We start from the raw sequence: 703,296 nt of genomic DNA, 5'->3' as shown, positions 1-703,296 counted from the left end.
CCCCCGCAACCATCGTCCGTTTGAGAACCCAAAAGAAACTCACCCCGCTGCTTGCAGCGGGGTTTTTTGCGTTGGTCACTGGAAGCACATAGGAAGCAGAATTTCCGTAAGAAGACTTTCTATCGATCTCCGCGTCGGCTCTTCGGTTTTCGGAACGAGCATCCTATGGTCTGCGGCAAGCCAGGCTGATCTTTCCCAGACCGTCAGCTTTGCGCCCCAATCTCGGACATTCGAAGATACTACGACCTTCGTCAGAACCAGACGTAGACATGCGAAAAGGGAAGCTAGGCCGCTGACCTTCAACGGGACTCGCCAGAAATCGAGCGCGGTTTGGGCTTTTGATTGCTGGGCTACCTAGCTACGTCCGCTTTCATGGCTTCCAAAATTCATACGCTCTTTTTGCTCGGAGCTGCATTACTGGCCGGTTGCTCGTCCGGAGAAGAAGAGCGCACGGAAGAGGCCATTCCCGTCGTGGCAGAAGTAGTGCGCTTCCTGCCCGAGCAAACGGAAGTCGAAGCCATCGGCACCGCTCGTGCCGTCACCTCGGCCGAGATTTATCCTGAAAGCGCAGGACGCGTGACCCGCGTGATGTTTTCGGCTGGCGACTATGTGCGATCGGGACAGCCGCTCCTCGAATTGGAAGCGCGGCAGGAACGGCTCGCGGTCGATGCGGCGCGCGTTCAGGTTCGCGAGGCCGAGCAACTTCTCGGGCGCTATCGCCGGATCGAGGACACCGGAGCGATCTCTGAAAGCCAGATCGAGGCGGGCGAGACCGCGCTCGCTTCCGCCCGAGTGGCTCTGCGTCAAGCACAGGCAGCCGTGGACGACCGAACCGTTCGCGCGCCATTTTCGGGCCATATCGGGCTAAGCGAGATCGATCCGGGAGACAGGGTCGGCGATTCAACACCCATTGCGCAGCTGGATCAGCGCAGCCGACTGTATATCGACTTTCCGGCACCCGAGGAGGTGTTCGCAGCCTTGCGCAAAGGACAGGTGGTTCAAGTGGCGGCGTTTTCCGACGCCGACAATCCGATCGATGCACGCATCATCTCTACCGATTCGAGTATCTCGAGCGAAAGCCGCAACTTCATCGCGCGCGCGATGATTGAAAACTCGAAAGATCGCTTTCGCCCCGGCATGAGTTTTCGCGTCGCATTTACGCGGAACGACGTCAGCAGGCCATCCGTAGCCGAGGAAGCCATTGTCTGGGGCGGAGAAGGGGCGCATCTCTTCGTGGTCCGCGATGGCAAGGCCGTGCGCGTGCCGGTGACGATCACCTCTCGCCGCGAAGGGTTGGCACTGGTCGATGGACGACTGACACCGCGCGACCGCGTCATTGTCGAGGGTGTGCAGAAAGTTAGAGACGGTCAGTCGATCCGCCTGGTGCAGCGCAACGGACCGCCAAAGGCCGATGTCGAATTGCGGCCGGCCGAGAACGGAACAGCCGCCAATGGCGGATAAATCCGATTTACCGATGCTAGCGGTTAAACGACCGCTGCTGGTAGGCGTGCTCAATCTTCTGATCGTTATTGCAGGGCTTGCTGCCTTTGCCGGGATTGAGGTCCGCGAACTCCCGAATGTCGATCGACCGATCGTTTCTGTCTCGGCATCGTTGCCCGGTGCCGCACCGGAAACAATGGACAGCGAGGTGACCAGCGTCCTCGAAGATGCCGTCGCCCGCGTCACGGGTGTTCGCGAGATTCGCTCCTCCAGCGAAGAGAACAACACCCGCATCCGCGCCGAATTCAATCCCGGGGTGGATCTCGATACCGCTGCATCGGACGTCCGCGAGGCGGTCAGCCGTGTCACGCGCGACCTCCCAGACCGGGTCGAACAGGTCAACATCGTCAAGGCCGATGCCGACGCGCAGCCGATCATGATCTTGGCCGTATCCAGCGACCTATATGGCGAAGCGGAACTGACGGGCGTGGTCGAGAATGACGTTGTCCCCGAGTTGCTGACGGCCGAGGGCGTTGCCAGTATCGGGCAGTTTGGCACCCGCGCCCTGCAGATGCGCGTCTCGGTCGATCCTGCGCGTCTTAACCGCTTCGGCCTGACGATAAGCGACGTGTCCACCGCCTTGGAGCGCGCACCATATGACGTCCCGGTCGGATCGTTCCGGTCGGATGCCCAGGAGCTCGTGGTGCGCGCAGACGCCAGCGCGACTAATCCGGAGCTGGTACGCGAGGTAATCGTGGCTGGTACAACGCGAGTGGGGGATGTCGCCGAGGTGACCCTTGCACCGGCCGATGCCACCAATTTCGTGCGGCTCGACGGTCGGCCGATCGTCGGTCTTGGGGTGGTGCGGCAGGCCAGCTCGAATACCATTGAAATCTCGAACTCGATCCGTGCCTCTGTCGAGCGGGTCAATGCACGGTACGAGGGCATTGCGATCACCGTCGTCTCGGACGATGCTGATTTCATCGAGATTTCGGTTCGCGAGGTCCTGATAACGTTGGGCTTTACGATCCTTGTTGTGGTCGGAACCATGCTGGTGTTTTTCCGCGCCTGGAGGGCGACAATTATCCCCAGCACGACCATTCCGGTCGCCTTGGTCGGGGTTCTGGCAGGGATCTGGCTGATGGGCTTTTCGATCAACCTACTTACCCTGCTCGCCCTCGTCCTCGCTACTGGCCTGATTGTCGACGACGCCATTGTAGTACTCGAGAACAACCAGCGGTTGCAGAACAAGGGTCTGGGTCGGCGCGCCGCTGCGGTTGTCGGAACGCGGCAGGTCTTTTTCGCCGTCGTCGCAACCACCGCCGTGCTCATCTCGGTTTTCCTCCCGATCAGTTTCCTTCCATCCGAAGCGGGGCGTTTGTTTCGTGAATTCGGCTTTGTCCTGTCGGTAGCCGTTCTCATCTCTTCGTTCGTTGCCTTGTCGCTAATTCCCGCTCTTTCGGCGAAATTCGACTTGAGGAGCGCGGAAGACGAGACGGATCGTCTTGCGAGTTGGGGCGGTCGGATGCGTGAGCGCTACACCTCGGCGCTGGGATGGTGCCTGGACCGTGGCAAGGTGGTGATCGGCAGTGCCGTCGCCGTCGCAGCGCTCAGCGGTCTGCTCTTCTTCCAGCTCGACAGCGAGCTTGTGCCGGACGAGGATCGCGGGGTGATCGAGGTCGATGCGACCGGGCCCGATGGCGTCGGCCTGGATTTCATGGATCGCGAACTCGACGAGATAGAAATGGTCCTTCAGCCCTACCTCGACAGCGGCGAAATACAGAGCACGTTCTCGATCGTGGGGCGCTACGATCCCAATCGCGTCCGGGTGACAGCCCAGCTGTCGGACTGGGGCGATCGCGATCGCAGCCAGACCGAGATCGTAGAGGAGTTGAACGAGCCGCTCGGTGATATCCCCGGGTCGCGAACCAATGCGCGCGGGCGTGGTACCCTGAGCTTCGGTGGCGGCGGAGGTGGCAGTATCGAGGTAGCGCTGACCGGAGGCGAATACGACAATATCTATCGCTCCGCGCTCGCGCTCTCCGAGGCGATCGATACCGACTCCAGCATCCTCTCAAATCCGGACATCTCGTACCAACCCACGCAGCCGCAGCTGTCGATCCGCATCGACCGCCAGCGGGCCGCCGACCTTGGCGTAGATCTGGACGATGTCGCGCAAACGCTGCGCGCGATGGTGGGAGGGGACGATATCGTCGACCTCAATGTGGGCGACCAGGCGGTGCCGATTTTCCTGACCTCCCAAGCCGAGACGGTCACCAACCCTTCCGACCTTCGCAACCTTTATGTCCGCACCGAAAGTCGCGCGCTGGTGCCGATGTCGACCATTACCGAGATCGTCGAACAGGGTGTTGCCGCCGAACTCGACCGAACCGAGCAGCGACGCGCTATCGAGGTGTCCGCGGACATCGAAGAGGGTAGGCCGCTGCAGGAAGCGGTCGAAGAAATCGAACGCCTGTCCGCAGAAGCAATCGCGAGCGATATCGACATGTTGCTACAGGGAGAGGCCGAAAGCCTCGAGGAGACCTCGGACGATGTCCTCCTGACCTACATGTTCGCCTTGGTCATCGTGTTCTTGGTATTGGTCGCGCAGTTCGAAAGCGTGACGAGCGCTCTGGTGGTGCTGTTGACGGTGCCATTCGCGCTCGCTGCGGCGATCCTTGCGCTGTTTCTCTCGGGCATATCGCTCAACATCTATTCGCAGATCGGTCTGGTGATGCTGATCGGACTGATGGCGAAGAACGGAATACTCATCGTCGAATTTGCCGACCAGTTGCGGCATCAAGGACGTGATGTTCGCCAGGCGGTCGAGGAGGCGGCAGCGATCCGCCTGCGGCCCATCGCGATGACGCTCATATCGACTGTTCTGGGCGCTGTCCCACTGATACTGGCCTCCGGCGCAGGGGCGGAGGCTCGCCAGTCGATCGGCTGGGTGATCTTCGGAGGGCTAGGTATCGCAGGTTTCTTCACCCTTTTCCTAACGCCAATGATCTACCTCGGCATAGCTCGCTTCGGCCAGCCACGCAGCGTCGACCTCGCCAAGCTTCAGGAAGAAATCGATGATGTCGACGAAGACATGACGATGGCGCCTGCATGATGCGGGGCGTTGCCTTTCTATCATTACCGTCTCTGGTACTTGCCGGATGCGCGACAACGACCATCAATGTGCCAGAAGCGGCAATCGATGCGCCCGCAGCGTACGCCGCCGACCTGCCGCCCGCAGGTGCCGACGCGCTTTGGTGGCAGGCCTTTTCAGACCCGGTCCTAGACGAATTGATCGCGCGCGGCCTCGCCGCCAATCTCGACATCATTGTGGCGCGGGACCGGCTGCGTGCTGCCGAGGCATTGTTGGAGGCAGAACGTGCCGACCGGCTGCCATCGGTCGACGGCGCCGCCGAAGCAGGCGTGGAGCTGGACGATGGGGGTGCGCGCTCCACTGCAAGCGCTGGCCTTTTCGGCAGTTTTGACCCCGATTTCTCGGGTCGGCTCAGAGCGGAAATCCGCGCTGCAGCCGCCCGCTATGCCGAGGCGGATTACCTTCGCGCCGATCAGCGACGCTTGGTTGCCGCGGCGATTGCCTCGCAATACGTAGAGTACCGCCGCACCGGCGCTCAGCTTGCACTGCTGGAGGAATCGACCAATTTGCAGCGCCAGACGCTGCGCATCGTGACATTACGCTTCGAAGCGGGGCTCTCTGCCAATCTCGATGTCCGTCGCGCCGCAGCCGACCTGGCGCAAACTCAGGCGCGGCTTGGCCTGATCGAGATTGCCCGCGGACAGGCGGAGAATGCTCTCGCGGTACTGCTTGGTGAAACGCCGGGCCGTCTGGTAATCGCGCCGCCTGGCGGGCGTTCCACGATTCCCGACTATGGCCAAGGCCCTCCCATCGGCGGTCCTGCCAATTTGCTGCGGCGTAGGGGAGACGTGCTGGCAGCCGAGGCCAGGCTCGCCGCAGCCGCAGCCCGGGTGGGAATAGAGCAGGCCGACCTCAGGCCCTCATTGGTCGTACCGGGGTCGATCCTTATCGGCGACGGCACGGTGGGAGGGGTGTTTTCGCAGTTCCTGGCCAGTCTGGGTGCGGCGCTCGACCTGCCGCTGTTCGATGGAGGGAGGCGCCGTGCCGAGGTTGACGCAGCGCGGGCCGAGCTCGATGCCAGCCTCGCCGAATACCGCCAGACTTTCTTGGAAGCTCTAGGCGAAGCGGAGAATGCACTGACCGCGATCGACGCATACCGACAGCGCGCCGAAGCTCTTGCCGAAGCGATTGAGCAGAGCGAAACCGCGCTGGGTCAATCGAATGCGCTCTATCGTGAAGGCCTCGCCTCGCTATTCGATGTGCTCGACGCACAGCGCCAGTTGATTTCCAGCCGACAATCGCTGCTCGACAACGAAGCCGACCTCGCAAACGCATTCATCGCGCTTCATATGGCGGCCGCCAGCGACAATGGCGGCACTTCGATTCCGAGTTCATCTTAGCTTACCGACCGAGCAATTTGGGCGGCACAGCTCCGAATGTGATGGGTGCGATGATAGCAGGATCAGGTTGGCGTCGTTCGCTGAGCGTCAGCTCCGGCCCATCGAAGCGCCGCGAAGAGTTGCGTCTAAAATTTCGCGTCTGCGCGATGCCCTCGGCAGCGATCGCAGCCGGCACCGCGTGATCTCTCGCAACGCGATTGTCGTTGGTCGAACGGGCTTGCGGCGCGACACGGAACGCCCTCCGACTCCCTGTCGGCCGCCAGGCGGCTGGGGGGCGAAATCTCGTGTTGCAAAGCGAGCAGCAGATGATACAGTATAACATCACAAAGGTGGCCTATGTATCGTAAAACCATTTTCGCGGCCCTTCTTCTCGCCCCCACGCAGACCATGGCCTGCGACTTGGATGGGATCCTGGGCTATGGTGGCGCACACCGTTACAATCCCTTCAGCGGGGCACGCTCCGCGCCGATGCCGCCGTCCGATCCGGATCAGCAGAGGCAGGCAGACATGCGGTCACGCGAACGCGCCGAACGCCGTGAGCAGCCCGACCGTGCGAAACAGCGCGAGGAGAAGGAAGCGCGCCGCGCACAAGAAGGAGCGCCCGCGAACAGCGAGCCGATCCCGCCGCGCAAATGGGATGTCGAAGGCGGAGCACCCGTTTCCGCAGAGGCCAAAGCGACCTTCACCTGATCTAATTTATGCTCCTGACAGTTTCCGGCGTTCAAAAGTCCTATTCGGGCAAGATCGTTCTACGTGATGTCGCGTTTGAACTCAAAGAGGGCGAGCGTGCACTCTTGCTCGGGCCTTCCGGCTCGGGCAAATCGACGCTTCTCAACATTGTCTGTGGCCTCCAGCAGCCAGATGCAGGCGCGGTTGAGATTGCCGGTGCGAACATCGCTTCCAGCGATGGAAAGTCGAGTGCCGATCTCGTCCGCAAGCGCAATCTGGGCATTATTTTCCAGACTTTGCGGCTCGTCTCCGCGCTATCGGTTCAGGCCAACCTGGAGTTGGCCCAGCGTCTTCAGCGTGGCAGTGTCGATCGCGCGGCTATCGGCGCCACGCTCGAACGTTTGGGTATCACCCACCGGGCCAATGCGCGTCCTTACGAGCTGAGCCAGGGTGAAGCGCAACGTGCGGCCATCGCCCGTGCCCTGGTGGTCCAGCCACGCTTGCTGGTCGCCGACGAGCCGACTTCGGCGCTCGACACCGCCAACACCGAGAATGTCGCCGCGCTGCTGCACGAGGTCGCAGACGAGATCGGGGCGGCCTTGCTTGTCGCCACCCATGACGAACGGCTGCGGGCATCCTTCGACCGAACTCTCGAGCTGAGCGACGGGAGCCTCCACTCATGATCCGGTTGGCCTGGGCCTATCTGCGCGACCGCCCGCTTACCACGGCGCTCAACACGCTTCTGCTCGCGATCGCAGTGGCGATGCTGGTGCTTCTTCTGCAATTCGGCACCCATGCCCAAGATCGCTTTCAACGCGATGCCCGCGATATCGATCTGGTGGTCGGCGCCAAGGGATCGCCACTCCAACTGATTTTGTCGAGCGTGTTCCATGTCGACCAGCCAACCGGCAATATCCCGCTCGGCAGCGTCGATCTGCTGCGGCGCGATCCGGCCGTGAAGAGCGCGACCCCACTTGCGCTCGGAGACAATTCCGACGGCTATCGTATCGTTGGCACCGATCAGACGTTCTTTCCCTTGTACGACGCGCAGTTTGCCGAGGGCGCGACCTTCGAGCGGCCGATGCAAGCCGTGATGGGTGCCAAGGTCGCCGAGACGACCGGGGCCACAATCGGGCAGAGATTCATCGGCAGCCATGGTCTCGAAGCCGACGAAGGCGCCCAAAGCGGTCACGATCACGCTCCCTTCACGGTGGTCGGCATCCTTGAGCCGACCGGTGGGGTTGCCGATCGTCTCATCCTGACCTCGGTCGAAAGTGTCTGGGATGTCCACGGTATCGAACGCGATCACGAAGGGCATGACCACGACGATGATGGTCAAGACCATGATCATGCCGATGAAGGCGATCACCAAGAGGCAGCGGACCACGATCACCCGGCGCTGCAGGCCGAAGGCAACGGTCTCGAACCGGAAGTGACCGCCTTGCTCGTGCGCTATCGCAATGCTTCCGGCGCGATCCGCATTCCGGCGATGATCAATCGCCAGACCGAGATGCAGGCCGCTGTTCCGGCGGCGGAGACTGCGCGCCTGCTCGACCTCGTCGGGGCGAGCGTGGACGGCATACGGCTGTTTGCCTGGCTGCTGGCGATCACCGGCGGGCTGGCGATTTTCGTGGCCCTGCTCGGCATGGCTCGAAACCGCGAGGGCGACCTTGCCCTGCTGCGGGTCATGGGCGCTTCGCGCATTCAGGTGTTTGCCACCGTCATCCTCGAAGGGCTGATAACGGCTGCGCTGGGCGCGGCGGCGGGATGGCTTGGCGCGCATGGCCTTTTGGCGCTGGCGCAGGCCAACTCGGCCACGTTGAATGATCTCGGCCTTACCCCATGGCATCCCTTGCCGAGCGAAGGATGGCTGCTTCTCGGGGTGCTGGCGATCGGCATCGTCGCGGCATTGTTCCCGGCTTGGCGGGTCTATCGGATCGATCCGGTCAAGACCCTGGCACGAACCCATTGATCGAAGGAGTGAACGCATGAAACAGCGTTTTGCAAAACTTGCCATGATGGGCGCCCTTTTTGCGCTCCCGCTGTCGAGCGCACCTGCCGCGGCCTTCCAGAGCAACGGGATCGCGCCGGTCGACGATATCTGGAAACCGGCCGCCACCCCGAAGGGCGGGGTCGCCTGGAAGACGCTTGAGGCGACCGGCGAAACAACCCGCAAGGATCCGCAAGGGTATATCCTGTCGAAGCCGCTCTTCACCCCGCAAGTGAAGAAGCTGGCGGGCAAGCGCATCAAGGTCGCCGGATGGATGATGCCGATGGAGAACGGCGCAAAGCAGAACTATTTCGTGTTGCTCGGCTATCCGCCGGGCTGCCCGTTTCATTTCCACGCAATGCCCAACCAGTTCATCGAGGTTTATGCGGACACGCCCTTCGCCACGAGTGGAAGCCAGGTCATCGTCGTGAGCGGCGTTCTCGAGCTGACCGGGCAGGACGAGAGCGGGATCTTCTATCGCATGCGCAAGGCGCGGCCTGCAGGCTGACCAGGCCGAAACGGCAGGTTCGACTGTCCAGCCATCACGGCAGTGCAGGTGCGCATCCCAATGACCTTTGGCCCGGTGGATCGCGCCATGGGCGTTCTCCGAACAGTGACAAATGGGGCGCGACATTCGGCACCTGTCAAATCATTGCAGATTGAGGATTTGAAATGCCAGTAGACGTGTCGGTCGCAGCACGGCCTGTTCAGTCAGGTACGAATCCCTCGGTCCTCGAAGCGATCCGTGACGAGGATTGCTCTCTGGCGATTTGGCAACGCGGTGAATCACATGTCGCTCGTCCGCTGCCCTTCGGCAAGGATGGCAATCTGAGGCTCAAGGCGCGGCGTGAGGCAATCGACCCTGCTCTGCGGGCAGCGCTGCCCGCTGGCAACGAAGCGCTGATCGAAGATGCCGCCGCGCTGGCCGAGCGATTTGGCGCAATCATGGAATTCGATGCGGTCGCGCTTCGTCTCGAGATCGTGGAGACGGACGCCTGCCGCATCGCCGCAGGAGAGCAGCCCGAGGACATCCATTCTCTCCAACCCGGAGACGTCGGGATATTCAAAGGCCGGCTCTCGTCCGGCAAGCCCGCAATTCATCGCTCTCCACCGATAGGAGGTAGCGGCGAGCGGCGGCTCCTTCTGGTCGTCAATCCGGTTACTCGCGACGTCCCTACCGGACATTAGAAGATCAATCCTGTGAGCTTTTCAACTGTCGTGCATCCGATCGTGCCGGTGGCGTGCTATCATCACATCGGGTCAGACGGGGTTCATCAAGAGAATCGGAATAGAGACCAAGCTGCACCTGCAGGGAAGGGGTCCCGATGAAAGTTGGTTTCGCATTCGGTTGTGCATGTCTCGCTGTTCTTGCAATTGCACCGTCCGTTCACGCGCAAATGTCACCGGAAGCGGTCGCGGCGCTTCAAGCTCCGGTCGATGTGAAGCGGAGTCAGGAGGTGGAAACCGTTCCGCTGGTCCCGCACATGGGCAAGTACGCCATTCAGGCGAGTGTGAATGGGGTTGAGCGCAGCTTCGTTTTCGACACGGGCGCGCCCACCATGATTTCGCAAGAGCTGGCCGAGCAGCTTGATCTCAAGGTGATCGGAGAGAACACGGGGCGGGACGCCAACGGTAAGGAATTTACCACTAGGATTGCGCTGGTCGATCAGCTGAGGATCGGTGGATTGACCTTCTCCGATATCCCCGTCCTGATTGCCGACTTCAAGATTTCCGATCCGAACGGCTGCTTCATCGGCGCAGGTGTCATCGGCTCCAACATTTTCCCCGGGAGCGTCTGGCATATCGATGGCGAGCAAAATGTGCTCCAGATCGCGGCGGAGGCGCACGATATTCCAGGCCTGCAACGAGCGTCGGCAGATATCGAAACCGACCTGCATATCGACGGATACCCGTACGCGCCGGTCTTCGACTATGCCTTCGGTTCTTTCGAGGATCGTGCACTGTTCGACACGGGCAATTCGGACACGATCATCCTGTTCGATCGAGTGACCGGCGACAAGCGCGTCCAGCAGGCAATCGTAGCCGGCAGCAGAACCGAAGGGCGCGGCTCGCACGGCGTTTCGGCCGCAGGAATTGGCGCGACGACCGATCTGCTGCGGTTCGAGCTGGATGGCATGAATCTCGGCTCGGCATTGCCCCGGCTTTCGGCCACGACCCGTAATGCGCCGCCATCGCTCATCGGGCTGGGCATTCTGAATCGGTACCACGTGACGCTGGATTACTCGGCGGACCGCATGATGTTGCACGAGCGTGATCGGCCGGCGGCGACCTCTGTATATCCCGGCTACGGCCTCATGATGAGGCAGGGCGCGGTGAAGGTCGTGCAATTGTTCGAAGGTTCGGTCGCGGAGCGTGCGGGGCTGCGCCTCGGCGACGAGGTCGTCGCGATCGACGGGCGAGACCTTTCGGAACAGCCCGGCGCCTGCGGGGTGGCGCGCTGGCTGGCCGAGGATCGTCCGACCCAGGATGCCAGCACCTTGACTGTGATGCGGGATGGGGCTCCGGTCGAAATCAGCCTGCAACGCCCTTGATCGGTCAAAATGATCGCGATGCGGTTGGAGGGGCCCGGGCTGCCGACCTGACGTCGATTTATCCGCTCCAGCGCGATCAAGTCACGCAGTATGTTCTGAAATTCACGCTTATTCCCGAATATTCCGCTTGTATTCTCGCCATTCCTCCCCGTGAATAAAGGTCATCGCAACGGGACGAACGGCAATGAAATTCGGCGAGTATCTGAGGCACAAGCGAGCGGAACGCGGCTGGACACAGCCCGAGGCTGCGGCGCGCGCGAAGATCGAGCAGAGCTATCTCTCCAAGCTGGAGAACGGCAAGTCGATCCCCTCGGGCGACATCTACCACCGGCTGGTCGATGCCTACCGGATCGACGCGCAGGAGATGGTCGGCGTGCTGTTCCCCGGTGAGCTCGACCGGCTGCGTGAGATCGATGCGCTGCGCGACCTGCTGCTCAAGCGCTCGCACGAGGATATCCAGACGCCGCGCCGGTTGCTGATAGCCGGGCTGGTCGCCCTGATGATCGGCGGCGGCATCGTCGGGTTCTCTCAGCTCGAGCCTGCGCGCGCCGTCACCCAATATACGTATCAGTCGATCGGCGTGATTGCTGTCAATGCCCCGCTCGATACCGACATCGCGCCGGGCGCGCCGGGCGCGCCGGGAGAGGATGAGCAAACCAAGTTCATCACGCAGATGCGCGGGCCGATGTTCACCGAACAGGTGCCCGGCGGCAAGCGCGTGTGGAACCTAGTCGGCAGCGATGTGGTCGTGAAGGCGCCGCCGTACCGCTGGGCGCTGATCCCCGGGATCGCGCTGATCATCGGTGGGCTAGGCTGCTTCTTCGCCGCATGGCAATGGCGATGATCCGCTGACGCCCTGACTATCTGACATTTCGCAGACCCGCACGCGCACGCTTCGCGCCACCCTTTCGCTCGTCCTCTCGAAGGAGAATACCATGAAGAAACTGACCCTGTTCGCCGCCACCCTGCTTGGCGCCTGCGCCCCCACCGTCATCACGCCGCCCTCCGTGAATGCGCGAGCGAGCGCCCCGGTCGAGGACTATGACGGGCTCGACACGCGGATCGAGGAGCTGATGGCGGCCAACGACGTGAAGGGCATGGCTATCGCGATTATCGACGGCGAAGAGGTTCGCCATGTCCGCGCCTTCGGCCATGCCAATGTCGAAAAGCAGGTGCCGCTCGAAACCGATACGATCATGTATGCCGCGTCGATCACCAAGGCGGCCTTCACCTACATGGTCCTGCAACTGGTGGACGAGGGAAGGATCGGTCTCGACACGCCGATCAGCGAATATCTGGCCAAGCCGCTGCCCGAATATAGCGACGAGGATCGTGGCGACTGGTCGTCGCTGCAAGGCGACGAGGACTGGCGGCTGCTCACGCCGCGCATGTTGCTCAACCACAGCTCGGGTCTCGCAAACCTGCGCTGGCTGGAACCAGACCACGACATGTCGTTCCACTTCACGCCCGGCACCGCCTACGCCTATTCGGGCGAGGGCTTCTACCTGCTTCAGTTCGTGCTGGAGCAAGGATTGGGCCTGAATGTGAAAGACGAGATGCAGCGCCGCATCTTCGACCGCTTCGGCATGCCCGACACCAGCATGCAATGGCGCGAAGATTTCGCGAGCCACTTGGCCGATGGCTACAGGTTCGATGGCACCTTCGAACCGCACGACGCGCGCAGCGGAGTCAGCGCATCGGGATCGATGGACACGACCATCGCCGACCAAGCGCGGATGTGGCGCGGGATGTTGATTGGTGAAGGGCTCTCGCCAGAGATGCGTGCCGAATGGACGCGCCCAGAAGTGCCGATCAGCACGAAGTCCAAGTTTCCGACGATCAAGGTGCTGGGAACCTACGACCCCATCGGGCCGCGGGTGCACCTTGCGGGCGGGCTCGGCGTCGATACGTGGGAAGGGCCGTCGGGGCGCTTTTTCGCCAAGGGCGGTCACAACGAGTGGACCGGAAACATCGCGCAGTGCGACGAGGCGAACAAGCGCTGCGTCGTCCTGCTCGGCAATGACGTCCGCGCGGAACTGATCTATCCTGCCATCGTCACGATGGTGCTGGGGAACACCCGCTACCCCTGGGCATGGACCTATCCCGAACTGTTCGGGAGGTGATCTTCCCTAAGGGCGCCGAAGGCACTGTCGTTCAATCTGCCCGGCTACCTCTTGGCGGTGGCCGGGTTTTATCGGCATTCGGCGCTGGGTAACTTATGCCGTGCGTTGCGCCGCACTCGCCGCGCACCTACTAGGAAAGCCATGAAAGCTATCGCCGGTTGGATCGGGCGGCATCTGGTCGTCTTCGCCTTGCTCGTCTGCGCGATTGCATTCGTGCAGCAGGGCGGATTGGCGGCGACCAGACATGCGCTGTCGGGCGACAGCGTGGCGGGCGAATTGTCTGGCCCGGCGGAAATCGGCGAGCGGCTGACCGAATTGAGGGCGGAGGCAAAAGCCGATCTCGCAAGCAATCTCGATCAATGGGAAGAAGCCACTTCTGCCAAGAGGCGCGAGGCGCTGGAATCGCGGAAGCGCGAACTGGCGGCGATCGATCGACAGCTGGAGCAACGCGGCGTCCTGGGCTCGGTCCTCCCGTCGCGGATCATCGAAGGCGCACGGCTGAAACTGCGCAGGGCGGTGATGGAGCGCGAGATCGCCGTGCTCGAGGCTCGGGTCGATCTCGACAATGCAAAGCAGGCCGCCGCCAACCTCGCTGCGATTCCCGGCCCTGCGGCAATCGCCGAGGCGCGAGCGCAATGCGATGCCGTCAATGCCGAGATCCACCGCTTCAATGCGCGTTCGCGGCCAGTAAAGGCCACGCGCAACCGCTTGACCGGCGAAGCGGACAAGCTGACCGCACAATCGAAAGAGGCCTGCGGGCGGCTCAACCGGATGGTCGAGCAACGTCGTCAGCGGCTCGCCGCGTCGCAGGCGGCGCAAGCACAAGTCGAAGCCGCCCGGCGCTCCGTCGACGATGCCGAGCGTTCGGCGCGCGCAGCGATCAAGGAGGTGCGCCTTGCCGCCAAGGGCAACACGCTGCGCGACATCCTCGTGAAGGCGGCAATCGCGTTGGTGGCGATCATCCTAACGCCGTATCTGATCCGCTTTTTCCTCTATTACATCGTCGCCCCGCTGGCCGAACGGCGCGCGGCCATACGGTTGACCGTCCCGGGCGGATCGCAGGCCCCGATGCTCCCCACCGTCCCGTCGCGAATCTCGATCCCGGTCGAACTGGGCGCGAGCGAGGAATTGTTGGTGCGCCAACATTACCTGCAAACCACGTCGCTGACGGGGACCAAGCGCACGCGCTGGTTGCTCGATTATCGCCATCCGGTGTCGAGCATCGCGGCGGGCCTCGCGTTTCTCACCCGCGTCGAGGGGGCGGGGGAGACGACCACGATCTCGGCGGTCGAGGATCCGTTTGCCGAACTGGCCGAACTCGAACTGCCCGCCGGGGCGAGCTGCGTGCTCCATCCGCGCGCGCTGGTCGCGCTGGTGCAACCGGCTGGATCCCCGATGCGAATCACCAGCCACTGGCGGCTGTTCTCGCTCAACGCCTGGCTGACGCTGCAATTGCGCTATCTCGTGTTCCACGGGCCGGTGCGATTGATTGTGAAGGGCGGGCGCGGCGTGCGGATCGAGCAGGCGCGCAGCGGCCGCATCTTCGGGCAGGACCAGCTGGTCGGCTTCAGCGCCGATCTGGCCTATTCGGTCACCCGCAACGAGACCTTCGCGCCCTACCTGTTCGGGCAGGAGCCGCTGTTCAAGGACAAGGTTGAATCTGGGCGCGGCGTGCTGGTGATCGAGGAAGCGCCGCTCGCCGGACGCAAGGGCGGGGTGCGGCGCGGGCTCGAAGGCGCGATGGACGCCTTCCTCAAGGTGTTCGGTATCTAGAGACGGGTCAGGCCGGTGCGCCGGCGAGCTCCACCAGGTCGCGCGACTTGGCGATCGCGGATATGCCGCGCTTGCCGTCGGCCCGGTCGAGCTGGACGATCACGTCGATGACCGAAGCGGCGTATTCGAGCGTGTCCTGCCGCGACAGGCCGATCCCGGTCTGCATCACCATCAGCGACAATTGTTCGAGTGCGCCGCGCACCGAATTGGCGTGGACGGTAGAGAAACTGCCCGGGTGGCCAGTGTTGATCGCGCGCAGGAACGAGACGCTTTCCGCTCCGCGCAATTCGCCCAGCACGATCCTGTCCGGGCGGAGCCGCAGTGCCGCCTGCAGCAATTCGTTGGCCGTCACCTTGGCTTCGCCGAGCTCGCCCTTGACCGCGACGAGGCCGACGCCGTTTTCGCCCGGCAAACGCAATTCTGGTGTGTCTTCGACCAGGATCACGCGTTCCTCGCCAGGGATCTCGCCGAGCATGGCGTTGAGAAAGGTGGTCTTGCCGGTCGAGGTGCCGCCAGAAACGAGGATTGTCTTGCGCGCCCCGATCGCGGCGCGGAGGAAGTCGATCGGGGCTTCCTGCGGATCGGGAAAGTCCGGTTCGATGGGCTTGGCCAGCGGGCCGCGATCATAGGCGTCGAGCGGAAGGTCGAGCTGGCGATGGCGGCGGATCGCCATGCACCAGTGCTTGCGCGCTGCGGGCGGGCCGCAGAACTGGATACGCGCGCCGCCTTCGCCTCCCTTGGCCGGAAGAGTCGCACCGAGCAGCGGATGCTCGCGATTGATGCCCTGGTGGGAGACGCGAGCGACCTGTTCGGCCAGCCGCTGGACCAGCCGATCGCCGATTTCGGGCGCGTCGAGCTTGCGCATCGGGCCCGGCTGAGCCGCATCTTCGATCCACACCTCTCCGGGGCGGTTGACGATGATTTCGGTGACGGTGTCGCGATCCAGCCATTCGCGAAACGGTGCCAGATAGGCATCGAGATAGACGCTGTGCGCCTCGGCCGGGATGGCCGGGGCGTCGTCGCTATCCGTCGCGAGTGCGGGGGGCGCGGCGTCCATCGGATCAGCGGCCCGCCGGGACGCCGGTGAAATCGAGGTCGCGCGCGGTGAAGACGCGGATCGGTTCACCTTGCTTGACGCGAATGGTCGGGCCGATCTGGCCGTCCTGCTGAAGCGCCGCAGCAGCCGCACTCTGTCCGCCGCCAAGCACCACGCCTGCACCGCCGCCGGCCACCGCGGTCAAGCCGCCGATGACAGACAGGAGCAGCGCCGAACCGAAGCGCTGGAAGAACTTATTGTCGACATCGCCCGCGAGCCCGGTCGTTCCGTCGAAGCCGGTGCCGGGCGAAGCGATATCGACCGAGATGCCGTCGGGCCGCAGCAAGCGCGTCCAGATCACATAGGCGCGTTTCTGTCCGGCCTGGACCCCGCTCTGATACTGGCCAACGAGGCGCGATCCACGCGGGACGAGCACGCGCTTGCCATCGAAGCTGCGCACATCCTTGCTCACCACGGCGCGGACATAGCCCGGCACATCGGTGTTGATCGCGGTTTCGAGTATGGCCGGGATCAGCGTGCCCTGCGCGACGGTGGTGGATGGGTCGATCGAACGTGCGGCACGGGTGGGCCCGCCACCGACGCCGCCGATCCGTGCGGCGAAATCGCCGGCGCTGCCGCCACCCGGGGCGGCCGGTACCGACGGCGGTGTATCGCCCGCGCCTCCGCCTGCCGCGCCGGGCGCGCGTCCGCCACCGTCATAGACGACCGTGGGCGAAGAATAGGGATTGCCGACCGGGCCGACCGGGGCAGGAATGCCGGGCGAGGGGCTGGTATAGGCTGGAACCGAAGCCACAGCGGGCGGTGCCGTGGGGGCCGCCTGCGCGGTTTGCTGGTCGGCCCCGACGGGAGCGGGAGATGCGGCTGTGGCGGGCCCAGGCGCGGGCTGTTGCTGCGCCTGGCCTCCGCCGACCGCCTGATCGTCCTGATTGGTGCGCGCGTTGTTGAGGCTCCAGAACACGACCGCGCCAAGCAGGCCGATCCCGGCGATCCCGGCAGCCAGACCCAGCCCGTCGCTCGCGCCCTTGCGCTGCGTGACGGCAGGAAAGGCATTGCGGCTGGCGAGGTCCGCGTCCTCCATGTCCATTTCGTCGCGCGGATCGACATCGGCCTCCGTCGCGCTCACCTTGTCGCTCGATCCCAGCATCAGCGTTCACTCCCTTCGCGCGGCGGCCCGGCGTAGAACAGTTCTGCCATTTCCTCGCCATTGCGCAGCACGATCAGCGGTGGCACCCCTTCGACCACGATGGTCTCGCCGCGCAGAGTGTAATTGGCCGGGCCTTCCTCGCCCTGATCGTTGCGCAGCAGGATCGCGGGGATCGGCTGCTCGGCATTCCAGGCGATGAATGTCGCCTCGTCATCGTTGTAGATCCGCTCGGGCATCAGCGTCTCGTCGCCGCGGCGCGACCACAGCGTGTTGAGCGTTGCGGGGTCGACCACCGCATAGGGATCGTTCGCCGCTGCGAGTTCGGCCGCGCTGGCGGACGGCGCGGGGCCCGCGTCCTCCGCTTCCTCTTCGGGTTCGTCGGGATAGACGAAGCGCAGCATATAGACCGGCGGGTTGCGCGGATTGCTGACGAGGTCGAACAGATAGGTGCGCTTGTTGGTCACCACGGTCATATTGGTCATCGCGATTTCGGACAGCGGCTTCACAAACACGCGGTCGGCGCGCTTGTTGGGCGTGACCTGCCAGCTGTTGGAATCGCCGATGCCGATATTCTCGATCGTTTCGTCCTCGCCGAACACGATCATCGCCTGGACATTGGTGCGTCCTTCCAGACGGACCACGCGGCCTTCGTCGTAATAGATTTCGACCAGGCGCGGATCCTGCGCCTGCGCCGGGCTCGGCGACAGGGCAGGGGGAAGCGCGACCAGCGCCAGCAGCAGGGCTGCGACCACCCGCATCATCGTATCATCTCCGGTTTGCTTGCGGTGGACGGCGCGCGAAAGCGGCTGCCGATCCCGTGTGTGCGTGAAGGACCGCCCGTGCCCGTGCCGGCAGCAACGCCCGCGGCGCGTTCGGTCACGGTGCGGATTTCGCTGCGGGTCGATACGCCGCCGCCATCGTTGGCAGCATTGGCGGCGAGGATCGCAGCGGGCATGCGCGCGCGGCTGGCGGCGCTGGCACTGGCGGCAGCGGCTTGCGCTGCGGCTGGTTCGCGCGGCTGGGTGGACGATCCGGTCGTCGTGGTGGTGACGATGGTGCGGCTCTCGCTGCGATCGCGGGCCAGGCCGAACACGGTCCAGCCCGATACCATCGTGCCCGAGACCTTGATCACCAGCACCATCAGGGCGACATGGACGGCGCCGATCAGGAAAAACGCCATCGCGGCGCGCGGGTCGATATTGCCCTGCTGGGTGGCGAGACTGGAAATCACCGGCACCGCCAGTTCGAGCATCACGCCGCCTGCCAGCACTGCGAACAGCGGCGCCAGTGCGAGCATGGTCAGCCCCTTGAGCCAGCCCACGAAAAGCCCGCGAGTCCCCTGGAACAGAACGAACGGCACGAACAGCGGGCCGAGCGCGACCAGCACAGCGAGCGCGATCTTGGCCGTTACCAGCACGCCGACCGTGCCGAGCAGCAGCAGCGTGCCGCCGAGCCACAGCAGCCCGGTGGGAGAGAACACGGAGATATCCTGCGATTCGCCACCCTGGCCTGCGATCTGACCGATCGTGGCGAAGGTGATGTCGATCTTCTGCGCGAAGGTCGCGGTGGCGGAGCCATCCGATCCGGTGATCACGCTGGCGAGGTAATCGGGCGAGAGAACGAACAGGTTCCAGACGATCGAGGAGAAGGCGAGCCAGCTCGATGTCAGCAGGATGACGAGGAACAATGTCGCAAAGCGCGGCGTAAGCTGCGCGATGCCGACCCGTGTGCGCCCGGTCATCAAGGCCAGCCCGAACAGCGCGATGAACAGCGTGAAGAAGATCGTCAGTGCCGGCATCAACTGCCCGTCGGGGCCGAGCAGGCGCGCGAAGGCGGCTTGCGCCATCTCGCCCGCGACGCAATCCACCCCGCGCAGGGTCGCGGCGAGACCGCCCGCGACGCCGTCGGTATAGAGATCGCACCGCGATGCAGCCACGGAGGTTGCGCCGGGCGTCATTCGGCGGCCTCGGGCATATCGCCCTCATGCGCGACACCCGCGTCGCCCGGCCAGGCATCGCCGGTCAGGCGTGGATACCAGGCGGCGGGTTCGTCCCCCACTTCGGCGCGGATCTGGTCGAGCTTGCGGACCGAGGCTTCGCGGCCGGACAGCACGGTCAGCACTTCGGGTGCGCCGCCGAGGTCGAGGCGGACCACCACGCTCGCATTGGGCTGGCGGACCAGGAAGCAGCGGCTGTGCGCGGGCAGGGTGCGGATCAGCGCGAGTTCGTGATCGGTCAGGCCAAAGCCTTCGGAATAATCCTCCGCCCGGGCACGCGGATTGGGGGTGAAGACCAGCGTCGCGGTCTGCTCGACCAGCGCGGTCGCGATCTTGGAATCGAGCGCGTCGCGCGCGCTTTGCGTGGCGAAGCCGACCAGCGCATTGCGTTTCCGCAGCGTCTTGAGCCAATCGCGGATGCGCGCGGCGAAGACTTCGTCGTCGAGTGCTTTCCAGCCCTCGTCGATCAGGATCATGGTCGGTTCGCCGTCGAGCCGTTCCTCGATCCGGTGGAACAGATACATCATCACCGGCGTGCGCAGGCGCGGGCTTTCGAGCAGTGCGGTCATGTCGAAGCCGAGCACGCGGCGGTCGAGATCGATCAGGTCGCGCTCATTGTCGAACAGCCAGGCGTGCTCGCCGTCTTCGATCCAGGCCGACAGACGATCGGCGAGGTCGCCCGGCTGGGGACGGCGCGAGCCCGACAGCAATTCGCGGAAGTGGCGCAAGCGGCGCAGGCGCGGATCGTTTTCGTAGGTGGCATCGACCGCGTGCGCGATCGTGCCGAGTTCCTCGGGCCCTTCGGCATTGAGCATCACCGCGAGCCAATCGCGCAGAAATGCCTTGTTGGCGGCGTTATCGGGCAGGGCCAGCGGGTTGAACCCGGTCGGCTCGCCCGGGCTGATTCGGTCGTAACGCCCACCGATCCCGCGAATGAAGATCTCCGCGCCGCGATCCTTGTCGAACAGGATCGTGCGCGGCGAGAATTTCTGCGCCTGCGCGGCGAGGAAATTCATCACCACGGTCTTGCCCGAACCCGACGGGCCGATGACCGAGAAATTGCCCAGGTCGCCGGCATGGAAATTGAAGAAGAACGGGGTCGAGCTGGTGGTCTGCAGCAGCGCCACCGCATCGCCCCAGTGATTGTTCTCCGCCCGCCCCAGCGCGAAGCCGTGCAGGCTGCCGAAGCCCGCCATGTTCGCGGTCGAGATCAGCGCGCGGCGGACGATATACTGCTCGTTCCCAGGGAACTGCGCCCAGAAGGCGGGTTCGAGATTGGTGTCCTCGCGCACCGCGATCGCGCCGGTATCGGCCAGTGCCGCGCCGACTGCCGCGCTGGCCTCGTCGAGTTCGTTGAGGTCCGGCGCTTTCACCAGCACCGAGAAATGATGGTCGCCGAAACCGACCGAGCCTGCGCCCAACTGGTCGCGCGCGCTGAGCATCTCGGCCCGCTCGCTCGCCGCTTCCTCGTCGGCCGAACGCAGGCGGCGGATCGCAAGATCCATCCGCTCGCGCGCGGTCTGGCGCTCATTGGGGGCGAAGCTCTCGCTCACCGTCATCTCGAACGGCAGGCGCAGCAGATTGTCGAGCAGGCCCGGCGCCGTCGCCTCGGGATACTCCTTGAGGCTCAGCATCGAGGCGAAATCGACCCCGCCGGCGCCGCGCAATTCCATCGCATCGAGGCCGAAGCTGGCGCGGCGATAGGGCAGCATGTGGCCGATATCGGCGTGGTCTTCGGGGCGGCGCACCGGGCGCATCTCGCCATTGTAGAGCGCGCTGAGCAATTCGAGCGGTTCGGAATTGGTGTGCCCGCTCGGCCCGCGATAATCGCTAAGGATGCGCGCTCCATATTGCTGGAGCGCGGCGACGAGGCCGGTGGCGGCGGCGCGCAGCGCGCGCTGTTCTTTCGGATCGGCGACGGCTTCGCGCTTGCCGCTGCGCTTCCATGCGCGGCTGGCGCGTTCGGCCCAGCCCGCCTTGCCGCGCGCGGGGCGGCGGATCAGGGTGATGAACTGGTCGTTCACGAACAGCTTGCCGCCCGACAGGAGCTGGCGATGGCGGCGATCTATATGGGCCGAAATCGGATCGTCGAAGGTCGCATCGAGCGCGACGTCGACCCGGCGGCGGATGACGTGGTGATAGAGCACGAAGCGCGCATCGAGGGTCGAGCGCAGCACCACTTCGCGTGTGGCGGCATGGGCGTTCAGCGCGGCGCTGTCCTCCGTTTCGAACAACAGGCCGGGGACCTGGATCGCCATCATCATGGCCCCATCGCGCAACAGCACGGTCTCGCCGTCCTCAAGCCGCAGATAGGGCAGGCGCTCGCCCACGGGCGCTTCCTTCGCGCTCCAGGCTGCCGCTCCGATCCACTTGCTCATTGAAACACTCCGAACGCCCACAGGCATATTGTCAGGGGACGCATTGTCAGGGGGCGTAGCTGTTGCAGCCCCAGCGCTTCCAGTTCTTGACCCGCGGGCACTTGCTCACCTTGGTCAGCCACAGGTCGAACACGCGCGGTTCGCGCAGGCAGGCGAAATAGCCGATCACGTGCATCACCACCGCGACCAGGATCACCCACGCGCTCTTGGTGATGAGGAACGCCTCGAGCGTTACGACCGCGTTGATGATGAAATAATTGAACGTCACGCCCATGAACATCTGCGGCCGCGTGAGCGCGCGATGGACGGGAGAGCGGACGAGGTCGGTCATAAGATCAGCCGCCCGCCGCAGCCTGAATGCCGCCGACGATCGAGGCCGCACCGAACAGGATGAAGGTGCCCAGGATCACCGTCGCGCCGAAACGCCAGTTCATCCGGCCCGTCAGCATCATGAAGCCGACCGCGGCGACGGCGATCACCGCAACTGTGGTCGCCACCGTGCCGAGTAGCGTGCCCTGCATCCAGCTCAGCGCGCCGACGATCGGACCCGAACCGGCGGGATCCTGCGCGAACGCGGCGGTGGGGAACAGGAGCGCTGCGAGCGCGGCGGAAATGCGGGAGATTTTCACGTGTATCTCAACTCCGGGATTGGGCGGCAAGGCGTCCCATTATGGACGAAACATACAATTGAGTCTCGCGAATTGCGGGAATGCCGTTGATCCGCGCAACGCGTTCAGGCCCGCAATTGTAGGCGGCCAGAGCGAGCGAGAGATTGCCTTCGAAACGATTGAGCTGGATCCGCAGATACCGCGCACCGCCCTCGAGATTCTGCATCGGGTCGTTGATGTCGACCCCCATTTCGCGCGCAGTATAAGGCATCAGCTGGGCAAGGCCGCGCGCGCCGACGGGCGAGATCGCATCATGCCGCCAGCGGCTTTCCTGCCACACCAGCGCATCAATCAGCGCCGGGGCGAGTTGGTACTTGATCGCCAGCCCGGCGACATGGGCGCGGTAATATTCGGGCACCGTGTAGGGCACCTGGTCGAGCACCGCCTCGAACTGTTCTTCCGGGATGCCGGGCGGCGGGGCGTATTCGCCGGTCTGCACCGGGCCGCCCGCTTTCCAGGCATGGCCTTCGCTGCCGATCTCGAGCACGTCGGCGGCAGCGGGACTCGCCAGCAGCGCGCACAGCAGCGCGGCTCCGCGCAAGATGCCCCGCGACCGATTGCTCTGCCCGATATGTAGCGGCGCGAATCCCATGTCGCGTAAACCCTCCAGTCCCGACGCGCATGACCATATCATATGACGCGCGCGTGACAATTTTCCTTCGCCCGAATGGCGCAGGTTCCGATTTTTCACGATTCCCTTGTCGAACCTCGCCCGAAGGCGCTGAATAAGGCTTTAACGATGATCGCCGATGGCGCGGCCGTTGATCACTGGCGTGCGATCGAGGTGCGCGGCGAGGGCGGACAAATCCTCCTCGGTGCCCGGACTGCACAGTGCGCTGGCGCCATTGACGAGGGTCAGCGAAACCTCGTCGTCGGTGACTTCGAGCGTCGTTCCCGCGAGCGAGGTCAGCGAGGCGCTGGCAAGGCGGCGCAACAGCCGGATAGCCAAGCCCCAGGCGACGCCTTCGGCCAGCTCGTCCGCATCGGCGAGCGTGTCGAGTTCCTTGGGCATTTTGGAGCGGCCGGTCTGCGCGAGCAACGCCGCGGCGATTTTCGCGCGTTCGAGGGGCGCGAGGCCGATCCAGCGCTTGTGCATCACCCAGTCGAATGCATGGCGCCGACGCAGATTGGGTTCGATTCGCTGGGTCGCGAGTGCGAGCAGAGCGGCGACGAGGCGCAGGCGTTCATTGCCTTCGCGGCGCGGGCCGGGAAGCTGCGAAATCCAGCCTGCGATCATCGCCCCGGTCTGTGCGTCGACGCCATACCGTGCGACGAAATCGGTGACGCCCGAGATCAGCGGATCCTGCTTTGCCTTGTGCGGGGAGAGACGCTGCATCAGCAGTCCTTCTCGCAGGCCCCAGGCGGAGAACACAAGCCGCTCGTGACGATAGGCCTCGATCAGCACGTCGAGCAGGGTTGCTGCATCACCGACCAGCGGTACACGCGAGGATGAAATCGTATCGATGCCGGGAAAGTCGCCCGACTCGCGCGACGCAATCCGTCCGGCGATTTCGCGAGCCGACTCGGCGGGAATGGTGAAGCCATGCGGGTCTTCGAGCGGTTTGCCCTGATCGGCCATCATCAGCTGTCCGAGCGCGCGCAAGGTGCCGCCGACGAGGTAAAGCGTGCCGCCCGGCTGGGGTGCGAACGATGCATCGCCCACGATCTCGGCGATCGCACGATGACGATCCGCACCGTCGGGCAATTGGCCCAGCCGCAGCGTGCCGAGTGGCAGTGTGGTGCCGCCTTCGGGCACCCCGGCTTCGATCTCGACCAGCTCGAGACTGCCGCCACCCAGATCGGCGACGATCCCGTTCGCGTCGGGGAACGCACCCGCGACGCCTGCCGCACTGGCGCGCGCTTCTTCCTTGCCGCTCAGCAGGCGCGGGGTGAAGCCAAGCTCGCGCACCTTGGCGAGAAACGCATCGCCATTCTCCGCATCGCGCACCGCTGCCGTGGCGACCGTCTCGATATCGACGATCCGCAATTCCTCGGCCAGCCGGGCGTAGCGGCGCAAATGCACCAGCGCGCTCTCGGCGGCCTCGTCGGGGATCAGCCCGGTGGTCGACAGATCGCGGCCGAGCCGGGCGACGGTCTTTTCGTTGTGCAGCACTTCGGGCGCGCGCGCCGGATTGCCGTACACGACCATGCGCACGGTGTTCGACCCGATATCGACGACCGCGCGCGGCGGAGCGGAAGGGGGGCGTCTCAGGCTCATGATGTGCTCTCCCGCCGCAGCGACAGGCGCGGCACGTCTTCGTTCTTGCGCAAGGCCCCGCCGCGACCGGACAGCGAGGGGTTTTCCATGAAGTAACTGTGCAGATTGAAGCTGTTGGCCTCGCTGTGCATCCGCTCATAAGTGCCGTCGGGCAGCAATCGCCAGCTCCGCTCGGTATCAAGCAGATTGGCCAGCATCACCTGATAGAGCACCTGATTGTGGACCGTCTTGGTGGTGAGCGGGACGAGGGTTTCGACCCGGCGATCGAGATTGCGGCTCATCCAGTCGGCCGAGGACAGGTAGACCAGCGATTTCTTGCCCGGCATCATCTCGCCATTGGCGAAGGCGTAGATGCGCGAATGTTCGAGGAAACGCCCGATCACCGATTTGACGGTAATGTTGTCCGACAGGCCCGGCACTTCTGGACGCAGGCAGCAGATCCCGCGCACCACCAGGCTGATCCGCACGCCCGCCTGGCTCGCCTGATAGAGCTTCTCGATCATCTTGCGATCGGCCAGCGCGTTCATCTTGCCCCAGATCGCGGCTGGTTTGCCTTCCTCGGCGTTGGCAATCTCGGCGTCGATCAAATCGTAGACCGTGCGGCGCAGGCCTGTGGGGGATATCGAGAGGCGCTCGAGGTCTTCGGGCTCGACATAGCCGGTGACGAAATTGAACAGCCTGGCTGCATCGCGACCCATCGCCGGTTCGGCGGTGAAATAGCTGAGGTCGGTGTACACCTTGGCGTTGGTCGGATGGTAATTGCCGGTGCCGAAATGGCAGTAGGTGCGAAAGCCCTCGCCCTCGCGCCGCACCACCATCGAGACCTTGGCGTGGGTTTTCCAGTCGACGAAGCCGTAGATCACCTGCACGCCCGAGCGTTCGAGCTCGCTGGCCCAATGGATGTTCTGTTCCTCGTCGAAGCGTGCTTTCAGCTCGACCACCGCGGTGACCGATTTGCCCGCTTCGGCCGCCGCGATCAGCGCCGCGATCACCGGAGACTGGGTGCCCGCGCGGTAAAGCGTCTGCTTGATCGCCACCACATCGGGGTCGCGCGCCGCCTGCCAAAGGAAATCGACCACCACCTCGAAACTCTCATAGGGGTGGTGGATCACGATGTCCTTCTCGCGGATCGCGGAGAAGGCGTCGCCGTCATGCTCGGCGATCCGTTCGGGATAGCGCGGGCTGTAGGGTTCGAATTTGAGGTCGGGCCGGTCCTCGTCGACGATCTCGGAAAGGGCCGCATAGCCGATCAGGCCGCCCTTCTGGTCGACCGTCGCCTGGGCGAGATAGAGCTGCTCGTGCAGCAGGCTCTCGGCTTCGTTATCGCAGCCGTCCTCGATTTCGAGGTGGACGACATCGCCGCGCCGCCGCCGCTGGATCGCGCTGCGGAAATAGCGCACCAGGTCTTCCGACTCTTCCTCGACCTCGATGTCGCTGTCGCGGATCACGCGAAACAGACCGTCGCCGCGCAGCTTGAAGCCGGGGAACAGGATATGCGCATGGCGCCGGATCATGTTTTCCAGGCTGATATACTGCGCATGATCGCCCGGAATGCGGATGAAGCGCGGCAGGTTGGGCGGGAGCAGCACCATCTCGATCAAGGGGACGCTGTCGCCCTTGCGTTTCAGGTTGAACAGCAGAACCAGCCCGAGATTGGCGACGAAGGGGAAGGGGTGCGCCGGGTCGACCGCCTGCGGCGTGAGCACGGGCAGGATATCGTCGGTGAAATAGCGTTCGAGCCACTTGGCGGTGGTCTTGTCGACATCGTCCCCGTCGATCACCTCGATCCCGGCCTCGGTCAGTTCGGCGCGCAACTCGTCCCACACCGCGTCCTGCTCGCGCTCGATCCGCTCGAGCTCGTCGTTGATCTTGTCGAGCTGCTGGCCCGGGGTCATCCCGTCGAGCGACAATTCGTCGATCCCGCGCTTGGCCTGCCCCATCAGGCCGGCCACGCGGACCATGATGAATTCGTCGAGATTGCTGCCCGAGATCGAGAGGAACCGCAGCCGCTCGAGCAGCGGGAAATCGCGATTGCGCGCTTCGGCGAGGACCCGGCGGTTGAAGGTCAGCCAGCTCAGCTCGCGATTGAAGAAATGCTCGTCTTCGAAGGTGGAGCCATCTTCGTCGGACGAGGGCGCGGCGGGGTGGAGGGGGGTCACTTCGTTCACAGCCTACCGATTGGCGGCCACGAATGACAGATTTATGACTCGGGGCTCAGCCCAGCGCGGCGGCGGCGCGGGCCAGCGCCTCGATTTCCTCTGGCGCGGCGCCCTTGGGCGCGACCCAGCTTCCGCCGACGCAGAGCACCGGATCGAGCGCCAGCCAGTCTGGCGCGGTATCCGCCCCGATTCCGCCGGTGGGGCAGAAACGGCACTGGCCGAACGGACCCGCGAGCGATTTCAGCGCCGTGATCCCGCCCGCGGCTTCGGCCGGGAAGAATTTGAAATGCGTGAGACCCAGATCGAGACCGCGCATTAGGTCGCCCGCATTCGCGATCCCGGGCAGGAACGGAATGCCGCGGTCGATCGCGGCGCGGCCCAGCCGTTCGGTCAATCCGGGCGAGACGATGAATTCGCTGCCCGCATCGATCGCGGCGTCGAGCCCGTCTGGGTCGATCACCGTGCCGGCGCCCACGATCGCTCCATCGACCTTCTTCATGGCGCGAATCGCATCGAGTGCGGCATCGGTGCGCAGCGTCACTTCGAGCACGCGCAATCCGCCCGCCACCAATGCTTTGGCCAGTGGCACCGCTTCGGCGACGTCCTCGACCACCAGCACCGGGATGACCGGGGCGGTACGCATGATGTCTGCAATGGTGCTCATGTGTGTTCCTTGGCAAAAGCCGCTGCCGCGCCGAACAGGCCCGGTTCCGGATGGGTGATGATGCTGACCGTCTGCGCTTCCATCAGCTTGCGATAGCGGCCCTTGGCGGCAAAGCGCTCGGCAAACCCCGATTGCGGCAGGACCTTGGCGAGCCGCAGACCAAGTCCGCCTGCCAGCACCACCGGTCCGGGCCCGTGGGTGAGCGCGATGTCGCCCGCCACCGCGCCGAGGCATTGGCAGAAGCGATCGAGCGCGGCTTCGGCCAGGCTGCCTTCACCGTTCAGCGCCATGGTCCACAGCGCCTTGTCGTCGCCGGCCGGCATGGGGCGGCCTTCGATTTCGGCCATCGTTTCGAAGATCGTCCGCAGGCCGGGCCCCGCGACCACGCGCTCGACCGAGACGCGGGTGTGCTTGTCGCGCAGGCGTTCGAGCAATTGGTCCTCGATCCGGTCGAGCGGAGCGTAGTCCGAATGGCCGCCTTCGGTTGCGAACACGTGCCCGCGCCCACCGATCCGCGCGAGGATCGCCACGCCAAGCCCGGTGCCGGGGCCGATCACGGAGACGATGCCGTCATCCGGACGCGGGGCTTCGGGGCCGGTGACATGGGTCAGATGTTCGGAGCCGACGCCATCCACCGCGTGCGCAACAGCGGCGAAATCGTTCATCAGCATGTGACGATCGAGCCCCAGCTTCTTGTTGATCAGCGGCGGTCGCACGACCCAGGGATTGTTGGTCAGTTTTATGAGGTCGCCCGCAATCGGAGCGGCGATCGCGATGCTGGCGGCGCGCGGCAGAGGCTGGTCGAGCGTCTCGCCATAGGCCTCCCACGCGGTCTGGAAACTTGCATGATCGGCGCAGACCAGCTTGGTCGGTTCGCCCAGCGAAACGACCTTGCCATCGGCGAGTTCGGCGATCGCGAAGCGGGCGTGGGTACCGCCGATATCGGCGGTGACGATGCGGGTGGTGTCGCTCATAGTCCTGCCTCGAACAGCATCGCCGATCCGCCGCGTTCGGCTTCGTCGGCATGGTGGCGCATCAGCGCAAAAAGTTCGCGGCCCAATCCGGGCTCGGCAGGCGGGCCATCGGGGATGGTGCGCGCCTCCCACTCCTCGGCATCCACCATCGCCTCGAGCGTGCCGGTCTTCGCGCAGACGCGCACGACGTCGCCGTCGCGCAGCCTGCCGATCGGGCCACCGCCCAGCGCTTCGGGTGACAGATGGATCGCCGCGGGCACCTTGCCGCTCGCGCCCGACATGCGCCCGTCGGTGACGAGGGCGACCTTGAAGCCGCGATCCTGGATCACGCCCAGCGGCGGGGTCAGCTTGTGCAATTCGGGCATGCCGTTGGCGCGCGGCCCCTGGAAGCGGACGACGACCACGACATCGCGATCGAGCTCGCCCGCCTTGAACGCGGCCTGCACCGCTTCCTGCGTGTGGAAGATCCGCGCCGGGGCTTCGATCGTGTGGCGGCTTTCGTCGACCGCACTGGTCTTCATCACCGCGCGACCGAGATTGCCTTCGAGCAGCGCAAGCCCGCCATGCGGCGAAAATGCTGTGGCCGGCGGGCGCAGCATATTGTCGTCGCTACTTGTTTCGGGAGCAGGATTCCACACCAGCGTATCGTCTTCGAGCGCAGGGGTTTCGCCATAGGCTTCGAGGTCCGAATGCCAGACCGTCATGACGTCCTTGTGCAGCAGCCCTTCGGCGAGCAGTTCGCGGATCACGAAACCCATGCCGCCTGCCGCCTGGAAGTGGTTCACATCGCCCGATCCGTTGGGATAGACGCGCGCGACCAGCGGTATCGCGTCGGACAATTCGGCAAAATCGGTCCAGTCGACAATGATCCCGGCCGCGCGCGCGATCGCTGGGATGTGGATCATGTGATTGGTCGACCCCCCCGTTGCGAGCAGGCCGATGATCGCGTTTACGATCGCCTTTTCATCGACGCAGCGGCCGAGCGGGCGATAATCGCCCCCGTCACGGCCGATGCCGGCCACGCGATGCGCGGCCGCTCGGGTCAGCGACTGGCGGATCTTGGTGCCCGGATTGGGGAAGGCCGCGCCGGGCACGTGGAGGCCCATGACCTCCATCATCATCTGGTTGGAATTGGCGGTGCCGTAGAATGTGCAGGTGCCTTCGCCGTGATAGCTCGCGCTTTCGGCTTCGAGCAATTCGGCCTCGCTCGCCTTGCCTTCGGCATAGAGCTGGCGAACGCGCTGCTTTTCCTTGTTGGCGAGGCCCGAGGGCATCGGCCCGGCGGGGACGAAGATGGTCGGCAGATGGCCCGCGCGCAGCCCGGCTATCAGCAGGCCGGGCACGATCTTGTCGCAGATGCCGAGCATCAGCGCGCCTTCGTACATCGCATGGCTCAAAGCGATGGTGGTCGACATCGCGATGGTGTCGCGGCTGAACAGCGACAATTCCATCCCGTCCTGACCCTGCGTCACCCCGTCGCACATCGCCGGGACGCCGCCCGCAACCTGCGCCGTCGCGCCGACTTCGCGGGCGAACAATTTGATCTTTTCCGGATAGCGATAATAGGGCGCGTGCGCTGAGAGCATGTCGTTATAGGCGGTGACGATCGCGATATTCGATGCCTGCGCGTCGCGGATCGAGGCCTTGTCCTCGCCACTGGCGGCGAAGGCATGGGCAAGATTGCCGCACGACAGCGCCGAGCGCTGCGGACCTTGTTCGCCCATCCGGTCGATCAGGTCGAGATAGCGCGCACGACCCTCGCGGCTTTTCTCGAAGATACGGTCGGTGACTTTGGCGATGGTCGGATGAAGTGGCATCAAAGGCCCTCGTAAACGGTCAGATTGGGCTGCGTCTCCTCGAGGAAACGACCCATGGGGTAGGGCGAAGCGACACCTTCGGCGAGCGCGCGGTCGAACACCGCGAGCTTGTCGCGGCCCGAGATCACGAGGATCAGGCGGCGCGAACGGGCGATCGCGTGCGGCGAAATGGTCACCCTTCCAACCGGCGCTTCGGGCGGCAGCGGATAGGGATTGACGAACAGCGTGTCGTCTTCGGTCGCGAAGGCGGTATCGTAATCGGGGCCGGGAAAGACGCTCGCGAAATGCCCGTCGCCGCCCATGCCGAGCCACAGCAGGTCTGCCGGCAGATCGACCACTTCGAGCGCGGGCGGGGGCAGCGGGTCTTCTTCGGGATCGGGAAACAGGCCGATCACGCGCGCGCCCGCCGGTTCGAACACGTCGCGCAATTTTGCGGTGTTGGAAAGCTTGTCGCTTTCCGGCACCAGCCGCTCGTCGACCGGGATGATCGTGACGTCGGCCCAGCCGAGATCCTCCTCGGCGAGGCTGCGATAGATCGGGAACGGGCTGCTCCCGCCACTCAGCGCGAGCAGGGCATGGCCGCGCTGATCGATGCCGGTGGCGATCGCGGCGCGGATTTCTGCGGCTAGCGCCTCGTTCAGCTCGTCCTTTTCGTGGAAGCGGCGGCGTTCGATCTCACTCATTCCAGCTCACCCCGTCGCGTTCGGTCAGGGCGATGGCTGCGCTCGGCCCCCAGCTGCCTGCCGGGTAGGATTTGGGGGCTTCGCCGCTTTCGGCCCAACCGGCGCGGATCGCATCGATCCATTGCCACTGCGCCTCGACCTCGTCGCGGCGGACGAACAGCGTCTGGTCGCCTTCGATGAGGTCGAGCAGAAGGCGTTCATAGGCGATGCGGCGGCGTTTGCCGGCGAAGGCCTGGCTCAGGGAAAGGTCGAGCGGGACTTCGCGCAAGGTTACCTTTTCGCCGTCGAGTCCCGGCTCCTTGGCCATCACGAGCAGGCGGACATATTCTTCCGGCTGGAGGCGGATGACCAGCGTGTTGGCCTGCAACTGTCCGCCGCGCTGGGCGAAGATATTGTGCGGCACGCAGCGGAACTGGACCACGATCTCGCTGCGCCGTTCGGTCAGCCGCTTTCCGGTGCGCAGGTAGAACGGCACGCCCTGCCAGCGCCAATTGTCGACATGGGCCTTGAGCGCGACGAAGGTTTCGGTCTTCGAGCTGTCCTCGAGATCCTGCGCATAGCTGCCGACCGACTGTCCGCCGACCGCGCCATCGCCGTACTGGCCGCGCACGCTCTGGTCCGGCTGCAAGGGCCGCAGCGCGCGCAGCACCTTGACCTTTTCGTCGCGGATCGCGGTGCTGTCGAAATCGCTGGGCGGCTCCATCGCGGTCAGCGCGAGCAATTGCAGCATATGGTTCTGCACCATGTCGCGCAGCGCACCGGTATCGTCGTAGAAACCGGCCCGCCCTTCCAGCCCCACGGTCTCGCTGATCGTGATCTGGACGTGTTCGATATGGGCGGCATTCCACACCGGCTCGAACAGCATGTTGGCAAAGCGCAGCGCCATCAGGTTCTGCACCGTCTCCTTGCCGAGATAGTGGTCGATGCGGAAAATACGGTCTTCGGGGAAGACGGCGGCGACCGCATCGTTAATCTCGCGGCTCGAGGCGAGATCGTTGCCGAGCGGCTTTTCGAGCCCGATGCGGACATTGTCGCCCGCCAGCCCGGCCGATTTCAGCCCTTTGATCGTCGGTTCGAACAGGAACGGCGCGGTCGAGAGGAAAATCGACAACCCGCCCGACGTATCGCCGACCTTTTCGGCCAGCACGTCGAAGCCCTCGATCGTCGAGGCGTCGAGCGCCTGGTAGCTCAGCCGGTCGGGAAAGCTTGCCAGCGCATCGGCATCCTTGCGGTCGTCGGGCAGGTATTCCTCCAGCGCATCGCGCGCCATCTGGCGGAATTCCTCGTCCGACATCTCGCTGCGGGCGGTGCCGATGATCTGCAACGCGTCGGGCACCAGCCCGTCGGCATGCAGGGCATAGAGGGAGGGAAGCAGCATCCGGCGCGACAGGTCACCCGTCGCGCCGAACAGCAGCAATTTTGCGGACGTCTCGCCTGGGGCGGTCATCGTACTCCTTCGCTTACAAGCAATCTACGCACGAGGCCCGCCCCGGGTCCGAGGTGGTTTCGGGACGGTTCAGGCAGGCCGACGTGCGTAATATCCGAAACCGGCAATGATGGCATAGCAGATCGCGGGCAGGGTGAGCGCCACGGCCAGGCTGCCGCTGGTATCGGCGATCACGCCGAACAGCAGCGGCACGACCGCGCCGCCGAAAATCGCCACGTTGATGATGCCCGATCCGTCCGCCGCGCGCGGGCCCAGCTTTTCGCAGGCCAGCGAGAAGATTGTCGGGAACATGATCGAGTTCATCAAGCCACAGGCGAGCAGCGTGTAGCCCGCGACTTCGCCGGTGGTGTTGGCCGAGATCGCGATCAGCGTGATGGCTCCCAGCGCGTTGAAGGCGAGGATCTTGCCCGGCGAGAAGACGCGCAGAAGACCCGAACCGATGAACCGGCCGAGCATTGCGCCGCCCCAGTAGAGCCCGATCATCCATTCCACTGCGTTCGGGGCGAGGACGACGTCGAAGCCCAAAAGGTCATTGAAAATATAAGTGATCGTTCCGTTGAGCCATGCGGTGAAAGGTCCGCCTTGGGCCATCACTTCCGACTGAAGGAGGTAATTGATGATGATCGAACCGATCGACACCTCGGCGCCGACATAGAGAAAAATGCAAAGCGCTCCGTATCCAAAGCGCGTCCGCTTGAGGAGATCATTGTCGTGCAACCATATGACCGGCGCCGCGAGAATGAACAGCAGGCCGAGCCATCCGCTCACAAAAGAGGCAATCACGGCGCCAGCAATGACGAGCGCGAGACCAAGATTGTATCGTTTTGATGAAACCAGTGCATTATCGCCCATGCTTTGAGCGTCATGCGGCAAACGGTTGCGGAACAGCCAGACGGCCAGTGCGACCAGTGCGATCAGGACGGCCACGCCGAGATAGCCCTGCCAGATCGCTTCGCTTTCCGCGGTGCGATAGGCTGCCAGTTCGGCGCCCGACAGCTGGTCGGCGCTGACATTGGCTAGGCTGCCGAGGATCACAGCGGCACCGACGATCGGGAAAATGGTGGTGCCGAGAGAGTTGAACGCCTGCGCGAACGTCAGGCGGCTATGCGCGGTCTTTTGCGGACCGAGCAGCGAGATCAGCGGGTTGGCCACGACCTGCACGATCACCACGCCGCTGGCGAGGATGAACAGCGCGCCGAGGAACAGCGCGTAGGTCGCGGTCTGCGAAGCCGGAATGAACAGCAGGCAGCCCAGGATCATCAGGCAAAGCCCGGCCACCGCGCCGCGCATATAGCCGATCTTCTTGACCAGCTTCGCGCCGGGAATGCCGATCAGCAGATAGGCGGTGAAGAAGCAGAACTGCACCAGCATGGCCTGGGTGTAGTTGAGCGTGAACAGCTCTTTCAGCTTCGGGATGATCACGTCGTTCAGCGAGGTGATCCCGCCGAAGATGAAGAACAGGCCGAAGACGAAATATTGCAGGCCGGGGGCGTTGATGCCCGCGCCATCCTCGTCGATCGGCTGCGGATCGGTGCTGCTTGCTACGTCGGGTGCCAGTGCCATTGAAATTCCCTCTCCCTGTCCCGCGCCCGGTTCTAGCCCCGGGCTTGCGGGCATCGCTTCCTATTACTCGTTTTGCGTAACGGCAATCAGAACGTGCACTCGGCCCCTTCGGGCAGGTCTTCGCGGCGGATCGTGTGGATGCGCAGCGTGAATTCGCGCTCCGAATCGATCCGCAGCGTCTTGCCGAGGCCGGGCAGGCACGCCTGGGTCAGCACCATTTCGCGCCAGCCCTTGCCCGCGGCGATGCCGAGGTCCTGCGTCGCATCGAAACGCGCCCCGCCCGAGGAGATGACCACCCGGCCCATGGGGCGGTCGGGCACATCGTAGGTGATGACATAGGCTTCGTTTTCTCCGGTGCCGAAGAACTCGATATAGCCGCCCGGTGCGATGGTGATCTCGCGCGCGTCTTCCTGCGCGTTGCGATCGATCCCGCGCATGGTCGCGAGCGGGGCGGTGCCGATCATGTTGGCGAGGTCGACTTCACCCGCACGGGCGCGCACGCCATCGGCGAGCCGGCCCGAGCTGAACCAGTCGAGCCCGGCACCCGCTTCGAGCGCGGCGCAAGTCTCGTCGAGGGTCGGCGTGGCGCTGGTATCGGTCAGCGCGCGGCCATAGCCGACCGCGAACAGCGCGCCCTCGGTGCCGTTGAGCGGTGCGCCTTCGCAGGTCGCGGGCCAGCTGAAGCCGAGCTTACCGGTGGCAGGCTTCGCGCCGGCCAGCACATCGGCCACGCCCATGCCTTCGCCGCCCGGCAGCCAGCTGGCGACGAACGCGTCGGAGGCGTTCATTTCGCGGTTCATCCACAGCGGACGGCCCGACAGGAACACGGCAACCGTGGGGATGCCTTCGGCGTCGAACTTGCGCAGCAGGTCGAGGCCTTCCTCGTCACGGAAAGCGAGATCCTTCCGGTCGCCAGCGAATTCGGCATAGGGTTTCTCGCCGAACACGACGATCGCGACATCGGGCTTGTCGCCATAGCTGCCGTCGGTCGAGCGCATGGCTTTGCCGCCGCTGCCTTCGACCGCATCTTCGATGCCTTCCCAGATCGAGGTTGCACCGGGGAACATGTCGTCCTCCAGCTCGGTGCCGCCCTGCCAGGTCAGCGTCCAGCCGCCTGCGGCCTGCGCAATGCTGTCGGCCGCACGACCCGCGACGAGGACGTTGGCCCCGCGCTTCAGCGGCAGCACGCCGTTGTTCTTCAAGATCACCTGCGACTTGGCGACCGCTTCGCGCGCGATCGCGCGGTGCGCATCCGATCCGACCACGCCCCAGTCGCCGCCGAGCAGGCGCTCGGACGGCTTGGGCGCATTGAGCAATCCGGCACGCGCCTTGACGCGCAGCACGCGGGTGACCGCTTCGTCGACTCGCGCCATCGGGATGGTTCCGTCGCGGACCTGCGCGACCAGCGTTTCGGTCAGCGTCTTCCAGTCGTCGGGCACCATGTAGATGTCGAGCCCGGCAAGCAGCGCTTGTGCGCAATCGTCGTTGGTGCAGCCCTGGATCTGGCCGTGGCCGTTCCAGTCACCCACCACCAGGCCTTCGAAGCCCAGTTCGCCGCGCAGCACGCCGGTGAGCAACGCTTCGTTGCCGTGCATCTTGCGCCCGTTGATCGAGTTGAAGCTCGCCATGATGGTCTGCACCCCGGCTGCGATCGCGGCGGGATAGGGTACGGCGTGGATCGCCTTCAGCTCTTCGATGTCGCCGTTGACGTCGCCCTGGTCGACGCCGCGTTCGGTCCCGCCATCGCCGAAGAAGTGCTTGGCGGTGGCGACCACATGGTTGCCGTCGAGGAATTCGGCCGAGCCCTGGCGGCCCTGCAGGCCTTCGACCAGCGCGGCGCCCATCCGGGCGACGATCTGCGGGTCTTCGGAATAGCTTTCATAGGTGCGCCCCCAGCGGTCGTCGCGTGCGACGGCGACGGTGGGGGAGAAATTCCACTCGATCCCGGTGGCGCGGATTTCCGCTGCCGTTGCGGCGCCGATCCGGCGCACGAGATCGGCGTCGCGGGTCGCGCCCAGGCCGATATTGTGCGGAAAGATCGTCGCGCCGATCACATTGGTGTGGCCGTGCACGGCATCGGTGCCCCACATGGTCGGGATCGCCGGTTCGCCGTTCGGCAGCGGCTTGACCGAGGCTTCCCACATTTCGTCGGCCAGTTTCAGCCATTCCGAAGCCGGAGCGAATTCATCGCCGTAGGGGCCGCCATTGCCGCCATTGAGGTAGCTGCCGAAGCGATAGCGCTCCATATCCTCTGCGGTAAACGAATTGATCTGCGGCTGGATCAGTTGCCCGATCTTGCGCTCCAGCGTCATCCGCGAGACGAGATCGGCGATCCGCGCGTCTTCGGACATGGTGGCGGTGGTAGTGTCCGCCGGACTGGCGATCCCGGCAGGCTGTGCCGCGCAGGCGGCAAGCGCGAGACACGCTCCGGACAGAAGCAGACGATCGAGCATGTAAGAATTCCTCTCCGTGTTCTCTTTATGAGAACGTTCCCAAGCGGGAGGATTGGCACGGTGGCGCGGCGAAATCAAGCGCCCAGCAATGGGTTTGTGTCAGGCCGCGCGGCGTGCCGTTGCCAGCAGCAGGCAGGCCATCAGCGCGAGCCCCGCAAGCACCAGCCACAGCCCGTCGAAACCGAATCCCGGCACCAGCCCCAGCGTCAACAGCGGCATGATGAGCGACGGCGTGGTGTTGGTAAGGTTGAACAGGCCCAGATCGCGTCCGCGTGTCTCTGGCCGGGGCAGAACCCGCAGCGTCTGGGCCGAATGCAGCGCCAGGAAGACCGCCGCGACCAGTCCGAACAGAACATAGCCCGTCATCGCCAGCGCTAGCGTATCCGACAGCGCCATCACGAGCAGGCCGATGGCCGACAGGCCAGCAGCGCTCGCCAGCGGCAGGATCGGGCGATCGGTGCGATCGGACCACCGACCGGTCAGCAGCGACAACGGTACCGCGGCGACGAGCACGATGCTGAACACGCGTGCGGTGTCGCTGTCGGTCACGCTCGGATCGATCGAGCGGAACCAGTACAGCAGATAGGCGAACAGCGCCGCTTCGGAGATCTGCACCAGCAGGCGCGCGATCCACATCCGTCCGATCAAACCGCGCGAAGGACGCGGTGCGTCGGAGAGTTCGCTCGATCGCGTCATCAGATGCGGCATCGGTCGGTCATAGCCCGTGACCAGCACCGGCAGGACCATCGCGATCGTCAGCAAGGCGACCAGCTCCAACCGTGTGTCGGCTCCGGCCAGGCCCGGCCAGGTCACCAGCGCGCCCGCTGCCGCGCCCGCCGCCGGCGAGAAGGCCAGCAAACCGCCCAGCAGGCCCTTCTGCCGGTCGGGCACCATGTCGCCCGCCCACGCCGCCAGCGGGGCCAGCATCAAGTTGAGCGCCAATTGCCACACCACGATCACGCCGATCAGTTCGGCCAGCGAGTGGGTCGCCTGCACCGAGACGAGCAGGAGCGAGCACAGGACGAGGCCGGTCGCGATCCACGCCTTGCGGTTGCCGCTGCGGTCGGACAGCCAGCCGAACGCGATATTCGCGAGGCTGGCAATCACCGCGCCGGCAAATGCGGCGTAGGCGAGGGGGGCGACATCGTCCCCGCCCGAAAGCTCGCTCATCCGGACCGGCAACAGGATCGTGAGAAAAGGCACATAGGCCACCGCCCCGCCGGCGCTCGCAAGCGCGTATAGCCACAGGAATCGCAGCGATTGGCGATCCAGATCGCCGGAGGTCTCAGTCATCGGAAAGGGGCGCGGCGGTCGATTGGCGGATACGCAGCTCACCCGAAATCGTCACAGGCTGAGCGGGTGGCTCGGCGTCGCGGTCAATCAGCAATTCGACCGCGCGGGCGATGGTCGCAGCGATGGGCTGGTCGATCGCGGTCAGGCGTGGATTGGTGAAGCGCACGATAGGCGTGTTGTCGAAACTGATGAGCGAGAGATCGCGCGGCACGTCGAGCCCGCTTTCGCGCGCGGTTTCGAGCGTGGCGAGGGTCATGTGGTCGCTCGAGGCGATGATCGCGGTCGGGCGCCGATCCAGGGCGAGCAATTCGCGCGCGGCGCGCACGCCGCTGTCATAGCCGAAATCGCCGCGGCGGCAGAGGCCGTCGGTGGGCAGGCCCGCTTCGTCCATCGCTGCGCGCCAGCCATCGATGCGCCAGTCGGAAAGACTGTATTCCTCCGGCCCGGCGATGAAGCCGATCCGTTTGTGGCCGAGTTCGACCAGATGGCGGGTGGCGTCGGCGGCGGAGCCTTCGTCGTCCATCGTCAAGGCGATGCCCGGTCCGTCGGCCTTCGATCCGATCCGGGCAAAGCGGATCCCGTGTTCGGCGAGCAGGCCGATGATCTGCGGATTTTCCGAGTGCGGCGGGGTCAGCACCACCCCGTCGGGGTGGAGGGCGGAAAGCGCCGCGCCGAGTTCGCGTTCGATATGGTCGTCATGCGTGTCGACCAGCTCGATCAACATGCGATAGCCGTGCTCGGCGGCCTTGAGCATTCCGCCCAGAAGCATCTGGTCGACCCAGTCGCCGCCTTCGCGTGCGGTCCATTCCGCGATCGTGCGTTCGCGATCGTTCAGGGCGAGGATCAGGTAGGACCGCGATCCACTCATCCGCTGGGCGGCGATCGAGGGGACGTAGCCGAGCTTGTCGATGCTCGCCTGCACGCGCTCTTTCATCGCCGGACGCACATTGGGCTCGTTGTTGATGACCCGGCTCACGGTCTGGAGCGAGACACCGGCATCGGCCGCGACATGCTTGATGGTTACCGATTGGCGGCGACGCGCCATGCATCATTCCCCGTCTGTTGTCCGGCTTTTGCGGCCCGCACCGCTCTTATGGGATCGGGCCGCAAAAGCAAACGGGCCCCGTCCTTCAGAACGGAGCCCGCGATGCTTGCTTCGATAGTGCGTCCGATCAGAAGTCGAAGCGCACCAGGAAGGTGAAGCGGCGGTCGTTGCGGAAGGCCGAGCGAACGACGCGCGTCTGGTCGAAGTCGAACACCTGGCTTGTGCGCGTGACCTCGTCGAGCAGGTTGACCCCCTGGACACCGACCTTGATCTGGTCGGTGACGTCGTAGAAAATCGACGCATCGAGCTGGCCCGTGGCCTCGTTGAAGATCGGCTGGAACGGGAAGATCACGTCGCGCGTGGTCAACAGATATTCGGACCGCCAGTTGTAAGCCGCGCGGGCCGAGAAGCCGTACATCTCGTAGAACAGCACGGCGTTGACGGTGTGCTCGGAAATCCCCGTCAGCGGCAGGTTGTTCGCAAACGGGCTGCGTTCCGCTCCGATATTGTTGTTGTTGAACGCACCACCATCGACATAGGTGTAGGTCAGCTGCGTGCCGAAGCCAGCGAGCGCCCCCGGCAGGAAGTCGAACGTATCCTGGAAGGCAAGTTCCGCCCCCTTCAGCGTGCTGCTGTCGGAATTGACCGGGCCGTTGATCAGCACGTCGATCGCGTTTCCTTGCGGGCTGGTCAGTTCCTGCACCGTGGCGCCGCTGACCTCCTGGTTGGAGATATCCTTGGCGAACAGGGCAACGGTCAGCGAGCCGACATCGTCGAAATACCATTCCGCCGAAATGTCGTAGTTCCAGCTTTCGACCGGACGCAAAGAGCGGTTGCCGGTGTTGAGGCCGAACAACGCGCCGGTATCCGTGGTGCCGCCCTGCACAAGGTTGTTGGTGTTGTCGAACACCAAGCCGCCGGTGCGGAAGGCCGAGAGATCGGGTCGGAAAATGCCCTTCGACACAGCCGCGCGCAGCACAATGCCGTTGTTCAAATTCAGACGGGCATTGAAGCTGGGCAGCCAGTGATCGTAGGTTTCGTCCGATCGATCGAGGTAGACGTCGCCGGTCAGGCCGGCGGCGAATTCGGCCTGACGCGCCGCGCTCAGCTGGCAGAAACCCGGTCCCTGCTCCCCGGCGGGAACATTGTCGCAGCGGTTCTGGATATCGCTGATCTCCGCCACGCCATCGCCGTCTCCGCCGCGATTGGGCGAAGTGGGATCGGCCGGATCTTCCAGAACCGGGTCATCGATATAATTGGCGCCGAGGAAACCGACGAGGCCGCTCGAGCGGACGCGCGTCTCGACATAGCGGACGCCGATATTACCCGAGAACTCAAGGCCGCTATCGAAATCGTGCCCGAAGTCGACCCGGGCGTAGGCGGCGTTCGTGGTTTCGTCGACCGGAACGACTTCGGTCGGGCAGAAGGGATCGCACTGGACCAGCGTGCCATCGGGACGCTGCTGGGTGCGACCGCCGATCAACGGTCGGCCTTCGCTCGTCAGAGTGAAGTCCTTGATCGCCTGCACGTCTTCGGACAGCTGGCCATTGAGATAGGCCTCGACCAGGTTGTCGCCCGGTCCGCCGCCATAGAAGATGGCCGCGCCATTGCCGGCGGGTACCGGCGCGTTGCCGCGCTGGAAATTGTCGCCGAACGGATTGTATACGGCGGCCTGGTCCGGGAAGTCGAAGGCATAGGCGCCGCCGGCACCGTAGGCCTGCGGATCGTCACCGTTCCAGTTGCCGTTACGACCGGTCCAGGGCGCGCCGAGATTCGACCAGTTCGAATAATTGGCGTTGCGCGTGACGCGGCTGCGGTCAGCCCAGCGAGCGCCAAAGCGCGCTTTGCGGAAGAAGCCGGTGTCGGAGATATCGTATTCGATATCTCCGCGCATCGAATACAGCGAACCTTCGTTGTCGATCTGATTGTCGAGGTGGAACCAGAAATAGGTCAGCGCCGGATCGGTGAAGTAGTCCGCCGGCGAAGCCTGCGTGCCCGGCTGGAAGAACTGGACTTGCGGCGTATCACCCGAATTGTCGATGAAGATGTCCGAATAGGTCTGCATCGCGAAGATCACACCCGCGGTGTTGAGCTTCGAATTGATGACCTGGCCTTCGAAATTGATGGCGAGACGATCGGTCGGCTCGATCTGGATGCTGACCGAGTAGTCTTCGGTGGTCGCGCGCCCTTCCTGCTGGAAGTGCAGGTTCTCGGTCGAGATGCCGGGAATGCCGCCATCCGACGTCTGCGTGAGCGTGCCGCGCTCGAAGAAGCCTTCGCTGTCGAAGGTGAAGTCGGTCCCTGCTTGCGGGATCGGGAAGAACGCATCGTTGTTAACGAGCGCCAGCATCGAGAATTCTTCGAGCGACGTGTCGGTATCGGCACGCAGATATTCGGCGGTGATTTGCACCCGCCCATCGTTGCTTTCGAACTGGCCGACCACCGAATAGGCGTTGCGGTCACGCTCGAGCGAGGTGGTGCGAACGCCGGCGCCCTTGGGCACGACGACGCTGCCGGCGGGCGGGAAGTTGGTTTCGTCGAAATTCGAACCGCCGAAACCGCCGTCGCCGACATCGCGTGCGCGGATACAGCCGCCGCTCAGCAGGTCTGCGGGACGATAGCAGGGATCGGTGAGCTGCGAGGCATCGGTGCGGGTCTTCAGTTCCTGCTGGGCATAGCCCAGTTGCAGGCCGAAAGTGCCGATGCCGACGTCGAAGGTGTCGGATGCCAGCACCGAGAAGCCGGGCGACCATTCCTCAGCGAGATCGCCGTAATTGTATTCGAGCGTGCCGGCGATGTTGAAGCCGGGATTGTCGAGCGGCTTGCGGGTAACGAGATTGACCGTGCCCGAAATGCCGCCGTCGATCATGTCGGCGGTGGTGTTCTTGTAGACTTCCACCCGGCCGAGAAGTTCGGGCGAGACGTCGTTGAACGACAGCGTGCGCCCGCCATCGGCGGAAAAGATGTCGCGCCCATTGAGTTCGGACCGAACGAAGGACAGGCCGCGAATGATGACGCCCGATCCCTCGACCGAGAAGCGGTCGGGATCGTCGGGCGAGGCAAAACGCGAAATGTTGACGCCGGGGACGCGCTGCAGCGCTTCGGCGACCGAACGGTCGGCCAGTGCCCCGATGTCTTCCGCGCTGATCACATCGACGACGGTGTCGGCGTTGCGTTTGATATCCTGCGCGTTTTCCAGCGACTGGCGAAAACCGGTGATGACAACCTTGTTTTCGACCGATTCAGGCGTGCCTGCCGGGGTTTCCTGCTCGGCGGCATCACCGTCTTCGTCCTGCGTATCCTGCGCATAGGCAGGCTGCGCGACGGCGGCGAGTGCCAGGCTAGAAGCGGTGGCAAGAATGGCGCAGCGACGCGAACGCGTGCCACGCGAAGTGAACGTGGTAACCATGGATCCTCCCTCGGACATCCTCTGTATGGCGAGATTGATCCCGCCCTATTCCCACGGCCCGCTTATGACAAAATGTTAGCGTTCACAAGATTCCATATGAACGTTATCAAGAAAACGTTGCAGCATGGTCACAGAGGCTGGCGGCACGGTCTGCGAAATGGCAAGGTCGCCGCAGGAGAGAATGGATGCCAATCGAGAATATCGTAATCGTCGGCGGGGGGACTGCCGGATGGATGGCCGCGGCGGTCCTGTCGCGGATCGGCAAAGGGCGCGGCATCGGCGTTACCCTGGTCGAATCGGAAGCCATCGGAACGGTCGGCGTGGGCGAGGCGACGATCCCGCCCTTCGTCGATTTCAACAAATTGCTGGGGATCGACGAGGCGGAAATGCTCGCCGCGTCGGGCGGCACGTTCAAGCTGGGCATCCAGTTCGTCAACTGGGGCAATATCGGCGACAGCTACATTCACCCCTTCGGCAATTACGGCTATGAGATCGACGGGGTCTCGTTCCACCATATCTGGCACGCCATGCAGGATGCGGGCGACAAGCGGCCGATACAGGTCTTCAACGTCGAGACCATGGCGGCGCATTTCGGCAAGTTCGCGCGCAGCGAGGACTACCAGCAGAGCGGCGATCTGCCGCCGACCAATTACGCCTATCACCTCGATGCCACGCGCTATGCCAAATTCCTGCGCGCCTTCGCCGAACAGCGCGGCGTGGTGCGGCAGGAAGGCAAGGTGTCCGAGGTCAGGCGCGATGGCGAGAACGGCTTCGTATCCTCGATCGTGCTCGAAAGCGGTCAGGAAATCTCCGGCGACCTGTTTATCGACTGCACCGGCTTTCGCGGATTGCTGATCGAGCAGGCGCTCGAAACCGGATACGAGGAATGGACCCACTGGCTGCCATGCGATCGCGCGGTGGCGCTGCCCTGCGGGCGCGACGACGGCTCGCCGCCGCTCCCTTATACCCGCGCCACCGCGCATCCGGCCGGGTGGCAATGGCAGGTGCCGCTGCAGCACCGCAACGGCAACGGGCATGTCTATTGCAGCCAGTTCATGGAAGCCGACGAGGCGACCGATATCCTGGTCAACAATATCGCGGCCAAGCCGCAGGCCGATCCCAACCATCTGCGCTTCGTCACCGGCCACCGGAAGAAGTTCTGGAACGGCAATGTCGTCGCGCTGGGGCTGGCGGCGGGCTTCATGGAGCCGCTCGAATCGACCTCGATCCATTTGATCAATACCGGCCTCAACAAGCTCGTCTCGCTGCTGTCGGCAGGCGGGATCACGCAGGCGCAGGAAGATGCCTTCAACCGCTTCACGCTCAAGGAATATGAGCGGATCCGCGACTTCCTGATTCTCCATTACAAGTCGACCAATCGCGACGATTCCGAGTTCTGGAATTACTGCCGCACCATGTCGGTGCCCGACAGCCTGTCGGAAAAGATCGAACTGTTCCGCCAGAACGGGCAGATCTTCCGCGAGGAGGACGAGCTGTTCACCGAGACCAGCTGGGCGGCGGTGATGATGGGGCAGGGCGTGGCGATGGAAGGCCACAACATCATGGTAGACCAGGACCGGCTGAGCGCGATCAAGGGCGAGATCGACGGCATCGAGCAATCGATCCGCTGGCTCACCCAGCACATGCCGACCCATGCCGAATATCTCGCCAAATACTGCCCCGCGAAAGACGCGGCTTAAGACATTTTATCGTCACGGAACACGCACTCCCCTCCCTTGAGGGAGGGGTTGGGGGTGGGAGTACGGCGTCGGCCACAACTGCCGAACACCCCCACCCAGCCTCCCCCTCGAGGGGGAGGAGGTTGGTATCGCGTCAATGGACTTCGACGGGCTAAGGCACGAGCGGAGGGGGTCAGTTCAAGCTGAACAGCTCGCTCCGCCGAGCACGCAGAACCGCGCGCAATGCGGGTGGTTCAGCTTCACCGCCTGCGCGGCCTCTTCCAGCGTCTCGCCCAGATCGAATTCGGGATCGTGGGGGATCAGCGTGCAGGCCGCCACGCGGGGCCGGTCCTCGCCCTTGCGGTGGACGACCATGCGGCTCGATGCGCACATGATGTCGGCGGGTGACTTGCCGAGGATGTCCCAGCAGGCGGTGGTGATCTCGGCGACGTCCTTGGTGGCATCCATCTCGGGGAACAGCACCAGCTGCGCGGGATCATACGCGTCGATCGCGATCGTCTCGCGCGCGAACAGCGCGGCATAGCGTTCGCGGGCTTCTACCATGCCTTCGCCGGGGAGCAGGCGCCCCGCCACCGCGATGGCGAAGCCGTTGTCGGACAGCCAGCGCAAGCCGTCGATCGCTACGTCCCAGGTCCGCGGCCCGCGTTCGCCCTCGTGCCCGGTCCGGGTGTGATGATCGAGACTGACGCGCAATGTGAGCGCGTCGCCGAACCGCTCGCGTAGCAGCAGCAGCTTTTCCTCGTGCCGCCGCATCGGTTTCATCGCATTGGTCAGCACAAGTGCCTCGAACCCGCGTGCGAGCGCATCGGTGAGCATCGGCAGGAAGGCGGGGTTCATGAACGGTTCGCCGCCGGTAAACCCGATCTCGCGCGTGCCCATCCCCTCGGCTTCGGCGTAGAACCGCGCGGCATCCTCGGCCGAGAGATAGACCAGCGCATCGTTGGTCGGGCTGCTCTCGATATAGCAGGTGACGCAGGCGAGATTGCACAGCGTGCCGGTGTTGAGCCACAGCGTGTCGAGCCCGGTCAGCGGCACCGAGGCGCGCGGTTCGCCTGCCGCCGTGATGTCGGGATCGGCAAACTTCTCCGCCGGCAGTGCTTCCGCCTCGACCGCGAAGGGCGAGGGGCCGGTGGGCGCACTGCGGCTCTTGCTGCGCACACTCATGAGAAGCGCCGTCGCATGCCGGCCACGAAGCTGGCCCATTTCTTCGGCCAGATGCCGAACACGGTCGGCTCCCACGCGGCGAAGGCGGCGGCTTTCGAAATTTCGCTGCGGGTCGGATAGGCGATGATCGCGCTGCCGAGCGCGAAGCTCGAGGCCTTGCCGGTGATGAGCTGGCTATAGGGCAGCAACAGCTCGCCGACATTCTCGCCGACGAGGCTCGCGCCGATCACCTTGTGGCCCTTGAAGATCACTTTCGCGCGGCCTTTGTCGCGGCCCTCGGCCAGCGCGCGCTCATTGTCGTCGAAATGCTCGGTCACCACGCGGATTTTGTCGCCGTGCTTTGCCCGCGCATCGCTTTCGGTGAGGCCGATCTGCGCCACTTCGGGCGAGGTGTAGGTGCACCAGGGCAGCGCAGCGTAGTCCACCTTGGCCGGAAGCCCGAGCGTGATCTCGAGCGCGACGTTCGATCCCTCATAGCCCGAGACATGGGTGAGGCGCGGGCCGTCGCGGCAATCGCCGATCGCGTAGATGCTCTTCACCGAGCTGCGGCGGCGATCGTCGGTCACGATGCCGTTCTGGTTGGTCTCGACCCCGATCGCATCGAGACCGAGCCGTTCGATATTGGCCGTCCGCCCGGTCGCGATCAGGATATGCGTGCCGGTGATCGTTTCCGAACCGGCCTCGACCGTGATGTTTCCCTTGCCGCCGGTCACGCGTTTCGCCTTGCCGGTGACGAAGCGCACGCCTTCGCTCTCCATCGTGTCGAGGAGCACCGAGACGTTGTCGGGATCGTCGCGACCCATCGGGCTGTCGGGCTCGATCACGGTGACATCGGAGCCCAGGCGGCGGAAGGCCTGCGCCATTTCCATCCCGATATTGCCGCCGCCGATCACGATCAGGTGGCCGGGCAATTCGTCGAGGTCGAACAGGTTTTCGTTGGTGAGATACGGCACCGTATCGATGCCCTTGATCGGCGGGATCGCGGGCTTCGATCCGGTCGCCAGCACGATGCGCGGCGCTTTCAATTCGCGCCCGCCGACGCGCACGGTGTGCTCGTCGACCAAGCTCGCCCAGTCGCGGATCACCTCGCAGCCCATCTCCTCGAACCGCTCCTGCGAATCGTGGGGCTCGATCGCCGCGATGGCGTCGCGGATATGCTGGCGCACGCCCGCCCACTCCACCTTCGGCGCTTCGAGCGTGACGCCGTAGCGGGTGGCTTCGCGCGCTTCGGCGGCGCGTTTGGCGGCTGTGATCAGCGCCTTGGACGGGACGCAGCCGGTGTTGAGGCATTCGCCCCCCATCGGGCCGGCTTCGATCAGCGCGACCTCCAGCCCGAACATCGCGCAGCCGCCGGCCGCAGTCAGCCCGGCCGCTCCACCGCCGATCACGATGGCGTCATGGGTAAATGTCATCAAATGTCCTGCAAGTGTGGCGTGTCGTCACGTTGGCTCATACAGTGACCTATACGTTGCCGGGGGCCAAGCAGTTTCATGACAGGCAAAATCGATTGCGCATCCTGCTGACCGGAGCGGCAGGGCTGATCGGTGGCGAGCTCGCCGCGCGGCTGGTCGCGGCGGGGCACGACGTCACCGCACTGGTCCACCGCAACCGCGAGATCCGAGGCAATGACGGCGCTCTGGTGCCGGTAGCGGGCGTACACGCCTGCGATATCGGCGAGCCGCTGCTGGGCTTGGAGGAGAGCGAGGCGCGCGACCTCGCCCAAGCGCACGATCTGATCGTCCATTGCGCGGCGACCGTGCGGTTTGATTTGTCCGACGAGGAGCACGAGCGGATCAACACGCAGGGCACAGCGCATGTGCTCGACCTCGCGCGGCTGGACGATTGCGGGGTGCTCTACGTCTCCACCGCCTATGTCTGCGGCGCGCGCGACGGGGCGATCCTGGAAGACGATCCGCTGCCGAGCGAAGGCTTTGCCAATGGCTACGAACGCTCCAAGGCCGCCGCCGAGCGGCTGGTGCAAGCGAGCGGATTGCCGTTCGCGATCGCGCGCCCCTCGATCGTGACCGGCGACAGCGCAAGCGGTGCGATCCGCCAGTTCGACACGATCTACGCCGCGTTCAAACTGGTTGCCGAAGGCCGGGTGACGCAGATGGAAGCGCGCCCCGGTGCGAGCCTCGATTTCGTCCCGATCGACCATGTTGCGGCAGGGCTGGCGGCGATCGTCGAGCATTGGGGCGACGCTCAAGGCGGCACTTATCACCTCGTCACCGGCGCGCCGGTTTCGGTCGAGGGGTTTGCCGATGCGATCGGCGCCTGGCCGCAATTCTCCCGCCCCCGCATGGTCGCACCCGAGGATTTCGACCCGGCTGCGCTACCGCCATTCGAGCGGCGGCTCTACGGACGCATTGCCGGGCTCTATGCGAGCTATTTCCAGCGCGACCCGCGGTTCGACGACCGCCGGTTTCGCGCGCTCACCGGGCTGCAATCGCGCCCCACCGATGCCGACTATCTGCGCACGCTGATCGCCTATTGCATCGAGGCGGGGTTTCTCTCGAAGGAAAGCCAAGACGCTTAGCTCCCCTCCCTGGAGGGAGGGGTTGGGGGTGGGTGCGCGGCACTCGCCAGGTAGTGTTGCACGCCCCCACCCCGACCCTCCCCCGCGCGGGGGAGGGAGCTATCGCACGTCCGGATAATGGTCGGCCAGCCGTTCGCGGGCGCCGAAGGCCCACATCAGCCCGACCTTGAAATAGATCCAGTTGGCCTTGAGCGCGCCCCATTCGGCCACCCGCCGGTCCGAGGTGTAGATCACCCTCGGGATCAGGCGCACGCGCCCGTACTCGGCCATGCGGATGCACAGATCGGCTTCCTCCATCACCGGCGTACCCGGATCGCAGCCCCCGGCGGCGAGGAAATCGGCTGCGCGAAAGAACATCGCATGGTCGCCGAACAGCAGCCGCACGCCTTTGAAAAAGAGGTGCGGGCGAAGCAGCAGCGGGGCGTACCAGGTCTTGATCCAGTTGTGGAAGCTGGTGCCCCAGCGCGTCTTTTCGGGCCCGCGCAGCACGGTGGTGAACCCGGCCAGCGCGGTGCGCTTGTCGGCCAGCGTCTGCGCGATCACCGCCACCAGATCGCGCGGCGGCTGGGTATCGGCGTGGAGGACGCACACCATATCCGATGTCGCGGCGGCGACCCCGGCATTGATCTGCCGCGCCCGTCCGCGTTCGGTTTCCAGCACCCGCCAGCCCGCCGCGCAGGCGATGTCGCATGTCGCATCGCTGCTGCCGCCATCGACCAGCAAGACCTCGTCGGGTGAGGGCTCAAGCTGCGCCAAGTGCTCGACCAGCGCGGGCAGCGCCTTTGCCTCGTCCAGCACCGGGATCAGAAGGGTGACGCTCACGGTCGGAATTCGGGCCAGTCGGCGAGGTCTTCGGGCTCGTCGACATCGGCCAGTTCGGGCAGCACGGCAGGCGCGATCTGCGCCCGCGCGAGGCGCGCCATGGTCTCGGCAAAGACGCTGTCGGTGCTCCATTCCATGTCCTCGAACAGGAAGGATACCTCGCGGTTGAAGCCGATCAGGTAATAGCCCCCGTCTTCGGCAGGACCGATCACGACATCGCGCTCGGCCAGCGCGGTCGCGGCGGCGATGAAGAGGTTGGGGATCACCGCCGGGCAATCGCTGCCGACGATCAGCGCGGGTGGTGCAACGCGGGCCAGCTTGTCGCCCAGATCACCGTCGCCCTGTTCGACCAGCACCGGTCCATCGCCCAGAAGCGCGCGAAACTGTGTCTCGCTGCCGCCGGTTATGCGCAGTTCGACCGGCAGTCCGCTGGCTTCGGCCTGGCGCACCGTGTGGAGCAGCAGCTTGCGATAGATCGCCGCCGCACCTTCGGCACCGAATCCGGGAATCAGCCGCGTCTTGCACTCGCCTGCGACCGGGAGCCGCGCGAAAATAACGATGCGGGGAAATTGCATGGCGACGACCATAGTGCGGGTGCCGGTGCATTCCATCGAAAATCCACGTGCATCGCCCGCGTGCTTTGCTACGCCATGCGCGAACAGGGAGACTTCGATGACATTTGCCAAACTCCGCACCACCGGCGTCGCGTCCGCACTCGCGCTCGTTCTCGCCGCGCAGCCTGCCTTCGCCCAGAACAGCGACGTGCAGGATCAGCCGGTCGAAGAGACCGAGAAGCCCGAAGACGAAGTGATCCCGCCGCAGCCCGAGCCGGCCGATCTGCCCGCGCAGGACAGTGGCGAAGAGGTCGACGCAACGCCGGTCGCCGATGCGGCCAAGGACGATGGCAAATGGGACGTTACCGCCCCTCCCGGATTCGATATCAAGCAGATCCCGATCCGCACCGATGAAGGCACCTGGATGGATGTCGACATCTCGCCCGATGGCCGGATGCTCGCGTTCGCCATGCTCGGCGATATCTACACCATGCCGGTTTCGGGCGGTACGCCGGTGCGCATCGCCGAGGGTCTCGCATGGGAAGTGCAGCCGCGCTGGTCGCCTGATGGCCGGCGGATCGCCTTCACCTCGGATCGCGGGGGCGGCGACAATATCTGGATCATGAATGCCGACGGTTCGGACAAGAAGCAGCTCACCAAGGAGAGCTTCCGTCTGTTGAACCAGCCTAACTGGTCGCCCGACGGTCGCTTCATCATCGCCAAGAAGCATTTCACCACCGGCCGCAGCGCGGGCACCGGCGAAGTGTGGCTCTATCACGTCTCGGGCGGCGGCGGCGTCGCGCTGGTCGAGCGGCCCAATCCGCAGCACCAGAAAGAGCTCGGCGAGCCGATCTATTCCCCCGATGGCGAGGCGATCTATTACACCAAGAACGTCTCGTCCGGCCCGATCTTCGAATACGGGCAGGACACCACCCAGTCGCTGTTCGAGATCGAACGCTACGACATCGCCACCGGCGAAACGCGCACTGCGGTGTCGGGCTATGGCGGTTCGGTCCGCCCGACCCCGTCGCCCGATGGCAAGCTGATGGCCTTCGTCCGGCGCGATCGCGACCAGACCAAGCTGTTCGTCAAGGACCTGGCGACCGGGCGCGAGCGCGAGATCTATGGCGATCTCGATCTCGACTTGCAGGGCACCTGGGCGGTCTATGGCGTCTATCCCAATATGGACTGGATGCCCGATAGCTCGGCCATCGTTTTCTGGGCCGGCGGCAAGCTGCGCCGGGTCAACGCCGATGGCAGCGGGGCCACGGTGATCCCGTTCCGGATCGACGATACGCGCGGCGTCGCCAGCGCCCCGCATCTGGTGATCGAGGTCGCCCCCGAAACGGTCACGACCAAGATGCCCAAGGGCGCGACGCTATCGCCCGACGGGCGCCGCGTGGTGTTCGAAAGCCTCGGCAAATTGTGGGTTAAGGATACGGCAGGAGGTGCCCCCAAGCGCCTTACGCGCGAGAGCGATGCGATCGAGGGCTGGCCGACCTTCTCGCGCGATGGCGACAGGATGGCGTGGGTCCGCTGGACCGATAGCGGGCTGGGCGAGATCGTGGTCGCCGATGCCAACGGTCGCAATCCGCGCAAGGTCACGAGCGTGCCGGGCCATTATTCGAGCCCGCGCTTCTCGCCCGATGGTCGCACCATCGTGTTCCAGAAGGGCGAGGGCGGCTATATGGTCGACCCCGAATATTCCGAGGATGCGGGCACCTATATGGTGAGCACCGGTGGCGGGACGCCCGACCTGATCGCACGCGGCCTTTCCAATCCGCAATTCGGTGCCGATGGCGATCGGCTGTTCTCGCTCGGCTTCGGCGGCGGCAATCTGCAGCTGATCTCGACCGATCTGAATGGCGAGGCCAAGCGCGTCCATGCGCAAGGCGATCTGGCCAGCACGTTCAGCGTCTCGCCCACGGGCGAATATGTCGCCTATGTCCAGAACTACGAACTGTTCGTGATGCCACTGATCCCCGGCGGTCAGGCGGTCGGGGTGAGCGAGAGCGGCGGCGCGCTGCCGGTCACCAAGGTCTCGAGTGGCGGGGCCGATTATGTCGGATGGAGCGCCGACGGTCGCACGATCACCTGGTCGAATGGCCCGACCTTCCACCGCGTCGGTCTCGACCAGCTGTTTGCCGACGGACCGGGCTCGGACACCGAGTTTACTCCGCCGACCGAAGGCGTCTCGCTGGCAATGACGGTCCCCGCCGACAAGTATGACGGCACGGTGGCCCTCGTCGGTGGGCGGGTGCTGACCATGGCAGGTGACAGCGGCGCAAGCGCGATCGAGAACGGCGTGGTCCTGATCCGCGGCGATCGCATCGTCGCCGTCGGCGAAAACGGTGCGGTCGCTATCCCGCGCGGTGCGACCACGGTCGATGTGACCGGCAAGACGATCATTCCCGGCCTCGTCGATGCGCATGCGCACGGACCGCAGGGACAGAACGATCTGATCCCGCAGCAGAACTGGGCCCAGGTCCAGCAGCTTGCACTCGGCACGACGACGATCCACGATCCGTCCTCGCAGGCGAGCACGATCTTCGCCGCCGCCGAACGCCAGCAGACCGGCAGCCTGCTCGGCCCGCGCATCTTCTCGACCGGCGAGGTGATCTATGGGGCGAAGGCCCCCGGCTTCTTCGCCCGGATCGACAGCTACGACGACGCGCTTGCCCATGTCCGCCGGATCAAGGCGCAGGGCGGTATTTCGGTGAAGAATTACAACCAGCCTCGGCGCGAACAGCGCCAGCAGGTGGTGGCCGCCGCGCGGGCGGAAAACATGCTGGTGGTGGCCGAAGGCGGTTCGCTGTTCGGGATGGACATGAACATCATCGCCGATGGCAATTCGACGCTCGAACACAATGTGCCGGTGGGCGTGATGTATGAAGACGTGCTGCAATTCTTCAGCCAGTCGGACACCAATTACACCCCGACCCTGGTGGTGACCTATAGCGGGCTGGCGGGCGATCCCTACTGGCGGCAGGCGACCGATGTGTTCGCCAATCCGCTGCTGGTCCACTCGCCGCCCGAATGGCTGCTCGCGGGCACCGCGCGTCGCACCAAGGCCCCCGAATGGGCGTTCTACGACGACGAGAATGCGCGCGAGGCGAAGAAGCTCGCCGAACGCGGGGTCGAAGTGTCGATCGGCGCCCACGGCCAGCAGCCCGGGATCGCGGCGCATTGGGAGCTATGGAGCTTCGTGCGCGGCGGGATGTCGCCGGTCGAGGCGCTGCGTGCCGGAACGATCGTGCCGGCGCGCTCGCTCGGCATGGATCGCGATATCGGCAGCCTCGAAGCGGGCAAGCTCGCGGACCTGATCGTGCTCGATGCCGATCCCAGCGAAGACATCCGCAATTCGGACAAGATCCGCTACGTCATGCTTGGCGGGCGGATGTACGATGCGCGCACGATGAACGAGGTAAAGACCGGCGATGCGCAGCGCCTGCCCTATTGGTGGGAAGACTGATCGAGCGGACCGAGCGGTGTCTTACGCCGTTCGGTCCCGATCAAGCGCCTGATCGACAGGTGTTCGCCAGGCGTCGGCGTGGCTGCGCCGACGTTTAGCCCGCGCGGATCTGCTTGAGGAACCCGTCGACTTCCTGGCGCAGGCTCGAGGCCTGGCCTTCGAGTTCGGTCGCGCTCGAGAGCACCTGGCTCGCCGCGGCACCGTTGGCGATCGAGGTCTCGCGGACCTGCTCGACGCTGTTCGAAACCTCGTCGGTCGCGCGCGCGGCAATGTCGATATTCTTCGCCAGATCGCGGCCCGCCACCGATTGCTGGTCGACCGCGCTGGCGATCGAAATCGCGGTGCCTTCGAGTTGCTCGATCTGTCCCGCAATCGAGCGCAAGGCGCCCACGCTGGCATCGGTCGAGCCCTGGATCGCGCGGATCTGTTCGGCCACTTCCTCGGTCGCGCGGCTGGTCTGCGCGGCCAGTTCCTTGACCTCGCTGGCAACCACCGCAAAGCCTCGCCCGGCTTCCCCGCCGCGCGCCGCCTCGATCGAGGCGTTGAGGGCGAGGAGGTTGGTCTTTTGCGCAATCGTCTGAATCAATTCGACGATCTGGCCGACCTGCGCCGCGCTTTCGGAGAGCGCCGAGATGGTTTCGTCGGCACTGCCCGCCGTATCGTTGGCCTTGCGCGCGAGTTCGGCGGATTGCGTGGCCTGACGGCTGATCTCGGCGATCGACATGGCGAATTCGTCCGAGGCCGTGGCGGCCGAGGTGACACCCGCATGCGCCTGGTCCATCGCATTGGCGACCTGGCCCGTCTGGGTGGTCGCCTGCTCGGCGGCGATTGCCATCGACGTGGCGGTTTCCTGCAATTGCGCGCTGGCCGAAGCGACCCCGCTGGCCACGCGGCCGATCGAGGTTTCGAAATCGGCGGCGAGCCGATCGACGGCTTCGCGCCGCGCGTTTTCGGCGGCGGCGAGCTTTTCGATGCGGGCCTGCTCGCGCTCTTCGGCGGCTCGCTTGCGGTCGGCGAACAGTTCGTCGAGCTTGTGACCCGACTTCACGAACACTTCGAGCGCGCGGGCAAGCTGTCCGATCTCGTCCTGCCGCGAGGTATGCGAGACCGTGATGTCGCGCTTGCCGCTGGCGAGCCGGGTCATGCTTTCGGCGATGTCGGTGAAAGGATGGATGATGCGGCGATTGATGAAATTCAGCGTGCCGATGCCGAACACGATACCGACCAGCGCTACCGCGACAATGGCGATCTTGAACTGTGCGGCAGCGTCCGGAAAGGCAAAGCCGAGCAGTGCCAGCACAGCGATCAGGGCGATCCCGCCAAGCGAAAGGATGGTAGCGATCCGGGCCTTCTCGGCCAGCGGTCGCGCCATGAACCAGCGCTCGAGCGTGCGGGTGTCCGCATCCTCCTCGCTATATTCGATCGCGACATCCCCGATCTCGCGTTGAAGTGCCTCGTCGTTGCCGATTGCGATCGGTTCGATCGTCACATCGTCCACGAGGGATTTCGTAGGAGCGTTCATACGCCATGCCTTCCACCAAAACTTGCCGCACCCCGCATACGCGGAACGTCCCTAAACGCAGGTTAACGCGAGCGCGGAGCGTCGGTACGGGCAGGCAGGGCGCGGAACGGCGCTTCCAAGAGGCGCGCGGTATCATGGTCTGCGGGGGCTCGCGCATCCTCGACCCCGATCGTGATCGCACCCTGCGGCACGTCGCCGCGGAAAGTCCCGTGCAGCCGGTCCCACAGGCTGAAGCCGCTGGTCCAGTTGCTGTCCTGCTCGGAAAGAACCGTCGAATGATGGATCCCGTGCATTTTCGGCGTGGTCAGCACCCGCGATAGGTTACGGTCCCAGCCTTCGGGCAGGGCGAGATTCGAATGATGGACCAGCACCGAACCGAAGAAGAAATTCTGCCACGCATCGTGCGTCGCGCGATCCGCGCCGACCAGTCGCGTCTGCGCCAGTCGGAACGGCAGCGAGACCAGCATGTCGAGGCCGTGAAATCGGATCGCGGTCGATGAATCGAGGTCGCGGTCGAGATGGTGGACGCGGTGGAAGCGCCAGAGGAACGGAACCTTGTGGGTCGCAACGTGCCACCAGTAATAAGCGTAATCCATCGCCAGCAGCCCGCCGACGAGGCGCAGCTGCCTGGGCAGCAAACGCATGACGCCGCGCACATCCTTCGAATTGGCTGCGACCACGCGATCGACGAGCGGCTTTTCGACCGCGCGGATGACGAGCGCGCAGCTCGCACCGAGCAGCAGATTGGTCGCCGTGCGCGGCAGCAACGGCTCCGTCCGTTTACGCAGCGGACGCTTGCGCTCGGCCCATAGCAGACCGCCAATGGTGGCGGCGGCGCCCGCGATCAGCAGGCGCCGCGCCGACATCAGATATCCGCCAGCAGAGAGGCGTTGCCGCCCGCCGCAGTGGTGTCGATGGTCACGGTGCGCTCGGTCGCGAAGCGCGCGACATAGTGCGGACCACCGGCCTTGGGGCCGGTGCCCGACATGCCTTCGCCGCCGAAGGGCTGGCTTCCGACCACCGCGCCGATCTGGTTGCGATTGACGTAGAGATTGCCGACCCGGGACTTGGCCTCGACCAGACGCCGCGTGGCGTCGATCCGGCTGTGGAGGCCGAGGGTGAGCCCGTATCCCGTGGCGTTGATATCATCGAGCACCTCGTTGAGCCGGTCGGCACGATAGCGCACGACATGCAGCACCGGGCCGAAATTCTCGCGCTTCAGCGAATGGATCGACTGGATCTCGATGATGGTCGGCGCGACGAACGTCCCGGCGCGCAGCGCGCGGGGCAGCTTGTGCTGATACACATCGCGGCCCTGGCGCTTTTTGCCCGCGATATGCTTTTCGAGACTGCGCTTGGCGGTCTCGTCGATCACCGGGCCGACATCGGTGTCGAGATGCTTGGGATCGCCCACGGTCAGCGCTTCGAACGCGCCGCGGATCATCGTCAGCATTTCATCGGCGATGTCGTCTTGCAGATAGAGCACGCGCAATGCCGAACAGCGCTGGCCCGCGCTCTGGAACGCGCTCGATACGACGTCGCGCGTGACCTGTTCGGGCAGCGCGGAGCTGTCGACGATCATCGCGTTCTGGCCGCCGGTTTCGGCGATCAGGGTCCCGATCGGCCCTTCGCGCCCCGCCAGCGTACGGTTGATCGCCTGCGCGGTCTGGGTCGATCCGGTGAAGGCAACCCCTGCGATGCGCGGGTCGGAGCTGAGCGCGATGCCCGGCTTGGCATCGCCCGGGATCAGCTGGAGTACTTCCTTCGGGATGCCGACGGCGTGGCAAAGGTCGACGGCCAGCGCAGCAATCAGCGGGGTCTGCCCGGCAGGTTTGGCGAGCACGCAATTGCCCGCCGCAATCGCGGCAGCGGCGGTGCCGATAAAGATCGCCAGCGGGAAGTTCCACGGCGAGATCGTGCCGAACACGCCGCGCCCGGCCAATTCGATCCGGTTTTCCTCGCCGGTCGGCCCCGGTAATTCGATCGGCCCGGCAAACTGCCGTCGCGCCTCATTGGCGTAATAGCGCAGGAAATCCACCGCCTCGCGCACTTCGAGCACGCCGTCGATCAGGGTCTTGCCGGCCTCGCGGCGGCACAGCGAGAGGAATTCCTCCATATGCGCTTCGAAGGCATCGGCTGCCGCGTCGAGCAGTTCGGCACGGCCGACGCCGCCCAGCGCGTTCCACGCCGGTTGCACCTCGAGCGCGACCGAGACGCCGAGTTCGACGTCGGCTTCGGTCGCCTCGCGCACCCAGCCTACGATATCCTCGCGGTTCTGCGGGGCGTGGATCGCGTCCTTGTCGCCATAGCTGGTGGCGGTGACGGTCGGCGCGGCGTTCCATTCGCGCGTGTCGAGGTCTTCGAGCCGTTCGAGCAGTGGCTCGCGCACCAGCGGATCGGCCAGGTCGACGCCGGCCGAATTGATCCGGCCCGGGAAAATGTCGCGCGGCAGCGGGATCGCGGGATTGCGCTTGGGTTCGAGCACGGCGAGATCGGCGACCGGATCGGTCGTCAGCTCGGTGGCCGGGACATCGGCATCGGCCATGCGATTGACGAAGCTGGAATTGGCCCCGTTTTCGAGCAGGCGACGCACGAGGTAGGCGAGCAGATCCTTGTGGCTGCCGACCGGCGCGTAAATGCGCACATTGGTCCGCGCATTGCCTTCGCGCTTGGCCAGCGCTTCGAAAATGTCCTCGCCCATGCCGTGCAGGCGCTGGAATTCGAACTTGCCCTCCATGCCGTGCTCGTCGGCCAGCGCCTTGATCGCGCCGACCGTGTAGGCGTTGTGAGTGGCGAAAGCGGGATAGATCACATCGCCCGCCTGCAGCATCTTGGCGGCGCAGGCGAGATAGGAGACGTCGGTCGCCACCTTGCGGGTGAAGACGGGGAAATCGTCATACCCGCCAACTTGGCTAAGCTTGATCTCGGTGTCCCAATAGGCGCCCTTGACCAGGCGCACCATCAGCTTGCGATCGAATTTGCGGGCAAGCCGCGCGGTCCAGTCGCACAGCGAAACCGCGCGCTTCTGATAGGCCTGGATGGCGAGGCCGAAGCCTTCCCAGCGCGAACCGTCGGGGCGCTTGAAGAGATCGTCGTCGGCAACCAGTTGCTCGATGACGTCCATCGACATTTCGAGCCGCTCGGCCTCTTCGGCGTCAATCGTGAAATGGATGTCCGAATCGCGGGCCTTTTCGGCCAGGGCGCGCACCACGGGCACAAGATGGGCGATCGCCTTTTCGGCGTGGGTGAATTCGTAGCGCGGATAGAGCGCCGACAGCTTGACCGAAATGCCGGGCGAGGCGGAAATCCCGCCGCGAGCTTCCTTGGCCAGTCGCGCGGTCGCGCGTTCATAGGCGACGCGATAGCGTTCGGCATCGTCATAGGTCATCGCCGCTTCGCCGAGCATGTCGAACGAATGGGTCAGGCCCTTGGCGCGCTCGGGCTTGGCGCGGTTCAGCGCTTCCTCGATGTCGCGACCGTACACGAACTGCCCGCCGAGGATTTTCATCGCCTGCAGAGTGGCCTTGCGGATGACCGGGCCGCCTAGGCGGTTCGCAGTGCGCTTCAGCGTGGTGCCGAGCCCGCGCATGTCGGGCGTAGGGCCGTTGAGCACTTCGCCCGTCAGCATTAGCGAGAAAGTCGCCGCGTTGACGAAGGTCGAAGGGCTGTCGCCCATATGTTCGGCCCAATCGACGCCAGCCAGCTTGTCCTTTATCAGCATGTCGGCGGTGCGGTGATCGGGCACCCGCAGCAGGGCTTCAGCAAGGCACATCAGTGCGATGCCTTCCTCTGTGCCGAGACCGTAGGTATGCAGGAAAGCATCGATCCCCGATGCCTTGCGCTCTCGCGCGCCTTCGATGAGGTCTGCCGCGATCGTGGCGGCTTCGCCATGAAGTCGACTTGCAGGAGCGGCCTGTTTCATGCGCTCGGCGACACAGGTGTCCTCTTCCATGCGATAGGCAAGGTGGAAGTCTTTGCGGTCGATGTAATCAGGCAATAGATTCGGCTTTCGGTTCGAGTAAACGCCGCACCTAACGCTCTGACGCTACGCCTTCAATCGAAGTCGCACGCTATGTCTTTTCATGTAACCGCGTTGCGCTGGTGGAACTCGGGCGCGTCCCACGCGCCGCTTTCCATCACGTCGTTCAGGATATCGACCGCGCGCGCCACGTCGGCATGGCTCAGATAGAGCGGGGTGAAGCCGCAGCGCCAGATATCAGGCGCCCGGAAATCGCCGATCACGTCGCGCGCGATCATGGCTTGGCAGATCGGATAGGCGTGCTCGTGGCGGTAGGAGACCTGGCTGCCGCGCTCCTCATCCTTGCGCGGGCTCACCAGTTCGAAGCCGTGGCGGTCGGCCAATGGCTCCATCCGCTCCATGAACAATCGCGAGAGCGATAGCGACTTGGCGCGAATGTCTGCCATGTCCGCCTCCAGCATCAGGTCGACCCCGCATTCGAGCGCGGCGAGGCCGAGGATCGGCGGCGTCCCGGCGAGGAATTGCTCGATTCCCCCGGCGGCCTCGTATTCGTCGGTGAAGGCGAATGGCGCGCGGTGGCCGAACCAGCCCGAGAGGATCGGCTCGATCGCGGCATGATGACGCTTGGCCGCATAGATGAAGGCTGGTGCGCCCGGGCCGCCGTTCAGATATTTGTAGCCGCAGCCGATCGCGAAATCGGCACCGGCGCCATCAAGGTCGAGCGGCACGGCCCCGGTCGAATGGCTGAGGTCCCAAACCACCAGCGCCCCTGCCGCGTGCGCCTTGGCGGTGAACGCGGCCATGTCGCGCATCCGCCCGGTCTTGTAATGGACCTGCGTCACCAGCACCACTGCGACGCTTTCGTCGATCGCGCTTTCGAGATCGTCGTAATCGACGACGCGCATTTCGGCGCGCGGAGAGAGGCGGGCCAGGCCTTGACCCATGTACAGGTCGGTCGGGAAGTTGCCGCCTTCGGAGAGGATGATGCCGCGATCCGGATTGCAGTCGAGCGCGGCGGCAAGCGCCTTGAAGATGTTCACGCTGGTCGAATCGCAGGCGATCACTTCGCCGTGATTGGCACCGATGATGGTGGCGATCTTGTCGCCGATTCGGCGCGGGGCATTGATCCAGTCAGCCGCGTTCCAGCTCGAGATGAGCCCTTCGCCCCATTCGCTGTCAATCACTTCGGTCATCCGTTCCTGCGTCGCCTTGGGTAGCGGGCCGAGCGAATTGCCGTCGAGATAGATCGTCCCCTCGGGCAGGTGAAATTGCTCGCGGAATGATGCCAGCGGATCGGCGGCGTCCAGGCACGCGGGATCCATCATGGCAGCTCGCGCAGGATCGCGCGCACCGGGCTCGCATCGGCGCCCTCGATCGGCAGCGGCAGCGCGACCAGTTCGTAGCGGCCTTCCGCCACGTCCTGCAGCACCAGCCCTTCGAGGATCCGCATGTCGTGGCGGCGGACGGCATGATGCGCGTCCATGGTCTTCGAGGTCATCGGATCGAGCGAGGGTGTGTCGGTGCCGATCAGCACCACGCCCTGATTGCCCAGCCGCTCGACGACTTCGTGATCGATCGCAGAGAAGCGACTGTTCCACTCGGCGCGGGGAAAGCGATCATAGGTGCGAAACAGCACGCGCTTGGCACCTTCGAGCTCGTCCCACTCGATATCCTCCGCCGTGACCGCGTCGATCGCATTGCGCGCGTCGTAGACGACGCATTCGCCGACATAGGCAGACAGCTCGCTGGCGGCGCTATCGACGCCCTCGGCATGGTAATGCAGCGGCGCATCGGCGTGCGTGCCGGCATGGGTGCTCATCACCACTTCACCCGTATTGACCGGGCATTCGTCCGAAATCTCGGCCTTGCGAGTATAGCCGAATTCGGGTTCGCCGGGCCAATTGGGCATGCCCGGGCGCAGCACTTGCGAGATGTCGATAATGCGTCGTTCGCTCATGCTGCGGCCCTATCCGTTCAAAGCGGCCTTTGACAATGGTAGGCGCTACAACCAAGGACGCAGCATGCGTCGCACCATCATCCTTATACCCTTGCTCGCACTGCCCTTTTCGGCAGCGGCGCAAGAGGCGGATACGCTCGAAGAAAACCGCATCGTCGTTACCGGCGAAGCGCTCGACGAGCCCGAGGGGGCCGAAGCCTTCGCGACCGAGGACATCGATCGCGATGCGATCCTGGCTACCCCGTCGGGCCGGATCGACGATGTGCTGCAGACGGTCGCGGGTTTCCAGCAATTCCGCCGTTCGGACAGCCGCTCGGCCAACCCCTCGGCGCAGGGCGCGACCTTGCGCGCGCTCGGCGGAAATGCGTCGAGCCGGGCGCTGGTGCTGCTCGACGGGGTGCCGCTGGCCGATCCGTTTTTCGGCTACATCCCGTTCTTCGCGATCGCGCCCGAACGGCTGGGGCATATCGCGGTGACGCGGGGCGGGGGCAGCGGAGCCTTCGGCGCAGGCGCGGTGTCGGGCACGATTGCGCTCGACAGCGCCGGTCCTGCCGATCTTGCGCCGTTTGCCGCGCAAGCGCTGGTCAACGATCGCGGCGACACCGAAGCCTGGGTGCAAGCGGCGCCGCGCCTGGGTGATGGCTTTGCCACCATCGCCGTGCGGTGGGATTGCGGCGACGGGTTCTTCACCACGCCCGAGGATCAACGCGTGGCCGCGACAGTGCCGGCCAGTTTCGACGCGCGCAGCCTCGAAGCACGCGCGGTCGCCCCGTTGGCGCCGGGCGTGGAATTGCAGGCGCGGCTCGCCATGTTCGAGGATGAGCGCACGCTGCGCTTCGATGGCGCGGACAGTTCCACCAGCGGACAGGATGCCAGCGTGCGCGTGGTGGCACGCGGCGCGTGGGATGTGGAGGCGCTCGCCTATGTCCAGGCGCGCGATTTCAGCAATGTGGTGATCAGTTCATCGCGCTTCACGCCTGTGCTGGACCAGCGCAAGACGCCCGGCACCGGGATCGGCGGCAAGATCGAGATCCGCCCGCCCGAAAGCGCAGTCGGCTCCCTGCGCTTCGGGGTCGACTACCGGCGCGCCTCGGGCGAATTGCAGGAAGATGCGATCAGCGCGTTTTCCGGCGCGCTCACCGAACGGCGGCGCACCGGCGGCAGCAATGACGATCTTGGCCTGTTCGCAGGGTGGTCGCGGACCTTCGGCACCATGACCGCGACCACTACCATCCGTGCCGATCGTTGGTCGATCGCCGACGGTTTCTATCGCGCGGAGAACCCGGCGGGCGACCTTCTCACCGACGACCGCTTTGCCGATCGGTCCGACTGGGACGTGTCCGGGCGGGCGGGCCTGCGCTGGGAGGCGGGCGGCGGTCTCGCGGTGCGGGCGGCGGGCTATCGCGGATTGCGGGTGCCAACCCTGAACGAACTCTATCGCCCGTTCGTGATCTTCCCGGTCGTGACCCAGGCCAATGCCGCGCTCGAACCCGAGAAACTGTGGGGCTACGAAGCCGGCATCGATTGGGACGGTGAGGCCGCGCGGCTCTCGCTGACGGCGTTCGACAACCGGCTGGACGGTGCGGTCGCCAATGTCACGCTCACGCCGGTGCTGCGCCAGCGGCGCAATCTCGATGCGGTTCGAGTGCGCGGGATCGAGCTGGATAGCGAGGTTCGGTTCGGTCCCTTTGCGCTGCGTGGTTCGCTGGCGCTGAACGACGCGGCGGTCGAGGGGACGGGCGACGCCGCCGGCCTCGACGGTCGCCGTCCGCCGCAAGTGGCCGACGTGATCGGCAGCGCGACACTCGCCTGGCGTCCGCGCGAGCGGGTCGAAGCGGCGCTGACACTGCGCCATGTCGGCGACCAGTTCGAAAGCGATCAGGAGACCGATGTCCTGTCGGCCGCGACCACGCTCAATGCCTTTGCCAGCCTGCCGCTGGGCGCGAACCTGTCGCTGATCCTGCGCGGCGAGAACCTGACCGGAGAGCGGATCGTCACCCGCAACCAGGGCGGTTCGATCGATCTTGGCACGCCGACCACGGTCTGGGCCGGCATCCGGCTGGGCCTGTAGCGGGAGACGGCGTGAAGATCGTCATCAGTCGCAAGGGTTTCGACAGCGGATCGGGTGGCGGCCCGTCGCCGATCGTCGACGGCCGACCGGTCTCGCTCCCGATCCCGAGCGGCGGGCATTCCTCGACAAGCTGGGCTGATCTCGGGCTGGGCGATCATGTTGCCGCAGCCTCGCGCGGCAAGCTGTCGGGCGCCGATCACTGCCACCACGACCCGATGTTTTCCGAAGAACGCGCCATACTCGGTCAGTGCGCGGCGGCGCAGTCGCATCTGGTCAATCAGGGCGTGGGCGTCGGCGATGTGTTCCTGTTCTTCGGCCTGTTCGCAAGTTCCGATGGCGAGCGGCATCACCGCATTTTCGGCTGGATGGAAGTCGACAGCATCGAACCGATTGCCAACATGGACGACGCGCGCCGCGACGCGCTCGTCGCTCTCGGCTTCCCCCATGCGATCGGCATGCACGCGAACAACGACACTGCCTGGTCCGGCCCCGGCGGGCTGGCGCAAACCGCGCCGGACAGCTTGCGGCTGACCGTGCCCGGCGGGCAGTTGTCGCACTGGCGCGTGCCGGCCTTCATGCGCGAATGCGGACTGAGCTACCACGCGAAAGACTGGCGCTGGCACGACGACGGCACGCTCACCGCCGCTTCGCGCGGGCAGGAATTCGTATGCGATGCGGGCGATCGCCAAGACGCTCGTCACTGGCTAGCCGATGTGCTTGCCGCCTGTCGCGCCAGCCCGTAAGCCTCGTCGCGGGAAGCGAAGGGGAAAGCATGGCGGGACCGCTCGAAGGACTACGGATCGTTGAAATGGCCGGGATCGGACCCGGCCCGTTTGCAGGCATGATGCTGGCCGATCACGGCGCCGAGGTGATCCGCGTCGAGCGCCCGGGCGCCGGCGCACGGGTCGCCGCGCAGCGCGACGTACTCGCTCGCGGACGTCGGTCGATCGCGCTCGATGTGAAGAGCGATGAGGGCCGCGCAATCACGCGCGAATTGTGCAAATCGGCAGACGGTTTGATCGAGGGCTATCGCCCGGGGGTGATGGAGCGGCTCGGCCTGGGCCCCGATGTGCTGCTCGAAGACAACCCCAAGCTCGTTTACGGACGCATGACCGGCTGGGGGCAGGACGGCCCCTATGCGGACGCAGCCGGGCACGACATCAATTATATCGCGCTCTCGGGCGCACTCTATCATTACGGCCGCGCGGGCGGGAAGCCGACTCCGCCGATCAACATGGTCGGCGATTTCGGCGGCGGCGGCATGATGCTCGCCTACGGCATGGTCAGCGCGCTGCTGCATGTCGCGCGCGGCGGAGACGGCCAGGTGATCGACGCCGCGATGACCGATGGCTCGGCGCTGCTGATGGGCATGATCTGGGGTATGCGGAATGCGGGCGTGTGGACCGATGCGCGCGGCACCAATGCGCTCGACACCGGGACGCATTATTACGACACCTATCAATGCGCCGATGGCGAATACATCTCGATCGGATCGATCGAGCCGCAATTCTACGCCGAATTGCGCCGCCTGGCCGAGCTGGAAGACGATCCCGAATTCGACCGCCAGCACGATCCGGCGGCGTGGGGCAATCTCAAGACCAAGCTCGCGACCCTGTTCCGCACCCGCACACGCCAGCAATGGTGCGATCTGATGGAGCACACCGACGTCTGCTTCGCGCCGGTCCTCTCGATGGGCGAAGCGCCCGAACATCCGCACAATAAGGCACGCGGCACCTTCGTGGAGGTGGGCGGCGACATCCAGCCCGGACCCGCACCGCGCTATTCCGCCACCGTCACCGACGCCCCGCGACCGGGCGCGGAAGTGGGCGCTGACGGCGGGGCTATCCTGGGCGAGCTGGGCTGGGACGATGCGCGGATCGCGGCGGCGCGCGAGAGCGGGGCGATCGGATGAGCCGCGCCACCGAGGGTATTGTCCTCATAGCCACTGCCGCATTGCTTGCCGGATGCGGACCATATTTAGGAGATTACGAGGTTGTCGCTGTGGAACTGGAAGACGATCTCCCGTCGGCCATCGATCATTCGCGCGAGCCCGAACCCTATTTCAGGATCGATGTGAAATCCGCATTCGATCTCGCGGCGGATACCAATGGAGGCGTGTATCCGTTCATGAGCGTTTGCCCCTACGATCAAGAGCGAGAGCAGATTGTTTTTGGACCGGTGGTTGCATCCGATCCGCCGATCGATTTGTACGACGCCGGGGACGCGATTATCCGGTCGCCGGATGGCATGATTACTTATTCGCTGCTCGTTCCTGTGCGCTCATACAATCAGCGGTCAATTTCCAAACGCGAGGGAACTACGCCGTCCAACGATTCCGGTAGAGGCGATGAAGATGTGTGTATCCAGATCATGCAAGCTGGGTATTTCCTCACGGATTCGCGTTCAGCGCTCATCCGCGTTTCTTCGCAAGAGCTGCGCGCGGCGCTGGACCGCGCGGAAGCGAGGGAAGCGAGCTATGGTCGGAAATAAGACTTGCTGGCGCTTCGCGATCGATCGCGGCGGCACGTTCACGGATGTCGTCGCGACGACGCCCGACGGCAAACTCGTCACGCACAAGCTGCTCTCGGAAGATCCGGGGCGCTATGACGACGCCGCCAGCGAGGCGGTCAGGCGACTGCTGAACGAGCATGGCGGCGGAGACATTGCCGATGTGCGGATCGGGACCACCGTGGCGACCAATGCGCTGCTCGAACGCAAGGGTGAGCGGCTGGCGCTGGCGATCACCCGCGGCTTCGGCGATGCGCTGAGGATCGGCGCGCAAGCGCGGCCCGATATCTTCGCCCGCCACATCCTCCTGCCCGAGCAATTGCCCGAAAGCGTGACCGAGATCGGCGAGCGCGTCGGCGTCGACGGCGAAGTCCTCGAAGCGCTTGATGAAGAGGCGGTCCGCCACCAGCTCCAGAAGCTACGCGATCAGGGCTTCGATGCGCTCGCGATCGTGTTCATGCATGGCTGGCAATATCCGGCGCACGAGGCGCGCGTGGCGCAGATTGCGCGCGAACTCGGCTTTGCGCAGGTCAGCGCGAGCCATGACGTGTCGCCGCTGATCAAGCTGATCCCGCGCGGCGACACGACGGTGGTCGATGCCTATCTCTCGCCCGTGCTGCGGCGCTATGTCGAAGGATTGCAGGCGAATCTGCCCGATCATGAGCGCCTGTCCTTCATGCAATCGAACGGCGGGCTTGCCGAGGCTCAGAGCTTCCGCGGGAAGGATGCGATCCTGTCCGGTCCCGCAGGCGGTGTCGTGGGTATGGTCGCGGCCTGCGAACCGCTTGGCCACGAACGTCTGATCGGGTTCGACATGGGCGGGACCAGCACCGATGTGTGCCACTATGCCGGGCGCTATGAACTGACCGGCGACGAAGTGATCGCGGGGGTTCGCGTGGCCGCACCGGCGATGCAGATCCACACCGTGGCGGCGGGCGGCGGCTCGGTCTGCCGCTTCGACGGAGCGCGCTTCCGTGTCGGCCCCGAGAGCGCGGGCGCCGATCCCGGCCCGGCCTGCTACGGCAAGGGCGGTCCGCTCACCGTCACCGATTGCAACCTGTTCCTCGGCCGGATCGATCCGGCCTTCTTCCCGAGCGTGTTCGGAAAGGATGCGAATCAGACGCTTGATCGGGACGCTTCATGCGCTCGATTGCAGGAAGTGTCCGATGCCCTGCCCAAGCCGCTTCCGCTCGAACACATCGCCGAGGGCTTCCTCGCGATCGCGATCGACAACATGGCCAATGCGATCCGCAAGATCTCGGTCGCGCGCGGTCATGACGTCACGACCTATGCGCTGGCCTGTTTCGGCGGGGCGGGCGGGCAGCATGCATGCCGTATCGCCGACGAGCTGGGGATGGAAACCGTGCTCGTGCATCCGCTTGCCAGCGTGCTTTCGGCCTATGGCATCGGCCTGGCGCCGGTGAAGGCGATCCGCGAGCGCAGCATGGTCTGCGCGCTTGAGGATGGTTTCGCGGACGCGCTCGACGCGCTGCAGGCCGAAGCGCGCGATGCTCTGGTGGAGCAGGGCATCGCGGCGGAGGCGATCACGCTGTCTCCGCAAGCCCGGCTGCGTTTCCAAGGGAGCGACAGCACGCTGACGCTCGATTGCGGAGACGCAGACGCAATGGCGGATGACTTCCGCGCCGAGCACCGCTACCGCTTCGGCTGGTCCGATCCGGCAGCCCCCATCATCGTCGAAGCGCTGAGCGTCGAGGCGCTCGGCACGGTGGGCGGCCTGGCGGACATCGCAGCCGAGCCCGTTGCGGTCGGCGGCGAGGCCAGCGGGACATGGCGCACGGTCGAACGCGCCGGGCTGGCCTCCGGCGACGGCGTGGACGGGCCTGCGCTGGTGATCGATCCCGGCTCGACCACCGTGGTCGAGGAGGGCTGGCGTGCGTCGCTGGCCGAAGAGGGCAGTCTGGTCCTCACCCGCACCGTGCCGCGACCCACCCGCCGTGCCGAAGGCACCACGGTCGATCCGGTGCGGCTCGAGATCTTCAACAACCTGTTCATGGTGATCGCCGAAGAGATGGGGCTGGTGCTCCAGTCCACCGCCACCTCGGTCAACATCAAGGAGCGCCTCGATTTCTCCTGCGCGATCTTCGATGCCGAGGGTTCGCTGATCGCCAATGCGCCGCACATCCCGGTCCATCTCGGCAGCATGGGGGACAGCATCAGGCGCGTGCTCGAAACGCGCGGGACGGGGCCGGACGGCGCGCCGATCGACGGACGCGGTATGAAGCGGGGCGATGCCTATTGCCTTAACGATCCCTATCGCGGCGGCACCCATCTGCCCGATGTCACCGTGATCGTCCCGGTGTTCTATTCCGATACCGGCGACATGCCCGATGCGTTCGTCGCGGCGCGCGGGCACCATGCCGATATCGGCGGGATCGCGCCCGGATCGATGCCGCCTGAAAGTCGCACCATCGACGAGGAAGGCGTGTTGATCGACAACCTCCTCCTCGCCGACGAGGGGAGCTTTTGCGAAGAGGCGGTGCGCGCCGCGCTCGCCGACAGCCCGTGGCCGGCCCGCGCGCCCGACCGCAACATCTCCGATCTGCGCGCCCAGCTCGCCGCCTGCACGCGCGGAGCGGAATTGCTCACCGCGAGCGCCGCCGAGCACGGGGCCGATGTGTTTGCCGCCTATATGGGCCACGTCCTCGCCAATGCCGAAGAGAGCGTGCGCCAATTGCTCGGGCGGCTCGATGACGGGTCCTTCGCCTATCCGATGGACAATGGGGCCGAGGTGCAGGTCGCGATCCGGATCGACCGCGACAATCGCTCCGCCGTGTTCAATTTCACCGCCACGTCCGACCAGCTGGACAACAATTTCAACGCGCCCAAATCGATCACGCGCGCCGCTGCACTCTATGTGCTGCGCACGCTGATCGACGATCCGATCCCGATGAACGATGGCTGCCTGCGCCCGGTCGAACTGGTGGTGCCCGAAGGCTCGATGCTCAATCCGCTGCCCCCCGCGGCGGTGGTCGCGGGCAATGTCGAAACCAGCCAGGTGGTGACCGATTGCCTGTTCGCCGCCACCGGCCGCCTCGCGCCGAGCCAGGGCACGATGAACAATTTCACCTTCGGCAACGAGGCGCAGCAGTATTACGAGACGATCGCGGGCGGATCGGGCGCGGGCCCGGACCACGACGGAACCGATGCGGTGCAGACACACATGACCAACTCGCGGCTGACCGACCCCGAAATTCTCGAAACGCGGCTGCCGGTGCGGCTCGATGGTTTTGCGATCCGGCGCGGTTCGGGCGGGACGGGCGCCCATTCGGGCGGCGACGGCGTCGAACGGCGCATGACCTTCCTCGAACCGATGCGCGCGAACATTCTCGCCAATCGCCGCCGCATTGCGCCGCGCGGGCTTGCTGGTGGCGGCGACGCACAGCCGGGCCAGAACTGGGTCGAACGCACCGACGGAACGCGCGAAGATTTGGGCGCAACCGGTTCGGCCGACATGCAACCCGGCGACCGCTTCGTCATCCGCACCCCCGGCGGCGGGGGATTTGGAGAATCGCAATGAATTACTGGCCGCTGCTGGGCATCGCGATCGTCGTGGTCGGCTTTGCCTTGCGTTTCAATCCGCTGCTTGTCGTGGTTGGCGCGGCGGTGGCGACGGGGCTGCTCGCGGGGCTCGATTTCGTCGCCGTGGTCGAGGCGCTGGGCGCGGCGTTCAACGGCAATCGCTACATCTCGGTCACCTGGATCATCCTGCCGGTGATCGGCCTGCTCGAACGCTATGGCTTGCAGCAACGCGCGCGCGGGCTGATCGAGAATGTGCGCGGGGCGACGATGGGCAAGTTGCTGGTGACCTATCTCGGCTTCCGGCAGATCACCGCCGCGCTCGGCATGAAGGATATCGGCGGGCACCCGCAGGCAGTCCGCCCGCTGGTCGCGCCGATGGCCGAGGCGGCAGCGGTCAAGACGCATGGCGACCTGCCCGACGACGATCGCGACAAGGTCAAGGCGATGGCCGCGGCAACCGACAATGTGGGTCTGTTCTTCGGCGAGGACATCTTCTTCGCAATCGCCTCGATCCTGCTGATCCAGGGGGTGCTCGAAAGTTACGGTTACGAGCTGACCCCGCTCGAACTCGCGGTCTGGGCGATTCCGACCGCGATCTGCGCCTTCCTGATCCATGGCGGGCGCATCCTGGCCTTCGATCGCAGGCTGGCGAAACATCCCTCCCGCAGTGAGGAGGACCGCGCATGATCACCTATGAATGGCTCTATATCCTTGCCGGCGCGTTCTTCGTTGGTTGGTCGCTGCTGTCCTTGCGCGATCGCAGATGGGGCAATGCGGGGTTCTGGGGCCTGCTCGCCGCGAGCTTCCTGCTCGGCAGCCATGTGTCCGATTTCGTCAACGGGCTGCTGGTGCTGGGCATGGTCGGGATCGCCGGGATCGGCGGACTGAAGCGCAGCAAACCGGCCACCACCACTGAAATCGAAAAGCAGAACTTCTCCGAGCTGCTCGGCAACAAGCTCTTCATTCCGGCGCTGATCGTCCCGCTGACCGCGGTGATCGGCACGCTGCTGTATAACTACACGCCGTTCGGCGAGACCGCATTGTTCGAGCCGCGCCGCGAAACGCTGCTGCTGTTCGCGATCGGCGTGCTGTTCGCGCTTGCCGCGGCCATCGCCTGGCTCCGGCCTCCCGCGCTCGCACCGATGGAGGAGGGGCGGAGGCTGCTCGATTCGATCGGCTGGGCGGCAATCCTGCCGCAAATGCTGGCGGCGCTCGGCGCGGTGTTCGCGCTCGCCGGCGTGGGCGACATCATCGGCAGCCTCGCGGGCAATATCATCCCCGATGGCAGCGTGCTGGTAGCGGTGGTGGTGTTTGCGCTGGGCATGGCGGTGTTCACGATGATCATGGGCAATGCCTTTGCCGCTTTTCCGGTGATGGCCGCAGCGATCGGCGTGCCGCTGCTGATCGAGGATTACGGCGGCAATGTCGCGACGATCGGTGCGGTCGGCATGCTGTCGGGCTTCTGCGGCACGCTGCTCACCCCGATGGCGGCGAATTTCAACATCGTCCCGGCTGCGCTGCTCGAACTGAAGGACCAGAACGGGGTGATCCGCCAGCAGGTGGGCACCGCGATCCCGCTGTGGGTGTGCAATGTGATCATCATCTATGTCGGAGGGTTCCTGCTGTGGACGTGAGAAAGGACGTCGCGCGGCACTTCGCGCAGGCTGCGTTGGGCCATGTCGCGCGCGAATATCCGCACAAGCTCGACCATGTGATGGACAGCGATGCCGATGTGCTGTCCCCGCGCATGCTCCATCCCTGTTTTTTCGGCAGCTTCGACTGGCACAGCTGCGTCCATGGCTGGTGGACGCTGCTGACACTGCGGCGGCTCCGCCCCGATATGCCCGAGGCCGAGCGGATCGAAGCGCTGGCGGAGAATACGTTCACCGACGACAAGCTCGCGGTCGAGCTCGCTTATGCACGCCGGCCCGCCTCGCGCGGGTTCGAACGGCCCTATGGCTGGGCCTGGCTGCTCTATCTCCACCGCGAAGCGACCCGGCATCAGGAGCGTGCGTGGGCATCGCGGCTCACACCGCTGGCGCGCCATTTTGCGGAGAGCTTCAAGACCTACCTCGCCGCGCTCACCTATCCGATCCGCACCGGCACGCATTACAATTCCGCTTTCGCGCTGACGCTGGCGTTAGAATGGGCGAACATCCACGACGCTGCGCTGGCAGAGCTCATCCGCGACACCGCCAAACGCTGGTTCGCCGAAGATCGCGACTGCCAGGCGTGGGAGCCGGGCGGCGACGAATTCCTCTCGCCCGCGCTCGGCGAAGCGCTGTTGATGAAGCGCGTGCTGCCCGAAGCCGAATTCGCCGATTGGTTCGCCGGTTTCCTCCCGCGCATCGATCGGGACGAGCCCGCCGCGCTGTTCACTCCCGCCACGGTCAGCGACCGGAGCGACGGCAAGATCGCGCATCTCGACGGGCTCAATCTGAGCCGCGCCTGGGCCTGGCGCGAGCTGGGCCGGGACGATGCGGCGCAGCGCCATCTCGATGCCGCCCTGCCGCATGTGACTGGCGACTATATGGGCGAACACTGGCTTGCGAGCTTCGCCTTGCTGGCGTTGCTCGATCGTCCGCAAGGCTGATCGAGTCTGCGGCAGGTTAGTCGATCTGCGCGGAGACGGATCCCAGATCGCCGAAATGCGCGATGACGTCGTTGCCGGATTCGACTTTGTGAACCCCGGTTATCGCGCCGCTCGATATCCACCAGCCGGCCTGTGTCGCGATACCCCTCTGCTGCAGGTTCGCGAGCAGGAAGCAGACCGAACCGAACGGTCCGTCCAGCATGGTGGCCGTGGTCGCCCGGCCCGCGGTGCGACCATCGATCGACAGCGACACTTCGACGTCGTCGAGGCTCGACCAGTGAGTCTTGTCGACCGTTGGGCCGAGCTGCAGCCCCGCATTGTTGCCATGATCGGAAATGGTGACGCAGGGACCGTCGGTATTGATATCCGGATAGGGAGAGGACGCGATTTCAAGCCCGATCCGCACTTCATCGACCCACTCCATCGCTTCGGTCGGAGTGGTCGGCAGCGCGCCGTCCCGCGGTGCGAGCCGTAGCATGAATTCGGCTTCGGCCGCGGCGAAACCATCGCTGAAAATAGCGAAGTCAGCCGGTTCGCCGTCGGCACGGACGATCGTGTCGGCAAAAACCGGACCGGCGAGCCGTTCGGCCCCCAGGCGATCGCTATCGGGCGGATTGATCCGCCCCACTTTCCATCCGCCGATCGCGCGTTTCCAGATCGCCAGAGCCGCGTCCTGGATGGCATAGGCGTCGGCAAGCGTTTGCGGGCGTTCGCCGGGATATTCGCGCAGTCCGGACCTTTTCCGGCGCGCATCGACGAACGCTTGGGCGATGGTATGTGACATGTCAGCCAATGCGTTTCCCCTCCTCCGCACCTTGTTATTTGCCGCGGCTTAGCCCCATTGGGAAACCGGTGTCAAAACGAAATTCCAGCCAACAGTTCATCCACTGCGCGCGTTCGCCATTTGACGATTGGCGCGGTATGACGTTGAAAGTCAGCGTTTGCTTGAGGAACCACCGGACCGGCTATGATAAGCTCGAAACGAACGCCGACGATCAATGATGTCGCCACCCGGGCAGGGGTGTCGAAGAAAACGGTGAGCCGGGTTATCAACAGTTCGCCCATGCTCAAACCGCAGACCCGTGAGAAAGTCGAGAAGGTGATCGCCGAACTCGGCTATGTGCCAAATCCGCAGGCGCGCGCGCTCGCCCTGCGGCGCAATTTCGTGCTCGGCCTGCTCTACGACAATCCCAATGCGCAGACGATCCTGAACTTCCAGCAGGGTGTGCTCGACGCGATCCGCGACACCGAATTCGCACTCGTGGTGCGCCCGGTCGATCGCCATTCGCCCGACATGCTGGACGACATTCGCGACTTCCTCGAAAAGCAGCGGCCTGCGGGCGTGATGATCCTGCCGCCGATCTCCGAGAACGATGCCATCGCCGAACTCTGCCTCGAGCAGGGCTGCGGCTATGTGCGGATGGGCTCGGCCGAGTTCGATGAACCGCACCGCCTCGTCGAATCGAACGATGGCGAAGCGGTAGGCTGGGCGGTCGATCACCTGGTCGAGCAGGGGCATCGGCGGATCGCGCTGATCGAGGGGCCGGAAGGCTTCCGCTCGGCGCTCGAGCGGCGTCGGGGCTTTCTCGAAGGGCTCGATCGCCACGGAATTGCGCACGATCCCGGCCTGGTCGCGAAAGGCGCCTACACCTTCGAATCGGGCAAGGCGGCGGCGCGCGCGCTGTTCGATCGCGATCCGCGTCCGACCGCGATTTTCGCGTGCAACGACGAGATGGCGGCCGGTGCGCTGCATGTCGCGTCCGAGCGTGGAATTGCCGTGCCGCGCGACCTGTCGCTGATCGGCTTCGACGATTCGCCCACGGCGGCTCATATGTGGCCGCCCCTCACCACGGTGAGCTGGCCGATCACCAGGATGGCGAACGCCGCCGCCATGAAACTGATCGCCCCGGCGACGCCCGAGGCCAAACCGTTCAAGTTCGATTCGAGCCTCGTTCAGCGATCGTCGGTCGCCCCGCCGCAAAAGCCATGAGAAATCGCATGTTGCGACCATGGAAGCGAGCGGGTAAGTATGCTATGACACCGGTTACCAAAAGATCTCACGCCGCGCTCGTCGGGCAGCGGACGCGAACCAGAAGACCAGGAGAGACAGCATGAAAATCGCCCTCATTACCGAGAACAGCCAGGCCGCGAAGAACGGCGTCATCCACGATGCGCTAACCACCGTGGTCGAGCCGCTGGGCCATGAAGTGTTCAATTACGGTATGTACACGGCACAGGACGAGGCCTCGCTCACCTATGTGATGAACGGTTTGCTGACGGGAATACTGCTGAACTCGAAGGCCGCCGATTTCGTCGTGACCGGTTGCGGCACGGGGATGGGTTCGATGCTGGCCTGCAACGCCATGCCCGGCGTGTTCTGCGGCCTCGTGATCGATCCGACCGATGCGTTCCTGTTCGGCCAGATCAACGACGGCAATGCGATCTCGATGCCCTATGCCAAGGGATTCGGTTGGGCCGCCGAACTCAATTTGCAGGATTGCTACCGCAAGATCTTCGAGAACGAGGGCGGGCAGGGCTATCCCAAAGAGCGTGCCGAGATCATGGCGACCAATCGCGGCATCCTGAAGGACTTCAAGGCTGCGGCGACCAAGGACATGCTGAGCGTGCTCGAAAGCGTCGATCAGGACCTGCTCAAATCGGCCATCGCAGGTGAGCGGTTCGCCGAGTATTTCTATCCCAATTCGCAGGACGAAGAGATTTCCGCCTACCTCCGCAGCCTTTAAGCCAAGCGCAGGGAGAGGGATCATGAGCACCGAATCATTCGACCTGACCGGTCGCAAGGCGATCGTGACCGGCGCGAACACCGGGATCGGTCAGGGCATTGCACTCGCGCTGGCGCAAGCGGGCGCGGATCTCGCGCTGGTCGGTCGCAGCGCGGCGGACGAAACGCAGGCCAAGGTCGAGGCCTGCGGTCGCAGGGCGATCCAGATCGAGGCCGATCTTTCCAGCATTGCACCGGTCGAGAGCGTCGTGTCGCAAGCGGTCGATGCGCTCGGTCGCGTCGATATTCTTGTCAACAATGCGGGGATCATCCGCCGCGACGATGCGCTCGATTTCACCGAAGCCGACTGGGACGCGGTGGTCGACACCAATATGAAGGTGCTGTTCTTCCTCAGCCAGGCGGTCGGCCGCCACATGGTCGAGTGGGCGAGCCAGGCGGGCGAGCGCGGCAAGATCGTCAATATCGCCTCGATGCTGACCTTCCAGGGCGGTATTCGCGTGCCCAGCTACACCGCCTCGAAAAGCGGAGTGGGTGGTCTCACCAAGCTGCTGGCCAATGAATGGGCGCCCAAGGGCATCAATGTGAACGCCATCGCCCCCGGCTATATCGCGACCAACAACACGGCCGCGCTGCAATCCGACGAGACGCGCAACCGCCAGATCATGGAGCGCATTCCCGAAGGGCGCTGGGGCGATCCCGCCGATATCGGCGGCGCGGCCGTGTTCCTTTCCAGCAGGGCGGCGGATTACGTCCAGGGGCATATCCTCGCGGTCGATGGCGGATGGCTGGCGCGGTGATGCGCCAGGGCGACCCACCCCCGGTCGTCTGCTTCGGCGAGATGCTGCTGCGGCTGTCGCCGATGCCCGGTATCCCGCTGACGCGTGCCGCCGCGCTCGATCTCGCAGTGGGCGGGGCCGAAGCCAATGTCGCGATCGCGCTGGCAGGTCTCGGCCAGGCAGCCTCGATGCTGACCGTTCTGCCCCATAATGCGCTCGGCCGCCGCGCGCTTGCGGCCTTGCGCGAGGCCGGGGTGGCGACCGAGCATGTCACGCATGCCGCAGGTCGGCTCGGCACCTATTATTTCGAACCGCCGAGTGGCCCGGTGGGCGGGTGCGTAACCTATGATCGCGTCGGCAGCACGTTCGCCCGGGCGAAGGCCGGCGATGTGGGTTTCGTTGCAGCACTCGATGGCGCCGCCTTGCTCCACCTTTCGGGGATCATCCCCGCGCTCGGACCCGATTCCGCGCAACTGGCGTCGGCGGCGATCGAGGCGGCCCGCAATGCCGGCCTGCCGATCTGCTTCGATGGGAATTATCGCGCAAACCTTTGGAATGCGTGGAACAGCGATCCGCGCGCGATCCTGACAGAGCTTGTGGCCAGCGCGACAATCCTGATCGGCAATCACCGCGATATCTCCCTGCTTCTGGGAAAGACGTTTTCGGGCGATGGTCCCGATCGGCGACGCGAAGCGGCCGAAGCGGCGTTCGATGCCTTTCCCGATCTCCAGGTGATCGCCTCGACGGCGCGCCATATTGAAAGCGCGACGGTGCATCGGCTCGCGGGACGGGTCGATCTGCGCGAGAGCCACTGGCAGACCGAGGAAGTGCGCATTGCCCCGGTGGTCGACCGAATCGGGACCGGCGATGCGTATGCCGCCGGCGTGATCTACCGCTGGCTGCACGATGGCTCGGCGCAGGACATGGCGAAATCCGGCCTCGCGCTCGCGGCGATGAAGCATGGCGTGATCGGGGATTCGATCTGCATCGGTCATGCAGAGCTCGAGGCGTTCGACTTGGGAGGCGCCGATGTCAGCCGCTGATGGGCCAACAGCCGCTGATGGGCCAGCAGCCGGTGGATTGACCCGCCGCGCCTTCGTGGCGGGCTCGCTGGCTGGGGCCGCCGGAGCGGCCGCTTTCGCGACGCCCGCTTTCGCGGCGAAGCCCGATCCAGTCGTGGGGCCGTATGCCGGCTTCGTCGATCGCGGGACGCCCGCGTTTCTCGGCATCCGCTACGCCCGCGCTGCACGGTTCGAACCGCCGCAAATGCTTGCGCTGCCAGCGGAGCCGCAAGCGGCCCGCAGTTTCGGCCCATTGTGCCCGCAGCGCAATCCGATGACGCCCGAAATGAGCGAGGACTGTTTGTTCCTCAACGTATGGACGCCCGATCCCGATCGCCGCGCCCGGCGGCCGGTGATGGTCTATTTCCACGGCGGGGCCTACAATTGGGGTTCGGTCACCGATCCGCTGACGCAAGGTCCGCATCTCGCGGCGCAGGGCGATGCGGTGGTCGTCACGGTCAATCACCGCATCAACGCGTTCGGTTATGGCTGGCTGCAGCCGTTCGGCGAGCCGTTCCGGCATACCGGCAATCTGGGGCAGCTCGATCTCATCTCCGCGCTGCGCTGGGTTCGCGAGAACATCGCCATGTTCGGCGGCGATCCGGGCCGCGTGATGGTGTTCGGCCAGTCGGGCGGCGGGGCCAAGATCGCCACGTTGATGGCGATGCCCGAAGCGGCGGGCCTGTTCCATTCCGCAGCCACGATGAGCGGACAGCAAGTCACCGCGCAGGGGCCGGGCAACGCCTGGCGCCGGACGCAGGCCTTCCTGGCCGCGGCGGGGCTCGATCCCGCCGACCCGCAAGCCTTGCGCTCCGCGCCTTACGAGCAATTGCTGAACGGGCTCGGTGCGACCGATCCGATTTTGGGCGGCGGGATCTATTTCGGTCCGGTGCTCGACATGGTGCATCTCCATCGCCATCCGTTCTGGCCCGATGCGCCGTCGCAATCGCAATCGATCCCGATGATCCTCGGCAATACCAGTCAGGAGACGCGCGCCTTCATCAAGGCCGATGGTCCGGTGGTCTCGGGGCTTGACTGGTCGAACATCGCCGATCGCCTCGCACCGCAGATCAGGATCGATCTGCGGTCCGACTGGGTTGTCGCGCAATACCGGGCGAAATACCCCGATTGGAGCGCCGAACAGGTGTTCTATGCCGCCACCACCGCCGGACGCAGCTGGCCTGGCCAGGTAATCGAGGCGGATGCCCGCGCGGCGGCACCGGGTGACCGGACCTGGGTCTACCAGCTCGACCGGCCCAGCCCGATCGATCCGGCGCGCGGCGCGGCGCATACCGACGACCTGCCCTATGTGTTCGGCACGCTCGATGCGCCCGGCAGCTATTCGGGAACCGGCGCGCGCGCCGGTGCGATCAGCGCGACGATGATCGCGGCGTTTGCCGGTCTCGCCCGCACCGGCGCGCCGGGCCTTACCGACTGGACGCCCTATCGCCTGCCCGACCGCGCAACACTGTTCATCGGCGAGGATGAGACCCGGATGGTCGACGATCCGCGGCGGTGGGAACGCGAATTGTGGGCAACCGCACCCTATATCCAGCCAGGGAGCTGACCGATGACGATCCGTGACATCCTCTTTTCCGCCACTGCCTGCGCGCTCGTGGCCGCGTCGCCGACGGCAGCGCAGAATGCCGAGCGCGCGACTGAGACGTCGGCGCCTGCCAAGCCCAACAAGATCATACTTGTCGGCGATTCAACGACCGCGACCGCTAATGGCTGGGGGCCGGCCTTCTGCAGCCGCCACGTGACGCATCCCACCCCGTGCCTCAATCTGGCGCGCAACGGGCGCTCGAGCGGGAGCTTTCGCGCCGAAGGGCTGTGGGACATCGCGCGCGGCGAAATGCAGGTGGAAGGCTACGATCATGTCTTCGTGCTGATCGGCTTCGCCCATAACGACCAGCCAGGAAAGCCGGGCCGCTCGACCGATCTCGAAACCGAATTCCCGGCAAATATGCGCCGCTATGTCGAAGAAGCGCGCGCTGCCGGAGCGGTGCCGATCCTGTTCACGCCGTTGACGCGGCGTCAGTTCGAGGATGGCGAACTGGACGACGATCTCGGTCCGTGGGTGGCGGCGATCGAGCGTGTGGCCGCGGAAACCGGTGCGCCGCTGATCGATCTCAACGGGCGCAGCCGGGCGATCATTGCCGCGCTTGGCCCCTCGCTCGCGAACCTGACGGCCGAAGCGCCCCCTTCTGCCGCGATTGCGGCCGCGGCGGCGATCGAGGGCGAAACGCTACCTTCGGCGACCGGGCGACCGGTGCTGCCGGAAGAAGGCGCATCGGATCGGATCGACTGGCGCAATCCGCTGTTCGACTACACCCATCTGGGCGAGTTCGGGGCGGAACTGTTCGCGGCGGTGATTGCCGCGGAACTGGTGCGCCTGGTGCCGGATATCCGGCCGCTCGTCCGCCCCTGAGATCGTCGGTCAGTCTTTCGGGGCGACCGGATAGGCGATGATGATCGAAAGCGGCTCGTCGCCGACCTGGCGGATGCCGACCACTGCGCCTTCATAGAGATAGGCCGCCATTCCGGGGCGAAGCTCGGCCTCGACGCCGTCGGAAATCACGAGACCGTGCCCCGATGTGACGTAATAGACTTCGTCGTGCGAAATCGGATGTTCGCCCACCGCCGCGCCCACATCGAGGACGCGGCGACGGAATTCCATCCTCCGCGGCTGGGGCGCGGCATCGCTGATCCGATAGGCGGTCGACATGCCGATCGCCCCGTGGGGCGGCGCCTCGCGGACTTCGACATCCTCTTCGGCCACCACCACCATGGGCGGAACGGCAGTCTCCTGAACGAAGGGCGCTGCCAGCAAGAGCGCGAGCGCGGCGCCCATCACTGGACGCCTTGACGCATCTGGCGATCACGCGGAGAGAGATGCTCCTGCGCGCCTTCCTTCTGGCCCGGCCAACGGCCCGATTTCGGACGCATCGTGGTGAGGTCCCACGCGGCGGGATCGAACGGCGCGCTGGTCGCCTCGAAGCTCGGATAGCCGCCGACTTCGTCTTCGGAATCGATAACTTCGCCGCGCCCTTCGGCGATGAAGAACAGCACCCGCGTTTCCATTTCGCTGCGATCCCACGGGCGTGCGCCGGCGGTGGAGAGCAGGGTGGTCTCGACCTCGATGCTGGGCAGGATCTCGTAGGGCGACAGGTCGTGCAGCGGCGCGTCCTGGATGCGGATTTCCGCACTCGTCACGCCATAGCGACCGAACATCGGCAGATCCTTGCCGTAGCGATCGACCGCGACATTGTCGGCTCCGTAATAGAGCAGGTCGCCGACCCCGCCGATGGTCAGGAAGGGGAGGTCGTCGTCGGTGCTGTTGCCGCCGCGCATGACGTTGCCGATGGCGGTAAGCTTGCCGTCGACCGGTTCGTGCCCGGCCCATTCGAGGTCCATCAGATTGTAATGCACCGCGCGCAGTTGGGGATCGTAAATCAGGTTGTTGATCATCAGCGCTTCGGCACCGCCCTTGAGCAGCGGCGAACGCTCGACATTGTGCGCCCAGATATTGCGCTCGAACACGATGCCCGTCGCGTTGTCATGGATCAGCGAGCCCTTCGAATGTTCCCCCTTGGGGTGGGTCGAATCGGCCAGGCCTTCTGCCGCCAGGTTGAGGCGGAATACGATGTTGCGGCTGGTGCCTTCGCGCCATTCCTCGACCGTGTAGCCCGTGAAGCGCGGGCCGGACGCCGACATGTTTTCGTCCACCGCCCAGAAGAAGCTGTTGTTCTCGACCAGCACATTGGCGGCCGATCGGGTGGAGAAGGCATCTGCTTCCCAGCCCGAACGCTTGGGCTGTCCGTCGCCGCCGACCACCACGCGCAGGTGCTGGAGGATCACGTCGTGGGCGTTCACGTCGATCCCGCCGCGCAGGATGGTGATGCCGGGCGACGGGGCGGTCTGTCCAGCAACGGTGACGTCAGGATTCTCGATCGTGAACACCGAACGTTCGAGGTCGATCGCCCCGCCGACTTCGAACACGACGATCCGCGGCCCGTCCGCCTCGAGCGCTTCCTTGAGACTGCCCGGCCCATCCTTGTTGAGCGTCGTGACGCGGATGATCCGTCCGCCAGCGCCGCCGTCGGTTGGCACAGGGGATTGTGCGCTGATCTGCGGCGAAAGTGCCACAGCACCGATCATAAACACTAATAACTTCAATAGCTTCATCATGTATCCCTCTCTCATCCCACGCATCTTGACAGTATCCAGAACAGGGTGCAAGAAAGATATGACACCGGTTACCAAAAGAAGGCCGGGTTGGGATTTGAGAGGTTGCCGGTAGGCGTGAACACGGGATCGGGAGGTCCCGTCGCTCCTTGCAGACACCGGTGCCATTCTGGGAGGAGAGAGATAATATGAGCCAGTTTTCGCACACGATTAAGGCCCTGCTGCTGACCGGCGTCGCCGTGTCGTTGCCGACCGCAGCGGCGGCACAGGATGCCGGCACCGTCCAATCTGACGAAGTGGCCGACGAGGCTGCTGAAGAAGCGACCGATCCAGCCAACGTCGTCGTCATTTCCGGCTTCCGCGAATCGCTGAATGCCGCCGTCGCCGCCAAGCGCGATGCGGTCGGGCAGGTCGACGTGATCGTGGCCGAGGATATCGCCAAGTTCCCCGACACCAATCTGGCCGAATCGCTTCAGCGTATTCCCGGCGTCGCGATCGAACGCGATGCAGGCGAGGGGCGCCAGATCACCGTGCGAGGTCTCGGGGCACAATTCACCCGCGTGCGCGTCAACGGAATGGAGACGATCGCAACGTCGGTCGATGGGGCGTCTTCGAACCGCGATCGTGCGTTCGATTTCAATGTGTTCGCTTCGGAGCTGTTCAATTCGATCGTCGTCCACAAGACCGCGTCGGCCCAGCTCGACGAAGGCTCGCTTGGCGCGGTGATCGATCTCAACACCGGCAATCCGCTCGCATATGGCGCGGGCCTGAAAGTCGTTGCGTCGGCGCAAGCGCGTTACAACGATCTGAACGAAGACATCGCGCCGCGTGTTGCGGGGTTGCTCGCCTGGACCAATCCCGAGGAGACTTTCGGCATCTCTACCTCGGTCGCGTGGACGACCTATGAAACGCCCGAGCTCGGCAACAACTCGGTGCGTTGGGCGCAGGCCGATTTTCAGTCGGTCGGCGGCGTCGATTGCACCGCCAATCCGGCCGATCCTGGCTGCGTCGAAGTTGCCAATGCTTTCCATCCGCGCATCCCGCGCTATGGCCTCGTGAATCACGATCGCGAGCGCCTGGGCGCAACCGCCGCCATCCAGTTCCGACCGAGCGATAACACCGATATCCAGCTCAACGCGCTCTATTCCAACTTCAAGGAAACGCGCGACGAGTATTGGGGCGAGGTGCTACTGCGCTCGAACGAAGATACGATCGACGTGACCAATTACACGATCGATGCGGACAACAACCTGATTGCCGCGGATCTCGACAATGCATGGATCCGGAACGAGCGCTACAGTCGCGAAAGCGAGACCGACTTCTACCAGATTTCCGGCGAGATCGAGCAGCGGTTCTCCGACGTATTCACTGCGCGGCTGCTCGGGGGGTTCTCCGAATCCGACGCTACCATCCCGGTCGAAACCACGATCATCTTCGATGATCGTGACGGAGTGTATAGCTACGATTATACCGACATGGCGTTTCCGCGACTTACCTTCGGAACCGATGTGGCCAATCCGGCCAATTTCCAGCTGGCCGAATTCCGGGATCGGCCCAGCAGCGTGAACAACAAGTTCCGCACGCTCAAGCTCGACCTCGAGTACGAACCGGTTGCCGGCCTGCGCATTTCGGCAGGTCCGTTCTATCGCAAGTTCGATTTCTTCACCACGAGCGCGCGCCGTGACAGCACCTATTGCTCGGCCTTTACCTGCGCTCCTGGCGCCTATGGTGCGCCGGTCACGGGCGATCTTGCGGAGTTGTTCCAGCTAGGCAATGCTGGACAGCCGAGCGGGAACACCAATGCGTGGGTGGTCCCCAATCTGGACGCGGCGACGAGTTTCCTTGGCCTTTACGACATCCCCGCCGTAACCCGCGAAGGCGACGAGCGCGGTGTGACCGAGGAAGTGGCGGGCGGATTCTTCCAGACCGACTTCGAAATCGACGAAGGCACGCGCGTCACGGGCAATTTCGGGATGCGCTACGCGCATACCGATCAGACCTCGCAAGGTTTCAACAGCGGGCAGTTCGTGACGGTCGAGCGTAGCTATGACGATCTTTTGCCGGCGGTGAATATCAACGTGTTCCCAACCGACAATTTCATCGTTCGCGGCGCGGTCTCGAAGGTAATCACCCGGCCGACGCTGGGTTCGTTGACTCCCGGCGGCTCGGTCGACGAATTCAACTTCCGCATATCGAGCGGCAACCCGTTCCTAGATCCGTACCGGGCCTGGAATTACGATGTATCGCTCGAATGGTATTTCGCGCCCGGTGCGATCGTATCACTCGCTGGCTTCGTAAAGAAGATCGAGAGCTTCCCGGTCTCCAGTTCGACTCAAATCACCTATGCGCAAAGCGGTCTTCCGACCTCGCTGCTGACGTCCGGTACACCTGCCTACGACGCGGTCGTCAATGGCACTGATCCAAACCGCCAGTTCGAATTCCGCGCGGTCGGGAATGGCGAAGGGGCAACGATCAAGGGGGTCGAACTCGGCGTGAACCTGCCGTTCTCCGCCTTTGCCAGCGGCATGCTCGCCAATTTCGGCGTGCTCGGCAACGTAACCTATGTCGACAGCAACCAGGATGTGAATTTCGGCGGCACGCTCATCGAAACCACGTTCCCGGGGGTCTCGAAATATTCGGCGAACGGCACCGTCTATTACGATGACGGGCGGTTCTCGATCCGCGTTTCTGGCGCCTATCGCAGCGATTACAATACCGGGGGCAGCGGTAACGGGAATTTCCTCGAAGGGTTCGAGGATGCGTTCAATCTCGATGCGGCGATCCGCTACAAGCTGACCGACAACATCGAACTGACGATCGACGGCAACAACCTGACCGACGATTACCGCTATCGCTGGACCGATGACGACGCGCGCCGGAACTACGAGAACAACCACTTCGGCCGCATCATCATGGTTGGCGCGCGTTTCGAATATTGATCCCATCGCGCACAGCGCAGGAGCCTGCGACATGAAAATCGATCGCCGGTCGCTCATGGCCGCAGGCTTCTGTTCGTCCGTCCTGGCAAGCACCACCTTCGCGCAGACCCGGCCTCCGGATGCGGACGGCGCGCTTCCTCCGGGCTTGCCCCAACCTACCGAGACAATCGATCTGTGGCCGGCAGGCGCGCCAGGTGCGCCTGCTGCCGGGCTCGTCGAAGAGGCGGTCGAGCGTTCGCAGGACCGGCTTGTCACCGATCGCGCGGTCAGGGGCATTTCCGTGCCGCGCATGGCGGTGTTCCGGCCCCTCAGAAGCAACGGCGCCGCGGTGCTGCTGATTCCGGGCGGCGGGTATCGCCATGTCGTCGTCGACAAGGAAGGCTACGAGATGGCGCGGTGGCTTTCGGCCCGCGGCTTCACTGCCTTCGTCCTGTTCTACCGTCTGCCAGGCGAAGGATGGGCCGCCGGACCCGATGTCGCGCTCGCGGATGCCCAGCGCGCGATGCGCCTCGTCCGGCATCGCGCGGGGGATTTCGCGATCGATCCCGAGCGGGTGGCGGCGATGGGCTTTTCGGCCGGAGGGCACGTCTGTGCCGATCTCGCCACGCGTTTCGCTGGGCGGGTGTACGACGCAGTGGACGGGGCCGATGCATGGTCGGCCAAGCCCTTTTGCGCGGCGCCGATCTATCCGGTCGTCAGCATGGATCCTTCGGTCGCGCATGCCGGGTCGCGCGCGCTGCTGCTCGGCCCCGATCCGAACACGGCGAGCGAGGCCGCGCATTCACCCGATCGCAACGTGCCGGCCGATGCGCCGCCGTTCTTCCTGCTCCATGCCGAAGACGACGATGCGGTGCCGGTCGAAAACACCCTGCTGATGCGCGCCGCGCTCAAGGCGAAGAACGTGTCGGTCGAAACGCACCTGTTTGGAAATGGCGGCCACGGCTTCGGGCTGCGCAAGGCGATCGGCAAGCCGGTTGCCGCCTGGCCCGACCTGTGGCTGGCCTGGGCGCGCACGCGGAGCTTCGCATGAGCCTGCGACGGAGGGACGTGATGCGCGGTGTCGGGGCAATCGGCCTGGCCGGTGCGCTGCCTTTCCCGCTGCATGCCAGGGAGGAAGAGCGGGTCGGGCGCACGACTGACGGGCGCTATCGCCGCGGCTTCGACAATCAGCGGATAGCGGATCTGGGCGACGGCACTTTCCTCAACCCAGTCGTCTCGGGCGACCGCCCGGATCCGGCGATCCTCAGGGACGGGGAGGACTACTACATGACCTTCTCGACCTTCGACGCCTATCCGGGGCTGACGATCTGGCATTCGCGGGATCTGGTCAACTGGCGCCCACTCGATGCCGCGTTGCACCGCAATATCGGAGCGGTCTGGGCTCCGAGCCTGCACAAGGACAAGGGCCGCTATCTGCTTTACATCCCGGTCAAGGCGGCGCTCGGCAACGATATCTTCGTCGCCTGGGCCGATGATATCACCGGGCCGTGGAGCGACCCGATTCCCTTGGGCCTGCCACGTCATATCGATCCCTGCCATGCCGTCGCCGAAGACGGGTCGCGCTGGCTGTTCCTATCGGGCGGAGACCGGGTACGGCTGTCGGACGACAATCTCTCCATCGTCGGCCCAGTCGAGCACGCCTACGATCCGTGGCGCTATCCCGCCGACTGGGTGGTGGAGGGTTTTTCGCCCGAAGGCCCCAAGATCCATCGGATCGGCGAATGGTTTTACATGCTCACCGCCGTTGGCGGCACCGCCGGGCCGCCGACCGGCCACATGGTCATCGCTGCGCGCTCGCGCTCGCTGCACGGGCCGTGGGAACATCATCCGCGCAATCCGCTGGTGCGCACCACGAGCATCGACGAGGCTTGGTGGTCGCGCGGCCACGCTTCGCTAGTGCAGGCGCCCGACGACAGCTGGTGGTCGCTGTATCACGGATACGAGAACGGCTATTGGACACTCGGCCGCCAATGCCTGCTCGATCCGGTCGCATTCGACAGGGATGGCTGGTTCGATATGACGGGCGGCGACCTGTCGCACGCGCTCTCCAAGCCGCAGGGCGGATCGGCGGTGCCCCACGGGATGCCGCTGTCCGACGATTTCACCGGGCCGCTCGCGCTCGGCAGTAAATGGGCGTTCTTCAAACCCGAGCCGAGCGAGGAAAAGCGCATCGAAAGCGGCGACGGCGTCCTGCGCCTCGCCGGCAAGGGAAAGGCACCGTCGAGCGGATCCCCACTGCTCGTCACGGCCGGCGATCGTTCGTACCAATTCGAATGCGACATCGAAATCGCGCCAGGTGGGTGGGCGGGCCTGGTGCTGTTCTACGACGACCGGCTCTATTGCGGGCTGGGTTTCGATGCCGACCGTTTCGTCACCCATCAATACGGTCGCGAACGTGCGCGCCCCGCCAACCCGCACGGATCGCGCATGCTAATGCGGGTGACCAATCGCGCCCATATCGTGGTGTTCGATACTAGTGGTGATGGCGGCCGCACCTGGCAGCGCTTCGATCGGGGGATGGAAGTGTCGGGCTATCATCACAATGTGCGAGGCGACTTCCTGATGCTACGACCCGGCCTGTACGCGGCTGGACCCGGCGAGGCCAGGTTCAGGGACTTTCGTTTTACGGCGCTCGACCGGTGATGACCAAGGGAAGGGTGGGAATTCGAACAATGGGCAATCACCCGGTATCCCGCCGTGCCCTCTTGGCGGGCGGCGCGGCGCTGGCTGCGGGCGCCCTGCTGCCCGGGTGCAAGCCCCGCCTGTCCGGCGTCTTCACCAGCGCCGATGCGCATCCGGCCGATTACCCGACGGTGCGCGCGGTTGAATTCATGGGCCAGCTGCTGTCGAAATGGACCGACGGGCGGCTCGGCACCAAGGTGTTCGCCGGGGGGCAGCTCGGCAGCGAGATGGATACGCTCGAAATCGCCAGCTTCGGCGGGCTCGACATGACGCGGGTCTATTTCGCCCCGCTCAATGCGATCGAGCCAATGACGCTGCCCTTCTGCCTGCCGTTCGTGTTCGATTCGGTCGCGCATATGCGACGAGTGGTCGATAGCGAGCTGGGCGACACGGTCCTGGCGTCGCTGCGCCGACACCGGCTGGTCGGACTTGCGATCTACGATTCGGGCGCGCGCAATTTCTACAATAATCGTCGCACGATCCGGTCGCCGGAAGACATGCGCGGGCTGAAGCTGCGCGTCCCCAATTCGGACTTGTCGGTGGCGATGATCAATGCGCTCGGCGCGAATGCGGTCCCGATCCCCTATGGCGAGACCTACCAGGCGCTCGCCCAGGGGGTGATCGACGGCGCCGAGAACAACTGGCCCTCACTGGTGAGCGCGCGACATTTCGAAGTGATCGACCATCTCAGCATCACCGAACACCTGCTGACACCCGAAGCCTTCGTAATGAGCGAGGCCTCGTGGTTGCGGCTTGATGCCAAGGACAGGAAACTGGTGCGCGAGGCGGCGAAACAGTCGGTTCCCGAAATGCGGCGCCTGTGGGACGCCGAGGTCGCCGAAGCGAAGCAGATCATCGCTGCGTCGCCGATCGAGGTCACCCCCGTCGACAAGGAGCCGTTCGCGGCGCTCATGCGGCCGGTCTGGGATCGTTTCATCACCACGCCTGAACAGAAGGCGGTGGTCGAAGGCATACTTTCGATGGGCGGAGGAAATACGGCATGATGGCACGCATCGCACGCGGGCTGATCGTCCTGTCGTCCGCCGGACTGGCGGCCATGGCCCTGGTGATCGGATGGCAGGTGTTCGGACGTTTCGTCCTCGCATCGAGCCCTTCGTGGACCGAGCAGGCCTCGCTCGTCCTGATGATCTGGTACGTGATGTTTGCGGCGGCCGCGGGCGTTTACGAGGGCTTCCATATCCGCATTGCGCTGCTCGAAGAGCGGCTGGGCGATCGCGCCGGGCCCGTCCGGCGGATCGTTGCCGCGGTGATCGCCCTGATCGGCCTGGTCCTGTGCATTTATGGCGCGCAGATGTGCTGGCTGGTGCGCGAAAACGTGATCCCCTCGATCGGCGTCAGTCGCGCCGTCGCCTACATACCCATGCCGATCGCCGGTCTGCTGATGATGCTCTTCGCGCTGCCCCAGCTGTCGATGGGCCAGGCGCCCCGCGACAACGAGGAGGACGCCTAATGGAACTTCTCACCCTGTTCGGCGTGCTGCTGGTTCTGCTGGCGGTCGGCGTCCCGGTGGCTTTCGCGCTGCTCGGCGCAAGCCTCGCCTGTTTCGCCACGCTGGGCATTCCGCCGATCGTGGCGGTGCAGCGGAGCGCGGCGGGGATCAGCGTGTTCACCCTGATGGCGATCCCCTTCTTCATCTTCGCCGGAGACCTAATGTATCGCGCCGGCATCGCCGAGAGGCTGGTGCGGGTCGCCGATGCGGCGGTGGGACGGGTCACGGGCGGTCTCGGCATCGTCAATGTCGGCGCCTCGATGATGTTCGGCGCGGTCTCGGGATCGGCCATCGCCAGCGCCTCGGCGATCGGATCGACGATGGTCCCGATGATGAAGGAAAAAGGCTATCCCGGCGATTACTCCATCAATGTGACAGTGACCGCGGCGGTGGTCGGCCTGCTGATCCCGCCATCGCACAACATGATCATCTATTCGGCCGCTTCGGGCATGGGCGTCTCGATCGGCGACCTGTTCCTCGCCGGGGTGTTTCCCGGCCTGCTGACCGGGTTCATGCTGATGCTGACCGCATGGATCGTGGCCAGGCGGCGTGCCCTGCCGACCGGACGCTTCCCCGGCTGGCGCGAATTCATCCTCGCCACCGCCTATGCCATCCCCGGCCTGATGACCGCGCTGATCATCATGGGCGGCATCCTCAGCGGGTTCTTCACGGCCACCGAAAGCTCTGCCGTCGCGGTGATCTACACCGTGCTGGTGGGCTCGCTGGTCTATCGCAGCCTCGGCTGGACCGCCTTCTGGGAAGCGGCGCGCAAATCGGTCCGCACCGCCTCGATGGTGCTGTTCATCATCGCCGCGGCAACCGCGTTCGGCTTTGCCATGGCGCTGCTCGAAGTGCCGAGCCAGCTGGGCGCGCTGATCGGGTTCATCACCGACAATCCGCTGCTGACCCTGCTGATCATCAACCTGATGCTGCTTGCGCTCGGCACTTTCATGGACATGGCGCCGCTAATCGTGATCACCACGCCGATCTTCCTGCCGGTTGCGATGGGCGTGGGGGTCGACCCGGTCCATTTCGGCATCATCATGATGCTCAATCTGGGCATCGGCCTGGTGACGCCGCCGGTCGGCTCGGTCCTGTTCGTGGGTTCGGCGGTGGGCAAGCTGCCGGTGACGACGCTGATCCGCACGATCTGGCCGTTCTACCTCACCTTGCTCGCCGCGCTGGCACTGATCACCTACGTGCCGCCGCTGTCGCTCTGGCTGCCGAGCGTCTTCGCAGGCTGACCCGAGGCGTCCCGGTCACTTGCGACAGGGGCAAACGGCTCGCGCTCCTGAGGCGTTTGCCAAGGCCGCGGCGAACCAAGCCCCCCCCCGCTTCCGCTTCCGCTTCTCGCCGCTCGTCGCGCTGTGACGCTGCTCGGCGGGCGAGTTGCAGCCGCCGTGTTACACCGAGCGCGGGGTTTTGCAAAAGTCGATCGGGGGTTAGCGTATTAAGATCGCGGAGATTTCTTCGGAAGGGCTTCAACCTTCGGTCCGGGGAGGATCATGCGGGATCCGTGGGTAAAGGGATATTAGCCATCAGTACTTGATCCTGTATGCCCTGCCCAAAGCGCCGCATCGAAGATCATATCATCGATTTCTACGGCAGGGCGACGATACATGCGACCATGGATTGGGTTATTCGCCTTTCCGATGCCGCAGGCCTCGCTAGAACGTTCCGCGCCGTCATAAGCCTAACAGCGTTCGTCATCGCTCTCGCCTTAGTTTTAAGGCGACCTTTTCTGCGCAGCTGCCGATAACTGCCCCGTTCAATACAAAGGGGCGGTTGATGACTGGCATTAAACGGGCGCTCGGTGCGAGAATGATGGGCGCGCTGCTTGCATCGTCGGTTTTGCTGTGCGGCAATGTCGCGGCACAGGATGCGAACGGCGCGGACACATATGAAACGCTGGCGGCGCGGACCAAGGAGCGCGCGGGCGATCCCGCGTTCGACTACCAGCTTGGGATCGCGGCGCTCGATGCCGGGCGATATGGCGAAGCGATTATCGCGCTCCAACGCGTACTCGCCGTCCAGCCCGACAATGCCGCCGCCCGCGCCGAACTCGCCCGCGCCTATGCCCTGGCAGGCGACATCGACACCGCCCGGCAGGAATTCGCCAGCGTGGTCGAGGATCCGAGCCTGCCCGATCCGGTGCGCCAGCGCTTCGCCGGTTTCGTCCGCCAACTCGACAAGCAGATCGCGGGCGGCGGATCGGACGTCTCCGGCTTCCTCGATGCGCGCGCAGGCTACGATAGCAACGTCAACGCCGCGACCGACCTCGACACGATCGTCATCCCGCTGTTCAGCTTCCTCGGGCCGGGAACGCTCGGCCCCCTTTCGCGACCGCCTACCTCCATGCCGAACTCGCCGATTTCGCCGCGCGCCGCGACGACTGGACCGCGTTCGAGCAGGCGTCCGACCGGGCACTCGAACTGGCCGATGCCGCGATCGAGGAGGATAGCTCCGAACAGGCGCAGATCCATCTCTACCGTGCCGAATGGGACATGCGACGCGGCGCAATAGCGGAAGCGCGCGAACGAGCCGAACTTTGGGTGCCGCAGATGCAGTCCGATCTGATTGCGAATCACAAGGACCGCATCCATGCCGAGTTGCTGCTCGCGCGCCTGCGCCAGCTCGACGGAGAGGATGCCGCAACGTCTCTCGACCAGGCTGACGACGCGATCGCCCGTCTCGAATCGCGCTTGGCCGACGTCTCGCTGTCCGATGCGGCGCTGGTGCGCGAGAGCGACGCCCACCGCGAAAGCGCGGTGCTTTATCTGGCGCTGGCCAGCGGCCTCGGCGACGAGGAGCGCATTTTCCGCGCGATGCAGCTTGCGAATATCTCCGAGCTGGCACGCCGACAGGATTTTGCGCGCGACGGATCGGATCAGGACGGCGATGCACAGACGCTGCGCAACGAATTGCTCGACCTGGCAAGGCAGCAGGCAGAACTTTCGGCACGTCTCGACCAGGCGCGAATCGATGCAACCGATACCGCCGGCGAACTGACCGCAGAACTCGCTTCGGTGGCCGGGCTCCAGCAGGTTGCAGAGCGAGCGCTTCTTGAGGAGCATCCCGATTTCGTCGCGCGATATCGCCCCGTACCGGTCGCATTGGCCGATCTCCGTACTCGCCTTGGGGCGGACGAAATCCTCGTCGCTCCGGTCGAAGGCGATCTGCAGGGTTGGCTGGTGCGCGTGTCGGCCGATGGCGTGGCGTCGCATGCGCTGGAAATGGATAATATTGCAGCTTCGGTTGCGACCTTGCGCGCTGCGGTCGATGCGCCGCAAACGCTGGCGAGCTTTCCTCAGGAGGAAGCCCACGCGCTCTTCGCGGCGCTCTTCCCCGATGGCGTGGCTGGAGTGGACCGTGTCCTCGTATATGGCGGACGAAGCCTCGCCACGCTGCCGCTGGGGATGCTGGTGACCGAAGCCTATACGGGCGACCTGCGGCGTGCACCCTGGCTCGCGCGCATGGTCGGGTCACAGACGATCGGCAATCTTGCGCTGTTCTCGCGCGCCGATGCGCAATCCCAAACGGAGGCGGGCCGACGCTTCGTCGGTGTGGGGGGCATTGCGCTCCCCGGGTCCGATGGCGGTGAACGGCTCGCCGGCTTGTTCCGGAGCGGGCGTCCCGACGCGACGACCATCGCTGACTTGCCCGAATTGCCCGGAGCCGCGGGTGAACTCAATCGGATCGCCGCGAGTTTTCCGCCTTCTGCCCGCACTCTGATGATCGGCCCCGATGCCAGCGAGGCGCGATTCAAGGCGGCGGATCTCCAGGATATCGCCGTTCTCGCCTTCGCCACGCACGGATTGGTCGCGGGCGAACTGGCCGATCTGTGGGAACCGGCATTGCTGCTCCGGCCGGGAGAGGGCGATTCCGGAGACGACGGACTGTTGGGGGCCAGCGAGATCGCGGGGCTGGCTATCGATGCCGACTGGGTAATCCTCTCGGCCTGCAACACTGCAGCGGGAAGTTCTCCCGGCGCGCCGTCTTTTGGAGGCCTAGCCGCCGCTTTTGCCCAAGCCGGGGCACGCTCGCTGCTGTTATCGCACTGGCGGGTCCGCGACGATGCCGCAGCCTATCTGAGCGCGCGAACGGTCGAAATTGCGGCACAGGGCCGCGATCGGGCCGAGGCGCTTCGGCAAGCGCAAGTCGAGCTGATGGAGAACCGAACGGTGGCCGATGCCGGGCATCCGTCGGTCTGGGCCCCGTTCATCCTGATAGAGAACTAGGCGCAAGCGGAAGCGCGCCTGACCGGTAGCCCTGACGGGCCGGCTCGCTTCGACATCTGGAGAAATGGTGCGGTCGAGAAGACTCGAACTTCCACGGGTTATTCACCCACAACGACCTCAACGTTGCGCGTCTACCAGTTCCGCCACGACCGCACTCTTCAACATGACAAAGCCCGCTTTTCCGAGCGGGCCCGTCTGGTAGGGGCGCGCCATTAACACCCGTTTCGGGCCGCTGCAAGCGCCTCTGTTCAAATTCGACTCCGATCTGTCCAGATTGCGACAATCTACGGGGTAAATCGAGCAGCGGACGTCGCGCCAGCTCGAGCCCGATTTACGTGTCGGTAACCATCAGCGTCGGAACGCGGCCCCAGATATGCCCGTTGAACGGGTATGATAGCCAAGACGATCATCGCTGCCTTGACCCTCGCAACCCCGTTTGCCGCCGTGCGCGCGCCGCTGAAGCGCGAGGCGCGAAAGGCGCGGGCCAGTGCGGCAGTGCGGATCGTGCGTGCGGCCCGCGTCAAGCTGGCAGAGGCAAATCCGAACGTAGGCAAGCGACATATCGCGCGCCAGCGCAAGGAAACCAGGCGCACGGTGCTGGTCGAATTCGAATGATCAGTACGCGGCCCAGCCGAACTCACTGATTTTCGCGCTCGTCGGAACGTCGACGATCGCCTCGTTTACCTCGATACTCTCGCCCGGAGCCAGTTCGCTGACGGGCGGGACGATCTGCGCATCGTAAACGATCCGGTCGCGCGAATCGCGCAGCACCACCTTGATGGGCGGCAGGCGACGGGTTTCGGTGCCGACATTGGTCACCGTGCCGCTGGTTTCGAAATATTCGATCCCGTTGGGCAGGGTGCGGCGTTCCTGACGATCGGCCGGGAATTCGAGCACGAGGTCGGGCGGCGCCTGCACGAAGGTCGGCTGGCTGAACGGCATCCAGCCCGGCAACCCGAAATAATTGATCGCGCCGATCACCGCCGCCGCGGCGAGGGCGAAGGCGACCGCGCCGATGGTCCAGATCCGGGTCCAGTTGCGGCGCGCCTTGAACGGCGGTTCATGCGCGAAGCTCGATCCGCGCTCGTATTCGTCCTCATCGAATCCGCGCGGCACTTCGGCTGCGATATCGTGACCCACCGGCGGCTCGGCCTGATCGTCCCGCGGCTCGGGCAGCGGATCGCTGGCGACCGGCGGCACGGGAGCCCGATTGCTTTCCGCCAAACGGTCGCGAATAGCCGATCGTTGCGGTGTCGGCGCGGGCGTCGGTTCTTGCGTTGGCGCTGGCGCTGGCGTCGGCGCTGGTTCGGGCGCGACATATTCGCGGCGTCGCGGACGCTCGACGGCCTCGTTGCCGGGGCCTGCCATCGGCTCGCGCCGCGCTGCGCGCGTCGGTTCGGTAGGAGGGGGTGGCGGAGGCGTGGGCCGCGGAGGCGCGGATTCCTGCGCCGGTTCGGGCGTCGGTGTCGGCCGAGGTGATGGTGCCGGAGCTTCGGGCGGCGCGGGCTGTTCCGCGACGCGCTCGGGCGGCGGGCCGTCCTGGAACCAGCTGTGCTTGCATTTGGCACAACGCACCGTGCGACCGTCAACGCCGATCGCGCTGTCGGGGACGGCGTAGCGGGTGTTGCAGGCCGGACAGGCGATAATCATTCGAACCGCTTAGGCGCAAGCTGGCGGGCCAAGCAAGTTCATGTCCGTGCAAACCGGCCAAACGCGCCCTTTTTTCCACATGGCGGCGCGGCTATAGGCATTTGGGAAGGGGTGCGACGGACGCGCGCCCTTCAAAGGACAGAGCAAAAGCCGCCCCGATGACCCAGCCCAATGACCCAGCATAGCGAAGAAGAGATCGTCCGCTTCGACAATGTCGGGCTGCGCTACGGCACGGGCAAGGAAGTGCTCAGCGACGTCTCGTTCTCGCTGTTTCCGGGGCGGTTCTATTTCCTCACCGGGGCGAGCGGGGCGGGGAAGACCTCGCTCCTCAAGCTGCTCTATCTCGCCCAGCGCCCCTCGCGCGGGGTGATCAAGATGTTCGGGCAGGACGCGATCACCCTGCCGCGAGACCGCCTGCCCGGTTTTCGCCGACGGATCGGGGTCGTGTTCCAGAATTTCCGTCTCCTTCCGCATCTTAGCGCGTTCGATAATGTCGCCCTGCCGCTGCGTGTGGCGGGCGTGGCGGAGAAGGACCTGCGCAAGCCGGTTGGCGACATGCTCGAATGGGTGGGGCTGGCGGACCGGATCGATGCCAAGCCCGCGACGCTTTCGGGCGGGGAGCAACAGCGCGTCGCGATCGCGCGCGCCGTCATCGGACGGCCCGACATGCTGGTCGCCGACGAGCCGACAGGCAATGTCGATGCCGAAATGGCGGCCCGGCTGATGCGGCTGTTCGAGGCGCTCAATCGTCTCGGCACCTCGGTGATCGTCGCGACGCACGATCTGCAACTGCTGCGCAAGGTGCCCGATTCGATGATCATGCGGCTCGACAAGGGCAAGCTGTCCGATCCCACCGGGGCATTGCGCTATCCCCCGCGGCGGAGCCTGTCGTGATGGCTGCCAAGGCAAGCAAATCCGCGCCACCGGTGGTCAAGGACGGCGTGCGGCGCGGTTGGCGGACACTGGGTGCGGCGGGCGACACCGCGCTGGTGCCGCAAGGGAGGATGCGCGGGCCGATGCCGTGGCTGGTGGCGATCATGGTTGCGATCACCGTGGTGGCCGCAGCCGGCGCATTGGCGCTCGGCAACATGGCCGCGCGCACCAGCGCCACGCTCGAAGGCGGGGTGACGGTGCAGGTGCTAGAGCCCGATCCGCAATTGCGCGGGCAGCAGGTCGATCTGGCCATTCCCGCGCTGCGCCAGCTCGATGGCGTGCTGTCGGTGCGGCGCGTGCCGCAGCAAGAACTCGATGCGCTCGTCGAGCCCTGGCTGGGCGAGGAAGCGGTGGAGGGCGCGGACGTTCCGATCCCGGCAATGATCGATATCCGCATGCGGAGCGAACCGGGTGACGACGATCTTGCACGGATCGAACAGGTCATCGCGCCGCTTGCCCCGACCTCGCGGGTCGATCCGCAGGCGAGCTGGCTTGGTCCGGTGTTCAAGGCCGTGCAGGGCCTGCGCTGGCTGGCGCTGGCGCTGATCGTATTGCTCGGCGCGGCGACCTCGGCGGCGGTGCTGCTGGCCGCGCGTACCGCGATCGGTGCGCATCGCGACACGATCGACATCGTTCACATGCTCGGCGGGACCGACCGCCAGATCACCCGCATCTTCCAGCGCTCGATCGCGCTCGATGCTGCGGGTGGCGGCGCGCTCGGCCTCGCTGTCGGGCTGCTGACGATCCTCGTGCTCGGCGCACAATTCTCCGCGTTGGGTGACGGGCTGGCGGGTCAGGCGACGCTCGAATGGGACGACTGGCTGGTGCTGGCGGCCGTCCCGCTCGTCGGGGTGCTTCTCGCCGGGATCACCGCGCGGCTGTCCGTCATGCGCGCGCTGGGGCGGATGCTGTGAGCGCTGGTCAGGTCATTCGCCGCGTCGCCGCGATCGGGGCCCTGTTATGGGCGCTCGGCTTCGTCTGGTTCTCGATCGTGCTGCCGCAGCCGGCAGATGCGGATACGCGTACCGATGCGGTGATCGTGCCCACCGGCGGCAGCGGACGGATTGCGCGCGGGCTCGACCTGTTGCGCGCCGACACGACCCAGGCGCTGTTCGTCGCCGGGGTAGATCGCGAGGTCCGCCCGCCCGAATTCGCCGCCAGCTTCGGTGTCGAGGAATCGCTGATGGAGTGCTGCGTCACGCTCGATTTCCGCTCGGTCGATACCAAGAGCAACGCGCTGGAAGCGGCCAAGTGGCTCAAGGAAAAGGACTACAAATCGGTCCGTCTGGTCACGTCGGACTGGCATATCCGGCGGTCCGCGCTCGATCTCGAACGGGCGACCGACGGCACGGTCGTGATCCTGGAAGATGCGGTGCCGAGCGATCCCGATCTCGCCATGTTGTTCCTCGAATATCACAAATTGCTTGCGCGGCGCGTCGCGGGGCTTTGGGAATAGCGCGATGCCCGGCCCGATCACCATTCTTCGCAACATCGTCTTCCTGATCGCCTTTTACGGCGGCTGCTTCCCGCTGATCGGCTGGGCGGGCCTTGCCGCGCTGCTCGAGCTGCCGGGCGCAAGCGCAGGGGTGCAGCGCTGGTCCGAATGGCACGAATGGTGTGTGCGCAATCTGCTGGGCATCCGGATCGAGGTGCAAGGCGAGGTGCCTGGCGGGGGCAAGCTCGTCGCGAGCAAGCATGAGAGCTTCTTCGAGGCGATCCACTTGCCCGCGCTACTCGAAAAGCCGGTGCCGTTCGCCAAGGCGGAACTGTGGAAGATCCCCGGCTGGGGTCCCGCGGCGGGGAGGTGGGGCGCAGTGGCCGTACACCGCGAACAGGGCGCGAAGATGCTGCGCAAGATGATCGCCGACGGCAAGGCATTCGCCGCCGATGGGCGCGTATTGGCGATTTTTCCCGAGGGCAGCCGCATCCCCCACGGCAGTGAGCCGCAACTCCAGGCAGGGTTCGCCGGGCTCTACAAGATGCTCGGCGTGCCGGTCATCCCAATGGCGGTGAACAGCGGCCCGCTCTACCACCGCTTCTGGAAGCGCAGCGGCACGATCACGATATGCTTCGGCGAGGAAATCCCCCCCGGCCTCCCGCGCGCCGACGTCGAAGCGCGGGTGCGCGCGGCGATCAATGTACTGAATTGAGGGCGCGCGGGGAGAGGGAAGAGGGGCGCGGTCGATGGCTCCCGGTCGGTGCGGAGAAGTGTTTTTTCGGTTACGGACCCGCATCCGCGGGTCCATCCTCGGTGCTATTCCCTCCCCGGATCAAGTCCGGGGTCCGGGGCACCTGTGCGGGCGGCCGGTCGGCCTTGCTTCGGCCTGGTCGGCCTCAGGCGACCGCCTCGGTCATGTCCGCTTGGCGCTAGATGGCGATATTCGTCCTGAATTTGCGCGCGGCAGCGCGCACGCGTGCGACCGCACGCCGGCCGGTAGGCCGAAGCCTAGGCGGGCGGATGCCCGCCGCCCGGCGTCTGAGGGACTAAAACAAAAGACTCACAACGTCTCGTGCACGCTCTTCAGGTTCAGGCAGGCGGTCACGCCTTCGGCACCGTCTTCGCTGCCATAGCCCGACCATTTGACCCCGCCGAACGGGGCATCGACCGCGCTGACATTGGTGCCGTTGAGGGCGACCATGCCCGCCTCGATCGCGCGGGTGACGCGCTGGCGGCGGGCCCTGTCCTGGGTCCAGGCATAGGCCGCGAGGCCGTATTGAAGGCGGTTGGCCTCAGCCAGCATCGCATCTTCGTCGGCATAGCGATTGATCAGCGCGACGGGGCCGAACGGTTCCTCGTTCATGATCTCGGCCTCGAGCGGAACGTCGGCCAGCACGGACGGGGCGTAGAAGAAGCCTTGGTTGCCGACCCGCTCACCCCCGGCGAGCACCTGCGCGCCCTTGTCGCGGGCGTCGGCGATCATGCTCTCGATCGTATCGGGGCGGCGGGCATTGGCCATCGGGCCCATCTGGGTCGCTTCGTCGAAGCCGTTGCCTACCTGGATCGCCTTGGCGCGCGTGGCGAAGCCGTCGCGGAATTTCTCGTAGATCGAATCCTGCACGATGAAGCGCGTCGGGCTGACGCAGACCTGCCCGGCATTGCGGTACTTGGCCGGAACCACCTGATCGAGCACGGTGTCGACATCCATGTCGTCGAACACGAGCACGGGGCCGTGGCCGCCCAGTTCCATGGTCGCCTTCTTGAGCCCTTCTGCCGCCAGCTTGGCGAGATGCTTGCCGACCTCGGTCGAGCCGGTGAAGCTCAGCTTCTTGACGATCGGCGAGCCGAGGAGGTGGCGGCTGATGTCGTCGGGCACGCCGAACACGGCCTGGCAGACCTCGCCCGGAACGCCCGCATCGAGCAGCGCCTGGCACACGGCGAGGCCGGTGGCCGGCGTTTCTTCGTCGGGCTTGACGATCACCGAGCAGCCCGCCGCGAGCGGACCGCCAACCTTGCGCGCGACATTGATCGCGGGGAAGTTCCACGGAGCGAAGGCGGCGACGGGGCCGACCGGCTCGTATTCGATCCGCGCTGCCTGGCCGTCGGGCCGCACCAGCGTGCGACCGTAGATGCGCTGGCATTCGCCGGCGTAGAAATCGAACAGGTTGGCCGAATAGAGCACTTCGCCCTTGCCCTCGGGCACCGGCTTGCCCTGTTCGCGGGTCAGGATCCGCGCGATCTCGTCGGAGCGTTCGCGCAGCAGCTGGGCGGCCTTCTGCAGCGCCTTGGCGCGCTTGGGTGCGGGCGTGTTGCGCCACACCTTGAAACCCTTGTCGGCATTTTCGAGAGCGCGATCGAGATCGTCGCTGCTGGCGCAGGGGAGCGAGCCGATCGTCTCTTCGGTCGCCGGATCGATAACATCGCGCGTCTCGCGCCCGTCCGTGCCCAGTTTCTCGCCGCCGATGAGGAGGTGGAGGGAGGGATAATCGGTCATGGTCGCTGGGCCTTTCGTCATGGAATTTGCCCGCGTCCTAGCGCGCCCGACCCGCGATGGCGACCCCCCGTCAGATCACGAAATCGATCGCCCCAGCCTCGAGCGGCTCGGGCTTGCGGCGCCGATTGGTGACCATGCGATCATGGAGATGGTTGATCTGGCGGCTGCCGGTCTTCACGAACAGGAACGGAAAGATGCCATGAAGAATGCAGCCGATTCCGGCCACGATCATACGCCCGCCGAAGCCCGACGCCTGGACGAGGTGTTCGGAATAGGATTCGCCCACTGTTCGGGGGTGTTCGGTAAAAGCTTTGCGCAGCATGATTGGTGTGTTCCCTTCAAAGGGAAGAATACCAGCTGTCATGCGTGAGATCATACCAAACATCTGTTCTTTGCGCCAGTTGTGGGGTATAATATCCCAATGAAGCGCGAAACATTAGAATTGGATGCCATCGACTGGGCAATCCTCGACGTGTTGCAACACGATGCTTCGCTGCCGGTTCACGCGATCGGAGAGCGGGTTGGCCTGTCGACCAATCCGTGCTGGCGGCGCATCCGGCGGATGGAGGAAGCGGGGATCATCGAAAAGCGGGTTGCGCTGCTCGATCCTTCTGCCGTCGGGCTTGGCACGCTGGTCTATGTCGCGATCACCACCACGCGCCACGACCCGGAATGGCTCGCCTCGTTTTCCGAGGGGATCGAGGCGATCGACGAAGTGGTCGAATGCCACCGCATGGCCGGCTCGATCGATTATATGCTGACCGTGCGGGTTCGCGATATCGCCGATTACGACCGGATCTATCACCGGCTGATCGCGGCGATCCCCGGCCTGAACGATGTCACGGCGAGCTTTTCGATGGAGCGCGTCAAGCACACCACCGCGCTGCCGCGTCCCAGCTAGAGCGGATCAGGCGAGGCCCAGCATAACCGCCCAGGCCACCGCGAAAGCGGTCAGGCTGGCCGCCAGCACCGGCGCGAGCGTTCGCCAGCCCGCTTCCCACAACAGGCCGAGCCGCGAGCGCAGACCGGTCGCCGTGACCGCCAGAAGCAACAGCGCTTTCGATATATCGAGCGCGGTTCCGGCGTAGTCCGCCGGGATCGGGACGAAGCTGTTGATCGCCAGCACCACGAAGAAGGCGACGACGAACCAAGGCACGCTCGCTCGTTTGCCGCTGGCCGCGCCCTTGGCCGAACGCCCGATGATCCATGCGGTCAGCGCAACCATCGGGGCGAGCATCGCCACCCGCGACAGCTTGATCACCGTCGCTTGTGTGCCAGCCGCATCCGAATAGGCGAAACCGCCGCCGATCGCCTGCCCCGCATCATGCACCGACGCGCCGATCAGGAAGCCCGCCTGCGTGTCGCTGAGCCCCGCCCAGTGGGCGAGTGCGGGATAGATCGCCATCGCGATCGCGCTGCAGATCATCACGCCCACCAGCGTCACGGCGAACCGCGTCTGGTCGACCCGCTCCTTGCCGATCACGCCGTAAAGCGCGAGCGCCGCAGAGGCCCCGCAAATTGCTGTCGCGCCACCAGCCAGCAAGCCTGCTTCCCAGCGCTCGCCGACCGCGCGCGAGGTCAGCAGCGCGGCCGCCATCGCCGCGACCATCACCGCCAGCAATCCGGCAAAGGCGAACCAGCCGAGCGAGGCGACCTGCGCGAAGGTCACTTGCACGCCGAGCAACACGATCCCGACCTGCAACGGATATCGCCCGGCAAATTCGAGGCCCGGCCGAAACATTTCGCCCTGGCCGAATACCGACAGCGCGAGCCCCAGCAAGAGACCCGCGAGGATAATCGGAAATCCGAATTGAAATGATGCAAGCGCAGCAAGAGCCGCGACCAGTATCGCGAAGGCGAGGCCCGGAAACTTTGTGCTCATCGTCGCGCTCCACAGCCTCTTGCGGCCTGCCTCGGTGGGCTCTCGCAACCGTCGGCGTCATAGCGACGTATGTTGAAATGGTGCCCAGAAGAGGACTCGAACCTCCACACCCTCGCGGATACATGCACCTGAAGCATGCGCGTCTACCAATTCCGCCATCTGGGCACTTTTCATGCGGTGCATCGTCATAAGACCACCGCTCGGTAGGCGCGGGCCACTAGCGAAGTGCCAGGGGCATTGTCAACGCTTCTTGTGACCATTAACGCGGCCTCGAAACCCGACCGACAATTCGCGCGACAGGCAGGACGCCAGACCATGACCAGAACCGATCCCCTTTCCGGCAAACTCGTGACGCTGTTCGGCGGCAGCGGGTGGGTCGGCATCCATGTGGCGCAGGACCTGCTGAAGCGCGGCGCGCGCCTAAAGATCGCCAGCCGCCATCCCGAAAAGGCGCGCGATCTGCGTCCGATGGCGAATCTCGGCCAAGTCGCAATGGTGCGTTGCGACGTGACGCGGTCCGAAAGCGTCCGGGCGGCGATGACCGGCTCCGATCTGGTGGTGAACCTGGTCGGCACTTTCGAGGGCGATCTGGGCGCGGTGATGGCCGACGGGGCGCAGAACATCGCCAAAGCTGCGGCCGAGGAGGGGGTGCAGGCGTTGGTCCATGTGTCGGCGATCGGCGCCGATATCGAAGGCGACACCGCCTATGCCGTGACTAAGGCCGAGGGCGAGGAGGCCGTGCGCGACGCCTTCCCCAAGGCAACGATCATGCGCCCGTCGATCATTTTCGGCGAGGATGGCGAGTTCATCAACATGATGGCCGGGCTGATTCAGCGCCTTCCTGTGCTCCCTGTGTTCGCGCCCGACAGCGAGTTGCAACTCGTCTGGGTCGACGATGTCGCCGCGGCGATCGTTGCTGCTCTGGGGGATCCAAGCAAGCATGGCGGCAAGACCTATGAGCTGGGCGGACCCGAGCGGGTGCCGATGCTCGCTTTGAACCGTCGCATCGCCGAACAGCAGGGCCGCAAGCGGCACTTCATTCCCTTGCCCGATTCGGTGTCCGGCGGGATCGCTGCTGCGACCGGCTGGATGCCCGGCGCGCCCATCACCCAGCAGCAGTGGAAGCTGCTTGAAAAGGGCAGCACGGTGAGCGGAGATTATCCCGGGTTCGACAAGCTCGGTATTACGCCCAAGCCGCTCGACGTCTTCCTGGAGCGCTGGATGGTGCGGTACCGCAAGCACGGCCGGTTCGGGGTGAAGCCGGTTTAAGTCCTAGCCTCGGTCCGAGGGCGCACCCGCCGATGCGGGTGCGTCACCACTCACCCTACCAGTTCACATCGGCGTAGTTGCTGGCGGGCTGGATGGTGTCCATTTTCTCCGCCAATAGCGGGCGGAAGCTGGGGCGGCTTTTCATCACCGAATACCAGCTCTTGGCCTGATCGTGGCCACGCCAGTCGAGCGCGCCGAGATAGTCGGCGACGGACAATTGCGCCGCCGCAGCCAGATCGGCGAGGCTGAGGCGCGGTCCGCCGAGCCAGGCGCGGTTATCGACCAGCCAGTCGATATGGTAGAGATGCTCGTGCGCGAGCTTCATCGCCTCGCGCAGCACGCGCGCATCGGGCGGTTCGCGGGTGACGAGCCGCTTCTTCATCTTTTCCTGCAGCAGAGGGGCGGTGACGTCGCCGTAGAGGTGCTCGTCGAACAGTGCGACGAGACGGCGGATCTCGGCGCGCTGGAGCGCATTGCCGAAGATCATCGCATTGCCTTCGAAGCTCTCTTCGATGAATTCGCAGATCGCGCGACTATCGGCGAGAACGATATTCTTGTCGTCTTCGCGTAGCACCGGCACCCGGCCCGCCGGATTGAGGTTGAGAAACTCGTCGCGCCGCCGCCAGGGATCCTCGCGCACCAATTCGTAGGCCATGCCCTTTTCCGCCAGGTGCAGGCGCACCTTGCGGCTGAACGGGCACAGCGGGAATTGGTAGAGATGCCACATCAGGCCGCGCTTTGCCGCAAGCGGTGCGTAGAGGCAATGGCAGCGCTGTGTTTAGTCGCGGGGGAGGCTGGGAAAATTCGCGGTAAGGGCGCGCTTCATCTTCGCGGCGAGCTTGCCGAGCGCGGGCTTTGCCTTCTCGACCGCGACGGCCACTTCCGCCGCGGCATCCATCGCTTGCGGCACGCGGGTGGCGAGTTCGGTTGCCATGCGGTCTCCCTGCGGGCCGACCAAGTCGCGAAAGGTCGCATCGGGCGCGACTTCGGTACGTGCCGGGGCCTGCGTGCCGGCTTCGTCGGCCAGGCGACCGACCGTGTCGTCCATCACCGCGACCAGCGGCCCGACCGGAACGTCGAGCAGCAGTTCGCCGAGGATCGCCGCGGCGGCGGTCGCGGTCGCCTGCACCTGCGGATCGCGCAAGGTCGTTACAACGCCGGAGCAGTCGAACGGCGCGGTGGCGCTATCGTCTGTCGGGGCCGCTTCCTGCGCCAGTACGGGCGTGCCGATAAGAGCGAGGGTGGCGAAGGGCAGGGCAAGGCGAATCGCGGACATGCTGGTAACCTCCGTAGAATTCTGCGCGGATGCTGCGCCAGTGCAGGTTTCCCGATCGTGAACAGAGCGGGAGCGTTGCGTCAGAACGAGCCCTTGACCGACAGCCGCAGTTGCCGCCCGAACCGGCGGCCGCGCTCCTCGACAAACAGGATCGGGGCGCTGTTGCGCGGCCCGTCGAACACGGTGCGGATCGAGGTGTCACGCCCAAGCCAAGGGTTGCCGACACGTAGGTTCACGGTGAGCCCGAGCAGGTCCTTGTGCTCTACGAATACGCCGCCGAAGAAAGGGCCTTCGCGCTCGAAACCCGTCTCGGTAATCCGGAAATAGGGTTCGTCAGCGCGGGCATAGACGCTCGCGCCATAGGCGATCATCGATCCGGGAATGTCGTGGCGATATTCGATATCTACGCGATAGGGATCGGCGTCGCTGATCGAACGGACCGCACCGTCGAGCGGATCGTCGAGGCGGGCGTCCTGCCATTCGAGTTCGGCGTCGATCTTGGCGCCCGCAATGCCCAGCGCGGCGAGTTCGAGCGTCCCGTTGAACCCGATCCCCGTCCGTCTCGCGCTGTCGATATTGCCGGGCGATTCGCCGCCGTCGACGAGCACGATATCGACGAGGTCCTCGATCCGGTAGTCGAACAGGCGCAGCGTGGCATTGCCCCAGGGGCCGAAAACCTTGCGCGCCTCGATCTCGAATTCCCAGCTTTGCGGCGGGCGCAGGTCGCTGTTGCCGGCATTCTCGCGATCGTCGCCGATAAACACGCGGGCAAGGAAATCGCCGAATTCGAGCTGCCCGACGCGGCGTCGCGCGCTGAAGGTAAGGTCGATATCGTCGCGCGGGGTCCAGGCGAGCGAGACTGCGCCCTTCGGACGGAAGAAGCTGCGCGAGGTGGCGGCCGCACCGGTCTGCGTGAGAGTCGATTGCTCGGCGCCGATCGTTGCCTGAAGCGAGAGCGTGTCACCCAGCGGACGGCCGTAGCTGAGCGAGCCATTATAGCGGTTCTCCGATACGCCGCCGACGCCTTCGGGGTAATCGAGCTCAACGAAATCTCCGTCCGGATCGATCTCGAACAGCGAGGCGATCTGGTCGAGCGTGTTGAACGCCGCTTCGCCCGCGATCTGCCAGTCGGCACCGCCGCCCGACCAGCCGAACTCGGCTCGTGTGATCCGTTCGCCCGAATCGCCCAATTGGGCAAAGCGCGCGCCCGCGAAGTCGCCGCCCGCCTCGCGGGCGAGCAGCTCCGTCGTCACGTAGTCGGTGTCCTCGCCGATCGCGAGGCCGATCAGTTTCAGCCGTCCGCCGATCATCGGGAAAGCGATATCGCCGCCAAGTTCGTAGCGCACGACATCCTCGTCCGTAAGGCGCTCGACCAGCAGGGCATTCTCGCCCGCGCCGTCGGTGCGGCGTTCGTCCGAGGTCCGGCGAACGAAGGTCCATTCGTGGCTGGCGTTGAAATTGGCGATCACGCCGGGTCTGATGTCCCAGCGGACGTTGCCCGACAGCTTGGGTGATTGCCGCCGCCGCCGGATCTCGCTGTCGCGCCGCTCGAACAGTGCGCCATTGCGATCGGAACGCAGGGCCGGGCCACTTGAGGCACCGGTATCGTCTTCGTTGCGCAGCGCGAGCGTATAGGCGACCGGACCGCTCGCCCCGGTGATCGAGGCGCTGCCATTGAGCCAGGCCAGATCGCCGATCTGGCGCCATTCGGGCGCGTACTCGAACTGGCCGGAAATGCCGCTTGCCTCGACGATAACGTTGGCGACTTGCCCGGTCAGGCCGGGAATATCGAGCGTCGTCCCGTCGATGATTTCGATTTGCACCACGTCTCCGACGGAGATCCGCCGGAGCTGGTCGCGCGCGCTTTCGGATTTGGACGAGAGACGCTGACCGTTGATCAGGACATTGCCAGAGGCCTGGCCGAGACCGCGTTCGCCGCTCGCGCCCTCGATCTGGAAGCCGGGCACCTGATTGAGCAGGTCGAGCGCATTGCGCGGAGCGAAGCGGGTGAAATCGGCCGGCGTATATATCCGCGCCTGGCCTCCGACATCCTCGGCCACCGGACCGGCCGCTTCCTGCGCGCCGCTATCCTGCGTACCGATTTCGCGTGCATGGGTTTGCTCCGCGCTCAGCGCGCCGAACCCCAGCCCTGCAATCAAGGTGTATGCGGCAATTCTTCCCGGCATTCTCTCGCGCCCATCGCATCCGATCGCTGCGCGGCGATCGGGCTTCGTTGGAGGGGCCCTACCCATCGGCCAAATGCTTGGCGAGGGGAAACCTTTTGCCCTAGCCGCGTAAAGGGGGTGCAATTTCAAAGGCGATAGGGCAGGGGGACCCGATGCACTTAGACACACTCTTGGTGAAAATCGCGCTGATCGGCGTCCTTGGCATGATCGCGCAATGGGTCGCCTGGCGTACCGGACGCCCCGCGATCGTGTTTCTTCTCCTTACAGGAATCGTCGTCGGGCCCGTGCTCGGCTACCTCAATCCGGCCGAAGATTTCGGCGAACTGCAAGAACCGATCATCAAACTGGCGGTGGCGGTGATCCTGTTCGAAGGCGGGCTATCGCTGCGCTTTCGCGACCTGATCCAGGCCGCTGGCGCGGTGAAGCGCCTGATTTTCCTCGGCGTACCGCTCGGCTTCACCTTCTGTACGCTGGCGGTTCACTACGGTGTCGGCCTCAGTTGGGAACTGTCGATGCTGTTCGGCGGGATCTTGGTGGTGACCGGGCCGACTGTGATCGGCCCGCTATTACGCGAATTGCGTGTGCCGCGCCGCACCGGCGATGCGCTCAAATGGGAAGCGATCATCAACGATCCGATCGGCGCGCTGCTGGCGATCGGGATCTTCGCCTACCTCACCTATGAAGGGATCGAGATCGATCCGGTCAATATCGGCACCGACGTGCTGGTGGCGACGGGCATCGCCGCCCTGATCGGCCTCGCCTGCGGCTGGGCGCTGACCTGGCTGTTCCCGCGCGGCTATGTGCCCGAATTCCTCAAGGCGCCGGTGTTGCTCGTCACCGTGATCGCCAGCTTCGTCGCTGCCGATCTGGTGATGCACGAAAGCGGGCTGGTGACCGTTACCGTGATGGGCATGGTCATGGCCAACAAGCCGACCTTCAGCACCCAGGCTTTGCGCCGGTTCAAGGAGGACCTCGTCGTCCTGCTGATCTCGGGTGTGTTCATCATCATGTCGGCGACGCTCAACTGGGATGTGGTCAGCCGCGTCCAGTGGGAATTCCTCGTCTTCCTCGCGCTGCTGATGTTCGTCGCGCGGCCCGCCACCGTGCTGCTGGCGCTGCTGTTCTCCGACGTGCCGTGGCGCGAACGCCTGTTCATCGCCTGGATCGCGCCGCGCGGTATCGTGGCCGTGGCGATCACCGGTCTGTTCGCGATCCGGCTCGAACAGCGCGGTGTCGAAGGCGCCGAACTGCTGGTGCCGCTGGCCTTCGCGACGGCAATCGCAACCATCGTGGCGCACGGCTTCACCGCCAAATGGTGGGCGCATCGCCTCGGCATCGACCAGGGACGGGCCGAGGGCCTGATGCTGGTCGGCGTCAACGGATTCAGCCTCGCACTGGCCAAGGCGCTGAAAGCACAGGACATCAAGGTCGAAGTGGTCGACAGCTCGAAATTCGCGCTGCGCGCAGCCAAGAAGCTCGAAGTGCCGACCCACCATGGCGACATGCTCGACGACGATTGGCGCCATCATCTGCCGCTTTCGAGCTTCCGGACCGTGATCGCGATGACCGAGACCGACGCGTTCAACGCACTGGTCTGTTCGGAACTCGGGCCCGAACTGGGCTACGACATGGTCGCGCAGGCTGGCCCCGACCAGCGGACGGGCATGACGACCGCGCGCGGCAACGTGATCTTCCAGGAAAAGCCCTCTGTCTACGACCTGCTGGTGAAGGTGGGCGAGGGCTGGCAGTTCTCGCGCACCCGGATGACCGAGCAGTTCAGATTGAAGGATCTGCGCGAATATCTCGGTGACGAAGGCATGCCGTTCGCGGTCATCCGTCCCGACAATTCGATCGAGCTGTTCACGTCGGTGACCCAACCGACCGTGGGCGAGGGCGATGTGGTGATGTCCTTCACCGCTCCCGCGACTGCCGAAGAGCGCAAGGAAAAGCACGAAGAGAAGCGCGAGCAGAAGGACGCGAAAGAGCGCGAGGCCAAGGACAAGGTGCGCTAGCGCGGAGCAGCGATTCTTCGCTGATCTGCCGCCTGCGGTCGGCGGTATCTGAAATCTCCCGTCAGTCCGATCGGAGATTTCGAACTGTCGATCTGCCTCTACCCCTGCAAAAGCGCGGGTTTGTCACCTTGGCTTGCGTCAAGCGCTTGTTATTCAATGGCTTGAGGCTGCAAATTCCCGGGTGCACCTTGGGTGGCGCGCGCCACACTCTCCTCGGCGGCGAAACTTGTCATTCATCCCGCTGCGCTTACATATCGTTCCTGAAAGGATGTCCCTGAAATGAGCGACCAGAATAACGGCCCCGAACAGCCTGAAGAAGGCGGCCCCAACCCCTGGATGAAAAGCCTGATGGTGTGGGGCGGGATCTTCATGGTCCTGCTGCTGGTCGTGTCGGTGTTCGCGCCGCAGGATGCAGCCGGCGAAGCGGTCAAATATTCCGAATTCCGCACCAAGGTGGTCGAAGGCCAGGTGGCCGAAGTCCGCATCGGGGAAGACCGGATCGTCGGCAAGATGAAGGACGGGGACACCTTCTCGACCGTGCCGGTGGCCGGCGATACCTCGCTGCCGACCCTGCTTGAGGAAAACGACGTCGCCTTTTCCGGTGCGCCGAAGGAAGAGCCGAACCTGCTGGTGTACATCCTGATCAATGCCCTGCCTTTCATCCTCATTCTGGGCCTGGCGTTCTTCGCCCTGCGCCAGATGCAGAAAGGCGGCGGCGCGGGCGGCGCGATGGGCTTCGGCAAATCCAAGGCCAAAATGCTGACCGAGAAATCGGGCAAGGTCACGTTCGACGATGTCGCCGGCATCGACGAGGCGCGCGAAGAGCTCGAGGAAATCGTCGAATTCCTCAAGGACCCTTCGCGCTTCTCCAAGCTCGGCGGCCAGATCCCCAAGGGCGCCCTGCTGGTTGGCTCGCCGGGTACGGGTAAGACCCTGCTTGCCCGCGCGATTGCGGGCGAGGCGGGCGTGCCCTTTTTCACCATTTCGGGCTCCGACTTCGTCGAGATGTTCGTCGGCGTCGGCGCGAGCCGCGTGCGGGACATGTTCGAACAGGCCAAGAAGAACGCGCCCTGCATCGTCTTCATCGACGAGATCGACGCGGTCGGTCGCAGCCGTGGCCATGGCCTCGGCAATTCGAACGACGAGCGCGAGCAGACGCTCAACCAGCTGCTGGTCGAGATGGATGGCTTCGAAGCCAATGAAGGCATTATCATCATCGCGGCGACCAACCGGCCCGATGTGCTCGATCCTGCGCTGCTGCGCCCGGGCCGCTTCGATCGCCAGGTCGTCGTTCCGGTTCCCGATATCGAGGGCCGCGAGAAGATTCTTGAAGTCCACATGAAGAAGGTGCCGCTGGCGCCCGACGTCAATTCGCGCACCATCGCGCGCGGCACGCCGGGCTTCTCCGGCGCCGATCTCGCCAACCTCGTCAACGAGGCGGCGTTGCTCGCCGCGCGGCGCAACAAGCGCCTGGTCGCGATGCAGGAATTCGAGGACGCCAAGGACAAGGTCATGATGGGCAGCGAACGCCGCTCGATGGTCATGACCGACGACGAGAAGAAGATGACCGCCTATCACGAAGCGGGCCACGCGCTGGTCTCGCTCAACGAGCCGGCTTCTGACCCGATCCACAAGGCGACGATCATTCCGCGCGGCCGTGCGCTGGGCATGGTCATGCGCCTGCCCGAGCGGGACAATTACTCCTACCACCGTGACAAGATGCATGCCGACCTCGCCGTCGCCATGGGTGGCCGCGTGGCGGAAGAGATCATCTTCGGGCATGACAAGGTCAGTTCGGGTGCCTCTTCGGACATCCAGTATGCCACCAAGCTTGCGCGCAACATGGTCACCAAATGGGGCATGAGCGAGAAGGTCGGTCCGTTGCAATACGAGGAAAGCCAGGAAGGCTATCTCGGCATGGGGCAGACCGCCCGCACGATGGGTTCCGAACAGACCAACAAGCTGATCGATGCCGAGATCAAGGAACTGGTCGAAAGCGCGCTGAAGCGGGCGACCGATGTTCTCAAGACGCAGGAGGACAAGCTCCACCTGCTGGCCCAGGCCATGCTCGAATACGAGACGCTGACCGGCGACGAGATCAACGAATTGCTCGAGAACGGCAAGATCGATCGTCCCGACGAGCCCAAGGGGCCGAGCGCGGTGCGTCCGGTCCACGGCAGCTCGATCCCGCAGGCAGGGCGCAAGTTCGGCGGCGGCAAGGGCGATTCCGATTCGGGCCCGGCACCGGCGGGCGCCTGATGCGTTGACCCCTCGAACCGGAAACGGGACCCGAGGGAGATTACAAATGCGTTATTCGATTGCCGCCACGCTCGCCGCGTTGGCTCTGTCGCTTGCCGCCTGTTCGCAGGAAACCGTCGATGCGGCATCCGAAACCGCAGACAGCGCGGCGGCGGACACCGCCGCGAATCTCGACAAGGCCGGCGAAGCGATCGAAGACGGTGCCGAGGCGACCGCGCGCGAAGTCGGCGACCTGGCCGACGAGGCCGAAGCCGAGCTGTCGAGGGATGACGCTCCCGAAGCGGGCGCTACGCCACCGCCTGCCGAATAGTGCGTCAGAACGCGCCGAGCAGGAACAACAGGTAGGCGAACAGCGAGAGCACGACGAAAATGAAGACCAGCAACACGGCCAGGCGCCAGATGGTCGAGAATCGTGACAGCCCGTAGGCTCCGCGCAACTGCTTGTAGATGTGAACGGGCGGGATGATTGCGCCTGCGCTGGCAAGGATTGCCGGGCCGACGCCCATGACGCCCAGAATGCTCAGCACGATGAAGAGCATCGACATGAAGGCCAGCGAATAGGTCACGAAAATCGCGTGATCGTAGGCCCGGAAATCGCGCTTCCAGAGGAACAACAGCCATACGAACGGGATCGATAGCGGGATCAGCAGCCAGCTGAACTTGTAGCTGTTCGATTGCAGCTTGTAGAGCATCAGCCCGGGATTTGTGCGCCATTTGTGTTGGAGCTTCTCGAGAAATGGCGAGTCGTCCGAGCCCCCGATGGTAAGGTTGAACTTGTTGCGACCGCGCGACGATGCCTTCCGGGTTTCGGGGGAAGCGCCATCGGCGGTGGAGCCGGTTTCCCCGGCATCGCTTGCCGACTCATCGGAGACTTCGCCCTGCGCGACGGCCGCCACAGCCGCCATATCTTCGCCGTCTATCAAGGCGCGCGCAGCATCCAGACCGTTAATTTCGCGTTCGAGCTCGGCGAGTTCGCTTTCGAGCGCGCCGCGCTCGGCGTCGGTTTCCGCCTCAGCGATTTCGGTCTGTAACTCAGCGCGGCGCCCTTCGAGATCTTCGCGCTCCTCGACCAGGGCTTCTTCCGCGTCCGGACCGCCACCGATATCGGCGGGAACGGATAGCCCGAGTGCCTGGAACACGGCGAACATCAGGAACACGGTGAACAGGAAGATCGCCATCGGTGAGACGAACTTGGCCCGCTCCCCGGCGATATAGCGACGGGTCAACTCGCCCGGTTTCAGGATCAGCTTGGGCAGCGTCGACCACATCTTGCCTTCGAAATGCAGCGCGCCGTGCAGCAGGTCGTGCATGAAGGCACCGATGGTGCGGTGCAGGTGCACTTTCTGGCCGCAATTGTGGCAATGCGGCCCTTGTAGCGGTGTTCCGCAGTTGAGGCAGACCTCTTCGGCGAAATGCCCGCCTCGCAATCCGTCTTTCGACAGCGAGGCAGTGCCATCGTCCTTCGAGACCGCACTCGAATAAAGCCCACCTTCTGTCGCCGTGCCGATTGCATCGCCGAAATCGCTCATCGCGTGAAACCCCCGTTGCGCCCTCATGATAGCGTGGATCGCAGATACGAAAAGGGCCGCCCATCAGGGCGGCCCGGTTTTTCGTCGATTGTCCGGCTGATCAGCCTTCGTAATCGCTCCCGATCGAGGTCGGGCGCGCCGGCTGCGAAGCCGAAATGCGCAGCGCTTCGGCCGACTGGCTCAGCGAACCGATGTCGTCGATCTCGTCGTCGTCTTCCTCGACCACGCGCTGGAGGCCCTGGACCACAGATTCCTTGAGGTCCTTGGGCTTGACGTTCTGCTCTGCGATTTCACGCAGGGCGACGACCGGGTTCTTGTCGCGATCACGCTCGAGCGTGATTTCCGCGCCGCCCGAAATCTCGCGCGCACGCTGCGCGGCGAGCAGGACGAGGTCGAAACGGTTGGGGATCTTGTCGACACAATCTTCGACGGTAACGCGCGCCATCGGGCACTCCCGTAAGTTCTGGTTGCGACATGTCTGTCGGGAAGAGGCGGGAGCTAGGTAGGAAGGCGGCAAAAGTCAAGCATTGCGCGCGGGCGCAAGGGGTGCGAAGCGCTTGGCGATGGACGAAACCTGTCCCCCCGAAGCGCGCAGCTTCCACGATCCCGATCCGTTCACGGTCGAAGCGCAGGGGCAGACCCTGACCTTCTATCCCGATGGCCGCGACCGGTTCGAGGCGCTGGTTGAGCTGATTGACGGCGCCGAAGAGACGCTGCGCCTGTGTTTCTATATCTTCGCCGAGGACGAAGCATCGGTCCGGACCCGCGATGCGCTGGTCCGCGCGGCGAAGCGCGGTGTCGCGGTCAAACTGCTGGTCGACAGCTTCGGTGCCTCGGCCGAAGCGCAATTCTTCGACGATCTGGTCGCTGCGGGCGGCGTGTTCGCCACCTTTTCTGCCAAGCTCTCGCAGCGGTACCTGATTCGCAACCACCAGAAGATGGCGATCGCCGACGGCACGCGAGCCATGTTCGGCGGCTTCAATATCGAGGATGGCTATTTCGAGGGGCCGTGCGAGAATGGCTGGCACGATCTGGGCATCGTGATCGAGGGCAGCGGGGTCGATCGGCTGTGCGACTGGTACGACAAGCTCGAAAGCTGGACCGCTAGCGAACACAAGCAGTGGCGGGCGATCCGCAAGATGCTGCGCGAATGGGATCCGGGCGACGGCCCCGTCCAATTGCTGATCGGTGGCCCAACCAAGGGCCTGTCGAGCTGGGCGAAGCGGGTGTCCAACGATCTGATGCACGGGCAGCGGCTCGACATGATCATGGCCTATTTCTCGCCCCCGCAGCGCCTGATCAAGCGAATCGGCAACATCGCACGCAAGGGCGAGACCCGGCTGGTGATGGCCGCTAAATCGGATAACGGCGCGACGATCGGCGCCTCGCGATCGCTTTATCACGGTCTGCTGAAGCGTGGGGCGACGATCTACGAATTCGAACCGTGCAAACTGCACATGAAACTGATCGTGCTCGACGATACGGTCTATCTCGGCAGCGCCAATTTCGACATGCGCAGCCTGTACGTGAATCTCGAACTGATGCTGCGGATCGAGGACAAGGGCTTGGCCGACCGGATGAGGAAATTCGTGGACGGACACGTGCCCGCCTCGACCGAGATCACCCCCGAACTGCAAAAGCAGCGCAGCGGTTTCTGGACGCGCATCAAATGGAACCTCAGCTGGTTCCTCGTTGCGGTGGTCGATTACACGGTGAGCCGGCGTCTGAACCTGGGCCTTTGAGCGCTAGTAATCCGGCGAGCCGTAATCCTCGTCTGCGAGATCGGAGAACTTGGTGATCTTGTGCTCGAAGCGCAGGCGAACCTTGCCGGTCGAGCCGTGGCGCTGTTTGGCGACGATCAGTTCCGACAAGCCGTAGACCCGTTCCATCTCGGCCATCCACGCGGCATGGGTTTCGTGGACCGCGGCATCGTCGGTCTCGACCGGACGCTTGGGTTCACGCGCGGCGACGTAATAATCCTCGCGGTAGATGAACCACACCATGTCGGCGTCCTGCTCGATCGAGCCCGATTCGCGCAGGTCCGAAAGCATCGGACGCTTGTCGTCGCGCTGCTCGACCGCGCGGCTCAGCTGCGAGAGCGCGATCACCGGGACTTCGAGTTCCTTCGCCAGCGTTTTCAATCCGCGGCTGATCTCGGAAATCTCGTTCACGCGGTTGTCGCTCGCGCGCTTGCCCGAGCCCTGCAGCAATTGCAGGTAGTCGATGATGATCAGGCCGATATTGTGACGGCGCTTCAAACGCCGGGCTCGCGCGCGCAGACCTGCGATCGTCAGACCCGCCGTATCGTCGATATAGAGCGGCAGTTCGGCGAGGCGCTGGCTGGCATGCGCGAGCTGGGCGAAGTCCTCTTTGGACAATTTGCCCATGCGCAGGGCGGATGAGCTGATGCCAGATTGCTCGGCCAGGATACGCGTGGCGAGCTGGTCGGCGCTCATTTCGAGGCTGAACAGCGCGACGCCGGCGCCGATCGATTCCTTGTCGTCGATCCCCGCCTCGCGATCGGTGCGCAGGCGCTCGGCGGCATTGAAGGCGATGTTGGTCGCGATAGCGGATTTGCCCATGCCCGGACGGCCGGCGACGATGATGAGGTCCGAACCGTGCAGGCCGCCGGTCTGCGAGTTTATGGAGACGAAGCCGGTGGTCTTGCCCGAAACCTTGCCGCCCGATTTGAGCGCCAGCTCGATCTGGCGCAGCGATTCCATGCTCGCCGTGCCGAAGCTTTTCGCGCTCTCGTTCGTCGCGGAGCCTTCGGCCACCTTGTAGAGCTGCGATTCGGCGTTCTCGATCTGGGTCTGCGGCGAGATGTCCTCGCTCGTGTCCATCGCCCCGGTCACGAGTTCGCGGCCGACCGCGACCAGTTCGCGCAGTAGCGCCAGGTCGTAGATCTGCTTGGCCAGTTCGCGCGCCGCCAAAGTGCCGAGCCCGGTGCCCGAAAGCTGCATCAGGTATCCGGTGCCGCCGAGGTCGGCGAGCGCTTCGTCGCCTTCGAAATAGGGCTTCAGCGAGACCGGGCTGGCGGTCGCGTTCCGATCGATCAGCTGGAGGATACGCTCGTAGATCTTCTCGTGGATCGATTCGAAGAAGTGCTGGGGCTGCAGCGACACCGGCAGTTCCTCGATCACGCGGTTGTCGAACAGCACGGCCCCCAGGAAGGCGGCTTCGGCCTCGATGTTCGAAGGCAGCGCCTGCGCGGCATGTTTATCGTCACGGATGATGAGATCTTGGTCGGCCATGGGTCCTATCTGCGGGAGTGGCGCAGCGTTCTCAAGGGCGGGAGTTTCTTTCCCGACCCGTCTTGACCTGTGGATTGCGGAGACGAATCGCGCCGGCGCGTCGTAGGGGGTGACGGGACGGAGCGAATCTGCAATTCGGTTAGCGATGCCCGACCACCGTATCTTGAAGATCGAACTCGACGAGGCGACCATTTTGTGGCGCAACGCCGATATCGAGCAGGAGCGGCGCATCGCCATCTTCGATCTGATCGAGGATAATACCTTCAAGCCGCTGCGTACGGTGGAGAAGGGGGCGGACGGCCCGTACCACCTGCATCTGTCGGTGCGCGACGGGCGGCTGGTGCTCGTGATCGCGGACGAGGCCGATGCCGAACTCGAGACGCTGGTGCTGGGACTGGCGCGATTTCGGCGCCCGATCCGCGATTATTTCGCGATCTGCGACAGCTATTACCAGGCCATCCGCAAGGCCACCCCGCAGGAGATCGAGACGATCGACATGGCGCGGCGCGGGGTGCACAACAACGCCGCCGAGCTGCTGCTCGAACGGCTGGAGGGAAAAGTGGAAACCGACTTCGCAACCGCGCGTCGGCTCTTCACTTTGATCTGCGTCCTCCATATCAAGAACTGAATTTCGACAGAGGTATTTGTGGCTCGCACTTCGCGAAAATGGCTTTGGCGCGTTCTCGCGCTGCTGTTGCTCGTCGCCATCGTGGCGGGCGCGGCGGCGTGGTGGCAACTGCGCGGATGGACGCCCGATCGCGCGCGCTACCCTCTGCAAGGCGTGCTCTGGGGCATGGAAGACGGCCCGGCCAACTGGCCCGCGCTCAAGGCAAATGGCGCAGGTTTCGTCTATCTCGAGGCGAGTTCGGGCAGTTTTGCGAGGGACGGCGAGATCAATACCCAGATGGAACGCGCGCGGGCTGCGGGGCTCGCAGTGGGCGCCGTGCATCGCTTCGATCCGTGTCAGCCGGCCGATCCACAGGCGGGCAATTTCGCCACTGTCGTCCCGCGCGATGCCGAATTGCTGCCCCCGGTGATCGACCTGTCGAAAACGCAGGACGCGTGCGATCAAACGATTTCGGATGCTGCGGTCGAAAGCGAGCTTACGACACTGCTCAATCAGATAGAAACCCACACCGGCAAGCCCGCCATCCTCAAGATTTCGAGCGGCGCGGAGGAGCATTTTAAGCTCGCCAACCGGATCGAGCGCGACCTCTGGCTCTCGCGCACCTGGCGCGAGCCCGATTATGCCGGACGTCCGTGGACACTGTGGACCGCCAACCCCTACCACGCCTACGAAGGCGGCGAATCGACCGTGCGCTGGGTCGTGGCGCGGGAATGAATGGGTAAAATAATGACCGACGAAGACCTGATCGCCGCCGCGCGTGCGGCAGCCGAGCATTCCTATTCGCCCTATTCCGCCTTTCCGGTGGGCGCGGCACTGCGCTTTGCCGACGGCTCGGTCGTGACCGGTACCAATATCGAGAACGCCAGCTACGGCCTCGCCCTGTGTGCCGAAACGGTCGCGGTCGCGAAGGCGATGGACGCAGGCGTGCGCGGCGGGCTCGAAGCGGTTGCGGTGACCGGGCCGGGCGACGAACCGCTCACCCCCTGCGGCCGTTGCCGCCAGGTCCTGAACGAGTTGGCGGCGCTCGGCGGCACCGATCCCGTGGTTCTCTGTGTCGGCCCCTCCGAGGTTCGAAGCACCACGCTCAGTGCGTTGCTGCCGGACGCATTCGGTCCCGCCAGCCTCTAACGCTCACCCAGCGAGGGAAGAGCGTTAAGCTCTTCGCGGTAAAATCCTCCGGCGCACATCGCGCACCGGAGTCGCACTCATGAAATTCATCAAGCTACATTCGCGCGGCGGCAACTACCTCGTCGTCGCCTCCAACATCGCTTGGCTCCGCGAAGCCGAAAATGGTCAGACCACTGTCGGCATCGTCGGAGGGCAGCCATTGCTCGTCGTCGGCACGCCCGAAGAAGTGTCGGAGAAAGTCCTGGCGGGTTGATCGGCTGGAAGCCTTGGGCGTTAGCCCTTGGCCGCCAGCCATTCCACCAGCGCGCCGAGGCAGTCGTGGGCGAGGGCCTTGCAGTTTTCCGGCGACCAGCCCTGTTCGGGGTCGGGGTGCTGGAAATTGTCCTTGTAGGGCATTTCGAGGGTCATCGCCGTCGCCTTGAAGCGATGCGCGACCTGCGTGGTGCTCATCGACAGATTGGCTTTGCCCGGCGCTGAGGTGTCATACCCCTTCTCGGTCTGGAACAGCACGCTGCGGCGATCGAGGATCGACTTGTAGCTGGTGAACCCGGCATAATGCTCGTCGGTCAGGTCGGGAATGCCCTCGTACCCTGCGAGGAAGGCGGCGGGGATCGCCTCGTCGCCGTGAACGTCCATCGCGAAGTAGACGCCGGTTTCGTCCATCGCATTGCGCAGGGCAAGCACTTCGGGCGCGCGTTCGGCGGTCGGGTTTTCCCATTCGCGGTTGAGGTTCGCGCCGCACGCATTGGTGCGCAGATGGCCGCGATAGGAGCCATCGGGATTGCAGTTCGGCACGACGTGGAGCGTGCACTGCTCGCGCAGCGTGCGGGCGATAGGATTGCCCATGTCGGTCAGCACTTCGAGCGCGCCTTCCATCCACCATTCGGCCATCGATTCGCCGGGGTGCTGGCGGGCGTAGAGCCACACATGCTTGTCGCCTTCGCCCATGTCGAGGCAATCGAGTGGACGGCGATCGAGCGTGTGGCCGAGCACACGGTGCGACACACCGTCCATCAGCGCGGCTTCGGAAACCAGGTCATGATGCCGTTCGAGCGAATAGGGCGCGAAATAAGCGAACCAGGCGATGTCGCCTTCTGGCTCGTAATGGATCGTCATCGCTCCGGCCGCTTCGTCATAGCTGCTTTCGGCGCGGGCCCAGTAATCGCGATCTTCGGAAACGACCGAATTGTAGTCGGGCCAGCCACCCGGATAGGCGCTGTCCTTCAGATCCTCGATCACCAGTTCGAGCGGGCGGCCTGCAGCGCCCGAGACGCGGAAATAATACCACTGCTTGAATTCGGACTGGTTGTCCTTGCGGATCGCGAGGCGCGCCTTGGCGCCGTCGATCGATTTCACTTCGATATTGCCCGCGTCGAACGCGGTATCGATCACGATATTATTGGTCATTCTACCTCGATCGTTTCGCCCGAATTGCCGGGGAATCCGGCGAACAGGGCGCTGGCTAGTTTGTCGGCCGCATTGCGAGCCTCGTATTCGTCCGCATTGGTGGTTGCGGCAAAGCTGGCGCGCCCTTCCCACAGCACTTCGCGCGTGTCCATATCGCGGATCACCACCGCCATGCTGGTGTCGACCGTTTCGCGCGGTCCGCCACCCAGATTGATCCCGATGCCCACGCCGACGCCCGAGCCATAGGTTCCGGTCGATCCGCCAACGCCGACACTGACAGGCGAACGGCGCGATCCGTCGGCAAGCAAGGCTCCGCGTCCGGCGCGCACTTCGGCCACCTGGCTGCCACCGGTCGCGACCGGATCGTAACCGAGCGCGGCGAGTTCGCGTGTCACCGCATCGATATAGGGCTGCATCGCAAGCCCGCCGGCTTCTTCGCCCGGCGCGATCGTGACCGCGATACGGCCGCGTGGTGCCTCGTCGAGCGTCTGCGCAGAAAACCGCGTGATCTCGGTCGGCCCGGCCCAAGGCGCGCTGGCGCAGGCGGCGAGCGCGAATGGTGCGGACAGGGCGAGAGCGATTCGAGTGATCGTGCTGGGCATGGCGGCGACTCCTTTGCAACGGCGGTGAGCCTACGCTTCACGGACTGTTGAGGAAAGGAGCGTACGAAACGCTCCCCTTGTTCCCGAAACCTCTGCTAGAAGGCCGTCTATGGAGAAGAAGCTACCAGTACTGGTTACCGGCGGGGCCGGCTATATCGGCAGCCACGCGGTGCTGGCGCTCAGGGATGCAGGCTGGCCGGTGGCGGTGATCGACAATCTGTCGACCGGCTTTCGCTTTGCGGTGCCCGAGGATGTTCCGTTCTATCAGGGCGATATCGCCGATGCCGACTTGCTTGCGCGCATCGTCGCCGAGCAGGGCATCGGCGCGATCATGCATTTCGCCGGTTCGATAGTCGTGCCGGAATCGGTCGAGAACCCGCTCAAATATTACGAGAACAACACGGTGAAGAGCCGCGCACTGATCGCAGAGGCGGTGGCGCACGGGATCGAGCATTTCATCTTCAGCTCCACCGCGGCGACCTATGGCGCGCCCGAAACCTCGCCGGTGTCGGAGGATTCGCCCAAGGAGCCGATCAATCCCTATGGCTGGTCGAAACTGATGACCGAACGGATGCTGGCGGACACGGCGGCGGCGCACGATCTCAATTACGGCGTGCTGCGCTACTTCAACGTCGCGGGGGCCGATCCGCAGGCGCGCACCGGACAATCGACCGCCGGGGCCACGCATCTGATCAAGGTCGCCTGCGAGGCCGCGGCGGGCAAACGCGACCATGTCGGCGTGTTCGGGACCGATTTCGATACGCCCGACGGCACGGGCGTGCGCGACTATATCCATGTCTCCGATCTCGCTGCGGCGCATGTGCTGCTGCTCGAAGCGCTGATCGCCGCGCCCGAGCGTTCGCTGACGATGAATTGCGGCTATGGCCGCGGTTATTCGGTGCTCGAAGTGCTCGATGCGGTCGACCGGGTGACCAATTCGACCATCGAGCGGCGTCTCGAGCCCCGCCGTGCGGGCGATCCGCCCGAGCTGGTTTCCGATCCCTCGCGCATCCGGCAAACGCTCGACTGGCAGCCGCAGCATGACGATATCGAGACGATCGTGAGCCACGCATTGCAGTGGGAGCGACGATTGGGGAGATGAGAGACGGCGAATATTCAGGGAATCGTTGACAAGGGCATCGACCCCGCTTAGTCGCCCGCCTTGATTTTCCGGCATCGGAGCCCATCTCCGGTGCCTGTTTCATTTTCGGGATACGCACGATGAAAATTCGCAACAGCCTCAAGTCGCTGAAAAACCGTCACCGCGATTGCCGCGTCATCCGTCGCCGCGGTCGCACCTATGTGATCAACAAGACGAACCGCCGCTTCAAGGCGCGCCAGGGCTAAGCCTTCGCGTCATGAATGACGGTACGAGAAACCCCCGCCAGCGCGGGGGTTTTTTGTTGGGGTGGAGATAGTCCGCGCCGGGCGGTCGTGAGATACGAACAAGAAGGCAGCGCGCCATGAGCCAGTCAGTTAACCCCAAAGCCGTCGTGTTCGATATCGGGCGGGTGATGGTCCATTGGGATCTCGACTTGCTGTACCGCGAGCGAATCGCCGATCCGGACCAGCGCGCATGGTTCATCGCCAATGTCGTGTCGGAGGAATGGCATCGCCAGCACGATGGCGGGCGCGAGCTGGCGGCGATGGTGGCGGAACGCAAGGCGCAGTTTCCCGAATATGCGTCGCTGATCGATGCCTATGCCGAGGATTTCCTCGAATCGATCCCGGGCGAGGTCGACGGCATGGTCGCGATTCTCGAGGAGCTGGCGGCGAACGACGTACCGATCTTCGCGCTGACCAATTTCGCCGACACCTTCTGGACGCAGTTTTCGCGCGAGCATGGCTGGAGCAAGCACTTCCGCGACGTGGTCGTCTCGGGCCGGGAGAAACTGTTGAAGCCCGATCCGGCGATCTATGCGCTGGCCGAGGATCGCTATGGCTATCCGGGCGAGGCGCTGTTCTTCACCGACGATACGCCCGCCAATGTCGACGGCGCGCGCGAAGCGGGATGGGACGCCGAAGTGTTTCGCGATGCCCCGACCTTCCGCGCCCAGCTCGTCGCGCGGGGATTCCTGCCCGCATAAAAAGACCCCCGCGCCGGCGAGCGCGAGGGTCGGGATCGGGAGGCGCGGAGCTTCCCGGGAGTTGGTCCGATCAGCGTGCGCCGATCATCCGTTGCACTTGGCGAGGTCGGCTTCGTCGAACACCTTGTTGGCGGCGCGGAAGGCAGTGACATCGCCGAACTTGCCGGCCAGGCGCTGGCAGACGATCATGTCGCGGCTGCGGTTCTTTTTCGCAGCGACGCAGCTATTGCCTTCGCAATCCCACAGCAGGCCCTTCTGGATGTCGGTGGTCGGCTTTTCGACCGGAGTGGCCAGTTCGGCGGCGTAATAGGGCGCGAACACGGCCTGCGCCGGCGCGGTCGCGGCGAACGTCGAAACGGCGCCGACCATGGCGATGGCGGCAAGCGAAAGGGAGCGGGGGAGGGTCATCGGGACGTCCTTTGAATGTCTTGTCGAGCGCAACCGATTTCAGTTGCGAATCGCTACCTATAGCGGTAGATTTTAGGTTGCAACCGAAAACTTTGTTTCCAATTGGTTACCGGGCGCTCTTTGCGCTAAGGTTCGTGTTCGGGGAAGGAATTTATGGGCGATATCCGCGAACCTTTGCGCGAACTGACCGAATGCGGACTGCCGCAAGCGCTCGAGGTCATGGGCGAACGCTGGGCCTTCATGATCCTGCGCGCCAGCTTCAACGGGCTCTATCATTTCGAGGAATTCCTCTCCGAGCTCGGCATTGCGCGGAACATCCTGTCCAACCGTCTGACCAAGCTCGTCGACCACGGCATCCTGCGGCGCGAAGCCTGCCCCGACGATCGCCGCAAGATCGAATACCGGCTGACCGACAAGGGCCACGACCTGTTGCCCGCGATGATCGCGCTGCGCCAGTGGGGCCAGAAATACGGCACCGAAATCGTCGAAGACCCGGTGTTGGTCGATGCGCAGGATCGGCTGCCGCTTGGCCCGGTCTCGATCCTGGCGCATGACGGCCGCGTGCTGACCCATGAGGAACTGGCGCTGACCCGGCGCGAGGATCTTGGCATCCGCGAGGATGGCAGCCGGGCAGAGCCGGGCGCCTGCCTCCATCCGTGCGCCTGCGACCGGGCGATCACCGACTGGCGCGACGACCGCAAAGGTTCGATCGCCGCTGAATAACGAGCGGCGCTCTAGACCCGCTTGAAGTTGAACACGCCGTTCAGCACGAACATCACCAGCCCCGATATCACCGACACGAGTATGCGCGCGATCTTGTAGTCGATCGGCGTGAACTGGAGGAACGCCCACATCAGCACCATGGTGAGGACGATCCCGATCGCCGCGGTGACGAGGAACAGCAGATAGCCGTGCGCCACCCCGCGCTCGCTGCCGCGGAAGATCCACAAGCGTCCGAACAGGTAATGGATCGTGCTCGACACGACCTGGCCGAAACCCGATGCGATCACCTTGTCCATCCCGGCATATTCGACCAGCAGCACCATCACGCCGAAGCCGATCACGAACACCCCGGTGCTGACGACGGTGTTGCGCACCAGCATCCCGCCCACGCGTCGCGTGAACAGCCGGCGATGGAGCGGAGCGGCGGTATCGGGTGCGTGCATGAAGTGTCGGTCGATCAGGCAGCGCCCACGCGCAGCTTGCGCGCATAGCGATCGGGCTCGACCTCGCCATCGTCGCTCCAGTCGGTGCGGCGCTTGGCGAACGGATTGAGGAACAGGATCGGCAATTTCAGGAACAGCAATTCGGAGTGGACCAGCCCGTCCACCGCACGCTCCCACCATTTGGGGTCGCGCTTGGCATTGGCCTGCAACCACCCGTCATAAGGCGCCCAGTGGCTCGGCTCGTCCTCGCGGATGATCTCGAAAATTTTCACCAGCCGCTTGTCGCTTGTCACGAAGCCATTGGCGAGCAGAATTTCGACCTGGCGATAGCCGCGCTGCTCGGTCAGCGAGATCACCCGGCAGAGCCGTTCGAACAGGTGATCCTTCTCGACGATTTCCCGTGTATCGAGACCGTCGATCGTGCGGCGGAACATGATCTCGATGAAGCGGTCGATATGGCCGAACATCCGGTCCACCGCGAGCGGGCGGGTGCCGCGCAGTTCGAACCAGCGCTTGAACATGACGTAATGCTTGCGCTCGTCGGCGCGATGCTGCTCCACCGCAGCGATCAGTTGCTGGTCGTCGGGATACCGCGCCCGCACAGCCTCCAGCACGCGGTCGATCGCGGTATAGCCGCGATGTTCGTTGTAGATATAGATCGACCCGAGCACGTCGAGATAGCGATTGCGGAACCAGGTGAGCATATGCGACCTCTGAAATATGTCGATGGCTCATAGGCTTATCTGCGCGCGGTGTCACCCGAGGCGCGGGTGGCCTATAGCGTCGTCGTCCCGTTTTTGACGAGGCGCGTTCGTCGCCGACCCTCGTCACAATAGTTGCAAGGAACCCTCTCACGATGATTACGCTGCTGTCTCCGGCCAAGAAGCTCAACCTCGATCCGGCCGAGACCGGGCTAGAGATTACCCGGCCACGCCTCGCCGAAGACACCCGCGCTATCGCCGCCGTGGCAAAGGAGCAGTCCGCGGCGGACCTCAAGCGGCTGATGCGAATCTCGGACAAGCTGGCGGAGCTGAATGCCGAGCGCTTCAGGGCATTCGACCCAAATGGCCGCAGCAATTCGGCAACACCCGCCGGCCTGACCTTCGACGGCGACGTCTATTGGGGTCTTGAGGCGAAAAGCATGGACACCGACACGCTCGCCTACGCGCAGGATCACTTGCGCATTCTTTCGGGGCTCTACGGCCTGCTGCGTCCGATGGACGGGATCCAGCCCTATCGCCTCGAAATGGGCACGAAGATGAAGAACCCGCGCGGCAAGTCGCTCTATGATTTCTGGGGCAGCACGATTGCCAGGACGATCGACGACGATCTGTCGGGCCATGGCGAGCGCACGGTCGTGAACCTTGCCTCGAACGAATATTTCGGCGCGGTCGACACCGCGGCGCTGGACGCAAAGGTGGTCACCGCGAACTTCCTCAACGTGAAAGACGGCGAAGCGCGCGCCCTGATGTATCACGTCAAATTCGGCCGCGGCCTGATGGCCCGCTGGATCATGCAAAACCGCGTGGACCGCGCCGAAGGCCTGAAGGATTTCGACGCCGAGGGATACAAGCTCGACGCAAAGGCATCGAGCGAGACCGAGCTGGTGTTCACGAGGAAGCAGCCGCCGGTGAAGAAGTAGGTCTTCAAACGGTGGTAGGTAGTACGATCCCATCGTCATTATCGCCATTCCGGCCTTCGTGCAGCTTGGCGATCCGCTCAATGACTTCGTCTAGGTCTTCCTTCGTCACCATCTTACCCTCAAGCTCCGAAATTGCGCTGCGAATTTCCTCAAGCTGATCCGGCAGATTGCCGGTGCCCGGCCCACCCGGCCCACCACCAAAAAGGTACTGCTCAATCCGTATGAGCCGCTTGTCCAAGGCTACGATCGCAATCTCGTGCGGTGACTTCTCGTTCGGCATCAGCGCCTCCTTCGCTTGAGTGATAAGCTTGCAGGGTTTCTATGGTGGCTTTCATCTCGGCGAGCTCTTTTCGGCCAGCTTCTCCCGAGCGATGCCCATGATCGAGCAGTAGGCCCCCAAGAACGACGAGGGCGACGGTAGCCAAGACATTAGCGATGGTATCGCGGGCTTGTTTGGCATCCAATCGCGCCAGTGCGTCCTGCGGGCCGTTCTTACGCTGACGCTCCCTGATCCATGGCGACAATCCTAAGTCCCATGCAGCTTTCGCGATCGTTACAACCAAGACACCTATGGCATACCATTCCGGCTCTCTCATCGCTCAGCCCTCAACCACTTTTCAAGCCCTCGGCGGCTGCCTCCTGTAGCTCAGCGCTTCCGCCATATGGATGCGCCCCACTTGCTCCGCGCCCGCCAGATCCGCGATCGTCCGGGCCACGCGCAAAATTCGCGTGTAGCCGCGTGCCGTTAGCCTCATCGCCTCTGCCGCTTGCATGAGAAGTTTGCGACCCGGCTCATCCGGGGAGGCGTAGCGTTCGAGGTCGTCGCCTTCGAGTTCGGCATTGGTGCGGGCGTCGGTGTCGCGCGACAACTGGCGGCTGCGGGCCTTGGCGACGCGCGCGGCGACGTCTGCGCTGCCTTCCGCCGCCGGGGGCAAAGCAAGGTCGGCGGCGCTGACGGGATCGACATCGACATGCATGTCGATCCGGTCGAGCAGCGGTCCGCTGATCTTGGCCTGGTAATCGGCGGCGCAGCGCGGGGCGCGGCTGCAGGCGAGGGCCGGGTCGCCCAGATGGCCGCAGCGGCACGGGTTCATCGCCGCGATCAATTGCACGCGCGCGGGATAGGTCACGTGGGCGTTGGCGCGCGCGACATCGACCTTGCCCGCCTCCAGCGGCTGGCGCAGCGAATCGAGCACCGCGCGCTGGAATTCGGGCAATTCGTCGAGGAACAGCACGCCCAGATGCGCGAGGCTGACTTCGCCCGGCTTGACCCGCAGGCCCCCGCCGGTGAGCGCCGCCATGCTGGCCGAATGGTGCGGCGCGCGGAACGGTCGCGTTCGGCTGATCGCCCCGCCTTCGAGCGTTCCCGCCACCGAGGCGACCATCGAGGTTTCGAGCGCTTCTTCGGGCGTGAGCGGTGGGAGGATGCCCGGCAGGCACGCCGCCAGCAGCGATTTGCCCGCGCCGGGCGGTCCGTTCATCAGGAGATTGTGCCCTCCGGCCGCTGCGATCTCCAGCGCGCGCTTGGCGGTCTCCTGCCCCTTCACCTGCTTGAGGTCCGGCCCGTGCTTCGGCTCGGCGGCCTCGCCCGGTTCGGGCGGGGCGAGCACCTGGGTGCCTTTCAGATGGTTGAGCAGCGCGGTGAGATCGGGCGCGGCGAGCACCGCCACCCCGCTCGCCCAGCGCGCTTCGGGGCCCTGGCTCGCCGGGCAGATCAGGCCCTTCTCCTCGCCCGCCGCATGCATGGCGGCCAGCAGCACGCCGGGGGAGGGGGCGATTCGCCCGTCGAGCGAGAGTTCGCCGACCGCGACGTAATCGGCCAGTTGCTCGGCATCGGTCACGCCCATGGCGGCGAGCAGCGCGAGCGCGATCGGCAGATCGTAATGCGAGCCTTCCTTGGGCAGGTCGGCGGGGGAGAGGTTGATCGTGATCCGCTTGGGCGGAAGTGCGAGGCCCAGCGCGGAGAGCGCGGCCTGCACCCGGTCGCGCGACTCGCCCACCGCCTTGTCCGGCAGGCCCACGATTCCGAAGCGCGGCATGCCCGGAGCGATCTGGCACTGGACCTCGACGCTGCGGGCCTCCAGACCCAAAAAAGCTACCGTAGAAACGAGTGCCACCATCGGTGCTTACTTTCCTTTAACCCTGTTATTTAGAGGTTTGGGCCAAAGAGGCCCGTCTGTCGAGGGGGTGTAACCCCTTGAAGGTTCGTCGCAACTGACGGGAAATTTATTCGTTCCGGTCTTTTATCTGCCTTATTTCATTAACCATAGTATTTGACCCCGCTCATAAGACCGAACGCAAGAGGTTTTTCCTATTATGACCTTATGCGAAATGTTCTTAAACTTGTTTCTATTGCCATTGCACTGATCGCGACACCGCTCGCGGCGCAGACCGTTGCTTACGAAGAAGTCGTCGTCGCGGACACGTCCGTCGCGCTGCTTGAAGACGTTGTGACGGTGGCGGAGTACGAAGGCGAGAACGCCGCACAGGAAGAACCGCAGATCAGCTACGAAACGCCGGTCGAACTCGAAACTGCGCAGCGTGCCGTCGTCCTGTGGGACCGCGCGCAGAAGGAAGCGTCGAAGACGTCTTCGGATGTGGCGCGCGTCAATTACGGTCCGTTCCAGGTGCTTGGCGAAGGACGCGTTGCGCTGCTCGGCATGATCGACGCCCAGAGCCCTGCCCAGTTCGAACGGATGCTGCGTGACCACCCCGAGATCGGGATCCTCGAAATGGTCGAAGCCCCCGGCACCGTGAACGACTTCGCCAATTTCCGCCTCGCGCGCATGCTGCGCAACAAGCAGATCGTCACCTATGTGCCGGCGAATGGCTCGGTCCGTTCGGGTGCGGTGGAACTGTTCCTTGCCGGTGCGCGTCGTATCGCCCACCCCGATGCCGAATTCGCCGTGCATAGCTGGATGGACATCTATGGCCGCGAAGCCGATGACTTCGCCGCCGACGATCCGGTGAACCGTGCCTATATCGACTTCTATGTCGAAATGGGTCTGGAAGAAGCCGAAGCGCGCCGCTTCTATGACATGACCAATTCGGTGCCCCATAATGAAGCATTGTGGCTTTCGGCCGACCAGCTGGCGAGCTATGTGCCGATCGAAGCACCGCGCTGATAATACTTGACGAGCGGGCGCGCGTTTTCTAGGCGCGCACCCGATATCGGGTCGCCCGTGTGGCGGCCCTTTCATTTTCGGCTCGCCCCGCCTTCGGGCATGGGTGGCCGCACAGAACCTAGGTCCGATACGATGAAACGCACTTTCCAGCCCAGCAATCTCGTGCGCGCCCGCCGCCACGGCTTCTTCGCACGCAAGGCGACCCCGGGCGGTCGCAAGGTTCTTGCCAACCGCCGTCGTCGCGGTCGCAAGAAGCTGAGCGCGTAATTCGCGCCGACGCGCGAATTACTTTCTAGTTTTAGTCCCTCAGACGCCGGGCGCGAGCCATCCGGCTCGCTTGGCTTCGCCCTACCGGGCGGCGTGCGTTCGCACGCGTGCGCGCTGCCGCGCGCAGGTTCTGCGCGGATATGGCTAGCGGGCACCAATTCGGATACGACCAAGGCGGTCGCCCGCAGCGGCCTCGTAGCGTAGCGAAGAGAATAGCCGCGAGGACGCTCGCCCGGATGGGCGAGCGAAACACAAAAGACTCTCTCTCCCCGACCCGCTCCGCTAGCGTCGATCCCATGACCCGCACCGACCTTCCCACCATCCGCCACCGTCCGGATTTCCTCCGTGCGAATCGGGGGCTCAGGGTCGCGCGGCCGGGATTCGTGCTGCTGACCCATCCCAACCAGCTCGATACCAAGCGCTTCGGCGTCACGGTGACCAAGAAGGTCGGCAACGCCGTGGTCCGCAACCGGATGAAACGGCGGCTGCGCGCGCTGGCGCATGAGCTTATTCCGGACTCGGGCCTCGAGGGCCAGGACCACGTGCTGATCGGGCGCGATGGCGGGATCGAGCGCGAGTTCGACCTGTTGCGCGAAGAACTGAAAACCGCGCTGGCACAGGCGCATGAAGGCCGCGCCAGCCGCCGGGGGCCGCGCAAACCGCGCGGAAATCCGGGCCGGGCGCCGCGCACATGAAGCGCGTGCTGATCTGGATTGCGCGGGGCTGGCAGCTCGGCCCGTCGCGTATTCTGCCGCCGACCTGCCGCTACACACCGTCCTGTTCGGCCTATGCGATCGAGGCACTTGAAAAGCACGGCGCAATTAAGGGTGGCTGGCTGGCGACAAAGCGGATATGCCGCTGCCACCCATGGGGAGGGCATGGACACGACCCGGTGCCATAGATGCGCCTGGGTGTGTTAGGGCTTTAAAACGCCTCCAGCCTTCCCACTTCATGCATGCTTTACAGAATTTGAGACGGGGCCCCTCGTGAACGACAATCGTAACCTGATCATCGCCGTGATCCTTTCGGCGCTGGTGCTGTTCGGCTGGGACGCCGTGATGAATCGCTTCTATCCGCAGCCCGATACGGCGGTGGAAGTGGCCGAGGCGGTCGACGCGCCGGTCGAAGGCGCGGCATCTGCGCCGCCTGCCGCGACTTCGGGCCCCGCGCCCGGCACCGCTACGCAGGATGCGCCGATCCATGCGACCCAGCCCAAGCGCGATCTCGATACCGAGCTCGCCAGTGCGGGCCGCGTCGAGATCGAAGCGCCGAGCCTGGCTGGCTCGATCAACCTCAAGGGTGCGCTGATCGATGATCTCGTGCTTCGCCGCCACACCACCACAATCGAGGATGGCGGGGAAGACCCGGTTCGCCTGCTCGCCCCGGCGGGCACCGAAGCGCAGTATTTCGCCCAGTTCGGCTGGGTCGGCAGCGGCGCCAGTTTCCCCGACAGCAAGACGGTGTGGGAAGTCGCCGACGATGCGCGGCTGACGCCCGAGACGCCCGTGACGCTGCAATGGACCGCGCCGGACGGCACGGGCTACGCGATCCGCTTCGAAATCGACGACGATTACATGATCCAGGCGACGCAGACGGTCGCCAATCGCGGATCGAATGCCATGGTCGCGCAGCCCTTCGCGGTGATCAACCGCACCGATCGCTTCGCCGATAACAGCACGTGGATCATGCATACCGGGCCGATCGGCGCGTTCGACGACGCGGTCGAGTTCGGCATCGGCTACGACGATGTCGAGGAAGCGGGCACCGCCCGCGGCGAAGGCGATACCGACTGGATCGGCTTTACCGACCATTACTGGCTGTCCGCGCTGATCCCGCAACAGGGCGCATCGACCGATTCCGATTTCCGCACGCTCGGCAATACGCTGTTCCGCGCCGATCTGGTGTACGATCCCTCCAACGTCGCTGCCGGTGCCACGCTGACCCGCACGACCGACCTGTTCGCGGGCGCCAAGGAAGACGGCGTGCTCGATGCCTATGAAGACGCGGGCATCGCCAATTTCGGCCATGCGATCGACTGGGGCTGGTTCGAATGGTTCGAACGCCCCTTCCTGTGGATCCTCAAGCAGCTTTACGCGCTGTCGGGCAATTTCGGCGTCGCGATCATCCTGCTGACGGTGCTGATCCGCGCCGCATTGTTCCCGATCGCGCAGAAGCAGTTCGCCTCGATGGCGGCGATGCGTGCGATCCAGCCGAAGATGAAGGCGCTGCAGGAACGCTACAAGGACGACAAGCCGAAGATGCAGCAGGAGGTGATGGCCCTCTACAAGAAGGAGAAGGTCAATCCGCTGGGCGGCTGCCTGCCGATCTTCATCCAGATGCCGATCTTCTTCGCGCTGTACAAAGTGCTGATGCTGTCGGTGGAGCTGCGCCACAAGCCGTTCGTGCTGTGGATCAAGGATCTCTCCGCGCCCGATCCGGCGCATGTGCTGAACCTGTTCGGCCTGCTGCCGTTCGATCCGCCGGGGCTCCTCGCGATCGGGCCGCTCGCGATCCTGCTCGGCATCACGATGTACTTCCAGTTCTCGATGAACCCGATCTCCGATCCGGTGCAGGAGAAGATCTTCAAGTTCATGCCGTGGGTGCTGATGTTCGTGATGGCGCCGTTCGCCGCGGGCCTGCTGCTCTACTGGGTGACCAACAACATCCTGACGCTGGCACAGCAGAAGTACCTCTACTCGAAAAACCCGCAGCTTCGTGAAATGGCGCTCAAGGAGCGTGAAGAGAAGCGCAAGGCGCTCGAGGCGAAGGGCTGAGATGGACGCCGAGCAACAGGACGCAGGAGCCGCTCCGGACCAGGAACTGATCGAACGCGCGCGAAAGCTGTTTTCGGGCCGGGTCGAGTTCCTGCTGTCGGCGCCGCTGCTCAAGTTCCTGCCCGAGCCGGACGTGCCCGAGATCGCCTTCGCGGGCCGTTCTAACGTGGGCAAGAGCTCGCTGATCAACGCGCTCACCGGGCGCAAGGCGATCGCGCGCACCTCGGTCACGCCGGGGCGTACGCAGGAATTGAACCTGTTCGAGATCGGCAGCCCGACCCAGTTCCGGCTGGTCGACATGCCCGGCTACGGCTTTGCCAAGGCGCCGCCCAAGGTGGTCGAGAAGTGGAAGAAGCTGGTCTACGCCTATCTGCGCGGTCGCCCGGTGTTGAACCGGGCGCTGGTGCTGATCGATGCCCGCCGCGGCATCACCAAGCATGACGAAGACATGATGGACATGCTCGATACCGCCGCCGCCAGCTATCGCGTGGTCCTGACCAAGGCCGACAAGCTGAAGGCGAGCGAACTCGACAAGGTCGCGCAAGCCACCGCCGAAGCCCTGGCCAAGCGCCCCGCCGCCTTCCCGGTGCTCCACATCACCTCGAGCGAAAAAGGCATGGGGATCCCTGAATTAAGGGCGGCGGTCCTGGCGGATAGCGAGTTGTAGCGAACGATTGGTTTTCGGCAAAAGGCCGGAAGTCTGGAATGGCTGTATGCGGGGTGGAAAGCTGACGGTCTGCAATACAATTACGATAATCCATAGCGCGCACGCTACAGGTGCCGCACCTCTTCCGGCTCGTTTTCCCAAGCATCGTTAAGACCGTCTGCACAGCGCATCGGCGCGGCCAACAACTCTCGGGGCGACAGATCATCCAACGCCGCCACATGCACCATGACGAACTTGCCGCCAAGCATCGGCAAGCTGCCATCGTTGTGCGTGGCGATACCACAAATCTTGCAAAAGTGGTGCTGCTGCTCGCCGCCATCTCCGGAGCTGCCGTAGTCGACAAGCGTGTCCTTGCCAGTCAAAAGCCGGAAAGCATCCGGCTTTACCGGAGCGGCCTTCCACATTCGTTGCTTCCGACAGAAGGTGCAATTGCACTTGCCCGTGCCACTAGCTAGATCGAGATCAACCTCGAAAGTGACCGCTTTGCAGTGACAACTACCGTGGTAGGTTCGCTTCAAGACATGCTCCCGTGCGGCACAATCGACAGCGCTCGTTAGGCGATGAACGTACGACGGGAAACAGGCTTTCGACGAAAAAAATGTAATGTCCGCAAGTAATGTCCGCAATAGGCTCGCAACCGGAATGGAAGCAATCGGCGCGTTTCGCCCCTTTCAGGTTGCAAACAGCCGCGACGGATCGGCGAACGCCTTGATCTCGAGCGCGTTGCCGCTGGGATCGCGGAAGAACATCGTGGCCTGTTCGCCGGGCTCGCCCTTGAAGCGGATATGCGGCGGAATCGCGAAATCGACCTTGCCTTCGAGGCGGTCCGCCAGTGCCTGCCATTCGGTCATCGACAGGACCACGCCGAAATGCGGGACGGGGACCTGGTGGCCGTCGACCGGATTGGCGCCGGCATCGGGATCACCGCCCGCCTGTTTCACGCAGTGCGCGACGAGCTGGTGGCCGTAAAAATCGAAATCGACCCAGTCGGTGTCGCTGCGCCCTTCGCGGCAGCCCATCACCTCGCCGTAGAAATGGCGGGCTTCGGCGATATCGTCGACGGGGAAGGCGAGGTGGAAGGGCGGCATGGTCATGGCGGCAGCATAGGCGCGGCGAATCCGTTTTCCTACACGCCATGCGCGGTGGCATGTTTTGCCCATGACCCGCCGCCGCCTCGACATCGCCCGCGCCAATTTCGAGCGGTTGATGCGCGCGACCTATCCGGAATTTTATGATTCAGGACAGTGTAACACCCGGTCCACGGTTCAGCATCGACAGCGCGTGGATGAACGGCTAGCCCGCGACTCGATCACGACAAGGACCCACATGAAACTCGTCATCGGCAACAAGAACTACTCCAGCTGGTCGCTGCGCGGCTGGCTCGCGGCAAAGCAATCGGGACTCGCCTTCGAAGAGATCGTGGTCCCGCTGTTCGGCGAGGACTGGGAAAAGCACCAGCAGCAGGACAATCTCCAGCCCAGCCACGGCAAGGTGCCGGTGCTGTGGGACGGCGAGGCAGTGGTGTGGGATTCGATCGCGATCCTCGAATACCTCGCCGACAAGGTCGGGCGCGATCGCTTCTGGCCCAAGGACGCGGTCGCGCGCGGAACGGCCCGCGCAATGGTCGCCGAAATGCACGCCTCCTACCAGGCGCTGCGAAGCGAATGCCCGATGAACATCCGCAAGCGGATCACCGGCGGCTCGTTCTCCGAAGAATGCAAGCAGGACATCATCCGCATCCTCACGCTGTGGGCCGAAGCGCGCTCGCGCTATGGCGGGGGCGGCCCGTTCCTGTTCGGCGCGTTCGGCGCGGCCGACATCTTCTACGCCCCGGTCGTCAGCCGCCTGCTGACATATGGCGTCGCCGTGCCCGGCTTCGCCGAAAGCTACATGCAGGCGGTGTGGGAGCATGACTGGATGCAGGAATGGATCGCCGCTGCCGAAGACGAGGAATGGACGATCCAGCAATACGACACGGCGCAGGCGTGATCTGAGATGAGCACCGACGTCGTCACGCTCGCCACCCGGCTGATGGAAGCCGAAAGCATCACCCCTGCGCGCGGCGCGGTGTTCGATGCGTTCGAAGCGATGCTCGCGCCGCTGGGCTTCGAATGCCACCGCTTCACCCGCGGCGAAGGGCCAGAGGGATCGGACGAGGAAGCGGTGGAGAACTGTTTCGCGATCCGGCGCGGACCCGAAGGCTCGAAGCACTTCGCCTTTGCCGGGCACCTCGATGTGGTGCCGCCCGGAGAAGGCTGGTCGATCGATGCGTTCGCGCCCGAGGTGAAGGCCGAACCGGGCGGCGACCTGCTCTACGGTCGCGGAGCGGTCGATATGAAGGGCTCGATCGCCTGCATGGTCGATGCGGTGGCAGCGATCCCCGCAGAAGCGGGCACGGTCAGCTTCGTCATCACCGGGGACGAGGAAGGGCCTGCGCTGCACGGCACGCGCGCGCTGATCGACTGGATGCGAGAGGCGGGCGAATGCCCGGACCTGTGCCTGGTGGGCGAACCGACCAGCGTGAACCGGCTGGGCGACATGGTGAAGATTGGGCGGCGCGGCTCGGTCAATATCTGGCTCGAGGTCGAGGGCAAGCAGGGGCACGTCGCCTATCCGCACCTGGCCGACAATCCGCTGCCGCGCATGATCGCGATGCTCGCCGAACTGAACGCGCTCTCGCTCGACGAGGGCACCGACTGGTTCCAGGCGAGCAATCTCGAGCTGACCGAGTTCGACAATGCGAACCGCGCGCACAATGTGATCCCGGGCAAGGCCAAGGCGCGCATCTCGATCCGGTTCAACGATCTCCACACCGGCGCGCAGCTGGCCGAGCGTGTCACCGCGATCGCCGAAAAGCATAGCGGCACGGCACGCCCGATGATCTCGGGCGAGAGCTTTCTCACCCCGCCGGGGGCGTTTTCCGATCTCGTCAGCCAGGCGATCAAGGCCGAGACCGGCCTCGTGCCCGAGCTTTCGACCAGCGGCGGTACCTCGGATGCGCGCTTCCTCAAGGATCTGTGCCCGGTGATCGAGTTCGGCCTGGTCAATGCGACCATGCACAAGGTCGATGAAGCCGTCGCGGTCGGCGATCTGCGGGTGCTGTCGGCGATTTATCGCCGGATCGTCGAGGCCGCGCTGCAACAGTGAGCTTCACAAGCCGGTCTCGCCAGCGTAGCGATGCACGGCAGGGAAGGGCGTGCTGCGCCCGGGATTGCGGCGGCGCTTGCGTCGCCTCGCAATGACGAGGGAAAATCTATGAAAACGTGGTTCGCCATTCCGCTCTGGCAGCGTGTGATCGGGGCGCTGATTCTCGGCGTGATCGTCGGCTTCCTGTGGGGGCCGGATGCGGAGAGCATCAAGATCATCGGCGACGTCTTCATCGCCTTCATCAAGATGCTGGTCGTCCCGCTGATCTTCTTCAGCCTCGTGGCCGGTGTCGCGAGCATCGGAGATTTGCGCAAGCTCGGCAGTGTTGGCTGGCGCGCATTGCTGCTGTTCGTGGTCACCGGACAGATCGCGGTCTGGCTAGGCCTCGCGATCGGCAGTTTCTTCACACCCGGTTCGGGGATCGACGCCCGATCGATGGCGCTGGATCAGGGCGCACTCGAGCGTGCGCAGGAACGCCAACAGGAAGCGGTCACGTTCCGCGACATGATCCTCGAAGTCGTGCCCGACAGTCCGGTCCAGGTCATGGCAGACGTCAATGTGCTGCCGTTGATCGTGTTCTCGCTGCTCATCGGGATCGGCATCCTGATGGCGAAAGAGGAGGGCAAGCCCGTCCTCGCGATTTTCGAGAGCGGCTCGGTGGTGATGCAGAAGGTCACCATGGTGGTGATGGAACTGACCCCGTTCGGCGTGTTCGCGCTGATGGCGTGGGTTGCCGGCACACTCGGCCTCGATGCGCTGCGCGCGCTCGGCATTCTCGTGGCGCTCAACTACTTTGGCTGCCTGCTGATCATCCTCGTGATCTACTCCTCGATGATCAAATTCCTGGCGAAGCTGCCGGTGATCGACTTCTTCCGTGGCATCACCGATGCGATCGCGGTCAGCTATTCCACCGCCAGTTCCAATGCGACCCTGCCGGTCACCTTGCGCTGCGCGGAGCGGAACCTGGGCGTTTCGAACTCGGTGGCCGCGTTCGTGATCAGCCTCGGTGCGACGATCAACATGAACGGCACCGCGATGTATCTCGGGCTTGCGACGATCTTCGGCGCGCAGGCCTTCGGCGTGGACCTGACCTGGAACGACTATTTCCTGATCTCGATCCTCGGCACGCTCGGCGCGATCGGCGCGGCCGGCATCCCGGGCGCAGGGCTCATCATGATGGTGCTGGTATTCGGTGCCGTCGGCGTGCCGCTGGAAACCATCGCACTGGTGGCCGGGGTGGACCGGATCATGGACATGATGCGCACCACGACCAATGTCTCGGGCGATGCCGCCGTGGCGACCACCGTGGCCGCCATGACCGGCGAGATCGATCGCGTCGAAATGATCTCCGCCGACGATGTCTGATCGAGGTCACGTTGCCGTGCGTTGCGGCATTGCTATGGCAGGTACGCTGTTCCTGGCGGCCTGTTCGGGCGCGGGTGGCGAGAATGCCGCGGCCCATTGCGACGGACCGGTTCTCGATGTGCCTCCCGGCGGAGCAACGGTTCCGCAATTGATGGCCCACGCCACTGCCATGGGCATGACACAGCGCGAGGCCGAGACGCTGATCTACCTCGAAGGTCTCAACCCGCAGGTGACCGTCGAAGGCGTCTCGACAATCTGCCTCGATGGCCGGCCGGATTGAAGATTCTCACTCGGCAAATCGCGGTTGGGGAAGGACCGCCTTGGGTATCGATCTGAAGGCGGGCTTGGCGAACAGATAGCCCTGGAAATAGCGTAGCCCCAAATCGCGCAGGACGTGGTATTCAGCTTCGGTTTCGATCCCTTCGGCGATCAGGGTGGCATCGAGCTTCTTGGCCATGCTCACCAGCCCCTCGACGATCGAGCGGTTGCGTGGCCGCTCTTCGATCTCCCTGACAAGGCCCATATCGATCTTCAGATATTCGGTCTTGAGTCTGGCAAGCAGATTGAGACCGGAATGACCCGCGCCGAAATCGTCGATCGCGGTGGTGAAGCCCATCTCGCGATAGCATTCGATGATGGTGCGGATACGATCGGTGCTGATCATCTGCTCGTTCTCGGTGAACTCGAAGATCAGCCGATCGGCGGCCAACCCCGTTTCGCGCGCCGTTCGAAGGGTAAGCTGGATACACGCAAGGGGTGAGTAGATCGCTTTCGGCAGGAAGTTGATCGACAGCTTCGCCTGCGTATCCAGGATGCCGGCATCCACCGCACCCGTGATCGCGGCGACGCGGCATTGCTGATCGAAAGCGTAGAGCGTTTCCGGCGTCACTTGCGAAAGGACCTGCGCGGCGCCTTCCTCATGCCTCCCGCGCACCAGCGCTTCGTAGGCGAAGACGTTGCGGCGTTCGGCATCGACGATCGGCTGGAATGCCATCTCGATGGCAATCTTCTCCGTCGCAGTGCGGCACCCCTGGCAACCCGTTTCCATGTGCATCCCCCTCATTACCATGCACTATACAGAAGATTTCGAAATAAAGCCTATGAAAACATCTGCTTCAAGTGCGTCGACGCCGATCAACTTGGGAGGCTGAAGGCATTTGCCGGGCAGCATCATAGGGTCGGCGAGCGAATTTCCTGCCGTAAACCGACCTTCGAGGGCACGATCCATTTCGGAGGTTTCTAGGTCTCTCCGGCCTTCTTTGTGGGCGTTTTCTGCCGCCGTGTCGCTTCGACAAGTTGGCCCATTGATTCGATCAGGCATTGCTGCGCTTCCGGCGAAAAGGACGCCAGCACGTTGCGATTGACGCTGCTCGCGGCCTCGGTCGCGGGACCGCGCAGATCCCTCGCGCGCTCGGTCAACCACACCCGCTGAACGCGTCCATCGGCTTGGTCCTTTTCCCGCCTGATCAGTCCGTCGCGTTCCATCCGGGCGAGCGTGTTGGCGATCGTCGCCTGCTCGATGTCGAGACGCTGCACGAGATCCTTCTGGGTCAGGCCATCGCCTTCCCAGAGCTCAAGCAGGGCGGGGAAGACCCCCGGCGTAATGCCGAGCGGCCTGATCCGCTCTGCCAGCGCTTTCTCGAACACGCGCGCCAGATGATTGACCAGATAGCCGGCGGAGCGATCTTTCTCGAAATCCATGCGCTGAGCCTAGCACTTGCATAGCAGGCTATTCAAATATATATAGCTGGCTATACAGTAAAGCCGTTGGAGGCTCGTTCATGCTCAAGACCATCCATCCGCTCGCCGGCGCGCTGGCCCTTTTCCTCATCGCGAGCTTCTGGCTCTCGACTGTGGTCGTCGAACTTGTCGGTACACCCGAACAGGTCGCGTCGCTCAAAATGGCGATTCCGTGGTTTTTCCTCCTTCTTGTCCCCGCCATGGTGGCGGCGGGCGGTTCGGGCCAGCGCCTCGCCGCCGGATGGCGCAATCCGCGTGTCGACGCGAAACGCAAGCGCATGGTCGTGATCGCCTGCAACGGTGTCCTCGTGCTGATGCCCTCGGCGATCTTTCTCGCGCTCAAAGCGGGCGAGGGCGCGTTCGATCGCTCCTTTTATGTCGTGCAGACGATCGAACTGATTGCCGGCGCGGTGAACATCGTGCTGCTCGGCCTGAATATGCGCGACGGGCTGCGTATGATCTGCAACCGTTCGGCCAGTCGGAACGCGAAGACCTGAACGATCGCGGGCGTGCTTATCGCCCCTTCGGCTTCTCCAGCACCTTCTTGCGATAGCTGCACAGGTCCACCACCGGGCAACGCCAGCACTCGGGCGTGCGCGCCTTGCAGGTGTAGCGGCCGTGCAGGATCAGCCAGTGATGGGCGTGCAGGCGAAAGGGCTGCGGCACGCGCTTTTCGAGCTTGGCTTCGACCTGCTCGGGCGTCTTGCCCTTGGCGAGACCGGTGCGGTTTCCCACGCGCAAAATATGCGTGTCGACCGCGAAGGTCTCCTGCCCGAACCAGCAATTGAGCACGACATTGGCGGTCTTGCGGCCCACCCCGGGCAGACGCACCAGATCCTCACGCGTGTCGGGCACCTCGCCATCATATTCGTCGACCAGCAACTGGCTGAGCGCGATGACGTTCTTCGCCTTGGAGTTGAACAGACCGATCGTCTTGATGTGCTCCTTGAGCCCGTCCTCGCCAAGTTCCAACATCTGCTGCGGCGTCTCGACCTCGGCGAACAACGCACGCGTGGCCTTGTTCACGCCCACATCGGTCGCTTGCGCCGACAGGGCCACGGCCACCACAAGTTGGTAGGCATTGCCGTATTCGAGCTCCGTCTCGGGCGACGGATTGTCCTCCGCGAGCCGCCGGAAAAATTCGAACATCTGGTCCTTGGTCAGGGCTGACCTGTAGGTTCAGGTTGAGGCTGAGGCTGATCTCTTTTCCTAATAGCGCCCTCGGCTTCCAAATCATCGCGCAATTTCTTTACGGATTTAGCCTCGTTCTCTGCCGTTGTCAGCTCTTGGGCGGCTCGCTGTGTGAGAGTGGCGACGGCTTTTTCGATCGACGCGGCATTCTCGTAGCGGCCGATGTCCGTCAGAACCTCGGCCAGCGTATACGTGATCGCGTCCGAAGTGGCTCGGTCGCGAAGGATTCGCAGATTTATCTCGTTCCGCACAGACGTCCGCTCGGCTTCCATGATATTGATCAGCGCGGGCAAGGTCTGTTCATAAAACAGATCCTTGTTCAAGCTCCCTTGTGAGCCCTGGACGAACGTCGAGCTGGCGGCGAAGCCCGTTGCCAGGCCGCCGCTCGCGACCGATGCGAGTGCGCTGGTGTACAGTCCGACCACCGACATCAAGGCATTGCCGTATTTGCGCTGGCTGGTGATCGACGCCTTGAAGTTGACATAGCGGGCATCTGCGGCCGCAAGATACGTGAAAAGCACCTCGTCCCGATACGCTTTCTTGGGCTGTGTGCCCGTGATGCAGCGCCCCTTGACCTGACGGGTTACCTCATCGTTCCTTCCATACCAACTGTTCGTTTTTTCAGTATATTCTATGAAGCCATCGGACACAGGAGGGGTCCCTGTGCAGAACTCGCCATTGTAGGTTCGGATCACGGTCGCAGGTGCGTAAATTTCTCTGACAACAGTTGCGAGACTATCCATGTCGACTACGGGCGTGGGCTGACCTTGTAATGTCGCGCACCCCGCCAGCATAGAACTGGTTGCTATCAATACTGCATTTTTCATTGTCGCCCCCCTGCGATTTCCCTGTCGAACTATACTCCCAGCACATCGAACATCAAGTACCGCCCGGCCTCCTTGCCGATCAGCCACTCCGCGCCCTTCACCGCGCCGCGGGCGAAGATCATGCGGTCTTCGGCGGAGTGGGAAAGGGTGATGCGCTCCTGCTCGCCTGCGAGGATCACGCTGTGATCGCCCGCAACGGTGCCGCCGCGCAAGGCAGCGAAGCCGATCGCGCCTTCGACACGTTCGCCCGTATGACCGTCGCGCCCGCGCTCCGAGTTGGCAGCGAGGTCGATCCCTCGCCCTTCCGCCGCTGCCTCACCGAGCAGGAGCGCAGTGCCAGAGGGGGCGTCGACCTTCATCCGATGATGCATCTCGACGATCTCGATATCCCAATCGGGTCCCAGCTTGCTCGCCGCCTGCCGCACCAGCGCAGCGAGCATGTTGACGCCGAGCGAGGTGTTCCCGGTCTGGAGCACGGGGATGGCCCGCGCGGTGTTGTCGATCGCTTCGTGGTGGGTGGTTTCGAGCCCGGTCGTGCCGATCAGGATCGGGATGCCCGCGCCGATCGCTGCATGGAGATTGTCCTTCAGCGCCGCCGGTGCCGAAAAATCGACCAGCGCATCGCTTCCGTCGGCGAGCTTGGCCACGTCTTCGCCGCGATCGACCCCGCCTACACACTGGTGCCCTGCCTGTTCGATCGCGCGCGCCAACGCTTGCCCCATGCGGCCTTCGCTGCCGATTATGCCGATCCGCGCCATTGCAATTCTCCCTTGTCACGTGGTTCATGCGGGACATGACCGACATCCGCAATATCGTGATCCTGACCGGCGCGGGGATAAGCGCCGAAAGCGGGATCGATACCTTCCGCGATGCAGGAGGGCTGTGGGAGCAGCACAAGGTCGAGGACGTGGCCACGCCCGAAGCCTTTGCCCGCGATCCCGACCTCGTGCTGCGGTTTTACGACATGCGGCGCGAGGCGATCCAGACCAAGCAGACCAACCCCGCGCACGAGGCGCTGGCGCGGCTCGACGAGCATTGGGATGGCGACCTGCTGATCGTGACCCAGAATGTCGACGATCTGCACGAACGGGCCGGGTCCCAAATCGGTTTGGAAGAGACGCGGGTGCTGCACATGCATGGCACCCATCTCAATGCCTGGTGCACCGCCTGCGACGTCCGCTCGCCGTGGAGGACGACGCTGATCGACCGCCCGGCCTGTCCCGAATGTGGCGAGCGTGCGCTGCGGCCCGATGTCGTTTGGTTCGGCGAGATGCCGTACGAGATGGAGCGGATCTACGCGGCGCTACGCGAGGCGGATTTGTTCGTTTCGATCGGCACCTCGGGCGCGGTCTATCCGGCGGCGGGGTTCGTGCAGGAGGCCAAGGCGCTCGGCGTTCCCACGCTGGAACTCAATCTCGAGCCGAGCCAGGGCAGCGCGTGGTTCGACGAAGCGCGCCATGGCCCGGCGAGTGCGCTGGTGCCGCAATGGGTGGACGAGGTGCTCTCCAGCGACTGACCTCGCTTCAGCACTATCCGAGCCGAAGGCGAGGCAAGGGCGACCGCCCGCCGGCCGGTTTGGCCGAAGCCAAGCGGCGCGGATGCGCCGCGCCCGGCGTCTGAGGGTAAGAAATTCACGTCCCCCGCGTATCGCCGAACAGGTGTATGTGGAGGCGATCGGAGAGCCGGTAGCCGCGCTCGATGCACAGCGGAGTGAGCCATATTTCCCGCTCGCGCAGGGTCGCGCTGTCGGTGCCTTCGGGCATCAGGAAGACGCGGCCCGGCTCGATACCGTACTCGGACACCAGCGCATCGACCTCGGCGACATCCACCGGCGTGGAGATCACGAACTTGAAGAAGGCGCGCGGTTCCTGCGCCCAATGCCTCAGCCGCTCGGGTACGAGCGCCAGCTCTGCCGGATTGCCGCTATGCGAGAGCTTGGGACTGACATTGTATTGATCGATCAGGGGATCGAGCGCGGGATACGGGGGCGAGGTGCCGTTGGTCTCGATTTCGACTCCGAATCCATCGAGTTGCGACAGCATCTTGGCCAGCGCCGGGGCTTGTAGCGTCGGCTCTCCCCCGGTCAGCACCAGCCTTCGCGGGGCGAGGGCAGTGACGCGATCGGCCACATCCTCTTCCTCCAGCGTGAACTGGTTGGGCTTGCGCTCGTAGGTCCTGCCATCGCGGTGGGGGCGCTCATCGCCGGTGAAATGCCAGGTATAGGCGGTGTCGCACCAGATACAGGCGAGGTTGCAACGCGACAGGCGCACGAAGGTGCAGGGCACCCCCATGCTCGGACCTTCGCCCTGCACGGAGGCGAAGATCTCGGGTCCGCCATCATCGTCGGTGGCGAGCACTAACGGCATTGGCCGACCTCATGTCGCGTGTCGACGGGTGACGAAGGTGACAGCGTGCCACCTTCGCAAAACCTCACCAAGCGCCTGCAAACGCTCGCAAAATAGACCGCTGCCTTGCCCGGACGGACAGGGTAACGGGACAGGTTTTCCGGCTCACGGGCAATCATCGGACGGTCATAGCGTGGCGCGGCGCTGTAGGAAAACGCGGGGCGCCGCTTAGCCGTGTGGTGGGGATGATCGGCGCGCGCATGCATCTATTCCCATTCCGCCGGATCGAGCGCCAGCAATTGCGCGAATTGCGAATAGAGTGCCGGATCCTGGCTTTTGAGCTCGCGGGATTTCTCCAGGAACGTCACGACCGCCTCGGCAAAGAACTCCTGGTGGTTGGTCGCTCCATAGGGATCGATCAGCGTTCGCTCGCCGCGCTCCAGCCGTTCGCGCTGGCGATCATAGGCGTCGAGCATGGCTTTCTCCCATCCGGCAAAGGTCTGGCTCTTGCGCAATCTGGGCAGGCCGTTGGTCGTGCCGCTCAGGGCATCGAGCTGGTGGGCGAATTCGTGGAACACGACGTTGTATCCGTCGCGCGCATCGAGCCCGCCCTGCAGCGCGCCGTCCCACGAGAGCACGACCGGCCCGCGCGCCCAGCTTTCCCCCAGCATCGGGGCACTGCCCTCGCGAACCAGTTCGCCGTCATGCGTGTCGCGGCCGGTCACGAAAGTCGAAGGATAGATCAGCACGTTCCTGAGGGTATCATACCAGTCCGGGCTGTTGACGATCAGGAGGCAGGCTTGCGCGGCGATCGACACTTTCATGTCCTCGGTCACCTCGAGCCCGGTGGGGCCCCTGAAGGTCACCTGATCGAAGAACAGATTTATTTTTCCCTCGAGCGTTTCCCGCAAGGGTGACGGCATGCGCCGAACCAGCGGCACCAGCCGTTCCATCGCCTCACGCTGCTGCGCGGTCAGCGGCGTTGCCAGCAGCCTCTCGCGTTTGCGACGTTTGCTGTCCCAACGGAACAGCAGGAACGCGGCGAACAGCAGCAGGGCGATAAGGACGATCCAGGGTGACATATTGCGCAAATGGGGGCGGGTCGGGCCTTTGATAAGGCGCGGCACCCCGACCGGCGCGCGAAAGAAATCTGTCGACAAGTGTAATCTTCACGACTACAAGTGTGGTCGGTTGATCGTCGGGAGGCCCTATTCAACGGGAACGATCGACGAAGGCCTTGCAATCAAAAGGAGACGAGAATGTTTGGCAAAATGATCGCAGGTGTGCTGGCGAGCGGCGCTCTGCTCGCGACGGCAGGCGCCAGCGCCACGCCATCGACCGACCGCGAAACGGCATCCGAGCTGGAGCAAACGTTGCGAGCTGCGGCGAATGAAGTCGAAGCCGCGGTCCGCGAGAGCGTGAAGGCAAGCGCGGGCGCGATGGCGGAGGGTGCCGATGGCATGCTGGAAGGCGCCGACGAGATGGAATCGGGGGCCGACGAGATGGCCGAATACGCCCGCAAGCTGCGCAGCCGGGAATTCCGCCTCTCTGAGGTCGAGCGGATCAATGCAGAAGGCAGTTGGGGCCGGGACGAGCCGATCACCGAGCAGGATCTGATCGACGCCATTCCCGCCCTCGAAGGGGCAGTGGTCGATATGCGCGAAGGCGCAAAGGATATGCGCAAGAGCGCCGAGGAGATGCGGCGCACCGCGCGCGAGATGGCCGACGACGCCCGCACCTGATGGAGAGGGTGCCCGGCCGGGCCACGCGCACGTGAGCTGGCCGGGCTGCGGGTCCGTCTAGCCCAATCGCTGCAGCGCCGCTTCGAGTCGGGCAATCTCCGAGGTGTGGTGCGCGTGATCGGCGCGGGCCTTCTCGACCGCTTCGGGCTTGGCACGTTCGACGAAATTGGCGTTGCCGAGCCGCCCTTCGAGCGATTTGGCTTCCTTGGCGGACGCGGCCAGCGCCTTTTCGAGACGTGCCTTTTCCGCGTCGATATCGACCAGCCCTTCGAGCGGGACGACATAGGCGTCGCCGCCTGCCGCGACTTCCATCGATGCGCCCGCCGGGGCGGTGTCGCGATGGATGGCGGAAAGGCGCGCGACGCGATCGAGTGCGGCCTCCTGGTTGTCGAGCACCTTCGCACCCGTCGGCGACGGGTTGGCAATCCACGCTTCCAGCTTCGCGCCCGGTGCGAGACCGAGCTCGTTCTTGGCCGAACGCAGCGCGCTGGTGAGCGCGATGACGTAATCGATCTCGGCCTTCGCAGAGGCGTCCACCTCGGCCTGCGGATCGGGCCATTTGGCGGTGATGAGCGGATAGTCGGCGCGATCGCCCAGCAGGCTCCACAGCTCTTCGGTGACGAAGGGCATAAAGGGGTGGAGCATGACGAGGATCTGGTCGAGCGCCCATCCGGCGACGGCCCTGGTTTCCTCGTCGATATTCCCCTTGATCAGCTCGAGATACCAGTCGCAGAACCGGTCCCACACGAAGTGATAGAGCGTGTTGGCGGCGGCATCGAAGCGCAGATCGGCCAGCGCCTGGTCGAGCGTGGCCTGCGTTTCGATCACCTCGCCCACGATCCAGCGATTGACCGCATGGGTCGCCTTGGGCGCGGCGATGCTCTCGCTCGCGCCGATGCCGTTGGACTGGCAGAACCGCGCCGCGTTCCACAGCTTGGTCGCGAAATTGCGATAGCCCTCGACCCGGCTGTCATCCATCTTGATGTCGCGGCCCTGGCTTTCCATCGCCGCCATGAAGAAGCGCAGCGCATCGGCGCCGTATTTGTCGATCAGGCCGAGCGGATCGACGACATTGCCCTTCGACTTGGACATTTTCGACCCGTCGGGCGCGCGCACCAGACCGTGCAGGTAGAGCCGCGGCCACGGCGCCTCACCGGTGTTGAAATATCCCGCCATCAGCATCCGCGCATCCCAGAAGAACAGGATGTCGAAGCCGGAAATCAGCAGGTCGTTGGGGTAGTGCTTTTCGAGCAGGTCGGTCTTGTCCGGCCAGCCCAGCGTCGCGAAGGGCCACAGGGCGCTGGAGAACCAAGTATCGAGGACGTCTTCGTCTCGCGTCAGCGTTGCGCCATCGCCGGCCTTTGCCTGTGCTTCCTCTGCGCTCTCTGCGACGTAAACCTTGCCGTCCTGATCGTACCAAGCCGGGATCCGGTGCCCCCACCATAGCTGGCGCGACACGCACCATGGCTGGATGTTCTCCATCCAGTTGAAGAAGGTCTTCTCCCACGCCTTGGGGACGATCTCGACGTCGCCGTTCTTCACCGCTTCGATCGGCTTTTGCGCGAGCTTTTCGGCATCGACATACCATTGGTCGGTCAGCCAGGGTTCGATCTCGACCCCGCCGCGATCGCCGAAGGGGGTGGGGATTGTGCGCGGTTCGGCGTCGTGCTCGGTTTCTTCGCCATCCTTGTCCTTGGTGACGTGCGGCACCAGGAAGCCCGCATCCTTCATCATCGCGACCACGCGCTTGCGCGCTTCGAAGCGCTCCATGCCGATCAACTCGTCGGGCACCAGCCCGTCCGCCGTCTGCGTCACATGGGCATCGGCATCGAACATGTTGAGCATGTCGGCGGGCGCGATGCCGGCGCGCTTGCCGACTTCGAAATCGTTGAAATCGTGGCCCGGGGTGATCTTCACCGCGCCGCTGCCCAGTTCGGGATCGGCGTGCTCGTCGGTCACGATCGGGATTTCGCGGCCGGTGATCGGCAGCTTCACCTTCGCACCGCGCGCGACCAGCTCCTTGTAGCGATCGTCGTCCGGATGCACCGCGACCGCCATATCGGCCAGCATGGTTTCGGGGCGCGTGGTGGAGACGCGGATTTCGCCGCTGCCATCGCTGAGCGGATAGCGGAAGGTCCAGAAGCCCCCCTTCACGTCGCGGTTTTCGACTTCGAGGTCCGAAATCGCGGTGCGCAGTTTCGGGTCCCAGTTCACCAACCGCTTGTCGCGGTAGATGAGGTCGTCATTGTAGAGATCGACGAACACCTTGAGCACGGCCTTGGAAAAGTGCTCGTCCATCGTGAACTGTTCGCGCGACCAGTCCATCGAACAGCCCAGGCGCCGAAGCTGGCCGGTAATCGCCCCGCCGCTTTCGGCCTTCCATTCCCAGACCTTGTCGACGAATTTCTCGCGCGAATAGTTCGTGCGCTTGTCCTGCTGCTCTTCCAGCTGGCGTTCGACCACCATCTGGGTGGCGATGCCCGCATGGTCCATGCCGACCACCCACAGCGCATCCTTGCCGCGCAGGCGTTCGTAGCGGACCACGATGTCCTGCAACGTGTTGTCGAGCGCGTGGCCGATATGCAGGCTGCCGGTGACGTTGGGCGGCGGGTTCACGATGGTGAACGGCTCCGCATCGGGGCGCGCGGGGCGGAAGTGGCCGCCATGCTCCCAGAAATCGTACCATTTCGTCTCGATCGCGGCGGGATCGAAAGTGCGCTCGATCGTCTCGTTTGTGTTCTGTTCGGCCATGCATGGCCAATGGCAAAGGGCGCTTTCCTTCGCAAGCGCAGCGTTAGTCCTTGTGGCGCGCGTTGAATTGCCGCAAACGGAAAGCACAATGCGCGAATGGGCGACCTACGAAATCCGTGAAGGGGGCGAAGACGGCGGGAGTGATTCCCGGCGCGTCGTCCTGCATGGCCCGCTCAGGGTCGATACGATTGGCGCGATCGAGCGCGAGCTACGTGCGCTCGACGGCGATTTCGCTGCAGTGGATATTTCGGATTGCGACGATGTCGACACCGTCGGTGCATGGGTCGTCCTGCGCCTGGCGGACGAGCACGATGCCGAGATCGAAGGGGCTAGCGACAATGCCCAGCGCCTGATCGAAGCGGTCGACCTCGACGAAGAGGAATATGTCGAGCGCGCCGAACGTGCGCCGCTGGTCGAACGCGTGTTCTTTGCAGCGGGGCAATATACCGAGGACTGGGGCAAGGGCACGGTCGGCCTGGTCTCGTTCCTGGGTCGGATCGTCATGGCCGCAGGATCGATGGCGCGCCATCCGCGCCGCTTCCCGATGCTCGCGATCGTGCGCCAGATGGAGCTGGTCGGCGTTTCCTCGCTCGGCATTATCGGGTTGATGAGCTTCCTGATCGGGGTGGTGATCGCACAGCAGGGGGCGGCCCAGCTCGAGCAATTCGGCGCCGAATCGCTGACCGTGAACCTGGTCGGGCGCATCTCGGCGCGCGAACTGGGTGTGCTGATGGCCGCGATCATGGTTGCGGGCCGGTCGGGTTCGGCGTTCGCCGCGCAGCTCGGCACGATGAAACTGACCGAGGAAATCGACGCGATGCGCACGATCGGCATCTCCCCGACCGAGCGGCTCGTCATTCCGCGCGTGGTGGCCTGCACCTTCATGATGATCCTGCTGGGGTTCTACGCCGCCGTGATGTCGATCATCGGCGGTGCGGCGATCTCGCACTTCACGCTCGATCTCAATTTCGGCACGTTCCTGTTGCGGGTGCGCGATGTGGTGCCGACCTACGATCTGTGGGTCGGGCTGATCAAGGCGCCCGTATTCGGGCTGATCATCGCGCTGCTCGGCTGCTATCAGGGTATGCAGGTCGAAAATAACGCCGAGGAAGTCGGCAAGCGCACCACCCAGGCGGTGGTGTTCGGCATTTTCTTCGTGATCGTGCTCGATGCGTTCTTTGCGGTGTTCTTCACCACGGTGGGCTGGAAATGAGCGACGCACGCGACCAGGTCGACGAACGCGCTGTCGCGCGGCGGGACGATTACGGCAAGTATCCGATCGTCGTCACGGGGCTCAAGAACAGCTTTGGCGAGCAAGTCGTGCACGAGGATCTCGATCTCAAGGTCCGCAAGGGAGAGATCATCGGCGTAGTAGGCGGATCGGGCACCGGCAAATCGGTGCTGATGCGCTCGATCATCGGCTTGCAGATTCCCGACGAAGGCGAGATCGAGGTGTTCGGTCGTTCGATCATGGATACCAATCCCGACGACGTGATCGGCGTGCGCGATCGCTGGGGCGTGTTGTTCCAGGGCGGTGCGCTGTTCTCCACCCTCACGGTGGGCGAGAATATCGAAGTCCCGCTCAAGCAATATTACCCCGAGCTCGATCCCGAATTGCTGCACGAGATCGCGCGCTACAAGCTCAAGCTGGCGGGTCTCCCTGCCGATGCGCTGAACAAGTATCCTTCCGAACTCTCGGGCGGGATGAAGAAGCGCGCCGGGCTGGCCCGCGCGCTGGCGCTCGATCCCGAACTGCTGTTCCTCGACGAGCCGACCGCGGGGCTCGACCCGATCGGCGCGGCCGCGTTCGACAAGCAGACCGAAGAACTCTCGCAGACGCTCGGCCTCACCGTGTTCCTGATCACGCATGACCTCGATACGCTGCACGAGATCTGCGACCGGGTGGCGGTGCTGGCCGACAAGAAGGTGATCGCGGTCGACACGATTACAGAGCTGATGAAGCTCGATCATCCGTGGATTCAGGAATATTTCAACGGTCCGCGCGGTCGCGCGGCACTCAGCGCGCAGGCGCTCACCGAATTGCGCAAGGCGATGGACAAGCCCATCGACGACGATGCATAAGGCGCAGGAAGAAAGCTAGGGCATGGAAACCAGGGCAAATTACATCTGGGTCGGGGCGGTTACGCTGGCATTGCTGGCGGCGCTGGCGCTCGCCATCGTATGGCTCGCCCAGCTTGGCGAGGGGCAGAAGAAGGAATACGACATCTTCTTCCCGCAAAGCGTCGACGGCTTGGCGATCGGCTCTCCGGTCTCGTTCTCGGGCGTCGCCGCGGGCGAGGTCAAGCAGATCGAACTGTGGCCCGAAGACCCGAGCAAGGTCCGCGTGCGGATCGAGGTCAAGGAAGACGTTCCGATCCGGCAGGGCACCGAGGCCTTCGTCCAGGGCAGCTTTACCGGCGTATCGACCATCCAGCTGACCGGGGCGCAGAAGAACACGCCCCAGATCACCAAGCTCGGCCCCGAAGGCAAGCCGGTGATCCCGCCGCGCCAGGGCGGCCTCGGCGCGATCCTTTCGAACGCGCCCGAAGTGCTCGAAAAGCTCTCCACGCTGACCGAGCGGCTGAGCGAGCTGCTCAATTCGGATAACCAGAAGAGCCTCGCGGGCATTCTCGAGAATACCGAGCGCCTGTCGGGCAGTGTCGCCGATCAGGCACCGCGCATCTCCGCCACGATGGCGGAGCTCGACCGGACGCTGGCCGCCGCCACGGGCGCGCTGGAAGAATTCCAGAACGTCGCGGCATCGACCGACAGCTTCCTCAAGAATGACGGCACGAAGCTTTCGAACGAACTGACCGCCACGCTCGCGCGGTGGAAACAGTCGGCCGATACGCTCGACGAGACCCTGTCCAGCGTGCAGCCGGCGGCCCGCCGTGTGAACGAGACTACGCTTCCCGCTGCCGAAGCCGCGATCAAGGATTTGCAGGCGACCACGCGCGCGCTGCGCCGCCTGACCGAGCGGATCGAGGAGCAGGGCGCTACGGGCCTGATCTCGAGCCCGCCGCTGCCGGATTACGAACCATGAGGAATGCGCCGATGCGCCCGACGACACTTCACCGCACCGCGCGCCGCACCATGGCGGCCGGCGCTTGCGCCATGCTGCTCGGTCTTGCCGGCTGCATCAGCTTCGGCGACGATCCGCCGCCGACCCTGTTCTCGCTGACGGCGGACAATCCGGCTCCGGCCGAAGCCTTCGAGGGCACGGTCGAGAACGCGATTCTCGTCAACGAACCGTCGACCAGCGCCGAACTCGCCGTGTTGCGTGTGCCGGTGCAGATCGACGCGTCGAATGTCGCTTACGTGAAGGATGCGGCGTGGGTCGAACGGCCTTCGCGCCAGTTCCGCGCGTTGCTGGCCGAAACGCTCCGCTCGCGCAGCGATCGGCTGGTGTTCGAGGACGACGCGCCCACTTCGACCGGATCGTGGACGCTCTCTGGACGGTTGAACCGGATGGGCTACGACGCGCAGGCGCAGGCCGTGATCGTTCAATACGATGCGATCTCACGCAATGGCGACGGTCCCGCCCGCGCACGCCGGTTCGAGGCACGGGTCGATGGTGTGGCTCCGGAGGCCGAATCGATCGGTCCGGCACTGAATCAGGCGGCCAACGACGTGGCCGGACAGGTCACCAGCTGGATGATCGGCGGCTGAGCGGTTCGCTAGCCGCGCACCAGTCTCGTAAAATCGAAAGCCGCCTTGAAGTCGTCGCGCCGCTTGGCGCGGCGGGCTTCGGCTTCCTCGTCCTTGCCCCACAGATCGGCCTGCCAGCCTTCCTCGAGCTCGGCCGCATCCCATAGCGCATCGGCATCGGCTTCGTCCTCACGCGCCGCGAGCGCGATGCAGAGCGAGGCCGCGAGCGCCGTCATCGTTTCGACGCCCACCAGTTCGAGCGGATCGAGCGTCATGAGCCGCTTGCGCAAGGCTGCCATCGTCTCGTCGGAGGGCGAGCGGTGGACGATCCCGCTCACCCGTTCGAGCTTCACGCGTTCGCGATCCTCGACCCCGGCGACGAGCGGCTCCCACAGCTCCTGCTGACGCTTGAACAGCGCATCTTCGGGATCGGCGCGGTAACACAGCGTGTCGGTTTCGGCGTAGCGCAGCACGGTATCGACCGTTCGCTCGGGCTCTTGCGCGACATGATCGATCGCATGGTCGACGAGATCGCGATGGTAGAAACCGGCCGGATTGATCGTGTCGCCCTGTCGCGCCCATTCGTCCGCGAGTGAGTCGCCCAGTTCGCGGGAGGCTACGATTTGCGCTTTGCCACCCTGCGTCTTCACCGCGCGTCCATCGAGCGCGACCTGCCAGCCGCCATCGACGCTGCGGAGTTCCGCTTTTTCGTAAAACCGCTTCATCGGTCGAGCCTCATTCGGGGGGCGTGCGATAGCGCCGTGCGAGGATCAGCGGGAAGACGAAGAAGTCGAAAATGCCGAACACGACCAGCAGCCAGCCGATCGATTGCTGCATATCGATCCGGCCCGCCACGATCAGCATGCCGAGCACGATCAGCACCGCGCCGACCAGCCGGTTGGTGGCGATCATGAAGTGGTTTCGCCGCGCCCGCGCTTCGACGGCCTCGGCTTCGTCGCGGGGGTTATCCATCGAGCAGATCCTTCAATTCCTGTGCGGAGGTGGCGATCGCCTCGGCCCCGGCATCGAGCAGTTCTTCGGGCGCGTGGTAGCCCCAGTCGACGCCGATCGCGCGGGCGCCGACCTGCGTAGCCATCGCGATATCGTAGCTGGTGTCGCCGATCATCGCGCAGGTCTGCGCATCGCATTCGCGCATCGCTTCGCGCAGCATCGTCGGATCGGGTTTGGACGGGTTGCGATCGGCGGTCTGAAGCGAGCTGAACAGATGCGTCAGCCCGTGGGTTTCGAGCGTGTGCTTGAGGCCGCGATGCGATTTGCCGGTCGCGACGGCGAGGCACCAGCCTTCGTCTTTCAACGTGTGGAGCAGCTCCGAAATCCCGTCATAGAGCGGCTCGACCACGGCATTGCGTTCTCGCGCGGCGCGAAACGCATTCTTGTAGGCTTCGACCAGCTCGGCGCGCTGTTCGAGGTCGGCATCGGGAAACAGCGTCAGCATGGCGCTGGGCAGGCTGAGGCCCACCGAACGGCGGGTTTCCTTGGCATCGGGCACAGGCATGCCGAGCGCCTTGCAGGCGGCTTCCATGGCCTCGACCACGGCGGCCTGGCCATCGACGAGCGTGCCGTCGCAATCGAACACGGCTAGACGGACGGTATCGTTCACGAGGGCAGGCTCCGCATCAGATGGGCAATGGCACCGGCGCCCTGTTCATCGAGCCGGTCGGCGATATGGGCGCGGGTTTGGTCGGGCTTGCCCTGGTGAAGTTTCATCGTTTCGCGCCAGGCCATGACTTCCATTTCAAAGCCGACGATGCCGCGCAACAGTTTGTCGACATAGGCGGGATCGGCCTCGGCCATGCGCCATGGCTCACCGCCCTCGATCCGCGCTTCGTTGCGTGTGGTCAGTTCTTCCAGGTGCGCGCGCAGGCCTTCGTCGGCCATGCGCCGCACCGGGCCTTCCATCTCGACCGCGATGTAATCCCACGTGGGCACCTGTTTGGCGGGCTCGTCGTACCAGCGGGCCGAGACATAGCTGTCCGGCCCGTTGACCAGCGCCAGTGCGGTTGCCCCTTCAAGATGGCGGGTGATCCCGTTGGCGCGCGCGACGTGGAACTGGATCGCGCCGTCGCGGGTCGAGACGATGGGTACATGCGCCACACGGGGGCCATCGGGGGTCGAGGCGAACAGCATTCCGAACCCGACCTGGTCGACGATATCCTCGAGCAGCGCCCGGTCGGCGTGGCGGTAGGCGGGGTTGGGGTGCATCAGCGCCGCCCTTTGTTCGCCGGCCCCTTGCCCTTGGGACCCTTGGCGCCGGGTTTGCCGCGTGCCGGTTTCTTCTTCTTGACCGGGTTGCTCGTCACGCGCGAACGACGCTCGCCGCGTCGGGCCTTGCGATATTGCTTGGCGTGGGCGCGGGCCTTGGCCTTCTTGGTCTCTTTCGTGGGCGCGGGCGGCGACCAGTCCATGATCTCCTCGCCCAGCGACAGGTCGAAGCCGAGCGACGTCATCGTCTGCGCGAAGTGATCGGGCAGCGGCGCGACCACGTCGAGCTTTTCCTTGCGGCCCGGATGATCGATGATCAGGCGGCGCGCGTGGAGGTGCATCTTGCGGCTGACCTGACCGGTCAGCATCGCGTCGGAGCCGCCATATTTGCCGTCGCCCACGATCGGGTGCCCGATCGCTTCCATATGCGCGCGCAACTGGTGGGTGCGCCCCGTCAGCGGGTGAAGCTCGACCCAGGCGGCCTTGTTGCCCGCGCGTTCGATCACGCGGTAGCGGGTCTTGGCCGGCTGCCCCTCGGGATCGTGGTGCATCTTCTCGCCATGCGAGCCGGGCTGCTTGGCAAGCGGGGCGTCGATCATCCCCTCTTTCTCTTCGGGCACGCCGACGACCAGCGCCCAGTAGACTTTCGTCGCGCTGCGCCCGGAAAAGCGCCGCGAGAAATAGCTCGCGCTGCCCGGCGTCGCCGCGATCAGCAGCACGCCGCTGGTATCCTTGTCGAGCCGGTGGACGAGGCGCGGGCGCGGATCATCCTCTTCGTCGCGATAGGCATCGAGCAGGCGATCGACATGTTTGGTCATGCCGGTGCCGCCCTGCGTGGCGAGGCCCGGCGGCTTGTTGAGCACGATCGCGGCGCGGTCGCGGTGGATCACCATATCCTGCGCCTGCGACTTCTCGTCCTCGGTCAGTTCGACCCGGCGCGGTCCCTTGCGCTTGGGATCGCGCCCGCCCGGCGGCACGCGGATTTCCTGCCCGGCGGCGATTCGGTCTTCCGGCTTGGCACGACCGCCATCGACCCGGACCTGCCCGGTACGCGCCCAGCGCGAGACGGTGGCAAAGCCGATCTGCGGCAGGTGCCGCTTGAACCAGCGATCGAGGCGGATGCCATCGTCGTCGGCATCGACCTTGTAAGTGCGTACGTCGTTCTGGTCGTTCGGGCTCATGCGCCTGCCTTCAATCCGATGAACAGCGCGGCCATGCCCGCGAGCACCGATCCGCCGATATAGAGTGCTGCGAGCCCCGCCTGACCGCGCTCGATCAGAAGCACGCTTTCGAGGCTGAACGCACTGAAGGTGGTGAACCCGCCCAGCAGGCCGACGCCCAGCAGCAGCCGCCAGTGCTCGCTCCCGAAGCCCTCGGTCGTCCCGTGGCGTGCCAGCCAGCCTGCAAGAATGCCGATTGCCATGCTGCCGATGATGTTGGCCGCGAAGGTCCCCCAAGGCAGGGCAGGGCCGGCGCCGATCGCGCGGCCGAGCCAGTAGCGCGCAGCCGCGCCCGTCCCGCCGCCCAGGGCGACGAGTGCTGTTGCAGTAAAGGGAGTGGGCATGGCCATTGCGTTGCCCTATAGCCTAGCCTGCCGCCGCGTCACCCCCTGCAAACGCCCTGAGGGCGCTCGGGGGCCGGTTTGGCCTTGCAATTTGGTGGGGCAGTGCCTATTTGCGCCCCCGCATTGCCGATTTCCGGAACGGATTCGGCTATCTTCTCGTTGCTTAGATGGAGGCGCAACCCACCGAAGTGGGCTCTCGCCCGATTAGTGAGGTTGTTGAATTTTATGCAGATCATCGTTCGCGAAAACAATGTCGACCAGGCCCTGCGCGCGCTCAAGAAGAAGCTGCAGCGCGAAGGCGTGTATCGCGAAATGAAGCTGCGTCGCCACTACGAAAAGCCGAGCGAAAAGCGCGCCCGCGAAAAGGCTGCGGCCGTGCGCCGTGCCCGCAAGCTCGAGCGTAAGCGTATGGAACGCGACGGCATCAAGTAAGATCGGGTTGCGAGACAATCCAAGCTAAGCCATGAGGGCGCGGAGCATTCCGCGCCCTTTGCGTATCAGGACGATATTTTCATGACCGAAGTCACCCGCGTGCCGCTGCAACCGATCGCCAAGGGATCGCTGGCCAAGCTCTGGATCGGCGTCATCGTCGCCGTGCTGATCGCCGCCGGCCTCGCCTGGGCCGCGCAGCCGAAGGGCGTGTCGCTCGATACGTTGGCCGAAGGCACCGGCGCTACGCCGGAAGAAGGCCAGGTCGTGTTCGTCGATTACGTCGGCACGCTGCCCGATGGCTCCGAGTTCGACCGGTCGCAGCCGCTTCCGATTCCCGAATCGATCGTGCCCCGCGGCACGCCGATCCTGGTCGAGGAAGGCGCGGCCATTCCCGGCTTCATCGAAGGGCTCAAGCAGGTTCGAAAGGGCGGCAAGTACAAGCTCTTCATTCCGGCCGATCAGGCCTATGGTGCGGAACCGCCCGAAGGTTCGCCGATCCCCGCCGATAGCGATCTGACCTTCGAAATCGAAGTGGTCGACATCCTCGATCGCGCCGATGTCGAGCAGCGCTTCGCCGCCGCGCAGCAATACATGATGGCGCAGCAGCAGGGCGCTGGCGAGGGCGAAGGCGCTCCGGCTCCCGTCCCTGCACCGGCCCAGTAACTTCGGCCCAGTAACTTCGGCCCAGTAACTTCGGCCCAGTAACTTCGGCCCAGTAACTTCGGCCCAGTGACTTCAGCGTAGCCAACGCGAATTCGCAGAGACCCATTCTCCCCATGACGGGGAGGGTGGGCTGCGCTAGGCATCGTCCTGCCAAGGGGAGGACGGGCGATGGACGATATTGCGACGACACGGCGAATCACCGAGTGGGACATGCGCCCATGGGCCTTGGCCGCGCTGCTCGGCGCGGCGGGACTGCTCGTCTACATCCTGACCGACGGCTACGAAGATAGCGGGTTCCGCTCCGCGCTCGCGGCGCTGGTCACAGCCGGCGCGATCGCCTTTGCCTTCACGCTCGATCGCGACCTCTGGAAAGCCCCGGCGATCTTCGCCGCCATCGTCGGCCTGGTCCTCGGTGGGCTGGTGTGGCGCGCGGTGGGGCAGGGAGACGACCTCGCGGCCAGCCAATACGGCATCATGGCGGGCTTGCTCGCCGCCGGGCTATCGCTGCCGCTGTTCCAGGCGGGCTTTCACCATCTGCGCTGGCGGACGTCCTATCCCGAAACGCATTACCACGCCTGGACCGATGCGATCAGCGTCGGCGGTTCCTTCGCTTTCCTGGGCCTGTCGTGGATCGTCCTCTGGCTGGTCGCGCGGTTGCTCGACCTCGTCGGCATACCGCTCGACGAATTGATCCAGCAAGACTGGTTCGGCTGGACCTTCTCGGGCGCGGCCTTCGGCGCGGCGTTGGGCGTGTTGCGCAACCAGCTGAAGATTCTCGGCACGCTGCAATCGCTGGTGATGACGATCTTCTCGCTGCTCGCCGTTCCCCTGGCGCTGGCGGTGGTCCTGTTCCTCGCCGCGGTGGTCGTTTCCGGGCCGAGTGTGCTGTGGGATGCGACCGATAGCGCGACGCCGATCCTGCTGGCGATCGCGGCGGGCAGCTTCCTGCTCGTCAACGCGGTGATTCGCGACGATGCGGCAGGCATGACGCCCAGCCCGGTGTTGCAAGTGGCTGCGCGCATCCTCGCGCTTGGGGTGCTACCGCTGACGGTGTTCGCCGCGATTTCGATGGGCGTGAGGATCGACCAGTATGGACTGACGCCCGAACGGCTGTGGGGCCTTGCCGCCGCGGTCGTCGCGGTCGCCTATGGCACGGCCTATTTCGTCGATGTGGTGCGCGGCTGGAAGGGCGGGTGGTCGGCGCTCCTGCGTGGCTCCAATCTCAAGCTCGCGGTGGGGACCGCGGTCTATGCTCTGGTGCTGGCGCTGCCGATCCTCAATTTCGGCAGCCTGTCGACCGCGAACCAGGTCGCGCGGCTGGAAAGCGGCGCGGTGCCGCCGCAGGAATTCGATTTCGACGCCCTCAAATGGGATTTCGGTGAGCCCGGGCGCGAAGCGCTGGCGGGGCTGGCGGAATCTTCCGAAACACGAATCGCCACTCTCGCCAAACAGGCGCAGGCGCGCAAATCGAAACCATGGCGCTATCGCCGGGGTCCCCATCCGGATCGCGAGCGCAAGCTGGCCAAGAAGCGCCGCGACAATCTCACCATTGATGGTGGCTCCGAGGCCCAGCGCACTATACTTGCCGCTTGGGTCGGTGATTCCCGCCGGGCCTGTTACGACAAATGCCGCGCAATTTTCCTCGGGCCACTCGATGGCGGCACGCATGTCGCCATGGTTACGCAGGGTTCGCTGCAACACCTTCTGATAGCGGATGAAGGCACGGTTCGCCGCTTGTACAATTTTGGCGGATTGCTCCGGCAATCCGATGAGCGGGAAGGGCCGGTCGCGGTCGATGTCCCCGACCTTCCGCAAGACGGGGAAACCGAAATCCGCCCCTACACCGGGCGCCAGCTTTATATCGACGGCAAGCCGGTGGGAGATCCGTTCGAATAGGGCGCACCGACACGCTCATGCCCGCTTGATGCTGCGGCGCGGCAAGGCTAGTGCGGGGCCATGTCCGTAGACACGAAACAGGTGGCGAAAATCGCCTCGTTGGCGCGCATCGCGATGAGCGATACCGAATGCGAGAAGATGGTGCCCGAACTCAACAACATCCTCGACTGGGTCGAACAGCTCGGCGAAGTCGATGTGACCGGCGTCGAACCGATGACGGCGGTGATTCCCAACCACCAGCGCCTGCGCGACGACGTGGTCGATGCCGATCCCAAGACGGGCGGCAACCGGCGCGACGACGTGCTCGCCAATGCACCCGTCGCCGAACACGGCTTCTTCGGCGTACCCAAGGTGATCGAATGACCGAACTGACCCAACTCGGCATCAAGGCCATTCGCGATGGCGTGGCGGGCGGCGATTTTACCGCGCGCGAAGTGGGCGAGGCGTTCAACGCCGCCGTCGCCGCGTCCGATCCGCTGAATGCCTTCCTCGTCAAGACGCCCGAGCGCGCGCTCGAAGCCGCAGACCGGATCGATGCGAAGCGCGCCAAGGGAGAAGACCTCGGCTCGATGGGCGGCGTGCCGATCGGCATGAAGGACCTGTTCTGCACCGACGGGGTCGAGACCACCGCAGCCAGCGCGATCCTCGGCGGGTTCACGCCGCGCTATGAAAGCACCGTCTCGCAGAACCTGTGGGATGCCGGCGCGACCATGCTGGGCAAGCTCAACATGGACCAGTTCGCGATGGGTTCGTCGAACGAGACCAGCGCGTTCGGCAATGTGATTTCGCCCTGGCGCAAGAGCGATGGCGGCAATGCCGCTATGTCGCCCGGCGGCTCTTCGGGCGGGACGGCGGCCGCAGTCTCGGCGAGGCTGTGTCCGGCGGCGACGGGGACCGATACCGGCGGCTCGATCCGCCAGCCTGCGGCCTTCACCGGCATCACCGGGGTCAAACCGACCTATGGCCGCTGCTCGCGCTGGGGCACGATCGCGTTTGCCTCCAGCCTCGACCAGGCCGGACCGATGGCGCGCGACGTTGCCGATTGCGCGATCATGCTCGGCGCGATGGCAGGCTTCGATCCCAAGGATTCGACCAGCCTCGATATGCACGTGCCCGATTGGGAAGCGGCGCTTTCGGACGACCTCTCCGGCAAGCGCGTGGGCATCCCGCGTGAATACCGGATGGACGGCACCGACAGCCAAATCCTCGACAGCTGGGAGCAGGGCAAACAGTGGCTCAAGGATGCGGGCGCCGAGATCGTCGATATCTCGCTGCCGCACACCAAATACGCGCTGCCCGCCTATTACATCATCGCCCCGGCCGAAGCCTCGTCCAACCTCGCGCGCTATGACGGCGTGCGCTACGGCTTGCGCGATCTTCCCGATGGCGCCGGTTTGCAGGACATGTACGCCGCCACCCGCGCGGAAGGCTTCGGCGACGAGGTGAAACGCCGCGTGATGATCGGCACCTACGTGCTGAGCGCCGGTTTCTACGACGCCTATTACACGCAGGCGCAGAAGGTCCGCACGCTGGTGGCGCGCGATTTCGAGCAGGCGTGGGAAAAGTGCGACGTGATCCTCGCGCCCACCTGCCCCACCGCGAGCTTCGCACTCGGCAGCCTCGATGACGATCCGCTGACGATGTATCTCAACGACGTCTTCGCGGTGCCTGCTTCGCTCGCGGGTCTGCCCGCGATGAGTGTGCCGTGCGGGCTGAACGGCGACGGCCTGCCGCTGGGTCTCCAGCTGGTCGGCAAACCCTTCGACGAGCAGGGCGTGCTGAACGCCGGGCTGGCGATCGAGAAGCGGGCCGGGTTCTCCGCCCAGCCGGAGCAGTGGTGGTCATGAGCAAATACACAATTCAGGGCGCAACGGGCGAGTGGGAGGTCGTGATCGGCCTCGAAGTCCACGCGCAGGTCACTTCGGACTCGAAGCTGTTTTCGGGCGCCTCTACCCAGTTCGGGTCGGAGCCCAATTGCAACGTCAGCCTCGTCGACGCGGCGATGCCGGGCATGCTGCCCGTGCCCAATCGCGAGTGCATCCGCCAGGCGGTGCGCACCGGCATGGCGATCGAGGCGCAGATCAACGCGTGGTCGCGGTTCGACCGCAAGAACTATTTCTATGCCGATCTGCCGCAGGGCTATCAGATCTCGCAGCTCTATCATCCGATCGTGGGCGAGGGGCAGCTGGTGATCGATGCCGACGAGAAGGCTGGCATCGCGCAAGACAAGGTCATCGGGATCGAACGCATCCATGTGGAACAGGACGCGGGCAAGCTGATGCATGACCAGCATCCGACCATGTCTTATGTCGATCTCAATCGCAGCGGCGTGGCGCTGATGGAAATCGTCTCGCGCCCCGATATGACCTCGCCCGCAGAGGCCGGGGCCTATGTGCGCAAGCTGCGCTCTATCCTGCGCTATGTCGGCTCGTGCGACGGCAATATGGAAGAAGGTTCGATGCGCGCCGACGTCAACGTCTCGGTCCGCAAGGTCGGCGATAGCGAACTGGGCACCCGCACCGAAACCAAGAACGTGAACTCGGTGCGCTTCGTCCAGCAGGTCGTCGAATACGAGGCGCGCCGCCAGGTAGACGTGCTCGAGGATGGCGGGACCGTCGATCAGGAAACGCGCCTGTTCGATCCGGGCGCTGGCACCACGCGCACCATGCGATCGAAGGAAGACGCGCACGATTATCGCTACTTCCCCGATCCCGACCTGCTCCCGATCGAGCTGGAAGACGCTTTCCTCGAGGAATGTCGCGCGTCGCTGCCCGAACTCCCCGATGCCAAGCGCGCGCGCTACACCGGCGAGCTGGGTCTGACGGACTACAACGCCCGCGAACTGACCGCCGAGGTCGAGACCTTCGCGCGCTTCGAAACGCTGCTCGATGCCACCGCCAAGACGATCGGCAAGGATGCCAAGGCGGTTGCCACGCAGGTCGCCAACTGGGCGCTCTCGGTCGCGCCCGGCGTGATCAAATCGCTGGGCGACGAGGCCGATCCGGCCAACGCCACTGCCGAACGCCAGGCCAGCATCCTCGCGATGCAGGACAAGGGCGAGATTTCGGGCGGCCAGGCCAAGGAAATCTACGAAATCGTGCTGAAGCAAGGCCGCGAGCCCGACGAGATCGCCGAGACCGAAGGCCTCAAGCAGGTCTCCGACACCGGCGCGATCGAGGCCGCGATCGACGATATCCTTGCGGGCAACCAGGATAAGGTCGAACAGTACAAGGGCGGCAAGGACAAGCTGTTCGGCTTCTTCGTCGGCCAGACGATGAAGGCGATGCAGGGCAAGGCCAACCCGGCGGTGGTCAACCAGATCCTGAAGGACAAGCTGGGGTGATCGAACCGGCGCTGCCGCCGTCAGCGCGATCGCTCGCGATTGTCGGCGCTGCGCTGTTTCTCGCAGGGCTGCTCCAAGGGGCTGCGGTCGATCTGTTCGCCAATCCCCGGATGGCGCTCTCCGCACACCTCGACGCCGTCCAAAGCGGCGTAGCCGTTATGGTCGCTGCGCTTTTCTGGCCAAGGGTTCGCTGGAATGCGCGAACCGAGATTGTCGCGCGCTGGACGCTAGCCGCAGGGATGGTCGGCCTGTGGTTGGGGATCACGCTGGCTGCGACCACCGGTGCCAGCGAAGCGCTACCGATGGCCGGCGCCGGTTATTCTGCCGCCCTCATCGCAGAGAATGCGGTGACGACAATCATCGTCTCGTCGAGCGCAGCGCTGACGGTCGGCTGGGCATTGTTCCTGATCGGCCTGATCCGCGCGCGATGACCTCCATCGTTCTCGTCCACCCGGAAATCCCCGGTAATACCGGCGCGGTGGGGCGCACCTGCGTGGCGCTGGATATGGAGCTGGTGCTGATCCACCCACTCGGGTTCGAGATTTCGGACAAGCGGCTGAAGCGATCGGGGCTCGATTACTGGCAGCATATCCGGCTGGCGGAATTCGCGAGTTGGGAGGCGTTTCTGGAAGAGCGCGCGCCGCGTGACGACCAGATGTTCCTGTTCGAGGAATACGCGCCGCGCAGCTTTTACGAGCCCGCTTATCCCGACGATGCCTATCTCGTGTTCGGTCGCGAAACCAAGGGGCTGCCGCAGGCGATCGTCGATGCGCACGGTACGCAGATGGTGAACCTGCCGATGCGAAGTGACAAGGTCCGCTCGCTCAACCTTGCGAACACGGTTGCGGCGGCGGCCTATCAGGCGATGCGCGGGTCCTTGTCGAGATAGGGGCGGGCGAGGCCGCGGATATCGACCCGGGCCTTGAAGCGCGCAGCCAAGAGCGCGGTGCCGCTGATCTTGCGCTGGACGAAGATCGTTTCGGCAGGCGGCAGGTGCCAGGTTGCACGGTCGGTCGCCATGTCCATGCCCTGCTCGCGCAGCACCTGCACGAAGGCGCGGTCTCCGAAATCGAACGGCCCTTCGCGGGTCATCTCTGCGATCACGATGTCGATCATATCGTCGAGCGCTTCGCGATGGTTGGCGAGCACGCCGGGGCCGACGAAGCCCGCATCCACCGCCGCCGCGCGCACGGCATCGCGATCCTTTGCTAGCCCGGCGGCGAACAGGCGGCGATAGCTTTCGGCGATGGCCGGGGCGATATCGCGCGTGGCCCCGAAATCGAGCAGCACGAGTTTGCCGCTGTCGGGCTGGTAGCGATAATTGGCGAAGTTCGGATCGGTTTGCATCACGCCGAATTCGAACAATTCGCGCAGCAGCAGCGCGATCAGTTCGGCCATCGCGCGATCGCGGATCTCCTGCGGCTCGTCGTCGAGCGTTTCGATCGGCCTGGCCTCGACAAAGTCCATCACCAGCACGCGCGGCGTGGTGAGTTCGGCAATCGAGCGCGGAACCACGTAGCGATCGTCGCCCTCCAGCCGATCGGCGTAAAGGTCCATCTGCTCGGCTTCGCGCAGATAGTCGGCTTCCTCGTGCAATTGCCGCTTGGCCTCGTCGAGCAGCGGGGTGAGGTCGAGTTCCTTGGGCACCAGGCCCGAAATCCGCAGCAGGCTGGTGACGTTGTCGACATCGCTGTCGATGCTCTCGCGCACGCCGGGATATTGCACCTTGATCGCGACCTCGCGACCATCGGGCAGCACCGCACGGTGGACCTGGCCGATCGAGGCGGCCGCAATCGGCGTGGCGTTGAAGCTCTTGAACCGGTCGCGCCAGCCTTTGCCCCACTCGCCGTCGAGCACGTCGCGCAATTGCGGCGGCGGCATGCGATGCGCCTGCGACCGAAGGGCGGAGAGGATCTCGGACAGTTCGGGCGGCAGCATGTCGCCCGCATCCATCGAGATCATCTGGCCCATCTTCATCGCCGCGCCGCGAAGGTGCGAGAGCTGGTCGGTCAGCCGGCGCGCATTGCCCGGCGTCAGGAGCAGGTCGCGCATCTTCGGGCGCTCGCCGCGCGCCAGACGGCGGGCTCCTTCGCCCAGCAATCCGCCTGCGACGCCGCCCGCCAGCTTGCCGAACGCGCCCAGTCGGGATGCGCGCCCGCTCGGCACCTTGCGATAGCGGGCTTTGTCTGCGGGATCGGTTTCGTCGTCAGCCATGAGGCCTAGATAGGGACGCGAACGGGCACGAAAAAGGCCGCCGGATCGCTCCGGCGGCCTCTGTTCGTATTTACGCGGAGCTGGAAAATCAGCCCTGGCGCTCACCGGTGAGCGGCATGTCGCCGAACGCGCCGGCATTGACGGTGCCGGTCATCTGGTCACCTTCGACATTGGCGGTGCAGTTCAGCGTCATCGGCATCGGGACGGTCATGTCCATCTTCCAGTTCAGCGTGTCGCCGTCGATGGTGCCGTCCTTGACGTCCATCGAGCCCATGCCGCCGGCCATCGAGCCGGTGAAGGTCTTGCCATCGTCGCCCGGGACGACGGTGAAAGTGCCGCTCTGGTCGCCCATCGGGCTCTTCACGACGGTGTTGTAGGTTCCGGCTACGGACATTGAAAATCTCCTTGATTGCTTTGTGCCGCTCTCTTCGCGGCAACTTACATTTATGTCAATTGGCGGGCGCTTACTGTTCCATCTCGCGCACTTCGACCGGGAGACCCGTCTTTTCGAGCTGCGGGAGCACGACCTCGGCATCGCCGACCACGACATAAACGATGTCGTCATAGACGAAGTTCCGGGCGGCGACGTCGGCAATGGCCTCGGCACTCAGCGCGCGATACTTGTCGGCGATCGTTTCGTAGTAATTGTCGGGGCGGTCGTACTTCACGATGTTGACGATCCCGCCAAGCACCGCGCCCGAGGTTTCGAACTGGCCCGGAAGCTCGCGCACATTGCCGTTGACCGTGCGCTCGAGCTCGTCTGCCGTCACGCCGTAATCGCCCACGAAGTTGGTCACTTCCTTTTCCAGTTCGAGGATCGAGTCGCCGGTGCGATCGGCCTGGACCTCCGCCTGGATGATGTAGGCGAGGCGATCCTTGCTGCTGCTGACCGACGAACGCGAGCCGTAGGACCAGCCCTTGGTCTCGCGAAGGTTCATGTTAATCCGCGAGAGGAAGCTGCCGCCGAGCACTTCGTTCGCGGCATAGAGCGTGGTGTTGTCGTCCGATCCGCGATTATCGAGCACCCGGGCACCGAGGATCACCGATTGCGGCGAATTCGGGCGGTTGATGAGCACGATGCGCGCATCGGGTGCCGGGATCGGAGCATCGAAGTTCTTGGTCGGGGCAGGAGTGGCCGGAGCCTTCCAGTCGCCGAACGAGGCTTCGAGCAGGCGAACGGCTTCGGCCAGCGTAGTGTCGCCGACGACGAAGACCTGCGCATTGTCCGGACGGATCCAGGCATCGTGCGCGGCTTCCAGCGTGGCCGGCGTTGCCACTTCCACCGCTGTCGCATCGCCGAGGCCGGAGCCGGGAATGCCATAGGGGTGGTCGCCATAGACGATCTGCGACAGCGCACGGTAGCCAGCTGCACCCGGGCTCTTTTTTTCCGCAGCGATCCGGTTCAGTTGCTGGGCGCGGACGCGGCCCAGGTCATCCGCCCGGAATCCGGGGTTGCGGATGAAATCGGCCAGCAGGTCGAGCGACGGCGCGAGCCGGGTCGACAGGGCGGAAAGCTGGAAGCTGGTATCGTCGAGATTGGCAAAACCGTTGATGCTGGCGCCGAGCCGCTCCTGCGCGATCGCGAACTGCGTCGCATCGAGCGTCTTCGTGCCTTCATCCATGGTCTGCAGCATCAGCGACTGGACACCCATCGCATCGCGGCTGTCGGCGGTGTAGCCGGCATCGAAGACGACCCGCACCGAGACTTTCGGCACCGCGTCGCGGCGCGCGAAATAGACCTGCATGCCGTTCGAGAGCGTGGCGCGCTCGATATCGGGGAAGTCGAGATCAGTCAGCTGGCCGACGGCGGGCAGCTGCGAGCGATCCTGATAGCTGGTCGTACCCAGCTCTTCGGGATTGCAGTATTCCGGGTTGCAGTAATATTCGAGCGGCGCGGCGTTCAGGCCCATGCCCGTGGTATCGGTGAAGGCACCACCGCGGTTTTCGCCGCCTTCGGTGCGCTCGCCCGGCTCGACCACAAGCGCGAAGCGCGGCTTGGCGAGCCATTTCTGCACGACCGAGCGAACGCTGGCGGGCGTGGCCGCGACCAATTGTTCGAGCTGCTTGCGATAGTGGCCCGGATCGTCGTGATAGAGCTCGCCTTCGGCCAGGGTCACGGCCTTGCCGCCGAACCCGCCGACCGATTCCAGCCCGCCGAGCGCGCCCGAAACGATCGAGGTCTTCGAGCGGGCGAGTTCGTCTGCGCTCGGTCCTTCGGCGATGAACTTGGCGACTTCCTCGTCGAGCGCGGCTTCGAGCGTGGCGCGTTCGACGCCGGGCTTGAGGTCGGCTTGGACGATGAACACGCCGGCATCCTCGTTGGTCCAGGCCCAGCTCGAGACAGAGACCGCGAGCCCCTTGCCGCGCACCAGCGCGTTGTCGAGGCGCGAACTGGCGAGGCCGCCGAGCGTGGTCTGCGCGAGGCTCAGCAAGGTGCTGTCGGCGGAGGTCTCACCGGGGATCGGCCACATGCGGAAGATCCGCGTGGTCGAAACCTGGTCCTTGATGATCTTTTCCTTGTCCGCCGCAAGCTGCGGGACGGTGATTTCCGGATCGACCACATCGTCACCGCGCGGAATCGCGCCGAACCACTTGGCAACCTTCTCCTTGGCGGTGGCGACATCGATGTCGCCTGCCAGCACCAGCACGGCGTTGTTGGGGCCGTAATGGTCCTTGAACCAGTTCTTCACATCTTCGAGCGAGGCGGCGTTGAGATCGTCCATCGATCCGATGGTCGAGTGGAAATAGGGATGGCCGCGCGGGAAGATGTTCTCGTTCACCTCGTAGCGCAGCAGGCCATAGGGCTGGTTGTCGCCCCGGCGCTTCTCGTTCTGGACGACGCCGCGCTGGTTATCGAGCTTCTCCTGCGTCACCGCACCGAGCAGATAGCCCATGCGATCGCTTTCGAGCATCAGCACGCGGTCGATCGCGGCAGTCGGAACGGTTTCGAAATAATTCGTGCGGTCGGCATTGGTGGTGCCGTTGAAGCCGGTCGCGCCGACTTGCTGGAGCGGTTCGAAGAAATCGCCATCGGCGTTTTCCGAACCGTTGAACATCAGGTGTTCGAACAGGTGGGCGAAACCGGTCTTGCCCTTGGGTTCATGCTTGGAGCCGACATCGTACCAGACCGAGACCGCGACCAGCGGGGCCTTGCGATCGGTGTGGACCACGGTGGTCAGCCCATTGGGGAGCGTGAAGACATCGTACGGGATGCGGACCTCGTCGACGAGCTCGGCAAGGTCGCTGCTTTGGCTGGTCGCCGCGGGAGCGGTGGTGGGTGCCGCAGTCATCGCGGTGTCCCCGGTCGTCGCACAACCGCTTACAGCGAATGCGGCGATGGCAAGGATGCTGGCCATATTCTTCATCGATTTCTCTCCTGCGCGGCGACCATCTGCCGCCTGTCTATCACGTCTCGCGCGCGACCCTATCGGCCTAGCGCTTCGACGTCACCGTCTTTCGACCAACGGCATTTTCCATCACGTCCGGGCGCCAGAAGAACACGGGCTTGAGCTCGTGCCGCACGAACAGCGGTGCCTGGCTGGTGAAATTCGGATCGTCGGGCCTGGTCGTGGCGGCACCGAAAGGCTGAATGCTCTCGGACATGACAGGCTCGTCGCCCTTCCACACGGTGAACATAACGAAACTGTCGCCATGCTTCACCGACAGGCGGCCGTCATCGTCCACATCCCAAAGCGTCGATGCGCGTAGCGTGTCGCTCCCGCCGTCGAGCGGAAGGTCCACCGCATAGGGGCCGGGGCCCTGTCGTAGACGCAGAACCTCGCTCATCGGTGGATCGATCCGGCCGTAATTCTCGACCAGGAAATCGGCGGCTTTCACCAGCTCCTCGCGCGGATCGGGGAGTGGTTCGAGGTTGTAGTCCTTGCCCATATATTGCCGCATGATCAGCAGGGCGAGCGCATCGGCGCGGCCCACGCCGTCGGAATTGAGGTCCCAATCGGCGAGCAGAGCCTGTGCGTCGCGATAACGCCCCTCTTGCAGATCGAGCGCCGCAATCCCGTCGAGCGCGGCGGCGACGTAGCCCTCGCGTTCCCAGCCGGTATCGTATTTGATCCGTTCGAGATTGGCGCGGTCGATCAGGTTCGCCTCGCTCATCAGCCTGGCCGCACGCCGCGCGCGATTGGTGCTCTTGGTCTCGATGCCCAGTTCGGCCGGGAAATCCTCCGCCTTCAGATCGTCGGCACTTCCGGCGGCGGAGAACGGGTTGTTGTTGGCGTTGAACAGCCAGCCCGAAGACGGGTTTTCGTATTGCGGCAGCTCCTCGAAGCCGACGTAATCGGTCCAGATCAGTGCGCTGTCATTGCCCGGCAGGATGCCCCGCCAGTCCGGGCCTACCTGCCGGTCCGGGATCGCGGCGTTGTAGTAATAGGCGATATTGCCCTGATCGTCGGCGTAGATGAAATTGGTCGAGGGGATCTGGAGCTTGGAAAGGATGCCCTTCCACTCGGCCAGGGTCTTGGCCTTGTTGAGCCGGTAGTAGGCGTCGAGCTGAGAAATCGAATCGATCCCGCCATAGCGAATCGCGAAATAGCCCTTGTCGTTCTTGATCACCGGCCCGTGGACCGAGCGATAGACGGTGCGCTGGATCGGCAGCACGATCGGGCCGACCCGCACCGGAAGGGTGACATCCTTGCTTTCGAGCTCGCGCCATTCGCCGTCGAGCTCGTAGACCAGCTTGTGGTCGTTGCCGACGACTTCCTTGCTCACCGTCAGCTCGTAGACATCGTACATGTCGGGCTGGTTGACCGTGTTGGTCCAGCCGAGATTCTCGTTGTGGCCGAGGAAGGGATAGGGGCTGCCGGGGAAGGTCGCCCCGGCGAAATGCCAGCCTTCGCCGCTTTCGACGACCAGCTCGTACCATGCGACGCCGCCTCTCCACGGCTGGTGCGAATTGGAAACGAGCAGCGTTTCGCCGCCCGACTTTTCGGGTGCGATGGCAAAGGCGTTGGAGCCCATGTTGCGCTCTTCCTCGCTGCCCGGAACGGGGAGGGGCGACGGGTCGATCGGGCGGCCCGGATCGGGGAGGTAGTCCTTCCCTTCGACCAGCGCGCCGAGTTTGCCCGCAAGGCCGAAGAAGAAGGGCTGGCGCAGCGCGAATCCGGCGGCGATGTCGCGCCCGTCGACCGGAAAGAGATTGTCGAGCTTTACTTCGCCCGGATGGTCGGCGGCGTAATCGTTGAGCCCGGTGGCATAGGCATCGAGGATCGCGCGGACATCGGGGGCGAGTTCGTCATAGTGACGCTCGACCGTTCCTTCGACATCGAGCGCGTGAAAGGCGAAATCGAACGTCGCGCCGTCTTGTCCGGCGATCGCGGCGTAGCGCCCGCGGGTCATTGCGGCGACATCCTGCAAGGTCGAGAAATCGTCTTCGCTGTGCGCCTGCGCGATCCCGTAGGCGACATCGACGTCGCGCTTGCCGTAGATATGCGGCACGCCGAATTCGTCGCGCACGATCTCGGCGGTGTAGGTTTCGGGCGGCGGGGCGGTGCCTTCTTCGGCAAGCAGCGGCTCCCACACCGCGAGCCCCACGAATACGACGAGCACCAAACCGAGCACCGTAAATCCGATGCGGGCCAACCATTTTTTCATGCGTGCGATTCCTCTTCCCGGTGACAGGGGTAACGAGCCGACCAAGCAAGCGCAATCCGTCTGGGTAAAACCCCCGACGCCCCCTTCGTTAAGCTCCGGCGCCTCGCTAGCGTCGATGGCGTGAGGGAAAAGGTCGTCATCGGTCACGAATCGTCGGGCAAGCCGGTCGAATTCGATGTTGCGGAGCTGCTTGCCACGCGCCTGCTGGTGCAAGGCAATTCTGGCAGCGGCAAGTCGCACCTGCTGCGCCGCCTGCTCGAAGAGAGCGCCAAGATGGTCCAGCAGGTGGTGATCGATCCCGAAGGGGATTTCACTTCGCTCGCCGAGCCGTTCGGTCATGTCGTGGTCGACGGTGCGGCCTATTCCCCGCCCGAGATCGAGGCGCTCGCCCGCCGCATCCGCGAACACCGCGCGAGCGTCGTACTGGCGCTCGAAGGGCTCGAGGTCGAACAGCAGATCCGCTGCGCCGCGCAATTCCTTGGCGCGCTGTTCGATGCGCCGCGCGAACACTGGTTCCCCGCGCTGGTGGTGGTCGACGAAGCACAGATGTTCGCGCCCTCGGTCGCGGGCGAGATCGCCGAGGACACACGGCGGATGACGCTATCGGCGATGACGAATCTGATGTGTCGCGGGCGCAAGCGCGGGCTGGCCGGGATCGTCGCCACGCAGCGTCTCGCCAAGCTGGCGAAGAACGTGGCCGCCGAAGCTTCGAACTTCCTGATGGGGCGGACTTTCCTCGACATCGATATGGTCCGCGCGGCGGACCTGCTGGGCATGGAGCGCCGCCAGGCCGAGCGTATCCGCGAGCTAGAACGCGGCCATTTCCTCGCACTTGGGCCGGCGATCACGCGGGTGCCGGTGGCGGTCAAGATCGGCCCGGTCCAGTCGGGTCACAAGGCGCGTGCCGAAGGGCTGATGGCGCTGCCCGAAACTGCACCCGAAGACATGGCCTCGCTGCTGACCGACGGGCTGGCCGAAGTCGCTGCCAAGGCCGCGCCGCCACCGCCCGCGCCGCCGCCGGCCCCGCCGGTCGAGGATGTGAGCGAGAGCATCGCGCGGGCCGAGCAGGCGCAGGTGGCATCTTCCGATGGCGGCGATCCGGCACTTGCGGCCGAGCCGAACGAGACGGTGGCCCGCATCGAAGCGATCATCGGCGAGCTGGCGAATGACGATACGGTCGTCGCGCAATCGTCGAGCGCGCAATACCAGTCCTTCCTCACACGCTGCCGCCGCGAACGCCTGATCGGTCCGATGCCGGACATGGCCTCGTTCCGGCGCAAGTTTGCCGAGGCCGGGGCCGGGCTCGACGAACTGGACGAAGATACGCGCGCGCAGATCCTCTCGCTCGCCAGCACGGTCGACGACGATCTGCTCGGCCCGTTCTACGTCATCGCGCGCGCCGCCCATGCGGGCGAAGTGCTGGTAGACGAGGAAGCGCTCGCTCGCGCCTATGGCACCAGTTCGCCGGGCCGCATCCGCCGCCTGCTCGGCCACCTCGAACGGCAGGGCCTGATCGTGGTGCGCGAGGAATTCGGCGGCGGACGCACGGTGATGGTGCCGGGGCTCGACACCATCGGCGCGGGTTAGGCCTCGCTCAGCGGAACTGCTTGCGCGAGAGGTCGATCAGCGCGAGCACCACGGTGACCGCGCCCCCGACCAGGCCGATGACGATCGGCTCGCTGCCCGACGCCGGATCGACCGCACGCAGCGGCAGGACCCACGGAAACCAGTCAGCATCCTTGGTCTGCGTCATCGCGACGGCCAGAGCCACCAGCGTGCCTCCGATCCCGATCGTGAGGGTGACGATGAAATTGCCGAACCGCAGCGACGCCCACGCCAGCAGCGCGAACATGAAGGCCCCGGCGGCTAGGATCTTGGCCATCACGCCGAATGTCTTCGCGATTTCCGGATCGCCGGTCATGAACGGGCGGAACAGGGCGTTGGCCGCCCCGAACAAACCGTAGGTGTAGATCAGCAGCAGGAAATTCATCACCACCATCGCGACCAGCAACACGATCAGCTTGGCCGCGAAGATCTTGGGTTTGGCAAATGGCAGCGAAAGCACCTGGTCCCATGCCTTGGCCCGGTATTCGATCTGGCCGGCCAGCGCGCAAAACACGGTGATCGCCATCGGCATCAGGAACAGGAACCACAGCGGGAGCATGAGCTGGCCGATGACCTTGGTCCATCCCACGTCATCCGATTTCACAGCGAGGACGAGGAACACCAGCAAGGGCATGAAGGCCGGCACGAGCAGGGCGAAGATCTGCGCGAAGGAGCGGCGCAGCTTGGAAAATTCGGCGGCGACGAGGCGGATCATTGCGTGTCTCCCGCAGGTTGCGCCGCAGTCGAGCGGCGATAGAGATCTTCGAGGCTGGAACGCGGGCGTGCGATCGCGCTGACCGCGATCCCGGCTTCGACCAGCAAGCGGTTGGCGGTGGCCGTGTCGATCTCGCCGGGGGTTGCGGAAGCGCCCCGCACGGCGATCTGGTCGGCAGCGATTTTCTCAGCAGCCCATCCGGCCTGGCCCAGAACCGCGGCGGCGCGCTTGGGATCGTCGACCGACATATGCGCCTCGCCACCCCCGCCGAGCAATTCGTCGAGCGGCCCCTGCAACACCAGCTTTCCATCGCGGAGCAATCCGGCATGTTTGGCGACCTGTTCGATCTCGGCCAGCAAATGGCTCGAGAGGAACACGGTTGCGCCGGTGCGTTCGGGCAGGGCGCGGATCAGTTCGCGCATGTCCTGGATGCCTTCGGGATCGAGGCCGTTGGTCGGCTCGTCGAGCAGCAGCAGTTTGGGATTGCCGAGCAGCGTGCGGGCAAGCGCGGTGCGCTGGCGCATGCCGAGCGAATATTGCCCGGCCTTGCGGTTCGCATGTTCGGTCATTCCCGCCACTTCGAGCACGCGATCGGTTTCGCTGGCCGCGAGGCCGCGCTGGTGGCGGTAGAGCTCGATATTGGCGCGGCCGGACAAATGGTCGTAGAGGCCCGGATGCTCGATGAAGGCGCCGGTTTCGGCCAATGCGCCGATCCTGTCCCTGTCGAGATCGCGGCCCAGGATCGAAACGTCGCCCGCGTCGCGGCGGATCAGGCCGAGCAGCAGCCGCATCGCGGTGGTCTTGCCCGCGCCGTTGGGGCCGATGAAGCCATAAACGTCGCCCGGGGGCACCCGCAGCGCAAGGTCGTCGATGACCGTGCGTCCGCCCAGCTTCTTGCGCAGCCCATCGGTTGCGATTGCAAATTCCATCTTCGTCGGCCCCCCTTCGATCGCGGCAGGCATCCGTTCGGAACCCCTGTCCTGTCAGGTCTATCAATGCGCCGCGACCGGCCCGATTGGCAATGACGCTCGTCGATTGCACAAGGTGTTTTGTATAAACGACACACTAATCGCATAATGGCACTTGTGTTGCATGCAAGACACACCATCTTGCGAGCATCCAATTCCTGTTCCGGGGGTGTTTTGATGAATCTCGAAAAGTTCACCGATCGCGCCAAGGGCTTCCTGCAAGCCGCGCAAACCATCGCGATCCGCAATTCCCACCAGCGCATCACGCCGGTGCACCTGTTGAAGGCACTGCTCGACGATGGCGAGGGCATGGCGGCAGGGCTCGTGAGCCGCGCGGGCGGCAATCCCCGCATGGCCGAGGATGAAGCCGATGCCGCGCTGGCGAAGATCCCGGCGGTGTCGGGCGGCGGAGCGCAGCAGACGCCCGGGCTCGACAACGATGCGGTGCGCACGCTCGATCAGGCGCAGCAGCTCGCCGAGAAGGCAGGCGATGCCTATGTGCCTGTGCAGCGTCTGTTGCAGGCGCTCGCGCTTTCCACCACCAGCGCAGCGGGCCAGGCTCTGAAAGCAGCGGGCGTCGATGCCCAGGCGCTCGAAACCGCGATCCAGGACGTCAGCGGCGGGCGCACGGCGGACAGCGCCAGCGCCGAAGACGCCTATGACGCGATGAAGCGCTTTGCGCGCGATCTCACCCAGGCGGCCAGGGACGGCAAGCTCGATCCCGTGATCGGGCGCGACGAGGAAATCCGCCGCACGGTGCAGATCCTTGCCCGCCGCACCAAGAACAATCCTGCGCTGATCGGGGAGCCCGGCACCGGCAAGACCGCGATTGCCGAGGGTCTCGCTTTGCGCATCGCCAATGGCGACGTGCCCGACAGCCTCAAGGGCCGCACGTTGATGTCGCTCGACATGGGCGCGCTGATCGCGGGCGCGAAATATCGCGGCGAATTCGAGGAGCGGTTGAAAGCCGTGCTCGACGAGGTGAAGGGCGCGGAAGGCCAGATCATCCTGTTTATCGACGAGATGCACACGCTGATCGGTGCCGGCGCCAGCGAAGGCTCGATGGACGCGGGCAACCTATTGAAGCCGGCCCTGTCGCGCGGCGAACTGCACTGCATCGGCGCGACCACGCTCGACGAATACCAGAAATATGTCGAGAAGGACCCGGCGCTGCAGCGGCGCTTCCAGCCCGTCTATATCGACGAGCCGAGCGTCGAGGACACGATTTCGATCCTGCGCGGGATCAAGGACAAGTACGAGCTGCATCACGGCGTGCGGATCACCGATGGCGCGATCGTCGCCGCGGCGCAGCTGTCCAACCGCTACATCCAGAACCGCTTCCTGCCCGACAAGGCGATCGACCTGATGGACGAGGCGGCGTCGCGCATCCGGATGGAAGTGGAAAGCAAGCCCGAGGAGATCGAAGCGCTCGACCGGCGGATCATCCAGCTGAAGATCGAGGAATCGGCGCTCGCGAAGGAAAGCGACCAGGCGTCGAAGGATCGCCTCGAAAACCTGCGCAAGGAACTGGCCGATCTCGAGGGGCAATCCTCCGAGCTGACCACGCGGTGGCAGAACGAGCGCGACAAGATCCACGCCGAGAGCCGGATCAAGGAAGAGCTCGACGCCGCGCGGATCGAACTGGAGCAGGCGCAACGCGCGGGCGATCTCGCCAAGGCGGGCGAGCTTTCCTACGGCAAGATTCCCGAGCTGGAAAAGAAGCTCGGCGAAGCCGAAGGGCAGACCGAGAACGCACTGCTGCGCGAGGAAGTGACCGAGGATGACATCGCCGGCGTGGTCTCGCGCTGGACCGGCGTGCCGGTCGACCGGATGCTCGAGGGCGAGCGCGAGAAGCTGCTCAAGATGGAAGAGAAGCTCGGCGAACGTGTGATCGGCCAGACCCAGGCGGTCGAAGCCGTGTCCAAGGCCGTGCGCCGCGCGCGCGCAGGGCTACAGGATCCGAACCGGCCGCTCGGCTCGTTCCTGTTCCTCGGCCCGACCGGGGTCGGCAAGACCGAGCTGACGAAGTCGCTGGCACAATTCCTGTTCGACGACGATCAGGCGATGGTGCGCATCGACATGAGCGAGTTCATGGAGAAGCACGCAGTCGCCCGCCTGATCGGCGCGCCTCCGGGCTATGTCGGCTACGAGGAAGGCGGCGTGCTGACCGAAGCGGTGCGGCGCCGGCCGTATCAGGTCGTGCTGTTCGACGAGGTCGAGAAAGCGCATAGCGACGTCTTCAACGTGCTGCTGCAGGTGCTCGACGACGGGCGGCTGACCGACGGGCAGGGCAGGGTGGTCGACTTCTCGAACACGCTGATCATCCTGACCTCGAACCTGGGCAGCCAGTTCCTCTCGAAAATGACCGACGAGCAGGAGGTGGCCGATGTCGAGCCGCAGGTGATGGACGCGGTGCGTGCGCATTTCCGGCCCGAATTCCTCAACCGGCTCGACGAGATCATCCTGTTCCACCGCCTGGCGGAAGAACACATGGCGCCGATCGTCGAGATCCAGGTCGGCCGGGTGCAGAAACTGCTCAAGGACCGCAAGATCGTGCTCGACCTGTCCGACGCCGCGCTCAAATGGCTCGGCCGGGTGGGCTACGATCCGGTCTATGGCGCGCGTCCGCTGAAACGCGCGGTGCAGCGCTACCTGCAGGACCCGCTGGCCGAGATGTTGCTGCAGGGCGAAGTGCCCGACGGCAGCACGGTCAAGATCGACGAAGGCGACGGCGCGCTGGAAATGTCGGTCGTCTGACCGAGGTAGACGGGCGGCGCCGCGACGCGGCGCCCCCTCGATCCCACCTAGGCGCGACCCTCGCAACGCCCAACAAAAAAGGGCCCCGGTTTCCCGGGGCCCTTTCTTTTGTTCGGTTGCTTCGGATCAGAAGCCGAAGGTCACGTTCGCGAAGAACTTGCGACCCACGTAGTCGTAACCCGAGTACAGCGGCGCGTTGCCGATAGTGCTGAACCCGACCGCCGTGATCCGCGGCGGAGCCGTGTTCAGGAGGTTCCGAACACCGATCGTGAACTGCAGGTTGTCGTCGGCACGGAACTGCGCCGAGAGATTGTGCAGGAAGTAATCGTCGGCTTCGAGCACATACTGATCCTTATAGGCCTGAACCAGTTCCGGATCGGTTTCGCCCGTCTGTTCGTCGAACGCGAAGTAACGATAGGTTGCTTCGTCATCGCCACCGATCCACTCGAGACCGTAACGGAACGTCAACGGACCCGTGTTGTAGATCAGGTCCAACGTACCGGTCCAGTCAGGAGCAGTAATGATCCCGTTCGAATCCGTCAGGAATTCTTCGGGGAAGAGGCGCGTCGACTGTTCGGTGTACTTCGTGACGTTGGCGTTCAGGATGAACTGGCCATCAAACGCTTCCGTCGAGAAGCGACCGTTGAACTCGAAGCCCTTCGAGATATCGGTCGACAGGTTCACGAAGCCGCTGGTCACCGTCAGGCGATCGTTGGCGTCACGTTCCACGAAGCGGCAGAAGCCTTCGCTCGGGTTGAAGCTGGCGTCACCATAGCAACGGCTAAGGATCGTGCCGCCGCCCAAGCTCGCCACGCCGTTATCCACCTGGATATCGAAGTAGTCGAGCGCAAGCGAAAGCGAACCGATCGAGGACGGGATCGGAGGACGTGCAACGACACCCACGGTCCAGTTCTTCGACGTTTCGGCTTCGAGACCGGTCTCGGCACCACCACGGGTAAACGCCGTGATCCCGCTGGTCTGCGTGAACGTGGTCACGTCGATGCCGACAGCTGCACAGTTCGTGGCGCGGATCTGCTGATTCGGCGAGTAATCGGCCGGATCTGCAGGGAAGTTGCCGCCATCGCAGGGGTCGCTACCGCTGCCCAGGAAGCCGCTGGTCGCACCGAGGAACTGTTCCGCGAGAGCCGGAGCACGATAGGACGTGCCGTAGCTACCACGGATCCCGAGGCCGTCGAAGAATTCCCACTCGCCCGCGACCTTGTAGGTCACGTCGCTGCCGTAGGAATCGTAGTCCGTGTAACGGATCGAGGCATTGAGGATCAGGTTCTCGAAGAACGGACGATCGGCCAGAAGCGGGATGTAAATTTCCCCGAACACTTCCTTCACCGCGTCGCTGCCGCGCGTGGGCGTACCGGCGGTCAGGCCGTACAGATTGCCGTCGATTGCATTCTGATCGGGCGTATCGTCGATTTCCTGCTGGCGGTATTCCGCACCCAGGGCGAGCTGTACGTCGCCGCCCGGAAGGGCGAAGAGCGGACCGTCGAAGTTCAGCGAGTAGGTCGTCTCGCGGAATTTCGTGGTCCCGATCGTGTTGACCAGGATGTAGTCACGGAACGCCTGCGGGAGATCGCCGCCAATGGTCGCTGCGTTGAGAGGCGGTGCCGCGACGCAGTTCGGATTGGTAGCCGCGCTGGCACAGCTGATCGAACCATCCGGGTTCTGCACGACGTCGAGCGAATTCGCGAGACGGTCGGTCAGGAACGATTCGGTTTCATACGTGCCGTCGGTCCACGACTTGCCGACATAGGCATTGTAACGCCAGCCATCGACTGCCTCGAGATCGCCGCGGATACCACCGCCGATGCGAACGTAGTCGACTTGCTGCGCACTGTCCGTGAGACCGAAGCCGATGAACGCGCGAACGCCGAGATAGCCGTCGCCGGTCGTCTCGTTCGGGAACGCAATGACCGAGTCCTGGAACTGAGCCGGAACAAGCGGATTGACCCGACCGGTCGGCGTGAAATCGTCGTTCAGATACACCGGATAGTCGAGCGAAAGCTGACGATACAGGTACGCCGACGACTTACGACGCGTTGCGAGGCCTTCGAGGTAGATCTCGGCATTGCCGAGAGCTTCGAGGTCGTACGACGCGTTGAGGTAACCGGTGAGGATTTCGACCGGGGTGATGAGGTATTCTTCCTCTTGCTCCGGATCGAACGTGTCGCGCGAATAGAAATCGACGCCCTGGAAGCCGGGGGTCGGGCCAGTAAGGATATCCGCATTCGGCACGAGACGAGTGTAGCTGCCGATCGCGCCGGTGAGACGGTCCTGAGCGGCACGGCTGGAAACACCGATGGTGTTGATCGTCACGCCGCCATTATCGAGCGTGAAACAGGTCGAACCGTTGGGGCCGGGCGTGTCACCCGAACCGAAAGCAGTTCCCTCGCCCGTAAGGAAGCCGCCGACCGGGCAGTCGAAGAACGGCACGTCGTTGCGCGAAAGACCTTCGCGGTTGCGGTATTCGATCGAGCCGACGACATCGAGACGATCATTGCCGAAACCGAACGAACCGGCGACGCGATAGTCGCGACCGTCGCCCACTTCGGGAACGTTGACCTGCGCTTCGAGGCGGACGCCGCGAAGCTGATCGTCGGTAATGATGTTCACAACGCCGGCGATGGCGTCCGAACCGTAAACCGAAGACGCACCAGCCTTCAGGATTTCGATGCGTTCGACGATCGAGGTCGGCAGAACGTTAAGGTCGGCTGCGACGACCGAACCGCGCGTACCGGCCGGCGCCAAGCGGCGACCGTTGAGCAGGATCAGCGTACGAGCCGGGCCGAGGTTGCGGAGGCCCAGCGTGTTGGCGCCGGTGCCGCCGTCGGTCACGAAGCCGGCGAAGTAGTTGTTGATCTGGCCCGAACCCGCGGTGACGGCGGTGCTCTGCAGCGCGTCGGTGGAGCTGTTGAAACCAGCCTGGGTCACTTCGTCCTTGGTGATGACGGTCAGCGGCTCGGTGGTCGAGAACTCGTCGCGACGGATGCGCGAACCGGTAACGACAACGCGGTTTGCCTCCGGGATGCTGCCGTCGGCATTGTTGAGAGTTTCCGGCGCATCGCATTCGCCGTCGTCATTGACGTCCGGGCAATCGGCCGGGCCTTCGTCGCTCGCGTCCTGCGCGTAGGCAGGCGAAGCAAAAGCAAGAGCAAGAGCGGCGAGCCCGCTTCCTGCAAACAGCGCAGTCCGTTTATCAACGGAATAGCTAGACAGTTTCATTGAGTTGGTCCCCATGTGAAATGGATGGATTGATCCCTATCCAGCGTGGCAGAGAGCAAATCGGGTAATATTTCGCAAGCGTTTGGCGTCCGGACGAGCGGTTTCGAACCGTGTTTGTGAATCCTCGTTGCAAAAGTGTCACATCACTGTAGCGCGACTTTTATAGGCTTTTTGCCCTCGATGAACCGGCTGCTGGTGTCGATGAACAGCGTTTTGGATTAACCATCGCCGGTAGCCACGCGAAAGCGCACTGCCCGTGCGCGCGCCGTGCGAATCGCTTCTCAGCACCGCTCGCGAGACTTTGCTCGTCGCGCTTGTGCCGCGACCAGTCGATTGGCTCTGCCCAGTGCTATGTCGGGCACTGAGTGTTGCCCGCTTGCAGCATGGCGATTGGCAGTTTAATCGAACGGTTAAACGAATCCACGAGAGAGGACCTGACTATATGCCCGAAGCCTATATCGTAGACGCCGTCCGCACCGCAGGCGGCAAGCGGGGAGGGCGCTTGTCAGGCGTCCACCCGGTCGATCTCGCCGCCAAGTCGCTGGATGCGATCGTCGAGCGTACCGGTATCGATCCGCAGGCAATCGAAGATGTCGTGATGGGCTGCGTCCAGCAGGGCGGCGAACAGGCGCTGCAGGTCGGCCGCAATGCGGTACTGGCTTCGAAAACGCTGCCCGAGAGCACCCCGGCCGTCACAATCGACCGGCAGTGCGGCAGCTCGCAGCAGGCGATCCAGTTCGCCGCGCAGGCGGTAATGAGCGGGACGCAGGATGTCGTCATCGCCAGCGGGATCGAAAGCATGAGCCGCGTGCCGATGGGCTCGACGGCGTCGCTCTATATGAAAGAGGGGATGGGCCACTACAAATCGCCCGGGCTGGAAGAGAAATATCCCGGCATCCAGTGGTCGCAATTCGTCGGGGCCGAGATGATGGCCAAGAAGCACGGCTTCTCGAAGGACGAGCTCGATGAATTCGCGTTCGCCAGCCACAAGAAGGCGATCGCCGCCACCGAAAGCGGCAAGTTCGAGAACGAGATCGTGCCCGTGAAGATCGAAACGCCCGATGGCGAGGAATGGCACACGCTGGACGAAGGCATCCGCTTCGACGCCACGCTCGAAGGGATCGCCTCGGTCAAGAAACTGTCCGAGGAAGGGGTGATCACCGCCGCCACCGCCAGCCAGATCTGCGACGGATCGAGCGCGGTCCTGGTGGTCAGCGAACAGGCGCTGAAGGATTACGGCCTGACCCCGATCGCGAAGATCAGGAACCTCACCGTGACTGCCGGCGATCCTGTGATCATGCTCGAGGAGCCGCTATTCGCCACCGACAAGGCGCTCAAGCGCGCCGGGATGAGCATCGACCAGATCGATCTCTACGAGGTCAACGAAGCCTTTGCGCCGGTGCCGATGGCCTGGCTCAAGCATGTCGGTGCCGATCCCGACAAGCTCAACGTTCACGGCGGGGCGATCGCACTGGGCCATCCGCTCGGCGCGAGCGGGACCAAGCTGATGGCGACGCTGGTTCACGCGCTCAGGACGCACGGCAAGAAATACGGCCTCCAGACGATGTGCGAAGGCGGCGGCGTCGCCAACGTCACCATCGTCGAGGCGCTGTAGCAATTCATATCAATCCGGCGCAGGCCGGGATCTCGTGCTAACAGGCACTTCAGTTGAAAAAAGTCCCGGCATGCCCCGGGATGGCGAACTCAAGAGGACAACAATGGAAATCAGCAGCAACACTCCCGCCATCGTCACCGGCGGCGCATCGGGCCTCGGTGCCGCAACCGCGCGCGCGATCGCAGCCAAGGGCGCGAAGGTCGCGATCTTCGACATGAACGAAGAGAAGGGCAACGCTATGGCCGAGGAGCTCGGCGGCACCTTCTGCAAGGTCAATGTGACCAGCGAGGAAGATGTCGATGCAGGCTTTGCCAAGGCGCGCGAAGCCCATGGGCAGGAGCGTATCCTCGTCAATTGCGCCGGCATCGGCAATGCGATCAAGACCGCCAGCCGCGACAAGCAGACCGGCGAGATCAAGCACTTTCCGATCAGCGCGTTCCAGTTCGTGGTCGAAGTGAACCTGATCGGCACCTTCCGTTGCATCGCCAAATCGGCGGCGGGGATGATGAGCCTCGATCCGATCACCGAAGACGGCGGGCGCGGCGCGATCGTCAACACCGCCTCGGTCGCCGCCGAAGACGGCCAGATCGGCCAGGCTGCCTATTCGGCTTCGAAGGGCGGCGTCGTCGGCATGACCCTGCCGATCGCGCGCGACCTGATGAACGAGGGCATCCGCGTGAACACGATCCTGCCCGGGATCTTCCAGACCCCGCTGCTGATGGGCCTGCCCGAAAAGGCGATCGACGCGCTCAACGCCAGCGTGCCGTTCCCCAAGCGGCTCGGCAATCCGGAAGAATATGCCAAGCTGGCGATGTGCATGCTCGAAAACGACTATTTCAACGGCGAGGACGTGCGTCTCGACGGCGCGATCCGCATGGCGCCGCGTTGAGCGGGCGCCTTTCCTACAGGCCGTCTACCCGCTAGCGTGGGCAGATGATCGAAAACCGCCTCCTTTCCGTCGCTTGTGTCGACGCGGAACGGGGCGGTTTTTGTTTTCCAGGACAGTGTAACACCCGGTCCATGTGTTGCGCAGGAGCGACGAAATGAGCGCCTTCACCCAGATCCGTTACGAGGTCGAAGGCCCGGTCGCGACCATCGTGCTCGACCGGCCGGAGAAGCTCAACGCCTATACCCGCCACATGATGGGCGAGATCTGCGCCGCGCTCGACCGCAGCGATGCCGACGATGCGATCCGCGCCGTGATCCTGACCGGGGCGGGAGAGCGCGCCTTCTGCGCCGGGGCCGACCTGACACCTGACAGCGGCAGCGGCCCGTTCTCGTCCGACGAGGAAGTCGACGATCTCTCCGACGAACGCGTGCGGGACGGCGGCGGGCGGCTGGCGCTGCGGATGTTCAACTCCACGAAGCCGCTGATCGTCGCCTGCAACGGGGTTGCCGTCGGTGTCGGCGCGACGATGCAACTGGCCGCCGATATCCGGCTCGCCAGCGACAATGCCCGCTATGGCTTCGTCTTCGCCAAGCGCGGGATCGTCCCCGAAGCCGCCTCGAGCTGGTTCCTGCCGCGACTGGTCGGCATGCAGACCGCACTCGAATGGTGCTATACCGGTCGCATCTTCGGTGCCGGTGAAGCGCTCGATGCAGGCCTCGTCCGTTCGGTTCATCCTCAGGCCGAACTGCTCGATGCGGCGCGCGAACTCGCGCGCGAGATTGCGGATAATGCCGCACCCGTCTCGGTCGCGATGACGCGGGCGATGATGTGGCGGCTCTCGGCGCTCGACCATCCGATGAAGGCACACCGGGTCGACAGTCGCGCGGTCTATCGCATGTCGCGCGGGGCCGATGCGGAGGAAGGCATCGCCAGCTTCCGGGAAAAACGCGCCCCCGACTTCCCCGGACGGGTCGGTGAGGATATGCCCGAAATCTACCCGTGGTGGGAGGAGCCCGAATACGAATGAGCACTCCGAACGAAACCCTGGCCGACAATGCCCCGCCCGAGGCGCGCGATGCGCTGCTCGAAACCGCGAGCGCGATCATGCGCGAAGGCGATCAGGTCGACATCTCGTTGTCCGAACTGAGCCTGCGCTCGGGGCTGAACTCGGCGTTGGTGAAGTACTATTTCGGCAACAAGGCCGGGCTGCTGAAAGCGCTGCTCGATCGCGACATGCAGGCGATCGTGTCGTCGGTGCGCGCGCTGATGGCGAAGGACTTCCCGGCCGAGGAAAAGCTCCGCCGGCATCTCTCGGCGATGGTCGATACCTATTATGCGACGCCCTATCTCAACCGCCTTCTGATGCGGCTTGTGCGCGACAGCGATCCCGAGGAAGCACAGCGGATCGCCGATGAATACCTCACCCCGCTGAACCATGCCTACGCCCAGCTGATCGATGAAGGCGTGCAGGCAGGTGTGTTCCGCGACATCGATCCGCAGCTGTTCTACTTCATCGCCACCGGCGCGGCAGACCGCTTCTTCAGCGCGCGGCTGGTGCTCAAGCATTGCTTCGGTCGCGATTCACTCACCGAGAGGCTGCGCGACCGCTATCGCGACCAAGTGATCGAATTCGTGATGGCGGGGATACTCGCCGACGGGTAACCCCCGTCCAACGACAAAGAAAACACCACAGGCAAAGACGGGAGATCGCGTGAGCGACAACTGGTTCATTGGCATCATCGGCGGCTCGGGCCTGAGCGAAGGGCTGGAGCTCGAAGAGGCGCAGGAAGTCGCGATCAAATCGCCTTTCGGCGAGCCTTCCGGCCCGGTTACTCTGGGGCGGATCGGCGGGGTGCGCGTCGCATTCCTCGCGCGCCACGGGCAGGGGCACCGCGTGCCGCCTTCGCAAGTCAATTACCGGGCTAACATCGATGTGCTGAAACGCGCACGGGTCACCGACGTTCTGGCGCTGTCTGCGATCGGTTCTCTGCGCGAGGAAATCGCACCGGGCGAGTTCGTCGCTGTCGACCAGTTCATCGATCGCACCACCTCTCGCGAGAACAGCTTTTTCGGACCCGGCTGCGTCGCCCATGTCAGCCTTGCCGATCCAGTCTGTCCGCGACTGGCGCAATATGCCGGCGATGCGGCCAAGGCGGCCGGGGCTGCGCTCCATCGCGGCGGGACTTACGTGGCGATCGACGGTCCGCAATTCTCGACTCGCGCCGAAAGCCGGCTCTACCGCGCCTGGGCGGGCGACGTGATCGGAATGACGGGGATGCCCGAAGCCCGGCTCGCGCGCGAGGCGGAGCTGCCTTACGCGATGCTCGGCATGGCAACCGACTATGACAGTTTCCGCGACGAGGAAGCCGGTGTCGATGTGACGGATGTCCTTTCGATCATGCGCGACAATGCGAGCATCGCTGCGCAGACGGTGGTCGAGCTGTGCAAGTCGCTGCCCGCCGAACGCTCCCGCGTCCCGATCGACACCGCGCTCGAACACGCGATCATCACCGCGCCCGACGCGCGTGATCCGGAGCTTGTCACGCGGCTCGATGCCGTGGCGGGGAGGGTGCTGTCATGAGCAAGCCGGTTCTCTACGACTACTGGCGCAGTTCCGCCGCCTATCGCGTGCGGATCGCACTGAACCTCAAGGGCGTCGCCTATGAAAGCCGGGTGGTGAGCCTGATCGATGGCGAACAATCGCGGGCCGAAAACCGCGCACGCAATCCGCAAGGTCTGGTTCCGACGCTCGAGATCGACGGTCACGAACTGACGCAGAGCCTCGCGATTATCGACTATCTCGATGCGCGCTATCCCGATCCGGCGCTGGTGTCGTCCGACCCCGCCGCGCGCTCGCGCACGCTGGCGCGGGCCATGGTGATCGCCGCGGATATCCATCCGCTCGATAATCTGCGGGTGCTCAAATATCTCAAGAACGAGCTCGGCCACGAGCAGGCGGCGATCGACACATGGTATCGGCACTGGATTGCAGAGGGTTTCGCTGCGCTTGAAGCGCAGGCGCCCGATCGCGGCCTGTTCGGCGGCGATACGCCGGACCTGTCCGACATCTGCCTGGTGCCGCAAATGTACAATGCGCGGCGTTTCGAGACCGATCTCGCGCCCTATCCCAAGCTGGTGCGGATCGACGCGGCGCTCAATGGGCAAGATGCCTTTGCGCAGGCGACGCCCGAAGCCGTGAAGCCATAGGCGCGAGCCGGAGCCAATGTCGCGTCTTGAGTCTTTCCTGCCCTACAAGCTCTCGATCGCGTCGAACGCGGTGAGCGACCGGATCGCGCGCGAATACCAGTCGCGTTTCGGCCTCCGGATCAGCGAATGGCGGATCATGGCGGTGCTCGGCGACAGCGGACCGATGACACCTCGCGCGCTGGCGCAGGCGACGTTGATGGACAAGGTCGCGGTCAGTCGTGCCTGCCGCACGCTCGAGGCGCGTACGCTCGCCATGCGCACACCGCACGATCGGGACGGGCGTAGCCACATGCTCGCGCTGACCGAGACCGGGCGGGATGTGTTCGAGGAAATCATGGCCCACGCCATCGCGATCGAGGCCGAACTGTTCGAAACGCTGGAGCCCGACGAACGCGTGACGCTCGCCGGGCTACTAGATCGGGTGCACGCCAAGGCGCGCGAAAGCTGATCCTGACCCGCCGGCCTTAGCCGCCGCCCGGTCCGTCGCCGGCGAAAGCGTCGGCGATCGAACAGGCTGCCGGGCCGAGGATGACGATGAACAGGACCGGCAGGATGAACATGATGAGCGGCACGGTCATGATCGCGGGAAGGCGCGCAGCCTTCTCCTCGGCGCGCATCATGCGCTCGTTGCGGAACTCGGCCGACAACACACGCAGCGCCGAGGCGAGCGGCGTGCCGTAGCGTTCGGTCTGGACCATGGTCGTTACCACGCCCTTCACAGCTTCGAGGTCGACGCGGTAAGCGAGATTGTCGAACGCGTGCTTGCGCTCGTTGAGGAAGGACAGTTCGATCGCGGTCAGCGCGAATTCGTCGCCCAGCTCGGGATAGGCCCGGCCCAGTTCCTTGGCCACGCGGTTGAACGCGGCATCGACGGTAAGGCCGGCTTCGGCGCAGATCACCAGCAGATCGAGCGCGTCGGGCAGGCCCTTGCGAATCGCATCGGTGCGTTTGGTGATCTTGTTCTTGATGAAGATGTCAGGGCCTTTGTAGCCGATGAACAGCGCGGCGGCGAAGGCCATCAGCTTCTTCATGCCTCCCCAGTCGGGGAAGTAATTGGCGACATAGATCAGGAAGAACGCCCCGCCGCCCAGCAGGATCGGCAGGATCATGCGCGCGCCGATCACGAACACGGCGAGGTCTTTGTTGCGGATGCCCGCCTGGGCGAGCTTCTGGACCACTGCATCGACCTGCTCCTTCTGGAGCACGCGCAGCGTTTTGAGCGTATCGCGGACCTGGTCGGCCTTCTCGTTCTTCTTGACCAGCGAGGCCCGCTTTTTCGCGGTCGAGGTGATCATCCCCGTCTTGAGTTCGTTGCGCCGCGCATTGAGTGCGCCGACGCGTTTCGCCATCGGGTCCTTCACGGTCACCGCGGCATAGATCGCGAGCATGACCGCAAGCGCAGCGATTCCGGCAAGAATGCTGCCGATCAGGATGACGTCGAAGCCGAGCAGGGTAGGGCCGCTTGAGGTGTCCATGATATTACGCTTTCCCGTCCCCGATCAGATTTCGAAGCTGACCATCTTGGCCATGATGAATGCGCCGATGCCCATCCAGACGAGGCCGCCCAGGCCGGTCACGATCAGACGGTCCTCGGTAAAGAAGCCGCCGATATATTCCGGATTGATCCAGTAGATCATACCGAACACGATGAAGGGCAGCGCGCCGACGATGTAGGCCGACGCCTTGGATTCCGAACTCATCGCCTTGATCTTCAGCTTCATCTGCGCGCGCTTGCGCAGCACGTCGGACAGGTTCGACAGTGTTTCGGCGAGGTTGCCGCCGGTTTCACGCTGGATCGCCAGGGTGATGCAGAAGAAGCTGAATTCGGGTGTGTTGAGGCGATCGGCGGTTTCCTGCAACGCGTCTTCCATCGAGGTGCCGATCTTGATGCGTTCGACCACGCCCTTGAATTCCTCGCCCACCGGGCCCGGCACTTCCTGCGCAACGACCGAGAGAGTCTCGGTCACGGGCAGGCCTGATCGCAGGCCGCGGACCAGCAGTTCGATCGCGTCGGGGAACTTGGTCGTGAACTGGGTGGTGCGCTTCTTGATGAAACGATTGACCACCATGTGCGGCAGTCCGAATCCGATCACCGCACCCACGCCCAATGCCAGCAATGGCGCGCCCGTGCGGAGGAACACGATCGCTCCGACCAGCAGCGTCAGCCCGACAGACGCATAGAGATACTGACTTGTCGTCCAGCCCTTGCCGGTGCGGTCGAGCCGTAGCGCGAGCGCTTCCGCCCGGCTGCCGGAGCCGGCAATTCTGTGTGTCTTGGGTTTGCGCGCTGCGACGGCTTTCTTGAGCTGCGCCTCGACCTTGTTTTCGGTGCTGTCCGAGTGGCGATAGCGCAGTTGTTCGAGTCGGCGCTGGCTTGCCTTGCCCGGATTGGCGCCGGCAAAAGCGTAATAGCCCAGCATCAAGATGGCGAGGATGCCGGCGGCAATCACTGCGGTGTCAAGCACTGGCCATTTCCTTTCTCATTCTCGAACTGCTGCGACGCTTGTCGTCGGCAGGCGCCGGCAAGACAGCTCAGGCGTCGGCAGACGCCTTGTCCTTCTTGGCCAGCAGCGACTTGATGTCGAACTTGGAAAGCAGCGAGCTCTTGTCGCCGGCGGTCTCCACATCCTCATCGGCATCCGGATCGCTGATCAGGATGATCTTCTGCGCCAAGTCCCGGATACCCGTCGCTACCTTACTGGAGGTGTTGGCCTCGATCAGCGGGCGACCGAGCTTGGCTGCAGAGGTCGCGGCTTTCGCATCGTAGGGCAGGACCACGTCGACCGAGGTTTCGATCGAGGCTTCGAATTCCGACTGCGAGATTTCCTGGGAGCTCGAGCTTACCTTGTTGGCAACCACCACCGGCTGGACCTGCGAAGCATGGCTCTTGAGCCACGACAGAATCCGGATCGTATCGCGTGCCCCGGCGAGCGTGAATTCGGTAACGAGGACCATCACATTCACGTCCGACATGAGCTGCGGGAAGTTGATCAGGATGTTGCGCGGCATGTCGATGACGGTCACTTCGAATGACTGGCGGAATTCCTCCTCCAGCTGAACGAAGGCCGCTCCGTCGGTCATCAGCGGCTGGTGGATCGGCGCCTCGGCTGAGAGAATCGAGAGGTTGTCGTTCGCGCGGATCATGGCGCGTTCGAGGAACAGCCCGTCGATCCGGCCCGGATTGTCGATCGCATCGGTCAGGCCGCGGCCTGGCTCGAGATCGAGCGCCAGCGCGCCGGTGCCGAAATGCACGTCGAGATCGAGCAGTGCGGTTGGCAGCGACTTGTCGTGCGACAGATACCAGGCAAGGCTGGTCGCGAGCGACGAGGCACCCACCCCGCCGCGTGTGCCGACCACAGCAGCCGACATGTGCCGCTTCACGCCTTCGCCTTCACCAGCCTTGGGCGCCGAGAACACCGCCTGCGCTTGTGCAAGTGCATCACGCACCTGCCCAGCCGAGAGCGGCTTGAGCAGGTAGTCGTGGATTCCGCTCGCAAGGAGATCGCGATAGAGGCGCACATCGTTGACCTGGCCGACCGCGATCACGACGGTGCCGGGTTCGCAGACTTCGGCCAGCGCGTTGATGTCGTTCAGCGGATCGCCGCATTCGGAAAGGTCGACCACGAGGATATTGGGGCTCGCCGTGACGGCGAGCGACTGCACCGCATTACGCAGCCCGCCCTTGTTGCACTTCTCCGGCTGCCAACCCATTTCGACCGCTACCGGACGCAACACGTCCAGCGCTGTATCGTCGCACAGATAGGCGGCAAAGCTGTCGCGATTGCCCTGTCCTGCTTTCCAAGGTGCGTTCATCGGATCAGTCTCCTCCACCCGCGCTGGTATCCTGAAGGCCCTGTTCGCCGGTCGGCGCGGCCTTGCGATAGCTGTCGATCGCCTTGTCTGACGTCGCCACCGAGCTGCCGCCTTCGGACTGCTGGCCGCGCAACAAATCTTCCGGATCGGCGACCATGGCGGCGAGGTTGCCGTTCACCGCGCAGCCGTAGTTCGGATAGGTCGCATTGACATCGTTGAGATCGGATTGGGCCGACCAATCGGGGCAACCGGGCACTTCGGCACGCGATCGTGTCACCACCACACGGGCCGATCCCGGCGCGATCACGCCCTGCGTCACCGGGGCGGTGTCCTGCACAATCATGCCATAGCGCGAGGCGATCGCCTGGATGGCGTCACGTGTGGCCTGGCTTGCATTCGGATCATCGATCGCGATGCGATCTCCATATCCGAGTTCCATCGCCGCGAACCAATCGGCGAGCCGCCGCTGTTCGGGGATCGAGAGGCCCGAGGGCGAGGAGGCGAGATCCATCGTGTAATTGGTACGCGTCACCACCGGCTGCTTGGCGCTTTCGAGGCCGCGCCATTCCGGGGTGCCGCCGCAAGCCGCCGTCAAGAGGCCCAGCGAGAGCGCGAGACCGGCCGAAGCGCGTTTGATCAAAGTGCGATTCATCTGTGCGTTCCTTCTCAATCGAGGCTGAAGCCAGGGGTGGCCGGCTCGGCATCTTCCTGGCGACCGGCAATGACCGGCGCGCCGCTTTCCACGGCGGGGTTCGAAGCGGGGGCCGCAGCGCGCGGCTTGGGCCGCTCGGCGCCGGTTTCGCCGTCGTTTTCCTTCATCTGGACGAGGCGCTGGAAATCGCTCGGGCTGCGGAAACCGTCGGTCGGCAGCGCGATGCGACCGGCGTCAACCGGTTTGACCAGATAGGGCGTGACGATAATCACGAGCTCGGTCTCGCCGCGGCGATAATTGCTCGAACGGAACAGATTACCGAGGATCGGCACGTCGCCGAGGCCCGGCGCCTTGTCGATCGAATTCTGTGAATTGTTGCTGAGCAGGCCTGCGATCATCATGCTCTGGCCCGAACCCAGTTCGACGCTGGTCTCGGTGCGTCGTGTGGTGAGGGCAGGAACCTGGAACCCGTCCAGCGTGATCGCACCCTGGGCCGAAAGCTCGGAGACCTCCGGCCGCACGCGCAGCGAAATCCGTCCATTCGAGAGAACCGTTGGCGTGTAGGCAAGGCTCACGCCGTAGTTCTTGTACTCGATCGTGGTGGTGCCGAGGCCTTGGCTCAGCGGAATCGGGAACTCGCCGCCTGCGAGGAAAGTCGCGGTTTCACCCGACAGCGCTGTCAGGTTCGGATTGGAGAGCGTTGTCACCAGCCCTTGCGTTTCTGCGAGGTCGAGGGCGCCCAAGAGATCAAGACCGAGAAATGCGCCATTCGCAATGAGCGATGTGCCGCCTTCGACGCCTGGCACGATGGTGGCCGGTTCGCCTTCGTACGCGCCGCCGACGACGGGGGCGCCGGGCTGGTACTGAGTTGCGGAATTGCCTTGGGTAATACCGAACTTGAACCCGCTTGTCGGATCGTATGAAGACAAATTTACCCCGATCGCGCGGACGAAGCTGCGGCTCACCTCGGCGATCTTCACCTGCAAATTGACCTGCAGCGGCGTCGCCATGCGCAGGCGGCTGATAACCTGCGTATCCTCGCCGACGAAAGCCTGGACCAGGCGTGCGGCTTCGGCTGCATCGTCGGGCTGGCCGACCGTGCCGGTCAACAGGATGGTGGTCGGATTGATCGTCGCGACCGATACCTTGGCATCGGGCATGGCGAGCGTCATCATCTGGTCGATGCTGTCGATATTCGAGCCCACGCGCACATTGGCCGAATAGATCACCCGGCCCGACGCGTCGGAGGCGTAGATCGTGGTTTCGCCGCCAGCCTTGCCGAAGATGTAGAGCTGCCGCTCGGACTTGACCTGAACGTCGGCGATCTCGTCATTGGCGATGAAGACATCCGCCATCCGGCCGTCGACTTCGACGAGCTGACCGCGTCCGATGGAAAGCGTCATTTCGCCTTGCGGGGCAACCACGCCCTGCGCGATCACGGGAGCAGAGATGCCGGACAGCGAGACGCTGACCATGGCGACGCTTGCCAGTGCGGTTTTGAAGTTGCGTTTCATCGTCTTAGCCCTTTTCTGTATCGTTAGGCCGTGCATTTACTTGCCCGTGGGCACGACGGTGGTTTCCTTGCCGCGCGTCACGCGCACGGTCGGACCACTGGGTCGGGAAGGCGCAGCCTGGCCCTGCGGAGGCTGCGCGTATTGCATCGCTCCGGGCCCCTGCGGCGGCATCATGCCTTGCGGCGGCATCTGGCCCTGCTGCCCGCTTGGCGGCGGGGTGCGGCGCTGGAAGCGCGAGACGTCGGCACCGGTCACGTACGACCCGCGCACATCCTGCGGCTTGGTCATCGCGGCGCGAATGATCTTCTCTTCGTCTTCGGCGCTTGTTCCCTCGGGAATGTCGAGCTCGCCCGAAGCGATGGCGCTTTCGAGGTCGCCGGCATTGTCGGCGATCGATCGCAGCGCGATGCTGAGCGTACCGATGGTTTTCGAGACGGCGATCTTTTCGGCGATCTTGGGCGTCACTTCGACCGTGACGTAACGATAATCGGTGACGACGGTCTGGCCCTGTTCCTGAACGGCGTCGCGGCTCTTGTCGGTGGCGAGCACGCGCAGATTGCGCAGGATCGTTTCGGAAGCCTTCAGCGATTCGCCCTGGCCGCCCACTTCCTGGGTTAGCACCAGGTCGATCCGGTCGCCCGGAAAGACGAAGCCGGCAACACCGGTCTGATCGTCGACCTCGACGGTGACCGCGCGCATGCCCGGTCCCAGAGCCGCAGCGAGGAAGCCGCGATCGCCAGGCGAAACAAGCGCGCCCTGGGTGAGCGGCTGGCCGGCGGTGATCGGGAAGCGCACGACCGTGCCCAGAAGCTTGGATACGTCGGCTTCGCCATCGAGGAAGTAGGCGTCCTGCACCATGTCGGCAGGCCACAGTTGGAAGTTCAGGGCATCGGCCGTGATGATGGTGCCGACAGGAAGCGTACGCTGGGCGACCAGCACGCGCGGGCCCTGCGGCTGCGCAGCGGCAGCCTGTGCCTGCGGCGTCGGTGCGCCGCCTCCCAGCAGGCTTCGGGCCATCATTGCCGTTCCGATGGCGACGACGATCGCGCCGATCAGCAGAACGAGTTTCTTCCTATCCATGGCGAGACGCCCCCTTGAGAAAGTCCATTGCGGCTATTGCGGCCACTAATCGTCGTTACTGGTTAAAATCCGGTTCACGCCGTTGCGCCAGTCAGGCCGAGGAATGCGCCGTAGGTGCTGAAAATCGTCCACAATCCGGCCGCTGCGATGGCCATGCCGTAAGGGATTGCAATCTTGTCCTTGCGCCGGCGGGCGACGTGAAAACCGGCAAAGAGAATCGTCAGCAGACCGCCGATCAGCGCGGTCAGGAACAGGAATTTGAGATAGATCAGCGGGGCGAACCACAAGGCCAGGGCCGAGATCAGTTTCACGTCACCGCCGCCCATTGCTCCCAGTGCGAACAGACCGGCACCCACGGCAAAGGTCGCCACCGCCATTCCCAGCTGGATCGCCATTTCGGGCCACGGCTCCAGGGCCGCCACCCACCACCACACCGGGGCGAGAACAACGATCGCCAACACCAGCCAGTTGTAGATCTTGCGCCTGAGGAAATCGGTCGTCGCCGCGATCGCGAGTGCAATTGCAAGCGCGCCCAGCAATGCGTAGGCAATCATTTGGTAGTCCATGAAGTCCCCCGGGCCGTTGATCGGCGTTCGCTGGAGCTTCTACCGCGCCACCGGTTATCAATCGGTAACCATGTTTGAAGGTTCGCAAGAAAGCATGACCACGACCGCTATCGATCGTCGCGCCATTCCTGCCGGCGCGCAGGAAACTTTCTGGGAAGCGGCAGACGGCCATCGCATTCGCCGGATCGATCTGGCGCGGATCGACGACGCAGCGCGCGGTTCCATCCTGTTCTTCCCGGGGCGTGGCGACCATTACGAGAAGTACCTCGAAAGCATGGTCGAATGGCACCGGGCGGGATGGAACGTCACCGCCTCGGACTGGCGCGGGCAGGCCGGATCGGGCCGCTTCGGCGCAGATGCGATCACCGGGCATATTGCCGACTACGATATCTGGATCGACGATCTCGCCGCGTTCTGGATGCAATGGAAGGAGGAACATCCCGGCCCACGCGTGCTAGCCGGCCATTCGATGGGCGGGCATTTGCTGATGCGCGCGCTGGTCGATCGCAAGGTCGATCCCGACGCGATGGTGCTCTCGGCGCCGATGCTCGACTATTATGGCAGCATTCCCCGCGCGTTCGGTCATGCAGTTGCGAAAGCGATGGTCCGGATCGGCGATCCGCGCCGGCCCGCGTGGAAATGGAGCGAGAAGCCCGGCGAAATCCCGCGTGACCGGATGGATCTGCTGACCCATGACGAGGATCGCTACATGGACGAGATCTGGTGGCGCGACGAACGGCCCGAACTGAAGATGGGGCCGGGCAGTTGGGGCTGGCTCGAACGCGGTTTCGAATCGATCCGGCGCCTCTTTGCGAGAGGCCGGCTCGAAACCGTGACGACCCCGGTGCTGATCCTCAATGCGAGAGAAGACAAACTGGTCGATCCGACGGCCAATCGGCGCGCGGCGGACCGTCTGCCGAACGCGACGCTGGTCGAATTCGGACCGGAAGCCCGGCATGAACTGCTGCGCGAAGTCGACCCGGTGCGCGATCGCGTGCAAGAGGCGATCTTTACCTTCCTCGACGAGCATGCGCCCGTAGCAAAGTGAGCGTGCGGTACGACATTGCGATCGTAGGAGCCGGTATCGCCGGGGCTTCGCTGGCTGCCGAATGTGCGGGCCATCGCAACATCGTCGTGCTCGAAGCGGAGGATTCGCCCGGCTATCACACCACCGGGCGCTCGGCGGCGTTCTGGGAGCAGACCTATGGCGGGCCAGGAGTCCTGCCGCTGACCACCGCTTCGGGTGATTTCCTGCGCGATCGCGGTTTCCTCAAACGACGCGGGGGCCTGTATATCGGACGCGAGTCGGATTCCGGAGCCATCGCCGCGTTTGCCGATCGCTATGCCGGGACGGGCGCGCCGATCGAGCGGCTTGACCGGATCGGCATGCTCGAGAGGCTTCCCGACTTGCTGCCGCGCTGGCGGCACGGCCTGTTCGTGCCCGATTGCTCCGACATAGACGTTGCCGGACTGCATCAGTACTATCTCGCCGCGATGCGTCACGCCGGTGTGGAACTCCAATTGCGCTGGCGGGTCGAGCGGGTCGCGCGCGACGGCGATGACTGGGTGCTCACCGATGCGCACGGCCGGGAAGTGCGCGCGGGCCTGCTCGTCGACGCGGCGGGAGCCTGGGCCGATCGTATCGCGGGGCTGGCCGGTATCCGACCCCTCGGAATCACACCTTTGCGGCGCACGGTCGCGCAATTGCGGACCGCGCCCGAGCCGTCTCCCGACCTGCCGTTGACGCTCGACATCAACGGGCGGTTCTACTTCAAGCCAGAAGGTACGCGCCTGTGGCTTTCACCCCACGACGAGGAGCCGTCCGAGCCGTGCGATGCCGCGCCCGAAGGCGAGGCAATCGCCCATGCGATCGACCGGTTCGGCAACGTGCTCGATTGGGATGTCGTGGCGGTCGAGCGCAAATGGGCAGGCCTGAGGAATTTCGCACCCGACCGTCTTCCGGTTTACGGTTTCGAACCATCGCAGCCCGATTTCTTCTGGTGTGCAGGACAGGGGGGGTGGGGCATTCAGACCGCGCCCGCAGCGGCGCGCCTGGCAGCGCAGATACTGCTCGATCTGCCCTCCGACGCTATGACCGAAGGGCTTGATCGTGCACGTTATTCTCCCGATCGTTTCCGCTAGCGTCGCGCGATGGCCTCGGCCGCATCGCTGGCAAGGCTGTCGGCGCGCTCATTGCCTTCATGCCCGGCATGTCCCTTTACCCAGTGCCAGGACACATCGTGCCGCGCGGCGGCTTTTTCGAGTTCCTGCCACAATTCGGCATTGGCGACCGGCTTCTTTGCCGCGGTGCGCCAGCCATTGCGTTTCCACCCGTGAATCCACTTGGTGATCCCGTCCCGCACATAGGTGCTGTCGGTGTGCAGATCGACGACGCAGGGCCGGGTCAATGCTTCGAGCGCGCGGATCGCGGCGAGCATTTCCATCCGGTTGTTGGTGGTGTTCGCCTCTCCGCCCGAAAGCTCTTTCTCGTTCTCGCCCATGCGCAGCAACGCACCCCATCCCCCGGGACCCGGATTGCCCTTGCACGCGCCGTCAGTGAAAATTTCGACCCTGTTCATGGGGCGAAGGCCCTAGCGCCGTCATCGGTCGAATAGAAGCGTAGCCGGGCTGCAAATTCACCGGGATGTTTGGCGGTGACCGATGCGCCTTCGACCGGCGCGATCCAATCGCGCAGGCGGGTCGCGAGAATGCGCAGGCAGGCCGCGCGCGCGAGCAACGGAAGCGCATCGCGCTCGGTGGGCGAGAGCGGGCGTACAGCTTCGTAGGCCTGCAACAGGGCGTGCGATCGGTCGGCAAGGAACACCGATTCGCCGGCGCTGAAGCACCAGGCCGCATGCGCCATGGCAAAATCGGCCGCGAAGGGTGCGGTGCACGCATAGTAGAAATCGATCGCGCCGGAGATCCTGTCGCCATCGAACAGCACATTGTCGGGGAACAGGTCGGCATGGACTGCACCTGCGGGAAGCCCTTGCGGCCAGTGATCGAGCGTCTCGCGAAACGCGCCTGCCAGATCGGCTGCCAAGTTCGGCACCGCCGTTTCGATCGTCAGCGGGTCGAGTGCACGCACCATCGCGGCCATGTCGGGCAGCCCCATCGGATTCGTGCGGCGCAGCGCAAAATCACTGGCGGCCAGATGCATCCGGCCAAGCAGCGTGCCGACGGCTGCAGCCTGCGCCACGTTGGGTTCGCGCGGCCAGTCGCCGGAGAGAAACCCGGCTAGGACGGCAGGTTTTCCGGCAAGCTGGCCGTAGAACGCGCCCGATTTCTGCGCGATCGGCGCAGCCAGCGGAATGCCGTGTGCAGCCATGTGGTGCTGAAAACCGAACACGAAATCGAGCTCTGCGGCCCCGGTCTCCGGTTCGATGACAGTCAGCACGGCAGCGGCGGGATCGCCAGTGAAATCGATCCGCCAATTGCTGTTGGTCACACCGCCGGACAGTGGCTCGCGATCGCGCGCCGGGCCGAGATCGTATTGCTGGAGAAAGCTCGCGACCTCGCGATCGGAAAGCTTGGTATAGACCGCCACTAGTCGACGAGCTGGCGCGGCAGCTTGAAGATCATGCGCTCGTCGGTGGTCTTGACCTGGCGTTCCTCGACGGTGCGATACTCGCCCAGGCGCGCGATCACTTCGCGAACCAGCAACTCTGGGGCCGATGCCCCGGCGGTGAGGCCGACCGTCCCGATCCCTTCGAGCCAGCTTTCCTCGATCTCGTGCCCGCGTTGGATCAGCCTTGCATCGGTGCCGAGGCGCTCGGCGACCTCGACGAGGCGCAGCGAATTGGACGAGTTGGGCGCGCCGATCACCAGCAGCAAATCGCAGCTTTCGGCGATTTCCTTGACCGCAGCCTGGCGGTTGGAGGTGGCGTAGCAGATGTCTTCCGCTTTCGGCCCGGCAATATCGGGGAAGCGCTTCTCGAGCGCGGCGATCACGTCGGCAGTATCGTCGACCGAGAGGGTCGTCTGGGTGAGATAGGACAGCTCGGTGCCGACAGGAAAATCGAGAGTAGCGACATCGTCCACCGTCTCGACCAGCGTCATATCGCCCTCGGGCACCTGACCGAAAGTACCGATTACTTCGGGGTGGCCTTCATGGCCGATGAAAACGATATGCCGGCCTTTTTCGATCTGCCGTTCGGCCTGGCGATGGACCTTGCTTACAAGCGGGCAGGTCGCATCGAGATAGTCGAGCCCGCGCTGGTCGGCTTCGGCAGGCACCGCCTTGGGCACGCCATGCGCGCTGAACACGACCGGTACGCCGTCAGGCACTTCGTCCAGTTCCTCGACGAAAATCGCGCCCTTTTCCTTCAGCGCGTCGACGACGTAGCGATTGTGCACAATCTCGTGCCGGACATAGACCGGCGGTCCGTATTTCTCGATCGCGCGTTCGACGATTTCGATCGCACGGTCGACCCCGGCGCAGAAGCCGCGCGGCGCGGCAACGAGGACGGTCAACGCAGCGCGTTTCGTTTCGGCGGTGTGCAAGGGAGCATTCATGGACGCGCATCTAGCGCTTTCCTCCCCGCCTCGCTAGGGCGGTCGCGAACACGATACAACACTTGCAGGATCGACCCGCACATGAATGTCCGTTTCCGCCTTGCCGCCGCACTTGCTTTCACCACCACCCTCGCGGGTTGCCAATCGTCCGGCGACATTGTCGTCAACCAGGGTGTCGGCATCACCGCGGTACGCAGCACCTGCCCGGCGGTGGGCATTCCCGACTATACCGGCGATATCACCACCTTTACCACGCCGGGCAATTACACCACCGATGCGCTGGATGTTTCGGCGAGCATGACCAATCTGCGTTTCGAATGCGCGGAAAGCAGCGACGAAATCTACGCCACCGCAACCTTCGACGTGCTGGCCCGCCGCAGCGACGTGCGCGGCGCGCGGCAAGTGACTCTGCCCTATTTTGTTACGGTCGTGCGTGGGGGCAGCGCGATCGTTTCCAAGAAGGTCGGCTCGGTCACGGTCGCGTTCGCCGATGGCCAGGACCGCGCGGTCGCGCAGGGCACTGCAGCGTCCTACATCAACCGCGCCGAAGCGACGCTGCCCGATGACATTCGCGATCAGATCACGCGCCGTCGCAAGCCGGGGGATCCCGATGCAGCGGTCGATCCGCTGACCCGTCCCGAAGTGCGCGCCGCGGTTGCGCGCGCCAGCTTCGAAATGCTGCTCGGCTTCCAGCTGACCGAAGACCAATTGCGTTACAACGCCACCCGGTAAACCTGAACCTACTAGACCGATGACCCTGACAGATACCCTTCACGCGGCGATGGCCGCGCATGTGTCCCGTGCCCTCGATGCGCTCGAAACGGCAGGCACGCTGCCGGCCGGGATCGATCGCCGCAATGTCGCGGTCGAGCCGCCGCGCGATCCGTCGCACGGCGATCTGGCGACCAATGCCGCCATGGTGCTGGCCAAGCCTGCCAAGACCAATCCCCGCGCCCTGGCAGAGGCGCTGGCCGACGAATTGCGCAAGGTCGAGGGGATCGAGACGGTCGACATCGCCGGCCCGGGCTTCATCAATCTGCGGCTGACCGATGCGGTGTGGCGCGACGAATTGCGCGCAATCGATGCCTTGGGCGACCGCTATGGCCAATCGTCCATGGGCGAGGGCACGCGGGTCAATATCGAATATGTCTCGGCCAACCCCACCGGCCCGATGCATATGGGCCATTGCCGCGGTGCGGTGGTCGGCGATGCGCTGGCCGGATTGCTCGAATTCGCCGGGCACGAGGTTACGCGCGAATATTACGTCAACGACGCTGGCAGCCAGGTCGATACGCTCGCTCGCTCCACGCACCTGCGTTATCGCGAAGCGCTGGGCGAGGATATCGGCGACATTCCCGAAGGGTTCTATCCGGGCGAATACCTCAAACCCGTTGGTGCAGCGGCTGCACAGCGTTTCGGCGACATGTACAAGGATGCGCCCGAGAGCGAGTGGCTCACCCTCTTCCGCGGTTTTGCGGTCGAGCGGATGATCGAACTGATCAAGGCCGACCTCGCGCTCCTGGGTATCGAACACGACCTGTTTTCCTCTGAGGCCGAATTGCAGGCCGAGGGTAAGCCCGAAGCTGCCGAAGCGTGGCTGCGCGAACACGATCTCGTCTATGACGGTGTGCTCGAAGCGCCCAAGGGCAAGACGCTCGACGATTGGGAGCCGGTCGAATTGCCGCTGTTCCGGGCGACGAAGTTCGGCGACGACCAGGATCGCCCGATCAAGAAATCCGACGGAAAGTGGACCTATTTCGGCGCCGATCTCGCCTATCACTTCCAGAAGGCCGAAAACGCCGACGCCCTGATCGATATCTGGGGCGCGGACCATGCCGGCACGGTCAAGCGGATCAAGGCCGCGGTCGCAGCGCTGACCGAAGGCTCGGGCCGCAACGTGCCGTTCGACGTCAAGCTGGTGCAGATGGTGCAATTGTTGCGCGATGGCGAGCCGGTAAAGATGTCGAAGCGCGCGGGCACATTCGTGACGCTGGCGGATGTGGTGCGCGAAGTGGGCAAGGACGTGGTGCGCTTCACCATGCTCACCCGCAAGCCCGATGCGCAGATGGAATTCGATTTCGCCAAGGTGGTCGAAGCGTCGAAGGACAATCCGGTCTTCTACGTGCAATACGCCCACGCGCGGATCGCCTCGACCCTGCGCAAGGCGGGGGTCGAGCCGAGTGCTACCGGGCTCGATCGATTGGGGCCGGAAGAACTCGCGCTGGCGAAGACGGCGGCGCAATTCCCGCGCGTGGTCGAAAGCGCGGCCAAGGCGCGTGAGCCGCACCGGATCGCCTTTTTCCTCCAGGACCTCGCGGCCGAATTCCACAGTTTCTGGAACCTGGGCAACGATCGGCCCGAGCTCCGGATCATCGTTGCCGATGATGCGGAAATCACTGCGGCCAGGCTTTTCCTTGCCGAGCGGATCGGGCAGGTAATTCGCAACGGTCTCGCCATCCTCGGCGTGGAGGCCGTGGACGAGCTTTAGGAATTCGCGACCATGTCCGACGCCGCCTTTGGAAATGACGATCGCCTCGCGCTCGAGGAAGAGCGGAGCCTTCCATGGCTCGAGAGCGGGCTGGAGGAGGAAGAGGACGATTCGTTCGACACGCGGCGGATCGTGACTTTCTCGCTCGTCCTTGTGGGACTTATGCTGCTGGCGGTGGCGGCGATCTGGTATTTTACCCGCGCAACCGGCGATCCCTCGGCTACGGCTGCCGGGGAAGTGATCGCTGCACCCGAAGGACCGTACAAGATCCGGCCCGAGGATCGCGGAGGGCGCGAGTTCGAGCGGACGGGCGACAGCGCTCCCACCGCCGCCGAGGGTCAGAGCACGCAGGCCCAGCTTGCGGGCGAGGGCGGCGATGGTGGAGTCGCATCGTCCGCGCCTACGCCAAGCGCCACGCCGGCGAGTGGCGTTGCCGTCCAGATCGGCGCCTATCGCACGCGCAGCCGTGCCGAACAGGCGTGGGACCTGATCTCCGCTCGCGAGCCGCTCAAGAGCCGCCAGCACCGGATCGAGGAAGCGCGTTCCGATATCGGCACCGTCTTCCGTCTCCAGGCGCTGGCGCCGAATGCGGCGGGCGCAAACTCGCTGTGCGGTGAATTGCGCGGGATGGGGATCGATTGCCGCGTGATCGAGTAGTGACTGGTACGGCGGTGCGCCGGGCCACTTTGCACCCGGACGCGCAAGCTTCGTCCGGACTCGCTTTCCACACTTCCCGTCGCTCGACTGCTTGCGCATTTACGCATGCGAGGCGCACATTTCTTCAATGACACCCGCAATATTCGGCATGAGCGGACCCACGCTGACCGATTCGGAGCGCGATTTCTTCCGCGAGGCCGATCCGGCCGGTTACATCCTGTTCGGCCGCAATGTCGAAAGTCGCGAACAACTGCGCGCGCTTACCGACGATCTGCGCGCGCTCATGGGCCGCGAAAAACTCTTCATTTGCATCGATCAGGAGGGTGGACGGGTCGCGCGGATGAAGCCGCCGGTCTGGGCTGCCTATCCGCCGGGTGAGGTGTTCGATCGACTCTACCAGGTTGCGCCCGCTAGCGCGATCGAGGCGGCGCGCGCGAACGCCGAAGCGCTGGGGCTCGATCTGACCGAGGCCGGGATCACGGTCGATTGCCACCCCTCGCTCGATGTTCGGCAGGAGGGGGCGCACGACGTGATCGGCGACCGCGCTCTCGGCCATGATCCGATGCGTGTCGCGGCGCTCGGTCGCGCGATTCTCGACGGGTTCGATCGCGCCGGAGTGGCGGGCTGCATCAAGCATATTCCCGGGCACGGGCGGGCGGTGGCCGATTCGCACAAGGAATTGCCGCGCGTCTCGGCGAGCGAGGAAGCGCTCGACAGCGATCTCGCACCGTTCCGCGCGCTGGCCGATTATCCGATCGGCATGACCTGCCATCTCGTGTTCGAAGCATGGGATGCAGAACGGCCGGCCACCCAATCGCCGACGGTCATCGCGGACATCATTCGTGGAGGTATCGGGTTCGACGGCCTGCTCCTGACCGACGATATCGACATGCAGGCGCTCGACGGTCCGATCGCCGAACGTTCGGTCAAGGCACTCGAGGCCGGGTGCGACCTTGTGCTCAATTGCTGGGCGAAAATGGACGATATGCAAGGCATTGCCGAGCGGTGCGGTACGCTGGGCGAGACTGGGGCAGCGCGGCTCGAACGCGCGCTGGCGGTTACCGATCTGACCAAGGGCTCGCCGCAGCTGCGCAGCGAGCTGATCGCCAAGCGTGATGCGCTGATCGATGCAGCGGCGCTTCCGGCATGAGCGATCTGCTCGAAGGTCTGACGGTCGAAACGCCCGAGGGTGCGGATGACTGGGATGGGGTCGCGTCGGGTCCGACGCCCGACGATGCGCTCTATCTCGAACTCGACGGTTGGGAAGGGCCGCTCGACCTGCTGCTCGATCTCGCGCGGCGACAGAAGGTGGATCTGCGCAACATTTCGATCCTCGCCCTGGTCGAACAGTATCTCGATTATATCGACCAGGCCGAGGCGCTGCGGCTCGAGCTTGCAGCCGATTACCTCGTGATGGCGGCCTGGCTGGCCTATCTCAAATCCGCGTTGTTGCTGCCGAAGGACGAGCAGGAAGAGCCGTCTGCCGAGGAGCTCGCTTTGCGGCTGCAATTGCGGCTCCAGCGGCTGGCGGCGATGCGCGATGCGGCGGCACGGCTGATGGGCGGCGACCGGATCGGGCGCGATACGTTTCTGCGCGGCAATCCCGAAGGGCTACGGATCGACAAGAAGCATCGCTGGAAATGCGATAGCTACGCTCTTGTGCAGGCCTACGGGCAGGTCAAGGCACGCACCGCGCCCGCGATCCACATGGTGCGCGAGCGGATGGTGATGACGCTCGACAGCGCGCTCTCGCGAGTCAGCTCGATGCTTGGTGTGAGCGTCAAGTGGATAGAAATCCGCGATTTTCTGCCCGATCATGCCAACCCCCAACTCCAGAAATCGGCGCTGGCCTCGAGCTTCGTCGCGGCGCTCGAACTCGCGCGGATGGGCAAGGCGGAGATCGCGCAGGACGAGATTTTCGGGCCGCTGCGATTGCGGGCGATGCGCGGGGGCAAGCAGGCCGCATGAGCGCTCCGGACGAACTGGTTCGCGCGGTGGAAGCGACCTTGTTCGCCAGCGAGGAGCCGATGACGCCGGCCGAAATCTCCGCCCATCTGGGCGATGCAGACGTCAATCATGCGCTTGATGTATTGCAAAAACACTATGAGACACGGGGCATACGTCTTGTCGAGCGCGGCAAGCGCTGGTTCTTCCAGACCGCGCCCGATTTGGCGCATCTGCTGCGGCGCGAGAAGGAGCAGGTGCGACGCCTGTCGCGCGCGGCGACCGAAGTGCTCGCGATCATCGCCTATCACGAACCGGTCACCCGCGGCGAAATCGAATCGATTCGTGGCGTCCAGACGAGCGCCGGGACGCTCGACGTGCTGATGGAAGCAGGCTGGGTGCGGATGGGCCCGCGCCGCGAAGTGCCGGGCCGCCCGCTGACTTATCTCACGACGCCCGATTTCCTCGTCCATTTCGGGCTCGAATCGCGCCGCGACTTGCCGGGCATCGACGATTTGCGCGCTGCAGGCCTGCTCGATCCGGTCGACGAGGCGATGGAAGCGCTCGATTTCGACGGAGAGGGCGAGGCAGAGGCGGAAGACCAAGACGAGCACGTCGCTTCGGATTTCGACAATACCGAGACGGCTGGCGAATAGCGTTCCAAGCGCCTATAACGGTGGGCGAACCAACAAGGAAATTCCCATGTCCCTCGGACCTGTCCAGCTTATCATCATTGCGCTCGTCATCCTCGTCCTGTTCGGGCGCGGCAAGATTTCGGAAATGATGGGCGATTTCGGCAAGGGCGTGAAGAGCTTCAAGGACGGCATGGCCGACGAGGACAAGCCGTCCGAACCGACCCGGCAGATCCCGCCGCCGAATGCCGCCGAAGGCGCCGTGCCGCCGACGCCGGCGTCGACAGAAGCCAGGGACGCCCCCAAGGACGTGCGCTAAACACGCCCGGCGGACAACCCCATGTTCGATATCGGCGCGTCCGAAATCCTGATCATCATCGTCGTCGCGGTGGCCGTCATCGGTCCCAAGGACATGCCTGCCGCTCTGCGTCAGGCAGGGCGCTGGATGGGCAAGATGCGGCGCATGTCGAACCATGTCCGCTCGGGGATCGATACCATGATCCGCGAGGCGGAGATGGACGACATGGAAAAGGAGTGGAAGGCGCAGAACGAACGCATCATGCGCGAGCATCCAGATGCGGCGGCGGACATCGCCGAGTTCGAACCCAGCATGCGGCCTCATACACAAAGCGCCGAAGAACCTGAAATGCGCCCGCTCGCGCCGCCCGCCGAATCGGACGCGCCTTCGGGTGAGCCGAAAGCTCACGATTCGGACGAATTGCCCCCGGCATCGGAACTGCCCCAGTTGCCGTTTGGCGAGGGGAAGGGCTGATGGCGCTGATCGACGATCTCGACGAGACGCAGGCTCCGCTGGTCGAACACCTGACCGAGCTGCGCAGCCGGTTGGTGCGAGCGTTGGTGTTCCTTGCGGCGGGTTTCGCGATTTGCCTGCCCTTTGCCGACATAATTTTCGGTTGGCTGGTCTTGCCGCTGACCAAGGCGTTTCCCGATGGCCAGGGCCAGCTGATCTTCACCAAGCTCTACGAACAGTTCTTCGTCGACATCAAGGTGGCACTGTTTGCAGGCTTCCTGCTGTCCTTCCCGTTTATCGCAAACCAATTATGGTCGTTCGTGGCCCCGGGGCTCTATGCGCGCGAGAAGAAGGCGTTCCTGCCTTTCCTGCTGGCGACGCCGATCCTGTTCCTGTCGGGCGCATCTTTGGCCTATTTCGTGGTCATGCCGACCGCGTTCGAGTATTTTCTCAGCTTCCAGGGCGAGCGCGGCGGGCTGACGGTCGAAGCGCTGCCCGCCGTGGGCGAATATCTTGCGCTGGTCATGCGCTTCATCATCGTTTTCGGGTTGAGCTTCCTGTTGCCGGTCCTGCTGCTACTGCTCAATCGGGCTGGCATAGTCGAACGCGCGCAGCTGGCCCGGGCACGGCGTTACGTGATCGTCGGGATCGTAGCCCTCGCGGCGATCGTGACGCCGCCGGACGTGTTTTCGCAGGTTCTGCTGGCGGTGCCGCTACTGATCCTGTTCGAGGGCTCGCTACTGCTCATGCGGCTGTCCGAACGTCGCAAAGCGAAGCAGGCGCGGGAAGACGCGTCCATTGCCTCGGAAGAATCCCCTTGAAATAAAAAAAGCGGGGCACTGAGGCCCCGCTTTCTAAAAGTCTTCAATGTCCAACCGCTTACGGGCTGACAGGCTCGTCGTCGCTGTCGGCGACCAGAACGATCGCAGTGACGATCGCAGCAAATACGGCGAGGCCGAGAAGCGGACCGCCACCGAAGCCCTGCTCACCCGCTTCAGCGGGAGCAGCGGTACGATCGGCCTGGGCCATTACCGGCGATGCGATCAGCATGGCTGCAGCGGCACCGGCAAAAGTGTTCTTAAGAATAGTCATTTTCCCTCCAGTTGTTGTGGGCATGTCGATTAAACGCTCTGGCGGCTTAGAATGCCTCCAACTTGCGGTCAAGCGTGGCATTGCCGTGCCGGGTGGCCGAAATGCGAAAACCGCACGCGGTTCTGGTGAAAGAAGGATGTACCAGAACTCGTTTGCGATAAAGACACGCCCGCGCACAATTCAGTCTGGACCAATTGTCGATCCAAAACGGTATAAAAAGCGGGGCTCGAAGGCCCCGCTTTTCAAATTCGATAAGCTGTACGGCTTACGGGCTGACAGGCTCGTCGTCGTCATCGGCGATCACGACGATGCCGGCCACGACTGCGGCGACCGCAAGAAGGCTGAGCAGGATGTTGCCACCGAACAGCTGCTCGCCATCCTCGGCGGGTGCAGCAGTCCGGTCAGCCTGGACCTGAGCCATTACGGGCGAAGCAACCAACATTGCTGCAGAAACGCCAGCGAGCGTATTTTTGATGATAGTCATTTTCCCTCCATTTATTTGGGGTTCGTACGTTAAACCAATAAAGAGGTAAAAATGTCCTTAACATGCGCTCAAGTGTTGTCTGTGTGTGCTGGATGCACAATCGTTCAGTCCACTACGACAAGCCGTCGAAATATGATGGTGATCACGCTGCGCGCGATGGTGGCGTCGTAATTTTTGTGACGTAAATGAAACAGGCATAAAAAAAGCGGGGCTCGAAGGCCCCGCTTTCAAAATACTGTAGGTCAGCAAATATTACGGGCTGACGGGAGCGTCGTCGTCGTTGTCGACGAGAGCGTAGATGCCAACGCCGAACGCGACGACGGCGAGAACGAGCAAGATGCTCGACGAGCCGAAGCCTTCTTCCGAAGCCTGCGCCGGAGCAGCGGTGCGGCTGGCGTCGGCCTGCGCCAGAACCGGCGTGGTCGTGAGAGTCAGCGCCGCAGCAGCGGCAGCAATGGAACGGAATTTCATATCTAAAGTCTCCTTTGAGCTCATTCAGAAGAACCTATAGGCGATTCGAGTTAACGAAACAACCCACAGTGTGAAAACGGCCCTGATTTTACTCGTTTACGGCCTGTTGCCCCTCCGTCACTCCCTCCCTGTAAAGTCGGAAGAACATCGTGGCACCATGTCTTCGAACAAAGGGCTATAATGCTTGTTCCCGAAGGTAAAGCGTCCGGACAAACTCTGTCAGATTGCGACTAATTTGCCGCACTGGCGTCGTAGACTTTTCTTCCGCCGATCCAGGTCTCGAGCACGCGTGTGTCTCGCAGCTGGCTGGGGGATGCCATCGTCGGGTCGCGATCGACGAACAGGAAATCCGCCCGCAATCCCGGTGCAATACGGCCCAGGCGATCTTCGGCGAAGGCGGCATAGGCAGCGCCGGTGGTGAACCCCGCCAGCGCCTGCTCGAAGTTCAATGCTTCGCCGCTGCGCCAGCCGCCGAACGGTTGTCCGTTCGCATTCTGCCGCGACATTGCCACCGCCAGACCGGCAAAGGCATCGGCCGGTTCGACCGGAGCATCAGATCCGAAGGCCAGCACTGCGCGGCCTTCGAGGATCGACTTCCAGGCATAGGCCCCGTCGAGCCGATCCGGCCCGAGGCGCGCTTCGGCCATGAACATGTCCGAAGTCTGGTGGAGCGGCTGCATCGAGGTGATGACATCGAGCGCGCCGAACCGGGCAAGGTCCGCCGGATCCACGATCTGGGCGTGCTCGATCCGCCACCGGCGATCGCCCTCATAGGTATCGTCGAGATCGTCGATCGCATTGAGCACATCGGCATTGGCGGCATCCCCGATCGCGTGAACTGCAATCTGGAATTTACTCAGCGCGGCGCGGCTCATGAGGTTGCGCAATTGTGCAGGGGTGAGAAGCGGCAGGCCCGCCTGCCCCGGTGCGTCGCTGTAAGGCTCCTTGAGCCAGGCGCCGCGCGAACCGAGGGCGCCGTCGAGATAGAGTTTGACCCCCGCGAGTTTGAGACGGTCCTGGTAAAGCCAGGGGGAGGGGCCGGGGCCTCCGATCAGAACCATATTATCGATACCGGCGGCGTAGCTGACGATCCGCACGTAGAGAGAACCGGCATCGCCTGCGCGCCGGAAGCTCTGCCAGTCCTCGATCGTGGTGCCCATGTCGGCCACGGCGACGATGCCCTGCGCAGCCAGGATTTTCTGGGCTTCGACCAGTGCCAGGTCGCGATCGACCGGGCGTGGCGGCATGACCGCCTGCTGCACGAGTTCCATTGCCGCATCGACGAACACGCCCGAGGGAGTCTTGCCGTCGGCCAGGCGTTCGATGCGACCGCCGGTCGGTGCGACGCTGTCGGCGGTGATTCCGGCGATTTCGAGAGCCTTGCTGTTCGCCCAGGCGGCATGCCCGTCCACCCGCTCGAGCCAGACCGGGCGATCTGGTACTACCGCATCGAGTTCGGCAGCGGTCGGGAAACGGCCGAGGCCCCACAATTCCTGGTTCCAGCCGCGCCCGAGGATCCACGGTCGATCGGGGTTTTCCGCGACATAGGCGGCAATCGCAGCCTGCGCTTCCTCGAGCGAGCGGGTCTGCGACAGATCGAGTGTCAGCGCGCCAAAGCCGATGCCCATGACATGGACATGCGCATCGAACAGGCCGGGCATCATCACGCGTCCGCGGCCGTCTTCATGATAGTCTACGTCGCGCGGCAAGTCCTCGCCGCGGCGATAGACTTGCTCGATCGTGCCGTCGTTGCCAACGAGCACGGCGACGAAGCGTTCGACCCTGCCCTCTTCATCGAGGGTGATGCCCTGGACATTGTCGAACAAGGTATCGGCCTGCGCGACCGACCCCGTCACCCACATGGCCAGCGCCGCCCATACGACCCGCAATACTCTCACCGCTTCACTCCTGCTTACCCGTTCCCGGCGCGATCCGGCGGACCAGCGCACTCGTATCCTGCCGGCCGCCACCCAGCGCCTGTATTTCGGCATAAAACTGATCGACCAGCGCGGTCACCGCGAGCGGCACGCCGACGGCGTCGGCTTCGTCGAGCGCCAGTTTCAGATCCTTGCGCATCCAGTCGATCGCGAAGCCGTGGTCGAATTCGCCTGCCATCATGCTGGCCCAGCGATTGTCCATCTGCCAGCTCTGCGCCGCGCCGCCCGATATGGCCTCGAACACCTTGTCGGGATCGATGTCTTGCGCTTGCGTGAACCGGACGGCTTCGGACAGACCGGCGAGGATGCCCGCAATGCAGATCTGGTTGGCCATCTTGGCGGCCTGGCCTGCGCCGGGCGGGCCGACATGGACGATCCGTGCGGAATAGGCCTGCATGAGCGGGCGGGCGAGCGCGAATGCTTCCTCGCTGCCTCCGCACATGATCGCGAGCTTGCCCTGTTCGGCGCCGGCCTGGCCGCCCGAGACCGGGGCGTCGATTGCATGGACCGCCTTCGCCGATGCCTGCTCGGCCAGCCTGCGCGCGAGTTGCGCCGAGACGGTGGTGTGGTCGATCAGCAAGGCGCCGTCGTCCATTGCCGCAAGCGCGCCGTCGGCACCGAGGAACACCTCTTCCACATCCGCATCGCGGCCCACGCAGGCGATCACCGCGTCCGCGCCCGAGGCGCCCATGGCCGGCGTGTCGACGCGGATCGCGCCGCTATCGTCCTGCGCCAGCCAGGCATCGGCGCGCGCGTCACTGCGGTTGTAGACGATTACCTCGTGCCCGGCGGAGGCGAGATGGCGTGCCATCGGCCCGCCCATCGTGCCCAGCCCCAGGAAACAGATGCGCTTGCTGTCGGTCATCGGGCGCGGCTTTGCATTGCCTGTGGCCCGCTTGCAACCGTTTGGAAGACGGCATTGGCGCTCGATCCCTTTTTTCGCTAACCGCCCGCCATGACCGATCAGACTGCCACTTCGCACGAAGGCTTGACCCTCGACACCATCCGCGCCGCCGCCGAGCGGATCGAAGGGCAGGTCGTGCGCACGCCGACCCGCCATTCGCGCACGCTGAGCGAGATTACCGGCGCCAATGTTTGGCTGAAATTCGAAAACCAGCAATTCACCGCCAGCTACAAAGAGCGCGGCGCACTGAACGCGCTGCTCCAGCTCGACCGGACCGAAGCGAAGCGCGGAGTTATCGCCGCCTCGGCCGGCAATCACTCGCAGGGCCTCAGCTATCACGGGACGCGGCAGGAAATCCCGGTCACCATCGTGATGCCCAAATCGACGCCCACGATCAAAATCCGCCAGACCGAGATGGTCGGCGGCAATGTCGAACTCTTCGGCGAGACCTTCGACGAAGCCTATGCGCATGCGCTTGAACTGGAAAAGGAGCGCAACCTCACTTTCGTCCACCCGTTCGACGATCCGGCGGTCGCATCGGGGCAGGGCACGGTCGCGCTCGAAATGCTCGAAGACGCGCCCGAACTCGACATGCTGGCGATCCCGATCGGTGGCGGCGGCCTTTCTTCTGGCATGGCGACCGCGGCCAAGGCGCTGAAGCCGGGGATCGAGGTCGTGGGCGTCGAAGCGCAGCTCTATCCCGCGCTCTACAACACGCTCAACGGCACCGACTTGCCGATCGGCGGTGATTCGATCGCCGAGGGGATCGCGGTCAAGGAGCCGGGCCGCTTCACCCGCAAGGTGCTAGCCGACCTGCTCGACGATCTCGTGCTGGTCGATGAAGGCCAGATCGAAAGCGCGATCGCCTTGCTGCTGACGATCGAGAAGACCGTCGCCGAAGGGGCCGGCGCCAGCGGGCTGGCGGCATTGATGCAGCACAAGGAAAAGTTCGCCGGTCGCAATGTCGGGATCCCCATCTGCGGCGGCAATATCGACACCCGCCTGCTGGCAAACGTCCTGCTGCGCGATCTGGTGCGCAAGGGCCGCTTCGCGCGGTTGCGGATCATGCTGACCGATCGTCCGGGCGAACTGTTCCGCGTGATGAAATTGGTGGCCGAGGCCAACGTCAACATCATCGACGTGATCCATCACCGCGTCTTCACCGCGCTTCCGGCCAAGGATTCGATGACCGACGTCGAATGCGAGGCGCGCGATCGCGAACAGCTCGACGGACTGATCCAGCGCCTGCGCGACGAAGGCTTCAAGGTCAGCCGGGTGGAAGTCGACCAGCGGCCCGACTGATCGCACGACAACCGTCGCAGAAGCGCTCGGTCGAATTGCGACTCAATTTGGGACGATTGCCGGGTCGAGCCGGTCGAATCGGGAAAAATCGGCCAATTTCCGAATTTTTCTTGGTTAAGACTCTTTTAACGTCCCATTATGGTCTGCATACATCGTGACGCAGCGTGCGGGGGAATGCTTCGCACAGGAACAGAGGACGAGGACAAAATCCGATCGTGACGGCCCCGGTTCGCTTTCCCCGCTTCTATGTCACAAGCCCTGCGCCGTGCCCCTATTTGCCGGGCAAGACCGAGCGCAAGGTATTCACCGAATTGTCGGGTCCCAATTCCGATGCGCTCAACGAAGCGCTGGGCCGGATCGGTTTTCGCCGCAGCCAGACGGTCGCCTATCGCCCGTCATGCCTCGATTGCCGCGCCTGCGTATCCGTGCGGGTGGTGGCGGACCAGTTCAAGGCATCGTCGAGCCAGAAGCGTACGCTAAAGGACAACCGGGATCTCGTGGCGAGCGAATGCCGCCCATGGGCAACCGCCGAACAGTTTGACCTGTTGCAGAAATATCTTTCGGCGCGGCATCCGGGCGGCGGCATGAATTCGATGGACGAAGTCGATTTCGCGGATATGGTGGAACATACTCCGGTGACCAGCTATGTCATCGAGTATCGGGAGCCGGGTGACGGGGTCGTACCGGGCAGGCTCGTTGGATGCTGCCTCACAGACAGGCAGGGCGACGGGCTGTCGATGATCTATAGTTTTTACGACCCGGAACACGTAGAGCGCAGCGGTCTTGGAAACTACATCATCCTCGATCACATCGACCGCGCTCGGGCGCAAGGGCTCCCTCATGTCTATCTCGGCTACTGGGTCGAAGGCTCCTCGCGGATGCAATACAAGGTCCGCTTCCGCCCCCTCGAACTGCTCGGCCCCAATGGATGGGAGCCGATGTCCGACACGCGCCAGGCCGAGCTCATCGCCGATGCCTGCCGCCCCCGCGACAAGAGCTTCATGTTCCCAGGTGAAAACAAGGATGGCGTCGGCGGTGGCGCGCCGCTCCACGTCGAGGGCTGACCGCTTTCGCACGACCTGGCTGGCCGCGGCGCTGATTGCGCTGGGCCTCGGCGTCACTCCGGCGCAGGCGCAGGATCGCGATACCGACGCGGAACTCGAAAATCTCATCCCCGACAGCGCGATCGACAATCCCGAGGATTGGGCGAACAGTGCAGAGGGCGAGCCCGAAACCGAAGCGGGAATCGATCCCGAGGCGCCGCTGCCCGATATGGACATCAGCATCGAATGGCCCGAACCGCCGTTCGAACTTGCCTTGCCCGATCCGGTCGACCCCGATCCCGAACTGGCCGAGGCATTCGATGAAGCGCAATCCGATCGCATCGTCGAGCCGATCGTTGCGGCGGGCGAGGAATTCCAGGTCAACGACACGCTCACCCTCGTTTTCCCGGCGGGCGGTGACGAATTCCCCGAAGGAACCGAGTTCCTCGAACGCTTCAAGTCGCTATCGAGCATCGTCGAGCTCGAAAGCGACGATTCGACCATTGCCCAGATCAACGCGCGGGCGGTGAAGGATGAAGAGCTGCTCAACCAGCTGCTCGACATCTACGGCTATTACGATGGCCAGATCTATCGCACCGTAGGGGCATCGGACAGCGATGATCCGGCAGGAGCCGGCGCCAACATCCGGTTCGACGTCGTACCTGGCGAACAATATCATTTCGGCGCAATCGAGCTGGGCGATCTCGCCTCGACCGGCAGCGACTATCCCGATCTGCGGGCCAGTTTCGGCAAGCTCCGGGGCGACGAGACCGACGACCTCTCCCCGCGCGAGGAAAAAGAGCGCGTGGAGGTCGAGGAGCCGTCGGACAAACGCGATCCGCTCAAAGTCGGAGACCCGGTCAAGAGCGACGACATCGTTCTGGCCACCGCGCGGCTGAATACTGCGCTCGGCGAAAGCGGCTATGCTTTCGCCTCGGTCGGCGAACCGTCGCTGCTCATCGATCACGCCCGGGTCGAGGGCGATCTAACGGTGCCGGTCGAGACCGGCGGCAAATACGATTTCGCGGGCGTCCAGTCGAGCGACGAGGACTTCCTGTCGAGCCGCCATCTGCAGCGGATCGCGCGGTTCGAGCCGGGCGAGCTATACATGCAATCCGATGTGCAGGATCTGCGGCAGGCGATCCTTGCGACAGGCCTCGTCACCTCGGTTTCGATCACGCCGCGCGAAACCGCCGCGCCCGAAGGCGAGGAGGCCGGCGACGTCCTGCTTGATGTCGAGATGACCCGCGCGCCCCTGCGAACCTGGGCTGGCGCGGTCGGCTTCGACAGCCAGGACGGCTTCCGTCTCGAAGGCAGCTGGGAGCATCGCAACCTTTTCCCGCCTGAAGGCATGCTGCGTGTTCGCGCCGTGGCCGGCACGCGCGAACAGCTTGCCGGGGTGCTGTTCCGCAAGAACAATTTCATGGGTCGCGACCAGATCCTGTCGGTCGATCTCTATGCGTCGACGGTCGAGCGCGATGCCTACGCTGCAGACACGGCGGCGCTACAGGCGCGCTTCGAAAAGGAAACCACGATCCTGTTCCAGAAGCCGTGGTACTGGTCGTTCGGATTCGAAGCGATCGCGACCAACGAGCGCGAAGGCAATGTGAACGACGTGTCGACGCCGCGCGAGACCTATTTCGTCGCCGCGCTGCCCTTGTCGGCCACGCTCGACAGTTCGGACGATCTGCTCGATCCGACCACGGGTTTCCGCCTCAGCGGTTTCGTCTCGCCCGAGACGTCGCGCAATGACGACGTGCAATCGAACTACGCGCGGATCTGGCTCGACGGGCGGGCCTATTTCTCGCTCTCGGACGATATCGTGCTGGCAGGCCGCGCCAAGCTGGGCTCGATTCCCGGCGCGCCGCTCGAAGCGATTGCGCCGTCGCGGCGTTTCTACGCCGGCGGGGCGAACTCGGTGCGCGGCTATGGCTACCAACGCATCGGCCCGCGCAACTCGCTCGGCGATCCGGCGGGCGGTCGTTCGCTGACCGAAGTCAATCTCGAGGCGCGCATCGGCACCCCGCTGTTCAGCGGCGCACTCTCGGTCGTGCCCTTTATCGATGCGGGCGCGGTCGACAACGGGACCACGCCCAGCTTCGACGATATCCGGATCGGGGCCGGCGTCGGCGTGCGCTACGAAACCAATTTCGGCCCGATCCGTGTCGATGTCGGCGTGCCGTTCAACCGTCGCGAAGGCGATAGTGCGGTCGCGGTCTATGTCGGCCTGGGGCAGGCGTTCTGATGGCGGCGAAGAAGCTTTCGGTTCCGGCGCGGATTTCCAAATGGATCGTCATCACGGTTGGCGGGCTGCTGCTCACGCTGATCGTTGCGCTGGCTGTGCTCAATTCGCCGATCGGTGAGCGTTTCGTCGCCAATCGCATCGCCGAAATCGCGCCCGCATCGGGCCTCAGGATCGAGGTCGGCCGCATCGAGGGCGATCTCTATGGGGAAGCGACGCTGCACGATGTCGTGCTGTCCGACCCCAAGGGCAAGTTCCTTGAAATTCCGCTGGTCGAACTCGACTGGCGCCCGTTGAAATGGTTCACCAGCGGCCTCGACGTGCGCAACCTGGTTGCCCACCGCGGGACCTTCCTGCGTCCGCCCGAACTCAATCCGGGTGACGACGACGCACCGATCCTCCCGAACTTCGATATCCGGGTCGATCGGCTCGAACTGATCGATTTCACCGCCGCAGCCGGGGTGATCGGCGATGAAAGCCAGGTCATCAACGGCGTCCTCAAGGCCGATATCCGTTCCGGTCGCGCCTATGTGAACGCCAGGGCCGATATCAGCGGCGAGGACAATTTCTCCTTCCTGCTCGACAGCGAGCCCGACGCCGACCAGTATGACCTGCAGCTCGATTACAACGCGCCTGCGGGCGGCTTCCTCGCCGGGCTGGCGGGGGCGAGTGAGGATTTGCGGCTTCGCGTGTTCGGCAACGGCACATGGTCGCGCTGGAAAGGCGGGCTTTACGCCACCCAGGCCGACGAGCGGCTCGCGGCGATCCGCTTCGTCAAGCAGGGTGAAACCTACGAACTGCTCGGCCAGATCGATCCGCGGAACAACCTGACCGGCCTTCCGGCCCGCGCCGTGGGACGCACACTCTCGCTGCGCGGAACCGGGTCGCTGGTCGACAGCGTGCTCGAAGGGACGTTCGCCTTTGCCGGTGCGGCACTCAATGGCGAGGCCGAGGGGGCGGTGGACCTCGCGAACAATCGCTTCGACGAACTGTCGCTCAATGCCGTGCTCACCGAACCGAACCTGTTTTCCGACGGGTTGACGCTCAACGGCACGCGGCTTCAGGCGACGCTCGACGGCGCGTTCCGCGATCTCGAGATCGAACATCAGCTGTCGGTCGATCGCCTTGCGCTGGGCGACTACGTGGTCGACGGGCTGACGCAGTCAGCCACCGCGACCTTCGACGGGACGCGCTTCGTTCTTCCGCTCGATGCGCGGGCGCAGAAGATCGTCACCGGCATGGCGCAGGTCGATCCGCGGCTCAACGATGTCCTCGCCAACGGGACGATCGTCTATACCGGGGGCCGTCTGCTGTCGGACGATCTCGCCCTGCGTGCGCCGGGCCTTACGGCCGACCTGCAATTGCGCGGCGATGTCGGCGCGGGCGATTATCGCCTGACCGGGCCTGTCCGCGCCAACGGGCTGGCGATCGACAGTGTCGGCAAGGCCGGTGGCCGCGCGCGGATCGATCTGCGACTGCGGCCCGGCGGCGGGTTCAGCCTCGCGGCCGATCTCGATGCCGCCATCACCAATGTCGCCAACGGCACGGTCGCAAACCTCGCCGGGCCGCGGCTCGATGTCGACGGTATGGTGCGCCTCGCCAGTGGTCGCCCGATCCTGTTCGACAATCTCAAGGTGAAATCGCAAAAGCTGTCGCTGACCGCATCGGGGCGGCGTCTTGCCAATGGCGATACCACGCTGGCCGGCAGCGGCCGCCACACCCAATATGGCGCGTTCGAATTCGACGCCGATCTTGGAGCGGACGGCCCGGTTGCGACGCTGAAGTTCGACGAACCGCTGCCGGCGGCACAGATTCGCAATGTCGAAGTTGCGATCGCACCGATCACCGACGGGTTCGACATCAAGCTGGCAGGCGACTCCATGCTCGGCGCCTTCGATGGCGATATCGACTTCTACGCACTCGAGAACCAGCCGCAGCGGATCGAAATTTCGCAATTCACCGTAGCCGATACGAATGCGACCGGGACGATCGAATTGAGCGACGGCATCGCACAGGGCATGATCGGAATTGATGGTGGCGGCCTCAATGGCGACATCTCCCTGATGCCGATGAACGGCAATCAGGGCTTCACCGCGCGGCTGACGGCGGACAATGCGCGCTTCGGGGGAGAAAACCCGATCCGGATCGCGAAGGGCACGATTTCAGGCCGTGGCTATTTTGCCGAGGGCGATACTTCGGTCGATGCCGATGTCGCGCTGACGGGCGTTTCGCGTGGCAATCTGTTCCTCGGCCAGCTCAAGGCCGATGCGACCTTGCGCAATGGCGAGGGCACGGTGAACGGCTTCGTCGCCGGACGCCGGGGCAGTCGCTTCGCGCTCGATTTCGATGCGAGGATCGCGTCCGAACAGGTCTCGGCGGCCTTGCAGGGCACGTATGACGGACGCCGGATCGCGATGCCGCGCCGTGCGGTGCTGACCAAGCAGCCCGATGGTGGCTGGCAGCTTGCGCGCTCGCAGATCTCCTATGCCGGCGGCAGCGTGATCGCGTCGGGAAGCTTCGGCGGCGAAGGCGAAACGCAGTTCAACCTCGCGCTCGACGAGATGCCGCTCGGCGTAACCGATATCGTGGTGTCGGACCTCGGGCTCGGCGGCAAGATGTCGGGCCTGGTCGATTACCGTGTCAACGCAGACGGCCTTCCGGTCGGTTCGGCAAAGGTCAAGATCGACGGTCTGACGCGCTCGGGCCTCGTGCTCAGCTCGCGACCGATCGACCTTTACCTTGCAGCCAATCTTTCGCCGACGCGCTTCGAGACCCGCGCGCTGATCATCGAGGACGAACGTACGCGCGGAAGACTGCAGGGGCGGATTGCGAACCTGCCAGCGGAGGGCGACCTGCCCTCACGCCTCCAGCGTGGCGCGCTCGATGCCCAATTGCGGTACAACGGTGCCGCCTCGGCGCTGTGGCGCCTGACGGCGATCGAACTGTTCGACCTGACCGGTCCGATCGAAGTCGCGGCCGATTTCAGCGGTTCGCTCGGAAGTCCGAAGATCAACGGCTCGCTCGCTAGCAACGAGCTTCGCTTGCAGAGCGCGCTGACCGGCACCGATCTCCAGGCGATTACCGCGCGTGGTCGGTTCTCGGGCGCGCGCCTCAATCTCTCGCGCTTCTCCGGCACGACGCCCGGCGGCGGCAGCGTCAGCGGATCGGGCTTCATCGACCTGTCGGGCCTGGGCAAGCAATTGCCGACGATCGACCTGAAGCTGGCGGCACGCGATGCCCAGCTGCTCGAGCGCGACGATCTCGCCGCAACCGTCACCGGGCCTTTGCGCGTGGTCTCGGATGGCGATGGCGGAACGATCGCCGGTCGCGTGCGGATCGAAAACGCACGCTGGTCGCTCGGCAGCGGCCCCGCGCGCGAGCGGTTGCCGCAGATCGCAACGCGTGAGATCAATGGCCGCGCCGATGCCGCGCCGTCTTCGACCCGGTCCAAACCGTGGCGTTACATGATCGATGCCGTCGCGGCGAACCAGGTCGCGGTGCGCGGCATGGGCCTAGACAGCGATTGGGGCGCCAACATCAAACTGCGCGGCACGGTCGACAATCCCGCGATCGCGGGTTCGGCCACGCTTCAGCGCGGGACCTATTCGTTTGCCGGCGCGCGGTTCGAATTGCGCGACACGAGCCGGATCGATTTCACCGGTGGCAGCCCGCCCAATCCGCGCCTGAACATCACCGCCGACAATGACGGGGGCGAGGTGCAGGCGAGCGTGTCGATCACCGGCACAGCCTCCCAGCCGATCATCAATTTCTCGTCCCCCAGCGGGTTGAGCGACGAGGAAGTGCTCTCGCGGCTGCTGTTCGGCGATTCGGTGACCGACATTTCCGCGCCCGAAGCGCTGCAACTGGGCGCGGCGCTGGCCAGCCTGCGTGGCGGCGGCGGCGGGCTCGATCCGATCAACAGCTTGCGCAGCGCCATCGGGCTCGATCGTCTGCGCGTCGTTGGGTCCGACCCCACGGTCGGGCGCGGGACGTCGGTTGCGGTAGGCAAGTATTTCGGTCGCAGGTTCTATGTCGAACTGATCACCGACGGGCGCGGCTACAGCGCAACCGAACTCGAATTCCGGATTACCAGCTGGCTGTCGATCCTAGCCTCGATCTCAACCCTGTCGGGCGAATCGCTGAACCTCGAAGCGCGCAAGGACTACTAGGCGAGCGAAGTTCGGGGGCGCGGCGGGATCGTCAGCGTCGCAGGCCCCGATCCCGCGCTAGGGCGTGAATCAGTCTTCGCTGTTTGCAGGCAGCTTGCGCAGGACGCCGTCGACCGGAATGACCACTCCGTTGCTCGCTTCCGACGCGCGAGCGACGAGCAGGCGCACCTGAGTACCGTCCGCGCCACGTGCGACGATGGCATTACCGTCTATCGCGAAGGTCACCGGATCGCTGCCGACAGTCGACATCCGCACGGTGCCGTCCTCCGCCGCTTCGAGAGCGGCGCGAAGATCCTGCGGACGCAAATGGCCGGTAACGATGTGATTGCGCATCAGCGCGATGACAGGCGCGGGATCGGCATCGGCGCCGAAGATGTCGGCGGAGGGCCCCAACGCTTCGAGCGCCTCGTCGGTCGGCGCAAGGATGGTGTACGGGCTGGCCCCGTCGAATACGCTCGACAGATTGGCATCGCGAATCTCGCGATTGAATGTCGAAATCCCGTCGATATCGGAGATGGTGGCGGAAAGGGTCTCTCCGCTCGGCGACGCGGTGGGTGTCTCGTCCGCGCTGTTGTCTTCGGCCTTGCTGCAGCCGCCGAGGGCGAGTGCGCTGGCGAACAGCGGCGCCAGCCACATCGATCTTTTCATCAGGCTCTCTCCCATGATCAACTCAGCAATTCGATGGCCGCGGCAACGAGCCGGGTTTTGGGATCGACCTTGTAGATATACCCGTCGCTATAGCGGTAATACGCCTCGGGTCCGTCCTGATAGCGATCGCGGTAGCCGAGCGGGACGTTGTACACGTCGTAGCCCTGCGGCATCGCCTGGCCCACGGTGATATCGTCGCCCGTGATCAACGCCGCGATCGACGTGATCGCCTGCGTTTTCGGATCGAGCCGATAAAGCGTGTTGTCATAATACCGGTAGCTGTCGCCGAGATTGTAATAGGACCGGTAGTAGTCCGGCACACTTTGCACGCCGAACTGTCCGGGCCATTCCTGGCCCACCGACAGGGCGCCGGCGAGCAACGGAATGTAACCGGCAATGCCATTGTCGCCGTAGCGAACCATATAGCCGTCGCGATAACGATAGTCGTCTCGCCCGTCGAAGCCGAACCAATTGCTGCGATAGCGATCGTCGCGCTTCTTGGCCTGGCCTGGCGGCAGGCAGCCATTGTTCTTTTTCGCAAGCCCCGGAGGGCATCCGTCGATCAGGCCCTTGTTGCCGCCGCGTTCGAAACGGGCGAAAAACGGCCCGTCATTGTCGCGATACCGGTCGTCACTGCGGTAATAGTCGCGATCGCGTTCATCGCGACGATCCGGGCCGCGCGTGTCGGTCATGCGAGCAGGGGGGGTTCCGGCCTTGCCCTTGGCCGCTGCCATGGGGGGAGGGTCGCGCCGGTCAGGCGTGCGTTCCATCCGCGTATCCTGCAATCGCGCCTTGTCATTGCCCGGACTATTGCCGCGTGCCTGCATCTGCGGGCTGCGATCCTTCATTTTCGGACCGCGATCGGCCTTCTTCCCATTACCCTTGCCTGGGTGCTGGGCTTGCTCGCTCCCCGGACCCTTGTTCTTGTCGTGTCCGCGCCCCTGGGCATCTGCGGGGAGCGAATACGCGGCCGTCATCGCGGCGATGGCCACCGCGGCGGTCCCGATCAGTACTCTGCGCATTTCAAAACTCCTTTGACCAGCAACGCGAGGTTCCCGTCGAAGGTTCCTACGATGAACCCGAGCTAAACAGCGCCGCTTCCTCTCTGCGGCGGCGGACCAGCCCGGCCAACGGCCTGCGATCATTGTAGATCCAGCGGGCAAATTCGCGCGTCGCCCCAGCATGATCGCCGGCACGGTGCTTCTTCGTCAGCGTGGCGCGGAAGATTGCGCCGGTGTTGTAATGGAAGCTGACCAGGGCATCGAACTGCGCCTGTGTCGTCGGTGCGCCTTCGAGCGCGCGCTCGACCTCGGCGGCATAGCGTTGGAGGTCGGCATCGAACCGCGCATCGCACTGCGCACGCGTCCAGACGGTGCCTTTGGCAATGCCGGGTCCGGTCGAGCCCCAGCCGATCGTCCAAGGATGCCCGTCGGCGCTGCCGGGATCGGGGTAGGCATCATAGCGGCCATCGGCCCGCCGTTTGTGGCAGCCCTCCCATTTGCGGATCAGCGCCTTTCCCCTCGGGCCCAGCCGGAAGGCTTTCGGCACACTGGTAGCGCGTTTCATGGGGTGGGGTGCGTTGGCAGCGATGCCCCCTGTAGCGAGATCTATGGCATGGTCGATCCGGTCGACCTCCGCCTGCATGAAACCGCGTCCGATCAGATCGCGGACGGTATCGAAAATGGGCTGACGATTCATAAGAACGGCGCTCCTCTCAGGTAAAGAAGGGCCGGACCATCTACGCGAATTGCGTCATGTAGGAAAACGGGGCGGCTCGTATCGGGCCGCCCCGCTTGGTTCAGAACTTCGCGAGCAGCGTGATCACACCCTGCTGGCGCCGGACGTCGACCCCGGTACCTGCGCCGTTGACGCGGTATTCTCCGTAATCGGAGAAGCGGTATTCGGCACGGATCGCCAGGCTCTTGCCGATCGGGAATTCGGCACCCGCACCCAGTCGGAAACCGTCCATATTGTCGGTCGCACGGAAGGCCGAGCCGGCACCATCGTCGTAATCGACCGTGATCGCGGCGTTGGTGTAACCGCCCTTGATGTAGAGGATGCCCTTGCCGACTGTCGCGCCGAGACGGACCCCGGCATAGATGTCGCGCCCGGCCGAGATCGCGGCGGTGTCGCCCGCCACGAACAGGCCGTCCTCGACCACATCGGTGCTGCTTCCGGCCAGTTCGGCCTCGGCACCGATCACCACGCCGCCAAGCACGGCATCGTAGCCTGCGGTTATGCCGTAGATCACACCTTCCTCCGATCCGCTGGTGATGCCGTCGTCGATGGTCGCGCTGTCGACGCCGACGATCGCGCCGAGCTTGAACCCGCCGGCGTCGGACGCCGCATCGGCATCCTGGGCGAGCGCAGGCGTGGCCATCATGGCGATGGCAAGGGCGGTGGTGGCGATGATCGTTTTCATTGTATTTCTCCAAACCTGAAACTGAATGCTTCCCGTCATTCGGGACGATTCCGGTCTAGAGATGCGCGGCGCGGAAAGGACGGGCAGGGTCTGACCGCTTCAGTCGGAAGGTGACACCATAAACCACCCGCGAGAACCGAGCCTGTAAAGACCTCTTGACTGTCAAATGCTCTTTACAGTAAAGAGCTCTTTACAAGGCACAGAGGTCATCGAGTGAACAACCGTGTGAAGCATTTCCGCGAGACGGCGGGCTGGAGCCAGGGCGAACTGGCCCGGCGGCTCGGCGTGTCGCGGCAGACGATCAACGCGGTTGAGACCGACAAATACGATCCCTCCCTGCCGCTCGCGCTGCGCATGGCGAAACTCTTTGCCGTGCAGGTGCCCGAGCTTTTTCTGGACGATTGGAAGCCCCAAGATGACTGACCTGACGACCGAGACAACCCGCCAGCCGAGCAAGATCAAGAAGACCGTGTTCGCATTGCTCTTGGGTGGGGTAGCCGGGTTCGCGGCGACTTTCCTGTTCCTGCGCTTTGCCGATAGCGGTGCGGTGGGAGAGTTGGGCACATCGCGCGAAATCGCATCGTTGGTGGGCCTCGTCTATCTGGTTGCCGCAGCTGCCGTGCTGGCGGGGGTGCTGGCACCCAAGGCCGGGGCGAGCTTTCTCAACGTCGAGGATGCCGAGGAACTGCGTGAGCAAAAGGTGATGCTGGGCGCGAGTGGTATCGGAATGATCGCGGCGGGGGCGGCGCTGATCGTTGCGGCGCTGGCTGCTCCGGTCGGCCCCATTGCCAGCGGTACGGCGCTTGCTCTGTTCGTGGCCCTGATCGCACTCGCCGTGTTCGCCTCTTACGTTTCGCAAAAGCGGCAGGACGAGCTGATGCGCGCCATGGGTCAGCAGAACGGGGCGACGGCTTTCTACTTGTTGTTCTTCGCTGGTGGGGGATGGGCGCTCGCGGCGCATTGCGGCTTCGTTGCCGCACCCGCGCCGCTCGACTGGCTGACGATGATGTGGGGGTTTGGCCTGATTGCTGCATTCGTTACTACAATACGGCGTGGCATGTTCATGATGCGGTGAGGGCGCGTTAGCCCTTCTCCGGCTCGATTTCCGAATCCTCGTCATGGGTCGCGGCCCAGACCACGCTGCCGGCGCTGAGGCCGTGGACGAGGGCGGAGACAAGGATCGTGAACACCACGGTCGCCCATAACGGGCCTTCGTCGACCAAGTCGAGCTGCGCACCGGCATAGGCGAGGTAGTAAATCGAACCGATCCCGCGCACGCCATAGAAGGCGACCACCCCGCGTTGTTTGATCGACAGTTTCGTTCCGATCAGCGAGAGCATTCCGCCGGCTGGGCGGATGATGAAGATCAGCGCCAGCCCCATCGCGGCATGCGACCAGTCGAGATAGGGCCATAGGGCCGGGATCGCGCCGCCGAGGAACACCAGCAGGATTGCGGTGACCGCGTGTTCGAGGGCTTCGGAGAAGCTGTGCAAACGGCCGTGATATTCGTGATCACTTTCGGCGCGGCGCAGGACCAGTCCCATCACGAAAGCGGCGATGAAGCCATAGCCCTCGATCAGTTCGGTCGCGCCATAGGTCATCAGCACGCCAGCCAGCGAGATCACGCCGGTGCCGGTCTTGGCCAGAGGGTTGCCGCGCGGCAGCGCGAACAGGATCTTGCCGAGCAGCCAGCCCGCCGCGATCCCCGCAAGCACGCCCACGGCGATCTTGTAGCCGACATAGAGCATCAGCCATTCGCCGATCCAGTCGCCCACGCCGCCTTGCGCGGCGACGAGGAAGATCGCGAGATAGACGAAGGGGAAGGCGAGCCCGTCATTGAGGCCGGCCTCGGTGGTGAGCGCGAGGCGTACCGGATGTTCGCCGCCTTCGAGTGGCGGGCCGACCTGGACGTCGGCGGCAAGCACCGGGTCTGTGGGAGCAAGCACGGCGGCGAGAAGGACGGCGCCCGCAATGGTCAGCCCGGCCAGCGTGCCGACGAATACCACGCCGAGCATGCTGAGCGGCATGGCGATGGCGAGCAGGCGTACGGTCGGGCCCCACACCCCGCCGCCAGTGATCCGGTCGATGCGAATGCCGGTGCCGAACAGCGCGACGATGACGGCAAATTCGCTCGCCACTTCCCAGAACTTCGGCCGTTCGATCGGGTTAAAGGCTTCCGGGACGCCCGGCATCAGGCCGAATACGAGCAGCCCGCCGAGGATCAGCAGGCCCGATGCGGCAGGCTCTCTACCGGAGAAATAGCGCGGCAGCCAATAGGCGGCGACGATCGCCAGCCCGCAACCGAGCAGGAGGATGTGATAACCGGCAATGCCGAAGAAAGGACCGTCCATGCGAAGCTAACGCACGATCACGGCGGATGGACCCCGGGCCAAAAAGATGAGGGGCGCAGGTAGGTAACCCGCGCCCCTCGCTCGGTGGTCGGTATGCGTCTGGATCAGGCGCTGTAGTACATGTCGAATTCGACCGCGCTCGGCGTGGTTTCGAGGCGCAGCACCTCGTCCCATTTGAGCTCGGTATAGGCTTCGATCTGTTCCTTGGTGAACACGCCGCCTTCGGTGAGGAAGTCGTTGTCTGCCTCGAGCGCTTCGAGCGCTTCGCGCAAACTGCCGCACACGGTCGGCACGTCGGCCAGTTCGGCGGGCGGCAGATCGTAGAGGTTCTTGTCCATCGCTTCGCCCGGGTGGATCTTGTTCCGGATCCCGTCGAGGCCGGCCATCAGCAGCGCCGAATAGGCGAGGTAGGGATTGGCCATCGCATCGGGGAAGCGGAATTCCACACGCTTGGCCTTTTCGCCCGCACCATAGGGGATGCGACACGAGGCCGAACGGTTGCGCGCCGAATAGGCGAGCAGCACCGGTGCTTCGAAGCCCGGGACGAGGCGCTTGTAGCTGTTGGTCGTCGGGTTGGTGAACGCGTTGAGCGCCTTGGCGTGCTTGATGACGCCGCCGATGTAATAGAGGCAGGTGTCCGAGAGGCCGGCATATTCATTGCCCGCGAACAGCGGCTTGCCGTCCTTCCAGATCGACATGTGGGTGTGCATGCCCGAGCCGTTATCGTCCTTGATCGGCTTGGGCATGAAGGTCGCGGTCTTGCCATAGGCATGGGCGACCTGGTGCACGACGTATTTGTAGATCTGCATCTGGTCGGCGCAGGTCGTCAGTTCGGAGAACGTCAGGCCGAGCTCGTGCTGCGCAGCGGCCACTTCGTGGTGGTGCTTGTCGCAGTCGAGGCCCATTTCCATCATGGTAGAGACCATCTCGGCGCGGATATCTCCGGCGCTGTCGACCGGCGCGACCGGGAAATAGCCGCCCTTGGCGCGCGGACGGTGGGCCATGTTGCCCATCTCGTATTCCTTGCCGCTATTGGTCGGCAGTTCGATATCGTCGAGGCGGTAACCCGAGGCGGCATAGCCGTCTTCGAAACGGACATCGTCGAACATGAAGAATTCGGCTTCGGGGCCGACATAGATCGTGTCACCGATGCCGGTCGATTTGAGATAGGCTTCGGCCCGCTTCGCGGTCGAACGCGGATCGCGGCCGTAGAGTTCCCCGGTGCTCGGCTCGACGATGTCGCAGAATGCGATCAGCATCGGCGTGGCGCTAAACGGATCGACATAGACGCTGTCGAGATCGGGGCGCAGGATCATGTCGCTTTCATTGATCGCCTTCCAACCGGCGATCGACGATCCGTCGAACATGAGACCGTCTTCGAGCATGTCCTCGTCCAGCGCGCCGGCGACCATGGAGAGGTGCTGCCACTTGCCCTTGGGATCGGTGAATCGAAGGTCGACCCATTCGATTTCCTCGTCCTTGATCTGTTTCAGAATGTCTTTTGCGCTGGCCATGGGTGTCTTTCCTTCTTGCTCCCCTCCCGCCTGCGGGAAGGGCTGGGTGTGGGCTTTGTCGCGGCGGTTCGGGTGGCGGCCCATCCCGCTGCGACCAGGACTTGCTGTGCAAGCCCAAGTCTCGCTGCCCCTCCCGCAGGCGGGAGGGGAGTATTCTAAATCGCGTCGTCGTCGCGTTCGCCGGTGCGGATGCGCAGCGCGCTGTCGATCGTGCTGACGAAGATTTTGCCGTCGCCGATCCGTCCGGTCTGCGAGGCATTGGCGATCGCTTCGACTGTGCGTTCGGCCAGATTGTCCGACACGACGACTTCGAGCTTAACCTTGGGCAGGAAATCGACGACGTATTCGGCGCCGCGATACAGCTCTGTATGGCCTTTCTGCCTGCCGAAGCCCTTGGCCTCGGTAACGGTGATTCCCGAAACACCGACTTCGTGAAGCGCTTCCTTCACCTCGTCGAGTTTGAACGGTTTGATGATCGCTTCGATCTTTTTCACCGTGCGGCTGGCCCCCTTGTTAGCTTGTCGACATTGCCGCAGCGCAGAATCGCACGACGGAATCGTTCAACCATGGCGGGTTACGCTAGTGGATCGTTGCGCGACGCGAAAGGGGTCTATTGTGCACTGCGGCAAATAATGCACGGTTTGCGGCAGGCTTCAGACCTTGAGGCCCGTTTCTTCGGCAATGCCCGCCATCAGATTGAGGTTCTGGACTGCGGCGCCGCTTGCGCCCTTGCCGAGATTGTCGAGCGTCGCCACCAGCTTGGCCCGTCGATCATCGTCGGAGGAAAGCAGGCGGAGCACCAGGCCATCCCAGCTCGCCGTGTCGCGTTCGACAATAATTTCGTCGGGTACGCTGTCTAGGAAGCGGATCACGCGGCTGTCGCGATAGGTTTCGGCCAACAGCTTTCGCATCTCGGTAACAGAGCTCGTCCCCGTCATCGCATCGAGCGGCAGCGGGACTTCCACCACCATGCCGCGGAAGGCGGGCACGACGGCGGGCGAAAAGATCGGCGCATGCGCCAGCCCGGCATGCTGGCGCATTTCGGGCAGGTGTTTGTGTTCGAGCGAAGTTGCATAGCCGCGCCACGCCACGGTGCAGTCGTCGTCTTCGAACCGTTCGACCAGTGTCTTGCCGCCGCCCGAATAGCCGCTGACCGCGTGGACGCCATACGGCCAGTCTGCGGGTAGCATTCCGGCTTTCACCAACGGTGCGAGCCCGGCGAGGAACCCGGTCGGGTAGCAGCCCGGATTGCTGACCAGCCTTGCCTCGCGGATGGCATCGCGGAAGCCGATTTCGGGGAAGCCGTAGGTCCAGCCAGTGGCGGTGCGGTGCGCGGACGAGGCATCGACGATGCGCACTTTCGCGTCGTCGTCGATCAGGGCGATGGCATCCTTGGCGGCCACGTCGGGCAGGCAGAGGACGGCGAATTCGGCAGCGTTGAGCGCTTCGCGCCGTGCCTCGCGATCCTTGCGGCGCTCTTCGTCGAGCTGGACGGGCACGAATTCGGGGTGCGCCTCGAGACGCTGGACGATTTCGAGCCCGGTCGTCCCGGCGGCACCATCGACGAATACTTCGATCACGCCGGGAAACTCATTTGTACGCTCATTGGTCAGGCGCGCCGAGATCTTCGAGCCGGACCCAACCGACCAGGCCACCCAATCCGTCTTCGGCATCGCTGTGCTGGATGCCCCAGGCCCATTCGCCGGCGATATCGAGGCAGTCGAAAATCGTGCCTTCGGCAAGTTGTCCGCGATTGTCTTCCGGCTTGTCCGCCCCGACGCAAAGGGTGGTCGCCTTGACCACGGGGCGCGGCTGGGGAACGGCGTAATGCGGCACGAGATAGCGCCCTGCCAGCGCGATATGCGCCAGGTCGCCGCGGATGGGCGCGCGGGTATGGTCGGGCCATTTGACGGGCCCTTTCAAACCGAATTTTCCGCTGACTATGTCTTCCAAAGGTCTTTTCCGCCCCGCTGTTCTGCCGCCCCTAAAGCCAAGCGCATTTCGCCGCAAGTTAGGCGTAACGCGCCTTCAACATGTGCCATGCCGCGCGCAGGCCCAGCGCCGCGCCGCCCTTGGGCCGGCCGGGCTTGGCGGCGGGGCGCCAGGCGAACGTGTCGAAATGCGCCCAGTCGATGCCGTCGCCGACGAATTTGTCGAGGAACAGCCCGGCGACGCTTGCCCCGGCAAAGGAATTTGCGTGGGCATTGGCCATATCGGCGATGTCCGAATTGAGCCATTCGCGATAGCTGTCGGCCAGAGGCAGGCGCCACGGCTCGTCATCATGCGCGCGGCCCGCTTCGATGAGCTGCTGGGCGGTTTCGTCCTCGCGGGTGAACAGCGCGGGCAGGTCCGGGCCTACCGCGACGCGTGCGGCGCCCGTCAGCGTGGCGAAGTCGATCATGAAATCGGGGTTCTTCTCGCTCGCGCGGGTCAGTGCGTCGCCAAGGATTAAACGCCCTTCGGCATCGGTATTGGTGATCTCGACCGTGATCCCCTTGCGGCTCTTGAGTACGTCGCCGGGCCGGAAGGAATTCGATGAGATCGCATTCTCCACCGCGGGCACCAGCAGGTGTAAGCGCACGGGCAGCTTGTTTTCCATGATCAGCCTGCCGAGCGCGAGTGCATGCGCCGAACCGCCCATGTCCTTCTTCATCAGCTTCATGCCCGCCGCGCTCTTGACGTCGAGCCCGCCGCTATCGAACACCACGCCCTTGCCGATCACGGCGACGCGCGGGTGGCTTTCGTCGCCCCATTCGATCTCGATCAGGCGCGGCGCGTGGCTGCGCGCGGCGGCGCGGCCGACGGCATGGACCATCGGATAATCGCGTTCGAGTGCATCGCCCTTGATCACAGAGATCGAGGCCTTGTGCCTGTCGGCCATATCGCGGGCGACGTCTTCGAGCTGTTCGGGGCCAAGGTCTTCGGCCGGCGTGTTGACGAGATCGGCGACGAGGTTGGCGGCCTCGGCTTCGGAGATCAGTGCGTCGATCTTTGCCGCTTCCTTGGTCAGCAGCACGCGCGGGCCGCGATCGTCGGGATCGGACTTGTAGCGCGCGAAGCTGTGCTGCGCGGTCATCCAGCCATAGAGTGCAGGGCCGGGCTCTCCGCCGCCATTGTCGTCGGCGCGGCGATAGGTGCCTTCGGGCAGTTTCTCGGCGAGTGCGGCCATACACCAGCTCGACAGGTCTTTCGGATTGGCCACGCCGCCCACCGCGAACCAGCCCTTGCCGTCTTTTGCCGGGACGATGCCGACCTCGTAGCCCTTGCCGGAAAAGCGCTGCGCGGCGAGGGCATTGCGCTGCGCCTCGGTCAGGCTCTTCGCCCAATCGTCGAAGCCATCGGCATTGATAAGGTGGATGGCAATCGCGTCCTGTCCGCGATCGGGCTGGATTAGTTGGGTTGTTTCGCTCATAATTGTTCCTGACCGCTTCGCCGCGGTTTCTGCAAGGAGATCATCCCCATTATACGCCTTTTTGCGCTCGTTTGGGTTACGTTTGCCTTGTCGGCATGTTCCGGCGAGCGTCGCGAGGGCGATGTTCAGCCCGACGCGGTCGAGCGTGCGAAGACGGTAAAGGCGGGCGGCGACGGCGTGTCCCAGGCCGAGGATGACAGCAGCGACGGCGCGCGCACCGTCTCGCTCGAAACCGAGCTCTACATCTTCAGCTATTCTTATCCCGGCGAGGTCGGCGCGCGACAGGGTCTGCGCATGGTGCTCGATCGCCAGCTAGAGCAGGGGCGCACGACCTTGATCCAGCAGGCGCGCAAGGCGAAAGCGGATTCGGACAAGAACGGCTATCCCTTCCGCCCGCATACCTCGGAAACCGAATGGCGCATTGCCGCCAGGCCTGCGGGCTGGCTGAGCCTAGAGGCGGAGGAATTCACCTATTACGGCGGCGCACATCCCAATACCGGGTACAAATCGCTCGTCTGGAGCGACGGCGCGAAAAAGGCGTTTCAGCCGGTCGAACTGTTTACCTCTTCCAAAGCGCTGAACATGGCGATCCGCACCCGCTTTTGCGACCTGCTCGACGAGCAGCGCGAGGAAAAGCGCGGAGAGCCGATCGATCGCGAAAGCGATGCCCTGTTCGAGGATTGCATCGATCCGGTAGCCGAAGCCGTGATCGTCCCGCTGAGTTCGAACGGCAAGGCGTTCGATCGCCTCCGTCTCGACGTGCCGCCTTACGCTGCCGGTCCTTATGTCGAGGGCTCGTATCAAATCGAACTGCCGGTGACTAAGGCGTTGCTCGCGGCGGTGAAGCCCGATTATCGCGAGGCCTTTGCGATCCACGCGCCGAAAAAGGACGCCGGGAGCAAGGCAGAGGACTAGCACACGGCTGGCGTTTCGCCGGTCTCGCGCCTATATCGCGGGGCATGACACGCTATGAAACCATTACCGGCGACGAACCGCTAATCCGCGACGGCACGATCAAACTGCACGGCCCCGCCGGCTTCGAAGGCATGCGCAAGGCCGGGCGCCTGGCCGCCGAAATCCTCGACGCGATGTACGATCATGTCCGCCCCGGGGTCACTACCGGAGAGCTCGACGACATCATTCGCCAGATGATGCTCGATGGCGGCAGCGTGCCCGCCACGCTCGGCTATCGCGGCTATACGCACAGCTCCTGCATCTCGCTTAACCACGTGATCTGTCACGGGATTCCGGGCGACAAGGTGCTGAAGGAAGGCGACATCCTCAATATCGACGTGACCCCGCAGCTCGATGGCTGGCACGGCGATACGAGCCGGATGTATTATGTCGGCGAGGTCCCGCTGAAGGCCAAGCGGCTGGTCGAGACGACCTATGAATGCCTGATGCTCGGCATCGAAGCGGTGAAGCCCGGGGCACGCCTCGGCGATATCGGGGCCGCGATCCAGAAGCATGCCGAAGGGCGTCGCTATGGCGTGGTCCGCGAATTCTGCGGTCATGGCGTCGGCCGTCTGTTCCACGATGCCCCCGAAGTGATCCACGCCGCGCGCGCGGGCACCGGGCCGGAATTGAAGCCGGGCATGTTCTTCACCATCGAGCCGATGATCAATGCCGGCAAACCGGCGGGCAAGATCCTTGAAGACGGCTGGACCGCCGTCACCCGCGACCGACAGCTTTCGGCCCAGTTCGAACACTCGATCGGAATCACCGAGGACGGGGTGGAGATCTTCACCGAAAGCCCGACCGGGCGGCATAACCCCGCCTGCCTCTAGCGCGTCATCCCAGCTTTCGCTGGGACTGCGCCCCGTTTCACTCTCGAGCGGCCCTGATCGCCGCGCCCGAGGCGAAGGGGGCGAGGGCCAGCAGGACAAGACTTGCCGCGCCGGTCAGCGCAAGGGCGCCGTCGCCATTGCCGTCGAGACTGCCCGCGCCGAAAATCAGTAGCGGGATCGCCAGCGGGATCGCCAGCAATCCGCCCAGCGCCGCGCCCGATCGCAGGGCGGCGGTGAGCGCGGAAACCAAGGTACCGAGCGCCGCCAGTCCGGGCGTGCCGATGAGCAGGCCAAGCTCGAGCGCGAGCAGCGTTTCACCCGATAGCCCCATCAGCGCCGCACCCGGTAACGCGGCGAGCATCAGCGGTGGGCCGAAGCTGAGCCAGTGAGCGATGATCCGCGCCGCAATGCTCGCTTCCTCGGCCACACCGCGCAGGGCCAATTGGTCGAACAGGCCGAGATCGAGATCGGGGCGCACCAGCCGCTCGATCGGCAACAGCGCGGCAAGCAGCGCGGCTACCCAAAGCACGCCGCCGCCGGTCCGCGCGAGCAATTGCGCATCGCTCCCCACCGCAAACGGATAGAGCGTCGCCACGGCGAGGAAGAACAGCAATGGCAGGAAGGCCCCACCGCGTGCGCCCGAACCGAACATGGCCACCAGATCGCGGCGCAGCAAAGCCGAAAACACCTTCATGCGCCTTCCTCCGGAGAGGGTGAATGCGCGTCCAGCTCCAGCCGTCCGATCCCGTCGATGGCCAGCGGCTGGTGCGAGGCGATCACGCAAATGCCACCGCCCACGCAATGTGTGGCGATCAACCCCTCGACCGTGACGGCGGCGTGGGCATCCAGCCCGTTGAGCGGCTCGTCGAGCAGCCAGATGCGACAATGGCGGTTGAGCAGGCGGACGAAAGCGGCGCGTTTGCGCTGGCCGGTCGAGAGAAATCGCACCGGCACGTCGAGGAGGTGATCGACCCCCATCGCGCGCACATTGCGCTCGGGCGCAGCGCTGCCGTCCAGCCGCTCCCAGAAGCGCAGCGCCTGCCCCAGCGGCAGGTCGGGATCGAGCGCGGCGTGTTCGTCGATCCAGCCGACCTCGCCTTCACGCTCCACAGTGCCGGCATAGGGCCGTGCGAGCCCGGCGAGCAGACGCAACAGGCTGGTCTTGCCGATCCCGTTGGGCCCGGCGAGGTGCAGTGCGTTACCCGGCGCCAGATCGATGTCGAGACCGGCAAACAGCAGCCGGTCGCCGCGGCGGCACGCGAGATCGCTGGCTTTGAGGCGGGGCGCTTGCATCGCGAGGGGGCTTAGGCGAGGGGAGGGCGAGCGACAAGAACAGGAGTGGCCCATGTCCGTATCCCAACTCACCCAAGCCGAACGCGATGCGGCGCTGGCCGAACTCGACGGCTGGAGCCTGCGCGGCGATGGCAAGGCAATCGAATGCGGTTTCGAATTCGACGATTTCGTCGATGCCTTCGGCTTCATGACCCGGGTCGCGATCCTCGCACAGAGCCAGGATCACCACCCCGAATGGTTCAATGTCTACAACAAGGTCGAGATCACGCTGACGACGCACGATGCCGATGGCCTCAGCCAGCGCGATGTGAAGCTGGCCAAGGCGATCGACAAGCTGGTCTGAGGATCAGTCCTCCGCTTCGGGGCCGCCCGGAACCCAGTTGCTGTCGCGGGGCCGCGGGCCGAGATCGAGCCTCAGGCAGCGATAGAACAGCCGCTCACGCCCGCTGCGCGCGGCTTCGGGCGTGAGCGCGATCGTGTTCTGCGCCGTGCATTCGGTATCGAGTAGCGCCTGTTCTTCGGCTGTGCGCGGCTCCGCTTCGCGGCCCAGCAAGTCGCCGCCCGGCCGGTATTCGCGGTCGGCCGTGCCGTAGAACATGCGGAACGCGTCGAGCGCGGCGGTGTGGTAGATCGTGCCATGGGTCTCGCTGTCGCCCAGCGGGACGAATGACCATTTCCACCCTTCCGGAGCGGAGGCCTTCAGCGCATCGACGAAGCGCTCGACCCCTTCCTCGTGACGATAGCCTTCATTGGCGAGCGCGACATAGACCCGTTCATCGCCCGGCTGCATCATCGTGGCCGCCTGTCGGGCCAGCTTCATATCGTCGTACCAGAGCGAAGGTGACACGGAGATCCAGTCATCGAACAGGTCGGGCTGGGTGAGCAGCGTCTCGACGATGAACAGCCCGGCCAGCGATTCCCCCATCACCGCGTCATGGCTAGCGGTGCGGAAATTGGCCTCGACCCACGGCTTCACGTCGTCGGCGATGAAGGCGCGGAAATTGTCGGCGCCGCCCGGTGTCGCACCGAGCGATGCGGTATAGGCTTCGAGCTTATCGGCGGAGACTTCGGGCGAGATTTCGGCGCGCCGATTGACGGTTTCGATACCGACCAGGATGAAACGCTCGAAGCTCCAGTTCAATCGCGGCTCTGCGCGATCCCGGCGATATGCGGGAAGTCCTGCTCCGGGCCCCCGTCGATCACATAGACCACGGGAAAGCGCATTTCGGGCTGTTCGACATAGCCCGCGGGCAGGCGAACGGTCATCCGGCGCTCGCCCTCGAAAGCGGTTGCAGGGATCGTATAAGTGGTCCCGATCGTCACCGGTTCGCCATCCGCGGGTTGCGCGGCGGCGGGCGTCGCCATCAGCAGGGCGAGGGGCGCTGCGATAAGCGTCGCAAGCGTGTGGATCACGCTTTCTCTCCCATCACGCCGGCCATCTTCTTCGATCGCTTGCGCAGCTTGCCCGGCATCCAGCGCGCAGCGAAGCGCAACTGCTTTGCGGTCTTGCCGACGACGACGTGGAGATCGTCGCCATGCACCGCATCCCACACCGCCTGCGCGACATCCTCGACCGGAGTCAGTTCCAGCCCGGCGGCCTTCACCCGGCCGCGGATCGATTCATTGCTGCCGCGATTGGGCGCATGGTCGAGCAGCGGGGTTTCGATGAAGCTCGGCATGATCGCCGCGACCTTGATCCCGTCGGGCGTCCATTCGGCATCGAGGCTTTCGCTCATTCCGCGCACGCCGAACTTGGTGGCCGAATAAACCGCTGCGCCGCCCGTGCCCCAGATGCCTGCCGCGCTCGCCGTGTTGATCAGGGCCGATCCGGGAGCGGATTCCTTCAGATAGGGATAGGTCGCCATCGCGCCGTGGAACACGCCCTTCAGATTGATATCGATGCAGCGCTCGACCTCTTCGGTGGAGTTCTCCGCCAGCGGTCCACCCAGCGGGACGCCGGCATTATTGAACAACACGTCGATCCGGCCACCGGCTGCCGCCTTGAAGGAGGCCAGCGCCTTGTCCCAGCCTTCGCGGTCGCGCACGTCGAACTGGTGCGAATAGTGATAGCCGCCCGGCAGCAGCTTCTCGGTCTCGCGCATCGCGTCCATGTCGACATCGCCGAGACCGACGAACCAGCCTTCCTGGCCGAACTTGATCGCGGTCGCCCGCCCGATGCCGGACCCGCCGCCGGTGATGAAGATCGCTTTTTTCATGTCGGCACACTCTCCCTCAGAAACGAACAACCCCTCCCGCAAGCGGAAGGGGCAGCGAGACTTGCGAGCTTGCTCGCCAGTCGCAGCGGGGTGGGCCGCTGCAATCGCTACGATCGCTTCATGCCCACCCCCCAGCCCTCCCGCAAGCGGGAGGGGAGATTGCGCCTTATTTGATTGCTTCGGACAGGCCCTGCACGAAGTCCGCGCCTTCGACGATCTCGGCGGTCGATGCGCCCACCGTATCGCCGATCGGTTCGGCGCGGCCGCCAAGGCAGGTGGCGAGGAAGTTCTCGGTCACCGCGTTGAAGGCGATGTTGTTTTCGGGCTTGGCGAAGCCGTGGCCTTCGTCCGGATAGAGAACGTAGGTCACCGGGATGCCTTTTTCCTTCATCGCATCGACGATCTGGTCGCTTTCGGCCTGATTGACGCGCGGATCATTGGCGCCCTGGCCGATCAGCAGCGGCTTGGTGATCCGGTCCGCCTTGTAGAGTGGGCTGGCGTCGATCAGCAGTTGCTTGCCTTCGGGCGTCTCGGGATTGCCCATCCGCTCGTGGAACTGCGCGATCACCGGGGCCCAGTAGGGCGGAATCGTGGAAAGCAGCGTCTCGAGGTTGGACGGGCCGACGATATCGACCCCGCAGGCGAAAGTTTCGGGCGTGTAGGTGAGGCCCACCAGCGTGGCGTAGCCACCATAGGAGCCGCCCATGATCGCGACCTTGTCCTTATGTGCGATGCCTTCGTCGATCGCCCACTGGGTGGCGTCGATCAGATCGTCATGCATCGCTTTCGACCATTCGAGGTTCGAGGCGTTGATGAAGTCCTTCCCGAAGCCGGTCGAGCCGCGATAGTTCACGCTCAGCACCGCATAGCCGCGATTGGCGAGCCATTGGTGGTAGGGATTGAAGCCATAGCCATCGCGTGCCCAGGGGCCGCCATGGACGAACAGGACCATCGGCACCGCCTGGTCGGGCTTGCCGTCGCCATCGCTGTCGCTGCCCGGCGGGAGCGTCAGGTACGAGGGCAGGGTGAGCCCGTCGCGCGACTTGAGCTCGAGCGTGTGCATCGGCTGAAGCGGTGCGCCGACCAGCTCGGGGCGGGTCACGTAGAGCTCAGTCAGCGTGTTGTCGGTGCGATCGTAGAGATAGCTTTTGCTGGGCCCGACGACCGGATCGTTGCCGACGATCCACTTGGTGTCGTCATCGGTGCGCGAGCCGATCCCGAATTCGCCTTCGAGATTGGCTTCGAGGAAGTCGAGCGAGGCTTTCACTTCCGGATCGAGCGCGGTCCATTCGTTTTTCAGGTAATTGACCGAATAGGCTTCGACTTCGCCGGTTTCCTTGTCGCGGATCGTGCCGCCGATATCGGCCTTGGCGTTCTCGGCCACCATGCGGGTTTCGCCGGTTTCGACATCCATCGCGACCAGCGCGCCGGTGTTCCGGCCACGGCTGTCGAGCCAGTAGAGCGTCTTGCCATCGGTGGTGAAACCGGCCGGGCTGGTGGTCAGCGAATCTTCCAGCGTCGTGTTGCCGAACGGCTCGGCTTCGACTTCGTTTTCGACCACGCGGAAGAAATCCATGCCGCCTTCGGCATTGGGACGCAGGGCAAGGCGAACGTCGAGATTGTCGTCGGCGACGAACCCCGCATAGCCGTTGTTCTCGATCATCTGGGTCAGCTCGCCGCTGTTGAGATCGAGCATGTAGACATCGTGGAACCGCGCATCGCGATTGTTGAGGCCGACGAGGACCTTGTCCTTGATCCGGTCCGAACCGCCGATCAGCATGACGCGGGTGTTCTCGAAATCGGTCAGCGTGCGTTCGTTGCCGCTGGCGATGTCGATGCCGTAGAGCAGGAAGTTCTCGTCCCCGCCCTTGTCCTGGATGTAGAGCAGGCTGCGACCGTCGGGGGCCCAGAAATACTGGCGGATCGGGCGATCGGTTGCCTTGGTCATAACCTTGGCCGCGTCGGGATCGTCGACCGGCGCCATCCACACGTTGAGCACGCCGTTATCGGGCGCGAGCCAGGCGAGCCATTCGCCATCGGGGCTGATCTGGGCCGAGGCGCGGGAGGGGTTTCCGAACAGCGACTCGCGCGGGATGAGCGGAGCGGCTTCGGCGGTCTGGGTCATAGATGGGCTTTCATTCATTAGGTTCGCGCTCGCGGCGCCCGGTAGCGTCATTGCCATGGCGGCCAGCGTGCAGGTGGCGAACAATCTAGTCTTGATATTCATCGTCTCAACTCCCCTTGATTGGATGACATGGAAAGTAGGCTTTACGTGATGGAAAGTCCATTTTCCATCGACCAACGGCCTACAGGGCCGGATTGTTGTAGCTGTGCCACGTGAAAATAGCCAATGCGCCGCGATGCGGGCGCCAATCTTCGGCCAGTGCGCGGGTTTCCTTTTCGCTTGGGCGATCAGTCAGTTCGAGGATTTTGCCGATGCCGACCTGCACCGCGAGATCGCCTGCCGGCCAGATGTCGGGCCGTCCCTCGGCGAACAGCAGATAGATCTCGGCCGACCACCGGCCGATCCCCTTGATGCGGGTCAATTGCTCGATCGCAGCTTCGTCGTCCTCCGGCAGGTCGTCGAGGTCGAGCTCGCCGCTTTCGACAAGTTCGCAAAGCGAACGCGCATAGCCCTGCTTCTGGCGCGAGAGGCCGCAGGCGCGCAATTCATCGAACGAGCTGGCCAGCAAGCGGTCGGTCGGCACGTCCTCGCCCAGATGCCCGGTCAGCTTGTTCCACATCGAAGCTGCCGCCGCGACGCTCACCTGCTGTCCGACGATGGTGCGCAGCAGGGTGCGGTAGCCCGTCGGCCGGATGCGCTCCTCGGGATAGCCGACCCGCTGCACCGCTGCCGCGATCGCGGGCTCCTGCGCGGCGACGGCATCGATACCCTCGACCAATTGCGCTTTCGAAAGACCCACTCTTGCGCTCCTTGCCAAAATTCCTCCTGCGCCTTAGCAGCCGGTCGAACGCGAATATAGCAGTCGAGGAAAATCCATGCCCAAGCTCACCGTCGTCACCCGTGAAGGCCAGGAAAGCACGATCGATGTCGAAAGCGGGCTGACCGTGATGGAGGCTATCCGCGACAACGGGTTCGACGAATTGCTTGCGCTGTGCGGCGGCTGCTGTTCGTGCGCGACCTGCCACGTGCATGTCGATCCCGAACATTTCGGCAAGCTCGCCGGCATTTCGGAAGACGAGGACGATCTGCTCGAAAGCACCGATCACCGCACCGAATATTCGCGCCTGTCGTGCCAGATTCCGTTCGATGACGCGCTCGACGGGCTGAAGGTCACGATCGCCCCGGAAGACTGATCGGCGCCTGTTCCGAAGGACATGGCGATCGTTCGCAATTGACGCGCGCGGGGGAGTGCCTACTTTGGCGCCATGGCCATCAACGATCGCACGGCGCAGGAACCGCCGCCGTTTCTAGGAACGCGCCCCGGGCGGCGCGCGCAGGCGATACAGCGCCTTCAGATCGGCGGTCTCGGCCTCGGCGTGATCCTGCTCGTTATCGGCGTCGCCAATGTGGTGATGGACCGCGCGCAGGAAGTCGAACAGACCGCCGTGCCCGAAGCGAAGCTCAACACGCCCGCACCGGAAGAAACCCAGGCTTCTGATCCGCTGGCGGATATCGGTGTCGTGCCGTCGCCCGAACCGACGACGCCCACTCCCGAACCGACCTCGACCGCAGGCGATGCCCCTAAAGCGCCGCCAGCTCTTTAAAGCGTCACTGCTTGCGGTATGCGTGTTGTCGGGCGCGGCATGCCATCCGTCTGCCGGGGCCGAACAGGCCGCAGCATCCGAAACGGCGGAGCCTGCGCGCAAGCCGATCGCTACCGCGCTGTTTTCGAGCCTGCCGATAGCGCGTCCGGAAAACGTGGCGATGGAAGACCTCTTGCGCGAGGATGTACCAGCGCATTGGGCCACCAGCCTGTTGTCCGATCGCGGCGAGTGGCGGGCGGTCGACTGGCTGGGCATTCGCGACGATGGCTATGATGCGCTGGCCGGGATCGACCTATTGGTGTTGGCGCAACCGCGCCCGCTGGCTCCGGAAGAGAACGTCGCGCTCGACAATTTCGTGCGCGATGGCGGCACGGTGCTGCTGTTCGCCGATCCGCACCTGACGCAGGAAAGCGCCTATGCGCTCGGCGATCCGCGTCGCCCCGCCCACACGGTATTGCTCTCCCCCATTCTTTCGCGCTGGGGAATCGAACTCGAGCACGATGAGAGCGACGAGAAAACCGGTGCCGACTGGAACGGCGTGACGCTCCCGCTCTCCGAGCCCGGTCGATTCCGGTTGAAACCCGATGCCGGGGAATTCGCGGGACGCTGTATATTGGAAGCCGATGCGCGGCTGGTGTCCTGCGACATCGGGAAGGGGCGCTTGCTTGCTCTGGCCGATGCCGCGCTGCTCGAGCCCGATACGGGCGGAAGGGCCGAAATTCGCCGGGCGCTGCTAGAGCGAATGATGGATGCGGCGCTGGCCACCAAAGTCGGGAAATCACGGGACTAGTCAGGTTGGAGTCGTGGGCTTGCACGCAAATCCATGCCTTTGGCGCGGATTGTGGTAACTCTTTGTTAAGGAATGGAGCGAAGTGCGCTTTTAAAATATCCTTACAAAACAGGTATTTGCCGCAAAAGCCCGATAATTCCCGTAAAATCCCCTTTTTTCACGCCCTTTCACGCGTTACACAGTGACTCCATCGGACGAACTGATGATTCCGCGCGCCCCGGTTGACTGCGGGGCCGCCCCGAAGCCGTGCGCTTCCGGGGACGGGTTCGCTTTTTCGGTCGGGGAGATGAAAGCGGGGAACGCGACGTGTCGCTCGGAGTGGGAAAATACAGCGGTCAGGGCTTTTCGCTTCGCGGCGAAAAGGATCGCTACGTCCTGCCCCCGATCTTCCGCAAGGCCGTCAAGGAAAGCTCCGAAGGGCGCGTATTGTGCCTCGCCAAGCATGAGCGCTGGAACTGCCTCGTCGGCTTCGGTCTCTCGCGTCGTCTCGAGCTCGAAGCCCAGCTGGACCGCGAAGAGCGGATCGCGATCGAACGCGACAAGGATTTCGACCGCGACCTGCGCGCGATGCAATTGTTCGGATTTGCCGAAATCCCGTTCGACGACAGCGGCCGCTTCGTGATGCCCGAACATCTCGCCGAACTCGGCAAGCTGGGCGACGACGTCTATTTCCAGGGCGCGGGCGGTTTCTTCACCATGTGGAACCCGGACCAGCTCTACGCCAAGGGCGAAGGCTGGGAGGGCGCGCAGGCGGCCTGCCGTGCGCTCGCCGCCGAAGCCGCTGCAAAGGCTGCCGCGAAGGCCAAGGGAGGCGCACGCAAATGATCGAAGCCAACACGCCCCATATCCCTGTCCTGCTCGACGAAGTGGTCGCCGCACTCGATCCGGCGCCGGGTTCGGTCATCATCGACGCAACCTTCGGCGCCGGCGGCTATACCCGTGCGCTGCTCGATCGCGGCGCGACCGTGCACGCCTTCGATCGCGATCCCGATGCGATAGCCAAGGGCCGCGAATGGCCCGAACACAGCGCCGAGCCGCAGCGCCTCGTACTCCATCCGCGCCGGTTTTCGGAAATGGCCGAAGCGATGCAGGAAGTCGGCGTTGCGCAGGTCGACGGTATCGCGCTCGATCTCGGTGTTTCGTCGATGCAGCTCGACCAGGCCGAGCGCGGTTTTGCTTTCAGTGCCGACGGTCCGCTCGACATGCGGATGAGCCAGTCGGGCACCAGCGCCGCCGATTTCGTCAACGACGCGGGCGAAGGCCAGATTGCCGACGTGCTCTACCAGTATGGCGAGGAACGCCAGTCGCGCCGGGTCGCCCGCGCGATCGTGGCCGCGCGCCCGCTCCACACCACCGCCGATCTCGCCGCCGTGGTTCGTCGCGCGCTGGGCTATCGGCCGCATTCCAACCAGGGCCGTGCGCCCAAGGATCCGGCTACGCGCAGCTTCCAGGCAATCCGCATCCATGTGAACGGAGAGCTCGACGAAATGGCAAATGCGTTGACCGCATCCGAGCAGATGCTGCGTGCGGGCGGCAAGCTGGCCGTGGTCAGCTTCCACAGCCTCGAAGATCGCATGGTCAAGCGCTTCCTGCGCGCTGCATCGGGCGGACAGTCGACGACATCGCGCCACATGCCCGAGCGGCTCGACGATCATCTCCCGACCTTCGAGAAGCCCGGCAAGGCGATCAAGCCCACCCAGGGCGAGCTCGATCTCAACCCCCGCTCCCGTTCGGCCATCCTGCGCGAAGGCACCCGGACCGGCGCACCGGCGAGGGTCGCCGCATGATCGTTACTCGCTCCCGCGTAAAGACCGTTGGCTGGGCCGCGGTGCTGGCTTGCTGCGCCGGCGCCGTCACCATGCTTGCGTTTAAGGTCAATGCAGTGCGCAGCGAAGTGCGCCAGGCCGAAGAGCGGATCGTCCAGCTCGAACGCGACAACCTCTATCTCGAAACCGAATTCGAAACCCGCGCCAGCCAGCAACAGCTTGCTGCGCTCAACCGCATGGAATTCGGCTATGTCGCGCCGGGGCCCGCGCAGTTCCTGGCCAATGAGCGCGCGCTCGCGGCGTTCAGTGCGCCGCGCTCGAAGGATGCCCCCGAAATGATCCGCGTCGCGCGCGAAGACGTTGCCGAGGTCGAACTCGCTTCCTTTACCGAGGATGTCGACGCGGCGCGCCCCGAGCCTGAAAAGAAGTCCGAGCGCAAGCCGTCCGAACCGACGGAAAAGGCACCGAGCTTCCAGCACGCCGTCGTCGAGAAGGTGAAGGCCGAGGATAAAGCCGAGCCGAGCTTTGCAGCGCTGTTCGCCAATTACCGCCTCGACAAGGAGGCAGCTGAATGAGCTTCGCGCCGATCGGGGTGACCGCCGCCTCGCCGGCATACCGACTGTACCACGAGCGACGCCGTGTGCTCTACATGGCGAAGATCCGCGGGCTCTGGATCGCGGTGGTGTTCGCTGCGCTGGCGGTGGTCGCGCTGGGGCGGATCGCCTGGCTCGGTGCGGTCGAACCGGGTGCACAACCGATGTCGATGGCCGCTCGCTTGCTGCCTTCGCGCGGCGAGATCGTCGATCGTAACGGTGTGCCGCTTGCGCGTGCCTTTCGCGCCCGCGCGTTGTGGTTCAACCCGAAAGCGATCGGCGACGGCGGCCCGCCGTTGGTCAAATCGCCCGAACAGGTCGCCGCTTCGCTCAAGGCGATCTTTCCCGATGCCGACGAAGCACGGCTGGCACGCAAGCTGAAGGCTGGCAAACCGACCTATCTCGCGCGTCGCATCCTGCCCGCCCAAATGGAAAAGGTCCACGCGCTGGGAGAGCCTGCGCTCGAATATCCGCCTGAAAAGGAACGCTATTATCCGCAAGGGTCGCTCGCCGCGCATGTCATCGGCTTCGTGGACGCCGATGGCGCGGGCAAGGTGGGCATGGAAGAAGCGCTGCAGGACGAACTGCTAGACCCGGCCCATCGGGCAGAGCCGGTCGAACTGTCGATCGATGCGCGGGTGCAGGGCGCCCTCGAGGATGAATTGGCCGCGGGCATGGAAATGCACGATGCGATCGGCGCGGCAGGCGTGATTCTCGACGTCAATACCGGCGAAGTCATGGCGCTAGCCTCGCTCCCGTCGTTCAACCCCAACCGTATCGATCGCGAAGGCGCGAAGAACATCTTCAACCGGGTGACCAACCAGGTCTACGAACTCGGCTCGACCTTCAAGCCGCTGACCGTCGCCGCTGCAATCGAAGCGGGGACGATCAAGGATCTGTCGCGCCGGTTCCAGGCCAACAAGCCGCTCCAGGTCGGACGCTTCCGCATTCGCGACAGCCACACGATCGGGGCAAGCCTGAACGTGCCGGAATCGCTGATCCATTCCTCCAACATCGTCACCGGACAGATCGCCGACGAACTCGGCACCAAACGGTTGCAGAAGACGATGGTCGATCTCGGCCTCGCGGACCGTCCGCAGATCGAACTGCCCGCGCGCGGCTATCCGCTGTTCCAGAAGGACAAGTGGTCGCGGGTGAAAACGATCACTGCATCTTACGGCCATGGTGTTGCGGTCACCCCGCTGCATCTTGCCAGCGCCTATGCCGCGATGGTCAATGGCGGGATCTATCGTCCAGCTACGCTGATGAAGCAGACACCGGGCAAATATGTCGAGGGTCGGCGGGTGTTCAGTCCTGCTACGTCGGCACGTATGAGGCAAATGCTGCGTATGATTGTCGTGTTTGGCACCGGTCGGAAGGCCGATGCCGCGGGTTTCCGGATCGGCGGCAAGACCGGATCGGCCGAAAAGCCGGGCAATGGTGGATATCGGCGCAAGAGCCTCGTCTCGACCTTTGCAGCGGCGTTTCCGATGGATAAGCCCCGTTATGTGATCATCGCGATGTTCGACGAGCCCAAGGGCAATGCCGCCAGTTCCGGCCAGCGCACCGCCGGCTGGAACGCCGCGCCCGCTGTCGGCCGCATCGTCCCGCGGATCGGACCGATGCTGGGTATCGAGCCCGACGCAACGCGCGACATCGATCTTTCGGACCTCAGACCACTTGTCGTAACCGGGGAATAGTCATGCGTTTGTCCCGGTTGTGCGAACGCGCAGGTGTTGCCCTTCCCGAAGGGGCCGAGGACGTCGAGGTCAACGCCTTTGCGATCGATCATCGCAAGGTCGCACCCGGCACCGTGTTCGGCGCTTTCGAAGGCTACAGCGTCAATGGCGAGGACTTCATTCCGCAGGCCATAGCGAGCGGGGCGATCGGTGTGATCGCCCGGCCGCCGGCGAAAGTCGAAGGCGCAGTCCATTTTGCCGACGACAAGCCGCGCCGCCTGTTCGCGCGTCTCGCGGGCGCGTTCTTCTGTCCGTTTCCCGAAACGATCGTCGCGGTAACCGGCACCAACGGCAAAACCTCCACGGTCGAGATGACCCGCCAGTTATGGCGCATGGCGGGAGAGCGTGCGGCCTCGATCGGCACGCTGGGCGTCACCACGCCCGACGAGAGCGTATCGACCGGCCTTACCACGCCCGACATCGTCACGTTCCTCTCGAACCTGCGCGGGCTGGCGCGCGAGGGTACGACCCACATTGCCTACGAGGCATCGAGCCACGGCCTCTCGCAATATCGCAACGAAGGCGTGCCGGTTAAGGCGGCGGCGTTTACCAATTTCAGCCGCGACCACCTCGATTATCATGCGACGATGGAAGACTATTTCGAAGCCAAGATGCGGCTGGTCGAAAAGGTCCTCGACGATGACGGAACGGCGGTGATCTGGGCCGACGATCCCAAGGCTGACGACGTGATCGCTCGCGCAAAAAAGCGCGGCTTGGAGGTGATGACCGTCGGTAAAACGGGCGAGGATATCGTGCTCGTCTCGCAAGTGCCGACCGAACTGGGCCAGGAAATCGTCGTGCGCCATGCCGGCATCGAGAAGAAGATCGCGCTGCCGCTGATCGGGGCCTACCAAGCCGCCAATGCGCTGACCGCGGCGGGCCTCGCGGTCGCCACCGGGGTTTCGCCCAGCCAAGCGCTCGACGGGGTAGCGCGCCTGCAGCCGGTCGCCGGACGGCTTCAGCGCGCGGCGATCAATCGCGATGGGGCACCCGCCTATGTCGATTATGCCCACACGCCCGATGCGCTCGAAGCTGCGATCGCGGCGTTGCGCCCGCATTGCAAAGGCGAATTGACGGTGGTGTTCGGTGCCGGCGGCGATCGCGACCAGGGCAAGCGCAAGCCGATGGGCGAGGTCGCAGCGAAGGCAGCCGACAAGGTCATCGTGACCGACGATAATCCGCGCGGGGAAGATCCCGCGACGATCCGCGCTGCGATCCTGGATGGTGCTCCGCAAGCGCAGGAGATAGGCGACCGCCGCGCGGCGATCGACGCCGCGATTTCCGGGGCCAAACGCGGCGATATCGTGCTGATTGCAGGCAAGGGTCACGAGCAGGGGCAGATCATCGGCAGCGGCGAGAATGCGCAGGTGCTGGCCTTCGACGATGTGGCGGTGGCGCGTGAATGCGCCGGGGGTGCGGCGTGATGGTGCATCCGGCCATCCTCGACTGGCCTGAAGAAGCGGCTGACGAACAGCCCCTTGCGCTGTGGGATGCGGAAAGCATCGCGGCAGCGACTGGCGGGACCGTACGTGGTGAATTTCAGGTTTCGGGCGTCGAGATCGACAGTCGCGAGGTCGGCGAAGGCGACCTGTTCGTCGCGCTCAAGGGCGCGGAGATGGATGGCCATCGCTTTGTCGCAGGTGCGTTCGAGCGCGGTGCGGCGGGCGCATTGGTGTCGCAGCCAGTGGATGGTCCGCACGTCTTGGTCGAGGACACACAGGCAGCGTTGGAAGCGCTGGGCGCGGCGGCGCGTGCGCGGGCGGATATGAAAGTGGTCGGGATCACCGGCTCGGTCGGCAAGACCAGCACGAAGGAAGCGCTGTTCGCCGCGCTCGACCGGGCGAGCCGCGGTGCCGCCCATGCCTCGGTGAAGAGCTACAACAATCATACGGGCGTGCCGCTGTCGCTCTCGCGTACCCCTGCGCGCAGCGCCTTCGGCGTATTCGAAATGGGCATGAACCATGCCGGAGAAATCGCAGCGCTGACCCGCCAGGTGCGCCCCGATGTCGCGATCGTGACGGCGATTGCCCCGGCGCATATCGAGAACCTTGGCAGCGAAGAGAGCATCGCCCGCGCGAAGGCCGAAATTTTCCAGGGGCTCGCGCCGGGCGGGATCGCAATCATTCCCGCAGACAGCCCGCATTGCCGGACCCTCTTCGCAATGGCTGAGGCCGACGGAGCAAAAGTCGTCACCTTCGGTCTCGACGAGAAAGCCGACATCAAGCTCCTCGAACGCGTGATCATGCGCGACGGCGGATCGCTGCTTACGGTCCAGGTCCACGAGCGGCGATTGTGCTTTTCGATTGGAAATCCTGGCCGTCACTGGATTTCGAACGCATTGGCGGTGATCGCTGCATGTGATGCGCTCGGCACCGATCTGGGTGCGGCGGGGCTCGCGCTGGCGGAACTCGAAGGTTTGCCGGGGCGTGGTGCGCGGCACACCATCGCCGTCAACGACGGTGAAGCGCTGCTGATCGATGAAAGCTACAACGCCAACCCAGCCTCGATGCGTGCGGCACTTGCGCAGCTTGGCGAAACCGAGGCGACCCGGCGGATCGCAGTGCTCGGAGCGATGAAGGAATTGGGCGAGCATTCGGATCGTTTCCATGCCGAACTGGCCGATCCGCTGTTCGAGGCGAACGTCGATCGCGCGATCCTGGTGGGCCCTGAGATGCACGCCCTTGCTGAGAGGCTGGGGAAAGAGCGAAGCGATTCCCTTGGCAAAACAGTGCAATTCACGCATTGCGAGACGGCTTCCGCGGCGCGCGCGGCGCTTGACGAGATTGATCTCGCCAAAAGCGACGCGGTGCTGGTGAAAGGATCGAATTCGGTCGGTCTTGCCGCGCTGGTCGCAGGCCTGACCGGCGGGGACTGAATATGCTTTTCTTGATCGCCGAGTGGTTCGATTTCCCCGGGGCTGCCAATCTCATCCGCTATCAGACGTTCCGCGCGGGCGCGACGCTGATGACCGCGCTGATCATCGGCCTCATCATCGGACCGAAATTCATCGCCATGCTGCGCGTACGGCAGGGCAAGGGTCAGCCGATCCGCGAGGACGGTCCGCAAAGCCATCTCGCCAAGCGAGGTACGCCGACCATGGGCGGGTTGATGATCCTGGTCAGCCTGACCAGCGCCATGCTGCTTTGGATGGACTTGTCGAACCCGTTCGTCTGGGCCTGCCTTGCGGTGACGCTGGGTTTCGGGCTGATCGGCTTCATGGACGATCTCGACAAGGTGCGCAAAGCGCATCACGCGGGTGTGTCGGGCAAGGTTCGCCTGCTGATCGAATTCGTCATCGCGGGTGTGGCGGTGTGGCTGATTGTCAGCAAGATCGACACCAATCTCTACGTGCCGTTTCTGGTCAACACCTACATTCCCCTTGGCCCGTTCTACTATGTGTTCGCCGCGGTCGTGATCGTTGGTGCGGGCAATGCGGTTAACCTGACAGACGGGCTCGACGGACTTGCCACCATGCCGGTGATCATCGCCGCCGGAGCCTTTGCGGTCATCGCCTATCTTGCGGGGCGCGTGGACTATGCCGAATATCTCGGGATTCCCTATGTCGAAGGCGCGGGAGAGCTAGCGATCCTCTGTGCCGGAATCATGGGGGCGGGACTTGCTTTCCTTTGGTTCAACGCACCGCCTGCCGCGGTTTTCATGGGTGACACCGGCAGCCTTGCCCTGGGCGGGGCGCTGGGCGCGATCGCGGTCGCCAGCCACCACGAAATCGTGCTCGGTATCGTCGGCGGCCTCTTCGTTCTCGAAGCGGCCTCGGTCATCATCCAGGTGTTCTGGTTCAAGCGCACTGGCAAGCGCGTGTTCCGAATGGCGCCGATCCACCACCACTACGAGCAGCTCGGCTGGAGCGAGAGCACCGTCGTGATCCGTTTCTGGATCGTCGCCATCGTGCTCGCGCTGATCGGGCTTTCGACGCTGAAGCTGCGGTGAAGGCGCTGGGCGCCTTTGCCGGAAAGCGCTATGCGGTGCTTGGCCTTGCCCGCTCGGGCCGTGCGGCCGTGCACATGCTGGTCGATAGCGGCGCGCAGGTCACGGCCTGGGACAGCCGCGAGGAGCAGCGCAGCACGCTGCCCGACGATGTGGCTATCGGCGATCCAACCGCGATCGATCTGACCGGTTTCGATGGCGTCGTCGTCTCTCCCGGCGTTCCGCTCAACCGACATCCGATCGTCGACGCTGCAAAGCGGGCGAGTGTGCCGTTGATCGGCGATATCGAGCTGTTCGCCCAGATGCGCGACGAATTGCCGCCGCATCGGGTGGTCGGCATTACCGGCACCAACGGCAAATCGACCACCACCGCGCTGATCCACCATATCCTGCGCGAAGCCGGCGTGCCGAGCCTGATCGGCGGCAATTTCGGCAATCCGATCCTGGGAGAGCAGCAGCTTGCTCCGGACGGCGTCTATGTGCTCGAATTGTCGAGCTACCAGATCGATATCACGCAAACGCTGAGCTGCGATGTCGCGGTGCTGCTGAACATCACGCCCGATCATCTCGATCGCTATGCCGGGTTCGAGGGTTATGCCGCTGCCAAGGCGCGCTTGTTCGAAGTGCAAGCGCCCGATCGCCATGCGGTCTTCGGCACTGGCGATCCGCAGACCCGTGCCGTTTCGCAGCGTGAAAAGGCGCGTCGCGCGCCGGGGCTTGTCCACGATGTCGATGGGGCGGAGCTTGCTGACCGCCAAGGCGACTGGCCTTCGCTCCAGGGTCCGCATAATTTGCAGAATGTTGCCGCCGCGGTCGCAACGGTCGAGGCGATCGGTCTGACTTCGGATCAGTGGCTACCTGCGCTCACGAGCTTTCGCGGTTTGCCACACCGGATGGAACGCGTAACCGATCATGGCGGCGTCACGTTTATCAACGATAGCAAGGCGACCAATCCCGCCTCCGCTGCCCCGGCACTCGCGGCCTTTCCACCGGATCCCGACCCACGGATCCACTGGATTTGTGGCGGATTGCCCAAGGGCGACACGCTCGAGGAATGCGAGCAGTATTTCGACTACGTCAAGGCGGCCTACACGATCGGTGATGCCGGTGCGCTGTTCGCCGATCTGCTTGCCCCTCATACGCGCGTCACCCGATCTGAAATGCTTGGCGATGCGGTGCGCGAAGCGATTTCAGCCGGCGAGCCGGGCGACGTCGTGCTGCTGGCTCCGGCCTGTGCGAGCTTCGATCAATTCCGAGATTACGAAGCGCGGGGCGACGCCTTCCGGCAGATCGTCGAAGCGCTGGTCGGGGATATGGAGATCGGCGCATGACCGCGACGCCATCGCTCCATGCCGCGCGTAATCAGCTTCCCAACATTCGCCCGCGCAGCCGCGGCGAAGAGCTTGCGATCTGGTGGCGCGAGCTGGACAAGGTCCTGCTCGGCCTGATCGTGGCGTTGGCGACCATCGGAATCGCGGCGGTGGCGATCGCCTCGCCATCGAGCGCCGCGGACCTCTCGACGTCCAAGGAGACGCTCGATCCGCTCCACTTCCTCTACATCCATCTGCGCTGGCTGGTCGTGGGTTTCGCGGCGATGATCTTTGTCTCGATGCGTTCGCGCACGCAGGTGCGACGCGGTGCGCTGCTTGCAGCGGCGGTATTCACCACCCTTCTGCTTCTGGTTCCGGTCATGGGATACGAAGTGAACGGCGCGCAGCGCTGGATCAGGCTCGGTATGGGCGTGCAGCCCGCCGAGTTCCTCAAACCCGCTTTCGCGGTGACACTGGCCTGGATCCTGAGCTGGCGCTTGAAGGATCCGGACCTGCCCGTGGTGGCGCTTTCGGTCGTGTATTTCGGATTGATCGCCGGGTTGCTGATGATGCAGCCGGATTTCGGCTCGACGGTGCTGTTCGGCGGGGTTCTGGGCGTCACGGTGCTTGTTTCGGGCGTTCCGATCCAGCGTTTCGCACTGTTTGCCGGCGGTGCGGTGGCGCTGCTGATGGCGGTGCTGCTGTTCTACGAGAACGGGCGCAACCGCATTCTTTCGTTCTTCTCGGGCGGCACCGAATTCGACCAGGTCGATCTCGCCGCGCGCACCATGCGCGCGGGCGGATGGCTCGGTACCGGACCGTTCATGGGCGAACGCAAGATGTCGCTGCCCGAGGCGCATACCGACTATATCTTTTCGGTGATCGGTGAGGAATTCGGACTGCTCGTGTGCGGGCTGATTATTTGCCTCTACCTCGCGCTGGTCATCCGCGTGTTGTCGCGTATCGCGGACGAAGAGGACCTGTTCACGGTGCTCGCCTCGACCGGGCTGATCGCACTGGTGGGCGGGCAGGCCTTCATCAACATCCTGGTCAATCTGCAGCTGTTCCCATCCAAGGGTATGACCTTGCCGCTGATTTCATACGGTGGCTCGTCGACCATCGCCTTGTGCTTGTCGCTGGGAATGTTGCTCGCACTCACGCGGCGCAATCCCTATCTGACCCGCGAAGGGCCGCTATGGGCCGAACGGGGAGAGGAAATGTGAGCTCGACCAGTCGCCAATTCGTTTTAGCCGCCGGTGGCACGGGCGGGCATCTCGTTCCCGCGTTCGCGCTGGCCGAGGAACTGCATGCGCGCGGCCATCACGTCGCGCTGGTAACCGATGCGAGAGGCGATGCGATCCCGGGCAAGCCCGAATGGCTCGAAACCCATGTCGTGCCTGCCGGTCGCTTCTCGAAGAACCCGATCCAGCTGTTCAAGGGATTGCGCGCGGTGCTGGCCGGCCGGCGGATGGCGTTGCAACTCTTTGAAAGTTTCGAGCCGACCGCCGTGGTCGGTTTCGGCGGCTATCCCTCGCTCCCGACACTTCTGGCCGCACGTTCGACCAAGGTGCCGTCGGTGATTCACGAGCAGAATGCCGTGATGGGCCGAGTCAACCGCCTGCTGGCTGGCGGGGTCGATGCGATCGCGACCAGCTATCGCCGGACGTTTCGGCTCGACGACAAGCATCGGCACAAGGTGGACCTGACCGGCAATCCGGTCCGCAAGCCGCTCCTGGCGTTGAGGGACGAGCCGTTTCCGCCGCTGGATAAAGACGGTCTGCTGCGCGTGCTGGTGACGGGAGGCAGCCAGGGCGCGCGAGTCCTGTCCGAAGTGGTGCCCGATGGCCTCGCCATGCTGCCCAATGCGCTGCGCAGCCGATTGCAGGTGGTCCAGCAGTGCCGCCCCGAAGACATCGAGGCGGTCCGCGAGCGCTATGCCAACCATGAGATACCGGCCGAGCTCGGTACCTTCTTCGAGGACATGCATTATCGCCTGTCCCGCGCGCACCTGTTTATCGGACGTGCCGGGGCATCGACGATCGCAGAGCTCACCACGGTGGGCCGCCCCGCCATCCTGATCCCGCTTCCGATTGCGACCGACGACCATCAGGCCGTCAATGCACGCGAAATGGTTCAGGCGGGCGGCGCACGCTCGATCCGGCAGGAAAACTTCGTTGCCAAGGAACTGGCCAAGCAGATCAAGGTGCTGGCCGAGCGGCCCGACGCCTTGGCCAATGCCGCCCATGCGGCATGGAACTGCGGGCATCCCAATGCGGCCGCCAAGCTGGCCGACCTTGTCGAGAGCTTCGGCGGAGCACCGCTGATGGATGTCATCCGCATGGGCGAGAGCGGCGAGCGCGAAGCATCGGCCCTGACACAGGGAGCAGGCGCATGACGGCTAAGGGCAAACCGCTGGGCGGAATGCGCGATATCGGCACGATCCATTTTGTCGGGATCGGCGGGATCGGCATGTCCGGCATCGCCGAGGTGATGCACAACCTGGGCTACGATGTGCAGGGTTCGGATATCGCCGAAAGCCAGCGGGTCGAGAGCCTGCGCGAAGTCGGCATTCCGGTGTCGATCGGCCATGCCGCGGAAAATCTAGGCGAAGCTGCGGTTGTGGTGACCTCGACCGCGGTGAAGCGCACCAATCCCGAAGTCGCCGCCGCGCTCGAAAAGCGCATTCCCGTGGTGCGCCGCGCCGAGATGCTCGCCGAATTGATGCGGCTGAAGCGTACTGTCGCCGTGGCCGGCACGCATGGCAAGACCACGACGACGAGCATGATTGCCGCACTGCTCGATGCGGGCGGGGTCGATCCGACCGTGATCAATGGCGGAATCATCAACCAGTATGGCTCCAACGCGCGCCTGGGCGACAGCGACTGGATGGTGGTCGAAGCCGACGAAAGCGACGGCAGTTTTCTGCGGCTCGACGGTACGATAGCGGTCGTTACCAATATCGATCCCGAACATCTCGATCACTACGGCAGCTTCGACGCGGTGAAGAAGGCCTTCGTCGAATTCATCGAGAACGTGCCGTTCTATGGCGCGGCGATGCTGTGCGTCGATCACCCCGAGGTGCAGAACATCATCCCGATGGTGCGCGACCGCCGCGTGGTGACATATGGTTTTTCCGCCCAGGCCGATGTGCGCGGGCAGAACATTCGCCCGACCGCGTCTGGCAATTGCTTCGACGTCGTGATCCGCGATCGTGACGGTAGCGAGCGCACGATCACCGATATCGATCTGCCGATGTCGGGGCGCCACAATGTCCAGAACGCGATCGCAGCGGTCGCCGTTGCAGCCGAAATGGGCTGCGACGACGAATATATCTGCAACGGCTTCGATCAGTTCGGCGGGGTCAAGCGGCGCTTCACCAAGGTCGGCGAAGTCGGCTGCGACGGCGGCAACGCGACGATCATCGACGATTACGCCCACCACCCGGTCGAGATTCGCGCAGTGCTTTCCGCCGCGCGCGAGAATGTCGCCGCAGCAGGGGAAGGCGGGCGCGTGATCGCGGTCTGCCAGCCCCATCGATACACGCGCCTGCGCGACCTGATGGGCGATTTCCAGGGCGCCTTCAACGATGCCGACATGGTGTTCGTGACCCCGGTCTACGAAGCGGGCGAAGACCCGATCGAGGGCGTCGACGCTGCCGCGCTTGTTTCGGGGCTGCGCGATCGCGGTGCCCGCGCGGCAGAGGAAGTCGCCGATCCCGAAGCGCTGGCCGCCCGGCTTGCGGAAGAGCTGCGCGGCGGAGACCTCGTCGTGTGCCTCGGCGCGGGCGATATCACCCGCATCGCTGCCTCGCTCGCGGGGCAGATCGAGGAGCAAAAGCAATCGTGATCGACCAGCCCGACGACTGGAAAGCCGCAATGGCCACCACCGTGCCCGATGGCGCGATCGACGAAGCGATCGTCGCGCGGGTGCCCGAAGATGTGGCGCGCGGATCGCTGACCAAATGCGCGCCGCTGGCCAAGCTGGTCTGGTTCAAGAGCGGTGGTCCGGCAGACTGGCTGTTCGAGCCCGAAGACCTCGACGATCTGCGCCTATTCCTTGCGCGACTGAATCCGGCGGTACCGGTCATGGCGCTGGGGCTGGGCTCGAACCTGATCGTCCGCGATGGCGGGATTCCTGGCGTGGTGATCCGCCTCGGCAAGCCGTTTTCGGGCTGTGAGGTCGAGGACGATTGCACGATAAAGGCCGGGGGTGGCACGCCCGGCATCCTCGCCGCCTCGACGGCGCGCGACGCGGGGATCGCTGGTCTCGAATTCATGCGCGGGATCCCCGGAACGGTCGGCGGCTTCGTCCGGATGAATGGCGGCGCCTATGGCCGCGAAGTGTCCGACGTACTGGTCGATTGCACGGTGGTGATGCGCAACGGGGATTCCATGGTGCTCCCAGCGAGCGCGCTGCGATACTCCTATCGCCATTCGGAATTACCGCCCGGCGCGGTGGTGGTATCGGCGAGGTTCAAGGGCGAACCAGGCGATCCGGAGGCGATCGGCGCGGAAATGGACCGGATCGCCGATGCGCGCGAGCAATCGCAGCCGCTTCGGACCAAGACCGGAGGCTCCACATTCAAGAACCCCGACGGTGCCAGCGCGTGGAAGCTGGTCGATGAGGCAGGCTGTCGCGGGCTCGAACTGGGCGGCGCGCAAGTGAGCGAGAAGCATACCAATTTCATGATCAATACCGGTGATGCCACCAGCGCGGATATCGAAGGCTTGGGCGAAGAAGTCCGCCGTCGCGTGCGAGACCAATCAGGCATCGATCTCGAATGGGAAATCCAGCGCGTGGGGCGTCCGTAATGGGAAGCATGACTGAACTTCCCCGCCTCCATGTGGCCGTCCTGATGGGCGGTTGGGCGAATGAGCGCCCGGTTTCGCTGATGAGTGGAGAGGGCGTCGCCAAGGCGCTCGAGGCGAAGGGCCATACCGTCACCCGGATCGACATGGATCGGCAGATCGCGGCGCGGCTTGCCGACGCCGCGCCCGATGTGGTCTTCAACGCGCTCCACGGCGTTCCGGGCGAGGACGGCAGCGTGCAGGGCATGCTCGACCTGATGGGCATCCCTTATACGCATGCCGGGCTTGCCGCCTCGGTGATCGCGATCGACAAGCAGCTGACCAAACAGGCATTGGTGCCGCACGGGATCCCGATGCCCGGTGGCCGGATCGTCAAGAGCGCGGAAATCCACCAGCGCGATCCACTGCCCCGACCCTATGTGTTGAAGCCGGTCAACGAAGGCAGCTCGGTGGGTGTCGCGATCGTCACCGACGAGAGCAATTACGGCAATCCGATCTCGCGCGATGTCGCAGGTCCCTGGCAGGACTTCGCCGAATTGCTGGCCGAACCTTTCATCAAGGGCCGCGAGCTCACCGCAGCGGTGCTCGACGACGGCAAGGAAGCGCGCGCGCTGGGCGTGACCGAATTGAAGCCCAAGCAGGGCTTCTACGATTTCGACGCGAAATACACCGATGGGCTGACCGAACATGTCTGTCCGGCCGAAATCCCCGACACCATTGCCGAATTGTGCAGGGATTATGCCCTGCGCGCGCACAGAGTGCTGCGTTGCCGCGGCACCTCGCGGACCGATTTCCGCTGGGACGACGAGCAGGGCGAAGACGGGCTCTTCGTGCTCGAGACCAACACCCAACCTGGGATGACCCCGCTCAGCCTGGTGCCCGAGCAGGCGCGCCATTGCGGCATCTCCTACGAAGATCTGGTCGAGGCGATCGTCGCCGAGGCGTGGAGCCGCACGAACGAAAGCGGCGGGGGCACCGATGGCAAGGGTTAAACGCAAGGCGACTCCCGCGCGGACCACTGCCCGGCGCAAGAACACCCGTGCGAAGGCGACTGCGGCCAAGAAAAAGGGCGCATCGGCGCTCGATCAGGCGATGGGCGCGATCCCGCTGAGCCAGAAGCAATGGCAGGGCGTGTTTGCGGCGTTCATCATTGCCGTCGGCCTGTTCCTCGTCTGGACCGTCGCGGTCGCTGCCGGAGTGCCGACCATGCTGCGCCATCAGGTCGCGGTGGTTGCCAACGATGCCGGGTTCGAAGTCGTTCGCGTCGATGTGCGCGGAACCGAACACCTCAACAAACGGCGCGTATATGACCGCGTGCTCGATATCGAACAGCGTGCTCTCCCGCTGGTCGATCTGGACCTGTTGCGCGACGATCTGCTGACGCTGCCCTGGGTTTCCGATGCACGCGTTTCGCGCCAGCTGCCCGATACGATCGTGGTCGATATCGTCGAACGCGAACCGGTGGCGGTGTTGCGCAAGGCGGATCGCTTGGTGCTGGTCGATCGTGAAGGAAGCGAACTCGACGTGATCGGTCGCGAAGGGGCCGAAGACTATCTCGTGCTTGCCGGGGCGGGGGCCCCGGAACGCATCCAACCGCTTGAACGGCTGCTCAAATCCGCGCCGGCGCTGCGTCCGCAGATTGCCGAGGCCGAATGGATCGGCAATCGCCGCTGGAACATCCATTTCAAGACCGGCCAGGTGCTGGCTCTTCCCGAAGGTGATCGCCGCGCGAGCGAAGCCTTGATCAAGTTCGCCCAACTGGACGGGCGCACTCGGCTGCTGGGCGGCAAGGCCACCAGTTTCGACATGCGCAATCCGCCGCGGATTTACATGACCGATCCCGGCCGCAGTAAGCGGGAAGTCTCGGGCGTAGGCACGGGGGCGCCCGAATAATGCCTGCTTCGACGGCTGGCCGGATCATCGGCGCGGTCAATCTCGGTAGTTTCCGCGTTTCGGCACTCGTCGCGCAAATCGGCGAGGATGGCGAAGTGACCGTGCTCGGCGCCCACCATCGCAAGGCGGACGGGTTCAGGCGCGGCTACGTGGTCGACATGAACGCTGCCAGCGCTGCAGTACGCCACGTGATCGACAAGGCCGAGCAGATCGCCGAACGCAATGTCCGTGCGGTCTGGGTCGGGTGCTCCGGTGCCGGTCTCCGGAGCGAGATCGTGCCCGCCGATTGCGAGATCGGAGGCCGCCGGGTCGAGCCCGAGGACGTCGAGACGCTGCTGCTTCTCGCGCGCGATCAAATCGGGCGTGACCGCGGGCTGCTGCTACACGCGCAACCGGCGCTATACACGATGGACGATGCGCAGGGTGTGCTCGATCCGGTCGGGATGCATGCCGAGCGACTTGGGGTCCACGTCCATGCGGTGCTGGCCGACCATGCGCCGATCAAGAACATCCGTGAAGTGGTCCAGAACGCGCATTACGATGTCGCAGGGCTGGTCGCTTCGCCAATCGCGGCGGCGCAGGCTTGCCTGACCGAGGAGGAACTCGATCTCGGCTGCGCGCTGGTCGAATTCGGCGGCGAGGTAACCACGATAGCACTGTTTTCGCGCGGGCGTCCGGTGGGGCTGCAGACCCTGCCCTGGGGCTCGGCCGACATGACCGAAGCGATCGCCTCGCAATTCGGGATCCGGCGCGGCCAAGCCGAGCGGTTGAAATGCGTTCACGGCTCCGCGCTCGCCTCGCTGACCGATCAGAAGGAAATGCTCCCGATCGTCGGCCTCGAAGCTGAAGGCGATGCCGGTGAGGAAGCGGGGCAGATCGCCCGGGTCGACCTGATCGGGGTCATCGGGCAGGAGTTGGCGGGCTTTACCGCCGATATCGGTGCTGCGCTCAAGGGGCTGGGCGGCAATGCCGGGGCGGGGCGACAAATCGTGCTCACCGGCGGCGGAGCCGAACTGGCAGGGATTGCCGATTACATGCAGGGCGCACTCGGGCGGCCCGTGCGGCTTGGCCGGCCAGGCTTCGTGCGCGGGATGGCCGAAGCGCATTCGGGCCCCGGTTTCGCGACGCTTGCGGGTCTCGCGCTCCATGCCGCCAACCCGCCACTCGACCTTCGACAGCTGCGCGCGAGCAGCGATCGCAGCGGCGGGGTCGGTGCGCTGGGCAAGGTCCGGCGCATCTGGCAAATGATGAAGGACGGGTTTTGAGAGGCTTAGACCATCCGCGTCGTGCAATTGCCTTGGGGATTAGCACCCTCAGCGCTTGGAACCGCACCCCGCTTTGTGCCATTAACGCAACCAATTGCCCAAATATGGGGGAGAGATGCCCCCAGGAGACGAAGATATGAGCATCAACATCGCACCCGCCGACATGGATGAACTGCGCCCGCGGATCGTCGTGATCGGCGTCGGCGGCGCGGGCGGCAATGCGATCTCGAACATGATCGATGCCGATATCGAAGGCGTCGATTTCGTCTATGCCAACACCGATGCGCAAGCGCTGAACAGCTCGAATGCAGAAACCCGTATCCAGCTTGGTCCGGAATTGACCAAGGGGCTGGGTGCTGGCGCGCGGCCCGAAGTCGGTCGCGCGGCAGCCGAAGAGACCATCAACGAGATCGAAAAGGCGCTCGAAGGCGTCAACATGGTCTTCATCGCGGCCGGTATGGGCGGCGGCACCGGTACCGGTGCGGCTCCCGTGATCGCGGAAACCGCGCGCAAGATGGGCATCCTCACCGTGGGCGTGGTGACCAAGCCGTTCCTGTTCGAAGGCACGCGACGCATGCGCGCGGCCGAGCAGGGTATCGACCAGCTCCAGAGCCATGTCGATACGTTGATCGTCATCCCGAACCAGAACCTTTTCCTGGTCGCCAAGGCCGAAACGACTTTCAAGGAAGCGTTCCTGCTGGCCGATGAAGTGCTGCAGCAGGGCGTACGCTCGATCACCGATCTGATGGTGATGCCGGGCCTCATCAACCTCGACTTTGCAGACATCCGCTCGGTGATGCAGGAAATGGGCAAGGCGATGATGGGCACGGGCGAGAGCGATGGCGAAAGCCGCGCGCTCGAAGCGGCCGAAATGGCGATCGCCAACCCGCTGCTCGACGGTGTTTCGATGCAGGGTGCGCGCGGAGTCATCATTTCGATCATCGGCGGCGAGGACATGCGCCTGCTCGAAGTCGACGAAGCGGCCAACCATATCCGCGAACTGGTCGATCCCGATGCCAACATCATCTGGGGTTCCGCGTTCAATCCCGATCTCGACGGCAAAATCCGCGTTTCGGTGGTCGCCACCGGGATCGAGGATCACGTATCCGGCTCCTACGAAAGCGGGGCGCGCAAGCCGGCCTACGCGGCGACGACGAGCTATTCCGATCCCGCCCCGCGGCCTCAGCCCGAGCCTGCCCCCGAGCCCGTAACGGAAACCGAGGGCAGCTATGACGATGCCGATGCGGATAACGACGATTATGGCGGATCCCCGCTTGTGCAGCGTGGCCAGGCCCGTCCGGCACGCGATCTCGATTCGAGCGAAGGGTTCGAAGACGCCGACGATGTGACCGAACCCCCGTCGCCGACCGACGACAGCGCCTATGCCGTTCCCGGCGAGGATGGCGGCTACGCGGACGATGGCGGGAACGAACCGCTCGACCTCTCGCTCGACTTTGCCGAGGACGAGGAAGGCGAAGACGACGTTCCGCAGGACGCTTACGCCGATCTTTCGGGCGGCGGTTTGCCGCGTATGCCCAAGGCCATCGACGAGGACGACGAGGACGAGGGTGGCGACGAGCTGTTGCTCGATGCATCGCGTCTGGCAGAGGGCGGCGGCACTTCCGGTTCCGACGCACCGGCCGATCCCGCACCTCGCGTTCCGCAGGGTATGGGCTCGGGCCGTAGCGGTGGCTCGGGCGAAAACGTGACGGCTGAACGGACACCCGGCCCCGCATCGGGTCAGCCCGCCGGACAGTCCGGTGGTCAGCCCGGCGGCGCGCCTCCCGTGCCAGGTGGCGGAAGCACCCTGTTCGAGCGGATGGCCAATCTCTCGCGCGGCGGTTCCGCGCCGACGCCTGCCGCCGGATCCGAAGATGAGGACGAAGATGACGATAATGGCGCCGTCAACATTCCGCGCTTCCTCGGTCGCCAGAATAACCAGTAAACGCGCTACCGCCGCTTTGGCTGCGCTGGTTTGTGCCGGCGCGGCTTTTGCGCTGCCCGAAATGGCGGTGGCTCAGGAAGTGGTCCAGCGCCTGCCGCCGCCCGAAGAGCAGGCGCTGAAGGAGGCGCTGCAAGCGCTCGCGCGCAATCCGGACGACATGCGATCGCTGCTGATCGCCGGCCGTTCCGCACTCGTGCTCGGCGATAGCGATGCTGCGCTCGGCTTTTTCTCCCGCGCCCGAGATCTCGACCCGGGCAGTGACGAAGCGCTGGCAGGGATCGCGGCGGTGCAGGTGCGGCGCAACGATCCCGTCGCTGCGATCGCGCTGTTCGACAATGTCGGTGAGCAGGCGCTCGGCGATCCGGTTATCGATGCCGAACGTGCGCTAGCCTACGACCTGGTCGGTGCGCAGGGCCGCGCCCAGACGCTCTATCGTGCCGTCATGGCGCGGTCTTCGTCGGAAGAGTTGATCCGGCGCCTTGCACTGAGTCTCGCCATTTCGGGCGATCGCGAAGGCTCCGAAGCAACGCTGCTTCCGCTTTTGCAACGACAGAACAAATCGGCCTGGCGAACGCGCGCTTTCTCGCTTGCGATCTTGGGGGCGAGCGATGAAGCGGTCACCGTCGCCAATGCCGTCATGCCCGCCGGGCTCGCTCGCGAAATGGAACCGTTCCTCAGGATCATGGAACGGCTTACCCGCGCGCAACAGGCCGCTGCCGCCAATCTCGGCCGGTTCCCCGGCTCGAGCGAGATAGGACGCGACACCCCCGAAATTGCGGCCTACGCGGCCCAGCCGCCGGTACGGAAGCCTCGCCGCAGCGCGGGTGACGGTCTTGTGCCCAAAGGCGAACCGCTGGGAGGTCCGCCGCGTCGGGCTTCTGCGGCTGCTCCCTCACGCCAATCGAGCGAAGGCCAAACGACTGCGCCTCCCGCATCGCGTACCGACGAGCCCGACCGGCTTGCACGGCAGGCGGCAACATTGCGAGATCAGGAAGAACAGCGCCGCCGCGAGGGCCCCACCGGTCGGTCGAATCCGCCTGCTACAGGACCCGTTGCCGAGAATACCACTCAGCCGCCCGCTCCGACCGTGGCCGAGCCGGTGGTGCAGGCACCTTCACAGGCTCCTGCGCAAGACGTGGCACAATCACCGGTGCGCGAACCCAGTCCAACCGCTGGGCCGGGTTTCGATCTGGCTACGGTGCCGGGCACGATCCGCGACGAGCCGGTGCAAGAGCCTGCGCGCGAACCCGATTTTGCCAGCGCGTTCGGCGATATCGGCAAGCCCGATGCCATGCCGGAAGCCGAAGCGTCATCGGGAGCGGTTGACGTCACCGCGATCAAGCCTGCGCGGCCCGAGCCTGAAGATCCCCCACCGCCGCCCAACCCGGCGCGAATCTGGGTTCAGCTGGGGATCGGACGCGATGTCGATGCGCTCGCTTTCGACTGGCGCAGGCTCAAGCGAAAATACGAGATACTAGACGGGCGCGACGCCTATCGCTCGGTTCTCGGCCAGACGAATCGCATGGTCACCGGGCCGTTTGCCTCGCGTGCGGAAGCGATGAAAATGGTCAATGCGCTTAAGGAAGAGGGGCACGAAAGTCTCGTCTGGCGTTCAGGTGATGGCGAGGAAGTGGTGCTGCTTCCGGACGGTTGAACTTTGCATCAACCATTCGGCACAACCATTTTATCCCCAGCAATTCCCGGGCTTTTCCACAACAATACCACAGGCTTATCGAGTTATACGCAGCTGCGAGTCAGCCGCTCATTGCGCGAGTGATTCATCGCGATTCATAAGGGGCCCCATGGATATGAGGGCATCATGGGCGCGGTAGGAACGATCGAAATCGGCAACGATGCCGCGCCTGTCGATATGCTCGCGGCGCTGTTCGAAGCGCATGGCTGGCCGTTCGAGTACACCGGCGAGGACGAGATTTCCGGCGAGATCAAGGGCAGCTGGACGACTTACCAGCTGCGCGGTGTCTGGCGGCGCGACGATCACGTGCTCCAGCTGCTGTGCCTCCCCGAAGTACGGGTGCCGAAGGAAAAGCGGGACTCGGTGGTCGAGCTTCTCGCGCTGGTCAACGAACAGCTTTGGCTGGGTCATTTCGATATCTGGTCGAATGGGGGCATGGTACTGTATCGCCATGGCCTGATGCTCGGCGACGATGGCTTGCTGAGCCTCGCGCAGGCGAAAACCGCGGTCGAGGCAGCGGTCGAGGAGTGCGACCGGTTCTACCCCGCCTTCCAGTTTGCACTATGGGGCGACAAGGCTCCCGCCGAAGCGCTCGCCAATGCACTGGTGGACGCGGCGGGGGAAGCGTAATACTCCCCCAGCCATGTTCGAACGCATTCTCGTCTGCGGATATGGCAACATGGCTTCGGCCATGGTCGACGGTTGGCTGAAAAGCGGCATCCCGCCGCATCATTTCACGATCTACAATCCGCGCCCAAAAACAGTGCCGACCGGCACCCGCCTGGTAACAGACCTCCCACCGACCCCGTTCGATGCTGTGGTGCTTGGTTTCAAGCCGCACATGCTGGCGGAGATGGCCACCAAAATCGCGCCAGCCACCAACGGTGCGACGGTCGTCTCTATCCTTGGCGGCATCGATCTCGACACGCTGCGCAGGGCTTTTCCAACAGCAGGCAAGGTAATCCGCCTGATGCCGAACCTCTCCTGCGCGCTCGGCAAGTCGCCGATCGCGCTGGCCGGACGCAATCTGTCCGATCGCCAGCGTCAGGCGATCGAGGAGCTGGCGCGTCCGCTCGGTCCGATCGCCTGGGTCGATGAGGATCGCTACGATCTCGTCACCGCACTCACTGGCTCGGGACCGGCTTTCCTCTATCGCTTCATCGACGCGATTGCCGGTGCGGCGCACGATCTCGGGCTCGAACGCGAGGATGCGGACAGGCTTGCCCTGGCGATGGTGGACGGCGCAGCCGATCTCGCCGCCGCTTCGCGCCACGATCCGGGAGCGCTCGCTCTACGCGTCGCGAGCCCGGGCGGCATGACACAAAAGGGGATCGACGTTCTCGACGATGGCAACGCCCTACGCGCGTTGTTGCGCGAAACCCTCACCGCTGCGCGCGACCGCGGCGTGGAGCTGGCGGCAGAAGCACGCAAAATCTCGCGCTGACGCGGTTCGGCAGCTTGTCCGATTACGCTTGAATTTCGCGCGCATGATCCCGATATTACGGATTACAAGTCGGCGCCTATGGTGGCGCCAACGGGATAGGAGTTAATCATGGCCGATTGGAACGACCAGCGCAGCGGCGTCGGTTACGAACCGGGCATTTCGAACGCGTCGGTTCCGAACACCGTGCGCGACGCAGGGCTGCGCAAGCATATGCTCTCGATCTACAACTACATGACTTCGGGCGTGCTGCTGTCCGGGATCATCGCGCTCGTCATGGCCAACACCGGCATGACGACGGCGTTGTATTCGAACCCGATCCTGCCGTGGATCATCATGCTGTCGCCCCTCGCGATCGTGTTCGCGATGAGCTTCGGCGCGAACCGCTTCAGCGCAGGTACCCTGCAGCTGATGTTCTGGGCGTTCGCCGCGCTGATGGGCGCATCGCTGTCGACGATTTTCCTCGTCTATACGCAGGCCTCGATCGCTCTCACCTTCTTTGCGACGGCCGCCGCCTTCGCAGGCCTCAGTCTGTTCGGTTACACCACGAAGAAGGATCTGTCCGGCATGGGCACGTTCCTGATCATGGGCGTGGTCGGTCTGCTGGTGGCGATGCTGCTGAACATGTGGCTGCAGTCGAGCGGGTTCGCCATGGCAATCAGTGCCATCGGTGTGCTGATTTTCGCTGGCCTCACCGCTTACGATACGCAGCGTCTGAAGGCCCAGTACCAGTATGTGCGCGGCACCGACATGGCCGGCAAGGCAGTGATCCTCGGCGCGCTTACGCTGTATCTGGACTTCATCAATATGTTCCAGTTCCTGCTGAGCTTCCTCGGCAGCCAGGACTGACGCACACGTCATTGACGATAAATGGCCCGGCGGGAGCGATCCTGCCGGGCTTTTTCTTTGCCTGTGTAGTGGCGCGCGGATTCAGCTTCGGCTAAGAACGTATGTCGCAGGGACAGTTGCAGAATACACGGGAGATACGGGATGGCTGGTCGCACACTCAAACAAACGGGAATCGCGTTCGCGATGGTGGTAACGCTATCCGCTTGCGCCACACCCGCGCCGCCGCCCCCGCCTCCCCCGCCACCCCCGCCGCCGCCGCCGGTGGTTGTGGTCCCGCCGCGTCCCGCTCCGCCACTCGGCGTGACGGGCGGTGTGGTGATCCCGCCGACCGACGTCTACGGCGTGCGCAACACCGTCAATCGCAACATCTCGACCGCGCAGACGGTGTGGAACTTCCGCAGTGCGCTCAACGTTGCAGCGCTCAACTGCATTGGCTCCGATTATTCGCTGCTGATCGATAATTACGGAGCGATGCTGAAACGCCAATCGCGCGAGCTTGCAGCCGCCAATCGCGGGATCGAACAGGAGTTCCGCAGCAAGCACGGTGCCGGCTATGTCGGCCCGCGCGAGAGCTTCATGACCAAGGTCTACAATTATTTCGCTTTCCCGCCGACGATCCCAGAATTCTGCGAAGTCGCCAACCGGCTGAGCTTCACCGCCGCCAGCATCGAGCCTTCCGGTTTCACCGAATTTGCGACGACGGGCCTTGCCGAAATCGATGACGTGTTCATCCGGTTCTACGACAATTTCGAGCAATGGCGCCTCGATGTGGCCGAGTGGGATGCGACTTATGGAGAGCGGTTCTCGCCGATCCTCGGCTGGGCGCCGAATGGCGCGCAGCCCGCACCTGGTGCGATTACAGCCGAGCCGTTTATCGGGCCGGCCACCGACGGATCCGACGACGCCTCGCAGACACCCGGTTTCACCCCGCTGCCCGATCCGGATCCGGTCCAACCGTCGCCCACGCCGACCGCATCGCCCAGCGCCGAGCCTGCTTATGGACCAAAGCCGGGCAAGATGGGGTAGCGCGATTAGCGCTTGGCAGGGGCGCACCCTTTGGCTAATGGGCGCCCCTCGCGAGCGCAGATTGCCCGAAAGGGCCGGTTTGCGAAGATGACTGGAACGGGGCCGTAGCTCAGTTGGGAGAGCGCGTCGTTCGCAATGACGAGGTCAGCGGTTCGATCCCGCTCGGCTCCACCAGTTTCCAATTCGGCCGACCCCTCGGGGTCGGCTTTTTCGTACCGAGGCTCCTTTCGGATGAGCCGGGTTGCCGCGATCCAGAGCCTTCCCTTCCGGCGAGAACCGCCCTACCGCGATCCGATGCATTTCCTCGACCAGGCCAAGATCTTCATTAAATCCGGCGCGGGTGGCCCAGGGGCCGTCAGTTTCCGGCGCGAGAAGTACATCGAGATGGGTGGACCCGACGGCGGCGATGGCGGCCGTGGGGCCGACGTCGTGTTCGAGGCGGTGCCTGCGCTCAATACGCTGATCGATTTCCGGTATTCGCAGCATTTCAAGGCCCCTCGCGGCGCGCACGGCATGGGGAAGGATCGCACCGGTGCCTCGGCCAAGCCGCTGGTCATCAAGGTGCCTGTGGGCACGCAGATCCTTTCCGAGGACAAGGAAGAGATCCTCGCCGACCTGACGGAGGAGGGCGAGCGCATGGTCTTCCTCGAAGGCGGGCTGGGCGGTCGCGGCAATGCCAGTTACAAATCCTCCACCAATCGTGCCCCGCGCCAGCACCAGCCGGGCGAGCCGGGTGAGGAAATGTGGGTCTGGCTGCGGCTGAAACTGCTCGCCGATGTCGGCCTTGTCGGTCTTCCCAATGCGGGCAAATCGACTTTCCTCAACGCCGTTGCCAACACCAAGGCGAAGGTCGGCGCCTATGCCTTCACCACGATCGCGCCCAAGCTGGGCGTGGTGCGGCACAAGGGGCGCGAATTCGTGCTCGCCGACATTCCCGGCCTGATCGAGGGCGCGGCGGACGGCAAGGGGATCGGTGACCGTTTCCTCGGCCATATCGAGCGCTGCCGCGTGCTGATCCACCTTATCGATATCGAGGGCGAAGATCCAAAGGAAGCGCTCAAGACGGTCGAGGAAGAGCTAGCGGCCTATGGCGAGGGGCTTGAGGACAAGCCGCGCCTGGTGGCGCTCAACAAGCTCGATCTGGTCGATGAGGAATTGTTCGAAGCCTTTGCCGACGAGCTGAAAGCGGAGGGCGTGCAGGAGGTCTTTCCCATTTCGGGCGCGACCGGGGATGGCATTCCCGAAATGCTCGACGCGGTGCTGCGTTATCTGCCCGAGAAGAAGACCGGCGCGCCCGGCAGTGCCGATGTCGACGAGGTGGACGACGAGGATTGGTCTCCGATTTGAGCGTGCTGGCGATCACCGGCGGCACCGGTTTCGTCGGCCGCACGACTGTCAATCATACGCTTGATTCAGGCCATAGTGTTCGGGCGCTCGCTCGGCGCGATCAGACACTGCGTGAAGGTGTCGCATGGATTCGCGGCGACCTGTCCGATGCGGCTGCGCTGGAAGAACTGGTGCGTGGAAGCGACGCCGTTTTGCACATTGCCGGGGTGGTGAACGCGCCCGATCGCGCAGGCTTCGAGGCGGCCAATATCGGCGGCACGCAGAATGTCATCGCGGCGATGGAGCGGGCGGGGACCAAGCGCCTCGTGCTGGTTTCGTCGCTCTCCGCGCGCGAGCCGCAATTGTCGCTCTATGGCGCTTCGAAACGCGGAGGCGAGGACGCCGTGCGCGCCTCTTCGCTCGACTGGACGATCGTGCGCCCGCCGGCGATCTACGGTCCCCACGATACCGAGATGTTCGATCTGTTCCGCGCGGCCAAGGCGCATCTCGTGCCCATGCCACCCAAGGGGCGCACGTCGATCGTGCATGTCGACGATCTGGCGCGCCTGCTGGTGACACTGGCGGAGCAGCCGACGAGCGGGGCGATCTACGAGCCCGACGATGGCCGGATCGAGGGCTGGGAACATGCCGAGCTGGCCACGGCGATTGCCGATGCGGTCGGCACGCGGGCGCTCGTGCCGCGCGTTCCGGCTCCGCTGCTCCGGCTGGCAGCACGGGCGGACAGGCTGATGCGCGGCGACAAGGCCAAGCTTACGCTCGATCGGGTCGGCTACATGGTGCATCCCGACTGGGTCGCGAGCGCGGACCGTAGACCGCCATCGTCACTGTGGCAGCCGCAGATGGAAACGCGGGCAGGACTGCGCGACACGGCGCGCTGGTACGAACGCGAGGGCTGGCTCTAGGGCTCTTTCTTGCCCGTATCGATCCGCTGCGCGACAGCGGCGATGAGCTGGTCGAACTGTTCGTTGCGGCGCAGATTGAGGTCGCGTTGCGGGAACGGGATCTCGATGTCGTTTTCCTGGAACAGCCACCACAGCTTCTTGAGCACTTCGGAGCGGACATTGCCGACGCCGTCTTCCGGGTCCTTGATCCAGCACTGGATCACGAAATCGACGCTGCTGTTGCCGTACCCGTCGAGCCACACCGTGGGCGGGGGAATGTCGAGCACGCGCGGGCAGGCATTCGCGGCCTGCAGCATCAGCTTTTCCGCCACCGTGATATCGCAGCCGTAGGACACTCCCACCGGCACCTGCATGCGCACGTTCTTTGAGGAATAGGACCAGTTTTCGACCTGGTTGATCATCAGGTTTTCGTTCGGAATAAGATATTCGCGCTGGTCGCGGGTGGTCACCGAAACCGCGCGGATGCCGATCTTGCGGATCTGGCCGAAGCTTTCCTTGCCCGCCTGGTCGGTCACCGCGATCACGTCGCCCGGTTTGATCGAGCGGTCCATCAGCAGGATGATCCCGGCGATCAGGTTACCGAAGGTCTTCTGCAGGCCGAAACCGATGGCCAGGCCGAAGGCGCCCGAAAACACGGCGAGCGCGGTGAGATCGATCCCGAGCATGTCGATCCCGATGAAGAACGCCATCGCCCAGACGGCGATCGAGACGAGCTTTTCGGCGAGCAATTGCTGGGTCGCGTCGAAACGCGAGAAGCGCCGGATGCCGCGCCGCACGAGCTTGCCGAAGCCCCACGCAAACAGCACGACGCCGCCGATAATGCCGAACACCACCAGTATATCGAGCATCGAAATCCGGTGATCGCCGAACGTGACCGCGAGCGCATCGAGTGCATCGACCACCGTGCCTGCGGCTTCGCTCTGCGACGCGGCTTCCTTTAACCCGTCGGTCACCGTCAGTGCCGGGGTGGCGGTCTCTTCGGGCGCCGGAGTCGCATTGGCAGCGTCGTCGAGCCGTCCGAACAGATCGTCGAACGGGGCGGGGGTCGCATCGGGCGTGGCAGGAGGCGAAGCGGACGTGGTCATGCGTGCATCGCAGCAAAAGCCTGTTCGAGGTCTTCGATCAAGTCCTCGGTGTCTTCCAATCCCACGGAAAACCGCACGCCCAGCCGATCTTCGGGATCGCAGCCGGCGGGTGGCCATGCGATCCGGTCACGAATACGTTCGGGGTCGAAGGGGATGGCAAGGCTTTCGAACCCGCCCCAGCTGTACCCCATCCCGAACAGATCGAGGGCATCGAGGAAACGCCCGCGCGCTGCCTTGTCGGCATCTTTCAGCACCACACTGAACAAGCCGCATCCGCCGGTGAAGTCGCGTTTCCACAATTCGTGGCCCGGGCTGCCGGGAAGCATCGGGCACAGCACCTGCGCGACTTCGGCACGGCTTTCGAGCCATTGCGCCAGCGCAAGCGCGTTGGCCGTACTTTGTGCGAGCCGCATCTGCATGGTGCGCAAGCCGCGATGGGCGAGGGCGGCATCGTCGGGCGAAACGTGCTGGCCCTGGACCTGCGCGGCGAGGCGGATCGCGCGGTAGTATTGCTGGCCCGCTGCCGCGCTGCCCATCAGCAGGTCCGAGTGGCCGCCGACATGCTTGGTCAGCGACATGATCGTGATGTCGACGCCATTCTCGAGCGCGGCGAAGCCGAGCGGGGAGGCCCAGGTGTTGTCGAGCAGCACTACCGCGTCATGCGCATGCGCGATCTTGGCGAGCGCGGGCACATCGCACACTTCCATCGTCTGGCTGCCAGGGCTTTCGAGCATGACCGCCGCGATCCCGCTGCGGCACAGATCTTCGAACCTGTCGAGGTCGAGCGGATCGAAGGTCATTGTCTCGACGCCCATCTGCGCCAGCGGCCCGAACGCGATCTGGCGGGTCGGCTCGTAGGCATTGTCGCTCAGTGCCAGCCGATCGCCGCTTTTGAGGACCGCCGCGAGGGTCGAGAAGAGGGCCGCGGTCCCCGACGGATAAAGCATCGTGCCTGCCGAACCGGGTTCGATCTCGGTCAGCGCTTCGGCCAGCGCCCATTGTGTCGGTCCGCCGCGGCGCCCGTAATGGAAATGACCGTCTGCATTGGGCTTGCCGGTAAGGAGATCGGCATGGCTCTCGTAAAGGTGGGTCGACCCGCGCCAGACGGGCGGATTGACCACCGCGCCGGTCCATTCGGAGCGTCGGCCGCCTTCGACCAGCCTAGTGGCCGTGCGGTGTTTCGTGCGGTTGCTATCGTCGGTCAGCGTGCCGGTCCTGTCTGTTTGGGAAGGGCGGGATCGGCACCCCATTCGGCCCAGCTCCCGTCATAGAGCGCGACATCGTCCTTGCCGAGCAGCTGGGCTGCGAACAGCACGACCGATGCGGTCATCCCGCTGCCGCAGCTCGTCACCAGCGGACGATCCATATCGACACCGGCACGTTCGAACGCGGCGCGCAGCCCGTCCTCGTCCTTCAAGGTGCCGTCTTCGCGGTAAAGCCACCCCACCGGCAGATTGACCGCGCCTGGGATATGCCCGGCCCCCATCCCCTCGCGTGGTTCGGGCGTAGCGCCTTCGAACCGCTCGGCCGGGCGGGCATCGACGACCTGTTCGGCACCGCTTTCGATATTGGCGAGCATATCCGCCTTCGAGCGCACGCACTTTCCGCTTTCCCAGCTGGTGAAGTGTCGCTGGCGCCGTTCGTTCGCCCCCTGCTCCAGCGGGCGATCCTCGGCCTGCCATTTGGCTAAGCCGCCATCGAGCACGGCGACATTGTGTGCGCCGAAGTGGTGAAACATGAACCAGGCGCGCATCGCGCTCTTCACCTGGCTGCCATTGTCGTAAACCACGATCCGGCTGCCATCGCCGATCCCCAAGGCCTGCATCCGGCTGGCGAATTTTTCCGCAGGGGGAAGCGTGTTCGGGACGTCGGTCGACGTGTCGACGAGCTCGCCAAGGTCGAGGAACAGCGCGCCGGGAATATGCCCGTCGAGATATTCGGCCCGCGGATCGCGATCCGGTTCGAACGGGTGTTTCGAGGCATCCACGATGCGCAGGTCGGCGGCGTCGCACTCGCCGGCGAGCCATTCGGTAGAGACGAGGCTTTCCACGCAGAATTCTCCCGGTGCGTGTCCTGACGGTTACCGCGCGCGCAGGCTATCGTCCACCCTTGCGGACAAGCCTAGGCGGCGCGCGGCACAGCCACTTGCTGGCTGATTTCCCGATAGACCCGCGGGCCCGCATCGAGCCGCAGTGGGGCGAGTTGCGCTCCCTGTCCGGGGATGCCGAGCAGGACGCTTCGCTGCGCGATGAGCGGTTCGCCCCCTGCCGGGGTGCCGGCCGCCCGCAAGCGCGCGATCGGAAGGAACAACCGCGCTTCGCCGCGCAGGATCGGTTTCAAATGTGTGAGCGGAACGCGAAATTCGCCGGTCAGTTCGTGCACTTCGCCCGCAGCGAGCGTTTCGAGCTGGTGCGAGATCGGCAATTGGCCGAGCGGCGGTTCGATCTGGCGCTCGATCGCGATCCGGTCATTGGCCGCTTCGACGATGCCGCCAACCATAATGTTGTCCAGCGCGTCGTTGCCGCGATTGGACAGCGTGATACGGTAAGCCAGCGTCGCCGCCATCATCGTGATCGTGAGATTGCGCGTCTCGAAAGCGACGTGCAGCGCCCCCTTGGAGAAGCTCACCGCCTCGGCGCGCGCAGGTGCCTTCGCCGCCCCCGTCATCGGAGCGACCTTTGCGGGTGCCGAGGGCGATGCCGGGGCAGAGGGTGCGGGCGTCGTGGGTGTCTCGGTGGATTTCGCCACCGGCTCGGGGCGTTCGATCGAGGGCACGGCAACCGGGCCGCCGATGGTCTCGCGCCTGCGCCACCAGACGAATGCGCCTGCTAAGGCGGCGAGGAGGCCGACCAGCGCGATCCAGAGCCAGGGACGGCCGCCGCTGTTCCCGGATTCGGGTTGCGGTTCGGAGGAGGCAGGCGTCGAGGCGCCGGTCGTTGTGGAGGACGCCGACGGGCTGACGCTTGGCAGGTCGAGCGGCGACGGTGACGGCGCGGAAGGTCGCGGCGTCGGAGAGGCCTGAGGAGTGGCCTGTTGAGGAGGCCGCTCCTGCGTCGGCTGGCGCGTCGAGCGTGCACCGGGCTGCGGCTGGACGACCGGGCTCTGTCGCGGCGCCGGGGTACGCGTGCCCGTCGGTTGCGGGGCAGGCGCCCGGTCGGGGGTTGCCGATTGGGTCGGCTGCGGCGTCGGGCGTGAGCCTGGCGGCGGGATCGGGACCGGGCGCGGGCGCGGGCGGGTCGAATCCTGCGGCCCGTAGACCGGGCTCTGCGTCGGCGTCGGCGTGGGCGCGGGCGGCAGATCGTAGCCCTGCGCGGCGACCTCGGCAGGCGCGAGCGCCAGCAATGCGGCCAGCGACAGCAGCGGCAGCGAAAATTTCGAAAGGGCGGTGTGCTTGGTCATCGGGTTCTTGTGCACGAGGAGAATGGCTTGTGCGCGAGGAGGGTGGAGCCTCGTCAAGCGGCGCTGAATAGGGGGTTAAGCGAGCGCTCGCCAGCCCCATGCTTGCATGCGGACCGCATGTCGGCCAGAGCTTGTGGCATGAGCGACACACCTATCCATCTCGGCCAGACCAGCGCGCTGCCCGAATCGCCCGAGCAGGCGGTGCTCGATTATGTCGAAAATCCGCGCCAGGGCGCACTTTACATGGTGCGCTTCGCCGCGCCCGAATTCACCTCGCTGTGTCCGGTGACCGGCCAGCCCGATTTCGCGCATCTGGTGATCGATTACGCACCCGGCGCGCACATCGTCGAATCGAAGAGCCTCAAGCTGTTCCTCGGCAGTTTCCGCAACCATTGCGGGTTTCACGAGGACGTGACGGTCGGCATAGGCCAGCGCCTTAATGCCGAGATGAAACCGGAATGGCTCCGCATCGGCGGTTACTGGTATCCGCGCGGCGGCATCCCGATCGACGTGTTTTGGCAATCCGGCCCGCCGCCCGAGGGGCTGTGGGTGCCCGATCAGGGCGTCGCCTCCTATCGCGGTCGCGGCTGAGACACGGCTCAGCCGCTGCCGACGGCCCCGGTCATCAGCATGTAGGTGCCGAAGCCGAGAGAGGCGAGGGCGAGCCCGCTCGCGACCAGCATCAGCAATCCGTCGCGCACCATCAGCGCTAGGCCGAAGCAGGCGATCGCCAGCATCGGCGCGCTGCTGGCGAATGGCAGCAGCTCGAGCGGCGGCACGGTGGCGCAGAGCAGCAGGATCAGCACACCGGCGATCTTGTTCCATGGGTTCTCCGTGAACCGCCGCCAGCGCCCGTGAAACCAGCTGTCCAGCCGCTTGCCGATCGGACGCAGCTTGTCCGAGGCCTTGTCCAGCTTGTCGGCCTCGACGCAGCGATCCTCGACGAAACCCGGCATCCACAGATGGTCCTGGCCGAAAATCATCTGCACTGCGACCAGCGCGATGACGGTCGCGAGGAAGGTCGGGACGCCCGGAATGCCGCCGATCGGGGTCAGTTCGATGAGCGCGGGAACCATGATCAGCGGCCCCCAACTGCGCGCGCCGAACGCCTCGACCGTATCGGCGATCGACACCCGGTCGTTGTCGCTCGCGAGTTCTTCCAGTGCGTCGAGGATATCACCAACGGAATGCGGTGTTTTCAATGGTCTCTCCTGCCGGGATGAGACACACCAACGGGCAAAGGAGGGAATGGTGCCGGTTGCAGGAATCGAACCCGCGACCTTCGGTTTACAAAACCGCTGCTCTACCAGCTGAGCTAAACCGGCACTTGGCAGCGCCTTTGTGCGAAAGGGGCTGTAAAATCCAGTCCTTTTGCCTAACGCGCGGGCATGGACCTGCAACAGATCGTCGACGACACCTGGAATGCGCTCGCCGACGAGCGCGGATCGGGCACGCCTGCCGGCTATATTCCGGCGCTCGCGCAGGTCGATCCGACCAAGTTCGGCATTGCGATCGCGACTCGCGACGGCAGCGTCTTCTGCGCCGGCGACGCCGATGAGCAATTCTCGATCCAGAGCGTGTCGAAAGTGTTCGCGCTCGCCATGGCGCTCGACCGCGAAGGCGCGGCCTTGTGGGAAGCGGTGGGGCGCGAGCCGTCCGGCAACCCGTTCAATTCGATCGTCCAGCTCGAACGCGAGAAGGGCAAGCCGCGCAATCCGTTCATCAATTCCGGCGCGATCGTGACGACCGATCGCTTCATCGGCGATCGCGGCCCGGATGAAGCGGTCGCGGATCTGCTCTCCCGCCTGCACAACATGGCCCGCGACACGCGGATCACGATCGACGAGGACGTCGCCCGCTCCGAAAGCGAGACCGGCGCGCGCAATCGCAGTCTTGCCTATTTCATGGCCGATTTCGGACGCCTGCTGAACCCGGTCGAAGACGTGCTGTCGGTCTATTTCCGCCAGTGCGGGATCGCGATGAGCTGCCGCCAGCTGGCCGAAGCCTCGCTGTTTCTCGCTTTCGACGGGACCGACCCGGTGACGGGCCTCACCATGTGCAGCACCGAACGTGCGCGGCGGATCAATGCGCTGATGCTGCTGTGCGGCCACTACGACAATTCGGGCGAGTTCGCCTTTGATGTCGGCTTTCCCGGCAAGTCCGGCGTGGGCGGCGGGATCCTGGCGAGCGTGCCGGGCCGCGCGACGCTCGCAGTGTGGTCCCCGGGGCTCAACCGGGCGGGCACCAGCCTGCTCGGCGCGCGGGCGCTGGCGCAGATCGCCGACCGCACGGGATGGTCGGTTTTCAGCGGGACCTTCGAGAAAAGCTAGCGGTTGGCGAGACGCCAGGCGGTTTCGACGTGACCGACGAAGGCGGTTCGGTACTGCCGTAACGTGGCTTCCGCAGGTTGATCGAAATTTGCGGTCGCGGCTGCACGGGTCAAAATATCTCGCTCCGCTTCGAGGTAAAGCGTCCGGATTTCTTCCAAATTGCCAGATTGTTCGGTCATGATCATAGCCAGAGGGATTGCTGCATTGATACGCGCCGGGTGGCCAGGTGGGTGGGCACTCGATGCAATCGCCCAAGCTGCCCGAAGAATATTCTCGGCTTCGTCGAACTTGGCTTGTCCAGTAATGCTGGTGGCGAGCATCGCCAGCGTAGCGGCGAGATCGGGGTGGCCTTTGGGCAGTCTCTTGAGGCGGATCTCGAGTGCCTTGCTGAGGTAAGGTTCGGCAGCGGCATAGGCCCCCATTTCGATCATCATCGACCCGGCATTGTGATAGCTAAGGGCAGTTGCGGGATGATCGTCACCGAGTGTTTTCGCGCGCAGCAAAAGCCCACGCGCTATCAATTCACCGGCCTCTTGAAACGCCTGCTGTTCTATGAGCGACAGAGCCAGCGCCTCCCAGATGTCGGCCATCAGCGGCTCATTTTCTGGTAACGCATCGGCGTACAAGTCTGCGGCCAATCTCAGCGTTGCGGCGGCTTCTGAGTGTCGTTTTTGTTGATACAAGGCTACGCCGAGATTGTGATATGCCTTGGCAAGCCCGAGGCCGTCCGCAGACGGCATGTTTTGCATTACCGACAACGCTTCTCGAAGAGCCGTCTCGCCTTCCGCATAGTGCCCCCGTTCGGTCAGGACGGTGCCGAGATTCCCATAGGCAGTGGCATAGGCCGGGTTATCCTCCGGCAGGCTGCGCGCGACAAGCCGCACGGCCTGACGCGCATGGCGCAGTGCGTCATCCCGCTTGCCGGCAGAACTACTGGCTTTCGTGAGCGCGAACAGCAGATCGAGGCATTCATCGGCGACTGGGTCGCTGGCGGCGCAATCGCGATAGGCTTGCTCCAAAAGGGTTTGCGACAGAGTAAACTCGCCATTTGCATACGCTTCGTAAGAGCCGCCCGGAAACGGCCAGCGGTCAGGTTCGCTTGCCAATGTCGGAGATGCAGTGCCAAGCAAGGCGGATGTCAGCAACAATCCGATCATTGCTGTACCATGCCACCAGCGGCGCAAACCGTCTGTAGTGAATTTCTGACACAGGCTCCATGCAGCTCCGCTCCGATGGGGGCGAGTAGCGATCAATCATGTGTCCGGTGCGGACAAGGTTATCCGCGGCGTCCGCGGAAACCTAGCACGGCCTGGCGCTTGGTATCGATTGTGCGGCCTGCCCACTAGCGCGCGCCGAAAGTCCAGCCTTCGGTGCGCGCAATTGATGCCGTGAGCGCAGGCGGCGACCAGCGCGCGCGCTCGCTCCCGACGGCGCGCAGCCAGGCCGTAGTCACCAGCGCATCGGTGCTGTGCTCGTCGAGCAGGCCGGTGCGGTAGATGGGCGCACTGCCCAGTGCCGCCAGCGCGATGTCCAGTTCCTCTCCGGTCCGCATCTTGGCACGTCCGGCGCGGCGACCCGCAGCTATGGCGGCGATGGTTGTGTATATTTCCACGATCACAGACCCTTGCTCGGGCAAGGGATCGATGGGCCAGACGGGCACCGCACCCTGCAGCCGATGCAAAACCCTCATGCCTGTGAGGCTCGACTTGCCGACCTGTGCCGCGCCGACGAGGTTGAAATTGCTGTAGGGCTTACAGCCCATCGCCGCCTGCGCCTGTTCAGTCACCCGGAAACGACCGCGACCGTGGCTGGCTTCGTCGCAGCGGAAGCGGGCACCCTCGCGCCCACCGTGGCGGCGGAAATAGGGCGCAAAATTGGGGTGATCGATGAAACTGTTCGCGCCGAGATGAGGGTCTTCCAAGCACACATCGTCGACCAGCGCCCAAAGCGACCGAGCATCGGGCGGGCTACTCGCGAGGTCCGGGAAAAACGCCCCGCAATCGGCGAAGGGCAACGAAATCCCGAGATCCATCCCCACCAGCGTGTCGTCGGGCAGGTCGCGCAGGATGGCGAGCACATCGGCGCGCGACCAGGCGCGTTCGGGCTCGATCAATACCGGCGGGCCACCCTCTGCGTCCGCAACGGCAATAGCTATACCCTTATGCCGCTCTCCCTTGGCCCCCGACCAGTCGATCGCGACGAAGTGGCGGAAGCGGTCAGCCCGCACCGCGCTCGCGCCGTAGCTTGTCCCAGTAATCGAGGCGCTTGTTCACCTCGCGCTCGAACCCGCGATCGACCGGCGTGTAATAGGTCTGCGGCTCCATTTCCTCGGGCCAGTAATTATCGCCCGAAAAGCCTTCATCGGCATCGTGATCGTAGCTGTATCCTTTGCCGTAGCCGATCTCTTTCATCAGCTTGGTCGGCGCGTTGAGGATGTTCTGAGGCGGCATCAGGCTGCCGGTCTCCTTGGCGCTGCGGAAGGAGGATTTCATCGCCTTGTAGGCGGCGTTCGATTTGGGCGCGCTGGCGAGATAGAGGCAGGCCTGCACCAGCGCGAGCTCGCCTTCCGGGCTGCCGAGAAACTCGTAGGCATCCTTGGCTGCCATGCATTGCACCAGCGCCTGCGGATCGGCGAGGCCGATATCCTCCACCGCCATGCGCACCAGCCTGCGCGAAAGGAAGCGCGGTTCCTCGCCTGCGGTCAGCATGCGCGCGAGATAATACAGCGCCGCCTGCGGATCGGAGCCGCGCACCGCTTTGTGGAGCGCCGAGATGAGGTTGTAGTGACCCTCGCGGTCCTTGTCGTAGACCGCGACGCGGCGTTGCAGGAAACCGCCGAGCGCGGCGGGATCGAGCGGATTTTCGATCTTGGCGTTGTAGAGCGTTTCGGCCTGGTTCAGCAGGAAGCGCCCGTCGCCATCGGCGCTCGCGACCAGCGCATCGTGCGCGTCCTCGGTCAGTGGCAGCGGCCCTTCGAGCCCTTCGGCGCGGTCGAGCAATTCGGACAGCGCGGCATGGTCGAGCCGCTGGAGGATCAACACCTGCGCGCGGCTGAGCAGCGCGGCGTTGAGTGCGAAACTGGGGTTCTCGGTGGTCGCGCCCACCAGCGTCACCGTGCCGCGCTCGACGAAGGGCAGGAAACCGTCCTGCTGGGCGCGATTGAAGCGATGGATCTCGTCGACGAACAGCAGTGTGCGCTGTCCGGCCTGGGCGGCCTTGTCGGCGGCGGCGAAAGCCTTCTTGAGGTCTGCCACGCCCGAGAACACCGCGCTGACGCTTTCGAACCGCATGCCCACGGCATCGGCGAGCAGCCGCGCGATCGTGGTCTTCCCGGTGCCGGGCGGGCCCCACAGGATCATGCTTGAGAGCTTGCCCGCCGCGACCATTCGCCCGATCGCGCCTTCCGCGCCGGTCAGATGATCCTGCCCGATCACTTCGCCGAGGTCGCGCGGGCGCAGACGGTCGGCCAGCGGCGCATCCTCGCGCGGGGCATTGGCAGCAGGGGCTTGGAGCGGGTCGTCGGAGAACAGGTCGGCCATCGCGACCCTACCTAGTGATTTCGGGGCGAATTGCCATTGCCGCACACCGTGCTAGCCTGCGGTCCGGGGCGAAAATTGGGGAGAGCAATAATGACCGATACGAAAACGCCATGGCACCTGTGGGTCGTGGGCATTCTTTCGCTGCTTTGGAATTCGGTCGGAGCGACGGATTATGTCCTGTCCAGTCTTGGCAGCGAATGGTGGTTCGACGTTATGGAATATCCACCAGAAGGCGTGGCCTATCTCGGTGCGTTTCCGGCCTGGGCCCATGGCGCATGGGCGCTCGGCACGCTAGCCGCGTTTGCCGGTTCGATCCTGCTGCTGGCGCGAAGCCGCCATGCCGGGCTCGCCTTCGCTGTCTCGATTGCAGGCATAGCGCTGACGACGATCTACGAAGCCGGGGCCGAGATGCCGGTTGAGCTTGCAGAGATGCAGCCAGCGTGGTTCCCGGTCATGCTATGGGCGATCACGATCTTCCTGCTGATCTACAGCATCGCGATGCGAAGGAAGGGCGTGCTGCGCTAGATCAGCCGCGCTCTTTCAGGAGCTCGAGATAGGTCTGTGCGACGGCATCGTTGACGCCGTCCCAATCGAATTCGTGCGCACGGGCGAGGGCGGCTTGGCCATGGGCCTCGCGCAGGCTCGCGCCCTTGCAATAGGCTTCCAGCGCATCGGCGAAACCCGCGATGTTGCCGCGTTCGATCAAGCGGCCATTGACGCCGTCCTGCACCAGATGATCGCTGCCGATCGTATCGACCGCGACGACCGGATGCGCGCAGGCCATCGATTCGAGCGTGACGTTGGAGAAGCCTTCGGTGCTCGACGCATTGAGCAGCACGTCCATTCCCGCAACCGCGCGGGCGAGGCCTTCGCCGATCTGGAAGCCGGCAAAGCGGGCATCGGGCACCCGCTCGGCAAACCAGTCGCGCGCCGGACCTTCGCCGATCACGAGCACTTCGTGTTTCACGCCGCGCTCGCGCAGTTCGCCGATCACTTCGGCGAATTGGCCCAGCCCTTTTTCGAGCACCAGCCGGCCGAGATAGCCGATCGCGACCGCATCGTCGGCGATGCCCATTTCGCGCCGCCATTCCAAGTCGCGGCGACCGGGATTGAAGATGCTCTTGTCCACGCCGCGCTGCCAGATGCCGAAGCGCTCACCCAGGCCGAGCTTGCGGTATTCCTCTCGGATCACCTCGGTCGGGGCGAGCACGATGTCGCAGCGATTGTAATAGCGGCGCATGATAGCGAGCAGCGGCTTTTCAGCCCAGGCGGCACCGTAATAGGCGGGGTAGGTCTCGAACCGCGTGTGGACCGAAGCGACCGTGGGGATGCCGCGCTTGCGTGCCCAGGTCAGCGCCCGGTGTCCCGAAACGTCGGGCGAGGAAAGGTGCACGATCTGCGGATCGAACGCTTCGAGCGTTGCCTTGTTTTCCTCCGAGAGGCCGAGCGGGAACTGGTATTCCGTGCGCGTCGGGATCGGCTTGCTGGGGAGCGAGTGCAACTCGCCCTCGGGCTCGAACGCAGGCGTATCGGTGGTGGGCGAGAACACCTTCACCTCCGCGCCCTGGCGCAGCAGATAGCCGACCAGGCGGTTGAGCGCCTGATTGGCACCGTCCTTCTCGTAATTGTAGTTGCCGCTAAAGAGCGCGATACGCGTTCCGGCAATGGGGTGCGGTTCGGCCATGGATCGCCCATAGGCAAGGGCGGGCCGTTAGGCAAAGGGGAGCAAGCGCGCGATGGGGTTAATGGTAGTACTGACAGGGCTGATCGCACTGGTATTTGCCGCGATTCACGTCTTCATCGGCAGACTGCGCTGGCTCGACACCATGCCGCGCAACCGCGGGCTGAGCTTCGCCGGCGGGGTGGCGGTGACCTATGTGTTCCTCCACATCCTCCCCGAAATCGCCACCCATCAGCGCGAATTCGCCGATGAAATCGGGCTGACGGGCATGGCGGTCGAGCGCTGGATCTACGCGCTCGCGCTACTCGGACTGGTGGTGTTCTACGGGGTCGAGCGCCGGGTGAAGGTCAGCCGCGCGCAGATGGCCAAAGCCGGGCAGGGCAACCGCACCGGAAATCGCGAATTGTGGATTCATATCGGCAGTTTCGCGGTGTTCAATTTCCTGATCGGTTACCTGCTCGTCCACCGCGAGGAGCCGGGTCTGCTGAGCCTGTCCGCCTACAGCGTCGCGATGGCGCTGCATTTCGTCACCGCCGATTTCGGCATGCGGCAGGACCATGCGGCGGCCTATGACGGTATCGGTCGCTGGGTGCTGGCGGTGTCGGTAACGGTCGGCTGGCTGGTGGGACAACTGATCGCATTGCCGCCTCTGGCCGTGGGCGGCCTGTTTTCCTTCCTTGCGGGCGGGGTGGTGCTGAACGTCTTGAAAGAGGAACTGCCCGAAGAGAGGCAGAGCCGCTTCACGCCATTCCTGCTCGGTGTCGCGATCTATGGAGCGCTGATTTTCATCGAAGCCAGCTACGGGTGAGGCCCAGAGATGGTAGCCACCGGTCGAGCTTGACTCCGGTCATTTAGGCATTTAGCTAAATAGCTATGACGAGCGTGTTCGATGCCCTGTCGCATCCGATCCGTCGCGAAGTGCTCGAGCTGCTGAAGTCCGGCGGCAAGAGTGCGGGTGAGCTGGCCGATCGGTTCGATGTATCAAAGCCGACGATGTCGGGCCATTTTGCCAAGCTGAAGGCGGCTGGCCTGATCCTGGGCGACAATCGCGGCGGGACGATCATCTACACGCTCAACATGTCGACGCTGGAAGAAGCGCTGCATGGCTTCATGGGCCGAATGGGCATGGCCGGCGGACGCGACGAACAGGAGGAGTTCGAACGATGAAGACCAAGGGCCTTGTGATTGCCTCGCTGTCTCTGGTGGCTGCAATGGTGGTGTTCGCCTTCGTCACCGCCGCCCGGCTGCCCGCCGATGCGGTGTTGCCTACGCACTGGAATGCCGCAGGCGAACCCGACGCGTTCAGTCCTGCGCTTCGTGCGCTGCTGTTCCCGGCGGGCATGGTGGTGCTGCTGACCGTGCTGTTCGCCTGGACCCCGCGGCTGGAGCCGCTGCAGGACAAGCTCGAAGGATCCGCCCCCGTGCTGCGCGCCGTGTGGATCGGCATTCTGCTGCTGTTCGCGCTGATCGAGCTGGCGATCGGGCTTCCGGCCTACGGAATCGCGGTCCCCGTCAACATCATCATGATCGGTGTCGGCGTGCTGCTGTTCGCGCTCGGCAACGCCTTGCCCAAGAGCCGGCCCGGTTTCTTCGTCGGCATTCGCACGCCTTGGGCGATCATGGATACCGACAACTGGATCGCGACCCATCGCCTGGGCGGGAAGCTGATGATGCTGGCGGGTCTCGCGATCATCCTCGGCGCGCTGTTCCTGCCCCCCGAAACGCAGATTTTCGTCACGCTCGGCGCGGTCTTCGTCGCGGCAGTGGTGCCGTTCGTTTACAGCTGGTGGCTCTGGAACCGGAGCAAAGGCCAGCAGAAAGGGAATTGATATGAAATTCACCGCTGGAATCCTCGTCTCGCTCGCGCTGTCGAGCGCCGCCCTTGCCGGAGAGCCGATTGCCACCACGCATGATGGCATCGCCGCCCCGCTGCACGGCACCCTCGAAGGGACACTGGGAGAGGGCGCGCCGGCAGTGCTCATCATTCCCGGCTCGGGACCGACCGATCGTGACGGCAACAATCCGACGGGCGTGGCCGCGCAGACCTACAAATTGCTTGCCGAAGCGCTGGCGGCGCAAGGCATCGCGTCGGTCCGCATCGACAAGCGCGGCATGTTCGAAAGCGCCGATGCGATCCCGGACCCCAACAAGGTCACGGTCGAGGATTACGTCGCCGACATCGAGAGCTGGGCCGCGACGATCTCCGCTCGCAACGATGAAGAATGCGTCTGGCTGCTGGGCCATAGCGAGGGCGGCCTGCACGCGATGGCGGCTGCGGCGAAGGCCCCGGATGCCTATTGCGGACTCCTCCTGGTCGCGAGCCCCGGCCGCAACACCGCCGATGTAATCCGCGCCCAGATCGCGGCCAATCCTGCCGCCACGCCCCTATTGCCGCAGGTCGATGGCATCATCGCCAGGCTCAAGGCGGGCGAGAGCGTGCCTGCCGACGAGATCCATCCCGGCCTGCTGGCGCTGTTCGCTCCGCAAGTGCAGGGCTTCGTGTCGAGCCTGTTCCAGCAGGAGCCGGCCGAGCTGATCGCGGCGCACGATCTCCCGGTGCTGATCGTCAACGGACGCGAGGACATCCAGACCCCCGCCGCCGATGCCGAAACGCTTGCCGAGAGCCGCGAAGACGCGACCCTGGTGCTGCTGGGCGGCGTGAACCACGTCCTCAAGGAAGTGCCCGAGGGTGACCGCGCGGCCAATCTCGCCTCCTACGCCGATCCCGACCTGCCGATCGCGCCGGGCGTGGTCGAGGCGGTGGTCGCCTTCGTGCTCGACCCGATGTAGCGTCGCGTCAGGCAGTCGCGGCGGCGGGTTCGGTGCCTTTCCAGGTCGCCTTGCTGACCAGCCAGATCGCGATCCATGCCGCGATGAAGCCCGGCACGATCTCATAGAGCCAGCTCGACCAGCCGAGCGCGATCCATGCCGCGACCGTCGCGGTGCCGACCACCAGGCCTGCCACCGCGCCCGATCCGGTCATCCGGTTCCAGGTCAGCGACAGGATGATCAGCGGGCCGAAGGCCGCGCCGAAGCCCGCCCAGGCATTGGAGACGAGGCCGAGCACCTGGCTTTCCGGATCGCTCGCGACGACGATCGCCACCAGCGCCACCAGCAGGGTGGAGAGGCGCCCGATATTCACCGTCTCGCGCTCGCTCGCTTTCTTGCGCAGGAACAGGCGATAGAAATCCTCGGTCAGCGAGGAGGAGGCGACCAGCAATTGCGAGCTGATGGTCGACATGATCGCCGCCAGCAGCGCGGCCAGCAGGAAGCCGGTGACCAGCGGGTGGAACAGCAGGTCCGCCAGCACGATGAAGATCGTTTCCGGATCCTCGACCACCATGCCGTTGCGCTCCACATAGGCGCGGCCCGCAATGCCGAGGCCCACCGCGCCCAGCACGCAGACTCCCATCCAGCTCATCGCGATATTGCGCGCGGTCGATACCGCGGCGACCGATCGCACCGCCATGAAGCGCACGATGATATGCGGCTGGCCGAAATAGCCGAGCCCCCAGGCCACCGCGCTGAGGAATCCCAGCGCCGTCAGCCCTTGCGTCAGGCTCAGGAACCCTTCCACCGGCACGTCGTTCAGCGATCCGCCGGCCTCGCCGCCCGCGCCGAACATCACCACCAGCGGCATCAGCACCAGCGCCACCAGCATGATGCAGCCCTGCACGAAATCGGTCAGGCTCACCGCCAGGAAGCCGCCGACCATCGTATAGGCCAGCACCACGCCCGCGGTGATCCAGATGCCCAGCATGTAATCCGACAGCGGCACGTCGGGCAGCAGCGCGGGGAAGGCGGTGGCGAACAGCTTGCCCCCGGCCACCAGCCCGCTGGCGGTATAGACCGCGAAGAACACCACGATCACCAGCGCCGAAATGGTGCGCAGCGCGATCGCCTTGTCGGGGAAGCGGTTGGACAGGAATTGCGGGATCGTCAGCGCATTGCCGCGCTCCTCGCTTTGCTGGCGCAGCCGCGGCGCGACCACGATCCAGTTGACGAAGGCCCCGACGAACAGACCGATCCCGATCCACGCCTCGACCAGCCCGGCGGCATAAAGCGCCCCCGGCAGGCCGAGCAGCAGCCAGCCCGACATGTCCGACGCCCCGGCGGAAAGCGCCGCCACCGCCGGATGCAGGTTGCGCCCGCCCAGCAGATAACCCTCGGATGTGTCGGTCGATTTGCGCCACGCATACAGCCCGATGGCCAGCATCAGGATGAAATAGGCGGCGAGTGAAATGAGTGTCCCTGTTTTCATGGGCGGGTGAGCTAACAAACCTGCGCCGCTATGGCCAGCGAAGTGCCCAAACGCGCGGTCCGCGCCGCGCTGGGGCGACAACATGGACCGGGTGTTACACTGTCCAGTGCGCGAAAAAAGGAGCGATCGGGCGGGTGACAAAGGTGACAGCGTGTCACTTTAGCGCACGCCGAAATTATCGCGGCGAACCAGTTGCTTGAGGCATGACGCGCCCCGCGGACGGACAGGAGGCCAGGGCCATGATCGCCGGTCGCGCGCCTAAATGCGTTCCAACGCGCGCGCCCATGCACAGGCTCGGCCCGTGGGCGGTGGGATCGACGGTAGGAAAGAGCGCGCCGATCATAACGCGCAGGCGCGGTGTAGGAAAACGGGGATAAGATCGCTTTGTTCTTTAAATGTTCTTGCGCGCTGGGAAAGATTTTGGCACTACGCTACAATTATTCCCTCGGAGGTCTGGTTTGTGCGTCATACTTTCACTGAATTGAGAGAGCTAGCCGGGCTTTCGGTTGAGCAGGCAGCTTCGGAGCTGGGTTATTGCGCTAGCACGATTTATCGATGGGAGCGGGGCGAGGCTGGCCCACGCCCGTCTGTAATGCGAGCCTTGGAAGTTTTGGGTCGCTATCCGGAGAAACCGATGAAGTCCGTGCATTCGACTGAAGAGAAGCTCGGCTTTCGCTTCATAGATCTATTCGCCGGAATTGGCGGTCTTCGGATCGGTTTTCAAGGCATCGGAGGGCACTGTGTGTTTACGTCCGAATGGGACAAATATGCGCAGGAGACCTATCGAACGAATTTCCGCGACAATCATCTTCTGCAGGGAGATATTCGCGAGTTTTCGGGCGAACCAGAACTTGTGCCCGAGCATGATGTTCTCTTGGCGGGGTTTCCTTGTCAGCCCTTCTCAATCGCGGGTGTTTCTAAGAAGAACGCGTTGGGGCGGCCCCATGGTTTTCTGTGCGACACCCAAGGGACTCTCTTTTTCGATACGGCCCAAATTATCGCGCACCACCGTCCTGCCGCGTTTGTGCTGGAGAACGTAAAAAATCTTGAGAATCACGATCGGGGGCGGACGTTCAAGACTATCATGCATGTCCTGCAGGAAGAGCTTGGCTACCATACTCAGTTTCGAGTGATAAGTTCAGCGCCTTGGGTTCCACAAAAGCGAGAGCGCGTATTTATCGTGGGATTTCGTGAAAAAACTGACTTCGATCTTAACGCATTGAATTTGCCGGCAATCGAAAATGGCCCGAGACTTAATAGCATTCTGGAGCCAAATGATTCCGTCGATCCCAAGTATACGCTTACGCCAAGGCTGTGGGAGTATCTCCAAGAATACCGAAAGAAGCACGAGGCAAAGGGAAACGGTTTCGGTTTCAGTCTCGTAGGACCGGATGATGTGGCGCGGACCCTGTCTGCAAGATACTACAAGGATGGATCGGAAATTCTGATCGAGCAGGCTGGCGCGCGTCCAAGGAGGCTTACTCCACTCGAATGTGCCCGACTAATGGGCTTTGATCGCGGTGATCGTCGGTGGCAGATTCCGGTTTCGGATACCCAAGCCTACAGACAGTTTGGAAACGCGGTCGTGGTGCCGGTTGTTGAATTTCTTGCTCGCTCAATGAAGGATGCGCTTGCAAGGTCGCTTGGAAAATCGGATTTACTTCAGACCACGGCTGGAAGTGAGCAAGTCGGCGAACTCGGGAAAGTTGCGCCCGTTGGCTGACATTGTATCCAAAGCGAAGCGCAGCAGAATGATGTCTGGCATTCGCTCGAAAAACACGAGGCCTGAGTTAATCGTTAGGAGCGCGCTCCATTCGCGAGGTTTTCGGTATCGCCTTCACGACCCTAATTTGCCCGGGAAACCGGATCTGGTTTTTCCGTCTCTTAAATCGGCGATTTTTGTAAACGGATGCTTCTGGCATGGGCACAGTTGCAATCTTTTCAGGCTACCGAAAACGAACACCGATTTTTGGGCGGGTAAAATTGAAGCCAACAGGATGCGAGATGCGAGGGTTCGCGAAAGGCTGGACGCGATTGGTCTTCGGCATTTTACTGTCTGGGAGTGCAGTCTCAGGGGCAGGAGCCAAGATGAGATGAAAGGGACCATCGATGAATGCGTCTGTTGGTTGGAAGCGGCGCGCGAGGGAGTCGTATGAAGCGCGGTTATTTGTCCCAGTATTTTTCGGGAGTCGCGCTCAAACGCCTTAGTCCGGTGGAAGCCGATTTCCAGGCATCCAATCAGCACGAATTCAACGGCTCGGCTGAAATAGAATCGCTTCTCGGAGACGCGGATCGGAAGAATATTCCAACGCGCTTTATGTGGGTAGGACAGGACCAAGACCAAAGCGAGGCGGAGAGCGGTTTTCTATCTTGGTACGACGCGCGTCGCGCTCATCCTAAAAGGTCCGAGTATCGACTTTACTACGAGGGTAATGCTGTCACCCGAAAGATGGTGGCAGGTGATGCTTTCTTTCTGGCTGCCCGCCAAGACAGCACAGCGCTGGCGATTTTTACTCCTGCAGATAGTACTGCATATAACCAATTAATTTGGCTTTTTGGAATAGATTCCGAACTGCAAGAGAGTTTTGATTTTACACCGATCGAAGGAAATCGTGACGCTGAACTCGGCTTTGTTTCGAGATCGGTTCTTGAAGCGCTAGAGATCGAGCCGGATGAGCCTGAAGCGGGTCATCTGGATTCCCTAGTAGAACCATTCGGCGTAAAGATGCCCAAAGCAGCAGTCCTTTCCGAACTGGCGAGGACATCAGTCGGCACCGAAATTGCGATACAGGATCCCGATAAAGCCATCATCGACTGGATGGAGCGCGAAACGCTTTTATTCCGGAGGATAGAACGCAAACAGGTCGCCAAACGCATAGCCGAGGGGTTTGGCCAACAAGGCGCCGAGGATGTGGACGGCTTTATCAAGTTCTCCCTGAGCGTTCAGAACAGGCGCAAAGCCAGAGCGGGGCTGGCACTCGAAAGCCACATCGAGGTGGTGCTTGAGGCCAACAATGTCGGTTTTGTCCGGGGTGCTATAAGTGAAAATAACAACCGGCCGGATTTCCTCTTTCCGTCCGCCGAAGCCTATCACGATCCGGAATTTCCCTCTGCGCGATTATTGATGCTGGGCGCAAAATCGACCCTGAAGGATCGTTGGAGGCAGGTGCTGTCTGAAGCGCAGCGTATTGAGGAGAAGCACCTATTAACCCTTGAGCCTGCTATTTCTGAAAAGCAGACGGCCGAAATGAAGGCAAAAAAGCTGCAATTGGTGCTGCCTCGCTCAATACACACTTCGTACCACACAAATCAGCAAAGCTGGTTGATGTCCGTGCGCGACTTCATTGAACTGGTGAAGAGCCGCAATCCCTGACCGCTATTGCAACTGATTATCATTGACCGTTAGGCGTCCGCCGCCTAACCGGCGCGCGTGTCACGGCGTGCTATCCGATTCTGGTTTCTGCTCCACAAATGGAGCAGCATCGTGCCGATGGCGTTCCTGCTGTTGCTGTGCGTCACCGGGCTGCCGCTGATCTTCCACGACGAGATCGATGCGCTGGTCGATCGCGATGCCGAGGCGGCGATGGTGGGCGAGGCGTCGGCGCGCGGGGGGCAGCCGCTCGATGCGGTGGTCGCCGCCGCGCTGGCCGAGCGGCCGGGCGAAGTGCCCTTGTTCATGGGGTTCAGCCAGGACAGTCCGTTGCTGACCGTCACCACCGGGCCGACGCCCGATGCCGCGGGCGGGGACATGACGCTGCTCTATTTCGATCGCGCCACCGGCGAAGCGCTGGGGCCGGCGCCGACCAACGCGTTCATGGACACGGTGCTGGGCCTCCACACCGACCTATTGCTGGGCCTGCCGGGCATGCTGTTCCTCGGCGTGATGGGGATCGGCTTCGTTCTCTCGCTGGTCTCTGGCACGGTGCTGTACGCGCCGTTCATGCGGCGGCTGCGCTTCGGCACGGTGCGGCGCAATCGCAGCGAGCGGGTGCAGCGGCTCGACCGGCACAATTTCCTCGGCATGGTGACGCTCGCCTGGGCGCTGGTGGTGGCGGCGACGGGGGCGATCAACGCCTTTGCCGATCCGCTGACCGATAGCTGGCGCGAGAACGAGCTCGCCGCGATGACCGCCTCGCATGGGAGTGAGGCCGCGCTGGCGCCGCGCGACTACGGCTCGCTCGATGCGGCGATGGCGGCGGCGCAGGACGCACTGCCGGGCCGCTCGCCGCAATTCATCGGCTTTCCCGGCGGCGACTGGAGCACCGATCGGCACTATGCGATCTTCTTCCAGGGCGATCGTCCGCTGACGAGCCATTTGCTGACGCCCGCGCTGGTCGATGCGGCCAGCGGCGAGCTGGTCGATGCGCGCTCTATGCCCGCGCTCAACCAGGCGCTGATGATGTCCAAGCCGCTTCATTTCGGCGATTACGGCGGGCTGGCGCTCAAGATCCTGTGGGCGCTGCTCACGCTGCTGACGATCCGCGTGCTGTGGACCGGGCTGCTGCTGTGGTGGCAGCGCCGCCGCGAGAATATCGAGCGCCGGGTCGACGAAATCCGCACCGGCGCGCGGCGCGGGGCGATCGCATGAGCGCCCTGATCAACAGGCGGATCACCAGGCGGATCAACGGGCGGGTCAGCCTGCGCGCCAGCGGCCGCACCAATCGCCGCCTGCGCGCGCACGAAGTCTTCGCCGCGCCGCTGCTGATCGCGCTTTCCACCCTGGCCGGGCTGGTGCTCGGCCTGCTGGGCGACGGGGCGTGGGATATCGCCGCCGCCGTGCTGGTCGCGCTCCCCGTGCTCAGCGTCATCGTCCTGCGGCTCACCGGCCGCGCCTGAATTCCCCTCGACACTTCGATCAGAAAGACCGTCATGAACTACCGTATTGCCGCCTCGCTCCCGACACTCGCGCTTGCGATCGTGTCGACCACCCCTGTCATCGCGCAGGAGACCGACGACGGGGTGGGGCCCGAAAACCGCGTCGTCATCGTCGCGCAGGCCGAGAACGAGACCCAGGTCGACAATGGCGGCGATCTCGGCGTGCTGGGCGACAAGCCGGCCGAGGACCTACCCTTCGCGGTGCGCTCCTACGACGAGAGCCTGATCCTCAACCAGCAGCCGCTGACGCTGGGCGAAGTGCTCGAGAACGACCCGACGATCCGCACCACCTATGGCTATGGCAATGCGTCCGAACTGTTCGTGGTGCGCGGCTTCCCGCTGTTCGGCGACGATGTCGGGCTGAACGGCCTCTACGGCGTCGCCCCGCGCCAGCTGGTCGCGCCCGAACTGTTCGAAAGCGTGCAGGTCCTCAACGGCTCGAGCGCGTTCCTCAACGGCGCGGCACCGGGCGGCTCGGGGCTCGGCGGCAGCGTCAACCTCGTGCTCAAGCGCGCCGGAGCCGATCCGCTCAACCGCGTGACCGCGGGCTTTGTCGGCGACGGGCATGTCGGCGGCAGCTTCGACGTCTCGCGCCGCTTCGGTGAGGCGGGCGAGTGGGGCTTGCGCGTCAACGGCGCCTGGCGCGACGGCGAAGTGTCGATCGACGGCGAGGATCGCCGCACACAAGTGCTGGGCGGCGGGTTCGATTACGACGGCGGCAATCTGCGCGTCGGGCTCGACCTCGCCTATCAGGACGTGCGGGTCGATCGCCTGCGGCCCAAGGTGACGGTCGCCAGCGCCACCGTTCCCGCCGTGCCCGATGCAAGCGCTAATTATGCGCAGGACTACACCTACACCGATCTGCAGGACGTCTTCGGCACGCTGAGCCTGGAATACGACCTCGCCGACAATGCGATGTTCTACGCCCGGGCCGGTGCGCGCGAAGGCGACGAGGAAGGCATTTACGGCGGGATCACCGTCAACGACGCGGCGACCGGCGACGGCACCAGCGGATTCCACTCCTACATCCCGTTCAAATCGAGCAACCAGGCGGTCGAAGCGGGCCTGCGCGCGCAAGTGGGCGAGGGCGCGATCACGCACGAATTCAATTTCGGCGGCAACATCGTGTGGCAGGAAGATCGCACGGCCTACGATTTCTTCACGCCGTTCGACACCAATCTCTACGATCCGGTCCAGGTCTCGCAGCAGCCGACCGCCTTTGCTGGCGGCGATCTCGACGATCCCTATCCGATCGCCAAGCGACGCCTGACCAGCGGCTTCGTGTCCGACACCGTCGGACTGTTCGGCGACCGCGTGCTGCTGACCGGCGGATTGCGAATCCAGGCGATCCGGCAGGAAAGCTTCAGCTATTTCGGCGGTGCGCTGGATACTCGCTACGATGCCGATGCGGTGACCCCGGTGGCGGGCATCGTGGCCAAGCCGGTCGAAGGGCTGTCGCTCTATGCGAACCGGATCGAAGCGCTCCAGCAGGGGCCGACCGCGCCGCTCGATCCCGCGCTGGTGAGCAATCCGGGCGCCACGCTCGCGCCGCGCAAGTCCACGCAGTATGAGATCGGCGGCAAGCTCGCCCTGGCTGATCTCGGACTGGGCGACGTCTTCCTCGGCCTCGCCGCCTACCGGATCGAGCGTCCGGGCGAGGGCGTGCTCCCCGATGGCAGCTTCGGCTATCTCGGCGACCAGCGGCACGAAGGCGTGGAGTTCACCGTCAACGGTTCGATCCTTCCCGGCCTCCGGCTGATCGCCGGTGCGGCCGTCACCGATGCCACGCTCGATGGCGGCGCCAAGGTGCCCGGCGTGCCCGAATTCACCGCCAATGCCGATGTCGAATGGGACCTGCCCTTCATCCCTGGCCTGACGCTGACTGGACGCGCCATGCATACCGGCGAGCAGTGGATCGACGCAGCCAACACGCTCCAGCTCGACAGCTGGACCCGCTTCGATGTCGGCGCGCGCTATGTGCTGGCCGCGGGCGAGGTGCCTGTGACGCTGCGAGTGACCGTCGATAACGTCGCCGACAATGCCTATTGGGCGAGCGCCTTCGACACCTTCTCTTCGGCGATCCTCCAGGGCCAGCCGCGCACGGTCAAAGCCTCGATCTCGATGGATTTCTAGGTGCGATAGCCCCCTCTCGCATGCGGGAGGGGGCTGGCGATCAATACCCGCTTGCCTGGCCGTCCTTCCGCATCTCGGTCGCGCCGGTATAGGCGCCGGTCGCGGGGTCGCGGACGATCGCCTGATAGCCGCCGAAGGGAATGCCGGTGGTCTCGATCTCGACACTGTGGCCCATGGCGCGCAGCGCCTCGATCGTGGCAGCGGGCGTGCCGGGCTCGACGAACAGCGTGCCGAGACTGTCGATCTCGTAGGCATCGGCAGGGCTGCCCTCGAGCGGATCGGTCGGCTGGCGGCCACCATCGTGCATCAGCCGTGCGGCGTCGCCCGCTTCCTGCAAATTCATCCCGTAATCGACCAGGTTGACGAGGATCTGCACGTGGCCCTGCGGTTGCATGCCGCCACCCATCAGGCCGAAGCTCATCCACGGCTTCCCGTCCTTCGTCACGAACGCGGGAATGATGGTGTGGAACGGCCGCTTGGAAGGCGCATAGGCATTGGGATGCGCGGGATCGAGGCTGAAGAGCTCGCCGCGATCCTGGAACATGAACCCCAGGCCATCGGCCACCAGCCCGCCGCCCATGCCACGATAGTTCGACTGGATCAGGCTGACCATCATGCCATCCTTGTCGGCGACGGTAAGATAGGTCGTATCGCCCGGACCTTCCAGCTTGGGTGCGGTCGGTGCGCCGGGTGCGAAGGCGGGGGTGGCCTTTTCGGGATCGATCTCGGCGAAGCGCTCCCGCCCGTATGCGTCGGTCAGCAGCCCTTCGGGCGTCGAGGCGAATTCGGGATCGGCATAATAGCGCGCGACATCCTCGAACGCGAGGCGCTTTGCCTCGGTGATGTAGTGCAGCACTTGCGGGCTCCCGCGGTCCCACTGGGCGAGGTCGACGTTCTTGAGGATGTTGACCATCTGCAACGCGGCAAAGCCCTGGCCGTTCGGCGGAAGCTCACACAATTCGTAGCCCTTGCGATAATGGACGCAGGAGACGTCCACCCACTCGCTGTCATGCGCGGCAAAATCCTCCAGCGTGAAGGCGCTGCCCTGTTCGCGCAGGTAATCGACGATCCGCTGCGCGGTTTCGCCCTCGTAGAATTCGTCGCGACCATTCCTGGCGATCCGTTCGAGCGTGTCGGCCAGATCGGGGTTGCGGAAGATGTCGCCGGCCTCGGGCGCGCCGTTGAGGAAGTAGGTCGCGCGGGCATTGTCGAAATCGAAATCGTAGCGCTTGAGCCGCGCCTCGTAGGCGGCGAGCGAGCGCTGGAGATACATCGCGATCACCGGCGCGACCGGATGCCCTTCGCGGGCATAGCGGATCGCCGAGGCGAGATCGTCCGCGATCGGCAGCTTGCCGAAGCGCTCGTGCAGGTCGAACCAGGCATCGACGGTGCCGGGAATGGTGATCGGCAGCGGCCCGACCGGCGGGATCGATGTCGCATCGTCGCCGAGCTTGCTCTTCAACTGGTCGAGCGTCTGGTCCGAGGGCGAGCGGCCCGATCCGTTGATGCCGTAGAGCCTGTCGGTCTTGGGATCGTAGACGATCGCGAACAGATCCCCGCCGATGCCGTTGCCGGTCGGCTCCATCAGTCCGAGCGCGGCATTGGCCGCGATCGCCGCATCCACCGCGCTGCCCCCGGCCTTGAGGATATCGAGCGCCACCTGCGTTGCCAGCGGATGCGCGGTCGCCGCCATGCCATTGGGCGCGAGCACCGGACTGCGGCTCCAGTCCGCCCCCGCCGGCCGCGCACCCGGGCCGATACCCTGAGTTGCTTCCTCGGTCGTGGTGGCGGCAGCGTCCTGCGCCTCCTGGGCGGCAAGGGGCCCAGAGATGTTCACGCCCAGCAGGGCGGCGCCTGCGAGCAGAGTGGTGGTGATGCGCATGGAAGGTTCCCCGTATGGCTCTGTGCACGAGGCTAGGGGGCGAGGGCCGGGGCGGCAAGCGTCAATCGAGCACATCCAAATCGAGAATTCTCGAAACACACGGCGCCGCCACCCATTGATCGGCTGAACCAGTCATTCAGGAGCTTCGCATGCAACGTTTCACCGACAAAACCGTCATCGTTACCGGATCCTCGAGCGGGATCGGCGCGGCCATCGCGCGCCGCTTTGGGGAGGAGGGCGCCAATGTCGTGCTCAATTCGCGCAATCGCGAGGACATCGCGGAGGTCGCGAAAGACATGGACACGGCGCGCACGCTGCTGGTGGAGGGCGACGTTTCCGACCCCGAGTTTCCGGAGCGGATAATTCGCGAAACCGTCGACCGGTTCGGCGGGCTCGACGTGCTGGTCAACAACGCCGGGGTCGGCACCAACGGGCCGCTGGCAGAGGCGGAGGACGACGATATCGACGGTGCGATCGACATCAATGTGAAGGGCGTGCTGCGGATGTGCCGCGCGGCGATCCCCGCGCTGGTCGGGAGCAAAGGCAGCATCGTCAACACGTCGAGCGTCTCGGGCACCGGCGGCGACTGGACGATGCCGATCTACAATGCCTCGAAAGGCGCGGTGACGAACCTTACGCGCGGGTTGGCGCTGCAACTGGGCGGCCAGGGCGTACGGGTGAACGCCATCTGCCCCTCGATGACCCGCACCGATATGGCCAGCGGGATCACCGACAATGACGAACTGTTGGAGGCCTTCAACCGCCGTATGCCGCTCGGCGCCCCGGCAGAGCCGGAAGACATTGCCGGCCCGGTCCTGTTCCTTGCCAGCGACGATGCGCGGATGGTGACGGGGGTTAACCTGCCGGTCGATGGCGGCGTCAGCGCGAGCAACGGCCAGCCGAACTTCGCGGCGTTTCAGTAGGACGCAGGGGTAGGCTGGCGGGAAAGGTTCGCGTGGGGAGGCGTTGAGCCGGTATGAAACACGCTATCCTCCCGCTCGCCCCGCTCGCGCTCGTCGCACTCGCTGCCTGCTCGGCCGATCCCGCGCCTGCCGATCCCGAAGACACGGCCAGCGCTCCGGAAATGTCGGTCGAGACGCCCGCGGCCACGCCGAAGGCTCCGCCCATCGCAACCGGCACGCCGGCGACCGAAGCCGAACTGGCCGAGGACGCCGCGACGGTCCGCAATGCCAAGACGGTGTCGACGATCCCGGAGCGTTTTCAGGGCACGTTTGCCAAGACCCAGGCCGATTGCGACAATCGCAGCCATGGCGTTTTCACCATCACCGGCGACGAGATCGAGTTCTTCGAATCGCGCGGCAAGGTGCAGAGCGTGAAGGTCGACGGCGATTACGCCGCCGCGACGGTCGACGAAACCTATGTCGAGACCACGCGCTACATTTTCTACATGGCGCTCGAAGGCGCGGACCGCCTGCGCTTCCGATACGACAAGGGCGAGCGGTACACCTATATGCGCTGCACATAGGCGCTCGCTCGCCCGATAGGTCGGCTGATCAGCCTTCCTTGCGCGACATCTTCTTGCGCTCGTGCGGGTCGAGATAGCGCTTGCGCAGGCGCACGTTCTGCGGGGTGACTTCCACCAGTTCGTCGTCCTGGATGTAGGCGATCGCCTGCTCGAGCGTCATCTTGCGCGGCGGGGTCAGCTTGATCGCGTCGTCCTTGCCGGTGCTGCGGAAGTTGGTCAGCTGCTTGGACTTGAGCGGGTTCACCTCGAGGTCCTGCGGCTTGGCGTTCTCGCCGATCACCATGCCCTGATAGAGCTTCTCGCCCGGCTTCACGAACAGCACGCCGCGATCTTCGAGCGCATTGAGCGCGTAACCGACCGCTTCGCCCTGTTCCATCGAGATCAGCACGCCGTTCTGGCGGCCTTCGATCTTGCCCTTGTAGGGGCCGTATTTCTCGAACAGGCGGTTCATGATCCCGGTGCCGCGCGTGTCGGACAGGAACTCGCCGTGATAGCCGATCAGGCCGCGCGACGGGGCGGAGAAGGTGAGGCGGGTCTTGCCGCCGCCCGAGGGACGCATGTCCGTCATCTCGGCCTTGCGCTGCGCCATCTTCTCGACGACCGTGCCCGAATGCTCGTCATCGACATCGACGACGACCGTTTCATAGGGCTCCATCCGCTCGCCGTTTTCCTCGCGGAACAGCACGCGCGGGCGGCTGATCGACAGCTCGAAGCCTTCGCGGCGCATGTTCTCGATCAGCACGCCGAGCTGCAATTCGCCGCGGCCCGCCACTTCGAAGGCGTCCTTCTCGGCGCTTTCGGTGATACGGATCGCGACATTGGTCTCGGCTTCGCGCTCGAGCCGTTCGCGGATCACGCGGCTCTGCACCTTGTCGCCTTCGCGGCCCGCATAGGGGCTGTCGTTGACGGCGAAAGTCATCGACAGCGTCGGCGGATCGATTTCCTGCGCGTGGAGCGGCACGGTGACTTCGGGCGCGGCGATCGTATCGGCCACGGTGGCCTCGGTCAGACCGGCGATGGCGACGATGTCGCCCGCCTTGGCGTGCAGCACGGGGGTGCGCTCGAGGCCTTCATAGGCGAACACCTTGGTGGCGCGACCGGCCTCGACGACTTCGCCCTTCAGGTTGAGCGCGCGGATCGGCATGCCGACTTCGAGGCGGCCGCTTTCGATCCGGCCGGTCAGGATGCGGCCGAGAAACGGATCGCGATCGAGCAGCGTCGCGAGCATCGCGAAATCGCCGTCGGGATCGAGATCGGGCTCGGGAACGTGGCTCACCAGCGTTTCGAACAGCGGGATCAGGTCGCCATCACGCACGCTGTCTTCGGGGCCGGCATAGCCGGCACGGCCCGAAGCGTAGAGCACGGGGAAATCGAGCTGCTCGTCATTGGCGTCGAGATTGACGAACAGGTCGAACACTTCGTCGAGAACTTCCTGCGGGCGCGCATCGGGGCGGTCGATCTTGTTGACGACCACGATTGGCTTGAGGCCGAGGCCGAGCGCCTTGCCGGTGACGAACTTGGTCTGCGGCATCGGGCCTTCGGCAGCATCGACCAGCAGGACGACGCCATCGACCATCGACAGGATGCGTTCGACTTCGGCACCGAAGTCGGCGTGGCCGGGCGTATCGACGATGTTGATGCGATAGGAGTTCGCCTTGCCTTCGGGCACCCACTCGATCGAGGTCGGCTTGGCGAGAATGGTGATCCCGCGTTCCTTCTCGAGATCGTTGGAATCCATTGCGCGTTCTTCAATGCGCTGGTTTTCGCGGAAGGTGCCGGATTGGCGGAACAGCTGGTCGACCAGCGTGGTCTTGCCGTGGTCGACGTGCGCGATGATCGCCACGTTGCGGAGCGAAGTGGTCATTCGAGGATATCCGTAATGCGTGTTTCGTCGGCGGCTGCGTTCGTTGTGCGCCGCACAATCGGGCGCGCCACTAGCCGACAGGGGGCGTGCAGGCAAGATGGTGCCTTGTGGCGCGATTGCAACAGAAAGGCGGGTTAACGCCGTCAAACCGCGCAAAAGCGGGCAAATCGAGCGGAATCGACGACATTGCGATTGTCGCGAGCTAATCGATCGATTAATCATAAGGGGTCTAGGAGAACCGCGTGGAACCGCCAAAGCGGCCACGCTCCATGGGAGAGTAATGCTTCATGATTACCCGTTTCAGCGGCCGTAAAGCCGGTTTCCGTTTCGCCCTTCTTGCCGGTGCGGCAAGCATGGCGCTGCCCTCGATCGCGCATGCGCAAGATGTCGACAAGGCGTCCGACGAAGACGATGTCGAGATGGCGCAGCCCGATGACGGCGATACGTTCGATGCGCAGGAAGATGTCGCGACCGGCAACCGTGTTGTCATCACCGCGTCCAAGCGCGAAAAGACCCTTCAGGAAACCCCGATCTCGGTCAGCGTGACCGGTGGTGAAACGATCGAGCGCGCGGAAATCCGCGACCTCATCGATCTTCAGACGGTCACCCCGTCGCTCCGCGTCAGCCAGAACCAGAGCTCGGCGCAGACCACCTTCATCATCCGCGGCTTCGGCAACGGCGCCAACAATTTCGGCATCGAACCGTCGGTCGGCGTGTTCATCGACGGCGTCTATCGCTCGCGTTCGGCGGGCCAGATCGCCGACCTCGCCAACGTCTCGCGCATCGAAGTGCTGCGCGGCCCGCAATCGACCCTGTTCGGCAAGAACGCCAGCGCGGGCGTGATCTCGGTCGTGACCGAGGCTCCGCAATTCGAATTCGGCGGTTCGGCTTCGGCGACCTACGGCAATTACAACCAGGTCGTGGTCAAGGCCGACGTGACCGGCCCGATCGGCGAGTCGCTCGCCTTCGCGGTCGATGGTTCGTACAACACGCGTGACGGTTACGTCGAAGTCGCAGGCAGCGACGAGACCATCAACGATCGCGATCGCTGGGCCGTGCGCGGCCAGCTGCTGTTCGAACCGAGCGCCAGCACCAGCTTCCGCCTGATCGGCGACTACAGCAAGATCGACGAACTGTGCTGCTATGCCGGCACCGTGGCGGCCGGCCCGACCACGCCGCTGCTCTTCGCGGTGGGCGGCGCGACCAATACCGGTCCCAACAGCATCTTCGACGACGTCACCTATCTCAACCAGCTGCCGGTTAACGACATCGAGAACTACGGTGCCTCGTTGCAGGGCAATTTCGATTTCGGTCCGTTCTCGCTGACCTCGATCACCGCCTACCGCGCGCTGCGGTCCTTCAACGACCAGGATGTCGATTTCTCTAGCGCCGACGTCGTCCGTGAAACCCGCGACCAGGCCGTCGACACGTTCACCCAGGAACTGCGTGTGACGGGCGAACTCGGCCCCGTCGATGTCCTGCTCGGTGCCTATTATTTCAACGAGAGCATCGACCAGACCTCGAGCCTTAACAATGGCGAGGATGCACGCCTGTTCTTCGACCTGCTTGCAGGTGGTGGCGCTCCGGGCACGCTGGCGTTCATCGAAGGGGCCCTGGGCGTTCCGGCGAATACCTTTTTCCGTCCCGGCGCCCTGACGGCGGAACAGTTCTCGCTCGACAACGAAGCGCTGTCGCTGTTCGGCACCTTCGACGTCGCCCTGGGTGACCGCATCACCTTCACGGCCGGGTTCAACTACACGACCGATGAAAAGAACTTCGCGCTCTCGCAGCAGAGCTTCGACGTCCTTTCGAGCCTGAATTTCGTCGATATCGGCATCATCCAGGGCAGCGGTGGCGCGGTGACGACGCCGGAACAGTTCCGCGCGTTGCCGGAGGCGGTCCAGGCCGCGTTGCTCGCCGGCGCGACCAATCCGGCAACCAACCCGCTGCTTGCGCTGACTCCGCTGCAGTTCGTGCCGCCGTTCCTGAATACGCCGAATGCGGTCGAACCGGCCCGGACGAAGGATGACGATTTCAGCTACACGCTGCGGCTCGCGGCCGATCTCTTCGACGGGATCAATATGTATGCGACCTATGCGACCGGCTTCAAAGCTTCGTCGGTGAACCTGTCGCGCGATAGTCGCCCGGCGGCGACCGATTTCACGCCGGGTATCGGTGGCAGCGTGATCGCGGCCCCCGATTCGCCGATATTCAATGCCGGACTGATCGTCCCCAACCTTACGACCGGCACCCGCTTCGCCGGCCCGGAAGATGCCGAAGTCTTCGAAATCGGCGTGAAGGGCGAATTCCCCGGTATCTCGTTCGCGCTCGCGCTGTTCGACCAGAAGATCAAGGGCTTCCAGTCCTTCGCCTTCACCGGTACCGGCTTCGCGCTCACCAATGCCGGTGTCCAGTCGACCTCGGGTTTCGAATTCGACATGACGCTGCTGCCGGTCGACAATCTCGTCGTGACGGCATCGACCACTCTGCTCGATCCGAAGTATGACAGCTTCCCGGGATCGTCGGTCGGTGACCTGACCGGTGCGACACCGGCGGGCATCCCGGAAATCACCTTCGCGACTTCCGCGACCTACACGCTGGATCTCGGCAATTCGGGCAATTCGATCGTGTTCCGCGGTGATTACTACCACGAATCGGACACGCAGATCCTCGACGGACTGCCCGATTTCGCGACCCGTGCGCCGACCGGCGAAGTGATCGATTTCGGACCCGCGATCACGGCGGCCCAGCAGTACTCGCGTGAAGTGAACCAGGTGAACGCCTCGATCACCTTCATCATGGATAACGGCTTCGAGCTCGCCGCCTGGGCGCGCAACCTGCTCGACGAACGTTACCTGACGACGATCTTCCCGGGTGTTGCCCAGTCGCAGACGATCTCGGGTTATCCCAGCCAGCCGCGCACATACGGTGTGACGGCGCGCTACAAGTTCTGACGCTACAAGCGTTCAATCGAATACGGGGAAGGGGGGCTTCGGCTCCCCTTTTCTTTTGCGCGACGCTCACGCGGTCGAGAGATCCACGAAGCAGGAATGACGAAGGTGTGGGCAGTAGAGCTGCGCCGCAGTCGCTCCGGTGGCCTAGAGCGTGCGCAGCGCCTGTGCAGGCTTGGCTCTGAGGAGCGGCAGCGAGCCGCCTATCGCCACCACCAGCACGGTCGCTACACCGCCGCTGAGCACCGCAAGCACGGTCGGCCAATGCGGCAGCCAGTCGAATTCGAACAGCTGGGTCACCACCAGCCAGGCGAGGCCGCTACCGATCGCCAGCGCGACACCCGACAGAAGCGTGGCCAGCAGTGCATATTCGGCGAGCTGGAGCAGCAGAAGCTGCCGCCGGCTCGCGCCAAGCACGCGCAGGACGACATTGTCGTAGAGCCGGCTCGCCCGGGCTGCAGCGATCGCGCCGACGAGGACCGCAAGCCCCGCCAGCACAGCGACCGAAGCCGCCGCGAGGATGGCGATGCCTACCTGTTCGAGCAGGTCGCGCGCCTGCTTGAGGATCCCGCCCACCTCGATCGCCGAGGAGGAGGGGAACTGGCGCACCAGCGCCTGCAGCAGCGCGGCGGTCGCGCCGTCGGGTGTCTCGATCGTCGCGGCAAGGTTGTGCGGCGCATCCTCGAGCGTGTTGGGGCTGAAGACGAGGACGTAATTGAAGCCGAGCGCTTCCCAGTCGATGCGGCGGAAATTGGCGATCCGCGCGGTCCGCTCGACCCCCAGCACGCCGATCGTGATCGTGTCGCCGATGCGAAGGCCGAGCACGTCGCCCAGCTCGGCATCGACCGAGACGAGCGGATCGCCCTGCCACATCGGCCCCCACCACTGGCCTTCGGTGATCGTGTTCCCTTCGGGCACGGCGTCGGCATAGGTCAGGCCGCGCTCGCCGCGCAACGGCCAGGCCCCTTCGGGCAGTTCCTCCAGCTCATCGACGCGGACCTCGTCGTCTTCAGGGCCATAGGCGAGGATGCGACCGCGCAGCGCGGGCACGGTGCGAACGACCGATCCCGGTGCGGTCTCTTCGACCAGCGCACGGAAATCGTCCGCCCGGTCGCGCGGCACGTCGAGCACGAAATAGTCGGGCGCACGCTCGGGCACGCTCAGCTGGATATTGCCCGCAATGCTGGTCTGGATCGCCGCCAGCAGCACGAACGCGGAAAGGCCGAAGCCGAGCGCAGTGACGAGCGCGCCGGTTTGCGCGCCCGGCCGGTGAAGGTTGGCGAGTGCGATCCGTGCGATCGGTTGCGAAGGGCGCGGCACGCGGGCGGCCAGCTTGCGGATCGCCCAGCCCAGCAGCGCGAGGAGGCCGAGCATCGCTGCCGCTCCGCCGAGGAAGATCAGGCTCAGCATTTTCTGCGAGGCGGTCGCCAGCACCAGCGCCAGCAGCAAGGCGAGGCCGATTAGCACCGGCAGCCACGCGCGTCGGTCACGCGCGATCGGCGTGGCGCGGGCGCGCATCAGCGCCATGGCGGGGAAGCTGCGCGCGCGCGCCAGCGGCGGCGCGGCGAAGATCAGCGCGACCAGCAGCCCGAACAAAGGCGCGACGATCAGCGCGCGGGTATCCAGTGTAACCCCCGCAGCAACCGGCAGCAGCCCTTCGAGCGCCTTGCCGATCAGCGGGGTGAGGGCCACACCTGCAACCAGTCCCAGCACGCTGCCGACCAGCGCCGCGGCCAGGATCTGCAGCAGGTAGATTTTCGCGACATCGCCGCTGGTCGCTCCGAGCACCTTGAGGGTCGCGATCGATTGCCGTCGTGCTTCGAGATAGGAGGAGACACCGCCACCGATCCCGATCCCGGCGATCACCAGCGCGGCAAGGCCGACCAGAACGAGGAATTGCCCCATCCGCGAGACGAAGCGCTCGGCCCCCGGCGAGGCGCGCTCGGCGGTGTCGAAATCGTAGCCTGCGGTGGGAAAACGTTCTTCGAGTGCCTCGACTGTCTCGTCGAGGTCGCGCGGCGTATCGAAGGCGATGCGGGTTTTCGACTGGTAGAAGGCACCCGGTGCGGCGAGCCCCGCCGCCTCGGGAAACCCGGCGCGCACCAATACTGCGGGGCCCAGCGAGAAACCTTCGCCGAGGCGATCGGGTTCGGAAGCGATGATCCCGCCGACGCGCACGTCGCGTCCGCCGATCGCGAAACTGTTGCCGGGCTTCAGATCGAGCCGGTCGGCGGCGCCGCGGCTGAGCCAGGCTTCGTCCGCCGCTGGAGGGCCGACCGCGCGGCCATCCTCCAGCGTCAGTGTGCCGACCAGCGGGTAGGCCTCGTCGACCGATTTGAGTTCGATGGGAGAGACGAGATCGCCGTGGCGCGCCGTCGCCTGCATCCTGAGGCCGACCGAGACGTCGCCCAATTCCTCGAACGCGGCCAGTTCCTCGTCGGTGGGCGCGCGCTGCCAGACCTCGGCCTGGACGTCTCCACCCAGGATTTCGCGCCCGCGCGTTTCGAGCTCGCCTTCGATCGCTCCGGTCAGCGAATAGATCGCCGCCAGCGCGCCGACGCCGAGGAACAGGCACACCAGCAACAGCCGAAGCCCGCGAAACCGCGCGTTGAGTTCGCGTCGCGCGATCCGCCAGGCAGTGGACCAGTTCACATGTTGCTCCCTGCCATGGGGAGGGTGTTACCGGGCATCGTCGCTCACGATCCGGCCGTCGCCCAGCGTCACGATCCTGTCGCATCGTTCGGCCAGGGCCGGGTCGTGCGTGATGATCACCAGAGTGGCCCCGGTCTCGGCGCGGCGGGCGAACAGGACATCGACGATCTGTTCGCCGGTCGCGGCGTCGAGATTGCCGGTCGGTTCGTCGGCGAAGATCAGCGTCGGACGCGGAGCGATCGCGCGGGCGATGGCCACGCGCTGCTGCTCGCCGCCCGAAAGCTGGGTGGGGTAGTGATCGAGCCGGTGCCCGAGACCGACCGCTTCCAGTTCCGCCGTGGCTCGTTCGCGCGCCTCGCCCATCCCCGCCAGTTCCATCGGGGTCGCGACATTCTCGCGCGCGGTCATGGTGGGCAGCAGGTGGAAGGCCTGCAGCACAATCCCGATCTTGCCGCGCCGCGCCGTGGCCAGCGCATCCTCGTTCATGGTCGCGAATTCCTCACCCGCGACCATCACCCTCCCACCGCTCGCGCGTTCGAGGCCGGAGAGCACCGCCATCAGCGAGCTTTTCCCCGAGCCCGAGGGGCCGAGCAGGGCGAGCGTCTCTCCCTCATACACTTGAAGGTCGATGCCTTTGAGGATTTCGACGGGCCGCGCGGTATCGCCGAGCGTCAGGCGGACATCGCGTGCGTCGATGGCGAGGGGGCTATTGGTCGGTTGGGGACTTGTCACCGCGCTGCGATGGCATAGCTTATGGCGAACTCGCAAGGAGGTTTCCCAATGAAACGCATATTGGTGTCGACGAGCGCCCTGCTGCTGCTGGTCGGCTGCGGCTCGTCGGACGATAATAGCACCCAGCCCGTGCCGCCCGAAAGCGCACGTACCGAACGCCCCGGAAAGCAGGTCGATCCGCAGGGCGAACCGGTGCAGATCCTCGCATTCGGCGACAGCCTGTTCGCCGGTTACGGGGTGGAATCGGATGAAAGCTATCCGGCCCAGCTCGAGGCCGCTTTGCGCGAACGCGGAATCAATGCGAGCGTCGCCAATGCCGGCGTATCGGGCGATACGACGCAAGCCGGGCGCGATCGGCTCGCTTTCACGATCGAGGCGCAGACAACCGCGCCCGATCTGCTGATCGTCGAATTGGGCGGCAATGACATGCTGCGCGGCATCGAGCCCGAACAGACGCGTTCGAACGTCAAGCGGATGCTCGAGATCGCGCAGGAGAAGGGTGTGCCCGTGCTGTTGTTCGGGATGCGCGCGCCGCCCAATATGGGCAAGGACTATGTCAGGCAGTACGATGCGATCTATGGCGATCTGGCCAAGGAATACGGCGTGCCGCTGGTTCCGTTCTTCCTTGAATCGATTTACCAGGACCCGGAAAATTTCCAGGACGACCGGGTCCATCCGACCCCTGCGGCGATCGGCACCCTGGTGGATGCGACAATCGACCAGATCATCGGCGCTTTCCCGAAGGAATTGACCGACAATCTGAGCGTCAACGCCGAGTAACCGCGCCTTCCGCCACGTCCCAGCGCGCCGCCTCATCGAGAATATCCTCGAACGGCGCCGCTTCGGTGCCGGTCAGCCAGACCTGTGCATTCCCGTTGCGCAAGCGCTCGAACAGCGCCGCGCGCCGTTCCGGATCGAGATGCGCGGCCACTTCGTCGAGAAGAAGGACGAGCGGGCGCTCGGCTGGCATGAGCCCGGCATGGGCGAGGACCAGCGCGATCAGCATGGCTTTCTGTTCGCCGGTCGAACAATCGCGCGCGGGCCGCTCTTTCCCCGCCATCGAGGCCACGAGGTCCGCGCGATGCGGACCGACGAGCGTGCGCCCGGCCGCGCGTTCCTCGCGGCGACGTTGACCAAACGCGGCGGCGAGTTCGGCCGCGTCAGGCGGCCCGCCGCCTTCGAGCGCAAGGTCGGGCCGGGCGAACGGTTCGTCGGGCAGCACGGCGAGCGTATTGGCGAGGCGCTCGACGAGCCTCGCGCGCGCGGCACTGATCGCTGCTCCGTGCTCGGCCAATTGCGCTTCGAGTCCCGCAAGCCAGTCCGGATCGGGCGGGCGGTCGTCCGACAACAGGCGATTGCGCTCGCGCAGGGCAGCTTCGTAGCGGGTCGAATGCCGGGCATGTCCGGGTTCGAGCGCCAGCACCAGCCGATCGAGAAAGCGCCGGCGGCCACCCGGGCTGTCGGTGAACAAGCGATCCATCGCCGGGGTGAGCCACAACATGCCGAGCCATTCGCCGAGCCGCCCCAGTGGCGCGTCGGCTCCGTTGATGCGCGCGGTGCGCCTGCCGGGACGTTCCGGAGTGACCTTCGTCCCTAGGCGAACGATTTCTTCGCCTGCGCGCAGATCGGCGCCGATGGCAAAGCCACCCGGGCCGCCTTCGCGCGCCATTTCGCCCGCAGCAGCGCGGCGCATCCCGCGTCCCGGAGAGAGCAGGGAGATCGCTTCGAGCACATTGGTCTTGCCCGCTCCGTTGTCGCCCAGAAGCAGGTTGAACCGCCGCGCCCCGGTGAGTTCGCTGAGCGCGTGATTGCGGAAATCGGAGAGGGTCAGCGAGGCGAGCGCCATGGCGATTGCACTAGGCGAGGGAGAGGGCACAGGTCACGCGCGAAATCGCCAAACCAAGAATTGGGGAAATTTCCCACAACGTGGCATTCAGCATCCAGACAGGTTTCGATGCTTTGTGCAGGAATGGCGGAGTTCTGCGGTTTTTTCAGTTTGGCACGCCCCCTGCAATGTCTCTGGCATGGTCGGACACAGGGTTCGACCGGATAAGATAAGGACGCAAATAAATGTCTAGCTTCACTTCGCTCCGTAACCAGGTCGCCGCCGCTGTTTCGGCTCTGGCCCTCTCGCTGGTACTGATCACGGGCACCGTCGCCATGCCGACCGATGCCGCCAACGCCAGCACCGTCGTCATCGGTCAGCTCGCATGAGCCAGCTCGATCGCCATAACACTCCCGGGGCACCAACCAAGTTCCGCCTCGGCCGCGCCGATGCCAAGCTGATGGGCGTGTGCTCCGGGATCGCCAATTATTTCGGCTGGGACGTCACCATCGTTCGCGTCGCCTGGGTGCTGGCCGCCCTGTTCGGGATCGGCGCACCGTTCCTGATCTACCTCGCGATCGGCCTGATCGCGGACTGAGACCGGAGGCTTCGGCCTCCGGCCCCGGTATCCACGGCGCGATCGGTCGATCGCGTCATGCTGCTCAATAATAGCAGACCACTTCCCACTCTATCCCGTCCCAATCGAAGAAATAGAACCGCCGGCCGGGATCGTAATCGGCATGGTTGAACGGAACCAGGCCCGCTTTTTCCACCACAGCTTCTGCGCCGTCGAGGTCGTCGACCTCCAGCGCAACGTGGTTGAGGGGCAATCCCTTCACGAAGCCGCCGATTACGCGCGGCGCCGTATAAAGAGCGATATAATTGCTCTCGCTCCCGATATGGATCGTATGGCCGCCACCGGCCGCCGGTCCTTCCCAGCGCACCTTCCATCCGCACATTTCGGCCAGCAAGGCAGCCATGCGGCGATTGTCAGAGACGCTGATATTCACATGTTCGAGCAAGCCCTTGGGCATCGGTATTCTCCTGATTTCGAATAAGTCCAATGCCCCTCCTGCGGGAGGGACTTGCCTCATATGCAAGCTGAAGTTAGGTTTAGGTCAACAGTGAAATTGCCGATGATGGTAAACGGCTCAAGCGATGCCGTGCCGCAAGCCATCGATTGGGGGCGCGAATGGCGATGCATAAAAACGATCTCTTGCCGATCGGCGCGCTGGCGCAACGCACCGGGCTGGCCGTGTCGGCGATCCGTTTCTACGAAAAGAAGGGCCTGATCGAGAGCCTGCGCACGCCGGGCAACCAGCGCCGCTTCCTCCGCTCGGACATCCGTCGCCTCAGCTTTGTCCTGATTGCGCAGAAACTTGGCCTCAATCTCGAGGAGATCGAGGTCGAGCTGGCGAAACTGCCGCAGGGCCGCAATCCCACGAAGGCGGACTGGCAGCGAATCAGCCGCTCTATGCGAACCATGCTCGATGCCAAGATCAAACTGCTCCACCGCACCCGAAACAAGCTCGACCAATGCATCGGCTGCGGCTGCCTCAGCCTCGAACGTTGCGCGCTCTACAATAAGGGCGATCGCGCATCGGCGATGGGGGCGGGGCCCCGTTTCGTGCTCGAGTGATCACTCGGCGGCGAGCAATTCCTCTGCTCCGCCCAGATCCACGCTGACCAAGCGTGAGACGCCTTTTTCGACCATCGTCACACCGAAAAGGCGATGCATCCGGCTCATCGTTACCGCGTTGTGGGTGACGATCAGGTAACGCGTCTTGGTTTCGCGCGTCATCGCGTCGAGCAGGTCGCAGAAGCGGTCGATATTGGCATCGTCCAATGGCGCGTCGACTTCGTCGAGCACGCAGATCGGGGCCGGATTGGTAAGGAACAGCGCAAAGATCAGCGCGATCGCGGTGAGCGCCTGTTCGCCGCCTGACAGCAGCGTGAGCGATTGCAAGCGTTTGCCCGGCGGCTGCGCGTAAATCTCCAGGCCTGCTTCCAATGGGTCGTCGCTGTCGATGAGCGCCAGATGCGCCTTTCCGCCTTCGAACAGCCGGGTGAACAGCCGCTGGAAATGCTCGTCGACCGCATGGAACGCGGCGCGCAGCCGTTCGCGACCCTCGCGGTTGAGATTGCCGATCGAGCCGCGCAGGCGGTTGACCGCTTCGCCCAGTTCTTCCTGTTCGGCAATGCTTGCGCCGTGCTCCTGCTCGGCTTCCTCGAGCTCGCTCTGCGCCACGAGGTTCACGGGGCCGAGCCGGTCGCGGCTCGCCACGAGACGGTCCATCTCGGCGCTTTCCTCTCCCGCTGCCTTGACCGCATCCTCGTCAAATTCGAACTTTCCCGGCAGCATCGGTGGAGGACACTGGAAGCGTTCGCCGGCGACCGCCGCCATCTCGCGGCGCCGTTCATCCTCGCTTTCGGCGCGGGTGGCGGAGGCGGCGCGGCCCTCGCGCGCGGTCGAGAGCGTCTCCTGCACATTGCGCAGCGCCTCGTCGGCATGGCGGGCGTTTTCGCCAGCCTCGGTGACCGCCTTGTCCGCCGCTTCGAGTTCCTGCGTCAGCCGCGCGCGGACCACATCGCCCTGTTCGATTTCCTTGATCAGCCCCGCGGGCTTGGCCGCGATCACCGCGCGTTCCTCGGCGATCTCCTCGAACCGGCGGGTCATTTCGGACAGGCGTCGCGTGGCGTCGTCGCTGCGCGCCTGCCAACCGGCGATATCGGCCTTCTGCCGCTCGGCGCGCTCACGCGCCACTGCAAGGTTCTGTTCGTGCCCCGCCAGTGCACTCGATGCGGCCTGCAATGTCGCGCGCGCGGCGTCCTGTTTGGATTGCGCCGCCGCCAACGTCGCGCGACCGGTTGCCGGGTCGGGCAGTTCGGCCTGTTTGGATCGCGCGTTGTCGAGATCGAGTTCGGCCTGCTTGCGCTGCTCGCCCAACTCTCCTTCGGCTCGGTCGATCTCTTCGGCGCGGCTGGCGAGGCGGGCCTTGAGGGCTTCGGCGCGATCGACATCGCGCAGCGCCGCGCGTTCGCTTTCGACGGCCTCGTTGACTGCGCGTTCGGCAGCGACGAGCTCGGTCTGGAGATTGCGCAGGGCATCTTGCGCTTCGCTTTGCCGGGTGTCCGCATCCTCCACCGCCGCGCGCAATTTCGGGACTTCCGCGTCCAGCTCGGCGAAACGGTTCTCGGCTTCGAGCCGCGCTGCTTCGGCACCGCCTTCGCCGCGCGCGACGAACCCGTCCCAGCGCCGCAGTGCGCCGCCCTTCGTAACCAGCCATTCGCCCGGACCGAGCGTGCGGCCGTCATCGGCTTCGGCGATATGCACAAGCGCGAGCCGTGCGGCGAGTTCGGACGGGCAATCGGTGACGTGGGCGGCGAGGTTGTCGGCGACCGGCGCGGGCTTTGCCGCCCCCGTCCAATAGCGGCCATCCTGATCATCGGGCGCATCGCCGAGCATCGCCTTGGCATCGCGGCCCAGCGCGGCGGCGAGCGCGCGTTCATACCCCTTCTCGGCGCGCACCTTATCGAGAGCCTTGGGCAGCGCGCCCTTCGATTGCCGTTCGCGCGCCTCGCGGTCGCGCTTCAAGGCCTGCCATTCGCGCTCGACACCCGCCAGCTCGGCTTTCGCCGATGACAGGGCAGAGGAAGCCTCGTCGCGCGCGGTTTGCAAGCCGTCCTTGGACTCGCGCTTGGTTTCGAGCGCGGATCGGGCTTCGACAAGTTGCTGTTCGGCTTCGGTGCGCGCCTGTTCGGCCTCGCGGAGCAATTGCTCCGGATCGCCTTCTTCGGAGAGCGCGGTACGGGCATCGGCCAAGCGCCGTTTCTCATTCTCCAGCCGGTCTAGGCGGGACTGCGCCTGTTCGAGGGCAGCCTCGGCAACGCGCCATTCGGCTTCGACCCCCGCCTGGTCGGCCGTCGCCTTGGCCAGAGCGAGCTCGGCGGCGCGCGCTGCGCTCTCCGCCTTTTCGACCTCCGCAGCCAGCGCCGGCGCGCGCTCTTCATCCGCTGCAAGCGCCGCGGCGCCCTGCTGCAATTCCTTTTCGAGACGCGCCAGCGCTTCGGCGGCGTCTTTGGTCAACCGGTCGGCATCGCCGCGATCCTCTTCGAGCCGCTGCTTCTGGCGGTCGAGATCGGCGAGCCGTTCCTCTGCCGCCTGCAACTGGTCCGACAAGGCTGACATGCGATGGCCGTGGGCGGATGCATCGTCGCGCCGGTCGGCCTGCTCGTCGCGCGCCTCGGTCAGGCGTTCGGCAGCGGCGGCCTGGGCCTTTTCGGCGTCCTTCGCACGGGCCTGCGCTTCGGTGACACGCGCCTCGGCAGCGGCGGCTTCCTGCTTGGCGGCATTGGCGGCGGCGGCCGCATCGCGCCAGCGGGCGAATACCAGCCGCGCCTCGGCGACGCGGATCTGGTCGGTCACCTTGGTATAGCGTTCGGCCGCCTTGGCCTGCCGCCGCAGCGAAGAGATCCGGCTGTCGAGCCCCGCCATGATGTCTTCGAGCCGGGCAAGATTGGTCTCGGTCGCGCGCAGTTTCTGCTCGGCATCCTTGCGCCGGACATGAAGACCGGAAATGCCCGCCGCCTCTTCGAGCATCTGGCGGCGCACGGTGGGCTTGGCCGCGATCACCTGCGCGATCTTGCCCTGGCTGACGAGGGCAGGGCTGTGCGCGCCGGTCGCGGCGTCGGCAAAGGTGAGCGCGACATCCTTGGCCCGGACATCCTTGCCGTTGAGGCGATAGGCGCTGCCCGCGCCGCGCTCGACCCGGCGCAGCACTTCCAACTCGTCGCCATCGTCATCGGCGGCGGAGAGCTGGACTTCGGCGAAATCGCGCGGCGGGCGCGATTCCGTTCCCGCGAAGATCACGTCTTCCATTCCACCCGATCGCAGCGATTTGGGCGAGTTTTCGCCCATTACCCAGCGGATCGCCTCGAGCAGGTTGGATTTGCCGCACCCATTGGGGCCGACGACGCCTGTCAGGCCGGGTTCGATGCGCAGTTCGGCAGGCTCGACGAAGCTCTTGAAGCCGCTCAGTCTAAGCCGCTTGAACTCCATCCGTGCCCCCCGAGAGCGCGCTTACCGCGCGCCCATCGCCTCCAGGCGTTGCTTCAACCGAGACCATTTGGTCTCTTCGAACTTGTTGCCGTTGACATAGATCGTCGGCGTTCCGGTGATATCGTATTCCTGGGTCCATTGCTGCGACTGATCGGCCAGCTTGGTCGCCGTGTCCTGATCCGCCAGGCAGGAGGCGGCCTCGTCTCGGCTGATCCCGCGCTGGGCGAAAAAGTCGAGCATCCCCGAAAGTTCCGCGAAGGCGAGTTTCTGCTGCTCGGGCGGCATGGTTTCGATCTGCCGCAAGCGAGGATCGGAGAAGCTCTCGGTAAACTCGTCGAAGCGGGCGAAATGCTGTTCGGCCAGCGGAATCACGCGCTCGGGATTGCCGCATTGCATAATCTGGGTGCCGATAAGATCAGGCCCCGCGCGCAGGTAGTTGCGATATTCGTAGGACACGCGCCCGCTGGAGACGAGCTCCTTGATTTCGGCAGCCCCCTCGTTCGAAAAATCGGCGCACACGTGGCAGGTTAGCGAAGCGAACTCTAGCACCTTGATCGGAGCGTCCGGATTGCCCATCCGGAACCCGCCTTCATCGGTCTTTACGACGGTCTCGGTCCAGTCCTGGCCGTCCGGCGCAGGGATGGCGGCAATCGGCTCACCATCCAGTTCGACCCCGGTGCTGGCATCGTCTCCGCCGCCGCAGGAGGCGAGCGCCAGGGCGAGCGGGCTGAGGGCGAGAAAGCGGAAGGCACGGTTCATGAACGTAAAACCTCGTGGGAACGGGAGACAAGTCTAGGCGAAGCTGCGCGCGAGCCGAAAGGCGCGCTTCCGCTTCTCCACCGGCTTTGCACAGATTTGGGCCCCGTAACAGGCGAAACTTGGACTATTTCGGCGCGTTCAACCGCTCGCCAAGCCAGCTGGCGACGCCAGCCGCGCTGTTCGTGGGAAGCCGCGCACCGTCGAAGACGAAGGTGGGCGTGCCGGTGATGCCTTGCGCTGCGGCTTTATCCGTCTGCGCGATGATCGGCTCGTAGATGGCCGGGTTGCCGAGACACCGGTCGAGTTCGGCGCGGCCGAGGCCCTGCTTCGCCATCATGTCGTAGAGACCGATATCGCTAGCGACCGCCTGCAGGCGCTGTTTGGGCGTGCCGACTTGATAGCGCTGGCGTTGCGCGTCCGTTGCATTGAAGAATTTCGGCGACCACTTTTCGTAGCTCTTCAGCATCGCTGCGTGCCCACGGAAAAAATCCTCGTCCGGCAGGCAATGCACGGCCGAAGCCACGGTGAGATCGGCGATATTGAGAATGAAGTGACGCACTTCGAACCGCATCCTGCCATCGCCGACGAACTGCGTCTTGATCGCATCGGCGCCGTCCCGCTCGAATTCGAAGCAGTGGACGCAGGTGTAGCTCATATATTCGGTGAGCGTGTGCTTCGCCTTCGGGTCGCCGACGATATGCGACTTTTCCGGGGTCGAGACGACATTGGTCAGCCAATTGGCCACGGGGGCCGGAGCGGCAGCGATCGAGGCGATGGCGATGGTCGCGGCCAGCAGGCTCTTGCGGATCATGGCGAAGTCTTGTCCCTGTCTATCTCGGTCCGGGCCTGTCTCAGTCCGGGGTCTGGTTGGTCAGCCCGCGCGCCAGCCCTTCGAGCACAGCACGCAGCTCCGGATCTCCGATATCTCTCAGCGAATCGCCCAGCTCGACCGGAATCGGTTTGAGACTGGGCGGTGCGGCAGGAGCTTTGCGCTCGGGCGCCTTAACCGCGCCTTGCCGCAGCTTGACCTGGGCGACCGCATTGTAACCGAAAAAGCGGTTCACCCGCTCGACGATTTCGGGCGTGACGTGCTGGATCATCGGCGCATGGGCGGGCAGCACGACGAGTTCGAGCGTGCCGCCATCCTTTCGCCCGCGGGCGAAGCGGATGCGTTCGGGCTGGCAGGTGCGGGCATGCTGCGCGCCGACGATTTCGGGCCAGCGGGTCACGATCGAGCTTTGCACGAAGCCGAATTTGCGGAACGCTGCGCGTCCGATATCGGGCACCAGTTCGCCCAGCCGCCGTGCGCCCATGCCGCGCGGGCGCTCATAGCGCTTGCCAGCCTTGGACTTGCCCTTGGTGGGGCGCGATTTGGGAGGATCGGAGCGTTCCATGCGAAGCCGCTTCATGCCATGGCTGCGGCATGACTTCCAGCCCGATCGCGACCCTGCTGCTCGATTGGTACGCCGATCATGCGCGCGTGCTGCCCTGGCGCGTGCCGCCTGGCGGAGAGGCTCCGGCGGATCATGTCTATCGCGTGTGGCTGTCCGAAGTGATGCTGCAGCAGACCACCGTCGCCGCGGTGCGCCCGCGTTTCGAGGCATGGGTGGAGCGCTGGCCGAGTGCCGCCGACCTCGCAGCCGCGAGCGAGGAACAGGTGATGGCCGCCTGGGCGGGACTGGGATATTATGCGCGCGCGCGCAATCTCGTGAAAGCGGCGCGAGAAGTGGCGGGGCGCGGCGGTTTTCCGACCACCGAGGCGGAATTGCGCGAATTGCCGGGGCTGGGGGATTACACCGCTGCTGCCATCGCCGCGATCGGCTTCGGCGAGGACGCGGTGCCGGTCGATGCCAATGTCGAGCGAGTGGTGGCGCGATTGTTCGCGATCGACGAACCCTTGCCGAAGGCGCGCAAGGCCATCCGCGAGAACGCGCGGGCGGTCTGGCCACGCGGGCGCGCGGGCGATTTCGCACAGGCGATGATGGACCTGGGATCGAGCATCTGCACTGCGCGCGATCCCAAGTGCCTGTTGTGCCCGCTGCGTGCACATTGCGCAGGCTATGCGATGGGCGAGCCCGAACGGCTTCCGGTCAAGCCGCCCAAGAAAGCCAAGCCCGATATTCGTGGAACGGCGTGGTGGATCGAGCGTGACGGTCAGGTATGGCTCGTGCGCCGCCCGGCCAAGGGCATGATGGGCCGCATGCGCGCTCTACCCGACGATGGCTGGACCGCGCGCGCCGACGGCTCTGGCCCAGCGCCGTTGGCGGGCGAGTGGCAGGATGTGGGCGCAATCGAACACACCTTCACCCATGCGCGCCTCACGCTGACGGTGAAGCGGCTGGAACCCCGAGAGGAACCCTCAGGCGAAGGTGAATGGTGGCCGATCGCGCGCCTCGATCACGCCGGGCTACCGACATTGTTTGCAAAAGCGGCGACGCGCGCGAAAGCGGCTATCGACTGAGGCTTGCCTAGAAGATGCCGCCGCCGATGCTCAGGCGGATCACCGCGACCAGCAATACGATCAGGTTGAAGTTCCGCCCCGATTTGTTGGGCGAAAGCTGGCCCACGATGATGCCCAGCGCGATGATGGGCAAGGCGAACCAGTTCCCCCAGCCGAGCAGTGGGATGGTGGCGGGGATCACGATGATCAGCGACAGCAGGCCAAGGAGCCAGGATATAAGGTTTCTCATGTGTCCTATATAGGTAGCACAGCTTCGCCGTTCAACGGCTGCTTTTGGCAGTCGGTCGTTCAACCGGCTTGCAGCTTGGCGCGACTAGTGCGACGGTCACACCCAGTCAGTGAGAGGAAAATATCGCCCATGCGCCCGATCGATTTTGCCACGCCCGCTCTTTCTCGTCGCCGCTTCCTGCGCGGTTCCGCCAGTGTCGCCGGAGGCGTGGCTGCCAGTTCCGCCTTGATGGGCGCACCCGCCTTCGCCCAGGGCGATGCCGCGCGCGATCTGTGGCCCAGCGTCGCCAAGCTGACCGAAGATTGGGTCGGCGGCGACAAGATCGTCAACATGGTCTCGGTGCTGGGCTTCGGGCAGGAAAAGTCGGTCGTGATCGCGTCCGGTCCGCAGACTCGCGGGCAGTCTACCCCCGCGGGGATCGACAGCCTCTATCGTATCTATTCGATGACCAAGCCGATCACCGGCATGGCCGCGATGATGTTGATCGACGAGGGCAAGATCGGGCTCGACCAGCCCATCGCCGAACTCATCCCGGCCTTCGCCAACACCAAGGTCAAGACCTCGGGCGGCGGCACCGAGAAGCTCGCGCGGCCGATCACCGTGCGCAATCTGCTCACCCACACGGCAGGCCTCGGTTACGCCATTCCCGGCTCGCCCGGCTCGAGCGAATATGGCGAGGTCGGGCTGACATCGGGCCAGGTCACGCGCCTGCCGATCCCCGGCCTGTCGGGCGGCAAGTCGGTCCAGAGCCTCGAGGAATTCGCCGATGTGCTGGCCAAGCAGCCGCTGATCTATCAGCCGGGGACGCGCTGGTCCTATTCGACCGGGCTCGAACTGCTCGGTCGGGTGATCGAGATCGGCAGCGGCATGCCGTTCGACCAGTTCCTCAAGTCGCGCATTTTCGAGCCCTGCGGCATGACCAGCACCTATTTCCAGGTGCCCGAGCGCGACAAGTCGCGGCTGACGACCAATTACGGTTCGATGGGCGGAAACCTGATCCCTCTCGATCCGGCAGTCGCCTCGATCTATCTCGACAAACCGCCGATCTATTGGGGTGGTTCGGGGCTGGTGTCCTCGCCGGCCGATTACGACGCGTTCCTGCGCATGCTGCTGGGCCTGGGCGAAATCGACGGCAAGCGCGTGATGAGCGATGCTGCCGTGCGTCTCGGCACCTCCAACCTGCTGCCCGAGGCCGTTTCGACCAAGGGCACCTGGGTCGATGGAGAGGGCTTCGGCGCGGGCGGTCGCGTCGGACTGGGCGAGCGTGAGGGCGTCTATGGCTGGGGCGGCGCGGCAACGACCGTGGCCTTTGTCCACTTCGGCGCCAATCTGCGCGCGGGGATGTACACCCAGCTTATGGTGCAGGGCGAAAACAAGCTGCAATCCGCCTTCCCCGATGCGGTCGAGAAGGACGTTTCCGCCATGGCGACCGCCAACGCCGCGTGAGCCTGCCCCCTGCAATAGCCTTCACCGGGTCGCCGATCGACCGGGCGGACCATTTGCGTACCGATCCCGAGGCGCTGGCGGGCCAGATGAACTGGCGCGCGCGGCTCCTAAAGCTCGATGGTCTGACGCCCGAGATCGACGATCTGGGCGCACTCGCCTGGGGCACTCTGGCCGATTGCGATCCGGATGCCGAGCTCGTGTTCCTCGGCACGATGGAAGGCAAGCCATGCTTCGCAGCCGTCCCGCCGGAAGGCGCGGACGGCCCGGCCTATGCCCAGCCGCAAATCTGGTCGGCGATGAACCTGCTCTCGGACAAGGACCTCGCCACCTATGGCGGGGCACGGAGCCTCGTCGACTGGCACGCGCGGCACCGCTTTTGCGCGCGTTGCGGGAGCGCCACCGAGATCGCGAAGGGCGGCTGGCAGCGCAATTGCCCCGAAGAAAAGGGTGGCTGCGGCGCGCAGCATTTTCCTCGCACCGATCCGGTGACGATCATGGTGGTCGAACATGATGGACGGCTGTTGCTGGGGCGCCAGCCGAACTTCCCGCCGCGCGTATTTTCGGCCTTGGCGGGCTTCGTCGAACCGGGAGAAAGTGTCGAGGAAGCGGTCGCGCGCGAGGTGAAGGAGGAGGCCGGCATCGCTGTGCGCGACGTGCGCTACGTCTCCAGCCAGCCCTGGCCGTTCCCCTCGCAATTGATGATCGGCTGTCACGCGATCGCAGACGACGACGCGCTGACCATCGACAAGACCGAACTCGAGGACGCGGGCTGGTTCACCCGCGCCGAACTCGAAGATGCGCGCGCTGCCGGCGCGGATGGCAACGACACGCTCGTGTTCCCCCGACGCGTCGCGATCGCGCATCATCTCGTCACCTGGTGGCTGGAGCAAAAGACATGAAGAACCTCGCAATCGACATCTACTCGGACGTGATGTGCCCGTGGTGCATTATCGGCTATCGCCAGCTGCTGAAGGCGCTCGACGAACTCGAGGGCGAGATTACGGTCGAGACGCGCTGGCGTCCGTTCGAGCTCAATCCCGATATGCCGCCCGAAGGTGAGGAGCGCACCGCACATATCGCGCGCAAATACGGTCGCAGCATGGATCAGGCACGCGAGGGCGCAGCCCATATGCAGGCCATGGCCGAACGGGTCGATTATTCCTTTGCGTGGGAAGGCGAGGGCGAGGAACCGCCCGCGCTGATGCGGAACACCTTCCTTGCCCACAAATTGCTCGCCCACGCGCTGGATGCGGCGGGATGGGAAGTGCAGACTTATCTTAAACTGGCGCTGTTCGATGCGCATTTCCGTGACCGGCGCGCTATCGGCGATCCGCAGGTGTTGCTGGACATTGCGGCGGGTGTCGGTCTCGATCGCGAGGCTTCGGCGGCGGCGCTTGCGGACGAGGCGCTCGGCGAACGGATTCGCGAGGAGGAGCAGGCCGCTTTCGATGCGAATATCACCGGCGTTCCGGCGATGGTGATCGAGGGCAAGTTCCTCGTTCCCGGTGCGCAGGAGCCCGAAACCTACGTCAACGCGCTGCGGCGGGTGGCACAGAAAGCGTAACCGCCGCCCTTGAGATCGGCAGGAGCGGCGGAGACTTGTTATCGGATGATGAGAGGATCAGCTCTTGCGGCTGTCCTGCATCGCGGCGAGCGTCTTGTCGCCCTTCTTGGCGTCTTCGGCCGGATTGTCCGAGCCGACGACCGGTTCGCGATTGTCGGGATCGGTAGCGCGATGAAGATCGGCGCGGCTGCCGACGCGGGTGTTGACATCGCCGCCCGAGGAACTGCCCTGCGACGGGGTTTCCTCTTCGGTGATGCGGTCGATCAGGTCGTTATCGGGGTGACGCGATTGGCGTTCGGGCATAAAATCTCTCCTTTCCCTATCAACGGGGAAGGGCGGGGCGATGTTCCGAATTAGACGAGGCCGAGTTTCTTGAGTTTCAACTGCAAGCGCCCCGGCAGAGCATCGCCGATATCCTCGCCCTCGGCCAGATCGCGCGGGGCCAGTTCATCCTTGAGATAGCGCCAGCCCTGATGGGCGCGCTTGGGCTTGGGGTGGACGCGGATCAGGCGCGGTTCGAGATTGATCCACCAGCGCCCGTCGGGGCGCTGCTCGAAACCTTCGATCGGGGAACGCGCGACCAGCGAATGGTCGAAAATCCAGTAGAGCGAGCCGCCTGCAAGTTCGTCGACCCGCTTGGGGCAATAGCGCGTGTTGAGCCGGAATTCCTTGCGGTTGGCGTACCACGCCTGGATGTCGGTGAAATTCTTGGCCCCGAAGGCGATCTTGGTCAGGTGGAGCGGCATGGGGGTGATGTAGTCGCTATTCTCGTCATTGCGAGCCGCCGGAGGCAACGCCTCGCTGCGATGCCGATCTAGCCCACCAATCCGCTCGCCACGGCGAGGCCGAGGAAGGCGAAGAAGCCCATCGAATCGGTAATCATCGTGACGAACACGCTCGAGGCGACCGCCGGGTCCACATCGAGCCGGTCGAACACCACCGGCACAAGCACACCCGCCAGCCCGGCGATCAGGATATTGATCACCATCGCCGCCGCGATCACACCGCCGAGCGGGGGCGTGAACAGCAAGGCCACCGCCACCCCGATGAGCACCGCGATGGTTACGCCATTCAGGAAGGCAACGCGGAACTCGCGCCAAAGGATGCGCTGGGTGTTCGATTCGGTCAGCTGGTTCGTCGCGATCGCGCGCACGGTCACCGCCATCGTCTGGGTGCCGGCATTGCCGCCGATGCTGGCGACGATCGGCATCAGGATCGCCAGTGCCACGAGCTTCTCGATCGCCGCGCCGAACGCCGCGATGATCAGGCTCGCGACCACCGCCGTGCCGAGGTTCGCAATCAGCCAGCGCACGCGGGCCGAATAGGCCTCGCGGATCGGTTCGTTGATGTCGCCTTCGCCCGCGCCGGACAGCAGCAGGGCGTCTTCGCCCGCTTCCTCGGCGATAACGTGGGCGATATCGTCGGCCGTGATTTGGCCCACCAGTCGCCCGTCATTGTCGATCACCGCAGCCGAGATAAGCGCGTATTTCTGGAACCTGAGGCCGACTTCTTCCTGGTCGAGGTCGACCGGGATCAGCGTCTGGTCGCGCTTCATCACGTCTTCGAGCTTGACCGTGCGCGGGGTGCGCAGGATCCACGACAGCTGGCAGGTGCCGAGCGGACGCATCCGTTCGTCGATCACGAAGACTTCGTAGAAATCGGTCGAGATGTCGCGCTGGTCGCGTAGATAGTCGATCAGGTCGCCGACCGTCAGGTGACCCGGCACCGCGACGAATTCGCGGCTCATCAGGCGCCCGGCGGATTCGTCCGGATAGGACAGCGCGGTCTCGATCGGGGCGCGGTCTTCGGGATCCAGCTCGGCGAGAATGGCGCGCTGGTCGACTTCGTCGAGGTCTTCCAGCATCGCCACCGCATCGTCGGTATCGAGCTGTTCGGCGATTTGCGCGGCGGCACCGGCCGAAAGCGCTTCGACCAGCAATTCACGTACGTGGTCGTTCAGCTCGGCGATGACTTCGGCGGTCATCAGTTCGGCGATCGCGGTGGCGAGCTGCGGGCGCTCGTCCTCGTCGATCAGTTCGAACAGGTCGGCGATGTCTGCCGGGTGGAGCGGCTCCACCAGATCGTGCACTTCGCCGTCTTCGCCCGCTTCGAGCGCATCCTCGACCTTGCGGACGAATTCTGGCCTGAAGCGGTTGTCCTCGTCGAAATTATCGGTCGCGCTGCTCACATCGCCCCGGGTCTCATCCATGGCCACCCCGTCATCGGGCGCATCGAGCAGGTCTGTGTCGCGCGGGTGGGCCATGCCCGTCGTCTAGGCATACCGCACATAAAGGCAAGGTGCGGGTGACAATGGTCCGCAGGCGAGCTAGGCGGCGGGGCAATTCAAAGGAGATTCTCATGGCCGACAAACTGACTTTCTCGATCGACACCGGCGACGGTGAGCCCAAGGACGTGGTGATCGCGCTGCGCCCCGATCTTGCGCCGCAACACGTTGCCCGGATCACCGAGCTTGCGGGCGAAGGCTTCTATGACGGCGTGGTATTCCACCGCGTGATCGACGGCTTCATGGCGCAGGGCGGCGACCCGACCGGGACCGGGATGAGCGGTTCGGACAAGCCCGACCTGAAACAGGAATTCAACGACGAGCCGCATGTCGAAGGCGTCTGCTCGATGGCGCGCACGATGGATCCGAACTCGGCCAACTCGCAGTTCTTCATCTGCCTCGACGATGCCAAGTTCCTCGATCGCCAGTACACCGTCTGGGGCAAGGTCGAGAGCGGCATGGATGTGGTCCACGCGCTTCCCAAGGGCGAACCGCCGGCCAATCCGGGCAAGATCGTCAAAGCCACGGTGGGTTGATTTCCAACGGTTCTTTCCCGTGACGGGGAACCGACGCCCGCCGGAGCGGTTGCGACCTAAGTAGGTTGCACGCTATCTCCGGCGGGCGTTAGTATTTCGGGCGTTGTTTTTTGACTGACCAGACATTCGACGACGAGCCAAAGCGATCGACCTACGATCAGACGCATGATGAGGCGCCGGCACGATTCCGTGCGAACCATCCCGAGGATCAGTTCATCGGGGCGTCCGGCGTGCTGTTCGAGCAGGCGATGGCGCAGACGCGCATGGCGATCTCCCTGTGCGATCCGCACACCGAGGACATGCCCATTGTCTTCGCCAACCGCGCCTTCCGCGAACTAACCGGCTTTCCCGAGGATGAAATCCTCGGGCGCAATTGTCGCTTCCTCCAGGGGCCGGGCACCGACAAGGCTGCAGTGCAGCGCATTCGCGACGCGCTTGCGAACGAGGATGTCATTGTCGTCGAACTGAAGAACTACCGCCATGACGGCACGCCCTTCTGGAACGCGCTGCATATCGGGCCGATCTACAATACCGAAGGCGAGCTGATCTATTTCTTCGGCAGCCAGTGGGACGTCACCGAGGTTCATACCGCGCGGGCCGAGGAACACCACACGCGCATGCTCAACCGCCAGCTATCGCACCGGATGAAGAACATGTTCGCGGTGATATCCTCGATCGTGAACATGGTCGGTCGCGCGCATGGTGAAAGCGAGACGGCGCGGGCGATCAACGAGCGGATCATTGCGCTCGGCCGAACCTATGAAACGACGCTCGATGCGCCTGATGCCGATTCGATCGCACTCGAATCGACCATCGTGGCGGTTGTCGATGTCCATGACGACGGCCAAGGTCGCATCGTCAAGGAGGGCCCGGCGATCGAGGTCCCGTTCAGCCTCGTGTCGGTGATCGGCCTTGTGTTGCATGAACTCGCGGCCAACGCGTCCAAGTTCGGCGCGCTGTCGAATGACGGCGGAAAAGTCCACATCGGCTGGAAGATGATCAACGGAGATCGCCCGCGCGCTCTTCAGTTGCGCTGGGAGGAAAGCGACGGTCCGGCCGTTTCGCAGAACGCCGATCCGGGTGGCGGTTCGCTGATCGTCGATCGCATGATGGCGCAGCTGGGAGGCAATTTCGAACGCGAATGGCGCGAGAACGGTCTCGTCGCCACGCTGACAGTGCCGGTCTGAAGCTGCCCGAGTGAGAGGAACCGTCCTGTGAGCTGCTGTATCCTGCTCGTCGACGACGAGCCCCTGATCCTCATGGATCTCGAATTCGCTGCCGAGGATGCCGGGTGCGATTACCGCAGTGCGAGGGGTGTCGATCAAGCGCTTGATCAGTGCGCCGAACACGACATCAGTGTCGCGGTGCTCGACGTCAATCTGGGGGCGGGGACCAATTGCGTGCCGATCGCGAAAGCGCTCGATGACAAGGGCATTCCCTATCTACTCCACTCCGGCGATCTCGACCGGCAGGACGAAACCGTTCGCTCGCTCGACGCAGAGCTGATTCCCAAACCTGCGGCAGCCGATCAGGTCATCCAACGCGCCATTGCGCTGGCGATTTAGTGTCAAATAATCGTCTGGCTTCTAATATTCCGCTTCCAGAACCTTAATTGACAATCCAGCGTAAATAGTTTTCTTTTCCTTTTGGGGGAGAGAAATTATGGATTTTCGGTTCATTTCCAAGGTGTTTTTTGTGTTATTGCTTGCGCTGCCGCTCGGCGGATGCGGTGCTTTGAGTGCGGCTCTTGGTTCATCCCGAATGGATTGCACCACTGGCGAAGTGAGGGGCGGATGGTGCGAAGGTACAAGGCTCGCCGCCGCGGAAGCGTGGCCGTACGCCATGATGGCTGCGCTGTCCTACAAGGAAGCGGAAAAGGAATTCGCTCTGCCGGGGGCGTGGCGTACGAGGGTGAGGACGGACAACGACCCGCGCGGTTTTGCCTATTCGGTCTTCGACAAATTTGAAAACGGCAAGATTGTCGCGACGGCGATCGCTTTCCGCGGCACCGAATTCAACAGTTTCGAGGACTGGTGGTACGGGAATCTCTGGCTGGTTCAGAACCGGCGGGGCCGGACGATCTTCGAGCAGGTACGCAAGGGCCTCGACGACGCGGGATACGCGGAGGTACCGATTTATCTTGCCGGTCATTCGCTCGGCGGTGCGATCGCGACCTATTCCGGCCGGACCGCAGTGCGCCCGGATGTCGTAGAGGCCAGCGAGACGGATCTCGCCGACACCATTTACGCTTTCAATTCCTCGCCGCGCGACGGTTGGGGCGGCAGCGGTGCGCGGCGCAGGGCGATCAACGAACGCGGCGAAATTCTCGCAGGACTGCGCTCGATCTTCCTTCAGCAGGGCGGTTCCACGCTCACCATCAACTGTGCGCCGGGTTTCCGTATTGTCAGCGATCATTCCATGGCGCAGTTGGCAGATTGCCTGACCTGGATCGCCGCTTACGAAAACGATGCGAGCGAAGCTCTGCGCGCATTGGGAAACAATCCGGCGATCGTTCGCCCCGCTACGCAGAGCGCTGATGACGAAGCCCCTGCGGGAAGCGCTGAGGCAAAGACATATGTGCCGGTCAACGTCCACTATTTCAGCGGCTGGACAGACGGCGTGGCGGTCGTCGAAACACTGCATCAACTGCTGCGTGAGCATCCGTTGTTCGAACCGGTTGCAAAGCCGGCAAGCGCTTATGCAATTCACCTCATCCCGCGCGCTTCGCGCGACGATCCGGAGGTGGAAACGATCAATTTCGTGATTGCCTGGACGCGTAATTTCGATCTCGGAACGATCTTCGAACTGACCTGCAAGCGCGATGCGTTGCACGAATGCCTAAAGCCCGTGATCGAGGAAGGTGAGACCTACTACAAGGTCCGCGAGGTCGGGGTTTAAAGCCCCGCGCCGATCAGCCAGTCGTGGAACTGGCGCACCGCGCGGGTTTCGAGCGCTCCGGGGCGGCAGACGAACCAGTAGCTGAACGGACTTTCCACTTCGATCCCGGGAAATAGCGCGGCCAGGCGCTCGTCCTTGGCACGGGCGAGGTGATCGTCGTGCATGATCGCAATGCCGAGGCCCTGCGCGGCAGCTTCAAGGATCAGCTGACCGCTATCGTAATGATCGATCGCCGCCGGATTGAGATCGGGCAGACCGATCGTCTTGCGCCAGGCATTGAAGCTCTCGGCCAGTTCATTGTGAACCATGAAGGTCTGCCGCGCGAGCACTGTTGCATCGGGAGTCTCGCCGACGGCTTCGGCCGTTTCCCGGTCGGCGATGGCGAAGACCTGATTGTGGTCGAGCCGCACCGAATAGAGCGCCGGATCGGGAGCCTCCGAAAGCACGATCGCGGCATCGAGCGTATCGCCGACCCGCGCTTCGAGGTGCGGGCTGGTGTCGATGTCGATATGCAGCTGCGGATAGAGCCTGCGCAGTTCGCCCAGCCGGGGGAACAGGCGCTGGCTGCCGAACAGCGGCATGACGCCGAGGTGGAGGCGATGCAGGCGCCCGTCCTCGACCTGCCCGTCGATCGCATCGGCCAATGCATCGATCCGCGGGGCTACCGCGCGATAGAAGGCATCGCCCTCATCGGTCAGCTTCATCGCTTGCTTCTGGCGCGAGAACAGCCGCTTGCCGGTGAATTCCTCGAGCGTGGCGATGCGGCGCGACAGCGCGCTGGGGCTCAGCGCGAGCTCTTCGGCCGCGGCGCGCGCGCTGCCCAGCCGCACGGTGCGGGTAAAGGCTTCGAGCGAGCGGAGCGGGGGAAGCCTGCGCATCAAACGTCTTCCTCGTCGGGAGTGTCCGCCTCGGGTGGGTGGAGCCGCACCCTCTCGACCCGGCGTTCATTGCCTTCGAGCACTTCGATCGTCCAGCCGCTGTCGTGCTTCAGGATCGCGCCGGGCTGCGGCACCTGTTCGGCCAGCACGAAAGCGAGGCCACCGAGTGTATCGACGGCTTCTTCCACTTCGGCGAGGCGCGGATCGATCGCCTTGGCGATATCTTCCAGCTCGCAGCGGGCGTCGGCTTCCCAGATCCCGTCGCCCACTTCGCGGAACGACTCTTCGGGTTCGTCGTCGTGTTCGTCCTCGATCTCGCCGACGATTTCCTCGACCAGGTCTTCGATCGTGATGATCCCGTCGGTGCCCGAATATTCATCGACCACGATGGCGAGGTGGGTGCGATGCCCGCGCATGTCGGCGAGCACGTCGAGCGCGCCGCGCGCCTGCGGCACGAACAGCGGCTGGCGCATCAGCACCGTCCAGTCGTTCGGCGGCTCGGATTGGGTGGCAAGAAACGGGAACAGATCCTTCGCCAGCACCATGCCGATGATTTCGTCGAGCGTGTCGCGATAAACCGGCAGGCGCGAATGACCGTGCTCGGCAAAGGTGGCGACGACCTCGTCCCAGCTCTGGTCTGCGCTGACGGCGACGATTTCCCCGCGCGGCACGGCCACGTCGTCGGCATCGTGTTCGGAGAAATGCAGCAGGTTCTTGAGCATCTGCCGTTCGACCGGAGAAAAGTCGTCGAGCGGGCCACTGCTGCTCGGCTCGGGGTTGTCCTCGGCATCGGCCGAAGCGTCGATCTGCTCTTCGATTTGTGCGCGCAGGCTGCGTTCGCCGTCCTCCACGCCGAGCATCTTGCGGATGGCCTGGAACAGGCCGCCCCTACTGTCCGCATCTCCGTTATTGTCGGGCATGGCCCCTATGATTCTCTCTTTGTTGCGTCTGGCGCACCATATGGGTCGGCGATCCCCATCTCCGCAAGGATTTTCACTTCCAGAGCTTCCATTTCCTCGGCGTCTTCATCCGATGTTTCATGGTCGTATCCGGCAAGGTGGAGCAGGCCGTGGACGATCAGATGCGCGGTGTGGTGCTCGACCGGATTGCATTTTGCCGCCGCCTCGCGCGCGCAGGTCTCGTAAGCGAGCGCCAGATCGCCGAACATTTCGGGCGGACCTTCGGGCGCGAGATTGCGCAATTCGTCCGCTGTCAGCATCGGAAAGGACAGCACGTTGGTCGGCTTGTCCTTGCCGCGCCATTCGCGATTGAGTGCGCGGACCTCTTCGTCGCTGGTGAACAGAAGGCTCGCCATCAGGCGCTCATTGGCAAGCGCGGCAACATGCACCGCGCACGCCGCCACCGCTTGCTTTGCGAGCTCGGGCCAGTCGCCGTCCGGCCATTCTTCTATTTCGATATCCAGCTGCATCTCGTCAATGCGGCCGTAGCGAAGCAATCCGGAGCGGCAAAGCGCTAGATCCGGTTTGCGGCGCCTGCGCCTGCTCGCGATGACGATCGGTGGAAATTCATTCCAGCGGGCCCTCATAGGCATCGACGATGCGACCCACGATCGGGTGGCGGACGACGTCCTTGGCGCCGAAGCGGATCGTGCCGAAGCCTTCGACACCTTCGAGTTTCTCGACCGCATCGGCCAGCCCGCTCATGCGATCCCCGCCCGGGATATCGACCTGGCGCGGATCTCCGCAGACCACCATCCGGCTGTTCTGGCCGAACCGGGTGAGGAACATCTTCATCTGCTCGCGCGTGGTGTTCTGCGCCTCGTCGAGGATGACGAAAGCATCGGCCAGCGTGCGCCCGCGCATGAAGGCGATCGGGGCGATCTCGATCACGCCGCTTTCGATATGCCGCTCGACCTGCTCGGGCGGCATGCAATCGTAAAGCGCGTCGTAGAGCGGGCGGAGGAAGGGATCGACCTTCTCTTTCATGTCGCCCGGCAGGAAGCCGATCTTCTCGCCCGCCTCGACCGCGGGGCGCGAGAGGATCAGGCGCTGGACCTCGCCAGTGATCAGCTCGCTGACCGCCTGCGCCACGGCGAGATAGGTCTTGCCGGTGCCCGCCGGGCCAAGCGCGAAGATGATATCGTCCTGCGCCAGGCTGTGCATGTAATCGATCTGCATCGCCGAGCGCGGCACGATCGTCTTGCGGCGGGTGCGGATCATGATCGGCGGTGCGTCCTGCTTGCCGTTCACGATCCCGTCGAGCGTCGGCTCGTTCGACATCGCGATGATCGATTCGATCAGCCCGCTATCGAGATCCTGGCCGGTCGACAGGCGTTCTTCCATCGTCTTGAGCACATCGCGCGCCCGCGCCACATTGTCCGCCGGGCCTTCGATCTGGACCTTGTCGCCTCGTGCCGCGATGAACACGCCGAGCCGGTTTTCGACCTGCACGAGGTTGGCATCGAACTGTCCGAACAGCGCGCCGAGCAGCGCCGTGTTCTCGAAATCGACCTCGACACGCGATCGCTGCGCCGCATCGTTGGCGGGTCTGTCGTGGCGGGGTTTGTGCGCTGGTCTGCGTGCCAAGTGAGTCCTTTCGTTACGAGCGCGAGGTTACGCCGATCAACGCGCGGCGCAAGTTTTCGGGTGCATCGCGACTGGGGATTGTCACACCCCCGTCATTCGATAACGATCAGACGAGCCGCCCCGCGAGCGAGTTCTGCCCTGCTTCGAGCAGTTCGGCCTCGACAAGGTCGCCGATGTTCGCATCGCCTTCGAACCAGACGCTTTGCAGCCACGGCGATTTGCCGAGCCACTGACCCGGCTTTTTGCCACGACGCTCGACCAGCACCTGGCAGGTCTTGTCGACGCTCGCTTCGTTGAAGGCCATCTGGTCGCGCCGTAGCGCGGCCTGGAGCCGCTGGAGACGGTCATCCATGACCTCGGGCGCGATCTGGTCACCCATCGTTGCGGCGGGCGTGCCGGGGCGGGGCGAATATTTGAAGCTGAAGGCAGCGGCGTACCGCACCTGCTCGACGATCTTGAGCGTATCCTTGAATTCGGCCTCGGTTTCGCCCGGAAAACCGACGATGAAATCGCCCGATAGTGCAAGGTCCGGCCGCGCGGCGCGGAAGCGCTCGAGCAGCTTGAGATAGCTTTCCGCGGTGTGGCTGCGGTTCATCGCCTTCAGCACGCGATCATTGCCGCTCTGCACCGGCAGGTGGAGATAGGGCATCAGCTTGGCGATGCTGCCATGCGCCTCGATGATGTCCTCGTCCATGTCGGCCGGATGGCTCGTGGTGTAGCGGATGCGGGCGAGATCGGGATCTTTGGCGAGTTCGGCGACCAGGCCTGCCAGTCCAACGCGGTGGCCGACATGGTCCTCGCCGCTCCAGGCCGAAACGTTCTGGCCCAGCAGGGTGATTTCCTTGGCGCCCGCCGCGACCAGTTTCTTCGCTTCCTCGACCAGCTCGGCAAACGGGCGGCTGATTTCGGCGCCGCGCGTATAGGGCACGACGCAGTAAGTGCAGAACTTGTCGCACCCTTCCTGGATGGTGAGGAAGGCGCTTGGCGCGCTCTTGCGGCGCTGGGGGAGCTCGGCGAACTTCGCGTTTGCGGGCATGTCGGTATCGGTCGCGCGCTCGCCCCTGACCGCCTTGTCGAGCATGTCGGGCAGGTGGTGATAGGCTTGCGGCCCCACGACCATCGAGACTGCCGGCGCGCGCGCCATGATCTCTTCGCCCTCGGCCTGCGCGACGCATCCCGCGACCGCGATCAGAGGCTTCTTGCCGGCTTCCTCGCCCGCCTTGGAAATACGGCCGATATCCGAATAGACCTTCTCTGCCGCTTTCTCGCGAATGTGGCAGGTGTTGAGCACGACGAGATCGGCATCCTCGCCCTCGGGCGCGGGGGTGATCCCTTTCTCGGCCAGCAATTCGGCCATGCGCTCGCCGTCATAGACGTTCATCTGGCAGCCGAAGCTCTTGACCCGGTAGGTCTTGGGGGCGTTGGTCGGTTTCATGAGGAGGGCGCGTATAGCGGATCGCAGCGCAGTGTAAAATCCTCGACGCAGAGGGCGGGCTTACTTCGGCGCGTTGTATCTCACGGGCACGACGTCATGCTTGAACTCGCGCAAAGGTTCGTCGTGCGCAGTAGCGAGCGCTGCTTCGATGGCCGCACGCGCTCTTGCGCCGATCGCCTTGCGACCGCGGAATTCTTCCGGTGAGAACGGCTCGAGGAAGTGCAGGTCGAGCGTGAAAGTGCCGGGGCGCGCGAGCACGCGCTTGGCGTTGTTGGCGCCGCTTTCGTTGCCAACCCAGCCAAGCCATTCGCCGTATTCGCCGTAATCGAGCATCACCGGCTGCACCATGACGCCGGGCGGAGGGGGCTCGAGGACCGAGAGCATCGAGGTTTTGAACGGAAGCAGCGATCTGTTGTCGGTGGTCGTGCCTTCGGGAAAGACGGTGACCGACCAGTTATCGGCCAAAGCCTCGCGCAGGGCGTTGATCTGTTCGGCGACGCCCAAGCGGTTTTCGCGCTGAACGAAGACGGTGCGGTTCAAAGTCGAGAGCCAGCCCACGACCGGCGCGTCGCGCAATTCGGCCTTGGCGACGAAGGCCGTGCCGCTGTGGCCCGCGAGCGCGAGGATATCGATCCAAGAGACATGGTTTGCGACGAAGAAGACGTCGCGCCGCAGCGGCGTTCCGATCTTGCGCACGCGCGCACCCGCGATCCATGCCGCCAGCCCCAGGAACCACATCGGGAAGGGCGAGCCATAGGCGAAAATGCGGTAAATGTAGTGCAGCGGCACGAACACCAGCACCGCCAGCAGCAGCGCCAGCAGTCGGACCGTGAACACCGTCCAGCCCAGCGGCCCGATCGGAGTCGGTTCGCCGCGGGTGGCCGCTTCGCGTGTTTCGGGAGATTCAGTCTTTGCGGGAGAGCCGGACGCCATACAGTTCCATCCGGTGGTCCACGAGGCGGTAGCCGAGACGCTCGGCGATTACCTTTTGCAAGGCTTCCAATTCGGGGTCGACGAATTCGACGACCTTTCCGGTCTCGATGTCGATCAGGTGGTCGTGATGGGCCTCGGGCGTCGGTTCGTAGCGCGCGCGGCCATCGCCGAAATCGTGGCGATCGAGGATCCCGGCCTCTTCGAACAGGCGGACGGTGCGATAGACGGTTGCGATCGAGATCTTGGGGTCGATCTTGCTCGCCCGCTCGTGCAGCATCTCGACGTCGGGATGGTCTTCGCTGTTGGACAGGACCTGCGCAATCACCTTGCGTTGCTCGGTGATCCGCAATCCGCGTTCGGCGCACAGCGCCTCGATGTCGATCTTCTGGTGCATGAATTGATCTAACACAACAAAAAGCCCCGCCGTGCAAGGGCATGGCGGGGCTGTTTCGTCGATCTATGTGATCGGCTCAGTCTTTTTTCTTCCGGCCGCGCTTCTGGCCGGGCTTGCGACCGAGGCCGATTTTCTTCGCCAGCTCGCGGCGCTTCTCGGCATAATTCGGTGCAACCATCGGATAATCGGCGGGCAGGTTCCAGCGCGCGCGATATTCTTCCGGGGTCATATCGTAATTGGTGCGAAGATAGCGCTTGAGCATTTTGAGCTTCTTGCCGTCTTCGAGACAAACGATGTAGTCGGGCTTCACCGAGGAACGGATCGAAACGGCCGGTTCGGGCGGCGTATCGTCTTCGGCTTCTTCTCCACCCAGGCCGGCGAGGGCACCGTACACTGCGGTAATGAGTTCAGGCACATCCGACACGTCGACATTGTTGTTGCTGACGTGCGCGGCGACGATATCCGAGGTAAGCGTGATGAGGGTCTCGGACATGTCGAGATCGATTTCTTCCATTTCGGTTCCTTAAGGTGGGCAGTCTGTGCGCTGTCGTGACCGCGCACATGGTCGAGGGAATCTTAGAATAGGCGAAAAGCTGTTATTTTACAACCGAGCCGATCCGAAACTTGATCTATGTCAGTTCGCAGCCATAGGTAATTGCATCTAACCGGTTTCCGAATTTGGTCCGGTAATATTCCCGCCGCCTTCCGATCGGAGAAAAGCCCGCGCGGCGATACAATTCCTGGGCGGGATTCGTCTCGCGCACTTCGAGGAATAACTGATCCGCGCCGCGCGCACGCGCCTCGCTTTTGAGTTTGTCGAGCAGCGCGATCGCAAGGCCCTGTCTGCGATACTCGGGCAACACACAAAGCAGCAGCAATTCTTCCTCTCCCGGCGCGGCGCGCGACAGGGCGAAGCCGGCCACGTCGCCGGTTTCCTCCGAAGCGGACCGATCGGGCGCGATCGCGATCAGATGTCCCGATGGCAGCGCCAGCTGATCGGCCACCTGCTTGCGCGTCCAGGCTTCGTTGAACTCGGCCTCGAACCCGCGCGCCATGACTTCCATCACGCCATCGAGCAGGGGATCGTCGGAGAGGCTAGCCATCACTTGCGGCCCTGCTCGGCGAGCGGCTTGGCATCCGCATCGCGCCCGTAGATCGGCGCGCATTCGCTGCTGAGCGCGAAGGAGGGAAGGTCGGAAAACCCGCGCGCATCGGGCCATAGCGGCACCGCCGTTCCGCGGCCGCGCCGGTCGACCAGACCCACGGCTTCGCCACCCGCGACGATTTCGGCATCGAGCGTCGCGGCAGCGTCGTCGGGCTTGAGCGAGACGGGTGCGAGCGTCTCGACGCCATCGCCATCATAGGCCGCACAGAACCACTCGCCGTGGCCGCCGCGCGTACAGACGCTGATCGGCTGCGCGCCGCGCTCGGCTCGGGCCATGGCGGCGATCAGCGCATGGGTGGCATACCCCGCGATTTCCGCCTGCCAGGCAAGCGCAAGCGCGCGCGCCGCAGCGATGCCCACGCGGACGCCGGTGAAGCTGCCCGGTCCGCGAGCGACGGCGATGCGGCCGGCGCGGCCCTTTTCAGGCAGTGCGTCGATCATCGGCACCAGTCGTTCGGCATGACCGCGCCCGAGCACGCGATGATCGTGCGCGAGAAGATCGTCCCCTTCGAACAGGGCGACGGAGCAGGCCTCAGTGGCGCTGTCGATCACGAGCGTACGCATGGAGTGGCGCTATACTGAAACCGCCGTGTCAGTAAACAACGTCACCACGGCGGGCGGCGACGCTGCAGGATCATTCGATGCGGTTGAATTTCTCGAATTCGGGACGCGGCGAGCGGTCGAAGATCGAATCCTTGTCGCCATAGCCGATCGAACAGATCCAGTCGGCGCGGTGGCGCGGCTGGTCGGCGAAGAATTCCTTGGTCACCCCATCGAGGTCGACCCCCGACATCGGTCCGCAATCGAGACCGAGAGCGCGGGCGGCGATCATGAGATAGGCGCCTTGGAGAGCCGAATTGCGCTTCGCGCCTTCGATCCGGCCGTCCTCGTCGCCTTCGAACCAGCTCTTGGCATCGGTGTGCGGGAACAGCCAGGGCAGTTCCTCGTGGAAATCGATATCGTAGCCGATGATCACACAGACCGGAGCGGTGCGGATCTTTTCCTTGTTGGCATCGGAAGCGTGTTCGGCGAGGCGATCTTTCGCTTCCTGCGACTTGCACCAGACGAGTCGCGAGGGTTGCTGGTTCGCCGAGGTCGGCCCCATCTTGAGAAGGTCGTAGATCGCGCGGACCTGGTCCTCGCTCACATCCTTGTCGAGCCAGCCATTATAGCTGCGGGCTTCGCGGAAAATGAGATCGAGCGCGTCGTCGGAAATTGTATCGGCCAAGGGGGAAGCTCCGTGCGATTATGAAATTCAGGCTGCGCGGACTTCAACGACCTCGGGCACATAATGTTTCAACAGCCCCTCGATCCCGTGCTTGAGCGTCGCGGTCGAGGAGGGGCAACCGGCGCAGGCGCCCTGCATCTGGAGGTGGACCACGCCGTCGCGGAAACCGCGATAGCGAATGTCGCCGCCGTCACCGGCCACCGCGGGCCGGACGCGCGTCTCGAGCAGTTCCTTGATCTGGGCGACGATATCCGCATCGGCGGGATCGTCCTCGACGGCCATTTCCGCATTCTCTTCGGGCGGCACGGCAATTCCGTTGCCCGACGCTGCGGAGCCCGTCGCTCCCGGATGGAACAGCGGCGTCTTGGTCACGAAATGATCGAGCAGGATCGCGACCACATTGGGTTTGAGATCGGCCCAGTCGACACCCGGTGCGGCGGTGACGGACACGAAATCACGCCCGAAAAACACGCCGGTGACGTCCCCGAGTGCGAACAGCATCTCGGCCAAAGGTGAGATTTCGGCATCCTCGGGAGAAGCGAAGTCGCGCGTCCCCTGATTGCCCATGACAGGCTGGCCGGGGAGGAATTTGAGCGTGGCCGGGTTGGGCGTGGTTTCGGTTTCGATGAACATGGGATCGATGTGGTGGGGAAGGGCGCGCTTCGCAAGGGCAGGAGCGTGCGGTTTTGCCAGCGCATCCGCGATCGCAAAACAGGCTTCACACAACAAAATAACGCGAAGCGAAAAGTATGACGTGGAAAAAGTTTAATTCAAGGCTTGTCTCGCGAACGATCATGACTCACAAAGGGATCACGGTCGGCGCGATGGTAGCCTGAAGGATACCAGATGAAGGGGACCTCCAGGCGCCTGATCCGTCCGAGCCGCAAGAGCGGCGATTGGCTTAGTTGCGCGAAAGGAGGTGATCCGATGTCTCATGGTTCAGCAGGGAGGTCGGTAAGTTCCGCGCGAGGTACTATCTTTCATCCCTAAAGGTAAAAGATAGAGATCTCGTGGAGCGGCGCTAACGGCCGCTGACCATGACAAGGGCGGTTCCCGGTTCTCCCGGGGCCGCCCTTTTCATTTGCACTTTCCGCTCGTCGCCCTGCGCAGGCAGGAGGAACAGGCGTGAATACTTCCCCAACCCTTGCCCCGAAACGCGTCACAAACTAACCCGCGCTGGAAAGAGACGGAGACCTCATGGCCCACGCGCCCGCATACGACATTCGCCATATTGAACACGCCAATCCGGTGCCTTCGGCCACGCGCGAGCAGGCGATTGCCGATCCCGGGTTCGGGACCCTGTTCACCGATCACATGGTCCGGATCGACTGGCACGAGGAGAAGGGCTGGCACGACCCGCGGATGATGGCGCGCGGGCCGATCGCGCTCGATCCCAGCGCGTCTGTGCTGCACTACGCGCAGGAGATTTTCGAGGGGTTGAAGGCGTACCGGCATCCCGACGGGTCGCTTGCCTTGTTCCGGCCCGAGGAAAATGCGCGCCGCTTCAATCGCTCTGCGGCGCGGCTGGCCATGCCCGAACTGCCCGAAGAGGCTTTCATCGAGTCGATCCGCGCGCTGGTGGAGAAGGACCGCGACTGGTTCCCCAGCGTCGAAGGCGGTTCGCTGTATATTCGCCCGTTCATGATCGCGACCGAGGCGTTCCTCGGCGTGCGCCCGGCGAAGGAATACGCGTTTCTCACCATCCTTTCACCCGCCGGGGGCTATTTCAAATCGGGTGCCCCGGCGATTTCGATCCGGGTGGCGGAGCACTACACCCGCGCTGCGCCGGGCGGCACCGGGTTCGCCAAGTGCGGCGGGAACTACGCTGCCAGCCTCGTGCCGCAAGGCGAGGCGCTCGCTTCGGGGCACGACCAGGTCGTGTTCCTCGACGCCGTGGAGCGCAAATGGATCGAGGAGTTGGGCGGCATGAACCTGTTCTTCGTCTTCGATGACGGCCGCATGGTGACGCCGCCCCTGACCGACACGATCCTGCCCGGGATCACCCGCGACAGCATCCTGACGCTGGCGCGCGAGGAAGGGCTCGACGTGGTCGAGGATCGTTATGCGATCGACCAGTGGCGCGAGGATGCCGAGAGTGGAAAGCTGGTCGAAACGCTGGCCTGCGGCACTGCTGCGGTGGTCACTCCGGTGGGCAAGGTCACGGCCGAGGATTACGACTTCACGATCGGGTCGGGCGGACCGGGCCAGCTGACGCAGAAATTGCGCAGCCAGCTGGTCGGCATCCAGAACGGCACGGTCGAGGACCGGCACGGCTGGATTACGAAGGTCTAGCGATCAGCTCTTGGTCGGTCGCGCCGTCAGGATCATCTTCGCGCCATTGCGGTCGATGATCGCTTCATGCTCCGCGCGCGCCTGCGACGCGAAAGCATTCAGCAGCCGCGCGCCGAGCCCGCCAGAGACCGCGCTGGGTGCGGCGCCATCGCCGGCGCCATCATCGATCACCTTCAGCTCCCATTCGTCGACGGTGCCCTGGAGCGTCACGAGGATCGATCCCGCACGACCGTCGGCGAAGCCGTATTTGCCGCAATTGGCGATCACTTCGTTGACATAGAGTCCGATCGCCACTGCGATGTCGCGTTGGAGGGTGAGGTCGGCGATATCGCAATCGACCGCGACCTCGTCATGCAACGAAGCCTTGGCCACGCGCGACACGAGATTGCCGAGATAGGGGCGCATCGCCGTTTCCGCGCCTTCCTCCTGCTCGTATTGCAGGTTCGAATAGGCATCGGCGAAGGTTCTTACCCGCATGATCGCATCGTCGAACGCGCTATCGAGGCGCGGATCGTCCTCGCGCTTCTTCTGGATTTCGAGCAGCGCGGCGACCAGCGCGAAGTTGTTCTTTGTGCGGTGTTCGAGCTCGGCCATCAGCACCCGGCGACGCTCGAGCTGCTCCTCGGCAAGATCCGCATTGTTGCGCACCGCGCGGCGAAAGGCCTCGGCGAAGACCAGGATGATCAGCACCATCAGGCCGTTGAGTGTGACACGCGCCGGATCGCTGGCGCTCGCGAAGGCGAAACTGGCATGCGGAGGAAGGACGAAATACCACATCCACACAAACGACAGGATGAAACAGGCGAGGCCGCCGCGCCATGAGGAATAGACCGTCGCGATCAGCACGGTGGGATAGATCATCGCGAAGGGGCCGCTGTCGGGCGCCCACAGATTGACGACGCCGCGCATCGCGATCATCGCGCCGGCGCACAGCAGGCCGAACACGGTTTCGGCCACGTGTCGCGTTCTCGGTTCGGTGAACCGATCGCCAATATTGTACCGCGCAAGCCTTTGCATTCGGAGCGACCCTTTGCTTCGAGCGCGCCGTGTTAGAGTAATCCCGAAGGCTTGTCTCGGTAATTTCCGGGCTAGCTCGCGGCGGCCAGCAATTCCGCCGCACCGGGGCCGCTTTCGAGCATCTCCACCAGCCCGCGTTCCTCTCGCGAGAGCCATTTGGTCGCGCGCGGCAGGCGCAGTTTGGCGCGCCATTCCTCCTGGCGAGGGACCAGCGCGATCACCGCCGGGTGAATGTAGCTCTTGCGTGCCATGGCGGGGGTGTTGCCGAGCCGTTCGGCCACTTCGGTGGTGAGCGCCTTGATCGTCATTGCGCCTTCGGCCTCGGCCAGTTCGGTGAAGCCGATCACGCTGGCGTGCCAGGTGCGGAAATCCTTCGCCGTGAAGGCTTCGCCGGTGGTCTGGCGCAGGTAATCGTTGACGTCGCCGCTATCGACCGGCTGGGCATTGCCGTCGTCGTCGCAATACTGGAACAGGTGCTGGCCCGGCAGGTCCTGCATCCGCTTGACCACGCGGGCGAGGCGCGCGTCGGATATCTTCAGCTCGCGCTGCTTGCCGCCCTTGGCGGTGAAGCGCAGCGTCAGCACGGTGCTGCCGATTTCGGCATGTTCGGCGCGCAAGGTCGTCGCGCCGTAGCTCTCGTTCTCGGTGGTGTAATATTCGTTGCCGACCCGGATCGAGCCGGTGTCGAGCAGGCGTACCACGCTTGCGAGAGTACGCTCGCGGGTAAGCTGGTGGCATCGCAAATCCTTCTCGGCCCGCGTCCGGATCAATGGCAACAGTTTGCCGAAGGCCGCGCAGCGGTCGAATTTCTCGCTTTCCTTCATCGTTCGGAATTCGGGGTGGTAGCGATATTGCTTGCGTCCGCGATCGTCGTATCCGGTCGCGAGAATGTGGCCGTTATGCGCGGGACAGTACCATTCATCGACATAGGCCGGGGGCAGGGCAATCGCGTTCAGGCGCCGTTTCTCCGCCCGATCGGTGATCAACGCGCCCTTGGGGTCGTAATAGGCAAACCCCCTGCCGGCGCCCTTGCGCGTAATGCCCGGCATGTCGTCATCGACATAAATGAGGTTTGTCATGATGTTGCGTCCCTTCGGCGCGGACTCAACCGCCGATGGATACGACCGGTTCCCCGCATGCGTCTTGCACCGCTTCGCCGAAGCCCCACTTCGTGATGGACAACACAATGCAAGGACCCGTCCCATGGCCGATAGCACCTACACCCCGCCCGCAGTCTGGAAGAACGTCGAAAGCGGCGGCAAGTTTGCCAGCATCAACCGGCCAACGGCCGGCGCGCGCGAGACCCGCGAGCTGCCGCGCGGCGAGCATCCCTTCCAACTCTATTCACTCGCCACGCCCAACGGGGTCAAAGCCTCGATCATGCTCGAAGAATTGCTCGAAGCCGGACGCGATGCCGAATACGATGCCTACACGATCAATATCAGCGAGGGCGAGCAGTTCACTTCCGGCTTCGTCGGGGTGAACCCCAACAGCAAGATCCCCGCGCTGCTCGACCTGACGGGCGAGGAGGAAGTGCGCGTATTCGAAAGCGGCGCGATCCTGCTCCACCTGGCGGAGAAGTTCGACACTTTCCTTGCGCGCGACAACCGCGCCGAAATGCTCAGCTGGCTGTTCTGGCAAGTCGGCAGCGCGCCGTTCATCGGCGGCGGCTTTGGTCATTTCTATCACTACGCGCCGGAGAAATACGAATATCCGATCAATCGCTATGCGATGGAAACCAAGCGCCTGTTCGATGTCGCCGACCAGCGGCTGGGCGAAGCGCGCTTCCTAGCCGGCGACGAATATTCGATCGCCGACATCGCCAGCTTCGGATGGTTTGCCGCGCTGGTCGAAGGGAGCGCCTATGGCGATGCGAAGACTTTCCTCTCGATAGACGAATATGAAAACGTCGCTCGCTGGGTCGGCGAGATCGCCGCGCGCCCTGCCGTCAAACGCGGGCGCATCGTCGCCAAGACTTGGGGCGAAGTGGACGAGCAATTGGCCGAACGCCATTCGGCGGCCGATTTCGAAGGCAAGACGCTGAAATAAGCCTGTCAAAATGCAGTGTCGAATGCGGTGGCCCAAATGGGGCGCCGCATGCGATACATTCGCACGACACAAACACCTTCACATCCGCGCACAGGCCGCTATACGGGCGCCCGCTGCTGGGGTGTAGCCAAGTGGTAAGGCAGCGGTTTTTGGTATCGCCATTCGCAGGTTCGATCCCTGCCACCCCAGCCAGCCTCGCCTCGCTACCACCGACGAGGCATCCTCCCTATACATCGCGATGACCGCACAGCGTTGAGCAAAGTCGCCGGCAATTGTGCGCTAGAGCAGCATCGCCTTGAGCATCGCGCGGGTGGCTGCTTGGGTGCGATTCGACGCGCGCAGTTTGGTGCAGGCATTGCTGACATGTTCGTTCACCGTGCGCGCGGTCAGGCCCAGCCGTGTCGCAATCCGCTTGGTCGTATGGCCATTGCTCACCAATGCGAGGCATTCCTGCTCGCGCAGCGAGAGCGGGACATACTGGGGATTGGCCATCAGTTCGCGCACCGCCAGCCCCTCGAGAAACATCGCGATGCTGGTGGCCACGCTTTCGCCCAGTTCGGTGTAGAGGAACAGGGCGAGCTCCTCCGATGACAACGCGCAGGTGCTGAACACGAGCATTCGCCCGTGAATGCGATCGGGAAACGACGCCGCAAAGCCACCTTTGAAGCCGAAGCGCTGCATCACGGCGAGATTATCGCGTTCGGCTTCGGTCAATTCGGCCGTGCGCGGATGCGAGGGGATAAGCGGCACGATCGCGTCACTCGAAACCAGTTGCCGCACCCCCGGAGCGCTTTCCGCCAGTTCGGGATGCTCCCAGGCATAGGCCATGAATTCGGGCGATACGGCGACACCGAGGGTGAGCTCTTCGGCCGGATAATCTCTTCGGCCGAGCGGGACGGAAAACAGCGTGCTCGCCTCGAAGCCGCATGTCTTGAGGCGCCTGTCGAGTTCGGACCAAGCGGCGTCCTTGTCCTTGTCTTCGACTGCGATCCGCGCGCATTCGTGCGGCGCGAGCAGGCGATCTGCGCGTTCCTTCAGTTCAGCGAAGCTATCGTCACGCGCCCCGCTCATCGCCGGCCGACCGCTGGGCATGTGGCTCCGAGCCAAGCCATTCCGGACTGCGGGATTTGACGACTGGGCAAGCGCATACGCGGCTCCGATAAGATGATCGACTTTAACACGGAGCCGGTCGTCCCTTCATCAAAATGGCCGATCCGCCCCTGGCCTGGCCGGCATCAGGACGGATTCGCGGCGCGATGAGGGATGATGGGCGGTTGGTTAGGGTAGAGTTAAAACGGGCGGCTACGGTTTAGCTGACGATGTCCGCCAGCCGGTCGCGGTACTTCTTCCCGACAGGCACCACGGCCCCGGAGGTAAGCACGACCTGCTGGCCGCCCCAGGATGTCCGCTGGGTCTGCTGGCAATGCTTTCTCGAGACGGCGTAGGACCGGTGCACGCGGACGAAGCCGAGCGCTTCGGCCTCATCGACGAAGGACCTCATCGATTGGCGATGGAGGAAGCTCTGCTCGCCGCAATGGAGACGGATGTACTCCGCTTCGGCTGCGACGTGATCCACCTTTGCCAAGTCGACCCGGATCGCTTCAGCGCCCTGGCTGACCCAGATCGATCGGCTCTCGACATCGGTATCTTCGATCTCCTCCCGATCGGCGCGAAGCCCCTCAAGATGCATGCGCAGCTTATCCAGCCGGTCTACCGCATCGCGGGTAGTGAGGGTTTCGCGTGCGCGGGAGAGCGCCAGTTGCAGGCGTTCATGCCGCACCGGCTTGGTCAGGAAGTCCACCGCCCCTGTGTCGAAGGCCTGCGCGGCGAGGCGAGGAAACGCCGTCGCGAAGATGATCAGCGGAGGTGCGGCGGTGAAGCGGATCGCTCCCAGCGCATCGACCACGTCGAAACCGTCAGCCTTGGGCATCTCGATGTCGAGCAGCACGATATCGGGCTGGTGGCGCTCGATCATCGCCAGCGCGTCTTCGCCGTCGGGACTTTCGGAAGCGATCGTCACGTCGTCCTCCAGCGCGAGCATGCAGCGCATCCGCTCGCGCGCGAGCGCCTCGTCGTCGGCCAAGCACACCTTCATCGCATCACCCCGTCTTGAGTGGCAGCTCGATGCGCGACAGGAAGCCGTCGGGCCGGGCCTCGACCCGCAGGCTGGCGGTCGGACCGAAGAACGAATGGAGCCGGGCTTCGGTGTTCCTGAGGCCTACGCCGAAACTGCGTGCCGAGTGCTGACCGTCGCCCTGGACGCCTGAATCCGACACTATGATCGCGAGACGCCCGTCCTCCTCGCTCACCGAAATCCCGATCTCGACTTCGGTGGAGGAGCGCGCGACGCCGTGCTTGATGCTGTTTTCGACCAGCGGTTGGATGATCAGGTTCGGCACCAGCGCGCCGCGCAGGTGATCGGGGCAATCGGTCGTGACTTTCAGCCGCTCCGCAAAACGCGTGCGCTCGATCTCGAGATACTGGAACTGCGTCTCGATCTCGCGGCTCAGCGGGACCAATTCACGATCGTCGGCAGTCAGCACGGTCTCGTAATAATCGGCGAGGCGAGAAACCATGCGATCGGCCTCGGACGGGCGCTTGGCCCAGATCAGCGCCGAGACCGAATTGAGCGCGTTGAACAGAAAATGCGGGTTGAGCTGATAGCGCAGCGCGCGCAATTCAGCCTTGCGCAGGCTCTTTTGCATCGTGCGCGAATGCGCCTCTTCGTCGCGCAACTGCACCGCATAGATGACTGCCACCATCGCGATCGCCTGCGCGAAGAACAGGTGCACGCTCGCACACCAGGCGATGAGCGCGCTCATTGCGAAATTTGGCAGGGGAGCAGCAAAGGTATCGATCAGCCAGGTATTGAACAACGCGAATGGCACCGACGCAATGCACGCTCCTGCCACCACGATCAGGGCATTGACCGGAACGGATCGCGTTACGCACCTGAGCAATACGCGATACATCGCGCAGGAAAGAGCAATTCCGAACCCTACGACCGCCAGTCGGCCCATCCATCGGTCAAGGGGGCTGGCCTCGTGCGCGATGCCGATGAGGATCCTCGTCATAAGATAGAACAGCCAGCAAAAGACGATAATCGCGAGCACGAGATGCGTGTCGCGGTTGCGTACCCCGGGCGCATCGTCCGGCGCGGGCACGAGCTTGCCCTCGGCGGGCAGGTCGTCGACGATCATGAACATCGCTCCAGTCTATCGTCGGTTGGGCCCGACGTTAAATGCCCCAGTTGGCGTTCGTAGCACCTAGCCGGTCGTTCGTGACATTTATCTGCACCGGCGCCCCATCTCTGCGCATCTTTGTGTCTGCATTCGCTCTCGTTTGGACGAACGGGGTGCGGATTCTCCAATCTTGGACGAAATGCGAGCACGCCTCCTGCAGTTTTGCTCGCGAGATACAAAGGGATCCTCATCAATGACCACCTTGCACGCGAACACCTCTTCTCCTCGAAGTCTGCGGAGCAAGTTGCTGTGCACGACATTGGTTGGCCTGATCGCCGCCCAACCTGCCATTGCAGGAGAAGCGGCCGACGCATCCGCGAGCGAGGAACAGCCTTCCCTGCTTGCCACAGCGGATTATTCGCTCTCCGTCGACCCAGCCGCCGCTGGAATCCGCGAAGAGAGCGACGAGAACGTCAGCATCAGCATCTTCGAACCGGTCGTCACGGATGGAAATGGTGAACCCGGAATTGTCGGGCGCTCTACCGACGGCTCCGTTTTCGTGACCAGCACCGACGTCATGACCTCGGGCGCCGGTTCCGATGGTATTGTCGCACAAACACTCGGCCAGTCGGGCGAGATCTTCGTGTCCAGCGGTCGCGTGGTAACGACCGGCGACAATTCGAAGGGCATTAACGCGCGCAAGGAAGACGTCGATTTCGAGACCTCGCTTCTCGTCTTCAGCCAGTCGGTGGAGACGGCGGGCGAAGGCAGCACCGGGATCGACGCCTTCGCCAATGCGGGACTCGTCAGCGTAGAAAGCCGCGAGGTCGCCACTACCGGAGCGAACGCAATTGGTATCGCGGCGGAGTCCGGCAACGACAGTCTGGTCCTGTCGGATCTGGTGACGACACAGGGACGAGGTGCGATCGGCATCCACGCCAAGGCCGGATCTTACGCAACGGTCGACAGCCTCGAGGTCGTCACAGCAGGCGAGGGAGCGCACGGGATCGTCGCCGAAGCCAATTTCTCTCCGCAGGTACAAAGCGTTTCGGTCATTACGAGCGGGAAGCAGGCACATGGCATCGTGGCGGTCGGGGACTTCGGGCAGGCAACGGTTCTCAGCGAAGAGGTCACAGTTGGCGGTGATGGATCAGTCGGCATCCTTGCGACTTCGAACGGTGCAATCTATGTCCGCAGCGGTTCGGTTGTCACGACGGGGGAGGCGATCGTCACCGATGGCGGGGGTGGCCCGACCGATCCCGACGGGCCTGGTGATCCCGATGGTCCTGGCGATCCCGGCGATCCTGGCGGGCCGATCGGACCTGGCGGCCCCAGTGGCCCCAGTGGCCCGGCCGGCGCCGTTCTCGTGGAAACGAATGCTCCGAAGGGTATCTACGTCAATAGCGGCACCTCGCTCCAGGTCGAAAGTGGCTATGTTTCGACCGTGGGGGCGAATGCCACCGGGATCGAGGCGATCGCCCAGATGGATGCGACAGTTTTCAGCAATGAGGTGAACACGCAGGGCGAAGGGGCTGTCGGTATCTCCGCCTCGGGCAGCGATGGCGGTGCCTATGTCGAAAGCGGGTCGGTCTCGACCCAAGGCGATTTTGCGAGCGGCATTTCCGCCAATAGCCTTTCGGGTGACGCGGTGGTCATCAGCGATGCGGTCTCCACCGCAGGCATGCTTGCCACCGGGATCACCATATTCGCCGATAAGAATATCGGCATCCAGAGCGGTTCGATCGTGACCGAAGGCGACATGGCCAATGGGATCGACGCCTATTCGGCGACCGGCGAACTCGACGTGGTGAGCGATACCATCGTGACAACCGGTGCCGAGGCCGACGGCATGGCGCTGCGCGGCGACGGCGGAGGATCGGACATCGCCGTCACCGCCAATTCGGTGATGACCAGCGGCGATGAGGCCGATGGCATCTTCGTCGAAACCTATGGCGACATTGCGGTCATGGTGAACGAGGTCATTACCAGTGGCGATTTCGCTGCCGGAATCTTCCTTACATCCAACAATTCCATCACGGTCGAGGCGGGCAATGTCGCGACCACGGGCGACGTGGCCTCTGCCATCAGCGCTGCAAGCGAAGGGGGCGACGTCACCATTACGGTCGACACGGCTTCGGCCGATGGCGACAGTGCAGCCGCGATCGAAGCACGTTCGGAAGGGGGCGACGTCGTGATCGTTGCCAACGAAGTGACCGCGTCCGGTGATCGTTATGTCGAAGACAATCCAGGCGGACCTGGGGGCCCGGGTGGGCCTGGGGGACCGGGCGGCCCTGGCCTCCCCAGTGGTCCTTCCGGTCCGCCGTCGGGTCCCGCTGGAAATCCGGCCGGCCTCGCTCCTGGATTTAGCGTGATCGGCATTGCTGCCGAAAGCTTCAACAGCGACCTGTCGGTCACCGTAGGCAAACTGACCGCTAGCGGCGAAAACGTGAACGGGATCAATACCTTCGCCACGAACGGGGTGGCAACGGTCGAAGCCGGCACCGTCGAAGTCTCTGGCAGTGGCGGCGTTATTGGCGTGCGCGTTCGTGGCGATCTCGGCGCCTCGCTCAAGGTCGATGAGGTCATCGCACGCAGCACTGGTGATCTTGCAAATGGTGACGCCGTCGATGTCGGATCGGTGTTGAACGAAGCGCGGCTGGAAGCCAATCGTGTCATCGCAGAAGGTCCGAATATGGGCGGGGCGAGTCTCATCTCCCTGTCGGGATCGGTCTACGGTTCGGTCGGCGAGATCGTGACGACTGGAAAAAGGAGCATCGGCTACAGCGCGCTCAGCGGCGCAGAGTTCGAAGACGGTGCCACGCTGACCTTGCTGGCCAACTCGGTGATCACTGCTGGCGATTACTCGTCCGGTGTCGTCGTGCGCAACACGGACACCACGAACACCATCCGCATCGGTTCGATCCAGACAGCCGGCTCCTACTCGGTGGGACTGTTCGCCAGCACCAGCGTGGGTTCCGATATCGAAGTCGGCACGATCACGACCACCGGAGACGCTGCCGATGGTATCCAGACATTCGGTCTCGGAGTGATCGATCCTGGAATGCAGCCGATAATCAGGCCGGTAGAAGACATGTTTCCGGGTTCCGGCGGCGATTCGCCGGGCGCCGAAAACGCGGGTGCGACGGGTTCGCCCTCGTCTATGGAAGAAAAACTGCTGGCGGCTGCCGAAGCGGAACCGCTTCCCGGCGCCGAGCCTCCCGCCACCATCACCATCACGGCCGACGCCATCGAAACGAGCGGGGACTCCGCGCGCGGCATCGCTGCCCGCTCTTCGGGCGATGTGACGATCGCGGTCAATTCGGTTTCCACGACCGGCGGTACCACCACAATCACCGAAGCCTATCAAATCAGCGAGGTCGGCAACATCCTGAGGGGCCGGTTCGATATTACGGATAGGGCATCGATCGGTATCGAAGCCCGCAGCGATTACGGGGCGATCGATATCACGGCAGGCGCGATCTCGACGCTGGGCGCCAACGCCCATGGCATCAGTACCATGACCGGCGCTGGCGCCACCAGCCTGATGGTCGGCGACATCTCGGTATCGGGAGAAGGTGCGGACGGCATTACCGCAACCAGCGAAACCGGCGATATCGATGTCACCATCGCGGGCGGAGTCCTCTCGCAACGCGGTGCGGGTGTGCGGATCGCCAGTGCGGGCGATATCACGGTCACGGTTGCTTCGGGCGGACTGCTCGGCAGCTCGGCAGATGGTTTCGCGCTGGTCGTCGAACCGGGCATGGTCGTCCAGATGCCGATACCCGGCGTGGAAATCGATCCCGTTCCAGTTGCCGTGACGTCCGGCGCCACGGTCCGGACCGAGGCCGGAGGAGCCTTGGCAGGCCGCATCAGCCTGACCGGTGCCGACGACACGTTCCGGAATGCGGGGACGTTCCGCGCATCGGGCACCAGCCTGTTCGGCGACGGCGACGACGTCCTGGTCAACACCGGCACCGTCTTCGCGGTCGATGGTGCGACTACGTTCGACGGGCTGGAGACCTTCGACAACCAGGGTCTTTTCAGCCTGGTCAACGGCGAGGCCGGAGACAGCTTCGATTTCACCGGGATGGCTTTCGTCGGTCGGGAGGGCAGCACGCTTGGCTTCGACATCATCAATGAGGGCGGGTCGATCTCGTCCGACACGATGGTGTTCGGTAACATCTCGGGAGCCCACCAGATCGCGATCGCGTGGACCGGCGATATCGCGCTCGACACCAGCGTCGATCTCGTCACGCTGACCGATCAGGATAGCGGCACTTCCTTCACGCTCGAAGAGGAAAGCGCCGATTTCGGTTTCCTCTCGGGTCGTCTCGTTCGCGATGGCGGCACCATCGCGCTGGCGATGGCACCGGACGAGGAAGTGTTCGAAGTGGTGCGCACGGGCCGGATGGCGACCGATCACTGGCAGCGCGGCGTCGATGCATTCCGCTACCAGCAGGCTACCGCCCGTACGCTGCCGCAAGAGGACGGCACTTCTGTCTGGGGCCAGTTCTTCGACGATAGCCGCGAGGCTTCGGCCACCGAGCTGACGGTCGATTACGACGGCGACACGATCACCCAGTCGATCGCCAACGACGATCACGCCACCGGGTTCGAAACCGGCATCTCGCTGCGGCGCGGCGGCTTGGCTTTCGGTGCGATGTTCGGGCACACCAGCTCGGAGAACCGTTTCGCCGAAACCCAGAACCTCTACCGCATGGAGAGCGAGAACGTTGGCGTCTTCGCCGGCTTCCAGGGTGACGTGCTGTTCGCCAACCTGGTCGGCAAGATCGATTTCGGTTCGATCGACTTCGAACTCGCCAGCGTCGGCACCACGGCCAGCACCGATGTGACCGTGTATGGCGCAACGGCAGAGATCGGCGCGCGTTTCGGCGGTGACAGCTTCTTCGTCGAGCCGGTCGCCGCGCTCAACTGGGCAAGCGCCGATTTCGACGCGGTCGAGTTCGATACCGATGCCTTCGCCCTCGACAATGGCAAGAGCCTGCGCGGTGAGTTCGGCGCCCGGGCCGGGGCCAGCTTCTCGCTGGGCGGCGTGGCGATCCGGCCGCAGGCGGCCATGTTCTGGGTCAACGAGTTCGGCGGCCAGAACAGCGCTACCTTCCTGTCGGGCGAAACCCCGTTTGCGCTCGAGGACCAGGCCGTCGACAGTTACGGCAAGGCCGAGTTCGGTATTTCGGCGCTCGTCGCGGAGCTGGTCGACCTTTCGGTCGGCGGCGACATCTATGTCGGCGACATGAGCGGCGGAACGGTTCGCGTGCAGGCCACCCTACGGTTCTGACACGCATCATGTGGGCGGCCGGCTCGGTTCCGCACTCCCCCTTAGGCCGGCCGCCCATTTTTTCGAACACGTGCCGTAGCGCGAGCACGGAGAGTGCTGCTATGGGCGATCCATGCTTACCATCGACGGCCTCACCGTCCGGCTTGGCGGCCGGCCCATACTCGAACGCGCCAGCGCGACTATTCCGCAAGGGGCTCGGGTAGGACTGATCGGCCGCAACGGCGCCGGCAAGTCCACGTTGATGAAGACTTTGATCGGCGAGATCGAGCCCGACGAAGGGCAGGTCGGCAAACCGGCCCGCTCGCGCATCGGCTATATCGCGCAGGACGCGCCCGATGGGGCGATCACGCCGGAAGAAGCGGTGCTGGCCGCCGATGTCGAGCGCGCCGAGCTGCTCGTGGAATCGGAAACCTGCACCGATGTCGATCGGCTGGGCGAGGTGCATGAGCGGCTGCTGGCGATCGATGCCTACACGGCGCCCGCCCGCGCAGCGAAGATCCTCAACGGCCTGGGGTTCGACGAGGAGATGCAGCAACGGCCGCTCGCTACCTTCTCGGGGGGCTGGAAGATGCGCGTGGCGCTGGGCGCGCTGCTGTTTTCCGAGCCGGACATCCTGCTGCTCGACGAACCTTCGAACCACCTCGATCTCGAAGCGACGTCGTGGCTCGAGAATTTCCTCAAGAGTTATCCGGCGACGGTGCTGGTCATCAGCCATGAGCGCGATCTGCTCAACAATGTGGTCGATCACATCCTGCACCTGCAGGGCGGCCAGCTGACGCTCTACACCGGCGGCTACGACACGTTCGAGAAACAGAGGGCCGAACGTGCGGCCCAGCTGGAATCAGCCAAGGCGGCGCAGGACGCGCAGCGCGCGCGGCTCGAAGATTACGTGGCGCGCAACAGCGCCCGAGCGTCGACCGCCAAGCAGGCGCAGGCGCGCGCCAAGATGCTGGCCAAGATGCAGCCGGTGGTCGCGATGATCGAGGATCCCTCGCTCAGCTTCCAGTTTCCGTCTCCGGAGGAATTGCGCTCCCCCATGATCCAGCTCGACGGTGCGGCGGTAGCCTATGGCGATGCACCGCCGGTGCTGCGGCGGCTCGACATGCGGATCGACGCGGACGATCGCATCGCGCTGCTGGGCCGCAACGGCAACGGCAAGACCACGCTCGCGCGCCTGCTGTCGTCCCAGCTGGAGCCGGTCGAGGGCGGGTTGGCTGCACCGGGCAAGCTCAAGGTCGGGTATTTCACGCAATATCAGGTGGAAGAACTCGCCAGCGACGAGACCCCGCTAGAACTGATGTCTCGGGCGATGGAGGGCAAGCCGCCGGCGGCGGTGCGGGCGCAATTGGGACGCTTCGGCTTCTCCGGCCCGCGCGCGACCGGCAAGGTCGAGAAATTGTCGGGCGGAGAACGTGCAAGGCTCGCGCTGGCCCTCATCACGCGCGACGCGCCGCATCTGCTGATCCTCGACGAACCGACCAACCACCTCGATGTCGATGCACGCGAGGCGCTGGTGCAGGCGCTCAACGACTATTCGGGCGCCGTGATCCTGATCAGTCATGACCGCCATATGGTGGAACTGACCGCCGATCGGCTCGTGCTGGTCGATGGCGGCACGGCCCGCGAATATCGCAGCAGCATGAGCGACTACATTGATTTCGTGATGGGTCGCAATCAGCCCAAAAAGGACCGAGGCTCCGGTCCGAAGAAGGGGGCCTCGGCCAAGCCTGCTCCCTCACGCGCCCAGGCCCGGTTCCTCAAGTCCGAGCTGGCCTCGGCGGAGAAAGCCGTGGCCAAGCTGGAAGCGAAGCTCGACGAAATCGATCAGGCGATGTGCGATCCCGCCAAGGCACCGAAGCATCTCGCGGACGTCGCGATGGACGATCTGTCAATCCAGCGCGCCGACGTCAGCGACCGGCTGGCGAAAGCCGAAGCTCAATGGGTGGAACTCGGCGAGCAGGTGGAGACATTCGGCAACGTCTAGGCGAAAGCCTCAGGCGCTGCGCCCGATGATCTTCCAGTAGCGCGAGGGAAGCAAACGCTGGATCTTCTCGGCCAGCTTTGCATCCTTGCCCACCAGCACCCTAGGCTTGCGCCGGTCGACCGCGCCGAGGATGAGTTCCGCTGCCTTGCGCGGCTCCATGGTCAGCTTCTTCTCCATTGCGGCGACCTGCTCGGCGCGGACGGCTTGGTCGGCGTTACCGGGCACGCGCGCGTTCCTGGCGATCGAGGTCTTTACCCCGCCGGGAAACACAGTGGTTAGCCCGATCGACGGATGTTCGGCCAGTTCGTGGGTCAATGCCTCGCTGAAACCGCGCAGCGCGAACTTGCTCGCGGAATAGGCGGTCTGTCGCGGCGGGGCGACGATCCCGAAAACGCTCGACACGTTAACGATCCACCCGCCTGCGCCCGCTTCCAGCGAAGGCAGCAGGGCACGCACGAGCTGCACCGCGGCCCCGAAATTGATCTGCATGCAGGCATCGAAATCGGCTTTTTCCACCGCCTCGAACCCACCGCCCAGCGCGATCCCCGCATTGTTGACCAGCAGCGCCAGATCCTCGCCATATGTCCCAGCGAGCGATTCAGCGAGATCGCGAACCTCTGGCGGTTGCGCCAGATCAACCACGCAGGTCGCGACATCGCACCCGTGCCGCTCCCGCAGCGCACTCGCATGCTCTTCCAGTCCGGCTGCGTCGATATCGACGAGCGCCAGCCGATACCCGCGCAATGCGGATCCCGGCTACACCAATGGCTCCACGCGTGGGCGGCTGGTGCAGGTCGGCTTGAGCATCCGCTTCTGAATCCGGAAATCAACCAGCAAGGCAGGCCATCATGAAACTGAGCAATCACAAGGGAAAACTCGCATTGGGCGGCGTGATCGCCCTGCTTCTGGCGGCCTGCGCTGCGCCGATTCCGGGCTTCGATCGGGTCGATGCTCCGAAGTTCGCCTCCACCATTCCGGTCTTGTCCGACGAAGAGGCCGGAGATGACGAGCAATGGTACCGGACCGAGAACAATCTGATCGTCCGCAATGTGCAGCAGTCGGAATTGATCGCGTATCTGCCCGAGCCCGGGAAGGCCACGGGCGCGGCGGTGCTTGTCCTGCCCGGCGGGGCGTTCCAGATTCTCTCGATGTCGACAGAGGGCACCGAGGTGGCCGAATTGCTGGCCGAACAGGGTATCGCGGCCTTCGTCCTCAAATACCGGCTCAATCCGACACCGGGAAGCGACCTGCTGTTCGGCATCAAGCTTGCCGCGATGATGTCGAGAATCGCCGATGGCGGGGCGATCGAGGTGAGCGAGCCAAGAGCGACCGCAGACGCAATCGAAGCCCTGCGAGTGATCGATGCCGAGGCCGACAGATGGTCGCTCGACCGCGACCGGATCGGCATGATCGGCTTTTCGGCCGGCGCGATGACCGTGCTGAACGTGATCGAGGAACCGAAACCATGGGGCCCCGATTTCGTCGGCTACGTCTACGGGCCGATGGATGCCGGTTTAACGACCGACAAGCTGCCGCCCATGCTCGCTGCGATCGCGCGCGACGACGAGCTGATCCATTATGATTCGTTTGCGCTGGTCGAACGCTGGCGCAAACGCGGCGGCGAAGCGGCGCTGCGCGTCTACGAGGATGGGGGCCATGGCTTCGGACTGGGCAAGAACGGCACCGACAGCGCGCGCTTCAAGGCCGACCTGCTCGAATGGCTGTTGAGCCAGGTTTCGCCGGCCGACTAGCCTCGCACAGGGCGGATGAGGGCTGCTTTTCGTGCGCGGCGCGACCTATCACGTGGCCCAGGGGCCGGTGATGGCGATCGTGCGGGTCGGCGAATAGGCGTTGACGAAGAACCACTTCCCGTCGGGCGAGAAGCATCCGCCGGCAAGCTCGGTCTGCATCCGCAACCGGCCGAAATCGTAAGCCCGGCCATCGGGCGTGATGCCGCGAAGATGGTTGTCGACGATGTCGGTATACTGGTCTTCGCACACGATCAGGTGGCCATTGGGACCGACGGTGAGATTGTCGCCGAAATTGAACTGGTCCTCGCTCTCGCTTTCGAAAAACAGCTCGACCGTATCGGCGCGCTCGCCGCGGCCCGGCACCAGGCGGAAGATCTGGCCAAGGCCCTTCGCCCCGCCGCTGGTGGAACAGACGAACAGATCGTCCTCGCCCCAGTGGATTCCTTCGCCGCGCGCGACGAGAGCGGCACCTTTGGCGGCACTGCGCTGGCGCAGATCGTCTTTCGGCGCCTCGACATCGTCGCAATCGATCCAGCGGACATCGTAGCTGCGCCCGACCGGTATGGCGGTGCCTTCCCAATTGCGGGTGTCGGCCAGGCCATCGATGACCATCGCCTGCAATTTGCCGCCTTCGGCCAAGCGTCCGGGACGGTTGGGAATGAAGCGGTAGAGCACCGAATCGTCACGGTCTTCGGTCAGGTAGACGATCCCTGTTTTCGGATCGACGCAGGCGGCTTCGTGGTTGAAGCGGCCCATTGCCTTGAGCGGCACCGGATCGACGAGGCCGGTCGCGTTGGCGGGGACTTCGAACACCCAGCCGTGGTTCTTTGCCAATCCGTCGCCATAGCGCTGGCCGGGGCCGGTGGGTGATTCCTCGCAGGTCAGCCAGCTGCCCCACGGGGTGATGCCGCCCGAACAATTGCGGATCGTGCCCGCCAGGGTGCGGAACTCGCGCTTCACGTCGAGCGTGCGCGCGTCGAGCACGATATTGGTGGTGCCGCCGGGCACGACCTCGCCGTCGCGCGTGCCAAAACCGATCGGAAGATCACCGCCAGAATCGTTGCCTGGCACCAGCTCGTGATTGCGGATCAACACGATCTCGCCATTGCCGAGCGGCAGGCAGCCCATTCCGTCGCCCTTGTCGGGCACCGTGCGGCCATCGTCCATCGCATCGCCGAGCGAGGAAAGCAGGCGGTAGGAAAAGCCGCGCGGCAGGTCGAGCAGGTCCTTGGGATCGGGCACCAGCGGCCCGTAATCGGTGAACGCGCTCGCCCCGCTGCCCGCACCCATCGCTGTGCGGCTGACGCAGCCGCTGGCGACCAGGCCGGCAAAAGCCATACCCGTGGCACCTAGGAAGCGGCGGCGATCGAGGGCGGAGATGGGGCGGTTGGCGGTCATGATCGTATTCCAGGTCTGGTGGTATGGTTCGGCCGTCACCGGCCGGTTGTCGCGCGCTTGCCTGCAAGGCATTTGTGACAAGCGCGCGACATGGCGGTGACACCGCCGGTGGAAGGGGCGATCAGTCGACCACGTCCATTTCGTCGATCAGGTTCTGCGCCCCGTCGACGTTCTGCATCACCCAGAGCATGTAGCGGGTGTCGACATGGATCGAACGCGTGGTGCGCGGATCGAAATCCCAGTCGGAGTTCACGCTTTCGAACGTGCCGTCGAACAGCAGGCCGACCAGTTCGCCCTTCGCATTGAGCGTCGCCGAGCCGCTATTGCCTCCGGTAACGTCGAGATCGGACAGGAAGTTGACCGGGACCGAACCGATCGATTCCAGTTCGTACGGGCCGTAATCCTTGGCTTCGATCAGCGCGAGCTCGCGCTCGGGTGCGTTGAACGGAGCGATGCCGGTGTCCTTCTGGGTGATCCCTTCGAGGGTGGTGAAGGGCAGGTACTCCATGCCGTCGAACGGCGAGCCGCCCATCACGTTGCCGAAGGTAATGCGCAGGGTGGAATTGGCATCGGGATAGGGCAGCTGGCCCTGTTCGCTCTGCCACTGCGTGATCGCTTCCATATAGGCGGGGCGCAGTGCCAGCGCGCGACCGGCGCGTTCCTCGGCTTCGTTCTCGAGCCCCTGCTCGTAATCGTAAAGCGCGATGGCGAGCTTCATGAACGGGTCGTCGCTCGCTTCGAGAACGGCGACGCTGGCATCCATCAGCGCAAGCCGCGTGTCCGCTTCGTCGAGCGAGGTGCCGGTGTAATAGCCGTCGATAATCGCATCGATCTGCTTTGCATCGTCGACACTGGTGAGGCCGAGCGCGTTGTCGAACACGGCGACGCGTTCGGCTTCGGGCTGGCCAAGATAGCCATCGAGGAACAGCTTCCACTCGGCCTTGTCGACATCGGCATCATAGCGGCGATCGAGCGCCTGTAGGCCCTGGCGGAAAAACGCCATGTCGCGTTCCTGATAGCCGGGCTTACGCTTTGCGTCGGGCAGTTCGCGCTCTTTCGCGAGGCGATAGAGCCGCTGGGCGACGCCGAGCAGCTGGGCCCGGGTGGCGTTGCCGTACCAGAAGCTGGTGCGCGAAGCCGTCGCGCTTTCCTGCGACAATGCCGAGAGGTCGGCGATCGCGGTGGCATAATCGGCGCGGGCGGGATCGGCAGCGATCCAATCGGCCAGCGCCGCTTCGCGTGCGCGGCGACGTTCGATCAGGCCGACGCGGCGTGCGCCTTCGATCTGGCCGCGCAGGTTCTTTTCGTAATTGTTGAGCCCGGCGAGGCGCGCTTCGTACTTCACCCGCGCGTCCGATCCTTCGGGGGCGGCGGTCTCGATCGTGCCGATCCAGTCGGTCAGCAGGGCCTGAAACGTCGGATAGTTCCAGCCGAAGGTGTTCTCGACTTCGGCGAGCATGGCATAGCGCGAGGTCGAACCCGGATAGCCCGCGACCATCACGAAATCGCCATTGTCGAGGCCGCTCTTGCTGACCTTGAGATAATGCTCGGCCTCGTAAGGCACATTCTCTTCGGAATATTCGGCCGACGACCCGTCGGGCGCGACATAGGCGCGGTAGAACGAGAAATCGCCGGTGTGGCGCGGCCACATCCAGTTATCGACGTCGCCGCCATATTTCCCGATCGAATCCGCCGGGGCGTATACGAGGCGGACGTCTTTCACTTCGAGCTGTTTGATCAGCTTGTATTCGTCGCCGCCGTAATAACTCGCGACCCGGCAGCGATAGCCCGCTTCCTGTTCGCATTCGGCGGTGATGTCCTTCATCCGCTGCTCGACTGTATCGTAGCGCTCGTTCGGCGTCAGCTGCGCGGTGCCTTCGCGCATGCGCTCGGTCACGTCCGTGAAATCGGTGGTGATGTAAATGCGCGAGCCTGGCGCGGCGGGCAGTTCGGCGCCCATGGTCGGGGCGAGGAAGCCGTTCTCGAGATAATTGTTCTCGGCGGTCGAATTGTATTGCACCGATCCGCGTGCGCAGTGGTGGTTCGTGACCACGAGGCCCTGCGGCGAGACGAAGCTGGCCGAGCACCCGCCCAGCGAAACGACTGCGCCCATCGGGAAGCCGGTGAGATCGGACAGATCGGCCGGATCCATCTCGATTCCCGCATCGCGCAGGTCGGCGGCGATTTCGGGCAGCTGTTCGGGGGTGAACATGCCTTCGCGCGCGGCCAGCGGCGAAGCGGCGACCGTGGTGAGCATGAGGGCGAGGATAGTCTTGCGCATGGAAACTCCCGTTTTCCTTTGGAGTCCTCGCCAGGTCCGGCTGGGACTCGTTTGTAACGTTCGGCTCGATAGTCGAAACGAGCCGAAATCGACAGTCATTTGATCGATGGGCGGGTGTGCTTGATCGGCTTGTGGCTGCGCAGATTGACGATATGCGCGCTCACCAGCAGCACCGCGCCGCCGCCGGTCAGCAGCTGTTCGGCCAACTCGTTGCCCAACGACACGCCGGCTAGCATCGCACCGAGGCCCAAGGCCGCCAGCCATCCGATAAGCGCATTGCGCCGCGCCCTGCGTCCTAGCACGACGCCGCTCACGAGAAAGACGGGCACGAGCATTGCCAGATGAAACCATTCATTTTCGAGCCATGCCTGCGTAAGGAAGGTCACGCCGACGAACGGCGCGATTGCGACCAGTACGGGCACGAGCAGGCAATGGATCAGGCAGACGGTCGATAGGACGATGCCCACCCAGTCATAGGCGGGAACGGTCGTACGGGATGAAATATGCATAGACGCCGGGGGCTGGAGGGAGAGCGCAAATGAGATACGTTATAACATCACACTTTCAAGGCAAGACATGCTTTTTGTGGGCTGATCGTTCTCGGGCGGAAGCGATCCGATCCCGCGGGGGCGCGGTCGTGCTGCGGTGTTCAGCCGTGTTGCGCGCGGTGCTTGGCCAGACTTTTTTCGACGCCCGCGAGTGCCGCCAGCACTTCGTCGCGCCAGCCGTTTTCGGGCAACTCGCGCACTGCGGAATGGGCGGCGCAGACGATCGGCGTTCCGGCCCACTTCTCGGCGATGTCCTTCGCCCAGGCAATGAAATCGTCGGCCGCTCCGGGGCGCTTTTCGAGGGCTTTGGGCAGCATCGGGTGAAACTTGAGCGCGGACTGCGGCAACACGCTCTTGAGCACCCCGGGTGCGGCGAGCACGTTGAACGTATCGTCGACATGCACGATCCCGCTGGCGCGGTGGCGTGCGATCACGGACCCGGCATGGACGCTGTCATCGTCGGTCACGAGATCGACGCCAGCGGGGATTGTGAACTCGAGGTCGTCGGCGAATTCCGCCTGCGTCCGCGCCTGCTCGATCTCGCGCTCGTGCCACGGCAGGTTCGGCGCCTGCTTGCGATGACGCTCCGTGCCGATCAGCCGCGCGACGGGGGCAAGCTTGTGGATAGCCTCGCAATGGATGGTGTGAAACGGATGGACATTGATGATCGCATCGATCGCGACCCCGCCATCGGTCAGTTCGAGCAATTGCTCCTTGTCCTCACCCTCGACCTCGTAGCTGTCGAGCAGCAAAAACCGGCCATTGGCGCGGCGGACCAGCGACATCTGGGTGCCGACATCGATGAAGCCGGCGATCTTGAAGGAGCCGCGGAAATTCCAGAAGTCTTCGGCGAGTTGCTGCATGGGTCGGGTTCCATTGGATCGGGAGGGGCGCGGCGAGCGTTTTCTCGTCCGTCGCGCGAAGCTTACCCGATCAAACGGTGACGCCCGCCAAGGTTCCGAAGTGAACGGGCTGTTCGTCCAATTCGCTGAAATCGACGGCCGCGATCGCTTCGAGCACGTCCGCGCGCAAGGCGCGAGCTTCGTCGATCGCGAGGCCGGGGATCGAAAATTCTCCGCCCGCGAGGCCCAGATGTACGGTGCAGTAGCCGCGCAACCTCGCAAGCGGCCCCTGCGCGATCTCGACCGATTGCAGCTTCATCGTGCGCGCGGTGGTCACTTGCGGCGCGAGGATGCCGTGCCGCTTGAACAATTGGCCGAGCGCAGTGGCATGCTTGTGCCGTCGCCATGCGAGCCAGAAGGAAGTGCCGATAACGGGAAACAGCAGCGCGATGATCAGCGCCGGCCACTTGATCGGCGAGAACGCCAGAACTCCGCCGATACCCGCCAGCGGAAACAGCGCGAGCAGCAAGGCTTCGTCGACCCAGTGCGCGCCGCGAGGGCGGTGCCATGCGGTGTCTTCGGGTGGAAGGGCGAGCCCGGCGGCGTCCGCGACAGGCGCGATCTCTTCAGGTTTCCCGAACGGCACGACCACATGGCTCGTATCCTTGGCGTCGTTGGCAAGGCTCACGAATTTCAGCGAGTGCCAGCCGAACAGGCGGCGAAACCACCGCGTACCGTATTGCATGGCCTGCACCCGGTGGACGGGCATAACGACATCGGTCTTGGTGAACAGGCCGCGGCGGCGACGAAAGCCCTTGAGCGTGCGATCGAGGCGGAAGCCGTAATCGCGCACGAAGGTGCGGACCACGCCGGTGACGAGGCCCAGCACGATCACGCCGCCTGCAGCTGCGATGGCGCCGGCAATCTGCGCCGCCATGCCCAGCGCGGCGATCTTGCGCCCCTGGCCCTCGATCACATTGTCGAAGAACTGGTCGGCCAGTTCTCTCCACGAAAACAGGAAATCCAGCTGTCCGATCGCACCGAGGATCACCGCGAAGATCACCAGCGAAAATTCGAACACGCCGAACGTCAGCAGGCGCTTCTCGTCCATCGCGAAGAGCGGCGGCGTCTCATGCTCTTCGATGGGCGAGGGCGCGTCGCCTTCGGTAACCGGTTCGGCCTCGTCGCGGCGTTCGCGCACGACGTCGCGCAGGCGTGCCGCTTCGACTTCGGTTACATAGGCGAGGTTCAGGTCTTCGCCGCCGCCCGCACCGGTTTCGAACTTGACGCGGGCGAGGCCGAAGATGCGCGCCAGCAAGGGCTGCTCGAGGCTGACATCCTGGATCCGCTCATAGGGGACCGAGCGCGCCTGCCGCGAGACGATCCCGCTTTCGACCCGCACATCGTCATGCCCCACGCGATAGGTCGTGCGCCACCAGGCGAGCCAGGTAAAGAAGCCGATAACGCCCAGAACTACACCGAGGATCGGGAGGAAACCGATTGCCTCGCGCAGGTCGTCGAACGCCACGAATACAGCGATGGCGGGAAAGATCGCATTCTTCGCCGAATCGAGCAGCCGCACCAGCAGGCCGAGCTGCGCGGTGCGCTGAACGCTTTCGACCGCTTCGGTCGGAGGTTCGTCGTGAGGCTCGGTCACCGGGTTTCGCGCTTGATATGGGCGCGGATTTCCTCGCGCATTGCGGCGGCGGACTCTTCGCTCAGGCCGGGCAGCGGCACGGCATGGTTGTGATTGCCGGCGGTGTGCACGACCAGGGTGGAGAGGCCGAAGAGCCGCTCCACCGGTCCGCGTGTTACGTCGATGTGCTGGATGCGTCCGAACGGCACCACGGTGTCCGATCGCCACATCACCCCACGCACCACTCGCAAGCGGTCGGTGCCCAGGTCGTATCCGCGCGCATGATATCGGCGGCGGGGCCAGCGCCAGATCAGGGCGACGGCGAGAACCAGCACTGGCACAAACACGGCACCCTGCATCACGCCGGAACCGAATGGCCGCACGAGATCGAGCACGCCGGCGGCGAGCACGAATGGCAGTGTCGCCAGCGTGATCAAGAGGCGCAGCACCGTGCGATAATTCGGATCGACCGGGGTCAGCGCATCGTCATCCGCGATGTCGCGCGCTGCCACAGCCTCGATATGATGGCTTTCGCCTTCGCCCCCGTGTGTCATGCCCGCCGGTATGCGACGCCCGCCGTTTGGGAGCAAGCGGCGGGCGCACAGTTTTCCGCGAACGGCCTAGGGCAGTCGCCAGACGATTTCGGAATTGTAGGTCCCGCCCACATTTTCGCCCTTCGCATTGCGCGCGGGCGTGAACTTGCCGCTGCGCGGCAGCAGCTGGCAGGTCGCGCGATCGAGCGAGGAATGTCCGCTCGATCGGGTAACGGTACAATTTTCGACCTTGCCGGTGGCTGAAATGGTGAGGCGATAGCCGACCGTACCCTCGAGTTCGCGCCGCGCGGCGGTCGAGGGGTAATCGTCGGTGCTGAACCAGCTGCTGGGCGATGTTCTAGGCGCAGGCGCGAGCGGCTTGAAGCTCGGTGTGGCCGAGGGCGTGACCGCCGGACCGGGTGTGCCGGTGGTGGCAGGGCCCGGAAGGACGAGCATGTCGCCGTAGTTCGTGACCGTTCCGGAGTTCGGCACCGTCGGTGCGTTGGTAAAGCGGTCGATTACCGGGTCCGACGCGTCCAATGTGGTCGGTCTGCCCTTGGACTTGTCGAGCGGCGAATCGTTGGTGGCTTCGGGTGGTTTGGGCGGCGGCGTCGGGATCTTGTACGTCGTCGCCGTCGGATTGGGCTTGGGCGGCTCGATAAAGGGCAGGTCGACATTCGACAGACCCGTCACCACCAGGGCACCAATCGCCAGCTGGAGCGCGGCGGCCCCGGCGATCGCTCTGGCATCGGGTGGCCGGTGGGCATTTGCATACGCCATGCGTGTTCTCCTCTTCCCGTGTTGCTACCGCCGGTCCCGGCGGCCCGGGAAGGGCGGAGTTCCGTTACGGAACGAGAGGAAACGTGCGCCTCGCGCGCTGAACCGAATGTGGAAGCCGCGTTCATATTCGCGACAGCAGCGATGAATGGGCGGGCAGCGGTTCAGCCCCCGCTGCGACTTGCCTCGCTTTTCGTCCCGTGGGCCGGAGCGGCGCCCTACGGTGCGATCCTTGCCTCAGCTGCCTTTGCGAAGATCAGGCTGAAGCGTTCTTCGCCATCGAGCCAGCGTTCGACCGGGGTCCAGCCGCCCGCGCGCAGCAGCGTTGCGGCACTGTGGCGGGTGAACTTGTGGCTGTTTTCGGTGTGGATGCTCTCGCCCTCGGCCATCGAGAATTGGTGGTCTGCGACGTTGAACGTGAAGTCGCGCGTGGCCACGAGATGCATCTCGACGCGGGCGTAATCGTCGTTCCAGCGCGCTTCGTGGCGCAGCGCGTCGATCGGGATCGTACCACGCAATTCGCGATTGATCCGGCGCGCAAGGTTGAGGTTGAACTCGGCCGTCACGCCCGCCGCATCGTCATAGGCGGCTTCGAGGACGGCGGGGTCCTTCACCAGGTCCATCCCGATCAGCAGGGTCGAACCATCGCCCAATGTCTCGCGCATCGAGCGCAGTAGGTCGATCGCGGTGCGCGGGACCATGTTGCCGATGGTCGATCCGGGGAAGAAGCCGAGCTTTGGCATGTCGGACACTTCGCCCGGCAGCTCGACCACTTTCATGAAATCGGCTTCGACCGGATAGACCGGCATGCCGGGGAATTTCTTCGCAAGATCATTGGCCGCGGCGCGCAGGAAGTCGCCTGCAATGTCGAGCGGGACATAGGCCGCCGGTTCGATCGCGGACAGCAGCAGCGGCGTCTTCACCGAACTGCCCGATCCGAATTCGACCACCGCCGTGCCTGTTCCGATCGCAGCGGCGAATTCCTTCGCCCGTTCGCGCAGGATTTCGGTTTCGGCGCGGGTGGGGTAATATTCCTCGACCTGCGTGATATCCTCGAACAGGTGCGAACCGTCGTCGTCATAGAGCCAGCGTGCGGGCAGCGCCTTTTGCGGATAGGCCAGCCCGGTCAGCACATCCTCGCGAAATGCCTTGTCGACGCCTTCCTCGTCCTTCTCGACGAGCGCGATTCCCTGTTTTGTGGTCATGTAATCAGATGTCCTTCGCGAGCCGCAGGCCAGTGAATTGCCAGCGTTGGTGCGGATAGAAGAAATTGCGATACGAAGCGCGCGAATGGCCGCGCGCGGTTGCACAGCTTGCGCCCTTGAGCACGAACTGGCCGCTCATGAACTTGCCGTTATATTCGCCCACCGCGCCCTCGGCGGGCTTGAAGCGGGGATAGGGCGAATAGGCCGAGCGGGTCCATTGCCAGCAATCGCCGAACAGCTCGCTCCCGCCTTGCGACGCCGGGGCGGCGGCGCGATCGAGCTGGTTGCCTGCCGCCGGATCGAAGGCGGCCGGGGCGTCGGCGGCATCCTGTCCGCGCGCGATCGCTTCCCATTCGCCTTCGGTCGGCAGGCGATAGCCGGCCCAACGGGCATAGGCATCGGCTTCGAACAGCGAGATGTGGGTGACCGGAGCCTCCGGATCGCGCGGTTGCCATCCGGCATGGGTGAACTGCTCGCCGTCGCGCCAGTAGAGCGGGGCGGAGATCGCGTTGTCCTCGACCCAGCCCCAGCCATCGGAAAGCCACAGCAACGGATTTTCATAGCCGCCATCGGCGATGAACGCGTCCCATTCGCAATTGGTGACCAGGGTGGAGCGCAGCGCGAACGGCTCGAGCAGGATACGATGAACCGGGCCTTCGCAGTCGTAGGCGAAGCCTTCCGCCTGGTGGCCGATCCGCGCGATGCCGCCGGGATGCTCGATCCAGTGCGGCTCGCTGCGTTCGGATGGCTCGGCATGGGCGGCTTTGTCGAACATCGCCGGGCCGAGCGGGTTCTGGAATAGTGCGTGCTTGATATCGGTCAGCAGCAATTCCTGGTGCTGCTGTTCGTGCGCGCAGCCCAGCGCGACCAGATCGGCGCGGACCCCGCTTTCGATCAGCGGCTCCATCGCCTCATCGACATGCGCGCGGTAGGCGAGGATCTCGTCCTTGGTCGGGCGCGTGATCATGCCGCGGCGACAGCGTTCGTGGCGCGCGCCCTGGCTTTCGTAATAGGAATTGAAGAGGAAGGGCCAGTCGGCCTCGAACGGGGTGTACCCGTCCAGGTGATCGGCGAGGATGAAGGTTTCGAAGAACCAGGTCGTGTGCGCCAGGTGCCATTTGGCAGGCGAGGCGTCTTCCATCGACTGGATCGTGGCATCGGCATCGGACAGCGGCGCGGCCAGCGCCCCGCTTAGTTCGCGCACGGCGCGGTAATGATCGGCCAGCGATCCGTCCGGCATCAGTTTGTGTGCGGCTTGGGCCGACATGGCTCTCCCCCGTATGGCCCACCAACATAGGGGGCCTGTCGCCTATGTGAACCGTTCACACGCGAAAACTATCCCAACAATTCAGCGGTAGTAGTCGATCAGGCAGCGTCGGCGTCGGCCGTGCCGGCAAGGCCGCCATCGGCTTCGGTTTCCTCGCGCAGGGTCTCGGCGATCATGAAAGCGAGCTCGAGCGATTGCGCCGCATTGAGCCGCGGATCGCAATGCGTGTGATAGCGGTCGCCCAACCGGTCGTCGGTGATCGCGATCGCGCCGCCGACGCATTCGGTCACGTCCTGCCCGGTCATTTCCAGGTGGATGCCGCCCGGATGCGTGCCTTCGGCGCGGTGGGCGGCGAAGAAGCCGCGCACCTCGGTCAGGATCCGCTCGAACGGGCGGGTCTTCAATCCGCTCGCCGTCTTTACGACATTGCCGTGCATCGGGTCGCAGCTCCACACCACCGGATGCCCTTCGCGCTTCACCGCGCGCAGCAGCGGCGGCAGGCCGTCCTGGATCGTATCGTGCCCGAAGCGGGTGATCAGCGTGATCCGCCCCTCGGTGCGATCGGGGTTGAGCGTGTCGAGCAGCCGCAGCAGCAGGTCGGGATCGAGCGAGGGACCGCACTTGATGCCGACCGGGTTCGCGATGCCGCGCAGGAATTCGATATGCGCGCTGCCATCGAAGCGGGTGCGATCGCCGACCCACAGGAAGTGGGCCGAGGAGCCGTACCATTCACCGGACAGCTGGTCGCGCCGCGCGAGCGCTTCCTCGAAGGGGAGCAGCAGCGCTTCGTGGCTGGTGTAGAACGTGGTGCCCTGCAATTGCGGGACCTTGGCGGGATCGACCCCGCAAGCTTCCATGAAATCGAGCGCTTCGCCGATGCGATCGGCGGTTTCGGTGAATTTCTGCGCCCACGGGCTGCTCGCAATGTGATCGAGCGTCCACTGGTGGACCTGCCGCAAATTGGCGTAGCCGCCGCCAGCGAATGCGCGCAGCAGGTTCAGCGTCGAGGCCGATTGCGCATAGGCGTGGAGCATGCGCTGCGGATCGGGCTGGCGCGCGCTTTCCTCGAACTCGATGCCGTTGACGCTGTCGCCGCGATAAGACGGCAGCTCGACCCCGTCTTGCACTTCGGTGGGGGCAGAGCGCGGCTTGGCGAACTGGCCCGCCATGCGGCCCATCTTCACCACCGGCATGCGGCCGGCAAAGGTCAGCACCACCGCCATCTGCAACAGCGCGCGGAAGGTGTCGCGGATATTGTCGGGGTGGAATTCGGCGAAACTCTCGGCGCAATCGCCGCCATGCAGCAGGAAGGCTTCGCCGCGCGCAACCTGGGCGAGATCCTCGGTCAGGGCGCGCGTTTCACCCGCAAAGATCAGCGGCGGACGCTGGGCGAGCTCTGCCGTTGCCGCATCGAGAGCGGCTGCGTCGGGATAATCGGGCAATTGCCGCGCATCGTGCTGTCGCCAGCCTTCGGGTGTCCAAGTGTGGGCCATCGCTTCGGGACATAGGGAGGAAATGGCCACTGCGCCACAGTTTCCTCGTCAATACCGGCCCCACACGAACCGGCTCGACAGGGCGAAATTCCACACCGACCCGATCACGATGCCCGCCAAAGCGGCGAGATAGGCGCTCATATCGTAGCGCACGAGCACGCTGGCGACGCCGATATTGGCTAGCAGGCCGACCGAGCAGGTCAGCCCGAATTTGAGCCAGCCGGCCAGCAGCGCAGCGGTGCCGCGCAGGCGCTTGTCGGCATAAGTCAGCTCGTTGTTGAGCGCGAAGTTGAAGGTCATCGCCACCAGAGCGGCAACCGTCTGGCCGACATCGAACGGGGTCACGACCTGGCCGTGAAAGGTCCCGCCGAAGGTGTGGAGAAACGCTGCGAGGATGGCCATGTGAACCACCACGCCCGCCGCGCCGATCGTGCCGAACAGCGCAAAACGCGTCGGGATGACGCGCCCCAGCCAGCGGTCGTAGAGACCGACGAGGTATTCGAACACGACGGTGCGATCGAGCTTACTTTCGCCGCTTGCGCGCTGGGCGAACCGAAGCGGGAATTCGCGCACGCGGTAGGGTTCGTCTGCCGTTGCAAGAATATCGAGCAGGATCTTGAATCCGATGCCCGAAAGCTTGTCCGCCGTCGCGCGGAGGGTCTTGGAGGGCAGCATGAAATAGCCCGACATCGGATCGCTCAACTCAACCCCTGTCAGCCGCCGCGCAAGCCCGTTGGCGAGCTTCGATCCGGTTTCGCGCCGCGCGCTCGACAGGCCTTCGGCGCTCCCGCCCTCGACGAAGCGGGAGGCCACAGCGACCTCGGCTTCGCCGCTTTCGAGCGACGCGAGCATTTGCGGCAGCAGGCGCGGATCGTGCTGGTGGTCGGCATCCATTACCGCCACGTAGGGCGCGGCGGTGGAAAGCATACCCTCGATCGCAGCCGAGGCGAGGCCGCGCCGCCCGATCCTCTGGATCACCCGCACCCGGCGGTCGTTCAGCGCAAGGTCGCGCGCCGCATCGGCGGTGCCGTCTGGCGAGTTGTCGTCGACGAAGATCGCTTCCCAGCCATCGGGGCCGAGCGCGCCTTCGAGCCGCGCGACCAGACCTGCGAGATTGTCGCGCTCATTGAGCGTCGGCAGGACGATCGCGAGGGTGAGCGCGGAAGATGCGGTAGAGGTCGCCATGATGTGTCGGCCAAGCGATTAGCCGAGCCGGAGTCGCGTGTTAAGCGCCAATCTGCGCCAACCGTCCACGCAATCGCCCCCGCGCAGAGAGCAGGTCCTCGCGGCGTTCGCCCAGCAGGTAATCGCGCAACGGCGCCTCGATCCGGTCGAATGCGTCGAGGAAGGCGGCCCATTCTGCAGGATCGGGTCGCTGAACCGCGCCGCCGAACCCCAGCTCGCGCAGCACCAGCATCTCGTATCCCGCGAGTGCGCCCGCCCAGCCACGCGCGCTCGGCGCAGCGGCGATCGCGGCGAGGAGGGCCTCGCAGGCTTCGTAGATCGCGGGGTAGGGCTGGCGCTCGGGCAGGGCGGCGGCGGTCAGCGCGCATGTCCACTGGATTGCGGCGGCGGGCAGCGGCTCGCCAATCAAGGGCCCGCGGCTCTCTACCAGCTCCAGCTTGGCAAACGGCAATTGGCTCGCCGAACGCGCACGCAGATCGAGCGCGACGATATTGCCGGGGATCAGCACGGGCCGCAGCTGCCGCCCGCGCCCGCCGGCGACATAGCCTGCGACGAGGCCGTGCTCTTCGGTCAGCAACCGCGCGATCGCCGCCGTTTCGCCATGCGGGCGTGAAGCGACGAGAATGGCAGGCGCGCGCAATTGCATGTTCCGGCCCTATCTCACCGCGCCCCCGCTGCGTAGCCAGCGGCATCTGTAAGCTGTCGAATAGTCAGAGTGTCTGCGCGAATGGAGAACGGCGAAGACGCATCAATCCGCGCTGCTCGACATCGCCCTTTCGGCCTCGTCGGCTTTCACCGCGAGCGGTTTCGCACGCCCCATGCTCCAGTTCTGCTGCATCCGGACCTGCGGATTGGGTGCGCACCAGATTTCGCCGGTTTCATCGATCGCGGTGATCCAGAGCAGATTGTGCTCGGGCCCGTAATCGATCACGGCAAAGGCAAGGCCCGCCCCCTTGCCGAGGACGTGCAGCGGTATCGATGGATTGAGCTGGGTAAGCATGGAAGCAACTCCTTCGCGCATCAAACGCGCGAAAGGTTGCCCGGCTCCCCAATTAACCGATGTCGGTTTTGCCGGCGATCTTGGCTTCGAGCGCAGCGATCTTCGCTTCGAGGATGTCCTGCTGCTCGCGCGCCTTGGAGGCCATCTGCTTGACCGTCTCGAACTCTTCGCGGCTGACGAAATCGAGCCCGCCCAGCGATTCCTTCAACCGCTCGCGCGCGCCGTCCCGTGCTTCGCGGGTCATGCCCGCAAAAGTGCCCGCCGCGGCGTTGGCGAGTTTCACGAAATCGGCGATGATGGGGTTCTCGGATTGCATGGAAGCGATGTGGGATGGGGAGGGCAGAAAGTCTAGAGGGTTTTGTTCAGCCTCTCTTCCTCACATTTCCACCCGCTGCACCGCGCCGGACACATCCCTGTTCGCCGCATCGGGGTTCGCTTGCAGGAACTGGAAGTTCAGCACGGTCGCGAACAGGACCCAGGCGAGATAGGGAACCAGCAACAGCCCGGCGAGCTTGCGGACCCGCCAGAACAGCACCACCGTTACCAGCACCGCGATATCGATCGCGATCAGCAGATACAGCGCTTCGGCGATGCGGTGGGCGCCGAAGAACAGAGGGCTCCACGCAAGGTTGAGCGCGAGTTGGACGACCCACGCAATCAACGCGACTTCGCGCCCATGCGCGCCGCGCGCCGAAGCGACCACCGCAGCAGCGAACCCGATCATCACGTAAAGGATCGACCACACGATCCCGAAGGTTGCAGGCGGCGGGAAAAGCGACGGTTTGGTCAGGCTCTGGAACCACGGGCTCGCTGCATCGCCGATCTGCCCCGACAGGAAGCCGAGCAACAAAGTGAGCGGCACGAGGAAAAGGCTCCAGCGCAGCAGCGATGCGCGCAATTGGCCGGGCGAGGCGATCAGGTTCACTCGATGTCTCCGCGTCGTTTCATGGGGTCGCTAGCATACGCGCGGCGAAGCGCAAATCACGCGGGTGCAGTGTCCGGCTCGGGGACATGGCATGGCGCGACGTTCCCCCTCCGCGCGGCAAGGAGGAATTCGACATTGCCTTCCGGGCCCGTGATCGGGCTCGGCACGATCCCGTCGACGGTCCAGCCCTGGCTTTCGAACCAGGCGCGAGCCTCATCGCACACGCGCCGGTGCAGGGCGCCATCGCGGACAACCCCGCCTTTGCCGACTTCATGGCGCTCGACTTCGAACTGCGGCTTCACCAGCACCACAGCCCGCGCATCGGTCGCTGCCAGCGAGAGCGGGCGTTCGAGCACCTTGGCGAGCCCGATGAAGCTCGCATCGCACACCAGCCAGTTGCAATCGCGGTCGATCAGATCGGGTGTCAGGTGACGGGCATTGGTCTGTTCGAGCACGGTGACGCGCTCGTCCGAGCGCAATTTCCAGGCGAGCTGGTTGGTCCCGCTATCGACCGCGAACACATGCACCGCGCCATGAGTCAGCAGCACGTCGGTAAAGCCCCCGGTCGAGGATCCGATATCCATGGCCACCGCGCCCGCCGGATCGAGGGCGAACGCTTCGAGCGCGCCGGCCAGCTTGATCCCGCCGCGACTGACCCAGGGATGATCGCGCCCGCGCACGTCGAGCGGGGCGTCGGCCGCGATCTGCTGGCCGGGCTTTTCGAGCTTGGTCTCGCCTGAGAAGACCACGCCTGCCATCACCAGCGCCTGCGCTCTGGTGCGGCTTTCGGCGAGATCGCGCGCAACAAGCGCCTGATCGACGCGGATTTTCCCGGCGGATTTCTTCGGTTGGGCCATTTTCGCTGTCGTTTCGGCTTCGGGACGCTTGCGGGTGGGCGATCCCCCTCCCATACGGGATGGATGAAGTCCATCAAGCCGATCCGCTATACGATCCTCGCGCCGCTCGCGGTGTTGTCGCTCGCCGCCTGTCAGCAGCAGGCCGCGCCAGAGCCGACGCCGCCTCCGCCACCACCGCCGCCGGTCTCGACTCCCGCGCCGGCTCCTGCGCCGGCGCCCAGCCCGACCTACGACGATTGGCGCGATGCCCCGCAGACGGCGGGCAGCTGGTATTCGCTCAAGGAAGCGGGCCGTCCGGCCAATGCCGAATTCCGCACGCCCGGTGGCGATGTGCTGGTCGAGATGCGCTGCCGCGATCGCCGGATCGATGTGCGCCGCGCAGGCTCGGGAACGGCCGACCTGCCGATGACCTTCCGCACCTTCCAGGCCGATGGCGAGCGGACCACCGATTCGCGCACCGCGCGCCCGGTGCGGCCGCTGATGTACGAGGCGAGCCTGCCGCCGGTCGATCCGTTGTTCGATCGCATTTCCTTCTCGCGCGGACGCTTCACGCTAGAAGTACCGGGCCTGCCGACACTTTACCTGCCGAGCCGCCCCGAAATGGCGCGCGTGTTCCAAGAGTGTCGCGCCGCAAGCTAGGCGGAGTGCATTTGGGCGCAGCGGGCTCGCATATTCACTCGCGCTTCATCGCGCCGCTCGATAGACGGGCGGCATGAGTTCATTCCCGCGCGCCTTCGCCGCATTCGCTCTCCTGATCTCCGCCATCGCCGCACCTGCCGCCGCGCAGGAGGCGGACGCTTCGGCGACGCGGCACGACCAGTCGGCCTATCCGCAAAGCCTCCAATTCGGTCAGGACAACTGGTTCTACGAAGGCTCGGACCTCGAGCAGGAACGCGCCTGGGTATTCGGCGAACTGCCCAATGGGCTGCGTTATGCGGTGCGCTATAATGGCGTGCCCGACGGGCAGGTCGCGTTTCGCGCGGTGGTCGATGCAGGCTCTCTGTACGAAGAGGAAAGCGAGCAGGGCTACGCGCATCTGCTTGAGCATCTGCTGTTTCGCGAGAGCAAGTATCTGGGCAAGAACGAGGCGTTCTCGACCTGGCAGGCGATGGGCGCGCAGATCGGGATCGATGCCAACGCGACCACCAGCCCTACACAGACGGTTTACCAGATCGACGTGCCCGATGCGTCGCAAGAGGATGTCCGCGCCACGCTGCGCTATCTCTCGGGCATGATCGAGGCACCGGTGCTGTCGGATGAGAATGTGCGCGACGAATTCCCCATCGTGCTGGCCGAGAAACGCGATGGCGACAGCGCCCAGCGCCGCGTCGCCGATGCCCAGCGCGAAACCTTCTATGCCGGGATGCGGCTCGGCGAACGCGCGCCGATCGGCACGCTCGAGACGCTGCAGGGCGCGACCGGCGATAGCGTCGCCGCGTTTCACAAGCGCTGGTACCGCCCGGACAAGACGGTGCTGGTCGTTGCAGGCGCGGTCGACCCGATCGAGGTCGCGCGGTTGATCGAGGAAAATTACAGCGGTTGGGAAGCGCCCGCCAATCCCGCGCCCGATCCCGATTTCGGCGATCCGGTCGCGCCCGACGATGCCGCGCCATCGCCCGGTATCCTTCCACCGCTCGGCCAGGTGACGACGATGGTCGAACCCGACCTCTCGCCCGCGCTCGGCTGGACGATCCTGCGGCCGTGGCGCCCGGTGCTCGATACCAAGGTCTACAATCGCGGCCTGATGCGCACCACGATCGCGCAATCGGTGCTCAACCGCCGACTGGAAGCGCGCGCCCGCGCCGGGTCGTACCTCTATGCCGAAGTCAGGCAGGACGACACCTATCGCTCGAGCGACCAGACCACGATCTCGATCGCCCCGCTCGAAGGCGAATGGGAAAAAGCGCTCGCCGAAGTGCGCGGGATCATCGCCGATGCGATCGCGAACCCGCCGACGCAGGAGGAAATCGACCGCGAGGCATCCGAACTCGGCGTCGCCTACCAGGACTATTTCGCCCGCCGCGGTCTGCGCAACTCGTCCGAAGTGGCCGACGACATCGTCGGTGCGCTCGACATCCGCGAGACCACGACCTCGCCCGGCGCGGTGCTGCGACTGTACCAGAGCGCGCTGCCCGGCTTTACACCCGAAGCAATCCACGACGCGACCCGCGAACTGTTCAAGGGCAAGGTCGGCCGCGCGCTGCTGCTGTCCGACCGTCCCGGCGTCGGCGATCCGGTGGCGCTCACCCGGGCGCTGACCCGCGAAGTCGCCCCCGATACCGGCGCGCGCCTGGCCGCTGCCGAAGTCGATTTCGACGAACTGCCCGCGATCGGTACCCCGCGCGAAGCGCAGATCACCGCCACCGGCGCCCAGCAGATCGAGAGGCTCGACTGGGGCAACGGCGTCAGCGCGCTGATCTGGCCCAAGGACAACGAACCCGGCCGCCTGACCGTGAAGGTCCGCTTCGGCGCAGGCCAGCGCGCCTTCTCCGCCGACGAGGTACCCTATGCGCGAATGGGCGAACTCGCGCTGGTGGCATCGGGCAATGCCGGGCTCGACAATGAAGCGCTCGATCGCCTCACCAACGGACGCAAGATCGGCTTCGATTTCACGATCGAGGATGGGCGCTTCGTCTTCTCCGCCGAGACCCGTAACGAAGATCTTGCCGACCAGTTGTACCTGTTCGCTTCGAAATTCGTGTATCCCGAATGGGACGCAGGGCCGGTGAAACGCGCGCGGGCGGCGGGCATCCAGGGCTATCGCAGCTATGCGACCAGCGCTCCGGGCGTGCTCGAACGCGACCTCGAATTGCTGCTCCACGACAACGATCCGCGCTTCCGCGCCGCGACGGCCGAGGATTTCGAGAATACCACCGACGAGGAATTCGCCCGCGTCTGGGGCGAGATCCTGAAGCACGGTCCCGTCGAGGTGCAGGTGTTCGGCGATTTCAACCGCGCGGCCGGGATCGCCGCGCTCAATCGCAGTTTCGGCGCGCTCCCCCCGCGCGATCCGCTGCCCGCCGATACCGCGCCGACCACCGTTCCCGCAACCGCACCCACATCCACTCCGATCAAGGTGACCCATCGCGGTCCGTCGGACCAGGCGATGGCGGTGGTGGCCTGGCCGACCTCGGGCGGGGTCGTCGAATACCGCAAGGCGCGCCAGCTCGAAGTGGTCTCGACGCTGTTCTCCAATCGCCTGCTCGAGGCGCTGCGCCAGCGGCTGGGCGCGAGCTACGCGCCGCAGATGATTTCGCAATGGCCGGTCTCGATCGACAATGGCGGAAGGCTGATGGCTCTCGCGCTGGTCAAGCCCGAAGACGTGCCCGCGATTTTCGAGGAAGTCGACGCGATTGCCGCCGATCTCGTCGCCAACGGGCCGGGGGAGGACGAACTCGCCAAGGCGACCAGCCCGCTGCGCCGGATGCTGCGCCCCGAAACGCTCGGAGCGGCGTTCTACATGTGGCAGCTCGACGACGCGACGTTCGACCCGCGCCGGATCGGCCAGCTCGACAGCGCGATCGCCGATTTCACGCTGGTGACGGCGGAAGACGTGCAGGCGCTGGCCAGGGAATATCTCCGCCCCGAAGAGGCGATCCATATCGAGATCATGCCCGAGGGTTGAGGAAACCCCCTACCGCCACCCGCTCCACCAGGCCCAGTGCAGGAAAGCCTGATCGTCCTGGAGCGGGGCGGCGGTGAGGATGGGGAAGAAATAGGCGAAGAACGCGATCGACGCGCCCACCACGACCCAGGCCGGCCAGCGCCGGCCTTCGTCCCACCAGCGGCCCGTCACCAGCGCCAATGCCACGATCAGCGCGGTCATCGGCATCATGTAGTGAAAGAAGAACTGCACCGGCTTGTCCGCCAGGGCCCACAGCGCCATCAGCGCGACCCATGCCAGCGGCGGCGCAAGCCACAGTGCCTCGCCCGAGCGGATCCAGCGCCATGCGCTCCACACCAGCGCGGCGAGACCGAACACCATCGTCGCCGGATTGCCGATCAGCACGATGCCGCGCTGGGCGCCATCGACCACTTCGTAGAGATACCAGATCGCGCGCAGGTTGAAGATCCACTGCCACCACACGCTCTGGTAGGGGTGCCCCTTCACCACGCTCGATTGCAGCGCGAACATCCGCTCGTGCTGGCCGACGATATCGAGCGGGCCGAGCGCGTCGTGCAGATAGAAGAACGCCGGGGCGAACGTCAGCCAATAGACCACCAGCGGCAGCAGGCCGAGCCACAGCGCCGCTTCGGGAAGCCGCATGCCGGGTACCAACCCGCCTTCGCGCGCGGTGACGAGAGCGGTGCCCGTGTCGCGCGCCTTGGCCCAGAGGAAGGCGAGCCCCGGCAGTACGAGTAGCGGGGCGATGCTCCACTTGGTGCCCAGCGCGAGGCCCATCAGCACGCCGGCAAGCGCGAATTGCCAGCGTGCGCGCGCCGGTTCGCGCAGTCCGCGTACGAAGGCCCATCCGGCAAGCATGGCGAATCCCGCCATCGGCCCGTCGAGCATGGCGATGCGGGCATGAACGAACCACAGGAAATTCGTCGCCAGCAATAACCCGCCGATCAGCGGCACGGCGCGCGAGAATGTGGCCCACCACAGCATGCGCATGAAGGCGAACAGGCCGAGCGTCCCCGCGATCAGCGCCGGGATACGCCAGGCCACCGGCGTATCGCCGACCGCATCGATCGCCAGCGCCAGCAAGGCCTTGGCCAGCAGCGGATGCTCGGCATTGACCGGATGCGTGAGCGACTCGAGCGTGCGCGCTGCGGGGACGTAATGCACTTCGTCGAAATAGGGCCGCGTCGGGATTCCGAGCCGGATCGCCGCGAGCCCGGCAAAGGCCATCGCGATCGCCGCGCACCACCAGAAGGGATCGGATTGCCGGGGCTTAACGTCGTCCATCGGCGCGTGCGTTACTAACAGGGCAGGCGGCTCACAAGCCGGATTGCAAACACGCGCCGCATCAAAATGCGCTGGTCAACCCAAGCACTGGTTCCAACCGGCGCTTTTGCGTACGAGGTCGACCGATGAAACTGTCTGCGCATTTGCGGCGAAAGCGTTATGACCGCATCATGCAAACCGCGCGATGGTCTGGAAACGCAGGGGGAAAGCGAGAGCGGCTGAGGCGGTGGGCGCCTGGACACCTGCTCGCCCTGCTGCTTGGCTTGCTCATAGTTTCCGCTGGCCCGGCCGCCGCGCAAAGCGCCCTGCCGGCCGAGGATTTCCGGGATCGACAGGACCGGTTTCTCGACCTCGTCGAAGCGGGCGATATCGAGCAGGCGGGGACGCAGTTCGACGATTGGATCGCAGCCTGCGAGGCCGGAAGGCTCGCACGGCGCGACTGCGTCGGGCTTCACTCCGCGCTCGCTCTGCTCTGGTCGAACAACGGACGGATCGAACAGGCGGGCCATCATGCCGATCGCGCCACCGAACTCGCCTTGATCGATGCGGATGGTGATCCCGCAGCGGCGGTCCTGGCCTTGATCATGAAGGGGAACATACTGCGCGAGAAAAAGCGCTGGGCCAACGCGCTGGCGGCGTTCGAGCGCGCCACTGAGCTTGCCGCGCGGGCTGCGACAAGAGCGCCTGACGATGGGATCGACCATGAGCGGCTCGTCCATGCCGCGGAAACCTGGAAGGCGACGGCGCTCGTCGATCTGGAGCGGAATGCGGAAGCCTATCCCGTTCTGCTCGAGGTAGAGCAATATGCGCGCGACAATCGGGCCATGTCCAATTTCGATATGGGCGCGCTGCACTATCGCATGGCGATCGCCAGCCGCGGCCTGGGCGAATATGCGCGCGCGCTCGATCATCTCGAACTTGCCCAGGCCTTCATGCCCATGCCTTTCAGCGCGTCGGTCGACACCTATGGAGCCGATATCGCAAGCGAGCGGGCGCTGGCGCAGGACGCGATGGGTCGCACCGGGCAAGCCGAAGCGAGCCACCGGGTCGCGGCCCGAAAGGCGCTTTCGCTGGCGGATCGGCGAGCGGGCGATGCCGTGCGCATCATCGCCGCCGCGGCCGCGTTTGCCCAGCGCAATGATCATCATCGCGAGGCGTACGCACTGTTCCGCAAGGCCCGGCAGGTGGGCCGGTCCGACATGGAGCGGAACTACCTGACACAGGATACAGGAGCCATGGAAGCGGCGCGCAGGCTACGTCCCGTCATCCTGGGATCGATACGGACGGCGTGGGAGCTTTCGCAGCCTTAGCGCGGCGTCGTTTCTGCCGCTTCGAGCGGGAAGAAGGGTATTGCGGCCTCGATCCGTTCGCCATCGGCGGCGGTGAAGGTATAGCGGCCTTCCATCGAGCCCCAAGGGGTCGCGAGCGGACAGCCGGAAACGTAATCGTGGCTGTCTCCCGGGCGCAGCAGCGGCTGCTCGCCGACGACGCCTTCGCCCTCGACCAGGTTGACCGCGCCGCCGGCATCGGTGATCCGCCAATGGCGGGAGATCAGCTTGACCGCCCGATCAGAACCGTTCTCGATGCGGATGTGATAGGCCCAGAACCAGCGATGTTCCTGCGCGGACGATTGTTCGGGCAGGAATTGCGCGCTCACCCGCACGGTGATCCCGTCGGTGATGGCCGCATGGTCGAAGAAAGAATCGAGCATGGCCCAAGCGTAACGGGTGTGGGAGGCAAGGCAAGGTTCTTTGCCGGTAAGGGCCCGTTTCGGGTTGGGTGACCGGGCAAGGCGCAGTTGCCCCTCGTAGCAATCTACTCCGGTGCAGGCGTTGTCGTCGGGGAAGGGGCGGGTATCTTGCCGCCGTTGCGATCGAGCCAGTCGAGCACGGAAGTGCGCGCGCGTTCGCCCCAGACGAAGCGGGTCAGCACGGTGCCCACGCGCGAACGATTGCTGTCGAAAAACCCGGGCTCCAGCACGCTGCGCGCGAACAGCCGGGCGGCGTTAGAGACTTCGCCCTTGTTCCCGGGATCGATCAGCGCAGCGATCTTTCGCGCGATATCGGGCCTGTCGAGCGCGATCGAGGCGATCACGAGATAGAGGCCCTGGAGGGGGTCCATGAACGTGCTGGTTTCGGCAATCCGCTCGAACTCGGTAATCATGATCGCGGGTTCGTCGATAATGCCGGGGCAGTTTTCGAGATCGGAAAACGCCGCCGAGATCAGCGTGGGATAGCTTTGCCCATAGCTGAGCGCGCGATTGGTCAGCACGCGCGCGGGCCCGCAATTGCCGTTGGCCAGTTCGACCTTGGCGGCCACCAGTGTGGCATAGGGGTTGAAGGGATCGCGCTCGAGCGCTTCCTGCAGATAGGACCATTTGCGTCCGCTCCGCTCGATGGCCTCACCGGCGATAATCGCTGCCTGATACTCGGCGAAAGCGAGACGGGTGAGCCAGATCGGCTCATAGCGGCTGCCCGGAAACCGTGTGCGGCAGTCGCTCACCAGATCGGTGACCGCCGAACCTTCGCCGCGGCGGTTCTCGATCGCGAGGAAGCATTGATAAGCCGTGCCGGGTTCGGCCCCGGCACGGTCGAGCTCTCGCTGGGCGATCAAGCCGTTGAGCGAGGTGAGATACAACATGTCGGACGCGAAGGCGGCGCGGGTTTCTTCACCTTGGTCCAGCGGATGCTCGGCGCGCAGGAAGACGTTACCCGTTGCATCGATGGCGCGGATTCGAATGCCGGTGCCGTTGCCCAGCGGATGGGCCGATATCGTGATGATGTAGTCACCCGCCTCGGCATGCCCTTTGACCGTATCGGAAACGAGCGAGTAATCGAATTGCCGCCGGGCGACAGCGACGAGTTGGCCATATTGTCGCGCCGCTTCGGGATCGAGGCCGGATGCCTCGGCCACTTCCAACGCGAGAACAGGCGGGCCGTCGCGCACCGGCGCGGGGCGGAGCGGACCCAGCCACCAGAGCAGCACCGCGAGTGTCGCCAGTCCAGCCGCGATCGCGGCTGGGATCCACCACCGGCGGATCGACGCAGTACGTGCGCGATCGGTCGCCGCCGCGGGCTCGTCGACCGGCACTTCGGGCGGAATGCTGCTGGGCGGTTCGATCGGGCCCGGGGCGGCAGGGGAAGGGGGCGCCGCAGGGGAGGGCGCGGTCTTGCTCTCTGGCTGCGGATAGGCGCGCTCGCGGGTCGCGAGCAGCAGTTCGTAACGGCCGGGCGGGACATGCAGGCACAGCCCGTCGGGCGATTGCTCGATCGTATAGTAGCGCCACAGGTTCTTGCGCAGGCGCGAGACCTGGACGCGGACCGAGCTGTCGCTGGTGGGATCGTAATCGTCGCGCCGCCCGAGCGCCTCGGTCGCGATTTCGGTCTGGGTGGGCGGCCCGAGCCGTTCGATAGAGCGGTCGCCAAAATAGGTTAACAGCGCGCGCTGGGCGGGCGAGGACTGGAAAATCGGATGCCCGATGATTCGCGCAATTTCGTCGCGAATCCGTATCGCCGCCGCCATAGCTTTCGGGTTTTGCGACATTTCCACGGTTAACGCGCCTTAACCTTTCGCTAAAAACGTTACGTAAAACGCATGTAACGTTCTAATATATGCATGATTTAACAGGGTTAATCAACCAGAGGACGTTACACGACGTTCCCGTCTCGGCTCGTGACTTCGCTTGTTCGAAGACTCATTCCATTTTCATTCTTATGCTGGTTGCAGCGCTCTCGATCGCGGTCCTTGCTGACCCATCCGTCCACATTATAGGCCGGGAACGCGATCAACGGAGTAACGCTGCCGGTATGTACGAAACTGGCATCGCGATATCGGCGCGGACATCCGTCCCACCGTCCGCCCGGGATCGCGATGCCGGGGACGTCTCCCGCCATCTCGTCACCGACGCCCCCGACAGCCCGAACGGTTCGGCCGGGGTCACGATCGTGCGTGCCGAACATATCGCGGCGACCGCCCGCCCGGACCTTCAGCGAGACGACACCCTGGTGCGCCTGATTACTCCCGATCCGGATCCGCAGGGGCCGGCGAGCCATCCGGTGCTGGTCGAGTTCCAGTAGACCGCGCCGCCGCCAGCGCATCGAGCTTTTCCGACAACAGTGCCAGCACCTCGGCCTCGCGGCCTTCGCCCTCGCGCATCAGCTCGCCCAGCACCTCGTGCCGGATACGCTCGTAGAGCGGATGGCCGGGCTTCACTTCGGCGGCATAGCGCTCGGGCCGGCGATGGCGCAGGAAGAACATGACCAGCGCCTCGTTATGCTTCGTGCCATAGGTCATCATGTCGCCATCGGGCGTAACCTTCCACACCGGCGTGCCCTGGATCGCGCGGGCGAGCGCCCCGTGTTCGAGCCGGTCGACCCCGCGCTCCACCGCCGCGTCCCAAGCCGCCGCAAAACCCTCCGCCCCCGGCCGCGCGCGCAGCTTATACAGCGCCTCCATGCTCCGCCCGATATGGCGCGCCGCATCGGACACGATTCCGGTCGCGGCGAGGTGGGAAACGAAGGCGCGCTGCTTGTCCGGCGTGATCGAATTGCGCCGCGGCCGTGCGTGGAGATAGGGCGCGAAGGCCAGCAGGGGATCGTCCGCCCGAGGCTCGTCCCCGACAAAGGCCACCGCGGATGTCGCCTGCCGTGCAATCGCCCGCGTGGGCCGGGGCCGGGAGGGGGAAGGGGGAGCGAAAGGGTCGTGTTCGTCCGACATAAGAGATGATTCCTTTGTTTGGTCCCTCAGACGCCGGGCGGCGGGCATCCGCCCGCCTTGGCTTCGCGCTACCGCGCGGCGGCCGTTCGGCCTTGCCTCCGCCTGACGGCGTCGGGCTGCCGCGACACGGTAGAGGGGGCTTCCCAATCCTCGGCGCGAGGTAGAGATATCCGTCCCAAACAAGCACGCGGCAGCGTGCACGCGTGCGACCGCACGCACGGGCCGGTTAGGCCCGAAGCCAAGCGGGCCGGATGGCCCACGCCCGGCGTCTGAGGGACCCAAACAAAAAACTCTCATGTAGGAAAACGTTTTCTGGCGAGCGGAAGCCCGGAGCGCGACGAGCGCGAGGCCAGGCCGACCGGCCGCCGCGCGGTAGCGCGAATCCAAGCGGGCCGGATGGCCCGCGCCCGGCGTCTGAGGGACTAAACAAAAACCCTACCCACCCTTCAGCCACGCCAGCGCGCCCGCTTCCATGCCCTTGAACTTGGGCCAGCCCTCGGGATCGTCCGCCAGCGGCGCGCAGAGAAGCGCGGTGCCCTCGGGCAATTGCCACTTGATCCGGTGATAGAGCTTCGAGCGCGAGAGGCCGGAGCGCACCAGCCACAATCCGTCCGCCAGCGGATGACCGTCGCCATGCAGGTCGAGCGGCGCATCCGGCGCGGCGGCGGGATCGTGGTAGATCAGGTAGAGGGTCTGGGGTCCGTCCATGGATGATGAATGCGGCAGTGATTTATGTGGAGACTACGATTGGGTTAGAGACCACGGTTACGCCAACCTCCCGAACTGGATTGAAGATGCGGTTAGCTATGCAGGCGGGCGATAGAAAATCTGGGGAACGGTAGCGGTCAGATAATTACTGAACAGCGGATTTGAAGAGTGAAAAGACAGCAATTGATATTGATAAAAGCGATACAATGATGACAACGACCTGCAGCCTCAACGCGTGAATGGCTGATAGGATACCGGTTTGCGAATATAGGAAGCTATTAAGGTCTTTCAGATGGTCCCGGACCATTGCGCTCTCTCTCTGAATTGTGGAGTCCAAGTTTTCAGAGAGGCGAGTTGCCTCTTTTTCGCCGAAGCGGTTAAACGTATAGGCTTCAAATTCTAACATGTGACGAATTGAATATTCTCTATATTCGTTTATTTCGCGAGAAACTGTCAATCCGTCCGCTAGGATGAGAATTTGGTCTTGCAACTTATGTAGTTGAGTCCACGAGCGCCATGGATTGAGTTGGCCGTGAGCGTGATCGCGAGCTTTAACTGCTTCTCTCCTAAGGGTTTGTAGCAAATGACTAAGCCACCAAACGCCCATTGAGCGCCTAGAAACCATATCAATGTAGTATGCTGGGCTCAATTCATCACGGCCAAAAATATCGCTCTTCAAGCGGTTGAAGGCCGCTTGTGTACCAGTAATATACGAGAAATTATTTTTCGAAATAGATCTTCTGGGTGCAAAGTACATGCAGTCATAGGTTAATTTATTATTTGCTTTTATGGGCCGATATAATAATGGGGCGTATTGCAGATCCATAGGGTGTAGTATGTCATAGCATTCACCATTTTTTCGGAAGGGGTGTGCATTTTCGACTGAGGCAACGATATTGAGAGGTCTCGCTCTTTGCGCACTTGTATAAAAACCGGGGGCGTTTTTCGCATACCAAGTGTCGATCCCTTTCGAGAGCCGGCACTCAAAATCAGTGACGATTTTGCTATGCTGGGCCTTCGTGTCGAAAGTTCGAATTCCCCCCTTCTTAGTCTGCTCAAGGTATACGGGATAGGTTTTGTGAAGTGCCTCATTAATCCGTTCTCGAACGCATTTTTTAATGAAAAATGATATCGTTAGCGCGCTGAGCGACGGCGTTAAGTTGAGAATGGTGCCATGAGCATGAGAGCAGAATTCAGGTAATTGCACCAAATGACCAATTGAAGTGAATGAGTCGTCGTTTTCGTCGTGTAAATACAACTCTAAGCTCGAGCCGGGAGATTCTCGAAAGCGCCGGATTTGTTCGCTTAACGAATCCTCCAGGGCATGGCCGCGAGCCTCCTTCAACCGAGCAAGGCCCGCCTCCAAATTCTTGATTTGAGCCGGAGTGTAATATTCGACTGCTGTAACGAGCCAATAATTTGCTTTTTGAGCAATCGGAAGTCTTGACGAAGCTTGGACTTCTTCGTCTTTGCTCTCGTGGAGGGCGAGCCATGCAACATAAAAAGGGCTTTTGATCCAGCCTCTCGAAAGCCGGCTAAACCAGCTCTGGAGTTTGTACCTCAAGCTGCCTCTCTGATGATACCAAGCGTTCTTGTCGTCCATCTCACCCCTCGCAAATGGTCTATTCGCGAGTTTCGATGTTCGGAACAAGTGCTTTGTCCTCGCTTGACTCGCCCTTTTGGATCCGTCTGAAGGCTCGCTCATGCGTGACAGCGTTCGCGCCATGCCAGTCCCGTAACGGGCCTGCTCGCCATTTGCCCCCAACCCAACCCCCCGCTAACCCCACACCATGTGCAACCTCTACCGTATGACCCGCTCCAACGCCGAGATCGCACGGTGGTTCGAGGCCGTGAACGATCTCGGCGGCGCGAATTTCGGGGAGGAGGTCTATCCGGGCTATCCCGGCGCGGTGCTGGCCGAGGGCAGGCTGGTCTCGATGTCGTGGGGCTTTCCGCTCGCGCGCAAGGGTGCGAAGGGGCAGGCGTTGAAGCCCAAGCCGGTCAACAATGCGCGTACCGACAAGCTCGACAGCTATTTCTGGCGCTACAGCTTTGCCGAGCGGCGCTGCCTGATCCCGCTGACCGCCTGGGCCGAGGCCGAGGGGCCCAAGGGCGGCAAGACGCGGACCTGGCTCTCGCTGCCCGATGCGCCGGTGTTCGCCTGCGCGGGGCTCTGGCAGGACAGCGACGAATGGGGGCGGTGCTATTCGATGGTGATGACCGAGGCTGAGGGCCCGGCGGCCGAGCTTCACGCGCGCATGCCGGTGCTGCTTTCGCCCGGGGACTATGGCGTGTGGGCCGGCGACGATCCGGAGGCGGCGAGGGGGCTGTGCCGGGCGTGGGACGGACCGCTGGCGATCGACCGCACCGGTGAGCCATGGTCGGGCGCGGGCTCGGGCACGGGCGCGGGTAAGGAAGGCGCGGGGCAGGCCTCGCTGCTCTAGGCTCGTCTAGTCGGCCAGATTGGCAGGCGTGTAACACTCGATGACGGTGCTGATCGGCTTGGTGTCTTTCCGGCGCAATACTGCCCGATGGGTCAGGATGGTTTCGGAAGGGCACGCTACGCCCGGTCCCCTGATCGACTGGAGGCGCTGGCGGGTGAAGCCGAGCTCGGCCACGGCGCGTCCGAACGGGGTGTTGGTGGTTTCCAGCGTCTCGTTCATCGCGGGCGTCAGGCGGCCCGGAACATACCAATTGTGCGCGACCGACATCACGGTGCTGCCGCAGACCAGGCGAACGTGCCGGTAGCCGAGCGGCTCGTCCGGCTCGACCTCGAGCATCTGCCTGATGGCGTCGGCAGGCTCTTCTCCGTTCGTATCCATGTGTTCGACCACGATCTTTGCCGGATCGGCCATGCCTTGCTTTGCGCACCAGCCCTGCAAGGCGGCGGTGGCGCTTTCGTTCCCGGCCAGCTGCGCCTCGAACCGGTCGCGGATCCGATCGCTGGGTGTGGTGGCGCAGGCGGCCAGCGTGGCGGTGGCGATCGCGGCGATATAAAGGCGTGTCCTCATGGCGATCGTTTCATCCTTGCGCTATATCGGGATACCGACGTTCTGCGGTTTGTATGGCAGCGGGGCAGGACACATTCAATTGCGCCTTGGGAAGGCGGCGGCGTGGTCCGTCAGTCCCTTGACCCCCAGCCCGAATCCCCCTAAAGGGCGCCCATCCGCAGCACGGGCCTGGCCCATGCGCGGGTAGATAGAGCTGAACATTGCCGGTCGTGTCCCGGGGCTCCTCGCGTTTCGCAAGGGGCTCTTTTCTATTGCAGCGGATTCCTTTCCCTACGGGGTTCGGGCTGTGGGGCAACCGTCAAAGTAACCCGGTGGCCGTGTGGGCCGTGGGTGGAGAGTTCGGGCTCGTGCGAATGGTCGGTCCAGGCCGGAGGGTTCATCCTTCGACAGGCTCAGGACGAACGGCTTAGAGTTCGCGCGTTCCCTTGTCCTCCTTCCCAATCTCCGCATCGTCGCCATCAAAATATCGACCCTTCCGGGCGCAAAACCGGCGTCCACTTTTGCTGAAGGGTCGAGCAAACGGTGAAGCGAGAAACTATGCCGACGATCAACCAGCTGGTCCGCAAGGGCCGCGTTCCGCAGAAGACCAAGTCCAAGGTCCCTGCGATGGAAGCGAACCCGCAGAAGCGCGGCGTTTGCACCCGTGTTTACACCACGACCCCGAAGAAGCCGAACTCGGCGCTGCGCAAGGTGGCCAAGGTTCGCCTGACCAACGGGCGCGAGGTCATCACCTATATCCCCGGTGAAGGCCACAACCTGCAGGAACACTCCGTGGTGCTGATCCGCGGCGGCCGTGTGCGCGACCTTCCCGGTGTGCGTTACCACGTGCTGCGCGGCGTGCTCGACACGCAGGGTGTGAAGGACCGCAAGCAGTCGCGCTCGAAGTACGGTGCCAAGCGGCCCAAGTAAGGGATTTTGGTTGGGTGCGGTCAGCACATCCGTGCTGACCTTGCGGCACCGGCCCACTCCCCCTCCCGACCACCCAGGAAATTTTCCGTAAGGGTGGTCGGGAGCGGGAGTGAACCGGAGCCGGGCCCAGGTTTTCAACGCGGAGCCAGCTCGCTCCTCCACCCGGACGCCCTACCGAGGGTATTCTATGGGTGGCCGGGTGGGGGAGCGGGCTGGAGCCGCAAGGCGGACCCGGATGGGTTCGCCGCACTCCAAAGGAGTTTTAAACATGTCACGTCGTCGTCGTCCCGAGAAGCGGGAAATCCTGCCCGATCCCAAGTTTGGTGATCTGGTGCTTTCGAAGTTCATGAACAACCTGATGGTCGATGGTAAGAAGTCCACCGCCGAACGGATCGTCTATTCCGCGCTCGACGTGGTCGAGACCAAGGCCAAGGCCGATCCGATCCAGATGTTCCATGACGCGCTGAACAACATCAAGCCGCAGGTCGAAGTCCGCAGCCGCCGTGTCGGTGGTGCGACCTACCAGGTGCCGGTCGAGGTTCGCCCCGAGCGTGCCCAGGCCCTCGCGATCCGCTGGCTGATCTCGGCCGCGCGCGGTCGTGCCGAAACCACCATGGATGCGCGCCTTTCGGGCGAGCTGATGGATGCGGCGAACAATCGCGGCAATGCGGTGAAGAAGCGCGAAGACGCTCACCGCATGGCCGACGCGAACCGCGCGTTCAGCCACTACCGCTGGTAGTCCGCGCGGCAGGGCGGGGCCGCCTCGCGATGGCGCGAGCGGCCCCGGTCTTCAAAGCGTAATAAAATTTCCCACATGGGGGAGGACCGATCAGTCCACTCCCGAATTCAAGGAACCCAGATATGGCCCGCGACTATCCGCTGGAGCGTTATCGCAATATCGGCATCATGGCGCACATCGATGCCGGCAAGACCACCACGACCGAGCGTATCCTCTATTACACCGGCAAGTCCTACAAGATCGGCGAAGTGCACGATGGTGCCGCGACGATGGACTGGATGGAGCAGGAGCAGGAACGCGGGATCACCATTACCTCGGCCGCCACGACCACGTTCTGGGCCGCCGAAGACGGTGAAGGTCCCAAGCACCGCATCAACATCATCGACACCCCCGGCCACGTCGACTTCACGATCGAAGTCGAACGCTCGCTGCGCGTGCTCGACGGTGCGGTCGCCGTGTTCGACGGCGTCGCCGGCGTCGAACCCCAGTCCGAAACCGTATGGCGCCAGGCGGACAAGTACAAAGTTCCGCGCATGTGCTTCATTAATAAGTTGGATCGCACGGGCGCCGACTTCTATTACTGCGTGCAGTCGATCATCGATCGTCTCGGCGCGACGCCGCTGGTGCTGTATCTCCCGATCGGCGCCGAAAGCGACCTGCAGGGCGTGGTCGACCTCGTGAACAATCGCGGCATCGTCTGGGAAAACGACGGTCTGGGCGCGACGTTCAACTATGTCGACATCCCTGCCGACCTCGCCGACAAGGCCGCCGAATATCGCGAAAAGCTGATCGAGACCGCCGTCGAACAGGACGACGATGCGATGGAAGCCTATCTCGAAACCGGCGATGCGCCTGATGCGAAGACGCTCAAGCAGCTGATCCGCAAGGGCACGATGGCGCGCGACTTCGTACCCGTGCTGTGCGGTTCGGCGTTCAAGAACAAGGGTGTTCAGCCGCTGCTCGACGCGGTGGTCGACTACATGCCGTCGCCGCTCGACGTTCCGGCGATCAAGGGCGTGCTGCCCGACAGCGAAGAAGAAGAGACGCGTCCGTCCAGCGACGATGCGCCGTTCTCCGCGCTGGCCTTCAAGATCATGAACGACCCGTTCGTCGGCTCGCTCACTTTCACCCGCATCTATTCGGGCAAGCTATCGAAGGGCCAGGTCCTGAACTCGGTGAAGGACAAGAAGGAAAAGATCGGCCGCATGCTGCTGATGCACTCGAACAACCGCGAGGACATCGAAGAAGCGTTCGCTGGCGACATCGTCGCGATCGCGGGCATGAAGGACACCACCACCGGTGATACGCTGTGCGATCCGGCCCACCCGATCATTCTCGAGCGGATGGAATTCCCCGATCCGGTTATCGAACTGTCGGTGGAACCGAAGACCAAGGCCGACCAGGAAAAGATGGGCGTCGCGCTCAACCGCCTGGCTGCCGAGGATCCCTCGTTCCGCGTCACGACCGATCACGAATCGGGCCAGACGATCATCAAGGGCATGGGCGAGCTTCACCTAGACATCCTGGTCGATCGCATGAAGCGCGAGTTCAAGGTCGAAGCCAATGTCGGTGCGCCGCAGGTGGCGTATCGCGAATCGCTCGCTCGCGAAGTCGAAGTCACCTACACCCACAAGAAGCAGTCGGGTGGTTCGGGTCAGTTCGGCGAAGCCAAGGTTGTCGTCACCCCCGGTGAACGCGGCCAGGGCGTTGTCTTCGAAGACGAGATCAAGGGCGGTAACATTCCGCGCGAATACATCCCGTCGGTCGAGAAGGGCATGCGCGAGCAGGCCGAGACCGGTCACATGATCGGCTTCCCGATCATCGACTTCACGATCCGCCTGATCGACGGCAAATACCATGATGTCGACTCGTCGACCGTGGCGTTTGAAATCACCGGTCGCGGTGCGATGCGTGAAGCGGCGCAGAAGGCCGGCATCAAGCTGCTCGAGCCGATGATGAAGGTCGAAGTGATCACCCCCGAGGATTATCTCGGCGACGTGATCGGCGATCTGAACTCGCGTCGTGGTCAGATCCAGGGCACCGAAGCCCGCGGCAACGCGCAGGCTGTCGAGGCCATGGTCCCGCTGGCCAACATGTTCGGCTACGTGAACGAGCTGCGTTCTTTCTCGCAGGGCCGTGCTCAGTACACGATGCAGTTCGCGCATTACGAAGAAGTGCCGAGCAACGTGGCTGAAGAGGTCCGTGAGAAGCTTGCGTAACTGAGATCAAGGGGCTAGGGGCGGCGCCTGATTCCGCGGGCGCCGTTCCCAACTCCCCGCAGATATCCCAATTCAAGACAGAGGTTATTGGAAAATGGCGAAGGAAAAATTCGAGCGTAACAAGCCGCACGTCAACGTCGGCACCATTGGTCACGTTGACCACGGCAAGACGACGCTGACCGCGGCAATCACCAAGGTGCTCGACGCACCGGTGGATTTCTCGAACATCGACAAAGCGCCCGAAGAGCGTGAGCGTGGCATCACGATCTCGACCGCGCATGTCGAATACGAAACCGAGAACCGTCACTATGCGCACGTCGACTGTCCGGGTCACGCTGACTACGTGAAGAACATGATCACCGGTGCCGCCCAGATGGACGGCGCGATCCTGGTCGTGAATGCCGCCGACGGCCCAATGCCGCAGACCCGTGAGCACATCCTGCTCGCACGTCAGGTCGGCGTGCCGGCGCTGGTCGTGTTCCTCAACAAGGTCGACCAGGTCGACGACGAAGAGCTCCTCGAACTCGTCGAACTCGAAGTTCGCGAACTGCTGAGCGAGTACGGCTTCGACGGCGACGATATTCCGATCGTTGCGGGTTCGGCCCTGGCCGCTCTCGAAGGTCGCGACGATAACATCGGCAAGGAAAAGGTCCTTGAACTGATGAAGGCGGTCGACGAGTACATCCCGCAGCCGGAACGTCCGATCGACAAGGACTTCCTGATGCCGATCGAAGACGTGTTCTCGATCTCGGGTCGCGGTACGGTTGTTACCGGTCGTATCGAAACCGGCGTCGTGAACGTTGGCGACGAAGTCGAAATCGTCGGTATCAAGGACACCGGCAAGACGACCGTCACCGGCGTCGAAATGTTCCGCAAGCTGCTCGATCGCGGCGAAGCCGGCGACAACATCGGTGCCCTGATCCGCGGTGTCGCTCGTGAAGAAGTCGAGCGTGGCCAGGTCCTCGCGAAGCCGGGTTCGGTTACTCCGCACACCGACTTCAGCGCCGAAGTCTACGTCCTGTCGAAGGACGAAGGCGGCCGTCACACGCCGTTCTTCGCCAACTATCGTCCGCAGTTCTACTTCCGTACCACGGACGTGACCGGCGAAGTGATCCTTCCCGAAGGCACCGAAATGGTGATGCCGGGCGACAACGTGACGATCGACGTTAAGCTGATCGCTCCGATCGCCATGGACGAAGGTCTGCGCTTCGCCATCCGTGAAGGCGGTCGTACCGTCGGTTCGGGGGTTGTCAGCAAGATCACGAAGTAATATAGGTCCGCGCGAACGACGGGGATTCGTCCCCGCATCGCCGGAACACTTCGGTAAAAATCGAATCGGTGGCCCCGCTCTCCTCCCGGAGACGGGAGGGGGCGGGGCCGCTTTATTGTTTGCTCTTTCTCATCGGTAGTTGGACATGGAAGCCCAGAATATTCGCATTCGCCTCAAGGCGTTCGATCATCGCGTACTCGACCAGGCCACCGGCGAAATCGCCGAAACCGCCCGTCGTACCGGCGCGCTTATCCGGGGTCCCATTCCGCTTCCGACGAGGATCGAGAAATTCACCGTGAACCGCGGCCCGCACATCGATAAGAAGTCGCGTGAGCAGTTCGAGGTGCGTACGTTCAAGCGGCTGCTCGACATCGTTCAGCCCAACGCCCAGACGGTCGATGCGCTGATGAAGCTCGATCTGGCTGCCGGCGTGAACGTCGAAATCAAGTTGGCCTAAGCCAATTTGCTGTGGGCCCCGCCTAAGCGGGGGCCTCGTCCATCTGGCAGGACGTTAAACTGGCCGGGAATTTTGCAGGTCGTTTATTCGGCCTGAGGCCTCCGCTCCGGCGAAGGCCCGGACATTCGAGATACCGCCGGGACCCTTTCATTAGGAATTCCCCCGGGCTGCGTCTCCCGTCTCGCTCAATCGCCCTTGTGGTGTTCGAGCAATCAGCCCGGACGGGCGACGCATGACAATCAGGGTTGGCACGCACCTCTGGGATGGTCCCTTGGGTGCCTCTGTTAAGGAGATTGGATCATGCGCACTGGCGTGATCGCGAAAAAGGTTGGGATGACCCGCCTCTTCCAGGAGGACGGCCGGCACGTACCGGTTACCGTTCTCGCGTTGGAAGGGTGTCAGGTTGTCTCGCACCGCACCTCCGACCGCGATGGCTATTTTGCCCTCCAGGTCGGTTCGGGTGAAGCGAAGCAGAAAAACGTGAACAAGCCGCAGCGCGAGCATTTTGCGAAGGCCGAAGTCGGTCTGAAGATGCGCGTTGCCGAATTCCGTGTCGAAAACGAGGAAGGTCTCCTTCCCGTCGGCGCGACCATCACTGCGGATCACTTCGTCGCCGGCCAGAAGGTCGACGTGACGGGTCATACGCAGGGCAAGGGCTTTGCCGGCGCGATGAAGCGCTGGGGCTTCGGTGGTCTGCGCGCTACGCACGGTGTCTCGATCTCGCACCGTTCGCACGGTTCGACGGGTAACCGCCAGGATCCGGGCCGCGTCTTCAAGAACAAGAAGATGGCTGGTCACATGGGTGATCGCCAGCGCACGCAGCAGAACCTTGAAGTGGTTCGCACCGACAGCGAGCGCGGCCTCATCTTCGTGCGTGGTTCCGTCCCCGGCTCGAAGAACAGCTGGATGCTGATCCGCGACGCCGTGAAGGTTCCGCTGCCCGAGGGTGCGCCGTTCCCCGGTGCGATGCGTCGCAACGCCGATGAAACCAAGTCGGAAGAAGCCGACGCCGGTCTCGTTGAAAGCGGTGCCGAGCACGAGGTGAACCCCGAAGTTTCCGCTGAGCAGCAGGAAAAGTTGATGCAGCAGCAGGATGCTGGTGCAGATGCCGAGCCGGGTGCCGCGGACGACAATTCGACCACGCCGAGCGTCGATAAAGACGCTGGCGAGAGCAAGGAGTCCTGATCGTGAAGGTCAAGATCCAGAAACTGGACGGCGGGAAGGCCTCCGGCGATGTCGAGCTCAACGATGCCGTTTTCGGTGTCGAGCCGCGCGCCGATATCCTTCACCGCGTCGTCACGTGGCAGCTTGAAAAGCGCCGCGCGACCGCACGCCCCACCCGCGAGCGGAGCGATGTTGCCCGCACCGGTAAGAAGTTCGGTCGCCAGAAGGGCGGCGGTGTTGCGCGTCACGGTGACCGCAAGGCCCCGATCTTCATCGGCGGTGGTAAGGCGCACGGTGCCCGCAAGCGCGATTTCAATCCGTCGCTGAACAAGAAGATCCGCGCTCTGGGCCTGAAGATGGCCCTGTCGAGCAAGGCCAAGGACGGTCTGATCGTCCTGGACAGCTTCGACGTGAAGGACGCCAAGACGAAGGCCCTCAAGGGTCAGTTCGACAAGGCAGGCTTCGCAGGCAAGGTCCTCTTCATCGATGGCGAAAGCGTCGATGAAGGCTTCGCGCGTGCCGCTGGCAACCTGCCCGGCATCAACGTGATGCCGGCAGCCGGTGCCAACGTCTACGACATCCTGAAGCACGACACGTTGGTCCTTTCCAAGGATGCGGTCGAAAAGCTGGAGGCGCGTTTCAATGGCTAAGAACGACACCATCGACACGCGTCACTACGACGTGATCGTGGCCCCGCACATCACCGAAAAGTCGACCCTCCTTTCGGAGAACAATGCGGTCGTCTTCAAGGTGGCGAACGATGCGACCAAGCCGCAGATCAAGGAAGCGGTGGAAGCGATCTATTCGACCAAGGTGGCGAGCGTGAACACGATCGTGACCAAGGGCAAGACCAAGCGCTGGAAGGGCAAGCCCTACAAGCGCACCGACGTGAAGAAGGCGATCGTGCGCCTGGCCGATGGCCAGGACCCGATCGACATCACGAGCGGTATCTGAGGGGCTAGGAACCAATGGCACTCAAGAACTATAACCCGACAAGCCCGGCGCGCCGTGGCTTGATCCTCGTCGACAAGTCGCAGCTTTGGAAGGGCAAGCCCGTCAAGGCTCTGACCGAAGGCAAGCACAAGACGGGTGGCCGCAACAACAAGGGCCACGTGACGTCGCGCGGCATCGGTGGCGGTCACAAGCAGAAGTATCGCTTCATCGACTTCAAGCGTCGCAAGTGGGACGTCGAAGGTACGGTGGAACGGATCGAATACGATCCCAACCGCACGGCTTACATCGCGCTGATCAAATACGATGACGGCGAACTCGCCTACATCATCGCGCCGCAGCGTCTGGCCGTCGGCGACAAGGTCGTCGCAGGCAAGAAGACCGACACGAAGCCGGGCAACGCGATGCTGCTGAGTGAAATGCCGGTCGGTACGATCTGCCACAACATCGAGATGAAACCGGGCAAGGGCGCGCAGATCGCCCGTTCGGCAGGCACCTATGTCCAGCTCGTCGGTCGTGACCGCGGCATGGTCATCGTGCGCCTCAACTCGGGTGAACAGCGCTACATCCGTGGCGAGTGCATGGGCACGGTGGGCGCGGTGTCGAACCCCGACAACGCCAACACCAATCTCGCCAAGGCCGGCCGCAATCGCTGGCGTGGCAAGCGTCCGCTTACTCGCGGCGTTGCGAAGAACCCGGTCGATCACCCGCACGGTGGTGGTGAAGGCCGCACCAGCGGTGGCCGTCATCCGGTTACCCCGTGGGGCAAGCCGACCAAGGGTGCTCGTACCCGCAAGAACAAGCAGACGGACAAGATGATCATCCGTTCGCGTCACGCGAAGAAGAAGAGGTAAGACATGGCTCGTTCCGTACGGAAAGGCCCCTTTTTCGACCTGCATCTCCTGGCGAAGGCGGAAGCCGCCCAGGATGCCGGTTCGCGCGCGGGCCCCATCAAGACTTGGTCGCGTCGTTCGACCATCCTCCCGCAGTTCGTCGGGCTGACTTTCAACGTCTACAACGGTCACAAGTTCATTCCTGTGTCCGTCAGCGAAGAGATGGTCGGTCACAAGCTGGGTGAGTTCGCTCCCACGCGTACTTTCCCCGGCCATGCTGCCGACAAGAAGGGTAAGCGCTAATGGGCAAGGCTAAGTCCCCCCGTCGCGTCGCCGACAACGAGGCGCTGGCCGTCGGAACCACGATCCGTGGTTCGGCGCAGAAGCTCAACCTCGTTGCCGAGCTCATCCGCGGCAAGAAGGCCGAAGAGGCTCTGAACATCCTCGCTTTCTCCAAGAAGGCGATGGCTAAGGACGCCAGCAAGGTGCTCGCTTCGGCGATCGCCAACGCGGAAAACAACCACAACCTGGACGTCGATGCGCTCGTCGTGGCGGAAGCCTCGGTCGGCAAGTCGATCACGATGAAGCGGTTTCACACCCGCGGTCGCGGCAAGAGCACGCGCATCCTGAAGCCGTTCAGCAAGCTGCGCATCGTCGTGCGCGAGCAGGAAGAGGCGTAAGATGGGTCAGAAGAGCAATCCGATCGGTCTGCGTCTGCAGATCAACCGCACCTGGGACAGCCGCTGGTACGCCGAAGGGCGTGACTATGCCAAGTTGCTCGCCGAGGACATCGAGATCCGCAAGCACATCATGAAGTCGCTTCCGCAGGCTGCGATTTCGAAGGTCGTGATCGAGCGTCCGGCCAAGCTGTGCCGCATCTCGATCTATGCCGCCCGCCCGGGCGTCATCATCGGCAAGAAGGGCGCGGACATCGAAAAGCTGCGTTCGAAGCTTGCCGGCATGACCGAAAGCGAAGTGAAGCTGAACATCGTCGAGATCCGCAAGCCGGAAGTCGACGCCAAGCTCGTCGCCCAGGGCATCGCAGACCAGCTGATCCGTCGTGTGGCGTTCCGCCGGGCGATGAAGCGCGCGATGCAGTCCGCCATGCGTCTGGGTGCCGAAGGCATCAAGATCGTTTGCGGCGGTCGTCTCGGCGGTGCGGAAATCGCCCGCGTCGAGCAGTATCGCGAAGGCCGCGTTCCGCTCCACACGCTGCGTGCGAACATCGATTACGCCGAAGCCGAAGCGCTTACCGCTTACGGTATCATCGGTATCAAGGTCTGGATCTTCAAAGGTGAGATCCTCGGCCACGATCCGATGGCGCACGATCGCCTGATGATGGAAGCCCAGACTTCCGGCGTGCGTCCGGCTCGCTGATTGCAGATATAGGAAAGCACCATGCTGCAACCGAAGAAAACCAAGTACCGCAAGGCGTTCAAGGGCAAGATCCATGGCAAGGCCAAGGGCGGCACCACGCTGAATTTCGGGTCGTATGGCCTGAAGGCGATGGAACCCGAGCGGATCACCGCGCGCCAGATCGAAGCGGCTCGCCGCGCGATCACGCGTCACATCAAGCGCCAGGGTCGTCTCTGGATCCGCGTCTTCCCGGACGTGCCGGTTTCGAAAAAGCCTGCCGAAGTCCGTCAGGGTAAGGGCAAGGGTTCGGTCGAATACTGGGCTGCTCGTGTGAAGCCGGGCCGCATCCTGTTCGAACTCGACGGCGTGGCCGGCCCGCTGGCCGCCGAAGCTTTCAGTCGCGCTGCGATGAAGCTGCCGATCAAGACCAAGGTTGTCGCCCGTCTCGGCGACAGCTCGCACCTGGGAGCGTAACGATGGCCAACGCCAAGATCGAAGACCTGCGCACCAAGTCCGACGACCAGCTGTCCGAAGAACTCGGCCAGCTGAAGCGCGAAGCGTACAACCTGCGCTTTCAGTCGGCTACCGGCCAGCTCGAGCGGCCCGCGCGCATCAAGGAAGTGCGCCGCGAGATCGCCCGCATCAAGACCCTTCAGGGCGAGCGCGAGCGCGCCGCCGCTGCGAAGGCTTAAGGAGCAACCATGCCCAAGCGTATCCTCATCGGGACTGTCATCTCCGACAAGACCGAAAAGACCGTGACCGTTAAGGTCGAGCGCAAGGTGAAGCACCCGCTTTACGGGAAGATCATCCGTCGCTCGAAGCACTACAACGCGCACGACGAGAACAACGAATATCGTCCCGGCGATACCGTCCGCATCGAAGAGACCAAGCCGATCTCCAAGACCAAGACGTGGAAGGTGATCGATCGTCTGCAGGCCTCCAAGGGTGTCGAGATCGAAGCCGATCTGGACGTCAAGGAAGCCAAGCCGACCGGTGCGCCGGAAGACAAGACGACCCATGACAAGCCTGCTGCCAAGCAGGACGATGCCGACGCCGACAAGGCCGACGCGTAAGTTTGACGTAGGAACTGCCGGGCGGATGTCCCGGCAAGCCAAGAGAAGGAACCGGATCGATGATCCAGATGCAATCCAATCTCGACGTCGCGGACAACAGCGGCGCCAAGCGCGTCCAGTGCATCAAGGTGCTGGGCGGCTCGAAGCGCCGGTTTGCGAGCGTTGGGGACGTGATCGTCGTCTCCGTCAAGGAGGCGCAGCCGCGCACCAAGGTCAAGAAGGGCGACGTTCACCGTGCGGTGATCGTGCGCACCAAGAAGGACGTTCGTCGTCCCGACGGTAGCGTGATCCGCTTCGACAGCAATGCGGCGGTCCTTATCAACAAGAGCGAGGAGCCGATCGGCACCCGTATCTTCGGCCCGGTGGTCCGCGAACTGCGTGGCCGCGGCTTCATGAAGATCATCTCGCTTGCTCCGGAGGTGCTGTAATGGCTGCCGCGAAGATCAAGAAGGGTGACGAAGTCGTCGTGCTCTCGGGCAAGGACAAGGGCCGCACCGGCACCGTGTCCCAGGTCCTGCCGAAAGAAGGCAAGATCGTTGTCGAAGGCGTGAACGTCGCTACCCGTCACCGCAAACCGACCCAGGCGAATCCGCAGGGTGGTATCGAGCGCCGCGAGGCTCCGATGCACATCGCGAAAGTCGCTCTGGCCGATCCCAAGGACGGCAAGCCCACCCGCGTCCGCTTCGAAGAGCGTGACGGCAAGAAGGTGCGCGTTGCCGTTAAATCTGGGGAGACCATCGATGGCTGATAAGAACACCGCCCCGCGCATGAAGCAGCGCTATGACGACCAGATCGTCAAGGCAATGACCGACAAGTTCGGCTATAAGAACCGTCTCGAAGTGCCCAAGATCGAGAAGATCACGCTCAACATGGGTGTGGGCGAGGCGAGCCAGGACAAGAAGAAGGTCCAGACTGCTGCCGACGAAATGGCGCTGATTGCCGGCCAGAAGCCGGTCATCACCAAGGCCAAGAAATCGATCGCCCAGTTCAAGTTGCGCGAAGGCATGCCGATCGGTGCGAAGGTGACCCTTCGTAGCGAGCGCATGTACGAATTTCTCGACCGTCTGGTGACGATCGCGATGCCGCGCATCCGCGACTTCCGTGGCCTGAACCCGAAATCGTTCGACGGTCGCGGCAATTACGCGATGGGCCTGAAAGAGCAGATCATCTTCCCCGAGATCAGCTACGATCAGATCGACAAGGTGCGTGGGATGGACATCATCGTCACCACCACTGCGAAAACCGATGAGGAAGCGCGCGAACTGCTCAAGCTGTTCGGCTTCCCGTTCCCGGCCGAGGAAAAGGCCGATGAGAAGGAAGCCGCGTGAGCGGTCTCCTGAACACTAGCAACGCAAAGAGAGCTTAAGTCCAATGGCGAAACTGAGTTCCATTAACAAAAACGAGCGTCGCAAGAAGCTCGTCAAGAAGTACGCAGCGAAGTACGCGAAACTGAAGGCGCAGGCCGAAGATGAGTCGCTCGACGAAACCGAGCGCCTGATCGCCCGCCTCAAGATGGCCGAGATTCCGCGCAATGCGAATCCGACCCGCGTGCGCAATCGCTGCGCCACCACCGGCCGCCCCCGCGGCTATTACCGCAAGTTCGGCATCAACCGTATCGAACTGCGCGACCTCGGCAACAAGGGCCTGATTCCGGGCCTGACCAAGTCGAGCTGGTGAGGAATCGATAGATGGCTATGACCGATCCCCTGGGTGATATGCTCACCCGCATCCGCAACGGCCAGCAGGCGAAGAAGGACTCCGTCCTGTCGCCCGCTTCGAAGCTGCGTGCCAATGTCCTCGAAGTTCTTCAGCGTGAAGGCTTCATCCGTGGCTATGCCTCGGACGACAGCGGCCAGCATCCGGCGCTGCGGATCGAACTGAAGTATTTCGAAGGCGAGCCCGCGATCAAGCATGTGGCCCGCGTCTCCAAGCCCGGTCGGCGGGTGTATTCGGGTAGCAAGGAATTGCCCCGTGTGCGCAACGGCCTGGGCATCACGATCGTCTCGACGCCTCGTGGCGTGCTCTCGGATGGCGAGGCTCGCGACCAGAATGTCGGCGGCGAAGTGCTGGCGGAGGTGTTCTGATGAGCCGCATTGGTAAACGTCCGGTTGCGATCCCCAGCGGGGTCGAGGCCAAGATCGAGAACGGTACCCTGACCGTTAAGGGCCCCAAGGGCACCCTGACGCTGGGCCTGTCCGATCTGATCGACTACAAGGTCGAAGACGGCGAGATCCAGGTGAACCCGGCGAACGACACGCAGAAGGCGCGCTCCTACTGGGGCATGCAGCGCACTCTCGTGTCGAACCTCGTCGAAGGCGTCACCGAAGGTTACTCCAAGACGCTCGAAATCAACGGCGTTGGCTATCGTGCCTCGACGCAGGGCAAGAAGCTCAAGCTTCAGCTCGGCTACAGCCACGATGTCGATCTCGATGTGCCCGAAGGCGTCGAAGTGAAGACCCCGGACCAGACCACGATCGAAATCAGCGGCATTGACAAGCAGAAGGTCGGCCAGTTCGCTGCCGAAATTCGCGAATGGCGCAAGCCGGAGCCCTACAAGGGCAAGGGCATCAAGTATCGTGGCGAGTACATCTTCCGCAAGGAAGGGAAGAAGAAGTAAGATGGCAAAGCTTTCCCCCTTCGAACGTCGCCGCCAGCGGGTGCGTACCGCGCTGCGCAAGAATGCCGGCGGTCGTCCGCGCCTGTCGGTGCACCGCACCGGCCAGCACATCTACGCACAGATCATCGACGATGCTGCCGGCAAGACCGTTGCCGCAGCCTCGACGCTCGGTGCGAAGGCATCCGGCGCGAATGTCGATGCCGCCGTGCAGGTTGGCAAGGATATCGCCGCCGCCGCCAAGAAGGCCGGCGTCACCACCGTCGTGTTCGATCGCGGCGGATTCCTGTTCCATGGTCGCGTGAAAGCGCTGGCCGACGCCGCCCGTGAAGGCGGGCTGGAGTTCTAAGATGGCTGACGAAAAGAACAACGAAGCGGCCGAAGCCGCCAAGACCGAAGAAACCAAGGCTCCGGAAACGAACGTCGAGGAAACCAAGGTCGTCGAAGCCGAGACCGAGCATGCGGTGAAAAAGGAAGAACCGGCGATCGCCGATACCCCTTCCGAAGCTGCTGCCGACCAGTCGCCCGCACAGGGTGCCGAAGGTCGTCCGCGTCAGCGTGGCGGTCGCGGTGGCGACAACCGTGGCGGTGGCCGCGGTCGTGGCGGTCGCGACAATCGTCGCGGCGGTCGCCGCGAGGAAGAAGATGACGGCATCATCGAAAAGCTGGTGCACATCAACCGCGTCTCGAAGACCGTCAAGGGCGGTAAGCGCTTCGGTTTCGCCGCGCTGATGGTTGTCGGTGATGGCCAGGGCCGCGTCGGCTTCGGTCACGGCAAGGCTCGCGAAGTGCCGGAAGCCATTTCGAAGGCGACCGCTGCCGCGCGCAAGAAGATGATCCGCGTCTCGCTCAAGGAAGGCCGCACGCTGCACCATGACGGCAAGGGCCGTTTCGGTGCCGGCAAGGTGACCATCCGTTCGGCGCCTCCGGGTACCGGTATCATCGCCGGTGGTCCGATGCGTGCCGTGTTCGAGAGCCTCGGCGTCGCAGACGTCGTGACCAAGTCGGTCGGCACCTCGAACCCGTACAACATGATCCGTGCGACTTTCGAAGCGCTGCTCGACCAGAGCTCGCCGAAGGCCGTCGCCCAGCGTCGTGGCAAGAAGGTCGCCGACCTGCTTGGCCGTAGCGGGGCGAGCAAGGAAGAAGCCGAGGCAGATGCCGCGGCTGTCGTGGAGTAACCAGTGATGGCCAAATCAAGCACCATCAAGATCAAGCAGGTCGGTTCTCCGATCCGCCGTCCCGAAAGTCAGACCAAGATTCTCAAGGGTCTGGGCCTCGGCAAGATGCACAAGATTGTCGAACGCCAGGACACCCCCGAGGTGCGCGGCGCGATCGCCAAGATCCCGCATCTCGTCGCGGTGATCGAGGACTAGCATTTAGGTGAGCCCCCGCGTAAGCGGGGGCCTCCCTGCGCAGGCAAGCTGGCTTGCGTCAGGCAATCCCCGCTCTGGCGGGGATTGGTATTTTCAGCGCGAACAAAAGCGAAAGCGAGTGCAAGACTATGAAACTTAACGATCTTCGTGACAATGATGGTGCCCGCAAGTCCCGCATGCGCGTGGGCCGTGGCATCGGTTCTGGCAAGGGTAAGACCGCGGCACGCGGCCAGAAGGGCCAGAAGAGCCGTTCGGGCGTGTCGGTCAATGGCTTCGAAGGCGGCCAGATGCCGCTTCACATGCGTCTGCCGAAGCGTGGCTTCAACAACCCGTTCGGCAAGGACTATGCCGAAGTGAACCTCGGCATGGTGCAGAAGTTCATCGACGCCAAGAAGATCGACGCCAAGAAGGTCGTCGATCACGAAGCGCTCAAGGCCGCCGGCCTCGCGCGTGGCGGCAAGGACGGCGTGCGCCTGCTTGGCAAGGGCGAGCTGAAGACCAAGGTCCAGTTCAAGGTCGCGGGCGCGTCCAAGGGCGCGATCGAAGCGGTCGAAAAGGCCGGCGGTTCGGTCGAGACGACTGTTCCCGCCAAGGCCGAAAAGGCCGACGCCGAATAAGTATCCGTGTATCCCGGGCATGGTCCGGGATCGCTTCCTTGTGCCGCCGTGCCGAAGGAAAGCGATCCCCTCCAGGTCCGGGATCACGCTTTTTCGGGGGCTAGGGTTCGACAAGCGCACATCGTCACCCTATCTCTCCTGTCCAAGCCGGGAGGGCCGGCGAAAACCAGGAATTGTTTCCCATGGCATCACGCGCCGACAATATGGCCAGCGGTATCAGCTTCGCCAATTTCTCGAAGGCGACCGAACTCAAGCAGCGGATCTGGTTCACGATCGGCGCGCTGATCGTCTTCCGTTTCCTCAGCTTCGTGCCGCTGCCGGGGGTCAACCCGCTCGCGCTGGCCAATCTGTACGAGAACGCCCAGGGCGGCATCCTCGACATCTTCAACACTTTCTCGGGCGGCAGCCTGCAGCGCATGAGTCTCATCGCGCTCGGCGTCATGCCCTACATCACCGCCTCGATCGTCATCCAGATGGCCGCGGCGCTGCATCCTTCGCTGATGGCTCTTAAGAAAGAGGGTGAAGCGGGGCGCAAGAAGCTCAACCAGTACACCCGTTACGGCACGGTCTTCCTGTGTGCGATCCAGGGTTGGTTCATTGCTGCCGGGCTCGAGGCGTTTGCCGCGTCGAACGGTATCGCTGCTGTCGTGAATCCGGGCATCATGTTCCGGGTCGGCGCCGTGATTTCGCTGATCGGCGGGACGATGTTCCTGCTGTGGCTGGGTGAACAGATCACCTCGCGCGGGATCGGCAACGGCGTGTCGCTGATCATCATGGCGGGTATCGTCGCGCAAATGCCGCAATTTGTCGGCAACATGCTCGAAGGCGCGCGCGAAGGTTCGATTTCGTCGTTCCTCATCATCGGCCTGCTGGTGATGATCGTCGCGATGATCCTGTTCATCTGTTTCATGGAGCGCGCCCAGCGTCGCTTGCTGATCCAGTATCCCAAGCGCGCGAACCAGCGCGGCATGATGCAGGCGGATCGCTCGCACCTGCCGCTGAAGCTGAACACCGCCGGCGTGATCCCGCCCATCTTCGCCAGTTCGCTGCTGCTGCTGCCGCTGACGATCACGCAGTTCGCGGGTAACCAGCTCGACGCCGAAAGCGGTGTAGGTGGGGCGCTCGGCACGATCTTGCTATATCTCCAGCACGGTCAACCGCTCTACATGCTGCTGTATGCGGCGCTGATCATCTTTTTCACGTTCTTCTACACCGCAGTGGTGTTCAACCCGGAAGAAACGGCGGACAATCTCAAGCGCAATGGCGGGTTCATTCCCGGCATTCGCCCGGGCAAGCGGACGGCCGATTATCTGGACTATGTCCTGACGCGGATCACCGTCGTGGGTGCGATCTACCTGGTGCTCGTTTGTACGGTGCCGGAATACGTGATCGCGCAGACCGGCCTGCCGCTGTTCTTCCTGGGCGGCACCAGCCTGCTCATCGTTGTGAACGTGACAGTGGATACGGTCAGCCAAATCCAGTCGCACCTGTTGGCGCACCAGTATGGCGACCTTATCAAGAAGGCGAAGCTGAAGGGCCGCATTCGCTGACCTAGCGCCGACGAAGGACGACGCAGATCATGGATATCATACTTCTGGGGCCTCCGGGCGCAGGCAAGGGGACTCAGTCCCACCGAATCCAGGAACGCCACGGGATGAAGCAGCTGTCGACCGGCGACATGCTTCGCGCGGCGGTCAAGGCGCAGACACCGGTCGGAGTCGAAGCCAAGAAGGTGATGGATCGGGGCGAACTCGTCTCCGATGCCATCGTTTCTGCGCTGATCGGCGAAGCGCTCGACGCGATGTCCGATGGGCAAGGCGCGATCTTCGACGGGTTTCCGCGTACGGGCGACCAGGCCGAAGCGCTCGACATGCTCCTCGCCGAGCGTGGTCGCAAGCTCGACCACGTGATCGAGCTCGAGGTCGACGAGGACGCGCTGGTGAAGCGTATCGTCGGCCGGTTCGCCTGCGCCGAATGCGGTACGCTGTATCACGACACGGCCAATCCTCCGAAGGTGGAGGGCGTATGCGACAAATGCGGTTCGACCGAGTTCAAGCGTCGCAAGGACGACAACGAGGAAACCGTGCGCACGCGAATGGCCGAATATCGTGCCAAGACCGCGCCGATTCTCGATCCGTACGAAAAGCGGGGCATTGTCTCGCGGGTCGACGGGATGGCGGATATCGACACGGTAACCCACTCGATCGAGGCGATCCTGCGCGGCGAATGATCGTTTGCGAGGCCGCCTGGTGCGCCTAGTGTGCGTTTCCCAGTTTCGGAGATCTCCATGCGCCTGATTCTCGCTTCGCTCGCCTTGGCCGCTACGGCTGTTCCTGCCACGGCGGACGCCGCAGTGGTCCAGCAGGACGATCGCGGGTTCCGGATCATCCATATCGCCGAAACGGACGCTTCACCGGAGCAGGTCTGGCGTACGCTGGTCGAGCCGAAGGACTGGTGGGTCGATGCGCACAGTTTCACCGGTGACGCTTCGAACTTCTCGCTCGAGGCCGCTCCGAGCGGGTGCTTCTGCGAAATCTCGGACAAGCTCGGGGTTGAGCACGCACGGGTGATCTACATCGAACCGGGTGTGCGACTGAGGCTGAATGGCGCCCTCGGCCCGCTTCAGCAGGAAGCGGTGATGGGCGTACTGACCTTCGCCATCAAGGAGCGAGCAGGCGGCGGCACAACGATCAGCGTCGAGTATGCGGTGAGCGGCAATTTTCGCACCGCGCCCGGCACGATCGCACCGGCGGTCGATCGGGTTATCGTGGAGCAGGGCAATAGCCTGGCGAAGGCGGCTCTGGAGGCGGTGGGCAAATCCGGTTCAGCCGAGAAGCCCAAAGCGACGGAAGAAAGCGCAGACGATGCCGACGACAAGGACGCCGATTTCGGCGAGGCGTTTGGGGATACGCCAGAGCCGCAACGCTGAGCTCTGCGCTCGGGCAGGGCGCGCTTTTTGACGCGGCGGGCGCCTCCAGATACAAGCGACAACGAAGGCGAAGGAAGGTGGCCATGGCCGCTGCGCCGCGCTGCGCGCCTGCGCTGCGTTGACATGGTGCGCGAATCGCATTAAGCGCGCCGTTCACACCGACAGGTTTCAATCATGTCCGGCTGGCTCCACCGATTGGTGCCGACAGTCGGGCTTTTGTATTTTCAGCCCGTCGCGTGTGTAAAAAGAGCGTTGAGATAGGGGCACGCTAAGACGCCAAGCCCCTGTGGAGCATGGAGAAGTAAGTGGCTCGTATTGCCGGGGTCAACATCCCCACGAACAAGCGCGTGATCATCGCGCTCACCTACATTCACGGAATCGGCCGCACTGCCGCCGTGAAAATCGCCGACAAGCTGGGCATCGATCACACCGCGCGTGTGCAGGACCTGACCGATCAGGAAATCCTGCAGATCCGCGAAACGATCGATTCCGACTATACCGTGGAAGGCGACCTGCGTCGCAACACCGCGATGAACATCAAGCGCCTGATGGACCTCCGGTCCTATCGCGGGCTGCGTCATCGTAACCAGCTTCCCGTCCGTGGCCAGCGCACGCATACCAATGCGCGCACTCGCAAGGGCAAGGCGAAGCCGATCGCCGGCAAGAAGAAGTAAGCTGCTTCGCCGCCACCACTGGCGGCAGCGGTTTTCCTTCCTATCTAAGAGACACAGGAATCACACATGGCACGCGAACCAGGACGCATTAAGCGCCGCGAGCGGAAAAACATCTCCAGCGGCGTCGCGCACGTAAACGCCAGCTTCAACAACACGATGATCACGATCACCGATGCCCAGGGCAACGCGATCAGCTGGTCGTCGGCCGGCATGATGGGCTTCAAGGGCAGCCGCAAGTCCACGCCCTACGCTGCGCAGGTCGCGGCGGACGATGCCGGCAAGAAGGCCGCCGAACACGGCGTCCGCACGCTGGAAGTCGAAATCAAGGGCCCGGGCTCGGGTCGCGAAAGTGCGCTGCGGGCGCTGCAGGCGGTGGGCTTCACCATCACCTCGATCCGCGACGTGACGCCGATCCCGCACAACGGGGTGCGTCCTTCCAAGCGCCGCCGCGTCTGACCTGAGTTACCGGTGGGGCGACCCGCCAATCAATTCGGATCGGCCGCGGTGCAGATGCACAGGCGGCCGTTTCCGCGCCAGAATCAAATCCCAAGGGGAACCCGATGTCCGTCAACACCAAGAACTGGCAGGAACTCAAGAAGCCCGGTCAACTCGAAGTCAAGGAAGGCAGCGATAAGAAGCGCAAGGCGACCTTCATCGCCGAACCGCTCGAGCGCGGCTATGGCCTGACGCTCGGCAACGCGCTGCGTCGCGTGCTCCTTTCGAGCCTTCAGGGCGCTGCGATCACCTCGATCAAGATCGAGAATGTGCTGCATGAATTCTCGTCGCTCGCCGGCGTGCGCGAAGATGTCACCGACATCGTGCTCAACGTGAAGCAGATCGCACTCAAGATGGAAGGCGAGGGCGCCAAGCGTCTGCAGCTTTCGGCCACCGGCCCCGGCGAAGTGAAGGCGGGCGACATCGCCGTGTCGGGCGATATCGAGGTCATGAACAAGGATCTCGTGATCTGCCACCTCGACGACGGCGCGACGCTCAACATGGAACTGACGGCTGATACCGGCAAGGGCTACAAGCCTGCCGTTGCCAACCGTCCGGCCGATGCGCCGATCGGCCTGATCCCTGTCGACAGCCTCTATTCGCCGGTTCGCCAGGTCAGCTACAAAGTCGAGAACGCCCGCGTTGGGCAGGAACTCGACTTCGACAAGCTGAGCCTGACGATCGAGACCGACGGCACCGTCGCTCCCGAAGATGCGATCGCCTATGCGGCCCGCATCCTGCAGGACCAGCTGACCCTCTTCGTCCACTTCGAAGACGGTATTCCGCAGCCGCAGCCGGGCATGATCGGCCAGTCGGCGCAGCCGGAAGAAAGCGACACCAACCAGCTCAACCGTTACCTCCTCAAGAAGGTCGATGAGCTGGAACTGTCGGTGCGTTCGGCCAACTGCCTCAAGAACGACAACATCATCTATATCGGCGACTTGGTCCAGAAGACCGAAGCCGAGATGCTGCGCACGCCGAACTTCGGCCGCAAGTCGCTCAACGAGATCAAGGAAGTGCTCTCCAGCATGGGTCTCCGCCTCGGGATGGACATCCCTGGCTGGCCGCCGGAGAACATCGAAGAAATGGCCAAGAAGCTCGAACAAGAGCTGCTCGGCTAATCAGGGTCAGGGCGGCGCACCCCAAGCGCCGCCGGCACTGGGCTACCTCGAACGGGCCCTTTTCGAACGAAGGAAATATATATGCGTCACGGAATTTCTCAGCGTAAGCTTTCGCGCAAGTCGGGCCACCGCAAGGCCCTGTTCCGCAACATGGCGGTTGCGCTCATCAAGCACGAGCAGATCACCACCACGGTGCCGAAGGCCAAGGAACTGCGTCCCTACGTCGAAAAGCTGGTCACGCTGGCCAAGCGCGGCGGCCTTTCCAACCGCCGCCTCGCGATGAGCCGGATGGGCGACGAGACCCAGGTGAAGAAGCTGTTCGACACTCTGGCGGATCGTTATTCGGATCGTGACGGCGGCTACACGCGCATCGTCAAGGCCGGCATCCGCGCCAGCGACAGCGCCCCGATCGCGATCATCGAATTCGTCGATCGCGACGAAGACGCCAAGGGCCAGGACAGCGGCCCGGCGATGAACGAAGAAACCGATTTCGAAGACGCGTAAGCGCTTCGCATCAGACAGTGAAAGGGCCGGGCGGCGACGCCTGGCCCTTTTTCTTTGCGCGTTGTGGATCGGCACGGCAGACTGCCCTGTATGACCAGAAAACTCTTCGCCGCCGCGCTCCTGGCCACCTGCACCCCGCTCGCCCTGCCGGTGCAGGCGCACTCCCAGCAGGAACAGCTCGACGCGCGTTACGACCGCGCACTGGCCGCGGGCTACAAGGCCTTGTTCCTGTGCAGTGCGATCGCCAATGCCGAGCGCAACGGCGCGACGCGTACCCCCGAAAGCGTGATGGAATGGGAACTGACGGGCGTCTACGAACGGATCGCTCCGATCATCGATACGCTCGAATACAGCCTCTATCCCGATGCGGACGGACGACTGGCGATTGTAGAAGTGCCGTGGGAGGACGACATGCCGCCGCGCTTTGCCGAAGCGTCGCACCGCGGAGGTTGTCGACTTGCCCCAATCGGTCTGACGCCAAACATGCCTGAAATGCGGGTGCCGTCGCGCCCGGGTGAGGCCAATCCACCGCCTCCTGCGCCGTCACGCGCCGACGCGGCAATGCCCGTGGCGAGTTCTACCCTGGCCGCCGATGCGCCACTGGCCCCTATCTTTCTGGCGGCGATGGACGGCACCTACGGCGCAGGATCGCGCACGACTGCGGTGCTGGTCAGTGCGAATGGCGCTCCATCCGAGGCATATAGGGAGGGCTTCGGTCCGGACACGCCGCAGCGCACGTGGTCCGTCGCCAAGAGCATCGCCGCGACGCTGATCGGCGCTGCGGTCGAGAGGGGCGAGGCGAGGACGGATCAAGGACTTGCCTATGACCAGTGGCGGTGGGACGCGCGTCGCGAGATCACGATCGACAATTTGCTGCGTATGACCTCGGGCCGCTATTCGGACACCCCGGGTAACCGTACCGATCCGCTTTACATGGGTGGTGCTTTGGTGGCCGAGAGCGCGACGGGATGGCCATTGCTGCATGAGCCGGGCACCGTGTTCCGCTATGCCAACAACGACACGCTGATGGCAGTCAAGGCGATCGAGGACAGTTTCGATAGCTACGACGCGGCCGATCTGTTCGCCGATATCGGGATGACAGGCACCGTCGCCGAGACCGACTGGGGTGCTGACTATATCCTCTCCAGCCAGGTCTGGTCCACCACGCGCGATCTGGCGAAGCTCGGTCAGCTCTATCTCGACGATGGCGTGCTGCCGTCGGGTGAGCGCCTGTTGCCCGAAGGCTGGGTTGAATACGTCTCCAGCCCTTCCGGTCCGCAGCCCGAAGGTCCGTTCGGGTATGGGGCGGGGTTCTGGCTGCTGAACAAGAGTGACGGCGTGCCGTCCGATACCTTCGCGGCGATGGGCAATCGCGGGCAATATGTCGTGATCGTGCCGAGCCGCAACGTTGTGATCGTGCGGCGCGGAGAAGACCCGACCGGCAAACGCTTCGATATCGAGGCCTTTACGCGCGATGTGCTCGCCGCGCTGGCAGAATAGAAAAGCCCCGCCGGATCGCTCCGGCGGGGCCTTCTGTAACCGCAAGGCGGTCGCTAGGCGATCAAGTTACACCGCCAGCGCTGCGAGAAGAAGCAGCGCGACGATATTGGTGATCTTGATCATCGGGTTCACGGCCGGTCCGGCGGTGTCCTTGTAAGGATCCCCCACCGTATCGCCCGTCACCGCGGCGTGGTGGGCGTCGGAGCCCTTGCCGCCGTGATTGCCGTCCTCGATGTACTTCTTGGCATTGTCCCATGCACCGCCACCGGCGGTCATCGAGAGCGCCACGAACAGCCCGCCGACGATTACGCCGAGCAGCAGCGCACCCAGTGCTGCGAAGCCGTTTTCCTGGCCCGCGATCATGGTGATCACGAAATAGGTCGCCAGCGGAGCGAAGATCGGCAGCAGCGAGGGGATGATCATCTCCTTGATCGCCGCCTTCGTCACCAGATCGACCGTCTTGGCGTAGTCCGGCTTGCTGGTGCCTTCCATGATGCCGGGATCGGCCGCGAACTGCTCGCGCACGTCCTTGACCACGTCACCTGCCGCACGGCCCACGGCGGTCATGCCCATCGCACCGAACAGGTACGGGAGCAGTGCGCCGAGCAGCAGTCCCACGATCACGTAGGGGTTCTCGAGGCTGAAATCGACGTCGGCTCCGGGGAAGAACTCGGCGAGGTCGGTGGTGTAGGCCGCGAACAGGACCAGCGCGGCGAGACCCGCCGATCCGATCGCATAGCCCTTGGTCACCGCCTTGGTGGTGTTGCCCACCGCGTCGAGCAGGTCGGTCTTCTCTCGCACGCTATCGTCGAGACCTGCCATTTCGGCGATCCCGCCGGCATTGTCGGTGACCGGACCATAGGCATCTAGCGCCACGACCATGCCCGCTAGCGCCAGCATCGCGGTGGCGGCATAGGCGATGCCCATGAGCCCGGCGATCTGGAAGGTGGACACGATGCCCGCCACGATCACCAGCGTGGGCAGGGCAGTCGATTCAAGGCTGATGGCGAGGCCCTGGATCACGTTGGTGCCGTGTCCGGTCTCGCTGGCCTTGGCGATCGATTTCACCGGGCGGAAATTGGTGCCGGTGTAATATTCCGTGATCCAGATGATCAGGAAGGTGATCGCGATGCCGATGACCGAGCACCAGAACAGGTCCCATCCGGTGAAGGACACGACCTGAGCGGCGGTGCCTTCCTCGGCCAGCGGAGCCCCACCGTCGATACTGGCGGCCGTAGCGCCGATCTCAGTGCCGATCCCGCCGAGCGCGTAATCGATCACGAACCAGATCAGCGGAATGGCGAGGATCGCGGTGACCGCAAACCCCTTGTACATTGCGCCCATGACGTTGGTCTTGCCCTTGGAAAGCTTGACCGCATAGGTGCCAATGATCGAGGTCACGATGCACGCGCCGCCGATCAGCAGCGGCAACGCCATCATCGGTTCGAGCAGCACGCCAAGGCGTTCGCCGAACAGCAGCGCGGTGAGCACCATGGTGGCGCCCACGGTCACGACATAGGTTTCGAACAGGTCGGCCGCCATGCCCGCGCAATCGCCGACATTGTCGCCGACATTGTCCGCGATCACGGCCGGGTTGCGGGGATCGTCTTCGGGAATCCCCGCTTCGACCTTGCCAACGAGATCGGCGCCGACATCGGCCGCCTTGGTGAAGATCCCGCCGCCAAGGCGCGCGAAGATCGAGATGAGCGAGGCACCGAAGGCGAGGCCGACCAGACCGTCGATCACATGGCGATCATTCGCTGCATATCCGGCGATGTCGGTCAGATACCAGTAGAATACCGCGATCGCTAGGAGGGCGAGGCCCGCCACCAGCATGCCGGTGATCGCACCTGCACGGAAGGCGAGGGTCAAGCCCTGCTGCAGCCCGCTTTGCGCGGCGGCGGCAGTGCGAACGTTCGCGCGGACCGAGATGTTCATCCCGATGAAGCCCGCCACGCCCGAGAGGATCGCACCGAGCACGAAGCCGATCGTGGGGATGACCCCGAGGAAAACGTAGACGAGCACGGCGACGACCACGCCGACGATGGCGATGGTGGTGTATTGGCGCTTCAGATAGGCTTGCGCGCCCTCCTGGATCGCGCCGGCAATCTCCTGCATGCGTTCGTTGCCCGCGCCGGCGCCAAGCACTTGGCGGCTGGTGATGAAGCCGTACACGACGGCCAGCAGCCCCAATAGAATTGATATGGTTACGAGTGTCACGAGTAGCGCTCCCCCTGTTGCTTATATGCGCTTGTAAACAGGTCACGACTTCCCGGACGAGACCAGTTCGCAATGACGAAGGTATATCGCGCGCCCGGCGGCTGGCAAGCGGTTCGCTGTTTTCGCGCGTGGCGCAAATGCCGCGCTCAGCAAGAAGGTTAACGCGCACAACCAGCGGAAACTTGCACGTCTTTATGGTTTATTTTAGGTTAACGGCCATGCAGACCGCCATCAAACAGCTATTCTACGTGATGCCATTCCTGTTCGGGATCGGCTTCATCGCGCCCCTCATCGCGCAAAGCATGGCCCGTTTCGGGTGGGAAGCGCCGTGGGGTCTTTCGCTGATCACCTTCGGCCTGCTCATCGGCGCGCCGTGGGGGCTGTACGCGACATTGCGGGGGAGGTGGGTCTGATGGATCGTGTAACCGACGTCATGAAGCTGCGGCCCGCGGACAGCACCGCGCTGTACGAGCCGGCGCAGGGCGACACTGTATCGCGCCCCGCGATCCCGCTGGGGGAAGGCGACGGGCTCGACAAGCATACGCGAACCACGCTCCGCAAGCAGGAGCAGGCGATCGCGAAGAAATACATGTCGACGCCCGAGCAGATGCGGATCTACACCGTCATCACGATCGCGTGCTTCGCGGCCTGGATCGCGTTCTTCCCGCTGACGATGATGAACATCATCCCGCTCTGGCCGTGTTTCATCGCCAGCTGCGTGTTCGCCGCCGGCGGCTACATCGTCAGCCACGAAGCGATGCACGACAATATCGGGCGGCGCGGCACGAAGTATCGTTTCTGGAACGAGCTGGTGGGCGAGATCAGCACGATCATCCTGATCTTCCCGTTCTCGATGGCGCGGATGATGCACCTACATCACCACTACCACTGCAACCATCCCGAAAACGATCCGGATTACACCGACGAAGCGCCCAGCGCGTTCAAGGCCTGGATCAAGACCTGGCTCAATCGCCAGCCAGGCGCAGACGGATCGATCCACCATTACAAGCGCGTGCTCGAGCGGATCGGCACCAGCGGCGCACGCAAGGCGCTGCGCGACACGATGCTGCTGCAATTGTTCGCGATGGCGTTCTTCTTCACCATGGCGTGGCGCGGCTATGCCATCGAAGCCGCACTGCTGTGGTGGCTACCGCGCCATATCGGCCTCAGCTACATCCGCTTCTGGCTGAGCTGGGCCCCGCACCATCCGCGCGACGGGCACGGACGCTATGAGAACACACGCGTGTTCCGCACCTGGTTCGGCCGCAGCTGGTTCGGCCACTGGATGTCGATGGGAATGCAGTATCACGTCGTCCATCACCTCTATCCGGGCATTCCGAACCACCGGACCAAATATGCCTACTACGAGATGAAGCCGATCCTCGAAAAACGCGGCGTGGATTGCAGCGCGCTCTGACTTGGTCGACGTTCCCGCAGGGGCGCCGCGTCAGTGCTGGTAGCCGAGCCCGTCGGGAGAGTGGACAGCCTCGCCATCGAGCGCGAGCGCATGTGCGCCACGCTCGACGGTCCCAATGCGATGGACCTTGCAGGGGAAACTCGTGCCATCGGGGGCCGTGAACAGCAGCTCGTAATCGTCGCCCCAGCGCAGGGCTTCGTCGCGGCGCGCTTCCGGTATCGCAATCGGGATAGAATTGCTATCGATCGCCATGGTCACGCCACTCGCACTACCCATTCGCCAGGCGTCGAGCAGCAGCCCGTCCGAGATATCCATCATCGCCGAAACGAGCGGGGCGAGGGCCTGTCCCTCGGCGAGTCTGGGCTGCGGACGGCGATAGGCGGTGCTGTCTTCGTCGCTGCCGTCGCGCAGGGCTTCGAACCCTATCAGAGCGGCACCTAGCTGGCCTGTAATGTAAATCCCGTCACCCGCGCTCGCACCATCGCGCCCCGGCACGGGCAGATGCGTTGCGCGACCGATGGCGGTGAGAGTCCAGCTGCGCGCGGATCCTTCGGGCATCGCGACCGTATCGCCTCCCAAAAGCGGAGCGCCGAATGCTTCGATCGCCTCTTTCAGGCCCGACAGGAACCGTGCATCGTCAAAGCCCATCGCATGCGAGAGAAGCATGCCGATCGGCTGGGCACCCTTGGCGGCAAGGTCGGAAAGGTTCGCTGCGACGAGCTTCCACGCGATGTCCGTCGGATCGGAACCGTCGAGCACGTGAACGCCATCGACCAGCGTGTCCTGCGTAAGGACCAGCGTTTCGCCGCCGATCTCCAGCGCCGCTACATCGTCGTTCAACCCGCGCGCCGCGGGGTTTGTAGCGAGGGCGCGGAGCCCCGCGATGAAGTCGAACTCGCCGCTAACTGCGGACATCCTTGCCGACCGCATCCAGCACGCCATTGACGAACTTCGCCTCGCGGTCGTCGAAGAACGCCTTGGCGACGTCGATATACTCGCCGATCGCGGTGCCCGTAGGTACGTCGGCGCGGGCCATGAGTTCGTATGTGCCGCAGCGCAGGATCTGCAGCATGGTCTTGTCGAGCCGGGCGAGGGTCCAGCCATCGGCGAGCTTCTCGACCAGCTTCGCGTCGATCTCGTCCTTGCGTGCGATCACGCCGCCGACGATGTCGTCGAAGAAATCGACATCGGCTTCGGCATATTCCTCTTCCTCGATCACCTGGCCAAGGCGGTGATGGTGGAATTCGTCGAGCAGGCGCGCCTGGGCGGTGCCTTCCATCTGGTGCTGGTAAAGCGCCTGAACCGCGCCAAGTCGGGCGGCGGAGCGGGCGGTTGAGCGGGCATTCATATGCAATCCTCGAAATTCGGGCGGTGCGGGGCTATGTCGGCACCGAAGGTTTGCGGCCATGTAGGCCAGCATGCCCGCAGCGACAAGGAGGGTGAATGGACGCTCAATACCGCCAGATCGATATCGACGCGACCGGCAAGGAAGCGGTGGCGACCGCGTTCGAGAACCAGGTCGCCTATTGCCGTTCGAGCGCCGCCGAGATCACCGCCAGCGTGTGCGAGGGGCTCTACGGCCTGCTTGACTCGGATCGCGGCGGAATGATGATGGAGCGGGTGCGGCGCTGGGCGGGGCCGCCGCTGGCGGATGCGCTGCCCTTGCGGGTCGCGGGCGGACTCCATGCGCTGCATCTGTCGGGCGACGAACCCGATCTCGCGCCGCTCTACACCAGAAAGCGGGTGTCGGATGTCGCCGATCTGCTCGCCGAGGTGATCGAACGACACGAGGCGGTGCTGATGCCGTGGCTCGACAGTCCGCCGCAGACCAACGAGGTTGCGCGCTCGGCGAGTTTCATAGCTGCGATGCTGTGGCTGGCCGATTGCGGGCTGCCGGCCACCTTTGCGCCGTTCGAGATCGGATCGAGCGCGGGTGCGAACCTGATGATCCGGCGGTTCGGTTACAATCTGGGCGGCGTACATTTCGGTCGACGCACGCCGGTGATCGATCTGTCGCCCGAATGGCGCGGCGAAGCGCCCCCCGACTGCGAGATCACGTTGCGGCGCCCTGTCGGCTGCGACATTGCACCGATCGACTTGACCGATCCGGCCGAGCAGTCGCGCCTCAAGGCCTATGTCTGGCCCGAATTTTCCGAGCGGCTGATGCGGATCGACCGGGTGATCGCCAGCGCTGCCGAAAGCCCGCCGGGGCTGGTGCAGGCCGATGCCGCCGATTTCGTCGATGCGCAGGTCGCCGCTCCGCGCCACAGCAAAGAGACGCTGGTGCTGATGCATTCGGTGATGTGGCAATATCTGCCCGAAGATACCAAAGCGCGGATCACCGGGGCGATGGAAGCGGCTGGCGCGAAGGCGACGAAGGACGCCCCGATCGCGTGGATTTCGGTCGAGGCCAATCGCGATACGCACCAGCACGAATGTCGGGTCCGCTACTGGCCGGGCGGCGAAGAGGAAGTGCATCTCGCCAACGCCCACCCGCACGGCGCGTGGATCGAGTGGCTGGTGTGAGGCTGCTGCCCACTCCGCTCCATTAGGCGGAGGTTCTCTCCAGGAATGTGTCGATCGCCGAATTCACAGCGTCGGGCGCTTCCCACGGCACGAAGTGACCGCAATCGGGCACCTGCTCGACGGTCAGGTCGGTGATGTGATCGACCAGTCCCTCGACATTCTGCGGGGGCAGAGCGAGGTCGTCCATCGCCCAGATCACCAGCGTCGGAATCTCGAGCTGGGGCAGCGGCGGCGGCGTATAATCGTCGGGAATTGCGTAGGGGGCGTCCATCGGGGGCACATCGACCGGGCTGGCGCGATACCAGTTCAGCATGCCGAAGGCGGCGTCGCGATCCTGCCAGTCTTCGAGCAGCGCGTCGCGTTCCTCCTGCTCCATCTGTGAAGGCCGGTCCCATTTGACCTCCTTCATCAGGATGCCGACCAACCCGTGTTCGCGCACCAGCGCGTCGTTATCGGTGTCGCGGAAGCCGCGCATATACTGGCTCGAAGCGCGCTGGCCCTCGTCGAGGTAGAGCAGCTTCTGGAACACCGTGGGATGCGGCGCATTGGCGATGATCGCGCGCGGTACGCGGCCATTGGCCTGGCCCCAATAGGCCGTGCCCCAGGCAATCGCGCCGCCCCAATCGTGGCCGACCACGGTGAATTTATCGACGCCGAGCGCATCGGCGAGGGCGAAGACGTCGCCGATCAGCTTGTCGGGCGTATAGGCTTCGACTTCCTGCGGTTTGGACGACCCGCGATAGCCGCGCTGATCGGGCGCGATGCAGCGATAGCGATCCTTGAAATGCGCGAGCTGGTGGCGCCAGGTGCGGTGGCTTTCGGGGAAGCCGTGGAGAAAGATCAGGGTCTCGGCATCGTCGGCCGAGCCTTCGGGGACGCCGGTATCGACCACATCGAGTTCGATCCCGTTCGCCAGGGTTACGCGGGTCTGTTCCATCATTCGCCTTTCGCAGCGCCAAGCTTTTCGGCGTAGCCTTCTTCCATTAGCTCGGCCATGCGATCGAACACCATCTCCGGAGTCTGGGTCAGTTCGCCCATCTTGCGCTCGACCCCGTCGGAGACGATCGTCTCGCGCACACCGGCCTCGACGGCATCGACGATCTCGCGCGCGGCCTTGCTCGCGGGCATGCCATCATCGATCGCCTGGTCGCTGAAGCCGCGCGGTTTGGCATCGGCACCGAGCGCGTTTTTCGAAACATCGGTTGCGACCGATCCGGGCGCGATTACGTGCACGTCGATCCCGTGCTGTTTTACTTCGGCGCGCAATGCGTCGGCATAGCCGATCAGGCCGAATTTCGCGGCCGAATAAGCCGTGCGCAGCGGTACCCCGACCTTGCCGGCGATCGAGGAGATGAAGACGAGTTTCCCGCCGCCCTGTTCGACCAGTTTGGGGAGCAGCGTCTGGGTAAGCTCGATCTGGGCGAGCAGGTCGATCTCGATGATCTGGCGATAGACTTCCATCGAGGTCTCGAGCGCAAGGCTGCGCTGTGAAATTCCGGCATTGTTGACCAGCACGTCGATCCGCCCGGCCCATTTGAGCGCACGTTCGATCCCGCGTTGCATCGCCTCGGTGTCGCGCACGTCGAACGGTACGGTAATCGCATCGGCTCCGGTGCGGTCGGCGACCGAGGAGAGGCGTTGCAAATCGCGGCCAGAGAGGATCAGGCGGGCGCCGCGCTCGCCCCATTCATGCGCCAGTGCGCGGCCGATGCCGCTCGATGCGCCGGTGATCCATACGGTCGGGGCTGTGTTCTTTTCGGTCAAGGATAGCTCACTGTCTTGGGTTGGCCTTCGGGGATCGGAATGCGCTCTTCATCATCGCCGGGGACGCTGGGGAAACGCTCCTGCCGCCAGTCGTCGCGGGCCTGCATGATGCGGTCCTTGCTCGAACTGACGAAGTTCCACCAGACATGGCGTTCGCTAGCAAAGGCTTCGCCGCCCAGCAGCATGACTTTCGCGCCTTTTTCGGATGCCAGCGCAACATCGCGCCCGGGCGCGAGCACGTAGAGCCGGTATTTTTCGAGTTCGACGCTGTCGGCCTTCGCCTGGCCATCGACCAGCATCACCGCACGTTCGTCGGCTTCGCTGTCGATCGGGATCGTGCCGCCCGGCGCGAGATCGATTTCGGCGTAGATCGTTTCGGAATGGGTCGTAGTGGGCGCGCGCTCGTCCCACAATTCGCCCATAATGATGCGGGCGCAGGCGCGTCCATCCTCGATCACCGGCAGATCGGAGCGGGTTTCGAAGGCCGGATCCACTTCTTCGCGCCCGTCGGGCAGGGCAAGCCAGGTCTGCATGCCGAACAGGCGTGGGCCATCGTTGCGTTCATCCTGCGGGCTGCGCTCGGAATGGACGATGCCGCGGCCCGCCGTCATCAGATTGACCGCGCCGGGCCGGATCGTGGAGAAGGTGCCGAGGCTGTCGCGATGATCGATCGCCCCCTCGAACAGCCAGGTGACGGTCGCCAGATTGATATGCGGGTGCGGGCGCACATCCATGCCCGCGCCCTGATCGAGATGTGCGGGGCCGAACTCGTCGACGAAGATGAAGGGGCCGATCATGGTGCGCGCCCTCGAAGGCAGCACGCGCCTGACCTCGAACTGGCCGAGATCGTGGGTCGTAGGCGTCAGGGTCTGGACAATCGGTCCGCTCATCCGGTCGCTCCTATGGCTGGGGAGGGTGTAGCGCTGGTATCAGGCCCCGTCGAGTTCGGGATAATGGCGGAAGATTCCGTCCTCGTTGAACGCGATCCTGCGGTCCGATGCGAGATAGGCGGCGATGGCGTCCAGTTCGGCGACCGCATCGTGGCAAGCGATCAGTTTGGGGTAGTCGCCCTCGATCGTCGCCATCCGTTTGGGGAAGGCGTAGCGAAGCCCCTCGACCAGCTGGAACAACGATGTATCGACATGACTCCACCGGTCGCCGCGAACGAATGGGCCGTCCTTGGCGCTGAGCGCGTCCTCGAAATACGTGAAATACTTGGGCATCCGCTGCTCGCGAAACCCCTCGGCCTTGCGCGGGGCGGCGTCTTTCTGGTCCTCGTAGGGTTCTGAGACGGTCAGCGGATGGTGGGTATCGTGCGCTTCGGCGACGACATCGCTGATGGTCAGCTGGAGCTCGATCAGTTCCAGATTGCCGCGTTCGTCATCGGCGGCAAAGCCGCGGCGTTCGCCGAGCCAGGCGAGGATATGCGCGGTCTGTGCCACCGCCAGATCGCCGTCCACCACGTAGGGCGGGGCGTAGGGGCGGATGCCGCCGCGCGACCCCATGTCCTCGGTCAGCGCTTCGACGCCGTCGGTGCGGGCACGGTCGCGATAGTCGACGCCCGCCGCTTCCAGGGCGAGCCGCACGAATTCGCCGCGCCCTTGGATCGAGGGCCAGTACCACAGGTCGTAGCTCATGCCTCTTCTCCCGGCGCCAGCGCCTTGACCGACAGCGCGTGAATACGCTGCCCGGGCAAATCGCCGAGGATCTCGTTAACGAGCCGCTGACGCTTCAGACGCGACTGGCCGGCAAAGGCCGCGCTCTCGATCAGGACCGAGAAATGCGATTCCCCGCTGCCATCGTCACCGGCATGGCCGTGATGTTTCGCGCTGTCATTGGTCACCTCGAGCCGCAGGGGCGCAAAGGCGCTCGCCAGCGTGTCGTGCAGTTCGCGTTCGATCGGTCCGGGCTCGCTCATGTTCGATCCTTGGTCATTTCTATCGTTTGTCGGGGGTTCCCATTTGGGAGACGCTTCCCAGATTAACAGGCGTGGCTGCGAACAGGTTCCATGGACGATACGAGGATACCGGGCGGGTGTGCGAACATCCGACCTGCCGGGAGGCGGGCGAATTCCGCGCGCCCGGATGGCGTAGCTCGAGCTTCGACGGGCCCGGCGATTATCGCTGGTTCTGCCTCGAGCATGTCCGCGAATTCAATGCGGGCTACGACTGGTTCGAGGGGATGAGCGCCGAGGAAATCCTCGAAGCGCAATCGCCGGGTGCCGGATGGGCGACCGGCAGCCGCGCCTTCTCTTCCACCGCCGGAGTCGATGGTCTGCCGCGCTGGGCAGATTTCGACGATCCGCTCGACGCGATCGGCGCGCGCGCGCACGGTATCAAGAGCCGCGTTCGCCGCGAGGCCGAGATGGCGAAGGACGGCCGTTTCGCTCCGAAGGAAGCGCGGGCGCTGGAGACGATGGGGCTCGGCCTCGACACCGATCGCCGTCGCTTGCGGCGGCGCTATTCCGAACTCGTGCGCCGCTATCACCCCGACCGCAATGGTGGCGACCGTAGCCACGAAGATCGCCTCCGCCGCGTGGTCGAGGCGTATCAGTTGCTGCGGAAAAGCACCGCTATCACTTAGCGCAGCTGGGCGATCCGGCCGTGGCCTGCGCTTTTCTATGGGGCGTCAGGCATCATCGCTTTGTTCGGGCAGGAATTCGGCGCAGACCGCCTCGGTGTGTCGATAGGCGTCACGCGATCGCACCGCGTCTGCATAACGCGCGAGCGCATCGCGTTTCGGCATCGTCCCGGAACGCAGGCCCCAGTCCACTTGCGCTCCGACATAGACGTCCGCCATCGTAAACCTGTCGCCGCAGACATACGCGTTCTGTGAGAACCAGCTTTCGAGGGTATCGACCGTCCGCTCCAGCGACCCAAACCCGGTCATGACTTCCTGTTCGGGGGTCGGCATGAAGCCCATGGTCTTGGCCGTGGTGGCTTGCTCGACCGGACCCGCGGCGAAGAAAAGCCACCGGAAATAATCTGCCCGTTCCTCGTCGCGCGGCGCCAGTTCGCTGGCTTCGGCCTCGGCCAGATAATGACAGATGGCAGCCGTTTCGGTGACGACATGGATATGGTCGCCCTCGTGGTGATGCACCAGCGTCGGTACCTTTCCCATCGGGTTCGCCCGCGCCAGTTCGTCAGGCTTGTTCGACCAGTTCACTATCACAGGCCGATAGTCGGCGTCTACTTCGTGCAGAGCCCACCAGGCGATCCAGGCCCGGCTCAGCGGATTGGTGAAAAAGGTGTATTTTGCCATTGCTGTTTTCCTCTTGCCCGACTGCATATCCATGAGAATGGCGTCGGGCATTCAATTTTGCCGAAATGCCCAGCGCAGCGTCCGGCCCATCGTGCGCGTTGCCAGCCGGGCGGGGAGGGCTGAAAGACCCGGACGCTCGACGCCCAGCATCGCGCGGGCGAAGGGCGGAAGGCGCTCGGCGGCGGCAGTGCTGATGGCGCGCTGGACGGCGGCGGGGGCGGCTTCGGGCTTGGCGTCGAGGACCAGCCGCGCGATCTCGCGTGCCTCGGCCGATCCTTTCAGATCGCGCTGGAACTCTCGCAGCAGCGTCTCCGCTTCATGCCGGGTAACGGGCACCGGATCGGCCCCGAGCATCCGCGCAATCACCGCAAATTGGCAGAAATACTCGTCCTGTTCGGCGCGCGGCATGTCGGGGCGGACATACGCCAGATACGCATCGAGGAAGCTCAGCGCTTCGGCCAGGTGGACCCAGGCGAGCGTGCGCGGATCGCGGGCGGAATAGGGCGTACCGTCGGGCAGCGTGCCGCTCACTTGCTCGTGGATCCGGTTGACCCGCGCGACCGCTTCCTCCGCGGCGTCGCGATGGCCGAATGTGGTCACCGCGATAAAGCGGGCGGTGCGGCGCAGGCGGCCATGCATGTCGGAACGGAAATTGGAGAAATCCAGCACGCCCTGGAGCGCATGCGGGTGGAGCATCTGCAGCAGCAGCCCGCGCACCCCGCCGACCATCATGCCCACCACATCGGCATGGACCATCCGGATCGGCGAATCGCGCTCGAACAGCGCATCGTCCGAGGGCGGGACCGGCTGCTGGCCGCTGGCGCTGTCGTTGAAGGTCGCGCGCACCTGCGACACCAGCCGGTTGCGCACGGCGTCGGATACGCGGTCGAGAGGGGAAGGGCGCGCCATGCGCCTGCCTATACTTCATCGCATCGTGCAGCGCACTAGCGCTTGCCCCGATGGCCTCGCTTCCCTAACTCGCCTGCCATGACCGACGCCTCCGACAAGCCGACATCCATGGAATCCACCGTCCTCGCCGCGCCCGACACAACCGTCGATGTGCGCGAGACCTTCGGGATCGACCTCGACTGGCAAGTGCCCGCCTTTTCCAAGGCCGATCAGCGCGTGCCCGATCTCGACGAGGATTACGTGTTCGATCCCGACACCACCATGGCGGTGCTGGCGGGCTTCGCGCACGATCGCCGGGTGATGGTGCAGGGCTATCACGGCACCGGCAAGTCGACCCATATCGAACAGGTCGCCGCGCGGCTGAATTGGCCGACCGTGCGGATCAACCTCGACGCGCATATCAGCCGGATCGATCTTATCGGCCGCGATGCGATCGTGCTGCGCGACGGCTTGCAGGTCACCGAATTCCGCGAAGGCCTGCTGCCCTGGGCGCTGCAGCACCCGGTCGCGCTGGTATTCGACGAATACGACGCCGGTCGTCCCGACGTGATGTTCGTGATCCAGCGCGTGCTCGAACAGCAGGGCAAGCTGACCCTGCTCGACCAGAACCGCGTGATCCGCCCCGATCCGGGCTTCCGCCTGTTCGCCACCGCCAACACGGTCGGCCTCGGCGACACCAGCGGGCTGTATCATGGCACGCAGGCGATCAACCAGGGCCAGATGGACCGCTGGAACATCGTCGTCGGCCTCAACTACCTGCCGCAGGAAACCGAAAGCGAGATCGTTTCGGCCAAGGCGCCCGACATGGACGCAAAGACGATCGCCGACATGGTCAAGGTCGCCGACCTCACGCGCCAGGGCTTCATGAACGGCGACATCTCCACCGTGATGAGCCCGCGTACGGTCATCACCTGGGCGCAGAACGCCGCGATCTTCAAGGATCTGGGCTTTGCCTTCCGGCTCTCCTTCCTCAACAAATGCGACGAGACCGAGCGCATGCTGGTGGCCGAATACTACCAGCGCGTGTTCGGCGAGGACCTGCCCGAAAGCGTCGTCGGCAAAGGTTAAGCTTGGCGAAAGCTGTCTTAAGCTGTTAATACAGCCGTGATGGACGGTTCGACCTATCGCGATACGGGTTGGAAACGCTTGTGGCCTTTCGGCCGCACGGCGCGGCGTGAGCGGGCCGAATTCGACGAGCGCCTGTCCGATTACGATCGCCGCCTGGCCGAGCTCGAAGGCGAGCTGGGCGGTCCCGGCGGGGTTGCCGGAGAGATCGCCGAAGGGCCGCTGCGCTGGTGGCAGGGGCGCTCATACTGGTGGTGGATCAAGCGTGGGCTCCAGGCCTTCCTGATCCTGTTCGTGGTGCTGGTGGCATTCCTCGCGATCACCGCACCGCTGTCCAAATCGCTCAAGCCGATCGCCGCACCGCAGATCACGCTGCTTGCCAGCGATGGCACGCCGATCGCCCGCAACGGGGCGAACGTGGCCGAGCCGGTGGCGGTGGCGGATTTGCCCGAGCACGTGATCCAGCCCTTCCTGGCGATCGAGGACCGGCGGTTCTACAATCACTGGGGCGTCGATCCGCGCGGCATCGCGCGCGCCGCCTGGACCGGGCATGGCGGCGGCAGTACGATCACCCAGCAGCTCGCCAAGTTCACCTTCCTCACCCCCGAACAGACGCTCACCCGCAAGGCGCGCGAAGCGTTGATCGCGTTCTGGCTCGAGGCATGGCTGACCAAGGACGAGATCCTCGAACGCTATCTCTCCAATGCCTATTTCGGCGACAACCAGTATGGCCTGCGCGCGGCCTCGCTGCATTATTTCTACCGCAAGCCGGAGAATTTGAAGCCCGAACAGGCGGCGATGCTGGCAGGGTTGCTCAAGGCGCCCTCGCGGCTTGCGCCGACCAAGAACCCGGATCTCGCCGAAAAGCGCTATCGGCTGGTGCTGGGTGCGATGGTCGAGGCGGGATATCTCACCGAGGCGCAGGCCCAGGCGATGAAGACCCCGGCGCTCGACGTGCGGACCAAGCGCGACCTGCCCACCGGCACCTATTTCGCCGACTGGGCGCTGCCCGAAGCGCGCGAATTGTCCGAGACCGGCTACAATCGCGCGACGATCACCACCACGCTCGATTCGCGGCTGCAGAATGCTGCCCGGCGCGCGGTCGAACGGGCGCCGCTGGGCGATGCGCAGGTCGCACTGGTGGCGATGCGCACCAACGGCGAAGTCGTCGCGATGATCGGCGGCAAGGATTACAGCAAGAGCGCGTTCAACCGCGCGACACAGGCCCGCCGCCAGCCCGGATCGACCTTCAAGCTGTTCGTCTATCTCGCCGCACTCGAAGCGGGGATGCGGCCCTCCGATACGATCGACAACCGCCCGATCGAGGAAGGCTCGTACCGGCCGCAGAATTCGGGCGGGCGCTATTCGGATACGATCACGCTGGAGGATGCGTTCGCCAGATCGTCGAACGTCGCCGCGGTCCGGCTATGGGCCAAGGTGGGTGACGATGCGGTGATCCGGACGGCGCGAGAGCTTGGCGTGACCTCTCCGATGACGCCGGGCGATCCCAGCCTCGCGCTGGGCACCTCGACCATGACGCTGATGGAATTGACCGCCGCCTATGCCGCCGTCGCGGCGGGCGAATACCCGGTCGAGCCGAGCGCGTTCCCCGCGCAGGAAAAAGGCTGGTTCGAGGAGATCACCGGCTCCGGCAGCCTGTCGGGACGGGTGCAGGACGACATGAAGGACCTGCTGCGCGCCGCGGTGAACAAGGGCACCGGGCGCGCGGCCATGCTGCGCGTGCCCAATTTCGGCAAGACCGGCACGACGCAGGACAATCGCGATGCGCTGTTCGTCGGCTTCGCGGGCGATCTGGTGGTCGGCGTGTGGGTCGGCAACGACGACAATTCGCCGCTCGGCAATGTCTCGGGCGGAACGGTGCCCGCGCGCATCTGGCGAGATTTCATGACCGCCGCTCTCGGCAACAAGGCGGCGCTGCCGTCGCCCAGCCCGGCTCCGGCCGAGGATCCGGGCGGCCCGGTCGAGCCGCTCGACGTGCCCGATCTCGAAGACATCCCGCTGGGCGAAAACGGCGCGCGGATGCGCATCCGCGAGGGCGAGGTGGTGATCGAAGGCGACAATGACATCCCGCTCGATCTGCGGATCGATGAAGATGGGGTTCGCGTAGAACCGCGCCCCAGGCGACGCGAGGAAGAGCCGCAGCCTGAGGGGCAATAAGTCGTCGGCGAAGAATTCGGCTTCGATCGGTAGCGAAGTCTATTCGTCTGCGGCTGCGGGCGCTTTGTCATGCGGCACCAGTTGCAGCATCAGGATCATCGCCGCCCACACGGCAAGCGTGGCCTGGAGCTTTGGCACCGGCGGACCTTCGAACGTCTCGATAATGAGAGGAAGCACTGCGATCGCGGTGCCGGTTACCACGGTGTAGAACAGCTTGTACGGGCTTTGCGCGATGTAGAAGATCATCACCACCAGGCTGCTCGCCACCAACAGCAGGCAGACGAACTGCGCCATGGTGGCGGCTTGCGCGTCCGCAAGTACGAAACCGAGCACCGCTCCGAAGAAGATGTTCAGGCCGTTGATATTCGCCCTGTATTCGTCTGCCGTCATGCGCGACGAAGTCGGGATCTTGTACCAATCAGCCATCACATCACCTCCGGAACGCAGCTTTCCGCTTACGGTGTAACGAGATATTTCTCGCCCGTTGCCATCCGGCGGTAGTCGAGGATCGCTTCCTTGGTAAGCATTCCTTCCAGATCGACCTTTTCCTTGTAGCTGCTGGCGAAGGTCGTGGTCAGGTTGTCGAGCACGCGCTTGCGCATGCGGGCCATCGTTTCGCGGCCCGCGCTCTGGAGGAACGGGAACAGCAGCCAGCCCGACAGCGTCCAGCCGAAGCCATAGGACGGGGTGAGCGTGGTCGGCGCAACATCGAGGCGGCCGTAAATGAACATGCGCTTCGGCTGGTTCGAGCCATAACGCGAATATTCGGTCATCTGCTTCACCGCGACCTGCTCCATCGCCTTGAAGCAGGAATCGACCATCTTGCCGCCGCCGATCGGATCGAAGCCGTAGAATGCCCCGGTGGCGTCGATCGCGCTCTTGAGCTGGTCCATGAAATCGCCGTCGGACGAATTGACGACGTGCTTCGCGCCCTGCGACTTGAGCAGCTCGGCCTGATCGGGTTTGCGCACGATATTGACGAGATCCATCCCGTCTTCCTGGCAGATCCGGTTGAGCATCTGGCCGAGGTTCGACGCGCCGACCGTGTGGAGGATCGCGTTCTGGCCGTCCATCTTGGCGTTCTCGACGAAGCCCAGCGCGGTCATCGGATTGACGAAGCTCGACGCGCCATCCTCGGCACTGTGATCGCCCAGCGGCAGGCACATGGTGGCGTCGGCGATCGCATATTCGCTGAACGCGGTGCCCGGAACGCAGGAGACGCGCTGGCCCATCAGCGCCTTGGCCATCTCGGCATCGCCGGTCGCCACCACGGTGCCCGCGCCTTCGTTGCCGGCGGGAAGCCGCTGGCCATGGCGCGCCTTGGAGCCCGAATTGAACGGCTCGGGCATCTTGGCGACGACCTTGCCCGGCGAATAGTCGGCATTCTCGAAATCGGCCGCCCCGGTCAGGATCGCGAGGTCGGACGGATTGATCGGCGCGGCTTCCATCTTCACCAGCACCTGGTTGCCGGTCGGATCGGGGAAGGTGCTTTCGGCGATTTCGAGGGTAAGGGTGCCGTCGCTTTCGAGCGTGGTGAAAAGCTGCTTGCCGGTGGTCGTCATTCTTGTTCTCCTGGATATGTTGCCCGCACGAAATAGAGACCCTCGGGCGGCGCGTTAAGGCCGAGCTGCTGTCGGTCGCGCGCGGCGAGCGCCGAACCGAGTTTTTCCGTGTCCCACTGGCCTCTCCCGACCAGCGAAAGACACCCCACCATCGAGCGGACCTGGTGGTGGAGGAAGCTGCGCGCTTCGGCGCGGATATGCACTTCCTCGCCGTTTCGCGTCACATCGAGCCGGTCGAGCGTCTTGACCGGACTGTCCGACTGGCAATGGACCGAGCGGAAAGTGGTGAAATCGTGCCGCCCGACGAGTACTTGCGCCGCTGCATGCATGGCCCCGGCATCGAGGTCTGGTGCAAGATGCCAGACGCGGCCCCTGTCGAGAGTCGGCCCCGCGCGGCGATTGAGGATGCGGTAGAGATACGACCGCCCGATGCAGGAGAAGCGCGCGTGCCAATCGTCGGGCACGACCTCGCAATGGGTCACCGCCACCGGATCGGGCCGCAGATGCGCGTTGATCGCGCCCATCAGCCGGAACGGGGCGATGTCCTTCGCGATATCGGCGTGCATCCGCATGGCGAGCGCGTGGACCCCCGCATCGGTGCGCCCGGCGGCATGGGCGCGCACGTCTTCGCCTGTCACACCGTGGATCGCTTCTTCGAGCGATTGCTGCACGCTCGGCCCGTCCTTCTGGCGCTGAAGGCCGTAGAACGGGCCGCCGTCGAATTCGATGGTGAAGGCGAAGCGGGTCATGGCGATGGGGTCAGCCGAGCCGGGCCCCTTCGGGGATCGCATAGCCGCGCAGCAGATCGCCGGTGTCCATTGCCGGCTTGCCCGCGCGCTGGATGCGGGTGGGGCGCAGCGCGCCATATCCGCAGGCGATCGTCAGCTGGTCGTCGAGCACCTTGCCCGGCACCCCTTCATGCGCGTGGACTTCGGCGGCGAGCACCTTGAAACGCTCACCCTCGTATTCGAACCAGGCGCCGGGGAAGGGGGCGAAGGCGCGCACCTTGCGTTCGAGAGCCACCGCGCCCTCGTCCCAGTCGAGCCGCGCCTCGCTCTTGTCGATCTTCCTGGCGTAGGTCGCTTCCTTCTCGTCCTGCGCGATCGCCTGGTGCAGTTCGAGATCGCGCAAGGTGCCGACCATCAGTTGCGCGCCGATTTCGGCGAGTTCGTCGGTCAGCTCTCCGGCGGTCTTGTCCTCGATCGGCGCGCGCGCGGTGGCGAGCATCGGGCCGGTATCGAGCCCGGCTTCCATCTGCATGATGGTGATCCCGGTCACGCTGTCGCCGGCCAGGATCGCGCGCTGGATCGGCGCCGCGCCGCGCCATTTGGGCAGCAGCGAGGCATGGACGTTGAGCGCGCCCTTGACGGGGATGTCGAGCACCGCCTGCGGCAGGATCAGGCCATAGGCGGCGACCACCAGCAGGTCCGGTTCCAGCTCCGCCAGCCGCGCCTGTTCGACGACATCGCGCAAGGATGCGGGATGCCGCACCTCGATATGGCGGATCCCGGCTTCCTTGTGGACCGGGGTTTCCTGCAGTTTCTTGCCCCGGCCGGCTTTCCTCGGCGGCTGGGTATAGACCGCCGGGATCGTGTGCCCGGCCTCGTGCAGTCCGGCCAAAGTCGGCACCGCGAAATCGGGCGTTCCCATGAAGACGATGCGCATAGCTTTATCGGCGTCCTTTCGCATTGCGTGTCAGCGCCCTATCTGTGCCCCCATGGCATCGCAAGAGATCGAAGCGCTGGCATCCGCCCTCGCACGGCTTCCCGGCCTTGGCCCGCGCTCCGCGCGGCGGGCGGTGCTGTGGCTGGTCAAGAACCGCGAGCGGGCGCTGCCGCAGATGGTCGAGGCACTGGCCGCGGTGCAGGACACGCTGGTCGAATGCGAGATCTGCTTCAATGTCGACACCCGCAACCCCTGCGGAATCTGCGCCGATCCGCGCCGCGATGCAAAAGCGATCTGCGTGGTCGAGGACGTGTCCGATCTGTGGGCGCTCGACCGTGCGCGGCTCTTCCAGGGCACCTATCACGTGCTTGGCGGCAAGCTCTCCGCGCTCGACGGCGTGCGGCCCGAGGATCTGACCGTCGGCGAACTGCTCGCCCGGGTCGAGGCGGGCGGTATCGATGAGGTGGTTCTCGCCATGAACGCGACGCTCGAAGGGCAGACCACCGCGCATTATCTGTCCGAACGGCTGGAAGCGTTTCCGGTCAAGGTCACGCAGCTCGCCCACGGCCTGCCGGTGGGCGGCGAACTCGACTATCTCGACGAAGGCACGCTGGCGCAGGCCTTGCGCGCGCGCCGTCCGATCCACAACTGACCGGTATACGAACGCGAGGATACGTCCATGAGCGCAAAGACCGTCTACATCGTCCACGGCTACATGGCCTCGCCCACCGATCACTGGTTCGAATGGCTCAAGGCCAAGGTCGAGGGTGAGGGCGGCACGACCCGGATTTTCCCCTTGCCCGATTCGACCGCGCCCGACGCGCAGGCCTGGCTGGAAACGCTGGAGCGCGAAGCGACGACGCTGGACGCCAATACCTTTTTCGTCGCGCACAGCCTTGGTTGCATCGCGACCCTGCGTTTCCTCGCCCGCCACCCCGATGCCCGGATCGGCGGGCTGATCGCGATCTCCGGATTCGAGCAGAAGCTGCCCAACATCCCCGAACTCGATGCGTTCATGGCCGAACGCGATTACGATCCTGCGACGGTCCGCGCCGTCGCGCCGCAGCGGACGGTTATCGCGGCCCAGAACGACGAGATCGTATCGGCCGATCTCTCGCGCGATCTGGCCGCCTCGCTCGATGCCGAATGCATCGTGCTTGCCGATGGCGGGCACTTCCTGGGCTCGGACGGGTTCGACAGCTTCCCGCTCGTGTGGGAGGAACTCGGCCGCCAGGCTGCTGCACGTGCGCAAACGCCGCGTTGAATAAAAACGCGCGCGCGCCTATATTTGCAGCATGGCTATTCGCGAAATCCTTGAAGTGCCGGACCCCCGGCTGAAGACCGTCTCCGTTCCCGTCGAAAAGGACGAGTTCGACGACGATCTGCGCACGCTCGTCGATGACATGTTCGAGACGATGTACGCCGCGCCCGGCATCGGCCTTGCCGCGATCCAGGTGGGCGTGCCCAAGCGCGTGCTGGTGATCGACCTGCAGGAGCCGGACGAAAACGAGCAGCCCGAAGATTGCGACGTCGAGGCCTGCGATCACGATCACCGCCCGGTGGTCCGCAATCCGCGCACCTTCATCAATCCCGAAATCCTCGATCCGGCCGACGAACTGGCGACGTACCAGGAAGGCTGCCTCTCGGTCCCCGAGATCTACGCCGATGTCGATCGCCCCGCGACCTGCCGCGTCCGCTACCAGGATCTCGACGGCAAGGTACACGAGGAAGACATGACCGGCCTGATGGCGACCTGCATCCAGCACGAGATGGATCACCTCGAAGGCGTGCTGTTCATCGACCATTTGAGCCGTCTCAAGCGCAACATGGCGCTGAAGAAACTGCGCAAACTGCAAGCCGCATGAGCTGGCGCCGGTCCCTCGTCGCGGCACTCGTCTATGCCACGATCATGACCGGCTGGCGGATGATGGATGACGATCCGGTTCGCGGGTCGTACGTCCTTGGATTCGCGATCTATTTCGTGGTCTTCGGCGTGTTGTTCCATCTCCTGATGAACTGGCTCGATTCGCGAAAGCGCGCGGATTTAGAGTAGGGCAGGAGGGCTCTTCCGTCATCGTCATCCCGGACATGATCCGGGATAGTGCTTCTTCTTCCTCCGTACAGCCAATGGTGACCGACCCCGGAATCAAGTCCGGGGCGCCGGCGATTGTTGATGGTGCCACGGGCGCGCTGGCGTTCCGCTTCCGTTCCGCGTAACATCGGCGCATGGACCCGACTTTTCTCACCATTATCGCCCTCTTACTCGGCCTTGGCATCGGCATCGCGCTGGGGCTCCATTTCGGCGGAAAACCCGCAGCGGATTTGAAGGCCAAGCTGGCCGAACGCGAAGCGGAGGGCACTGCGCGCGAGGATGAGTTCAAGCGCGCCACCAAGGAACTGGGCGAGGCGCAAATAAAGATCGCCACGCTCGAGGCCAATGCCGGAAATTTTGACAAGCAGCTGGAGCAGATGCGCGAGGCGCGCGAGGCACTGGTCGACCAGTTCAAGGCGACCAGCGGCGAAGTGCTGTCGAAGGCGCAGGAGGAATTCCTCAAGCGCGCGGACGAGAAATTCGGCACCGCCGAAAAGGCCAACAAGGAAGCGGTCGCCTCTCTCCTCAAGCCCGTTAGCGAGCGGCTCAAGGCCTATGAGGATCAGGTCGGCAGCCTCGAAAAACAGCGCGCCGATGCCTTCAGCGGCCTGCGCACGCAGATCGAGGAAATGCGGAAAGGGCAGGAAGATGTCCGCCGCGAGGCGCAGCGGCTCGGCAATTCGCTTACCAACGCACCCAAGGCGCGCGGGCGCTGGGGCGAGCGCGCGCTGCAGAACGTGCTCGAGCAGTGCGGCCTGTCCGAACACACCGATTTCGATCTCGAACATTCGCTGGAGTCCGATGAGGGGCGGCTGCGGCCCGATGCGATCGTGCATGTGCCCGGCCAGAAGAAGCTGGTGATCGACGCCAAGGTCTCTCTGAATGCCTATCAGGCCGCGTTCGAGGCCGAGGGCGACGAGGAGCGGGTGCGCCATCTCGACCTTCACGCCAAGTCGATGCGCAACCATGTGCAGACGCTGGGTTCGAAAAGCTATCAGAGCCAGTTCGAGGATTCGCCCGATTACGTGGTGATGTTCGTGCCCGGTGAGCATTTCGTCGCCGCCGCGCTCGAACATGATCCCGAGCTGTGGGATTTTGCGTTCCGCAACAAGGTCTTGCTGGCGACTCCTACGAACCTGGTCGCAATCGCGCGCACGGTCGCGCAAGTCTGGCGGCAGGACAAGATGGCCGACGAAGCGCGCGCGATCGGCGCGATGGGTGCGGAACTCTACGACCGCCTGCGCGCTGCCTCCGAGCATCTGAAACGCGTCGGCGGCGGGCTCGAAAGCGCGGTCAACAATTACAACAAGTTCGTCGGCAGCTTCGAACGCAACGTGCTCTCGTCAGGACGCCGTATGGCCGACAAGGGAATCGAGATCGGGAAGGCCGAGATCCCCGACGTCCCGCTCGTCGAAGCCGCCCCGCGCTACACCGCCGAGGACGCCGCACAGATTGCCGATGGGACGGATAAGAAAAAGTCGGCAATTTAGGTGCCAGGAGTTCAAAAGGCTCCTGTCCGCCATCATTACTTACCTGAGTTTTTTCAACGGAGGTGGGTAGGAAATGATGGGTGTATAGAACGATACCAGAAGTTTGGTGACGCCGTTGTGCGCCATCGCGTATTTCCGGCGGCGACCGGATACAAGAAAGACCTCTATCGGCATCCGCGCACCGATATGGATGAATGGTCGGCTCAAGCTGCCGAATGGGGCCTTTTTCAGAGGATTGACGACTGGGCTGCCGATGCTCTTGAGGCACTGTTATCCGAACGAGAGGCAATCCGTAATGATACAGTCCGGGAGCGCTGGGCCATTTTCATGCGTGCCTTGCTTTTGCGGACACCTTTTCAGTTGGAAGGTGTTCTCAGTTCCCTAGAGGAGATTTGGAAGCATGCTGATGTGTCCGAACGATATGCGGAAATGCGCAAACCAGGAATGCCAGCGACAGCTAATGAATTTCTTGAAGGGCTCAACCCGGGCATAGTCAAGGAGAGCGCGTTCCGAATGTTCGTGGATGCTGTTGGCCAAGATCGAACGACTCGGTACATCACGAGTTTGCCATGGAGAATTATGGACTGTTCGAGAGCCAAGTATGGGCTTCTACTATCCGACCATCCGGTCGTGCTGGTGCCTTTGCGAACGCCGGATGGGCAAGTTGCGATGCCATTGAGTCCGACGAAGCTTCTATTGGTAGCTGGAAATCCTGAGGTTCAGGCGAGAGCTGATCTAATGACCCATGAACAAGCTGTCAGGATTGCAAATCGCCTAACTGTAGAACGCGCCGCTCATTGCGTCGTTTCGTCAAACAAGGCGCAAGACACGTTCATAAGAAGATATTTTGGTACGAATAGAATACCACCGTTCATTTCCCCTCGGATAGAGCGCCCCAATAGCAGTCAATGACGATGATTTTCCTACTCGGACGGAATTGGCTAAACTCTCGCCCGCTCTTTGACTTCGTCGATCTCACTCCCATGGGCTGCCCGCAATAAAGCTTCCCTGTCGGCTGTCCGTCCGCGGACACGATCTGTTTATAAGTTGCTAAAAAGCCTAGTTATTCTAAGAGGTCTCAAAGGTGACGCGGTGTCACCTTTGTCACCCGTCGAGGCTCGCCAGCACCTCGTAGCCCAGCACTGCCGCTGCAACCGCCGCGTTGAGGCTGTCGGCGCGCCCGCGCATCGGCATGGTGACGCGCAGGTCGCACGCCGCCTCGTAACTTTCCGGCAGGCCTTGCGATTCGTTGCCGACCATCACGAAGCATGGCGCGGTATAGGGCGCGCCGCGATAGGGCACGGCCTCGCGCAAGGACGCGGCGACGAGCTGGCCGTCTCCGCCCCGCAGCCACCCCTCGAACTCGTCCCAGCTCGCCCGCGCGAGCCTTTGGGTGAACACCGCACCCATGCTGGCGCGCACGGCTTCGACGCTGAACGGATCGGCGCAATCGTCGATCAGGATCAGTCCGCCCGCTCCGATGGCGTCGCCCGTGCGAAGCATGGTGCCCAGATTGCCCGGATCGCGCAGCGCCTGGGCGACCAGCCAGATGTCGGCGCTGCTCCGATCGAGTGCGGTGAGCGAAGTACCGAACTCGGCGAACACGCCCGCGACCGCTTGTGGATTGTCCTTGCCCGTCACCTTGGCGAGCAGGGCGGGCTCCATTTCGAGAACCTCGCCGCCCGCTGCCTCGACCGCCTGTTCCAGCGCGTCAATCAGCGGGTGCGAATCGCGGCCTGTCGCCAGCGCCAGCAATTCGGGCACATGGCCGGTTTCGCGCGCATCGGTCAGCAGCCGCAGCCCTTCGGCGAGGAACTTGCCCTCGCGCTTGCGGTGCTTCTTCTCGCGCAGCGAGCGCATGAATTTGACGGTGGGGTTGGAGAACCCGGTGATCTGGCGGCGCGACATCTCAGTCTTCGCCGAAACCGTCCTTGACGAGGCCGACCAGCTTGGCGAGCGCAGCGTCGGCGTTTTCGCCTTCGACCGCGATTTCGATCGTGTCGCCGCGTGCCGCGCCGAGCATCATCAGGCCGAGGATCGAACTGCCGCCCGCGCTGGTCCCGTCCTTGGTCACCTGCACGTCGAGCCCGTCGGCAAGCTGGGTAACGGCGCCGACGAACTTGGCGCTGGCGCGGGCATGAAGCCCCTTGGCGTTGACCACGGTGACGGTTTCGCTGGGCATCAGGCGTCTTGCGCCAGAAATTCGGAGGCGACGGTTATGTAATTGCGGCCCGCCTCGCGCGCCGCCGTCACCGCATCGCCAAGCGGCATCGTTTTGCGCGCCCCAGCCAGCCGGATCAGCATCGGCAGGTTGATCCCGGCGATGACTTCCACTTCGCCTTCGCGCAGCAGCGAGATTGCGAGGTTGGAGGGCGTGCCGCCGAACAGATCGGTCAGGATCACGACGCCGGCACCCGAATTCACCGAGGCGACCGCGTCGGCAATATCCTGACGCCGCGCTTCCATGTCGTCGTTCGGGCCGATGCAGACGGTCGCAATCGCCTTCTGCTTGCCGACCACGTGCTCCATCGCTTCGACGAAGGTCTCGGCCAGCTTGCCGTGGGTAACGAGGATAATACCGATCATCGGCGCGAATCTGCTCCGCTCGTTGGGGGATTGGCGCGTTTAGACATTTCTGCGCCCGCTGTCAGCCCGGCTCGTCACGCCGTGCCGGGGCGCGTATCGAGAGCGGGCTGGTTGCCCTCGACAAGGTCCGCGCCGCGCGATCGAAGCGTGCGGTGGACGAGCGTGGGCGAATACCCTGCCAGGCGCAGGGCCGCCGTCGCCTTGCGCGCCGAATAGACCGAGCGATGGCGTCCGCCGGTGCAGCCGAAGGCGATGGTCAGGTAACCGCGCCCCTGCCGTTCGTAGAGCGGGAGGAGGGTGAGGATCAGGTCTTCGATCTTGCCGTAGGCCGGAGCGAAGGCGGGATCGCTCTCGATATGCTGCGCGATCTCCTCGTCTTCCCCGGTCAGCGGGCGCAATTTCTCGTCCCAGTGCGGATTGTCGAGGAACCGCATGTCGAAAACGAGATCGGCCACCGGCGGAATGCCGCGCGCAAAACCGAAGCTCGTCACCGTCAGCGCCATCTGTCGCGGACTGCCGGGAGAGAAATGCTCGCGAATCGTCTGCTGGAGATCGTTGGCGGAAAAGCGCGTGGTGTCGAACACGAAGTCCGCACGCTCGCGCAGCCTGGCCAGCAATTCGCGTTCGGCAGCCATCGCTTCGTGGACCGGGCGGCCATGCCCCAGCGGATGCGGGCGGCGGGTCTCGTTGTAACGCCGTTCGAGCTCCTGCCCCGCGCAATCGAGGAACAGCAGGGTTACGGCGATATCGTCGCGCGCCTCGAGCGTTTCGAGGTAGGACAGGAACTTGCGCGGCACGAAATCGCGGGTGCGCACGTCGAAGCCGATCGCGATCGGGGCCTGCGTCCGGTCCTCTTCGGTGAGATCGTCGATCTGCCGCTGCAGGAAGCGCAGCGGGAAATTGTCGATCATTTCCCAACCGAGATCCTCGAGCTGACGCAAGGCGGTGCTCTTGCCCGCGCCAAGCAGCCCGGTGACCAGCAGCAATTGAAGCTTTTCGCGATTCTCGGCCATCGGCCTCACTGTGGGCGGGGGGCCAACCAAAGGAAACCCTCGATTTCGCGATCAGGCGGAGAGACCGTGCATCCCGAGCGCAGCCTCGACCCGCAAGGCCAGTGCAAGCTTCGATGGAAAGATCCGCAACTCGGGCAGCGGGTGACCGGCCACCCAGCGCTCTTCCGGCCCCACCGGCAGGCGCGGGGGATCCTTTGCCAGCGTGATCCACAAACAGGCCGGGGCGCTGACGGGCTCGAGCTCGATGATGCCGACATTGCGGATCTCGATGAGGCCACCGGTCTCGCCGGGCGGGTGGACGATCAGCCGTCCCTCCAAGCCCTCGACCACGATGCCGTCATCGCCGATCAGATGCGCGCCGCGGTCGATCAGCTCGAGCGCGAGGCTCGACTTTCCGCTGCCGGACGGTCCGGCGATCAGTAGGCCGCGCCCGCCGATCGCGACGGCGGTGACATTGGCGAGCTTCTTCATCGGGTAATCCTCTTCACAGCGCTGGCACTTTCAGCACGAAGCGTGCGCCAGCCTCGCCGTCAAGCCGCGACCCGGCCATCAGGGTGCCGTCATGCGCGGTGGCGATGGTGCGCGCAATCGCGAGGCCAAGCCCGCTATGGCGGCCGAAATCGTCCTGCTCTGGGCGGTGGGTATAGAACCGTTCGAACACTTTTTCGTGGAGCTCCTCGGGAATGCCCGGACCACGATCGCTGACCGCAAGCTGCACCCATTTGCCCTGCCGACCGATCGACACCGATACCGGGGCGTGGCCGGTCGAAAAGGATAGCGCGTTGTCGATCAGGTTCTCGATCACGCGCTCAAGCTGCCCCTCGTCTCCGCGCACCACGAACGGGCCGGGGGTGGAGGCGACGATATCGAGCCAGTTGCCGCTTTCGCTTTCGGGCCGGCGGCGCGCGGCGACGATCCGGTCGGCGAGTGCTTTCAAATCGACATCGGTGAATTCGGTGCGGCTGATCTCGGCGTCGATCCGGCTCAGATCGGATATCTCGGTCACCAGGCGATCAATGCGTCGAACGTCGGCGGCGATAATCTGCAGCAACTGGCCGCGCAGTTCGGGGTCGGTCACCCGTTCGAGCGATTCCATTGCGCTGCGCATCGAGGCAAGCGGGTTCTTCAGTTCGTGCGCTACGTCGGCGGCGAAGCTTTCCACCGCGTCGATCCGCTGGCGCAGGGCATCGGTCATGTCCGACACGGCGCGCGCAAGCTGCCCGATCTCGTCGCCACGTTCGGGCAGTCGCGGCACGACGACGTCGCGCTCGCGTCCGAGCCGCACACGGCTGGCAGCGGCCGCGAGGTCCTTCAATGGCGTGACGATCGTGCGGGCGAGGAACAGGGCCAGCTGGATCGATGCGGCCAGCGCCACGATGATGATAAGCGCCAGTGTGCCGCGCGCATCGCGCACTTGCTGGGTTATGTCGCGCGGATTGGCCGAGACCAGCACGGCCTCTCCGGAAAAGCCGATCGGAGCGGCGGCGGTGATCACCGGTGAGCGATCGGGCGCATAGCGCTGGAACACCACGGTGCGCCCGGTGGCAAGCGCCGCGGAAATCTCGTTCCACTGGCTCGCGCTTTCGCGTGGCGGATCGACATAGGCGGGGATCGGCTGCGCGCCGAGCAGCCAGTCGGTCACCCGGTCGAGATAGCCGGGCAGGCGCTTGAAGAAATTCCCGCTATCGGGGGGGGCGAGCGTGTAGCCGGGTTCGGCCAGGGCAAAGGAATCGGAGACGATCCGCCCGCGCTCGTCATAGGTGCGGATACGGGTGCGCTGTTTGCGCGCGATCTCGACCAGCAAACGCTCGCGTTGTTCGGGTTCGCTCAATGCGGCGAGAGCATCGGCAACGATCGCGGCCTCGCTGCGCGCGGTTTCGAACCGTTCTTCCAGCAGCTGGTTTCGATAGGAATCGAGATAGAACAGGCTACCCGCGAATAGAGCGAGCGCGAAGATATTGACGAACAGGATCCGCGCGGTGAGCGGGATGCTGCGCGTCCAGAACAGCGAATCCCGCAGCGGCAGCGTGTATCCGTCCTCCCGCTTCGTTGCGTTAGCTTTCGGCAAAGGAATAGCCTGCCCCGTACAGCGTCTCGATCGCCTCAAAGGCGCCGTCGACCTTGCGGAATTTGCGACGCATCCGCTTGATATGGCTGTCGATCGTGCGGTCGTCGACGAACACGTCGTCGCTATAGGCGGCATCCATCAACTGGTTGCGGGTCTTGATGACCCCGGGGCGGGTGGCCAGCGCTTCGAGGATCAGGAACTCGGTCACCGTGAGCGACACGGCATCCCCTTCCCACGTGACCCGGTGCCGGTCGGGGTCCATGCACAGACGGCCCCGGCGCAGCACGCCTTCGGGCGGGTCGCTTTCGGGCTGGGCAGGCTGGCTCATGTCGGGAGCCGCGTGGGTGAAATCGGCGCGGCGGAGGATGGCGCGTGCGCGGGCAATCAGCAGTCTCTGGCTGAACGGCTTGGCGATGTAATCGTCGGCCCCCAGCGACAGGCCGAGCGCTTCGTCGCTTTCATCGTCCTTCGACGTCAGGAAGATCACCGGCAGATCGGAAGACTTGCGCAATTCGCGCAGCAATTCGAGCCCGTCCATCTGCGGCATCTTGATGTCGAGGATCGCGAGGTCGGGCGGGTTGTCGCGGAGCGCCTTGAGCGCGCTTGCCCCGTCCGAATACACCCGCGTCGCGAACCCTTCCGACTGCAAGGCGATCGAGACGCTGGTGAGGATATTGCGATCATCGTCGACCAGCGCAATCACCTTGCGCCCGTCACCCTCCCGGGCGGCGTCTTCGTGTTCCGGAGTGTCGGTCGAATCCAAGTCGTGGCGATCCATCTGCATAATATCCTGTCCACAGCCGTAGCGAGGGGGGCGAGGCGGCACAATAATGAGAGCGTTCACAACCGCGCAAACCTTTGATTCATTGCTCTAACTATCTGGCATATAGTGCGAATTGACGGAATTGCGGCCATTCTCTATCTGCGCTGTACACGGCTTTCGGCACCTCTGCGCGCCGGTCGCCCCAGACGTTCCGGGAGAAGTTTCGTGAGTTCGCCTCTTTCCACCCCCCTGTCGGCACAGGGGATCGAAACCGACGCTACCATCCACGCCAATCTGGACAGCGCCGCGCTCACCCGCGCCGCGATCGAGAATGGCGAAGGCAAGCGTGCCAAGGACGGCCCGCTGGTGGTGGAAACCGGCAAGCACACCGGTCGCAGCGCGAAGGACAAGTTCATCGTCCGCGACAGCGAGACCGAAGATACGGTCTGGTGGGACAATAATGCCTCGATGACGCCCGCGCATTTCGCGGCTCTGAAAGAGGACTTCCTCGCCGCGGTGAAGGACAAGGATACGCTCTACATCGCCGATCTGTTCGGCGGTTCGCAGCCCGAACATCGCGTGAAGGTGCGCGTCATCAATGAACTCGCCTGGCACAACCAGTTCATTCGTACGCTGCTGGTGCGTCCGACAGCGGACGAGCTCGAAGGCTTCGCGCCCGAATACACGATCATCGACCTGCCGACCTTCCGCGCCGACCCGGAACGCCACGGCTGCCGCAGCGAGACGGTGATCGCCGTCAATCTGAAGGAAAAGCTGATCCTGATCGGCGGCACGAAGTATGCCGGCGAGATGAAGAAGAGCGTGTTCGGCGTTCTCAACTACCTGCTGCCGCCCAAGGGCGTGATGCCGATGCACTGTTCGGCCAATATCGGCCCCGACGGCAAGAGCGCGGTGTTCTTCGGCTTGTCGGGCACCGGCAAGACCACGCTGTCCGCCGATGCCAGCCGCACGCTGATCGGTGACGACGAGCATGGCTGGTCGGACACGGCTGTCTTCAACTTCGAAGGCGGCTGCTACGCCAAGATGATCCGTCTCAACCCCGAGGCCGAGCCCGAGATCTACGCCACCACCAAGATGGAGGACACCGTCCTCGAAAACGTGGTGATGGACGAAAATGGCGCGATCGATCTCGACGATGCCACGCTCGCCGAGAACACGCGCGGCGCCTATCCGCTGTCTTCGATCCCGAACACGTCGGACGAGAACATGGGGCCGCCGCCTTCGAATGTGATCATGCTGACCGCCGATGCCTTCGGCGTGCTGCCTCCGATCGCGCGGCTGACGCCCGATCAGGCGATGTACCACTTCCTGTCGGGCTACACCGCCAAGGTCGCGGGCACCGAGATCGGCGTGACCGAGCCCGAAGCGACCTTCTCCACCTGCTTCGGCGCGCCCTTCATGCCGCGCCACCCCAGCGTTTACGGCAATCTGCTCAAGAAGCGCATCGCCGAAGGCGGTGTGCAGTGCTGGCTGGTCAACACCGGCTGGACCGGCGGCAAGTATGGTGTCGGCCATCGCATGCCGATCAAGGCGACCCGCGCGCTGCTCAACGCCGCGCTCGACGGGTCGCTCAACGACGCGGAGTTCCGCAAGGACGAGAATTTCGGCTTCGAAGTACCGGTCGCCGTACCCGGCGTCGACAGCGTGATCCTCGATCCGCGTTCGACCTGGGGCGATGCCGAGGAGTACGATGCGACCGCGCGCAAGCTGGTCCAGCTCTTCGTCGACAATTTCCAGCCCTTTGCCGACCATGTCGACCAGGGCGTGCGCGACGCGGCACCCGCTGCCGCCTGAGCGTCATACAAGTTGTGGAGAGGAGGGCCTCGTTGCGGGAAACGCAGCGGGGCCCTTTTTAATGAACCTTCCGCTCTCCGCTCCGTTAGCAAGGTGTTCACACACAATGAGAGGATGACCCGATGAGCCTGGCCCAGATGCTTCAGCAGAGCGGTGCGATCGATAGTATGGCGCGCGAACTCAATATCGACGAACAGACCGCGCGCACCGGCGCGGGCGCACTGCTGCCCGCTATCGTTGCCGGGATGGGCCGGACCTCGGCAGGCTCTTCGGGGCTCGGTGGCCTTGCTGGCGTGATCGGCGGCCTGGGCGGTGGCGGATTGCTCGAAAGCGTGCTCGGCGGCGGGCCGACCGAGACCAACAAAGGCAACGATATCCTTGGAACGATCTTTGGCGGGAAAGACACCAGTCGCGGCGTCGCGAGCGAAGTGTCGGCGATCACCGGGATCGACGAAGCCCTGCTCAAGAAGATGCTGCCGATCCTTGCCATGGCGGTCGCCGGCTACATGGCGAAGCAGGCTGGCGGTCCGGGCGGCCAAGCTTCGGGTGGTGGCGCACTTGGCGGTATCCTGGGCTCGATCGTCGGCGGCTTGAGCGGCCGCTGAACCCAGCATCACTGGTGGCGGCCATCGACCGCCGATGACCCGCTTAGTCGTCGTCCGGTTCCGGCATGGATGGCGCCTTTATCGAGGTGCCTTCCGGTATTTTCTCCAGAAGGCTCGCCAGAGTCGCGGCTACCGAAGAAAGTGGACCGCCGTGCGGATCGTTGACGACGGGATCGAGCGTCCTTTTTGCAAGCGCGATCTTGCCTTCTTCCATCTGCATTGTCGCGGTCTCGAGCGCGAGTGAGCGGTCGAAAGGAGCGAGTTCGAGCGCGCGCTCGATAGCCCGGCGCGCAACGTCGCTCATCGGTTTGCCGCGCAAGCGTACCGAGCGATAATAATAGACCAGCGGCAGGGGGTGGTCGTTTTCGATCCGGTTGAGCGCTGAAAACGGCGCCATCGCCGCATTGTAATCCGCGTCCGGATTGTCCGAAGCGCCTGCCATGCGGAACATGGCAAAGCCCTTCTGGACATAGGCATTGCGACGCATGGGATCGATTGCGATGGCGGCATCGGCGGCAGATATTGCCGCAGCGTCGTTTCCGGCATCGAATTCCGCTTCTGCGAGTACAGTTAAAACACCGGCATCGTCCGGAAATCTCTGGGCCAGGGCGCGGGCCTCGACCACGACCTCGCCGACAACGTCCCGATCGACACCGCGTTGCGAACGGATGCGGAGCGGCATTGCCTCGGCTTCGCCCTCGGGCAGTTCGCGCATTTTCACCGCGCCGATCGCTATCGTCTCCCCGTCGAGTTTCAGGCTCGTCATCGATCGTTGGCGCAAATAGCGGTCCACTTCGCGGTCGAGCTTCCTGAGGTCTCCAAACGCCGCGCGACCGGCATCGATCGAGGTTTCTCCCCCAACTACGCGATTAATATAATCGCGAAACTGTCCCGCTCGCTCATCGGAGAAGAACAGATAGTGGTAGAGCGCCCAGCTTCGGCCATAGAACGCGTCATAGCCATTGCGTTTCTTCGAGTCGTAAAGCTCCTGATCGAGCAGCTGCTCGACGGGCACATCGCGCTCGTATGCCAGTTCTGCGGCGCGATGGAGAGCGGGGCGCCCTATGCCGAGGCTGCCGTCCCTGTTGAACGACGCCGACGCAAAGAACTCCGCTGCTCCCTCGTTGACCCAGCGCGGCATGGCGTAGGATTGCGCGGACATCAGAAAATGATGGGCGTATTCGTGCAGCAACACGACCGTCGAGAAATCGGGATAACCGCTTCGCATCCTGATATCCTGGACGAAGGCCCGCGAACCCCCGGCTCGAGGGATGTAGAACCCGGCGACATAGCGATTCTCTCCGCCATGAAGCTTGCGAATATCGCGCTGGCTCCCGACCACGAAGATGGTGACCCGGTTGGATGGACTGGGCTTTCCGACATTGAATCCGGTCAGTCCTGCAAGCGCAGCTTGATAACGCTCGAGATTTTCTGCGTATTCACGAATGTCTTTCTCGCTATCGTCCGCATAGATAACGAAATGATCGGTGGATGCCTCGTACCAGCGCGCTTCGGCTGGCGTGGCGATTGCAAGCAAGCCTAAAAGAAAGGCCCAGAATTTCATGAACGTCCCCCAGTTCGATCCGCCCTTACTCTATCAAGATTCCGATCGTGCGGAAGCTGTTCCGTTAGCGTGCTGCCAAGCTTTGGCTAACAGATCGATCGGATACGGAGCGTAGCTTCATCGCCCCGTCATTCGACGTCTGCCAAGTGAGCGCCATGAAACCTTATCATTTTCTGATTGCCGTGCTGGCGCTTCTCGGCGCTCCATTGGAGGCACAGGAATCCGCAACGCAAGGCGATCGCGCCGAAGCGACCGATAGCGGTGCGCCGGTCTACCGCGCGGAGGTGGTCGCCGCGCACCCGCATGACGATGGTGCCTTCACCCAGGGACTGCTGTGGCATGACGGGGCGCTGATCGAGAGCACCGGGCGCCGAGGCAGCTCGGTCGTGCGCCGCGTCGATCTGGAAACAGGAGAGGTGCTCGCCGAAAGCCGACTGCCGGACGAGCAGTTCGGGGAGGGGATTGCGCTATGGGGAGAGGACTTCGTCAGCCTGACCTGGCGCGACGGGGTTCTCCATCGGTGGGACGCAGCCACGCTCGAGCCCATCGGATCGGTCGAGAACTATCCCCTCGAAGGCTGGGGACTGACCACCAGCGATGAAGGGCTGATCCACTCTGATGGCAGCGACACGCTGCGGGTGCTCGATCCCGACACGTTCGAGGTTCGCCGAACCATTCCCGTCACGCTCGGCGGCCGCCCGATGCGCCAGCTCAACGAGCTGGAGATGATCGACGGCCTGATCTACGCCAATCTCTGGAAATCGCCCTACATCATCGTGATCGATCCGGCCGACGGGACGGTGCGCAAGCTCATCGATCTGAGCGCGATCGTCGATGCGGTCTCGGTCAGCGATCGCGAAGCGGTGCTCAACGGAATCGCCTGGGATGCGGAGAAGCGTCGCCTGTTCGTGACCGGCAAGCTCTGGCCGAGCCTGTTCGAGATCAGACTGGTGGAAACCGACGCACAGGCGCACTGAGCTCAGGTCTCACCAATCACGAAATCAGTCGCGCGTGCGGGCGATGTAGCGCTCGATGTTCTTTTCCAGCACATCCATCGGGGCATTGCCGCCAAGCACGACCGCATCGTTGAAGCCCTTGAAGTCGTAGGCCGACCCAAGTTCGTTTCTGGCCCGCTCGCGCAGACCGACGATGCGGCTGTGACCCAGCTTGTATCCGGTGGCCTGGCCGGGCCAGCTGCAATAGCGATCGACTTCGCTTTCGACCTCCTCGCGCTTCGATCCGTTGCGTTCGACGAAGAAGCGGACCGCCTGATCGCGGCTCCAGCCCTTGGAGTGGAGTCCGGTGTCGACCACCATGCGGCATGCGCGGAAAGCGAGCGACTGGAGGTAGCCGAGCCGACCGACCTTGAAATCGTCATACGCGCCCAATTCGTCGGCGAGCTGTTCGCCATACAGCGCCCAGCCTTCGGAGAACGGATTGAAGGCCAGGATCGAGCGGATCAGCGGCAGGCGGTTCGAATATTCGCCCTCCCACACATGGCCCGGAATGCTTTCATGGAAGGTGAGGTCTGCAAGGTCGTATTTGCGGTGCAGATCGGTGGTGCGCAGATTGATCCAGAAGCGGCCCGGGATGCTGCCATCCTTGCTCCCCGCACCGCCATAGGCGCCGGGCGCGCCCACTTCCTCGGCAGGCGGGATGCGGCGCACTTCGAGATTGGGATCGACCAGCGTGTGGAAGGCGCGCGGCATCTGCGCCTTGATCCAGTCGATCCGGCCTTCGATGAAGGCCATGATTTCGGCGCGGCCCTTGTCGCCCTCGGCAAATTTGTAGCGCGGATCGGCGCCCAATTGCTGCATCCGCTCGCCCACCGTGCCGCTGGTGTAGCCGATCTCTTGCAGGATCGGCTCCATCCGACCGTGAAGCGCTTCGAGCTCTTCGAGGCCCTGGCGGTGGATCTCGTCGGGGGAGAGAAGCGTGGTCGTGCTCGAGCGCAGCGCCCATCGATAGAATTCCTCACCGCGCGGGCGCGATGAAATCCCCGGATCGTTCGAAGCCACGGCACGCTCGGCGCGCAGCTCGGCCAGCTGGCGAGCGAGCGCTACGGCAATCCGGCCGTTCTCGAGCGCTAGCGCGCGTTCGGCGTATTGATCGGGCAGCCCCGCCGCACTGGTCTTGCCGCGCAGCGAGGCCGCAAACAATTCGCCCTTTCCAGCGCTGGCGATGGTCTGTTCCATCTGGCCGATCGCCTTGTCGAGCAGGAAGGCGGGCGGGGTAACGCCCATGCCGCGCGCTTCGCGCATCCGTGCCAGCTCGCCATCGAGCACCGCAGGCATCTGTTCGAGCCGGGCGACAAAGGCATCGGCGTCCTGCGCATTCTCGACCTTGACATTGGCATCCATGAAGCGCGGCATGTCGAGATAGGTGCCGACATTCTGGATCACCACATAGGGGGCGGTCCGCCAGGTGCCGATCGGCACGTCGCCATAGGGCAGCGCGAAGCCTTCCAGCGCGACATCGTAGGCGCTTTCGACGACTTCGAGGTTGGTGAGCGTCTCTCCGTCGAGCCCCGATTTGGGGAAGGCGCGCACGCGGGCCAGATCGCGCCGCAATGTGGCGGCGAGCGCATCCTGCCCGGCAGGCGACTGTTCTTCCAACCGACCGCGCAGATAGGCGTGCGCACCGGTATCCACGCCCAGCGAGGTCGCACGCTCGGGCTCGTGTTCGAGCAGGTTCCAGGCGACGCTTTCCAGCAGCGCATCGGCTCCGGTCGCTTGCGCTCCGGCGAGCGTCCGGGCGCAGCCGGGAAGGGTGGCAAGGGCCGTGCCGGCGCCGAGCGCACCGAGCGCCTGGCGGCGGTTCATGTTGCTGATGTCCATGCCCCGGTGATGGAACGGCGGCGGCGGCGCGTCAATCGCACCGCCGCCGCCGGCAAGTGTTTTCGATGAGGTTTGCGCTCAGTCGAGCATCTCGGCGGGCACCTTGCCGCCATTGGCCGCCAGTTCGCGCATCGTGCGTTTGTGGAGCCAGATATTGTCTTCGGCCGTGCCCGAATAATCGTCACGGCCAAGCTCGGTCGCGAGTTCCTTGCGGTTTTCGTAGCTTGAATCGATGCCGACCAGTTTCATCAGGTCGACGATCGAGCTGCGCCAGTTGAGCCTGTCGGCGCCATCCATCGCGGCGAGCTGCGCCTCGACATCGACTTCGTCGACCGACTTGCGCTCGACCACGGGGGCATTGGTCCAGGCGCCGCCTTCTTTCTTTGCAGGTTCATCGGCCTTGGCCGGTCCGCCGAAGATCGCATCCTTGATGCTACTGAAAATTCCCATTCCATTGCTCCCGTTCTGACGCGACGACCTGCCGCTGTTTCGGTCAGGGAAGAAGCGGTTGGCAGGGAAACTTGTTCCGCCGCGCCGAAGCGCTAGAACGCAAGCCATGTCGATCATACTTTCCATCGTGATGCTCGGGGCCTTCGCCATGGTCGGCGCGGCCTACCTTGCCTGGCGCCAGGGCCTGCCGAAAAAACGCATCGGCCTGCTGTTGTTGCTGGCGCTGGTGATGGCGGTGAATGTCGGCATCTGGACGATCCCCGATGCCGAGGGCAACACGCCGTTCGAGAAGGCGGAGTGATTTTCCCGATGCCCTCAAACGCCGGGCGCGGGCCGTCCGGCCCGCTTGGCTTCGCCGCATAAGCGGCGGCGGGCGGTCGCGCTACCGCGCGCAAGTTCTGGTCGAATACCGCGAGTGAGGGGCCACAAGTGTTTGCGTTAGCTGGAGAGCCAGCACATGCCCGCAGGCCGTCCAGTCCGAGGCAAGTGCGCCGGCCCGCCCGCAGGTGACCCGCAGCGGAGTGGAGCGACTAGCACCGAGGAGGGACTCGCGAATGCTGGTCCGCTACCACACTACACCCTATTTGATCGGGCAGTCCGGATCGAGGCGCATGTCGAGGTAATTGTCGACCGAGCGCATCATCTGGTCGAACTCGTTCTCGAAGAAGTGGTTCGCGCGCGGGATTTCGTCGTGATGGATCGTGATGTGCTTCTGCGTGCGCAGCTTGTCGACGAGCTTCTGCACGGCCGACGGCGTCACCACCGTATCCTGCGCGCCCTGCACGAAGATACCGCTCGCCGGGCAGGGGGCGAGGAACGAGAAATCGTACATGTTGGCAGGCGCCGCGATCGAGATGAATCCGCGGATTTCCGGGCGGCGCATCAGCAATTGCATGCCGATCAATGCGCCGAAGCCGAACCCGGCGACCCAGGTGGTCGAGGCTTCGGGATGGATCTGCTGGACCCAGTCGAGCGCGGCAGCGGCATCGGAAAGCTCGCCGATCCCGTTGTCGAAGCTGCCCTGGCTGCGGCCCACGCCGCGCGAATTGAAACGCAGCGTGGCGAATCCGCGCGCCGCGAAATCCTTGTACAGCGCCATGGTGATGCGATCGTTCATCGTCCCGCCCGCTTCGGGATGCGGGTGGAGGATCATGGCGACGGGTGCGCGCGGACGCGGACCGGGCTGGAAACGACCTTCGAGACGACCTTCGGGGCCGGGAAAAATGACGCTGGGCATGAACGGTTCCGGTGCAAGAAGTCCCTTTTGCGCGTGCCGCATTCGGCATTGAACGCCACAAGGGACTAGGAATGGAAGTCGCGCGCTATATAGGTTTCGCGTGCCCGAAAGCAATAAAATCGAACACCGTATCTATCTGGACCATGCCGCAACCGCGCCGATGCTGCCTGCCGCGCAGGCTGCGATGCAGGACGGATTCGCGCGCTGGGCCAATCCGTCGAGCCCGCACGCCGACGGGCGTTCGGCGCGTTCGGCGCTCGAAGAGGCGCGTCGGCGTCTGAAACAAGCGCTTGATTGGCAGGGGGAGGTGATCTTCACCTCGGGTGCGAGCGAGGCGATCGCGATCGCGCTCACGCGCAGCAAGGCGCCGCTCAAGGCCATGCTCCCGGTCGAACACACGGCCGTGCTGCGCTGGCAGGACGAGGCGGCACGCTGGCCGGTAGCGGAGAGCGGTATCGCCGCCACCCCGCCCGAAGACCTCGCCGGACTGGTCGCAATCCAGCACGTCAACAACGAAACCGGGGTGATCCAGCCCGTCGCCGATATCGCCGCGACAGTGCGCGCTGCGAGCGGGGTGCTTTTCTGCGATTGCGCGCAAAGCGCCGGCAAGCTCGCGTTACCCGATGCCGATATGATCGCGATCAGCGCGCACAAATTCGGCGGTCCGGTTGGCGCGGGTGCGCTGCTGCTGCGCGATTACGGATTGATCGAGGCGGTGGGCGGACAGGAGCAGGGTTACCGCGCCGGGACCGAAAACCTGCCCGCCGCACTCGCCATGGTGGCCGCACTCGAAGCCGGGAATGCGTGGATCAGCCATGCCGAAACGCTACGCGAGCGGCTTGAACAGGGGATCGAGGCAGCGGGCGGCGAAGCGGTGGCGAAAGAGAGCACCCGGAGCCCGGCGATCGGTGCCTATCGCATGCCGGGCGTCAGCGCGGCGTCGCAATTGATTCGCTTCGACGCGGCGGGCTTTGCGATTTCTGCCGGGAGCGCCTGCTCGTCCGGCTCGCTCAAGCCCAGCCATGTGCTGGAAGCGATGCACTATCCGCACCCGAAGGAGGTCGTGCGCGTCAGCCTCGGGGGGGAAACTACGGAACGGGAAATCGACGCCTTCGTTAAAGCATGGACCGACATGGCCAATTCCAAGTGATTTATCTCGACTATCAGGCAACCACGCCGCTCGCGCCCGAAGCGCGCGACGCGATGCTGCAATGGCTCGACGGGCCGGGAGGGAGCGGGTTCGGCAATCCGCACAGCCCGCACAAGATGGGGAGGAGCGCTGCCGCCGCGGTGGAATTCGCCCGCGAGCAGGTCGCAGCATTGCTGCCTGCCGGGGGACGCGTCATCTTCACCAGCGGCGCAACCGAGGCGATCAACCTCGCCATTCGCGGCGCGCTGTCAGCAAAGCCGGGCAGCGTCTCGGCGTCGGCGATCGAGCATGCCGCCGTGCTCGACACCGCGAACGCGCTGGGAACGGCCCACATTCTCAACGTCGCCAAGAATGGCCAGTGCAACACCAAGCAGGACCTGCCGCAGGACACGCGGCTGGTCTGCCTGATGCAGATCAATAACGAGATCGGCACAATCCAGCCCACGGTCGACTGGCACCGCAAGGCCAAGTCCGCGAACGCGCTTTATCTGTGCGATGCAGTGCAGGCCTATGGCAAGATCGAGGTCACCGGCGCGGACATGATCGCGATCAGCGCGCACAAGATCCACGGCCCCAAGGGTATCGGCGCGCTATGGGTGCGCGACAATGTCGATCTGGGCGAGGTGCAGACCGGCGGCGGCCAGGAATACGGGCTTCGTTCGGGCACGCTCAGTCCCGCTCTGTGCGCCGGGTTCGGTGCCGCGGCGGCCGAGGCCAAAGACCGGATGGAGCGCGATGCCGAGCATGTCGAGAAGCTGTGGCGCATCGTCGGGCAGGCGTTCGACAACTGGCGCCTCAATGGCAGCGCCGAGGCGCGCTGGCATGGCAACGCCAATCTCCAGCATAACGGCATCGATGTGGCGCGGCTGATGTCCGATTGCCGCGAGGTGATGTTTTCCGCCGGCTCGGCCTGTGCCAGCGGTTCGGGACGCCCGAGCCATGTGCTGAAAGCTCTCGGTCTCAGCGACAAGCAGGCAAAAAGCTCGATCCGGCTGGGCTGGGGGCGTTACACGACGGTCGAAGAAATCGAGCGCGCCTGCGATTTGCTGCTGAAGGCTGCACGCAAACAGGGGATTACCTGATGGTCCGGTTGCGGTTTCGCCAAGGCGATACGATCACCGAATATGATGGCGAGGTGGGCCTGACCCTGCTCGATGCGGCCCAGGCCGCGGGCATGCCGCTTGAAGGCACTTGCGAAGGGCAAATGGCCTGTTCGACTTGCCACGTCCATATCTCCCGAGACTGGTTCGCGCGATTGGCCGAAGCGAGAGAGGAGGAGGAAGACCTGCTCGATCTCGCAGCCTGCGTCGGCCCTACCTCGCGCCTGGCCTGCCAGATACTGCTGAGCGAAGCGCTCGATGGGCTGGAAGTCGTAATCCCCGACGAAAGTCAGGATATGCGCGCGGTCTGACGTTCGGTCTCGGGGGTATCCCGCACCACGACGTCATCCTCATGCCGCCAGTGACGCTTGTAAAAGCGCCACCCGGCCCAGCCTATGCCGCCGACAATGATAAGTGGGATCGCCACCGCGAACACGGTGATAAGGATGCCGATCATTACGCCGATGATGGTCCCGAAACCCCCGATCGCATTGCGTATCGGATCGGCGAACCCGCCTTCTGTCGGGGTGCCGGAGCGATAGTCGATCGTCATCACGCTCAACGCAACCCGCTGGCGCATCTCGGCCAGCCAGCTCTGGGCCTGGTCGATCTCTTCATTGACCTGCGCCACGCTGCGTTCGGCTTCGACCAATTCCGCGACCGAGCCGCGGCGCGTTTCGAGCACTTCCATCAACCGGTCGCGCAGCACGCGCCGGGCGCGCAGTCGCGCTTCGGTGTCGACGATTTGCTTGGACAGGTCCTCGCCGCTGATCGACGCGCCGACCTGTTCGCCGCCTTCACCCTCGATTGCTTCGGCAAGACTTTGCCCGAAGGCGCGGGCGCGATCGGCGGAAACAGCGATCTGGAGCGTGCCGCTGGCATAGTCGCCTTCGGCGCCATCGCGATCCATCGACACGATACGGCAGGTGTTGGTGCCCAGCTTGAGGCACATATCGGCGTGGCGTTCTTGAACGCTTGCAATGCTATCGGCGGGCACGCGGAAGGCGTAGCTGTAGGTGTAGGCAATCTGCGGTTGGCTGGCCGGGAGTTGACTTCCGCTTTCACCATCCGCTTCCGTTGCGTCCGCAGCATCCGCCATCCCGGCTTCGGCGACATCGACCGATTCAACGGCCTCCGTGCTCGCTTCGCTTTCGGATTGAGAACAGGCGGCGAGCAGCAATGCCCCCATGAAAACCGTCCAACGCTTGATCATCGCCTTCTCCTCGGTTTGCGACCGCCATTACCCTTAACAGGTCAATGCCTGCCATAATTTGGACATATTTTGACATTTTTCGCAGGATGCGCAAGCCGTGCACAAAAAAGGCCCGGCGGATCGCTCCGCCGGGCCGGGTATTTCAATCGATCCGATCGCTGATCAGAAGCGATAGGCAATCGTCGCAACGCCCTGGTGGCGGTCCAGATCGACGCCCGTCGACGTGCCGGCGACTTCGAAGTCACCGTAGTTCGAGTAACGGTATTCGACCCTTGCGGTCAGGTTGTTGCTGAGGCGGAATTCGCCACCGGCACCGAGGCGATAGCCATCGAGATCGCTGCTTTCGCTGAAGCTGGTCGCGCCAGCGGTGTAATCGAGGTTGAGCTTCTGATTGGTGTAACCGCCCTTGACGTAAAGGAGGCCATTGCCACCGACCAGCACGCCAGCGCGCGCGCCGACATAGATGTCACGACCGGCGCCGAGCGTCAGTTCGTCACCCGCCGCGATGACGTCGGTATCGCCGACATCCACGCTGCTGCCGGTAAGTTCGGCTTCGGCACCCAGCACGGCGCCGCTGAGGGCGTAGTCGTAACCGATGACGCCGCCATATACGACGCCTTCCTCGCTGGTGCGATCGGTGCCGTCATCGGCGCCGAGGCTGTCGATGCCGACGGTCGCGGCGACATAGGGACCGGTGAAAGTCTCGGTCGCGTCCTGTGCGAGCGAAGGAGTGGCCACGAGGGCGGCGGCCACGGCGGCGAGGGAAATATAGGTCTTCATTTGTAGCTCCGTTTTCTTTTTTCGGCCGCACGGGGGGACGTGCGGTCAACCGGTCGAGACACCCAGCGGGCTGTCGCAAAGCTGAACCGGAAGTTGGGCTTCCGACAAGTTCTGCGAGCCGCTCGGCGAGTGCCATGTTCCGGCGGGAGGGCACAGGTAAGAAGAGCGATTCTGAGAAAAAGGGCTTGAAATGAGAAATTTGGCACGGTGACCATTAAGGCGCTGAAAAATATGGTAAAAATTCCAATTCCAGACGATTTTCTAGGTGGAAAAAGAGGCCTCGCGGCGCCAAGCCGCGGGGCCCTTCCTTGTCAATCATGAACATTATGCGGGCTCAGGTGCAATCCTTGCATCGAGCGACACGGAACCTTTCTGAAAGATGCGGTATTCTCCAGATCGCGCGCGGCAAGGGCGCTCAGAATCCGGTCGAAAAACCGATGCGCGCAACCCATTCGGTATCGTCCAGACCGTTTGCGACATCGTCGTTGAGCATCCAGTAGTCGACCCCCGCGTTCAGGCGGATATTGCTGGCCGGACCGCCAAACGGATTGGCGGCCAGGCCTGCGCCGACCCGGAAGAAACCGAATGTCGGCCTGTCGCCATTTACACCGGAGTAAAAGCTGTCGGACAATCCGATCGCCATCGGCACTGAAACCGTTACGCCGCCGTCCTGCGGGCCGAAGCGAACGCTCGGCGCGATGGATGGCTGGACATACAACGCGTCGGGCCGGTTGGGCTGCCCGGCCTCCTGCACCATGCGGAGCGCCGGTTGGATGGAGAAGCCGCGTTCCTGTGCCGCTGAGCCCCACAGTCCGCTATCATCGTAGCTTATCGTGAGGTCGAAATCGTTGTATTCAGCGAAGGATCCGGCCGGCGAGAAGTAGCGATAATAAGTGGCACTGACCGCCACTCTGTCCGCTATTTCGATGGCTCCGCCAACATAGAGGTCGGCCTCGTACCAACCGGGCAACGAGCCATTGGCGGGCTGACCGAGCCCGGGGCTGCCGCTTTGCATACTGTTCCAGTTGCCGACGAAGACGCTGGCATCGGTGATCGCGCCGCCGGTGAGTTCGGGCAAGGCGACGCTTACCGTGACGTAGGGTTGATAGCTGACGGGCTCTGCAAAGGCGACGCCGCGCGAGATATACTGACTGACCACGCTGGCACCGAAGGACACCGAAACATGATCGTCCGAGCCATCGTCCGCCAACGGAACGCTCTCGGGCGGGGTCTCGTCGGCCACGCTCTGGGCGCCTGTTTCCCGCTCATCGACCTGCTCTGCCTGCTGGGCCGCAACGCCACTCGGTGGCACGACCAAAAGGCCCGCAGCGGCAACCAAATACTTGCTATACATCGATAATCCCCATTTCCCGTAAGTGGCTGGCCGCCATCTGGTCTAATCATATTATGTCGCCAAATTGGACGCATCGGACGATCGGGAACGGCCCTACCATGGTGAATGACGCGGTGACAAAATCCCTGCGCGAGCGAAATCAGTCTCGCGCAATGGACCGTTCCGATGCTGACTTTGGCCGACGTGCTCTCTGTCAGAGCGGTCCGAACGAGCAGCGACCCTTGCCGTTCCTCCAACCTGCAGAGCTGGCTCGGTATGTACTTCGCTCCGCTCTCACTAACGAACCGTTCGGATACAAAAAACCCCGCCGCAAGCTCGCGGCGAGGTCTTGTGCGTTCGGTAGGATCGATCAGGCGTTTTCAGGAACGATCTGTTTTACGCGAGCAATCAGTGCGTCGCTAAATGCGGGGATATCGTCCGGATTGCGCGAGGTGATGAGGTTGCCATCTTCGGCAACTTCCTGATCTACCACATTGGCACCGGCATTTCGCAGGTCGGTACGGATCGAGGGCCAGCTAGTCACGGTCTTGCCCTTCACCAGATCGGCTTCTGCGAGGAGCCACGGTGCGTGGCAAATCGCGGCGATCGGCTTGTTGGCCATGGCGAATTCCTTGACGATGGCGACCGCGCGGTCGTTCATACGCAGGATATCGGGGTTCATCTGACCGCCGGGCAGCAGGAGCGCGGCGTATTCGTCGCACGACGAGATTTCGTCGACCGTCTTGTCCACCGAGACGCTTTCGCCCCAGTCCTTCTGGTCCCAACCCTTGATCGAGCCGGATTCGAGACTGACGACGGTGGTTTCGATGCCTGCGTCTTCGAGGTTCTGCTTCGGCTTCATCAGCTCCGATTGTTCGAAGCCGTCGGTGGCGAGGATCATTACGCGATTTGTCATGGGGTACTCCTTGATTTGTCGTTTGGTTTCATAACGGTCGGCTGCCCCAAGCCGTTCCTGCTTGCCGCCCGAGGCGTGACCCGGATGCGACGAACCGACATCTGACGCTCTCGACGGCGACAGACTGCGAGTTTCACGGGCACATTTACTGCGGATACCGCCAGTTCGTGCTTTGCCGATGCGAGGCAAGATGCCTAACTCGACCTATGACCGAATCCGATCCTTTCGACGCGATCGTCGATGCGCCGTTCGATAGTGCGCTGTCCGAACGCTATCTCGTCTATGCCCTGTCGACGATCACCGCGCGCTCGCTGCCCGATTTGCGCGACGGGCTGAAACCGGTCCATCGCCGCCTGCTGTGGGCGATGCGGCAATTGCGGCTCAATCCCGAGGGCGCGTTCAAGAAATCCGCGCGCGTCGTCGGCGACGTGATCGGCAAGTATCACCCGCATGGCGATGCTAGCGTTTACGATGCGATGGTCCGCCTCGCGCAGGATTTCGCGCTGCGCTATCCGCTGGTCGAGGGGCAGGGGAACTTCGGCAATATCGACGGCGATAATGCCGCCGCCTATCGCTACACCGAAGCGCGCCTGACCAAGACGGCGATGCGCCTGATGGCCGGGCTCGACGAAGGCACGGTCGAGTTCATCCCGACCTATAATGGCGAGGAGCAGGAGCCGGAGATATTCCCCGGCCTGTTCCCCAACCTGCTGGCCAATGGCGCAAGCGGGATCGCGGTTGGCATGGCGACCAACATTCCGTCGCATAACGTGGCCGAAGTGATCGACGCCACGCTCGAACTGATCGACAATCCGCATGTCGAACATGCGCGGCTGATGGAGCTGATGCCGGGACCGGATCTCGCCACCGGCGGGGTGCTGGCCGAAAGCGCCGAGACGATCAGCCATGCCTATGAAACCGGCCGCGGTTCGCTGCGCGTGCGCGGGCGGTTTTACGCTGCGGAGGCCGAGAGGTCCGAAGACCGCGACGCCGGGATCGAGCGTCTCGGCGGCGGACAATACCAGCTCGTGATCTCCGAAGTTCCATACCAAGTGGCGAAGGGCAAGCTGATCGAGCAGATCGCGCAGGCGATCGCCGACCGGAAGCTGCCGATCCTGGAAGATGTGCGCGACGAAAGCGACGAGCAGGTCCGTATCGTACTGGTGCCCAAGAGCCGGAACGTCGACCCGGAACTGCTCAAGGAGGGGCTGTACAAGCTCACCGACCTGGAGACGCGGTTCGGCGTCAACATGAACGTTCTCGACGCGACCCGCACCCCCATGGTGATGGGACTGAAGGAATTGCTCGAAAACTGGGTTCGCAGCCAGATCGAGATCCTTCAGCGTCGCAGCCAGCACCGACTCGATCAGATCGCGGCGCGGCTCGAACTGGTCGACGGCTATATCATCGCCTTCCTCAATCTCGACCGGGTGATAGAGATCATCCGCTACGAGGACGAGCCAAAGGCCGTGATGATGGCCGAGTTCAAGCTGACCGACCGGCAGGCCGAAGCGATCCTCAACATGCGTCTGCGATCCTTGCGCAAGCTCGAGGAAATGCAGCTGCGGCAGGAGAAGGATGATCTTCTGGCCGAACAGGACGAGCTGGAGAAACTGCTCGGCTCTCCCGCGCGTCAGCGCACGCGGCTGAAGCGCGATCTCAAGGCGCTGCAGAAAGAATACGGCCTCGACACGGCATTGGGTGCGCGGCGCACGCTGATCGCCCAGCCCGAAGCGGCGACCGAATTCAGCATGGATGCGATGATCGAGAAAGAGCCGGTAACGGTAATCCTGTCGCAGAAGGGCTGGATTCGCGGGGCCAAGGGGCACTTGCCGCTGGATCAGGACTTCAAGTACAAGGAAGGCGACGGCCCGGCCTTCGTGCTTCATGCGCAGACCACCGACAAGCTGTTGCTCGCTGCGGACAATGGCCGATTCTACACCATCGGGGCAGACAAGCTGCCCGGCGCGCGCGGATTTGGCGAGCCGCTGCGCAACACACTCGATATCGAGGCCAAAGCGCAGATCGTGGCGCTGGTCGTCCATCACGAGGGGCAGCGGCTGCTGCTCGCCGCCGATACCGGCAAGGGGTTCGGCGCAAAGACCGAGGATATCCTCGCCGAAACGCGCAAGGGCAAGCAGGTCGTCAATCTCAAGGGCGATGCGAAGCTGGTCGTGATCCGCCCGATCGACAAGGCGCACGATCACGTCGCGGTGGTCGGCGACAATCGCAAGCTGGTGGTGTTCAACCTGGAGGAACTGCCCGATCTAGCGCGCGGGCAGGGCGTTATGCTCCAGCGCTATCGCGATGGTGGCCTGTCGGATGCGACCACGTTCACGCTCGATGAAGGCCTCAGCTGGCCGATGGGCGGCGATACCGGCCGCACGCGGACCGAGACCGATATCTGGCAATGGAAGGTCGCGCGCGGGGCTGCCGGTCGCCTGCCGCCGCAGGGTTTCCCACGCGACAATCGCTTCGACTAAAAGAAAAGGGCCGGAGGATCGCTCCTCCGGCCCGGTTCCGTCCAGCAAGGCTGGTATCCGATTACATCGTGCCTTCGGCCTCGTCGGTCGTGGCACCGGTGTTCGCGGCCACGGCTGCGGTCACGTCGGCCATTGCGACGAGCGCGACGAGCTGACCATTGGCGACAGCGAACTGGTCGCGCATCAGGGCGACAAAACCTTCGCCGTGCTTGAGCACGATCTTGTCACCATTGATGCTCTCGACCGGGCCGATCGCTTCACCCTTAACGGTAACCACCGGGGCACCGACGATCAGGGCCTGGTCGCGAGCGGCGGCAGCCTGCTGGCGCTGCTGCTGGATCATGCCGACGATCTGCGCCTTGGTGGCGTTGATGGTGGGACCCTTTTCACCTTCGGACACAACGTTGGCGGGGATCGGAGCCTTCATGCCGTCGACAACGAGAACGGCGACGTCGTTTTCGACGCTCTCGATCGTGCCGATTTCTATGCCGTCATTGCCATAGACCGTCATGCCGGCTTCAACAGCAGCCTGCGGGGGCGCTTCCTGAGCGATAGCGACGCCGGGCATGGCGACGGTGGCGAGTGCGACGGCGGCGGCCAGTTTGGTGAAATTCATGTAGGAACCCTTCGTGAATACGAGACTTTGCCTTTACCCACATGCCGCAGTGGCACGTAGGCTCGGGCGAAACGATTATGTTGCACCTTTGAGGGCAAGGTGCGGTCGCAGCATCAGCGCGAGAGGACACTATGCCGTGACCGATCTCATGTTGCAACTGCGAGATAAGGTATAGAGAAACCAAGCTGAAGCGGAGCTTAAGGGGCCGTTTCCGTAGGGTTCGGGACCAGAATCAGCACGTTGTCTTCCACGCGCCAGCTGTCGAGTCGCGAGAGGAAGTTCATTCCCAATACATTGACGTCGCCGATAGCGGGAGAGACCACCGCATCGAGATCGTGCGCGATCACGCTGCCGGCCTGCAACCTGTCGATCGAGGCGAGCTGGGCAGGCGCATTGCCGTTTGCGGTGCGCATGATGACCGGCTGTCGGTAAGGGATCGGCTCGACACCGCCATTGGCCGCCGCGTCGGATGACAATGCGGTGAGAGTCGCCCCGGTGTCGATCAGAAAACGCACCTGCGTGCCATTGACGTTGCCCGTCACCCAGAAGTGTCCGTCGCGCGACAGGGGAATGCGTGTCTCGCCGCCTTCGACCACCTGTTCGGGCATGCCGAGCTGGGGCATGGCGAGGTCGAGATCGGGATTGAGCCGGGCGGCGTTGACGATCGTCAGGACCAGCGCGGCGGCGATGCCGAGATGGCCGACGGTCCGCACGGCTGCCCCGCCGCGCCTGGATGCCAGGCCGAACAGGTTTCCGCCTACCACCAGCAGGATCGAAACCAGCGCGAGCGCGAGCAAGGGTTGCGAAAGCAAGAAATCGCCGGCGGAGGGCAGGGTAATGTCTGACGGCGCGCGCATGACCGCCAATATAGCGATTTTCCCGCCGATCACGAGAGCACTCGGGCCAGTGCGACGAATTCGTCGATCGCAAGGGTTTCGGCCCTCTTGGTCGGATCAATTCCCAGTGCCTCGAGCGCGGCAATCGCGCCGGGCACCGGCTTGAGCGACTGACGCAGCATTTTGCGGCGCTGTCCGAACGCGGCCTCGGTCACGCGCGACAGCATGGCTGGGCGCACGCCTTCGGGCATGTCGCCGGGTTCGATATGCACGATCGCGCTCATCACCTTGGGGGGAGGCGTGAAAGCGCTACGATGCACTTTCATCGCCAATGAAGCGCTTGATCGCCACTGCGAAAGCACGGCGAGGCGCCCGAAAGTGCCGCTGCCCGGTTTGGCGACGATGCGCTCTGCAACCTCGCGCTGGAACATGAGGGTCAGCGACGACCAAGCGGGCGGCCAGCGATCGGAGGAGAGCCAGTCGACCAGCAGAGCGGTGCCGACATTGTAGGGCAGGTTGGCGACGACCGCGAAAGGTGTGTCGAACAGAGAGGCCTGGTCGATCGCCAGCGCGTCGCCTTCGATGAGTTCGAGCTGGCCGGGAAATGCTTCGGACAGATCCGCAAGTGCGGGCAAACATCGCGGGTCGCGCTCGATCGCCGTGACCATTGCTCCGGCACGCAGCAAAGCGCGGGTCAGCCCGCCGGGACCGGGCCCGATTTCGAGTACCGGCCGACCATCAAGGTTGCCCGGAATAGCGGCAATGCGATCGAGCAATTGCTCGTCGAACAAGAAGTTCTGGCCCAGCGCCTTGCTGGCCGACAATCCGTGCCGTGCGATCACCTCGCGCAAGGGGGGCAATGAGGTCATCTGCGCCGTGCCGCCATCTCGCCCGCCAATTTGAGCGCGGCGATCGTCGCCCCCGGATCGGCCAGTCCTTTTCCTGCAATCGCGAACGCAGTGCCATGATCGGGTGCAGTGCGAATGAAGGGCAGTCCCAACGTCACGTTCACGCCCTGATCGAAATCGAGCGCCTTAACCGGGACCAGCGCCTGATCGTGATACATGCACAGCGCCGCATCGTAAGTCGCACGAGCGCGCGGAGCGAACAGCGCATCGGCCGGGTGAGGGCCGGAAACGAGCAATCCCTCCGCTTCGAGCTGCGCGATCGCCGGGGCTATAATGCGGGCTTCCTCATCACCGAACGCGCCGTTCTCCCCGGCATGCGGATTGAGCGCAGCGATCGCAAGGCGCGGTTCCGACAGCCCGAAATCGCGCTGCAGCGCCGCTGCGACAATGCGCGCGCGCGAGACGATCAGCTCGGTCGAGAGCGTTTCGGGGACATCTGCCAGCGCAACGTGGATCGTCAGCGGGACGGTGCGCAGGGAAGGTCCGGCGATCATCATTGCGACGGCATCTGGCGCAAGCCCGGCGGCATCGGCGAGGAATTCGGTCTGCCCCGGAAATGCGAAGCCGGTAGAGGCGAGCCTAGCCTTCGAGACCGGTCCGGTGACTACGGCTGCGGCTCGTCCATCGCGAGCGAGCACGGTGCCCTGTTCGAGCGATGCCCGTGCCGCCTTTGCGCCTTCATCGTCCGGATCGCCTGGCGAATAGCGCGCGTCGGCGCCATCGAGCACGGGCAGGGCGTTTTCAAACCGCGCTGGCACATCTGCGAGGTCAGTGACCGAAGCGGTTTCGATGTCGAGCCCGAGATGCGCCGCGGCTTCCCCGAGCACGCGACGTCCGCCGCACACGACGAATGGCGAAATACGCTCGCTTTTCCGCCGAAGCCATGCCGAAAGCGCGAGTTCGGGGCCGATCCCCGCCGGATCGCCAAGCGTCAGCGCCAGCGGGGCGGACGATGGCACGGCGTCAGCCGCCGGTGACGTCGGTGCTCGAGCCGTAAGTCACAATCGCGTCGCGGCGCAAATCGCGCAGGAAAGCCTGAGCTCGCTTGCCAATCCGCTCATCTTCGAGCGACGTGAGAACCTGCTCGAAATCGGGCGAAGCCGCGACCTGCGGATCGTCGCGACCGCACAGCATAAGCACGCTGATCGAACTGTCGCCGGCCGGGAAGGGGCGCGTGGTCTGGCCCAGCGAGAGAGAAAGCAGTTCGCCCTGCAGCTGGCCCGGCAGATTCCGCGCGGGAACCTCCTGGTTGCGCACGACAGTCAGTCCGTATTCGCTGGCACCGCGATCGAGGTCGCCACATCCGCGGATCGAGCGGATGGCCCCGACATAACGCTCCTGGAAGGCGGGAAAGGTCTCTTCATTCAATCCAGGAGGAATCGGCGCCGAGATTTGTGCCAAGCTGAGGACTGCGTCGCGCGGGTCCGTGGTCAGCACCCGCCGTTTGTCACGCAGAAGAATGATCGAGAAGCCTCCGGGCATTTCGACCGGGCCGACCAATTGGCCGACTTGCATCGAACGCACGGTTTCGGCGATGGCAGGATCGAGACGGTCCGCGCGCAGCCAACCCGAATCGCCGCCCTTTGCAGCGGTGGAAATTTGCGATCGGCGCGCGGCGATGGCGCGGAAATCGGCGCCTTGCTTGATCGCCTCGACGATCTGCATTGCCGTCTGATAGACTTGGTCGCGTGTTTCCGGCGTGCTCGAAAGCGCGATTTCACCGTAGAAAAATTCTTCCTGACCCTTCGCGGCCTCCTGTCGCGCAATGATTTCGCGCACTTCCTCTTCGGAAACGTTCACAAACGGCGCGACGTAGCGGGATTGGAGTCGCTGCCAGGCCAGTTCGGCACGTATCTTGAATAGCAGGGTTTCTGCGGTCGTTCCGTACTGGCGAAGAAACGCGTCCATCTCTTCGGGTTTCTGTCCGAAGTTCTGCTGCGCGGCGCGATTGAACATCTGGATCACTTGCGCGTCCTCGACCGCCATATCGTCTTCGACGGCCTTCTGGATCTGGATCCATTCATCGATCAGGCGATTGCGGATTGCCACGCGCACCTGTGCCATTTCCTCAGGCGGAACTTCGCCTTCGCGGCCGAGCAGTTCGAGCGCCAGGCGACGATCGATATCCGTGCCCGTTATTACGGCACCGCCGACTTTCGCGGAAGCGAGGCGCAAATCGGGGTTCTCCCCCATCAGGGTCGGATTGTCGGGAATGTCGAGCCCGCCGAGCGTAGCGTCTTGCGCGTGGGCAGCAGAGACCGTTGCGGCCATCGCTGCCAAGGGGGTCAGTGCCCCGAGCGCCGCTGCGCGGATAAGGGGACGAAGAGTGCGTTGCTTCATCATACCAATATTGAAACCGTCAATTGCTGCAGGATCTGTCCGACGGAAACAGAAGGTACCTGTCGGATCATTGCCCCAAGGGATGCACGGCGGCGGATTAACCGCTGCTGAGCCACGTGAAAGCCGGATAGCGCGTTTGCCTGCGCACTTCAATCGAGCGGCGCACCTGCTCAGTTGATACCGAGACCCAGCAGCTTGATGCCGAAAATGAAGGTGTTGCCGCGCACCGCGTCGCCGGTCGATACATAGTCGCGACGCCAGGTGATGCCGAGCTCGAGGCAATCGTCGCGATAGGCCAAGCCGAGCCGCGAGCGGAGCAGGTCGAAACCGTCGGACTGGAGAGTCGGGTCTTCGTCGCGATTGGTCAGATTGGCGACCATCGACCCGAACACCGACCAGTAATCGGCAAAGGCGACGCGCCCGGCGAGTCGCAGTTCCTCGCGGTCGCGCAGATCCTCGATCGACAAATCGACATTCCGGTCGAGCCGCAGATACCCAATCTCGGCATAGGTCTTGGACGATCCGATCGTGGCATCGAACTCGTTTCGCCGAACCGCCAGATTGTCCTTGTCGAGCCGGAAGCGGTGGGTCAGCTTGACGAAGTCGCTGTAGCGCAGCTCCGTCCGCCCGACGAAATCGGAGACATTGCCGGAAAGCCCGGTGCCATCGGGTAGGATCGCTTCTTCGTCGCTCAGGCGATAGGACTGACCCAAGGTGGCGAAGATGCGCCATCCGGGGAATTCGGCGCGCCAGTCGAATCCATAATTGACCCGCACGCCATCCTCGACCCGGTCGTAACCGGGGAAGCGGTTAAGGGCGAATAGGTTGCTGGTTTCCAGGTCGATCGCGCGGCTATCCTCGTTGGGAATGGCGAGATTGCGCAATTGCGGGCTGGCGACGAGCTGAACCCGGGGCGACAGGACTTGTGTGCCGCCGAGAAATGGCGCGACAAACGGCCATTTCACGTCGACCGCCGCGGTCGCGATCCCGCGCGTTTGCCAACCTTCGAGGCCGCGATAGAGCGCGGTGACGGTGTCCGCGTTGTCTTGCGAATGGTACACATCGCCGCGCAGTAGGGCGGTCAGCGTGACTTCCTGACCCATCGATGTAATCCGGCGCCAGTCCCACTGCGCCTTGGCAAAGGCGCGGCGCGTATCCTGTCCATCGACCCGCACGATATTGAGCGAATTGAGCTGGAGCGTCACTTGCCCCTCGGCGATCGGGTCGACCATCCGGGTCCGAAAGTCGATCGCCGGCAGCGCGATCGGAATCTGCCCCTGATCCTGACCTGCGCGCAAGGTCTGCGTCGCCCACCCGGCGATCGTCAGATAGGTATTCTCGCTGATATATTCTGCGTTGATGTTCGACCGCAGCCGGTCCTCGCGGCTGATGTCGTAACGGCGCAGGAAGGTGCGGTCCGATGCGATCCGCGTCGAATGCGAAAGCGACCAGTTCTCGTCGAACTGGAACTTGCCGTTGGTGAACAGATAACCCCGGAAACGGTCGCCCGGCGGCGCCGGATTGCCGCCAAGGGGCTGGCGTTCGGAATAGGTCGCGTAAGCGGTTGCCTGAAACGCCCCCAGATCTGTCAGGTGGCGGTATTGGCCGGACACCATCGGCGGCGCTTCGGTGAACACGTAACCTGACAGAAGCAGGTCGCGATTATCGTCGAGCCGGAGATAGTAGCTGTCGCTGATCTCGATCCCGTTGCTTTCGGAGAAGCGCACATCGGGCACCAGCACACCGGAGATCGCGCGTCCGTCGGTCGTGACGGTCAGGCCGGGAAGCGGGACTAGCCGCGCGCCGAACAGTTCGAGATAGGCCCCTTTGAAGTGCAGCTCGCGCTCGCTTTCGTCGAAGACCACGCGTTCGGCAGTGATGCGCCAGCTGGGCTTCTTGCTGCACCCATCGGCTTTCTGCACCGAACAAGCCGAGTAGGCAGCGCGGGTGAGCTCGATATCGCCCTCCACCCCGCGCGCGGCTTCGACGGCGGCAAGGCGTCCGCCTTCGGCCAGCACCAGCAGCAGGTCGTCCATCGCCCCGGCATCGAGTTGATCGGTCAGTTCGACGCGGTCGGTCAGCAACTGGTTGCCGTCGCCATCGATAATGCGGACATTGCCTTCGGCGACGATCTCGCCGGTACCCTCGTTCCAGCGAACAGTATCGGCGCGCACCGAGCGTTCGCCCTGGCGCAGCACGACATCGCCGGTGGCCGTCACGGTGGCGGTGTCGGCATCGTATTCGACCGTACTGGCTTCGAATCCGATTCGGCCTTCGCCGGGATCGGGGATCGCGGTGACGGGTGTCCGTTCCGCAGGCTGCGTATCGAGGGAGGGAATGCCGTCCTGTGTCTGGGCGCCGGTCGCCACGGGATCGTCGGTGGCGTCGCGATCGTGAGCCTTGTCCTGGGCCGATTCGACGCCGGGTGCATCGCCCGATTGGGCCAGCGCGACCTGCGGGCACAGCACGAGAAGCGCCACGCCGCCCAGCAGGCGCGCATGACGTCCGAACATTCGTGCTGGGCTACCCGGCCGGACCATGGCTTGCCTATCGCACCGCCCGCGCCTAATCGCAATCCGCACTTTGCCGGGGTCGCAAGAACCTCGTGCCGACACCCTCATTACGCTGTGGAGAGCCCATGAACATCCGTTTCGTCGATAACGCCGGAAGCGCCGATGCGCTGCGCGTCGTGCCCGTTTCCAAGAACGATCTTCCCGCATCGATGCCGCCGGTCGCGCGCGACAATGCCGAACGCGCCCGCTTCACCGGCAAGGCCGGGCAAGTGCTCGAGATTTTCCACGACGGTGGCCGACTCGCGCTGGTCGGTTTGGGCGAGGACAAGAAGGCCGCAGATCTGGAAAAGGCCGGCGGTGCGGCCGTGGCGAAGTACTGGACCAGCGGTGAAAGCACGATCGCGCTCGACCTGTCGGACAGCGATCTGAACGCCGAAGACGCCGCCGCGCTGCTGCTCGGCATGAAGCTGCGCAACTGGCGTCACGAGCGCTTCAAGACCAAGCTGAAGGACGAGCAGAAGCGCACGATCGAGACGATCGAAGTCATTGGCGCGCCCGCCGGAACGTCTGAAGCCTGGGAAACCGAAGCGGCGCTGGCCGAAGGGATCGAGTTCACCAAGCACCTGATCGCCGAACCGGCCAACACGCTTTACCCCGAGAGCTTCGTCGACATCTGCCGCGAAACCTACGCTGGCACCGGCCTCGAAATCACCGTGCTCGACAAGCAGCAGATGACCGATCTCGGCATGGGTTCGCTGCTGGGCGTTGCGCAGGGCTCTGTTCGCGATCCGCGCCTGCTGTGCGTCGTCTGGAATGGCGGTGAGGCAGGCGACGCGCCGACTGCGTTCGTGGGCAAGGGCGTCACCTTCGACACCGGCGGCATTTCGCTGAAGCCCGGACCCGGCATGGAAGACATGAAATGGGACATGGGCGGCGCAGGGGCCGTCGCCGGTGCGATGCTGGCGTTGGCAAAGCGCAAGGCTAAGGCCAACATCGTCGGCGTGTGCGGCCTTGTCGAGAACATGCCCGATGCCGCGGCCCAGCGCCCCGGCGATATCGTGACCTCGATGTCGGGCCAGACGATCGAAGTGCTCAACACCGATGCCGAAGGGCGTCTGGTGCTGGCCGATGCGCTGCACTGGGTGCAGACGGAGCACAAACCTGCACAGATCGTCGACTTCGCCACGCTCACGGGCGCGATGCTCATCGCCCTCGGCCACGAATATGCCGGCGTGTTCTCGAACAATGACGATCTCGCCGATGCGCTGCTCGCAGCCGGCAAGGAAAGCGGCGACAAGCTGTGGCGCTTCCCGCTGTCGCCGGCGTACGACAAGCTGCTCGAATCGCCGATCGCCGACATGAAGAATATCGGTCCGCGCGTGGCCGGCTCGATCACCGCGGCGCAGTTCCTCCAGCGCTTCATCCTCGACGACACGCCGTGGGCGCATTGCGACATCGCCGGCATGGTGTGGAGCGACAAGCCGGGCGCTACCTACGACAAGGGCGCGACCGGATACGGCGTGCGCCTGATCGACCGCTTCGTACGCGATACGCTGGAAAGCTGAGCGTGCGACGCGCCCGATAGAGGATGGCGATGCGCGTCGATTTCTACGTCCTCGGGCAGGTGCCTGCCGAACGGATCGTCCCGCCGCTGGCTGCGAAAGCACTTGCGGCGGGCGAACGCATGCTGGTGGTCTCCGCCGATGCGGCGCAGCGCACCGCGCTTTCGGATGCATTGTGGGGGCAGGACGGCTTCCTCGCGCATGGCGAGGAGGGCACCCCGCATGCCGAGCGGCAGCCTCTTCTTATCGGCGGCGATCTCTCTGCCGCCAACGACGCGAAACTGCTTTTGATCGCCGATGGCCAATGGCGCGATAGCAATGATTTCGCGCGCATTTTCTTCTTGTTCGACGATGATCACCGCGATGATGCGCGCAATGTCTGGCGCGAAACGTCCGCGCGCGACGATGTCGAGGGGTTCTTCTGGAAGCAGGAAGGCGGCAAATGGCGGCAGGGCCCGTAATTTGCTAGACGGCGCTCGAAGGAGATTCGCCCATGCGCGCCATTGCCGTCACCGCCCTCTTCGGCTTGCTTGCAGCGTGCGGCGGTTCCGAGGACGATACCACCACCGTGACCACGCCCGAAAGCGACGTCGTGATCGACGACAGCGGCGATGGCGAGCAGGTCCGCATCACCAGCAAGGATGGCGAATCGATCAAGATCGCCAAGCGCGGCGGCAACGATGCCAAGTGGCCCCAGGGCTTCTCACCCTATCCTGGCGCAACGGTCACCAGCGACATCACGATGGGCGGCGGGCCGCAGTCGGGACAGATCATCACGTTCGAAAGCGATGATTCGGCCGAAGAGATCGTCGCCTTCTATCGCAGACAGGCCGAAGCGGCGGGCTTTGGGATCAAGATGGATCTTAAGGTCGAAACGGGGCGGATGCTTACCGGGCAGACGCGCGACGATGCGATATTCTCGATTAACGCCCGCGCTGTAGAGGAAGGCACCGAGGCCTCGCTGACCGTGGGGAGAGGGGGCTGAGCGGATCTTTCGGTGGCGGCGCGCGCCGATCGCAGAAGCCTCCGCCGAAGCCGACGCATCTTGCCTCGCGCGCATGCGGGCGCTAGGGGCGCGCGCGAGAGACCCCTCCCTTCTGACATTCCAAGGAATTACCCATGGCGGTTACCCGCACCTTTTCGATCATCAAGCCCGACGCGACGCGCCGCAACCTGACCGGCGCGGTCACCAAGATGCTGGAAGAAGCCGGCCTGCGCGTCGTCGCCTCCAAGCGCATCCTCATGAGCGAAGAGCAGGCAAAGAAGTTCTACGAAGTCCACGCCGAGCGTCCGTTCTACGGCGAACTGGTCGACTTCATGATCTCCGGCCCGGTGGTCGTGCAGGTGCTCGAAGGCGAAGACGCCGTGAAGCGCAACCGCGACATCATGGGCGCGACCAACCCGGCCGATGCCGATGAAGGCACGATCCGCAAGACCTATGCCGAATCGATCGAAGCCAACTCCGTGCACGGCTCGGACAGCGACGAAAACGCCGCAACCGAAATCGCGTTCTTCTTCAGCGATGATGAGATTGTCGGCTAAAGCCAACGGCGAAGACATCGTCGGCTGAAGACTTCCGCTTCAGCGACAAATAAAAGCGGCGTTCCCCATCGGGAGCGCCGCTTGTTTTGTATGGGGGCTCTCCCATATCGCGAAGATGAGCAGCAAGCTGCGCCTCGACCATCTGACGATCCTCTACACGGACCGCGCCGCGAGCGAGCGACATTACGACCTGCTTTTGCCGATGATCGGATTCTCGTCTCCCAAGCCGGGAATTTGGACCGACGGAGATGGCTTTTGGCTCCAGTTCATGCAAGCGGAGGTTGGGACTGCTCCTTATGAACGCTACGGTGCGGGGCTCAATCATTGGGGCTTTGCCATGGACAGCGCCCAGGCGGTCGAGGATTTGCGCCAGGCCCTGATCGAGGGCGGGCTGGATGTTCAGCCGATCCAGGATTTGGGCGGCGCCAAAGCGCTCTTTATTCCGGATCCCGACGGGCTGCGGGCTGAATTCACCTGGTATCCCGAAGGCGTCGATACGGTCGGCTAGGCGCCCAGCGTTCCGCAATATGCGCCAAAGCCTTTGCTTGGGATCTCCATCAACGCGACACGTGATCGCCCAACATGCGCGGATAGAGCTGGTGCTCGGCAAACTTAACCCGCGCGGCCAGGGTTTCGGGCGTGTCTTCGGCGCGGATCGCGATGTCGAGCTGGCCCAGGACCGGACCGTCGTCGAGCTCGGGCGTGACGAGGTGCACCGAGCAGCCATGGCGCGAATCGCCCGCTTCGAGCGCGCGGGCGTGGGTGTCGAGGCCCTTGTATTTCGGCAATAGCGAGGGGTGGATGTTGAGCATCCGGCACTCCCAGCGCGCAACGAAATCGCTGCCGAGAATGCGCATATACCCCGCCAGCGCGACATATTCGGCGCCGCTTTCGCGGATTGCGGCGTCCATGCGCTCTTCGTGCGTCGGGCGGTCCATGCCCTTGTGGGAGAGAGCGAAGGTTGGCACATTTTCATCGCGGGCTAGGGCGAGGCCATCCGCATCGGGATCGTTGCTGGCGACGAGCACGATCTCATACGGCGCATCGGGCAGGCGGCTGGCATAGAGCAGCGCGGCCATATTGGTTCCGGCCCCCGACAGTAGCACCGCGACCTTGGCGCGGGCACGCGTCGCGTCAGGCATTGTGCGTCGCCGACCAGTCCTCGCGTGCAGCCCAGGTGGCCTGCGAGCCGCGCACGGTGCAGCCGCGCTCGCCTTCGCCAATTGAGCCGATTCGCAGCACCGTCTCGCCTGCAGATTCGAGATCGGCGGTCAGCCCTTCGACCTCTCTTTCGGCCACCGCCAGCACCATACCGACGCCGCAATTGAAGGTGCGCGCCATCTCTGCCGGTTCGATGTTCCCCTGCGCTTGCAGAAACGCGATCAGGCCGGGCTGGGCCCAGCTATCGGCGTCGACGGTCGCATGCAGTCCCTTGGGCAGGACCCGCGGAATATTCTCGAGCAGGCCGCCGCCGGTGATATGGGCAAGGGCGTGGATCCGACCTGCACGGATCGCGGGCAGCAGGCTCGCCACGTAGATGCGCGTCGGTTCGATCAGGGCGTCGATCAACAGGCGTTCATTGTCGAACAGCGCGGGGCGATCGAGCTTCCAGCCCTTGTCTTCCGCCAGCCTGCGGACCAGCGAATAGCCGTTCGAATGGACGCCCGAGCTGGCGAGGCCGAGCAGCACGTCGCCCGCTGCAACCTTGTCGCCGGTCAGTTGCTCGCCGCGTTCGACCGCGCCGACGCAGAAACCCGCCAGATCGTAGTCGCCCTTCGCATACATGCCTGGCATTTCCGCCGTTTCGCCGCCGATCAGCGCGCATCCGGCCTGTTTGCAGCCGTCGGCGATGCCCGCGATCACGCGTTCGGCAATGCCGTTCTCGAGCTTTCCGGTTGCGAAGTAATCGAGAAAGAACAGCGGCTCGGCGCCCTGGACGATCAGATCGTTGACGCACATCGCGACCAGATCGATTCCGACGCTGTCGTGTCGGTCATGATCGATTGCGAGCTTCAGCTTGGTGCCGACCCCGTCATTTGCGGCAACGAGAAGCGGATCCTCGTAGCCCGCGGCCTTGGGATCGAAGAATCCCCCGAACCCGCCGATTTCGCCATCGGCGCCGGCGCGCGCAGTCGCCTTCACCAGCGGCCCGATCGCCTTGACCAAAGCATTGCCGCTCTCGATCGAGACTCCGGCCTGTTCGTAGGTGTAGCTGCCATTTTTCGACGTCATGCGCGGCTCCATACGCTTTCGCGCTTGGATTTCCACGCCCCTTTGGGCAAAAGCGCACGCATTCGATGATGTCGCACCCTATCTCCTCTCGCCAAACCGCCCTTTCGCTGCGTGTGGTCGGCCTCCTGGCCGTGCTTGCGCTGGCCTTTGCCGGGGCTGCCCTGTGGGCACAGGTAATGGGCGAGCGCGGGATCGCGCCGGTCGCCGCGACCGGGGATATCGAGGTGTACGACATCAAGGTCGACGTGACCGGATCGAGCGCCGAAGACGCGCGCGAAAAGGGCTGGGCGGAAGCCCGACGCAAGGGCTGGGAGAAACTCGGTGGCCCGTCGCGCAGCGATTCGCAGCTCGAAGGCATGTCCAGCGCGATCATCATCGAGCGCGAACAGATCGGCCCGCGCCGCTACATCGCCACGCTGGGTGTCGTGTTCGATCGCCAGCGCGCCGGCCAATTCGTTGGCGGCAAAAGCGGTGGCGCGCGCTCCGCTCCGCTGCTGACCATCCCGGTCCTCTATACCGGCGGCGTGGCGCAGGTTTACGAAACGCGCGGTCCGTGGCAGCGCGCCTGGGCACAGTATCGCGCGGGCGAAAGCCAGATCGACTATGTGCGTCCGGCCGGATCGGGTGGCGAATCGCTGCTCATCACTGCCGGCAATGCGGGGCAACGGAGCCGTATCTGGTGGCGCAATATTCTCGGCAAGTTCGATGCTGCGGACGTCATCATGCCGATGGCCGAACTCGATTTCGAGTATCCCGGCGGCCCGGTGGTGGGGACCTTCACCGCGCGTTACGGCCCGGACAATCGCTATCTCGCCAGCTTCCGCCTCCGCGCGGATAGCCAGGACAAATTGCCGCAAATGCTCTCGCAGGCCGTGGTCCGGATGAACCGCGCCTACGAACTCGCGCTCGAACAAGGGATTCTGACGCCCGACAGCTCGCTGCGTCAGCGCCAGACCATTCCCGGTTGGGTGTCGTCGCTGATCGCGGCGGGACGCGATGCCCTTAATCCGCCGGCTGCACCGCCGCCGCCGCCGCCCGAGGCGACCGAAACGCCGGGCGATACGCCTGCGCCGATCGAAACCTCGATCCCGGTCCAGTCCTTCCAGTTGCAATTTGCCTCGCCCGATGCAGGCGCGATCGACCGGACGCTCTCATCTGTCCGCGGCGTTCCCGGAGTAGGCAGTGCGTCGATCCGCTCGACCGCGCTCGGCGGTACGTCGGTGCTCGGCATCGTCTTCACTGGTGACGAGGCGGCGCTGCGCAAGGGGCTGCGCGATGCCGGCTTCAGTGTCAGCGGCAGCGGCAACCGGCTGACGATCTCCCGGTGAGCGAGAAGCACCGGCAGATCGCCTTGCCTCTTGCCGAGGCGATGCCAGGCCATGCCCGCCGTATCGTGCTGGGCAGCGGCAATCGCGCGGTTGCAGAAGCGCTGCAATCGCCCGAAGGCTGGCCCTTCCACACCGCCGTACTCGCCGGCCCGCCGCGTTCGGGCAAGTCGCTGTTCGCGCGCTGGTTCTCCGGGCTCGGACGCGGGCAAGCGATCGACGATGCGGACCGGATCGACGAGACCGAGCTGTTTCACCTCTGGAATCGCGCGCAGGAGGCGGGCCGGCCGCTATTGCTCACGCGCGCAGCGGGTCCGTGGGACATTCGCCTGCCCGACCTGCGCAGCCGGATGGGGGCCGCGCTCCAGCTCACCATCGGACCGCCCGACGATAGCATGCTGGCCGAACTGATCGCCGAGCATGCGACGTCGCGCGGAGTCGCCATGCCCGAGGGTGCGAGCGCCTATCTCGTGCCCCGCGCGACTCGCGATTATGCCGCGATCGAGGCGCTGGTGGAGACGATCGACCGATTGAGCCTGGAAAGAAAACAGCCCGCAACCCTTGCGATCTGGCGTGATGCGCTCGATATTCTGCAAGGTGGCGATCCCGAAGCGGACCAGCCAGACTTGTTGTGACGACGACCGGAGAGCTTATTTGTTCGGCTCACTGAAGGCCTATCTCGACTCGATCCGCGCGCGCGATCCCGCGCCGCGTTCGCGTGCCGAGGTGCTGCTGTATCCGGGCGTCCTCGCGCTCGGACTGCACCGGGTCGCGCATTGGCTATTCGGTGGCGGACTGTTCTTCCTCGCGCGCTTCGTGAACCATTTTTCGCGCTTCCTGACCGGTATCGACATCCATCCCGGCGCCAAGATTGGCGAGCGCTTCTTCATCGACCATGGCTTCACGGTGATCGGAGAAACCGCCGAGATCGGCGACGATGTGACGATCTACCAGAATGTGACGCTGGGCGGAATGAACCCGACGAATGGGGAGGGCGGCAAACGCCATCCGACCATCTGCAACGGTGTGATCATTGGGGCCGGCGCGCAGGTCCTCGGCCCGATTACTGTCGGCGAGCGAGCGCGGATCGGGTCCAATGCCGTCGTCACCGATGAAGTGCCCGAAGGTGCGACGATGATCGGGCTCAAGGCGCGCTCTACGCTTGTGCCGGTCGAGGAATGGGCGAAGGACTTCCTGCCTTATGGCACCCCATGCAAGGAGCCGTGCGGCCCGAGCGCTTCGGACGAAACGCGTCTCGCCGCGCTGGAAGCCGAACTGGCAGACCTGCGTGCGCAGATTCGTTCGCATGCGGCAGACAAGCGCGAGAACACCGGCGGATGATGTCGCACTCATGAGCACCGGTTCGGGAATGTTGCTGCCGTTTCCGCTCAAGGGCGGGCAGGTTGGTTTTGAGCGCCAGGAATTGCAGCGCATCATGGACGTGTACGGCCGCATGGTCGCCGCCGGTCAGTGGCGCGATTACGCGATGGATTTTACCCGCGATTTCGCCGCCTTTTCCGCGTTTCGACGGACCGCCGAAAACCCCGAGATACGGGTCGAGAAGCGCCCCTCCATGCGCAATCGCCAGGGCATGTGGGCGTTGATCGGTGAACAGGGCCAGGTGCTCAAACGTGGCGCGGAACTGCGCGGCGTGTTGGCCCCGCTAGAGCGGAGGTTGGTGAAGGCGGTCGGGGAATAGGTCGCGAACACGTTCGGTCAGATCATGAAAAAGCCCCCGTGCCTTCGAGGGCATGGGGGCTTTTGCATTCTATTTGCGATACCTGCATGCAGGCGCGCCTAAGGCCCGGATCAGCCCTTCATGGTCTTCTGCAACTCGGCCATGATCGCCATCGACTGCTCGCCGCCATTCTGCGGAACGCTGGCGTGTTCGACCTTGGAGATTTGATCCCAGTGCGCGGCGAAGCCTTCCACCGAACGCTCGTCTTCGGGCAGAATCACCGGCGTGTTCATGGTGACGAAGCTTGAGTGGTAACCGCCTGCACCCGCGCCGACGATCGCATTGGTCGGGGCGTCTTCGCTGACGAGGTAAAGCGCCGCCGGAACGACGTTTTCCGGGCCGAACATCTTCAGCGCTTGCTCGGGGAAGATATCCTCGGTCATGCGGGTCGCGGCGACCGGGGCGATCGTGTTGCACTTGATGTTGTACTTCGCGCCTTCGATATACAGCGTCTTGGTGAGACCTGCGAGGCCGAGCTTCGCGGCGCCGTAATTGGCCTGGCCGAAATTGCCGAAAAGGCCGGTCGAGCTCGCGGTCATCAGGATGCGACCGTAATTCTGTTCGCGCATGGTTTCCCATACCGCCTTGGTGGCATAGGCGCTGCCGAGCAGGTGGACCTTGACCACCAGTTCGAAATCCGCCGGCTCCATCTTGGCGAAGCTCTTGTCGCGCAGGATGCCGGCATTGTTGATCAGGATGTGGACGCCGCCCCACTTGTCTTTCGCCTGGGCAACGAGATCCTGCATCTCGTCATATTCGGTGACCGAGGCGCCGTTCGCCATCGCAGTGCCGCCGGCCTTCTCGATTTCCTCGACCACCTGGCTGGCAGCGTCCGAAGCGCCGCTGCCGTCGCGCGCGCCGCCGAGATCGTTGACCACGACCTTCGCGCCGCGCTTGGCGAGTTCGAGGGCATATTCGCGGCCGATGCCGCCGCCTGCGCCGGTGACGATGGCTACCTTGTCGGTGAAGTCGATGGACATGGGAGGGTCTCCGATTGGTTTACGTATGGGTCAATTCCCGCGCGGAGTGGCAGTTTCCGTCACGCCTTGCAACACCGCTTTCGATGGTCTGCCTTGCCGTAACGGCAGGTGTGCGAACGCGCGCTGGAAACCGATCGGGAATGCTGCCATTGACCATGCATGAGCACACATGAACTTGCCATCGTCGTCCTTGCTGCGGGCAAGGGGACGCGGATGAAATCGGACCTGCACAAGGTCCTCCACCCGATCGCCGGACGTCCGATGCTCGAGCATTTGCTTGCCAGCGCGGAAGAGCTGTCTCCGAAGCACCGCGTGGTGATCGTGGGTGCGGGGCGCGAGCAGATCGAGACGCAATTGGGCGAACGTGCCAGCTACCGGGTACAGGAGCCACAACTCGGCACCGGCCATGCGGTACAGCAGGCCGAGGATGCGCTCGACGGGTTCGATGGCGATGTCCTGGTACTGTATGGAGATGTGCCGTTCGTGAAAGCGGCGACGATGCGCGCGATGACCGACCGGCTGCATGAAAGCGACTCGCCCGCAGTCGTCGTGCTCGGGTTCGAGCCGGAAGACCCGCTCGCTTATGGCCGCGTGGTAGCGGACGATGCCGGGCGCATTGCCAAGATGGTCGAGTTCAAAGACGCCAGCGACGAGGATCGCGCCTGCCGCCTGTGCAATTCGGGCCTGATGGCGGCGCGCAAGTCCGACATGTTCGATCTGTTGCGCCGCGTCGGCAACGACAATGCGCAGGGCGAATATTACCTGCCCGACATCGTCAACATCGCGATCGCGGACGGGCGGAACTGTGCTGCGGTGAAGGCCGGTAGCGAATACGAAGTCGCGGGGATCAACAGCCGCGCCGAACTCGCCGCTGCGGAAGCCCAGTGGCAGGAGGAACAGCGCGACCACTGGATGGCCGAAGGCGTCACCCTGCGCGCGCCGGACACGGTGTTCTTCAGCTGGGACACCGAACTGGCACCCGACGTCACGATCGAACCCAATGTCGTTTTCGGTCCCGGCGTCAGCGTCGCGCGCGGCGCGCTGATCCGCGCGTTCAGCCATCTCGAAGGCGCGAGCGTGGGCGAGGATTGCAAGGTCGGTCCCTATGCCCGCCTGCGCCCCGGTGCGGTGATGGAGAAGGACAGTTTCGTTGGCAATTTCGTCGAGATGAAGAAGGCGGTGCTGGGCGAGGGGGCCAAGGCGAGCCACCTGACCTATCTGGGCGATGCCACGGTCGGCCCGGGTGCTAATATCGGCGCGGGTACGATCACCTGCAATTACGACGGGTACTTCAAATACAGGACCGAGATCGGCGCGCGCGCCTTTATCGGATCGAACTCCTCGCTGATCGCGCCGGTGCGGATTGGTGAAGATGCAATCGTCGCTGCTGGCAGCGCCGTCACGCGCGATGTCGCGGAAGGCGAATTGCGGATGGTCCGTGCCGAACAACTCGTGAAACCCGGCTGGGCCGATCGTTTCCATGATGCGATGAAAAAGAAGAAAGAGTCAGAAAAGAAATGAAGTCCGCACCCCTTATCAGTGCTTTCCTGCTGCTCACGGCCTGCAACCAGAGCGAACCTTCCGAACCTGTAACCACGCCCGATACCGGCGATAGCGCGAGCGGAGAGCCGATCGCTGCAGACGCGACGGCTCCGGCCTCCTCTCCGGCACCGACCCCCAAGCCCGGCGAACCGGCCACCTCGGCCTGCGCCGATACCGAGGGAGCACTCTTCAGCTGCAAGGTGCGCGACGGACGCACGGTCGCGGTTTGCGTGCAGAAGGACGACCAGGGGCGCGAATATGCGCAGTACCGCTTCGGCAAGGCCGATCAGCCCCCCGAACTGGCTTGGCCCACCTCCTATTCGCAAGACCGCATGCGCTGGGCATCGGTGCCTTATTCGGGTGGCGGCGAGGCGCAGTTGAGCTTCCAGCGCGATGATATCGAATATGTGGTCTACAGCCGCGTGGTGCGGACGAATTTCAACGCAGGCGAAGGAAACGATCCGAAATTCGAGGCCGGCGTCTATGTCTACCGCGCAGGCAAGCAGATTTCGGATCTGCGCTGCACCGGTGAAGACGAACCTTCGGTGAGTGTCGGGATGGCCGAACGTCTCGGAGTCCAACAGGACGACCTGTTTACCGATTGACATGATATCATAGACTGATATCAGTCCGGCCATGCGTACGCTGGTAGAAATTCCGGACGACGATATCCGTTGGCTCGATCGCCGGGCGGAGGAGCTCGGCGTGTCGCGCACCGCATTGGTGCGCGACGCGGTGGCGCAAATGCGTGCGGGCACCTCGCGGCGCGGGGTCGATCAGTTTTTCGGCCTGTGGCGCGATCGCAGCGATGTGGGCGAGGGGCAGCGCTACCAGCGCCGCATCCGCAACGGCGAGCGCGGATGAGCGGGGTCCTGTTCGACAGCGCTATCCTGGTCGATGCCCTGGTTGGGCTCGACGACGCGCGGACCGAGATCGTCAAGCACCCCGAACGCTGGATCACACGGCTTGGATGGACCGAAATCCTTGCCGGCGCAAAGAGCGACGCCGAAGAGGTCGAGAGCTTTCTCGATCACTTCAAGGTCGTCGAGATCGGCGAGGATATTGCGCGGCGGGCTGCCTCGCTGCGCCGCCAGAGCCCGCAAATGGCGCTGGCCGATGCTTTCGGTTTAGCCGCAGCCCAGGTGACCGGGCGCATTTACGTTACCCGCAACACCGCCGCTTTTCCCAAGGCGATGCCCGGTGTGCGCATACCCTACAGTTTGTAAGAGAGGACTGATCCCATGTGCGGAATTATCGGAATCGTCGGCAATCATGCGGTTGCGGATCGGCTCGTCGACGGGCTCAAGCGGATGGAATATCGCGGCTATGACAGCGCGGGCATCTGCACGCTCGACGATGGCGAGATGATCCGCCGCCGGGCCGAGGGGAAGCTGTCCAATCTGGTCGCCGAACTGGCCGAACGTCCCGCGCCCGGCGATGTGGGCATTGCGCATACCCGCTGGGCCACGCATGGCGCGCCGACCTCTAAGAACGCGCACCCGCATGCGACCGATCACGTCGCGCTGGTGCATAACGGGATCATCGAGAATTTCCGCGCGCTTCGCGACGAGCTCAAGGCCAAGGGCCGGACCTTTGAAAGCGAGACCGACAGCGAAGTGGTCGCGCATCTGATCTCGCAAGAGGTCGAGAACGGCGCATCGCCCGAAGATGCAGTCAAAGCGGTGCTGCCGCGCCTGCGGGGGGCCTTCGCATTGGCGGTGGCCTTCAAATCGTATCCCGACATGCTCATCGGCGCGCGGCTCGGCTCGCCGCTGGTGGTCGGTTACGAGGATGGCGAGACCTATCTCGGTTCCGATGCGCTGGCGCTGGCGCCCCTGACCCAGCAGATCGCCTATCTCGAGGAAGGCGACTGGGTCGTCATCACCCGCGAAAGCGCGACGATCTACGATGCGGAGAACGCGCAGGTCGAGCGCGAGACCAAACATTCGGGCGCCTCGGCCGCGGCAATGGAGAAGGGCGAATACCGCCACTTCATGCTCAAGGAGATCTTCGAGCAGCCGACCGTGGTCGCGCAGACGCTCGGGTCCTATTTGCGCCAGTCCGACCGATCGGTCGCCTTGCCCCAGCTCGATGTCGATCTGGGCGAGATCAACCGGGTGACGATCGTCGCTTGCGGTACGTCCTATTACGCCGGGCTGGTGGCGAAATACTGGTTCGAGCAATTCGCGCGCCTGCCGGTCGATATCGATGTCGCGAGCGAGTTTCGCTATCGCGATCCGGTGCTCGAGCCGGGCGGGCTGGCGCTGTTCATCTCGCAAAGTGGCGAAACCGCCGACACGCTCGCGGCGTTGCGCCATTGCAAGGAAAACGGGCAGACGATCGGCGCGGTGGTCAACGTGCCCACCAGCACCATGGCGCGCGAGGCCGATGTTCTGTTGCCGACCCATGCCGGACCCGAGATCGGGGTCGCTTCGACCAAGGCGTTCACCTGCCAACTGGCCGTGCTCGCTGCGCTCGCCGCGCATATGGCGGTCAAGCGCGGGCGATTGAGCCGGGCACAAGAAGAGGAAATCGTCGAGCACCTGCTGGAAACTCCGGCCAGCCTCAATGCCGCGCTCGATCACGACGACGATATCGCCGCGATGGCTCCCCTCATCGCCCCGGCCCGCGACGTGCTGTATCTCGGTCGCGGCCAGGATTATCCGCTGGCGATGGAAGGGGCGCTGAAACTCAAGGAAATCAGCTATATCCATGCAGAAGGTTATGCTTCGGGTGAAATGAAGCACGGACCGATCGCGCTGATCGACGAGAACGTGCCGGTGATCGTGATTGCGCCCTCGGGTCCGCTGTTCGAGAAGACCGTTTCGAACATGCAGGAGGTCTCCGCGCGCGGGGGAAAGATCGTGCTGATCTCCGATGCGGAAGGGATTGCAGAAGCGGGAGAGGGCTGCATGGCGACGATCGAGATGCCGCACGTCCATCCGCTGATTGCGCCGCTGGTCTATGCCGTGCCGGTGCAATTGCTCGCCTATCATGTTGCCGTGGCCAAGGGCACGGATGTCGATCAGCCGCGCAATCTGGCGAAGTCGGTCACGGTCGAATAACCGAGGGTATTCCTTCAAATTGCTTGGGAAATCGGTTTCGGCCGCTGACTTCCTTTACCGAGCCCTAACCATTTACCTGCTAGCGGCCGTGGGGTGGAACATCGCGAAGACAATTCGGCCAAGCTGCCGCACACCTTTCCTTCGCTCGCTGTGCTCGGGATCCGACAACCCGAGGGCGAGGGGTGGGACTGGCTGCGCGGCTTGCAATTCGCCAGTCTCGCGCGCGTCGCTTTGGCGCGGGTTCTGTTCCATACGCTGGCAGCGGCCGCCACAGTGCCGCTGTTCTGGTCGACGCAGGAACCATGGGTTCTCGGCGGCTGGCTCGTCGTTCTCGCCGCCGCGGTTGCTTTCAACTGGCGCAAGGACATCTCGATGGTCGATGCCGACCGGCGTCGGCTGACCAAGCACGATATCGATAGCCATGCCCGGGGCTCGCTTGCCGTGGCGTTCGCTTGGGTCATTCCGATTGCGGGTTTCTGCCCCTTCGTAGGGCCCGAGGCGCAGCTCAAATTGTGGGCCGTGATCGCCCTCCTGATGTCCGCCAATGCCATCACGCTCGCGGCCGTCCCACTGGGCACGATGCTGTTCGGGTTCGTGGTCGGCTCGGTTGGAACGGTCGGGCTCGCTCTTACCGGAATGTGGGACATGGCAGTGATCACGGCCGTCTATGTCATGCTCGTGACGTTCGGGACGGTGGGTTCTGCACGTGCGTTTCTCGCCGCGCGTGTGGCGGAGGCGGGGATCGCCGAGAAGAGCGAAGTGGTCTCGATGCTGTTGCGCGAATTCGAAGAAGGCCAGGCCGACTGGCTGTGGGTGATCGATACCGCGCGTCGCGTGCGGTCGGTGTCGCCCCGGTTCGCCTATGCGATGGGACGCGATGCGCATGAAATCGAAGGGCTGCCGTTCGTCCAGCTGATTGCGGGGCCGGCTTGGGAAAGCGGACAGTTCCATTCCTCCCTTCACGATCTGGCCGAGCGGCTGAAGCGCCGCGAGAGCTTTTCGGATCTGCTGGTCAAGGTGACGATCGACGGACAGGACCGCTGGTGGGAGCTTTCGGGCACCCCTAAATATGACGAGAACAACAGTTTCGCCGGTTTCCGAGGAGTCGGTTCGGATGTGACCGAACAGCGGGAATCGTCCGAGAAGATTGCCTATATGGCGCGCTACGACACGCTCACGGGCCTGCCCAATCGCATGTGCCTGACCGACGCGATGGGCGGAGCGCTGCGCTTCGCCGAACAGTGGCGCACCCGCTGCGCGTTCCTGATGATCGATCTCGACCGTTTCAAGGCAGTCAACGATACGCTTGGCCACCAGGTCGGCGACAAGCTGCTGGCGCATGTTTCCGAACGCCTGCAGGAATTGATGAGCGAGAACGAGACGTGCGGTCGCCTGGGTGGAGACGAGTTCGCGGTCGTCATCCGCGACGCGTCGGACCTCCAGCACGTCAATCGCATCGCTCAGACCGTAATCACACGCCTGTCGCAGCCTTACGAGATCGACGATCACACGCTGTATGTCGGAGCGAGCGTCGGCTCGGCGATCGGGCCGCGTGACGGACGCACGGTTGAGACGCTGATGCGCAATGCCGACCTCGCGCTCTATCGCTCGAAGGATGAAGGTGGGGGCAAGCACTACACATTCGAGCCGTCGCTCCACGCTTCGGCCGAGGAGCGCCGACAGCTCGAATTCGCGCTGCGCAGCGCGCTCGAGCGTGAGGAACTGGTGCTCAATTTCCAGCCCGTGGTCGATGCCCAGCGTGAATGCGTCGTCAGCTTCGAAGCGCTGGTCCGCTGGAACAGTCCCGAACACGGCTTCGTCAGCCCGGGCAAGTTCATTCCGCTGGCAGAAGACACCCGCCTGATCGTCCCGATCGGCGAGTGGGTGTTACAGGAAGCGTGTCGCCAGGCGATGAAGTGGCCCGACGACATTCGCGTGGCGGTCAACGTTTCGGGCGAGCAATTGCTCGATCCGAACTTCTCGGCATCGGTGGTCAATGCGCTTTCGGCAAGCGGTCTTCCGCCGCACCGGCTGGAGATCGAAGTGACCGAGAGCATCTTTGTGCGCGACGACAGTACGGCGCGCTCGACACTCGAACAGATCATGGCGCTCGGCTGCGGGGTCGCACTCGACGATTTCGGGACCGGCTATTCCTCGCTCGGCTACCTGCGAAAAATGCGTTTCTCCACCATCAAGGTCGATCGCAGCTTCGTGCAGGGTGCGGCGGTGAACAATCCCGAAAGCCTCGCGATCATCCGCGCCGTGGTCGCCATGGCGGACAGCCTCGAAATGTCGACCACCGCAGAAGGCGTCGAGACCGAGGATGAGCTTCAGATGGTCCGCGAGCTGGGCTGCAAGAAGATACAGGGTTTCTATTACAGCCGCCCGATGCCCGCGAAGGACGCGGAAGAACTGTTCGCGGGTCGCCCGCTCGATAGCGGTGCCGTCGCCTAAACCGTCAGCTGCTCAGGCATCCACGAGACTGCGCACGGCGCTTTCGAACAAGGCGCGGCCATCTCTGCCGCCATGAGCATCCTCGATTGCACGTTCGGGGTGGGGCATCATGCCCAGCACATTGCCCGCCTTGTTGAGCACACCAGCGATATCGCGCGCCGATCCGTTGCAGTTTTCGAGGTAACGGAATACGACGCGGCCTTCACCCTCGACCCGGTCGAGCGTCTCGTCGTCGGCGAAGTAATTGCCGTCGTGGTGGGCGACAGGGATCGTGATTTCCTGGCCCGCTTCGTAACCGTTCGTAAACAGCGTCTGCGCGTTTTCCACCTTGAGCCCCGCGTTACGGCAGACGAAGGTGATCTGGGCGTTGCGCATCAGCGCGCCGGGCAGCAGCCCGCTTTCGGTCAGAACCTGGAAGCCGTTGCAGACTCCGAGCACGGGCACACCGGCTTCCGCAGCGCGCTTGACGCTGCGCATGATCGGGCTGTTCGCGGCCATCGATCCCGAGCGCAGATAGTCACCGTAGGAAAAGCCGCCGGGCAGGGCGATGAAATCGAGCCCTGCGGGCAGATCGGCGTCGCCATGCCAGACGCGGATGGGGGCGGTGCCCGAAACCTGTTCGAGCGCGACCGCCATGTCGCGATCGCAGTTGGATCCCGGGAAGGTGATGACGGCGGCGCGGAAGCCCATCAGTCGGCCTTCTCGATGCGGTAGTCCTCGATCACCGTATTGGCGAGGAGCTGGGCGCACATCTTGTCGAGCGCTTCGTCGGACGTATCGTCAGACACATTCAGCTCGATCATACGACCGATCCGCACGTCTTCGACACCGTCGAAGCCGAGTCCTTCGAGCGCATGATGGACGGCGCGACCCTGCGGGTCGAGCACACCGGGCTTGAGACGGACGAAAACACGGACTTTCATGAAACGGGACTCCGGCTAGGCAGCTTGGGCCGCGCTATAGCCGCTCAGCCGCCAATCGCAATCCGTACCCGCGATCAGTCCTCCGCTTTCGGTACCACCAACACCTGTACCGCGGCATCGGGATCGAGATACTCGCGCGCCAGGGCCTGCAACTGCTCGCCGGTCACGGCCAAGACGGCGTCCTTCCCGGCCAGGTAGCGCCGCAGGCTCTCGGTCCGGCGCTGGGCATCTTCGACGAGGCCCATCCAACCACCATTGGTCTTGAGCGCATTGTCATAGCCTTCGAGCACGGGCTGGCGCGCGCGCTGGATCAGGTCGTCGTCGATCGGCGCCTCGCGCAGCATGGTGATGGTTTCGATCACCGCGTCTCGCGCCTCGTCGAGCAGGGCGTAATCGACCCCCGCACCGGCGAGGAAGGTGCCGTAATCGCGATAGATCCGCGAAGTACTGCTGCCGGCATAGGGTGAATAGGCCTGGCCGAGTTCTTCGCGCAGATTGTCGGTCAGCGCGATATCGACCACGCGGGCCAGCAGCGAGAGCTGGACGTCACGATCGAAATCGCTGTCGTCGACGGTGGGCCACACGAAGCGCACTTGCGCCTGGTCGGGTTCGCCGGTGTGCTCGATTCGCACTTCCCCGCGAGTGGCTGTGAAGCTTCGGCTGCGATTGTCGTCGTAACGGCGAAATTCGGGCTCGCGATCGGGCAATGCGCCAAAGGTTGCGGCGACGGCTTCGATCACGGCCTGCTCATCGATATCGCCAACCACGCCGATCTCGATCGCCCCTTTGGCGAGACGGTCGCCGATCGCATTGCGCAAATCGTCGAAATCGAGCGCGCGATAGGCGTCTTCGGGCTGCAAGGTGAAACGCGGATCGCCGTCCGACAGGATCTCGCCGATTTTCGCGCCGTAGGCCGCGCCTGGCGTGGCGTAGAGACGGGCGAAATAATCATCGAGACTTTGCCGGTAGCGGGTGACGGCTTCCGCCCGGTAGCCCGGATCGGTCAGCATCGCGGTCATTACCTGCAATTGCAGGTCGAGATCGCGCGGGGTGGTGCGAACATAGCCATAAAAGGTGTCCGTGGTCGTATTGAAGCTCGTCGACACCGTCCGTCCGGCGAGCGCGGTCTGCAATTCGTCGGCGCTCAGTTCTCCTAGTCCGCCAAGCGGCAAGAGCGTCGCGATCGCGGTAGCGAGCGGATCGTCTTTGGTGTCGAGCAGCGATCCGCCATCGAGATTGTACTGAACCAGGATCTGGTTGTCGGCGAGTTCGGTGCGCTTCAGATTCAGCATCACGCCATTGTCGAAGCGAATGCGACGGATGCCGAGCGCTTCGCCGACCTGGTCCGACACCACCGTGCCGGGAGTACCGAAATCGGTGTAGGGCCAGGCGAGGACTTCGGCCTCTTCAAGCGGTTCGGGCGCGCGCGCGATGGCGGTGTTCCACGCCGCGCGCAGAGCCTGCTCACCGCCTTCGGGAGCCGTCTTGCCGATGAAACGGATGTTGGGATTGTCGAGCGGAATCACATCGTCACGCAAGGCGGCCAGCACCGCTTCGGGCGTGATCTCGTCGGCAAAGGCGTTGAAGCGTTCGAGTCCGTCGGATGGCAGCGAGGGTACGCTGTCACTGGTGACAAGCGCGATTGCGGCGCCGGTAAGAAACGCGTTGCTGCGGGTCCCTTCATTTGCCGCGGCGTTTTCGAGGCCGGTGCGACGATTGGCAATCTGCTCCGCAACTTCTGCTTCGGTGAAGCCGAAAGCGAGAGCGCGATTGTATTCGTCGATGGCGGCATCCACACCGCGCTGCCACTGGCCATCGATCGTCTGGACCGTGAGCGAGGTCGCGCGTCCAGCATCAAGCACGTCTCCGGTGCCGAAGCGCGCACCGCGGAATGGCGGGTCTTCCTCGCGAGCGAGCCGGGTCATGCGGCGTCCGATAATGCCATAGGCGATGCCGCGCAGGGTGTTTGCCTTGCGCTCGGCGATGGTGTCGGGACGATCGATATAGACGTCATTGCGTTCGAAGGTGACCACTTCGGGCAACGCTGGATCGAGATAGATGTCGGTGGCGCCGGCATAGGCGGGATCTATCGGACCTGCGGAGGTCAGATCGGTTTCGCCGCTGCGATCCCAGTCTGCGAAGCCGTCGCGGATCTTGGCTTCGACCATGTCTATGTCGAAATCGCCAACCACGATCAGTGTGGTCGCGGCTGGGACGTATTCACGCTCCCAATAGGCTCGCAGACCCTCCGAGGTTGCCGCTTCGATGGTTTCGGCCTGACCGATCGGCAGGCGCTTGGGAAAGCGCGCGTCGGGATAGGAGAAGGCGAGGCTGTCGATCGTGTTCTTGAATGCGAAACTGTTGCGATCGCGCCGTTCGGCGAGGACCACGCCCTTCTCGCGATCGACCGCTTCCTGGCTGATCGTCAGTTCGCTCACGGTTTCGCGCATCAGCATCAGCGCGGTGTCGAGGATGTCTTCCGAATTGTTCGGCAGGTCGAGCTTGTACTGGGTAACGTCGATCCCGGTCGAGGCGTTGGTATCGGCACCGAAGGCCAGGCCCTTGCGCTCGAGCAGTTTGACCATCTCGCCCTCTGGCACGTTGGTCGAGCCGTTGAACACCATGTGTTCGAGGAAGTGCGCAAAGCCCTGTTCGCTCTCGGTCTCGTCGATCGACCCGGTTTCGACCACCATCCGCACCAAGCCTTGGCCTTCGGGGGTATCGTTCGAGCGGATGATATATCGCATGCCGTTGTCGAGCACGCCGAAGCGGTAGCCCGGATCGACACCGATATCACTCTCTTCGAACGCCCAGACCGGATCGTTCGTGTCCGTCGCAACGGGTTCCGCGACGACGATCGCATCGGTTTCCGCGACAGTGGCAGGTGCTTGGGCACCGGTAGTCGCGCAGGAGGCAAGCGCGGGCAGCGCGGCGAACGAGATAAACAGGCGTTTGAGCATGTCCACACCATGACGCGACCGGACAGGGAATCAACCCCCTCCCTGCGCATCAGATGCCCTTCCCGTGTAAAGGCAGCACCAAGACAAGCGCCGGGCGACCCGTTACCAGGCCGCCCGGCGCATTTAAGGATTTTAGGTCTGTTACTCGGGCGCCGCCTGGCTCGACAGCACGCGGATGTCGGCGCGCCGTTCGGGCGTCAGATATTTGCGCGCAAGCTTCATCAGGTCGTCCGGCGTGAGGCTGGTCAACACTGCCTCTTCCTCGCGCACCCGCTCAAGGCGTTCGGCCTCGCTTTGCGCCGTGGATGCCACGCCAATCCAGAAGGCGTTGTTGCGTCGGCTCTGGCGAAGGCGCTCGAGTATCGGCTGTCGGGCGCGAAGCAGCGTATCATCATCCACCGGCGTGTCGCGCAGGCGTGCGACGAGGTTCGGAATGAGTGCCAGCACCTCGTCCGCCATCTTGGGATCGACCACCGCCGAGAGCGAGAAACTGCCATCATCCATGAAATCGGAGGACATCGCGCTCTCGACCGACGGGCTGTAGGTCGCCGCAAATTTCTCGCGCAGGGTTTCGGTTGCGTAGAGGTCGATCACCCCAAGCAGCAGGTTCATCGCCACTACATCGTGGAAATCGCTATCATCCGACGTGCGCCACACACTGCCGACCACGGCCTGATCTGCCGGGCCACTATGCATGAAGGTCGCGACGTCGTCTCCCGACACGTCCTTGAACACGATTTCGCGCTGTGCGGAATAGTCGGTTGCCGTCGCCTTGCGGTCGGGCAGGGCGCCGAAGCTCTGGGCGACCGCCGCAATTGCCGCATTGGGATCGATATCGCCGACCACCGCGATCTCGATCGGCGCATCGGCAGCGTTGGCGAGATAAGCGTCGCGGAAGCTGGCGAAGTTCGCCGCTGCCAGCTCCTCCTGGCTCGGGAAAGCCTGGCGTGGATCGTCGGTTAGCGTCGTAGACCGTTGGAGAGTGTACACCAATTGCGGTTGCGAGGTCAGCTGGCCGTAGACCGCACCGATCAATGAGTTCCAGTAGCTCTGCGCCTCGGGACGGAAGCCGAAATCGGTCAGATAGGCCGCCGAAACCTTCATCTGCAGCGCGAGATCTGCCGGGGTCGTTGCACCGGCGGCGATGAATTCGTCCGTGCCGGGCGCAAAGCCGACCGTGATGTTCCGACCGGCGAGGACCTGCTGCAACTCGTCGAACGAATTGCCCTGCGTGCCGGCGCGCGGTGAAGCAATCTGGAGAAGCAGCGCATTGGCCGGCGATGCATCACCAAGCGCGAACAATCCGCCGTCCATGCCGATCTGAAACCGCACCGCGCCTGGTTCGAAATCGGTCTGCTTGATGTTGAGACGGACATTATTGTCGAACGTGACGGTCCGGATGCCCAGATCGTCGATTGTGGTGTCCGAAACCACTTGGCCGGGACCATCGCCGAACGTGTCATAGGCGAATGATGCCGCAGCACCTTCGGTCGGCGCCTCGACTGCCACCGCTGCACTTTCGGTCCAGGCCGCAGCCACCGCGTCCTCGCCGCCTTCGAACTCCTTCGCCGTCACGCTGATGAGTGGCTGACTACCGGTCCATAGCGTGCGGAAGGCCGCGTTCACGGCATCGAGCGTGATGGTGTCCTTGATCCCCTGCCACAAGGCGTAGCGCCAGACGGGCGAGGTGACGAAATCGTTTTCACCGGCCACCGCGACGATTGCATCGGCGAGGCCTGCGCTGGAGCGTCCGCCGGCCTGTTCGGCGGCATTGCGGCGACCCGTTTCCGCATTGGCCATCGCTTCGTTGAGCTCGTTTTGCGTAAAGCCATATTGCAGCGCGCGGCGCAGCTCGTTTTCGGCGATCGTCAGGCCTTCTTTCCAGAGCCCTTCGCCTGTGCCGACCGAAAGGCTGGTCATCTTCGCGACCGGCGGTAGCGGCTCGACGAACATCGACCCGCCGAGCAGTTGCGAGTTTTCCTGCCCCGCGATTCGCTGGAGACGACGGTTCATGATCGCAGTACCGAGCTGCTCCAGCGTTTCGGTCCGTCGTTCGGCGATCGTGTCGGCCGGATCGGAATAGGGGCGCGCGATCGAGATCGTGGCGCCAGAAACAGAGGCCGGATCGGTGAACACGTCGAACGCCATCGGACGCTCCAAATCGACCGAACCGATATCGGGCTTCGCACCTGCCGGGCCCACGCCCTGCCAGTCGCCGAACCGTTCGGCGATGCGGCGTTCCATGTCAGCCACATCGAAATCGCCGACCACGACGAGGGTGGCGTTTTCGGGGCGATAATAGCGGTGGTAGAGAGCCTTCAGGCGCGAAGCCGGGGCTCCACGCAGCACGGTCTCGAGACCGATCGGCAACCGATCGTCATAGAGCGTGTCCGGAATCTGGAATGCGAGGCGATCGATAATCGTGCGCAGTTGCACCGAATCGCGCGCCCGCCGCTCGCTAGTGATGATCTCGCGTTCGCTATCGACGGCGCTGGGAGTGAAACTCGCTTCGCCAGCCACCTCGCGCAACAGGAACAGCGAAGTGTCGATCGCCTCGTCATTCGCGGTGGGAGCATCGAGCTTGTACACCGTTTCGTCGAAGTTGGTGTAGGCGTTGGTATCGGCGCCAAAGGCCAGGCCGAGCCGCTCGAGGATCGGGATCATCTCGCCTTCGGGCACATTGGTCGAGCCGTTGAACACCATATGCTCGATGAAGTGCGCCAGTCCGCGCTCTTCCTCGCTCTCGTAGAGCGAGCCGAAATCGAAATGCATCCGGAAGGAAGCCGCGCCCTTGGGCGTCTCGTTCTTGCGGATGGCGTATTTCATGCCGTTGGAAAGCGTGCCGTAGACGATCTCGGCATCTGGCTCGACATCGGTAGCCTCGACATCCCAAGCCGAAACCGGGCCGTTCGGGTTGGAAGAATGCGGCGCGACCGTATCCTGAGCCAGTGCAGGCGCGGTGAAAGCGAGCGCGGCGACGGAAACGCCGAGCGCGTAGAGTGTCTTCGACAGCATAGAGATATCCCCCGCACGCGAGTTCACGTGTTGCGGGGGATTACGTGCGACCCACCCCCGGCTTCATGCACAGGATGCAGGAAATGCCTTACCGCGGCAAGGCGCTGCCTCGACGAACGGGTCTATTTCTTCTGCGGACGGAGACGCGAGCGGGCATGGTCCATGTCGAGCACTTCGCCGGGGCCGCCATCTTCGTTCTGCAGCAGGCCGAGACGACGCGCGACTTCCTGATAGGCCTCGCTTTCACCGCCGAGATCGCGGCGGAAGCGATCCTTGTCGAGCTTCTCGTTTGTGTTGAGATCCCACAAGCGGCAACCATCGGGGCTGATTTCGTCGGCGAGGATGATGCGGCTGAAATCGCCGTCCCACAAGCGCCCGAATTCGAGCTTGAAATCCACCAGACGGATATCGATCGCGGCGAACATGCCGCACATGAAATCGTTGATGCGGATCGCCATCGCGGCGATGTCCTGCATCTCTTCATGGCCCGCCCAGTTGAAGCAGGCGATGTGCTCTTCGGAGATGAGCGGATCGCCCAGCGCATCGTCCTTGTAGTAATATTCGATCAGCGTGTGCGGCAGCGGCTGGCCTTCTTCGAGACCCAGGCGCTTGCAGATCGACCCGGCGGCCACATTGCGCACCACCACTTCGATCGGAACGATCTCGACCTGGCGGATCAGCTGTTCGCGCATGTTCAGGCGGCGAATGAAGTGCGTCGGCACGCCGATATGCGAAAGGCGCGTGAAGATATGCTCGCTGATGCGATTGTTGATCACGCCCTTGCCGTTGATCGTGCCTTTTTTCTCGGCATTGAAGGCGGTTGCGTCATCCTTGAAATACTGGATCAGCGTGCCCGGTTCGGGGCCTTCATAGAGGATCTTGGCCTTGCCTTCATAGATCTGGCGGCGACGCGACATGGGTGGGTCCTTGACGTTCGTGAAACACGACGCCCCGGCGCGCTGGTATAGCGATGCCGGGGCGAGATGTTCCTATACGCGCAGCGGGGCGCGAAGGCAATTGGAGGTGGCGGTCAGCCGAGCGGACCCTCGACGATCCGGCCGCGGCACTCGCCGAAGCCGATCCGCGCCGCACCGGCTTTCTCGGCATAGGCGGTCATGATGATTTCGTCGCCATTTTCGAGGAAGGTGCGGGTTTCGCCATTGGGGAGGGCCAGAGGCTCCTTGCCGCCATTGGTGATCTCAAGCAGCGAGCCAACGCTGTCGGGCATATTGCCGGTCAGCGTACCGGTGCCCAGAAGATCGCCCGGATTGAGGTCGCAACCGTTCGATGAGTGATGCGCGATCAGCTGCGCGATCGTCCAGTACATCGCCGTCATCGGGCCTTTGCTGAGGCACATCGGCGCTTGGCCGGCATCGCGCATCTTCGCGGTGGAGAGGTGGACTTCCATCGTCACGTCGAGCGCGCCGGTCGCCTGGTCGTCTTCATCGAACAGGTAATCGAGCGGCGCGGGATCGCCTTCCGGGCGGGCTTCCTGCGCCACGCGGAAGGGGGCGAGGGCGTCCATCGTCACCACCCACGGGCTGACCGAGGAGTGGAAGCTCTTCGCGAGGAACGGGCCGAGCGGCTGGTATTCCCACGCCTGAAGGTCGCGCGCCGACCAGTCGTTGAGGATGCCGATCCCGGCAATATGCTTCTTGGCGTCGGCGATGTCGATCGGTGCGCCGAGCTCGTTCCCCTGACCGACCCAGACGGCCATCTCGAGTTCGTAATCGAGCCGCTTGCTCGGCCCGACCGACGGGGCATCGGCGTCGGGAGCCTTTGTCTGGCCCTTGGGGCGCGTAACGTCGCTGCCCGAAACGCGAACCGATGAAGCACGGCCATGATAGCCGATCGGCACAAATTTGTAGTTCGGAAGCAACGGATTGTCGGGGCGGAACAGCTTGCCCACATTGGTTGCGTGATTGATGCCGGTGTAGAAGTCGGTATAGTCGCGCACGGTGAACGGCATGTGCAATCCGCACTCGCTCGCGCGGTAGAGCAGCGGTTCGATATCGGCTTGTTTGCCGCCATCCGTCAGCAGATCGAAAATCGCATGGCGCAGCGTGCGCATGGCTTCGGCACCGCAGGAAAACAGCGCGTTGAGATCGGCGCGCGATCCCAGCTCGCCCAGCTTGCGGGCATCGTCGGCCATGAAATCGGCCGCTTCTGCCAGGTCGAGGATCATGTCCCCGATGGCGACACCGACGCGCTTCTTGGAGCCGCCGCTGGAGAACATCGCGAACGGCAGGTTCTGGATCGGGAAATCGGCGTGGTTCTCGCTGCCGAGTACCCAGCTGCGCGCGTCGGGATTATGGGTGTGGTCGGTTAAGGTCATGGAATCTCCGCTTTGGGAAAGCCGGTCCAGCAATCGTCGTAATCGGATTGCCGTCCGGGAAGTTCACACGCTTGCCGCGCGAGGGTGTAGGCCCAGCGCGATTCGAACATGAAGGCGAGCGTGTTGTCGATTTTGTGAGGTTTCAGATCGGCCTCCATCGCCTTCTGCGTCGAATGCGCATCGGGCCCGTGGCCGTTCATCTGGTTGTGGAGCGAGGCACCGCCGGGAGCGAAGCCGCCGCCTTCCTTGGCGTCGTATTCGCCGTGCACCAGTCCCATGAATTCGCTCATCACATTGCGGTGGAACCAGGGCGGGCGGAAGGTATCTTCGCCCACCATCCAGCGCGGCGGAAAGATCACGAAATCGCAATTCGCGGTTCCGGCATGGGCGCTGGGGGAGGTGAGGACGGTGAAGATAGAAGGGTCGGGATGGTCGAAACTGACCGTGCCGATCGTGTTGAAGCGCGAGAGATCGTAGCGATAGGGCACGGTATTTCCGTGCCAGGCAACGACGTCGAATGGCGAATGGTCGAGCGTGACCGACCAGAAATGCCCTTGGTATTTCTGGATCACGGTGAAGTCGCAATCGCGATCCTCGTACCACGCAACCGGCGCTTCGAAATCGCGCGGATTGGCAAGGCCGTTGGCGCCGATCGGGCCGAGGTCGGGGATCCGGAACAGCGCGCCGTAGTTCTCGCAAACATAGCCGGCTGACGGGCCATCGACCGCGACGGCAAAGCGCACGCCGCGCGGGATCAGCGCGATGTGACCCGGCGGCACGTCGAGCTTGCCGAATTCGGTGGTGATGTGGAGCGGGCCAAGTTGCGGCACGATCAGCATTTCACCGTCGGAGACCTGCAACGCGCGGTTCTCCATCGAGGTGTTGCAGGCATAAAGGTGGATACCCAGCCCATCGCCTGCCCCGACATCGCCATTGGCGCAATAGGTCGTCATGCCTTCGATGAAATCGACCTTGCCCTCGGGAGAGGGGAGGGGATCCCACCGCATGCGATTGGGATCGGCGATGCCGCACGTGAGTGGAGCGGTCAGCCAGCGGGTGCCGATTTCCTCGGCCTTGCGCATCTTCCCGTGCGCGGTGGTGGGGAGGAGACGGTAGAGCCACGAACGCCGGTTCTCGACCCGCGGCGCGGTGAAGGCGGTGGTCGAGAATTGTTCGGCGTAGAGGCCGAAGGCGGGGCGTTGAGGGCTGTTGCGCCCGATCGGCAACGCACCTTCGACCGCCTCGGTGGCGAAATGGTTCAGGAATCCCGTCTGATAGTCCACGTCTGGATAACCCTTCATGCTGGCGAGGGGTTCCTCATGACGCGACGAAACGTCGCTGGCCAGAGATAATTTCATTTGAAACCAGTTTTCGACCGGCGCGAAGAAATTTCCTGCGCAGACATTCGATTACATTTGTCGATGCAGCGATTACGTTTGTCGATGATGAGGGTGTTCGCGGCGGTCTCGCTGCCATGGCGATGCTCGCAACTTGGGGCCGAGATCGCGCTCCGGCTAAAAGGGAAATTGAAAAAAATGCATAAACACGGATCAGCGACGAGCTTGCTGACGCTTGCCGTCGCGCTCACTGCAGCTCCGGTGGCCGCGCAGGAGACCGGCGATGAACCGCAGCCGGTGCCGACCGATGTGGCCGCTCCGGAAGCCTACGACAACACGGCGCTGATCTATACCACGGAGGATTTTGCGCGTTATGCCCCGACCAACGCGCTCGACATGCTGAACCGTGTGCCCGGCTTTCAGATCCGCGACAGCGACGGCCAGCGCGGGCTGGGCCAGGCGAGCGGCAACGTGCTGTTCAACGGGGCCCGCGCATCGAGCAAGTCCGACGACGTATATGCGCAACTCTCGCGCATTCCGGCAAGCAACGTGACCCGCATCGAGATCGTCGACGGATCGACGCTCGATATCCCGGGTCTGGCAGGCCAAGTGGCCAATGTCGTTTTCGAGTCCGGCGGAATGAAGGGGCAATTCAGCTGGAGACCGCAATTTCGCCCGCATTTCACCGATCCGCTTTATACAAAGGGGGAGATTTCGGTGTCCGGCCGCAATGGCGAGCTCGCCTACGAGTTCGGGTTCGACAACGGCAATTCAGGTCGCGGCGGCGCCGGCGGCATAACATTGATCCGCGACGCAGCGGGCGAGGTGATCGAGGAGCGGGACGAAGTCATCGTCTCTTACTACGATTCACCGCGCCTCTCGGCCAATCTCACCTGGGATCCGGCGGGCGATACCATCGCCCATTTCAACGGATCGTATCAGCGCGTGTTCGACCGTTTTCACCAGGACGGAGTTTACACCGGGGGTGATCAGGCCGATCGGGACCGGACTTTGCGCGATCGCGGCGATGGCTGGAGCTATGAAATCGGCGGCGACGTCGAATTCGGCGCAGGGCCCGGACGGCTGAAGCTGATCGGTCTGCGCCGTTACGGCGACGAACCCTACGAAACGACGCTGATTAACGATTATCGCGACGATACGCCCGATTCCGGATCTCGCTACACCCAGGATGCAACCACTGCGGAGACGATTGCGCGCGGCGAATATTCGTTCAAGCTGCTGGGCGGCGATGCGCAGCTTGCGGGCGAAGCAGCGTTCAACACGCTCGACAATACGGCGGGGTTGTTCGAGCTCGATTCCGCCACGGGCGAATTTCTCGAAGTGTCGTTTCCCGGGGGCAGCGGCGGGGTGTCCGAAGATCGCTATGAAGTTCTTGCCAGCTATGGGCGGCCGATCACCGGCAAGCTGTCGCTCCAGCTGATCGCAGGGGTCGAGAATTCGACCATCACCACGAGCGGTGCGACCATGCAATCGCGTGCCTTCACCCGGCCAAAGGGCTCGCTCACATTGTCCTGGAATCCCTATCCCGATCTCTCGATCTCGACGAAGGTCAGCCGCCGGGTCGGGCAGCTCTCCTTCTACGATTTTCTCGCCCGAGCGAACCTCAATGACGGGACGGATAATGCCCGCAACAACGATCTGCGCCCGCGGCAGGACTGGTCTTTCGAGGCCGAGATCAACAAATCGCTCGGGCCTTGGGGCTCGACCAAGGTCCAGTTCGTGGCTCGCGATTTCGAGGATTATGTCGATATCGTCCCGGTATCCGGGGGCGAGGCTGTCGGGAATATCGACAATGCCTGGGCGCGAGCGATCGACTGGAATTCGACCATCACGTTCGATCCGATCGGCTTGAAAGGCGTGCGCGGCGATTTCCGATTATTGCTTCAGGAATCGAGCGTGCTCGATCCCTTCACCGGCAAGCGGCGAGAGTTCAGCGGGTTCACCAATGCCGTTGTCGAAGTGGGCCTGCGCCACGATATTCCCGGCAGCGACTGGGCGTACGGGCTCTCGGCGAATTACTCCGATAACCAGCCAAGCTTCCGGTCCGATCAATCGAGCTGGAACTCGGAAGGCCCCGTCTTCGCCGATGTCTTCGTCGAACATAAGGATGTGTTCGGACTGCGGGTGCGCGCAACCATTGCCAATATTCTCGATGCGCGACAATTGCGTGAGCGAACGGTGTTCACCGGTCTGCGAAACGAAAGCCCGATACTCTTTACCGAAGATCGCGACCGGCTGATCGGGCCGATCTTCGCCTTCAGCGTCAATGGCTCGTTTTAAGAACCGGCACGATCGGCGGGCGGAACGGTGAATTCGAACCGGACCGCCCCGGTCGCGGTCGCCTGGCCCGACGTGCCCGAACGATCGGCGCCGCCCAGCACCGAATTGAGCACTGCATCGAGCCCGCCGGCACTGGCTCCGCCCGAACGCAGCGTCATGGTCGGTGTTTCGCCCGCGACGAGCTTGCCCTCGGCCTCCGAGGAGGCGACCAGCACCGGCTGCTGGACCAGCTTGGCATAGCTGACCGCGGTGCCGTCACCCTGTTCGGAGACCAGCACGATTAGCTCGTCCTGCAGGCGCTGTGCGTCCATTTCCTTGCCGAACTGGAGATGGGCGACGCCTTTGCGTCCCGGAGGATAGCGCACATCGCTGCTCGAACGCAGCGATGGCAGCCAGTAGATCGCGCCTGATGAGGTGAAGAACACCGGATTGATGTAGACTTCCTCGCCGGAAGTGTTCTCGATCTCGATGCTCAGCAGGTCGCATTTGCGGAACACGCGCCCGCCATCGTCGGTGAAGCCGCTGTCGCCCAGCGGGCGCGACATCGGCGATACCTTTTCGTAAGCGAGGCCGGCGCTCGGCGGGATGCGGCACGATCCGTCTGCGTTGAAATTGTCTTCCGAGCGCAGGAGATAAAACCGCACCGCGACCTTCTGGCTGGGATTGTCGGCCTGGGTGCCCATCGCATCGTCGGAGGCGAGCACCTTGCGAAGGCGTGCGAAGCGCGCGGCGCGGGTTAGCGACGGACCCAAGACAAAGCCGATCTCGGCCTGACCGTCTTCGGCATAGAGCGCTTCGATATCGGCCGCGCCGTAATCGGTCACCTTGGTCCCGGCTTCGGACACGGCCAGCATGCGGCCATCGAAATTGAGCAGCAGATCCGCCTCGTCGCCCGGCTCGACAAAGGTCACGCCCATCTTGCCCAGTTCAAGCTCGGTCAGCCCGTCGATCCAGCGCAGCACGGCCTTTTGCGCCTCGGTGGGGCTGGCGGGCAGGCGCGGGCGCGCGACGCGGAAAGACACGTCGATCGCGCGCTGGGCGATGGTGGCGATCAGCTTGGCCTCGCGGCTGAAGCGATCGCCGTCGATATCGCGGATGTCCTGCCAGGCGCTGGCATCGATATCGTCGAACGAGGCGGGCACGAGCTTGGCGGTGAAGGCAGTCGTGCTTTCGACCTTGCCGTAAAGCAGTACCTGCTCCTCGCCGTTCTGGCGGACGCTCGACAACGCGATGATCGTGCCCGGGGTCACGCCGTTGAAGCTGCCCGCGCTCATTTCGAGGCTGTCGACCTCCATCGTTTCGGAATCGCGCGGGCGGGAGGGTTTGACCACCAGCCAGCTATCGCGCGCTTCGCCTGCCGATTTGAGCAAACCGCCCAGGATCGGACGATCGAGATCGCCGTCGAACAGCGGCAGCGGCGCCTTCTTCTCGTATTCGGAAATGTTCGAACCCACGCGGGTTGCGAGATCGCGATAGGTGACCACGGCCGGATTGCCGAGGTTGGCGAAGCTGTAGGCGGTCAGGATGCCGTGCGGCGCGCGATCCTCGCGCGGGCGGAAAGCGGGCGCATTGCGCTGCTTGGCCTCGGTGTCGGACGGCGCGGCCATCATCGCCACGAACGTGCCCCAACCGGGCTTGCCCTTGCTGGTCTCGACCGCGAGGTCCTTTACGAAATCGCCATTGCCGATTTCGACGAACTTCTTTTTGAACAGAATGCCCGCCGGCGGCATGTCGCTGGGCTCGCCGGCATTGCGCATCGTGTCGCCCGAATGGCAGAAATCGGCGAGATAGGTGACATTGCCGCCCTTGGCCCGGATCGCGTCGATCACCGCGCCGATCTCGTCATCTGTGATCGCACGCGGCAGGCGCTTGTCGGGATCGCCGGGCAGCGGATCACCGATATCGAGCGGGATGAATATCTCGTCGGCCCCGTCGGGTTCGTTGCCTTCGACCATTTCCTTCTGGTGGTAACCATGGCCGGAAAAGCTGATCAGCACCTCGTCGCCCGGGCGCGTGGTGTCTACCACCTTCTTTAGCGCGCCAAGGATCGCGGCGCGGGTGCCGATCCCGTCCGGCACGAGGTCGGTCTGGTGGATCGTAAGCCCCTTGTCGTCCTTTGGCTTCTCGGTGATGAGGGTTATGTCGTCACGCGCGACGCCTTCCTTCAGCAGCGTTTCGGCGACCATGACCGCATCGTTATAGGCACCGATCAGCGGGACCCAGCGGATCACTTCGGTGGCGGAGGGATCGTAATTGGTGTTGCCGACGATCACCGCGCGGACGCGGGGCTTGGCAGCGTCATCTTCCGGCATGGCATTGGCCGCCAGCGGTGATGCCAGCAGCGCGACATGTGCCAGGATTGCGACCAGCCAGCGGATCATCGTTCTCTCCTCAATTCGATACCAGGATCGTGCGCGTCCACACCCGGTCGCGGTTGATCAGTTCCAGGCGGTAATTTCCGGTGGCGACCGGCGTCCAGCGGCAGACCAGGTCGCCACCGCGCGCGCCATTATCGGGGCGGCTGCGGCAGACTTCGCGACCGCTTTCGTCGCTTACCAGCATTTCGAGCCGCGCATCGCCATCGCCGCGCACGCGGACGAGAGCCGGGCGGCCCCCCTGTGCGCGGGCCCGCATCACCAGCTTGCCGCTGCCCTTGAGATCGTGGGTGTAGACGATCGCCTGCGGCAGGAAGCCGCGATCTTCGCTCGCGATCATATCGATGATCTTGCGCAGGATGGCGGGATCGTCCTCGGCCATTGCGCGCGCTTCGGCCAGCAGGGTGAGCGGCTCGACGATCGGGATATCCTCGCCGCGGACTTCGCCGATTACCAGCGGCGCGCCATCGGCAGTGGCGAGCACGATGTTCTCGTTTTCCAGGATGCGCGCGGCAACCAGCAGCGCTTCCGGGTCCTCGGCAGCGCGGGCATAAGCGACCAGATCGCGAACCAGCGCGGCGGCTTCGATCTGCGTACCGGCATCGGCCTCGGTGTCGCTTGATGAAAGGGGAGCGCTTGCCGCCTCTGCCGGGGGATTGGCGGCAGAGGCGGGAGCTATGGCTGCAGAGCCGAGGAGAAGCGAAAACGCGACTAGACGGGAGAGGGTTCGGCGCATCGACTTCTTCTTTCCTCGGCTCTGCATGGACATCTTCTGCCCGGATGTGCGGTGCCCGGCCACGGACGAAAACTGACAGGTCAATAAGTCCTGCATCACGGCGCGCTCTGCAATTTCCAGGCTGCTTCGACCTGATTGCGGAAAATCTGCGATAGCCCACGCATCTCACACTGCGCAGCGGCGTCGAAATCGTCGTAGCTTTCGATACGGGAAAGCGACCCGTCTGCAGAACGGCGCAGCAGAGTGCGCGCGGCGGCCAGATCGCCGCCAGTGTCGAGTTCAAACGCGCCATGGAGAAACCAGACAGTCGAACGGTATGAGCTAGTGGGTTCAAATGTTCTTCGAGCGATGTCTTCGGCTCTACCGAACCACTTTCTCGCTGTGCTGCGATCCTTCCGAGCAATGGCGACCTGTGCCTTCGCAATCGCCGCCGCAAACGCAGATTGGCGCCGATTGTCAGATGCCGAAGCAGTGTCCCATGCCGCGTCAAGTTCCCTATCGGCTTCGTCCAACCGGCCCAGTCGTGTCAGTGCCGTACCGCGAGAAACCCGAATTGTAGCCATAATCGGCGTGTCGAGCCTGTCGTAGGCCTCGGCATAGCGGACGAGGGCGTCGGCTACCTCCAGGCTCGTTGCCGGGTCGTTGACGAGTTCGGCCAGTCTCGCGAAACTGATTGCGATCGCGGAATAAGCATCGAAGTTAAATTCATCGAGCTTTCTTACGATTTCGAGCGCTCGCAGGATGAGATTTTTCGCTTCGTCAATTGCGCCGGAATCGAGCAGTGCGAGCCCGAGACTGTTGTAGGCAAGCGCTGCCTGCGGCGTGTCGTCACCTACGAGGGCGCGTTTTATAGCGAGCGATTCGCGCAACGCGTCGATTGCGGCCCGGTTGTCTCCCTTGCGCAAATGCGCGGTGCCGAGAAGGTCGATTACGTTGGCCGTCAGGGGGTGTTCGCCGAAGATTGCGCGCACTTCCGAGACAAGCCGATCGAGCATCGCAATTGACTCGTCGAACTTCAATTGTTCGAGAAAAGTTTGCGCCAGCGCGGTTTCCAGTTTGAGTCGGGTCGGTACTGTGATGTCCGGATTGGCGGCCATCGCTTCTCTCAGTAGACTTTCCGCTTCGTCAATGCGACCGAGCGCGAGGAGCGCCAGCGCCTTGACGTTGATGAAGTTGATCGGCGCGAACTCGGTGCCGGCTAGCGCGATCGCCTTTTGGACAAGCTCGAGGCTAAGCTCTGCGTCACCGGTGTCGAGCCGGGCGGACGCGAGGAAAAGCATCGACGCGGCCTGGTTCGGTGAATCGCCCTCGAGCATGGCAACGGACCGTTCGAGGTAAGGGACGGATTCCATAATGCGTGATTTTTGTTGGAGGATTAAGCCTCGCGCCATCAGGGCCTGCCCGAGTTCACGCGAAGGATCGCCCATATTGGCTTCGGCAATCGCGATCGATAGATCAGAGAATTGGGCTGCGAGGCGAAGCTGGTTGAGCCCGGAATACGTCATGCTCAGCATAGTGAATTGAGTGACACAGGGGGCGAGTTTATCGGGATCGGGGCCGTCGGGGCTGTACTCGCGCCCGCATTTCTTCGCTATCGGCGCGAGAATGGCTTCGGCTTGCTCCATGTCGCCCGCATTGTAGGCTTCATAGAATTCTGCAGGCGGATGGATAACGACGTCATCAGTCGCTGCGGCGGCTTGATGCAAGGCGGCTAATTGATCGACTATCACGGCAGTACGCGAGGCATCGTCGCCATTGATCTTTCGTGAGAGATGCAGGGATTTCTCCAACACGACAGCGGCATCGTCCAACGCGCTCATTCGGATCAACGTCTTACCCTTTTCGAACAGGGCCTCGACGAGAAGGAACTCAAATCCGTCCATCCCATCGAGAGAAGCGATCAGCGGATCCAGCAATTCCAAAGCCTCGTCCGTGCGCTGTGCTGCAGCCAGCGCACCCGCGAGGCGAATGCGCGCGTCTACGGCCTGGGTAGAGTTATCGCCGACCAAGCGCGCGAAAGTGTCAACTGCGGCTCGAGCCTGTTTCACGGCCGCTTCCGCATCGTCCAGGAGGATGAGCGCGACGGTATACTGCACCTGCCATTGCGCAAGAAACAGCTCATCATCTTCGAGGGCAAGCGCTTCTCGAAGCAGCGCGACCGCTTTCGCTGCTTTGGATTTCGCAAGCTCCGCGTTCGCCATGGCGCCAAGAAACAGCGTCAGCTCGGGATCGTTATCGCCATAAAGTTCACGACCGGCCGAAAGCGCTGCGGCCAGTTCGGCGTATCCTTCATCCGGTCGGCCGAGCTCAAGCAGCGCGAGCCCGCGGGCTCGCCGCGAATAGGCTACGATGTCCGAATTCTCGCCAAAGGCGGCGACGCCCAGATTGGTGCCCGCTTCGCCGAAGTCGAGCGCTTCGTCGTACATCCCCGCCTGCTGAGAGAGCTGCGCCGCCAACATGATCAGCGACGCACACGGAGCGAGCGTCTCGATCGTCGGTTCCGCCCCCGCATCAGCCAAGCAAGCCTCGGTCTCGATCGCCGCCTGTTCGGCTGCGGCACCAACATCCCCCGCATCGATCGCCGCCTGCATGGCGGGCGAGGGTGGGACTTGCTCAGCGCTTTGCAGGGCCGGGGCCGACACGGCTGCTGCCAAGAAGAAAGCGATGCCGATCAATGGCTCAGCCACCAAGCCACGTTGACGGTATTGGTAAAGATCGGCCTGAAGAGGGATGCCTCTTTACGCGGGTCAGTGGCGATACCTGATTTGGCGCGTGCCAGGAAAATTTCCTGGGCGCGCCGATAATGCGCTCTCGCCTTAGGTAGGCTCTCGCGGGTTCGATAGCACGAGACCGATGTCCAAAAGTGCAAGTTGGCGGCCTCTGTCGACATTTCGTGGCCCTGTTTTGTAAAATAGAGAAGAGCTATCGAGTAATCGACACAGGCGCGATCGTAATCTCGGCTCCTCCAAGCGTTTCTGGCCGAGGCTTGGTAAATAGAATAGTGATAGTGTTCGTCCTTCATTCGGAGAAGGCGCAAGAATAGATCATCGTATATTTGCCTTGCGGAATCGCTATTTCCTTGTCGTTCAAGCAAGCGCGCCGTTCGCAAAACAGCCGATTGGAGATTTCGGCCATTAGTCAAGCCAATATTCTCGAGAAGCTGCACATAGAAAACAGAGAGCTTCAAACTGGATTCGATTTCGTCAACAAACTCCAAGTAGTCGCACGCGAAATCGAGAAACATGATCATATAGGCGTGACGACGCTGCCGTGGGGAGGACAGAAGCTGGTCGATCCTGGCGCCGATGCTTTCGACATCGCCGCGCCTCTCGGCATCGAGTAGATGCTGCAAGCGACTGGCGACAACGAGCAGAGCGATAGGATCTTCCCACAATCCCTCTTGCTCCAATAGGCTCATTGCTTGGCTAGAACTTTCGTCCGCCAGCGCCGGAAGGCGCAGTTCGCTTGCGACCCTTGTCATCACCAGAAGGTGGCCGAGGCAGCGGCGAGGATCTTTCAATTCCTCTTGGCAATTTTCTACCAGGGGCTTGAGCAATCTGGCAGCGGCTGCGAGCCGACCCTGGTCGAGCGCAAGCTGGATGGCCGGAGGCTGTTCGAGTGCAACCAGTTCCTCTTCCGTTGGAGGGATTAGGCCGGAGGCGTGCTCGCTAGCCCCCGGTGAATCCTCGGTCTGCGCCGCGAGTGAGCTTGGTACTACGAGGAGCGCAAACGCAACAGCCGTCGCTCGGCGATTCCAAACCACCTCACGCCCCCGGTTCGCCGACCAGGCTGAACGGCGCCCAGAACACCGGATTGACGAAGCTGCCGTCTGACGTGTTGCGAACCTGCTGCATGGCGGTTTGCAAGGCGCGGGCGCGGCTGGCGATGTCGCCGCTTTCCAATTGGCGGAAGGTCGTCTGCATCAGCAGCGAGGTCGCTTCGTCGCTCACCGCCCAGTGGCTGACCATCAGCGAGCGCGCGCCGGCGAACAGGAAGGCGCGGGCGAGACCCGAGAGGCCTTCGGCACCCGGTTCGCCGCTGCCTGCGGCGGTGTTGCAGGCGGACAGGACCACAAGGTCCGCCGCGAGGTCGAGCGTAGCGGCTTCGGAGGCGGTCAGCAGGCCGTCGTCCTGTTCCGATTTGGCGTCGGGCGCGGGCGGGGTGAAAACGAGGCCGGGTTCGGCCACGTCGCCCACTTCTGTGGCGAGCAGGCCGTGGGTCGAAAACACGATGAAGCGGGCCGAGGCGATTTCCTTGCTTGCCTTGACCGCGCTTTCGGTCGCCTCATCGCCGGTCACGATCTTGGCCGCGCTGCCGAAGGTCTTGCCCAGGCTTTCGAGCTCCAGCTTGGCGTGCGGCAGCTTGGACAGGCTGCGCAGCGCCTCGGTATCGGCGAGCTGGCCATCATAGGCATCGCCCGGATCGGTGTCGTTGTCGGTATCGCCGGGTTCGCCGCGCAGGGTCGGCGCGCCGTAGCCCGCCAGCGAAACGCCGCCGCGGGACGAGCGGGCATAGTTGTCCGATCCCGACGCCGTCGCACAGCCGGGATGGGCATCTTCCTTGCGCGCAATCAGCAGGCAGCGCAGCGCGCGCAGCGAGGAAACGGACGGCAGTTCGGCGAGCGCATAAGTGTCGATCAGCCAACCGGTGCGGCGCAGCGCATTGGGGTCGTTGTCGGCGCCTTCGGGTGATTCCGTAACAAGGAGTCCGAGCGGCAATGCGGTGAGCGCGCCGCTGACATTGGTGAGCAGCACGTCCTTGCCGCCGATCGTATCTTGCAGAGGCGCGATCAACTCGGAGTAGATCTCATAGGCCAGCTTACGGTCGAAAGGCTGGGCGGCGTAGGTCGTCAATGTGCCGGCATCGGTTTCCTGCTGGCCTCCCGAAAGATCGACCGGCGCGCCCGAGCGGGTGTCTTTCACCCCCATGCTCGAACGCAGCTTGGCTACGGCGGCGGCGAGCGCCTTCTCGTTCATCTTTTCCGACCGGATCCAGTCGGCCTTGTCCCTTGTGACGCCCCAGACATAGGACGCGTCGTCGGCCACCAACACCATCAGCAACGCTTCGTCATCATTGAGCAGCGCTTGCGCCTGCGCGACGTCGAGCGGCTTGGGGCGGGTGAGTTCGAAATATTGCGGGAATTCGGTGTTGATCCGCTCCTCGATCGCGGTGACGTCTTCGCGAATTGCACGGCGGCGCTCGGCCAGCTCGCGGCGCTGTTCTTCGCTCACCTGGTCGCCGCGCTCGATCAGCGCGGTGAACTGGCGATCGACCGCCTGCAATTCGGCGAGCTTCTCGTCCCGCTGCTGTTCGAGCAGCGCAAGCTCGCCGCCACCGGCGGAGAAGCGCGCCGTAACCTTGTCGACTGCGGCAGCGGCGGCCGAAATCTGAGCGTATTGCGCCGCGACGAAAGCTTCGGAGCGAAGCTCTGCGGGTGGAGGAACCGGCTCGATTTCGATCTCGCCGGCATCCTGAAAACCCATCACCAGCGCGGCGACAGGCAGAAGGGCGAGATGGGTAAGACGGTTCATGGCAGGAAACCTCGATCGACGTCGTGGACAGTTCCGCGCGTTCTGGCGAGAAAAAGAAGGGCGCCGCTCTTGCGAGCGGCGCCCCTTTGCGGCTTAGTTGGTCACCAGCTGGACGCCGGTGCCGATGCCGCCATGGTTGCTCAGCTTGACGCGGAACGGGCCGGTCCAAGCCGGATCGACGCGGCATTTGAGCACGACGTTGTGGCTCATGTCCTGGCAGACCAGATAGCCGTTTTCGTCGTAAACCTGCAGATCGACCGGGGTGCCCGAGTCGCGCTGGGCGGCGATGACCAGCGGCTCACCGCCACGAGCGGAGAAATCCACATTCCATGCGGTTGCACTGGGGACCCAGCGACGGAGGCCGATCGCGCCACCCACGGCACCGCGGTTTTCGGCGGCGCGGGTTTCCTCGATCATGTCGAGCAGATCGTCGTCGTCCGCGGCGAAGGTTGCTGCCTCGTCGAGCAGGGTGTCGGCGGTGACCATGGCACCGTCTTCTCCGGTGTCGGCCTTGCCCGATCCGGTGGCGACCATTTCGCCCTTGTTGTCGCTGTCGCGCAGCGACACGCCTTTCAGGATACGCGCGGCGACGAGCATCGCCTGGCCATCTTCATTGGCGCGGGCGTATTCCGCGAGGCGATAGCCCAGCGCGGCCTTTTCGACCATCTTGCCGCTGTCGGTGAGTTCGAGCTCGGTTTCCGACTTGTTGGTGCCGGACTTATCCTGCGCCACGACGGGCGCGCTCGCGAGCACGGAAGCGCCAAGCAGCGCGGCCATCACTTTGGTGTTAACGATCTTCATTCAACTTCCTCCTCAAAATCCCGGTCGCGATCTTAAAAGTCCCGCTTCCGCTATTCGGCTGATCGGGTTGATCAGGCAGATTTGAATATGCCCACCCAGCCGGAACAAAGACACTGACAATTTATGATAGGATTCCCAAGTCCGTTAACTTTTTCATCCATTTGCTATTGGCTGATCGGAATCTGGATCATATTGTTACCGCGCGCGACGAAGAGCGTGGCAGCACCCGCGACACTGCGCAGGGCATTGGCCAGTTCTGCTGCATTGGCAACGCGTTGGCCGTTTACGCCGATCACCAGATCGCCCTCGGCGAGGCCCGATGCCTCGGCCCGAGATCCGGCCTGCACGCTGGCGACAAGCGCGCCGGTGACCTGTTCGGGGAACGGATCGCCTGCATTGCGATCGCGGAAGGTTGCGCCGAGTGCTGCGAGCGAGCCGCCAGCGCCCGGCCTGCCGTTGCCCGGCTGGGTGCCTTGCGACGGCGCTTCGGCCACCTCGACGCGCCGCGGCTCGGCGACGCGCAGACTGATGCGACGGGTCTGACCGCCGCGCCGCACGCCCAGAGATACCTGGGTGCCGGGTGCTGCGACCCCGATGACCGCAGTCAGATTGCCCGGCGTATTGATCTGACGACCATTCGCCTCGACGATCACGTCGCCCTGCTGCAAGCCGGCTTCGGCGGCGGGGCTGCCGCTTTCGACCGCTTCGATCCTCGCCCCGCGATTGCTCCCGCCCGATCGCGCGTCGATCGGGGCGATGCTGACGCCGATCCGACCGCGGCGAACCTCGCCATATTCGCGGATCTGCGCGATCACGGCGAGCGCCATATTGATCGGGACGGCAAAGGCGATCCCGGCATTGTCGCCGCCGCGCGAATAGATCGCGGTGTTGATTCCGATCATCCGCCCACGCGAATCGATCAGCGCGCCGCCGCTATTGCCCGGGTTCACCGCCGCATCGGTCTGGATGAAATCCTCGATCCCGTCGCCGATACCGCTGCGCCCGGTACCCGAGATGATCCCCATGGTCAGCGTCTGGTCGATCCCGAACGGATAGCCGATGGCGAAGGCGAGGTCGCCCGATCGCAGCAGCGAACTGTCGGCCAGTTCGATCGCGCGCAGATTGTCGGGCGCGATGGTGAGCAGGGCGACGTCGGTCTGGGGATCGCGGCCTACAACCGTCGCGTCGAAGATTCGACCGTCGGCCAGCTCGACGCGCACCGAGGTCGCGTTCTCGACCACATGGTTGTTGGTGATGATCTCTCCGCGCGCGGCATCGATGATGACGCCCGAACCGTTGCCCGAAGCCTTGGGCTGCGCATCTGGCCCTTCGTTCGGGTCGCGGCCCATGGTCAGCACCTTGACCACCGAGCGCGAGACTTCGGCTAGGTCCTTGGCATAGGAATAGACCCCGCGTTCCTGGTCGTAGGGTATCGGCACGGCGGTTTGCGCGGCGACCGTCGTCGACAGGATCGGAGCCGAAAGCGCGAGCGCGGACACACCGCTCGCAAGCGTGAGGATATGGCGAACAGTCAATTCAGTCTCCCATCGGTGTCTTCGGTGTTCAAAGCCCCGCTCGCGGCGGGAAGGTCTATCTCGAGGCGGAAGCCGCGTGCGTGATTGGAGGCGCGCACGTCGCCGCCCGATCGCAGCGCGACCGTCTTGACCAGAGCGAGGCCGAGGCCGTGGCCGCTCGCCATGCCGAGCGCGTCGGAAAAGCCGGGTTCGAAGATGCGACGGATCGTGTCTTCGGGCACGAGCGGTCCGTCGTTCTCGACCGCGACCCGCACCATCGCCCCGCGATCGACGACCGAGCAGCGGATGGTCGAGCCCGGATCGGCGAATTTGATAGCGTTGGAGAGCACGTTCTCGAGGGCGCGGTCGAGCAGGTCGCCCACGGCCGGCGTGCTGGCGCGGGCCAGGTCGCAATCGAAAGACAGTTCCTTCTCGTCGGCGAGATAGGTGAACATGTCGTCGATCAGCGTGCGCAGGCGCTCGTCGACGCGAACCACGGTGCGGCTGCGCGGGCTGACTTCGGCGTCAATGATGCCGAGCAGGGTGCGGCAGCGCTTGTCGACCAGCGCAAGCCGCGCATCGGCGGCAGCCAATCGCTCCTCGTGCTCAACCTCGCTCTCGATCGCTTCGAGATGCTTGCGCGCGACCATCACCGGGCCACGCAGATCGTGCGCAACGTGGCGGTGCAGGCGGCCGAGCCCCGCGATCATGTCGGCCGACCGGCGCAATAGCGCGTTGAGATGACGCGCGAGGAGCTGGAATTCGGGCCGCGGATCGTCCTCGTCGGCGCGCTCGGCAAAGCCGTTCGCATCGGCCCGGTCGAGCAAGGCGTTGAAACGATCGAGCCGCGCCCGCCAGCTGCGCGCCAGATAGAGTGCCAGCCCGATCGAGAGCAGCAGGAAAGCAAGCGCGATGGTGGCCGCGAGGGCATAGGCGGAGCGCACCAGCGAGGGGTCACGCACGACCGTCCGCCCGACCAGCAATTCGCCGCCACCGGGAAGCGAGCGAACCACCGCCACCGCTTCGCCGCCATCGGCCTGGCAAACGGTGCCGGCGGGAAGGCCGATCCGGCCGGATCGGAGCGCAGCCGCACTCGGCCACGCGATCCCTTCGGTGCCGATCGTTTCGCCCGCGGCATCGCGCCGGAGTACGATCGCGCGTTGGCGTTCGCCGCTGTCGCAAAGCCCGCCATCGGTAGCGTCGAGCGCGCGGATGCGGACCAGCGTTTCGGCCTCGGCGGCGCGTTCCTCGTCGGACAGATCTGGTGGCAGGCTGTCGAGCTTGCTCTGGAGCAGGGCTGCGTCGGCTTCGGCGCGGACCAGCGCGGTTTCGCGTGCGCTTTGCGAGACGAGCTGGAGCAAGCCGAACGTGAGCGCAGCCAGCGCCAGCGCGGCGAGGGCCGCGACGACGAGCCAGGTGCGCAGTGGCAGCCAGGCATGGAGGGCGCCTTTCTCACGTCTTCGCGCCATCGCCATCCAAGTCTGCCGCTGCATCGTCGGGCATGCTGGCGAGATTGCGCAAGGCGAAGCCCTGTGCCCAGATATTCATCACCAGCGGGTGATAGGCGTCGGGGATCGCAGTGCATTGCTTCTTCAGGCTGCGCCGCAAGCGCTTGATCGCCTGGTCGACCGTGTTGGCGAATTCCTCGGGCATGTGGCTCCAGCCCTTGCCGATCCAGCAGCGGTCCCACAGCATCGACTGGCTGAGCGGATTGCCCTGCTCGCGATAAAGCTCGATCAAAAGGTCGGTTTCGCGCGTGGTGAGGTTGATCGGCTCGCCATGGATGCTGACCACACGCGCCTGCTCGTCGATCGCGATCGGCGCGATCGACCATTCATCCCTGGGTTTCGGCTTTACGCGCCCGCGCAATTGGGCGGCGACGCGGGCAACCAGTTCCTCGGCGCTGGCGGGCTTGGGAATGTAATCGTCGGCCCCACGTGCCAGCAGGCCGTGAATGCGCTGGTCCTCCCCGCCGAGCAGCGAATAGACCAGCACGGGGGTATCGGGCAGAGTCCGGAGGTCGGTGCCGTCGCGGATCCGGTCGAGCACTTCGAGCCCTTCCATACCCGGATTGATGCGGTCGAGCACCACCACGTCGTAGGCGTTCGCCGCCAGCTTCTCGACCGCGTCCTCTCCGGTGATGACCAGATCGACTTGGGCGAAGCCGGCGCTGTGCAGCGTCTGGCGGATTTCCTCGCCGATCTCGTCCTCGAGCACGAGTGCACGGGCGCCTTCGAACAGTTTGCCGGTGCGCAGGGCGACTTCGCGATCGAGCGTGGCTGCCTTCATGGCGGCGGCGTTTTTCGGGGCGCTGCTCATAGCGGGCCCTGCGGAAAGCGCTTCTGATCTCCGGGGCGGCGGCTCTCGGCAGCGCTCGCGCTGAGCGGCAGGGCGACATGGAATGTGCCCATACCCTCGCGCTGCACGCGCAATACCACGACGTCTCCCATCATTCCCCCCACTTCGGCTGTGAACGAGCCGACTTCCCCTGCAGGTTTTCCGTTGATTGCCAGAATTCTATCCCCTTCGTAAAGGCCGTAGAGTTGGGCGGTGGATCCTTCCTCGACCGAGGCCACCACGATCGCGCCGTCCCGCTTGTCGAAACGCAGCCCGAATGCGCGGTCTTTGCCTGAATCTTCAGTCGGATAGAGCGAGAGCGTGGCCACCCGACCCACTTCGCCCGTGGTGGGGTCGTCGAGCCCGAGCGTGATTTCCTGCGTCACCTCGCGCCCGTCGCGGAAGACGGTGAGGGTGCGGGTTTCTCCCGGTCGCGAATCGAGCAGGGCGAGCGAGAGGTCGCGGGCCAGCAGCAACGGCTGGTCGTCCAGTTCCAGGATCACATCGCCCGGTTCGAGACCGGCTTTTGCTGCCGCTCCGTCGGGAAGCACTTCGTCGATTAGCAGACCTTTGCGATCGCCGGCTCCCAGCGCCGCCGCGATCTGCGAGTCCGCGCTCGACACCTTTACGCCCAGCGCGCCGCGCCGGATCGTGCCTTGGGCCACCAACTCCGGCACCAGCTTCGCGACGAGTTCTACCGGGATGGCCAGGCCGATCCCCATATCGAACAGCGTTTCGGGCGGGGTGGCGGTGTTGACGCCCAGCACGCGGCCCCGTTCGTCGATCAGCGGGCCCCCGCTATTGCCGGGATTGAGCGCGGCATCGTGTTGCAGGAACGGCACCGGCCACACTGCATCGTAGGCGCGGTCGTATCCGCCGACGATCCCCGAGGTGACCGAAAAGCGCTTGCCCATCGGGTTGCCCAGCGCGAACACCTTCGTGCCGAGGCCAGCCTTCGATGTCGGGGCGAGCTTGAGCGGCACCAGCGCCGCCTCGGGCTCGATCCGGATCACCGCGAGGTCGGTGCGCGGATCGCGACCGATCACGGTGCCGTCATAGACCATGCCTTCGCGAAAGGTGACACGCACTGCATCGCCCTTGGCGCGCGGTACGACATGGGTGTTGGTGACGATGATGCCCGACGAATGCGCGACGAAACCGCTGCCGTCGGGATCGTCTTCCTCCGCGCCGTAGGAAATGGTGACGACGGAACGCATGGCGATCTCGATCGGAGTGGGTTCGCGTGCTTCTTCTGCCTCGTCCATCGCGGCGGCGGCGCTGGCAGGCATCGGTGCGGCAATCGTAAGGAGCATGGCAAGACCCCCGTGCAAGCAGTTGAATTTCATGAATTGAGCCCTCGTTTCTTCTTGAGCCCCTTGTGACCCGGCGCGCCGCCCCGGTCGATGTACAAATTCTGTCAGGATTGGCGCGACTTGCACCGCACGACGCTTTGCGTAGAACCGCCCCAAGGGAATTTGAACGGGGCAAGAATGGCGGAAGCGACCGCGAATACCGAGGCAAAGCCGGGGACGAGCTTCTTCAAGCTTTTCATCGAGGTTTTCTCGATCGTCGCCGCGCTGCTGCTGTTTGCCTCGGCCTATATCCAGTACCGGTTGTTTGCCGCGCTCGACATTCCGTTCTTCCTTGTCGCGAGCTCCGAAGACATCCTGCTCGGCGGCTTTTCGATCCTTGCGACCACGCTCGACCAGTTCCTGCGGCTCAGCTTCTGGCTGGCGCTGCCAGCGCATTTGATCCTTCTGGGCGGCATCCTCGCTGCAGCCTGGGCAATCTGCGAGTTGTGCGGCTGGACGCGCTGGTGGCGGCGGATGGCGGTGGTCGCGTTGTTGACGGCCCTGCTGCTGGCGGCGCGATCGTGGCTTGCGGGATCGTTCGCCTTGCAGGGCGACGCCGGTGCGTTCGAGAATTTCGTCCGCGCGGGCCTCGGCCCGGTCGATGCCAACGGTCCGCTCGGACTGTGGAGTTACGTCGTGCGGCTGGTCACGTGGACGGCGATCATCGCGATCCCGGTCGCCTTCTCGTTATGGCTGGTGAAGCGGCGGCGCGGATCGGCCCCGCACTGGCGCGAAGGCGTGCGGTTCGCCCGCAATCTGCGAAGCGTCTGGCTGGTGGCGCTGTTCCTCGTCGTAGCGGCCGGATCAATCCCGCGTGCGATCTATCAGAGCTTTTCCTGGGGCAAGGGCAAGGTGACCGAAGCGACCCCCGCGGCGGTCAACGACAGCTGCGAGGGCGGGGATGTCTTTGTCGTCTGGTCGGGCGCCAAATCCGAAGTTATGCGCTGCTTCAACGCGGAAGGCGAACGCGATTTCGTGGTCCTGCGCGGCGAACATACGGTGGTCGAGATGGAGCGCCAGAATGTGCGCGGCGACACGCTGACCCCGATCGAACCATAAAAAAGGCCGGCCAACTTTACGAGCGTGGTTAACGCAGTTCTTACGAATAGCCGTTTAGATATCCCCCTGCCGACGGAGGGTCGGTCCTTTGGGGGGTATCAATGGCGGTCACTCATGTCGTTCTGTCCGATTTGCATCTGGGAGCCAGGGAAAGCCTGCTGACGCATGTCGACCATCGTGATGAGGTCGCGCGCGATCCGTCCGATGTGATGTGCCGGTTGGGCGAGGCCTTGCGCGAAACCGTGGCGCCGATGGCCGATGGCGCACCGGTGCGGCTGGTGCTGATGGGCGATGCGCTCGATCTTGGCCTCACGCCTTTCGGCACGGTCAGCCACGCGTTTCTCCATTTCGTCGATGCGCTGTGGCCCGATGGCGCACGGCAGGTTTTCGATACGGACATTCTCTGCATTCCCGGCAATCACGATCATCATTTGTGGCGGATGGCGCAGGATCGCGCGTTCGTCGATGCGATCGCGCAGGCCAATGAGGACGGCATTCCCTCCGACATTCCCCATGTCTCGCGCGCGACCGGTAGCCCGGACTATCGCTGCGAACTGATGGAAGCGATCCTGACGAAGCGCGCGCATATGCACGGCGCGCGGGTGCGGATCGCCTATCCCAATTATGCCGTCGCCAACGACGATGCGAGCCGTGCGGTGGTGCTCCATCACGGGCATTACATCGATGCCATGTACCGCACGCTGTCGCGGCTGCGGGCGTGGATCTCTGGCTCCGATCCCAAGGGCGAGACGATCGCCCAGATCGAGGCCGAAAACGGCGCCTGGGTCGATTTCCTGTGGTCCAATCTGGGCTCGTGCGGGGAATGGGGATCGGACGCCGATACGCTGTACGAGACCATGCTCGATGCCGGCGCGAGCCACGACTTCGCCGAAGCGCTCGCGATGCGCGTGTGCGGCGATCTGGGCGCGAAGATGGGCGTGCGCGGAGATACCGAAATCAAATACGGCGTCACCGTCGAACAGGCGATCCGCGGGATTGTAGATTTGACGGCCGGCCGCGCCGCGCAATCGCAGCGTGACGGTTATCGCCATGTCCTTTCGGGCGATGAAGTCGACGATCTGGGCTGGTACATGTCCGGCCCGGTGGCGAAACAGCTAGAAGCCGAGCTCGGCCGCGTGCCAGACAATTGCTCGCTGATCTTCGGCCACACGCACAAGCCGTTTCAGGACCAGATCGGTGCGGACGGGTTTGCAAAGCCGCTCGGCGTCTACAACACCGGGGGCTGGGTGCTCGATCAGCCGACGCTGATGGCGACGCAAGGCGGCGCGGCGATGCTCGTCGACGACCGATTGGGCGTCGCTTCGCTGCGGCTGTTCAACGATTGCGTCGGCGGGCGGATGCGCGAAGTCCACGCCGCCGGCTGCGGCATGCGCACGCGCGAGGATGCGGCGCTGGTCACCGCGCTGCAATCGCAGGTCGAGGCGCACCGCCCGGCCTGGGACGCGTTCTCCGCCGCCACCAAGGCGCGGATCCTGCAAGGCAGCGCGCAGACGGTGGAGCGGTTCGGCGATCGCGACCACTGCGCCATCCGGGAGGCTGTCCAATGAACGCGCTCACCCAGTTCCCGCGCGCCGAACGCCTCTCGCTGCCGATCGGCCGGGCGAAGGATTCCTACGAGATCGTGGTGATCGGATCGGGCTATGGCGCTGGCGTCGCCGCATCGCGGCTGGCGCGGGCGGGCCGCGAGGTCTGCATGCTCGAACGCGGGCGCGAAATCCGTCCCGGCGAATATCCCGAAAAGCTCGCCCAGGCACAGGACGCTATGCAGGCGAACACCGCGCGCGGTCGCTTGGGCGATCCGCATGCGATGTTCGAGATGCACGTCAACGAGGATATGTGGGCGCTGGTCGGTTGCGGGCTCGGCGGGACCTCGCTGATCAACGCCAACGTCTCGCTCGAGATCGAACCGCGCCTGTTCGAGGCCGAACATTGGCCGCAGGTGTTCCGCGACAAGCCGTTGCTGCTCGCGCCTTTTTATGACCGCGCACGCGATATGCTGGGCGTCAATCCCTATCCCGACGAACGGCCCGAGCCGAACAAGCTCGCCGCGCTGCGCGAGGCTGCGGAGAAGCTCCAGCAGACGCAGTATCGCACCCCGATCAACGTCAATTTCGAAGACAAGACCAACCGTTTCGGCGTGCCGCAACCGGCCTGCAACGATTGCGGCAACTGCGTTTCCGGCTGCAATGTCGGGGCGAAGAACACGGTGCTGATGAATTACCTGCCCGATGCCGCGAACCACGGCGCGCAGATCTTCACCGAGGCGCGCGTCGAATGGATCGAGCGCGTGGATAATGCCGGGAGCGAGGGCTGGAAAGTCCACCTCGAAGGTGGTCGCAGCATTTCGGCGCAACATGTTGTTCTAGGGGCGGGAACGCTCGGCTCGACCGAGATCCTGCTGCGCTCGAAGGCGAAGGGGCTCTCGCTTTCCGATCATTTGGGTCGGGGCTTTTCCGGGAATGGCGACGTCCTCGGCTATTCCTACGACAGCTATTGGAAACCATCGAAGGACGACGACGGCAACGTCACCAGCGAGCCGCTGAACGCGATCGGCCGCCCCAGCGACCAGGTGCCCGAAGAGGGCGCACCCGGGCCCTGCATCACCGGCATCATCGACATGCGCAATTCCGCCGATGTCGGGCGCGGGCTGGTGGTGGAGGAAGGCGTGGTGCCTTCGATCATCGCGCCGCTGCTCGGCCCGGCCTTCTTCTTCTGCGAAGCCAATGGCGGCAATTTCGCGCGCTTCGGCATGGACGAGATCAAGCCGCGCCTGATGGATGCAAAGGACATGGGGCTCTCGTTTCAGTCCGATCCCGGCGCGATCGGCGAATGGGCTTACAAGGGCCCGGTGTCGCGCCTGCAGACCTTCCTCGTCATGAGCGTCGAGGATAGCCGCGGCACGCTTGCGATCGAGAACGACCGGCTGGCGATCGACTGGCCCAGGATCGGCGTGGATCCGGCCATCGTTCAGGACAACTCCGTGCTCGAACAGGTCGCGGGCGCGATGTCCGGGCAGTTCTTCCCCAACCCGCTATGGACCGATGCGATCGGCAAGAAGCTCGTCACCGTCCATCCGGTGGGTGGCTGCGGAATGGGCGACGACGCGTCGCACGGCGTGATCGACCACGCCTGCCGCGTTTTCTCGGGCGAGGGCGAGGCCGTCCATCGCGGGCTGTATGTGTGCGACGGCGCGGCGATGTCCGGCCCGGTCGGCGTCAATCCGCTGCTGACGATCTCGGCGGTGGCCGAACGCGCGGTCGAGCTGATGGCGGCGCGCGAGGGGTGGGAGATCGACTGGAGCCTCGACGAAGAGGGCCCGCTGCCCGCGATCGAGGCGGAGGCTCCGACGCCCGAAACCGAGAAGCCGCAGCCGCAGCATTTCGAGCTGGTCAAACAGCGTATCGAACACATGGTCGATGCCAGCGTTCTCGCGCAGATCGCCCACGCGGTGGCGGGAATCGAACATGCCGCGTCGCAAGGCGCGCTCGACGAGGCCAAGCGCGCGGTCAAGAAGCTCGTGATCCAGCATCCCGAGCTGATGAGCCCGCAATTCGGCTTTACCGAGCGCATGTCCGGCTTCGTCAGCGCCGAGGGGCTGGGCAACCCCTGCGCCCCGCATGAGCGCATTTCCGACGACTTCGCTGCCGCCCGTGCCTGGGGTGCCAGCGAGGGGACCGCCTGCGCGTTCGAACTGACCGTGCATACCGACGATCTCAACGCGCTGGTCTCGCGCCCCGAACACCAGGGCGTGCTGACCGGCGAGGTCACCTGCGATCTCGTCTCACCGCATCCGATGACGGTACGCGAGGGGCGCTTCAACCTGCTGACGATCGATCCCGATCATCCCGAACGCTGGCTGATGAGCTATGTCATGGTGCTCGACCGCGCAGGTGCAGGCCCGGTCCATTTCCACGGCTTCAAGACCTTGCAGCAACGCAAGGGCTCCAATCCGTGGACCGATCTTACCACGCTGTTCGTCACGATCACCGACGGCGCGGACGGCAACGGGCCTGTGCTTGCCAAGGGCATGCTCGATCTCAACCTCACCGATCTGATGTGGCAGGCGAAAAGCTTCGACCTGCCGTGCCGGGACAATCTCGTGGGCCATCTGATCGAGCGTGTGCCCGCGGCAAAGACCGCGATAGCCGAGTATTTCCTCGCCAAGTTCGCGGCCCTGTTCGGCCTGTCGAGCTTCCAGGCCTATGGCGGCATGCTCGCCACTCTCAACGATTTTCCCGGCAAGCAGGCGGAAAGTCTGCCGCATCGCCCGCTCGATGCGCCCGAGCCCGAGCGGCACGTGACCCGGACCGGCGACGGCTGGAATGTGGGTCTCACCCGCTATCGCGGCGGGGTGAAGGGGCCGGTGATCCTGGCGCCGGGCTTCTCGGTCAAGGCATCGAGCTTTGCCACCGATACGGTGCCGCGAAACCTCGTCGAAGAGCTGTGCGCTGCCAATTACGACGTCTGGCTGTTCGATTACCGCGCCAGCGCCGATAGCGGCAATCCGGTCGACCCGCCGCAAGCCTTCACCATCGACGACATTGCCCGCCACGATTGGCCCGCCGCAGTCGATTTCGTGCGGCGCAAGACAGGCGCGCACGACGTGCAGGCAATGGCACATTGCGTGGGTTCGATGAGCCTGCTGATGGCGCTTGCGGGAGGATATGTCTCGAACATCCGCTCGGTCGTCAGCTCGCAGCTCACGCTCCATCCGGTGACCGACTGGATGAACTATCTGAAGGCCGATATCGGCACCGCCAGCCTGATGGGGCAGGTTGCGCAACTGGGCGGCCATATCGGCTTCGCGCCCAAGGGGACCGACCTCGATTACGAGATCGATGCGGTCGCCTATAACCTGCCGGTGCCAGAGGGGCAGGAATGCAAGAACCCGGCCTGCCGCCGCGTGTTCGGCATTTTCGGCCCGAGCTACGATCACGCGCAACTGGGCCACGACACCCACGTCGCGATCGCCGACATGTTCAGCGACATCTCGCTCAAGCCGTTCGATCAGCTATCGGCGATCATGCATGAAGGCCGGGCAGTCGATGCCGAGGGGCACGAGGCCTATCTGGGCGAGGAAAACGCGCTGCGCCTCGCGCTGCCGATCACGTTCCTGTCGGGCGCGAACAATCAGATCTTCTACCCCGAAAGCGCCCAACGCACCCGCGCCTGGCTGGCGTCGCACAACGATCCGTCGCTCTACGACCAGATCGTGATCCCCGGCTATGCGCACATGGACCTCTTCATCGGTCGCCACGCCGCCCGCGACGTCGCACCGACGATCGTGGAACAGCTCGATCGGTTCAATTGAGGGGGGTAAAAGGGTGGATTTTTTCGCCGGAACTCTCTCCGAAGTGAAGAACGTAAACTCACTAAGCTTTACTCGGCAGTTGCATGATATGCAGGCAATCGCCGATGCTCAAGGTTTGAGATTTGATCTTTATGTCCGGAAAGATGCAGAGTACCTTAGCGGTCAGTTGCTCAAAGCGGAAAAGACCAGCAATTTTAATTAAGTTCCTTGGGATTTCTGATGTGATCACTCTGAAGGAACTAGAAGAAATTGCGGCAAACTCTCCTGGCATGAGTATGCGAGAATGGGATGAACTCCGTAAAAGTTGTCCCGAATGGGTGGCACGCAAGGAGCAGAGTGATCGGGAAGTGGAGGAGAGGGCCGCGAGATCACTAGAGGTAGCACAACCTATGCTCATCGATCTGCGCGAGGCTGGTTATAATGTTGATAATATATCATATTTTGTGAGCACGCATGAACGCTATCTCGAGGCTGTCCCGGTGCTGGCAAAGCACCTCCAGCGTGACTATCCTTATAATATCCGCGAGGGCATCATTCGCGCCCTGACGGTGCCCGAGGCACGCGGCGCACCGGCGCGGGCTATGCTGGAACAGTTCCGTCATTCCGGCAACGAGCGCGACCATGTGCGCTGGGCGATGGTCAACGCGCTCGGCGTGATTGCTGACGCAGGCATGGTCGAGGAGATGGAAGCCCTGCTCGCTGACGAGCGCGACGAAGCGGTTGCGCGCAAATTGAATGTGGCGATTGTCAAGGCGAGGAAGCGCAAACCGATCGAGTGATTTCCTACGCCCTCCCAATCTAGTATCATGCTTGCCGCTCTTTCCCACCGTCTGCCCCACCAGAACGCAACGCCGCAGGCGTTTCCGCTTATTCGCGCACTACAATACGATTTTGGCGTAAACTTCGTGTCACCTTCCAGCGCTCGCCTCCACCCGATCGCCCGATCACGTGGTCGAAACTCTCCTGTGACTTTGGCCAAATCGGAAGGTTACACCCGTTTTGGCAAAAGTGCAGCGATCTCAAAAGCCTAACCCCGAATAGACTTTCGCAAAACCCCCACTTAGGTGGTCCACGCGACCCGTCCCGCACAACCCGCTTCAGCTCACTCGCGTCGAGGAAGTGCCGGCTCGCATTTCGCTTGCTTCGTTCGAAGTCCTGAAGCCGGCGGAGGGAGATCGAAAGGCTGCTTGATTATGACTAATATCGCTGCCGAAAAATTCGCCCGCTTGCGATCCTATCTCGAGGTGGATCCTGCGAACGCAGTGCTTGCAGCAGACTGCGCGCAGGCTGGGCTTGATGCCGCCCGATATCACGAGGTGATCGGACTGGTCGATCGGTTCGAGCATGGTGCGGTCGGTACGCCTGCATTGATCAACTTGGCTGGTATAGCGGCGCTTTACCTAGGCAACGCGCAAGAGGCACTGGATCGCTTTAACACCTTGTCGGGATCATCCGCAGACCACAATCTGCGTTTCAACCTCGCATGGGCGCATGCGCTCGCCGGCCAGTGGGAAGAGGCGACCGCGCTGATCGACGACCAAATGCGCAAAACCTTTCCGCAAGCAGCAATGCTTGAGTTGCGCATCGCGCACCAACTCGGCCGTTTCGACGAAGCGAAAGCGTTGATGGAAGAACGGCTGGGCGCCGACATCGATTACGGACCGCTCAATGCAGTGATGTCGGTCCTTGGGATGGATTTAAACAATCCCGACTTGGCGCGGGCACTAGCCGCCAAAGGCGGCGATCATCCAGATGCGCTCGTAACGAAGGCCATGTTCGACATCGCGGATGGGGAAGCGGACGAGGCGCGCAGGAAGCTTGAAAAAGTTCTTACGGAGACACGCGGGTCTCAGCCGCGAGCCGAGATTGCCTACGGGCTAGTCGATCTGATGACGGGTAATGCTGCTTCGGCTGGTCTACGGCTCGACCGTGGAGCGCAGCAATTCGGTACGCACTTGGGCGCATGGCTTGCAGCTGGCTGGGCCTATCTGATTGACGGGCAGCGTCGCGTGGCGCGCGAGCGGTTCGAACATGCCCTGACGATCGATGATACTTTTGCCGAGGCGCATGGCTCCATGGCGGTTCTTCTAGCGATGGATGGTCGAGAGAGCGAAGCGAGTAAGGCGGCGGAGATTGCTTGTCGCCTCGATCCTCAATCGCCCACCGCGAACTTCGCGCAGCAAATCATTCGCGATACACAGCTTTCCTAAAAAGCGATTCACAATCCGACTTAGCTAGCGTCGCATCGATATAGTCTGCCCCCCTAATCCGATGGAACGCTTAGCATATGCGAGAGCACGTCGTCCGGGCTCGCTATGACGGGTTGCGACCCGTCGGTCGCCCCGGCCTATCAAGGCAACCCATTCCGCAGACCGGAACATGTCGGCGAATGTTGGGAGTGGTGCCCAGGGGCGGAGTCGAACCACCGACACGACGATTTTCAGTCGTCTGCTCTACCACTGAGCTACCCGGGCATTCCGTCCTTCGGTGATGTGTCACCGCGTTCGGAAGGCGCGCCTATGGCTTGGACGGCGCGCTTTGGCAAGGGGTCAATCGTCGCTTTCTTCATGTGCGATGGTGGCGGGGTCCACCGGCTGGCCCGGAACGGCGTAGCTATCGGTCAGCCACGCGCCCAAATCGCGGTCGCGGCAGCGCTTCGAACAGAACGGCGCAAACTCTTCCGAGCGCGGTTTCTTGCAGATCGGGCAGGGGCGGGCGCGGGGCCGCGAGGGCGCTTGGGTGGACGTGCTCATAACGGCACCGCCTGCGCGAATCCGCCTTCGATCGCAACCGCCGGATCGCTCTGCCAACGGATTTCGCGGCCCGTGCGGCGCGCAAGTTCGGCCTGCCATTCCTCGCGCAGCAGCGGGGCGAGGGCGGGATGTGCGGTCAGCAGCAGCGCGCCGGGTTCGCGAACCCGCTCGGCCCGGCGCAGCAGCGCGCAAATCGCGGCCCGCGTTTGGCGGAACTGCGCGCGGTGGAGAATCGAGGGCCCGCTCATCCGCGCAACGATCTGGACGAAGCCGAAGCCGTTCATCCCGGTCCGCTCGTGCGGATAATCGCCCAGCGCCTCTTCCAGCGCCGCGTCGATGGCCTTGCGGTCGGCCTTGGCCTGGAGGGTGGGAAAATCGATCCCGATTGATCCCGCGAGGTCAAAACGATGCAGCGCATCGGCCAGCGGGCGAATCGCCGCCAGCGCCAATTCGCGCGGCGGCAGCGTGCCGTCGATATCGACCAGCGTCATGGCCGGGGTGGGACTGAACAACAGGCTGCCGCCCTCGAAAGCGATCTCGCCGCCAAAGGCCTCCTGCATCAATTCGTCCCACTCGCTGCGGGGAAATGCGCGAACCTCGCGGACGGCGTGGCCCTCGTCGCGCAGGCGATCGGCGACGCGCCACGCGCGAACAGGTTCGTTGGTGGTGATGCCTTGGGCGGGTTTGCGCCGCCCGCGTTCGTTCACGGGAGCGCGGGTGATCTCGACCGTTATGGCGGCGCCTTCGCTGGCTGCGGGCGAGACCCGCTGGAGCAGGATCTCCTCGCCATCCTCAGTTTCGGCCACGCCGCGACCGGCCCCGCTCTTGCGCAGCAGCCTGGCAGGTACGCGTGCGCCCGCGCTCAGTTTCTCATGCCAGTCGAGCTTGGCGGCGACGATGCGATCATCCTCGATCCGCGCGAGCCGGGTCTCCCCGATCCCGTATTCGGCGAGCCATTCAACCAAGGGCGAAGCCTGCTGTTCTCAGCAGCGACCGCGTTTCGAACAGCGGGAGGCCCATCACGCCCGAATGGCTGCCGCGAATCCACTGGATCAGCCCTTCGGCGGCGCCCTGGATGGCATAGCCGCCGGCCTTGCTTTCCCAGTCCCCGCTTTCGATGTAGTCCGCCATTTCCTGCGGGGTGAGCGGTTTGAACCGCACCACGGTTTCGTTAAGCTTGTGACGCAAGGTCCCGTCGGGCCAGCGCAGCGCGACCGAGGACAGCACGAGGTGCCGCCGCCCGGACAGCGCCTGGAGACAGGCTTGTGCGGTCTCCACGTCTTCTGCCTTGGGCAGGATGCGGCGGCCCATCGAGACGACGGTGTCGCCTGCGAGCACGAAAGCGTCGCCACGCGCGGCGGCTTGCGCCTTTCCGCGTGCCATACGGATGGCATAGGCTTTGGGCCGCTCGCCATCGGCCGGGGTCTCGTCGATATCGGCAGCGGCGATTTCGGTCGGCTCGATCCCAAGCCGCGCGAGCAATTCGCGCCGCCGCGGGCTGGCCGAGGCGAGGACGAGCTTTGGATCGCTCATCCGTTACCCGGTCTTATTGCGGGCCGGGGCCGCCGCGACCCGGCATGAAGCGGTAGGTGATCCGCCCTTTGGTGAGGTCGTACGGGGTCAGCTCGCACAGGACTTCGTCGCCCACCAGCACGCGGATGCGATTCTTGCGCATCTTGCCCGCAGTGTGACCGAGAATTTCGTGTCCGTTCTCGAGTTCGACCCGAAACATGGCGTTGGGAAGTAGTTCGACGACTTTCCCACGCATTTCGAGGAGTTCTTCTTTCGCCATTAATGGCTCGTTCCGATGAGGTTCTGCATGGCCGCGCGGCATAAACGCCGACGGACCAAAAGGAAAGGGCGTAAGCGCTGAGACAATCTGCGACTTGCGTCTTCGACACTCCGCCACGAACCGGTGGCGGGTGGGGGCACAATAATAATCACGGTCGTCAGGGGGCGATCGACCTTTCGATGGGATCTCAATTTTGCGCGCTCTTCATACTCTCCCGCTCATCGCCCTCATGTTGTCGCCTGCCGTGGTTCATGCGCAGGAAGCCTCAGGGCAGGATCCAACCCAGCAGGATAGCCAGGCCGACGACGCCGATGCCGAAATCGATGCTGCCGGAGAGCAGATCGACAACGAATGCCGCGAGGATCTCAATTGCGTGGTCATCAGCGGCGCGCGCTTGCTGGGCCAGGTCGATGCCGCGCAGGAACCGATCCAGACCCTCGATGAAGCCGATATCGCCGCCTATGGGGCCGGTTCGATCGCCGAACTGGTTCAGCAATTGGGCCCGGCGGTCAATTCGGGCGGCGGGCGTGGCGGCGGACCGCCTGCGATCCTCCTGAACGGCGTACGCATTTCCGGCTTTCGCGAGCTGCGCAATTTCCCGCCGGAAGCGATCGAACGGACCGAAATCCTGCCGGAAGAAACGGCCGTCCGATACGGGTTCGCGCCCAACCAGCGCGTGATCAATTTCATCCTCAAGAAGAACTTCACCGCTAAGACGGTCGAGATCGAAGGCGGTGGGTCGTTCCGTGGCGGTTCGGGCAAGGGCGAGATCGAAGCCAGCGCGCTCAATATCTCGGGCAGCACGCGGATCAGCTTGGCCGCCGAGGCCGAATCGCAGAGCCGCCTCACCGAGGCCGAACGCGATCTCGATCTCGATACTGCGGCACAAGGGCGCCTTGCGACCGATCCCGATCCGTCCGAATTCCGCACGCTGATTCCCGAGAGCGACGAGATTTCCCTCAATGGCACCGTTGCCGTGCCGATCGGGGAAGCCGGCAAGGATGGCGCGCTGACGGTGAATGGCACACTCACGCGCAATTCGAGCCGCTCGCTGAGCGGGCTTGAAAGTGTCACGCTCACGGACTCTCTGGGCAATACGCAAGTCCGCACGCTTGACGATCCGCTTGAGCGTCAGAGTCGCACCGCGACCGCGCAGCTTGGCGCATCCTACGCCGGTGCGATCGATGACTGGCAATTGAGTGTGACCGCCGACGGTACGCATGCGCACAGCATCAGCCGGATCGACCGGCGGCGTGATTTGTCGCTGCTGCAGTCCCAGGCCTTGGCCGGCACACTGGCGCTCGACGCCGATCTTCCGGCGCTGCCTTACGCCGGGTTCGATTTCTCCGACAGCACGACCAACCGTTTCGACAGCGATGCTACACTGACGGGCCGACCTCTTTTGTTGCCGGGCGGTGACCTGCTGGTGACACTCAACACCGGCGCGACGTTCAACAGCATCCGCTCGAGCGATACGCGCAGCGGGACCGGCGAGACTTTCCTCGATCGATCGCGTTATGCCGGCAAGGTCACGCTGGGCGTGCCGATCACCAGCGTGAACGAGGATTTCGGGGCGTTTCTCGGCGATCTGACGCTCGACCTGACCGGCGGCGTCGACGATGTCTCGGATTTCGGGACGCTTTATGGATGGTCGGGCTCGCTCAACTGGCGCCCGCTTGATCGCGTCGGGTTCACCGCGACCTATCAATATGCCGAAGCCGCGCCCTCGCTCTCCCAGCTGGGCGCTCCGATCACCGAGAGTTTCAACGTTCCGGTGTTCGATTTTACCCGCGGCGAAACCGCGCTCGTCACCACCATCAGCGGTGGCAACCCGAACCTGCTGCGCGAGACCCAGCGCGATTGGAAGTTTGCCTTCAATTACGAATTGCCGTTCGTGGAGAACGGCCGCTTCCAGGTCGAATACTTCACCAACCGCTCGGCCGATGTGGCGGCGAGCCTGCCGACCATCACGCCCGAAATCGAGGCTGCTTTCCCCGACCGGATCGAACGTGATGCGGCTGGCCAACTGACGCGCATCGATTATCGCCCGATCACCTTCGATCAGCGCAAGTCGCGCTCGTTGCGTTTCTCGCTGAACCTCTCCGGTCCGTTCGGCGCAGCCTATGCCGAGGGTGAAGGTCCGCAGGCGCAGGGTGCAGGCGGCGGTGGTGGACGTCGGGCAGGCGGTGGCGGCGGTGAGGGCGGCTCCAGCGCGCGGATGACGCCCGAGCGGATGCAGGAACTGCGTGACCAGCTCTGTTCTGACGATCCGGACAAATTCTATGCCAACCTGAAAGCACTGGCGAACAGCGAAAATCCGCCATTCCCGGCGCAGATGATCACCCAGCTGAAGGGGGCGGATGGCGAGCTCGACCCGCAGAAGGTCGAGTTCGTGCGCCGCCAGTTTTGCCGGGCGGGCGACGGTGCCGGCGAGCAGGGCGGTGCCTCGGCTCCCGATCGCGAGCGCCTGATGGCCTTGCGCAAGGAGCTCTGCGCGCTCGAACCGGCCGAGTTCCTCCAGCGGCTCAGGGACGAAGTCGTTCGCACCGAGAACGCCGGTGGTGACGATGTTGCGGCGGACGAAGGCGACAGACCGCTATTGCCGCCATTCCTGCTCGAGCGGCTCAAGGACGAGAATGGCGAGATCGACGCCGAGCGCGCCGAACAACTTCGACAGCGTATATGCGCAGCTGGCCCGGGCAGCGAGGGTGGCCAGCAGGCCGAAGGTGGCCAAGGCAGCCAGCAGCGCGCGCGCGGCGGTGGACGTCGACGCGGGGGCGGTGGCTTCGGTGGCGGCGACGGTCGCGGCCGGTTCTTTGCCAATGCCGACGCGACGCTGCGCCTGCAGGACGAAATCTCGATCTCGCCGGTCGGCCCGGTTCTCGATCTGCTCGACGGTGATTCGCTCGGCGGTGGCGGCAGCCCCGAATTCGAAGTCCGTGCTTATGGCGGGATCTTCTATCGCGGTTTCGGCTCGTTCTTTTCGGCCAATTACGGCGGGCCAAGCCGGATCGATGGCGCGGGCCTGCCCGGCAGCACCGACCTGTTCTACGGCGATCTGTTCACGCTCAATGCGCGACTGTTCGTCGATTTCGACCAGCGGCAGGGCATCGTCGATGCGGTGCCGTTCCTCGAAGGATCGCGGGTCTCGATATCGGTGGCGAACATTTTCGACACGCGGCGCACCGTGGTCGACCAGAACGGCGATGTGCCCGATGCCTTCAACCCCGATCTGATCGATCCCTATGGGCGCTCGTTCCAGATCAGTTTCCGCAAGGCCTTTTAAAGCGCGTCTCCGGCGGCAACGCCGGAGGCCCAAGCCCACTGGAAATTGTAGCCACCGAGCCAGCCGGTCACATCGACCGCTTCGCCGATGACATGGAGGCCGGGCACGCGCTTGGCCTCCATCGTTTTCGAAGACAATTCGGTGGTGGAAATGCCGCCGATCGTGACTTCGGCCTTGGCGAAGCCTTCGGTGCCGTTGGGATGAAATGTCCAGCGTTTGAGGCGTTCCTGCGCAGCGCGCAGCAGTTTGTCCGGGGCGTTTCCGAGTTCGGTCGGCAGGCCGATGCGTTCGTCGAGAATGTCGGCGAGCCGATCGGGAAGATGGTCGCGCAGGATCGATCGCAAGGTGGCGCGTGGCGTGTCGCGCTTGGCATCGATCAGCCAGTCGCCCGAAACGTCCGGCAGGAAGTCGATTGCGACCGCATCGCCCGGTTTCCAGTAGGACGAGACTTGCAGGATCGCCGGTCCGGAAAGCCCGCGATGGGTGAACAGCGCGGCTTCGGGAAACGTGCCCTTGCCAGCGCTGGCCACGACCGGTGTGGCGACGCCCGAGATCTCGCGGAACAGGACTTCATCGCCGCCCAGCGTCAGCGGGACGAGCGCGGGGCGCGGTTCGACGACTTTCAGCCCGAATTGCCGGGCCAGATCATAGGCAAACCCGCTCGCGCCCATCTTGGGGATCGACGGGCCGCCGGTGGCGATTACCAGCGCATCGGCCCTGTAGGTGCCGCCCTGCGTCGTGACGGTGAAGCCGCCGTCCTGTGTGACGCTGGCGACCTCTTCGCCGCAGCGGACGGTAACATCGCGTTTGGCGCATTCGTCGAGCAGCATGGCGACGATCTGCTTGGCCGACCCATCGCAGAACAGCTGGCCCAGCGTCTTTTCGTGCCAGGCGATGTCGTACCGTTCGACCAGCGTAAGGAAGTCGCGCGAGGTGTACCGCGCCAGCGCCGATTTGGCGAAGTGCGGATTGGCCGAGAGATAATTCGCCGGTCCCGTCCCGAGATTGGTGAAGTTGCAGCGCCCTCCGCCCGAGATCAGGATTTTCTTGCCGGGTTTGTCGGCCTTTTCGAGCACGAGGACACGCTTGCCGCGCTGGCCGGCGCGCGCGGCGCACATCAGCCCGGCAGCCCCTGCGCCGAGCACGATGGCATCGTAATGCGCGCTCACCCGGCGAGCGCTTCGGCAGTCAGCCGCAGCGAGGTTTCGCGCGCCTCGGGCTCGTAGGTCGCGCCGGCGACGATGATTTCGTCGGCCTGCGTGCGCTTGACGAAACTGCGGATGCGCTCGCGCACCTCGTCGGGTGTGCCGGTGGCGCTGGCTTGCGAGACATGCTCGACGATCCGCCGCTCGACCGGGCCAAGCTGGTCGCGATAGCCTTCGACCGGTGGCGGCAGCTTGCCCGGGCTGCCGGTGCGCAGCCGCACGAAGCTCTGCAATTGGGAGGAGGCGAGCCGCTCGGCCTCGGCGGTCGTGTCGGCGGCATAGACGTTCATCGCCACCATCACGTGCGGCTTGTCGAGCCGCTCGGACGGTTTGAAATTGCGGCGGTACATGACCAGCGCGTCGTCGAGATGATCGGGCGCGAAATGCGCGGCGAAGGCATAGGGCAGGCCGAGTGCGGCAGCGAGCTGCGCGCCGTAAAGGCTCGATCCCAGCATCCACATCTCGATATCAGCACCGAAACCCGGCGTGGGTTTCAGCGGAATGTCGTCGCGCCCTTTGAAGTAGGCGCGCAATTCCTGCACGTCCGCAGGAAAATCGCCCGCCGCCTGGGCAAGGTTCTTGCGCAGCGCCTGCTGGATCAGCCCGTCGGCTCCCGGCGCGCGGCCGAGGCCTAGGTCGATCCGGCCCGGGAACAGCGCGTCGAGTGTGCCGAATTGCTCGGCGATGACGAAGGGGTTGTGGTTGGGCAGCATGATCCCGCCCGATCCGATCCGGATGGTCGATGTCGCATTGCCGATATGCGAAAGCACGACCGAGGCCGCGGCCCCTCCGATCCCTTCCATCGCGTGGTGTTCGGCGACCCAGAAGCGTTTGTAGCCGGCCTCCTCGGCGGCGCGGGCAAGGCTCGCGGCGGACTTGTATGCTTCGGAGAGGGTGCCGCCTTCGCGGACGGGGACGAGATCGAGTACGGAGAGGTCTGTCATCCCTGCTAGATGGGAGGTGGAAGCCAATTGTCCAACCTCATCCAGGCCTCGCGCGTCAGTCGATCACGCCCGCCGGTCGTTCACGGCTGGCGATGAAGTAAAGCAGCGTGCCGCCCGCAATGATCGCTGCCAGCGTCATCCACGCGCGCGCATCGGCATGCGTCGCGACCCAGATCGTGCTGGCGATTGCGAACAGCGAGCAGGCGAGGTGCAGCGGATTGAGCGCGCCTTCGCGCTTTTCGAGTACGGGCAGGGCGGCCGAGCAAATCAGATAGGTCGTCAGCCGCACCAAGGTTCCCGCCACCGCCAGCACTTCGAAGCCTTCCCACAGGCCGAACAGCACGGCGAACACTCCGTAGAACAGGATCGAGTTGCGCGGTGTGTGGAAGCGTGGATCGACCTTGGCGAACCAGCGTGGCAGAAGTCCGCGTTCGGACATGCCATAGGTGAGACGAGGCAGGGTCGTGCCGCTGCCCAGATTGTTCGCGCCGATGCTGAAGGCGGCGGCGATCACGATCAGCACTGCAGCCCAATCGCCCATGATCACCCGCGCTGCCCCTGCCAGTGCGTTGTCTTCCGCCGCATCGGGCGCGATCGCGAGATAGGCCCAGATCACCAACACGTAGAGCAGTGTGACCGCCATCACCATGCTGACCATCGCCAGCGGCACGTTGCGCTTGGCCCGCTTCATTTCGCCCGCCGCTTCGGTCACGGTCTCGAAGCCCATGAAGGCATAATAGGTCAGCAGGATCACGCTTTCGACCTCGGTGAACTGGGGAAGGGTAAAGCCGATCCCCGGTTCGCCGCCAAACAGTCCGGCGATCACCAGCAGCAGCAGCGGTAGCAGCTTGACTGCCGTCATCACACCCAGCGTGCCGACCGCGCTCTTCATGCCGACGAGGTTCACGACGACGAAAAACGCCAGCAGGACCGCCACCGCGATCGGTTGCATGTCGCCGCCCAGCCACGGAAACAGCGCGGCCAGATAGGTCACCATCACATGCGTGTTGGCCGCCGCCGTCACGATGTTGCTGGCATAGCGCGCCCAGCCGGCCTGGAAGCCGATAAAGCGCCCGAAAGCCGCCTCGCCATAAAGGACGGGGCCACCCGAATGCTCGAACCGGGCGGCGAGCCAAGCATAAACCAACGCCAGCGGCAGGAACATCAGCCCGCCCAACAGCATCAGCCAGGGAGCGAAATTGCCAAGTGCGGCGGCGAGCACGGCGGGCAGGGCGAAGATGCCTGCGCCGATCATCCCGTTGACCGGAAACAGCGCCGTGCCCCAGAAACCGACCGTGCGCGGCGGCGCGATTGTCGTATTCGTCATGTCAGGCCCTTTCGCCCGGTGTCGATCACAGCGGAGTACGCCGACCGAGCAATTTCCATCCCACGAGCGACAGGCCCACCAACATCATGCCGAGAATGCCGATCCGCAAATAGTCGACCCCGCGAAACGAGCCTTCCTGCACGAAGCCGATCATGTCCACTGCGACCGACATCAGCCCGAACAGGGTGAAGAAGATCACGAAGGTGTTGAGCTGGCTGTCATAGAGGCTGCGCAGCGATCCGCGCACACGGTCGTACATCTTTTCCAGCGTTGCGAGCTTGTTGTTGACCGCGTCGAAGCGGTTGTCCGTTCCCCAGCACGAGACGATCTCCTGCCAGAGCACCCGCGATTGCGGATCGAGGTGATAGGCGTAATCGTTGTAGGCCGAGCGGAACAGTTCGGCATATTCGAGCAGGTCGACGATTTCCTGCGACTTTTCCTCGAGCGCCTGGATCTTGTCGAAGCCCGAGATATTGCGCTGGTCGACTTCGATGCTCAGTTCGTTGACGTAGTGGAACAGCTCGACATCGAAGCTTTCGAGGCGCGCCCAATAGACGTTCTGCATCGCAACCACGCGCGGCACGACGTCGAGATCGGCCGGATCGGCGTCATCTCCCGCGATCACCAGCGAATTGCCGACCCCGACATAGCAATCATAGGCATCGTCGATCGACAGATTGCGCACGTCGTCGGGCTGGTAGCGGAAGACCACGGCTTCGACTTCGCCCTGTTCGTCGACCAGCGGATCGCCGCGCCGGAACTGAAAGATGCGGTGGACCCAGAGCATCTTCGCCCCGGCCTCGTCGCGCTGCTTGACGATCGGTGCGGGCAGCGAGTTCTCGCTGTTCGATTGCAGCAGGTAATCCTCGGGCAGAATGTCCTGCAGCGCCGTGCGGGTCTGTTCGACCAGCGCGGTCCAGCAAGGCACCTGCGAGCTCAACCCTTCGACCATCGCGCGGAAGGACTTGATGTCGGTGCATTCGCCGCACGTGATCTCGCCTTCGACCAGCAGGCTGGCGTAGCCGAAATCGAGTTGCCGCACCGCGATCGTATCGGCGACGAACCGCGCACCCAGATTCTCGTCGGCCAGTTCGCGGGGCAGGCCGAGTGCGTCGAGCACGGCGGCCATTTGCTCGCCCTGCAGTCGCCGCTCGACGATGTAGCGCGGCATGATGGTGACGCCGCGGCGGTTGTCGACGTCGATCTGGAGGCCACTGGCCCTGACTTTCGATCGGGCGACATCCCACTCGCCCGGCGGCAGGCTGGCGCTCTCGATCGCGTCCTGAACCGCGGTGAACTGGTCGCGCACCGCCGCGCGGGCATCGACGAACAGCCCGGTATAAAGCGGCGCGTTGAACGCGACCCGGCGCACCCACGGTCCGCTCAAGATGCGGGGGCCCCGGCCTGGTCGAGCGTGGCGCGGATATAATCCGCGGTCTCGCGCGCATTGTCTTCGAGCAGGGCCTGCAGCCGATCGCGGATTTGATCGGGAATGTTGGCGTCTTTCATGATCACCGACAGATAGGTGTCGAGTGTCGGGCCGAGGTCGAGATTGTCGATCGCGTCCCTGCAATCCTCGAAGGCGATGCCCCCCCAGCCCTTGGCGCGCGCCATGGCGAGGAACAGCGCCGCTTCGGAGGCTTCGCCGATACATTCGAACGGCAATTGCGATTCCAGCCCGACGAGTTGGCGGAACAGGAAGCGATTCTCTTCGACATCGAACAGGTTTTCAGGGCCGAAGGTCGCCTCCACCGTCTCGCGATCGAGAAACGCGGTGTAGCCGAGCCAGACATAGAGACATTTCGCACAGCGGCGGCACCACGGCTTGTCGATATTGCAGCTATGCGTGTGCGGCACGGCCTGCGCCACATCGCGCAGGGCGCCGAAGATCGACACGTCGTAGATAGGCTTGAGGATGCTGAAATAGTCGAATTCGCGGAGCAGTTCGGCGCGGATGTAGTCGTTGAGCAGCTTTTCGGCTTCGTAGGATTTGCCCCATTGGTGGTTCACCGGCTCGCCGGTCTTGTCCCATACGACCTGCGGCGCATCGGCGCTCCGTTCGTGTGCAAGGCAGACATAGCGATACCCGGATGCCAGCACGTAGGGCATCACGCCGAAGATCGAGCTGGGGGTTTCGGCAGCCGTGACCGCATCGACTCCCAGATCGGGGCGCAGTTCGAGCACCGGGCTGTCGAGGAAATCGTCGGTGATCCACTGGCGATGGCGGTTTTCGACGCCATAGCCGTCGAGCAGGCGTTCGATCAGCGCGTGCTGGGGTGCCATGCGCCCGTAGAAACTTGCCGCATAGGCCAGCGAACCATGCGGCTGGCCAAGCTTGTGCAGCAGTTTGAGCGCGATCAGGCTATCCTTGCCCCCGCCGCAGAAGGACAGGAAGCCGCCCGAAAGGTCGCGCTCGCCGACGGGATCGGGGCTGTTGCTGCCGGTGCATTCGAAGGTCGGGCCGAGATAATCGGGTTCATCGTTTTCGAACCGCCATTGCGCCCAGACATTGCGGTAGATCGCCAGCCACAATTCGCCGAATTCGGGAGTCACCAAATCGGCATATTCGCCCCAATCGACCCGGTCGGGCTTGAGGCTCACGATCTTGTTCATTTCGAACGCGGCTATGTGGAACATCACCTTCCGGATGAAGGCCGGGCCGAACGTTTCGCCCAACGCATCGAAATCGATGTTCTCGTACCAGATCGCATTAGTAAAAGTCAGCCCGTCGATCGTGTATTCGCAAAACAGCTGCGAAGGGGCATGGGCGATTTTCGTGAGCGTAAGCGTGCGATCTGTCGTCATGCGTCAAAGGCTTAACGCAACGATCTGCAAAAGCCACCCCTGTGCGTAGCTGCGAATGGCTACTCTGTGATGTCACCGACCACACCCGTAAACCTAAGGTTCAGCCTGATGGCTTATCGATTACGCCTGTAATTTTGAGGGGTGAACGATGCGGTTCAAGACGTTGGTTTTTCTGTTGGCGTGCTCGTCATTTTCAAGTGAGGCTCTCGCCGGTTCTCCGAGGAGCTGTGACCTCGACGTCGTGGAAGATCTGGCGAGCGAAAGCCTCGGTTGTGCCAGTGGCGATCACGCCATGGTGATCGCCCAGCCTGCGCATCTTTCGGCGATGGTTGCGGCTGCAGATAACGCCGTCGAGAACTTTGCCGACCTCTTCGCCGTCGACACGGCACCTGTCGCCGTGATCGAGGCCGCGGAGATCGACAATGGTTTATCCGGGCGTCTCGCCGATTCAGGGTATCTGGTCCTCCCCTGGATCGGCGAGGCAGCAAAGGCGCAATTGCGGCGTTTGTCGGTTATCGCACAAGTCAAACGGCAAACCGCCAGCCTCCCGCCCGAGGCGCAGGACCAGGCGATCGCCCAAGCGCTGGCAAAGCTTGGCGACAAGGTGAGCGACAACGAACTCGATCCGACCTCTCCGGTAGAGCTCGGCGCGATGGCGCACGAGTTGGGGCACATCATGTTCAATCGCTGGTTCGATGGCGCTGGTGATGGCGGTGCCGGTCTGAACCGGGATCGCGCGGAACTCCGCTATGGCAGTTCCGCGCCCGATTGGTTGGACGAGGCTGCAGCGGTCATCCTTGAAAACGATACGCTGACCAAGTCCCGCTATGAGGCGCAGGCGAAGCGTTTCGACGGTGGCGAAGGATTCTCGTGGACGCTGGCCGAGTATTTCGAAACCGAGCATCCAACGATTGGAAATCTCCGTGCATTGCGGGAAAGCGGCGATTTCGCTGCACAGAGCGGGACACAAATAGTCTCGCTGTCCGGGGAGGCGGCGGAGAAGCTGCTGAAACGCACCGACGGTCGCGATGCGGCGTCATTCTACAGTCAGACGCGCTTGTTCCTGGATTTTCTCTTCGAGAAGTGCAGTGACGATACGTGTTTCCGCCATCTTGCCGGTGCGATCCGGGCGCGAGGGTCGGTGCCCGACTGGCTGGCGCGGCACGGCGGTGAATTCGGCCTGCCGACCTCGATCGAGGAACTGTCCAACGCGTTCGAGAAATGGTCGCGCGAAGCGGTGGACGCGTCGCCTCTGGCCTGACCGCGACGGGCGCACTATGTAGCCCGCATGTCGCGCAGCAAGGCAGGTTCTCCCCACGATCCCAGAGGCAAGGAGCGTTTCAACGAGGAACGCGCGACCTACACGGTCGCCAGCGCGCAGCCCGATCTGGAGACCGGAATCGCGGCGATCCGTGAGACGGTGAAGACTTTGAAGCCGCGGCCAGGCGTCTATCGCATGCTCGATACGCGCGGTGACGTGCTGTATGTCGGCAAGGCGCGCAGCCTGAAGGCGCGGGTGGCGAACTATACGCAAATCAACGGTCTTTCGAACCGAATCCAGCGTATGATCAGCCAGTGTCGCGCGATGGAAATCGTGGTCACCAATTCGGAGGCCGAGGCGCTGCTGCTCGAAGCGCAGCTGATCAAGCGCTACCGCCCGCCGTTCAACGTCCTCCTGCGCGACGACAAGAGCTTTCCCTTCATCCTGCTGCGCGCCGACCACACGTTCCCGCGTATCCAGAAACACCGCGGCGCGCGCCGCGCGAAGGGCAATTACTACGGCCCCTTCGCGAGCGCCGGATCGGTGAACAAGACGCTGAACGCGCTTCAGAAGCTGTTCCTGCTGCGAAGCTGCACCGACAGTTTCTTCAACAATCGCGACCGGCCCTGCCTGCTCTACCAGATCAAGCGCTGTTCGGCGCCGTGCGTGGGGCGGATCGACGAGCAGGGCTACGAGGCGCTGGTGAGCGAGGCGAAGGATTTCCTGTCGGGCAAGTCGAGCGCGGTGCAGGCCAAGATCGAGCAAGACATGGCCAAGGCCGCCGAAGCGCTCGATTTCGAGACCGCCGCGATGCTGCGCGACCGGCTGCGCGCCGCGACGTTCATCCAGGGATCGCAGGCGATCAACGCGCAAGGCGTGGGCGATGCCGACGTCTTCGCGCTGGCCACCAAGGGCGGCCAGATCGGGGTGCAGGCCTTTTTCATTCGTGGTGGCCAGAACTGGGGGCACCGTGCGATTTTCCCCAAGAACACCGGGGATATAGACGAGGGCGAAGTGCTCGCCGACGTTCTGCTGCAATTCTACGAAGAAGTCCCGCCTCCGCGTACGATCCTGGTCGATCGCGAACTGGCCGAGCAGGAATTGCTCGCCGAGGCACTGGCCGAAAAGGCCGGGCATGCCGTTGCGATCTCGATTCCGCAACGCGGCACAAGGCGCAAGCTGATGGAGCAGGCGAGCCGCAATGCGACCGAATCGCTGGAGCGGCGGCTCGCCGAAACCGGCACCAAGGCCAAGATCAATCGCGAACTCGCCGAATTCCTCGAGCTCGAGGAAGCGCCAAAGCGGATCGAGGTCTACGACAACTCGCACATTCAGGGCGCCAAGGCCGTCGGCGCAATGGTGGTGGCCTCGCCCGAGGGGTTCGAGAAAAGCCAGTATCGCAAGTTCAATATCAAGAGCGCACAGACCAATGACGATTTCGGGATGATGCGCGAAGTCATGGAGCGGCGCTTCCGCAATCTCGCCGAACATCCCGATGGCGACGAAGGCAAATCGAACAGCCACGAGACCGTCTGGCCCGATCTCGTCCTGATCGACGGCGGCAAGGGACAGATTTCGAGCGTCATGTCGGTGCTTGAGGATTTGGGGATTGCCGATCGGGTCCCGGTGATCGGTATCGCCAAGGGGCCACATCACGGCCGCGAAGGCCGCGAGGTGTTCCATTTCCCCGATGGCCGCGAAAAGACCCTGCCGACCAATTCGCCGGTGCTGTTCTACGCCCAGCGCCTGCGCGACGAAGTCCATCGCTACGCGATCGGTGCCCACCGCGCCAAGCGTTCCAAGGCGATCACCGCCAGCCCGCTCGATGAAATCCCCGGCATTGGGCCTTCACGAAAGCGCGCGCTGTTGCTGGCCTTCGGAACCGCGAGCAAGGTCCGCGCTGCCGCCCTCGACGATCTCAAGCGTACCCCCGGCATCAGCGAAGGCGTCGCGCAGAAGATCTACGATTTCTACCACGCGGGCGGGTGATCATTCAGCGGGCGCGGCGGCGATGGGCGTGGCGAGATGCGGCAGAGGCCGACGCACTCGGACAGATGCCGCGATGAGCGAAATCGCTGTAACAGCCCAGAAAATTGCGACGAAGGGCGCGTCATTGCCGATTGTCAGCCGCGCGATGAAGGTCGCCACCAGCGCGACGGGCACACCCGCGACGAAGCCCCACCACAGCGCGCGCATCCGTGCGCTTGGCCGTCCCTGTCGTTCCCGCTTGTTGAACCAGATGAAGGTGCCGGTCGCCACCACGACGGTCAGCGCGATGCCGAACACGATATAGGCGATCTTGATCGGCAGGCCGCCGAAGTTCCCGAAATGGAGATTGTAGGTCGATGCTGCAATCTGCTGCCCGATCGCGCCATCGGCGAGGCCTACGGTTCCGCGGAAATCACCCTCGGGCCCGAAGGCGTAGTATTCGCCGAAAATCAGACGTCGCGGATGCTCGCCGATCACCTGCACATGCTGGCCCGCCGTACTTGGATCATGGAGAATGAGGTAGGTCATTTCCACTTCGGGGTGTTTCTGCGCCATGTATTGAAGCGCGGGTACCGCATTGGCGACAGGGGCAGGGGCGGGATCCCCTTCCGGTTCGCTTCCGAATACGGGCGCGGTGGCCGCAGCGCTGTCGCCGCCATAGGCGCTCGCGGCGAGGCTACCGCCGGAAATATAATACAGTCCGATCATCGCGCCGGTCAGGGCGATCGCCAGCGCGAAGGGGAGGGTCCAGACCGCGAGACGATTATGCCAGTCGAGCGTCGCTACATCGTCGTTGCGGCGTGCCCGCAGGCGAAACGCATCGCGAAAGATGCGCGGATGGGCGACGATCCCGGAGACTGCCAGGGCGACGATCATCGCACCAAACGCGCCGACCAGCGTCATTCCGTAGAGTGCGGGCAGGTTGAGCCGATAATGCAGTGCCAGCAGGAATTCGGCCCATGCATTCTCTTCCGGCGCGGCAATCGATCCGTCGCTTTCGAGATGAACGGCCTGGGTGTCGGTCGTGATCGTCGTGCGCGGCAATGCGTCTGTCGGCAGATGAACGTAGAGGTGCGTGGTGGTTGGACCGTCGCTCTCGCTGGCAAGGACAGCCTCGATCCCGCGCTGCACGGCGGCGGGCGCGATCGAGTCCATTTCGGGCGCATCGGCCTGCTCGACCCGCTGGAACTCCTCGTACAGGACGATGGCGCTGCCGGTGGCGCAGATCAGATAGAGCAGCGCGCACGTCACCAGGCCGATCGCGAGATGGACGGAAAGGCCTTTGCGCACGGTATCCTTGGCGAAGGCGAAACTCATGTTGCGGCTCCTGCGGTGAACACGGGGAGAGCGGCGAGGGCGGTCACGATCGCCAACAGGCCGAACTGGCGCGGGCGCCGCTCGATCATCAGCAGCGCGAAGGTCAGCAACGGCCAAACCAGCGGAACCAGCCCGAGGACGGCGGTATTGCCATTGGCCGGTCCGGTACCGCCCGCCATCAGCGCGACACGCACGGCGAGTGCCAGCAGGACGGAGGCGACGAGAGCGAGGGGGCCCGCCACGACGAAGGTCGTCAGACGTGCGCCGAACGAGCGCGCGGCTTCGGCTTGCTTCGCCGACGATTGACGCTCCTTGCGCGTCGAACGTCGCCAGGCCGGTCGTTCATTCGCAGCTCCAGCGAGAAACACGAGGGCGACCGTGGTCGCGACGCAGACTGTGACGGCGACGCCCCAGGCGCCTCCAGAGCGGGCCCCGAGCAAGGCGGCGAGAGCGAGCGCGGCCCAGCCTGCTCCGTTCCACAGCAGCGAGCGCGACGGCCGACCCCAGGAATGGCGGAGCACCGCCACCCCCAGGATCGCAAACGCGCCTGCAAACCAGATCGCCCCGCCGCCCGTCATCAGAACTTGAACGCCAACGAGCCGTTAATGCTGCGCCGTTCGCCGGGATAGCAATCGCCGCGCACCAGGCAGACGGAGAAATAGTCCTCGTCGGTCACGTTGCGCGCGGTGATCCGCAGTTCGAACGGTCCGAAATCGTATCCGGCGGACAGATCACCCACCGTGCGGCCATCGACGCGATAGGTCAGCAGCGTGTTGGTGAGCGCCGAAATGCCGTTGCTTTCATTGCCCCCGACATAGCGGACGCCGCCGCCGAAGCTGAACCCGTCGAGCGCGCCAGTGAATTCGTAAAGCGCGAAGAGCGACGCCTGCCAGTCGGAGATGGAGGTGAGCGGAAGTCCGTTCGGGTCCTCTGCATCGAGATAGCTGACATTGCCGTCGATCCGCAGCCCGCCGACCATGGCGTTGGCTTCGAATTCGACACCGCGCACCTTGGAAATGCCTTCCTGCTGGCTGTTGCCGCCGACGAGGGCCGCGGGGTTGGGAAGGTTCGATACCTCGATGTCGAACGCCGCCAACGTCACCAGGGCATTCACGCCGGTGGGCTGCCATTTGACGCCGACCTCGTACTGCCGGCCTTCCTGGGGCTTGAGCTGTTCGTTGGTGATCGTGTCGATGCCGACCACCGGCTGGAAGCTCTCGGCATAGCTTGCATACGGAGCAATTCCGGCGGGTCCGCGATAAAGCAGACCGAAGCTGAGGCTGGTCGCATCGTCGTTCTGGGTCGATCCGTTCTCGACCGCGTTGCTCACGTCGTCGAACCGCACGCCGGCGGTCGCGACGAGATTGCCGAGGGTCAGCTGGTCGGAGATGTAATAGCCGGTGGAATCGATGAAATTGCGCGGACCATTGCCCTTGAACTGGCGCACTTCCTCGACCGTCGGGACATTCTCATACTGCGGATCGAATGCGTTGAGTGTGCGGAAGTTGGCGAGGTACGCGGTGTCCGAATCGGTGAAGACATTCTGGTGCTGCACACCGGCAAGCAATTCGTGCTCGATCGGGCCGGTCAGGAACTCGCCGCGAAGGCGGACGTCGAATGCCATCTGTTCACTGCGATTATCGGCAAGGTAGAATGTCCAGGGGCCGTCGCCATTGGCGTCGATGCGGGGCACGCCGTTGCCGGCGAAGGAAATCCACGCCTGCCGATATTCGGCATCGGACGTCATGTAACGGCCGATGCCCTCGATCGAGAATGCTTCGCTGAGGCGCTGATCGATGATCAGCGAAAGCGCGAAGCTCTCCGTATCGTAGGCGTTGAAGCCCGGCGCGCCGTGATAGACGTAGGGATCGATTTCCTGGCCGGACTCGGACGGTAGAAGAGTCCCCGTCACCGGCAGGAACTGGTGTGCGGTATCCGATTTCTGGTTCGAATAATTCGCCAGGATGGTGATCTCGGTGCCGGGCGCGGGGCGGGCGGTGAACGACGGTGCGAGGACGAACTTGTTGTCGCGGACTTCCTCGATCTGCGAATCGGCATCGCGGTAGAGGCCGACGAAGCGGAACTGCGCTTCGTCTTCGGCACCCGGGATCGGGATGTTGATGTCGGTCGCGATCTGCTTGCGATCGAAGCTGCCATACTCGACCCGGAGCTCGCCTTTGCGAACGCCGTTGGGGCGCTTCGTCACGACATTCAGGATCCCGCCGGGTGCGCCCGAACCGTAGAGCACCGACGCCGGGCCCTTGAGCACTTCGACTTGCTCGAGCGTGTAAATGTCCTGGCGCGTATTGTTGTAATAGCCGAACAGGTATTGGAGGTTGTCGCGATATTCGGGGGCGTCGAGCCCGCGAACCTGCACGAAATCGCCGCGGGTCGAGAAGCCGAACGGCTCGGCCGTAACGCCTGCGGTGTAGGTCAGCGTGTCGTCGAGCGACTGCGCGCCCTTCATCTGGAAATCTTCCTGCGTCTCGATCGAAATCGAACGGGCGGTCTCCACGATCGGCGTCTCGGACTTGGTCGCGCCGAATTCAGTCAGCGTACCGGTGATGAGGATTCGATTGTCGTCTTCCGACCACTCCGCATCGGCGTCCTTCTGCGCCGAACGCTGTTCGTCGGAAGTGATCTCCGAGGCGTTTTGGGCATCCTGCGCCTGAGTGGGCGTCGCGGCGAGGAGGGCGATGGCCGAGGAGGTGACGGCCAGAAGAGCCTTCATGGGAGAATCCTTATGTTCTGTGGTGTGGTCCAGCGCTCGTTAATGCGAGGCATTCGCAGTAGCAACATAAGAATTGGATTTTCTTGCGTGTGCGGCTTCCGCGTTACGCACTTCGCCATCTTTCTCTGCGCCGCACGCGGAACTGTGGACTTTCATCAAACCGTCACAGAACCGCCATTCAGATGTAACCCTCCAGCCATAGCGGGCCCCTCAACCAGGAGGGACCTGCATGTTTACGACTACCAAGACATTGCTTTTCACGACCACCGCAGCGCTTTCGATCGCGCTGCCGACTGCCGCTCTTGCCGGAGAGATCCAGGGCACCGTGATCGATTCGAGCGAAACGGTCGCGATCGATTCGGCAGAGGTGACGCTGGTCGAGCTCGGACGCGTTGCAGTTTCGCAGCGCGACGGCAGTTTTGCCTTCGGCGATGTACCGGCCGGCACCTATACGCTGAAGGTTCGCTATGTCGGGGCCGAGCCGCAGACGGTCACGGTCGACGTACCCGAGACCGGGGCAGTCGCCGTAACGCTGACGCTCGAAGCGTTCGGCGAAAATCACGTTCTTGTCGTCGGTCAGCTCGCCAACCAGTCCAGCGCCTTGTCGCGCAAGCGTGAGGCGGACGGCGTCAGCGATGTCGTGACCCGCGATGCGATCGGCAATTTCCCCGATCAGAACGCCGCCGAAAGCCTGCGCCGCGTTCCGGGTGTGAACGTCCTGAACGACCAGGGCGAGGGACGTTTCGTTTCGGTTCGCGGGCTCGACCCGGAACTGGTCTCGACTTCGCTCAATGGAGTGCGCGTTCCGTCGCCCGAATCCGATGTCCGCTCGGTCGCGCTCGACGTGATCTCGAGCGACATCATCGAATCGATCGAGGTCAAGAAATCGCTCACTCCCGATATGGATGCCGACACGATCGGCGCCTCGGTGGAGATCAAGACCACCAGCGCGTTCGACCGCCGCAGCGATCTGCTGACGGCCAAGGTCGAAGGCAGCTACAATGAATATTCGGGCCAGGTGACGCCCAAGGGCAGCGTCGATTTCGCAACGCGCCTGGGTGAAAATGTCGGTATCTCGGGTGGCGTTTCCTACTATCGCCGCGAATTCGAAACCGACAATATCGAAGCCGACGATTGGGAAGATGCAGGCCAGGGCCCGTTCGCGACCGAAGTCCAGTATCGTGACTACGACGTCGAGCGCGAGCGTATCAGTGCCACGCTGGGTCTCGATTTCCGCGTCGGCGACAGCACCGAACTCTATGCGCGCGGCATCTACAGCCAGTTCGACGACCACGAATACCGTCGCCGCCTGACCTTCGATCTGGGCGATTTCGACGATGACGGCCCGTCGAGTTTCGACGGCACCACCGCTACCTTTGACGACAGCGATGAGGAATTCACGATCGAGCGTGACGTGAAGGACCGGTTCGAGCGTCAGAAGATCAAGTCGGTCGTCATCGGCGGCGAGAGCGACTGGGGCGACTGGTTTGCAGAGTATTCGGCCAGCTGGGCGCAATCGAGCGAGCGCGAGGATGGCAACGTCGACCCTGCGCAGTTCGAGCGCGATTTCGAAGATGACGGGCTCATCATCGGATTCGATTATGGCGATCCGCGTAAGCCGCTGTTCTCGGTGCTTCAAGGCCAGGCGCTGTTCGCCGATCCGGCGGGATACGGCCTGAAGGACATCGAGCTTACCGCGCTTTCCGATGCAGTGGACGAGGAATATGCCGCACAGATCGACCTCGGTCGGCGGATCTACCTCGATCGCGGCGAATTCACGGTGCAGGGCGGCATCAAGGCCCGCTGGCGCGACAAGACCTATAACAAGACCGTCGAATTCTACGAGAACGACGACCTGACGCTCGACCAGGTGCTGGGCGAACAGACCTACCGGATCATCGATCTTGGGCCCGTGCCGAGCAAGACCGGTGCGAGCGATTTCTTCTTCGCCAATCGCGATGCGTTCGAGTTCCAGAATATCGACAGCGCATTCGATTCCGCGGTCGAGGACTACGCGGTTTCCGAAGATGTGATCGCCGGTTACCTGCTGGGTCGCTACGATACGCCCGAGCTGCGGATCGTCGGCGGTGTCCGTGTGGAGAATACCCGCAACGACATCACCGGCAATGAAGTTACGCTGATCGAGGAAGATGGCACGCTGCCCAATGGCGATATCGCCACCGACGACACCGTGCTGGTCGCCCCGGTTGCGTTCGAGCGCAATTACACCGACTGGTTCCCGAGCCTGACGCTACGCTATGAACCGCAGCCCGAATTGGTGCTGCGCGCAGCGACCTATCGCAGCTTGGTGCGTCCGAAACTCTCCAAGCTCGCCCCGCGTTTTGCCGTCGAGCAGAATGACGACGACGAGCGCGAAGGCGAATTCGGCAATCCCGATCTGGAGCCTTACGAGGCGTGGAACTTCGACGTTGCGGCAGAATACTACTTCACCCGCAACGGTGCGATCACCGCGGCGATGTTCTACAAGGATATCAAGAACTACATCGTCGATACGGTCGAGAATGACGGGGTCTATCGCGGTATCGCGTTCGACGAAGCCGAAATTCCGATCAACGGCGATAGCGCGCAAGTCTTCGGCATCGAACTCGGCGTGGCGCAGGCACTGGACTTCCTGCCCGATCCGCTCGACGGGTTCATCATCCAGGCGAACTACACCTATACCGACGCCTGGGGCACGGTGTTCACCGATGGCGACGCGAGCGATCCACGCACGATCCCGCTGCCTTCCACCTCGCGCAACACCTTCAACGTGGCGCTGGGTTACGAGAAGGGGCCGTTCAACCTGCGCCTCGCGGGCACCTATCGCGACCGCTATCTCGACGAGATCGACGGCGAAGCGGAATTCGACCGCTATGTCGACGATCACTTCCAGCTCGACCTGAGCGCGAAATTCCGCGTTACCGAGCAGTTCCAGCTGTTCTACGAATGGGTGAACATCAACAACGCGAAGTACTTCGCTTACAACGAGTTCGGCGGGCGGCAAAACCTCTATCAGTACGAGGAATACGGCTCGACGATGAAATTCGGACTGAGGTTCAAATACTGATGGCTTATGCACTCCGTTACACACCGCTGGCGGCATTGCTGCTCGCGGGCGCCTGCACCACCGTTCCGATTGCCGGAGACCCCGCCGTACCGGTCTATGCCGCTGCCGAAACGGTCCCCGTCGGCACCGCAAATGAAGACGCAGCCGACGATCCGGCGATCTGGCGCAATGCCGCCGATCCGGGCGCAAGCCTGATCGTCGGTACCGACAAGAAGGGCGGGCTCTACGTCTACGACCTTGGCGGACGCGAAAAGCACTTCATGCCCGCGCCGGGGCTGAACAATGTCGATCTCGTCGATATGGGCGGCCGCGACGGCGTGATCGTCATCGCCAGCGACCGGGCGGACGAAGCCAATTCGCACTTTGCGCTGTTCCGCCTCGATACCGCCTCGGGCAGGCTCTTGCCGCTCGGCCGGGTGGCGAGCGGGCCGGGTGAAGGCTACGGCATCTGCGCATGGAAGCGCGGGGACGACCTGATTGCCTATGCCGTGCCCAAGGAAGGCACGATCCGCGAATACCGGATCACGCTGGGAGCGGCGCCCAAGGCCGAATTGCTGCGCTCGATGCAGGTCGAAACCCAGCCCGAGGGCTGCGCGATCGATACGCGCGACGGCACGCTTTATATCGGAGAGGAAAACGTCGGCATCTGGCGCTTCGCTGCCGGACAGAGCGAGGGCGAACTCGTCGCCGCGATCGACAATCGCCACCTCGTGGCCGATGTCGAAGGTCTCGCGCTGGTTCCCGACGGGACGAATGGTGGCTGGCTCTACGCCTCGAGCCAGGGCGACAACACCTACATGCGCTATGCGCTTCCCGACATGCGGCCCGCCGGACGCTTCCGGATCGCCGCTGGCCAGTTCGGCGCCGCCGAGGAAACCGACGGGATCGAAGCCAAGCCCGGCAATTTCGGGCCGGAATTCCCGCGCGGCCTGTTCATCGCGCAGGATGGCCAGAACGGCGATCAGGCCCAGAACTTCAAGCTGGTGCGGCTCGACGCGATCGAGGACGCACTGGACGACACCGAGTAGCTCGGGGAGCCGGGTCGGGAGCGATCCCGATCCGGCTTTAACCCTTCGCCGTCATGATTTGGGCCGTCACGATTTTGGCGGGCGCTTGCCCTTGGGCTTGATGTCCTGCTTGCCGGCAAAGGACTTGCCCTTGCCTGGCTTGCCGCCGCCTTTGCCGAAATCCTTACCGCCCTTGGTGAAGTCCTTTCCGCCCTTGCGATGCGGGCGCGGATTGCGATCGCCCTTGAAGCCGCGCTTCCCGTCGCGCGAACCGCCCTTGGGTCCACCCTTTGGTCCGCCGCGATCATGGCCGACGCGCGGCCCATCGGGAGCTTCCTCGATCGCGATCGCATCCTGCTCGTCGTCACCTTGTGAGGTGCGTTCGACCGCATCGGCGAAGCGCGCGGAAATCGCGCGCGGGATCTGCGCCCAGCTTTCGTGCTGGCCGATCCGGATCGCACCGATCTCGTTGCGGGTGATATGGCCGCGGCGACACAGCAGCGGCAGCAGCCAGCGCGCCTCGGCCCGTTGGCGACGGCCGACACCGATTCGGAACCAGACCGTATCCTCGAAGCCCGGACGATGGCGCTCGGCCTTGTCGCGGTCGCGCGCTTCGGGGGTGTTCGCGATCAACTCTTCGGGTTGCGGCAAGTCGGCGCGATGCGCGGCGACAAGTGCGGCAGCGATATCCTCGGGCGGCATCCGCTTCATGATATCGGCGGCGAGGGCGCGATCGTCTTCCTCGATTTCGCGGGGCTCGGTGATCCGCTCTATCAGGCGGGTGTGATCCTTCTTGCGAATTTCCTCTGCGCTCGGTGCACCCATCCACTCGGCTTCGATCTTCGCGCCACGCAACATCGACTGGACGCGCTTGCGGCGATTGAACGGCACGATCAGCGCCGCCGTTCCCTTCTTGCCCGCACGGCCGGTACGGCCCGAACGGTGCTGAAGCGTTTCGGCATCGCGCGGAATCTCGACGTGCACCACGAGGCTGAGCGTCGGCAAGTCGATCCCGCGTGCCGCGACATCGGTTGCCACGCATACGCGCGCCCGGCGATCGCGAAGCGCCTGGAGCGCCTGGTTGCGCTCCGACTGCGAATGCTCGCCAGACAGAGCGACCACGCCGAAGCCGCGATTTTGGAGCGTGGCGTGGAGACGGCGGACATTGTCGCGCGTGGCGCAGAAACAGATCGCCGTCTCCGCTTCGTGGAAGCGCAGCAGGTTGACCACCGCGTTCTCGATTTCGGACGGCGAGACTTCGATCGCCTGGTAGGCGATGTCGCCATGCCCGCGATCCTTGCCTGCGAGCGAAAGGCGCTGGGCGTCGGTCTGATAACGTTCGGCGAGACGTACGATGGCTGGCGGCATGGTGGCCGAGAACAGCAGCGTGCGGCGGCGATCGGGCGTCGCGTCGAGGATTTCTTCCAGATCGTCGCGGAAGCCCATGTCGAGCATTTCGTCGGCTTCATCGAGCACCACGCCGACCAGGCCCGACAGGTCGAGCGAACCGCGTTCGAGGTGGTCGCGCAGGCGGCCCGGGGTGCCGACCACGATGGCAGGGCCCGCCCGCAGCGCGCGGCGTTCCTTGCTCGCGTCCATCCCGCCGACGCAGGTCGCGATCCGCAGGCCCGCTTCGGCATAAAGCCATCCGAGCTCGCGGCTGACCTGCAGCGCAAGTTCGCGGGTGGGGGCGATGACGAGGGCGAGCGGCTTGTCCGACAGTGGCGTTCCGCCGATCTCGCCCAGCATTTCGTCGGCCAGAGCAAGACCGAAGGCAACCGTCTTGCCGCTGCCGGTCTGCGCGGACACGACTAGGTCGCGGCCTGCCGCACCGGGAGCGATCACGGCATCCTGTACCGGCGTAAGTTCGGTGTAGCCGCGCGCGGTCAGGGCCTGCGCAAGGATCGGCTGGACGTGCTCGAACGAGGGAGTGGTCGGGGTATCAGGGGTGGGCTGTTCGGAAGACAAAGGCAAAACTCGCAAGGGATAAAGGCACCGCGGAGGCGGCGCGGGAGGACGCATAATGCGGGATCGCGCCGGGGGAGGCGCCGAAATATTTGGTCCGCCTGCGCGGCTCGCGGGGGACCTTTGCGCGTCTTCTAGCAGATTATTGCGCTCTTGGCTTCAACAATTGTGCAAGTGCGAAAGAGACTACGCTGCGACGGTATCGCCGTCCTGCTTGCGGCGGCGCAGCAGGAAGGCAAAGCGGGCCGCTTCGCCGACATCGCCCTGGAACGATCGATTGACCAGCGCACCGACCGCCGAGCCGACGACGGGCACCACCATACCGGCGCGGCTGCGGAAAGAGGCGAACGCAATCGCGCGCGAAACGCGTTCGACCGCCTGATCGACGATCGGGGTGATGTCCTTGTGATCCGCGGCGACCAGCGAGCCGTCTTCGGCGATCGCGGCTTCGAGTGCGGCAATCCGTTCGTCACGCAGTTCGGGCTCGTCGAGCGCGGAGAGTTCGAGGATCTGGAGTCGGAAAACCCGCTCCGCCGCTCCCTCTCCGTCGAAGCCATAAGCGCGGCCCGTGTCGCGGATGGTGCGCAGGGCGATACCGATCGTGGCCGGGATATCGAAGCTCATCGACAGGGCTCCGCCGAAGCCTGCTGCGGCCCCGGTGGTGGTGCTGATATTGCGCGCCGTGCGCACGATTCCCTTGGCGGCATCATGCGCAGCGTCGAGATCGGCCGGGTCGTGATCGAACCGGTTGAGCGCAGGAGCGCCGACGGCCTGGTCGAGGCCTTTCAGCACGCCTTCGACCAGCGCATCGGGCACGACGCTGGACAGCGCCTTGCCGAACGGATGGGTCAGACGCTCGATCCCGCGTCCAAGCATGGACGGCTTGCTCTTGCGGTATTGCGCGATTTCGCGATCGATATTCATGGCTCGTGCTCCCCTGTCGGGCCGGTCCGTAGCGGTGGCCTCGACAGGGATAGCGAGCGGGGAGGGCGCTTGTTCCGCGCGAGGGGCGCTAGCTGTCCTTGCGCATCTTCCGAATCACGCCTTCCTGCGCAACGCTGGCGACGAGTTCTCCATCCTGATTGAAGACGCTGCCACGGTTGAAGCCCCGGCCTCCGCCGCTCCACGGGCTGTCGGTCGCATAGAGCAGCCATTCATCGAGTCGCGCCGGGCGGTGGAACCACACTGCGTGATCGAGGCTCGCGCCTTTCAGCTCGTTGCGCCACCAGCTGAGGCCGTGGGGCAGGGCGCTGGTGCCCAGCAGCATGTAGTCGCTGGCATAGGCGAGCGCGGCGCGGTGAAGCGACGCGTCGTCCGGCATTGGCGCGACCGCGCGAAACCAGGTGTGGCTCACCGGGTCGCGGGGCTCGGAGCTTTGCCAGTGCGGCGCGTCGATATTGCGCAACTCGATCGCACGCGGCCGGAGCATGAATTCACGCGCACGCTCGTCTTCGAGCGAATTTGCCATTTCGGCGCGGATTTCCATTTCGGGACGTAGCTCGTCGGCCGAGGGCACGTCGGGCATGGTCGCATCGACATGTTCGAGCCCTTCTTCGGGGCGCTGGAAGCTCGCCGCGAGGTTGAGGATCGGGGTGCCCTTCTGCTTGGCGACGACGCGGCGATTGGAAAAGCTGCGCCCGTCGAACTGGCGATCGACCGCAAGCTCGATATCGTAATCCTCGCTGCCACCACGCAGGAAATAGGCGTGGAGCGAATGCGGAGGGCGATCGTCTTCAACGGTCATCTCCGCCGCGCGCAGCGCCTGCGCGATAACCTGTCCGCCGAAGACGCGCCCCACGCCGTCACCCTTGCGTGGTCCGCGATAGATATCGTGGCCCACGGTTTCTTCGGGGGTCAGCAGGGTGACGAGGCCATCGACGAGGTCTTTGGGGGAGGGATGCCGTTCATCGGCTGTTCGTTCAGTATCGTTCATACAGCTTGGCATGTGGCGCGCGCCCGACGAGGTCAAGCGGGCACGTTTCGGGGACACGCGGCGAGGTCCGACCCGGCAAAGCCATTGTTCAGATAAATGCAGACTTTTATGAACGGTATCTGTCAGCGCAATTCAGCATGCGCTCAAAGCGGCTTCCCTAAAAGGGTAATCGAAGGTCGCGGGATGCTCCCTCGGCCAGCTGTGAAGGAGGCAGATAATGAATAAGTATAGCAAAGCCCTGCTCGGTACTGCTGCGGCTGGTGCGATGACAATGGGGGCCATGGCGACGCCTGCCCATGCGCAAAGCACCGAGGAAGTCATCGCCGGTGCGGTGATCATCGCCGGGATCGCCGCGATCCTTTCGGGCAATGACCGCGACGATCGATATTATCGCGACGACCGCCGTTATCGCGACGACCGCCGCTATGCCCGCCGGGGAAATGGCCGCCAGGCCGTCGAGCAATGCGTCCGCATCGCTGAAAATCAGGCGCGCCGCGCCGGTTACCGCTATGCCGACGTCTATGAAATATATGATGTCGACAGCCGCCGCGATGGCTGGCGCGTGAAAGGCCGCATCGCGGTCGACGGGCAGCGTGGATACAATCGTCGTTACGACCGCCGCGACCGGCGGGCCAACCGCGACGAAGGCAAGTTTACCTGCAAGGTCGAATATGGTCGCGTTCGCGATCTCGACTTCGGGGGAGTTCGTGGGCTGCGTTAAGGGTCGCACAGCCTGCGCTCACTTGGGCGGTTCAGTCTGGAAACAGGCTGGATCGCCCATTTTTTATGCCTACATGTGGGAGAACATGAGGAGGGCAGTCCTATGAAGACGCCGAATTCCACCGCCGCCGTTCTCGCGGTTTTCTCGCTCCTGGCCACGCCGGTTGCCGCGGCCGAACTTCCGGATGCGTCAGCTGCACGCGGGGCTGAGGCCAACGTCCCGACGATCAAAGATGACGGCATGACCGCCGACTGGCGGCGCGGCTGGCGCTATCGTCGCCATCGCGGCGTCGATCTCGGCGACGTGCTGACCGGCGTGTTGATCATCGGCGGGATAGCGGCGGTCGCCGATGCCGTCCGCGATGCCGAGCGGGACCGAATAGAGCGCCAGCGCGATTACGATCGAGATTATGACCGCGACTACGATTACGATCGCCGCGATGCCGACCGCTACGCCCGCGGCGTCTCTGCGTCCGAAGCGGCCGAAACCTGCATGGATGAAACCCAACGGTTTGGCGCGGTCGAGGATTTCGATCTCGTGCGTCGATTGGGCGATGGCTGGCAGGTCGAAGGACTGATGTCCGACGGGACGCCCTATTCTTGCACCATCGACCTCGAGGGCCGCGTGCGCGAACTTGGCCGGGGCTCGACGAGCGATGCAGGCTATTCCTATCGCGGCGAGGATGCGCAGGGCGCGGTGGATTATGCCGAGGCCCGCGCGCGCGTCGATGGCTATGCCTATCGCGCCCCGATCGTGGATGATCGCGGTGGCGCGCCCTATCCCGGCGGTCCGGTCGACGGCGATATCGAAGGCGGCTGAGGCTTATTCTTCGGCGGCGCTCTGGTCTTCTCCTCCCGCATGGGAGGGGAGCGCCCAGCCAAAGCGGATCGCGGCGGCGCGCAGGGTAAAGCCGGCCAGTGCCGCCACGCTCCAGACGACGGTCTGTTCGATACGCAGGCTCAGGCCGATCACGCACAGGGTCGCACCGAAAGCGGCCGCCGTCACATAGAGTTCGGGTCGCATGATGATCGACGGACGCCCTGCGACCAGATCGCGGATTATCCCGCCGACGCAGCCGGTCACCACGCCCATCACCGCGGCGGGAACGAGCGCGACGCCGAAAGCGAACGCCTTCGCGCTCCCGAGCACGGCATAGGCGGCCAGGCCTGCGGCGTCGGCATATTCGATCCCGTCACCCTCCCACCAGCGCTGGGGGGTGAACCAGGCAATCAGCGCGACGCCGAAACACACCGAGGCGACCCACGGATCCTGCATCCAGAACACCGGCGCACCGATTAATAAATCGCGCACCGTTCCGCCGCCGACGCCGGTCACCAGCGCGAAGAATGCCATGGTGACGAAGGTCTGGTTCAGCCGCGCGGCGACCAGCGCGCCGGTCAGCGCGAACACCGCCACGCCGGCCAGGTCGAGCCAGTCGAGGATCGGGGTAAGGATCTGGTCGGGCGTCATTCGATGGTCTTCTCGTGTGTAAGGCGGCGTGGGAACTTCAGGATCCGGCCCCGTAGCGGCAGCGAGCCGGGCAGGAAATGCCAGTATACGAATTTCCGCATCGACGGCCGCTCCAGCCTCCGTCCTTCGCGTGACTTGGCTTCGCGCGCAAGCTAGGTGGTTCGGCAATCAACGCATACGGAGACTCGCCCATGTCCATCCTCACCCCATCGCGCGCCCTGCTGCCCCTGCTGCTCGCCACCGCTGCCTGCACCACCGTACCGATGGACGGCGCACCTTCGAGCGCGGCGGTCGATGGCTACGACATCCGGGCGCAGTACGACAAGCTGGCCGAGATCGAGATGGCGCCCGATACCAGCTATCTGACCGACGAAGAGCGCGACGTGGTGAACCTGCTGATCGAAGCGTCGGACTATATGAGCGCGATCTATCTGCAGCAGCGGGGCGCCGACCTGCTCGCGACGCGCGAAGCGATTTCGCGGAGCAGGCACGGCGATCGCGACCTCCTGCTCGCCATGTTCGATCTCAATTTCGGGCCGTGGGATGAGATCGACGAATTGCACCCGTTCTGGGGCACCGAAGAGATGCCACTGGGCGCAGGCTTCTATCCCAGCGATCTGACGCGCGAGGAGTTCGACGCCTATCTTGCCGCAAACCCCGCCCAGCGGGAGGCGCTGACCAGCCCCTATACGGTGGTGAAGCGCGATGGCGATCGCCTGGTGGCGGTGCCTTATTCGGTCGAATATGCGGCCCAGTTGAAACCCGCCGCTGCGCTGCTCGAACAGGCTGCCGCGCGGACGTCCAACCCCAGCCTCAAGAAATTCCTCAGTCTTCGCGCCAAGTCTTTCCTTTCGGACGATTATTTCGAAAGCGAAATGGCGTGGATGGACTTGAAGGACACGCCGATCGAAATCGCGATCGGGCCCTACGAGGTCTACACCGACCGGCTCTACGGTACGAAGACCGCGTTCGAGAGCTTCGTGACGCTGAAGGACCCGACTGCTTCCGCCGCGCTGGCGAAGTACAAGGATCATCTGCGCGACATGGAAGCCAACCTGCCGATCGAGGACCGGTACAAGAACTTCTCGCGCGGCTTCGAGAGCCCGATTGCGGTGGCCGACCAGATCCATGGCGGGGGCGACAACATTCCCGGTGTCCAGACGATCGCCTTCAACCTGCCCAATGACGAGCGGGTGCGCGAAGCCAAGGGTGCGAAGAAGGTGATCCTCGCCAACGTGCTCGGCGCGAAATACGACCGCATTCTCGATCCGATCGGCGACACCGTGCTGACGCCCCACCAGGCCAAGCTGGTAGCGAAAAAATACATGGAGCTCGAAACGCTGTTCCACGAGCTGTCGCACAGCCTCGGGCCCGGCACGATCACGGTCGACGGACGCCAGACCACGGTGAACGAGGAACTGCGCGACCAGTATTCGGCGCTCGAGGAATCGAAGGCCGATGTGATGGGCGTGTGGAACGTGTTCTACATGATGGACCAGGGAGAATTGCCGAAGGCCGAGCGCGAGCAATTGCTGGCGACCTATTTCGCCGGCATCTTCCGCGCGATGCGCTTCGGTATCGAAGAAGCGCACGGCAAGGGCGCAGCGCTGCAATACGGCTATCTCAAGGCCAAGGGTGCGTTCGCGTGGAATCCGGCGACCAAGCACTACACGGTCGATTACGCCAAAATGGAATCGGGACTGCGCGAGCTGCTGCACGACCAGCTGATGCTCCAGGCCTATGGCGACTATGACGGGACCAAGGCGTTCTTCGCCAAGTGGGCCAGGCTAGACGACGCGGCGCGCAGTCGCATCGCGGCGATGAACCACATCCCGGTCGACATCCGTCCGATCTATCCCGAAGAAATCTGATCACGGCGAGTGGGTCCCCGCGCCAGCGGGAACCCCTCGCGTTCAGGCGTTTTGCGCCGCTGGGTCCTCGTCGCGCGTGCGTGTCGGCGCTCGCCGCGCAAGCCAGAGAGCGATCGCAAGGCCGAGGATGGGGGCGGCACTGTAGCCCACGAGCGGAGTGGGATAGGACGATATCGCCGCCGTATAGACGAAACCCGTCATCGCGCCGGCGAGTGCAAACCGCTCAGGACGCCCGATCGACCGATCGAGTGCAATCAGCACAATCCCCACGATGGTCGCCACCACCAGCAGGACCAACCAGAGCGGGTGGATTGCGGCGGCATCGAGATAGACCTGCTCGACGAAGGCTTGCGGGGGCAGGAGCCCGCGCTTGTGCGCCCAGATGGCGGCCAGCAATCCGGCGATCGCCACCAATGCGGGTTTGGTATCGCGGGTCGCCAGCGCCACGCCGATCGCTGCTCCGCCGACCGCCAGCGCGAGCGAGGCGTCGGGTTGGACCACCGCCGCCGCCAGCGCTGCCAGAGACAGGCCGAGGCGAGGGCGCCATTCCATCCGCGCCGCGAACACCGCCAGCGCCGGGAGGGCGAGCAGCGCGGAATTGAGGCCGATCGGTCCCGACCCGATCCAGCGATGGACCCCGTTGATCTCGGGGCCGATGAAGAACGGCATGAACAGGAGCGCGGTTAAAATCACCGCCGCAACGTCGTCCTCCACCTTTGGATGCGGCACGAAAGCGACGAGCCCCAGCGCGATCAGCAGGCAGCCGCCATTGATCGCGAGGTAGTGCGATGGCGCGCCCTGCGTCGCCATGAAAGCCAGCCCGGCGGCAACCGGGATCGCCAGAGCGAGCAGGGCAGCGGCGCGATTCATCCTATTCCTTGATGCCGGGGATTTCATGTCCGTTCTGATAGAGCGTCAGCGAGGTCACGTCACCCGCATCGTCGCGATTGAAGCGGACCTGCGCGTCGATCACCTTGAGGAAGAAGAAGTCCTCCTCGCCGTCCTGCGCGAACAGTTCGAAGGCGGGCTGGTTGGTCGCCTGCGCCTTCAACTGGTCACCTTCGACGAAAACATTGATCTTGAAGGTGGGGGCGAGGGCGTAGGTGCCCTCGTACTGCGCGAGCGAGGCAACATCGAGTTCGGCGGCCTCCAGTTCGTCGATAAGCTTCACTTCGCCACCGCGTGCCAGGCGCATCAGCATGGTGGCCAGATCGTTGGCCTGGCCGCCATTGAGATTGGCGAGCACGATCACGGTAATGTCGCGATCGGGATCGTGCATGAGCATGGAGTTGAATCCCTCGATTCCGCCACCGTGCCAGACCATCCGGCCGTCTTCTTTTTCGGTGATCAGTACGCCGTATCCGTAGGTCGAGCCGGGCATCGCCTCGACGCCGGGCGCGGTCATGGCGGCCAGGCTTGCGGGCTTCAGCAGCTTCCCGCCAAACAGGCCGCGTTGCCATTTGAGCAGGTCATGCGTGGTCGAGTGCAGTGCACCGGCACCCGTCGGGATCGTCATGTCGACATATTCGGCGTTGGCGATACCGTCGCGCGTCGGCGAATAACCCGAGGCGCGCATCGGCACGATCTCGGACAGCACATCGATCGCCGTGTCGTTCATCCCGAGCGGATCGAAGATGTTCGCCTTCACGAAGCTCGCGTAAGTTTCACCGGTGATGTTCTCGATAATCGCGGAAAGCAGGACGAAACCCGAGTTGGAATAGCTCCACTTCTCGCCCGGCGTGAAATCGAGCGGCTTGTCGGCGAACATCGCGATCAGTTCCTCGCGTGTCGTCGGCAGGAATTTCTGGGTCGCGAATTCGTCGAGATCGGTCACGTTCGTAATGCCGGACGTGTGCTGCAGGAGATGCCGTGTGGTGATGGCGTCCCACGCGGCCGGCGCATCGGGCCAATAGGTCTTTACCGGCACGTCGAGATCGATCTGTCCACGCTCTTCGAGCAGCAGGATAGCGGCGGCGGTGAATTGTTTGGTGACCGAGCCAATGCGGAACTTCGCGTCAGGCGTGTTTGCGATGTCCCATTCGAGATTGGCGCTGCCATACCCCCTGTCGAACACGATCTCGTCGCCGATCGCGACGAGGGCGGTGCCCATGAACGTGCCTTTTTCGGCCTCGACCGAAACCACCTCGTCCATCCGCACAGGATCCTGTGCGAGAGCGGGTGTGGCAAAAAGAACGGCAATGGCCGTTGCGCAATGGCGTAACATGGCTTTCTCCCCTTGGTGTAGTGGGTTTGTAATACACCAAGGGGATGGAAGCAATGTCGTTAGTCGTCGGCTTTAGGCAGCCGATGGAACGCAATGCGTCTCACGCGGCCGGGGAGCGCGCGTTCGGCTCAGACGTGGATCGGCTTGCCCTGAACCGCCATCGCCGCTTCCTTCATCGCTTCGGAATGCGTCGGGTGGGCGTGGCAGGTGTAGGCGATGTCTTCGCTGGTGGTGCCGAATTCCATCGCCACTGCGGCTTCGGCGATCATCGTACCGGCAGGCACGGCAATCGCCCACACGCCCAGCACCTTGTCGCTCTCGGCCTCGGCGATCACCTTCACGAAGCCATCGGGATCGTGATTGGTCTTGGCGCGGCTGTTGCCCACCATGGGGAACTTGCCGACCTTCACCGCCTTCTTGTCGCCGCCCATCTTCTCGATGGCTTCCTCGGTCGTCAGGCCCACGCCCGCGATTTCCGGCCAGGTGTAGACGACGCTGGGGATGATCGCGTGGTTCACGATGCCGGTCTGCCCGGCGATGTTTTCCGCCACAGCGATGCCTTCATCCTCGGCCTTGTGGGCGAGCATGGGGCCGGGGACGCAATCGCCGATCGCCCACACGCCATCGACCTTGGTGCGGAAGTCGTGATCGGTTTCGATCTGGCCGCGCTTGTTGGTTTCCAGCCTGATCGCATCGAGGCCGAGGCCGTCGGTGTTCGGCTTGCGCCCGATCGAGACGAGCACGCAATCGGCTTCCATCGTCTCTGCGTCGCCGCCTGCCGCGGGCTCGAGCGTCAGCGTGGCGGTCTTGCCCTTGACGGTAACGCCGGTGACCTTGGTGGAGAGCTTGAACTCGATACCCTGCTTCTTGAAGATCTTGCGCGCTTCCTTGCGGATGTCGCCGTCCATGCCGGGCAGGATTTCGTCGAGGAATTCGACGCAGGTGACTTCGGCACCCAGACGCCGCCAGACCGAGCCAAGTTCCAGCCCGATCACGCCGCCGCCGATGACGACCATCTTTTTGGGCACCTGGGGCAGTTCGAGCGCGCCGGTGCTGTCGACCACAACGTGCTTGTCGTTGTCGACCTCGACACCCGGCAGCGGAGTGACCGAGGAACCGGTCGCGATGACGATGTCCTTGGCGGTGACGGTTTCGTCGCCGACCTTCACGGTGTGCGCATCCTGGAAGGTGGCGTAACCCTTCTTCCAGTCGACCTTGTTCTTCTTGAACAGGAATTCGATCCCGCCGGTCAGTCCCTTCACCGCATCGCGGCGCTGCGCGTGCATCTGCTCGAGGTTGAGCTTGGGCTCCACATCGATGCCCAGTTCCTTCATCGCGCCGTTTTTGGCCGCGTCGAAATACTCGGAGGCGTGCAGCATCGCCTTGGAGGGGATGCAGCCGACGTTGAGGCAGGTCCCGCCCAGCGTCTCGCGCCCTTCGGCGCACGCGGTCTTGAGACCCAGCTGCGCGGCGCGGATCGCGGCGACATAGCCGCCCGGGCCAGCGCCGATGACAAGGACGTCGTAATCGTAATTGTGGTCGGTCATTGTTTTGCTCTTGTCAGGAAATTGCAGAGAAGGCGTGAGATGCATTCTCCGCCCCCTTTTTAGCGAACTCGCGCAACTGGCCGATTCGCGTCATCAAAAATTTACGTCCCTCATCGCCATCCTCAGCAAACATCTCGGCAAGATGAACGTATTGCTCCACCATTTTGTCCGTGTCGTAAACGGCAGCGATTTGCTTGTCGGTCAGCGAAGAGATTTCCGTATGGAAGCGCCGGATCTGGTCGGCGGAAATGTAGTGAACGGGACCGTATCCGTTGTCTGGGCCAACCGCTTCAAAGTCACCGAAAATCAATTCGAGATTCTTAGAGTATTTCTCTCCAGCTTCGGTCAGCATGAAGTGTGTGCCGTGCCATTCCTGATCGAGATCGACCATAGCGCCTTCGCTTAGCTCGCGTTCACTTCCACTTTCAGGGTTTACGAACGCGCCAGCCGATTCCGGTTCACTTTTGATCGCGGCCACTTGATCGTCATTCGCCAGTCGCGCTGTCCAAATCATCGACATGAGGTTCGTCCTTACAAATCGATCAGAATCCGCGCGGGATCCTCGATCGCTTCCTTGATGATTTTCAGCGCGGTGACGGCTTCGCGGCCATCGATCAGGCGGTGGTCGTAGCTCAATGCGATATACATCATCGGGCGCACCACGATCTCACCGTCGACCACCACTGCGCGATCCTCGATCCGGTGAAGGCCGAGCACCGCGCTTTGCGGCGGGTTGATGATCGGGGTGCTCATCAGCGATCCGAACACGCCGCCATTGCTGATGGTGAAGGTGCCGCCCTTCATATCGTCCATCGTCAGCGAGCCGTCCTTGGCGCGCTTGCCGAAATCGGCGATGTCGAGCTCGATCTGCGCGAAGCTCTTCTTGTCGACGTCGCGGACGACGGGAACGACAAGCCCGTTGGGCGCGCTGACGGCGACCGAGACATCGACGTAATCGTGGTAGACGATCTCGTCGCCGTCGATCTGGGCGTTGACGCTGGGTACGTCCTTCAGCGCGAGGTGCGCGGCCTTGGCGAAGAAGCTCATGAAGCCGAGCTTGATACCGTGCTTCTTCGCGAAGCTGTCCTTGTATTTCTCGCGCGTCTCGATGACCGCGGTCATGTCGACGTCGTTGAACGTGGTAAGCAGCGCGGCCGTATCCTGCGCGCTCTTGAGGCGTTTGGCGATGGTCTGGCGCAGGCGCGTCATCTTCACGCGTTCTTCGTTACGCGCACCGCTTGCGGCAGGTGCGGGGACAGGGGCATCCTCGGCCTGCGACGGGGCGGGGGCATCGCGCTTAGCCTTGGCTGCGGCAAGCACGTCTTCCTTGGTCAGGCGACCGTCCTTGCCGGTGCCCTTGACGTTGGCCGGGTCGATCCCGTGCTCAAGCACCGCGCGGCGCACGGCAGGCGAAAGAGCGGCGGCATCGAAATCGGTGCCGGACACTTCGCCGGTCGAGTTGGGGACCGAATCCTGTTCGTTGCCCTTATCCTTCGGTGCGGCATCGGACTGCTGTTTCGCGCGGCCCGCTTCGTCGCCCTTGGCGGCAGGAGCTCCGCCTTCCTCGACGCTGGCGATCACAGCGCCAACCTCGATTGTGTCGCCTTCCTCGGCCTTGAGCTCGCCGATCACGCCGGCGACAGGGGAGGGCACTTCGACGGTGACCTTGTCGGTCTCGACCGAGACGATCGGCTCATCCACGGCGACGGCATCGCCGGGTTGCTTGAGCCATTCGGCAATCGTGCCTTCGGAAACGGATTCGCCCAGCGAGGGGACGGTGATATCGGTGGCCATAATAGTCGTCTTTCCTCAGACCTTGGGGGTTGCGGGCGGGCAATCGAGCTGGCGCTGGGCAGCGCCTCCATCGGCGCATCCCAGGGCGATCGTGATCAGGGCTTCCTGCTGGACCTTGTGACGTCCGGCGAGGCCTGTGGCGGGTGAAGCGGCTTCCTCGCGCCCGGCATAGCAGGGGCGCATGCCTTCATGGCCCGAAGCGTTGAGCGCGGCTTCGATCTTCTCGGCGACAAAGAACCACGCGCCGTTGTTGCGCGGCTCTTCCTGGCACCAGACCACTTGTTCCAGGTTGGTCATGCGCTTCAGTCGCGCTGCCAGCGGCTCGCCCGGGAACGGGTAGAGCTGCTCGAGACGCACGATCGAGACGCCTTCGCAGGCGAGTTCCTCGCGCTTTTCGAACAGGTCGTAGGCGACCTTGCCCGAGCACAGCACCAGACGCTTGATATCCTTGTCTGCGATCTCGACCGGATCGGACTTGATCCGCATGAAGTGGCTTTCACCGAGGAAATCCTCGCGTGCCGACTTCGCCTTGGGATGCCGCAGCAGCGATTTGGGCGTCATGATGACGAGCGGTTTACGGAACGGGCGCAGCATCTGGCGACGCAATACGTGGAAATAGTTCGCCGGCGTGGTGATGTTGCACACTTGGATATTGTCGTTGGCGCACAGCTGGAGGAAGCGCTCGAGGCGCGCGGAGGAGTGCTCCGGCCCCTGGCCTTCATAACCATGCGGCAGCAGCAGGACGAGCCCGTTGGCGCGCTGCCACTTGACCTCGCCCGAAACGATGAACTGGTCGATCATGATCTGCGCGCCATTGGCGAAATCGCCGAACTGCGCTTCCCATAGCACCAGGCTCTTCGGATCGGCCATAGCATACCCGTATTCGAAGCCGAGCACGCCATATTCGGAAAGCGGGCTGTCGAGCACCGTGAAATCGCCATGCGGTACGGTTTCGAGCGGCACGTACTTTCGCTCGTCCTTCTGGTCGACCCAGACGGCGTGGCGCTGGCTGAACGTGCCTCGGCCGGAATCCTGCCCCGAGAGACGAACGCCGAAACCTTCGGACAGGAGCGATCCGAAGCCCAGTGCTTCGGCGGTCGCCCAGTCGAAGCCGTCGCCGCTCGAGAACATCTCGCGCTTGGCATCGAGCACGCGGCCGAGGGTGCGGTGGATCGTTAGATCGTCGGGCACCGAGGTGAGGGTGCGGCCGAGGCTGTCGAACAATTTGCCGTCGATGCCGGTTTCGATGTTGCGGCGCGCGGTTTCCGGATCGGCGGGCTTGTGCAGACCCTGCCAGCGACCGCCGAACCAGTCGGCCTTGTCGGGCACGTAGTCCTGACCGGCCGCGAATTCGTCGCTCAGCTGCTCGGTGAAGGCGGCTTCGCTTTCCTTGAGGAAATGTTCGTCGATCGTCCCTTCCGAGACCAGGCGCTTGGAATAGATGTCGGAGACCTTGGGATGCTTCTTGATCCGGTCGTACATCAGCGGCTGGGTGAAGCTCGGCTCGTCGCCCTCATTGTGGCCGAAGCGGCGATAGCACCACATGTCGATCACGATGTCGCGGCCGAATTTCTGGCGATATTCGATCGCCAGTTTGCAGGCGAAGGTCACAGCTTCGGGATCGTCTCCATTGACGTGCAGGATCGGCGCCTGGACGCCCTTGGCAACATCCGAGGGATAGGGGGACGATCTGGCGAATTGCGGGCTAGTCGTGAAACCGATCTGGTTATTGATAACGAAGTGGATGCAGCCGCCGGTATTGTAGCCGCGCACGCCCGAAAAGCCGAGGCATTCCCACACGATGCCCTGACCGGCAAAGGCCGCATCGCCGTGGATCAGCACCGGCAGCACTTCGTCGTGCTTGACCAGATCGTCGCGGATCGATTGCTGCGCGCGGACCTTGCCGAGCACCACCGGATCCACCGCCTCGAGGTGCGAGGGGTTTGGAACGAGGCTCATATGCACGTCGATCCCGTCGAATTCGCGATCGGTGCTGGTGCCGAGATGGTATTTGACGTCGCCCGAACCGCCGACTTCGTCGGGCGTGGCCGATCCGCCGGAGAATTCATGGAAGATCACGCGGTAGGGTTTGCCCATCACGTTGGCGAGCACGTTCAACCGGCCGCGATGGGCCATGCCGTAAACGATCTCGCGCACGCCGTCGGCGCCGCCATATTTGATCACCGCTTCGAGCGCTGGGATCATGGACTCGCCGCCATCGAGGCCGAAGCGCTTTGTCCCGACATATTTCTTGGCGAGGAACTCTTCGAACTGTTCGCCGCGGACCACCGCCTGCAGGATTGCGCGCTTGCCTTCGGGGGTGAATTCGATCGTCTTGTCGAGGCCTTCGAACTTGTCCTGCAGGAAGCGTCGTTCCTCGACATCGGCGATGTGCATATATTCAAGGCCGACCCGGCCACAGTAATTGTGCTGCAGGGTCGAGAGCAGTTCACCGATCGTGACCCACTCGAAGCCGAGATTGCCGGCGAGGAAGACTTCCTTGTCCTTTTCGCCTTCGAACCCGTGCCATTCGAGCGTGAGGTCCTTGGGCAGCTCGTGCGTGGTCAGGCCGAGCGGATCGAGGTCCGCCGCCAGATGGCCGCGCACGCGGTAGAGCCGCACCAGCAGCATGGCGCGCAGCGCATCGCTTGCCGCCGCTTCGACCGATTTGGAATCGGCCGGCTTGCCCGCCTTTTCCAGCGCTTCCTTCACCGCGATCTGCATCGCGGTGGGATCGAGCGCCTGCGTCAGGTCGTCCTCGCTCTCCCCGCCGACTAGCGGCCAGCCCTTGCGCTGCCACGAAGGCCCCTGCTGGGGGCCATCCGGCGTGAAGTCGTGGTTTTCATTGCCCATGGGCTAGCTCCGAGGGGAGGGGAGAGGAGTTAAGGATGCGGCTTACGCCAGTTCTTTGAGCATCGCGTCGAGCGTGGTGCCAAGCTCGCTGGGCGAGGGGGAGACGCGGATGCCCGCATCTTCCATCGCCGCGATCTTGTCGTCGGCGCCGCCCTGGCCGCCCGAGACGATCGCCCCGGCATGACCCATGCGGCGGCCCGGAGGCGCGGTGCGTCCGGCGATGAAGCCGACCATTGGCTTGCGACGGCCCAGTGCCGCCTGCTGCTTGATGTATTCGGCCGCTTCTTCTTCCGCGCTGCCGCCGATTTCGCCGATCATGATGATCGACTTGGTGTCGTCGTCGTCGAGGAACAGGTCGAGCACGTCGATGAAGTTGGTGCCGTTTACCGGGTCGCCGCCAATGCCGACCGCAGTGGTCTGGCCGAGGCCGACCATGGTCGTCTGGTGGACGGCTTCATAGGTGAGCGTACCCGAGCGCGAGACCACGCCGACGCTGCCCTTCTTGAAGATCGAGCCCGGCATGATGCCGATCTTGCATTCTTCCGGGGTCAGCACGCCGGGGCAGTTCGGACCGATCAGGCGCGAGGCGGAGCCTTCGAGCGCAGCCTTCACGCGGACCATGTCGAGCACCGGGATGCCTTCGGTGATCGCGACGATCAGCGGGATTTCGGCATCGATCGCTTCGCAAATGGCGTCGGCCGCGAAGGGCGGCGGAACATAGATCACGGACGCATCGGCACCGGTTTCGGCCTTGGCTTCCTTGACGGTGTTGAAATTCGGCAGGCCGATATGGGTGGTGCCGCCTTTGCCCGGCGTCACGCCCGCCACCATCTGCGTCCCGTAATCGAGCGCCTGCTGGGTGTGGAACGTGCCGGTGTCGCCGGTCATCCCCTGGGTGATGACCTTGGTGTTCTTGTTGACGAGGATGCTCATTCGGATTCTCCGGCGTAGGATACGGGGATCTGGACGGCGAAGGGCCCTTCGCCACCCGGTTCGAAATTGGTCATAAGATAGAAGACGCTGCCGTCTTCGATCCAGTAGAGGTCTCCGCCATCGGCTTCGGGCGTGCCATAAAGGCCCGTCAGCGCAGCACGGATATTGTCGAGCGTGGCGCCATCGTCGACCTGGCCACGCACCAGGCAGACATCGCCGCCTTGGTCGCCCGATCCGGGCGTGATCAACACGTCGCTTCCTTCGGATTCATATAGGTCGATGTCGGCGCCGCTGGCGGTCTGCGCGACACTTTTGGACCAGCCCGAGCCGGTCAGCACCGACCCATCGAAGCCATTTGCGCCCACGGCGGGAAGGCAGGCCTTGAGCGCAGCCAGTACGGCGTCGCTGGAGCCTGCAGGAGTGGCCACGGAGGCGGGGGAGGGGACGGGCGCATCGGTGGACGCGCTGTCGCCGATCGCGGTCACGGTGAAGAGCGCGTTGGGCTCGCTTTGCTTGCCTGACGGTTCGACCCGCAGCGTAAAGCCCGGGCGATCCCAAATGTAGGCGTATTCCTCCTGGCGATCGGGCATCCCGGCCAGTTCGGCGACGCCTTTCACCAACTCGCCATAGGCCGAGGTGCTTTCGAGCCTCGCGAGCACGACGCAGCGTTTGCCTTCAAGCTCTTCGCGGCCGATCACAATCAGCGCGTCATTGCCGTCTTTCTCGTAGATTCCCGCAAGCTTGCGCGTTCCGCGCTCCCCGGAGCGGCGCTTGGCCTCGCTCCAGCCGGCTGCGGACAGGCGAGTCGTTTGCACGCGATCGGTCTCGGTGATCGCTTCGCACGACTGGACACCGTCCCACACATCCGCCGCGCTCGCGGGCACGATCTGCGCACTGACAGGTGCGGCGTAGGCGAGGAACGGCAAAACCGCACCGGTGGCCAGCGATCGCATCGGGGCGCTCGTTTTAAGCAAGGCTGCTATCCAGCCCCTTGCAGGCCTCGAGCAGTTCTTCGACCGCGTCGGTGCTGACCTTGAGGTTGGACTTTTCCTCGTCCGACAGCTCGATCTCGATCACTTCCTCAGTGCCGCCCGCGCCGATCACGGTGGGGACGCCGACGTACAGCCCGTCGAGGCCGTACTTGCCGTCGACATAGCTGGCGCAGGGCAGGATGCGCTTCTGGTCGCCGAGGTATGCTTCGGCCATCGAGATCGCGCTGGTTGCAGGCGCGTAATAGGCCGAGCCATTGCCGAGCAGGCCGACGATCTCGCCGCCGCCCTTGCGGGTGCGATCCACGATCTCGTCGATGCGGTCTGCCGAAACGCCCTTGATCTTGGCGAAGTCGTCGACCGGGATGCCGTTGATCGTGGTGTAGCTGGTGACGGGGACCATCGTGTCACCGTGGCCGCCGAGCACGAAGGCGTTCACATCCTTCACCGAGACGTCGAATTCCCACGCGAGGAAGGTGGCGAAACGCGCGCTGTCGAGCACGCCCGCCATGCCGACCACCTTGTTGTGCGGCAGGCCGGAGAATTCGCGCAGCGCCCAGACCATCGCGTCGAGCGGGTTGGTGATGCAGATCACGAATGCGTCGGGTGCGCTGTTCTTGATGCCTTCGCCGACCGCCTTCATTACTTTCAGGTTGATGCCGAGCAGGTCGTCGCGGCTCATGCCGGGCTTGCGGGGCACACCGGCGGTCACGATGATGACGTCCGCACCGGCAATGTCCGCATAGTCGTTCGAACCGGTGATCTTGGCGTCGAAGCCTTCGACGGGGCCGCACTGCGAGAGATCGAGCGCCTTGCCCTGCGGCATGCCCTCGGCAATGTCGAACAGGACGATGTCGCCCATTTCCTTCTTCGCTGCGAGGTGGGCGAGCGTGCCTCCGATCATACCGGAGCCGATAAGCGCGATCTTCTTGCGTGCCATAGGGAAATGCTGTCCTTCCGCCGCGGGACAGGCGAGGGCGAAGGGGCTTTCGGCCCGTCCCGCGAATGGGCGAGGCCCCGAGGATTTCGGCGGCACGCCCCATAGGGGCGGTCCGTATGCGGGGCGAGGTAGGCTTGCATTCCGGGGAAAGCAACCGCCTAGAACCAACTATCTTTGCAATTAGTTTGCAGTAGCAATTGAGGTGTTCCGCGCGTCCATTTGGCCAACGATGCGGGTCGCAGCCGGTTCCGGATTATCGCCACGTTCCGCTACGATATGCGTCGTGTAGAGTGGTGCGCTCGGCGAAAAGGTGCGACTGGCTCTTGGACCGTGCCGTGTGCGCCGCCCGTGGGTGCGCGAGAGTCAGCTGGCGACGCGTGTGCTTTCGACATCGTCGCGCTCGCGCGCAAGCAGCATCGTTGCGAGATAGTCAGGTACCGCGCGACTGAAATAGAAGCCCTGGCCGAGCGTGCACCCGGCTTCGCGCACCGAGCGTACCTGGTCGATCGTTTCCAGACCTTCGGCAACGATGTCCATTTCGAGCGTGGCGCCAATCTCGGTCACCGCGCGGATGATCGCTTCGCTCTTCTTGCCCACGAGGCGGCCCGAGACGAAGCTGCGATCCACCTTGATCTTCTCGAACGGGTATTTGTGCAGATAGCCGAGCGAGGAATAGCCGGTGCCGAAATCGTCGAGCGCAAAGCGTACGCCAGCGGTATGGAGCTCGGCCATGAAGGCGCCCGTGGTGTGATCGTCATCGAGCAGCACCGTCTCGGTGATTTCGAGCTCGAGACGTTTGGGGTCGAGCCCGGCTTCCTCGAGCGCGTTGAGAATGCCTGCGGCGGCGCCCGGGGCACGGATCTGCAGGGGCGACAGGTTCACCGCGAGCGACACGTCTTCCGGCCATTGCGCGGCGGCACGGGCGGCCTGCGCGGTTATCCAGTTGCCGAGCTCGACGATCGCGCCGCTCTCTTCGGCCACAGGGATGAATTCTTCGGGCTTCATCTCGCCCTTTTCCGGGTGGAACCAGCGCACCAGAGCTTCGAATGCGCGGATCTGCCCCGATTCCAGGTCGACGATCGGCTGGAAGAAAATCGACAACTCGTCGCGCTGCAGCGCCTGGCGCAGCTCTGCCTCGACTTCGCGCCGCCAGACCAGGTCGCGGTTCATCGAGGGGTGGTAGAAGGCGATCTGGTTCCGGCCATTGACCTTGGCGTGGTAGAGCGCGAGGTCGGCTGATTGCATCAGCGGGTCGAGATCGCCCGCATCGTCGGGCAGGATGGCGATCCCGATCGAGGCGCCGATCTCGATCCGCTCTCCGCGCAAGCGATAGGGTTCTGTCAGCGAGGTGAGCACATCCTGCGCGATGCGTTCGATTTCGCTGGTGTCGTCGCTGTCGAAGGCGACGATGAACTCGTCTCCTCCGAAGCGCGCAATCGTCGCCTCCACCGGTGCGGTGGCGCGCAGCCGGCGTGCGACCCCGGCCAGCACCAGGTCACCGATCTGGTGCCCGAGCGTATCGTTGACGAATTTGAAGCGATCGAGGTCCAGCCAGAGGATTGCCAGCTTGCGGTGCTGTTCGGTTTCGAGCAGCCGTTCGGTGAGGTGATGGTCGAGACCTGCGCGGTTCAGCAGGTCCGTCACCACGTCGGTGCGGGCGAGCTTTTCCATCTTGTCGGCAAGACGACGGCTGGTCTCGGCGGCCACGATCGAGCGGGTCAGCACCGCGAACACGTCCTTGATGATCGAGATCATCGCAGGGATCGCAAGCAGCAGGCTCATCGCGGTCATCAGCATCGGCAGATCGCCAGCGAGCATGCAGGCGGCAATCACCGGGAACAGCGAAAGACACAGCTGGCCGATCGCGATCGTAGGGCGGCCGGCATTGCGCGCGGCGATCCCCACGCCGTAGACGGCGGCGTTGGCAACGAGCATCAACTGCACTTCATAAACGCTATCGCGATAGATCACGACGGCGGCGATCAGCCCGGTCATGAAGGCGAAGGCAAATGCGCCGACCTCGTAGGCGATTTCCATGCGCCTTGCGTCCATGTTTTCCCAGCGGGGAAGGATCAGGCCCATCGCGATCCGGACGAACGAAACCGCGACATGCACCACGGCGAGGCAGACGATCAGCGGATCGCGCAGTTCGATCGCAGCGACCGTGCTGACGGCCACGCCGATCGCGGCGCCGATGACGAGGCTCGACGGCCGCGCATAGAGCGTATCGACAAGGGTTTTGCGGACGCGGGTGTCCACCGAATTCCCCGCAACCCATCTGGCCCAAAAGGATTGTATTGCTCTTACCACGCTCGGCCTTTTCCCGTTTCAGGTTCGGCTATGACAGCGAAGCATCAAACATTGGTTAACGTGGCTGATACACGCGACGAGGTCATCGGCTCCAATCAAGCGGATGCGCGGCGTGCACTGGTTAACGGGTGTTTAGGCTTCGCGCCGGGCCATGTCCTCGCGCGCTTCGACAGCACGCGCCATACGCGCATCGAGGAGGCGGCAAATGCCGAGCCAGTGGTCGTATCGCTCTCTGTCGCCTGCGAAAAAGGCCGCTTCTGCCTGTTCGCGCGCGGCATCGGCGGCGCCCAGTCCGGATTTTGCGAAATGGAGCAGGGCTTCGCGCAGCAGGATCTCGCTTTCGCGCGTCGGCGGGCCGTCATTGGCAGGTGCGGAAGGGATTTCGCTCCCGAAATACCGGGAGACCGACAGACGGTTCTTGTCGGCGGCGGCAAATCGTATCGTCACAATATCTCTCCGGGTCCGCCCGGACTGCGGGTGCTGGGGGATGGTCCGGTTGGTTCGCAAAAAGAAGTCTAGGTGCCGAGCTTGAAGCCTTCGTCACGCGAAATGGTTAAGCCGCCATTTACGATTATGGCGGGCGGCGGGGTGGCGCGACATTCGCGCTTAATCGTCCGTGCTTTTCTCGCGCCATTTTCCGCTGTCGCGATATTCGGGACGGACGCTGCCGCCACCCGGCAGGCGATCGCTCTTGGGCGAGGGCGACGCACCGGGTGCACCCTGTTCGATCGCTTGCGGAGCGGGGGGGAGTCGGTCGGTAGGGCCACGACCCCCGCTGTCGGAAGTTGCTGGTACGGCCGAGGCACCGGGCGAGGGTGCTGCAGCCGGCAATGTGTCGACCGGGTCGACGATTTCGGGATCGCGCGCACGCACGGCGGCGACCGTCGGCTCGTCGCCGCGATAGCGCGCTGCGAAAGCGCCGCCCGTTCCGGCCGTGCCGGGCAGGACATAGAAACGGTGCGCGCCGATCACGGTCAGCGGGACCAGCTTGGGGGCCCAATAGGGATTGACCGCCAGCGTATGGTAATGCGTCGCCAGCCCGGCGGGTGCATGGACATATCCGCCCAGCGCCGCCCGGGCGAAACGCAGTGCCTTGTCCCAGCCGCGCCGCGACGGCTTGCGCGCGAGGCTACCGTCGCAAGTGAAGCTGAACTGGCAGCCGGTTCTTCGTGAACTCCCCTGATAGACCACGCCGCACACGCTCGACGGCCAGGAGGTATGCTTGACCCGGTTGAGCACGACTTGCGCCACCGCTTCCTGACCGCTGTCGGATTCGCTCGCGGCTTCGTAATAGACCGCCTGTGCGAGGCAGGTGAGCGCACGCTGCTGGTCCTGGGTCGATCCGGCGCGGCGAAAGGCCGTGGCGATGGCCGACGGCGCATCGGTGGGCGTCTCGCTGCCTGCCACCGGGGCCAGCACGCTGTCGGCTTCGAGGTAGTAATAAGCCGAGCCGGGGAAATTCCAGCCCGCCCTTTCGAACGGCATCCGCGCGACGACCGGCCCGTTCCCGCCTGCCGGAATGCGCGCGACATCTCCCCAGCGGAGCGAGAAATCGGTCGTCGCAGCCAAGGCAGGCAGTGCGATCGCCCCCAGCGCGGCCAATCCCCAGCGCGGATCGATCCTGCGCCGGGCCTTGCGCCGCGCCGCGATCTCGGCCCGGTGCTTGGCGATATCCATGCGATCGCTGGGTCCGGTCACGCGGCGTTCCATACACCCGGTCCTTAGCGCGTTTGGTTTAACGAGCCACCATCCCGCGACTGTTATGCGCAAGGTCTTGTGCCATTCTGCCAGCGCGCCTATCGGGCGCCGCAGCGTCATAGGTTGCCCGACCACGGTCGGGCCTAAGAGGGAAGCAGGCGAGGGGATGTCCCCGAATCCTGTGCTGCCCCCGCAACTGTGACCGGGGAGCGATCCCGCCATTTGCCACTGTGCCGATCATGTCGAGGCGCGGGAAGGCGGCGGGAGCGTGACGATCCGGAAGCCAGGAGACCTGCCTGCGATGCGTCGTTCCGCGGCCGGGCGGGGTGTACCGGAAGCAGGCGTGGACGTGCCGTGAAAAGGCGCGCCCTCCGTCATGAGCGATGTGTTCGCAAATGATGGAGAATTTATGCGAAAGTACTTGTATTTGCTTGGCGTTTCGGCGCTTCTTCCCACCGTGTCTGCGGCCCAGGAGGCCGATGAGGCGATCGAATTCGCTGAGCCTGCAGGCGACGACGACATCGCCGGGATCGACGACCGGATCGTCATCACGGCCACCGGCGCTCCCGAATCGATCGACGATACCGGCAAGACGATCACCGTCATCGACGAAGCCGAAATCGACCAGATCCAGGGCGCCGATATCACCCGTGTGCTCGAACGCGTGCCCGGCGTGGTATTCAACCGCAATGGCGGGATCGGCTCGACCACCAGCCTGCGCATTCGCGGCAGTTCTAACGACCAGGTCCTGACGCTGGTCGACGGGGTGCGGGTCGCCGACCCCTCCTCGGTCGGCGAAGGCTACGACTTCACCAATCTCCTCCCCGGCAATATCGAGCGGATCGAGGTCCTGCGCGGTTCGAACAGCACCATTTGGGGCAGCTCGGCCGTCGGCGGCGTCGTGCTCGTCACCACCGCGCAGCCGCGCACGGGTGGCTCGGCCACCGTCGAATACGGCTCGCGCGACACGGTCTACGTCAATGGCGATGTCGGCTATGGCGGCGATGATTTCGGCGTCAGCGTCTATGGCAGCCTGTTCAACACCGAAGGCTTCTCCGCGCTCGCTTCGGGCACCGAAGATGACGGGTTCGAACAGACCGCCGTCGGCGGCAACGCCTATCTCGGCCTTGGCGATACCGTGACCCTGCGCGCCAGCGGACGTTATTCGGACAGCCTGGTCGAGATCGACAATGGCGGCGACACGCTCGATACTCAGGCCACCGACCAGTATTCGGGCAATATCGGAGCCGATTTCGCGCTCGGTCTTGCCGACGTTTTTGCTGGATACACCTTTGCCGTCACCGACCGGACCAGCACCAGCTCGTTCGGCCCGTTCATCGCCAACGGGACGCTCGACCGGCTCGACCTGCGCGCCGCAATCGGGCTGGCACCGGCACTGACGCTCAATACGGGCGGCTATTACGAGTGGACCGGCTACACCACCAATTACGGCGGCGATGCCAAGCTCGAACGCCGCGGTGGCTACGCCCAGCTCGATTACGGTTCGGGTCCGTTGCACCTCGCCGCCGGAGCGCGGCTGGCCGACGGGACGCTGTTCGGCAGCGAAGTGACCTTCGGCGCGGATGCGAGCTATCGCCTGTCCGACGTGGTGCGCGCGCGCGCGAGCTTCGGGCAGGGCTACAAGACGCCGAGCCTTTACCAGCTCTACGATGCCTATAGCGGTAACCCCGACCTGACGCCCGAGCACAGCGACAATTACGATATCGGGATCGAAGCCGGTTCGGCCGACGGTCCCCTGTTCGCGGCTCTCACCTTCTACCTGCGCGATATCGAGAACCAGATCGACTACGATTCGACGACGTTCGGCTATTTCAACAGCGGCGAAGTGCAGGCCAAGGGCATCGAGATCGAAGCCGGTGTCCAACCCGTCAGCGGCTTTGCGCTGCGTGCGGCCTACGCCTATCTCGACACCGAAGTTCGCAACGGGCCCAATGCCGGTAACGAGCAGGGCCGGCGTCCACCCCATGCTTTGACGCTGAGCGCGGACTGGACCAGTCCTTTTGCGGGGATCGAAGTCGGTGCCGACCTTCGCGTCGTCAGCAGCAGTTTCGACACCGATGCCAACACGGTGCGGCTCGATGCCTATGAAGTGTTCGATCTACGTGTGGCGGTGCCGGTGCATGAGCGTTTCGAGCTGTTCGGTCGCATCGAGAACCTGTTCGACGAGGACTACCAGACCGCAGCGGGCTACAACACGCCGAGCCGTGGCGCCTTCGTCGGTATCCGGACGAGCTATTGAGCCTATTTGCCAAACCGTCATCTCCGCGACCGCGGGGACCCAGCCTGGCCCGGCGCGCCTTGCTGCTCTGGGTTCCTGCTTTTGCCGGAATGACGATGGGGTGTAGCCCCACCCAAACCGAAGAGGCTGGCGATCTGCGGATCGTCAGCCTCAACCCTTGCACCGACGCGATTCTGGCGGAGATTGCGCCCGAGCGGCTGGCAGCAGTGTCCCATTACAGTCACGACCCCGTTTCCAGCTCGATGGATGTCGCCACGGCCAAGCGCTGGCCCGCGACCTCGGGCACGGTGGAGGAGATTGTCGCGCTCGATCCCGACCTCGTGATCGCATCGACATTCATCGCGCCTTCGACCGGGCAGGCGCTCGACCGGCTCGGCTACAATGTCGAGCGCGTTGGCATGACCAATACGGTTGGCGAGAGTATCGCCCAGATCCGCGAGCTGGCGAAACTGGTCGATACCGAGGACGAAGGTGAGAGGTTGATCGCACGGATCGAGGCTGCGCTCGCCGATGCGGCGACCGAGGATGAACCGATCCCCGCACTGATGTGGCAATCGGGCGGTATCGTTCCCGGAGACGGCACGCTGATCGTCGATCTTTTGCGGCGCACGGGCTTTTCCAACGCCGCCGCTGCGCGTGGCCTCGGACAGGCCGATCGCCTGCCGCTCGAGCCAGTGCTGGCCGATCCGCCCGCGCTGATCCTCGTCGGCGGGTCGCCCTTCGCCGAAAGCGACCGCGCGCTCTATCACCCGGCGCTCGCTGCATTGCCCGATTTGCGGCAGGCACCGTTCCCGTCGAACCTGCTCTATTGTGGAGGGCCGACGATCATCCGCGCGGCCGGGCGATTGAAAGACATTCGCCGATCGATGGAGAGCGCGTCGTGAAACGCCCCATTCCCGTACTGATCATTGTGATCCTCGTCACGCTGCCGCTCTCGCTGCTGGCGGGACGCGTGTGGCTCGATCCGGCCACGACGCCCAATGCGGCAATCATCCTCGCCGAATTGCGTTTGCCGCGCGGCGTGCTCGCGCTGGTGGTCGGTGGCGGGCTCGGTGCGGCAGGGGCGGCGATGCAGGGCTATCTCCGCAATCCGCTTGCCGATCCGGGCCTGTTCGGGATCGCCCCGGGCGCGGCGCTCGGCGCAGTGCTGAGTTTCTGGCTCGGCTATTCGGCGCAGCCTTACTTGCTGCCCGTCTTCGCGCTGATCGGCGCGGCGAGCGCAATGGCGCTTCTGTCGCTGATCGCCGGGCGCGGCAATTCGACGCTGCTGTTCACGCTGGCGGGCATGATGATCGCCAGTCTCGCGGGTGCGCTGATGAGCCTTGCGATCAGCCTGTCACCGACACCTTTCGCAATGAGCGAAATCGTGACCTGGCTGATGGGCGCGCTGACCGATCGCAGCTGGCACGATGTCTGGATCGCCGCGCCGCTGACGCTGCTCGGGATCGCGCTGCTGATGCTGGCTGGCCGCGGGCTCGATGCGCTGACGCTCGGCGAAGAGGCCGCGCGCAGTCTCGGCATGGAGCCGCGCACGCTGCAATGGCTGCTGATCGGCGGCGTGGGGCTAACCGTGGGAAGCGGCGTGGCGGTGGCGGGGATCATCGGCTTCGTGGGCCTGATCGTGCCGCACCTCGTGCGTCCCTTCACCGATCACCGCCCGTCGGGTCTGATCGTGCCCAGCGCGCTTGCCGGAGCGCTGCTGGTGCTGGTGGCGGATGTACTGTGCCGTATCATGCCGCTGGCGAGCGAGCTGCGGCTCGGCATTGCGCTGAGCCTGATCGGTGCGCCGTTCTTCCTCGCGCTGTTGCTGCGCATTCGGCGGGAGACGGTCTGATGCTGCACGCTCGCGATATCGTGCTCGCCAATCGGTTGGACGGTGTGTCGGCGGCCTTTGCACCGGGCTGGATCACCGCGATCTGCGGGCCCAACGGTGCGGGCAAATCGAGCCTGCTGTCGGTGCTCGCCGGCCTGGTGACGCCCGAGGAAGGCTCGGTCGCGATCGAGCGTGATGCGATCGCCGCCATGGCGGCGCGCCAACGCGCGCGGACGATCGGCTATTTGCCCCAGTCGCCCGAAATAGCGTGGGACGTCAGCGTCGAGACGCTGGTCGAGCTGGGGCGGCTGCCTTGGCGCGGTGGCCCACTGGCGCGGCGCCACGGCGATGCCAGCGATGATGCGGCGGCGATCGAGGCCGCGCTCGACGCGATGGAGTTGCACCAGCTTCGCGAGCGCCCGCTATCGCGTCTCTCAGGCGGGGAGCGCAGTCGGGCGCTAATGGCACGGGTTCTTGCCGGGCAGCCGGAGTGGATCCTCGCCGACGAGCCGCTCGCCAATCTCGACATCGCCCACCAGCTGGCGCTGCTGCGCCTGTTGCGGCGCGAAGCCGATGCCGGCCGCGGTATCATCCTCGTGATGCACGATCTTTCGCTGGCGATGAACTATGCCGACGAAGTGCTGGTGCTGGAGTCCGGTCGCCGCGCGACGATGGGGCCGCCGCGCGACGCGCTTTCGGACGATGTCGTGCGCCGCGTCTGGGGCGTCGATGCACGATGGCACGGCTCGATCCCCGACGCGTCGCTCTCCTTCGCCGCCCTCAAGGACGACGGCTGAGCTTTCCTCAGCGCTGACTCTTTTCGTAATCCGCCTCGGCCTGGACGAGGGTGGTGATCGGCACGTCGTCGACCAGCAGGCGGAGCACGTCGGCGATCACCTGCCGTCCGTTGGCACCGCTGGTGAAGATGACGATGCCGAAGCGCTTCTCGGGCTCGAACAGCGCGAGCGTGCGCTCGCCCCAGTCCTTGCCGCTATGCACGTGGAAGCGGTTCTTACCGCTGTCGAAGATGACCCAGCCGAGCCCGTAACCGTTGGCCTTGGCGCACTTGTCCTCGGGGATCAGGCCGGGCGGGCAGACCATTTCGGTCTGATCGTCGTAGATCGTGCCGCGTTCCTCGATCAGCTCGGGCGTCAGGCCGTCGCCACGCAGGGCTGCCGCCACGAAGCGCGTGTAGTCTGCGATCGTGGTGTGAACATCGTCTGCCGCGCTGCCTTGCGGGCTGTTGTCGGGTAAACGCAGCGAGCCGTCCTGACCCCGCACCATGGCGACGCGGCCTTCCCATGCATCGTGGGGGAGGAAGTAGGTGTCGGTCATACCCGTGGCCACGAACAGCTCTTGCTGCGCCAGATCATCGATCCGGGTCTCGGTCGCCATCATCGCGTAGCGCGCGGCCATTGCGTAATTTTCGCCCGAATAGTGTGCGCGGGTGCCGGGCTCCCAATCGAGCCGCAATTTGCCGCCTTCCATGCGGTCGCGCCAATTGTCGGGCACGCCGGTGCGGTGGGACAAGGCGTGGCGCAGCGTGATCTTATGCGCGCGCGGTTCCTCGGTCAGATCGCGATCGACGAATTGCGTCGCCAGCGGCGTATCGAGGTCGAGCTTGCCCTCCGCGACGAGGCGAAGGATCGTTTCGGCAACGATCGGCTTGGTGAGCGACGCAATGTTGTAGAGCGTGTTCTGATCCGCGGGCTCCCCCGGCGCGCGCTCGCCATAGACGGCGGTCCACGCGACTTCGCCATCCTCAATCCAGCCGACGGCAACACTCGGCACATCGTTCGCTTCGAGCAACGCGGGCGCGGCGGCATCGAGCGCGGCGTGCTGGTCCGACGTGCCCGGCGCGCTGGCGGATACGGTGCTGCAGGCCGAAAGGGCGAGAGCAGCGGCGGCTGTCGTAACGCGTTTCATGTATATCCCCTAAGTGACTTATGGGAGTAATACAGCAACACGCACGGCTGGCAACGGGTTTCGGGAAATCGAGCAGCACTCTCGCTGCAACGAATTGGAACGGCACGAGGATTTTGACCAAAAAAAGGGCAGGCCCGCAGGCCCGCCCTCCTTTGTCCGGTTCTGGCGCGTTACTGGCCGGCGTCGCCGACCGAAGCGGTCCCATCGTCCGACACGGTGCTGTCGGCATCGGTATCGCCCGCGATCAGGCCGCGCGCTTCGAGCATCGGGGTAACGTCGGGCTGGCGCCCGGCGAAGTTCTCGAACATCTTGAAGTAATCCATCGTCCCGCCGCGGCTGAGCACGGTCTTGCGATAGTGATCGCCATTGGCGCGCGTCAGGCCGCCATTGTCCATGAACCACTTGCGGCTGTCGCGATCGAGCATCTCGGTCCACAGATAGCTGTAATAGCCGGCCGAATACCCGGTCGGGCCGCTGAAGATGTGGTTGAAATAGGTGCTGCGATAGCGCGGCGGCACCAGATCGACTTCGAGCCCCAGATCGGTCAGCGATTTGCGTTCGAACGCGTCGACTGCCTTCGGATTGCCCACCAGTGTCTTGGCCTGCGCCGGGGAGAGGGCGTGCCACTTCATGTCGAGCAGCGCGGCTTCGACCACTTCGCCGAAATCGTAGCCCTGGTTGAACTTCGCGGCCGCTTCGATCTTGTCGATCATCGCGGTCGGGATCGTCTCGCCGGTCTTGTAGTGCTGGGCGTAGTTGGAGAGGACTTCCGGATAGGTCGCCCACATCTCGTTCACCTGGCTCGGATACTCGACGAAGTCGCGCGCCGTGGCGGTGCCCGAGAGGCTCTCGTAACGCTGGTCGGCGAAGAAGCCGTGCAGCGCGTGGCCGAATTCGTGGAACATCGTGTTGACGTTGTCGAAGCTGACGAGCTGGACTTCGCCTTCGGGTGCCTTGGGGATGTTGAGCACGTTGTAGATCACCGGCTTGGTGCCCCACAGATCGCTCTGGTCGACGAAGTTGCTCATCCACGCACCACCGCGCTTGGACGGGCGCTGGAACGGGTCGAAGTAGAACAGGCCGAGTTCCGATCCGTCACGATCGAACACGGTGTAGGTCCACACGTCCGGGTGATAGGTCGGCAGGTCGGTGCGACGCTCGAAGCGCAGGCCGTAAAGCTTGCCCGCGGCATAGAACACGCCGTCTTCCAGCACCTTCTGGAGCTGGAAATACTCCATCACCGCGTCTTCATCGAGATCGTAGCGTTCGGCCTTCACCTTGTTGGCGAAACGATACCAGTCCCACGGCTGGACTTCGTAATCCCCGCCTTCGGCACGGATCTGGTCGGTCAGCACCGCAGCTTCGCGGCGCTGGGTCGCGGCCAGGGCGGGGACCATCTGCTCCATGAAGTCGAGCGCGGTCTTGGGGTTCTTGGCCATGCGATCGTACATCGCGTAGCTCGCCCAGTCGGGCTGGCCGAACAGCGCAGCCTTTTCGGCCCGCAGCGTCGCGATCTTGGCGATCGTGTCGCGGGTGTCGATGTCGGTCGTGCCGTCGGCGCGGTGGATCGAGAGCATGAACAGCTTCTCGCGCGTGTCGCGATTGTCGAGGCTCGGCAGGATCGGCTGCTGCGTCGTGTTCTGCAGCGCGATCGCATACTTGCCCGGATGGCCCATTTCGGTGGCCATGTCGGCGGCCGCCTTGATGTCGGCATCCGAGAGGCCGGCGAGTTCGTCGCGCGTGTCGAGGATCAGCGGCTGGTCGCTCATCGCCTTGCGCGCGGCGAGCGCGAAGTCGTTGGTGATGGTCGAAAGCTCGGTGTTGATCTCCTTCACCCGCTCGCGCTGGGCGTCGGTCAGCAGGGCGCCGGCATGGACCATGCTGTCATAGGTGTTTTCGAGCAGGGTTGCGTCTTCGGGCGTCATGCTCATCGCGGCGCGATTGTCGTACACCGCCTTCACCCGGGCGAAGAGCTCGGGGTTCAGCGTGATCGAGTCGCTGTGCGCGGAAAGCTTGGGGCTGATTTCGGTGTTGATTGCGTCCAGCCGGTCGGTGGTGTTAGCGCCGGTCACCGCACCGAAGATGCGGCCCACGCGGCCCAGCATGCGGCCCGATTTCTCGAGCGCGACGATGGTGTTGTCGAAGGTCGGCGGAGCGGGGTTGTCGATGATCGCCTGCACTTCGGCGGCGTGGATCGCCATGCCCTGCTCGAACGCGGGCAGATAATCGTCTTCCGAGATCGCGTCGAAATCGGGGGCAAGGAACGGGAGGTCGCTGTCGGATGCAAAATATCCGGTGCCTTCGGGAAGGTTCACGGCGGTCACTCCGGTTTCGGTGTCGATGGTGGCGGAAACGCTGTCACCGTCGGTACTGGCAACGTCGCTGTCGCCGTAGGTGGCGCAGCCTGCGAGAAGCGCGGCGGTGGCAGTGGAAAATAGAAGGCGGTTGAGCAAAATGTCTCTCCTGTCGGTCATGTCGAATGGTTGACACCCGTTCTAGCTGATCGCGCTTGAACCGGAGATGGCCGGTGAGTGCAAGCGCAAAGCGTCGGGTGCTGATCGGGTGCGTGTGGCGGTGTTCAGGTCCCCAGCGGGGCCGGAGGGGCAGCGCCGCTTTCGGCCTGTGCGCGGGCGGCCTGCACAGCCTCGTCGATGGCCTGGCGATTGACGGTCGCGATGCGCGGGCGGGCACCGGGTTCGTCGACCACCAGCCACAGCGATCCCAGCGCGAAGAAGCCGCCTTTCTGTTCGGGAACGACCGTCATTTGCGACAGGTCGATCCGCTGGAGCATCGCCAGCGTCGCGCCGTCGAACACTTCGTCGAACACCGCATCGATCGTCTCCGGATCTTCGAGCGCGCGACGCGAACCGTCGCGGTCGATGAACATCAGCGGGATGCCCACTTCCTTGAGGATGCGCGCCTTGTCGCCATTGCGGGCCGCTTCGCGCAGACCCGCAATCGCCTTTTCGAACTGACTGGCAGTGGAGCCGGTGGCGCACGATATGGCGCCTCCATTGGCCTTGTCGTGCGCCCGGTCGAAAGCGATGTCGCGATCGTCCTGCTTGTTCCAGACAACCAGCAGGCAATCGTCCGCTTCGGCGACGATCTTGCGGACGGTTTCGGCGTCGGTTTGCGGAGCGGAGGTAGACGCCGTCGTCGTTGCGGCGGCGGTATCGTCGATCTCGTCGCCGGCGCGCATTTCGTCCAGTACGCCGCATGCGCTCAAGGCGAGCGCGGACGAAGCGGCGAATATCGTTTTCAGATCAGGCGTCGCGCGGGTTCTCATAGCTGGCCTGCTCGAACATGGAGGAGCGCCGTTCGCTGCGGATTTCGAGGCCCTTGGCCTTCTTGCCCGCGGCGTGGTGGTAATGCAGTTCATCGGCAATCGATTCATAATCCCCGGCATTGATCGCGGCGTTCAAACGCGGCGATTTGTGTTGCGAAACGTTTCCTTCGCCGACATTGTAAACGAGGTCGAGCAGCGCGTCGAACTCATGTTGGTATAACGGCAGGTCGCCCACCAGGCGACGCACGGCATCTTCGGCCTTGTCCAGATCGCCTTCGAGGAAATCGAGGACCTGATCATACGCAATGGTGTCACCTACGCGCAGCCCGTCTTCGGGCAGGACCAAGTGTCCGATACCGACGGTGGGATAGCCCGCGACATCGCGATAAACGGTCTGGCGCACGCCTTCTTCTTCGATCAGCGCCTGCTTGAACGCTTCGCTGGCCGAAATCTCCATTGCGTGAACACGCTGCGTTGTCGCATCGATCAATACGGGTGCGACGATCGCCGGACGATCGACATTGCGGCTCGAACCGGTTGCGGCAACGCTCCCCAGCGTCATTGCGCCCAGACCCATCATCAGCGCGGCGCGCTTGCGGGCCGACGGGCGCGTATCGACGCCGAATGCTTTGCGCACGGCGCGGCGCGCCCGACGCAGTTCGCGGCGATGTTCGACGCGTTCCCGTAGCGATTCCACGACATTCGCGGCCTGCGCCTTGGTACGACTCTTGCCCGAAGGTAATCGCGACGAAGACTTCTCCGGAATGTCGATCCCGTCGAGCAGCCGTTGAACGGCGGCTTTTTCCTTTGCGCGCTGGGGATCGGACTTCACCGGTTTGGTGAAAGCGCGTTCGATCGATGTGGGAGGAGCGTCGCCTTGAATGAGTGCGCTGGATTGGGGTGGCATTGAATCGGACTTCCTGTTTGTCCGCCCGCCTGCGCGCCGACCACATGGCGGCGCATCGAAGGCTGCGGTGTGCTTGTCTAATCAACGGGCGAAAGGCGAAGGAGGTCCACGGTTCGTCCCGCGTGGATGGGGGATCGCCGCTCCAGGATGATCGAGAGGTTTGGTTAAGATTGATATAAAACGTTATTTATCAAGTGTATAGCGCATGACAGGCTCATAGATCGAGCCACCTTCGCCAAGATGGCTTTCATAAAGGACAAAACCGTCCACGGGCCATTCCGGAGCGCCCAACCGGCCTTGTATGGCAAGCCAGTGATCGAGTGGTCCGGTCGAGGTGTTGAGCCGCGCGAGCGTGACATGAGGCACGAACTTGCGGGTCTCCGGGTCCAGCCCCGCGGCGCGGCATGCGCGCTCGACGCGGCGCTGGAGGATCGCCAATTCCTCGCACGGCGCGATGTCCGCCCAGATCGCTTTCGCGCGCCCCTTTTTCGCAAATGTACCGACGCCGCGTACGGTCAGGTCGAAGGCCGGAGCGCGTACGCTGGACAGCGCATCGGCCAGATCGTTGGCGACGTCGCTGTCGACCTCGCCCACCCAGCGCAAGGTGAGGTGCAATTGCTCGTCCCCCTGCCAGCGGGCCGCCTCGACGCCTTCCATCGTATCGATCAGCGCATCGCGGACAGGCTCGGGCGGGCGGAGGGCGACGAACAGGCGGTGCATGGCAAGGACGATACGCGCACGGAATTGCATTGGCCAATCCGGTGCGTCCGTCTTCTGCACATTGGCATTTGACCGCAAGTACTCGGCCCGCCTACCTCGCGCATCGATGAACGAAACGCTCCCGGCCCCGCCTCCGCTCGACGATCTTCTGGCCGAAGGGCCGATCGCGCTGTTCCTCGATTTCGACGGCACGCTGGTGCCGATTGCTCCCACGCCCGACGGGATTGCCGTGCCGGCCGGGCTCCACGCCGACCTGCTGCAGCTTGCCGAGCGTCTCGACGGGCGCCTGGCGCTGGTGTCGGGCCGCGCGCTCGACGATATCGAAACGCATCTCGGTGCGCTCGATCTGGCTGCGGCCGGATCGCACGGGATCGATCGCCGCCACGCCAATGGCGCGCAATTGGGGGCCGATGCGGTCGATTTTCCGCAAGAGGTCGAACAGGCGCTGGCGGCCTTCGTGCAGGAGAGCCGCTTTTCGCTCGAGCGCAAGCCGCATGGCGCGGCGCTGCATTATCGCGGCCATCCCGATCTCGCCGATGAGGGCATGGCTCTCGCCAGGGATCTGGCCGCGCAGCACGAGCTGGAGGTGAAGCGCGGCAAGGCGGTGATCGAGCTCGTCCAGCCGGGCGCGGACAAGGGTGGGGCGGTGCAAGCCTTTATGCAGGTGACACCCTTCGCAGGTGCAAAACCGGTCTTCATCGGCGACGACGTAACCGACGAGGATGGCTTCGCGGTTGTGCGCGAAACGGGCGGAATTGCGATACTTGTCGGCGATCGTTCCCCCAGCGCCGCGCATTTCGCACTTGCGAACACCGAGGCTGTGCGGGCATGGTTGGGCCTGTGACCGACGCTCCTTCTTCCGCAGCGCCTGCCCAAGGCGACGCCCAGCCCGCCGGCTTCCAGCCTGATCTCGAACTCTGGCCGATCGGCAATTGCCAGGTCTCCGCGCTGGTGGATCGCACCGGCGCCTTTGTATGGGGCTGCATTCCGCGGGTCGATGGCGAACCGGTATTCTGCTCGCTGCTCGACGGAACCGAGCGCGACGAGGGCATCTGGCGGTTCGAGATCGAAGGCCAGGTGAGCGCCAGCCAGCGCTATATCCGCAACACGCCGATCCTTCTGACGACGCTCGAAGCCGAGGATGGCAGCGCGGTCGAAGTGCTCGATTTCTGCCCGCGTTTCGAGGGGCAGGGGCGCAAGTACCGCCCGGTCGCCTTCGCGCGCATCGTCCGCCCGATTGCCGGCAATCCGCGCATCCGCGTGGTGCTGAAGCCGATGAAGAATTACGGGGCCGCCCCGGCCGAGACGACGCGCGGCACCAATCACATACGCTTTCTCTGCGGTACGCAGACGCTGCGTCTCTCCACCGACGCGCCGATCGGCTATATCCAGGAAGGCCGTTTCTTCCGGGTCGAGGGCGACACTCATTTCTTCCTAGGTCCGGACGAGCCGTTTACCGGTAATTTGCGCGAGGAAGTGCGGCGGATGGAGCAATCCACCCGCAAGTACTGGCAGCTCTGGGTCCGCAGCCTCGCCACGCCCTATGAGTGGCAGGAAGAGGTGATCCGCTGCGCGATCACGCTCAAATTGTGCCAGCACGAGGAAACCGGCGCGATCGTCGCCGCGCTCACCACCTCGGTGCCCGAGGCGCCCTTTTCCGAGCGCAATTGGGACTATCGCTACTGCTGGCTGCGTGATTCCTATTACACGGTGCAGGCGCTGAACCGCATCGGCGCACTCGACGTGCTCGAGAAATATCTCGGCTTCCTGCGCAATATCGTCGATTCCGCCAAAGGCGGGCAGATCCAGCCGCTCTATTCGGTGATGGGCGTGGCCGAGCTCGACGAGAACATCGCGCCCGATCTCGAAGGCTATCGCGGCATGGGCCCGGTGCGCGTGGGCAATGCCGCCTACACGCAGGTCCAGTACGATTGTTACGGCCAGATCGTGCTGCCGACCGTGCAGGGCTTCTTCGACAAGCGGCTGCTGAGGATGGCCGACGACACCGATTTCGCCAGCCTCGAGGAAGTGGGGGAGGCCGCGTGGGACAAGCATGACAAGCCCGATGCCGGCCTGTGGGAATTCCGCACCCGGCAGGAGGTCCACACTTATTCGGCGGTCATGTGCTGGGCGGCCTGCGATCGCCTTGCCAATGTCGCGGCGCATCTGGGCAAGGACGACCGGGCCAAGGTCTGGCGCGAGCGGGCCGATACGATCGCCGATACGATCGACGCCAAGGCGTGGAAGCCGGCCGAAGAGGGTGAACGCGAAGGGGCGGGACATTACGGCGCCAGCTTCGAAAGCGATTATCTCGATGCCAGTCTGCTGCAGATGGTCGAACTGCGCTTCTGCGAGCCCGATGCCGAGCGTTTTCGCGCCACTTTCGAGCAGGTCGAGGCGCAGTTGCGCCGCGGCGAGCACATGCTCCGCTACGCCGCCGAAGACGATTTCGGCGCGCCGGAAACCGCCTTCAACATCTGCACCTTCTGGCTGATCGACGCGCTGGGCCGGATCGGGCGGGAAGACGAGGCGCGTGAACTTTTCTGCACGATGCTCGGCCATTGCACGCCGTCGGGCCTGCTGTCCGAAGACATGGATTTCGAGACCGGCGAATTGTGGGGGAACTTCCCGCAGACCTATTCGCTGGTTGGAGTGATCAATTGCGCTGGATTACTTTCCAAAAGCTGGAACGCCGTGCGCTGATACGAACCTGAATTGGGGGTGCGGCATGAGCCGCCTGGTAGTCATTTCAAACAGGGTCGCCGTGCCCAAGGCTCGCGGCGCCGCCGGGGCGCAAGGCGGGCTTGCCGGAGCGCTCAACGCCGCCTTGCGCAAGAACGGGGGGATCTGGTTCGGCTGGTCGGGGCAGGAAACCGACAGCTTCACCGGCGCGATCGACCGACAGACCTCCGACGATGGCGTCACCACCGCGACGATCGATCTCGAACACCGCGACATCGAGGAATATTACAACGGCTACGCCAATTCGACGCTGTGGCCGCTATTCCATTACCGCACCGATCTGACCGAACACGAACGCCAGTTCGGCAAGGGGTACGAGCGGGTCAACGAATTGTTCGCCAGCGCGGTGCGGCCGCTGATCGAGCCCGACGATGTCGTCTGGGTCCACGATTACCACTTCATGCCGCTGGGTGACCGGCTGCGCGAGAAGGGCGTGACAAACCGACTCGGTTTCTTCCTCCACATCCCCTGGCCGCCGACCAATCTGCTGCTTTCGCTGCCCTATCACGAGCGGCTGGTGCGCACCCTGCTGCAATACGATCTGATCGGCTTCCAGAACGACACCTGGCTCGCCAGTTTCCTGCACTACTGCGAGAACGAGCTTGGCGCGTCGATCGATCGCGAGAAAGGGAGCGTGGAGCTCGACGGGCGCACGACGATCGCGCGCGCCTATCCGATCGGGATCGATTACGATCATTTCATGGCCAAGGGCGAGACCGGCGACGCGCGACAGGCGCAGCAACGCCTGATGTCGTCCGTGCGCCACCGCACCGCGATGATCGGCGTCGACCGGCTCGACTATTCGAAAGGCCTGCCCGAACGGCTCGACGGGATCGCGCGTTTCTTCGATCGCCATCCCGAGCGCACCAAGGACCTCGTTTTCATCCAGATCGCGCCCCCCAGCCGCGAGGATATCGAGAGCTACCAGAACATCCGCGAAACGCTCGAAGCGAAAGCCGGGCAGATTAACGGCGCGCGCTCAGACGTGGACCGGACGCCTGTGCGCTACGTCAACAAGGGCTACAGCCAGGAAGAGCTGTTCGGCTTCTACCGCGCGTGCAAGATCGGCCTCGTGACGCCCTTGCGCGACGGGATGAACCTGGTGGCCAAGGAATATGTCGCCGCGCAGGATCCCGACGATCCCGGCGTGCTGATCCTGTCGCGCTTTGCCGGGGCGGCGCAGCAGATGCAGGACGCGCTGCTGGTCAATCCCCACAGCCCGGACGACATCGCCCACCACATCCGCCTCGCGCTCGACATGCCGCTGGACGAGCGCAAGGCGCGCCACGAAAAGCTGATCGTCACGGTGCGCGAAGACAATGTCCTGCGCTGGACCGACAATATCATCGGCGATCTGGAGGGGCTGGCGCGGTAGCCAATCGGGTCGGCAAGGCCGGACTGGGGCCGTCTCCGTTGCATTCCTGTATTCATTGCCCACATCCTCGGGCACGGTTCGCGCCCGCAGCTGTTGGGTGCATGAGCCACCCCCTTGACACTTGCGAACGAAACCGGAACACGCTTCCCCTATGGCCCTTACCAAAATCAGCGTCAAAGGCGCACGCGAACACAATCTCAAAGGCGTCGATATCGACCTGCCGCGCGATGCGCTGATCGTGATCACCGGGCTTTCGGGCTCGGGCAAATCGTCGCTGGCGTTCGACACGATCTATGCCGAGGGGCAGCGGCGTTATGTCGAGAGCCTGAGCGCCTATGCGCGGCAATTCCTCGAGATGATGCAGAAGCCCGATGTCGAGCATATCGACGGGCTCTCGCCGGCGATCTCGATCGAGCAGAAGACCACCAGCCGCAATCCGCGCTCGACCGTGGCGACCGTCACCGAGATCTACGATTATATGCGCCTGCTGTGGGCGCGGGTGGGCGTGCCCTATTCGCCTGCCACCGGAGAGCCGATCGAGGCGCAGACCGTGTCCAACATGGTCGACCGGGTCATGGAACTGCCCGAGGGCACGCGGCTCTATCTGCTCGCGCCGGTCGTGCGCGGGCGCAAGGGCGAGTATCGCAAGGAGCTGGCCGAGTGGCAGAAGGCGGGCTTTACCCGCGTGCGGATCGATGGCGAGATGTACGCGATCGAGGATGCCCCCGCGCTCGACAAGAAGTTCAAGCACGACATCGAAGTGGTGGTCGATCGCCTCGCGGTGAAGAATGGCCTCGAGACGCGCCTCGCCGACAGTTTCGAAACCGCGCTCAAGCTGGCCGAGGGGCTGGCCTATGCCGACCTCGCCGATGGCGTGGTCCCCGGGCGCGAGGACGAAGATGCCAAGGGAGGGGGCGCCGGCGGCGCGATGAAGGGCGCGGGCCTGCCCGCCAATCGCATCGTCTTTTCCGAGAAATTCGCCTGCCCGGTCTCGGGCTTCACGATCGAGGAAATCGAGCCGCGCCTGTTCTCGTTCAACGCGCCGCAGGGCGCCTGCCCAACTTGCGACGGGCTGGGCGAGAAGCAGCTGTTCGATCCGCAGCTGGTGGTCCCCAACGAAGCGCTCACGCTCAAGAAGGGCGCGGTGGTGCCATGGGCCAAGTCCAACCCGCCATCGCCCTATTACATGCAGGTGCTCTCCAGCCTCGCCAAGGCGTATGATTTCGATCTCACCACCCCGTGGAGCGAGCTGGGCGAGGAACAGCGCAACGTCATCCTGCACGGCACCAAGGGCAAGGCGGTGCCGCTCACCTTCAAGGACGGGCGCAAGCAGTACACGGTGAAGAAGCCGTTCGAAGGCGTGATCGGCAATCTCAACCGCCGCCTGATGCAGACCGAGAGCACTTGGATGCGCGAGGAGCTTTCGAAGTTCCAGACCGCGCAGCCGTGCGAGACCTGCGGTGGCAAGCGCCTCAACGAAAAGGCGCTGGCGGTGAAGATCCCGGGCGCAGGCAAAGATGGGGACGGCCCCACCGATATCGCCACGCCGACCAAGATGAGCGTCTCCGATGCCAAGGACTGGTTCCTCGCGCTAGACGGCCATCTGAACGAGCAGCAGAGCCAGATCGCCAAGGCCATCCTCAAGGAAATCAACGAGCGGCTGGGCTTCCTCGACAATGTCGGGCTCGATTACCTCAATCTCGATCGCACCTCCGGCACGCTGTCGGGCGGCGAGAGCCAGCGCATCCGCCTCGCCAGCCAGATCGGCAGCGGGCTCTCGGGCGTGCTCTACGTGCTGGACGAGCCCAGCATCGGCCTCCACCAGCGCGACAACGACCGGCTATTGGAAACCCTGAAACGCCTGCGCGATCTCGGCAACACCGTGATCGTGGTCGAGCACGATGAAGACGCCATCCGCCAGGCCGATCACGTGGTCGATCTGGGCCCCGGCGCGGGCGTGCGCGGGGGCGAGGTGGTGGCGCAAGGCACGCTCAAGCAAGTGCTCAAGAGCAAGAAATCGCTCACCGCCGATTACCTCACCGGCCGCCGCAAGATCGAGGTCCCGGCAGAGCGCCGCAAGGGCAACGGGCACAAGCTCACCGTCCACGGCGCGCGCGCGAACAATTTGCAGAACGTCACGGCCAGCCTGCCGCTCGGCACCTTCACCTGCGTCACCGGCGTATCGGGCAGCGGCAAGTCCAGCTTCACGATCGACACGCTCTATGCCTCCGCCGCGCGCACGCTCAACAATGCCCGCGTGGTCGCCGGCGCGCACGACAAGGTCACCGGCCTCGAATATTGCGACAAGGTGATCGAGATCGACCAGTCGCCGATCGGCCGCACCCCGCGCTCCAACCCCGCGACCTATACCGGCGCCTTCACCAATATCCGCGACTGGTTCGCCGGCCTGCCCGAAAGCCAGGCGCGCGGCTACAAGCCCGGCCGCTTCAGCTTCAACGTCAAGGGCGGCCGCTGCGAGGCGTGCCAGGGCGACGGGCTGATCAAGATCGAGATGCACTTCCTGCCCGATGTCTACGTCACCTGCGAGGAATGTGGCGGCAAACGCTACAACCGCGAAACGCTCGAGGTGAAGTTCAAAGGCCTCTCGATCGCCGACGTGCTAGACATGACGATCGAGGATGCGGAAGGCTTCTTCAAGGCCGTCCCCCCGATCCGCGACAAAATGCACATGCTCAACGAAGTCGGCCTCGGCTACGTCAAGGTCGGCCAGCAGGCGACCACGCTATCGGGCGGCGAGGCCCAGCGCGTGAAACTCGCCAAGGAACTCAGCAAGCGCAGCACCGGGCAGACGCTCTATATCCTCGACGAGCCGACCACCGGCTTGCATTTCGAGGACGTGCGCAAGCTGCTGGAGGTGCTGCACCGGCTGGTGGACCAGGGGAACAGCGTGGTGGTGATCGAGCACAATCTCGATGTGATCAAGACGGCCGACTGGATTTTGGATCTCGGACCGGGCGGCGGTGTGCGGGGCGGGGAGATCGTCGCGCAGGGCACGCCGGAGAAGGTGGCCCAGGCGAAGGGGAGCTACACCGGCCAGTATCTGCAACCGATGCTGGAGCGGGCGAAGCAAGCCGCCGAGTGAATGTGATCGGTGGTTAGCCTGCCCCGGACCTGATCCGGGGGCGGACTGGATTTTGGACCTTGGGCCGGGTGGCGGCGTGCGTGGGGGTGAGATTGTGGCCGAGGGCACGCCGGAGCAGGTGGCTCAGGTGAGCGGGAGCTATACGGGGGGGTATCTTACGCCGATGTTGGAGAGGCAGACGGGCCCTGCCGAGTGACAACGTGATGGGCCTTTGGTTCTAGTAAGGGGGACAATGAGTTCGGAATTACCCCTTTTGTACCACAATACTGAATGGTCGAAGCAGCCGCAGTAGACCGGGTAGGGATGTAATTCATTTCTTCGGATTGTGAACCTTCATTGCTGTATTCTCGATCAAATCAAGAAGGGGCTTGAAGTTGTTGAAATTGATAGTCGATTTTTTTGGCCAAACAACCTTGCTCGCGAACCATGCCTTGCCATATTCCGCTTCCGTGACGCCTACATTCTCCGGATTAAACGATTTACCACCGATTTTCTCGTTGAGTGTATGCTTTGTAAAAAAGTCCTCGATCTTACTATCTTCAGTGCCATTCTTAAGTGGCGTCAGTAAGAGGTAAACATTCTCAAATAGATGATAAACCTCGCCGTCTCGATTTATTTTATTTCCAGAGCTATCTGTCCATTTGAAAAACTTTTTCGCACCGTTGTCATTGTCGATTATGCAAATGACCGGTTTTTGATTCAAAATAGGGCAAAATGATTTTGCTTCTTTTCTGTAAGTACTCAGAAAACCCGCGAGATGGCTGGTGCCGCCGTCAATTCCGAGAATTCTCCTATTAGTTGGGCTGAATTTAAAGAAGTCAAAATTGTACTCGAACGAACGTCCCTTCTTAGTGATCAGAGTGGGGTAGGATTTGTGCAGACGCCGAAGAGCGGCCTTAATGTAAATGGTATCTGTCTTGCCCTCAGTGAGAATAAGTGGTATTTTCGAAAAGTGAAACTTACTAAATAAAAGTAAGCGTCGGTAGTCTTTTTCGTAAGAAAATAGATCTTTCGGTCTCGGATTTTCTTTCGAGAAGTTCGAAGACTTCACATTGTGAATAAAGCTATATCTGCCTATAAGCTGCAAGTCAGTGCCTGGCTCTTTTGTGACCTTCACCTTCCCTGACTTCGATAATTTTTCTTTTCGAATGAAATAGGTCCCCGATTTGACATATGCGTCCACCATGGCGCGGCAGAGCCGTGTGTAGTCGGCTGGCACGTTGATCTTATCGTTGACAATGAGGCCTGTGACAGTTTGACGTGATTGGGCGTATTGCATTCTTGTTTTTTTAGGGTTTATGGCGAACCCGGCGCTCTTTATTTCTTTCTTCAGGATTCGTCCGGAGTACCATTTTGATGAAATCAGAGATTTTCTCGAGATGGCACGCGGAAACTTTCTCGTCGATGTCGAGAAAGTTATATCATCAGCATATCGCGAGTATGAACAACCAAATTTCTCAGCGAGCCTGCTTAGTCTGATATCAAGAGGTTGGCAGATTAAGTTCGATACAACCGGAGAGGTTGGTGCACCTTGAGGTAGCTGTCCGTCATAGCAACAAATTTGCGCCAATGTGACAGCCACCTCTCTCTCTAAGGTAAAATGACGATTTTTTTGGAAAAAGCCGAGAATACGTCCGAAATTCACGGAAGGAAAAAAATCAGTTAAATCAACGTTGAACACAAACTTTCTGGCTCGGTGAACCCGTGCGTTTGTGATAATTGATTTTTTTCGTTGAAAGCCATGGTGGATCGTACGTTTATGGCCCTCATCTTGGACAATCTCGTCAAGGCAATCTTGAAGAAGATTACTTGCGCGTTTTTGTAAGAATAGCAGCTCAGGGTTCGGAGCATCAATCACGCGCTCGCCGCCCTTACGCTTCGGGATCTTAAATGTCCGGTAGTTTTGACATGGGGTGCGCTGATAGAGGATATAGGAAAGTGCCTTTGGCTTGAATCCAAGCAGTCTGGCCAAGTCCTTCCGGTCTACGCAGGCTTTCAGTTGTTCTATCTTTTTTTCGTTCATGGCGATCTGCGGGCACTCCTACGCGATAACATCACATAAGGATTGCAAAGTGTATACGATAGGGGCAATTCCCTCTCACATTCTTTTCACGTGTAGCGAAACACTACAAAAAATCTGCCCGCAGATCTATTCTAGAGACTAGGCTACTTTGTCGAACGGTCAATACGTAATAGTCACTTGTGCCAAAGCGTCAGAGAGTCCGCTGTCCTACACCCCTCTCCCCCACTAGCCTCCCGGTCCCCATCGACGAACCCGAGAGGCAGCCCCATGCCCGAACCCTCCCCACAGCACCCCGACCTTATGGGCGGGCCGCCGCTCTCGGCGCGCGTCGCGTATGAGGAATGGCAGGCCCATGTCGACGCGGGCCGCATCGGGAAGCGGCCTTCGACCACGCCTGCGCAGCTGCTGCGCATCATGCGCAACGAGCAAGTGCTGTTGGGCAGGGCGGTCAGTTTTCTTTGACCCTCATCGCCCCGGACCGGATCCGGGGCGGTGCTTTTTCACTTGGCGTGCGCCTTGAAGGCAGCCCCAGCCCCGGCTCGGAGGGCGGGGCGACGTGGAGAAAAGTGGGGGCGATAATTGCGGGTGGCGCTGCGCGGCGGAAGCGCTGTCCTACACGCCCCCTTCGGTATACATGGATCGGTTTTCCTCTCCCCTGCACGAGGTGAACCGATGATTTGTGTTTTTTGTTTTGACCCTCAAACGCCGGGCGGCGCGCATCCGCGCGCCTTGGCTTCCTCGCATAAGCTCGGGCGGCCGGTCGGCCTTGCCTCGCGCTGGTCGCGCTCGGGCTTGCGCCCGATAACGTCCTGGGAGTGGGCGCGCTCGGGGCTTTCGCCCTACGCGATGGTGGGAGGTGTCGCATGAACGCCCCCACCACCATCACCCCCAATCTCCCCGTCCTGATCGATGCGCTGCCTTCCGACACCGCGCGGGCGGCGCAGACGGCTTTTACGCTCGAGCGGCGGGTGGCGTTTATCGATGCTTTGGCGCAGCGGGGCGATGTGCGCGCCGCCGCGCGGCGGGCGGGGGTGTCGCACCAGACCGTCTATCGCGCGCGGCGGGCCTGCGCGCGGTTTCGGCGGTGCTGGGATGCGGCGCGGCTCGCGGCGCGGCCGCAGGTGGAGGATGTGCTCGGCTGCCGCGCGGTGGACGGGGTGGAGGAGCCGGTGTTCTATCACGGCGACGAGATCGCGCGGCGGCGGCGCTATGATTCGCGCCTGTTGCTCGCCCATCTCGCGCGGCTCGACAAGCTGGCCGAGGATGCCGGGGCCGCCGCGCTGGCGGAGGATTTCGACGCCACGCTCGATGCCTATGGCGCGGGGGAGGATTTGCCCGAGGCGCCTCCGACCGATGGGGCCTGCGCGGCACCGCCCGAGGGAGGCGAGGCCGAACGGCATGGCGAGGCCGACCGGAATGAGGAGGGCGAAACCGGCCCCGAAGATCCTTCGTCAGGGGAGTGTAACACCCGGTCCATGTCTCCGCTCGACGAGGACGAGGAGGTCTATGTCGAGGCGGCGTTCTGGAGGGAGGATGCGGCGATGCGGCCCGACGTGTGCCAGGGGAGCTGGCCTTTCCGGGTGGAGGACATGCTGCGCGCGCGGCCCGATCATGCGCCGTGTGTCCCCTACATGGCCTCGACCGAGCAGGGAGAGGGGAGCGAGCAGGATCTGCGCGATCTGCTCTACGCGCAGGTCTGCGCGTTCGAGGAGGGACGGCCCGAATGGTGGCTGCTCGGCGCCGACGGGCGTCGCGACGATGCGCTGATCGCGGACTGGTATGGGCCGGAGGGGGCGCCGGAAGGCGCGGGAGGCTAGACCGGGATCCAGCGCGACCTGAGCGTTAGCCCTCGCCGGGGCACGACGAACCCGGCATCTCCTGCACATGATCCGTTGCGGATCATGTGGCGATTGCGGTGTTGCGCGGCGTGGCGGGCGATGGCGCCCTCCGATAGGGCCCTATCGCTCGACAACCGAGCCAGACCTCCGCATGGGAACGAGACACGCCGGTACCCTGTCCTGCCGCGGGCGAAGTGTCCGCAGCAACAGGAGGAATGACATGACCGATCCGGCGTTTAGCGTGAAGGCTCAGGCCTCGCTCGATCAATCGCAAATCAAGGCGATCGCAGAAGGCAGCGTTTCGCATCCGGTTACCGTGGCCGAGCTTGAGGCATTCGGCCTCGCCAACAAACTGCGCGACTCGGTAGAGAAAAATTTCGGGGAGAAGCCTAAAGTCGTATATTACAAGAGGGACGAGGATCCGTTCGAATTGTTCAAGAAATATGCCTGGATGCCGTTACAGACCAAAGTTACGGCACGTGACCCGAAGAATATCAAAGTCGCTAGCGATGGCGAGGTCGTCTACAATCTCAACAAGTTTACCAATAACGGCCCCAATCCGGCCACGTTCCATGCCTCTGCCACGGTGCAGGTGGAAACCTCGATGAGCGAAAGCTGGAGCAAAAGCGGATCGGTCAGCGTTGATCAGTCGATCAGCTACGGCCTGACTGCGCTGGGTCTGGGGGGCGAGACGTCCTTCAATTTCACCTCCGGTTGGAGCTCTATCAAGGGGTTCAGCGATAGCACCACGCTGGGTGAAACCGCCGGTGTCGAAGTGCCGCTCAATCCTGGCCAGTCCGCCTATGTCGTCATCAAGGCGCAGAAAGGGACCCTGACGATGACGGTGCCTTACGAGGCGACGCTGTTAGGTGGTCTCGCGGTGAACTACGATCCGACTTACAAAGACCACCATTTCTGGTACCTGCACATTAACAACATCCTGAAATCGTGCGGTTTGCCGAAAAAGGTAACGATCGAACAGACGCTGACATTCGCTTTCTTCACGAACGTATCTGTCACCGTGCACGATTGCGCGACCGACAAGGTCATCAGCAGTCAGACCTTCGATCAGCCCATGATGGCACTCGCCGCAGTCGAAGGCACGGATGGCGCATCGCTGATCAAGGAAAATGCTGCGTAGAGTCCGAAGCATCGGCTGCGATCGTTCCGCTTTCCGGAGGCGGGCCGATCGCAGTCCGGTCAGTCCCGCAGTTGGTTGGGCTGGAGGGCGCGCCGGAAGGCGCGGGGCGAGGGGGCTAGCTCACGATCCGGAAGGTGTAGCTGTATTCGCGCGGAGAGGCGTTGACGCGGACATTGGCGATCGTCACTTCGTAGGTCCGCCCCTCCTGCACCCCGGCGGGGAGGAACTGGAGGTTGTTGGGGAGGCCGAAGCCCTGGTTGTCGTAGCTGACCTTGGAAAGTGACAGCACGCCGCCGCTCGCCTGGTCGCGCACCGTCACGCTGGCGGCGGAGAAATCGACATTGCGGTTGGCGCCCCATTTGGTCGACTTGTCGGCGATGACCGAAAAGGAGTGGATCGCGCGGGTGTCGTAGTATTTTGCCGGATAGTCGCCTTGCGGATAGGCGTACCAGTCCGGCAGCCCGCTCGGCGTCGCGCCGCTGGTGGCGAGGTCGAACACGCGCATCACGCTGGCGCTGCGATAGCCGCCGCCTCCGCTGGAGGTGACGACCCGTCCGAAGGCGGTGTGGGTGAGGAACGGGTCGAGGATCCAGCGGCGGTGGCCGACGCTGTCGATGCTGAGATTGTCGACCTCGTCCATCCACCCGGCAAAGACCATGAAGTTCTGCCCGAAACTGCCGGAGCGGAACGCCAGATTGCCCGATGCCGCCGCATCGCGCCCGGCTTGCGTCCAGCACGACCAGCTCGAGGGCGGATCGTGCGACAGGGCGTTGTTGGCGACCATCATCAGCGCGCTTTCCTGCACCGCGCGATCGTCGGCCGCGGAATGCGCGACCGGCGGGAGATTGTGGAGCGCCCGGATCTCGTTCGTGATTGCGATGGCGCCGGCGATCACCTCGGGCTTGAGCGCGCCTGGCTCACAGGCGGCGACGTCGGGCGTGGTGGAGAACAGTCCGGCGGCCGTGGTCGGATCGATTGCTGCGCCGGTCGGCGTTGGCGTCGGGGCCGGTGAGGGTGACGGACTGGGGCTCGGCGAAGGGGAGGGCGAGGGAGAGGGCGGCGGCACCGCGCCGGTATCGGGCGGCGGCGCGGAAGGCTTGCTTTCTCCTCCGCATGCCGTGAGGCCCAGTGCCAATGCGATGGCCAGCGCCGATGCGGCACACGCTTTATATGTCGATCCGTCTCTCATGCGCGGCACCATGGCATCGCGAAAGTAAACCTTCGATTACCGGGAGTTGAGGCTCTCGGCTCAGCCGGGCTGTTGGATACCGATCATCATCGCCCCATAGATCAGCGGGTTGAGGATCATGAAGGCAAGCAGGATTAGGTTGGTCCGCCGACCCTTGGCGAAGAACAGGCAGATCATTGCAGGAAAGACGCTCAAGGCGAACAGGTTCAAAAATGCCATTTGCGGTGTCATTTGCGCCGCCATCTCGGCTTGCACGTCGGGTGTCGCCATGAAGCCCGCGCCGATCATGCTGACCACGTTGATTCCGATCACGCCGCCGATGATGAAGCGCTTCTGCCGCCAATACCATTCGTCGAAGTCCGGCCAGTCCTCCGGCTCGTCGGGAAACGTCATGCTTGCGATGAGGTAATACCAGCCGATCGTCAGCAGGATCGCCATGATTGTGCCGCCGTTGAAGGGCATCAAGTTACGAAAGCCGTACATGTGGAGGAAGAAGGTCGACTGATCGAGGATGACCACCAGTCCGAGCATCGGCACAAGCCAGCCGATATGGATCGCTTCGCCGCCATCGAGCCCTGCCTTGCGCCGCGTCCGCAGCTTGAGCACGCGGGCGAAGCCGCTCAGCACTTCGGCCATTGCGAGCCCGACGAGGAGCACGAAGGCTTCAAACAGGAAATTGAACCCGGGCATCGCGCGTCCCCCTTGCGCCGTGGAGGAGCAAGGGTGCGACAAGTGTCAAATGGATGCAAGCGTATCAGGTACTTGTATCCCGGGAAGTGGATGATAGCCTGCGATCCGGACTGAAACTCCCGGGGGCTGAATATTCGGGGGTGACATTACAGGGGAACGACCGGATGGCGACACGCGCATTCGATGTAAAACCGCTATTCGCGGAACCTTATTTCGCGACCGATATATCCGATGCGATCACGCCGGAGCAGATCGATCTGCTCAAGGGGCTCGAAATGGTCGACAACCAGACCAATCGCATTTCGAAGGATCTCTACATCTTCGAGCGCAAGGAGCTGCGCTCGATCGCCAAGGCGGTGCAGAATGCGCTCGATAGCTATGCGCGCGATGTGATGGGGATTCCGCAAAAGTTCTATGTCACGCAAAGCTGGACGCTGATCAATCCGCCCGGTGCCGGCATGCACGGACACTCGCATTCGAACTCGATCGTTTCGGGCTCGCTATATTACGCCGAAATGCCCGAACCGCCGGGTAACATGGTGTTCGAACGGCACAGCAGTTACCAGCAGCTGGAGCTCGGCCCTACAAACGGCCAAGTCAATGTGTACAACACCTTGAAGAACGTGGTGGTGCCGCAGCAGGGCCAGCTCTTGCTCTTTCCGAGCAGGCTCCAGCATTATGTCGAGCCTAACCAGACCCAGCAGCAACGCTATTCAATCGCGTTCAACGCTTTCATCAAGGGCAAGCTCGGCAGCCTGCGCGACGTTTCGGAACTGACGCTCTAGCGTGCCATATCGGCCCGGTTAGTCGACCAGGGCGAGCTCGACGCGTCCATGGCCTGCGCGCACGATGCCGATTTCCTCGGCGGCGGCGCGCGAAAGGTCGATCAGGCGATTGCCGCTGAAAGGACCGCGATCGTTGATGCGTACGATCACGCTGCGACCGTTACGCGGATTGATGACGCGGACCTGTGTGCCGAACGGCAGCGAGCGGTGTGCGGCGGTCATCGCGGTCATGTCGAAGGCTTCGCCGCTGGCGGTGCGGCGGCCATGGAACCGTCTGCCGTAATAGGAGGCGACGCCGGTGGCGATCACCGGCTCGTCCTCGACGATTTCGACCGGCGGCTCGATCTCGGTGACATCGACCGCGCCGGGATCGGCATCGGCGATCACATCGGGCGCGGGCACGGTGGGAAACCGGTCGGCGAAATCGGGCGCAACCTGCTGCACGACGGGCTCGGACACCGTGGCGCCGTCCTGAGAGACGGCAGCAGTGCTCGGCCAGGCAAGGGCGAGCCCGGCGAGGATCAGCGTGGCCGATCGGCGGATGGTTTGGTTCCCGTCCATGGGGTGGGTGTATACAGTACGCTTCGCGGGAGAGTCCTAACAGGCCACCGTTTCGCCGCATTTGGAGTGCGTCCGGTCGTGATTCGCGGACCTCGTAGAGGCCAAGGAGGCCCCTATCACGTCGCGCACCACAACATGTGGTGTGTCGAATCGCGCGTGCGTCTATCGCTGGAAAGAAATGCTTGTGGGGCCAACGCAAACGGGGCCGGCATCGCTGCCGACCCCGCTCTCACCGACGGGCTGTTCCGGGGGGAACCGACCGCCGAAGCGTGTCATCCATTGGCCGAAGCCGCAGGACTAATGCGCCCGGCGCTCGCGCCGGCAACCGGTTCCGTCGGGCGGGGAGGTCCGGTCGACGAGCCGGAGGCTCGCTTTCCTTCTCTTCCACCACCCGGCGGTTCCGAAGCCATTTCATCTGTAGCGGCCTCGCGATGTCTGCGGTTCCGGCAATCCACGAGGGATTGCGTTTCACCCGACTTTTCCCTTCCTGGCTCCGTCGGTGCCTAAGCACCCCGGTGGCCCGGGATTTCCGGACTTCGCTCGGTTCGGCTCGCGCTTCCCTTCGCTCTGTCCTCGCGCGACCGGATGATCCGGCCAAACCGTAACAAGCCACTCGCAGCATTTGCGGTTCGTCGATCTCCAACCCGAAAGTTCGCTATCGACGTGTTTTCCAACGCCGCCGCGGGCTCAGCCACGGTATCGGATGGTTTCATTGGAAGTCCGCTTCCCTATCAAACCTTTCGGCTATCAAGTTTCGCGGGTTCCTCCGCCTTCCGATGACTTGAAATTGCCTCGCCAATGCGATTCTTTCAAGCCGCGCAACCCCGACTTATCGACATTCCACACTTTTGCTTGTGGATTAGGGTGGATAACTAAACGCAAGCGTAGATTGTCCTTCGCGCAACTATTGTATAAGAGCGCGCGAAATCTTGGAGTTTTATGCGATTCGTCGCGCGACATGGCCGATCGGATGGCAGATGCTGGCTGTCCGTATATCAGCTGCGGCGGTCCCGTGCTCCCAACAGGCGCAGACGCAGCGCGTTCAGCTTGATGAAGCCCGCGGCATCCTGCTGATCGTAGGCTCCGGCGTCGTCCTCGAATGTCACATGCGCTTCGGAATAGAGGCTGTCGGCCGATTTGCGGCCTACCACGCTGGCCTGCCCCTTGTAGAGCTTGAGCCGCACGGTACCATTGACGCGTTCCTGACTGAGATCGATCGCCGCCTGCAGCATTTCGCGTTCGGGGCTGAACCAGAAGCCATTGTAAATGAGCTCGGCATATTTCGGCATTAGCTCGTCCTTGAGATGCGCCGCGCCGCGATCGAGTGTGATCTGTTCAATGCCGCGATGTGCGCGGGCGTAGATTTCGCCGCCGGGCGTCTCGTACATGCCGCGCGATTTCATTCCTACGAAGCGGTTTTCGACGAGGTCGAGACGACCGATGCCGTGCTTGCGCCCCAGATCGTTGAGCGCTTCTAGCAGCGTGGCCGGGCTCATCGCCTCCCCGTTCAGTGCGGTGCCGTCGCCCTTTTCGAAATCGATCGTGATATATTCGGGCGTGTCGGGCGCTTCTTCGGGATGATCGGTCCGCGAATAGACGTAATCGGGCGTCTCTTCCCACGGATCTTCCAGCACCTTGCCTTCGGAAGAGGTGTGAAGGAGGTTCGCATCGGTCGAGAACGGGCTTTCGCCGCGCTTGTCCTTCGGCACCTGAATCTGGTGCTTTTCTGCCCAGTCGATCAGCGCAGTGCGGCTGGTGAGGTCCCATTCGCGCCACGGTGCGATAACCTGGATATCGGGATCGAGCGCATAGGCGGACAGTTCGAAGCGAACCTGATCGTTGCCTTTGCCGGTCGCGCCATGCGCGATGGCATCGGCACCGGTCTCGTGCGCGATTTCGACGAGCCGCTTCGAAATCAGCGGGCGGGCGATGCTTGTGCCGAGCAGATAGTCGCCTTCATAGCGGGCATTGGCGCGCATCATCGGAAATACGAAATCGCGCACGAATTCCTCGCGCAGGTCTTCGATATAGATGTGCTCGTCCGGGATGCCCATCGCCCGCGCCTTGGCGCGCGCCGGTTCGATCTCTTCACCCTGCCCAAGATCGGCGGTAAAGGTCACCACTTCGAGCCCGCGCTCCTTCATCAGCCATTTGGCAATGACGCTGGTGTCGAGGCCGCCGGAATAGGCGAGAACGACTTTTTTGGCGGAGCCGGGATTTTGGGACATGAAGTTACCTTTGCTGAAATCGCTGCGCGGCTAGCAGGCGAGGGGAGGGTGTCGCAATCGCCAACTTGGCGGCTCAGCGGGAAAAGTGCTCTGGTCTGATCGCGATGGCCACCGTAGATTAGGCATCCAGGAAGGGGGAGAAGTGCGGATGGGGATGTGGGCCAAGGCGAGGTCGCTAGCAGTGCAGGCTCCACCAGAGCGCAACCGGTATGTAGATTTCCTGCGCGCGCTTTCGATCATGGCTGTGGTGATCGGGCACTGGCTGGTTGCCGCACCCTATATCGGAGACGACGGCAATGTGGTGGGCGGACATCTGTTGGGCATCGCGCCGGGCAGCGGCGCGTGGTGAGCGTCGCGGCCGATCTCGTTTGTCCTCTACATCATCGTGCTTTTGTCGCTGATCGCGCTGTTTACGCCACGAACGCGGCGTGGGCGTGGCAAAGCGCGATGCACCGGTCCCGCAAGTCCGGCTGGTGTTGGGGATGGTGATGATCTGCGTCGGTCTGGCGATGACCGCCGCGATCAGCATCGCCAGCCCGTCAGGCGTCAGCGGCGTGCGCATATGGGTCGTGGCCCTGCCGTTTGCGGGTGCGGCTCTGGTTGGCTTCGGACCAGTCTATCGCTGGGTCAAGAAACTGTAGGGGGCTGCCATGGTGAACGAGACAAAGGCGACGGATGACAGCGTCGAGGAATTCGTCGGCGCGATCGATCATGATCGCAAACGCGAAGAGGCGCGCGAGCTGCTGGCGCTGTTCGGGCGGGTGACGGGTGAGGCGCCTAAAATGTGGGGGCCATCGATCATCGGCTTCGGGAGCTATCACTACACATACGACAGCGGACGCGAAGGCGACTGGATGCGGACCGGATTCAGTCCGCGCAAAGCCAGGCATTCGCTCTATCTGATGGGCGGTTATTGCAACGCAGAAACCGGCGCGCGTCGCGATGTGCAGCTTGAACGGCTCGGCAAGTGGAAGCGCGGCAAGAGCTGCCTCTACATCAACAAGCTGGCCGATGTGGATATGGACGTGCTGGAAGAAATAATCGCCGACGATTGGGCGACCATGAAAGACCTTTATCCGCCAGCCTGAGCTCCGTCTTCGCCGCGGGCGAGGTAGATTACATCGCGCTTCTGATCGAGCAGGTGCTGGCCCGAATCGACGTAAAGCGTCTCGCCCGATGCCAGCGGGCCGGTGGCAAGGAAAAGCGCGGCTTCGGCCACTTCGTCGGCGCCGGTGCGGCGTTCGAGCAGGTTCATCCGGTGCGATGTTTCGGCTTCGTCTTCGGACTGGTCGTGGCTGGCCAGGATCGCGCCGGGTGCAAGGCCATAGATTCGGTCGTCGCTGTCGCGATGGGCGATCGACAGCATCGCAATGCTCGCATCGAGCGCGTGCTTGCTCATCGTGTAGCTGACGAAATCCGGGTTGGGATTGGCGAGCTTCTGGTCGGTGACCTGGATCACGCGACGCGATTGCTCGCTCTTCGCTTTTGCGAGAAAGGCCTGCGCAATCCGCACCGGGGTCAGCGCGTTGATATGCATCGCGCGCTCGAACACCGTCGGATTGGCGTCGTCGATATCGTCCTTCTCGAACACGCTGGCGCAATTGACGAGGCACCGCCAATCGACGAGCCCTTCTGCCAGCTCCTCGATCATCTGCACCGCCGAACCGCTATTGGCGAGATCGCACTGGATGGTGTCGGCCGAGGGCAATGTGTCGGCGAGGGCATCGGCGTCTTCTTCCGACGAGCCGTAATGGATCACGACATGCCACCCCGCTTCGGCGAAGCGGCGTACGATGGCCGCGCCGATCCGGTTTGCGCCGCCCGTGACAAGGACGGCGGGTCGGCTCACGCGTGGGCCTCGCTCGTTTCGGTCTCGGCGGCCGCTGCTGCGGCTTCGCGATCGCGCTGGGCGCGGCTTTTCTTTTCCGCCGCCGTCTTCAACTGACCGCAAGCAGCATCGATATCCCGGCCGCGCGGGGTGCGGACTGGGGCGCTGATGCCGGCTTCGAACACGATGTTCGAGAACGCCCTGATGCGTTCGGGCGTCGAGCATTCATAGGGCGCGCCGGGCCACGGATTGAACGGGATGAGATTGACCTTGGCTGGAAGATCGAACTGCTTGATCAGCCGCACGAGTTCGCGGGCATCGTCATCGCTGTCGTTCTTGTCCCTCAACATCACATATTCGAACGTGATGCGTCGGGCATTGCTGGCGCCGGGATAATCGGCGCAGGCCTGCAGCAGCTCTTCGATGCCGTATTTCTTGTTGATCGGCACGATCTCGTCGCGAACGTCCTTGGTCACGGCATGGAGCGAGACGGCGAGATTGACGCCGATTTCTTCGCCGCAGCGCGCCATGGCGGGGACGACACCGCTCGTCGACAGCGTGATGCGCCGCTTAGAGAGGGCGAGACCTTCGCCATCCATCACGATCCTGAGCGCGTCACGGACGTTATCGAAATTGTAGAGCGGCTCGCCCATGCCCATCATCACGATATTGGTCAGCAGCCGGCCATCGGCGCGGTAATCGGCTTCGCTCTCTTCCTCGGCGAAGTCCATCTTGCCCTTGGGCCATTCGCCCAGCGCGTCGCGGGCGAGCATGACCTGGCCGACGATTTCGCCCGGGGTTAAATTGCGGACTAGACGCATCGTGCCGGTATGACAGAACCGGCAATTGAGAGTGCAGCCGACCTGGCTCGACACACACAAGGTCCCGCGGGTTTCATCGGGGATGAAGACCATCTCGAACTCGTGCCCGTCGGCGGTCTTGAGCAGCCATTTACGAGTGCCGTCGGACGAATGCTGCGCTTCGACGACATCAGGTCGCGCGATCACGAAACGCTCAGCCAGCCAAGGCCGCATCGTCTTGGCGATGTCGGTCATCGCTGCAAAGTCGGTCTCGCCGCGATGGTAGATCCAGTGGAACACCTGCTTGGCGCGCAGCTTGGCCTGTTTCGTATCGAGGCCAGCCTCGGCGAACAGGTCCGTGATCTGTTTCTTGGTGAGGCCGAGCAGGTCTGCGCGCCCGTCCGCACGCGGCGTAATGACGCGCGCAACGGGAACGGGATCGACCTGCCCCGGAATGGCCATGAGGTTCGTGTCTGCCATGGGAAACCGCGATATAGGGAGGCGGCGAGCGTTTGGCTAGCGCCGTCGCGCGCAGCCGACCGTGGCGGCGTCGATCGCGGTTGCTGCGCCGGTGAGGTCGTAGCGATCTGAAATCCGTTTGCCGTCCTTGCCAATGAAGCTCACCCGCATGGCTCCGGCAGAGCGCATCGCAGCAACGATCGCGGCGTCCATCGCCTTGTCCTGTGCCCATGCGTCGCCAGATCCGCCCACCAGGGTAAAGCGCTCGCGGCCAACAAGCAGGCGGATAGGCTCGTTCTTTTTCATGTTACGCGAGAGGCGAAGGTGAACCTGGTTGCGGACACCGCGCGCGGGCCAGCTGCCGACACTGGCGAAAGGTTCGAACGTTTGCGCGCCGCGCGCAGGTTCGGCGGCAGCGATAGCATAGCAACGCGGGAGGCGCGGGTCGCGGAAAGCACCCCAATTATCGAACACGCCGAGGCTATCGCGGGCGATAGCGGGAGCTGCGAGCAACGCGGTCACAGCCAAAATCGCGAGCCGCTTCACGCCACGCCCTCACGCTCTGGATAGGCAATGGCGAGCACTTCGTATTCCATTTCGCCTCCGGGCAGGCGGACCGTGCGCAGATCGCCGACAGAAGCTCCACGCAAAGCGCGGGAGAGGGGACTAGACCATCCGATCCGGCCTGCACTCGCATCCTGCTCATCGTCTCCGACGAGTGTCACGATCCGCTCCTTGTCGTCTTCGTCGGCGAGCATCAGGGTCGCGCCGAAAAAGGCGCGGCTAGGATCGGGCTGCTGAGCGGGATCGACGATGCGCGCATTTTTCATCCGCCGCGCGAGATGCGCCAGCTCGCGATCGATTTCGCGCATACGTTTGCGACCGTAGAGATAATCGCCGTTCTCCGAGCGATCGCCATTGCCCGCCGCCCAGCTCACGATTTCCACGATTTCGGGCCGCTCCTTCGAGAGCAAATGATCGTAGCGTGCCTTCATCGCCGCCAGTCCTGCCGGCGTGATAGGGTGTCCGTCCTGTTTCACAGGAAGTGCCTTAGCGTGTCGGCGTCGGGCGTCCAAGAAAACGACTTGGCCCTCGCGGTTCGCCGAAGCGCGACTGGTCGGGATAGAGATGCTCGTACGTCACGGCGTTGCCGAGCACGCGCTGTACGTAGTTCTTGGTCTCGAAGAACGGAATCCTCTCGATCCAGTCTTCCCATGAAATCTCGCCTTTGCGCGGATCGCCATTGGACCGGATCCACTGGATCGCGCGACCAGGACCGGCATTGTAGCCGACCAGGGCGAGCACGTAGCTGCCGTCGAACCGATCCATGAGCTGGCCGAAATAGGCATCGCCCAGACGCATATTGTATTGCGGGTCTTCGAGTAAGGCGCCGCGCGAATAGGTTACGCCGAGCTTGCGCGCGGTATCCTGCGCGGTTCCGGGGATGAGCTGCATCAACCCATAAGCGTTGGCGTGGCTGAGCGCCTTGGTCGCAAACTCGCTTTCCTGACGCGAGATCGCATGGACCATGGTCCAGTTGGAGAATTCGGGCACGTCGAGGCGGGGGTATCCGACGACTTCAAAGTCCTCCACCCCGTGTCCTTGCGTCGCGGCCCCCAGATGGACGGCAAGGTCGCGCCGGCCGAGTTCCTGCGCCAGGTCGAGCACCATCTGCGCCTTGACCGGGGTATCGGCCGAGTCCGCCAGTTCGGTGAGGAAGAAACGGGTGTCGCGCCAGTTGAGCCCGCCGCGCGCGGCTTCGCGCACTGCCTTGACAAGGACGCTGTCATTGAACTCCTGGCGCTCGGTCGCACTTGGCTGGACCGGCGCGGGCTGCTCAAGCGCGGGGATTTCGCGACCAAGGCGCTCGAGCGCGAGCTGACCGTAGAACATCTCCGGATATTGCGCGGCCATTTCATAATAGCGATCGGCCTCGGCCATGTCGCCGGCGCGCTGGGCGGCGTATCCGGCCCAGTAGAATCCCTTCGAGCGGGTCGGAGCGGTTTTGGCGGCTGCACCATAACGATAGAACAGCGGCGCAGCCCCGGACGCGTCGCCCAGCTGCCAAAGAGCACTGGTTCCCCCGAGCCAGACCAGCGAAGTGTAATCGTCGCGGATCGGGTAGCTCATGTCGCTGATGTCGGCACCGGGCGCAAAGGCTTGGTCCACCTTGCTCGCGATGCGGTAAGCGGAGGAAGGGCCTCCGTCGCGTGCAACTTCGAGCGTTTCGGCCAGCCACAATTCGCCATCGAGCGCAGGGGCCGACATGGTCGGAGCATTGACCAGAAGGCTGATAGCAGCCGACTGCTGACCACTGCGCCGCCACTGACGCGCTTGATTGTAGAGATATCCGGGATCGCTGCGCGCCTCCGCCGGCACGTTGAGCCCGATCGAAGCAGGATCCTGTCCCTGAATGATCGCGAGGCGCGCCATGTAAATGTCACGTTTCTCCGGCGAAACAAAGCTGATCTGGCGCGCGGCTGCTTCGGCGCTGCGCTGCCACAAGAGGGCATCCATACGCGCGTTGTGGTCTTCGGCCGAAAGGCGCGATCCGAACAAGCCGGCGAAATAGGCTTCGGTAACGGCGTTCATGTCTCCGCCGCGCCAGGCTTCGCGCGCCCAGCGGAAAGCGTCGTCACGGCCAAGCTGGCCGAGCGCCATGGCATAGCGTGCCTTGGCCGTGTTGGTGATCGGCGGGAACCCGTCGTGGAATTGCACTAGGCGCTGCGCGGTCGCGGCTTGTCGATCGAGCGCCTGTTCGGCCTTGCGCTGGAGAGAATCCTGCTGCGGCAGGCCTCGATTGCGCTCGATGAAACCGGCATAGGTCTCGAAATCGTAGGCCGAGCTCGACGTCAGTTGCTTCCATTGCTGGAGCACTTGGGCCATCAGCCCGGGCTGCTGCCTCTCGACACGCTCACGCATCTGATCCCAGCTATCGGCTTGCTGCGCATTGGCCGCACCTCCTGCGATGGCAAGAGGCAGGGCGGCGGTGGCAAGCAAGATGCGTTTGATCATGCTGGACATGATAGTGTTTCCCTCCTTATCGCACCCTGAACGCGCGACCACCCGCGCGGTTTCCGCGATGTGACGAGGTATTGTAATGTTTTCCGGTTCGATTCCAGCACTTGTGACACCGTTCAAGGACGGCAAGGTCGATGAAGACGCCTATCGCCGGCTGATCGACTGGCAGATCGAGAACGGGAGCAAGGGTCTCGTGCCCTGCGGAACCACCGGCGAAGCCTCCACGCTTTCCAATGCAGAGCATCATCGCGTGGTCGAAATCTGCGTCGAACAAGCCGCCGGGCGGGTTCCGGTGATCGCAGGGTGCGGAAGCAACGACACGCGCAACGCGCTGCTCCACATGGGGTTTGCGAGGAAGGCAGGCGCAGCGGCAGGACTGTGCGTCGCACCCTATTACAATCGGCCGAGCCAGGCCGGGTTGATCGCGCATTTCAGTTTCCTAGCCGAAAACAGCGACCTGCCAATTGTGCTTTATAACGTGCCGAGCCGCACGGTCACCGACATCGAGGATGAGACCGTGGTCGAACTGGTCAGCAAGTTCCCGGACCGGATTGTGGCGATCAAGGATGCCAGCGGTGACCTTTCGCGCGTAGCCGACCATCGCATGGGTCTGAGCAGCGATTTCTGCCAGCTATCGGGCAATGACGAATTGTGGCTGCCCCATTCGGCTGCGGGCGGGTCGGGCTGTATCTCGGTATCGGCCAATGTCGCGCCGGCGCTCTGCGCCGAATTCCACGAAGCCATTGCGGCCAACGATCTGGTCAAGGCGCGCGAGCTCAACGACCGGTTGTTCCCGCTCCATTACGCGATGTTCTCCGATGCCAGCCCGGCACCAGCGAAATATGCACTCAGCCGCGTGCATGCCTGGCTGACCGACGAGGTGAGGCTGCCGATCTGCGCTGCGAGCGAGGCTGCGCGCAAGGCGGTCGACGATGCGCTGGAGCATGCGGGGCTGGTGTAACCGGCCAAGTCTTCCTAGATCGCCCTTCATGGCACGTCCTACACCCAAGACTTTCGACAAGCAGAAGATCGTCGCCGACAATCGGCGCGCGAAGTTCGATTATCATATCGAGGACACCTTCGAGGCGGGGATCGCCTTGCAGGGGACCGAGGTGAAGGCGCTGCGCGGGGGCGAAGGCTCGATCCGCGAAAGCTATGCCGAAGTGCGCGACGGGGAAGTCTGGCTCATTAACGCCAATGTCCCCGAGTTCAGCCATGGCAATCGCAATAATCACGAGCCGCGACGTCCGCGCAAGCTGCTGCTCCATTCGCGCGAAATCGAACGAATGCTCGGCGCAGTCGAGCGCAAGGGCATGACGCTCATTCCCTTGAACGTCTATTTCAATTCGCGTGGGCGGGCCAAGGTCGAACTCGGGCTCGCCAAGGGCAAGCAGGCCCACGACAAGCGCCAGACGGTCAAGGATCGCGACTGGAAGCGCGACAAGGCCAGGCTGATGCGCGAAAAGGGCTGAGGCGATTCCTCCGCGCGGCGGATGTCAGACCAGGACACTTGAAGAACGGTCTGTCGAGCACCATTGAAATTTTAACGGGACCGGCGCGACAGCAAGCGGTTCTCGCGCTAATAACAAGAGAATGTCCGCTTCCACCATGTCATCCCGGTTTAATCGTTGGCTCAAGCGCAATAGCCCTTCGCGCGAGTCCTTCGAAGAGAATCGTTGGGTGGGATTTGCGGCGCGCCGCCCGGAACTTTGGCGACTGACACGACGCTCGGTCCCGCGCGGGATCGCCGCCGGGCTTCTGGTCGGAATATTTGCGTTGATTCCGGGCGTGCAGATGATCGGTGCTGCGCTGATGTGTGTGCCGATCCGCGGGCATATCCCGCTCGCGGCTGCGGCGACGTTCCTGTCCAACCCGCTCACCACACCGCTCATTTTGGCGGCTGCGCTCGAAGTGGGTGGCGCGCTTGGCTTCAAGAGCAATCTCAGCGCGTTCGAGGAACTCTACAATTCGAGCGCGACAATCGGCGAATGGTTCACCTGGCTCGCTTCCGACGCTGCACCGGGAATGGTCGTCGGGCTGGCGGTGATTGCCATCGTCAGTGCCGCGATCGGCTATTTCGCCTCGTCCTTCATCTGGAACAACATGGTCAATCGCCGCCGCCGCCGGACGCTGGCCGTGCGCAGAGGCGTCGAGTGACACCCCTCGCGATTACCTCGCGCCCATCGGCGATGGTTTCGATTGTCGTCGCGGTGGGACTGTTGCTGAGCGCGCTGGCGCTTTGGCTTGCGACCGACAGCGCAGTGGCGGTGCTGAGCTATCTGGGAGCGGTGGCAGTTCTGGGCGGTGCTGGCTGGTTGATGCTTCGTGATAAGGCGAGCGAGACAATCGACAGCATCGCGACGCCCGATTGGTCGGTCACCGTAACGGCGATGGATCGCAGCGACATGGCGATTGCGATCACCGATCGCGCGGGCCGGCTCACATGCGCCAATGCGACCTTTGCCGATAATTTCGGGATCACCAAGGCTCCGCCACACATCGATGCCGATCAGACCTCGCTAGATGCACTGATGCGTGGTTCACGCGATGCCTGGCGCGACGGACGGGCCGACGCCGGCACGGTGCGTGCAGAAGGCGAGATCTGGGCCGCAACTTTGGAGCGTGCGGGGCGCGCAGGCGACTACCTGATTTGGCGGTTCCGTCGACAGGTGTCGCCCGATCTCACGCGCGCTGCGGTCGAGGCCGTGACCGGCAAGCTGGGGCGTGCGCTAGACCAGGCAGGCATCGTCTCCGCGATCGTCGAGCCCGATGGGTACATCGTCGCTGCGAGCAGCGGCTTTGCCCTGCGCGCCACCGGCGAGCCCGAAAGCGACATGGCGCATCAAGAGTTCGTCTCGTTCCTGCGTCAGGACGAGGATGACCGGATCAGCTATGCTCGCGATGGCAAGAACGGCGCGCCGATCACGATGTATTATCTCCCGATCGCCGATCCCGACCGGGCCGGCAACGATGCGGGAGATTCGCATCCCTCGCTCATGTTGCTGGTTGATAGCGGCATAGGGCTGGGCGGCGGGTCGGGCGATCTCGCCACTGCCGTGCCCAATCTCGAGGCGCTGCTCGCGCAATTGCCGCTCGGCCTCGCGATGGCCGATCGCGACGGATTGCTGTTGTTTGCCAATCCTGCCTTCATGCGCGCTGCCGGGCGCGATGGAGAAGCGCCTCCGCCCTATCCGTCCGACCTCGTTGTGCAGGAAGACAAGGGCGCGCTTTCGAATGCCGTGCGGCGATTTGCGCAAGGGCCAGCAACCAGTGGCGATGTCGCGGTTCGGCTGTCGATCCAGCCCGAAGAGCCGGTCTCGCTCAATCTTGCCGGTGTGCGCGGGCTAGGAAATGCAGCCGTGCTGCTCGGCCTCAACGACAACAGCGAAGAAAAGCGTCTCAAACGCCAGATCGCCCAGGCAACCAAGATGCAGGCCGTCGGTCAGCTTGCGGGCGGTGTCGCACACGATTTCAACAATGTGCTGACGGCCATACTCGGAATCTGCGACCTCATGCTGCTGCGCCACACACCGGGCGACAGCGATTATGATGACATCCAGCAAATCCGCGCCAACTCGAACCGCGCGGCTTCGCTCACACGGCAATTGCTGGCCTTCTCGCGACAGCAGACCTTGCGGCCCGAAGTGCTCCAACTGCCTGACGTAGTGAGCGAAGTTTCGCAGATGCTGAAGCGGCTGATCGGCGAAAAAATCCGGCTGCAGGTAACCCATGATCGCAATCTCGGCCGGGTGCGGGCGGACCCCTCGCAGCTCGAGCAGGTGATCGTGAACCTCGCGGTCAATGCGCGCGATGCAGTGCAGGCGAAGGGGGAAGGCCGCGGCGAATTGCGAATTGCGACCAAACGCGTGACCGCCGCCGACATTCGCGCAATGCGGAGCGAGATCGTGCCCGCTGGCGATTACACCGTGCTGGTCGTTTCCGACACCGGCACCGGCATACCGCCAGACAAGATCGGGAAGATCTTCGAACCATTCTTCACCACCAAGGAGCAGGGGAAGGGGACCGGCCTAGGCCTTTCGACGGTCTACGGCATCGTCAAGCAATCGGGCGGTTTCATTTTTGCCGACAGCGAAATGGGCAAGGGGACAACCTTCTCTGTCTATCTGCCAGTCTTTCACGAGAGCCCCGATGCCAAGCGACGGCGCGAAGAAGCCGACAAGCCAGCCGCTCCGCAGCGCGAATGGGCCGGGGGAGGAAAACTGCTGCTGGTCGAGGACGAAGATCCAGTGCGCGCGGTCGCCGAGCGCGCACTGTCGAGGCAGGGATACGAGGTCGTGACCGCCTCGGATGGTGAAGAAGGTCTCGAATACGTGCAGCGCGGCGAAGAGTTCGATCTCATCGTATCCGATGTGGTCATGCCGGTGATGGATGGCCCGGCCATGGCACGCGCGATCCGCGAGAAGCGCCCCGATCTGCCCATCTTGTTCATGTCGGGCTATGCCGAGGAACAGTTGCGCCGGGAAATCGACATCGAGGATATGCACTTCCTGCCTAAACCGTTCTCGGTCGCGCAGATCGCCGACAAGGTCGCAAAGGTGCTTGGCGGATCGAAAGGCGGCAACGGCTGACGCGCAAGAAGCCGGCGAGGCATCGCAAAGGCTTCCCTATTGCGATCTCATGGTGCAATCATGGTCCATAACCTGATTTCAGGGAGGGACTGACTGCATGACCATTCGCACTTCGTTCGCCGTCCTGCTCGCCGCGACAGCGGCAATGCCGGTTTCCAGTTTTGCCCAGCAAAGCGACGCATCCGATCCGACTGCCGCTACGGCACAGGGCGATATCGCGGTGACGATCTATCAGGACGGTAATGCTCTGGTGCAGGATGTGCGGCAGCTCGATATCCGCAACGGTCGCAGCCGGATCGAATTCCCCGACGTGTCGGCGCAGATCCGGCCGGAAACCCTCAGTTTCTCTGCCGAAGGCACTGCGATCGTCGAGCAGAATTTCGATTTCGACCTGCTTACGCCCAGCAAGCTGATGGAAAAGGCGATCGGGCAGACGGTCACGCTCATCCGTACCAATCCTGCGACCGGTCAGGAAGTGCGCGAGCGTGCCGAAGTGCTGTCCACCGCCGGCGGTGTCGTGGTGCGGTTCGGAAACCGCATCGAAGTTCTGCGCGACGATGGCTTGCCGGTCCGTGTGGTTTTCGACGAGGTCCCGCCAAACCTTCGTGCGCGTCCTACGCTGTCGGTGACGCTGGAAAGCAATCGTTCGGGCCGACGGCCTGCTTCGATCCGCTATCTGACGCCGGGACTGGGCTGGGATGCGGACTACGTCGCGCTCTATGACGAGAACACCGGCGCGATCGACATGCAGGGCTGGGTGACGCTGACCAACAATACCGGCACCACCTTTCACGATGCCGATACGTTGCTCGTGGCGGGTAACCCCTCCCGCAGCGTGCAGCAGCGCACGCGGCGTGACATGGTGCGCCCCGGCACCGAAACCGCCGATCGCGAACGGCTTGGTGACTTCTATCTCTACCCGCTCGACGAGCGTACGACGATCGCCAATGCACAGACCAAGCAGGTGAGCTTTCTCGATGCGCAGGGTGTGCCTGCGCAAAAAGTCTATTCGGTCGGTGCAGGCTGGCTGCAATCGGATGACGATTTCCGCCCCGCCGCGACTGCAATCAGCTTCAGCTCGAGCCGCGATGGCGGGTTGGGCGATGCGCTGCCGGCGGGCACCGTGCGGTTCTACCAGCGCGATGCCCAAGGCAATCCGCAATATATCGGTGAGAATCGGATCGGCCACACGCCGATGGGCAGCACGCTGTCTCTGACGACGGGCGACGCCTTCGATGTGTTCATGAAGGCCGAGGTCGAGAAGCGCGAGACGATTTCGAGCGGAGAGTACGAGCGGACCGCGCGCTATCGCGTGCTCGAAGACGACGAGATCGTGCGCGAAGTCCAGGTCGATCGCGAGATCGACTATTATCGCACGACGATGCGCTACACCTTCACCAATGCCCGCCCCGAGCCGGTCACCGTGGTGATGCACCAGGTCGGTCTTGATCGATATTGGTGGGCGCGCGATTTCCGCGTCGTGTCGGAAGATGTCGAGGGCGAGCAGGTCAATGCCGACCGGCGCGTCTATCGCGTAACAGTGCCGGCCAATGGAGAGCGAGTCATGCGCGTAACCTACGAGACCAAGTTCTAGGGGACGCGCCGTGCGGCTCCCCCCTCCCATCGGCACGGTCTGCATTGCGGCGGCGATAGCGTCGGCGTTTGCGCCTTCAGTCCACGCGCAGGGCCGCGAGGTGATCGAGGCGTCCGAGCCGACCGACGTCGCCGTGACCGTCTATCGCGATCCGAATCGTCGCATCGGGCAGACGATGAACCGGCGTTTCCCCCAGGGCTTCGCGATGATCTCCGAGACGCGGACCGTCACCCTGTCACCCGGCGAATCGCGCATCCGTTTCTTGGGCGTATCAGAAGGAATGATTGCGGTTTCGGCAATTGTCACCGGGCTGCCCGGTGGCACGATCGAAAAGAACCGCAATGCTGATCTGTTGAGCCCGGCCGCGCTGGTCGACGGCACTCTGGGCAATCGCGTGACGATCACCCGCACCAATCCTGGCACGGGGCGTGCGGAAAGCGAGCAGGCAATCGTCCGCACCCGCGCCGATGGCGGTTTGGTTCTCGAAACGCAGACGGGATACGAAGCGGTGCGTTGTTCGGGGCTTCCCGAAAAGCTCACCTTCGACCGCGTGCCCGATGGCCTCTCCGCAAAGCCGGTGTTCTCGATCGACACGCGCGATCCGCGGGGTGGGACCTATGAGATCACCCTCACATACCTTTCCTGGGGATTCGACTGGGAAGCGAGCTATGTCGCCAGTGTCGACGAGGCTGGCGATCAGGAAAACCTGCGCTTCGGTCTCACCAGTTGGCTTACGATCCTCAATGACAACGGCCAGAGCTTTGAACGCGCCGAGTTGATGGCGGTGGCCGGAAAGCTCAATGTCGTCAGCGATTTCCGTCGCCTGGCGTCGCCCCCGCGCGGCAAGCCGCTCCGGTTGGAGTGCTACCCGATCGGGAGCACCGCAGCGGGATCGCCGATCCCGCGATACGAGGATGAATTGGCGGATCGCGCGATCGTGGTCACCGGCTCACGGGTCAGCCGGGAAGATGCCTATGCAATGGCTGCGCCTGCGCCGCCCCCGCCGCCACCGCCGCCGCCGCCTCCGCCCGTGGCCGGCGAGGAGAACCTTGGCGATCTCAAGCTCTACCGCGTGCCGTTCGAAGTCGATGTGAAGGCGAAAAGCCTCAAACAGGTCGCCTTCCTGCGCGAAGAGGAGATCGACGGGCGTATCGCCTACGAAGTCGAATGCTCGCCGTGGATGTGGCGCGAACAACCGGCGCAATCGGCGGCCATGCAACTCGAGACGGTCAACGACAAGGCGAGCGGACTGGGCGTGGCCTTGCCGACAGGCCAAATCATGATCTTCGAGCGTGGCCCCGACGGAGAATTGCTCGTCGGTCAGCAGACCTTGCGCGACTACGCATCGGGGCAGGACGTCGATATCGAGATCGGAGCAAGCCCGCAGGTTTTCGCGCTGTGTGCGTCCAAGGGGGCAATGGATCCCGGGCGCAAGGAGGCGGGCTGGACGACGATGGAAGCGACGCTGACCAACGCCAATCCCTTCGCAGTGACGGTGCGGATCAAACTGGGTTCTCCCTCGCAGTGGCTGTTTGACGGTGTCCCCGAGACGATCGAGGACGGCCAGCGAGTCGTCGAGATTGTCGTGCCGGCCAACGCGGCGAAAGCTGCCGATTGGCGTGTACGGCCCGTTGCCCAATAAAAGGTAGGGTGGCGCAAGCCAGACTTTTCCTCGGTTTTCCGCAGAATCCAACAAAATTCTGTTCTGCTCTTGTTCTCATGGAACAAAATGGGTACACAGGTTCTCGTTGAAGGAATTGGAACGACCCTAGCGAACCGACGGAGGCCGTGTCATGGCAGGTACGAATTTGAAGCTCGTGGAAAAGGAAACCAACGTGGACCGTCAAAAGGCGCTCGACGCCGCTCTCGCCCAGATCGACCGTGCCTTCGGCAAGGGGTCGGCGATGAAGCTCGGCTCGCGCGAGGCGATGAATGTCGAATCGATTTCCACCGGATCGCTCGGCCTCGATATCGCGCTCGGCATCGGCGGCCTGCCCAAGGGCCGCGTGATCGAAGTTTACGGGCCCGAAAGCTCGGGCAAGACGACGCTGGCGCTGCATGTCATCGCCGAAGCGCAGAAGAACGGTGGAACCGCCGCTTTCGTCGATGCCGAACACGCGCTCGATCCCGTCTATGCCAAGAAGCTGGGCGTCGACATCGACGAACTGATCGTGTCGCAGCCCGATACCGGCGAACAGGCGCTCGAGATCACCGATACGCTGGTGCGCTCTAACGCGATCGACGTTCTGGTGGTCGATTCGGTCGCAGCTCTGGTGCCCCGCGCCGAGATCGAAGGCGAGATGGGCGATAGCCATGTCGGCTTGCAGGCCCGACTGATGAGCCAGAGCCTGCGCAAGCTCACGGGTTCGATCAACCGCTCCAAGTGCATGGTGATCTTCATCAACCAGCTGCGCATGAAGATCGGCGTGATGTACGGCAATCCGGAAACCACCACCGGCGGCAACGCGCTCAAGTTCTACGCATCCGTTCGCCTCGACATCCGCCGCACCGGACAGATCAAGCAACGCGATGAAGTGGTCGGCAACTCCACCCGCGTGAAGGTGGTCAAGAACAAGGTCGCGCCGCCGTTCAAGCAGGTCGAATTCGACATCATGTATGGCGAGGGTATTTCCAAGATCGGCGAAATCCTCGATCTCGGGGTAAAAGCCGGCATCGTCGAGAAATCGGGCGCCTGGTTCTCGTATGACAGTATTCGCATCGGCCAGGGCCGTGAGAACGCCAAGGATTTCCTCAAGGAAAATCCCGAAGTCTGCGCGAAGCTCGAAGCCGCGATCCGCGGCAAGGAAGATGAAGTCGCCGAAGAAATGATGACCGGTCCCGACGCGGAGGATGACGACGCGAAATAATCCGGTCGCGTTCCGATCATCAAGGCTAACGGCCGGCGTAGCATGTGCTGCGCCGGCCGTTTTAATTGGTTGCGCCACGCCATCTTGTCAGCCGTGCGTATTGCGCTACCCATGAGGTATGACAAACGGAGCCGATTGGTCGGGCAGGGTTGGTGCAAGCTGGGCGGAGAACCACGCGGCAACCGATCGTGCACTCGCTGGACTTACCGAGGAATTGCTGCACGACATCAGCAGACTGCCCGGTCGACGGATCGTCGATATCGGTTGCGGAGCGGGTGAATTGTCGGTTGCGCTCGGGCGGGAGCGCGATCCGGCCCAGGTGCTCGGGCTCGATATATCAAGCGACCTCGTGGCCGTTGCACGCGAGCGCGGTGCAAACCATCCCAATGTCGAATTCCGCGTTGCCGACGCATCGGATTGGCGCGCGGGCGAATTCGTGCCTGACCTCATCGTATCGCGGCATGGCGTGATGTTCTTTTCCGACCCGGTCGCGGCCTTCACCAATCTGCATCGCGGGGCGATTGAAAACGCGGCGCTGTGTTTCAGTTGCTTCCGTGAGCCCGATCTCAACCCCTGGGCCAGCGAAGCCGGTGCGCTGTTCGGGCGGTCCCAGCAAGGCGCACTTTCGGAGCCGGGGCCTTTCGCATTTGCCGACCGACTCGCGGTGGCCGCCGTGCTCGCCGCTGCCGGATGGCGCGATGTCACGCATCGCGAGGTCGATTTCGCCTTCGTTGCCGGAGCCGGTGAACGAGCGGTGGAAGACGCCACCAGATTCTTCACCCGGATCGGCCCTGCCGCGCGCGCGATTGCCCAGTGCGAAGGGGCTGACCGCGCGGCGGCGATGATGCGATTGCGCGACTGGGTGGCGAGCAAGGCCGAAGGCGATATCGTAGCGCTGCCGGCGGCCGCCTGGGTCGTTACGGCCAAGGCCTGATCGCTCCTCTGGGCAAAGCTATCGCCTATCTGCTTGCCGCTTGGGCATACGCATTCTAACTGGCACCCATGCACTCGACCAACGAAATCCGGCAGTCCTTCCTCGACTATTTCGCGCAGGCCGATCACGCGGTGCGTCCGTCCGCGCCGCTCGTGCCGTACAACGATCCCACGCTGATGTTCGTGAATGCGGGCATGGTGCAGTTCAAGAACGTGTTCACCGGTCTGGAGACTCCACCTGCGCCGCGCGCGACGTCGGCGCAGAAATGCGTGCGCGCCGGCGGCAAGCACAACGATCTCGACAATGTCGGCTACACCGCGCGGCACCACACTTTTTTCGAGATGCTCGGCAATTTCTCGTTCGGCGACTATTTCAAGGAACAGGCGATCGAGCATGCCTGGACGTTGCTGACCAAGGAATGGGGCCTCGCCAAGGACCGTCTGACCGTCACCGTCTATCACACCGATGACGAGGCGCGCTCGCTGTGGCGACGGATTTCGGGCCTTCCTGACGAGCGCATCATCGATATCGCCACGAAGGACAATTTCTGGGCGATGGGCGAAGATGGACCCTGCGGCCCGTGTTCGGAAATTTTCTGGGATCACGGCGACCACATTTTCGGTGGCCCTCCGGGATCGCCCGACGAGGACGGCGATCGCTTCGTGGAGATCTGGAACCTCGTGTTCATGCAGTTTCTTCAGTCGGGCGGCGAGATCGACGGCGCTTTGCCGAGCCCCTCGATCGACACCGGCATGGGGATCGAGCGGATCGCTGCCGTGATGCAAGGCGTGCACGACAATTACGATACCGACACGTTCAAGGCCCTGATCGGCGCCTCCGAGAGCCTGACCGGAGTGAAAGCCGACGGCGATCAGCAGGCAAGCCATCGCGTCATTGCCGATCACCTGCGCTCGACGAGTTTCCTTATTGCCGACGGCGTGCTGCCGTCGAATGAAGGGCGGGGCTACGTGCTGCGCCGGATCATGCGCCGCGCCATGCGGCATGCGCACCTGCTGGGGGCAAGCGAGCCGCTGATGCACCGCCTGCTACCCGCGCTCGTCACCGAGATGGGCCAGGCCTATCCCGAATTGCCTCGCGCGCAGGCGCTGATCGCCGAAACACTCGAGCGCGAGGAAACGCAATTCCGCAAAACGCTCGACAAGGGTTTGAAACTCCTCGACGAAGCCACCACCGAACTGGGCGAGGGCGACGAGTTGCCGGGCGAAACGGCGTTCAAGCTCTACGACACCTATGGCTTCCCTTATGACCTCACGGAAGATGCGCTGCGTTCGCGCGACATCGGTGTGGACCGCGCGGGCTTCGAAAGCGCGATGGAACGCCAGAAAGACGCAGCGCGCGCTGCGTGGAAGGGCTCGGGCCAGGCTGCAGACAGCGAAGTGTGGTTCGACATCGCCGAGCGCGATGGGGCGACTGAATTCACCGGTTATTCCGCCACTGTGGGCGAGGGCCAGGTCGTGGCGATCGTCAAGGACGGTGTCGAGGTGGAGGGGGCCGCGATGGGTGACGAGGTCATTATCCTCACGAACCAGACGCCGTTCTACGGCGAAAGCGGCGGCCAGACCGGCGATGCGGGAAGTGTTACGTCGGCTCGGGGGCTGAAGGCAGAGGTCGAAGCCACCAGCAAACCGCTCGGCCGGCTCCATGCCCATCATGCCGTCATTCGTGAGGGCGAGGTCGCGAAGGGTGATGAAGTGCGGCTCGAAGTCGATGGTGAGCGGCGCGATGCGATCCGCGCGAATCATTCTGCCACGCACTTGGTACACGCCGCCTTGCGCAATCGCCTGGGCGATCACATCACGCAAAAGGGATCGCTTGTTTCGCCCGACCGCTTCCGGTTCGACTTCTCGCACCCCAAGCCGTTGACCGACGAAGAAATCGCCGATGTGGAAGCCGAAGTGAACGCCGAGATCCGGCACAACGAAGCGGTCGGTACGCGGTTGATGAGCACCGACGAGGCGGTCGAGGCGGGTGCTCTGGCGCTGTTCGGCGAGAAATACGGCGACGAAGTGCGCGTGTTGTCGATGGGCCGGTCGGATTGGCAGGGCTCGGGCCGCAACTATTCGGTCGAGCTGTGCGGCGGCACGCACGTCGATGCGACGGGCGACATCGGCCTGTTTCGTATCGTGTCCGAAGGCGCGGTCAGTTCGGGAGTCCGCCGGATCGAAGCGCTGACAGGCGAGGCTGCACGCCAGTGGTTGGTGCGGCGCGAGGAAGCGCTCAAGACGATTGCATCGACGCTCAAAACTGCGCCGGACGAGGTCGAAGCGCGCGTTGCCGCGCTGGTCGACGAACGCAAGACACTCGAACGCGAACTTGCCGATGCCAAGCGCGAACTCGCCCTTTCGGGCGGTGGTGCCAAAGCCGATGCACCGGTCGATGAAGAGATCGCCGGGGTGGCATTCAGTGGCAAGGTGATCGAGGGATTGAACCCGAAGGAATTGCGACCGCTTCTCGATGGCGAAAAGGCGCGGCTCGGATCAGGGATTGCGGCTGTTGTCGCGGTCAATGATGGCCGGGCGGCGTTCGCCGTTGCAGTCACCGACGATTTGGCAGAGCGTTTCGATGCAGTCGCGCTCGTTCGCGCAGGCGTAGAAAAGCTTGGTGGCAAGGGCGGCGGCGGCCGCGCCGATATGGCGCAAGGCGGTGGGCCCGATGGCGGAAAAGCCGCCGAAGCGCTCGACGCGGTGCGTCAGGCGATCGGCGGCTAAACATGTTACAATTAACGGTCGTCAGGTTCGATTGCGGCTCTTGTCGCCAATCGCGCTTTGCGAGCCAGCAGGGATGTCCTTCCCGCCACTATTGGCGGGCTTGTCGGCATCGCGGCTCGGCGGTTCGACCGTCGATTGAGGATCGGCCACGTTCTGTGGCTTGAACTTCTCGTCGTTCGGCGTCGGTTTGGTCGGGTCTTTCTGTCCGGACATGTTTCTCTCCTTTGCCTTACCAACGGGCGGGGACAGGATTAGGTCCGTGTTTCACTCCGATTGCAGGGTGCTTGAACGTAGCTTCGGCTTCGTTTCGAGTTCGCCCTCGCGCATGATCTGCTCGCGCAGTTCGTCCCGCTTTTCATGGATCGAGGCGATGACGGGTCCCATCGCGACACCCAGGTCGACAAGCACCGCCTCGGACAGTTGAAGCGAACTTTCGAGCGTCTCGGGCACGGCATGGCTCGCCCCCGCCTTGTACAGCAGGATCGAATGCTCTTCGTCTCGCGCACGGGCGATGATCGGCAGTTGCGGGTGATCCTTGCGGAATTTGCGCACCATCCGCTGCGCCAGGACCGGTTCGTCCATGGTGAGGATCAGCGCTGGTGCGCGATCGATTCCCAACCGGTCGAGCGCATCGCCGCGGATCGCATCGGCGAACACGGCCGCATACCCGTTGGCGCGCGCTGCGGCGATCACGTCGGCATCGGCATCGATCGCCACATAGGGCTGATCGTGCGTCCTGAGCATGTCGGCGACGAGCCGCCCGACGCGGCCGAAACCGACAATGATCGTGCGCGGAGCATCGTCGTCAACCGCGCCTGGCAGCCGATCGAGCGATTCGGGCGTTTCGATTCGTCGTGCCACGACCCGGCCGAGCCTTGCCAGGAGGGGCGTGATCGTGAGGCCTATGGCGCAAACGACCTGCCAGAATTGTGCCGTGCCGGGCTGGATAAGCTGCGCACTCGTGGCAGCCGCGAGAACGATCAGCGTGGTTTCCGACGGGCTGGCCATCAGGATGCCGGTCTCCGCCGCGGTGCTACGGCGCGCGCCCATGGTCCGCAGGAGCAGGCCCGTGAGCACCGCCTTGAAAGTGAGGACCAGGACGACGGCGATTAGCACGGCGCCGATGATCTCGCCGAGCACACGTAAGTCGATGCCCATGCCGATGGTCAGCAGGAAGATGCCCAGCGCAAGGCCCTTGAAGGGCTCGGTGATGCTTTCGACCTCCCCATGATACTCGGTTTCGGCGATCAGAATGCCGGCGATGAGTGCACCGACGATAGGGGAGAGCCCCACCGCCGCAGTCGCGAGAGCCGACGCGATCACCACCAGGAGAGTGGCGGCGAGGAAGTTTTCTGGCAGTTTGGTGCGTGCCGCTTGCGCGAAGAGTCGTGGCAGCAGGAACCGCCCGCCAACCATGAGCACCGCGATCATGGCTGCGCCCTGCCACAGCAGGGTGACCACCGAGGCGCCGTCTTCTGCCGCCGCAGCCGGTCCGAGAACGCCGAGCAGGAAGATGATCGGGACGAGCGCGATATCCTCGAACAAAAGCATCGACAACGCGGCGCGGCCCACCGGCGTTTTCGTGCCGGCGATGGGGAGGCACAGGGCTGTGGACGACATCGCCAGGGCGAGGCCCAGCGCGATCGCGCCGCTCCAATATTGTCCGATCATTGCCAGCGCAGCGGCCATGATCCCGCCACCGATCAACAGTTCGAGCGAACCGAGGCCGAACACCAGCTTGCGCAAGGCCCATAGGCGAGCGAACGAAAGTTCGAGCCCGATCGAGAACAGCAACAGGATGATGCCCAGCTCGGCAAATGGTTCGAGCCGGTCCGGGTCGGATATGGTGACGAAATCGAGCCATTTCGTGTCGAAGGCCAGCGCACCGAGCCCGTAGGGGCCGACGAGGACGCCCACCAGAATGAACCCGATCACCGGTGAAACGCGCAACCGCGAGAAGACCGGAATCACGATTCCGGCCGCGCCGAGGATCACCAGCGCGTCATTCAGGGCGGGGGAGGCGAAATTGGCTTCGGCCATAATCATGGACGTATTCGGGGATCGCGCTAATGTCACGATCATGTTGCACGAACGCGTGGATGTTTTGGTAACCGGCGGCGGCCCAGCGGGCATGATGGCCGGATTGTTGCTGGCGCGAGCCGGCGTGCGAGTGACAGTCATCGAGAAGCACGCCGATTTCCTGCGCGATTTTCGCGGCGATACCGTGCACCCGTCGACGCTGGCACTGTTTGAACAGCTTGGCTTCCTCGACGATGTGTTGAAGCTCGAGCGCGGGCATATCGAGCAAGTCTCGCTTCGTGTGGCGGACAGCACACTGACGCTCGCCGATTTTCGCCACCTGTCCGTACCTGCGCCGTTCATCGCGATGATGCCGCAATGGGATCTGCTCGACCTGCTGGCGCGGCGCGCGGCAGGTTATCCCGGTTTCGAACTGCGGATGGAGACCGAGGCCGTCGGTGTCACAACCGATGCCGACGGCCGTATTTCCGGCGTCGAACTCGCCGATGGCGGGCGGATCGAAGCAAAGCTGACCATCGCGGCCGACGGGCGTCGCTCGATCCTGCGCGATGCGGCCGAGCTACCGCTGGAGACGCTGGGGGCACCGATGGACGTTCTCTGGTTCCGCCTGACGAAACCCGATGCGTTGGACGACGGCGAAACGTTCGGCAGCGTCGCTGCTGGCCGGATGCTGATCCTGATCGATCGCGGCGATTACTACCAATGCGCGTTCCTGGTGCCGAAGGGCGGATCCGACGCCGTGCGATCCGACAGCCTGGAGATGTTCCGGCGTGGAATTGTCGATCTTGTGCCCGAGCTCGAACCCTCGGTGTCCGCATTGGAGAGCTGGGACGAGGTCAAGACGCTCGAAGTATCGCTCGACCGGCTCACACGCTGGCATCGTCCCGGGCTATTGGCGATAGGGGACGCCGCGCACGCGATGAGCCCCATCGGTGGGGTGGGTATCAATGTGGCGGTACAGGACGCCGTAGCGATGGCGAATATCCTTGCGGCACCGCTTGCGCGCGGAGACAATGCCGATCCGCTCCTCGAAAACGTGCAGGCAGCGCGCTGGCGCTCTGTCGTAAGGATGCAACGAATGCAGAAGCTCGCGCAGGATCGCGTGATCGAACCCGTGCTCGAGCGTACGGCGCCGATCCGCAGGCCGGCCTTTCCGCTGCGCTTGCTCGATGCGGTGCCTCTGCTCCGGCGCGTTCCGGGCCGGGTGATCGGCATGGGGTTCGACCCTCAGCGGATCGAGAGCCCCGATGCATTTGCCGGGAAGGCTGCCTGACGCCTAACCCCCGCCGGGGCCGGTCGGGCCGAGCGGTTCGCGCCGCGGACGCGGTTTTCCTGGATGCTTGCCGTCCTCGTCCCATTCGATTCGATAAAGGTCGAAGCGGCGGTCGGCGAGGTTGCGGACCGTGCCTTCGGCGCGCGCCCAGCTGAGATCGGCAAGGTTGATGTCGCTGATCGTCAGGGTCTCGACATTCTCGGTCGCCTCGGCCGCAATGCCGTCACGCGCGAACGGAAAGTCGCACGGCGTCAGGATGCAGCTTTGCGCATACTGTATGTCCATGTTCGCAACGTTCGGCAGATTGCCCACATTGCCGCTGAGGACGACGAAGCACTGGTTCTCGATCGCACGGGCCTGACCACAATAGCGCACACGCAGATAGCCTTGGCGGCTGTCAGTGCAGAAAGGTACGAAGATGATCCGCGCACCTTCGTCGGCCAGGCGGCGCGATAGCTCGGGGAATTCGCTGTCGTAGCAGATTTGGACGCCGATCGGGCCGCAATCGGTCTGGATCACCTCCACGCTGTCGCCGCCCTTGATGTTCCACCAATAGCGCTCGTTGGGGGTAGGGTGAATCTTCTCTTGGGCATGGACCGATCCGTCGCGCAGGCAGACATAGGCGATGTTGTGGATGTCGCCATCGTCCATGCGCGTGGGGTGCGATCCGGCGATGATGTTGATGTTGTACTTCATCGCCATATCGGAAATGTCGCTGCGCAGGCGCGGCGTGTATTCGGACAGCCGTTCGATCGCCTCGACGGGAGAGAGTTCCTTTTCCTCGAAGCTCAACAGCATCAGCGTGAAAAGCTCGGGAAACAGGATGAAGTCGCTCTCGTAATCGCTTGCGACATCGACGAAATATTTCACCGTACGCAAAAATTCGTCGTAATCGGCGACAGCACGTGCCTGCAGCTGACAGGTCGCCACGCGCACCGATTCCACCCCGCGCGGCAGGCGCATCTTCACGGGCTGATCGCGCTCGACATAGGGGTTGCGCCACACCATCATTACGGCGTTGGCGGCCGATGCCTTGTCCTCGGGCAGGTAGTTTTCCATCACGCGCTCAGGTTCGAACCCGTTGGCGAGCTGGAAGCGGAGGACCGGATCGTGCAGCTTACCGGCGACGACCTGGTCGAGATAATCCTGCGGACTGTCGACCTTGCGCCGGTTGCGCCGATAATGTGGCATCCGCCCGGCGAACACGATCCCTGTCAGGTCGCGATCTTCTGCGAGAGCACGACGTTCCTCGTAAAGCCGGCGGCCGATGCGCACGCCGCGGACCTTGGGGTCCACGCACATCTCGTAGCCATAAAGCCAGTCGCCGGTCGGATCGTGGCGGCTGCCATAGCCGTTGCCGGTGATCTCGTCCCAATCATGCGGCTGAAAGGCGAGCGCCTCGGCCAGCTGCATGGTGGCGCAATAGCCAACCACTTCCTCATCGAGCAGCGCAACGAAGCATCCCTCGGGAAAATTGTTGATCTGTCCGCGGATTTCACCGTGCGTGTAGGCGGGCATGTCCTCGTAGACGCGCCGGACAAGGTCCGCGATGCCCCGGATATCCTTGATCCGCGCATTGCGAACTTCGAGGCGTTTCTGGCCGAATTTCTCGGCGCCCTTACGGCGGGTCGTACGTTTTTTTGCCGGTTGCTTGGCCATCGAGTCTCTCGTCTTGTCATTGCGCAGGCGCGCGCGGTCGCTTGCGCTGTCCATGCTGCAAGCCTGCTTCAAAAGCAAAGGGCGCGGTGCCCGCAGACGCCGCGCCCTTGATCCTGTCTCCGCTCGCAAGAACGGAGCGAGCCTGGGTCAGCCCAAGTTGGCCATTTCGGCCTCGAGGTTCGTGACGATCGCTTCGAAGAACTGTTCGGTCGTCATCCAGTTCTGGTCCGGGCCGATCAGCAGCGCCAAATCCTTCGTCATGTTGCCCTTTTCGACCGTCTCGATGCAAACGCGCTCGAGCGTTTCGGCGAACTTCACGACATCGGGCGTGTTGTCGAACTTGCCGCGATACATGAGGCCGCGCGTCCAGGCGAAGATGCTGGCGATCGGGTTGGTGCTGGTCGCCTTGCCTTCTTGGTGCTGGCGATAGTGACGGGTCACGGTGCCGTGCGCTGCTTCGGCTTCCACGGTCTTGCCATCGGGCGTCATCAGGACCGAGGTCATCAGGCCGAGCGAGCCGAAGCCCTGGGCCACGGTGTCCGACTGAACGTCGCCGTCGTAGTTCTTACAAGCCCAGACGAACTTGCCGTTCCACTTGAGTGCGGATGCGACCATGTCGTCGATCAGGCGGTGTTCGTAGGTGATGCCGGCTTCGGCGAACTTGTCCTTGAATTCGTTGTCGAACACTTCCTGGAACAGGTCCTTGAAGCGGCCGTCATACTTCTTGAGGATGGTGTTCTTGGTCGAAAGATAGACCGGCCATCCACGGTCGAGGCCGTAGTTCATCGAGGCGCGGGCAAAATCGCGGATCGAATCGTCGAGGTTGTACATTGCCATCGCGACGCCGCTCGATTCGAACTCGAACACGTCGATGTCGATCGTCTCGCCGTCTTCGCCGTCGAAGACGAGGCGCAGCTTGCCCGGGCCCGGGATCAGCGTGTCCTTGGCGCGATACTGGTCGCCAAAGGCGTGACGGCCGACGACGATCGGATCGGTCCAGCCCGGCACCAGGCGCGGCACGTTGTCGATCACGATCGGTTCGCGGAAGACAACGCCACCGAGGATATTGCGGATCGTGCCGTTCGGGCTGACCCACATCTTCTTGAGGCTGAATTCCTCGACGCGGGCTTCGTCAGGGGTGATGGTGGCGCATTTGACGCCAACGCCATGTTCCTTGATCGCATTCGCGGCATCGACAGTGATCTGGTCGTCGGTTTCGTCGCGGCTCTGGATTGAGAGATCGTAATACTTCAGGTCGACGTCGAGATAGGGGAGGATGAGGCGTTCGCGGATCCATTCCCAGATGATCTTCGTCATCTCGTCGCCATCGAGTTCGACGATCGGGTTCGCTACCTTGATCTTGGCCATTTTGATCCTGTCTGTCTGGAGTTTGTTTTCGGTTGCGCGCCTCTTAGCAGAGGGCGTGGCACACGCAAGGTGACCACCGTTGGACTGGCCCCGCATACGAGGCCTCCCATCGAGACTGGACAGCGCGACCGTCCGTCGGCACACCCGTTAATCGAACGATTAAACCGTGGGAGATGCAGATTATGTCCGAAGAAGTGCTGGTCGAAAAAGCCGATGGCGTGATGGTGGTCACGATCAACCGTCCGGATGCGAAGAACGCCATGAACAAATCCGCCGCCGAAGCGATCAGCGCGGCGATGGATGATCTCGAGGCCGATGGCGACGTTGCGGTCGGTATCCTGACGGGTGCAGGCGGGACGTTCTGTTCCGGCATGGACCTCAAGGGCTTTCTCAAGGGCGAATCGCCCTTTGTCGAAAACCGTGGCTTCGGCGGGCTGAGCCAGTGGACGCCCAAGAAGCCGCTGATTGCGGCAGTCGATGGCTATGCGCTCGCCGGCGGTATGGAACTCGCACTCAGCTGCGATCTGATCGTCGCCAACGACAAGGCGCAGTTCGGCATTCCGGAGGCCAAGCGCGGGCTTGCGGCCGCCGCCGGAGGGCTGATCAAATTGCCGCGCCAGATGCCGTGGCGGATCGCGATGGAACTCGCGCTGACGGGGGATTTCATCAGCGCGGCACGCGCCTACGAGCTCGGTTTCATCAACCGGGTGAGCGATGGCCCGTCGCTCGACGCAGCCAAGGAGCTGGCGGCGAAGATCGCAGCCAACGGCCCGCTGGCGCTCGCGGCATCGAAGGGCGTGATCCGCGATTCGCACACCTGGACCGACGAAGAGATGTGGACCAAGCAGCAGCAATACGTCGCCCCGGTCTTCGTCAGCGAGGACGCGCGCGAAGGCGCGGCCGCCTTTGCCGAGAAGCGCAAACCCGAATGGAAGGGTAAATAGGCCTGAAACGAAAAACCCCGCCACGAGGGCGGGGTTCTGGCTTCGATGGTGGGCGTAGGAAGGATTGAACTTCCGACCCCTACGATGTCAACATAGTGCTCTACCACTGAGCTATACGCCCACACCATCGAGCGGCCCCGCTTAGCGGGGAGGCGGCCATTTAGCGAGCGGGCGCGAGCATCGCAAGGCCCAAAACGTCAACCGTTGGCCTTTTTGGAATCTTCGAACAGTCTCTCGACCTCGAGAACGAGGTCGCGAAGGTGGAACGGCTTGGACAGCAGCTTGGCCTGCGGCGCCTCCTTTGCGGCCTTCAGCGTGACCGCGGCGAAACCGGTAATGAACATCACCTTGGTGCGCGGACTGACTTCTGCACAGCGCTGGGCGAGTTCGATCCCGTCCATTTCGGGCATGACGATATCCGACAGGAGAAGGTCGAAAGGCTCGTTTTCAAGCAAAGGCAGTGCGTCGGTTCCCCGATCGACAGACACCACTTCATATCCCGCTTTTTCGAGTGCGCGATGAAGATAGGCGCGCATGGCTTCTTCGTCTTCGGCCAGGAGGATCCGGATATCGGGCATTAAGGGTCTTTCATAAGCTTTTGCGCGCGCCGAGGCGATGTATGGCTCTTCATAGGCAGGCCAACGTAAAAAAAGCCAGTGCCGTCATGGTTGCCAAAGTTTGACTGTCCCCGTGCGGGACGCCAAGTTCGCAGCCGATGACGCGTGCAAGCATCAGGAACGGCGGAAATATTCCGGGTCTCGGCGAACCCGCGTTCACCATGAATGCCGGAGAACAGGCCAACCTGCCGGTGCTCGTCGCCGTCCCGCATGGCGGGCGTGCATATCCGCCCGATCTTCTGGCGATAATGCGGCATCCCGATTTCGCCACCCGGCGGCTAGAGGACCGTCATATAGACGCGATCGGTATCCAGGTCGCCGAACGGGTCGGTGCGGGCTTGCTCGTGGCCCGGGCACCGCGTGCGATGCTCGATCTCAACCGCGCTGAAGACGATATCGACTGGGGTATGGTGAAGGGCGCCAAACCCTCGGGACGGAGCGCTGTGCGTCCAGGGTATCGGGCGCAAGGTGGCCTCGGGCTGGTACCGCGACGCTTGCAGGGTTTGGGGGAAGTCTGGCGCGGTGCAATCGGGGCGGACGCAATCGAGCAGCGTATCGCTCAGGTCCACCGGCCTTATCACGAAGCGCTCGCCCAGGAGTTGCAGGCTATTCGACGTCGCTGGGGCGCGGCGCTGTTACTGGATCTGCATTCGATGCCGCCACTCCCATCCAATGGGCGCTGGCCGCCAGCGCGTTTCGTTCTCGGTGACCGGTTCGGTATGTCATGCGATGCGACGATTCCCGCCGCGGGCTTCGCTTGTTTCGCGCGCGACGGCGCGCGGGTGGCTCACAACCGACCCTATGCTGGCGGCTATGTCCTCGAACGCCACGGGGCCCCGGGGCGCGGGATCCATGCGCTCCAGCTCGAAGTGGATCGCAGCATCTATCTCGACGCCGCACTCGATGAATTGCAGGAAGATGTGGAGCCGCTGGTCGCGCGCCTTTCCGATCTGGTGCGCGCGCTGGCCGAAAATGTCTCTCAGCTTGGCAATGGTCGAGGCGACCTCCGCGAAGCTGCCGAATGAAAGAAAAAGGCCACCCCGCGAGGGGATGCGGGATGGCCAGGTTCAGGGAGGAGATGCACCACGCGGTGCATCGGCCGGGCCGGCGAAGAGGGGGGAAGCCGACCGGGCCATCCCTCAAATAGGAACGGCGCGGGCAGCGTCAAGGCCACCCGCGCCGTCGCATCTTTTGTGGCAGTGAATTATTTCTTGTTGGCGGGTTCGGTACCCTTGAGCGCTTTGGGATCGACATCCGTTGCGGCTTCCGGGCTCACCGGGCCTTTGCCCATCTGAGCCTGCTTCGCAAAGATGTCCCTGACCAGCGAAAGCGACATCAGGTGGGCATAGATCAGCGGCAGCAGGCCGTTCTGGTTCCACTCCTTCAGCACGTCGCCATCCACTTCGCGCAGCTTGCTTTCATCGATCATGCCGAAACCGCGATAAACGAAAGGCTTCTCGTTGCCGGGCTGCTCGATCGAGACCTCGCCATCCATCAGCAGGCCATGCTTCTGGAATTCCTCGACCGCCAGCTTCGTGCGCTGCCCGGCCTGGTCGAACTGTTCGCAGAATTCGAGGGTACGCTGGATCGCGTCAGCAGGCTTATCGCCATCGAACAGCGGTTGTCCCTCGTCGAACTCACCCAGCAGACCCGAGGTCGGATCGAAGCACAGCGAAAGCTCGGTGGCTTCGGGCGACAGGCGGGTCAGCATGAACGGATAGCGACGGACATAGGCAGGCACATAGGTCAGACCGTCGACACGGCCTTCATCGTCAAAATAGACGTTCACACCTTCGTTGAGGCCCATCAGGCCGAGCGGGATAGGATTGTCTCCCGTCGAGAAAACGATCGGCATGAAGCGCTGGGCGAGCGGGAATTCGTCGATCGTCAGCGGGATCGCGTTCTGGTTCGACATCCAAGGCAGAGCGTCGGTTTGCTTCGCTTTCCAGTTCGCATGGTCGCGGCTGTTGAGCGGCATCAGGTCGTTATAGAACAGGGGAAGGCTGGCTTGCGGCGCGCTGGCCATGATCGTCTCTCCGGGTCGGAAAATGGAATGTGCTTCGTGCGAGGAACCTCGCAATAATGGGCGCGGGCTTTAGTGGGGATGCGTGCCTTTCGCAAGCGCGACGAGTTTGCCCGGATTGAACCGTTCGTCAGGATCGAGCGCAGCCTTTACCCGTCGCAACAGGTCGAGCCGGGCCGGATCCGCCAAGCGCGCGAGTTGGCCCACCTTGGCCTGCCCGATCCCGTGTTCGGCCGATATCGATCCACCCCACTGCGTCACGAGTTGGTAAACCCGGGCGCTGACCCGGGCACCGTCGCTCTCGACCCAAGCCTTGTCCGCTCCCTCGGGTGCGAGGACATGCAAGTGGATATTGCCATCACCGAGATGACCAAACCCAACGACGCGCGTGCCCGGAAATTCACGCTCGATCACCGGACCGACCTTTGCGATAAACGCGGGCATGCGTGCTTCCGGCACCGAAATGTCGTGCTGGACCGCCGGGCCGCGGGCCTTTTCAGCCGGAGAGATATTTTCGCGCAGGTCCCAGAATGCTGCGGCCTGGGCCTCGTTGGCGGCGAGTACGGCGTCACGGCCAAGTCTGTCCTCGATCGCTTCTGCAAGCAGGTTTTCCAGTCCGCTGCGCAGCGCCGGGACATCGGCGATATCTTCGGCAACCAGTTCGATCAGCGCGTTCCAGGGGTGGGCATCGGCAAGCGGACGGCGGGCGTCCGGTATATGATCGATTAGCACGTCTAGGCACTGAGCAGGCAGCACCTCGAACCCTTCGAGCGCACCGGAAAAGCGATCGCGGCAGCGCAGCAGCAACGCCCGTGCGGATTCAAGACTGTCTGTGCCTACCCAACCGACCACCCGGTCGGCGATCGCAGGCACAAGGCGAAGTGTGACGCCGGTGACGATGCCGAGCGTGCCTTCGGAACCGATGAACAGCTGCTTCAGGTCGAAACCTCGATTGTCCTTTTTCAGAGGATCGAGGTCGGAGAACACGTCGCCTTGCGGCGTGACCGCTTCGACGCCGAGAACCAAGGCACGCATCGTGCCGTGGCGTAGAACCTGTGTGCCGCCGGCATTGGTCGAGACGAGCCCGCCCAGTGTGGCCGAGCCCTTGCCGCCAAGGGTGAGTGGAAAGCGTAGGCCTTCGGTTGCGACCGCCTCATGCAGGGTCTGCAGCACGACGCCCGCGTCACACGTAACCCTCCGATCCGCGTGGTCAAATGCGCGAATGCTGTTCATCCGCCGAAGCGACAAAAGCAGTGCCGTGCCGCTTGTATCGGGCGTCGCGCCGCCGCACATTCCGCTATTCCCGCCTTGCGGGACAATCGCGACATCGTGTTCGCGGGCCAACCTGACCAGTGCTACGACCTCTTCGGTCGAACCGGGCGAGGCAAGCGCGAGCGCACGTCCTGTGTAGCGTCCGCGCCAGTCGGTGAGCCAGGGTTCGAGCAGTTCGGGGTCGTCGGTCAGCCCCTTCTCGCCGAGAATGGAAGAAGCGGCATCGAGAAAGTTCGAACTGTTGCGCATTTGCACCTTTTCACATGAACAGGTGCGCAAATGCCAGAACGAATTTCGCTCGTCAGGGCCCTCACTGCCTTGACCGTGGGGTAAAATTAAGCCCCTATTCAAGCACTGTGGTCAATAGCGGTGTCCAACGCCTGCTGGACGATCGCGTCTGGCCGATGCAGATCAATTGTGCGGGGATCGTACGTCTTTTTCATGCTTGGCCTAGCTACCCAAATCGGTACGCTCATCCTTGCGCTTGCTGCCCCTGCGGACAGCGAGGTGGGAGAGAAGGCGGACGAGGCGATTGTCCGCTCGGGACCCGTTTCATTTGCGCCGGACCGGGCCGACAGCGATTTTACATCGTATTATCAGGCGCGTGTGGAGGGGCGGGTGACCATCCGTATCACGCCCCGCCGCGGCGGTCGCACGCTGTCCAGCCTTCCGTCCGCGCCCATGAGCCGCGAGATGCGCTCGGTGCCGATCTCGAGCTGCCTTCCGCTGAGCCAGCTTGCCGGCGTCCAGGTCGCGCGCAACAACACGCTCTTGCTCTATCTGCATGACCGGCGAGTGGTGATGGCGAACCTCGATCGTTCTTGCCGTGCACGCGATTTCTATTCGGGGTTCTACATCTCGCCGCCCGAAGATGGTCGGCTGTGCGTGGATCGCGATTTGCTGCAATCGCGCACCGGAGCGAAATGCAAGGTATCGAGCTGGCGAGGGCTCGAGCTGGCGCGAGACTGAGTATCAGCGACTCGCCGACCTTGCTTTTTTACGCCTTTTCGCCCTAAGGGCGCGGCGACGCGGATGCGCATGGGCGCGACTGTCGTAACAGGAATATCTTGAACCTATGAAATTTGCCGATCTCGGCCTTTCCGACGAACTCATGCGCGCTATCGACGATGCGGGCTATGAAAGCCCCACGCCGATTCAGGCCGAGGCAATCCCGCAAGTGCAGATGATGCGCGATTTGATTGCGGTCGCCCAGACGGGGACGGGCAAGACGGCCAGTTTCGTCCTCCCGATGATCGATATCCTCGCGAGCGGTCGCCGACGCGCCCGCATGCCGCGTTCGCTCATCCTCGAACCGACCCGCGAACTCGCCGCTCAGGTGGCAGAGAACTTCGAGAAATACGGCAAGAATCACGACCTCAAGCTCGCCCTGCTGATTGGCGGTGTGCAGATGGGCGACCAGGTCAAGGCGCTCGACGAGGGCGTCGACGTGCTGATCGCGACGCCTGGCCGATTGATGGACCTGTTCCAGCGCGGCAAGATCCTGCTCACCGGCTGCGAATTGCTGGTGATCGACGAAGCCGACCGCATGCTCGACATGGGCTTCATCCCCGACATCGAGGAAATCTGCTCGAAGCTGCCGGAAAACCGTCAGACGCTGCTGTTCAGCGCGACGATGCCGGGCCCGATCAAGAAGCTCGCCGACAAGTTCCTGTCGAACCCGAAGCATATCCAGGTCGCGCGACCGGCTTCGACCAATCAGAACATCCAGCAATACAAGGTGTTCTGCACCAACCGCCAAAAGCGCGAGGCGCTGCGCTATTTCCTGAACAATGACGATGTGCAGACCGCCATCGTCTTTGCCAATCGCAAGACGACGGTACGCGATCTGGCCAAGGAACTGGAGCGTGCGGGATTTTCTGCAGGGCAGATCCAGGGCGATATGGATCAGGCCTCGCGGAACAAGGAACTCGAACGCTTCAAATCGGGCGATATCACTGTGCTGGTGGCATCCGATGTCGCCGCGCGTGGGCTCGACGTGAAGGATGTCAGCCACGTCTTCAATTACGACACGCCGTGGCATCCCGACGATTACGTTCACCGCGTTGGCCGGACCGGTCGTGCGGGTGCGAAAGGCCGAGCCTTCACCTTCGTGACGCCCGAAGACGCCGAAGCAATCGAGAACGTCGAGAAGCTGACCAACCAGAAGATCGAAACCTTCAAGGTCAGCGGCGGCGGTAAGAAGACCGAGGCGGATGAGACGTCACCCGATGAGCCGCGCGAGGAAAAGCCGAAGCGCAAGCCCAAGGCGAAGCGGGACGAAAAGCCGAAGCGCGAGGAAAAGGCCCCGCAAGACGACTCGCCCGAGCGTGATTCCAAGCCGAAACGCGCCGCCAAGCGGAATGACAGCGACGACAAGCCGAAATCCTCGCGCAAGCGCAGGGACGATCGCGATCCGCCGTCGAAGCCCGGCGAGTGGGAAGGCCCGATGCCGGGGTTCCTCAACAACTCGGCGACATAAACGCCTGAAGGGCAGGCGGCGTCAGGCCGCCTGCACGAAGCTGTCGATTACCCGCTTGGTCCCGGCTTTCTCGAATTCGATCTCGAGCTTGTTGCCTTCCTGTCCGGTCACTTTGCCGTAGCCGAACTTGTCGTGAAAGACGCGGTCGCCGATCGCGATGTCAGTCCTCGGCTTGGCCGCGAAGCTGGCGGCGCTGCGGCGCGATTCGGGCAGTTTCTTGGGCGTCGCGTCGTAACCGCTGGCGACCGCGCGCTGCCAGCCCGGGCCGCGCGAGCCGGCGCGGCTGGGCGCATCGCGCGCGACATGCGCGAACGGATCGTCACGATCCGAAAAACCTGCGCGCCATAGCGAGGCTCCGCCGGTCATCGTGGTTTCGCTGTCGACATGCTCGTCGGGCAATTCCTCCACGAAGCGGGAGGGAATCGAGCTGGTCCACTGGCCGTAAATACGGCGGTTGGCAGCGTGGATGATCGTACAGCGTCGCCGTGCGCGGGTGATGGCGACATAGGCGAGGCGGCGCTCTTCCTCGAGGCTGGCGAGGCCGCCTTCGTCGAGCGACCGCTGCGACGGAAACACACCTTCCTCCCAGCCTGGCAGGAAGAGGTTGTCGAACTCGAGGCCCTTGGCCGCGTGAATGGTCATGATCGTGACCTTCTCGGTCTCGTCCGACGCATCGTTGTCCATCACCAGCGCGACGTGCTCCAGAAAATCGCCGAGGGTCTCGTAATCCTCCATTGCACGCGCGAGTTCGGACAGGTTCTCGAGCCGACCGGCGCTTTCGGCCGAGCGATCCTTGTTGAGCATGTCCTCGTAACCCGATTCCTGCACCACGGTGCGGAGCAATTCGGCAGGCGGCACGGTCTCGCTCATCTCGCGCCAGCGCAGGAAATCCCGCATCAGCGCGGCGATCGTCCCGCTGGCGCGCTTGGGCAGTTCGTCGCTGTTGGCCAGTTGTAGCGAAGCGGCCGCGAGCGGAAGCCCGTTGGCTCGCGCATGGCGGTGCATCGCTTCGAGCGTCTTGGCACCGAGCCCGCGCTTGGGCTGGTTGTAGATCCGCTCGAAGGCGAGATCGTCCTGCGGCTGCGCGATCACGCGGAGGTAGGCGAGCAGGTCGCGGATTTCCGCACGCTCGTAGAAACGGAAGCCGCCCACGATGCGATAGTTCACGCCGATCTGGATGAAGCGGTCTTCGAACTCGCGCGTCTGGTATTGCGCCCGCACGAGGATCGCGACCTTGTTCAAGTCGGCCCCTTCGCCTTCGAGGCGCTCGATTTCCTCGCCCACGCGGCGGGCTTCCTCGGGGCCGTCCCACACGCCGATCACGCGGACTTTCTCGCCCGCATCCTGCTCGGTCCAGAGCGTTTTCTCGTGCCGCTCGCTATTGGCGCGGATCAGGCCCGAGGCGGCGCCGAGGATATGCGGCGTGGAGCGATAATTCTGCTCCAGCTTGACGACCTTGCATCCGGGAAAATCCTTCTCGAACCGCAGGATGTTGGCCACTTCTGCGCCGCGCCAGGAATAGATCGACTGATCGTCGTCCCCAACCACGCAGATATTCTTGCGCTCCTGCGCGAGCAGCCGCAGCCAAAGATACTGGACCGCGTTGGTGTCCTGATATTCGTCCACCATGATGTATTTGAAGCGCTGCTGGTACTGCGAGAGCACCTCGCGCTCTTTGCGGAAAATGTTGAGCATGTGCAGCAGCAGGTCGCCGAAGTCGCACGCGTTGAGCGCTTTCAGGCGATCCTGGTACAGCCGATAGAATTGCTGGCCCTTGCCGTTGGCATAGGCTTCGCTTTCCGCCGCATCGATATCGGCCGGGTTGAGGCCACGGTTCTTCCAGCGATCGATCAATCCGGCGAGCTGGCGCGCCGGCCAGCGCTTCTCGTCCAGCTCGGCCTGCTGGATCAACTGCTTGAGCAGGCGAATCTGATCGTCTGTGTCGATGATCGTGAAATTGCTCTCCAGCCCCACCAGTTCGGCATGGCGGCGCAGCATTTTCGCTGCGATCGAGTGGAATGTGCCGAGCCATGGCATGCCCTCGACGCGATCGCCCAGCAATTGCCCCACCCGCTCGCGCATTTCGCGCGCGGCCTTGTTGGTGAAGGTGACGCACAGGATTTCGCTGGGCCAGGCGAGTTGCTTGTTGACCAGATAGGCGAGCCGGTGGGTGAGGGCAGCGGTCTTGCCGGTCCCGGCGCCAGCCAGCATCAGCACCGGGCCATCGGTCGTGGTCACGGCTTCGCGCTGCGGCGGATTGAGCCGCGCAAGGAAGGCGCGTTCGCCATCGCTCATAATCGGTTCGGGCAGGGGAAGATTGTCGCTCACGGCGAACAGTTAGGGAACACGATTCGTCGCGGCAAGGCCTCGCATCACCCGTTTACCGGAACGCAGCGCCGCCCGGTCCCGTTTAGCTGTCACAACTCTCCGAAAGGACCCGAATTATGAAAAAGCTCTTGATGACTACCGCCGCCGCTGCCGCTGCGATTACCATGGCTCCCACCGCCATGGCCCAAGACGGTACAATGGATGTCGAACTGACCACGCAGCAACAGACGATGTATGATGGTTGGCCCGCTGAAAACCGCGCCACGTACGAAGGCTGGCCGACCGAAGTGCGGACGTATTACTGGACGCTGAGCGAGCCGCAGGCAAAGGTCTGGTGGAAATTGAACGACGAACAACGCGTCGCACTTTACGAGATGGAACCTACCCAGCGCGATGCGACGTGGCAGTCGATTGCTCAGCAGGTTGCCCAGCGTAGCGGTACGACCGCGACCCGTTCTTCGGCCAGCACGACCGGCGATATCCGCTACCAGTCGAACGAAATGATCCAGTCGGTGCCGACGAACCGCGTCCAGGGCGAGTACCCGATCTGTGAGGGCGATCAGCAGGACAGCTGCATCCAGCCCCGCGCTGCCGGCAAGAATTGGGGTAACCGTCCGCTCGATTACTGGCCGGGCAAGCCCGCCAGCGAGATGAAGAAGGACAATCAGTAACCCATCTTCCGACCATCCCAAAAAGGGCGTCGCTTCGGCGGCGCCCTTTTTCTATGGTCGAAGCGAAATTCTGAGAGGAGGAAAATCGATGCTGACAGGCGGCTGCCACTGCGGGGCGGTTCGGTATGAAGTCGAAGGTGACCCGATCAACCACGCGTTGTGCCATTGCATCGACTGCCAGCGCAATTCAGGTGCGCCGATGGTCGGCTGGCTGATGGTAGACGACACCGCATTGCGGGTAACGGGCGAGCCTTCGATCTATTCCTCCTCCGAACATGCGCGACGCTATTTCTGCATCCAGTGCGGCACCGGCCTGTTCTACTCGAATGATGAAATGCTGCCCGGCCGCGTTGATATACAGAGCGCCACACTCGACGAACCCGAAACGGTACCCGCGCAAGCGCACATCCAGGTCGCGGAACGGATCGGCTGGATGAAGGATGTACACGAGCTGCCCGAGTTCGAACGTTTCCCCGGCGGCGGAGACGAGGAAGGCTAGGTTATTCCGGTCGCAGCAGGGTCAGCTTGGCCTTGCCGACATTGCGTTCGGCCTCGATCGCCAACGTCCTGATCGCGATATCCTCGTCGCGCGCGGTTTCGAGTGCGATCCATGTCCCTTGGCCTATCCAGCCAAGCCGGACCATCCGATCAAGCGCGACCTGACCGGCACCGGTGCTATAGGGAGGATCTAGCAGGATCAGGTCGGTTGCCTGTTTGGCCGGGCCCAACCCCATGACCGAACCGGCTTGCACGGTCGTTATCCCGCGTGCGTCCAGCGACGTGATATTCTCGCGGATCGTGTCGAGCGCACCACGTTCTTCCTCGACGAAGAGGCAGTGCGCAGCGCCCCGCGACAATGCCTCAAGCCCCAGCGCGCCCGACCCTGCAAACAGGTCGGCGACGGCGAGGTCTTCGAAACTGCCCAACCGGCTGGTGAGCATGTTGAACAGCGTTTCGCGTGTGCGATCGGCGGTCGGGCGCGTGGCATCGCCCTTGGGCACGGCGAGCCTCCGTCCGCGCCACTTGCCCGCGATGATACGAAGTCCGCCCGACTTCACAGCTTGAGCGACCGCTTGAGGTTGTCGACCATGTTCCGTGGCACCTTATCGGTAGTCCCGCGCTTCAGATCGCCGAGCGGGAAGGGGCCGTAGGCGGTGCGGACCAGACGCGAGACCTTGAGGCCGAGATGTTCCATCACCTTCCGGACTTCGCGGTTCTTGCCTTCGGTAATCGAGACCTCGATCCACTGGTTCGCGCCGGTGCTGCGCTCCATGTTGGCATCGATCCGGCCATAGCGGACACCGTCGATCTCGACGCCCTCGATCAGATCTTCGAGCTGTTCCTGCGTCACTTCGCCGAACGTCCGGACACGATAGAGGCGTGGAATCTGGGAAGACGGGAGTTCGAGCGCGCGCTTGAGCTCGCCGTCATTGGTGAGCAGCAGCAGCCCCTCGGTGTTGATGTCGAGCCGACCTATCGGCATCAGCCGCGGCGTATCCTTGGGCACGGCATTGCGCAGCGCTGCGTAAATCGTGGGGCGGCCGCCAGGGTCACGCTCGGCCGTGATCAGGCCCTGGGGTTTGTTGAAGCGCCAGATTTGCGTCGCAGCGGGCTTTTCGACCGGCTTTCCGTCCACCGTCACGCCCTTCAGATCGGGCAGCACGGTGTTCGCCGTATCGAGCGTCTTGCCGTTCAGGCCGACGCGGCCCTCCTCGATCATGCGCTCGACCGCACGACGGCTCGCCACGCCAGCGCGTGCGAGCAGCTTGGCGATACGGTCGCCTTCTCTTTTCGGTTCATCAGCCATCGGCGCTCAATTGCTGGCGCGGAGCAATTCGTCCAGCGTTTCGTGAAAGCGGGCAATCCCCGTTTCGAGCGTTCCGAGCGTAATTTCGGGCACGGCGCCACTGGCCAGCCCCTGCTGCCCGAGCTCGGCCGCGCGGAAATCCTCGCTTGCGAACACGCCGGCGTCGAGCAGTTCCCAGCTACGCTGCCAGTGATCGCGCGCCTTGTCGGTCTGCGGAGCTTCGGGAATCAGCATGAAATCCTCGACCAGCGTCGATTCGTGCGATTGCGGCATCAGCGTCATGACGTTGATGTAATCGGGGCTGATGACGATCACCGTGCCCGGCACGAGCTGGTATGCAAACGTCGCGGTGCGGCGAAGAGCGGCCATGTCGGTGATATCGAGCTCGTCGATCTCGTCCGCGCGGCCGACCAGCGATCGCTGATGCGGGCCGACCATGTCGCCGGCGGTGATCCCGTCTTTGAAAAACGGACCGATCGTTTGCGAGTGAAGCCGCTGCACATGGTAGCTTTCGAGGAAGGCATCCATGATCAGCTTCCAGTTTCCCGCCACCGTATGTGTGCGTCGGGCGAAAAGGTGCATGCCGTTCATCTCGAGAGCGTCGAAATCCTCGCCCAGCGTTTCTGCATCGCAAAAATCGGCGTCGGAGGAAGGCGCGAACCAGATCAGCCCGCCGGCCTCGATGCTGGGTAGTTCCACCAGCCCCATTTCGGATTTTTCGAGTCCGGGAAAGGTGTCCGGGCGGGGCAGGGCGAGAAGCCGTCCGTCGAGCGCATAGGTCCAGGCGTGATACGGGCATGTGAGCCGCTTGCCGCACTGGACTTCGTTGCCTTCGACCAGTCGTGTCGCGCGGTGGCGACAGACATTGGCGAACACACGCGCTTCGCCTTCAGCATCGCGGGTGAGCAGCAGCGCGCGCCCGGTCGCATCGTGCGCCACCGACATGGCCGGGTCGGGCAGGAGTGCGGATGGCGCAATTACTTGCGGCATCTTGTCGAACAGGGCGGCCTTCTCGCGCGCGTAGAAATCGGGATCGGTGTAGCGGCTGGCGGGCAGCGTCAGCCCTGCTTCGCCCTGGCGCGCATCACCATCCGCGATGGACTGTGCCAGCGCCGATTGTCCTGGTGTGGGCTGCGGGCCCTTGCCGGAGCGTGGCTTGTCACCAGCTGTGGTGGCCATATCCATTTCCTATTCACTTGCCTCACGGCTAGTCTGCCAGCAAATCCGCGAAAACAAAAGGAACGCGAATGGCCGATACGGCGATAGAGGATGGAGACGGCAAGGCGAAGAAGCCGGGCTGGGGGACGCTGCTCCGTTCGCTGCGTAATCCGAAAAGCGGCTTCATGGTGCTGTTCGGTTTCGCACAGGGCCTTCCACCAGCCCTGTTTCTCGGCACGCTCTATGCCTGGTTGAGCGAGGCAGAAGTCGATCTCGAAACGATGGGTGTGTTCTCGCTCGTCGGGCTTGCCTACGCGTTCCAGTTCCTATGGTCGCCGCTGCTCGACAAGGTCGATATCCCCGGATTGCGCAAGCTCGGCAAGCGCAAGCAATGGATCGCGCCGATGCAGCTGACGGTGGGCATCGCCTTGCTCATCATGAGTTTTCTCGATCCGCGCAACGCGCTCGGCTGGTTCAGCCTGCTGGCCGCGATCGGCGCTTTCGCCAGCGCGACGCAGGACATTGCGATCAATGCGTGGCGCATCGACGTGGCTGACGAAGAAGCGACGCTGGATATCCTTTCGACCATCACCCAGATGGGCTTTCGCCTCGCCGCGTTGATCGGCGGCGCGTTGGGCCTGATCATCGCCGAGCGGATCGGTTGGCCGCAGACCTATCTGATCATGAGCGGGTTGATGCTCGCGATCGGCATCGCCAGTCTCTTTGCGCCGGATGCCGATGTTGCGAAGCGCTCCGCCGCGACGGTCGCAGCGAACGAGGAAGAGGTCGCCGAACTCTACAATGTCGGCGAAGTGACCGAGAAGGTGCGCAATCGTGCGCTGCTCGCGGTGGGATTGCTCTGGGCATGGGCGATCGGCACGGTGGTGGTCTTCATGGTCCGCAGCATGACAGCCGCTCCCGAAGATCGACCCGACGTCACGCTCTTCACCACCACCTACGGCCCGCTCATCGTTGTCGCGACCGTGGTCCTTCCCGCCTTCATTGCCGCCTGGGTCGCAAAGCAGAAGCGACGCGGAACCAACGTCATCGTCGCATCGACAGGCGATGAGCCGAAACGCACGGTCAAGTTCACCGACCACCTCTACCGCGCTCTCGTCCTCCCGCTGGTCGAGTTCGTCGGTCGTTTGGGATGGTCGCTGGTGCTGATCCTCGCGCTGGTGCTGACCTACCGGATTTGCGATTCGATATGGGGCGTGTTTGCCTATCCCTTCTATCTCGGAGAACTGGAGTACACCGGCGACCAAGTTGCGTTCGCCTCGAAGTTCTTCGGCGTATTCGCGATCATTCTTGGCCTGGCCTTTGGCGGCTGGATCATCACGAAGTTCGGGCGCATGTTCACCTTGACGTTGGGCGCCGCGCTCGCCGCCGCGACGAACCTTCTGTACGCCGACCTCGCCGCAGGCGGGGCGGTGATGCAAGGGGGAAGCGATGCGATCGGCTTCACCGCACTGGTCAACTTCATCGCGGGTGTCTTCCAGATGACCGATATCGATGGGCTGGCGCGGCTGACCTTCACCATTTTCTGGGAAAATCTCGCGATCGGGATTGCCGGGGCGGCCTATATCGCCTGGCTTTCGAGCATCGTCGCAAAGGAATATGCCGCCGTGCAATATGCGCTGCTGGCCTCATTGACGCTGCTGGTGGGCACGATCGGGCGCGGCGCGCTGGGCGAGATGATCGAGGATCGCGGCTATTACTACGTGTTCATTTTTACCGCGATTATCGGGGTGGTTGCCGTGGCGCTGTGCGTGATGGAATGGATCCGCGAAGCGCGCAGCGGCGCGGCGAGCGGCGTCGTCCAGCCGGACAAGCACGTCGCGGGCAGCTAGTCGGGCGCTTCGTCGTTGAGGCGCAGGACTTCGCCTGCAAGGTAAAGCGATCCGGCGATCAACACGGGCAGACCGTCGTCGGGGAGTTCGGCCAGAGCGGCTTTGACCGACGGGAAGGCGCGCGCCCGATCGCCGAACGCTGCGGCGTCATGCCATTCGTGCGCGGGCACTGGAACGGCAGAGATGCTGGCGATGCTCTCCGCCAACGGTTCGACGACGCCGCGAGGGTCCTTGTTCGCCAGCATGCCGAGCACGAGATGCACGCGCCGCCCTGCGAAGTGACGCGCCAGCGCTTCGCCTGCAGAGCGGTTGTGCCCGCCATCGAGCCAGGTCTCGCGCGCGCCGGTGAGGGGGCCAACCGACAATCGCTGCAACCGTGCCGGCCAGCGCGCTTCGAGGATGCCGCGGCCCAGCGCTTCCTCCGACACGCTGACGAAGTCCTGATGCCGCAGCATCGCGACCGCCAGCGCCGCATTCTCGGCTTGGTGCGCACCGGGCAGGGCAGGCAGCGGCAAGGCGAGCCGCCCGTGGCGATCCTCGTATTCTATGCCTGCGCCCACGCTGGCGAACCATTCGCGCCCGCGCATCGCCAGCGGCGCGCCGGCGGCCATGGCGGCGCGTTCGATTTCTAGGGTCGGCCCCTCATCGTAGGACAGAGTCACCAGCGAACAGCCCGGCTTGACGATACCTGCCTTCTCGAAGGCGATCCGGGCCATCGGATCTTCGGGCACGCCTGTTTCGCGCGCGAGCAGGAAGCGCTCATGGTCGATTCCCAGCGCCGCGATCCCGCAGGCTGCCGGATGCTCGATCACATTGGTCGCGTCGAAACGACCGCCAAGACCCACTTCGATCACGCAGGCATCGGCCAGAGTCCGTGCGAAGGCGAGGAAACTCGCCGCGATCGTGACTTCGAAGAAGCTGGGCGCGAGGTCTTCGCCCGCGTCGAGCACTTCTTCGAGAAGATCGGCGAGCGTGTCATCCGAGATCAGCTCTCCGGCGACGCGGATACGCTCATTGTAGCGCACGAGGTGCGGGCTGGTGGCGACATGGACGCGCTTGCCGTCCGCCTCGAGCATGGCGCGCAGGAAGGCACAGGTCGAACCCTTGCCGTTGGTCCCGGCGACATGGAACACGGGCGGCAGCCGCGTCTGCAGATCGCCCAGCCGGGCAAGCAGCGCACGCATCGTATCGAGCCCCAGCCGCCCCTCGGGCAGCGATAACGCAGCGAGCCGATCGAGCTGCGCCTGCACGCGGGCGTCGGACGAAGTGGCGAAGTCACGCATCAGATGCTCCCCGATCGGGGAGGGATCACTAGGCCGCTTCCCTCGGGGCGAGGTAATCCAGCAAGAGGGCGAGTTCATCGCGCAGTTCGTGGCGGTGGACCACCCGGTCGACCATGCCGTGTTCATGCAGGTATTCGGCGCGCTGGAATCCGTCGGGCAGTTGTTCGCGGATCGTGTTCTGGATCACGCGCGCCCCGGCAAAGCCGATCAGCGTGCCCGGCTCGGCGATATGGACGTCGCCCAGCATGCCATAGCTGGCGGTGACGCCGCCGGTGGTCGGATCGGTCAGTACCACGATATAGGGCAGGCCCGCTTCTTTCAGGCGGCGCACGGCGACCGTCGTCTTGGGCATCTGCATCAGCGAGAGGATGCCTTCCTGCATCCGTGCGCCGCCGGCGGCGGTGCAGATGATGTAGGGCACCCGTTCCTTCAGCGCACGATCGACGCCGTGGACGAAGGCGGCGCCCACCGCCATGCCCATCGATCCGCCCATGAAGGCGAAATCCTGCACGCCGACGACGGCGCGGTGACCCTTGATCGCGCCGATCGCATTGGTCAGCGCATCGGGATGCGGGTTCTTGGCGCGCGCCTGCTTGAGGCGGGCCTGATAGGGCTTCGTATCCTTGAACTTGAGCGGGTCTTCCTTGACCTGCGGCGTCGGCAGGATCTCGTAGCCTTCGTCGAGCAGGATCGTGAAGCGCATGTCGGTGCCGATGCGCCCGTGATGGTCGCAATTCGGGCAAACCCGCGCGTTCTCGTCATATTCCTTGGTGAAGACCATCTCGTCGCAAGCGGGACACTTGATCCAGAGATTGTCGGCGGTTTCGCGCTTGGCCCCGAAGGGCAGCGAGTTTCGGACACGTGATAGCCAGCTCATGCGTCGGCCTTTGACGCGGAATGCACCGCCTTGGCAAGGGCCGAGACGGCATCGCGCAAGTGCTGCGGCGCATCCTTCCCATGCTCGCCGACCAGTTCGACCAGCGCCGAGCCGACCACCACGCCATCGGCATGCTGAGCGATATCGGCGGCCTGGTCGGGCGTGCGAACGCCGAAGCCGACCGCGACGGGCAAGTCGGTCTGCCCTTTCAGCCGCGCGACCGCATCGGCGATCGAGGCGCTGGCGGCCTGCTGTTTCCCGGTGATCCCGGCGACCGAGACGTAATAGAGGAAGCCGCCCGCGCCATCGAGCACTTGCGGCAGGCGCTTGTCGTCGGTGGTCGGCGTGGCAAGCCGGATCACCGCGATGCCCTTGTCGCGCAAGGCCGGGCCGAGATCGGGGTCTTCCTCCGGACCGAGATCGACGCAGATCACGCCGTCGACGCCTGCATCTTTCGCCGCACTGGCGAACCATTCCGGCCCACGCCGCACCATCGGATTGGCATAGCCCATCAGCACCAGCGGCACGTCCGGATGGCGCGCGCGGAACCGGGTGGCGATCGCGAGCACATCGGCGGTGCTCGTCCGTTTGCCGAGGCTGCGCAGGTTCGCGGCCTGGATCGCGGGACCATCGGCCATCGGATCGGTGAAGGGCATGCCGAGCTCGATCACATCCGCACCGCCCTCGACCAGCGCATCGAGATTGGCATCGGTGTCGCCATCGCCCGCGGTGACGAAGCAGACGAGGGCAGGGTGCGGCTTGCCAAAAGCGGCGGCGAAGCGATCCGGGGACGTGTCGTTCATACTAGAAGGCTCGAAGCTGAAGCGTGGACCGGGTGTTACACTGTTCAGGAAAACAAAATCCGGCGGGATATGAGGTGGGCCTTAGGGCATGCGAAAAGGAGAGGAAAGCGCGGGTCATCGGTGGATTATGGCATGGTTCGAAGGATGTAGGACAGCCTGATCGATAGAGCGACTCTCAGGCCCCCTCACCTTCAGGGGAGGGGGTTGGGGGAGGGGCATCGCGCATCTCCCCAACGATCGTCGACAATCGCATCAACATGCCGTCCATATTCCCCATCACATCCGAATTGAGAAACCGCACCACACGATAGCCCTCGCGCTCCAGGAACGCGGTGCGATCCGCATCATATGCTTCGCGCCCCGCATGCGTATCTCCATCCAGTTCGATCACGAGTTTCGGATCGTTAGACGCAAAATCGGCGATGTAATTTCCGATCACCTTCTGACGCCGGAACTTGATACCGTGGAACCGGCCAGCCCGCAGTTCGAGCCAGAGCCGTTTCTCCGGCTCAGTCATCTGCTTGCGCATTTGCTTCGCGCGTTCGGTCAATTTGCGATCGCGCATGCCCCTCTCCCAACCCTCTCCCCTGAAGGTGAGAGGGCTTTTTAGATCTCCACCCCCAGCGCATCGGCGACGGTGAAGATGTCCTTGTCGCCGCGTCCGCATAGATTGGCGAGGATGATCGCATCGCGGTCCATTTCGCGCGCGCGATCCGCCACCGCGGCAATCGCGTGGCTCGGCTCGAGCGCGGGGATGATGCCTTCGGTGCGGCACAGCAGCTGAAACGCGTCGAGCGCCTGCTTGTCGGTCACGGCGGTGTAGTCGACGCGGCCCGAATCCTTCAGCCACGCGTGCTCCGGGCCGATGCCGGGGTAATCGAGCCCGGCGCTGATCGAGTGGCCTTCGGTGATCTGGCCGTCCGCGTCCTGCAACAGATAGGTCTTGTTGCCGTGGAGCACGCCCGGCGCGCCGCCGAGCAGGCTGGCGGCGTGCTCGCTGCCGTCGAGCCCGTGGCCCGCAGCCTCGACGCCGAGCATCTTCACGTCGGGATCGTCGAGAAACGGGTGGAACAGGCCGAGCGCGTTGGAGCCACCGCCGATCGCGGCGACCAACAGGTCTGGCAGGCGACCGATGCGGTCCTGCATCTGGGCCTTGGCTTCTTTGCCGATCACGCTCTGGAAATCGCGGACCAGCTCGGGATAGGGGTGCGGCCCGGCGGCGGTGCCGATGATGTAGAAGGTGTCGTGGACATTCGCGACCCAGTCGCGCAGCCCTTCGTTCATGGCGTCCTTCAGCGTGGCGCGACCGCTGGTGACGGGGATTACCTCAGCTCCGAGCAGTTTCATCCGGAATACGTTGGGTTGCTGCCGGGCGACGTCGGTCGCGCCCATGTAGACGGTGCAGGGCAGGCCGAAGCGCGCGCAGACGGTGGCGGTCGCGACGCCGTGCTGGCCCGCACCTGTTTCGGCGATTATCCGCGTCTTGCCCATGCGCCGCGCGAGCAGGATCTGGCCGACGCAATTGTTGATCTTGTGCGCGCCGGTGTGATTGAGCTCGTCGCGCTTGAACCAGACTTGCGCGCCTTTTCCTTCCGGGGCGTCCTGCCGCAGCGCCTCGGTCAGGCTCTCGGCGTAATAGAGCGGGCTGGGGCGGCCGACATAGTTCGCCAGCAAGTCGTCGAATTCGGCATGGAAGGCGGGATCGGCCTGCGCGGCACGGTATTCGCGTTCCAGATCGAGCACCAGCGGCATCAGCGTCTCGGCGACATAACGTCCGCCGAATTGTCCGAAATGCCCGCGTTCGTCGGGCTGGTTGCGATAGGAATTGGGGGTCTGGTCGTTCACGCAAGATCCGTTTGTGCTGAGCCGGTTGGAGCATGGGTAATGCCGCCCATGGGGCCCGGTGGAAGATTTGGCACACGCCTAAAGGCCATTGGCGATCGCCACAAGTTCGCTGCGCGCAAGAGCTTGGAGCGGAAGCTGAACCCGATCCCAGCTCGGGGACGGCAGAAAAACCGGCCAAGATCGAAAGCCCGCCTGCCCACTCTTTCTATGAAGGGGAAGTAAGGTTTTGGCTCGGTCCGGCGCTCCGATGCGTCGTGGCCAATCGGTAGGATGTTTCTATGTGCAAAATTGCTCTGTTTTCTGCTCTCCTCCTCGCCCTTCCGGCGACCCCGGTGTTGGCGGGCGAAGCGACCGGCGGCCCCCGCGCCGAGCTTCGCGGCGGGGTTGCCTGGTCGGAAGATCATACCGATCCCGTCGCGGGCGTTGCGGCCGGGTACGACTTCGACCTCGGCGACCATACGTTCCTGGGCGCTGAAATCTCTGGCGAAAAGATCCTGGCAGAGGATACATTCGTGGAATTGGCGCTCACGGCTCGCCTCGGCACGGCCGTAAGCAAGAAGGGCAGCGTTTTTGCAAATGGCGGCTACACCTTCACCCATCACGGCGACGGTCCGCATGTCGGGCTCGGCTACGAACATCACCTCGGCCACGGCGGGACCTATATTTCTGCCGAATACCGCCACGTGTTCGTGGACCATCACGAAACCAACGCGATCACCATCGGCATCGGCACGTTCTTCTGACCTGCGGGTCCGGGCGGGAGTGCGCACACGCAACCCCGCTCGTCCCGTGAGGGCGGGCTTCAGGCGGCGCGCGCCGCCTTGCAAAAGGCACGGATCTTGTCCAAATCCTTGACGCCGGGCTCGCTTTCGGTGCCGCTCGACGTATCGACCAGCACCGCATCGGTATCGCGGATCGCCTGCGCGACATTGTCCGGATCCAGCCCGCCGGCAAGGCCGTAGGGAATGGCACCGTCATAGCCGGCAAGCAGGCTGTGGTCGAAGGTGACGCCATTGCCTCCGGGCAGTTTCTTTGCCGGCGCATCGAACAGCAGCATGTCGGCGCCGCCCTCATAGGCCTTGGCCCGCTCGAGCGTATCGGCGCTGGACAGACCCAGCGCTTTCCAGAGGCGGCACGGCACGTGCGGGCGCAACGCCTGCAGCCATTGCGGCGCTTCGAGGCCATGAAACTGCACGATGTCCGGCTTCACCGTATCGATCGCGGTCGCGGTTTCCTTGGGCTGCTGGTTGACGAGCAGCAGCACCACTTCGAGCGACGAGGGTGCACGCATCCGCAGTTTGGCCGCCTGGTCGAGCGTCACGTGCCGCGGGCTCGGCTCGTAGTGAACCAGGCCGATATGGGTTGCCCCGGCCTCGGCCGCAGCGTCCATCGCCGCTTCGTCGCGAATGCCGCAAATCTTGATCTGTATCGTCATACGATGCGCGATGGCGCGGATGGGCGCGCGGTGCAACCCCGGGGGTGCTCGACTAGCGCCGCGCCTTTTCCGCCATGCGGATCGTGCGCTCGATCGCCTTGCGGGTAGCGGGTGCCGAATGGCTCATCAGGATCGTGCGCGCATCGGGGAAGGCCTCGGCGAAATTGCGGGCGGCGGTCGCGTAGTAATCGACATCCGCATCGCCGAGATTGCCGAGGCTGGGCGATTTCGCGCCCTTGATCAGGCACCCGCCGAACGCGAACCCCTCGCCGGGCAGGCCCACGGTGATGTTGTCGCGCGTGTGCCCCGGGCCGGGGTAGAAAACGCGTAATGGGCCGAGCGCTTGTGCGGCTTCGCCGGTTGCGAAGCCATCCGATCCGAAGGCGATCGCGTGTCTGGCCGGCTCGAACCCGATCGTGGGCGCAAGTTCGTTGGTCAGCGGATGCGCCCAGGTCTCGATGCCCGCGCGGTGCAGCGCGCCGATCCCGCCCATCTTGTCCTGGTGGAAATGGGTGATGACGGCCGTGCGCACCGGCCTGTCGAGCACGACGGCGGCATAGCGCAGGATGTCTTCGGTCTGCCCGTCGGTCCAGGCCGTGTCGACGAGGATCGCTTCGTCCTCACGCAGAACGATCAGACCGTTGGACGACACCGGCCCGTAGCCGGGCAGGGAAAGCGACGACGTGTGCATCCACACAGTGTCGCTAATCTTGCTGAGCGTGACCTCTCCGAATTCGACCGTGCTCTCGATCACCGCGCTGTCGGTAGCGCGATAGGCGTCCTTCGGCATCGAATAGCAGGCCGAGAGCGCCAGCAGCGCGGCAAGGGCGGCGACGCGCCTCACAGGGTGGCTTCTATCTCGCGCGCGGCGGCGACGGGGTCGCCGGCCTTCGAAATCGGGCGGCCGACCACCAGCACGCTGGCCCCGTCGTCGCGCGCCTGGCGCGGGGTGACGACGCGCTTCTGGTCTCCGCTCGCCTTGCCGCCGGGACGCAGGCCGGGGACGACGAAATAGCCGTCCGACCATTGCTTGTGCACCGCGCCGACTTCGGCACCCGAGCACACGATCCCGTCGAGTCCGGCGCTTTCGGCCAGTTCGGCGAGGCGCATGACCTGGTCGTGCGGCGATCCATCGATCCCGGTGCGCGCCATGTCCCGTTCGTCGAGACTGGTGAGCAGCGTGACGGCGACCACCTTGGTGTTCTCGCCCGCCGCGGCCTTGGCATCTTCCATCATCGCGCGCCCGCCGCTGGCATGCACCGTCACGATCGACGGTTCGAGCACGTGGAGGGAATGCATCGCGCCCGCCACGGTGTTGGGAATGTCGTGCAGTTTCAAATCGAGAAAGATCGGCAGGCCGAGATGCGCAATCTCGTGTACGCCGTGATGGCCGTGCGCGCAGAAGAATTCGAGCCCCAGCTTGAAGCCGCCGACATGTCCCTTGACCTTCTTGGCCAGGGCGGTGGCCGCATCGAGCTGCGGCATGTCGAGCGCGAGGAAGACGGGATTGTGGTTCATCAGATCGGTTCGGTCCTCGGAGGGGAAGGCGGGGTGTGTTCGCCGGTATCGGCGTGGGTGTCGGGCTGGGGATCGACCGAATCGGGGATTCCGTCGCCGTCGCGATCCCGGATCGTCTCGGTGTGCTCGCGCGCGTAGTTGAGCGAATTGGCACGCTGCGCGCTTTCGAGCGCATTGATCCGCCGCTTGAGGCGCCATTTCTCGCCGCGATGGATCAGCCACATCGGGATCAGGCCGAGCGCGAAGGCGATCACCACCACCGCAGGCAGACGCGTATCCCACACGATCCCGTCCCAGATCGTCACGCTGATCTGGTCGCCCGCCATCGTCGTCGTCCAGTTGGCAACCGAAAAGGCGACCAGCAGCACCAGCAGGAGCGCCCAGAGAACCAGTTTTACCACTTGCATCGCATTGCTCTCCGTCGTTTCGGGCCAGCTTAACCGCTACCGCATCATTGCGATAGGGCGGTCAATCGTCGCTGTCGTCCGTGTCGGCGAAGACGCGGTCGAAAATCGTGTCGACATGCTTGAAGTGGTAATCGAGGTCGAACCGTTCCTCGAGCTTTTCGTCGCTGAGCGCCGCCGTGACTTCGTCATCGGCCTTGAGCAGGTCGAGCAGCGAGAGCCTCCCGTCCGATTCCCATACCTTCATCGCGTTGCGCTGGACGAGGCGGTAGGCATCCTCGCGGCTGACGCCGTTCTGGGTGAGGGCGAGCAGCACGCGCTGCGAATGAACGAGGCCTCCCATCCGGTCGAGATTGGCCTGCATGCGCTCGGGATAGACGAGCAGCTTGTCGATCACACCGGTGAGCCGGGCGAGCGCGAAATCGAGCGTGATGCAGGCATCGGGACCGATGAACCGCTCGACCGAGGAGTGCGAGATATCGCGCTCGTGCCACAGCGCCACGTTTTCGAGTGCGGGCAAGGCATAGGCACGGATCATGCGCGCCTGGCCGGTGAGGTTCTCGGTCAGGATCGGGTTGCGCTTGTGCGGCATCGCCGACGAACCCTTCTGTCCGGGGGAGAAATACTCCTCCGCTTCGAGCACTTCGGTGCGCTGCAGATGGCGCACTTCGACCGCGATCCGCTCGATCGATCCGGCGACCACTGCCAGCGTGGCGAAGAACATCGCATGCCGATCGCGCGGGATCACCTGGGTCGAGACCGGCTCGGGCACCAGCCCCATTTCGGCGGCAACATGCGCTTCGACTTGCGGATCGACATTCGCGAAGGTGCCGACCGCCCCCGAAATCGCGCAGGTCGCGATCTCGGCACGGGCATCCCACAGGCGCTCGCGATTGCGCAGCATTTCGGCATAGGCCTGAGCGAGCTTGAGGCCGAAGGTCACCGGCTCTGCGTGGATGCCGTGGCTGCGGCCGATCGTGGGGGTGTACTTGTGTTCCTCGGCACGGCGCTTGATCGCTTCGAGCAGCGCATCCATGTCCTCGATCAACAGATCGGCCGACCGCATCAGCTGCACCGCCAGCGTGGTGTCGAGCACGTCGGAGCTGGTCATGCCCTGATGCATGAAGCGCGCTTCGTCTCCGACATTCTCCGCCACCCAGGTGAGGAAGGCGATGACGTCGTGCTTAGTGACCTGCTCGATCGCGTCGATCGCATCGACATCGATCTTGGGATTGGTGGCCCACCAGTCCCACAGCGCCTTGGCCGCGCTTTCGGGGACCACGCCGAGTTCGGCGAGCTTGGTGGTGGCGTGGGCCTCGATCTCGAACCAGATGCGGTATTTCGCCTCCGGTTCCCAGATCGCGGTCATGTCGGGGCGGGCGTAACGGGGGACCATCGGCAACTCCGGTTGGGGATTCGAGTTAGGCGCGCGACTATGGAGAGCCCGGCCAAATGGCAAGTCGCCAGCGCGTCCCCTCCCGTATGGCGAAGATGAATTCGGTGTTTGCCATGCGCCGGTGGGCCGTGCATCATGCACGACATAAAGATTAGAGGTCGATACCAAGTGAAATTGCACGAACTGCTTTGCGCCACCGCCGTCGTGGCCGTTTGCGCCAGCCCTGCCTACGCCGGTGAAGAGGTGATTTACGAGGCTGCGCCAGCCTGGGTGGAGCCGGTGGATTTCGATGCCGCGCTGGCCAAGGACGAGATGCTCGTGCTGTTCGATCGCCAGGTGCGAATGGAAGACGGTGTCGTCCACGATTATCTCGATATCGCCTACAAGATCGAGACGCCGCAGGCGCTGACCCAGCTGGGTACGGTCCAGGTGCCGTGGCTTCCCGACAAGGGCGATCTGTTCGTCCACAATCTCGAGATCGTGCGCGATGGCGAGGTTATCGACCTGCTTGCGAACGGAGGCGATTTCGACGTCCTGCGGCGCGAGCAGCAACTCGAAAGCCGCTCGCTCGACGGGATGCTGACGGCGACGATGGCGATCCCCGGCCTGCGGGTGGGTGACGTATTGCGGATGCGCCGCTCGACGACGACGCGCGACCAGGCGCTCAATGGCGAGATGCAGGTTCTCCAGGGTGTGTTCGCCGAACCCGCCGAACTCGGGTTCGGTCGCATGGTGGTGACCTGGCCCGAAGGCACCGCCATGCGCTATCAGGTCACGCGCGATGTCGCGCTGGCCGAGCCCGAGACGGTCGATGGCTATCGCAGGCTGGCGATCGAATTCCCGGTCGACGAACTCGATGAAATGCCGGGCGACGCACCGGCGCGGTACCAGCAAGCCTCTCTGCTGCAAGTGGGGACCTATCGCAGCTGGGAAGAAGTCTCGGCCAAGATGGCGCCGCATTTCAGCACCGAAGGTTCGATCACGCCGGGCGGCGATGTCGCGCGCGAAGTCGCCTCGATCGAAGCACAGACCGACGTTCCGCTCGAACGCGCCGCCTTAGCGCTGCAGGTCGTGCAGGACCGTATCGCCTACCTGTTGAACGGGCTCGATGGCGGAAATTACCTGCCGCAACAGCCCGAACAGACCTGGGAGCTGCGCTACGGCGACTGCAAGGCGAAATCGATGCTGCTCCTCGCCATGCTGCGCGAAATGGGCATCAAGAGCGAAGCCGTGCTGGTGCGCAGCCAGGCGGGCGACTGGGTACGCGAAATGCTGCCCATGCCGGGCGATTTCGATCACATGATCGTGCACGCCACGATCGATGGGGAAGATTACTGGCTCGATGGGACCAATGCCGGGATTCGCCTCTCGACGATCGGCGAAGTCCCGCGCTTCTTCTACGCGTTGCCGTTGCGCGAAGGCGGGGCCGAGCTGGTCCGGATGGATCAGCGCTGGCAGGATACGCCCGATCGTGCGACCCGGGTTTCGATCGATCAATCGGCCGGGTTCGATTACCCCGCACTGTTCGATATCGATGTGAAGGTGCAGGGCGCGATGGCAGCGCGATTCCAGAACATCGACGATACCACCGAAGAAGATGAAATCACCGCGTTCGCGTCGCAATATGCCAGCGATATCGTGGGCGACAACATCGTCTTCCAGGCCGATATCGAATATGACGAGGACACCGGCATCGCCCGGGTCATCGCCAAGGGCCTGACTTCGACCTGGTGGGATATCGATCGCAACAGCGCGACGCTGACGCCGTACACATCCAGCAACGGGATGACGTTCTCGCCCGATCGCGCGCGCCGCGAATGGCGCGACATTCCCTATCAGGTCGGTGGGCCGCTGCGGCTGACCGAACAGGTCGAGATTCGCCTACCCGAAGGCAATGCCGATTACGTCCTTCGCGGGACCGATGCCGATGCGCAGATGGTGGGCGGATCGCGGATCACGCGGACCGCCACGCTCGATGGCAACATGCTGCGGGTGCGATCGGACAAAGCGGAAATACCGGTCGAAATCCCGGCCGACGAGTTTGCGGTCAATCGCCGTGCGGCGAACAAGCTTAAAAGCGGCGACTACAAGGTCCGCGCCAATGAAGGCGTCACCCGGTATTGGGAATATTCGCCTGAGGAGGTCGCCAAGCGGATGGAAGGGATCGAGGATGCGCTCGATCAGTATGTCGCGCTCGATCCGGACGATGCCGATCGGCTGAGCCTGCGGGCCGGCATGATCGGTACCTATACCTACGATTACGAAGCGGCGGCGCGCGATCTTACCCGTGCGATCGACGAAAAGCCCAGTGCCGAGCTCTATGCGGTTCGCGCCCAGACCTATGCCAATGCCGGTGAGTGGGAGCGTGCGCTCGACGACGCGCTATACGCCTACGATCTCCAGGGCGATTTCGCGATGGCCGCCCAGCTGGCCGATATCCAGGCGAAGAACGGCGATGTCGAGGGCGCGCTTGCCCTGCTTGAGGAATTCGACCTCGGGGGCGACGATCGGGTCGCGCAAGCCCAGCTTCGCGCCGAGCTCGAAGGAAGTGCGGGTCGCGCCGATGATGGATTCGCGATGATCGAGCAGATCCTGACCGAGCGCCCGGGCGACGCCCAGCTGCTCAACGCGAAGTGCTGGCACATGGGCACCTGGCGCTACAAGCTGGACGAGGCCGAAGCGGTCTGCTCCGAGGCGGTGCAGACGTCGAGCTACGACGCCAGCGTGCTCGATAGCCGGGCGATGGCCTATTACCGGCTTGGTGAATTCGACAAGGCATTGAAGGATATCGATGCCGCGTTGAGCAAGGAGCCGAACATGGCGGCGTCGCGCTATCTCAAGGGCGTTATCCTGTCCGAACAGGGGCGGAAGAAGGAAGGGCGCGAAGAAATCGCCTATGCCAAGCGGCTGGCCCCGCAGGTGGTGCGTCAATACGCGCTCTACGGCATCGAACAGCCTGAATAGACCGAGCAACCGAAGGGGCTAGATCAGCCCCTTCGCGCGCAAGGATGCGTGCCCCTCGCGACCGACGATGACGTGATCGTGCACGGTCACGCCCAATAGCCTTCCGGCTTCGGCGATGCGGCGGGTGATCTCGATGTCGGCGCGGCTTGGCTCGGGGCTGCCCGAGGGGTGGTTGTGCACGAGGATCAACGCGGTCGCGCCCAGTTCGAGCGCGCGCTTGATCACTTCGCGCGGATGGATCGCGGCCTCGTCCACCGATCCGTCCGACACGTGCTGGTCGAGGATCAGGCGATTGCGCGCATCGAGGTGGAGCACCCGGACCCGCTCGTGGGTGAGGTGCGCCATGTCGATATGGAGGTAATCGATCAGCGCCTGCCAGCTGCCAAGCACCGGCTTTTCCGCAATCTGCGCGCGCGCCATGCGACGGGCTGCGAGCGCGACGATTTTCAGCGCGGCGGCGCTCGTCTCGCCCATCTGTGGATGATCGGCGAGCGCCGAGGCATCGGCGTTGAGCACGGCGGCAAGGCTGCCGAAGCGTGCGATCAGCGATTTGGCGATCGGCTTGGTATCGATCCGCGGCCGCGCGGTGGCAAGCAGGTATTCGAGCACTTCGTAATCGGCGAGCGCTTCGGCCCCGCCCTCGAACAGCTTTTGCCGCAATCGCGCGCGATGGCCGCTCCGCCCTGAAGAGCCCGGTGTTGCGTCGTTTTCACCCATCCCGCATCCCGCGCCCCCTGCCGCATCGATCGCCGGATCAGCATTGCCTTTGCACGGGTCCGGGCGCAAGGGGATGGCGATGGCCGAGGGGCAGACAGAAGCGAAAGACGTCAAACCATCGCCATCGGCACGGCGGGGCGGTTTCTGGCGTCGCGTGTTCCCCTGGATCGCAATTGTCGTGTTCGTGGTGATCGGCTTCGCCTGGTCGCAACGTGTCGAGATTGCCGACGATCTGATCGCCGGAGAGCTCGAAAAGCAGGGCATCCCGGCGACCTACGAGATCGAGCGGATCGGCGGGCAGCGGCAGGTTTTGCGCAATGTCGTGATCGGCGATCCCGAACGCCCCGATGCTACGGTCGAACGCGTCGAGGTGCAGCTTGGCTGGAGCTTCGCCGGGCCGAGCGTGCGCTCGGTCACGCTGGAAAAGCCGCGCATTTTCGGGCGGTTCACCGATGCCGGGCTGAGCTTTGGCACGCTCGATCCGATCCTGTTCAAGGAGAGCGCACCCGATGCGCCTCCGTCGCTGCCCGATCTCGACGTCCGCATCGTGGACGGTCGCGCGCGGGTCGCCTCGCCCTACGGTGTGCTGGGGCTGGCGCTCGACGGCAGCGGCAATCCGAGCGACGGGTTCGAAGGGCAAGTCGCGGCGCTGGTGCCGGACCTTCGGTTCGAGGGATGCTTGGCCGATCGCGCAAGCTTCTTCGGCAAGGTTACGACCTCCGACAGCGCCCCGCATCTCGACGGACCGCTGCGCCTGCGCGCGCTCGAGTGCGCGGATCGCGATGTCGCGCTGGCCTCGCTCGACGCCGAACTCGACGCGCAGTTTCCCGCCACGTTCGATGCGGCAGAAGGCACGGTCTCGCTGACCGGCGGCGAGGGGCGCTACGCCGATTACGCAGCCCAGGGGATCGAGGGCGATATCACCTTCACCCTCGACCGCAGTGCAGCAACCGCTGATTACGACCTCGCGCTGGTCGGCCTCGATACGCCGCAGGCAGAGGTCGGCCGGCTCGCGAGCGAAGGCGTCCTTCGCCTGCGCGACGATTATGCGCGAATGGAATGGAGCGGCGAATTCGACGGCAGCAATCTGCGCCCAGGCGCCGCGCTCGATCGGGCGCTGGCGGGCTTCGGGAGCGGTGCCAGCGAAACGCCGATCGCGCCGCTGGCGGCCAAACTGCGCGCGGCCCTGCAGCGTCAGGCACAGGGAAGCAGTCTTGCCGGGGCGTTCACCGTCAGGCGTGCCGATGGCGGCATCCGCGTGATTGTGCCGCAGGCGCGCTGGCGCAATCGCAGCGGCGCGCTGCTGGCCGAAGCGGACCGATTGCGCTGGGCCGATGGTGGAGGGATCGCCGGCTCGTTCCGCACTGGCGGTCCCGATATGCCGCGCATCGCCGGTACGTTGGAAACCACCGGGCGCGGGGCGGCGACATATCGCATCGAGATGGCGCCTTACGAAGCGCGCGGCGCCAGCCTTGCCTTGCCCGATTTGAGGATCGAGCAAGCGGCGTCGGGCCGTCTCGTCGCGCGCGGCGATGTACGCTTGAGCGGGCCGCTGCCCGGCGGACGGGCGGAAAATCTCGCGTTCCCGATCGACGCCGTGGTCTCGCCGGATGGTGCCTTCAGCGCGTTTTCCCGGTGCACGCCGTTCCGGTTCGATAGTCTCGAATACGCCAATCTGGCGCTCGACGGACGCGAGCTGACGCTGTGCCCACCGAGCAGCGGATCGATCGTCCGAGGTGGCGGTGGCGGGCCGTTGCGAATCGTTGCGGGTGCGCCCTCGCTGGCATTGAGCGGGCGGCTCGGCGGCACGCCGATTGCGATCGAATCGGGCCCGGTCGGTCTGGCATGGCCCGGTGTGGTGCGCGCAAGCAGTCTGGCCGTGCATCTCGGCGAGCAAGGCAGCGGCGCGGATTTCGTGCTCTCGGATGTCGATGCGCAGCTGGGCGGAGAAGAGATCGCCGGAACCTTTGCCGATACGGAGGCCAAACTTGTCGCGGTTCCGCTCGACATCGCCAATGCGCGCGGAAACTGGCGCTATGCAGGTGGCCGGTTGATACTCTCCGATGCCACCTTCCTGCTCTCCGATCGCAACGATCCGGAGCGCTTCTACCCGCTCGACGCGACCGAAGGCCAGCTGACGCTCGAGAACAGCACGATCCTCGCCGAAGCGAATCTGCGCGATCGAGATACGCAGCGCGTGGTCGCCGCGCTCGATGTCGTGCACGATCTTACCACTGCCTCGGGCCGCGCCGATCTCGACACCGACGGCTTGCTGTTCGACGGCGAGCTGCAGCCGCAGGACATCACCTATCTCGCCAAGGGCGTGATCAGCCTGGTGGATGGCCGGATCGACGGCGATGGCTGGGTCCTCTGGGGTGAGGGCGGGCTTACCAGCGGCGGCGAATATTCCACCGCCGATCTCGATTTCGCGGCCCCCTTCGGCCCGGTCGAGGGCGCGTCGGGCTCGCTCGTCTTCACCGATTTGCTCGGCTTCGAAACCGCGCCGGGACAGACATTCCAGGTCCGCTCGATCAATCCGGGGATCGAGGTGCGCGACGGGCAGGTCACGCTGGCACTGCGCGAGGGCTTCGAGATCGATATCGAGGAGGGGCGCTGGCCGTTCATGGGCGGATCGCTCGAGCTGATGCCAACGCGTGTGAGCTTCGGTGAAGGCACGGTGCGCAATTTCACGCTGATCGTTACGGGGCTCGAGGCGGCGCAATTCGTCGAACAGTTCGATCTCGCCAATATCAGCGCTACCGGCACCTTCGACGGGGCGATGCCACTGGTCTTCGACAAGGACGGCGGTCGGATCGTCGACGGGCGGCTCACCTCGCGGCCGCCGGGCGGCAATCTCTCCTATGTCGGCGAATTGACCTACGAAGATCTGTCGACGATGGCGAACCTCGCCTTCAATATACTGCGATCGCTCGATTATTCGAAGATGCGGATCACGATGGATGGCGAATTGACCGGCGAAATCGTCACGCGCGTGCAGACCGAAGGCGTCCGCCAGGGCGAAGGCGCCGAACGCAATCTGATCACCAAGAGCCTCGAAGGCGTGCCGATCGAGCTCAACATCAATATCAACGCGCAGTTCTACGGCCTGATCGCGATGCTCAAGAGTTTCTACGACCCGACCCTGATCCGCGATGCGCGGTCGCTCGGCCTGATCGACGAGGATGGCAACATTCTGGCCCGCGAGGTCCGCAACCCGCCGGCCGAGGTCGACCCCGAGGATATTCAGCCTTCCGAAAGCGAGGATAAGCCATGATTTCGTCGAAATACGTTGCTCTGTTGGGCTTGTCTGCGATCGCGGCAGGGCTGGGCGGGTGCATCTCGGTCGATACGCCTACCGAACCGATCGTGATCGAACTCAATATCAACATCCGGCAGGAAGTGATCTATCGCCTTGCCGCCGATGCCGAAGACGCGATCGACGAGAATGCCGATATATTCTGAGCCGGGCCCCCGGCCGAACGAGAACGAAGGAGCGAAGACATGATTCGCAAGACACTGATTACCGCCGCAGCCATCGGTTCGATGATGGCGATAGGCGGCACCGCGCAGGCGATGCAGGACCGCGATCCGGCTTACGAAGCCGCGCGTGCTTCGGGCAAGGTCGGCGAGAAGGTCGATGGCTATCTCGGCATCGTCGGCCAGTCGACGCCGGAACTCGAGCGGATCGTCGCCGATATCAATATGCGCCGCCGTGCGGTTTATACCCAGCGCGCTCGCGCCGAACAGGCAACGATCAACGAATATGCGATCGCCGCCGGGTGCAAGCTGATCCTGCGCACGTCGCCTGGAGAAAAGTACCAGGCGCCCGATGGCAGCTGGCAAACCCGCACCCAGGACCGTCCGGTGCTGCTGCCGCAGTGCCCGAAGAACTGAACGGACTGAAAAAGCAGGGCGGAAAAGCTGCCGCGATAGGAGCCTGCTTCGGTTGACTTGTTTTTGCCCCCCTTCTAAGGGGGCGGCGCCCTCGGCGGGCAAGTCTTGGCCCGTGCCGTCAATCCAACCGGAGACACAGGCATGAGCGACGACAAGCCCGCACGGGAACACCTTGAGGAGGATGCGCGAGTCGACGCGCTCGAAGCGCGGCTTAGAGCCGCCGAGAGCCGCGAAGAATTGCGCAACCGCAAGCAATCCTCGGGCGCCGACGCGAATTATCGCAGCGGCAACCGGGTGCTCGCGGATCTCCTTGGAGGGATTCTCGGTGGAGCGGTGATCGGGTGGGCCGTAGGCTATTTCACGAACACCAATCCCTGGGCCCTGCTGGTCGGCCTGTTCCTCGGAATAGTGGTCGCCTTCAGGAACATCATCCGCGCGGCAAGTGTGCGCCCCGATGAATGACCCTTCACGGGTTTCGGGGCGCTTTGCATAGAGATTACAAGGGTTAACGGACGTGGCAGCCGAAGAAGGCAAAGTCGACCCGATGCACCAGTTCTCCATCGAGCCGTTGTTCGGCACGGAGAACCTGGACATCGCCGGTTACAACATCGCTTTCACCAATTCCGCGATGTGGATGCTCATCACCACGGTGGTGCTCTTCCTGTTCGTGCTGGGCGGGATGAAGCGCGAGCTCGTGCCCGGGCGATGGCAGATGATGGTGGAAAGCTTCACCGGCTTCATCGACAACATGCTCGAAGCCAATATCGGCCAGGCGGGGCGCAAATACGTTCCTTACGTCTTCAGCCTGTTCATGTTCATCCTGTTCGCGAACATCCTCGGCCTGCTGCCGCTGGGCGTCGCCGGGATCCACCCGTTCACCTTTACCAGCCATTTCACGGTGACGGGCATTCTCGCCATCCTGAGCTTCTCGATCGTGCTGATCGTCGGCTTCTGGAAGCATGGCCTCCACTTCTTCTCGCTGTTCGTGCCGCACGGCACGCCGCTGCCGATGATCCCGGTGATTGCGCCGATCGAGTTCATCTCGTTCATGGTGCGCCCGTTCAGTCTTGGCCTGCGACTGTTCGTCGCCATGATGGCCGGACACGTGCTGCTGGAAGTTCTGTCGAGCTTCGTGATCGACGGCACCAATGCCGGCATCGGCTTCGGCTTCCTTGTCGGTCTGCCGAGCTTCCTGCTGATGATCGGCATCTGCGCGCTCGAACTGCTGGTGGCCGGCATCCAGGCCTACGTTTTCGCTCTTCTGACGTCGCTGTACATCAACGACGCCGAGAACCTTCACTAAGTCGTCTCAATCTAACGGAATACCAAAGGAGTTCATTATGGATATGGAAGCTGCCAAGCTCATCGGTGCGGGTCTTGCTGCGATCGGCGCCGGTATGGCCGCCATCGGCGTGGGTAATGTGTTCGGTTCGTTCCTCGAAAGCGCGCTGCGCAATCCGGGTGCTGCCGACGGCCAGCAGGGCCGCCTGTTCATCGGCTTCGCCGCGGCGGAACTTCTGGGCCTCCTGGCCTTCGTCGTGTCGATGATCCTGATCTTCGTCGCCTGACGAATATTGGTACGGGCCGGGGCAAGTCTCCGGCCCGTCCCCAAATTGCCTTTCGCCTGAACCGATGTTCGCCGGCGTGACTTTCGCCAGCCCTACTTTCGAGAACCGAGAAACCCGATGCCCCAGATAGCCCAGCTAGCCGAGACCTGGTCCAGCCAGTTCTTCTGGCTCGCGATCTTCTTCGGAATCACCTTCTTCGTCATCGGGATGGGGATGGTACCGAAGGTCATGGACACGGTCGAAAAGCGCGACGGCAAGATTGCCGACGATCTTGCCGCGGCCAAGGCCGCGCGCGATGCGGCCGACGAACAGGAAGAAGCGTGGCGTGTTCGCGAGAACGAAAACCGCGAACGGGCTCGTGCCATCGTCGCCCAGGCGAAGGACGAGGCTGCGGCCAAGTCCGACAAGAAAATCGCGGCCGCGCAGAAGCGGCTCGATGCCAAGCTCGACGAAGCGGAAGTCCGCATCGGCGAAGCGCGCAATGCTGCCATGACCGAAATCGAAGCGGTTGCCGCCGAAGCGGCGCAGGACATCGTCCAGCGCGTTGCCGGCATCAAGGTGACCAAGCCGACCGCAAGCAAGGCCGTCAAGGAGACCATGGCTCATGGCTAACCCTCCCGCCACGCTCGAAACCGAAAGCGCCCAGGCCTACGTCGAAGAGGCCGACGGCCATGGCGGCGCGCATGCCGAACCCACGTTGTGGGGGCTTCAGCCCTTCCAGTGGGTGTCGGTCGCGATGCTCGTCCTGCTGCTGTTCGCGATCTTCGGCGCCAAGGTGCACAAGACGATCACTGGCGGACTCGACAAGAAGATCGCCGACATTCGCGAGCAGCTGGACGAGGCCAAGGAACTGCGTGCCGAAGCTGAGGCGCTGCGTGAAGAATACGCCGCCAAGATCGCCAATGCGGAAAAAGACGCAGAAGCCATGATCGAAAGCGCGAAGACCGAAGCCGAAGGCCTGGTCGAAAAGGCCGAAGCCGATAGCAAGGCGATTGTCGAGCGTCGCAAGCGCATGGCAGAGGATCGCATCGCCGCGGCCGAACGCGAAGCGCTCAACGACGTGCGCAACCGCGCGGTCACCGCGGCGACTGATGCGAGCCGCTCGCTGATCAACGCCAAGCTCGATGCCGATGCCGATCGCGCGCTGGCCGACAAGGTTATCGCCGACATCTAATTTATCCGGTTCGGAGAGGAAGCGCGCTCCATCCCGAAAAGAGGGTGGGGCGCGCTTTATTTTTGGCGTCTGCGTTCAGCCGAAGATCGAAAGATCCAGCGGTTCGGAAGCGCCGAACCAGATGACATGGCGGGTATGATCGGCCAGGTCGTCACCGCTCAGCCCGTGGGCGAAGATCGTCAGCCCGTTGCGCGCTTCGCAGGCCCACACCGTGAAATCGGCAAACTGGGCTGGACGAAGCGATAGCTGGCACGATCCGCGCGGGTGCGGTCCGACCGGTGCGGTGTGGAAGTGGCCGACCGGGCAGCCGAAGCGTTCCTTTGCCTGCTCGGCGAAACGCTGCGCATCGGGCAGCTCGTCACCGTTGAAATAGGTATGCGCGTGAAAGCCGCGGATCGTCATCTCAGAATGCGTCCTTGGCAGCCCGTAACGCGGCGAATGTTTCGTGCGGGGCGTCGCCGCCCCAGCGTGCCTGCATCTCGTCATCGTCGGCGCGCAGGAAGGGGTTGGTCTCGAGTTCGCGCGCCAGCGGGAAGGGCACGGTCGGTTCACCTGCCTCGCGCTTGGCGTCGATCTCCTTGCCATAAGCGATCAGCGCATCGTTGCCAGGATCGGCGTGCAGGGCGAAGGCTGCGTTCGCCTGCGTGTATTCGTGCGCGCAGTAGATCGTGGTGTCACTAGGCAACGACTTGAGCCGCGAGAGGCTGTCCCAGAACTGCTTCGGCTCACCTTCGAACATCCGCCCGCAACCCAGCGCGAACAGCGCGTCGCCGACGAAGGCGAGGTCGTCGTCCGCGAGGTGGTAGGCGATATGCCCTTTGGTATGACCCGGAACGTCGATCACCCGGGCCGTGTGCGCACCCAGCGACACCGTGTCGCCATCGGCCACCACGCGATCGATGGGGGAGAGTTTGGAGACTTCCTGCGGTGCGATCACCGTCGCTCCCGTTGCCTCGACAATGGCCTTGTTTCCGCCGGCATGATCGGGATGCCAGTGGGTGTTGCAGATCTGCGTGATCCGCCAGCCCCTGGCTTCGGCCTGTTTCAGATATTCGGCCCCGTCAGGCGTATCGATCGCCGCGGTTTCACCGCTGTCGGGATCGTGCACGAGGAAGCCATAATTGTCGGACAGGCAGGGGAACTGGTGGATTTCTAGCATGGGAGAGAAGGTAGGCATTCGCGCCGCCATAGAAAAGGCCCGCCGCTCCGATGGGGAGGGCGGGCCTTTCTGTAACCGCTGATGCGGCGTGGAAGAGCTTAGTCTTCCTTCTTCTTCAGCGCTTCGCCGAGGATGTCGCCGAGCGAGGCACCCGAATCGGCCGAACCGAACTGTTCGACGGCCTGCTTCTCTTCGGCGATCTGGTAAGCCTTGATCGAGAAGTTCGGCTTCTTCGAACGATCGAAGCCGGTGACCATCGCGTCGACCTTCTGGCCGGTCTGGAAGCGATCGGGACGCTGTTCGTCACGGTCGCGGCCCAGATCCGAGCGCTTGATGAAGCCGGTCGCGCCGTCGTCGCCGACCTGCACTTCGAGGCCGCCATCGCGGACTTCGAGCACGGTCACGGTGACGATCTGGTTGCGACGCAGGCTGTCGGAGGCACCGGCTTCGCTCGGCGCACCCTTTTCGAGCTGCTTCATGCCGAGGCTGATGCGTTCCTTGTCGACATCGACGTCGAGGACGACGGCTTCGACTTCTTCACCCTTGCGGTGCAGCGCCAGCGCGTCTTCGCCCGAGATGCCCCAGGCGATGTCCGACATGTGGACCATGCCGTCGACGTCGCCCGGAAGGCCGACGAAGAGACCGAATTCGGTAGCGTTCTTGACTTCGCCTTCGACCTTCGAGCCGATCGGGTGGGCTTCGGCGAACTCTTCCCACGGATTGCGCTGGGCCTGCTTGAGACCGAGCGAGATGCGACGCTTCTCGCTGTCGACCTCGAGCACCATGACTTCGACTTCCTGCGAGGTCGAGACGATCTTGCCCGGGTGGACGTTCTTCTTGGTCCAGCTCATTTCCGAAACGTGGACCAGGCCTTCGATGCCCGGCTCCAGTTCGACGAACGCACCGTATTCGGTGATGTTCGTGACCTGGCCCGTCAGCTTGGCACCGACCGGGTACTTGGCCGAAACGCCATCCCACGGATCGCTTTCAAGCTGCTTCATGCCGAGCGAGATACGCTGCGTATCGGCATTGATGCGGACGATCTGCACCGTCACGGTCTGGCCGATTTCGACCACTTCGCTCGGGTGGTTGACGCGCTTGTAGCTCATGTCGGTGACGTGGAGCAGGCCGTCGATGCCGCCGAGGTCGACGAACGCACCGTAATCGGTGATGTTCTTGACCACGCCGTCGATCACCTGGCCCTCGGCCAGCTGGTCGATCAGTTCGCTGCGCTGTTCAGCGCGCGTTTCTTCGAGCACGGCGCGACGCGAAACGACGATGTTGCCGCGACGACGGTCCATCTTGAGGATCTGGAACGGCTGCGGGGTTTCCATCAGCGGGGCGACATCGCGCACCGGACGGATATCGACCTGCGAACCGGGGAGGAAGGCCACGGCGCCGTCGAGATCGACGGTGAAGCCGCCCTTGACCCGGCCGAAGATGCGGCCTTCGACGCGCTTGCCTTCGCCGAATTCATTTTCGAGCTTGTCCCAGGCAGCTTCGCGGCGGGCGCGATCGCGGCTGAGCATGGCTTCGCCGTCGGCGTTCTCGACGCGGTCGACATAGACTTCGACTTCGCTGCCGACTTCGAGCCCGTGCTCGTCTTCGCCGCGCATGAATTCTTTGAGATCGACGCGGCCTTCGCTCTTGAGGCCGACATCGATGATCGCCTTGTCGTTTTCGATACCGGTTACGGTACCCTTTACGACACGACCTTCGAAACCGCCGTCGATTTCATCGCCGAGCTGTTCGTTGAGAAGCGCTTCGAAATCGTCGCGCGAGGGGTTGGCACTGGTTGCCATGGGTGGAATTCCTAGTGACTGATTTTCCGGCCGCCGGGAAAGCCCGGGGACTTTGGAGGCCGAACGTCCCGCGGGGCCGAATGCCGTCGCGAGAGCCCGTTGGCGCGGTATTCGCCGGCAGGTTCCACAATGCGCGGGGGAGGGCGCTCGCGCCCTTCAGTCAAACCCGGCCGTGCTTTGGGATAGCCTGCCGCCGAACGGTTCCGCACCGTCGGACGGGCGCGCGCCTAGGCGAAAACGGGGCGGAAGGCAAGCATATTCGCTTGAACGCGGGTCAGGCCGCGCCGTCCTCGACCATGCGCTTGACCGCGCGGATCGCGGCGGAGATCGCCTCTTCCTTCTTCATCAGCGTGGTGTCGAGGACATAGGCATCTTCGGCCGGCTTCAGCGGGGAGTCTTCGCGCTCCTCGTCGCGCTTGTCGCGCGCTTCGATCTGGGCGGTGATCTCTTCGAGCGTGGTCTCGACGCCGTTCGATTGCATCTCGCGGAAACGGCGCGAGGCACGCGCGGCGGCGCTGGCGGTGACAAAGAGCTTGGCGTCGGCTTCCTCGGGAATGATCACGGTGCCAATGTCGCGTCCGTCGAGCACCGCGCCGCCTTCCTGAAGCGCGAAGCTCCGCTGGCGCTCATAGAGTGCCTCGCGCACGCCCGGATGGACCGAGACGCGGCTCGCCAGCCCGCCGGTCTCTTCGGTCCGCAATTCCGGATCGTTGAGCAGTTCGTCGGGGAAGCCGCAGGCACACAGCGCCTCGACGGGGTCGTCGGGGTTGAAATCCGAAATCACCGCCTGACGGCCGACCGCGCGATAGAGCAGGCCGGTATCGAGGTGGGGCAGTCCGAATTCTTCGGCCAGCGCGCGGGCAATCGTGCCCTTGCCGCTGGCGGTGGGTCCATCGACCGCAATGATCATTTGCTATCTCCGCGTGCATCGATCCGCGACATCCAGCTGCGCAGGATGGCTTCGGTGATGGCGGGCCGCTCTCCGATGAAGGAATGCGATCCGCCGGGGATGACGGCCAGTTCGGCGCCAGGGGTCAGCGTGACGAAATCCTGCACGGTGTCGAGCCGCGCCTCGTCATACTGGCCGATCATGAAAAGGGTGCGCGCGCCGTCAATCCGCGACAGCAGCGGCGTGGCATCGTATCCGACCAGCGTGCCGCGCGCGGAAAACTCGCTCGGCCCCCACATCGCGTTGTAGAGCGTGCCGTTGAAACCCTGTCCCTTGTAAAGCTGGCGATAGGCCAGCGCTTCGGGAGAGGGGGCGGGGCGGTCGGGCCGGCCGTTATAGGCGCGGTAAAAGGCTTCGGTCGCCGGGCCGCAGATATCGGCGGCGGGCGGCGTCTTGCTCTCGCAGGCGATGATGTCGTCCTGCACCGCGTCGGGCAGGTCGCGGATCAGCAGGTTGGTGCCCAGGATCCAGTGCGGGGTCGAGATGAATGTCCCGCCCAGCACCGCGCTTTCGGTGTGTTCGGGATGGGCCGCCGCGTATTCGAGCGCCAAGGCCGAGCCCCAGCTATGGCCGGCGACGTGCCAGCGCTCGATACCCAGCGCTTCGCGGATCGCCTCGAGTTCGGAAACGAAGCGTTCGACGCGCCAATTGGCCGGGTCTTCGGGCCGATCGGACTTTCCGCTGTCGAGCTGATCGTAGAGGATCACCGCGCGCTCGTCCGCCAGCGTGGTGAGCGCGCCGAAGCCGAGATGCGTGCCGCCCGGACCGCCATGGATGAACATCACCGGCGGGTGTTCGGCATCGAGATCGCCATTGACGCGCACCCAGATGTTGCCGCCTTCGACGGGGACCATCAGTTCGCGATCGGCCTTGGCCCATGCCGCCGGTGCTTCCGGCAGGGCGACGTCCTGCGCGGCCAGCGGGGTTGCGGCGGTCAGGCTCGCGAATGCCGCAAAAGCGGCGATCAGCGGGAAACTGCGAATGGTCATGGCGTTTGCCTGCGTTCGCGCAACGCAATGGCGATGCCGTACAGCGCGATGCTCATCCACACGATCTCGAGCACCAGCGTGGGCAGGTTGTAATTGACCAGCAGCGAAACCGTCAGCAGCGCAGCGCCGAGCAGGTTCACGAGGTTGTAGACAAGCTTGTCCATCTGCTGCGCGCGATTCGCGTAAACGAACGCGGCGACGATGCAGAAACTGCCGGCAAAACCTATCAAATCGGCGATTTTGGGCGAAATGGGAATCATGCGCGAGTGCGCTCCAGCGTGTCGATGAAAGCGGGGAAGCTGGTGCCGATAGGCGAAGCGTCGTCGATCGTCACCCCCTCGCGGCTCGCCAGCCCCGCGACAGCCATGCTCATCGCGATCCGGTGATCGAGTTGGGTGGCGATCGGGCCGCCGCCGTTCAGCGGTTCACCGCCGCTGCCGTGCACCGTGAGCCCGTCTTCACGCTCTTCCACCCGCGCGCCGATCGCGGTGAGGGCGGTGGCCATGGCCGAAAGGCGGTCGCTTTCCTTGACCCGCAATTCGGCAAGGCCGCTGGTGCGCGTTGTACCGTGGGCAAGGGAGGCGGCCACGAACAGGACCGGAAATTCGTCGATCATCGAAGCGGCGATGGCCGGATCGACATCGACGCCGGTGAGGTCCGAATGGCGAACGCGCAGATCCGCCACCGGCTCTCCGCCGACTTCGCGGGCGTCGACCGACTCGATCGCGCCGCCCATGTCGCGCAGCACGTCGACCAATCCGGCGCGGGTGGGGTTCATGCCGACATTGCGGATGGTCAGGTCGCTGTCTTCGACCAGCAGGGCGGCGGTAATGAAGAAGGCGGCGGAAGAGGGATCGCCCGGAACGGTGATGGGCTGGGCGCGCAGGTCGGCTTCGCCATTGAGGCGGATCACGTTCGCGCCGTCCTCCTCGCCGATATCGATCCTCGCCCCGAAGGCGCGCAGCATGCGTTCGGAATGATCGCGCGTAGCCTCGGGCTCGATCACTGTGGTGGTGCCGGCGGTGTTGAGCGCCGCGAGCAGCACCGCGCTTTTCACCTGCGCGCTTGCAACCGGCAGGCGATAGGTGATCGGGATTGCCTGTGCTGCACCGGTGATGGTCATCGGCAGGCAGCCATCGCGCGACTTGAATGCGGCACCCATCTGCGAGAGCGGTGCGATGACGCGCCCCATCGGGCGTCGCGAGAGGCTGGCGTCGCCGGTCAGGGTAACCGAGATGGGCTGGCTGGCGAGCAGCCCCGCGAACAACCGCGTGCTGGTGCCGCTATTGCCCATGTCGAGAGGCGCGGTCGGCTGCATAAGGCCACCGGTGCCGAGGCCGTGGACGATCCAGTCCTCGCCATCGCGCGCGATATTCGCGCCCATGGCAGAAAGCGCGGCGGCGGTCGCGATCACGTCTTCGCCCTCGAGCAGGCCCGAAATGCGGGTTTCGCCGATGGCGCTGGCGCCCAGCATCAGGGCGCGATGGCTGATCGACTTGTCGCCCGGCACGGTAATGGTGCCGCGCAGAGGGCCGCCTGGCGGAAAGGTGGTTTGATCGGTGCTCATGGAAAGCTGCGCTTTGACAGCGCCCGTGGCCTATGGCAAGGCGCGCCGCCAATGCGAAGGGGCTTGATTCCACGCCGCCCCGACGCCACCTGCATCTACGAAATTTCTCCCGCGATTTTCGCGGGGCAAGCGTTTGAGGAATACGATGGCCAAACCGGAATGGGGCAGCAAGCGGACTTGCCCGAAATGCGGCACCCGCTTTTACGATCTGGGCGAAGAGCATCCCGTCACCTGCATTGAATGCGGGAACGAGTGGGAGCCCGAGCCCGTCCTGAAGCCCAAGCAGCCTATCCCCTTCGAAGAAGAGAAGAAGGAGAAGGAAGGCGAAGCCGATTCGGATCTGGCCGATGACGATCTGGAAGACATCGACGACGGCGAAGATTCGCCCGACAACGAAGTCGACCTGGGCGGCGACGACGATCTCGGCGTCACCAAGGGCAAGGGCGACGACGATAACGAGGACGACTCGTAAGAATTGTCGCTTTTGCGAAAGCCCTGCACAGATAGGGCTTGCAAATGATCGGACGCGGCCATAGATGGCGCGTCCTTCGCGGGGCTCTGGCTCCGCGACGATTTGAATGATTGGGGCCTTAGCTCAGCTGGGAGAGCGCAACACTGGCAGTGTTGAGGTCAGCGGTTCGATCCCGCTAGGCTCCACCATTCTACCGCCTGACGGCCCTGGCCGGATGGCATCGCAAGAAAAGTCGAATTTCGATTTTGGAATTCGCACGCTGGCCGACGAGGTTTCGTCCGCCGGCGTTTTTCGCGTTTGGCGGATTTGACCGCCGAAAAGGAGTGGCTGAAGCGTGTTCGACAACCTGTCCGATCGCCTTGGTGCAACGCTCGACAAGCTGCGGGGGCGCGGGGCGCTCAAGGAGCAGGACGTTCGCGATGCGATGCGCGAGGTGCGGATCGCGCTGCTCGAAGCCGACGTTGCGCTGCCCGTCGTGCGGCGCTTCATCGAAGCGGTTACAGAAAGGGCCATCGGCCAGGACGTGCTGCGTGCGGTGTCTCCCGGGCAGCAGGTCATCAAGATCGTCAATGACGAGCTGGTGCGCACGCTGGGCGGCGATCCTGAAGCCGAAGAAGGCGCTCCGACGCCCGACGACAATCAGCTCAAGCTCGACGTAAAGCCGCCGGCCGTGGTGATGATGGTCGGCCTGCAGGGCTCGGGTAAGACCACCAGCACCGCCAAGATCGCGCGCTTCATCCGTGAAAAGCACGGCAAGAAGGCGCTGATGGCGTCGCTCGACGTCGCGCGGCCCGCAGCGCAGGAACAGCTCGCGATTCTGGGCCAGCAAGTCGATATCGCGACCCTGCCGATCGTGCCGGGCCAGCAGCCGGTCGACATTGCGCGGCGCGCGATGGAAGCGGCCAAGCTGCAGAATTTCGACGTGCTGATGCTCGACACAGCCGGTCGCCTGCATGTCGATCAGGCGCTCATGGACGAGATGAAGGCGGTCGCCAGCACCGCCGATCCGGCCGAAGTGCTGCTCGTGGTCGACTCGCTGACCGGCCAGGACGCGGTCAACGTCGCCAAGAGCTTCACCGACGAAGTCCCGCTGACCGGCGTGGTGCTGACCCGGATGGACGGCGATGCGCGCGGTGGTGCAGCGCTCTCGATGCGCGCGGTCACCGGCAAGCCGATCAAGTTCGCCGGTACCGGTGAGAAGCTCGACGCACTCGAGGCTTTCCATCCGAAGCGTGTCGCGGGCCGGATCCTCGGCATGGGCGACGTCGTCAGCCTGGTTGAAAAGGCCGCGGCGACGGTCGATGCAGAAGATGCCGAACGCCTCGCCAAGCGCATGTCGAAGGGCGAGTTCGACCTCAACGATCTGCGCACCCAGTTGAAGCAGATGCAGAACATGGGCGGCCTCGGCATGCTCGCCGGCATGCTGCCGGGCATGAAGAAGGCCAAAGCCGCGATGGCCGCGTCCAACATGGACGACAAGGTGTTGCTGCACATGGATGCGATCATCGGTTCGATGACGCCCAAGGAACGCGCCAAGCCCGGCCTGATGAACGCCAAGCGCAAGAAGCGCGTCGCGGCGGGTTCGGGCACGCAGGTTCAGGACATCAACAAGCTGCTCAAGATGCACCAGGAAATGTCCAAGGTGATGAAGCAGATGAAGAAGATGGGCGGCCTCGGCGCGATCGGAAAGATGCTCGGTGGCGGCATGGGCGGCGGCGGCATGGGCGGTATGGGCGGAGGCGGCGCGCCTCCCTCGCTTCCCGGCCTCGGTGGCCCCGGCGGCAGCGCAGACATTCCTCCCGAGCTTCGGGACATGATGAACAAGAAGAAATAAATTCAAAGATTTACGACTGAAAGGTAATATCAAATGGCAGTTGCAATCCGTCTTTCGCGCGGTGGCGCCAAGAAGCGCCCGTACTATCGCATCGTCGTCGCCGATTCGCGCAGCGCGCGCGATGGCAAGTATCTCGAGCAGATCGGCACCTATAACCCGCTGCTCGCCAAGGATGACGAGAACCGCGTCAAGCTGAACGAAGATCGCGCCCGCTACTGGGTCGGCGTCGGCGCGCAGCCGAGCGACCGCGTCGCCCGCTTCCTCGATGCCGCCGGCATCCAGGAGCGTGAAGCGCGCAACAACCCGAACAAGGCCGAACCGGGCGAAAAGGCCAAGGAACGCGCCGAGGAAAAGGCTGCCAAGGAAGCCGAAGCCAAGGAAGCCGAAGAAGCCGCCAAGGCCGAAGCCGAAGCACCGGCTGAAGAAGAAGCCAAGACCGAAGACGCTCCGGCCGAAGAAGCGGCTGCGGAAGACGCTCCGGCTGCCGACGAAGAGAAGTCGGAAGGCTGATCCAGCGTGTCGGACAAGCCCGTTACCCTCGCAGCCATCAAGGGCGCGCATGGCGTGGCGGGCGAAGTCCGGCTCAAACTTTTCGGGGAGGGGTGGGAGCAATTGCGCGACCACCCCTCTTTCAATGGCGGCGCGCTCAACCTTTCGAAGATCCGCTCGGACAATAAGGGCGGCGCGATTGCGCGTTTCGAAGGCGTGTCGAACCGCAACGAGGCCGAGGCCTTGCGCGGCACCACGCTGACCATCCCGCGATCGAGCCTGCCCGCGCTCGACGAGGGCGAATTCTACCATGCCGACCTCATCGGCTTGCCGGTGGTGACCGATGGCGGCGCCGCGATCGGCACGGTCGCCGATGTCCTCAATTACGGCGCAAGCGACCTGGTCGAAATCGAGCGGGAAGAAGGCAAGACCTTCCTTGTCCCGCTGACCGACGAGGCGGTGCCCGAATGGGATGAAGAACACCTGGTGGTGAACGCGGCCTTCGTCGAAGGCTAACGTCGCAGCGGCTGCTGCTCGGCCAAGTGATTGCGGATGGTCGTGGCGGCGACACCTGCTTGGCCCATCGCGTGGGAAATCTGGTCGAGCCCGATCACCACGTCTCCCGCGGCGAACAGGCCGGGGATGCTGGTTTCGAGGTGGTCGCCGGTTTCGATGCACCCGTCCTTGCTGCATTCCGCGCCGGCCTGAACGGCGAGTTCGGAGCGGATGTCGGAGCCGAGCGCGGGATAGACGCTGTCGAATTTCATCCGGCCCTCGGCGGTGTCGAAAGCGAGGCATTCGCCTTCGATCGCAAAATTGCCGATCGGTCCGTCGACCGCAGCGATTTCCGCCGCGCGCACCTTGCGGTCGCAGCTATCCGAAAAATCGTGCTTCGGCAGGGGCGAGACAAGGGTGATGTCGCGCGAATAGGTGCGGATGAACTCGGCTTCGGCGCAGCCATGCGTCCCGGTGCCGATCACCGCCACCTTCTTGTCGGTGACTTCGTAGCCGTCGCAGACCGGGCAATAACGCAGCAACCCGCGCGCCAGTGCCTCGTCGTGCAAATCGTCGTCCATCGCCTCGGGCCGCCGGTTGACGACCCCGGTCGCCAGCAGGACCGAGCGCGCGCGATAAGTCGCGTCGTCGGTTCCGACGATGAAGCCGTCGGCATTGCGTTCGAGATGGATCACGCGCTTTTCCTCGCGCTGCGCGCCGTATTTCTCGGCCTGTTCGAGCATCCGTCTGAGCAGTACCTTCCCATTGATGCCCTCTGGGAAGCCAGCATGGTTGTGGCTCTCGGGGATCCAGGCCGCGCGGCTCTGGCCGTCATCGAACAGGCGAATGTCGAGATGATAGCGCGCGAGATAGATCGCCGCCGTCAGTCCGGCGGGGCCTGCGCCTACGATGATGCAGTCGTCCATGGCGGGATAACGCATGGGTTCCCACTCTGCTCCCGTTTGGTTAGGCACCAGAGCTTATGATTTGCTGGAACCAACCATGACACATTTTGTCGCATTGATCGTTAGTGTGATCATCAGTTTCGCCCAGATATTGCTCATCCCTATTGGTATCGTATCTCTATGGTGTGTTTTCGGGCGCCCCCGAAGCGCGAAGATTGCGGCCATCGTCGCAGCTTTGCTCTACCCCCTGACCGTTTTCATCGGCTTCATGGCAATGGGAGGTTTCGGAAGGTTTTTCGACAATAATCCGGTGCCGTCTCTTGTGGCTGCGATTTTGCTGAGTGCCACGGTTCTGCTCGGCTATCGATGTGCTCTGCGTATCTCGTCGCGCATTCTCGAAATGAAAGAATTTGGCATCCGCCCATGACCTTCTCGACCACCGTCATCACCCTTTATCCGGAGATGTTCCCCGGGCCGCTCGGCGCGTCTTTGGCTGGGCGGGCGATGGAGCGCGGGGACTGGTCGCTCGATACGGTGCAATTGCGCGATTTCGCAACCGACAAGCACCGCACGGTCGACGATACGCCGGCCGGCGGCGGTGCGGGCATGGTCCTGAAGGCCGATGTGCTGGGCGCCGCGATCGACCATGCGCGCAGCCTGTCGCCCGACGCCCCCGTCCTCGCCATGACCCCGCGCGGTAAGCCGGTATCACAGGCGCGGATCCGCGAACTCGCCGCTGGGCCGGGTGTCACCTTGCTGTGCGGACGTTTCGAAGGGTTCGACGAGCGCATATTCGACGGGCGCGAGGTCGAGGAAGTCTCGCTCGGCGATATCGTGCTTTCCGGCGGCGAACCGGCGGCGATTGCGATACTCGACGCTTGCATTCGGCTGCTGCCCGGCGTAATGGGCGCGCCGACGAGCGGTATCGAGGAATCGTTCGAGAACGGCCTCCTCGAATATCCGCAGTTTACCCGACCTCAGGAATGGGAAGGGCGCACGATCCCTGAAGTGCTGCGATCGGGGGATCATGCGAAGATCGCTGCTTGGCGCAAGGCAAGGAGCGAACACGATACACGGTTACGCAGGCCGGACCTTTGGGAGCGTCATACGGGCGCTCGGGACCAGTCTGCCTCTGGCGCGCGGCATGAAACGAAGGAAGATTAGGCCATGAACCTGATCCAGACACTCGAAGCCGAGGCGATCGACCATCTCGGCAAGGATATCCCCGAATTCCGTCCGGGCGACACCGTCCGCGTCGGCGTGCGCGTCAAGGAAGGCGAGCGCGAGCGTATCCAGAACTTCGAAGGCGTGTGCATCGCGCGTTCGAACCGTGGCATGGGCTCGAACTTCACCGTCCGCAAGATGAGCTTCGGCGAAGGCGTCGAGCGCGTTTTCCCGCTCTACTCGCCGAACGTCGACAGCCTCACCGTGGTTCGCCGCGGTGCCGTGCGTCGAGCGAAGCTGTATTACCTGCGCGGCCGCACCGGCAAGAGCGCGCGTATCGCCGAACGTCGCGACACGCGCCCGGCCAAGGACGCGAAGTAAGCTTCCAAGGCTTATCCGCCTGGCAAAAATCGAGGGGCGCTTCCGGCAAGGGAGCGCCCCTTTTGCATTTCGCCCCCACATTCGTCATTGCGAGCGGCAGTGCCGCGCGGCAATCCGGAACTGGCATTGTGCCGAGCTGGATCGCTACGCTCGCGATGACGAGATTTGGATGTTTGGGAGAGAATGAAACACCATGCGATATCTGCTTGCCGCCCTGATGCTGAGCGCATCCGCCATTCCCGCATCAGCGCAGGAGGTCGCAATGACTGATACCGCCGAAGCGCCGGAACTGACCTTCGAACGCGTCTTCGCCTCTCCCTCCCTCGATGGCGCTGCTCCGCGCGGGGTGAAGCTCTCTCCCGATGGACGCTATCTTACCTTGCTGCGCAATCGAGAGGACGATCGCGATCGTTACGATCTGTGGGCGTTCGACCGCGAGGCCGCCGACTGGACCATGCTGGTCGACAGCGAGACGGTTGGCTCGGGTCGCGAATTGTCCGAAGACGAAAAGATGCAGCGCGAGCGCGCGCGGGTCGGCAATCTCAAGGGCATCATCACCTATCAGTGGGCGCCCGATGGCGAGGGGCTGCTCGTGCCGCTCGACGGGGACCTCTACCTAGCACGGCTCGATGGCACGGTGGCACGTCTCACCGATACCGAGGAAAGCGAACTCAACCCGACGCTTAGCAAGAAGGGCACCTATGTTTCCTTCGTACGCGATCGGCAGTTGTGGGTCGGGCGCGTGGGCGAGAAGGCGAAGCCAGTCACGCCCAAGGAAGGCGACACGATCCGCTGGGGCGAAGCCGAGTTCGTCGCGCAGGAGGAAATGGGCCGCCTGACCGGTTTCTGGTGGAGCCCGAACGAGCGCCGCATCGCCGTCCAGCGCACCGATGAAGCGCCGGTCGGGATCGTCACCCGCGCCGCGATCGGTGCGACCGGCACCAAGACCTTCGAACAGCGCTATCCGGTGGCTGGCAGCGACAATGCCGATGTGCGGCTGTTCATCCAGGATCCGGATGGGGCAAACCGCGTCGAAGTCGATCTGGGTGACGAGAAGGATATCTATATCCCGCGCGTCGACTGGTCGCCCGATGGTGGCTCGCTGTTCGTCCAGCGCCAGAACCGGCTTCAGAATGTGCTCGAACTGCTCTCGGTCGATCCCGTCAGCGGTGAGAGCGAAGTGATCCTGACCGAAAAGGCGCAGGACGGTTACTGGGTCAACCTCTCCGACAATTACCGCTTCCTCAAGGATGGCACCATGCTGTGGTGGTCGGAAAGCGATGGCTGGGCGCACCTCTATCTGCGTACCCGTGAGGGCCCGGTTCAGCTCACGAAGGGCGAGTGGGAAGTGAAGGACCTTGTCGGCGTGGACGAGGACGCACGGCGCATCTGGTTCACCGGCACCAAGGACGATCCGCTCGAAACGCATGTCTACACGATGAGCATCGACGATCCGTCCTCGATCCGCCGTGTGACCGAACTCGGCTATACCAACGGAGCGAGCATGGATGCGAAGGGGCAGACGCTGCTGATCTCGCGTTCCAACGATACGCAGCCGACCCAGAGCTACATCGCCGATGGCGATGGCAATCGCCTGGCCTGGATCGAGGAAAACCGCGTCGATGCGGATCACCCGTATGCGCCGTATCTCGCCAGCCATCGTCCGGCCCAATACGGTTCGATCGAGGCCAGTGACGGCAGCGATCTCTATTACGAGATGGTCACGCCCGAACTCGAACCGGGCAAACGCTATCCGGTGTTCTTCTACCACTATGGCGGGCCGACCTCGCAGGTGGTGGACAAGGGCTGGGGCGGCGCATTGCGGCAGGCGGTGGTCGACAAGGGGTATATCTGGTTCGCGCTCGACAATCGCGGCACGCCCGGTCGCGGAGTGGATTTCCTAAAGCAGATCTACCGCGCGATGGGCACGATCGAGGTCGAGGACCAGGCTACCGGGGCGAAATGGCTCAAGACGCTCGATTTCGTCGATCCCGACAAGATCGCGACCTATGGCTGGTCCTATGGCGGCTACATGTCGATCCTGATGCTCGAACGCTATCCGGGCCTCTATGCCGCCGGAATTGCGGGCGCCCCGGTGACCAAGTGGGAGCTCTACGACACCCATTACACCGAGCGCTTCCTCGGCACCCCGCAGGACGATGCGGAAGCCTACGCGACCGGCAATGCGATCCTGGAGGCCGACAAGATCGTCGATCCGCTGCTGCTGGTCCACGGCATGGCCGATGACAATGTGGTGTTCGAAAACGCGACCGAACTGATCGCGGCGCTGCAGGAGGCCAATGTCCAGTTCGATATGATGCTCTACCCCGGCTACACCCACCGTGTGGCGGGCGAGAACATCTCGCCGCATTTGTGGAACACCTATTTCCGTTTCCTCGAGCAGAACGGGGTGACGGCTCCGGAATAGTAGGGGCGCACGATGAGCGAAAAGAAAGGCAATCTCAGCCTGCTGGCTGTCTGGGCAATCGGCGTTGGCGGGATGGTCGGCGGGGGAATATTCTCGACGCTCGGCGTGGTGATATCGAGTGCGGGGCACTGGGCGGCGCTCAGCTTCGTGCTCGGCGGACTGGTAGCCTATGCCACCGGTCACTCGCTCGCGGCGCTGACCGTGCAGGCGGACGAGGCGGGCGGGATCTATACCTTCCTGAGAGACCGCAAGCAGACGACGGTGGCGCGCTTTTCCGCTTGGGTGCTTTTGGCGGGCTATGTCCTGACCTGCGCGGTTTATGCCTATACTTTCGGCGCCTATATCGCCCACGCGCTGAACGGGGCGGCCTGGGTCTCGCCCGCGATGGCGGCGTTGGCGATCGTCTCGATGACGGCGATCAACCTGCGCGGGGCAGGGCAGGCCGCGGGCGTCGAGATCGCGATCGTGTGTGCGAAACTCGTAATCCTCGCGCTGCTCGCTGCCTATGGCCTTTCGCAGTTCGATGCGGGCAAACTCGAGATTCCGCAGCAGCCGGGCCTGATCGGCATCGTCGTCGGCGCGGCGAGCGTGTTCATGGCCTATGAGGGCTTCGAATTGCTGGCTTACGACTATGACGACATGGAAGATCGCAAGGCCACCATGCGCCGGGTCATGCCGTTCGCGATCGGGAGCGCTGCAGTGATCTACGTCCTCGTGTGCCTTGCCGTGCCGATGCTGACGGGGACGAAGGCAGTGATCGAGAACGGCGAAGTCGCGCTCTCCTTGGCGGGCAAGCAGGCGGCGGGCACGGCGGGGCTGCTGTTCGTGACCGTGGCGGCGGCGCTTTCGACCGCGTCGGCGATCAATGCCACGCTGTTCTCCTCCGCGCGCCTCGCCAGAGAAGTGGCGAATGACGATGCGCTGCCCAAGGCGATGGGCAAGATCAATGGCGAAGGTTCACCCTATTTCGCCGTGCTCACGATCGCAGTGCTTGCGCTGACGCTCGCGCTGGCCGGCGGGCTCGACGGTCTGGTCTCGGGCGCGAGTGTCGTGTTCCTGCTGGTATTCGGCACGGTCAACGCGCTCGCGTGGAAGGAAAATGTCGGTAAGCGCTTCATCACCATGCCCGGCACGATCGGTGCCTTTGCGGCGCTCGCCGTCCTGCTCGCCCACTTCGCCGGTCTGATCTAGCCGCACGTGTCATTGCAAGTGCCCGGCAAGCCGCTACATCGGCAGGCAACGTGAATGCAGGAGAATACATTGGGCTATAAAGTTGCCGTAGTCGGCGCGACGGGAAATGTCGGACGCGAAGTGATGCAGGTTCTCGCCGAGCGCGAGTTTCCGTGCGACGAGATTGCCGCGATCGCTTCCTCGCGCTCGCAGGGCACCGAGGTCGAATTCGGCGACACGGGCAAAATGCTCAAATGCAAGAATATCGAACACTTCGATTTTACCGGCTGGGACATTGCGCTGTTTGCAGCCGGCGGCGAAGTGTCGAAGACCTACGCCCCCAAGGCCGCCAAGGCGGGTTGCGTGGTGATCGACAATTCGTCGCATTACCGGATGGACCCGGATGTGCCACTCATCGTGCCGGAAGTGAATCCGGACGCGATTTCAGGCTATTCGAAGAAGAACATCATCGCCAATCCGAACTGCTCGACCGCGCAGATGGTGGTCGCGCTCAAGCCGCTCCATGATGTGGCTACGATCAAGCGGGTTGTCGTTTCCACGTACCAGTCGGTCTCCGGCGCGGGTAAGGCCGGGATGGACGAACTGTTCGAGCAGAGCCGCGCGATCTTCGTCGGCGATTCTCCCGAACCGGCCAAGTTCCAGAAGCAGATCGCCTTCAACGTGATCCCGCAGATCGACGTCTTCCTCGACGATGGGTCGACCAAGGAAGAATGGAAGATGGTGGTCGAGACCAAGAAGATCCTCGACCCCAAGATCAAGCTGTCCGCCACCTGCGTTCGGGTCCCGGTCTTCGTCGGACATTCCGAAGCGATCTCGATCGAGTTCGAGAATGAGATTTCGGCCGAACACGCTCAGGATATCCTGCGCGAGGCACCGGGGATCATGCTGATCGACAAGCGTGAGGACGGTGGATACGTCACCCCGGTCGAGTGTGTCGGCGACAGCGCCACCTTCATCAGCCGCGTGCGCGAAGATCCCACGGTCGACAACGGTCTGACGCTGTGGTGCGTATCGGATAATCTGCGCAAGGGCGCGGCGCTCAATGCGGTGCAGATTGCCGAGCTGCTCGGCCGTGAATGCCTGAAAAAGGGATGATGAAGATGCGGCTTGCGATCCTCTTGTCCGGTCTGGCGCTCGTCGGGTGCTCTTCGCAAGAAGCGGAGGCTCCCGACGTCGTCGAGACCGCGCCGGCGGCCGAAAGAGCCTCGCCGGAGGAAACCAGCGAGCCTGCGCCTGACACCGAAACCTGGGACGCCCCCGAAAGCGACGGAGCCGATGCTTCCGAAAAGGGGCCGATACCCACGCTCGACGGCAACGGGCTGCGCATGGTTTTGCAGACCGGCGCAACCAGGGTCATGGCGTTCGGGATGGAGCGCAAGCTGATCGAGAACGTCGTCGGTCGTGCGCTGGGCAAAGGCGGCACGCGTTCGCGCAATGCCGAATGCGGCGCTGGGCCGATGGAGTTTTCGAAGGTCGATGGACTGACGCTCAATTTCCAGGACGGCAAATTCGTTGGCTGGACCGTCGAGGCGCCATCCTCGCTATCGACGATGGACGGGATCGCCATCGGAAAGACCCGCGCCGAGATCGAGGATACGCGCGCGCTGACAATGGTGGACGACAGCACGCTGGGTCAGGAATTCACGACCGGCGGCATCGGCGGTTTCCTCGACGGCGAGGGCGACACGGTGAACATGCTCTTTGCCGGGACGCAGTGCTTCTTCCGTTAGGCTTGATTTGGCCGGGATGCTGACGGGCCGGGTTTTTTCGGTCCGCGCATCAGCAGAACCAGCGGAACTGCGGCCAGGCTCATCCACATCATCATATAGAAATCGTCGATATAGGCGATCATGCCCGCCTGCCGCTGGATCTCCATATCGACCAGCGCGAGCGGGACATCGCCGAGCGACTGATACTGGTCGAGCGTCGAGATATCGATGGAGCCGGTCGAAGCGGTGGTGATATGCGCGGCCAGGTCGGCATGGCTGATCTGCATGTTGCGCGCGAGCATGACGGTGGCGATCGAAATGCCGATCGACGAGCCGACCGAGCGGAACAGGTTGAGCATGCTCGATCCGTCGGTGCGGAGGTATGGGGCGAGGGTCGCGAATGCGACCGTCTGCAAAGGGATGAAAACCAGCCCGATGCCGATCCCCTGAACCGATCCCGACAATACGATGTGCCAGCGATCGACCGCGAGCGACCAATGCGACATCTCCCAGAGCGAGAAGGCGGTAATCAGGAAGCCGACGGTGACGAGGATACGCGCGTCGAGCCCCTTGCGGGTGAGGATCCCGGCGAGCTGCATCGAGATCAGGACCCCGATCCCGCGCGGCATCAGCACCAGGCCCGTATCGATCACGCTGTAACCGAACAGGTGTTGGAGCATCGGCGGTAGCAGCGCCATGTTGGCGAACAGGACCATCCCGATCGCGACCATGAAGGCCAGTGCGATGACGAAATTGCGATCGGCGAACAGCGCGCGCTCGATCAGCGGGTGGCGCGCGGTGGAGAAATGGATCGCCACCACCCATGCCGCGCTGATCACGAGGCCGGTGTAGATCCAGATCTCGCCTGCGTCGTACCAGCCGACCTGCTGGCCACGATCGAGCAGCAATTGCAGCGCGCTGAGCCCGACCGCGATCGCGGCGAACCCGAACAGGTCGAACCGACGCTCGCGTTGCCCTCGCGATGGCAGGATACCGATCAGGATCGCCAGCGCGATAAGGCCGATCGGCACGTTGACGTAGAACACCCAACGCCAGTTCCAGTACTCGGTCAGATAGCCGCCCAATACGGGGCCGAGGATCGGGCCGATCATGATGCCCATGCCCCAGATCGCCATCATCTGTGGGTGCTTGCTGGGTTTGGAACTGTCGAGGAGGAAGGACTGGCTGAGCGGAGCGATGAAGGCGCCCGCCACGCCCTGGATCGCGCGGAATACAACCATTTCGGCCAGGCTGGTGGCAATTCCGCACAGTGCCGAGGCGATGATGAAGCCTGCCACCGCGCCGATGAACAGCTTGCGCGCGCCGATCCTGTCGGCCAGCCAGCCGGTGATGGGCATCGCGACTGCCGAGGCGATGATGTAGCTCGTCAGCACCCAGGTGACGGTATCGACCGTCGCACCAAGCGCGGCCTGCATATGCGGGATCGCGACATTGGCGATCGTCGTGTCGAGCACCTGGAGCAGCGAAGCGAGCATGACGCCGACGATCAGCAGCGGCTGGTTGGCGACCGGAAGCGCCGCGACGTCCGCTTGCGCGTGGTCGCTTGGCGGCTGCGCTGCGGGCTCCGCTGCAGCGGCGGAGGGCCGAGCGTCTCGCAGTGAAGGCGAGGACGAGGCCAAGCCTAATCCTCCTTGGTGAAGACGGTGATCTCGCTCGACATGCCGGCGATCAGCGCACGCGGGCTCTTTTCATCGATCGCGATTCGCACGGGGATGCGCTGGGTGACCTTGACCCAATTGCCGGTCGCATTTTGCGCGGGGAGGACCGAGAACTGCGAGCCAGTGCCCGCGCCGATCGATTGGACGTGGCCCTTCAGCACGATGTCGGGATAGGCATCGAAGCGGATTTCGGCGCGTTGGCCGGGGCGCATCTCGGCGAGGTCGGTTTCCTTGAAATTTGCCTGGACGTAGGAATCGCCGTCTTCGACAATCGTGAGCACAGGCACATTCGGCATAGCCTGCTGGCCGACCAGCAGACGATCGGCTTGCGCCACACGACCCGCACTCGGGGCGCGGATTTCCGTGCGGTTGAGGTTGAGCCGGGCGGTGGCGGCCTGCGCTTCGGCGGCGGCAACCTGCGGATTGACCCCGGGTATCGCCGGACCGGTAGCGAGCCGTGCCTTTGCCTCGGTCTGACGGGCTTGTGCCTGTCGCAGTTGCTCGCGCGCCTGTTCGACCGCATGTTTGGCCGCGTCGTAATCGGCCTTGGTGGTAAAGCCGCGATCGTACAGCGCTTGCTGGCGCTCGAACTTGCTTTGCGCAAAGGCAATGTCTTCTCGCGCGGCGCTGATGTCGACGCCGGTCAGGTCGGTGGAATTCTGCAAAGTCTCGACCTGGACCTGCGCCCCCGCAATCTGCGCCATCGCCTGCTGCAGCTGGAGCTTGTAGGGCTCGGGATCGATCCGGAACAACAGCTCGCCCTCTGCGACCTCGTCGTCTTCGGCGACCAGAGCCTCGATAATCTTGCCGCTCACTTCGGAGCTCACCGTGACCATGTCCTGTTTGACATAGGCGTTGTCAGTCGAAACCTTGCCTTGCAGGCTGAGCCAGTAATAGCCGCCACCAGCGACGATGAGCAGCGGGAGCAGCACCATCAGCGCCAGCTTGCGCCAGTTGCGCAGCGGCTCGGACGGCTCGATTTCGATCGGCTCGGAAGGTGCGGAGGTCGCGCTTTCGTCAGTCGCGTCGCTTGTCACGGGCGTTTCGTTCGCTGAGTCTGCAGGCGTCGGATCGAGCGGTTCGCCTTCGGGACAGGTTTGTGTCTGCTGGTCACTCATCGTTCGCTCTTGCGCTTTCTCGTTCGGCCGACAGGTTCTCGGAAACGCGTTCGAGCAGTCGGGTAAGGTCGTCACGTTCATCCGGCGAGAGGCCGTCGAGCATGTTTTCGAGCACCGCATCGACCCGGGTTCGCAGCTCGGTGAGCGTGCCACGCCCGGCCGGGGTCAGCTCGATCCGGCGCGCACGGCGATCGTTGTCGCACACGCGTCGCGCCACCAGGCCGGCCTCTTCGAGGCGATCGACCATCCGGCAAAGCGTGATCGGTTCGACCTCGAGCCGTTCGGCATAATAGGTCTGCGTTTCGCCAGGCTCGCGATTGATCAACAGGACGAGCCGCGCCTGCGGTCCCGTCACACCGACGGCGCTGACTTTCCGATCGAAGGACCATCGGGCGAGCCGGGAATTGTCCGCGAGAAGATAGCCGATGTGGTTCATTGCGGATGATAATATAAGGCTGCTTACTATATCGGGCAATAGCCATCCCGTTTCTCGGGATATAGGGGACGCTCCGCACGAAATAGAAAGGAATGTCGCATGACGTCGGCAACCACGATTTCATCGTTCGACGGGGAGGAACTCGCCATTCACCGCATGGGCGAGGGCCAACCGGTCGTACTGCTCCACGGCCTGTTTTCCAGCGCGCAGATGAACTGGATCAAGTATGGCCACGCGGCGAAGCTCGTTGCGTCCGGGTTCGAGTGCATCATGCCGGACCTGCGCGCGCATGGTGAAAGTGCAAAGCCGCACGATGCGTCTGCCTATCCGCATGACGTGCTGGTGAGCGACGCGGCGGCCGTGGTCGAAAAGCTGGGGCTCGAACACTATGATCTGGTCGGTTTCTCGCTTGGCGCGCGCACGGCGGCGCGCGGTGTGCTGTCGGGCTTGCGCCCGCGCAAGCTCGTGCTTGCTGGAATGGGGCTCGAAGGTCTTGCCGGGTGGGAAGGGCGCGCCGCCTTTTTCATCGATGCGATCGACCGCTATGATGATATGGAACGCGGTGATCCAGCCTACTTCGCCAAGAATTTCATGAAAACGATGAAGACCGATCGCATCGCGGCGCGGCATCTGCTGCAAAGCGTCGGCGACACGGCGCCCGATGCCCTCGGTGCGATTGCCATGCCGACGGCAGTCGTGTGTGGCGACGACGATCGCGATAATGGCTCGGCGGAGAATTTGGCCGAGGCGATCCCCGATGCCGTCCACATCGAAGTGCCCGGCACGCACATGTCGAGCGTGGTCAAGCCCGAGCTTGGCGAAGCGATCGTGCGCTATCTGACCGCTTGATTTGGCTTCGCGCGAGGTTCATTCCTCCCACCACGACTTCTGGAGAGGATTCCGCATGAAATTCCGTACTGCCGCCGCCATCGCTCCGCTCGCGCTCGGGCTCGCAGCCTGCACCACAGTGTCCGCCGAGCCGGCGCCCACCGCCTCACCGACGACCCAGGCAGAAGATCAGGACAATGCTCATCCCCTCACGCCCGAAGGCGCGGCAGCGTGGGTAGCGATGGTCGAGCGGGACCTGTTCGATTATTCGCTGCGCGCCAGCCAGATCGCGTGGGTCAATGCGACCTATATCACGCATGATACCGATGCGCTGGCCGCTCGGGTCGGCGCCGAAGGGACGGAAAAGTCGGTCCGCTACGCGCTCGAAGCGGCGAAGTATGCCGAAGTGGAAGGGCTGGATCCCGAAGTCGCGCGCAAGCTCGATATCCTGCGCAACGGGATCGTGCTGCCGGCCCCGACCGCCGATGGCGCGGCCACCGAACTCAACCGGATCGCGACCTCTCTCAACAGCCAGTACGGGAAGGGCAAGGGCACCCTCAACGGCGAGGAAATCAGCGGCTCGGATATCGAGGCCGAGATGGGCAATCTCGACCGAACGCCGGCGGAATATGCCGAGATGTGGGCCAGCTGGCACACCAATGTGGGTGCACCGATGAAGGGCGACTATGCCCGTATGGTCGAAATCGCCAATGACGGCGCGAAGGAGCTTGGCTTCGACAATGTCGGCACGATGTGGCGTTCGGGCTATGACATGCCGCCGGAAGAATTCTCCGGCGAGCTCGAGCGGATGTGGCAGGAAGTCGCGCCTCTTTATCAAGCGCTCCACACCTACGTCCGCAGCAAGCTCAACGAGAAGTACGGCGACTCCATCCAGCCCAAGACCGGGCCGATCCGCGCCGACCTGCTGGGGAATATGTGGGCCCAGGAATGGGGCAATATCTACCCGCTGGTTGCGCCCGCCGGGTCGGGCGATCTCGGCTACGATATCGGCGATTTGCTGAAAGAGAAGGGCGAGGGCCCGATCGACATGGTAAAGATCGGGGAGGGGTTCTACTCGTCACTCGGCTTCAAGCCGCTGCCCGAGACTTTCTGGGAGCGCAGCCAGTTCACCAAACCTGAAGATCGCGAAGTGGTTTGCCATGCATCGGCGTGGGATATCGACAACAAGGACGATATTCGCATCAAGATGTGCATCAAGGTGAATGCAGACGACTTTGTCACCATCCACCACGAACTCGGTCACAACTACTATCAGCGGGCCTACAAGGATCAGCCCTATCTGTATCTGAACGGCGCGAACGACGGCTTCCATGAGGCCATCGGCGATTTCATCGCGCTGTCGATCACGCCCGAATACCTGGTCCAGATCGGCCTGCTCGATCGCGCCGACGTGCCGAGTGCGGACAAGGATATCGGCCTGCTGCTGCGTCAGGCGATGGACAAGGTCGCGTTTCTGCCGTTCGGACTGCTGGTCGACAAGTGGCGCTGGGGCGTGTTCGACGGATCGATCACGCCTGCCGAATACAACACCGCCTGGCACGATCTGAAGCGCGAATACCAGGGCATCACTCCGCCGGTCGAGCGTCCTGCCGATTCCTTCGATCCGGGCGCAAAATACCACATCCCCGGCAACACACCCTATAACCGCTATTTCCTCGCCCGCATCCTGCAGTTCCAGTTCTACAAGGCGGCATGCGATCAGGCCGGCTGGGAAGGTCCGCTCCATCGGTGCTCGTTCTACGGCAACGAGGAAGTCGGCGAAAAATTGAACGCGATGCTGAAAATGGGCGCGAGCAAGCCGTGGCCCGATGCACTCGAAGTCTTCACCGGCAGCCGCGAGATGAGCGGCAAGGCGATGATGGAATATTTCGCGCCGCTCAAGGCTTGGCTCGACGAGCAGAACAAGGGGGAGCCGAGCGGATGGTAAGGAGCGTCAGCTAAATGGCGTTCAAGCAACTCCCAGTCGTCGGTTGGCGTGAGCTCGTGGATTTGCCCGAGCTTGGCCTGACGGGCCTTGCCGCCAAGATCGACAGTGGCGCACGCACTTCCTCGCTTCACGGCCATGTGATCGAGGAGTTCGAGCGCGACGGGGAGCGGTACGTACGCTTCAGCGTCGATTTCCTCGATCGCAATGTGCGGCAGATATGCGAGGCTGTACATGTAGATATTCGCGGGATCACCAGTTCCAATGGCGAGACGCAGCGACGCTATGTCATCAAGACCCCATTGCGGATCGGTGACGTCGAATTTCGTGCCGAGATCAGCCTTGCGGATCGTTCGGACATGAAATTTCCGATGCTGATCGGGCGTTCCTCGCTCCGCCGTCGATACTTCGTCGACAGCGGCCATTCCTGGCTGCAAACGCCAGGGCAAAAGCCCGTCCAGGGGCACAAACCGTGAGTCGCCGCCCATGAAAATCGCTATGCTAGCCCGCAACCCCAATCTCTATTCGCATCGGCGCCTGGTCGAAGCGGCGGAGGAGCGCGGGCACACGCTCGATATCCTCAACACAACTCGCTGCACCGTGCATATTGCCAGCCACAAACCCGAGGTGTTTTACGACGGGCAACCATGTGTCGGCTACGATGCCGTCATTCCGCGCATCGGAGCCTCGATCACCAATTACGGGCTCGCGATCCTGCGCCAGTTCGAAATGCGCGGCTGCTGGCCGCTTAACGAAAGCGTCGCGATCGGACGCAGCCGTGACAAGCTGCGCTCGATGCAAATCCTTGCCAAGTACGGACTAGGCTTGCCGCTGACGGCCTATGCCAATGACCCCAAGAAGGCGGAAGAGATCATCAAGGCCGTCAACGGCCCTCCGGTGGTGATCAAGCTCCTCGAGGGCACACAAGGCATCGGCGTGGTGCTCGCCGAAACGATGTCTTCGGCCAAGTCGGTGATCGAGGCGTTTCGTGGTGCCAACGTCAACATTCTGGTGCAGGAGTTCATCAAGGAAGCCGGCGGCACCGATATCCGTGCGCTGGTGATCGGCGGAAAGGTCGTCGCGACGATGAAGCGCACCGGCGCGGCCGACGATTTCCGCTCCAATCTTCACCGAGGCGGCAGCGCGGAACTGATCAAGATCACACCTGCCGAACGTTCGACGGCCGTCAGCGCGGCCAAGCGCATGGGCCTGAACGTGTGCGGCGTGGATATGCTGCGGAGCAATCACGGGCCGGTGATCATGGAGGTCAATTCCTCCCCCGGGCTCGAAGGCATCGAGAAAGCGACCGGGAAAGACATTGCCGGGATGATCATCGACTACATCGAGAAGAATGCCAGGATCGGGAAGACGAAGACCAAGGGGACGGGCTAACGGTCCTTCGGTCTGGTTCGTACGGCCTCGCGCCGTGATCATGATCGGGGCGGTTGGCGCTTCCGGCGTCTAGTCGCTCCCGGGAAGCATTTTGCGCGTGAATTGCATGACGCGGTTCCGCCCGGCCTGTTTGGCGCGGTAAAGGGCTTTGTCGGCACGATTGACCAGAGTGGACAGGTGGGGGCGCTTGCCTGCAATCGCCGTCCACCCGACACTCGCGGTGATCGCGGGAAGGCGCTGGCCGTGGTCTTCGACACGCACTTCGCTCACTGCCTGCCTCAATCCCACCGCTATCGCTTCGGCGTCCTCGAGCGAGCCTCCGCGCCAGGCGGCGATAAACTCCTCGCCTCCGAAGCGACCGATGAGTGCATCTTCGTCCTCGATCCTGCGCGATAATCCATCAGCGACCTGAATCAGGCATTTGTCCCCGGCAGGGTGCCCGTAGCTATCGTTGAAACGCTTGAAGTGATCGATATCGATCATGAACACGGCCAGCGTCTCGTTGGTGGCGAGCGTTTGCGCATATGCATCGTCGAAGCGCTGGGTGAAGCCGCGTCGGTTAAGGATCCCTGTCAGCCCGTCCTCGTCTGAGAGGCGGCGCAACAAGGCGTTGTTGCGCATCAGCTTATCCTGCGCGAGCCGGGCCTGCACCACGAGCAGGAAGTTCCGGTCTCGCAGCCGCGCCATGCGATACGCCAAGGCTAGCGGTCCGACGCAGCATAACAGAAGGTAGACCGGCAGATCGTCATATGGATTAGCGAAAGCGCGTCCGGCCATCAGCGCCGGTGCCATCAACGCGGCGAAGCCGAAAGCCGCGAGCAAAATGTGCTCTTTCATCCGCAATGGCAGGATCATGATCGCTGCCGTAATGTAGAAGCCGCCCGCCATGAGATAGCGGTCTGCGTGATCTGTCGGGCCTACTTCGGCAAGGATCGACACTGAAAGCGCCGCGACGACCGGTGGAGCAACTCCCCGCACGGTTTCGAGCCAGTTTCTATTCGACCTCGGAAGGCAGATCGCAGGCCCGAAAACGAGGCCGCACAGGCCCACGCGCATTAACAGTCCCTCGGTAAGCAGGCCGACCATTTCGTCGAGTATCAGGCATGCGACACCGAAAACGAATGCGAAGATATGAATGAACCGCACCTCCTTGAGGCGCTTTGCCATCATCTCGCGATGGTGAAACTCTCGCAGCCCTTCGGACCACTGCGAATGGGCCAAGTCTCGGTCGATCGCATCGTCGACGGCTGCCGCGATAGGGTCCGGGAGCGAGAACGCATTCATACGTCTCTGCCTCTAGATAGCAGGGCCTGACATTTGGTTAACCCGATGGAGTTACGCCGATATTTCGCGTCCGGTCGACCGAACGAAAAGTGGGTCAGCGAAACGGCGGCTCGTTGAATGCGCGCAGTTTGCGGCTGTGCAGGCGCGGCCCTTCGGCGCGTAGCAATTCACAGGTGCGAACACCGATCTGCAAATGTGCGGCGATCGCTTCCTCGTAAAACTTGTTGGCTTGGCCGGGCAGCTTGATCTCGCCGTGGAGCGGTTTGTCGCTGACGCAGAGCAATGTGCCATAGGGCACGCGGAAACGATAACCTTGCGCGCTGATGGTGGCGCTTTCCATGTCGATGCCGACCGCGCGGCTTAGCGACAGGCGCCGGGCCGAGCTGGTGTAGCGCAGCTCCCAATTGCGATCGTCGGTGGTCACGACGGTCCCGGTGCGCATGCGCTTCTTGAGGTCGCTGCCTTGTTCGCCCGAAACTTCCTCTGCCGCCTTGCCAAGCGCCTGCTGGACTTCGGCGATTGCGGGGAGGGGAATCTCCGGCGGCAGAACCGGATCGAGCACGTGATCGTCACGCAGATAGGCATGTGCGAGCACATAGTCGCCGATCTTCTGGCTCGGGCGCAAACCGCCGCAGTGGCCGATCATCAACCATGCTTCGGGCCGCAGCACCGCGAGGTGATCGCAAATGGTCTTCGCATTCGAAGGGCCGACGCCGATATTCACTAGCGTGATCCCGCCGCGATCTTCCCCGACGAGATGATAGGCGGGCATCTGGTGCCGCCGCCAGGCCGTGTCGGACAGCAGGTTGCGCGCATTGGCAGTCGCACTGTCGAGATGCAGCCCGCCCGCGCCGTGCAGAGCCTTGTAGCCTTTGCTGCCCAATTGCGAGCCCGCCCAGTCGACGAATTCATCGACATAGCGGTGGTAGTTGGTGAACAGGATGAAGCGCTGGAAATGATCGGGGCTGGTGCCGGTATAATGCGCCAGCCGCGCGAGGCTGAAATCGGTCCGCAATCCATCGAACAGCGAGAGCGGCTTCGGAAAGTCGGGCTCCTGCATGTCAAAGCCGTCGGCGAGCTCGTCACCGATATCGGCGAGCTCGGTCGAGGGAAAATACCGCGCGAGTTCATTGGGATTGACCGAAGCCATCGCCGCGCCCGCCGATCCGTCCAGCACATAGGGAAACGGAATCGGCTGGGACGAGCGCCCGGTCGAGATTTCGACCTCGTAATCGGCTTCGAGCAGGCCGAGCTGTTCTTCGAGATAATCGCCGAACAGAGCGGGTTTGGTGATGGTGGTGGCATAGGTGCCGGCTTCGTTCAGACGGCCGAAGCTGCGCCCGAAACCGCCTGCCGCTTCGCCACCCCGGTACTGTACGCGCAATTCGGGATAGCACCACGCATTGTCCTGGCGGCGGCTGTCGGGCGGGATCGTGCCGTTATCGGCATAGGCCGCGATGTCGGACTGGAGGGTGCCTACGGCCTCGTCGTAGAGGCGCTGGAGGTCTTCGATAATGGTCTTGGTCGTTTGCATCGCGGGCTAATAGCCATAGCAATGTGACAAAGCAAAGGGGCGCGATCCTTGCCGGACCGCGCCCCTTCGATTTTCGCCGATAAAGCGTTCAGCCTTCGGTGGTTTCTTCCGAAGTCTCTTCGCCTTCGATCGTTTCGGCTTCGACGCCGTCTTCGAGCATCTCGGCCGGAATTTCGCCCGGCTCGGCATTCGGATCACGCTCTTCGGTGAACGACGCGGGCACATTGTCCTCTTCGAACATCTGCGCCATCACGTCGACGCCCTGCGCCTGCAGTTCGGCTTCGTCGTCCGAACGGGCAACGTTGGCCTTGATCGTGACCGAGACTTCCGGGTGGAGGTCGATGCGGACATCGTGCATCCCGAGCGTCTTGATCGGGTTGCCCATGATGACCTGCTTCTTGTCGATCTCGTGGCCCTTTTCTTCGAGGCCCGCGACGATGTCGCGCACGTTGACCGAACCGTAAAGCTGGCCCGAGTTGGACGAAGCACGGATCAGGACGATCTCGGTGCCCGCGACCTTTTCACCGGCCGTTTCGGCTTCGGTACGACGCTCGGCGTTCTCTTTCTCGAGACGCTCGCGATTCGCTTCGAAGACCTTCTTGTTGGCTTCGTTGGCGCGGAGCGCCTTCTTGTTCGGCAGCAGGTAGTTGCGCGCGTAGCCGTCCTTGACGGTCACGACGTCACCGATGGTGCCGAGCTTCTCGATCCGCTGGAGGAGAATGATATCCATGATGTCTTCTCCTTACTTCACGAGGTAGGGCAGCAGGCCCAGGTGACGCGCGCGCTTGATGGCCTTGGCCAGTTCACGCTGCTTCTTGGCGGAAACGGCGGTGATGCGCGAAGGCACGATCTTGCCGCGTTCGGACATGAAACCCTGAAGCAGGCGCACATCCTTGTAATCGATGGTCGGCGCATCCTTGCCCGAGAAGGGGCAGGACTTGCGGCGGCGGAAAAACGGACGAGCCATTAATTGTCTCCCCGGCGTTTGCGATCGCGATCGTTCTTGCGCATCATGACCGACGGGCCTTCTTCGTGCTCTTCCACCTTGATCGTGAGGAAGCGCAGCACGTCTTCGTTGATGCGGGTCTGGCGCTCGAGCTCGGCAACGACCGAGCCGGGGCCTTCGATGTTCAGCATGACGAAGTGCGCCTTGCGGTTACGATCGATCTTATAGGCGAGATTCTTGAGGCCCCAGGTCTCCGTCTTGGTGACCTTGCCGTCGTTCTTCTCGATGATTTCGGTGGCTTGCGCGGCCAGAGCGTCGACCTGAGCCTGGCTCAGATCCTGTCGCGCAAGAAACACGTGCTCGTAAAGAGCCATGCGTCTTCCTTTCAGTTCATGCCGATCGCTGGCTTGTCCGCGCGGATCGCGGGGCCCCTCCGGCTTTCTTGGATTTCCCCGCTGGTGCAGGGAAGGCGCGCACATAGCGCGATACGCGCGTTTTGCAAGCCCGAAACGGCGAACCGGTGTTACGGTGACCGCGTCCTTTTGCAAAAGTCCGATCGATGGGCAAGGGCTTCTATAACAGCTATCTATCGGCGAAATAGCCCCGTGGTGTGTAACCTTTCGCGGATCGTGCGGCCACACCCCCAAAACGCTCGGGAGCATAGTCTGCCTCGCATATCGGGAGCGCTCAGGAATCATCCTGCCGCATTACGCTTCCCGAAGCGTGTAGGACAGCGCAAGGCGCCCTTGTGCTTCGCCCGCAGTGCGGGCTAGGCGATCACGGTTCGCTTAAGGAGAGACGAATGCCTGGTGGTTTGACAGCCTTGCTTGACGATGTCGCGGTGATCGCGCGCGCGGCGGCGGCGAGCGTGGACGATGTCGCGGTCGCGGCGGGCCGCGCTGGCTCGAAAACCGCAGGCGTGGTGATCGACGATGCGGCGGTGACGCCGTCCTATGTGACCGGCCTCACGCCCGACCGTGAACTGCCGCTGATCTGGAACATCACCAAGGGCAGCTTCAAGAACAAGCTGATCTTCCTGCTGCCAGGCGCGCTCCTGCTATCGGAGTTTCTGCCTTGGGCGATCATTCCGATCCTGATGCTAGGCGGGTTTTATCTTTCGTATGAAGGTGCCGAGAAAGTCCTCGAAAAGCTGGGTGGCAAGAAGCACGGCAAAACGCTCGAAGACAAGATCGAGGACCCGGTCAAATTCGAGAAGGAGCGGACGGCAGGCGCGATCCGCACGGACCTCATTCTCTCTGCCGAAATTATGGCGATCACCCTGAACGAAGTCGCGGCGGATACGCTTCTGACGCGCGCCATCGTCCTGGCACTGGTCGGCATTGGCGTGACGGTGGCCGTCTATGGCGCAGTCGCATTGATCGTGAAGATGGACGATATCGGTCTGCACCTTGCAGAACAGCCGGGGAACTTCGCCAGCAAGTTCGGCACCTTCCTCGTCAACGCCATGCCCAAACTGCTGACCGCGCTGTCGTTCATCGGCACGATCGCGATGCTGTGGGTCGGCGGCGGAATCCTGTTGCACGGCCTCGAGGAACTAGGCTGGCACGCGCCGGCCGATATCGGGCACGGCATGCAGCATGCGGTCGAGTACGCGACCGGAGCGCTGTCGGGGATTCTGGGCTGGGCGACCTACGCGGCCTATTCCGCCGTTGCGGCACTCGGCGTGGGCGCGGTGATCGCGGTGATTCTGCACAAGGTGTTCAAGGTCGGCAGCGACGGAGCGCACTAGGCCTCCACCCGTCATCGGGAACGACGGAGTTTAGAGTTTTCCTAGTAGATCCTTTGCGAATTCGCTCAGCGTATCGTCGCGCGCACCCATGATCACGATGCGATTTCCGGGCTGGGCGATCTCGACGATCCGCGAACCGCAATCCTCGCGGCTCGCGATATGTTCTGCATTGCCTCCGGCGTCCGTGATCATCGCCACGATCCGCTCGCTGCCCTCGCTGCGATCGACGGTACCGCCGAAATAGACCGGGTCGGAGAATATCGTCACATCGTCCTTGCCCAGTTCGCGGGCGAAGGTCTCGGCCAGTTCATGGCCCATCTGGCGCAACGGGCCATAGCCATGGGGCTGGAAGAACGCGATCACGCGGCCCGGGTGCGCCTTTAGCGTCTTCAAGGTCGCGGCGCATTTCTCCGGGTTGTGGCCGAAATCGTCGATCACGGTCACGCCGTTCGCACTGCCGACGATATCGAACCGGCGGGCCAGCCCTGCGAAACCTGCCAGTGCCTCGACCGAAGCCGCGACCGGCACGCCCGCCGCCGCTGCGCTTGCAATGGCTGCCAGGGCATTGGCGAGGTTGTGCCGCCCGGGCATGGCAAGGCGCAGAGGGTGTGTGCTGCCATCGTGGCGATCGATCACCAGCGCAGCCTGCTGGGTCGGACCGTCGGCATGGCTGCCCGGCACGATACCGATTTGTGCGCGCTCCTGGTTCAGGGCGAAGGTAATCACCTCGTTGGCGCGCGGGAGCAGGGCGACCGCTTCCTCGTCATCGGCATTGATCACCGAAATCCGGCTGCGTTCGAGGAAATCGCCAAACAGCGCGCGCAATTCCTCCATCGATTTGTGGTCGAGCGAGACGTTGAGCAACACGCCCACTGCCGGGCGATAGAGCGCGATCGAGCCGTCGCTTTCGTCGACTTCGCTGACGTAGAGAGATTGCCCGCCGACCACCGCGCTGGCGAAGGGACGCTCTTCGGAGACGAAGTTCTTCATCACCGCGCCATTCATGATCGTCGGCTCGCGCGCGGTGGCGTGGAGGATCCAGCCCAACATGGCGGTAACGGTCGATTTGCCGCTGGTGCCGGCCACGCCGATTCCGGCTCCGCTGGTGTTGAAGAGGATCGAATTGAGCTCTGCACGCGTGAGGCGCAGGCAACCGAGCTGCTTGGCTTTTGCGATTTCTGGGACAGTATCCTCGATCGCGGCAGACGCGACGAGCACCTGATTGCCGCTGGTGATCCCGCTGCCGTCCTGCGGATGCAGCGCGAAGCCCTGACGTTCGAGCGCGGCGAATTTTTCAGGCGTGCGCCCCTGGTCGAAACTGCGATCCGATCCCGCAATGTCGCAGCCGCGACCTTTCAGGATTTGCGCGAGAGGCAGCATGCCCGAGCCGCCGATTCCACAGAAGAAAAACGGGCGGGCGAAGAGTTCGTCGGGAGAGGGGAAGTCGGTCATGGCGTTGCGACCTAACTCATTCGTCAAACCCGCGGAAGTGAAACTGACCAGAGGTCAAAGCGGGAGTCCATGGTGTGGCCGGTGATAGCGCTCAATTCCCGCTTTCGCGGCACCGACCAGAGAGGGTAGGGTCGGGTCATGAGCACGCGGATCGCCATTTGTTGTCCGGGCAAGCCCCTGCGCCGCGCGCGCGCCGACAAGGTCGCAGCGCTGGCAGCGGAGGAGTTTCCCGAGGTCGCGCTCGAATTCCATGAACAATGCTTTGTCGAGGATGGGCACTTCGCGGGCGACGATGCAACGCGTCTTGCCGCCTTCCTCGAATGCGCCAACGATCCGGATATCGACGCGATCTGGTTCGGGATGGGCGGTTATGGATCGAATCGCATTGCGCGCGCAGCCATAGGCGGGCTGAAAGCAGCGGCAGGCGGGAAGGACTATCTCGGTTATTCGGACACCGGCACGCTTCTGGGGGCGCTCTATCGCGAAGGGATCGGCAGGCCCGCCCACGGCCCGCTCGTGGGCGATATCAGGCGCGAAGGGGGGGACGAGGTGATCCGGCGGGCAATGCGCTACCTCACCGGTGCTTCGACACCCGACGATCTCGAACCGAACCTCGACGATCGCCCTGCGGCGGCGTTCAACCTGATGACCTTGGCGATGCTGGTCGGCACCGAGTTCATGCCCGACCTCACCGATCACGTGTTGCTGGTCGAGGAAGTGGGTGAGCATCTCTATGCGGTCGACCGCCTGATGTTCCACGTCACCGAACATGTGCGCGGCATCGCCGGGCTGCGCTTGGGGCGCGTTTCCGCCGTGCCCGAAAACGATCGCCCTTTCGGGACCGACGAGATCGCGATCGCGCGCGACTGGTGCGCACGCACGGGGGTTCCCTATCTCGGCCGCGCCGATATCGGTCATGACGCCGCCAACAAGATCGTGCCGTTCGGACTTGCGGGTCGCGATTTGCGAGCATAGGCGGCGCCGCAAGGAGAGTTACCATGATTGCATTCGTATTCCCCGGCCAGGGCAGCCAGAAGGTCGGCATGGGCGCCGAACTGGCCGACGCCAGCGCTGTCGCGCGCCACACTTTCGAGGAAGTCGACGACGCGCTGAGCGAGAAACTGTTCGCCCTGATGCGCGAAGGCCCGGCAGACGAGCTCACGCTGACCGCCAATGCCCAGCCCGCGATCATGGCCCATTCGCTCGCCGTGCTCCGCGTGCTCGAGGACGGCGGGATCAAGCTGTCGGACAAGGCGAATTGCGTCGCAGGCCACTCGCTTGGCGAATATTCCGCGCTGGCCGCTGCGGGTGCCTTCGATCTCGGCTCGACCGCGCGCCTGCTGCGCCTGCGCGGCCAGTCGATGCAGGAAGCCGTTCCGGTGGGCGAGGGCGCGATGTGCGCTCTGCTCGGAGCCGATCTCGAAAAGGCCGAAGCGCTCGCCGCCGCCGCTGCGGAGGGCGAAGTGTGCGAGATCGCCAATGACAACGATCCCGGCCAGGTCGTGCTGTCGGGCCACGTTGCCGCGATCGATCGCGCGATCGCCCTGGCGAAGGAACACGGCATCAAGCGCGGTGTGAAGCTGCCGGTCTCGGCGCCGTTCCACAGTTCGCTGATGCAGCCCGCGGCTGACGCGATGCAGGGCGCGCTCGAACACACGCCGCCCGGCGCGCCGCACGTACCGCTCTATGCCAACGTGACGGCCGCCCTCGAAACCGATCCGCCGCGCATCCGCGAGCTTCTGGTGAAGCAAATCACCGGCCGTGTTCGTTGGCGCGAAAGCGTGATCGCGATGAAGGAAGCGGGGGTGAACCATTTTGTCGAGCTGGGCGGCAAGGTCCTCGGTCCGATGATCGGTCGCACCGTGGACGACGTGACGGTGACCTCGGTGGTCACGATGGAAGATATCGAAGCGCTTGCGAAGGAGATGGGATGATGTTCAGCCTTGAAGGAATGACCGCGCTAGTGACCGGCGCATCGGGCGGCATCGGCTCGGAAATTGCCCGCGCGCTGGCATTGCAGGGTGCGCGGCTCGCTCTGTCGGGCTCTAATGGCGAAAAGCTGCGCGCGTTTCGCGAGCAGCTCAATGAGGAGATCGGCGGCGATCATGTCGAGATCACCTGCGACCTTTCCAACAGCGAGAGCGTCGAAGAGCTGATCCCGGCGACGATCGACACGCTCGGCAAGCTCGATATCCTCGTCAACAATGCCGGCATCACGCGCGACAATCTCGCTATGCGGATGAAGGACGAGGAGTGGGATCAGGTGATGAAGATCAACCTCGAATCCACCTTCCGCCTGATCCGCGCCGCCGCGCGCCCGATGATGAAGGCGAAATTCGGTCGCATCGTGACCATCACCAGCGTTGTCGGCACGACCGGTAATCCGGGGCAAATGAACTACGCTGCTGCCAAGGCCGGGATCACCGGCATGACCAAGAGCTTCGCGCAGGAAGTCGCCAGCCGCGGGATCACCGCCAATTGCGTCGCGCCCGGTTTCATCCGCACGCCGATGACCGATGTGCTTCCCGACGCGCAGAAAGAAGCGCTCAACGGCCGCATCCCGATGGGCCGCATGGGCGAGGGTGGGGATATCGGCGCGGCCGTCGCCTATCTGTCGTCGAAGGAAGCGGGCTATGTCACGGGACAGACACTGCACGTGAACGGCGGCATGGCGATGCTGGGTTGATCGGGTTTATCCCCAAGATACCCCGTAAAACACGCTGGCGACCTTGCCCGAGCAATCGCACCCGTTAAGGGTAATTGTCATGTTTTCCGGCGCTGAGGGGCGATTCCGGCCCGTCTCGCGCCCAGAGGGATAGGGCCAAGTCATGAAAGCCACGATCGAACGCGCCACGCTTTTGCGGTGCCTCAGCCATGTCCAGTCCGTGGTCGAGCGGCGCAACACGATCCCGATCCTCGCGAACGTCCTGTTCGAAGCATCGGGCGACGGCACGATCAAGGTGACGGCGACCGACCTCGACCTGCAGGTGGTCGAGAGCCAGCAGGCCGTCTCGGTCGAAACACCCGGCGCGATCACCGTCTCGGCGCATCTGCTGTTCGATATCGCGCGCAAGCTGCCCGATGGCAGCCAGGTCAGCCTCGAAGCGGCCGACGGACGGATGACCGTCAAGGCAGGACGCAGCCGGTTCAAGCTGCCGACTCTGCCGCGCGACGATTTCCCGATCATCGCCGAGGGTGATCTGCCGACCAGTTTCGCGCTTCCCGCGCAGACGCTGGCCGAGCTGATCGACCGCACCCGGTTCGCAATCTCCACCGAAGAGACGCGGTACTACCTTAACGGCATCTTCTTCCATGTCGCAGACGAGGACGGCCCGGTGCTGAAAGCCGCCGCCACGGACGGCCATCGCCTCGCGCGCTTCACGCTCGATCGTCCGGACGGTGCGGATGGCATGCCCGATGTGATCGTGCCGCGTAAGGCGATCGGTGAATTGCGGAAACTGCTCGAGGAATCGCTCGACGGTGATGTGCAGGTCGATCTGTCGGCCAGCAAGGTTCGCTTCACACTTGCCGGAGAGGGTGGGACCATCCTCACCAGCAAGCTCATCGACGGGACGTTCCCCGATTACAGCCGCGTCATCCCGACCGGGAACGACAAGCTCCTCAAGATCGATCCGAAGACGTTCTATGCAGGCGTCGATCGTGTCGCAACGATCGCCACCGAGAAGACCCGCGCGGTCAAGATGGCGCTTGAAAGCGACAAGGTCACGCTATCGGTCACGAGCCCGGATAACGGCACGGCGACCGAAGAAGTGAAGGCGGATTACGGCGCCGAGGGTCTCGAGATCGGCTTTAATGCCAATTACCTCAAGGATATCCTCGGCCAGATCGACAGCGACACGGTGGAACTCCACCTTGCCGATCCGGGCGCGCCGACCTTGATCCGCAAGGATGAGAACAGCCCTGCGCTCTACGTCCTGATGCCGATGCGCGTCTGAGCGCGGTCTGCGGGCTATGCGTATTTCCCGCACGATCGCTGCCGCGCTTGCGCTCTTTGCTACGCCCCTGTCGGCACAATCGGGGACGAGCCAGCCGGCTTCCGGACAATGGCGGTTCGACACGGACGCCGATCTTTCCGCCACGCTCGACTGCTTCGAAGCCGCCGGCCAGACAGTGATCGCCGCTCATCGCGGTGGTCCGACGCCCGGTCTGCCCGAGAATTCGATCGAGGCGATGGATGCGCTGCTCCATGCCGTGCCCGCGATCATGGAAGTGGACGTCGCCGTCAGCAGTGATCGCATGCTGTTCCTGCTGCATGACGACACGCTCGATCGAACGACAAACCTCACCGGAGAGGCCGCTGCGCTGGATTGGCGCGCGCTGTCGCAGGCCCGTCTGCGCGACGAGGCAGGCTGGGTCACGCCCTATCGTATTCCAACGCTTGAGCAGGCATTGCGCTGGGCGAAGAACCGCACGGTGCTGGAGATCGATTTCAAGCGCGATACGCCGCGCGACGATGTGATTGCCATGATCCGCGCCGAAGGGATGGCACAGGGCGTCGTCCTGATCGCCTATTCGCTCGACCAGGCCAAGGAACTGCACGCGCTCGCGCCCGAAATGCTGGTGTCGTATTCGATGGAACGGCCTTCGGCGCTCGAGGAGGCGGTTGCGGCGGGAATTCCGGCCGATCGCCTGCTGGCCTTCACCGGCATTCGCACGCCGCGGCCCGAGCTTTACAACATCCTTGACGATGCAGATGTCGAGGTGATCTTCGGCACGCTTGGCGGACGCAATTCGATCGATAACCTGCTCGATCGCTACGGCATCGATGCGCGCTATGCCGAACTCGGCGAAGAAGGAGTCGACATCATCGCCACCGATCGTCCCCGCGCGGCAGGCGAAGCCTTGGCCGGAGCAGGGCGATTGCAACAGGCAGGACAGTGTGGCGTGTCGCGCAGCGCCGAATGATCGCCCTGTGCCTTCGCACACCTAACGACTGATCACGCGGCTTCGGCGAGCTCGTCCTCTTCATCCAGAAAGGCTCGGATTGCGGCGACGCTTTCCTCGCTATGGGTGAGCAGGAACAGGTGGCCGCCATCGGGAAATTCGACCAGCCGAGCATTGGGCATCAGTTCGGCGAGCAGCTTGCCATTGGCGGGGACAACGATGTTGTCGTCGCCGCCCATCATGACCAGCACATCTTTCTTCAAAAACGGAAGAGCGAGCGCGCTGGTCCAGCCGAGCATGGCGATCAGCTGGTAGACGTAGCCGCGCGGGGAGGGGGGCGTGATGCGGCCGATATGGCTGCGCTTGGCCTTCGCGCCGGAATCGCGCATCACTCCGCCATAGAGCGTGGCGAAATGCTCGTTCATGAAGTCGGCGTCCACATAGCGGCGCGGATCGACCATCTTCGTAAGGGCCGAGAGCTTGCCGGGTACCATGAGCATGCCCGGGCTCGTCGCGGCGAGGATCAGCTTTCGGGTGCGCTTGTGGTGCTGGAGCGCGAAATGCTGCGCCATTGCGCCGCCCCATGACACGCCCATTACGTCGACTTCGAGCACGCCGAGCCGATCGAGCAGCTTCTTCGCCACCCAGCTCATCGTGAAAGTGTTGTAGGGCACCACCGGATCGGGCGAACCACCAGTGCCGGGCATGTCGAACATGATAAAGGCACGTTCGCCGAGCGCTGCAGCAAGCGGCGCAACGGCTTCGATATTCGCGCCAATCCCGTTGAAGAAAAGTACCGGAGGGTGGTCGAGATTGTCGTCGAGCCGCCAGTGGGCGATCCGCAGCGTGCGTCCACCAATCTCGTCTAGGTAGACGGTAGCGCTGTCCATCGGATCGGTCATTCGGTAGCCTTTCGAAACTTGTATAGCAGCCCTGTCAGCATGCTTCACGCACGTAAAGGCCCGGCGCCGATTCACGCTCCGGAAAATCCTTGCTGCCCAGGCCTTTGGGCGCGGCGACCTTTTTTCCGGACCGTTTTTGCAGCCACTGCATCCAGAATGGCCACCAGCTGCCTGCGACTTCCTCGGTGCCCTCGAGCCATTGTTCTGCCGTTGCGGGCAGTTTGCCCTTCTTCTTCTGGACGAAATACTTCGCCTTGGGATTGCCCGGAGGGTTGAGGATCGCCTGCATATGGCCGGATTGGCTCAGAACATAGGTGACATCCTTCGATCCGAACAATTGCGTCGAGCGGTAGGTCGCGCGCCACGGTGTGATATGATCGGTCACGCCGCCCAGGATGAACAGGTCGGCATCGACTTTCGACAGATCGACCTTGTGATCGACCATATCGACATCGCCCTTTTTCGTGAAGGCGAGCGATTCGTAGATCGTCAGGAAATCTCCCATCAGACTGCCCGAAAGGTTGGTGGCGTCGGCATTCCAGTATAGCACGTCGAAGGCGGGAGGATCCTCGCCCAGAAGGTAATTATTGACAACGTAGTTCCAAATCAGGTCGTTGGGCCGCAGCCAGGCAAAGCCCCGCGCGAGATCGTCTCCCTTGATCACCCCAGCCTTGTCGGCCCGGCGGTGCGCCAGGGTAAGACCGTTCTCGCTGATCAGCGATCCGGCTTCGATATCGTTCTGCTTGGGATGAAGCACGCAAACCATCAGTGTTAGCGAACCGAGCAGATCGTCTCCGTCGGCAGCCATCTTGCTCGCCAGCATCGCTGCGGTCTGTCCGCCCGAGCAGCCGGCCGACACATTGACCTTGTCCGACCCGCTGATCTTGGCTGTTACCTCCATCGCCTCGCGGCAGGAGCGGACGTAATCCGCCATATTCCAGCTACCCTGTTCCCTGGTCGGGTTTTTCCAGCTGATGACGAAAGTCTGCATGCCATTGTCGACAAGATATTTGACGACCGATTTCTCGGGCGAGAGGTCGTTGATGTACATTTTGTTGATCTGCGGTGGGATCGTCAGCGCCGGGACAGCATAAACCTCTTCGGTGCTCGGCGTGTATTGAACGAGTTCGAACATCTCGGTGCGGTGGACCACAGCACCGGGGCTGGCGGCAATATTCTCGCCCAGTTCAAAGGGCCGCTTGTCGACCTGGCTTACCATCCCCTTGTTTTCGGTGATGTCGCGATAGGCGTTCTTGAGGCCCTTGATGAGGCTCAATCCGCCGCTGTCGATGGCACGTTTCTGCGCCGTGGGATTGCCCGCAAGTGTGTTTGTCGGCGCAATGGAATCGATGATGATATTGGAAATGAACCGCGCCCGATCGCGCTCGAGATCGTCGAGTTCGAGATCGTCGAGCCAATCGGCCATGCCTTTCTGCACAGCCAGGTAATATTGCGCGCCTGCCCGCATGAAGGGATTGTATTGCCAAGCCGGGTCCATGAAGCGCCGATCCTTGGGGTGCGGCTTCAGCTCCGAAGAGCCGGTCATGATCTTGACCATTTCGCTGCCCATCGCCTGGCTGTGGCGCATCAGCCTGGCGGGGTCGGCAGCCGTCTCGCGCAGCAGCACGGCGACCGCGCCGAGAATATCCTCGCGCGTCAGCCCGATAAGCGGGCCCAGCGCAGAGGTCGACTGCGCAGCTTCATCTTCCAGTTCGGGCATCGGTGTCTCCCCCACTTGTCCCTGGCTTCGGTGCGCGATTGTTTTTGCGCATCTCGATTCATCAAACGCTTTCCTAAGATGGCGGTGCCCTGCTTGTGAGGAACCCGCATCGGATGCCGGGCGATCGGGTGTGATCCAGGAGGGTACTCCGCCATGCCGCAGGCAATTGCGGCGAACATGCCGTTCGCGCGCTGACGATCACCGGGGCGGCACGCTCCGAGCTTCGATCATCGCTTCGATATCGACGAATTTTTCGCGCGGTGCGCCGTCGCGTGCTGCGGCGGTTTCGGCTTCTTCGATCTTCTTCCAGTCCTGGAAGGTGACGATGTCGAGCCCGCGATGTTCGGCGAAGATGTCGAACGCCTCGCGCCCGCGCTTGCCACCTTTGCCCAGCGCACCGCTGGCCAGGTCTTCCTCGATCCGTTCGACCACGCCAAACCCGTCGGGCTTGTTGGTGCCGATCGTGCCCGATGGTCCGCGCTTGGCCCAGCCGACGGTGTAGAGACCGGGGAGGATGCGACCCTCGTCATTGGCGAAGCGGCCTGCGCGCTCGTCGAATGGAATGCCTTCGATCGGCGCGGTCAGATATCCGATTGCGGTGAGCACGAGCGAGCAGGGGATGCGGTGGATTTCTCCAGTGCCGACGGCGCGTCCGGCTTTGACCTCCGTACGCTCCACCTCGATCGCACAGACCCTCCCATCCTCGCCGAGGATCGTTTTCGGGCTTTCGAAGAAGTGGAAATCGATTTCGACCGCCTTGTCGGATCTTTCACTCTCAGGGATCGCGGTGAAGCTGCGGAGATGGGCAACCGATTTTCGCAGGCCAGGCTCGAGCAGCGTGTCTTCCTCTTCATCCGGCAGGTCGTCGGGATCGACGCGTGGCGTTGCGCGCTCGAGATGCATCAGTTCGCCCAGTTCCTTGGGCGTCATCATGATCTGGTGCGGCCCACGCCGTCCTAGCAACACGATCTGACGAATGTTCGAGCGGCCGAGCAGATCGTAGGCGTGGGCCACGATGTCGCTGCCCTCGAATTCGTCGGGAGTCTTCGCCAATATGCGCGCGATATCGAGCGCGACATTGCCCATTCCCACGACCACCGCCGTCTCACCCGACAAGTCGGGGTCGAGATCTGCGAATTCCGGATGGCCGTTATACCAGCCTACGAAGGCGGCGCTTCCATAGATGCCGTCGAGATCGGCACCTTCGATGGCCAGTTCGCGGTCATGCGGAGCGCCGGTCGCCACCACGATGGCATCGTACATCGATTGCAGTTCGGCGATCGATACGTCTTCACCCACCGTCACATTGCCGACGAAGCGAACATGGTCGGTCAATGCCGTTTTCTCGTAACGGCGGGACACCCCCTTGATCGATTGGTGGTCGGGCGCGACCCCCGTCCGGATGAGACCGTAGGGAACCGGCAGGCGGTCGAACATGTCGACCCGCACGTCCTCGCCCCATTTCTTCTGCGCCGCCTCGGCAGTGTAGTATCCTGCCGGGCCGGAGCCGATCACTGCAATATGCCGCATCGTCTCTCCTGCTTCGCCCGGAAAGTTAACCTTGCCGGTCTTTGTGTTCGAAGGATGCCCTTCGCGCCTCGTCTTTGCAAGACGGCTTGCCGCAAGCATGATCCGTCGTCGCGATTAACCACCTTCTAATGTCATGCCTGTATGCCACGGTCCGTGGAACATCCTCTAAAAGGGACAGGGGGGTGTTTTCGGAGGGACAATGCTCAGCAAGTTGCGCAAGAACGCAGCGGGCCATCGTGTCGAACGCGGCGGGCTGCTCACCGGAATGAGCCGGGACGATATCGAGCAGAGCGTTCTATTGATGCGCGAGTATGAATCGAGCGGCCAAGGGTGGTTCTGGGCGACCGACAATCATGGGATCGTGACCTAATTCTCTCCGCGGACGGCGGCTACGCTTGGAATGGGTGTCGACGAGTTTATCGGCAAGCCTCTCACCAGGATACTGATCGATGATCGCGAGATCGAGGAAAGCGAATGCGAGGAGGGCCGTGCGCGCGGACTGAAAATCTACCCCGCCGGGCGCAAGGAGTTCAGCGACATCGTCGTGCGCTCGCACAATGACGAGGTCGAACAGCGCTGGGCGTTGAGCGGCTGTCCGCAGCGAGACGCGCAAGGCCAGTTCACCGGGTTCTGCGGGCATGCGTCCGATGTTACCGAACGCCGTCGCAGCCAGAACGAGGTCTCGCGGCTCGCGATGTATGACTCTTTGACCGGACTTTCGAACCGCTTGAGCCTTTCGAGCCAACTCGACCGGCAGATGCGGGTCTGTACGGCTGCGAAGCGGGCCTGCGCGATCATGCTGCTCGACCTAGATCGCTTCAAAGCGGTGAACGATACGCTGGGGCACCAGGCAGGTGACGAGTTGCTCAAGCAGGTCGCCGAGCGTTTGGTTAACGTCGTGATGGAAGAATTCGAGCTCGGGCGTCTGGGCGTAGACGAGTTCCAGATCATCTTGCCCGACATCGACGATCGAGCGCGATTGGCCGATACCGGTCAGTCGATCGTCTCGCTGCTGTCGCAGCCCTATTCGGTCGATGGCAATCGCTGCCTGATCGGCGCGTCGGTGGGGATTGCGATCGCGCCGTATGACGGTGTTACCAGTGAGGAACTGGTCCGCAGCGCGGATCTTGCGCTCTATTCGGCAAAGGGCGGGGGACGCGGTCAATTCCGGTTCTATTCGGCCGAATTGCACGACAAGGCGCGCGAGCGAACGGCGATCGAAGATGCGCTGCGTGACGTGCTCCTCAACGAGGAGCTCACGCTCGCCTACCAGCCCTACGTCGATCGGGATACCGGCGAGGTGATCGGATATGAAGCGCTGATGCGCTGGCACCACAAGGACATGGGCGACATTCCCCCGGCCAAGTTCATTCCCGTTGCCGAGGAAACGAACCTCATCGCCAAGCTCGGGGAATGGGCGATCCGCCGTGCGTGCATGGACGCTGCGCAATGGCCCGAACACGTCTCGGTTGCGATCAATTTCTCGGCCACACAGTTCCGGCAAGACGGTCTCGCCTCGATGGTGGCGAATGCGATCGCACAGGCCGGAATCTCTCCCTCGCGTCTCGAACTCGAAATCACCGAGAGCGTGTTCATCAGCGATCTGGAGCGCACCGACACCCTCTTCCGCCAGTTGAAGAAACTGGGCGTCAGACTGTCGCTCGACGATTTCGGAACGGGGTTCTCCTCGCTCAGCTATCTGGGGCGCGCACCGTTCGACAAGGTCAAGATCGACCGCACTTTTGTGGTCGGCTCGACGGATCGCGATAGCCGCAACCCTTTCATCATTTCGGCCATCGTCAGCGTTGCCAAGGCGTTGGGCATGGTTACGACGGTGGAGGGTGTGGAAGCGCTCGACGAACTCGAACTCGTTCACAGCAAGGGCGTCGACTATGTCCAGGGCTTCCTGTTTTCCGAAGCGATGTCGCACGAAGACGTGCTCGAACGGATGGCCGACGGCCGGCTGATCCTCAAGGCCGTAGGACCCAAGCGCAACCGCGCCGAGCGTCATAGCGTGTTCCGCAAGGTCGGCGTGATCCACGGGGATCATCGCTACGACGTGCGACTGCGCAACCTCTCTCGCTCCGGCGCCATGATCGAAGGGATCGCCGAAGTCCCGGTCGGCACCGAACTCGTGCTCGACCTCGGCGGCGGCCAGCTTGCTCTGGCGACGGTGCGCCGCTCGGAAGAGGAACGGCAGGGCATCGAGTTCGAGAACACGCTGATCAGCGACGGGAATGACGGGTTGTGCACCCGCTTCCGCATCAGCCCCTATGCGCTGGCCGCTGCGGGCATGCCGCTGCAGGCATTGCCGCCCGGGGCCTATCCGCTGGCCCACAATGTCGGGGCGGCCGGATCGGGTGTCCCGGCGTTCAACACGCGTAGCTACGCATCGTCGGAAGATATGCGCTACGCCGGATAAGCCGTCGGCATCTGCGCTTCCAACGCTGGCCTTGCCGGGCAGGTCGGGCTAAAGGCGCAGCAACTGCGCATTTTCCGCGCACACCCTCCTGTTTGAAGCGTTTGATGACCGACCTTTCCAAGATCCGCAACTTTTCGATCATAGCCCACATCGACCATGGCAAATCGACTCTCGCTGACCGGCTTATCCAGGTTTGCGGGGGGTTGACCGATCGCGAGATGTCCGAGCAAGTGCTTGATAACATGGACATCGAGAAGGAGCGCGGGATCACCATCAAGGCGCAGACCGTGCGCCTCAATTACACCGCGCGCGATGGCGAGACCTATGAGCTCAACCTCATGGACACGCCCGGCCATGTCGATTTCGCCTACGAAGTCTCGCGCAGCCTCGCCGCGTGCGAAGGCGCGCTGCTGGTGGTCGACGCGGCGCAGGGCGTCGAGGCGCAGACGCTCGCCAATGTCTACCAGTCGATCGAGCACGATCACGAGATCGTCCCCGTCATCAACAAGGTCGACCTCCCCGCCGCAGAACCCGACCGCGTGGCCGAGGAGATCGAGGAGATCGTCGGCATCCAGGCCACCGGCAGCTGGCAGGAGGGCGGCTCGGTCCACACCTCGGCCAAGACCGGGCTCGGCATCGAGGACGTGCTCGAGGCGCTCGTCGCCCGCATCCCCCCGCCGCAGGGCAACCGCGATGCGCCGCTGAAGGCCAGCCTCGTCGACAGCTGGTACGATCCCTATCTCGGCGTGGTCATCCTCGTCCGCGTGATCGACGGCGTGCTCAAGAAGGGCCTCGAGGTCAGGTTCATGCAGGGCGGCACCCAGCACCTGGTCGACCGGGTCGGCTGCTTCACCCCCAAGCGCACCGACCTGCCGGATATCGGCCCGGGCGAAATCGGCTTCATCACCGCGCAGATCAAGGAAGTCGAACAGGCCCGCGTCGGCGACACCATCACCACCGTGAAGGGCGGGGCGGACAAGGCGCTGCCCGGCTACAAGGAAGTCCAGCCCGTGGTCTTCTGCGGCCTGTTCCCGGTCGACGCCGCCGATTTCGAGAAGCTGCGCGAAAGCATCGGCAAGCTGCGCCTCAACGATGCGAGCTTCAGCTACGAGATGGAAAGCAGCGCCGCGCTGGGCTTCGGATTCCGCGCCGGCTTCCTCGGCCTGTTGCACCTGGAAATCATCCAGGAGCGCCTCAGCCGCGAATACGATCTCGACCTCATCACCACCGCCCCTTCGGTGGTCTACCGCGTCCACCTCGGCCATACGAAGAACGAGGACGCGAAGGTGGTGGACATCCACAATCCGGCCGACTGGCCCGACGTCAACCGCATCGACACGGTGGAAGAGCCGTGGATCAAGGCGACGATCTACACGCCCGACGAATATCTCGGCGCGATCCTCAAACTGTGCCAGGATCGCCGCGGCGTGCAGACCAACCTCACCTATGTCGGCGGCCGCGCGCAGGTGACCTACGAACTGCCGCTCAACGAAGTGGTGTTCGATTTCTACGACCGGCTGAAATCGATCAGCCGCGGCTATGCCAGCTTCGATTACGAGCAGATCGGGCTGCGCGAAGGCGACCTCGTCAAGATGAACATCATGGTCAATGCCGAAGCCGTCGACGCGCTCTCGCTGATCGTCCACCGCTCGGTCGCCGAAGAACGCGGCCGCGGCATGTGCGAGCGCCTGAAAGACCTCATCCCCCGCCACCTGTTCAAGATCCCGATCCAGGCCGCCATCGGCGGCAAGATCATTGCGCGAGAGACGATCGCCGCCCTGCGCAAGGACGTGACCGCCAAGTGCTATGGCGGCGACATCAGCCGCAAGAAGAAGCTGCTCGACAAGCAGAAGAAGGGCAAGGCGCGGATGCGGGAGTACGGGAATGTGAGCATTCCGCAGGAAGCGTTTATTGCGGCGTTGCGGATGGGGGAAGAGTAGCTTTCTGCAATCACTGCCAACTTTCGTTCCGATTCTTGCTTTGTTCCAATTTCCTCTTATAAGAGAGGTTGTGGAGCATGAAACATGCAAGAGAAGCGGTCCGATTGTGATATCCGCCCAGCCGGCAAACGCCGGGATGGGAGGCCACGCTTTTGGTGTCATGCCCATCAAGCGTCCGCGACTGGAAAGTACGGAATAAAGCTTGAGCGTTGCGAAGGCGCTTATCGCTCTCTGGAATCAAAAGAAATCCTGGAATTAAATCCCAAAGATTACGATGGGGGGGTAGCTCTGTGGGGTGCGGTGAAACCCGCATACGATTCCACGGGGCTTGAGGAGGTGGAGGGGATCCATGTCCACGCTCGAGATGATGCTGGCGACTTAGAGAAAGGCATAGATGACACCGTCGATGCCGTCGCTCTCGAAATCTCCGTGGATTTATTCGAGAAGCGCAAGGTATATGTAACGCGTGAAACGGCCGTGTCCGCATACATTTCTAGAGCGATCGGTCACAATTTGGATTCATTATTTTGTACCTACTGTGGTGAGCCGCATCTGGATTCTGAGTGGTTTGCTGTGAAGCCGCACAAGAGGCACCTCTGCCATGCCTGTGGAGAGATTTTCCTCGCCAACAAGAAGGGCATTTCTAATCCTCTCAAAGGTCTGCGGCAGGTTTTTCAGGATAGTGACGCAAATCGTTCAATTGTTCGTGCTGAGCGCAGGCTGGAGGCGAGCGTGAACGATTTTCCGGGCGGCATCCAAATGTGGGCTTCAAATCCCGCACTCCTCTGGACCGCGCCGAGGCCGGAAGAGGAGGGTATCCATTTTCATGGATACGCTGCAGATAGGTCAACTCGCCTTGAGGATGAAACTTTCGACGCTGTCGTCCTAGACGGTATCGAGATTGACGAATCTCACCTGCGATATTTCATGGCGCAAAATGCTCTCGCGCATTTGCGCGGGCGTATCGTGGTATTGGTCTGCGATTGTGGAGAGGCCTATTTCGACAATGGAATGGATGCTTTCATCCCGCATTCCAACCATCGATGTAAATCTTGCAATATAAAACTATCATCATCAATTAAAAATAAGAAGGTAATCAGTAACCCGTTCCTAAATACTATCCAAAATTTAGATAATAACAGAGGAAAAAAATGAAGGGATACATTTACATAACCGGGACCGGAGCTGATCCAGCGGGGCTTGATAACATCAGCGATCCCATGTTCGGGGAGGTGCCTTCCCTTGGTGCCTGCATGAGTAATCTGCGAGAATTCGTCGATATTGGTGACTACCTCTTTGTTGTTTCGGGGAAGACTGAGGATCTGGCGCAATACGTATTTGGAGGTCTAAAGGTTGCCGAGAAGATCGATCATCTAGCGGCATATGGTCGCTTCCCACAGAACCGACTTCGTTTGAGGGAGGACGGGATTGTAGTCGGAAATATCATTGTAGACGCCGACGGGAATAAGCACCCGCTCGACCACCACGCGGACAAAGGTTTCGAAAGACGCGTAAAGAATTTCATTGTGGGTGCTGATCCCCTTGCCATCCAGTCACCCAGAGAGGTCGAGTTGGCGCGACAGCAGACCTTAAGCAAATTATCGGATATCGTTGGGAAACAAGGTAACCGACCGATAGATATCTTGGGGCGCCAACGGAAGCTGAATGAAGATCAAGTTAATCAAATGATTGAGTGGCTTCGCGGCATCAAGCAAGACGCTGCAAAATGAGTCAAGTTCTCGCCGATCGTTTGCGAGATCTGCGAATTTCTCGCGATTCCTTGGTGTCAAAGACTGCTTTGGGCCGGCAACGCGCGAGCGAGATAATTGGAGGCGCCAAAGCCACCGTCGCGGAATTACGACAAATATGTGCTGGCTTAAGATTGCCAATTCAAATATTTACTGATTCCTCGAAGGTAGAGAATAATTCAATTTCTCCGTTATTTCGGAGTGCGCGAGATTCGTCTGCCGAATATGATATCACTGTTGAGAGGATCGCTCTTTTCGTAAAGGCTAGCTTAGAGTTATTGCCTGAGCGGACTTCGCCCCCTCGTTGGCTCGGTGGTTTTCAAAATGAGCAACGGACTTATCCAGCCGCCGACCGTTCGTCTAAAGTCGCTAGGCTGTTGATTGATCCCGCGAATGTGGATGGACCGCTCGCTGACTTAGGGATGAAATTGAACCAGCTTGAGGGGCTTATCGTCTCGCCCATTGAACATACTCGGTATGAAGGCGTCTCTCTAATTGCTGGCAATTACTGTTTCATATTCGTGTCGCCTCGATTTTCTGGGCGTATGCTTTTTACCCTCGGCCATGAATTCGGACATATTGTCACTGATCATGTTGACGGCGAATTTGCGAAGTTCGAACGGTCGAGGGATATCGGATCTTTCGGGAAATCGCGAAAATCGGAAGCATTCGTAGACGCGTTCTCATCTTGTTTATTGTTACCTGACACTGGTGTCGGCAAGTTTTTGGCGTTTCTTGCCGATCAAAAAATTATGGTGGAAGGCAAGATAACTGATCGAGAGATCCTGTATATAGCGCGCTTCTTCGGAGTTAGCTTTGATGTAGCTGGATTGAGGCTTGAAGCTCTTGGTTTGATTCCAGAAGGATTAACGTTTTCTTTGAGTCGCTATCTTCGGGAGGAATTTGGTTCTCCCGAAAAGCGTGCCGATATTCTGAATATCAGCCCGAGGCAAAAGGTCCCCATACCCCGCATCCCTTCCTTGTTATCGGATGCAATTTTGAGAGCCGTCAACACCGGAGAAACTTCGATCGGTTGGGTCTCCAATAGCTTTGGGTATTCGATTGGTGAGATTTTTGCTCAACAGGCACGAGCATCGTGAATGTTATATTGGACGCTTGTTCAATCATAAACCTTCACAACGGTGGGGTGCTCCGACTGGTTTGTTGTATTCCAGACTTACACATTCAAGTTGGCCCGATAGTTGGAGGAGAGTGTTCGGAGCATTGTGCATTGGCTATTGCCAGCCTCCATACTGATGGTGATCTCGAATACCTTGAGGACAATCAGCTTGATGTTGATGAGGTCCTAAATTTCGTTGATGAGAAAAAATTGGGCGACGGTGAATCGGAATGTATTTTACTTGCTAATCTCGATGGGCAATCTTCAATTTGTTGTGATGATCGGCGCGGTCGCGCGAAGGCTACAGAATTTTTGGGCGAGGAGAGGGTTCTTGGTTCTCTTAGATTGTTGAAAATGGCCGTTCGGGTTGGCCTTATAGTCCCTGTCGAAGCGTTTGCAGCATATGAGTTGATGCGAGATGCTGGTGGATTTTTGCCAACCATTGGGATCGCATATTTTGAGGACTAGGCGGTTTTAGACAGAAAGTATTTGGCAGCTTTGGCTCGAACTTTGCCTCGATCCGCATTCTTTATTGAGCGCCACTGCGAGCTCTGTTCGATCGCTTGCCCGATGCCCTTGCCTCCCTTTCCGGCTTCGGGCTTTGCTCAACCTACCCGTTACCGCCAGCGTCGGTCCTTGAGCCGCCTGACAACCGCCGCGCGCTCATCCTCATCCTCATCCTCATCCTCCACCTCCGGCTCATCCCTCCTGCGCCTATCCGGTGGCGGTAGCGCGGCGCTCTTGCCCTCCGCCTCCGCCGCGCGCTCGGCGGCCTCGCGTTGCCAGCGGTCGCGGCGGGTGAGGAGCCAGTCGACGGGGGCGTCCCACCAGTTTTCGCGGGGCGGGTCGCCCGCGTGGGGCTGGAGGTAGAAGGGGATGGCGGGCTTTTCGTCCAAGTCGCGGGCGCGCAGCTCTGTGTAGCTGACGAAGGCCTAGCGGGCGCAAGGGGATTTTTGGGTCGGAGAGGCGGGCCCAGTCGCGGCGGCGCTGCCTACTCGCCTGCGTCGAGCGTTCGCCAGTCGTCCTCGTTCTCGTTGAACTGGCCCAGTTCGTCCTCTTCGCCGATCAGGTCTTCGAGTTCGCCGACGGCTTTGAAATCGCCGTCGCGGACCATCACGAAGTCGGTTTCCATGTCCGTTTCGGGTGGGCCGTCCTCCTCGGCGCGGCGGCGGGCGGCGAGTTGGGCTAGCTCGGCCTGCATCGCCTCGATTTCGGGCAGGGTCATCGCCACCGGGTCGAAATGCTCGATCATCGCGGCGTTGATGTCGTCCTTCTCCGCGCGCGTGGGGACGGGGACGGTGTATGAGATTCCTTGTGGCCCTACCGCTTCGCTGCTTGAGGGCAGGGCGCTCCCCGACAACCTGTCCGCAGCGGGATCGAAATAGCTGGCGGAGAGGCGGCGGCCGTCTTCGCCGCGCGCGTTCATCCTTAGGCAGAACATCAGCAGGCGGTCGTTCTTCACGCGGCGGAAGCCTTTCAGCTTGCCGCCGACGAAGACGGGGGAGAGCTGGCCGTTCAGCGCGCGGTCGAAGGCTTCGTCCTTGAGCCGCTGGACGCCGAAATCGAGCGCGGCTTCCCAGGCGCGGCGGAAGCTTTCCGAGCCGCGCTGGCGGCGCAGGTAATAGGCGCCCTCGGGGCTCATATTGACATGCATCGCGGCGCGCTTGACGCTGCCGGTATCGGCGAGCGCGGCGATGAAGGCGCGCTGGCGATCGGGCGTCCAGCCATCGTGGCGGTATTTGCGCGGCACGGGCTCGAATGTGGGGAGGGCATGCCCCTCCGCCGCCATTTCGGCGACGGAGCGACGGGTGGTGCGGGGGTCTTTCTTGCGAGTCATCCGCCAGCTTGGAGCAGAAAACGCGCGTGTAGGAAAATGAGGCGCGCTAGGCGACCTTGCTCTCCGGCAGGTTCCCTTGCGCGGCCAGGCTTTCGGCCCGGTGCCGCTCCGCATTTTCCAGCTCGCGGGCGTGGACGACCCGGTCGCGGCCACGGCGCTTGGCGGCGTAGAGCGCGGTGTCCGCGCTCCGGTAAAGCGCGCGCCATGCGGCGTCGTCTTCCAGCGGGCCATCGGCCACGCCGATGCTGATCGTCACCTGCCCGCCATGGGGCATCGCGGCCTCGCGGATGTCGGTGAGGAGCTGGCTCGCCGTGCCCGAACGCAGCGCGTCGGTGGTGCCGAGCAGGGCGAATTCCTCGCCCCCGAGCCTGGCGGCGCCGACATTCTCGCCCGCGTGGGAATCGATCAGGCGGGCGACTTCCTGCAGCACGCTGTCGCCGCATTCGTGTCCATGCGCATCGTTGATGACCTTGAAGCAGTCGATATCGACGATGAGCAGCCGCGATACCCCGTCCCGCGCAGCCAGCCGGCCGGCGAAGTCGAGCAGCGCGCGGCGATTGAGGAGGCCGGTGAGCGGGTCGGTCTGCGCGAGCGCCTGGCTGTGCCGCTTGAGCAGCAGCAGCTCGACCACCTGGTTGTGATGCTCGTTGATCATCCGCCACTGGAACAGCCCAGCGATGCACAGGCTGACGGCGGCCGCCATGTCGAGGGTCGAACCGGTCAGCAGCATGAGGATCGCAATGGCCCCGATGTCGATCACCAGATGCGTCGCCGCCGCCGGGCGGATACTCGCCATGCAATAGGCCGTGGCGAGCGATCCCATGACGAGCATGACAGGATAATGCAGCCGCTCGCCGGGATCGGCGGCGAACCAGGAGGCGATCGCCCAGCTGGTGGAGATCAGCGCGCCGATCAGCGACGATTTCCAGCTCGCGATAATGAAACGTTCGGCTCGCCAGGGCTTCTGCTGGAACTGGTAATCACGGAAGAGGGAGTTCATTCCCATGGCGCAATAGACCGCCATCAGGCCCGGCAGGCCCCAGCGCACGAACCAGCCCGCACGCTCGGGCGTTGCGAGAGCGGCGAAAAGGCAGGTCACCAGCAATCCGACAAACAGCCAGCGCCCCTGTTTTTGCACCGTGGTGGCATTCGCGACGACGAAATCGGAACGGACGTCCTCCGGCAGATCCGGAATCGCGGCGTTGCGAAGGAAGGCAGTGACCTTGTCCATCGGGACGTTGTACCAGGGAAGGTCTAAGCTTTGTTTAATCCTTCCGCCGCGGGGAGCGTCCCGTGAACCGCTGCAACGCGCCATTCCTCCCGGTTCGCCAATGAAAAAGCCGCCGACGCCTGGTGCGGCATCGGCGGCTTGAGCGTCTCGGATCGCGCGATCAGGGCCGCGTCTGGCCCGACCCATGCACGAGGTACTTGAAGCTGGTCAGCTGTTCGAGGCCGACCGGACCGCGGGCGTGCATCTTGCCGGTGGCGATGCCGATTTCCGCGCCCATGCCGAATTCGCCGCCATCGGCGAACTGGGTGGAGGCATTGTGCATCAGGATCGCGCTGTCGATGCTGGTCATGAACTTGCGCGCGGCGTCGGCGTCTTCGGTCATGATCGCGTCGGTGTGGTGGCTGGAGTGCTCGTCCACCCACTCGATCGCCTCGTCGAGGCCGTCGACGACCTTCACGCTGGCGATCTGGTCGAGATATTCGGTGTTCCAGTCTTCGTCCAAGGCCGGCTTGATGCGGTCGTCGATCGCAACGGCGGCTTCGTCACCGCGCAATTCGCAATCGCTGCCCATCGCCTCGACGATCTTGGGCACGGCGCTGTCGGCCACCGCGCGGTCGATCACGATGCTTTCGGTCGCGCCGCAGACGCCGGTGCGGCGCAGCTTGGCGTTGCGGATCACCTCGGCCGCCTTGTCGAGATCGGCGGCTTCGTGGACGTAGGAATGGCAATTGCCATCGAGGTGGAGGAGGGTGGGGACGCTCGCCTGGTCGCGGACCAGTTCGACGAGGCCGCGGCCACCGCGCGGGATTACAAGGTCGACGAATTCATCGGCCTGGAGCAGCGCGGCAACGGCGGCGCGATCGGTGGTGCGCACGGTCTGCACGGCATCGGCGGGGAGGCCGGCGGCGTCGAGCCCTTTCTGCATGCAATCGACGATCACACGGGTCGAATGGCGGCTTTCGCTGCCCCCGCGCAGGATCACTGCATTGCCCGATTTGAGGCACAGCGCGCTGGCATCGGCGCCGACATTGGGGCGTGATTCGTAGATCATCCCGATCACCCCGATCGGCACGGCGACGCGCTCGATCTTGAGGCCGTTGGGACGATCGAACTGGGCGAGCTGGCGGCCGACCGGATCGGGCAGTTCGGCGATCTGTTCGAGCGCGCTGGCCATGCCTTCCACGCGGTCTTCGTCGAGCGCGAGGCGATCGATGAAGCTGTCGGGCTTCTTGCCGCGCACGCTGTCGACGTCCTTGCCGTTGGCTTCAAGCAATTCGGGAGTGGCGTCGCGCAGGGCCTTAGCGGCTTCGCGGAGCGCGGTGTTCTTCGCCTCGGTCGAGGCGGTGAGCAGGCCGCGGGCTGCCTTGCGGGCGCGCTGGCCGAGTTCGTGGATGTGGATCTGGGGGTCGATGGTCTGGTCAGTCATGTAATCCTCTTGGGTCTATGCTTACGACGGGTCGCGGCGGCGACGGTTCCGGAAAAGACGGGGTTCCGGAAAACCCGGACGTCAGCGCAGTTCGCGCGCCCGGTCGTAAGCGGCGGTAAGCGTGTCGCGCATCTTGGCGGAGAGGGCGTCGTCGCCGTTGAGCGCTTCGAGCCCGGCAGCGGTGGTGCCGCCCTTGCTGGTCACGTTGTCGCGCAGCGTCTCGAGCGAGGTCTCGTCATCGGCGATTGCCATGGCAATGGTGCCTTCGATCGTGCCGAGCACCAGGGTGCGGGCGTCTTCGCGCGAAAAGCCGAGCTCTTCGGCGGCGGCGACGTACATGCGCGCGATTTCGAACACATAGCCGGGGCCCGAGCCTGCAACGGCGGTGGCACGATCGAGCATGTCCTCGCTCTCGACTTCAAGCACGGTGCCGGTGCGCTCCATCAGTTCGACGGCGTGGCTGCGGTGCTTGTCGTTGACGCCGAGGCCGGCCACGAGGCTGCTGGTGCCCTTGCCGATTGCGGCAGGCAGATTGGGCATCACGCGGATGATCGGTGCGCCCGACATGGCGCCAGAAAGGCGGACGATCGAAGTGCCGGCGGCGATCGAGAGGACATATCCCTTGCCCGAAAGCATGGTCGAGTAGGCCGGAAGCTCCTGTTCCACCATCTGCGGCTTGATCGCGACAATAATGAGATCGAATTGTTCGCTCGAAATCTCTTCGCGCGATTTCACAAGCCGCGTATTATCCGGCGCGGTTTCGAGAAAAGGATCGACGATGATAAATTTTTCGTCACCCTTGTTCCAGTATTCGAGCAGCGCACTGCCCATTTTTCCGCAACCGATTAGCAAAATGTTGTGAAAGATATCCGACTCCTGTTTCTATTCGGTGGCAAAGCGCCGGCCGATGGGGTCTGCGCTTGAGTTGGATATTTTATAACACACCGATAAAATAAAATCCACCGGTTGTTCTGGCGCACCTGGTCCGTTAGGCTTGTGCCACATTACTCAACACTGCTCGCCAATACGAGAAGTAATATTATGACTGAAACACACAATATCGTTATCAAAATTGGCTCAACGCTGGTTGCAAATTCCGATCGCCTGACACCCCGTTTCGGCTTCATGCAGAGGTTGCTCGAGGATATTGCGCGCATGCGCGAGCGGGGAATCAACGTGATCCTGTGCAGCAGCGGCGCGGTGGCGCTCGGCTTGCGCACCGTCGGCGAAACCCCCGATTCGGCTGGCGTGAGCGACAAACAGGCGGCCGCAGCGTGCGGTATGCCGACGCTGCTCAACGCCTATAAGCAAGTCGGCCACGAATACGATATGGATATCGCGCAGGTCCTGCTGACGCTCGGCGATTTCGAGGACCACCGCCGCTTCCTCAATACGCGCAACACTGTGAACCGCCTGCTCGAGGCGGGCGTCGTCCCGATCGTCAACGAAAACGATTCGATCACGACCGAGGAAATCCGCGTCGGCGACAACGATCGTCTCGCCGCCAAGGTCGCGCAGATGGTCGACGCCAAGGATTTCATCATCCTGACCGAGGTCAACGGTCTCTACGATCGCCATCCCGACGAGCCGGGCGCCGAACTCGTGCGCGAAGTGCAGGATGTCGCGCCCTATATGGAAGCGACGAAGGGCAAGAGCACGCTCGGCACCGGTGGCATGACGACCAAGCTGATGGCGGCCAACATCGCGCAGGAAGCGGGCGTGACCACCTATATCGCGCATGGCGAGGTCGATCAGCCGATCTCGACCGTGATCGATGGGAAGCGCGATTGCAGCCGCTTCCCCGCGCACGATGCCCCCAATACCGGGTGGAAACGCTGGCTTGCCAACCGGCTGCAGATGGCTGGCAGCCTGAAGGTCGAAGATGATGTGGCCGATGCGCTCGAAAGCGGGGAACGGTCGATCATGCGATCGGATATCCTCTCGATCGACGGCGATTTCAGTCGCGGCGATGTGCTGCATATCTACGACACGCACGGCACCGAGCGCGCACGCGGCCTGAGCGACTTCAGCTCCGAGGAATTGCGCGTGCTTGCGGTGAACCCGCATCTCGATGCTGAACAATTGCTCGGCTACAAGACCAAGGGCGAAATCGTGCGGGCGAAGAACCTCGTCTTCCTCGAGCGGCGCCACTTGCTGTGGGACGCCCCCGAAGGCGTCGATCAGGTCGCCTGAGCGCAATTCCCATAAGCGGTCCAACCTTCACTTGGCGTTCAGCCCGGGCGCGGTTATACGGCGCGCCATGACATCGCGTTTCCTTTCCGCGCGCGCCGTTCGCGCTGCCGTCCTCGCTTCCGCAACCCTGTTTACCGCTGCCTGTGCCGGTGGCGGAGGCAGCGGCCCGTCGGACACCGCTTACGTGGCGCGTGATGTGGAAACGCTTTATATGGCGGCCAAGGATCGCCTCGATCGTGGTGCTTCGCGCGATGCGGCAGTGCTGTTCGACGAGGTCGAGCGCCAGCATCCCTATTCGCCCTGGGCCCGCCGCGCCCAGTTGATGAGCGCGTTCAGCTATTACACCGCGCGCGATTACAACAAGGCGATTCAGAGCGCGCAGCGCTTCCTTTCGATCCATCCGGGTAACAAGGACGCACCCTACGCGTATTACCTGATTGCGCTGTCCTATTACGAGCAGATCAGCGATGTGACGCGCGACCAGAAGGTGACCGAACAGGCGCTGGCGGCCATGCGCGAAATCGTGCGCCGCTATCCGGCGACCGATTATGCCACCGATGCACGTCTCAAGATCGACCTGGTAAATGATCACCTGGCGGGCAAGGAGATGGAGATCGGTCGCTATTACCAGACAACCGGCAAATGGCTGGCGAGCTCGCTGCGGTTCCGCAAGGTGGTCGAAAACTTCCAGACCACCAGCCACGCACCCGAAGCGCTTTATCGCCTGGTAGAAAGCTACCTTTCGCTGGGCGTTCCGGAAGAAGCCCAGAAAGCCGCTGCGGTGCTGGGCGCGAATTATCCCGGCAGCAAATGGTATCAGCGCGCTTATGACCTGATGGAGCGGCATGCTCCTGCGGTGGCGACCACCGCGGGCTGACGCCGGGCTTACGCGCGATTACCCTACCCGCGATTACGCTGCCTGGGTGCGGTCGGTTTTCTTCGGATCATCAGGAGTTTCGGCCAGCTCTACTTCGGCGACGACGCGATCGCGTCCATCGGCTTTGGCCTCGTAAAGAGCCTTGTCCGCCCGCGCATAGAGCTTGCGCCAGTCGCCGTCGGTCTTAAGCGGCCCCGTTGCCACGCCGGCGCTTACGGTCAATTGATCGCCGTGCGGCATATCGGCATTGCGCAGCGTCTCCACGAGATGCAGGCCCGACAGCGCAGAGAGATCCTTCGCTTCGCCCAAAAGCGCGAATTCCTCACCGCCGATCCGCGCCGCACAGACCCCCTGGCGCACGAAATTCGAGATGACATCGGCGACTGCGCACAGAACGTAATCTCCGATGTCGTGGCCGTGGCGATCGTTGATCGCCTTGAAATGATCGATGTCGATCAGAACCAGCCGCATCGTTTCGCCCCGCAAGCCCATTCGCTCCGCATCCTCGAGCAGTGCGCGCCGATTGGGCAGATCGGTCAGCGAATCGATCCGCGATAGCCGATGAAGCCTTTGCCGGTGCTCGAGCAGTTCGACGAGGAACCGCCGGTCGTTCCGCGCCATCAGCACGACGAAGAGACCGGATACGAAAATTCCTGCGCCGCAAATCATCTCGAACCCGGTTCCATCCGCGATCAGGACCACCGCCAGCGGTCCGAGACCGACCGCAAGGCACAGCGCGGCAAGGCGCCTCACCTTGGCGAAGCCGTAAGACGTAACGAGTACCCCCATGGCCATAAAGAACGGATACGTCAGGCGAACCGCCTCAGCGCTGTGATGCCAGGCCGAAATAGTCCACACTGCGCCGAGTGCGATGATGGTGCAGGTGACACAGATCGATATGGTCAGAGACTCGATCGCGCGAGCTTCGGTAGCGGGCGCCGAGCGCCGAAGCATCAGGCCCACGACGCTGATCGCCATGATCGCGGCAGGCAGCCAGAAGCGCAGCAGCGGGGGAAGATCCCAGGCAAGCAGAATGGCATTCAACGCGCCGAATAAGAAACCGCAATACAATAACGGTTCCTGCGAGCGAACATGCTCGGCCGCGACGATTGCGTAATCGCCGCGCACTTCTTTTGGAACGGTGGCTTCCACCACCCATTCTTCCCACACCCCGCGCATGGCGCATCACATAACCAATATGGTCTAACTTGTCATTAATCTGACAACAGGGTGCATTCGGGACGACAAACCTGTTCGAGAATGCGCGGATTCGCTTACATCGCTGCGATCTTCGGGTTAAACGGGGCGTGATGCTGACCCGGCTTTCCATCCGCAATATCGTGCTGATCGAAGCGCTCGATCTCGATTTCTCGGGCGGACTCAGCGTGCTGACCGGGGAAACCGGGGCCGGCAAGTCGATCCTGCTCGATGCACTTGGCCTGGTGCTGGGCAATCGCGCCGATAGCGGCCTGGTCCGCGCCGGCGAGCCCAAGGCAAGCGCGACCGCCGCGTTCGAATTCGCCACGCTGCCCGAACCGGTGACCGAAGCGCTCGACGATGCCGATCTGGAGATCGAGCCGGGCGAGCCTTTGATCATCCGCCGGCAGTTGAAGGCAGATGGCGGGTCGAAGGCGTTCATCAACGACCAGCCGGTGGGCGTCGCGCTGCTGCGGCAGATCGCGCCCGCGTTGGTCGAGATCCACGGCCAGCACGATGATCGCGGTCTCGTCAATCCGCGCGGGCACCGGGCGCTGCTCGACCGTTTCGCGGGAAGCGATGTGGCGAGCGTTGGTGCGGCATGGTCGGCATGGCGCGCAGCCGAGGACAAGCTTTCCGAAGCCAGGGCCGACATTGCGCAGGCGAGCGCCGATCGCGACCTGCTGCTCTCGTGGCTCGAAGAGCTGACCAATCTCGCCCCGCAGGAAGGCGAAGAAGCCGAACTCGCCGCCACCCGTGCCAATATGCAGAAGGGCGAGCGGCTCTCGGGCGACCTCGAGGAATTGCGCCATCTGTGGGAAGGCTCCGACGGCGCGCTCGCGACTTTGCGCGGTGCGGCGCGGCGGCTCGATCGGATTGCGGGCGAGCACGACCAGTTGCAGCTTGCGCTCGACGCGCTCGACCGCGCCGTGATCGAGGCGGGCGAGGCCGAGGAAGCGCTGGCCCGCGCGGCCGAAGCGCTGGTCCACGATCCCGCCGAGCTCGACCGGGCCGAAACGCGCCTGTTCGAATTGCGTGCGCTGGCGCGGAAACACGATTGCGAGGCCGACGAACTGCCGGCCAAGATGGCGGAGCTACGCGCCAAGCTCGACGCGATCGAGGGCGGCGAGGCCGAGATCGGTGCACTGGAAAAGGCTGCGCAGGCTGCAGGCGAGACCTATGGTAAACAAGCCCAGGCGCTGCACGAGACGCGGAGCAAGGCGGCGGCGAAGCTCGACATGGCCGTGGCGGGCGAACTCGCGCCGTTGAAACTCGATGCCGCGCGCTTCCAGACCAAGGTCGAAGCGCTGCCCGAGGAACGCTGGAGCGCGAGCGGGATGGACGCGGTCGAATTCCTGATTTCCACCAACCCCGGCGCGGATTTCGCTCCGCTCAACAAGATCGCGAGCGGCGGCGAATTGTCGCGCTTCATCCTCGCGCTGAAAGTGGCTTTAGCGGAGCAGGGCGGCGCCGCGACGGTGATCTTCGACGAGATCGATCGCGGCGTCGGCGGCGCAGTCGCCAGCGCGATCGGCGAGCGCCTGGCACGGCTGGCCAGCGACGGCCAGCTCTTGGCGGTCACGCACTCTCCGCAAGTCGCCGCGCGCGGCAATGCGCATTACCTGATCGCCAAATCCTCCACCGGCACCGTTACCCGCACCGGCGTCACCCTGCTCGACGAAGCGGGCCGCCAGGAAGAAGTCGCGCGAATGCTCAGCGGGGCCGAGGTGACACCGGAAGCCCGCGCGCAGGCAGATAGATTGCTGGGGGACGTGTGATTACCAAAGGCAACTTTTCCGACGCTGTGCGGAGTGTGGACGAGCGTTTCGAAGCACTGACTGACCAGTTTATCGCTGAATATCGGCAACCGTCCGAACCAAGCGCGAGCGGTCTGCCTTACTATATTCTAATGGGAAGCATTGCTGACGAAATTGTCACTCGCATGAAGAACAAGGATGAGGATTCCTGCAGAGCCGCATTTGAGTTGGTTGAGAAGCTTCATGTTGAGGGCGATGAATACGTTCAGGAAGCCGCGACAGTCGGTTTGCTTGAAGCTGTCCAAGGATACATGAAAGGTGTGATGAGATTTGAATGTGCGCATCGCTACTTAGGTCCCGAAAGTCGGAAGTGGTGGGACAAGTTGATCCGGTTTTGGGATCATGGCGACGCTGCGGCATTACGCCATGACTGAACTCACCGAAGCCGAGGCCGCAAACGAGTTGATGCGGCTGGCCCGGCAGATCGCAAAACACGATCGGCTCTACCATGCCGAGGACGCGCCGAAGATCACCGACCAGGAATACGATGCGCTGGTGCGGCGTAACGCGCAACTGGAGGAGGCGTTTCCGCAGCTCGTCCGCGACGATTCCCCGTCGAAGAATGTCGGGCATCAGATCGCCGCCTCGCCGCTGTCGAAGGTGGCGCACGAGGTGCGGATGATGAGCCTCGACAATGCGTTCGACGATGAGGAGGTGAAGGAATTCGTCGCGCGGGTGCGGCGGTTCCTGAGCCTGGGCGAGGACGAGCCGATCGCCTTCACCGCCGAGGACAAGATCGACGGGCTCTCGCTGTCGCTCCGCTATGAGCAGGGCAAGCTGGTTCGCGCCGCCACGCGCGGTGACGGGCAGGTTGGCGAGGACGTGACGCCCAATGTCGCGCACATCGCCGATATCCCGCAGCAGCTTCCCGAAGGTGCGCCCGACGTCTTTGAGATCCGCGGCGAGGTCTATATGGAGCGCGCCGCCTTTGCCGAACTGAATGCAAAGGCCGAGGAGGCGGGGACCAAGACGTTTGCCAATCCGCGCAACGCCGCCGCCGGATCGCTGCGCCAGAAGGACGCCAGCGTAACCGCCCAGCGCCCTTTGCGGTTCTGGGCGCATGGCTGGGGCGCGGCATCCGACGTGCCGGGTGAGACGCAGGTCGAGGTAGTGCGCCAGATCGAGGCATGGGGTGTGCCGGTTTCGCCGCTGTTCACCCGATGCGAGATGATCGAAGAGATGTTCGCGCATTATGCGAATATTGCCGAGCAACGCCCTGATCTGCCGTATGAAATCGACGGCGTGGTCTACAAGGTCGACCGGCTCGATTTCCAGCAGCGGCTGGGCTTCGTCGCCAAGGCGCCACGCTGGGCAATCGCGCGCAAATTCCCCGCCGAACGCGCCGAGACCACGCTGGAGAGCATCGATATCCAGGTCGGGCGCACCGGCAAGCTGACGCCCGTGGGCCGCCTTGCGCCGGTGCTGGTGGGCGGGGTCACGGTGACCAACGTGACGCTCCACAATCGCGACGAGATCGCCCGGCTCGGCGTGCGTCTGGGCGACCGCGTGCTGGTCCAGCGTGCAGGCGATGTGATCCCGCAGGTGGTCGAGAACCTCACTCCCGACGCGAAGCGCGATCCGTTCGTGTTTCCCGATCATTGCCCCGAATGCGGCAGCGAGGCGGTGAGCGAGGAGGGAGAGGTCGATGTGCGCTGCACAGGCGGTCTCATCTGTCCGGCGCAACGCACGGAAAGACTGAAACATTTCGTCAGCCGCGCCGCGCTCGATATCGACGGGCTGGGCGAGAAGACGATCGACCAGTTCTTCGCCAAGGGCTGGCTCGAAAGCCCGGCCGATATCTTCCGCCTGAAGGACCGCCGCGAAGATATCCTCGCGCTCGACGGGTGGAAGGAGACGTCTGTCGCGAACCTTCTCAAGAGCATCGAGGCTAAACGCTCGCCCGAGCTTAGTCTTGGGGATCCGCTCGTCGTGATGGATGTGGGCCAGCGCCAAGGAGTGAGCCCGGACCGAGCCCTATTCGGCCTTGGTATTCGACACATTGGAACAGTTACCGCACGCGATCTTCTGAAACATTTCGGGACGATGCTTGAGCTTCGTTCTGCGGTTGACCGTGTGAATTTTGGCGATGAAAGTGCCAAAGAAGATATCTTGTCAATCGACGGGATCGGTCCTGCGGTAGTCGAGGCTCTATGTGATTTTTTTCATGAACCTCACAATGTTGAGGTATGGGAAGATCTTATTGGAACGACTGATAGAAAGGGGGAGATAGTTCTTCCTCCCATGGAGTTTGAGACAAAGGAATCCCCCGTCTCGGGCAAGACGGTCGTCTTCACCGGCAAGCTCGAAACCATGAGCCGCGACGAGGCCAAGGCCCAGGCCGAACGACTGGGTGCCAAGGCCTCCGGGTCGGTCAGCGCGAAGACCGACCTGCTCGTCGCCGGGCCGGGCGCGGGCAGCAAGCTGAAGAAGGCGGCAGAACTGGGAATCGAAGTGATCGACGAGGCAGGCTGGGCGGAAATTGTCGCTGCAGCCAGTTGAGGGGGAAGACGCAATGCAGATCGAAGACGCACAGGCCGAGATCCGGCGGGGCTATCTGGACGGCGCGTTGGGCGTGATCGTTTCGGGCTGCGTGTGGCTGGCAACCGCGATCACCGAACGGCAGGCCGGGGTCGGAACCGCGTTTACCGTGCTATTCTTCGGAGGGATGTTCATCTTTCCGGTAGGCTTGCTGATCGCGCGCGGCATCCTGAAACGTCCCGGCGAAAGCGCTGAAAACCCGATGGGGCGCCTGGTGCTCGAAGGCACGATCGCCATGATCGCCATGCTGGCCGCCGCCTGGCTGTTCCTCGATTATCGCCCCGACTGGGTCATTCCGATCGCCGCCGCCGCGGTGGGCACGCACTACTTCGCATTTCGCACTGCGTACGGTTTGAAAATCTACTGGCTGCTGGCCGCGATCGTCACCGCCATCGGGTGCTTTGCGATCTTTCCGGAAGTGATCCCGAGCGACATGGTGGCCTTCGGCGTGGCGGCGACCGAGCTGATTTTCGGCGTGTTCCTGGCGATCCGCGCGCGAGGTTGATGTCCGCACCTTGGAACTTTGCCGTCGCGCACCGTTGAACACAATGTGTCGCTCGCTCTTCGTTTCATCGCCATATTGTTTCCCGTCCTCGGCCTGGTCGCGCTTGCCGTGATCGTGGTGCCGCGGCTGTCCGCGCCGGCGCCCGATCCGGTGGCCGAGGAGGCCGAGGCGCTGGTCGAACCCGAATTACCGACGCCAGAGGAAGCCACGCTCGATCGCCAGCTGAGTGAAATCGGCTCGCGCTTTGCCGGGCAGGTGGGGATCGCGGTGCGTCCGGTCGAAGGCGATCGGACGATGCAATATCGCGGGCTCGAACTGTTTCCGCAGCAGAGCGTCAGCAAATTGTGGGTCTCGCTCACTGCGCTGCGGCAGGTGGATGCGGGCAAACTCTCGCTCGACGAAGCGCGCGTGGTCACGCTCGAGGACCTCACCCTTTTTCATCAGCCGATCCGTGACGAAGTGCTCGCGAGCGGTTCTGTGACCACCGAATATCGCGACTTGATGCAACGCGCGCTGACGCGCAGCGACAACACTGCCAACGATATCATCCTGCGACGCGTGGGCGGGCCAGATGCGGTGCAGGCCACGCTCAACAGGCTCGGCCTTTCGAGCATCCGTTTCGGCACCGACGAGCGGACCAAGCAGAGCGCGACCGCCGGGCTGCAATGGCGCCCGAGTTATTCGCTGGGGCGCGCCTTTTACGACGCGCGCGATCAAGTGCCCGATGCCGATCGGCGCGCGGCCTATGAGGGCTATCTCGCCGATCCGATCGACGGCGCCGCACCGGTTGCGATCGCGGCGGCGCTGACGCGATTGGCGAAGGGCGAGTTGCTGTCGAAGGACAGCACCGCACTGCTGCTGGATACGCTGGCCGAAACGCGCAGCGGCCCGAACCGCTTGAAGGGCGGGTTGCCCCCCGATTGGCGGATCGCGCACAAGACCGGGACCGGGCAGGCGCTGGTCCACGAACAGACCGGCTACAACGATATCGGCATCCTGACGGCGCCCGATGGGCGGCGCTATGCAGTGGTCGTGATGATCGCGCGGACCGAGGAGAGGGTGCCCGACCGGATGGCGATGATGCACGAGGTCGTCGGCGCGGTGGCAGAATACCACGACGCGACCGCGCAATAGCGCTCGGTTACATGCCCGCGCGCTTGCGCAGCCACAGGATCGACCAGTCGCCATCGACCAACCGCGCGGCAAGGCGGAAGCCCTGGCGGCGATAGGCGCGGCGCACGGCAGCTTCCTGCGTTTCGAGCAATCCGGCCAGCAGCACGCTGGCCCCCGGCGCGGTGATGTCCGCGAAATCGGGGGCAAGATCGATCAGCGGGCGGGCAAGAATATTGGCGATCAGCAGATCGTACGGCGCGCGGACCTGGATCGCGGCATCGTCGGTACCCGGCGCGATGATCGGCATCACGTCGCCGGGCATTGCGCCAAGCGGGATCGCGTTCATCGCCGCATTGTCCTCGATCACGCCGAGGCACACCGGATCGATATCGGTCGCGGTGAAGCGGGCACGCGGCCACAATGCGCGGGCGGCGAAGGCAAGCAATCCGGTGCCGGTGCCGATATCGGCGACGTCGCGCGCAATCAGCCCGCTGCGCTTGATCGCGTCGAGCATGGCGAGGCATCCGGCGGTGGTATTGTGATGGCCTGTGCCGAAAGCCTGCGCGGCAGGGATCTCGAAATTGACCGCATCCGGATCGGGCGCATGGTCGGGCGTGTGGATATGGAAGCGCCCGGCGCGGATCGGATCGAGCCCGCGCTGGCTTTCTGTCAGCCAGTCGGCTTCGGGCAGCTTTTCTTCGGCGAAGTCTGGCGCCTTGCCATCGAACAGTGCGGCAATCGCGGCGCGATCGGCGTTGCGGGGCTTGCGCGGCAGATAGGCATCCAGCCGCCAGTCGTCGGGCTTGTCCTCGGCAATTTCGAACCCGGTGAGCACGATCTCGTGATCCCAGTCGAGCGTCTCGTCCTGCCGGGCGAGGGCAGCTTCGATGACCGGCTTGCGACCGAATGCGGTGAGTTTCCAGCTGCTCATGATGCGCTTTCCTGTTTGGTGTCGAGCGCTGCACGTTCGGCCTCGCTCAGGCGATGGGGAACGGCCACCGGCTGCAATGTGTCCTTGTCGAACAGCGCCGTACGTCGGCGCGCGCCCGAGAGATAATCCTTTGCGATCCGTTTGATCACTCTGAGCATAATCGGAAGCATGGCCGCATTGCCGGAATTGGGCTCGCCGCGCGCATGTTCGACGAACAGGTGCCCGCGCACCGGGCCGACCATGTCGCGTCGATCGTCGGCGCAATTGGCGAGCTGGGTGGTGATGTACGGCACTTTCGCACTCGCGAAGCTGTTGAACAGCGGCGTGCGGCATTGGCTGCAATACCAGCGCAAAGTCGGCTTGTCGGTCAGGTGGACGCAGGCCAGCGCTTGTGCGCCGCTGTCGAGCCGCACGCTGGCGCAGCGCGACTGGTAAAGATCGGTGCCGCCATGTTCGTCGAGGACGTAATCCTCGGCATCGCAATAGCGCGCGAAGGCCTGGCAATCGGTGCAATGGCACACAAGCCTGTCGCCTTCGTGAGGGCCGGGGTCGAGGATCGCGCCGCGCACCGCCCCGCACCGGCAGGCGAAGGCGAGATTGCCGCTCACCTCACATAGCTCGCGCCATTCGCATCGAGCGTGGCGCCGGTGAGCGAGGGCGGGGCGTCGAGCGCGCAGAAGGCGATGATGGCGGCGATTTCCTCGGGCTCGGCGACGCGGCCCAGCGGAATGTCGGCCAGCAGGCCGGGCCCCCCGCGACTCTCTAGGTAATCGCCCGCCATCGCGGTATCGGTGAAGCCCGGCGTGATCGCGTAGCTGAGGATGTTTTCGCCGGCATAGGCCCGCGCAATGGTCTTGTGCATGGCGAGCATTCCGCCCTTGGCTGCAGCATAATGCCAGTGCGCCGGGCTATCCCCGCGATGGCCCGCGCGGCTGGCGACATGGATGAGCCGCCCGGGTGCCTTGCGCTCCTGCCAGTGCTGCACCGCATAGCGCGAGAGCTGGGCTGCGGCGGTCAGGTTGATCCGCAGCGTGTCTTCCCAGCTGTCGAGCCATTCGATGTCCGATCCGTCGAGCGGATTGGGATCGAACAGGCCTGCATTGTTGATCAGCACGTCGATCGTGCCGCCGGCGCGGCGCAGCGCCTCGTTCCACAGCGTCTGCGGAGCCTGCGGGTCGCACAGATCGGCGCCGATGGTGTGCGCGTCGTGGGCTTTCGAGCCGTGGCCGATGACGGTGCAGCCGCGCGCTTCGAGAGCGGTGCGCGCCGCCGCGCCGATCCCGCGAGAGGAGCCGGTGAGAACAATGGTGGTCATGGGGAGGGGCTCTAGCGCCGCCGCCCGGTTTCGTCATCACCTGCGCAAAAATGCCGCGCGGCGGCGGGTCGGGCGGCACGCACACCTTGCCTCACCGTCTCATTCCGTTAAGGGACGGCACAAGACATCGTCCGACAGGAAAACCCATGGCCGAAAGACCCCTCTCACCGCACCTGCAAATCTGGAAATGGGGTCCGCATATGCTGACCTCGATCCTCCACCGCGTCAGCGGGGACGGGATGGCGCTCGTCGGCCTGCCCGTGCTGCTGTGGTGGCTCGGCGCGCTCGCCAGCGGACCGCAGGCGTACGAAACCTTCGCATCGGTAGCGACGAGTCCGATCGGCTATATCGTGCTGGTTGGCCTGACCTGGGCGTTCTTCAATCACGTTTGCTCGGGCCTGCGGCACTTCGTGCTGGATATCGGCGCCGGGTACGAACTCGACACCAACCGCACCTGGGCGATCGCTGCCAACGTGCTCGGCGTGGTGCTGACGATCGCCTTCTGGGCGGTCGTGCTGGCCAAGCAGGGAGCATTCTGATGGCGCAGGACATCACCTCGCACGAAACCCCGATCGGCCGCGCGCGCGGCCTCGGCTCGGCCCATCACGGCACCCATCACTGGCTGCTGCAGCGCTTCACCGCGATCGGCAATCTGGTGGCGGTGCTGTTCCTCGTGATCAGCTTCCTGATGCTGCCCGATTACGGCTACGCCACTTTCGCCAGCTGGGTCGCCTCGCCGCTGACCGCGCTGGCGCTGGCGCTGCTGATCATCTCGGTGTTCTGGCACGCGCGGCTGGGCCTGCAGGTCCTGGCCGAAGATTATGTCGACTCCGCGGGCAACCGTTTCGCCCTCAATGCCCTTCTCAATATCGCGGCTTTCGCCGGCGGCGCCTTCGGCCTGCTGAGCATCGCCCGCATCGTCTTCGCAGGAGCCGCCTGATGGCCGCAGCCAGTACCTTCGAAATCGGCGGTCGCGCCTATCCGATCATCGACCACACCTATGACGTCGTCGTCGTCGGCGCGGGCGGATCGGGCCTGCGCGCCACCATGGGGGCCGCCGAATCCGGCCTGAAGACGGCGAATATCTCGAAAGTCTTCCCCACCCGCTCGCATACCGTTGCGGCGCAAGGCGGGATCGCCGCCAGCCTCGGCAACAACACGCCCGACCACTGGTCGTGGCACATGTACGATACGGTCAAGGGCTCCGACTGGCTCGGCGACCAAGACGCGATCGAATACATGGTGCGCGAAGCGCCGCAGGCGGTCTACGAACTCGAACACGCTGGTGTGCCGTTCAGCCGCAACGCGGACGGTACGATCTACCAGCGCCCGTTCGGCGGCCACATGCAGAATATGGGCGAAGGCCCGCCCGTGCAGCGCACCTGCGCCGCGGCGGACCGTACGGGGCACGCCATGCTCCACGCGCTCTACCAGCAGAGCCTGAAGTACGACGCCGATTTCTTCATCGAATATTTCGCCATCGACCTGATCATGAAGGACGGGCCGAACGGCAAGGAATGCGTCGGCGTGATCGCGATGTGCCTCGATGACGGCACCATCCATCGCTTCCGCTCGCAGGGCGTGGTGCTGGCGACCGGCGGTTATGGCCGGTGCTATTACACCGCGACCTCGGCCCACACCTGCACCGGCGATGGCGGCGGCATGGTGCTGCGCGCCGGCCTGCCGCTGCAGGACATGGAATTCGTCCAGTTCCACCCGACCGGCATTTACGGCGCGGGCGTGCTCATCACCGAAGGTGCGCGCGGCGAGGGCGGCTACCTGACCAATTCCGAGGGCGAGCGTTTCATGGAACGCTATGCTCCCTCGGCCAAGGACCTCGCCTCGCGCGACGTCGTGTCGCGTTCGATGGCGCTCGAGATGCGCGAAGGCCGCGGCGTGGGCGCAGAGGGAGATCACATCTATCTCCATCTCGACCACATCGATCCCGCGATCCTCGCCGAACGCCTTCCGGGTATCACCGAAAGCGGCAAGATCTTCGCCGGTGTCGACCTGACGCGCCAGCCACTGCCGGTCACCCCGACGGTCCATTACAACATGGGCGGCATCCCCTGTAACTTCCACGGCGAAGTCATGGCGGGCGACCCGAACGATCCGGAAAAGATCGTCCCCGGCCTGTTCGCGGTGGGCGAGGCGGCGTGCGTCTCGGTCCACGGGGCGAATCGCCTCGGCTCGAACTCGCTGATCGACCTCGTGGTGTTCGGCCGCGCGACCGGCTTCCGCCTCAAGGAAACCTGCAAGAGCGGCGGCTCGCAGGCCGAACTGCCCAAGGACAGCGCCGATCTCGCGCTCACGCGCCTCGATCACTTCCGCTATGCCGATGGTGGCTCGCCGACTGCGCGTGTGCGCGAGGAAATGCAGAAGTCGATGCAGTCGCACTGCGCGGTGTTCCGCAACAGCGAGACGCTCAGCGAAGGCGTCGAGCAGTTGAAGGCGGTGAACAAACGGATGGAAGACATCCACGTCTCCGACCGCTCGCTGATCTGGAACAGCGACCTCGTCGAAACGCTCGAACTCGACAATCTCATGGCGCAAGCCAATGTGACGATCGCGAGCGCGGAAAACCGCAAGGAAAGCCGCGGCGCCCACGCGCACGAGGACTATCCCGATCGCGACGACGCCAACTGGATGAAGCACACCATCGCGACCTTCGACGGTTGGGGCGGCAAGGGCGGCGCCGTGAATATCGGTTATCGCCCCGTCCACGAGTTCACGCTGACCGACGACGTGAAATATATCGAGCCGAAGAAGCGGGTATATTGATCGTTTGAAGGGGAGGCTGCGCCTTTGCCTGGCGTCGCTTTCTCTGGCGGCCTGTTCGTGTGGCGCCTCGACTGCCGAGGCGCCGCCCGAAAGCCTGAACGCCGATCCGTTCTATACCCGCTATGTCCCGGCAGCCGGAATCCCTGTCGTGTCGTCCGATCGCGTGTCCGATGAAACGCTGTTTGCCGCGCGCGATATGATGGCATCGATACTCGCGTATCGTCCCGAACTGGCCGAATGGCTCGCCGCGAACGATTATCGCGTTGCGATCATGGCCGAAGACGAGGCTATTACCGACCTTCCCGAGTATCGGGGCTGGAAGAAACCTGCGCCCGATGATCCCCGGCTGACGCGGTGCGAGCGCAAGCATTACGAGGCGCGGATCGGGCTGCTGTCCGATCGCGACTACTGGAATGCGCGGGTGAGGGGGCTGGGCGGAAAACGGGCGGTGGCGGCGGAAGAAGACGTGCTGGGCCGACGCTCGTCGCGCTATTGGGGCGAGACCATCCTCGTCCACGAATTCGCCCATGCGATCCATGACGCGATCCGGGGCACCGACCCCGCGCTCGCGGCCCGGATCGATGCCGCCTACAAAGCGGCACTGGCCGACCGGTTGTGGTACCAGGAATACGCGACCACCACCGTCGAGGAGTATTTTGCCGAGGGCACACAATTCTGGTTCAATTCGAACCGGCTCGCCGTGATGGACGGCACCCGCGTTCTGAACCACGACGATCTGCGTGCCTACGACCCGCGGCTCTACGCCGTGCTGGCGGAGGTCTATGGCGATAACCACCGGGTCGAATCGGATCCGTTCTACATGAGCGACGCACGCGTACCGCCCGGCCCGATCCCCGAGAATACCGCCGAGGTTTGCTGATGCGGCTTAGGTCGGATGTGACGTTCGTGCGCTTCCTCGCGGCACTTCCCATTATCGGTGTCGCGCTGATCGCATGGGGTGCGACCTACCCGTTCTACACCGATATCGACGCTGCGATGGAGCTGCGCCGCAACGCCTGCGATGCCAATGGCGTGATCGAGGGCTGGTACGAAGCAATGGCGCGCTTCGATACGCCGCGGCACGAATTCATGCAGGCAGGACTTGCATTGGCACTGATCGCTGTGACGATCTCGGTCTTGTCGAGTGTCTTCGGCAAGAAGGCGCCTGCCAATAAGCCGGCGTTCTTCGGGCTGGGATATCTCGGTCTTTTCATGGCCTGGTTTGGCTACGGCTTCAGTTTTTATATCGATATGCGTCGCGGTGTGTTTCCCCATTGCGCCGATACGATCGCCATTCCTCTGGCCGCGCAGACGATCGGCTATGCGATCCTAGCCCTCCTTTGCACGCTCTTCGGCCTGACGCTCCTCATCGGCTTCGGTACCTTGCCGGTCAGGCTCGACCGTTGGGACGCCGACAGGAAATTGCGGAGCCATATCGTGACCGGTATTTTCGGAGCGATTGCGTTGTTGGGCGTCGTCATCGTCGCGATCGATGCGACCGGTTCGACATTCCTTGCGATACCAGGGACGATCGTTCTGATCTACGTGACGCTGGCCACACGGGCGGCGCTGCTTGCGCCAGCGAACCTAAACAACATCGAAGAATAGCGGTTTACATCACGCCGCGTTGGCGGCGAGGCGACGGAGCACGGCGTGGCGATCGGCGACGATGTCGGCGAGCGTGTGGCGGTCGAGATGGGCAAGGAAGGCCTCGAGCGCGCCGGCGAGGGCGGGCTTTAGGCCGCAAACGCCGTCGATAACGCAATCGGCCTTGCCGCCCATGCAGGCGACGAATCCATCGAAATGCTCGAGCGTGCGGACCACTGCACCAACATTGATCTGCGCTGGCGGGCGGGCAAGCCGCAATCCGCCACCACGACCCCGCTGTGTCTCGATGAAACCGGCAGCCGCCAAATCCTGCGCCACCTTGGCCAGATGGTTGCGCGAAATGCCGTAGTGTTCGGCAATCCAGTCGATCGAGAGCGTATCCTCGCTGGCGGCCAGGGCCATCATCATGCGCAGGGCATAATCGGTTCGGAGATTGAGCTGCATAAAACAGGTATATTGAATATTGCTTTTTGCCGCAAGAGGCATATTAGGTATATCAAATACCTGTTATCGAGTCGGAGCGATCCATGTCCCCAATCCGTGAGAGAACCCGCAGCGAGGTACGACAGGCGCGCGAGGCCAAGCGCGCGCATGCCGCATCGCTCGGCGTCGACGAAGCCTTCGTCGATCATATGGTCGAGACATTCTACGGAGTCGTAAGGGACGACGATCTGCTCGGCCCGATCTTTGCCGAACGGATCGAGGACTGGCCCGCTCACCTGGCGCGCATGAAAGGATTCTGGCGCTCGATCCTGTTCAACAGCGGCGAATTTTCGGGCAACCCGATGCAGAAGCACATGGCCATTCCCGGGCTCGGGCAACGCCATTTTTCCCGGTGGCTCGCGCTCTTCTACGACACGCTGCGCACGCTAGAGCGTGACCCTGAGGGCACCTCGCTGGTCGCCGCGCGCGCACGTTCGATTGCTGATAGCCTGCTGACCGGAATCGCGGTCCGCCGCGACGGCCTGTCGGGTTCCAACGCCGGAAAGGACCTCCCCCATGCTTGAAGACCTCTCTTTCGAGATCGATGACAGCGACGTGTCTGCCAGCGAGATCCATGCTCTCGATGCATTGGTCACGCCCGCTGCCGTGCCCCCGGTTGCGTTCGGAAATCCCGGCTACCAGCTTCCGTCCCGAGTCTGGCACACGATGTTCGCT

The 703,296-nt window shown here is 63.8% G+C and carries 662 protein-coding genes, 9 tRNA genes, 3 pseudogenes and 1 riboswitch (2 of these 675 running past the window's edge); of the genes and pseudogenes, 348 read left to right on the top strand and 326 right to left on the bottom strand.

The window, feature by feature from the left end; genetic code table 11:
• The 13 genes from GRI68_RS09130 to GRI68_RS09070 all read left to right on the top strand — a co-directional run.
• Positions 1-12, top strand: a tRNA-Met gene (locus GRI68_RS09130); it begins 65 nt to the left of the window's first position.
• A gap of 360 nt (positions 13-372) precedes the next feature.
• Entirely contained in the window at positions 373-1,461 is a 1,089-nt protein-coding gene (locus tag GRI68_RS09125; RefSeq protein WP_160616967.1) for an efflux RND transporter periplasmic adaptor subunit, read from the top strand.
• A 13-nt stretch (positions 1,462-1,474) separates the two neighbouring features.
• On the top strand, positions 1,475-4,555 hold the full coding sequence (locus GRI68_RS09120; RefSeq protein ID WP_234028756.1) for an efflux RND transporter permease subunit: 3,081 nt from the start codon (positions 1,475-1,477) through the stop codon (positions 4,553-4,555).
• Positions 4,552-5,934 carry an efflux transporter outer membrane subunit gene (locus GRI68_RS09115; RefSeq protein ID WP_160616965.1) on the top strand — a complete coding sequence of 461 codons (1,383 nt, stop codon included), beginning with the start codon at positions 4,552-4,554 and terminating at the stop codon, positions 5,932-5,934. The genes GRI68_RS09120 and GRI68_RS09115 overlap by 4 nt, the downstream gene beginning before the upstream one ends.
• Before the next feature lie 387 nt (positions 5,935-6,321).
• Complete coding sequence (locus GRI68_RS09110) at positions 6,322-6,624, top strand: hypothetical protein (protein ID WP_160616964.1); 303 nt, start codon at positions 6,322-6,324, stop codon at positions 6,622-6,624.
• 8 nt (positions 6,625-6,632) lie between these two features.
• Positions 6,633-7,286, top strand: coding sequence for an ABC transporter ATP-binding protein (locus GRI68_RS09105; protein WP_160616963.1), 654 nt, complete (start codon positions 6,633-6,635; stop codon positions 7,284-7,286).
• Positions 7,283-8,575 (top strand): ABC transporter permease, encoded by a 1,293-nt coding sequence (locus GRI68_RS09100; protein WP_160616962.1) that lies wholly within the window; start codon positions 7,283-7,285, stop codon positions 8,573-8,575. The genes GRI68_RS09105 and GRI68_RS09100 overlap by 4 nt, the downstream gene beginning before the upstream one ends.
• A 16-nt stretch (positions 8,576-8,591) precedes the next feature.
• Positions 8,592-9,101, top strand: a complete 510-nt coding sequence (locus GRI68_RS09095; protein ID WP_160616961.1) for a DUF3299 domain-containing protein — start codon at positions 8,592-8,594, stop codon at positions 9,099-9,101.
• A gap of 164 nt (positions 9,102-9,265) precedes the next feature.
• The gene (locus GRI68_RS09090) at positions 9,266-9,781 is read left to right on the top strand and encodes a DUF1826 domain-containing protein (RefSeq protein ID WP_160616960.1); all 516 of its coding nucleotides are present in this window, start codon (positions 9,266-9,268) and stop codon (positions 9,779-9,781) included.
• A gap of 209 nt (positions 9,782-9,990) precedes the next feature.
• Positions 9,991-11,145 (top strand): aspartyl protease family protein, encoded by a 1,155-nt coding sequence (locus GRI68_RS09085; RefSeq protein ID WP_160616959.1) that lies wholly within the window; start codon positions 9,991-9,993, stop codon positions 11,143-11,145.
• A gap of 184 nt (positions 11,146-11,329) precedes the next feature.
• The gene (locus GRI68_RS09080) at positions 11,330-11,989 is read left to right on the top strand and encodes a helix-turn-helix domain-containing protein (RefSeq protein ID WP_160616958.1); all 660 of its coding nucleotides are present in this window, start codon (positions 11,330-11,332) and stop codon (positions 11,987-11,989) included.
• Positions 11,990-12,080: 91 nt separating this feature from the next.
• On the top strand, positions 12,081-13,268 hold the full coding sequence (locus GRI68_RS09075) for a serine hydrolase domain-containing protein (protein WP_160616957.1): 1,188 nt from the start codon (positions 12,081-12,083) through the stop codon (positions 13,266-13,268).
• Between the two features lie 141 nt (positions 13,269-13,409).
• Positions 13,410-15,041 (top strand): hypothetical protein, encoded by a 1,632-nt coding sequence (locus GRI68_RS09070; RefSeq protein WP_160616956.1) that lies wholly within the window; start codon positions 13,410-13,412, stop codon positions 15,039-15,041.
• A 7-nt stretch (positions 15,042-15,048) separates the two neighbouring features.
• Here the strand turns inward: GRI68_RS09070 and virB11 are convergent, their stop codons facing one another.
• From virB11 to GRI68_RS08970, 20 genes are all read right to left on the bottom strand, one after another.
• Complete coding sequence (gene virB11 / locus GRI68_RS09065; RefSeq protein ID WP_160616955.1) at positions 15,049-16,098, bottom strand: P-type DNA transfer ATPase VirB11; 1,050 nt, start codon at positions 16,096-16,098, stop codon at positions 15,049-15,051.
• Positions 16,099-16,102: 4 nt separating this feature from the next.
• A complete protein-coding gene (locus tag GRI68_RS09060) occupies positions 16,103-17,242 on the bottom strand; it encodes a TrbI/VirB10 family protein (protein WP_160616954.1) in 1,140 nt (379 codons plus the stop codon).
• Positions 17,242-18,003: a TrbG/VirB9 family P-type conjugative transfer protein gene (locus GRI68_RS09055; RefSeq protein WP_234028755.1), complete on the bottom strand. Its 762-nt coding sequence runs from the start codon at positions 18,001-18,003 to the stop codon at positions 17,242-17,244. Before GRI68_RS09055 ends, GRI68_RS09060 begins: the two co-directional genes overlap by 1 nt.
• The gene (locus GRI68_RS09050) at positions 18,000-19,178 is read right to left on the bottom strand and encodes a type IV secretion system protein (RefSeq protein WP_325063789.1); all 1,179 of its coding nucleotides are present in this window, start codon (positions 19,176-19,178) and stop codon (positions 18,000-18,002) included. The genes GRI68_RS09055 and GRI68_RS09050 overlap by 4 nt, the downstream gene beginning before the upstream one ends.
• Positions 19,179-19,195: 17 nt before the next feature.
• Entirely contained in the window at positions 19,196-21,616 is a 2,421-nt protein-coding gene (locus GRI68_RS09045) for a VirB4 family type IV secretion/conjugal transfer ATPase (protein ID WP_160616952.1), read from the bottom strand.
• Between the two features lie 46 nt (positions 21,617-21,662).
• Positions 21,663-21,947, bottom strand: coding sequence for a type IV secretion system protein VirB3 (locus GRI68_RS09040; protein WP_160616951.1), 285 nt, complete (start codon positions 21,945-21,947; stop codon positions 21,663-21,665).
• 4 nt (positions 21,948-21,951) lie between these two features.
• Positions 21,952-22,239, bottom strand: coding sequence for a TrbC/VirB2 family protein (locus GRI68_RS09035; protein WP_407643365.1), 288 nt, complete (start codon positions 22,237-22,239; stop codon positions 21,952-21,954).
• A 13-nt stretch (positions 22,240-22,252) separates the two neighbouring features.
• Positions 22,253-22,876, bottom strand: a complete 624-nt coding sequence (locus GRI68_RS09030; RefSeq protein ID WP_160616949.1) for a lytic transglycosylase domain-containing protein — start codon at positions 22,874-22,876, stop codon at positions 22,253-22,255.
• Between the two features lie 141 nt (positions 22,877-23,017).
• On the bottom strand, positions 23,018-24,502 hold the full coding sequence (locus tag GRI68_RS09025; RefSeq protein ID WP_160616948.1) for a Ppx/GppA family phosphatase: 1,485 nt from the start codon (positions 24,500-24,502) through the stop codon (positions 23,018-23,020).
• Positions 24,499-26,661, bottom strand: a complete 2,163-nt coding sequence (locus GRI68_RS09020) for an RNA degradosome polyphosphate kinase (protein ID WP_325063788.1) — start codon at positions 26,659-26,661, stop codon at positions 24,499-24,501. Before GRI68_RS09020 ends, GRI68_RS09025 begins: the two co-directional genes overlap by 4 nt.
• 55 nt (positions 26,662-26,716) lie before the next feature.
• On the bottom strand, positions 26,717-27,325 hold the full coding sequence (eda, locus tag GRI68_RS09015; RefSeq protein ID WP_160616946.1) for a bifunctional 4-hydroxy-2-oxoglutarate aldolase/2-dehydro-3-deoxy-phosphogluconate aldolase: 609 nt from the start codon (positions 27,323-27,325) through the stop codon (positions 26,717-26,719).
• A complete protein-coding gene (gene glk, locus GRI68_RS09010; protein ID WP_160616945.1) occupies positions 27,322-28,299 on the bottom strand; it encodes a glucokinase in 978 nt (325 codons plus the stop codon). The genes eda and glk overlap by 4 nt, the downstream gene beginning before the upstream one ends.
• Complete coding sequence (edd, locus tag GRI68_RS09005; protein ID WP_160616944.1) at positions 28,296-30,119, bottom strand: phosphogluconate dehydratase; 1,824 nt, start codon at positions 30,117-30,119, stop codon at positions 28,296-28,298. Before edd ends, glk begins: the two co-directional genes overlap by 4 nt.
• On the bottom strand, positions 30,116-30,799 hold the full coding sequence (locus GRI68_RS09000) for a 6-phosphogluconolactonase (protein ID WP_160616943.1): 684 nt from the start codon (positions 30,797-30,799) through the stop codon (positions 30,116-30,118). The genes edd and GRI68_RS09000 overlap by 4 nt, the downstream gene beginning before the upstream one ends.
• Positions 30,792-32,246, bottom strand: a complete 1,455-nt coding sequence (zwf, locus tag GRI68_RS08995) for a glucose-6-phosphate dehydrogenase (RefSeq protein WP_160616942.1) — start codon at positions 32,244-32,246, stop codon at positions 30,792-30,794. Before zwf ends, GRI68_RS09000 begins: the two co-directional genes overlap by 8 nt.
• A 69-nt stretch (positions 32,247-32,315) precedes the next feature.
• Complete coding sequence (locus GRI68_RS08990; RefSeq protein WP_160616941.1) at positions 32,316-33,809, bottom strand: sugar MFS transporter; 1,494 nt, start codon at positions 33,807-33,809, stop codon at positions 32,316-32,318.
• A gap of 86 nt (positions 33,810-33,895) precedes the next feature.
• The gene (locus GRI68_RS08985; protein ID WP_160616940.1) at positions 33,896-36,262 is read right to left on the bottom strand and encodes a glycoside hydrolase family 3 protein; all 2,367 of its coding nucleotides are present in this window, start codon (positions 36,260-36,262) and stop codon (positions 33,896-33,898) included.
• A 99-nt stretch (positions 36,263-36,361) separates the two neighbouring features.
• Positions 36,362-37,555, bottom strand: a complete 1,194-nt coding sequence (locus tag GRI68_RS08980) for an MFS transporter (protein ID WP_160616939.1) — start codon at positions 37,553-37,555, stop codon at positions 36,362-36,364.
• Positions 37,548-38,600, bottom strand: coding sequence for a LacI family DNA-binding transcriptional regulator (locus tag GRI68_RS08975; protein WP_160616938.1), 1,053 nt, complete (start codon positions 38,598-38,600; stop codon positions 37,548-37,550). Before GRI68_RS08975 ends, GRI68_RS08980 begins: the two co-directional genes overlap by 8 nt.
• Positions 38,601-38,727: 127 nt before the next feature.
• Positions 38,728-42,009 carry a TonB-dependent receptor gene (locus GRI68_RS08970; protein ID WP_160616937.1) on the bottom strand — a complete coding sequence of 1,094 codons (3,282 nt, stop codon included), beginning with the start codon at positions 42,007-42,009 and terminating at the stop codon, positions 38,728-38,730.
• Positions 42,010-42,194: 185 nt separating this feature from the next.
• Here GRI68_RS08970 and GRI68_RS08965 point away from each other — a divergent pair, with 185 nt between their 5' ends.
• Positions 42,195-43,709, top strand: coding sequence for a tryptophan halogenase family protein (locus tag GRI68_RS08965; protein ID WP_160616936.1), 1,515 nt, complete (start codon positions 42,195-42,197; stop codon positions 43,707-43,709).
• A gap of 177 nt (positions 43,710-43,886) precedes the next feature.
• Here GRI68_RS08965 and GRI68_RS08960 read toward each other — a convergent pair whose 3' ends face one another.
• Together GRI68_RS08960 and GRI68_RS08955 are read right to left on the bottom strand one after the other, a co-directional pair.
• Complete coding sequence (locus GRI68_RS08960) at positions 43,887-44,873, bottom strand: radical SAM protein (protein ID WP_160616935.1); 987 nt, start codon at positions 44,871-44,873, stop codon at positions 43,887-43,889.
• Complete coding sequence (locus GRI68_RS08955; protein ID WP_160616934.1) at positions 44,870-46,285, bottom strand: dihydrolipoyl dehydrogenase family protein; 1,416 nt, start codon at positions 46,283-46,285, stop codon at positions 44,870-44,872. The genes GRI68_RS08960 and GRI68_RS08955 overlap by 4 nt, the downstream gene beginning before the upstream one ends.
• A 44-nt stretch (positions 46,286-46,329) precedes the next feature.
• Here GRI68_RS08955 and GRI68_RS08950 point away from each other — a divergent pair, with 44 nt between their 5' ends.
• Positions 46,330-47,409 carry an SDR family oxidoreductase gene (locus tag GRI68_RS08950; protein ID WP_325063787.1) on the top strand — a complete coding sequence of 360 codons (1,080 nt, stop codon included), beginning with the start codon at positions 46,330-46,332 and terminating at the stop codon, positions 47,407-47,409.
• A gap of 99 nt (positions 47,410-47,508) precedes the next feature.
• Here GRI68_RS08950 and GRI68_RS08945 read toward each other — a convergent pair whose 3' ends face one another.
• The gene (locus GRI68_RS08945; RefSeq protein ID WP_325063786.1) at positions 47,509-48,231 is read right to left on the bottom strand and encodes a glycosyltransferase; all 723 of its coding nucleotides are present in this window, start codon (positions 48,229-48,231) and stop codon (positions 47,509-47,511) included.
• A complete protein-coding gene (locus GRI68_RS13735) occupies positions 48,228-48,806 on the bottom strand; it encodes a TIGR04282 family arsenosugar biosynthesis glycosyltransferase (RefSeq protein ID WP_160616931.1) in 579 nt (192 codons plus the stop codon). The genes GRI68_RS08945 and GRI68_RS13735 overlap by 4 nt, the downstream gene beginning before the upstream one ends.
• 97 nt (positions 48,807-48,903) lie before the next feature.
• Here GRI68_RS13735 and GRI68_RS08935 point away from each other — a divergent pair, with 97 nt between their 5' ends.
• The gene (locus tag GRI68_RS08935) at positions 48,904-52,257 is read left to right on the top strand and encodes an amidohydrolase family protein (RefSeq protein ID WP_160616930.1); all 3,354 of its coding nucleotides are present in this window, start codon (positions 48,904-48,906) and stop codon (positions 52,255-52,257) included.
• Between the two features lie 94 nt (positions 52,258-52,351).
• On the opposite strand, the gene GRI68_RS08930 is transcribed toward GRI68_RS08935, so the two are convergent.
• From GRI68_RS08930 to kynB, 5 genes are all read right to left on the bottom strand, one after another.
• Entirely contained in the window at positions 52,352-53,779 is a 1,428-nt protein-coding gene (locus GRI68_RS08930; protein WP_160616929.1) for a methyl-accepting chemotaxis protein, read from the bottom strand.
• Between the two features lie 62 nt (positions 53,780-53,841).
• Positions 53,842-54,645 (bottom strand): sterol desaturase family protein, encoded by an 804-nt coding sequence (locus GRI68_RS08925; protein ID WP_160616928.1) that lies wholly within the window; start codon positions 54,643-54,645, stop codon positions 53,842-53,844.
• Entirely contained in the window at positions 54,645-57,731 is a 3,087-nt protein-coding gene (gene putA, locus GRI68_RS08920; protein WP_160617915.1) for a bifunctional proline dehydrogenase/L-glutamate gamma-semialdehyde dehydrogenase PutA, read from the bottom strand. The genes GRI68_RS08925 and putA overlap by 1 nt, the downstream gene beginning before the upstream one ends.
• Positions 57,732-57,859: 128 nt before the next feature.
• Entirely contained in the window at positions 57,860-59,083 is a 1,224-nt protein-coding gene (gene kynU / locus GRI68_RS08915; RefSeq protein WP_160616927.1) for a kynureninase, read from the bottom strand.
• Complete coding sequence (gene kynB / locus GRI68_RS08910) at positions 59,080-59,715, bottom strand: arylformamidase (RefSeq protein WP_160616926.1); 636 nt, start codon at positions 59,713-59,715, stop codon at positions 59,080-59,082. Before kynB ends, kynU begins: the two co-directional genes overlap by 4 nt.
• 64 nt (positions 59,716-59,779) lie before the next feature.
• On the opposite strand from kynB, the gene GRI68_RS08905 reads away from it, so the two are divergent.
• From GRI68_RS08905 to GRI68_RS08870, 8 genes are read left to right on the top strand one after another with little or no spacing between them, the layout of a single operon-like run.
• Positions 59,780-61,786, top strand: coding sequence for a TonB-dependent receptor (locus tag GRI68_RS08905; RefSeq protein ID WP_160616925.1), 2,007 nt, complete (start codon positions 59,780-59,782; stop codon positions 61,784-61,786).
• Positions 61,787-61,797: 11 nt separating this feature from the next.
• Positions 61,798-62,529, top strand: coding sequence for an Nmad3 family putative nucleotide modification protein (locus GRI68_RS08900; protein WP_160616924.1), 732 nt, complete (start codon positions 61,798-61,800; stop codon positions 62,527-62,529).
• A gap of 29 nt (positions 62,530-62,558) precedes the next feature.
• On the top strand, positions 62,559-63,698 hold the full coding sequence (locus GRI68_RS08895; protein ID WP_160616923.1) for a CaiB/BaiF CoA transferase family protein: 1,140 nt from the start codon (positions 62,559-62,561) through the stop codon (positions 63,696-63,698).
• Positions 63,695-64,276: a hypothetical protein gene (locus GRI68_RS08890; RefSeq protein WP_160616922.1), complete on the top strand. Its 582-nt coding sequence runs from the start codon at positions 63,695-63,697 to the stop codon at positions 64,274-64,276. Before GRI68_RS08895 ends, GRI68_RS08890 begins: the two co-directional genes overlap by 4 nt.
• The gene (locus GRI68_RS08885) at positions 64,263-67,832 is read left to right on the top strand and encodes a hydantoinase B/oxoprolinase family protein (protein WP_160616921.1); all 3,570 of its coding nucleotides are present in this window, start codon (positions 64,263-64,265) and stop codon (positions 67,830-67,832) included. The genes GRI68_RS08890 and GRI68_RS08885 overlap by 14 nt, the downstream gene beginning before the upstream one ends.
• The gene (locus GRI68_RS08880; RefSeq protein ID WP_160616920.1) at positions 67,829-68,521 is read left to right on the top strand and encodes a DUF969 domain-containing protein; all 693 of its coding nucleotides are present in this window, start codon (positions 67,829-67,831) and stop codon (positions 68,519-68,521) included. Before GRI68_RS08885 ends, GRI68_RS08880 begins: the two co-directional genes overlap by 4 nt.
• The gene (locus tag GRI68_RS08875; protein ID WP_160616919.1) at positions 68,518-69,468 is read left to right on the top strand and encodes a DUF979 domain-containing protein; all 951 of its coding nucleotides are present in this window, start codon (positions 68,518-68,520) and stop codon (positions 69,466-69,468) included. The genes GRI68_RS08880 and GRI68_RS08875 overlap by 4 nt, the downstream gene beginning before the upstream one ends.
• Entirely contained in the window at positions 69,459-70,427 is a 969-nt protein-coding gene (locus GRI68_RS08870) for a DUF2891 domain-containing protein (RefSeq protein WP_160616918.1), read from the top strand. The genes GRI68_RS08875 and GRI68_RS08870 overlap by 10 nt, the downstream gene beginning before the upstream one ends.
• 16 nt (positions 70,428-70,443) lie before the next feature.
• Here the strand turns inward: GRI68_RS08870 and GRI68_RS08865 are convergent, their stop codons facing one another.
• Positions 70,444-71,211: a 2-keto-4-pentenoate hydratase gene (locus GRI68_RS08865; protein WP_160616917.1), complete on the bottom strand. Its 768-nt coding sequence runs from the start codon at positions 71,209-71,211 to the stop codon at positions 70,444-70,446.
• 71 nt (positions 71,212-71,282) lie between these two features.
• The gene (locus GRI68_RS13655; protein WP_199799884.1) at positions 71,283-71,492 is read right to left on the bottom strand and encodes a hypothetical protein; all 210 of its coding nucleotides are present in this window, start codon (positions 71,490-71,492) and stop codon (positions 71,283-71,285) included.
• On the opposite strand from GRI68_RS13655, the gene GRI68_RS08860 reads away from it, so the two are divergent.
• The 6 genes from GRI68_RS08860 to GRI68_RS08835 all read left to right on the top strand — a co-directional run bounded on the left by GRI68_RS08860 (position 71,398) and on the right by GRI68_RS08835 (position 77,438).
• A complete protein-coding gene (locus tag GRI68_RS08860; protein ID WP_407643364.1) occupies positions 71,398-72,417 on the top strand; it encodes a LacI family DNA-binding transcriptional regulator in 1,020 nt (339 codons plus the stop codon). The genes GRI68_RS13655 and GRI68_RS08860 overlap by 95 nt on opposite strands.
• Positions 72,418-72,538: 121 nt before the next feature.
• Entirely contained in the window at positions 72,539-73,171 is a 633-nt protein-coding gene (locus GRI68_RS08855) for an RpiB/LacA/LacB family sugar-phosphate isomerase (protein ID WP_160616915.1), read from the top strand.
• Between the two features lie 22 nt (positions 73,172-73,193).
• The gene (kduD, locus tag GRI68_RS08850; protein ID WP_160616914.1) at positions 73,194-73,967 is read left to right on the top strand and encodes a 2-dehydro-3-deoxy-D-gluconate 5-dehydrogenase KduD; all 774 of its coding nucleotides are present in this window, start codon (positions 73,194-73,196) and stop codon (positions 73,965-73,967) included.
• Positions 73,952-74,989 carry a sugar kinase gene (locus tag GRI68_RS08845; RefSeq protein ID WP_234028753.1) on the top strand — a complete coding sequence of 346 codons (1,038 nt, stop codon included), beginning with the start codon at positions 73,952-73,954 and terminating at the stop codon, positions 74,987-74,989. Before kduD ends, GRI68_RS08845 begins: the two co-directional genes overlap by 16 nt.
• Complete coding sequence (locus GRI68_RS08840) at positions 74,976-76,574, top strand: carboxylesterase/lipase family protein (RefSeq protein ID WP_160616913.1); 1,599 nt, start codon at positions 74,976-74,978, stop codon at positions 76,572-76,574. Before GRI68_RS08845 ends, GRI68_RS08840 begins: the two co-directional genes overlap by 14 nt.
• Before the next feature lie 3 nt (positions 76,575-76,577).
• Positions 76,578-77,438 (top strand): rhamnogalacturonan acetylesterase, encoded by an 861-nt coding sequence (locus tag GRI68_RS08835; RefSeq protein WP_160616912.1) that lies wholly within the window; start codon positions 76,578-76,580, stop codon positions 77,436-77,438.
• 9 nt (positions 77,439-77,447) lie between these two features.
• On the opposite strand, the gene GRI68_RS08830 is transcribed toward GRI68_RS08835, so the two are convergent.
• Both GRI68_RS08830 and GRI68_RS08825 read right to left on the bottom strand, forming a co-directional pair.
• The gene (locus tag GRI68_RS08830; RefSeq protein WP_160616911.1) at positions 77,448-77,861 is read right to left on the bottom strand and encodes a cupin domain-containing protein; all 414 of its coding nucleotides are present in this window, start codon (positions 77,859-77,861) and stop codon (positions 77,448-77,450) included.
• Positions 77,861-79,168, bottom strand: coding sequence for a pectate lyase family protein (locus GRI68_RS08825; RefSeq protein WP_234028752.1), 1,308 nt, complete (start codon positions 79,166-79,168; stop codon positions 77,861-77,863). The genes GRI68_RS08830 and GRI68_RS08825 overlap by 1 nt, the downstream gene beginning before the upstream one ends.
• Before the next feature lie 215 nt (positions 79,169-79,383).
• Between GRI68_RS08825 and GRI68_RS08820 the strand changes: the two genes are divergently transcribed.
• The 8 genes from GRI68_RS08820 (at position 79,384) to GRI68_RS08785 (ending at position 90,564) form a co-directional block, all read left to right on the top strand.
• On the top strand, positions 79,384-82,134 hold the full coding sequence (locus GRI68_RS08820) for a TonB-dependent receptor (protein WP_160616909.1): 2,751 nt from the start codon (positions 79,384-79,386) through the stop codon (positions 82,132-82,134).
• A gap of 31 nt (positions 82,135-82,165) precedes the next feature.
• Positions 82,166-83,164: an alpha/beta hydrolase gene (locus GRI68_RS08815; RefSeq protein WP_160616908.1), complete on the top strand. Its 999-nt coding sequence runs from the start codon at positions 82,166-82,168 to the stop codon at positions 83,162-83,164.
• A complete protein-coding gene (locus tag GRI68_RS08810) occupies positions 83,161-84,777 on the top strand; it encodes a family 43 glycosylhydrolase (RefSeq protein ID WP_160616907.1) in 1,617 nt (538 codons plus the stop codon). The genes GRI68_RS08815 and GRI68_RS08810 overlap by 4 nt, the downstream gene beginning before the upstream one ends.
• Before the next feature lie 29 nt (positions 84,778-84,806).
• Entirely contained in the window at positions 84,807-85,820 is a 1,014-nt protein-coding gene (locus GRI68_RS08805) for a TRAP transporter substrate-binding protein (RefSeq protein ID WP_160616906.1), read from the top strand.
• On the top strand, positions 85,817-86,287 hold the full coding sequence (locus GRI68_RS08800) for a TRAP transporter small permease (protein ID WP_160616905.1): 471 nt from the start codon (positions 85,817-85,819) through the stop codon (positions 86,285-86,287). Before GRI68_RS08805 ends, GRI68_RS08800 begins: the two co-directional genes overlap by 4 nt.
• Positions 86,287-87,570 carry a TRAP transporter large permease gene (locus GRI68_RS08795; protein WP_160616904.1) on the top strand — a complete coding sequence of 428 codons (1,284 nt, stop codon included), beginning with the start codon at positions 86,287-86,289 and terminating at the stop codon, positions 87,568-87,570. Before GRI68_RS08800 ends, GRI68_RS08795 begins: the two co-directional genes overlap by 1 nt.
• A 544-nt stretch (positions 87,571-88,114) precedes the next feature.
• Positions 88,115-88,849, top strand: coding sequence for a tetratricopeptide repeat protein (locus tag GRI68_RS08790; RefSeq protein ID WP_234028751.1), 735 nt, complete (start codon positions 88,115-88,117; stop codon positions 88,847-88,849).
• Positions 88,850-88,887: 38 nt separating this feature from the next.
• Positions 88,888-90,564 carry a CHAT domain-containing protein gene (locus GRI68_RS08785; RefSeq protein WP_160616903.1) on the top strand — a complete coding sequence of 559 codons (1,677 nt, stop codon included), beginning with the start codon at positions 88,888-88,890 and terminating at the stop codon, positions 90,562-90,564.
• A 65-nt stretch (positions 90,565-90,629) separates the two neighbouring features.
• Here the strand turns inward: GRI68_RS08785 and GRI68_RS08780 are convergent.
• Positions 90,630-90,717: transfer RNA gene (locus GRI68_RS08780), tRNA-Leu, on the bottom strand.
• 264 nt (positions 90,718-90,981) lie between these two features.
• On the opposite strand from GRI68_RS08780, the gene GRI68_RS08775 reads away from it, so the two are divergent.
• Positions 90,982-91,179 carry a hypothetical protein gene (locus GRI68_RS08775; RefSeq protein WP_160616902.1) on the top strand — a complete coding sequence of 66 codons (198 nt, stop codon included), beginning with the start codon at positions 90,982-90,984 and terminating at the stop codon, positions 91,177-91,179.
• On the opposite strand, the gene GRI68_RS13965 is transcribed toward GRI68_RS08775, so the two are convergent.
• The gene (locus GRI68_RS13965; RefSeq protein WP_160616901.1) at positions 91,180-92,214 is read right to left on the bottom strand and encodes a zinc-ribbon domain-containing protein; all 1,035 of its coding nucleotides are present in this window, start codon (positions 92,212-92,214) and stop codon (positions 91,180-91,182) included.
• A 171-nt stretch (positions 92,215-92,385) separates the two neighbouring features.
• Between GRI68_RS13965 and ftsE the strand changes: the two genes are divergently transcribed.
• Genes ftsE through GRI68_RS08750 form a run of 4 tightly spaced genes read left to right on the top strand, consistent with a single transcriptional unit; the run spans position 92,386 to position 95,297 of the window.
• Complete coding sequence (ftsE, locus tag GRI68_RS08765; protein ID WP_160616900.1) at positions 92,386-93,108, top strand: cell division ATP-binding protein FtsE; 723 nt, start codon at positions 92,386-92,388, stop codon at positions 93,106-93,108.
• Positions 93,108-94,061, top strand: coding sequence for a cell division protein FtsX (locus GRI68_RS08760; RefSeq protein ID WP_234028750.1), 954 nt, complete (start codon positions 93,108-93,110; stop codon positions 94,059-94,061). The genes ftsE and GRI68_RS08760 overlap by 1 nt, the downstream gene beginning before the upstream one ends.
• Entirely contained in the window at positions 94,058-94,603 is a 546-nt protein-coding gene (locus GRI68_RS08755) for a YdcF family protein (RefSeq protein ID WP_325063785.1), read from the top strand. The genes GRI68_RS08760 and GRI68_RS08755 overlap by 4 nt, the downstream gene beginning before the upstream one ends.
• Positions 94,604-94,607: 4 nt before the next feature.
• Positions 94,608-95,297 carry a lysophospholipid acyltransferase family protein gene (locus GRI68_RS08750; protein ID WP_160616898.1) on the top strand — a complete coding sequence of 230 codons (690 nt, stop codon included), beginning with the start codon at positions 94,608-94,610 and terminating at the stop codon, positions 95,295-95,297.
• 348 nt (positions 95,298-95,645) lie between these two features.
• Here the strand turns inward: GRI68_RS08750 and GRI68_RS08745 are convergent, their stop codons facing one another.
• Together GRI68_RS08745 and GRI68_RS08740 are read right to left on the bottom strand one after the other, a co-directional pair.
• Positions 95,646-97,079, bottom strand: a complete 1,434-nt coding sequence (locus GRI68_RS08745) for an NAD-dependent succinate-semialdehyde dehydrogenase (RefSeq protein ID WP_160617911.1) — start codon at positions 97,077-97,079, stop codon at positions 95,646-95,648.
• Between the two features lie 70 nt (positions 97,080-97,149).
• Positions 97,150-97,401 carry a DUF6356 family protein gene (locus GRI68_RS08740; RefSeq protein ID WP_160616897.1) on the bottom strand — a complete coding sequence of 84 codons (252 nt, stop codon included), beginning with the start codon at positions 97,399-97,401 and terminating at the stop codon, positions 97,150-97,152.
• A 99-nt stretch (positions 97,402-97,500) separates the two neighbouring features.
• On the opposite strand from GRI68_RS08740, the gene GRI68_RS08735 reads away from it, so the two are divergent.
• Positions 97,501-97,980 (top strand): Lrp/AsnC family transcriptional regulator, encoded by a 480-nt coding sequence (locus tag GRI68_RS08735; RefSeq protein ID WP_160616896.1) that lies wholly within the window; start codon positions 97,501-97,503, stop codon positions 97,978-97,980.
• A 6-nt stretch (positions 97,981-97,986) separates the two neighbouring features.
• Here the strand turns inward: GRI68_RS08735 and GRI68_RS08730 are convergent, their stop codons facing one another.
• Complete coding sequence (locus GRI68_RS08730; protein ID WP_160616895.1) at positions 97,987-98,961, bottom strand: YeiH family protein; 975 nt, start codon at positions 98,959-98,961, stop codon at positions 97,987-97,989.
• Positions 98,962-99,039: 78 nt separating this feature from the next.
• Positions 99,040-99,126, bottom strand: a tRNA-Leu gene (locus GRI68_RS08725).
• Positions 99,127-99,276: 150 nt separating this feature from the next.
• Here GRI68_RS08725 and GRI68_RS08720 point away from each other — a divergent pair.
• On the top strand, positions 99,277-100,230 hold the full coding sequence (locus GRI68_RS08720) for a complex I NDUFA9 subunit family protein (RefSeq protein WP_160616894.1): 954 nt from the start codon (positions 99,277-99,279) through the stop codon (positions 100,228-100,230).
• 55 nt (positions 100,231-100,285) lie between these two features.
• Here GRI68_RS08720 and GRI68_RS08715 read toward each other — a convergent pair whose 3' ends face one another.
• From GRI68_RS08715 to GRI68_RS08705, 3 genes are all read right to left on the bottom strand, one after another.
• A complete protein-coding gene (locus tag GRI68_RS08715; protein ID WP_160616893.1) occupies positions 100,286-100,957 on the bottom strand; it encodes a glutathione S-transferase family protein in 672 nt (223 codons plus the stop codon).
• Between the two features lie 51 nt (positions 100,958-101,008).
• A complete protein-coding gene (locus GRI68_RS08710) occupies positions 101,009-101,506 on the bottom strand; it encodes a hypothetical protein (RefSeq protein ID WP_160616892.1) in 498 nt (165 codons plus the stop codon).
• A gap of 80 nt (positions 101,507-101,586) precedes the next feature.
• Positions 101,587-103,692, bottom strand: coding sequence for a TonB-dependent receptor domain-containing protein (locus GRI68_RS08705; protein WP_160616891.1), 2,106 nt, complete (start codon positions 103,690-103,692; stop codon positions 101,587-101,589).
• A 152-nt stretch (positions 103,693-103,844) separates the two neighbouring features.
• On the opposite strand from GRI68_RS08705, the gene GRI68_RS08700 reads away from it, so the two are divergent.
• The 3 genes from GRI68_RS08700 to GRI68_RS08690 all read left to right on the top strand — a co-directional run bounded on the left by GRI68_RS08700 (position 103,845) and on the right by GRI68_RS08690 (position 108,273).
• Positions 103,845-105,704 carry a cation:proton antiporter gene (locus tag GRI68_RS08700; protein WP_160616890.1) on the top strand — a complete coding sequence of 620 codons (1,860 nt, stop codon included), beginning with the start codon at positions 103,845-103,847 and terminating at the stop codon, positions 105,702-105,704.
• A gap of 279 nt (positions 105,705-105,983) precedes the next feature.
• Positions 105,984-107,963 carry an ATP-dependent zinc metalloprotease FtsH gene (ftsH, locus tag GRI68_RS08695; RefSeq protein ID WP_160616889.1) on the top strand — a complete coding sequence of 660 codons (1,980 nt, stop codon included), beginning with the start codon at positions 105,984-105,986 and terminating at the stop codon, positions 107,961-107,963.
• Positions 107,964-108,009: 46 nt separating this feature from the next.
• Positions 108,010-108,273: a hypothetical protein gene (locus GRI68_RS08690; RefSeq protein WP_160616888.1), complete on the top strand. Its 264-nt coding sequence runs from the start codon at positions 108,010-108,012 to the stop codon at positions 108,271-108,273.
• A gap of 4 nt (positions 108,274-108,277) precedes the next feature.
• On the opposite strand, the gene GRI68_RS08685 is transcribed toward GRI68_RS08690, so the two are convergent.
• Together GRI68_RS08685 and rpoZ are read right to left on the bottom strand one after the other, a co-directional pair.
• Positions 108,278-109,492: a DUF3667 domain-containing protein gene (locus GRI68_RS08685; RefSeq protein ID WP_160616887.1), complete on the bottom strand. Its 1,215-nt coding sequence runs from the start codon at positions 109,490-109,492 to the stop codon at positions 108,278-108,280.
• Between the two features lie 100 nt (positions 109,493-109,592).
• Positions 109,593-109,937, bottom strand: coding sequence for a DNA-directed RNA polymerase subunit omega (gene rpoZ, locus GRI68_RS08680; RefSeq protein ID WP_160616886.1), 345 nt, complete (start codon positions 109,935-109,937; stop codon positions 109,593-109,595).
• Between the two features lie 118 nt (positions 109,938-110,055).
• Between rpoZ and GRI68_RS08675 the strand changes: the two genes are divergently transcribed.
• Positions 110,056-111,234 carry a phospholipase D-like domain-containing protein gene (locus tag GRI68_RS08675; RefSeq protein WP_160616885.1) on the top strand — a complete coding sequence of 393 codons (1,179 nt, stop codon included), beginning with the start codon at positions 110,056-110,058 and terminating at the stop codon, positions 111,232-111,234.
• Positions 111,235-111,237: 3 nt separating this feature from the next.
• Here GRI68_RS08675 and GRI68_RS08670 read toward each other — a convergent pair whose 3' ends face one another.
• Positions 111,238-112,746, bottom strand: coding sequence for a replicative DNA helicase (locus GRI68_RS08670; protein WP_160616884.1), 1,509 nt, complete (start codon positions 112,744-112,746; stop codon positions 111,238-111,240).
• Between the two features lie 145 nt (positions 112,747-112,891).
• Here GRI68_RS08670 and GRI68_RS08665 point away from each other — a divergent pair, with 145 nt between their 5' ends.
• From GRI68_RS08665 to GRI68_RS13650, 4 genes are all read left to right on the top strand, one after another.
• Positions 112,892-113,374, top strand: a complete 483-nt coding sequence (locus GRI68_RS08665) for a UPF0262 family protein (protein WP_160616883.1) — start codon at positions 112,892-112,894, stop codon at positions 113,372-113,374.
• An 18-nt stretch (positions 113,375-113,392) separates the two neighbouring features.
• A complete protein-coding gene (locus tag GRI68_RS08660) occupies positions 113,393-114,088 on the top strand; it encodes a glycoside hydrolase family 25 protein (protein WP_160616882.1) in 696 nt (231 codons plus the stop codon).
• 12 nt (positions 114,089-114,100) lie between these two features.
• Positions 114,101-114,502 carry a cytidine deaminase gene (locus GRI68_RS08655; RefSeq protein WP_160616881.1) on the top strand — a complete coding sequence of 134 codons (402 nt, stop codon included), beginning with the start codon at positions 114,101-114,103 and terminating at the stop codon, positions 114,500-114,502.
• Positions 114,503-114,581: 79 nt separating this feature from the next.
• Positions 114,582-114,755 (top strand): hypothetical protein, encoded by a 174-nt coding sequence (locus GRI68_RS13650; protein ID WP_199799739.1) that lies wholly within the window; start codon positions 114,582-114,584, stop codon positions 114,753-114,755.
• Between the two features lie 20 nt (positions 114,756-114,775).
• Here GRI68_RS13650 and GRI68_RS08650 read toward each other — a convergent pair whose 3' ends face one another.
• Both GRI68_RS08650 and GRI68_RS08645 read right to left on the bottom strand, forming a co-directional pair.
• On the bottom strand, positions 114,776-115,909 hold the full coding sequence (locus GRI68_RS08650; RefSeq protein ID WP_160616880.1) for a M14 family metallopeptidase: 1,134 nt from the start codon (positions 115,907-115,909) through the stop codon (positions 114,776-114,778).
• Entirely contained in the window at positions 115,906-116,511 is a 606-nt protein-coding gene (locus tag GRI68_RS08645) for a DUF4136 domain-containing protein (protein WP_160616879.1), read from the bottom strand. Before GRI68_RS08645 ends, GRI68_RS08650 begins: the two co-directional genes overlap by 4 nt.
• Before the next feature lie 109 nt (positions 116,512-116,620).
• Here GRI68_RS08645 and galE point away from each other — a divergent pair, with 109 nt between their 5' ends.
• The 3 genes from galE (at position 116,621) to GRI68_RS08630 (ending at position 118,598) form a co-directional block, all read left to right on the top strand.
• Positions 116,621-117,613 (top strand): UDP-glucose 4-epimerase GalE, encoded by a 993-nt coding sequence (galE, locus tag GRI68_RS08640; RefSeq protein ID WP_160616878.1) that lies wholly within the window; start codon positions 116,621-116,623, stop codon positions 117,611-117,613.
• A 119-nt stretch (positions 117,614-117,732) separates the two neighbouring features.
• Positions 117,733-117,858 (top strand): type B 50S ribosomal protein L36, encoded by a 126-nt coding sequence (ykgO, locus tag GRI68_RS08635; protein ID WP_007165381.1) that lies wholly within the window; start codon positions 117,733-117,735, stop codon positions 117,856-117,858.
• Positions 117,859-117,974: 116 nt separating this feature from the next.
• Complete coding sequence (locus GRI68_RS08630) at positions 117,975-118,598, top strand: HAD family hydrolase (protein WP_160616877.1); 624 nt, start codon at positions 117,975-117,977, stop codon at positions 118,596-118,598.
• 84 nt (positions 118,599-118,682) lie between these two features.
• Here the strand turns inward: GRI68_RS08630 and GRI68_RS08625 are convergent, their stop codons facing one another.
• Positions 118,683-119,006 (bottom strand): CC_3452 family protein, encoded by a 324-nt coding sequence (locus GRI68_RS08625; protein ID WP_160616876.1) that lies wholly within the window; start codon positions 119,004-119,006, stop codon positions 118,683-118,685.
• Between the two features lie 153 nt (positions 119,007-119,159).
• On the opposite strand from GRI68_RS08625, the gene GRI68_RS08620 reads away from it, so the two are divergent.
• On the top strand, positions 119,160-119,729 hold the full coding sequence (locus GRI68_RS08620) for a winged helix-turn-helix transcriptional regulator (protein ID WP_160616875.1): 570 nt from the start codon (positions 119,160-119,162) through the stop codon (positions 119,727-119,729).
• A gap of 11 nt (positions 119,730-119,740) precedes the next feature.
• On the opposite strand, the gene GRI68_RS08615 is transcribed toward GRI68_RS08620, so the two are convergent.
• Positions 119,741-120,172 carry a GtrA family protein gene (locus GRI68_RS08615; RefSeq protein WP_160616874.1) on the bottom strand — a complete coding sequence of 144 codons (432 nt, stop codon included), beginning with the start codon at positions 120,170-120,172 and terminating at the stop codon, positions 119,741-119,743.
• Between the two features lie 14 nt (positions 120,173-120,186).
• A complete protein-coding gene (locus GRI68_RS08610) occupies positions 120,187-120,876 on the bottom strand; it encodes a ferritin-like domain-containing protein (RefSeq protein ID WP_160616873.1) in 690 nt (229 codons plus the stop codon).
• Positions 120,877-121,028: 152 nt separating this feature from the next.
• Here GRI68_RS08610 and yaaA point away from each other — a divergent pair, with 152 nt between their 5' ends.
• On the top strand, positions 121,029-121,814 hold the full coding sequence (gene yaaA / locus GRI68_RS08605) for a peroxide stress protein YaaA (protein WP_160616872.1): 786 nt from the start codon (positions 121,029-121,031) through the stop codon (positions 121,812-121,814).
• A gap of 4 nt (positions 121,815-121,818) precedes the next feature.
• Here the strand turns inward: yaaA and GRI68_RS08600 are convergent, their stop codons facing one another.
• Together GRI68_RS08600 and GRI68_RS08595 are read right to left on the bottom strand one after the other, a co-directional pair.
• Positions 121,819-122,094, bottom strand: a complete 276-nt coding sequence (locus GRI68_RS08600; RefSeq protein ID WP_160616871.1) for a hypothetical protein — start codon at positions 122,092-122,094, stop codon at positions 121,819-121,821.
• Between the two features lie 337 nt (positions 122,095-122,431).
• Positions 122,432-123,934: a YifB family Mg chelatase-like AAA ATPase gene (locus tag GRI68_RS08595; protein WP_160616870.1), complete on the bottom strand. Its 1,503-nt coding sequence runs from the start codon at positions 123,932-123,934 to the stop codon at positions 122,432-122,434.
• 204 nt (positions 123,935-124,138) lie between these two features.
• On the opposite strand from GRI68_RS08595, the gene GRI68_RS08590 reads away from it, so the two are divergent.
• The 6 genes from GRI68_RS08590 to yihA all read left to right on the top strand — a co-directional run bounded on the left by GRI68_RS08590 (position 124,139) and on the right by yihA (position 128,647).
• Entirely contained in the window at positions 124,139-124,939 is an 801-nt protein-coding gene (locus tag GRI68_RS08590) for an alpha/beta hydrolase (RefSeq protein ID WP_160616869.1), read from the top strand.
• Positions 124,940-125,071: 132 nt separating this feature from the next.
• Positions 125,072-125,206 (top strand): 50S ribosomal protein L34, encoded by a 135-nt coding sequence (gene rpmH / locus GRI68_RS08585; RefSeq protein WP_160616868.1) that lies wholly within the window; start codon positions 125,072-125,074, stop codon positions 125,204-125,206.
• Positions 125,207-125,502: 296 nt separating this feature from the next.
• A complete protein-coding gene (gene rnpA, locus GRI68_RS08580) occupies positions 125,503-125,901 on the top strand; it encodes a ribonuclease P protein component (RefSeq protein ID WP_234028749.1) in 399 nt (132 codons plus the stop codon).
• Positions 125,898-126,107, top strand: coding sequence for a membrane protein insertion efficiency factor YidD (gene yidD, locus GRI68_RS08575; protein ID WP_160616866.1), 210 nt, complete (start codon positions 125,898-125,900; stop codon positions 126,105-126,107). Before rnpA ends, yidD begins: the two co-directional genes overlap by 4 nt.
• 85 nt (positions 126,108-126,192) lie before the next feature.
• On the top strand, positions 126,193-127,980 hold the full coding sequence (gene yidC, locus GRI68_RS08570; RefSeq protein WP_160616865.1) for a membrane protein insertase YidC: 1,788 nt from the start codon (positions 126,193-126,195) through the stop codon (positions 127,978-127,980).
• A 1-nt stretch (position 127,981) separates the two neighbouring features.
• Complete coding sequence (gene yihA, locus GRI68_RS08565; protein WP_160616864.1) at positions 127,982-128,647, top strand: ribosome biogenesis GTP-binding protein YihA/YsxC; 666 nt, start codon at positions 127,982-127,984, stop codon at positions 128,645-128,647.
• 104 nt (positions 128,648-128,751) lie between these two features.
• Here yihA and GRI68_RS08560 read toward each other — a convergent pair whose 3' ends face one another.
• Together GRI68_RS08560 and GRI68_RS08555 are read right to left on the bottom strand one after the other, a co-directional pair.
• The gene (locus GRI68_RS08560) at positions 128,752-129,165 is read right to left on the bottom strand and encodes a GFA family protein (RefSeq protein ID WP_160616863.1); all 414 of its coding nucleotides are present in this window, start codon (positions 129,163-129,165) and stop codon (positions 128,752-128,754) included.
• A 153-nt stretch (positions 129,166-129,318) separates the two neighbouring features.
• Positions 129,319-129,741, bottom strand: coding sequence for a VOC family protein (locus GRI68_RS08555; protein WP_160616862.1), 423 nt, complete (start codon positions 129,739-129,741; stop codon positions 129,319-129,321).
• Between the two features lie 232 nt (positions 129,742-129,973).
• On the opposite strand from GRI68_RS08555, the gene GRI68_RS08550 reads away from it, so the two are divergent.
• The 4 genes from GRI68_RS08550 (at position 129,974) to GRI68_RS08535 (ending at position 133,439) form a co-directional block, all read left to right on the top strand.
• A complete protein-coding gene (locus GRI68_RS08550) occupies positions 129,974-130,636 on the top strand; it encodes a glutathione S-transferase family protein (protein WP_160617910.1) in 663 nt (220 codons plus the stop codon).
• A 6-nt stretch (positions 130,637-130,642) separates the two neighbouring features.
• Positions 130,643-131,794: a succinyl-diaminopimelate desuccinylase gene (gene dapE / locus GRI68_RS08545; protein WP_160616861.1), complete on the top strand. Its 1,152-nt coding sequence runs from the start codon at positions 130,643-130,645 to the stop codon at positions 131,792-131,794.
• A gap of 108 nt (positions 131,795-131,902) precedes the next feature.
• Positions 131,903-133,159, top strand: coding sequence for a dicarboxylate/amino acid:cation symporter (locus GRI68_RS08540; protein ID WP_160616860.1), 1,257 nt, complete (start codon positions 131,903-131,905; stop codon positions 133,157-133,159).
• A gap of 34 nt (positions 133,160-133,193) precedes the next feature.
• Positions 133,194-133,439: a hypothetical protein gene (locus GRI68_RS08535; RefSeq protein ID WP_160616859.1), complete on the top strand. Its 246-nt coding sequence runs from the start codon at positions 133,194-133,196 to the stop codon at positions 133,437-133,439.
• Between the two features lie 6 nt (positions 133,440-133,445).
• Here GRI68_RS08535 and GRI68_RS08530 read toward each other — a convergent pair whose 3' ends face one another.
• Together GRI68_RS08530 and GRI68_RS08525 are read right to left on the bottom strand one after the other, a co-directional pair.
• Positions 133,446-134,207 (bottom strand): EAL domain-containing protein, encoded by a 762-nt coding sequence (locus GRI68_RS08530; protein ID WP_234028748.1) that lies wholly within the window; start codon positions 134,205-134,207, stop codon positions 133,446-133,448.
• 191 nt (positions 134,208-134,398) lie between these two features.
• Positions 134,399-134,860, bottom strand: coding sequence for a MarR family winged helix-turn-helix transcriptional regulator (locus tag GRI68_RS08525; protein WP_160616858.1), 462 nt, complete (start codon positions 134,858-134,860; stop codon positions 134,399-134,401).
• Between the two features lie 80 nt (positions 134,861-134,940).
• On the opposite strand from GRI68_RS08525, the gene GRI68_RS08520 reads away from it, so the two are divergent.
• A complete protein-coding gene (locus GRI68_RS08520) occupies positions 134,941-135,396 on the top strand; it encodes a hypothetical protein (protein WP_160616857.1) in 456 nt (151 codons plus the stop codon).
• Between the two features lie 16 nt (positions 135,397-135,412).
• Here the strand turns inward: GRI68_RS08520 and nth are convergent, their stop codons facing one another.
• The 3 genes from nth to dapB are packed head-to-tail and all read right to left on the bottom strand — an operon-like array spanning position 135,413 to position 137,675.
• Positions 135,413-136,063: an endonuclease III gene (gene nth, locus GRI68_RS08515; protein ID WP_160617908.1), complete on the bottom strand. Its 651-nt coding sequence runs from the start codon at positions 136,061-136,063 to the stop codon at positions 135,413-135,415.
• Positions 136,060-136,917 (bottom strand): hypothetical protein, encoded by an 858-nt coding sequence (locus tag GRI68_RS08510; protein WP_160616856.1) that lies wholly within the window; start codon positions 136,915-136,917, stop codon positions 136,060-136,062. The genes nth and GRI68_RS08510 overlap by 4 nt, the downstream gene beginning before the upstream one ends.
• A gap of 29 nt (positions 136,918-136,946) precedes the next feature.
• Positions 136,947-137,675, bottom strand: a complete 729-nt coding sequence (gene dapB, locus GRI68_RS08505) for a 4-hydroxy-tetrahydrodipicolinate reductase (RefSeq protein WP_160616855.1) — start codon at positions 137,673-137,675, stop codon at positions 136,947-136,949.
• 35 nt (positions 137,676-137,710) lie between these two features.
• On the opposite strand from dapB, the gene GRI68_RS08500 reads away from it, so the two are divergent.
• On the top strand, positions 137,711-138,433 hold the full coding sequence (locus tag GRI68_RS08500) for an NAD-dependent deacylase (RefSeq protein WP_160616854.1): 723 nt from the start codon (positions 137,711-137,713) through the stop codon (positions 138,431-138,433).
• A gap of 115 nt (positions 138,434-138,548) precedes the next feature.
• Here the strand turns inward: GRI68_RS08500 and GRI68_RS08495 are convergent, their stop codons facing one another.
• The gene (locus tag GRI68_RS08495) at positions 138,549-139,283 is read right to left on the bottom strand and encodes a 7-carboxy-7-deazaguanine synthase QueE (protein WP_160616853.1); all 735 of its coding nucleotides are present in this window, start codon (positions 139,281-139,283) and stop codon (positions 138,549-138,551) included.
• A gap of 245 nt (positions 139,284-139,528) precedes the next feature.
• Positions 139,529-140,344: a M90 family metallopeptidase gene (locus GRI68_RS08490; RefSeq protein WP_160616852.1), complete on the bottom strand. Its 816-nt coding sequence runs from the start codon at positions 140,342-140,344 to the stop codon at positions 139,529-139,531.
• A gap of 177 nt (positions 140,345-140,521) precedes the next feature.
• On the opposite strand from GRI68_RS08490, the gene GRI68_RS08485 reads away from it, so the two are divergent.
• The gene (locus GRI68_RS08485) at positions 140,522-141,004 is read left to right on the top strand and encodes a hypothetical protein (protein ID WP_160616851.1); all 483 of its coding nucleotides are present in this window, start codon (positions 140,522-140,524) and stop codon (positions 141,002-141,004) included.
• Between the two features lie 57 nt (positions 141,005-141,061).
• Here the strand turns inward: GRI68_RS08485 and GRI68_RS08480 are convergent, their stop codons facing one another.
• Positions 141,062-143,755, bottom strand: coding sequence for a valine--tRNA ligase (locus GRI68_RS08480; protein WP_160616850.1), 2,694 nt, complete (start codon positions 143,753-143,755; stop codon positions 141,062-141,064).
• An 88-nt stretch (positions 143,756-143,843) separates the two neighbouring features.
• Here GRI68_RS08480 and GRI68_RS08475 point away from each other — a divergent pair, with 88 nt between their 5' ends.
• The 4 genes from GRI68_RS08475 to GRI68_RS08460 are packed head-to-tail and all read left to right on the top strand — an operon-like array spanning position 143,844 to position 147,424.
• Positions 143,844-144,968 (top strand): MlaE family ABC transporter permease, encoded by a 1,125-nt coding sequence (locus GRI68_RS08475; protein WP_160616849.1) that lies wholly within the window; start codon positions 143,844-143,846, stop codon positions 144,966-144,968.
• Positions 144,965-145,837, top strand: coding sequence for an ABC transporter ATP-binding protein (locus GRI68_RS08470; protein WP_160616848.1), 873 nt, complete (start codon positions 144,965-144,967; stop codon positions 145,835-145,837). The genes GRI68_RS08475 and GRI68_RS08470 overlap by 4 nt, the downstream gene beginning before the upstream one ends.
• Before the next feature lie 22 nt (positions 145,838-145,859).
• A complete protein-coding gene (locus GRI68_RS08465) occupies positions 145,860-146,798 on the top strand; it encodes an MlaD family protein (protein ID WP_160616847.1) in 939 nt (312 codons plus the stop codon).
• An 11-nt stretch (positions 146,799-146,809) separates the two neighbouring features.
• Positions 146,810-147,424 carry an ABC-type transport auxiliary lipoprotein family protein gene (locus tag GRI68_RS08460; protein WP_234028747.1) on the top strand — a complete coding sequence of 205 codons (615 nt, stop codon included), beginning with the start codon at positions 146,810-146,812 and terminating at the stop codon, positions 147,422-147,424.
• Positions 147,425-147,432: 8 nt separating this feature from the next.
• On the opposite strand, the gene GRI68_RS08455 is transcribed toward GRI68_RS08460, so the two are convergent.
• Genes GRI68_RS08455 through crcB form a run of 6 tightly spaced genes read right to left on the bottom strand, consistent with a single transcriptional unit; the run spans position 147,433 to position 151,196 of the window.
• Positions 147,433-148,128: an ATP12 family chaperone protein gene (locus tag GRI68_RS08455; protein WP_160616846.1), complete on the bottom strand. Its 696-nt coding sequence runs from the start codon at positions 148,126-148,128 to the stop codon at positions 147,433-147,435.
• A gap of 10 nt (positions 148,129-148,138) precedes the next feature.
• Positions 148,139-148,375, bottom strand: a complete 237-nt coding sequence (locus GRI68_RS08450; RefSeq protein ID WP_160616845.1) for a hypothetical protein — start codon at positions 148,373-148,375, stop codon at positions 148,139-148,141.
• Complete coding sequence (locus tag GRI68_RS08445) at positions 148,368-149,024, bottom strand: HAD-IA family hydrolase (RefSeq protein ID WP_160616844.1); 657 nt, start codon at positions 149,022-149,024, stop codon at positions 148,368-148,370. Before GRI68_RS08445 ends, GRI68_RS08450 begins: the two co-directional genes overlap by 8 nt.
• Entirely contained in the window at positions 149,021-149,626 is a 606-nt protein-coding gene (locus tag GRI68_RS08440) for an FMN-binding negative transcriptional regulator (RefSeq protein WP_160616843.1), read from the bottom strand. Before GRI68_RS08440 ends, GRI68_RS08445 begins: the two co-directional genes overlap by 4 nt.
• Entirely contained in the window at positions 149,626-150,807 is a 1,182-nt protein-coding gene (locus tag GRI68_RS08435; protein WP_160616842.1) for an RluA family pseudouridine synthase, read from the bottom strand. Before GRI68_RS08435 ends, GRI68_RS08440 begins: the two co-directional genes overlap by 1 nt.
• Positions 150,804-151,196 (bottom strand): fluoride efflux transporter CrcB, encoded by a 393-nt coding sequence (crcB, locus tag GRI68_RS08430; protein ID WP_160616841.1) that lies wholly within the window; start codon positions 151,194-151,196, stop codon positions 150,804-150,806. Before crcB ends, GRI68_RS08435 begins: the two co-directional genes overlap by 4 nt.
• A gap of 219 nt (positions 151,197-151,415) precedes the next feature.
• Between crcB and rpsU the strand changes: the two genes are divergently transcribed.
• The 8 genes from rpsU to GRI68_RS08390 all read left to right on the top strand — a co-directional run bounded on the left by rpsU (position 151,416) and on the right by GRI68_RS08390 (position 158,413).
• Entirely contained in the window at positions 151,416-151,622 is a 207-nt protein-coding gene (gene rpsU, locus GRI68_RS08425; RefSeq protein ID WP_160616840.1) for a 30S ribosomal protein S21, read from the top strand.
• An 81-nt stretch (positions 151,623-151,703) separates the two neighbouring features.
• Positions 151,704-152,285, top strand: coding sequence for an FKBP-type peptidyl-prolyl cis-trans isomerase (locus GRI68_RS08420; protein WP_160616839.1), 582 nt, complete (start codon positions 151,704-151,706; stop codon positions 152,283-152,285).
• 168 nt (positions 152,286-152,453) lie between these two features.
• A complete protein-coding gene (locus tag GRI68_RS08415) occupies positions 152,454-154,181 on the top strand; it encodes a DUF4153 domain-containing protein (protein ID WP_160616838.1) in 1,728 nt (575 codons plus the stop codon).
• 60 nt (positions 154,182-154,241) lie between these two features.
• On the top strand, positions 154,242-154,544 hold the full coding sequence (gatC, locus tag GRI68_RS08410; RefSeq protein ID WP_160616837.1) for an Asp-tRNA(Asn)/Glu-tRNA(Gln) amidotransferase subunit GatC: 303 nt from the start codon (positions 154,242-154,244) through the stop codon (positions 154,542-154,544).
• A complete protein-coding gene (gene gatA / locus GRI68_RS08405; protein WP_160616836.1) occupies positions 154,541-156,028 on the top strand; it encodes an Asp-tRNA(Asn)/Glu-tRNA(Gln) amidotransferase subunit GatA in 1,488 nt (495 codons plus the stop codon). Before gatC ends, gatA begins: the two co-directional genes overlap by 4 nt.
• On the top strand, positions 156,025-157,524 hold the full coding sequence (gene gatB, locus GRI68_RS08400) for an Asp-tRNA(Asn)/Glu-tRNA(Gln) amidotransferase subunit GatB (RefSeq protein WP_160616835.1): 1,500 nt from the start codon (positions 156,025-156,027) through the stop codon (positions 157,522-157,524). The genes gatA and gatB overlap by 4 nt, the downstream gene beginning before the upstream one ends.
• Positions 157,521-157,955: a hydrogenase gene (locus GRI68_RS08395; protein WP_160616834.1), complete on the top strand. Its 435-nt coding sequence runs from the start codon at positions 157,521-157,523 to the stop codon at positions 157,953-157,955. Before gatB ends, GRI68_RS08395 begins: the two co-directional genes overlap by 4 nt.
• Positions 157,952-158,413, top strand: coding sequence for a tRNA (cytidine(34)-2'-O)-methyltransferase (locus GRI68_RS08390; protein ID WP_160616833.1), 462 nt, complete (start codon positions 157,952-157,954; stop codon positions 158,411-158,413). The genes GRI68_RS08395 and GRI68_RS08390 overlap by 4 nt, the downstream gene beginning before the upstream one ends.
• On the opposite strand, the gene GRI68_RS08385 is transcribed toward GRI68_RS08390, so the two are convergent.
• From GRI68_RS08385 to GRI68_RS08370, 4 genes are all read right to left on the bottom strand, one after another.
• Positions 158,383-159,738: an ABC1 kinase family protein gene (locus GRI68_RS08385; RefSeq protein WP_160616832.1), complete on the bottom strand. Its 1,356-nt coding sequence runs from the start codon at positions 159,736-159,738 to the stop codon at positions 158,383-158,385. The two genes, GRI68_RS08390 and GRI68_RS08385, sit on opposite strands and share 31 nt — an antisense overlap.
• Positions 159,739-159,826: 88 nt before the next feature.
• A complete protein-coding gene (locus GRI68_RS08380) occupies positions 159,827-160,132 on the bottom strand; it encodes a hypothetical protein (RefSeq protein WP_160616831.1) in 306 nt (101 codons plus the stop codon).
• A 70-nt stretch (positions 160,133-160,202) separates the two neighbouring features.
• Positions 160,203-163,103, bottom strand: coding sequence for a M16 family metallopeptidase (locus GRI68_RS08375; RefSeq protein ID WP_160616830.1), 2,901 nt, complete (start codon positions 163,101-163,103; stop codon positions 160,203-160,205).
• 67 nt (positions 163,104-163,170) lie between these two features.
• Complete coding sequence (locus GRI68_RS08370; protein ID WP_160616829.1) at positions 163,171-165,345, bottom strand: acylase; 2,175 nt, start codon at positions 165,343-165,345, stop codon at positions 163,171-163,173.
• Positions 165,346-165,465: 120 nt separating this feature from the next.
• On the opposite strand from GRI68_RS08370, the gene GRI68_RS08365 reads away from it, so the two are divergent.
• Positions 165,466-166,932: an ATP-binding protein gene (locus GRI68_RS08365; protein ID WP_160616828.1), complete on the top strand. Its 1,467-nt coding sequence runs from the start codon at positions 165,466-165,468 to the stop codon at positions 166,930-166,932.
• A gap of 7 nt (positions 166,933-166,939) precedes the next feature.
• Here the strand turns inward: GRI68_RS08365 and GRI68_RS08360 are convergent, their stop codons facing one another.
• On the bottom strand, positions 166,940-167,665 hold the full coding sequence (locus GRI68_RS08360) for an ABC transporter permease (RefSeq protein ID WP_160616827.1): 726 nt from the start codon (positions 167,663-167,665) through the stop codon (positions 166,940-166,942).
• Positions 167,662-168,594: an ATP-binding cassette domain-containing protein gene (locus GRI68_RS08355; protein ID WP_160616826.1), complete on the bottom strand. Its 933-nt coding sequence runs from the start codon at positions 168,592-168,594 to the stop codon at positions 167,662-167,664. Before GRI68_RS08355 ends, GRI68_RS08360 begins: the two co-directional genes overlap by 4 nt.
• 216 nt (positions 168,595-168,810) lie before the next feature.
• Here GRI68_RS08355 and clpB point away from each other — a divergent pair, with 216 nt between their 5' ends.
• Positions 168,811-171,390 carry an ATP-dependent chaperone ClpB gene (gene clpB, locus GRI68_RS08350; RefSeq protein WP_160616825.1) on the top strand — a complete coding sequence of 860 codons (2,580 nt, stop codon included), beginning with the start codon at positions 168,811-168,813 and terminating at the stop codon, positions 171,388-171,390.
• 126 nt (positions 171,391-171,516) lie between these two features.
• Here the strand turns inward: clpB and GRI68_RS08345 are convergent, their stop codons facing one another.
• The gene (locus tag GRI68_RS08345) at positions 171,517-174,627 is read right to left on the bottom strand and encodes a TonB-dependent receptor plug domain-containing protein (RefSeq protein WP_160616824.1); all 3,111 of its coding nucleotides are present in this window, start codon (positions 174,625-174,627) and stop codon (positions 171,517-171,519) included.
• Between the two features lie 442 nt (positions 174,628-175,069).
• Between GRI68_RS08345 and GRI68_RS08340 the strand changes: the two genes are divergently transcribed.
• The 7 genes from GRI68_RS08340 (at position 175,070) to GRI68_RS08310 (ending at position 180,786) form a co-directional block, all read left to right on the top strand.
• Positions 175,070-176,242, top strand: a complete 1,173-nt coding sequence (locus tag GRI68_RS08340) for an acetyl-CoA C-acetyltransferase (RefSeq protein WP_160616823.1) — start codon at positions 175,070-175,072, stop codon at positions 176,240-176,242.
• A gap of 103 nt (positions 176,243-176,345) precedes the next feature.
• Entirely contained in the window at positions 176,346-177,131 is a 786-nt protein-coding gene (locus tag GRI68_RS08335) for an SDR family NAD(P)-dependent oxidoreductase (protein WP_160616822.1), read from the top strand.
• Positions 177,132-177,285: 154 nt separating this feature from the next.
• On the top strand, positions 177,286-178,158 hold the full coding sequence (locus GRI68_RS08330) for a crotonase/enoyl-CoA hydratase family protein (protein WP_160616821.1): 873 nt from the start codon (positions 177,286-177,288) through the stop codon (positions 178,156-178,158).
• Entirely contained in the window at positions 178,155-178,793 is a 639-nt protein-coding gene (locus tag GRI68_RS08325) for a TetR family transcriptional regulator (protein ID WP_160616820.1), read from the top strand. The genes GRI68_RS08330 and GRI68_RS08325 overlap by 4 nt, the downstream gene beginning before the upstream one ends.
• A gap of 49 nt (positions 178,794-178,842) precedes the next feature.
• Positions 178,843-179,712, top strand: a complete 870-nt coding sequence (gene mtnP, locus GRI68_RS08320; RefSeq protein WP_160616819.1) for an S-methyl-5'-thioadenosine phosphorylase — start codon at positions 178,843-178,845, stop codon at positions 179,710-179,712.
• Positions 179,709-180,338 (top strand): maleylacetoacetate isomerase, encoded by a 630-nt coding sequence (maiA, locus tag GRI68_RS08315; RefSeq protein ID WP_160616818.1) that lies wholly within the window; start codon positions 179,709-179,711, stop codon positions 180,336-180,338. The genes mtnP and maiA overlap by 4 nt, the downstream gene beginning before the upstream one ends.
• Before the next feature lie 16 nt (positions 180,339-180,354).
• Positions 180,355-180,786 (top strand): MarR family winged helix-turn-helix transcriptional regulator, encoded by a 432-nt coding sequence (locus tag GRI68_RS08310; protein WP_160616817.1) that lies wholly within the window; start codon positions 180,355-180,357, stop codon positions 180,784-180,786.
• A 16-nt stretch (positions 180,787-180,802) separates the two neighbouring features.
• Here the strand turns inward: GRI68_RS08310 and GRI68_RS08305 are convergent, their stop codons facing one another.
• The 7 genes from GRI68_RS08305 to GRI68_RS08275 all read right to left on the bottom strand — a co-directional run bounded on the left by GRI68_RS08305 (position 180,803) and on the right by GRI68_RS08275 (position 187,951).
• Positions 180,803-181,813: a type II secretion system F family protein gene (locus GRI68_RS08305; RefSeq protein ID WP_199799737.1), complete on the bottom strand. Its 1,011-nt coding sequence runs from the start codon at positions 181,811-181,813 to the stop codon at positions 180,803-180,805.
• Between the two features lie 24 nt (positions 181,814-181,837).
• The gene (locus GRI68_RS08300) at positions 181,838-182,758 is read right to left on the bottom strand and encodes a type II secretion system F family protein (protein WP_160617905.1); all 921 of its coding nucleotides are present in this window, start codon (positions 182,756-182,758) and stop codon (positions 181,838-181,840) included.
• A gap of 112 nt (positions 182,759-182,870) precedes the next feature.
• Positions 182,871-184,151: a pilus assembly protein CpaE gene (locus tag GRI68_RS08295; RefSeq protein ID WP_160616816.1), complete on the bottom strand. Its 1,281-nt coding sequence runs from the start codon at positions 184,149-184,151 to the stop codon at positions 182,871-182,873.
• Between the two features lie 4 nt (positions 184,152-184,155).
• Positions 184,156-184,803, bottom strand: a complete 648-nt coding sequence (locus tag GRI68_RS08290; RefSeq protein WP_160616815.1) for a CpaD family pilus assembly protein — start codon at positions 184,801-184,803, stop codon at positions 184,156-184,158.
• A 14-nt stretch (positions 184,804-184,817) separates the two neighbouring features.
• The gene (locus GRI68_RS08285) at positions 184,818-186,317 is read right to left on the bottom strand and encodes a type II and III secretion system protein family protein (RefSeq protein ID WP_160616814.1); all 1,500 of its coding nucleotides are present in this window, start codon (positions 186,315-186,317) and stop codon (positions 184,818-184,820) included.
• A gap of 36 nt (positions 186,318-186,353) precedes the next feature.
• Positions 186,354-187,397 carry a Flp pilus assembly protein CpaB gene (cpaB, locus tag GRI68_RS08280; RefSeq protein WP_160616813.1) on the bottom strand — a complete coding sequence of 348 codons (1,044 nt, stop codon included), beginning with the start codon at positions 187,395-187,397 and terminating at the stop codon, positions 186,354-186,356.
• 74 nt (positions 187,398-187,471) lie between these two features.
• Positions 187,472-187,951 carry an A24 family peptidase gene (locus tag GRI68_RS08275; RefSeq protein WP_234028746.1) on the bottom strand — a complete coding sequence of 160 codons (480 nt, stop codon included), beginning with the start codon at positions 187,949-187,951 and terminating at the stop codon, positions 187,472-187,474.
• Positions 187,952-188,057: 106 nt separating this feature from the next.
• On the opposite strand from GRI68_RS08275, the gene GRI68_RS08270 reads away from it, so the two are divergent.
• On the top strand, positions 188,058-189,011 hold the full coding sequence (locus GRI68_RS08270; protein WP_234028745.1) for an alpha/beta fold hydrolase: 954 nt from the start codon (positions 188,058-188,060) through the stop codon (positions 189,009-189,011).
• On the top strand, positions 189,008-190,105 hold the full coding sequence (locus tag GRI68_RS08265; protein ID WP_160616811.1) for an NAD(P)/FAD-dependent oxidoreductase: 1,098 nt from the start codon (positions 189,008-189,010) through the stop codon (positions 190,103-190,105). Before GRI68_RS08270 ends, GRI68_RS08265 begins: the two co-directional genes overlap by 4 nt.
• Here GRI68_RS08265 and rnhA read toward each other — a convergent pair.
• Genes rnhA through ispH form a run of 3 tightly spaced genes read right to left on the bottom strand, consistent with a single transcriptional unit; the run spans position 190,102 to position 192,478 of the window.
• Positions 190,102-190,542 carry a ribonuclease HI gene (gene rnhA / locus GRI68_RS08260; protein ID WP_160616810.1) on the bottom strand — a complete coding sequence of 147 codons (441 nt, stop codon included), beginning with the start codon at positions 190,540-190,542 and terminating at the stop codon, positions 190,102-190,104. The two genes, GRI68_RS08265 and rnhA, sit on opposite strands and share 4 nt — an antisense overlap.
• Positions 190,539-191,510: a homoserine kinase gene (locus tag GRI68_RS08255; RefSeq protein ID WP_160616809.1), complete on the bottom strand. Its 972-nt coding sequence runs from the start codon at positions 191,508-191,510 to the stop codon at positions 190,539-190,541. The genes rnhA and GRI68_RS08255 overlap by 4 nt, the downstream gene beginning before the upstream one ends.
• The gene (ispH, locus tag GRI68_RS08250; protein ID WP_160616808.1) at positions 191,510-192,478 is read right to left on the bottom strand and encodes a 4-hydroxy-3-methylbut-2-enyl diphosphate reductase; all 969 of its coding nucleotides are present in this window, start codon (positions 192,476-192,478) and stop codon (positions 191,510-191,512) included. The genes GRI68_RS08255 and ispH overlap by 1 nt, the downstream gene beginning before the upstream one ends.
• A gap of 81 nt (positions 192,479-192,559) precedes the next feature.
• Here ispH and GRI68_RS08245 point away from each other — a divergent pair, with 81 nt between their 5' ends.
• From GRI68_RS08245 to tatC, 9 genes are all read left to right on the top strand, one after another.
• Complete coding sequence (locus tag GRI68_RS08245; RefSeq protein ID WP_160616807.1) at positions 192,560-193,210, top strand: efflux RND transporter permease subunit; 651 nt, start codon at positions 192,560-192,562, stop codon at positions 193,208-193,210.
• A gap of 19 nt (positions 193,211-193,229) precedes the next feature.
• Positions 193,230-194,966: an arginine--tRNA ligase gene (argS, locus tag GRI68_RS08240; RefSeq protein ID WP_160616806.1), complete on the top strand. Its 1,737-nt coding sequence runs from the start codon at positions 193,230-193,232 to the stop codon at positions 194,964-194,966.
• A 12-nt stretch (positions 194,967-194,978) separates the two neighbouring features.
• Positions 194,979-195,623, top strand: a complete 645-nt coding sequence (locus GRI68_RS08235; RefSeq protein ID WP_160616805.1) for an SPOR domain-containing protein — start codon at positions 194,979-194,981, stop codon at positions 195,621-195,623.
• A gap of 127 nt (positions 195,624-195,750) precedes the next feature.
• Positions 195,751-196,773, top strand: a complete 1,023-nt coding sequence (nagZ, locus tag GRI68_RS08230) for a beta-N-acetylhexosaminidase (protein WP_160616804.1) — start codon at positions 195,751-195,753, stop codon at positions 196,771-196,773.
• Complete coding sequence (locus tag GRI68_RS08225; RefSeq protein ID WP_160616803.1) at positions 196,770-197,591, top strand: segregation and condensation protein A; 822 nt, start codon at positions 196,770-196,772, stop codon at positions 197,589-197,591. The genes nagZ and GRI68_RS08225 overlap by 4 nt, the downstream gene beginning before the upstream one ends.
• Positions 197,588-198,223: an SMC-Scp complex subunit ScpB gene (gene scpB / locus GRI68_RS08220; protein ID WP_160616802.1), complete on the top strand. Its 636-nt coding sequence runs from the start codon at positions 197,588-197,590 to the stop codon at positions 198,221-198,223. The genes GRI68_RS08225 and scpB overlap by 4 nt, the downstream gene beginning before the upstream one ends.
• A 46-nt stretch (positions 198,224-198,269) precedes the next feature.
• The gene (gene tatA / locus GRI68_RS08215; protein ID WP_160616801.1) at positions 198,270-198,518 is read left to right on the top strand and encodes a twin-arginine translocase TatA/TatE family subunit; all 249 of its coding nucleotides are present in this window, start codon (positions 198,270-198,272) and stop codon (positions 198,516-198,518) included.
• Between the two features lie 21 nt (positions 198,519-198,539).
• Entirely contained in the window at positions 198,540-198,971 is a 432-nt protein-coding gene (gene tatB / locus GRI68_RS08210; RefSeq protein WP_160616800.1) for a Sec-independent protein translocase protein TatB, read from the top strand.
• Positions 198,971-199,771, top strand: a complete 801-nt coding sequence (tatC, locus tag GRI68_RS08205; RefSeq protein ID WP_199799736.1) for a twin-arginine translocase subunit TatC — start codon at positions 198,971-198,973, stop codon at positions 199,769-199,771. The genes tatB and tatC overlap by 1 nt, the downstream gene beginning before the upstream one ends.
• A 58-nt stretch (positions 199,772-199,829) precedes the next feature.
• On the opposite strand, the gene GRI68_RS08200 is transcribed toward tatC, so the two are convergent.
• The 5 genes from GRI68_RS08200 to GRI68_RS08180 form a co-directional block, all read right to left on the bottom strand.
• Positions 199,830-200,042: a hypothetical protein gene (locus GRI68_RS08200; protein WP_199799735.1), complete on the bottom strand. Its 213-nt coding sequence runs from the start codon at positions 200,040-200,042 to the stop codon at positions 199,830-199,832.
• 265 nt (positions 200,043-200,307) lie between these two features.
• On the bottom strand, positions 200,308-200,526 hold the full coding sequence (locus GRI68_RS08195; RefSeq protein WP_160616799.1) for a hypothetical protein: 219 nt from the start codon (positions 200,524-200,526) through the stop codon (positions 200,308-200,310).
• 252 nt (positions 200,527-200,778) lie between these two features.
• Positions 200,779-200,997 carry a hypothetical protein gene (locus GRI68_RS08190; protein ID WP_160616798.1) on the bottom strand — a complete coding sequence of 73 codons (219 nt, stop codon included), beginning with the start codon at positions 200,995-200,997 and terminating at the stop codon, positions 200,779-200,781.
• A gap of 230 nt (positions 200,998-201,227) precedes the next feature.
• Entirely contained in the window at positions 201,228-202,859 is a 1,632-nt protein-coding gene (locus tag GRI68_RS08185; RefSeq protein WP_160617901.1) for an amidohydrolase, read from the bottom strand.
• A 40-nt stretch (positions 202,860-202,899) separates the two neighbouring features.
• The gene (locus GRI68_RS08180; protein WP_160616797.1) at positions 202,900-203,799 is read right to left on the bottom strand and encodes an NAD(P)-dependent oxidoreductase; all 900 of its coding nucleotides are present in this window, start codon (positions 203,797-203,799) and stop codon (positions 202,900-202,902) included.
• A 90-nt stretch (positions 203,800-203,889) separates the two neighbouring features.
• On the opposite strand from GRI68_RS08180, the gene GRI68_RS08175 reads away from it, so the two are divergent.
• Positions 203,890-205,140, top strand: a complete 1,251-nt coding sequence (locus tag GRI68_RS08175; protein WP_160616796.1) for a threonine ammonia-lyase — start codon at positions 203,890-203,892, stop codon at positions 205,138-205,140.
• Between the two features lie 215 nt (positions 205,141-205,355).
• Complete coding sequence (locus GRI68_RS08170) at positions 205,356-206,204, top strand: arginyltransferase (RefSeq protein ID WP_160616795.1); 849 nt, start codon at positions 205,356-205,358, stop codon at positions 206,202-206,204.
• On the opposite strand, the gene GRI68_RS14025 is transcribed toward GRI68_RS08170, so the two are convergent.
• On the bottom strand, positions 206,140-206,514 hold the full coding sequence (locus GRI68_RS14025) for a hypothetical protein (RefSeq protein ID WP_407643339.1): 375 nt from the start codon (positions 206,512-206,514) through the stop codon (positions 206,140-206,142). The genes GRI68_RS08170 and GRI68_RS14025 overlap by 65 nt on opposite strands.
• Positions 206,515-207,291: 777 nt before the next feature.
• On the opposite strand from GRI68_RS14025, the gene GRI68_RS14020 reads away from it, so the two are divergent.
• Together GRI68_RS14020 and GRI68_RS08160 are read left to right on the top strand one after the other, a co-directional pair.
• Positions 207,292-208,428 carry an autotransporter assembly complex protein TamA gene (locus tag GRI68_RS14020; protein WP_407643363.1) on the top strand — a complete coding sequence of 379 codons (1,137 nt, stop codon included), beginning with the start codon at positions 207,292-207,294 and terminating at the stop codon, positions 208,426-208,428.
• On the top strand, positions 208,428-212,594 hold the full coding sequence (locus tag GRI68_RS08160) for a translocation/assembly module TamB domain-containing protein (RefSeq protein ID WP_160616793.1): 4,167 nt from the start codon (positions 208,428-208,430) through the stop codon (positions 212,592-212,594). Before GRI68_RS14020 ends, GRI68_RS08160 begins: the two co-directional genes overlap by 1 nt.
• Before the next feature lie 69 nt (positions 212,595-212,663).
• On the opposite strand, the gene GRI68_RS08155 is transcribed toward GRI68_RS08160, so the two are convergent.
• The 4 genes from GRI68_RS08155 to GRI68_RS08145 form a co-directional block, all read right to left on the bottom strand.
• Positions 212,664-213,242: a fasciclin domain-containing protein gene (locus GRI68_RS08155; RefSeq protein WP_160616792.1), complete on the bottom strand. Its 579-nt coding sequence runs from the start codon at positions 213,240-213,242 to the stop codon at positions 212,664-212,666.
• Positions 213,243-213,259: 17 nt separating this feature from the next.
• Positions 213,260-214,264 carry a hypothetical protein gene (locus GRI68_RS13645; RefSeq protein ID WP_199799734.1) on the bottom strand — a complete coding sequence of 335 codons (1,005 nt, stop codon included), beginning with the start codon at positions 214,262-214,264 and terminating at the stop codon, positions 213,260-213,262.
• Positions 214,265-214,310: 46 nt separating this feature from the next.
• Positions 214,311-214,940 carry a lysozyme gene (locus tag GRI68_RS08150; RefSeq protein ID WP_160616791.1) on the bottom strand — a complete coding sequence of 210 codons (630 nt, stop codon included), beginning with the start codon at positions 214,938-214,940 and terminating at the stop codon, positions 214,311-214,313.
• Between the two features lie 100 nt (positions 214,941-215,040).
• A complete protein-coding gene (locus GRI68_RS08145) occupies positions 215,041-215,664 on the bottom strand; it encodes an outer membrane protein (protein WP_160616790.1) in 624 nt (207 codons plus the stop codon).
• 213 nt (positions 215,665-215,877) lie between these two features.
• On the opposite strand from GRI68_RS08145, the gene GRI68_RS13880 reads away from it, so the two are divergent.
• Positions 215,878-216,087, top strand: a complete 210-nt coding sequence (locus GRI68_RS13880; protein WP_160616789.1) for a helix-turn-helix transcriptional regulator — start codon at positions 215,878-215,880, stop codon at positions 216,085-216,087.
• Positions 216,080-216,739, top strand: a complete 660-nt coding sequence (locus GRI68_RS08135; RefSeq protein WP_160616788.1) for a hypothetical protein — start codon at positions 216,080-216,082, stop codon at positions 216,737-216,739. Before GRI68_RS13880 ends, GRI68_RS08135 begins: the two co-directional genes overlap by 8 nt.
• A gap of 7 nt (positions 216,740-216,746) precedes the next feature.
• On the opposite strand, the gene GRI68_RS08130 is transcribed toward GRI68_RS08135, so the two are convergent.
• The 6 genes from GRI68_RS08130 to GRI68_RS08105 form a co-directional block, all read right to left on the bottom strand.
• A complete protein-coding gene (locus tag GRI68_RS08130) occupies positions 216,747-218,015 on the bottom strand; it encodes a cation:proton antiporter (RefSeq protein WP_160616787.1) in 1,269 nt (422 codons plus the stop codon).
• 104 nt (positions 218,016-218,119) lie between these two features.
• On the bottom strand, positions 218,120-219,529 hold the full coding sequence (gene glnA, locus GRI68_RS08125) for a type I glutamate--ammonia ligase (protein WP_160616786.1): 1,410 nt from the start codon (positions 219,527-219,529) through the stop codon (positions 218,120-218,122).
• A 155-nt stretch (positions 219,530-219,684) separates the two neighbouring features.
• Positions 219,685-220,023 (bottom strand): P-II family nitrogen regulator, encoded by a 339-nt coding sequence (locus tag GRI68_RS08120; protein WP_160616785.1) that lies wholly within the window; start codon positions 220,021-220,023, stop codon positions 219,685-219,687.
• 159 nt (positions 220,024-220,182) lie between these two features.
• Positions 220,183-221,109, bottom strand: a complete 927-nt coding sequence (gene argC / locus GRI68_RS08115; protein ID WP_325063783.1) for an N-acetyl-gamma-glutamyl-phosphate reductase — start codon at positions 221,107-221,109, stop codon at positions 220,183-220,185.
• Positions 221,110-221,131: 22 nt separating this feature from the next.
• Complete coding sequence (locus tag GRI68_RS13720; RefSeq protein WP_234028744.1) at positions 221,132-221,452, bottom strand: SH3 domain-containing protein; 321 nt, start codon at positions 221,450-221,452, stop codon at positions 221,132-221,134.
• 88 nt (positions 221,453-221,540) lie between these two features.
• A complete protein-coding gene (locus GRI68_RS08105) occupies positions 221,541-222,941 on the bottom strand; it encodes a leucyl aminopeptidase family protein (protein WP_160616783.1) in 1,401 nt (466 codons plus the stop codon).
• 87 nt (positions 222,942-223,028) lie between these two features.
• On the opposite strand from GRI68_RS08105, the gene GRI68_RS08100 reads away from it, so the two are divergent.
• Both GRI68_RS08100 and map read left to right on the top strand, forming a co-directional pair.
• Positions 223,029-223,856, top strand: a complete 828-nt coding sequence (locus tag GRI68_RS08100) for a DUF4163 domain-containing protein (RefSeq protein ID WP_160616782.1) — start codon at positions 223,029-223,031, stop codon at positions 223,854-223,856.
• Between the two features lie 44 nt (positions 223,857-223,900).
• Positions 223,901-224,728, top strand: coding sequence for a type I methionyl aminopeptidase (map, locus tag GRI68_RS08095; protein WP_160616781.1), 828 nt, complete (start codon positions 223,901-223,903; stop codon positions 224,726-224,728).
• A gap of 37 nt (positions 224,729-224,765) precedes the next feature.
• Here map and GRI68_RS08090 read toward each other — a convergent pair whose 3' ends face one another.
• Complete coding sequence (locus tag GRI68_RS08090) at positions 224,766-225,422, bottom strand: heme exporter protein CcmB (RefSeq protein WP_160616780.1); 657 nt, start codon at positions 225,420-225,422, stop codon at positions 224,766-224,768.
• Positions 225,419-226,021, bottom strand: a complete 603-nt coding sequence (gene ccmA / locus GRI68_RS08085) for a heme ABC exporter ATP-binding protein CcmA (RefSeq protein ID WP_160616779.1) — start codon at positions 226,019-226,021, stop codon at positions 225,419-225,421. Before ccmA ends, GRI68_RS08090 begins: the two co-directional genes overlap by 4 nt.
• Positions 226,022-226,073: 52 nt before the next feature.
• Between ccmA and GRI68_RS08080 the strand changes: the two genes are divergently transcribed.
• Complete coding sequence (locus GRI68_RS08080) at positions 226,074-226,364, top strand: 4a-hydroxytetrahydrobiopterin dehydratase (protein WP_160616778.1); 291 nt, start codon at positions 226,074-226,076, stop codon at positions 226,362-226,364.
• Between the two features lie 3 nt (positions 226,365-226,367).
• Here the strand turns inward: GRI68_RS08080 and GRI68_RS08075 are convergent, their stop codons facing one another.
• The 5 genes from GRI68_RS08075 to GRI68_RS08055 form a co-directional block, all read right to left on the bottom strand.
• Positions 226,368-227,162, bottom strand: a complete 795-nt coding sequence (locus GRI68_RS08075; RefSeq protein WP_160616777.1) for an alpha/beta hydrolase — start codon at positions 227,160-227,162, stop codon at positions 226,368-226,370.
• Positions 227,159-227,434 (bottom strand): hypothetical protein, encoded by a 276-nt coding sequence (locus GRI68_RS08070; protein WP_160616776.1) that lies wholly within the window; start codon positions 227,432-227,434, stop codon positions 227,159-227,161. The genes GRI68_RS08075 and GRI68_RS08070 overlap by 4 nt, the downstream gene beginning before the upstream one ends.
• Complete coding sequence (locus GRI68_RS08065; RefSeq protein ID WP_160616775.1) at positions 227,431-228,237, bottom strand: SDR family oxidoreductase; 807 nt, start codon at positions 228,235-228,237, stop codon at positions 227,431-227,433. Before GRI68_RS08065 ends, GRI68_RS08070 begins: the two co-directional genes overlap by 4 nt.
• 166 nt (positions 228,238-228,403) lie before the next feature.
• On the bottom strand, positions 228,404-230,464 hold the full coding sequence (locus tag GRI68_RS08060; RefSeq protein WP_325063782.1) for a S9 family peptidase: 2,061 nt from the start codon (positions 230,462-230,464) through the stop codon (positions 228,404-228,406).
• A gap of 79 nt (positions 230,465-230,543) precedes the next feature.
• Complete coding sequence (locus GRI68_RS08055; protein WP_160616774.1) at positions 230,544-231,161, bottom strand: DNA-3-methyladenine glycosylase family protein; 618 nt, start codon at positions 231,159-231,161, stop codon at positions 230,544-230,546.
• A gap of 76 nt (positions 231,162-231,237) precedes the next feature.
• On the opposite strand from GRI68_RS08055, the gene GRI68_RS08050 reads away from it, so the two are divergent.
• The 27 genes from GRI68_RS08050 (at position 231,238) to GRI68_RS07925 (ending at position 259,278) form a co-directional block, all read left to right on the top strand.
• Entirely contained in the window at positions 231,238-231,555 is a 318-nt protein-coding gene (locus GRI68_RS08050) for a 2Fe-2S iron-sulfur cluster-binding protein (protein WP_160616773.1), read from the top strand.
• 72 nt (positions 231,556-231,627) lie between these two features.
• Positions 231,628-231,966 (top strand): hypothetical protein, encoded by a 339-nt coding sequence (locus GRI68_RS08045; protein WP_160616772.1) that lies wholly within the window; start codon positions 231,628-231,630, stop codon positions 231,964-231,966.
• A gap of 25 nt (positions 231,967-231,991) precedes the next feature.
• Positions 231,992-232,756 (top strand): Gldg family protein, encoded by a 765-nt coding sequence (locus GRI68_RS08040; RefSeq protein WP_160616771.1) that lies wholly within the window; start codon positions 231,992-231,994, stop codon positions 232,754-232,756.
• A 306-nt stretch (positions 232,757-233,062) separates the two neighbouring features.
• Entirely contained in the window at positions 233,063-233,581 is a 519-nt protein-coding gene (locus GRI68_RS08035) for a division/cell wall cluster transcriptional repressor MraZ (protein ID WP_325063781.1), read from the top strand.
• Complete coding sequence (gene rsmH, locus GRI68_RS08030) at positions 233,578-234,543, top strand: 16S rRNA (cytosine(1402)-N(4))-methyltransferase RsmH (RefSeq protein ID WP_160616770.1); 966 nt, start codon at positions 233,578-233,580, stop codon at positions 234,541-234,543. The genes GRI68_RS08035 and rsmH overlap by 4 nt, the downstream gene beginning before the upstream one ends.
• Positions 234,540-235,097: a hypothetical protein gene (locus GRI68_RS08025; RefSeq protein WP_160616769.1), complete on the top strand. Its 558-nt coding sequence runs from the start codon at positions 234,540-234,542 to the stop codon at positions 235,095-235,097. Before rsmH ends, GRI68_RS08025 begins: the two co-directional genes overlap by 4 nt.
• The gene (locus GRI68_RS08020; protein ID WP_160616768.1) at positions 235,094-236,815 is read left to right on the top strand and encodes a peptidoglycan D,D-transpeptidase FtsI family protein; all 1,722 of its coding nucleotides are present in this window, start codon (positions 235,094-235,096) and stop codon (positions 236,813-236,815) included. Before GRI68_RS08025 ends, GRI68_RS08020 begins: the two co-directional genes overlap by 4 nt.
• Before the next feature lie 2 nt (positions 236,816-236,817).
• A complete protein-coding gene (locus GRI68_RS08015) occupies positions 236,818-238,278 on the top strand; it encodes a UDP-N-acetylmuramoyl-L-alanyl-D-glutamate--2,6-diaminopimelate ligase (RefSeq protein ID WP_160616767.1) in 1,461 nt (486 codons plus the stop codon).
• A complete protein-coding gene (locus tag GRI68_RS08010) occupies positions 238,278-239,729 on the top strand; it encodes a UDP-N-acetylmuramoyl-tripeptide--D-alanyl-D-alanine ligase (RefSeq protein ID WP_160616766.1) in 1,452 nt (483 codons plus the stop codon). The genes GRI68_RS08015 and GRI68_RS08010 overlap by 1 nt, the downstream gene beginning before the upstream one ends.
• 2 nt (positions 239,730-239,731) lie before the next feature.
• Positions 239,732-240,802 (top strand): phospho-N-acetylmuramoyl-pentapeptide-transferase, encoded by a 1,071-nt coding sequence (gene mraY / locus GRI68_RS08005; RefSeq protein ID WP_160616765.1) that lies wholly within the window; start codon positions 239,732-239,734, stop codon positions 240,800-240,802.
• Positions 240,799-242,130, top strand: a complete 1,332-nt coding sequence (gene murD, locus GRI68_RS08000; RefSeq protein ID WP_325063780.1) for a UDP-N-acetylmuramoyl-L-alanine--D-glutamate ligase — start codon at positions 240,799-240,801, stop codon at positions 242,128-242,130. The genes mraY and murD overlap by 4 nt, the downstream gene beginning before the upstream one ends.
• Positions 242,127-243,332, top strand: coding sequence for an FtsW/RodA/SpoVE family cell cycle protein (locus tag GRI68_RS07995; protein ID WP_160616764.1), 1,206 nt, complete (start codon positions 242,127-242,129; stop codon positions 243,330-243,332). The genes murD and GRI68_RS07995 overlap by 4 nt, the downstream gene beginning before the upstream one ends.
• Entirely contained in the window at positions 243,329-244,504 is a 1,176-nt protein-coding gene (gene murG, locus GRI68_RS07990; RefSeq protein ID WP_160616763.1) for an undecaprenyldiphospho-muramoylpentapeptide beta-N-acetylglucosaminyltransferase, read from the top strand. The genes GRI68_RS07995 and murG overlap by 4 nt, the downstream gene beginning before the upstream one ends.
• Positions 244,501-245,955 carry a UDP-N-acetylmuramate--L-alanine ligase gene (gene murC / locus GRI68_RS07985; RefSeq protein WP_234028743.1) on the top strand — a complete coding sequence of 485 codons (1,455 nt, stop codon included), beginning with the start codon at positions 244,501-244,503 and terminating at the stop codon, positions 245,953-245,955. Before murG ends, murC begins: the two co-directional genes overlap by 4 nt.
• 29 nt (positions 245,956-245,984) lie before the next feature.
• A complete protein-coding gene (murB, locus tag GRI68_RS07980; protein WP_199799831.1) occupies positions 245,985-246,920 on the top strand; it encodes a UDP-N-acetylmuramate dehydrogenase in 936 nt (311 codons plus the stop codon).
• A gap of 8 nt (positions 246,921-246,928) precedes the next feature.
• Entirely contained in the window at positions 246,929-247,909 is a 981-nt protein-coding gene (locus tag GRI68_RS07975) for a D-alanine--D-alanine ligase (protein WP_160616762.1), read from the top strand.
• On the top strand, positions 247,896-248,810 hold the full coding sequence (locus GRI68_RS07970; protein WP_160616761.1) for a cell division protein FtsQ/DivIB: 915 nt from the start codon (positions 247,896-247,898) through the stop codon (positions 248,808-248,810). The genes GRI68_RS07975 and GRI68_RS07970 overlap by 14 nt, the downstream gene beginning before the upstream one ends.
• Positions 248,810-250,075, top strand: coding sequence for a cell division protein FtsA (gene ftsA / locus GRI68_RS07965; RefSeq protein ID WP_160616760.1), 1,266 nt, complete (start codon positions 248,810-248,812; stop codon positions 250,073-250,075). Before GRI68_RS07970 ends, ftsA begins: the two co-directional genes overlap by 1 nt.
• 136 nt (positions 250,076-250,211) lie before the next feature.
• The gene (gene ftsZ / locus GRI68_RS07960) at positions 250,212-252,020 is read left to right on the top strand and encodes a cell division protein FtsZ (protein ID WP_160616759.1); all 1,809 of its coding nucleotides are present in this window, start codon (positions 250,212-250,214) and stop codon (positions 252,018-252,020) included.
• A gap of 16 nt (positions 252,021-252,036) precedes the next feature.
• Positions 252,037-253,674 (top strand): SPOR domain-containing protein, encoded by a 1,638-nt coding sequence (locus tag GRI68_RS07955; protein ID WP_160616758.1) that lies wholly within the window; start codon positions 252,037-252,039, stop codon positions 253,672-253,674.
• 165 nt (positions 253,675-253,839) lie between these two features.
• A complete protein-coding gene (locus GRI68_RS07950; RefSeq protein ID WP_160616757.1) occupies positions 253,840-254,343 on the top strand; it encodes a type III secretion system chaperone family protein in 504 nt (167 codons plus the stop codon).
• A 13-nt stretch (positions 254,344-254,356) separates the two neighbouring features.
• Entirely contained in the window at positions 254,357-255,157 is an 801-nt protein-coding gene (locus GRI68_RS07945) for a pyrroline-5-carboxylate reductase family protein (protein WP_160616756.1), read from the top strand.
• 108 nt (positions 255,158-255,265) lie between these two features.
• The gene (locus tag GRI68_RS07940) at positions 255,266-256,003 is read left to right on the top strand and encodes a Bax inhibitor-1/YccA family protein (protein WP_160616755.1); all 738 of its coding nucleotides are present in this window, start codon (positions 255,266-255,268) and stop codon (positions 256,001-256,003) included.
• Between the two features lie 141 nt (positions 256,004-256,144).
• Positions 256,145-257,029, top strand: a complete 885-nt coding sequence (locus tag GRI68_RS13640; RefSeq protein ID WP_199799731.1) for a hypothetical protein — start codon at positions 256,145-256,147, stop codon at positions 257,027-257,029.
• A 98-nt stretch (positions 257,030-257,127) separates the two neighbouring features.
• Positions 257,128-257,203 (top strand) — tRNA-Ala (locus tag GRI68_RS07935).
• Positions 257,204-257,323: 120 nt separating this feature from the next.
• A complete protein-coding gene (gene obgE, locus GRI68_RS07930) occupies positions 257,324-258,376 on the top strand; it encodes a GTPase ObgE (protein WP_160617895.1) in 1,053 nt (350 codons plus the stop codon).
• A gap of 2 nt (positions 258,377-258,378) precedes the next feature.
• Entirely contained in the window at positions 258,379-259,278 is a 900-nt protein-coding gene (locus tag GRI68_RS07925) for an NAD-dependent epimerase/dehydratase family protein (protein ID WP_325063818.1), read from the top strand.
• Here GRI68_RS07925 and GRI68_RS07920 read toward each other — a convergent pair.
• The 4 genes from GRI68_RS07920 to GRI68_RS07905 form a co-directional block, all read right to left on the bottom strand.
• Positions 259,275-260,363 carry a mechanosensitive ion channel family protein gene (locus GRI68_RS07920; RefSeq protein ID WP_160616753.1) on the bottom strand — a complete coding sequence of 363 codons (1,089 nt, stop codon included), beginning with the start codon at positions 260,361-260,363 and terminating at the stop codon, positions 259,275-259,277. The two genes, GRI68_RS07925 and GRI68_RS07920, sit on opposite strands and share 4 nt — an antisense overlap.
• The gene (gene metC, locus GRI68_RS07915; protein WP_160616752.1) at positions 260,360-261,613 is read right to left on the bottom strand and encodes a cystathionine beta-lyase; all 1,254 of its coding nucleotides are present in this window, start codon (positions 261,611-261,613) and stop codon (positions 260,360-260,362) included. The genes GRI68_RS07920 and metC overlap by 4 nt, the downstream gene beginning before the upstream one ends.
• A complete protein-coding gene (gene sseA, locus GRI68_RS07910) occupies positions 261,565-262,413 on the bottom strand; it encodes a 3-mercaptopyruvate sulfurtransferase (protein WP_160616751.1) in 849 nt (282 codons plus the stop codon). The genes metC and sseA overlap by 49 nt, the downstream gene beginning before the upstream one ends.
• A 71-nt stretch (positions 262,414-262,484) precedes the next feature.
• Positions 262,485-263,762, bottom strand: coding sequence for a hypothetical protein (locus tag GRI68_RS07905; protein ID WP_160616750.1), 1,278 nt, complete (start codon positions 263,760-263,762; stop codon positions 262,485-262,487).
• A 138-nt stretch (positions 263,763-263,900) separates the two neighbouring features.
• On the opposite strand from GRI68_RS07905, the gene queF reads away from it, so the two are divergent.
• Complete coding sequence (gene queF / locus GRI68_RS07900; protein ID WP_160616749.1) at positions 263,901-264,353, top strand: preQ(1) synthase; 453 nt, start codon at positions 263,901-263,903, stop codon at positions 264,351-264,353.
• Positions 264,354-264,361: 8 nt separating this feature from the next.
• On the opposite strand, the gene GRI68_RS07895 is transcribed toward queF, so the two are convergent.
• Together GRI68_RS07895 and GRI68_RS07890 are read right to left on the bottom strand one after the other, a co-directional pair.
• On the bottom strand, positions 264,362-264,964 hold the full coding sequence (locus GRI68_RS07895; RefSeq protein ID WP_160616748.1) for an exopolysaccharide biosynthesis protein: 603 nt from the start codon (positions 264,962-264,964) through the stop codon (positions 264,362-264,364).
• A 47-nt stretch (positions 264,965-265,011) separates the two neighbouring features.
• Positions 265,012-265,087 (bottom strand) — tRNA-Thr (locus GRI68_RS07890).
• A gap of 63 nt (positions 265,088-265,150) precedes the next feature.
• Between GRI68_RS07890 and GRI68_RS07885 the strand changes: the two genes are divergently transcribed.
• Complete coding sequence (locus tag GRI68_RS07885) at positions 265,151-266,092, top strand: glutaminase (protein WP_160616747.1); 942 nt, start codon at positions 265,151-265,153, stop codon at positions 266,090-266,092.
• On the opposite strand, the gene GRI68_RS07880 is transcribed toward GRI68_RS07885, so the two are convergent.
• From GRI68_RS07880 to GRI68_RS07870, 3 genes are all read right to left on the bottom strand, one after another.
• Positions 266,089-267,249 carry a tetratricopeptide repeat protein gene (locus tag GRI68_RS07880; RefSeq protein WP_160616746.1) on the bottom strand — a complete coding sequence of 387 codons (1,161 nt, stop codon included), beginning with the start codon at positions 267,247-267,249 and terminating at the stop codon, positions 266,089-266,091. The two genes, GRI68_RS07885 and GRI68_RS07880, sit on opposite strands and share 4 nt — an antisense overlap.
• Before the next feature lie 185 nt (positions 267,250-267,434).
• Complete coding sequence (locus tag GRI68_RS07875; protein ID WP_160616745.1) at positions 267,435-268,319, bottom strand: hypothetical protein; 885 nt, start codon at positions 268,317-268,319, stop codon at positions 267,435-267,437.
• Positions 268,309-269,631 carry a replication-associated recombination protein A gene (locus GRI68_RS07870; RefSeq protein WP_160616744.1) on the bottom strand — a complete coding sequence of 441 codons (1,323 nt, stop codon included), beginning with the start codon at positions 269,629-269,631 and terminating at the stop codon, positions 268,309-268,311. Before GRI68_RS07870 ends, GRI68_RS07875 begins: the two co-directional genes overlap by 11 nt.
• Before the next feature lie 90 nt (positions 269,632-269,721).
• Here GRI68_RS07870 and GRI68_RS07865 point away from each other — a divergent pair, with 90 nt between their 5' ends.
• Positions 269,722-270,156 carry a hypothetical protein gene (locus GRI68_RS07865; protein ID WP_160616743.1) on the top strand — a complete coding sequence of 145 codons (435 nt, stop codon included), beginning with the start codon at positions 269,722-269,724 and terminating at the stop codon, positions 270,154-270,156.
• 1 nt (position 270,157) lies between these two features.
• Here the strand turns inward: GRI68_RS07865 and GRI68_RS07860 are convergent, their stop codons facing one another.
• On the bottom strand, positions 270,158-271,315 hold the full coding sequence (locus GRI68_RS07860; RefSeq protein ID WP_160616742.1) for a glycosyltransferase family 4 protein: 1,158 nt from the start codon (positions 271,313-271,315) through the stop codon (positions 270,158-270,160).
• A 61-nt stretch (positions 271,316-271,376) separates the two neighbouring features.
• On the opposite strand from GRI68_RS07860, the gene GRI68_RS07855 reads away from it, so the two are divergent.
• The 4 genes from GRI68_RS07855 to GRI68_RS07840 all read left to right on the top strand — a co-directional run bounded on the left by GRI68_RS07855 (position 271,377) and on the right by GRI68_RS07840 (position 274,102).
• Positions 271,377-272,120, top strand: coding sequence for a hypothetical protein (locus GRI68_RS07855; RefSeq protein ID WP_160616741.1), 744 nt, complete (start codon positions 271,377-271,379; stop codon positions 272,118-272,120).
• 65 nt (positions 272,121-272,185) lie between these two features.
• The gene (locus tag GRI68_RS07850) at positions 272,186-272,479 is read left to right on the top strand and encodes a metalloregulator ArsR/SmtB family transcription factor (RefSeq protein ID WP_160616740.1); all 294 of its coding nucleotides are present in this window, start codon (positions 272,186-272,188) and stop codon (positions 272,477-272,479) included.
• On the top strand, positions 272,476-273,141 hold the full coding sequence (locus GRI68_RS07845; protein WP_160616739.1) for an SdpI family protein: 666 nt from the start codon (positions 272,476-272,478) through the stop codon (positions 273,139-273,141). The genes GRI68_RS07850 and GRI68_RS07845 overlap by 4 nt, the downstream gene beginning before the upstream one ends.
• 1 nt (position 273,142) lies before the next feature.
• Positions 273,143-274,102 carry an alpha/beta hydrolase gene (locus GRI68_RS07840; protein ID WP_160616738.1) on the top strand — a complete coding sequence of 320 codons (960 nt, stop codon included), beginning with the start codon at positions 273,143-273,145 and terminating at the stop codon, positions 274,100-274,102.
• A 7-nt stretch (positions 274,103-274,109) separates the two neighbouring features.
• On the opposite strand, the gene putP is transcribed toward GRI68_RS07840, so the two are convergent.
• Positions 274,110-275,573, bottom strand: coding sequence for a sodium/proline symporter PutP (putP, locus tag GRI68_RS07835; RefSeq protein WP_160616737.1), 1,464 nt, complete (start codon positions 275,571-275,573; stop codon positions 274,110-274,112).
• A 460-nt stretch (positions 275,574-276,033) separates the two neighbouring features.
• On the opposite strand from putP, the gene dcm reads away from it, so the two are divergent.
• The 6 genes from dcm to GRI68_RS07810 are packed head-to-tail and all read left to right on the top strand — an operon-like array spanning position 276,034 to position 282,581.
• Positions 276,034-277,296 carry a DNA (cytosine-5-)-methyltransferase gene (gene dcm / locus GRI68_RS07830; protein ID WP_160616736.1) on the top strand — a complete coding sequence of 421 codons (1,263 nt, stop codon included), beginning with the start codon at positions 276,034-276,036 and terminating at the stop codon, positions 277,294-277,296.
• Complete coding sequence (locus GRI68_RS07825) at positions 277,199-277,729, top strand: very short patch repair endonuclease (protein ID WP_325063779.1); 531 nt, start codon at positions 277,199-277,201, stop codon at positions 277,727-277,729. The genes dcm and GRI68_RS07825 overlap by 98 nt, the downstream gene beginning before the upstream one ends.
• Positions 277,687-278,946, top strand: a complete 1,260-nt coding sequence (locus tag GRI68_RS07820; RefSeq protein ID WP_234028742.1) for a type II restriction endonuclease — start codon at positions 277,687-277,689, stop codon at positions 278,944-278,946. The genes GRI68_RS07825 and GRI68_RS07820 overlap by 43 nt, the downstream gene beginning before the upstream one ends.
• Before the next feature lie 57 nt (positions 278,947-279,003).
• On the top strand, positions 279,004-280,161 hold the full coding sequence (locus tag GRI68_RS07815; RefSeq protein WP_160616734.1) for a PepSY-associated TM helix domain-containing protein: 1,158 nt from the start codon (positions 279,004-279,006) through the stop codon (positions 280,159-280,161).
• Entirely contained in the window at positions 280,158-280,409 is a 252-nt protein-coding gene (locus tag GRI68_RS13635; protein ID WP_234028741.1) for a hypothetical protein, read from the top strand. The genes GRI68_RS07815 and GRI68_RS13635 overlap by 4 nt, the downstream gene beginning before the upstream one ends.
• Positions 280,410-280,442: 33 nt before the next feature.
• The gene (locus GRI68_RS07810; protein ID WP_160616733.1) at positions 280,443-282,581 is read left to right on the top strand and encodes a TonB-dependent receptor; all 2,139 of its coding nucleotides are present in this window, start codon (positions 280,443-280,445) and stop codon (positions 282,579-282,581) included.
• Positions 282,582-282,621: 40 nt separating this feature from the next.
• On the opposite strand, the gene GRI68_RS07805 is transcribed toward GRI68_RS07810, so the two are convergent.
• Positions 282,622-284,463, bottom strand: coding sequence for a gamma-glutamyltransferase family protein (locus GRI68_RS07805; RefSeq protein WP_160616732.1), 1,842 nt, complete (start codon positions 284,461-284,463; stop codon positions 282,622-282,624).
• Between the two features lie 149 nt (positions 284,464-284,612).
• On the opposite strand from GRI68_RS07805, the gene GRI68_RS07800 reads away from it, so the two are divergent.
• Positions 284,613-285,386 (top strand): SDR family NAD(P)-dependent oxidoreductase, encoded by a 774-nt coding sequence (locus GRI68_RS07800; RefSeq protein WP_160616731.1) that lies wholly within the window; start codon positions 284,613-284,615, stop codon positions 285,384-285,386.
• 53 nt (positions 285,387-285,439) lie between these two features.
• On the top strand, positions 285,440-285,949 hold the full coding sequence (locus GRI68_RS07795) for a hypothetical protein (RefSeq protein WP_160616730.1): 510 nt from the start codon (positions 285,440-285,442) through the stop codon (positions 285,947-285,949).
• Positions 285,950-285,977: 28 nt separating this feature from the next.
• On the opposite strand, the gene typA is transcribed toward GRI68_RS07795, so the two are convergent.
• Positions 285,978-287,813, bottom strand: coding sequence for a translational GTPase TypA (typA, locus tag GRI68_RS07790; RefSeq protein ID WP_160616729.1), 1,836 nt, complete (start codon positions 287,811-287,813; stop codon positions 285,978-285,980).
• A 287-nt stretch (positions 287,814-288,100) separates the two neighbouring features.
• Here typA and GRI68_RS07785 point away from each other — a divergent pair, with 287 nt between their 5' ends.
• Complete coding sequence (locus tag GRI68_RS07785) at positions 288,101-290,767, top strand: TonB-dependent receptor (RefSeq protein ID WP_160616728.1); 2,667 nt, start codon at positions 288,101-288,103, stop codon at positions 290,765-290,767.
• Positions 290,768-290,911: 144 nt separating this feature from the next.
• Here GRI68_RS07785 and GRI68_RS07780 read toward each other — a convergent pair whose 3' ends face one another.
• On the bottom strand, positions 290,912-293,416 hold the full coding sequence (locus tag GRI68_RS07780; RefSeq protein WP_160616727.1) for an ABC transporter permease: 2,505 nt from the start codon (positions 293,414-293,416) through the stop codon (positions 290,912-290,914).
• 27 nt (positions 293,417-293,443) lie between these two features.
• Positions 293,444-294,148, bottom strand: a complete 705-nt coding sequence (locus tag GRI68_RS07775) for an ABC transporter ATP-binding protein (RefSeq protein ID WP_325063778.1) — start codon at positions 294,146-294,148, stop codon at positions 293,444-293,446.
• Positions 294,149-294,196: 48 nt separating this feature from the next.
• Between GRI68_RS07775 and GRI68_RS07770 the strand changes: the two genes are divergently transcribed.
• On the top strand, positions 294,197-294,928 hold the full coding sequence (locus tag GRI68_RS07770; protein ID WP_160616725.1) for an arylesterase: 732 nt from the start codon (positions 294,197-294,199) through the stop codon (positions 294,926-294,928).
• Here GRI68_RS07770 and recF read toward each other — a convergent pair.
• A complete protein-coding gene (recF, locus tag GRI68_RS07765) occupies positions 294,915-295,994 on the bottom strand; it encodes a DNA replication/repair protein RecF (protein WP_160616724.1) in 1,080 nt (359 codons plus the stop codon). The genes GRI68_RS07770 and recF overlap by 14 nt on opposite strands.
• Positions 295,995-296,218: 224 nt before the next feature.
• On the opposite strand from recF, the gene GRI68_RS07760 reads away from it, so the two are divergent.
• Both GRI68_RS07760 and GRI68_RS07755 read left to right on the top strand, forming a co-directional pair.
• A complete protein-coding gene (locus GRI68_RS07760; protein WP_160616723.1) occupies positions 296,219-296,362 on the top strand; it encodes a hypothetical protein in 144 nt (47 codons plus the stop codon).
• A complete protein-coding gene (locus GRI68_RS07755) occupies positions 296,359-296,571 on the top strand; it encodes a PspC domain-containing protein (protein WP_160616722.1) in 213 nt (70 codons plus the stop codon). The genes GRI68_RS07760 and GRI68_RS07755 overlap by 4 nt, the downstream gene beginning before the upstream one ends.
• Positions 296,572-296,635: 64 nt before the next feature.
• Here the strand turns inward: GRI68_RS07755 and GRI68_RS07750 are convergent, their stop codons facing one another.
• Positions 296,636-297,007, bottom strand: a complete 372-nt coding sequence (locus GRI68_RS07750; protein ID WP_160616721.1) for a VOC family protein — start codon at positions 297,005-297,007, stop codon at positions 296,636-296,638.
• A gap of 164 nt (positions 297,008-297,171) precedes the next feature.
• On the opposite strand from GRI68_RS07750, the gene soxR reads away from it, so the two are divergent.
• Positions 297,172-297,612, top strand: a complete 441-nt coding sequence (gene soxR, locus GRI68_RS07745) for a redox-sensitive transcriptional activator SoxR (protein WP_160617893.1) — start codon at positions 297,172-297,174, stop codon at positions 297,610-297,612.
• Here the strand turns inward: soxR and smc are convergent, their stop codons facing one another.
• From smc to GRI68_RS07725, 4 genes are all read right to left on the bottom strand, one after another.
• Entirely contained in the window at positions 297,613-301,032 is a 3,420-nt protein-coding gene (gene smc / locus GRI68_RS07740) for a chromosome segregation protein SMC (RefSeq protein WP_160616720.1), read from the bottom strand.
• 21 nt (positions 301,033-301,053) lie between these two features.
• Positions 301,054-301,791 (bottom strand): thioredoxin domain-containing protein, encoded by a 738-nt coding sequence (locus tag GRI68_RS07735; protein ID WP_160616719.1) that lies wholly within the window; start codon positions 301,789-301,791, stop codon positions 301,054-301,056.
• A gap of 124 nt (positions 301,792-301,915) precedes the next feature.
• Positions 301,916-302,602, bottom strand: a complete 687-nt coding sequence (locus tag GRI68_RS07730) for a DsbA family protein (RefSeq protein ID WP_160616718.1) — start codon at positions 302,600-302,602, stop codon at positions 301,916-301,918.
• Between the two features lie 40 nt (positions 302,603-302,642).
• Positions 302,643-303,185 carry a DUF721 domain-containing protein gene (locus tag GRI68_RS07725; protein WP_160617892.1) on the bottom strand — a complete coding sequence of 181 codons (543 nt, stop codon included), beginning with the start codon at positions 303,183-303,185 and terminating at the stop codon, positions 302,643-302,645.
• Between the two features lie 29 nt (positions 303,186-303,214).
• Between GRI68_RS07725 and GRI68_RS07720 the strand changes: the two genes are divergently transcribed.
• Positions 303,215-304,252 carry an A/G-specific adenine glycosylase gene (locus tag GRI68_RS07720; RefSeq protein WP_160616717.1) on the top strand — a complete coding sequence of 346 codons (1,038 nt, stop codon included), beginning with the start codon at positions 303,215-303,217 and terminating at the stop codon, positions 304,250-304,252.
• 7 nt (positions 304,253-304,259) lie between these two features.
• Here the strand turns inward: GRI68_RS07720 and GRI68_RS07715 are convergent, their stop codons facing one another.
• Positions 304,260-304,481, bottom strand: a complete 222-nt coding sequence (locus tag GRI68_RS07715) for a hypothetical protein (RefSeq protein WP_160616716.1) — start codon at positions 304,479-304,481, stop codon at positions 304,260-304,262.
• A 129-nt stretch (positions 304,482-304,610) separates the two neighbouring features.
• Between GRI68_RS07715 and GRI68_RS07710 the strand changes: the two genes are divergently transcribed.
• The 3 genes from GRI68_RS07710 to GRI68_RS07700 are packed head-to-tail and all read left to right on the top strand — an operon-like array spanning position 304,611 to position 307,491.
• Complete coding sequence (locus tag GRI68_RS07710; protein WP_160616715.1) at positions 304,611-305,927, top strand: serine hydrolase domain-containing protein; 1,317 nt, start codon at positions 304,611-304,613, stop codon at positions 305,925-305,927.
• A gap of 2 nt (positions 305,928-305,929) precedes the next feature.
• Positions 305,930-306,826 carry an NAD(+) diphosphatase gene (gene nudC, locus GRI68_RS07705; RefSeq protein ID WP_234028879.1) on the top strand — a complete coding sequence of 299 codons (897 nt, stop codon included), beginning with the start codon at positions 305,930-305,932 and terminating at the stop codon, positions 306,824-306,826.
• Positions 306,823-307,491, top strand: coding sequence for a DsbA family oxidoreductase (locus GRI68_RS07700; protein ID WP_160616714.1), 669 nt, complete (start codon positions 306,823-306,825; stop codon positions 307,489-307,491). The genes nudC and GRI68_RS07700 overlap by 4 nt, the downstream gene beginning before the upstream one ends.
• A 57-nt stretch (positions 307,492-307,548) precedes the next feature.
• Here GRI68_RS07700 and GRI68_RS07695 read toward each other — a convergent pair whose 3' ends face one another.
• The 3 genes from GRI68_RS07695 to mgtE all read right to left on the bottom strand — a co-directional run bounded on the left by GRI68_RS07695 (position 307,549) and on the right by mgtE (position 309,754).
• Positions 307,549-307,794: a hypothetical protein gene (locus GRI68_RS07695; protein WP_160616713.1), complete on the bottom strand. Its 246-nt coding sequence runs from the start codon at positions 307,792-307,794 to the stop codon at positions 307,549-307,551.
• A 50-nt stretch (positions 307,795-307,844) separates the two neighbouring features.
• Positions 307,845-308,237 (bottom strand): DUF1489 family protein, encoded by a 393-nt coding sequence (locus GRI68_RS07690; protein WP_160616712.1) that lies wholly within the window; start codon positions 308,235-308,237, stop codon positions 307,845-307,847.
• Positions 308,238-308,305: 68 nt separating this feature from the next.
• On the bottom strand, positions 308,306-309,754 hold the full coding sequence (gene mgtE / locus GRI68_RS07685) for a magnesium transporter (RefSeq protein ID WP_160616711.1): 1,449 nt from the start codon (positions 309,752-309,754) through the stop codon (positions 308,306-308,308).
• A 95-nt stretch (positions 309,755-309,849) separates the two neighbouring features.
• On the opposite strand from mgtE, the gene GRI68_RS07680 reads away from it, so the two are divergent.
• The 4 genes from GRI68_RS07680 (at position 309,850) to GRI68_RS07665 (ending at position 313,209) form a co-directional block, all read left to right on the top strand.
• Positions 309,850-310,311 carry a peptidylprolyl isomerase gene (locus GRI68_RS07680; RefSeq protein WP_160616710.1) on the top strand — a complete coding sequence of 154 codons (462 nt, stop codon included), beginning with the start codon at positions 309,850-309,852 and terminating at the stop codon, positions 310,309-310,311.
• A 110-nt stretch (positions 310,312-310,421) separates the two neighbouring features.
• Positions 310,422-311,498, top strand: coding sequence for a PAS domain-containing protein (locus GRI68_RS07675; protein WP_160616709.1), 1,077 nt, complete (start codon positions 310,422-310,424; stop codon positions 311,496-311,498).
• 27 nt (positions 311,499-311,525) lie between these two features.
• A complete protein-coding gene (locus tag GRI68_RS07670; RefSeq protein WP_325063776.1) occupies positions 311,526-311,876 on the top strand; it encodes a response regulator in 351 nt (116 codons plus the stop codon).
• A gap of 196 nt (positions 311,877-312,072) precedes the next feature.
• Entirely contained in the window at positions 312,073-313,209 is a 1,137-nt protein-coding gene (locus GRI68_RS07665) for an alpha/beta hydrolase family protein (RefSeq protein ID WP_160616708.1), read from the top strand.
• Here the strand turns inward: GRI68_RS07665 and GRI68_RS07660 are convergent.
• The 12 genes from GRI68_RS07660 to GRI68_RS07605 form a co-directional block, all read right to left on the bottom strand.
• The gene (locus GRI68_RS07660; RefSeq protein WP_160616707.1) at positions 313,206-314,087 is read right to left on the bottom strand and encodes a LysR substrate-binding domain-containing protein; all 882 of its coding nucleotides are present in this window, start codon (positions 314,085-314,087) and stop codon (positions 313,206-313,208) included. The genes GRI68_RS07665 and GRI68_RS07660 overlap by 4 nt on opposite strands.
• Positions 314,087-315,007 carry a hemolysin family protein gene (locus GRI68_RS07655; protein ID WP_160616706.1) on the bottom strand — a complete coding sequence of 307 codons (921 nt, stop codon included), beginning with the start codon at positions 315,005-315,007 and terminating at the stop codon, positions 314,087-314,089. Before GRI68_RS07655 ends, GRI68_RS07660 begins: the two co-directional genes overlap by 1 nt.
• A 5-nt stretch (positions 315,008-315,012) precedes the next feature.
• On the bottom strand, positions 315,013-315,516 hold the full coding sequence (ybeY, locus tag GRI68_RS07650; RefSeq protein WP_160617889.1) for an rRNA maturation RNase YbeY: 504 nt from the start codon (positions 315,514-315,516) through the stop codon (positions 315,013-315,015).
• 97 nt (positions 315,517-315,613) lie between these two features.
• Complete coding sequence (locus tag GRI68_RS07645; protein ID WP_160616705.1) at positions 315,614-316,633, bottom strand: PhoH family protein; 1,020 nt, start codon at positions 316,631-316,633, stop codon at positions 315,614-315,616.
• A gap of 106 nt (positions 316,634-316,739) precedes the next feature.
• A complete protein-coding gene (miaB, locus tag GRI68_RS07640; protein WP_160616704.1) occupies positions 316,740-318,068 on the bottom strand; it encodes a tRNA (N6-isopentenyl adenosine(37)-C2)-methylthiotransferase MiaB in 1,329 nt (442 codons plus the stop codon).
• Positions 318,069-318,128: 60 nt separating this feature from the next.
• Positions 318,129-319,001 (bottom strand): lysophospholipid acyltransferase family protein, encoded by an 873-nt coding sequence (locus tag GRI68_RS07635; protein ID WP_160616703.1) that lies wholly within the window; start codon positions 318,999-319,001, stop codon positions 318,129-318,131.
• Entirely contained in the window at positions 318,973-319,395 is a 423-nt protein-coding gene (locus tag GRI68_RS07630; protein ID WP_160616702.1) for a Fur family transcriptional regulator, read from the bottom strand. The genes GRI68_RS07635 and GRI68_RS07630 overlap by 29 nt, the downstream gene beginning before the upstream one ends.
• Positions 319,396-319,471: 76 nt before the next feature.
• Positions 319,472-319,909 carry a MucR family transcriptional regulator gene (locus GRI68_RS07625; RefSeq protein WP_160616701.1) on the bottom strand — a complete coding sequence of 146 codons (438 nt, stop codon included), beginning with the start codon at positions 319,907-319,909 and terminating at the stop codon, positions 319,472-319,474.
• A gap of 115 nt (positions 319,910-320,024) precedes the next feature.
• Entirely contained in the window at positions 320,025-320,498 is a 474-nt protein-coding gene (locus tag GRI68_RS07620; RefSeq protein WP_160616700.1) for a GNAT family N-acetyltransferase, read from the bottom strand.
• The gene (tsaB, locus tag GRI68_RS07615; RefSeq protein WP_160616699.1) at positions 320,498-321,124 is read right to left on the bottom strand and encodes a tRNA (adenosine(37)-N6)-threonylcarbamoyltransferase complex dimerization subunit type 1 TsaB; all 627 of its coding nucleotides are present in this window, start codon (positions 321,122-321,124) and stop codon (positions 320,498-320,500) included. Before tsaB ends, GRI68_RS07620 begins: the two co-directional genes overlap by 1 nt.
• Before the next feature lie 70 nt (positions 321,125-321,194).
• Positions 321,195-321,788 carry a malonic semialdehyde reductase gene (locus GRI68_RS07610; RefSeq protein WP_160616698.1) on the bottom strand — a complete coding sequence of 198 codons (594 nt, stop codon included), beginning with the start codon at positions 321,786-321,788 and terminating at the stop codon, positions 321,195-321,197.
• 27 nt (positions 321,789-321,815) lie between these two features.
• Positions 321,816-322,421, bottom strand: coding sequence for a NifU family protein (locus tag GRI68_RS07605; RefSeq protein ID WP_160616697.1), 606 nt, complete (start codon positions 322,419-322,421; stop codon positions 321,816-321,818).
• Positions 322,422-322,985: 564 nt separating this feature from the next.
• Here GRI68_RS07605 and GRI68_RS07600 point away from each other — a divergent pair.
• Positions 322,986-324,080, top strand: a complete 1,095-nt coding sequence (locus tag GRI68_RS07600; RefSeq protein WP_160616696.1) for a branched-chain amino acid aminotransferase — start codon at positions 322,986-322,988, stop codon at positions 324,078-324,080.
• 3 nt (positions 324,081-324,083) lie between these two features.
• Here GRI68_RS07600 and GRI68_RS07595 read toward each other — a convergent pair whose 3' ends face one another.
• On the bottom strand, positions 324,084-325,037 hold the full coding sequence (locus tag GRI68_RS07595; RefSeq protein WP_325063775.1) for a histidine kinase dimerization/phosphoacceptor domain -containing protein: 954 nt from the start codon (positions 325,035-325,037) through the stop codon (positions 324,084-324,086).
• Between the two features lie 131 nt (positions 325,038-325,168).
• Positions 325,169-326,176: a DNA topoisomerase IB gene (locus GRI68_RS07590; protein WP_160616694.1), complete on the bottom strand. Its 1,008-nt coding sequence runs from the start codon at positions 326,174-326,176 to the stop codon at positions 325,169-325,171.
• A 124-nt stretch (positions 326,177-326,300) separates the two neighbouring features.
• Between GRI68_RS07590 and yghU the strand changes: the two genes are divergently transcribed.
• Both yghU and GRI68_RS07580 read left to right on the top strand, forming a co-directional pair.
• The gene (gene yghU, locus GRI68_RS07585; protein WP_160616693.1) at positions 326,301-327,146 is read left to right on the top strand and encodes a glutathione-dependent disulfide-bond oxidoreductase; all 846 of its coding nucleotides are present in this window, start codon (positions 326,301-326,303) and stop codon (positions 327,144-327,146) included.
• 117 nt (positions 327,147-327,263) lie between these two features.
• Positions 327,264-327,338, top strand: a tRNA-Gln gene (locus GRI68_RS07580).
• A gap of 87 nt (positions 327,339-327,425) precedes the next feature.
• Here the strand turns inward: GRI68_RS07580 and GRI68_RS07575 are convergent.
• From GRI68_RS07575 to GRI68_RS07565, 3 genes are all read right to left on the bottom strand, one after another.
• Entirely contained in the window at positions 327,426-328,217 is a 792-nt protein-coding gene (locus GRI68_RS07575; RefSeq protein WP_160616692.1) for a helix-turn-helix transcriptional regulator, read from the bottom strand.
• Between the two features lie 238 nt (positions 328,218-328,455).
• Entirely contained in the window at positions 328,456-329,241 is a 786-nt protein-coding gene (locus tag GRI68_RS07570; protein ID WP_160616691.1) for a LytR/AlgR family response regulator transcription factor, read from the bottom strand.
• 4 nt (positions 329,242-329,245) lie between these two features.
• Positions 329,246-330,346 carry a sensor histidine kinase gene (locus tag GRI68_RS07565; protein WP_160616690.1) on the bottom strand — a complete coding sequence of 367 codons (1,101 nt, stop codon included), beginning with the start codon at positions 330,344-330,346 and terminating at the stop codon, positions 329,246-329,248.
• A gap of 235 nt (positions 330,347-330,581) precedes the next feature.
• Between GRI68_RS07565 and GRI68_RS13630 the strand changes: the two genes are divergently transcribed.
• Positions 330,582-335,627 (top strand): beta strand repeat-containing protein, encoded by a 5,046-nt coding sequence (locus tag GRI68_RS13630; protein WP_199799729.1) that lies wholly within the window; start codon positions 330,582-330,584, stop codon positions 335,625-335,627.
• 112 nt (positions 335,628-335,739) lie between these two features.
• Positions 335,740-337,611: an ABC-F family ATP-binding cassette domain-containing protein gene (locus GRI68_RS07555; protein WP_160616689.1), complete on the top strand. Its 1,872-nt coding sequence runs from the start codon at positions 335,740-335,742 to the stop codon at positions 337,609-337,611.
• A 9-nt stretch (positions 337,612-337,620) separates the two neighbouring features.
• Here GRI68_RS07555 and GRI68_RS07550 read toward each other — a convergent pair whose 3' ends face one another.
• Positions 337,621-338,355: an SDR family NAD(P)-dependent oxidoreductase gene (locus GRI68_RS07550; protein ID WP_160616688.1), complete on the bottom strand. Its 735-nt coding sequence runs from the start codon at positions 338,353-338,355 to the stop codon at positions 337,621-337,623.
• 104 nt (positions 338,356-338,459) lie between these two features.
• On the opposite strand from GRI68_RS07550, the gene GRI68_RS07545 reads away from it, so the two are divergent.
• Complete coding sequence (locus tag GRI68_RS07545) at positions 338,460-339,362, top strand: alpha/beta hydrolase (RefSeq protein WP_160616687.1); 903 nt, start codon at positions 338,460-338,462, stop codon at positions 339,360-339,362.
• 48 nt (positions 339,363-339,410) lie between these two features.
• Here GRI68_RS07545 and GRI68_RS07540 read toward each other — a convergent pair whose 3' ends face one another.
• The 16 genes from GRI68_RS07540 to GRI68_RS07465 all read right to left on the bottom strand — a co-directional run bounded on the left by GRI68_RS07540 (position 339,411) and on the right by GRI68_RS07465 (position 355,309).
• The gene (locus GRI68_RS07540) at positions 339,411-340,760 is read right to left on the bottom strand and encodes an alkaline phosphatase PhoX (protein ID WP_160617887.1); all 1,350 of its coding nucleotides are present in this window, start codon (positions 340,758-340,760) and stop codon (positions 339,411-339,413) included.
• Between the two features lie 121 nt (positions 340,761-340,881).
• A complete protein-coding gene (locus GRI68_RS07535; protein ID WP_160616686.1) occupies positions 340,882-343,041 on the bottom strand; it encodes a S46 family peptidase in 2,160 nt (719 codons plus the stop codon).
• A gap of 95 nt (positions 343,042-343,136) precedes the next feature.
• Positions 343,137-343,550, bottom strand: coding sequence for a MerC domain-containing protein (locus GRI68_RS07530; RefSeq protein WP_160616685.1), 414 nt, complete (start codon positions 343,548-343,550; stop codon positions 343,137-343,139).
• Between the two features lie 140 nt (positions 343,551-343,690).
• On the bottom strand, positions 343,691-344,452 hold the full coding sequence (locus tag GRI68_RS07525; protein WP_160616684.1) for a hypothetical protein: 762 nt from the start codon (positions 344,450-344,452) through the stop codon (positions 343,691-343,693).
• Between the two features lie 70 nt (positions 344,453-344,522).
• The gene (locus GRI68_RS07520; protein WP_160616683.1) at positions 344,523-346,088 is read right to left on the bottom strand and encodes a PH domain-containing protein; all 1,566 of its coding nucleotides are present in this window, start codon (positions 346,086-346,088) and stop codon (positions 344,523-344,525) included.
• Entirely contained in the window at positions 346,085-346,621 is a 537-nt protein-coding gene (locus GRI68_RS07515; protein ID WP_160616682.1) for a PH domain-containing protein, read from the bottom strand. The genes GRI68_RS07520 and GRI68_RS07515 overlap by 4 nt, the downstream gene beginning before the upstream one ends.
• Positions 346,622-346,687: 66 nt before the next feature.
• The gene (locus GRI68_RS07510) at positions 346,688-347,380 is read right to left on the bottom strand and encodes an energy transducer TonB (RefSeq protein WP_160616681.1); all 693 of its coding nucleotides are present in this window, start codon (positions 347,378-347,380) and stop codon (positions 346,688-346,690) included.
• Positions 347,381-347,595: 215 nt separating this feature from the next.
• Positions 347,596-348,582, bottom strand: coding sequence for an L-histidine N(alpha)-methyltransferase (egtD, locus tag GRI68_RS07505; RefSeq protein WP_160616680.1), 987 nt, complete (start codon positions 348,580-348,582; stop codon positions 347,596-347,598).
• 4 nt (positions 348,583-348,586) lie between these two features.
• On the bottom strand, positions 348,587-349,849 hold the full coding sequence (egtB, locus tag GRI68_RS07500; protein ID WP_160616679.1) for an ergothioneine biosynthesis protein EgtB: 1,263 nt from the start codon (positions 349,847-349,849) through the stop codon (positions 348,587-348,589).
• Between the two features lie 98 nt (positions 349,850-349,947).
• Positions 349,948-351,342 carry a class II 3-deoxy-7-phosphoheptulonate synthase gene (locus GRI68_RS07495; protein ID WP_160617886.1) on the bottom strand — a complete coding sequence of 465 codons (1,395 nt, stop codon included), beginning with the start codon at positions 351,340-351,342 and terminating at the stop codon, positions 349,948-349,950.
• Between the two features lie 48 nt (positions 351,343-351,390).
• Positions 351,391-352,527, bottom strand: coding sequence for a glycosyltransferase (locus tag GRI68_RS07490; protein WP_160616678.1), 1,137 nt, complete (start codon positions 352,525-352,527; stop codon positions 351,391-351,393).
• Between the two features lie 40 nt (positions 352,528-352,567).
• Positions 352,568-353,173 carry a DNA repair protein RecO gene (gene recO, locus GRI68_RS07485; RefSeq protein WP_160616677.1) on the bottom strand — a complete coding sequence of 202 codons (606 nt, stop codon included), beginning with the start codon at positions 353,171-353,173 and terminating at the stop codon, positions 352,568-352,570.
• Between the two features lie 102 nt (positions 353,174-353,275).
• On the bottom strand, positions 353,276-353,527 hold the full coding sequence (locus tag GRI68_RS07480) for a hypothetical protein (protein ID WP_160616676.1): 252 nt from the start codon (positions 353,525-353,527) through the stop codon (positions 353,276-353,278).
• Positions 353,528-353,579: 52 nt separating this feature from the next.
• On the bottom strand, positions 353,580-353,843 hold the full coding sequence (locus tag GRI68_RS07475; RefSeq protein ID WP_160616675.1) for an accessory factor UbiK family protein: 264 nt from the start codon (positions 353,841-353,843) through the stop codon (positions 353,580-353,582).
• 60 nt (positions 353,844-353,903) lie between these two features.
• Positions 353,904-354,452, bottom strand: a complete 549-nt coding sequence (locus tag GRI68_RS07470) for a TspO/MBR family protein (RefSeq protein ID WP_160616674.1) — start codon at positions 354,450-354,452, stop codon at positions 353,904-353,906.
• 56 nt (positions 354,453-354,508) lie between these two features.
• Positions 354,509-355,309 carry a TlyA family RNA methyltransferase gene (locus GRI68_RS07465; protein ID WP_160616673.1) on the bottom strand — a complete coding sequence of 267 codons (801 nt, stop codon included), beginning with the start codon at positions 355,307-355,309 and terminating at the stop codon, positions 354,509-354,511.
• 63 nt (positions 355,310-355,372) lie between these two features.
• Here GRI68_RS07465 and GRI68_RS07460 point away from each other — a divergent pair, with 63 nt between their 5' ends.
• Together GRI68_RS07460 and GRI68_RS07455 are read left to right on the top strand one after the other, a co-directional pair.
• Complete coding sequence (locus GRI68_RS07460) at positions 355,373-355,948, top strand: hypothetical protein (protein WP_160616672.1); 576 nt, start codon at positions 355,373-355,375, stop codon at positions 355,946-355,948.
• A gap of 73 nt (positions 355,949-356,021) precedes the next feature.
• Positions 356,022-358,934 carry a M16 family metallopeptidase gene (locus GRI68_RS07455; RefSeq protein ID WP_160616671.1) on the top strand — a complete coding sequence of 971 codons (2,913 nt, stop codon included), beginning with the start codon at positions 356,022-356,024 and terminating at the stop codon, positions 358,932-358,934.
• Between the two features lie 9 nt (positions 358,935-358,943).
• Here the strand turns inward: GRI68_RS07455 and GRI68_RS07450 are convergent, their stop codons facing one another.
• The gene (locus GRI68_RS07450; RefSeq protein WP_160616670.1) at positions 358,944-360,218 is read right to left on the bottom strand and encodes a phospholipid carrier-dependent glycosyltransferase; all 1,275 of its coding nucleotides are present in this window, start codon (positions 360,216-360,218) and stop codon (positions 358,944-358,946) included.
• A gap of 263 nt (positions 360,219-360,481) precedes the next feature.
• On the opposite strand from GRI68_RS07450, the gene GRI68_RS07445 reads away from it, so the two are divergent.
• On the top strand, positions 360,482-361,528 hold the full coding sequence (locus GRI68_RS07445; RefSeq protein ID WP_160616669.1) for a hypothetical protein: 1,047 nt from the start codon (positions 360,482-360,484) through the stop codon (positions 361,526-361,528).
• On the opposite strand, the gene apaG is transcribed toward GRI68_RS07445, so the two are convergent.
• Both apaG and GRI68_RS07435 read right to left on the bottom strand, forming a co-directional pair.
• A complete protein-coding gene (gene apaG, locus GRI68_RS07440; protein ID WP_160616668.1) occupies positions 361,525-361,929 on the bottom strand; it encodes a Co2+/Mg2+ efflux protein ApaG in 405 nt (134 codons plus the stop codon). The two genes, GRI68_RS07445 and apaG, sit on opposite strands and share 4 nt — an antisense overlap.
• Positions 361,930-362,033: 104 nt before the next feature.
• Positions 362,034-363,740 carry a hypothetical protein gene (locus GRI68_RS07435; protein ID WP_160616667.1) on the bottom strand — a complete coding sequence of 569 codons (1,707 nt, stop codon included), beginning with the start codon at positions 363,738-363,740 and terminating at the stop codon, positions 362,034-362,036.
• 284 nt (positions 363,741-364,024) lie between these two features.
• Here GRI68_RS07435 and GRI68_RS07430 point away from each other — a divergent pair, with 284 nt between their 5' ends.
• Positions 364,025-364,294 carry a hypothetical protein gene (locus GRI68_RS07430; protein WP_160616666.1) on the top strand — a complete coding sequence of 90 codons (270 nt, stop codon included), beginning with the start codon at positions 364,025-364,027 and terminating at the stop codon, positions 364,292-364,294.
• Here the strand turns inward: GRI68_RS07430 and GRI68_RS07425 are convergent.
• From GRI68_RS07425 to GRI68_RS07415, 3 genes are all read right to left on the bottom strand, one after another.
• Positions 364,233-364,847 (bottom strand): hypothetical protein, encoded by a 615-nt coding sequence (locus tag GRI68_RS07425; protein WP_199799728.1) that lies wholly within the window; start codon positions 364,845-364,847, stop codon positions 364,233-364,235. The genes GRI68_RS07430 and GRI68_RS07425 overlap by 62 nt on opposite strands.
• A gap of 522 nt (positions 364,848-365,369) precedes the next feature.
• Positions 365,370-365,642, bottom strand: coding sequence for a hypothetical protein (locus GRI68_RS07420; protein ID WP_160616665.1), 273 nt, complete (start codon positions 365,640-365,642; stop codon positions 365,370-365,372).
• A gap of 145 nt (positions 365,643-365,787) precedes the next feature.
• Entirely contained in the window at positions 365,788-367,245 is a 1,458-nt protein-coding gene (locus GRI68_RS07415; protein ID WP_160616664.1) for a hypothetical protein, read from the bottom strand.
• A 187-nt stretch (positions 367,246-367,432) separates the two neighbouring features.
• Between GRI68_RS07415 and GRI68_RS07410 the strand changes: the two genes are divergently transcribed.
• Complete coding sequence (locus GRI68_RS07410; protein WP_160616663.1) at positions 367,433-368,086, top strand: SOS response-associated peptidase; 654 nt, start codon at positions 367,433-367,435, stop codon at positions 368,084-368,086.
• A gap of 6 nt (positions 368,087-368,092) precedes the next feature.
• Here the strand turns inward: GRI68_RS07410 and GRI68_RS07405 are convergent, their stop codons facing one another.
• Positions 368,093-368,653, bottom strand: a complete 561-nt coding sequence (locus GRI68_RS07405; RefSeq protein ID WP_160616662.1) for a hypothetical protein — start codon at positions 368,651-368,653, stop codon at positions 368,093-368,095.
• Positions 368,654-369,190: 537 nt separating this feature from the next.
• Here GRI68_RS07405 and rpsL point away from each other — a divergent pair.
• The 33 genes and pseudogenes from rpsL to GRI68_RS07240 all read left to right on the top strand — a co-directional run bounded on the left by rpsL (position 369,191) and on the right by GRI68_RS07240 (position 391,454).
• Entirely contained in the window at positions 369,191-369,562 is a 372-nt protein-coding gene (rpsL, locus tag GRI68_RS07400) for a 30S ribosomal protein S12 (protein WP_160616661.1), read from the top strand.
• Between the two features lie 268 nt (positions 369,563-369,830).
• Positions 369,831-370,301, top strand: a complete 471-nt coding sequence (gene rpsG / locus GRI68_RS07395; RefSeq protein WP_160616660.1) for a 30S ribosomal protein S7 — start codon at positions 369,831-369,833, stop codon at positions 370,299-370,301.
• 122 nt (positions 370,302-370,423) lie between these two features.
• Positions 370,424-372,520: an elongation factor G gene (gene fusA / locus GRI68_RS07390; RefSeq protein ID WP_160616659.1), complete on the top strand. Its 2,097-nt coding sequence runs from the start codon at positions 370,424-370,426 to the stop codon at positions 372,518-372,520.
• Positions 372,521-372,614: 94 nt separating this feature from the next.
• Positions 372,615-373,790, top strand: coding sequence for an elongation factor Tu (gene tuf / locus GRI68_RS07385; protein WP_160616658.1), 1,176 nt, complete (start codon positions 372,615-372,617; stop codon positions 373,788-373,790).
• Positions 373,791-373,935: 145 nt separating this feature from the next.
• Complete coding sequence (gene rpsJ / locus GRI68_RS07380) at positions 373,936-374,247, top strand: 30S ribosomal protein S10 (protein ID WP_160616657.1); 312 nt, start codon at positions 373,936-373,938, stop codon at positions 374,245-374,247.
• 300 nt (positions 374,248-374,547) lie between these two features.
• Positions 374,548-375,432: a 50S ribosomal protein L3 gene (gene rplC / locus GRI68_RS07375; RefSeq protein ID WP_160616656.1), complete on the top strand. Its 885-nt coding sequence runs from the start codon at positions 374,548-374,550 to the stop codon at positions 375,430-375,432.
• A gap of 2 nt (positions 375,433-375,434) precedes the next feature.
• Positions 375,435-376,061, top strand: a complete 627-nt coding sequence (gene rplD / locus GRI68_RS07370; protein ID WP_160616655.1) for a 50S ribosomal protein L4 — start codon at positions 375,435-375,437, stop codon at positions 376,059-376,061.
• Positions 376,054-376,365 (top strand): 50S ribosomal protein L23, encoded by a 312-nt coding sequence (locus GRI68_RS07365; protein WP_160616654.1) that lies wholly within the window; start codon positions 376,054-376,056, stop codon positions 376,363-376,365. The genes rplD and GRI68_RS07365 overlap by 8 nt, the downstream gene beginning before the upstream one ends.
• A gap of 14 nt (positions 376,366-376,379) precedes the next feature.
• A complete protein-coding gene (gene rplB / locus GRI68_RS07360) occupies positions 376,380-377,216 on the top strand; it encodes a 50S ribosomal protein L2 (RefSeq protein ID WP_160616653.1) in 837 nt (278 codons plus the stop codon).
• Between the two features lie 3 nt (positions 377,217-377,219).
• Complete coding sequence (rpsS, locus tag GRI68_RS07355) at positions 377,220-377,498, top strand: 30S ribosomal protein S19 (RefSeq protein ID WP_160616652.1); 279 nt, start codon at positions 377,220-377,222, stop codon at positions 377,496-377,498.
• Positions 377,498-377,875, top strand: a complete 378-nt coding sequence (rplV, locus tag GRI68_RS07350) for a 50S ribosomal protein L22 (protein WP_160616651.1) — start codon at positions 377,498-377,500, stop codon at positions 377,873-377,875. Before rpsS ends, rplV begins: the two co-directional genes overlap by 1 nt.
• 1 nt (position 377,876) lies before the next feature.
• The gene (gene rpsC, locus GRI68_RS07345) at positions 377,877-378,572 is read left to right on the top strand and encodes a 30S ribosomal protein S3 (RefSeq protein ID WP_160616650.1); all 696 of its coding nucleotides are present in this window, start codon (positions 377,877-377,879) and stop codon (positions 378,570-378,572) included.
• 21 nt (positions 378,573-378,593) lie between these two features.
• Entirely contained in the window at positions 378,594-379,025 is a 432-nt protein-coding gene (gene rplP, locus GRI68_RS07340) for a 50S ribosomal protein L16 (protein WP_160616649.1), read from the top strand.
• A gap of 2 nt (positions 379,026-379,027) precedes the next feature.
• Positions 379,028-379,243: a 50S ribosomal protein L29 gene (gene rpmC / locus GRI68_RS07335; protein WP_160616648.1), complete on the top strand. Its 216-nt coding sequence runs from the start codon at positions 379,028-379,030 to the stop codon at positions 379,241-379,243.
• Between the two features lie 9 nt (positions 379,244-379,252).
• Positions 379,253-379,534 (top strand): annotated as a pseudogene (gene rpsQ, locus GRI68_RS07330) (30S ribosomal protein S17); the annotation flags it as partial.
• A 149-nt stretch (positions 379,535-379,683) separates the two neighbouring features.
• A complete protein-coding gene (gene rplN, locus GRI68_RS07325; RefSeq protein ID WP_160616646.1) occupies positions 379,684-380,052 on the top strand; it encodes a 50S ribosomal protein L14 in 369 nt (122 codons plus the stop codon).
• Entirely contained in the window at positions 380,052-380,372 is a 321-nt protein-coding gene (gene rplX / locus GRI68_RS07320) for a 50S ribosomal protein L24 (RefSeq protein ID WP_160616645.1), read from the top strand. Before rplN ends, rplX begins: the two co-directional genes overlap by 1 nt.
• The gene (gene rplE, locus GRI68_RS07315) at positions 380,365-380,952 is read left to right on the top strand and encodes a 50S ribosomal protein L5 (RefSeq protein ID WP_160616644.1); all 588 of its coding nucleotides are present in this window, start codon (positions 380,365-380,367) and stop codon (positions 380,950-380,952) included. Before rplX ends, rplE begins: the two co-directional genes overlap by 8 nt.
• Positions 380,953-380,995: 43 nt before the next feature.
• Positions 380,996-381,301, top strand: a complete 306-nt coding sequence (rpsN, locus tag GRI68_RS07310; protein WP_160616643.1) for a 30S ribosomal protein S14 — start codon at positions 380,996-380,998, stop codon at positions 381,299-381,301.
• A gap of 11 nt (positions 381,302-381,312) precedes the next feature.
• The gene (rpsH, locus tag GRI68_RS07305) at positions 381,313-381,708 is read left to right on the top strand and encodes a 30S ribosomal protein S8 (protein WP_160616642.1); all 396 of its coding nucleotides are present in this window, start codon (positions 381,313-381,315) and stop codon (positions 381,706-381,708) included.
• Entirely contained in the window at positions 381,708-382,241 is a 534-nt protein-coding gene (gene rplF / locus GRI68_RS07300) for a 50S ribosomal protein L6 (RefSeq protein ID WP_160616641.1), read from the top strand. Before rpsH ends, rplF begins: the two co-directional genes overlap by 1 nt.
• Before the next feature lies 1 nt (position 382,242).
• Positions 382,243-382,587 carry a 50S ribosomal protein L18 gene (rplR, locus tag GRI68_RS07295; RefSeq protein WP_160616640.1) on the top strand — a complete coding sequence of 115 codons (345 nt, stop codon included), beginning with the start codon at positions 382,243-382,245 and terminating at the stop codon, positions 382,585-382,587.
• 1 nt (position 382,588) lies between these two features.
• Positions 382,589-383,419, top strand: a complete 831-nt coding sequence (gene rpsE, locus GRI68_RS13715; RefSeq protein WP_234028739.1) for a 30S ribosomal protein S5 — start codon at positions 382,589-382,591, stop codon at positions 383,417-383,419.
• 6 nt (positions 383,420-383,425) lie between these two features.
• Positions 383,426-383,614, top strand: a complete 189-nt coding sequence (gene rpmD / locus GRI68_RS07285) for a 50S ribosomal protein L30 (RefSeq protein WP_160616639.1) — start codon at positions 383,426-383,428, stop codon at positions 383,612-383,614.
• Positions 383,615-383,742: 128 nt separating this feature from the next.
• Positions 383,743-384,231, top strand: a complete 489-nt coding sequence (gene rplO, locus GRI68_RS07280) for a 50S ribosomal protein L15 (RefSeq protein ID WP_160616638.1) — start codon at positions 383,743-383,745, stop codon at positions 384,229-384,231.
• 182 nt (positions 384,232-384,413) lie between these two features.
• The gene (gene secY / locus GRI68_RS07275) at positions 384,414-385,781 is read left to right on the top strand and encodes a preprotein translocase subunit SecY (RefSeq protein ID WP_160616637.1); all 1,368 of its coding nucleotides are present in this window, start codon (positions 384,414-384,416) and stop codon (positions 385,779-385,781) included.
• A gap of 29 nt (positions 385,782-385,810) precedes the next feature.
• On the top strand, positions 385,811-386,461 hold the full coding sequence (locus tag GRI68_RS07270) for an adenylate kinase (protein WP_160616636.1): 651 nt from the start codon (positions 385,811-385,813) through the stop codon (positions 386,459-386,461).
• 57 nt (positions 386,462-386,518) lie between these two features.
• On the top strand, positions 386,519-387,160 hold the full coding sequence (locus tag GRI68_RS07265; protein ID WP_160616635.1) for an SRPBCC family protein: 642 nt from the start codon (positions 386,519-386,521) through the stop codon (positions 387,158-387,160).
• Between the two features lie 305 nt (positions 387,161-387,465).
• Positions 387,466-387,834, top strand: coding sequence for a 30S ribosomal protein S13 (gene rpsM / locus GRI68_RS07260; protein WP_160616634.1), 369 nt, complete (start codon positions 387,466-387,468; stop codon positions 387,832-387,834).
• A 66-nt stretch (positions 387,835-387,900) separates the two neighbouring features.
• Positions 387,901-388,290, top strand: a complete 390-nt coding sequence (gene rpsK, locus GRI68_RS07255; RefSeq protein ID WP_160616633.1) for a 30S ribosomal protein S11 — start codon at positions 387,901-387,903, stop codon at positions 388,288-388,290.
• Positions 388,291-388,394: 104 nt separating this feature from the next.
• The gene (locus tag GRI68_RS07250) at positions 388,395-389,450 is read left to right on the top strand and encodes a DNA-directed RNA polymerase subunit alpha (protein ID WP_160616632.1); all 1,056 of its coding nucleotides are present in this window, start codon (positions 388,395-388,397) and stop codon (positions 389,448-389,450) included.
• An 81-nt stretch (positions 389,451-389,531) separates the two neighbouring features.
• A complete protein-coding gene (gene rplQ / locus GRI68_RS07245; protein ID WP_160616631.1) occupies positions 389,532-389,954 on the top strand; it encodes a 50S ribosomal protein L17 in 423 nt (140 codons plus the stop codon).
• A gap of 90 nt (positions 389,955-390,044) precedes the next feature.
• On the top strand, positions 390,045-391,454 hold the full coding sequence (locus GRI68_RS07240) for a serine hydrolase domain-containing protein (RefSeq protein ID WP_160616630.1): 1,410 nt from the start codon (positions 390,045-390,047) through the stop codon (positions 391,452-391,454).
• A gap of 66 nt (positions 391,455-391,520) precedes the next feature.
• Here GRI68_RS07240 and GRI68_RS07235 read toward each other — a convergent pair whose 3' ends face one another.
• Positions 391,521-393,674: a sodium-translocating pyrophosphatase gene (locus GRI68_RS07235; protein WP_160616629.1), complete on the bottom strand. Its 2,154-nt coding sequence runs from the start codon at positions 393,672-393,674 to the stop codon at positions 391,521-391,523.
• Between the two features lie 218 nt (positions 393,675-393,892).
• Here GRI68_RS07235 and GRI68_RS07230 point away from each other — a divergent pair, with 218 nt between their 5' ends.
• The gene (locus GRI68_RS07230; protein WP_160616628.1) at positions 393,893-394,087 is read left to right on the top strand and encodes a hypothetical protein; all 195 of its coding nucleotides are present in this window, start codon (positions 393,893-393,895) and stop codon (positions 394,085-394,087) included.
• Positions 394,087-395,091, top strand: a complete 1,005-nt coding sequence (locus GRI68_RS07225; RefSeq protein ID WP_160616627.1) for a fatty acid desaturase — start codon at positions 394,087-394,089, stop codon at positions 395,089-395,091. The genes GRI68_RS07230 and GRI68_RS07225 overlap by 1 nt, the downstream gene beginning before the upstream one ends.
• A 30-nt stretch (positions 395,092-395,121) precedes the next feature.
• On the opposite strand, the gene thiL is transcribed toward GRI68_RS07225, so the two are convergent.
• Both thiL and nusB read right to left on the bottom strand, forming a co-directional pair.
• The gene (gene thiL / locus GRI68_RS07220) at positions 395,122-396,006 is read right to left on the bottom strand and encodes a thiamine-phosphate kinase (protein WP_160616626.1); all 885 of its coding nucleotides are present in this window, start codon (positions 396,004-396,006) and stop codon (positions 395,122-395,124) included.
• Entirely contained in the window at positions 395,993-396,439 is a 447-nt protein-coding gene (gene nusB / locus GRI68_RS07215) for a transcription antitermination factor NusB (protein WP_160616625.1), read from the bottom strand. The genes thiL and nusB overlap by 14 nt, the downstream gene beginning before the upstream one ends.
• A 95-nt stretch (positions 396,440-396,534) precedes the next feature.
• On the opposite strand from nusB, the gene GRI68_RS07210 reads away from it, so the two are divergent.
• Positions 396,535-397,617: a DUF2332 domain-containing protein gene (locus GRI68_RS07210; RefSeq protein WP_160616624.1), complete on the top strand. Its 1,083-nt coding sequence runs from the start codon at positions 396,535-396,537 to the stop codon at positions 397,615-397,617.
• Positions 397,618-397,639: 22 nt separating this feature from the next.
• Here GRI68_RS07210 and GRI68_RS07205 read toward each other — a convergent pair whose 3' ends face one another.
• From GRI68_RS07205 to GRI68_RS07185, 5 genes are read right to left on the bottom strand one after another with little or no spacing between them, the layout of a single operon-like run.
• Positions 397,640-398,557, bottom strand: a complete 918-nt coding sequence (locus GRI68_RS07205) for an alpha/beta fold hydrolase (RefSeq protein ID WP_160616623.1) — start codon at positions 398,555-398,557, stop codon at positions 397,640-397,642.
• Positions 398,554-399,381 carry an SDR family NAD(P)-dependent oxidoreductase gene (locus GRI68_RS07200; protein WP_160616622.1) on the bottom strand — a complete coding sequence of 276 codons (828 nt, stop codon included), beginning with the start codon at positions 399,379-399,381 and terminating at the stop codon, positions 398,554-398,556. Before GRI68_RS07200 ends, GRI68_RS07205 begins: the two co-directional genes overlap by 4 nt.
• Positions 399,378-400,271: a pirin family protein gene (locus GRI68_RS07195; RefSeq protein ID WP_160616621.1), complete on the bottom strand. Its 894-nt coding sequence runs from the start codon at positions 400,269-400,271 to the stop codon at positions 399,378-399,380. Before GRI68_RS07195 ends, GRI68_RS07200 begins: the two co-directional genes overlap by 4 nt.
• A gap of 39 nt (positions 400,272-400,310) precedes the next feature.
• Entirely contained in the window at positions 400,311-401,018 is a 708-nt protein-coding gene (locus GRI68_RS07190; RefSeq protein WP_160616620.1) for a glutathione S-transferase, read from the bottom strand.
• Positions 401,015-401,299 carry a BolA family protein gene (locus tag GRI68_RS07185; RefSeq protein ID WP_160616619.1) on the bottom strand — a complete coding sequence of 95 codons (285 nt, stop codon included), beginning with the start codon at positions 401,297-401,299 and terminating at the stop codon, positions 401,015-401,017. The genes GRI68_RS07190 and GRI68_RS07185 overlap by 4 nt, the downstream gene beginning before the upstream one ends.
• Before the next feature lie 71 nt (positions 401,300-401,370).
• Between GRI68_RS07185 and GRI68_RS07180 the strand changes: the two genes are divergently transcribed.
• Positions 401,371-401,964 (top strand): DnaJ domain-containing protein, encoded by a 594-nt coding sequence (locus tag GRI68_RS07180; RefSeq protein ID WP_160616618.1) that lies wholly within the window; start codon positions 401,371-401,373, stop codon positions 401,962-401,964.
• A gap of 45 nt (positions 401,965-402,009) precedes the next feature.
• On the opposite strand, the gene GRI68_RS07175 is transcribed toward GRI68_RS07180, so the two are convergent.
• Complete coding sequence (locus tag GRI68_RS07175) at positions 402,010-402,693, bottom strand: glutathione S-transferase family protein (RefSeq protein WP_325063774.1); 684 nt, start codon at positions 402,691-402,693, stop codon at positions 402,010-402,012.
• Entirely contained in the window at positions 402,694-403,551 is an 858-nt protein-coding gene (locus tag GRI68_RS07170; protein ID WP_160616617.1) for an oxygenase MpaB family protein, read from the bottom strand.
• A 78-nt stretch (positions 403,552-403,629) separates the two neighbouring features.
• Between GRI68_RS07170 and cobS the strand changes: the two genes are divergently transcribed.
• Both cobS and GRI68_RS07160 read left to right on the top strand, forming a co-directional pair.
• Entirely contained in the window at positions 403,630-404,619 is a 990-nt protein-coding gene (gene cobS, locus GRI68_RS07165) for a cobaltochelatase subunit CobS (RefSeq protein WP_160616616.1), read from the top strand.
• A gap of 39 nt (positions 404,620-404,658) precedes the next feature.
• On the top strand, positions 404,659-406,794 hold the full coding sequence (locus tag GRI68_RS07160; protein ID WP_160616615.1) for a transglycosylase domain-containing protein: 2,136 nt from the start codon (positions 404,659-404,661) through the stop codon (positions 406,792-406,794).
• A 39-nt stretch (positions 406,795-406,833) separates the two neighbouring features.
• Here GRI68_RS07160 and GRI68_RS07155 read toward each other — a convergent pair whose 3' ends face one another.
• From GRI68_RS07155 to fmt, 4 genes are read right to left on the bottom strand one after another with little or no spacing between them, the layout of a single operon-like run.
• Positions 406,834-407,220 carry a hypothetical protein gene (locus tag GRI68_RS07155; RefSeq protein WP_160616614.1) on the bottom strand — a complete coding sequence of 129 codons (387 nt, stop codon included), beginning with the start codon at positions 407,218-407,220 and terminating at the stop codon, positions 406,834-406,836.
• 29 nt (positions 407,221-407,249) lie between these two features.
• Positions 407,250-408,356, bottom strand: coding sequence for a zinc-binding dehydrogenase (locus GRI68_RS07150; protein WP_160616613.1), 1,107 nt, complete (start codon positions 408,354-408,356; stop codon positions 407,250-407,252).
• Entirely contained in the window at positions 408,353-409,105 is a 753-nt protein-coding gene (truA, locus tag GRI68_RS07145; RefSeq protein ID WP_160616612.1) for a tRNA pseudouridine(38-40) synthase TruA, read from the bottom strand. The genes GRI68_RS07150 and truA overlap by 4 nt, the downstream gene beginning before the upstream one ends.
• Before the next feature lie 10 nt (positions 409,106-409,115).
• Positions 409,116-410,021 carry a methionyl-tRNA formyltransferase gene (fmt, locus tag GRI68_RS07140; protein WP_160616611.1) on the bottom strand — a complete coding sequence of 302 codons (906 nt, stop codon included), beginning with the start codon at positions 410,019-410,021 and terminating at the stop codon, positions 409,116-409,118.
• A gap of 52 nt (positions 410,022-410,073) precedes the next feature.
• On the opposite strand from fmt, the gene recR reads away from it, so the two are divergent.
• From recR to GRI68_RS07110, 6 genes are all read left to right on the top strand, one after another.
• Positions 410,074-410,673 carry a recombination mediator RecR gene (gene recR / locus GRI68_RS07135; RefSeq protein WP_160616610.1) on the top strand — a complete coding sequence of 200 codons (600 nt, stop codon included), beginning with the start codon at positions 410,074-410,076 and terminating at the stop codon, positions 410,671-410,673.
• Positions 410,674-410,700: 27 nt separating this feature from the next.
• On the top strand, positions 410,701-411,285 hold the full coding sequence (locus GRI68_RS07130; RefSeq protein ID WP_160616609.1) for an RBBP9/YdeN family alpha/beta hydrolase: 585 nt from the start codon (positions 410,701-410,703) through the stop codon (positions 411,283-411,285).
• Between the two features lie 31 nt (positions 411,286-411,316).
• Positions 411,317-411,886, top strand: a complete 570-nt coding sequence (def, locus tag GRI68_RS07125) for a peptide deformylase (protein WP_160616608.1) — start codon at positions 411,317-411,319, stop codon at positions 411,884-411,886.
• Positions 411,883-412,074: a hypothetical protein gene (locus GRI68_RS07120; protein ID WP_160616607.1), complete on the top strand. Its 192-nt coding sequence runs from the start codon at positions 411,883-411,885 to the stop codon at positions 412,072-412,074. The genes def and GRI68_RS07120 overlap by 4 nt, the downstream gene beginning before the upstream one ends.
• Positions 412,075-412,247: 173 nt before the next feature.
• Entirely contained in the window at positions 412,248-413,603 is a 1,356-nt protein-coding gene (locus tag GRI68_RS07115) for a DNA recombination protein RmuC (protein ID WP_160616606.1), read from the top strand.
• Positions 413,604-414,515, top strand: coding sequence for a DUF4238 domain-containing protein (locus GRI68_RS07110; RefSeq protein ID WP_160616605.1), 912 nt, complete (start codon positions 413,604-413,606; stop codon positions 414,513-414,515).
• Positions 414,516-414,707: 192 nt separating this feature from the next.
• Here GRI68_RS07110 and GRI68_RS07105 read toward each other — a convergent pair whose 3' ends face one another.
• From GRI68_RS07105 to GRI68_RS07075, 7 genes are all read right to left on the bottom strand, one after another.
• The gene (locus GRI68_RS07105) at positions 414,708-415,511 is read right to left on the bottom strand and encodes a TrmH family RNA methyltransferase (RefSeq protein ID WP_160616604.1); all 804 of its coding nucleotides are present in this window, start codon (positions 415,509-415,511) and stop codon (positions 414,708-414,710) included.
• 1 nt (position 415,512) lies between these two features.
• Positions 415,513-415,785, bottom strand: coding sequence for an HPr family phosphocarrier protein (locus GRI68_RS07100; RefSeq protein WP_160616603.1), 273 nt, complete (start codon positions 415,783-415,785; stop codon positions 415,513-415,515).
• The gene (locus tag GRI68_RS07095) at positions 415,785-416,189 is read right to left on the bottom strand and encodes a PTS sugar transporter subunit IIA (protein WP_160616602.1); all 405 of its coding nucleotides are present in this window, start codon (positions 416,187-416,189) and stop codon (positions 415,785-415,787) included. The genes GRI68_RS07100 and GRI68_RS07095 overlap by 1 nt, the downstream gene beginning before the upstream one ends.
• Before the next feature lie 74 nt (positions 416,190-416,263).
• Positions 416,264-417,202, bottom strand: coding sequence for an RNase adapter RapZ (rapZ, locus tag GRI68_RS07090; protein ID WP_160616601.1), 939 nt, complete (start codon positions 417,200-417,202; stop codon positions 416,264-416,266).
• Between the two features lie 51 nt (positions 417,203-417,253).
• Positions 417,254-417,673: an HPr kinase/phosphorylase gene (locus tag GRI68_RS07085; protein WP_160616600.1), complete on the bottom strand. Its 420-nt coding sequence runs from the start codon at positions 417,671-417,673 to the stop codon at positions 417,254-417,256.
• A gap of 13 nt (positions 417,674-417,686) precedes the next feature.
• Positions 417,687-419,270, bottom strand: a complete 1,584-nt coding sequence (locus tag GRI68_RS07080; protein ID WP_234028738.1) for a stimulus-sensing domain-containing protein — start codon at positions 419,268-419,270, stop codon at positions 417,687-417,689.
• On the bottom strand, positions 419,257-420,048 hold the full coding sequence (locus GRI68_RS07075; RefSeq protein WP_160616599.1) for a response regulator transcription factor: 792 nt from the start codon (positions 420,046-420,048) through the stop codon (positions 419,257-419,259). Before GRI68_RS07075 ends, GRI68_RS07080 begins: the two co-directional genes overlap by 14 nt.
• A gap of 210 nt (positions 420,049-420,258) precedes the next feature.
• On the opposite strand from GRI68_RS07075, the gene GRI68_RS07070 reads away from it, so the two are divergent.
• Together GRI68_RS07070 and GRI68_RS07065 are read left to right on the top strand one after the other, a co-directional pair.
• The gene (locus GRI68_RS07070; RefSeq protein WP_160616598.1) at positions 420,259-421,848 is read left to right on the top strand and encodes a phosphoenolpyruvate carboxykinase; all 1,590 of its coding nucleotides are present in this window, start codon (positions 420,259-420,261) and stop codon (positions 421,846-421,848) included.
• Positions 421,849-421,970: 122 nt separating this feature from the next.
• Positions 421,971-422,453: a DUF937 domain-containing protein gene (locus GRI68_RS07065; RefSeq protein WP_160616597.1), complete on the top strand. Its 483-nt coding sequence runs from the start codon at positions 421,971-421,973 to the stop codon at positions 422,451-422,453.
• 43 nt (positions 422,454-422,496) lie between these two features.
• Here the strand turns inward: GRI68_RS07065 and GRI68_RS07060 are convergent, their stop codons facing one another.
• Positions 422,497-424,017 carry a DUF1570 domain-containing protein gene (locus tag GRI68_RS07060; RefSeq protein ID WP_160616596.1) on the bottom strand — a complete coding sequence of 507 codons (1,521 nt, stop codon included), beginning with the start codon at positions 424,015-424,017 and terminating at the stop codon, positions 422,497-422,499.
• A gap of 155 nt (positions 424,018-424,172) precedes the next feature.
• Here GRI68_RS07060 and GRI68_RS07055 point away from each other — a divergent pair, with 155 nt between their 5' ends.
• Positions 424,173-424,994 carry a glutaminyl-peptide cyclotransferase gene (locus GRI68_RS07055; RefSeq protein ID WP_160616595.1) on the top strand — a complete coding sequence of 274 codons (822 nt, stop codon included), beginning with the start codon at positions 424,173-424,175 and terminating at the stop codon, positions 424,992-424,994.
• A 24-nt stretch (positions 424,995-425,018) separates the two neighbouring features.
• On the opposite strand, the gene GRI68_RS07050 is transcribed toward GRI68_RS07055, so the two are convergent.
• Together GRI68_RS07050 and GRI68_RS07045 are read right to left on the bottom strand one after the other, a co-directional pair.
• Complete coding sequence (locus GRI68_RS07050; RefSeq protein ID WP_234028737.1) at positions 425,019-426,854, bottom strand: DUF885 domain-containing protein; 1,836 nt, start codon at positions 426,852-426,854, stop codon at positions 425,019-425,021.
• 78 nt (positions 426,855-426,932) lie between these two features.
• Positions 426,933-427,304, bottom strand: a complete 372-nt coding sequence (locus GRI68_RS07045; protein WP_160616594.1) for a DUF3597 domain-containing protein — start codon at positions 427,302-427,304, stop codon at positions 426,933-426,935.
• Positions 427,305-427,410: 106 nt separating this feature from the next.
• Here GRI68_RS07045 and GRI68_RS07040 point away from each other — a divergent pair, with 106 nt between their 5' ends.
• On the top strand, positions 427,411-427,605 hold the full coding sequence (locus tag GRI68_RS07040; RefSeq protein WP_160616593.1) for a hypothetical protein: 195 nt from the start codon (positions 427,411-427,413) through the stop codon (positions 427,603-427,605).
• Between the two features lie 279 nt (positions 427,606-427,884).
• Here the strand turns inward: GRI68_RS07040 and GRI68_RS07035 are convergent, their stop codons facing one another.
• Positions 427,885-428,541 (bottom strand): alpha/beta hydrolase, encoded by a 657-nt coding sequence (locus GRI68_RS07035; protein WP_160616592.1) that lies wholly within the window; start codon positions 428,539-428,541, stop codon positions 427,885-427,887.
• Positions 428,542-428,641: 100 nt separating this feature from the next.
• Here GRI68_RS07035 and GRI68_RS07030 point away from each other — a divergent pair, with 100 nt between their 5' ends.
• Genes GRI68_RS07030 through GRI68_RS07020 form a run of 3 tightly spaced genes read left to right on the top strand, consistent with a single transcriptional unit; the run spans position 428,642 to position 431,102 of the window.
• A complete protein-coding gene (locus tag GRI68_RS07030; protein WP_325063773.1) occupies positions 428,642-429,691 on the top strand; it encodes a cysteine desulfurase family protein in 1,050 nt (349 codons plus the stop codon).
• Positions 429,688-430,773, top strand: coding sequence for a cysteine desulfurase family protein (locus GRI68_RS07025; RefSeq protein WP_160616591.1), 1,086 nt, complete (start codon positions 429,688-429,690; stop codon positions 430,771-430,773). Before GRI68_RS07030 ends, GRI68_RS07025 begins: the two co-directional genes overlap by 4 nt.
• Positions 430,773-431,102 (top strand): 2Fe-2S iron-sulfur cluster-binding protein, encoded by a 330-nt coding sequence (locus GRI68_RS07020; RefSeq protein WP_160616590.1) that lies wholly within the window; start codon positions 430,773-430,775, stop codon positions 431,100-431,102. Before GRI68_RS07025 ends, GRI68_RS07020 begins: the two co-directional genes overlap by 1 nt.
• On the opposite strand, the gene GRI68_RS07015 is transcribed toward GRI68_RS07020, so the two are convergent.
• The 4 genes from GRI68_RS07015 to GRI68_RS07000 form a co-directional block, all read right to left on the bottom strand.
• The gene (locus GRI68_RS07015) at positions 431,081-432,004 is read right to left on the bottom strand and encodes a DUF4349 domain-containing protein (RefSeq protein WP_160616589.1); all 924 of its coding nucleotides are present in this window, start codon (positions 432,002-432,004) and stop codon (positions 431,081-431,083) included. The genes GRI68_RS07020 and GRI68_RS07015 overlap by 22 nt on opposite strands.
• A gap of 162 nt (positions 432,005-432,166) precedes the next feature.
• Positions 432,167-432,784, bottom strand: coding sequence for an outer membrane protein (locus GRI68_RS07010; protein WP_160616588.1), 618 nt, complete (start codon positions 432,782-432,784; stop codon positions 432,167-432,169).
• A gap of 415 nt (positions 432,785-433,199) precedes the next feature.
• Complete coding sequence (locus GRI68_RS07005; protein WP_160616587.1) at positions 433,200-434,138, bottom strand: hypothetical protein; 939 nt, start codon at positions 434,136-434,138, stop codon at positions 433,200-433,202.
• A 349-nt stretch (positions 434,139-434,487) separates the two neighbouring features.
• Positions 434,488-435,033 carry a type 1 glutamine amidotransferase domain-containing protein gene (locus GRI68_RS07000; protein ID WP_160616586.1) on the bottom strand — a complete coding sequence of 182 codons (546 nt, stop codon included), beginning with the start codon at positions 435,031-435,033 and terminating at the stop codon, positions 434,488-434,490.
• Between the two features lie 206 nt (positions 435,034-435,239).
• Here GRI68_RS07000 and parC point away from each other — a divergent pair, with 206 nt between their 5' ends.
• A complete protein-coding gene (parC, locus tag GRI68_RS06995) occupies positions 435,240-437,516 on the top strand; it encodes a DNA topoisomerase IV subunit A (protein WP_160616585.1) in 2,277 nt (758 codons plus the stop codon).
• Positions 437,517-437,577: 61 nt separating this feature from the next.
• Here the strand turns inward: parC and GRI68_RS06990 are convergent, their stop codons facing one another.
• From GRI68_RS06990 to GRI68_RS06965, 6 genes are all read right to left on the bottom strand, one after another.
• Entirely contained in the window at positions 437,578-438,132 is a 555-nt protein-coding gene (locus GRI68_RS06990) for a PRC-barrel domain-containing protein (RefSeq protein WP_160616584.1), read from the bottom strand.
• A 197-nt stretch (positions 438,133-438,329) separates the two neighbouring features.
• Positions 438,330-438,989, bottom strand: a complete 660-nt coding sequence (locus tag GRI68_RS06985) for a retropepsin-like aspartic protease family protein (RefSeq protein ID WP_160616583.1) — start codon at positions 438,987-438,989, stop codon at positions 438,330-438,332.
• A gap of 29 nt (positions 438,990-439,018) precedes the next feature.
• Positions 439,019-439,837: a 16S rRNA (adenine(1518)-N(6)/adenine(1519)-N(6))-dimethyltransferase RsmA gene (rsmA, locus tag GRI68_RS06980; protein ID WP_160616582.1), complete on the bottom strand. Its 819-nt coding sequence runs from the start codon at positions 439,835-439,837 to the stop codon at positions 439,019-439,021.
• Positions 439,834-440,835, bottom strand: a complete 1,002-nt coding sequence (gene pdxA, locus GRI68_RS06975; protein ID WP_160616581.1) for a 4-hydroxythreonine-4-phosphate dehydrogenase PdxA — start codon at positions 440,833-440,835, stop codon at positions 439,834-439,836. The genes rsmA and pdxA overlap by 4 nt, the downstream gene beginning before the upstream one ends.
• Positions 440,836-440,839: 4 nt before the next feature.
• The gene (locus GRI68_RS06970) at positions 440,840-442,219 is read right to left on the bottom strand and encodes a peptidylprolyl isomerase (RefSeq protein ID WP_160616580.1); all 1,380 of its coding nucleotides are present in this window, start codon (positions 442,217-442,219) and stop codon (positions 440,840-440,842) included.
• Between the two features lie 167 nt (positions 442,220-442,386).
• The gene (locus GRI68_RS06965; RefSeq protein WP_160616579.1) at positions 442,387-444,729 is read right to left on the bottom strand and encodes an LPS-assembly protein LptD; all 2,343 of its coding nucleotides are present in this window, start codon (positions 444,727-444,729) and stop codon (positions 442,387-442,389) included.
• A gap of 125 nt (positions 444,730-444,854) precedes the next feature.
• On the opposite strand from GRI68_RS06965, the gene GRI68_RS06960 reads away from it, so the two are divergent.
• From GRI68_RS06960 to GRI68_RS06940, 5 genes are all read left to right on the top strand, one after another.
• Positions 444,855-446,294 carry a leucyl aminopeptidase gene (locus GRI68_RS06960; RefSeq protein ID WP_160616578.1) on the top strand — a complete coding sequence of 480 codons (1,440 nt, stop codon included), beginning with the start codon at positions 444,855-444,857 and terminating at the stop codon, positions 446,292-446,294.
• A gap of 23 nt (positions 446,295-446,317) precedes the next feature.
• Complete coding sequence (locus GRI68_RS06955) at positions 446,318-446,752, top strand: DNA polymerase III subunit chi (protein WP_325063772.1); 435 nt, start codon at positions 446,318-446,320, stop codon at positions 446,750-446,752.
• Positions 446,753-446,784: 32 nt separating this feature from the next.
• Positions 446,785-447,276, top strand: a complete 492-nt coding sequence (locus tag GRI68_RS06950) for a hypothetical protein (protein ID WP_160616577.1) — start codon at positions 446,785-446,787, stop codon at positions 447,274-447,276.
• 134 nt (positions 447,277-447,410) lie between these two features.
• A complete protein-coding gene (gene ndk, locus GRI68_RS06945) occupies positions 447,411-447,833 on the top strand; it encodes a nucleoside-diphosphate kinase (RefSeq protein ID WP_160616576.1) in 423 nt (140 codons plus the stop codon).
• 115 nt (positions 447,834-447,948) lie between these two features.
• A complete protein-coding gene (locus GRI68_RS06940; protein WP_199799725.1) occupies positions 447,949-448,341 on the top strand; it encodes a VOC family protein in 393 nt (130 codons plus the stop codon).
• Positions 448,342-448,393: 52 nt separating this feature from the next.
• Here GRI68_RS06940 and purN read toward each other — a convergent pair.
• Together purN and purM are read right to left on the bottom strand one after the other, a co-directional pair.
• Positions 448,394-448,975: pseudogene (purN, locus tag GRI68_RS06935) on the bottom strand (phosphoribosylglycinamide formyltransferase); the annotation flags it as partial.
• Positions 448,968-450,065, bottom strand: a complete 1,098-nt coding sequence (gene purM / locus GRI68_RS06930; protein ID WP_160616574.1) for a phosphoribosylformylglycinamidine cyclo-ligase — start codon at positions 450,063-450,065, stop codon at positions 448,968-448,970. The gene purM and the pseudogene purN, both read right to left, overlap by 8 nt.
• Positions 450,066-450,130: 65 nt before the next feature.
• On the opposite strand from purM, the gene GRI68_RS06925 reads away from it, so the two are divergent.
• The 4 genes from GRI68_RS06925 to GRI68_RS06910 are packed head-to-tail and all read left to right on the top strand — an operon-like array spanning position 450,131 to position 453,089.
• Positions 450,131-451,393: a heavy-metal-associated domain-containing protein gene (locus GRI68_RS06925; protein WP_160616573.1), complete on the top strand. Its 1,263-nt coding sequence runs from the start codon at positions 450,131-450,133 to the stop codon at positions 451,391-451,393.
• Positions 451,394-451,434: 41 nt separating this feature from the next.
• The gene (locus GRI68_RS06920; protein WP_160617878.1) at positions 451,435-452,025 is read left to right on the top strand and encodes an HdaA/DnaA family protein; all 591 of its coding nucleotides are present in this window, start codon (positions 451,435-451,437) and stop codon (positions 452,023-452,025) included.
• A 19-nt stretch (positions 452,026-452,044) separates the two neighbouring features.
• Complete coding sequence (gene epsC, locus GRI68_RS06915; RefSeq protein WP_160616572.1) at positions 452,045-452,731, top strand: serine O-acetyltransferase EpsC; 687 nt, start codon at positions 452,045-452,047, stop codon at positions 452,729-452,731.
• A 10-nt stretch (positions 452,732-452,741) separates the two neighbouring features.
• Entirely contained in the window at positions 452,742-453,089 is a 348-nt protein-coding gene (locus tag GRI68_RS06910; RefSeq protein ID WP_160616571.1) for a DUF2794 domain-containing protein, read from the top strand.
• Between the two features lie 110 nt (positions 453,090-453,199).
• Here GRI68_RS06910 and GRI68_RS06905 read toward each other — a convergent pair whose 3' ends face one another.
• Positions 453,200-454,108, bottom strand: coding sequence for an SDR family NAD(P)-dependent oxidoreductase (locus tag GRI68_RS06905; protein ID WP_160616570.1), 909 nt, complete (start codon positions 454,106-454,108; stop codon positions 453,200-453,202).
• Positions 454,109-454,267: 159 nt separating this feature from the next.
• Between GRI68_RS06905 and glmU the strand changes: the two genes are divergently transcribed.
• From glmU to GRI68_RS06875, 6 genes are all read left to right on the top strand, one after another.
• The gene (gene glmU / locus GRI68_RS06900; RefSeq protein WP_160616569.1) at positions 454,268-455,629 is read left to right on the top strand and encodes a bifunctional UDP-N-acetylglucosamine diphosphorylase/glucosamine-1-phosphate N-acetyltransferase GlmU; all 1,362 of its coding nucleotides are present in this window, start codon (positions 454,268-454,270) and stop codon (positions 455,627-455,629) included.
• Positions 455,626-456,255, top strand: coding sequence for a hypothetical protein (locus tag GRI68_RS06895; RefSeq protein ID WP_160616568.1), 630 nt, complete (start codon positions 455,626-455,628; stop codon positions 456,253-456,255). The genes glmU and GRI68_RS06895 overlap by 4 nt, the downstream gene beginning before the upstream one ends.
• A gap of 31 nt (positions 456,256-456,286) precedes the next feature.
• Entirely contained in the window at positions 456,287-456,514 is a 228-nt protein-coding gene (locus tag GRI68_RS06890) for a ribbon-helix-helix protein, CopG family (protein ID WP_160616567.1), read from the top strand.
• On the top strand, positions 456,511-456,876 hold the full coding sequence (locus GRI68_RS06885) for a PIN domain-containing protein (RefSeq protein ID WP_160616566.1): 366 nt from the start codon (positions 456,511-456,513) through the stop codon (positions 456,874-456,876). Before GRI68_RS06890 ends, GRI68_RS06885 begins: the two co-directional genes overlap by 4 nt.
• A gap of 15 nt (positions 456,877-456,891) precedes the next feature.
• Positions 456,892-458,715 (top strand): glutamine--fructose-6-phosphate transaminase (isomerizing), encoded by a 1,824-nt coding sequence (gene glmS / locus GRI68_RS06880; protein WP_160616565.1) that lies wholly within the window; start codon positions 456,892-456,894, stop codon positions 458,713-458,715.
• A gap of 93 nt (positions 458,716-458,808) precedes the next feature.
• On the top strand, positions 458,809-461,169 hold the full coding sequence (locus GRI68_RS06875) for a putative bifunctional diguanylate cyclase/phosphodiesterase (RefSeq protein WP_325063771.1): 2,361 nt from the start codon (positions 458,809-458,811) through the stop codon (positions 461,167-461,169).
• 12 nt (positions 461,170-461,181) lie between these two features.
• On the opposite strand, the gene purQ is transcribed toward GRI68_RS06875, so the two are convergent.
• The 7 genes from purQ to hmgA all read right to left on the bottom strand — a co-directional run bounded on the left by purQ (position 461,182) and on the right by hmgA (position 471,703).
• Positions 461,182-461,859: a phosphoribosylformylglycinamidine synthase subunit PurQ gene (gene purQ, locus GRI68_RS06870; protein WP_160616564.1), complete on the bottom strand. Its 678-nt coding sequence runs from the start codon at positions 461,857-461,859 to the stop codon at positions 461,182-461,184.
• Positions 461,859-462,092 (bottom strand): phosphoribosylformylglycinamidine synthase subunit PurS, encoded by a 234-nt coding sequence (gene purS, locus GRI68_RS06865; protein ID WP_160616563.1) that lies wholly within the window; start codon positions 462,090-462,092, stop codon positions 461,859-461,861. The genes purQ and purS overlap by 1 nt, the downstream gene beginning before the upstream one ends.
• Before the next feature lie 74 nt (positions 462,093-462,166).
• Entirely contained in the window at positions 462,167-465,052 is a 2,886-nt protein-coding gene (locus GRI68_RS06860; RefSeq protein WP_160616562.1) for a M16 family metallopeptidase, read from the bottom strand.
• Positions 465,053-465,193: 141 nt separating this feature from the next.
• On the bottom strand, positions 465,194-468,067 hold the full coding sequence (locus GRI68_RS06855) for a M16 family metallopeptidase (RefSeq protein WP_160616561.1): 2,874 nt from the start codon (positions 468,065-468,067) through the stop codon (positions 465,194-465,196).
• Positions 468,068-468,189: 122 nt separating this feature from the next.
• Positions 468,190-468,984 carry a phosphoribosylaminoimidazolesuccinocarboxamide synthase gene (purC, locus tag GRI68_RS06850; protein ID WP_160616560.1) on the bottom strand — a complete coding sequence of 265 codons (795 nt, stop codon included), beginning with the start codon at positions 468,982-468,984 and terminating at the stop codon, positions 468,190-468,192.
• Positions 468,985-469,097: 113 nt separating this feature from the next.
• A complete protein-coding gene (gene fahA / locus GRI68_RS06845) occupies positions 469,098-470,402 on the bottom strand; it encodes a fumarylacetoacetase (RefSeq protein WP_160616559.1) in 1,305 nt (434 codons plus the stop codon).
• Positions 470,399-471,703 carry a homogentisate 1,2-dioxygenase gene (gene hmgA / locus GRI68_RS06840; RefSeq protein ID WP_160616558.1) on the bottom strand — a complete coding sequence of 435 codons (1,305 nt, stop codon included), beginning with the start codon at positions 471,701-471,703 and terminating at the stop codon, positions 470,399-470,401. The genes fahA and hmgA overlap by 4 nt, the downstream gene beginning before the upstream one ends.
• Positions 471,704-471,964: 261 nt before the next feature.
• Here hmgA and GRI68_RS06835 point away from each other — a divergent pair, with 261 nt between their 5' ends.
• Complete coding sequence (locus GRI68_RS06835) at positions 471,965-474,040, top strand: TonB-dependent receptor plug domain-containing protein (RefSeq protein ID WP_234028736.1); 2,076 nt, start codon at positions 471,965-471,967, stop codon at positions 474,038-474,040.
• Here GRI68_RS06835 and GRI68_RS06830 read toward each other — a convergent pair.
• From GRI68_RS06830 to GRI68_RS06785, 10 genes are all read right to left on the bottom strand, one after another.
• A complete protein-coding gene (locus GRI68_RS06830; protein WP_160616556.1) occupies positions 474,037-476,421 on the bottom strand; it encodes a caspase family protein in 2,385 nt (794 codons plus the stop codon). The two genes, GRI68_RS06835 and GRI68_RS06830, sit on opposite strands and share 4 nt — an antisense overlap.
• A 10-nt stretch (positions 476,422-476,431) precedes the next feature.
• Positions 476,432-477,151: a hypothetical protein gene (locus GRI68_RS06825; protein ID WP_160616555.1), complete on the bottom strand. Its 720-nt coding sequence runs from the start codon at positions 477,149-477,151 to the stop codon at positions 476,432-476,434.
• 95 nt (positions 477,152-477,246) lie between these two features.
• A complete protein-coding gene (locus tag GRI68_RS06820; RefSeq protein WP_160616554.1) occupies positions 477,247-479,826 on the bottom strand; it encodes a tetratricopeptide repeat protein in 2,580 nt (859 codons plus the stop codon).
• Complete coding sequence (locus GRI68_RS06815; RefSeq protein WP_160616553.1) at positions 479,823-480,707, bottom strand: hypothetical protein; 885 nt, start codon at positions 480,705-480,707, stop codon at positions 479,823-479,825. Before GRI68_RS06815 ends, GRI68_RS06820 begins: the two co-directional genes overlap by 4 nt.
• Before the next feature lie 208 nt (positions 480,708-480,915).
• The gene (locus tag GRI68_RS06810; RefSeq protein WP_160616552.1) at positions 480,916-482,682 is read right to left on the bottom strand and encodes a CHAT domain-containing protein; all 1,767 of its coding nucleotides are present in this window, start codon (positions 482,680-482,682) and stop codon (positions 480,916-480,918) included.
• A 93-nt stretch (positions 482,683-482,775) separates the two neighbouring features.
• Complete coding sequence (locus tag GRI68_RS06805; RefSeq protein WP_160616551.1) at positions 482,776-483,483, bottom strand: hypothetical protein; 708 nt, start codon at positions 483,481-483,483, stop codon at positions 482,776-482,778.
• 164 nt (positions 483,484-483,647) lie between these two features.
• Positions 483,648-485,018 (bottom strand): trypsin-like peptidase domain-containing protein, encoded by a 1,371-nt coding sequence (locus GRI68_RS06800; protein WP_160616550.1) that lies wholly within the window; start codon positions 485,016-485,018, stop codon positions 483,648-483,650.
• Positions 485,015-486,490, bottom strand: a complete 1,476-nt coding sequence (locus GRI68_RS06795) for a sensor histidine kinase (protein ID WP_160616549.1) — start codon at positions 486,488-486,490, stop codon at positions 485,015-485,017. The genes GRI68_RS06800 and GRI68_RS06795 overlap by 4 nt, the downstream gene beginning before the upstream one ends.
• On the bottom strand, positions 486,450-487,316 hold the full coding sequence (locus GRI68_RS06790) for a response regulator transcription factor (RefSeq protein ID WP_160616548.1): 867 nt from the start codon (positions 487,314-487,316) through the stop codon (positions 486,450-486,452). Before GRI68_RS06790 ends, GRI68_RS06795 begins: the two co-directional genes overlap by 41 nt.
• Positions 487,313-488,647 carry a trypsin-like peptidase domain-containing protein gene (locus GRI68_RS06785; RefSeq protein WP_160616547.1) on the bottom strand — a complete coding sequence of 445 codons (1,335 nt, stop codon included), beginning with the start codon at positions 488,645-488,647 and terminating at the stop codon, positions 487,313-487,315. The genes GRI68_RS06790 and GRI68_RS06785 overlap by 4 nt, the downstream gene beginning before the upstream one ends.
• 177 nt (positions 488,648-488,824) lie before the next feature.
• On the opposite strand from GRI68_RS06785, the gene GRI68_RS06780 reads away from it, so the two are divergent.
• From GRI68_RS06780 to GRI68_RS06755, 6 genes are all read left to right on the top strand, one after another.
• A complete protein-coding gene (locus tag GRI68_RS06780) occupies positions 488,825-489,745 on the top strand; it encodes a hypothetical protein (protein ID WP_160616546.1) in 921 nt (306 codons plus the stop codon).
• Between the two features lie 101 nt (positions 489,746-489,846).
• The gene (locus GRI68_RS06775; protein ID WP_160616545.1) at positions 489,847-491,313 is read left to right on the top strand and encodes a metallophosphoesterase family protein; all 1,467 of its coding nucleotides are present in this window, start codon (positions 489,847-489,849) and stop codon (positions 491,311-491,313) included.
• Positions 491,310-495,077 carry an alpha/beta fold hydrolase gene (locus tag GRI68_RS06770; protein ID WP_160616544.1) on the top strand — a complete coding sequence of 1,256 codons (3,768 nt, stop codon included), beginning with the start codon at positions 491,310-491,312 and terminating at the stop codon, positions 495,075-495,077. The genes GRI68_RS06775 and GRI68_RS06770 overlap by 4 nt, the downstream gene beginning before the upstream one ends.
• Positions 494,992-495,279 carry a putative toxin gene (locus tag GRI68_RS14015; protein WP_407643336.1) on the top strand — a complete coding sequence of 96 codons (288 nt, stop codon included), beginning with the start codon at positions 494,992-494,994 and terminating at the stop codon, positions 495,277-495,279. Before GRI68_RS06770 ends, GRI68_RS14015 begins: the two co-directional genes overlap by 86 nt.
• Positions 495,209-495,856, top strand: a complete 648-nt coding sequence (locus tag GRI68_RS06760) for a HEAT repeat domain-containing protein (RefSeq protein ID WP_199799883.1) — start codon at positions 495,209-495,211, stop codon at positions 495,854-495,856. The genes GRI68_RS14015 and GRI68_RS06760 overlap by 71 nt, the downstream gene beginning before the upstream one ends.
• Positions 495,857-496,270: 414 nt before the next feature.
• Entirely contained in the window at positions 496,271-497,287 is a 1,017-nt protein-coding gene (locus GRI68_RS06755; protein ID WP_160616541.1) for a tetratricopeptide repeat protein, read from the top strand.
• A 189-nt stretch (positions 497,288-497,476) separates the two neighbouring features.
• Here GRI68_RS06755 and GRI68_RS06750 read toward each other — a convergent pair.
• The 5 genes from GRI68_RS06750 to infA form a co-directional block, all read right to left on the bottom strand.
• A tRNA-Phe gene (locus tag GRI68_RS06750) sits at positions 497,477-497,551 on the bottom strand.
• A 75-nt stretch (positions 497,552-497,626) separates the two neighbouring features.
• Positions 497,627-497,830: a DNA gyrase inhibitor YacG gene (locus GRI68_RS06745; RefSeq protein ID WP_160616540.1), complete on the bottom strand. Its 204-nt coding sequence runs from the start codon at positions 497,828-497,830 to the stop codon at positions 497,627-497,629.
• Positions 497,827-498,795 carry a ribonuclease gene (locus tag GRI68_RS06740; RefSeq protein WP_160616539.1) on the bottom strand — a complete coding sequence of 323 codons (969 nt, stop codon included), beginning with the start codon at positions 498,793-498,795 and terminating at the stop codon, positions 497,827-497,829. The genes GRI68_RS06745 and GRI68_RS06740 overlap by 4 nt, the downstream gene beginning before the upstream one ends.
• On the bottom strand, positions 498,788-499,363 hold the full coding sequence (locus tag GRI68_RS06735) for a Maf family protein (protein WP_160616538.1): 576 nt from the start codon (positions 499,361-499,363) through the stop codon (positions 498,788-498,790). Before GRI68_RS06735 ends, GRI68_RS06740 begins: the two co-directional genes overlap by 8 nt.
• Positions 499,364-499,376: 13 nt before the next feature.
• Positions 499,377-499,622: a translation initiation factor IF-1 gene (gene infA / locus GRI68_RS06730; protein ID WP_160616537.1), complete on the bottom strand. Its 246-nt coding sequence runs from the start codon at positions 499,620-499,622 to the stop codon at positions 499,377-499,379.
• Positions 499,623-499,851: 229 nt separating this feature from the next.
• Here infA and GRI68_RS06725 point away from each other — a divergent pair, with 229 nt between their 5' ends.
• Positions 499,852-502,908, top strand: a complete 3,057-nt coding sequence (locus tag GRI68_RS06725) for a TonB-dependent receptor plug domain-containing protein (RefSeq protein WP_160616536.1) — start codon at positions 499,852-499,854, stop codon at positions 502,906-502,908.
• Here the strand turns inward: GRI68_RS06725 and GRI68_RS06720 are convergent.
• The 5 genes from GRI68_RS06720 to GRI68_RS06700 are packed head-to-tail and all read right to left on the bottom strand — an operon-like array spanning position 502,905 to position 509,189.
• On the bottom strand, positions 502,905-504,026 hold the full coding sequence (locus GRI68_RS06720) for a BaiN/RdsA family NAD(P)/FAD-dependent oxidoreductase (RefSeq protein WP_199799820.1): 1,122 nt from the start codon (positions 504,024-504,026) through the stop codon (positions 502,905-502,907). The genes GRI68_RS06725 and GRI68_RS06720 overlap by 4 nt on opposite strands.
• Before the next feature lie 47 nt (positions 504,027-504,073).
• Positions 504,074-505,057 carry an LLM class flavin-dependent oxidoreductase gene (locus GRI68_RS06715; RefSeq protein WP_160616534.1) on the bottom strand — a complete coding sequence of 328 codons (984 nt, stop codon included), beginning with the start codon at positions 505,055-505,057 and terminating at the stop codon, positions 504,074-504,076.
• Positions 505,058-505,112: 55 nt separating this feature from the next.
• Positions 505,113-506,384, bottom strand: coding sequence for an APC family permease (locus GRI68_RS06710; RefSeq protein ID WP_160616533.1), 1,272 nt, complete (start codon positions 506,382-506,384; stop codon positions 505,113-505,115).
• Between the two features lie 25 nt (positions 506,385-506,409).
• The gene (locus GRI68_RS06705) at positions 506,410-507,771 is read right to left on the bottom strand and encodes a hypothetical protein (protein ID WP_160616532.1); all 1,362 of its coding nucleotides are present in this window, start codon (positions 507,769-507,771) and stop codon (positions 506,410-506,412) included.
• On the bottom strand, positions 507,768-509,189 hold the full coding sequence (locus tag GRI68_RS06700) for a hypothetical protein (RefSeq protein WP_160616531.1): 1,422 nt from the start codon (positions 509,187-509,189) through the stop codon (positions 507,768-507,770). Before GRI68_RS06700 ends, GRI68_RS06705 begins: the two co-directional genes overlap by 4 nt.
• A gap of 241 nt (positions 509,190-509,430) precedes the next feature.
• Between GRI68_RS06700 and GRI68_RS06695 the strand changes: the two genes are divergently transcribed.
• Positions 509,431-510,450, top strand: a complete 1,020-nt coding sequence (locus tag GRI68_RS06695; protein WP_160616530.1) for a hypothetical protein — start codon at positions 509,431-509,433, stop codon at positions 510,448-510,450.
• Between the two features lie 27 nt (positions 510,451-510,477).
• On the top strand, positions 510,478-512,439 hold the full coding sequence (gene uvrC / locus GRI68_RS06690; RefSeq protein WP_160616529.1) for an excinuclease ABC subunit UvrC: 1,962 nt from the start codon (positions 510,478-510,480) through the stop codon (positions 512,437-512,439).
• Here uvrC and GRI68_RS06685 read toward each other — a convergent pair whose 3' ends face one another.
• The 3 genes from GRI68_RS06685 to GRI68_RS06675 are packed head-to-tail and all read right to left on the bottom strand — an operon-like array spanning position 512,440 to position 516,487.
• Positions 512,440-513,756: a PepSY-associated TM helix domain-containing protein gene (locus GRI68_RS06685; RefSeq protein WP_160616528.1), complete on the bottom strand. Its 1,317-nt coding sequence runs from the start codon at positions 513,754-513,756 to the stop codon at positions 512,440-512,442.
• The gene (locus GRI68_RS06680; protein ID WP_160616527.1) at positions 513,753-514,334 is read right to left on the bottom strand and encodes a hypothetical protein; all 582 of its coding nucleotides are present in this window, start codon (positions 514,332-514,334) and stop codon (positions 513,753-513,755) included. The genes GRI68_RS06685 and GRI68_RS06680 overlap by 4 nt, the downstream gene beginning before the upstream one ends.
• On the bottom strand, positions 514,334-516,487 hold the full coding sequence (locus GRI68_RS06675; protein WP_160616526.1) for a TonB-dependent siderophore receptor: 2,154 nt from the start codon (positions 516,485-516,487) through the stop codon (positions 514,334-514,336). Before GRI68_RS06675 ends, GRI68_RS06680 begins: the two co-directional genes overlap by 1 nt.
• A gap of 229 nt (positions 516,488-516,716) precedes the next feature.
• On the opposite strand from GRI68_RS06675, the gene GRI68_RS06670 reads away from it, so the two are divergent.
• Both GRI68_RS06670 and GRI68_RS06665 read left to right on the top strand, forming a co-directional pair.
• Entirely contained in the window at positions 516,717-519,554 is a 2,838-nt protein-coding gene (locus tag GRI68_RS06670) for a TonB-dependent receptor (RefSeq protein WP_160616525.1), read from the top strand.
• Positions 519,554-520,582, top strand: coding sequence for a phytase (locus GRI68_RS06665; RefSeq protein ID WP_160616524.1), 1,029 nt, complete (start codon positions 519,554-519,556; stop codon positions 520,580-520,582). Before GRI68_RS06670 ends, GRI68_RS06665 begins: the two co-directional genes overlap by 1 nt.
• 66 nt (positions 520,583-520,648) lie before the next feature.
• Here the strand turns inward: GRI68_RS06665 and GRI68_RS06660 are convergent, their stop codons facing one another.
• The 3 genes from GRI68_RS06660 to GRI68_RS06650 form a co-directional block, all read right to left on the bottom strand.
• A complete protein-coding gene (locus GRI68_RS06660) occupies positions 520,649-522,583 on the bottom strand; it encodes a DEAD/DEAH box helicase (RefSeq protein ID WP_160616523.1) in 1,935 nt (644 codons plus the stop codon).
• Positions 522,584-522,712: 129 nt separating this feature from the next.
• Entirely contained in the window at positions 522,713-523,450 is a 738-nt protein-coding gene (locus GRI68_RS06655; protein ID WP_160616522.1) for an EcsC family protein, read from the bottom strand.
• Positions 523,451-523,538: 88 nt separating this feature from the next.
• The gene (locus tag GRI68_RS06650; RefSeq protein ID WP_234028734.1) at positions 523,539-524,459 is read right to left on the bottom strand and encodes an acyl-CoA thioesterase; all 921 of its coding nucleotides are present in this window, start codon (positions 524,457-524,459) and stop codon (positions 523,539-523,541) included.
• A gap of 217 nt (positions 524,460-524,676) precedes the next feature.
• Here GRI68_RS06650 and GRI68_RS06645 point away from each other — a divergent pair, with 217 nt between their 5' ends.
• Positions 524,677-525,180, top strand: a complete 504-nt coding sequence (locus tag GRI68_RS06645; RefSeq protein WP_160616520.1) for a hypothetical protein — start codon at positions 524,677-524,679, stop codon at positions 525,178-525,180.
• Positions 525,181-525,282: 102 nt separating this feature from the next.
• Positions 525,283-525,999, top strand: a complete 717-nt coding sequence (locus GRI68_RS06640; RefSeq protein WP_160616519.1) for a hypothetical protein — start codon at positions 525,283-525,285, stop codon at positions 525,997-525,999.
• Positions 526,000-526,002: 3 nt separating this feature from the next.
• On the opposite strand, the gene GRI68_RS06635 is transcribed toward GRI68_RS06640, so the two are convergent.
• A complete protein-coding gene (locus tag GRI68_RS06635; protein WP_160616518.1) occupies positions 526,003-526,650 on the bottom strand; it encodes a trimeric intracellular cation channel family protein in 648 nt (215 codons plus the stop codon).
• Between the two features lie 191 nt (positions 526,651-526,841).
• Between GRI68_RS06635 and GRI68_RS06630 the strand changes: the two genes are divergently transcribed.
• Complete coding sequence (locus tag GRI68_RS06630; RefSeq protein WP_160616517.1) at positions 526,842-528,521, top strand: dipeptidyl-peptidase 3 family protein; 1,680 nt, start codon at positions 526,842-526,844, stop codon at positions 528,519-528,521.
• Between the two features lie 42 nt (positions 528,522-528,563).
• Here the strand turns inward: GRI68_RS06630 and GRI68_RS06625 are convergent, their stop codons facing one another.
• The 12 genes from GRI68_RS06625 to GRI68_RS06570 form a co-directional block, all read right to left on the bottom strand.
• Positions 528,564-529,391 carry a hypothetical protein gene (locus GRI68_RS06625; RefSeq protein ID WP_160616516.1) on the bottom strand — a complete coding sequence of 276 codons (828 nt, stop codon included), beginning with the start codon at positions 529,389-529,391 and terminating at the stop codon, positions 528,564-528,566.
• 1 nt (position 529,392) lies between these two features.
• Entirely contained in the window at positions 529,393-530,673 is a 1,281-nt protein-coding gene (locus GRI68_RS06620) for a serine hydrolase (protein WP_199799724.1), read from the bottom strand.
• Between the two features lie 200 nt (positions 530,674-530,873).
• Positions 530,874-532,292: a dihydrolipoyl dehydrogenase gene (gene lpdA, locus GRI68_RS06615; RefSeq protein ID WP_160616514.1), complete on the bottom strand. Its 1,419-nt coding sequence runs from the start codon at positions 532,290-532,292 to the stop codon at positions 530,874-530,876.
• 13 nt (positions 532,293-532,305) lie between these two features.
• Positions 532,306-532,812: a DUF1877 family protein gene (locus GRI68_RS06610; protein WP_160616513.1), complete on the bottom strand. Its 507-nt coding sequence runs from the start codon at positions 532,810-532,812 to the stop codon at positions 532,306-532,308.
• Between the two features lie 11 nt (positions 532,813-532,823).
• Positions 532,824-534,086: a 2-oxoglutarate dehydrogenase complex dihydrolipoyllysine-residue succinyltransferase gene (gene odhB / locus GRI68_RS06605; protein WP_160616512.1), complete on the bottom strand. Its 1,263-nt coding sequence runs from the start codon at positions 534,084-534,086 to the stop codon at positions 532,824-532,826.
• A gap of 15 nt (positions 534,087-534,101) precedes the next feature.
• Positions 534,102-536,939, bottom strand: a complete 2,838-nt coding sequence (locus GRI68_RS06600; protein ID WP_160616511.1) for a 2-oxoglutarate dehydrogenase E1 component — start codon at positions 536,937-536,939, stop codon at positions 534,102-534,104.
• Between the two features lie 42 nt (positions 536,940-536,981).
• The gene (gene sucD, locus GRI68_RS06595) at positions 536,982-537,872 is read right to left on the bottom strand and encodes a succinate--CoA ligase subunit alpha (RefSeq protein ID WP_160616510.1); all 891 of its coding nucleotides are present in this window, start codon (positions 537,870-537,872) and stop codon (positions 536,982-536,984) included.
• Positions 537,869-538,825, bottom strand: a complete 957-nt coding sequence (locus GRI68_RS06590) for a hypothetical protein (RefSeq protein WP_160616509.1) — start codon at positions 538,823-538,825, stop codon at positions 537,869-537,871. Before GRI68_RS06590 ends, sucD begins: the two co-directional genes overlap by 4 nt.
• Positions 538,826-538,838: 13 nt before the next feature.
• Complete coding sequence (gene mdh / locus GRI68_RS06585; RefSeq protein WP_160616508.1) at positions 538,839-539,801, bottom strand: malate dehydrogenase; 963 nt, start codon at positions 539,799-539,801, stop codon at positions 538,839-538,841.
• A gap of 363 nt (positions 539,802-540,164) precedes the next feature.
• Positions 540,165-542,060 (bottom strand): putative bifunctional diguanylate cyclase/phosphodiesterase, encoded by a 1,896-nt coding sequence (locus tag GRI68_RS06580; RefSeq protein ID WP_160616507.1) that lies wholly within the window; start codon positions 542,058-542,060, stop codon positions 540,165-540,167.
• Positions 542,061-542,243: 183 nt separating this feature from the next.
• The gene (locus GRI68_RS06575; protein ID WP_199799723.1) at positions 542,244-542,558 is read right to left on the bottom strand and encodes a hypothetical protein; all 315 of its coding nucleotides are present in this window, start codon (positions 542,556-542,558) and stop codon (positions 542,244-542,246) included.
• A 159-nt stretch (positions 542,559-542,717) separates the two neighbouring features.
• Positions 542,718-543,809: a cell wall hydrolase gene (locus tag GRI68_RS06570; RefSeq protein ID WP_325063770.1), complete on the bottom strand. Its 1,092-nt coding sequence runs from the start codon at positions 543,807-543,809 to the stop codon at positions 542,718-542,720.
• A 103-nt stretch (positions 543,810-543,912) separates the two neighbouring features.
• Positions 543,913-544,123: riboswitch (cobalamin riboswitch) on the top strand.
• Positions 544,124-544,266: 143 nt separating this feature from the next.
• Here GRI68_RS06570 and GRI68_RS06565 point away from each other — a divergent pair.
• The 4 genes from GRI68_RS06565 (at position 544,267) to GRI68_RS06550 (ending at position 548,679) form a co-directional block, all read left to right on the top strand.
• Complete coding sequence (locus tag GRI68_RS06565; RefSeq protein ID WP_160616505.1) at positions 544,267-546,069, top strand: TonB-dependent receptor plug domain-containing protein; 1,803 nt, start codon at positions 544,267-544,269, stop codon at positions 546,067-546,069.
• A gap of 95 nt (positions 546,070-546,164) precedes the next feature.
• Positions 546,165-546,953, top strand: coding sequence for a helical backbone metal receptor (locus GRI68_RS06560; protein WP_234028732.1), 789 nt, complete (start codon positions 546,165-546,167; stop codon positions 546,951-546,953).
• Complete coding sequence (locus GRI68_RS06555; RefSeq protein ID WP_160616503.1) at positions 546,950-547,903, top strand: FecCD family ABC transporter permease; 954 nt, start codon at positions 546,950-546,952, stop codon at positions 547,901-547,903. The genes GRI68_RS06560 and GRI68_RS06555 overlap by 4 nt, the downstream gene beginning before the upstream one ends.
• Positions 547,903-548,679: an ABC transporter ATP-binding protein gene (locus tag GRI68_RS06550; RefSeq protein ID WP_160616502.1), complete on the top strand. Its 777-nt coding sequence runs from the start codon at positions 547,903-547,905 to the stop codon at positions 548,677-548,679. The genes GRI68_RS06555 and GRI68_RS06550 overlap by 1 nt, the downstream gene beginning before the upstream one ends.
• 7 nt (positions 548,680-548,686) lie before the next feature.
• Here the strand turns inward: GRI68_RS06550 and GRI68_RS06545 are convergent, their stop codons facing one another.
• The 5 genes from GRI68_RS06545 to thpR all read right to left on the bottom strand — a co-directional run bounded on the left by GRI68_RS06545 (position 548,687) and on the right by thpR (position 554,751).
• Positions 548,687-549,808 carry a serine hydrolase domain-containing protein gene (locus GRI68_RS06545; protein ID WP_160616501.1) on the bottom strand — a complete coding sequence of 374 codons (1,122 nt, stop codon included), beginning with the start codon at positions 549,806-549,808 and terminating at the stop codon, positions 548,687-548,689.
• A gap of 170 nt (positions 549,809-549,978) precedes the next feature.
• Positions 549,979-552,261, bottom strand: a complete 2,283-nt coding sequence (locus GRI68_RS06540) for a M3 family metallopeptidase (protein ID WP_234028731.1) — start codon at positions 552,259-552,261, stop codon at positions 549,979-549,981.
• A gap of 125 nt (positions 552,262-552,386) precedes the next feature.
• A complete protein-coding gene (locus GRI68_RS06535; RefSeq protein WP_234028730.1) occupies positions 552,387-553,034 on the bottom strand; it encodes a hypothetical protein in 648 nt (215 codons plus the stop codon).
• 37 nt (positions 553,035-553,071) lie between these two features.
• Positions 553,072-553,926 (bottom strand): lysozyme, encoded by an 855-nt coding sequence (locus GRI68_RS06530; protein WP_325063769.1) that lies wholly within the window; start codon positions 553,924-553,926, stop codon positions 553,072-553,074.
• Positions 553,927-554,184: 258 nt separating this feature from the next.
• Entirely contained in the window at positions 554,185-554,751 is a 567-nt protein-coding gene (gene thpR / locus GRI68_RS06525; RefSeq protein WP_234028729.1) for an RNA 2',3'-cyclic phosphodiesterase, read from the bottom strand.
• 76 nt (positions 554,752-554,827) lie between these two features.
• Between thpR and otsB the strand changes: the two genes are divergently transcribed.
• The 5 genes and pseudogenes from otsB to GRI68_RS14010 all read left to right on the top strand — a co-directional run.
• Positions 554,828-555,565: a trehalose-phosphatase gene (otsB, locus tag GRI68_RS06520; RefSeq protein ID WP_160616498.1), complete on the top strand. Its 738-nt coding sequence runs from the start codon at positions 554,828-554,830 to the stop codon at positions 555,563-555,565.
• A gap of 80 nt (positions 555,566-555,645) precedes the next feature.
• Positions 555,646-557,424 carry a glycoside hydrolase family 15 protein gene (locus GRI68_RS06515; RefSeq protein ID WP_325063816.1) on the top strand — a complete coding sequence of 593 codons (1,779 nt, stop codon included), beginning with the start codon at positions 555,646-555,648 and terminating at the stop codon, positions 557,422-557,424.
• 25 nt (positions 557,425-557,449) lie between these two features.
• The gene (locus GRI68_RS06510; protein ID WP_160616496.1) at positions 557,450-558,838 is read left to right on the top strand and encodes an alpha,alpha-trehalose-phosphate synthase (UDP-forming); all 1,389 of its coding nucleotides are present in this window, start codon (positions 557,450-557,452) and stop codon (positions 558,836-558,838) included.
• 151 nt (positions 558,839-558,989) lie between these two features.
• The gene (gene uvrA, locus GRI68_RS06505) at positions 558,990-561,941 is read left to right on the top strand and encodes an excinuclease ABC subunit UvrA (RefSeq protein ID WP_160616495.1); all 2,952 of its coding nucleotides are present in this window, start codon (positions 558,990-558,992) and stop codon (positions 561,939-561,941) included.
• A gap of 40 nt (positions 561,942-561,981) precedes the next feature.
• Positions 561,982-562,137 (top strand): annotated as a pseudogene (locus tag GRI68_RS14010) (excinuclease ABC subunit A); the annotation flags it as partial.
• 114 nt (positions 562,138-562,251) lie between these two features.
• On the opposite strand, the gene GRI68_RS06500 reads toward GRI68_RS14010, so the two are convergent.
• Positions 562,252-563,964: a retron Ec67 family RNA-directed DNA polymerase/endonuclease gene (locus GRI68_RS06500; protein WP_160616494.1), complete on the bottom strand. Its 1,713-nt coding sequence runs from the start codon at positions 563,962-563,964 to the stop codon at positions 562,252-562,254.
• Between the two features lie 267 nt (positions 563,965-564,231).
• Between GRI68_RS06500 and GRI68_RS06495 the strand changes: the two genes are divergently transcribed.
• The 3 genes from GRI68_RS06495 (at position 564,232) to GRI68_RS06485 (ending at position 566,943) form a co-directional block, all read left to right on the top strand.
• Entirely contained in the window at positions 564,232-564,426 is a 195-nt protein-coding gene (locus GRI68_RS06495; RefSeq protein ID WP_160616493.1) for a hypothetical protein, read from the top strand.
• A gap of 401 nt (positions 564,427-564,827) precedes the next feature.
• A complete protein-coding gene (locus GRI68_RS06490; protein ID WP_160616492.1) occupies positions 564,828-565,781 on the top strand; it encodes a hypothetical protein in 954 nt (317 codons plus the stop codon).
• Positions 565,782-566,022: 241 nt separating this feature from the next.
• Entirely contained in the window at positions 566,023-566,943 is a 921-nt protein-coding gene (locus tag GRI68_RS06485; protein ID WP_160616491.1) for a hypothetical protein, read from the top strand.
• A 115-nt stretch (positions 566,944-567,058) separates the two neighbouring features.
• Here the strand turns inward: GRI68_RS06485 and GRI68_RS06480 are convergent, their stop codons facing one another.
• Positions 567,059-567,838, bottom strand: coding sequence for a CAP domain-containing protein (locus tag GRI68_RS06480; RefSeq protein WP_160616490.1), 780 nt, complete (start codon positions 567,836-567,838; stop codon positions 567,059-567,061).
• 7 nt (positions 567,839-567,845) lie between these two features.
• Here GRI68_RS06480 and GRI68_RS06475 point away from each other — a divergent pair, with 7 nt between their 5' ends.
• On the top strand, positions 567,846-568,160 hold the full coding sequence (locus tag GRI68_RS06475; RefSeq protein ID WP_160616489.1) for a hypothetical protein: 315 nt from the start codon (positions 567,846-567,848) through the stop codon (positions 568,158-568,160).
• Positions 568,161-568,192: 32 nt separating this feature from the next.
• On the opposite strand, the gene GRI68_RS06470 is transcribed toward GRI68_RS06475, so the two are convergent.
• Positions 568,193-568,822, bottom strand: a complete 630-nt coding sequence (locus GRI68_RS06470) for a hypothetical protein (protein ID WP_160616488.1) — start codon at positions 568,820-568,822, stop codon at positions 568,193-568,195.
• 164 nt (positions 568,823-568,986) lie between these two features.
• Between GRI68_RS06470 and GRI68_RS06465 the strand changes: the two genes are divergently transcribed.
• Positions 568,987-569,607 carry a TIGR02466 family protein gene (locus tag GRI68_RS06465; protein ID WP_160616487.1) on the top strand — a complete coding sequence of 207 codons (621 nt, stop codon included), beginning with the start codon at positions 568,987-568,989 and terminating at the stop codon, positions 569,605-569,607.
• Positions 569,608-569,625: 18 nt separating this feature from the next.
• Here the strand turns inward: GRI68_RS06465 and GRI68_RS06460 are convergent, their stop codons facing one another.
• Together GRI68_RS06460 and GRI68_RS06455 are read right to left on the bottom strand one after the other, a co-directional pair.
• Entirely contained in the window at positions 569,626-570,168 is a 543-nt protein-coding gene (locus GRI68_RS06460; protein ID WP_160616486.1) for a septal ring lytic transglycosylase RlpA family protein, read from the bottom strand.
• A gap of 995 nt (positions 570,169-571,163) precedes the next feature.
• On the bottom strand, positions 571,164-572,396 hold the full coding sequence (locus GRI68_RS06455) for an argininosuccinate synthase (RefSeq protein ID WP_160616485.1): 1,233 nt from the start codon (positions 572,394-572,396) through the stop codon (positions 571,164-571,166).
• Between the two features lie 148 nt (positions 572,397-572,544).
• Here GRI68_RS06455 and GRI68_RS06450 point away from each other — a divergent pair, with 148 nt between their 5' ends.
• From GRI68_RS06450 to GRI68_RS06440, 3 genes are all read left to right on the top strand, one after another.
• Positions 572,545-572,745, top strand: coding sequence for a hypothetical protein (locus tag GRI68_RS06450; RefSeq protein WP_160616484.1), 201 nt, complete (start codon positions 572,545-572,547; stop codon positions 572,743-572,745).
• Between the two features lie 85 nt (positions 572,746-572,830).
• Complete coding sequence (locus GRI68_RS06445; protein WP_160616483.1) at positions 572,831-573,037, top strand: hypothetical protein; 207 nt, start codon at positions 572,831-572,833, stop codon at positions 573,035-573,037.
• Between the two features lie 9 nt (positions 573,038-573,046).
• The gene (locus tag GRI68_RS06440; protein WP_160616482.1) at positions 573,047-573,484 is read left to right on the top strand and encodes a DUF1801 domain-containing protein; all 438 of its coding nucleotides are present in this window, start codon (positions 573,047-573,049) and stop codon (positions 573,482-573,484) included.
• Here the strand turns inward: GRI68_RS06440 and GRI68_RS06435 are convergent.
• From GRI68_RS06435 to GRI68_RS06415, 5 genes are all read right to left on the bottom strand, one after another.
• On the bottom strand, positions 573,469-574,245 hold the full coding sequence (locus tag GRI68_RS06435) for an SDR family oxidoreductase (RefSeq protein ID WP_160616481.1): 777 nt from the start codon (positions 574,243-574,245) through the stop codon (positions 573,469-573,471). The genes GRI68_RS06440 and GRI68_RS06435 overlap by 16 nt on opposite strands.
• Positions 574,242-575,504 (bottom strand): 23S rRNA (adenine(2503)-C(2))-methyltransferase RlmN, encoded by a 1,263-nt coding sequence (gene rlmN, locus GRI68_RS06430; RefSeq protein WP_160616480.1) that lies wholly within the window; start codon positions 575,502-575,504, stop codon positions 574,242-574,244. The genes GRI68_RS06435 and rlmN overlap by 4 nt, the downstream gene beginning before the upstream one ends.
• Positions 575,505-575,540: 36 nt before the next feature.
• On the bottom strand, positions 575,541-575,957 hold the full coding sequence (locus tag GRI68_RS06425) for an invasion associated locus B family protein (RefSeq protein WP_325063768.1): 417 nt from the start codon (positions 575,955-575,957) through the stop codon (positions 575,541-575,543).
• 68 nt (positions 575,958-576,025) lie between these two features.
• Complete coding sequence (locus GRI68_RS06420) at positions 576,026-576,523, bottom strand: GreA/GreB family elongation factor (RefSeq protein ID WP_160616478.1); 498 nt, start codon at positions 576,521-576,523, stop codon at positions 576,026-576,028.
• Between the two features lie 10 nt (positions 576,524-576,533).
• Entirely contained in the window at positions 576,534-578,507 is a 1,974-nt protein-coding gene (locus GRI68_RS06415; RefSeq protein ID WP_234028728.1) for a lytic transglycosylase domain-containing protein, read from the bottom strand.
• A gap of 76 nt (positions 578,508-578,583) precedes the next feature.
• Here GRI68_RS06415 and dapA point away from each other — a divergent pair, with 76 nt between their 5' ends.
• The 9 genes from dapA (at position 578,584) to alaS (ending at position 591,217) form a co-directional block, all read left to right on the top strand.
• Positions 578,584-579,465, top strand: coding sequence for a 4-hydroxy-tetrahydrodipicolinate synthase (dapA, locus tag GRI68_RS06410; RefSeq protein WP_160616477.1), 882 nt, complete (start codon positions 578,584-578,586; stop codon positions 579,463-579,465).
• Between the two features lie 28 nt (positions 579,466-579,493).
• Positions 579,494-579,976, top strand: a complete 483-nt coding sequence (gene smpB, locus GRI68_RS06405) for an SsrA-binding protein SmpB (RefSeq protein ID WP_160616476.1) — start codon at positions 579,494-579,496, stop codon at positions 579,974-579,976.
• 208 nt (positions 579,977-580,184) lie between these two features.
• On the top strand, positions 580,185-580,661 hold the full coding sequence (locus GRI68_RS06400) for a DUF2062 domain-containing protein (RefSeq protein ID WP_325063767.1): 477 nt from the start codon (positions 580,185-580,187) through the stop codon (positions 580,659-580,661).
• 32 nt (positions 580,662-580,693) lie between these two features.
• Positions 580,694-583,093, top strand: coding sequence for an ATP-binding protein (locus GRI68_RS06395; protein WP_160616474.1), 2,400 nt, complete (start codon positions 580,694-580,696; stop codon positions 583,091-583,093).
• Between the two features lie 97 nt (positions 583,094-583,190).
• Entirely contained in the window at positions 583,191-584,687 is a 1,497-nt protein-coding gene (locus GRI68_RS06390; RefSeq protein ID WP_160616473.1) for a DUF4139 domain-containing protein, read from the top strand.
• Between the two features lie 10 nt (positions 584,688-584,697).
• Complete coding sequence (locus GRI68_RS06385) at positions 584,698-586,329, top strand: DUF4139 domain-containing protein (RefSeq protein WP_160616472.1); 1,632 nt, start codon at positions 584,698-584,700, stop codon at positions 586,327-586,329.
• Positions 586,330-586,480: 151 nt separating this feature from the next.
• A complete protein-coding gene (recA, locus tag GRI68_RS06380) occupies positions 586,481-587,554 on the top strand; it encodes a recombinase RecA (protein ID WP_160616471.1) in 1,074 nt (357 codons plus the stop codon).
• Between the two features lie 118 nt (positions 587,555-587,672).
• Entirely contained in the window at positions 587,673-588,488 is an 816-nt protein-coding gene (locus GRI68_RS06375; RefSeq protein WP_160616470.1) for a class I SAM-dependent methyltransferase, read from the top strand.
• A gap of 68 nt (positions 588,489-588,556) precedes the next feature.
• Positions 588,557-591,217 (top strand): alanine--tRNA ligase, encoded by a 2,661-nt coding sequence (alaS, locus tag GRI68_RS06370; RefSeq protein WP_160616469.1) that lies wholly within the window; start codon positions 588,557-588,559, stop codon positions 591,215-591,217.
• Positions 591,218-591,238: 21 nt separating this feature from the next.
• On the opposite strand, the gene GRI68_RS06365 is transcribed toward alaS, so the two are convergent.
• Both GRI68_RS06365 and GRI68_RS06360 read right to left on the bottom strand, forming a co-directional pair.
• Positions 591,239-591,430, bottom strand: coding sequence for a hypothetical protein (locus GRI68_RS06365; RefSeq protein ID WP_160616468.1), 192 nt, complete (start codon positions 591,428-591,430; stop codon positions 591,239-591,241).
• A 51-nt stretch (positions 591,431-591,481) separates the two neighbouring features.
• Positions 591,482-593,257, bottom strand: a complete 1,776-nt coding sequence (locus GRI68_RS06360; RefSeq protein ID WP_160616467.1) for a cation:proton antiporter domain-containing protein — start codon at positions 593,255-593,257, stop codon at positions 591,482-591,484.
• 4 nt (positions 593,258-593,261) lie between these two features.
• Here GRI68_RS06360 and GRI68_RS06355 point away from each other — a divergent pair, with 4 nt between their 5' ends.
• Positions 593,262-594,530, top strand: coding sequence for an FAD-dependent oxidoreductase (locus tag GRI68_RS06355; protein WP_234028727.1), 1,269 nt, complete (start codon positions 593,262-593,264; stop codon positions 594,528-594,530).
• Between the two features lie 3 nt (positions 594,531-594,533).
• Here GRI68_RS06355 and GRI68_RS06350 read toward each other — a convergent pair whose 3' ends face one another.
• Both GRI68_RS06350 and GRI68_RS06345 read right to left on the bottom strand, forming a co-directional pair.
• The gene (locus GRI68_RS06350) at positions 594,534-596,189 is read right to left on the bottom strand and encodes a carbon-nitrogen hydrolase family protein (protein ID WP_160617871.1); all 1,656 of its coding nucleotides are present in this window, start codon (positions 596,187-596,189) and stop codon (positions 594,534-594,536) included.
• A gap of 147 nt (positions 596,190-596,336) precedes the next feature.
• Positions 596,337-597,557 (bottom strand): NADP-dependent isocitrate dehydrogenase, encoded by a 1,221-nt coding sequence (locus tag GRI68_RS06345; protein ID WP_160616466.1) that lies wholly within the window; start codon positions 597,555-597,557, stop codon positions 596,337-596,339.
• A gap of 182 nt (positions 597,558-597,739) precedes the next feature.
• Between GRI68_RS06345 and GRI68_RS06340 the strand changes: the two genes are divergently transcribed.
• Complete coding sequence (locus GRI68_RS06340) at positions 597,740-598,501, top strand: crotonase/enoyl-CoA hydratase family protein (RefSeq protein WP_160616465.1); 762 nt, start codon at positions 597,740-597,742, stop codon at positions 598,499-598,501.
• A 46-nt stretch (positions 598,502-598,547) separates the two neighbouring features.
• On the opposite strand, the gene GRI68_RS06335 is transcribed toward GRI68_RS06340, so the two are convergent.
• Together GRI68_RS06335 and cpdR are read right to left on the bottom strand one after the other, a co-directional pair.
• Positions 598,548-598,622 (bottom strand) — tRNA-Val (locus GRI68_RS06335).
• Positions 598,623-598,698: 76 nt separating this feature from the next.
• A complete protein-coding gene (cpdR, locus tag GRI68_RS06330; protein WP_160616464.1) occupies positions 598,699-599,079 on the bottom strand; it encodes a cell cycle two-component system response regulator CpdR in 381 nt (126 codons plus the stop codon).
• Between the two features lie 137 nt (positions 599,080-599,216).
• On the opposite strand from cpdR, the gene GRI68_RS06325 reads away from it, so the two are divergent.
• Positions 599,217-600,143: an N-formylglutamate amidohydrolase gene (locus tag GRI68_RS06325; RefSeq protein WP_160616463.1), complete on the top strand. Its 927-nt coding sequence runs from the start codon at positions 599,217-599,219 to the stop codon at positions 600,141-600,143.
• A gap of 179 nt (positions 600,144-600,322) precedes the next feature.
• On the opposite strand, the gene GRI68_RS06320 is transcribed toward GRI68_RS06325, so the two are convergent.
• Together GRI68_RS06320 and GRI68_RS06315 are read right to left on the bottom strand one after the other, a co-directional pair.
• Entirely contained in the window at positions 600,323-601,144 is an 822-nt protein-coding gene (locus GRI68_RS06320; protein WP_160616462.1) for a SapC family protein, read from the bottom strand.
• A 69-nt stretch (positions 601,145-601,213) separates the two neighbouring features.
• On the bottom strand, positions 601,214-602,662 hold the full coding sequence (locus GRI68_RS06315) for an FAD-binding oxidoreductase (RefSeq protein ID WP_160616461.1): 1,449 nt from the start codon (positions 602,660-602,662) through the stop codon (positions 601,214-601,216).
• A gap of 369 nt (positions 602,663-603,031) precedes the next feature.
• On the opposite strand from GRI68_RS06315, the gene GRI68_RS06310 reads away from it, so the two are divergent.
• Entirely contained in the window at positions 603,032-603,382 is a 351-nt protein-coding gene (locus GRI68_RS06310) for a hypothetical protein (RefSeq protein WP_160616460.1), read from the top strand.
• 106 nt (positions 603,383-603,488) lie between these two features.
• A complete protein-coding gene (locus GRI68_RS06305) occupies positions 603,489-604,892 on the top strand; it encodes a DEAD/DEAH box helicase (protein WP_160616459.1) in 1,404 nt (467 codons plus the stop codon).
• A 21-nt stretch (positions 604,893-604,913) separates the two neighbouring features.
• On the opposite strand, the gene GRI68_RS06300 is transcribed toward GRI68_RS06305, so the two are convergent.
• Positions 604,914-607,187, bottom strand: a complete 2,274-nt coding sequence (locus GRI68_RS06300) for an ATP-dependent helicase (RefSeq protein WP_160617870.1) — start codon at positions 607,185-607,187, stop codon at positions 604,914-604,916.
• 149 nt (positions 607,188-607,336) lie between these two features.
• On the opposite strand from GRI68_RS06300, the gene GRI68_RS13625 reads away from it, so the two are divergent.
• Positions 607,337-607,891 (top strand): hypothetical protein, encoded by a 555-nt coding sequence (locus GRI68_RS13625; protein WP_199799720.1) that lies wholly within the window; start codon positions 607,337-607,339, stop codon positions 607,889-607,891.
• Positions 607,892-607,979: 88 nt separating this feature from the next.
• Entirely contained in the window at positions 607,980-608,390 is a 411-nt protein-coding gene (locus tag GRI68_RS06290; RefSeq protein WP_160616458.1) for a GFA family protein, read from the top strand.
• A 1-nt stretch (position 608,391) separates the two neighbouring features.
• Here GRI68_RS06290 and rsmD read toward each other — a convergent pair whose 3' ends face one another.
• The 3 genes from rsmD to GRI68_RS06275 are packed head-to-tail and all read right to left on the bottom strand — an operon-like array spanning position 608,392 to position 610,877.
• Positions 608,392-608,949, bottom strand: coding sequence for a 16S rRNA (guanine(966)-N(2))-methyltransferase RsmD (rsmD, locus tag GRI68_RS06285; protein WP_160616457.1), 558 nt, complete (start codon positions 608,947-608,949; stop codon positions 608,392-608,394).
• The gene (locus GRI68_RS06280; RefSeq protein WP_160616456.1) at positions 608,946-609,698 is read right to left on the bottom strand and encodes a pseudouridine synthase; all 753 of its coding nucleotides are present in this window, start codon (positions 609,696-609,698) and stop codon (positions 608,946-608,948) included. The genes rsmD and GRI68_RS06280 overlap by 4 nt, the downstream gene beginning before the upstream one ends.
• A gap of 6 nt (positions 609,699-609,704) precedes the next feature.
• Positions 609,705-610,877, bottom strand: coding sequence for an aromatic ring-hydroxylating oxygenase subunit alpha (locus tag GRI68_RS06275; protein ID WP_234028726.1), 1,173 nt, complete (start codon positions 610,875-610,877; stop codon positions 609,705-609,707).
• A gap of 68 nt (positions 610,878-610,945) precedes the next feature.
• Here GRI68_RS06275 and GRI68_RS06270 point away from each other — a divergent pair, with 68 nt between their 5' ends.
• A complete protein-coding gene (locus GRI68_RS06270) occupies positions 610,946-612,706 on the top strand; it encodes an AmpG family muropeptide MFS transporter (protein WP_160616454.1) in 1,761 nt (586 codons plus the stop codon).
• Here the strand turns inward: GRI68_RS06270 and GRI68_RS06265 are convergent.
• The 5 genes from GRI68_RS06265 to trpB form a co-directional block, all read right to left on the bottom strand.
• Positions 612,703-613,989 carry a bifunctional folylpolyglutamate synthase/dihydrofolate synthase gene (locus GRI68_RS06265; protein ID WP_160616453.1) on the bottom strand — a complete coding sequence of 429 codons (1,287 nt, stop codon included), beginning with the start codon at positions 613,987-613,989 and terminating at the stop codon, positions 612,703-612,705. The genes GRI68_RS06270 and GRI68_RS06265 overlap by 4 nt on opposite strands.
• Positions 613,990-614,017: 28 nt before the next feature.
• Entirely contained in the window at positions 614,018-614,866 is an 849-nt protein-coding gene (accD, locus tag GRI68_RS06260) for an acetyl-CoA carboxylase, carboxyltransferase subunit beta (RefSeq protein ID WP_160616452.1), read from the bottom strand.
• Complete coding sequence (gene trpA, locus GRI68_RS06255; RefSeq protein ID WP_160616451.1) at positions 614,863-615,669, bottom strand: tryptophan synthase subunit alpha; 807 nt, start codon at positions 615,667-615,669, stop codon at positions 614,863-614,865. The genes accD and trpA overlap by 4 nt, the downstream gene beginning before the upstream one ends.
• A gap of 175 nt (positions 615,670-615,844) precedes the next feature.
• Complete coding sequence (locus tag GRI68_RS06250) at positions 615,845-616,234, bottom strand: endonuclease domain-containing protein (RefSeq protein ID WP_160616450.1); 390 nt, start codon at positions 616,232-616,234, stop codon at positions 615,845-615,847.
• Between the two features lie 41 nt (positions 616,235-616,275).
• Entirely contained in the window at positions 616,276-617,514 is a 1,239-nt protein-coding gene (gene trpB / locus GRI68_RS06245) for a tryptophan synthase subunit beta (protein ID WP_160616449.1), read from the bottom strand.
• A gap of 278 nt (positions 617,515-617,792) precedes the next feature.
• On the opposite strand from trpB, the gene GRI68_RS06240 reads away from it, so the two are divergent.
• Positions 617,793-618,257, top strand: a complete 465-nt coding sequence (locus tag GRI68_RS06240) for a hypothetical protein (RefSeq protein ID WP_234028725.1) — start codon at positions 617,793-617,795, stop codon at positions 618,255-618,257.
• 59 nt (positions 618,258-618,316) lie between these two features.
• Here GRI68_RS06240 and GRI68_RS06235 read toward each other — a convergent pair whose 3' ends face one another.
• The 5 genes from GRI68_RS06235 to purB form a co-directional block, all read right to left on the bottom strand.
• Positions 618,317-618,949, bottom strand: a complete 633-nt coding sequence (locus GRI68_RS06235; RefSeq protein WP_160616448.1) for a phosphoribosylanthranilate isomerase — start codon at positions 618,947-618,949, stop codon at positions 618,317-618,319.
• 52 nt (positions 618,950-619,001) lie between these two features.
• Positions 619,002-619,739, bottom strand: a complete 738-nt coding sequence (gene bla / locus GRI68_RS06230) for a subclass B1 metallo-beta-lactamase (RefSeq protein WP_160617867.1) — start codon at positions 619,737-619,739, stop codon at positions 619,002-619,004.
• Positions 619,740-619,789: 50 nt separating this feature from the next.
• Positions 619,790-620,467: an orotidine-5'-phosphate decarboxylase gene (gene pyrF, locus GRI68_RS06225; RefSeq protein WP_160616447.1), complete on the bottom strand. Its 678-nt coding sequence runs from the start codon at positions 620,465-620,467 to the stop codon at positions 619,790-619,792.
• Positions 620,467-620,874: a LapA family protein gene (locus tag GRI68_RS06220; protein WP_160616446.1), complete on the bottom strand. Its 408-nt coding sequence runs from the start codon at positions 620,872-620,874 to the stop codon at positions 620,467-620,469. Before GRI68_RS06220 ends, pyrF begins: the two co-directional genes overlap by 1 nt.
• Before the next feature lie 61 nt (positions 620,875-620,935).
• Positions 620,936-622,267 carry an adenylosuccinate lyase gene (gene purB, locus GRI68_RS06215; RefSeq protein WP_160616445.1) on the bottom strand — a complete coding sequence of 444 codons (1,332 nt, stop codon included), beginning with the start codon at positions 622,265-622,267 and terminating at the stop codon, positions 620,936-620,938.
• Between the two features lie 168 nt (positions 622,268-622,435).
• Here purB and GRI68_RS06210 point away from each other — a divergent pair, with 168 nt between their 5' ends.
• Positions 622,436-625,231, top strand: coding sequence for a DUF3857 domain-containing protein (locus tag GRI68_RS06210; protein WP_160616444.1), 2,796 nt, complete (start codon positions 622,436-622,438; stop codon positions 625,229-625,231).
• Positions 625,232-625,249: 18 nt separating this feature from the next.
• On the opposite strand, the gene radC is transcribed toward GRI68_RS06210, so the two are convergent.
• Entirely contained in the window at positions 625,250-625,948 is a 699-nt protein-coding gene (gene radC / locus GRI68_RS06205; protein ID WP_160616443.1) for a RadC family protein, read from the bottom strand.
• Positions 625,949-626,027: 79 nt separating this feature from the next.
• Between radC and GRI68_RS06200 the strand changes: the two genes are divergently transcribed.
• The 8 genes from GRI68_RS06200 (at position 626,028) to GRI68_RS06165 (ending at position 632,584) form a co-directional block, all read left to right on the top strand.
• A complete protein-coding gene (locus GRI68_RS06200; RefSeq protein WP_160616442.1) occupies positions 626,028-629,222 on the top strand; it encodes an intermembrane phospholipid transport protein YdbH family protein in 3,195 nt (1,064 codons plus the stop codon).
• The gene (locus GRI68_RS06195) at positions 629,219-629,410 is read left to right on the top strand and encodes a YnbE family lipoprotein (protein WP_160616441.1); all 192 of its coding nucleotides are present in this window, start codon (positions 629,219-629,221) and stop codon (positions 629,408-629,410) included. Before GRI68_RS06200 ends, GRI68_RS06195 begins: the two co-directional genes overlap by 4 nt.
• Before the next feature lie 39 nt (positions 629,411-629,449).
• The gene (locus GRI68_RS06190) at positions 629,450-629,842 is read left to right on the top strand and encodes a YdbL family protein (protein ID WP_160616440.1); all 393 of its coding nucleotides are present in this window, start codon (positions 629,450-629,452) and stop codon (positions 629,840-629,842) included.
• Positions 629,843-629,983: 141 nt separating this feature from the next.
• Positions 629,984-630,304, top strand: coding sequence for an AtpZ/AtpI family protein (locus GRI68_RS06185; RefSeq protein ID WP_160616439.1), 321 nt, complete (start codon positions 629,984-629,986; stop codon positions 630,302-630,304).
• Positions 630,305-630,386: 82 nt separating this feature from the next.
• Positions 630,387-631,145 (top strand): F0F1 ATP synthase subunit A, encoded by a 759-nt coding sequence (locus GRI68_RS06180; RefSeq protein WP_160617866.1) that lies wholly within the window; start codon positions 630,387-630,389, stop codon positions 631,143-631,145.
• A gap of 37 nt (positions 631,146-631,182) precedes the next feature.
• Positions 631,183-631,410, top strand: coding sequence for a F0F1 ATP synthase subunit C (locus tag GRI68_RS06175; RefSeq protein ID WP_160485897.1), 228 nt, complete (start codon positions 631,183-631,185; stop codon positions 631,408-631,410).
• Between the two features lie 117 nt (positions 631,411-631,527).
• Positions 631,528-632,022, top strand: coding sequence for a F0F1 ATP synthase subunit B family protein (locus tag GRI68_RS06170; protein ID WP_160616438.1), 495 nt, complete (start codon positions 631,528-631,530; stop codon positions 632,020-632,022).
• Positions 632,015-632,584 carry a F0F1 ATP synthase subunit B family protein gene (locus GRI68_RS06165; RefSeq protein ID WP_160616437.1) on the top strand — a complete coding sequence of 190 codons (570 nt, stop codon included), beginning with the start codon at positions 632,015-632,017 and terminating at the stop codon, positions 632,582-632,584. The genes GRI68_RS06170 and GRI68_RS06165 overlap by 8 nt, the downstream gene beginning before the upstream one ends.
• Positions 632,585-632,659: 75 nt before the next feature.
• Here GRI68_RS06165 and GRI68_RS06160 read toward each other — a convergent pair whose 3' ends face one another.
• The 7 genes from GRI68_RS06160 to aroA form a co-directional block, all read right to left on the bottom strand.
• Positions 632,660-632,986 carry a DOPA 4,5-dioxygenase family protein gene (locus tag GRI68_RS06160; RefSeq protein WP_160616436.1) on the bottom strand — a complete coding sequence of 109 codons (327 nt, stop codon included), beginning with the start codon at positions 632,984-632,986 and terminating at the stop codon, positions 632,660-632,662.
• Between the two features lies 1 nt (position 632,987).
• On the bottom strand, positions 632,988-633,743 hold the full coding sequence (gloB, locus tag GRI68_RS06155) for a hydroxyacylglutathione hydrolase (RefSeq protein WP_160616435.1): 756 nt from the start codon (positions 633,741-633,743) through the stop codon (positions 632,988-632,990).
• Between the two features lie 98 nt (positions 633,744-633,841).
• The gene (rpsA, locus tag GRI68_RS06150) at positions 633,842-635,545 is read right to left on the bottom strand and encodes a 30S ribosomal protein S1 (protein WP_160616434.1); all 1,704 of its coding nucleotides are present in this window, start codon (positions 635,543-635,545) and stop codon (positions 633,842-633,844) included.
• A 274-nt stretch (positions 635,546-635,819) separates the two neighbouring features.
• Positions 635,820-636,455, bottom strand: coding sequence for a (d)CMP kinase (locus GRI68_RS06145; protein WP_160616433.1), 636 nt, complete (start codon positions 636,453-636,455; stop codon positions 635,820-635,822).
• Positions 636,452-637,483 (bottom strand): proline iminopeptidase-family hydrolase, encoded by a 1,032-nt coding sequence (locus GRI68_RS06140; RefSeq protein WP_160616432.1) that lies wholly within the window; start codon positions 637,481-637,483, stop codon positions 636,452-636,454. The genes GRI68_RS06145 and GRI68_RS06140 overlap by 4 nt, the downstream gene beginning before the upstream one ends.
• On the bottom strand, positions 637,480-637,743 hold the full coding sequence (locus GRI68_RS06135; RefSeq protein ID WP_160616431.1) for a CBU_0592 family membrane protein: 264 nt from the start codon (positions 637,741-637,743) through the stop codon (positions 637,480-637,482). Before GRI68_RS06135 ends, GRI68_RS06140 begins: the two co-directional genes overlap by 4 nt.
• On the bottom strand, positions 637,740-639,050 hold the full coding sequence (aroA, locus tag GRI68_RS06130) for a 3-phosphoshikimate 1-carboxyvinyltransferase (RefSeq protein WP_160616430.1): 1,311 nt from the start codon (positions 639,048-639,050) through the stop codon (positions 637,740-637,742). Before aroA ends, GRI68_RS06135 begins: the two co-directional genes overlap by 4 nt.
• A gap of 145 nt (positions 639,051-639,195) precedes the next feature.
• Between aroA and GRI68_RS06125 the strand changes: the two genes are divergently transcribed.
• From GRI68_RS06125 to rimM, 5 genes are all read left to right on the top strand, one after another.
• A complete protein-coding gene (locus GRI68_RS06125; RefSeq protein WP_160616429.1) occupies positions 639,196-639,522 on the top strand; it encodes a TIGR02300 family protein in 327 nt (108 codons plus the stop codon).
• A 112-nt stretch (positions 639,523-639,634) separates the two neighbouring features.
• Positions 639,635-639,710, top strand: a tRNA-Ala gene (locus GRI68_RS06120).
• A 146-nt stretch (positions 639,711-639,856) separates the two neighbouring features.
• Positions 639,857-641,356: a signal recognition particle protein gene (ffh, locus tag GRI68_RS06115; protein WP_160616428.1), complete on the top strand. Its 1,500-nt coding sequence runs from the start codon at positions 639,857-639,859 to the stop codon at positions 641,354-641,356.
• Positions 641,357-641,389: 33 nt separating this feature from the next.
• Entirely contained in the window at positions 641,390-641,866 is a 477-nt protein-coding gene (rpsP, locus tag GRI68_RS06110; RefSeq protein WP_160616427.1) for a 30S ribosomal protein S16, read from the top strand.
• A gap of 6 nt (positions 641,867-641,872) precedes the next feature.
• Positions 641,873-642,361 carry a ribosome maturation factor RimM gene (gene rimM, locus GRI68_RS06105; RefSeq protein ID WP_160616426.1) on the top strand — a complete coding sequence of 163 codons (489 nt, stop codon included), beginning with the start codon at positions 641,873-641,875 and terminating at the stop codon, positions 642,359-642,361.
• Here the strand turns inward: rimM and GRI68_RS06100 are convergent.
• On the bottom strand, positions 642,358-643,266 hold the full coding sequence (locus GRI68_RS06100) for an NAD(P)/FAD-dependent oxidoreductase (protein ID WP_160617865.1): 909 nt from the start codon (positions 643,264-643,266) through the stop codon (positions 642,358-642,360). The two genes, rimM and GRI68_RS06100, sit on opposite strands and share 4 nt — an antisense overlap.
• Positions 643,267-643,342: 76 nt before the next feature.
• Here GRI68_RS06100 and GRI68_RS06095 point away from each other — a divergent pair, with 76 nt between their 5' ends.
• The 7 genes from GRI68_RS06095 (at position 643,343) to GRI68_RS06065 (ending at position 650,139) form a co-directional block, all read left to right on the top strand.
• Entirely contained in the window at positions 643,343-643,672 is a 330-nt protein-coding gene (locus GRI68_RS06095) for a hypothetical protein (protein WP_160616425.1), read from the top strand.
• A complete protein-coding gene (trmD, locus tag GRI68_RS06090; RefSeq protein WP_160616424.1) occupies positions 643,669-644,409 on the top strand; it encodes a tRNA (guanosine(37)-N1)-methyltransferase TrmD in 741 nt (246 codons plus the stop codon). Before GRI68_RS06095 ends, trmD begins: the two co-directional genes overlap by 4 nt.
• 3 nt (positions 644,410-644,412) lie before the next feature.
• Positions 644,413-644,790 carry a 50S ribosomal protein L19 gene (gene rplS, locus GRI68_RS06085; RefSeq protein ID WP_160616423.1) on the top strand — a complete coding sequence of 126 codons (378 nt, stop codon included), beginning with the start codon at positions 644,413-644,415 and terminating at the stop codon, positions 644,788-644,790.
• Between the two features lie 193 nt (positions 644,791-644,983).
• Positions 644,984-647,218 carry a S9 family peptidase gene (locus tag GRI68_RS06080; protein ID WP_160616422.1) on the top strand — a complete coding sequence of 745 codons (2,235 nt, stop codon included), beginning with the start codon at positions 644,984-644,986 and terminating at the stop codon, positions 647,216-647,218.
• A 12-nt stretch (positions 647,219-647,230) separates the two neighbouring features.
• Positions 647,231-648,409: an APC family permease gene (locus tag GRI68_RS06075; protein ID WP_160616421.1), complete on the top strand. Its 1,179-nt coding sequence runs from the start codon at positions 647,231-647,233 to the stop codon at positions 648,407-648,409.
• 69 nt (positions 648,410-648,478) lie between these two features.
• Entirely contained in the window at positions 648,479-649,504 is a 1,026-nt protein-coding gene (locus GRI68_RS06070; protein WP_160616420.1) for an aspartate-semialdehyde dehydrogenase, read from the top strand.
• Positions 649,486-650,139, top strand: coding sequence for a hypothetical protein (locus GRI68_RS06065; protein ID WP_160616419.1), 654 nt, complete (start codon positions 649,486-649,488; stop codon positions 650,137-650,139). Before GRI68_RS06070 ends, GRI68_RS06065 begins: the two co-directional genes overlap by 19 nt.
• Here the strand turns inward: GRI68_RS06065 and GRI68_RS06060 are convergent.
• Genes GRI68_RS06060 through GRI68_RS06050 form a run of 3 tightly spaced genes read right to left on the bottom strand, consistent with a single transcriptional unit; the run spans position 650,136 to position 653,351 of the window.
• Positions 650,136-651,758, bottom strand: a complete 1,623-nt coding sequence (locus GRI68_RS06060; RefSeq protein WP_267902090.1) for a DHA2 family efflux MFS transporter permease subunit — start codon at positions 651,756-651,758, stop codon at positions 650,136-650,138. The genes GRI68_RS06065 and GRI68_RS06060 overlap by 4 nt on opposite strands.
• Before the next feature lie 2 nt (positions 651,759-651,760).
• Positions 651,761-652,915 carry an HlyD family secretion protein gene (locus GRI68_RS06055; RefSeq protein ID WP_160616418.1) on the bottom strand — a complete coding sequence of 385 codons (1,155 nt, stop codon included), beginning with the start codon at positions 652,913-652,915 and terminating at the stop codon, positions 651,761-651,763.
• Complete coding sequence (locus tag GRI68_RS06050; RefSeq protein ID WP_160616417.1) at positions 652,908-653,351, bottom strand: MarR family winged helix-turn-helix transcriptional regulator; 444 nt, start codon at positions 653,349-653,351, stop codon at positions 652,908-652,910. The genes GRI68_RS06055 and GRI68_RS06050 overlap by 8 nt, the downstream gene beginning before the upstream one ends.
• Positions 653,352-653,450: 99 nt before the next feature.
• On the opposite strand from GRI68_RS06050, the gene GRI68_RS06045 reads away from it, so the two are divergent.
• Genes GRI68_RS06045 through rimK form a run of 4 tightly spaced genes read left to right on the top strand, consistent with a single transcriptional unit; the run spans position 653,451 to position 657,516 of the window.
• Entirely contained in the window at positions 653,451-654,200 is a 750-nt protein-coding gene (locus GRI68_RS06045) for an alpha/beta fold hydrolase (protein WP_160616416.1), read from the top strand.
• Positions 654,201-654,255: 55 nt separating this feature from the next.
• The gene (locus GRI68_RS06040; RefSeq protein ID WP_160616415.1) at positions 654,256-656,127 is read left to right on the top strand and encodes a M2 family metallopeptidase; all 1,872 of its coding nucleotides are present in this window, start codon (positions 654,256-654,258) and stop codon (positions 656,125-656,127) included.
• A gap of 14 nt (positions 656,128-656,141) precedes the next feature.
• On the top strand, positions 656,142-656,600 hold the full coding sequence (locus tag GRI68_RS06035; RefSeq protein WP_160616414.1) for an ATP-dependent zinc protease family protein: 459 nt from the start codon (positions 656,142-656,144) through the stop codon (positions 656,598-656,600).
• Between the two features lie 10 nt (positions 656,601-656,610).
• Positions 656,611-657,516: a 30S ribosomal protein S6--L-glutamate ligase gene (rimK, locus tag GRI68_RS06030; protein WP_160616413.1), complete on the top strand. Its 906-nt coding sequence runs from the start codon at positions 656,611-656,613 to the stop codon at positions 657,514-657,516.
• Between the two features lie 69 nt (positions 657,517-657,585).
• Here the strand turns inward: rimK and GRI68_RS06025 are convergent, their stop codons facing one another.
• From GRI68_RS06025 to rpsF, 5 genes are all read right to left on the bottom strand, one after another.
• Positions 657,586-658,800, bottom strand: a complete 1,215-nt coding sequence (locus GRI68_RS06025; RefSeq protein ID WP_160616412.1) for a GGDEF domain-containing protein — start codon at positions 658,798-658,800, stop codon at positions 657,586-657,588.
• Between the two features lie 94 nt (positions 658,801-658,894).
• On the bottom strand, positions 658,895-660,334 hold the full coding sequence (locus GRI68_RS06020) for an AMP nucleosidase (RefSeq protein WP_160616411.1): 1,440 nt from the start codon (positions 660,332-660,334) through the stop codon (positions 658,895-658,897).
• 88 nt (positions 660,335-660,422) lie between these two features.
• The gene (gene rplI, locus GRI68_RS06015; protein WP_160616410.1) at positions 660,423-661,064 is read right to left on the bottom strand and encodes a 50S ribosomal protein L9; all 642 of its coding nucleotides are present in this window, start codon (positions 661,062-661,064) and stop codon (positions 660,423-660,425) included.
• A gap of 12 nt (positions 661,065-661,076) precedes the next feature.
• A complete protein-coding gene (gene rpsR, locus GRI68_RS06010; RefSeq protein ID WP_160616409.1) occupies positions 661,077-661,301 on the bottom strand; it encodes a 30S ribosomal protein S18 in 225 nt (74 codons plus the stop codon).
• Positions 661,301-661,654 carry a 30S ribosomal protein S6 gene (rpsF, locus tag GRI68_RS06005; RefSeq protein WP_160616408.1) on the bottom strand — a complete coding sequence of 118 codons (354 nt, stop codon included), beginning with the start codon at positions 661,652-661,654 and terminating at the stop codon, positions 661,301-661,303. The genes rpsR and rpsF overlap by 1 nt, the downstream gene beginning before the upstream one ends.
• A gap of 428 nt (positions 661,655-662,082) precedes the next feature.
• On the opposite strand from rpsF, the gene GRI68_RS06000 reads away from it, so the two are divergent.
• A complete protein-coding gene (locus GRI68_RS06000) occupies positions 662,083-663,030 on the top strand; it encodes a DUF808 domain-containing protein (protein ID WP_160616407.1) in 948 nt (315 codons plus the stop codon).
• 30 nt (positions 663,031-663,060) lie between these two features.
• Here GRI68_RS06000 and GRI68_RS05995 read toward each other — a convergent pair whose 3' ends face one another.
• Complete coding sequence (locus GRI68_RS05995; RefSeq protein ID WP_160616406.1) at positions 663,061-664,482, bottom strand: glutamate ligase domain-containing protein; 1,422 nt, start codon at positions 664,480-664,482, stop codon at positions 663,061-663,063.
• A 138-nt stretch (positions 664,483-664,620) separates the two neighbouring features.
• Between GRI68_RS05995 and GRI68_RS05990 the strand changes: the two genes are divergently transcribed.
• From GRI68_RS05990 to GRI68_RS05970, 5 genes are all read left to right on the top strand, one after another.
• A complete protein-coding gene (locus tag GRI68_RS05990) occupies positions 664,621-665,457 on the top strand; it encodes an LD-carboxypeptidase (RefSeq protein WP_160616405.1) in 837 nt (278 codons plus the stop codon).
• Between the two features lie 23 nt (positions 665,458-665,480).
• Positions 665,481-666,416, top strand: a complete 936-nt coding sequence (gene fabD, locus GRI68_RS05985; RefSeq protein WP_160616404.1) for an ACP S-malonyltransferase — start codon at positions 665,481-665,483, stop codon at positions 666,414-666,416.
• On the top strand, positions 666,416-667,168 hold the full coding sequence (gene fabG / locus GRI68_RS05980; protein WP_160617863.1) for a 3-oxoacyl-[acyl-carrier-protein] reductase: 753 nt from the start codon (positions 666,416-666,418) through the stop codon (positions 667,166-667,168). The genes fabD and fabG overlap by 1 nt, the downstream gene beginning before the upstream one ends.
• Before the next feature lie 142 nt (positions 667,169-667,310).
• Entirely contained in the window at positions 667,311-668,438 is a 1,128-nt protein-coding gene (dnaN, locus tag GRI68_RS05975) for a DNA polymerase III subunit beta (RefSeq protein WP_160616403.1), read from the top strand.
• A gap of 16 nt (positions 668,439-668,454) precedes the next feature.
• Entirely contained in the window at positions 668,455-669,408 is a 954-nt protein-coding gene (locus GRI68_RS05970; RefSeq protein ID WP_160616402.1) for a glycerophosphodiester phosphodiesterase family protein, read from the top strand.
• Positions 669,409-669,440: 32 nt separating this feature from the next.
• Here the strand turns inward: GRI68_RS05970 and GRI68_RS05965 are convergent, their stop codons facing one another.
• From GRI68_RS05965 to GRI68_RS05955, 3 genes are all read right to left on the bottom strand, one after another.
• Positions 669,441-670,289: an alpha/beta fold hydrolase gene (locus GRI68_RS05965; RefSeq protein ID WP_234028724.1), complete on the bottom strand. Its 849-nt coding sequence runs from the start codon at positions 670,287-670,289 to the stop codon at positions 669,441-669,443.
• A gap of 34 nt (positions 670,290-670,323) precedes the next feature.
• Positions 670,324-672,009 carry a PHA/PHB synthase family protein gene (locus tag GRI68_RS05960; protein WP_160616401.1) on the bottom strand — a complete coding sequence of 562 codons (1,686 nt, stop codon included), beginning with the start codon at positions 672,007-672,009 and terminating at the stop codon, positions 670,324-670,326.
• A gap of 198 nt (positions 672,010-672,207) precedes the next feature.
• On the bottom strand, positions 672,208-673,539 hold the full coding sequence (locus tag GRI68_RS05955; protein ID WP_160616400.1) for an FAD-dependent oxidoreductase: 1,332 nt from the start codon (positions 673,537-673,539) through the stop codon (positions 672,208-672,210).
• Between the two features lie 199 nt (positions 673,540-673,738).
• Between GRI68_RS05955 and GRI68_RS05950 the strand changes: the two genes are divergently transcribed.
• From GRI68_RS05950 to GRI68_RS05920, 7 genes are all read left to right on the top strand, one after another.
• Positions 673,739-673,909 (top strand): hypothetical protein, encoded by a 171-nt coding sequence (locus GRI68_RS05950; protein WP_160616399.1) that lies wholly within the window; start codon positions 673,739-673,741, stop codon positions 673,907-673,909.
• A 30-nt stretch (positions 673,910-673,939) separates the two neighbouring features.
• Positions 673,940-675,961 (top strand): EAL domain-containing protein, encoded by a 2,022-nt coding sequence (locus GRI68_RS05945; protein ID WP_160616398.1) that lies wholly within the window; start codon positions 673,940-673,942, stop codon positions 675,959-675,961.
• A gap of 104 nt (positions 675,962-676,065) precedes the next feature.
• Positions 676,066-677,901: a translation elongation factor 4 gene (gene lepA / locus GRI68_RS05940; RefSeq protein WP_160616397.1), complete on the top strand. Its 1,836-nt coding sequence runs from the start codon at positions 676,066-676,068 to the stop codon at positions 677,899-677,901.
• An 84-nt stretch (positions 677,902-677,985) separates the two neighbouring features.
• Positions 677,986-679,056: a hypothetical protein gene (locus GRI68_RS05935; protein WP_160616396.1), complete on the top strand. Its 1,071-nt coding sequence runs from the start codon at positions 677,986-677,988 to the stop codon at positions 679,054-679,056.
• Positions 679,053-679,631, top strand: coding sequence for a hypothetical protein (locus tag GRI68_RS05930; protein WP_160616395.1), 579 nt, complete (start codon positions 679,053-679,055; stop codon positions 679,629-679,631). Before GRI68_RS05935 ends, GRI68_RS05930 begins: the two co-directional genes overlap by 4 nt.
• The gene (locus tag GRI68_RS05925) at positions 679,628-680,749 is read left to right on the top strand and encodes an ImmA/IrrE family metallo-endopeptidase (RefSeq protein ID WP_160616394.1); all 1,122 of its coding nucleotides are present in this window, start codon (positions 679,628-679,630) and stop codon (positions 680,747-680,749) included. The genes GRI68_RS05930 and GRI68_RS05925 overlap by 4 nt, the downstream gene beginning before the upstream one ends.
• 131 nt (positions 680,750-680,880) lie before the next feature.
• Entirely contained in the window at positions 680,881-681,237 is a 357-nt protein-coding gene (locus GRI68_RS05920) for a hypothetical protein (RefSeq protein WP_160616393.1), read from the top strand.
• 149 nt (positions 681,238-681,386) lie between these two features.
• On the opposite strand, the gene GRI68_RS05915 is transcribed toward GRI68_RS05920, so the two are convergent.
• The 5 genes from GRI68_RS05915 to GRI68_RS05895 all read right to left on the bottom strand — a co-directional run bounded on the left by GRI68_RS05915 (position 681,387) and on the right by GRI68_RS05895 (position 686,115).
• On the bottom strand, positions 681,387-681,665 hold the full coding sequence (locus GRI68_RS05915; RefSeq protein ID WP_160616392.1) for a hypothetical protein: 279 nt from the start codon (positions 681,663-681,665) through the stop codon (positions 681,387-681,389).
• Positions 681,666-681,760: 95 nt separating this feature from the next.
• Complete coding sequence (locus GRI68_RS05910; protein ID WP_160616391.1) at positions 681,761-682,606, bottom strand: hypothetical protein; 846 nt, start codon at positions 682,604-682,606, stop codon at positions 681,761-681,763.
• Between the two features lie 46 nt (positions 682,607-682,652).
• Entirely contained in the window at positions 682,653-683,837 is a 1,185-nt protein-coding gene (locus tag GRI68_RS05905) for a GGDEF domain-containing protein (protein WP_160616390.1), read from the bottom strand.
• 160 nt (positions 683,838-683,997) lie between these two features.
• Positions 683,998-685,263: a glutamate-5-semialdehyde dehydrogenase gene (locus GRI68_RS05900; RefSeq protein WP_160616389.1), complete on the bottom strand. Its 1,266-nt coding sequence runs from the start codon at positions 685,261-685,263 to the stop codon at positions 683,998-684,000.
• An 81-nt stretch (positions 685,264-685,344) separates the two neighbouring features.
• Complete coding sequence (locus GRI68_RS05895; protein WP_267902088.1) at positions 685,345-686,115, bottom strand: pyrroline-5-carboxylate reductase family protein; 771 nt, start codon at positions 686,113-686,115, stop codon at positions 685,345-685,347.
• A gap of 189 nt (positions 686,116-686,304) precedes the next feature.
• Between GRI68_RS05895 and proB the strand changes: the two genes are divergently transcribed.
• Both proB and GRI68_RS05885 read left to right on the top strand, forming a co-directional pair.
• The gene (gene proB, locus GRI68_RS05890; protein ID WP_160616387.1) at positions 686,305-687,456 is read left to right on the top strand and encodes a glutamate 5-kinase; all 1,152 of its coding nucleotides are present in this window, start codon (positions 686,305-686,307) and stop codon (positions 687,454-687,456) included.
• A gap of 67 nt (positions 687,457-687,523) precedes the next feature.
• Positions 687,524-688,333: an outer membrane protein assembly factor BamD gene (locus tag GRI68_RS05885; RefSeq protein ID WP_160616386.1), complete on the top strand. Its 810-nt coding sequence runs from the start codon at positions 687,524-687,526 to the stop codon at positions 688,331-688,333.
• A gap of 33 nt (positions 688,334-688,366) precedes the next feature.
• Here GRI68_RS05885 and GRI68_RS05880 read toward each other — a convergent pair whose 3' ends face one another.
• A complete protein-coding gene (locus GRI68_RS05880) occupies positions 688,367-689,512 on the bottom strand; it encodes a GGDEF domain-containing protein (RefSeq protein ID WP_160616385.1) in 1,146 nt (381 codons plus the stop codon).
• Between the two features lie 131 nt (positions 689,513-689,643).
• Here GRI68_RS05880 and recN point away from each other — a divergent pair, with 131 nt between their 5' ends.
• From recN to bla (GRI68_RS05855), 5 genes are read left to right on the top strand one after another with little or no spacing between them, the layout of a single operon-like run.
• Positions 689,644-691,308, top strand: coding sequence for a DNA repair protein RecN (gene recN / locus GRI68_RS05875; protein WP_160616384.1), 1,665 nt, complete (start codon positions 689,644-689,646; stop codon positions 691,306-691,308).
• A 35-nt stretch (positions 691,309-691,343) separates the two neighbouring features.
• Positions 691,344-691,721 carry a DUF7674 family protein gene (locus GRI68_RS05870; protein ID WP_160616383.1) on the top strand — a complete coding sequence of 126 codons (378 nt, stop codon included), beginning with the start codon at positions 691,344-691,346 and terminating at the stop codon, positions 691,719-691,721.
• Positions 691,714-693,846, top strand: a complete 2,133-nt coding sequence (gene ligA, locus GRI68_RS05865) for an NAD-dependent DNA ligase LigA (RefSeq protein WP_160616382.1) — start codon at positions 691,714-691,716, stop codon at positions 693,844-693,846. Before GRI68_RS05870 ends, ligA begins: the two co-directional genes overlap by 8 nt.
• A gap of 13 nt (positions 693,847-693,859) precedes the next feature.
• On the top strand, positions 693,860-694,390 hold the full coding sequence (locus GRI68_RS05860) for a DUF7010 family protein (protein ID WP_160616381.1): 531 nt from the start codon (positions 693,860-693,862) through the stop codon (positions 694,388-694,390).
• 45 nt (positions 694,391-694,435) lie between these two features.
• The gene (gene bla, locus GRI68_RS05855) at positions 694,436-695,524 is read left to right on the top strand and encodes a class A beta-lactamase (RefSeq protein WP_160616380.1); all 1,089 of its coding nucleotides are present in this window, start codon (positions 694,436-694,438) and stop codon (positions 695,522-695,524) included.
• Positions 695,525-695,531: 7 nt separating this feature from the next.
• On the opposite strand, the gene GRI68_RS05850 is transcribed toward bla (GRI68_RS05855), so the two are convergent.
• Genes GRI68_RS05850 through GRI68_RS05840 form a run of 3 tightly spaced genes read right to left on the bottom strand, consistent with a single transcriptional unit; the run spans position 695,532 to position 697,749 of the window.
• A complete protein-coding gene (locus GRI68_RS05850) occupies positions 695,532-696,434 on the bottom strand; it encodes a 50S ribosomal protein L11 methyltransferase (protein WP_160616379.1) in 903 nt (300 codons plus the stop codon).
• Positions 696,431-697,042: a DUF6151 family protein gene (locus GRI68_RS05845; protein ID WP_160616378.1), complete on the bottom strand. Its 612-nt coding sequence runs from the start codon at positions 697,040-697,042 to the stop codon at positions 696,431-696,433. The genes GRI68_RS05850 and GRI68_RS05845 overlap by 4 nt, the downstream gene beginning before the upstream one ends.
• A complete protein-coding gene (locus GRI68_RS05840; protein ID WP_160616377.1) occupies positions 697,039-697,749 on the bottom strand; it encodes an SDR family NAD(P)-dependent oxidoreductase in 711 nt (236 codons plus the stop codon). The genes GRI68_RS05845 and GRI68_RS05840 overlap by 4 nt, the downstream gene beginning before the upstream one ends.
• A gap of 146 nt (positions 697,750-697,895) precedes the next feature.
• On the opposite strand from GRI68_RS05840, the gene sdhC reads away from it, so the two are divergent.
• From sdhC to GRI68_RS05815, 5 genes are all read left to right on the top strand, one after another.
• Positions 697,896-698,288 (top strand): succinate dehydrogenase, cytochrome b556 subunit, encoded by a 393-nt coding sequence (gene sdhC, locus GRI68_RS05835; RefSeq protein WP_160616376.1) that lies wholly within the window; start codon positions 697,896-697,898, stop codon positions 698,286-698,288.
• Entirely contained in the window at positions 698,288-698,689 is a 402-nt protein-coding gene (gene sdhD, locus GRI68_RS05830; protein ID WP_160616375.1) for a succinate dehydrogenase, hydrophobic membrane anchor protein, read from the top strand. The genes sdhC and sdhD overlap by 1 nt, the downstream gene beginning before the upstream one ends.
• The gene (gene sdhA / locus GRI68_RS05825) at positions 698,689-700,530 is read left to right on the top strand and encodes a succinate dehydrogenase flavoprotein subunit (RefSeq protein WP_160616374.1); all 1,842 of its coding nucleotides are present in this window, start codon (positions 698,689-698,691) and stop codon (positions 700,528-700,530) included. The genes sdhD and sdhA overlap by 1 nt, the downstream gene beginning before the upstream one ends.
• Before the next feature lie 148 nt (positions 700,531-700,678).
• Positions 700,679-701,410 (top strand): glycoside hydrolase, encoded by a 732-nt coding sequence (locus GRI68_RS05820; protein ID WP_325063765.1) that lies wholly within the window; start codon positions 700,679-700,681, stop codon positions 701,408-701,410.
• Entirely contained in the window at positions 701,410-702,138 is a 729-nt protein-coding gene (locus GRI68_RS05815; RefSeq protein WP_160616373.1) for a hypothetical protein, read from the top strand. The genes GRI68_RS05820 and GRI68_RS05815 overlap by 1 nt, the downstream gene beginning before the upstream one ends.
• A 9-nt stretch (positions 702,139-702,147) precedes the next feature.
• Here the strand turns inward: GRI68_RS05815 and GRI68_RS05810 are convergent, their stop codons facing one another.
• Complete coding sequence (locus tag GRI68_RS05810; RefSeq protein WP_160616372.1) at positions 702,148-702,582, bottom strand: RrF2 family transcriptional regulator; 435 nt, start codon at positions 702,580-702,582, stop codon at positions 702,148-702,150.
• 83 nt (positions 702,583-702,665) lie between these two features.
• On the opposite strand from GRI68_RS05810, the gene GRI68_RS05805 reads away from it, so the two are divergent.
• Positions 702,666-703,145, top strand: a complete 480-nt coding sequence (locus tag GRI68_RS05805; protein WP_160616371.1) for a group III truncated hemoglobin — start codon at positions 702,666-702,668, stop codon at positions 703,143-703,145.
• Positions 703,138-703,296 carry the 5' portion of a hypothetical protein gene (locus GRI68_RS05800; RefSeq protein ID WP_160616370.1) on the top strand. Its footprint extends 291 nt past the window's final position, so 159 of the gene's 450 nt are visible here — the first part of the coding sequence; its start codon is at positions 703,138-703,140; the stop codon falls past the right edge of the window. Before GRI68_RS05805 ends, GRI68_RS05800 begins: the two co-directional genes overlap by 8 nt.

The sequence above is a fragment of the Alteriqipengyuania halimionae genome (assembly GCF_009827575.1).
GTDB lineage: Bacteria > Pseudomonadota > Alphaproteobacteria > Sphingomonadales > Sphingomonadaceae > Alteriqipengyuania_A > Alteriqipengyuania_A halimionae.
This window is presented reverse-complemented; position numbering and strand designations above follow the sequence as displayed.

Excerpts from the sequence above, each read along its gene's own strand:
- GRI68_RS07865 (WP_160616743.1), top strand. The coding sequence starts at position 269,722 with ATGACCGATACGAAAACGCCATGGCACCTGTGGGTCGTGGGCATTCTT.
- GRI68_RS05900 (WP_160616389.1), bottom strand. The coding sequence starts at position 685,263 with ATGACTGACCAGACCATCGACCCCCAGATCCACATCCACGAACTCGGC.
- GRI68_RS07545 (WP_160616687.1), top strand. The coding sequence starts at position 338,460 with ATGAAACTGAGCAATCACAAGGGAAAACTCGCATTGGGCGGCGTGATC.
- GRI68_RS07495 (WP_160617886.1), bottom strand. The coding sequence starts at position 351,342 with ATGGCCCACACTTGGACACCCGAAGGCTGGCGACAGCACGATGCGCGG.
- GRI68_RS08150 (WP_160616791.1), bottom strand. The coding sequence starts at position 214,940 with ATGAATCGTCAGCCCATTTTCGATACCGTCCGCGATCTGATCGGACGC.
- GRI68_RS08465 (WP_160616847.1), top strand. The coding sequence starts at position 145,860 with ATGGAAACCAGGGCAAATTACATCTGGGTCGGGGCGGTTACGCTGGCA.
- GRI68_RS07880 (WP_160616746.1), bottom strand. The coding sequence starts at position 267,249 with ATGATCGGATTGTTGCTGACATCCGCCTTGCTTGGCACTGCATCTCCG.
- GRI68_RS06140 (WP_160616432.1), bottom strand. The coding sequence starts at position 637,483 with ATGACCATTCGCAGTTTCCCGCTGATCGCCGCTTTTGCGGCATTCGCG.
- alaS (WP_160616469.1), top strand. The coding sequence starts at position 588,557 with ATGCACTCGACCAACGAAATCCGGCAGTCCTTCCTCGACTATTTCGCG.
- recA (WP_160616471.1), top strand. The coding sequence starts at position 586,481 with ATGGCAGGTACGAATTTGAAGCTCGTGGAAAAGGAAACCAACGTGGAC.
- GRI68_RS08620 (WP_160616875.1), top strand. The coding sequence starts at position 119,160 with ATGGGCGATATCCGCGAACCTTTGCGCGAACTGACCGAATGCGGACTG.
- GRI68_RS09095 (WP_160616961.1), top strand. The coding sequence starts at position 8,592 with ATGAAACAGCGTTTTGCAAAACTTGCCATGATGGGCGCCCTTTTTGCG.
- GRI68_RS07105 (WP_160616604.1), bottom strand. The coding sequence starts at position 415,511 with ATGTCGCGCCGCCAGATCACCGGGTTCTCCAACCCCACCGTCAAATTC.
- GRI68_RS08990 (WP_160616941.1), bottom strand. The coding sequence starts at position 33,809 with ATGGCACTGGCACCCGACGTAGCAAGCAGCACCGATCCGCAGCCGATC.
- GRI68_RS08045 (WP_160616772.1), top strand. The coding sequence starts at position 231,628 with ATGGCCATCAACGATCGCACGGCGCAGGAACCGCCGCCGTTTCTAGGA.
- fmt (WP_160616611.1), bottom strand. The coding sequence starts at position 410,021 with ATGCGCATCGTCTTCATGGGAACGCCCGATTTCGCGGTGCCGACTTTG.
- GRI68_RS08700 (WP_160616890.1), top strand. The coding sequence starts at position 103,845 with ATGCACTTAGACACACTCTTGGTGAAAATCGCGCTGATCGGCGTCCTT.
- GRI68_RS08080 (WP_160616778.1), top strand. The coding sequence starts at position 226,074 with ATGTCCGTATCCCAACTCACCCAAGCCGAACGCGATGCGGCGCTGGCC.
- GRI68_RS13965 (WP_160616901.1), bottom strand. The coding sequence starts at position 92,214 with ATGATTATCGCCTGTCCGGCCTGCAACACCCGCTACGCCGTCCCCGAC.
- murC (WP_234028743.1), top strand. The coding sequence starts at position 244,501 with ATGACGGCTAAGGGCAAACCGCTGGGCGGAATGCGCGATATCGGCACG.
- GRI68_RS06345 (WP_160616466.1), bottom strand. The coding sequence starts at position 597,557 with ATGGCCAAGATCAAGGTAGCGAACCCGATCGTCGAACTCGATGGCGAC.
- GRI68_RS06145 (WP_160616433.1), bottom strand. The coding sequence starts at position 636,455 with ATGATCATTGCGGTCGATGGACCCACCGCCAGCGGCAAGGGCACGATT.
- GRI68_RS06465 (WP_160616487.1), top strand. The coding sequence starts at position 568,987 with ATGGCGACACGCGCATTCGATGTAAAACCGCTATTCGCGGAACCTTAT.
- sucD (WP_160616510.1), bottom strand. The coding sequence starts at position 537,872 with ATGAGCATCCTCGTCAACAAGAACACCAAGGTCATCACCCAGGGGATG.
- GRI68_RS08630 (WP_160616877.1), top strand. The coding sequence starts at position 117,975 with ATGAGCCAGTCAGTTAACCCCAAAGCCGTCGTGTTCGATATCGGGCGG.
- mdh (WP_160616508.1), bottom strand. The coding sequence starts at position 539,801 with ATGGCACGCAAGAAGATCGCGCTTATCGGCTCCGGTATGATCGGAGGC.
- GRI68_RS06670 (WP_160616525.1), top strand. The coding sequence starts at position 516,717 with ATGTTTACGACTACCAAGACATTGCTTTTCACGACCACCGCAGCGCTT.
- hmgA (WP_160616558.1), bottom strand. The coding sequence starts at position 471,703 with ATGAAGGGTTATCCAGACGTGGACTATCAGACGGGATTCCTGAACCAT.
- GRI68_RS05805 (WP_160616371.1), top strand. The coding sequence starts at position 702,666 with ATGTCCCCAATCCGTGAGAGAACCCGCAGCGAGGTACGACAGGCGCGC.
- GRI68_RS08310 (WP_160616817.1), top strand. The coding sequence starts at position 180,355 with ATGTCGCGTCTTGAGTCTTTCCTGCCCTACAAGCTCTCGATCGCGTCG.
- thpR (WP_234028729.1), bottom strand. The coding sequence starts at position 554,751 with ATGCAATTCCGTGCGCGTATCGTCCTTGCCATGCACCGCCTGTTCGTC.
- aroA (WP_160616430.1), bottom strand. The coding sequence starts at position 639,050 with ATGAGCACCGATCAAACCACCTTTCCGCCAGGCGGCCCTCTGCGCGGC.
- argS (WP_160616806.1), top strand. The coding sequence starts at position 193,230 with ATGACCCTGACAGATACCCTTCACGCGGCGATGGCCGCGCATGTGTCC.
- rpsE (WP_234028739.1), top strand. The coding sequence starts at position 382,589 with ATGGCTGACGAAAAGAACAACGAAGCGGCCGAAGCCGCCAAGACCGAA.
- GRI68_RS07525 (WP_160616684.1), bottom strand. The coding sequence starts at position 344,452 with ATGCAGCAACTCGCCGAAGACTTCTGGAATTTCCGCGGCTCCTTCAAG.
- GRI68_RS08360 (WP_160616827.1), bottom strand. The coding sequence starts at position 167,665 with ATGATCCGCCTCGTCGCCGCCGAATTTTCCAAGCTGCGCCGCTCCTTC.
- GRI68_RS06700 (WP_160616531.1), bottom strand. The coding sequence starts at position 509,189 with ATGACGACAGATCGCACGCTTACGCTCACGAAAATCGCCCATGCCCCT.
- gatC (WP_160616837.1), top strand. The coding sequence starts at position 154,242 with ATGTCCGTAGACACGAAACAGGTGGCGAAAATCGCCTCGTTGGCGCGC.
- GRI68_RS06675 (WP_160616526.1), bottom strand. The coding sequence starts at position 516,487 with ATGAAGGCTCTTCTGGCCGTCACCTCCTCGGCCATCGCCCTCCTCGCC.
- GRI68_RS08010 (WP_160616766.1), top strand. The coding sequence starts at position 238,278 with ATGGTGCATCCGGCCATCCTCGACTGGCCTGAAGAAGCGGCTGACGAA.
- zwf (WP_160616942.1), bottom strand. The coding sequence starts at position 32,246 with ATGACCGCCCCAGGCGAGACGTCCGCAAAATTGCTGCTGTTCGGCGCG.
- sdhA (WP_160616374.1), top strand. The coding sequence starts at position 698,689 with ATGGCCGCAGCCAGTACCTTCGAAATCGGCGGTCGCGCCTATCCGATC.
- GRI68_RS06020 (WP_160616411.1), bottom strand. The coding sequence starts at position 660,334 with ATGCAAACGACCAAGACCATTATCGAAGACCTCCAGCGCCTCTACGAC.
- metC (WP_160616752.1), bottom strand. The coding sequence starts at position 261,613 with ATGGGGTGCCGATCCCGCCCTTCCCAAACAGACAGGACCGGCACGCTG.
- GRI68_RS08245 (WP_160616807.1), top strand. The coding sequence starts at position 192,560 with ATGAATGTCCGTTTCCGCCTTGCCGCCGCACTTGCTTTCACCACCACC.
- GRI68_RS08300 (WP_160617905.1), bottom strand. The coding sequence starts at position 182,758 with ATGCTGGGCTATTACGCTTTTGCCGGCGCCAATCCGGGCAAGGCAAGC.
- GRI68_RS08750 (WP_160616898.1), top strand. The coding sequence starts at position 94,608 with ATGCCCGGCCCGATCACCATTCTTCGCAACATCGTCTTCCTGATCGCC.
- egtD (WP_160616680.1), bottom strand. The coding sequence starts at position 348,582 with ATGACCACAAAACAGGGAATCGCGCTCGTCGAGAAGGACGAGGAAGGC.
- GRI68_RS07150 (WP_160616613.1), bottom strand. The coding sequence starts at position 408,356 with ATGACGACCACCGGCAAGCAGCTTTTCACCACGCTCGAAAGCGACGGC.
- purS (WP_160616563.1), bottom strand. The coding sequence starts at position 462,092 with ATGAAAGTCCGTGTTTTCGTCCGTCTCAAGCCCGGTGTGCTCGACCCG.
- GRI68_RS08650 (WP_160616880.1), bottom strand. The coding sequence starts at position 115,909 with ATGACCAATAATATCGTGATCGATACCGCGTTCGACGCGGGCAATATC.
- GRI68_RS07415 (WP_160616664.1), bottom strand. The coding sequence starts at position 367,245 with ATGGACGACAAGAACGCTTGGTATCATCAGAGAGGCAGCTTGAGGTAC.
- GRI68_RS06655 (WP_160616522.1), bottom strand. The coding sequence starts at position 523,450 with ATGAATATCGATCGCGAAATCGCGCAATACCGCAAGAGCAAGCCGTCC.
- gatB (WP_160616835.1), top strand. The coding sequence starts at position 156,025 with ATGAGCAAATACACAATTCAGGGCGCAACGGGCGAGTGGGAGGTCGTG.
- GRI68_RS08895 (WP_160616923.1), top strand. The coding sequence starts at position 62,559 with ATGGCGGGACCGCTCGAAGGACTACGGATCGTTGAAATGGCCGGGATC.
- GRI68_RS07160 (WP_160616615.1), top strand. The coding sequence starts at position 404,659 with ATGGACGGTTCGACCTATCGCGATACGGGTTGGAAACGCTTGTGGCCT.
- GRI68_RS07700 (WP_160616714.1), top strand. The coding sequence starts at position 306,823 with ATGAAGAACCTCGCAATCGACATCTACTCGGACGTGATGTGCCCGTGG.
- eda (WP_160616946.1), bottom strand. The coding sequence starts at position 27,325 with ATGAGCACCATTGCAGACATCATGCGTACCGCCCCGGTCATCCCGGTG.
- GRI68_RS07020 (WP_160616590.1), top strand. The coding sequence starts at position 430,773 with ATGGTCCGGTTGCGGTTTCGCCAAGGCGATACGATCACCGAATATGAT.
- GRI68_RS07085 (WP_160616600.1), bottom strand. The coding sequence starts at position 417,673 with ATGAAGAAGCTCGCCAATGTCACCGCCGTCGCGATCGGCGGGCGCGGC.
- recO (WP_160616677.1), bottom strand. The coding sequence starts at position 353,173 with ATGCAATTGCGCGCGCCTGCCATTCTCGTCGCTTCACGCCCGCATGGC.
- GRI68_RS09075 (WP_160616957.1), top strand. The coding sequence starts at position 12,081 with ATGAAGAAACTGACCCTGTTCGCCGCCACCCTGCTTGGCGCCTGCGCC.
- GRI68_RS05925 (WP_160616394.1), top strand. The coding sequence starts at position 679,628 with ATGAGTCAAGTTCTCGCCGATCGTTTGCGAGATCTGCGAATTTCTCGC.
- kduD (WP_160616914.1), top strand. The coding sequence starts at position 73,194 with ATGAGCACCGAATCATTCGACCTGACCGGTCGCAAGGCGATCGTGACC.
- GRI68_RS09025 (WP_160616948.1), bottom strand. The coding sequence starts at position 24,502 with ATGAGCCTGAGACGCCCCCCTTCCGCTCCGCCGCGCGCGGTCGTCGAT.
- GRI68_RS08185 (WP_160617901.1), bottom strand. The coding sequence starts at position 202,859 with ATGTGGGTGACGGGGTCGGTCGCGCAGGCCGATACCTTGTTCGACAAT.
- rplX (WP_160616645.1), top strand. The coding sequence starts at position 380,052 with ATGGCTGCCGCGAAGATCAAGAAGGGTGACGAAGTCGTCGTGCTCTCG.
- apaG (WP_160616668.1), bottom strand. The coding sequence starts at position 361,929 with ATGCTCGATTCTTTCTTCGACCATGCGGCCATCACCGACGGGATCACC.
- GRI68_RS06185 (WP_160616439.1), top strand. The coding sequence starts at position 629,984 with ATGAGCGACGACAAGCCCGCACGGGAACACCTTGAGGAGGATGCGCGA.
- GRI68_RS09080 (WP_160616958.1), top strand. The coding sequence starts at position 11,330 with ATGAAATTCGGCGAGTATCTGAGGCACAAGCGAGCGGAACGCGGCTGG.
- GRI68_RS06290 (WP_160616458.1), top strand. The coding sequence starts at position 607,980 with ATGCTGACAGGCGGCTGCCACTGCGGGGCGGTTCGGTATGAAGTCGAA.
- GRI68_RS08470 (WP_160616848.1), top strand. The coding sequence starts at position 144,965 with ATGAGCGACGCACGCGACCAGGTCGACGAACGCGCTGTCGCGCGGCGG.
- clpB (WP_160616825.1), top strand. The coding sequence starts at position 168,811 with ATGAATCTCGAAAAGTTCACCGATCGCGCCAAGGGCTTCCTGCAAGCC.
- yidD (WP_160616866.1), top strand. The coding sequence starts at position 125,898 with ATGAAGCGCGTGCTGATCTGGATTGCGCGGGGCTGGCAGCTCGGCCCG.
- GRI68_RS08705 (WP_160616891.1), bottom strand. The coding sequence starts at position 103,692 with ATGCCGGGAAGAATTGCCGCATACACCTTGATTGCAGGGCTGGGGTTC.
- rpsN (WP_160616643.1), top strand. The coding sequence starts at position 380,996 with ATGGCGAAACTGAGTTCCATTAACAAAAACGAGCGTCGCAAGAAGCTC.
- GRI68_RS08970 (WP_160616937.1), bottom strand. The coding sequence starts at position 42,009 with ATGGTTACCACGTTCACTTCGCGTGGCACGCGTTCGCGTCGCTGCGCC.
- rnpA (WP_234028749.1), top strand. The coding sequence starts at position 125,503 with ATGACCCGCACCGACCTTCCCACCATCCGCCACCGTCCGGATTTCCTC.
- GRI68_RS07480 (WP_160616676.1), bottom strand. The coding sequence starts at position 353,527 with ATGCTTACCCAGCTCAATCCATCGATACCGCTGCACGTCCTCGGCAAG.
- GRI68_RS06490 (WP_160616492.1), top strand. The coding sequence starts at position 564,828 with ATGAACGCCCCCACCACCATCACCCCCAATCTCCCCGTCCTGATCGAT.
- GRI68_RS09110 (WP_160616964.1), top strand. The coding sequence starts at position 6,322 with ATGGCCTGCGACTTGGATGGGATCCTGGGCTATGGTGGCGCACACCGT.
- GRI68_RS08225 (WP_160616803.1), top strand. The coding sequence starts at position 196,770 with ATGAGCGATCTGCTCGAAGGTCTGACGGTCGAAACGCCCGAGGGTGCG.
- rlmN (WP_160616480.1), bottom strand. The coding sequence starts at position 575,504 with ATGGCAGACACGAACCTCATGGCCATTCCGGGGCAGGTCGATCCCGTT.
- GRI68_RS07065 (WP_160616597.1), top strand. The coding sequence starts at position 421,971 with ATGAGCCTGGCCCAGATGCTTCAGCAGAGCGGTGCGATCGATAGTATG.
- GRI68_RS06715 (WP_160616534.1), bottom strand. The coding sequence starts at position 505,057 with ATGACAGACCTCTCCGTACTCGATCTCGTCCCCGTCCGCGAAGGCGGC.
- GRI68_RS07005 (WP_160616587.1), bottom strand. The coding sequence starts at position 434,138 with ATGTATAGCAAGTATTTGGTTGCCGCTGCGGGCCTTTTGGTCGTGCCA.
- GRI68_RS06170 (WP_160616438.1), top strand. The coding sequence starts at position 631,528 with ATGCCCCAGATAGCCCAGCTAGCCGAGACCTGGTCCAGCCAGTTCTTC.
- GRI68_RS06830 (WP_160616556.1), bottom strand. The coding sequence starts at position 476,421 with ATGATCCGCTGGCTGGTCGCAATCCTGGCACATGTCGCGCTGCTGGCA.
- def (WP_160616608.1), top strand. The coding sequence starts at position 411,317 with ATGGCTATTCGCGAAATCCTTGAAGTGCCGGACCCCCGGCTGAAGACC.
- GRI68_RS06790 (WP_160616548.1), bottom strand. The coding sequence starts at position 487,316 with ATGAGCAGCGCCCCGAAAAACGCCGCCGCCATGAAGGCAGCCACGCTC.
- GRI68_RS07860 (WP_160616742.1), bottom strand. The coding sequence starts at position 271,315 with ATGGCCGAACCGCACCCCATTGCCGGAACGCGTATCGCGCTCTTTAGC.
- trpA (WP_160616451.1), bottom strand. The coding sequence starts at position 615,669 with ATGAACGACACGTCCCCGGATCGCTTCGCCGCCGCTTTTGGCAAGCCG.
- GRI68_RS08810 (WP_160616907.1), top strand. The coding sequence starts at position 83,161 with ATGAGCCTGCGACGGAGGGACGTGATGCGCGGTGTCGGGGCAATCGGC.
- miaB (WP_160616704.1), bottom strand. The coding sequence starts at position 318,068 with ATGAAACCGACCAACGCCCCCAAGACCTACCGGGTCAAGAGCTTCGGC.
- GRI68_RS08270 (WP_234028745.1), top strand. The coding sequence starts at position 188,058 with ATGACCACGACCGCTATCGATCGTCGCGCCATTCCTGCCGGCGCGCAG.
- egtB (WP_160616679.1), bottom strand. The coding sequence starts at position 349,849 with ATGTCGGCCCAAGCCGCACACAAACTGATGCCGGACGGATCGCTGGCC.
- GRI68_RS06280 (WP_160616456.1), bottom strand. The coding sequence starts at position 609,698 with ATGGCTGATGAACCGAAAAGAGAAGGCGACCGTATCGCCAAGCTGCTC.
- accD (WP_160616452.1), bottom strand. The coding sequence starts at position 614,866 with ATGAGCTGGCTATCACGTGTCCGAAACTCGCTGCCCTTCGGGGCCAAG.
- tatC (WP_199799736.1), top strand. The coding sequence starts at position 198,971 with ATGGCGCTGATCGACGATCTCGACGAGACGCAGGCTCCGCTGGTCGAA.
- purM (WP_160616574.1), bottom strand. The coding sequence starts at position 450,065 with ATGACGTCGAAAAATGGCAGCTACACCTACGAACAGGCCGGAGTCTCG.
- rpoZ (WP_160616886.1), bottom strand. The coding sequence starts at position 109,937 with ATGGCGCGCGTTACCGTCGAAGATTGTGTCGACAAGATCCCCAACCGT.
- odhB (WP_160616512.1), bottom strand. The coding sequence starts at position 534,086 with ATGGCCACCGATATCACCGTCCCCTCGCTGGGCGAATCCGTTTCCGAA.
- fabD (WP_160616404.1), top strand. The coding sequence starts at position 665,481 with ATGATTGCATTCGTATTCCCCGGCCAGGGCAGCCAGAAGGTCGGCATG.
- GRI68_RS06235 (WP_160616448.1), bottom strand. The coding sequence starts at position 618,949 with ATGACGATACAGATCAAGATTTGCGGCATTCGCGACGAAGCGGCGATG.
- ftsE (WP_160616900.1), top strand. The coding sequence starts at position 92,386 with ATGACCCAGCATAGCGAAGAAGAGATCGTCCGCTTCGACAATGTCGGG.
- tatA (WP_160616801.1), top strand. The coding sequence starts at position 198,270 with ATGTCCCTCGGACCTGTCCAGCTTATCATCATTGCGCTCGTCATCCTC.
- GRI68_RS05810 (WP_160616372.1), bottom strand. The coding sequence starts at position 702,582 with ATGCAGCTCAATCTCCGAACCGATTATGCCCTGCGCATGATGATGGCC.
- GRI68_RS08845 (WP_234028753.1), top strand. The coding sequence starts at position 73,952 with ATGGCTGGCGCGGTGATGCGCCAGGGCGACCCACCCCCGGTCGTCTGC.
- GRI68_RS05860 (WP_160616381.1), top strand. The coding sequence starts at position 693,860 with ATGCAGATCGAAGACGCACAGGCCGAGATCCGGCGGGGCTATCTGGAC.
- GRI68_RS09125 (WP_160616967.1), top strand. The coding sequence starts at position 373 with ATGGCTTCCAAAATTCATACGCTCTTTTTGCTCGGAGCTGCATTACTG.
- GRI68_RS07115 (WP_160616606.1), top strand. The coding sequence starts at position 412,248 with ATGGACCCGACTTTTCTCACCATTATCGCCCTCTTACTCGGCCTTGGC.
- GRI68_RS08375 (WP_160616830.1), bottom strand. The coding sequence starts at position 163,103 with ATGAAGAATATGGCCAGCATCCTTGCCATCGCCGCATTCGCTGTAAGC.
- GRI68_RS06600 (WP_160616511.1), bottom strand. The coding sequence starts at position 536,939 with ATGGGCAATGAAAACCACGACTTCACGCCGGATGGCCCCCAGCAGGGG.
- GRI68_RS08555 (WP_160616862.1), bottom strand. The coding sequence starts at position 129,741 with ATGACCATGCCGCCCTTCCACCTCGCCTTCCCCGTCGACGATATCGCC.
- GRI68_RS08385 (WP_160616832.1), bottom strand. The coding sequence starts at position 159,738 with ATGGCTGACGACGAAACCGATCCCGCAGACAAAGCCCGCTATCGCAAG.
- GRI68_RS08890 (WP_160616922.1), top strand. The coding sequence starts at position 63,695 with ATGAGCCGCGCCACCGAGGGTATTGTCCTCATAGCCACTGCCGCATTG.
- rpsL (WP_160616661.1), top strand. The coding sequence starts at position 369,191 with ATGCCGACGATCAACCAGCTGGTCCGCAAGGGCCGCGTTCCGCAGAAG.
- GRI68_RS07665 (WP_160616708.1), top strand. The coding sequence starts at position 312,073 with ATGGATTGCACCACTGGCGAAGTGAGGGGCGGATGGTGCGAAGGTACA.
- GRI68_RS07975 (WP_160616762.1), top strand. The coding sequence starts at position 246,929 with ATGACTGAACTTCCCCGCCTCCATGTGGCCGTCCTGATGGGCGGTTGG.
- GRI68_RS07465 (WP_160616673.1), bottom strand. The coding sequence starts at position 355,309 with ATGGCCCAACCGAAGAAATCCGCCGGGAAAATCCGCGTCGATCAGGCG.
- GRI68_RS07715 (WP_160616716.1), bottom strand. The coding sequence starts at position 304,481 with ATGAGAAACCTTATATCCTGGCTCCTTGGCCTGCTGTCGCTGATCATC.
- GRI68_RS07250 (WP_160616632.1), top strand. The coding sequence starts at position 388,395 with ATGTCCGTCAACACCAAGAACTGGCAGGAACTCAAGAAGCCCGGTCAA.
- GRI68_RS06195 (WP_160616441.1), top strand. The coding sequence starts at position 629,219 with ATGATTTCGTCGAAATACGTTGCTCTGTTGGGCTTGTCTGCGATCGCG.
- GRI68_RS05930 (WP_160616395.1), top strand. The coding sequence starts at position 679,053 with ATGAAGGGATACATTTACATAACCGGGACCGGAGCTGATCCAGCGGGG.
- GRI68_RS06455 (WP_160616485.1), bottom strand. The coding sequence starts at position 572,396 with ATGTCCCAAAATCCCGGCTCCGCCAAAAAAGTCGTTCTCGCCTATTCC.
- rpsA (WP_160616434.1), bottom strand. The coding sequence starts at position 635,545 with ATGGCAACCAGTGCCAACCCCTCGCGCGACGATTTCGAAGCGCTTCTC.
- GRI68_RS07710 (WP_160616715.1), top strand. The coding sequence starts at position 304,611 with ATGCGCCCGATCGATTTTGCCACGCCCGCTCTTTCTCGTCGCCGCTTC.
- GRI68_RS06240 (WP_234028725.1), top strand. The coding sequence starts at position 617,793 with ATGTGCAAAATTGCTCTGTTTTCTGCTCTCCTCCTCGCCCTTCCGGCG.
- GRI68_RS06710 (WP_160616533.1), bottom strand. The coding sequence starts at position 506,384 with ATGACGAATACGACAATCGCGCCGCCGCGCACGGTCGGTTTCTGGGGC.
- GRI68_RS08440 (WP_160616843.1), bottom strand. The coding sequence starts at position 149,626 with ATGCACCCCAACCCCGCCTACCGCCACGCCGACCGGGCGCTGCTCGAG.
- GRI68_RS07530 (WP_160616685.1), bottom strand. The coding sequence starts at position 343,550 with ATGCATATTTCATCCCGTACGACCGTTCCCGCCTATGACTGGGTGGGC.
- GRI68_RS07405 (WP_160616662.1), bottom strand. The coding sequence starts at position 368,653 with ATGAGGACACGCCTTTATATCGCCGCGATCGCCACCGCCACGCTGGCC.
- GRI68_RS07795 (WP_160616730.1), top strand. The coding sequence starts at position 285,440 with ATGAAACACGCTATCCTCCCGCTCGCCCCGCTCGCGCTCGTCGCACTC.
- GRI68_RS08330 (WP_160616821.1), top strand. The coding sequence starts at position 177,286 with ATGAGCGCCTTCACCCAGATCCGTTACGAGGTCGAAGGCCCGGTCGCG.
- yihA (WP_160616864.1), top strand. The coding sequence starts at position 127,982 with ATGGACGCCGAGCAACAGGACGCAGGAGCCGCTCCGGACCAGGAACTG.
- dapB (WP_160616855.1), bottom strand. The coding sequence starts at position 137,675 with ATGGCGCGGATCGGCATAATCGGCAGCGAAGGCCGCATGGGGCAAGCG.
- dapE (WP_160616861.1), top strand. The coding sequence starts at position 130,643 with ATGAGCACCGACGTCGTCACGCTCGCCACCCGGCTGATGGAAGCCGAA.
- GRI68_RS06660 (WP_160616523.1), bottom strand. The coding sequence starts at position 522,583 with ATGCGTCCTCCCGCGCCGCCTCCGCGGTGCCTTTATCCCTTGCGAGTT.
- GRI68_RS06925 (WP_160616573.1), top strand. The coding sequence starts at position 450,131 with ATGATGTCGCACCCTATCTCCTCTCGCCAAACCGCCCTTTCGCTGCGT.
- GRI68_RS06325 (WP_160616463.1), top strand. The coding sequence starts at position 599,217 with ATGACGCGTGCAAGCATCAGGAACGGCGGAAATATTCCGGGTCTCGGC.
- recF (WP_160616724.1), bottom strand. The coding sequence starts at position 295,994 with ATGGCGCTCGCCTCGCTGACCCTCTCCGATTTCCGCAATCACGCGCTC.
- GRI68_RS08925 (WP_160616928.1), bottom strand. The coding sequence starts at position 54,645 with ATGTCGGCGCGGCGCCTGCTGATCGCGGGCGCCGCCGCCACCATTGGC.
- GRI68_RS06355 (WP_234028727.1), top strand. The coding sequence starts at position 593,262 with ATGGACGTATTCGGGGATCGCGCTAATGTCACGATCATGTTGCACGAA.
- GRI68_RS07035 (WP_160616592.1), bottom strand. The coding sequence starts at position 428,541 with ATGCCCAGCGTCATTTTTCCCGGCCCCGAAGGTCGTCTCGAAGGTCGT.
- GRI68_RS07565 (WP_160616690.1), bottom strand. The coding sequence starts at position 330,346 with ATGATCGTCGACGACCTGCCCGCCGAGGGCAAGCTCGTGCCCGCGCCG.
- rpmD (WP_160616639.1), top strand. The coding sequence starts at position 383,426 with ATGGCCAAATCAAGCACCATCAAGATCAAGCAGGTCGGTTCTCCGATC.
- GRI68_RS08685 (WP_160616887.1), bottom strand. The coding sequence starts at position 109,492 with ATGAGCGATTTCGGCGATGCAATCGGCACGGCGACAGAAGGTGGGCTT.
- GRI68_RS06990 (WP_160616584.1), bottom strand. The coding sequence starts at position 438,132 with ATGAATTTCACCAAACTGGCCGCCGCCGTCGCACTCGCCACCGTCGCC.
- GRI68_RS05960 (WP_160616401.1), bottom strand. The coding sequence starts at position 672,009 with ATGCCCGAACTGGAAGATGAAGCTGCGCAGTCGACCTCTGCGCTGGGC.
- GRI68_RS08805 (WP_160616906.1), top strand. The coding sequence starts at position 84,807 with ATGGGCAATCACCCGGTATCCCGCCGTGCCCTCTTGGCGGGCGGCGCG.
- GRI68_RS07040 (WP_160616593.1), top strand. The coding sequence starts at position 427,411 with ATGTCGATCATACTTTCCATCGTGATGCTCGGGGCCTTCGCCATGGTC.
- GRI68_RS06340 (WP_160616465.1), top strand. The coding sequence starts at position 597,740 with ATGTCCGAAGAAGTGCTGGTCGAAAAAGCCGATGGCGTGATGGTGGTC.
- GRI68_RS06175 (WP_160485897.1), top strand. The coding sequence starts at position 631,183 with ATGGATATGGAAGCTGCCAAGCTCATCGGTGCGGGTCTTGCTGCGATC.
- GRI68_RS06645 (WP_160616520.1), top strand. The coding sequence starts at position 524,677 with ATGAATAAGTATAGCAAAGCCCTGCTCGGTACTGCTGCGGCTGGTGCG.
- glmS (WP_160616565.1), top strand. The coding sequence starts at position 456,892 with ATGTGCGGAATTATCGGAATCGTCGGCAATCATGCGGTTGCGGATCGG.
- rplF (WP_160616641.1), top strand. The coding sequence starts at position 381,708 with ATGAGCCGCATTGGTAAACGTCCGGTTGCGATCCCCAGCGGGGTCGAG.
- GRI68_RS07660 (WP_160616707.1), bottom strand. The coding sequence starts at position 314,087 with ATGCGCAGGCTTCCCCCGCTCCGCTCGCTCGAAGCCTTTACCCGCACC.
- GRI68_RS06350 (WP_160617871.1), bottom strand. The coding sequence starts at position 596,189 with ATGGCCAAGCAACCGGCAAAAAAACGTACGACCCGCCGTAAGGGCGCC.
- GRI68_RS06910 (WP_160616571.1), top strand. The coding sequence starts at position 452,742 with ATGAGCACCGGTTCGGGAATGTTGCTGCCGTTTCCGCTCAAGGGCGGG.
- dnaN (WP_160616403.1), top strand. The coding sequence starts at position 667,311 with ATGAAAGCCACGATCGAACGCGCCACGCTTTTGCGGTGCCTCAGCCAT.
- GRI68_RS08980 (WP_160616939.1), bottom strand. The coding sequence starts at position 37,555 with ATGACTGAGACCTCCGGCGATCTGGATCGCCAATCGCTGCGATTCCTG.
- GRI68_RS08595 (WP_160616870.1), bottom strand. The coding sequence starts at position 123,934 with ATGGTGGCACTCGTTTCTACGGTAGCTTTTTTGGGTCTGGAGGCCCGC.
- GRI68_RS06500 (WP_160616494.1), bottom strand. The coding sequence starts at position 563,964 with ATGAACGAAAAAAAGATAGAACAACTGAAAGCCTGCGTAGACCGGAAG.
- GRI68_RS05910 (WP_160616391.1), bottom strand. The coding sequence starts at position 682,606 with ATGACTCGCAAGAAAGACCCCCGCACCACCCGTCGCTCCGTCGCCGAA.
- GRI68_RS06960 (WP_160616578.1), top strand. The coding sequence starts at position 444,855 with ATGAACATCCGTTTCGTCGATAACGCCGGAAGCGCCGATGCGCTGCGC.
- GRI68_RS06950 (WP_160616577.1), top strand. The coding sequence starts at position 446,785 with ATGCGCGCCATTGCCGTCACCGCCCTCTTCGGCTTGCTTGCAGCGTGC.
- GRI68_RS06125 (WP_160616429.1), top strand. The coding sequence starts at position 639,196 with ATGGCCAAACCGGAATGGGGCAGCAAGCGGACTTGCCCGAAATGCGGC.
- kynB (WP_160616926.1), bottom strand. The coding sequence starts at position 59,715 with ATGAGCGAACGACGCATTATCGACATCTCGCAAGTGCTGCGCCCGGGC.
- cpdR (WP_160616464.1), bottom strand. The coding sequence starts at position 599,079 with ATGCCCGATATCCGGATCCTCCTGGCCGAAGACGAAGAAGCCATGCGC.
- GRI68_RS06250 (WP_160616450.1), bottom strand. The coding sequence starts at position 616,234 with ATGCGCGATCGCAAATTGACCGAACGCGCGAAGCAAATGCGCAAGCAG.
- rplP (WP_160616649.1), top strand. The coding sequence starts at position 378,594 with ATGCTGCAACCGAAGAAAACCAAGTACCGCAAGGCGTTCAAGGGCAAG.
- proB (WP_160616387.1), top strand. The coding sequence starts at position 686,305 with ATGACTGAAACACACAATATCGTTATCAAAATTGGCTCAACGCTGGTT.
- GRI68_RS08200 (WP_199799735.1), bottom strand. The coding sequence starts at position 200,042 with ATGACTATTCTTAAGAACACTTTTGCCGGTGCCGCTGCAGCCATGCTG.
- GRI68_RS07230 (WP_160616628.1), top strand. The coding sequence starts at position 393,893 with ATGCAGACCGCCATCAAACAGCTATTCTACGTGATGCCATTCCTGTTC.
- ybeY (WP_160617889.1), bottom strand. The coding sequence starts at position 315,516 with ATGCAGCTGGATATCGAAATAGAAGAATGGCCGGACGGCGACTGGCCC.
- GRI68_RS09045 (WP_160616952.1), bottom strand. The coding sequence starts at position 21,616 with ATGAGCAAGTGGATCGGAGCGGCAGCCTGGAGCGCGAAGGAAGCGCCC.
- rpsG (WP_160616660.1), top strand. The coding sequence starts at position 369,831 with ATGTCACGTCGTCGTCGTCCCGAGAAGCGGGAAATCCTGCCCGATCCC.
- GRI68_RS14020 (WP_407643363.1), top strand. The coding sequence starts at position 207,292 with ATGCAATCCGATGTGCAGGATCTGCGGCAGGCGATCCTTGCGACAGGC.
- cobS (WP_160616616.1), top strand. The coding sequence starts at position 403,630 with ATGACCGACGCCTCCGACAAGCCGACATCCATGGAATCCACCGTCCTC.
- GRI68_RS06895 (WP_160616568.1), top strand. The coding sequence starts at position 455,626 with ATGAAGTCCGCACCCCTTATCAGTGCTTTCCTGCTGCTCACGGCCTGC.
- GRI68_RS09100 (WP_160616962.1), top strand. The coding sequence starts at position 7,283 with ATGATCCGGTTGGCCTGGGCCTATCTGCGCGACCGCCCGCTTACCACG.
- GRI68_RS08295 (WP_160616816.1), bottom strand. The coding sequence starts at position 184,151 with ATGAACGCACCTTGGAAAGCAGGACAGGGCAATCGCGACAGCTTTGCC.
- GRI68_RS06590 (WP_160616509.1), bottom strand. The coding sequence starts at position 538,825 with ATGCGATCGCTGGCCACCGGTGCGGTTTTGCCGTTCCTCGCCTACGCC.
- GRI68_RS08930 (WP_160616929.1), bottom strand. The coding sequence starts at position 53,779 with ATGAACGCTCCTACGAAATCCCTCGTGGACGATGTGACGATCGAACCG.
- GRI68_RS06075 (WP_160616421.1), top strand. The coding sequence starts at position 647,231 with ATGAGCGAAAAGAAAGGCAATCTCAGCCTGCTGGCTGTCTGGGCAATC.
- GRI68_RS08985 (WP_160616940.1), bottom strand. The coding sequence starts at position 36,262 with ATGCTCGATCGTCTGCTTCTGTCCGGAGCGTGTCTCGCGCTTGCCGCC.
- lepA (WP_160616397.1), top strand. The coding sequence starts at position 676,066 with ATGACCGACCTTTCCAAGATCCGCAACTTTTCGATCATAGCCCACATC.
- GRI68_RS06270 (WP_160616454.1), top strand. The coding sequence starts at position 610,946 with ATGGCCGATACGGCGATAGAGGATGGAGACGGCAAGGCGAAGAAGCCG.
- GRI68_RS07810 (WP_160616733.1), top strand. The coding sequence starts at position 280,443 with ATGAACTACCGTATTGCCGCCTCGCTCCCGACACTCGCGCTTGCGATC.
- GRI68_RS08795 (WP_160616904.1), top strand. The coding sequence starts at position 86,287 with ATGGAACTTCTCACCCTGTTCGGCGTGCTGCTGGTTCTGCTGGCGGTC.
- GRI68_RS06735 (WP_160616538.1), bottom strand. The coding sequence starts at position 499,363 with ATGAGCGATCCAAAGCTCGTCCTCGCCTCGGCCAGCCCGCGGCGGCGC.
- GRI68_RS08025 (WP_160616769.1), top strand. The coding sequence starts at position 234,540 with ATGATCGTTACTCGCTCCCGCGTAAAGACCGTTGGCTGGGCCGCGGTG.
- GRI68_RS06560 (WP_234028732.1), top strand. The coding sequence starts at position 546,165 with ATGGGGTGTAGCCCCACCCAAACCGAAGAGGCTGGCGATCTGCGGATC.
- purC (WP_160616560.1), bottom strand. The coding sequence starts at position 468,984 with ATGTCGCGTCGCCGCCAGATCTATGAAGGCAAGGCCAAGATCCTCTAT.
- GRI68_RS08450 (WP_160616845.1), bottom strand. The coding sequence starts at position 148,375 with ATGGATAACCCCCGCGACGAAGCCGAGGCCGTCGAAGCGCGGGCGCGG.
- GRI68_RS06095 (WP_160616425.1), top strand. The coding sequence starts at position 643,343 with ATGACACATTTTGTCGCATTGATCGTTAGTGTGATCATCAGTTTCGCC.
- GRI68_RS07920 (WP_160616753.1), bottom strand. The coding sequence starts at position 260,363 with ATGACCACGTCCGCTTCGCCTCCTGCCACGCCCGATGCGACCCCCGCC.
- GRI68_RS08340 (WP_160616823.1), top strand. The coding sequence starts at position 175,070 with ATGCCCGAAGCCTATATCGTAGACGCCGTCCGCACCGCAGGCGGCAAG.
- GRI68_RS09000 (WP_160616943.1), bottom strand. The coding sequence starts at position 30,799 with ATGAGTGAGATCGAACGCCGCCGCTTCCACGAAAAGGACGAGCTGAAC.
- rplO (WP_160616638.1), top strand. The coding sequence starts at position 383,743 with ATGAAACTTAACGATCTTCGTGACAATGATGGTGCCCGCAAGTCCCGC.
- crcB (WP_160616841.1), bottom strand. The coding sequence starts at position 151,196 with ATGGCCATGCCCACTCCCTTTACTGCAACAGCACTCGTCGCCCTGGGC.
- glmU (WP_160616569.1), top strand. The coding sequence starts at position 454,268 with ATGAGCACACATGAACTTGCCATCGTCGTCCTTGCTGCGGGCAAGGGG.
- GRI68_RS07455 (WP_160616671.1), top strand. The coding sequence starts at position 356,022 with ATGAGTTCATTCCCGCGCGCCTTCGCCGCATTCGCTCTCCTGATCTCC.
- GRI68_RS08475 (WP_160616849.1), top strand. The coding sequence starts at position 143,844 with ATGCGCGAATGGGCGACCTACGAAATCCGTGAAGGGGGCGAAGACGGC.
- GRI68_RS08825 (WP_234028752.1), bottom strand. The coding sequence starts at position 79,168 with ATGATCGGTGCTGTGGCACTTTCGCCGCAGATCAGCGCACAATCCCCT.
- GRI68_RS07410 (WP_160616663.1), top strand. The coding sequence starts at position 367,433 with ATGTGCAACCTCTACCGTATGACCCGCTCCAACGCCGAGATCGCACGG.
- typA (WP_160616729.1), bottom strand. The coding sequence starts at position 287,813 with ATGACCACTTCGCTCCGCAACGTGGCGATCATCGCGCACGTCGACCAC.
- sdhD (WP_160616375.1), top strand. The coding sequence starts at position 698,288 with ATGGCGCAGGACATCACCTCGCACGAAACCCCGATCGGCCGCGCGCGC.
- GRI68_RS06450 (WP_160616484.1), top strand. The coding sequence starts at position 572,545 with ATGGGGATGTGGGCCAAGGCGAGGTCGCTAGCAGTGCAGGCTCCACCA.
- GRI68_RS08840 (WP_160616913.1), top strand. The coding sequence starts at position 74,976 with ATGTCAGCCGCTGATGGGCCAACAGCCGCTGATGGGCCAGCAGCCGGT.
- GRI68_RS07655 (WP_160616706.1), bottom strand. The coding sequence starts at position 315,007 with ATGCCCGACAATAACGGAGATGCGGACAGTAGGGGCGGCCTGTTCCAG.
- GRI68_RS08690 (WP_160616888.1), top strand. The coding sequence starts at position 108,010 with ATGCGTTATTCGATTGCCGCCACGCTCGCCGCGTTGGCTCTGTCGCTT.
- GRI68_RS05995 (WP_160616406.1), bottom strand. The coding sequence starts at position 664,482 with ATGACCGACTTCCCCTCTCCCGACGAACTCTTCGCCCGCCCGTTTTTC.
- GRI68_RS05850 (WP_160616379.1), bottom strand. The coding sequence starts at position 696,434 with ATGAGCAGCTGGAAACTCACCGCATTCGGTCGCAAGCCGGTCATCGAA.
- GRI68_RS06720 (WP_199799820.1), bottom strand. The coding sequence starts at position 504,026 with ATGTGCGCCGCGCGCGCCGGCCAGCGCGGCAAGCGTGTCCTCGTGCTC.
- murB (WP_199799831.1), top strand. The coding sequence starts at position 245,985 with ATGGCCACCACCGTGCCCGATGGCGCGATCGACGAAGCGATCGTCGCG.
- GRI68_RS08380 (WP_160616831.1), bottom strand. The coding sequence starts at position 160,132 with ATGTCCGTAGCCGGAACCTACAACACCGTCGTGAAGAGCCCGATGGGC.
- GRI68_RS13630 (WP_199799729.1), top strand. The coding sequence starts at position 330,582 with ATGACCACCTTGCACGCGAACACCTCTTCTCCTCGAAGTCTGCGGAGC.
- GRI68_RS08885 (WP_160616921.1), top strand. The coding sequence starts at position 64,263 with ATGGTCGGAAATAAGACTTGCTGGCGCTTCGCGATCGATCGCGGCGGC.
- GRI68_RS07600 (WP_160616696.1), top strand. The coding sequence starts at position 322,986 with ATGGCCCACGCGCCCGCATACGACATTCGCCATATTGAACACGCCAAT.
- GRI68_RS08285 (WP_160616814.1), bottom strand. The coding sequence starts at position 186,317 with ATGAAACGCAACTTCAAAACCGCACTGGCAAGCGTCGCCATGGTCAGC.
- rpsS (WP_160616652.1), top strand. The coding sequence starts at position 377,220 with ATGGCTCGTTCCGTACGGAAAGGCCCCTTTTTCGACCTGCATCTCCTG.
- GRI68_RS07460 (WP_160616672.1), top strand. The coding sequence starts at position 355,373 with ATGAAGTCCATCAAGCCGATCCGCTATACGATCCTCGCGCCGCTCGCG.
- GRI68_RS07170 (WP_160616617.1), bottom strand. The coding sequence starts at position 403,551 with ATGGCGCGCCCTTCCCCTCTCGACCGCGTATCCGACGCCGTGCGCAAC.
- GRI68_RS06985 (WP_160616583.1), bottom strand. The coding sequence starts at position 438,989 with ATGCGCGCGCCGTCAGACATTACCCTGCCCTCCGCCGGCGATTTCTTG.
- ndk (WP_160616576.1), top strand. The coding sequence starts at position 447,411 with ATGGCGGTTACCCGCACCTTTTCGATCATCAAGCCCGACGCGACGCGC.
- lpdA (WP_160616514.1), bottom strand. The coding sequence starts at position 532,292 with ATGACCGACCACAATTACGATTACGACGTCCTTGTCATCGGCGCTGGC.
- GRI68_RS07680 (WP_160616710.1), top strand. The coding sequence starts at position 309,850 with ATGGCCGACAAACTGACTTTCTCGATCGACACCGGCGACGGTGAGCCC.
- rplC (WP_160616656.1), top strand. The coding sequence starts at position 374,548 with ATGCGCACTGGCGTGATCGCGAAAAAGGTTGGGATGACCCGCCTCTTC.
- GRI68_RS06135 (WP_160616431.1), bottom strand. The coding sequence starts at position 637,743 with ATGATTCCCATTTCGCCCAAAATCGCCGATTTGATAGGTTTTGCCGGC.
- GRI68_RS05950 (WP_160616399.1), top strand. The coding sequence starts at position 673,739 with ATGCTCAGCAAGTTGCGCAAGAACGCAGCGGGCCATCGTGTCGAACGC.
- GRI68_RS06855 (WP_160616561.1), bottom strand. The coding sequence starts at position 468,067 with ATGCTGTCGAAGACACTCTACGCGCTCGGCGTTTCCGTCGCCGCGCTC.
- cpaB (WP_160616813.1), bottom strand. The coding sequence starts at position 187,397 with ATGGATAGGAAGAAACTCGTTCTGCTGATCGGCGCGATCGTCGTCGCC.
- gatA (WP_160616836.1), top strand. The coding sequence starts at position 154,541 with ATGACCGAACTGACCCAACTCGGCATCAAGGCCATTCGCGATGGCGTG.
- ligA (WP_160616382.1), top strand. The coding sequence starts at position 691,714 with ATGACTGAACTCACCGAAGCCGAGGCCGCAAACGAGTTGATGCGGCTG.
- pyrF (WP_160616447.1), bottom strand. The coding sequence starts at position 620,467 with ATGAACCACAATCCCGTCTTCCTCGCGCTCGACATGCCGCAGCTCGAT.
- virB11 (WP_160616955.1), bottom strand. The coding sequence starts at position 16,098 with ATGGACGCCGCGCCCCCCGCACTCGCGACGGATAGCGACGACGCCCCG.
- scpB (WP_160616802.1), top strand. The coding sequence starts at position 197,588 with ATGAGCGCTCCGGACGAACTGGTTCGCGCGGTGGAAGCGACCTTGTTC.
- rsmA (WP_160616582.1), bottom strand. The coding sequence starts at position 439,837 with ATGACCTCATTGCCCCCCTTGCGCGAGGTGATCGCACGGCACGGATTG.
- GRI68_RS06665 (WP_160616524.1), top strand. The coding sequence starts at position 519,554 with ATGGCTTATGCACTCCGTTACACACCGCTGGCGGCATTGCTGCTCGCG.
- GRI68_RS07820 (WP_234028742.1), top strand. The coding sequence starts at position 277,687 with ATGCGTCTGTTGGTTGGAAGCGGCGCGCGAGGGAGTCGTATGAAGCGC.
- GRI68_RS05935 (WP_160616396.1), top strand. The coding sequence starts at position 677,986 with ATGCAAGAGAAGCGGTCCGATTGTGATATCCGCCCAGCCGGCAAACGC.
- GRI68_RS08645 (WP_160616879.1), bottom strand. The coding sequence starts at position 116,511 with ATGCCCAGCACGATCACTCGAATCGCTCTCGCCCTGTCCGCACCATTC.
- GRI68_RS06275 (WP_234028726.1), bottom strand. The coding sequence starts at position 610,877 with ATGGCCACCACAGCTGGTGACAAGCCACGCTCCGGCAAGGGCCCGCAG.
- GRI68_RS05880 (WP_160616385.1), bottom strand. The coding sequence starts at position 689,512 with ATGCGCGGGGTGTGGGAAGAATGGGTGGTGGAAGCCACCGTTCCAAAA.
- rpmC (WP_160616648.1), top strand. The coding sequence starts at position 379,028 with ATGGCCAACGCCAAGATCGAAGACCTGCGCACCAAGTCCGACGACCAG.
- GRI68_RS07095 (WP_160616602.1), bottom strand. The coding sequence starts at position 416,189 with ATGATCGGTATTATCCTCGTTACCCACGGCAAGCTGGCCGAGACCTTC.
- tuf (WP_160616658.1), top strand. The coding sequence starts at position 372,615 with ATGGCGAAGGAAAAATTCGAGCGTAACAAGCCGCACGTCAACGTCGGC.
- GRI68_RS06905 (WP_160616570.1), bottom strand. The coding sequence starts at position 454,108 with ATGTCCATCGACTTCACCGACAAGGTAGCCATCGTCACCGGCGCAGGC.
- GRI68_RS06770 (WP_160616544.1), top strand. The coding sequence starts at position 491,310 with ATGAACGCGCTCACCCAGTTCCCGCGCGCCGAACGCCTCTCGCTGCCG.
- GRI68_RS06365 (WP_160616468.1), bottom strand. The coding sequence starts at position 591,430 with ATGTCCGGACAGAAAGACCCGACCAAACCGACGCCGAACGACGAGAAG.
- GRI68_RS08130 (WP_160616787.1), bottom strand. The coding sequence starts at position 218,015 with ATGGACGGTCCTTTCTTCGGCATTGCCGGTTATCACATCCTCCTGCTC.
- GRI68_RS08665 (WP_160616883.1), top strand. The coding sequence starts at position 112,892 with ATGCCCGACCACCGTATCTTGAAGATCGAACTCGACGAGGCGACCATT.
- GRI68_RS07755 (WP_160616722.1), top strand. The coding sequence starts at position 296,359 with ATGAGCCAGCTCGATCGCCATAACACTCCCGGGGCACCAACCAAGTTC.
- GRI68_RS07120 (WP_160616607.1), top strand. The coding sequence starts at position 411,883 with ATGAGCTGGCGCCGGTCCCTCGTCGCGGCACTCGTCTATGCCACGATC.
- queF (WP_160616749.1), top strand. The coding sequence starts at position 263,901 with ATGAGCGACACACCTATCCATCTCGGCCAGACCAGCGCGCTGCCCGAA.
- GRI68_RS07945 (WP_160616756.1), top strand. The coding sequence starts at position 254,357 with ATGTTCGAACGCATTCTCGTCTGCGGATATGGCAACATGGCTTCGGCC.
- fabG (WP_160617863.1), top strand. The coding sequence starts at position 666,416 with ATGTTCAGCCTTGAAGGAATGACCGCGCTAGTGACCGGCGCATCGGGC.
- GRI68_RS08020 (WP_160616768.1), top strand. The coding sequence starts at position 235,094 with ATGAGCTTCGCGCCGATCGGGGTGACCGCCGCCTCGCCGGCATACCGA.
- GRI68_RS08155 (WP_160616792.1), bottom strand. The coding sequence starts at position 213,242 with ATGAAAAGATCGATGTGGCTGGCGCCGCTGTTCGCCAGCGCACTCGCC.
- GRI68_RS08370 (WP_160616829.1), bottom strand. The coding sequence starts at position 165,345 with ATGAAAAAATGGTTGGCCCGCATCGGATTTACGGTGCTCGGTTTGGTG.
- GRI68_RS08335 (WP_160616822.1), top strand. The coding sequence starts at position 176,346 with ATGGAAATCAGCAGCAACACTCCCGCCATCGTCACCGGCGGCGCATCG.
- GRI68_RS08785 (WP_160616903.1), top strand. The coding sequence starts at position 88,888 with ATGCAGTCCGATCTGATTGCGAATCACAAGGACCGCATCCATGCCGAG.
- GRI68_RS08675 (WP_160616885.1), top strand. The coding sequence starts at position 110,056 with ATGGACGAAACCTGTCCCCCCGAAGCGCGCAGCTTCCACGATCCCGAT.
- rpsH (WP_160616642.1), top strand. The coding sequence starts at position 381,313 with ATGGCTATGACCGATCCCCTGGGTGATATGCTCACCCGCATCCGCAAC.
- GRI68_RS09090 (WP_160616960.1), top strand. The coding sequence starts at position 9,266 with ATGCCAGTAGACGTGTCGGTCGCAGCACGGCCTGTTCAGTCAGGTACG.
- rapZ (WP_160616601.1), bottom strand. The coding sequence starts at position 417,202 with ATGGCCGAGAATCGCGAAAAGCTTCAATTGCTGCTGGTCACCGGGCTG.
- GRI68_RS07225 (WP_160616627.1), top strand. The coding sequence starts at position 394,087 with ATGGATCGTGTAACCGACGTCATGAAGCTGCGGCCCGCGGACAGCACC.
- GRI68_RS08525 (WP_160616858.1), bottom strand. The coding sequence starts at position 134,860 with ATGGATTTCGAGAAAGATCGCTCCGCCGGCTATCTGGTCAATCATCTG.
- GRI68_RS08540 (WP_160616860.1), top strand. The coding sequence starts at position 131,903 with ATGAAAACGTGGTTCGCCATTCCGCTCTGGCAGCGTGTGATCGGGGCG.
- recN (WP_160616384.1), top strand. The coding sequence starts at position 689,644 with ATGCTGACCCGGCTTTCCATCCGCAATATCGTGCTGATCGAAGCGCTC.
- GRI68_RS13650 (WP_199799739.1), top strand. The coding sequence starts at position 114,582 with ATGAAATTCATCAAGCTACATTCGCGCGGCGGCAACTACCTCGTCGTC.
- GRI68_RS07730 (WP_160616718.1), bottom strand. The coding sequence starts at position 302,602 with ATGATCCGCAAGAGCCTGCTGGCCGCGACCATCGCCATCGCCTCGATC.
- GRI68_RS08490 (WP_160616852.1), bottom strand. The coding sequence starts at position 140,344 with ATGTCACCCTGGATCGTCCTTATCGCCCTGCTGCTGTTCGCCGCGTTC.
- GRI68_RS09070 (WP_160616956.1), top strand. The coding sequence starts at position 13,410 with ATGAAAGCTATCGCCGGTTGGATCGGGCGGCATCTGGTCGTCTTCGCC.
- GRI68_RS06795 (WP_160616549.1), bottom strand. The coding sequence starts at position 486,490 with ATGCAGCGGCAGACTTGGATGGCGATGGCGCGAAGACGTGAGAAAGGC.
- GRI68_RS07845 (WP_160616739.1), top strand. The coding sequence starts at position 272,476 with ATGAAGACCAAGGGCCTTGTGATTGCCTCGCTGTCTCTGGTGGCTGCA.
- GRI68_RS06725 (WP_160616536.1), top strand. The coding sequence starts at position 499,852 with ATGTTGTCGCCTGCCGTGGTTCATGCGCAGGAAGCCTCAGGGCAGGAT.
- GRI68_RS06080 (WP_160616422.1), top strand. The coding sequence starts at position 644,984 with ATGCGATATCTGCTTGCCGCCCTGATGCTGAGCGCATCCGCCATTCCC.
- GRI68_RS07725 (WP_160617892.1), bottom strand. The coding sequence starts at position 303,185 with ATGGAACGCTCCGATCCTCCCAAATCGCGCCCCACCAAGGGCAAGTCC.
- GRI68_RS08190 (WP_160616798.1), bottom strand. The coding sequence starts at position 200,997 with ATGAAATTCCGTTCCATTGCTGCCGCTGCTGCGGCGCTGACTCTCACG.
- GRI68_RS08535 (WP_160616859.1), top strand. The coding sequence starts at position 133,194 with ATGGCAGGTACGCTGTTCCTGGCGGCCTGTTCGGGCGCGGGTGGCGAG.
- GRI68_RS08305 (WP_199799737.1), bottom strand. The coding sequence starts at position 181,813 with ATGGACACCTCAAGCGGCCCTACCCTGCTCGGCTTCGACGTCATCCTG.
- GRI68_RS08935 (WP_160616930.1), top strand. The coding sequence starts at position 48,904 with ATGACATTTGCCAAACTCCGCACCACCGGCGTCGCGTCCGCACTCGCG.
- GRI68_RS08590 (WP_160616869.1), top strand. The coding sequence starts at position 124,139 with ATGCGAAATGTTCTTAAACTTGTTTCTATTGCCATTGCACTGATCGCG.
- GRI68_RS07240 (WP_160616630.1), top strand. The coding sequence starts at position 390,045 with ATGACCAGAAAACTCTTCGCCGCCGCGCTCCTGGCCACCTGCACCCCG.
- GRI68_RS08180 (WP_160616797.1), bottom strand. The coding sequence starts at position 203,799 with ATGACCGACAGCAAGCGCATCTGTTTCCTGGGGCTGGGCACGATGGGC.
- kynU (WP_160616927.1), bottom strand. The coding sequence starts at position 59,083 with ATGATGGATCCCGCGTGCCTGGACGCCGCCGATCCGCTGGCATCATTC.
- GRI68_RS07195 (WP_160616621.1), bottom strand. The coding sequence starts at position 400,271 with ATGAGCGGACCGATTGTCCAGACCCTGACGCCTACGACCCACGATCTC.
- GRI68_RS06055 (WP_160616418.1), bottom strand. The coding sequence starts at position 652,915 with ATGAGTGACCAGCAGACACAAACCTGTCCCGAAGGCGAACCGCTCGAT.
- GRI68_RS06625 (WP_160616516.1), bottom strand. The coding sequence starts at position 529,391 with ATGAATCGCGCCGCTGCCCTGCTCGCTCTGGCGATCCCGGTTGCCGCC.
- GRI68_RS06100 (WP_160617865.1), bottom strand. The coding sequence starts at position 643,266 with ATGGACGACTGCATCATCGTAGGCGCAGGCCCCGCCGGACTGACGGCG.
- GRI68_RS07210 (WP_160616624.1), top strand. The coding sequence starts at position 396,535 with ATGGACGCTCAATACCGCCAGATCGATATCGACGCGACCGGCAAGGAA.
- GRI68_RS06375 (WP_160616470.1), top strand. The coding sequence starts at position 587,673 with ATGACAAACGGAGCCGATTGGTCGGGCAGGGTTGGTGCAAGCTGGGCG.
- GRI68_RS07555 (WP_160616689.1), top strand. The coding sequence starts at position 335,740 with ATGCTTACCATCGACGGCCTCACCGTCCGGCTTGGCGGCCGGCCCATA.
- GRI68_RS07365 (WP_160616654.1), top strand. The coding sequence starts at position 376,054 with ATGGCTAAGAACGACACCATCGACACGCGTCACTACGACGTGATCGTG.
- GRI68_RS06000 (WP_160616407.1), top strand. The coding sequence starts at position 662,083 with ATGCCTGGTGGTTTGACAGCCTTGCTTGACGATGTCGCGGTGATCGCG.
- GRI68_RS07015 (WP_160616589.1), bottom strand. The coding sequence starts at position 432,004 with ATGATCAAGCGTTGGACGGTTTTCATGGGGGCATTGCTGCTCGCCGCC.
- GRI68_RS08655 (WP_160616881.1), top strand. The coding sequence starts at position 114,101 with ATGACCGACGAAGACCTGATCGCCGCCGCGCGTGCGGCAGCCGAGCAT.
- GRI68_RS06955 (WP_325063772.1), top strand. The coding sequence starts at position 446,318 with ATGGCGATGCGCGTCGATTTCTACGTCCTCGGGCAGGTGCCTGCCGAA.
- GRI68_RS06890 (WP_160616567.1), top strand. The coding sequence starts at position 456,287 with ATGCGTACGCTGGTAGAAATTCCGGACGACGATATCCGTTGGCTCGAT.
- secY (WP_160616637.1), top strand. The coding sequence starts at position 384,414 with ATGGCATCACGCGCCGACAATATGGCCAGCGGTATCAGCTTCGCCAAT.
- GRI68_RS06040 (WP_160616415.1), top strand. The coding sequence starts at position 654,256 with ATGAAATTCCGTACTGCCGCCGCCATCGCTCCGCTCGCGCTCGGGCTC.
- rplE (WP_160616644.1), top strand. The coding sequence starts at position 380,365 with ATGGCTGATAAGAACACCGCCCCGCGCATGAAGCAGCGCTATGACGAC.
- GRI68_RS06640 (WP_160616519.1), top strand. The coding sequence starts at position 525,283 with ATGAAGACGCCGAATTCCACCGCCGCCGTTCTCGCGGTTTTCTCGCTC.
- GRI68_RS08495 (WP_160616853.1), bottom strand. The coding sequence starts at position 139,283 with ATGCCGTTAGTGCTCGCCACCGACGATGATGGCGGACCCGAGATCTTC.
- GRI68_RS07850 (WP_160616740.1), top strand. The coding sequence starts at position 272,186 with ATGACGAGCGTGTTCGATGCCCTGTCGCATCCGATCCGTCGCGAAGTG.
- GRI68_RS06860 (WP_160616562.1), bottom strand. The coding sequence starts at position 465,052 with ATGCTCAAACGCCTGTTTATCTCGTTCGCCGCGCTGCCCGCGCTTGCC.
- GRI68_RS06320 (WP_160616462.1), bottom strand. The coding sequence starts at position 601,144 with ATGGCCAGCGCGCCGCAAGCCAGCCTTCCCCTGTTCTATAACGACCTG.
- GRI68_RS06785 (WP_160616547.1), bottom strand. The coding sequence starts at position 488,647 with ATGCTCCTTACGATTGCCGCACCGATGCCTGCCAGCGCCGCCGCCGCG.
- rpsR (WP_160616409.1), bottom strand. The coding sequence starts at position 661,301 with ATGGCTCGTCCGTTTTTCCGCCGCCGCAAGTCCTGCCCCTTCTCGGGC.
- GRI68_RS06045 (WP_160616416.1), top strand. The coding sequence starts at position 653,451 with ATGACGTCGGCAACCACGATTTCATCGTTCGACGGGGAGGAACTCGCC.
- GRI68_RS13645 (WP_199799734.1), bottom strand. The coding sequence starts at position 214,264 with ATGCGCAGAGTACTGATCGGGACCGCCGCGGTGGCCATCGCCGCGATG.
- GRI68_RS13735 (WP_160616931.1), bottom strand. The coding sequence starts at position 48,806 with ATGCAATTTCCCCGCATCGTTATTTTCGCGCGGCTCCCGGTCGCAGGC.
- GRI68_RS13625 (WP_199799720.1), top strand. The coding sequence starts at position 607,337 with ATGAAAAAGCTCTTGATGACTACCGCCGCCGCTGCCGCTGCGATTACC.
- GRI68_RS08345 (WP_160616824.1), bottom strand. The coding sequence starts at position 174,627 with ATGAAACTGTCTAGCTATTCCGTTGATAAACGGACTGCGCTGTTTGCA.
- GRI68_RS06460 (WP_160616486.1), bottom strand. The coding sequence starts at position 570,168 with ATGGACGGGAACCAAACCATCCGCCGATCGGCCACGCTGATCCTCGCC.
- GRI68_RS05945 (WP_160616398.1), top strand. The coding sequence starts at position 673,940 with ATGGGTGTCGACGAGTTTATCGGCAAGCCTCTCACCAGGATACTGATC.
- obgE (WP_160617895.1), top strand. The coding sequence starts at position 257,324 with ATGCATTTCCTCGACCAGGCCAAGATCTTCATTAAATCCGGCGCGGGT.
- GRI68_RS06050 (WP_160616417.1), bottom strand. The coding sequence starts at position 653,351 with ATGAACCACATCGGCTATCTTCTCGCGGACAATTCCCGGCTCGCCCGA.
- GRI68_RS09115 (WP_160616965.1), top strand. The coding sequence starts at position 4,552 with ATGATGCGGGGCGTTGCCTTTCTATCATTACCGTCTCTGGTACTTGCC.
- GRI68_RS08520 (WP_160616857.1), top strand. The coding sequence starts at position 134,941 with ATGCTCAAGACCATCCATCCGCTCGCCGGCGCGCTGGCCCTTTTCCTC.
- GRI68_RS07805 (WP_160616732.1), bottom strand. The coding sequence starts at position 284,463 with ATGCGCATCACCACCACTCTGCTCGCAGGCGCCGCCCTGCTGGGCGTG.
- GRI68_RS07905 (WP_160616750.1), bottom strand. The coding sequence starts at position 263,762 with ATGACCAAGCACACCGCCCTTTCGAAATTTTCGCTGCCGCTGCTGTCG.
- GRI68_RS07060 (WP_160616596.1), bottom strand. The coding sequence starts at position 424,017 with ATGAAATTCTGGGCCTTTCTTTTAGGCTTGCTTGCAATCGCCACGCCA.
- GRI68_RS08090 (WP_160616780.1), bottom strand. The coding sequence starts at position 225,422 with ATGAAGGTGTTTTCGGCTTTGCTGCGCCGCGATCTGGTGGCCATGTTC.
- truA (WP_160616612.1), bottom strand. The coding sequence starts at position 409,105 with ATGACCCGCTTCGCCTTCACCATCGAATTCGACGGCGGCCCGTTCTAC.
- GRI68_RS07430 (WP_160616666.1), top strand. The coding sequence starts at position 364,025 with ATGTACGAAACTGGCATCGCGATATCGGCGCGGACATCCGTCCCACCG.
- GRI68_RS07130 (WP_160616609.1), top strand. The coding sequence starts at position 410,701 with ATGAGCGCAAAGACCGTCTACATCGTCCACGGCTACATGGCCTCGCCC.
- GRI68_RS07785 (WP_160616728.1), top strand. The coding sequence starts at position 288,101 with ATGATTACCCGTTTCAGCGGCCGTAAAGCCGGTTTCCGTTTCGCCCTT.
- nagZ (WP_160616804.1), top strand. The coding sequence starts at position 195,751 with ATGACACCCGCAATATTCGGCATGAGCGGACCCACGCTGACCGATTCG.
- putP (WP_160616737.1), bottom strand. The coding sequence starts at position 275,573 with ATGAAAACAGGGACACTCATTTCACTCGCCGCCTATTTCATCCTGATG.
- GRI68_RS08355 (WP_160616826.1), bottom strand. The coding sequence starts at position 168,594 with ATGGAATTTGCAATCGCAACCGATGGGCTGCGCAAGAAGCTGGGCGGA.
- rpmH (WP_160616868.1), top strand. The coding sequence starts at position 125,072 with ATGAAACGCACTTTCCAGCCCAGCAATCTCGTGCGCGCCCGCCGCCAC.
- rimK (WP_160616413.1), top strand. The coding sequence starts at position 656,611 with ATGAAAATCGCTATGCTAGCCCGCAACCCCAATCTCTATTCGCATCGG.
- GRI68_RS13655 (WP_199799884.1), bottom strand. The coding sequence starts at position 71,492 with ATGGGCGAACTGTTGATAACCCGGCTCACCGTTTTCTTCGACACCCCT.
- GRI68_RS08610 (WP_160616873.1), bottom strand. The coding sequence starts at position 120,876 with ATGCTCACCTGGTTCCGCAATCGCTATCTCGACGTGCTCGGGTCGATC.
- GRI68_RS07750 (WP_160616721.1), bottom strand. The coding sequence starts at position 297,007 with ATGCCCAAGGGCTTGCTCGAACATGTGAATATCAGCGTCTCTGACAAT.
- smc (WP_160616720.1), bottom strand. The coding sequence starts at position 301,032 with ATGGAGTTCAAGCGGCTTAGACTGAGCGGCTTCAAGAGCTTCGTCGAG.
- GRI68_RS06495 (WP_160616493.1), top strand. The coding sequence starts at position 564,232 with ATGCCCGAACCCTCCCCACAGCACCCCGACCTTATGGGCGGGCCGCCG.
- GRI68_RS08065 (WP_160616775.1), bottom strand. The coding sequence starts at position 228,237 with ATGAAAAAAGCGATCTTCATCACCGGCGGCGGGTCCGGCATCGGGCGG.
- GRI68_RS07570 (WP_160616691.1), bottom strand. The coding sequence starts at position 329,241 with ATGAAGGTGTGCTTGGCCGACGACGAGGCGCTCGCGCGCGAGCGGATG.
- rpsK (WP_160616633.1), top strand. The coding sequence starts at position 387,901 with ATGGCACGCGAACCAGGACGCATTAAGCGCCGCGAGCGGAAAAACATC.
- GRI68_RS07420 (WP_160616665.1), bottom strand. The coding sequence starts at position 365,642 with ATGGACGGACCCCAGACCCTCTACCTGATCTACCACGATCCCGCCGCC.
- uvrA (WP_160616495.1), top strand. The coding sequence starts at position 558,990 with ATGGCCCTTACCAAAATCAGCGTCAAAGGCGCACGCGAACACAATCTC.
- soxR (WP_160617893.1), top strand. The coding sequence starts at position 297,172 with ATGCATAAAAACGATCTCTTGCCGATCGGCGCGCTGGCGCAACGCACC.
- rplR (WP_160616640.1), top strand. The coding sequence starts at position 382,243 with ATGGCAAAGCTTTCCCCCTTCGAACGTCGCCGCCAGCGGGTGCGTACC.
- GRI68_RS06745 (WP_160616540.1), bottom strand. The coding sequence starts at position 497,830 with ATGAGCACGTCCACCCAAGCGCCCTCGCGGCCCCGCGCCCGCCCCTGC.
- GRI68_RS08135 (WP_160616788.1), top strand. The coding sequence starts at position 216,080 with ATGACTGACCTGACGACCGAGACAACCCGCCAGCCGAGCAAGATCAAG.
- GRI68_RS07840 (WP_160616738.1), top strand. The coding sequence starts at position 273,143 with ATGAAATTCACCGCTGGAATCCTCGTCTCGCTCGCGCTGTCGAGCGCC.
- tatB (WP_160616800.1), top strand. The coding sequence starts at position 198,540 with ATGTTCGATATCGGCGCGTCCGAAATCCTGATCATCATCGTCGTCGCG.
- GRI68_RS05965 (WP_234028724.1), bottom strand. The coding sequence starts at position 670,289 with ATGACCGATCCGATGGACAGCGCTACCGTCTACCTAGACGAGATTGGT.
- GRI68_RS07540 (WP_160617887.1), bottom strand. The coding sequence starts at position 340,760 with ATGACCGCCAACCGCCCCATCTCCGCCCTCGATCGCCGCCGCTTCCTA.
- GRI68_RS07050 (WP_234028737.1), bottom strand. The coding sequence starts at position 426,854 with ATGGACATCAGCAACATGAACCGCCGCCAGGCGCTCGGTGCGCTCGGC.
- ispH (WP_160616808.1), bottom strand. The coding sequence starts at position 192,478 with ATGAATGCTCCCTTGCACACCGCCGAAACGAAACGCGCTGCGTTGACC.
- GRI68_RS08835 (WP_160616912.1), top strand. The coding sequence starts at position 76,578 with ATGACGATCCGTGACATCCTCTTTTCCGCCACTGCCTGCGCGCTCGTG.
- GRI68_RS07575 (WP_160616692.1), bottom strand. The coding sequence starts at position 328,217 with ATGAGCGGGGCGCGTGACGATAGCTTCGCTGAACTGAAGGAACGCGCA.
- rplS (WP_160616423.1), top strand. The coding sequence starts at position 644,413 with ATGAACCTGATCCAGACACTCGAAGCCGAGGCGATCGACCATCTCGGC.
- GRI68_RS08710 (WP_160616892.1), bottom strand. The coding sequence starts at position 101,506 with ATGTCCGCGATTCGCCTTGCCCTGCCCTTCGCCACCCTCGCTCTTATC.
- GRI68_RS08800 (WP_160616905.1), top strand. The coding sequence starts at position 85,817 with ATGATGGCACGCATCGCACGCGGGCTGATCGTCCTGTCGTCCGCCGGA.
- GRI68_RS08510 (WP_160616856.1), bottom strand. The coding sequence starts at position 136,917 with ATGAAAAATGCAGTATTGATAGCAACCAGTTCTATGCTGGCGGGGTGC.
- GRI68_RS06755 (WP_160616541.1), top strand. The coding sequence starts at position 496,271 with ATGACTAATATCGCTGCCGAAAAATTCGCCCGCTTGCGATCCTATCTC.
- GRI68_RS08735 (WP_160616896.1), top strand. The coding sequence starts at position 97,501 with ATGAAGCGCGAAACATTAGAATTGGATGCCATCGACTGGGCAATCCTC.
- ftsH (WP_160616889.1), top strand. The coding sequence starts at position 105,984 with ATGAGCGACCAGAATAACGGCCCCGAACAGCCTGAAGAAGGCGGCCCC.
- smpB (WP_160616476.1), top strand. The coding sequence starts at position 579,494 with ATGGCACGTCCTACACCCAAGACTTTCGACAAGCAGAAGATCGTCGCC.
- GRI68_RS07720 (WP_160616717.1), top strand. The coding sequence starts at position 303,215 with ATGACTTCCAGCCCGATCGCGACCCTGCTGCTCGATTGGTACGCCGAT.
- GRI68_RS07625 (WP_160616701.1), bottom strand. The coding sequence starts at position 319,909 with ATGGAAGAAATCGATCTCGACATGTCCGAGACCCTCATCACGCTTACC.
- map (WP_160616781.1), top strand. The coding sequence starts at position 223,901 with ATGACACGCTATGAAACCATTACCGGCGACGAACCGCTAATCCGCGAC.
- GRI68_RS08975 (WP_160616938.1), bottom strand. The coding sequence starts at position 38,600 with ATGGCGCGTCGCCGCCAATCGGTAACCATCAAGCATGTCGCGGCCGAT.
- parC (WP_160616585.1), top strand. The coding sequence starts at position 435,240 with ATGACCGAATCCGATCCTTTCGACGCGATCGTCGATGCGCCGTTCGAT.
- GRI68_RS09055 (WP_234028755.1), bottom strand. The coding sequence starts at position 18,003 with ATGATGCGGGTGGTCGCAGCCCTGCTGCTGGCGCTGGTCGCGCTTCCC.
- putA (WP_160617915.1), bottom strand. The coding sequence starts at position 57,731 with ATGGAAGAGGACACCTGTGTCGCCGAGCGCATGAAACAGGCCGCTCCT.
- trmD (WP_160616424.1), top strand. The coding sequence starts at position 643,669 with ATGACCTTCTCGACCACCGTCATCACCCTTTATCCGGAGATGTTCCCC.
- GRI68_RS09040 (WP_160616951.1), bottom strand. The coding sequence starts at position 21,947 with ATGACCGACCTCGTCCGCTCTCCCGTCCATCGCGCGCTCACGCGGCCG.
- GRI68_RS07510 (WP_160616681.1), bottom strand. The coding sequence starts at position 347,380 with ATGGCGTATGCAAATGCCCACCGGCCACCCGATGCCAGAGCGATCGCC.
- GRI68_RS08720 (WP_160616894.1), top strand. The coding sequence starts at position 99,277 with ATGACCAGAACCGATCCCCTTTCCGGCAAACTCGTGACGCTGTTCGGC.
- GRI68_RS07695 (WP_160616713.1), bottom strand. The coding sequence starts at position 307,794 with ATGCCCGAACGCCAATCGCGTCACCCCGATAACGACCTGATCGACCGC.
- GRI68_RS08600 (WP_160616871.1), bottom strand. The coding sequence starts at position 122,094 with ATGCCGAACGAGAAGTCACCGCACGAGATTGCGATCGTAGCCTTGGAC.
- GRI68_RS06970 (WP_160616580.1), bottom strand. The coding sequence starts at position 442,219 with ATGATGAAGCAACGCACTCTTCGTCCCCTTATCCGCGCAGCGGCGCTC.
- GRI68_RS06610 (WP_160616513.1), bottom strand. The coding sequence starts at position 532,812 with ATGTCGATGATTTGGACAGCGCGACTGGCGAATGACGATCAAGTGGCC.
- rplI (WP_160616410.1), bottom strand. The coding sequence starts at position 661,064 with ATGGATATCATTCTCCTCCAGCGGATCGAGAAGCTCGGCACCATCGGT.
- GRI68_RS06035 (WP_160616414.1), top strand. The coding sequence starts at position 656,142 with ATGGCGTTCAAGCAACTCCCAGTCGTCGGTTGGCGTGAGCTCGTGGAT.
- GRI68_RS06390 (WP_160616473.1), top strand. The coding sequence starts at position 583,191 with ATGACCATTCGCACTTCGTTCGCCGTCCTGCTCGCCGCGACAGCGGCA.
- GRI68_RS08865 (WP_160616917.1), bottom strand. The coding sequence starts at position 71,211 with ATGTCACATACCATCGCCCAAGCGTTCGTCGATGCGCGCCGGAAAAGG.
- thiL (WP_160616626.1), bottom strand. The coding sequence starts at position 396,006 with ATGTCCGCAGTTAGCGGCGAGTTCGACTTCATCGCGGGGCTCCGCGCC.
- GRI68_RS06650 (WP_234028734.1), bottom strand. The coding sequence starts at position 524,459 with ATGAACGATACTGAACGAACAGCCGATGAACGGCATCCCTCCCCCAAA.
- GRI68_RS05990 (WP_160616405.1), top strand. The coding sequence starts at position 664,621 with ATGAGCACGCGGATCGCCATTTGTTGTCCGGGCAAGCCCCTGCGCCGC.
- GRI68_RS06200 (WP_160616442.1), top strand. The coding sequence starts at position 626,028 with ATGGCCGAGGGGCAGACAGAAGCGAAAGACGTCAAACCATCGCCATCG.
- GRI68_RS07825 (WP_325063779.1), top strand. The coding sequence starts at position 277,199 with ATGCGCTTGCAAGGTCGCTTGGAAAATCGGATTTACTTCAGACCACGG.
- GRI68_RS05885 (WP_160616386.1), top strand. The coding sequence starts at position 687,524 with ATGACATCGCGTTTCCTTTCCGCGCGCGCCGTTCGCGCTGCCGTCCTC.
- GRI68_RS07630 (WP_160616702.1), bottom strand. The coding sequence starts at position 319,395 with ATGCACCAGAAGATCGACATCGAGGCGCTGTGCGCCGAACGCGGATTG.
- GRI68_RS06940 (WP_199799725.1), top strand. The coding sequence starts at position 447,949 with ATGAGCAGCAAGCTGCGCCTCGACCATCTGACGATCCTCTACACGGAC.
- GRI68_RS07535 (WP_160616686.1), bottom strand. The coding sequence starts at position 343,041 with ATGCGCAAGACTATCCTCGCCCTCATGCTCACCACGGTCGCCGCTTCG.
- yghU (WP_160616693.1), top strand. The coding sequence starts at position 326,301 with ATGGCCGATAGCACCTACACCCCGCCCGCAGTCTGGAAGAACGTCGAA.
- mraY (WP_160616765.1), top strand. The coding sequence starts at position 239,732 with ATGCTTTTCTTGATCGCCGAGTGGTTCGATTTCCCCGGGGCTGCCAAT.
- maiA (WP_160616818.1), top strand. The coding sequence starts at position 179,709 with ATGAGCAAGCCGGTTCTCTACGACTACTGGCGCAGTTCCGCCGCCTAT.
- GRI68_RS14015 (WP_407643336.1), top strand. The coding sequence starts at position 494,992 with ATGCGCACATGGACCTCTTCATCGGTCGCCACGCCGCCCGCGACGTCG.
- GRI68_RS08830 (WP_160616911.1), bottom strand. The coding sequence starts at position 77,861 with ATGGGCGCCGCGCTCGCGCTCTTGCTGGCAGCGCCCTTCGTTCAGGAG.
- GRI68_RS07055 (WP_160616595.1), top strand. The coding sequence starts at position 424,173 with ATGAAACCTTATCATTTTCTGATTGCCGTGCTGGCGCTTCTCGGCGCT.
- GRI68_RS06305 (WP_160616459.1), top strand. The coding sequence starts at position 603,489 with ATGAAATTTGCCGATCTCGGCCTTTCCGACGAACTCATGCGCGCTATC.
- GRI68_RS08820 (WP_160616909.1), top strand. The coding sequence starts at position 79,384 with ATGAGCCAGTTTTCGCACACGATTAAGGCCCTGCTGCTGACCGGCGTC.
- GRI68_RS08790 (WP_234028751.1), top strand. The coding sequence starts at position 88,115 with ATGACTGGCATTAAACGGGCGCTCGGTGCGAGAATGATGGGCGCGCTG.
- GRI68_RS07995 (WP_160616764.1), top strand. The coding sequence starts at position 242,127 with ATGACCGCGACGCCATCGCTCCATGCCGCGCGTAATCAGCTTCCCAAC.
- GRI68_RS08615 (WP_160616874.1), bottom strand. The coding sequence starts at position 120,172 with ATGCACGCACCCGATACCGCCGCTCCGCTCCATCGCCGGCTGTTCACG.
- rplB (WP_160616653.1), top strand. The coding sequence starts at position 376,380 with ATGGCACTCAAGAACTATAACCCGACAAGCCCGGCGCGCCGTGGCTTG.
- radC (WP_160616443.1), bottom strand. The coding sequence starts at position 625,948 with ATGGGTGAAAACGACGCAACACCGGGCTCTTCAGGGCGGAGCGGCCAT.
- GRI68_RS06190 (WP_160616440.1), top strand. The coding sequence starts at position 629,450 with ATGATTCGCAAGACACTGATTACCGCCGCAGCCATCGGTTCGATGATG.
- GRI68_RS08195 (WP_160616799.1), bottom strand. The coding sequence starts at position 200,526 with ATGACTATCATCAAAAATACGCTCGCTGGCGTTTCTGCAGCAATGTTG.
- GRI68_RS06620 (WP_199799724.1), bottom strand. The coding sequence starts at position 530,673 with ATGGACGAGGTGGTTTCGGTCGAGGCCGAAAAAGGCACGTTCATGGGC.
- rpsJ (WP_160616657.1), top strand. The coding sequence starts at position 373,936 with ATGGAAGCCCAGAATATTCGCATTCGCCTCAAGGCGTTCGATCATCGC.
- GRI68_RS06180 (WP_160617866.1), top strand. The coding sequence starts at position 630,387 with ATGCACCAGTTCTCCATCGAGCCGTTGTTCGGCACGGAGAACCTGGAC.
- GRI68_RS08455 (WP_160616846.1), bottom strand. The coding sequence starts at position 148,128 with ATGAAGCGGTTTTACGAAAAAGCGGAACTCCGCAGCGTCGATGGCGGC.
- GRI68_RS05955 (WP_160616400.1), bottom strand. The coding sequence starts at position 673,539 with ATGCGGCATATTGCAGTGATCGGCTCCGGCCCGGCAGGATACTACACT.
- ccmA (WP_160616779.1), bottom strand. The coding sequence starts at position 226,021 with ATGCAAGCGCCCCGCCTCAAAGCCAGCGATCTCGCGTGCCGCCGCGGC.
- rplQ (WP_160616631.1), top strand. The coding sequence starts at position 389,532 with ATGCGTCACGGAATTTCTCAGCGTAAGCTTTCGCGCAAGTCGGGCCAC.
- GRI68_RS08015 (WP_160616767.1), top strand. The coding sequence starts at position 236,818 with ATGCGTTTGTCCCGGTTGTGCGAACGCGCAGGTGTTGCCCTTCCCGAA.
- GRI68_RS07205 (WP_160616623.1), bottom strand. The coding sequence starts at position 398,557 with ATGATGGAACAGACCCGCGTAACCCTGGCGAACGGGATCGAACTCGAT.
- fusA (WP_160616659.1), top strand. The coding sequence starts at position 370,424 with ATGGCCCGCGACTATCCGCTGGAGCGTTATCGCAATATCGGCATCATG.
- GRI68_RS07475 (WP_160616675.1), bottom strand. The coding sequence starts at position 353,843 with ATGCAATCCGAGAACCCCATCATCGCCGATTTCGTGAAACTCGCCAAC.
- ykgO (WP_007165381.1), top strand. The coding sequence starts at position 117,733 with ATGAAAATTCGCAACAGCCTCAAGTCGCTGAAAAACCGTCACCGCGAT.
- GRI68_RS08050 (WP_160616773.1), top strand. The coding sequence starts at position 231,238 with ATGCCCAAGCTCACCGTCGTCACCCGTGAAGGCCAGGAAAGCACGATC.
- GRI68_RS08290 (WP_160616815.1), bottom strand. The coding sequence starts at position 184,803 with ATGAATCGCACTTTGATCAAACGCGCTTCGGCCGGTCTCGCGCTCTCG.
- GRI68_RS08740 (WP_160616897.1), bottom strand. The coding sequence starts at position 97,401 with ATGCTGCGCAAAGCTTTTACCGAACACCCCCGAACAGTGGGCGAATCC.
- GRI68_RS06775 (WP_160616545.1), top strand. The coding sequence starts at position 489,847 with ATGGCGGTCACTCATGTCGTTCTGTCCGATTTGCATCTGGGAGCCAGG.
- GRI68_RS08060 (WP_325063782.1), bottom strand. The coding sequence starts at position 230,464 with ATGAATATCAAGACTAGATTGTTCGCCACCTGCACGCTGGCCGCCATG.
- GRI68_RS08160 (WP_160616793.1), top strand. The coding sequence starts at position 208,428 with ATGGCGGCGAAGAAGCTTTCGGTTCCGGCGCGGATTTCCAAATGGATC.
- GRI68_RS08485 (WP_160616851.1), top strand. The coding sequence starts at position 140,522 with ATGTTTGGCAAAATGATCGCAGGTGTGCTGGCGAGCGGCGCTCTGCTC.
- GRI68_RS06160 (WP_160616436.1), bottom strand. The coding sequence starts at position 632,986 with ATGACGATCCGCGGCTTTCACGCGCATACCTATTTCAACGGTGACGAG.
- GRI68_RS07590 (WP_160616694.1), bottom strand. The coding sequence starts at position 326,176 with ATGACAAACCTCATTTATGTCGATGACGACATGCCGGGCATTACGCGC.
- rplN (WP_160616646.1), top strand. The coding sequence starts at position 379,684 with ATGATCCAGATGCAATCCAATCTCGACGTCGCGGACAACAGCGGCGCC.
- GRI68_RS07075 (WP_160616599.1), bottom strand. The coding sequence starts at position 420,048 with ATGGATCGCCACGACTTGGATTCGACCGACACTCCGGAACACGAAGAC.
- GRI68_RS08275 (WP_234028746.1), bottom strand. The coding sequence starts at position 187,951 with ATGATTGCCTACGCATTGCTGGGCGCGCTTGCAATTGCACTCGCGATC.
- purQ (WP_160616564.1), bottom strand. The coding sequence starts at position 461,859 with ATGGGCTTCCGCGCCGCCGTCATCACCTTCCCGGGATCCAACTGCGAT.
- purB (WP_160616445.1), bottom strand. The coding sequence starts at position 622,267 with ATGGTCCCCCGTTACGCCCGCCCCGACATGACCGCGATCTGGGAACCG.
- GRI68_RS06220 (WP_160616446.1), bottom strand. The coding sequence starts at position 620,874 with ATGCAAGTGGTAAAACTGGTTCTCTGGGCGCTCCTGCTGGTGCTGCTG.
- GRI68_RS07735 (WP_160616719.1), bottom strand. The coding sequence starts at position 301,791 with ATGAACCGTGCCTTCCGCTTTCTCGCCCTCAGCCCGCTCGCCCTGGCG.
- GRI68_RS07970 (WP_160616761.1), top strand. The coding sequence starts at position 247,896 with ATGGCAAGGGTTAAACGCAAGGCGACTCCCGCGCGGACCACTGCCCGG.
- GRI68_RS06360 (WP_160616467.1), bottom strand. The coding sequence starts at position 593,257 with ATGGCCGAAGCCAATTTCGCCTCCCCCGCCCTGAATGACGCGCTGGTG.
- GRI68_RS07000 (WP_160616586.1), bottom strand. The coding sequence starts at position 435,033 with ATGACAAATCGCGTAATGATCCTCGCCACCGACGGCTTCGAACAATCG.
- glnA (WP_160616786.1), bottom strand. The coding sequence starts at position 219,529 with ATGGCCAGCGCAAAAGACATTCTGAAACAGATCAAGGACGAGGAAATC.
- GRI68_RS06635 (WP_160616518.1), bottom strand. The coding sequence starts at position 526,650 with ATGACGCCCGACCAGATCCTTACCCCGATCCTCGACTGGCTCGACCTG.
- GRI68_RS06920 (WP_160617878.1), top strand. The coding sequence starts at position 451,435 with ATGCCAGGCCATGCCCGCCGTATCGTGCTGGGCAGCGGCAATCGCGCG.
- GRI68_RS08480 (WP_160616850.1), bottom strand. The coding sequence starts at position 143,755 with ATGGCCGAACAGAACACAAACGAGACGATCGAGCGCACTTTCGATCCC.
- GRI68_RS06685 (WP_160616528.1), bottom strand. The coding sequence starts at position 513,756 with ATGAGTTTCGCCTTCGCCAAGGATACCGTGCGCAAAGGCCTTTCCGTC.
- GRI68_RS06315 (WP_160616461.1), bottom strand. The coding sequence starts at position 602,662 with ATGCGCAACAGTTCGAACTTTCTCGATGCCGCTTCTTCCATTCTCGGC.
- GRI68_RS06470 (WP_160616488.1), bottom strand. The coding sequence starts at position 568,822 with ATGCCCGGGTTCAATTTCCTGTTTGAAGCCTTCGTGCTCCTCGTCGGG.
- GRI68_RS07950 (WP_160616757.1), top strand. The coding sequence starts at position 253,840 with ATGGGCGCGGTAGGAACGATCGAAATCGGCAACGATGCCGCGCCTGTC.
- GRI68_RS09030 (WP_160616949.1), bottom strand. The coding sequence starts at position 22,876 with ATGGGATTCGCGCCGCTACATATCGGGCAGAGCAATCGGTCGCGGGGC.
- GRI68_RS07045 (WP_160616594.1), bottom strand. The coding sequence starts at position 427,304 with ATGGGAATTTTCAGTAGCATCAAGGATGCGATCTTCGGCGGACCGGCC.
- GRI68_RS07265 (WP_160616635.1), top strand. The coding sequence starts at position 386,519 with ATGCGCCTGATTCTCGCTTCGCTCGCCTTGGCCGCTACGGCTGTTCCT.
- fahA (WP_160616559.1), bottom strand. The coding sequence starts at position 470,402 with ATGACCTTAACCGACCACACCCATAATCCCGACGCGCGCAGCTGGGTA.
- GRI68_RS07100 (WP_160616603.1), bottom strand. The coding sequence starts at position 415,785 with ATGCCCAGCGAAACCGTCACCGTGGTCAACGCCAAGGGGCTTCATGCC.
- GRI68_RS07490 (WP_160616678.1), bottom strand. The coding sequence starts at position 352,527 with ATGGCGACCTCTACCGCATCTTCCGCGCTCACCCTCGCGATCGTCCTG.
- GRI68_RS06415 (WP_234028728.1), bottom strand. The coding sequence starts at position 578,507 with ATGTCCAGCATGATCAAACGCATCTTGCTTGCCACCGCCGCCCTGCCT.
- GRI68_RS06440 (WP_160616482.1), top strand. The coding sequence starts at position 573,047 with ATGGTGAACGAGACAAAGGCGACGGATGACAGCGTCGAGGAATTCGTC.
- nusB (WP_160616625.1), bottom strand. The coding sequence starts at position 396,439 with ATGAATGCCCGCTCAACCGCCCGCTCCGCCGCCCGACTTGGCGCGGTT.
- GRI68_RS08325 (WP_160616820.1), top strand. The coding sequence starts at position 178,155 with ATGAGCACTCCGAACGAAACCCTGGCCGACAATGCCCCGCCCGAGGCG.
- GRI68_RS07185 (WP_160616619.1), bottom strand. The coding sequence starts at position 401,299 with ATGAGCGAGCCCGGACCGATCGAACGCGAACTGCACGACACGCTGGCG.
- GRI68_RS08955 (WP_160616934.1), bottom strand. The coding sequence starts at position 46,285 with ATGACATTTACCCATGACGCCATCGTGATCGGCGGTGGAGCGGCCGGG.
- GRI68_RS06065 (WP_160616419.1), top strand. The coding sequence starts at position 649,486 with ATGCCTGAAAAAGGGATGATGAAGATGCGGCTTGCGATCCTCTTGTCC.
- ftsZ (WP_160616759.1), top strand. The coding sequence starts at position 250,212 with ATGAGCATCAACATCGCACCCGCCGACATGGATGAACTGCGCCCGCGG.
- GRI68_RS06805 (WP_160616551.1), bottom strand. The coding sequence starts at position 483,483 with ATGAAGATCGTTAACACCAAAGTGATGGCCGCGCTGCTTGGCGCTTCC.
- GRI68_RS07885 (WP_160616747.1), top strand. The coding sequence starts at position 265,151 with ATGGACCTGCAACAGATCGTCGACGACACCTGGAATGCGCTCGCCGAC.
- rpsU (WP_160616840.1), top strand. The coding sequence starts at position 151,416 with ATGCAGATCATCGTTCGCGAAAACAATGTCGACCAGGCCCTGCGCGCG.
- GRI68_RS08670 (WP_160616884.1), bottom strand. The coding sequence starts at position 112,746 with ATGGCCGACCAAGATCTCATCATCCGTGACGATAAACATGCCGCGCAG.
- GRI68_RS08435 (WP_160616842.1), bottom strand. The coding sequence starts at position 150,807 with ATGAGCCCGAACGACCAGAACGACGTACGCACTTACAAGGTCGATGCC.
- GRI68_RS06395 (WP_160616474.1), top strand. The coding sequence starts at position 580,694 with ATGGTTTCGATTGTCGTCGCGGTGGGACTGTTGCTGAGCGCGCTGGCG.
- GRI68_RS09120 (WP_234028756.1), top strand. The coding sequence starts at position 1,475 with ATGCTAGCGGTTAAACGACCGCTGCTGGTAGGCGTGCTCAATCTTCTG.
- GRI68_RS05815 (WP_160616373.1), top strand. The coding sequence starts at position 701,410 with ATGCGGCTTAGGTCGGATGTGACGTTCGTGCGCTTCCTCGCGGCACTT.
- GRI68_RS07760 (WP_160616723.1), top strand. The coding sequence starts at position 296,219 with ATGTCTAGCTTCACTTCGCTCCGTAACCAGGTCGCCGCCGCTGTTTCG.
- mgtE (WP_160616711.1), bottom strand. The coding sequence starts at position 309,754 with ATGGCCCACCCGCGCGACACAGACCTGCTCGATGCGCCCGATGACGGG.
- GRI68_RS07605 (WP_160616697.1), bottom strand. The coding sequence starts at position 322,421 with ATGTTCATCGAAACCGAAACCACGCCCAACCCGGCCACGCTCAAATTC.
- GRI68_RS07010 (WP_160616588.1), bottom strand. The coding sequence starts at position 432,784 with ATGAAGACCTATATTTCCCTCGCCGCCGTGGCCGCCGCCCTCGTGGCC.
- GRI68_RS08880 (WP_160616920.1), top strand. The coding sequence starts at position 67,829 with ATGAATTACTGGCCGCTGCTGGGCATCGCGATCGTCGTGGTCGGCTTT.
- dapA (WP_160616477.1), top strand. The coding sequence starts at position 578,584 with ATGTTTTCCGGTTCGATTCCAGCACTTGTGACACCGTTCAAGGACGGC.
- GRI68_RS07270 (WP_160616636.1), top strand. The coding sequence starts at position 385,811 with ATGGATATCATACTTCTGGGGCCTCCGGGCGCAGGCAAGGGGACTCAG.
- GRI68_RS08625 (WP_160616876.1), bottom strand. The coding sequence starts at position 119,006 with ATGACCCTCCCCCGCTCCCTTTCGCTTGCCGCCATCGCCATGGTCGGC.
- GRI68_RS08550 (WP_160617910.1), top strand. The coding sequence starts at position 129,974 with ATGAAACTCGTCATCGGCAACAAGAACTACTCCAGCTGGTCGCTGCGC.
- rplV (WP_160616651.1), top strand. The coding sequence starts at position 377,498 with ATGGGCAAGGCTAAGTCCCCCCGTCGCGTCGCCGACAACGAGGCGCTG.
- GRI68_RS08730 (WP_160616895.1), bottom strand. The coding sequence starts at position 98,961 with ATGAGCACAAAGTTTCCGGGCCTCGCCTTCGCGATACTGGTCGCGGCT.
- GRI68_RS08760 (WP_234028750.1), top strand. The coding sequence starts at position 93,108 with ATGGCTGCCAAGGCAAGCAAATCCGCGCCACCGGTGGTCAAGGACGGC.
- GRI68_RS06265 (WP_160616453.1), bottom strand. The coding sequence starts at position 613,989 with ATGCGTGACTTCGCCACTTCGTCCGACGCCCGCGTGCAGGCGCAGCTC.
- GRI68_RS07435 (WP_160616667.1), bottom strand. The coding sequence starts at position 363,740 with ATGGCGGCGGCGATACGGATTCGCGACGAAATTGCGCGAATCATCGGG.
- GRI68_RS08905 (WP_160616925.1), top strand. The coding sequence starts at position 59,780 with ATGCGTCGCACCATCATCCTTATACCCTTGCTCGCACTGCCCTTTTCG.
- GRI68_RS06810 (WP_160616552.1), bottom strand. The coding sequence starts at position 482,682 with ATGAACCGTCTTACCCATCTCGCCCTTCTGCCTGTCGCCGCGCTGGTG.
- rsmH (WP_160616770.1), top strand. The coding sequence starts at position 233,578 with ATGATCGAAGCCAACACGCCCCATATCCCTGTCCTGCTCGACGAAGTG.
- yaaA (WP_160616872.1), top strand. The coding sequence starts at position 121,029 with ATGATTACGCTGCTGTCTCCGGCCAAGAAGCTCAACCTCGATCCGGCC.
- galE (WP_160616878.1), top strand. The coding sequence starts at position 116,621 with ATGGAGAAGAAGCTACCAGTACTGGTTACCGGCGGGGCCGGCTATATC.
- GRI68_RS08390 (WP_160616833.1), top strand. The coding sequence starts at position 157,952 with ATGACCTCCATCGTTCTCGTCCACCCGGAAATCCCCGGTAATACCGGC.
- GRI68_RS06300 (WP_160617870.1), bottom strand. The coding sequence starts at position 607,187 with ATGAGCGATGGCGAACGCGCCTTCCTTGCGCGGCTCAATCCGCCGCAG.
- GRI68_RS08815 (WP_160616908.1), top strand. The coding sequence starts at position 82,166 with ATGAAAATCGATCGCCGGTCGCTCATGGCCGCAGGCTTCTGTTCGTCC.
- glk (WP_160616945.1), bottom strand. The coding sequence starts at position 28,299 with ATGAGCGACACCACCCGCATCGTCACCGCCGATATCGGCGGTACCCAC.
- GRI68_RS07770 (WP_160616725.1), top strand. The coding sequence starts at position 294,197 with ATGAAACGCATATTGGTGTCGACGAGCGCCCTGCTGCTGCTGGTCGGC.
- GRI68_RS08105 (WP_160616783.1), bottom strand. The coding sequence starts at position 222,941 with ATGAGCGAAACAACCCAACTAATCCAGCCCGATCGCGGACAGGACGCG.
- GRI68_RS08500 (WP_160616854.1), top strand. The coding sequence starts at position 137,711 with ATGACCGACATCCGCAATATCGTGATCCTGACCGGCGCGGGGATAAGC.
- GRI68_RS06760 (WP_199799883.1), top strand. The coding sequence starts at position 495,209 with ATGTCCGGAAAGATGCAGAGTACCTTAGCGGTCAGTTGCTCAAAGCGG.
- GRI68_RS08875 (WP_160616919.1), top strand. The coding sequence starts at position 68,518 with ATGATCACCTATGAATGGCTCTATATCCTTGCCGGCGCGTTCTTCGTT.
- gloB (WP_160616435.1), bottom strand. The coding sequence starts at position 633,743 with ATGCTAGAAATCCACCAGTTCCCCTGCCTGTCCGACAATTATGGCTTC.
- GRI68_RS09105 (WP_160616963.1), top strand. The coding sequence starts at position 6,633 with ATGCTCCTGACAGTTTCCGGCGTTCAAAAGTCCTATTCGGGCAAGATC.
- GRI68_RS08175 (WP_160616796.1), top strand. The coding sequence starts at position 203,890 with ATGACCGATCAGACTGCCACTTCGCACGAAGGCTTGACCCTCGACACC.
- GRI68_RS06630 (WP_160616517.1), top strand. The coding sequence starts at position 526,842 with ATGTCCATCCTCACCCCATCGCGCGCCCTGCTGCCCCTGCTGCTCGCC.
- GRI68_RS08715 (WP_160616893.1), bottom strand. The coding sequence starts at position 100,957 with ATGTGGCATCTCTACCAATTCCCGCTGTGCCCGTTCAGCCGCAAGGTG.
- recR (WP_160616610.1), top strand. The coding sequence starts at position 410,074 with ATGGCATCGCAAGAGATCGAAGCGCTGGCATCCGCCCTCGCACGGCTT.
- GRI68_RS06965 (WP_160616579.1), bottom strand. The coding sequence starts at position 444,729 with ATGTTCGGACGTCATGCGCGCCTGCTGGGCGGCGTGGCGCTTCTCGTG.
- GRI68_RS08965 (WP_160616936.1), top strand. The coding sequence starts at position 42,195 with ATGCCAATCGAGAATATCGTAATCGTCGGCGGGGGGACTGCCGGATGG.
- GRI68_RS07635 (WP_160616703.1), bottom strand. The coding sequence starts at position 319,001 with ATGGCGTCCGGCTCTCCCGCAAAGACTGAATCTCCCGAAACACGCGAA.
- GRI68_RS07175 (WP_325063774.1), bottom strand. The coding sequence starts at position 402,693 with ATGCCCGACGCCATTCTCATGGATATGCAGTCGGGCAAGAGGAAAACA.
- GRI68_RS13640 (WP_199799731.1), top strand. The coding sequence starts at position 256,145 with ATGGCTGGTCGCACACTCAAACAAACGGGAATCGCGTTCGCGATGGTG.
- sdhC (WP_160616376.1), top strand. The coding sequence starts at position 697,896 with ATGGCCGAAAGACCCCTCTCACCGCACCTGCAAATCTGGAAATGGGGT.
- GRI68_RS07800 (WP_160616731.1), top strand. The coding sequence starts at position 284,613 with ATGCAACGTTTCACCGACAAAACCGTCATCGTTACCGGATCCTCGAGC.
- GRI68_RS07690 (WP_160616712.1), bottom strand. The coding sequence starts at position 308,237 with ATGCCGCTCCACCTGACCAAGATCGCCTTCGGGGCCAAGAATTTCACC.
- GRI68_RS07515 (WP_160616682.1), bottom strand. The coding sequence starts at position 346,621 with ATGACACACGGGGGCGAAGGCGAAAGCCATCATATCGAGGCTGTGGCA.
- GRI68_RS08745 (WP_160617911.1), bottom strand. The coding sequence starts at position 97,079 with ATGACCGATTATCCCTCCCTCCACCTCCTCATCGGCGGCGAGAAACTG.
- GRI68_RS09060 (WP_160616954.1), bottom strand. The coding sequence starts at position 17,242 with ATGCTGGGATCGAGCGACAAGGTGAGCGCGACGGAGGCCGATGTCGAT.
- GRI68_RS08855 (WP_160616915.1), top strand. The coding sequence starts at position 72,539 with ATGAAAATCGCCCTCATTACCGAGAACAGCCAGGCCGCGAAGAACGGC.
- rpsF (WP_160616408.1), bottom strand. The coding sequence starts at position 661,654 with ATGGCTCTTTACGAGCACGTGTTTCTTGCGCGACAGGATCTGAGCCAG.
- otsB (WP_160616498.1), top strand. The coding sequence starts at position 554,828 with ATGAACGAAACGCTCCCGGCCCCGCCTCCGCTCGACGATCTTCTGGCC.
- GRI68_RS07620 (WP_160616700.1), bottom strand. The coding sequence starts at position 320,498 with ATGGCTAGCCTCTCCGACGATCCCCTGCTCGATGGCGTGATGGAAGTC.
- tsaB (WP_160616699.1), bottom strand. The coding sequence starts at position 321,124 with ATGCGTACGCTCGTGATCGACAGCGCCACTGAGGCCTGCTCCGTCGCC.
- GRI68_RS06825 (WP_160616555.1), bottom strand. The coding sequence starts at position 477,151 with ATGCGCCGAACCCTCTCCCGTCTAGTCGCGTTTTCGCTTCTCCTCGGC.
- ftsA (WP_160616760.1), top strand. The coding sequence starts at position 248,810 with ATGCCTGCTTCGACGGCTGGCCGGATCATCGGCGCGGTCAATCTCGGT.
- GRI68_RS06680 (WP_160616527.1), bottom strand. The coding sequence starts at position 514,334 with ATGACGGGCGGCGGGGCGATCTGGTTTGCAGGCGCGTTTGCGATCCTG.
- GRI68_RS06165 (WP_160616437.1), top strand. The coding sequence starts at position 632,015 with ATGGCTAACCCTCCCGCCACGCTCGAAACCGAAAGCGCCCAGGCCTAC.
- bla (WP_160617867.1), bottom strand. The coding sequence starts at position 619,739 with ATGCCGAAGGACGCCTATCGCGCTACCGACAGCGCGGTGATCGAGAGC.
- uvrC (WP_160616529.1), top strand. The coding sequence starts at position 510,478 with ATGTCGCGCAGCAAGGCAGGTTCTCCCCACGATCCCAGAGGCAAGGAG.
- GRI68_RS07190 (WP_160616620.1), bottom strand. The coding sequence starts at position 401,018 with ATGAGCTACGACCTGTGGTACTGGCCCTCGATCCAAGGGCGCGGCGAA.
- infA (WP_160616537.1), bottom strand. The coding sequence starts at position 499,622 with ATGGCGAAAGAAGAACTCCTCGAAATGCGTGGGAAAGTCGTCGAACTA.
- GRI68_RS06550 (WP_160616502.1), top strand. The coding sequence starts at position 547,903 with ATGCTGCACGCTCGCGATATCGTGCTCGCCAATCGGTTGGACGGTGTG.
- GRI68_RS08415 (WP_160616838.1), top strand. The coding sequence starts at position 152,454 with ATGGACGATATTGCGACGACACGGCGAATCACCGAGTGGGACATGCGC.
- GRI68_RS08145 (WP_160616790.1), bottom strand. The coding sequence starts at position 215,664 with ATGAAAACGATCATCGCCACCACCGCCCTTGCCATCGCCATGATGGCC.
- GRI68_RS07450 (WP_160616670.1), bottom strand. The coding sequence starts at position 360,218 with ATGGACGACGTTAAGCCCCGGCAATCCGATCCCTTCTGGTGGTGCGCG.
- GRI68_RS08460 (WP_234028747.1), top strand. The coding sequence starts at position 146,810 with ATGCGCCCGACGACACTTCACCGCACCGCGCGCCGCACCATGGCGGCC.
- GRI68_RS07155 (WP_160616614.1), bottom strand. The coding sequence starts at position 407,220 with ATGGCTGATTGGTACAAGATCCCGACTTCGTCGCGCATGACGGCAGAC.
- GRI68_RS06780 (WP_160616546.1), top strand. The coding sequence starts at position 488,825 with ATGGCGGAAGCGACCGCGAATACCGAGGCAAAGCCGGGGACGAGCTTC.
- rpsC (WP_160616650.1), top strand. The coding sequence starts at position 377,877 with ATGGGTCAGAAGAGCAATCCGATCGGTCTGCGTCTGCAGATCAACCGC.
- GRI68_RS05840 (WP_160616377.1), bottom strand. The coding sequence starts at position 697,749 with ATGACCACCATTGTTCTCACCGGCTCCTCTCGCGGGATCGGCGCGGCG.
- GRI68_RS09085 (WP_160616959.1), top strand. The coding sequence starts at position 9,991 with ATGTCACCGGAAGCGGTCGCGGCGCTTCAAGCTCCGGTCGATGTGAAG.
- rnhA (WP_160616810.1), bottom strand. The coding sequence starts at position 190,542 with ATGAACAGGGTCGAAATTTTCACTGACGGCGCGTGCAAGGGCAATCCG.
- GRI68_RS07940 (WP_160616755.1), top strand. The coding sequence starts at position 255,266 with ATGGCCGATTGGAACGACCAGCGCAGCGGCGTCGGTTACGAACCGGGC.
- GRI68_RS08960 (WP_160616935.1), bottom strand. The coding sequence starts at position 44,873 with ATGAGTGTGCGCAGCAAGAGCCGCAGTGCGCCCACCGGCCCCTCGCCC.
- GRI68_RS06885 (WP_160616566.1), top strand. The coding sequence starts at position 456,511 with ATGAGCGGGGTCCTGTTCGACAGCGCTATCCTGGTCGATGCCCTGGTT.
- GRI68_RS08420 (WP_160616839.1), top strand. The coding sequence starts at position 151,704 with ATGACCGAAGTCACCCGCGTGCCGCTGCAACCGATCGCCAAGGGATCG.
- GRI68_RS05970 (WP_160616402.1), top strand. The coding sequence starts at position 668,455 with ATGCGTATTTCCCGCACGATCGCTGCCGCGCTTGCGCTCTTTGCTACG.
- GRI68_RS06025 (WP_160616412.1), bottom strand. The coding sequence starts at position 658,800 with ATGAATGCGTTCTCGCTCCCGGACCCTATCGCGGCAGCCGTCGACGAT.
- GRI68_RS08235 (WP_160616805.1), top strand. The coding sequence starts at position 194,979 with ATGTCCGACGCCGCCTTTGGAAATGACGATCGCCTCGCGCTCGAGGAA.
- GRI68_RS06545 (WP_160616501.1), bottom strand. The coding sequence starts at position 549,808 with ATGAAACGCGTTACGACAGCCGCCGCTGCTCTCGCCCTTTCGGCCTGC.
- GRI68_RS06485 (WP_160616491.1), top strand. The coding sequence starts at position 566,023 with ATGACCGATCCGGCGTTTAGCGTGAAGGCTCAGGCCTCGCTCGATCAA.
- rpsP (WP_160616427.1), top strand. The coding sequence starts at position 641,390 with ATGGCAGTTGCAATCCGTCTTTCGCGCGGTGGCGCCAAGAAGCGCCCG.
- GRI68_RS06510 (WP_160616496.1), top strand. The coding sequence starts at position 557,450 with ATGAGCCGCCTGGTAGTCATTTCAAACAGGGTCGCCGTGCCCAAGGCT.
- GRI68_RS05905 (WP_160616390.1), bottom strand. The coding sequence starts at position 683,837 with ATGGACAAGGTCACTGCCTTCCTTCGCAACGCCGCGATTCCGGATCTG.
- GRI68_RS07855 (WP_160616741.1), top strand. The coding sequence starts at position 271,377 with ATGGTAGTACTGACAGGGCTGATCGCACTGGTATTTGCCGCGATTCAC.
- GRI68_RS07870 (WP_160616744.1), bottom strand. The coding sequence starts at position 269,631 with ATGGCCGACCTGTTCTCCGACGACCCGCTCCAAGCCCCTGCTGCCAAT.
- GRI68_RS08530 (WP_234028748.1), bottom strand. The coding sequence starts at position 134,207 with ATGGAAACGGGTTGCCAGGGGTGCCGCACTGCGACGGAGAAGATTGCC.
- GRI68_RS13635 (WP_234028741.1), top strand. The coding sequence starts at position 280,158 with ATGAGCGCCCTGATCAACAGGCGGATCACCAGGCGGATCAACGGGCGG.